Raw genomic sequence first — 922,746 nt, forward strand, 5'->3', positions numbered from 1 at the left:
CCAATTCGAATGTTTTTAAAAATTATGACTTTGCGTCAAAATTTCATGGCATAATGAAAGCTTAGATTTCTTCTTTCGGATATTCAATCTGGTTTTCCCATTTTCCAATGACAACAGTGGCCAAACAATTTCCCAGGGTATTGACCGCTGTACGGGCCATATCCATGAGGGCATCAATGCCAAGAATGGCTGCAATAGGCCATTCGGGAAGACCAAATGAACTTGCTGTGGCAGCCAAAATAACCAGGGATGCACGGGCTACTCCAGCAACTCCTTTGCTGGTCAGCATCAAGGTCAGAAGCATAATGATTTGTTGGCCAATGCTGAGATCGATACCAGCTGCCTGTGCAACAAATACAGCCGCCAAGGCGAGGTAGAGGGTTGTGCCATCGAGATTAAAACTCAATCCGGTGGGTAATACAAAAGCGACGACTTCTCGTTTGACACCAAATTTTTCCATGTTTTCCATGGCAGCTGGCAGTGCAGCTTCACTGCTGGCAGTGCCAAATGCAATGGTTACGGGTTCGGTACAATATTTAATAAATCGTTTGAAGGGGATTTTCATGAATACCATGATTGGCACAAAAACCAACAGTATAAAAGCGAACAAAGCTAAGTAAAGGGTCACCAACAACATCAGTAAATTTTTCATTACATCAATGCCGAGATTTGCGATGGTATAAGCAATGGCCCCTCCTACTGCAAAAGGTGCAAAATACATGATGATCTCTGTGAATTTGAACATGATTTGTGAAAGTCCTTCTGCAAAATGCAAAAATGGTCTCCTGGCCTCTCGTGTCACCATCAACATTGAAATGGCAAAGAGAAGACAAAAAACAACTATTTGTAGGACCTGACCCTCTGCAATGGATTTGATAAAATTCTCAGGAAAAATATGAAGGATTAAATCTTTCCAGGATTGGGGTTTTGCAACGGGCGGCAGCTCCTCCTGAATACCGGTGTTGACAATGCCAACTCCGGCTTTACTTATGTTGATGGCGATTAGTCCTACGGCCAAAGCCACCGTGGTAACGATTTCAAAGTATAGCAAAGATTTCCAACCCAATCTTCCGACCTGTCTCATGTTGGAATGACCGGCAATTCCCACCACCAGGGTTCCAAACAAAAGTGGTGCAATGACCGATTTAATTAATTTGATAAATATTTTACTCAGCACATTGAGTTCTGTGCCAATGAAAGGAAATGTATATCCAATTTCTGCGCCGATAAGCATTCCAATGAAGATCCAGCTCGTTAATTTTTGGTGGTAAACCCCAAACAAGATACAAGCCAACAAGCCCAGCCAACGCATGGTGGTAAGTATCGAAGAATGAATTCCAAGATGCAGGAATGAATTCAAACAAACTACAGTCAGAACCAGGAAAATAAAACCAAAAATGAATTTTAAATTTGGTCTCAACGAATGCTTTATTTCTTCAGACATTTATGCGTTTTACACTTCTAAAATTTAATTTTCTTGAAAAATGATTTTCTGTTTAAGATGGTAAGAAAGAGAGGCAGGGCACTAATAAAAATTATGAGCAGGATAACCAGTGAAAAGTTATTTTTGACAAAAGGAATATTTCCAAACAAATAACCAAGACCGCACAAAGGAGGTATCCACAAGAAAGCACCCAATATATTGTAATAAGAAAATTTGCTGGAAGCCATATTTCCAACACCGGCTACCAAAGGAACAAAGGTACGGATGAGTGGAAGGAACCTACCAATGATTAAAGCTTTTCCACCGTGTTTGTCATAAAATTTCTGGGTTCTGATCAAATAGTCTTTTTTAAACAACCGGCTGTCTTCTTCAAAGATTCGGGGACCCAGCCAACGACCAATGTAGAAATTAACAGTATTGCCTAAAATGGCTCCAACGATACAGCATCCCATCACTACCCAAATATTTAAATTTCCGCTTGAAGATAAGGCGCCTGCCGCAAAGAGCAAACTATCACCGGGAAGGATTGCAGCAACTACCAGGCCGGTTTCAGAAAACAAGATCAAGAATAAAATCAGGTATATATAGACGCCATATTGACTTGTCAATTCAATCAAATGGGCGTCAATGTGCAATAGAAAATCAAGCAGTTGTCTCAAAATATCCATAACCATGTCAAAACGAAAGGCCAAAGATAGAGGAATATTCCGGAATCACCCTGTGATTGGAAGGCAGACAGCTCATGGGCCGGAAAATTAATATTACATTTTAATTTAATATATATAACATTAAAATATAAAAGAATATATTACATTTTTTCATTATATTGACCTACTTTTGCCCACCCATTGTATTTCCGATTATGATCGAACGAAACATAGGATTTTATTTTTCCATCCCATGGAAAGGAATTACTGAAAGAACAAAAGATTTGTTCCTCGCCATTCTCATCACTCTGATTGGTCTGGTGGGAAGTTACCTTATTTTGGGTGGTTCAATCAGAGATTCCTATTCTAACGGACAGCAGGAAAATTTCACTCAGGACAATGCTTCATTCAATGAAATTCAAAAGAGACCTTTGTTGGATTCAAAAGCGAGCTTGGAACAGGACAGAATCCAGATTCAGGGTAATTTGAGGGTAGGAGAATCACTTAGTTTTTATTTTATACAATTTTCCAATGAGTCAAGATATATGATTGATTTTGGAAATGGTATCCGGCAAAGATTGGTACAACCAAGAATTCAGTTTAAATACCCTTATCCCGGGATTTATCAAATACAACTTTATGAAATGAAAGAAGGCAAGTGGATTGTTATCACCACTCAAACCATTAATATTAAAAGCATGAGCCAGTCTTCTTTGTCCTTTTTATAAGACTCATTCCTCAAAATTTTTATCTTCTGGCAATCTAGCTTCAATTTTTCAGAGCAGTATTTCTAATTTGTAAAAGCAAACTGGATGAGATTGGCTCCCATTTTTAAAGCCTGAATTCGTATTTCCTCAGGATCTTTGTGGACTTCACGATCTTCCCAACCATCACTTAAATCGCATTCATAACTGTAGAAGCACACCAGTCGGCCCTGCCAGATAAGTCCGTATCCCTGAGCTGGTTTATCATCGTGTTTGTGAATTTTTGGAAGGCCATTTCTAAATTCAAATTTTTGTTTATAAATAGGATGGCTAAAGGGCAATTCTATGAAATCCAATTCCGGAAAAACTTTCTTCATAGCCGGCCTAACAAATGGATCCATCCCATAATTGTCATCAATGTGCAAAAAGCCACCCGCCAACAAATAATTTCTGAGATTTTGTGCATCGAGATCACTGAAGACCACATTGCCATGACCAGTCATGTGAATAAAGGGGTAATTAAAAATTTCTGCGCTACCCACTTCCACAGTCCCAAAATTTGGATCAAGATTGGTTTTTAGTTCTTTGTTGCAAAAGCGGGATAAATTGATCAACGCAGTTGGATTGGAATACCAATCTCCCCCTCCGCTGTATTTCAATAAACCCAACTTTATAGCAGGAGCAGAATGATCCGTTTTGAAAGAGAAAAACAATATTAAAAGAAAAAGAAACAACTTGTTCATGCTAAATTTTTAACCGTTTGTAAAATCACACAACACACAATTCCTGCAGTTTCAGTCCTCAGACGCAAAGGACCAAGATCTTTCGCTTGGAACCCCATAGAAATTCCATCTGAAATTTCTTTGGAGCTGAAATCACCTTCAGGACCAATTAAGACAACCACATCCTGACCGGGATCATAGGAATCTCCTAAAAATCCTTCAGTTCCCGTTTCACAATGGCAAATAAAACGCTGGCGGATTTTATTTGTTTGAATAAAATCATTTAAACTTTGCAGAGGGTGGATTTCTGGAAGAAAGGCCCTTAGTGTTTGCTTGGCAGCTGCCAACATCACCTTATTCCATCTTTCGCTTTTTTCCTTTTTATTTTCGGTTCTTTGGCAAACCAATGGATAGATATCATTTGCACCTGTTTCAACCGCTTTTTCCAAAAACCATTCAAAGCGATCACTTTGTTGTGTCAGACTAATGGCGATGCAAATCCGTCCAGCGTTTTGGATTTCAGTTTTATAGACTCCATTTAAATTGCAAAGGGCATTTTTTGGATTTTCAGCGATCAAAACCGCCCTCCAAATTTCTCCTTTGAAGTCTGTCACCAATATTTCATCTCCAGGTTTATGTCGGGTCACCTTGATACAGTGATGCCCTTCCTCTTCCGAAAGACAAAACCTGTCATTGCCGATCCTATGTCCTCTAAAAAGATGCAACTGATTGACTTTAGGGCAAAGGTAACAATCTTTTAAGGCTGTGACAGGACTTAAGAATTGAAACAAAAAAGCCCTATTTTCGTTCTCTCACCAACAATTTATAGAGAATGGGCACAGTGATCATGATTAGCCAGTTTTTGTTGAGTCTCACCATTTTGGTGGTATTGCACGAATGCGGCCATTTTTTTCCTGCAAGATGGTTTAAAACCAGGGTTGAAAAATTTTATTTATTCTTTGATCCCTGGTTCAGCCTGATCAAAAAGAAAATAGGGGATACCGAATACGGGGTTGGTTGGCTCCCGTTGGGCGGTTATGTAAAAATTTCTGGAATGGTGGACGAGAGCATGGACCTTGAACAACTCAAGAAAGAGCCAGAGCCATGGGAATTTAGGTCCAAACCATCCTGGCAACGATTGATTATTATGGTCGGTGGGGTGTTCGTCAATTTTATGTTGGGCTTCTTCATATTCGCCATGTTGCTGTGGAAAAACGGAACTGAATATTTGCCAATTGAAGAAATGAAATACGGCATTTCTGTTGACAGTACCGGATATGAGATGGGTTTCCGTGATGGAGATCACATTGTTCAAATCGGAGATAAAACAGTAGATCGTTTTGACCGCAGGAATTTAATAATGTCCTTGTTATTGGATGAAGGCAGTAAAGTAAAGGTAAAGAGAGATGGAGAGATGGTCATCATCGATGTGCCGCAAGAGCTGCGATCTCAACTTGCTAATCAAGATATGAAGAACAAGGAAATCTGGGGGATCCGGGTTCCTACTGAGGTCGATAGCATTGTTCCCAACAGCGCCGCACAAAAAGCAGGAATAAATAAAGGAGATAGAATATTGATGATCGATGAGGAAAATGCGCAATACGCTCATGAGTTTTTGAGGCGAATGAAAGCCAAGAATCCAAACTCTTCGATTCAAATCACATTAATGAGGAGCAATGACACCATGCGATTGATGGCTGAAACAGATGAAAAAGGTAAATTGGGGATTTATCCGGCCAGTCCTTCGAAATTTGTCAAAACCCAGAAGGAAATGTTTGGCTTGCTCGAATCCTTGCCAAAAGGTGTGGATACCGGAGTTGATTTGTTGGTGAATCAACTAAAGGGCTTTCGCCAAATGTTTGCGGGTAATATTGATGCCAGTGATTCATTAGGGGGTTTTGCCACCATCGCCAAGTTGTTTAAAACAACCTGGGATTGGTCAGCTTTTTGGTGGATGACCGCAATTTTGTCGATTATTCTGGGATTTATGAATTTGTTGCCCATTCCTGGATTGGATGGGGGTTATGTGGTATTTTTATTGATAGAAGTAGTTACGGGGAGAAAGGTTCCTGACAAAATTGTGGAGAAAGCTACCTTGGTAGGTTTTATTCTTTTGATGTCATTATTGCTGTATGCCAACGGACTGGATGTTTTCAGGGCTTTTGGAAAATAATGGGAATGGATTTTTACCATCATTTTGGATTTGAAAGAAAATATTATTTAGATCTGGATTCACTCAGAAAAAAATTTTATGAAATAAGTCGAATGTTGCATCCCGATCTATCGGCTGATTCCATTACAACAGAAGAAGAGATAAACAGACAAATCGCTTTTCACAACCTGGCTTATGCTTCATTAATTCATCCTGAAAAAAGATTGTTGCACATCTTGCAACTCGAAGGTTGGTTGGATTTGTATATAGTTCAGGAGGATGCAGAGTTTTTGCTTGAAATGATGGAGCTGAATGAAGAAGTAGAAACAGCGGTCCAAACAGGTGATTCTGAATATTTGAATAAATTGAAATCCCAAATTGAAAGGAGAATAACTGAAGATGAGAACAGCATTGCCAAAGATCTTCGCAATTACGACGAAGGACTAAGAAATGAATCGATCGCAAGATCCATGGTTGCATATTACAGTCGGCTTAAGTACTACTACAGACTAAAACAAAATTTTCTTGCAAAAGAACCAGAGTTATAAATGGACAATATGCAAGTGAGATCAATTCATTGGAATTACCTACATGAAGCCATTGATAAATAGGACCGTTGTATTGAAGAAAATTGCCGGTAAAGGCGGCTGGACTTACGCCGAGATTCCGGAAATATTACCTGATGCACATGCGCCCTTTGGCTGGAGGAGAGTGAAAGGATCAATCGATGGTTTTGAGTTTAATGGTTATCATTTAATGCCAATGGGAAACGGACAACTTTTTCTGCCTGTCAAAGCCCAAATTAGAAAAACAATTGATAAAAAAGAAGGTGACAGCATCCATGTCATATTGTATGAAGATCCTTTGCCAAAAGAAGTTCCTGAAGAATTATTGAACTTGCTAAAAGATGATTTTGAAGCCAGCAAAAGATTTAGTCATCTAAAATTGGAAGAAAGGAAGAAATATTCTGATTGGATATATTCTGCAAAAAATGAAGAGCAAAAAGTCATTAGAATAGCAGAGCTGATCAATCGACTGCTGAAGACATAAAGATGTATTAACCAAATATATTTCTATAAACAATTGGAGATTGCATCGGTCCAAAATGCTCAATGTGGAGGCTGTAGTATCTGGTTAGGATATCCAAAATGGTTTTTCTTTGAGAGGAATTTAACAAAGAAGTTTCGATAGGTTCGGTTTGACTTTTACTTCGAATAAAGTGATTCAATAAGCTGCTTTCTTCCTCATCCAATACCTGAATTGAAGCCACATTTTCCTCCACAAAAATACCATTTAAAAGATCAAAGTAAATCTGATTCGGACCATTCCTTTCTGACGGGTAAAATCCCAGAAAACTGGTCAATCCCAACATAAATTTTAAATGAAAACCTGGATCTATGGGATCCTGTTTGTCAACGAGCATATAACACCGTTGGATGTATTGGTATAATTCAGTATTGCGTTGAGATTCTTTGATGCATTTGGCACACAACTCAGTCATAAATAGGATCATCGCAGATTTTTTAATGTCTTGCGGGATGTTTTGGTAAATATAACTGAATTGTACTTCCTTGATTCTATGCAATGATTTTTGTTCGCTGTAATAAGCCACCAATTGGATCAGATTTCCGGATGACAAAACAGATGCCAGTCTTTGGTCGGTTTTTTTAAAAACGCCATTCATAATAAATGAAAGCAATCCATGGGTTTCGGTGAGTACATCTAAAATCAAACTTGATTCCCTGTATCTGACACACCTGAATACAATACCTCGAGTATGGATCATCTGTCGCGTGGCTTGAAAATAAAAATAGGTGCAAGTTGAAGGGTCTTATTTCAACAATCCACGTCTTCTCATTTCCATATTTAATAATTTCAATTCCCTTCCCATATCTCCGGTCACACTTGTATTTTCTTGTGCTCTTCGCGTAAGGTATGGTACGACTTCGCGGGTCGGTCCATAGGGAAGATATTTGGCGGCATTGTATCCTGCTGAAGAAAGATTAAATGTGAGGTTGTCGCTCATTCCATACAATTGGCAAAAATTGAGATGCGGGTGGTCTTTTGCTATTCCTGCCTCCTGCATTAATTTAGTTTGCAACATATTGCTTTCCCAATTATGACTTGAATTGCACATGCTGATTCTCTCATAATGGTTTACACAAAATTTAACCGCTTCATTGTATGCAAGGTCTGTTGCTTCTTTGGTGGGGTGGATCGGATCAGGATAAGATAAATCTGAAGCTCTTTTGCGCTCTTTCTCCATATATGCACCACGCACTATTTTAGCCCCCAAAATAAAATCAGAAGATTTTGCAAGCTCATAACACTGGTGAAGAAATTCCAGCTGACCCTGTCGATACAGCTGAAAAGTTTGATAAATAATGGGTTTTTTTCTATTGTACTGCGCCATTAAACGCATTGCCAGTTCATCGATTGGTTTTTGAATCCAACTTTCTTCTGCATCAATGAAAACAGAAACTCCTAGTTCAAAGGCTTTTTTGCAAAGAGAATCCATTCTCTGGTTGAGTCTTCGAATCTGGACTTCTTCAAAATCGGACAATTGATCGCCAGATTGCATTTTTTCCAATACTTTCATTGGAACATAACCTGTAATCTTAGTACTGATCACAGGAACATGGGAGTGGGCATACGCAAATTCAACTGCTTTCAGGTTTTCATTGAGGGTGCGCTCAAAATCTTCATCTCTTTCTTTGGCCTCTACCCCGTAATCCAAAATGGTCAACGCATCTCTGAAGCTTAATTTATCAATGACCTTTTCACATTCAAATAGGTTTGTCCCCCCACAGAATTGCTCAAAAATGGTCCATTTAATGAAAGGATCACCCAATCCAAAGGGTAGTTTTGCACATAGATTACCCATCAGGGTGCCAATTTTAACCAGGTTGGGGTTATTCATAAACCTGAATAACCACCAGGTTTTCCGCAATTCACGATTAGATTTGTAAGAAAATGCAATTTCAGTGTTGTTAAAATCCAAATGAGGATCCTCCGGATCTGACATAGATAATTAGATATTAATGTAAAAATGTGATATACAGCTATTTAAAATAAAGATATGGTTGGACAGCGCTGCATTCATTCTGATTACAAAAATAATCCAAAAATGGCTATCACCAAATTTTATCCCAAAATGAGATCAAACAAAGGTGCCATTCGGTTCTTTCTCGTAATCCATTAAATTCTCATTATATTTTGTAAATAGCAGTTAATCAACACATAACGTTTATTAAAAACACTGACATTTTGTCATTTTGCAATTTAATTTATATCTTTGTCTCCCTTTTTTACAGCCGTAGGTTAAAAATGAATTTTCAAATCTCACACGAATCTCATACCCAGATGGACGAAAGTCGGCAGGGCGAGGCGCTATCTTTGGATCGACCAGGAATGGCTTCAAACAAGTATTTTTATATAGAAAGTTATGGATGTCAAATGAATTTCAGTGATTCTGAAATCGTTGCTTCTGTGCTTTCGGATGAAGGATATCATTCTACCAGAAATATTGCAGAGGCAGATTTCGTTTTTATTAATACATGTTCTATCCGGGAGAAGGCTGAAGAGACGGTGCGGAAAAGACTCAGGGAGATCGCTGCTCACAAAAAAAACAACAAAGAACTTATGATTGGGGTGCTGGGCTGTATGGCTGAGCGACTGAAGAGTAAGTTTCTCGAAGAAGAAAAACTGGTGGATATTGTTGTTGGCCCGGATGCTTACAGAGATCTGCCGAGCTTAATTCACAAGGCTGAGGAAGGGGAGAAGGGAGTGAATGTATTTCTCTCAAGAGAAGAAACTTACGCAGATATCGCACCATTGAGATTGGATTCCAATGGAGTTAGTGCCTTTATTTCTATCATGAGGGGATGCGACAACATGTGTTCATTTTGTGTGGTACCCTATACCCGCGGGAGGGAAAGGAGCAGGGATCCATACAGCATAGTCGCAGAGGCCAGAGATTTATTTAACGAAGGATACAGGGAGCTGACTCTTTTGGGACAGAATGTTGATTCCTACAAATGGCAAAACCCGGAAACCACTGAATGGGTCAAATTCTCTGACTTATTAAAAATGGTGGCTGAAGTAAATCCATTATTACGTGTGAGGTTTTCAACCTCCCATCCCAAAGACATCACCGATGAAGTTTTAAAGACGATTGCATCACATCACAATATTTGCAAGTATATTCATCTTCCGGTTCAGTCAGGCAGCAGCAGAATTCTTGAGCTAATGAACAGAACCTATGATCGATCCTGGTATATGGAAAGAGTGGAAGCCATCCGCCGTTATATTCCAAACTGCGCCATTTCATCCGATATTATCACAGGATTTTGTACCGAAAAGGAGGAAGATCATAAGGAGACCTTGTCCATGATGTTGTTTGCTGATTACAGCATGTCATACATGTTTCATTATTCCGAAAGACCGGGCACTCCTGCTGCAAGAAAGCTGAAGGATGATGTACCTGATCTAGTGAAAAAAGAAAGACTCAACGAGATTATTCGACTTCAGAATCAAATGAGTTATCAAAACAATCTGAGGGATATTGGAAAGACCTATGAGGTATTGATCGAAGGAGATAGCAAGCGGTCTGATCAAATGTTCAAGGGGCGGACCACCCAAAATAAAATGGTGGTATTTCCAAAATTGGATTCGTTGGTTCCCGGTGATTATGTCAATGTCTTGATAGAAGCAGCGTCAAGTGCTACCTTGACCGGAAGGATTGTGCAATAAACGATAATAACAAGTTGGAAAACGTACAAAATATTAAGCAGCGCTTTGGCATTTATGGCAAGTCTGAAAAATTGCATCAGGCCCTTGAGACCGCTATTCGTGTGGCAGGAACTGATTTGACTGTTTTGATCACAGGTGAAAGTGGCTCGGGCAAGGAAGTTTTTTCAAAAGTAATCCACCACTTAAGCCCAAGGAAACACAATCAGTTTATCGCGGTCAATTGCGGAGCAATCCCTGCCGGAACAATTAACTCCGAATTGTTTGGACATGAAAAAGGTTCTTTCACCGGAGCAAGTTCTGACAGAAAGGGATATTTTGAAACGGTCGATGGAGGCACTATTTTTCTGGATGAAATTGGTGAAATGCCACAAGACACTCAATCTTTTTTGTTGAGAATTCTTGAATCTGGTGAATTCATTCGAGTTGGATCTTCGAAAGTATTAAAAACCAATGTAAGGGTTATTGCAGCCACCAATGTCAATTTACTGGAAAAAGTCAAACGGGGAAAATTCAGAGAGGATTTGTATTACAGGCTCAATACCGTTCCTATTAAAGTTCCTTCATTAAAAGAAAGGAGGGAAGACATACTCATTCTTTTTAGAAAATTTGCTCAGGATTTTGCTGAAAAATACCGGACAAGTCCCATTGAATTGGATGACGAATCTGCGGCAATGATAGAATCCTATAGCTGGCCAGGTAATATCAGAGAACTGAGAAACTCAGTAGAACAACTTTCAGTCTTATCAGACCGAAAGCTCATTACACCAAATGATCTGAGAAGAATCGTTTTGGATATCAATCAAACCAATCTGCCAGCCCTTGGTCCGGATCCTGTAAACGAGCAATCCGGATTTTACGAAAGAGAAATCTTGTACAAACTTTTGTTTGATATGAAACAGGATTTGAATCAGTTGAAAAATATGTTTGTGAGTCTGGTTCAGGCAAATGACTTGACCATGCCACAATCCGTAGAGCAAGACTTTAACTTGATGCACACGCCTGTTTATCCCGCTGGACATGTTGGTTCTGCCTGGCCAAAGTCAGGACACGAGGTTCCTGCTGTCGAAAAGCCGGTGATTTTTACCAATGGTAAGGAAGAATATGACGCGGTTGAAGTCGTGGAAGAGCACTTTTCTCTTCATGACATGGAAAAAGAAATGATTGTCAAAGCGCTTAAAAAATTTAATGGCAAAAGAAAAGAGGCATCAGATGAATTGGGAATTTCTGAAAGGACCCTTTACCGAAAAATAAAGCAATTTAATATTGACATATGAAGAAGCTGCTGTACCTGGTTTTTGCTTTGGTGTCGTGTTATTCTTTCAAAGGTACAAGCATTGATCCTGATGTTTCCTTTTTTAATGTAGCTCCGATCACAGATCTTTCAGGTAATGCTCCTCCGGGATATACCAACGATTTTCAAGAAGCACTCTCCAATAAAATAAGACGTGAGACCAGATTGTTGCTTCGACAAAATGAACCGGATTTACAATTTGACATTCAACTCACCCAATTCAATATTTCTCCACAAGCCCCACAGGCAGGGACTTTTGCCGCTCTGAATAGACTGACCGTAGGATTTAAAGTAAAAATGACCAACCATAAAAATCAAAAGCAAACTTTTGAGCAAACTTTTTCAAGGTTTGAAGATTTTGATGCAGGTCTTGATTTTTCATCCGAACAAATTCGTTTACTCAATAATATCAACAAATTAATTCTGGAGGATATTTTTAACAAGGCATTTACCAATTGGTAAAATGTCAAATAGTCAATTTAATGAGATAAATTAAAATCATGAATTCAGAAGATAAAAACCAATCCCCAATTCAGGACTATGATTTGGAAAAATCAAAATTTCCATTGGCAGAGGCATTTATTTCAAATGTTTACAATGATGTTTTAAGGACTTCAGATTTGTTACATGGTGAAAACAAAGCTTTTCTATTGTCCAAATCCTGGAACAAAAAAGCCTCTGTCACACCCTTTGTCGAAATATTAGAAAGCGATGAAATGACATCTGATGAGAATGATGAATTCAATCAAAAGAACATCCAAGAATCCATTCAGGAAACTAAATTATCCGATCCGCCGGTAGTCGAGGAGGAGCTACCCAATCTACCTCAAAATCAAGTTGAATTAAATGTAGGTTCTGATGAAGGTCTTAATATAAAAGTGGATGGACAAAAAGGCAAGACGAAGCAAACCAAGAAATCTTTGGTTAAAGTAGAAAAAAGTAAGATTGAGAAAATTGCAAAGAAAGATAAACCGATAGGTACGAAGAAAGATAAACCGATAGGTACAAAGAAAGATACTCCTAACCGTTCCTACAATGGAAAGAAGCAGAAAAGCGATAAAAAGTTTAAAACAAAGGCCCCTAAATTGCCTCTTGTCGTTGAAACTGCCCAAGCCCCAAAAGCCTCTAAAAAGTTAAGAAGACTGAGTCAAGCCCCAGATTTTTATTCATGGTTGGAATACATCGATCAGGGTAATAGTTGGAAAGTTACACCAGAGGAGTCAAAACCAAAGAAAAAGACAAAAAAGGACCAAACAGGGGATTCAATCCTATTAAAGACAAAGAAAAGTCAGGAACTTAAGAATGAAATTGCATCCGAAACATTGGCTGCACTTTTGGTTTCTCAAGGTCATAAGGCCAAAGCGATAAAAATGTACGAAAAATTGATCCGTAAGAATCCTGAAAAAACAAGTATCTTTGCCGCCCATATTGAAAAACTAAAAATTTAATCCATGCTAACGCTGGTAACCATTTTAATCGCTCTGGATTGTCTTTTATTAATCGGAGTTGTTTTGATCCAAAATCCAAAAGGAGGAGGAGTTGATTCAACTTTTGGAGGTCAAAGTGCCAACCAAATGTTTGGTGCTGCCAGATCAGCAGATTTTATTGAAAAATTGACCTGGTATCTTGCGGCCATCCTGTTTATTCTCTGCATTTTTGCTGCATTGATTACTGGTGCAACGGTAGAAGCTCCCCCGACCGATGTGCTTCCTCCGACTGGCGGAGACAGCCCTCAATAGATAGAGACGAGATCAGGCTTATTTTGAATTAAAAACCATGGCCTGAATGAAAATTCTAATCACAGACGATGTTCACCCGGTACTTCTGGAGGGTTTACGATTAAAAGGTCATATAGTTGATTATCAACCAGATATATCACTAGATCAAGCCAAAATGATCGTTCGGGATTATGAAGGATTGGTGGTAAATACCAAAATGAAGGTGGACCTTGCTTTTTTAGAAACTGCCCTTCGTTTAGAATGCATAGCAAGATTGGGATCCGGAATGGATACCATTGACACTCAGCTTCTCTCAGAGAGAATCATCCATTTTTTTAATACACCGGAAGCAAACAGCCACGCTGTCGCTGAACACTGCCTTGGATTGATCCTTGGACTTTTGAGAAGCATTCCAAAAGCACATGCGGAAGTCCAGAAGAGACAATGGATTCGCGAAGAGAACAGAGGAACAGAATTGGCCTCACTTAAAATCGGATTCATTGGATTTGGCCACACGGGCAAAGAAACCGCAAAACTACTCCAACCCTTTAATAATCAAATTAAAGTATTTGATCCCTATGTCGAAATCGGACCAGAATATTTTTATGTTCAACAGGTTGGGCAACTGGGAGATTTGATGGATTGTGATCTTATCAGCCTTCATGTCAATCTGCATGAAGAAACAAGGCATCTCATCAACAAGACGTTTATTGATTCCATGAATCAAGCATTCTATTTGATTAATACCTCTCGTGGAGCCATCATCCAGACAAAACACTTACTGGAAGGACTACTGGATGGAAAAATAATAGGGGCTGCATTGGATGTACTTGAAAATGAGCGGCCGGCTGATTACCATTCAGAAGAGCTTGCCATTTATGACAAATTGTTTCAACTTCCGAATGTGATCGTGACACCTCATATTGCTGGCTGGACATATGAATCCAAAAGAAGAATCGCGGAAGCTGTCCTATCCAAATGGCCAGATTAATTCAGAAAGGGGGTGGTCCAAATGTTAAATTTTCAAAATAGAATCCAATAAGGCAGCGCTTTAGGGGCTATGCCGTTATTAAAAGGCTTTTCTTTTAACAATTCACTAAGATTTAATTGGTAAACTGGTGTTGAAAAGATAAATTTTTGATAATAATTTTTAAATCATATTAAAGTAAAAACCCATAGTGTAAAGAACTGTAAATGAAATAGAAAACTCGTTAAATTATAAAAATTTTAATGTATAAATTTTGAATAAATTCTTTAATTTTTAAATGCTTTTATGTCAATTTTTAGGTTTTACTTAACATTGCAGGCTTTTTTATAATTGTAAACCAACATTTAGAAACATGAATTTGAAATCATTTTTCATTTTTTGTATCACAGCATGCTTCAGTGCTGGAATCATGGCACAGACTAAAATCGAAGGAACTGTCACGGATAAGGACAATGGAGAACCGCTTATTAATGCTCCTGTCAAAGTGTTTAAAGGGAAGGATTTATATACCGGGGCTGTAACGGATTTTGATGGAAACTACAGCATTATTGTGGATCCGGGCAATTACAATGTGGAGGTCAGTTTTTACGGAAATTCACAGCGTTTCGAAAATGTTCGCGTCACCGGTGGAAAGGTGACCAAACTCAATTTTTCAATTTCTTCGGGCATTCAGCTGGAAGCCATAGAGATCAAAGAATATAAAAAACCCATTGTTGAAATTGACAAAACTTCGAGTGACCAAACCATTACTGCAGAGGACATTAAAACTTTGGGTACCAGAAACATAAATGCAATAGCTTCCACTGTATCCGGTATTTCTAGTGTTGACGGTGGAGATATTTCCATCAGGGGAGCCCGTACAGATGGAACCGTTTATTTTTTGGACGGAGTCAGGATAACAGGTCGTGCTCCTTCAGCTGTGGATATTGAACAAGTGACGGTCATTAAAGGTGGTCTTGAGCCTCAGTATGGAGACGCTACCGGAGGAATTATTTCACTGGTTACAAAAGGACCTTCTTCCAAATTTGGAGGTTCATTGGAAGCAGAAACATCCAATTATCTGGATCCTTATGGATATACATTTATCAGTGGAAACGTCAGTGGCCCAATAATCCGTCATAATAATAGAACTCTCGTAGGATTCAGACTTTCGGGCCAGTACACAGAATTAAAAGACGATGATCCACCGGCCTTCGGAGATTATTTTGCAAAAGAATCCACCATTGCCAGACTGACTGCCAATCCAGTGATCCCGTTGAATGGGATTCCTGTAGTCAACGGTCTTTTCTTGAAAGAAGGCGAAGATGTTGAATTCTCTAAATTTAACAAAAACGACCAAAACATTGCTTATGACGTTTCCGGAAAAATTGACGTCAAACCCAATCAGAACATTGATTTGACCATTTCCGGAACCTATTCCAATGTTGAGGATCGTTTTGTTCCGGGAACCAATGAAACCATTGGAGGGGGCTCATGGCGATTGCTCAATTGGGTCAACAATCCTGTTCAGGATAGAAGGGTATTGCGTGGAAATTTAAGATTCAGACATCGATTGGGCAAACTTGTTGATCTTTCTCCGGAAGCTTTGGCCAATCAGGATCAAAACCCCAAAAAATTGTCGGTCATTCAAAACCCTTATTACACGATTCAGCTAGGTTATGAAAATAGAAATGGTGGAGACCGGGATATTCGCCATACCGACAATCTTTTTAATCATGGTCATGTGGCTCAATTTACTAGAGAATGGTTAAGGGTTAGAAATGAAGATTTACTCCATGTGGGTTATATTGACCAAGTGGTTGGATATGAGAATGGTACCGTCAATCCGGCATTTAACAACTACAATTTGATCCCGCAAGCAGACCTTGGCAATATTCAGGCATACAGAGCTTTTAACAGCAATATCAGTAGTGCCTTTTCTGATGTTTGGTCCGGCATTCATACCAACGTAGGAAGCGTATACAACCGGTTTAATAAATTTGATAACAACATTTATACAGCCCAAATTACTTCAGGATTTGACTTTATTCCGGGTGGATCAAAAAAAGGAAGACACAATATCCAATTTGGTATTTTATTTGAGCAAAGTATCAACAGCAACTATTCCATCGAACCCTTTGACTTATGGCGTTTGGGAAGACTCTATCAGAATGACCACATCACCGGCGTTGATAGCAACAACATCATTGGTTACGATACCATCATTGATGCCCAAGGAAATCCACTTTATTTGCCTTACTTCCAGACCTTGATTACAGATCCGGATGAGCGCAGATTTTATAGATCGATCCGATCTTTGCAATATCCTGGAATGGATTCTACGGAATCTGCTCATCTATATGCCGATATCGATCGGTTTAAACCATCTGATCTGAGTCTTGATATGTTTACGATGAGAGAACTGACGGATCAGTCCATTATGGGTTTTTACGGATATGATTATTTGGGCAATAAGACCAGCCCGGGTGTAAAATTTGACGATTTTTTTAAAGTGGATACCATCAATGGAGTTGCGCAACGAAGGTATCAGGTCGCTCCTTTTTCACCGATTTATGTGGCAGGTTATTTGCAAGATAAATTTACTTACAAGGACATTATTTTCAGAGTTGGAGGTAGGGTGGATTACTACGATGCCAATACAAAAGTACTGAGTGATCCTTATAGTTTATATGGTATTCAGGGTGCAGGCACTTTTCACCAAAATGTAGGTACAGCCAAACCATCAACCATTGGAGATGATTATAAAGTTTATCTGGTGGGAGCTGGTTCAACCCAAGTGAAAGCTTATCGCAATGGGGATCAATGGTTTTTTGCCAATGGTACAGCTGCTAACAATTCACTTGCCATATTTGGTGATAACAACCTGGTTGCACCTGCTTATATACAACCCGAAGATACCTTAAGAAGTATCAGGGGTAAATTTTTTAACCCGGATCAATCTTTTGAGGACTACAAACCTCAAATCAATTGGATGCCAAGAATTGCGTTTTCATTTCCAATTTCTGATGCGGCCAATTTCTTTGCACACTATGACATAGTTGTACAAAGGCCAACCGGAGAAAACATCGTTTCTCCATTGCAATTTTTATATTGGGATATCAACGGACGGACGCCTAGCGCAAACAGCAACTTAAGACCATCGAGAAAAGTCGATTATGAAGTAGGCTTCCAGCAAAAAATCACCAACTCTTCTTCGATTATATTCTCTGCCTATTACAATGAACTCAGAGATATGATCCAAATCACTACGCTCACCAAAGTGGCTACCATTGGTCAATACAATACCTTCAGAAACCTGGATTTTGGTACTGTAAAAGGATTTAACTTCACCTATGATTTAAGGAGAGTCAACAATTTTCAGTTTAATGCAGCCTATACCCTGCAATTTGCCGATGGTACCGGCTCAGATGCAAGATCTCAGGAGGGATTAACCGGCAGAGGTATTAATATCCGAAACATTTTTCCATTCAACTATGATGAAAGACACAGATTTTCATTTAACGCAGATTACAGATACGGTTCTGGCAAACTTTACAATGGTCCCAGAATAGGTGGATTGGATTTGTTGGCCAATACCGGTTTGAATATTCTAATGATTGCTGCATCAGGCAGACCCTATTCACAAGGTCTATCTATAGTAAGGTTTGATGGTGCGGGATTCAAAGGTAACATCAACGGTGCAAGACTTCCATGGAATTTTAACATTGATCTTCGCGCTGATAAATACATTGCACTGACCAAACCAGGAGCGAAACACCCGTTAAATCTAAACGTCTATCTCCGGATTCAAAACCTGTTGGATACCCGCAATATTATCGGAGTTTACCGGGGATCCGGAAGTGCATCGGATGACGGTTATTTGACTTCTGAGAGAGGTGCCAATGAAAGGAGAAATGTGACCAACACCTATGGTTCCCAATACTTACCTTTCTTTGAAAATTCATACAACTGGGCACTTTTAAACCCGGATTTCTATACCTTACCCAGAAGGATTTATGTAGGAGCCATTTTTGAATTCTAAAGAACAAATTTCTAGCATATGAAATTATCAATCATGAATAAAATAATTTTACTGGTCTCTTTGGCTTTATGTTGGGTTAATCTTCAGGCACGTCAACCTGCACAGACCAAGAGCCCTGCCAAATCGAAGCAACTAAGTTCGCGGTCGAATTGCTCGCCAGCGACCAAACAAATCGATCAGGATATCAATAACGTAAGGGCCCGATTGCTAAACGGAGGTGATGTATGGTGGGACTTGCAGAGGGGCCGATATGTTGTGCCCAAAGTGGTTCCGGGATCTGGTAGACCGGAAGTGTCTTCTATTTTTGCGGGGGCTGTATGGGTCGGTGGATATGATCCGGCCGGAGCTTTGAAGCTGATGGCCCAAACCTACAGATCTCCGACACGCAATGATTGCTGGCCCGGCCCATTGACCGAGTTGGGGGAAACAAATGCCGCAGAATGTATAAAATGGGATCAATTCTTTAGGGTATATGGCGCGGATATCACACTGTTGATTTCTAGATGGAATCAGGCAAAAAGAGAAGGCAGAACAGAATTGACAGAGGCTGAAATCCCGGAAGACGTGCTTTATTGGCCGGCAAAAGGAAATCCGTTTTTTGAAAGAAGATACAATTTTGCCTTACCGGATGCCAGACAAGGATTGGCATTGTTTTATGAAGAAAACGACAATAAAATTTACGAACCCCATCTGGGAGAATATCCGGTCATCGATATTCGGGATTGTCCCAAAGACATCTATCCGGATGAAATGATTTTCTGGATTTACAATGATGCAGGTGGCATCCACACCAATTCCAATGGAGATCCCATCAGAATGGAAGTTCAGGTGCAGGCTTTTGGTTTCAGAACTGCAGATGAATTGAACGACATGACTTTCCAAAGATATAAATTGATCAATCGCGCTCCTCAGGAGATTAGGGACTGTTATTTTGCCATGTGGATTGATCCGGATCTGGGATGCTTCAGTGATGACTACATTGGATGTGATACCACTTTTGTCAAAATGAGACCCAAAAGAAGTGACACCTCACAGCTTTATGCAGTTTATAGAGACCTGATGTACATTTACAACATCGATGCCACCGATGGCAGCAATGGTTGTAATTGTGAGCAAAACGTAAATACCTATTGCAACAATATACCCATTCTTGGGGTGGACTACTTCAGAGGTCCACTGGATGAGTTTGGTGATGAAATAGGAATGAGCTATTTTATGTATTACAACGGGCGTGGTTTGGGAGGTTCCAATCCCGCTGCCACCGAAGACCCCACCAGTGCCTTAGAGTTTTATCAATACCTGACCGGTAGATGGAGAGATGGATCTCCATTGGTCAATGGAGGTATCGGTTATATCCCGGGTGGGGGCGGTACTATCACCAGATATGCATTCCCCGGAGCTCCGAACGATGGTCAGGGCTGGAGTATGTGTACAGGCAATGCTGGTGAAGGAGACAGAAGAACTTTACAGGTCTCTGGTCCATTGCGTTTGGATCCCGGTGCAGTCAATGAGTTGATCATCGGAATCCCATGGGTGCCCGATCAGACTTACCCATGTCCAGGACTCGATGAACTTCTAAAAGCCGATCAATTGTGTCAGGATCTGTTTGACAATTGCTTTGATATTAAGGACGGACCCACCGCACCGGATGTAGATTTTGTAGAACTGGACAAAGAAATCGTATTTCTATTGAGCAATGATCCTGGTTCTAACAATTTCAATCTTGGATATTCTGAAAAAGGACTTGGAATTCCTCCGGGATATGATTCACTTTATCGGTTTGAAGGTTATCGGATTTATCAAGTATCCGGGCCAGATGTGTCATTGTCCGACAGGACCATTGCAGATCCATCTTTGGTGAGAGAATTGGTGAATTTTGATCTCAAGAATAAAGTAAAAATCTTGTACGATTGGATTGGTATTAAAAACCCAAATCCCAGTACCACCCATCCCGTGGTTTATTACCCTGTGGAGAAGGTATCAGGTTTGGATCAGGGTGTAAGACATAGTTTTAGTGCAAAGGAAGATTTATTTGCCACCGGTCTGGACAATTCTCTGATCAACCACAAAAAGTATTATTACATCATAGTTGCATACGCATACAACAACTATCAGGATTATGATGTGCAAAATAATTTTGGGCAGAGAATGCAATATTGTCTGGGTCGATTAAATGTTGGTGCCACCGGAGATGGAAAACCTTATGTGGTAACGCCCAGACCACAGATTTATGAGAAAGTAAATTCTGCTTATGGTGAGGGTATTCCAGTTACCCGTGTGGATGGTGCAGGCATTGGAGGAAATTTCGTAAGACTGCAAGAAAATGTTTATGATCGAATTATCACCGGTGGATTCGACGGGAAGATTGATTATATTGGAGGATCTGCTCCAATTGAAGTCAAAATTGTCAACCCTCTCAAAGTTAAAGATGGTGAATATGAAATCAGGTTTGTCGATGCGGATCCAAACAACAACCGACTAGACCCACCCATCAATTGGACATTAAAGAATTTGGCCGATCCATCCAAAGTTATTCAATCCACAGGGCCAATCAACCGATTCAATGAACAAATTATTAGCAGTCTTGGGATATCTGTGGCCATGGTTCAAACTGAATATTCAGATAGGGATACCCGAGGTACAAATGGTATTGTAGCTGGAGGTTTAGAGGCCGCCTACAAAAATCCGAACGGGGTGAAGTGGTTTATAGCTCAGGCTGATTTTCCAATTGTGGGTGTCGATTTTATTAAAACAGCACTTGGCTCTCCGCAACACGAATTAGATCCTTTAGAACAATACAGTAAGCTCGGTAAAGATGAGTACCGGGGTTTCTGGTATCCATACAAACTTTGCGTTGATACCATGCCTTTGACTCCGGTCATTACCAATCCTGCAAACAGAACTCCTTCCGGACAAATGCGATTGGACTCATTGAATAATGTAGACATCGTGTTTACTTCAGACAAATCCAAATGGTCCAGATGTGTAGTAGTAGAATCCTGGAACGAGAACAATCTTGATTTCGGTGCAAGTGGTCCCGAACCAAATACCGGAAATGACAATTTCTCACTCAAAACCAAAGCATCAGTGGGTAAATACGACCGTGATGGAGATGGTTACGCTGATCCTGACGGTGAATTAGATGCCAGTGGAAGACCTTTGACCGGTATGGGTTGGTTTCCGGGATATGCTGTGGATGTTGAAACTGGAAGAAGGCTAAACATTTTCTTTGGAGAAAATACTTATTATTCAGATATCAACCCTTTGGTGACTCCATGCATATTGAATGAAAATATCATTGGCAACGATACCCTGAATCTGAGCAATATAGGCAATGACCTTATGTGGAATCCGACAGATCAAGTTTTTCTGGAACCTTCTTGTGGATTTACCCCTGGTCTGAGTGTTTTGTCTCTTTTATTTGGGGGCCACCATTATATCTACGTGACCAAATCCACCTATGATTCCTGCAGAACCTTAAGGACATTTTTGGCAAATAATACCAATCCCGGAAAACGGACCGGTACTGCCTTAATTACCCGTGGGATCCGTGACTTTATCACTTGGACGACCATGCCTTTAATGGCTCCAGGCACCAAATTGGACAACCTGGGTTCCGGAGAAACTGGCTTGATTCCAAATGAATACAAAGTTAGTTTACGGGTGGACAAGCCTTTTATTTATTCAGTAGGTACCAACGAAAACAATGGTCACAATATGTATACCTTCAAAATAGACGGGAAAGAAGCTGGTCTTGTAGCCTCCAAAGAAGATTTTGAAAATGCACTTGACAATGTGAATGTAGTGCCGAATCCATATTATGGTTTTTCCAGTTATGAATCCGGACAATTTAGCAATACAGTCAAGATCAGCAACCTGCCTCCCAAATGCAAGGTGACGATTTACTCCATCGATGGTAAATTTATAAAAGAGTACAACAGAGATGAAAAACCCATTCGAATCGTGAGTGAATTCAGAGGAGCAACAGAAAGACAAATAGGACCGGATATCGAATGGGATTTGACCAATTTCAGGGGAATTCCAGTTTCAAGTGGTGCCTACCTGATTTATATCAAAGAGACGGATACCGGAGCAGAGAAAATTGTCAAATGGTTTGGGGTGGCTCGAAAATTTGACCCATCCGGATTGTAAAGAAATGTAAAATAGCCAAAGGGCCGAAAGGCTCTTTGGCATTTAATAAACTTGAATAAATAGAATCAAATGAAAAAAATTATACCATTTTTCTTCTCATTTTTACTGATTGCAATGTCAGACTCGGTTTTTGCCGGAAACCCGGATCGTCAGGGAGAAGCAGGAGCCTATGAGTTATTGATCAATCCATGGGCGAAAGGCATGGCGATGAACAGTCACAATTCTGCCTATTGCAGAGGAGTTGAAGCATTGAGGGTCAATGTGGCCGGTATTGGAAGGATAAAAAAATCAGAAGCAAGGGCTGGTCACACCAGATGGTTGGTTCCAAGTGGTGTTGCCGTTAATTCATTTGGATATGTCAATAAAGTAGGCGAGAATGGTGCTTTTGGCTTTGAGTTGATGTCCTTGGATCTTGGTGAAATCAGAGTGACCACCACCGCAGCACCTGAAGGTACAGGTGCGACGTTTAAACCCAATTTCTTCAATATTGGATTGGGATATTCACACAATTTTGGTGAGAAAGTGTCGGTGGGTATTTTGGTTCGCGGAGTGGCAGAAACCATTTCTGACCTAAGTGCTTTTGGATTTGGCATTGACGGAGGGGTACAATATGTCACCGGACCAAGAAACAATTTTAAAATGGGAATTGCCATCAGGAATGTCGGAAGCCCGATGAAGTTTAGTGGTGATGGTCTTTCTACTCAACTAACAAGCCCCGAAGGGACCAGACTAACTTATGATGTGCGATTGTCGAAATTCGAATTGCCGTCCTTATTGCATTTGGGGCTGGCATACGATTTTTATTTAGGAAATGATCTTATTATTGGACCAGTTGCAAATTTCACTTCCAACTCTTTTGGCCGGGATGTGATTGGTGCCGGTGCTGAATTGTCATTTCGCGAAGTATTTGGGTTGCGGGCTTCCTATAGTTATGATATTGGAGATTCTGCCGGAGCCGGAGACAATGCTTTTACCGGCCTGGCAGCTGGAGCAAGTCTCAATGTGCCCTTGGATAAAAAAGGGAACAATATTTTGAGCATAGATTATGGATACAGGCATTCCAATCCTTTTCAGGGCTCTCACGCCATTGGATTGGGCCTTAGTTTTTAGGAAAAAGCTCGCATTTGAACCTTGTACCTATGATTTAGGTTTAACTGTTTGAACAAAAATTTTTAAGGACGTTTTCTGCTTTTCGGTGGAAAACGTTCTTTGTTTTTTAATTTAAAACGATAAAAAGATGTCCAATATCAACTATATGACCCAGGATGGTTATGATAAGATGAAATCTGAATTGGATCAGCTAAAAACATCCGGAAGACAAGAAGTGGCCAAAGCCATTGCGGAAGCCCGGGAGAAGGGAGATCTTTCGGAGAATGCCGAATACCATGCAGCAAAAGATGCGCAAGGTATGCTTGAAATGAAAATTAATGAAATCGAGAAAAAATTAATGAACGTCCGGATTATCGACGAATCCTCCATAGATACTTCAAAGGTGGTCCTCATGACCAATGTAAGAGTGCTGAATCATAAGACAAAAAAGGAAGTGGTTTACAAAATTGTGTCAGAAGTTGAAGCTGATTTGAAGGCTATGAAAATTTCCTCCACCTCACCCATCGGACAGGGATTGTTGGGAAAAAAAGTGGGCGACAAAGCAAATATTCAAACTCCTGCCGGTATGTTGACTTTTGAAATTCTTGAAATTACCTCTTAGCCATGGCATCTATTTTTACAAGGATTATAAAAGCTGAAATTCCTTCCTTTAAAATTGCAGAGAATGAACATTGCTTTGCCTTCCTGGATGTAAAGCCATTGGTAAGAGGACATGTATTGGTGGTCCCCAAACATGAAGTAGATTACTTATTTGACCTGTCAAAGGAAGAATACCATGAACTAATGGAATTTTCAAGGACACTTTCAATTTCGATAAAAAATGTAATCCCTTGTATTAAAATAGGAGTCGCGGTAGTCGGACTCGAAGTACCTCATGCACATGTCCATCTTGTACCCTTACAGCAAATCAGTGATTTGAATTTCAGCAATCCTAGAGCGGATATTGGTGAACTTGAAATGCGAGAGATCGCAGACAAAATTTCTGCTGATTTTAATCATCAGAGAATTGTTGAATAAATTCAATGCAGTGGTTTTCATTTACACCATCCATCACGGATAGATGGGATTAGACATCGGATAATTCAAGCTCTTCAGGTTTTACCACATCCAAATCCACCCTCAGACTATTGATAATGAAGTCTTGTCTGTCTGGAGTATTTTTCCCCATATAGTAAGAAAGTATGGTTTCAATGTGAGAGTCTTCATTTAGTATTACAGGCTCTAGTTTGATATCTGGGCCAATAAAATTCCCAAATTCTTCGGGTGAAATTTCGCCCAAACCTTTAAATCTTGTAATTTCTGCTTTTCCTTTTAATGCCTTCACTGCAGATAACTTTTCCTGCTCGGTATAACAATAGATGGTTTGTCTTTTATCCCTGACTCTGAAGAGTGGCGTTTCCAATATAAACAAATGACCCTTTCTGACGAGTTCCGGAAAAAACTGTAAAAAGAATGTGAGCAACAAAAGTCTGATGTGCATGCCATCGACATCAGCATCTGTAGCAATCACCACCCTGTTGTACCTGAGATTCTCAATACCGTCTTCAATATCCAGAGCATGTTGCAATAAATTGAGCTCTTCGTTTTCATACACAATCTTTTTGGTCATCCCATAACAATTGAGTGGCTTACCACGAAGACTGAATACAGCTTGAGTCTCAACATTTCTTGATTTGGTGATGGATCCGCTGGCTGAGTCTCCTTCGGTGATGAAAAGTGTGGTATTTTCTCTCAATTCTTGTTTCAGCTTATTATCTGTTAAGTGATTTCGACAGTCTCTTAATTTTTTATTGTGCAAATTCGCTTTTTTTGCCCGTTGATTGGCAAGTTTTTTAATGCCCGCTATTTCTTTTCTCTCTCTTTCTGACTGCAATATCCGGGACAACATTTCTTTTGAAATCTCAGGATACTTATGGAGATAATTGTCAAGTTCTTTGCACACAAAATCCATAATAAAGGAGCGCAGAGATGCACCTTCAGGAGATACAGTGGTAGAGCCTAATTTAGTTTTGGTTTGTGATTCAAATACAGGTTCTTCAATTCTGACTGAAATTGCGCCTATAATTCCTGTGTGTATGTCTTTGACATCAAAATCCTTTTTGTAAAAATCCCTGATCGTTTTTACGATGGCCTCTCTGAAGAAATTTAAATGGGTACCTCCCATAGAGGTATATTGACCATTGACAAAACTGTAGTATTGTTCACCATATTGATTGCCATGGGTGATTACAGCTTCTATGTCGTCTCCTTTAAGATGTATAATTGGATAGTGCAGAGTTTCACTTTCAGTCCTGCGCTCAAGCATATCTTTGAGGCCATTTTTAGAGAGGTAGGTCTTTCCATTGAAATTAATTTTCAGACCTGCATTCAGATAGGCATAGTTCCAAATTCTGCTTTCTACAAATTCATGGATAAACCGGTATTTTTGAAAAATCTTTGGGTCTGGTTTAAATTCTATTAGTGTACCGTTGACATCATCTATGTTTTTAATATTGTATTCTTTTACAATATTTCCGCGGTTGAATTCTGCAGTTTTTGTTTTGAATTCTCGGATTGACTGTACCATAAAATTTTCGGAAAGAGCATTTACTGCTTTGGTTCCTACACCATTCAATCCCACAGATTTCTTAAATGCTTTTGAATCGTATTTACCACCCGTATTAATTTGAGAAACACATTCCACCACTTTTCCCAATGGAATTCCTCTACCATAATCTCTAACTCTGACTACACCATCATGAATTTCAATATCGATTTCTCTACCATAGCCCATGACGTATTCATCAATGCAATTGTCGATTACTTCTTTGAGCAAAATATAAATTCCATCGTCTATGTGACTGCCATCACCCAGTTTGCCAATATACATTCCGGGTCTGAGCCTAATGTGCTCTTTCCAATCCAGTGATTTGATGTTCTCTTCCGTATAGCTATTTTGTTGTGCCATTTGAATTCAATTTGAATAGGCAAAGTTATAACATATTAAGATATTTTATAATTTGAATTTTAAAACACTTTTCACCCACATTTTTATCAATTTCACTATTATTGGGTTAAAATTAAACATGTCATGCGCACCATCGAATTAAATCAGCTCAAGTTTAAGGTTTGTCATGGCTTATTTAAATTAGAAGAGACTGTCCCACAAGAATTTGTATTGGACATTAAATTGGAGATGCCATCTTACTTAACTTACCCCATCCAATTGGCAGAAACCACGGATTATACGGAGGTTTATCCATTGATCGCATCCATTATGCATCAGAGGGAAGAACTGATTGAAAATCTTGTACTTAAAATTAATCAACAGGTACTTGCCTCATTTCCTGAAGTCGTAAGCATTCATTGCAGAATTACCAAATGGCCTGCATTGGGTGGACCTGGCCATGTTGTTTTTGAAGCAAGAGACTGCAGGTAAGTTTAGTAATGATATTGTTAGCAAAGTTCCTTTTGCTCCAAATTATTAGTAACTTTGACCTTAAATATTCAATCCAATGCATCGTACTGTTCCTTTTTTAATGCTAATCCTATCTGCGCTGACAGAGCTTACATCTCAGTCGAATTATCAAGTAATCAGAAGTCACTCCTTGTTTTCAGAACATTTGACCATAAGGACACAAAAGCCCACCGGTCACACAAAACAAGAAATGGCCCTGACCATCAATGAGGCAATGGGTATTGATGCTGAATGGGAATTTATAAATTCGTATGTAGATCCTTATGAAATAGAACACCATAGATTTCAGCAAAAGGAAAAGGGATATTCAGTGCTTGGCAAACAAATGATAGTTCACATAAAAAATAAAATTATTTTTGAAATTAGCGGTAAAGTTTTAATAGATAAAGTCATTCTTCCTACTGCTCTGAAGACAGCCGATGAGGCTTTCCAAATGGCACAAAAGTATGCAGGCATTCCAAACCGAAAAAATATCAATCTTAGAAAAGATCAGACTCAGGCTCCGGAATTGGTCATCATCAACAGAAATTATCCGAATGAGGGAGGTGAATATCGATTGTCTTGGAAAGTGCATATTCATGAAGAAGTCCCTCATGATCTACGTAAGATTTTTGTAGATGCTGAAAATGGGGAACTTTTATTAAACATGGATTTAATGATGAACTGCGGAGGAGAAAAAGGAAAGATGCATACACTTTTTCATGGAGTGCAGGATGTGGAAACAGAAAAGGACGGTGAAGTTTTTATTACAAAGGACTTTAGCCGGGGTGATGGAATTGTGGTGCGAAGCGTTAGGGGAAATTATTTCCAGGATGATGACAATGTTTGGGTGGAAGGCCATCGAGATCACATCAATGGGGCATATGATTTGTTCTGGGGACTGCAATCAACTTTTGATTATTTTCTGAATCGGTTTTCAAGAAAAGGAATTGACGATAAAAACATTATTACACAGGCGATATTATTGGACACCGGGATATACAATAATGCATTTTGGGATTCCAATTTGAAGACTTTGAACTTTGGACTTGGAAATGGAACAAGTGTGAAACCTTTTACGAGTGTTGATATTGTTGCCCACGAGTACGCTCATGGAGTCACCCAATTTACTGCAGGGTTGGAATATTTGTATGAATCTGGGGCATTGAATGAATCCTTCAGTGATATTTTTGGCAAAGCCGTAGAGCATGAATACGATGGTGCAAATTTTAACTGGTTGTTAGGAAATAAAATTTATGCCAATCCCAATCAAGCCATCAGGAGTATGGAAGATCCAAACAGATTTAATAACCCAAAGTATTATCGGGGAAGATTTTGGGTGGGAGGAAGTTCTGACAATGGTGGTGTACATTCCAATAGCGGGATACTAAATCATTGGTATTTTTTGTTGAGTGAAGGTGGAGAGGGAATCAATGAAGGTAACAGAAGTTTTAAGGTGCGAAAAATGGGAATAGATACAGCTACATTGATTGCCTATCATTTGTTGAGAGATTATTTGACTCCAACTTCCAATTATGCGGATGCGCGTTTTTCTTGCCTGCAAATGTTGGCTTCTTGGTGGGGTCTTTGTTCCGAGCAGTATCTGAATGTAGCGGAAGCATGGAAAGCTGTTGGTATCGGCACCAATCCTCTGGAGGGCGATGTGCAATTGGTTACCGAGAGAACACTTTTCACAGTATGCCGTGATGGCCTTGTCCAATTGCCATCCATCGTTATCAACCATAGTTGCAACCAAACACTGGCAAAAGGCACTAAATTTATTGCGAGATATCAGATGGATAATTTGAATCCTGTTGAAGAAGAAATTATGATAGACAGAGATATATTGCCAGGTGAATTTTTTTCTTTTAATTTTAACAAACTTCCCATTATTACCCGTCAGGGAAGCGTGAGATTTACGGTTCAATTGCAAGATTATTGGGATAGTGATACTTCCAACAACCAATATGTTTTTTTCCTCAATAGGAATATAAATTTGACCGAGCACGATTTTCAGATCCAAAGATTGACAGTTACAGGCAATAGTTGTCCGGGTGGAACTGAGGGTTATCGCGCTTCACTTGTCGCAATCTACAATGGATGTACAACGGTGCCAAAGGGCAGCTCATTTGTTTTAAGTTTAAAAATGGAAGACAGCTTAGCCCATTATCCTTTTGTCAATGAGCGATCTGTTTTTCCCGGGGCTACCATGCGGCCACCTGCATTTATTATTCCAAGAGCCTTCCTTGGAATTAAAAAAGTGGAAGCAAATTTGATATGGTCGCCTGATACGACCCTTGACAACAATCAATCCAACTTTCAAATAGTCTATACGGATTTTACCTATAAAGAAGAAGTAGAGACTTTTACAAACGCTAGTTTTAATATTGAGAAAATTCAAGTCTATTCAGATTCTTTTTCCAATTATCAGATTCAAACGCTAAACGAACTTAATTCGGAAGCGTTTGTGGTATTTGGAAATGGGATTTTTACAGAATCAGGTGCATTGAGAATTAGATCCAATACAGATGCAAGCTCATTTTTAGACAGCAATGTACCATTTGTGACATCTATCTTTCTTTGCACGAATACCCAGGGTTTGGTACAACCCATTCTAGAATTTGATTTGTATCAAAAGTTAGGGGAATTGCAATTGTCCACCTATGGTCCTAGTAATGAATTTGGATCCATCTGCCGGGTTATTTACAGAAACAACCGAGGACAAACGATGCACAGTGAATTGTTTATGTTATCTCCCAATCAACTTTCAAAATTGGATAAGATAAGAAGTAATCTGCCTGATAGCAGCTCCTTGATTGAAATACAGATGCTCTGTCTTCATTCAAAAAAGGATGGCGATGGTAATTTAGATATTGAAAAAAGTGATTTGATCGCAGTGGATAATATAGTGATTGTTGAAGGAAGCACCTCCAACAAGGATGTAAACTTGCAAGAAAACATATTAGTTTCTCCAGTTCCTGTTCAAGATGTCTTAAGTCTATGGATTGGATCAGACGAAGTATCAATAAAGGAATGCAGAATTTTTGATCAAAATGGTAAATTGATGCAGATTTTCCGACTGGAGCAGAAATCCAATCCTGTCTCCATTCTAGTCGGTACATACCCTGCTGGAGTGTATCAAATTAAGTATTTCAACAACGATGGTTCCAGCCGGAGCATTAGATTTGTAAAGATATAAATTGAAAACTGTAAATAAATAAGACCTATATAATTCTTATTAAATAAAATATAGGTCTTATTCAATTTTCATTTATGAACTGAGTTCAAGAATTTTATTTATTTCAGATCTTGTACCTACAAAACTGTCATCAAAAAATTTAACAAGACCGGAATCCAGATCATATTTGGCACCAATGATTGCGATTTTTTCTTCGGCGATCAAATTTTCAAGTATGGGACTTCTGGAAATAATGGATTTAACCGACCTTGAAATGTTAATATCTGCTACATTTTCTACGAACACGGCGTTTTTAGAATTTCTTTTATTGATTTCAATGGTATCATTTTCCTCGTAAATGGCAGGTTGTATTTTTGACAACAATTCTGTCAGGTTCCCTAGCTCCACATGGTCACAAGCTCCTTTGATGGCTCCGCAATTGGTGTGCCCCAGAACGACAATTAATTTTGATCCTGCCACTTTACAAGCAAATTCTAAACTTCCTATAATATCTGTATTCACGACATTGCCTGCAATTCTAATGGAAAAAATGTCGCCCAGTCCTTGATCAAAAATAAGTTCGGCAGATGTTCTGCTATCAATACAGCTTAATATGACCGCAAATGGCCATTGTCCTTCTCTGGTTTCATTGGCTTGCCTTAAAAGATCTCTTTCAGCCATAAGATTTTTTACAAATCTCAAATTTCCTTCTTTTAAATATTCCAATGCCTTGATTGGTGTAATGCTGGATTGTGTTTCGAATGTATGTGCCTTCATGGTTAATCGTTTATTTATTTAGTGGTTACAAAAGAGTTTAGGTTTTCCAATTGATATTCCTCCTTAAATCCTTTTAACTCGACCTTTATTTCTTTTTCCAGGGAACCTATTTCGAGAAATTCCCGAATCAATTGTAAAACATCATGGTCAATGTAAAAGGTGTCAGTAGCATCAATAATGAGATGGCTGCCTTCCGGCATATGATTAAGAGTTTGTTTAATAGCAGCTTTGTTTAAAAAAGAAACTTCTTGTGCAAGCTTCATAGTGATCACATCGCCGGCTTGATATTCTTCTTTTTTGAAAAAATATGCCAGCTTTAAATTGGCTCTTAATATATAGAAAATAGCGACCACCAAACCAATGGCCACACCTTTAAGCAGGTCAGTAAGGACTACGGCTATTACGGTGACTATAAATGGAAAAAATTGATATTGTCCGGATTTGTACATTTTGGTAAATATGGATGGGCTGGCCAACTTATAGCCTATCATAATTAAAATCGCTGCTAAAGAAGCAAGAGGTATTTTATTTAAAATCGTGGGAATAGCGATCACTGAAATCAATAAAAGGATACCATGCGTTATGGTGGCCACCTTGGTCCTGCCTCCTGAATTTACATTGGCTGAGGAGCGAACGATGACTGAAGTCAACGGAATACCTCCAATCAAGCCACTGAAAATATTTCCAGTGCCTTGGGCAAACAATTCCCGATTGGTATTGGTGTATCTCTTGAGCGGATCCATTCGATCGCAAGCTTCAATGCAGAGGAGAGATTCTATGGATGCTACAATCGCTAGGGTAATGGCAGTGACCCATACTTCCGGTATTAAAACTGCATCAAAAGCCGGTAAGGTGAATTGGTCAATAAACCCATTAAATGAATCAGGTATGGGAAGACTTACCAAATGATCTTGTGTAATGACAAGGTCAGGATTAATACTTTTAAATAGTTCATTAATTAAAATTCCGAGAATGACCACCACCAATGCAGCAGGTACAGCTTTTAACTTTTTTAGAAAATCAATTTTAATAAATGCAATCAAAATCGCCAATGATGACACAGAAACAATGATAGCGCCAGGGTGTGAAAAATTAATTGCATCAATGATACCGGTAAATGTATTGTGGCCTGTTGCTTTTTCAATAAAAAAGAAGTCTCCTTCATTGTCTTTGTCATATCCGATGGCATGAGGTATTTGCTTGAGGATGATAATGATTCCAATGGCTGTCAGCATACCTTCAATCACATTGGTGGGAAAATAGTTAGAGACCGTTCCTGCTTTTATGGCACCCAGTATCATTTGGATGATACCTGCCAGAATAACAGCCGTCAAGAATACTTTGTAGTCTCCCAGGCTGGTGATTGCTACAAGAACAATCGCAGTTAAGCCGGCAGCGGGTCCAGATACACTGAGTTGACTATTGCTGACAAAGCCAACCACAATACCACCGACCACTCCGGAAATGATTCCTGCAAACAGAGGTGCGCCACTGGCCAGGGCAATGCCCAAACACAGTGGCAGGGCTATCAGGAAGACGACAACTCCGGCTTGAATGTCCGTGAAATAATTCAGATTTTTCTTAAGCATATCTTTCTATTGATGGTTTGAATGAAATGAAATAAATTTAAAAGACCTGGTCTTTTAAAATAAGAATAGATTAAAATAAATCGAAAATTAAAAAGCGCTGGCTTCCGGAGGAATTTCTCTAAGCAGGGTGTATTTGGAAGAATAAAGGTCCAAAATGAAGAAATGGCCTTTTATCAATTTAAGGGAAAAATATAGGAAGGAACCTGATAGAAAATGGATTGGAATATCAGTTGTTTCCAGTTCTGTAAAGCATTTGTGCGTGGGAGAGGATTCTTCCTGATTGGTCTCGGTGCTTTCAAATACTGATCTGCCGCTAAGGGGAAGAATGCAGCGATATCCAATGTCATAACACATCAGAAGAATAAGAGCGGTGGATATTAAGCGCAACACATCAGACTTAAGTCCAAAACAAGCCCAATTGTTTAGTCCACCAATTAAAATATTCACTTAAATATATTTAAATTAATGATTTTCAACAAATTAATATTTGATAAAATCGCTGAGTGCCCAATTAACGACTTGAATCGAAAAAATTACTCAGCAGTTTTGCTACCTGCTTACCGGCCACCGACTGCCACTCATCATAACCCGCTTTTTGGATATTGGACAAAGAACCAAAATGGGACAATAATTTTTTGGAAGTTTTAGGACCAATGCCCTTTATGTGGTCCATCTGGGAATGAATCATTTTTTTACTTCGTGTTTTGCGGTGAAATGAAATTCCAAAGCGATGTGCTTCGTTTCGCAATTGTTGAATAAGTCTAAGACTTTCTGATTTTTTATTGATATGCAGTGGAACCGGATCATCCGGGAAGTAAATTTCTTCCAATTTTTTTGCAATTCCGATGACCGTAATTTTATTTCTCAGATCTAATTTGTCGATGGATTTCATTGCAGAAGACAGTTGACCTTTCCCACCATCGATGATAATTAATTGTGGCAATTCCTGATTTTCTTCCAATAGACGTTTGTATCGTCGATGCACAATTTCTTCCATGGTAGAAAAATCATCTGGCCCTATTACAGTCTTCACATGGAAATGTCTATAATCTTTTTTGGAAGGCTTTGCATTTTTAAAAACTACACAAGCTGAGACAGGATTGGTGCCCTGAATATTTGAATTGTCAAAACACTCAATGTGCAAGGGAAGATTGGACATTTGCAAATCTAATTTAAGGGTGGTCAGAATTCGCTCGGCGGGAGATTGCTTTTTGATCTTGTTGATTAGTTCTTTTTTATATTGAAGCAAAGCATATTGTGCATTTTTTTCAGATAGTTCCAGAAGTTTTTTCTTATCACCCCTTTGCGGAATTTGAATTTGTGCGTTGCTATCAGATACAGAAACAGGCATGGGCACAAGTATTTCAGGTGCAAGTTGATCACATTGGCTTCTGATTTTATCAATGGCCAACGAAAGAATAATGGAAGGATCGTCGTCTAAGTTTTTTTCAGCCTCAATGGTAATCGTCTGATTGATCGCTCCATCGATTACTTTGATAAAGTTTATAAAGGCAAGGTCCTCACCAACCGCAATCGTAAAGACATCCACATTGCTGACCGAAGTACTCACCACTGTGGATCGACTTTGGTAATCCTCCATCGCAGATAGTTTGTCCTTCCATTCCTGGGCTTTTTCAAAATCCAAAATGGCAGCGTGCCGGTTCATTTCTTTGTGTATGAATTCCCTGACTGGTTTAAAATGTCCCCTTAGGATGTTCTTTATTTGGATCAGACGTTCGTTGTATTGTTCTTGTTTTTCCAAACCGGTGCAAGGGCCAAGACAATTTTTTATGTGATACTCGAGGCAGACTTTGTACTTTCCCTTGTTTATATGTTCCTTGCTTAAGTTGAGGGTACAGGTCCTTAGAGGAAAGAGTTTTTTAATCAGGTCTAAAATAGTTTCAGTTCTGAATTTGGAAGTATAAGGTCCAAAATAAACCGATCCGTCTTTTACTATTTTTCTGGTAAAGAAAACCCTGGAAAAAGGCTCATTCTTAATGCAAACATAGACATAAGTTTTACCATCTTTCAGCATCACATTGTACCGAGGTTGATTTTGCTTAATCAACATAGCTTCGAGTAACAAAGCATCATGTTCGGTATCTACCAGGGTATATTCTAATTTAGCCGCAACCTTGACCATGGTTCTTGTTTTTGCCGCAAGGTTTCTTCCATCGCCAAAATAGGAGCTAATTCGGTTTTTCAGATTTTTAGCTTTGCCAACATAAATGATGTTCTGGAATCGATCCATAAACCGATATACGCCCGGGTCAGACGGGAGTGAGGGCAATATTTCTCGATAATCTTCGTGGGTCATAATTGAGCCATAGATCCAAAAGATTTATTCTTTTGATACAATTTTATAATTTTTATAGGTAAACAAATGTTTGCCTTCAAATAGGTTTTTTTCAATCCAAGTCAAGATTTTGTACTTCCATTTTTCATGCTTCATTTTTTCTCTGATGGGTCTGTAGTCGCGTTCATAGTGCAATTGTTCTTTCCATGAAAATTTTGAAATAAAATGGTCCATTACCTTTGGGTGGGAGTCCTTAAAAACTGGGAGATTGCTCAGATTTCCATAGTCAAAAACATCCGGGCGTTGTTGATATATTTGGTCAATTCTATCAGGGTTGTGGTACATTTTGTCCATGGCCTTGGATTTGCTTTGCATGAGCTGGGGAGGTCTTACCCAACCATAATGGTATATTTCTGCCGGAAGCAATACCACATTCAGTTTCTCAGTGTGTTCTTTTTGACGGTAATGGACAAAATTTTCTGGCTTAATTTTTCGAAAGGATTGGGCGTCGCCCCAGGATCTGATGTCTGGCTTGTTTCTGATTATCCTCACTTCGTGCTGATACCATCCATGGTAATCAATATAATGATCGTAGTCTCCAAAGAAATGCTTGTATCGAAAGAGAAATCCATCTATTTCAGAATGATCGAGGTATTTATAAAGGGCATTTTGAACAGTTTGCAAATATTTTTCATGCAATAGCTCATCCGATTGGAGATAAAACAGCCAGTCTCCTGAGCATAAGTTTTTTGCAAGATCTGTTTGATGTGCATATTCAGTTCCATCCGGAAATTTTTCTGCGTCCCAAACTGTGTGAAAAACTTTAATTTTATCAGATGGAATACCTGAAAGCAGAGTTTCCGTTTGATCCCCAGCATCACAATTACCCAATGCAATCACAAATTCATCTACAATCGGAAGAATGGATTGAATGGATTCAATAAATGGATAATAAAACCTCGCGGTATTCCGCATGAAAGTAAAACCACTTATTTTCATTCAAATTTACTGTTTTGAAAATATCCATTTCGAAAGTTCTTTTAAACTCGCTTTTTTACCATACATTAAAATACCTGTTCTAAAAATTCTGGCAGCAATCCACACCACAAAATAGCTAAAAAAAGTGAGCAAAAGCAATGAAACTCCAATTTGCCACCACGGCGGATCAAAAGCAAGCAGTGCTGGCATAACAATGGGAGAAAACAATGGAAACATGCTGCTGAACATCGAAAGGCTGCTGTCAGGTTCGCGGATGCATTGGAACATAATGTAAATGGCCAAAATGATTGGAATACTGACAAACATTGTCAATGATTGTGAATCATTGATATCATCGCCGACTGCAGCCCCAATGGCTGCGAATAATGCGGCATAAATGACATATCCGCCAACGAAATACAATAGAAAAATGAAAAATATTTTGACCCAATTGAGGTTGGACAATTCACTAATGATGAGTTGCATGTCTTCCATTTTTTCCATTGCGTTGGAATCCATATTCGTACTCATGTTTTGTATTTGGGTCTGATCAAATCCAGCGAAATACAATACGCCAATGTAAATGAGTGGGATGAGTACAAGCCAGATCACTATCTGTGTAAGTCCCACTAATCCGACTCCAATGATTTTTCCGAGCATAAGCTCGGTGCTGCTTGCCGATGAAATAATGACTTCAACGATCCTGTTTACTTTTTCTTCGGTAACCGCTCTCATCACTGCTGCACCGTATAGGAATATAATAAAAAATATAATATACCCCATGATTCCCCCAAGGACGGTGGCAATCTTGGAAGTATAACTTGACTTGTCTTTTACATCGTCTCTGACAGGTTCAGGATCAATCAATATGTCGGTGTTTAATTTGTCGAGTTCTTCCTGGTTGAGATTGAGTTGGGCTATCTTGTGTTGACGGATGCTTTGGGTGAGATATTTATTTAATTTTGATTCCATCTCAATGTCAAGTGTTTGATCGGTGTAATAGTAGGTACTATAATGTTTGACATCGACTCCGTTGAATTGTGGCAACAACCAGACTGCATCCAGTTCAGCATTTCGGCATTGAGCTTTTAGACTGTCCAAAGGCAGATCAGATTTTGTAAACACAAATCTTTTGTTGCTTTCGGGCATTTTGATTTGAGTTCCGCTCTGATCAACAATGGCTACTTTGTAAATTTTGTCGCTTTCATGACTGAAAATAAAAACAATGACAATGAAAAAGAGCAAAAATCCCAAAGGAGTCAACAGGGTTGTTAGTATGAATTTCTTGTTTTTAACCCTGGTGGTATATTCTTTGTGAATAATAAGTCCTAATTTATTCATGGTTGGATTCGTTTACAGTGCGTATAAAAATATCGTTAAATGTGGGATAAATTTCTTTAAAGGAATAGATGGGTTTATTTTGAAGAATTAGGTGTTGCAAGATTTCGTTGGAACTACGACCATCGCCTACCCTGACCACAAGCACATCGTTTTCCTGTGAAACCAATTCTGCATATCCGTCTAAATGAATATTGGTCACATCTTTGGTAACAATTTCAAACAAATGCTCTTTGAATTGATGCCTTATTTCTTTTACTGGCCCTTGCAATACAGCTTTGCCTTTATTGATTAAAACGATTTGTTCGCAAAGTTCTTCAACTTGTTCCATGCGGTGCGTTGAAAACAAAATAGCTGCACCCTGATTTTTCAATTCAATGATTACGTCTTTTATCAAATTTGAATTGATGGGATCCAAACCTGAGAATGGTTCATCCAGTATGATCAAACTTGGATCGTGTACAACAGTAGCAATAAACTGAATTTTCTGGGACATACCTTTGGAGAGTTCATCTACTTTCTTATTCCACCAACTCATGATTTCAAATCGCTCCATCCAACTGGTTACTGATTTTTTGGCCTCATCGAAAGATCGCCCTTTTAATCGGCATAAATAGATCAACTGTTCTCCCACCTTCATTTTCTTATACAAACCTCTTTCTTCGGGCATGTATCCAATAGAAGGGTTTTGGAGTTTGTCGATCCGGTGGCCTTGCAATAAAACATCCCCTGAATCTGCTCTCGTAATTCCTGTAATAATTCTGATAAGAGAAGTTTTGCCAGCGCCGTTTGGTCCCAACAGACCAAATATACACGATTCTGGCACTTCAAAACTGACATGATCCACGGCTCTGAGTTGATCATAATCTTTAACAACCCGGTACAATTTAAGAAGATCTTTCATGCTGGTTTAAATTTTGGAGTTGCTAAAATAGACAGGTTTATCAAGATGGAAGTAAATGTCTTTTAAGTCCGTTTGTATCAAATGATTAGATTATACACGAAACCATTGTCTAGGCAGAAGTGTTAGAATTTTATTGATTAATCTAAATTTAAATAAAATGTTTAAAATGTTTATGACACTTATTTTGGGAGTGTTGTTGTCGGGTGCCAAGCTGAGCTGTCAGGTAGATGAGATTTCAAAATCTATGAGCTTAGGAGTCCAAAATGGATTTCGGGCGTCCATTCCAAATGCTTCCTCCAAAGTTATTGGAGCAGTCTGGAAAAAATACACCAAGGATTATGGAAAACTGAAGAAAAATAAAAAAGCCTCTGAAGAGTATATTGAAGGTGCTATTATTCAATCCATCATGCCAAATTCCCCTATGGACATTTATACCAGCATTGAAGATGGATACATCACTGCATTTTTTGATACGAAGAGCCATTTTATCGGTAGCGGCCACAATGCCCAGGCAGCCAGTCAGGCTGTGCAATTCATGCAGGAATTTGCCTATGAAGTCCAAAGAGAGATGGTTCGGGAAGAATTGGAAACGGAGCAGGATCAGGTCAGAAAATTGGAAAAACACCTGGAAAAATTGAAAAGGGACCATACTGGATACCATAAAGACATTGAAGATGCCAAAGAAAAAATTCGAAAAGCAGAGTCGAACATTATTACCAATGAGAAGGATCAAGTAAAAACCCAAACAGACATTGAATCCCAAAGGAAGAAAGTAGAAGATGTCCAGGTAAGGTTAAATAATATTGGTAAATCAAGGTAATACGCATTAAATAAATAATTATGTAATTTTTTTATTCACAAGCTCCGTGTGGATGTAAGCGCTTTATATTTGATGGTGGAAATGAATAGGATTTGATTTCCGCCAAACTACAAGCTCCAAATATTACAATTTTTTATAATAAAACATTGATTTTGAACCAATGGAAGTGTCGCAATAAAATATATTATAAAAAATTATAATATGTACAAAATAAGCAAGAAATTTGACCCAAAGTTTTCCACATTTTATCCACAGACTTTCTCACAGATTAATATTATATTCATTTTATATATAAATTATTTATGATGTGATATCATGTACCTTTGCGACAGAATATTTAAGCATTCATGGAATCTCAAGCTACCAAACCAAATCTCAATTTAAGCGCAACCTATGGAGGGAAGAAGCCGGCAGATTTTTCGAATCTTGCCTATGAGCGTATTCAGCCTCAGGCTTTGGATTTGGAGGCGGCGATTTTAGGTGCTGTCATGTTGGACAAAGATGCCATCTCGATAGCTGTTGAGATACTTCGTCCCGAATCCTTTTACAGTCCGGCCCATCAGACGATTTATAAATCCATGATTAGTCTCTTCAATCATTCGCAACCTGTGGATTTATTGACTGTGACAGAACAGCTTCGCAAAATGGAAGAGCTGGAAAATGTCGGAGGTCTTCCCTATATTCTAGAGCTTTCCAATAAGGTAAGCTCCTCTGCAAATACCGAATTTTATGCCAGGATTGTTGCTCAGAAATATGTCCAGAGGGAATTGATCAGGGTATGTACTTTGATTATCAAGGATGCATTTGAAGATACCAAGGATGTGCTGGACATGCTTGATTTGGCTGAGCAAAATCTTTACGAAATCACGGACAAAAATCTAAGAAAAGGTTATCAATCTGTGGGTGCGCTTGCCAGGATGGCGCAAAAAAGACTTGAAGAACTTTCTGAATCCGCTGACGGTGTCACCGGTATACCTTCCGGATTTCCGCAATTGGATCAACTCACCTCCGGTTGGCAGAAATCAAACCTGATCATCGTAGCGGCAAGACCGGGTATGGGTAAAACAGCATTAACCCTTGCACTAGCCCGAAATGCAGCACTGGACTATCGCAAACCAGTTGCTTTATTTTCCCTGGAAATGAATAATCTTGAATTGGTCAATCGACTTATTTCCATGGAATCTGAAATTCAGGGCAGCAAATTGAGAAATGGCAAACTGGAGGAATACGAATGGACTCAACTCAATTTCGCCATCGAGAAACTTAGTGATGCCCCTTTGTATATTGATGATACTCCTTCGCTCAATGTATTTGAGCTAAGAGCCAAATGCAGAAGATTGCATCAAAACCATGGGATATCGATGGTGATCATCGATTATCTGCAATTGATGACGGTTGGTGGAAATGACAAAAGGTACAGCAGAGAGCAGGAAATATCTACCATTTCACGTGCCCTCAAGGGCCTTGCCAAAGAACTCAACATACCGGTCATTGCACTTTCTCAGCTCAACCGTCAGGTCGAAACCGGAACTGGAAACAAAAGACCTCAACTGAGTCATTTGAGAGAATCAGGTGCAATAGAGCAGGATGCTGACATGGTTATGTTTATCTATCGCGAAAATTATTACGATGGCAGTGGAGACTCAGTTTCCCAGGAAGTCAGGGGATTGACGGAGCTAATCATCGCGAAACACCGAAACGGAGCCACCGATACCATCAAAGTCCTCTTCAAAGAACAGTTTGCTAAATTTATACCATACGAGGACGATCAAAATATATTTGGATTTGGGTCCACACCAAACATTAAAATTATACCTTCCAAGATGAATGATGATGATGCGATCCCATTCTAAAAAACCCAAAGTAAAGCCGGAAAGCAGCCCTGAAAGCCCAATGAGACTTAATAAATACGTCGCACATTGTGGAATTTGTTCGAGAAGGATGGCTGCAGACCTAGTAAAAAATGGACATGTTTCTGTGAATGGAATCCCCCAAACCAATCCCGCATATGAAGTCCAGCCTAAAGATAAAATAAGCTATCTTGGAAAGCCGATCCAACCTGAAGAGAAAAAGGTATATATTTTGATGAACAAACCAAAGAATACCATTACAACATTAAAAGACGAAAGAGACCGAATCACTGTACTTAGCCTGATTGCGGGTAAGGTATCAGAAAGGGTATATCCTGTTGGCAGGTTAGACCGTAATACGACAGGATTACTGCTTCTGACCAACGATGGAGAATTGTCTCAGCGATTGTCTCATCCTTCTTTCAAAATAAAAAAAATCTATCATGTTGGATTAAACAAACCCTTGTCCAAAAACGATTTCATTAAAATATCAGAGGGTCTGAAGTTGGAGGATGGTCCTGTAAAAGTGGATGGGATCGAATACGTCGGTGATAAAAAGAATGAAGTTGGTGTCGAAATTCACCTAGGCAAAAATCGCATCGTAAGAAGAATTTTTGAACACCTGGGATACGAAGTTGAAAAACTCGATAGAGTCTATTATGCCGGTCTGACCAAAAAGAACTTGCCCAGAGGTAAGTTTCGCCACCTTACGACTCAGGAAATTATCATGTTGAGACATTTTATTTGATTCCTTTGCGTTAGTTATGTACCATATCTTATTATTGATGCAAAAATTCATTGACTCTAAGCTTGTTTTGATTTCCTTTGTTTTGATTTCTTCTTGTTGTATTGAAGGGATTCAGGATTGTGGTGAATGCACTCCACCTAAGCACTACGAATCTCAAAATGCCATCTCTTGGGTGGAAGATGTAGATATGCCTTCAGAGTTGAACTACTATAACCAGAGGAATCCTTCAAATACCTTTCGTTTGATTCGCAGGAATGCCAGCTATGATACTTGCGTGGGTGATCCGGGTTGTTGTACTGTTTTTCGTGGCAGGTTGTCTTATTTAACTGGAGAAAAGGACGGACAAGTCTTTGAGTTTGTGACCGAATCTCTTAGAGATGTGGTCAATTTTACAATCATCAATGACAAAAGAGACAGCTCTTTTTTCTGCAGATTGTATGCTGATACACTCGTTGCCGTTCCCCGGACCGGATGGAGGACCTCAATCTATCCCGTTTTATATGACAATATGAATACCCTTGTATTGAGTCTAATCGATCCTACAGATACCAGTGCGGTTGATGGACTTACTGCGCTTGACTGGATCAAGGGAATTGGTCCGGTGAGAATTCGATGGACGGATGGCAGCGATTATATATTGGACTAACAAAGCTTGAATGGAATATTCTAGTGTCCATTCAATGAAAACATCCAATGCAATTTATTCCTGAAAGATGAATGTTGTAGTTTGATATCATTGTCAAATTTTTATTTTTAAAAAACTGATCTAGGATTTATTGAATACACGATCTCACATTCAGCATAGGCCTTTACAGTTGAAATACCATTTCTCAAAGAATCGCAGCAATCCACTCAATTGATCCATTGAATTATTCAAGAAAATGATATGAAATTGCTAGGTTTGATTTTAGATTCAAGGGAAATGGGCAGGCTTAAAGTTTCATTATTAGGTCCTTTTTACCCGAAATACAAAGTCATTGCCCTTGATTTAATTTTTAAATATGCTCTTATTGGTGGAATTAGTTTGGATTATCTTTGGGTATGGTGCAAAGACCCAAACTTTTCGGAAGATATAAAAAGCAATTATTTAAAGATCTAATAGAAAATTGGATTGGATACGATCTAATGAATGTGGTAAATCAGGATCAGACAATGAAGAATGAATTGAAATCAAATGCCTGGGAAAATACTTTTCTTCAATTGTCATTGACAGCAAAGGGTTTTGAGTCAATATCCCATATGGACATTACATTGGATTAAAAATGAGATAAGAATCTGAAATCAAATTTCCAAAGAAGGGGATGTTTCAATTTTTATCCTTACATTAAATGCAGAATTAGAATGTAAATATTTGCAATGTCTATAAAAATATTAATCAGATGGTGGTATGGAAATTAGTTTAATCTTGTAATTGAAGGTCGATGATTAAACATTAAAGAAAGAAAGACTAATTCTTATTGAGTCTTTTTTCTTTGAGCTTCTGATAAAGACAAACGATGTGTTAAGAATTGTAGGATCACAAACTACTTGCTTCTTTTACCCAACTTGCGTACATTTGATAATTGGCGGCGGTCCTTTTGATAAAAAAATCAAAATTTTTTTCATCGATGGGTTTTAATTTTTTAGCCGGGACTCCAGCATAGATATAACCGGATTCTAAAATTTGATTTTCTGGAATTAAGGAGGCTGCACCTACAATTACCCTTGATGGAATATGCACATTGTCCATGACTATGGCTCCCATTCCGATTAAAACATCTGAATCAATCACACAGCCGTGAATGATTGCGCCGTGACCAATACTAACACGATCTCCTATGACGGTAATGCTTTTCTGAAAAGTACAATGGATGATCACGCCATCCTGTACATTCACCTTATGACCAATTCGGATTGAATTGACATCACCCCGGATGATGGCGTTGTACCAGATGCTACAATCAGGTCCGATAACGACATCACCTGTCAGTGTTGCATTATCTGCCACAAAACTATCCGGATGAATCAATGGAAAATATCCCCTTACTTTTTGTATCAAAGGCATTGTGATGATTATTGCATGACTGGTTCAACCTGATAGTTCAGATTTCGGAGCAATTGGATCACACCCTGCTCACCGGCAAGATGTCCTGCACCAACAGCGAAAAAGCAACTACCCTCAGACATGTTTTGCTGCATGACAGGAATCCAGCTTTGGTTTCTGTTGTTGAGCAAAACAGACATATAAGGTCTCATTCCTTCTTCATCGTTTTCAATGGCAGTCTGCAATAAATTTAAATTTTGAGATTTGTAAATTTCTACCATTCGCGATAAATCCTGTGCATCATTGCCAGTTGCCTTAAACGCATCCACCAACATTTTTGCCTGGACTTTATAAGGGATTTGATCAAATAGAGACAATTGAAAGTCAACTGTTTCCAGGCCTTTTACCCTTTTTTTCTGTTGCTGGGCCAGTTCGTTAAAAACAATTTCATAAGATTTTATTTCACCACTTTGGAGATTGGCTGGATTCATTTCAGGAGAGGCCATGGCACTCAGAAACATAGGTTTCATCCGTTCAAAAAACATCATTGGCAAGCCCATCCCTTCCATGTGTTCACTGACAAGCATGTATTCCTCCGGAGACAGAAGATCCGCCAGCGTGGTGTCATTGTCCATAAAGATCTTGTCCATAATGGGCATCATGTTTTCAAAATCCCCCGCTTCGCTCAAATCCAGTTCCATAAACAAGGTCTTTGTTTTTTGGAAGCATTCTTCAGTGCCCTTTGGCATAAAAAAATCACTGGCTGGGATCATGTGGATGGTACCAAATAAATAAGACGGTTCCTTTAAATCCTTACCATGGATTTTCCACAACAGGGAGGAGGCCAGAGAATCCTGAGAATACAAACCATGGATCCCAAGTAGCTGATAAAGGACTAAAACAAAACTCCATCGAAACATCTGCTAAAAAATTTACAGCTTTGAAACAATCAATTTAAAAAATAGATCTTAAAATTATGATAAATTAAGAAGGGTCAATTAAATTTTGGGTCATCCTTTCATAAAACAGGATTCCTGAAGCAACGCTGACATTCAGTGAATTGGTATGCCCGATCTGAGGAATCTTTACGAGTTCATTAGCTTCAGCCAACAATAAAGGATCAATGCCCTCACCCTCTGATCCCAAAATAAAAGCCAATGGTTGATTTAATTTAACTTTGTTGACATGGAGTTTTGCTTTTTCACTGGCTGCGTAGATTTGAATACCCATCTTCTTTAACTCCTTGACCACATGGACCAGATTGTTTTCTCTGCAAACGGAAATTCTGAGCAAGGCACCTGCAGAAGATTTGATGGCTTCGTGGTTGATCGGTGCGCTTTGCTTTTTACCAATGATCAATGCATGGATGCCAAGTATTTCTGCAGAACGTGCAATGGCACCGAAATTGTGAACATCCGTAATACCATCCAAAATAGCGAGTGCAGGATTTTCACCAGATTCAAATAAATGAATCACTACATCGTGTACTTTCTGAAAAAATATTGGGTTGATCAAAGCCAACACTCCCTGATGTTGAGCGTTACATAGTTTGTCAAGTTTGGCTTTTGGCACCGTTAAAACAGGGATCTTATGTTTTCTAATCTGTTTAATTAATTCTCTGAGTGTATCCGATTCAAGGTATTCTCCCAGGTACACCTTTTGCAATTCTTTCCCGGCAGCAAGAGCTTCATGCAATGCATTTTTGCCGATGAGCCATTCCGAATTTGCTTTTTTCATCCAATTTTCAAATAAATTGTAAATTTACGACTCTTTTGTATAAAATTTTTGTATCAATGAAAAAATCTATATTTTATCTATTCATTTTCAGTAGTTTAATTAACAATTTGGACATCCAAGCCCAATCTGTCTCAACCGATGATGCAGGCCGCAAATACATTCAGGCTGCAGTGGAACAATGGGGTCTTTCTTCTGCAGATGTAAAGGATTTGTTGATCAGCGATCAATACACTTCGGAGCACAATGGAGTCACTCACATCTACTATCAGCAAGCTTATCAGGGTATTCCTGTGTACAACGCGATCACATCGGTTCATATCACAAGGGATGGTAAAGTGTATGATTCTCCTCACCGTTTTGTGCCAAACCTTGCATCTAAAATTAATTCCACCAAAGCCCGTATCTCAGCTTTGAAGGCCATGGAGAATATGTTGCTGCACTATCAGGTGAAAAACGCGATCCTTCCTTCTGATGTGTACAGAACAGAGGCCAATAAAAGGATTTATAGCAAAACGAATTTCAGCCATTCGGATATACCTGTAAGACTCGTGTATGCCATGGACAAAGCAGGAAATCTAAAACTTGCCTGGGACATCAGCATGGACCTGACAGACCGCACTGATTACTGGAGTACCAGGATTGATGCCATCACTGGACAAATTATTGATGAACATAATTATACTTTGTATTGTCAATTTGGCCACCAACACAAAGGTCGCTGTACCGAAGAAGTACATGCATCCGGTCTTGGCACTGAAAAAATAGAAAGCCAGCATCAACCTGTTGACTTATCTTTTGCAGCATCGGCATACAATGTTATTCCTGTACCCATTGAAAGCCCGATCCACGGATCTCGTCAGTTGGTGACCGATCCGGAATATAAAAATGCATCTCCATTCGGATGGCATGATACAAATGGGCAAGCTGGTGCGGAATTTACCATCACGAGGGGAAACAACGTCAATGCCTATTTGGATCGAAATGCAGACAATGCTGCTGATCCCGAAAGGGCTGATGGTGGGGCTTCTTTGATTTTTGATTTCCCTTTTGACCAAAAACTAAATCCTGCCAGCTATACAAAAGCTGCCATGACCAATTTGTTTTACATGAACAACATGATGCACGATGTCTTGTATCAATTCGGATTTACAGAACCTGCCGGTAACTTTCAAAGCAATAATTATGGAAAAGGAGGGGCTGCCACAGATCACGTTCTAGCTGAAGCGCAGGATGGCAGTGGAGTCAACAACGCCAATTTCTCGACCCCGTCTGATGGAAATTCTGGAAGAATGCAAATGTACCTGTGGTCTGGTGCAGCTGGAGATGTTTCTATAGACGCTCCGGACAGCATAGCTGGTCCGGCACCAATGACCCCTGGTTCTGGTTGGGGAGGAGCAGCAACCACCACTCCACTTATCGGAGAAGTTGTGTGGTCTGATGATGGAGTTCCCGGAAAGGAGAGATTGGGTTGTAGAAACACCCAAAAGAGAGAAAAATTGCAAGGAAAAATTGTCGTGATTACCAGAGGTGAATGTGAGTTTGGAGATAAAGCACTCTACGCACAAAATGCCGGAGCCATTGCGGTAATCATCTGCGGTTTTGATGAACAAAATGTATCCATGGGTGCGGGAGCCAGAGGCGCTCAGGTTACCATTCCAACTTATTTTGCCAGAAAATCCATTTGTGATCGTTTTATAGCTTATATAGAAAATGGACTCATCATTCGAATTGTTAGACCAACAGGAGGCAATGCCGGACCCGATTCTTTGGATGGAGATTTTGACAATGGAATTATAGCCCATGAATATGGTCATGGAGTATCCAATCGGTTGACGGGTGGACCTGCTCAGGCGGGTTGTCTTGGCAATGCCGAACAAATGGGTGAGGGCTGGAGTGATTTTATGTCCCTTCTAATGACACAAAGAGCCGGTGACAATCGCGACATGGTTAAAGGAATCGGCAATTATGCAAGCAATGCACCAACGGATGGGATTGGAATCAGAAGAAAACCTTATGCCACCAATATGGCCATTAATAGTCACACATACAAAAACATCAATTCATCCGTTCATGATCTTGGTGAAGTTTGGGCAGTGATGCTGTGGGATTTATATTGGGCTTTGTCGGATAAATATGGCTATGATCCCAATTTTCTCAATAAATCTGCAGGAAATAACATCGCCATACAGCTGGTGATGGACGGTATGAAATTACAGCCCTGCGGTCCAGGTATCGTGGATGGCAGAAACGCCATTTTGAAAGCCGATACCATTAACAATGGAGCCGCCAATTCCTGTTTGATTTGGGAAGTTTTTGCAAGAAGGGGAGTTGGTTTTAATGCAAGCCAGGGATTAGCCAATTTGGTAGGTGATGAGAGGGAAGATTATGAAGCATTTCCAACCTGTATCAACAAAACCCTGATCAACAAATCTGCTCCATTTGTCATAAAGGCGGGAGAAGAATTTACAGTATCCATTACCATTCGGAATCTCAGAGCAAGTTCTGTAAGAGATTTGAGATTGGACGATTTGATTCCAGATGGTTGTACCTACGTCAATGGATCAGCTTCCCTAACACCAAATGCTATTTCAGGAGACAAATTGAACTGGATCATTGACTCCATGAGATCACTGCAAAACCTGGTCATTACTTACAAACTCAAATCTGCCGTAGATCGTTTTTCCAATACTTTGTTTATTGATGATTTTGAACATCCGGACACAGAATTTAAATACGAATGGGCGGATATACCAGGAAGTATTGGGACAGGAAGTTTCCAGTGGATAGGAGGTTTAGGAGTTGATGAAAGTACTGCCTGGTGGTGGGAAACCTCAGGTTCCGAAGCCAGAAGACATTATCTTTTCAAGATTGATCCGATTAAACTTCCTGATGTGGACTGTTCTGTTTTGTTTTACCATAAATTAAACACGCTGCAGGGTTTGGATGGAGGATTTATCGATGTTTCCACCGACGGTTTCATCTATGAGCGAATAGAGTCGGATGATTTCTTCCTCAACGGATATCAGGGCGACTTGTCATACAACACTTTCCCAATTCCATTTTTGAAAGGTTTTAGTGGTTACCTCAGAGATTATACTCCGGTGGTGTTTGACATCAGCAAATACAAGGGAAAAGACTTTAAAATAAGGTTTAATGCGGGTAACGATGATTCAGGAGAATCCACACAGCCTGGACAAAAGGGCTGGCTGATTGACAATTTCGAAGTCATTACTCCCTATTTTTATAATTCCGATTTGTGTATGACCACCGGATTAGGTGAGAATCATTGTGTTAATTTTGGAAAGAAAGGAATTTTGGTGGATTCTAAAAAAGTGGTCAATACCTCCGACGATCGTAATGAGGTGGGTGAAATCAAGGTATTTCCAAACCCGGGTCGCGACAGGATTTTTGTTCAACACAAGCAAGCCAAATCGAATTTTGTAATACACCTTCGAAATTTGCAGGGACAAATTCTGCAAACCAAAAATGGAACCAACAACGCAGAGATCCTTTCATTTGAAGTGGGAGATTTGCCAAGGGGTGTGATGATCTTGGAAGTTATCGAAGCAGGCAAAGTTCAAACCCAAAAGATTATACTGAAATAAGTATTTCTTGTATGCCAAAAAAAAAAAGCCGGCCATGTTGCCGGCTTTTTTATTTCAGATTTCTGATTTTCTTTAATCCGTCATTTCCAATTCCTCTAATTCGCCATTGCTCAATATCTGTATTTCCCACTTGCGGGTATGGCCGGGACGGATGTCCTTGTCATTGATTTTTTGGGAGCCTTCGACCACATAGATGGTGTCCGGATCATCGATACGTGCCATCCGGCGGATGACCTCATCTCCGAAAGCTGTAAAACCTGCCACTTCTGCCAAATCGGTGTATCGCATGTTGGGATCAAAACAATAGACCACAAAGGAGTATTTCATCAGCCGTGCTGTCCAAAAAACCAAAAGGCTGCAGCCCTCCGAGCTTTTCCAATGAACCCCGGGGATAACTTCGGTGAATTCGTCGGCTTGAAAAGGCAGATGCGGATAAATCCAATCTTCCAAAAGTCGTATCGGTATAGGATCACTGTTGAGTCCAAATTCGTGTTCGGAACCTTCCTGTAAGGTAAAAGGCAGTTCCACCATCGGAAAATAGCCCAAAAGTTCTTTGAAGTCTCCCTGACCCATGGATCAAATAATGGTTTTGGGGCTATTTTGTTTTTGATATGGGGACAATATCTAGGCATTGATCAGGAAAATTGTCCATTTGGTCGAATTTATAGGCATATTATAGTACTATGTATTGCACAGTACTATATCACGCCATATCTTTGTCCTAAATTTAAAAGATATGAAGCTTGAAAATACCATTGCCCAAATGAAAAAAGGCGTTCTCGAAATGTGCATCCTGTCCATCCTCAATCAAAAAGAGGCTTATCCGTCGGACATCATTCAACAGCTCAAATCTGCAGACCTGATCGTCCTTGAAGGTACCCTCTACCCGATTCTGACCAGACTCAAGAATTTTGGCTTGTTGGAATACTACTGGCAGGAATCGACTTCGGGGCCACCCAGAAAATATTTTTGCATTACGGGTCAGGGCAAGGAAGCTTTGCAAACGCTCACTGAGAGCTGGAATCAATTTGTATTAGGAGTCAATCAATCTTTAAACATAACAATTTTAAACCATGAATAAAATTCTTCACATTAATGTAGGGGGTTATCCATTTTCTATAGATGACCTTGCTTTTGAAAAATTAGATCACTACCTCGATTCGTTGAGAAAGCATTTTGAGAGATCTGAAGGCTGCGATGAAATCATGCATGATATTGAGTCCAGAATCGCTGAAATTTTTCAGGAGAAAATGATCGGACGCAGCATCGTAACTCTAGAGATGGTACAACAAGCCATAACCATCATGGGTTCTCCTGAAGCTTTTGGTGCAGAATGGACCAATGAAGAGGAAGTGCCCAAATTTGGACACAAGACCAATGCAGCCTGGGGAATCAGAACAGGAAAAAAATTATATAGAGATCCTGATGACAAGAAGTTGGCCGGAGTATGCAGTGGATTGTCTCATTATTTTGGAATTCAAGATGTCGTTATCATGCGGGTCATCTTTGCAGCCGGATTGTTTGCCGGTGGATTTACCCTGATTCTTTATCTGATATTGTGGGTAGCCACTCAGGAAGCACAAACGGCAGGGGAGAGATTGGCCATGAGGGGCGAACCCATCAATGTGCAAACCATTGCAAAAAAAGTGGAAGAAGAAATAGACAGGATCACAGATAGCTTTGATTCCTGGAGAGACAAAGGTCAACGAAAAAAAAAATGGAGAAAATCCTAGTCAGTAATAAGTGGCCGCATCCATGCAGTCGGTAAAATTTGCAAAAAAGGAATTTTGGAAATAGAGAAATAGCAAAGTGGAAATATGAATCAAACAGAAGATTCGTTTTTCAGATTTTCCCATAGCCTCTTCTGCATCATCTCTGTTTCTTCCTGATTTTCAAAGGACAAATGAATCTTCTCCTAATACCTTAAATTCCAGTATGGATTCCTTCTTGAGGCAATGCATTGATTGATGTAATTGGTTTGCAATTGGTGAAGTTTGGCGAGGTCAATGATTTTATATTTTTTCTTTTTGACGGGGATGCCGGGGGATGGAAGGTCAGGACCATGGAGAATGTTGGTCGCAGTGATTATACAAGCACCATTTTGAATGTCCAATTCAAGGATCATACCGGGTAAGCCACTGTACCATTCAGGACCCGATGAGACCGGAATCTCAGATGTAAACCAGGCCACTATTTTGTGCTTGCGAACGGTGTCCGTGGTCTCTGCACTCATACAGACATAACCATTCACTTCTTTAATTTCAGATCTAATTTTCCATTGAATGGAAGGTTCTGGAGTTTCTACATAGTAAATTTTGTCCGGCATTTCGACCAAATCACTTCTTGTTTTCTTTTCCAGATCCAAATAATAATTGAGTTGTTCTTTTCTCCATGACCATTGATTGTTATTTCCTTTTTGATTTTCAGATTCAATGTACTGACTTGCTTTTTCATTAAAAATCAGACTGTATTGAATGGTATGACTGTCGTCATTGCCCCAGGTCAACTTGTTGCGCGCCAACTCTTCCTTGCTTAAGTAGGGCAATTCATCCATCATTTTGGTCCAATAGATGGTTCTGTCATATTCTATCCTTCCACTGGTCAACTGGCTGTAGCCGGTGAAGAAAAAATGAACCGATAGAAGAGTGGTGGTAATAATTTGGATGGTTTTCATTAATGAAAGTGGTAGTTTTGCTGATTCACTTTATAATTGATCCCGCGTATATTGTAGGTAAAACTTAAGAGGCCATATCTCTTCAAAGTAGTAGTCCTGGTTTCTGAAACGATGTTACCGTTTGCGACGAGATTAACACCCAAGTTTCGATTGAAGATATCATATACTGAGATCCTAATTTCAAATTGATTTTTTTTGCCAAAAATTTTATATACAGTTGCATTCAGTATAGGCACCTCTTGGTTAAAGTTGAACCGTTCGTTTATAAACCGGTCATAGTTAAGATTGGCGCTGGCAAGAATTCCCCAAAATAGTTTTGCATTTAGATTGGCGCTAAAATTTTGGGTTAAGATTTGTTGGTTTTGACTCGATTCAATTGAATACTTTGTATTGGTCAAAGAGAATCTTGTGGATAAAAATGCACTGATTGATTCATTGGGTGTAATATTTAAATTTGCAAATCCGCTATTGGCAATTGAGAATGTCTCATTTTCAAAACCGTTGACCAATGCAAATGATTCAGAAATATTGAAATTGTAAGAAAGCTGTAAACTTATTTTCGTTTTTACAATAGGGAATCCAAAACCCAGTCCGCTACCTGCACTTTTCATTCCTTTGTAATTGATGATCCTCGCTGTAGTTACCAGGTTACTGTCCACGTTTTGTTCCAGCACAAATTGGTTGTCAGAGAAATTTCCATTCACATTTATGTTAAAGTTGGTAAAATTGATAGGATTGTTTTTTCTTAACCCCAAACCAATTCTATGATCAATCTGTGGAATAAGTGCCGGATTTCCAATTCTGATGTAGAGTGGATTGCTGTTGTCAATAATAGGTTGTAAATCTTGGATTCTCGGTTCTCTCGCATTCACAGAATAGAAGGCATGCAAATATTGGTTTTTTCTGGTGCTGTTGTTAAAACTTAAATTTGGAATCCAGTTTTGGAATTGTCGATCAATGGTATTGGTCACACCACCATTAAATTCACCGTTCAGATTGAATATTTGTCGCGCAAGACCTATAGAAACATTGGTGCCCTGATGGGAATAGCGCAAGGATGTTCCAAGTCTTTGTGTCTGTATTAAATTGGAATAATCTCTTGACAGGAAATCATTTTTAATTTCAATTTGATCCTGAAGATCAAAAACATCTCTATCCGATTCTTCCCTTCTTTGGCTAAAATTGTAGAAGGTTTGAGAAAAGAATTTATTGCCAATAGGCTCCACATGCATGATGCTGGATTTGATCAGAAGATTTTGATTGGAGGTTTCGTTGGTTTGTCGGATGGAGTAAAGTGAATCAAAAACACTTGCAATGATAAAGAAATTGTTGTCAGATGCAATTTCATTAAACAAATGTCCATCAAATCGCGAGAGCGCCGCGCTGATTCCTGAGCTTCTGCCTTTGTTTTTATATTTTTTTCGGAAGACTGCGGAACCATTTCCACTGATCGAATTTGTTTCTCCAGTATTGTCAAATTGGGTTAAATTGGAAATGATATCATTGGCTTTTGAGTATTGTAAATTTCCAAAATGATCATTAAGACGATTGGATAGTTGGCCATTCAGATTAATCACCAGGGTATGCATGCTATCAAATTTATGTTCTCCTCTAAACAAGGCTTGGTGACCCATATTTCTATTAATCCTGGTGGTGGAGTCGTTGTTTTTAAAATATTGATCAGGCAAATAATTTTCTTGAGTTCGGATGGCTTGTGCAAATAATTCATTGAAATTGTAAAAATAGACGCTGTTTATCTCAGTTTTGTCATTAAACCAGGTATAGTTTAAACCACCAGAACCATTTTTTGGTAATCCAGATTGGCGGCCACCAAAAAAACTTCCAGAAATGGAACCTTCATCTTCAAATGAATAATTCCCAAAATCTCCTCCACCGCCAAAACCAAAATCCGACAGGTCGTTCCAATTAAAAGACTGGTTGCCTCTAAAATCCTGATAATCGTCCCAGCCTAAGCCGTTTCTTCCTGTATTGTTTGCGCTTCCGATAAAGCTAAACTGCATGGACTCATTGAATTTATTGAAATTACCTTTTAGTTCTGTTCTTTCAGAGCTTCCTGCTCCTGCAATTAGTTTTCCAAAGGATCCATTTTTAAACTCATCCTTTAGGGTTAGATTTATCATTTTTTCCGGTGGAGCAGAACTTACACCTGTCAATTTTTTTTCTTCCGTTTCTTCAGTAAATAATTGGACTTTGGAAATACCTTCTGCCGGAAGATTTTTGGTAGCTGATTTTGGATCTCCACCAAAAAATTTTCTGCCATCAACTGTTACTTTTCTGATTTCCTGCCCTTCCGTTGAAATGGTACCATCTGCACTGACTTCCATACCTGGAAGTCTTCTCAACAGATCTTCAACGGTAGAGCCTTTGGGCACCTTAAACTTGGTTGCGTCATATTCGATCGTATCGCCCCGGATGGTCATAGGAGCTTTCGCTGTTTTTATCACGACCTCAAACAGTTCTTTTGATATTTCCAGCATTTTGATTTGACCCAATTCCAGAATGGATTCACCACCCGGACGTGAGACTGGAATATTTTTAGGTAAAAATCCAACGTATGTAATTTTTAATAAATAGGATGTGGATTTTAAATTTTTAATAATAAAATGGCCTTTTTGGTCTGCTTGTGCAAATGTGACCAGAGTGCTGTCTTGTGGATGAAGGACCATTAAGGAGGCCAATGCCAGGGGGCCGGAAGTGGTATCCGTAACAAAGCCTGTGATTTGCCAGTTGGAAGATTGTGCAATGCTTAGATCATTAAAAAATGGAGTAAGTAAGCCAATGATCAGGTATTTATAGACTCTCATAGAAGGATTTCGGTTTTATTTGATTCAAGCCTAAAGGCTAACGATGAAAATTGAAAAATCTTTTGTGCAATTCATCTAAGAACGCATCAATTTCCTAAAATTTAAAATTTTGTCCAGAGGAATAACAGTTTGAATCCTGTTTTTAATTTCACCCGGAATTTTTAGCCCATCAATTTTCATTGGATTTACCCGGAATGGAATCATGTTAAAAAATACCTCCAAACTGTACTTTTTTTCATAGAGCACATGTCCATGCCATCGAAGGACTTCTTCGTAAAGATCCTCTTCCCAAAAATGAAAGGGATTGTTCATAAATCTAAAACAAGCTTCCAGATCAGCAGTCCCGGGATAAAATTGTGAAAGTCGAATCAAACAAGAATTAAAAGTAGAGTGGTTGCAAAATTCTGAGAGATTTTCCACCTTTACCTCTTCCTTGAATTCTCCATTTCGCACCAACCAATCCAGCAACAATCCAGCCATTTTTTCAGAGCGATAAAGTGCTACATTTTCAATCAAAGCCGGCATAAGCCCATCTTTAAATAAATTTGATAAAATATCCTGAACCTTGTCCCGCTCAGTAATCCAATCAGGGGGAATAACAGATATAAAAAATTCTGCTTTGTGTGTTTTTCCTTTTTTCAATAGAGCCGGAGAAATCAATCTACTTCGATCAAATGAACCAAGATACTGATCATAAGCCAGTTCAAATTCGGAAAATATTTTTGAGCTTTGGTTTGTCAATAGGTATGCATATAAAATCCTTTGGTCTTTGGCCGATATAACTTGTGCAAATGGCTCAAATTCGAATTGGATCTTATGTGAATATGGGTATAGCGAATGCAAAAAACCACTTAGTTGCTTTGAGTCTATGCTTCCTACATTCGAAAGTATTGTGCGATAAGCTTCTTCTGGATTTGACCTGCACATAGTTTCAAAAGCGAAAAGTTTCTGTTTGCCATCTTTTATTTTGGTCAAACTGCCCAAGTCTTTTGTATTCAGCCAGCTCCAGCTTTTAGTGTTTTTGCAGAGGTATTCTCCGGTTGGCCCAAGACAATCCTGCAATAAAAATCCGATTTTGGGATGTCCTGACACAAATGGCATAAAATGTTCCAAAAGATTGGCATGGATGCTTAATTTCTTTCTGTGAAGGATGACCAGGTATTCGTAAACCGTTTCCAAATGGCCTGCTGCCAACAATTGTTTAAAGATATCTTCCAGAGGAATGGAGATTTTACCATCCGGGATAACCATCAACAAATCCTGGTTTACCTTCGGCCATTTGCCTACGTTTGATTCGATCCATACGGACTCAAGACTCTCTGCGAGACCTTTGGAATCATTCGTTCCATCTAGCAACAACTCACTGTTTATGGATTTTGGGGCCACAGAATTCACTTTCAATTTTATCTAAATTAACAAAATAATGAATTGGCCTAAGCGGATAATATTTGGTTGGGCGATATTTAGTCTATACTTTTGCGGCGGATTTCTAAATCCAATCATTATAATACATCATCATGGCAAATATAGGTCGAGTTAGTCAAATTATTGGTCCTGTTGTGGACGTGTCTTTTTCAGGAGACGATTCCAGACTTCCTGAAATATACAATGCATTGTGCATCAAAAGGGAAGGCAAAGAAGATTTGATCCTTGAGGTTCAACAACACCTTGGAGAAGACAGCGTAAGGACTGTTGCGATGGATTCTACGGATGGTCTGACCAGAGGTGCTGAGGCTGTTGACTTAGAAACTACGATTGCGATGCCTGTTGGAGATTATATCAAGGGCCGTTTGTTTAACGTCGTTGGCCAGGCGATCGATGGTTTGGGAGAAGTTTCCAAATCACACACCTATTCAATCCACAAAAAACCACCTACTTACGAAGACCTTTCGACGGAGAACGAGGTGCTTTACACTGGAATCAAAGTCATCGATTTGATCGAACCCTATTCAAAAGGTGGTAAAATCGGTCTATTTGGAGGGGCTGGCGTTGGTAAAACCGTATTGATCCAGGAACTTATCAACAACATTGCAAAAGGCTATGGAGGTCTATCTGTGTTTGCCGGGGTGGGAGAAAGGACCCGTGAAGGAAATGACCTTCTGCGAGAAATGATAGAAGCGGGTATTATCAAATACGGTGATAAGTTCCTGCATTCCATGGAAGAAGGAGGCTGGGACCTGTCTGCGGTCGACAAGGAAGGATTGTTGGACTCCAAAGCCACTTTCATCTTTGGTCAGATGAATGAACCTCCCGGTGCACGCGCCAGGGTGGCACTTTCCGGCTTAACTGTAGCAGAATATTTTCGCGACGGAGACTTAAATGATCCTGCAGGTGGTAAAGACATTCTGTTTTTTATTGACAATATTTTCCGCTTTACACAAGCAGGTTCTGAGGTGTCAGCCCTTTTGGGTCGTATGCCATCTGCGGTGGGTTATCAACCGACGCTTGCTACCGAGATGGGTTTGATGCAAGAAAGGATTACCTCTACCAAGAGAGGATCCATTACTTCGGTACAAGCCGTGTATGTACCGGCCGATGACTTGACCGACCCGGCACCCGCGACCACCTTTGCGCACCTTGACGCCACCACGGTATTGAGCAGAAAGATTGCCTCATTGGGAATTTACCCTGCTGTTGATCCTTTGGATTCCACATCCAGGATTTTGGATCCACTCGTCATTGGTGAGCTGCATTACAACACTGCTCAAAGGGTTAAAAATATTTTGCAGCGATACAATGAGTTGTTGGATATTATTGCCATTCTTGGAATGGAGGAATTGTCTGAAGAAGACAAGTTGGTAGTGCACAGAGCCAGAAGAGTTCAGAGATTTTTGTCACAGCCATTCCACGTTGCCGAGCAATTTACAGGAATCAAAGGTGTTTTTGTTCCAATTGATGAAACCATCCGCGGATTTAACATGATCATGGATGGAGAAGTGGATGAGTATCCGGAAGCGGCATTTAATCTGGTAGGAACCATTGATGAGGCCATCGAAAAAGGTAAGAAAATCTTAGCAGAAGCCAATAATTAAGCACCATGCATGTAACCATCCTCACACCAGAAACCCAGATTTTTGAAGGAGAAGCCAAAGCCATCGTGATGCCGGGTCTCGATGGAAAGTTTGAGGTGCTAGACAGACACGCTCCAATGATCTCTGCCCTTTCAAGGGGAAAGATCGTGCTGACAGATACAAAAGGTGTAAAACACCAGTTTGAAATCAAGAATGGTTTCGCTGAAATTCTAAAAAACGAAGCCAGTATTTTGGTGAGGGTTTAAATCAGACCATCCGCTTTAAGAACAATTTTATCAGTTTTATTTCTCCATTGGGCTGATTTTCTATTCGGTCATGCTGTTCTTAATGAGTACCTTTCATTGAACCTAAAAGTTAAAATTGCATTTACTTGCTATCTGAACAATTCCAATGGAGCCTAAGCCCAAAATGAATATTCTTGAATGTGAGAATGAATTCCTCTCTTCTTTGCTTTTGGAGCAGGGTTTTGAGAAATACCGACCTGCACAGATTCAAGATTGGCTTTGGGTGAAAGCAGTGAGAAACTTTGATCAAATGACCAATTTGAGCAAAGCCCAACGCGAATTTTTAAAGGAGCGTTTTGACATCGGTGGACTTCAAATTGATAAAATACAAAACAGTCTGGACGGTACCATAAAAATCAGATTCTTGCTCAAGGACCATCTTAAAATAGAATCTGTGCTGATTCCGGTAGAGGATGACAAAAGATACACCGTATGTGTTTCATCGCAAGCTGGATGCAGTTTGACCTGTAGTTTTTGTGCAACCGGAAAGATGGGATTGCTCAGACAGCTAAGCGTGGCAGAAATTTTTGATCAGTTTATCCAGGTAAATACCATCTGCAAGGAGCGTTATGGACAGGGACTTTCCAATATTGTATTTATGGGCATGGGCGAACCATTGCTGAACTATAAGAATGTCATTGGTGCGATTCGGCGGTTGATCACCCATCAGCAGATTTCTTCCAAAAGGATTACGCTTTCCACGGCAGGAATCGCCAAGATGATTAAAAAACTGGCAGATGAAAATTTATCCATCAACCTGGCTCTCTCTCTGCATGCTGCCAACGATGAAAAGAGAAATGAAATCATGCCCATCAATTCGCACAACAACTTGACTGCTTTATTGGATGCACTAAAATATTACCACCGAAAAACAGGTAATAAGATTAGTTACGAATATATTGCCTTTGATCATTACAATGATTCTGATCAGGATGCCAAGAATCTGGTCAAATTGTGTAGTCATTTTCCTGTGATGGTAAATATTATTGAATACAATCCCATTCCCGGAGTCGATTATATCAAATCTTCCGAGAACCGACTGGATCAATTTGCCAGATTGGTAAGACGACATGGTGTGATGATCACGGTTCGAAAGAGCAGAGGCAAGGATATTGATGCGGCATGTGGACAATTGGCCAATCAGGAATAATTTAATTGATTCAATGGGTCAATTTGAAACTAAATCCTTCTATAATGGTCCATTTTAAGATTGAAAAATCAATTTTGGTTATGGATGTATTGCAATATGAAAATACCGGTATTCCTAGAAAGATTTTAAAACCTTATTCTTGTTCATTTTCTTTTAAAATTGATGCAATCAATTTTTGGAGAAACCCATGATATTCTTTCCATTCTCCAGAACGTCCAAAACTGCTGTTGTGCCAAATAACGTGGCAATCTCCGCCATAACGACGACAGATTTTGTAAAAATGAAGCATGTCATTTAAAGCTTCTGCGCTGTTGTACTTTAGATAATCTTTGTATCCACGGTCCATCGCCACAAATGGATGAATGCGCAATGAAGTAACTTTTTCTTCAGATAGATTGTACCAAAGGAAGGAGTGAACCGTGCCTGCTTTGAAACCGGATTGCTCTGCAAATCCCAGCGAATAATCATCTGTGATTTGATTTCTCTCCAACTGGACATAGCTTTCGGGTAATTTCATTCTTAAAAAATGAAAGCGACTCGAGCTGATCCTTTGATCAATTGCATTTTCGAGTTTGTTTTTTTCGGTTTCCAATTGATCCGCATTAAGAAAGGAACTATACGAAGGATGCAGCCCGATGGGATGTTTCAATGACAATTTTTTTAGCAATTGCTTTGCATCGGGTATGTCTACAGATTGATTGTTATCATTGGCGGAATCACCACCTGCGAGAACAAAAAACATGATTTTTACAAACGGGTTTGAGAGTTTTTCAATTTCATCATAACTGTCATAAGGATCTTTAATTTGATTCATGATCACAGAAATTCTCTCTGCCAATTGTTTCCATTGGAAAGTAATCAATTCCAACATTCCAGCGCCTGCTAGTTTCCACCAGGATTTGTAGTGGTATTTCCAAAAAAAGTCAATGTCCACACCAATGGTTAATGAGGGAGTTTGTATTTTCCTTTCTGCTTTAATTCCAAAGTGCTGAAATATCTGTTGATCAAACCAGTCCAACCAGACATCGATCATTGGAATTTTCAAAAGATTGGATTGGAAAAGCAGAGAAGAATGGGAAGAAAATCTTTGGTGGGCATCTGTTGGATTGGCTCGATATTCTTCCATGCGCGAGAGCAACCAAAAAATTGCATAAAAAAAATCAAACCCATTTGCTTCAATACTTCGAAAAAGCACCGGCATGTTTTGGAAGGAATCAAATCCCGCGGGATGGAGGTAATTGTTTATTTGAATGCCACCTGAAGATGGAATCCAAAAGCCGGCCTTATCAACAGGTTTTTTGATTTGGTAAATAATGGTATATTCATTGAGTTCCGGCATGGAATTTGACTCAACAGATAGCAGAATATTACTATATCTTTCAGACAAAAAATCACAGATATAAGCCAATCTGGGAGAGCTGGAGTCCGTTCTGATCTTGATTTCTTGCATCGGTCAAAGGTAAAATAATGAACCAATTTCAAATAGTTGACTTATATTTAAGCTTTGTATGAAATATCTCCTCAGCATACTGTGTATAATTGGCGCAAGTGTTGCATTTGTGGTTGGTCAAGCTCAGGTACCTCACACCGTACGCAAGGGAGTTATTTACAAACAGGAGCGCTTCTTTGACCTGGCTATCCATACCCACGGATTTTATTTTGGCTACAATCTAGGAAAAATAAGAAAATACTACCGTACAGATTACCTTCATTTCGATTTAGGTTTGGTGGAAAATCCTAGAGAGCAAACCATTCAGCGCAACAATCTTCAGGGTAACGGCCTATTTAGCAGTTACACCTACGGCAAACAAAAATCCCTTTGGAACATCAGAGCTGGCCGCGGAATGGTTCGTTATTTTTCAGAAAAAGCAACCAAAAAAGGAGCAGCCGTAGGAATCCGGATCGAAGGAGGATTGCTCCTGGGATTGCTCAAACCCTATTACCTTAAAGTACTTAAAAATCAGGATGGTATTCTCAATATTGAAAATATCCGATATTCTGAGGAGACCAAAGAGTTATTTCTCGATCAAAATAAGATTCTGGGTGCTTCTGCATTTAGGAAGGGACTTAGTGAGATAAGCGCGATTCCTGGAGCCTGGTTTAGGGCAGGAGTCACCATTGATCAAGGTGCATTTGAAAAAAGAGTAAGAGCTCTGAATGCAGGAATTAGTTTGGACCTTTATCCAAGAAGAGTGCCCATCATGGTCCATCAGAATAACCTATTCCTATATCCCAATTTCTTCCTTAATCTCCAATTTGGAAGCCGATCCACAAGGAGCCAGGGATTTAAATCGGATCAATAAAACTTGTCCATTTTTCCATTGTTTGTAATGTTTGATTTTCTTTGCTCTTTTTAAACAGCTTTATGATTGATCTTCCGATTGTCTCTTCACAGGTTTCAGGTACTCCGCGCAAACCTGAATGGCTTAGGGTAAAACTTCCTTATGGGGAAGAATATCGCAAAGTGAGGCGATTGGTTGATGAATACAAATTACACACAATCTGTCAGAGCGGCAACTGTCCCAATATGGGAGAATGTTGGGGAGCAGGTACCGCTACTTTTATGATCTTGGGAGATGTATGCACCCGTTCCTGTAGCTTTTGTGCGGTCAAAACGGGTCGTCCTCCGGAATACGATACCGATGAACCCATCCGTGTAGCAGAAGCCATCAGACTAATGGGGGTAAAACATGCCGTCATTACTTCTGTCAACAGGGATGAGCTGCCGGACCGGGGAGCAGAAATCTGGCATCAAACCATCGTTGCCGTCAAACAGTTGAGTCCACAAACCACCATCGAAAGCCTGATCCCTGATGTAAAGGCCAACTGGACTGCGTTGGATCGAATGATCAGTGCCGGACAAGAAGTGGTCTCTCACAATATGGAAACGGTAGAACGACTGTATCGTCTGGTCAGACCCCAGGCCAAATATCAACGCAGTCTTGAGCAAATCAAAAGAACCAAAGATTATGGCAAGCGCACCAAAACAGGTATTATGCTTGGTTTGGGTGAAACCAAAGAAGAGCTTGCCAAAGCAATGGATGATCTTCTAGCCCATGGTTGTGAAATTTTGACCCTGGGTCAATATCTCCAACCCACCAAAATGCATTTGGAAGTAAAGGAGTTTGTCCATCCTGATGTTTTTTCTGAATATCGAGAAATGGGGATTTCCAAGGGATTTTTATATGTTGAAAGCGGCCCGTTGGTAAGGTCGAGCTATCATGCAGAAAGACATCTGATTTAACAATGATTAACAATAGATCTTCAAAGACTAATTTTTTTACACCATTTTCCGTAAAAATCAGGTAATACCCTGATATTTGGACCGCTTTTTAGACGTCTATTTGCGCCAGATATAAAATAGAATAGCATCACTTATGGAAAAATTTCGTTTTGGATGGTTTTTTGGTTTCTTCTTACTCCTGAATACCGCATATTCTCAGCAAATTTATACAGTAAATTCTGCCAACGATGCAGACGATGGGGTCTGTGATGCAGTTCATTGCAGCCTGAGAGAAGCGATCAATGCCTCTAATACGGATGGCGTAGTCAGTGAAATTCGATTCAATATACCCGGGGCAGGACCACATACCATTAATCCCGGAGGAGCTTTTCCAGACGTTACGGCTGCTCAAACCAGCATTTTGGGAGAATCCCAAGCAGGAGGTGCCGGCTCGATTATCGTTAATCTCAATTTCAGGGTGTTGGGAGGCAATCCTTTCTTCAGGATTTTGGGCAGCGGGTTTTATATGAGCGGGGTGTCGTTCAGAAATATGAACTTCGATGCCATTGGTGATCATATTCTCGAATTCGGAAATGCTACCATTGCTGCAGATTCCGGACAAGTATACAATTGTGCGTTCTATCAGGATGCAGCCACAACCCCCAATACCACCACCCACTCTGTGAAGCTCACCCGCGGTATGGACATCACCATCCGAAAATGTACTTTTGGATCTGATTTTACCAGGTCATCCATCCTGATCACCCGGGGAATGATCGCAATAGGAGCCTCAATGGGACTTGGAAATTCATATATTGATTCATGCACTTTTGTTACCAATTTTTCTTGCATTGAGGCCAGAAGTTCTCAGTGTCTGATCACCAATAATCTTTTTGGGGCCCTGGACACCAGTAAGGTGAATGCCTTTCTCGATCCATCTTATGCCATCAGGTTGTATGATGGAGGAATCTACACCATGAACAACAATTTTTTCTACGGACAGAAGATTGTTGGAATCCAAACCAATGACCTTCTGAGGACCTGCACCATCTCCAATAATCGTTTTTACAACGGCACCTTGGATATAGAGTTAAATGGCACCAGCAATTCAGATTATTTTGTTAGAAACAATTATGCCAGGGACGGTGGAGATTTTATCAATGTAAACGCAATGGGTGCTTATTCGTTGTTTTTAAATCACAACAGCATTTCCAGATACTCCAATGTATATGTCAATTTTTTAGATCCCGGAATTTCGCAAGCGAGGCATTTTAACAACCACATGACCTGCCTTTCTGGCAGAGCTGTTTTGCTGAACAATGCAAACACACCAAAACCTTCTGTTCCAGTGATCAATTCTGTCAATCGGGATCAAATCAGAGGTACAGGAAATCCAAATGATTCAGTGTGTGTGTATGCCAATCCGTCTTTGTTGTGTCCCGGATCCACCTGTCATGCGGGTTTTGAATTGGGCAGAACCAGGTCTGATGCAACAGGTGCCTGGACCCTTAATGTGGCATATCCCAACAGACATACCATATCTGCTTATCAGTATCCTTCCAACCCTGCTGACAGACCCAATATTTATTCTGAATTTTCTAACTGTTATGTCTGTCCGGGACCAGTCAGAACCGTATTTTCTCCCACGATTTGTATCGGCGAAACCGTTAATTTTCGCAACCGAACTTACAGTTCAACAAATCCCACTGATTCATTCAATGTAAATGGGGATGGCGTCAGTATCTGCGATTCGGTATTTATTGTTGATGTTAAAATAGCCGGTGGTTCCAGAACAGAACATTTTGTCAATGTTTGTTATCAGGATACTGTTAGCATTGGCAGTGTTCGGGTTTTTGAAGGTAAGCTAGCTGACTCTGTTACACTTCAAACCCAAAATGGATGTGACTCCATCGTGGTCGTTTTTGGGACGATCAGAGGTTTGTTTACTTTGAATCAAACCATTTGTAATACAGATCGATTGACGATAGGAACGGAAATCTTTGACAAAGATAGACCAACAGGAATTGCCATACTTCCGGGTGGCTCGACCTTTGGTTGTGACAGCGTTATTTTTGTGAATCTGACCATTAAAAATTTTGCTGAGAGCAATTACAATACAGCCATTTGTAAAGGTCAAACCATCACAATCAATGGGGAGATTTTCAGTGAAAGCAAAACAACAGGAGTTCAAACTTTGACCAGTGGTTCTGTCAATGGATGCGACAGTGTTATCAATGTTTTTGTCCATGTGGCGGATCCCACATTTGATTTCAGACTTACATTGTGCCCCAGTGACAGCGTTTTAATTGGAGGAGCAGGTGGTCGTTATTTTGGGGCAAGAAATCCAAGCGGACAATTTATACTTCAAAATGGCTCCTATTTGGGATGCGACAGCATTATCAATGTATCGCTCACCCTTAGGACAGAAGGCATGGGTACTTTCAGAGCGGTCATTTGTCGCACGGATACCTTGACTTTGGGAGGACAGCGATTTTCTTCTGGCAGAACGATGGGTACTTTGAGATTTGCCAACCAATCGGCCAATGGCTGTGATTCTCTGGTCAACGTGATCATATCTATTTTACCGGACGCTGTGGGAAGTTTGGATACGTTTACTTGCATGGGTAGTACCATTAACATAGGAGGAACCGTTTTTTCTGAAAGCAGGCCTAACGGAGACATCAATCTACCAAGAATGTCTTATCAGGGTTGTGACAGTTTTTTGACCGTTAATGTTCGGTTTTTACCTCTTCCCGTATCTACTTTTAATCCAACCATTTGTAGTAAAGACAGTATTCGGGTTGGTAACCAGGTTTTTTCTATTCTCAGACCTTCAGGTAGTGTGGTAATACCCAGATCTCCCGCACAAGGTTGTGATTCTACCATTCAAGTCAATTTGAGTTTTGCGGCTCCGATCGTACCGACCATTGAAGTTGAAAATATTCTTTGCCAAACACCCAATACGGGTGTGGTTCAAATTAATGACATCGGTGTTGCGCCAGGACCATATATGATTTCAGTGGATGGTCAGCCTCCGGTCAGTTACATTGCAAGAATGAGATTCACAGGACTCTCCCAAGGAAATCACAATCTGAGGATCCTCAATTCCATTGGGTGCGACACAGTGGTCAATTTTACAGTCAACCCATCTCCGATTCTTACCCTGGATTTGCCCCAGGATACAACCATCCAACTTGGTGGTACGGTTGCCATTCGTCCCAATTTTAATTTTACTCCAAGTTTGATCAGCTGGACTCCACCATCGGATTTGAGTTGTCTGGATTGCACAAATCCCATAGCTACTCCGCAGCAAACCACCACTTATACGCTGAAATTGACCGATAGCAATGGATGTGAGATTGAAGATCAGTTTACCATTTTTGTTAAGGTGCCTGAGGCAGATGTATACATTCCCAATGTATTTTCACCCAATGGAGATGGGGTCAATGAATTTTTTGAAGTGACCTTCCGTTTTCCTGATAAAAGCCAATTGCTCGTCATGAGAATTTTCGATCGATGGGGCAGTTTGGTTTTTGAACAAACAGGAAATGGTATCGGCGATCAGGTCAAATGGGATGGAACCACCAAAGGGAGAGACCTTTTGCCAGGAGTATATACCTATGCATTGCAATTTATCACCGAAGGCAATGAACCACAATGGAGACATGGAGATATCACGATCATACGATGAAGGCCTGCCTTTGAAATGGCATGTACAAAAATCAAGAATGCAAGGCTGACAAAACCATGTAACAATGGCTTTGTTTTAAGCCTATGAGGTGGGTTTTTAAATTTTCATTCAAATTATGCTTGGCATTACTGATCAGTAAGACTTGTGCCCAATCTTCTATCGTCCGAATTGGAATCAACGGATTAAGTTGTTCTGCTTGTGTAAAAAGTGTCGAAATGCAAATTAGGAAATTGGATTTCGTGACAGATCTCGAAATGGATATCATCGGAACTGAAGCGTTGATCCTCGTCCAACACAAGCGTTCTTTTGAATTAAATAAATTGGTTAGAGCGGTTTATAAAGCCGGATTTTCGGTGAGGGATGTAAAACTCAAATGGTCCCTCTCAGAATTTAAGCTGAAAGAAGATGGAATATATGATTGGTTTGGAATGCAAATTAGGATCTTAAATCAGGAGAATGTTTTATCCAACAATGAACAGTTTGTACAACTTGTGGTAAAAAATATCTACCCGAGCCTTCAAGAATCGAAATATTTAGAGAATATAAAGTGGAGAAAAGCCAATGGAATCAATCGTTTGGTCTGATGTTATGAGATGGTTGATCATAAGTCTGGTTATCAGTTTTGGTAAATCAGCTTTCTCACAGGAGTTATTTCCTTTGGCTGAGTCCGCCAACACCTTACCAAAAAATGTCTTTGCATTGCGACTTTTTACCAATGGAAATTATGAAATCAAAACTCCAAAAGCAATGGTTGGTCTTAGGATCATGTATGGTCTGGGTTCAAAATTAAGTGTTTATTTATCCGGTACATTTTCCAACCATCACTCCAGATATTTACCACCGGATTTGGTTTCGCATGGTCATCCATCTGGCGGAAGCCCGTTTTATTTTACAAATCGGGTAGCTAAAGGTCAGACCCATCCCATGAATTGGAACGGAATTCATGTTATGGCAAAATATAGATTGTTGAGTATAGACCGGAGAAATAAACACTACAGAATTGCTCTGATTTCTGAATGGTCCAATGTCCGACAAGCGCATGATGAGGCAGAACCAAACCTCCTGCACGACAATAAGGGTTGGAGTGGCGGAATGATTCATAGCTTTCTGTATCATCGGTTGGCGGTTAGCAGCACTTTGCAGTTAGTTCTTCCCGGAGACTATCGCGAAGTCAGAAAAGATCCCGTTCAGTCAGTGGATGTTGAGCGTACCATGAAGTATGGAAATTCAATCAACTGGAGTATTTCTTTTGGATATCTTTTGAATGGCAACACCAAGAATGATTTCGATGAACCCAATATTAATCTTTATATTGAATTTATGGGAGCAGCCTGGCAATCTGCTCAGTTTATTTACAATGGTCAAATAATTCCCAATTTTAATCCTGCTTTCCATTCGGGATACTATATGGAAATTCATCCGGGAATTCAAAGAGTTATCAGATCAAACTGGAGACTGGAATTGTCTTTAGGACTTCCATTGATTCATCAGTCTCTGGTCCACTCTTACCCGATATACAGTTTTGCGGTCCAACGTTTTTTTTATTAATTCGCAAAAATTCAAACAGGATTGAGCGTTGAATTTTCCTGATAGGATTTGATCAATTGGATGGGATTGTCCAACACATCGCTCAATGCAGTAATAAATGCCCCATCTTGAGCTTTTGAAATGGCGTAAGCCAGCGGCTCGATTTCATCTTCAATAAATTCATAGGAAGCATTTGGCTTTGACTGCAAAATACCTTTGATCAACAAGTGTACAATGTCATCTCTCAACCTGCCTCTGTGAAATTTAGCCTGATGAACTATAATGTGATCAAACATTTCTGCACTCAGTATTCCAAGTTTGACAATCGATTCATCTGGTCTATCGCCGGTACCTGTAATGATCCCAATTTTTTGAGGAGCATCGATGTGATTTAAAAACTCTTTGACACCGGCAAATCCATCAGGATTATGTGCAAAGTCGATCATCACCCTGAATCGATGAAAATCAAAAATATTCAACCTACCCGGAGTTTGTTCAGCAGAAGGATAAAAACTGGAGACTGCGTTTTTTATTTTTTCGGTGGAAATTCCAAATGCCAGACATGCAAGGATTGCTGCCATGGCATTTTCAATCATAAAGGGCACCGTGCCATGGTAAGAAATCGGTACCTGATCGAGTCCCAATTGAAAAACAATTGAATCTCTAGTTTTTACAACAATGGATTTGTTTTCAACAAAAGCCAACCAATTGCAGTTTGAGGGCATTTTCGGTTGGGGTAAGATACTAAACCATCCGTACCTCAAATCGGATTGGGAAGACATTTTTTTGGTGTGTTCATTTTCAAGATTTAGAATGGCAGCTCCTCCGGCTTGCAATACCTCAACGATAAGACCTTTAACCTTCGCCATTTCTTCAATCGTATGTATGTCGCCCAAACCAAGATGGTCTGATTGCACGTTGGTAACCACCGCTATCTGGCATTCTGCAAAGCCCAATCCCGCTCGCAGGATTCCACCTCTGGCTGTTTCAAGAACCGCCAATTCCACATCTGGATGTCGAAGTACTTCTGCAGCACTGGCAGGTCCTGTGGTGTCTCCGGTTTCGATGATTTGTCCGTTGATATAGATTCCATCGCTGGTGGTAAAACCAGTGCAATAGCCGGCCTCTTGACAGATATGGGCAATCAGTCTGCTGGTGGTTGTTTTTCCATTTGTCCCGGTTACAGCAATGATCGGTTTTCGATTTGGATTTAATGACTCTTGGATCGATAAAGACGGCTCAGGTTCATTATTCTTAATATTTTGCAATTCAGTCAGGGCATCGTCTGGATTCGTATTGCCATGGAGTAATAAATCATTCAACATTTTTACAGTTGCATGAGCAGCCAATCTTCCGGCTTGTTCGCTGTGGTATTCAAACAATATTCTCCAGACATCTTTTTGATTTGTTTCTAAGCCATTGAAATAACTGAGTTGATAAGCTACTTTTTTTTGTAATTCCAATGCAATGCGGGCGATCATCAAATGGGGGTATGATGAAAGACTGAGATCGATTCCGAATTTCTGGGTCATTATATTCTTTAATTCAAAAATCGATGCTGCTGTTTTTTCATCGAATTTGACCCTCATAACAATGAGTCTATGGTCCAGACTAAAAATATTAGGTCCGCGGAGTGCCTGAACTTGTAGTATTTCTATCATAATCGCTCTTTAAATAAATTGCAGGTCCGAAAGGTAGTATATTTATCAGTTTAACTATAAATATTTTACGGTCCAATAAAAGCATTTAATATGGATCCTATTTCCTCTGTAATAAAGCTTGTTTTCGTTCATTTCATTTTGTTTTGTGTGGTTTCATTTTAATCATGACAGCCAGAAGATAACAAAGTGGTATTTTTGGCGCTCAAAGGGGATAGTTACAAAAATCATGAAGAAAACCATTGTGCCCGGCACCATTCCAACTGGAGAACTCCATCAATATCTTTTAGGGAGTGTAGCCCCAAGACCTATAGCGTTTGTAAGTACAATTGACAAAGAAGGAAAACCCAATTTGGCTCCGTACAGCTTTTTTAATGCATTCAGCAGCAATCCTCCTATTTTGGTCTTTTCTTCCAACCGAAGGGTAGAGGGAAATACCACCAAAGACACCCTCCACAATATTATGGAGACCAAGGAATGCGTAGTCAATGTCGTCAACTACGAAATTGTCCGGCAAATGATGGTTTGCAGCGTTGATTTTCCCAAAGAAGTCAACGAGTTTGAAGAAGCTGGTTTGACTCCGGAAAAGGCTTCTTTCATAAAGTCACCATTGGTCTTGGAAAGTCCTGTCAATATGGAGTGCAAGGTTGATCAGATTATAACATTGGGGGATCAGGGAGGTGCCGGTCATTTGATCGTTTGCCATGTGGTCTGTATTCATATCAGTGAATCAGTCTTGGACCAACACCAAAAAATCGATCCTCATAAAATCGATCTCATGGGAAGAATGGGGAGGGCATTTTATGTAAGAGCTAGTGGAGAAGCGATACTCACTTTACCACAAAGTCAACAACTTCCCGTTGTGGGATATAAAAATCTCCCGGACCATGTTAGCCAAAGTAAAATATTAACCGCTAATTTAATAGGCTTTCTTTGTGGATTAAAGCATTGGCCTGATCAGAGAGAATCTGTTGCAGAGTTGAATGAGAGATTAGATTGGAAAGAAGCCATGAATTCACCGAAAAGATTGGATGAATTGCATCACCTGGCGATGCATCATTTCAATCACGGAAATTCTGATCTCGCTGCTAAAATTTTGGCATCCATTTAATTTAACACCATGAAAACTTCTTTGAACAAACAGGCTGTACAAATGATTCTGGCAAATATTAACCGCCACATTTTTTTGACAAAGGAAGAAATCCAGATTTTTACAGACAAGCTCTCTTTTCGAAAAGTGAAAAACAAAGAAATCATTCAGGCTGCCGGAATGTATTGTAAGGATTCGTTTTTTGTCACCAAAGGTTGTTTGAGGGCTTTTCAAACGGATCAGAATGGTTTTGATCATGTGTTGAGTTTTGCTCCGGCAGATTATTGGGTATCGGATTTGTATGCTTTAATTTCGGGCAATCCCGCCATCTTAAATGTAGAGGCAACATCTCCCTCAGAGGTTTTGATTTTAAATAGAGCAGATCAGGAGAAACTTTATTTGGAGGTCCCTAAATTTGAACGTTTTTTCAGGATCATTCTCGAAAAAAGTTTGGTTCATTTTCAGCAAAGGATATTGGATAATCTTCAAATGAATTCAGAGGAAAGGTATCAAAAATTTTGTGAAAAATATCCTCAATTGGTTGGCTCGCTCGCACAAAAGCAAATCGCATCATACATTGGAGTAACTCCGGAGTTTTTTAGTAAAATGCGTACCAGAATGCTGAGAAAGAATTGAGCTGCGCCCGGGATATGAATATTTTAGTGGATTTGTATAAATTGAAAGATATCAACACAGGCTTGGGCCAATTCAGTATTCAGTTTGCCAAAGCACTGGTATCTCACCCGCAATTCAATCCGGATCATTTTACATTTTTAAAGGGTACCGAAATGGCAACCCATTTACAACAATATAAGACAATTTCACCAGCAATCCAGAGAAGATATTTAAGCTTTCTAAACAGAGGATTTGGATTATGGCACAGCTTGCATCAATTTCCTTCATTTATTCCGGATAAGAATTCCAAATGGTTGCTTACCATTCACGATTTGAATTTTTTAATTGAGAAAAACCCCATCAAACAAAAAAAGTATTTAGGTCGGTTGATTAAAAATGTAAACAGAGCTGATTGTATTACTTGCATTTCAAAATTTACACAGGACCAATTGACATCGCATCTTGATGTTGGGAATAAAAGAACGGAAATCATTCCGAATGGCGTTGATCTGATTGAATTTCCGGGTCATACACCCAAGTTAAATGTCGAAGGAAGCAAGTTTTTCTTTTCCATAGGGGTTTTTGAAGAAAAGAAGAACTTTGAAGTATTGTTACCAATGATGCATTTTTTTAAAAATCACTTGTTGATACTGGCAGGTAATTGTGAAACTTCCTATGGCCGAAAACTAAAGGAACTGATTGGAAAGCTCCGATTGGAAAGACAGGTAATTTTGACAGGTACCATCAGTGATGCAGATAAGTATTGGTACCTTTGCAATATGGATGCATTACTTTTTCCATCAAAGGCAGAAGGATTTGGAATTCCGGTGATTGAGGCCATGTGCTGTGGTAAACCAGTGGTTTTGAGTTCATCGACCGCTTTGCCAGAAACCGGCGGAACCATTGCAGCTTATTTCGATCATTTTGAACCAGAACACATGGCAAAGATTGTGCAACAGCATATTCAATTATTTCAATCGGATCCCGACACAAAAAGTAGGGAAAGCATCCAATGGTCGCAGCGATTTAGTTGGAAGGAGTCTATTTCCAAATATTTTAAACTATATCAAGAATTATCCTGACAAGTAGATGAATCGAGTTGAACCAGTGTTTGGAGATGATAAATTGGAAGAAAGTCTTTTTAATATATTGAATTTATTTTTAAATTTATCCACTTGTTTTTATATATAATTCATTTTCCAATGAAAATTTGATAAATGAAAAAAGAATTTTTGAAGTCAGCGAATAATTTACCAGTTGATCAAAATGACTGGAATTGGTCAAATACTTTTGGTTTGCTGTTTATCATTTTTTTGAGCTTTTGGACTTTTCAATCGGTGGGAAAATTGGGATTTGTCTGGGATGATTTCGAGTATATCCAGACCAACAAAATGCTAGCCCAAGATCTTTCTATAAGCATTCCCCATTTTTTTGGACAGAATTATTATGTGGGGAATTACCATCCTGTTACCATGAGTTCCTATGCTCTAATTTATCAGAAAGCGAAGTTGAATCCTGAATTATACCATCAAGTGGTTTTACTTTTTCATGTATTGAATTCTTTGTTGGTTTTTTGGATGATCTGGATTTTAAACCAGGGCAGATTTGTTGTTGCCGCAGTGGTATCTGCACTTTTTGCTGTCCATCCCATGCATGTTGAATCGGTGGCATGGGCGTCAGAACTCAAAGATGTTTTATATACTTTCTTTTTTATTCTTGGACTAATTTGTTATCTTAAGACTTATCAAAAGCAAAGTCGTTTGCTTTACTTGATGTTTTGCTTTTTGTTTTTTGTCATTTCAATGTTGTGCAAGCCTGCAGCAGTTTGCTTTCCATTGGTACTTATGGTTTTTGATTATTATAAAATAAATCAGTTTCAGTGGAAAACGGCATTGGAAAAAATCCCATTTTTTATGGCAGCTTTATGGATGGGTGTTGTGACCATAATGGCTCAGGATAAAGCAGTGGGAAGTATCGGGCAGTACGAATTTTTTGAACGGGTGATGATTTCGTCGTTTGCCAGTATCTTCTACCTTGTCAAATTGATAATTCCTATCAATCTGTCTGCCTTGCATCCATTCCCGGTAAGTAGTGGCGGTGATTTTCCACTTTATTACAAACTAGCACCTTTCATGATATTGGTATTGTTTTTTGCACTTTGGTATCTGAGAAGAAGCAACAAAACCCTGGTATTTGGATTTCTGTTCTTTTTTGCTTCTATAGTGCTTGTATTGCAATTTTTAACGGTGGGTATGGCGGTTGTTTCAGAAAGGTATACTTATGTTCCATATATTGGTTTGTTTTACATCATTGCATATTATGTGGATACTTATTTTAAGCAGAGGTATAGCAATTCTGTTTCTGCCAATTTCACCTTAGGAATGTTGATCATGCCGATTCTGGTTTTTAGTTGGATGAGCAAGAACCGTGTTATGGTATGGCAAAATAACAAAACTCTGTGGACGGATGTGGTCGCGAAGTATCCTGAATCAGCGGTGGCGAATTATAATCTTGGATCATTTTATTTCAAGGAATTAAAGGATGATGATTCTTCATTGGTCTATTTTCAGAAAACCATCCAAAGGGACCCACTGCACTATCGTGCATTAATTAATCTTGGCTTAATTAACGGCAGGAGGAAGAATAAGGACCTTGCAATGGATTATTTTAAAAGAGCAGAACAGATCAATCCTGATTATTTTGAGCTTTACAAAAATCGCGGATTTGTTTTAAGTATGTTTGGAGAAACGGATAGGGCATTGGGAGATTTTACCAAGTATTTATCACTGGTTCCAAAGGATGCACAGATCTTATACGGAAGAGGTCTGATTTATCAGATGAAGAAGGAAAATGAAAAAGCACACGCTGACTTTGAAGCAGCGGTTCTTTATGAACCCCGCAATGCAGGATTTTGGTTAACAAAGGCAGAATCTGCCCTTGAATTGGGAAGAATAGAAACAGCTAGAAAAGATTTGGAGATGGCAATACAACTGGGAGCCAAACCTAAGCCTGATTTACGCCGAAGACTTGGTCTTTGATTTAAGCCTTTGGGCCAGCTGAGATAATATCAGGACTTGCCTTTGATTTGTATTTTTCAAAATTTTTATTGAAAAGTTCTGCCAGGGCTCTTGCTTTGTCGTTGTACTCTGTTGCATTGGCCCAGGTGGTAGATGGATCCAGTACCTCATTGGAAACTCCAGGACAAGTTTCTGGAAAATGTAAGCCAAAAATATCGTGGGTTTTAAATTTGACTTGGTTCAACTCACCAGATAAAGCAGCGGTTATCATGGCCCGTGTATAGGATAATTTTATCCTTGATCCCACGCCATAAGGTCCTCCCGTCCATCCTGTATTGACCAGCCAAATTTGTGGTTTGTATTGATCAATTTTTTCACCCAACATTTTGGCATAATGGGTGGGATGCAGTGGGATGAACGGTGCTCCAAAACAAGCAGAAAAAGTAGCTTTGGGTTCTGTAACACCCGCTTCTGTGCCTGCTACTTTGGCCGTATACCCAGAAATAAAGTGGTACATCGCTTGTGCAGTGGTCAGTTTGGAGATGGGTGGAAGAATGCCATAAGCATCGCAGGTCAGGAAAACAATATTCTTGGGATGGCCTCCTCTTGATGGATTTATGGCATTTCTGATATGGTCAATGGGGTAAGATACCCTTGTATTTTCTGTGATTGCACAGTTGGAATAATCTGGTTTGTTGGTATTTGGAAAACAGCCTACATTTTCCAGGATGGCACCGGTTCTGATGGCGTGAAAAATATCCGGCTCTTTTTCTTCGGTCAGATCGATGCATTTGGCATAACAGCCGCCTTCAAAATTAAAAACTCCGTCGCTTGCCCAACCATGCTCATCATCGCCAATCAACTTTCTGTTTGGATCTGCAGACAAAGTGGTTTTGCCGGTTCCGCTCAACCCAAAAAATACAGTAGTGTCTCCTTCTGGGCCAATGTTGGCAGAGCAATGCATGGGTAATATATTTTTGAACCACGGCAATTCAAAATTCAGAATGGTAAATATAGACTTTTTGATTTCACCGGTATACCCAGAGCCACCAATTAATATCATCTTTCTGGTAAAATCAATAATGCTGAAATTGTGCTGCCTTGTACCATCAACAGAAGGATTGGCCTTAAATTCAGGAGCATTGTAAATGGTCCAATTTGGAACAAAATTCTGCAATTCCTCCTCAGTTGGACAAATAAACATATTGGAGGCAAATTGTGCACTCCATGGCAACTCAGCGATCAGTCTGACCCCTATCTTAAAATCCGGATGGGCGCATGCAAAATTGTCCTGAACAAAAATATCCCTCTCGTTGAAGTGCTGGATCATTTTAAGCCTTAATTGTTCAAATTTGTCTTTTGAAAATTTTTGGTTAAATTGATTCCAATCCACCGCGTCTGCAGTAAGGCTGTCTTCCACCGTGAATTTATCCTGAGGGGATCTTCCGGTAAACTCACCGGTTAATATCATTAATGCGCCAGTGTCACTCAGGTTTCCAAGCTTTCTTTCCAAACTCAACTGCACTAAATCTGAAGGCTTTAGATTGGCATAGACCGTCTTTTGGGGCGAAATGCCAGATGTTTCAACCGGAGATTTAGGTGAAACCACACCTTTTAATTTCATACGAATCGAGTTTTGATCAACGAAAATGGTGGCTCAAAGGTAGCTCAATTATTATTTCCCAATAGCGTTTAAATAAATATTAACCTGTTGGTTTTGGATCTAAACCATGTGATCTTTAAGTTGTCTTTTACTAAGTGAAAATTTTTATTTACTGGCATTAATTTGAACGAGATTAGCATAAAAAGGATAGCTTTGCCGCGTTTTTTAAATTAGAGTCATCATACGAGAAATAGAAGCCCAATGGACAGATTAAAAGAATTGTTTAAAATCAAATTTTCGGCTGCCTCTGAAGAAATTAAGACCATTGTAAGGGAACATGGCAACAAAGTCATCGATAAAGTACAGATCGAACAGGTCTATGGAGGAATGAGAGGTATTAAATCGATGATCTGGGAAACATCTTCCTTGGATGCGATGGAAGGTATCCGTTTTAGAGGTTATAGTATTCCGGAATTAAGAGAGAAGTTACCCTGCATTGACGGGGCAACCGAACCCCTTCCTGAAGGCCTATTCTGGCTTATGATGACAGGAGAATTTCCCACCGATGATGAAGTCAGATGGCTCAGCAGGGAGTGGATGAGAAGAAGCGTGGTCCCTGACCATGTCATTGGAACCATTGACAGTATGGACGACAGCATTCATCCTATGACCCAATTTAGCATTGCCATTATGGCCATGCAATGCGAAAGTCTCTTTGTTAAAAAATACAATGAGGGGATGAATAAATCCCAATACTGGGATGTTACGTACGAGGATGCTATGAATTTGATCTCCCGGGTTCCCATCGTGGCAGCTTATATTTATCGGAAGGCATTTTGCAACAAGGATATCATCAGACCCAATAGAGATTTGGACTGGAGTGCCAATTTTGCTTATATGATGGGCTATGACTCGGATGCATTCAAGGATTTAATGAGACTCTATCTGACAATTCACGCGGATCATGAGGGAGGTAACGCTTCTGCCCATACGGTACATTTGGTAGGATCTACCCTGAGCGATGCCTATTTATCCCTGTCAGCAGGTATGAATGCATTGGCCGGACCCCTGCATGGATTGGCAAATCAGGAAGTAATGGATTGGATTTATGACATGATTCGGGATCTGGGTACCAATGACCCGAGCAAAGATCAAATCGCAGACTATGTGAGAAAAACCCTTGCTCAGGGCATTGTGGTCCCAGGCTATGGACATGCCGTATTAAGGGTGGCGGATCCAAGATTTATGGCTCAGATGGAATTTGCCAAAAAACATTGTGCAGAAGATCCAATGGTCAAAATTGTTTGGAACGTTTTTGAAGTTGTACCCGATATACTTGGCAGTCTTGGCAAGGTGAAGAATCCATGGCCAAACGTGGATGCTCATTCTGGTGCTCTTCTGGAGCATTTTGGATTTAAACAACACAATTTTTACACCGTATTGTTTGGCGTCTCGAGGGCTTTGGGAGTTTTGGCCCACCTTTGTTGGGACCGCGCCCTAAATTTACCATTGGAAAGACCCAAATCTCTTACGACAGAAGAGATCAAATTGTTTATTAAAAATTCTTCAAACTAATAAAACCATACTAAAATGCATTTTGCCGAAAACGTCAAATACACCAAAGAACACGAGTGGATTCGTGTGGAAGGAAATCAAGCCTACATAGGAATATCCGATTTTGCACAGTCTGAATTGGGAGATATCGTTTATGTAGAAGTAGATACAGTGGGAGAAACGGTGAGTAAGGATGAAATTTTTGGCACCGTGGAAGCTGTTAAAACCACCTCTGATCTTTACATGCCTGTATCAGGAACCATCCTTGAATTTAATCCGGATTTAGATGAAAAATCTGGCAACGATCCGACTCTTATCAATACCGATCCATTCGGAAAAGGATGGATCATAAAAATTGAATTGACCAATCCATCTGAATTGGATGAACTGATGGACTCTGCGGCCTATTCTAATTTGGTAGGCAAGTAAATGTCTCCGGTTTCTACCGGATTGGTTTATTTTCTAAAGCTCAGAGCCAATTTTCTGGGTTGGATTACAGTAATTGCGATTGTTGTGTTGTCCATATTGCCCAACTCTGCTTTGACTCCAATTCATTTCAAGGATTTGCTTCACCTTGACAAGTTGGGCCACCTTGGTTTTTATGGGGCTGCCACTTTTTTCTTTTTGATTGCTCCTTTTCAAAAAGAAACAAGAAGCAGGAGGAATTTAACAATATGTGCTGGTCTATCTTTATTGGGTATTGTTTTGGAATGCTTCCAGGATTGGATTGGACAAGGAAGGAAATGGGATACATTGGACCTTTTGGCCAATTTCTTGGGAATAATCTTGGCATTTCTTTTTTTTCTTTTGTTCAAAAGTAAATTTCAGCTTGATTCATTAAATCAATAGTATTGCTTTTTTCGTTCTATACCAGCGTATGTCATTGAGAAATTTTCTGCTCAAAAATCATCCCAACGAGAAATTGGATCAGCTGGTATTTGAAAACAGAAACAAATCTTATGGTGCTTATGTGTTGAGGAGACTTTATCCCAAACACATGCTGAAGGCAATGATCCTGTCCATCCTGCTTTCCTTAGTGTTGGTCTTTTTCAAGATCATTTTCGACAAGTTGATAGTGGCTGAACCAATGAATGTAGAAGATCTGGTGATGAAAGAATATCAAATCCCTGAGTTGATAGCACCACAAGGCAAGACGGGAGTATTAAAAAAAACAAGTCCAGACATTGCTACACCAGTAAAGGAAGTAAAATCTCCGACAAAATCAAAATCATCTCAATTGAAGGTGGTTAAAGACACCCCGGTGGAGACCGAACAAAATGTGAGCAACAACCAGGAAGAAGTGAATGAGAATGATAAAGAAGGTCAAGCGAAGGGCAAGGAGGGAACTGGTGATGAAATATTCGGTTATGTAAGCAACATGCCTCTTTTTCCAGGTTGTGAAAATCAGGAATGGAATTACTCAGAGAGAAAAAAATGCTCAGATAAAAAACTCAGAGATTTTCTCAAATACAACTTGAAATATCCTTCTCAAGCCATTAAAAACAATACCGAAGGAACGGTGCTAATACAGTTCATTGTGGAAAAAAATGGATTTGTATCTGATGTAAAAATTCTCCAGGACATTGGAGATGGCTGCGGAGCAGAAGCCAGAAGGGTGGTGGAAATGATGAACAACATGAATCAAAAGTGGACACCGGGATTGCAGAAAGGCCAACACCCTGTCAGGGTACAATATACCTTACCCGTGGTCTTCGAGGGTCGATGAAATCTGAAGTGCAAAATCTGAATTGAATTTTTTCAGGAAGTGTTTGTAATTTTGTTTGAATTAATAATTTTTCACCTTAAATTTAAAAAACAATTTTTACCAATAGTTTGCGACTTTTGGATTTTAAGATGGTTTCAATTAATTAAAACGCTAGAATCATTTTAACCCAATCCCCTATTAAATTCTTAACTGACGATCGCCTTCTGTTCAAATGGGACAAAATCCATTGATGATCTTCTAAAAAAATCCATCAAACCACGGACTTGTAAAAGCATAATGCGCCTATACGGTCATTATTTCCTTCTCCTTTCCTTCGATGATCTTATCTACTTTTTGGCTGTATTCCGTCACCAGATTTTGGATATCGTGTTCGCGGGCTTTGGCAAGGTCTTCAGAGAGCCCGTTCTTTTGTTCTTTTTTAATATAATCAAGTATCTTGTGTCTGGTAGAACGGATGCTTATTTTTGCTTCTTCTCCGTAATGGCGGGCCTGCTTGACAAATTCTTTTCTGCGCTCTTCTGTCAATGGCGGGATGCTGATTCGTATCATCTCACCATCATTTTGAGGTGTTATGCCAAGGTTGGCAGCAAAAATGGAGTGCTCTATCTCACCAATGATTTTCTTTTCCCAGGGTGTAATGGTAATGGTTCTTGCGTCGGCCAGGCCCACATTGGCTACCTGATTGACAGGAGTTGGAGAACCATAGTAGTTGACCAGAATTCCATCCAACAAATTGGTAGATGCTTTTCCAGTCCTGACCCGCTGCAATTCCTTCTGAAGGTGATCCAATGATTTTTCAAAATCCTGTTTGGCCTGTTTGATTTGTTGGTCAAGTTCTGCGGACATATTGGTTGGTTGAATTATGATGCAAATTAAAGGAATCTGCTTATTTTCTGAAACAAAAATATTTAATCACGTGAGCTTCCCATGTATCTTAGGATCAGGAATATCAGCATCACCAAAGAGGAAAGAGCAGCGGCCACATAAGTCATGGCGGCCCATTTAAGAGCATCTTTTGCGCCATCGTATTCTGCTCCATGGGTTGAGCCTGTATCATTAAGCCATACCAACGCTCTTTTGCTTGCATCAAATTCAACAGGTAAAGTGATCAAACTAAAAATTGTGGTGATCATAAAAGCCACAATGGTTATCAATAGAAGGGTTGGAAAGGTATTGGCCAACATAAAAGCAAACAATAAAAGGAATTGTTGCGCCATACTTGCAACTTTAACAACGGGAACTAATTTTGACCTGAGCTGGAGCATTGAATATGCAGTATCATGCTGGACAGCGTGACCACATTCGTGGGCAGCAACTGCAGCGGATGCAATGGATCTTCCATGATAGACATCTGGACTTAAGTTTACAGTTTTATCAAGTGGATTGTAATGGTCACTTAGATAACCCTGAGATTCCAAGACCCTTACATCGTGAATTCCATAATGCCTCAGCATTTTTTCTGCCACATCTTTTCCTGACTGACCCGACCTTAATCCAATGGCTGAGTAATGGGTAAACTTTGATTTTAATACATTTTGGACTAGATACCCGATTCCCGACATCACCAGGGCCAAAACATTAAAAATCATATAATCCGCATTCATAAACGCATTCATATTCTTCTGATTTATTGATTCAATAATTTATTGTATTGCTTAAACAAATTTATGGAAAAAAGATTCTGGCTTAATTCAAAAATTTTTGTTATCATTTTATAGGAATCAATGGAGCATTTCTTTTCCAAAATATGGAACCAGGGCTTTTGGAATTCGAATGCCATTCTCCGTTTGATGGTTTTCTAACAATGATGCTACGATTCTGGCCAAAGCCAATGCACTGCCATTTAGAGAATGGGCAAGGCGAATCTCACCAGATTCGGATTTAAAGCGCAGCTTCATTCGGTTGGTTTGGAAGGTTTCAAAATTGGAAACCGAACTTACCTCCAGCCATCTCTGTTGTGCGGCTGACCAAACTTCAAAATCATAAGTTAAGGCAGATGCAAATCCCATATCTCCTCCACACAGTCTGAGGATTCTATAAGGCAACTCAAGTTTTTGTAAAAGACCCTCTACATGTTTTAACATTGCTTCCAATGCATTGTAGGAATTGTCCGGATGCTCAATTCTGACAATTTCAATTTTATCAAATTGATGAACGCGATTGAGGCCTTTGACATGAGCTCCATAAGATCCTGCTTCCCTCCTGAAGCAAGGCGTGTATCCTGTGAGAAGGATCGGCAATTCATGTTCTTTTAAAATGACGTCGCGGTAAATATTGGTCACTGGTACTTCTGCAGTAGGTATTAAATACAAATCATCTTTCTCAATGAAATACATCTGCGCTTCCTTGTCAGGCAACTGGCCTGTTCCCCTTGCGGAATCTTCATTGACCAATAAAGGAGCTTGGATTTCTTCATAGCCCGAAGAACTTGCCTCATCCAAGAAAAAATTGATCAGGGCTCTTTGCAAACGAGCACCATTTTGTCGATAAAGAATAAATCCTGAACCACTGATTTTGACACCCAATTCCATGTCAAATACTTTGTATTTTTTGGCGAGCTCCCAATGAGGTAACGCATCTGGTCCCAATGAGGGAAGAGGTCCTTCCCAGGCTTTGTATATTTCATTGTCTTCAGCGCTTTTTCCAACAGGAACAGATTCATGGGGAACATTTGGTATTTGTATCAGTAATGCCTCTAGTTTTTCTTGAGCTATTCTCAATTCTTCTTCATTGATTTTGTTTTCATTTTTTAAATCCGCAACTTGAAGTTTTAATTTTTCTGCATCGGATTTTCGACCCGATTTCATCAAATCTCCAATCTCTTTTGAGATGGAATTGATTTGTGAAAGGATTGCATCCGTTTTTGATTGAGCTGCTTTGCGCTGATCATCTGTTAAAATGACCTCGTCTATACTTTGAAGCAATGAATCGGATCCATTTCTTTTACTTAAACCACTCACAATGCGATCCTTTTCATTTCTCAGCAACCTCAATTCCAACATATTTCTTAATTTAGGACAATTTTAGACGAAATAATTCATTTAACCCGAAAATAATATTTGTGAACAAAAAAAGTTTTAACTTTGTGCAGTTAAAGGCATCCAACCCGTTCTAATCATTTCCAGAGATTTTATTTTTTTGAATTCGTTCACCAGTCTCTCACGATTTGAATTTTAGACAGAGTTTGCCAAAATCAAACCATTTTTCATTCCTATTTAACTCATTTACAAATAATTAAATTGTCAGATCGTGGCTATGTATGATATATTGCAATTGAATGATATGCTCGTAACTGAGCTAAAAGACATCGCGGATAAACTGGGGATCGCGAACGCCAAAAAACTGGCAAAACAAGATCTGGTCTATAAAATTTTGGATCAACAAGCTTTGGTGGGTGCCAAAAAGTCATCCGATATTTCTGAAAATGGGGATGGAGGACACAGCGAGAAAGAATCCACCGCTTCCTATGATATTATTGAAGATGAGCGCAACATTCGCAATCGAAGACGCCGGGTGGCAAAACCTCTTGAACAGGTGTCAAAAACAAAACCTCCCGTTGAAAATGAAGAGACCGCTGAAGTTGAAGCACCTGAAAAAATTGCTGAAGAAGCACTTGAGCCGATTGAAAAGAAGAGTAATCTTGATGAAAAATTAGTGGTCATTCCACCCCAAAATCGCCAAAACAGGGACCAGCGTCCTGCTCAAAAGAATACGAGAAATTTTAATGAGCGTCTAAAACCTCAAAAAGCAAATTTGCCCGTAGAGAACAACCAACTTGAGAATAATCCATCGAATGAAGAACAGTCATCGGGTGTGGTTGTCGAACCAGAAGTAGCACCACAACCACCTGTATTTGTGGTGGAATTGGAAGGAGTAGTGGAAGGACAGGGAGTACTCGAATTGATGCAGGAAGGATATGGATTTTTGAGAAGCTCAGATTATAATTATTTATCCTCACCTGATGATGTTTATGTTTCTCCATCTCAAATCAAACTTTTCGGCGTAAAAACTGGAGATACCATCGTTGGTGCGGTCAGACCACCCAAAGAAGGAGAAAGATATTACGCGCTTCTCAGGGTATCAAAAATCAACGGGCTGGAGCCAAAATTAATCAGAGACAGGGTTCCATTTGATTATTTGACACCCCTTTTCCCAAATGAAAAATTCAAATTGACCACATCTCCCATGGGAAAGGATTATGGCAATCGAATGATAGACTTGTTTACTCCGATTGGCAAAGGTCAGAGAGGCCTTATCGTAGCACAACCCAAAACAGGTAAAACTTTCTTGCTCAAAGATATCGCAAACGCCATTGCTGCCAATCATCCGGAATGCTATCTGATCGTGCTGCTTGTGGATGAAAGGCCGGAAGAGGTTACTGATATGAAGCGGAGTGTAAAAGCAGAAGTCATTTCTTCTACTTTTGACGAACCCGCGGACAACCATGTCAGAGTGGCCAACATTGTCCTGGAAAAAGCCAAAAGAATGGTGGAATGCGGACATGATGTCGTTATTTTACTGGACTCGATCACAAGACTGGCCAGGGCATATAACACCGTAGCACCTTCTTCAGGCAAAGTGCTTTCAGGTGGAGTCGAAGCCAATGCTTTGCAAAAACCCAAAAAGTTTTTTGGTGCGGCTCGAAAAATTGAAAACGGCGGTTCATTGACCATATTGGCGACCGCTCTGATCGATACAGGCTCTAAAATGGATGGAGTGATCTTTGAAGAATTTAAGGGAACAGGTAATATGGAATTGCAGTTGGACAGAAGTTTGGCCAACAAGAGATTGTATCCATCCATTGATCTTACAAAATCCAGTACCAGAAGGGAAGACTTGTTACAGGATGAAGCTACTGTTCAGAGGATGTTTGTCTTAAGAAACCATCTGGCAGATATGAAGCCGGAAGAAGCCATCGAGTTTATCAAAAAGCACATGGTTGGAACTCAGAAAAATGAAGAATTTTTGGTGTCAATGAATAGCTAAAAATTGTAGTTGGCTTAATATCAAGCGATTAAGAAAAATTTATGGTTTGAAAAAATCAAAAAATTCAATAAAAAACTGATTCAAAATCCAAAAAGATATTATCTTTGCAGTCCTTTTGATAAAGGGGTTCAAAATTAAAGAGTCATGAAACGCACGTTCCAACCATCCAGAAGAAAGAGAGCCAACAAGCATGGCTTTAGGAGTCGCATGAAATCTAAGAATGGCAGAAGGGTATTGGCACGTCGCCGCAGCCGTGGCCGCTTAAAGTTGACCGTTTCTGACGAGAGCAAGTTGAAGTAATATTACCCCATCCTCTTTAAGAGGTGTCGACAAATCATTCTTTTCCTCCGCATTACAGACTTAAGTCACAAAAACTAATTGCACAGCTGTTTCAGAGTTCTTCTTCAGCTTATTCCTATCCATTGCTGTTAAAATTTCAACGATTAGAACTTGATTCCGAAGTGAAAGAATTGCAGGTAGCATTCTCAGTTCCCAAAAAAAAAGTAAAATTAGCCGTTCAAAGAAACCGCATCCGTCGTTTGATCTTTGAAGCTTTTAGAACCACCCACAGAGAAATCTTGCCCCCAGCTGGTGTACACAAGATTGCCATGATTTGGATCTATCTCGCGGATTCAGAACTTGAATTTGATAAAATAAAGAATGCAGTTTTTCTTTGCCTCCAGCAATTAAAAGAAAATTTGCCTTAAAGCCGAAGCTGTTTGCAAACTAAATTAAAAAAGAAGGACATTTATTTCTTTACAATGAGGACGGTTCCCCTGGCCAATGTGGCCATATCTGTATTGAGTTCATTCCACTCCATAAGATCATCTATAGAGACAGAATCGTATAATGCAGCAATATCTGAAAGGCTTTCTTTGGTTTTGACAATGTGGTAGGTGTAGTTTTTAGAAGATCTGGCAGCCAATTCAGGCTTTTCTTCAATAGATACTGGTGTTTCGTAGGCCAGGGGGTTTGGTTGGGTAATTTCAATGGTTTCCGGCTTTTCTACCAGAGGTCTTGCAAATGAAATCAGATCTATAATTCCTCCCGGTAACCATAGGACATTGACTTGATCAATGTTGTTCTTATCTGGATTTGGCATGGAACTATAATATTCGACAAATTCTACGGCCAAACTATCAGGTAGGGCAATATAATGCCCTGATTCAGATTTTGGAATGATGTTTTTTCTGTATCCGGGATTCAATGATTTAAATAATTCTTTTTGAATTCCGGTAGATTTGGTCATTTTGTCAATGTTCAGCTCCCGGTTTATTTTGATAAAGGTCAACAGTTCCGATGGACTCGCACTATTATCAGCATATAGATTGTGGGTTTCAGCGAAATGAAGCATATAGCTTAGTCCGATGAAAGCAGGAACAAACAGTTGAGTTTGGCGTGGTAGATATTTTCTGACCTCCCAATAATTTTTTGACCCACTTTTTTGGATGGCATCGATGACTTTGTATTCCCCACAATTGTAAGCAGCCAAAACCAATGTCCAATCACCAAACATCTGGTAGAGTGAATTAAAATAGGAAGCTGCCGCCCGGGTCGATTGAACCGGATCAAAACGCTGATCAACTTTATCATCCACCCTCAAACCACGATTTTTGGCGGTTGGTACCATAAATTGCCATAATCCAGCAGCACCAACTCCGGACTTTGCAGAGGGATTTAAACCGGACTCAATGGCAGCGATGTATTTGAGTTCAAGAGGCAGTTGGTTGGACCCAAAAGTCTGATCGATCAAAGGAAAATACAAGTCTTTACGATATAAAATTCGCTTGCTAAATGTTCTGTCAATCAAAACAAATCGTTTTACCTGATCCAAAACATCCTGATCTGTACTGACATCTACTATGGATTGCATCGACTTGAGTCTGTCGATAATGTCTTCTTCTGAATAATTTGCGAGTATTTTATCTCTTAATTCGATCGCTCCTATGGGGTCAATGAGGGTGGCGGCGGAAAGTGAGAATCTTGCCACCACTATGCATAATATGAATAGCGATTTATATGTCATGGTCATTCAGAGGGTCTAATATAGCACTAATTAATAATAATCAGCCGAATAAAATGATCTTAAAATTCGGCCACAGCGGTTAATGGAACGACAAAGATAGCCAAGTTGTTTTAGAACAAAATGTTAAAACTATCAATATCTAGTTAATACATATTATAAAAATATGTAATATATTGTATATTCTTCAAATAGCTCGATGAAACCAATTAACCAGTGAGTCCCAGTTTCCTTTGCGCCTCTTCCAAAATTGCCTGGCATTCTTCCTTGTCGCGACCCTGAGAATAGATTCTTAAAACGGGCTCGGTACCAGACATTCTAAACATTAGCCAATTGTCATGTTCAAAATAATATTTATGGCCATCGAGATTTTCATAATTGGTGGTTTTAAAGGAGCCCCAGTTTTGAACAATTCCTGATTCCAATTGCTTTTTTACCGATTCCATTTGCTCTGGCCATAATTTGAGATCCTTACGATCATAAACAAAGCTTCCCACCAAACCATAAATTTCCTGGATAAGTTGTCTGATGTCTTTGCCGGTATGAGCGATATATTCCATAATGGTCATTGCAATCCAAACACCATCTCTTTCTGGAATATGGCCCTTTACTGCGAGACCACCAGATTCCTCTCCAGCCACCAAGACATCCCCAGCCATCATATTGGAAGCAATGTATTTAAACCCTACTTTTGTGATGGTAGTTTTCAAACCATAATGTTCGGCAAGTTTTTTGACCTTATTGGTCACCGAAAAACTAATGACGACATCACCGGAATACTTTTTTACTTCATGCAGGTATCTGATCAACAACAACAAGAGATGATGAGAATCGATGATTTGTCCGTCAGAATCGATCATGGCTATTCTGTCTGCGTCCCCATCATGGGCAATCCCAATGTATTGGCCCTTATGATTAGATAGGTAAGAAACAATCTCTACCAAATTTTTTGCAATAGGTTCCGGAGCGGTATGGTTGAATCCAGGATTCCATTCACAATGGAACGATGTCATTTTGGGAAATAATTTTTTCATCACATTCTGACCAGCACCATACATGGCATCGTAAGCAATTTGGTTGTATTTGCTTATTTTTTCAATATCAAAAGAGGATCTCACTTTTTCCAAATACATTTCCTCAAGATTGACCCATTCAAAACCAGATAGTTGCTGGTCCAAACGGTTTTCAGTAAGATTATATTCAAATGGAATCATTGATTCCAGAGATTCTATGTCTTCAGGAGGTGTTGGCCCTCCATAGGAAGACTTCAATTTGTAGCCATTGTATTCCGGAGGATTGTGGCTTGCTGTAATGACAATCCCTAAATCAGCTTTTAAATTTAAGACAGCCAGAGAAACCATTGGCGTGCTTACAAAATCTTTTGCTGCAAACACATTCAGACCTTCCTGAATAAATACTTTAACGACCTCCTCCATAAACATTTTCCCACCAAATCTGCAATCGTGGCCAACAACAACGCTGTTTAGATTTTGACTTCGCATCCAGAATGCAGTTCCCGCGGCTACCCTTCGTACATTTTCAAGGGTGTAACCATCACCGATGATAGCCCGCCATCCATCTGTTCCAAATTTAATCTGATAACTAACTTTCATAATCTCAACAATGAGCGCCCAAAGATACCGGTATCCGGGTCATTTTGCAATGACTTAAAATGTTAAGAAAATAATGTATATTTTAGTGCCTAATTTTTGACGTTTTGGATTTATATAGACACAAGGGATTAAGGAAAAAGTTGGTGGCAGAGCTCTCCGGAAAGGGCATCAAAGATCAGAAAGTACTCGATGCAATCTTGAAGATACCCAGGCATTTATTTCTCGACAATGCATTTGAAGAGTGGGCTTATAAGGATACTGCTTTTCCAATAGACTGCGAGCAGACCATTTCTCAACCCTATACGGTTGCATTTCAAACCAGTCTATTGGAGGTAAAGCCAAACGATAAAATCATGGAAATTGGACTTGGATCAGGTTATCAAGCCTGTGTTTTGCACGAAATGGGAGCCAGGGTTTATTCCATTGAAAGGTTTAAAATATTGCACGATAAAACAGTGGATCGTTTAAAGCGATTAGGGTATGGTGCAATAAGGACATTTTATGGAGATGGATTTGCCGGATTACCAAGATTTGCTCCATTTGACAAGATTCTAATCACTGCTGCCTGTCCGGAAATTCCTTCCACTTTATGGGATCAGCTCAAAACAGATGGTATTATGGTAGTCCCTATGTCGGTTGGTGCTGATGTTCAAATAATGTGTCGATTTTATAAGAATTCCGATGGCAGTTTTAAAAAACAGGAGTTTGGACATTTTAAATTTGTTCCGATGCTCAAAGGAAAGGTTTGATGAAGTCTATTGAACCATCTGATGCAATGATCAAAGTACTAAGTAGAAGCTGGTTCAGTCTTGATCCAACCATTGGCATTCAAAATATATAACAAGCCAGAATACCTTCTAATAAGGTCTTCTTCGTGAAATTCGCCTTCCAAACAATGGAATATACCCTAGGGAAAATGGTATGGTTTATTCCACAATCCCAAATTATGAATTGGAGTTCATTCTGTTAGCGAAAATGGCAATAAAATGGAAGAGTTTAATGAGAAACTTTATTGGTGCCGGGAGGACGAATCAAGCAGATTGAAAAGTATTCATTTCAGAGCCATTTTTGATTGGATTAGAATCTCTACTACCTAATTTGGGATAATATTTGGTTTGTGTTTTGACATTCCGAATCATTGGAAGCATTCTCTACCTGATAAACTTTCAGGCAGAGTTCCCTATTTTATTGGAATCTTGAATTTCATACAGAATCCCAATGACAATTCCGGGTAAAAACCAGAAAGGTGGATTATATTTGCAAGCAGTGATGAGAAGTTTTAGACTAAATACAGGGCAATTTATTCTGATATTTTGGATGGTTTTTGCGTTTGGCGCAATCGGACAGGATTTTGAGAGATACCTTCCGGCAGGTGAAAAAACCCAGTGTTACAATTCCATTTATCAACAAGAACTATTGGAGTCACTTTCCAAGAGAAAATCTGATCTGCTCAATAGGATTAAAAGCAGAAATTTAGATGAACGCCTTCAAGTACACTTGCACATTGATACTTCTTATGAGCGCAGAAGAGTGGGTGGATACCATCAAAATCAGGATGTAATAAATTACATGAACGGTTTGGTGAGTAATGTGGTGACAAAGTTTAATGTTGCAGCTCCCAACTGGGATTTGGAAAAGGATCTGACGATCACATTTTTTGATGGAGCAACACCTTTTTCATACGGTCAAAATCTTGCAGAAACCATCGAAAATTATCTTTATTGGTTGATATCGATCAATTTTCCGGGTAATGATGATGTTTACGTATTGTACACTGGTCATTACACCAATGCCGGAATATCGTATTTAGGTACACTTTGTTGGCCGGGAGTAACTTTGGTTGGTTTTGTGAATTCTTTAATTTCCAATGAAGCCCTTTCCAGTCACGAATGGGTAGGTCATTCAGCCGGTGCTCTTCATTATGACCAATCCGTCAATGTCATGAATTCAAGCAATGCCAGTTTTCCCTGGCACATATCCTCACTGGAAGGAATCGAGGATTTTTTAGAGGATGTGGATTGTGTCGCCAATTTTCAAGCTCCATTGGTGTTGGAAGGCATTAGGCTGTCTGCTTATTGCCTTGGAACTCGTCGCATTTTGGAGTGGGAATGTACCGGGGAAGTTGAGGGTGGATATTTTGAGATTAAGAAAAGTTTTGATCGAAAAAGCTGGTTTTCATGGGATAGAATCAATGCTTCAGATGGTGTAACCAACTTTGCGGTGGATTTTGAGTCAGGGAAGTATAGCTATGTAAAAATTGAATATCGTGATGCAAACGGATTTCAACTGAGTTCAAATGTACAATCCGTACCACTTTGTTATGGTAACTCTTGGCAGGTACAGGCTAACCAAATTTTCAATCCAGGTGAAATTCGATTGAAATTTTACAATTCCATCGGACAATTGTTGTTTGAATCCAATGACCGCGAGATTTTAATTGACCAGAATTTATACCGGGGTATAATACATGTGACGGATCAGGTGAATACGGAGACTATTCTGCTCGGTCAATGACAAATTACCAAGGAAGATGCCATTCAGACAAAAGTCAATCACGAAGAAGGGGATTTCAATTTTTCAGGGGCAGAATTTAATGATGACTTTGTTTTGTTAAACCATTGTTGGTATTAATTGTCTTATTTTGGTTCTCTTTTGTATGGTTATACCATGGTAATTCCGGGGTCAATGAACCGATTGATTTTTACAGTTTTCCTATTCAGTTTCTCTATAGATAAACCATTGGGTGCATTGCCTGAGTTTCATAATCATTGGTATTTGATTGGATCATCAAAGCTTGATTATAGCAGCTCTGTTTGTGAAATTTCAATAAGACAAGACAAAGGAGTGTTTACCGAACTAAGGATCGATGGTAAAGCCCATTCCGTATTTATAGATAAATGCACCGTGTTATTTCTTGACTCCAGCTATGTAGAGTATCCGATTCAGGAATTATTATTACCCGGCAAAAACAGGAAGACAATTGATTTAAAATCAAATTTCAAAATGATCCAAAAGATAATCCTTCATTGGCGGCCAAAAGATCAATTGGTAAAAAATACATGGATCGAGTTGTATGGAAAAAATTAATTCTTTCTTTTTGGATTGCTTCATTTTATTTTTTGATTTACGATACTTTCATTTATGAAAATTTATTTGTATATACTGTTTGTTTTGGTCCAGTTATTTGCTTGTCAGGGAAAAAGAGAATTCATTGTTGTGGAAGCTGCAGATATCTCAGAATCTGTTTATTCATCAGGTAAGATAAAGTCCAGAGATCAGTATCAGGTCATGCCCAAACTGGGAGGAATACTCTCCGGAGTCCTTGTAGAAGAAGGCCAAATGGTTAAAAAAGGCGATTTGCTTTTTACCATTTCAAACGAGCAACTTGTGCTGCAAAAAGAATCGGCGCTGTTGGCTTCCAAGAGATCTGCATTGGATAACAATATTGAAAAAATAGAGGAATTAAAAAATAGCATTGAACAAGCCGCACTTAAGAAGAACAATGATTCAATTGCCCTGGATCGGCAGAAAGCATTATGGCTTCAGAACATTGGATCAAAGCAGGAATTGGATTTAAGAGAATTGGCATACAAGAGTTCTCGGGCAGCGTGGAGAGCTGGTATTGAGAGAATGAGGGACTTACAAAAATCTCTGGATTATCAAGAACAGCAAGCGAAGACCAATTTTAACATCAGCCAGGCGAGTTTGGCAGATTTTAGTATTAAAGCTGAAAAGGATGGGAAGGTATATAGAATTTTCAGAGAAATAGGAGAATTGGTGGGGCCAAATGTTCCTTTGGCGGTTATAGGATCAGCTTCGGAATTTATTGCCCTGATGAATGTAGATGAACGAGATGCCTCCAAAATTAAACTCGGGCAAAAAGCGTACATTGAGTTGGAGAGTTTTCCAAATGAAATTTATGAAGCCAAGGTGTCAAAAATTTCTCCATACCTGAATGAAAGAGACAAGACTTTTGAGGTCGAAGCAATGTTTGACCGATTGCCAACTTTGTTGTATCCCAATCAAAGCTTTGAAGCCAATATTCTGGTACAGGCAAAAACCCAGGTGATAACCATCCCTAGAAAATATCTTTCTGTGGAGAATGAAGTTTTTATTGGTGAAAATGAGATAAAGCAGGTGAAACTTGGATTAGAGGATTTGGAAAAAGTTGAAATTACAGAAGGATTGAATATTGGTGATAAAATCTATTTACCCAAATGATTCGCGGGGGAGCCATTTCAGGAATAGCCTTTGCTTTGATGAAAGCCAAATGGCGGCAAAGCATGGTGGCAGCCATGGGTGTTATGTTTGGTATTACCATGTTTGTGACATTGTTGAGTTTTATGACTGGACTCAACATGATGTTGGATAATTTGATTTTAAATCGAACACCCCATATCCGGATGTTCAATGAGATGAAGGCCACAGTAAACCAACCCATTGAAAAATTAAAACCCGGAGAAACTCATTTTATTCATTCTGTCAGACCAAAATCTACTTTTTCAAACATCAGAAATTCTGGAGTCATTCTTCGGCATCTCGAAAAAAACAAAGATGTATTGGCTGTTGCGCCAAGATTGTCTTCTCAGGTGTTTTATTCCATAGGTAAGACCAATTTTGGAGGATCGTTGCAAGGTGTGGATGTCAGAAAGGAAGAAGAGTATTTTCATTTGTCGGATTATATTACCAAGGGCCATCTGTTGGATCTGGTCAGTGTACCAAACAGCATAATTGTGGGTAAAGGCATCGCTGATCTGTTGTTGGTGGATGTTGGAGATCATATAGAAGTCAAAATGCCGGATGGTCGTGTTAAAAACATGAAGATTGTTGGATTTTTTCAATCAGGGATAAAGGATATTGATAAAGTACTAAGTTATACTCACTTTAAGTCGATTCAGACATTGATGGATGTTCCATCGGATCATTTTACGGAGATCTTTATCAATCTGCACGACCGGAATAAGGCACCTGATCTTGCATTGGACTTTGCTTCAATGTTTGAGGTGGACACAGAGGATATTGTGAAAGCAAATGCACAGTTTGAAACAGGAACAAAAATCAGAGGAATCATCAGTTATTCAGTTGGCATTACTTTGCTGATTGTTGCTGGTTTTGGCATTTATAATATTCTCAACATGTTGATTTATGAGAAAATGGATACCATTGCAATATTAAAAGCAATGGGATATTCAGGAGCAGATGTCAAGAGAATATTTTCTATAATTTCGGTTAGCATTGGTTTGATCGGAGGAATGGTCGGAATGATTTTTGGATTTCTATTGAGCAGTTTAATCGATCGTGTTCCATTCAATACAGAAGCACTCCCTACCATCAAAACATTTCCGGTCAATTATGATCCGGCGTTTTATATACTCGCTTTTGTTTTTTCTTTTTTGACCACTTATTGGGCAGGATTGTTTCCATCGAGAAAGGCAAGTAAAATGGATCCGGTTGGTATTATCAGAGGTAAGTAACATGAGTCATTCGAGAATACTGGAAGTCAAGAATTTGAGTAAAACATTTGTAGAATCGGACAATATGCAGGTGTTGTACAATGTAGACATGCATGTGGATAAAGCAGAATTCGTCTCCATCGTGGGCAAGTCCGGATGTGGAAAATCCACCTTGCTTTATATTTTGTCCACCATGGATACGCAATACGAGGGTGAGATTTACCTGGATGGAGAGCGATTAAGTCATCGCAATCAGCATGAGTTAGCCAGAATTAGAAATGAAAAAATCGGATTTGTTTTTCAGTTTCATTATTTGCTCAATGAATTTTCGGCTTTGGAAAACGTGATGTTACCTGCCATCAAATTAAGTAAATTTAGCAGGGAAGAAATAGAGCATCAGGCCATCGAAAAATTGAAGATTCTTGATATGGAAAAAGATGCATTGAAAAAACCCAATCAACTTTCCGGAGGACAAAAACAGAGGGTTGCCATAGCCAGGGCGTTGATTAATTCTCCTAAAATCATCATGGCAGATGAACCCACCGGTAATCTGGATCAGGTAAATTCTCAAATTGTTTTCAATATATTTTCGGAACTATCCTCACAATTCCACCAATCTCTGCTAATTGTGACCCATGATTTAGAGTTTGCCTCGAAAACCCATCGCACCATTCAAATGGTGGACGGACGAATCGTTTAAAAAAATGCTCCAGACAAAAATGTCAGGAGCATTTAATTATCTTTAAAACATGTTGAAAAATTAATGCACTCCGTGCATCCATTTTTTAAGCCATGGTGATAAAACAAACAATAAAGCGGCAGCACCAAGGGTGATGTAAACCCCCCAGGTCATGTACACATCTACATAGGCGGAGAGCGCTTCAGCAGGTGCGGCATCGTTGCCGGGTGCAGCGATCATCTGTCCGAGTTTACCAGCTATTTTGTGTGCAAAAGATATGGATAGAAACCAGGTACCCATTACAAATCCAACTGTTTTGGCGGGTGAGAGTTTGGTCACCACTGACAAACCAACCGGAGACAAACTTAATTCTCCAGTCGTGTGAAATAAATACATGAAAACCAAAAACATCACTGGAATCAAAGCCCCGTCATTGACCGTACCAAGAACGGTTCTTGCACCAGCAACGATGATAAAGTAACCCAGTGCCATCTGCAAAAGGGCCCAGGTAAATTTAATGGGTGTTCGGGGTTCCATATTTTTCTTGCTGAGAGAGTTCCAGATCCAGGTGAATACCGGAGCAAGTAGAATGATAAATAAGGCATTCAGTGATTGAAACATGGAGGTCTCAATACCATGTTTTTCAACATATTTGTCGGTTAGAAAATTGAGAGATCCACCAGCCTGCTCGAAGAGCGTCCAAAAAATCATGTGAAAGAAAAACAAAAACAAAAAGACCACCAATCTTTGACCTTCCTGTTTGTCTTCGGTAAAGAATAGAGAAGATATTAGAATATATCCTATCACCCCAATACCTGCGATAATTAGAATATAATTGGTCACACCTTCATTGTCAATTAGGTAACCAAACAATGGAATGGAGATCAAGACACCAATCAATACAAGCCATTGTTGTGGAATTCCAAATACAGGTTTATTTAAAGCTGCGGGATCAGGTGGATTTCCTTTGTCTTCGTATTTGCTCATGTTTCTCCAAAATACAATAAGACCCAACAACATTCCCAATCCAGCAGTCATGAAGCCCAAGGAGTAATCAAATTTCTCTGCCAGGTATCCACAAGTCAAAGGAGCTAAAAAAGCACCCACATTAATACCCATATAGAAAATGGTAAATGCAGAATCTTTCCGACGATCGTTTTGCTCATAGAAAGTTCCGAGAAAACTAGAGATATTGGGTTTGAAGAAGCCATTGCCAATCGCAAGGACCGATAGCCCTGTAAACAATAAAAAAGTAGTATCAGAAGTAGCAGCATTAAATGCCATAATAAACTGGCCGGCAGCCATCATAATTGCCCCAAGGATAACCGCTCGTCTAAATCCAAAAAGACGGTCAGCCAACATCCCACCCACGATGGGAGCTGCGTACAACAAAGCATTGAATGCTCCATAAATTCCAACAGACCGCTCCATAGACCCACTGTCTCCTAAACTTGAAAAGATCTCTTTGGCAATGTAAAGCACCAAAAATGCTCTCATTCCATAAAAGGAAAAGCGTTCCCACATTTCAGCAAAAAACAATGTAAAAAGGGCTTTTGGGTGCATTTTTCTTTGGGAAAGAACCGTTAAAGGCACCCAGACAAGTACAAATGCCCAACCCAGAATCAATAATAATAAAGCGGTATCCATAAATTATGATTTAGATTTGTTTGTGCACAAATATAGAGTTATTGGACAATGTCCTGTAAATTTTTCTTAATGGGATGGTAATACCTGCCTTGTAGCTAAGTCAAAATAATCACAGTGTCGACAGAATAGCGCGTCGAAAAAAGCAATTCACCAAAAAATCAATTTGAATTATAAGAAATCCAGGCTTATGGCTGCTGGTGCAATCGGATGGTTTGCTCTTCGTTGGCCAAGGCCCAGGAGGTGAAAAATATATGCCTTGCAATGGTGCTCAGTTTTCTAAACCGGATCTTTTCTGCATCGTCGGAGATTCTGTGATAGTCTTCGTGTACACCGCTAAAAAAGAAAATGGCCGGAATGCCTTTTTCAGCAAAATTGTAATGATCAGAACGAAAATAAAACATATTGGGATCTTTCTCATCATTGTAAGTATAATCTAAGGTGAGTCCAAACCTCTCAGCGTTCACTTTCTCATGAAGGCGGTGTAAATCCATGGATAATCTGTCTGATCCAATCACATAAATATAGTTGGAATCTGATTTGTATTTTTCATCGGTCCTGCCAATCATATCTACATTCACATTGACAATGGTATTGGAAAGGGGTATTACCGGATCCTTGACATAGTACATACTTCCCAACAAGCCTTTTTCTTCTCCGGTCACCAACATGCAAAGTACAGATCTGCGAGGTCCCAATCCTTGATGTTTGGCCAATTGAAAAGCCCTTGCAATTAACATCACTGCACTTGTTCCGGAAGCATTGTCATCGGCACCATTGAATACTTCTTTCCCTCTCATACCTATATGGTCATAATGTGCGGTTACGACAACAACTTCCTCCTTTTTATCTGTTCCTTCAATATAGGCCATTACATTTTTTCCAAGAATTTGGTTTGTTTCCCTTGATTGTAAAACAGATATTTTTCTTTTAATAAGGATCGCTTTTGTTTTTCCTTTAAACTTTGCTTTATCTCTCGCTGCAATTATTTTTTTTATAGATTTCCCCAAAAGTTTTGCGGCAACTGTACTTGAAAGATAAATTGAGTTTGCAAATTGTCTTTCCTTCCTTTCATCTTTTTCCAGCAATACGGATGGACTCAAAATATCTTTCCTGCTTGCATCTGATACTTCCTTAAATTTATCTTCAATGATGAAAACCAATTTGACACCTTTCTCATGTGCAATTTTAAGTTTTCTTTTGACGTCTTTGCTCCAATCAGAAAGTTGGCTGGATTTGGTAATGCGACTGATTCCATTCTTATCTACCGGTTCACCATTGTAAATGACAATTACTTTATCCCTGACATTTAAATTTTTATAATCGCTGTATTGAGGGTCATCGATTCCATAACCAAGATAAAGAACTTCATTCGTTTCGAGTTGAAGGTTTTCATTGTCTTTTGCGAGACAGACATAGTCCCATAAATTCCGGTATTCAAAGTCATCTATTTTTAATACCATCGATTTCCAATAGATCCATTTGAAGTTCACTTTTTGAAAATAATCCGAATGACCAGGAGGAGGGTTCAACTGATAAGAACGCAATCTGGATGAAATAAATTCGGAAGCCCTATCGTTTCCCGGAGTTCCAAGCTCTCTGCCTTTGCAGGAATCAGAAGCGAGATAAAAGACAATTTCTTTTAAGTCATTTGAGTCAATGGTCTCTGCAATTTTTGAGATACCATCCAATAGGGGCAGTGGTGCTGTAGGCCTGATAATTCCACTAAAATACTTCTGTTGTGACACAACCAATGTCAGGCCACAATGCCAGACCACGAATAGCCAAAATATTCTTTTCACTCTTCTATTTTTCTAACCCTTGTCTCGTGTCTCCCTCCTTCAAAACCTGTTTGAAGAAAGTGAATGACAATTTGCTTGGCTTCTTCTTCGTTTAGACATCTACCTGGCAGAGCAAGTACATTTGCATTGTTGTGTTTTCTGGCCAGCACAGCGATTTCAACATTCCAGCAAAGCGCACAGCGGATACCTTTTACTTTGTTGGCAGCAATGGCAATTCCATTTCCGCTTCCACAAATCACAATACCGAGATGTGCTTCTTCAGAAGATACACTTAGACCAACTTTTTTACCATAGTCTGGATAATCAACCGACTCATTGCTAAAACAACCATGATCAATCACTGAATACCCCAAATCGGGTAACCAGAAGAGTAGTTTTTCCTTCAACTCAAAACCCGCGTGATCCGCTCCGATGGATAAAATTTGACCCATAGAGATCAATTATTGACCGGACTGGGTGTGTATTTGGCCAAAAGATCCCTGATTTGTTTTTCAAATTCTGGATCTGCAAATTGACTTAACATGTTTGATATTTCTCGAATTCCGGATGAGGCAAACGATTTATCTTGTTGAAAGCTAGAAGCCAACTCATCAGCAGAAAGAGATTCATAAAAATTCATCATGTCTGCAATTTCTTCCGCCAAAATTTTCATGTGTTTTTTTGCATCGTCCATTTTGCCTCCTGATATCAGCATTTGAATAAATGGCATAACCCGAATATCGTATTGAAAATTCATATTGGGAAATGACTCAAAATATTTGTTGGCTACAGCAGCAGCTCTGACTGTATCGCCATTGGCTTCAAGAATAGATCCCAGGCGCATCATCATCATCCGCAAACCCTGAACACTTAGTGCATAGGCATGATCCACAAACAACTTCTTTTTGTCGAAATTGCCCCATTTGTATTTATTCATTACGGCATCGTAGCTTTTTTCAACGTCCATTCTGCCAGAACCATAAATGGACAAACTGCGGTCGCTTGGGGTCATTACTGGTGTGATGCGCAGGGCCAGACCCTCCATTTTCATATAATCCTGGAGGCCAAGTAATTTTTCCATTTGGCAGGTCACAGAAAAATAAACCGGCCTTTCGTGTATATTGGAATAAATAATGTCGAGTACAGCAAGATCATCTTTGGTAATGTAATTCGGATTTAAATTGATCGGTATGCGATCTACAGCATTGGTATCTGCCGCACTTATCATTCCCAATTCCAGTGCTTTTTGGCGGTTGATCTCAAGATATGCTTTTTTGGTTGGCATGTATGTTTCAAATTCTCTTCCGCCTCCGGCTGAAATGGGATGATCCTCGCCCAGAAATTTTAAAAGACTTCCCAAATTCATTTCTTGATCTGGAGCTCCTTCACCGGCAGGATTAAAATAGAAAATCTGATTTCTTAAAAATCCGCGATATTGTTCTTTTGGAATACTCATTTTGACAGGTGGAGAATCATTGACTTTTCTTCTTTGGGAATCAATGTACCAATCCACTGCAATCAAACTGAGGTTAATGACCCTGACATCGCGGCGAATTCCCTCTACCTCTTGCGCATACCACACCGGATAGGTATCGTTGTCGCCATAAGTAAAAATAATTGCATTGGGTTGGCAGGATTCAAGGATATTGATGGCGTAATCACGGGCTGCAGTAATTCCATTTCTTGATTGATCATCAAAGTTCTGGAAACCCATGATCACCGGGGCAGACAATACCACCAATGTAGCAATCAATCCAGATGGCATTTGTGCCATTTTTATTTTATTTCTGAGGAAATCAACCAGGAATAAGACGCCCAATCCGATCCATATAGCATAGGTAAAGATAGAGCCTACCAACACATAATCTCTTTCACGGGGTTCGTTGGGTGGAGAATTGTTGAAAAAACAGAGTCCCAGACCTGTTATCAACCACATGACCAGCAGAGCCAGGAAATCATTTCTGTCTTTCTTGAAATGAAAGAAAACGCCCAACAATCCAAATAGGAAAGGAAGGAAGAAATAAGTATTTCTAGCCTGATTTTCTCTGATGACCCGCGGCAACTCACTTTGGTTGTATAATCTGGCACCGTCGATGGCTTTGATTCCTGAAAGCCAGTGTCCGTCTTTCTTATCCCAAGGGAAATAGCCCTGTTCACCGTTTTGACGTCCGATAAAATTCCAGTGAAAATATCTCCAAAACATCCAACCAAATTGGTAGGACCACATGAATTTTAAATTATAAACCATGTCTGGCTTGCCTTCTGATCTCCCCGTCAGGTGGTTCATCCACATCCTGTGAAGTTGGACTCTACCTTGATCGCTATGACTGATTCTCGGTAAGAAAATTAGATCTTTCTTTGCAAACACATAGTCGAATTTCCGATCGACCACCACATATTTATTTCCTTTCCGGCCATAGCGGTTGGAGGTTTTTGTATCTATTGGGCGGGCATCAAAGTGAGGACCCTTGGTCAAGGAACGGTCACCATATTGTTCTCTGTTGATGTAGGGCAACAATCTAACGACATCATCAGGATTGTTCATGTTAATAGGGGTGTTTGCCATGGCTCTCAACAATACCACACCCACCGGTGTATAGGAAATGGTTACCAGCATCAATGTAAAAAATGCCTTGTAAAGCAAATCATTGCCTTTTCTCTTGGCATAATTAAGTGCATAATAAAATGCGCCAAACAAAAGTAAAACGGTCGGAATCAGTCCGGAGTGGAAAGGCAAGCCCAGGGTATTTACACAGAAAATTTCAAACATACTCCACAAACTGGGCAATCCGGAAACAATGATGGATTGAAAAAGTACGACTGAGATCACCCCAATCAATCCTGCAAGGACAAATCCTTTGAATGTAATTTTATTCCATTTTTTATAGTAAAAAAGAATGGCGATGGTTGGGAAAGCCAATAAACTCAACAAATGCACACCAACAGAGAGTCCTGCTGCATAAAGGGAAAAAATCAACCAACGGTCGTGTTTGGGTTCGTTGGGCAGATAATACCATTTTACAGCGGCCCATAAAGTCATGCAAGTAAACATGGTGGACATGGAGTAAACCTCACCTTCTACCGCTGAAAACCAGATGGAGGTGGCAAAAGCAGTGGTCAAGCCGGCCACAAGTCCTGATCCCATTACTGCCCAATCCTGACTGGCTTCCTCATCCCGATTGCGTCCATACAGCAAAATTTTAGCGAATATGATGGTGGTCCAACAAATAAATACGGATGCAAATGCAGAACAAATTCCCGACATGAGATTTACCGCAAAAGCGATATCCGAAGGGGTATCCGAAAATAAGGTAGCTACCCAGGTAAACATTCTGCCGATGATCAAAAACAACGGTGCTCCGGGAGGGTGCACCACTTGCAATTTATAAGCACCCAATACAAATTCTCCACAATCCCAAAGACTTCCAGTCCTCTCTACAGAAAAATAATAAACCGTAAAAGTGATCAGGAAAACAATCCATCCTGTTAGATTAACCTTATTCAATGACTTACCCATTTATATTCAGTTACTTACAAATTAAAAATGAAATAATTTATTAAAAATAAACATGTAAAAATAGCGATTTATTGGAATTCACCAATAGACGTAAATGGAGGCCCACTTATTGCAGATCATCAGAAGCACCATCTTTAAGGCAGCTTTGGCCAGGTTAGTTGAAATGATGGGTGAATTATATGGCCGTCTGATATTCGATCCTGACAAATCCTCGGGTCAATTGGATCTGATTTACTTACCTTTGGGTTTTATTGTTGGTATTTATGATTCGACTGATCATTTTAGGTCTCGCCGCTTATGGTTTGTACGTACTGTTTTTTCAGAAGAAAAAACAAATCAGAACAGGTCCTGGAAAGGCATCTTCCAATCGATCGGAATACACCGATTACGAGGAAATTAAGTAAATCCATTGGCTGATATTTCTTCTCTGGTTGTTTTTAAAGACCGGCATTTTATGATTGCTGACAAGCCTGCTTTGATGCCTGTGCAGGAAGATAAAACGGGCGATCCGAGTTTGTATCGTTTGTTGTGTGCCTATGCAAAACACCAATTGTATCCCTGTACCAGAATTGACAGACCGGTATCGGGATTGGTGGTATTTGGAAAAAATCCGAAGGATCAGAGTCAGTTTCAGAAAATGTTGGAAAATCAAATGATCCAAAAGGAATATCTCGCGATTGTGCCTCATGTGGAAACAAAGGAATCTGTCGTTCTGGAACATTTATTGATTCATGACACAAGGCTTCACAAAGCATTTGTGTCAGAAACGGCAGATGCAAAACCAGCCTCTTTGACTTACAAAGAAGTCTTGAGACTTGACAACTACTCTGTCATAAAAATAAGTACTAAAACGGGGAGATTTCATCAGATTCGCTGTCAAATGTCAGCAGCCGGCCTGCCAATCAAGGGAGATGTAAAATATGCTGCCCGCAGAGCCAACAAAGATAAATCCATTGGATTACACGCCTGGAAAATTAGTTTTAATCATCCGTTTTCAGGCCTTCCCATTCAATTGAAAACAGCCATTCCCAAACACGATATCTGGACACAAGTCTTGATTGATTAATCGCTCATATTTTCATACCCTTTTATGACAAATACCGAAGTAAATAAGCTGGGAGAATTCAAACTCATCAAACACCTGACCGAGCATTTTATTCTTCATCATCAGGATACCAAAACAGCCGTAGGCGACGACGCAGCTGTTATTGAAGGCGGAGATCAGGATGTTCTGATCAGCACTGATCTGATGATCGAAGGTATTCATTTTGATTTGATGTATTTTCCACTGAAGCATCTGGGATACAAGGCAGTAATCAGTAATATCTCAGATATCTGTGCCATGAATGCTGTGGCGAAGCAAATAACAGTATCCATCGCGATGTCCAATCGATTTTCGGTAGAAGCCTTGGAAGAATTGTACAAGGGTATTAAAACTGCTTGTGATCTGTACCAGGTGGATTTGGTGGGTGGCGATACCAGTAGCTCTCAAAAAGGATTGATCATTTCTGTCACTGTCATTGGAAAACAGAAACCTGAAAAGATATCTTACAGGGCCGGGGCTAAACCAGGTGATTTTATCGTTGTCACAGGAGACCTGGGTGGAGCATATCTGGGTTTGCAGTTGCTGGAGCGAGAAAAACAAATCTTCCTTTCCGATCCTAATATCAAACCTGAATTGGAAGAACATAAATATCCTGTGGAGCGATTTCTCAAACCGGAAGCAAGAAAGGATATCATTAGTCTGTTGGATCGCCTAGGAATCAGACCCAATGCTTTGATAGATTTGTCGGATGGTATGTCATCGGATCTGATGCATATTTGCGAAAGTTCAAAAGTGGGTGCCATTATTGAAGATTCTATGTTGCCCATACACGAAGATTCCCGAAAATTGGCCATGGAATTTAAACTAGACCCTACAACCTGCGCTTTGCATGGAGGTGAAGACTATGAACTTCTTATGTGCATTCGACCTGAAGATTATCCCAAGATTCAATATTTACCCGGATTTAATTATGTGGGAGAAATATTGTCTGTAGAAGAGGGCATTCACTTGAAGACAGCTTCGGGTAAAAAGCATCCCCTGCAAGCGCAAGGTTGGGTGCATTTTTGATACCCTTTCTCTACGGTCCATCCGTACAGACTCAAGTGCAAGGACTTTGTAAATACCTGTTTTGAAATAAAAAAAGAGATCGGCTCATACCCCCCAGCGAACCGATCTCAGAAATTGTTGTATCTAATTTCTTGGATACTTACCAGATTACTCTGATACGGTACATATATGCATAAACCTTGCCAAATTTTATAAAATCATGTTTTTTCTTAATATTTTAGCGAATCAGTTTCCAATAAAAATTGTAATAAGTTCATTATCAGATGTATAAAACAAAAGAAAAAATTGCATTTATGATTGGATCCATTCCTTCTAATAGCGCCATTAAATATGATGACTAAAACATATTCAAATTAAATGCCGAACCACAGGACCAGAGACCAACATTAAATCGGATTGGATCGTTATATCAACCACCATCAAAAGATAAGCTTGAATCATAGAATATTGATATTAATTCTGTTGGTCTGGATTCTGATTCGGTCATACGTCGGTGCGCAGTCCAATGAAGGTACCCATTTTTGGTTCAGCTTTTTGGAACACAGAGATCGCACCAACAACCGGATGCTGATGCTTACTTCCAAATACAATACCACCGGCACAGTAATGATTCCCGGAAGCGGATGGAATCGCAACATCAATATTCCTGAAAATGGTATTGTTACAATTAGTTTGCCAGCAGAGTGTGAAAATTTAGGCTCTGAACAAGTGCTTCCCTCTGCCGTAGAAGTATGGACACAGAGGCCTTCATCGGTTTACATCCATCAATACAACGAATTCAGATCAGATGCTGCCCTGGTGCTACCGGTCAATTCGCTTGGAAGAGAATATTTTACAATGAGCTATTCTGCTTATCAAAACAGAGACGATCATTATCCAACGGAGTTTGTCGTAGTGGCAACCGAAGACCAGACCACTGTCCAAATAGTTCCTTCAGCCAAAACACAGGCAGGCAGGTCAAAAGGCAGTACGCACAGCGTTGTATTGGACAGAGGACAGAGTTATCAGGTGCAGGGAGGAGATGTCTCACAGGATCTGAGTGGAAGTTATGTCAAATCGGACAAACCGGTGGCTGTCTTTAGCGGCAATCGATGGACACAGGTTCCGAATGGTTGTGGAAACCGCGACAATCTTTTGGAACAAATGTATCCAATTGAGACCTGGGGAAAGGAGTTTGTGGCGGTGCCATCAGCATATACTTCAGAAGATATCTACAGGCTCATTGCAGCGGAGGACAAGACTACTGTAAGGATTGAAAACAATTTGGGCAATGTGATCTTCAGTTATCAATTAAACAAAGGCGAATACCGAGAATTTAAATTGTTCAGAACAGCAGCCATCATCAAAAGTGATAAACCGATTTGCCTTGCACATTTTTTGGTAGGTGGTCTCTGCAACGGGTTGAACAGTCTGGGAGATCCTTCCATGCTGATGCTCAACAGCAGTTCACAGTTTAGAGATACCGTTACACTGTTTAATACAAGATTTCAAAATATACTAAGACATTTTATCAATGTCATCATGAGATCCGCAGATACATCTTCTTTCAGACTGGATGGAAAAGAGCTCAGGGACTTTAATACACATTTTATAACGATGGGTTCCTCAGCTGAATTTTCCTACGCAATCATAGAGCTGGCTCAGGGAGCACATACTTTGCTGGGAGGAGGGTGCGGATTGATTGCATCAGCATACGGTTATGGGCAGGCGGAATCCTATGCTTATGGCGGGGGGGCCAATTTTTACAAAATCAACAGTGTTCAATCTGACGATGGGGCATGCTTTGGAGACTCCATTTTGTTTTCCAGCGGACTTCCGGAAAACCGGTTTTCAGTAAGTTGGGATTTGGGAGACGGACAAACATCTGTTCAACATCGTTTTTCGCATTATTACAAATCGTTGGGCAGGTACAAGGTAAAGCTTTGGATGAAGGATTTATGTGTAGGAAGCATGGATTCGGTAGAGAAGGAAATCGAAATAAGCCTTAGAAGACCATTGGATATATCGCCGGATACCCTCGTTTGTGAAGGAGCCGATTTGACCTTGAGAGCATATGACATAGACGGGGCTTTGTATCAATGGACGGGACCCAATGGGTTCTCTTCTGACGAAGCTTTTCCCGAATTAAAAATGGTTTCCGGATACGATGCGGGAATTTATACAGCAGTTGGAAATTATCTTGGTTGCAGCACATATCCCAATACTTTGAAGCTTGTGGTGGTTGAAAATCCCAAAGCGGAACTGGGTGAAGACCGCAGCTTTTGCCCTGCCAAAGAATCCATCTTTTTAGAAATTACCACCCACCATGCGATCTTATGGGAAGATGGAAGTAAAGATGTTGTCAGAGAAATTCGAAGTGGTGGAAATTATACTGTTCAGCTAACCGATGTGTATGGATGCTATGATACAGATTCACTTGTTGTCGAAGAGAAATGTCCGGCAATTGTTTTTTTTCCAAATGTGTTTTCTCCCAACGGAGACGGAATCAATGATTTATTTATTCCGCAAATTGAATATGTACAAAATCCAAGCTTGAGAATTTACACCCGTTGGGGTGAGCAAATTTTTGAATCGCAGACGATACCATTTGAATGGGATGGTATGTCCAATGGACAGATGATGTTACCTGGCGTTTATGTTTTTTTTATGGAATACGATGGTTTTGATGCGCAGGGTAACTGGCGCAGATTTCATCAGAGCGGGGATTTGACTTTGATCCGATGATTAAAAAATAGGGTGTTTGAGGACATCAGTTGAACCCACAACCAACAATTTTTCAAAATGAATTCCTGAATTACCGTGTATCATAAGCTGTTTAATTCTGTCTTTTAGAACAGTCTTCAATGGATCAGTATTGGGAAAATGCTTTGAAAAAATGATGTTCCTCTGTGAATTCTGTAATTTAGATTTATCAGTAGAACATTGTTTAAATATCTGGTTGCAATTAATAAACAACTTGTTGCGTTTCCAATGGATAGCTCCAGTCATGAAATTTCCATTTTTTATCATATTCCTTCTACTGATGTGGTATCAACCTGGAGTTTCTCAGGCTTGGAAGCAGTTGGAGGATTATGCGGGTATACCAAGAGACGACGGTGTTTGTTTTATGATTGATCAATTGGCCTATTGTGGGACAGGTGCGAGCAATGTAAATACCTTATCCGATTTTTATGCTTATTCGTTTGATTTGAATAAATGGACGGAGGTTACCGGAATCGCAGAACATTTGCACAGACAATATGCAGCTGGTTTTTCAGATGGAATGTCCGGATTTGTATTTGGGGGTGTTCAGGCAAATGGTGTAAATTTTAATGATATGTGGCGTTATGATCCTGTCTTGGATCAATGGTTTGAAATGTTGGAACTTCCGGATACTGCCCGCAACGGAATGGCTTATTTTAGCATAGATTCATTGGCTTATGTGGTAAGTGGCAGAGATTCCAAACAAAATTTGCTGTCTCAGGTATGGGCCTTTGACATGATGCAAAACCATTGGATCAAAATGAAGGACTGCCCCTTTGCACCCCGTTTTAAGTCCAGCGCTGCCGCAAATGGCAGCAAGGCTTATTTGTCCCTCGGTCGCAGTATGGACCAATCCTACCCCAGAGAATTGTACGAATACGATCCTGTAACCGACGCATGGTCGGTCATTTCAGTTTTTCCCGGAGCAGGCAGGGCGTATGCTGCCATGTTCGCATCTAAAACCGAATTATACATCATGGGTGGACTGGACTCTTCATTGAATGCCATCAACGATTTGTGGAAATTTGATTTAATCAATGGTGTATGGTCACAATTGGATTCCCTGCCAGCCAGAGCGCGTCGTGGAGGAATGTGGTGGCAGGCAGAAGATGTATTTTATTACGCCACAGGAATGGATGCGAATAGAAACCGGTTGAAGGAAGTTTGGAAATATACCATCGGATCTACCCATAACCAGGATATCCATCAAACTTCAATTTTTATTTCCTTCGATCAATCGTTGATTAAAGTGCAGAGCAATGGCCATGTAAAAAATTTGGAAATGAAAGGTCAGTGGGAAATGCGTGATTTGACCGGAAAAGTTCTGAATCGAGGGAACATTGAATTTCTACCACATTCTATACCTATAGAAAATATTCCTTCAGGACTTTATTTATTGTCCCTGCATTCTCAATCCATACACCGGGCATTCAAGTTTGTGAAATGATAGATCATTCATAAATCCAGAATAGATTTCAGAGTAATTTGGTATTTGATAATTTTTATTTCACGATCAATATTTTGGTGGATTGAATCTTATCTCCTGATTTTGGAATCCATTGTAAACCATACCATGCAGGATGTAAGTTTTCCACAGAAATCCAACCATTAAAATTTTCGTCAATTTGCTTTTCTAAAACTTGTTTGCCAGTCACATCCAGGAATCTGAGAACACCATATCTGTGCTCTTCAGGATTGATAAAGACGCGATCCTTCGCTGGATTGGGCTCAATGATAAATTCTTTGTCAGCGCCAGTTTCTGTGATCGATGTTTCCAGACCAAGTTCTGCCAATGAAAAGCGCAGAGTGATGTATCGTCCAAAATTTAAATCAAAAGTTGTGCCTCCCTTCCATTTGCTAAAATGACCAAATAAGATGATGTCTCCATTTTCTGCCTGAACCATTTTGGATAAAAGCATTCCAAATTGATCTTTTAGTTTTACAATTTTGAGAACTTTCTGGGGCTGATTGTTTTCCAAGAGGCTAAACTCCAAAACAAAAGGATTCGTCATTGATATATTTCTATGGTCCACGCAGCGCACCACCAGGTTTCCGTTATTACCTGCGAGTCTGCAATGACTGGGTGAACCTTGCACATAGGAAACTCGATTGAGACGATAGGATTCTAGGAGCTTACCACTATAATCCAACTTCAGATATTTAAGCACAGGAGGATCATTTGGAACCAAGGATATGGAATCCATTTTTTCCAGCAACACATAATCATCGTAGGCATGTGGAAGTAGATAGTCGTAGGCACCGGTATGATGGCCCACATCCAGTCTCAGAACCGGTTCAAAATCCTTGTTATAAAATTCAATCAGGGATTCAAAAGGTCCACTATAATTATCCCCTCGTGTTGGTGAAGAATTAAATTCTGAAACATAAGACGCAAAACTGGCTAAGCTGGGAAACATACCACTTATAGAAGTATATTGATACTTTTTCGGAACCAAAATACTATCCGTTTTTAAGTATAGGCCTTCATTGGAGTACCATTTTTTTGCAATGCAATAATTATCTTTATGGCCAAAAGCAGTGTTTACAAGATATCCATCCTGTTTGTAGGGATACAATTTAATCTCATTGAATAAAAATCCCGTCCTTGGATGCAAACTGTCTTCAAAAGGAGGTGGGGTAGTATAGCTCAACACAGTACCTGTGTGTGGATCAAAGGTTCTGACGGCCACCTTGGCTTTGGCCCATAAGCCAAATGGCATGCTGTCCACTGCTCTGAAATTTAAACTTTGAAGATCTCCTTCCGGATTAAAGCCCAAATAAAAATTATACTCCTTCCGATCATTATTTCTCTCATCCTGATGGATCGTCCAAACCGATTGGCCGGAATTAAGATCCAGCTTTTCGATAAAAACCCCAGAATTCAGATCACCTATATAATTTAATGCGTAATAAGCGAACTGTTCTTTAACGAGGGGTGAAAAAAAGGAAGGACGTGTCATGTGATTCATCCCGTCACTGTTTTCTTTATGATATCCGGTATCGATGGCAACATGTGCCCATCTTGGATTAAGGTCTAAAAACAGATCTGCAGCTGGATCAATTTGTGCAAAAGAAGTATAATTATAGACAAGAGTCAAAAGCAATATTGTAATTTTATTCATATTAATTTTAATTTCATCTAACTAAGGAACACAATTATGGAAGCAATCACCTGCAGAAGTATATCCGTTATCACATGCTACAAGAACATCTTCACATTCTGAGGATTCTTCAATATCAATGACCTCGATGACAAATTCTTCTTCAACTTCATCCCAGCAATATTTTGTGGTGGTATGACAGCAAACCTCTGAGCAAGCACTTTGGTAAAAATTGAATCCTCCAGTGGTATTAATGCAGTACCGGTAGCAATGACTTTGGTAAAAACTTGCCGTTAATAAATCTGCATCTAGATCTTCGCAATCATATATGGTTTTATTTTCATCGACTACAGGTAGCAACCAATCTGCTTCTAATTTCTGTCTTGCTATGGCTATAAATAAATCCATTTCAGTTTTTAGCTGAGACAGTTGGTTGGTCATGGCCAAATTCCTCCAGCCTGCCAGTAAGCTTGCACAATCAGTGCCTGGCTCAGGAACTGCAGTAAATTTGTTAAAAACGTACGTAGTGATTATTTGAGTCGAAGTAATGGTAAAACAAACATATAATTCATAGGTCACATAGGCCCTGCAATCTCCATAACCGGGCAAGTCTTCAATATAATGTCCATAGTTAGTAGGTCCTGAGCAGGAAGTGTACTCCGAAAAATTAGGATCACAGTCCACGGCAGTAGCAGAAGTTGGTTTTATACGAATTTGTGGATTGGTATTTTTTTGCAGGCTTAAAAAATACATCTCTCTTTTGTGATTTAACTCACTAATCTTAGTTTGGTAATCTTTAAACTGATGAGAATTTAAAGATTCTTGATTTGTCAAGCTCGAATTAGATGAATTAAGATCCTTAACACTGTCTACACATGACCAAATAATAAGGGCTAAAAATGCCCCCCCCCCCCAAATAAAATTTTAAAAGTATTCATAATTTAGATTTATAATGTGAAAAAATAAAATTAATTACAATTATAAAATATTGAAAACTTTCCTGAAACTATAAGTAGCAAAATTTATTTAGGAAACGGTACAAATATAAGTAAGAATAAATTACTTTTTCTAATCCTGCAATTAATTTTAATAAAATAATTTTTTGAAATGGAATCACTTAATTGGATCGTCCGGTAATGTCATCTGACTGTAAAATTAATGATGGTTCATTGTTCCTCACCGAATTAACACGATCAGAAACCGCGTATGCTTCCATACCATCATCTGGATAAGCTTTGATCAGATCCAACAACTCATCTGTTTTATTTACTAATGGATCCAACCACCATCTTTCTTCTTCCCTGAGCATGATCGCAGGCATTCTGTCATGGTAGGGTAGCATAAATTCATTAGAGGCCAAGGTGATGATACTGCAACTGATGATAATCTCACCCTTTTCATCTTTCCAACGGTCGTAAATACCAGCCATGGCATACAGTTCAAAATTCTTGATACCAATTCTATAAGGTATTTTTCCACCCTGAGGATTTATTTTCCATTCATAAAATCCATCCATCGGGATCAGGCATCGCCTTTTGATCAGAGCCGTCTTGAAAGTGGGTTTTTCTTCCAAACTTTCTTTGCGGCAATTGATCATTTTGGAACCAATCTTGTGATCCTTGGCCCAGGATGGGATCAAACCCCACTTTGCCGGTTGAAAATGAAGTGGATCTTCCATCAGAATGACAGGCAGAACATGGGTGGGCGCGATGTTAAAATTTGGAATCGGGTTGTACCGCTCCAGATCTTTGGAATAGAAATCAGAACCAAACCTTTCTTCAAGTTCCTTTTCAACCTTGGTTAAAGACCCTCTGCCACACATCGCATTACAAATATAAAAAAAAAGGCGCAACCGGATGGCTACGCCTTATATTTTCAAAATGATGGATTGAAAGCGATTAGTTGGTTTTGACAAAAGCGTCAATGCCTTTTGCCTTGAGTTGCCGTACGGTTTTATCAGCAGCATCTCTGGTATCGTATTGACCTGCAATCGCCCTGTAATATTCATCAGACCCAAAGACCTTTGAATTGGCGGAAGCATATCCCATTTTCTTCAATTTGCTTACCTGCTTGTCCGCATGCGAAGGAACAATGTAGGATCCGGCTACTACAAAGTATTTTCCGGACTTGCTGGTCGCTGCTTTTGATTCATTGGCCTTTGAGGAATTACCGCTCTTTGATTTGGAGCTGGATGCCGTAGAAGAAGTAGTGTTGTTGACTGGTTTGGCTACCGGAGAAACATTCTCTTTGGGAGCTTCTACCACCGGATCTGTTACCGGCGGAGTCGTCGCAACACTGGAAATTGGGTCTGTTGTCATGCCCGGCTGAACGCTGGTCTCGGCCGTCAAACCCAAGATCAGACTGTCGTCCGCCGTCAGGGCCATGTTGTCAACAGCCATGGTATCCACCAAAGTACTATCTGCGGTATCCGTGCTGAGTTCGGTATCCTGTGGAGCTTTGAATTTCTTATAAACAACTACAGATATTGCCACCACCAATAAGACCAACAAAAGGTAGAGCAAAATCCGGATTAAATTTTTCATTTCCATAATTCGATTTTGATGCAAATATACAGCATTTTATAAATTATAGAAATAAATTATATGTAAAAGGGGTGTTAATCATTGAAACCACTTCCATTGAATGACTTAAACAGCCTAAAAATTTCTCTAAATTTATGATAACCAATCTATTAGAAAACAATCAATCTCACTGAATGGATGTTCCTGTGCATTCTACCTGCATTGGGAATTGACCCGAATGGTGATTTAGTCTCTGTCTGAACACAATCTATTCAAATGATACATCAGCCCGATTTGATACGAAAATGGAAAATACTCCCATTCCACATCTCCAACATCAGTCGAAGCATGAAAACTTGAAAATAAAGAAATCGACCTGTATTGATACCTTAAGAAAGTCCCTACATTTAAATTGGTTTTTGTGGCTTTGTTGTACATGTCTGATGTAAAATCCAAAAGATCACTGGCTTCTTGTTGGCTTAAGTTTCCAATTTCGTGTTTCAAACCGGTCAAAGCAATGAATTGTAATGTGAGTCCCAATTCCAGTCCTTTGTAATCCCACCAGGCTGATCCAGTCACTGCGGGTTTTAAATAACGGATCTCGGTTTGTAATGGAATGTCTTTTCTTTTCACCAAAATTTGCTGGTAGCCAAATCCAGCACCCACTTCATATCTGAATCTGGAATAGAATTCTCCAAAATAGAATGCATTTAAATCAATTGCTTTGCCATTTCCTGATCTTCCTTCATCTGAATCTGCATCCGGAGAAGAGGAAACATACAAACCCGACAATCGTGCACCCACATGGTCCGTAAATGCTGAGGCAATGGATGCATTTCCACCCATTGGAGGGTCAATGGAAACAAAGCTTGCCTGGATGTTCAGATCTCCCTTATGTCTTAGTCCACTGGGCTGAAGATTGACAGGAGCATAATAAGCAAAACTACAGGAACTCATCACAGGAAGGATCAAAAGGGCGATGTGACCCAAAGAGAAGGAGTGCTTGTTTTTTCTTTTTTTCATAAATAGGATTGTGATGACTTTGTACAAAAAAAATAGGACCACACAAAGATCAATTATTGATAGCAATTTTGAAAACACGGAATTCAAATGATACGGAACAGCCAGGAAAACACTCCAAACAAATGGAAAAGAGTAAACACCATGATAAAAATTAAAAATCTCCTTGCAATGGTCTCAGCGTGTGGAATGGTGCTCGCCCATTGCGCGGTCAGCCAACCGCCAATTCCCTGACCAATCGCAATGGTAAGACCTATCTTCCATTCGATGAGACCAAAATATTGGAAAATGCCAATTACCATCAGGGTATAACTCGTTACCATAAAGACCTTGACAGCATTGGATTCAACGATGGGCAGCCGTGTGACATACAACATCACAGCCAGAAAAAACAGTCCCATACCCATCTGTATAAATCCTCCATAAAATCCCAAAGCAAGAAAAACAGGGATATAAATCCATGGACTTACAGTTTGATCATTTTCCACTGCTTTTTTTTGCCATCGTGATTGAAATATCATCAGAATCAACAGGGCTAGTACCAGAAAACTGTACACCTTTCTAAAACCTTCGGTACTGATATCCAACGCCAGCCACGCACCAGCAATGGCACCAATCATGCCTGTGAGGAGATACTTCCAGGTGCGCTGAAGGGGCATTTTTTTATTGCGGTGAAACGCTTCAAGACTGGACAGTCCCTGCACAAAGATTCCGATGCGGTTGGTTCCATTGGCAATGTTTCCGGGCAAGCCCATCACTTCCGTCAAAAACCCCAATGTAATCACAGATCCATTTCCGGCCAGCGTATTGATGCATCCTGCAAAGAATCCTCCTGCCACCGCAAGGCAGATCTCGTACAAGTTCATATTTGAATGCTTTGGCAGAGTTCGACCAGCACGCCATGACAAGATTTGGGATGTATAAAACAAACCCATTTGTTGTCAGCACCGATTTTGGGCTCTTCGTTTAGCAAGTCAAATCCCTCTTCTTTCAGTCTCTTCATTTCTGCTCTGATGTCTTTGACTTCAAAAGCGATGTGATGAATTCCTTCGCCTTTTTTTGCAATAAATTTAGCAATGGCAGAATCCGGCTGACTCGATTCCAGCAATTCAATTTTGCTTTCTCCTGTTTTGAAGAATGAAGTTTTTACTTTTTCATTTTCTACTTCCTCCATTTTATAGGGTGACACTCCAAGCAGAGTGGTGTAAAGTTGATTTGCTTGTTGAAGATTTTTAACAGCGATACCTATATGTTCTATCTTTTCAAAAAGTGGAGATGTGTTCATGATTTTTTTTATTGCTTGATTTTTTCGAAAATGAGAAAATCCACCCGTTGATCCGGGCTTACAGCTTGAAATTTTGGAACGTATTTTTCAGGCCGGGATTCAAACCAGGTATAAGCAACCGGCCCATAGTTGGCTGCATAATGAGAATCCCAAATTACAACGCTTCCCACAGGAGCGTTTTCCAGATTTTTTTCGGTGATGAGGTGCAGACCTTTTGGAAATTGGGCTGGAGTACGATCTATAAAATAAGTAAACATGGGCATGCTTTGGTAAATGGTGCGGCTATCGTGGTAACCAAACTTCACACACCAATCTGCAATTTCCTTGCACGTCGAATTTTCATCTCTATTGGCGAGTTTCAGGGGTTTTTGAGAGATGGCCAACGAAGCCACACAAAGTGAAGAAATAATGATTGCATACCAAGATTGATTTTTTAAATGAAACCATTGAAAAATAAAAAAGAGCAAGCCGGGAATCATCAGAGTCCAATCATGTGGTTTAAATCTCCCGTATTCTAAAAAATTGTGCGGATACGTACAATATATGATCAGTAAGCCAAGGATTACTCCCCAGGTCAACCATCCGGCGGGCCTGTTTTTCCAATCAAATGCATAATCTATGGCATACCCAGCAGTGACCGCCACTAGAGGACTAATTACCAGTAAATACCTTAGATTTCCGGCAGTAGAAGCGCCAATGGGATAGCTGGTCATACTGGATAAACACTCCCAGAGCCAATAGCTCACCATGGGTAATAGTATGATCCAGTCGGGCTTTATTTTTCGAAGAAGGACCCAAACCAAATAACTTGAGCATCCCAGCACCGCGATCCAGCCAAATACAAGTGGTGCCATTTGGATGTAGTGATCAAAGCCTGGCCTCATGTATTTATTGGCAAAATCCGCTGCTTTAAATGCGTTTGTAAATAAGTAAAATGGGTCTCCCTTGGCCCACCAACCAAACAGATTGTACAGCAGAGGAAAGCATCCCAGCAAAAGTCCTTCCTTCCACTTTCTTTGACTTAGTAAATAAATGCCGTATATAATTCCCGGGATGTAAAGTTCCTGTCGTATGGTCAGAGAATATGAAAAAGCAAGCGCTGCGAGAAAACCCCTGCCTCTTTGATGCAATAGGCCGGCAAGGATTAAGAAAAAGGCAGCTGTTGGTTCACAAATGGGTCTGAAAGACAAACTAAACCAAAATGTTTGGCACATCAGCAAAAAAAGAACCAGAATGGGAAAGCGCAGATTCATGGTTTTGGCATAAAGAAATACCAGCCAGCCCGTTGATACACTGATTAGAATGGAAAGAGCCAGAACCGCTTTTTTGCCCAACAGGGCAGGGAGGACAAACCATATTTTCCATCCGGTTTTGGCCCAGTTGCCAAGGATGATGGCCGGATCTTCCCAAAACTCCTTCATGTTGATGTAATGGGCACCTTCTTCTCCCTGATAAAAACCATCGTTGACCATGGCATACCATGCTTCAGCAAGACCAAATGCCAGTAAGATCAAAGCTGCCAAAGCATTGGAATTTAATAATGTGCCAACTCTTATGTTTTTAAAAATTTCCAAAGCCGGGTTTTTTAATCACCCAAAGGTAAAAAAGGAAGTCTTATTGGAGACCCTTGATTCTTTAGGCTGATTGAGATGAAAACCAGGCGTTCTTTAACCAAAAAGTTCGAATCGGATTTGCTTCCGTTCAATTTTTAGTTTTTGGACAAGGTTGAGCACCACCTCGTCAATGATGTTGTTCCAGCCGCATATCAGATAGAGTGATTTGTTATTGTGTTGGCTGTCATTCAGATAAGCCTGATGAATATAACCCTGAAAGTAGTTTAGCTTTGGTGTAGCATCTGGTAATTTTTGCTCTCTTGAAAGGCAAATGGATACTTTGAAGTTGGGTATATAGCCAGCCCAATCTTCCATGTCTTCCAAATAAATAATATCCTTTTGTCTTCTGGTTCCAAATACCAAGTGAATGGAGGGAAACTGAATTCCATTCTGAACGATGTGTTGCATCATGGCCCTAAACGGTACGATGCCGGTGCCTGTACAAATCAGGACAAGTGATTGATTGGTATCTGCGGGTAAAACAAATGCTCCGTCGGGACCCTTGCATTTGACAACATCTCCTTTGTTGATGGTTTCAAAAAAGTATTCGCTGGCGGGCCCATCTTTTTTGTAGGATATACAAAGTTCAATCAGATTGCTTCCGTCAAATACGTTGGCTACAGAATAGCTTCGCCAACGGTCCAATCTTTTACTGCCGGTTGGAAGGTCAAAAGTAAAAAATTGCCCGGCCTGGTATTCGATGGGTACCTCTGAATTAAGTTTAAACCAAAATTTTCGGGTGGTAGGACTCAATGCTTTTTGTCCAATGAACGTTGCCTCGTGCCAGATCATTTGAAATAAACATCCTTGGGCTGCTTAGGTTCTTGGCGTAAGAATTCAGATTAAATCCTTGTAAGGAATCAACTTATCAAAACTCTTTTCCTTAAAGTACTTCTCAGTGGTTTCTTTGGATTCTTTTGAGCTAATCAAAAGGAGATCACCACCCCAGGTACCCAAACTTTTTACAGCACCCCAATAATCAGAAAATCGCTCGTCTTTTATTTTTGCCTGGCCGAGATAAGCAGATACCATGCTTTCATGTTCTTCCACCCAGTTTTCAAATGCCTGAAGGGTTTTAATCTGCAAAAGTTTATGACTAAAATCTGAAGCCTTTCGGATCAGTGCTTTGTCTGGTCTTTTATTGCGAATTGCTTTTACGGCTTCGGAAGAACTTACCTTATTACCCAAAGGCAAAAAATACAATTGATCTGCAAAGGAAGGATTGAATTCTACTTCCTCAAGGTCAATTACTCCATCTCCAAGGGTATAGAGAATTGGATCTTCAGAACCAGCACATGCCACATCGTAACCGGAGCCATCTTCTATATCAAAGTACAAATGGTAAGGGCTGATGTCTGCCCAAAGAGCCATATTGCGGATAAGGGTAGAGGACGAACCCAATCCCCATTCCAAAGGAAATTCAAGATAGTGGTCCACTTTGTATTTTTTCCAGTGGGACAAAAATTCTGAATTGTTGTTACAGCAGGCTTTAAACAGCTTTCGTAAGTATTTGGACATTTTTTCGTCAGTGGAAGAAATGATGTCAAATCCCATTAGATCGATCCCGGCCTCAAACCATTTTTTGCCTTGTGCATCGTGACAGGTCCAAATAATCTCAGAACCGGAAAGTTCGGCCACCTTCATTCTTTGACCCAAACGAGTTGGTAAGGCTAGACAGGTAGCACCATGTACCACGAGGTATTCTGCGCTCAAAAGCACCTTGCCACGAGAATAGAATTCAGCTTTAATAAGTCGGGATCATTAAACAGCGGCGAAGATACAATCTAAGTGCGATTCATATACATTTTTGTTATATATAAATTTATGGAGAAATTGAATTCCGGTGGTTGGGCAAAGGAAGCATCGGTAATTGAAGACTTTTTGAGGGGTCAAACACCGTGGGAAACTCTTATATTTTAATATTTTTTATCGGTTTTGATGGCGCCAATGAGCACTTCCAAGAGAATAAACGGGTCATTCAAGATGGCGTATAAGATGGTCTTTAAAACTATCATTGTCTACTTATCATGGGTGTCCGCGTGATTCACAACTTGTACGAAAACCGTACATGTGTCATGCCTATCTGCGTGTTAGTCCATTCTCCATTGTCAATTCTCCATTGTCCATTGTCCATTGTCAATTCTCCATTGTCAATTATCAATTTTCCATTGTCAATTATCAATTTTCCATTGTCAATTATCAATTTTCCATTGTCAATTATCAATTTTCCATTGTCAATTCTCCATTGTCAATTATCAATTCTCCATTGTCAATTATCAATTATCAATTCTCCCAATTCACCTATCCTCATACTTCCCCTTAAAATATCCATTAAAAAACCTCATGGTATCCAGGTTGAATCTACTGCGTTTGGGTCGGTCATTGGCAAACACAAAGCTGCAGGCGAAACGGCCTTCGATAATTCTATTGGCGGTATCAAGGGATACAATTTCAATTTTATTATCAGAGCGGGAGGTATCAAGCAGATAATTGTCAATTACCACATCCTCATCGTTGTTAGAAAAATATGCAATAGGGAGATCTTTATATTGCCAATTCGTATTTATTAATTTTAAAGAGAAACAGCCTGACTGTTGTTTTAACCCATAAAACCCCAATTCATCTGTAAGAAAACTATCTCGATCTCTAGATATTAAAACTATTTGAAACAAATCCTGTATTAAAAGTATTTTAGAAGTATAATACGTTTTCATATTCACTTTGGTTGCATATCCAAAACCAGGAGTTGAATCGTACTTATTATATACATTGATTATAGAATTACTATCCTGTATATACTCATACACAATGCAACTATCCATTGGTGTCGCAGGATTAGAATCATCCGGTCCAGAGTCACGGCAAGAAAAACTGAAAGTGTAAAGAATGGTGCTTATAATTAATATATTAGTTTTCATGATAGTATTTTATGGTGGTGAAAAATCCATTGCGATTAAAAAACCACCTAAAATAGAAGCCATCTAAATTGGTTTTTAAAAAATTCTCCATTGTCAATTCTCAATTCTCCATTGTCAATTCTCCATTGTCAATTATCAATTCTCAATTCTCCATTGTCAATTCTCCATTGTCAATTATCAATTCTCAATTCTCCATTGTCAATTCTCCATTGTCAATTATCAATTTTCCATTGTCAATTCTCCATTGTCAATTCTCAATTCACCTATCCTTATACTTCCCCTTAAAATATCCATTAAAAAACCGCATGGTATCCAGATTATAAGGATCTCTTTTTGGCCGGTCGTTGGCAAATACAAACGAACAGGCGAAACGGCCTTCGATGATTTTAGTTAAAGTATCTATGAAAACAATCTCAATTTTATTGTCATTCCTGCTTGTGTCTAGAAGATAAGAATCTACAACGATGTCATTGTGATTGTGTTCAAAATAAGCACAATTACATAAAGGGACTTTTGCTGTGGGTCCATAACAATCAGTTATTAAATTATAGCAACCTAAGTTGTGATTGTCAATAAAAAAAATTAAATAATCAGCTAATTCTCCATTAACATCTTGTGAAAATAAATGTATGTCAACACCATTCGGATTTCGACCAGCACCAAAATTAAAAAAACTGATCGAATTAACTTTGGTAGCATACCCAAAATCCACAATAGAATCAATAACTGTGTACGCCCTAACTTTAGATATTGAATCCAGAATAGGTTCATAGACTATGCAACTGTCTTTAGTTATTGGTGGATTTGGATCATCTGTACCAGAGTCTATGCAAGAGAAATTTAGAAAGTATAGAATGGCTGTTATAATTAATATATTAGTTTTCATGGTAGAACTTTAAGGTGGTGAAAAATCCTTTGCGATTAAACAATTGAATAAAATACAGGCCATTCGTATTTAGATTTAATTTGACAGCTCAAGCCAATCATACACAACTTCGGTCTTCTTTTCAGAGTCAACGACAGTTTCTTCAAATAATAGATTTATCTGGGCTTCCAGCATCAAAGGGGCAACAAAAAATGAGAGAAGGAGAGAATGATTTCATAAAGTTAAAATTATGGTCAAATTTAGCATTATAAACCAACTAATTTTAATCAAATAAGGAATTAACGAATTGTTAACATACATTTTGCGTCCATGGTACAATAGAATTGTCAAGGGATTCTATAATCTCAAAACTCACAACTCATAACTCAAATAAACACGGTAGATTTCAGCAACTCCATGAAATTCTATTAATTTTGCGCATTTTACAAATACCGATAAACATATGTACAGGACACATCATTGTGGAGAGTTGAGATTGGAGCACGTCGGGCAAAAAGTGCAGTTGGCAGGATGGGTGCAGGCTAGCCGCAATCTGGGAGGATTGAGTTTTATAGACCTCAGGGACCGTTATGGAATCACCCAATTGGCATTTAATATGGAAACCCTACCCGATCTGTGTCTCGAGGCTCGCAAATGTGGAAGAGAATATGTCATTCAGGCAAGCGGGACCGTAAGAGAACGAAGCAGCAAAAATGCGAACAGGCCTACGGGTGATATAGAAATCGAAGTTTCCGAAATGAAGCTTTTAAACAGTTCGTTGGTTCCTCCCTTTACCATCGAAGATGAAACCGATGGTGGCGATGAGTTGAGAATGAAATACCGATATCTGGATATCCGGCGCCAGCCAGTGAGAGATAAACTCATTTTCCGTCATCAAATTGCACTTGAAACCCGCAAATACCTGAGTGATTTAGGTTTTCTCGAAATTGAAACTCCCTACCTGATTAAATCCACACCCGAAGGTGCAAGGGATTTTGTGGTACCGAGTAGAATGAATCCTGGTCAATGGTACGCACTGCCGCAATCGCCCCAGACTTTCAAACAAATTCTGATGGTGGCAGGAATGGATAAATACTTTCAAATCGTTCGCTGTTTTAGAGATGAGGATTTACGCGCAGACCGACAACCTGAATTTACACAGATTGACTGTGAAATGGCATTTGTGGAAAGAGAAGATGTGCTAATCGCTTTCGAAGGTTTGATGAAAACACTTTTTAAAAATACACTTCAATTAGATCTTCCAGAATTTCCGCGCATGAGTTACCAAGAAGCCATGGAGACCTATGGTTCTGACAAACCGGATCTGCGGATAGATATGAAGTTTCAGTCTTTAGAAGGACTCAGGGGTTCCGGCTTTGCTGTGATTGATTCAGCTCCTTTTATGCGAGGGATCATTTTAAAGGGACTTGAAGACAAACTCAGCAACAAAGAAATCAATGACTTGACCGAATGGGTGAAAAGACCACAGATCGGTGCAAAGGGGATGATGTACATTAAGTACAGCCCGGATGGGGTAAAATCTTCCATCCTTAAATTTTATTCTGAAGAATTATTAAAGAAAATTGGACAAGAAATTGGAGCTGAACAGGGAGATGCGATTCTCATATTGACCGGCGAAAAAGACAAGGTGCTTAAACAATTAGGTGATCTCCGATTGGAGGTGGCACGTCGTTACAATCTCATCCCTGCTGGGGTTTTCAAACCTCTTTGGGTACTGGATTTTCCTTTGGTAGAATGGAATGAAGAGGCTGGAAGATATTTTGCCATGCATCACCCGTTTACAAGTCCTTTACCAGAGGATGTTTCTTTAATGGAATCAAAGAATAAAGCCAGCATTCTTTCAATTCGCGCGGACGCTTACGACATGGTGATCAACGGTGCTGAATTGGGTGGAGGATCGATTCGAATACACAACAGGGCATTACAGGAAAAAAATTTTGAACTACTTGGATTTACCCCCGAAGAAGCAGAAGCACAGTTCGGTTTTCTTTTGGGTGCGTTTGAGCATGGTGCGCCTCCTCATGGAGGAATTGCATTTGGACTTGACCGGATATGCGCCATCATGCAAGGCAGTACTTCGATCCGGGATTACATTGCCTTTCCAAAAAATAACCAGGGCAGAGACATGATGATTGACGCGCCTTCAGCTCTTGATGATAAGCAGCTTGCAGAACTAAATGTAAAGTCAATGATTGCTCTACTATAAGTTACTTTTAACTAGATGTGGATATATCAATGGATGATAAGAAGTATTTCTTATGGAATTGAATGAACTGAGCTACACTATTAGGGGAGTCATTTTTCAAGTACATAATCGATTGGGACCCGGCTTGCTGGAAAGCGTATATGAAGCAGCTTTATATTATGAGATTCAAAAAATGGGTTTGAATGTGAGGACTCAAGTACCGGTACCTGTCATATATGACGAAATGGATCTAGGTTTAGGATTTAGAATGGATTTATTGGTGGAGAATCAGCTGATCTTAGAAATAAAAAGTGTGGATGCTTTGCATGATGTTCATAAAAAACAATTATTGACATACCTAAAGCTGGCAAAATTGAAGCTTGGATTATTGATAAATTTTAATGTAGCCACACTGGTTGATAAGATAAGTATCATAAGAGTAATTAATTAATTTTTATCTTACTGATTTCACGGATGAGCACAGATGAATGTAAATTAAATCTGTGAAAATCTGTGTCATTTGTGAGAAATTCATATCCTTCATCTGTAAAAATCTGAGTCAACCAGAAACAAATTTTTTTCTCACAGATTTCACGGATGAGCACAGATGAATGTAAATTAAATCTGTGCCATCAGTGAGCAATTCTTATTCTTCATCTGTAAATATCTGAATCACCCGGAAATAATTCTTTTTCTCACAGATTCCACGGATGAGCACAGATGAATGTAAATTAAATCTGTGCCATCAGTGAGCAATTCTTATTCTTCATCTGTAAAAATCTGAATCACTCGGAAATAATTCTTTTTCTCACAGATTCCACGGATTCCCACAGATGAATGTAAATTAAATCTGCGAAAATCTGTGTCATTTGTGAGCAATTCATATCCTTCATCTGTAAAAATCTGAGTCACCCGGAAATAATTCTTTTTCTCACAGATTCTACGGATTCCCACAGATGAATGTAGATAAAATATGTGAAAATCTGTGTCATCTGTGAGCAATTCATATCCTTCATCTGTAAAAATCTGAGTCAACCAGAAATAAATTTTTTACTCACAGATTTCACGGATGAGCACAGATGAATGTAAATTAAATCTGTGAAAATCTGTGTCATTTGTGAGTAATTCATATCCTTCATCTGTAAAAATCTGAGTCACCCGGAAATAAATTTTTTTCTCACAGATTTCGCGGATGAGCACAGATGAATGTAAATTAAATCTGCGAAAATTTGTGTCATTTGTGAGCAATTCATATCCTTCATCTGTAAAAATCTGAATCACCCGGAAATAATTCTTTTTCTCACAGATTCCACGGATTCCCACAGATGAATGTAGATAAAATCTGTGAAAATCTGTGTCATTTGTGAGCAATTCATATCCTTCATCTGTAAAAATCTGAGTCACCCGGAAATAAATTTTTTTCTCACAGATTCCACGGATTCCCACAGATGAATGTAAATTAAATCTGTGAAAATCTGTGTCATCTGTGAGCAATTCAGATCCTACATCTGTAAAAATCTGAGTCACCAGGAAATAATTCTTTTTCTCACAGATTCCACGGATTCCCACAGATGAATGTAGATAAAATATGTGAAAATCTGTGTCATCTGTGAGGAATTCCCTGACTCTGTCAATTTAAACCCTTGCCATCTGAATGCAACTATATTTAAGTTATATATATAAAATAAATAAATATGATAAATATCTTCTAAATTAAGAAGTTTAGCCCAAAAAAATAAATAATAAATTAAATATTTGGTCAATTTTAGTACCAATCAACTAAAATAAGCAAAAATATTTTACTTTTGTGCTTCGAATTAATTATTTCATTTACTAAATCTCATTTTATGTCCTCCAATCGAAGTGCAGCGCTCAACCTTTTCCAATCCCGACCAAAAACTACCAAAGACCGGGACAATCGCAAGATTACCAGCTACTATGCAGAAAATGTTTTTACCCAGGATAAACTGCGGGCTTACCTGTCCAATGATGCATTTAAAGTGTATACACAGACCCTCTCAGAAGGCAAAAAGATATCCAGAGAATTGGCAGACCAGATAGCCGCAGCTTTAAAGGCCTGGGCCATGGAAAAAGGGACCACACATTACACCCATTGGTTTCAGCCACTTACGGGAACCACAGCCGAAAAGCACGACTCTTTTTTTACTTTGGCCAATAATGGAGCTCCGGTTGAAAAATTTGATGGTGATGCCCTGGTCCAGCAGGAACCGGATGCTTCCTCTTTCCCCAGTGGTGGTCTTAGAGCCACTTTTGAAGCAAGAGGATATACCGCCTGGGACCCCATGTCACCTGCTTTTATTATGGACATTGCAGGATCCAAGACACTTTGCATTCCGACCGTTTTTATCTCTTATACCGGTGATGCCCTGGATCATAAAGCTCCATTGATCAGATCTTTGGAAGCATTGGACAAAGCTGCCACAGGAGTGGCGCGATATTTTGACCGATTTGTCAATAAGGTCAATGCAACTTTGGGTTGGGAGCAAGAATATTTTCTGATTGACAAAGCCATGTATTATGCAAGACCTGATTTGATGGCATCGGGTCGGACAGTCTTTGGTCGCAGCCCTGCCAAAGGCCAGCAATTGGAGGATCATTATTTTGGAGCCATTCCTGAACGCGTCTTCAACTATATGGTGGATTTAGAAATGGAATGCCATAAATTGGGTATACCTGTTAGAACCAGACACAATGAAGTAGCACCCAGTCAATTTGAGTTAGCCCCAATGTTTGAAGAAGCCAATATTGCAGTGGATCACAACTCCTTGTTGATGGATTTGATGGACAGGGTGGCAAGAAGACACAATCTGATTGTGTTGTTGCATGAAAAACCATTTGCTGGAATCAATGGAAGCGGAAAACACAACAACTGGTCCATGGGTACAGATACGGGTACCAACTTATTGAGTCCGGGAAAAACCCCGAGAAACAATTTGCAGTTTCTCACCTTCTTTATCAATACCATCAAAGCCGTTCACGATCATTCCGATTTATTGAGAGCGGCAATAGCGGCTGAAAGCAATGACTATAGATTGGGAGCCAACGAAGCACCTCCGGCCATCATCTCAGTTTTTATTGGTGAATATCTCTCAAAAGTTTTGGATGCTTTGGAAGAAAGGGTGGAAAATGATTTAAAGGAAGATGCTGAAAATGATTTAAAACTGGACATCCACAAAATGATCCCGGATGTTATGATGGACAATACCGATCGAAACCGAACCTCACCTTTTGCATTCACCGGCAATAAGTTTGAATTCCGCGCAGTGGGATCTTCGGCCAATTGTGCAGATGCGATGATGGTATTAAATACCATCGTAGCCAATCAGTTGAATGATTTTAAAAGTAAGGTGGACAAATTAATTGCAGACGGAGAGAAGAAAGATTCTGCCATATTAAAGGAATTGAGGGTTTGTATTCAGAGTTCGAAAAACATACTTTTCGAAGGGGATAATTACAGCGATGCCTGGGCAGAAGAAGCAAAGAAAAGGGGACTTCCAAACATAAAGACGACGCCAGAAGCACTGGATGCATTGACCAAACAGAAGGCCCTTCAGTTGTTTAGTGGTTTAAACATCATGACCGAACGCGAGCAGGAGGCAAGACACGAAATTTATCTTGAGAAATATATTAAAAAAGTAGAAATCGAGGCGAGTCTCATCAAGGAGTTGGCGATCAATCAAATTTTACCTGCGTGCATAAAGGCACAGACAGACCTCATTCACAATCTTCAATCTGCAAATAGTATGGGGATCGGTAAAAATCTGATGACAGCTCAAGAAGAGATATTAAGCAAGATATCAGAAGCCATTCAATCCGCTTATGGATTTGTCCTTGAAATGGAAAGAGAAAGGGAAAAAGCGCATCAGCAAAAAGGAACCAGGGAGGTTGCCATTCATCTTTGCGAAAAGGTCAAACCCTTATTTTTGGAAATTCGCTCCCACATTGATGAGCTCGAATTATATGTGGAAGACAAATTGTGGCCAATTCCCAAATACAGAGAAATTCTTTTTAATCGATAAATAAAATACCTTCCAATCGGAAGGCATTTACCAACGAAGTTGCCATCTGATTTGACGGATTGTTTATATTTGAAATCTCTATACTTTGTGGATAAAATAAAAGCAGGTCTTTCTTTAAGACCTGCTTTTTTGTCAAACAGTAGGTAAATATAATGCTTATTTTTCAAAACTTAAACTTTGCGATGGTAAGATCAAAGCAGTTCGGACATTTCCTTGCAAATCGATTGGTAGGTAGATCCTTCGTAGTTTAGCTGATTAAACAATGTTTTAGCGATGGGCTTTCCTCCAGGAACCATGGTGATGGAGATTGCGAAGTAGAATCTGACATCGTCTTTAAATGTATTTAGAATCAAATTGTCTTTCTGCGCAAGATGGAGATTTACTTTCGAGAAATTGCTTGCGGCTGCAGCATAGAGTCCCCTGCTTAATTGAGTTATCGCAAGAAGATATCTGGCCAGGTCATCTTCAGGTTTTGAGATCACGTGTTTTCCTAACAACCTATGTGCTTTTTCAAATTCAAAATTTTCAATCAGAAGGCTTGCTTGGCGGTAAATTTGACCCGACATCAATTCTTGGTTTTCTGTAATTTCTAAATTTTCTTCTGAGCTACTAGTCAAATCTGATGATTCATTGCTTTGAAGTTGTGAATAAATGGTTTCAATTTTTTCAAAGAATTGTGGACTCAACACCTGGGTCTTTACAAGCGAATTTATCCAGTCGGAATTGAAATTTTTAGTAATCCTTGTTCCCGGATTCTTCAGATTGGATGGATTGGTTTGAGCAGTGCTGATCAGTATCAGTGTACTAAATGCGATCAATAAACAAAATGCCTTTTTCATGATAGTAAATTTTTAGTTGTAAAATAATTAATTTTAATCTTGACCTGAACTCTTTATTTCTTACAACTATATGGTGAAGAAATCTATGAATATTTAAGGTAACAGGAATTTATTTTTCATTTTTTTTATATAGCCCATTGACAGTCTCTTAGCCCCTTAATTATCTCAGCTATTTCAAGATGGATCTGCGCAGACTTATGTTATAAAAAGAAAGGAGATCAAATTGATTGATCTCCTTTTGAATAGATGGACGTTCAGATTGCTTTCTTTAAAAATGCTTACTTTCGCTGGTACACCAATATTTCTTTGCATATTTCCCGACAAAGTAGGTTATTCGCTACAAGTGCTGGATTTGTGCAATTGGTAAAGCAAAACAGAATGCGCAGGATGTCTCCTGATAGTGGCTGACAGATGTCTGTCCTTAAAGTTGACTGATTGAGCGCAAAGGGATTTAGTCCATCCGTCAAATCGCCATAAGGACTATGATTTAATTGTGCAAAGACATCATGTTTTGTGCTCACTGCCTTCTCGACCACTCTTTGCGCATTTAATTTCTCTTGATCGATACCTGAAGAGAAAAGGGCGATGAATAAAATGAGATTTTTCATAATAGATGATTTAAAAAGTGAATTAAATATTTTATTAAACAAATGAATATTACATATTTAATGGTGTAGAATAATAGGATTCATTAAGTCACATTGGTATATTTATTTTAAGGTTGTCCTGATCCTGATTAATCAGGAATAATTTGTAGCCAGATTCCAAATATATTTATTTATTCTGTGTATTTTTTTATACTCATTGGTGTTATTGGTATAGGTATAATGCAAAAGAGACAAGCCTTCGCTTGTCTCTTTTGTAAGTATAAAGAAGTATGCAGGATAATTATGGTTTTCTGTTGCTGTAGTACAACCAGCAGGATCTGAAGCAATCCTGATTAACGGCAAGAATGGGATCACCGCATCTAAAGTAACATAGTTGGAAGATCTGATCGGAGTCCAGAATGATTTTGGTTTTGTCATTCTGTCCATTTCCTCCTGGTTTTTGGGTTCTGGGATCCTGAAATGCGGTCTTTTCATTTGGATTCTCTTTTGAGTTTTCAATAGAGGGATAATTAACCCATCCGATCAATGCCCATAGTGCCAGAATTTGCATCGAGAAAAAAAGTTGTGCTTTCATGATTTAAAGTTTTAATTAATGAACAATTTTAATTACATCTACAGGGTGTTTGTAATTCTAAAAATTTAAGACAGGCCTTTTAATTTATTTTCCGCATAGACCTTATATATAGAATATTGGATCGTGGTCTGAAAGGATAAAATAGCAGTTCCCCAGGTGACGGATTGAATCCATTGGACCTGGCAATGATGGTTTAATTATTGCAAGTTAAAGACTTATGAATAAGGGTCGATTGTAATGTCAGCTTCTGAATTAAAATAATTATTGGAGTACAGCTTAAATATTCCTGTATTTTTACACCAACTAACTTGACGAATATGTGCAAATCCTGCGAAACATTTCAAAGCCATATTCAAAATGGCGAAGAAGGCCGTAAAATGGCGGCAAAATTGCTTTTTGAAGAAGAGGCCATCCATAAGAATGCGAGGCACTTTTATTGGAAGTACAAAAGATTTGTTTCGGAGCAATATGAAAGCTGGGAAGATTTCCTGGTTGAAATTGTTTTAAGGATTTTTAAAGAAAAGGAGGCCGGAAGAGGTCCCCGAGAAAATTGTGAGGGGTATTATTTTAAACTCACAAGAAATATTTGTGAAGAAATGGTCAGGACCAGCAACCGATGGAGAGAGACTGAAGAGCAACTTGCGCGAATCGAAGAAACCACAGGGGATCCATACATCATTGAGAAAGTAAAACAGTACATTCAAAAAATGGAATGCAAATGCAGGACGCTCATGTACCATTACCATATTGAAGAAGAGCTGATCAAGGACAAAGACAAACTAGTTGGTATTTTGAAAGATCAATGCGGTAAGGACTATACCAGAAATTCAATTCCTGTGCATTTGAGTGGCTGTCTTGATAAACTGGCAAAGGCAGTGCGCCAAGATGAAGATAAATTGTTTTAAAAATTTTGAAAGTAAGATTATGAAAAAGTCCGAAATACAAGTACAAATTGAAGCTTACCTCGACAAGCAGATGAATGCAGAGGAAGCTAGACAATTTGAAAATAGATTAAAGTCAAGTTCCGAATTGAAAAAGGAATATACTGCTGCTCTTTTTGAAAGATTGGCCGGAGATAGCCACAAAGACGAGGCGCAAAGAAATTGGTTAAGGGAAGTTTATCAAAGCGGAACTGCTGTAGAATTGGGTCAAAAACCTAGCTCAGGAACTATTCAGTTTAGATCCAATTGGATTAGAATGGCTGCAGCGGCTGCCGTTTTATTGGGAGTTGTATACTTTACCGGAATCTTTGATCAAAGCAGTGGGTCAACATCTGTGGAATTTGCCTCCATGATGATTGAACCGATAGGAATGGAACGCGCTTCCGTAGCTGAAATGAGTATCAGTGAGAAAGCATCCAATTTCTATTTTAGGAATCCTCCTGCCACTGACAGTCTTGAAAAAATGACGATAGGATGCAATGGATTGTGTGTCGCCAAGTATTACCTGGCCCACGCTTATTTAAAAACAAAGCAATTTGAAAAAGCCAAAAGTTTATTCTCTGATTTGGAATCCAATATAGACCAGCTACAGACAATTCCTCAGCTCCAAGGTAGGGAAAATGAATTAAGAATAAACAGTGCATTGGCTCAAGCTGCAACCGGTGAAAAAAAAGAAGAAGTATTGTCCAAATTGAATAAGCTGATTGCCGAAATGGATTCTTCAGATACACTTCGGACTTTGGCAGTGCGTTTAATTAAAATACTGGATTAAAGATTTCCGGTCATTTTGACCAAATGCATCAAATCGTCAACCAGCTGTATCTTTCCATCAATATCTTGAATTCAGGAGCGAATTTTAGCACGTTTGGGTTCCCGATGACTATAACTTGTTCCCTTGCTCTTGATAGTGCAACATTTAGCTTTCTGTTGACCCCGTCCCCATCCAGTTGACTAATTTGGCTTAATTGTTCTCTACTGTTGGCACAGCATGAAAAAAGAATGATATCCCGTGCGCTGCCTTGATATCTTTCTACTGTGTCTGTTTTAATATAATTCGTTTCCATTAAGTTTAGCCGGTGCATTTCTGTAATGATAGCTGCATTATGTGCGCGAAAAGGAGAAATAATTCCCAAAGATTGATCAGAAAATGACTTTTTATTTTTGCGATACATGTCAATGATTTCATGGACTATGGCACAAGTAGCATTTACTTCTTCGTAATTGACTTTGGCAAAATTGGTCGTGTTTTCAGATTCAACCGGGACAAATATGCATCTTTCAGTTCCAATTATTTTAAACTTTTCAGCTGGAGTGAGCGGAAAATTGGTAGAATATAGATCAGTCTGTCGTCCGGATGGAGTCATTAATTTCAATTGACCTGAGTAAAACAATTCTGAAGGCAAGTCCATAATTTTTTGGTGCATCCTTCCCTGTCGCTTCAACATTCCGATGGAGTGAAGCCACCCGACTGCCTGACATCGTTTGTACATTCTTTCAAAGAAAGAGTCAGCAGTAGATGAAATTCCCAGACTCAACAAATCAGAGTTTTTGATCAGAGTGGATTCTTTGTTTTGACTACTTACAGCGGGGAGTTGTTTGTGATCACCAATCAGTATAAACTTCTTAAATTGATACAACAAACCAATTAAATTGGGCTCTAAAATTTGGGAAGCCTCATCGATGATAACGATGTCAAATCGGAGCAACTCAAACAATTCCTTTTTGCCTTGCATGGAGGCTACAGTTGCCGTAAAAATTCGGTGTCTTCTCAGCATCTTCCGGAACTCCCGTCTGTTTTCTACCGCTCTCAGTTTGTAGTCAAGAAGTTTGGAATGAAATTTTTCGGCGGTACCATATCGAGATCCAATTCTTATAAAATCGTAGAGTTCATCGTCCCCCAATTTTTCAATGGCTTCACAAATTTCATCAACGGCACGGTTGGTATACGCCAATAAAAGTAAATTTTCACCAGTATGAAGAACAATGTTTTCAACCAATGCCTTAATGACCATACTGGTTTTACCAGATCCGGGAGGACCCCAAATTAAAAAATAATCTTTGGCGCTCATGGCCCTAGAAACTACTTCTTTGATATCCTCTGGCAAGAGAATCGGGTGATTCCAATTTGATTCTTGTTCTGAGGCTGGATCAATTCCCATTATTTTTTTCCTAAAAGATTTAGGAGCACTGGCCCATTCATAGAGATTTTCATATTGGTGCAGAAAGCTGCGATCCAATACATCCGGCTCCAAACACCATGATTGGTGTTGAGGATAGGCGCGTTTGTCAAATTGCCTGCCCCGTAACCTTACCTTACAAACTTCAAATCCAATTTCTACCAAGGTGCATTTGTAGACCTGATTCATAAGTGCTCCATGTCCATTGATTTCTTCTGGATATAGTATTAAAGTATCTCCATTTCTGAAGGCACTAAAGCCACTGTATTCTTTGTGCAATGACAAAACCACCAATGGTGAATCTAAATCATTAAAAATAATCTCTTCAATTTTTAATCCTTTTAAGATTAAATACAAATTCTCTTTTTCTTCGGAGCTTTTAAGCCATAAATCCGCCAATCCATTTGCCGAGTTGGGTCCTGACATCCCTGTTTTAGAAATCAACTGTTCTCTGGCAATAAAATGGCAATAGTTTTTGAAATAGGCGCGTTCTGTTGCATCCAAATCCAGGTAGGTTTGTAAGAAAGAATAGCCGTCGCGTTTGAGAAATTGATCGAGATCGGAAAAATGATTTGGTTTGAGTAAGTCCAATAAACCTGGAACTTCAGGATCTGTGGTAGCCAGATGAAGGTGGATCAGGACAATGGAATTTCTAATATCAAAAAGCGTCTGTATCAAGGTCTCATTGTGGGGTGAATGCCTTATAGGTCGATCTTTCTGGGTGGAATACAATAAATAGCAATCTGCTTTTACACTGCGGTCTTTTGCAGAATTGATGAGTAATTTGTAGAGTTGGGCCTGGGCTTCATGTGCCGGATTGATTCCGTATGCATTTTCATAATAGGGCCGACCACTTTTCAGCTCAATAATTTTATAGGAAGTTCCGGATTCTATCAATACATCCAGTCTTCCCTGGATTCCATAGATAACAGAAAAAAAACTTGGCTCCAACTGACAGGCCTCTTCTTCCCTCAAAAGACCTTCAAATCGGGATTCTGCCAAGGCTTTTAGATTGTCAAATTGATATTGAGCCTGATCGACAAAATCTTTCACTTCAGCTTCTCCCAGTAAGCTGATCGCAAATGGGTATTTTCTGAAAACATGAGAAAGGAGAGGTTCGAATTTTGCATCAGGATGGATAATCAATTCATCCAGAAATTCATTCACAGCATTCCCAATCAAGATGTGTTTGGAAGCAGGTGCATATTGAAACAAGTGGATCAAATGTCGGATAGCGCTTGATTTATTGGGAGAATAACATGCAGCAATACTCGTGACATCCACCAAAAAGTCCGGAAAAATGCACAGACCCTCAAATACCCAGCCATGTTCTTTCTTGTGTAAATGATGAAAATACACCGGCACCGGAAATTGGAGTATGGCAGCACTTTTTTTAATGATATCCACCATACCTTTTCTCAATGTGCGCAATAACAGAAAATTTTGCTCAGAAGGAAAACGATCAAGACTAAAAATCAAATGGGATTCATCCATATTGAGAATGAGTCCTCTCTCATTTTCTTCCAATAAATTGGGATTTAAATGATTTGGAATTTTCTGAATTTGGAATGCATTTACTTTATAATCTGAAGTTACTTGCTCCGATTTTGACATGGAGTAGAGTTCGTTTAAAAGATAAATGTAATCTTCTACAAACTGCTGATGGTCTTCAATGGTATTGAAACGACCCGATAGTAAATCGATCATTAACTGACTACTTGCAGGGGAAATGCGCCCCTCGGTTCGTAAGAAAGCGACTTTTTCAAGATCGTGTGTAAAAATTCTATTTGGATGGGTCTCGATAAGTTCCAGGGCAAGTTTTAAACGGTGAATAAGTTCAGGTAATTGAACTGGACCTTTTCGCAATTCTTCGACGGAGTGCTGGTCGGGCCAGCTATTGTGTAGGGTTTCAGGTGACATAGGACTAGTGTTTTATCAAAGAGGTGAAGATACGAATGGGCAAATAAATTGTGCCAACAATCTGTTCTACGATGGATCGTTGGAAATTGACGGATTTGAAAAGAAAATTTGTCCAATAATAAATTTATATATTAATAAATTATTTAATATCTTTGATCCGCTCTGTATGGATAGAGCGTCTTTCCCAAAATATTATTTTGAAATATAACATTTATATGGTATTTATTTAAAATCTTTGTTAAAAACATGATAAAATCAAAACTTTATTTGGTGGTTACTCGTTCGAACTTCATATTTGCACCAATGAAAAAATGGAGTTTAATTCTGCTGCAACAGGCTATTTATATTCAGGTAGTCCTTTTTTTGTTAGCAGTTGGTGTTTTTCAATGTGCACAAAATACGAAGGATAAGTCATCCGTGAACATTGTTTCGGATTCGATCCAAGTCAATGATGGATCCATTGTTTCAGTGCCTTTATCAGAAGAGACCAAATCAAAACTTGCACAATTACAGGATTCCACCCGAATTTCAGGCGATCTTGGAGACCAGTTGATAGGGTTTATAAGTACCAATGTGATGGACTTCAGTGACCAGTTTAAATTTATTGGCCTGAAGTGGGATGGTCGCACAGATAAAGTGGTACAAAACAGGAGATCTGAAATAGACGATCTCGCTAAAATTATGTTGCTTTTTCCCAAAATGAATGTGCGCATTGAATCCTATGTTGACAATGATGGCAACCCCAAGAAGGATGAGGAACTTACCCTGGCTAGGGTTAATTTTATAAAAAATGAGCTAGTGACGGCTGGTGTAGATCCTTCGAGGATTGAGGTCAAGGGATTCGGTCAAAAGTATCCTGTCGGAGACAACAAGACCGAGCTGGGCCGCATGATCAACAACCGGGTAGAGTTATACATTACCAGGTTTTAATATTCTGAATTTATTTTACCTACTACTGTTTTAAAACCGGCGCCTAAATGTAAGCTCCGGTTTTTTTATTTACATACCTTCGATGCCTTATGCCGGATGAGACTATTGCATCAATTTGACCAGGATTGCCAATTGATCCATTGATTCGTTAAATTTTTTTGATGGATCTGATTTTTTCAAAAATGGTCCCGCATTTCAATCATGTACTAAAATTTTGTTCAGCTGTTAGAGCGGTACTCATATCCACAATATGCTATTGTATATGAATTGGATACAATGGGCTTATTGGTATTTTCCCAAATTTGAAGGATCACTGCAATCACTTCAAAAAATTGGATTGAAAAATCAGCAATAATTTATAAATGTATGATTTACACATTACGTTTAGATAAATATTATAATTCTTATTTGCCCAGCTGCAACAATTGATTAATTTTAAGCCTCAGCAAGAAGGGATGAAGCCAATCTTAACTCCTCCATCTAATCATGACCAGGTCTGGTACAATTACAAATCAGTATCCATTGCTCTGATCTCGATTATTGTCTTTTTTTGTTCGTGCACCAAAGAAAATATTAATCTCATTGGTGACAACGATCCGACCTCTGTGACGAATATTTCGCGATTGAAAATTGAAAATTATGTCAATCGACTCTTTATTGATTTGGTAGGTCGCGAACCTTTAAAATCAGAACTCGGCGTAGAAGTCGATACCCTACAAGCAAAGGAACTAAGTAGAGAAGCAAGACTGGATCTGATCAACAGATTGATGGATGACGATACTTTTCGAGAAGGCGAACGATCCTACAAAGCAGCTTTTTATCTGAATCTGTACAATCTGGCCAAAGTCCGTTCTCTGGAAAGTGTAACAGACGGTGAAATACAACTGAGAATGTCCCAACTTCGCAATGATGCCTGGAGAGATTCGATGGCCGGAAATTGGGAGCCATACTATAAAAGTCTGGAAAGTCTCAGGAAATACCAGGAACTGCTGGACAGCCAGCATCATTTATACGATGGACATATTCAATACCATCAAATGTTTAGCTATATTGTCAATAACAGCATTTTTGACCTCATTAACATGAACAGTTTTAATTTTATCAGAGCTGTGTACAATGAGCTTTTGTTTAGGCTGCCGACCGCACAGGAGTACGAAGCTGCTTTTGATATCATTGAGAAAGATATGCCCAGACAAGCATTTGGAAAATATTGTTCCGGAAAAAATGATTTTATCGAAGCAATGATTGAATCTCCATCCATGCTTGAGGGAATGATTATTTGGACCTTTCAGGTATATCTGAATAGATTTCCCTCTCCCCATGAGCTTGTCAGTTTATTGCCCGAATATTTACAACACAAGGACATCCGCTACATTATCCGTCAAATATCTGTAACCGATGAATACGCAGGATTTAAGTAAAATGAAATGGCTGTCCATGGCGTGCAGTCTTCTGCTTGGTTTTTCCAACTGTCAGAAAGATTTTTATGTCTATGAGATTGAAGACCAAACCATTCTTCCAGTCAATAGTCAGAAGATCAAACCCAAGTCTGTACCCCAATACATTTCCATTTTATACACCAATTTCTTTCAATTGGCGATTGGTCCTAACTCCATGCTTCAGGCTCAGCAAGCCATTGAATCCATCGGAGACAAGCAGGTAGCCTTTGATATTTTGTTGAGTAAATACATGAATGATGCCAGAGTCATTTTACCTACCGTGGAATCCATGAGAAATGATCCTGAAAGCTTTGTGAGAAATACCTACCGACGATTTTTGGTAAGAGAACCAACGGAAGCAGAATTAAACTGGATGCTCAATTTTATTAAAAGCAGACCCAATGTGACCCCTGAACATATTTACTTTGCCTTTGGCACTTCCAATGAGCATTTTCACTACTAAACCATTGCAGATATGAACAGGAGAAAATTTATTAAAAAATCTGCACTTGCTGCGGCAGGTACCATCGGGATGCCCTATTTATTACCAACAGGTTTGTTGTACGCAAGACAATCCTCCATGAAAGCGCAGCATGTGGTCTTTGTCCAGTTTGCTGGCGGACTGAGGCAACAAGAATCAGTGCTCCAGCGCTACCTCGCTGGAAGTCAGACAGAGCAGGTTGAAGGTAATATTATGTACAACCTATTGGATGGAAAAGCTCCTGAAGATAAAATAGCCTATGGCACGGATGACAATCAAAACAACATTGTCGGTGCATTTCCCATTAATCCCATATTGCAAACTCCACTGCAAAAACAAGGAGTTTTGTTTCCTGAGGTCCGTTTTTCCAAAGGTGGAGCTGGTCACTTCAATGGTTTGAGTACTGGTGTGTCCGGTAATTATTACACCACAGCGGGATTGAGACAAAGAACCGCTTCGCCAACTATATTCGAATATCTCAGAAAATATGCGGGATTTTCTGCAACGGATTGTTGGTCGATTGGTCAAAGCATTATCGGTTCCAGACCACTTTTGAATTATTCTGCCCATCCTGATTTTGGGAGACCTTACGGTGGAAATTTTATTGCACCGACGGTCACGTTTGGTGAGCCCGGGCAACAACATTTTATGGATTTTAAAAATTACCATCCCGACACGGACTATGAGATGATCCGTGAAGTGCGTGGATTTTTAAATAAAAATTTTACCACCAAAGGATTGGAAATTCCCCATTTGTACAACAGCCCTCACGAGGAAAACAGCATTCGTGAATTTGTCAGAGCTACCTTTGAAAAGGTCAAAGAAGGCCGGGTGACGATGCCACCTGTAAGCGACAATGGAGATCTGAGAACACTTGGATTTGCAGTGGAAGTACTTAGGTGGTTCAAACCAAAAATAAGTGTGGTAGATTTGAGCGCAGTCGATGTTTGTCATGGCAATTTTACCTCTTATCTAAAAAATGTGCATCGTGCAGATCACGGGATTGCTTTTCTTTGGAAGGAAATACAATCCATTCCGGGGATGAGTAACAACACCATCATGATTGTCATGCCGGAACATGGAAGAGATGAAGCACCGAATTCCATTAAAGATTTAAACGACTGGGTCTCTTATGATCATTCCGGAAGTCCAAATGCGAGAAGAATTTTTGCACTGATGGTTGGTCCGGGTGTGGACAGCAATTTGAAAGTAGGATCGGAAACCAATCCCGTAGGAGATGCTGCGGATGTGGTACCGACGATCGCCGATATTTTTGGAATCAAAGATAGGGTGTATGGTGCCGGGTTGTTGGATGGATCTGCCCGTTCATTTTTTGACAGAATGTAAGGAGCTGAAATGCGTACTACAAATATCTTATTCTTATTAATATCCACTCTGATGCTTTTTTTCCTTTCCTGTGAAAAAGCAGAGGTGCCCGACAATCCGTTTGTTGATTACGATCCAAAACAAGACACAGTTAAATTTATTTTTTTAGATCCGGATTCAAACTCGATTGCAGGTTTGTACACTTACATTTTCAAACCAACATGTGCAAATTCAGGATGTCATGATGGTACCTTTGACCCTGATTTCAGGACTTTGGAGAGTTCATACAATTCGCTTGTTTTCAGACAATCCATCAAAAGCGATGGAATTTATACTTATCGCGTCAAACCTTTTTTACCGGATAGTTCAGGGATCATGGCCAGGGTCAATGGCTTGGTCACTCCTATGATGCCCATTCAGTTGGAACCGGGTTCGGATTGGGAGCAAATGAAAACCCAATACATTTCTATGATCAGACGCTGGATCGAATTGGGTGCACCTGCTGTGGATGGCACCATCGCAATGGATGGGTTGCCGCGGATCAAACTGTTGGGCTGTATGGCCATCATAAACGATACTTTGAAGATGTATCGACGACCCTATAGCGGTCCCATTTTGATCGATAGTTTGACCGACAGCATAGATTTGTATTTTGCATTTAAGCACGACGCACAAGACCCATTGACTTTTAAAGGCAATCTCATTTCTTTTTGTGCAAATCCCCATGTATTTGACAGCACAGCAATAAATTACCAACTTGATCTGGTGGTTGCTCCAAGGCTTGATTGGGGATTGTACGGTAATCCGGTTTTGTACACCCACAGGATTAGAATTTCTATCAGAGAATTATTGCCAAATGAGAAAAATATTTACTTCAGAACTTACTTACAAGATCATCTCAATCCGATGACTGAGATACCGTCCGAAAAAGCCGTTTTTAGTCTCAAAAATTACATGTCCTTTGAACGAATACCTTAAATCAGTTTTGTTGGCTTTTGCCATTTTGGTTTTGATGTCATGTCATGAAAATGCGGACGAACCAGCTTTTTCCATTATTCCTGAAATCAGATTTGTCGGATTGTCTCATGATTCGATTGTCGAGTACAAGGATGTTTTGACCATTCATTTCAAATACCAGGATGGTGACGGAGATCTTGGATTTGAGGAGCCTGAATCTTATGCTATTTTTATTCGCGATGCTCGTTTGAGTAATTTTGATGGTTTCTACATGGGACCAGTGGCACCACCCGGGGCGTTGATTGCGGTACAAGGTCAATTAAAAGTAGAGTTTCCCAGTTTATTTGTTTTTGGAAATGGAAAATTCGAGCGCACCAAATATTTCATTTACATGGTGGACAGAGCGGGTCACAAAAGCAACGAGCTTACGACTCCAGACGTCATCATTAAAAAACCCGAATGATGATGACTGGTACTCTGTCCATTAAAATTTGGCCAAGTGTATTCATGATGCTATATGCGTTCGGCACTCTTTTGGGTCAGACAGAGTACAAAATGCAAAACAATCTCGTGCACGATTGTGAGGGAGTGTTGACTCATAGTGAGGAAGGCGAGGATAAAAATTATGACCACAACGAAGATTACACATTTACCATTTGTATTCCAGGTGCCACTTTTATTTATATCGATTTTGGATATTTTGCAACTGAGCGGACTTATGATGTCATGACCATTTATGATGGTCCGGATCGAAATTCTCCCGTGTTGGGTACATTGAGTGGTATCTTATTACCGGCTCCTAGTTTTGTGGCAAGAAGTGGATGTGTTACCATTCATTTTAAAAGTGATGACAACATTACGGCCAACGGGTGGAGAATGAATTGGAGAGCCGAGTTTGAACTCCCACCACCACCAACGATCAAAATTATATCAAATCTTGAGTGCCCGTTGAAAGATTTGGTTTTTGAACTGAGTTTTCCGGTTGCCTGTGATCAATTGGTTCCGGCCAATTTTAATGTTCTGGGTCCAGGCGGGGCCATGGTTTCAGAGGTTACCGTTTTAAATTGTATCAATGGGAAAGCCACCCAATTCAGTTTAAAATTTGTTCCAGCTTTGGACAAGCCGGTCAGTTACAGGGTAAGTTTTGTATATCAATACATTGATGAATGCGGCAAAGAACATTTATTGAGCAGTAGTTTGTTGTTTACCCTTAGCAATTGTCCTTTTTCAGTCGATATTTATTTAAAAGGGGACACTGTCTGTCAGGGAGCTTGCACTGAATTAGAAGCCATAACTACCGCAGACTTTAGACAAAGCTTCCGCTATCTGTGGTTGCCTGGCGGACAGACAAGCAATGTCATTCGTGTGTGTGACAGCGTGCAAACTTTATACACAGTCATCGCAACGGAAATTGGTACAGGTCTTACAGACACCGCCATTTTCATTTATACTCCACTGCAAATTCCGAAAATCCTTAATCCTGTTAGGGATACCGTCTGCGCAAACACTTCGAATTGGATGTATCAGGTGGACTTAGTTGGAGGTGATTTTTTTTCTGCGACCATCATTCCGGCAAACAGGAAAACTGGAATATATGAATTTTGGCGCAGGTCAGGTGGAAATGCAATTACATCAGATACGGTCCGATATATCGCGCCCAATGGTTGTGAAACCTCCGATGTTGTTTTTATTTTTCCCATCCGGGCCGGAGCAGATTTGAAGGCTTGCGTTGGAGATCCTCCCATTCGTTTGTCAGGTGGGAGTCCATCAGGTGGATTTTGGAGTGGGTCTGATTTGGATCCCAACGGCACGTTTGATCCCCAAGTTCCGGGTAGTTATAGTTTTCAATACACAGCTCCCAACGGGTGCATCGCATCCAAAAAGATAGATGTTTTCAATAACCCAAAAATTCTAAATCCTGTTTCGGATACGGTTTGTGCCTCAGCCAATAATTGGCAATATCTTGTGGATGTTCCGGGTGGTGATTTTTTTTCAGGCATCATTCCTCCCAATCAGCGTAAAACAGGACTGTATGAATTTTGGAGGATGGCGGGAGGAGACACACTCAGAGTGGATACAGTTACTTATGTGGATCCAAACGGATGCAAGGTGCGTGATACCATCTTTGTATTGCCGGTAAGCGCAGGAGCCATGCAGTCTGTTTGCCAGGGATCTCCGCCATTCAATTTGACTGGAGCTTCTCCTTCCGGAGGATTTTGGGTCGGGCCATATACCGATTCAACCGGCAGATTTAATCCCATTGATACAGGAACATTTACTCTTGTTTATCAAGCATTCAATGGATGTCAGGCTGAAAAAACAGTCAGAGTAAATCTGATTCCCTCGTTCCTCAACCCGATTCAGGATACCATTTGTGCCTCTGCTCCAAATTGGCAATACAGCACAAGTATTACCGGCGGTACATTCGCATCTTCATCGATTCCACCTGCTCAAAGCAGATCTGGAATTTATGAATTCTGGCGTTGGTCAGCTGGTTCGGGAGTTCATAGAGACGTAGTGAGTTACACAGCACCTAACGGATGCATTGTATTGGATACCGTGTTTATTTATCCCGTTTATGCTGGACCCACAGAAGCTGCCTGCCAGGGCAGTCTTAGCTTTCAGTTAAATGGCGGCACTCCATCCGGAGGATTTTGGTCTGGCCCTTTTGTGGACTCAGCCGGAAGATTTGATCCGACGCTTACAGGAACCTATATCATCAATTATCAAGCACCCAATGGTTGCATCTCCTCCAAGACTGTCAATGTTGGAGATAGTATTTCCATTGCCCCAATGGATACAATCTGTCACACACAGACCATACAACTCAATGCATCTCCCAGAGGTGGTATTTGGTCAGGAATTGGAGTCATTGACAGCATCAACGGACGCGTGGATGCGACCAAAGCCATTGCCAATCAATGGAACCGTTTTGTGTATAAAATAAATGGATGCCAAAAAACACAAGACCTATTCATGACTAAACCCAATGCGGGTGCTGATGTGCATATATGTCTGGGGCAGAGCAAACTTTCTTTACCGGAAAGAGGCAGATGGATTGGACCGGGAAGCTATGATTATAGCAAAAATGAATTTCTAATTGATACTTTGAAGGAAGGGAAATACAATTATATTCTCCACTTCAATTCTTGCCGCGATACTTTTGCTTTATTTGTTCACGATGTGCAATTGGACTCTCAAATTACAAATCCATTTTGTTTTGTGGATGAGGAAATTGATCTCAATACCATTTTATTGCCCAATCTTTTTCCAGGCAGTTTTACAGGCAATGGTGTGAGTTTGACAGACAGTGTATGGACTTTTAATCCACAAAGAGCAGGCCCCGGAAAACACACCATTGTATATGAGTCTTACGGTTGTCCGGACAGCACGGAGCTGGAAGTGGAAATACCTATCAGCTTTATGGAGTACAGTTTTTGTGACCGCAGTCCACCCACTATTCTTCCAATTAGTCCTACAGGAGGTGTATGGCAGGGAATCGGATTTTTGGATGAAAATACCGGCTTGTTTGATCCGGAATTATCCGGACTTGGCAGACATAAAGTGAGCTATATAACTCCGGCAGGATGCAGAGCAGATACCATAGTTGAAGTCATCGTTTTTGAACAGGTCGAAATCCAAAATGTGGATTTGCAATATTGTTTTAAAAATGAAGACATTCCTGTGACCTTAGCTCCTCCGGGTGGAGGATTTTTTATCAATGGGGTACTTTCTGCACCCATGTTTAATCCAGCTCTTTTAGGTACTGGCAACTGGGAATTGTATTACACCAAAGGTACAGGAGCCTGTGCTTCTTTTGACCGGAGCTACATTCGGATTCTTGCACCCATTACCAAGAGAAGTTCGAGTGTTTCAGACTCAATTTGTCCTGGCCAACGTACCACAATTTCAATCGATGCCTTTGGGGGAAGCGGAGGCTTAACTTATACCTGGGACCATGGACTGGGATTTGGAAGCAGTCATATAGTGGATCCCTTGGTGAGCAGCTGGTATGTGGTTACAGTGACCGATCAATGTTCAGATCCATTGATCGACAGTGTATATATTAAAGTTTATGATCCATTTGTTATCGATACCATGAGGGGGCCGGATGTTTGCTTTGGAGAAGAGACCTATGTAAGCATCAATCTGGATACTGCAAAGTATGACATCCGGTGGCAGACCTCCCCTCCTGCGATTGGTCCTAGATTATCGGGCAAGCCCGGTATTTACTCTGTTGAGATTACTGAATTGGCCACGGGATGCAAGCAAAGTACCGATATAGAGCTCCCCGGAGCAAAACCTTTGTCAGCTAATTTTGGTATCACCCCCAACCAGCCCTGCATTGACATTGTGGACAATACGGTAGAAATTATTGATCTAGGTGTGGGATATACAAGCGGCACAATAGATTTTGGAGATGGATCAGCTCCGGTTGATTTATTAAGTTCAGGACCCATTGTCCATCAGTACACGGATACAGGTAGTTTTGTCATTACGATGCGGGTGATGAATGATTTAGGCTGTGAAGAAGTAGTGCAAAGAATTATTTGTGTAAAAAACCTGGTGCGTGTTTTCATACCGACTGTATTTAGTCCAAACGGAGATGGCCGGCAGGATTTCTTTGAAATATTTAATGTGGGTGTGGATATTTTGAGATGGTCGGTCTTTGATCGATTTGGCGCAAGGGTTTTTGAAACAAATTCCGGAGATGACCGTTGGGATGGTTCTTTTAAAGGGAAACAGGTTGTGCCAGGAGTCTATGTCGTAGTGATCGAATACATCAATTCAGACAATGGAAAGAAAGAAATTTTTTATGGTGATATTACCGTGATTCGATAATTTCTTTAAACAAAAATGCAGTCAGGTCTCCGCTTTTATTTGGACTCAATAAATATCTTTAATAATATTAAAAGTAGTGTTTTTTATCCTGACTCAGCGTTCCTTGATTTGTAAAAGCTTTTAAGTTGATGTCTGGAATCAACTCCACTAATAATTTGAACCTAGTTATCCAAATGAATATTCATTTGCAATCGGGACAAACGATGGGATAAAACCGAATGTTCTTGAAAAGATTTGATAGAAAGACAAACAATTTATTTTTGTGTTTAACATGATTTCCCAATACATGAGGATCATTTATTCCATGACCATTTTTGGCAGTAGAATCCGGATCTTCTCTTTTTAATCCTGGAATCACAGTGATTACAGCAATGCAGCTGGATTCATTTCCCGAAGCATCGATGACTGTCAATGTTGCCAAATTAGGTCCCAAATGTTCGAAAGAAAATTCGTCCGGCTCCAGCAATCTATTTGCGATTCTGCAATTGTCTGTACTTCCGGCATCCACTTGTTCAGGTCTAACCTTGGTGGGAGGCCCAGTGGGATTGAGAATGAGAAGTTCTATATTGCGGCATCGGGCAATGGGTGGTATTTCATCCAATACCTCTACTTGCAACTGACAATTCCCCGGGTTACCGAATGCATCTGTTGCCGTTAACTGCACGGATCTTGAACCAATGTCACTGCATGTAAAATTGCTCTTGCTCAATTCGATTTTAGCAATTTTACAATTATCCCATTGTCCGGTCAGCACCTCCTGGACAAGTAGACTTCCCCTTCCGTTGCCATCAAGGCTAATTGCAGCGTCTTGACATTTGACTTCCGGTTGGATGGTGTCCACCACGGTTACTTGAGCTGTGCATGCTGAGGTATTTCCATCGGTATCTGTGGCGATCAATTGGACAATGGTCAGCATAGTATCCAAACAATCAAAACGGGACCGATCGTATGTAAGGGTAAATGGAAGACAACCACCACCCGAACCATCATCGATGTCAGACAATTGCAATTCAGCTTTTCCCAAACTGTCTAAATGCAGTTTTTTGTTTTTGCACTTTGCAAGTAGATCGGATTCTCCCGTGATCTGAACGTTTGTGGCACAATTGCTTGAATTTCCTGAGACATCAGTGGCGGTGACAATGATACTAACATCTCCTATGTCATTGCAATCAAATTCAGTTTTTGAAAAAGTGATGTCGACCTTTTCGCAATTGTCCGATTTACCACTGACCACATCCGATTCGACCAAGGTGTATCTGCCACTGGGTCCAAGCCGAACAATGGCAGATTGACAACTAAGCGTTGGAGGAATTTGGTCCTTGACGACAATTTGTATTTCACAGCTACTGGTATTCCCAGGTACATCAGTTGCAGTCAATTGAATGACTTGATTCCCGATATCCAGACAGTTAAAACTGGTTTGGACGGGAGTCAAACTTTTTATTCCGCAGTTGTCCAGTAAATTGAGTAACAATTTTTCCGATGGTATGGTACCAGCACCCATTTCATCCAGCAGGAGCATTTCCATATTTTGACAAGCCAAAGTCGGTGGATCCTGATCCTTTATTTGTAAAAGGATTTGGCATGCAGCGCTATTACCACTTTGATCCGTTACTTCAATGCTGATTTGCTTTTCTCCAACATCTGCACAACTAAATTCAAAAGAATTGGGTGAATAATTTTGAATGATACAATTGTCATTTGCAGCTGTCACAAGATCTTGCGCCAATACAGCATTTCTTCCGTTTCGATCTAGTAAGACCATTTGCATACCGGGGCATTGGATGCTTGGAGCGCTTAGATCTCTGATGATTAATTCTACCTGACAACTGGCAGTATTTCCTGACTCATCCGTGGCTGTAAAAATTTGTTGTCTGGTCCCAATGTCATTGCAATTAAACTGTAGTCTTGCAGGCATCACGTTGACATTTCCACAATTGTCGGAAGCAGACATAACCAAAGAGGAAGAAGGAATTTCCGCGATCCCTGTAGAATTCAAATCTTCAACAAGGTTTTGTATACAACTTATGGTAGGGGGGATTCGGTCATTAAGCGTGAGAGAAACACTGCAGCTTGATTGATTTCCCGAAGCATCTGTTCCTGTTAAATGAATTGTATGGACAACCCCTTGATGACATTGTACCACTGAAGGACTAAAACTGAGACTAACTGATTTACAATTGTCTGTCATCATTCCTTCAAAGTCTGTCAAGCTCAGATGATAATCGCCATTGGGGCTGAGATCACGTTGCAAATCGCGACAATTTGTAATAGGAGGAATTCCATCGCTGACCATCACATTGGATACGCAGGAAGACATTCTTCCTTGGGCATCTGTTACGGTCAGGATCACTGGAAACATTCCAATATCCTGGCAGTCCAGTATTTTGGGTTCGTATTGATAATGGGTGATGGCTGCTCCGGAGGTACTCCCTGCATCAATGTCTGCAATCAATAGCATGCTATGACCATCTGGATCCAGATATTTTTTGGCGTCTTTACATCGAGCAATTGGCTCTGCAACGGGTGTGGTATCCACTGGTCCAGTTTCCTTGTCTCGGGTCAGCACCCAAGTTAAAACTCCTGCTCCCACCGCTCCGGTTCCGATCCAAATCCACGGGATTTTGGTTTTTTTAATGGTGGCAAATGGATAATCGGGTTTGGTGGTTTCATCAATCAGACTGATGTGAGTCCAAGGGAAGGGTACAACGGTATAAGGGTTAAAGTCTTTTTTCATTCCTACCGGATCTTTTTGGTTAATGGTGGAATCATAGCTTTCACTCACCGTTGATTCCCAAAGTGTGATCATTTTTTTGGCGGGGTCGGGACTAAGTCTGGACATGCCATGATAATCATTAACCAGGTAGCTTGCTTTTCGTGTACCTCCTTTTTTGCTCTGATCCTGATCGTCTTTGACATGGATGTATTTCTGTCCATTTTTATTGTGTGTATAAGCGGTAGCTACCTGCCAATGCCCCCCGGTTCTAACCAGGGAATCTCTGGTTTTTTTGGATCCCTTTTTAATAGGCACTTTAATCACTTCGTAATAACCCACGTGAATTTCTACATCTTCTCCTTTTTCCATTTCGCTTTTAAACCATTCCCAATCTGGTTCCTTACCTTTACCACCTTTGTTTTGAGCCGTATTTTTACTAAATCTCGATTTAAGTATTGTATCATTGGTGCAATCAAATATACTCTGGTATTTGACATGGATGGGAAGCTTGTGTTCATCAATCAATGCGAGTTTTCCAGTGATAAAACTATCGACCCTTACTCCGATGGAATCATTTCGCGCCATATACCTTTTCAGTTTTTCCATGATCTTTTGCCGATCGTCCGGATTTTTACCTTTGAGATTTTTGTCGTACTTGTTGAGCCATTCAAGGCTGTTTGCGGCGGCAGCGGGACCACAGGCCATGGAATCTGATGGAGTTACTTTTGAATTTAAGTCTTCATTTCCCATTTGATTGATTCTGCTGTGGTTCTTTTGGGTTTCAGCGGGGTGCTTGGGTTTTGCCTTTGGGTCAGTCCCCTTTCCATCCTGTTGAAACTGTATCAGCTGATCATTTTCTGTCAGGATAAGAGGTACATGGTACACAAAAGTCTGTGGTGCTAACAAAAGACTGGCCTCAGCCCTAAAGTTTGCATTGTTCTCCAATTCTCTTCCTACCTTGAATTCAAATCTGTACCTTTCATACGCGGGACTGATGTCAGGAAAAGTAAACAAATAGGACCAGCCTTCTATCTCAGCCTCGGTGGATAAAAGTAAATTTTCAACAATCCAATATTTTTTATTGGTGCGAGGATCAATCATTCGCACATTTAAAACCTCATCTTCTGTACCTGGTGAAAACCGAATATTTAGATAGGCATGTTCAAACGGTTCAAAGTTGGGGCCGATCTCATAATAAATGTTTTCAAAAGCCATTTCTTTTATTCGACGATGATCAGTTGGGGTCCATTCCAACTCTATGGTATCTTCATCAGTTTCTACGAGTTGCGACCAGCGCTTGAACAAAGAGCTTAACCAACCGGGAGCTTGTTTATTCTCCGGGCTGACCAGTTTTTGCGCATTTTGTAAATTGGTAAGAGGAGCTGTGTTTCTGTTGTTTTCAAAATGGTTTTTTATTTTGTTGATTATTTGGACTGTTTGCGGATCTCCGGCTTCTTTTAAGCGATTTAAAACAGCCTGCATGTCTTTCAGAATCACTTCATTTCTTTTATGTTCTTCTGACAAAATAGTATTTTGCGCCTGTACTTTATTCCACAAAACGATCAGGCAAAGAATCGCTATGAATAGGAGATTTTTCATAAGTCAGATTTATTGTAAAGAAATAATACATTCAATAACACGCTTTAATTTCTCTCAAATATAAATTTATACCGATTGGTGCAATTTTTTGTTCTGCATCCTGTAGCTTTACATTCATGGATTGTTTCAAAGACAACTTCAACCGGTCCATTGTCATCTCTTACACCTTTGTTGTCAAGAATTTTGATTTCTTTGGCCTTTTTGTATTCGACTGATTTGGCTTTATCTTCTGCAGGAAGGGTTAAAATTCCCTGCCCAAATATTTTGTATTTTAATTCAAAAGGAGCACATTTTTCTTCACAACCCTTACAGGCTGGGTTAAGTTGTTCTTTGTCCAAAATGATTTTGATTTTATCCCTCTTGTTTACTTTGCTGCTGAAGGTTTTTACAGAGGCCTTTTCAAACACCATACTTTGGGCAGGATTTTTTTCATGTTGCACATTGAATTCCAATTTTTGATCAGGACAATCGCATGCAGCGTTCGTTCTTGGAATTTTTATATGAAACTCTTCTGTGCATTCTACCTGGGTACAATTTTTAGATCCACATTGGTAGTGGATTTTTATTTTGACGGCAATTGGAGTGTTGCCGTTTGGAACGACAAAACTTTGTTCCTTCATTACCTCTATTTCTTTTAGATTATTGATTGTACTTGAACTCATGCTGGTAAGTTCGCCATAAGAAATAAAAGGCGGTGCTACTGCATTGGGCTTACATTTCAATTTATCGGTAGGACATATTTTACAGACTTGAGTTAAATTTTCTACATGAATATAAACCGTGTCACCGGATGCAACCGGCTTGGTGGAACTCAGTGTAGTTTTTCTTTCAATCCGAAATGTATTATTGGACTCCCGAATTCGAAATGGTTGGTTGTTGAATTGCAGTATTTCTTCGCTGACACCCTTTATGATAATCTTAGCATCGAATGCGATCGTATCGCATTCACATGTTTTTTTGTCGATAAGCATGGGCTCATCTTCAGAATTAAGACCTGGAGGACCTTGCTCTTTTTTTGGGAAAATTTTTGCTGTTATTCCAACCAATTCTATGGTTTGAAAAATATTAGTGATCTCAAGATCTAGTGCTTTCTTTTTTTCTTCAGGATATTGACTAACCGGGACTGATGTTTTTTCGTCGATTTGATCGTAAATTTTTTTAGCAAAATCTTCTTTTTCGTACGAGCCACCAAAAACAGAATAGGTATATCCCCAGAAAGTTTGCTGAATGAGAATCGTATCTTCTTTGGGTGGATTGGAGGAATAGATTGTTTTAACCTGATTGTTTTTTCTGAGTGTATCCAATGCAATTGTAATGCGTTTGAAAACGTCGTTCACCACACTCGCGTATTCCTCCGGATATTTTGTCGGGTCCAAGGTACTACCCAATGGGGTGGTGGTTCCGGGAATAAGGGTGGTTGTCGTGGTTCCTGAAATCCAGCCTTTTTCAGGTTTGGGTGTCCAGTCATCTGGCAATGTTGGAATAGGATGGATCCATTTTTCAAATGGAGGGAATTCTTCTCCCTCAGGGACGGGTGGTACCGTGGGATCCGTACAAAAACCAATCATTGGAATTGATGTAGTACTGTTGGGTGGTATAACAAAATAAATCCCTTCAGGTACCAGATAAGATTGATATTTACCAAGGGAGACTATAAAAAATGGTCCCCATTTTAAAACATAAGGAACATCCGAATCATTGCGGATCACAAGGATTCCTATTCTTCCGGTCGTTTGTCCGGTGCCTTTGGCCTGGATGTCTATTTTATATTTTTTCCATTCATTGGGGTCGATGGATCCACTTGCTGCTGCACCCGCAGATTCTGATCCTGAGCTGGCCCTTATTTCGGCTGGTTTGGCACTGGAAGCACTCATCTGATCAGAAAGAAAACTCTCCATGATAAATCCTGTGGTTCCATCCTTTAATTTTATACGGATGAATTTGCGGCTTCTGGCTTTGTCCTCAGTACTCAAACTAAAAAATCTTGCGTGTTCTGCGGAGTCTACAATTTCTACAGTTTCGTCCAGCTTAACTTTTCCAATGGATTCACCCAGGGTATTATTCTCATCCAGCACTTCCCCTTGAGGAACAGCAACGTAAGCATGTCTTTTTTGAGAATGGGTAGTTGAGAGTGAAGCAAAAAAGATGACAATGCAAATGGTGGACAAAATGATTTTCATGGTCTTGAATATTTAGAAATTGAATAATCAGTCCAATTCGATTTGCGGTTACCTACTTATCTTTTTTTTTTACGTGCTAATTGGTTTGAAATCCTCCATTGAGTGTAAATTCACTCGCATTATTTAATCATGGTACTGGTAACCAAATATGGGAATTACACCTTGCAAAAATAATAAAAGTCATTAACAATCCAATGGCCAAAAGTTAATGATTCGTTAATAATTGGTCCTCCAAATAGGACTTTAAGAAGAATACTTTTTTCCTTCTTTGAGAATTCCAATCAAGTAATTGGATCATTTCATGACAAGAACCTAAAGTCAAATTTGCACCCCATTGTCTTCTTCTTCAAAAGGGCTGGTTTTTTTTATTAATCAATGGAATTTTTACAATCCAATGTCTAAACCATGGTTATTTCGGATGAATCGCTTTTAATAATTTCTTTAAGATGCTTTGCGGATTCTACAAGACACCACTTTGTACTCCGGACACATCGCAATTTCATCACTGATATCTGAAGTAACCAGATTGAGCATCAGTTCAGGAAAATGAAAGGTTGTGCTGAGGATGCCCGGTTTTACCTCATCGGTCACCACAGCTTTGATTTTTACCTCTCCTCTGGCAGATTCGACTGCGACATAATCTCCATCTGTAATATTATTTTTTTGTGCGTCTTCTGGATGGATCATCAGAATGTCTTCAGTGATGATTTCTGCGTTTCCTGTGCGTCGCGTCATGGTACCGACATTGTAATGCTCCAGAACCCTGTTGGTGGTGAGGATGTAAGGAAACTCTGCAGCGTGATCCAAAATTTCAGGCGTCTCCACATATTCTTTGAAGACGAATTTTCCTTTACCTCTTTTAAACTCATCCCGATGCAAAATTTTGGTATCAGAACCGTCCGCCAGCACAGGCCATTGTTTTCCATTATCGCCCAATTCATCCCATTTGACACCAGCAAAGAATGGCACAATTTGGGATATTTCTTCCAGCAATTTTTTTGGATCGTAATCCTCCTGGGCATATCCCATTCGATTCATGATATCCACCACGATTTGTCCGTCCACTTTGGCTTCGCCGATTGGTTTGACCACCTGGTGCACTTTTTGAATTCTTCTTTCACCGTTGGTAAAAGTCCCAGATTTTTCAAGAAAAGATGCTCCGGGCAATACCACGTGTGCCAACTCAGTAGTTTCTGTTAAAAACAATTCCTGAACGACCAACAATTCCAATGATTTCAAAGCTTTAATAACCTTGTTCGTGTTGGGGTCTGATTGAGCCATGTCTTCACCCATCACCCACATGGCTTTAAATTCACCGGCAATGGCGGCATTGTACATTTCGGGAATTTTCATGCCGATTTCTTTGGGCAATTCCGCCCCATAAAACTGATCATATTTGGCCAGAACAGCAGGATCTTTCAAATCCAGATAACCTGCTCCCTGATAGGGTTGCACACCCATATCGGCCATACCCTGTACATTGTTTTGTCCTCTCAAAGGATTCACACCAACTCCGGGTCTTCCGATGTTTCCGGTGATCATGGCCAGATCGGCGATCATCATTACGGTGTAAGTACCTTGATAATGTTCGGTAACACCCAATCCGTGAAAACACATTGCATTGCCAGCAGTGGCGTATGCAATGGCGGCTTCACGGGCTTGTTCTCTGCTTACGCCAGATACTTCTTCCAGTTCGCGGATGTTTAAGCAGAGAATATTGTTTTTAAAATCTTCGAAACCCTCTGTCCTTTGATCGATAAAATGCTTGTTGACTAGACCTTCCTCGATGATGTAATAGAGCATCATATTGAGTACGGCCACATTGGTGCCCGGTCTTAACTGCAGGTGGTGTGTGGCATATTTGGCCATCTCGGTTCTTCTCGGATCAATGACGATCGTTGTCTTGCCCTTCATGGCATGCTGCTTGAGCTTGGCACCGGTTACTGGGTGTCCATCGGTGGGATTTGCACCAATGATCATGATCGCATCTGCCAATGGAATGTCTTCAATGGAATTGGTGGCAGCGCCGGTTCCAAAAGTACGCTGCAATCCAAGTGCCGTCGGTGAATGACAAACCCTGGCACAACCATCAATATTGTTTGTACCTATCACCACGCGGATAAATTTCTGCATCAGATAATTTTCCTCATTGGTACAACGGGCGGAAGAGATTCCTCCGATGGCGTTTGGACCATATTTGGATTTTATTTCTTTTAGTTTTGAAGCAATGAAATCATAGGCTTCCTCCCAGCTCACGCGCTCCAGAACACCATTCTTGCGAATCATGGGATGTTTGATCCGCTCTGGATGTTTATAAAATTTGAAAGCAAATCTTCCTTTAAGACAAGTATGGCCCTTATTGACTTCAGCGTTGTAAGGGGCCTGAATGCTGAGTATTTCCCCATTTTTAACACTGACTTCCAAATTGCATCCAACACCACAGTAAGTACAAACGGTGCGCACTTTATCTTGTCCGACCAGTGCCTTGGACTGGAACACATCTGAAATGGCAGAAGTGGGACAAGCCTGCGCACAGGCACCGCAACTCACACATTCCGAATCAAAGAAACTTTGATTGTTACCCTTGATGATCTGGCTGTCGAACCCTCTGCCCATGACACTGAGCACCAGTTGACCCTGCACCTCATCGCATGCCCGGACACAGCGATAGCACATGATGCATTTGGATAAATCGGAAGTCATGTATGGATGGCTCAGGTCTTTTTGTCTATCCAAGTGATTTTTTCCTTCCGGATATCTGACTTTACGGATTCCCACCACAGCAGCTGTGTCTTGTAATTCGCAATTGCCATTGACTTCGCAGGTCAGGCAATCCAGCGGATGATCAGTAAGGACCAGCTCGATGATGTTTTTGCGAAGATTTTGAATGGACTCGCTGTTGGTATAGATCAGCATATTTTCTTCTACCGGCGTGTGGCAGGAAGCCACGGTCCGGAGTGTCCTATTGCCGGGGCGACCCACTTCAACACTGCAGACCCGGCAGGAACCGAAAGCTTCCAGATTGGGAGCGTCGCAAAGCGTGGGGATCTGGTTTTTACCAAAATGTCTTTTGACAAATTGGAGGATCGTTTCTCCATCCTGAATCTCGTATTTGCGACCATCGATTTCAGCGGTCTTGGTCCGGATTTCCTGGTTCTGGAATTCTGTGATCAACAAGCCGTTTTTCATATTTTGAGAATATTTGGTACGAAGATACAAAAACTCCAGGCTTTATAGGTAAAAATAACTCAGTAACTCAGATTCATAATCCATGCAATGAATGCCCTATTTTTTAGAACCGGGCAATTCACAATGGATACTTCGATCTACTTCTTCAGTTATTCGGAGACTAACTCTTTTGATCAGGTCTTTAATGTCCTTAGAAGCATTATTGGATGAGCTTTTTGTGATTTCAGTCCATTTTGAGATTTGCAAATTGCCTTCAAAAATCTGTTTTATTAAGTAGATCCTTATTTTGTTTGAAAAAAAGAGTGAGCTTATAGAACAAATACAGAAATTATTCACCGCAAATTTGCGGTGAATAGAAAAAATATTCACCGCAAAATCAAGGTCAAGCGATGCTCATATTTAGGATAAAACGCAAGACTATTTAGCCAGCATTTCCAAAAATCAAGCAAAATATGAGATGAAGTGAGAGGATTAATAGTTATCATAAAATTAAGATTATGAGCAAAATACAAGTATTTGACATTACTTTTAGTTTACAGTAAATAGTTTACTGTAAACAAATGCGATTTCACGAATTTGGATCACAAAACCAATCTTTTTTGAAGACTCTATTTCATTTTGGAGGGAATTGTCTTTCTCGCTCCAATTGCAATAAATTTATTGATGTTTAGTGGAATGTTGTTGGTTCATTGGCGGTGGAAGAGCACATTAGAGATTAATGCTAGCTTGATGTGACTTTTTATTGCTGAATTCGCTCAATTAGAATTTAATACTTTTTGAAATGAATAATTTTTGATATTTACTTTTAAGCCAAGTTATTTCAAACCAAGTTCTATCAGTTATTTTTTTCATCTGATCATATGCATCTGCATCCCCTAGTGAAGCCGCTTTTTTATACCATTTGATGCTTTCATTTATATCTTTAGTGCATCCTAAACCTTTAAAATAGTGGTAGGCTAACTGCTTCATTGAATAAATGTTATTTTCTAACGCTCCTTCCAAATAATAACCAAATTTTTCAATATTGTCCTCATTAATAAGATTATTTATATACTCTTTGGATTCTTTTATATTACAATATTTAATAACATCTACAAGATCGCTTTTAATATGCACAGTTGATATTTTATTAATTTTAGCAAGATCCAAATAATACTTGGCAAATTCATAAAACTTGAGAGCTACACTTTTTAATTTTTGATCAAATGCCATGAAAATTAGTCCGCCATGATTTCTAGTGGCATTATTTCCAATTAGTGAAACCAACATTAGCGGAATCTGATCAATAGATATTTTATTGTAGATTTTTTTTAGAACTTCAATTGACTCAGTAATATAGTATTTGTCTTTTGCAATTGAATGTTTTAAATGATAAAATTTTGAGCCTAAGTCTTGTGGACTTGAGGATAATAAATCTTTAATTAAATTGTCAAAAATTTCCTTTTGCCAAGAATTTTCAATTTCTTTTGAAATCTTCAAGTTTAAATATTGCTGAAATAATTCTGGAGCTTCTTTCCACATTCCAAAATGGCTACCTCCCCATAAAAAATAAAATTCTTTAGCATGCTCCGAGTTGGATATTTTTTCAATCATAAATCATTGTTTAATTTAGATTACTAATACACGAATTAAGTGGCTGGTATTATTAAAGTACAATGAGTGATTTAAAAAATGCAGCACAATCATCAAGATTATCTTTTCCTAATTTTTCTAACTTGTCCATTGCATCACTAAATCTATCTTCTGTTGTAAAGTGCTCTGGTTCGAAGACTTGAATGCTCATTGGCTCAAGATTTATGCCAAAATCCGTTGTTTTGCTTTTATCAATTTCTTTACTCAACACCCAATTTATTGACATCCATTGATAGGAGGTCCAACCCCCATAGCTAAAATTGTCATTATCATCGGCAAAGATTAGAATTGGACTATTGTAAATGTTTGGTAGTTTATTATTACTTAAATCATATAAATACTTAATTCCAAGTTTAAGTTGAAATTCAATTTTGAATGTTTCCGTAAATGATTTACCTAAAATAAATTCAGCCAAATCTTTAACATCATATTGTGAGGCATGAGCTACAATTTTACAACCTGCATATTTAGCTATGTACCGGTATAGATTTCTCTTTTCTTCCATCCATTGTTCTCCGAATATATCTTCAAAGTCAATAAGTTTTTGGCTATGTAATTTTTCAAAATTTAAATCTACATACTCCGTATATCGGTTGAAGTGGTCCAAGAAAATGGTACACAAATCTAACTTAAATTTGTGTTATGGATCAATCAAAGACAAACAATCGGAGGAGGAGGTACGATACCGAGTTTAAGCTTAATGCCATTCATTTGCTCGAATCCGGGAGGAACGCTAGCGAATTAGCTGATTCTCTTGGCGTTAGTAAGCAAATGCTTTACAATTGGCGTAGTCAAATCAGGATTACCAGGAATGCTTCCGTCCAGCCAGGAACAAATAATCCTTATACTGAACTTGAACAGCTCCGTAAGAAATTAAGGGATGTTGAAATGGAAAGGGATATTTTAAAAAAAGCCTTGAACATTTTCAGCCGGCAGACATGAAACCAAAAGCTGAATTTATCCAGAGTCTAAGCGGTGTGTATCCTACTAACAAGCTTTGCAAGATGATGAATATTCCAAGGAATACTTTGTATCATTTTATCCACAGGAGGGATTCTCCCACTAAACATTTGGGATTAAGAGACCGAATAAAATCCGTATTTGACTCTCATATGAATAGGTATGGAAGTCGTAGAATTAAAATGGAATTAGCCGTAAAATATTCAAAAAATGTTAGCCGCCATTTGATTCGCAAATGTATGAAGGAACAAAATTTGAAAGCAATCCAGCCAAAGAGTTTTGTTCCAAAAACAACTGATTCCACCGGGACCAAATTTCCTGCACCCAATTTACTTCTTGATTTTGGAAAGGCGCAAAAACCAAATGAAGTATGGGTTGGTGACATTACCTACATTCCTTTAAAGAATGGCCAATGGGCCTATCTTTCAACTTGGATTGATACTTATTTGCATAAAGTAGTGGGCTGGGATGTTCAGACTCATATGAGAAGCGAACTGGTTATTTCAGCCTTCAATAAAGCAAAACTGAAATGCATCCAAAATAAATTAAGTGTGATTGTCCATTCTGACCGAGGAACGCAGTACTCTAGTAAAGATTTCAAAAATGCCATTAAAGGAAATAGACAAAGTATGACTCGCAAAAACGAAGTTTATGACAACGCAATTGCCGAATCATTTTTCTCAAGGCTCAAATGCGAATGCATTAGAGGTACTGTATTTGATGATTTGGATCAATTAAGATTCACTCTGTTTGAATACATAGATGGCTATTACAACACAATCAGAAGGCATTCATCCATTCAATACTATACACCCTTAGAATTTGAAAATATTTATTATTCGAAAAATCAATTCACTCATTGCAACTAATATGGAAACAAAACATGACTTTGCATTTTTACCCTTAGACGAGGACCAAGCTTATTGCGGACAAAATGTCAAGAGTTCCGCCGACCTCTTTATTCTGTATTCTTCCGGCGGAACTCGACTTGCTCTTGACATTTTGGGAGCAATGCTTATCTTTGTCGCAGGGGTAAAATGTGTACTAATTTTATTTTTTAACTAAATTAGATCAGTGTCCCATTTATTGGTACCATGTCAGGTCGTAAGAAACATCAGCTGATCTTGTTTTGTTATTATTACAATCTTCGCAAATTATTGGAGGGAATTTCAATTCTTTTGATTTATAAGAATCTATTGTTTTTTCTTCCTTACCACTTATATAGGTATGTTTATTTTTGCTGTAATTTTTCCCGAAATGACGCTTAAGTATTGAAGCTTTAAATTTATGCTCTTCAGAATTCGCAATCTCTCCACACAGCCAGCATTTTTTGTTATAAGTTTGGTTATTCATATTATCTATAAAATAAATTAGTAGAATGTACAATAACGTGTTGTGGCATTGACTAGAAGCTAATGGTTGAGCCCATTACTTTTTATTGTTTGTTGTATGGCGAATGAATTTTGTAATCAAACCCTCACCCCCTAAAATACGGCGCCAGCTCGTCTTCAAAATATTTCAAGGCATTCATCACCGGAAGAGGGATGCCTCCACCCAGCGCGCAAAGAGATCCCCTTTTCATGGTGTCTAGTAAGTCATCCATCAGCTTGCGCTCTATCTTATAATCGTGTTGGTTCCTTGCTTTTTGGATCATTTCTTTTCCTCGGGTCGAACCCAGTCTGCAGGGGAAACACTTTCCGCAACTTTCATGCGCGGTAAATTCAAACAGATGCTCGAGGTAGTAGATGATGGGAAATTCTTCAGGCACACTGACCACCGAGGCGTGTCCCAGCATAAATCCCTGAGAGGCGAAGGATTCAAAATCGATGCTCAGATCTGTGAGCTTGCTGACTGGAACAAGCCCGCCCAAAGGTCCTCCAATGTGCAGGGCTTTGACGGGTCGTCTGAATCCTTTGGCCTTATGATAAACAAGGTCAGCAAGGGCTGTACCCATATCTACCTCATAGATACCCGGTATATTAAAAGCACTGTCTAAAGACACGAGCTTGGTGCCCGTGGATTTTTCGGTTCCGATGGACGCGTATTTGGCTCCGCCCTTATTTAAAATATAGGGCAGATTGGCCAGGGTCTCTACATTATTGACCACCGTAGGTTTTCTGAATAAGCCTTCATTCACCGGAAATGGTGGTCTAACCCTGACCTCCGGCCTTTGGCCTTCGATGGAAGAAAGCAAGGCGGTCTCTTCTCCACAGATATAGGCGCCCTGGGCCTTGATGATCTTAAAATCAAAATGAAAACCTGAGTCCAGAATATTTTGTCCCAATAACCCTGCTTCCCTCCAAATTTCAACCGCAGATTGTGCAATGCTTACTGAATCCGGGTATTCCGCTCGGATATAAACCACTCCGGTATCTGCTCCCGTGATCCTGCCGGCTATCCACATTCCGGCAAGTACCAATTCGATCTGATGCTCCAGAAGGTATCGGTCAGAATAAGACCCCGGGTCTCCTTCATCTGCGTTGCAAACGATAAATTTTTGATTGCCCGCTGCCTTTTTACAACCATCCAGCTTGATCCAGATTGGAAAACCAGCCCCTCCGCGGCCTCGAAGACCGGAGATTTTGATTTCTTCCACCATGGATGAAACATCCATTTTGAGCCAGGATTGCATCCATTCCATGAGCTGGGCAGTGGCTGGAGCAGGACCCGTCAATATTTGGGTTCCACAGGCTTCTACATGGTATTTTTCGGGACTGATATAAGTCTTGCCTTCCCCCTTGAAAATTTCGTTGGACTGAAGAAGGTCTGAGCCCGAATAGTTCTGTCCCTGATAGTGGAAGGCGACATTTTCATGGCATCGGCCAAGACAACACATGTCCCCAATTTCTTCCGGCTTAAACTGATTTTGCAATGCGGATCGCAGTGCAGATTGGGTACCGGCGGTCAGACAAGCAGAACCATTGCAGACATAGACTTTTTTACCCTTGTTGGAGGGTCTAGTGAAATCGTAAAAACTGGCAGTTCCAAAGACATTGGCTGTGCCCATGAGATATTCTTCAGCAATCTCTTTAATGGCTTCGGGATGGAGGCTTCCGTTTTCCTGAGCTTCGTATCCTATTTTTTCAAACAAATTGTCTGACAAGCCTTTGCGTCTCGATAGATGACTGAGATTTTTTGACATAGACTGCTGGTTTTTGGTGGTAAAGTTAAACGAAATTTGGATTCAGCTGGCAGAATAGCCCCCGACAACCAAGTTTTGAGCAATGTCATCATAGCACGACAGCGATTGTCTATTTAACAAACACCTCAAATCGAAAAGTGACCAGATGATCTGTGGTGGACCGAATGACATTCCGGTAGCGGAGGTGTAATATCAAATGGAATATTTCTTTGTTTAAAAATGATTTCACGTTGGCAATTCCCGGTAGTAAAAATAATTCCCCCTCAGGTTCGCCTGGCACCGGATTGGCGATTCCAATTTGCTGGGTAGATGGCAGACTTTTGTCTGCTATGAATGCCCTGGCTTCTTCCACAAATCCATAGCTGATGGGGTTTGCTAGCAGAGGCCTGATGCCTATGGAATAAATCAGGACTTTTTCGATCAGGCTATCGTGGAGTTGGTGGGCGCTTAAAAATTCTTCCCATCCTGAGCGGATTGCTTTCTCGTAAACATGGGTTTGGAGGGGATTTTGCCCGGCGCCTATCACAAAATCCATCAGATATTCCAAACGATGCTGTCCGATCTCCTGTTTCGTACAGGAAGTGAAGCATCCTCCGATCAATAAGGCCAATGCAATGATTCTCATAGGACAGCAACGCAGGACCAGCCCCATCTGTTGTTAAAAAAATTGCATGGTCATCTGATCAATTACAAAATTTATTTGTTTGATGGGCAAAACAGGCAAAGCAGGCCCATCTGAATACGGACGATTGGTTTATTTTGCGCCGCTTTTTAAATTGATTAACCATTACCATTCAAAAAATATTGCCATGAATCAACCATTTGATCTGGACCTCATCCAAAAAATGTATTCCCAGTTTGCTGATAAAGTTTCAACTGTACGGTCAGTCCTGGGAAGGCCTTTGACCCTCACTGAAAAAATATTATACACCCACTTACACCCCGAATCTCCTTTGAAGGAATATGCCAGGGGAAAGGATTATGTGTTTTTTGCCCCGGATCGGGTGGCCATGCAAGATGCAACCGCTCAAATGGCCCTTTTACAATTTATGACCTGTGGAAGATCAAAGACGGCTGTTCCCACCACCGTGCATTGCGATCACCTGATTCTGGCTAAGAATGGAGCAGGTCAGGATCTGGCTACGTCCAATGTAGAGAATGCAGAGGTATTCGATTTTCTTCAAAGTATTTCCAACAAATACGGCATCGGATTCTGGAAACCCGGTGCGGGCATCATCCACCAGATTGTTTTGGAAAACTATGCGTTCCCGGGTGGAATGATGATTGGTACGGATTCACATACACCCAATGCCGGTGGACTTGGTATGGTGGCCATTGGGGTTGGCGGTGCCGATGCAGTAGATGTGATGGCAGGTATGCCATGGGAGTTGAAAATGCCAAAATTGATTGGAGTCAAATTGACAGGTCAGCTCAATGGATGGGCTTCTGCAAAAGATGTCATTCTTAAAGTCGCCGGTATCCTGACTGTTAAAGGTGGCACCGGAGCGATTGTTGAATATTTTGGAGATGGTGCAAAATCCCTTTCCTGCACGGGCAAAGGTACCATCTGCAACATGGGTGCAGAGATAGGTGCCACGACCTCTACCTTCGGCTACGATGAATCGATGGGCCGATATTTGAAAGCTACCGGCCGGGAAATAATTGCTGATTTTTGTGACCGGATTGCTGACCACCTGACTGGTGACAAAGAATGTTATGCACAACCGGAGAAATATTTTGACCAGGTCATTGAAATCAATCTCAGCGAGCTTGAGCCACACATCAACGGTCCATATACACCGGATCTGGCCTGGCCCATTTCTAAATTTGCAAATGCTGTCAAAGAAAATAATTATCCGGAAAAGCTGGAAGTTGGCTTGATTGGCTCGTGCACCAATTCCTCTTATGAAGATTTGTCTAGAGCAGCTTCTTTGGCGCGTCAGGCTGTTGCAAAAAACCTAAAAGTAAAATCGGAATTTACGGTGACTCCCGGTTCAGAACAAATTCGTTTTACCATTCATAGAGATGGTTTGCTGTCTGACTTTGAAAAAATGGGAGCAGTGGTACTGGCCAATGCCTGCGGGCCTTGTATCGGCCAGTGGGCAAGACACAATACAGATCCTTCTAGAAAAAATTCCATCATCACCTCTTTCAACAGAAATTTTTCCAAAAGAAACGATGGCAATCCTAACACACATGCATTTGTTGCCTCACCTGAGATTGTTACTGCATTGGCCATTGCGGGAGATTTGAGGTTTAATCCGTTGACAGATTCTCTAATCAATGAAAAAGGTGAATCGGTAAAGCTCGATGCACCCGCTGGATATGAGCTGCCGCCAGCCGGATTTGATGTGAAGGATGCCGGCTACCAGGCCCCCGCAGAAAATGGATCAGACATTCAAATTCAAATCAATCCGGCCAGCAAAAGGCTACAGATTTTGACCCCGTTTGAAGTCATTACATTTGAACAATTGCACGGTTTGCGTCTCCTGATCAAAGCCAAAGGTAAATGCACTACGGATCATATTTCGATGGCTGGCCCCTGGTTGGAATTCAGAGGACATTTGGAAAATATTTCCAACAATTGTCTCATTGGGGCAACCAATTATTTCAATGGGGAAACCAATAAAGTATTGAATTTTATCAAAGAAGATTATTTGCCTGTACCGGATTCTGCAAGACTCTACAAAGCCAATGGAGTGGGTACCATTGTTGTGGGTGAGGAAAATTACGGAGAAGGTTCATCGAGGGAACACGCGGCCATGGAACCAAGATATCTTGGAGTGAAGGCAGTGATCGTAAAGTCCTTTGCAAGAATTCATGAAACCAATCTTAAAAAGCAAGGAATGCTAGCCTTGACTTTCCAAAATCCATCCGATTACGATTTGATTCGACAGGACGATGTTTTTGATATCAAGGGATTCGATCAGATGACACCAGGAGTTCCCTTGAAGTTAGATATCCACCATCGGGACGGAAGCTCAGATCAAATTGTTCTCTTGCATACATACAATTCAGCACAGATCGACTGGCTTCGGGAAGGTTCTGCCCTCAACAAGATCCGAAAAGAATTGAACTAAAAAATTGGGACGAGAACTGCTTTTTGTTATCTTTGGACTTTATTCAATCATACCATAAAGCCAAAGTTATGTGGAAAGAGTTTAAAGAATTCGTTTTTAAAGGTAATTTGATCGACATCGCGGTCGGATTGGTCATTGCTACAGCATTCACAGCAGTTACCACTGCTTTTGTGGATGGCTTGTTTATGCCTTTGGTTTCAAAAATATTTCAGTTTGGAGATTACAAACAGGCCAAGATTGTACTCGATGCCGCAGTGGTCAGTGCAGATGGAACAGTGACAACTCCTGAAAATGCCCTGTATTACGGCCAGTTTCTCTCCAGTATTTTCAATTTTCTAATCATTGCTTTTGTGATGTTTGTTTTGATCAAGGGAATGAAAAAGATCAATTTAGCCGGTAAAGAGGAACAGGCTTCCTAAATTCAAATCAATGATTTTTTAAAAAGCTAAAAATGGGCTGCATTCCATGGATGGCCTTCAGGCCATGCATTGTTAAGGAAGGCCCTATTTATGGAGTTGTGATGTTTGGCAACAGCACAAAGAAACTTTAGAGGGTTTTAAAGTGCTTGCTATCAATACGATATATAATCTTTTGGTTTTTATCATGCAAATATATATTACAAAAATATTTAATATAATTTTTGGGCTTTGGTCAAAAAAAATTTGTTTATCTTTGCACAATAAATAGCTTGGATATGATTAAAAATATACTTTTTGTTTTGATTTGTTTTTTTGGAATATTGAGTGTCAATGGGCAGTCCAAGAAGTATATTTTTATGGAGCATTTTACCAATACCTATTGTGGGGTTTGTGGTGCTGTAAATCCGGGATTCTACAATCTCATCAAAAAATATGAGGGCAACTACCACCACATGACCGTCCATCCGAGATTTCCTTATCCCCAGTGTAGTTTATACCAGGCAAACACATCGGAAAATACAGCAAGGGCTTCCTATTATTCTGTGACAAGTACACCCACTGTCGTTATCAACGGAACCCGCAAAATGGCTGCCAGTAATGTCAATGCCAATATTTTGGATGGAGAACTCAATAAGCAATCGGCTGTAGCCATTGTGGTCAAAGAATCCGGTGGTTCAAGTCGTACCGTTCAGGTGGAAGTCAAAACCCTTGGCAACAAACCTGCGGGGAATTACAGATTGTTTGCAGCAGCAGCTGAAAAGGTGCTTAACCTGAATACACCCAATGGCGAAAAAGTCCATCACAATGTGTTTCGCAAATTTATTAGTGCGCCAGATGGCAATATGATTCAAATTCCTGAGAGCGGCAACAGTCTTGTTCTTGACTTTAATTTTAATGTTGAGCCCAACTGGAAGGAGAGCGAAATTTATCTCTTGGTCTGGATACAGGAAACTACCACCAAAGACATTCTCAATTCAGGAACAAAATTTGACGAAGACCTCAGTGGCAGCCATCAGATCAAATCCATTGACTTTAAAGTGATGACCAATCCAGTGAAAAGCAATTTGGTCGTTCAAATGGAGAAGGGACTCACCGGAGATTATGCCATCATGAACATCATGGGACAAATGGTGGACAGAGGCGCGGTGAATCCATTTACGCAAACTCTGGACATCGATGTTTCTGATTACAAAAAAGGCATCTATTTGGTAAGGATTCAGTCAGGCGGCCAAAAGCTCACCAAGCGCTGGGTAAAAGACTAATTTAATTAGTTTATTAGAGAATTAGTCGCGTGCCCCCAACGCAGTTGGTGGGATTAGTTAATTGGGAAATGTGAAAATGTGAAAATGGAAGGAATTCATAATTGATACAATTCCTAATTTCTAAACCCTACACAGCATTTAAATCTAGGTATTTGTTTTGCAAAACTTTCTTTTTAACGCAATTAAAAGAGCCTTTCTAAACCAGTGGCTCAAACAAGGCAGATTTTGGTGATGAAATGTAAACCCAAATATTTCATCACCAAAATCTTCTGAAGCAGAAAATGATGCATTGCAAAGAAAAGTTTGGGGGCAAACTGCAATGAAAAGGATATTGGCTTACGCCTTCACTCACTTGCCTTGCTGTCGCAAGGCACCAAGCCTTTGGCTTGGATCGTTCGCTCACCTTGTAGAAAGGCTGCGTTTTTGCTACTCCGCTTTCGCGGCTCCTTCACTTAGAGCGCTGTCGCACTCTACCAAGCCTTTGGCTTGGATCGTTCAGTCGTGCGCGACAAAAAGTAGGGCATAGAAAGAAAAATTATTTTATGTTGCATATTACATTTCTGAAGATTTCGCATTGAAAAATAGTATTTTTTCGCCAAAACATCTTGTCATTTTGTCATTTTGTCAGTTATTGGGTCCTTGGCATGGGCTTTGACAAGGATTCTTTATTAAACAAACTCATATGCAATCCGGTAAAATATCTGTACAAACTGAAAACATATTTCCAATTATTAAGAAATTCCTGTATTCAGAGCAGGAGATTTTTTTAAGAGAACTGATTTCCAATGCGATTGACGCAACCGCTAAAATCAAGGTGCTCGCCAATCGCGGGGATGCAAAAGGAGAATTGGGTGACATCCACATAGAAGTGATACCCAACAAAGAAGACAAAACCCTTACCATTAGAGACCGGGGGATTGGGATGGACGCAGATGAGGTAAACCGCTATCTCAACCAAGTGGCGTTTTCTTCAGCCCAGGAATATCTCGACAAGTACAAAGATGAACTCAATATTATTGGACATTTTGGACTGGGATTTTATTCAGCCTTTATGGTCTCTGACAAGGTGATCGTCCAGTCAAAATCTTATAAACCTGAAGCGAAGGCTGTCAGATGGACCTGCACAGGTGATACCGAATATACCATTGAAGAGATCGAAAAGGAAGCAAGAGGCACTGACATAATCCTTCATCTCAATGATGATTCATTGGACTATCTTGAAGAACACAAACTGGAATCATTGCTCGAAAAGTTTTGCAAATTTTTACCGGTTCCCATCCAGTTAGGTACAAAAAAGGAAAAAATAAAAGAAGGGGATACCGAACAAGAAGTTGAGCTACCCAATTTTATCAACAACACGGATCCATTGTGGAAGAAAGCTCCTGTGGATTTATTGGATGAAGATTATATTGCTTTTTACAAAGAACTCTATCCGTTTTCTCCGGACCCGCTTTTTTGGATTCATCTCAATATCGATTATCCTTTTAATCTGACAGGAGTATTGTATTTTCCCAAAATCACCAATCAATTTGAAATTCAGAAAAACAAAATTCATCTTTATTCCAACCAGGTTTTTGTCACAGATGATGTAAAAGAAATCGTTCCTGAATTTCTTATGCTGTTGCATGGAGTGATTGATTCACCGGATATTCCACTGAATGTTTCGAGGTCGTATCTCCAGTCGGACTCCAATGTCAGAAAAATAACTGGTTACATCACTAAGAAAGTAGCTGAAAAGCTGAATGATCTGTTCAAGAAAGACCGCAAAGATTTTGAGCAAAAATGGAATGATATTGGCACTTTTATCAAATACGGTTTGATTTCTGATGAAAAGTTTGCTGAGAAAGCCATGGATTTTACCCTCCTGCGCAACACCGAGAATGTGTATAAAACCGTAGCAGAATACAAGGAACAGATCAAAGATTTGCAAACCAATAAAAACAACCGCCTTACCTGCATTTATACCCACGATCATCAGGCGCATTATAGTCTGGTAAGCCAGTGCAGAGAACGCGGTTATGATGTCTTGCTGATGGATCATGTCATCGACAACCATTTTATCCAGCATCTGGAATACAAGGCCGAAATGAGTTTTAAAAGGGTGGATGCCGATACCCTGGATCAGCTCATCGAAAAAGAAGAAAAGTCTGAATCAGTCCTTAGCCAGGAAGATCAGGATAAAATACTGGAAGTATTTAAAGTGGTAAGCATCCACAATTCCAAGGATACAAAAATGAAGGCGCTGTCTCCCAACGATCCTCCGGTCCAGATAGTCAGACCTGAGTTTATGCGCAGAATGTCTGAAATGCAGCATATGGTACACGCCATGAAGGGTGAAAACGATTTATTTATGGACAGCTACCAGTTGGTGATTAATTCCAATCATCCTGCGATAGCCAACAAGTTTTTTAGTCTTGATACATCCGGACAAAATGAGATGGCCGTCTATTTAACAGAGCTCGCGCTACTCGAACAACAAATGCTTAAGGGACAGGCTCTCCACGATTTTATTAAGAAAAGCCTCCAAAGAGCTTAGAAAAATTGATTAATTTACTATATCTGGTTTTTAAATAATTGCTAGAATTATAATGGAGAATCATGCTCGAATAAACACAATTACATGAATTAGTTACTGTTGATAGAAATAACGCCACGGCGTTATAAATCTGTGATTTCGATCTTATATTCACACTTGGGATGATTTTTCAGCTTATTCAATATAGCTTCCTTTGAAATAACCGTTGAAAAATCGTATCCGATATGGTTCATTTGGATTGCGCTTAGGCCTTTTGTTGGCGTAGATATAACTGATTGCAAAATACCCTTCCACGATTTTATTGATCGTATCTAATGTTGTGATCTCGATCCGGTTATTCAGTGTGGTTGTATCCGTGTAATATTCATCAATGATGACATCATCGTCATTTGTTGAATATTCACTGCCTATACCCAATGTTTGGTTACTATGAGGGTAGGTTATATTATATGTAATAACCTAGACTTGATCTGACAGTTGGCGATAAAAAAGAATAATCCAACGCTTCAACAAAAGTAACAATTGTTCCGTAAAAGTCAAGAGCGAGGCAAGTTCCTTCGGAACTCTTGACATTTACTCCACAATTTAGTTTGTTGACGTTTACGCGTTGAATTACTCTATTCATGATCTTCTTTATTCAAAATGAGTTTCTAACATTTTATCAATTGCAATATTTTTTGACTCGATGTGAGTTTGCATAGGAGTTTTGCCAAAGCAATATTTTCCGGAATGAGGTCTGTCCGAATTATAGTAATGTAGCCAATCCTCCAAGTCAGCCTGTAGCTCTTCAATAGATTTGTATAACTTTTTACGGAAGGTAATGGCATAAAATTCATTTTGAATGGTGCGGTGGAATCTTTCACAGATACCATTAGTCTGTGGGTGTCGTGCTTTGATCTTAGTATGTTCAATATCCTCCAAACTCAGATAAAGTTCGTACTCATGATATTCTCTTTTTCCACAGTATTCCGTGCCACGATCGGTCAGTATCCTGAGTAGCCTGATTTGCTCATGTTCATAAAATGGCAGGACTTTATCGTTTAGCAAATCGGCTGCTACAAGAGCATTTTTACGATCATAGATTTTTGCCAGAACTACCTTAGAGTAAGTGTCAATGTAGGTTTGTTGATAGATACGACCAACGCCTTTGATATTGCCAATATAATAAGTATCCTGAGCTCCCAGATAGCCCGGATGATATGTTTCAATTTCACCTTGAGATTCCAATTTTTCTTTCTTACGCTCCAAGGCTACAACTTGGGCTTCTGTAAGAATTATTCCATCCTGGGCCACTTTGGCTTCGAGGGCCTTTAATCTCTTTTGGAAGGTCTCCAGATCGTGCCTCAACCAAACACAACGAACTCCACAAGGGGATACAAATATTCCTCTCTTAACAAGCTCATTTGCAACCCTTACTTGTCCAAAAGCTGGATTGTCAATAGCCATATCAACAACTGCTTTCTCTACTTCGGGAGCCACTCGATTCTTGACCAGTGGTTTGCTCCTGCTGACTTCGATTAAGGCCATTTCGCCTCCTGTGTCATACATCTCTTTAATCCTGTAAAAACTATCCCTGGAATACCCCATTATTTTACAAGCTTGAGATACATTTCCCAATTTTTCTGCTAAATGGACTAATCCCAATTTAGTTTTGATTAATTTTGTTTCTAATTTCATTTTCTGACAGTTTAGTGGTTAATTAATTATTTTTGACAACTTAAAATTAATCACTAACTGTCAGATTAAGTCTAAACTATTACATATTATAGCAGCCAATCTCAAAAGGTATGTTAGAAGTAATTATAATTTCATAAATTAAACTATCTTCACTTCGGCCGGTAAAACCAATTACTAAAGATTCACCTTTATCATACCTGATGCCACCTGTTTTGAAATACGAAGTATCGTTTATTTTAATGGCATAAGCATTGTGTTCATATTTCCAGTCTTTGCTAGTAAAAACTTTAGTAGTCGAATCGATAATCTGTTCTGGTTCAATACAGGGTTCCTTCTGGATTGGTATTTCTTTGTGACAGGAGAAACAAACCAAAACAACTATTAGTAGAATTGATTTTTGGATTTGGCAGTTCATATTTCAGGAGATTAGCTTCTGCATCAATATTTGATTCCATTGATTATTCATAATAAACTCCCTTGAAATAACCATTAAAGTACCTTATTCTGTCTGGTTCAAATGGATTGCGTTTAGGTCTATTATTAGAATAAACAAAACTTATAGCAAAATTGCCTTCTATGATCTTGTTGATAGTGTCAATTTGAAACAATTCTAACATATTTACTGCTGTCGTATCTAAAACATATTCATCGATAACTATATCAGCGTGGTGTGAACAATATTCGGCGTGTACCTTGCTTCTATCATTAATATTTGTTGAAACTACTTCATAACAATCAGGTTTAAACAAAAAATTCGATATGGATATATCCTCGGCCAGATTATTATCTGAATCAATGCATAAGAGTTTTATTCCCAGAAGTTTTCTATCCAAGTATAAAAATCCAACCACTTTAAACCATGTTTTAGAATTTATTTTAATTGCATTTCCATAACCATCCGGCCAATCTTTTTTTTCATATACCAATACTTTAGTAATAGAATCAGTGATAGCTTCTGACTCGATACAAGGTTCCTTCTGAACTGGTATTTCTTTGTGACAAGATAAGAGGGTAAAGAATAATGATATGAATGACAACCTAATTTTCATAACAATAAATTTTAAAATATTTGATTAATCCAGATTTATTGACAAGTTTAACAATATAAATACCAGTCGTTAGATATTGTATATTTCTTTCTCTTGATACAAGTCGTCCGTCCGCTGAATAAATCGCAAATTCTATTATTTCTTCATCCGGATAATCTAATGGGTACATTATCCCATTGATCGAAACAAAGCTGTAAGCTTTTAGCGTTGTTCTATATTCTGCATGTGGCAGTTGTGAAAGGCAGTTTTTGCAATTTGCTTTTCTAGTCAATTGAATTATCTCATGATCACTACTCTCTACAGTTACTCTTATAAAAACAAATCCCGGATCAAGTATATTACAAACATTGATACTTATACCCGGAGATGAAGATAGGTAAATAGCATCACTAAAATCTCCTTTCTTGCTGTATTCCCAAATATAGGTGTATGGGGCCTGTCCCGGGAATCCCTGTTCAGGTTGCTTGAGAATCGTTTGAATATAATACAATCCGCAGGTTCCAGACGAACTGCGCATTGTCAGCTGCATTCTGTTCTCCAGCTGGTGATTGGCTACTATACAGCCGGTAGTCCTTATTTTACCTGCGTTGTTGTTATTGCTGTTGCCAGTAGCGTATGTCTGGTCATACTTAGCATCAGGATCTGAGTAATGTAATATGTAAGGCCTGTTGCCAGAGCTAACTAAGGTATATTTATCATTGCTCGTCTTCCACGCGAAAGAGCAGTCTTGTGGATCGGGAGGATGACCTGCAGTCTTTCTTTGGTGATGCGCCTCAAACAAATGACCTATCTCATGTGCCAAGACAAAATCAGGATTATCAATATATGGGACATCAATAATCCCATGAGCTCTGGTAGGATCTACAACCTCATCTTTTACACTACCAAGATAATTAACTAAAATATAATTATTATCAGTAATAAGAAACATTAGATCAGCTCTATAAGAGGCTCGAAGTAAGTTTGCACCAATATCACTTCTAAAATTAATTACATCATTATTAATATTTTTTGGACTGCATAATTTGTAAAATTATAATAGTCCAGCTCAATTTCAATCCTATGAGGGATATATGAATTCCGAAAGGCTAGGTTAATATTTTCAGCCCATTTTTTGGAGAGGGTCTTGATTTCATCTCTGTTTGGGAGCTTTGATTCTGCTTGTGGAGTGATCAGCAACAAAACCCTGACGATGGTGGCACAGCTGGTTGAGCTGCATCCGTATATAGTCTCAACATCCTCATTATATACTTCCTGCTCGATGTCACAAGCGGGCCTGTTTTCAGGGCTATCACTGAGCTTAATACAAATACAACTATCCCCACGAAGAGGTATATATTCTATAAAGTAGCCTGGATAATAAACAGTTGCAGATCTGGAATGATTATTAGAGACCAATGTGATCCAACCCTCAGAGCCAACAAATCTACCGGAATAAGTGTAATTTGAATCATTCTCATACTGATAGTCTGTTGGTTCTACTAATTGGTTGCTGATGCTTCCCTGGATATTCAGAACAAAATGAGCGGAATCATCCAGGAAGTCAGGGAGGGGGTTCAGTATTGAAAAACAGTAATCGACGGTACTACTGTCATTGATTTTGTAGTTGATGAAGTTAGTAGTTGTCGAATCAAAGTCATCAGAATCATAACTAAATGATTCAATTAGGCTGCTTCCTTGTGCCTGCAATTCATTGGAGGAATTTAAGAAAAAACTTGTGAGAATGATGGTTATGATGAAACGGTAAGAAAACAAGTTGACTAGAATTTTACTCATAAATTTTGAGGATTTCTACCAAAGATAAGTAAGATTTGCAATTCTATAAGCCCATATTATGTAACAGGATTTTAAAATTTACTTAAATGATTGATAATCAATATATTTATAATACATAGTATTAAGAATTAATTGACCATCAAGGTATTAAGATATTCAAGCTAAACCATTTAGGTTCAATACAATGCACTTAATTCGTAAAGTGGAATAAAATTATTATGAAAAAGTAAACCGTACAAGGAAGTACATTGCTTAGAGTAATTGCACATAACATAGATTTCGAAAAAGTAAATCTATGAATCTTGAAGAATTTCAATCATTATATGATTAAAAGCAGCAAAACAATTTGAGCACTAGGGATTTTATGTTGTCTAATGGAATATATGTCCAAAGAAATTATTATTAGGACCAAAATTTAGTCAAATTCAAGTTAATGACAGCTCAAATTCATTTGTCAGATTGTACAGAGTGTGGGTGTCAGCCTTGTAGCAGTAGAGTGTTCCACCAGAGTTAATACCAATTTCAATGAGTTGTCTTCTTTAAGGGAAATGTTAGAATTGGTTAATATTAGGAAATGATTCCATTCAAAAATAAACACTGGTATTTTCTATGCACAGGAATTAAATTAGATGGCCGGTATGTCCTGATTTTGAAGTTTCCAACCAAACTACTGGAGTAAAATAAAAGCCCGTCCAATGAATTTGGATGGGCTTTTTAATGTGCGCTATGCATACCATTAATCTATAGGGTGAAAGTCCCGAACGAGCCAACCAACGGGAATCGTTAATCCAAAGCAAGGGTGTTTATCGCGAGGTAAAATCTGAAGGAAGTAGCGGATAAAATTGTGAACCAACGAACAGAAACGGAATAAAAGGCTTACGCTGTGGGTGAGTGGGCATTAGACTGCGAAGCCCAAAAGTTGGACGTAAACAGCGGTAGTAAATTCTGTGGATTACAATGAAAGATTAATGAGTTTACCATAGGAGATCTGTAAACACAAGCGGAGGCAACGACGAGCGAAATGGAATAGCAAAGTGAGTGTCAGCAGAAGTCAGCAGAGGTCATAGTACCTAAGAAATTTCTGTAATGGAAAAGGAGGGAAGGACCGAATCCTAAGAGTTGATGAAGTTTTTTTTTAGAGTAGTAAAAGTCAAAATTGGAAAGATTACAGGACAGTAAAATATCGAATATCCAGATGAAATCTGCGAGACAGAAAGAATGTGATAAAAGCGATAGCCTTTTCGTTGCGAACATACCCGTATGGTATGAAAGCAGCGGAAAGGTAAGTCCTGAATGGCTATCTGCATGCAAAGAACAACGACATCAGACGAAAGATTTAATGGAGAAGATAGCATCCCCATTAAATTTATCAGAAGCGAGTAAGCGAGTAATACGCAACGGAGGCAAAGGTGGAGTAGATGAAATGGAAGTAGGTGAAATCAGGAAATGGCTGCAAGAGAATATGCAGACATTACGGGAAGAACTACTAAATAACAAATACAAAGCAGAAGCATTGCGAGGCGTACAAATACGCAAACCCAAAGGAGGCTATCGTCAATTGGGGATTCCGACAGTACGAGACCGAATAGTACAACAAGCCATAGCGCAACAATTGCAAAAGTATTACGATCCTAGTTTCAGCGAGAATAGCTACGGATTTCGCCCAAAGCGAAATGCACATCAAGCATTGAGTAAAGCAGCAAAGTATGTAACAGAAGGAAAGCGTCATGTTGTGGATATTGATTTAGAGAAGTTTTTCGATGAAGTAAATCATCATCGATTAATGTGGTTACTTAGAACACGAATAAGCGACAAGCGAGTGATGTGGATAATTAACCAATTTCTAAAGACAGGAATACTTCAAGGCGGACTTATGCAACAACGGATAAAAGGAACACCACAAGGGAGTCCATTAAGTCCGTTGTTATCAAATATAGTGCTCGACGAATTAGACCAAGAATTAAATCGGCGAGGAATAAGCTATGTGAGATATGCTGACGACCTGCAAATATTTGTAAGCAGCACTGCAAGTGCGGAACGAGTGATGAAAAGCATTACAAAGTTCATAGAAGGCAGGATGAAACTAAAAGTAAACCGGAACAAGAGTGCAATTAGAAAATACTATGAAACAAACTTTTTGGGCCATAGTATACTTAATAAAGGCAGAGTTGGATTAAGTAAAGAAAGCGAGGTGAAGTTAAAGTCGAAACTGAAGAAGATCACGCAACGCAATCGTGGAGATTCATTAGAACAAGTACTCCACGAACTCAAGGTAGTATTACAAGGGTGGCTTAACTACTTCAAATACGCAAGTATGCAAAACAAGCTTAAAGTGTAATAGTTTAGACTTAATCTGACAGTTAGTGATTAATTTTAAGTTGTCAAAAATAATTAATTAACCACTAAACTGTCAGAAAATGAAATTAGAAACAAAATTAATCAAAACTAAATTGGGATTAGTCCATTTAGCAGAAAAATTGGGAAATGTATCTCAAGCTTGTAAAATAATGGGGTATTCCAGGGATAGTTTTTACAGGATTAAAGAGATGTATGACACAGGAGGCGAAATGGCCTTAATCGAAGTCAGCAGGAGCAAACCACTGGTCAAGAATCGAGTGGCTCCCGAAGTAGAGAAAGCAGTTGTTGATATGGCTATTGACAATCCAGCTTTTGGACAAGTAAGGGTTGCAAATGAGCTTGTTAAGAGAGGAATATTTGTATCCCCTTGTGGAGTTCGTTGTGTTTGGTTGAGGCACGATCTGGAGACCTTCCAAAAGAGATTAAAGGCCCTGGAAGCCAAAGTGGCCCAGGATGGAATAATTCTTACAGAAGCCCAAGTTGTAGCCTTGGAGCGTAAGAAAGAAAAATTGGAATCTCAAGGTGAAATTGAAACATATCATCCGGGCTATCTGGGAGCTCAGGATACTTATTATATTGGCAATATCAAAGGCGTTGGTCGTATCTATCAACAAACCTACATTGACACTTACTCTAAGGTAGTTCTGGCAAAAATCTATGATCGTAAAAATGCTCTTGTAGCAGCCGATTTGCTAAACGATAAAGTCCTGCCATTTTATGAACATGAGCAAATCAGGCTACTCAGGATACTGACCGATCGTGGCACGGAATACTGTGGAAAAAGAGAATATCATGAGTACGAACTTTATCTGAGTTTGGAGGATATTGAACATACTAAGATCAAAGCACGACACCCACAGACTAATGGTATCTGTGAAAGATTCCACCGCACCATTCAAAATGAATTTTATGCCATTACCTTCCGTAAAAAGTTATACAAATCTATTGAAGAGCTACAGGCTGACTTGGAGGATTGGCTACATTACTATAATTCGGACAGACCTCATTCCGGAAAATATTGCTTTGGCAAAACTCCTATGCAAACTCACATCGAGTCAAAAAATATTGCAATTGATAAAATGTTAGAAACTCATTTTGAATAAAGAAGATCATGAATAGAGTAATTCAACGCGTAAACGTCAACAAACTAAATTGTGGAGTAAATGTCAAGAGTTCCGAAGGAACTTGCCTCGCTCTTGACTTTTACGGAACAATTGTTACTTTTGTTGAAGCGTTGGATTATTCTTTTTTATCGCCAACTGTCAGATCAAGTCTAGGTTATTACACTTAAAGTAATAGACGGATGGTTGCGGAGACGCCTGAAATGTTTTCGATTGAAACAATGCAAACGCAGTATTGGTATCGTGCGCTGGTTAAGGAGCTTAGGTGTTGAAGAAACCTTATGCTGGCGTACTGCCCTAAGTGGCAAAAGCTGGTGGCGGTTGAGCAATAGTCCAGCCCTCAGTATTGGAATGAACAACAAATGGTTTACCGAACTGGGCTACTATAGCCTAGCCGCTAACCATGAAAAGCTTCATCGGGAGTTACTCTAAGGAAACCGCCGTACACGTAAGTACATACGGTGGTGTGAGAGGACGGCAAAGCTATATTTTGATGATATCTTTGCCTCCTACTTTAATTGACTTTTATTGTTTAAGCCTTCTTAAACAATCCTCCAATCAGAGAACCGGCACCACCACCGACCGAAGCGGTGATCAAGCTCATGATGTCCATTCCGCCGGATGCTTCGCTACCGCTGTTCATAAACTGGGCAAGAATCATCGGCAGAGCGTTACCACCAACAGCACCGGCGATGAGATTGCCGACCATGCCTAGTCCGTTTTTCTTGAGCATGTTGCCAAGCCAGCCTCCACCAGCCCCCAGAAGTGTGTTGAGTAAATAAGGAAGAATAGTCTCCATTTTCCATTTGTTTGAATGTGAAAAAATCGTTTTGTCGTTTCAAAGATAATCATTAATCTACGGATTTCATATAAATACTTAACATATATATTTATTATGATTACATAAATGACATTATTACAATTGGTTAAATAAAAAAATGAGTTCAATATTTGGACGGGTGCTTGATAAATATCATGAATGTGGAATTTAATCATTGGCTGTTGGTATCTCTTTCACAAAGGGGAAGGAATGATGAGGAACCATTAGGCTCTCGGCAGGAATTGAAAATTTTGTACTTTCTTTGTGCTTTAATAGAGTTTATTGTAAGATGGAAATGGACTGGCGACAACAACTGGATGCGCTCCGACAAGAAATAACAAACTTTAATTGGAGCCAATCAGAAGATGCGGAGCGTTTCAGGATCAAGTACCTGGGCTCAAAAAATGTTCTTAAAGATTTCTTCGCCATGATGTCTGAAATACCAACGGATCAACGCAAAGAATTTGGGGCGGCCATCAACCAAATCAAGGAAGAAGCTACTGAATTGTATGCGCACCAAAAGGCAGAATTGGAAAAATCACAGAAAAAAACGGAGCCGATTCCTGACCTAAGCCTTCCCGGTCTGAACAAAGGACAGGGAAGCAGACACCCGGTTTCCATCGTGATGGATCGCATCGTGGACATTTTCTCTAAAATTGGATTTGAAGTCGCAGAAGACCGAGAGATAGAAGATGACTGGCATAATTTTACTGCGCTCAATACTCCCGACGACCATCCAGCCAGAGACATGCAGGACACCTTTTATTTACGGGATTTTGCAAATCATTTGTTGAGAACCCACACCTCCAGCGTGCAGGCCCGATTTATGACAAAGCACCAGCCTCCAATCCGAATTCTCGCACCCGGAAGGGTGTACCGCAACGAAACGGTTTCAGCAAGATCGCATTGCCAGTTTCATCAGGTAGAAGGTCTTTATGTGGATAAAGCTGTTTCAATGGCTGACCTTAAACAAACACTTCTATTTTTTGCAAAAGAGATGTTTGGCGAGGATGTAAAGATCAGATTGCGACCCAGTTATTTTCCATTTACAGAGCCCTCCGCAGAAATGGACATTTATTGGGGACTTAAGGACGAAACGGACCATCGGATCACCAAAGGTACTGGATGGCTTGAAATTCTAGGTTGCGGGATGGTAGATCCATCTGTTCTGGAAAATTGCGGAATTGATTCTAAGGAATTTTCCGGTTTTGCTTTTGGTATGGGTATAGAAAGACAGGCAATGTTACTCTATAAAATTCCGGACATCCGATATTATTTTGAAAATGATTTGCGTTTTCTCAAACAGTTTAAACCCATCCTTTCATGAGTCAGAAACCTAGCCTGGCTAAAGGTACAAGGGATTTCTTACCGGATCAGGCTCTAAAGCGCAAATATATTTTTGAAACCATCGAATCGGAATTTAAGGCATGTGGCTTCCAGCCTTTGGAAACACCAGCCATGGAAAACCTGACAACACTTGAAGGAAAATATGGTGAGGAAGGTGACAAATTGCTGTTTAGAATTCTAAATAGTGGAAACTATCTCAAAGAACTTTCATCGGGCCAATTAGAGCAGGGTATCAGTGTGGTGACTCCCAAAATTTCCGAAAAAGGACTTCGGTATGACTTAACTGTACCTTTTGCTCGAGTCGTTGCAATGAACAGGCATCTCATTCATTTTCCTTTTAAAAGATATCAGATCCAACCCGTGTGGAGGGCCGACCGCCCTCAAAGAGGAAGATACAGGGAGTTTTATCAATGTGATGCTGATGTTGTGGGTTCGGATAGTCTAATGTATGAATCGGAATTGGTTTTATTGTACGATCGCGTTTTCTCAAAACTAGGAATCCCTGTGAAAATTGCAATCAACCATCGCTCCATACTCGAAGGAATGGCAGAATACGCTGGCCGTATAGATCTTTTTGGGTCCATGACGAACATTATCGACAAATTGGACAAAATTGGTGTAGAGGAGGTTAAATCTGAATTGATCCAAGCTGGATTTAAACCGGAAAAGGCCCTCCAAATATTGAAATTGATAACGGGAGAGGCCTCGCTGGAACAATTTGATTTGGGCGGCTTGTCCTCGGTTGGAGTGGACGCCATTCGAAAGGTCAAAAAATTCCTGGAAGGAACCAGGATGTCCAATGCCCTTGAGTTTTTGCCCTCATTGGCCAGGGGCTTGAGCTATTATACCGGATGCATCTTTGAGGTTATTCCTCAAAATATCAAAATGGGATCTTTGGGAGGAGGAGGTCGCTACGACAACCTGACTGGCGTGTTCGGTTTGCAGGGTGTATCGGGAGTCGGAATTTCTTTTGGTGCAGATAGGATTTTTGATGTGCTGGAAGAACTAAACTTGTTTCCGGAAGGACTGTCTGTTTCAACCAAACTATTGATCATCTGTCTGGATGAAGAAAGCCATTTGCATGGATTTCAATTGGCCTCACGCATCAGAGAGTTTGGTATTTCTTCTGAGCTTTATCCGGAGCCGGGAAAAATCAAAAAACAATTCAAATACGCCGAGGATCTAAAGATTCCTTATGTTTTGATCGTAGGTGAGGAAGAAAGAACATCAGAAATGTATAATCTCAAGAATCAAACAGACGGAAGTCAGCAAAAATTAAATGAGGTCGATTTGATTCAATTGCTACAAAAACTTTAATCAGCAAATATTCTCCATTTAATGGAAATCAATTGAATATTTATTTTTGCGGGCTGAAATGTTTTGTAAGACTATTGAGCACAAAGGAAATTAAATGAGCTTATTTTACCTTACACTCTATCTTCTTTATTCTTTATTCTTTATTATTTACTATTTAATATTACTATATGTATACAGGAAAAGTATTTAAGTTTGAATTATTGTGGCATTTTGCCAGAAAAAATCTGTTCCGCACCATGATTATCAGCATTCTTGCGGTGCTCGGATATGAATATTTGGATTGTGATTTTATCAGCATTCCATTTTTGCCCATTGGTACAATTGGTACCGCAGTTGCGTTTTATGTCGGTTTTAAAAACAACCAGGCTTACAACAGACTTTGGGAGGCAAGGGTATTATGGGGAGGTATCACAAATACCAGTCGGAGTCTTGCGTGCATGATGGCTGCTGTGGTGGCAGACAAGGCATTTGTCAAGGATTTTATGTTGAGACACATTGCTTATATCAATATACTTCGTCTGCAATTGCGGAGAACCATCCCGTGGGCCACCAGCAAGGAGAATCTGCACCAGGCGTATGTAGGAGAATCCAAAGAATTGGAAGAATTTGATGCAGGCTTGAAGAAAATATTAGAGCGCCACCATAAAATGCAGTATTACGAGATCCTGCAGTCCAAACAGAATACCGCATCCATTCTGTTGAATATTCAGATCAAGCAACTCAAAAAATTGAAAAACGAAAAACAAATTGATGATTTCGAACACAGTGATCTGGTGAGATTGATTGGAGAATTGTTTAATCACCAGGGTGGTTGTGAAAGAATAAAAACAACTCCTTTGTTTCGACAATACAGTATCTTTAGCAGGGTCTTCGTGGTTTTGTTTATTTTTTTATTGCCTTTTGGTTTGTTAAAAGACCTGAGTGCATTAGGGCCATATGGAGTTTGGCTGACGATCCCATTTACCATGCTGATCTCCTGGGTTTTTTATACCATGGAACAGATCGGAGAGTTCAGTGAAAACCCATTCGACAATGCAGTCAATGACATTCCCATCAGCACCATTTGTACCAACATCGAAAGAGATATAAAAGAAATTTTGGGTGAGACAGAGCTTCCGCCAAAACCTGAACCTGAAAACTCAATCCTGCTTTAATAATATATTTTCGACCTTTTTAATACCGGACGAAAAAAAAGGGTATATTTGTCGAATTATTCGACCAGTAAAAATATGCCAACAAAGTTTCCTTCAAGGGGTTCATCTCTACATGTTCCCAATAAATACCTGATGAACAATTACGACTTGGATACAGAATTGGATCAGGAGTTGGAAAAGGAGGACATTTCTTCAAAGACAATTTGTATTGAAGTTAAGGCCAAATCGATGATCAATGTGGTCAAAAGTCCTGATTTACCCATGGATTATTCGCTCAATCCTTATCAGGGTTGTGAACATGGTTGTACATATTGTTACGCGAGACCGACCCATAACTACTGGGGGTATAGTGCCGGAGATGAATTTGAAACAAAGATTCTTGTCAAATCCAATGCGATTGACATTCTTAAAAAAGAGCTGAATGCCAAAAAATACGTCCCAAAGCCCATTATGTTATCGGGTAATACCGATTGTTATCAACCCATTGAAAAAAAGTATCTACTGACCAGAAGTATTCTTGAACTAATGCTAGAGCTCAGGCATCCGGTCATGATCATCACAAAAAATGCTTTGATTAAAAGAGATTTGGATTTGCTGGTGCAATTGCAAGAATTGAACCTTGTGCGCGTAGCCATTAGTATCACCGCGGCAACAGATGAAACCAGAAGATTAATGGAGCCCAGGGCTTCATCCATTCCAATGAGATTAAACACGATTCAAGTCCTGACCCAACAAGGAATACCAGTCCATGCCATGTTGGCACCAGTCATTCCCGGGATTAACGATCATGAAATAATGGATATGGTAAAGCTTTCCGGAGAAGCCGGCGCTATCAGTTGTTCCTATCAGATCGTTCGACTCAATGGGGATCTGGGTATCATCTTTGAGAATTGGCTGGATCAACAAATGCCGGAAAGAAAAAATAAAATTCTCAATCAAATCAGATCTTGTCATGGAGGCAGCATTTCTGATAGCCGGTTTAGTGTCAGAATGAAGGGTGAAGGACATTTTGCTGACATCATTAAGCAGCAGTTTTCTTTGGCAAAATCAAAATATTTCAAAACCAAAGAGTTGCCTGGTCTTTCTTCTGAATTGTTCAGGCCTGTGAGAAATGGTATGCGAACCCTTTGGTAAAAGCGATACCATTGCCAAGTTCATTTTTTAACGGAGCCCATAAGCTAAAGAATTTAACTATATATAATTTAAATATAGTATATTATATATTAATTTTAAATTTAATATATTATTTCAAGCTATTCTTATAATAACTATTCTTTATATTTGATACTTTTGCGGTTGGGTGGGGTTGACCACAATCGCAAATGCCGATGACATGGGCCCATTTCAGTAAATACAATAGGGCATGATCTACCAAAAACTCAAATCCAAAGAATCCTCCATCGCTGTAATTGGTCTGGGTTATGTTGGTTTGCCGCTTGCTTTGGAATTAGCCCGCAGATTCAGTGTGGTTGGATTTGACATCAAACCCGATCGAATCGAGAAACTGAAGCGCTCAATTGATCCCTCTCATGAAATCAAACCAGATGGATTCATTGGAGCTGATATTCATTTTACCGATGATCCATCTGATTTGCATGCTGCTTCCTTTTTTATTGTAGCAGTTCCGACTCCGGTAGATGAACACAAAGTGCCTGATTTAAAACCCATTTTATCTGCATCAGAAATTGTTGGAAAGTCATTAAAAAAAGGAGATTACGTGATCTTTGAATCGACGGTTTATCCCGGCTGTACCGAAGAAGATTGCTTACCGGTTTTGGAAAAGCATTCCAAATTGAGCCTTGGGCAGGATTTTAAGTTGGGTTATTCACCTGAAAGAATTAATCCCGGTGACAAATCAAAAACCATTAGGGATATTCTTAAAATCGTTTCCGGGAGCGATCCGGAAGCACTTGAAAATATTGCAAAGGTATATGGTGAAATTATCACTGCGGGCATCTATAGAGCAAGTTCCATCAAAGTAGCTGAGGCTGCAAAAGTGATCGAAAATACACAACGGGATCTCAATATTTCGTTTATGAATGAGCTATCCATGATTTTTGATAAAATGGGAATAGACACCCGGGAAGTGATAGAAGCCGCAGGTACCAAATGGAATTTCCTAAAGTATTATCCTGGTTTGGTCGGAGGGCATTGCATTGGCGTGGATCCTTATTATTTGGTCCACAAATCGATGGAATTGGGTTATGACCCGCAAGTAATTCTAAGCGGGAGAAGAATCAATGATGGAATGCCGGCATTTGTAGCCAAAAAACTGATTCAAATATTGATTGGCAAGAAGAAAAATCCTGGCAACTGTCGTGTTTTGGTGATGGGAATGACCTTTAAGGAAAATGTTGCAGACATTCGAAATTCTAAAGTGGCAGATTTAGTCAATGAGCTTAAAGCCTTTTCTGTTTTTGTGGATGTAGTAGATCCTTACGCAGACACTGAAGAAACATGGGAAGAATATAATATTCGGCTTTTGAAAGCACCTTCCAACAAATACGATGCGGTCATTGTCGCTGTGGCACATGATGATTACAAAAACAAAACAGCTGAATATTACACCCAATTTATGGGAGAGGATCCTGTTTTGATTGATCTTAAAGCGGTGGTATCACCCAAGCCACACAATATTCATTATTGGAGATTGTAAACGAAGAAGTAAAAAAAAATGTACCCCTCGATATATCATACAGTCGTTCTTAAATTTCTGCAAAGATGAAAATTGCAGTGATTGGTACAGGATACGTGGGATTGGTCACAGGGACTTGTTTTGCCGAAACAGGCCATCATGTTATTTGCGTCGACAACAACCATGAAAAAATAGCACAACTTCGCGCAGGAGTGGTCCCTATCTTCGAACCCGGACTGGATCTATTGATCGACAGAAATACCAAGAGTCATCGGTTAAGTTTTACAACAGAGCTAACTGTGGCGGTTAAAAATGCAGAAATTGTATTCTTGGCATTGCCAACTCCACCCGGTGAGGATGGGTCGGCAGATTTGAGTTATGTTTTGTCTGTTGCTAAACAGCTGACCGCATTGATTGAACATTATACAGTCATTGTTAACAAAAGTACTGTACCTGTTGGCACAGCTGAGAAAGTACAAAAAATTTTAGAAGAATCACTGCCAGCAGATCTTTTTGATGTGGTATCCAATCCGGAATTTTTGCGGGAAGGTGTTGCAGTAGAAGACTTTCTTAGACCTGACAGGGTGGTAGTCGGCACCTCATCTGAAAGGGCAGCACAGCGCATGAAGCAATTGTATGAACCTTTTGTTCGGCAGGGAAACCCAATTTATTTAATGGATTTGCGAAGCGCGGAATTGACAAAATATGCTGCCAATGCTTATCTTGCGATGAGAATCAGTTTTATGAACGAGATGGCCAATTTGTGTGAGGAGACTGGAGCCAATGTGGATATGGTTCGCCTTGGAATTGGCTCAGACAATAGAATTGGAAAGCGATTTTTATTTCCTGGAATCGGATATGGAGGCTCTTGTTTTCCGAAAGATGTAAAGGCTCTTTACCAAACAGCCCAGCAACACGATTACCACTTCCGCATTCTTGAAGCAGTGATGCAAGTAAACCAACTTCAAAAGAATTTTTTTAGTCAAAAATTGTACAACCGATTGGGTGAATCGCTGGAAGGAAAAAGACTTGCAGTTTGGGGTCTTGCTTTCAAGCCGAATACAGACGATATTAGGGAGTCGCCTGCACTAGAAATGATTGAAGCTTATCTCGGCAAGGGCGCTCAGATTAGTGTGTATGATCCGGAAGCAATGGACAATGTGCGCGCTCAATTTGGAAATCGATTGATATACGCAGAAGGTATGTATGATGCATTGGATGGAGCTGATGCATTGTTGATCATGACAGAATGGAGTGAATTCAGATCACCTGATTTTGATCAATTGACTTCAAGGATGAATCATAAATTGATTGGAGATGGAAGAAATGTGTACGATCCAGAGGAGATGAAAAATTTAGGTTTTGATTATTTTAGTGTAGGGAGATAATGTTTTATTCATCATTTGATTCAGGATTAAAGTGATTTGTTTTTATCTATTAAAATACAATCAGATGGTGGAGAATTCTTTCTCCGTGGAAGGTAATATAAAAATGCAATAAGCAATGAATAAACTACAAATGGTGGATTTGTCCAGCCAGTATCATAAAATAAAAACTGAAATAGATCAGGCAGTGATTCAGGTCATGGAAAGCACCAGCTTTATTGGAGGTGAAAAAGTCAAATCCTTTAAGGAAAATCTGGAAAAATACCTAGGTGTAAAGCATGTAATTCCCTGCGCCAATGGAACTGATGCTTTGCAAATCGCTTTCATGGCACTTGGCCTTGAACCTGGTGATGAGGTGATCGTTCCGGCGTTTACCTATGTAGCTACGGCTGAGGTGATCGCTTTGTTGAGACTAAGGCCGGTGATGGTAGATGTCAATCCGGATGATTTTAACATCGATGTAAATCATATTGAGCATGCAATTACTGCCAAAACAAAAGCGATTGTACCTGTTCATTTATTCGGCCAGTCCGCCCATATGGAATCCATCATGGATCTGGCAAGCAAGCATCATTTGTATGTTGTGGAAGACAATGCCCAGGCCATTGGTTCTGACTATTTTTTCTCCGATGGTCGAAAACAAAAGACAGGCACCATAGGACACATTGGTTCCACCTCCTTTTTTCCATCCAAAAATCTGGGATGTTACGGTGACGGAGGTGCTATATTCACCCAAGACGAAGATCTCTCAAAAAAAATTGCGATGATTGCCAACCACGGCCAATCAAAGCAATATTATCATGATGTGGTTGGGGTTAATTCCAGATTAGATGCCATTCAGGCAGCAATATTAGACATTAAATTAAATCATCTGGACGAATACGCCGCAGCGCGAATCAAGGCAGCAGATTATTACGATCAGCTTTTTAAAGATTGTGCGAACGTGGTAACTCCATTTCGGAATGCTCACAGTTCACATGTTTTTCATCAATACACATTGAGGATTACCAACGGCAGGAGAGATGCGCTCAAAGAATATCTAAGCTTAAAGGGAATTCCATGCGGAATATACTATCCTCTTCCCTTGTACGAGCAAAAGGCCTTTTTACCTTTTATGAGCCAGACCAATATACAATTGCCAGTGACAGAGAAACTTTGTAAAGAAGTGATTTCTCTTCCGATGCATACTGAACTAAATCACGAAATACAGGATTATATTGTAGGCGAAGTGCTCCAGTTTTTATCGTAGTCAAATGGAAGAATCTAAAACATACTTTGCTCATGAATCAGCAGTGATTGATCAAGGCTGTGAAATCGGGGAAGGCACCAAAATTTGGCATTTCAGTCATATGATGAGTGGATGTAAGATTGGAAAAGAATGCAATCTTGGGCAAAATGTAGTCGTTAGTCCTGGAGTGATTCTTGGCAATCGTGTCAAAGTTCAAAACAATGTGTCGATCTATACAGGAGTAATTTGCGAGGACGATGTATTTCTTGGACCCTCCATGGTATTTACAAATGTCATTAATCCTAGGAGCAGTGTCAATAGAAGAGGGCAGTACGCAAGTACCCTGGTGGAATTTGGAGCAAGCATTGGAGCCAACGCTACGATTGTTTGCGGGATTACCATTGGTCGGTATGCATTTATTGGAGCAGGGGCAGTAGTGACTAAAAATGTTCCGGCCTATGCATTGGTGGTTGGAAATCCAGCAAGACAATCAGGTTGGATGAGCGAATATGGTCAAAAATTGAAATTTGATGCCAATGGACTAGCAACTTGCTCTGAATCCGGTCAATCCTATCTTCTGAAGAATCATCGTGTAACTCGAATTAAACCATGAATAAAAAATTTGCATTGGTTGGAGCTGCGGGATATATTGCACCCAGGCATATGAAAGCGATTCTTGAAAACAATGGCGATTTGGTAGCTGCTTATGATAAAAATGATTCCATTGGTATCATCGATAGCTATTTTCCGGAAGCCAGTTTTTTTACTGAGTTTGAAAGGTTTGATCGCCATCTGGAAAAAATCAAGAGAAATCAAAATGGAATTGATTTTTTAAGCGTTTGTTCTCCCAACTATTTACACGATGCTCATATCCGATTTGGTTTAAGACTTGGAGCTGACGTAATTTGTGAAAAACCCCTGGTATTAAATCCATGGAATATCGATGCCTTACAGGAAATATCCAATGAAACAGGACATAAAGTCAATACCATACTTCAATTAAGGCTTCATCCAAAAGTCATTGAACTGAGAAATCAAATTCTATCAGATGCCAGTACCAAAAAGTATGAGGTTGATCTTGCCTACATTACATCGCGCGGTAAATGGTATCACAGTTCATGGAAAGGTGATGTCAGTAAATCCGGAGGAATCGCTACGAATATTGGAGTTCACTTTTATGATCTTCTGGCCTGGTTGTTTGGTTCATTACAGAATCAAATAGTACATCTTCAAGCGCCGGATCGTGTAGCAGGTTATTTGGAATACGAGCGGGCGAAAGTGAGGTATTTTTTGAGTATTGATTACCACACATTGCCGGAAGTGGTTAAGTCGGCCGGGAAAAGAACCTTTAGAGCTTTATTAATCAATGGAAAAGAATTTGAATTTAGTGAAGGGTTTGGAGACTTGCATACCATATCTTATCAACACATTTTAGAAGGTCAAGGATTTGGTCTGGAAGAATCCAGACCGTCCATCGAAACCGTTTACGCCATCCGCAATTCTACTCCCATCGGACTGACAGGCGAGTATCATCCTTTGGCGGCAACTTTAAAATAAAATTAAAGATTGGTTCAATCATTGCCTGAATGAAAAAACTGAAAATCCTGAGTGTAGTTGGAGCAAGACCAAATTTTATAAAGGTCGCACCTCTCCACCGGATTTTTTCAGAAAAAAATGAGTCCATACAATCAATTATTGTTCATACAGGACAGCACTTTGATGAAAAGATGAGCCAAGTCTTTTTCGAACAACTCTCCTTGCCGATACCAGATTATTTTTTAGGCGTCGGTCATGGAACACCGACCGAAGTCAGTGCAAAAATCATGTTGGCTTTTGAGCCTGTTTTAATAAAAGAGAGGCCTGATCTTGTCATCGTAGTCGGCGATGTTACTTCTACTTTAGCCTGTGCTTTGGTTGCAAACAAACTGGACATTCAACTGGCGCATGTTGAGGCTGGTTTGCGCTCTTTTGACCGGAGCATGCCAGAAGAAATCAATCGGATTCTGACCGATCAGCTATCTGATTTTTTATTCACCACAGAATGCGTAGCAAAAAAAAATTTGATCAAGGAGAATATTCCCGAAGAGAAAATATTCTTTGTTGGAAATTGTATGATTGATTCTCTGGTGTATTATCAGAATGAGACCTCAGGCTTAGAAAAATTAAAGGAGCTGGGTATTGAGCCAGGGAAATATATGATGATGACCATGCACAGACCTTCCAATGTAGATTCTGCTTTGGGTTTAGACCGAATATTGAACATCCTGAAACGGATGCTGCCAATTGGAATGAAAGTAATTTTTCCACTACATCCTAGGACCAAACAAAAATTAATCGAATTTGGTTTGTTTGATTCATTGATTGACCTGCCACATCTGATATTAACAGAGCCTCTGGGATATTTGGAGTTTATCAACTTACTTAGATTTTCTCTTCTGGCAATAACCGATTCCGGTGGCATACAAGAGGAGACAACTTATCTTGGAATTCCCTGTATTACTTTGAGAAAATCGACAGAGCGACCGATTACAGTGGATGAAGGTAGCAATACACTGATTCCAGATCTTGATGTGGATCGTATCATGGATTTATTGGATCAGATCGTAGCAAAGAAGTATAAAAAGTCCCAAGTTCCAGAAATGTGGGATGGCAGGGCAGCAGTGCGCATTTATGAAATATTATTGCATGGGTTGAACAGTAAAACTTATGCAAACCATTAAAAATTATTTTTATACCATTCTACATCTCAAACTGCGACAAGTTTTTTTTCAGCTTTGGTATCGGATTAAATATTCTTTTACAAAGAATTGGGGTATAGTTGAAAAATCACAAATTTTTGTGGAATTGAATCCAAAATACTTACCGAAGAAGAAATGTGTTTTCGGTACGCAACCTCCTGTTATATGTTTATTGAATTTGGAACATTCATTTGAGAATGGATTGAATTGGAATGAAGTGTCGAAGGGGAAATTGTGGAATTATCATTTGAAATATGCTGAGTTTTTGTTGGATTGCGATCTAGATGTATCGGTAAAATTACAATGGTTGGCAGATCTTTCTGAGAAAATCCAAAGTGGCGAGTTGCCACCTGAGGCTTTTCCTTGTTCTATGAGAATGATTTATACCTGTTTATTTATTTCTCACCATAAGCAGTACCGACCTGATATTATAAATGCAGTTTGTCTTCAAAATCAATGGTTGAAGGATAATGTTGAATACCATATTGATGCCAACCATTTACTCATCAACAGAATTGCATTGAGTTTTTTTAAGCTAATGTTGGGAATTGAAGATGACGATGAAGTGCATCGGGAACTTGTCTGTGAACTAAACCGTCAGATCACGATTGATGGGATGCACTACGAGCGAAGCACGATGTACCATCTGGAAATATTGGGCTTACTCTTGTGTTTGTACGGTTGTATTAGAGAACCTTCCTCCTATCTATTTGTCCAAATTACACCCATTGTTTCAAAAATGTATTCCTGGATGTGTACAATGATGGATGATTCCAATTACATTCCTCCTTTCCAGGACAGCACAAGAGCCTCATTGGAAAAAATCAAAGAAATTAAATGGGCATGTGATCAATTGGGGATTGCAGTTGATCGCATTCAATTAGGACAATGTGGGTATAGAAAGTTTAACTTCAGTTCCAATACAATTTGGGTGAATGCAGGTAATATTTCTCCTTCTTACCAAGCTGGACACGCCCATGCAGATCAAATGCATTTTGAGTGGAGACAGGATGGAAAAATGTTGTTGGTAGATACCGGAGTTTCCACTTATGAACTGCAGGATCGTCGGCTAGAAGAGAAGTCCAGCCATTTCCACAACACGGTGGTCTCAAACCATGACAATCAATCTGATATTTGGTCCTTTTTTAGGCTTGGTAAACGGGCAAAACTAACACTCATCCAGGACGACGAAATGGTTTTAAAGGCTGTGATAAATGCTGTACATTTTACACATATACGTTCTTTTATTTTTTCAGCGGATGGTTTTGAAATACTGGATCAATTGGATGCAGATAAGAGAGGCACTGCTTACTTTCACTTTGATTATACCCTGAAAGAGAAGCTGACACAGACTGGACCCCAAAGTTTTAAACTAAATGAATGTACGATAGAATTTAAAGGGCCTCTGTTTGTTAAGTTGGTTCCTTATTTTCAAGCCTTGGATTTTAACAAACTGATATCTTCAGTCAGACTGGAAGTTGTATTTATAGGAGAATTGCGCACTCAGATTATTTGGAATGAAGAAGCGGTTACTTTATCTTAGTTATTATTTTGAACCAGATTTTGGTGCGGGTTCTTTTCGGAACAGTTCTATTGTCCGCAATCTGCAGAATAAACTTAGAGTGGACGAGGAAGTCTATGTGATTGTATCAACACCCAATCGCTATCAGGGCACAAAATTGCATGCACCGGATTTTGAAGATCGCGGAAACGTAAAAATCTTTCGAGTTTCTGTGCCACAACATCATAACGGATTTCTGCGACAGATTTTCTCTTTTCTATTTTATGCCTGGGGTGTATTCCGATTGGTAAGAAATTGGAAAATGGATATGGTCTTTGCCTCTTCCTCTAAATTGATGACGGCATACCTTGCCTATACAATAGCAAGACGCAATAAGGCCATTCTATTTTTAGATATTAGGGATTTGTTTGCGGAAAATCTATTGGAAATGATCCGGTGGAAATTGCCCGGATGGATTAGTTTTAATTTCATAAGAAAGTTTTTTGAAATTCCTTGTTTCCGGTATGCCTCAAATATAAATGTCAATTCTGAAGGATTTATCCAATCTCTGGACTATCTGAAGAATACCAAAATTAGTTTTTATCCAAATGGAATTGATGATTTTTTTGTGGGCCATTCCCCTTCAGCAAGTATAGAAAGTAGACCCATCACCATTTGTTATGCTGGAAATATAGGTGAAGCGCAGGGATTGGAAAAAATAATACCATCACTGGCACTAAGGCTTGGATCTGATTATTTGTTTAAAATCATAGGAGACGGTTCTGCTAAAATTAAGTTGCGTAAGAGATTGAAAGCATTGCATGTCACCAATGTACAATTGATCGATCCTGTGCCAAGAATCAATTTATTGGAATATTATACCCATAGTCATTTTCTGTTTATTCATTTGAACAATTACCGCACCCTTGAAAAGGTTCTTCCTTCCAAACTGTTTGAATACGCTTGCTTTCAAATACCCATTATTGCCGGAGTGGCCGGATATGCCAAAGAATTTATGGAGAAGTATGTCAAGGCCAATGTATTTATATTTGATCCCTGTGATGTAGAGGCAGCCATCAATCTCTTTAAGAATGTTGAGTATCGACTTTTAGAACGACCTGATTTTATCAGAGCATTTGACAGAAATAGAATATCAGGAGAGTTGACAGATTTAATCTTAAAGGAGTTTAGAAAGGTGTGAAATGAAAGTAATTCTTGCATCCAATTCGGCATGGAATCTTTTCAATTTTCGCAGACCACTCATGCGAAGTTTAAAAGCCCGAGGAGATCAACTGATCATTTTATGTCCTGAGGATAAGTATTTGGAAAAACTTTTTGATGAATTTCAATTTTCTTTTATTCCTGTCAAACATTTGAAGCCAAGGAAATTTAGTCCCTGGAGTGATTTTTTGCTTCTTCGTGAAATTTGGAACATATACAGGAAAGAAAAACCTGATTTGGTATTTCATTTTACGATTAAATGGAACATCTATGGCGGAATGGCTGCAAGATTCATGCAATTGAATTATGTTTCACATCTGACGGGTCTCGGGTCTCTTTTTATAAATCCTTCTTTGCTATCAAAAGGCATCGGTATATTTTATCGGATCTCTTTGATAACAAGTATTTGGAATGTTTTTCACAATAGACACGATTTGGATTGGATGCAAAAAAATGGCTTTGTTGATGAGACAAGGTCTTCCGTATTTCCTGGATCCGGTGTTGATGTTCATTATTTTTGTCCAAATGGAAAAATTGAAAAACCAGTTGAGAATATTTTATTTGCGGGAAGAATATTGCCTGAGAAGGGAATATTTGAATTCTGTGAGGCAGCTGAATGGCTAAAGAGAATCTATCCACAAATTAGTTTTGAGCTTACGGGAGATGACAAAGACATCAGTAAAAATCGGAAGTTGCACCGCAGATTTTTGGATTATGTTCAACGAGGAATCGTCTCTTATATCGGTAACTCAGATGACATGGTGCAGGTATATAACAGAGCTGATCTTTTTGTATTGCCAAGCTACCGCGAAGGAAGACCAAAAGCCATATTGGAGGCCATGGCGATGGAATTGCCGGTCATCACGACCAATGTTGTAGGCTGCAATGATATATCAGACCATATTGACTTGGTTGTTCCAAAAAGTTCGATGGCCTTGTATCAAAAAATATTGGAGTATATCCAGAAACCATTGAGAGAAATGAGAGAGCTCGGCCAAAATAATAGAAAAACAGTGGTCATGCAATATTCATCTGCAATGATAGAAGGTCTCTATTCCAAATTACTGAATCAATTGTATCAGCAAATTTATGCCGGAAAAAATTGAAATCTATCAAAAGAATGCGACCTATTATATTAAAAGGTTGAATCATATCCTTGAGGGAATCCAATGGATCAACCAATCTGTTTTAGATCTGGGTTGTGGTCAATGTCTCATGAGTAAAACGAAGCATTTTAACCATTTAAAATCATATACAGGAGTGGATGATCAATTGTATACAACTCCGGTGGAATATATTTTATCCGATGTGGTTGATTATTTAAAGAAGGACAGTAACCATTTTGACATCATTTTGTGTCTTGGTGTTTTGGATCATCTGGATGAAATTAAGGCTACAGAATTACTATCCGAGCTGAGTTATCGGAGGAATTCAACGCTCGTATTGAGCTGTAGGAATTCAGGAAATCCATTCATACGACTTCTACACCCTACGGGATTCAATTTTGATGTTTTTCATGAACACGGAGTCTATCATAAGCTTTTTCTATTGAAATTTCCAATGAGTAAAACCTGCTTTAGGATCCGATTTTTACCAAGGCTTATCGGTACTGAAATGGTGTTTTACTTCAAACCGGTTTTCACCGCTGTTTAGAATGTCAATCTTTGCCAACCAATTGTCGTTTAATCTGTTAATATCCTTTATTTTTTATCAACATCCTTTAACTTTGCAAAAAATATTTAATTCATGGAACAAGTTTTAAATCATCTGAAATACCGAGTGAAAGACATACAGCTGGCAGATTGGGGTCGCAAGGAAATTGAGCTTGCAGAAGCAGAAATGCCCGGATTAATGGCCCTTCGCGAGCAATACAGCCATTCCAAACCTCTTGCAGATGCGAGAATCGCTGGATGCCTCCACATGACCATTCAAACAGCCGTCTTGATCGAAACCCTGATAGAACTGGGTGCGGAAGTAAGCTGGTCTTCTTGCAATATTTTTTCCACCCAGGATCATGCGGCTGCTGCCATTGCCGCCAAAGGAATACCCGTTTTTGCCTGGAAGGGTATGAACAATGAGGAGTTTGACTGGTGCATCGAGCAAACACTTTTCGCATTCAAGGATGGCAAGCCACTAAATATGATCCTTGATGATGGAGGTGATCTAACCAATATGGTTCTGGATCATTATCCGGAGTTGGTTGCCGGCATCAAAGGTATTTCCGAAGAGACCACCACTGGTGTATTGCGCCTTCACGACCGTGCAAAATCAGGAAAACTGCCGATGCCCGCTATAAATATCAATGATTCCGTCACCAAATCCAAGTTTGACAACAAATATGGTTGCAAAGAATCTTGCGTAGATGCGATTCGCCGTGCCACTGATCTAATGATGGCAGGAAAAGTGGCTGTTGTAGCAGGCTATGGAGACGTAGGGAAAGGTTCTGCTGCCTCTTTGAAAGGAGCTGGTTGTCGAGTGATTGTGACCGAAATTGATCCTATCTGTGCACTACAGGCAGCCATGGATGGTTTTCAGGTTCTCAAAATGGACAATGCTGTAAAAATGGCCAATATCGTCGTGACAGCTACGGGCAATCGCGATATTCTTACTGGCCGCCATTTCAAAATGATGAAAGACAAAACAGTGGTTTGCAACATTGGCCACTTTGACAATGAAATTGATGTATCCTGGCTCAACCAGAATTACGGTCACACCAAAGTGGAGATAAAACCGCAGGTGGACAAATACACCGTCGATGGAAGAGACATTCTCCTTCTAGCGGAAGGGAGATTGGTTAATCTTGGATGCGCCACGGGTCACCCGTCTTTTGTAATGTCCAATTCATTTACCAATCAGGTGATAGCCCAAATGGAGTTGTGGCAGCACCATGGAAAATATGACAATCAGGTCTATACCTTGCCTAAACATCTGGATGAGCAGGTAGCTAGACTGCATCTTGAAAAAATTGGTGTAGAACTTGAAGTTCTGGAAGACCATCAGGCGCAATACATTGGCGTAACCAAGGAAGGTCCCTACAAACCAGAATATTACAGATACTAATCTTATTGTGCGATACAACATCAATTATCCGCGGCAGAGCAATTTGTTGCGGATTTTTTTTATTTTTTATCTGGCATTGGGCTTATTATCTTTTGCCAGTGACCTTGGATGCTTGAAGGCACAAAAAAGATGGATTCAAGTTGCAGATAGTTCTCATTCAGGAAGGGTTTATCTCGCTGCGGGCTTGTCTGCACTTAGCTATTCGGCTTTTTCGGTGGGCCTGTACCATGCCTGGTACAAAGACTTTCACACGGGTCGATTTAGAAGTTTTAATGACTGGGCTGAATGGAGGTATATGGATAAATTGGGACATTTATATTCCGGATACTTTCAAAGCGATTTGATTTATCAGCTTGCAAGATGGACAGGTCAATCGAAAGAGACTTCGATTTGGACAGGAATGGGTGTTTCCTTGCTTTTTTTGAGCACTGTTGAAGTGTACGATGGATTTAGTCGGGCTTGGGGTTTTTCATGGACCGATGTATCTGCAAATGTGCTTGGTGTTGGATTCTTTGGGCTGCAACAGGCAGTTTTTGATAGGCAGATAGCCAGCATAAAATTTTCTGCTCCGGCTACCTGCTATCCGATGGAGAAATTGATTTCAGAAAGGCGAAAAAAATTATTTGGCAACAACATGGCTCAAATCGTTCTAAAAGATTACAACCGTCAAATTTATTGGTTGTCTTTTCATCCTGGCAAGTGGGTTTCACCAATCCCCTGGCTAAACCTGGCCATTGGTTATGGAGCAGAGGGTTTGTATGGAGGATTTCAAAACAGGTGGACGGAAGCCGATGGTTCTGAAATCAGACTGGATCCATCCATGTATCCAAGGTACTCTCAAATCTACTTTTCTTTGGATCTAAATCTGAAAAAGATACCGATCAAAAATCCATGGTGGAGAAGCTTCTTGAGCATGGTTCAGGTAGTCAAAATTCCAGCGCCTGCATTAGAGTTCAATACCTTGGGACAAATCAGGGCGCATTGGTGGAAATGAATTTTTTCCATTCCTAAATTTATCTTAATGTTGAATGGAATAGGTAGTTTAAAAGGTATTCGTATTAATTTTGCAAGGCAAAATTTCATTGTTTGTATCATTGAACTCATTTTTAAAAATCGAAAAACTGGTATGCGAAAAAATTTTATAATAGTCGACAAGGTTAATTTGTCTTTCTTTTTAATGTTTTTTTATCTGTTCTGTCAAAGGCCGGAAGCAAGAGCACAAACAGACAGCTGTCATTTGAGATTTGAAATTAAAGGTGGAACAGCAGGCAAGGTAAAATTGATAGGGGTTTTTGCAGATCAGAATTACATTGCCGATTCTACCATGATGAATGAATTGGGACAGTTTGAATTTAAAAGAAAATCACCTTTGAAGCCAGGATATTTTTACATCATATTGCCCGACTATACCAATTTTCACATGATGGTTGATCGTGAGCAGCATTTTAGCATGAAAGCTGAAAAGCCAGATCTGATTAACAGCATGAAGGTGGAAGGATCGCTGGACAATGTACTGCTGTACGAATCTTTAAAACTACAACAGATGCATGACCAGCGCATTGATTCGATCAATCAATATAAGAAAAACAACGAAGGGGTTGAGTCCACGCAAAAATTAGTAGATGAGGCATTTAAGAAAATCAACGACGAGAGAAAGGAACATGTTAAACTATTGCTATCAAAATACCCCAATTCTTTTTTTACCAAATTTAAGTCTGCTGGACAGAATCCTGATTTGGTCGAAGTTTTTAATGAAAAAGGAGAGCCAGATCGCAATGTGCAGCTACAATATTTTAAAGCTCAGTTTTGGGACAATGTGGATATGTCGGATCCCAGATTAATTTATACACCCGTCATTGTCAACAAGCTCAACAAATATATTGTGGATTTTACGGTTCAGCATCCAGATTCTATTATAAAATATGCGGATCTGATCATTCAAAAATCTTTTGCCAACAAAGAGATGTTTCAATTTGTCAGCAATTGGATCGCTTTAAAGTATCAGCCTACCAAGACGAAAGTAATGGATGGCGAGGCTGTTTACGTTCACATTATTGACAAATATTTTACCAAAGAGAATGCCTACTGGTTGGATTCTGTTGAGCTGGGTAAACTTAGGAAGAAGGCGTGGGAAATGCAGGCAAGCCTGCTCAACCGCAAGGGTCCGGATGTGGTATCTGTAGATCCAATGGGTCAGACGAAATCCATTTATGAAATCAAAAAACCCTATGTGATTGTATACATGTATGATCCAAAATGTGACCATTGTAGGGAAGAGACACCCAAACTCAGAAAATTTTATCAGGAGTGGAAGGATAAGGTGGAAGTATTTGCAATTGCCCTCCAAACCAACGATCAGGAATGGAAAGAATTTTTGGAAAAGTATGCCATCAAAGATTGGACCAATGTTTATGACCCAACCAACCGATCTATTTATGCCAAGTATTGGGTGGACATCACTCCAGAAATGTATGTTCTGAATAAAGAAAGAAAAATCATCGGTAAAAATTTAAAAACCGATCAACTGAGTTTTATTATCAACAAGGATTTGGGAATTCAGGAATAGTGGTTGGATTGCAGAAAATATTTTTTGAAACAATCTGGTTTCCCAATAAATAATCCCAAGTTGTTTATTGAAGGCTCTAATATTATCTAAATTGGCTTCAAAATGAGAACTTTTCATTGTAATTGATTCGTCCGCTTTGCACCATGAAAACTTCTCATCAAAAGCCTTCGTGGTATTTCCATTTTCGCTATCATACCACACTCCAATGCATCATTTGGAATAATGAATTTTCTCAAAATCCCATTTCGATGATATTCACTTTGACCTATCCATCAATTAATAGACGAAGGCAAAGCACATCAACATTTTAATCCAAATGGTTTGAATAAAAATCTGCCTACCAATGATTAATAAAGGGGGGTGGAAATGTATTTAGTTGTGGACTTTCAAACTGGGAAAACAGGCGTTAGTTTTCCAAAATTGCCAGCTCATCGTACATCCTGTAGTGCTTTGAAATCATACTTTTCAAAGCTTTCCTGGCAAAAAAGATTCTGCTCTTTACAGTGCCAAGTGGCAATTTGAGTTCATCGGCAATTTCCTGATATTTGTAACCGTGGAAATATCTCAGGAAAGGTATTTTTAAAGAGTCGTCCAGACTCTCGACCATTCCATTCAACTCATCCATCATTATGTCAGATTCAGCGCTGTTGAGGATTGAATTATTAATGGAATTGAGATAATATTGATTTTCACTATTGTCACTTACAATACCACCTTTTACCTTCCGGCGGTAATTGTTAATGAAGATATTCTTCATGATCGTGATCAGCCAAGCCTTAAAATTGGTGCCGGGCTGAAACTTATCGCGGTTGGACAATGCCCTGAAAGCAGTTTCCTGATAAAGATCTTTGGCATCTTCCATATCTCTGGTCAGACTGAATGCAAAATTGTGCAGAGTCTGTGATTGCTGGTCTAGCGAAGTGTAAAACTCGATCGTGGACATATCTTCTAATAATTTTTCCAAAGGTACCGCATGTTTAATTTTTGGCAAAAAAAACTTAAACAAAAAACAGTTAAAATTTCATTAAAAATCAGTTGAATATTATATTCTGTTGATTTTCAATTTATTCTATACTTACAACGCAAATATACAACAGAATCTTTTGTTGCGGTGAGTTAAATATTTCTCAAGATTGCTTCTTTGATCAAATCATTTTTGGGCTCTATGATAACTATAAATTGCCACTCCTGAAAATAAAATATTGGGAATCCAAACTGAAATCAAAGGACTAAAAACATCACTGTTGGCGATGGTAATGGACAGTTTGGACAGAAAAATAAACACAACCCCCAAAATAACACCAACCGCCAGATGGAGTCCCAGTCCACCCCTTACTTTTCTACTGGCAATGCATGCTCCTATCAGACTTAAGATCAAGGAAGTGAAGGGGTCTGCCGTCCTGCGGTGTTTTTCCACCTCATAACTTCTCGTGATTCCGGAACCTTTAACCAATTCACGCTCAATAAAATGACTCAATTCGGGAGTAGGCATCATGTCTTTTTGGTTTTTAGTGATTACAAAATCTGAGACCAGAAGATTCAGGGAAGTATCCATGCTTTGTCCGGAATAAATTTCAAACCTCTCCATTGTATCCAACATGGTTCGGATTTCATAATCCCTGAGTGTCCACAGATCTGGTGCTGCTTTCCATTTGATGGTCTTGGCCGTGAGAATTTGGATGATTTTGGAACTATCGTACTTTCTCAGCATAAATTGTTGTCCGGAGGAATCAGTCACACTAAAATTGACCACAAAAGCTTCTACCCCGGGTTCTACAAATAAATGGACATTGCGGTCTCTGGTATATACATTGCTTGCTTTGATGTGTTTGTTTTCAAATTCTCTCAAAACCCGATTTCCTTTGGGTACCAAAAGATGATTGGCTCCCAAATGCAAAAGGGTGATGGTCAAAGAAGCCAACATAAATGGTCGCAAAAAACGCTTGAAGGACATACCGGAACCAAACATTGGAATAATCTCTGTTTGATCGGCCATCCTGGATGTAAAATAGATGACAGTTACCAGACTATAAAGTGGGAACAACAAGGAGTTGATCCATGGAATGAAATTAAGGTAATATTGTGTGGTCACTTCCCAGAAACCCAAATTTTTGCTCAAAAATTTTTCGATTCGCTCTGAGACATCAAATACCACAGCGACTACGGATAGCAGCATCATGGTAAAAAAGAAAGTGGTGAAGTACTTCCCCATGATATACCGATCAATTATGGTCAATTTAAATGCTGATAAATTCATTACAATTTACGATTGATCAAAGAGATAGTTTTTAATTTCCAGGGAATATATTGATCGGTGAGAATTTGTTCCCTTGCCGATTTCATCAATTGCAAATAGAAACTTAGATTTTGAATGCTCGCAAGTTGCGCGCCGAGTATTTCTGACACCATGAAAAGATGCCGTAGATAAGCTTTCGTGTGCGTCCGGCTTGTTTCAGCCATCGAATTTGGGTCGATGGGATTGAAATCATCTTTCCACTTTTGGTTGCGAATATGCACAGTACCTTCGGAGGTATATAGTATTCCATGCCGAGCATTGCGAGTGGGCAATACACAATCAAACAGATCAATCCCGAGCCCAATGCACTCCAGAAGATTGGCAGGAGTACCTACACCCATAAGGTACCTTCCTCTGTCGATGGGCATATTGGATGTAGCCACCTCGGTCATTCTATATAATTCCTCTTCGGGTTCCCCTACAGACAAACCACCAATGGCATAAAGTGGGCTATCAAATTGGGCGTTGAATTCACTGGATGCTTTTCTTAAATCTTCGAAGAGGGAGCCTTGTGAGATGGGTACGAATATCTGCTTTTTTCCATAGAGTTCTGAGGTCTCTTCAAAACGTTTGTATCCTCTTTCAAGCCAGTCATTGGTTAGTTTCAATGATTTTTGTGCGTATTTTCTGTCGCAGGGATAGGGAGTGCATTCATCCAATGCCATCATAATATCTGAGCCGAGGGTTCTCTGAATATCCACCACAGATTCCGGGGAGAAAAAATGGCTGCTACCATCAATGTGAGATTGAAATTTAACTCCTTCCGGGGTGATTTTACGCCGACTGCTTAACGAATACACCTGGTATCCACCACTGTCTGTCAGAATAGGTTTATCCCAAGCCATAAATGAATGTAAGCCTCCGGCGGACCGCATTATGTCCATACCCGGCCGTAAATAAAGATGATAAGTATTCCCCAAAATAATTTGGGCCTTGATCACCTCATCCAATTCTTTTTGATGCACAGCCTTAACGGTTGCTGATGTTCCAACAGGCATGAATAAAGGAGTCTGGAGATCTCCCCTATCGGTTTTCAAAATCCCTGCCCGGGCATTGGAATGCTGATCCTGATGTATTTTAGTAAATAAGGTCATTTGCCTTTCGATTGGAATTTTAAAAAAATACCCAACATCAGAGAAAAGACCATTAAGGAGGATCCGCCTTTGCTAATAAATGGCAGTGGTATCCCAATGATGGGAACCAAGCCCATCGTCATTCCAATGTTGATGATCACATGGAAGCCTAAAAATCCTGCCAGAGCCATACCAAAACATGAGCCAAATTTGTATTCCATTTGTACGCTGTGGGCAAAGATTCTCCAAATCAAAACTAAAAATAAGATCATCACCGCAGCACTGCCAATAAAACCGTGTTCTTCACCGATTGTGCTGAAAATAAAATCCGTTGATTGCTCAGGAACATACTTCAGTTTTGTCATATTGCCATTCAGAAAACCCTTTCCAAAAACTCCTCCTGAACCAATGGCTACTTTGGATTGCAATAAATTGTACAGAGAACCTCTGGGATCGCATTCTGAAGGTTTTAGCCAAACTTTTATTCTTTCTTGCTGATGTGGCTTTAGTCCATTGTAAATGCTGTTACTGCCAAAACCAAATCCCACCAAGCCAATTGCAAACATAGGCAACATGATCGCCAGTTTCTCTTGTTTCGCCCGCCACAGAAGGACCAGAGAGAAAGTCAGAGCAATCAGCAAAAACCAAATACCCTGAGAAACTCCAAATTGGTAAGTCAGATAAACCCCTATTCCCATTAGCAAGATTGCCAACAAATAGTGATATCTGTATAGTCTCAGGTAATACCAGCTAAACCCAAAACTTAATAATAAAATTGAAAACAAAATCCACTCAATGGGAAAAAGGACGGTGCCGACAAAAATGGCAATCAGAAGAATGGCCGCAATAAGGTAAATTGCGTTTAAGCCCTCCAGAAATAGCAATAAGAACAACGAAAAAAAAGTAATGAGTGAGCCTGCATCCGGTTGGATCAGGATCAATAAACATGGAGTGAATATAATTAATAGCGCGTAGGACTGATACTTAATTTCTGTCAGTTTGACTTTAAAATAACTTAAATAGCTGGACAGCGCGAGAGCGGTGGACAATTTAGAGAATTCCGAGGGTTGGAATGAAAATCCACCGAAATTAAACCAGGCTTTTGCCCCCTTGACTTCTGAACCAATAAAAAGAACCAGGATCAAAAGAAAAAGACTGATCCCATAGAACAAATAAGCAAAAGTGTGCCAGAATTTACCATCTACAGAAAGTCCGATGAAAAACAAAACCAGGGCAAAAAAAATGTAAACAGTTTGTTTGACGATGGGCACTTGAAAATCCAAAAAGTCCAATTGGTCATTGTAAATATTGGTAGCAGAATATTGAGCTACCCAACCAATCAGCAAAAGACTCGCATACACAGCGGGTATTATCCAATCAGTCTTTATACCTTTCAGCCTTGCCATGTATGCATCTTGGTTTTGGTACTTAGAAAATAGATATTTTCTAAAGAACTAATGAATTTCTGAATATTCAATTTTATGATCAATGCTGATAAAAGCTGTACTGAATTTTTTCTTCACCTGATCCAATGCGGCCATCGCTTCGCTTCGGTTTAAAAAGGCACCTGCTATCAACTTATAATAGGGTTCTTTGTATTCCCATTTAAACTTGTAGCTGAAATTTTTTTGAAATTGTGTTTTCGTATCTTCCATCTGCCTTCTGTCAGCTGTTGAAATTACGGTTATCCTCCAACCAGAGACATGGGTTATGCTTTTGTTGATGCGGATGTATTGATTAAAGAGTGTAGTAACATCCTGATCAGCTTCAATTTTCACGGAATGTTGTCCAAAAATTGGACTGTGAGTAAGATTTATTGTCCAGACAAATAAAAAGATCGACCATTTCATATTTATAAAATTTTATCCAGCGGTTGGAAAACGCACAACCCGGGTTTGAGATTACTAAGAAATGCCTTCTCCATGACAATTTTTATATTTGCGCCCACTGCCACAAGGACAAGGGTCGTTTCGTCCAATTTTTGGACTGGAATTCCGAACGGTTTGCACCTGAGGTATCAGCTCTCTACCTGCTTGCTCTGCTGCTCTTCTCATCCTTTCCTCTTCTGCTGAACGGTTGGTTTGTGTGCGGCTGAGATCTGTTTTTTGCGGTTTTGCTTCCTGTACTCCTTGGTTATTGTTGACCGCTAGTTTGCCCCGTGATAAATAAGACGTGATTTCTTTGTTCATTTTATGGACCAGAGTTTCAAATAGTTTATAGGCCTCCATTTTATAGATAACCAGTGGGTCTTTTTGTTCAAAAGAAGCAGCCTGAACGGATTCTTTTAGTTCATCCATATTGCGCAGGTGTTCTTTCCATTGGGAGTCAAGAATACTTAGCGCTACAGATCTTTCAATATCCCTCATTATACTGTAACCCTTTGTTTTTACAGCTTTCTCAAGATCTGCCGCCAAAGGGAGTGATTCTCTGGATTCATCTACAAAAGGAATCATGATTCTTTGATACCTGTGACCTTCGGTCTTGTGAACTTCAACAATATAAGGTAACAGAACGTCTTTGATCTGATTTTCTTTTTTGTGATAGAACTCGTAAAATTGTTTTCTAAATTCTTGTTGTACTTCACTCACTGAGCTTTCTCTGAAATAAGCCTCATCGATTTCAGGAGAAAATCCAAGAATACTGATAGAATCATTGACAAATCCCTCTGGATCCACTGTGGATTTATGATAAGCCACAATGTGATCCAATGTTGAATTGAACATATAACTCAGGTCCACTGCCAAGCGATCACCGTGTAATGCGTGATCTCTTTTTTTATAGATGGCTTCCCGTTGAATGTTCATCACATCATCGTATTCCAGAAGGCGCTTGCGCATTCCAAAATTGTTTTCTTCCACCTTTTTTTGAGCCCTTTCAATAGATTTGGTGACCATGCTATGTTGCATCACCTCTCCTTCTTTGTGACCTAATTTGTCCATAATGGAAGTAATGCGATCTGAATTGAATAGACGCATCAAATTGTCTTCAAACGACACAAAAAATTGAGATGAACCAGGGTCCCCCTGTCGTCCGGATCTACCGCGCAACTGGCGATCGACCCTGCGGGATTCATGTCTTTCGGTACCAATGATGGCCAGCCCTCCCGCTTTTTTAACTTCTTCTCCAATTTTAATATCCGTACCTCTACCCGCCATGTTGGTGGCAATGGTGACTTTACCAGGATTTCCTGCCTCAGAGACGATTTCCGCTTCGCGCTGATGTTGTTTTGCGTTCAGAACATTGTGGGAGATACCCCTCAGTTGCAGCATTCTGGATAATTTTTCAGAAATATCTACAGAAGTGGTACCCACCAGAACAGGCCTTCCTGCATTGGTGCAAACTTCAATTTCATCTATTACCGCGTTGAATTTTTCACGGGCAGTTTTATAGACAAGGTCTTCGCGGTCGTCCCGGATTACCGGTTTGTTGGTGGGAATAACCACCACATCTAATTTATAAATTTGCCAGAATTCTCCTGCCTCTGTTTCTGCAGTTCCAGTCATACCCGCCAATTTGTGGTACATTCTAAAATAATTCTGCAGAGTAACTGTCGCATAAGTCTGGGTCAATTCTCCCACCTTTACATTTTCTTTTGCCTCGATGGCCTGATGCAAACCATCGGAATAACGACGACCTTCAAGGATACGACCTGTACCCTCATCTACGATTTTGACTTCACCGTCCATCACAACGTACTCTTCGTCTTTTTCAAAAATGGTGTATGCTTTCAGCAATTGGCTGACGCAGTGAAGCCTTTGTGATTTGACTGCAAAGTCATCTAAAATTTTAGCCTTTCTCTCCGTTTTTTCTTCTTTGCTCAGGTTTTCCTGCAAATCAATCTGATGAAGAGATTCTGATAAATCCGGAATCAAATAAAAATTTGGATCCGATTCACCGATTGCCATGAATTCTTCACCTCTTGGGGTTAATTCAACCTGCCTGTTTTTCTCATCTATCGTGAAAAGAAGCGGTTCATCCGCTATTTTCATATTGCGGGATTGCTCCTGCATGTAATAGTTTTCTGTTTTTTGGAGAATGTTTCGGATTCCGTCTTCACTGAGAAATTTGATCAATGGCCTTGATTTCGGTAAGGAGCGATACGCTCTGAATAGTGCGAGCCCGCCTTCTCCTTCATTGTATCCTGTACTCCCATCATTGATCAGTTTTCTCGCATCATTGAGAAACTGACTACTGATTCTTTTTTGTTCGCTGTAAAGTCTTTCGACCTTTGGCTTCAATTTGTTGTATTCCTCACTCTCTTCATCCTGATCCACCGGTCCCGAAATAATCAAAGGAGTTCTGGCGTCATCAATCAAAACACTATCCACCTCATCCACCATTGCGTAATGGTGTTTGATTTGAACCTTTTCATCAATGGATCTCACCATGTTGTCCCTGAGATAATCAAATCCAAATTCATTGTTTGTACCGTAGGTGATATCGCATTCGTATGCATTTCTGCGTTGGGGAGAGTGCGGTTTGTATTTATCGATGCAATCTACGGTCAGATGGAGAAATTCAAACAAAGGTCCAACCCATTCTGAGTCCCTCCTTGCCAGATAATCATTGACAGTGACGACATGTACACCATTTCCGGTCAGTCCATTGAGATAGGCTGGAAGGGTAGCCACAAGGGTTTTTCCCTCACCGGTGCCCATTTCAGCAATTTTTCCTTCATGGAGGGCCATACCACCAATCAACTGTACATCGTAATGCACCATGTTCCAAACAATATCTCCTCCAGCCGCAGACCAGCGGTTGCGATAAATGGCCTTGTCACCATCCAGGTCAACAAAAGCTCTGGAAACGGAAAGTGATCGGTCTCTGTCAGTCGCATTGACCACGATCTGTTCATTTTCAGAAAAACGGCGTGCGGCTTCTTTAACCACGGCAAAGGCCTCCGGTAAGATTTCTTTTAGAATTTCTTCCTGCAGACTGTCTCTTTCTTTAATTTTTAGATCGATTTCAACATACAAGGCTTCTTTATCGTGAATGTCTGCCTCTTCATCGGCCTTCGTTTTCAAAGTTTCGATTTCGCCATCAATTCCTTCCAGGTAGGATTTGATTCTGGCTCTGAATTCATGTGTTTTATTGCGCAATTCGTCATGGGATAGCTCGGTATATTCTTGTTGGAAGGCATGGATGCTAGGCAGCAATAGGCTGTAGCTTTTTACATCTTTTTCTTGCTTGGTTCCAAATACTTTTTTCAGAAAATTAAACATGGTCGAAAATCAAATTAAGTGGGCAAAATTAATGGAATATCGGGGTTTTGGATCAATAAATCAATCACAAACCATACCATACAATCAAATCATGACAATCTGACAGGGAAGATTAATAGGTCGCCAAATTTTCGAATTAAAGTAGGTTCAAGAAATTTTGCCAGTAGTCCCAAAGAAAAGTTTAATATTTCTCTAAATCCATTGACAAAATTGCTTTCTGAACGTTATTATCCTTATTTCCGATCCACCAATTTCCATCTGGAAAGGAAAGCTTTTAGTACATTTGCAGGCTTTTAACAAAAAAACAATATTTTATGACTTTAGTAAGAACTCAATGGATTGTAATGTTTCTTTTTTCCTTGACCATTCCTTCATTTGGTCAGGCTCCGCCATGGAAAAGCATCCAATTGAATCAAATTGAACAGCAGAGGGTCCATCAGGATCCATCCTGGTCAAAAATTTCAAAATTTCAGACTTTTGAGCTCAATTTTAATGATTTAAGAGAATTTCTTACTACACAGGTACCTTTTGAAAATACCGATGGCCGAACCGCTTCAATTGGTTTGCCCAATCATCTGGGAGAAGTTTCTATTTATAGAATTATGGAGTCCCCGGTTATGGAAGCAGAACTGGCTGCTAAATATCCTCAGATCCGCACTTTTAAAGGAACGAATGGTCAGAATTATATGAGGTTGATTATTACGGATCAATGGATGAAAGCTTATATTTTAAGTCCGGAAGGAGATATTCTTCTTGAACCATTGAGTAAATTCAACCAAAACCATTTTGGTGTTTATCACGCCAACGCGATACAGTTGGATCCTTCCAGCCCAAGTCATTTCTGTGGTGAGTCTGGATCTTCCGTTATGGCCAGACGCTCTCAAATACAGCGCGAGCGCCTGGATCAGGAGCCAGTCTTGCAGCAAATGATGGGTGCAGACCCTGTTGTCCTCCACAAATACCGCATTGCGATTTCCTGTACCGGAGAGTGGGGTGCTGATCCCCAAAGAGGCGGTGGTACCAAAGAGACTGCACTTGCTAAAATGGCGGATGCCTTGACTTATGCCAATGCCGTCTATGAGAAAGATTTTGCCATACATCTGGATTTGGTAGCCAGAAACGATTTACTTATTTTTCTAAATGCCAATACGGATCCGTTCGAAAATTCGGACGTAGGAAGAGCGTTACTTGGCCAAAATACAGCGGTGGTTAATCCCATCATTACTCCAGGATTTTATGAATTTGGCCACATCTTTACCAACGATTGTGTGGATGTTGGAGGAATTGCCTCATTGGGCTCGGTATGTAGCAGCCAAAACAGGGCTGCTGGAGTGACTTGCTGGTATACTACAGATGTAGCTTATGTAGCACTTCGCATATTCTGTCATGAAATGGGCCATCAATTTTCTGCCAATCACACTTTTTCAAATTGCAATGGCAATGAAAGCAATTCCAGGTATGAGCCGGGTGGAGGTACAACGATTATGTCATATAGTGGTTTGTGCGGAAATTTGAATGTTGAATCTGCTGGTCCTCCACATCCCAATTTCTTTCATTCTTATTCTTTGGAAGAAGTTCATTTGTTTACCAGACAATTTCTAAGCTGCGGGGTGAAAGAATTTACAGGACACAGCTATCCAACCGCCAGAATATTGACAGCTCCAAATCTTGTATTGCCCAAATTGACACCTTTCGAATTGAAAGGAGAGGGCACCGACATGGAAGATACAGGTCTTACTTATTCTTGGGAGCAGTTTGACAACGGGGAATATGGAAGCAGGCTTGGAGAAGTAACGACAACCGGACCTTTGTTTAGGGTACTATTTCCGGGTCCTAGTCCCAACCGGGTATTTCCTAACTGGAATTCTATTTTATCCTTAAAAAATGTAGACGTTCGTGAAGTCTTGCCAGCAGAGTCGAGAGATCTTAATTTCCGATTTGTCGTTAGAGACAACCATCCGGGATCCGGTGGTTCAGTCTGGCAAAATCTAAAACTCAAAGTAACTGACCAGGCGGGACCTTTTACCGTTACTTTTCCGAATATCAATACGCATCGTCTGATCAAAAATACCTGCAATAAAATCACCTGGGACGTTGCGGGAACCAACCGATTTCCGGTCAATTGTCAAAAGGTAGATATTGTCATGTACCGCAACCGAGATTTTGACAATCCTATCGTATTAATTGAAAATACCGAGAACGACGGCAGCGAATTGGTGGATATACCAGATCTTGGAACCAACATACGCGTCCGGGTCGTGGTGAAGGCAAGGGATCATATCTTTTTTGATGCTTCGGATGTTGATGTGGTCATTGTAGAAGGGACTACACCGTCTGTGATTATGGGTGTGACTCCCAACCTCGTCAATGTTTGTCTTCCAGATCAATTAAGCCTTGATATCAGAAGTTGCGCGTTTGCCGGTTATACAGGCGACCTGCAACTTTTTGTGGAAAGTGGATTACCCGCAGGTGCCAATTACCAGTTTGAAAAGTCCACCATTGGAGCAGATGATCAAACCAAAATTGTCATCGATTTAAATTCCATTCAAGAAAGGACCAGTTTCAATATGGTGATTGCTGCAATCACTCCTGCAGGAGATACTTTGCGCGATCAGATTATTGTCAATGTTGTCAGCAATGATTTTAGCGATGAGTTGCTTTTGACTCCCTCTTCCGGGAGTGGTGGAGCCATTGAAACACCACTTTTTAGGTGGAGCAAAAGTCGGAATGCAGACTTTTATCATTTTGAAATCGCCAGCTCACCAGCTTTTGGTTCCAACACCTTGTACAGTCAGAGATTTATTTCGGCAGATTCACTTCGCCTACCTATTTTGTTAAAGTCGAATTCTGTCTACTACTGGAGGGTATTTCCGGCCAATGATTGTGGTGATGGAAGAGCCTCGGTGACTTATGCTTTCCAGACCTCCAATAAATCCTGCGTGGACCAGCCATACACTGGAAATCCAATCAATTTGTTTTCCGGAAGGACTTACAATACAGTGGTATCAGTACCATTTGGAGGCGCGCTCGCAGATATGAATGTCAATGACATCGATATTTATGCGGATGCTTCCAACGACCTGAGCATTCGCTTGTTGAGCCCGAAGGGAACCCGAGTGGTTTTGTTCAACAACAATTGCGGTACTACCCTTGATTTTGCTTCCAGTTTTGATGATGATGCGCCGATTCCATTGACCTGTCCACCGAATAGAGGGGCTAGGATGCGCCCGTTGGAACCTTTAAGCCGTTTTAATGGAGAAGATTTAAAGGGTGATTGGAAATTGGAAATTGTCACACGCAGCAGTTTGAGAGATGGCCAGATTCGCAATTTTACCCTTCAGTACTGTGCCGAACTTTCGGTATCACCGCCAAGCTTGATCAACAATGGACCATTGGTCATGGATATTGGAGAACAAAGGGAAATTAAAGACAATTTGTTATTGGTAACCGATCCTGATGAAGGACCGGATAATCTGACTTTCACACTGGTAAGTATTCCATCACACGGGACATTTACTTTGAACGGAAATCAACTTGGCTATGGATCCAGATTTACCCAATCGGACATCAACGATGGTAAACTGACTTATACCCATGATGGATCTTCCAATTATTACGATGGATTTTCATACACCGTCGAAGATGGAAAAGGCGGATGGTTGGGAATTGAAACTTTCAGAATTTTGGTGGGCCCCGTATCAACAGATGATCAGGGATTGGCAGAAGCTTTGAAAGCCTACCCCAACCCGACTTCAGGACAATTGTTTATTCAGTTGGACTCACCACTTTCAGGTGATGGAAGGATTTTAATCAGAGACCTCAATGGTCGCATGTTGAAAGAAAAGACGCTCAAATCAGATAAACTGGTTTTCTTCGAATTGGAAAATCTAGACAACGGAATCTATTTATTGGAATATCAGTCTTCGCAACATCGGTTGAGCAAAAAAATTATATTGGTCAGGTAAATCCGCCTTCTGTGCAATTTGTACAGATATCAATGGACTTGCGGCTTTGGAGGATGTTTTGCCTAAAATGATAGTAGGCCTTGCTGCGCCAGATTTCTTTGAGTGGCTGATGCATTAGTTGGCCAAGTTGATGTGTTGCATCTTTGTCAAAGCAACAAGGTACCACTTTACCATCCCAGGTGATGACACAGCCTTGCCACATTCTCCAACATTGATTGGACAGTTTATTTTTAATCTCAAATTTACCCTCTTCATTTTTAAAATATCTTGCGTAAAGGGATTGTTCGGGAATCAAATCTGGGGATTCAGAATAATCGTAAATCTGTGCGGTTTTGAATTCAATCTGATCAACCTCCAATTCCTTGGCAAGAAGATTAATTTGTTCTAGTTCAGATTCATTGTGACTAAAAACAATGGTTTGAAGGATGATGTATGGATGGTTGGCTTTGTGCTCTTTCCTGATTTTGACGAGATTTTTAATTCCTTCAATGACCTTTTCCACCTTACCACCAATTCGGTATTTCTGGTAGATTTCCTGGCTAAGACCATCTAAAGAAACAATGATTCTATCCAAACCAGAGAGAACAATTCTATGACAAGTATCAGGATCAAGAAAATGACCGTTGGTGGAGACCATGGTGTAAATTTTCTCACGATGGGCTTTTTGAATCATCTCCAAGAGAGATGGATGGATAAATGGCTCGCCTTGAAAATAGAAAGTTAAATGCATTAAATATTGTTTGTTTTCATGTAGAAAGCGCTCAAATAAATCCGTTTTGAGATTTCCGGTCGGTCTGGTAAACGATCTTAAGCCTGATGGACATTGTGTGCAGTGCAAATTGCACGCTGTCGTGGGCTCGATGGAGATGGATATAGGAAGCCCCCAGTGAACGGGTCTTTGGATTCGTTTTGACAAGTGGTAAGACAGATAGACCTTTGAGGCATTGATCCATTTATGCAGGGAGGTTTTTGATAAAAACCGGAGTGAATCCTTTAATTTTGGCAAAAGCATGGACACAAAGATGATGAATCCTGAAAATAAGAAGGCCAAATGAAAGATTATCTTTGTCCTTAATTTGATGCAATGAAATACCTGATAATTGGATTGGGAAATATGCACATGGATTATATGGGCACACGCCACAATGTAGGATTTGAGGTAGTGGACGCATTGGCCGGTGGATATGGAGGCAAATGGGAAAGCGACCAGCATTGTCACAAGTCGATCATTAAGGTCAAAAACAAAACTTTGATTTTGATCAAGCCAACAACGTATATGAACTTGAGTGGTAAAGCGGTACGTTACTGGATGCAGAAAGAAAAATTGGAGTTAAATCAACTTCTGGTGATAACGGATGACTTAAATCTTGAGTTTGGGACCCTGCGGATAAAGCCGGGTGGCTCAGACGGGGGGCACAATGGCCTAAAGGATATTCAGACCCAACTGGGTACTGTGCAATATCCAAGATTAAGGATTGGTATTGGTTCCGATTTTGCCAAAGGCAAACAAGTCAATTACGTACTGGGAAAATGGACGGATTCAGAAGCAAAGTTCCTCCCCGAAATTTTGAGTGCTGCCACCAAGGCTGTTGAGACATTTGCCTTGGAGGGAATATCCTCCTCGATGAACAAATTTAATGGGTTTGCGATTCAAAAGACATGAATCAGGAACTTAGCAAGTGGATCATTTTTCTTGGAATACTATTGGTATAGATAGCTCTTTCCTTTTATTTTTTTTCGCCTTATTTAAAATGGATTGGAGAGTTACCGGGTGATCTATGGATCGAAAAAGAACGCTTTAAAATTTATTTTCCCATTTCGACTATGCTATTAATCTCCTTAATTATCAATATTTTATGGAAACTTCGGAGATGTTTTGACATCTGAACATCAATTACATATCATTGATATTAATAATATTTACTAACTTTGTGTAGCTGAATTTATTCATGTACCAGGTTATTTTTTGTTTTATCACGGCTTTCTTATTGACGTATATCACCATACCGTCCATTATCCGGATCGCAAAACATAAAAAGCTGATGGACGTACCGGGGTCAAGGGCGTCACATTTTGTTAGCGTACCTACTTTGGGTGGGATTGCTATTTTTGGAGGGGTGATATTTAGCATCATCCTTTGGACACCTTTTCAGGTTTTTGGCAACCTCCAATATATTTTATCTGCATTTGTGATTATTTTTTTGATTGGGGCAAAAGATGATATTTTACCACTAACACCTTATAAAAAGATGTTGGGACAATTGATTGCAGTGTTGATTTTGGTGTTTAAAGCCAACATACGAATTACCAATTTTTATGGAATTTATGGTATTGATATTTTGCCGGAATGGATGAGTATATTGTTTAGTATTTTTACCGTCCTGCTCATCATCAATGCTTTTAATTTAATCGATGGAATAAACACCTTGTGTGCCAGTACCGGAATCCTGATAGCTGTCACCCTGGGATACTGGTATATGGAAGCAAATCAGATTGTTTTGAGCATTATTGCATTTTCATTGGTGGGCTCACTGATTGCATTCTTAAAATACAATATAAGTCCGGCAAAGATCTTTATGGGCGATACAGGCTCCATGATGGTAGGCTCGATTTGTGCAATATTGGTCATTCGATTTATGGAAATCAATCATACTCTTTTACCTGGAGAAACAAAAATACACGCTACACCTGCATTGGCGATTGCACTTTTGTTTATACCATTGTGTGATACATTGAGGGTTTTTATTTTGCGATTGATCAATGGCAGATCTCCTTTCATGGCCGATAAAAATCATATCCATCATGTGTTTCTTTCGTTGGGACTAAATCATTTGCAAACGACTTCAGTTTTGATCATATTGAATGCTCTTATGATTATCATGGTGAGCCTTTTTACAGACTGGGGTAATGTCAATTTGTTAATTCTCATTGTGGCATTTGGCTTATTGTTTTCCATCGCGATCAATTTTCTAAATAAGCACCATCTCAAGCAACCTACTTATTGAATGCTATGTCCAATTGGCAGGCATACCTATTTGTTTTCATAGGAGGTGGACTTGGATCAGTTTTGAGATGGCTAATCAGTAAATTTGCACAGCCATTTTATCCAAACGGTATAATTGCTACACTTGGTGCAAATATGATCGCGTCATTGTTATTAGGATACCTACTTTACAGCAACTTTCAAAATGTGTCTGCATCTTTGATTCGTTTTTTTTTAATCATTGGATTTTGTGGAGGCTTAAGCACTTTTTCTACATTTAGTGCAGAGAATTTAGCGTTTCTATTAGATGGACAGTGGCTTAAACTGGGAGGATACATTCTGTTGAGTGTTTTTGCTTGTCTGCTTTCAGTATGGCTAGGAATGTGTTTGGCCAAACTGGCTTAATCCGTTCGACCAGATTGGATTTTTTACCAATTGATTTATTGGAATCGTGAATGTTGTTAGACAATAACACTGAACTTGAGATACAAAGAACCAAACATCCAATAATCAAATTCAATGTTATGCTGCCCTTTTGATAAATCGAAAAGACTCAATGAATGATTGACTGTAAGGCTTGTGTTCACAGTTTTATCAAAAGACTATAATTTTTAAATAAAAGGTGTATTGAAAAGACCAAAGGGGCAGATTTTAAATATAAAAATTCACTGACGATGAGCTCTTCAGCCAGTGAATTAAAATGGAAGTTTTCATCCAGGAATTGTTATCAGAATTTACAGTGCGTGTCAAAAGTGAACCCAATGTCAGGCTCCTCGAAAGATATTTACAAAAATGAATTAATTTTCAAAAAGCCTGACTTTCAAGAATAGGATTAAATTTAATACCATTATAGATTTAATCAATTAATTGCTTCAAATGGTCGATATGTATCCAGTCGTTTACATTTGTGGGTTTATTGTATTTCCCCTTTACATTAAATGCAAGAAGAAGAAAATATTCCAACAAAGGGACTTTAGAATAATAAATAATAGGCTGCGTTAACTTACCTGTAATCTCATTATTCATTTATTCTGTGCCTCCTCATACATTCTTCCCAATTTAACTTCCAATCCTGAATGAATTACGAAATAAATATTTTAAAATATGGATATGCGATTGACATGGTACCAATAAATGGGACACTGATCTAATTTAGTTAAAAAATAAAATTAGTACACATTTTACCCCTGCGACAAAGATAAGCATTGCTCCCAAAATGTCAAGAGCAAGTCGAGTTCCGCCGGAAGAATACAGAATAAAGAGGTCGGCGGAACTCTTGACATTTTGTCCGCAATAAGCTTGGTCCTCGTCTAAGGGTAAAAATGCAAAGTCATGTTTTGTTTCCATATTAGTTGCAATGAGTGAATTGATTTTTCGAATAATAAATATTTTCAAATTCTAAGGGTGTATAGTATTGAATGGATGAATGCCTTCTGATTGTGTTGTAATAGCCATCTATGTATTCAAACAGAGTGAATCTTAATTGATCCAAATCATCAAATACAGTACCTCTAATGCATTCGCATTTGAGCCTTGAGAAAAATGATTCGGCAATTGCGTTGTCATAAACTTCGTTTTTGCGAGTCATACTTTGTCTATTTCCTTTAATGGCATTTTTGAAATCTTTACTAGAGTACTGCGTTCCTCGGTCAGAATGGACAATCACACTTAATTTATTTTGGATGCATTTCAGTTTTGCTTTATTGAAGGCTGAAATAACCAGTTCGCTTCTCATATGAGTCTGAACATCCCAGCCCACTACTTTATGCAAATAAGTATCAATCCAAGTTGAAAGATAGGCCCATTGGCCATTCTTTAAAGGAATGTAGGTAATGTCACCAACCCATACTTCATTTGGTTTTTGCGCCTTTCCAAAATCAAGAAGTAAATTGGGTGCAGGAAATTTGGTCCCGGTGGAATCAGTTGTTTTTGGAACAAAACTCTTTGGCTGGATTGCTTTCAAATTTTGTTCCTTCATACATTTGCGAATCAAATGGCGGCTAACATTTTTGAATATTTTACGGCTAATTCCATTTTAATTCTACGACTTCCATACCTATTCATATGAGAGTCAAATACGGATTTTATTCGGTCTCTTAATCCCAAATGTTTAGTGGGAGAATCCCTCCTGTGGATAAAATGATACAAAGTATTCCTTGGAATATTCATCATCTTGCAAAGCTTGTTAGTAGGATACACACCGCTTAGACTCTGGATAAATTCAGCTTTTGGTTTCATGTCTGCCGGCTGAAAATGTTCAAGGCTTTTTTTAAAATATCCCTTTCCATTTCAACATCCCTTAATTTCTTACGGAGCTGTTCAAGTTCAGTATAAGGATTATTTGTTCCTGGCTGGACGGAAGCATTCCTGGTAATCCTGATTTGACTACGCCAATTGTAAAGCATTTGCTTACTAACGCCAAGAGAATCAGCTAATTCGCTAGCGTTCCTCCCGGATTCGAGCAAATGAATGGCATTAAGCTTAAACTCGGTATCGTACCTCCTCCTCCGATTGTTTGTCTTTGATTGATCCATAACACAAATTTAAGTTAGATTTGTGTACCATTTTCTTGGACCACTTCACCAGTTTGATTTAATTCTTCAAGCACAATTTAATTAATATGATAACAATTATAAAAAATATTAAATTCTGATATTACACAAATTTTGCTGCCTAAGGCTTAGAAATGAAAATATACATTTTTGGGAGAAAAGTAATTCAAAGTGAGTGACAGGATAGAATTTGCTGAGATATTTTAATACATTTACTTGTTTTGAATATATGCAATTTTTGTGGAAAGCAATGGAAAGTATCAAAAGCTGATATCTAATGAAGTATTTATTTCACGACCAAGACTAGGGCTTTTATCATTTTAAAGCGAATTTGTCTGGAATTTCCCGAAAATCAATTACATGACTCCAAAGAAAAATTCCCGGCTCTATCGAAATTGATGCCGGGAATTTCTTTCAACTAATAAATTTATCTAATAAAACAGTTCTATCATCTATTTATTTTGATTAGTTTGAAATGTTTTATTTTTTGATTGATTTTAACTTTCAAAAAATAAAGACCAGGTGAGTATGCATTTCCAAAGTTGATCTGATTTTCATTTTTATTCATGACCATTTTTTCAACTTCTTTCCCATATTGATCGAAAACCTCCAACTGCGCATTTGAAGAATCAATATTGTCAAGGGTTAATTTGAAATCTTCAGAACTTGGGTTTGGAAAAACTCTGATATTGGAATCGAAATAGTCTAAAGTCTTGGAGGATATATTGGAGGAAATACAAATTCCTTCAAAATACAACTCCGTATTTGAGTTTAATAGATCCCCATTCAAACTATTCTCCACATAGACCATTAATTTACCTTCAATTCCACGATCTAAACATTGTCTTGCTAGAGCTTCCGGTAATGAAATCAAAGAATTAATTTCACACCATTCATTGGGTAAGCCTTCTAAAGGAATTTTAAGAATGGTATGATATCCGATGTATTCTTGAGAAAGGTTTGAAGCTTGAATTGTTTGCTTGCTTGGAACAAATGCAACCACCAACTTTGATCCAAGCTTTGACTCTGTGTCTGCAACTGGTTTAAATCGTATTTTTAGTTGCCGATTGTTTGTAGATAGACAAACATATTTAGATGTAACAAGCCTATCAGATCTATCTAGATTTCCTTTGATAAGGATGCTATTTCTTGGTTGATCTGACTGATTTTGAATCCATTTTGGATTTCCCTCAATAGCATTCCAAAGAAGAGAATCTGAAAGATCATCATTTAAATGATCTAAATCACCTAGAGTAATGCAATTCTCACCATTGGCAAATGATTGAGGTGATGGAGTGCATTGAATATCGAAAGTATATATTCTGCCACTCACTTCACAAATACTTCCATCGTCTTTTTTGCGAGTAACACTCATTCTAATCTTATATATGCCTGATACACCAAAATTATGACATATCAATTGATTACCTACACTTGTTGCGAAAAGTTGATTGCTAGGCAAAATATACCAGTTAATCATGTCGCATGCAGTAAGTTGGAGAGGCGAAAAGCAAGCAATGCATTTGTCTATGACAAGCACCTGGCTTAAACCCGCTTCCATGTCTTCAAAGAAATCAATATAATCGCAGGGACATTCTTCATCACAACCTTTCAAGCTAAGGTGGATTTTACATTCACACGGGATAGCATTATCACAATAACCAGTAAGGATCAAATCGTATTCTCCCCCTGCAGTAATGACTCCAGGAGGTATGATCAATCCGAATGCAGGATATGCCAATGTCGTTCCTGAGGCCACAATGGAGGAAGTATTCGAATTGACCAATATCCATTCAACAGTACTGATCTCACAATCACTTCTGCATAAAAGATTTCCGCTAAATGTCCAAAAACAGTTATCCGGTGGGCAGTCCAATCTTGCTGTATCCCCACAATCCACCATGGTCTTTTGGCTTTTATCCCAATAAAATGAAAGGCCATTAAAGCTTTCACAGTAGCAATCGTCCTCACATTCAACAGTTACAGTATCACACATTTCTAATGTCCAACAAGGTTTCTTTGTAGGATCTCCATTTGGATATTCGGACACAAGTACGCAGATAATGTAAATACCTGAATTTGTATAGGTATGTGACCAAGAACCCGTTGTTGGAGTTGGACTCAATGGTGGTGGAGGAGGATATTCACCAAAATCTGGTGCTGATTCAAAGTAATGGCAATCTCCAAGCTGCGGTGCTGAAATGCTTACATTGCAGCCATTTTGAGTGATTTGGAATCCTTGATTTACCAACGATTTGAAGGTTTGATAATTTTTCTTGTCACAACATTTTTTGCAATCAAGTGAAACCATGCGTCTGATTTTTACCTCATTACAAATTATACCATCATCATTATATTCTACCACATAAATTTCAATCAGGTAGCTCACACTGACATTGCTGTATTGATGCATGAACATCCCACCATTACCAAAAGGGCCATAATCTATGGTACCATCTTTCCAATTGATGTATTTAATTTCATAATGGCAATCATCTGGTAGGGGATCAATATTAATGATGGCTTTACAGTTAAATTTATCCTGAGTTATCGTGATTCCCTGATTTACTAATTTTTCAAAATCCACCCTATTTCCACAACAACTGTCACATGGAAGAATCATGAAAGGTTTTACACATGCACAGGTATCACAGCCACAAATTTTATCAATCGAAAAGTAGTATTCAACCCCAGGTGTAAAAATCGAATAAGGGATGCTGTTGATATTCCAATTGTTGTCTGTTGTTGCAAGGCCTATTGTACCAGAAAGAATGCTGTTGTTTTGCTGATCTGAAATATTCCAGGATACCTCTCTTTGACAAGAATCCGTGCAAAATATGTCACCTTGCAAATTAAATAATGTCGCACTTATAGGGCAAGGAATCTGCCAAGCTACAGGATCATTGCATGGGCTAAATAAATTGAATTCAGAATTGTAGGCATTGAGGGTACCATTTTCTTCACATGCACATGAATCAAGGATGGTGATGCAAACATCATCCACAATGATGAATGAGGTAGAGTCGCCATGATTAATAGCAGATCGATTCCATGGTGAGATCGCGAGATTGGAATACAATTGACTAGGTCTCCAATTAAAAGAATAAGTATTGTTTGAATAAGTAATAGGTGTTGGTGTAATTCCAATATTTTCACATTGTGATCCGCCACACAAATAATTAAAGATACCATTGAAGGCCATAAATCTGACTTGTCCGGGAATCAACTTGTTTGGATCTGGATGTTGACGCGCACAAAACTCAATCTGATAGAGGTATTTAGGATCAAATGAAAAAGTTTGAGCGATGGCTTCTCCAACTACTTGGTTGCCCCACATCAAAGCCGCTCCGGGTCTTCTACATCCAACAGCCGATGCCTGCGGAGTTCGAGATGCATTTACCCAATTGTTTACGTTACCACTGGTTCCAATGTTACCTGAAACAAATCCATCCTCAAATTCAGGGTTGAGCACTAAATTATTTTCACAGAATGACTCACAAAGCAATTGACCTTCTCTACTACAAACACGCGTCTCTTCCATAAGCAATGGATCTTCTGCATAGAAGTCAACCGAAATTTGAATATCAGTACCAACTGTGGAGGGTTGATAACAAAACTTCAAAATGGAGTTTAAGAATCCAGGAGGTATATTTCCTCCATTGTATTGAAGACAAACTTGATTGGGTGAAGGCGAAGAACAATAAGTCCATGATGGATCGTGCATGATGTCAAACATATAAGATCCAGTTATACTCACCTCAATATAAGTAAAATAATCAATTCCACACCTATTGTCTAAACTCAGGACCATACAGCAACTGTCTTCTACATTTTGTGGATCTAAGATCAATACAATATCTTCACAAGGGTCACAACAATGTTCAATATCAAAACAAGTTGTGTCAAAACCAAAACAATGACTACTATCGGAAAGTATAGCATCTGTTGCTATGCAAACCTGTTTTGTGGTCAAAATAGCTGTGTTGCTTTCCAATATTAAACATTGCGAGGACGATGTAGCTCCTGGAGCAAGATTCGGGATGAGATCTAATTGTATTGGATTGCTGTAACCAAAAGAACTGCATGAATGAAACCCAAATCCTGCGGAACTAGTGTGAATATTTATGTAATCAATGTCTTGAGTTCCCTGATTAACAACATTGAAATTCAAGATATACTCATTTGGATTTTGAGGATTGCATATTGCTGTCAAATTAATAATTTCAGCACAATCAATGGGAGGAATAGGTGTACAACGGGCTATGACCGTATCACGACAGACAATTTTTTTGCCCCCTGATTTGGTCATTTCATACCAGACGAATTCAATGAATTGACTATCTAATGCTCCAGGAATACCACTTAGACAGAATTTGAAAAAATCACTGGATATTCCTCCCGGAAGGCCTGGATCGCCTTCGATTGCTAAATTCTGACCCCCTCCAATAATTGATAATCCTGACAATGTATTTGCTTTTGAAAATGTCCATCCTGGTGTCAATATATTTATAGCAACACAAGGCAAAGTGAATCCAACATCATTAGAAAGTTGAATGGTGTAGCAACAGGAATCATCAATACTAATTGTTTCCATCATTGCAACTTCTATTTTGTCACAGCAACTGGAAGTATCAATGGATTCTGCACAATTGCAATAATATTTTCCAATGAATATATCTTCATCTACTGCAGAATAAGCAGTTCCAGTTAGTATCTTTGGAGCAGGATAAAGATTAGTGCTATTGGTCCTTCCAATAATGGAGAATCCCATATTTTGATCAGGCACAATAGACCATACATCATCTTTTCCATTTCCATCTACATGATGTGATTTTACAATTTCACAATCTTGATTTATAAATCCAAAGTACAAATTATGGAAACTGTACCCCTGCACTCCCTCAGTATTGTTGACATTTTTACCTCCGGCAAAATAAATATTTTTGTTTTGATCGACACTAATTTCAGTGATGGCAGTATGTGGATCCATTTCCCTTATACATTTTGCTATTCCCTGTTCATCATATCTTGCAATATAATAGGTCTGTGCAGGTCCAGAAATGTTCGTAAATAGTGGATTTCCTCCACGCGGATCAAAATTAAATTCATAAGGAAATCCATGGTATTTTTCAATAGAAACTGCGAAACCACCTGAATATGCCTCTATGTCACTACTGATACCATGATGCCAACCATTGGGTATTGCAATTCCAAGAATAGGAAAGGCCCAAAGAAAACTTCCGTTTTGACCAAATTTAGCGACAAATGCAGCAGCATTTACATCCGGTCCCCCTGATAAATCAGGATTATTGTCTTGATTAAAATCTACTGAGTTAGAGAAATGGCCGCAAACATACATGCTGTCAGTTAATGGATCAATACTGACTCCAAGAGGGTAAGCTCCTCCGGTATTGTTTGACAATGGAGTGAGTGATTTAACCCAATCTAAATGTCCATCTGAAGCTTTAAATTTGGCAAGATAAAAATCCTGATTTCCTTGATTGTTGATGGATGGAATTGCCATTCCAATCGGATCAAAATTTACAAGCCCAGTAAAAATTCCGGTTAGTACAGGGTTATTTCCTGCATCTAGATCCATATCGGATACAAGCGTCCTTTCATTGTCATTCCCAAAAGCCAATGCCCATTCCAATTCCGGAAGTGCACAAGAAGGCTTATCTTTATATTTTGCCAGGAATACATTGACACCTGTTCCCTTTCTATCAACAGTTTCAAACGATCCTAAACCATCGGGTAATTGGATGGATGGGCTGTTAAATATTCCAGTTAAGTAAAACCCATCTTGAAAATGTTTGATCACAAGTCCTTGATCAGATGCTGCTCCGGAAATCGTAAACTCGTAGCACAAGGAGAAATCAGGATTATATTTTATAACAAAGCAATCTGTATTTGCAGCGACAGCAGATACTTCAGAATTGGGTCCATTGTGATAATGACCGGTACAATATTGATTTCCGTTTAGATCTTCATCGATGTAAAAATCTGAAACATCGGCTAATGTTCCTCCTATGGAAGGAATGTAGGAATCTCCAAATAATTTGAAATATTTTAGTGCTATTTCCTCCTTAGTACAAGATCCACAATCAACGCAAATCGAAAAACAACTGTCTTTTTGAAAGCAAACCCTGCCGTCTATACAAGACTCTTCGAACCTAAGGCAGATTTCAAATTCACCGGATGTTGTATAACTATGCGATAGTTCGACGCTTCCAATTCCATTGTAGTATCCGCTCGTACTTCCATCTCCCCAATCAACCATCATTCTTTGCCACCATCCAATGCATTCATGTTCAATACAGATGGTGCACGAATCTCTAAGCACTTTCACAGGATTATTAATAACCGCCAAAAATGAATTATAATCAAAGCAGCAGCTGTCTATTGGACAGTTTCCAAAATCAATTTGGCTAATGACGGAGTGATGATCAATGACATCAATTTCATAATTAAGTGTAGTTGGAAAATTTTGAATATGTGAATATTTTTGTACTTCGCAAACGATATAATGTCCTATCGGAACATTTTGGAATTTGTAGAATCCATTTGCATCTGTTGTGACAGTTTGCACGATATGACCAGTCTCGTCTTTTAATTCAATGGTCCAATCCTTTCCAGGAGGATCAGTATCGTCCCTTTTACCATCACATTTTAGATCTAGATATTTTTGTCCTACAATAAAATTTGTCGCATTACAACATGTAGATTTAAGCAGCCCTACCCCAGTGATTATTCCTGCAATATTTAAACCCATGGCTACACTATGAAGATTTCTTAACTTGGCTTGCAAGCAATAGTTGCCGCCTGATAAGTAAAATGAGTGAGATGATTGGTGAGAAACAGTACCATCAAATGCAGATTTTAATACGCTTGGAATATCTAAAAGATTTGCGATGACAATTCCTGTTGCAGATTCAATAAGAGAAATTTCTAGCGCGTCATCAGCCAATGCTTGCAAATCTATGGTTACAAAACTTGAATCTTGACAAACACAAAAACAATTTTGAAAGACATAAGGTGTATCAGGAGCTTCGTTGTTGACATCCAAGCTTGAAAATGGGTAGGCAGAGATCCATTGAGATTGACCTGGGAAACCACTCCAAGCCGTATGCGGGGTAATAATATGAGCAGGAAATGGATAAGCTAAACCTGAAACTGGTGCATTCACCAATACCCATTGACTTGTTGCACTTCCTACTGGAAGCAAGCTACTTGAAAATGGATCAAATCCTGTACTAATATTCAACACATTGGTAGCACAGCTATCTTCGCAATGATCCTCACAAACAGGAATTTCAATACATAATTTGGTAAAATTTTCACATTCTAAACCAGATTGTATAAGTGTAGCATTAAAACAAAATTGGTGTAAGTCAGTGAGAACATTAATAGAATATATTTTAATCTTTAAGAGACCTGAACAACTGTCCTTGGATACTGGTGGAATTAATTCAATCTCAGTCGTAGGAGTTAATGAACCATCGGGCTGAATGAAAAATATATTTGGATCACAAGATTCAAGATGAAGCCCTTCTGCTAAATCCAACCCTGAATTTAAGATCATAAATTCCAATTCAAATTTATGCGTATTGAAAGAATCGCAAGTAATCAAAGGGTTTTTTATTTCAACACAACTATCTACTACAGCGCCACATGCTAATAACAGATTGGTATCACATGCTACAGTCGCCTCATCAGTTTGGTAAAATTTAATGGTAAAAAAATTAGACAACGTACTCGCAAGTATTGTTTCCGGGGGACAATCCAAGGTAATTGGAGTTAGTTGATCAACATTGGTTCCATTGCCCAATTCTCCAAAATAATTTTGTCCCCATATATGTAGATTTCCATCAGCATCTAAATACATGGAATGTGACCCTCCGATGGAATATTGGTTTGGGTCAGTAGAAGTTGAAAGTTGGGTTGGAGATAGTGCGTTTAATACGGTGGCATTGCCCACCTGTCCTCTAGTATTATTTCCCCAAAGCCATAAACTTTCATCATTTTGTTGCGAAATAAAGTGCTCTACACCTGACGATACTGATTCCCACGTATTTGTGGTCCCTACTTGAACCGGTATTATTCTGTTTGTGTAAGTGCCATCACCCAATTGACCATATTGATTTCTTCCCCAGGCCCATCGCGTACCATTGTCCCTAATTCCAATGGTAGATTCCCAACTTGCTGCAATATCCAACCATGTTGTACCTGGTTGTATTAATGTTGGAGTTGTTCTGGTTGTATTTGTACCATCACCCAATTGAAGAAAGTTGTTCCTTCCCCAAGCCCAAAGGGACCCATTGTTCTTTAAAGCCATGACATGGTAACCCATGGAACTTAATTTTTTCCAATCCATTGCACTTCCAATTGGAACAGGTTCTTTTCTAGTAGTATATGTGCCGTCTCCAATTTGACCATATTGATTATTTCCCCAGGCCCAAAGAGTTCCGTTGTTTTTAATCGCGTAAGAGGTATAGCCTCCTGCATGAATGTATTTCCAGTCTAAATCAGAACCTACTTGCGTTGGAACGTTCCTGTTAAAATTATCATTGAGCCCAAGTTGGCCTTCAAAATTGTATCCCCAAGACCACAGTGATCCATCATTTTTAAGCGCAAGGGCAAAATGATTTCCTCCAGATATTTCTTTCCAATCATTGTCAGTTCCTACTCGCATAGGAGTATTTTGATTGACGTTATTTCCAATACCCAACTGCCCACTTGAATTTTGGCCCCAGGCCCATAAACTTCCGTCGGTTTTGAGGCCTAAAGTATATCCACCTCCTCCTTCAATTTTAGTCCAACAACCAAGACTTTCTTTAACACTATCAATACAAAATTCAACTATGCCAGCATGATATCCAGCAGGAATTGCCGCAGCGGGATAGTCCAGACAAACAGATTGAGGTGTAGGCGGAATAGGAAAAAACCAAGGTGCAGAAGTGCTTGTGGAAATTAAACTTATTGTAGGATCAGTACATTCAATTTCAATTTTTCCGAAAAACGGAATATTGCAATTATTCGTTAAGTCTAGGGCAAAGCAACAAGAAGTGTCGTTTGAGATGTTTCTACCTGAGATATAAATTTCTTCGCATGGTGTGCAACAAGGTTCAAGTGGTAAGCATACTTTGTCAAGGATATTGCAATACATTCCATCTGCAATTAGACTAAGCTGAAAACAAAATTCAGTAATATCACTGATCGCTTCATCGGGTTTAACTATCAATTGAATAGTACTACTGCAACTGTCTGGTTTTAAAATATCAGTTAAATTTATATTCATGTTTTGCAGTGCAGATGAACCAAATCCAATTTCGTCCGTGCAAGATGTAAGACCTAATTGCGAAGCATATAACTGGCTTAAATTTTTTATTTGAAAACTTAAAATGTATTCACCATCATTTTCAGGATTGCATGCAATTTCTACATTCTTGAGCTCTAAACAACTGTCAGAAGATGCAGGTGGAGGGCAATAAAATTTTAATGTGTCCGTGCATACAACCACAGGTTTGTCAACAGCATCCAATTCATAATAATTGATCAATACACATTGTGGATAATGCGATGGATCTGTTACCCCTGACAAACAAAATTTGACAAGATCATCATAAGTACCTGGAGCCAATCCTTGTCTGCCAGGAGTATTTCTTGTGATTAAAAATTCTTGAGAACCTAATGGGAGTAAGGATAAATTCGGGTAGCTTATCATGGTAGAAGTAAAACCAACGCCAGGAGTTAGTATAACGGCCCCAACGGCATAAAGGGAGAGTCCTTTTAGATTAAAATCCAGTGTATAACAACATTGGTCAGCACTTGGAATTGAACCCGACTGGCAGGAATCTGCCATAAGATATGTCGTTACACCAGCTTCACGGGCCTCACAGGCATTATTATATAAAATACCATTGCATCCACATACCGGATTATATTCATTTGTGCAAGGATTACCTGTTATAATGCTTGGATCTATGCAGGCTTGATTTTGTGAAATTGTATCTGCCATGACCATGATGGAATCACATGGAAATCCCGATGATACATCTTCGTCGCATCCACATTTAAAAACCTCAATATCTCCCATCAGTCTTTTGGATTGTCCACCGAAAATTGTATTATTAATTAAATAGGCATCAATATGAGCGCTTGAATTTCCAACTGATGGAATTCCTGATGCTCCATAAACATTATGAATTGCATCCACGGTGGACCATACATCCACATCTGCGGTTGGCAAAGTTAAAGGTGGAGTGGATGCAAAACTGGCATAACCATAATCATTCCCGCCAGAACAATTACTTCCAGATGAGCCTTGAGGACCTACATGATAAGTTCTATCAAGATTCCAGCTGCCACTTGATTGTAGATATTGCATCAGCCTTGCTCTATGAGCGCCAGACTCATCCGGACAACACATGGATCTTTCAGATACCAGCATCTGACCATTACAACCAAATGATATATCCGAAACAGGATTGGAAATTAGACTTGTTAAACTAGCTATAGTGTGTACCTGGGTTAAAGTAATTTCCCTTCTTTCAATAGAAGAAAAGTTTGCATCATCATTTAAAGCAATAGACCAAATTTCATTGGAACCCAAGCCAGAATTGAAAACAGGATTGCATTGAATACAATTGTTTGGACTGCCTACTTCTCCACCATTTTGCATCCATCGGCCAAAATATAGTCGATTATCAATTGGATTCGCCGCAATTCCCCATATTAATTCTCCTGGTGGAGCTATATCATTGCCACTTGCATCACGGGTGAAAGGATCGTAAGAGTTATAATTAGAGCTTGAAGTAGGATTGCCATTATGCGCATCCAAATCAATTCTATAAATCTTTCCATCTTCCCAATTGGTGGCAAATATGAAGTTACGACCAGAAATTGATTTATAATAGCTAATATTACCTAATCCTTTTCCTAAATTGGGTAATCGGACATAAAGTTGGATAACTCCTGTAGAGGGATCAACTCGATATATCTCACCACCGGTATTCGAAGTATTCATCCCAAAATAATTAACGGGATAAATGATGGTGGACGCTAAATATACAAATGAAGCATGATCGATGGTCGTGCCAAAAATCTCACCCGTATTTAGAGCATTCCAATGTGGGAATTCGGTGGATTGAAAAGCAGGTGATGTGGGTCCGAGAATTTTATTATGACCTGTCTTATCTTTAATATTCAAAATTTTAAAAGTGTTTGCTGTGGGATTGTTTGAGACTCTGGTTCCGGAGTATTTTGTTATAATAGCTTCTCCGCAAAACGGATTTAATACAATAGCTGGTTCAACGCGAATAGTTTGCAAGCAGCTGGCTTTGTGTCCGCAATCATCTATAGCCTCCCATCTGCGTTCGATTGTAATAGATCCATCCGGCAAATTGATTTGACTATCTACATAAGTTATAGTAGGATTAAGATCTGACAAGTCTGTTGCTGTTGCATTGCCGGTATAAGTCGGATTTGAATTCACAATGGATTGGATGGTAATATCAACTGGACATTGAATGACCGGAGCTGAATTGTCAATTCTAATAATTGTTTGAATACAACTATTGGTATTTCCACACAAATCATTTACTGACCAAGTGCGTTTAACAATGGTGGTGCAAGGATTTGTTTTGTTTTCAGTATCTAGATAAGTTGGAACACTTACTCTTCCACAATTGTCTTGAGTTGATGGATTTCCAGTTTGGTTGGGATGAATGGATACTGAATAATTCTGTATTCGATCAGGTGGACAAGTTATACTTGGTGGGACCAAATCCTGTACCACATTATTGATACAAGTTGAACTTGAGCAATTGGCATCCGTCACGGTGACACAAACCCTAAAAACTCCACATGAACCATAGCTGTGGGAAGGATGGCTAAATGTGGATGTATTCATACTACTACCCGGTTCGCCAAAATCCCATTGATAAGTTGGATTTAAAGCAGAAGTACTTGCAGAAAATTCAAAGGACTTACATCCGCTTTGACTGGCCTGAATGCTTACATCACAGGATATTTTGCATATTTCAAACAGTTCGTGATCACTAAGCAATATTGTATTAAGTGAGTTTCTGGTACCACTGGTTCTTGGTACCACTGGCAGTGTTTGTGAGTTCGTACCCGGTGTAAATGGCGATACAGTCAGTGAGTTACTGCTGGTAAGACAATTCTCAAAATTCAGATTATCCACAGAAATAAATCCATCCTGTTGACCAAATCCATTGGTTACCGGTGTCCGACCATCTACATAGACATATTTATCCGTTGATTTTCTTGTTAAAAATCCTTTTAAGAATAAATTTTCACCATTGTCCAGGAACTTATTCCATTGAACGTTGAGCTGATTTTGTCCAACAGTTATTTTGCTGATAATTGATCTTCTTCTATTTCTAGCAATCCCAGTTCCAACTAATAAATACTCTGAATTTGAAATTCGGACTATTTGATCAATACTTTCTAATTCATTAAACCGAAAACTACCATTAACAGTTTGGAAAAAACCTCTTGAGTTGTATATTCCGCAGGAAATATTTTCATACATTTCAAACCCTGTTGAAATGGATTTTACGTCCAGATAGGAGGAAGGTATATCATAATAGCTTACAGAATTATTGATAAAATTGAGGTTTTGGTCCAGACGAACAAACGCTGCTTTGTCACCATAATAACCAGACATTGTAAGTTGTGCGGGAAAAGGAATTTGACTTACAGCCAATGAAAAATTTTGATTCAAAGTTTCTGAACCAATGGTTTTTCGCTGACTTAGAATTCCTTCCGTATTCATTTTACTCACTGCAGTGTATTCTATTCCACCGTACCTTTCTACAGAGATCAGGACAAATGGGTTATTTGGATCTGAGCCAAATTCGACAATCTGATTGATCCTTTCATCGGCGGTATGATCATAGGGGTGTATATATGAAAATATGCCATCGAGATTACATTTGCCGATCAGTTGATCGGAGCCGGATCCATAAGTGCCTGTATACCCAACCAAATAAATGGATTCACCGAAAAATATGAAATTGTTCCATTCCCCTTGCTGAGGCACCATTACATTAAACAAAAGGCTGCCCTGCTCCGAAATCCTAGTCAATGTCGGATTGCTGTTGGACCTACCCAATAGGAAATAGTCTCCGCTGCTGTGGACAAAACACTTCGAGAAACTTTGGTTCAATGTTTTACCCCAGTAATATTTAAAGTATTCATTACTCGCGTCCTTTGGAATGCTGGGAGTATCATTCAAATAAGGACATTGGTATTTGCATTGATACTCAAGACCGCTTGCTTTAGATATCAAAACAAGGGTCATGATAAGAATAGAATAATGTAGTTTTAGCAGCTTTTTCATTGGTTTGGTTTTTTAATGTAAATAATTTTTAATAGCCTGTTTTAATTCGTTTTATTGGAATTTTCTATTGGACTCAAAAATAAATTGAAGCTTATGCTCAGGCCAATTAGTCTTCCCGAGCTTTGATTTTTCCTTCCCTGATGTAAATAATTCATTCATATTAAAATTGCTCTGACTGTAACTTTTGACAATGTCGTATATACAATACAATGTACCGGAGTTGGCAATGTGTTACCCTTTGCATAAAATATTTTAATATGATTGATTGAAGAAAATTGGAGAGTGCTGATCTATGCCAATTATTTTGGAAGGAACAAAGTGTAGAGTGAGAACTCTAGTTCTTCTTTGCGTTTTTGGGCCAGTGGAATTTTGTGCCCGGATTTGAGAATGAGAACTGAACCCTCCTTTTTAGAATATTCCTTGATCATATGCAGGTTGACCAGGTATGAATTATGACTTCGGAAAAACACCTCATGGTTGATCAACTCCTGGATTTTAGAAAGTGGCCTAGCACATAGGAAAGGCTCTTCTCCTAGTAAGTAAATTTTAGAATAAGCCCTTTCAGCCTTTATAAAAATAATTTCTTGAAAAGAGAAAAGTTGAAATCCGTTGGTGTCCTTAAGTAAGAGTTTTAAAGCTTGATATGGCTTTGCATCGCGGTTTGACATTCGGTATAGGTTTTAAAACTAAAATCCAACCGGATGATCTGCTATTTAATATAGATCATCTTGTGGATTTATCTTTTTGATACCTGTAGAATGTTTAAATAATGAAAGAATGTTACCTTGTCAAGTTGAAAATATCCATAAAATATTCGAAATCATTTAAAATTTAATAATCATTATAACAGCCACATTTACAATTCCCCATTATTAAAGAACCATCCCGAGCTCGCTGAGGATTAAATTTCGAAATATTATACACTTGTCCATTAAAGGAAGATGTAGGTAACTGAGGGAGTAAATCAGTATCTGATAATAAACTTAAATTTGTTTCAGGCTTGACAGCCACACAGAAACTAACAGAAGCAATAGAACCCTCTTTACTTAATGGATTTAGTCCCTTTTTGCATTTTTTACCAACACCAATGAAGGAGAATTTAATATTATCTATTACTTTGCTCAATTTTAGATAAGAGTAGGAAGTTGGTGCAACAGCAATGTCTAAACCACATCCTCCGCATGTTCCATATCTCCAAGCCCCAACCGTCAAAGTAGAAGGGTCGACACAATATGGTAGTTTCATTTTTAATGAGATATTTCCTACAGAAGAAGCTCCATCATTCTGAACTTGCACATAATATTGAATTACATATTTTCCATCTCGATTGGATATACATCTAATTTCAATGAAATTAGGATCATGATAGGGTAGTAATAAGTCTTCAAATTCTTGAACTATTCTATCTCCGCAGAAGAGTTCACTTTTAATTGTACTACCATTATAGTCATTTGGATAGTCATATTTTACTCTTAAATTGATAAATTCATTTTCAAAAGTTATATTTGGAATACCAATTACTGGAGTATATATAACAGAGGGTGAATTAAACGAAATGCTATAGGAACTTCCATTTTGAAATACTGGACTACCAGTAAAAATGTCATCATTCACTTTTAGTTTTAACTCATCGTCACATTTCTCTTTTATTTCTTTTGGAATAATAATTGTATAATCTTTTCCCCTAACAAGGCTATGATTTGTAGTTACTTGGTTTGAAGCTGGAGGGAAAGGTGAAATTGGAGTAAAACTTCCTGTTAGAGTATTAGGACTTAAAGATACATAGTTTGGATTGTCATCATCTTCATAAATATTTGTCAAATATAAATATTTTATGAATGTAATATCTTGAAACGGGATTGGATTTATCTGCATTGCTGATATGCCATTTCCCCCAAAAAGTAATGGGTTCGGATACGTCCTTGAATTATAATAATTCCCATTATTATAAATTATGAAAAAATCATTGCGTGCAACTCTACCTGGGGGGTTAACAGGAGTTGTAATGCCAGTAAAATTAATAGAGTTATCTCCGGAGGTAAATGTGGGATCACTATAGATACTATATTGATTTTTAAATTTTCCATTCTTTATCAACCATTGTTTATCATCAGTTTGGCATACTAAATTAAACGTTAGAAGTATAAATAGTACAATCAAATTTAATTGACAAATTGTTTTCATAAGTTTTCGTTTTAATTAATTTTAATTTTTGTTTTGTATCTTACTATAATTAATGCCGAGATTAGAATTAATGTTACCCCAATGACTAATGTAAACCATGAAACATGATCATCTCCAAAACTCAGCACCAACTCCGAATCACCCGTTAGCACAAATCCCGCCCAAAAATGCGGGTGTCGCCATTCAAAGGACGCGTTTTGTAGATAATTCAATTTGGCGTTGGCTAAAGCCGTCCCAACGGTTTGTCCGGACTTGAGATTTCTGTAAAAGTCTATCATGATTTGACTCGTAGATTGGTCATTGACCGTCCAGATGCTATGGACCACCGAAGAAGTACCGGATTCAGTAAAGGCTTTGGCAATACTTCGGTTGGCGTCTCCAGCAATCCATTTTCCAAGTCCTGTTTCACAGGCACTGAGAACACTAAGATCCGAATGATGGTGCATCATGGCGATGTCTTCATAAAAAAGTTGATCCATTTCTAAGGCCAGATTGGTATTTTCTGAACTCATCACTGTATGTCCAGCAAAATGGAAGATTCTACATTTTTTTAGGGCTGTAATCAATTGATCTTTTGTTATTGATTCTGATCCATTTGGGAAGACATCCAATTCTTTATGTATTTCCTCACATTCTTCCTGAGCATGTTTAAGATGATAGATCGATCCTCTTTCTACAGAGCTGATTGGATTTTCAGGATATTGCGGAGCAAGTATCAGGATTTCATTGGATTTAATTTTCCTTCTGCTTTTGCCTTTACCTTTGGGATAAATTCTGGAAAATCGATAGGAAATCTGATGTTGTTCTATTAATAATTTCTGATTGTTTGCGACAAAAGCTTCAAAAGGTAAATTGTGTAGTGTACCATCTGGGATTATGGTCAATTTTTTTGGTCCGTCTGTCGGCATGTCTGACCAGAAAAATTGATATAATTCATTCCATACCATTTTATTATGATTATCCTTTTGGGAAATAACGAGGTTCATGGTGTGGTACAATTTATCCATCTGTTCTTTTGCTCCCAATACCACAAAGTTTTTTAAACCATTCAGCTCACTGTATCTAAATATATATCGGGAGCTAACAAAAAATTCAAGATAATTTGTAGCAGTATCCTTATCAAAAATATCATAGAATTTTTGATTTAATATTTTTTCTAGTTTAAGACGCAGTCCAGTAATACTAGCCGATTTATCATCATTGTTGATTCGTTCTTTCCATCGGCGTATTTGGCTGATGGTTTTATCAACTTCCATTCTTTCACTCTCAGAAAGCTCTTCAAAACGTGCATTGGTATTCCACCGATCATGGATTAGCTGACTCTTGGAATAATCCAGAAGATCTCTCAAATATCCCAATAATTCAGTATCATTTTGGATCTTTTGAAATTCAGCACACCAATCAAAAGTCCTCTCAATATAATGTCTGAGTTGTTGAAGAGAAAGTATCTTTGATTCTTCACCCAATATATCTTCAATGGTACTCTTAGAAAGATATCCTATCAATATTACAGATTGAATGGCCTTCTTTAAATTGCGAATGTCATTTGATTTTTGAAATCGAACATACTCGATTTGGCTTTTCAGATCAAATAATTCAACCAATGTGTTTTCGCGATAAAGTATTTTTATATCGGGTAATTCAGGATTATTTTCTGTGGAGGGCAATAAAAGTTGAATTCCCAATTGGTAGAAATGATTAGCTGAATCAGGCCCAAATGCCCATAAAGCAGCCAGACCTAATTTGCAGTACAGTTTGGACTTTTCACGAACTTCGGTGTTGGAGACCTTCAGTAAATTTTGAATGGACTCTTGATAAATCTGATATGCTTTTACATATTGATTTGACTTTAAATAGTAATCTGCCTTTAGACCATTCACTTCTACTAAATAGAGTTCATAATTTTTTTCCAGTTTTATTTTGGGAAGTAAATTTTCGACTTGATAGAAAAACATGTCGAAAGCCTTCACAGAATCCTGAAGTAATAAATTCTTTGCTAAATCAAAGGTGTTGATAAATTCTCCATAACCATATTTAATATTCTGAGAATGTTTTATTCCGTGCAGAAAAATAGAATCAGACTGTTGCCAGTCAAGTTTGGTCCTGTAAAGTTTACCCAAATTACTATATACGCGACTTAATTTTTCTTCTTCCTGACATTCAATCAAATACTTGACAACTTTCCAGCCATAGTATTCAGCTTTCTCAAAATTATCAAGACGCGTAGCAATTGTGAGCAGGGGATTTTCTATGTACCAGCCATAATCATCCAATTGTTTTGGATCCTCCAAAAGCCAGTGAGCGCGTTCGTATATTTCAAAAGCACTGTAAAAATCTTGGGCTTTTCTATAGTTATTCGCTAAGCCCTGATAAGCCATTCTGAGTGACTTCCTGTCCTTTGGATGTTGCAGTTTTTCTGCTCTTATGAACCACCATTTTAATGAATCCAACTGGTCAAGCCAAAGACTGGTGTCTGAGTGGTTAATTCGGTTTTGTGTCTTTTTCAACTCATTAATGTATTCTTCGGTACACCGATTTCCCCAGAGATTATCCAAATTGGCAAAACAAGGTCCTACATTTTGTCCAAGTAAAATGGGAGAAAGAAGAAAACAAAGAAAGAAGGACAGTACGCCCAACCGTATTTTACAAAGGACTGAAAAACAACTGACAAACCAAGTTGAAACACTCGAATGCAGCATTGGGTTGCTTGTTTTAAAAATGGGTTTTGCGCTTAAAGATATTGCTTTTATTTTGTTTATAGGAAAATTCTTATATAAACATATCTTTGTCTCCGGGTAACATAAGTTGCAGCCAAACACATATTCTGTATTGGACATACATCAAATTTACCGGCACATTAGGGGTTCTGTAGCAGATCGGGAAAGAGCCATTACCTGGCTTTATCAAAACAAATCTCTTCAGGCAAGTGTAGCCTCTGTCGTGAAAAGAGGTGGTGGAACATCTGAGGAAGCCAAATTGATTTACCACGAGGTGATTGTCCAATTTGTCCAAACGGTTTTCTCCAGATCAGATTTTAAAATAGAGTCAGATCTAACCGCTTATATGTTAGGGGTGGCAAGGTTTGTTTGGTTCAAAGAAGCAAAATCTAAAATCCGGAAAAATTTTGAGTCAATTGAACACCATGATCTAACTTTAAATTCTTCTACTAATATTGAAAGCGATTTAATTGGTGAAGAAAAAATTAAAATGTTAGAATCAATATTGACAAAACTCGGAACCAAATGTAAAGAAGTACTGATGTATTGGTCACATGGATATAGCATGCAGGAGATTAGTCTCCTCCTAGGCTATAAGTCAGAAGGAATGGTTCGAAAAAAGAAGTGTTTGTGCATTGCAGAACTTTCATCTTTTATTAAGAGTCACCCTCATTTGTTAGAAACTCTCAAAATATGAAAGAAGATTTACAATTAGCATTGGATTATTTGGACAATGTCCTCAGTCAAGAAGATAGACTTGCCTTTGAAAATCGTCTGAGCACCGAACAAGAACTACGTTTACTTTTAGAAGATATAGAAAAATCCAAGCAACTATCCAGATATTTAATTGAGATTGAAACCAGGAATGTGTTGAATGCAATCCAAAAACAAAGGTCCAACACAAAATGGATGTATTGGTTGGCTGCTGCAAGTGTCGCTCTATTGATCTGCGTTCCTTTTTACTTAAAACATCAACCTAATATTGAGCCATCCAAACAGGAGCTATTTGCTCTGATGGTAGATCCCGCTCCTATGCAATTGAGGTCAGATAGCCTACTGATTGATGATTTGTCTGAGGCTATGCAGCACTATCAAAACAAGCATTACAATGTCGTTATATCTCGGCTCGAAAAATTGTCTGTGGATTCAATCTACTTTTTACAGTACCAAAGGTATCTGGCTCACGCTTATTTAAGGACGGAAAATTGGAAAAAGAGTGATAGCATATTTAGTATTCTATCTAATAATTCAGTTCTAGAAATTTCAATGGAGGCCATATACCATCGATGTATTGTTGCTATAGCAATTAAAGATAAAACAAAGGCAAACGAACTTTTTCAAATTATTCAAGCATCTTCTCTAATTTCAAATTCAAATAAACAAGGACTGGGAAAGTTGATCGGTGAAATTTAGGGTACTCATCGAAATTATATCGTATATTCGTCAAATTAGGCCAGCCTGGTTGCACCCAATACAACCTGTGAGATGAATCTTTGCACCAGTCTATTGATGCTATCAGATTTTGCTTTAATAGGTATCACCTCACATAATTTCCAAAAACCAATAATTTAGGTTTGTATAATGGATTCTATTATCGACGCCATTATCCTCAGTCTCCTAAATTTCATTTTTCCAAGCTCAGCTTTTAAAATTTCCAGGCAGGCATTACCTTTGCTTGAAATTGTCATATCCATAGATGGTAGAAATAAAACCCTTCACCCAATGCACTTATTTATTGATCAATCTTATTTTGCAATAATCTAATCCTATGAAATTGAATGTATATTTTTCAAAAAGTCTTTTACGTATTATTTTAAGCATGATTTCGATTTACGTACCTGATGTCATTGTACTTGGCCAGGATATCACTTTTGAAAAACGCCTCTTATTCGATTTAAGTGAATCGAAGCGGTCGGTGATTCGTGTCAAACCTGATCTATTTATTGTTTTAACTTCAGAATCAAGACATCTATCCCCTTACTTTTATTTAAGTTGGTATAACGATCAATTTGATACAATCCGACGCATACAATATGAATGGGAAAGATTTCAGGCCAATAGAATGGCATTACTTCCCAATAGTGATATTGCGATCATCGGTACAATTCATACAGAAAATACCACAAAGCTCGCTGATTATGGTGTGGTGTATTTGACAAAGAAAGGTGAGGTTAGATGGAAAAAAACCTATGGAGGATCCGGTATTGACTCAGGTGAAAAAATATTATCTCTGGATGGAAAAATATTGATTGGAGGCAGTTCAGATTCAAACAAAAGCGGAGACAAGTCAGAAAATAGCAGAGGAAGATTTGATTATTGGTTTTTGACATTGGATTTGGATGGTAACAAAATATCTGATAAAACCATCGGCGGAAATCACGACGATAGGCTAAGGTTCATGTTACCTCTAAAAAATAACAAATTCAAAATGGTTGGAAACTCGATCTCAGTTATCTCAGGTGAGAAACGAGTGGCCCAAAAAGGAATGGGCGATGTCTGGGCTTTTACCATGGACACAAGCTGGAATATCACAAACCAAATCGCACTTGGAAATGAGTTTGAAAATAATCCCAGCAATGGCATCCTGGAGGAAAATAAAAGTTCAATGGTGCTGACCTACGACAAATACGAGTCCAATTCCAAAAATTTATAGATCACCCTTTCCAGAATAGACACAAATGGACAAACGATTAAATCAAAGATCTTTAAAACTGATATGTCTGATGCAGCATCCAATCTGATTAAAACTTGCGATGGAGGCTATATAATTACTGCTTCGAGCAGTTCCGGTAAATTTGGAGACAAATCTGAAGGCGGATATGGGGGTAGAGATATTTGGATCATTCGCCTGGACAGAGATTGGAACATACTGTGGGATAAAACCATAGGAGGAATAGTCACCGAATCATCGCCACTTTTATTTAAAATAAATAAACGCGAGTACTTCCTGGTATTCAGTTCGCAGTCTCCCCATTCGGGAAATTTGTCCCAGGAAAATCCTGATTACAAAATTAGCCCCTATGTGATCAAAATCACTGATAAATCCATTCCTAAAAATTGGTTTCAGGCATGGCGAAAAGGATGCAGCATATGCGAGTCCATTGATGAATTCATTGAAATGGAAAACTTGCTCAATCAAGTTACAGAAATTAGTGAATTATTTCCTGAGTGAAATAATTAATACCACAAAGATATGAAGCCATGACATGGTACCAATAAATGGGACACTGATCTAATTTAGTTAAAAAATAAAATTAGTACACATTTTACCCCTGCGACAAAGATAAGCATTGCTCCCAAAATGTCAAGAGCAAGTCGAGTTCCGCCGGAAGAATACAGAATAAAGAGGTCGGCGGAACTCTTGACATTTTGTCCGCAATAAGCTTGGTCCTCGTCTAAGGGTAAAAATGCAAAGTCATGTTTTGTTTCCATATTAGTTGCAATGAGTGAATTGATTTTTCGAATAATAAATATTTTCAAATTCTAAGGGTGTATAGTATTGAATGGATGAATGCCTTCTGATTGTGTTGTAATAGCCATCTATGTATTCAAACAGAGTGAATCTTAATTGATCCAAATCATCAAATACAGTACCTCTAATGCATTCGCATTTGAGCCTTGAGAAAAATGATTCGGCAATTGCGTTGTCATAAACTTCGTTTTTGCGAGTCATACTTTGTCTATTTCCTTTAATGGCATTTTTGAAATCTTTACTAGAGTACTGCGTTCCTCGGTCAGAATGGACAATCACACTTAATTTATTTTGGATGCATTTCAGTTTTGCTTTATTGAAGGCTGAAATAACCAGTTCGCTTCTCATATGAGTCTGAACATCCCAGCCCACTACTTTATGCAAATAAGTATCAATCCAAGTTGAAAGATAGGCCCATTGGCCATTCTTTAAAGGAATGTAGGTAATGTCACCAACCCATACTTCATTTGGTTTTTGCGCCTTTCCAAAATCAAGAAGTAAATTGGGTGCAGGAAATTTGGTCCCGGTGGAATCAGTTGTTTTTGGAACAAAACTCTTTGGCTGGATTGCTTTCAAATTTTGTTCCTTCATACATTTGCGAATCAAATGGCGGCTAACATTTTTTGAATATTTTACGGCTAATTCCATTTTAATTCTACGACTTCCATACCTATTCATATGAGAGTCAAATACGGATTTTATTCGGTCTCTTAATCCCAAATGTTTAGTGGGAGAATCCCTCCTGTGGATAAAATGATACAAAGTATTCCTTGGAATATTCATCATCTTGCAAAGCTTGTTAGTAGGATACACACCGCTTAGACTCTGGATAAATTCAGCTTTTGGTTTCATGTCTGCCGGCTGAAAATGTTCAAGGCTTTTTTTAAAATATCCCTTTCCATTTCAACATCCCTTAATTTCTTACGGAGCTGTTCAAGTTCAGTATAAGGATTATTTGTTCCTGGCTGGACGGAAGCATTCCTGGTAATCCTGATTTGACTACGCCAATTGTAAAGCATTTGCTTACTAACGCCAAGAGAATCAGCTAATTCGCTAGCGTTCCTCCCGGATTCGAGCAAATGAATGGCATTAAGCTTAAACTCGGTATCGTACCTCCTCCTCCGATTGTTTGTCTTTGATTGATCCATAACACAAATTTAAGTTAGATTTGTGTACCATTTTCTTGGACCACTTCACCAATTAATATTGATGACTTCATTTATTTTAGTATTTTTTTTTAAGGATGAAATCTATAATAATACTAAGTGTAATTATAGAATAGTCCAGAGCCATTTTAGAATTTTACAATGCTTAATGCCGCTAAACTATTTTCCAATTTATCGGAATATTTATTTTACCATATTGGGATAAAATATGGGATACGTCTAAAAATTGATAAATATATTCAGTGATTTGTTCAGAATATTTGGGTTTATTGGTAAATAAAAAAAATCTCTATTTAGGCATTAAGTTGTAGATTATATGGAAAATAATTTGAAACTCAATAAACTAAATAGCATATAAATAATCAGATTAGATTCTTTTCGTTTTTACCATGTTCTTTATAACCATAATTTATTCCAAAATTATTTCAAAGAGAGAATTGAGCTGATTACCTTTGGAAGTTAAATTGCCCTTTGTATGAATTTTGTACGGACTCTAAAATCGACCATTGTTTTAAAATATCAAAAAAGCCAAAGACTGTTGAAAGTAGTTTTGGCCTCGATTTTCTTTTCTCAACTGGCTTTCTATTGGCCCGGCCCTATCGATAAACCCATTTTGTTTGTATCCCGCCAAATACCTTGTTGTGGTTCCGTCTATATGAAAGACGCAAAAGCATTACCCGGTATTGGAAATTTTTCTAAATACCAACTCGCGGCACCCGGATTTTTGTGTATTCTGCAACCCAATGGAGATATTGACACCTTGGTCAATGGTGGAAATCCAACGGACCATAGTTTGCACTTAATTGATATCAGTTCTCCAAAAATTTCTTACGATGCTAAAAAAGTAGTTTTTGCAGGATTGGAAAACGGCAACTACAGGGAAGGAAGTCTTTCTACCAAAAATGCCTGGAGGATCTATGTGATCAATATGGATGGATCAGGATTGCGACAGATTACTTTTGACGAAATCCCATTGGATTTAAGTCAGTTTAACCCCTTGGCTACTGGTGTTTTAACTGGAGTAGATGACACCCATCCTGTTTGGCTGCCGGATGGTCGAATATGTTTCAGCAGTACAAGGTTTAGAGACATTGCCATGTATAATCTGACCAGAACGACCAATCTTTATGTGGTAGATGAAGATGGAAAATACTTACACAGAATTACCACTGAGAAAAATGGAGCTGACAAGCCAGAGATTGATCCTTTAACTGGTAAAATAGTCTATTCCCGTTGGTGGAGAAATTTTTATTGGCCTTATGATTCTATCCATCAGCAAGCACATCCTGAATATAAAGAAGGTTGGTTGTATAAAGATGGCATGACCAGCGATTTGAATGCTGTGATTGATGGACAAATGTTCATGTTTAACAACAACGCTTTTGCATTGACTGAATTGAATCCAGATGGTACCGGATTAAAATTATTTTCAGGGCACTATCGCGAAATTTCTTCTAACAGTGTGTATGGAGGCAGTTTTGATCAGGATGGCAATTTTATTGGCAATTGGTTTCCCATTGAGCACCAGACTGAATCTTCAGGTTTTGGTGGTATCCGAAAATATTTCAGAGGTTCAGGAATAAGCCCAGTTTCTCTGGCCGGAACGACTACTTATGGAAATTTGGATTACTATATCAAGGATCCTCCATCGTATGGTATTTTTAAAGGCTATTATGCGGCTGAACCCTCTGTTGGATCAGACGGAAGCATTCTTTTTTCGCTGTCGAAAGATCCGGGACAAGACTACGGAATTTACAAAATGAATTCCGATGGTACCTCCAAAACTTTGATTTATGACCACCAGGGCACCACGGAACTACACGCCCAATGGGTTGAAGCAAGGCCTTTGCCTCCAGTAATTCCGGATCAGATCAAAGATCAGGCATCGATTCTTCCACCAAAGGATATAAATGATCTGAGAAAAGATGGCAGTTTTGAATTTGATTGTAGAAATATTTTTTACAATTCTCCGGTGGACGATGGCATCATTGCTGCACCGGCAATCGGAGGCCTTTCAACGGTTCGTTTTTTTGCTTCTCCATTGACAAAAGAACAATTTGGCAGTTTGGAAATGCTCAATTTTCCAATCCTATACAATGAAATTGCGGTGGATGATTTTGGCCGTGTTTTGGAAGTGGATGCACCTGCCAATGTCGCTCTGTTTGAACAAGGGAGAACTTCTCAGTCATTGGGGTACAAAGTAAGCAGAACTGGAGGTGGAATAATGGATGGCGCAGCCCATGTTACAGGTTTTAATTTTGGAAAGCCTGGTCAGAGGGTGAGTTGCGTGGGCTGCCATGCCGGTCATAGTCTGATCCCTGTGCCCGACAATCCGGAGGATTTGTTTTTTCACAATGTTGCCCCGGGAGCAAAGGTCATGGCTTCCTCTTCGATGAATGCTCCGGGATTTCTGATTGATAAGAAAAATAAACATGCCAGACACCATTGGTTTACACCCGAAGGTGTGCAACCACAAGGCCAATGGGTCAAAATGCATTGGCTAATGCCATTCTATGTTAAAGAGATTGTACTGCATAATATTCCAGATACCAGCAGAGCCCAAGTGCTAAATTGTACCATAGAATTGTTTGAAGATTCTGCCTACAACAAGTTGGTTAAGACCATACCCACTGTCAATCCAATTTCAGGAGGGGGCACTGGTTTTGCGATGAATGAAAATTTAAAAATTCAATCCCTGAAAATTACATTCAATGAAGTAAAAGGCGGTATTTATCATTGGAACGCGGCGACCCTTGGCGAGATAGAGGTGATTGGCAGTATGGTACATCCTGATCGCTTTGTCGATGTAATTGATTGCAAAGGGAAAGCTTACGGCTTGCATCGTATTGATTCTTGCGGGCAATGTTTGTTGCCAAATGATCATAGATGGAATGATTGTTTGACCCATGTGGTGGTTAAAAAACAAGATAGGATCACAATGAAATTGAATCTTGTTCCAAATCCTGCAGATCAAAGAGTTTCAATATTCATCCATCATGATCAGATTCCAGGACCCACTTATTTCATACACCTGAGCAGCGGCATAAAATTCCGTATGTTTCCAGAATGTCATCGTGGAGTATGTTCAATTATTGTAAGTGAGCTGCCTTCCGGAGTCTATGTGGTTGAGATGCCATTGGATGGGCATTTCAAGAGGAGTAGGTTTATAAAATTATAGTACCAGAAAACAAAAACAAGGTAATTATTATAAGGAAATATAAGATTTGATGGATCTATATTATTGGTTCTTCTACACATAAAAAGCAGTTTCGATTTTGACAACAAGTCAAAATCAAAACTGCTATCCAAGCGTGTGATCATTAAGAGGGGTTCTCAGCGTGTTACCAAACCAGCTCTCATACATGCGATTCATTTAAGGTGCCCTCAAAATGTTACCAAACCTGTTCTCATGGTGTAGCGTGTTCATTTCAGTGACTACTACCAAGTACTTTTCGAAAATATTAGCGGGCTTTCAAGATTGATTAGGGTGCTCTCAAGGCCTTACTAAAATCTGTTCTCAAAGTAGTGTGTTCAAAAATCAAACAAGCAATCTGGATTCTAAACTCAATTCGGCTGTTTTTTTTAAGCCGCCGTGCTCTTTAGCGTCGGTATTACAAAGATGGGGTGGGAAGGCAGCGAATTGGGTTTAATTGGTACACAAAATTTAATTTTACAGGGCAATTATTGCAATAAATTGATTTTTATTCAACTAAAAGTTTAATTTTGTGTGAATAATTAAACTGCAGATTTATTTTTATTCAATCATGCCATGAAAGAAAATATAAGTTGGGAACAATTTCAGCTCAGGCTGCTGGGCAATATAAAGTCTCAGGTAGGCGATCACAATTTTGCCAAATGGCTTTCTGAAGCTTTGGACATTTCAATCACTGCGGCATATAAAAAAATCAATGCTCAAAATAAATTGACCGTCTCGGATTTAATGGATCTTACCTCCAAGGTGCAATTTTCTTTGGACCAGGCAATGGCAAGCAAATTATCCCCGATACCATTTATGAGCGATGCAATCAGAAGAACGCCGGAACATCCAGCAGAATATTTTCAAAATCTGGCCAACCACTTACAGTTTTTGAAAGAACTTAAGGATCTTAAGTACATGTTTTTGGCAAATGAGGTCCCCATTTTTCATTTTATGTGCTTTCCCGAGCTAATTTATTTCAAGTTGTTCGTATGGAATTATACAGTCTGGCAAAAGGACTTTGGCACAAAAGGACTCAAATACGATCCTGAGCCCTTTCGAAGAGACCAGGGATTAAGCGATGCCATATTAAACTGCAAGTCGATTTACTATACCTTTCCGGGTATCGAGATTTGGAACAATCGCATGTTTGATCTTATCTTGGACCAAATCAAATATTTTGTTCACCTCAGATCTTTCAGATCCAAGAACGACATCACCGCTTTGTTGGATGAGTTGTTCAAACTCTGGAAGCATCTTGAAAACATGGCAGAATCAGCCACCAAACCGAATCAGGCCGATCCGTCGAAAAGTCCTTCTATCAGAATCTACAACAATGATTTGATTTCAAGCAGTGAAACCATTTTGGTCAACTCCAGTCTGGTAAATTTACTTTTTCTTTCAGTTGATTATCCCAATATTATCAGAACCCATGACAAAAGGATGATTGACCATGCCAGAAATTGGCTTAACCAAACTTTGAAGCATTGCAATCTAATCAGCGGTGAGGGGGAGCGGGAGCGACAGGAGGTCCTTCAGATTTACAGGATTCACTTTGAAAAAGCGGAGGAAGAAATCCAGGCTTTGATGAAATACAAATCCTATTCATAGCATTTTCAGGGTAATTTTCTTTTTTCGAAATTTTTTGCACTTTGCTTTCAAAGTCTTACTTTTGTCATAACAAATGATCAGCCATGAAAAAAGGAACCATTGTCTTATTATTTAGTTGTTTATCTGTGTTTTGCAAGGCTCAACTGATTTATTCAGACCTCTATTCAAGCCAATCGATAGGCAATCTAAGTACGATCCTGATCAGTGGGGATGAAAAATTGGGTCAAATCAAACATTTGCCCAATGGGGACTGGGAATTGACCTCTCTCCAAACCGGCTCTTTAAAACTTGCCCAGGCACTGACAGAGGAGTGGGTGGACGATGCCACAACCGCAGCAAAGGTAATTATTGGATATGTTGGCGTTCAAAACCAGCCTTGCCACCATTATTTGGTGAGAAAAATCCAGAACAGATTTCAGATTGAAATTTTTAGGTGCAATTGATATCCAATACAGCTGCCAAAGTTTTATTAATTGTATCTTCTTTTTAGAAACCACTCATTGTCATTTAATCGTACACCGGCATTGAAACGGATGTATTGAGTTTTTACTTTTTCCGTCAATTCAGTAATTCCAGCTTCCACCCCAATATTGATGACCGCTAGTTGTCTTTGAAAACTAAAAGGCATTCCTACTCCCAATGTAAACCCATAATTGGTGAGATTATTTCCACCCTCCTGCAAGTAACCTGTCTCATAAAATAAGCCATATCGGTACTGACTACGGTTGGGCAATCTGGCATATCCTGTTCTTGCCGGTCTCCAACTTCCGCCAACATGTATTCCCAACAAATTGGAAAGACTTCCTTTGGCCCCATCATACAATTTGGCATTTCCCCAAAACTCATAATTGAAATCCAGCAGATAAGATCTCTTGTCCTGCTCATTGTAAAACAATCCTGCTGTGAATTTTAGGGGTACTTGGGAATCGCTTCTCAAATCCTTTGTATAGAGAATGGTATCGGTGACATTCACCAGGTTAAGTCTGGTGTATTGCAACAAATCACTTGTGAAAGTCAAGTTGGAAGGAAGGGTAATATGAGCACCGACGCTTAGAACCTTTGGTTTTAATGTCTTATCAGATTTCATTTTTGTGCGATTGACCGTCATTGCATAGATGGTGCCAAGCGTTAAATCAAATCCATTGGCATGGATTTTTTGTTCAGAATAGTTAGCCGCAGCTCCTGGTAAATCCCTTAAGCGCAGGGATTGAAAATACTCAATATTGCCAAAGATATAACCTGCAGAAAGGCCCAAAGACCATTGCTTGTGGCGGTAGGCAGCCCCGAGAGAAAATCGGGACAATCCGCCCCGACCTTCCTGTTCCCTTGTGGTTCTGCCAGAAACGATCGTGCTGTCTGAAATCACATATTTATAACCAGTGAAAGAATAGGGTTGGATTCCAATACTGACACCAATTGGATATTTTTCTTCTTTTCGCTCTAAAAGTTGATTGATGGAATTAAACAATGGAACAGCAAGATGAATGTAATTCAGGTTTCCAGACCAATCTTTGAGTTTTTGACCAGTATTGTCCTCTAGTGAACTGTATTTTGAATAAAAACCCAATTCTGCATCGGTAATTTTCAAGAAGCCGAGTGAAGCGGGATTTGCAAAGTTGAATTCATCCGAATGGTGATAAGCTGCTCCGCTGCCTCCTGTGTGCTGGGAGAAAGGGGATCTGGATCTTTGAAGGTCACCCAATCCAAACCTTGACAAGGGTGAAAACTCATAATTTTGAGCATGTATTAAGCCATTTGCCAGAAAACACAAGGCCATCAAAGTATTTCTTTTCATAGATAATCCAATATTGAGTTTAAGCCTCTCATCACCAGCAAAGGCTCATAAACGGCTGCAAATTTGATAAAAGTTTTGAGAATGGCTGCATCGCCACCGGTAATAACGGGTATTAAAGCCCCGTATTTTACAGCGAGTTCAGTATAATACCGATCCACTTCAGCCCCCATTCCCTGCAATACACCAAAAATGAGTGCCTCCTCGGTGGATCGACCCAATAGTTGATTCTCAATGGTATTAAAAGTCTGAATCAAAGGCAATCTACCAGTGAAATGATGCATGGCCTTCCAGCGCATATGCATCCCTGGAGCTATGTTCCCCCCCCGAAAGACAGCTTGATGGTCTAGCAGATCATAGGTGATGCAAGTACCTGCATTGACAATCAATAAATGCCGATCCGGAAAAATTGATTTTCCACCACAAAGAGCTGCAATTCTATCTTGGCCCAGTGTTTCTAGGCTTAAATAATCCAACTCTATAGGTAATTTTGAAAAAGCATTAAAGCGGATTGGTTTGGTCTGTGTAATGATCCATTCCACCATGGCATGATTTGGGTTTTGTACGGTAGAGAGAATGCTCTGATCAAATGAACGCTGTAAAATCCATTGTTTGATCGATGCAGCTTCCTCATGGAAGAAAGATTCAAAATCGATCAGTTCGTTGCCTTTGAATCTCGCAAATTTTATTTTGGTATTCCCGATGTCAATGGTAAGATTCAAAATCTATTTTAAATTAGTGTTTAAATTGACGGATACCAGAAAAAACCATGCACATTTTTAATTCATCAGCCCTGGCAATTACTTTTTGATCATTGACTGAGCCTCCTGGCTGGACAATGGCAGAAATACCTGCTTCAGCAGCCAACTCTACACTGTCGGGAAAAGGGAAGAATGCTTCGGATGACATCACACTTCCAGTGGTGGCGAATCCCATCGCATTTGCTTTTTGGATGGCTTGTCTGCAGGCATCAATTCTGGATGTCTGTCCACAACCCATACCGATCAATTGCTGATCCTTCACAATGGCTATTGCGTTTGATTTTAAGTGTTTGGTACAACGTGCCGCAAAGAGTAAATCGCTGACTTGAGATGGGGAGGGCGAAAGTTGAGTAACCGATTTAAGATCCTCTGATTTCAGACTGCTATGATCTTTATCCTGGGTCAGGGTTCCATTCAATACTGTGCGCAATTGCAATTGGCCGGATGGCCAGTGTTTAATTTTCAATAAAATTCTGGATTTTTTTGAACTCAATAAAGGGAAAGCCTCTGGATCAAAGTCCGGAGCAATCAAGACTTCATAAAATAATTTATCAATTTCGATGGCCGTATTGTAGTCAATGGTTTGATTTGAGACAATAATACCACCAAATGCAGAAACAGGATCTCCGGCCAGGGCATCATGCCAAGCTTGAATGAGTTGATTCCTCACAGCAATCCCACAAACGTTGTTGTGTTTTAAAACGGCGATACAAGGACCATCGTTTTTAAAATCATTCATCAGCTCCATGGCAGCATCCACATCCAGGAGGTTGTTGTAGGACAACTCTTTTCCATGTAGGAATTCCAATCCCAAATCGCCTTCAAACCAGGCTTTCTGGTGGGGATTTTCGCCATACCGAAGGGATTTTTTAGCCCCCAGTTGGTTTGCAAAATAATCCCTGATTAAGCCATCGTAATGGGAACTAACAACAAATGCCTGTTTTGCCAATTTCTTCCGGGTGGATAGTTGTGTGATCCCGTTATTTTGCAAGATCTCTTTCAGTTCAGGGTAGGATTCTCTGGAGGGAATGACGACCACATCTTTGAAATTTTTGGCGGCTGCCCTGATCAGTGAGATGCCACCAATGTCGATCTTCTCAATGATTTCATCCTCATCATTGCTGGCGGCAAGGGTTTCTTCAAATGGATATAAATCCACCACCACCAAATCGATGGAAGGAATTTCGAAGTGAGCCAATTGGCTGAGGTGATCCTGGTTTCTGATGGCAAGTATTCCGCCAAACACCTTTGGATGCAGTGTTTTGACCCTTCCACCCAAGATGGAAGGATATCCGGTGATGGTTTCTACACTGACAACAGGTAGTCCTAAAGACTCGATGAATTCCTGAGTACCTCCGGTGGAATATATAACCACACCAATGTCGTGCAATAAGCGAATAAGGGGTTCTAGACCATCTTTGTTAAAGACAGATATAAGGGCTGAGTTTATTCGTATAGAGTCCATGGGGGGGATTTGGATGGGCAAAATTAATACAATTATTAGAAGAAGCTAACCCGACAAGTCTTGAAAAGAGCCTTAACATCCCATTGTCAATTGAAATGTAATCAGAGCAATAAAACAAATGAAGAGATTGCTTCTGCTAAAGCGCTATATCCAAAAAATGCTTTATACCTTCCCTATTCAAATCTGAGAATTAAAGAAAGATAAATTGTATTTGCAGATTTCCGTCTTTGTTGCGCCTTGAAATATAAGCTGGAACGTTTTAATAAAAGCTAGAGAAAATCCTCCTTTTGCTTTTCGAAAGATGGTCAACGTAGATTGTGGGTTTTAAAATGTAACTTTGTCTTTTCGTCAGGAACCACTAATTATGTTGATGTACCACGTCACTGTAAAAATCAATCCAGAAAAAGCAGAGGAATGGCTTCATTGGATGAAGACCAAGCATATCCCTGAAGTACTTGATACCGGTTATTTTATCAAATGCAGGATGTCTAAATTGGATACCGACGATCAGGATGGTGTCACCTTTTCCGTTTTGTATGATTGTCATTCGCGGGAATCATTGTACCAATATATGAGCCTTTGTGCACCAGCTTTACAAAAAAAGCACATTGATAAATTTGCAGGTCAATTCGTTGCATTCAGAACCATCCTGGAAGTCAATGAAGAATTCTATCCCAGAAAAAGGGAAACATAGTTTAATTTCCCCGGAGCTGTTGAAGAAGCTTTTGGTGATTTCCAGTCAACAAATCCATCAGAGTGGTTTTTTCGAGCAATATTTTCAACTCCTGATTGACCGGACCCACCAAATGATGCATGGGGCATGGCTTTTTGGCATTGCATTTACTGAAATGCAAAACGCAGGTTGTAAAATAATCTTTGTGGTCAGAAATTTTCAATATCTCAGATAGTGGTGTGATGTAACAGATCTCCTTTATTTCAAATCCACCTCCAGGACCTTTATAGGAATTCAGCAGACCGGCATCAACCATTGTCCGAAGTTTTTTCGAGATAAAAGCCATGGGAATGCCCAATTCATCAGACAATTCTTTGGCGCCAAATAGCCTTGTTTGTCGGTGGTGAATTACCATATAGATCAATACCTTTATGATATAACTAAAACTTTTTGTGAATACCATAGATCGTGCAGTTCTGCAAAAATACCAACTTTTAAATTCTAACCGGTGATTAGAATCAATCTTCCAACTGATCACCATCATTGACATCATTTTGACTGGAGTTTACCTTTGTTTGTGAAAATAATGGATAACGATATCTATTACTGAGGAATTTGCGGTGGTTTAATCATTTGATGAGAGTGAATTAAGATTGTCCGATCTCATACTGGATAGGCGTGTCCATTGTTATTTTTTATTGTTCATTTTAAAACTTAGTTATGAAAAATCAAATGCCTTTTTTTATATTAATGGCAGTCCTTAGCAGCTTATTCATTGGCTGTTCTGGAGGAGTCAAAAAAGAAATTCCTCCTGTGGATATTTCAAAATTGTCAGAAAACCAACCGGAAGTGCATGGGACTTTGGTGGAAGACAAAGACATTGTACTCAACAATCCTTTGAACCAGGATTGGGTCAGCAGTGGTAAAAACATTTACGAATTAAAATGTCTCGCATGCCATAGGTTGAATGAGGAGAGATTGGTTGGTCCCGGTTGGGCAGGTGTGACCAAAACGCGCAAACCTGCCTGGATTATCAATATGATCACCAATGTTGATGTCATGTTGGAGACAGATGAGGAGGCTCAGAAATTGCTGGAGCAGTGTCTTGTCAGGATGCCCAATCAAAACATCAGTGCTGAAGAGTCCAGACATATATTGGAATTTATGTTCCACAATGATGGTCAGAAATAGTAAAAATCAATTTTAAATTTAGAAGTTATGAAATCAATCATTTTTAAATCAATTATTGGTGGCAGCATGCTTGCATTATTCTTATTGTCAGCGTGCAAACCCAAAGGCATGCAAACAGCTGTGCAAGGTGATGCTGCGTTAAAAGCGTATGTTGCGCCAGGCCAATATGATGAGTTTTACAATTTTGTTTCCGGGGGTTTTAGTGGACAGATGTCCGTATATGGTTTGCCATCAGGACGTTTGTTTAGAGTAATTCCCGTTTTTTCTGTGGACCCGGAAAAAGGATGGGGTTATTCGGAAGAAACAAAGCCGATGCTAAACACTTCACATGGTTTTGTGCCCTGGGATGATCTACACCATCCTGCATTGTCCACTACAGATGGAATCCACGATGGTAAGTGGGCGTTTGGAAACGCAAACAATACACCCAGAATTGCCCGAATTGACCTGACCACTTTCAGGACCAATGAGATTATTGAAATACCAAACAGTGGAGGCAATCACTCTTCGCCTTTTATCACTGAGAATACTGAATATGTGGTGGCAGGTACCCGATTTAGTGTCCCAATGGATGGTAAGACTGACGTCCCCATAGAATCCTATAAGGAGAATTTTAAAGGCACCGTAAGTTTTATTTCAGTGAACAAGGACAATGGAAGAATGAATATCGCTTTCCAGATTTTATTGCCGGGTGTAAATTTTGACCTTGCCAGAGCAGGAAAAGCTAAGTCTCATGGTTGGTTTTTCTTTTCATGTTATAATTCTGAGCAAGCGAACACTTTACTGGAAGTAAATGCTTCGCAGAAAGACAAGGATTTTGTGATGGCAGTCAATTGGAAAAAAGCAGAGGAATATATTGCTGCAGGAAAAGGTGTAAAAAAAGCCGTGCGATATGCCCACAATGTTTTTGACGAATCCACCCATACTGCCACCAGTGAAATCAAAACCGAGGTTTTGGTTTTAGACCCCAAAGATTTGCCGGGAATGGTTTATTTTATGCCTTGTCCCAAATCTCCTCATGGATGTGATACAGACCCCACAGGCGAATATATCGTTGGAAGTGGAAAACTCGCCGCGGTTATTCCGGTATTTTCTTTTACCAAAATTTTAGCAGCCATTGACCAGAAAAATTTTGAAACTGAATATGAAGGCATTCCCGTCCTGAATTATGATGCAGTTTTACACGGTGAGGTGACAAAACCGGGTCTTGGCCCATTGCATACAGAGTTTGATGACAATGGATATGCGTATACCTCATTTTTTGTTTCATCGGAAATCGTAAAATGGAAGATAAGTGATTTGACCGTTGTGGACAGGGTTCCAACGTATTATTCCATCGGACATTTATGTGTACCAGGTGGTCCTACCAAAAAACCCTGGGGCAAGTATGTGATTGCTTACAATAAAATCACCAAAGACAGGTACCTGCCCACAGGACCTGAATTGGCTCAAAGTGCCCAGCTGTATTCTATTGAAGGAGACAAGATGAAGTTGTTATTGGATTTTCCAACGATAGGAGAGCCTCATTATGCAGAAGCAATCCCGGCTGAACTCATCAAACCCAAAAGTGTGAAAATTTTTAAACTGGAAGACAATAAGCATCCTTATGCTGCACTGGGTGAAAAGCAAGCAAGGGTAGAAAGAAAGGGAAATGAAGTACATGTGTACATGTCAAGCATCCGATCACATTTTGTTCCTGATAATATTGAAGGTATAAGGATGGGAGATCAAGTTTATTTTCATGTGACCAATCTGGAACAAGACTGGGATGTACCTCACGGATTTGCCATTAAGGGGGCGAGCAATTCAGAATTGTTGATTATGCCTGGAGAAACGCAAACCCTTTTGTGGAAACCTGACAGAATTGGAGTTTTTCCAATGTATTGTACTGATTTTTGCTCTGCCCTTCATCAGGAAATGCAAGGGTATATACGTGTAAGTCCTGCTGCCTCAAATCAACCGTTGACCTTTAGTACCGGCGGAAAGAAAGATAAACCCGCTCAGTAAATGATTGTGTAACTAAGTTTTTCCGGGATGGATGATGCAGTCTTGTCTTTCTGTATGATCCATTCCCGGAATTTTTAAGTGCTCAAATAATTTCTAATTGTTCCTATAAATTTAAATGTATGAAAGCTATCATGTTTCTATTGTCCATATTGGTGTTTCAATTAAATTGTACCAATCCACAATCTCAAAATCAACAAAATCCTGCCACAGATTTTGAATCCAAAGGAGGGCAGGAAGCTGTCGAGGACAACGAATCTCAAAATGACATTGTAAAAATCGCAGTTGGGTCTGCAGATCACACTACTTTGGTCGCAGCCCTCAAGGCTGCAGAATATGTAGATGATATTTCCAATGCAGGACCTTTTACAGTTTTTGCACCAACAAATGAAGCTTTTGGAAAACTTCCCCCTGGAACCGTCGAAAACTTGGTGAAACCTGAACAAAAAGCCAGCTTACAAAATATTCTTGAATACCATGTGGCAGTAGGTGTCTTCAGACAAGATTACTTAAGCGATGGTCAAACAATCGGCATGGTCAATGGAGATAATATCACCGTTAAAATCAATGGCGATAAGTTGACAATCAATGACCATGTTAATGTCATTGCTGCAATTACAGCATCCAATGGTTTGATCTATGTCGTAGATGGAGTTCTATTGCCTCCAGCTAAATAATCCTTGAGTGCTGGATTTGTCCAATTGGCTTCGTGATCCATTTTTTTACCAATACACTTTTACGAAATGAAATTAATTTTGCCAAAATTCAGATGGTTGATTGCCCTACTTTCTTTTCCATTGTTATTGGTCATGTTCGTTCCAATTTGGCGAATCGACCTTTTTGCTCCCCAATACCCCGAAGGATTAACCATGAAAATCTGGCACAATGATCTCAAAGGAGATATAGACATCATCAATGGTCTGAATCATTATATTGGTATGCGACACATTAGTGTTGATATGTTTCCGGAATTTGTCATCATCAAATATGTCATTATTGGTTTTTTTCTGTTGGGTTTACTGGTTGCATTTGCAGGGAGACTGAGTGTATTGTTTTGGTACATTGTCATGACGATGGTAGGGGGATTATTTACCCTTTATGATTTTTACAGATGGGGTTATGAATACGGACATAATCTGGATCCAACCGCCGCCATCAAAGTCCCGGGATTTTCTTATCAACCACCTGTAATTGGTCACAAAAGATTGCTTAACTTTGATGCTTATTCACTGCCTGATATTGGTGCGTGGATAGTCATTATTGTTGGATCATTGTTTGTTTTTATATACATCTATCATTTATGGTATTATCGAAAGTTTTCTGCAGCATCAGTCCAGTGATGTTGATATTATTCCTTGTTTCTTGTTCGGTAGATCCCGAACCGATTCAGTATGGTTCTGATCTGTGCCAGACCTGTAAGATGGGTATTATGGAAAAGGGTTTTGCAGCGGAAATTGTTACAAAAAAGGGAAAAGTATATAAATTTGATGATGTAGGTTGCCAGTTATTATTTTTGAAATCCGGAGCCATCAAACAAGAGGATTGTGCTCATATCTTAGTCATAAAACACGGCACTGAGCAGGATTTTGTAGATGTGAAAAATGCAATCTTTCTTACCGGAGCCAAAATTAAGAGCCCTATGAATTTTAATCTCGCATGTTATCATTCGGACGACATGATTCCAGTCATTTACCTCGATTCCTCCATTAGAAAATTTAATTGGGCAGAATTGATGAGCACAATAGGTAAGTAAGCAATGCAGCATTGGATTTCATTTTTTTGTTGTTTTGCCTTTTACCAGAACATGTATTGTAATTCTGTGTACGTCAGCAAGGGCAACTCCATTAAGGATGCCATTGATAGGGCCAATTGTGGTGATACGGTTTTCATAGCAGAAGGCAGATATAAGGAAGGGAATATGGTGGTGGATAAAAGTTTGACCATCATAGGTATGGGGAAATGTATTCTGGATGGGGAGAAAGCTTATGAAATATTAACCATTGGTGCTGACGATGTTTCACTGATCAATCTCATTTTTAGAAACAGTGGATATTCAGCCACAAATGACCACGCTTCCATTAAGTTGGTCGGCGGTCGGTACTTTGTCATTGACCAATGTCAGATTTATGATTCATATTTTGGCATTCATATTTCAAATTGTGCATATGGAATTATTTCCAATTGCAGGGTCAATGGTACTCCGGACAAGGAACAAAACACCGGAAATGCCATTCACATTTGGAAATCAGATCACATCCAAGTATTCAACAATGAGTGCAGAGGACATAGAGACGGTATTTATTTTGAATTTGTTTCTGATTCCTATATTTTTAATAACAACAGTCATTCCAATATACGCTATGGCTTGCATTTTATGTTTAGCCATAGCAATACTTATTTTCACAATCAGTTTGTCAAAAACGGAGCTGGCGTGGCGGTGATGTATTCCAAGCATGTTTTGATGCAGGATAATTTTTTTAGAGAAAACTGGGGACCATCCTCTTTTGGGATTTTATTAAAAGACATCACGGATAGCAGAATGGTAGGGAATCAGTTTGTGAAAAATTCCTCGGGTATATTTATGGAAGGATCAAACCGGTGTATTATTGAGGCCAATTTGTTTAAGGAGAATGGATGGGCACTTAGGGTTCAAGCCAATTGCAATGACAATGAGATCAAAAGAAATAATTTCATTCACAATAGTTTCGATGTATCATGCAACGGCACATTGGTTCTGAACAAGTTTGACAGCAACTATTGGGATCGGTATGCAGGATATGATTTAAATAAGGATGGCATTGGCGACCAACCCTATCATCCTGTCAGTTTGTATTCTGTTTTGGTCGAACAAAATCCTGCCTTTCTTATTTTATTAAGGAGCGTTTTAATCTCTATTCTGGATCAGGTCGAAAGGGTTATTCCCATTTTGACACCAGTTGATTTGAAAGACAATGCCCCTTCCGTCAAGTATATTATTAACAATGATTGAGATATCTGATATACACAAGCAATTTCTTCGAATGAAAGCCTTGACTGGTATTTCGATGCAATGGAACAAAGGTGAAATTATTGCATTGATTGGACCAAATGGTTCTGGAAAGACTACTTTGCTAAAGTGCATATTGGGACTTGTGTTTCCAAGCTCGGGAGATATCAGATTGGATGGAAAATCCATTTTGCGCGATTCAGAATATAGGAGAAATCTGGGTTATATGTCTCAGATCAGTCGCTTTCCCGACAATCTAAAAGTAGCAGAGTTATTGGAAATACTGATGGATGTAAGACAGATGGAAGAAAGGAGTTCAGATTTTGATTTATTCAAAGAGTTTAAAATAGAAGCTGTCAAAGATAAATTGCTCAGAAATCTGAGCGGTGGTACGCGGCAAAAAGTGAACGCAGCATTTGCATTTTTATTTAATCCTGATATATTGATTCTTGATGAACCTACTGCGGGGCTTGATCCGGTATCGGTGGAGATTCTGAAAAGTAAAATAAAATCTTTACCTTCAAAAGAGAGACTACTGATCATCACTTCACATATTTTAAGCGATCTTGAGGAGTTTACTACACGAATTAATTATCTTCAGGAAGGCAAGGTAAAATTTGATTTGTCCATGGACCAGTTGATCCAATCTACAGGTCATGAAAGACTTGGAAAAGCCATCGCAAGGTATTTAAATACGCATCCCAATTGAAAGAAGTATGCTAAAAATCATTAAATACTTCCTGCTGGATATATTAAAGAGCAAGGTCATTCTGGGATTGACTCTGTTTTTTTTGATTGTCTCTTTTTCCCTGATGTACCTGGATGAAAATCAAAATAAGGCCGTTTTAAGTTTGATGAACATTATTTTTATTGTGGTGCCTTTGATTTCAATGTTTTTTTCTGCCAATCATTATTGGAATTCTTACGAGTTTAAAGAATTATTGTTGAGTCTTCCTCTTAAGAGAGAGAAAATCATCGTCAGTGAATTTATTGCTGTTGGTTCCAGTATTGCCCTGAGTATTATGTTTGGATTGGGTGTACCGTGCCTGTTATTTGGGGCGGGGTTCCAAATCATTTATCTCATTCTGCTTTCAGCATTGTTATCTGTTTCATGTGTAGCAATTTCCATGTGGATGGTTGTACTGACCAACGACAAATCCAGAGGACTTGGATATGTATTGTTGATGTGGTTTTACCTGACGATGTTGTACGATGTGCTGATAGTTAGTTTGATGTTGAATTTTAGTGAGTACCCACTTGAAAAACTGGTTGTTTTTTTAGCAGCATTAAATCCCATTGACTTGTGCAGAATATCTATGATGCTGCATCTGGATATCAGCGCACTGATGGGTTATACCGGAGCGCTGTACAAAGATTTTTTTTCAGGAAGCACTGGTTTGATATTTACCGTGTTGATGTTGGTACTTTGGATTGTAATTCCTTGTGTTCTGTTTGTCAGAAAATTCAGGACAAAAGACCTTTAGGAGGATTGTCGATTGACATCGGTATAACTGAAACGACCTGATGTCATAAACTTATAAATTTAAATGAAGTTTCAGTTCCTCCAATTCAATCCGTTTCATACAAGCATGATCGCCACGATGACATTCTTTCTGACCAAATACTGAGCAGGGACGGCAGCTCAAGGATTCGACAGATTCCTGGATAAGTACATTCCTTTCTTCATCTATGGGTCCAAAACCCAAGTAGGGATGGGTAGGCCCCCAGATGGAAATTATTTTTGGTATTTCAGACAGATTTGCCAAATGCATGTTGGCGGAATCCATGGTAAGGAGGATATCTAGTTTCGAAAAAAAATGGATCTGCTCTTTTATGTTAAAATAGTCACTCACAAGGATGATTTGAGTGGGGGATTTCCTTTGCCAGGATCTCATTCTGGATAATTCTGCTTCGCCTGCGCCAAACAAAAAAATAAGAATCCCTCGATTATTTTTTATAAGATGGTCTATCAGCATTTCTGTTTTGTCCCACTCTTTCCAAACGTGTTTTGCAAATGGGGCGATTCCAATTTTTTTATGCTCAGACCATTTTTGATTTTCAATGGTTGTTTGTAATTTTTGATTGATTTCTGGATTTACAGGCCATCTGTAATTTGAATATGTAGCGATATGATTGGTCAACTGAAATCCTGCTTTGGCAAAAACATCACGATATCTTAAAACATGATGTCTCAGATTTGAATTTTGAGCGATCATATTACCCAGTCTGGATTTTTTTTCCCGCTTTCCTTTGTCTATTCGAAAAACAGATCCATTTATTCCTGACAGAAGGAGGCAAATAAGTCTGGACCTTATACTCCCGTGTAAATCGATAACAGCCTCATAATTATGGAGCTTTAATGCACGTACCAATTTTATTAAATCAAGAAATCCTCGATACCCTTTATTAAATTTTATACCAATGGTTCTGACTCGCGGAATTTCTTCCATTGCAAATTCTAATCCGGATTTGGTCAGAAAATCCATGCTGATATCTGGATGTGTACGCATCAATTCTCTAATCACAGGATGGCACAAAACAACATCGCCCATTGCAGAAAACCTGATGACCAGAATTTTCATCGATCAGGATTTGCGTTGATACAATTCAGGATTGGTAGTGGGGTCGTTGTACATTTTCATTTGTCTGTACAGCTTTAAAACAGTCTGTCCGTTCTGAATTTCTGATATAAGATGATTGATGCTTTCACAAAGGTCCAGTTTTTGCATCATTAGCACAGAAAGTTTTTCCTGACACATTCGCAAATGGTTTAAATCTGCATCGACTCTTTTGGTTTGTTCATCCATGTGATAAATTTTCAACATCAGGATGGACAGACGATCGATGGCCCAGGCGGGTGTTTCGGTATTTAACCTTGGGTGAGGGATCATTTTCACATTTTCCATTTCCTTTTGAAACCAATCGTCTATTTTTTCAACGAGGTCAGTTCGGTCCTGGTTGGATAAGTCGATCTTGCGTTTGATTTGAATAAACTCTTCCGGCCTTAGATCGGGTCTTCGTATGATGTCCTCAAGATGCCATTGGATGGTATCGATCCATGATTTTCTTGTGAGCATTTGCTGAATGCTTGAAAGTTCTTCGCCCCATGGATAGCTTTGATTGACATCATTTTTGACATGATAGTTCTCAATGACCTGAGAAAAGATGCTGCAACAGTATTCGGCGGTGATCAAGATCCGTTTTTTATGGATGTTGAATTATCTCATGTATTCTTCGATGGGTGGACAGGTGCACACCAGGTTTCTGTCTCCATGGGCATTGTTGACCCTGCTCACCGTTGGCCAAAACTTGTTGGTAGGAGTGAGATAAGCCAAAGGATATGCAGCTTTCTGACGGCTGTATGGTTTGGTCCAGACATCTGCGGTAAGCAAACTGGCCGTATGCGGAGCATTGTGCAATACATTGTCTTCTGCCGGATATTCTCCTCTGGCCACTTCATCAATTTCATCGTGAATGCTGAGTAAAGCATCACAAAAACGATCCAACTCTTCCAGATTTTCTGATTCGGTTGGTTCGATCATGATGGTTCCAGCTACAGGAAAAGAAAGAGTAGGTGCGTGAAATCCATAATCCATCAATCTCTTGGCAACATCTTCTGCAGAAACTCCAAGATCTTTGTACGGTCTTAGATCTAAAATCAATTCGTGGGCCACCCGTCCTTTTTCTCCTTTGTAAAGTACTTTGTATCTTTTTCCAAGACGATGGGCAATGTAGTTTGCATTCAAAATAGCGTGAACCGTGGCTTTGGTCATTCCTGAGGGTCCCAACATTCGAATGTATGCATACGAAATGATCAAGATACTAGCAGAACCATAAGGAGCAGCGGATACAGCGGGTACGCTTGTATTTGAATTCAATATATCCATGTAGGGATGTCCAGGTAAAAATGGCTTTAATTTGTCATTCACACAAATTGGCCCCATACCCGGACCGCCACCGCCATGAGGAATGGCAAATGTCTTGTGTAAATTCAAATGACAAACATCTGCACCAATGACTGCGGGACTGGTCAAGCCGACCTGGGCATTCATATTGGCCCCATCCATATAAACCAATCCTCCAAAATCATGTACGATTTGACAAATCTCCTGTATAGCAGTTTCAAAAACTCCGTGTGTGGATGGATAGGTGACCATCAGACAAGCCAATTGATCTTTGTGTAATTCTGCTTTTGCCCGAATGTCTTCGACGATGATATTTCCATTTTCATCACATGCGGTCACCACCACATCCATTCCCGCCACCACAGCAGAGGCAGGATTTGTGCCGTGGGCTGATGCAGGAATCAGGGCAATCTTCCGATGGTGTTCTCCTCTCGATTCATGGTATGCTTTTATGGTCAACAAACCTGCAAATTCTCCCTGTGCCCCTGAATTTGGTTGCAGGGAACAGGCAGAAAATCCGGTAACCTGGCATAGATATTCTTCCAGTTGGTGAATCATTGTGAGATACCCCTCTACCTGGTCTGCAGGGACAAAAGGATGCACATTGCTAAACTCAGGCCAACTGACAGGTATTAATTCCGTTGCCGCATTCAGTTTCATGGTACATGATCCAAGTGAAATCATCGAATGCACCAGTGAAAGATCTTTGTTTTCCAAACTTTTGATATACCTCATCATGGCTGATTCAGTATGTTTGGTATTGAAAATAGGATGGGTCAAATAATCTGAAGTTCTGATCAAAGAATCCGGCAGGGCAATTTTGGTGGCTGGAATTAAAAGCGGATCAGATTTTCCAGCTACTTTGGCAAATACTGAACAAATTGTTTTTAATTCATCTTCGGTGGTAGATTCATCCAAAGAAATCTGAACATGAGAATCTGTGTACCAAAAATTGATCGATCTTTTCTCAGCTTCTAGGCGGACAGATTTCATTTGATCTGAACTTAGCTGAATGCAAATGGTGTCGAAGAAATTTCCGGACTGGAGAACATAACCAAGACCCACCAAAGCATCGGCAAGACTACAAGCCATGTCATGAATCCTTCTGCTGATGCGGTAGAGTCCTTCGGGTCCATGGTACACCGCATACATTGAAGCCATGATGGCAAGCAAAGCCTGTGCGGTACATATATTCGAAGTAGCCTTTTCTCTCCGAATGTGTTGCTCTCTGGTTTGAAGGGCCATTCTGAGGGCACGATTACCAAATTCATCAATGGAAACGCCAATGATTCTACCTGGAAGATCTCTTTTAAAATCCTCCCTGGTGGCGAAAAACGCAGCATGTGGACCTCCAAACCCCAAAGGAACACCCATTCTCTGGCTATTGCCCAATGCGACATCCGCTCCCAATTCACCCGGGGATTTTAATAGACAAAGTGCCATCAAATCAGTTGCCATGGCTACATGACAGGACTTTTCCCTGCATTTTTGAATAAGTACTTTGTAATCTTCAACAGATCCCTGGCTATTGGGATATTGAATCAATACCCCGAAGCAATTTTCTGGGATTGGGTCCTTGTGAACATCACCACTTATTATTTTGATCTTGTTTGGCCAGGCCCTCGATTGGAGCACGGACAAAGTCTGTTTGTAAATATTTGTATCAACATAAAAAACATTGGGTGATTGTTCCTTATTTCTTCCAGCTTTGGCGTGATAGAACATCAGCATTGCTTCAGCCGCCGCAGTGCCTTCATCCAAAAGAGACGCATTTGCTATCGGAAGTCCGGTCAGATCAGATACCATGGTCTGAAAATTCAACAGTGCTTCAAGTCTTCCCTGCGCAATTTCAGCCTGATAAGGGGTGTATTGGGTGTACCATCCCGGATTCTGGAAAACGTTTCTTGCGATCACCGAAGGGGTAACGGTTCCAAAATATCCCTGACCTATGTAGCTCTTAAATGATTTATTCTTATTTGCCAACTTCTTGAGCTCCAGAAGGAAGTCAAATTCAGAAAGGGCTTCCGGTATATCCATTTGATCCGTTCTCCTGATATGAGCCGGGATCGTCTCTTGGATTAACTGATCCGGGCTGTTCAAACCCATTGATCTGAGCATACTCACCAGATCAGCACCGAGGGTGCCAATATGTCTTGTTTCAAACTTATCTGTGCGTGCAAAAGGATTCATAAAATGCAATGTTGATTAAAAAGTCTGCAAAATTAATCTTGTCTGAACAACAAGCCCAAAAAAACAACTCTCCAGAAGGAATTTTTCTCAAAAAAACCCAGGCTGAATCAAATCACGAATTCTCCCTGATTAATAAGCCCTTATACTAGAATTTTGAAATTCCAAGTCCAAAATGAAGGACTTCATGCATGTCTTTGACATAAACGAATTCCAATCCTTTCAGATGGTCAGCAGGTATTTCTTCTACATTTGGCTTGTTTTCAATACAAAGCATGATGGTGTTGATACCAGCTCTTTTGGCAGCCAATACTTTCTCTTTGATGCCTCCTACCGGCAAAACCCTTCCCCTAAGGGTGATTTCCCCGGTCATTGCCAGATGAGATTTCAAAGGTTTCTTAATGATACAAGATGTTACAGCGGATAACATGGTGATACCCGCAGAAGGTCCATCTTTGGGTATGGCCCCTTCCGGCACATGGATGTGAATGTCATGGTTTTCAAAGAAATCATCTTCGATGTTTAATTCTGATGAATGAGCTTTGACAAAAGAAATGGCAGTACTGGCTGATTCCTTCATCACATCTCCCAGATTTCCGGTAAGGATCATTTTTCCTTTGCCTTTTGAAATAGAAGTCTCAATGTACAAAATATCACCTCCGACCCTGGTCCAGGCCAATCCAATGGCAACACCGGCAGGAAGATTCTCCTGATACTGGTCATTGTTAAATTTTTGGACGCCCAAAATATTTTTGAGATCTTCAGGTTGGAAGCTCACTTGCTTTGCTTTGTGCATGGCAACCTCCAGAGCCGCTTTCCTCATGATGGAGGCCAATTGTCTTCCAAGAGACCGCACTCCTGATTCGCGGGTGTATTCTTCGATGATGTGGCTGATGGTTTCCCGCGATATCTTTATTTGTTTTGGTTTTAAACCATGTTCCTCTGCTATGGCTGGCAATTGATGTTTTATGGCGATCTCCAATTTTTCCTCCAGAGAATAACCCTGTATTTCGATAATCTCCATTCTATCCAACAGAGCGGGTTGGATACTGCTCAAAGCGTTGGAGGTGGCGATAAACAAGACCTTGGATAGATCGTATTCCTGCTCGAGATAGTTGTCATGGAACGTAGAATTTTGCTCTGGATCCAAAACTTCCAGAAGGGCGGAAGACGGATCACCCCTAAAATCTTTACCCAATTTGTCTATTTCATCCAGGATAAAAACAGGATTGGACGATCCTGCTTTGCGGATGGCTTGAATGATACGACCCGGCATGGCACCGATATAGGTTTTGCGATGTCCCCGAATTTCAGATTCATCATGCAATCCACCCAATGACATTCGGACAAATTTGCGGTTGAGGGCTTTGGCGATGGATTTACCCAAAGACGTTTTACCCACACCCGGAGGTCCTGTCAAACATAGGATGGGGGCCTTCATATCGCCTTTTAGTTTTAAGACAGCAAGGTGTTCAATGATTCTTTCTTTGACTTTTTCCAGACCATAGTGATCCTTATCCAGGACCTTTCGGATGTGATCAATGTCATAACGGTCTTTGGTATATTCATTCCAGGGAAGATCAATCAGGGTTTCCAGATAATTCATCTGGACAGAATATTCTGCCACCTGGGGATTCATTCTCTGCAATTTATTGAGTTCTTTTTCAAAATGCTCTGCATTCGATTTACTCCATTTCTTTTTAGAAGCTTTTTCTTTTAGCTCAACAAGGTCCTGCTCATGAGGGTCATGTCCAAGCTCTTCCTGGATGGTTTTCAATTGTTGATTGAGATAATAATCTCTTTGCTGTTTTTCCAGATCACCCCTTACTTTCGATTCAATCTGATCTTTGACCTCCAATAATTTGAGGTCATCACTCAGATGTAACATGATTTTTTCTGCTTTGCCAAATAAATCGTCGGTCTCTAATAGACTTTGTTTTTGGTCTATGCTAATGTTGAGATTGGAAGAAATAAAATTTAAAAGAAATCTGTCATTGTCAATATTGCGCAGGAGTAGTTGTGCTTCATTGGGTATTTGCGGGGACAATTCGATGATGCGTTTGGATTGCTCCTGAATCGTTTTGATCATTGCCTCGTATTCCAGTTTTCTCTCGGACTTTGTGTAAGAACGAAGAACGATCCTTGCTTCTAAAAATGGATTTTCGCTCACTACGTTTTCGACCGTAAACCTTTTTCTTCCCTGGAGTATGACCGTTTGACTACCATCGGGCATTTTTAACATTTTCACAATTCTTGCGATAGTGCCGGTAGAATATAAATCACTGAAACCGGGATTTTCCGTTTTGCTGTCTTTTTGGGTAAGTACAGCTATAAACTTGTCTGTTTCGTTGGATTTACTCAAGGCTCGGATGGATTTATCCCTGCCCACTGTGATCGGAATAATCACACCTGGAAATAAAATGGTATTCTTCAGAGGCATAACAGGCATTAAGTCCCCGAAAATTTCATTTTTTCCTGCCTCCTCTTCTTCAGAGACCGCTACAAAAGGCAACATTTCGACGTCTTCTAAAATTTCCGAACTCAAGTAATATAGATTGTTTTGCATGGTACTGGTTGCTGTAAGGATCAAATTCAGTTTGATCTGTGAATAATTGCAATACTTAGGACAAGCTTCGTGCCATCCGGTTCGAATGTCAGGAAAACCAATCAATGAATTTACAATAATATTAATAATATATTGTAAATCAATTTATTACATAAAAAAAATGGACAATTATGCCCATCTGACAAAAAGTCCACTTTCACATAATTGGGTGACACGCAATTGGGTCAGATCACGAAAAAGGGCCGTACATCATGAGTTTGTACGACCCCTCTCATTTACTGATTTTGGAATTGATTCTTATCGGTCCCTGATGTCAGAAAGCACCTTTATAGACTCTGCAATATAAATGTCTTTTTTAATGTAATTGAGAAAATCCTCATTCCTGGTAGTTCGGGATGTATCGGATTGAATATAGGTCAAATCAGCTTGCAGGTTTTCAGTTTTTAAAGATTCGATGGGTTTTCTGACCTCATCATCGTATATTTTTGAAGTGGATTTTCTGACTTCCATTTCTTTTTTAAACTGGGCAAAATCCAATAAATATTTCGTTTTGTCTCTAAGCTCTTTTAACAGTTTTGCTTGCTGGTCTGCCTTTTGAAATTCTATTTGTTTTAAAACCCTTTCCTTGCTCTTTTTTTTGATTTCGTCAAGATTTGATATGACAAAGGTATTTTGATAAGAATCCAAACTCTTGATGACATCGTAAGGCATGGAGTTGTCGTATTCCTTTTCGCCAGTTTCCACATAGGAATACAATTCAGGAAGAACAATATCTGGCTCGACTCCCTTCAATTGAACAGACCCACCGTTCACGCGATAATATTTCTGGATGGTGATTTTCATTTCACCCAGAGGTTTGTACTCATCATTACCTGGAATTCTGTCCAAATTAATAAATCGCTGTACAGTACCTTTTCCAAAGGTGGAGCCATTGCCAATGATGACTGCTCTTTTATAATCTTGCAAACAGGCCGCAAGAATCTCAGAAGCGGATGCAGAATAACCATTGACCAAAACCACCATTGGACCTTCAAATTCTACACCCGGGTCGGTGTCCTGGTATGGACTTACGCGATCCTTATCCTTTACCTGGACGACAGGTCCTTTTTCAAAAAACAGTCCGGCCATTTCCACGACTTCCTGCAAAGAGCCGCCTCCGTTGTTGCGAAGATCAAAAATAAGACTTTGGACACCTTCTGCTTTTAATTTCCTGATTTCCTTTTGAACATCTCTGGCACAACTGGCTCCATTTGGATTTTCAAAATCTGCATAAAATCTCGGCAAATTCAAATAACCGACGGTCCCTTCTATTTGATCGTATTTTAAGAGAGCAGACCTGGCAAATCCCTCGTCCATCATCACTTCATCTCTAAGAATCGTAATCTCTTTGATGAGACCATCTTTTTTCTTTACTTTCAGTGTGACTTCTGTACCTTTTTTACCCCGTATCATTTTAACCACCTCATCAATCAACATTCCTTTGATGTCCACCATCTCCTTATCCTTTTGTTGAACACCCATTATGATATCATTGGTTTCAAGTTCTTTTTGTTTCCAGGCAGGACCACCCGGCACGATCGAACTGACCTTGGTGTATTCTTTTTCGGTCTGAAGTCTGGCACCAATTCCTTCCAGTTTTCCGGACATATTGATGTTAAAATCTTCCTTATCCTTTGGATTTAGAAAATCAGTGTGAGGATCATAAATATGAATCAGGGTATTGACGTAAATCTCAAATCGATCGGCCCTTGTCAGTTGGTTCATCCTTTTAAACCAATTGGCCATGCTCTCTTTGATGTCGTTTTTGATCCCAAGCACAACAGAATCCTGGGGCCTTTCTTCTTTTTTACCTTCTTCCGGATACATCGCATCATAGTACCTGGACAAAAAATCGTATTGCAGGGTTTTTTGCCAGAATTCTCTCAACTCACGGTCGTTGGAAGCCCAATCCCTTTTGTCGGCATCCATTTCAATTTCTCCTGAAGCATCCAATTTGAATTTCGAATCCAATATTTCAATGTAATACTTCTCAACTTTCTTGATGGCATTTTGCAGCAATTCGACGGATTTGTCAAACATCTCTAAATTGCCTTCGCGAAAGTGATCATCCATAAGTGATTTGTACTTTTCCAATTTTTGGAGATCTTCTTTGGTCAAAAACCTCTTCCCTGAATCCATATTTTTGAGGTATTGCTCATAGGCCTTTGCGCTAAAGGAATCATCAATGACAGGTGGCTGGTAATGATAAGCCTGACTTTGTTTGTAAATTAGTTGCAGGAGCAATTGCTCCTTGGAGCCCGGCGGGTGAGATGGGCGGCATTGGGTGGTAAAATAAAACAGGCCCATCAAAATGGGCACAACAAAAAACCATGTTTTTTTCGAATTCATCACTTTTTTCATTTTCTATGTGTATTCCCAAGAACAATTAAAGGTCTGCGACCATTACAATTTTTATCTGCTTTTTGATAAATTTAACTATAAAGGCACAGCTTTCTTAAAGGTTGAGAAGCAAGGGCAAAATTAATGCGTATTTTTGAACTACGAAGGATTTCGTAATAAAAAACATACCAATTTAGACAAAATCCATTTGTACAAGGATAAAACCAACGATTTTAATTATCAAACGGGCCAATCTGTTGTTGGTATTTCATCCTTGGTTGATATGTTGAAATACGGTTTGGTTGGAAAAAGTCTAAAACATTCATTTTCAAAGAAATATTTTGAAAGTAAATGGTCAAAGGAGCAAAATTTGGACAAATCCTACCATCTGTTTGAGATTGAGAAAGAAGAGTTGCTGGAGGAATTTTTATGGAGACAGTCAGATTTGCAGGGATTTAATGTGACCATACCTTATAAAGAAGCCATTCTTACCTTGTTGGATCAATTGGACCCTGTTGCAAGAGATATTGGTGCGGTCAATTGCGTTTGTCGTCAGGATCAGCATTGGGTGGGCTATAATACAGATGGACCTGCATTTAAGGAAAGTCTTGAAGCTAAAATAATGGATAGAAAACCTACACAAGCGCTTGTATTGGGATCAGGAGGAGCATCCAAAGCAGTCTGTTGGGCATTGAGACAACTCGCTGTTCCAGCACTTTTGGTTTCACGAACCACCAGGATCAATTATTCCTTTATCCGACAAAATTGGTCTTCTGATTTTCAGCTGATTGTGAATACCACGCCCCTTGGCATGTTTCCGGCCACACATTCCTTTCCGGATATTCCATATCATCGTTTGAATCAGCAATGTTATGTTTATGATCTGGTGTACAACCCCTCCAAATCAATTTTTCTTGAAAAGGCCGAGGCCATGGGTGCCTTTATCCAGAACGGATACGAAATGCTTTGCATTCAGGCAGAGCTAAGCGAGAAGATTTGGAATCAATTTCAAAAAGAACAACCATAAAATGAAGAAACCCAGATTGGTGATATTGACCGGAGCCGGCATGAGTGCTGAAAGTGGAATTAAGACCTTCAGAGATGCGGATGGATTGTGGGAAGGTCACGATGTCATGGAGGTGGCTTCGCCACAGGGATGGCACAGAAATCCCGAGTTGGTGCTTGATTTTTACAACCAAAGGAGGAGACAGCTGCTCCTGGCAGAACCAAATTCAGCGCACAAGGGATTGGTGACACTGGAATCAAGTCATGAGGTTCAAATTATCACACAAAATGTAGATGATTTGCATGAGCGCGCAGGAAGTCAGCATGTTTTGCACCTGCATGGAGAGTTGTTAAAGGTGAGGAGTACTCTTTACCCCCATTTGGTGTATGATTGGTCGGGAGACCTTGTTCTCGGAGATGTTTGTGAAAGGGGAGCTCAGCTGAGACCGCATATTGTTTGGTTTGGGGAAAATGTACCCTTGCTGGAAAAAGCAGCAGAGCTCTGTGCGGCTGCGGATGTTTTGGTGATTATAGGGAGCTCTCTTCAAGTTTATCCGGCAGCCGGCCTGATGTCCTATGCAGATCCAGGGATTCCGGTGTATTACATTGATAAAAACCCTGCAGTAAACTTTGAACTAAGGAGAATGGCCCATTTGAAAATTTGGAATCTTTTGGCGACCGAAGGAGTGGAACAATTAATATCAGATTTGACCCCTTAAATTTTGTGGATATGAATTCTAATAACTGAAACAAACCCCATTAATATTTACATCCATCCATATGAATTATCACATAGTTCCATTAACTTCGCATCTCTATAAACCCTTTCATTTTCAATTAATCATTTTACCTATATCATGAGCAACATTAAATTATTTGAAAGTAAACAAGTTCGAACTCACTGGGATGAAAAACGGAAACATGGCTTTTTTTAGTGATAGATGTTGTAGAAATATTAACGGATAGTTCAAATCCAAGAGATTATTGGTTTAAAATGAAAAAGAGAGTTAAAACCGAAGATGGGCTTGAACTGTCGACAATATGTCGACGGTTGAAAATGAAAGCATCTGACGGAAAATTAAGGGAAACAGATGTTGCAGACAATCAATCATTGCTTCGAATTATTCAATCAATTCCTTCACCAAAGGCAGAGCCATTTAAACAATGACTAGCTAAAGTTGGATATGAAAGAATGTAATCACCAATGAAAACTTTCTACCTCCATCCAATAAAATAAAAAAAACAGATCAATAAAAATGGAACTCATTTACATAATACTCGCCATTCTGGTAATTCTTATCATCATAAATATCCTGCTTTCTTACAATGCTGGTAAAAAGCAAACTGGTACCGAATTAGCCGAACTTAAGTCTTCTATCCAAACCCTTACAACAAATCTGAAGGACACCGAAAAAAATTTAAAAGATGAGTTTGTCATCAACCGTAAAGAAAGTGCAGAAACAGCAACAGGTTTAAGAACAGAAATTGGCAATCAGCTGAATAAATTCACACAAACATTTTCAGACCAACTTGGTAACCTTACCAAATCCAACGAAGAAAAGTTAGAAGCCATCCGCAAAACCTTTGAAGAAAAATTGGTGGACTTTCAGAAAAGCATTGAAACAAATAACAAAGAGAGCAGAACAGAACTCAAAAATAATTTGGAGGCATTTAAGAAGGAACTAAACGACGCTTTGCAAGATTACAAGGAGAGAATGAGAGAGCAGTTCTCAGATTTTACAAAAAATCAAAATGTCCAGAATTTGGCCAATAGTGAGAAGATTGCAGATTTAAAAAATTCACTCGAGAATTCCGTCAAAACCATGCAGGAAGGCAACGAGAAGAAGTTGGAAGAAATGAGAAAAACAGTGGATGAAAAACTCAACGAAACTTTGGAAAAACGCCTTGGTGAATCTTTTAAACAAGTCAGCGACCGATTGGAAGCAGTCCACAAAGGATTGGGTGAAATGCAAACCCTGGCGGTCAGTGTGGGGGATTTGAAAAAGGTCATGAGCAATGTAAAATCAAGAGGTGTTTTGGGCGAATATCAGTTGCAAAACATCATCGAAGATTTGCTGACCAACGAGCAATACGAAAAGAATGTAAAAACCAAAGTGGGTAGCGGTGCAGTGGTAGAGTTTGCCATAAAAATGCCCCACGGCAACAATTTAGAAAAAACACTTTGGCTTCCCATTGATTCCAAATTTCCAAAAGAAGATTATGAAGCACTTGTGGATGCTTACGAAAAAGGGGATCTGGAAAAAATTGATGAATACCGAAAAGCATTTATCAACGGAATCAAGAAAAACGCGAAGGACATCAAGGAAAAATACATAGACCCACCCAATACCACAGAATATGGCATTATGTTTTTGCCCTACGAAAGTTTGTTTGGTGAAGTATTGAGGGTTCCCGGACTTTTTGAACAATTGCAAAAAGATTATAAAATCACCATCACCGGTCCAACAACCTTGAGCGCATTGCTGAATAGTTTGCAAATGGGATTTAGAACATTGGCCATCGAAAAACGAAGCAGTGAGGTATGGGATTTATTGGGCGCTGTAAAGACAGAGTTTGGACAATTTGGTACCATCCTTGAAAAAACCAAGAAAAAACTGGACGAGGCATCAAATGTCATAGACTCAGCTGGTGTCAGAACAAGGGCCATAGAAAGAAAGCTGCGCAATGTACAGGAATTGCCCGGTAATGAAACAAAACTGATCTTGGATAATTACAGTGACGAAGAGAGAATCAATTCATCTTTACAAAATTTGGAAGACCAGTAAGCAACAATAAATGGATCTATGGGATCTTGGCATATAGTAAAGAAGAGTTCCTTTTTGTAAGGCTCAAAAAAAAATGATTAAATTTGTCCTCCATGAAAAAATCTATCTTGTTCCTGGCATTCTGGATCTCTTTCTCTTATAAGGCAGATTGCATCCACTATTATATTTCATCGAGTCTCGGAAACGATGGCTGGTCTGGTCGTTTGCCAGTACCCAATGCATCCCGGACCGACGGCCCTAAAAGCAGCGTACAGGCGTTTCAACAATTGATCAATAATACTGCGGGAGCCGGTGACAGCGTATGGTTGAGAAAGGGTGATTCCTGGACCTCCACCAGCGGATTTGTGACCAATCATGCGCATGGCAACCCACAGGTTAATTTGTTTATTGGAGCTTACGGAACGGGCAATTTGCCCATCCTCTATTTTGATGGACAGGGTAATGTATTCACCATCCGGGGATTTGACGATCAGCCAAGTTCCTATCTGCACATCAAAGATCTCGAAATCAATACCAGAGCCACCAACAACCGTCCTACTGGAATATGGGTAGGTGAAGGCTGGTATCCCAACAAACCTCATCATATCATTCTGGATGGTTTGCATGTCAAAAATTGCAGCAACGGCATGATCTTATACGACCGCGACATCATTGTGCAAAATTGCGTACTCAGCAATAACGGCAATAACAACACAGGTCAGGGTATTTTTTGCTCTGCGAGAAATGTCGTCTTTCGCAACAATGTCCTGGACAATAACGGAAGCGGTAGCGTATTTGTGCACAGCATGTATATCAGTCAGACGGACAGCATCACCATTGAGGGCAACGAAATTAAGAATGCCGATGATGGACTCAAACTCAGAACAACCAACCATCTGATCGTGAGAAATAATATCATCCACGACACACGCATCCATACCATCCATTTGGGTGGTGATGAAGCTGGTGGGTTGCGCAACGCCATTATTGAAGGCAATTGGGTCTATAATGCACCTCAGGGATTGCGGATTGCTTCTGAGTCAGGAAACCAAACCCAGCTTACGGAAAATGTCATCGTAAGAAATAATATTTTTCCTGCCATGATCCACATCTCAAACAATGGTCCGGTAAAAGATATTTTTATTTACAATAATCTGCTGCACTCGGGTGGCAGCCTTCCCACTTTATTTTTATGCCAGGCTGTAAACCCAATCAATTTGCAAGTGCGAAATAATATTTTTTACAAAACGACAGCGAGCAATAATCACTCCCTGCTCCTGTTTAATTCTGCCAGCGGATTCAACGGCATCGCATTGGATCACAATCTTTACCATTTTCCTGTCGGAAGCGAAAACATTATTACCTTGGGAAATACCTCTTTCAAAACACTAAGTCATTTCAAAAACCAGTACCCCAATATGGAAATACACGGCCAGCAGGGCGATCCGCATTTTGTAAATCCCGGAACTGATTTTCGGCCAAGCCCCACCAGTTTGCTGGCGATCGATCGCGGAGCAGATCTGTCGGGTCTGGTGGATTTTGACTTTGATCAAAGACAAAGACCCTTGGACGGTGATGGAATTGGCGGAACGGCCTGGGATATAGGTCCCTATGAATTTTGTTGTGTTTCTTCTTCCGATCAAGGTTCAGAATCAGATGCAGCAGTTTGGATTGCTCCCAATCCGGTGCAAGACAGACTCCAGGTATTTCATCCGGGAAATTCCCTTCAAAAAATCATCATCTGCAATATGGTAGGACAGGAGTTAATCTCATTTGATGCTGAGGATGAGTTGACTGAAATAAATGTGAAAGATCTTCCATCTGGTTTTTATTTGTTGTATCACTTATCAGATCATAAGAGGATTGGAAGAATTGGTTTTGTGAAATAGAAGAAGGTGAATGATGAGTTTTGTGTTTAAATAATTTAACACCTCCTCGTCTATTCTCCTGTTAAAATCTTCTTCTCCGGTTTCACCATCACTCCGCGCTTAAGCGCTTCATAACCCCAGCGATGACGGATGTGGTCGATTTGTCGCATCAGGGAGATTTGTTCGCCGGTATCTTCAAAGAGATCCAGCTGGGGGCTGCCATAGATCAGGCCGCTGAATTTGACGCCGATGAGGCGGATGAGTTGACGGCGCTCGTAGACTTTTTCGAAAAGCTGCCAGACCATTGGCCAGAGTTGCCGATCGAGAGAGGTATAAGATATTTTTTGTTGACGGGTGAAGGTGTTGAAGTCGGCATAGCGGATTTTGACGGTGACCACGGAGCAGAGTTTGCCGCTGTCGCGAAGCTCGAAAGCGAGTTTTTCAGTCATGTCGAGGAGCATGGTGCGGATGCGACCCAGATCCAGGGTATCCTGTTCGAAGGTGCGCTCTTTGGAGATTGATTTGGCTTCATGGTAAGGGATGACAGGACGGCTGTCGATCGCGTTGGCGTGCATCCACAGACTGCGGCCATTCTCTCCAAACTGTCGCTCCAGCAATTTGATGGGTATTTCGCTGAGCAGCTGAATGGTGCGCACCCCCATAAAGCTGAGCTTCTTGTAAGTCTCCTTGCCCAAACCGGGGATCTTGGCGGTGGACAGGGGGGCGATAAACCCCTTTTCCGTACCGGCGGGGACCTCACGGGTGCCATTGGGCTTGGCTTCTCCGGTGCCTATCTTGGACACCAGTTTGTTGACCGAAAGCCCAAAGGAGATGGGCAGTCCACTCTCGCGGGTGATCTTCTGCCTTAGTTCAGCAGACCACTTCATACAGCCAAAGTAACGGTCCATGCCGCTGAGGTCCAGATAAAACTCATCGATGGAGGCCTTCTCAAACACAGGGGCTTCGCTTTCGATGATCTCTGTGACCAGGCCCGAATAATGGCTGTAGCTGTCCATATCGCCCCTGAGTACCAGGGCCTGGGGACAGAGCCTCAGGGCCATTTTCATGGGCATGGCGGAGTGCACCCCAAAGGCACGGGCCTCATAGCTGCAGGCCGCCACCACCCCGCGGTTGCTCGTCCCGCCTACAATGAGGGGTTTTCCCCGCAAAGCGCTGTTTTTCAAACACTCTACAGATACAAAGAAGGAATCCAGATCCAGATGAAGTATTGCCCTGTCGTACATGCTGTTTTCTTAAAAAAGGCAAGCCATGGCAAAGGTAATAATTAATCGGCATAGATGGACGAATATATCGACATAATATCTCCCATGCTCGTCCGGCTTGCATTTATGCTCCTACTCATAGAGTGAGGGGGTTCCCTGATTCGCGGTTCTGATGCATAGAGCGGATAATGGCTAAAAAGAAGATGGCTTGATTTATCGGAAAATTAAAAGTTGCGATTTCGATTTGAACACAGCATAAAATTCACAATGAATGGACTGATTGAAGAACAGGACAACACAAACCATTAGAAAGCTTAAAATCTCAAAATTTAGGAGATCAGATGAGTGAGACAGAATGGATTGATACTGCTTTGGCTGCACTTTCAACCCGCCGGATTGCGGAACGAGAGAAGGAAAATGGGTAAAGCAAAAATGCAAAAGTCAGCAAAAAACTGCACGAAAAGAAATGGAGTCAAACAACCGGGAAAGCCGCAATCCCGGGCGATCACTTTTTACTAATTCTCAGGAGGAAAAAATGTCTTTTAAAAAGGAATTCATAAAATAGAAACGATTACCATAGATATGCAATGATTGGGCCTACTTGAGTATAACACAATAAAGAAATCTAGAACGCTCACTCCCCGTAATGATAAAAAATCCCACTGTCAAATGCCGTCCAAAGACTGGCTTTTTGGCCGCAGGATTTTAATGCGTTGTTGGCCCAGGTGTTACAGGTCTTGAATAAATGATAGCGACCTACTGCTTCGTAGAAGGCATCGTGCATGTTATAATTTGCGTCAGTGCCAATGTGAATGGATTGCCCGGACTGGTCTGTTTTGAAGCTTTTTTGAATGTACCGGACAAGTTGTAGGTATTGCTTCTCGCTGATTCGGATCCTTTTGCAATTTTCACTTTCTTCCAAGTGATGATAAAAGCTGGCGTGAATGGCAGAAGTGCTCAATGCAAATGCAGCCTTAAAAGCCACACTCCACTTCAGCTCCGCCCAGGTGGGTGTCTCAAGGTAAAAACCTTTGTCACCCCAACCAAAGGCCACGTATTGTACGCTCGTGTCCTTTGCTTTGGTGTGTTCGAATTTAACCCATTGGGTCCAGTCCATTGCGGCTGTTTTAACTGGCACTACAATGTCGGTGTGAACTCCGTTGGACAAGATATAAATCGTGAGATCATCTTCTGGTTTTACATCTTCATTGACCGCTATTCGCGAAAGGGCAAAAGCCAAGGCAAGGTACATCAAGATAAAGCCAACCAAAGACAATACAAATATTTTTAGACCTTTTGTAATACGCCTAAAGTTCATTGCTAAAACATTTATCTACAATCAGTCTGAAATGATTTTTGATCTGATGATTTCCCATGAAGTCAAGGAATAAATAATTCCAGCCCATTGCACATTTTTCCATTCATTTACAAATGTATTCGATTTTAACAGGAAGCAAAAAAAATTGTATCAGATGCTCAAGTATTTGACAGAGTTTATTGTTTGTATCTTGTTCTTAGATTGACTTATTCATTAGATCTTATACCGGTACCCGCCATACTATTCGGAATTTTGTCCATTGTTCAAACTTTAAATCACCATTCATTCAACCTTTAGACACTTTTTCAATTTTATTAGCACAATATTCATCAGATTTTGAAAAATTCCTTCATCACCCTTGCGGCCATTGCCATATTAATTTTTTTGGTTCGATACTTTTATTTTAAGCCAATGCTGGTGTTTGGACAAGTGGCGCCTGATTTTGCAACGGTGTCCATGGAAGGTGACAGTCTCCGGCTTAAAGATTTTACAGGGCATTATCTGCTGATTGATTTTTGGGGTAGCTGGTGTGCTCCCTGCCGGGCTGAAAATCCAATTCTTTCCTTGCTATATGCCCGCTATAAGGATCAGGTTTTCAAGTCTGCCAAGGGTATCCGTTTTGTGAGTGTGGCTCTGGACAACCAACCTGAGTCTGTCAAATCAGCCATTCAGAAGGATGGACTTGCCTGGTCTGAGCATATTTTGGAAGATCAATCCATGAACGGTAATGTCGCCCGCTTATTTGGTATAAAAAGCATCCCCATGAAGTACCTGATCGGTCCTGACGGCAGAATCATTTTGGCAGACCCGGACATTAAAGAGCTGGATGACTATCTGGCCAAAGACATTTTAAAAAACTGACATTTTGACTGAAAACTCAGAATGGCAAGTATATTGCGCATTTGATGGAGATTGTTAATTAGAAGATATGATGCAGCCAGAAGACAATAAAGTGACAGAAGATCAGCCAATAGATGACAATTTGACGATGGATCAGGATTCTGATCAGTTGATCATTGATGTAGCTTCCATTGAAAACAATTCTAACGATGAAATCTCTAAGATGAAAGCAGAGCTAACGGAGCAAAAAGACAAATTTCTGAGGTTGTATGCCGAATTTGACAATTACAAGCGGAGGACGGTCCGTGAAAAACTGGATTTGATCCACACGGCTTCAAAGGAGGTATTGTTTGAAATTTTGCCTGTGGTGGACGATTTGGAAAGGGCCAGGAAATTGGCTGAAGACCAGGGCGATGAGGCGATTTTTCCAGAGGGTATCAGATTGGTTTACCAAAAACTGATGGGGGTTTTAAAATCAAAAGGTGTGGAAGCCATGGAAAGCAATGGCAAAGAATTCGATGCCAATGATCACGAAGCCATAACGGAGATTCCTGCTCCGGATGAATCCATGAAGGGTAAGATCATCGACACCGTAGAAAAAGGTTATAAAATTCACGATAAAATCCTTCGTTTTGCGAAGGTGGTTGTGGGAAAATAAAATTACACACAAAAAGGGAGGAAGATGAATTCCCGAAGTGCAAATATGGCAAAAAGAGATTATTACGAGGTGCTGGGTGTCAGCAAAAGTGCCAACGATGAGGTCATCAAGAAAGCCTATCGAAAGTTGGCCATGCAGTACCACCCAGACAAAAATCCGGGTGACAAGGCGGCTGAAGAAAAATTTAAAGAAGCAGCTGAAGCCTATGAAGTATTGAGCAATCCGGATAAAAAAGCGAGGTATGACAGGTATGGTCATGCAGGCGTTGACCCTCAGTCCGGAGGTTTCGGAGGACAGGGCGGAATGACCATGGACGATATTTTTGAGCACTTTGGAGATATCTTCGGGGAGAGCGGTGGAAGTCCATTTGAATCCTTTTTTGGTGGCAGAGGCAGGTCGAGCCGAACATCCGGAGGCCAGAAGGGAAGCAATATCCGGATCAAGGTGTCCCTGACCCTTGAGGAAATTGCCACCGGCATCAGCAAGAAGATTAAAGTAAAGAAGCAGGTTGCTTGCAAAATCTGCAGTGGCTCCGGTGCCAAAGACGCCAAATCGGTCAAAACCTGTGGTACCTGCAATGGCTCCGGTTATGTCCGCCAGGTTCGAAGTACCTTCCTGGGTCAGATGCAGACCACGACTACCTGTCCAACTTGCAATGGATCCGGGCAGCAAATAGCCAACAATTGCACTTCATGTCGTGGAAGCGGTGTGGAAATGGGTGAGGAGACCATCGAAATCCAAATTCCAGCAGGCGTGGAGGACAATATGCAATTGTCGATGCGTGGAAAAGGGAATGCGGGATCCAATGGAGGCCCTGCAGGAGATTTGCTGATCAGTATCGAGCAAAAACCCCATGAATCTTTCTCAAGGGATGGCATGAACATTCATTATGATCTGTATGTCAATTTCGCCGATGCAGCACTAGGCTATCAGGCTGAAGTTCCCACCCTCAACAATCCAGTCAAAATCAAACTTCCACCGGGCACCCAAAGTGGAAAAATCTTCCGTCTGAAAGGTTTGGGTATCCCATCGGTGCAGAGTTATGACAAAGGCGATCAACTCATTCACATCAATATCTGGACTCCTAAAAATTTGACTTCTGAAGAAAAGTCCATGTTGGAAAAAATGCGCCAGATGCCCAATTTTCAACCACATCCCGGCACAGAAGAAAAGGGATTTTTTGAGCGCATGAAAGAGTTTTTTCATGGGTAGAAACTTTTTTTTTGTCAGCATTTTACTGTGGACCATTGTTTTTGCGAATTCTTGCAGAAATGCCTTGTACAAAGAAGAAATAACCGTTGATCCGATTGGATGGACCTACGATCAGGAGGTAAAATTCAAATGGAATGTCAAAGACACAAGCCTACTGTATGACATCCTATTGAAATTGGAACACACGATCGATTTAAAGTATCAGAATGTATATGTCAAAGCGATCACTTCCATCCCCAACCAGGCGGACGCAGAGCAAATTCTCTCGTTGGAATTATTGCATACAAATGGGATTCCTGTTGGAGATTGTTATGGTAATCATTGCAGGGCAGCACTGGTATTGAATGAGAAAATCCGCTTTCCTTCATTGGGAGAGTATTCTTTAAAATTGCAGCAAAACTCAAGACAGGATAGCCTTCCCGGATTGAAATCTCTCAGTCTGGAGATTGTACAGAGCAAACTTTAACCCAGAATTGTCATTAGAATTCTATTACGAGCCAAAATAGCTTTAAATGCAAGCCTCTTCTCGAAATTCGTGCTCAATGAAATATAAAATGACCAAACAAAGTATTGTTTGGTTCCTTCCTTAGCGAGTGAAATTGTTCACTCGCTTTCCGACCATGTCGGAACCAGTCAGTCATGCGCGAATTTCTTTCGAGGAGTCTTGCCTTTGTTGCTCTTTTGGCTCTCATTACAAAATCTAATGACAATTCTGGGTTTAATGAATGTGCATCATTTTTTGCCCATGAGATTTTTTCAAGGTCTGGACGGATGATTCAATCAGTTAAAAATCCTCTCAAAAGCGGCCCTTTGAATGTCTTTAAGCTGATCACTATTCACTACCTTTGCGGCCCTAATTCAAAAATGTATGGCAGACCATAAGATTATATTTTCGATGAGCGGTGTGAGCAAAATCATTCCTCCCAACCGCACGATATTAAAAGACATTTGGTTGTCTTTTTTTTATGGAGCAAAAATTGGAGTTCTGGGTTTGAATGGATCCGGTAAGTCCACCTTGCTCAAACTGATAGCAGGTATTGATAAAAACTATCAGGGAAAAATCGAATTTGATGGCAACTACAAGATTGGTTTTCTGGAACAAGAGCCCAGCTTGGATGAGTCCAAGACGGTCAAGGAAATTGTCCAGGAAGGTGTTCAGGAGATTGTCGATCTGCTCAGGGAATATGATGAGATCAACCTGAAGTTTGCCGAACCAATGGAGGATGATGAAATGAACCGCTTGATTGAACGCCAGGGTGAAGTCGGTGAAAAGCTGGAGATTCTGGGTGCCTGGGAATTGGACAACAAGTTGGAAGTGGCGATGGATGCTTTGCGTTGTCCGGAAGGCGATACCAAAGTGAGAGTGCTTTCGGGAGGAGAGCGAAGAAGGGTGGCGTTGGCCAGACTTTTGCTCAGCAATCCGGATATCTTATTGCTGGATGAACCCACCAACCATTTGGATGCAGAGTCTGTGCTTTGGTTGGAGCAGTTTCTCAGCAAGTTTCCAGGTACGGTCATTGCAGTCACGCACGACCGTTATTTTCTGGACAATGTAGCTGGTTGGATTCTTGAGTTGGACAGAGGCGAGGGAATTCCATGGCAGGGCAATTACTCTTCCTGGCTGGAGCAAAAATCCAACCGATTGGCCAATGAAGAAAAACAGGAAAGCAAGCGCAAAAAAGCACTCGACAAAGAATTGGAATGGGTGCGAATGAATCCGAAAGGTCGTCAGGCCAAATCCAAAGCCAGATTGAATGCGTATGAGAAAATGGCAGGTGAAGAAACCCGCGAAAAGGAAAACAAACTAGACTTGTTTATACCACCGGGTCCCAGACTTGGCGATGTCGTCATTGAAGTCAATGGTGTATCCAAAGGATTTGGTGACCGATTGTTGTATGACAATGTTGGTTTTAAAATTCCAAAAAATGCCATTGTGGGAATTATTGGCCCCAATGGCGTAGGAAAGTCCACTCTATTTAGAATGATCATGGGTCAGGAAAAACCGGACAGCGGAAATATTGTCATCGGAGAAACGGTGAAACTGGCTTATGTTGATCAAAGCCATCATGATCTCCTGCCGGATAAAACCATCTACGATATTATTTCCGGAGGATTGGATATCATCAAGGTGGGTAATGCAGAAGTCAATGCCAGGGCTTATTTGAGTAAGTTTAATTTTTCTGGTCAGGATCAAAGCAAGAAAGTGGGTGTTTTGTCCGGAGGGGAGAGAAACCGATTGCATTTGGCCATGACCCTCAAGGAGGGTGGCAACGTTTTATTGCTCGATGAACCAACCAATGACATTGATGTCAATACATTGCGTTCGCTGGAAGAAGCCATTGACGATTTTGCAGGTTGCGTGTTGGTGATCTCTCACGACCGATGGTTTATCGACCGACTCGCCACCCATATTTTGTCTTTTGAAGACGAAGGCCAGGTGGTGTTTTTTGAAGGTAATTTTACTGATTACGAAGAAAACAAGAAACAGCGATTGGGCAATGTTACGCCGCACAGACCCAGATTCAAGAATCTGATGCGGATTTAGAATTCCGTTCTTGCCTGGAATACACTTTGACTTTTATTGTTGTTTTGATTGAATTGGATCAAGCTGATTGATTTCCGGCTGGTCTGTATTGTAATGGACGGTAATGCTGTCTCCAACTTCAAATTGTTTGAGCTGACTTTTAAAAATTCCAGAAAATTTTTGAGCGTTGATTTCAAATTCATAGTGGTGCAAAAAGGTTTCTTTGGCATTGGACCATTTTCGTCTTTTTTCAAAACGACTCTCTACCTTGCTAATGCTTGTTTTGATCTCCGAAGAAAGGGCGGACAATTTGCCGGGCTGCTTCTGCTTGAAAGGAAGGGTAGTATCCAGAAAAAACCACAAACCAGTGGAAAGAAAAAGGGAAACGATCCAAGCCAACAAGGCCCTGTTTTTTTTTCTGTCAAATCCAATCAAAGTAAAGAGCTGTGATGCAATCATTTTTCCAGCAGGAAGAAAAAGTACGAGGGGAAGTAAATCGAGAAAAAATTCATCAGAGTTCCGAAAACCAAGCATAAGAACTATACCTGAGCCAATCAGGCTTAGTGCAAACAAGAAGATAGAAAAGCTTGGATTGCGTTTTTCAGTCAAGGAATTTTTTAAAAGTGGAGGTGGAATTTGGGAAGGCTTTGATGGCAGCAAGGGCCATTTTTCGTCATTGCAAACGAGTGTTGCTGTTGTTTTTAAAAATCCAACCTCTACCAGAATTTTTAGGTCCAAACCTTGTAATTCAAAAGTGCCAACACCAGCACGCAGTTTTGTATCGCATATTTGCTGATCCACTGTAAGACGGTATTCAAAGCAATCGAATTTGGGTCTGATGCTGAGAAGAACGTTTCTTTCGCCGCATTTTGAAAAGTAGTAATTGGCTAACATACGGTTCTGTGGATGAATATAAATATTTTTTGATAAGAACTATGCAATAGAAATATTTGTCTATAGAATTTTGGTGCCCATACTAAGCTGTTATTAAAAGAGACGCATTGATTTGAGGAATTCGATTTGATTTATTAACAGGCCTTGGGCTCTTTTTATTTCCGGAATGATCATTCATATCAAGAGGATCAATTCTGCAATCGTACTTTGAAAACAGGTTTTCGGTTTTCAGGAACATTGGAAAAGTCAACAAGACTCTTTTAGGAAACCTGTTGAGCTGATATTTTTTCATTTTGGGTCAAACTTAAAACAATCAATAAAAAACGAACAGCATATTCAGGCTATTCAGTTTTGGCGCTCAAGTTAAAAAACTTCCGGCTCCGATGAGGTATCATTCTGACTATGAAATGGAAACTTATGGATAAAAAATTATCTAAATCATTATTATATAAGATTATATAAATTATATAATATATTAATATGATATTTTTATAAATTTCACCGAATATATCCAAGGCATAATCTCTGCGACAAGAAACCAATCAAGCTGTTTTTTCGTTATATCTTCCATGCGATTGAAATCCTTTGTTTTACTGATCGTTTTTTCATTTTGTGGAATGCTATTGATGGCACAGGATCCTCGATTGGCGATGCAGTATTTTCAGGATGGCGAGTACGACAAAGCCGCACAACTTTACAGCAGTTTATTTCAGAAAAATCCAGAAAGCGAGGTTTATTTAAATTATCTTTTATTGAGCCTAGAAGGTGCCGGTAAAAATGCAGAGGCTGAATCCCTGGTAAAAAAGGAGATTGGTCGCAAACCCAAGGAAGCCATTTTGTATTTGTATTATGGCAAAATTTTACAAAAAAAGGGAGATGGAAAAGCGGCTGACAAGCAGTTTAAAAATTGTATCGATCATCTGCCGGCCGATGTGATCCTGATTCAAAAGGTGGCCAATGCTTTTTTGGAAATTCCAAATTATGATCTTGCCATTGCTTCCTACGAGAAAGGGCAAAAAATCTTAAAGGGGCAGTTTTCGTTTACCTACAACCTAGCGGACCTGTACCGCAGAAAAGGAGACCATCATACCATGCTCAAGTATTATGTAGAGGGATTGGACGACGGGAGCATTCACGTGGTGACCTTGCAAAATGTACTGGTGGCCTATCTTGAGCCCATCAAATTGGTTGATTTGCAGAGCATGCTGTACGAGCGTCTGCAAACAAAACCCGATCACATACCATATGTAGAAATGCTGCAATGGACTTTTGTCCAAACCAAAGATTTCATCAATGCAATGAGGCAGGCCAAAGCCATGGACAGAAACCTGAATGAAGGAGGTGGAAGAGTCATGCAGATGGCAAATATTGCTGCCAATGAAGGGGATTACAAAACTGCGATTGATGGGTATAGTTATGTGAGAAATCTGGGTCCAGCCGGAGGAAATTATTTAGAAGCTTATCGCCAGATTCTGATCAACAGACGCAAGCTAATCGTCGAAAAAAGAAACTACAATGCAGAGGATCTCCTCGAACTCGAGAAAGACTATCAAAGCTTTAAAGAAGAATACGGTGCCAGCAGACTGGCTGCACAAATGTTGTTGGAATATGCAGAACTTGAGGCTCGGTATCTCAACAGGACAGACAAAGCCATTGCCATTTTGACCGAAGTGGTTGCCAATCCGGTGGTCGATGCGAGGACCAAAGCCCAAGCCAAAATCGATCTTGCCGATTATTATTTGATCAGCGGAGAGCGTTGGGAGAGCACGCTTTTATATTCCCAGGTGGACAAAGACTTTATGGAAGACCAAATTGGAGAAATGGCCCGGTATAAAAATGCAAGACTCTCTTATTTTGCAGGTGATTTTGAATGGGCGCAAGAACAGTTTGATATTTTAAAAAGAGCTACTTCCAGGCTCATATCCAATGACGCCATCGACATGTCTGTTTTTATTTTGGATCATCTCAACCAGGATTCCACGGGAGAAGCATTGTCCGATTATGCAGCAGCCGAACTGGCTTTGTTCCAAAATAGATTTGACACAGCCCTGACCATTCTAGACAGCATGATTGTATGGTATCCCGAAAACAGTCTTGTGGATGATATCTATTACTTACAGGCTCAGGTTTTCAATCGAATTCAGCAGACGGACAAAGCGATCCTGAAATACGAATACATCCTTGAAAAACATAAGGAAGAAATCAGGGCCGACAATTCCCTGTATGAATTGGCCAAAATATATGACCATCAGCTGGACAATAAGACGAAAGCCCTGGAATTGTATGAGAGGCTTTTCTTGGAGTTTAGCGGAAGTACCCTGGCGGTGGATGCAAGACAACGATTTAGGGTCCTGAGAGGAGATAAGTTTCAATAAGGCATGCAGACAAAAGACGAAATTGTTAGTAATTGGCTACCCAGATACACGGGCGTTCCATTGGACGAATTTGGAGAGTACATCATCCTTGTCAATTTTAGTTTGTACGTGGAATTGTTTGCAAAGTGGAATGGTGTAGAGATCAGAGGCAAAGACAGACCCATGTCCAACGCCACCGCTCACAACATTACCATCATCAATTTTGGAATGGGAAGTCCAAATGCTGGTACCGTCATTGATCTATTGACAGCAATTATGCCCAAGGCAATTTTGTTTTTGGGTAAATGTGGTGGTCTAAAAACCAGTAAGAACAACATCGGTGATTTGATATTGCCCATTGCGGCGATTCGCGGAGAGGGTACATCCAATGACTATCTTCCTCCGGAGGTTCCTGCTTTACCGGCTTTTGCATTGCAAAAAGCGATCAGCACCACCATTCGCGAGCACGAAAAGGATTATTGGACAGGTACTGTTTACACCACCAACAAACGCGTGTGGGAACATCGGGAAGATTTTAAACAATACCTCACCGAGTTGCGCGCCATGGCCATTGACATGGAAACCGCCACCATTTTTATCGCTTCTTTTAAAAATAAAATTCCTGCAGGCGCGCTTTTGCTCGTGTCCGATATGCCCATGATGCCGGATGGCGTCAAAACAGAAGAGAGCGACAAAAAAGTAACCTCCGAGTTTTTGGAGGAGCATCTCAAAATCGGAATAGACTCTTTGAAAAAACTGATGGAAAATGCCCAGACTGTAAGGCATTTAAGGTTTTGAACCGAAAATTTTCCCCAATAAATTATCCAGTTGATCTTCCAGAGGATCCGGTGAGCTAAAGTCGCTAAATCCATCATATTGCAGCGCTTCGCTCAGATGAAGACTCAGGTTGAGGTTTTTTTGATCGACACAAAGAAATTTTTTCTTTCTCCACAATTCTCTTCCCAAATATTCCTGTTCGGGCTGTCCGGGTGTTGGCACCAGCAATGCTTGTTTTTTAATGACGGCAAGATCCATCAGGGTGGTATATCCAGACCTTGATACGATGAGCCTGGATTCACACAACAACCGGTTGAGCGATTCGCCTGAGCAAAGATCAATTACTTCCACATTGGATGGATAATGCAAAGATCTGGGAAGATTGGTACCTCTGATCAACAGTGCATTTCCATCGGGCAGCGCGGAGAATTGTGCCATCAGCAATTCCTCGAAGTAAGTCCTCTGCGGTTCGGGTCCGGACAACAGAAAACAGATTTCAAATTTTGGGTCAAGATCCATTTTACGAAGACGGGAGACTGGACCAATGAAGAAATGTTGATCGGAATGAAACAAATGGGATAAATCGCCGGACAAATTGGAATCGTTTTCAAAGTCGGGTATCCACAACTGATCAAACTTCATGTAGAAAAATCTCATCCAGCGATCGGTCATTATTTCCAAGAGTTTAGACCCGAGCGGAAGGTGGAGATGATGGGATACAATGACCGAAGAAATGTCTTTTTGCGAAGCCCCAAAGCGGGCATCCGAAACAATCAATTGGATGTTTTCCTTTTTGCAAATAGATTCAATTTGTTTTTTTTCTTTAAAAATGGCTTTGTGCAATTTTGAAAACTGCAACAGCATGTTCCAGTACATATTGCTCGTCGGATAGCTCATGCCATAATCGACCAATTCATATAAGGGTAAGTGTGGAAATTCGAGTCGCAGAAGATCCATACCTGCACCAGAGCAAGCAAGTACAATTTTTATTTTTTTGGATTCAAAATACCGAATGATCGGAATGGTCCTTGTGATGTGCCCCAATCCCCAATGTTGAGGACAGATCAAAACAGATTCGGGAAAATGAGTATTGTACTCTGTTTCTGGTTTTGTTTTAGCTGGATCCATGAGAGCTAAAATAGGACCATTTAATCGTTCAGTCTGATTTCGTCTTCTGGTCCATCGAAAAATCTAAACTCAATGAGACCCATGTCCTGATCTTCTTTTATTTTAACCCTTCTCTGGTATTTCCAATACCATTTCCAGGGATATCCAAACCAACCTTTCTTCAGGTATGCAACCACGTATGGGTGGGCCATCAGAATGGGCTGTTTGGCGGGACGGGTCTTCATGATAAAATCCAATTTGGATTCGATCTGATCGACCAACAAGATGGTCGGATTGACTTTTCCATTTCCATTACAGCAAGGGCAGGTTTCCGTTGTATCGATGGTCATTTCCTGCTTTTCTCGCTGACGAGTGATTTGCATCAAACCAAACTTCGATAGCGGAAGGATGGTGTGTTGAGAGCGGTCGTTGGCCATAAATTCTTTCATCTGCCTGTAAAGCTCTGCTTTGTTTTCATTGCTTTTCATGTCAATGAAATCAATCACGATCAGGCCGCCGATGTCCCTCAGTCGAAGTTGTCGCGCTATTTCTTCTGCGGCCTCTAAGTTTACCTGGAGTGCCGCATTTTCCTGATCCAATCTTTGGACCTTGGGTCCGCTATTGACATCGATCACGTGCATGGCCTCTGTTTTGTCAATGACCACATAAGCTCCACTGGGAAGAGTAGATGTATTGCCAAAGGAGGATTTTATCTGTCGTTTGACCCCATGTGCATCAAAGATTGATTTGGTTCCTTTGAAATGATGGAGAATACTAACTTTATCCGGGAGATTGCTTTGGAGATAATTTTTAATGGCCAGGTAAAGGTCAAAATCATTGACGTGAATTCCGGAAAAATTCTTGGTTACAATGTCTCTGATCAGACTGGAAGTTTTATCCACCTCACTCAAAAGTTTGATGGGTGGTTTGGCCTTGACAAGTTGCTGGTGGATATGCCGCCATTTTACCAGCAACAAATTCATTTCTTCATGGAGTTCTGCTACTTTTCTGCCTTCTGCAGCAGTGCGTACAACAATGCCAAAATTTTTTGGCCGTATTGATTCTACCAAATTATAGAGTCTGTCTCTTTCGTCAGAGCTTGCAATTTTTTTGGAAATGGCGATGGAATTGGAAAAAGGGGTAAGGACAATATACCGGCCCGGGATGGTTAGCTCACAACTCAGACGATGTCCTTTGGTAGAAATGGGTTCTTTGAGGATTTGAACCAACAGCAAATTTTTCTTTTCCAGCACCTGGGAGACTTTTCCATTTTTGTGAATTTCGGGCTGAATTTCAAAATTTTCCAAACCCTGGCTGGTGTGTATTCCGTGGATGACTTCGTGGGTATATTTTTTAACAGAATTGAGCACAGGCCCCATGTCCGTATAATGAAGAAACGCTTCTTTGGAATGGCCTATGTCCACAAAAGCTGCGTTGAGACCCGGCATCAGTTTTCTGACCTGACCCAGGAAGATGTCACCCACGTTGTAATGGGTATTGGATTTTTGTTTGTGGAGCTCTACCAGTTTTTTGTTTTCCAGCAGAGCAATTTCCACGGTCCCCTGATGGGATGAGATGATTAACTCTTTGTCCATTGCACCAATTTAGTGAGATGCGGAGCTAAGATTTACATGTAGCCAAACATGGAAGTTAAAACTGCCAGACAATCATCGCAGATATGACTACGGTTGTGGGAAAGGCTAGGTGTAAAAACCAATATGAAGAGGACGACCGTCTGTCATGGCTCAGGTTTGCCTTTCAGTGATCACTGTTTTTAGATTGATGGGGTATTCGTTCACCAACCGAGCAGGTTCAAAAAGGACCTTAGTGCCGCAAGGTTAACCTATCTTATTTTCTTTTTGTGCCTATTCTTTCTAAGCCTCTTTTTGCGCTTGTGTGTGGCTATTTTATGTCTTTTTCTTTTTTTACCGCAAGGCATAATTTGTATTTTTAAAATTTATTATTGAAATAAATCTGCCTGAACTTCAGTTCAGACTTATTCTTTTTTACAATGTTTTTGAAATTCAGAAGGGTCATCCGTCCAATTTGCCGATTCAATGAGTTCCAACATGAGACAATTGGCTTCAGGATCATCTGATTTTTTATTCAACAACTTGAGCAATCTACTTTTGGCTTTTTCCCATTGACCTGTTTGCATGGCCAATCGGGTCAGAGTATATTGGATGGCCAGATAATCAGGATATTCCTTTTCCAAAGCCAAAAGAGCTTGAATGCCAGCCATTGGATTTTCACCCGGACTTTTGACGTCCACCAGGGCCAAGAGCAATCTGTATCTTGGCTCATTGGGTGCCAATGAGATGGCATTTTCGAAAGCGCTGGTCGCTTTTTGACGACAATACAAGCGTTCTCTTTCTCCATCCAGTTGGTCGAGACCTTCCAGAAAAGTAGTCCCTGCAATGCTCCATGCTTCTGCACTTTTCTCAATTTCTGCTATTTGCATTGCATAAGCTCCTGCGATATCAGCCCTTCCATTCTGAAACCAAAATCCCGACAGGGCCTTTAGAGGCTCTGCCTTTTCTTCGGAGGATTGCACTTTATCGTTCAATTGCTTGAGTTCAGCTTTCTGAACCTCAGTGAGTTTTACGGTAGCTTCTGAGAGTAAATTTTCAATTCCACTTGCATCCAAAGACTTGGCTTTGCTCTGAGCGGATTTTTTAAGATCTGGTGAGACAATATCCAAAAAAAGGAAGCTGCTCAAACAGACCAGCAAAAGTCCGGCCGCCAGGGTCAATGGACTCAATCTCATGCTATTCTTCTCCTTCTTCTTCGTATACGCCTTCCGGCTCCTTACCCAATTTTACATGATCCACAAAAATTTTAGCAGGCTTAAAAGAAGGTATATAGTGCTCCGGAATTTCGATGGCAACATTCTTTTTTATATGTCTTCCAATCTTTTTGGCGCGTTTTTTTACAACAAAGGAACCAAAGCCCCTGATAAAAACATTTTCGCCACCAGCCAGAGAAGCTTTCACTTCCTTGAAAAACATTTCGAGAGAAACGAGTACATCTACCTTGGGTACACCAGATTTCTCGGAGATAATGGATACTAAATCCGCTTTTCTCATTTGCTTGATATTTAATTAGTTATGAAAAAATTATTCAAAAGAGTGTGCAAATTTCGGAAAATTTATCGGAATGCAAAAAAAAACCAAGTTTTTTTTTAAAAAAATGGGTTCTAAGCATTTATAATTCAGACAAATAGAACCAGAAAGTCCAATTCTGAGCTTTTTGGAAGCTGACTGGCCTCTGATTCATTGTGTAATTGACCCAAGCATACCTTCGCATTGGTTCAAACTCCTTACCTTCGCCCAAACTCTTAGGCAGATGATCTACAGTATGACTGGTTACGGCCAGGTCAAAGCCCAATACAAGGATAAGGAAATTACCGTGGAATTGAGGTGTCTCAATTCAAAAATGAACGACTTTAGGGTCAAGACACCCAATGCTTACCGACACAAAGAGCTGGAGTTAAGAAAATTGCTGAATGATGCGGTGATCCGGGGAAAACTGGATTTTATTCTATCTGTCATCAGTTCCAAAGGAGACGAAGATTATTCTTTGAACAAGAATCTGTTCAAATCTTTTTACAACCAGATTCATGATTTGGGAATTGATCTTTCACAGACCGATATTTTGAATGCCATTTTACAATTTCCAAATGTCATTGAGCCGAATGCCAATGAACTTGAAGATGACGAGTATGATTTTGTTTTGTCTGTAATAAAAGAGGCCATTGAAAAACTGAATGATTTCAGAATCATTGAAGGAGCTATTGTTGAAAATGAGTTTCTCCTTCGGATTAAAATCATCATCGATCATTTGGATGAAATAACTCAATTCGAAAAAGAACGTTACGAGCTTCTGCGGGACAAAATTTTAAAATCATTGAACTCAACATTTTCCAATGAAAATATCGATAAGAACAGATTTGAACAGGAGCTAATGTATTACATGGAACGGCTTGACATCACCGAAGAGAAAGTAAGGTTGCGTCAGCACTGCGATTATTTTCTCAAGGAGATGGAATCTGAAAATGTGAGCAAATCCAAGAAGCTAAATTTCATTAGTCAGGAAATGGGTCGTGAAATCAATACCCTGGGAGCAAAGGCACAGCACTCCTCCATTCAGAAATTGGTGGTTGTTATGAAAGATGAATTGGAAAAAATAAAAGAACAACTGGCCAATATCTTATGAGTTTGCAAGGCAAAATCATCATACTTACAGCCCCTTCGGGTAGTGGTAAGACCACTTTGGCCAATTATTTATTGCAAACTTTTGAACAATTGAGTTTTTCCGTTTCTGCAACAACCCGCAAACCCAGAATGGGAGAATTGCATGGAAGAGAATATTATTTTGTCTCCGACGATGATTTTAGGGATATGATACGCAAAGATGAATTGTTTGAATATCAGGAAGTGTATGAAGGGCAATACTATGGAACTTTGATGGGTGAAATTCAGAGAATTTGGAAATCTGGAAAAGTAGCTTTATTTGATATTGATGTGAAAGGTGCACATTATGTCGAAAAGAGAGGATATAAGAATGTTCTCAGCATCTATGTAAAAGCTTCTTCTCTTGAGGTCCTCAGAAAAAGACTTGAAGGCCGTGGCACAGAATCTGAAGAAGCCATTGTAAAAAGACTCAACAGGGCTGCCGAGGAGTTAGAGTACTCCAAATATTTTGATTACGTCATTACCAATGACAATTTATCTCTTGCCAAAAAAGTGGTGGGTATGATTGCAGAAGAATTTATGAGAGAAGAGATTTAAAATGAATATTGGATTTATTGTTGTGACAAGGAATTTGCACCCTTATTCTAAACAGTGCTGTCATTCAATTTCAGGATTTCTTTTCATGTCAAGATATACCCACACCACAAGCACCAACGCAATTAGTTCTGCAATCGTCCTATAAATATGGTAATTCCACCATGAATCTCTCAATTGGGTCCAATTTTCTGACATTGAATCGTAACTCCAAGTTAATATTTCATTTTGAATGGGTAAGTTGCCAAAGCGACTTATGAGCAGACATGAGAAAAAACACAAAGCAGCAATACTCAATAAAGCAAAGTAAAGCTTTTGTTGTTTGTATTTAATTGCGCTCCAACCGGTGATCAACGTTGCTGCTACAACCAGGGTAACCATGATTGTATTTAAAGACTGTACCAAATTTTGTTGTTGGTCTAAATAGCTTGAAGCAGAATAATGCATCGGATTCATACCCACCCAGATACCAAAGCTTGTTCCTGCAAGTAAGGCAGCAAGAAGTATGTTGATAAATTTTAAATAAATGGATTTCATGGTATTTAATTTAAGAAGTCAAACTTAAGATTAAAAAAACAAGAGAATTACAAAAATAATCCATCCATTACAATCGTCAAACGACCGAATGAAAAAAACGAGATCATCATCATGAACTCTATGTACAAATTTAAATGAAATTTGGGAAAGCATACCTATTGACAGGATTGTTCTTCAGATTTCAAGAGCGGTCTGAGTTTCTCTTAATGAATGGCAAAAAATAATCATACCAATTGGATTCGCTAAAACCTAATTTGAATTTTAGAGTTGTTTCAACATAATTTATAGAGTGAATATGTCGAATACAGAATTGGTGGTCATTGGCTCAGGCCCGGGAGGATATGTTGCTGCCATAAGAGCCGCTCAGCTTGGAATGCAAGTATGTCTGGTAGAAAAGTATTCTAATCTGGGTGGGACTTGTCTGAATGTTGGTTGTATTCCATCCAAAGCATTGTTGGATAGCAGTGAGCTGTATCATCAGTTAAAGGAAAAAGCCGGAGCGCATGGGATTCAGACGGGTCAAATAAACCTGGATGCCCTTGGTTTTTTTAAAAGAAAAGAGGAGGTAGTCATCCAAAATACCAAGGGGATTGAATACCTTATGAAAAAAAATAAAATCACAGTTTTGACAGGGCACGCTTCCTTTTTAGATCAAAATGCACTCCAAATTAAAGCCTCAGATGGGCAAAGCTCAGTTTTGCAATTTAAATATGCGGTGATCGCTACTGGGTCAAAACCCAATATTCCAGAGCTATTTAATTACGACAAGAAAAGAGTAATAAGCTCCACGGAAGCTTTGTCTTTAGGCCAAATCCCGAAATCGATGGCGATTATTGGCGCCGGAGTGATCGGTTTAGAATTGGGCTCTGTTTTCGCACGGCTTGGAACCCAGGTTGATATTCTGGAATACATGGATCGCATACTTCCGGGAATGGACAGTGACTGTGCCAAAGAACTGCAAAAATCAATGAAAGGACTTGGTGTCAATTTTATGTTGTCCAAATCCGTCGTAAAACTTGAATCAACGAATGAGAAGGTGACCATTCATTATACGGACAGGGATGGCCAAAATCCAAATACCCTTATAAAAGATTTCTGTCTGGTCAGCATAGGAAGAAAACCATATACAGATGGCCTGGAATTGAAGAATGCAGGTGTCAGGCTCGATGAAAAAGGTAGAATCTTAGTAGATTCTGAATTAAGGACCAACACAGCGCATATTTTTGCCATAGGCGATGTCATAAAGGGAGCTATGCTGGCCCACAAAGCGGAAGAGGAAGGAGTTTTTGTTGCTGAGATTTTGGCCGGCCAAAAACCCCATATTAATTACCAACTGATACCTGGAGTGGTATATACCTGGCCAGAGATGTCAGCAGTGGGCTATACAGAAGAACAGCTCAAAGAGCTTGGCATTTCTTATAAGGTCGGTAAATTTCCTTTTAAAGCCCTCGGTCGATCCCGTGCGAGTATGGATTCAGAAGGTTTGGTCAAAGTATTGGCTGATCAGCGGACAGATCGCATTCTTGGTGTTCATATTGTTGGAGCCAGAGCGGCTGATCTGATCATGGAAGCTGTTGCTTTGATGGAGTTTGGAGCATCTGCCGAAGACATGGCCAGAATTTGTCACCCGCATCCCACTTATTCAGAAGCGATGAAAGAGGCTGCGCTGCATGCCACAGCCAATAGGGCAATACACCTTTAAATTTTGCAAAATGATTTTAGGTAAGTTCGATGGAGAATTGACTAAGACCCGTAAAGAAAAATATTTAAATTTCTCCTTTATGAAAAAATAGGATCTGTTGATCGTGAAGAATCAATAAAATGGACAATGAATAAAAGATAGTAGGATCAGGCAGTAATCAATTCTTCCTTCACCAGATGAGCAGTTGGAAATCCGCTGTCAATTGCAGAAAATCGGTATCCCAAATCTGCAAAATGGTTGAGAACAGCTGGCAATACAAACTTCATTTTTTCAAACGTTTTCAGGCTATCGTGTAAGACCACAATTGAACCTGGCTGGGAATTTTTCAAGATATTTTGGAAGCAATCTTCGGCAGTAATTGCGGGATCAAAATCACCGGAGAGTACATCCCACATGATAATTTTATAATGATGTTTTAGGAACCGGACTTGAGAGGGTCTCAGTCTTCCGTATGGAGGACGGAATAATTTACTTCGGCACAAACGGGCCGCTGTTCTTACATCAAGGATATAGTCCAGGTTGTTGGTGGACCATCCAGACAAATGATGATGGGTGTGACTCCCGACAGAATGCCCTTCACCAATCAGTCGATCGAAGATTTCAGGATTCTTTTCTACATTCTGGCCGACACAAAAAAAGCTTGCCTTCGCACCATGTTCTGCCAAAACATCCAGGATCCAGGGCGTGACTACTGGAATTGGACCATCGTCAAAGGTCAGAAAGAGCTCTTTTGAGCCTGTATTCATTCTCCAGATCAAATCCGGAAAGATATCTTGAAGAAATTTAGGGGTGAAACTCAAATACATATTCTTCGAATTGTCGCGGGATTATCTATTTTTACGCTTTTCTGAATGAATCACAAAGCTAAGTCCGGAGTTTAGCTATTCTGTTAATTCAGACATAATGAAATATTAATCACAAAATAATATTTTTCTGACATGCCCCCGGTTAGAGTAAGATTTGCCCCATCACCAACAGGTGCATTGCATATTGGCGGTATTCGAACCGCATTGTATAATTATCTATTTGCAAAACAAAATTCTGGAACTTTTATCATTCGGATTGAAGATACAGATCAGGCCAGGTATGTACCGGGTGCAGAAGAGTATATCTTAAAGTCATTGGAATGGTTGGGTTTGAAAGATGATGAGGGACCTGTGAGTGGTGGAGCATTTGGACCTTACCGGCAATCCGAAAGAAAGCAAATCTATTTGGAATATGCAGATCAGTTGATCGAAAAGGGATTTGCTTATTATGCATACGATACTCCCGAAGAATTGGAATCTATGCGAATTAAGTGGACAAGCCCTGAAAACCCAATGCCCAAATACGATTTCAATACCAGAGACCAAATGAAAAACAGTCTCAGCTTGTCCCAGACTGAAATTAAAAAACTGCAGGATCAAGGTATTGCCCGGGTGGTCCGCTTGAAAGTGCCTAAAGGGGAGTCGGTAAAAATTGTTGATCGTGTGCGCGGAGAAGTCATTTTCTCTACCCAGGAACTGGATGATAAAGTTCTGATTAAATCAGATGGAATGCCCACCTATCACATGGCCAATGTGATTGATGACCGTCTGATGCAAATCAGCCATGTCATCAGGGGGGAAGAATGGTTAAGTAGTACAGCACACCATGTCCTTCTGTACCGTTTTTTTGGTTGGGAACATGAAATGCCACAATTTGCCCATCTACCGCTTATTCTTAAGCCGGAAGGGAATGGAAAACTCTCTAAAAGAGATGGAGCCAAATTTGGATTTCCGGTTTTCCCCATGGACTGGAAGGCAGAAGATGGAGAAATTTTTTCTGGATTTAAAGAAGTGGGATTTTTACCAGAAGCATTGATTAATTTTTTGGTTTTATTGGGATGGAATGGAGGTACCGACGAAGAATTATTCTCCTTGGATCAATTGGTCAAAATTTTCTCATTGGAAAAAATTGTAAAATCGGGAGCCAGATTTGATTTTGCAAAGGCCAAATGGTTTAATGCACATTATATCCAATCGCTTGAAGGGACAAGGGCAGTAGAGATTATCAAAAATCTTTTTTTGGAGAAGGGATCTTTTTTGACCGATCAGCAAGCTTCTAAGATTTTTACCATGTACAAAGATAGAATTGGATTTCTCCCCGAGTTTTATTCGTCTGGCAAATTTCTGATAGATCGCCCGACCATGCCAGATCCGGAGTTCAAATCAAAGAAGTGGAAGCCTGAATGGGCCTCTGCATTTTCAAGCCTGGCAGATGATCTCGATCGCATAGCTGTATTTGAAAAAGTTGAAATAGAACGCTTGCTAAAAGACTTTATGCAGAATCACGGATTAAAAATGGGTGAACTATTGCCGGCCATCCGAGTGATGCTGTCAGGAATACCCATGGGCCCTGATGTGTACATCATGTTGGAATCTTTGGGAAAGCAGGAGACTTGTGAAAGGATTAGGGAGGGGGTGAGGAAATTGATAATGGATAATTGATAATTGACAATGGATAATTGACAATGGATAATTGACAATGGATAATTGACAATTGATAATTGACAATGGATAATTGATATTGGGAATTGATTTTGGAGTCATATTAAGTAGTAGAATTAACTGTAATTGGATATGAAGATAAAATTTTGTGGAGCAGCCAGAGAAGTAACCGGTAGCAGTCACCTGATCACATTGGACGACGGGTTTACCATCTTGTTGGATTGTGGTTTGTTTCAGGGCAATGTGGCCAGGACGGATGATCAAAATGCAAATTGGTTTTTTAATCCTGCTGAAATCGATTTGATGATATTGTCTCATGCTCACATTGATCATTGCGGAAGAATCCCAAAATTGGTAAAGGATGGATTCAAAGGAGATATTTTTTGCACCCATGCGACAAGAGATCTGGCATCCATCATGTTGATGGATTCTGCCCACATTCAGGAAAAGGATACCCAGCGATACAACGAAAGGTTGGAAGATAAAAAATCAAAAAACAAAAATTACAAAGGCAAACATCGGGAACCTCTTTACACGGCAAAAGATGTAGCCAAAGCCATGGAAAATTTTGTCGGAATGGGATATGACCGGCTGATTGAGATTGCGCCTGGTGTTCATCTTATTTTTACAGATGCCGGTCATATATTGGGATCCGCCACAGTCAATTTGCGAATAAAGAGGGGAGGAGATGACCTAAGATTTGCATTTAGCGGAGATGTCGGAAGACCGAACCGACCTATTTTAAAAGATCCTCATCCAATGATTCCATCGGATGTGATTATATGTGAATCTACTTATGGTGACAGAGACCACATCGAAAAGCCTCAGGAAATCAGTCGCTTTACGGAACTCATCCACAATACCTGTGTAGAAAATAAAGGTAAGGTGATCATCCCTGCTTTTAGTCTCGGAAGGACTCAGGAGATTGTTTATTTGCTGGACCAGATTGAAAAAGCCGGCAATCTGCCAGATATTCCGGTGTATGTGGATAGTCCTTTGGCCGTCAACGCCACAGAAGTATTTAGATCGCATCCCGAATGCTTTGATTTTGAGTTGCACCAATACATATTGAGCGATCCTGATCCGTTTGGGTTCAACAGATTATATTATATCCACGAAGTCAATGATTCAAAAAAATTGAATACATCCAAAGAACCCTGTATTATTATTTCGGCAGCAGGGATGGTCAATGCGGGAAGAATCAAACATCATGTTTTTAACAACGTGGACAATCACCGAAACACCTTGTTGTTTGTTGGTTATTGTTCTCCCGAAACTCCGGGAGGAATTTTAAGGAGTGGAGCTGAGTTTATAAAGATGTTTGGTGAAATAAAGCCGGTGAGGGCATCCATCGAGATCATGGATTCTTTTTCTGCACACGGAGATCGCCACGAATTGCTGAATTTTTTAGGAAATCAGGTAAATACCGCCAGTCAAACGTATTTGGTACATGGAGATCCGGATGCACAGGAGGCATTTAAAATATTATTGGAAAACAATGGATTTGATAATGTGCATATCCCTGATGCTGCCGAAGAGATAAATATTTAGACTTATATGACATTTCCACCGATCCAATTTTCCAAATATTCTGGTTAGAATATATTGTTTTTGCTTACCCATATAATCTGAATTTAAACAAAACACGAAAAATAAATTGCCACAAATACTAAACATACATAGTGTTTATATTGCATTTACCATCTTTTTTACTTTTCCTTTTAACACTTACTCCAAAACTAATTCTCTCCAATCGACTTACGAAGTAACCAAACTTTCTGTATTTTTTAAGACGACAGACCTATATTCCTCCAAGGAACAAATATTAGAATCCTTCAAAAAAAATCAATTTGAAGATTTACCAAATTCCAAACTAAGCTTCTGGAGTAAAAATGAAGCTTATTGGTTTATCCTGAAAATACCTCCCCATTTTCTTGAAGGAAATTATTATTTGCATTTTGACAACAGAACTTTACATTCTTTAAAAATATTCCTGCTAAATGACAGCTTACAATTTGTAAAAGAATATAATGAAGTAGGGGATCAATTTTCTTATGACAAAAGGCTGATTCCAGATCCTGATTTCACCTTTCCAGTTCAATTAAATAGATCTGTTAAATATATATTTTTTAAAATTTACAATCCCTATAGAAAAATTGTTTCCACTTCCATACACCTCTTTCCTGAAAACTACTACATAAAATTGATCACATCGAAGCAAGTTTTCGTAGGTCTGATTATTGGTATCTGGCTATTGGCTTTATTAATAACTTGTCTTATCATTTTAAATTCAAGGAATTTAAAATACCTGGTATTTGTGTTGCACTTTATGACATTAATTATTTACCAGCTATCAAAAACTGGAATTGGATATCAATATATTTGGTCAGATTATCCATTGCTCAACATATACACCAACTACTTCATTCTTGTAAGCTCTTCTCTGTATATCTATTTTATATACGTCTTTTTTTTAATGGACACAATACGGTCCAAACTGTTAAAATATTTATTTAATATCAATATTCTTATCAGTTTGCTCTTTATGAGTATTGTGATATACCATTCCATCGTAAGGATGGATAACTATTATATTTTATCCATATTGCTATATTCCACCTTATTATTTTTCATAGTATTGTTTTCAATTACCTTATTCAGATACTTATACATTAAAAGGACCACCCTCTCTTTTTTATTGGTTATTGCAAACATGTTTTCAATTATTGCAGGAATAATTGTCGCATTAAATGGAATGAATGTTGTCCTAAGATCTTTTGGTAATGATAGGCTTCTACTTTATCTTTTTACTACAGATCTATTGGTTCTGGTATTGTATATGACACTCCAAACGAAAAGCAAGTACAAAGAACTAATGAATCAAAAATTGCTGATTAGTGAACTAAAACTAGAACAACAAGAAAATATTTTAAACAAAGAATTACTACTAAAAGAAGAAAGGTCCAGGATCGCATCAGAAATGCACGATGATCTTGGGTCTGGCTTAACAACCATAAAGTATCTGACTGACCAGGTGCTTGATACTGTGGACCACCAAGAGAAATCCCTGATCCAAAGAATTTCGGAGCAAAGCATCACTTTGATTCATAATCTGGGAGAAATTATTTGGGCAATGAATGGATCTCAAGATAGTCTTGATAACATGCTGAGCTATACCAGAAGATATCTTTCACAAAATTGCGATGAATTTGGGATACAGTTAAGTTGGGTTCGACCAGTTACTGAAGCAGAGGGTATCAGCATAAGTGGTGAAAGAAGACGTCATTTTTTTCTGGTGGTAAAAGAAGCTTTTCATAACATTGTAAAACACGCAAACGCCACTCAGGTTACTGTTGACTTTAATATTCATGATGGTGTAGTACATTTCGAAATATTCGACAACGGGGTAGGTTTTGATAGAGATAAGGGTCTCAATTCTGGCAATGGCCTGTACAATATGGAGAAAAGAATGGAGAGATTAAATGGCCAATTGTCTATTGTAAGCTTGGTAAATGGCACGAAGCTGTCATTGACATTTTCACCAAACAGTCCCTGACGGCTATGCAGTATGGAAAGGAGGTCTCAGCCTTCTATGGTTATTATAATATAGGAGTTCATATTTTCACTTTGTTAATCTTTTTATAATACACATCACACCTGTCCAAAATAAGTTTAATTTGAAAATATGGCTATTGATTTACATGTGTATACAAATTTTGTAACGATATTTTAAAATTGAACCCCATAACAACTATTGTAATTTAAAAAACATTTTTTTTTCAAACTACATGCATGTTACTTTCTTTTGACCTGCTAACAAATTGGGGGCAAGGCGCAAGGGATAAAACAAAGATAGTTCGTTGTTTCAATTATCCGCTTTCGCGGTTCACTTCGCCATCGCACTGTCGTACGATGGTATCCTGCGTGGCAGGATACTTCGCTACGATCACCTCGCTCACCCAACTGCAGCTCTTTCGCTATGCTAAAAAAACTCGCCTCTACCTCTCCTACTGGGCTCCACAATCCTCGCTTCGCCAACTCCGTCATTGTGGGTAGCTCCTCGGTTGGGCTCAGACAGTTTTTAGCATGACCGCGAAATTCGCTGGTTGGGTACCCGAGCTGCGGAGCCCTAAGCCGCATTGAAATGCATGAAAACCATCATTATTCCTGATATTTCAATCTGAATAATGAGTAATATTAAGAGCCTTTTCGTCAGCGGCCCAAGAAGGACAGATTTTGGAAATAGCGCCTTATATTGTCGCTCCTTTAACTGAAACTAATATGATGCACCCATCAAACAAACTATCATAGTGAAATCATATTATGGAGCGGCAATATACAGCGCCCAAAATCTGTCCAAACAGAGAACTTTGCAAAATGAACCAAATTAAGCCCAATAGAACCAAGGAAGATGCCGCCTTAGAAAAGGCTGCGTTTTTGTCCACTTTTTGAGCGACAAAAAGTGGAAAATTTAATTTCTAAAAATTATTTTGGACAGATGTGAATACGCATTATTTTTTAAATTTTATTAGTATCTTGTATCAAGGTTTCCAATGTAATACCTCATTAATCAGCAAAAGACCGTCAAACATTTCTTAACATAAAATCAAATCAATGAAATCAATTTGTTGTTTTATTTCTTTTCTATTTATGACTGCTTGTGCGACGAAGACTGAAAGCTACTATTATAGTGCGGATTGCGGCTATTTGGTGAATGACAGTTTGGTCAGCGGAAACGTAAGTTTGTTTTTTGAAGGCATGGACAGTATTACCGTCATTGTTCCCGGTACGGATCCCGTATTAAAGGTGGGCAGCACAGAGCAGGATCCCGGTAAAACAATTCAAGTGTCAGGATTGAGCATTGATTACTCTAACCCTGATTCTATTTATGCTTTCACCATTAAGAATACTAAGGTGATAGACACTTTAGTTTCTATGGACTCAGTGACTATGGTGGAGAGTATCATGGTTGTGGCGAATGAAGTCAGCGATACTTTGGGAACTTGCCAGTTTAAGAAAGTGAATGGAAAATATAAGGGCCAGTAAGGTCCTTTAATTCGATATTAATCGATTTGTTTTGCATTGATTGCACAAACCCGGTTTAATTTTTTGTGATGGATTTGGATTTTAAATTCTAGTGAAAGTAAATCGGAATGGATCTGACACTGCCATTGTTATTGTAAATTTGGACCATATACATTCCTGGAATGAGCGGGTATTCCTGTTTGTATTCACCTCTATCCAATAACTGGCTACTCTGAGCAATCAATCTCCCGTATAAATCAACAATCTGAGTATTAATGGTCTGATTGCTATTCAGATTTATTTTTACAACGGCTCTACCGGAAGTTGATGATTCTTTGATAACATAAACTTCATGATTAAAATCGGGTGTTTCATGCTCTTCGTATTCTGTTAACAAGATACCCGTTTTTCGGATGACTATCGGATACGTCGCTCCGTTATAGCCTACGGCAAAACTTGAAATCAGAGGATTATATTCTATTATTTCGCTTAAGAAAGCATCGTTCAATATTTTTAACTTGAGTCTTAGGTTTGCGCGGTTCTTATGAAAGTTTGGCTGTGAATTCAATACAAAGCAATAGGCAATTCCATTGTTTCGCATTTGGTAGATCAAAGGAAATGACTTGGTGTAAACACTGTCGATGATGGCAAAATCCTTCTTAAAGGAAAAACTGCCCTGTGTCATAAACACCTGGTTTTTTGTATAGAGGTTTATATCCACCCATATCTCCTGTCCCCGGGTAAGCCGTTTGTCTTTGTAGTACCATGTGACAGGGGGGCCAGTTGCTTTCAAGAACTTTGGAGGGAAAGGAGTAAACTGGCCTGAATAAGAATCGTAATAATTGCCATGCTGATTGTAAAAAAGTCTGACAGGATCCTTTTCGGTGAAATTTTTATATTCTATTTTTTTTCCAATGACTCTTTCGTTTTCTTCAACGAAAACTGGTTCAATACTAGAGAAAACCATATTATGACTAGTGTCTCCGAAAATATATTTTTTAATGAGCAATGCATCTCTAATGTCCAAGGTGTCATTCTGATCAATATCCATATAGTATAGATTGGATAAAGAGTGTTTAAGTACTGTATCAACAATGAGATTACCAAGCAATTGAATGTCTTCACTGGATACATTGTTTCTTTCAAAACCCAGCTTATTGTAAGTTAAATCCAAAGTTTTGATTTTTTCATCCTGATAATGGGAAATGCTGATGAGTCTGTCATTTATTCTAAAGGGTTCTATTCTTAAATACCTGTTTTCATTAGATATTGCACCCATAGAAAGTTTGCTTTCATATAATCGTCCATTATCTGTAGCATCAGTAATATTTATAGGGATTGACGTATTGGTCCAGGGTCTAAATTCAAATGAAGCAAAACAGGAATCATTATTTCCTTTTTCGTCTTTTGCATATATCCACATTCCAGGCAGATGCATTTCCAGCATAAAAATTTCTATCCAATCACCATAGCAACCCCAGTATTCAGAATCCACAAAGGATAGCCTGGTGTTGGAACAATTGTCTCCATAATTTTTTAAAAAACTTGCCAAATGTACTGTTTCATTTCCGCAATCACCATTTGTTTCAATTACAGTATGCTCTTTACACTTTATGACCGGAGGAGTAGTATCATTTTGGCAAGGGCGCATATCAACAGGAAGGATGATGCTTTTACAGGAGCTTGTGTTTTTTTGTTGATCGGTGACTAAAACTTCAAGTTGGACGTGATTTCCGTAATCGACATTTTTCAGGGTGTAAATGCTGTCCACAGGATTAGTGGAGAAAGATAAGTCCAAGGGTCCCGGACAATTGTCACCAAATGCTTCGAGCAGAGCAGTTGAGGAAATTTGATAATCTTCTTTATCAATAAATAATTTTTTGAGTTTTACGCATCTTCCGTATGGTTTTATACTATCTTCTGTGCAAATGCTTAAACTTTGATCTGCTTTTAAAATGACTTTACAATAGCTTGAGTTGCCTCGCAGATCGTAAGCTTGAACAAGAACATTGGCACTTTTGCTTCGGGTTACAATTTCAAATAGATTTGAAAATTGACCGGAGTAGTAGTATTGAAGATGTGAAATTTCACAATCATCCACTGCGGATAATATTAATTCTTTGGCGTGGACATCTCGGTGTGTGTCATTGACTAAAAATGTATCCCTACATTTGATCACAGGAGCTATCCTGTCATTTTCACATCCTGATTTGTGTTCGACGAATTGAATATTAATGTTACAAAATGAGGTTTGTCCACTTTGATTCATACCATAGATCGTAAACATTTCAGTTTTTCCGATATCAGAATTTTTTCGTGTAATTTTGTCAATACTACCTTGTTCGTCAAAAGAGAATTTGACAAACGAACAAAAATCATAACTCCCGAAGTTGATAAGAGTCTCTGGTGTCAATTGAACCTGATTAAATATTGGTATGATATGATCAGTTTTACAACTAAATTGAGGTTTACTTACCAATGAGTCACAGGCACCATGTCTGATCATGTACCTTGCCATTGCTTTTGAGGAATTACCTGTTTGGTCCACCAATTCAAGCCAAACGGACTGAGGATAACCCAGGGCATTTTTGGCTAAGTGAATCTCCTGATATTCGTAATTCTTACTATAGAAATAAATTTGGACAGAGCTGTCACAATTATCATAACTACCCTTGTCAAAATCCTGCGGCCTTAGCACCCCAAATCCTTTGTCAAAATCCATATCAAGCAGCAGCTCAGTGTAAAGTACAGGGGTTGGAGGGATCGTATCCGATGTGCAGTCTTGAGAATAACAAAAGTATGTATTAATTAAACCAATAATAAATGAAACCAATATCCATTTGTATTTTCTCAGGTTACCTGAAAGTAAGGGGAGATTTGCTTTCATGATATTTAGAATTTACCGCGAATATACAACAATTCATCCTAATCAAGGCCATTTATCATTCCAGTATATTATCTTTTATAGAAGAAACTTCCTATGGTTTCCGACTCATCCCTTAGCTGTAAAATGTAGAAGGAACTGGGGAGATGAAGTACAGGAATTGCAACCAGTTCAGTTTTCTCAGAGATACTTCTGGTTAATAATAAGTTTCCCTTTAGATCGAATATTTTATATTCTATTGGCGTTGATTGACATTCCTTGCAGGTAATGTGAATAGTATGGTCAACAAGGGTTGGAAAAATACTCCAATCCGATTTAAGGCTTGCGTTTATTGTCTGACTGATGTCAAAATCGTATCTTAATAAAAGCAAATCTTCTGCACCATGGGATTGTAGGAGCGTGGTATCCGGAATTTGATTGTAAGTCACTTTGGCTGTAAAAATGCCGGTCACAAACAGTTGGTTTTGCTTGTTGGCGGCCAGGGAGAATCCAATGTCATTCATTGGACCGTTGACTGAATTGCACCCTACAAATTCACCGTTGGAGTTTAGCTTGGAAACAAAGATATCGTTGTTGTGATTGCCTTCAGATCTCATCAGTACTTCACCGGGACCCGGATCAAAATCAGCTTCCATCTGATAGCATCCTGTAGTGTACACATTGCCTAATTCATCGGTAGTAATTCCAAGTCCTACATCATGTGCATCGCCTCCCAGTTTTCTGGCCCATTGCAGGTTTCCAAGTTCATCCAACTTAACAACAAAAATATCTCCGACGGTATTGGGAGCATCTAAAATCAGAGAATCGGATCCCGGATTAAAATCTGTTTGTGCATCAAAAAATCCCGTCATGTAGATAAATCCTTGTCGGTCGATGTACGCGCCAATGTTGTTGACCACACGATCAGAACGAAACTGTCCGGCCCATTTGAAATTGGCTTCTGAATCGAGCCGGAGGATAAAAACATCTCCTGAAGCTTTTGATGTAAGCCAATAGGTTCCCACCCCAGGATCAATATCCAAACTATCCAAAAAATTTCCGGTGACGGTGATTTCATTGTTGGGATGTATCAAAACTGCAGAGGCCTGATCGTCAAATCTTCCTCCAAGATGTTTTGCCCACCTTAAATCACCATCTTGATTCAGTTTTAAAATAAATACATCGTTGACCCCTTTGGATTGAAAGATAAGGGTGTCTTCAGAAGGATCAAAATCCGTAGTACCCTGAAAGTAACCTGCTACCAGAATCTCATTTTCCCTATCCACCGCTATGCACTTTGGAATATCGTCCAAATTGCCCGCGATTTGTTTGACCCACACAAAAGTTCCATCTTTGTCTAATTTGAGAACAAAACCATCGCTGAATCCTTTTGGAAAAAATTTTTGATCAGGATTCTCTTCATCAAATGATACCGCATCCCTAAAATATCCGCTGATGTAAATATTGCCATCGGTATCTGTCGTTATTTGCTGCCCCCTGTCCTCTCTTCTGCTGCCGAAGTTTTTAGCCCAAATCAGATGACCTGAGGGGTCATATTTACAGACAAAAACGTCTTCAGACCCATTGCTCAGCAGCTTAAACTCACCGGGTCCGGGATCAAAGTCAGGATTACCTCTGAAAAATCCGGTGATCAATAGATTTCCATCCGGATCTATGTGTAGTGAATTTCCTGCGTCAGGTCCTGTGTCTCCAATCCCAAAAGCCCAGCTAGGTTTTACGGTCTGAGATGCGATGAATTCAAGACCCATACAAAAAGCAAAAACAAGTGTGGTAAATTTAAATTGCATTGAATGGTTTTTTATTTTAAGATCCATATGAAAGCTCATCTGCTGCTTGAATGGTCAAAATGAAAATCAAACCAAAAAGAATCAATATCTTATCCATCTGCTAGTTCCATCCACCTTGATTCAATTTGGTCCAGCCTAGTTTGAATTTCTGTCAAACGCTTATTATTACTGATAAATTCAGCGCTGCCCGGCAAATTAGAACTGAAGGATTCGACCAGCTTATCCCTTTCCTGACTCAGTCGATCCATTTCCTTTTCCAACTGCTGCATTTCTTTTTTTGAGGCTTGTTGAATTTTGCGTTGCTCTTGTTGGACGGGCTGCACAGATGTAACCGGAGGTTTTACGATATCGGTTTTCTCTGTTAAGATCGCTTCCCGATAGGATGAGTAGTTTCCGGGATAATCCCGAATCCTGCCATTGCCCTCCAGCACAAAGAGATGATCGACGATCTTATCCATAAAAAACCGATCGTGGGAAACAATCAATAGTACTCCCGGAAAATCCATCAGATAGTCTTCAAGTACGTTGAGGGTAGTGATGTCGAGATCATTGGTGGGCTCGTCAAGAATCAGAAAATTGGGATTCTTTATAAGGATGGTCAACAGGTACAATCTTCTTTTCTCTCCTCCGCTCAATTGGGATACATACACTTGTTGCTGCGGTCGTGGAAATAAAAATCTTTCCAACAAACTTTCGGCACTTAATTTAAGGCCTTTTTTCAGAGGAATATAATCTGCAATGCTTCTGATTACGTCAATAACCCTTTTGTCTTCGGTCAATTGGATACCATCTTGTTCATAGAAACCAAACAAGACCGTATCGCCAATGACAATTTTACCTGAATCCACCGGTAGCATCCCCGTAAAAAGTCTCAGCAGAGTGGTCTTCCCCATTCCATTAGGTCCGACTATACCTATCCTGTCTTTTGGTTTGAATTTGTAGGAAAATTTTTCCAAAATGGGTTTTGACCCAAAAGATTTTGAAATATTGTGAAGTTCAAGAACCTTGCTGCCAAGTCTGGTGTGTTCTATTTCAAATTCAATTTCACCGAGTGCCTCAGGCCCCTCAAGGCTTGCTTTCTTGTCGTGATAGGCATCGACGCGAGATTTTGACTTGGTGGTACGGGCTTTTGGCATTCTTTTTACCCATTCAAGTTCTCTCTTTAACATTTTGCGCAACTTGTCTTTTACGACCGCTTCATTTTGCATGCGCATGGCTTTTTTCTCGACAAAATCTTCGTAATCACCCATGTATTTATAGAGGATGCCCATATCCAGTTCAAGAATCTGATTGCAGACATTGTTGAGAAAAAATCGATCGTGTGTTACCATGAGAATGGTCAGATTGCTTTGAGAAAGAAAATTTTCCAGCCACTCTATCATTTCAAGATCAAGATGGTTGGTAGGCTCATCCAGAATAATAAAATCTGGTTTTCCGGCAAGCGCTTTGACAATCGCTAGTCTTTTCTTTTGACCTCCACTCAGATTGGCAACCGGTGTTTCCAAATCTGGAAGTTTGAATTTTGTTGCCAACTCATTGACATAGTTTTCTATCTCCCATGCTTTTGCTTCATCCACAAGCATCAGTGCTTTTTGTATCTCAGCATCGTTGTGGGATTTTTGAGCGGTGTGCAATGCTTTGAGTGGTTTGATCCACTCATCATGACCTTCCAAAATGGTATCCAGCAAACTGTCTCCCGCTTGAAATTCAGGATCCTGATCAAGATAGCTGGTTTGTATGTCTTTATTGATCCAGTATTTTGCATGGTCGCCCCCCAATTTGTCTATGCCTGCGGCAATTCGCAATAAAGTGGATTTACCACTTCCATTTCGGGCAACTATGGCAATTTTATCTGCTCGATTTACTTTAAGTTCAATGTCTGAAAAAAGAGTTTTTTCACCATAGGAAAGGCTGGCGTGTTCAATGGTTAGATAATTCATAAAAGGAGTATGGTGAAAAAAATTTTAAGATGGTATAGCTTTTAGAAAATTAGAAATGGCAAAATTACCAATTTTTAGAAAACAACTTGCTTTTAGCTTTTGTGATGAGGCTTAGTATTAGCGCATTCCAGTTAATTTCCACTTGTCGGTTTGGGCAAAGTAGCTAAAATTATAAATGGTTTCAGGAACATCGACCGGTGCGGATAAATTGTAAAAAAAAGAAGTACCCGTCATGTCAATGGTCCCGTTGGGTTGAACTCTCATCTTGCGAATCCTGTCATCTCCCCTTGGACCTAAGCCTGCAATGGAAAATTCAAATTTGGCTTGACCAGTCACTTGATTTTTTGCATTTAGATTCAGACTCCAAACTTCAGATTTGCGCGCAAGGGCAAACAGTAGTTTTCTTTGCCCATTTGTCTTAAAAATAGCAAGACCAATGACATCCGTGTTTTTTAAGAGCAATGAGATTTTTTTTGTTTTTGTATGAATGGCATAAATGGCGCCTCTCTCCGATTTGTCGTCGGAACCTGCTACGGTGGAGACGATCAGTTCATGGTTGTCGCAATCATAAAAACTGCCTAAAAGTCCATAGGGATTTCGTTCGTGTGGCAGAACGGTCATCGGAACTTTTACAAAGGAATTCATTTTTCCGGTTTTGGAATCAATGCGATAGACGGTGTTTTGGTCTTTCGGAGGATTGGAAAGCATGTTGACATTGGCTTTTGGAATCACAAACACGTTCCCTTCCTGGTCGGTTGCTATGGCTCCAAGATAACCTCCACTGCGCCAACTCGGATCTTGATAAGATTTTGTTCTGCCGGATCCTGTATTTTTAGCATTCTCCAGTTCGATGAGCACCGCCCCCATTGTTTTTCTTTCAGTTGTACTTAGGGCAGTCCGGCCGGGATCAAATCCCAATGCAGAAATAAATTGAGGTATTCCTTTGCATTCCTGGGAATGACTCGTTTGATAAAAGCTAAGGAAAACAAGATGAAACCATAAAAATGAAGGATGCATTTTCTTTCATTGGTTTAGGTGAAACTTCAAACCGGAGAAGCAGGGATAAACTTTGGCTACATAGATCCCATTTTCCAAAACCGATTCAGCCCAGCAATATTCAGATCCTTTGGCATTGTCGTTTTTTAATTGAGGCACGTACCACAGGACAAGACCGCTATTTAAAATATTTTCCGGAGGAGATTCAATAAATTTTTCAGGACCTTGTCTGAAGTCTGTATTGCAGCAAGGACCAATGGTAGGAAGATCTGATTCACCTTCATTCCGATCCAAATGACGTTTTGTGATATAGTAGTACGCGCGGTCTCCACGACCACCATCGTTAAACTGACCTTTGGCAGCCTCAATGATAAGCCAGGGTTTGTCTTTGTAAAGAATCCTTCCAAAGTATTTGTCTTCTGAATATTCAGAAAGTTCATCTTCCACATCCCATTGCTCTTTGTCCCAGCTTTTCCAATTATTCTGTTTGAATTGTTGGAAGGTGTTGTTGTTTCCGGCAATCGCAATTCTCGTGACCGGCCTATAGGTGCCATCATTGCCACAGCCGCGGCCAAGTGAGCCCACAACAGGTCTAAAACTACCATTTCGATAAAATTCAAAATTCTGCTGGTAATTATAACTACAAGGAGTTGGCCAGCCTTCGCTGAAATATTTTTGTACCAAGGCAAATCCAATGGTGTCCTCATTGTCTAGAATGGATTCGAAAAAGGGAGCTTCAATGGCAATGACAGCAGCCTGACTGTATTCGGGACAACCAATCGCATCGCTGTATCCAAATCCATCCGTGTTGGAATAGGAAACATGCCAATCCACCATTTTGACATCATCAAACAATTGTCTTCCCAGATATCGGATGTTGCGAATTCTCAGTCCATCGGAACGAGTTAAGGTATAATCAAATTCCCAGCCGTCCATGGCGCCATGGTTTTCTACCTCACAATAAGCGCTCATCATTTTTTCATTTTGCAGAAGGCGCTCCGTTACGGCCATTCCGGTGATCCCCACTTCGGTCCACTTTACGCCAGCGACCTTCATTTCAGTCAGATCAACAATGGACCAAAGCGCTTTATTGCCTTTTACAAATGTAGGAGCGACGCACAGATGCATAGAACGCTGACATTTGGTGTTGTTGAGAGCAGTTTTGGTAGAAGGCATTTTTGCTTCACCTGCCAAAGGAGACAATCCCCCATATTCCCGAATGACTGTGCTGTCATGGGCAGCAATCCAAATGGCCAATTCGCCCAAATGAGGTGGAAGATCGGGTTGAAAACCTTTGAAATAATTAAAATCCAAAACTTTTTTTTGATCGACATCAACGATTGCCAGCAACATTCCATTGCTTGCATAATGGTAAATTTCTAACCTCCAGCAATTCTTACCGGCACATTTTGCATTTCCACCAAGAGGATCCGAAGCCCTTAATGCGGATATTGAAAAGATTTCTGATAGCATCGGTTTATTGCTTTCCTTTTCAAAATAAAATTCCTGCATTCCGGGATACTCCATCACCAAGTTTGAAACCATTTTTTTGACCGGGTCTTTGTCAATATCCGGTAGGTTTAAGATGGGATATTTGTTGAGCAATACTTTGGAGATAAGTCTCTTTCTTTCTTCAACAGGGGAGTCATGGATTTTTGAAATCATTTTTTTATCCGAACCGCATTGGATGCTCATCACAATGCCATACAATCCAAAAATGATCAAGCGCGGGTACATTTTATTTATGGCTGGGTAGGTCTTCAAATGGATTGGTAAAGTAAGGATTTTTTAAATAACTGGTATCCGTAAAGGAAAATAGAAAATGAATGAGCCCTGCTTTTTCATCAGAAGTTAAAGTAAATTCGCTCATTCTGGGATCGAGGTTGGGATGGTCACGGCCATCTCCCACGCAGCTTCCTTTTTCATTTTTTCTGCCCCCTCTCGCATAAATTTCGATGACTTCGTGCAATGTTTCTGTGCTTCCATCATGAAAATAAGGTGCGGTTAAGGCGACATTTCTCAAACTGGGTATTCTGAATCTTCCAATGTCTGTGCTGTCTGAAGTTATTTCAAAGAGACCCTGATCAGAGTTGGGATACCATTCTTCACAATAATACAGACCGACATTGGCATATTCAAATCCGCGATCAGGCTCATCCAGATTTCTGCCGTTGTGACAGTTGCCACATGAAAGTCTATCGCTAAAAAACAAGTCCATCCCTGCTTTTTCCCGATACCCAAATTGTGCAGTGTCTTTTGATTCCAAATACCGGTCATAGGCACTGTTGTAGGAATTTAATTTTTTTTGATAGGCAGCAATGGCTTTGATAATATTTGGAAATTGGATGCCCGGATCTGATTGAGGGAATATTTTTTTGAATGCCTTTTGGTAATATTTCTTTTGTGACAAGTTGTAGAGAATGCTTTCTTCATGACCGGTGACACCCATCTCAGGTGGGTGTGTTGAAAAGAGTGGTCTAAGCATTTGTGATTCCAATGAACGTAAGGTATCGTTGGCCCAGCTTAAAGCAATCCGTTCGCTTACATTTAAAAGAGAAGGAGTGTTTCGCCGGACATGATCTCCATAAAGTCCGACAGAATGTTTGTAACCATCGCTATAGGAAAAAACCGGATCATGACATGAAGCACAGGATTTGCTACCATTGGCAGATAGAAGTGGATCAAAAAACAAAAAATGACCAAGTTCCTCCAGACTATTTATTTGAAAACCGTCTTTATCCGTTTTGAAATTGGCAAACAGAAGAACAAAATATAAGGACAATAATAGAATTCCGAGATTTAATTGAGTAAGCACTTAAGACAGATTGCTTCCATGAATGAAATCAGCAACAATATATATTCTTTCAAGCCTGTGCATCATTGTTGCAAGTTTTATAATATGGTAGATTGAACAAGGACAAATAAGGATTTATCGTGTAGAATATAATCTATTTGCGGATTTGTTTTTTTTATCAAAGAACAAATCAGGTATTTTAAAATTTGACAAAACGTTCTGTTGTTATTTTTTCCCTGGTTGAAATCATTAAGGTGTAAATACCGGGTAAAAGTGAAGAGGCATCAATGGTTTGATGATTTAACTTTAATGGTATAGTTTGACCATTGGAAGAAATACAATGCACACCGATGGGATCAATCGTTGAGTCCAAGATCAATTGATTGTTGGCAATATTGGAAACAAGCAATGATTTTTCAACATCTGCTGGATTGGATTGATTGCTGGAAATTTGGTCAACAATAAAATATCCAGGGCTTATTCCTGTATTGAATTCTTCAATTATCTCCAGGTCTTTGTTCATGATGAACACTTTTCCAAAGGAAAAAAAATCGGTTACGCCACCGAGTATAAATTCTGATTTGAGATCATAACTCAATCCGTAATAACTTGCATTTGCGTTTTTGTAAAATCCGGCCAGGTCATTGTTCAGATCGTATCTTCCGGTTTCATTTTTTCCACTTTCCTGATAAACAATCGATGATTCAACCAAAACGGAAGTACCGCAAAGCGAGCTTATATTGGGTAGCAAAGTAGTGGAGACCACTTCACCCCGATCAATGGATATTTTGGAAATAGTACTTCCATCGGTAAAATTCCGATTGTTCAATGTGTATAAATGGTTTTTGTAGTGGACCAGGTTTTCTGGATTTTTTGATTCTGGACCAAGATCAATGGTTTTCTCCAATTCCAGTTTATTCAGATCAATGACCAAAATTTTACCTACTTCATTTCCAAAGTCAAAGCCGTTGTTTGCGATGATGTAGGCTTTTTGATCGTGCACCAAAATGTTTTCGGTGGTAAATGAAAATTCGGAAGCCGGCAGTTCGTATTTTAATTCCAAATTTGATTTATCATAGATCTGTACATAAGAATTCAGCTGAACCAGGTACTCACCACGGGAAACAATCAAATATTGATCTGTGGTAAAGATTTTGCGGACCCCTTTTACTTTTAATTCAGATAGAAGGGCATGGGTTTTTAATTGATATCGGAGAATTTTTTCGTCTGCGGCAATCCAGTAGCTATCTCCGTCCAAATGTAAATCGGATGCGAAACGGGAACCTTCTATATCGTACAATTTAGTATATTGCTTATCGGTTAAGGAATAAGAACCAAAACTGACGGCTTGTATCATCTGGCCTGTGCTAAAATCCAAAGCGCCTTCGTTGAGCACGAGGATGTTTTGTGAACGCAAAGAGAAAAATGCCAAACATACAAGGAGGAATGAATACAAGATTTTAATTTTCATATTTTTAGATTATTTTGCAAATATAAATCTTTTAAGGGTTTCTGGTGGCAAATTAAGCGTTCTTTGAAAATCACCCAAACAAAAGCATTGATCGTAGACTACTACCTGTAAAGTTGAGTCAGTTGAAGTTCTTCAAAAACCTTTTCCGGTACCATGTAACGGACAGATTTTCCTGCTTTTAAAAGCGATCGGATCAGGGTGGATGACAAATCCAGCAATGGAGCATCGGTTATTGTGATAGAAGGATGGTCTCTCAAAGTGGAATCAATAATCGATGAACCCGATCTTTGATATACATAGATTTGGTGTTTTTCAAGAATCAAGGAATAGTTTTTCCATTTTGGCAAACTCACCAAATTATCGGCACCCATGATCAAAGAAAATTGATGACTTGGATACTTTTCTTTGAGATGGGTAAGGGTGTCAATGGTATAAGAAGGCTGCGGCAATGAAAATTCGATGTTGGAGACGGATATTTGTGGATTGTCTTCAACCGCAATCTGCGCCAGATAAAATCGGTCATGGTCTCTTGCCAGACTACTTTTTTCTTTGAATGGATTGTGAGGGCTGACCACCAGCCATATTTTTTCAAGGTTTGTAATATTCAGCAGATGTTGTGCAATAATCAAATGACCTGTGTGAATCGGGTTAAAAGATCCGAAGAAAAGGCCAATTCTCATTAGTAATTGGTTACTACCAACATGAGTAAATCTTCACCTGCCGCTTGTTCGGTAGGCAATAGCAAGGATGGTTTGTTGGAAGAACTGATTTCGAATCTGACCATTTCTGATTCAATCACTGTCAGCATTTCCAAGACAAATCTTGCATTCAATCCTAAATTGATGGGCTCACCCTGATAGCTGCATTCCATCTGTTCGGTCGCTTCGTTGTTAAAGTCAAGATCTTGTGCATTGATGGTTAAGCTACTTTGTTGAACATTGAATACTACCTGACTGGTCGATTTGTTGGCAAAAATCATCAACCTGCGCAACACTGTAATCAGTTCTTCGCGATTGACCTGCATGATATTGGGATTATTGGTGGGAATAACCGCGTTGTAATCTGGAAACTTTGCTTCAATCAATCGGGTAGAAAAAATAATATTGTCAAAAGCAAAAAATGCCTTGGCCTTGCTAAAATAAATCGTAACCTGACCCTCTTTGGGCAGAATGGATTTGAGGGCGAGCATCGATTTTTTTGTAAACAGCAAACTGGAAGCAACGTCAGATCTGACATCCAGAAAACTGTACCGGACCAGTTTGTGGGCATCGGTGGCAGCGAAGGTGACATGGTTAAAATCAATGGTCAAATTGATTCCACGCATGGCCTGCCGCATTTCATCATTGCTTGCGGCAAATACCGTTTTATCAATGCCTCTTTGGATATGAATAGATTCCATGACAATCTGATCTTCCTCTGCAGGTTTCTCAATTTCAGGAAAATCTTCTGCTTTTTCTCCTACCAGTTTGTATTTACCAGAAGATGAAGTCAACTCAATTCCTCTGGTGTCTGTGTCGATGACAAAATGGAGCGGTTGTTCGGGTAAGGATTTTAATGTTTCGAGAAGTGTTTTACCCGGAATGGCAATTTTTCCATTTTCACTGCCATTTACCTGCACTTCCGTAGAAATGGTCACTTCCAGATTGGAGGCTGCGATTGAAAGTTTGTTTCCTTCCAAAACAAAGAGAAAATCTTCCAATACCTGCATGACGGGGTTGGCAGTCAAAGCAACGGATGCGGTTTGCAGTGGCTTTAAAAGGGTGGATGTAGAGGCAGTGAATTTCATGATTTTGGTCTTTTCTTATTTGAGAACCGCAAAATTAAGCTTCCGGAGGCACATTTTTACATCTAAGCGATAAAAAAATGAACAGCTGAGCAATTCTGGGAAATCGCTGGTATGATTCGGTCAAAAATTATATAATATTAATTATTTTTAAAATGTGTAAATAATTAAAATTAAATAAATTGTATTGTATTTCATCATTTTATTGCACAAAACAGACGTTCTAAAGAATTCAATAAATGAATAGTATCACCGAAATGCTTAATTCTCTGCAATTTTGTCTTTTGAATTGAAAAACCGATTTTTGAAAACAAACGATACCGAATCCTCCAATCCGATTGTAAAAATCCCTGCGCTAAATTGGGATCTTAAATTTCCGGTGCACCATGAGACCTATCTTGAGTCAGGAGCAAGAGTCTTTTCTCTATCCCCTCAAAGTCCAAATCTTTGCTATTTTGAACTGGTGTTTGAGAATGGCAGACGATCAGAACTTTATCCCCTGACCGCAAGAATGACTGCAGCGCAAATTCAGGAAGGAAGCAGAGATTTTACGCAAAAGGAAATTGTTGATTATTTTGATTTTCATGGCTGCAATTACAGTTTGATCGCAGATCTTGATTTTACGGTTTTTTCAGTGAGTTGTCTTCAAAAGCATTTTGAAAAATTATTTGACTTTTGCATTGCCCTTCTTGCCTTTCCTAGCTTCCCATCCGATAAACTGGCACAGAGCAAAATATTTATGAAATCACAATTGGGACATCAACTTGCTGAGCCTGATTATGTGTCGTACCGAGAAATGACTGCACATTTGTATGGTGCAGATTCATTTTATGCTTATAACTCATCTCCGGAACTGATCGACGCAGTTGGCAGAGATCATCTGGTTGAATATCATCGGATGAATTATGCCCAGGATTTGTTGTCCATATTTTATGTTGGGCAAGAAATGGAAAAGCCTTTTTGGGCTGCAAAATTATCTTCGCTTCCTGTCAAATCAGCACCTGCTATTCCTGTAAAAGTTTTTCGATATGGCATGCCGGTTCAAAAACACTTTCCCATCCCACACTGTAGTCAGACCAGTTTGAAAATGGGTTGTGGGCTCTTTGCAAAATCCTGTCAGGATTATGATGGTATGTATATTCTGAATAGTTTGTTGGGAGATTATTTTGGGTCAAGGCTGATGCGCAATATTCGCGAGGAGCATGGCCTCACCTATGATATTCATTCCACCCTGGATATCCAATTGCACGGAGGTTGTTTTTACATCAGTGCCGAGATCAACGCCGATGAAAAACAGAAGACCATTGATTTAATAAGGTTGGAATTACAGAAATTGCGGACAGAACCAGTTCCCGAAGATGAATTGCAAATGGTTAAAAATTACCTGAACGGGCATTTGCTTCGAATGACCGATGGTTCTTTTCAGTCCATTCAATTGCTAAAAATACTCATGATGGAATTTAAAACAATGGAGGCATTTGACCGGTTGGTCAAAAAAATAAGGAGCATCGAACAGGACGAGTTGATGCAATTGGCCGGGAAATATCTACATGAAGACAAAATGTCTGTTGTCACAGCGGGAATATGAATTTTTTAGACCAAATGGATTGAATTCATTTAACTTTCCACTTTCAAAACGATGTTGCCAATGAATACAACTAAAACCAACTATGGAGCACTGAGTACTTTGATCACTGTGTTTTTTTTCTGGGGGTTTATTGCTGCTGGCAATGGTGTGTTCATTCCCTTTTGTAAAAATTATTTTCAGCTGGATCAGTTTCAAAGTCAGTTGGTAGATTTCGCATTTTACGGAGCTTATTATATGGGTGCACTTGGACTTTTTATCGCGGGCAGCGTCCGACTCAAAGACATTGTGGCTGAATGGGGATATAAGAAGAGCATTGTGATCGGATTACTGATCTCACTAATCGGTGCAATTGCAATGATCCTGGCCGTCCGGTCTGGGTCTGGATTTAATTTATTCCTGTTTGCTTTTTTTATTTTGGCATTGGGCTTTTCCTTACAACAAACTGCCGCCAATCCTTTTGCAATTTTGTTGGGAGATCCTGCCACTGGTTCCAATCGAATAAATTTAGGAGGAGGCATCAATTCATTTGGCACGACCATTGGACCCATCGTTGTTGCTCTGGTATTGTTTGGGACCACCAGTTACAGCGATGATATGCTTACAAGTCTGAAGCTTGGTAAAGTGATCTGGCTTTATGTCGGAGTCGGAATGTTGTTTTTAATGGCAGCAATGCTGTTTTATTTCTCCAAGAAAGTGCCTCTCGGAAAAACCGATCAACTGGCTGATAAATCCAATAAAGCGGTCTGGTTGATGATGGCAATCACCCTGGGCCTGGTGGTTTGTTTTTATCCTGTTTTTGATTCCTACAGGATCGATTTGACAATTTTGGATGAAAAAGCACTCGCAGATCTCGAGTACAAACGAATGTATTGGTTGTGTGGTGCCTTATTGGTGCTTATTCTGGGTTTGCTTTTGGCCAAATATGCTTCTTGGAAAAATGAAAAGGGTTGGGGAGCTTTAAAACATCCTCAACTGATACTTGGCATGATTGCCATTTTTGTGTACGTCGGAGTGGAAGTAACGATCCAAAGCAATCTTGGCGAACTGCTCAAGCAGGACGCTTATGGAGGATTGCAGGCAGCAGATATTGCTCCCTATATTTCGATGTATTGGGGAAGTCTGATGATTGGGAGATGGACCGGAGCGATACCTGTTTTTAATCTGTCAGAAAGTTGGAAAGGTAGATTGGTTTGGATTGTTCCCATGGTGGCGTATGGGCTTGTTTTGATCTTAAATATCATAGCCGGAAAAGAAATGTCCGCATTGTATTATTATGCAATTTGTGTGTTGATTTTGATATTTTCTTTTATGCTGAGCAAGAATCGACCTGTATTTACCCTAATGTTATTTAGCGGCTTGAGTATGCTGGCAATGTGTCTTGGCTTAATGACGACAGGCATCGTTTCGATTTATGCATTTTTAAGTGGAGGTTTGTTTTGCAGCGTAATGTGGCCTTGTATTTTTTCACTTTCGTTGGCCGGATTGGGCAAATATGAGACTCAGGGATCTGCTTTTCTAATCATGATGATTCTGGGTGGAGCGATCATTCCTCCGGTGCAGGGAAAACTTGCAGATATTTCTTCAGTTGGCATCCATCAATCCTACTGGCTTACTGTATTTTGCTTTGCCTATCTTTTGTTTTTTGCCTGGAAAATTAAAGACATCCTTAAAAGGCAGGGGATAGACTACGACCAAATTTTGCAAAAGGAAGGATCGTAGGAAATCGAAATTAGGGTTTCACCCGCCAAATTTTTTCAGCAGCCTCCATATACTCAGGCAAAGCAGCAGATCCATACCATAGATAAAGCTCTGGTGAAAGAAATCCTTCGTTGATGGCGGGATCTGATTCAATGAGTTGTTTCGCCTCTTCTAAATTGGTGGCATTCAATATAAAGATGCCCCGCAGCTGAGCATTGTTTTTTACAAAAGGACCGGCGACCACTAATTTTTTTTCAGCTGCAAGTCTTTGAATGTTTTTCAAATGTCCTGTAAAACAGCTGTCCCTGTAATTTTTATCGGTGCTTGTATTGTCCCCCGTTTTAAGAATGGCCATCACATATAGTCTCATTCCCAGTTGATCTGCGCCCAGTGCAAACGCCAATGTTGAATCGTACTTCGGATTTTCATTTTGACCAAATGATTTTATCCCGAATAAAACTACGATTCCGAAGATCATCCATTTTTTCATATCGTATTTTTAATTTTATTGAATGTAGAAATCAGAAATTGAATCAAGCATTTTGAGTTTATTTCACACTATCATTTCCGAAGTTTAATGCAAGTTACAACTTTTGCAAAATCTCAACAGCCATCCAACAAATCCCAACCATCAAAGATAAATACAAAACTAAAAATGATCCCTCATCCAATGATTGTTTAAATCCAATGACCTAAATTTAATCCGTAAAACTTAAAGAATTATGTCTCCTCCCTCAATCCTCCAAGATCGATTTCTGTATTGTCTCCGATGTTATAGCTCAGAGCACTGCCTTTAATCATGGCGTCATTTCCAATAATGGATTGATCGAGTACAACAGATTGCAAAATGGTATAATTGCCAATAATAGAATTGCTGAGAATGGAATAATCTATTTTAGCCCCTTCACCAATGGTGACATTGGGTCCTAGGATGCTGTGTTTTATTTCGCAATCCCGCCCAATGATTACGGGTGGGATAATGATGCAGCTTTCACAGGGCATGGCCTTTCGCAAATCTTCTCTTCTTGCCAATAGTGTTGCATTGGTTTTTAAGAGTTGCTCTTTCTTCCCACAATCAAACCAGTTTTTTACTTCCATCACCCCCATTTTTTCACCTTGCAGAATCATTTGCATCAAGCCGTCCGTCAGGTGAAATTCACCTCTGGTTCGCAGGTTGTTTTTTATGTTGTGTTCGAGCGCGGATTTCAGACTGGAGAAATTTTTTATAAAATACAGTCCTACCAGGGCCAGATTGGATTTTGGGATTTGGGGTTTCTCCACCAATTTTTTAATTTGTCCCTCTTCATCCAACTCGACCACTCCAAAAGATCTTGGATCACTTACTTTGCGGACTGCCAGTGTGTGATGTTTGGAATTCATGAGTACCTGAAGATCAATGTCCAGGATGGTATCTCCCAGTTGAATTAAAACATCCTGACCTTCGCCGATTAATCCAGAACAACTTAAAATAGCCTGCCCCAATCCTTGTCGGTCGTTTTGGTGGACGTATTCTTTTTGGATATTTGGGTATGCTTCTTCCAGATAGTCTTTGATCTTATCTCCCAGGTATCCAATGACAAAAATGAATTCTTTCATTCCGGACTCGATCATCTGGTCCAGAATAAATGCAATAATGGGTTTGCCCGCCACCGGTATCAAGGGTTTGGGTTGAGTATAGGTAAATGGGCGAAGTTTGGTGCCCGCACCTGCTACTGGAATGATGGCCTTCATCGACTGAGATGCATGCAAATCCTATGCCTGAATGCAATTTAGAGAAAATTTTATCAAAATTTATCTTTGGATGGGCACTAGCGAATAAAACCAACCGGCATTTTTTCGTCGTAATCTCCTGCAATCATTGGTGTCTGCGCCAGTCCGGTGTATTCTCTGACCCTTCCATAGACGAAATCAAACAACTCCCGGATGGTGATGGTCTTGTTGGTGTCCAGATCAGCCTCTCCTTTGAGACCCCGGATCAGATAGTGTGAAAAAATTCCTTGACGAAGCCCTCCGTCTTCCAGAGAAAACTCCCTTGCTTTGGAAGACATGACAAAAGCACTCCCTCCCGAACTCTTGTCCAACTCTTCATAGAAAAACATCAAAGAAGAGGCATAAGGTCCTTTGGCAGCCAAGAGACTTCCGGAATGGCAGGCATCGGCATAACATATTTTGTGCCTGGCTTTTGATTTGGAAAACAAGTTTATCACTTCATCATGGGTTATGGCATTTTGATAACCATCGTAGTCAATGGGGAGAAAAGTACCTTCCAGGCCATGACCGGAAAAATAGAGAACAACCATGTCATTGTCATCGGCTTTAAGATAGAGTTCGTTCATGGCCTTCAATATATTCAATCGGGATGCGTCTTCATCCACCAGAATGCGGATTTGAGATTCTGGCAGAGCGCCCCCTTCCGGACTTTTATAAAAAGCGTACATCCGGTAGGCATCGTCGTCAGAATATTTCAAGGTCGGCATGTGTTCATAACGGCTCACGCCAACGATCACTGCCCAAATTTTGACTTCATCATTCTGGTCTATTTGTACGGTTTCATCCAGGACAAATTCTTTTTTATGATGAAGTTGTTTGATGGCTTCGCCGTTTTTCCAGATCGCTCCATAAACCAAGCCGGATTTAAAATACATGGTTCCCTCTCCGTGTGGTGCATGATTTTCCCAGTCGCCTTCGTACCGGTCTCCATTGGCATAATAGCATATTCCTTGTCCTTTGGCCTCGCCATTCGAAAACTCTCCTACGTATTTTGAACCATCTGCATAATCCAAAATTCCTTTCCCGGATTTACAAAAAGTCTTGTTGCAATTGGGTAAAGCATTCTCTGACTGAGTCAATTGAACCTTGGAAGAATCCGCGCTCAGCAATTTCATGTCCGCAATGGGTTCCGATTCATCCAACACCCTTATGGGTTTGTCCTCCACCCAATCACCCGATAGTATTTTGCCTTTGGCGTCGGTGTATTCACCATATCCATGTCTTTTCCCATTTTTCCAGTCACCGTTGTAATGCGAACCGTCTGAATAAAAGTACCTTCCCTTGCCTTCAAAAACCCCTTTGAGAAACTGGCCTTCATATCTCTCCCCTGATTTCTGATAGAGACTGCCTTTGCCATTGGGCGAATCGTCCATCCATTCACCAGTGTAGCGATGGCCGTCTGCAAATTCCATGGTACCCGTGCCTTGCATTTTATCCGCTATAAATCCTCCGGTGTATTGGTTTCCGTTTTTAAAAACCATTTTACCCTCACCATGTCTTTTTCCATGATACCAGTTGCCGAGATATTTAGATCCATTCGAATAATAAAAGACTCCTTTGCCATGCATTTTTCCGGATTGAAACTCTCCGGTGTATCTGGCTTTGCTCGCAAAAAGGTAGCTGCCAAATCCATTCAAACAATTACCGCGAATGCAGGATTGAGCCTGAATATTTTGATGCGTGATAAACCAGAATGCAGAGAGACATAGCACCCATTGAAAACCTTTTGGTTTTGGGACAGGAAGGGATGCTTGTTGGGCTAGCTTATTCATAAATACTGTATTAAAAGGATAAATATATAACAAAAAATTGTAATATGGGTTTAATTTGGACAATCGGCCTTTATTTTTGTTACAGAAATCCTAACAGAGAACAAGCCCACTTTATTATTTGGTATCGGGGATTATATTTGTGCAAGATTTACAATTTATGAAAAACTTAAGTATATTATTAATAGCACTCTTTTTTGCAGCTTGTAAAAATCAAGCACCCAATGAATCTGCACCTGCTGCCATGGCAAGTCATTTAGCGGTCTATGGTGATTCCATTTCAACAGATGGAGCCATTGGAGTGACTGATGCTTTGGGAAATCTGAAGACCCAGGATTCCGTTTTTTGCACCGTCAGCGGCTATGTCACCAGCGTGTGTAAAGTGAAGGGATGTTGGATGGTCCTTAGCGAAAACCCGCAGGATAGCACTGGTTTTTTTGTGAAATTTAAGGATTATGGTTTTTTTGTTCCACTGGAGTTTGAAGGAACAAAAGTTGTTGTAAAGGGAAAAGCATTCAAAGAAGTTACCGGCGTGGATGAATTAAAACACTATGCTGAAGACGAGGGCAAATCACAAGCAGAAATCGATGCCATCACCCAGCCGCAGGAAGAAATGAAATTTATGGCGGACGGAGTCGTTGTATTGGAAGAAAAAAAATAATCGAGAATGGGACAAACAGCTCATCTACTGGGAAGTCAGGCTGCCTTTTACCTGGAACATCAATGTAAAACGATTGACAAAAGCCATTTGCATTTACCCGGACCTGAAAGCGTAGAGCGCATTTGGACCATGTCCAATCGCAACAACCGGGTGCTTTCCAGCCTTCAACAGATTTTTTCTCACGGCAGATTGTCTGAGACAGGATATGTCTCTATTTTGCCTGTGGATCAAGGCATCGAACACAGTGCCGGAGCTTCCTTTTCACCCAATCCCATTTATTTTGATCCGGAAAATATTGTCAAATTGGCCATTGAAGGAGGTTGTAATGCAGTTGCGTCCACCTTTGGTGTCCTTGGAGCTGTATCCAGAAAATATGCCCATCGAATACCATTCATTGTCAAAATCAATCACAATGAATTGTTGACCTATCCCAATAAATTTGATCAAATCATGTTTGGTGGAATCAAAGATGCCTGGAACATGGGAGCAGTAGCGGTGGGCGCCACCATTTATTTTGGTTCGGATGAAAGTGGGCGACAAATCGTCGAAGTGTCGGAAGCATTTGAGTATGCCCATGAGTTGGGTCTTGCCACCGTGCTATGGTGTTATCTCAGAAATCCATCCTTTAAAAAAGATGGAAAGGATTATCACAACGCTGCTGATTTGACAGGACAAGCCAATCATCTGGGGGTGACCATACAGGCAGATATCATCAAGCAAAAGTTACCCACCCTCAACAATGGTTATGAAGCTTTGAACATGGGCGGTTCGTCTTATGGAAAATTGAACCCTAAAATGTACTCAGAACTTAGTTCAGATCATCCGATTGATCTTTGCCGATATCAGGTAACCAATTGCTATATGGGGCGATCGGGCTTGATTAATTCTGGTGGCGAATCCAAGGGAGAATCGGATTTTCAGGAAGCTGTTACCACCGCGGTGATCAACAAAAGGGCCGGTGGTATGGGACTTATTTCCGGCCGGAAAGCTTTTCAAAAACCTTATTCAGAAGGAATCAAATTGTTGAATGCCATCCAGGATGTATATCTGGACAAGGAAGTTACCCTGGCTTAAGATTTAGGCTTTAAATGGCAATGTTTTTTCAGAGGGCAATCCCAGGATTAGTCCAGACTTTTCCTTTTTAATCCAAAGTTTTCAACCAAAATGAAATTTGCAGCTCCCGGATGGAGTTCATTATGAGCGATTGCATTCATTTGGGTTTAACCCAGAATTGTCATTAGATTTTGTAATGAGAGCCAAAAGAGCAACAAAGGCAAGACTCCTCGAAAGAAATTCGCGCGGAGGTGAAGTTATATTTCATTGAGCACGAATTTCGAGAAGAGGCTTGCATTTAAAGCTATTTTGGCTCGTAATAGAATTCTAATGACAATTCTGGGTTCAATAAATTTGAAGGCAGATAAAAAAAAGGAGCCAATTTAATTTGGCTCCTTTTTTAGAAGAATCAGTGCCTTGTTTCTTCTGAAAAAATCAAATTGCAATTACTTTTTTTCCGGTGTCGTAGAGATGCTCATATCGCGAATGCATTGATATTTTCCATCTTTCTTCTTGAAAACAGATAAATAGTATCCTTTGTCTTTTTCTGTGCTATCAGGAGCTACTTCTGTCCAAGAACCGATCTCTACCGCCAAATCTCCATCCGCAAATAAATCCACGATCTTATAAACATTTTGATTGCCGGATGAATCAGCCGCCATTCTGCTGGCAATTCTTTCTTTGATGGCGCTTCTACCCACAATTGGGTCATTGCCTTTGTGATAACTAACGGCATCTTCACTGTAATAGGCAGCAACTGCCTCCGCGTCTTTTGCTTTTTCTCCTGCAGCAAATCCATCTTCCATGGCCTGAATTTCAGTTTTCAATGCATCCATGTCAATGCTTGCCGCTGCCGGAGTTTCTGCAGGTTTTGCACAGGAAGATAATAAAACCAGGATTGCTCCTGCCAAGTTCAGAATAAGATTTTGTGGTTTCATTTGATATGATTTTGTTTTGTTGAATAATCTCCAAAGTTAAAAGAAACAATCAGTTTTTAAAGCAATTGACATAGGAATACAAGCAAATTGTGATCAAATTGGGATTCTATTGACAAATCGTTATAATATACGCCCCTTGCTTGCTAAATGATGGTCATTTTTTTTTCAGCATGGTTTCCCATTCATTGTACAAATACCCTTCGCACGCGATGTGAAATACCGCATAGAATTTCATAAGGTATGGTATCACACAATTCGGCAAGTTGGCTGATGTCGTTGTTTTTCCCAAAGATCTCTACCTCATCTCCTTCGATGGCTTCAGGAATGTCCGTGACATCCACCATGCACATGTCCATGCAGACCACCCCGATCAACGGTTGCCTTGATCCATGGACCAACACCTTAAATTTTCTTTCACCGGCGATGCGCGGTAAGCCATCAGCGTACCCCATACTCAGGACCGCAATACGCGAAGCACGATGGACCTTGCCAGATCGATTGTAGCTGATGGTTTGTTCTTTTTCCACCGTTTTGATTTGGCTGATTCTGGTTTTGAGGCTGTGAACTCTTTCCAATACATGGGAAATGTAAGGGTCATGGTCGATACCGTATAAACCAATGCCCAATCTGACCATGTCCAATTGGAGTTCCGGGTGTCTGCTGATTCCTCCACTGTTTAAGAGGTGTGCAATCGGTCGATAAGCTATGGTATCGCAAATCTGGTCAAAGGCTTTTTTAAATACTTCAAACTGACGTTTTGTAAATGGATCAAACTCCTCTTGATCGCTTGCAGACAAATGACTGAATACGGATGCGATTTTGATGTGCGGGTTTGATAGGATCAAATTTGACACAGTGCTTACATCCTCTGGAGCAAGTCCGAGTCGATTCATCCCGCTTTCGATTTTGAGATGAATTTCGATGGGATTACCGCCTACCGAGTCCAGAATTCTTTGAATCTGAGTAGCTGAAAAGATCTCTGGTTCGAGTTGGAATTCCATTAGTTCGCCAAAATCAGCATGGGCTGTATTCATCACCATGATTCTGCTGCGGATTCCTTTTTGTCTGAGCAAAATCCCCTCGTCGGGATAGGCTACAGCAAGATAATCCACTCCTTTGTGTTCAAGAAATTTGGCGATTTCATATTGTCCCGAACCATAAGCAGATGCCTTGACCACTGCCATGATTCTGGTACTTGGTTTGAGACGGGATTTGTAAACAGATACATTGTGGAGAATAGAGGCCAGGTCCACTTCGAGAATGGTATCATGTCTGGATAGAGAGAAGGACTGAAAAAACTTTTCAAGGGCAAATTGTCTGGCACCTTTAATCAAAATACATTCTCTGTGAAATCCAATGCCATCGGCTTGTTGAATCAAATGCTCTGTGCTGTTGAAATGGTGAAACGCGATGTTTGGATTCAGGTAGGATCTTATTCCCGCTATTTGTTCTCCAATGGCGACGACCCTGCGAATTTTAAATTGATGGATCAATCCGGAGAGTTCAGTGAGCAATGCAGTGTCGTGATCTCTTCTGGCAAAATCAGAAAGCACCAGACTGCGCGACAAATTATCGTTTTGCTGATCGAGAAATCGCAAGGCCAGAGAAAGTGATTTTAAGTCCAGTGAATAACTGTCATTGATTAAAACACATTCGTGGAGTCCTTCTTTTTGTTCGAGTCGGAGTCGCAGTCCATGCAGCTTCTGGACGGTCTGCTGAATTTCATTTTCTGTCAGACCAAAATACAGCGCAGCGATGATGCAATGTGTCAGATTTTCGATGGAGGCCTGGTCTTTGAAAGGAAGTTCAAAATGAAAATCTTGTGAGTTCCAATTGAATTTCAAGGACGGAAAATCCGATTCACTCTTTTGATGGAGATGGATTTGAAGCTGGTTGTGAACCCCGGCACCCCAACTGATGGCGGCTGGATCTTCTTGCAGTACTTCGTGTAAATCCGGATAATCTCCACAATACAAATAATTCTTGCAGCGCGCAAACAGCCTTTTTTTCTCCAGAATTTTTTGATGGCGGTGTAGAAAGCCGTTGTCATGGGCGTCTCCGATGTTGGTAAAAATACCAAAATCCGCCGCGATGATTTCAGACAGAGTTTGCATCTCACCCGGCTGAGAAATTCCTGCTTCAAAAATCGCAATTGAATGAGAGGAATCCAAATCCATGACAGACAAGGCCACACCCAGCTGACTGTTGTAGCTCTTTGGATTTCTGCAAACATTGTATTGCTGACCCAATAATTGGCTCAGCCATTCCTTGGTGATGGTTTTGCCATTGCTCCCTGTGATTCCGATGACAGGTAGATTGAAATTTTTGCGGTGATGAGCAGCCAATGTTTGAAGTGCAGCCAGGCTGTCGTCCACCTGCAAAATCCATACATGATCCATGGGTTCTATTGGATGATGGGTCACAAAAGCTGCGACGCCTTTTTGGACCAGTTCAGGAATGTAGAGATGTCCGGCTGTATGAATTCCATCCAATGCAAAGAATACAGTTTTCTCCGGTAAGGTCACATACCTCGAATCTGTTTCTACTTTTGAAAGAACCAATGAGTCCGGACCACTGCATCGCTGCTTGGCGTGAAGGATTTCGCTAAGTTCATGAATGGTATAGCTTTTCATGATAAATCAAAACCGATGTCTTTGCGGTAATATTTGCCTTCAAATGAAATTTGATTTGCCAGATCCATTGCTTTCTGAACGGCAGAAACTCTGTCCTCTGCCAGGCAACTGACTGCGAGCACACGTCCACCGGAAGTAATGAGAGCATGGTCTTTTTGAGCGACAGCTGCAAAGAATATATGTTCGTTTGATTTCAATGCGGGCATATGGCCAATGTGTTTCCCTTTTTCGAATTCTCCGGGGTATCCGCCGCTCACCAGGAAGACGGTTGCTGCGTGTTGATCAGAAATTTTGAGCCTGGTGTTTTCCAGTTTTCCCTGATGACAAAGCAGACAAAGTTCTACAAGGTCAGAATCAAGTCTCAGGAGGATGGATTCTGTTTCAGGATCTCCCAGACGGCAATTGTATTCGATGACATAAGGCTCATTATTTACCTTGATCAGACCAAAGAAAATAAATCCCTGATACGCCAGACCGTCTTTTTGCAGACCTTGTATGGTAGGCAGGATAATTTTGTTTTTCACTTTTTCCATCATGACTTCATCGGCAAAAGCTACCGGAGAGATGGAACCCATTCCCCCTGTATTGGGTCCGGTGTCCGCTTCACCCACTCGTTTGTAATCTTTGGCGGTGGGAAGCAATGCATATTGATTTCCATTGGTAAGAACGAATACCGAAAATTCTATTCCACTTAAAAATTCTTCCAGTACAATTTGAGTAGAAGCATCGCCAAATTTTCCGCCGAGCATGGAGCGGATTTCCTCTTCTGATTCGGCTTGACTTTGGGTGATCACTACACCTTTTCCAGCAGCCAGTCCATCCGCTTTGATGACCAGTGGAAGGCCCAGGGATTTTCCGTATTCGATGGCTTCTTCTATCTGATGATGATTGAAAGATCGGTATCGGGCGGTAGGAATGTTGTGCCTGAGCATAAATTGTTTGGCGAATGCTTTGCTTGCTTCCAGCTGAGCTCCTTGTTTTTTTGGTCCGATGAGTATAAGCTTCGGATGATGGATTTCCAGAAAATCCATGAGTCCTTCAGCCAGAGGTGCTTCGGGACCACAGATGACCATATCCATGGAATGGGCTCTGCACAAATCGAGAATGTCCTGATGATGTCCAATGTCCATGGGGTGTAGCATCCCAAGTTTAGTCATTCCGGGATTACCGGGTGCAATGTGCAGTTCTGTGGTCAGAGGGCTTTGGGAAAGTTTATAAGCCATGGCGTGTTCACGGGCACCGGATCCCAGAAGGAGAATTTTCATACGACTTTAGTCTGATTTTGGTCTTGCAAAGATAGTTTAAAATCAACTCCGGACTGGCTCAATAATGCTGATGTGGCAGGGTAATCTCAATATGTACCTACGTGTAGTTTTTTAATATTACGACAATCACCAACTTATATATTTTTGAAAAACACTTTTGATGGATGGGTCATTCTGGTATAAGACCGGAATTGGCCAGAGAGAAAAATTATTTTTGTTGTTTGGCTTAATTATTCTGCTATTTTTACACAATCAAACAAAACCTTTAAAAACATTAATTATGGCTACTACAAGATTTACAAATTTGTTGTTTTTTCTTTTATTAATCCTTATTGGGGTTTCTGGATGTTGCGACATTTGTTCAAGCTGTTGTAAGGAACCTGTAGACGATCCTTGCGTTCGACCAAGTACAATTGCGGCCAATCAAAATATCTGTCCTTCTCCAAAAGAAATCTCATTTTCAGTAAGAAATTTTAAATTAGATCCAGCAAATTCCAGCGAAAGAAAAATCTCTTTAAAATATGTTTGCAACCAATTGATTATTGATAAGAGTGATAAAGATTTGGTTTATGATAGCATTCTTCCTGTGTTGAAAAAACATGGCTATGTAAAAATAAAAACTTGTCCGTGTGGAGAAAATTTTGAATTGTGGGAAAGTTCTGATATTTCTGTTGATCCAATTGATGTAGTACCCCCACCTCCTGTTGCGGGTACAGGAACTGTTCGATCTGTTGGTGTTCCGAATTTTTATTTGAATGAAGATACCATTGCAATTTCAGATTTAGAACTTCCAGAATCGTTAACTGGTAAAATGATAGAATGTAGAGGACCTGATGGTGTAAAAATAGCAATTTTGGACTCAGGTGTTGAATTGGATCCAAATCAATTTTTAAGCTACCTGCGCCAACGTCCAGAAGGCAATTGGAATTATTTTAATAATGGAATTCCATGTTGTAAAAGCTCAACCAATCAATATGGTATAAATATGGTTTTATCGTCTAGTTCATTTGGAAGTGAACCAGACGATAAGATGGGGCATGGTACTGCAGTGAATGCGGTTTTAGCAGGAAGGTCCGTTCCAAATTTTGGACTTACTATTGATATGAAAATAAACAACGTTGCTATATTCGGGACAGCTTCAGGAGCAGGCACATTATTTGATGCCCTTTGTGGACTGCAGTATGCAATTGATCAGCAATCGCAAATAATTAACATGAGCTGGGGTCTTTCGTATGGAAATACCCATTCTGACAGTAAGGTAATATTGATTATTGATAAACTAAAAGAACAATTTCGTGGAATTTTTAGAAGCAATCCGGATATACTTTTCGTTGCAGGTGCAGGAAATGATAGTTGTGTGATGGGAGATTATTTGTTTTTCCCAGCGTGTTTGGCCAATTCCGATAGTGTCAATAATTTGATTTCAGTTGGAGCATTGAATAAAAAAGAAGATGGGCTTGCAGAGTTTTCAAATTTTGATACATCAGGAGTAGGTAGGATGGTTGATTTTTATGTAACAGGTGAGAGAATTATTGCACCTGCCATACCTGAAAATGCTGACTTGATCAGTGGTTCAACAAGAACTTTAAAATATATGTCAGGCACGTCTTATGCGGCTCCATTGGTAAGTAGGATGGCAAGTATACTGATTAGTCAGGGTTTAAGTCCGGCAGACGTCAAACAAAGGTTAAAATCTATTTGTGGTACCAATTTTTATTGTGATAAAATCGGTGGAGATCTAATTAAAATTGATAGAAGTTCGCTTCAAAAATGCCTTTGTGACCTAAGATAATTCTTAAAAGGATGGATTATTTGAAAAGATTTTCAATTCTTGCTTTTCAAAGTGTTCTATTATTTCAGCTCAGTAATTGCTATCAAATTAAAAATAGTATTGACAAGAGCAATATGATAAATGTTGCTAAATTCAATCTTGAATTGGAAAATAATGTGAATGTTACTGATAGTAATTGGATTGTTCGCGCGGGGCTCATTTTAGATGGAAATTTTGACGGATTTCAAAAAGATTCAAATTTTTTATTTCTTGCTGATAAGTTTCATAATAAGGGAAGGGAAATAATGGATCTAAATTTGAAAAATGCAAGAACCTGTTTTTTTGCAGCTGTTAAGCTTAGAAGACATTTTTATCAATCCTCCAATCAGTATGATGTATTAAGAGCATATTACAACATTGGGAGTTGTTATTTCCACGAGTCTTATTACAGCGAAGCAATTGCTTACTTTGACTCTATTCAATTGTATTCAGCTGAGGCAGGGTTCTATTTAAGTAATTTAGCCTTAATCTTAAAATTGCAAACTTTGAACCAGTTGAATGAATTCGATCAAGCCTATAATTTGGCGAGTTCAATGATTAGTAAGATTTTAGTGCAAATGGATTCAACCCGAGGGGAGGATCCCAAACAAATCAATGAAGCATTTGGAGTTTTGGTTTCATTGGTTGAAAATTTTTTAAATATTGAACTTCAGGAAGATTACATAAAGCATTTGATGGTTGTTATAGATCAAATTGATGCTAAACTTGTAAATTATGGTCAGGTATCAATATATCAAGAATACATTGGGAGATTAGAGAATTTGAGAGGGTTTTTATTGATTGCTTTGGCCAATTTACAGCTTGATGCCCATGCAAAAGAAAAGTATTATCGATTGGCAATCACCAATTTTAGACAAGCTGAAAGTAAATTTTATGAATTGCAAGATTATGCAAGGGTTGCGATTATAAAAAGGAATTTGACTTATGTTTATTTTAAAACTTTAGAATTTGATAAAGGGATTGAGGCGGGCAGAGCTGGTATTCAGGTCTTGGAAAAACTTTCTGACCCAACACATTTTAATAACATTCCAATGTATTTAGGATTGGGAGCAAATTTGTACAAGGCCAACAAGCTTGATTCTGCAAGCATGGCTTATTTTCAAGCACTTTTGTTATTCGGTCCCAATCTTAAACCAGGAGAACTGCCGAATATTGGTGTATTCAGAATCGACTATAAATCAAGTCTTGTATTACTTGGTTCTATTGGAAGACTCCGACTCCGATTGGCTCAGGACAGTCTTGCCCTCTTGCCTTACGCCAATGCTGCCTATGATACCTTGTTTGCATTGATCAATGATTTGCGTGCAAACTTAATCAACGACGAGGCCAAGATGTTGTTGGCAAAACAATCCCAGGAATGGTTGCCGGATGCATTTGAGGATATCAAACAGCTTTATTATTTATCCAAAGATTCTTTTTATCTGGAGCAAGCTTTTAAAATTGCCGAACAGGGAAAAGCTTTCTCTTTGTTGGAAGCTTCACGATTGAAGAATGCTTCTGAGTTGTTGTCTAAAGAATTGCAAAGAAATCAGGAAGAACTAAATCAACTTGAATTAAAAGCCGTTAATGGATCAGATTCAGTGAAACATGTTGTCGAACAAAAGAAAATAGCTTTCTTGTCAAAACTAAAAAAACAAGCTCCGGACTATTTTGCACTTAAATTCAAGGGCCCCGACATCAGCATTAGTGCCATCCAGCAAAGTTTATTGGACAGCAATCAAGCCATGCTACAGTATTTTGTGCAGGAGGAGCGACTCAATGTATTCGTATTGACCAAAGATTTATTTGCTTTGGATACCATTCCAATTCATAAGGACGAACTCTACTCTTTAATCGATCAGTTCTATGACAACATCAATCCGGAAAATGAACAGGGAAGTGTAGATCCACTCAAATCGAAAAAATTTATCGAAGCCTCCAACACACTTTATCGAAACCTATTGGGAAAAACCATGGCTCAGTACACCTTACCCGAGCGACTAATCATAATACCTGATGGCAGACTCAATGATCTTTCGTTTGATGCCTTGTTGTGTAAAGTGGACGAACCGGGTAATGATCTGGTCCTGCAAGCCAAAAGTCAGAATTATCTGATACAGAACAAATCCATTAGCTACTGCTTTTCTGCCAGTCTGCTCCAGGAGATGAAGCTGCGTTCGGTAAATTCAAATCTTTCCAATCAACTCGCTTTGTTTGCTCCTGTATTTCAAAAGGAGTCCACCACACTTCCTTTTATGGTAAATCAGGAAGCAGAAGTTAAGAGCATTCAGTCACAGGTGTCCGATGCAAAGTTGAATCCTGAATCGAGCAAAGAGGAATTTTTAAAAGCCATCCAGAAATACAATTATCTCCATCTCTGCGCGCATGGTTTTGTTTCTCAGGATCCGGATCAGAGTTTTATTGCCTTTCGTCAAAATTCTACCACACCCGATACCACTCAGTTTTTCTATTTGGAGGAGCTCTATCACCACAAATTGAATCAGGAGCTCATTACCCTGACCGCTTGTGAGACCGCCCTGGGCGAGCACATGGAAGGAGAGGGAAACATCAGTCTGGCCAGAGGATTTGCCTACGCCGGAGTAAAATCATTTATCACCACGCTTTGGAAAATTCAGACCAGCGGAGCTGCACAGATCGTTCCGGCCTTTTACAAGTATTTTCTCAAAGAAAAAATGCCCAAGGATGTGGCATTGGCCACCAGCAAAAGAGATTTTCTGAATGCCGGTAAAGGAGTATATCCTGAAAACTGGGCAGGCATGATCCTGATTGGCAATACGGCTCCAGCGGCTGTTGATCAGGACAATAACTGGTGGATGTTTGTTTCGTTGGTCATCCTTCTTCTTGTCTTATTACTGTGGCAGGTTTTCAAGCGCAGATAGCACATTCCAAAAGATTTCTAAAAAACGAACAGCCGGCAAACCCAATGTTTTTATCTTTGCGCCTCATTGGGTGTTTAGCTCAGTTGGTTCAGAGCGCCGCCTTGACAGGGCGGAGGTCGGCAGTTCGAGCCTGCCAACACCCACTTTTTTTTATCATAAACAATAGACTGCAATGAAAATCCATCCAATCTTTCTTTTGGTTCTCTCTTTTACTAGCTTTGGTTTTATCCAATCCAGTTTCGCTCAATCCAAAACGGTGAATGTCAAAGAATTGATGGATAAAAAACCGGGAATTCTGATTGACGTGCGCAGCATCGAAGAATGGAATGCAGGTCATCACCAACTTGCAAAACATTACGATTGGAGCAATGGCGATTTTGAAAAAGCCAGTGTCAATTTTGATAAGAACAAGACCTATTATCTCTATTGCGCTGCTGGACGTAGAGCCGGAGACGCCGCTGAGTTCTTAAAAAAGAAGGGATTCAAAAATGCGGTAAACCTTGGCGGTTTGAGCAATCTGAAGTAGGAATATAAAATATTGATATAAAATATTTTATATATTTGATTAATATTTAATGTAATTAATTTTGAATTCTAGCTGGAATACCAGACAGGTTTCCCGGCCCAATTCTCAAGAACCCGAAAAGGCCATTTTAGTGGGTCTGATCTTGCCGGGTCAATCGGAGGCATTGGTGCAGGAGCATCTGGATGAATTGGAGTTTCTCGCCCTCACGGCCGGTGCCCTGGTGATCAAGCGGTACATCCAAAAACTAAACGGACCCGACAGCCGTACCTACATCGGCAAAGGAAAGGTGGAGGAAATAGCGGCTTACATTGATTTGTTTCCGGCGGACATGGTCATTTTTGACGATGATCTGAGTGGCAAGCAACAAAATATTCTGGAAGAAATTCTGAAAGTAAAAATCATCGACCGCAGCTTTTTGATCCTGGATATTTTTGCGAGCAGGGCACAAACCGCACAGGCGCGCACCCAGGTAGAACTGGCCCAACTCCAGTACATTTACCCAAAGCTGAGAGGGATGTGGACCCACCTTGAAAGACAGCGCGGGGGCATCGGGATGCGGGGGCCGGGCGAACAGGAAATCGAAACAGACCGCAGGATCGTCAAGGAAAAGATTGCCATTCTCAAGAAAAAACTGGAAAAAATCGATCTTCAAAACGTAACCCAGAGGAAAAACAGAGACGAGATGATCAGGGTTTCTCTGGTAGGTTATACCAATGTGGGTAAATCCACGCTCATGAATCTGGTGAGTAAATCGGATGTCTTTGCTGAGAATAAATTGTTTGCCACCCTGGATACGACCGTGCGCAAAGTCGTCTGGGATGCCATGCCTTTTTTAATGTCGGACACCGTTGGATTTATCCGAAAACTTCCTCATCATTTGATCGAAAGTTTTAAGTCCACCCTGGACGAGGTACGGGAAAGTGATATACTCTTGCATGTGATTGATGTAGCCCATCCGGCTTTTAAGGATCAGATTCAGACGGTTCAAAAAACTTTGGAGGACATGGGCCTGAAGGAAAAAAAGCTCATCATGATTTTCAATAAGATGGACCGATGGAGAGAAATCACTTTCGACGATTATGTGGATCAGGCCACCAAAAATCAGATCGAAGCAGATCTAAAGGACAGTCTTCAAAACAAATACAAGGTTCAAATGGAATTTATTTCGGCAAAGTCCATGGAAAACATCGAAAATCTCAGGGTTTTGTTGAAGGCTGAAATCGAGAAAATGTATGCAATCCGGTATCCGTATCGGGCGAAGAAGTTTTAAAGGAAGGGAGTAAGTATTTAGTTTTTAGCCTTGCAGTTTTCATCAGCGTGAGCCCAAAAAACTGACTGAGCACCGGGAGAAAAACTGTTGGGCAGTTGAGACTTTGAGCGGTTTGGAAAGAATGAATGGGAAACCGGCATTCTACAATTTGTTTTTAAATTTATACCAGATCAAATAATCAGGCATCGGCTTTGATCCAGAGTTTTAGTTTGCGGTCAAATTCGCTGCATTGCAGTTGGTAGCTGGCCGGAATCTCTTTCAGATGACTAAAATAAGTGACCAGTCTGGTACCCTGGGGCATTCCATCCAGTTGCTCCCTGACATGCTCAGAATACCGATTGTACAAGTCGCGGTGAAGCAGGAGGCTGTCATCGATTCTCTCTTCGACCGATAGATTTTCGTGGAAAGAATTGAAAAAATAAAATGCCTCGAAATCCCTGAAAGAAATGTCCAGGACATTCGCATGAATCATCTCCACCCTGGAGATTTTAAAACGCTCGCAAACGCCTCTGGCGATGCTGCAAAGATCCAGTCTTTGTTCGACCCCGTAATAATAAGCATCGGAGCAAACGGCCCCAATGGTACAGAACTTGCCGGCGCCCGCGCCGATGTCCAATATTTTCGAGACCCCGGGATGGGAAAGCCATTCGACAGCCTGTTTGCTCACCTCGAGGGGAGAGAAATGGGTCAGGGCCAATTTGCGGATCGCGGGCGGATAGATTTTATTGAATTCCGCATCGGAGATCTGCTGGCCGGATTGAATGAGTTTGAGAAGCATGGGCTTGTACAGACGATGGATGGACATGGTCCAATGAGGGCAAAATTAATTCAATCCCCGGAAGGGCTTCTCATCCATGGAAAAATTCTAACTTTGCCCAGACAAAAGGGAGCAGCACAGGCCGATGCATCTTGATTCGCTTCAAAGATTGTATCAAGCTCACAGTCAGTCGAATACAGAGAAGTATCCAAAAACTGACGGAGGCGAAGCCATTTAAAATTTTGAGAAATCCGGATTCTTTTATTCATCTGCCCCTGTGGAAGGCAGGGCATCAATTGTCGGGTGCATTGCATTGGCTCAGACCAGTGGAATATAGCCCGCGAATGGCAAAGCTACTTGTATGATTCTTAATGGGCGTTGATCCAAGAATCGTCCAGCAATACCCTGGACATGCATCTTCAAAGACCACTGAAATTTATACCCATATTGCAGATAAGTTTAAATTTGAAATAAAAAGCCCAATCGATGAAAAAGATGGCTAATACCATTATTATATTTGCAATACCTACGAAATTTCGAAAGTATAGATGTTAGAGGTAAGCGGCTCAGGACAATAACGACAATGAAATTTTTACATAACAAAACTTCTTTCAATTTTATCAACAGAACTCTTGGATAGACAATTATCAGTTTGGGACCAAACAATAAACTTCAACTGACTAACTGTGCAGTGGAACGCCATTAAAATAGTACTTATGCAGCACCTTATAGAATTGAAGTATGTCTTTATCCTTGCCATGTTGTTAACATGTTCTGTAAGTTTAGGTCAAAATATCAAGTCCGACTTTAGCCACGTAGAAATTGTCTTGGATTCGGCTTCTTTTGAAAAACTAGTCGCAAACGATTTTATTAAGAACAAATTAGCGTCTTGTATCTATGATACGATGTTGCTTTCTCCGTTGGTACTTAGTTATTACATAAATGGTCAAAATAATTTTATCCACTTCAACCCTAGCAGAGGGTACTTTGCTACACAACGAGGCACAGCTTACCTGATTTTCCAGACACGAAGACCCGGACAAGGAAAACTATTGGAACAACAGTGGCGTATGGTTGCCAAAGACTCTATTGTCTCTTATGATTTTGTGGGGTCAGATTTTACATTAACCGAAATCGTGTATAATCACCATGACCGTCTTAGTAATAAGCTGGACAATCACCTAATACCAATGTTGAGTTCTTACTCAGTTGAGAGTTTTCGGAAATGGGGACTCGGTGATTCTGTAGAAGTTAGCGTCAAGCAATTTTTATCAAGTTCGATAAGCAAAAATAAACTGTTTGAAAAAATAGTTTCTATTGAGTTGGCAATTTCACAAAAAGAGCTGAGAGACCTCATTCCTGTTTTGGAGCTAGTCGGATACAGAAAAAAGAAAAACAAATTTATTAAGCCAAATGAACCGACAATATCTTATATTATAAGCAATCAGCTAAATGAACCAAAAATTAAAAAATTGACCTTAGTTCTTACCGAGGATGTCGGTAACCAAAACTTTGACTTTGGAGGGGTAATTTTTACAATTGTGAAAAATAGAGCACAGTTTATCTTTTGACCACACAACTGCAAGCACGGGATATGCGGAAGTGGACAGATAATAACAGAATTAAACTTACAAAAATATGGACGGCTTACGAAGCCACCAGCTGCTACCAAAATGCTTATGCAATGGCGGTATTTGGTGTAAATTTGTATCTTTAGTTTTCAACCAAGGGTTTTGTCACAGTTGACAGTGACGGGTAGAACGCGGTAAACATTCCGCTATGCTTCATTTTTTAGCGCTCCTATTCCCTCCACTGCATTAGCACATAAGTTATGTGGATAGCTTAAATAAAAGTGGAACTAAATTTCAGTTGCAAATGTTAGTTGTAGTATATTTGCAGTGTGAGTAAATTTCAAAAAATAGTAGATCGTTTAATAAGTGGTTCAGGAACAATTACTTATGCTGAATTGGTCTATATTTTATCAAAATTTGGTTATAAAGAAATCAAAATAGGTAAAACAAGTGGTTCTCGGGTTGCTTTTTATAATGACTCTAAAAGGTTATTGATTAGATTGCACAAACCACACCCTGGAAACGAATTAAAAGAATATCAAACCAAGCTCATTCGAACTCATCTTGAACAAAATAAACTATTATGATAGATAGATTGGTATTTGAAGATTTTATTGGATCAGTCCACTTCTCTTCTGCGGACGAAACATTCTTTGGAAAACTTGAAGGAGTAAATGATTTAGTAACATTCGAAGGATCTTCAGTAAAAGAATTAAAAAAGTCATTTAAAGAAGCAGTATTGGATTATAAAGCCTTGTGTGAAGAAACAGGAAAAAATGTAAACAAATCATTTAAAGGATCTTTTAATGTTAGAATTGACCCTAAACTTCATGAACTAGCTTACATCAAAGCAACCAAAGAAGGCATTAGCCTTAATCAATTTGTTCAAGATGCTATGAAAAAACAACTCGTAAAATGAAAGCCATCCACTAACATTGAACTTGCGATCATGCCGCTGAATGATACCTGTTTCACTCTTAGCTAAAAATGAAATCAAGATTTACTATTGGCTTCCGTAGAAGCGCGTCACGTCGCAAGTACCAGCACGTTCGAGGAAATGCCTTCGGCATTCCCCCGAACGGGGGCGCTGACTTTGTGCCATCGGAGATAGATGCCTTCGGCAAATCCCCGAACAATGGCTTTAAGCCATTGTAACGGCCCAAAGCCAGTGCTCCGTTATGTAGGATGATAAAATATTAGGATGAACACTTTACAACTATACCAAATATTGGTATCTTTGCAAAAATATGTAGAAATGTCAAAAAACACATCAGTAACCTTAGGAGAATATTTTGAACAAATTATCGAAAAAAGTATCGAATCCGGAAGATATTCTTCTGCAAGTGAAGTCATTAGAGAAGGACTGAGACTTGTCGATGAAAGGGAACAAAAAATAAAGATCCTACGGGATGCAATCGAAGCAGGAGAAAAAAGTGGTTATGTGAAAAATTTTGACCCAGTAAAACATTTAGAAAAACTTAATAGAAGTTACACTAAATGAAGCTTAACTTTGAAATAAGTACTTTAGCGTTAGAAGATTTAGATAATATTTGGGAACATACGCTTGAAAAGTGGTCTATAGAACAAGCTAACAAATATTACAATGAGATATTTGCGGCAATTGATAAAATTTGTGAAAACTCAGATACAGGGAAACCAATCGATGAAATAAAAAAAGGACATCGTCGAATTAATGTGAAATCACATATGATCATCTACAAAGTCAAAGGAAAAACCATATACATCGACAGAATATTACATCAAAAAATGGATATTGAAAATCAGTTAAATGAATAAATCACCCTACATAACAAAGGCTATGATGATAGATTCGCTATCGCTGCATCCATCACATAGCCTTGGACGTTCGAGGAAATGCCTTCGGTATTCCCCCGAACGGAGCACTGACTTTGTTTCATAGGAGATAGATGCCTTCAGCACTATCCCCGAACAATGGCTTTAATACACTGTAAAGGCCCAAAACCATTGCCCCGTTGGCAGTGATTTTTGAAAGACTGCCTAAACAAAATTCCAAAACATAAAAAATCAAAAAAAATGTTGTCCATTCGGACAACATTTTGTAACTTTGCGCCGTATGGGTGAAATAAAACTAAGGACAGTTACATTGTATAAAAACTACTTTACTGACTTCTTTGAAAAACAGAAACAGAAAGTAAAGGACAAAATATTATGGACATTTAGAATTATTGAAACTCAACAGAATATCCCGACCGACTATTTCGTACATATGATCGGGACAGATGCACTATACGAAATCAAAGTAAAGCAAGGAAGTGACATTTTTCGCATTTTCTGCTTTTTTGACGAAGGCAAACTTATTGTTTTAGCGAACGGTTTTCAAAAGAAAACACAGAAGACACCAAAATTAGAAATTGAAAAAGCTTTAAAAATTTAAAAGGAATATGAACAACAAAAATAATTTAAAAACACTTGACCAATTTGTTGAAGAACAATATGGCAAGAAAGGAACCGCTAAACGTGACAAATTTGAAAAAGGTTTTGAAGCCTTTAAACTTGGTTTTCTGATTCAACAAGCTCGACTTGAGAGAGGAATGACTCAAGAAGAACTTGCAGAAAAATGTGGAACCAATAAAGGTTACATTTCAAAAATTGAAAACAACATCAAGGAAGTTCGTATTTCAACACTTCAAAAAATTGTAGAACTTGGACTTGGTGGACACCTTGAACTTTCAATTAAACTCTGAAAACAGGTTGACTAACGGAAAATGAAAAATCACTGCTGACAACGTGCAAGCAAGAGCAGGGCAATATCCTCTTTTTCAAACTATTACTTACCTTTGGTATAAAGTGACGGTGTTCGCATTTTTTGTTCAACTTGCCCCCTGCCCTCGCCTGCACGTGCTCCGTTAGCGGAAACCCTAAAAGACGACAGCACAACAATTCACGGACAGAAAATGGAACCAAACAAAAGGGACAATATAAATAACAAACCGAATGCCCGAATCGTCAGCCAACGCAATGAAGATTTATTTTTTGCCGACCCACATTTTTTGTTTTTTAATTTTTTGCCAATCGCACAATTGGCACAACTTGTCCCGACGTGGCGGGATTGGCTTTTGCCCCATCTGCACGACTTGTCACGCTCCAGCGGGAAGCCGACCCTTCGCAAAACCAAAAAGCCTGTCCCGATTTTTCGGGAAGCCATTTTTTGCCAACGCATCGGACGATAGCAACAACCTTGACATTGATAAATTGTTGAAAAATATGTTCAATATATTGCACCATTTTAAACTGATATTTTTACCTTTGACACTTTAACAAATTAAACAACGGGGGCAACGCTATAAATTCTGCACACAGACAAATGAGACCAAATAAACCAGGACAAGTAGCAAAGTTTCACTCACCGCTACCAGACGAAAATCCAGACCAACTTTACGTAGTTTTAGAAATCAAAGAAGACGTTGAAAGACCAAGAGCAGACATTAAGGCTCTTAACACAGGACTTTCATTTCCTCCTATCAACATAGTTTTACTTGACGACCTTGAATTTGTAGAAGTTGGCACTTCTGACCTTGTAGGTCACGAAGTAACAATTAGCAAAGCCGACTATTCACAAGCGACAGGAAAAGTTGTAAAAGTGAGCGAACAGAAAATTATACTCGACCTTACAAAAGGGGTTAAAGCTGTGGAGACAAATGTTTGGCTGACTATTCTAGACAAAGACGGAAAAGAACATACCGGAACCTTGTTTGTAAACTAATTACAATTTCATGCCTACAGATTTAAACGCAACAGAATCTCAGATTAAAGATTATCGCCTGAAACTGGGTGATAAAATCAGGCAGGTGCGTGAATAAAGAGGATACAGCCAGGAACAGTTGGCGGAAATGATGGACATCAACCGCTCCACCATTTCAAAAATTGAAAATGGCAAATTCAGCATTACGGTGGACTACCTTGTTCGGTTTTCCATTTTTCTCGATTATGAATTTAAAATAATTGAAAGGTAGCCAATGACAGATGTACACGACAAAGCTACCCGAAGCTACAATATGAGCCGGATAAAGGGAACCAACACCAAACCTGAAAAGCTGGTGCGAAAATACCTGCATGCAAACTACATTAGATACAGGCTTCACAATAAAAGTCTGCCCGGAAATCCGGATTTAACGCTTAGCAAATATCACACAGTGATTTTTGTAAACTAGAATTTTCTATTAAGAACCTTATTAATGAATTATGAAATATTGGATTGAAAAAACCCTTGTAAATGGAAGGCAAGATAGATTGGAAGGTGACCGTGCTCTTGGAAAAGCTTTATGGTCTCCTCAAAAAGACAAGAGAGGCGCTGATATTTACAAAAATATGAGAGTTGTTAAATCTGGAGATGTCATTATTCATTTAATAGACAACTTGAAAATAGTAGCTGTATCAATTGCAAGAACAAATGTCATTGAATCAATCGGAATTCCAGGAACTGAATGGGATGGACCAGCTTATCTAATTCAACTAGAAAATTTCGAGAAATTACTTCCTGAATTATCTAGAGATTTAATACTTAATCCCAAAAACAAAATATTATTGGATGAGATTAATAATGAATCGGAGGTTTTTTATAATAATAAATTAGAATTGAGACAAGGAGCCTATTTAACCCCTTGCCCACTCAAACTACTTACACTAATAAACAACGTTTATAAAAGCATTTCCAATAACAATTTACCTCATGTAATTAGCTCTGATTTATTAGACGTTAATATAAACAAAAATGCCGAATTCAATTTTAATAATCTAAAAAATTCAATTAAAAACTCTGGATTGTCCTATTCTGATATTTTATTCACAAGATTCACCGCCTCCCTCCTCACCAAACCCTTTGTCATCCTTACAGGTCTTTCCGGTTCAGGTAAAACCAAACTGGCACAGGCCTTTGTGCAGTGGATTTGTCAGGATGAAAGTCAGTACCGAATCATTCCTGTGGGTGCCGACTGGACCAACCGCGAACCGCTGCTTGGCTATCCCAACGCCCTGAAGCCTGAAGAATATGTGAAACCCGACAGCGGTGTGCTGGATTTAATTATTCAGGCCAACCTGCAGCCCGACCTGCCGCATTTTCTGATACTGGACGAAATGAACCTGAGCCATGTTGAACGGTATTTTGCAGACTTCCTGAGTGTGATGGAATCGAATGAGGAAATTCCGCTATATACCGGAAATATAGAAAACGGAGTGCCTGCCAGGTTAAAAGTCGCTTCCAATCTGTTTATAATTGGTACCGTAAACATTGATGAAACCACCAATATGTTCAGCCCCAAGGTACTCGACAGAGCCAACACAATTGAGTTCAGGGTTACGCAGGTTGAAATGGCAAACTTTCTGAGAAACATCAAGGACATTAACATGGATGCACTTAGCGGAAAAGGTGCCGGAATGGCAAAAAGTTTTCTGGAAATGGCTGTCAGCAAAGATTTTACTACGACAGATATTGATGAAATCAATACTGCTTTGGTTCAGTTCTTTAGCGAGTTGAAAAAGACCGGAGCAGAATTTGGCTACCGCAGTGCTACTGAAATTTTACGATTGATTCATCAGCTTACTGTTTTGGATAATACGCTTACCACCAATCAAAAGATTGACATTGCCATTATGCAGAAACTGTTACCCAAGCTGCACGGTTCACGCAGAAAATTGAGTCCGGTTCTGGAAAAGTTGGGGGCTTTTTGTGTTACCGACAAGATTAAAGTGATTACAGATGTTTTCGGTAAAGATGATTTTGATTTTGAGAATAGCCCTGAAGTTCTTTACCGCTTATCATTGGAAAAAATAGCCCGTATGTATAAAGGAGCTATTGATAACGGATTTGCAAGTTTTGCTGAAGCATAATATTTCTAAAATGACAACTTCTTCATTAAATAAAAAGTTTTACAAACAGATTGTAGATTTACTACTGTCGGCAAGAAACAATGTAGTGCGTGCGGTAAATCACACAATGGTTTACACCTACTATGAAATAGGCCGTATGATTGTGGAAGAAGAACAAAATGGCAAAGAAAGAGCAGTTTATGGCAAAGAACTTTTAAAAGGCTTGTCTGCTGCACTAAATCAGGAGTTTGGCAAAGGTTATTCGGTCGATAACCTGGAGAATATGAGGCGCTTTTATCTTGTTTATGGAAAATCCGAAACAGTGTCTCGGATTTCGCAAAATCAAATTCCCGAAACAGTGTCTCGGAAAAGAAGTTTGAAAATCCTGCAAACAATATCTGAATCAGATAGCGAAAAATTGGAAACATTGCCTGCGGTTTTCGGCCTAAGCTGGTCTCATTACCTTATTCTGATGAGAATAAATAATGTTAATGAGCGAAAATTCTATGAAATAGAATGTTCAAAGAACAACTGGAGCGTTCGTGAACTGCAACGCCAGCTGGATTCTGAACTCTATACTCGCCTGACTTTAAGCAGGGATAATAACAAAGTAAAGGAATTGTCGAAAAAAGGGCTGATTATTGAGCAACCCATAGATGCAATAAAAGACCCCTATGTGCTTGAATTTCTTGGATTGCCCGAATTGTCATCTTATTCAGAGACTGAACTGGAAGAACAAATTATCAGCAAACTGGAACATTTTCTGTTAGAACTTGGCAATGGATTTACGTTTGCAGGCAGGCAGGTTAGATTCACTTTTGATGAGGAACACTATAGAATTGACCTAGTATTTTATAACAGAATTTTAAAGTGTTTTGTATTAATTGACTTAAAGATAGGAAAACTAAAACATCAGGATCTTGGTCAGATGCAGATGTATGTTAACTATTACGATCGCTTTGTAAAACTTGATGATGAAAACAACACTATTGGTATTATTCTGTGTAAAGACAAAAAAGATTCCATGGTAGAAATTACCTTGCCTGAAAACAACCAACAGATTTTTGCGAGTAAATATAAATTGGTATTGCCCAGCAAGGCTGAACTAAAGAAAATTATAGAAGAATAAGCCAACAGTGAAAGAACTATCTGAAATAACACTGGATTTAAGCCATATAGAAAGTAGTCTCTCGCTAACTATTACTGAGAGATCTGTTAACACGCTGTTTGTAAAGGAAGATGCAGAAGAGTATGGTGAAGCCAAGTATCAGCTGAAAGAAGGGTGTTTTTATGATTATGAATTAAGCAACCGTGAATATTATCTGGCAGATCCGTTTGATAATATTGTCCAGCCACACAAAAGAGTTCCTCATGTAGGAAGAATAGCACCCAATATTTATGTGGGGACGCTTGAAATTCCGGTATTTAAAGATGGCGAATCAGCACCCATTGGTAAGGTAAGCATCGAGGTGCAATCAATAAAAGCAGATTATCGTAACGATTACCGTGATATGCTGGAACTGATTACAGAAAAATGCACAGACCTTTTATTGCAGGCAAACTCACCAGTAACTCAACATTTTGAAATTGATTACACCAAAGACAGCCAGTCACTATATCAGAAATTTGCATTCATTAAGTCAGTAATCGGAACTGACGAATTTGCCGAAGCGATACACAGGATTGTAACAGCACCGGTAACCAAATGGACGGAAACCATAGAAGAAAAAGATATTCGAAATGCCAAAAGATTTTCGAATACCAATATTAAGGAAATACTTAAAGGCAGTAAGCGAACCAAATTACCGCAAACGCATTATTTGAGAAACTTCGGAATTGACACATTGTCCGAAAGAATCACAACCGTCAGAAAAACAGATTCGGTTGATACGCCAGAAAACCGTTTTATAAAACATGCGCTTGAAAACTTCCTGAAGTTTTGCATGGATATAAACAACAAGGCTAAAGATTTTGGCCATAAGAAAATGGAGAACGAATCGGAAATACTGATTCGTGAACTGGAAAGTCAGCTGCACCATACCGTTTTTAAAGACATTTCGAGACCAACAACATTAAAGCTTAACAGTCCGGTGTTGCAACGAAAAGAAGGTTACAGGGAGGTGCTTCGTGTATGGCTCATGTTTGACCTTGCTGCAAAACTCATCTGGAAGGGCGGAGACGACATTTACAGCGGTGGCAAAAAAGACATTGCTACCTTATATGAATACTGGCTCTTTTTCAAATTACTTGATTTGTTTCAGGAATTATTTGAAATTAAGGCTGAAGACATCGAGAAATTAATCCAGCCAACTGATGACGGACTGCATTTACAACTTAAGCAAGGAAAAGAGACAGCGTTAGAGGGTATTTATAACTCAGGTACCAGAAAACTGAATATTCGTTTTAATTACAACCGTTCCTTTAGTGGAAAGAAAAATTATCCTGTTTCAGGTAGCTGGACAACCACCTTGCGCCCTGACTATACACTTTCATTCTGGCCTTATGGAATTTCAGAAACGGAAGCGGAACAACAGGAACTGATTGTTCATGTTCATTTTGATGCGAAATACAAAATAGCCAACCTGACCGATTTTCTGGAACATATTACAGAAAACGCCCTTGACGAAGAAAAAGCGGAGAACAGAAAAGGTATTTACAAAAATGCCGACCTGCTTAAGATGCATGCGTATAAAGATGCCATTAGAAGAACAGGTGGCGCTTATGTTTTATATCCCGGTGATAAATCCATCAACCAAAAAGGATTTCACGAAATCATCCCGGGACTTGGTGCATTTCCGGTAAAACCATCAAAAACCGATAGCGGGATTGGAGAACTCAAAGCATTTATTCTTGAAATAATTGAACACTTCATAAACCGTTCTTCACAACGGGAGAAAATTGCTTTCAGAACATTTGACATTTATAAAAATCCACCTGAATCTGACAATGTGGTCAAGGAACCTTTGCCAGAACCCTATAACACCAATAGAGACTTAATCCCTGATGACACTTTCGTTCTGGTGGGTTATTGCAACTCAAGGGAACAATACGACTGGATTCAACGAACCGGACTTTACAATTTCAGAATGGGTTCAGGTACAGGTTCTCTTGTACTCGACAAAGAAACAGTTAGTTCAAAATACTTATTGCTTCATACTTCAGGAGACACTGACTCCGGTAACTTATGGAAGATTGTAAGCAGAGGTCCTAAAGTATTTTCAAAAGACGACTTAATCAGAAAAGGCTATCCTACCCCCTCTCAGGACAATTATCTGGTGATACAAATTGAACCTGTAACAGACACCGAATTTAAATATGTAAGCTGGGACTTTAGAAAGCTTTCAAATTACTCGTCCGGAAGAGCATCTGCATTTCCGTTTACAACCAGCTTGACAGAATTAATGAAAAATAAAATCAGATAATATGCCATGCCTTCACAGCCACACACATAACCATGCCCCGCAAGCAATCGCTAGAGCCAAAACCTGGCAAAGATTGTGTCTGTCCAACCGCAACTCTGAAAGACAAACATACGGAGAAAAGAAGGGCGAACTGGTAACAGCGTGTTGCCTCTATTGGCGGTGATCCCGCCAAAGCGCATACGCGTCAACTTAATTAATAATAATTATTCGAAAAAATATTGTAATTACTTGTATTACAATATAATATAAAATTTTTATATATTTGCAAGGTCCTAAAAAATAGGAGCTCTTGGAATTTACCATAAAACTGCTAAATTATGTGTTCCGCAAGCTCCAAGTCAAAGAAACATAAAAATTGTGAAACTCCTTCCAAAATTTTTAAAAAGATACCATTTTTAAAATTGGCAAAGGCGACTGGCTTTTATTGTCGAAAAAGTAAAAAGTTGAATCCTAAATACCTGGTTATTGGATTTATCCAAATGATTGCTCAAGGAAATATCAGCTTTTCAAATTGGGCTTACCATATAAATTTGCTTAGTGGGAGTTTGGTATCAAAACAAGCATTGCATAAAAAAGTAAACCAAGCATTTGTAGAATACTGTTTAAGAGTACTTCATCAGCTAATGATTAATATTATTTCAAAAGCGAAACAAGACAGTAAAATTATAAAAGGAACACTTTCGAAATTTAGAAATGTATATATACAGGATAGTACAACATTCAAATTACCAGCAAGCTTGAGCTGGTGTTATCCAGGCACAATAGTTAAAGGGGCATTAACATCTCAGTTAAAAATTCAGACAATTTACGAACTAAAAAATAACTTATTTAAATACTTTAAAATAACATCATTTAGAGTCAATGACCAATCATGTACAAATGACATACTTTCTATTGCAAAACACAATGATCTTGTAATAAGAGACATGGGATATTTTAATCTATTATGTTTCAAAAAGTTAATAAATAAAGGTGTTTCCATTATAAGTAAAGTAAAATATGGAGTTGTTATGCTTGATGAAAAAACAGGCAAGCGGATTGATATTTTTAAACTAATGAAGGGAAAATCCAAAATTGAAAAATGGATATTCCTTGGAAAAGATGATAAAGTTAGAGTGCGATTATTAATAAATAGAGTACATCCCATTATAGCTAGTGAAAGAAAACGAAAAGCCAGCAAGGATCGAAATAATAAAATAAATCATAGTGATGATTACTATAAATATTTAAACTTTTCAATTTTAATCACAAATACAGAAAGTAACGATATTTCAATTGACCAAGCTTTCATTCTATATTCATTAAGATGGAGAATAGAAACTATATTTAAAAGCTGGAAGAGTTACAATAATTTGCAGAAAGTAATACCAACATATAATAAGTTATCAAAGGATAGAGTAGATTCAATTATAGTACTTTCTTTAATAAATATCGTAATACAACATAGAATGTACCAAGTGGCAATATTGTATAATAATAATCTTGGAAATGTGAACCAAATTAGTCTATTTAAATTTATAGACTATTTCAAAAAAGAAATCATTGATCTGCTTTCCAATCCAATAATAAACATCAAAAAATTAGTGGAAAATTGCAAATATGAAAAACGAAATGACCGTATAAACTATTTTAATAAACTGGCCCTCTAAGTTGACGCGTATGCGCCAAAGCGGGACCAGCTGTGCAAACTTGGAGCTTTGTGCTCCTATCAAACTTTTGTGCAAATTGATAGACCCGCCTTTAACGGGATAAATTCCTAGTTCCAAATTCCTCCTAATCACACAGCCCTCCAATTCCTTAGCGTCAAGCAGAGACCGACCATCTAAAAATAGCTGACAAGCGCAATGATCAGACAATTTTTATTGATCTTCCATGTTTTTTTGACACTGATCACAAAGACCAATGCTCAGTTTTATTATGGTGACCATTGGTACAACAATCCACTTGGATTTGAGCCATTGAAATTGCACACTTCCATGGGTTTCATAGTCCCTTCGGTTGCAGTGGGCACTTGTTTGCTTTTGACAAAAAAGGACTCAACATTAAAGCGCAGACTTTCAATTTACAACGAAACAGGACTTTCCTGGGCTTATAAATATCCGCTGACCTTTATGCCATCAAACAACACGGGTGTTAATTATCAACTAAGAAAGTTTATGTCCATTGGAATTGAATTTGACCTATTGTTTCCAAGAGACGACTTCAATAAAACGACAGGTTTCGCAATCAGACCCTTTGCAAGATTTTATCTCATGAATCATCAAAAATGGAGATTGTACTTTGAATCAGGCGGAGGTTTCATATATACATTCACTGAATTTCCAAAACCAACAGATCAAGACAAGAGACTTGGACTGCAATTAAACGGTATCACAAAATATGGAATGGGTTCTGACATAAGTATCAATATAAATACTTCAATCATGTTTGGTGTCAGACACTTGCATATTTCAAACGGAAATGCCAAAGGTGCAGAACGAAATCCTTCACACGACAGCAATGGATTTTTTATCGGGCTGACGCACAAACTTAATTAACAATGCCTGATTCTACCATCAGATGAAAGCAAGGTCCTTCTGGGTACTTCAATTTTGACAAAATTAAGCTGTTATCGGATCCATTGGTATTTGTATCTTTGCTACAGGTCAAGGTGAAATAGTCCTCAGCTTCAATCTCAAACCGTTACCGGTCATTTGAAAAGACGGCCACTCAATCACGACAGACGACTGTTTTGATCTAAAAATATGGCAAAAACAAAGACAACTTACACAGGACAAGACGTAGTGGATTTTGTGAACTCCTACGTTGACAGCGAACAGAAGAAATCGGACAGTTTTCAACTGATTGAGTTAATGAGAGAATGGTCTGACTCTGAACCCAAAATGTGGGGCTCGTCGATTATCGGGTTTGGTACCTATCATTACAAGTATGCAAGCGGACACGAAGGAGACGCGCCAGTTCTTGGCTTTTCACCGAGAAAGGCAGCACTTACGTTTTATGTTTATAGCAATACCGAAAGGAGTAATGCCGTTTTAGCGGATCTCGGAAAATTTAAAATGAGCAAAGCTTGTATTTATGTGAAAAAACTTTCTGACATAAATTTATCCGCATTAAAAGAACTTTGCTTGGAATCAATTAAATACATAAGTGAGCATCACGAATGTTCCTGCAGGGTAAAATAATCAAAGAATTAATTGCCATCCAATGAAAAAATATACCATTTTAAAGTTAGTTGGACTGTCCATACTGACGATGATATGCCTGGTTGCCATTTCATTCCTTGAAGTGGCGGTGTATTCATATCTCATAAACCCCGGACAAGAACAAGCTGTCTATGAAGCGCACGCTAACATTTCTGCGCCCTATATTTCAGGAATATTCGGGTTTATCCTGTTCTTTCTTGTGACGCGATATTGGAAGAAAAAAGAATACCCGAATGTGTTCAGATTGGTAATTCTGTATCCACTCATTTATGTTCTGTTGGACCTTATCCTAATAACGGCAGCAGGTGTAAATTGGTCTGATTTTATTTTAATATTTGCTCTTGCCAATGCAGCAAAATTTCTGGGAAGTTATTTGGGATATAAATTAACCAAATGACGACCGATATACTCCATAACAGAAAACAACGAACCTCAGACAGTGGTTTTGCAGAAGAGCGGGTTTCGTGCTTTGTTGATCATGATACTTTTTATCATCTTTGTGCAGCTGGACAGTCCCGCCTTTAGCCGGATAAATTACCTGCACCGAAACCAGTGAATTCAATACCTGAAGTACTTGAAAAGCCCTCAAAGGATTGCAATAAAATAGGTCTTTCCGGATGATTTAATATCGGAATCGAATGGCTACCTGGGTGGTGTTTCATATTTTTTCCTATCAACCAATGCAAGATGCATTATCCTGTCATGCACTTGAAGAAGTATCTTTAATTTATGATACCAAGATTTTTTCAATAGAGCCAATGTGCTTTGAGCCCAGCTATCTAAAGAGGGTTTATAAGATTAAGCTTAATAACAAGACTTAAGGTCAGTCAAGCATATTGGAATTCTATACCAATCTTCCTACTTCTTTAAATATATATCTGGCCTAGTTTCTTGACTTCCCAAAAATCCGAGCTGTTGAGAAAAATTTTTCCCTGTCTATATGGAATCTTCAATGGCTTTAGTACCTTAGCCCTGATTTATTGCAAACAGATGCATTGTAAGCCTCCAACACTTGCCAGGAATATATTAATAGATGCATGCCATTGCCGGACGGGCAACAATATGTCTCTGGCTGTTCAACTTGTAAAGTTCATCGATGTTTCTGAACGTTCCAATGAATTAACTTACCCAGACTTTGTTGGCATATTTTTATACCCCTCCACTCCAACTTATTACCATGAAATTTGATAAGTATTTTCCGAAAGACAAATTGAAGGACTATATAAAATACTATGTGGTGTCGGAGAACGAATTGGAAAACGAATACAAAGTTTTTCCGTCTTCCGGACTTGTGATTGGGTTTCAGTATAAGGGACAGCTCTCCACAATAAGAAATAAGGCAGAGACTAAGCTGACAACGGCAGGTGTAACTGGTATTTCTGATGCTTATAAGATCTTTAAAAATTCAGCGGATATCGGAACTGTTTTGGTTTTCTTTACTGAAACCGGTTTTACACATTTTGCATCACATCCTGCCAATGAACTCTTTAATCTGAGCATATCCTTAGATAACATCTTTGAAAAAAGCAAAGTGAACGAAGTAGAGGAAAAATTGGCAATTGCTTCCACTGACAAACAACGAATAAAAGTAGTTGAGCAGTTTCTGCTTACTCAACTTAAAGACCTTAAAACAGATCAATTGATCGTGGAGGCGGTGAAACTCATTTATCATTCCAAAGGAACCATCCGCATAAAAGAGCTCAACGAAAAACTATTGATCAGTCAAAGCCCTTTTGAAAAGCGATTTAGAAAAGTGGTAGGAACAACCGCGAAGAAATTTTCTTCTATCGTTCGTTTCAATTCAGTCCTTGACAACATAGGCAAAACAAAAACCCTAACGGAAATTTGTTACGAAAACAATTTCTTTGACCAAGCTCACTTCATCAAAGACTTCAAACAATTCACGGGAGAAACACCCGAAAATTTCAAACGCTTCTTGTAGAAAAACGATTTTTTACAATGACAGGGATTTTAGCCATTGCATCTTTGCACCGTAATTATAATGCATTTGCAATGAAAAAATCAATTCTTAAAGCAACCATCCTTATGACCAGCATAGGCATAATGGACGCATGTAATTCAACAAATCGTTTCACAATTAAAAGCAAAGAAAAAATGTTTACAGTAGAGCAAATCAAAGAAAAAATGATGCCAGTGAAAACAGGGGCTGACTTTCCTGTTTTGGTGATGAACCTCAAAAATCTTGGAGTAACTTATTTTGAAACCAAAATCGAAGATGGTAGCAGTATTTTTCACGGAGAAAATGGATACGAATTATTGATAAGCGCAAACTATGATCCAATGGCAATTTCCGACAAACTAGATTTGGAAGCGCTTAAAATGGACATTGCTAATCATCAGCAAGGAAAGTCCGACTATTTTGTAATAAGCCGTAAGTGTGCCCACAACGGCATTGAAAAATGGGTGGTTTGTTTAAGTTCGATGACTTGCACGTATATGAACAAATCAGGAAAAAAAGTTTGGGTAGAAAATATTCCGGATGCCTCAGTTCAAAAGCCAAGCTTTACGGTAGAACAGATCAAAGCAGCTCACAGCAAGGTAAAATCAGGTGCAGATTTCCCTGCTTACATCAAAGAAATAAAGGCATTGGGTGTCACTCATTACGAAGCCTATGTAAATGATGGCCATATCGACTATCACGGTGCCAATGACCACACCGCAGAAGTTCCGGCAAAGTACGCCCCCTTGGTAATCGCAGACACTGCAAAAGTGAAAGAATTTAAGGCAGAGTTAATTGCACACCAACAAGGCAAAACAGACTTCTTAACATTCATTAAAATGTGTTCAACAACAGGCATAGAAAAGTGGGCCATTTGTATGGACAGAATGACTTGTACTTACTATGACAAGGCAGGAAATATAGTACTGGTAGAGGAGATACCGCAGTAAGAGCTGAACATCACAACAGCGTTTTTGTCTGAAGCCGGGCAATTTATTTCGATGGAAAATCAATAGCGGTATTTTACCTTTTTAACAAACTCCAAAATATAATAGCGGTTTCTGCCTGGCTGTAAATTCTTCACGAATGAGCCACTGGTATTCGACCGGAGAACTGAGCGAATGTCAAGCAAGAAGGAATCGTCCTACAAATGACAGAGCCATATATTTGAATTATTCTGAACATTCCAAGGTCAATATTACGATAAGGATAAACAAAATCACACTTATTGGTATTAAACCTTAAACCGATTTCAATCATGGAGAAAACAAAGAAAACTCTGCTTTTATTCGCATCAATTGTATTTTACTCAATCTCTCTGCCGGCACAGAACAATGTATCCATTTTTTCCAATGGGATCAAATTGTCCGGAACCATAGAGCACCCGAAACACAAAACAGAAAAAGCAATATTGATCCTATCAGGATCCGGAAAGACGGATCGAGACGGCAATACAAAACCCTTGTACATCAATAATGCCCTGAAAAAGCTTGCTCTAGAATTGGCGGATCTTGGATACGCGAGTTTGAGATACGACAAAAGAGGTGTTGGCGAAAGTTTATCCGATTCCTTCTCCTATGAGACCCTGCGTTTTGAAGACTATGTGCTGGATGCTTCTAATTGGATTACTTATTTAAAAAAAGAGTACTCTCATATCACTGTATTGGGTCATAGCCAGGGTGCATTGGTAGGTATGCTGGCAATTCAAAACAACCCTGTTCAAAAATTTATCTCGCTAGCCGGTATTTCAGAGGATCTCTATACGACGCTAAAAAGACAATTATCCAACCAACCAGGTTTTGTCCAAGAGGCTGCATTTCCAATTCTCGATCGTTTAAAGATCGGGGTAAAAGTGGATAGTGTTCCTCCCTATCTGCAAAGTTTGATGGGGCCGTCTGTTCAGAATTACTTTATGACATGTTTAAAATATGACCCAAGAGAGGAAATTAAAAAGCTGGACATCCCCATTTTAATCATCCAAGGCAGCAACGACATACAAATAACGGTGGAAGGTGCAACAGAGATGAGCAAACAATCAGAATTTACCAGTTTAAGTATAATTGATGGCATGAACCATGTACTCAGAAAATGCTCCACCCTTGCGACTGAAAATATGGCAACCTATAACAATCCTGAACTTCCTCTTCACCATGAGCTGATTGAAAAAATAGTGTTATTTTTGAACAACAATAAATAAATTGCTCTTGCACAATAGGCTTAAAAAATGCTGCTCCATATTCATCTAATGGATCTGAAATAAACATGACGAGCATGACTTTAATTATATACAATCCATATTTGAACCAAACTTTAAAACGATGGCCGACATTTTCCACAATTTTCCTGTAAACGCACCGCTTGACAGGGTGTTTGGATTGGTTTCCACGCCTGAAGGATTGGACAAATGGTGGGCAAAGGCTAGCTCTGGAAAAACGGCTCCCGGAGAAATTTTTAAGCTTCATTTTGAGCCTGCATACCATTGGACTGCCATTGTTTCTAAATATCTCCCTTTTGAAGAATTTGAGTTGACCATGCAAATCTCAGATCCTGAATGGGAAGGAAGCAAAGTGGGATTCCGGCTTTTTAGTAATAACAATTTAACGGAGGTTCAATTTTATCATACAGGATGGAAAGAACTCAATGAACATTACAAAATTTCTAATTACTGTTGGGCCATGTATTTGAGAATCTTAAAAAGAAATCTTGAGTTTGATGAATTTGTTCCATACATGGATAGATTATTTGTTTGAATCAAATAATTTTGGATCAGTAGCAACATTCCTTGAACGACGAATTCCAGTATGCAGGATACGATGTTCTTCTTTTTTATTGGTGCGGTAAAAGAAAATTGATTGCTACATCCAGGAAAAATATCCGGGCCAAAGAACAGTTACCGGAAGGTATTAAAAATAACCATCTAAAATTAAATGGAAGGTATACTTTAGCGACTTATGAAAATCAATCGCCATGAAATGGATTACAGAACAAACGCTTGAAACAAACCGGGTAAAACTAATTCCCCTTCATCAAAATCACAAAGATGATTTGTTAGAAGCTGAATCGGACGGAAATTTATCAAAATTGTGGTACACTTCCGTTCCAAATTCTTCAAATATTGATCTTTATATTAGAAAAGCCTTGGAGGATTATCATCTGGACAAAGGCCTGGCATTTGTGGTGGTCGATAAAATTTCAAATAAAACAGTGGGTTGCACCCGATACACCAATGCCACTCCCGAACACCGAAGATTGGAAATAGGATATACCTGGTATTCTAAAACCTATCAAAGAACTCATGTAAACTCTGAGTGCAAGTTGTTATTGCTTACACATGCATTTGAAGTGCTGAAAGCCATTGCAGTAGAATTCAGGACAAATTGGTATAACTTTCCATCCAGAAATGCCATTTTAAGACTCGGAGCTAAGCAGGACGGAGTGCTGAGAAATCACCAAATATTGCCTGATGAATCATTCAGAGACACCGTGGTATTTTCCATTACTGCGGACGAATGGAGAGCTTGCAAGAACGCCCTGAATGATAGAATAGAACAGATACATCAAAACATGAATTCGAAAAATATTAAATCCTAAAAATGACCGATCCGATTTGACAGCCAATTCAGCGATTTGAAGTTCCGTCCCCTTTTACAAATTGGCTTTTGATTCCGCTTCATTTTTTATCATTTCTGACAAGTTTCTTAACCTGCGTTTATCTCCCAGTAATCGTTAAAAAGATTTATCTTAGTGGCTTAAAAGGCCCATTATGTTGAGATGGAATTTTGTCATTTACTCTGTACTCTTGTTTTTTAATGTCCCTGCTGCTCAAACGGACTTTTGCAAAAATCTGAACCAACCGGGTTTGATTTTTTGTGATGACTTTGAATCAATGCAAGCGATTGCAGACAGATACTTTGAAGTCAATAACAACAATGGTGATTTTGTTCCGATGTCAGGGGTGGGCAGAGATGCTTCCAATGGTATGAGGGTGCTTTGGCAAAAAGGAGAAGTGGGCGCCGGAGGTCTTTCAAAATCTTTTGGCAGAACTCCGCATGCCTACATTGGAAGAAATGCATCCATGCCCGACAGTACTTTTAAGGAAATTTATTGGAGAATGGATGTAAGACATCAATCCAATTGGCAAGGAGGCGGACCGGCTAAATTGACCCGCGCATTGACCTTGGCCAATGCCAATTGGGCCACCGGTGCAATGGCACACATCTGGTCTGGTGGACCAGAGGATGCGTTTTTGGGAATGGATCCGGCCAGTGGCATTAATACCCAGGGGAGATTGGTAAGCACTCGTTACAACGATTTTCCAAATCTGCGCTGGTTGGGTTTTAAACACGGAAACATTCCCATGTTCTCAGATGAAAGAGTATCCCAATGGCATTGTGTCGAAGCGCATATTAAACTCAATACACCAAACAACTCGGATGGAATCCTTGAGTTTTGGATCAATGATACGCTGCAGGCCGGCACTTACAACATCAACTGGCATGGCAACTGGAACATGGATCCAAACAATTATGGTATAAATGCTGTATTTTTTGAAAACTATTGGAATGCCGGTTCTCCGGTACAGCAAGAGAGGTATTTTGACAATCTGGTGATTGCCACAAATCGCATCGGTTGCAGGTCCACCATCAATCAGAATTCAAACATTCCAGAGACTGGCTGCCGGATTTGGCAGAGCAATACACGACTGCACTGGAATCTGGAAGAAAGCACATCGACCAGATTGCGGCTTTTTTCCACTTTGGGGCAATTGGTCCTGGAAAAACTAATCTCAGACGAAGGATCCTTTCTAGTGGAGGATGAGCTAACGCCGGGAATTTATTGGTACCAAATCAATTCAGTAAGCTGTGGATTTCTATCTGGAATCTTAATTTATTAGCGATTTTCAACTGATTTTATTTAATGTTTTATTAAAGTAGGTCCTTATGGCAGCCCATGGAAGGAAGTGACGAGGGCATTTCTTAGTTTTGCAACTTTATCTTCATTGCGCAAATCATGCAACGGATTTTTTTAATTTTTTTCATTCTGCTCTTACCAGCATGGATTTTGGCAACTACAGAGCCCGTCAAGTCCATCACCGCAATGAGGATTTATACTCCCCTTAAGATGGATGGACGGTTGGATGAATTTGTCTGGAACCTGGCGCCTGCTGCGGATAATTTCATTCAAACCGAACCTGTGCCAGGGATCAAAGCCACCCATGATACCAGGGTGAAGTTTTTGTACGATGATCAGGCCATTTATATCGGAGCGCATCTCTATGATCCGGATCCACAAAAAATACTGAAAGAATTGTGTATAAGAGATCAGGTCAGCAATTCAGATCTCTTTAAAGTGTTTATTGACGCCTATCAAAGTGGTCTCAATGGATTTATTTTTGCCGTCAATGCTGCCGGCGTACAATACGAGTCCATCGTGTCCAATCACGTAGAAGACCTCAACTGGAATGCAGTTTGGGACAGTGAGGTACTGATCGTAGAAGATGGTTGGGTCGTTGAAATGAGAATCCCATTTTCCTCTCTCAGATTTCCAAATCAAAACATCCAGCAGTGGAACGTTCAGTTTGCAAGGGAAATCAGAAGATGGAGAGAAACTTCCTATTGGAGTAAAATAGATCCCTTGGTCAACGGTTGGGTCCAGCAGAGTGGAAGGGTGGATTCGTTGATGGATCTCGCAGCACCCGTAAGATTGTCTCTGATGCCCTTTGTGACCGGATATCTGAATCAGGGATTTGATCCCGCCAAGCCCAATAATTTTTCTCCTTCATTTAGCGCAGGTGCGGATTTAAAATATGGCATCAATCAGGCTTTTACTTTGGACATGGCGCTGGTACCCGATTTTGGTCAGGTCATTTCAGATCGACAGGTGCTCAATCTATCTCCATTCGAAGTTTTTTTTGAAGAGAACAGGCAGTTTTTTACCGAAGGAACCGAACTCTTCAACAGAGATGGTCTGTTTTATTCGAGGAGAGTAGGAGGAAGACCACAGGGATATTTTGACGCCAATGCCCGCGCTTTAGAATTGAAAGGACAACTCTTGTCCAATCCGGAGACCAGTCAGTTGTACAATGCGACCAAACTAAGTGGCAGAACTTCAGCCGGGACAGGACTTGGATTTTTTAATGCGGTGGTGGGAAGCACTCATGCCGTGATACGCGATTCGTCCGGAGCGGAATCTTCGTTTCTGACGAGTCCATTGTCCAATTACAATGTGTTTGTGGCCGATCAGAATCTATTTAACAACTCTTATGTCAGATTCCTCAATACCAATGTGACCAGAAATGGTCATTTTACAGACGCCAATGTAACAGCGCTGACAGGTGAAATAAAAACCAAGGACCAAAGATATTCCATCCTGGGAAAAGCGGTAATGAGTCAAAGATACACTGGCAAAGAAAATGACAAAGGATATAGTAGCCAGCTAAGATTGGGAAAATTCGGAGGAAAATGGACCTGGAATGTACACCAGCTGATCGAAACAGATCGGTTTAATCCAAATGATCTAGCCTTCCTCGCAGCCGCCAACGAACACACTTACAATCTCAATGGAGCTTATGCAGAGTACAAGCCAAAAAAACAGAACATTCAATTTTATAATTTTAAAGCAAATGTTTTGTATTTGAGGCATTTTAAACCGGATGTGTTTGCAGATTTTGCCATTAATTTAACGCATTTCTTATTGTGGAAAAGCAGGGACGCCTATGGTATTAATGTTCGACTTGAACCCATCCCCACAAGAGATTTTTTCGAACCCAGAACAAAGGACTTTAGCCTTTACTTGCATTGGCCTGTCAATTACACCTTTGGCGCAAATTTTTCTTCAGATTACAGAAAACCCCTTGCCTTAGATGTGTTTGTCAGTTATCGATATTTTGATGCTCCGGGAAGAAATTTTTACACCCTGGATTGGAAACCAAGATTTCGTTTCAATGACCGGATTTCTCTGTTTTGGAACTTGCTTTTAAAGCGAAATTTACTGGAACAAGGATATTTGTCACCCATACCGGATGGCCGGCCCATAGATCCTCGCAATACATACATTGGCGATCGCAATCGCTGGATCATCGATCAGTCTGTCTCCGGAAGGTATATTTTCAATCACAAAATGGGAATCACCTTTAGAATTAGACACTATTGGGATCAGGTCCAATATCAATCCATTGGAATACTTCGTCCAAACGGGATCTTAGAAAAAACAGATTTATACAACGCTGAAGACAGAATTTCTTTGAATGACAACAATTACAATGCTTTTACGGTGGATCTTCAGTTCAACTACCGATTTGCTCCTGGAAGCGATCTGATATTTGTCTGGAAAAATCAAATATTGTCCAATATGCCGGACACCAGGCAAAACTATCTGAGAAATTTGTCAGAGACCCTGGATTCTCCCCAAACCAATAGTATTTCTTTAAGGGTGCTTTATTTTATAGATTACCTTGAGCTTGAAAAAAAATTGAAATCAAAAAATACAAAACTGATTTAATTAGATTGCCCAACTTTCCATCCTTTTTTACAGCTTGATTTATCGCTCTACTCTCACCAGACTTTTAGCAACACAATTCTTTTTCGCAATACACAAGCATTTTCCACGCCAGCCAAGGGTTTACTGGTGGACGGACGGTTGGTAAGAAATTCCACGCTTAAAATTCTCTCATAAATTGATTCCACTGATCGTCGGTGACCATGGGTTGGTATTTCAGCAATTCAAATTTCCGGATCAGTTGCAAATGCTCCGGAAGAAGAACCTTGGAATTCTGAAGTTGGATTTTAATCGCATTCAATCCCCGGAGGTTTCTGACTTCAGGATAATTGGATTGTAATAATTGAATTAAATACAATTCAGCTTTTTCCTGTGGATTGGCATTGTCTGTTCGATTGGGTTTATTAAAATCTTTTTCTCCTTTGATCCACTTTGATTTAATCTTTGGTGAGGCCCATAAAATTCCCATCAAAATCCAGGGAAACAAAACCAAAGGCCAAAACATTGGATTTTTGATTAACTCAGTTTCAGATTTGCTCAAAGAAAAATCGGTCAAAAGAGGAGGGCTATCCGGTTCACCCGTTTGGATCAGCGACCCTTGTGAAACATTCAGGCGAATGGTATCTCTTTTGGTCACATATTGTCCGGTGGATGGGTCCAGATAAACAAACTCAGGGTACAATTGGAAAAAACCGGGTTGTTTGGGAGTCAGGAGGTAGGTGGATTTTACCTGCTGGACAATCAAAGAATCGTCTGCAATCCGAACTGGCTGCGTAGCTTTTCCCTCCGCTATTTGAAATAAACTGTCCGGAATATTTAATCGATGTTTGATGGATGCAAAATGACCTGTGCCTGTAATGGTCATGTGAAACTGAATGGCATCGCTCATGGTAAAATCTCTGGCTGGTTGTTCCAACTGACTGGTGAAAAAACCCGTTGCTCCATTAAAGCCATCCGGCATGGGTTTGGGAAAGTCTTTCACATCAATGATGCAATCATTGGTTTGCACCACTTCTGCTCTCTGACTAAACATTGAGTGTAAGCCAAAACCCCAACTGTCTTCGTCCCCTAAAATTACCCTGAAGGCGGAAGGTTCAATTTTAATTTTACCCGGTTTCATTGGATAAAGAGCCTGAATGCCCAATACCTTCGTGAAGTATTCAACTCCATTTTCAATCACCCTATGGGGTTGACCGTCTCCTGTTGCGATGTGCTCTCTGTAGAATGCCTCCAATTTGGGGGAGGATACCACATCGATGTTGGTTACGTTTACCCTGGTGTATATCCTGTATTTCAATAGTAATTGTTGACCTACATAAGCCTGCCTGCTGGATATTTCAGCCCTGATAAAGAAATCTCTAAATTGACCGGCCTTGCTTTGTTGGGCAACAATTTCAATTTCCATTGGATCGGTCCGTTTCATTTTGGATCCCACTAAAATGGTGGCAGGCCCTATCCGGTACTTTCCGGGTTTTGTACCGGCTAAAATATACACATAACCCACTGAAAAACTGGTGCGACCGTTGATCACGCTGGTTTGCATGGATCTGCTGGGCCCGGACACAATCTGCAAGCCTCCAAAATCCGGTGGTGCAAATTGTTTGCCTTCTTCATTCTCCAACCTGAACTCTACCCTAAAGCTGCTGCCTGACAAAGCCTGTTTGGTTTCCGAAATTGCACGAAAATTACTTTGTGAAATAGCTTCAGAAAAGATTGCGGTATAAAAACAAACTTGAAATAAAAAGAATCGCATCAAATCCTATATGTTTTTTTCTTGCCGGCCGAATTGTTTTTCGGTTTGATGATTACACCGGGATCCGCATTTTTTAGATCTGAATTTGGATTCTGGATCAGCCGATCAGGATTTGGCATTACCACAAGGTTTATTTCAGGGGTGGTAAATATTTGTTGGCCTGATTGAACAGTGGCTTCTCCAATGATATAGTTTCCTTCTGCTTCCGGCATCAGAAAATACACATAACTGGAGGTCTGTTTTACTTCTCCATTGATAAAAGAATACGAAGAAGCATGGTTGGGTCCTGCTATCAACTTCATTCCAGGAAAATCGGGGGGAGTAAACTTACCCTGAATATTCTCCAAGGTGTATTTCAATTCCACATAATTACCCAGAAGCAAGCTGTCATGACTCAATTCTACTTTAAAGACCGGATCCTGTGCTTTCAGGCAGATCGTGAGAAAAGTAAACGAGAGCAAAAACATATTTTTCATCATAGCTTCATTTTTTCATCTAACACGCAAAATAAATACCTGCTTTACAGATCATTGCTAATTTTTTCTTAAAAAAAACTCCTCCGTTTGAATGGTCCGGAATATTTGAGGGTTTATTACCCAATTTTATTTAGTTTCGCCCTTACTTTCAATCAATTATTTCAAACAACTAAACAAAATAACCATGTACGAAATTTTACTCAATCTGCACTCCTGGCTAAGATGGTTTGTTCTTGGTCTTGCCATCATTGTGATTTACCAGAACTACAATGGCTGGAAATCCGGGAAAGTTTATACGGCCCAAGATGGCAAATTAAATACTTATCTTATGATCTTGCTCCACAGTCAGTTGCTGATTGGATTGCTCCTGTATTGGGGAGTTTCTCCGATCATGCAGGATATTTTGAAGGACTTCGGTGGATCTATGAAAGAGAGCAGCCTGAGGTTTTGGTCTGTTGAACATATTTTTGGAATGGTATTGGCCATCATCATTGCTCAGATAGGAGCCTCTAAAGCCAAAAAACAAAGCAGCGACGCCCAAAAATTCAGAATCGGATTTGTGTATTTCAGCATCGCCTTGTTTTTAATCCTGTTGATGATTCCCTGGGGATTTTGGAATGAGTCAAGACCTTATTTTAGAATGTAAACCACTGCTTTTATGAGAATGAACAAAGTACTCCTCTTCAGTTGTTTGTTGCTATTCACCGATGGTTTTACAAACTGGAGCTCCAGCTTGTATGGTCAAAGAATTTTGGAAGTTGGCCAAGGTAGAGCATACCCTGATCCTGCCCAAGCCGCAAGAAATGCCTTACCCGGTGACACCATTTTAATCTATCCCGGAAACTATCGGGGTTCTTTTTTTATTGAAAATTTAAAAGGAACTCCCAATGCATGGATCACCCTCAAAGGCATCGATCGGAATACAGTAGTGTTCTCGGGAGGTTCACAATCCATGCACTTTACAGATGCCCAATATGTCTCGATCCAGGACATGACCATTACCGGCCAAACCGGCAATGGAATGAACATCGATGATGGAGGAAGCTATCAAACTCCTACTAAGAAACTGATCCTACAAAACATCGTCTTCAGAGACATGGCTGCCACAGGCAACAACGATATGCTCAAACTTTCCGGTCTGGATTCCTTTCAAATCATCAACTGTTCTTTTACAAATGGAGCAACCGGAGGATCCGGAATCGACATGGTGGGCTGCCACGCTGGTGAAATCAGAGAATGCCAGTTTACCAACCAGGGTTCCAATTCGATCCAGGCCAAGGGCGCCACTTCAGAAATCCACATCAGCAGGAATTATTTCAGGAATGGAGGTCAGCGTAGCATCAATTTGGGGGGAAGCACGGGAGCAGCCTTTTTCAGACCCTTAAACGCAAATTATGAAGCCAGAAATCTGCTGGTGAGTGCCAATATTTTTGAAGGTTCGGTTACCCCTATTGCTTATGTAGGATGCAGAAATGTGACCGTCATCAATAACACCATCATTAGACCTGAGAGATGGATCATGAGGATTTTGCAGGAAAGCCCGGATACCAGTTTTTATCAAAGTTGCGCTTACAATTTTTTTATCAACAATCTGGTGGTGGTCAACAGCAGCCTTTCCACAGATGTCAACATCGGACCCAATACCTTACCTGGAAGCTTTGTGTACGCCAACAATCTCTGGTATCACGAGACCAACGCCAACTACAGGCCGACTTTGCCCGTGACAGAAACCAACGGGATTACAAGAATGAATCCAGCATTTGTACCTTTTAATGGCGTCAATTATGGAATCCAACAAAATTCACCGGCGTATAGAAAAGGTCTGCCCACCGCAAGCAATTTGAGCGATTATTTTGGAAGGACTTTCCCGAGTCCTCCGTCTATAGGGGCTCTGGAGTTTATTGCTCCAAGTTTTACAGTGGAAGAAACCGAGACTCATCAGATCAAAATTTTTCCAAATCCTGCCTCAGATCTAATTAAGATTGACAGTGAATTTGAAATTTTATCGATCGGGGTTTATGATTCAGAAGGCAGACTACATTTCTTCGCAGGAGCCAAACCAGATTCCATTAAACATTCACTTTCTATTCAGACTTTGAAACAAGGCATCTATTTTTTACACTTGAATACTACAAAAGGTCAATTTATAAAACGATTTGTAAAGTTATAAGAGATTTACATATTATTTTTTAGTGGACTTCATATATATGCCTTGGTCAAAATTTATTATTGATTTCATTCTAAATAATGGGATATTTTATTAATTTTGTTATAATTTTCTGTTAGATTTGAATCTATAATCAGCAAGGTTCAAATTATAATTGTCAATATATTCCATATTTTATGTACACCTATAAGATTCATTTACACAAAGAAGATGAAGGCGGTTATACCGTAACAGTTCCCGTTCTCCCAGGCTGCATTACTTATGGCGAAGACCTCGACGAAGCCTTAGCTATGGCTAAAGAAGCCATTGCACTTTACATTGAAGAGTTGGATGAAAGGGGTGAAAAAATTCCAGATGACAGCGATACGCTGGAATACTCCATAAGTCTTCATCATGCATGAACCTTAGCCCAAAGCAACTTATTAAAATCTTAGAGTCCAGCGGGTATATCTTTAAGCGCACTAATGGATCTCACCATCTCTTTTTTAATCCTAATAACAATAAAACCGTAATAGTGCCTATTCATTCAAATAGAGATCTTAAAAAAGGTACTTTTATGGCTATATTAAAACAAGCTGGAATAGACAAAAATGAGATAAATAGTTAAATCCTACTCAAACCTGACTTTAATATTGAATTAAATAATAATTTAGATTTCCGGTATCCCATTTCATCTTTTGATGTACTTAGTTTCTTTCACTTAAACGGACTCCGCGGCGTCCACTCCGTCCTGGGTTTGAGAAATTCCAGAATATGAGGTAAGAGCTTGTTGACCCACTTTGACTTATGCGCAATGTAGGAATACAATTCTTCCGGGACGGCTCCCACCGATGATTTTATCTCAAGCGCCGTGCGGGCGAAGTTTATTTCTTTGGCAGATCTGCGAATTCCCTCCTCCACCAATCTCAGCAAGATATTGTGGTAAATCTCATGTGCTTTGTTTTCTTCTCTCGAATATCCCAAAAAATGGGCATGCATTACGGATCCATCCATGATCACAGTATAAAAAGCTACTATCTTGTCTTCTCTCCGGACCAAAACAAGATCAAAATTTTGCTTAAGCTGATTTTTAAGGGCACAAAAATATCCTTCATCCAGTTCTACCATGTTAAATCCAGCTGCCACCGCTACCTCCTGATACAAAGCATAAACGTCTGCTCTGAGATGGTGAATTTCTTCTTCACTCAAGGTGTGAAATTTTAATACAGACCCTGTCCGCAATACCTTATTGACTTTGATGCGATATTTACTATGGAGTGCCGATTTGTAATCATCCAAATTTTTCCAGTCCGGATCCAATACCATCAGCATATTGGGCTGAACCGTAAATTCGTAATACGAAGGATATTTGTGCAAACATATTCCAGCCAATCGCTGCGCTGCCGGTAAGTCTTTCAGAATAAACAGACTGGCGTCGATCTGTTTTGATTCAAAAAAGAATTTGGTCAAATGGGAAATTAATTTCTCCTTCTCCAGTTTCTGGACGGAAGGGTGAAAGCAAATACCGAATGGGCCCGCTGCCAGCATAGACCCCATGACGATGACCCTCATTTTGACATACCTCGCCAAAAACTGACGGGAAGCCAGTGCGACCTGATCCAGATAGGAATGGATGTGCCCTGAATGATCCTGTAGTTTAAGCCTTTCCTCAGCATCAAATTCTAGAATCTGGAGGCAAAATCTTGCCAAAACCAAGCCTTCCTTACTGACCAAGCCATATACCGTTCGGGTGTCTTTGGGGGCATGGCTATCCATTACACTTAAAAATTCTAGTCCCATGAGCTTGCTCTCGGGTGGATCCTGCATCCATACATCCCTGATAGACTGTATATTATCTGTAAGGACAATGTCGTAGACGGTATCCGGAATGGCTCCTTTACAAATGCAATCAAATACCTTGGATAGGTCTATTCCTTTTCTGGAAAGAGGGATTTCTCGGATTGGCATCAAATTTGCGATAACTGACTGTTTGGTAAAAACTTATGGATGATCGGACTTCAACATTTTAAAAGCCTCGCCGGTTTAATATTATTGATTCAATTTAGCGCCTGTGTGTCCGCCTCCAAATACAAAAAGGAACTGGTCAGAAACCAGGAATCCCAATTACAACTTTCACAACTGGAGCAAATAAGAAATCAGCGCGACTCGCTTGCCAAAGAATTGGAAATGAGTGCAAGGAATCTGTTGAAGACTGAAAAAACCCTTACTGAATTTTACATCCGTTACAGAACTCAGGAAAACACGGATGTTGTCTCTCCATCTTCAAATTCCCCGGAACCCACCGCAAGAATAAAAATATTGGAAGATTCCCTGCGACAATCCCAAATTAACTTGGAAGGTAAAATCAAAGAGCTGACCGAACTCAACAAGAAGCACCAGGTGCAGGAGGATAAATACCATGATCAAGACAAAAGGTTGTCTGATCTGTTTTCTGCCCTCTACAAACAGCGAACGGCTTTTGATAGTCTGCAGAATGAGTACTACGCATTGCACAAGTCCAAAAATCAAAACTCCAACTCCAATAAAATAGATCCGGAAGAAAACAAAAAGCTGAAAAAATCAGCCGCCTCAAAAGACAGTTTGATTTTTAAACAACAAAAATCACTGGAAGAAAAATCTTTCCAGATTGCTTTTTTGAAAAATAAATTGGATTCAACCGACAAAGTCAATAGAGATTTGTTGTCCCATGCCGAAGATCAAAGCAAGCGCGTAGAGGAAAATTTGAAGGCGGATTCTATAGGTCAGTTGAAAATTGCATTGTCTTCGATGGAAAACAGGATGAAGGAAGTTGAAACTGAATTGGAAAATAAAAATTTGGAAATTCAAAATTATAGGAAGGAAAGTGATCGTATCAAGAAAGACCAGACTTCCAATAAATCGGATCAGAAAAAAATAAAAATGCTGGAGGAGGAAAACCAAAAACTACTTGCCCTGCAGTCACAACATAAGATCCAAATAGACTCCCTGATCAAATCACAAACAAATATCCAAATATCAGACCAAGCACTTGTTCAGAAATTGAACGCCAAAGTGGATTCGATGCAAAAGGCGCAACAGAATTTTCAGCACTCAGAACAAGTTACTGTTCAAAAATTGAATAGAAAATTAGATTCAATGAATCTAAGTTTGGTTCAGAAAGAACAGCAAATCCAGGATCAGGAAAAATATATAAAACTTCTTGAATCTGAAAAAAAACTAGCTTCCACAAAGCTGCCGAATCCCGACAAACCAGCAGCCATTCCCAGGAACTTGACAAAGGGAAAATCAGTCATAGACAAACTGAATAAAATCGAGGGAATAGAAAATATCCAAATGGATTCTCTGACAGGTGTGATCAGTTTTCAATGGCCTCAATCCATCTTGTTTACAAGTGATTTGATTACCCTGACCCAGAATGGGTCTGAGCTGGTCATCAAAATCGCACAAAATCTGCAGGGAAATGTATTTAAATCAGTAGAACTGACTGCTGTTCAGGATGCTTCGAAATCCAGAAACGATCAAATCGAACTGATGTTTGGCAGGGCCAAGGCGATGGGTAAACTAATGAACATTTATGGCGTTAAGTCTGATAACTTTAGCTTTGGTTTACAACCGACCGGAGATAAGGAAAACATTAGAATCAGTCTTAGTCTAAAATAAAATGCACATTGCACGGGTTTTAATTTCATTTATATTTTGTTCATGCTATGTATTTGTAATATTCGGACAAAGATGCGCCGTCCTTGACTCAAATGATACTTCAATCTCTTCTACACAAGAGCAATTAAATCCTAGAACAATTCACGAAATTCAAGTCGTATTTCACATTGTCTATGCAGATGTCACTGAAAATATACCCAATGTCCAAATCTATTCCCAGATGGATGTTCTTAATTATATTTTCAATGAATATAAGCCCAGTTTTAACAACCAGATTCCTGAAATATTTAGATCCGTTGCCGCAAAACCAAATATTCGGTTTTGTCTGGCTAAAAAAGATCCATTGGGACTAGCAACCAATGGAATCCTCAGGGTAAAAACGACAGTCGAAGACATCGGATGCCGAACCATGGGCAACCAAAAAATGATCATGGCTGCCAATTTAGGAGGCAGTCAAATCTGGGACCCTAAACGCTACCTCAATGTGTTTATTGGAGCAAGAGAAAATTGCCCAAGAGCAGAAGCCATCTTTCCATGGAATGCAAGTTTGAGCACGGATGGTATTATTTTAGATCCGAGACTTGTGGGTGTTCAACCATCGAGTCATCCCTATCATTTGGGATACACCCTGGTGCATGAATTAGGACATTACTTTGGGCTTTTACATTTAAGTGTCAATTCCCAACCCGATGATTGTAGTCAGGACGACGGCATAGCAGATACTCCCCCCCAATCCAAAAATTATTTTGGATGTCCAACACATCCGTCCATTTCTTGTGGTGAACCAAGTATGTTTATGAATTTTATGAGCCTGGTACAAGATGATTGTATGCATCTTTTTACAGTAGATCAGGTTCAAAAAATAAATGAAAATATTGCACTCTATCGCAGTGAACTTGGAGAATGTCTTCCAGCAATTGCTGATTCTGCAAAATGGATGGTTTCTCATTCAGGAAACTACCACGGTCAATGGATCGTCGGTACTACCGATGAAAGTACATGGTCTGCTGAAGTATGTTTAATAGATATTGAAGGGAAAATTCGAATTTGCAATCAGTACAATCAGGCAAGCAGAGCGGCTTTCCCTAAAAGACCGATTCAGTTAAGTCCGGGCATCTATTTCATCCAATTTAAATCCGATCTCAACCATCAAACTTTTAAAGTCTTTTACCATTAAATAATTCTACTGCTCCATGAAAACTTACCAATTCTGCTTTTTACTTTTGACTGCATTTTTGATCAGCTCCTGTTCAACCAATAAAAAAACCCTTGATGACCAGAATTCAAAGGATCCCCTTCAACCAATGATCAGTTTTAAAAAAACTCCTTGTTTTGGAAAATGCAAGGTCTATAAAATCAGTGTTTACCAGGATGGATTGACCATTCTGGAAGGAATCGAACACATTGAAAAAACAGGAGTTCATTTTGGGCAATTGGACAAAACAGAATTGGAAAAATTGAAGAAAGATTTAAGATCTCTTCCATGGAATACTTACAAACCATCTTACTTCAAGAATATTCCGGATCTGCCATCGACAGAGTTGCGGTATTTTCATTCCCGGGACAGCATACAAACCATCAAGTCCAATACCTCTTTACCCAATGATTTGGAATCCATCCAAACCAGATTGGCGGAATTGGTAGAATCTCTTAAATGGACCGAAGTGATGAAAAAACACGAACTGAATAGCCCCAACCACATTTACAACGAAATCCAGGTGGACATGGATTCCAGCCTTACTCAGGAATATTTGGTAAAACGATTTGACAAGTACGGACTAAAAGTAAAAGATAGAATTTCTATCTACATGAATTTTTGGTTATTTACATACGACGATCAGAAAATCACTCCCTATGAAATGTTGATCTTACTTAGAAAAACTCCCGGAGTGCGATTGGTGATGTTCAATCGAAAATTGGATTTAAGGGAGCACTAAAATATTTATTTATTTTTGTAAATAATTTTTGAGAAAAAAAAAATTACAACAAAGCTGCACCAATCACACCGGCGCTGTCTCCCAGTTTTGGTCGAAGAAATAAGGTATTCAATTCTTTGTTAAAAAGATGCTTTAAAACTTCGCCGGGTCCTTTCTGGTAAATCAGCTCCAAATTTCCCAAACCTCCTCCAAACACAATTGCTTCAGGGTCTAAAATATTGATCAACACCGCCACTGCTTTTCCAAAATAACTCAGGTATCGATCCATCGTTTGTACCGCAAAAGAATCTCCATCCGTCAACAACTGATTTATTTCTCGCATGGATTTTTTCTGTGCTGAAATGGATTCATAATATTTTTCGGTGGCTGGACCCGAAAGGACGGTTTCTACACACCCTCTGTGACCGCAATAACAAGGCAAACCATCTTCCACCAAATGATTGTGACCCCATTCTCCTGCAATCCCGTGCAAGCCATTGACCACCTGCCCATTGACCACCAGTCCTCCTCCAACACCTGTTCCCAGAATAACTCCAAATACTACTTCAGGATTTTTTAAATGATCGGGGACTACTCCGATCGTTGCTTCCGCCATGGCAAAACAGTTGGCATCATTGGCCATTTTCACTTCGATCCCCAACAATTTTTCAAGATCGGCTTGCATAGACTTGCCGATGATGCATTGTGTATTGCTGTTTTTAATGAGTTGTGTGCTGGAATCGATAATTCCCGGAGTTCCAATGCCAATTCTTTGGGCACGCAATCCGGATTGCTTCTGCAATATTTGAATCAATTCTTGAAACCGACTCAAAACATGGGAATATCCTCCTTCTTGTTCGGTGGCGATGCGCTCCCTGACCAAGATCTCAAAAGGATTTTTTCGGACAATGACCGCTTCTATTTTGGTGCCGCCCATGTCAATTCCCCACAACAATTCTTCTTTTGCCATAAATGAATAGATCAGGGGTAAAGATAAAACGGCCTCAGGAGATGGACTTATTTCTTTCTCTTGAAATCTCCTCGTTGCCAGGCTTTAAAAAATTCGATCCATGCAAGTGGGCTTAGGATGTTCATTGGTTTTAATTGGCCCATGTAGTAATAATTTTGGGCTTGCTGTGACAAATAAAGACTGGAGGTTTCAGTCCCATCGGCCGGAGTACTGCTCATCAATCCACGGATGCGTTCCTGGGCCAGGTGGGCAGCCGCAATTTCAGATAATTTATCCGATACATCCATTGCTAAAAATTCTTGTCTGAAATACTCCTTACTAGGCCAGGGGTAGACGACCGTTTGGGGTAAAAAGATGGTATCTTTGGTTAAAATCTGAAAGACCGTGTATCGATCCGAACTAAGCGAATCTGGTACCAAGAAAAAGGCAGATTTATATCCTATGTATTGAAAAACAATGGAATCTCCACGCTGTACGGCCAGTGAAAAGAAGCCTTTTGAGTCCGCATAGGTCCCACGGTTGGTATTCAGTATCCCGATCTCAGCAAATGGCAAAGGCCTCGGTTGGCCATCCACATCGGTCATGACCATACCGGAAAGCTGGATTAACTCAGTATTTTGGGCACTTAAACAAACAGTAACACAGCAAAATACCAGCGCTGAAATATTATTTTTAAAAGACAACATGAATTTAGAAACAATTCTAAAGTAACGATTTGTTAAACGGAGCAAGCTGTCTAAAGTTGTATCTTTGTAATTATAAAAAGAGGACATGGTTCTTAAAATGTTGCGTGGAATTATTCTGTGTGGGTTTATATTAGTGCATACAGGAGCGATTCGGGCTCAAATAATCTCTGGTCCCATGTTGGGCTATGTGGAGCACCGCACAGCAAAAATATGGTTAGAAACCAAGCCTGGATCCGATGTGCAACTTTGGTTTTGGCCAAGTGATCAAACAAAACAAAGGAATCGCGCTTATAGGACCACACACAGCAGATTGGGATTTGAAACACTCACATTTGATTTGGTGGGATTGGAGCCCGGATTAAAATATGAATATGAAATTCTGGACCAAAAGAAAAAACCGATTCCCGGTGGTTCGGGCATATTCAATACCCAAATCTTATGGAAATGGAGAGTTCCTGCGCCTGACTTTAGTTTTCTTGCAGGTAGTTGCTATTATGCCAATGAAACTGCTTACGATCGTCCCGGAAAACCCTACGGAGCAGAATCCAATATTTTTCAATCCATGGCCAATGAAGACAGCTACTTTTTGTTGTGGTTGGGTGATAATTACTATACCAGAGAAGCAGATTATTATTCAGAATGGGGACTTTGGGACCGGGCTTCTCATTCCAGGGCAAATCCGAAATTACAGCCATTGTTAAAAAAAATGGGACATGTTGGCATTTGGGATGACCATGATTTTGGACCCAACAACAGCGGTATCTCTTTTTCTTTCAGAGAGCATTCAAGACAAGTTTTCAAAAACTATTTTCCAAATCCTACCGCCGGATATAAAGACGAGGGAATTTACACCCAGCTTAGTTACTACGACCTTGATTTTTTTCTTTTGGACAACAGATATTGGCGCAGCTCAGATTCCATGCAAGACAGCATTGACGGTAAACCCAATCCGGATAAAAAAATGCTGGGAAAGCAACAAATGGAATGGTTGAAAAATGGATTGCTCAATTCATACCAACCATTTAAATTGATTGTAAACGGATCACAGAGTTTAAATCAAAATTCAAACAATGATTGCTGGATGCATTTTCCTGCAGAAATCAACGAGCTGCTAGAATTTATCAAGTTTAATGATATACGCGGAGTGATCTTTTTGTCCGGCGATAAGCACAATAGTGAAGTGATCAAATTGGACAGAGAAAATAATTATCCACTGTACGAACTCACTCTTTCAGCTCTAACCTCCGGTCCTCACAAATTAAATGATCTTGAGCGAGCAAATCCGCAAAGGGTACAACAAATTCTTTTTGAGGAAAACAATTATGGAAGAATTTCTATCTCAGGTCCCGCCAAAAACAGGATGCTCAAACTGGAAATCAAGGACGTCAGTGGCAAAACACAAAAAGAATGGAGCGTATCTGAAACCGAATTAAGTCATAAGTAGTTTGGTATAGGATGAAATATCTGAATTATATTATGATCATTCCCATCAGGCTCTATCAGATCCTTTTGTCTCCGCTTTTGGGAAAAAACTGCAGATTCAATCCCACTTGTTCCAATTACATGCTGCAGGCCGTCAAGGAATGGGGCTTGTTTTACGGGAGCTGGTTGGGACTTAAAAGGATCACACGCTGCCATCCCTGGGGTGGACATGGGGACGATCCGGTTCCTAAAAAGTTAAATTAAACTCTGTCCATTTTTTTATAAAATATGCTAAAGCTTAAACCCACTTGCGAAAACTGCAATACTTCACTTCCACCAGAAAGTGTCGATGCAATGATTTGTAGTTTTGAATGCACGTTTTGCAAAGATTGTGTTGAGCAAGTTTTGGAAAATGTTTGCCCCAATTGTGGCGGTGAATTTCAACCGAGACCCATCAGACCAAAGTCCAAGCTGGATCAATATCCTGCTTCAAAAGAAGTCTATTTTAAACCAGTGGATTTAATAGTCTTTAAAGAATTTAAAAGTAGAATAGGAAAACCTTAATTGGATAAAAATAAGTTTAAATAAGGAAAATTCCATTTTCATAAATCAATTTTCCATCTGCAAATATTCTTCCACCGGATTTCATATCCGTGATCAGATCCCAGTGGATGCTCGATTTATTAAGCCCGCCGCATTGAAGATAGGATTGTCCCACCGCCATATGGACTGTGCCTCCGATCTTCTCATCAAACAAAATATTTTTGGTGGCTCGCTGTATGTTTTGATTGGTGCCAATGGCGATCTCTCCAAATCTACGGGTACCTTCTGTTGCAAAAACCTCATCCAGGACGTCCTGTCCGATTTGGGCCGACCAGCTCTCTATCCAGCCCTGACGTACTTCCAGCCGAATGCCCTGCACGTCTTTTCCAAACATCATGGTCGGATAATTAAAAAAAATGGTTCCGTTGGCAGAGTCTTCGACCGGACTCGTAAAAACTTCGCCTGAAGGCATGTTGGATTTTCCATCGGAGTTGATCCAGTTTCTTCCTTTGACGCTACACTCTATGGACCAATCGGAATGTTCGTAGCGGATGAGATCGCACTGGTTGAGATAATCCACATATCGCTGTTGGATCAGGCTGAGCGCTTTCCAATGCTCCTCTGGATTTTCGCGATCCAGGTAACAGGCTTTTTGGATAAAAACAGCGTATTCATCCAGGTTCATACCTGCACGTTGTGCAAACTCAGGAGTTGGATACTGACAAAGACTTCTCTTCAGACTTTTGTCACCCAATCTTCTGAAATAGATTTCTGAAAATGCGGCGTGCGCCAGCTGTCTCTTCTTTTTTCGCTCCGGATCTATATGGGATAAATCTTTATCTGCAAAAGGTGCACGAATCACGAGATAAGCATCGCAGTTGGAGATCAGCTCGATTGCATGATTTTGCAGCGTAGTCAAAGCAACTCCAGAGCCATACTCCAAAATATTTTCCTCCTCTCCGTCAAACGCCAATTCTACTTCCAGCCTTGCTCCCATCTTCAAAGCTTGTTCCTGAAAAGCTCTTACCAGAGGCTCTGCAAGGGTCGTGGATCGAAGATAGACCAGTTCACCGGGTTTTAAATAGAGGGAATATTCTGCAAGCAGCTTTCCATAATTCTGAATCCAATCTCTCATGATTTCAAAAGTTTTTAGTGATTGGTTTTGAGCTTGAGTTTAAAGTCGATAATCTCAAAGCGAATAACTCATTTCTTCAACTGAAACTTCACCGGCATAATATATTCATAAGCGACGGCCCGACCCTTTCTTCTAGCAGGCAACATCGGTGGAAGGACAGAGATAAACCGGAGCACCTCCTCATCACATTCATAGCCAAGACCTCTTGTGATTTTTGGATGACTGCGATTTCCATTTTCATCCACGATAAAGCTGGCATATACTACACCCTGAATTTTATTTTTCTTGGCGGAGTCCGGATACTGGATATAATTGTACATACAATCCAATAAGTATTTTTTACTGCATTCTTGGGGTTTGGGATCCTTCTCACAAAGTTTAAACAGTGGAAAGGTATCTACCTCCCGATAGACCAATTGATGCACGATCTGAATGTATTCTTTTTGGGTCTCTGTTTCAAAAACCACCAAGGTGTCGTATACCTTAAAAACACTATCTGCAGGGTTGGTCTGAGCATAAGACTTTGGCCAAAAGATTTGAAGGATGCAGGCCAGGCAAAAAATAATTTGATTTTTCATAACAGATTATTAATCACAAATGTAATGATAGATGCAGATTAAACGTATAATTGTCATTCAGATTGGACATAAGTGCTAAAAAGAAACTAAAGATGAGACAACTGAATAGAAATTCTTTTGTGAGTGGATTGATACCCTGCAGCACGAAATTCTAAAACAGACCTCCCTTTAAAGTTATCTTGGCTTGTAATAGAATTCCAATGAGCATGCTGACTTATCGTCTGCTATTTTGTGCTGTTTGCCCCTTTGGCCGAATGATCAATCTTAGATTTTGATCGTAAAAAAGATAGGACCAGATCCAGTTGATCAGGACCATCAATTTATTTTTTACCCCAATCAGGTAATATATGTGCACCAGCAACCAAATCAACCAGGCCATAAAGCCTGACAGTTTCAATCCAGCAAACTCAGCCACTGCCTTGTTTCTGCCAATGGTAGCCATCTGCCCCTTGTCATAGAAGCGAAAGGCTTTGTTCGTTTTTCCGGTCAGATAATTGCCCAGCCACTCTGCTTGTTGCATGGCAGCAGGCGCCATTTGTGGATGGCCTTTCGGGTATTCTGCAGTTTGGACCAGCGCGAGGTCTCCAATGACAAATACATCCGGATGGGATGGTAGTTGACAAAATGGATTGGTAATGATTCTGCCTTCAGGACTGATCCAATCTTTCGGCAATCCATCCACGATAGCACCAGTCACTCCTGCGGCCCAAATGACCTTTCCACTCTTGAGAATCTTGCCTTCGCCCAGCACCATTTCATTTTTCAAAATCTTTTTTACCCTGGTGTTGAGGATGATTTTTACGCCCATTTTTTCCAATGCCCTGTAAGTTTTCTCGGAGGATTGGACAGACATTCCAGACAGCAAGCGGTCTCTTCCTTCGATCAAGTAAATGTTCATTTTCTTTAGATCCAGATCTGGATAATCTTTGGGCAAAATGTGTTTTTTCATTTCTGCCAGAGCTCCCGCCAACTCGACACCGGTGGGACCTCCTCCGACGATGGCAATATCCATGTATTCGGACAATTGGCCGCTGTCACGGGCAGTAATCGCATGTTCAAAATCTTCCAGGATCTGATTGCGCAGGTGAAGAGCTTCGGACACAGATTTCATGGGAAGACTGTTAATCTCGAATTCTGCATTGCCAAAGTAATTGGTTTTGGCTCCCATGGCCAGAATCAACCGATCGTAGTAAATGCTGCCCTGATTGGTTTCGATCATCTTTTCTTCCAACCTCAATTGATTGACTTCCGCCACCCTCACAAACACATTGGATTTGGATTGAAAATTTTTTCGGATTGGAAAACTAATCGAACTGGGTTCCAATCCTGCCATGGCGACCTGATAGAGCAAAGGCTGAAATTGATGATAGTTGTTCTTATCGATCAGGACAATCTGCATTTTTTCTTTGGCCAGTTTCTGTGCAAGACGAAATCCTCCAAATCCCGCACCAACGATTACGATTCTAGGTTCTTTGCTATCTGGGATATTGAGTGGCATCTTTGGTATGTGTTTGTTATAGAGAACAAATGCCAATGTAAAATAGTCATCCCTTGGCGGAGAATCTTGTTAAGAATTTTGTTAAATCCTCAAGGGTCTTTTAGAATTGAATGGAGAGCAAAGCCCAAAACAAAATCAGGAAAGCCCGATTGAAATAACGCATGACTGACTGGTTCCTACATGTTCGGAAAGCGAGTGAACGATTTCACTCGCAAAGGAGAGAACCAAACATGACTTAGTTTGGACACTTTAATTTCAGGAAGCAATCCGGGAAAGGCATGCTTTTCAAGACATTTAGCTTTGTAATATTCACCATGGATAATTCCATATCGCTTGCAATTTTGCGTACAAATTTTCTTCATGCCCATGAATTTTACAAAAGCCAGCAGGAGCCCCGCTGATTCCTAAAACCAATGAGTTTAAATGCTTTGTTGTAAAAAATTTCCAGGGAGTCGGAATCAGCAATCAATGCATGATAAACATGGCTGTATGATTTATGTGGTGTATGAATTTCATCAAGGATCTCTGGCGATTCTACCTGCAGGGGATAATTCTTATGGACCAGTGGAATGCTAATAAGAGGATAAACGGTGATCTTCTGGTCTCCATTTTTTTTGGATAAAATGATCTCCAGTGTTTCAAGGCGGCGGTCTTCAAGTGGTTTGCTTCGATCTTTGCTAACCCTCAGTCGGAAATAAAATTCTCCTTCCAGAATGAAAGACTCTACCTGGGCTTTCAGCTCCAGATAATACACGTCATAATTTACAAGCTGCCATCCTAGACTGTCCGTCGTGCAAACGATTTGATCTTCGACAGAATGTGAATAGATTCTCTGCAATGGTTCATCGAATCGAATGAATGCCACGGATCCATCGGATGTCAGATATGAGATCCTTCGACCAGCTATGGGCAGCCAGGATTCGGAATAACTGCCCGGCTTGATGCTTTCCAGCTGTATCACAGCTTCACAGACTGCGCTCTCCTGATTTTCTACATGGCAGGAGAAAAAGGCAGAGGCCGTACAGAAAAAACAGAACAAGATATTTCGAAGGACAGGCATCGGATCAAATGGAATCAATCAAAAACAGGAATCACAACTCCCTCACTGGCTGACTTCCAATTGGGGACTTTCATCGTCCTTCCATTAAAATGTAAAGTAATCGAGGAAGGCATTTTGGTGGAAAAATACATATCAGCCCCTTTGAGAAAAGGCAGAAATGAAAAGATGGCTTTGGATTGCAGGGTAGTGATGCAATCAGTATCGTCGTAGAGGAACAAGGCAATGGTGGATTGGCCTGGCGCTGTAAAATTGGGCGTTGAAAGGGTATAACCATCTACTTCCAATTGATCTCTTCCACTGATGACAGCCTGATTGGCGGAGAAAAATGCCAGAACAGATTGCCCATCCTCTTTGGGAAGCTGACCAAGAATCAGATTGAGGGTGGATCCGGGCCCGGGAAATACCCGCAAATACACCCAGGGATTGTTGCGTATAAATGGTTCCCGGTAATAGTGGACGATCCTGAATCCCGCATCTCCGGGCTTGCTGACTTCCAACTCATAGTAGGTATTGGAATTCACCCTGACGGGTCCCCAGTCGCCAGATGCATCGGGTGAGAAACTGGTATCAGCCATGACCGATTTTCTGAACCCCGTTAGTGGATCAAGGGCGTACAAATGGACGACGGTTGCTGACACTGCATTGTTTTCTCCCAAACCAACGACTCTTCCTCCGATGTTAATTTCATTGGAAGGTAAAATCTTGCTGTACATTGGTTTTATTCCGGTCACAAATTCATAGAGAGCTAAGAAAACACTTTCGTGGGTCGCCAATTGATAATGATCCAATTCCATGAATTTGATATTCAGGGCATTTGGTATGCTGTCGCCGGTGACAATCAGATCTGCCTCTGACCAAATATTGAGGGTTGAAATCTGGGCATTGGGTCCTGCCGGTTTCGACTGTGGGTTACCCGCGAGATGGATGTATTTTTCAATTTTTGCAGCCCGGATGCCATCGTTGCAATAATTGTAACAAAGGCCACTTCCGGCAGAATGACCAACCAGAATCAGTTTTGATTTACCCGTCTTAGTGAGGACGCTGTTGATAAATACATCCAGCAAACCAAGGGCATTGCCCTGATTGAGCGTGTTCCAGTCAAAAACAAACAGATGGTCTTCAGGGTATCCATTGACTGAAAATCGCTGAAATTGAGTGGCGTATGTATCTCCGGAAGCCAGGGCACCATGGACAAAGACAATGGGTAAATCAATCTTCTGTGAAAATTGGGAAGCATCAAATTCATCCGACCCGCAACCCGTCAATGTGAATAAGCTCATCGCGCTCAGAATAACAGTCCCCCTTAAAAATCCTGCGGTCCAGGATATGTGTTCTACAATGTTTTGGAAAGTCATATTTAAATTATTGTTAATAGGTATATGCTTTTATTTGAGTATAGTTAATTTACTGAACTTTGTTGGATGGTTTAAATCAAATTTCATGCATTCAATCAAGATTCAAATATATTGTTTTATTGCAATTCTTACTGGATTGGTTTCCTGTAAAACGGATCCTAAAAATCAGGATACCCTTGAGCAACTCAATGATGCCAAAGATGGAGTGGCTTTGGCGGCCAACCTGTTTGGTGACAAATTAAACCAATGGCCAGATTCTGATTCGGTCATTCGAATGCGGGAATCCGACATTGAAACCGCCCGTGCCGCCTACCTTGGAAAACTGGCTGACCCAAAAGGCTATCTTCAGTATGGAAAGGCTTTTTTGGCCCACGGCAATGTGGAGAACGCCATCCAAATCTTTGGAAAAGGGATCGAGAAATTTCCGGAGATCCCGGATCTGTATCTTTATTCGGGTGAAGCGATGCTGATCGGAAGACAACTCCGGCCGTCCATTGATCAGTTTTGGAAAGCGGGACAACACATGGAGAAATCAACGCATCCGACCGGAATTTCCGGAATGAGCGGATCTGATTCATTGGCTGGCATGACCTTGCAATATAGAAATTATCTTTTGATGGGCCTTGCTTTTCAGATGAGCAAGGATTTTACCAGCGCTGATAAAATGTTTGAAGTCTGTGGTGATTTTTCCAGCAACACGGATTTGTGGATCAGATCTTATTACTGGCAATACGAATGTTACAACCGTTCGGGCAGGACCCAAGATGTGCAAAACATTTTGAGCAATATTTCACCCACCATGCAGATTACAAGCAGCTCCAGGGCTTATCTGGATGCCATGTTGTTTTACAAAGGTGAAAAATCAGAAAAGGATTTGGTGGATCTAAACACTTTGCCCAAAACATCTGCAGAAGCAGAAGATTGGCTTATCAGAGCGTATGCAGTAGGTGTCAAACATCTGCTCAACAAAGATCAGGAAAAGGCAATCCAGGTTTTTAAGAAAATGTTGGCCACCAAATACTGGAATCAATTGCCTTATCTCGCAGCGGAAGGAGAGCTTGTGTTGATCGGTAATGTCGAACTGCAAGAACCGGAGCTCATCGAACTGAACACAGAAGGAAAAAAGAAACCAGTTATTTTCTAGCGACAGAATCTGGCTCTTGATCCATTGGGCCTGGTGTTTTGTCGAGGATCAATGCTTAAGGGAACTTACACAAGACTTCATCCGTTGATGGAATAAACGAAGTATCATGAAAAATGAAATTGTATTAAAACCCATTTCCGGTTGGTGGCCTCTGATTCTGGCAATCGTATTTCCCTTGAGCTTTTATTTGTTGAGACATCCTGTGTGGTGGATCGGAGGCGGCTTGATTTATCTTTTGTTGATTTCCGGATTTATTATTGTCAATCCCAATTTTTCAAAAGTTCTGGTTCTTTTTGGAAAATATGTGGGCACCATCAAAGAAGATGGCTTTTTCTGGGCAAACCCATTTTTGGTCAAAAAAGGCATTTCATTAAGAGCCAATAATTTTGACAGCGAGCGATTAAAAGTCAATGACAAAAGGGGAAATCCCATTCAAATCTCCGTCATTCTGGTCTGGCGGGTCAGGGAAACCTTTAAGGCTGCTTTTGAAGTCGAAGACCTTTTCAATTTTGTAAAAATACAAACAGACTCCGCGGTCAGAAAGCTGGCAGGCCAATATGCCTATGACCATGTGGATGACCATCAGGAGGTGACGCTGAGAACCTCCAGTGATGAGGTCAACCACGCCCTTGAACTTGAGCTTCAGGAACGATTGGAAATCGCCGGCATCGAGGTTATGGAAGCGAGGATTGCATATCTGGCTTACGCTCCGGAAATCGCGGCGGCCATGCTCAAAAGACAACAGGCAGAAGCCATCGTTTCTGCAAGGTATAAAATCGTAGAGGGCGCAGTTGGAATGGTCGAAAGTGCGATGGAACAAATCAGTCAAAGAGAAATTGCCCGTTTTGATGATCATGAAAAGGCAAGAATGGTCGGAAATTTGATGGTTGTATTGTGTTCAGACAAAGAGACCAGTCCCGTCATTGAAATGAACGGATAAGACAAAATTGACCCAAAAGAACTTAACAGTTTGTTGTGGCATTTCATCCGCGTTTTAAACCAGTTCACCCATTGCCCGGCCCAGTACCGACACTCAAAATTATCTTTGAGTTGTGTTTTAGAATATTTTGAGTAAGATTGAGTTGTAAAAGTTAAATATCAGGCTTCTTCGGAAGCCTTTTTTATTTTCATCAAAAATGGACATTCAATTTTCATTGCAATATAGAAGGAGGAGATAGAATCATAGAAATCGCCCCCTTCTAAAACAATAATTGATGGGTGAATGTCAACAGATCTTTAGAGCCCCAAAGGGGTTTGCCCTAATTGCAACATTCGGTGGAACAACCACAGGATTTGGATTTTTCTGCATACACCGTGATGCTAAAAATACCGGTACCAGATGATTTAAAAACTTTTAATTCCTCTTCATTGAGGTAGTTTTGCAAAATATCTTCGGGAAGACCGATGGCCTTTTCTTTCTGAATGGAAATGTTTGTAAAGCCGTTTGATTGAATCAGATGAAGATACTCCGATTTTTGAATGGCGCCCGAGACACAACCTACATACATTTCTGCAGCCTCGCGCAGCGCATCCGGAAGTTGGCCGACCAATACCACATCCGATATGCTGAAATGTCCCCCTTGTTTTAAGACGCGAAATATCTCTTTAAACACCCTGTCCTTGTTGGGAACGAGGTTTAATACGCAATTGCTCACGATAACATCGGCAACATTGGCAGAAACCGGTATATTTTCAATATCACCTTGTCTGAATTCGACATTGGAGTAGCCGAGTTTGGCAGCATTGATTCTCGCTTTTTCGATCATGGCAGGGGTGAAATCAATTCCAATGACCCTGCCATCTTCACCCGTTTCATTTCTGGCAACAAAACAATCGTTGCCGGCACCACTGCCCAGATCAATGACCGTATTACCTTTTTTAATTTTTGCAAATTGGGTGGGTAAACCACAGCCCAAACCCAAATCTGCCTCCGGATGATAGCCTTCCAAAGTCTGGTAGTCATCGCTCATGATATTGTACACCTCAGTCGAACACGAACCGGATCCACAGCAGGATGATTGATTGGTTTCTTTATCCTGCAAGGCAATTTCACTGTATTTCTGTCTTACCAATTCTTTGATCTGTTTGCCTCCGTCTTGTTCCAAAGAAACCGCGGGGTCGAAATTCGTTTGATTTAAATTTTCCATATCATTTGATTTAATAATTAACAACATTTGTTCTTTTTGGCCTTCAATTTTGAGGAGAGATTTGAAAAATAATCAAGCAATTGCTGGATCGCATTTTCATCGATGCAATAACAAATGGCATTGCCTTCGACATTGCCTTTGATCCAACCGGCACTTTTAAGTTCCTTTAGGTGCTGGGAGACGGTAGGTTGAGCCAGTGGAAGCTCGTTGACAATGTCTCCGCAGATGCAAGTATCCACTCTCATGAGATATTCTATGATGGCCACTCTTGCCGGATGGCCAATGCCCTTCGCCATAGTGGCGATGAGATTCTGGTCTTTGGAATAGTGCTCTGTTTTTGTAGCTCCCATTTTTAATATTTTTATATTGCAATATTACGATTAACTATTTAACTAGACACTCAAGCATCAAAATGGTTTAAATAATCCTTTATTTTATTTTAAAAATTGGTTTTCCTTGATTTGGGATTCTGTTCAATCATGGATTGATTGAAGTCTTTATCTTTGATTTGCAAGCAATTAAAACTTCTCAGTATAATTTTTGCGGCTCATCGCAAGATTTTTATTTTTCGCCTGGTCCTATTCATTCCAATTTTCCTCTTCATTCTCCTTCCCATTCTCAAAAGCTCTGTATCCTCTCCAAATTCCATATAAAATAAACAGGATGCCTAATATTTGATTCCAGGGTTCGTAGTCTGGCATACGCAAAAAGAAAATCATTCCACCCAAACCCACATATACCAAAGCCATGATACTTTGGAAAATCATTCTCAAATAATCAGTGGAAGGCATTTTACAATCTTGGCTTATTTATTTTGGTGAAGTTTCATTGCTCATCAGTCGAGGCTAAACAGGATGGGAAGTGTATAATTTACCTCAACGATTTTACCATCGTGCTTGCCGGGTTTCCATTTGGGCATCATACTGAGCACGCGGACGGCTTCTTCGTCACATCCGTGACCAATACCACCGGCTACTTTGAGCTTGCCCAGCTCACCCTGTGGATTGACCACAAAATTCAGAATGACAGTGCCCTTTATTTTATTTTGCTTTGCTTTTTCAGGATATTTTAAATTTTCGGTGATAAATTTATTCATGGCATCCAGTCCTCCGGGATACTCTGCCATTTGATCCACAAAAGGGTGTGTTTTGTCCTTCTGATTTTCTGATTCTAAAGTTGTTTGCGCAAACAGAATTTGAGCAATTAAAAGACAAAGCAACAAACCAGCCAGGGACATTCTAATAAAAATGGATTTCATGGATTGTTATTTAATTGTGATACAACGAAAACGCCTGAATCCATCAAAAGTGATGAATCAGGCGTTCTTTTTTTATTAGAAATAATATGAGCTAAGGGCTTATTCCAATCTGAATTTAATGGGCAGCGTAAAATTAACCGGTACTGCTTTTCCATTGTGTTTTCCGGGTTTCCATTTGGGCATGGATTTGACCACCCGAACGGCTTCTTCGTCACATCCACCACCAATGCCTCTGGCCACGTTTACTTTGCTGATGCTTCCATTGGGTCCTACCACAAACTGCACAACCACAGTGCCCTGGATGTCATTTTCCCTGGCGATGGCGGGGTATTTCATGTTGGATTGGATGAATTTCATCATGGCTGCCTGGCCATCCGGAAATTCAGGCATTTGCTCTACGAAATCGAAAGGCTTTTCCGGAGCGGGTTCTTCGATCACCGGAGGAGGAGGAGGTTCGACCAGTGAGGCATCGATTCCACTTTCATCCCCTTCTCTGTTTTCAGTGGATATATCCTTGTCCTGAAGTTCAGTGATATCAGGTGGAGGCGGTTCTTCATTTTCAACCTCTTCATCTTTCATGACCTTGGGAGGAACAAATCTAATCTGATCCTTGATAGGAGGAGGATCTACTTTTGGAGGAGGAGGAGGAGGTTCTTTATTGGGGTCAATGGGAGGCGGCTCGGCCAGGACCACCTCTTTCAACAAGAGATCGTCTTTTTCCTGAGGAATCAAAGACCTCACCAGATTTAAGATCATAGGACTGGATACCAGAAGTACAAAAAAGATCAAACCAATGACCAAAGACCTGGACATGATGCGGTCATAAATCCGCCGAAGGTACCAGGCACCATATTCCTTGTTACGATTGTCAAAAACGATATCGTCCATGACAAATTTTTGCAAAAGGTTTTGTGACATGTTGTGCTCTTTAATTGATGAATATAAAACGGATCATGGAGATTGATTATTTCCTGGACTGATTAATTTCCAGACAGATTAATGAATCAATCGGGTCATCTGCAGCCAGAATGGCGTATCTTTTTACACCATTGATGCTCATTTCATCCAAAACATCCACTGTGTTTTTGACCTTGCTTTTGGGCAGGGGTTTAATCATGATAAAAATGGTATCCTGGTGACCCCAATCGCGGGCCACTTCTTTCTGACGATTTTGAATGACTTTGCGCAATCCTGATGGACTGTAATCCACACTGTCCACAGCCAATTCTGTATCGGCATCCACCTCATCGGGTGAGGTATAGGCATAGACCTTGTCGTTGTCTCCCAGCAGCAAGGTAAATGTCTTGGACATTTTAATGGCAGGCTGATCTTTTTTGTCTTCGTTATCGTCCTTGGCGGGCTTAATCACCTCCATTGTTTTGGGTTTGTTGAAAGTGGTGGCCAGCATAAAAAATGTGATCAGGAGGAAACCCAAATCCACCATGGCAGTGAGGTCCACGCGGGTGGACATTTTTTTCGATCGCGATTTCTTTTTTCCTTTTTTCGCCCCTGATTCGGGAACATTCATTTCAGCCATGTTTCGGTTGATTTATTGTCTGGATAAAAAAAATTATTCTCTGGCAGTTTTTGCCGATGTAACAATGTTAAATCGGTTTACTTTTCTGTTTTGCAAGGCTTCTATCAAAGCTGCAAAAGATTTGTATTCGGTCGTTTTATCGGCTTTGATGGCAATCCGCAGATTGTTGTTGACCTGTCTCGAAAAGAGAATCAGATCTTCTACCTGAGTTTCTCCGCCCGTTGTATCAATCTTAAGTCCGGGCTGAATCATATTGGCTCGTTCAGAGGGATCTTTTTTCAGAAAATCGGGCAATGCTTTGATGTCCATACCCCATAGCTCAAGGGTTCTGAAAGCATCCTGTTGTTCTGCGGTAAACTGGATGGCGTATCGCTCAGAAAGTTTATTCAATAGACCCAGTCTGGTATTTTGATCATCCAATCCGAAAAAAATCCTTCCATCCGGAGAAATGTTAAACATCATAATATCCTTGTCCGGAATGGGAATTTGTGCAGTGGATGCAGGGATGTCGATTTGAACCACTTCCTGATCCTTGAATTTGGTGGTCAGAATAAAAAAAGTCAGCAAAAGAAAAGCGACATCGCACATGGCGGTCATGTCGATGGCCGTACTCTTGCGGGGTATTTTAACCTTTGGCATGTAATTATTGCTTTAGGAAGTGAAATAAAAAATACCGGGAGATCAATGCTTTGAAGCGAAAGTCTGAGAAATACTAAAACCGGCTTCATCAATTCCATACGTCATTCCGTCAATTTTGGTGGTGAAGTAATTGTAGAAAATGATGGCAAGGGCTGAAGAACCAATACCCAAAGCTGTATTGATCAAGGCTTCGGAAATACCATTGGAAAGCTGAACGGCGTCTGGTGCTCCTGCAGTGGCGATGGCTGAAAACGCTTTGATCATTCCAAATACCGTACCCAAAAGACCCAAAAGTGTGGCTACAGATGAAATGGTGGCGAGGATGACCAGGTTTTTTTCGAGCATGGGTAGTTCCAATGAAGTGGATTCCTCAATTTCTTTTTGAATGGCCAGAACCTTTTGCTCTTTGTCCAGAGTGGTATTGCTGGACATCTGTTTGTATTTGTTCAACCCCTCGCGAATGATGTTAGCCACAGAACCCTGCTGTTTGTCACATTCTGCGATGGCGGAATCCACCTGATTTCCATCCAGAAATTTCTTGATTTTATGCACAAAGTTGGGCAGAGAGCCTTTGCCATTGGCTATGCTCAGGGTAATGAATCGCTCGATGACAGTAGCCACCACGATCATAAAGACTGCCATCAAAAAAGGTACAATAACTCCACCTTTGTACATCATACCCAAATAATCTCCGCTCAATGGATGTTTGGTGTTGTCACCATCCTGGAAGTGACTGGGATCACCCAAGATAAAATAATAAATCAAATGACCCACCACAATGGCGGTGAAGATGGTGAGGGATGCAAAGATGTTGCTAAATTTCCCGCTGGGTTTTACACTTGGCTTTTGATTGCTCATAATCAGAGAATTAATCGTTGATAAATGAAAGTGATTTAAGTTTGTAAAATATTAAAATTCAATGTTTTAGATTTTTAATTAGACCATTGCTCAAAGTGGAATATTACAATAGAAAAGAACCTTAGAAGGCGTAATATTAAAACGTTTTGACTACAAAAAGGTGTTTCCTGTATGAATAAAATTTTAAAAAATGACATTATACAAAATTTTTATGCTTTATTCATTTATTATCAAATATATAAGTATTAAATTTTTAGTTAACATTTAAAATGCTTAGAAATGAATTGGGATGGCATAAACTTCGGTGAACCAGATAATCTGACCAGCGGAAAAACAGGATATTACAAAATTTTCATTTTTTTTTGTCTGTACTAAATATCAATAGATCAATACTTTAGATTTAGTTTTCAAATGATTTTGAATTATTATACATAGATTTTATTGTAATATTTAAAAACCTTGTATATTTGCCCTTGAATAAAGCCCCCCAAAGGCTAAAACAGTTCTTTAGATCATAGCGGATAAAAGCGAATAAACTCGAATTATTCACAAAAGCTTTTTGCTATGTATCTTATAAAACAGATTTACACACTTTTCCTCACCATTTTATTGTGGAATGTTGTAGCAATTGGTTCCTATGCCGGCATCGTTTTTGATGGCTCGCCCGGGACCGCAGCTCCTCCAATCACACTGGGAGGATTTCAAATGAATCCATTTCCAACGGATACCAGACCTCTTTTAAATTTTGAAACAGAAGTTCCGGCCTTTCTTCCGGGAATTCCACCCATTGGTTTTACTCCGGCTCTCCAGCACAGGAGAGTAGGTGTAAATTGGGCCACCTGGAGTCATGGTTATACAGGAGATGTATATTCTTTAACACCTGGTACATCTGTGACCATCAGCCTGCCACCGGGTACTAGGGCTTTTTACCTTTATGCGGAAGGCAATGCCTTTAACATTGCCAATATTACCGCGATGGCCAATGATGGAACGAGTTCAGGCCCAATCCCTGTGAACGGAGGATCTGGTGCTACTTATTTTGGCTTCTACACCACCTCCCAGTCTTGTATGTTGTCCAGTATTATTGTTAATGTAAGTCCGAATGCAAATGGATTTGCCATCGGTGAGTTTGCCATTGCCTGCGTGCCTTATTTGGAGTGCCCTTCAGACATGACTGTTGCCCTTGGACCCGGATCCTGTGATACCAGTTTGTTTTGGCAACCGACGGCTTATAGTTATTGTGCAGATACTTTCTCTGGAATTGAGCCAGGAACTCCAATTAATGAAAACAATTGGGTTACACAACCTTCTGCCACAGGCTTCACATTTTTCGCGCCTGATTCGATACGGGTGGCAGGAAATCCTGCTGCCGGAAACAGGGATTTGTGCATTCGCTTTAGTTGTGCAGGTCGATTTTCATTTACGGTCAGAGCATATCGGACTGGGCCTTCTCCGGGAGGCTTTAACGGAGATCATGTTTTTATTGGCATTAACGGAGTATTTACCCAGTTCACGCCAAATACACCTGGCTCCACCCTCTATTTGAGTAACTACTCCACCAATGTTGATGTAGGAGACCTATTGTGCATACGCGTCGCGTCCAATGGTGCCGGTGCACAAACAGTGGCTACGATGGATGCGTTCATTTATTCCACTTTGGTGTTGGAGCAAACCAGTGGGCCTCTTCCCGCCACAGGCCTTCATCTGAACAATGGGACGTTTTTACCACCTGGAATTCATACGGTTGAATACGAAGCATCCGATTGTTATCAGGGTACAGAAAGCTGCAGTTTTAACATCACCATTTTGGATGCAGAACCTGTGATTACCTGTCCTCCGAATACTACGATCAATTTGGACAGCATGGACTGTTCAAGAATCTATTGTTACAATGTATCAGCCACAGACAATTGTATCCAGACCAGTCTTGATCTTCCAGGATATCAATTGATTGGAGTATACAATGGAAACAGCTATTTTATTTCTCCTCCGGGACCGGCCAATCATCTGCATTGGCTGGAAGCCAATGAAACCGCCGCAGCTTTGGGTGGGCATTTGGTAACCATTGAGGACGCAGCTGAGAATAACTTTTTAACTGCTGCTGTTCCATTTACCCTTGGAGTTGCTGAAAATCACTATTGGATCGGAATGCGGTACAGTCCCTCGCTCGATCAGTACAAGTGGATCACCGGAGAACCTGTCAACTATACCAATTGGGGTGTAGGGCAACCCGGCATTATACCGGGAGTATATGCTTGGTTCTGGGATCTTGTGGGAGGAACCTGGTGGGATTCTCCTTCCATTTTATTTAGAAGATATATCATTGAATTTGAAAATGGACTTCAAATCAAACAACTTTCGGGAATTCCAAGTGGAAATCCGTTTCCTCCGGGTATAACTACCAATGTATATTCAGCCATGGACGAATATGGGAACATGGATCAGTGTTCTTTTACTGTCAATGTCATTGGATCGTCCAGCATGTCCTGTAAAAATATCAATGTTTCATTGGACGAATTCTGTCAGGTGGAAATTACCCCGCAAATGTTATTGACGGGATATTATGCCTGTTACGATGTTTTTCAAGTAGAACTAAGCCATTACAATCATATCATTCCAAATCCTTTGGACAGCCATTTTCTGGGTAAAACCATTGTCGCTAAAATTACGGACACAACAACCGGCAACAGTTGTTGGGGAAATGTGTATGTAGAGGACAAGCTAGCCCCTGAGGTAATCTGTCGGGATATACGGGTGAGTTGCAAGCAATTTGAGATCGACAGTTTGATTCCGGCGGCCTCATTTGATTGCAGTGATTATACGGTGAGATTATTGGATCAGCAGGTGGAGAGTTTGCATTGTGATCCAGAGCTGATCAAGCGTGTACGCCGTTGGTGGATATCGAGAGATGCGCAGGGAAATGAAAGTGAGCCGTGCATACAGACGATTGAGGTGGAGCGATTGGATATTTACGATGTGTGGTTTCCGGATGAAAGTGTGATTTTGGAATGCGACCATATTGATTCTTTTGATGTCAACGGACATCCACATCCGTACGTGACGGGTATACCCTATTATCAGCATATCTGGCCGATCTGGCCGACGGTGGACTTTTTGTGCAATGTGTATGTAGATTATGTGGATACTGATTTGGGCAAGATAGGCTGTACACGCAAGATCATGCGTACCTGGCGGGTGCGCGAGTGGTGGTGCAGCGAAGAATTGGAGAACTTTAGTGTACAGATCATACAGATCCAGGACAACATAGGACCGAGAATCAAGCACATCCATTATGATTTTGAAGCGACGACCAGCCACAAGAGTTGTGAAGCAGATGTGGTCATACCCCGATTGATGCGTACGACGCCTGTCACAATGATTTGCGGATAGATGTGGTATATCCGGGCGGAGTGTTGGTGGATCAGAATGGAGGCAGGGTGAGATTGCCGGTAGGCTTGGATACGATTATCTATCGGGTATATGATGGGTGTTATAATTTGACAGAAGATACATTGTATGTGACCGTCAAAGACCACACAGAACCGGTGGCGGTATGTGAAAGGAGGACAGTGGTGGCCCTGAATGATTCGGGTTTGAACTGGGTACCGGCCGAGGTATTTGACGATGGAAGTTTTGACGAGTGCAAGTTGCATCATTTTGAAGTGAGGAGAATGGATCTAAACCATTGTGGTACGATCGGAGAAGACGACTGGGGTCCTGAGGTACAGTTTTGTTGTAGCGATGTTGGATCCGGAGAGATCATGGTAGCTTTTAAAGCCATCGACATAAGCAACAATGAAGCGATCTGTATGGTGTTTGTAGAAGTACAGGACAAGGACATGCCAAGGATAACATGTCCACCGGATATCGATGTGGATTGTCGTTTTGATTTTGACATCAATCATCTGGACAGAAGTTTTGGAGATGTTGTGACTGCAGAAGCAGATCGGGAAATGATTGTAATAGATCCGGTGTATTGGCATTATATTTATGGACATCCACAGGATGGCATTGCGTACGACAATTGCAATCCGAATGTGACACACCGTGTGGACAGCAGTGGCATGAACCAGTGCGGCATGGGCACGATCATCCGGGAATTTACGGTGACGGATGACCAGGGCAACAGCGCGAGCTGCACCCAGCGGATCTATGTGGACAATCATCACAGGAGTGGACATATTACGATTAGCTGGCCTTATGATTATGAGACGAGCGATATCTGTGATTCGAGATTGTTGCATCCGGATTTATTGTCATACCCATACAATTATCCGGTGGTGAGCGACGATGAGTGCAGCATCATAGGGATGGATTTCAAGGACCATGTATTTTCATCGACGGTACCGGGAGAGCCATGTTTTAAGATATTCCGGGTGTGGAAAGTGATCGACTGGTGTTATCGGGATCAAAGTGGAGATATCCTGATATACATAGACACACAGGTGATCAAGGTGAGCAATTATGTGGATCCGGTGATCTACAGATTGTGTCATGACACGACGATCTGTACGTATGATGTGGAATGTCGTCCGATACCGGTGAGACTGAGTATAGGAGCGAGTGATGTTTGTACAGCGAAAGAGGAGTTGTTGTATCGCTATAAGATAGATCTGGACAGCGATGGTACGATCGACATTGTGCGCACGTCGATAGGAGATAGTACGGCGAGTGGCACCTGGCCATTGGGCAGACATACGATCAAGTGGGAAGTGGAAGACAGATGCGGCAACACGGCCAAGTGTGAGTCTCAACTGAACCTGATCAATTGCAAACCGCCGACGGCGTATTGTCACAGAGATCTGAGCATCGGATTGACGGCAATGGATCTGGATGGCGACGGCATACCGGAGACAAAGATGGCAGAAGTGTGGGCCAGTGACATCAATGTCAACTCAGAGCACGGCTGCGGTTATGACATCGTGTTTAGCTTTAGTTCGGATACGACAGACAAGGTGAGATTTTACAATTGCGACAGCTTAGGTCCAAGAGAAGTGGAGTTGTGGGTGACGGACATCAACGGCAATCAATCCTTCTGCAGGACGATCATCATCATCCAGGACAATCCGCAGATACCACCTGCCTGTCCGGGCAATCTGAAAGATGTGGTTGTGAGTGGATTGATCCGGACGGAGGCAGACCGGGAGGTAGAGGAGACACAGGTGAGTCTGGAGACCAGTGCACTGCAAAAAGTGAAGACCAATTACGAAGGCAGATATGCATTTTCACCGATGCCGACGGGAGGAAGTTATGAGGTGAAGCCGGAGAAGAATGACGATTGGAGCAATGGAGTGACGACAGCCGACATCATCAGGATCCAGAAACATATACTGGGAGTGGAAGAGATGACGAGTCCATATCAGATGATAGCAGCAGATGTCAACAGGAGCAAGTCAGTTACAGCAAGAGACATATCAGATTTGAGAAAATTGATCTTGGGTAGTGCGACAGAAATCAAAGGGAATACGAGCTGGAGATTTGTACCGGTGAGTTATAGTTTTGTCAATGCGGCAGAAGCATTGGAGGACATTCATCCGGAAGCATACAAGATCAGTTATTTGAACAGCGATTTGAAAGCGGACTTTGTGGCGATCAAGGTGGGAGATGTGAATGAATCAGCGCGCACCAGAGGAGCCAATGGAGTGAGCAGCCGTACGGGCAAGACATTGGATCTGAATTATGCAGATGTTGAAATGAAGAAAGGGGAGTTGTACGAGATACAGTTGGTGTCGAGCAACATCGAGCAGTTTGCAGGATTCCAGACGACCCTGGAGCTAAGTCCGGAGTTTGGTCAGATTGTGGAGTTGAGTCCCAACCGCCACAATGATTTTGGAGAAGAGCATTACAGTCTGCACGCGTTGAACAGTGGACGTGTGAGCATGAGCTGGGATGGGCAAGCGAAAAATGAGGAGAGATTGTGGAGCATCAAAATTCGAGCGGCACGGGATGGCAGATTGTCAGACATGCTTCGATTGAATTCCACGATCACAGCCTCGATGAGCATCGATGCCAATCAGACAGAAGGAAGAATCGAACTGCGCAGCAGGGGTCTGTTGGAGAAAGAGTTTGTGCTGATGCAAAACGAACCCAACCCATGGAAAGAACAGACCTCGATTGGCTTGTTGTTGCCAAGGGCAGGTACGGTCAGACTTACGATCTATGATGCGACGGGAAGAGTGCATCTGAAGGCAGAAAGAGAAATGAGCAAAGGCTATCAGGAATGGATTCTGGAAGCGGGTATCTTGAGCAGTTCAGGAGTGTATTACTATCAGGCAGATTATGAAAGCAACACGCAGACCAGGAAGATGGTGATCCTGGAATAAGGGAGAAGAACATAGAAATGCAAAAGCAAATCGAGAGGCGGGAAAAATCCCGCCTCTTTTTTTTATTTTGATATATAATTATTAAATATTAAAATAATTTATATATTTGCAGTGGATTTCGACTATTCTCAAAAGTACATTCTTGGAATTAATTCGGATTTAGATTACTTCTAAATTTCGCATTTAATGAAAACTACGACTTACAAAAACCAAATCATTGGATTTGGTTTCAAGGAACATTCTTTTATTAAAAGATTGCTTGACTTTAAATTTCAACCGAGATTTCAAGTTCAAAATTTACTGTTCATCTGGCTTTTGTATTGGATGTACCTGCCAATGCAAGGCCAAAGCACCTGCGGTACAGGGGATGTTCTGGTGCTTGACAATTGTTTGGGTCCCGTCAATGATGCTGATTTTGCAATAGATGAATGTGTTTTGAACGGAGTTGGAATTTGGTATCAGTACACGCCAGCTGTAACCGGATCGTATTTGATTTCGGCCATGGGGAACGCAGATTTAAGCATTGTCCTAAAATCCAATTGTGGTGGAACACCGATTTGCATTAATAATTTTACAGCGGATTTTGAAGTGGGTACGAGGGTACTCGGGGCAGGGACCACCTATTTTATAGCGGTCGAAGCCGCATCAGCTTTTGATCTTGAATCCATTTGCATTTACCTTTGTGAGAGCCCAATGATCAGCGATTGTCCAACAGATATCAATGTGACAACGGATCCTGGCGAATGTTCAGCCATTGTAGATTATATTGTGACAGCCTCGGGAAATCCTGATCCTAATTTTATGTACATCAAAACCTTGGTTCCTACCCAGGAGTCCGGCAATGGTACCGGGGCCAATACTGCATTTGGATTAGGATCTACATTTGTGGAAGTGACAGCGACCAATGCATGTTTGCCCAATGATTTTTGCTCATTTACTGTCACGGTGGAAGATATAGAAGAACCACAAATAACTTGTCATCCTCCACAGGTCAGAATGGTCAATCCCGGATTGTGTGTGTATTCTACCATGGGAGATGAATTTGATCCTGCGTTGGTAACAGACAATTGCGCCGTCGATTATCTGGAAAACGACATCAATGGATTTTCCTCTTTAAACACCTTTGATTTTGCGAAGGGAATACATCTGATTACCTGGGTAGTTTATGACGCTGCCGGTAATTCGAATCAATGCAGCATGAGTCTTGAGGTCATAGACGATGAGACTCCGGAGCTGGTTTGTCCCAACGATACGATTGTATATTCTGAAACTTTTGTTTGTCCTTATACAGTGGTGGGAGTGGAATTTGATCCCGTCATCATGTTTGACAATTGCGAAATTGTAAGCATTTACAATGATATTAATTTGAGCAGCAGTTTGCAGGGTCATTATTTTCCAAAGGGCAGTCATCAAATCAATTGGTTTATTGAGGATGCTTCAGGGTTTACAAACAACTGCAGTTTTGAAATCACGGTAATGGATACCGTTAAACCCTGGTTGGATTGTCCGGTCGACACGACGGTTTTTATCGGAGTTGGCAACTGTGAACTGGATGTTGTAGATGGTATTTTAGATCTCATCAGGATCATTGAAAACTGTGGCATATTGTCTGTGGTCAACAACATCAACGGAGACAGTACCCTCGATGGGCATGCATTTGAAGACGGACAATATCTTATTGAATGGACGGTAACCGATATTTGTAACAACACATCGAGTTGTTCTTTCCAATTGACGGTGCCCAAGGCTGAAAATTTATTGGTCTGTAAAAATCTCAATGTTTCATTGAATGAAAATTGCGAAGTTGAAATCACTCCAAGGATGATGCTAACCAATGGAATTTGTGCAGAAGATGTGGTGATCGAATTAACACACTACAACCATCCTGTTTCAAATCCAATTACGGAACATTATCTGGGAAAGACATTGGTAGCAAGGGTTTTGGATACTTTAACCGGCAACAGTTGTTGGGGAAATGTGTACGTAGAGGACAAGCTGGCTCCTGAGGTAATTTGTCGGGATATACGGGTGAGTTGCAAGCAATTTGAGATCGACAGTTTGATTCCGGCGGCCTCATTTGATTGCAGTGATTATACGGTGAGATTATTGGATCAGCAGGTGGAGAGTTTGCATTGTGATCCAGAGCTGATCAAGCGTGTACGCCGTTGGTGGATATCGAGAGATGCGCAGGGAAATGAAAGTGAGCCGTGCATACAGACGATTGAGGTGGAGCGATTGGATATTTACGATGTGTGGTTTCCGGATGAAAGTGTGATTTTGGAATGCGACCATATTGATTCTTTTGATGTCAACGGACATCCACATCCGTACGTGACGGGTATACCCTATTATCAGCATATCTGGCCGATCTGGCCGACGGTGGACTTTTTGTGCAATGTGTATGTAGATTATGTGGATACTGATTTGGGCAAGATAGGCTGTACACGCAAGATCATGCGTACCTGGCGGGTGCGCGAGTGGTGGTGCAGCGAAGAATTGGAGAACTTTAGTGTACAGATCATACAGATCCAGGACAACATAGGACCGAGAATCAAGCACATCCATTATGATTTTGAAGCGACGACCAGCCACAAGAGTTGTGAAGCAGATGTGGTCATACCCCCGATTGATGCGTACGACGCCTGTCACAATGATTTGCGGATAGATGTGGTATATCCGGGCGGAGTGTTGGTGGATCAGAATGGAGGCAGGGTGAGATTGCCGGTAGGCTTGGATACGATTATCTATCGGGTATATGATGGGTGTTATAATTTGACAGAAGATACATTGTATGTGACCGTCAAAGACCACACAGAACCGGTGGCGGTATGTGAAAGGAGGACAGTGGTGGCCCTGAATGATTCGGGTTTGAACTGGGTACCGGCCGAGGTATTTGACGATGGAAGTTTTGACGAGTGCAAGTTGCATCATTTTGAAGTGAGGAGAATGGATCTAAACCATTGTGGTACGATCGGAGAAGACGACTGGGGTCCTGAGGTACAGTTTTGTTGTAGCGATGTTGGATCCGGAGAGATCATGGTAGCTTTTAAAGCCATCGACATAAGCAACAATGAAGCGATCTGTATGGTGTTTGTAGAAGTACAGGACAAGGACATGCCAAGGATTACATGTCCACCGGATATCGATGTGGATTGTCGTTTTGATTTTGACATCAATCATCTGGACAGGAGTTTTGGAGATGTTGTGACTGCAGAAGCAGATCGGGAAATGATCGTAATAGATCCGGTGTATTGGCATTATATTTATGGACATCCACAGGATGGCATTGCGTATGACAATTGCAATCCGAATGTGACACACCGTGTGGACAGCAGTGGCATGAACCAGTGCGGCATGGGCACGATCATCCGGGAATTTACGGTGACGGATGACCAGGGCAACAGCGCGAGCTGCACCCAGCGGATCTATGTGGACAATCATCACAGGAGTGGACATATTACGATTAGCTGGCCTTATGATTATGAGACGAGCGATATCTGTGATTCGAGATTGTTGCATCCGGATTTATTGTCATACCCATACAATTATCCGGTGGTGAGCGACGATGAGTGCAGCATCATAGGGATGGATTTCAAGGACCATGTATTTTCATCGACGGTACCGGGAGAGCCATGTTTTAAGATATTCCGGGTGTGGAAAGTGATCGACTGGTGTTATCGGGATCAAAGTGGAGATATCCTGATATACATAGACACACAGGTGATCAAGGTGAGCAATTATGTGGATCCGGTGATCTACAGATTGTGTCATGACACGACGATCTGTACGTATGATGTGGAATGTCGTCCGATACCGGTGAGACTGAGTATAGGAGCGAGTGATGTTTGTACAGCGAAAGAGGAGTTGTTGTATCGCTATAAGATAGATCTGGACAGCGATGGTACGATCGACATTGTGCGCACGTCGATAGGAGATAGTACGGCGAGTGGCACCTGGCCATTGGGCAGACATACGATCAAGTGGGAAGTGGAAGACAGATGCGGCAACACGGCCAAGTGTGAGTCTCAACTGAACCTGATCAATTGCAAACCGCCGACGGCGTATTGTCACAGAGATCTGAGCATCGGATTGACGGCAATGGATCTGGATGGCGACGGCATACCGGAGACAAAGATGGCAGAAGTGTGGGCCAGTGACATCAATGTCAACTCAGAGCACGGCTGCGGTTATGACATCGTGTTTAGCTTTAGTTCGGATACGACAGACAAGGTGAGATTTTACAATTGCGACAGCTTAGGTCCAAGAGAAGTGGAGTTGTGGGTGACGGACATCAACGGCAATCAATCCTTCTGCAGGACGATCATCATCATCCAGGACAATCCGCAGATACCACCTGCCTGTCCGGGCAATCTGAAAGATGTGGTTGTGAGTGGATTGATCCGGACGGAGGCAGACCGGGAGGTAGAGGAGACACAGGTGAGTCTGGAGACCAGTGCACTGCAAAAAGTGAAGACCAATTACGAAGGCAGATATGCATTTTCACCGATGCCGACGGGAGGAAGTTATGAGGTGAAGCCGGAGAAGAATGACGATTGGAGCAATGGAGTGACGACAGCCGACATCATCAGGATCCAGAAACATATACTGGGAGTGGAAGAGATGACGAGTCCATATCAGATGATAGCAGCAGATGTCAACAGGAGCAAGTCAGTTACAGCAAGAGACATATCAGATTTGAGAAAATTGATCTTGGGTAGTGCGACAGAAATCAAAGGGAATACGAGCTGGAGATTTGTACCGGTGAGTTATAGTTTTGTCAATGCGGCAGAAGCATTGGAGGACATTCATCCGGAAGCATACAAGATCAGTTATTTGAACAGTGATTTGAAAGCGGACTTTGTGGCGATCAAGGTGGGAGATGTGAATGAATCAGCGCGCACCAGAGGAGCCAATGGAGTGAGCAGCCGTACGGGCAAGACATTGGATCTGAATTATGCAGATGTTGAAATGAAGCAAGGGGAGTTGTACGAGATACAGCTGGTGTCGAGCAACATCGAGCAGTTTGCAGGATTCCAGACGACCCTGGAGCTAAGTCCGGAGTTTGGTCAGATTGTGGAGTTGAGTCCCAACCGCCACAATGATTTTGGAGAAGAGCATTACAGTCTGCACGCGTTGAACAGTGGACGTGTGAGCATGAGCTGGGATGGGCAATCAAAAAATGAGGAGAGATTGTGGAGCATCAAAATTCGTGCGGCAAGGGATGGCAGATTGTCAGACATGCTTCGATTGAATTCCACGATCACAGTCTCGATGAGCATCGATGCCAATCAGACAGAAGGAAGAATCGAACTGCGCAGCAGGGGTCTGTTGGAGAAAGAGTTTGTGCTGATGCAAAACGAACCCAACCCATGGAAAGAACAGACCTCGATTGGCTTGTTGTTGCCAAGGGCAGGTACGGTCAGACTTACGATCTATGATGCGACGGGAAGGGTGCATCTGAAGGCAGAAAGAGAAATGAGCAAAGGCTATCAGGAATGGATTCTGGAAGCTGGTATCTTGAGCAGTTCAGGAGTGTATTACTATCAGGCAGATTATGAAAGCAACACGCAGACCAGGAAGATGCTGATCCTGGAGTAATCCGGGGATACAATAAACAACATGAAAAAGGGCGGAAGAAATTCCGCCTTTTTTTTTGTAGAAAAAGAGGATTTTGAATTGGTAAGGAAATCATTCATAACCAAGAGACTGTATCAGTGATAAAAAAATTCAGTTATATAAAATATACGGCAACAAGCATGTACAAATATTAAATATTTAATTGTAATAACCTAGACTTGATCTGACAGTTGGCGATAAAAAAGAATAATCCAACGCTTCAACAAAAGTAACAATTGTTCCGTAAAAGTCAAGAGCGAGGCAAGTTCCTTCGGAACTCTTGACATTTACTCCACAATTTAGTTTGTTGACGTTTACGCGTTGAATTACTCTATTCATGATCTTCTTTATTCAAAATGAGTTTCTAACATTTTATCAATTGCAATATTTTTTGACTCGATGTGAGTTTGCATAGGAGTTTTGCCAAAGCAATATTTTCCGGAATGAGGTCTGTCCGAATTATAGTAATGTAGCCAATCCTCCAAGTCAGCCTGTAGCTCTTCAATAGATTTGTATAACTTTTTACGGAAGGTAATGGCATAAAATTCATTTTGAATGGTGCGGTGGAATCTTTCACAGATACCATTAGTCTGTGGGTGTCGTGCTTTGATCTTAGTATGTTCAATATCCTCCAAACTCAGATAAAGTTCGTACTCATGATATTCTCTTTTTCCACAGTATTCCGTGCCACGATCGGTCAGTATCCTGAGTAGCCTGATTTGCTCATGTTCATAAAATGGCAGGACTTTATCGTTTAGCAAATCGGCTGCTACAAGAGCATTTTTACGATCATAGATTTTTGCCAGAACTACCTTAGAGTAAGTGTCAATGTAGGTTTGTTGATAGATACGACCAACGCCTTTGATATTGCCAATATAATAAGTATCCTGAGCTCCCAGATAGCCCGGATGATATGTTTCAATTTCACCTTGAGATTCCAATTTTTCTTTCTTACGCTCCAAGGCTACAACTTGGGCTTCTGTAAGAATTATTCCATCCTGGGCCACTTTGGCTTCGAGGGCCTTTAATCTCTTTTGGAAGGTCTCCAGATCGTGCCTCAACCAAACACAACGAACTCCACAAGGGGATACAAATATTCCTCTCTTAACAAGCTCATTTGCAACCCTTACTTGTCCAAAAGCTGGATTGTCAATAGCCATATCAACAACTGCTTTCTCTACTTCGGGAGCCACTCGATTCTTGACCAGTGGTTTGCTCCTGCTGACTTCGATTAAGGCCATTTCGCCTCCTGTGTCATACATCTCTTTAATCCTGTAAAAACTATCCCTGGAATACCCCATTATTTTACAAGCTTGAGATACATTTCCCAATTTTTCTGCTAAATGGACTAATCCCAATTTAGTTTTGATTAATTTTGTTTCTAATTTCATTTTCTGACAGTTTAGTGGTTAATTAATTATTTTTGACAACTTAAAATTAATCACTAACTGTCAGATTAAGTCTAAACTATTACAATTTAATTTAATAATCTAAAACGATTGATAGTCAATTTGGTCTGGTTTTTGATACTTCTTTGCCTGAATGAAACTTAAAAAGTGCATGGATCCAAACCCGATTGAAGGAATTGGTTTCCATGTTAAGCATATCATGAATCATTATTCAGATATTGGTAGGTTATACATTGGAGACTTTTATAAAGCAATTATAAAAGTTAAGGTAGATCTGCTTTCAGGAATCCCATATTTTACGCTACTCTTCAATTTACTAGTGAAATTTCACCATTCACTCGATGGTGTGATTCTTTTATTTTATGAGTTTGTAAAATCAGATTTCGTTTCCGGAATTAATATTAATCGGAAAGAGCTAAATCCCATAATCTACAAAAATCTGCATTATGTCCCATTTTTCATTCCCTAATAATGTACTTAAGGGTGCGTTTATAACAAATTTAATTTTACAAGAGAATTTTAATACCTCTGCACTCTATAAGCAATTTATGAAATTGCTTTTGTGCTTTAACATATCCATGTCATTCTCCTTTATGAATGCCCAGGTATTGGATCCATGTGATGTGGATCTGATCGAAATAAACATGGTGGAAGTAACCGGTTTGAATGGTGAAGTTGCCTTTGATGGTGCGCAGGTTTGTACAGAGACCGACACCCTAGCATTATTGGTCAGTACACCAGGAATTCAATGCAATCCTGCTGCAGCCATCGGTCTGGAAAAATTGGAAATCGTGATTCCTGCAGGATACATTTCGGGTGGATATGTGCAGGTTTCCGGAAGCAGCTTTGGGATCTATCCATCCAGTCATTATACTTTGACCACACTACCGGGTGGGGATCTAGAAATCTGTTTTACCAATGTAAAAGCTACGGCCACCAATGTCATTCGAATTGCATTTGATTTGCTTCCCACTTGCGCGTCCCAGAATCCCATCGAAAGCGGAACTCCCATTTTTTCTCTCTTGTATCAAAGGCCCAACGGATCGCTGAATATTTTTAATTTGCAGGGAAATACAGATCTTTTTACGGGTACTTTTAGTGCATTTTTGAATTTTGTCAATGTGCAGACAGATCCATCCAGCGCATTACCGGGTGATACCGTATGCCGGACTGTGATCATCACTCAAAATGGTCAATTTTCCGAGTTGGACAGCTTTCTGTTTGTGGATGACTATATGATGCAATTCAGCAACATCACTTCTTTTGAGGTGGAAATCATAGAAGATGGAGTAAATACTGGTATCATCATAGATGCCATGCCATATAAAGTAGACAACGGTGACAAGATTTCACTTCTGTTACCGGGTAGCATTTTTGGAGGTGTTGATCAGATTTTTAGCGAAGACGACGGAGTCATTATCCGTTATTGTATGGAAGTGATGTGTCCTGCTGGAACCAACAATTCCAACATTACAGCTTCCTGGGGATGTTATAATCAAACCTGCCAGCAAACCCAGACCAGTAGTACAGTCGTGGTTAATTTTAACGGAGTGCCCAGTGTGAATGCCTCCAAATCGTATGTAGCTTCTCCGGATATCTGTGATGAAAATCAAAATCCATATTGGTCGTACAGCCTGACAAATTTAGGTTTTGAAATTATGGCGGGTGAAGGTGCAGCCAGAAATTTAATCATGGTGGTCCATTTTTACAAAACAACAGATTGCAAAGCGCTCAAATACACTAATTTCAAATTGGATGGAGTTCCCATTGTTCCCATATTTATCAACAACGACTCTGCAAGATTTGATATAACGGCAGAATTGCCAGACCTAAGACTGGATGTGTTTGAAACGGTTAATTTTACCATGGATGTCATCCCTAATTTCAATTTAGGAATTAGCAATTGTGATTCCATACCTGCCTCTCCTCCTTTTTGTCAGGATCCTTACATCAAGCTGAGATATTCAAATTTATGTTCCGGCAATTTCGCCAACGAGTTTTTCAGATTTGAAGAAATATTTTCGTTTCCATATTTTCAACCAGCCTTGTCCTTGTCCACTTATGAGTACGAAAAACCTGGTTATGATGGTCCTGGTCACTGGATCGTGGAATTGAGCAATTTAAGTTTTGTGTTTAACGAGCTGGCAGATATGGACAGTGTTCAGGTCCTGATCAAAAAACCAAAATGTAATTTTTTCTATACCAACAATTTCCTTTATGGAACAGATCCAAATAATTTGACGCCGCTTGACCCGATGCAAGTGGATCTGGTTTCATCCAATGATTTTATCATTCTCAATCTGCCAAATTCGATTTATGATGGGGAGATTTACTATGTTTCTTTTGACATTAATGTAAATTGTTTAAATGAAACCGATCCCAATCCATGCTATCACCCAATCAGGAATTGCACTCATCCTGATGTGAAAGTATTGTATGAAAACTGCAGGGGAATGAAGTGGAAGAATGGACTTCCTTATCCTGAATTAATTAGAGATCATAGTTTAAATCCACAGGGAAAAGCCCGCGTGATAGAAGTCGGTTGTACTCCACAGCGAATACAATATTATTACCGGTATATTCATACAGGTCTGGAGTGCGATGGTGCAAGTGTTTATTTTCAGGCAATCTTTCCATCCAATCTGGAATTTCAGAATGAATTTGAAAATGGTGGAACCTTATCGGGTGGTCCTGATGGTTTAATTCCCAATGATTATGATTGGGATGGAGATACCCTGACCATATTTGGTGGAACAATTAATAATTCGAATCCAATTACCGATTTATTTTTTCAATTTGATGCACATATTATTTGTGACAACAATTATCAATTTGAATTTAACGTATTTTACGATTGTCCAGGAGCCTGTAATTTTAAACGAAGTTGCGATATATGGGATTTGTATTGCGGCTGTGATCCTGATACAGTCCCAATCCCTTGTTATGACCTTTGTGTGAGAACAACAGAACACAAATTGTTCAGGACCAGTGTGGGTGCTCTAGATTCTGCCAATGTCGATATTCCCGGAAACGCGGTGCCGCCAAATTTTGGTTTGCCATGTGATACTTTCCGGTTAAGAGATGCTGCCTTGTTCTCAAGAGAAGTGGGAGCTCCGAAAGCTTGTGACAGCGTTGCAGAAATCAGCTTACATTTCAATACAGGCTCTTTTTTAGATTATTTGCAAGGCGCAAAATTTACACTTTGGGATAGTGAGACGGCAACTTACATTCCGATCCCATGTGGTGTTAGCAGTTTGCAGGTCATGGGTACCAGCCATGTTTTTAAATTTGATACCAGCTGTGGAAATGAAATCTTCCTCATAACTCTGGGAGACAGCGTTATTTTTGAAGCCGATTATAAAGTCAAAGCTGCGGCAGAAAACATTCAATGCAGCCAGAATTTTGTGCAACAATCAACGAATGCCCAATTCAGAGGAAAATATTATCGTTCAGGAAATGAAATGGGGCGCTGTAATACGAATCCAATTCCTGCCAATTACCATGTTGGAACGTACAGACCGCGAATGTCCTCTGCCATTCAGTTTAACACATCTTGTTCAGCAAGCGCGATTTTAGCGATTAATGAGCAATGCAGCCAGAGGAAAATATTCAGAGATTTCAGACCTCAATATCTAATCGATTCAATTGTCTATAACTTTACCGGAATAAATTTTGGATATCAAAGCAATACGGCAGTGATCAGAAACAGAGGACATTTGCCTCATGTCGTATGGAACATCCCGGATAGCGAAGTAGAAGTCATCCCAGGAGTTGGTACAAGTAAATTTGTGTTTAGAAATTTAAATGGAGACTGGCCGTTTGAAGAAGTCCGATCCCCATCAGACTCTCTTTTCGTACTCAATTTTGGACTTGAATTTGCGGAGTGTTATGATTTTAATGGAAACGTACAATTTTCAGCCACCGTGTATTACAACAGCGCGAGTGGTGGTTGTGGACCAAAGAGTCTGTCACAAAATGGCCAGGTCAATCTTTTGGCTCCGCCGAATGTAATCTTGAATGCACTTTCAGATCCTGTGGTGGTGATACCTGATGATACCATTTTCTGGAAAATCAGGGTGGCCAAAACTCCTGCTGCAGGATTAAGTTGGTTGGCTTTGCAGACAGCTACAAGTCCTGTCAATATTTTTAAAATTTATGATGAAACCAATCAAGTGGACATCACGGCGGACTTTATGAATTACAGCCAAGGAATTTGGTATCAGAATGGAAGCATTACCTCCAGGGACATTGTAATTTGTGCCACCACTGATTTGTGTTCTATGGTGCAACTGAATACTTATGCAGGATGGAGTTGTTTTAATTATCCGATCGATCCAAATACTGGCATGTTTGACAATGGAAGAAGTTGCGTAAGAACAAGTCTTCCACTTAGAGCAGAACGAGCACCAACTGGAATCCAGGGCACGTTTACCATTCAACCCACGAAGAGCATTCAATTGTGTTCGGAAGTGCTGTTTGAGGTGGTGGTAAAGAATGTCGGAGTGGGATCCAATTTTGATCAAAAGTTGGAAATATTTATTCCGGCTTCGGGAGTAAACTTTGTACCCGGTAGTTTTTGTTTGGCCTATCCAAATGTGTACGCTCCTTTATCAAATCCAATGGCGGATGTTGGATCTTATGTCATGTTGCCAGATCCATCCGGTCCGGTGGCTACAAGCTTTGGACTCAAATATGAATATGACTTATCTGATCCCGCCCTCCAATCTTTGTTGCCTCTAAACTGGTTGAATCCATCCAATGTTGCCGAGTTGCCTGGTGTGACCTTACCAGAAAACAACTACAATACTTTCTCCGTAAAATGGAAAACATTTTTTGATTGTGATTACATTTCCGGTGGTCGTTTAAAAATGAGGGTGAGCGCTTTGGATCGATGCGATCAATTGGTAGCGGATGGACCCAAATCAAGCAATCTGATTTCTATCGATGGATTGGATCCGAGAGATTTTAATGAGTACAGCATTTCAATTTTAAAAGACAACATTGGTGCATGTTCGGGAGAACAAAGACTTACTGTGAATGTCGTTGGTGCTCCAAATGCCATTGCTGACAATGAGTTTATTTGCGTCACCTTCCCGGCAGAAATAGAGTATATTCCACAATCCGCTTCCGGATTCTCACCCCCATCCGCCCAGGCACCCTATTTCTGGGATTTGAGCAGCGAGATTATCACCGATTTGGGTTCGGGGGTAAAAGAAGTTTGTTGGCAGCTACCCGAAGGTTATCCAGGGGGAAGTATCGTGGTTTTTAATATTAATGTTAGTGTGAGCGATGATGCTGAATGTGGAAGCTATGTTTTAAGTGCTTTAACCACAGCGAGGGACTCCGTATATTGCGAGACAGATTTACAATCCTGTTTGGCAGAAATTACCACCAGTGAAGCTTCTGAAGTAGAACTCAGCATCTTGCCGGGTTTGGATTTAATCGAGGCGCAGTTTGAGACCAATGTCAGTTGTTCGGACGATGAAGAATATTTGTATTTGGAAGGTCATATTGCGGTTCAAAATTTATTTGTGGCCATACCTGTCGGTGACACCATCCCATTTTTAATTTTCTATGACCAAAACATGAATGGATCTTACGATTTTGGTGAGTTGGTGTTTGAAGATTTTTATACAGGTGGAATATTGGAGCAAGGGATTGCAAATATTGATTTTGAGTTTTTGGTTTCCAAAGACCAGGTCTGCAAATTATTCGCATTGGTTGGAAATTCCGATTGCCGATGTGCTCCCTCACCGGAGCCAATGGAAAGCAGTATTGTGACTGATTTACTTCCTTCGGGTCAGGGTGTTTGTGAAAATAAAAATCTTTTGTTGGTGTGCGATCCGCTAGACACCGGTATTGAAATAAGCTGGTCCGGTACCGGATCCCAATATGTGGTCAACAATGTTTTCAACGGTCCTGCAGGAAATTACAATTTGACGGCTGAAATTAGTTTTGGGGAGTGTTATACTACAGAAAGCATTCAATTTACAATCTATGAATGCCCATGTTCAATTTCTCTTCAAGCCGTGGCGGGAGTCTGTGACTGCGGATATTATCCCGTTTATGCCACTGTCAACTACGTCAATCAGGGAGACCAGGGATTTGCCTATTCCATTGACAATGGTCCTGCTGTGGTAGTTCCTTACAATCTAACCGGAAGCCAGCAATTTACCATTGATACAGTTTCATCGATACTACCTGTAACAATAAATGTTTGGGATGTGGAAGAGCCATCCTGCAATGCAAGTATTTTGTTGTCTGCCAAAGATTGCAGGCACACGCTTTGCACTTTACAGGTGTCTGGATCTATGACCAATTGCAATCTGATCTCAGATTCTCTGGAGGTAGTTTTTACCATCGCAGGAATCAATACAGGAACCATGGGATTTAATTATTCAGTAAATGGTTCAGCTCCATTAAATCATCCCTACCATCCTTCTGGAATAACAACATTGACATTTCCTGCAAATTCAGATGGGTCCACATGGACCATCGAAGTCAATGACAATGAAAAGTTGGGATGTACCGATACAGCAGAAGTGATCGTTCCGTTTTCTTGCAGATGTGGTGTAGAATGTCCTTGTGTGATGAGCGCCTTTGCCAATTACGGTCCTTGCGACAATGGCGAATACAGCATTAACGCCATCGTAGAATATATGGATCAAAGTGGTCAGGCATTTGCCTATTCTGTAAATGGATCCGCTCCCACCATTGTAGCTTACGATCAAAGTGGATTTCAAGCATTCAGCATTGGACCATTTGATATGCCTCAGGCATTTGAAATTATTGTTTGGGATACATTAGATCCTAATTGCCGGGATACAATATTGATGGATGAAAACGATTGTATATTTCAGCCATGTGTGTTGAATGTAATTGCAACCACCACCAATTGTGATGTGATTACAGATTCTCTCGATGTTGTCTTTACCATTGTAAGTGTCAATGCAGGTACTTCAGGATTCAACTATTCATTAAATGGAGCCCCTTATGTCAATCATCCTTATCATCCTTCTGGCAATACAACATTAACTTTCAGAGCAGATACGGATGGCAGCACCTGGAGCTTGGATATTTTTGATGCTGAAATGACGGATTGCAGTGACTATGAAGAAATCATTGTGAGAAGATCTTGCAGCTGTTCGGGTTACTGTCCTTGCACCATTGGCTTATTTGCATCGGCGAGTCCTTGTGACAGTGGTTCTTTTAATATCAACTTAATTGTCAATTATCAAATTCAGGGCAATCTGGGATTTGCTTATACAGTCAATGGTGGCCTGCCCACCAATATTCCATACGATCAATCCGGAAGTCAATTGGTGGTTTTAGGACCATTTACACTTGAGCAACTTTACACCATCAGTGTATGGGATGTACAATTTCCGGATTGCAATGCAGCGATAGAACTGCAAGGTCCTGATTGCAGGATTCCTCCATGTGAAATGGAATTGCTGGTTACTACTTCAAATTGCAATTTGATGACAGATTCTTTAGAGGTAGTATTTACTTTGATTTCATCGGGCACCAGCGCCACAGGTTTTTATTATTCACTCAATGGTAACCCGTCTGTACTTCATCCTTATCATCCATCTGGTGTAACCACCCTGAGTTTTCCCGCGAATACGGATGGCACCTATTGGATCATGACGGTGGCAGATGCTGTTATTCCAGATTGTGGAGATCAGGCTGACATCACACTGCCGTATTCTTGCCGACCATTTGCCTGTGATTTGGGAGATTTTAATTTTAATACAACACAAAAAACCTGCGTACATGATTCCATTCAGGTCAATCTAGTAAATACCTACTGTGCGATCAATGCGTTTAGAACCAGAGATTATTCGATTATCATTGACTGTGAAGAAGAAGTGAGAAGCATTCAGAAATTGATCATTAATGGTCAGGTTTATATGCTGGACAAGGCCTTTGTTTTTGATGAGGGATGTAATCACAAGGATCCACAGAGAATTAACGATTTAATCAAGCTGGTCAATGAGAGACTTCCTGAGATGTGTGCAATTGATATAAATAATGGGATCACAAGGAACATTAAACCGGAATTGCAGTATTTTTATTCCGGTCCAAGCAGATTGGACAATGATCTCGATCTGGTCATTCAACTTGTACTAAAAGAATCCTATTTATGCTGTGATCAGCCTCCATTGGATATCACATTTTGTTTTTTAAACAGAGATGGAAAAGAGGTGATCAGATCTATAAATATTGAAACAGACTCTCAAACTGAAGGTGCTGAATATTTTTATTATCCTGTGTCTTCCAATTTTGCATTTAATTGGAAAACAGATGGTGGACTTATCGTTTCCGGAGCCAATGGTCCTAGTCCTGAGATCGTTTGGTCCACTCCGGGTGAGAAGAATGTTTGCGTTTGTGTAACAGATCCACAAGGTGATCCCAATTGTCCTCCGGAAGAATTTTGTTTCACCTTGGAAGTAGTGGATGACAATTTGAATGCAAATCTGAGTATATTTCCTCCTGCGTTATGTCTTCAAAATGGAAGAGTGGATATCCTGTTTGAGCAGCCAGAGGATATTGAGAATTTTATTGTATGCAATTCAGAAGGAGATACCATTTATTCCAGTTTACAAACAAATTGTCCTGGTCTTTTAATGGATCGGCATTTATATGTTACACGCCAAATTGAAGGTCAGTTTGTGTTTATACCATTATTAAACATTGGAAGTCAAATCTCCATTTTTGATGACCCTAACACATATGGTCAGTTTGGAATCAGCGAGAATGCGGAACAAATTTTTCATCCCCATCCTGAAGCGCCTCAGGTATTGGTGGTCGACATAGACGAGGTGAATGATATCTGTTTTTCTGATTTTGGATTGCCAAGTTTTAATTGGAATGATAAGCTGGGCATTGATTTCTTTGACTATTTAAAGTCCTGGATGATGGCTACAGGGGAGAATGCATTGATTGATCACAACTGCGGGATCCAATCATTAGACCTCAATCATTTTATTGAATGTGATGGAGAATGCAGGTTAATAGTGGATCCCGGAATCGATCTTGTATATTTTCAAGTACTGAATGAGCAGAAAATCAATGCACTTGTTTTGTTTTACAAGGATGATTCCAAGGTGGATATAGAGAATGTTTCTATAGAAGATGTTCCTCCGGGAGAATACACCCTCAAAATATTTGGAGAGTGTGGAGACACTTCCCTTGTCGATTTCACTATGCCGGTTGCTCCATCGCCGGAAGTGTTGGTAAATGTGACTACCACAGATCCTAGTACCTGTGTTTCAGGAGATGGAGAAATACAGGTCTCTGCCAGCGCAAATGGACCAGTTGTAGCCATAGGTTTTTGTGATGCAATAGGCAAGGATTTTGGTGTATTTATTAATGACAGCCTTGGGAATAGTTATTCTGCATCCATTGAAGGTCTTGGAGCGGGGTTGTATTATGTCAAAGTAGAAACTGCCTGTGGTGATACCATCATTGAAGTCGCATTAAGATCATTGGAAGACATTACATTTTTCAGCAATTTTAATGTGAATCAATTTTCCAGTTGCTCAGCCAATGATGCCTCTATATCTTTTGATGTGACTACCAGTTCGCCGATTGATTCGATTGTTATTTCCGGATCCAACAACAATATATATTCATATTACAATCTGGCGCAGACTGCCGACAATATGAATTATGAAACAGAATCAATCGCTGTTGGACCACCTTTAGTTTGGGGTGTGTATCAAATAAGAGTTTTTGCAGATTGCTATTATACAGATACAACGGTAGTCATCACGCCACCACTACCCAGCGCAGCGCTGCAAATTGTTTGCAATGCAACTGCTCCGGAAAATTGTTTGGACCGTGGAGAGTTGGAGATTACACTCAACTATTCGCCTGACCTAGATTTCAATCCGGATTCTATTGTAGTCACAGGCCCTTTTGCTTACAAGAATGTGAATCAATCTGGCAGCAGAAATTATCAACTGACCAATCTAAGACCTGGTACCTATCAAATCCATGCATATTCCTGGAATGTTTGCAACACCACCAGTTCTGTTTGCGTCATTCCGGAAGTTGCAGATACGGTGATCATCACCGATATTCTTCATCCGGATATTCCTTGTCTCAAGTTGGAACCTACCGGAAGTACTTTGCTGGAAGTATTTTATCAAACCCAGCCACTCTCACAAAATGTGGCTTACATCAATTGGTTTGGACCCGGTGGATTCATTGAACAACATGCTTTTGTAGGCGCAAGTTCATCCGATACATTGAGAGTTTTCGAACCCGGTCTTTACAGGGTTGAAATATTTACCGCATTTCCTCCGGCGGATGGACTTTGTGCATCAGCCGTCATGAGTTTTCTGGTAAATGAAGTAGGATGTCCTCCCGATTGTGAATTTGAACAGGTTCTCTTTGACACCAGCATTCGGTATGATTGCAACCTTGGATTTATTTACGATTTGAGATTGCAGTATGATAATTATGGTTGTAAAGTGGATACCAACGACGAATATTATTATTTGTATGGATATATTTATGATACCTTAGGTAATATTGTCAAGTACTTTGATATCAATGGCGGATCAGCATCCATGGAAGTGGATAGTATTCTTCCCGGCCGTTATTTCATTTATCTGACTTCAGCAATTAATAATCCTTTTACCGGATTTATGGAATTGTGTAATGAATTCGATGAATTTTTTATTCCACAAAGATACCGGTCAACTTATAGCATTCAAGTGAGTTCGGAGCCAACGGCCTGTCGGGCAGATACCGGCAAAGCCAAGGTGACAACTGTCATTTGTGATGGCTTGCCCCAGGACCCTGCTTTGTTTCAGTATATTTGGAGACGAAGTATTCTTACATTGCCGGAAACAAGCCACTGCATTGATTCATTGCGGGTGGGTGTGTATCAGGTTATTTTATTGGATCAGTATGGATGTGAGGTGGCAAGTTCAACAGTTTCTATCAATCCTACCGATCCCATTTCGTTCGCTCCTTTGCAAGTTATACCATCCAATAATTGTGGAGCATGTAGTGGTGCATTGATACTTCCACTGAATGGCGGAGGGCCACCTACATTCAATCATTTGCTTTCCGACGAATTGGGCAATTTTATTTTTCCATTGCCGGGTACCACCAACCAATTTGTAAATCTCTGCCCTGGAAATTATAATGTTGTCACCTACTACAGTGTCAGTGATACTGCCTGCCCGGCCATTTATACATTGAATGTGCCGGTGTCAACGGATGGACTTATTGTTCAGGCCAGCGTTTCAGCTGGAAGTCCATGCGTAGAGAATGACGGTAGGGTTTTATTCAATTTTGTGGGTGGAAAATCACCTTATCATATTTTCCTTAGAGATACAAATGGATTGCTATTGGATCAAATTTTAAATACCAATTTACTGAATGGCCAATTTATTAACTTGAGCTCCGGCAAATACGTCATCGAAGTGGTCTCTGTTGGAGCTGAGCAATCTACTTGCAGAGCCATGACCATGGTGCAGTTGGATGAGATCAATTTTGAATTTGGACAAAATGACATTGCTGTTGTACAAAACAATTGTTTTGGGCAAAACAATGCTTCAATCATTATTACAAACACTCTTGGTCCAAATCAATTGTTGATTGTTAGAGACGGTGCAAACAATATCATTGGTATTTTTAATCAGCTGTCTCCATCACCTATCCAATTTAATCATCTTTCTGCCGGATCTTTTGTCATTACCTTGTCAGGCGGCATCGGTCAGTTTTCATGTCAGAGGGTCTTTAATGTAAATATCATTGATCCTCCGGCTTTACAATTTTTTGCAAATACTCAAGAGCCTTCCGGATGCAATCTTCAAGATGGCGCCATTCAAATAAATCCAATAGGTGGAACCGCACCGTATTCTATTTCGTGGAGCGGGGGACTTAGCGGTTTTTCTCCAAGTGGTCTTTCCAGTGGCATTTATTTCTTTACCATCACCGATTCCAACAATTGCAGCATTTCGGGACAGCGCGAAATCATTCTGCCAGGATGCACAGATCCATGTCCGGAAATTGTTCCGGAAGTATATGTTCGCGATGCGCGATGTGGCAGAAACGATGGTTATGCAGAAGTATCTGTCAACAATGACCCGGATGCCTATTCCTATGTCTGGAATGATGGAAGCACCCAAAGGGTACGTGATAGTTTGCCTTCCGGACAATATTCGGTCAGCATCACCTCGCTGGATCGGCCAGAATGTTTTATTGTTAAACAAGTCTCGATAGGAGAAGCCGAAGGTCCGAGAATTTCTGTGGATCCGATACATTCCACCAGTTGTAACAATGAGGTGTTGGTTTATATCAATATTACACACGGAATGGCTCCATATTCTTTGCAATATACCGGTACAAGTGCGGGCATGCAAGTACTCCAGGACGAAGGTGTGACAGAATTGTACTTTGAAGCAGGACAGTATATCATCGAGGTCACGGATGCCAATGGTTGTATGGATTATGCAAGTTTGCAAGTGCTTAACGAACCAGGAGGATTGAATATGCAAACGAGCATCATTTCATTTCCTGCATGCAGACAAAGCAACGGACAAATATTTGTGCAGGCCAGCGGATTTCCATCTTATCGCTTCTATTTGAACGGCGTTTTACAAAACACACAGGGATCAGGTAATTATACTTTCCAGAATTTGACGGAAGGAATTTATATCGTAGAGGTCATCGATGGTTTTGGATGCAGTGCGTCTGACACGATCAGTTTGACCAATGGACTGGGAACTGACATTGATCCGGACATTTATCAAATTACTCCGGCCTCGTGCTCGAACGGAAATGGAAGTATTTCTTTTGATGGATCTGGTGATCCGGACCTATTTATTGAAATAATTCGCCTTGGTGGAAATGTCCCACTTTATGGTTTTTATGCTGACCTTGCTGGTGTATATGAATTGGAACCGGGTGGGTACTATTTGCGGATTCAGAATTTATTTGGATGTATTTCCATTCAAGAGAATATTGTTGTTCCTTCCGAACCGCCTCTTGAGTTTACCGTAACATTGACAGATCCAATCTGCGGAAGAGATATCAACAATGGTCGATTGGAAATTCAGTACAACGATCAGCTTACTCCCAATTCTGTATTTAGTATTCATCATTCTACCGGAGAATTAATCCTTGAAGGTACAGATGTGGATGGTCTTGCTCCGGGAAATTATATCGTTCGAGCTTTTTATTTGGATTTGCTGGACGACACTTGCAGGGCTGAAGTGCCTGTTTCACTTGAGACGCCGCGATGCTTAGACCTTGCTTTAAGAAAAACCATTGTACCCAACAAACCTTTTTATCAGGTTGGTGACACCGTTGAATTTCTAATAACTGTATTTAATCAAGGTCAGCTTGGAATAAATTCTTTTGAAATCACAGAGCACATTGCGAGTGGATATGACTATGATTCAAGCAATGATATCAGATTGTATCCATGGACTCAAAATGGATCTGTTGCAACGCTTCAGTACAATGGATTGCTAGCAGAAGCTGACAGTATTGAATTTATCTTCAGTTTGATCCTTCTGCCATCCCAAAATCAAGATTATGGCAACATTGCAGAGATCAGCGATTATTTTAGTGCTGAAGATCCGGATGCGGTGGACATTGATTCTGAAGCTGATCAGGATCCAGAAAATGATGGCGGAGGTGTTGCTGATGGTGAAACAGACAATGAAATAAACGGGGATGGGACTGGATTGCCTGGAGAGGACGATGCTGATGGTGATGAAGATGATCACGATATTGAGTTTCCGGCTTTTGGTTATTACGATCTTGCTTTAATGGTTGTAGCAGATGTTTCCGGACCTGTTGTAAATAATCAGGAAGTGCCATTCATTTTTACAGTTTACAACCAGGGAACTGAGTCCGTTCAAAATATTAAAATCAATGCTTTAATTCCATCGGGATTTGATTTTGTTGTTGCTTCTAATCCGGATTGGATGTTGGTCTCTGATACCGGCATGATATTTATTCCTCAGACGCTGGATCCAGGAGATAGCGTATCCGTGATATTGTATTTGATCGTCAGACCGGATGCACATCCCGGCAATATTACCTTGTTTGGTGAAATTCAGGAATTTGAAGACGAGAATGGAAATGATCGATCCGATGATGATATTGATTCTACTCCGGACGACGACAATGACAACGACAATGGTGGCGTGCCTAGGACTGCCAGCGACAATGAAATACACGATGACGGAACATTTGATGAAGATGATCACGATCCTGCCTACATAGAAATATTTGACCTTGCCATGCGCAAAAAATATGTAGGTACGCAGGCTTTAAGACCTGGAGAGTCTTTGGAATATTCGATTTGTGTGTTTAACCAGGGGACAATCAGTGCATTCAACATTGGTATAAATGACTATTTGCCGCCATCCATGATTCTGGATCCAAATAATCAGAATGGCTGGACAGTTATCAACGATAGCCTGGTCAGCACGACCATTCCTGGGCCAATTGCTCCGGGTGATAGTTCTTGTGTGAATATTTTTATACAGGTTTTACCCACCATCGATCTGTCCAATGTTAGAAATTTTGCAGAGATTACCAGCGCAGAAGATTCTACAGGGACAGAAATGACAGATTTTGATTCTGATCCTGATGAGGATCCAGACAACGATGGTGATGTAACGGATGATGAAATTGACAATGAGAATGACGATGAAGACGATCACGATGGAGAAGATCCCCCCGTCTTTGATCTAGCCCTTCAAAAAATAGCGATAAAGGATGGTCCGGTTTTGCACGGAGAGTTGGTAAAGTTTGCCATTTATGTACACAACCAGGGACTTTCTCCTGCTGCCAATATTGTCATATCAGAGCACATTCCTTCTGGGCTTAGTTTTGATCCTGTAATCAACCCGGGTTGGAGCGGATCTGGTCAATTGTTGCATTATACCATTCCGGGGCCATTGCTTCAGGGAGGTTTAGACTCAGCTTGTATATGGTTGAGAGTGCGTCCGGGTGCCAGAAATCAGGATCTGATCAATTTTGCAGAAATCTCACAGGCAGAAGATACCAATGGCACTATTATGAATGATTATGATAGTACTCCCGATGACGATCCCACAAATGACAATGGGGCTGATCCATACGGAGATACCAATGATCAAATAAATGATGATGGCAATATTGATGAAGACGACAGCGATGCGGAGGCCTTGTACATTTGCAATGGACTCGCCTGCAATGGCAACATCAATCTGAGTTTAAATGGGTCATGCAATGGCACCATTACACCAGATATGATTCTTGCCTACATGGAGTTTCCTGCCCATCTGTACAGAATTGAAGTGAGGGGTTGGTTTGGAGATTTGCATCCCAATCTGTTTACCCATGAAGATGTCGGAAAGAGATTTAAGGTAAAAGTATATTTTGATTTGTGCGACATCAGTTGTTGGGGCACTGTACTGATTGAAGACAAACTAGGACCTGAAATCATTTGTCATAATGATACCTTGAGTTGTTTGGAATATGCGAGTGGTAATTATGCTTTCGGCACCGTGATTGAATGCAGTGATTACGATTCTGTATTGATCAGCGAAGTGAGCATTCCATTGACTTGCGACAGTCATTATGTCAGAAGAATTATCCAAACATGGACAGCCATCGACGAGTATGGAAATATAGGAGACAGCTGTGTGAGGGAAATTTTATTGGAGAGATTTAATGCAGACAGTGTTGTGGCTCCGTCTGATACCATCATTGAATGTTCCAGTGTAAGGTATGATGCACAGGGCAGGGTTGATCCTGCAATGACAGGTTATCCCATCCACCATGGGGATACTTTGTATCCTGGCACTCAATTCATTTGTAATTTTAGTTTGAATTTTACGGATACTGAATTTATCGAGAACAATTGTATCAGGAAAATATTGCGAAAATGGAGATTATTTGAATGGTGGTGTGATACTTATGTAGAGTACAGTTGGCTACAGTACATTAAAATAGCGGATACCACTGCGCCAGATATTTTATTCCATATTCCGGATATTGAAGCCTTTACCAATCCTTATACATGTACCGCAAGCATTCAGTTACCAGCCATTCAAGCAGTTGATTCATGTCATCCGGATTTAAAGATTGACATGAGCTTTTCCGGTGGTCTAATTCCCAACAGAAATGGCGGTTTGGTGCATTTCCCATTGGGTGTGGATACAGTGGTTTATCATGTTTACGATGAATGCGGAAATGTAGCCAGAGATACGGTATTGATTTGGATAAAAGATCTGACTCCGCCTGTGATGGTTTGTGATGCTAAGACCGTTGTGACCCTGGCAGATAGTGCCATTGTATCAATCGATGCCCTGAGTTTCAACCAAGGTACTTTTGACAATTGCGAGTTGGATTATTTTGAAGCCAGAAGATTGGATTTACACCATTGTGGCACCGCAGGAGAAGATTCATGGGGACCCAAAGTGAATTTCTGTTGTGCAGATTTGGGAACCGATGTGATGGTGGCACTGAAGGCAGTGGACAAATCCGGAAACGAAAGTACCTGTATGGTGCTTGTAGAAGTACAGGATAAAAATCGTCCGTCGATCATTTGTCCACCAGGCATTGAAGTGGATTGTCAGTTGGATTATGATCTTGGGAACTTATCGGAATATTTTGGAGAAGTAGTAACTAGCTGGCATGCTCGTCAGCACCTTGCGATACCTGCGCATATCTGGCATGTATTCCATGGATTTGCAGTGGATGGCATCGCGATCGACAATTGTGGATTGACGATTACTGAGTCGGTCGACTCAAGTAGATTGAATCAATGTGGCATTGGATCAATTTATAGAAGTTTTACAGCATCTGATGGACATGGTAATTCTGCAAGTTGTGTTCAGGTAATTCATATAGAAAATCACCATCCTATTGGAGATTTAGACATAGACTGGCCAGATGACTTTGAAGTGTCCGGTGTTTGCTCACTGGATGATTTAGAACCAGACCAACTGAACAGCCCTTACAACTATCCGGTTGTTTCAGATAGCACTTGCAATCAAATTGGAATCAACCATCGCGATGAAGAATTTACAGGAGCACAGACAGGAAGCTGTAAGAAAATTCTGAGAGAATGGAGAGTAGCCAATTGGTGCAGCCGTGACTCCAATGGAAACTTTGACGTGTTTACCCATGTCCAAACCATCAAATTGATCAATCTACAGGCACCTAAGATTTTGGGACCATGTGAAGACACTGTTCTTTGTAGTTATGATAGCTTGTGCGGTCCGTTGTTGTTTAGTCTGAATCTTGAAATAGAGGAAGGTTGCACCAGACTGGAAGATCTTTGGTTTACCTACCGAATTGATTTTGATAACAATGGCAGCATAGACATTTCACAAACCAACAAGGGAATTTCAAATGCCACTTTGATGTGGCCCATCGGAAACCACAGGATCTATTGGGATGTGGTCGACGCCTGTGGAGGAACTGTCAGTTGCAACAGAAGGGTAGAAGTTAAAAATTGTCTGCCTCCTCAAATATATTGCTTAACGGGACTATCCCTTGGATTAACTCCTGTTGATTTGGATGGTAATGGAATTCCGGATGCTAAATTGTCCGAAATTCGTGCAAGTACTTTTGTATTGAATTCAACCCATCCTTGTCGCAGACCCATGAGCTTCAGTTTTAGTTCAAACCCATCAGACAGTATCCGAATTTACAATTGTGATAGTCTGGGAGTTCGCGATGTCGAAATCTGGGTATCCGATGCTTTGGGCAATGCATCTTTCTGTAAAACTCAGGTTGTTATTACAGACAACCCGCAAAATCTTCCACCATGTCCACAAACACTGCAAGAAGTTAGCATTACCGGTAATATTCACACGGAATCCGGAGGTAAACTTCAGGAAGCAGAAATCGGATTTGTGAGATCTGAGGTCAAAAAGACCTTAAGTGATTATGAAGGTAATTACAAATTTGATAAGATTCCTGCCGGAGGCCCAGGATTATTGAGTCCCGGAAAAAACGACGATTGGATCAATGGGGTAACCACCTCAGACATTGTAAAAATTCAGAAGCACATTCTGGGGATTGAATCATTGGGAAGTCCATATCAATACATAGCTGCAGATGTCAACCGATCGAAATCGATTACAGCAAGGGATATCACCGATATCAGAAAATTGATTCTGGGTATTACCGATGAAATCTCCGGAAACACCAGTTGGAGATTTGTTCCGGAAAGCCATCGGTTTGTAAATTCAGAAGAAGCGTTGAAAGACATCCATCCTGAATCAGTGCAAATTCCATACATGGCTTCAGATGAAAAGCTTGATTTCATTGCAGTCAAAGTAGGAGATGTGACCGAATCTGCGCGAACCAGAGGATTTGGAGATGCTATTTCGCGGACATCCAAAGTGTTGAGACTTTATCATGAAGAGTTGGAATTGAGACAAGGTGAGATCTATGAAATATCCATTAGAGCCTCTAACGTCACAGAGTTCGAAGGCTTTCAATCTACCCTTACATTTGATCAAAACAGCCTTCAATTTGTAGAGCTGGGTCCAATCCGGATAAATGGTGTTGGTGAGGAACACTTCAGCCTGCACGCGGTAAAAAATGGTAAAATCACCATCAGCTGGAATGGTCATGCGATGAATGATGCAGATTTATTTACCATAAAATTCAAGGCATTGAAAGACGGATTGATATCAGATCAGTTGCGTTTGAGCTCTGAAATAACAGCTTCATTAAGCGTTGGGAAAGATCAGGAAGAAGGGCATGTAGAGATGAAGGTATTGGCTGCAGAAAAAGCAGACTTCCTGCTGTTCCAAAATGAACCCAATCCAATGAAGGAAAGAACTTCAATTGGAATGTTCTTGCCAAAATCAGGAACGGTCAGACTCACCATTTATGATGCCAGAGGCAGGGTGTTTTTGAAGACAGAAAAAGACTTGGTGAGAGGATTTCAGGAGTGGCTGATTGATGGTAAGATATTTTCAGGTCCCGGAATTTATTATTATCAAGCAGATTTTGAAAACATCACACAGACCAGAAAAATGCTGGTCATCGAATAAAAAGTTGTTGAATTAAGTTCATATTTTTGATCAAAGAAGGCGGAAGAAATTCCGCCTTTTTTGTTGATTAAAGTTTAATATATATTTATATAAGATTATTATGGTATATATACCTAATTTTAAATCAAAATATTAAATATAAATTTAGAAATTTATAATAAGTTAATTTTATTTTAAAGTACATCGGATTAATTTTGTGAAAATTTATAAACCACTTCTAAATCAAAAACGTATGAAACGAAGCTTACACTTAATTCAGCGATGGGCAGGTCTGCTTTTTCTTGTCTTGTCGCAAACTTATGCAGTCCATGCGCAAGTTACCACCAGTGCGGTACGCGGACGTGTGGTAGACCAAAATAAAGAAGCGCTTCCCGGAGTGCCTGTAAGGGCGGTCCATGTTCCATCCGGAACAGAGTATGTGACGGTCAGTCAAACCAATGGATCATTTATTATGACAGGGATGAGGGTCGGAGGCCCTTACAAAATCTCGGCCAGTTTTATTGGTTACGAAGCGAGCCAGATCAGTGATCTGTATTTATCCCTGGGAGTAACTTCGGACATTAGTTTTATGTTGAAGGAGCAATCTACCACCTTGGAGGAAGTTGTCATTACCGGTAATACAGATCCCATTATGAGTTCTAACCGGACTGGTGCTGCTACTTCTGTCAACAGGGCCAGTATTTCAACGCTTCCCACGATCACAAGAAGAATAGGAGACTTCACAAGACTTACCCCTCAATCCAGAGGAAATTCTTTCGTTGGAACAGATGACAGACTCAATAACATCACAGTAGATGGATCTTACTTCAACAATTCGTTTGGATTAGCAGGTCAGCCCGGAGATCGCACAGGTGTATCTCCCATATCTCTTGATGCCATCGAACAAATCCAGGTCAATATTGCCCCTTATGATGTGAGACAAGGTAATTTTGTTGGAGCCGGGGTTAACACAGTTACCAGAAGCGGTACCAACCAATTGCAGGGATCTGCCTATTATCTTTTCAGAAATGAAAGTTTGGTCGGAACGCGTGCAGCTGAAAATGTTTTGTCGGTAGGTAAATTTAATTACAAACAGGCCGGATTTACATTGGGAGGACCACTGGTGAAAAATAAATTATTCTTTTTTGCAAGTTATGAACAGGAAAATTTAACCGAACCCGCAACGACCTTCAGGGCCAATCGAGGAGGAGAAGCGGTAACAGGAAATGTCACCAGAGTTTTGGCATCTGATCTGGACAGTCTAAGCAAATACCTCCGGACAAAATTCAACTACGAAACCGGGCCTTATCAGGGATATGACAACCAGACCGGAGCCAATAAATTTCTCGTTAAATTGGATTACAACATCAGCAACAAGAGTAAATTGAGTTTCCGTTACAACCATCTCGATTCAGATACCGATGTTCTACTTTCGAATTCATCGTCCCTTGGATTTGGAAACAGACGAAGCAATACGAACGGCTTGAATTTTTTAAATTCCAATTACCAGATCATTGAAAACATCCGGTCTTTTATTGCAGAATGGAATACGACCTTCGGCAACAATATGTCCAACAGTCTGATTGCAGGATATACTTTTCAGGATGAATCCCGCAGATCCAGAGGAGGAGTATTTCCAATGGTAGATATTCTGAAAGAAGGTACCGTGTACACCACCTTTGGTTTTGAACCATTCACTCCAAACAACGAGCTTCGCTATAGCACATTCCAATTGCAAAACAACTTCAACATCTACAAAAACAATCACACCATAACCCTTGGTGTCAGTGCTGAGCGCTATGAATCTGAAAACGTTTTCTTTCCGGGATCTCAAAGTGCCTATGTTTATAATTCGCTGGAGGACTTTTATGCAGACGCGGAAGGATTTCTTGCAGATCCCAACCGAATGGCCTCCCCAGTCAGTTTGAGGAGATTTCAGGTAAGATGGTCCAATATACCCGGACAGGAAAAACCCATCCAGCCGCTTGAAGTGTTCTTTGGAGGTATTTACGGACAAGATGTTTGGACGGTCAATAACAAGCTCAACATCACCGCAGGTCTGAGAGTGGAAGTTCCATTTTTTGGAAATACAGCACTGAAAAATTCAGAAGTAGATACGCTTAATTTCAGAGATGAAGATGGCAATACCGTCAGATATTCTACGGATAAATTACCGGATCCAAACATTTTATTCTCTCCTCGTTTGGGATTTAATTTTGATGTGGATGGCACAAGAAGAACGCAGGTGCGGGGAGGTACAGGAATCTTTACCGGAAGACCAGCTTATGTATGGATTTCTAATCAGGTAGGAAACAATGGAATTCTTACTGGTTTCGAAAGATTGGACAATACTACGACAAGACCTTTCAATCCAGATCCCGATACCTACAAACCAGAAACGGTGAACGGCACTCCTGCCTCACAATACGAGCTTGCCCTGACTGATCCGAGCTTCCGCTTTCCACAAGTTTGGAGATCGAATATAGCCATTGACCAAAAATTGCCATTGGGCCTCGTAGCTACTGTTGAACTATTGTACAACAGAGAACTCAATGGAATTTATTATATCAATGCAAACCTTCCTGCCCCTTCCGGTAACTTTACGGGAGCAGATGATAGAGAGAGATGGACCGCAGGTAATAAAATTGTCAGCAAAATCGACAACGCAATCGTCTTAAAAAATCAAAATGTGGGCAGTGGTTACAACTTTGCAGCCAGCATCGAAAGAATTGCCAACGACGGATTTTACTTTAAAGCAGGATATAGCTACGGCGTTGCACAAAATACCGTCGATGCCGGAAGTGTTGCTTTCGGTAGCTGGAACAACAATCAGCACGCTGGAAACCCAAACAACCCCGGACTGGGCTTTGGTAACAATATGCTTGGTCACAGAGCATTTGGTGCAATGTCCTACAAAGTACAATATGAAAAGGGCAGAGGAGCCACTACTTTCTCATTGTTTTTTGATGCCTTCTCACAAGGTGTAGCCAGCTATGTGTTTAGTGGAGACCTCAACGGAGATGGAGGTACTGCCAACGATTTAATCTATATCCACAGAGACAAAAGCGAGATGAATTTTCAGGAATATTCTGCTTCCGGAAAGACTTTTACAGTCGATCAACAAAGAGATGCCTGGGAAAAATTTATTGAGCAAGATGACTATTTGTCAAAAAACAGAGGCTCTTATGCAAAAAGAGGAGGAATCCTTCTGCCAATGGTGCAGCGTCTTGACCTTGGCGTTGCCCATGATTTTTATATCAATATTGGTAAAAAGAGAAATGCTTTTCAAGTCAGAATGGACATCATCAATTTCACCAATATGATAAATCCAAGATGGGGCGTTGGAGACCGTCTGACAACAACTACACCATTGGTTGTTGCTTCTACTCCTGCTGATGCAGAGGGCAAGACCTTATACAGATTGCAACAGTTTGGTGGTAATTTGATCAGCGAGTCTTACCAAAAAGCTGCCAACATTGCCGATGTATATAGGATACAGTTGGGCATCCGATATACCTTCAATTGATCAAATTTTGTAACTAAAGTTATTCAAAGGGCTGCCTGTTCAGGCGGCCCTTTTTTGTGCATTGAGGAATTCGAGAAGATCCCTTACTTTTGATTGAAACTGCAAAAACATGAATCACTTTGTTCAGACGATGCAATCTTTTTGGATATACCTTTTATTTTTAGTTCTTCTTCCATCTTGTAAGAAAGAAATACAAATACATGACTACTCCATCGCCATTCATGGAGGTGCCGGCACCATCCTTCGTGCAGAAATGAGTTCGGAGAAAGAAAAAGAATATATCACAGCACTGAACACTGCCTTAGACATCGGTGAAAATATTCTGAAAGAAGGCGGGACGGCAATGAATGCTGTGGAACAGGTTATTGTTTATCTGGAAGATAATCCATTGTTTAATGCAGGAAAGGGAGCAGTATTTAACAACAAAGGCGAACATGAATTGGATGCAAGCATCATGGATGGTCAGACAGGTAAGGCGGGTGCGGTCGGCGGAGTCAAGACGATCAAAAATCCAATTCGCCTGGCAAGAATGGTCCTGGAGAAAAGTCCACATGTATTTTTAATGGGTCGAGGTGCTGAGTCCTTTGCGCTGGGAAATGGAATGGACACCGTACCCAATGAATGGTTTGACACAGAATTCCGAAAACAATCCTGGAACAAGGCTCTTGAAGCGGAAGCGAAAGATAGCCTGGATGCACTTGGGATGAAACAAGCGAGATCAGATTCAAAATTTGGTACAGTAGGTTGTGTTGCACTGGATCAGAAAGGAAATCTGGCTGCCGGAACTTCTACCGGAGGGATGACCAATAAAAAGTGGGGTAGGTTGGGCGATGCACCCATTATTGGTGCAGGAACTTATGCAGAAAACGAAGTAGTGGCTGTATCATGCACGGGACATGGAGAATACTTTATCCGGAATGTGGTGGCTTATGATCTGGCCGCCAGAATGAAATATCAGGACAAGCATTTGGCTGAAGCAGTGCATGAAATCATCCACCTGAAACTAAAAAACATCGGAGGAGAAGGTGGCCTCATTGCAGTGGACCAAAAAGGCAACATCGAAATGGCCTTCAATACCGAGGGTATGTACAGAGCCTGTACAAGAAAAGGTCAAAGGGAGGTAAAAATTTTTCATTAAAAAATTTAATTACGAAGCTTTTCGTATTACCTTTGCCTAAAATTAAAAACAATGAAAAAACTGCTCTTTTCTCTGGTCCTTTGTGGGCATTTATTTTGCATGGGCATTGCTCAAGATCAGCCATTTAAAATCAATCATTACGAATTTACTCCCGTCAAAATGCTGGAACGCACCCCTGTTCAGAACCAATTTAAGAGCGGAACCTGCTGGATTTATTCCACCCACTCCTTTTTGGAATCCGAGCTGATCAGAATGGGCAAAGGTGAACACGATCTGAGTGAGATGTACATCGCTCGCGCAGGCTACCTTGAAAAAGGAGAAAATTATGTTCGCCGCCAGGGAGCCACTGCCTTTGGTCAAGGTGCTGAGAACCACGATGTTTTTAATATCATTCGAGAGTATGGCTTAGTCCCCCAATCCATTTATTCTGGATTTCCAATGGGTCAGGACAAACCCATTCACGGAGAAGTAGAAGCGGTCTTAAAGGCCATGGTGGAAGCCATTGTCAAAAATCCGGATGGAAAGTTGCATCCCAATTGGCGCAAAGCCTATCAGGGCGCTGTTGATGGTTATTTTGGAACACCTCCTGCCAATTTTTTCTATCAGGGGAAAACCCATACTCCACAAAGTTTCTATGCATCTCTTGGATTAAATGCGGAGGATTATATTCCTCTTACTTCTTTCAATCACCATCCATTTTACAAACCCTTTATACTTGAAATGTCGGACAATTGGTCCAATGGTATGTTCTACAACATTACGTTGGACGAATTGATGAATACCGTTGAAAATGCCATTCGCACAGGATACAGTGTATTGTGGGCTACTGATGTCAGCGAAAAAACATTCTCTGCCAAAAACGGATTGGCCATTAATCCGCATCAGGCCTGGGAAGACATGGAGGAGGCTCAACGCGACAGCATTTGGAAGGCCCCACATCCTGAAAAGTATGTCACTCAGGAAGAGAGACAATCAGGATTTGATCATTTGGCTACCACTGACGATCACGGTATGCATATCGTAGGAATCGTCAAGGATCAAAAAGGAACAGACTATTTTGCAGTAAAAAATTCCTGGGGTACTTCTGCCAACAAAAATACCGGCGGATATTTGTATGCATCCAAAGCTTATTTTAGAAACAAAACCATGTCGGTGATGGTCCACAAAAATGCCATTCCAAAAGAGATTCGAAATAAGTTGGGCATTTAATTTTAATGCGATCGGGGATTGATCCTGCTGCACTCAATTTGGTATTCTATTTTTGCAATTAAATTTTTAAGATGGCATCGATATTGCAGAGAATTCTGCCTTTAATTTGCTTGTTCTTTTTTGGATGCAGAATTGGAAATGCACAACTGACTCCTGACAAACTTGGATTTGAAAAATTGAGTCTGCACCATAAAAAATGGGGAGAAATCAATTATTACCATTTCACCAAAGGAGAAAAAAAAATAAAGCCGGTGCTCCTGTATTTAGATGGTTCAGGTGCTTATCCAATGTTTCAAATGATGGAAAGAGGAACGGGCAGTACCATTCCATTTGATTATAAAAAATTGGCGGAAGAGTATCATTTGTTGTTTATCAGCAAACCCGGAATTCCTTTTGCTGACAGTGTAAGCAGGGATCCCGAATCCAATCATCCACTGTATCCCACTCCGGATGAATACACCCGTCGACTGTCTTTGGATTGGAGGGTCAACGCAGCAGATTTGGTGCTGAAAGATGCATTGAAAAAATGGAAAGTTGACAAACGAAAGATTGCCATTCTTGGTTTTTCAGAAGGATTTCAGGTAGGCAGTAAATTGATCTCAGTCAACAAATCCATTACGCATGCCATTTTAATGGTCGGAAATGGCTTTACCCAGTTTTTTGATTTTATCATTCAAAACCGGATGGATGCCTTGAATGGAGTCATCAGCGAGGAAGATGCTCGCCGCAACATTGATTCACTTCATCAGGTTTTCGCTGACATCAAAAACGATCCGCTCAATACCGAAAAATCTTGGTATGGTCATAGCTATTTGAGATGGTCGAGTTTTTGTTCAGAGGAACCCATCGAATCTTTATTGAGAACAAATATTCCGGTTTATTTTGTCTCTTGTACAAAAGACCAAAATACATCTCCATTGGGATTGGATTATATTTATCTGCGTTCCGTTTTAGATGGCAAGAAAAATTTGAAATACATCCATTACCCTTACGACCATGGCTTCAATGAGTTTATCACCGATGGTCAAGCAAATGTTTTGTCTGTTAAAAATCACATGAGTGAAGCGATGGAAGAGGCTTTTACATGGTTGAGAAATCAATAGAAATAAAAGCCATTTAATTTTCTGAAATCTCCTTTAGTTTTTGCAAAGCTTTTGGCCAGGTTTCATTAAAATAATCCATGTATTCTTCCGTAATGTCAATGTCAACAATTACAGAGGTGACTCCGTTGTTTTCTTCTAATGTATAATTTTCCAGACCTCCGGCCCATTTTTCAACATCCGGGCCTTCCGTGATTTCCTTTTCTCCGTTCAACACACCATAGTGTCGGATGGACACAAAACGATGGGGTTCGCATTCTGCTATTTCTGAGACCATTCCTCCGCGTTCTCCGTTTTCACCGTAGCCAATAAAATACATTTTGGATCCCTTGCTCCATTCGCCTTCATAAGTGGAAGTTGGATTAAAGATCGAAGTCCATTGTTGGTAACTTTCAATTTGATCGAGCCCCAACATCGTGTTAAAAACTTTAGAAGCAGGGGCGTTTATTTTTATGGAGTATTGTATTTTTTTCATAATTAAAAGGAGGTGGATTCAGTATATTTTTTAAAATTATCCAGTATGGCTTGCCAGCCTTGTTTTTGTAATTCAATTGAATTTACAGTTTCCGCATCAAATATCGTGGATATTTTGCATTGGCCATCGGTTATTTCAAAACTGGTATTTACTTTTCTGCCATCGGTCAAAGTATAAGCAATTTTCTTGAGTGGAATCAGCTCATCATAGATGGCTTCAAAATCAAAACCAAAGCTTCCATCTTTGGCTTCCATTCTGGCGCTGTATTTACCGCCTGGCCTTAGATCATTTTCAGCTTTCGGGCAACACCAACTGTCTGTGGCGAAGTTCCATTGGGTAATGTGATTTGGTTGCGTGTAACAGTCCCATACTTTTTGAAGGTCCGCGGCAATCAATGCTTCTATCTTAATTTTTGTTGTTTCCATTTATTTTAGGATTTAAATTGAAGTCCTTTATCAAATAACAATTTTCTTAATTTTGGCAATGAACCCGGTCCAAATCCGTGCAATTTTAGCAAATCTTGTTCACTGTAATTGGACAATTGTTCTGTGGTAAAAATTTTTTCCGATTCAAGAGCCCTGCGTGCGGGTGCACTCAGTACCGATAAAAATTGATCCTTGGGCTTTCGGGACTCCTCACAAATGGGACAACTCGGACAATCCGTACTTTTAAAATAGCGGTGTCCTTGCGGACAGATACGAAATGTTTGATTAGTTGGAGGCATTTGATCAAGTTATTACCAATGCTTGGTTGGACAAAGGTAAATATAGATTTCATATTTCAACAATACTCTTTTGAATTCTTGTCGGTGGAGACTGTATCTTTTGCGTAAATCTTAGCGCTCATTGCGGTTTTTATTCTTCACCGCAGAGATCGCAAAGGAAAGCGCAAAGTTGCGCAAAGTTTATCTTCTATTGTGGATTCGTTTTACACAAATTAAAATTACCAGATCTTAATAGTGTTGTTTCCTTTGATTTCACCTATTTTCTTAGCGTTCTTTGCGGTTTTTATTCTTCACCGCAGAGCTCGCAAAGGAAAGCGCAAAGTTTCGTAAAGTTTATCTTCTATTGTGGATTCGTTTTATACAAATTAAAATTACCAGATCTTAATAGTGTTGTTTCCTTTGATTTCACCAATTTTCTTAGCGTCCTTTGCGGTTTTTTTTCTTCACCGCAGAGCTCGCAAAGGAAAGCGCAAAGTTGCGCAAAGTTTATCTTCTATTGTGGATTCGTTTTACACAAATTAAATTTACCATATCTTATTAGTGTTGTTTCCTTTGATTTCACCAATTTTCTTAGCGTCCTTTGCGAAGATCTTAGCGTTCTTTGCGGTTTTTATTCTTCACCGCAGAGCTCGCAAAGGAAAGCGCAGAGTTTTACAAAGTTTATCTTCTATTGTGGATTCTTTTTACACAGATTAAATTTACCAGATCTTGTTAGTGTTGTTTCCTTTGATTTCACCTATTTTCTTTGCGTTCTTTGCGGTTTTTATTCTTCACCGCAGAGCTCGCAAAGGAAAGCGCAAAGTTGCTCTATGTTTCTATTCTATATTCCATTCGTTTTACACAAAATAAAATTACCAGATCTTAATAGTGTTGTTTCCTTTGAATTCAACTATTTTCTTAGCGTTCTATGCGGTTTTAATTCTTCACCGCAGAGCTCGCAAAGGAAAGCGCAGAGTTTTACAAAGTTTATCTTCTATTGTGGATTCTTTTTACACAGATTAAATTTACCATATCTTATTAGTGTTGTTCCCTTTGATTTCACCTATTTTCTTAGCGTTCTTTGCGAAGATCTTAGCGTCCTTTGCGGTTTTTATTCTTCACCGCAGAGCTCGCAAAGGAAAGCGCAGAGTTTTACAAAGTTTATCTTCTATTGTGGATTTGTTTTACACAAATCAAAATTACCATATCTTATTAGTGTTGTTTCCTTTGAATTCAACTATTTTCTTAGCGTTCTTTGCGAAGATCTTAGCGTCCTTTGCGGTTTTAATTCTTCACCGCAGAGCTCGCAAAGGAAAGCGCAAAGTTGCTCTATGTTTCTATTCTATATTCCATTCGTTTTACACAAATTAAAATTACCAGTTCTTAATAGTGTTGGTTCCTTTGAATTCAACTATTTTCTTAGCGTTCTTTGCGAAGATCTTAGCGTCCTTTGCGGTTTTTATTCTTCACCGCAGAGATCGCAAAGGAAAGCGCAAAGTTGCGCAAAGTTTATCTTCTATTGTGGATTCGTTTTACACAAATTAAAATTACCAGATCTTAATAGTGTTGTTTCCTTTGATTTCACCTATTTTCTTAGCGTTCTTTGCGGTTTTTATTCTTCACCGCAGAGCTCGCAAAGGAAAGCGCAAAGTTTCGTAAAGTTTATCTTCTATTGTGGATTCGTTTTATACAAATTAAAATTACCAGATCTTAATAGTGTTGTTTCCTTTGATTTCACCAATTTTCTTAGCGTCCTTTGCGGTTTTTTTTCTTCACCGCAGAGCTCGCAAAGGAAAGCGCAAAGTTGCGCAAAGTTTATCTTCTATTGTGGATTCGTTTTACACAAATTAAATTTACCATATCTTATTAGTGTTGTTTCCTTTGATTTCACCAATTTTCTTAGCGTCCTTTGCGAAGATCTTAGCGTTCTTTGCGGTTTTTATTCTTCACCGCAGAGCTCGCAAAGGAAAGCGCAAAGTTGCGCAAAGTTTATCTTCTATTGTGGATTCGTTTTACACAAATTAAAATTACCAGATCTTAATAGTGTTGTTTCTTTTGATTTCACCTATCTTCTTAGCGTTCTTTGCGGTTTTTATTCTTCACCGCAGAGCTCGCAAAGGAAAGCGCAAAGTTGCGCAAAGTGTATTATCAATTATGTATTCCCAAATATACTCCAACTCTTTGGTTTATGTTGTAGCTGTACAAGCTTTCATTTACCCATAGATTTAAAAACTGAGCATTGATATTGTCAAAACCTAAATAAATATCATTTTACACTAATTTGTATCTAATTTTAAGCCAATAAAATATGTACAGGGTTTATCTTTCATAGCTGCGACCATTGGGCAAACAAATCCATTTGATTAACTTTGGCCTTTAAATCAAACCCGATGATTCAGGCAAGTATCGCATATCAAGCCAAGCACAAGATCAGAATTCTTACCGCGGCATCACTATTTGACGGACATGACGCCGCCATCAACATCATGCGCAGGATCATGCAAAGCAGTGGTGCAGAGATCATCCATCTTGGTCACAACCGCTCAGCGCTGGAAATCGTGGAAGCAGCGATCCAGGAAGATGTGCAGGGTATTGCCATTACTTCCTATCAAGGTGGGCACAATGAGTATTTCAAATACATTTTTGATTTGCTAAAGGAAAGAGGCTGCGGACATATTAAAATATTTGGTGGAGGTGGAGGAACCATCCTTCCAACCGAAATTGCAGACCTGCACCAATATGGAATTAGCAGAATTTACAGTCCTGATGACGGTCGTCAAATGGGATTGCAGGGTATGATCAATGATCTGCTCCAGCAATGCGATTTCCAGACGGGTGATTCTCTTAATGGAGAATTAAAAGCCATCGAAAAAGGAGATCTGAGGGCTGTGGCACGTCTCATTTCTGCCATCGAAAATTTTCCAGAACAAGCGGAGACCATTCTCTCAGTTATCGAGAAAAAATCGGCTACAAAAAATATCCCAGTTTTAGGAATCACCGGAACAGGCGGAGCTGGTAAATCCAGTTTGGTGGATGAGTTGATCCGGCGGTTTGTATTGGATTTTGAAGATAAAAACATGGCCATTCTCTCGGTCGATCCCTCCAAGAGAAAAACAGGAGGAGCCTTGCTGGGAGACAGGATCAGAATGAATGCACTGCATCCTGAATTTCATCGTGGAAGGGTGTTTATGAGATCATTGGCAACTCGTCAGAGCAATTTGGCATTGTCTCCTCATATTCGCAATGCCCTGAGAATTTTGAAATGCGCAGGGTTTGACCTGATCGTTCTCGAAACATCAGGAATCGGTCAGAGTGATACAGAAATTGTTGATTTCAGCAATCTTTCTTTGTATGTAATGACGCCGGAATATGGCGCGGCCACCCAATTGGAAAAAATTGACATGCTGGATTTTGCCGACATCATCGCCATCAACAAGTTTGACAAGCGCGGTGCTCAAGATGCCATTCGCGATGTCAAGAAACAATATCAGCGCAACAAGCAAGCATGGAATCAGTCGCCGGAAGACATGCCGGTTTTTGGGACCATCGCTTCCCAGTTTAATGATCCGGGAACAAACCTGCTATACAAAACCTTGATCCAAAAACTCAACGAAAAAGCGGGTACCTCACTTCAATCAAAGTTAGATTTACCCATTGGTGAATCTGAAAAAATTTTCATCATTCCTCCTTCCCGTACGCGTTATTTATCTGAGATCTCGGACAACAATAGGAATTATGACCGATGGGTAGAAGAACAGTCAGAAGTAGCCGGTAAATGGCAGTCTTTGAAGGATGCTGAGAATCTTGTAACTGATACTGTCAGCAAAGAAAAATTGAAGCAAACTGCGCAGGAAATGGAGAACAAACTAGACGGTAGTTCAAGGGAAATTCTACAATCATGGGCTTCAAAGAAGAATGCTTATTCTGCGGATGAATTTATTTACAAAGTCAGGGACAAGGAAGTTAGGGTACCCACTTTTACCCAATCCCTTTCTCAAACCAAAATACCGCGGGTGATGTTGCCACAATATCATTCTTTGAGGGATGTTTTAAAGTGGTCTTTGCAGGAAAACGTGCCGGGAGAATTTCCCTATACAGCGGGAGTTTATCCATTTAAGAGAAAAGAGGAAGATCCAACGCGGATGTTTGCAGGCGAGGGAGGACCTGAGCGCACCAACCGCAGGTTTCATTATGTGAGCATCGACATGCCCGCCAATCGACTGAGTACGGCTTTTGATTCTGTGACTCTGTACGGAGAAGATCCGGATTACAGGCCGGACATTTATGGCAAAGTTGGCAATAGCGGAGTGAGCATTTGTAGTCTGGACGATGCTAAAAAACTATACAGTGGTTTTGATCTCTGCGATCCGCGAACTTCTGTGAGTATGACGATCAACGGCCCTGCTGCCACTATCTGTGCATTTTTTATGAACGCAGCCATCGATCAGCAATGCGAAATTTTTATCAAAGAGAATAAACTTGAATCCAGAGTAGAGCAAGCGCTTAAAACAAAATTCGATGACCGTGGATTGCCAAGACCACAGTACGTAGGAGAATTACCGGCCGGTAACAATGGATTGGGCCTGATGCTATTGGGTTTGACGGGAGACGAAGTTCTTGATGCAACGGACTATCAGAAGATGAAGTCGAAAGCATTAAAGTCTGTAAGAGGAACCGTACAGGCGGATATCCTCAAAGAAGATCAGGCACAGAATACCTGCATTTTTAGCACCGAGTTTTCTCTGAAACTGATGGGAGACGTTCAGGAATATTTTATTCAGAATGGAGTACGAAATTTTTATTCTGTTTCCATCAGTGGGTATCATATTGCCGAAGCCGGCGCCAATCCAATTTCTCAATTGGCGTTTACGCTTTCCAACGGATTTACTTTTGTCGAATATTATTTGTCAAGAGGAATGCACATTGATGATTTTGCACCCAATCTTTCTTTTTTCTTTTCGAATGGGGTAGATCCTGAATATGCAGTGATCGGCAGGGTCGCCCGCAGAATCTGGGCCAAAGCCATGAAGCATAAATACAAAGCCAACGAGCGATCCCAGATGCTCAAATACCATATACAGACCTCGGGGAGATCGCTTCATGCTCAAGAGATTTCGTTCAATGACATCAGGACTACCCTGCAGGCCTTGTACGCCATTTACGACAATTGCAATTCACTTCACACCAATGCGTATGATGAAGCCATCACAACGCCTACGGAGGAATCTGTGCGCAGAGCCATGGCCATCCAATTGATCATCAACAATGAGCTGGGGCTTGCCAAAAATGAAAACCCCTTGCAGGGTGCTTTCATCATCGAAGAATTGACCGATTTGGTGGAGGAAGCCGTACTATCAGAATTTGATCGCATTTCAGAAAGAGGAGGCGTGTTGGGAGCTATGGAGACCATGTATCAGCGCAGTAAAATACAGGAGGAAAGTCTTTATTACGAGACACTCAAACACACAGGAGAATATCCCATCATAGGAGTCAATACATTTCTATCCAAAGATGGATCTCCCACCATTATTCCGAAAGAAGTTATACGTGCAACCGAAGAAGAAAAGAAGGATCAGATAAACGCTTTAAATCATTTAAAATCTGCGAATCTTGAAAAATCCAAATCCGCTTTAAAAAATTTGCAGGATGCCGCCATCCACCATCAAAACATGTTTGAACATTTGATGGTGGCCACCAAATCCTGTTCTCTCGGACAAATCACACAAGCGCTTTATGCGGTTGGAGGAAAGTACAGGAGGAATATGTAACCGAACGATGTCCAGCTGAAAGCTGGACTCGAATGCGACAGCATGAGAAGTGAGGGCACGCGTAAGCGCAACCGAAATCTCAAATTCCTACTTAAGGAGATCGGCAACAGTAACAGAAGTTACACGGGCATTCCCACAAAGGCACAATTTAGCGAGGGCACTACGCGCTCCTGCGCGTGGCATGCAGTTGGACAAAAGCGCCAGAAAGAGGATTGCTTTGCGAGTACATTCGAAATAATTATTGTGCCACAAAGGCACAATTTAGCGAGGGCACCACGCGCTCCTGCGCGTGGCATGCAGTTGGACAAAAGCGCCAGAAAGAGGATTGCTTTGCGAGTACATTCGAAATAATCATTGTGCCACAAAGACACAATTTAGCGAGGGCACCACGCGCTCCTGCGCGTGGCATGCAGTTGGACAAAAGCGCCAGAAAGAGGATTGCTTTGCGAGTACATTCGAAATAATTATTGTGCCACAAAGGCACAATTTAGCGAGGGCACCACGCGCTCCTGCGCGTGGCATGCAGTTGGCCAAAAGCGCCAGAAAGTGGATTGCTTTGCGAGTACATTCGAAATAATCATTGTGCCACAAAGGCACAATTTAGCGAGGGCAACACGCGCTCCTGCGATCGGTAACATTAATTGTTGTCTACGTGAGCATACCCACAAGGGCATAATTCAGTGTCCTGTCAAGTTAGCCTCTTTTCTTTCAGTAAGCTTAAACTTGAAGGATTTTAAACATAGGCAGGTCATCTTAATCATGGGTAATTTGGCTCATAGAATCAAGTAGAGGAATAAATGTATCCTGTTATAAATCAATGAATTTTGATTTGTAATTAAAATTATTGATTAAAAATAAATCCAAAGTAGATTTCCAATCGTAAGTACAGATTAAACAACCATTATGGAAAAATTTCATTTATTTCTGTTTGCGGCCATTTTAGCCATTGTATCATGCACTAAGGAAGATCCATCTGAGACATTAACTCCTGGCCCGGACCAAATCGTTTATGCCATTAATGCATCCAATCAATTGATCCAATTTAACGCAAAAAATCCTGCAAGCGCCTTAAGCAAAATCGCAATCAGCGGATTGGTATCAGGAGAAAAATTATTGAGCATTGACTTTAGACCTTCAACCGGTGAATTGTACGCCATAAGTGACTCAAGTAAATTGTACATCATTAATCAAACCGATGGAAAAGCCAGGACCGTGGGTTCAGGCCCGCTTACTCCAGCGATCAAAGGTCAAATTGTGTCCATTGATTTTAATCCCACAGTTGATAGATTACGCCTGGTTACTTCTGCCGGACAAAATTTGCGCTTGAATCCGGAAACAGCTGCAGTGGCAGCTACCGATGGTGCCATCAATGGAGGGGCCTCTCCGGTGATAACAGGAATAGCCTATACCAATAGCAAAGCAGGAGCTGCTTCTACGATATTATATGATATCGATCAAAGTTCTGGTAAATTATACACACAAATTCCACCCAACAACGGAACTCTCGTAGAAGTGGGAAGCTTGGGTATCAGCTTTACCGGACAGGCAGCGTTTGATATTTCTCCTGGCAATGTTGCCTTGATGGCAGCCGAAAGTAATTTTTTTATTTTAGATTTATCCACAGGCAAGGCTTCTAAAATAGGCTCGGTTTCAGAGCCTATTTTGGATATTGCCATTTCAACCGATCCAATTGCTTACGCAACCGATGCCGGCAATAATCTAATCATGTTTAACCCTTCTGCAATTAGTGCAGGGATTACAACTAAAGCAATTACCGGTTTGCAAGTTGGTGAAAATGTACTTGGTATTGATTTCAGACCTTTAAATGGTCAGTTGTATGCTTTAGGCAGTAGCAGCAGATTGTATACCATCAACCTCTCATCCGGAGCAGCTACACAGGTTGGTACAGGCATATTCAGCACCCTCTTACTGGGCACTGATTTTGCTTTTGATTTTAATCCTACCGTAGATCGTATTCGGGTGGTAAGCAATCTTGGACAAAATTTAAGATTAAACCCCATCGATGGCACCGTGGCAAGCGTGGATGGTAATTTAAATCCCGGTTTACCCATGGTTACTGCCGCAGCCTACACCAATAATTTTGCCGGATCCACTGCGACATCCCTTCTTGTGGTGGACCACATTTCCGATAAATTATACATCCAAAATCCACCAAACAATGGAACCCTGGTGGAAATAGGAAATCTGGGTATCGATCTTAATAGCGATAATGGTTTCGATATAGGGAGTAGATCCAATAATTGCTATTTGGTTGCTACCGTTGGGGGAACCACGAATTTATATACCATCAATATTTCGAGTGGTGTAGCATCCAGTCCGATTATCTTTCCAAGTTCAGTGAAGGGATTTAGTCTGGGAACGGGTTTTTGATTGGATTTTTAATATTTATATTATAAAAATACTGTCCTATATCTTAGGGCAGTATTTTTTTTTTTTGCCATATAATGGATTTCCTTATTTTCTAATCGATTGTAAATTGTTTCCTGGATCTTAGGGGAGTTTAATAATTTCAAAACCAAAGGAAGTGATCATATCAAAAGGAAAACCAATGATTGCAACAGGCAAATTTGTTTTGTTTTTGGGAGTTTTTTCTGGAGCACCATATAGAACAAGTCAGGTAATGGAGTTTGATGATATGATAATCACTAAAAGAGATGTATTTGATGTTGGTGCAATTTGGTATTCTGACCTTATTCACGAGTTAATTTTATCCAAATAGTAGATATTTACTTGGAACTAATCATGAATGACAAGATTTCTATCAATTGTGGGTAATTTATAGCGGAATGTCAATACACTTTGCTGTGATTTGAAGATTAAATGAATACCTGTATATCAAATGAGCCATCTGCTTTGTTCTCTTAAATTACTATTACTAAAATCCAGTAGAATCTATTAATTTTGCCCACCCTGTGATAAATATTGTGGTCTGATTTGAAAACATTTCATCTTAATAAATTCAAATGCCAGTTGACTTTTCTGAAATTTTAGTTGTGGGTGTTTCTTCAAGGGCATTGTTTGACTTGGAGGAGGAAAATGGAGTATTCAAAAGTCAGGGTATCAAAGAATTTAGAAAATATCAACTTGAAAAGGAAAATGAAATCCTAAGCCCTGGAACCGCTTTTCCTTTGATTCAAAGTCTATTACAGCTCAATAAGCAGGCTACTAAACCCATTATCGAGGTGGTTGTAATGTCCAGAAACAGCCCCGAGACAGGCGTGAGAGTTTTGAAATCAATCAAACAACACCAATTGCCAATTACCAGAACGGCTTTTTCAGGAGGAGAGGATTTAGCACCCTTTATTGATGCTTATGATGTTGATCTGTTTCTTTCCAGGGACGAGAAGGACGTAAAGTGGGTGTTGGATCATACCAATTGTGCTGCCGCACTCCTTTACAGTCCGCCACAAAATTTCAATCCCGAAACCAACCGGGTAAAATTTGCTTTTGACGCAGATGCAGTAGTATTCTCAGATGAGTCTGAACAAATCTATCAAGAAAAGGGAATTGATGCATTTCATAAGCACGAAGAGGAAAACGAAGATGTTCCTCTTGAAGATGGACCCTTTGCGGAATTATTAAGGAAACTTTCGAAAATTCAAGTACATTTACCCATGACCATTGAACTAAGTCCTTTAAGAATCGCCATTGTTACCGCAAGAAATGCACCTAGCCACATGAGGGTAATTAAAACCCTTCGTCACTGGGGAGTATATGCAGATGAAGCTTATTTTATGGGTGGATTATCTAAGGACAAGGTGTTAAAGGCTTTTGGCGCTCACATCTTTTTTGACGACCAGGATGCTCATTTAGACAGTTCAAGCCAATTCGTTCCTACTGGCAAGGTATTGTACAGATCTGATTCATTGCTAAAAAATCCAGACATACATTAGGAACTCAATGAATGAGACAGAGCTAAACAGAACCGAGCAGGTAAAATCTAAAAGAAGGGTTGCCGATCACGGTGAAGTATTTACTAACCAACGTGAAGTAAACGCTATGCTCGATTTGGTGAAAAACGAAACGGAACGCATTGACTCCCGTTTCTTGGAACCAGCTTGCGGTAACGGAAACTTTTTAGCGGAGGTATTAAGACGAAAATTAGCAGTAGTTGACAGACGGTATAAAAAAAGTCAAACTGAATGGGAATTCTATTCCATTATTGCTGTGTCGAGTATTTACGGAGTGGACATTTTGGAAGACAACGCTCAGGAATGTAGAGATCGTTTGTTAGGTATTTACACCGATTGGTATTCTAATGTTTTCAAACAGGTAAAAAATGAGTGTATTCGTTCTGTTCGGTTTTTATTGAGCAGAAACATACTTTGGGGTGATGCTTTGGACTTTACCAATCCTGTAAGCAAACAAGCTATTGTCTTTTCTGAATGGAGTTTCATAGATCAAAATATTCTTAAAAGAAGGGACTACATTTTTAAATTTTTAGTCGAGAAGACTTACACGCGAACACTTTTTGATGAAAATGATCAACCAAAGTTGTTTGATGAACCAATTTTAGATTTTCCACTTATTCATTACTTAAAACTTGGCGAAGATGATACAAACAAACTATAACCCGGACGTACTCTCCTGCCTTGCCAATTTGAGCAATGACGAAGTGTTTACGCCACCGAGTTTGGCGAACGACATTTTAGACTTACTACCCGCTGAACTGTGGAGCAACCCAAACGCCAGGTTTTTAGACCCGGTTTCTAAAAGTGGTGTATTCTTGCGTGAAATGGCAAAACGACTGATGAAAGGATTGGAAACCCAGATACCCGACAAGCAGGAACGCATTAACCACATTTTCAGCCAACAGTTGTATGGTATTGCCATCACTGAACTGACCAGCTTATTGAGCCGGAGAAGCGTGTATTGCTCCAGGACGGCCAATGGGAAATACTCCATTTGCGAAACGTTTGCCTCAGAACAGGGCAACATTCATTACCAACGAATGCAACATACCTGGACCAATGGCAAATGCAGCTATTGCGGTGCTAGCCAGGAAGTGTACGATCGCGATGATGCTCTTGAAACTTACGCTTACAATTTTATTCACTTTGATCCCGCATCCAGCGGGACAAGCAACCTTGAAAAAATATTCAATATGAAATTTGACGTTATCGTTGGAAATCCACCCTATCAGTTAAGTGATGGTGGGTTTGGTGCAAGCGCAAAACCAATCTATCACAAATTTGTAGAACAAGCAATTAAGCTAAATCCAAGATATATTTCTATGATTATTCCTGCGAGATGGTTCGCTGGAGGTAGGATCGGTGAACTTACCGAGTTTAGAGAGAGAATGCTTCGAGATAAAAGAATTAGAGTAATTCATGATTTTCAGGATGCGAGAGACTGTTTTCCTGGAGTTGATATAAAGGGAGGAGTAAATTATTTCTTGTGGGATAGGGATAATGAAGGTCTTTGCAAAGTGTGTACCCATTCCGGCGATTCTATTATTTCTGAGGCAACAAGGTTTTTACTTGAAAAGGGAGCAACTACATTTATTAGGTATAATGAGGCAATTCCTATCTTGAAAAAAGTACAATTAAAAAATGAAGGTAGTTTTTCAGAATTTGTTAGTGCAAATGACCCATTTGGATTTGACGTGAGAGTAGAGGGTAGTATGAAGAGAGTAAAACCCAAATATAAGCATACACCATTTGAAGGAGCCATTAAGTTTTATTATAACGGTTGGCGAAAGGACGGTGTTGGTTACATAGATAAAAACTACGTGAAGAAAAATACAGAATGGCTAAATCAAAATAAGTTGTTAGTCGCAAAAGCTGTTGGAACAGGTGATAGCAAAACTGATGCAATTAAACCATTCATACCTGAAAATCCTTCATGCACAAGTGAAACTTATCTTGTAATCGGACCTTTTAATTCCGAAAAAACTATGTCAAATGTACTTTCTTACATTCAGACCAAGTTTTTTCATTTCATGGTGTCATTAAAAAAAATAACTCAAGAGGCAAGGAGAGGTGTTTATGTGTAATAACCTAGACTTAATCTGACAGTTGGCGATAAAAAAGAATAATCCAACGCTCCAACAAAAGTAACAATTGTTCCGTAAAAGTCAAGAGCGAGGCTAGTTCCTTCGGAACTCTTGACATTTACTCCACAATTTAGTTTGTTGACGTTTACGCGTTGAATTACTCTATTCATGATCTTCTTTATTCAAAATGAGTTTCTAACATTTTATCAATTGCAATATTTTTTGACTCGATGTGAGTTTGCATAGGAGTTTTCCCAAAGCAATATTTTCCGGAATGAGGTCTGTCCGAGTTATAGTAATGTAGCCAATCCTCCAAGTCAGCCTGTAGCTCTTCAATAGATTTGTATAACTTTTTACGGAAGGTAATGGCATAAAATTCATTTTGAATGGTGCGGTGGAATCTTTCACAGATACCATTAGTCTGTGGGTGTCGTGCTTTGATCTTAGTGTGTTCAATATCCTCCAAACTCAGATAAAGTTCGTACTCATGATATTCTCTTTTTCCACAGTATTCCGTGCCACGATCGGTCAGTATTCTGAGTAGCCTGATTTGCTCATGTTCATAAAATGGCAGGACTTTATCGTTTAGCAAATCGGCTGCTACAAGAGCATTTTTACGATCATAGATTTTTGCCAGAACTACCTTAGAGTAAGTGTCAATGTAGGTTTGTTGATAGATACGACCAACGCCTTTGATATTGCCAATATAATAAGTATCCTGAGCTCCCAGATAGCCCGGATGATATGTTTCAATTTCACCTTGAGATTCCAATTTTTCTTTCTTACGCTCCAAGGCTACAACTTGGGCTTCTGTAAGAATTATTCCATCCTGGGCCACTTTGGCTTCGAGGGCTTTTAATCTCTTTTGGAAGGTCTCCAGATCGTGCCTCAACCAAACACAACGAACTCCACAAGGGGATACAAATATTCCTCTCTTAACAAGCTCATTTGCAACCCTTACTTGTCCAAAAGCTGGATTTTCAATAGCCATATCAACAACAGCTTTCTCTACTTCGGGAGCCACTCGATTCTTGACCAGTGGTTTGCTCCTGCTGACTTCGATTAAGGCCATTTCGCCTCCTGTGTCATACATCTCTTTAATCCTGTAAAAACTATCCCTGGAATACCCCATTATTTTACAAGCCTGAGATACGTTTCCCAATTTTTCTGCTAAAAGGACTAATCCCAATTTAGTTTTGATTAATTTTGTTTCTAATTTCATTTTCTGACAGTTTAGTGGTTAATTAATTATTTTTGACAACTTAAAATTAATCACTAACTGTCAGATTAAGTCTAAACTATTACAGTTTATGAATTCGTTCCCATTCAAGACTTCTCAGAACCTTGGACAGATGAAAAACTATATAAAAAATATGGCTTAACAGAAAATGAGATAGCTTTTATTGAAAAAATGATTCGTCCTATGGACTTAACTCAAAATGGGGGAGTAGATGAGTAAAAAAGAATTCAATCGCGTCTTGCCCTTCAATGCTTTGCCGGATTTGCCGCCAGCCACCCATCTGGAGACGACTGAAATATTCAAAGCAACCATACGGGCCAACAAACTATTGGCAGAGCTGAAGGGCTTTTGCCAAACCCTGCCCAATCCGGAGTTACTACTAAACACCATAGTCTTACAGGAAAGTAAGGAATCAAGTGCCATCGAAAACATTGTCACCACACAAGATGAGTTGTATAAAGCCACCCTCATGGGTGACAAAGTGAAAAATCAGGCTGCCAAGGAAGTTTTACAATATCGGGAAGCCATGTATTTTGGGTTATCGGAATTGGATAAAACCGGCCTTATTACCACCAATCTTTTAGTGGGTATTATGCAAAAGCTACGTAATACAAGAGATGGTATAAGGAGAAATCCGGGCACGAAACTTTCTAAGCCCATTAGTGGACAAATTGTGTACACACCACCAGAAGGAGAGACGATAATCAGAGAAAAACTTTTTACCCTGGAGCGGTATATAAATGTTTCCGATGGGGATAGCTTAGACCCTCTTATTAAAATGGCTCTGATTCATTATCAGTTTGAGGCCATACATCCATTTAGTGACGGGAATGGTCGTGCTGGTCGTATTTTGAATATTTTGTATCTGATTCAACAGGAGATGATTGGTTTACCTGTTCTTTATTTGAGTAAATATATTATTGAGAATAGGTCGGATTATTACCGGTTACTCAGAGAAGTTACTGAACAAAACAACTGGATTGACTGGGTGCTTTATGTGGTAAATGGCGTAGCTGAAACCTCTCAATCCACCCTAATTAAGATTAAGCGCATAATAGAATTGAAAGCAAATGCAGAGAATGATTTGAAATCAGCGCTGGGATCTTCATTCTCTAGAGATCTGAATGATCTATTGTTTAGCTTTCCCTATATAAAAATAGGGGTTTTGGATGAAAATGGAATTGCCAAGCGGCAAACCGCATCGCGCTATTTAAAAGAAATAGAAAAGGCGGGATGGCTTTCAAGCGTACAGGTATGGAAGGAGACCTATTATATCAACCATAATCTGATTAAAATACTATCTGAATAGGAAACGAAATCATGTACACTTAATACATACGAAGTGACTATCATGTCGAAAAAATGTATAATAATCGACACGACATTCACTCATGTCGATTGAATAAACATTATTGAATTCAAGGTAAACAATTGATAATGAGTAAAAAAGAATTTTTTCCACCCCGACCATCCACCAATCCGACAATATACGCTTATGAATTACCGGGCATTCCTTATAAAGAAGGTCTATTGAAAATAGGCCAATCCAGAAGACCCAACGAAGTCAGAATAGACGAGCAAACCAAAACAGCCGGCATTAAATACAAAATCGTTTTTGAAGAATCCGCAATGAGGCGCGACGGGAGTTCATTTTCTGACCATGAGGTTCGCCGTCATTTGCGCAAACAAGGCTTTGCCAATCCCGAGGGCGAATGGATTAAATTTACTTTGAAAGATCTACGAAAAGCCATTTGGGAAATGAAGACAGGTGAACGTACTGAAGACAATCGATCCCTTTCTTTCGGTATGCGACCAGAACAAGAGGAAGCCGTTAGCAAATCCATGGCCTATTTTAGTAGTTTTAAGAGGGAAAACCCGGATAAGACACCCCATTTTCTTTGGAATGCCAAAATGCGTTTTGGAAAAACCTTTGCCAGCTACCAACTGGCAAAGAAAATGGCCTGGACCAAAATTTTGGTGCTCACTTTTAAACCTGCCGTAGAAAATGCCTGGTATGAAGATTTGATGACTCATGTTGATTTTGAAGGATGGCAGTTTGTATCAAACTCACAAAACACTCTGAGCTATGGGCAGGCAGATATGGAAAAACCAGTTGTGTGTTTTGGCTCTTTTCAAGACTATTTGGGCAAAAATACCAGCACAGGTGGTATAAAAACCAAAAACGAATGGGTACATGCTACTCATTGGGATTGCGTCATTTTTGACGAGTACCACTATGGTGCCTGGCGGGAAAATGCGAAAGAACTATTTGGAGCTGAAGGGAAAAGAGAATTGGAATTTGGGGAAGGAGAGGGTATTGAGTACTTTGATGAAGAAGCGATGCCCATTACAACCAAGCACTATTTATACTTATCGGGTACACCTTTCCGAGCCATTGCGTCGGGAGAGTTTATCGAGGAGCAGATATTTAACTGGACTTATTCAGACGAGCAGAGAGCCAAAGATGGCTGGGATGATTCTAAAGGAAGCAATCCCTATGCTTCCCTGCCGCGAATGGTCATGATGACTTACCAGTTGCCTGACTCCATCAGTCAAATAGCAGAGTTGGGAGAATTTGACGGCTTTGATTTGAATGTGTTCTTTTCAGCTGAAGGCGATGGTATAAAGGCAAGGTTCAAATACGAAGATGAAGTACAGAAATGGTTGGATTTGATTCGTGGTTCATTCAGCGAAACCACTTTGGACAATCTTAAAATGGGAGCGAAAAAACCGCCGCTTCCTTTCTCACATGCTCCTTTGCTCAATGTATTGAATCACACTTTTTGGTTTTTGCCGACCGTGGCCTCATGTTATGCAATGGCTAATTTGCTCAAACAGCGACAAAACAAGTTTTATCACGATTACACCGTGGTAGTGACAGCAGGAACACAAGCGGGCATTGGTGTGGAAGCCTTACCACCCGTTCTAGATGCCATGACCGACAATCCCTTGGAATCAAAAACCATTACACTTTCCTGTGGTAAACTCACTACAGGGGTTTCGGTTAAACCTTGGACAGGAATTTTTATGTTGCGTAATTCTTCAAGTCCTGAAACTTATTTTCAAGCAGCCTTCCGAGTGCAAACGCCTTGGGTAATTACAAACCCCGATAGCAAATCGCCCAACAAAGAAGAAATTCTAAAAGAAGAATGTTATGTGTTCGATTTTGCTCCGAACAGGGCATTAAGACAAATTGCTGATTATGCTTGCCGATTGAATGTCAATGAATCGAACCCGGAAAAAAACGTAGAAGATTTTATAAATTTCCTGCCAGTTCTAGCTTATGATGGCAGCTCGATGAAACAAGTGGACGCGGCAGGTATTTTAGACATTGCAATGAGTGGTACAACGGCTACGCTTTTGGCAAGACGTTGGGAAAGTGCCTTGCTTGTAAATGTGGACAACAACACGCTTGCCCGATTGATGGCCAACGAGGAAGCAATGAAATCATTGATGAATATAGAAGGCTTTAGAAATTTGAATCAGGACATTGAAACCATTATCAACAAATCGGAAGCCGTTAAAAAAGCCAAGAAAGAAGCAAACGACCGAGAGCTGACAAAGAAAGAAAAGAAGGAGCTTACTGACGAAGAAAAGGAATACAAAAGCCTGAGAAAGCAAATACAAGAAAAGCTAATCAAGTTTGCTACTCGTGTTCCCGTTTTTATGTACCTGACAGACTACAGGGAAAGGAGTTTGAAAGATGTAATCATGCAATTAGAACCGGGACTTTTTAAGAAAGTAACGGGACTTTCTGTAAAGGACTTTGAATTATTGGTAAGTCTTGGAGTTTTCAACTCTGCTTTAATGAATGATGCCGTTTACAAATTCAAACGCTATGAAGATCCAAGTTTGGAATATATTGGAATTAATAGACACAAAGGCGAAGACATTGGTCTTTATGACACAGTTTTGAGTAGAAAGGAATATGAAGAAAGTTTTGTGAATGAGCCTTGACAGCACAAAAACCATTTTCAAAGATGTGTTGAGCTTTAATAAAATAGATATTTGTTTCGGTAATAGCATAAAATGAAACCAAAGACTTTTTTAGAAAAATTAGTTGAATTGGGCCGAAGGAAAGGTTCTTTTGGATAGATCGATGTCCCATCTCGACGTATAAAAACGGTTCTAAAGCAGAAAAATAATTGAATTTGATCGCCTCAGCGATCGGCAACAGAAAATGATACTAAAGCGAGCATTTACTATATTGGCAGTCATTAAAGAGGGGACCTAATGTTGTTCTGAAGATACCTGGATTCGAATTCGGCATCATGAGGAGTGATGGAACGCGCACTCGAAATAAATCGGCATGGGGTAGGCTGCAAAAGCGATCTTTCAATCAATTTTTAAATTTCCTTTGCGAAAAAAGTGATTTTATATATCTTAAGCCCTTATTTCGGTATAAATTTATAATGAAAAATTTTTAAAATGTCTGGTTTTTTAGAAATGGCAAGATTATTTAAGGTGGAAGATATTTGCCACAAATTTCTTGCAAGCTATAATTATGAAGAAAGATCACTTCAGGTTTTAGACAATTTTAATAAATTGTGTATTGAGAATGACCTTGATAATATGACTCAAATTGCTTTAATTAAAAATAGGGAAAAAGTTGTTGGCTGGTTTGGCATTGAATGGATTGAAGAAGATGATAAAGAAATGGCTGAAGTAATGGAACCTATTAATCTGGAAGCCATTTTTTCAGCCGAAACTGATATATTAACAGTTGTGGAGAAGGTCAGTACGCTAAAACAAAATGTTTTTATAGTCAACAAGGGCAATCAGCTTATTGGTTTCTTTTTTTATACAGATCTACTAGGAAATCCATTATGCTTGAGCATCCTGGCACTTTTGATGGCATTTGAAAAAAGTTGTTTGGATATTTGTCTTATTAACCCTAAAGTGAATTTTAATAGATTGGACAAATCGGCCAGAAACAATGTAATGGGTAAATACTTTAAAATGGGATTTATATTAAAAGATAATAATGAACCTATTTATTCAAAAACTATGGAAATTTGTTCTCTTAAAGAAAAAGTTGAAGTGGTCCAAGAAAATGGTACACAAATCTAACTTAAATTTGTGTTATGGATCAATCAAAGACAAACAATCGGAGGAGGAGGTACGATACCGAGTTTAAGCTTAATGCCATTCATTTGCTCGAATCCGGGAGGAACGCTAGCGAATTAGCTGATTCTCTTGGCGTTAGTAAGCAAATGCTTTACAATTGGCGTAGTCAAATCAGGATTACCAGGAATGCTTCCGTCCAGCCAGGAACAAATAATCCTTATACTGAACTTGAACAGCTCCGTAAGAAATTAAGGGATGTTGAAATGGAAAGGGATATTTTAAAAAAAGCCTTGAACATTTTCAGCCGGCAGACATGAAACCAAAAGCTGAATTTATCCAGAGTCTAAGCGGTGTGTATCCTACTAACAAGCTTTGCAAGATGATGAATATTCCAAGGAATACTTTGTATCATTTTATCCACAGGAGGGATTCTCCCACTAAACATTTGGGATTAAGAGACCGAATAAAATCCGTATTTGACTCTCATATGAATAGGTATGGAAGTCGTAGAATTAAAATGGAATTAGCCGTAAAATATTCAAAAATGTTAGCCGCCATTTGATTCGCAAATGTATGAAGGAACAAAATTTGAAAGCAATCCAGCCAAAGAGTTTTGTTCCAAAAACAACTGATTCCACCGGGACCAAATTTCCTGCACCCAATTTACTTCTTGATTTTGGAAAGGCGCAAAAACCAAATGAAGTATGGGTTGGTGACATTACCTACATTCCTTTAAAGAATGGCCAATGGGCCTATCTTTCAACTTGGATTGATACTTATTTGCATAAAGTAGTGGGCTGGGATGTTCAGACTCATATGAGAAGCGAACTGGTTATTTCAGCCTTCAATAAAGCAAAACTGAAATGCATCCAAAATAAATTAAGTGTGATTGTCCATTCTGACCGAGGAACGCAGTACTCTAGTAAAGATTTCAAAAATGCCATTAAAGGAAATAGACAAAGTATGACTCGCAAAAACGAAGTTTATGACAACGCAATTGCCGAATCATTTTTCTCAAGGCTCAAATGCGAATGCATTAGAGGTACTGTATTTGATGATTTGGATCAATTAAGATTCACTCTGTTTGAATACATAGATGGCTATTACAACACAATCAGAAGGCATTCATCCATTCAATACTATACACCCTTAGAATTTGAAAATATTTATTATTCGAAAAATCAATTCACTCATTGCAACTAATATGGAAACAAAACATGACTTTGCATTTTTACCCTTAGACGAGGACCAAGCTTATTGCGGACAAAATGTCAAGAGTTCCGCCGACCTCTTTATTCTGTATTCTTCCGGCGGAACTCGACTTGCTCTTGACATTTTGGGAGCAATGCTTATCTTTGTCGCAGGGGTAAAATGTGTACTAATTTTATTTTTTAACTAAATTAGATCAGTGTCCCATTTATTGGTACCATGTCAAGTATATATTTTAATAAAAGATTTAAATTTAATAAATCAAATTCCAACTTTAAATGATACTAAATTTTTAAATAAGGCATATTCACTGAGAAACTATATTGTGCATCCTGGTTTGGGTAAACCTATGGAACAAATATTTACCAAGGAAGAATTGTGGCCATTCATTAAAAAGCTTGAATTCTTAAATAATGAGCTAAAACAGCACTATAGGGAAATGCTTGAGGTTGGTATCCCTAGATAATCAAAATTAAGTTTGTTTCACTTGATTTTTATGAATTGTTTTCAATTTTTTTTTTATACTATGTATTTCTTTAGGAAACAGAATTCATAAATTAATGTCCTTTGGCCCTAATATTCGAAATAATGACACCTGACCGTATTGGTCCAATTCTTCCAATTCATATTTCCGGTGTAAATCCTGCTTTATTGTTGATTGATGGGATAAGACGAGCTTTGAATCGATCCTACTCTGCCAATCCGTACTTAATTTTACATTGATTCCTTTATCATTCAAAAGATAAATGTAGAATAGATATTGTGCATAATATCCTTCATGCAAAAGTGTTACTCCCTCAAGATTTTTCTTACCTGCGACTGCTTCTTGCAAATAATGGCTCAGTTCATAGCTCGTTTGATCCCATTTGTATTCACTGGGTGACCAGGTTTTTTCCAATATTTTTCGATAGGGATTTGTAAAAATGATGACAAGCAACAAATATGGAAGTGGATTAAACCTAAGTTGTTGATTGAGCCAATTGAAATTTTTCAAAAGTCTGAACATTTTATTTATAAATACCGCAGCGTGGAAGGCTAAAAAGGGATACATGGGCAGATCATACCATTCCAATTTTGTTTTGCTGAAGGATATAATCAGAAGGTACGCAATGTTGAGTAGGCTGAAATAGATGCTTATTTTTTTTATTTGACCATCACTAAGAAGAAGACCGGTTATAATTCCTGCCAGACACATCAAGTACCATTCCCGAAATCGTTGATCAATGAACAAATTAACGTAATAAAGGAATCCGCCTCCGTGGTTTTCTAATACTTGAAAATACCTTCCACCCAATTCGTTTTCATAGACTATTTTTAAGAATCCCGGATGAGCAATTTCTCTCAAAAGATAGAAACCCCCAATGATTAAGACAAATGCAGTAAAACCTAACCAGAAATCTTTGCTTTTTACCAAAGGCCAACATGTTTTTTGATACAGAGCATATAAAAACAAGGCAGGTAAAAATAGCAAACCGGATATTCCTTTGGTCAAAGCAGCTAAGCTGAGAAAGAGATAAAAGCAATGAAGATGTTTTCGGGATCTTTGCTCTGTGTAGTTGAAAAAATGTAGGCAGCTTAAAGTAGTCCAGAGGGTCAAGAGGGCATCATAATCACCCGTTCGGACTCCATGGTATTGAATATAACCATGGGTGCAAACGAGCACAAGAGGACACAGGATGCTCAAAGCATTGTCGCCAGTATGTTTAAGGATAAATCTGAATAAAGCAAGACAGGTGAATGCACCTGCGAATGCTGAGGGAAGACGCAAAGCGAGTTCGCTGGGCCCCAGAAGTTTCATACACAGGACTTGAAGCCAAATCAATAATGGTGGTTTGGTATTCCACAGATCAGGACTTGAGTCGAAATGGGTCACCAACCAATTTTCATTTTTCAGCATTTCCCACGCGTTTATGGCAAGTCTTGATTCATCCCAAACCCTGATGGGTAAAACGCCTAAGCCTGAGAAAAGTGGGATTGCACAAAGAATAGCCACCAATAAGTAAATAAACTTATTGCCAATTCCTGGTTTTGTGGCAATTGTTAATATTGAATTCAAGGGGGTTTTCTTTCTTAGGTAATGGATTAAATTTGTATGGAATCGATTGAAAATTAAATTCAAGCTCTTCCTATCCAGCATAAATGTAGTAGCTTTCCCTTGAACTGGAAAAAATATATTCAATGGATATTTGATTGGCAAGCAACAATATTTGAAAACAAACAATCATCTAACCATAAGTTGATAAATATATGACTCATTCAAGCTTGCAAAATATTTACATAAAAACCAAATAGTATTCTTATGTCTTATCTCAAAATTTACTTCAACATCCTCTGTGTTTTAATATTGAGTGCTGGTGTCTATGACACTGCCGAATTGAAAGCTCAAAACATTCATGACGCCAAACAATCGGTGATCATTGAAGCTCAGATCCAGGAGCAACCTGCCATCATCCGACTCAAGTGGCTTCAAGATACCGGCCATCTGGGATACCGGATTTACCGAAAAGAGAAGGACGTTCAGACCTGGGGAGACAGTCTTGCTATTTTAGGGGTAGATGCCACAGAATGGACGGACAGCAATGTCCAAATTGGTAAAGCACATGATTACCGTATCTTAAAAATTCTTCCCAACAACAATCCTTCTGAAGGAGTCAGACCAGGAAGTGGTTTTATTTATTCAGGGATGAAATTACCACCCGTGCATCACAGAGGGAGTTGTCTGATGGTGGCAGATGATAGTTTTGCAGTCAGTCTTTCGCATGAAATAAAACAATGGATGCAAGATGTGGAAGCCGATGGATGGACCCCTTATGTGTTGTATGTAAAAAGAACAGATCCGGTCACTCTGGTAAAATCAAAAATCAAATCCTGGGCCCTCAGTCATCCCGATGTGCAACAGTCCGTTTTATTGTTTGGAAGAATTCCAGTTCCTTATGCCGGCGATATAGCACCCGATGGACATAATCCCGATCACAAAGGAGCATGGCCCTGCGATGGCTACTATGGAGAATTGCATGGGAATTGGACAGATTCTATATTAAATGTAAATGCTCCAGTTGGTAACCGTAACGACAACCTTCTGAGAGATGGAAAGTTTGACAACCGCTTTTTTCCGGGAGAGGTCAAACTTCAGGTCGGTCGGGTGGATTTTGCCAACATGGATAAATTTCCGGAAGGAGAGGAATACCTGCTCAAAAGATATCTTCAAAAAAGCCACCAATGGCGAATTGGCAATATACATGCATTGGAGAGAGGACTTATTGACAATAATTTTGCAAGAGAGCCAGAAGGGCTTGCTCAATCTGGATGGAAGAACTATGTCGCCATGTTTGGGCATCAGCAGGTCAAAGACCTGCCTTACCGGACTACACTGACCAATCAATCCTATATGTGGTCTTATGGTTGCGGGGGCGGAGGACCTGAAAGCGCTTCCGATATTTCGTCCACCAGTAATTTTGTGAATGATTCTTTGCAAACCATCTTTACCATGTTGTTTGGTTCTTATTTCGGAGATTGGGATTACCCCAATAATTTTCTGCGTGCCGCCATTGCATCCAGAACCATTTTAGCAAGTACATGGGGTATGAGACCAATGTGGCACTTGCAGCACATGGCATTGGGTGAAACCATCGGTTATTCTACCCGGCTTACCATGAACAATCTCGATCTTTTTACCTCCGGGGTATTTGGCCGATTTATTCACATTGGCCTGATGGGTGATCCTACTTTGCGAATGCACATGATGAAACCCGTTCAAAATCTAAAAGCAAGTGTTCAGCATGCTTATTTGAATCTCTCATGGGATGATCCGGATTCTCTTGCAGCCTATTATATCTACCGAAAGTCTGAGACTGATTCCGTTTACCGATTGATGAATGATCAAGCGAATGTACCTACTTTTTACAAGGATAGCTGTTTTCCTTCAGGACTTACCCATTATATGGTGAGAGCGGTTCAATTAAAATCCAGTGCGAGCGGATCTTATTACAATCTTTCACCTGGTGCAGTAATAGTGATTGACCATGGACCTCAGTCAAATGGAGTGCAAACCGATTTTGATGTGCAAACTTATTTTGATCAGCTTAGTCTAAGCAACAAAAGCAAAAATGCAAGTATTTATGAATGGGATTTTGGCGATGGAAGTAAAAGTTTAGAGAGCAATCCAATAAAATTATACAATCAGGCAGGGATATATCAAATTTGTCTGAGTGCTAAAAATCTTTGTGATGAAAACACACTTTGTAAAAATGTAAGCATGGTTTCGAGTTTGCCGATGCTTTCTGAAAAACTGATACACATTGATTGCTTTGGTGACAGCACCGGACAGATTGAATTATCAGCTACAGGAGGGACTCCTACGCTGTTTTTTGAATGGTCAGGAACAAAAGATACAGGCAGAATTCTGAAAAATCTCAGGGCAGGAATTTACAATGGAGAGCTAACCACTGAAACAGGAAGAAAAATAAGTTTAGGTCCGTATGAGATCGAGGAAAGTTCAGAAATAAAAGCACAGTTTTCAGTTGTAAAAAGTCAGCTTAACAAGAACAACGGATCCATTGTATTGGATGTATCAGGCGGATGTCCTCCTTACCAATATCTGTGGAATACTGATGATACTACAGCAAACTTGACAGACCTTCAGGCAGGAATTTATTGTGTAAGTATCCAGGATTGTAAATCTTGTCAAATTGTGCAATGTGTAGAATTAGAAAATGAAGGAATGACTGCGGTTAAAGAACAGGAGAGCGATCGTATATATTTTTATCCAAATCCGGCGATGCATCACTTAAATTGGCACATCGATGAATGGAATGGCAATAATTTTCAATTGAGATTTTTTGACTTAAACGGCCTGGAGTTGTATCAAAACAGGACACTACTTAACGGACCCGATGGACAAATTAATCTTCTTTCATTGACTCAAGGAATATATTTTATTCAAGTACTACAATTGCACACTGGAAATGTATCAAGGTATAAGTTGATCAAATTGTAATACTTTGCTTGGAATTTGATCCTGATTTGATTCTTTTCTGCATGTTTTTATTATTTTCAGGAGAATCATCAGGAGCCATGGCATATTTTGAAAGATCCAATTTCGAATGGATGGCTGCTTTTGCGTCCTTTTAAAGTTATCGTTTAATTCAGAAAAAGTTTGAAAGCGCATACCAATTGGATCTTGCGATTTAGGATGATGATCATTTGAGGAAGGTAATTCTAACTTGCAATCTAAATTTCTTTTGCCCACAATAAGCGACTAATTATTTTATTTGTAATGATGATCCATTGTTTGGATACTATTTTATTAATGTTATTTTGATTTTAAAAATGGATTTTACAAATTGAAGATACAAGTCCAATGAACATATTATATGGATTAAAAAAATGATCAATTAATAATTAAAAAAGCTTCTTTGAGGAATGGAAACTTGATGAAAACATAAAGTTCTTTCCTTAGGCGCAGGGAAATGGTAGAGAATGTCGATCAATGCATTTAGTATATTCTTGACCAAAGATTTTAAAAGCAATTCAAACCATATTCTATTCTTCCTATATTGAATGATTAAAATTTGTTGATGTTGATTCACTTTATGACTGTGCATTTTCTGCCACTATAGGATTAGAAAGGCTCACAATAGAATTTGAAAAGGTCTTCAAACAGAGTAAGGTGAGGAGTTGTTTTTGTTTGTATGTATTCCTTACCCTTTCTTTAATTCTTTAAAAAACTTGCATTTCCTCATCTGGTTCAATGGTCACCACTGCATTGTGTTTGGATAGTTTCAGAATCTGTGAGCCAGCCAGTTGTGCCGAAAGAATGCCCGGCATCAATTCTGTATATTTTTTAATTCCAAGCAATTCAGGATCTGCATCAACTTGCAGACTAATCAGAACTTTAAAAATTTTTTTACTATGTGATTTTATGTCTTTAAGAAAATCTGAATCTATTTTTTTCATGATGTATCAATTTATTAGGAAAAATGGACACCAACTGATTCTGCAATTGGTGTCCATGGAGGAACAATAAGTGAAAATTATCGGGTGGCAAGATCGCAATTGATCAAACCGAATCCATAGGTTATGTCAAATCCTGCCGCACCCAGATCTCTGCTGGTGGTAGTGATTCTGCGTTTCACATTTGGAGCGGTAATGCCCGGATATCTCTGTACGATCAGGGCAGCAAGACCTGCCACGTGTGGGGTCGCCATACTGGTGCCAGATAAAGCTCTGTAGCCATTTGCAAGAAAAGTAGAGTTGATGCTTACACCCGGAGCCACACAGCCCACCTGATTCCACAAAGCCACCCTTCCGCCTCTTGAAGAAAAGCCTGCAATAACTGAAGCTCTGTCAACAGCTCCTACTGCAAGTGGACTTGCGTTAGCTACTCCGCTGATGATAGAGTTGGCAGGCGCACAGACCCATGGGAAGCTGCTTCCAAAGGAATTTCCAGAGGCAATGACTACAACGACCCCATGATCGTAACATCTTTTGATGGCGTTGGCATAGGCTACAGAAGGATTGCTGGCTCCGCCAAGACTCATGCTGGCTACTTTGATGCGATTTCTAACACACCATTCCATTCCTGCGATGATCCAGCTGGACATACCGCTTCCGCTGTCGTTAAGAACTTTGACTGCATACAGACTCGCGTTTGGTGCCACTCCCACGACACCGATGGTGTTGTTTTTTGCAGCAGCTATTCCGGCACAATGCGTACCATGTCCGTGACGGTCGTCAAAACTGGTTGAACCAGGAATAAAGGAAACGCCTCCAGCAATGCTCAGATCCGGATGTGCAGTGATTCCGGTATCTAAAATTGCAAGCTTTACACCCTTTCCTGTTATTCCTCTTGCCCAGGCTGCAGGTGCTTTGACCATCGAAATATTCCATGGCACGGGTTGAGGTCTTTTGATGATGGGTTTTACGGGAGAAGGCACCGGCAATTTAAGATCAAAAGAATCTTCCTGTGCTCCTCCGGACCTGTCCAATAGGGACGAAAACACATCCAACAGAGCTTTCTTGTAACCATTCTGATAGCCTTCTTCTTTCACAATTTCCTCCTCACCGTTTTCGAGTATTTCTTCTCCGTAGAACAATTCCTGAAATTGCTTTTCCTCATTAATATCTTCTTTAAAGGCAAACATTTCCAGATCTTCCTCCACTGCGAGAATTCCCTCTTTAGATTGTAATTTTAAAACCTCGTCTTCGGTGAGTTCGATGGTAGAAACACCCAGATTTTCAAAATGCAAGACATCCGTTTTTCCAGGTACAGATTCGGTTTCCATGAAGGCCACCCCTTCCTTGCATTTTGATTTGGCGACTCCCAGTAAACTTGCCGCGTTTTCTGAGCTGATGCTTCCGTCATTGTAAGTGATCAGATACCTTTTCGATTGTTTTTCCATAATTTTAGTTTTAATAAATTTTTAAAAAATAACAATGCCCTACTCGTCTGGCTTTTCGGTACCGCCTCGTTTGTTATCGTGGTTGCTGAACTCCACCTATTGTGAATAGTACTATTGCAATGCATGCTGAAATTCCCTCACAGGAATCATCGGTTCATGGAATGTTGAAAAAAATAAAAAACAGGTTGAAGTGGGCGTTTATAATATGTAGGTGTAAAAGACTTGCAAAAATTATGGGGAAGAAGAATATTTTTTATGAAAAAATTTTAAACCCTCAAAATGAATGATAATCTGTAAATTGGCTTACCCTGATTTTGGAAGTTAAAATATTGTCAGGGTGTTTGTTTCAAATCTTCATTCCAGGAATTGTGGCTGAATAGTCTTTAATTACAAGTTATGCCAATATTATTGGTTTTTAGAATTGATTATTTGTATCAATATAACAAGGATTACTTTAACTTAAAATTAGATTTTAGAATATGGTATTCTTACTTTCTTTGTATCATAAGGGAAAGTACGCAAAGAAAACTCGCCGCCTGGGCACTTCGCTATACCATCAACAACTAATCCTTCCGCTGTTTTCTAGTGCTTTCATGTAATAAAGTGTTTCCACAATGGCGAGATAAGCCATATAAAAAATATATTTGGCATTGAACGCTCAGTCTTTTTTCAGTGTCAGCAGAAAGGAAGTAACAGAATGGATCAAAAAATTCATTCAATAGAAACTATAATTTAACCACAGAACAGAATTCTTCGAATGGATATGAAGTTTTAATACGCAAATAGAAAAGAAGAATAAAATAATTTCTTTGTGAAAGAAATATTTTGGAAAATAATTAAAGAAAAATTTATGACAGCTCCACTGGCCTCTTCTTTTTCAAGACCTCATTCATTATAAGCACACCCAAAAGGATAAATCCAAATCCCAAAATGTCGTTCCAACCAATTTTTTCTCCGTCCATCCATCCCACGACAATCGAGACCATGGGCATCAGATAGGTGACGCTGGCTGCAAATAATACATGCACTCTTTTGATCAATATATTAAAAAGGGCCATCGCCAATGCTGATCCAAGTACACTTAAGGCCAGCAAATGGTAGAACGCATTGCCTTGTGCCAAGGAAACAGGGATTTGATGGAATGCACCGGAATAATAACAAAGCGGAATACTAAAAACAAGCAGGGAGACATACATGGTGGCGGTCATCTGAAGACCTGAAAATTCGGACAATTTGGATTTGATCATATTGCCATTGAGACCATACAGAATGGGTACCATAAACGCTACCAATAAATACGTCGCCTCGGCTCTAAATTCGGCTCCGGGTTTGAAGGCAATCAATACGACTGCACCGGCAAGCGCAATCAAAGAACCCAATACTTTTTGCCTTTCGGTTTTCACCTGAAATAGTAATATTCCGATCGCATAAGTACAAATGGGTGTAAAGGAGTTGATAATTCCGGCCAATGAACTACTGATTTTCTGTTGCGCCCATGGATACATGAAGGCTGGTAGAAAGGATCCCAAAAATCCAACAAACATGATCAGGGTCCATCTGTCGAGTGGAATTATTTTAAAGGAGGCATACAGAAAAGGAGTCAATGCAATGGCGCTAAACAACATCCTCAGCCCGGCAATCTGTGTGGGATCAAAGTCTGTCAGACTGTGTTTGATAAAGAAATAACTGAATCCCCAGATGATGGTCAGGATGATCAGGAGTGTCCAGTCTTTCCAATCCGGATTTTTATGAACCATGCTTTAAAATAAGCTGCAAATGTATTCTACCTCTATATAGCTTTTCTCAGGAATTTCCCAAAGGGTAATTATTTAACAGATTATTTGTATCTTTAGCCCCAATTTAAAACATCAACTTTTGAAATGAAACCAATAGTTAGCATTTGTCTATTGCTGGTTTGCGCTTTTGGATTTGCGCAATCTCCGCGAAAAGTTTTGTATGAGCATTTTACCCAGGCGTCCTGTCCACCCTGCGCCACCGTCAACCCGGTGTTGCATCCCATCCTTGAAAGGAACAGTGACAAATTGGTAAGAGTCACCCACCAGGTGAGCTGGCCCGGATATGATCCGATGAACAAGGACAATCCCGGAGAAATTCAATCCCGTGTCACTTATTATGGCATCTCCGGAGTACCGGGTTCAAGGATGAATGGAGCACTCGCAAGGGTAACACCCACCATCGAAGTGAACGATGCCATGATCGAAGCGGCAGCTTCTCTTGGATCTCCTTATGAAATAAGTATTGGGACTCAACTGAATCCAAATCTGACGGAATTGGATGTAAAGGTAGATGTGAAATTGACCGGGAATCTGATCGGAAGGCCAATACTTAGGCTTGTTGTGATGGAGAAAATCATCCGTTTTGCACAGCCGCCCGGTACCAATGGGGAAAGGGAATTTCACCATGTCATTAAGAAATTTTTGCCCAATACTGGTGGAACCTCTCTTTCCAATCTGAGTACAACAGGTGAAACCCAGAGTTTTGAGTTTAATTACAAATTTGACAAACTTTACGATTTCAAAAATTTGGAGGTCGCCGCATTTATCCAGAATGAAACCACCAAAGAAGTACTACAGGCAGAAAATGCAACTCCAGAATTTCCAAAGACAGCAGCGGCAGATCTTATTTTCAGAACGGGTACGCCGGGACAAGATCCCACATCCAATGTAATCTGTGGCACAAGCACCACTCCCAGAATCAGTTTTTTAAATCAGGGAGAAACAACGCTCCAGTCCGCCAAGTTTGAATATTCGATCAATGGAGGAGTATCTGCAAGCCATGGTTGGACAGGGCAGTTGAACTATCTTCAAGAGGCTATTGTAAATTTACCTTCGGTCGAAGTACCTTATTTAAAATCGACTGACAATACCATAGAACTAAGGTTGATTGAACAAAATGGAGTACAACTGCAGGAACCAAAAACATTCCATATAAATTTTGAACCGCCACCGGTGACAAGCACCAAATGTAGGATTGAAATAAAACCGATCTCAAAACCCGATTTAATCGTATTTGATGTCACCGATGGTTCTGGCAATGTGATCTTGCGCGGTGGGCCTTTTGCCGACAATACGGTCAAGGTATTTGATCTTGAATTACAAGAAAATACCTGTTATAAATTAAATGTCAACAATCGCCATACCAGTGTCAATGGCACAGCCAGACTTTTTAATGAAAACAACGAACTCATCGTTAACACAAGTCTGACTTCTCAAAGATTGTTCGTAAGTCCTTTTACGACCTACCAACTGGTTGCTTCAGAAAATCTGCTTGGGGACCATCAGGGGATTCTTGTATTTCCAAACCCCGTGAACGATCTTCTGAACATCCATTGGAATGTAAGAGAAAATGGACCTGCGGTCCTTTCTGTTTTTGATCTCTCGGGCAAGCAAGTATTTTCCAAAAAGCTGCATACTCATTATGGAATCAATCAACACGAAATCCTATCTTCCGAGTGGAGCGAAGGATCTTATTTGATCCAGATCAAGACCCTTCAAAATACCCTTTACTCCAAGTTTGCAATAGCAAGATAGAATAAATCTTTTCAAAGTATAAAATGAGCCCGGTGATGCAAATGCTTCTAAGGGCTTTTTTGTTGGAAATTGAATTATTAAAATTTAGATCCACACTTCCACATATGAGGGTTTAGTCTTTCCTTTGATTTTAGTTACTGCATTATCATTAAAACAAAATCCCAAACTTTATCAGCACATTGTGGTAGGCCTGCGTGCTGATCTTTTGATTGGTCTCTGTGATTCTGGTCGAACTGTCGCTGTAATGGTTTCCGGGGTGTCCGTTGACACCTTAAGCCTTCATTTGCATGTAACAATAGGTAAGTAGACGAATCACTATCTATCTCTTATTCAATTCGTTAAAATTTTTTTACACTTACCCCTATAGAGGCTTTTAGTGCACGAACTTAAAAAGTGTAAAGTAATATGCTCTAAAAGTGTAAAGCAATATGCTCTAAAAATGTAAAATAGTTTTATTTTTGAGGCTAAAATCGCTTGTGAATTATAGGTCGCGAATTATAGAGCAGGAGTTACAACGAAAATTAAATGCTTCCGGAGCCGTGCTGATCAGAGGACCTAAGGCCTGCGGAAAGACGGAATCTGCAAAGCAATTTGCAAAAAGTATTTTGCAAGTGGATCAGGATATTCAGGTACCTGCGATGATGCTGACTGCTCCAATGCGCCTTTTGGCGGGTGATAACCCCAGACTGATAGATGAGTGGCAAATCCAGCCAAAACTATGGGATTACATACGGCACGAAGTGGATGTCCGTAATAAAACTGCCCAGTTTATTTTAACCGGCTCTGCGAATCCTGAGGTATCGGCCCAAATGCATTCAGGTGCGGGTCGGTTTACCATTTTGGACATGAGAACAATGTCCTGGCAGGAGTTGGGTTTTTCGACCGGTAAAATCAGTCTTCGGGACCTATTCGAAGGAGCTAAGATTGAGATTTATGATCAAACTACTGATCTTGAGTTTATTGTGGAAAAACTGATTGTTGGTGGTTTCCCTACAAATATGAATCTTCGTATAGATCAGGCTATGGATCTAAACCGGGCTTATATTGAGTTGTTGGCAGAAGTTGACATCAGCCGCATCGGAAATGTAAAAAGAAATCCTGCAAAACTAAAAGCATTGCTCTGTTCGTTGGCAAGAAATTCTGCCACCTTAGTAGATATCAGCACCTTGTCTAAAGATATTCTGAAAAATGAAAACGAAGGACTTTCCAGACCTACCATATATGATTATCTGGATGCTTTGAACCGCTTGATGATCATTGAAGACCAACCGGCATGGGCCCCTCATATAAGGTCTTCCTCAGCTTTGAGGAGATCCCCCAAAAGGCATCTTTCAGATGTTTGCCTGGCAGTTGCGGCATTGGCCTGTGATAAAAATTCACTTTTAAATGATTTAAATCTGACGGGTTTCTTGTTTGAATCTCTGGTTATCCATGACTTGCGTATTTATGCTCAAGCCATGGACGCAAAGGTTTACAATTACCGTGATTCAAGCGGACTGGAAGTAGATGGTATCGTTCAAAAACACAATGGAGATTGGTCTGCATTTGAAATTAAACTAGGCGCCGGTCAAATTGATGAGGCAGCTGCAGCACTTCATAAATTTGTTTCAATTCTAAATCCTAAGAAAGTCAAGCAAGCTTCTTCTCTTAACATCATTACAGGAACAGGCATGAGCTATACTCGGAATGACGGAATCAATGTTATTTCACTTGCTTCCATAGGTGTATAGGATTTTGATTCACTTCAGTAGAATGCTTTTATTCTTTATTTATAATTGCAATTTAAACCGGCCAGATTTGGCAGCTTTTAAGAGGTAAAAAATCCTTAATGAAAATACGATCAACTACCTTCTAAAATGCGACTTGCCTAAATAGTCCAAGCTGACGTATTTCAAGTCTTTTCAAAATTTCCCTTATCTAAAGTTTGTAATAGCAAGATAGAATAAATCTTTTCAAAGTATAAAATAAGCCCGAAGATGCGAAAGTTCTACGGGCTTTTTTGTTGGAAATTGAATTATTAAAATTTAGATCCACACTTCCAAATGTGAGGGTTACCCTTACTTTTGAATTTAACTATTGCGTTGCCATTAAAACAAAATCCCAAACTTAATCAGCACATTGTGGTAGGCCTGTGTGCTGATCTTTTGATTGGTCTCTGTGATCCTGGTCGAACTATCGTTGTAATGGTATCCGATGTCAAACAGCAATCCCAGGTTTTTGTATGCATACCATTTGAGTCCAACAGAAGGGTTGAGATACAATCCATTTTTCTCAGATACAGGTACATTGGTGATGGGCTCGAAATATGGATTTTGTCGAACGAAATTGTAACCGGTACCCATTCCTACAAGAACTGAAAACCTGTTGGATTTGCTTTTGATAAACTGATATCTAAGGTCAATACTGAGAGGAAAGGTAGCCCTCGTTGGTTTGGGCTTAAAGAGATTGGTTTGTCCGAGATATTGGATGCTCAGTCCCAAAGAGAGCACCCTTAAAATATTTCTGCCAAGGAATAATCCAAATCCTTCCTGTTAATAATCACCGCCACCGATGGAATGGTGTATTAGAACATGGTTCTTTCTTTGACCATATTGCGATGGAAATTCCATAGTAGCTTGGGTTTTTTCTTTTGATTGCTTTGGATTTTTTGAGCTCTGAGCAAATGTCGGGTGCAATAGAAATAAGAACATTGCACAGATCATAAAATTTCTTTTTGTCATGTTGATTTGTTTTTAATGTTGAGAAATTGTTTTGAAATTGGAATTTTAATTTTTGATGAAAAAGTAGGCTTATCATTGATTTATCGAATAAGGACCATTTCTTTTGATATGTGCTGATTTTCGGACTGAAGACTAAGCGTATAGCTTCCTGGTGGCAATTGCAAAGCTGTGGTGTCAAGTTCAAACCATTCCGAATGATCGGTGAGGATTTGATTTCTTGAAAACAGCAACTGACCATTTTGATGGATAATTTCGATTTTGCAATAGGTTTTAAACACATTTTGTGGGAAGTATATTCTGACCACACCCTGAGCAGGATTGGGATTTATCCTCAGTTCGTTCTTAGAAGTTTCTAGGGTAGAGCTGATGTTTGGTTCTACAATGATCTTTTCAAGATCTGAAGGCAAATTGAACATCTTTTGTTGAATACCCGAAGGCCATTGAATCCACACGGTATCTACTTTTGTTCCGTCTTTTAAACCGAAATGCGCTTTAAGACTGTTTTGACTGCAATAGCCTGATTGGCTGGAGATTTCCCTGGATTGGATCAGTTGTTTTCCATCGACCTTACTGCTGATGTTGATCCTGGCACCGATTGCATCTTTGTTTGACTTATTTCCTTTTAAGTCAAATCGAATCCAATGATTGGAATTTCCCTTATTTTGGAAGACCATATTATTTGGCAAAACAGCTTGACTGCTGTTTTTACAAGTGGAGATCACCAGATCCTGAAAGCCATTTTGATCGAGATCGCTCCAGGCCAATCCAAAAGAACAAGGTGTCGACAAATCCTGGATACTATGATCGTCCTTTGTGAAATTTCCGAAGCCGTCATTGAGATATAGTACATTGTACATCTCTGTATTGCAAAAACCATTGCTGACAGCAAGATCGAGGTCGCCGTCGTTGTCGTAATCCGCAAAGGAAGCAGAAAAGGAACATCCCGGATCAGAAGCAAATGGTTGTCTGATTGCTGAAAAACTACCGTTTTTTTGATTGATATAAAGCGCGCTGGAAGCAGGGATAAAATTATTTGAATGGCAAACAAAGACATCCAGCCATCCATCGTTGTTGACATCGGCCCAACTGGCGCTCATGGAAGACTCTTTGTCCTTTAATAAATCACCAGCCTGATCCATTTTGACAAGCATCCCATTTCCATCGTTTCGGAAAAGACTGTTCACAGATTTGTTTTCATTGCAGACAAACAAATCAGCATCCCCGTCATTGTCGAAATCGACCCAACTGACACCCCTGGAATATAGAGTTTCCGAAGTGCTGATGTGATTTAGAACTGGAGTCAAATTTCCCTTGCCGTCATTTCTAAACAGCAGATTTCTATTGTCTGCCGGTCCATTTCCTGCGTTGCTAACATACAAATCCAGCCAACCATCCTGATCATAATCGCCCCATGCAGCAGATTCGCTGTAGGTTTTATAGCTGGTAGGGCTGCCATTGTATTGACCCATTGCATTTTTAATGTACAAGACATTGGAGCGATTATACCAACTGCTCACATAAATCGTCCTATCTCCATTGTTGTGAATATCTCCAATGCATGCACCTACCGAAGGCAAAATAAGTGATTTAAAAAATAGCGTATCTTTGTAAAACTGAAAATTTCCCTGATTGATGTACAAGTAATCTTCGGCACCTGATGAAGGACCATTGCTGATAAATAGATCATCAAGGCCATCGTTGTTGACATCGACCAGATTAACACTTCTGCTGTCAGAGATGGTGTTGACCACGGGACCCTGACTTATTTTTTGAAATAGTGTTTGTGGATATGCATGATGGCTCATTATCATCCACAGGATAAGAAGAATGCAGTAATTCTTGTTTTTCCTAAAAGCGGAGAAAGTGAAATTCTTGTGCAATTGAAGATTGATCATTTGTTAATTATTTTTGGTGAACTGAAAAATGGAAAGCCTTTTGTTTATAAATCTTATGCAAAGGAAGCTTAGCTTGGTCCGATCATTTTTTTTATTCAACAGGATGCAGTCATTGTTGATCAAAAAATCGTTTGTGTTGGTTTTCGCTTCAAGTTCGGCGGAAATGGCATTTGGAACGGATTTGATGGTTGTTCATCGGATAAGTGAATTTTGGTTTACCAAGGAGTTTGTACCTTGTGCTTTGTACAATGAAAAGACATATTTATTTTTGGGCAGCTTATCTTATTTTTTATTGGTTGCTGATTTGGTCCGGTCTAAATAACAATGAAAATGAAAGTACGGGTATGCAGATTGCACTGACTGCACTGGCTACAATAATTATTCTCTTACCCGCCAAAATATCTGCTGTCTATATTGGAATGCCAGCCTTGATCACCAAAATAAGCCATTCCATTGGAAGCTGGACCAGGGTTATTCTTCGATTGGTAGCAGGTATCATAACCGGGATAATTTTGTATCGCCTGGCCATACATCTAATCATATATCCATATTTATATCAGAGACCCCTGGCCTGGGATCAATTTTTTGTATTGTCCAGAATGTTGTCCAATTTTGCAGAGTTGCTGGTGCCTATGCTCTTCTTTGGGGTGCTTTGGATCTCTGCTGAACAGCGCAGGAGCAGTTTGAACGCCAAACAAATGGAAAACGAAAAATTAAATTTTGAATTGCAACTCATCAAATCACAAACCAATCCACATTTCTTATTCAATACCCTCAATAACATTTACGGTCTCAGCAGAAAGAATGATCCCAGAGCAGCTGAAGCACTCTTAAAACTCTCACAACTCTTGAGGTATTTGTTGTATGACAATGCATCTTCCAAAGTTTTATTGGACAAAGAAATTAAAATGATCCAGGCCTACATCGACTTGATGCAGATGAGACGCATTAAGCCGGTGGAACTAAAAATGCAATTTGAAAATTTAAATGTCCTCAGGGAAATATCTCCCGGATTATTATTGCCTTTGGTAGAAAATGCATTTAAATTTGTGGGTGAAAAAGCGGAAGGAATGGCGCACATTAATTTAAATATTTCCCACGATGATCAAGATCAATTTTGTTTTTATATTCAAAATTCGGTGGATGAAACGATGGATCACTCCAGTGGAGGTTTGGGTTTGAAAAATTTAAAAAGGCAACTCGAACTGGAATATCCGAATCGTCATTCACTCAAAGTCACCAAAGATCAAGGTAGTTTTGAGTTAGAATTAAAAATCACAAATGCCTAATATGGAATTGCTCCAATGTATTGTAGTCGAGGACGAGCCCATTGCTGCAGAAATTCTGGAGGATTACATCGGCATGGTTCCTTTTCTAAAACATGTGGGCACTTACCACGATCCTTTGGCAGGATTAAATTCACTTTCAAAGGGGAACATTGATGTAATTTTTTTAGATCTATCGATGCCCAAACTTCGGGGTGAAGATTTCATCAGAAGTCTGATTGAGAAATACAAGATTGTGATTACGACCGCACACCATGAGTATGCACTGGAAAGTTATGAGTGGGGTGTCACAGATTATCTTTTAAAACCGATTGCCTTTAATCGTTTTGTGATCGCTGCGAATAAATTGAGAACTCTAGCTTCAGGAAAAAATAATCCTTCGCCTTTAGTATCTACTGAGTCTGTCCTCTCATCGCATCGCTTTTTTAATGTGAACAAGACCATGATCAAGATCGATCTGCAAGAGATCCGTTATGTGGAAAGTTTGAAAGAGTATGTTAGAATCGTCACCGGAGATCAATCCATTGTGACCAAAGGCAGCCTTCAGGAATTCGAGCAAATGTTGATGGATTTTGGAGGACTGCGCATTCACCGTTCCTTTTTGGTCAACGTACATCACATCCAAACCTATTCAGCGCAAGAACTTCAAACCGCTGGTAAGTTCATTCCGATAGGCAGGCAGTACAAGGAAAGGGTATTGCAAATTTTGGGAAAGATAGTGTTGTAAAAATATGCGAGAGTCAGTATAATCATCAATAACACTACATTAATATATCATTAACAATTAATTCGTTTTTTTTTTTGCAGGTTATACCTTTGTCAGACTGTAGCAAGTTTTTAGGCCTTAAATATAGTAACACAGTGGGTGAATAAATAAGTCCACCGAACACATCCTTACGAACAAGGTAGGTGGGAATGTTTTATTTCATATTAAAATTGCACAACTATGAAAAATTGCTTTATTTCAACTAGTTTTATTTTTTATCTATTTCTAATTCAAGCTTGTAATCAAGATAAATACCAAATTGATTTTTCAGGTAATTTAAATTACATTTCAAGTTCAGACTTAGGGTTGTTACATAATACTATTTTAGATATCGCTGTAAATAATATTGATTCAACAACTGTATTTTCATATGCACATGCCAGCTTATTCATCGATTCTCTAATCTTGAACAATTTACCTGAAGAATTAGATACGGTTGAACAATATTATTCAAATCCCTACTTTTTTATTGAAGATACTTTGATTCAATATTTTGGTGAAAATTCCAGTATCGAGATATTGGTTGAAGAGTTGTTGGAAGACGAATATTTGGAAAATTCGGAAGCAACAATTATTGAAAAGCTACATAATATAGTTGTTGAAAACCTAAATGGTAATTTGTCAAATATTGAATACATCGATTCATTTTTATCAATTAGAACTCTTTGGCATTCAACTAAACCCACAATTCCTGAAACTCCAATAATTGAATATGCTATAGCAATTGGAGGGGCATCTAATTTATTCTGGGAAAATCGCGATTATTTGGACAATGATGGAAATGTTGTACCTTTTGCGAATGACCTTGCAGGTGCTCTCTTAGGTGCTATGTTTGAAGCCGTTGACCAAACTGTAACCTCTGGTGGTGGATCCTTGGATGGTCGTAAAATTGCAAAAGCAGCTGTTATTGGCGCAGTTGGTGGGTCCATAAGTCCGGCTGTGGCGAGAGGCATGAGTCGTTGGTTTTGAATGTTTGATTGCTAAGTAATTTTTATATTTCATTTTTCAGAATATTATTTTGATTATTTTTGCAATAAGCTATGATGTATGAACATTGTAGCTTATAGCATTTTTCATATATTTTATTTCAGAACTAAAATATAAATTATGAACGAATATTTAAAATATTTTTTAATATTAGTTTTAGGGGCAATTGGAGGACCAATTCTTGGACCATATCTTAAGAAATTGTGGTATTGGATCATTGGGAAGAAATAATGTAACTTGAAAAAGACATTCCAAGATGCTTTTTCAAATTTCTTTGTGTCTTGCCGTGCCCCCACCCTTGGGTGGTGGGTGTGAATAACAGAATTATAATTGAACTTGGTGTTAAGGAAGTTGTCTCTTGTGCAAACTTCCCTATCCCCCAATCTTTATCATGCTCCTATTGTCAATCATATCGGCATTGGGGATCGCTTCTGCAAGACTGCTAAACTGTCCTCCCAATCTTTCATTCTTAACGGCAATGCAATATTTTATCAGAGGCAATACATCTTCACCATTGCGCAATGCAGTCAGCAAGTCGGTTTCGCCTTTCGAAAACAAACAGTTTTTGATTTTGCCATCTGCTGTCAGTCGGATTCTGTTGCAGCCCGCACAAAATGGTTCGCTCATCGTGCTGATGACCGCGAATGTGCCTCTATGTCCTGAAATAAAATAAGGCTTTGCCGTATCATGCGGATCAGTAGGAATTCTCTGCACAGAAAATTCTTTTTGAATCAGATCCAATATTTCCCGATGCGTAAAAACTTTTTCATACTCCCAATGATTGCCACTGAATGGCATAAATTCGATAAAGCGAATGTGGACCGGTGCGTCTTCTGTCCATCTAATAAAATCCAAGATTTCATCCTGGTTGGTTCCTTTCATCACTACCACATTGACCTTGACATGAAATTTGTTTTCCAACAACAGATCAATGTTGCTTTTTACTTTGCCGAAATAATCTCTCCCGGTAATTTGTGCAAACTTTTCTTTTTGTAAACTGTCCAAACTGACATTGATTGAATGTATATCAGCTTTTAGAAAAGTGTCCAGAAATTGATCTACCAATATGGCATTGGTAGTGATGGCCAACTCCACCGGATATTTTGAAAGTCGCTGGATGATTTCTTTGGCGTCTTTTCTCACCAACGGCTCGCCACCGGTCAATCTTATTTTTTTAACTCCCTCTTCAACGAAAATTCCCGCCAGATGATCAATCTCATCCACCATCATAAATTGGGAATGCGTAGATGATTCTATTTCTGAATCCACTGGATCGCAATAGCTGCATTTGAGATTGCACTTGTCTGTTAAGGATATCCTTAAATAATCGTGAATTCTGTTATAAGAGTCAATTAACATCCCAATGGTTTGGTATAATTGGAGACCTCAAAGGTAAGCTTTTTTCTCTCATTCTCCAAATGGACTGTCCTACTTGGACTTTATAAAATGTATTGAAAAACAAAGAGCACAAAGGATCATGCACATAGGCCACTTAGAGTAGATGTTTATCATGATTGATCCTTGTATCTATGTGAGCTATGCACATTCTACGTGAACCATGTATTTGGTCAAAAATCTTATTTCGGTACAGTTTTTTATACCTTTGCCACTATGGTTTCCGTAAAAGAAGCTAAAAATTTAATTCAACAAAGGCTCAAAAGGTCTGCCACGATCAAACTACCCCTTTTGGATGTTTGCAAGGCTGTACTGGCGGAGGATCTGTATTCACCCATCGATGTGCCTTCGTTTGACAATTCTGCCATGGACGGCTTTGCCTTTGCTTATGAGGAAAGTAGGTCAGAATATGTTTTGGTGGGTCAGATGGCAGCCGGTGATTCTCATTCTCTTGAATTGAAACCGGGAGAGGCTGCTAGAATATTTACGGGTGCTCCAATACCTCATGGTGCAAACACCGTCATCCAGCAAGAGAAAGTGCGCATCTTGGATCAGCACATTTCATTTAATCCGCAAGAAATTGGAAAAGGATCCAATCTGCGCTTAAAATCCAGCCAATGCAAGCAAGGTGATTTGATCGCTCTCAAAGGCAGCATTTTGTATCCAGGAACCATCGGTTTAATCGCTTCGGTGGGGATTTCAGAAGTTTTAGTTTATAACATTCCTTCCGTCGGTGTTTTGGTCACGGGCAGCGAACTGCAATCACCGGGCATTCCTTTGTCACCCGGACAAATCTATAATTCCAATTGGCCAACCGTCTGTTCGTATTTGCAGTTATTGGGTATAGAAAAAATTCACTACGCTCAGATTTCAGATCACCGCGAATTATTAAAAAATCAAATACAGGAAAATTTAAAAAATCAGGATGTTTTGATTTTAACCGGGGGCGTATCTGTGGGCGAATATGATTTTGTAAAACCCTTGTTGGAAGAGTTAGGGGTGGAAACCTTGTTTTACAAAGTGAATCAAAGACCCGGAAAGCCTTTGTACGTAGGTCTTTGGGAAGGAAAATGGATTTTCGGGTTGCCGGGAAATCCCGGCTCCGTCATCTGTTGTTTCAATCTGTACGTCAAACCTGTTTTAAAATATTGGATGGGACACAAGGAGGTTTTTAATCCAGTTTTACGAGCGCCACTTGCAAGAGATTGGTCCAAGAAAAAAGGAATCAGTTTGCACCTCAAGGTAAATTATGAAAATGGAAAAGTCAATATTTTACCAAATCAGGAATCCTTCAACCTGATGGCTTTTCCTGCCTCCACCCATTTTGTGCTTTTGGATGAGGAAGCAGAAGAATTAAGAGCAGGTGATTTTGTGGAACTGTATCAATGGTGATCTGAAATGATGGAGTGGAATTTCCTTGCGATGCTGTTGCCAATGATGCTGGCTGCTTTTTTATACGCCTCAGTTGGTCATGGTGGAGCCAGCAGTTACATTGCATTGATGACCTTGTTTGGATACTTTACGGAAGAGATCAGAACCACCGCCCTCCTCCTGAATATCATGGTGTCGGGTTTGTCTTTTTACCAATTCAATCAATCCTGCGTTTTTCCCACCCAATTATTTGGCCGGCTGATTTTATTTTCGGTACCCGCGGCATTTATGGGCGGAATGATCGATTTGGAGGTCTTGTGGTACAAGCGAATTCTTGGATTTGTTTTGATTTTTGCAGCCCTCAGATTAGTCCTTAGCTTTGGTCATTTAAAACCAAAATGGTCTATTGCTCCTTCCTGGTGGTGGATAGGGGGGGCAGGAGCCGGGATCGGCTTGTTGTCTGGTATGATTGGAATCGGGGGAGGGATATTATTGTCACCGCTTGTTCTGATTTTGGGTTGGGGAAGCTTAAAAGAAACCAGTGCTTTGAGTGCCTTGTTTATTTTGGTCAATTCGATCGCCGGATTGTTGGGATCAGCAGAAAACCTTCCGCTACTTTCCTCAGAACTATGGATTATTTTACCTTGTGTAGGCTTCACAGGATTATTGGGAGCCTATTATGGGGCACAACATTTTAAGCTTACTACCTTGCGATATCTGTTGGCAGCTGTATTGCTGATAGCATCCGTCAAATTTATTTTGGGATGATTGGATTGGACGATATTGATTTTTTTATCCTGGCAGGTGGGCAAAGCCGACGCATGGGCAAAGACAAGGCCATGTTAAAATTAAATGGAAAATCCTTTCTTCAAATGCTTGCTGACAACATGGGTGCTCTGAGCAACTCTGTGAGAATCATTGGAGGGTTTCGGGAAGATGCACTCAAAGGTTTTGATTTCATTCCAGATTTTGTTTCCAATCAGGGTCCGATGGGAGGGATTTACACGGCGCTATACCATTGTTTAAGTCCCTATGCATTGGTTGTGGCCTGTGATACACCTTGTATCACAACGGAGTCCATTCAATATTTGATCCGGCATTCACATGAGCAGGATATCAATGTTACTTTTGATGGAAGGAACATTCATCCACTTTTTGGGATATACAGCAAAAGACTATTGCCTTTGCTGGAAAAAAATATTCAAAATGCACAACTAAGGATGAGGGAATTTATTTATAGTGTTGACTTTCGTATTGTGGATGTTACACCATTGATGGAAAAACATCCATTTTTGTTGTTCAATGTAAATACTGAAGAAGATTATCAAAAATTAATCAGCGAATGCAGCCACCAGAAATAAATTTGATTTGCTTTGGCGTAATCGGGGAGAAATGCGGCTTCAAAGAAAAAAAAATAGTGGGTCCGAACAATACCGAAGAATTGGTGCATTGGCTTGAAAAGGAATGTCCGGAGATTAAATCTTTGAGTTATTCCATCGCAGTCAACCGCAAAATGGTACACAGTTCAATAGAATTAAGTCATCAATGTGAAGTGGCCTTGTTGCCACCCTTTTCGGGAGGTTAAAAAATGGAAAGATTCGCAAGACAAATCATTCTACCCCAATTGGGATGGGAGGGTCAGAGCAAATTGCGCACTGCCTCCGTATTGTGCATTGGTGCAGGTGGATTGTCCTGTCCGGCTTTGCAGTATTTGGCTGCGGCCGGTGTTGGTCGGATTGGGATTGTGGATGGCGATGTCATCGTTGAATCCAATTTGAATCGACAGATTTTATTTGGTATAGATAATCTAGGTGAAAGCAAAGCAGAAGTGGCAGGAAAGAAAATCAGACGGATGTATCCTGATGTGGAAGTTCAGATTTTTCCATTTTATTTGAATACGGAAAATGCTTTGTCATTGATTTGCGATTATGATTTAATACTGGATGGATCCGATAATTTCGGAACGAGGTATTTGATCAATGATGCTTGTTACCTTCTTGGAAAACCCTGGGTTTATGGGGCAGTCTATCGCATGCAGGGACAATTGGCCTGTTTCAATGTGCAAACAAAGGAGGGCAGATCATGTTTGTTGAGAGACTTTATTTCTGATATTGCCACGGCGGGTGAAGTGTCCAATTGTCAGGAGGCTGGCGTGATTGGCGTCACTCCGGGATTCATCGGTGTACTCATGGCTTCTGAAGCCATCAAATGGATTCTTGATCTGGATGGTTTGTTGATCAATCAGATCATGGTTTACGATTTGCAATTTCACAACCTGGGGATCATCCAGCTTTCAGAGGATTCGATGGGCAGACGACATTTACCTTCCAATGCCACAGAATTTCAAATGCAAAAATATGTGCTTCCATCTGTGCAGATTCATACGATCAGCTGGAAGGAAGCACTTGAGTATTCTGAAATTGAGAAAAAATCAGTCTTGTGGTTGGATGTCAGAGAGCACAATGAAGAAGCATTTTATCCTGATTTTTCATTTATCAATTTGCCATTTTCGATATTTTCTTTGGATCAACTGAAGCTTGAGGAATCCGAAGTTATATTTGTATTTTGTCAATCCGGAATTCGCAGTGGGAAAGCGGCACGATGGATCAGGGAAGTTTGGCCAATGAAAAAAGTATTTTCATTGACTGGCGGAATCAATCAATATCCTTATCATGAATCCAATCAATTTTATGGGCTACGGGATTAAAAATATATTTTTGAATGGAGCCATAAGTGCTCAGAAAATTGCGGAGTCGATACAAGCGCATGCTTCCAAAACAGATATTGGAGCCCACAGTATTTTTCTGGGTCAGGTCAGAGCAGATCAACAATCAAACAGCCATGTATTGACCATTGAATACTCCGCCTACGAGGAGATGGCACTGGAGAAAATGCATCTTATCCGCGAGGAGATTTTTGCAAAATATCCATTGAGTTGTATGCATGTGTATCACAGTCTGGGCAGAGTGAATGCAGGAGAGATTTGTTTGTTTGTGTTTACTTCTTCCAGACATCGCAAACCCGCCATAGATGCATGTACGGAATTGGTGGAGAGAATTAAACTTGAACTACCCATTTGGGGTAAAGAAATTTTGGAGAATGAAAATTCACAGTGGAAGAAAAATAATTAAGAATACTAAATTGTAAATGGAATGGTTGACATCACACATAAAATATATTCACAGCGCATTGCAATTGCCCAGGCAATCGTTCGCGTGGGTTCAGAGGAAACGATTGCTGCAATATTGGAACATCGCGTTCCAAAAGGAGATGTTTTAACAGTAGCCAGAACAGCGGGCTTGTTTGCTGCGAAAAAGACCAGCGACATGATCCCTGATTGTCATCCATTGCCCATCGAATTCACTAAAATTGATTTTGAAATAGGAAAAATGGAGATTAAAATTTTAGTAGAAATTAAAACCATCTACAAGACGGGAGTAGAGGTAGAAGCCATGCATGCCTCATCGGTGGTGGCACTGACGATGTATGATATGTTAAAACCCATCGATAAAAATGTGAGCATCCAGGACATTAAGTTATTGGAGAAAAAAGGTGGAAAATCTGATCTCAAATCAATGGCGGTCGAGCGGCTTTCAGTTTCAATTGTGGTATGTTCTGATTCTGTGTCTGCTGGAAACTCTGAAGATAAATCAGGTCCGATCATTCAGAATCATTTAAGAAATATTGGAATGGAGAAATTGTCATTGAGTGTTGTTCCGGATCACATTGAGAGCATTCAGGATAGGATTTTGGAAGCCGTCTCTCACAAAGTCAATTTGGTCCTGTTGACTGGTGGTACAGGCCTTTCTTCAAAAGATCTGACTCCGGAAGCCATCGAACCCATGCTTCACAAACGGATTCCGGGAATAGAAGAAACCCTCCGTGCCTATGGACAAAACAGAATGCCCTATGCAATGCTTTCCAGATCCATTGCTGGTTTGATTGATCGCACTTTGGTCATCGCTATGCCTGGATCACCCGCTGCGGTCAAAGAAAGCATGGATTGTATTTTTCCACAGGTACTGCATTTGTTTAAAGTGATGGAAGGAGAGAGGCATTTTGAATAAATTTTCTCAGCTGATTTTGCATTTGCAAATAGCCCATTTAACTGTAAGATTTTTCAATTAGGGTTTAACCCAAAATCATCTCAAGGGTTGATTATTAAATGGATACTACTATTATTGACAGGACTCCTCACCAGAATTTTGCAATGAAATGGAAATACATTCAGACCTATTTTGAACAAGCTTAATGATGCATGGATCGTTTATCTTGAAATGGAATTTTGATGCCATTGAATGCGGACGTATAGGATTGGATATTCATGGCTGCCTTCCTACGACAGCGGATTTTATTTGCATGCTCATAGAAAATTGAAATTTTTAATCATGGTGGTCTTAATCCACTGAGAACTGATAACTATCATTTTATATCACTGCTTCAGGTCATTTCAATCTTCTATCTAAGCCACTAATTTTGTTTTTTATTTTTTTGTTTTTATTATCCAATGGAATATACCTTCAAAACCCTGGCTGAGCCATTCAGAATTAAAATGGTAGAACCCATTCAGGGAACTACCTTTTCCCATCGAGAAGAAGTCCTTTGCAATGCAGGTTACAATCCTTTTTTGCTAGATTCAAAAGATGTCTACATTGATTTATTGACCGATTCTGGCACGGGAGCCATGAGCCAATCCCAATGGGCCGGGATGATTGTAGCCGACGAAAGCTATGCAGGTGCAAGTAGTTGGATCAAACTTGAGAAGGTAGTGAAGGATTTAACTGGAATGCCTTATGTATTGCCAACGCATCAGGGAAGGGCCGCGGAAAGAATATTGTACGGTTTATTGGGAGGTTCTGACAAGTTATTTTTAAGCAATACCCATTTTGATACCACCAGAGCCAATATCGAATATACTGGAGCCACCGCATTGGATTTGATTCCTGAGGAGGCTTTAGATCAAAACCTTTATCTCCCTTTCAAAGGAAACATGGATCTTCATAAACTGGAGTATCAGCTCCGGAATCAAACCAGGAAGAAAGTTGCAGCGGTCATTCTAACGGCTACCAATAATTCTTCCGGAGGTCAGCCTGTCAGCATGGAAAATGCCAAGGGAGTGAGGGATTTGTGCAATCGCTATGGCGCAATGATGATCATCGATGGCTGTAGAATTGCAGAAAACTCCTATTTTATCCATCACAGAGAAGAAGGATATCAAAATACAAGCTATGGAGAAATCGCTCGTGAAATGCTATCCATGGCAGATGCTTTTGTCATGAGTGCCAAAAAAGATGGAATGGTCAATATGGGAGGCCTGCTTTGTATGAAAGACAAAGAACTCAACCTGAAATGCATAAATCAACTCATTATATCGGAAGGATTCACCACCTACGGAGGATTGACGGGCAGAGACATGGAGGCGATGGCCATAGGCTTGCAGGAAGTTTTCGAAGAAGACTATTTGCACTATCGCATTCGCAGTACGGCCTACCTGGGTGAAAAATTAAAAGCCAAAGCTGTGCCTGTTATCTGGCCCATAGGAGGACACGCGGTGTACATCGATGCTGCCAGCTTGTTTCCAAAAATTCCCATTGATCAATATCCCGGACAGGTATTGGTTTGTGAACTTTATAAAATTGCAGGTATCAGATGTGTTGAAGTGGGGAGTGTGATGTTTGGTAAATACGACCTCAATGGAAAGTTGATTCCTGCTCCAAAGGAATTGGTCAGATTGGCCATTCCGAGAAGAGTGTACACCCAAAGTCACATTGATTATGTACTGGAGGCGTTTGACTATATTTTGAAAATGAAAGACGCTACAACAGGTTATCAAATCATTTATGAGCCTCCTTTTTTAAGACATTTTACAGCTAGATTTGAAAAACTTTAGAAAGATGGAAACACATGAATATAGGGTAAATCTTGATTGGGATAAAGGCCGCACAGGGACACTCAGTTCTCCGGAATTAAAATCTTCCATCATGGTGGCCACACCTCCACAGTTTTCTGGTGGGCTTCCTGATATTTGGTCTCCGGAACACCTTTTTACAGCTTCGGTAGTAAGTTGTTTTATGACGACATTTTTAGCTATAGCAGAAAATTCAAAGTTTGAATTTTTAAATTTTCAATGCAACGCAATGGGAGTATTAAGCAATAAGGAAGGCAAGTATGCAATGACCAGTATTTTTCTTCACGCACAGTTGACCATCAAGGACCAGTCCTTATGGGAAAAAGCCAAACGCTTGCTTGAAAAATCAGAAAAACTTTGTCTGATCAGCCAGTCAATTCATACGGAAGTTACTTTGGATATTGAGATAATCTTTTCTGCTTGACAACAAATGGCACAAGGATTCTGGAAAAGGGTAGATGCTATGCAGAGCATTGCAAAAAAAACGATGGTAGAACTTAATCTGGTTTAGTTAACTGCCATCTATTTGCTCAGGCTGCAATGGATTCAAAAGCAGGCACCACTTGGATCTAAGTTTTTTAAACTATGCTGTAAAAATAAAATCAACTATTGTGTTAATTATTTATGCACCGGCCTTGCTTCTATTTCAAAATTTCTTATTCGCTGGAGAATGTTTAATTCTATAATAGATTTGACTTTAAGAGAAATTTTTTCATAGAAAAAAAAACACGCCAATTGTCTTGGCAAATGTTCGGGCATGACAACCACAAAAAAAAATCCAACGGTGTTTCCACCCCTCGGATTTTATTTTTCGATTTATTTTTTAATTAATCTTGTAAAATGCCGGTAATGATCGCACCTCCCATGTCCGGATTGACCATCCTGTATTTGATCGTCATTGGATTTGCAGATTTTGAAATCCAATATTTAATTTCACCGCCATCGCCATTTGCTGGTTTGATTTGGACCAAATGACAATCTTTTCCCTTTACGATTTCACTTCCAATGACTTCAACAACCATCAATTTTTCCTTCATTTTTTGTAAATCAGTGTTGATGATCATGCTTTTGTAATCCGGTGCAAGCGGAAGACTTGCGATCAGCACAAACTGCGCTGGTCCATCCGCAAAACATTCATCCATGGTGGCAATTTTAATGGGTGTGTTGGTGCCATTCATGGTCATCTGTCCTTCGACACCGGTAGGGGAATAATTGATTTTCATTTCCATCGATCCCTGACTCAATTCTCTTTTTATGGCACTCAATTTGGATTTACTGAAAACACCTTCATCATACACTTTACCCATCGGGGTCTCCATGGCACTGCTCAACCTCCAGCTGATACTGTCATCTGTGATATCTACCACTTCTCTAAATTCCATGGTCTTTCCCATCGCCTCAAGTTTGACATCATAACTAAATGTGCCTTCTTTCAATTCTCTGGCAGGTGTGGCCTTTTGAACCTGAGAAAGATCCTCTTGCTGAATTAATTGAACTGTTGCGATGTCCACCGTTATTTCTTTTAGTCTTTTGGCAACTTCATCGGTCATATCTTCCTGGGCACGGCCACCAAGATGTTTGGCTAAAAATTTTTCGGCAGACGCAATATAAGCCATATGATTCACAGGTCTGGCGAAACCGTGCCCTTCATCCGGAGCAAGAATGTATTCCACCGGGAGATTTTTATCCCTCATCGCGATCACGATCTGATCGGATTCTGCTTTTTTGACCCTGGGGTCGTTGGCTCCCTGCACGACCATCAAAGGAACTTTGATCTTATCGACGGAGTATAGAGGAGATTGTCTTTTAAGTTGGGCAGCTCCCATCTCGTTGGTAGGATCGCCCATCCTTTCGTGAAATATTTTTCTTCCCGCTTCCCAGTAGGGTGGAATAGACTCCAACAAAGTTAGCAAACTGGATGGTCCTACGATGGATACGCCGCAGGCGTACACATCCGGTGTAAAAGTAAGTCCTGCAAGGGTAGCATATCCGCCATAAGAGCCTCCCAAAATACCCACTCTTTTGGCATCCACCATACCTTTTTTAACCAAATGCTGGACTCCCCAGGTGATGTCATCCTGCATCTTGTCACCCCATTGTTTATTTCCAGCATCGATGAATTTTTTACCAAATCCTGTAGAAGCTCTGAAGTTGGGCTGCAAAACGGCGTATCCGCGATTGGACCATAATTGGGCATAGGAATTATAACCCCACTGATCTCTGGCCCAGGGGCCTCCATGAGGTATGACAAGCAAGGGTAGATTTTTTTGAGGAAGACCTTTTGGCAAAGTTAAATAAGCCTGTATCTCCAATCCATCGGAAGATTTATAGCGGATGGAAGTCATTGGAGCCAGGTCATCAATGGGCATCTTGGGTCTTGGCCTGTACAGGAAGGTGGTTTTTTTGGACATTCTCTCATAGAGGTATTTTGAACCCGGATCGGTATCTGAATATACGGAGATGAGCCAGGTATTCTCGTCCTTGGTGCTGTTGTCAAATCCTATTTCCATTCCCTTAAATTGTTTTTGAAGCATTTTATACTCTTCTTCAAACCTTTCATCTTTCCAGTAAATTCTTTGTTTGTCGCCTTCGTAAAAAGTAGCAACCAACTTGTTGGTAACATCAGAAAACATGGCCCTTCCGAAATCCACTTTTTTTTCTGGATCTGACTCCACCAGAGTTTCCGCTTTGGTATTGATATTGAAAAGGACCAGCCGGCTCAGATCAGATCCAACATTGGTTTCCATATAGATTTGCTGTCCGTTTTCATGGAAATTGACTGGAGAAAAATTCTCCAATACTCCGCAGGAATATATTTTGGTTAGCCCTGTGGGTTCGACCTTTAGAAGGTCAGTAGAGCCATCGGGATTGGATCTCATGGCAAGTCGAAGTTTATCCCTGCGATCGAAGATCCAGGCTACCATGCGATCGGTATTTTGTCTCAACATTTTTCGCTCTCCAGTGGATATTTTAATTTCGTACAAATCGTGCCAGGCAGGGTCGCGGTCGTTAAGTCCGACGTACATGAGGTCTGTGTTAGTTTTAGGAACGGCATAAATATAAGATCTCACATTTTTTAGATCTGTGAGATTTCTCGCTGGCGGGACCTCAGAGCCTTCGGCAGCTTTTTCGATGGGGTTAACCGCATAGACGTGGTAATTCTCATTTCCTCCCTTGTCTTGTACATAGAGGATATACTTGCTGTCGCGACTCCAAAAATAGTTGCCAATGGGCCTTTTGGTGTCCGCGGTGATCGGAACAGCTGCGTCAAAGGCCTGGTTGGCTTTCTTGACCCATATGTTGCGGGTCCCGTTAAAGGGTTTTATAAAACTCATAAACTTGCCGTTGGGAGAGAGCTGGGCACCACTGATCTCAGGATCCCCAAAGAAAATCTCTCGATCGATGAGGGGCGGCTGTCCGGATTTTTTTTGAGCATGGACGAAGCTCAGGCAAAAACAGAGGAAGAGAATTGAGCAGATTCGTTTCATAAATGGAAGCGGGTTTGATTAAATAATAGCAAAGATAATAATATTTGGCTTGCACACAAGACTTTGCCATTTTATATCTTCCCTCATTTGTCCGACTAATATTTATTTCAAAAGGACGACGTAAATCAATTTTAAGAAATTAAAACACCTATCTATTATAATTATTTAAATATCTAGTGATATTAATTCTCTATGTACTATGAATATAAAAAAAAAAATTTAATTTTTTCTTTTAAAAATTTGGAATTATTATTTTCCTTTGCTGCGAAATTTTGCGATTCGTAATTTTTAATTACAGTGTTTCGCAATATGGCTGAGATTGAATGAAATTGGAAATTTGAAATTAGGATAACCGCTACTTCCGGTCAGCCGCATTACAGTTTCCAAAGTTTTTTTTTGATTGATTTGAATTGATTCCTCAGGAGTCTTTAGTGTATGGGTTTATCCATTTTAAAACGGCACTAAAATTCCCGGGATTGGATCGGTTTGGGTCACTATGATTCTAAAATTGTTGAAGAAGCATATGATCAATTTAAAATTGAAAGGGCTGCTTATTGTATTTATTCAAGTTGTTAAAAATTTATTCAAATTAAAAAACGGATATTTTTTAAACAATCCTATTTATCTACCCTTACGATTCAATTCTTCTTTTATTTTTTCTTCTACTTTTTTTGCTGCAGGATTAGACCCTGATCTTCTTTTGATGGAACATCAGGACGTATCGCTACCACATCACCCTCAAGCACCAGCAGCTTTCTACATCAATCTAAAAAACATATTTGCAACAGCTACGCAGTCGGTTCAAAATGATTTTTGTGCTGACTTTATATTTTTATCAAATTCGCAAGGATCTCATTCTTTATTGAAGACGGGTGATGATCGCTCATCATTTGATCATTTTAAAATTAAGTTTATATAAGCTCCAATTTTGGAGGCATCATCTAAACATTAACTATAGAATAAAAAGAAAAATCAACATATAATCTTGTAAATTAAAATTACAGCTATGTCTACTTGCGCTACTTCAACTCAGCAATTTAGATTGCTGCCAAAATCGGCATCTAAATTGCTTTCCCTTGTCTTTCTTTTTTTATCATTTGCAGAAATAAATGGGCAAAAACTTAAGATCCATCCGGACTCTGTGCATAGTTTGAGGGTTAAGGAAACCCTTAAAAAGAATGCAGAAATCATTCGTTTTATGGAGAATAAGGGTCAGGTTCCGATTCCTGAAGTAAAGTATTATTTAGAGGGAAAACAAGGAACAGTCCTCGTAATGAACAACAAATTGAGATTTGTTGCCAATGATTACATTACGATGAAGAAAGAATCTCCTATGTTGAAAGATAAAGATAACAAGCCAGTGACAGAGGATGAGAAAATTCTGACCTCGCAACATAGTTTTTCTATGGAGTTTGTAGAATCCAATCCCAATCCAAAATTGGTATTGGGAAATTCTTTTTCTACCAGGTACAATTTCTTTTTAGGAACAGACGAAAGTAAATGGGTATCCGGGGTCAGTGCAGCAAAAGACATTACCCTCGAAGATGTTTATCCTGGAATTGACATCAGATTGTATAGCAACGAAGACGGTTCACTTGAATTTGACTGGGTGATGGAGCCCGGCGCAGATTACTCTAAGATTAACTTATTGTTTGATGGACAGGATAAATTATCTATCGGTAAGAAGGGTGAATTAAATGTTGGTTTAAGATTTAGAGACATCAAATTTAATATACCTGAATCTTATCAGGTTGCAGAAACTGGCAAAGTACCGGTTAATTTTGCTTTTAAAACTGATGACAATCACGTCAGTTTTAAAACCAATTCAAAAATTGATCCTCAATTGCCATTGGTTATTGACCCTACTTTGAGCTGGGGCACGTTTATGGATGGTAACGATCCGGATTTTGATCAATACCTTTTTGGTATTCAAGTGGATCCCACTGATGGAATCGTATATTGTGCAGGAGCATCAAATCGTCAGATCGCGACTGCTTCTCCTCCTTATGATGCCAATGGATATAAAAATGTAATTACAGGTTTTGGTACCGGTGCGACTCCAAGGGTCGCTATGGTTTACAGGGTTAGTAGTAGCGGAAATGATTTGATAGATTTGACCTTATATGGTCCGGATGCTGTAAGTGGATCAAATGAGGTCGCTGCTTATGCATTAAGTTTGTCAACAAATAATGTATTTATTGGTGGTCGAACTACCGTCAATCTTCCCATGACAGGATCACCATTTGATGGTACAAGAAATGGTAATGACGGTTTTATCGCAGTCTTTTCTAAAGATCTGGGTACACTTCATTACTCAACTTACATTGGAAGTACAGGAACAGAAAACCTGGGGGTTCCGTCTATCAGAGCACTCAGTGATAATTCATATATATTTTGTGCAACCGTGACTGCGGCTTTAGACGCAGCTTACATTACCTCAGGGGTGGCAGATAATAGTTTCAGTGGTGATGCAGACGGATATATTGCTAAATTTTCTAGTTTTAATTCCATCGACTGGGGCACCTATGTTGGAGGTGGAGAAGAAGAAACCCTTAACGACATTGAAGTTTTTGCTGACGGAAGAGTGGCTTTCGCTGGTTGGGGAAATAATACAGACGCCAGCTTGACAGAAACCAATCCTGCTTCAAGTGGCAGTAATAGCAATGGCAACCTGGATGGATTTATCGGTGTGTTGAATAGCACCGGTACAGCTTTTAATTACCGAGAGGAGATTGGGGGCGCTAACGCAGATCAATTTAATGACGTTGAAATTGTAAACGGATTAATTGCATTTACAGGTTCCGTTTCTTCAGGTTATCCTACAACTGGTGGAACCTATGATACAAGTCACAATGGAGAAACAGACGCGGTCGTAGGTGTTGTAAACAGTGCGGGTAGTTCGGGATACGCTGCCACCTTTTTCGGAGGACCTGGCAGTGAAATCGGATCCGGAGTTCAGCAAGTTTCTCAAACAAATTGTGATGGTTCGGTACAATCATTCTTATTGGTATTTGGTACTGCAGAAGCTGGAATTCCTACTGTAAATATTGGAAGTGACCCATTCTATAACTCTAGTAATAGTGGTGGCTTGGATATGTTTTTTGCAGGTTTTAACCAATCGGTTACTACCCTTCAATACGCCACAAATATTGGCGGACAATACAATGACTACCTTGGGGATACAGGTGCACCAAGAGGAGCAAATCATCTATATGTTAAAGGTGCAAATATATTTGTAGGTACTACCACCCACAGCGCTTCTCATACCCCAACCGTGGTAAGTGGAGGATTCGATACACAAAAATCGAACACCGGCAATCCTACCCAGGATGATACCCATGTGTTGTTTTCCATTTTATTTAATTCTTTGTTGGAATCTGATTATAGCGATGCACCGTCTAGCTATGGGGCGCCATCTCATACCCTGGATTGCGCGAATATCAGAATCAATTCTCTTGACTCTGAAGGTGCAGCGACTCCGGGTGCCAATGCCAATGGAGATGACAACGCGGGTATAGATGATGAAGATGGAATTTCAACATTCCCGATTTATCAGGCAGGAGGACCTCAAAACATCAGCGTTAATGTAAACAGTATCATCAATACCACCGGATTGGCAGCTACTCTTTATGGCTGGATTGACTTTAACAATGACGGAGTATTTAATGCTTCCGAGTTAGCTTCAACTTCCGTTGCCAATGGATTTTCAGGAACGAAAACCTTAAACTGGACGGGTGTTACGGTTTCTGGTGCTCCATCGGGTCAATACTTAAGATTGCGATTGACTACAAACTCACTAAGCGATGATGGTTCGACTTCAACCCTTGATGAAAGATCAACTGCTTCGGCTTCAAACGGAGAGGTAGAAGATTACCTAATCTGTGTAAAACCAACTGCAGGAACAGATAAAACGGTCAGCTGTATTTCTTTGCCGGGCGGGTCTTCTACTATGACTGCTACTGGAACAGGAACTTGGACTGCACAGGCTGGAAATCCTGGTACGGCAACTATCACAAATACGAGTTCGCCCACTACTACTATTACAAATTTCAGTGTTGCAGGTGATTATTTCTTTATTTGGACCAATTCCACTGCATGCGCAAAAGATACTGTGAAAATTACCGTTACAGCTAAGCCAAATGCAGGAATTAACCAAAACGTAAATTGCGCGGTTTTACCTGGCGGTACAGCTACCATGGCGGCAGTTGGAAGTGGGACTTGGACTGCCCAGGTTGGCAACCCGGGTACTGCCTCTATAACGAATAGTACCTCACCTACCACAACCATCACCAATTTTTCTGTTGCTGGTACTTATAATTTTATTTGGACCAACGCAAGCAATTGTACCGATACTGCAAGCGTGATCGTGACTGCCAAACCGAATGCGGGATCTGATCAAAATATAACTTGTTTGACTTCATTACCTGGTGGATCTGCCACCATGGCCGGAACCGGTTCAGGTACTTGGACTGCTCAGGCAGGAAATCCTGGAACAGCATCCATAACGAATACTACTTCACCAACAACGACGATCACCAATTTTTCAGTAGCGGGCACCTATTATTTTATCTGGACCAACGCCAGTAATTGTACCGATACAGCAAGCGTTACGGTGACTGCTAAACCAAATGCAGGAGCCGATCAAAATGTAAGCTGTGTGGTTTCATTTCCAGGTGGATCGGCTACCATGACCGGAACCGGTACCGGAACTTGGACTGCCCAGGCGGGAAATCCGGGTACTGCATCGATCACCAATACAAGTTCACCAACGACAACCATCACCAATTTTTCAGCATTAGGTACCTATAGTTTTATATGGACCAATGGCAGCAATTGTACCGATACAGCAAGGGTCATTGTAACTTCCAAACCTGACGCAGGAGCCGATCAAAATGTAAATTGTGTAGCCTCCTTTCCCGGAGGAACTGCTACCATGGCAGCATCCGGTTCAGGAACATGGACTGCCCAGGCGGGAAATCCAGGTACATCTAATATTACAAATACAAGTTCACCAACTACAACAATCACCAATTTTTCAGTTGCAGGAACTTATTCTTATATTTGGACTAATGGTAGCAACTGTGCAGATACTGCCAGAGTCATTGTGACTGCTAAACCAAACGCAGGAGCTGATCAAAATGTAAACTGTGTTGCATCTTTCCCTGGAGGATCTGCCACGATGGCGGCTACCGGAAGTGGAACTTGGAGCGCTCAGGCTGGAAATCCTGGAACTGCATCCATCACCAATACAAGTTCTCCAACCACAACAATAACCAGTTTTTCAGTAGCAGGTACTTATAATTTTATCTGGACCAATGGCAGCAATTGTACTGATACTGCGAGTATCGTTGTGACCGCAAAACCAAACGCTGGAGCTGATCAAAATGTAAACTGTGTAGCTTCATTTCCGGGAGGATCTGCTAGCATGGCAGGAACAGGTACTGGTACCTGGAGCGCTCAGGCAGGAAATCCTGGTACAGCATCCATAACGAATACTACTTCACCAACAACGACGATAACCAATTTTTCAGTAGCGGGTACTTATAATTTTATCTGGACCAACGCCAGTAATTGTACCGATACAGCAAGCATTACGGTGACTGCTAAACCAAATGCAGGAGTCGATCAAAATGTAAGCTGTGTGGTTTCATTTCCAGGCGGATCTGCAACCATGGCCGGAACCGGTACCGGAACTTGGACTGCCCAGGCGGGAAATCCGGGTACTGCATCGATCACCAATACAAATTCACCAACGACAACCATCACCAATTTTTCAGCATTAGGTACCTATAGTTTTATTTGGACAAATGGCAGCAATTGTACCGATACAGCAAGGGTCATTGTAACTTCCAAACCTGATGCAGGGCCAGACCAAAATGTAAATTGTGTAACCTCTTTCCCTGGAGGAACTGCTACGATGGCAGCTTCCGGAAGTGGCACGTGGACCGCACAGGCTGGCAATCCAGGTAGTGCAAACATCACCAATACTGGTTCACCCACAACTACCATCACCAATTTTTCTGTTGTAGGCACTTATTCTTTTATTTGGACCAATGGCAGCAATTGTGCAGATACCGCCAGAGTGATTGTTACAGCCAAACCAAATGCAGGTGCTGATCAAAATGTAAACTGCGTGGCCGCCTTCCCTGGTGGTTCGGCTACTATGGCCGCAACCGGTACAGGCACCTGGAGTGCTCAGGCTGGTAATCCAGGTAGCGCATCGATCACGAATACGACATCACCAACTACTTCTATAAGTAATTTCTCTGTAGCAGGAACCTATCATTTTATCTGGACCAATGCAAGTAATTGTACCGATACTGCGAGTGTGACAGTCACAGCCAAACCAAATGCAGGTGCTGATCAGAATGTAAACTGTGTGGCCGCCTTCCCTGGTGGTTCTGCAACCATGGCCGGAACCGGCACAGGTATCTGGAGTGCTCAGGCAGGAAATCCTGGAACAGCATCTATCACAAATACCAGTTCACCAACTACAACCATAACCAATTTTTCTGTAGCGGGTACTTATAATTTCATCTGGACCAACGCCAGCAATTGCACAGATACAGCTAGTGTGACCGTGACTGCCAAACCAAATGCAGGTGTTGATCAAAATGTAAGCTGTGTGATTTCATTTCCAGGAGGTTCGGCTACCATGGCCGGAACCGGTACAGGAACATGGACTGCTCAGGCTGGTAATCCGGGATCGGCATCCATCACCAATTCAGGTTCACCAACAACAACTATAACTAACTTCTCAGTAATTGGGACATATAGTTTTATTTGGACGAATGGTAGTAATTGTACCGATACAGCAAGGGTCATTGTAACTTCCAAACCTGATGCAGGACCCGATCAAAATGTAAATTGTGTGGCTTCCTTCCCAGGAGGCTCTGCCACCATGGCTGGGACCGGTACAGGTACATGGGCTGCCCAGGCAGGAAATCCAGGAACAGCATCGATTACCAATTACAGTTCTTCAAACACAACCATCACTAATTTTTCAAATGCTGGTACTTACAATTTTATTTGGACAAACGGTAGTAATTGTTCGGATACTGCCAGTGTGATTGTCACCGCAAAACCCAATGCCGGCTCTGATAAAACAGTGAGCTGCGTCAACAGCTTTCCTGGAGGATCAACCAACATGACTGGTTCAGGTAGTGGAACATGGACCGCTCAGACCGGTAATCCGGGCACAGCAACTATTGTTGATCCATCTTCAGCTACGACTGAAATCAGAGACTTTAGTGCACTGGGCGTTTATAATTTTATATATACCAATGCAAGCAATTGCAAGGACACTGCAAGGGTGACAGTTACCCAAGGCCCTATAGGATCTGCAACTCCTCAAACAATATGTAGTGGATTAAGCACGAGCATTCCACTTAATTCTACTGTATTTGGTACAACATTCACTTGGACAGCGTCCCATTTTTCTGGGGCTTTGATTACTGGCTTCAGTAATTGTGCTGCAGCCTGTGGCTCCAGCATTGCACAGACCTTAAGCAATTCAAGTAATTTTGCTTCAGGGATAGTAAGATATACCGTCATACCAACAGCACCAAACGGATGTGTTGGTAACAGCTTTACAGTAGATGTTACGGTGAATCCTACACCAGTTGTTACAGTCAGTACAACTCCTGCATGTATTGGACAAAATAATGGTACGGCTCAAGCCAATGTGTCCGGAGGAGTCATGGCCTATTCCTATATTTGGAGCAACGGACAGGTAATACCAAATCTCAGCAATTTGAGTCCGGGTACTTTTAATCTCACGGTAACCGATGCAAACCAATGTACAAAAACAAGCTCAGGTACAGTTATAGAACAAGGCATCAGCAGCATGACTGCCACTCCAGGAGCTTGTAATTCATTAAATAATTTATACAGTGTAAGCGGAACCATGAGCTTCCTGAATCCTCCGACAAGTGGTACTTTAACTGTTAGTGTCGGGGCTGTTCAGCAAGTCTTCAATGCTCCATTTACAAGCCCGCAGGCATATATTCTAAATGGATTGGTGGCAGATGGCGCTGTCCATACTGTAACGGCAATATTTAGCGGTGGGGCAAATTGTTCTAAAACCGTAAACTATACTGCACCGGTAAATTGCTTGCCGGTTATCAGACATACAAAGAATTTTGTTTCAGCAACTCAAACAGGAGCATACACGTACAGTGTTGTTTACTCAATTGTTGTTACAAATTCTGGAGGCGCTGGCCAATATGATTTAAGTGATGTACCATCATTTGATGATGACATTGTTATTAACAATGCATCTTACACCAGCAATGCTCCGGGGAATCCCGGGTCAGCCTTAGGAGTAGCACCTTGGGTGCTTGCAAATGATCAGGCCATAGTTTCCGGCGGAACGCATACTTACACGCTTACTGTGAGTGCGACTATTAATTTAAATCCTGCATCGGGAGGAAATAATGTATACACAAAATGCGGACAAGCCATTCCGGGGAATCCATCTCCGGGAGAAGCATTGTACAATTCTTCAAGATTGGATACCAACAATGATGGCATTCCTGAAGAAACTCAGGAAGCTTGTGGCGACATCCCATACATCACTCATGATAAAACGATTGCTTCAATCACCAATTTGGGAGCAAATATGTATCAGGTAAATTATCAGATCATCGTAAGAAATCTTGGTGGTGTTGCTTCTCAATATGATTTAAATGATATTCCGTCATTTGATGATGATATTAGTATTAATACAAGCAGTTATACCTCTAATGCACCTGGAAACCCAGGCGCTGCTTTAGCTGGTAATGGTCCATGGATTCTTGCAAACAATCAAAGCATTGGCATTGGCTCAATCCACACTTATCAGCTTGCAGTAAAAGTGACCCTGGATCTTAAAGTCGGTTCGTCAGGAAATAATATTTATACGAAATGCGGACAATCTATTCCTGGAACACCCATCGCTGGCGAAGGCTTATTCAATAAATCAAATATCGACACTAACGATGATGGTGTATTTGAAGAATCAGACGAAGTTTGTGGCGATCTACCTTATCTGATCAGTACAAAAACGATCAGTAGCATCACTCCGCTTGGTGGAAATCAGCACAACGTAGTATATCAGGTGGTGGTCACAAATATCGGTGGGGCTAATGGACAATATGATCTCCTGGATACTCCGGGATTTGAAAATGACATCGCCATCAACAGTGCTTCTTACACATCAAACGCACCGGCTAATCCAGGTTCTGCATTAGCAGGTAGCGGTCCTTGGACACTGGCGAATGACCAATCAATCTTACCTGGCGCAACTCATTCTTATACTTTAACTGTCAGAGTGACCCTGGATCTATCACCGGGTTCCGGAGGAGATAACGTTTATACAAAATGTGAACAAGGTACTCCGGGTGATCCGACTGCTTCCCAAGGATTGTACAATCAGTCTACAGTAGATATCAACAATGATGGAATTCCGGAAATTACCAGCGAGGTATGTGGTGATTTGCCTTATATCACTCACGATAAAACTTTAGGAAGCATCCAAAACCTGGGTTCAAATATGTACAATATCACTTACAATATTGTGGTGAGAAATACCGGAGGAGTCTCTGGTCCTTATGATTTATTTGATGCTCCTGGCTTTGATGATGACATCAGTATTTTGAGCGCAAGCTATACCTCCAATGTGGGTGGAAATCCCGGAGCGGCTTTATTAGGTTCAGGTCCTTGGCAATTGGCCAATGATCAAAACATCCTGGCAGGCGCAACTCAAACTTATGTGATTGTAGTCAAAGTAAGTCTGGATTTGAAACCAGGTTCTTCAGGTGACAACGTTTACAGAAAATGCGAACAAACAACTCCGGGCAATCCTATTGCAGGAGAAGGATTGTTTAATTTGTCCAGAATTGATACCAACAACGATGGAATTCCTGAACAGACTGATGTGGCTTGTGGAGACTTACCTTACCTGAGCCACGACAAAACGATCAGTTCAATCGTACATCTTGGCAGCAATATGTATAATGTAAGTTATCAAATTGTGGTTACCAATACTGGCGGAGCAACCGGTCAATACAACCTTTCTGATATTCCTGGATTTGATGATGACTTTACCATTGTATCGTCTTCTTATACTTCTACTGCCCCTGGCAATCCAGGCTCAGCATTAGCTGGTAATGGACCTTGGACCCTTGCAAATAACCAGTCCATTCTGGTTTCTGCAACTTATACGTATACGGTCCTTGTTAAAACTACCTTGGATCTGAATCCTGGTTCTTCAGGAGATAATTTTTACAGATCTTGTGGAACCCAAGTACTTGGTGATCCAAGCGCAGGGGAAGGTTTATACAACCAATCCAGACTCGATGTAAATAATGACGGCATTGCTGATGAGACGGATGAAGTCTGTTCAGATGTGCCTTTCATTACCAATTCTAAAACGCTTACAGGCATCACCAATTTAGGTGGAAATATGTATAACGTGACTTATCAGATGACTGTAAGAAATACAGGAGGTGCTGTAGGTCAATACGACCTCATAGACGTACCTGGATTTGATAACGATATCAGTATAGTCAGTGCTTCGTTTACAAGTACTGCTCCTGGTAATGCGGGTGGTGTTCTGGCAGGAATTGGACCTTGGACTCTTGCAAACGATCAAAATATTCTTGCGGGAGCCAACCATGTTTATACTATCACGGTCAAAGTAACCCTGGATTTGAGCCCTCTTTCCGGAGGAAACAATGTGTATACAAAATGTGGACAAGCTACTCCTGGAGATCCTGTAGCCGGTGAAGGTTTGTATAATCAGGCTTTATTGGATACCAACAACGATGGAATTCCGGATGATACAGATGAGGTTTGTGGCGATCTGCCATACATTACACATGATAAAACAGTGTTGAGCATAACTCCTGTCGGAGCCAATACTTACAACGTAAGCTACCAGATTGAAGTGAGAAATATTGGAGGCGCCACCGGACAATATGATTTAACCGATGCTCCTGGATTTGATAATGATTTTACGATCATCACTTCTTCTTATACTTCTAATGTGGTTGGAAATCCTGGTAATAACTTATTGGGCTCAGGGCCTTGGTTATTAGCCAACGATCAAACCATTCCTGCTGGAAGTACCCATACTTATACGGTATTGATTAGAACGAATCTGGATCTGGCTCCTGGGTCTGGCGGAGATAATTTATACAGAGCCTGTGGTACCGCAGTGTTCGGTGATCCGGCTCCGGGAGAAGCCTTGTACAATCAATCAAGGCTTGATTTTAACAATGACGGAATTGCCGATGAAACGGATGAAGTTTGTTCTGATTTACCGTTTATCACCAATGAAAAAACCATTTCCGGTATTACCAATCTTGGTGGAAACATGTACAATGTTACCTATGTCATGACAGTTAGAAATCTTGGTGGATTACCGGGTCAATATGACTTGGTTGATATACCGGGCTTTGACGATGATATTACCATCAACAATGCCTCTTATACAAGTACAGCACCCGGTGTACCTGGAGGAGCCCTTCTTGGAACAGGACCTTGGTCTCTTGCAAACGATCAAGCCATCCTGGCAGGAGCAACTCATAGTTATACCATCACAGTAAAAATTACTCTGGATCTATCTCCAAATTCTCCTGGTAATAATGTGTACACCAAATGTGGCCAAATTACTCCAGGAAATCCTGCACCTGGAGAAGGGCTTTACAACCAGGCATTACTCGATACAAATAATGATGGAGTACCTGAAGAAACAGATGAAGTTTGCGGTGATGTACCATACATTATACATGATAAAACCATTGCATCGATAGTGCCTCTGGGTGCAAATATGTACAATGTAAGTTATCAAATTGTAGTCAGAAATATTGGTGGAACAACAGGCCAATATGATTTAATTGATGCTCAGGGATTCGACAATGACTTTACAATCAATAACGCATCCTTCACATCGACAGCTCCAGGAAATCCAGGCTCTGCACTAGCAGGTTCAGGCCCCTGGATGCTTGCAAATGATTTAGGAATTTCTGCTGGTGCCATTCACACTTATTTGTTGACAATAAAAGTAAGTTTGGATTTAGAACCAGGTTCCGGAGGCGATAATGTTTATACCAAATGCGGCAATGTCACTCCAGGCAATCCTGCACCAGGCGAAGGTCTTTACAATGAATCAAGAATCGATGTCAACAATGACGGAATTCCTGAAGAAACAGATGAAGTATGTGGAGATGTCCCTTACGTGACAAGTTCTAAAACGGTGAGCTCAATCACTCCATTGGGTGCAAATAAATATGCTGTCAGCTATCAGCTGGTTGTCAGAAATCTTGGAGCTGTCAACGGCAATTACAATTTGGTAGATGCTCCCGGCTTTGATGATGACATCAGTATTAATTCAGCTTCCTATACATCCACTGCTCCAGGTAATCCTGGTGGTGCGCTCATTGGTGCCGGACCATGGTCTTTGGCTAATATCTTAACAATTTTACCAGGAGCCACTCATACCTATACTTTGACGATCAACGTCACTCTGGATTTAAGTCCATTATCATCCGGCGATAATGTTTATACCAAATGCGGCAATGTCACTCCAGGCAATCCTGCACCAGGCGAAGGTCTGTATAATGAATTGAGAATGGATAGCAACAACGATGGTATTCCGGAAGAAACTGATGAGGTTTGTGCCGACATTCCATATGTAACTCACGAAAAAACGATTCAAAATATTACCCCACTAGGCGGTAATATGTACAATATTAGCTACCAGATTCTGGTCAGAAATATTGGAGGAGCAAATGGTAATTATGATCTGACTGACTTACCAGGATTGGATGATGACATCACCATTAATACAAGTAGTTATACTTCTTCTGCTCCTGGTAATCCGGGTGCTGCATTGAATACTACTGGTCCGTGGACCCTGGCAAACGATCAGGGAATATTAGCCGGAGCCACTCATACCTACACCGTAGTGCTTAAAGTGACTCTGGATCTGAATCCTGCATCTGGTGGAAATAATATCTATACCAAATGTGGTGCAACCACGCCTGGAGATCCTAACACGGGTGAAGGTTTGTACAACCAATCAAGATTGGACTCTAATAATGATGGGGTTCCTGAAGAAACCAAGGAAACCTGTGGAGATCTTCCATTTATCACTAGCAGCAAAACGGTGGGAGGAATCAGTTCTCTTGGTGGAAACATGTACAATGTAAGCTATGATATTACGGTAAGAAATCTAGGTGGCGCTTCTGGTACTTATGACCTGACAGATGCCCCTGGTTTTGATGATGATATCACGATCAATAATGTAAGTTACACAAGCACCGTAGTTGGAAACCCAGGAGGTGTTTTGGCAGGAACCGGTCCATGGACTTTGGCGAATGATCAAAACATTCCTGCAGGTGCCATCCAGACTTATACTCTGAGCTTTAAAGTTACCATTGATCTGAAGGCAGGTTCCGGTGGAAATAATGTGTATAATTCTTGTGGTCAGAGCAATCCTGGAAATCCAATTCCGGGTGAAGGCTTGTTTAATGAAGCAAGAGTGGACCTTAACAATGATGGAGTACCAGATATTACCAACAGAGCATGCGGTGATCTTCCATACGTTGCCCATGAAAAAACAATCAGCAGCATTACTCCACTTGGATCCAATATGTATCATGTCAGCTACAATATCGTGGTGAGAAATGACGGTGGTAGCCAAGGAGTTTATGATCTGACAGACTTGCCGGGATTTGATGACGATATTGCAATCCAAGCAGCTTCGTTCACAACAAATATTCCAGGAAAACCTGGTTCTGCACTGGCATTGGCAGGCCCATGGATATTGGCAAATAACCAAACTATAGATCCGAAATCAACTCAGACCTATACTGTTTTAGTAAAAGTGACTCTGGATCTTTCTACTGGTTCAGGAGGAAATAATGTTTACACAAAATGTGGAGCAGTGATTCCTAATGACCCAACCAGCGGAGAAGGTTTATACAATCAATCGAGAATTGATCATAACGACGACGGAATTCCAGAAGATACCAAGGAAACTTGTGGAGATTTACCTTACATCACCCATGAAAAAACATTGGTGAGCACCGTATCAAACGGAGGAAATAAATATCAGATTAATTACCAAGTGGTCGTAAGAAATCTCGGAGGCGCCAATGGTCAATATGACCTGACAGATATCCCGGGATTCGATGATGACATCAGCATTAATTCTGCGAGTTTCAGTTCTAACGCACCTGCAAATCCTGGAGGCGCTTTAGCCGGATCAGGTCCGTGGGTATTGGCAAACAATCAAGCAATTCTTGCAGGAGGAATGCATACCTATCAGTTAACAGTTCACGTTACCATCGATTTGAATCCATTGTCTTCGGGTAATAACAGTTATACTAAATGCGGTTCTGCAATCACCGCAGATCCTGCACCGGGTGAAGGATTGTACAACCAATCAAGATTAGATGCTAATGAAGATGGTATTCCTGATGAAACAAAAGAAGCTTGTGGTGATTTGCCTTATGTCTTCAGCTCCAAAACTTTGACCAGTACGACCAATTTGGGTGATCACAGGTATCAGGTAACTTACTTGTTAAACGTTCAGAATTCAGGAGGTGCCAATGGTACTTATGACCTCTTGGATACACCTGCATTTGACGACGACATTAGTATTATCAGCGCTAATTATGTATCAAATGCTCCTGGAACTCCTGGTGGAGTATTGCCTCTTGCTGGTCCATGGACTTTGGCAAATGATCAGTCAATTGCACCGGGTGCAAGCCACAATTTTACACTTACCTTGGTTGTTGGCATTGACCTGTCTGCGGGAAGCTCCGGTAATAATGTGTATACAAAATGTGGTCAGGCTGTAGCCTTAAATCCAAGTCCGGGAGAGGGATTATATAACAGATCAAACCTGGATATCAATAACGATGGTGTTTATGAAGATGAAGATGTAGCATGTGGCGATTTACCTTATGTAGTGAGTACAAAAACAATTTCTGGTATCACCAATTTGGGCGGCCATATGTATGAGGTCAGCTATCAGCTCAATGTCACGAATCAGGGAGGATCCAATGGTATCTATGATTTGTTGGACGCGCCGGGTTTTGATGATGATATTACAATTAGTAGTGCATCATTTTCCAGCAATGCCCCTGGCAATTCCGGTACAAGCTTAGCGGGATTGGGACCCTGGCAGTTGGCCAATGATCAATTAATTACTCCGGGTTCGACTCACAATTATATACTTAAAGTTATAGTGACTATAGACCTAAGTCCTGCAAGCGGAGGAAATAATATCTACACCAAATGTGGCCAATCGATTCCTAATGATCCAAATGTTGGAGAAGGACTTTATAATAGATCTACTCTTGACATTAACAACGATGGCAGACCTGAAGATACAGACGAAACTTGTGGTGATCTTCCATATATTACCAGTACAAAAACCGTATCAAGTATCACTCCTCTGGGGAATGGAATGCACACGATCCAGTACCAGCTGACGGTGAGAAACCTTGGTGCCGCCACAGGAACTTATGACCTTACAGACAAACCAGGCTTTGACGATGATTTAAGTATTAATCAGGCTTCATATACATCTTCTGCGCCTTCCAACCCTGGCGGTAATTTAGCAGGCACAGGCCCGTGGATGCTGGCCAATGATCAAAGCATACTTCCTGGTGCTATTCACACTTATAACCTTACAATCAAAGCAACAGTTGATTTAAAACCGGGTAGTGGAGGCGACAATGTCTATAGGAACTGTGGCTTCACGATTCCTAATCAACCGAGTGCCGGAGAGGGAGTCTTCAACGAATCTTTACTTGATATCAACAACGACGGAATTCCGGAAGAGTCCAATAAAGTATGCGATGATATTGATATCGTGGATGTGGCATTAAGAGTGACAATTGTTGAGCCAGCGCCATATGCATACGATCAATTATTGACTTTTAAAATAGATGTATTTAATCAGGGGAATATAGACCTGACCAATATTGTTTTAAACGATTACCTGCCTAGTGGATTTACTTTCAACCCTGCAGATAATTTACCGGGCTGGTCGCAAATTAATCCAGGCTTGTTGAATTACAACAGCATTGCATCAATCCCTGCCGGGGGTAGTACATCGGTTAATTTGAGATTAAGAGTGGTTAGGAGTGCAGCTTACAATGCCTGGAACAACCAGGTGGAGGTGAGATCTTTCAGAGATATAGGGGGTGTAGATCGCTCTTTGGAAGATTTGGATAGCAATCCTAATTCAAACAATGCAGTAGAAAGAAGTGTCAAACAAGGGGATCCAGCTGATAACAACATCACCAGCTTTGATAAAGGTGGTGAAGAGGACGATCATGATCCGGCTGGATTTGAAGTGTTTGATTTGGCTTTGAGAAAAATTTTGAAAGGAACACTTCCTTTAGTTTATAATCAGGTTGTTCCATTTGAAATAACTGTCTTTAATCAAGGTAGTATTGCTTCATCCAATCCGCTTATTGTAGATTATATTCCAGACGGTTTAGTGTTTGAAGCCAGCAGCAATCCTGGATGGACTTATAACGCTATCACAAAAGAGGCTACAAGAACTCTTATTGGGAAAATCATACCAGCCGATAGTGCTAAAATGACGATCAATTTAAGAGTGGTTCCAAATTTAGTTAGCAAGGATGCCTGGAACAATATTGCTGAAATAAGAACAGGTTTTGATTCACTAGGCAATGTTCTATCTGATTTTGATAGCACGCCGGGAGGAACAAAAGACGATGATGGTACTCCTATTGACAATGAAATCAATAATCCGGCAGATGAGGATGATCACGATCCTTCTGAAGCTCCGGTTCTGGATTTTGCTTTGCGCAAAACAGTCTTCAACAAAAAGACTTTCTATACCATCGGAGAAAGCGTTCCATTCAGAATCAAACTCTTTAATCAAGGAAATATCTCAGGAAGAAACATTGTCATCAGCGATTATCTGTCTGCTGGATATCAGTTTAACGCCATTGATAATCCGGGTTGGAGTTTGGCAGGAAGTACTTTGACCTATACTCATGCACCATTATTAAGACCAAAAGACAGTGTTGAAATAGCATTGAGTCTTGTGGTTAAAATTGCAGCAGTTCCTTCCATTACAGATTGGGATAATTACGTTGAACTCAGATCAGTAAGAGATTCTCTGAATAATGTGAGAGATTTGGATGATGCAGACAGCCGACCAAATACGAATTCAGCATGGGAAAGACAAGTGGTTGAAAACCATCCTTGGGATAATTTGATCGATGGCAATGGCCAAGCTGAAAATGAAGACGAAGATGACCATGACTTTGAAAATATCAAAGTGACTGCTACTATTGGAGATCGCGTTTGGGATGATCTTGATGGCGATGGTATTCAGGATCCGGGAGAACCAGGATTACCAAACATCATCGTTAAATTGATAGATTGTGCTAACGGTACCGTAGTGAGGAGAGATACTACAGATATTAACGGTAAGTATTTATTTGACTTCTTGATTCCGTTTAATAATTATGCCATCCAATTGGATCATAATACTATACCTTCTGGTTATGGGGTAGGTTTGCAAAATCAAGGTCCTGATCGCGAACTTGACAACGATTTTAACGCCGCCGGTATGGGGCCATGCGTTAGAGTTGAACCTGGCACAATTATGCTTTCTTATGATGCAGGATTGGTGAGATTGGCATCTTATGGAGTGTTTATCTGGGAAGATGATAATGGCGATGGTATTCAGGATCCGGGAGAAGACGGAGTTGGAGGAGTCTTGGTTAGTTTATTCAATGCCAACACCCATACAGTAGTCAAAACGACGACTTCCGGTGCCAATGGATTCTATCTCTTCGACAAGTTATTACCCGGAAGCTATTATGCCAGATATGATTTACCTGCAGGTTATAACTTTTCATTGGCCAATATTGGCAGTGACCTGAGGGATAGTGATGTTGAGAATAGCAACGGTCCACGCACAAATGCTACAACTTATTTGAGTCCTGGAGAAGACGATCTGACCTGGGCTGCAGGTTTGGTAAGATGTGTGATGCTCAGTGGTAGAGTTTATTTTGATGTCGATAAGGATGGTATTTTTGATGTAAATGAAAATGGAATCAACGGCTTAAAAGTATTCCTCATCGATGCGATGACCGGGGCAGTAATTTCTACCCTTATTACAGCGGTGGATCCTTCAACACCATCCAACGACGGTTATTATAAGTTTAATTGCGTCAAACCGGGTATGTACTACATCAGATTTGACCGTCCGGGACATTTAGCTGCATCCAATCCTTATCAGGGAGGAAATCCTGATAAAGACAGCGATATCAGCCATGAAAACGGTTTGAACTCCACCAAAAAGTTCACCGTTGGCAGTGGAGACATGTTGCTCAACATTGGTGCGGGCTTCCAGGACAAAGCGACCATTGGTGACAGGGTTTGGTTGGATGCCAACGTCAACGGAGTTCAGGATGTTTTGGAAAAACCAATTTCGGGAGTGGTAGTCACAGCTTATAATTTGGCTGGTACAATGGTGAGTATGGATATTACCGGATTTGATGGTACCTACATGCTGGATGGAGTGCCTCAGGGAGACTTTTATGTTAAGTTTAGCCCGCCGGTACAGTATGGCTTTACCCATCCTAAAGTGGGATCAGATCAAACGGACAGTGATGTGACCGGTTCTAAAGGATATGGTACTACCAAGGTGTACCGATTGTTGGCAGGAGATGCATTGCCATATATTGACGCAGGTCTTGTTGCAGGAATACTTCCTTTAGAGTGGTTGAGTTTCGAAGGTCATTACAATGGTAGTTTCACTGAACTTGATTGGTCCACGGGATTTGAAATTAATAATTCACATTTTGTTATCGAAAGAAGGCATGAAAGTGAAGCCGGATACACAGAATTAGGTCAGGTTTCAGCCTCTCAAGATGCGCAGGCCAGTATTCACGATTATCATTTTGATGACCATCAGGTCGTAAAATTTGGAGTCTATTATTACCGAATCAAACAACTTGATCTCAACGGTGACTATACTTACAGCAATACCATTTCAATTAAGGTTGATCGAGCAAAAGGATTTGAGGTGGAAATTTATCCAAACCCTGTGGATGATCAGCTCAAAGTAGAATTGTGGATCAATGAGGATAGCTATCTGAATGCTACCGTTTATGACGAGAATGGTAAAAATGTATTGACTCAGCCTTTTGGTGGTTGGAGGGTATCAGGAAAATATACAGAAATATTGCCAACAGATCTACTGTTGCCTGGACACTACAATTTGCAGATAAGAACAGCTACAGGCTTGATCAATAAGAAGTTTACAGTAAGCAGATAATATGTTGAATTATATACATCCTTCATTCAGTCCCTGATTTAATTTAAATCAGGGACTGAATTAGGATAAGGATTTAGTGAATTAATTCGTCGGGTGGGTTTAAAAAAGTTTATTCCCAATAGCAAAAAATTAAATGAACTGATTTATAAAAGTCTTGATCATTTGGAAAATTTAGCTTGAAAGGTAAGTCTTGAAATGAAAGTTATTTTTAAAAATAGCACCCAATTCCAGAAAGAACTAGGGATGGGTGAAGATTTAATTCTGGTGGCGTATTCCAGCAAAAGAAAAATTTGATAATTTATTCAAATTTTTAAATATATAAAAAATATGGCGACAAATGATTGCGAAATGCTGTAAATTTTTTGCTAAATATTTATTTGTTTTTCTGATATTTTATTATATCTTTGTGGTGTATCTCGATATAATTCAAAGGAATTATCCGCTTGGTGCAATTTTTGTGAATGAATGAAGCTTTAGAATTTAGATTTGTTTAATTGTTGTAATCTGCCAATCTCATTGGCTGTTAGTGCGTTTCTATCCTGAAATGTAGTTTTCTTTTTATTTAGATTCCAACTGATTGTTCTGAGCTAATTCATTTTTCTTACTACTTCAAACCATAATATGTCTAAGCTACTTCAACATCTTAGTCTATTGGGCGGTGGTTCTGCCATTGTCCAAATGGAACCTTTTCTCTTCAGTCAATCACATTTGTCATAACAATTTAGTGGACTTTAGAGAATTCAATAATTTGGATCTAAACTCCGGATCAGAGTGGTCTGTGAGTGTTGCCTTAAGGAAGGATCAATGCGATTTTTCTAAGGAACTTCTTCGGTTATCAGCAGAGCGAAATTCTATTTTGACAAGATGTGCAGGTCAGGAATTATTATCATTTGTTGAAGCTTTTAAGCTAAACCGCTATTTTGAACAATTAGCTTCTACAGCATATTGCAGTTCGCCGAATGTCTCCTCTTCAGAATTTCATTATCGGGATGTTCATTCTTCTTGTCAGGAATCAATAAATATTATTTATCAAGATATAACAGATTTTCTTAACGGCAGATCGATTCGTTGTACAATTTCCGCTGCTTTTCATTTCCAGGATAAATATTTCAATTCTTTTGGAACAACGGTTACAGAGGCTGGAATTGAAAAGCAGAAATACGGATTGAACGATTCTTTTCAGGAATCAGGCGAGGGTGCTGAGCATTTAGCATCTATGGCGTTCCAGATCGCCGAGCTTGTTAGCGGTTTGGATATCTGTTCAGACATTGGAGGAAGGGTGTTTTTGGACTCAAACTCAGAAAGAAATCCCATTTTTTCTGACCTTGAAACTGATGAAAGCTGCGAATCTATGGGACGCGCTACTAACCATAGAGATTAAAGCAGTTTCGTTGGGTTCCTTGATCCAACTACCCCTTCCATCGATGTTTGTTATAAAGTTACACGGTTGGTTACTAACTTATTCTGTATCTTGTATGAGAAATTATCCTGGTTGGTTGTAACCACTTCATATTTTGGAACCTATTAAGTAAAGCACTCGTTGATTTCTTATGAGAAAGGAATCAATACAACCAAAATACTTATGACTGCAAATTGAAATTTTCATCCTAAAATCTAATTAACCCTTCATCTAATGACAATCACTTTTAAATAATTGAGGAGATTACTACATTAAATTTATTACACCACCTCAATATTCATTCACCATCCCAAATAATGGCCCTGATTATATGGACAGCGATGTCACAGGAACCAAGGGATTCGGAACAACCAATGTGTTTCTTGTTCAGCCTGGAGAAACTGTGCCAGCTGTTGATGCAGGTTTGATTCTTGGTTTCTTACCCTTGGAATGGCTTGATTTTGCAGGTGTTTACATCGATCAATACTCGCTTTTAAACTGGACGACTGGTGTTGAAGTAAATAACAGCCATTTTATTGTAGAAAGAAGACACGAAAGCGAAAGAGTATTTACAGAAATAGCTCAAGTCAAGGCTGCATCTGATTTTCTGGCAAGCACCCATGATTATTCCATTGAAGATCATCAGCTCAACAAATCAGGAGTTTACTACTATAAAATAAAACAAGTAGATCATGATGCCAGCTTTGGTTATAGCCGCACCATTTCTATCAAAGTCCAGACTGCGAAAGGTCTCGGAGTTGAAATTTATCCGAATCCTGTAGATGATGTGTTGAAAGTTGAACTTTGGATCAACGAAGACAGTCATCTCGAAGTTTCGGTATTTGATGAGCACGGTAAAAATGTACTTACCCAAGCTTTCGGTGGGTGGAAAACTTCAGGATTTTATACTGAATCATTAAGGACTGATTTACTTTCTTCCGGACATTACAATCTTCAGATAAGAACAAATTCAGGAATCGTGAATAAAAAATTCACAGTGGCCAGATAATTCTTATCGCCAGGCAAAATACAGAAGCCCTGAATCTATTTAGTATTCAGGGCTTTTGTATTTTATAAAGCAGTATTGGATATGTTCAGAATTTAAAGGCTTTGTTATAGGTTGAAAATGTGTTTTGATTAAAATACTCAGATATGCGCTTAAGAGGTTGTTTGCTTTAAGTTTTGAATCTAATGTGCTGATTGCTGAGAGAATATATACTTTATCATTTGATTTACATAAACCAATGCAAGAGAAATGAAGCATTTTAATGAAATGCAGAATTCAATCTTTATCTATCCTCCTAAACTCATTCATGCATATTAAACCCAAAGAAATTAATAGTTTTCCCGGTTTTTAGCTTGAAATTATAACCAACTTGCTAATTTAGAGTGAAAGAAGGTAACTGAATCATCCTTCCTTAACTCAAAAAAAAATATTCTGTTTGATTAAATCTGGCCCAATACAAAAAGCTGTTCCATCGTAGGTGCCGGAAGACCTCCTTTTGGTTCAAGAGTGATTGCAAACGCTTGCGGCTGTTGGACAAATTTGATTTCCAACATTTTTGATTTATCATTCAAATCGAATACTCCTAGATCCACGGGTTTGCCTGAGACGATGGCCCAGAGCTGATATTGTTTTTCAGGACTGGGCTGGGGTAAAGAAATAACATCCAATATAGATCTTTGTGAGACACTATCATAATAAACCATTGCGAAAGATTCAGGTGATTTTGGTGTGCCTTTTAAAATAATTCTTTGAAGATTTGAATTTTTAAAATAGTTTAGTTGATTATTGCAGTCCAATATGGCAAGACTATCTTGCTTGGTTTGGTAAATTAATTCACTATTTTGTTTTATTTTTTGATCCAATTGATTTTGGAGCTTGCTATTCACATTGTACAACCATCCACACAATAAAGCAAAACCTACGATAGCTAAAAGATATGGAAGTTTAATCGTCCAAGAATTTTGAGTATGAATTTTGTTTTTTTCTAAAAAAATATTATCCAATATCTTTGATTTGAGATCCGGAGACATTGGTTTAGCATACAAATTAGAATAAGCTTCCAACGAATCTTCTATTTGTGACAATTCTTTTGAAAGTTCTGGATATTTTTTTAGATTATTTATTATTTCAATATTTTGTTCTTGGCTCGTGAGACCCATGGCATACTCTTCCAGTATTCCTGATTCAATGTATTTTTTTATGTCGAGCGAATCTTTCACATTTAACGAGCTAGAATGAATATAATTAGAAGATTAAGTGCGCTTCTTAATAATTTAATAGCCGTACTTATCCTTGTTTTTATCGTACCTAGAGGAATATTAAATTCTTCCGACACTTCTTGTTGGGTATAACCTTGTAGATATATGAGTTCAATCAAATCTTTGTATTTTGGATCCAGTGAGTTTATCTTTTGCATCAAACCACTATCAATGATATTAGATTGGACGCTAAAATTCACGCTATCATATACGCTTGAATCGATCGATTGGATTTTCCGGTTATTTTCTTTTCGCAAAATGTCAATGGCCGTATTTCTAAATATGCTTAATAGCCAGGTAAATATAGAGCTTTTTTCGGGACTATACTCATTTAAATTTTTCCAAATTTTGGTAAATCCAATTTGTAATGCATCTTCTATTAGATCTTCGCGATTTAAAATTTTAACGACTATACCATTCATTGCATCTCCATAAGTGTCCATCAATAGCCTGAGAGCTTGTTCGGGTTTGGATTCCCGAAGCTCCAGAAATTGACTAAGTACGGCTTCTTTTTGGTTTTTCATCCTAATTATACAAGGCGAAGGTAAATGATTTTGAGAAATTTTTCTTTAAACAAATCCAAACTTGAGTTTGCATCGTAACTAAAGAAAACACATTATTATGTTACAGAAAATTTTCCTTTTAGCTTTTTATGTACTAGCCTTTACAGGCCTACAAGCTTCGAGTCATCGAGAAGCGCCATTGATTGCCAATGATCCACTCGCAGACAACGTGGATCTTTATGCGTTTAGGAGTCCTGACAATCCTGATTTTATTACCATTATTGCCACTTATGTACCCTTGCAATTGCCGCATGGAGGACCAAATTATCACAGTTTTGGTTCCAACATTCGCTATGAAATTCACATCGACAACGATGCAGCCAAACCGGGTGATGAAATCACTTACCGTTTTACCTTCAGTCAGGTCAATGAGGACCCTACCACTTTTTTCAATATCAGACTGGGCAAACAAAACCTCAAAACCACTTACAAACTGGAAGTGAGCACAGATGGTGGATTGAGTTTTGTCACCGTAATTACAGACGGTCCGGTACCTCCTAATAATATTGGAGCCAGATCGATTGGTTCTGCGGCCGGCCTGAATACCAATTATGCAAGCCTGATGACCAACGCGATCCGGACCACCAATTCCGGAATGAAAGTTTTTTGCGGACCCAGCGACGACCCTTTCTTTGTAGATCTGGGAGGTGTATTTGACCTCGGTGATTTGCCTCGACAAAATGGCAAACCTCGAGATGGTATTGCCTGTCTCAATGTAAGCACGATTGCTCTTCAAATTCCCATCAGTTCCTTGCTCAAAGCTGGTACAGGAGCTCCTGTAAGCATATTGGATCCAAACTACGTCATTGGTGTATGGGCCTCTGCAAGCAGACCTCAAATACGGACTTTAAGCCCGGGCGGCGAATCTCACAGTGGAAGCTTTGTTCAAGTTTCCCGTTTGGGTATGCCACTCACCAACGAGGCGGTTATCCCGATTGGCTTTAAAGATTATTGGAATGGCTTAACTCCTTATCAGGAATTGGGCGATACCTTGTTGGATGGATTTTTTTACAACCCGGAACTGGCGCTGTATATGGATGACAGGCTATTTGGCGCAGCTGTACCGGCCATGTCCAAATTGAGAATTCAAACTGCTTCTTTGCAGGGATTTGATTTTGGATATGGAAAGGACGGACTTTATGGTTTAAAAGGAAATCCTGCACTAAATGGTACCGCGCTTGATGATGCAATTTTTGGAACCTTGTTATTGCCTGGTCCTGGGAAAGCACGCTCAGTTGACTTGTGGCCAGCATTTCACACTGGTGTTCCCAATGTTCCACCTTACCAATTGGCAACGGGTAAAAATGGCAATCCATTGGCAGCAGGTAAACCATTTATTAATAACTTCTTACCCAACGGTGGAGACATGTTACGTTTAAATATGGCAGTTCCTGTGACTCCGAGAAATGATCCAAAATTCAGTTCTTTAGGTTTGATTCAAGCAGCCGTTTTAGGATTAACTGATCCCCAATTTGCAAATACCAATATTGAATTTATTCCAAACATGGATGGATTTCCAAATGGAAGAAGATTGGAAGATGATGTAACCAGAATTGAATTGCAAGCAGTTGCCGGAGTGGTATTGGCAGCCATTGGTTTGTGGTATGACGATTATACAGCAGGTGGCCCTAATCCAGTGACGCCAAACCTAATCGATGTATTAACATATACCACTGGTGTTGAGGAAAACGATGCAGATTTTAGCACTGGTTTTCCATACGTTGCTGAGCCTTGGTCTGGTGATGGTGAATGTGGTGGTAAGTTGATTAGTGGATTACAAAATCCCGGTGGTGGAATTATCGGTTTAGAAAGACCAAAAGTTTCTTTGGTTAATTTTCCAAATCCCGTTACTTCCAATACAACATTCAGAATAAATTCCATCGTGGATACCAAAGTTAAATTGACGCTTAAGTCTCAAGATGGAAAAACCATTATGGAATTAAACAACCAGAGCTTTGGAAATGGCGATAACCAATTTACAGTAGATTTAAGCAATGTACCTGCTGGTATTTATTTTGCGACAGCCACTTCTTTGGATGGTCGAATTGCTGCATATACCAAAGTGATTAAGATCTAATTTTAGTATTCATCCATGATTTTTAAAATGTAAATTTTATATTCAGAAATATGTCCTTACATTTTCCTAAGGTAAGGACATATTTTTTTCAAACCATTAAAACTTCAATTTTATGAGATATTTATTATTATTATCTGTAATCTTTTATTTTTCCGCTTGCAAACAAGATCAAGCCAAAGTAGTAGAAATTCCTGAATTATTGGATCGATCAGTGAAACTCCAATATTCTGTAGAATGGTCAGAAACTAGAAACAAATATGCAGATTTAAAATTTAAATTAAAGCAAAACCCTGAAAATATTGATGCAAAATTACAATTGTGCAATCTATATATTACCGAAGCTAGAATTACAGGAGAACATGGTCATTATTATCCTGCTGCTTTGTCTATGACTGAATCCGTTTTATCTAGTAAAGAATTGAAAAAGGACGATGAGTTTATGGCACTAAGTTTTAAAGCAGGCGTACAATTGTCTTTGCATGATTTTAAGAACGCACTTAATACCGCTCAAAAAGCGGTAGAGTTAAATCCGTACAATGCCCAAATTTATGGTTCTTTGGTAGATGCCCATGTAGAACTTGGGAACTACGAAGCAGCTATAGAATTTACCGATAAAATGGTGAGTATCCGTCCCGATCTTCGATCCTACTCAAGAATATCTTATTTAAGAGAAATACATGGAATGATTGATGAATCCATAGATGCCATGAAAATGGCGGTGGAAGCAGGAAGTCCCGGTAGTGAAGAAAAATCATGGGCTGCTCTTCAGCTTGCTCAACTTTGTATCCGCTATGATAAAGTGAAACAAGCTGAATCCATTTTGAATCAAATTTTAACTGAACGCGATGATTATCCTTTTGCCATCGCTGCTTTGGCAGATATCAATATGAAGGAAAAAAACTATGAAGAAGCGGAACGAAGATTAATTGAAGCATGTAAGATAATTCCTGAAGTTTCTTTTTGTACCAGCCTTGCACAAATTTATAAAATTCAAAATCGTCAAAAGGAATTGGATAGTACTCTGTTGGTTATCCAGGAAATGTTAAATGACGATATCGCCCATGGACACAATATGAGTCTTGAGTATTCTGAATTATTTTTAAATTTTTATTCTGATCCTAATAAGGCAATGGAGTATATCAAAAAGGATCTAGAAATGAGACCCAATAACATTGATATTAATCTTCTATTGGCTAAAATATATGCCTTGTCCAAAGATAAAGAAAAGGCCGAGTTTGCTATAGAAAAAGCAATGTCTACAAATTCTAGGAATCCCGAGTTTTATGAAATTAAAAATGAGCTAAAAACATTGTAAAATGAATAAGATCCATTGCCTAATTGCTGTATTTATCGTATTTGTAAATTATTTTTCAATTGCTCAGTTTTCAGGTCGAATTTTGGATTCAGATCAACAACCAATTCAGGACGTGGTCATTCTAAATTTGAGAACATTAGGCCATATTCATTCAGATGCATTTGGAAAATTTTTTGATCCAGATGCAAAAGTGGATGATCAGTATCAATTCTCTTATCTTGGATACAAGACAGACACCATCCAATTTGATCCTGCAAATAAAGAAAAATTAACTGTAATACTAGAATCAGTTTTTGTTCAATTAAATCAGGTTGATGTGTCAGAACCATTAAACAATAACTTACAAAAAATTGATCTCAACTTTAATCCGGTTCAAAATACTCAAGAATTAATGAGAAAAGTTCCGGGACTATTTATAGCGCAACATGCAGGCGGAGGAAAGGCCGAACAAATGTTTCTTAGGGGTTTTGACATCGATCACGGTACAGATGTAAATATTATGGTGGATCAACTCTTACCTGTAAATATGGTCTCCCACGCCCACGGACAAGGTTATGCTGATTTGCATTTTGTAATTCCAGAGACTGTTCAGAGTACCAATTTCCAAAAGGGATCCTACAATGCTTCAAAGGGAAATTTTGCCACAGCAGGATTTGTTGATTTCAAATTAAAGGAAAGGATTGGTCAAAATTCCATCATTTTTGAAACTGGAAAATTTCAGTTGAATCGAATTGCAACTTTATTAAAGTTAATCAATAATCAAAGATCTAGTTCTTATTTGGCAGCTGAATATTTAACATCTGATGGATATTTTGAAAGTCCTCAGGATTTTGTAAAATTGAATGGGCTCTTAAAGTATCAGTATCAAGTAAATGAAAAATGTGGGCTCAAATTTACTGCCACTCATTTTGATACCAAGTGGAATGCCTCAGGTCAAATACCAACGAGAGAAGTGGAATCTGGAAGATTGGGAAGATTTGGTGCCATCGATCCCACAGAGGGTGGTCAGACAGCTCGTAAAAACTTTATGCTGGAATATTATTATGCAGGCCGGGCACATGAGAATTTTAAAATAGCAGCTTTTGTATCTGACTATAATTTTGAACTGTATTCTAATTTTACATTTTTCCTAAATGACAGTGTCAACGGAGATCAAATTAAACAAAAAGAAAAAAGGAAGATATTGGGTGGGGAGGCTACGTATCAAAATAAATTTGCCGGTTTGGATTACAGTTTCAGTCTTGGTAATAGAACAGATTTAGTTTTAGGAAGCGAATTATCTCATACAAAAAATAGATCAGAATTATTGGAAAGGAAGTCTTTTGGAAATTTAACTGAAACAGATTTCTACGGAGTTGTAAAAATTTATTGGACCAAGGCTAAATGGGAATTGAATGTTCAGAGCAGATTTGATTTATTTAGTATTGAGTACGAAGATCTGTTAAGACTTTCGAATTATAAAAGCTCACATTCCGAATTTAAAGCTTCACCAAAGTTCAATTTAAATTATAATGTAAGTACGGATTTGCAAATCTATTTTAACAGTGGATTGGGGTTTCACTCCAATGACACAAGATTGATTAACCAGAATCAAGACCCAAATGTATTGACGCAAAGTACCAACCTTGATTTGGGAATTCAGCTTCGACCATTTGATAATTTATTATTTCATTTGGGAGTTTGGTACATTGATCTTGAAGATGAATTGGTGTACGTAGGTGATGAAGCAATCGTGGAATCTAGTGGACACACAAAACGAACAGGTCTTGAAGCTGGATTTCGATCCCAGCTTTGGAAATATATTGGCTTAGATGCAGATGTATCTTATACTATTGCAAAAACTATTGATGACCCTGAAGGAGAGAATTTTATACCTCTGGCTGCAAAGTGGTGTTCATCGGGAGGAATAAGTCTGCTAAACTTTAAGCAATTATCTGGAGGAGTTAGGTATAGATACTTGGGTGACAGACCTGCCAACGAAGACTACAGTTTAACTGCGATAGGATACACTCTCCTTGATGCAAATATTAGTTATAGTTTTAGAAATCTTCAGTTCGGTATAATCGCAGAAAACTTATTGAATTCAAAATGGAATGAAGCACAATTTGCTACAGAATCGAGATTAAAAAATGAGTTGGTATCCGTAGAAGAAATTCATTTTACACCAGGTACTCCATTTAACATTAGATTTAAAGTGGAAGCTAAATTTTAAGGTCAAACTTGAAAACCCAGATCATTTTTTTCGCGTAAAATATCCAATACCTGTTGATGTATTTTCTCTTCGGTTTGATCTCCATTCAGAATGACAATGTTTTCAGAATCATTTAACAGATGAATGGCCTCATGGTATTTATTTCTGACCTTGGTCAAATTTTCCAATGTTTCATAAAGTTCAGTATTTGGCCTGTTCATTGAAATTCGCGTGAGGGCAATTTCAGGATCCAGGTCAATATAAATGTGGAGTTCAGGTTTTAGCAATTCTATGGCAAGACTATTGGCTTTTAAAACCCAATCAATGGACATATGACTTCCCTGATAAGCCAAAGAGGATAAATAATACCGGTCGCAAATGACAGTTTTGCCTTGATCAATTTGATGCAACATACCATACGACTCATTGAGGATATGATCCAATCGATCTGCTACAAATAAGCCGGCGATGGTTCGGTGATCCCAATTTTTTCTACCGTTAAAACCGTCTCTGATTAACTTACCGATCTCATGCATGGTGGGTTCACAACTTAAATGCACTTGAAGACCTTTATTGGAAAGATGCTGATGAAGCTGGATGGCTTGAGTGGACTTTCCAGAACCATCTATACCTTCAAATGCAATCATTTTTCCCTTTGTCACCATGATGGTTTATTTAGAATTCGCTACTTGTATGTAATTGCACTTCAGAAAAATTCTCTTGCGCAAGTCTCAATGTCCATGCGGATTCAGCCAGAAAAACCAGTTTTCCGTCTTTGTCTCGTGCTAGGTCTTTTTTTCTTCTGGTCATGAACTCATTCAATACTTTTTGATCTTCGCAGGTAACCCAAAGTGCTTTGTGTAAAGAAACCGGATCGTATGTACAAGCTGCTCCGTACTCATGCTCCAGCCGGTATTGAATCACATCAAACTGCAGAGATCCTACTACACCGATAATTTTTCTTCCACTATCTTCTTTGACAAACAGCTGGGCAACACCTTCATCCATGAGCTGATCCAATCCTTTGGCGAATTGTTTGAATTTTCCCGGATCGCTATTGTTGACATATCTAAAAATTTCTGGAGAAAATCTTGGAATTCCTTTGAAATGTAATTTCTCACCTTCCGTCAGAGAATCTCCAATTTTAAAATTTCCACCGTCGTACAATCCCACAACATCTCCTGGAAATGCCTCATCCACCACTTCTTTGCGTGCAGCCATGAATGAAGTAGGATTCGAAAATCTAAGCTGTCTGTCCAATCGCACGTGGTAATAAGCTGTGTTCCTTTCGAATTTCCCGGACACTATCCTGAAAAAAGCAATTCGATCCCTGTGTTTAGGATCCATGTTGGCGTGAATCTTGAATACAAATCCGGCCATTTTATTTTCGTATGGATCAATTTTTCGCTCCTCCGTATCACGCGATAAAGGAGTAGGTGCTATTTCTACAAAACAGTCCAGCAATTCCCTGACACCAAAATTATTGACAGCGCTTCCGTAAAACACAGGGCATATATGTCCAGACAAATAATCTTCCCTTTTAAATAAAGGATATACTCCATGCACAGTGACAAGATCTTCATTGAGTTGTTTATGAGGTCGTTCGCCAATCGTTTCAGCGAGCTTTTGATCCGTGGTGTCCTGGATTACAATGACATCTTCCTCCTCCTGCTTTCCATGTGGTCTGAAGTGAATGAATTTTTTTTCATAGATACTGTACACTCCCTGAAAATCTTTGCCCATTCCGATGGGCCAGGTGAGGGGAGTTACCTTAAGTTTTAATTTGGTCTCTACTTCATCCAAAAGATCAAAGGCGTCTTTTCCTTCTCGATCCAGTTTGTTGATAAAAACTATGATGGGCGTTTTGCGCATACGGCAAACTTCCACCAACTTCTCAGTCTGTTCTTCCACACCTTTGGCCACATCAATGACAACAATCACACTATCCACAGCTGTCAGAGTTCGAAAAGTGTCTTCAGCAAAGTCCTTGTGTCCCGGTGTATCCAGAATATTGATTTGTAAATCTCTATAGGGGAAGGCCATCACGGAGGTGGCCACTGATATACCTCTTTGACGCTCAATCTCCATAAAGTCAGAGGTAGCATGTTTCTTGATCTTATTGGACTTGACTGCTCCTGCCACCTGAATCGCTCCTCCGAACAATAGTAGTTTTTCGGTGAGAGTGGTTTTTCCGGCATCCGGATGCGAGACGATACCAAAGGTTCTGCGCTTGTCGATTTCTTCTTTAAAACTCATAAGGGCCGCAAAAATAAAGATTTATTGCCTTATGGCAGGCATTCCCAAAAATTAGTGGAGATTGAGAATTTAGGTAATTTGGTGTTACAACTTATTGATTGCCATTAAAACAAACTCACTTGACGGAGGACAAACCATGAAACTATGTTTCACAACACACCTGTCCAAAATAAGTTTAAATTTGAAATGTGACCATTGATTTACAAGTGAATACTAATTTTGAACCGTTATAATAAAATTGAACCCCCTTAACAGTTATTGCAATTTAAAAAATTTCTTTTGTTTATCAAACTTCATGTATGTTACTTTCTTTTGGCCGTCAAAAGAAAGTAACCAAAGAAAACTCGCGGCTGGACACTTCGCTCACCCTACTGCAGCTCTTTCGCTATGTGACTGACTGGTGGTCCCCATACGGGGAACATTGGAGTGACACAAAGTCACTCCAAAAGGAGGGAACCGTCCTTCAAAGGACGGCTTGGAGTGCGCCGCCTCGATGGCCCATTCTTTTGTTTAGCTTCCCACATGCGCTAACGCCGTGCCCCCAATTTATTGGTGGGCGTTCTTTCACTTCTCGTGCTGTCGCACTCGACCACTCCTAAAGTCGTGGATCGCTCAATCACTGCGGAGCCCAAAGCCGCATTGAAATGCATGAAATCTATCATTCTTCCTGATATTTCAACCTAAATATAGATTAATATTAAGAGCCTTTTCGTCAGCGGCTCAAGAAGGACAGATTTTGGAAATAGCGCCTTATATTGTCGCTCCTTTGACTGAAACTAATATGATGCAGTCATTAAACATACCATCCAAATGAAATGACATTATGGAGCGGCAATATACAGCGCCCAAAATCTGTCCCAACAGAGAACCTTGCAAAATGAACCAAATAAAGATCACTAGAACCAAGGAAGATGCCGCCTTAGAAAAGGCTGCGTTTTTGTCCACTTTTTGCGCGACAAAAAGTGGAAAAGTTAATTTCTAAAAATTATTTTGGACAGATGTGGTTTCACAAAGAATTTAAAAATGATTTAATTGATTGAAAACATGAATGTTTTTCAGTCCTGTCTGTATCTACTAATTTACAAATAAAAAACAAAGTAAATAGACCGTTTTTACATAATTTGGGATTATACAAAACAGCATAATTATTGTTGAGAAAATTAAAGTGAATGATTGATTGCCGCATTAAATTTTTGTTGGTTTCACTGAGAATTTCGATTTAAATCTTATCTGCATTCTCAAGATAAATCAACCTCACCAACACCCTGCCCACCATGTCCAGGGTATTCGGGTCAATGGCGTTCATATTGTCTTTTTGCGTATGCCAGTGGTGCACAAATCCGGTTTTACTACCTAAAGGTCTGTTGATAATATTGATCATCGGGATTTTTGCGATTTGGTTGACAAAAATATGATCATCGATGATGGGATCTCCAGGAGTTTTTACAAATGATTTGTCATATCCCATTTCTTTGGCGAGTCCCCATACTTTATCCATGACCCTTGGAGCCAATTGCCTGCTGTAGTACTCCTGACTAAAATGTGGATCCTTACCGCCCACCATGTCTAATAAAATACCGTAATCAGCATTGTAACCGGCTTGGTGCTTGTTCTTCGACCAATGCTGACTGCCGAGACACCAACTTTCGATGGCCCCTCCATTGCTGCCATAATCTTCACAATCAAAAAGGATAATATCAATACCCAACTTTGACAAGGATTCTTGTTGGATTAACCTGGATATCTCCAGCAAAACTCCAACTCCACTGGCGCCATCATCTGCGCCATCTACGGGTTTTTGTTTAAGAGTGCTGTCGATTTCCTGATCTGAAATAGGTCTTGAATCCCAATGGGCAGCGAGGATTATCCGGTGCTTGGCGGAGGGATTGTGGCTGGCAATTATATTTGTTCCCTTTAGGAGGGTGCCATCAAATGCATTGGCTTCAAAATCCTGTGCAATTACATCCGCACCTTGATTTTTTAATTCACCAATCAACCATTCCCTGCATTTTTGATGGGATTCCGTATTGGGTACCCGAGGTCCAAACTCCACCTGCTTTCTGACAAATCCGAATGCACTTGTTTTGTCAAAGTCAGGCTCATTTGCGCTAGTTTTTTTGCAGGCCATCTGATTTATTCCTATAAATATCAAAAGCAGAATTACAACTGGCTGGGTTTTCATTTTGTCTTGTTTTATTTTCATAAAGCTCTAAATTGAGGCTAGAGAATACTGAATTCAATTGAACGCAATTTCAATCTTACTATTGCCATCACTTGTGTGAGCTTTAGAAAACTGATTCTTACCTCCCCTGATAATATGGAGCCTTTAATTGATTCAATTCATCTTCCAGTTTTTTCAACTGAGCCTCAGTTTGTTGAAAACTTTGATTAAATTCTATCAATTGTTTTTCAGCAATCTCGAGTGATTTTTTGTGACCTTCCGGAATGGGAGCAGTACTACCCCAGGCAGAGCCCTGTACTTGACCGATTCTTCCTGCAATGGAAGGAGGAGTTTCAAATTCTCTTTTGGAAAGACTGGCATCACCATTCATCTGCACTTTCAACTTGTTTAATTCCAGCTGGATTTTCCAGGCCCTTTGCAATAGCTCATCTGTTTTAAAGTTTCCATCGCGGATGGCAGAATGCGCAAAATCCATTCTTGACTGGGCAAGCTGCAATCTACCGGCAGAGCTGCTTTGAGAAATGCGTGCATTATACACCCGCTTGTTAAACTCATCATTGGATGACAAATCAATTTGTGGAATACTGCTTTGCTGGAGATAATTCATGGAAAACATCTTTGGTTCACAAAGCGTAACCAGCCTTCCATTTTCGTACAGCGAAAGGGTTACATAATAATTACCTGGTTTCACCATGTACCCGGTCTCACTTCCTCCAAAGAGCTGATCAGGAGTTGGCGTATATCGTGCATTTAGTGGAGCCGGAGTATTGCTTTTACCATCCCAGTGTAATCGGTGGATTCCTTTTTTAACACCTGTTTTAATATGTCTGACCACCTGGCCTTGTTGATCTGAAAAAGTAAACAAAAGGTAAGGATCCGCTTGATAATCTTCTGCTCTCAAACTATCTATACTTGGGTAATAGATTTTTTCTGATTTTTCAGTTTTGGTCTTTTCCATTTCCTGGCGAAGGGCTTTCAATTTTTTAACCTCATTTTTTATGTGGTAATCAATGTAAACGCCTGGTTTTGGATTTTTCGCGCTGTAATATTGACTTCCAAGATGACCTTTGTCACGCAGACCAAGTGGATATCTTTCATGGTAGAGTAGCCCGGGTTTAACATCAAAAATAGCAGCTTGCTGTTCCAGCATTTGCGATTTTAAATTTCTCAGACAACTGTAATTGTCCAAAATATAAAATCCTCTGCCAAAGGTACCCAGTACGAGATCGTTCTCCCTTCTTTGTATTTCAATGTCTCTGACTGCAATGGTGGGCAATCCATTTTTTAATTGGGTCCATTCCATTCCACCGTCCAGACTATAAAAACAACCAAATTCTGTTCCTACAAACAGTAAATTAGGATCCACATGGTCTTCTGCAACGGTGTACACAGATCCTCGAACCGGTAAATTTCCGGCGATTGATTTCCAGCTTTTGCCGGCATCCGTGGTTTTTAGCAGATAGGGTTTAAAATCTCCGTAGCGATGGTGGTTAAAGCATACATAAGCAGTGTTTTTATCGTGAAGTGAAGCAATGATCTGGTGCACATACGATCTTTCTGGTACACCGGTAATGCCATCAAAGGCCTTCCAGCTTTTACCTCCATCCGTGGTCAATTGAATCAATCCATCGTCTGTGCCCACCCAAAGCATGTTTTCATCAAATTTGGATTCGGCAATGCTGGTCATCTGCCCGTAAATATCCGTACTTCCATTTTTGGCGATGGCATCCACAGACCATACTTTACCCATCACTTCAAGTTTGTTGCGGTCCAACTGTCTGCTTAAATCCGGACTAATGACCGTCCATGAGCTTCCACGATCATCCGTGCGGAATAATTTGTTGGCACCAAAGTAAAGACGGGTATGACTAAACTGACTGATCAATAAGGGTGCATCCCAGTTCCATCGCACCGCAGCTTCGTTTTCACCCTCAATGGGCTTAATGTCCAGATATTCTCCATTTCTTCTGTCAAATCTCAACAAACCGCCATATTGTGACTGCGCATATATGATATTTGGATCGGTCGGGTCCACCTGGGTTTCAAATCCATCCCCGATGGAGGTGACATACACATCCGCATTGACGATACCATTCGCGCTGGTTGATCGGGACGGAACCCCTAGACTTAGATTGTCCTGTGTGCCGCCGTGGACGTGATAAAAGGGAAGGTCATTGTCCGTAGAAACTTTGTAAAATTGAGTGACTGGGAGGTTTTCTTTAAAATGCCAGCTAGCAGCATGATCCCAAGTTTCATAAAGTCCTCCATCACACCCCACGATCAAATGGCGGGTGTTCTTAGGGTCAATCCAGATGCAGTGATTGTCAATGTGTTTGTTGATCTCACCCAGATTAACCACGGTCTTGCCGCCATCATAAGAGACTTTGTAATAAGTATCGGTGATAAATACTTTGTTTGGATCCTTTGGGTCTGCATCAATTTCCTGGTAATAATTTCCGGAGGTATAGAATCCACTTTGTTTGGTCCAGCTCGCTCCTCGGTCCATTGATTTGTAAATGCCTCCTTTGTCTTCCGTGGCTTCAACGACAGCATAAACGATATCCGGATTGGCCGGACTGACGGCCAGACCAATTCTTCCTACGTCTCCTGATGGAAATCCATTACCCACTTTGTTCCAACTCACGCCTCCATCCGTGGATTTAAAGAGTGCTGACTCAGGACCTCCACCAATGTAGGTAAAGACTTTTCTCATTCTTTGATGGAAAGCTGCAAAAAGCACTTTTGGATTTCTGGGATCCATGACTATATCATTGCAACCCGTGAATTGGCTCACTGATTTTATTAGTGTCCAGGTCTTTCCTCCATCCGTCGTTTTGTACAATCCGCGATCGCCACCCTCCGACCAAACCGGCCCATAGGCAGCTACATACACTGTCTGACCGTCTGTTGGATCCACCACAATTCTTCCGATGTGTTCTGAATTTTTTAATCCCATGTTGCTCCAGCTTTTTCCACCATCATCGCTGCGATAAACTCCATCACCGTATGCCACAGACCTTTGGTTGTTGTTTTCACCAGTACCTACCCAAATGGTATTGGTATTGCTAGGATCAATGGCCAGACATCCTATGGAATAGGAGCCCTGTCCATCAAAAATGGGCATGAATGTCACACCGTGATTTACGGTTTTCCAGACGCCTCCAGAAGCTACTGCCACATAGTATTCATCGTGGTTGTTCGGATTCACAGCAATGTCTGCAATTCTACCCGAGGTAACCGCAGGACCTATGCTCCTGAAACTTAAGGCTGAGAGATCTGGTTTGGACGGTGGTTTGTTAGGGTTGCCCGAAACTGATTGTTTTTGACTGCCAAGGTCATTGGAAAACAGGAATAAAGTTAAAAAGCTGAATAAAAAATACTTCATGATTGATTGTTTGAACTGCGAATGTAGCAATTGTCCTGTTTTGAGGTCTTAATAAATATTTAAAATAATGAAGGATCCAATTCGGTTTATAATGCAAGTTGATAAGATAACCATACCTTTGAAGGCTTGAATAATAGGATTAAAGTGAAAAGATTGTTTGGAAAAAATGGCCCTCTTGTCAATTTCACAATCATTGTGATACTGATATTTGTACAAACCCTTAGGGCACAGAACAAGGTGGATTATATTCTCAAAGACAGTTTGCAACCCTATATTTTGGTTTTGGGAATTGCACAGGATGCGGGTTATCCGCAGATTGGATGTCAAAGATCCTGCTGTATCGACAGCTGGAGACAGGCTTGTACACAAACCTGGGTGAGTTCCATTGCCGTTGTCGATCCGGCAGTCAACAAATGGTGGTTGATAGATGCGACTCCCGACCTAAAGCAACAGCTGCACGAATTCAATAAGCTTACCGAGGGAAAATTTCCATACCTACCCGACATGATTTTTCTCACACACGCACATACCGGACATTATATTGGACTTTTACAATTTGGCAGGGAAGCCATGAATACAAAAGATTTGATCATTGTGGCCATGCCTCGTATGCTGGAATTATTGAAAACCCAAGCTCCCTGGAGTCAATTGACACTGCTTAAAAATATTGACTTAAGAAATATGACCCTGACAAAGAAATACACTCTTAGCGATCGGGTTAGCATTTTGCCTTTGGAAGTTCCACACAGGGACGAGTTTTCAGAAACGGTTGGATTTAAAGTGACTTGTGGCGCTAAAAATTATTTATTCATTCCAGATATTGACAAATGGAACAAATGGGAAATGAATGTCGTGGAAGAGGTGAAGAAAATTGATTTTGCTTTTTTAGATGGAACTTTTTACGATGAGAGCGAACTCGCTTTTCGCAAAATTGGTGAAGTGCCACATCCCACCGTCCGGGAGACCATGGCTTTGTTTGCCGCAGAGCCGGATTCAGTCAAAAATAAAATCCATTTCATTCATCTCAACCACACCAACCCTTTGATTTGGTCAGATGAACGAAAGGAAGAAATTGAGAAGAAGGGCTATCATACTGCCATTCAAGGAAAGTTATATTGACTTGAGGAAATATGGGCTAACTCTTGTTCTCTTTTTGAATCCAAATACAGTGAATTGAACGCAATGATGAATCTTTACAAGCCATTGGGTTTTACAATGCTATCTTTTCAATTATTTTTTATTCCAATCAGTTCTTTCCATAACTTATCTTCGTCCTAAAATCGCTGATGATGGCTCCTTGGATTTTGATTTTGATTCTTTTGGGATACTTTTTACTGTTGATTGGAATTTCCTTGATTACTTCAAAAGACTCTTCTAATGACAGTTTTTTTTCAGCCAATAGAAATAGCAAGTGGTATCTCGTCGCTTTTGGCATGATAGGAGCATCCCTTTCAGGTGTGACATTCATCAGCATCCCGGGAGTGGTTGGGGCGGGTGGCACCAATCAAAACATGAGTTATATGCAGATGGTATTGGGATATCTGCTGGGATACTTGATCATCGCACAGGTCTTAATGCCGATTTATTACAAATATAAGGTCACCAGTATTTATGAATATCTGGACCAGAGATTAGGTATTGGAGCATATAAGACAGGTGCAGCGTTTTTTCTTATTTCAAGATTGATTGGTTCTTCCTTTCGGATGTTTATTGTGGCTATGGTTTTGCACCATTTTATTTTTGCCCATTACCATTGGCCATTTTGGATTACGGTGTTGATGTCCATTTTTCTGATTTGGGTTTATACTTATCGTGGAGGAATCAAAACTATTGTAATAAGTGATACCTTCCAGACCTTTTGTATGCTTGGTTCTTTGGTGTTAAGTATATTTTATATCAGTGATAAAATGGGTTTGGATATTTTCTCTTTTTTTTCTAAAATAATGGATTCATCTTATGGCAAAATTTTTTATTTTGAATCCGGATGGTCTGATTCAAATTATTTCTTCAAACAGTTTTTTGGAGGAATGTTGATCGCTCTGGTGATGACGGGATTGGATCAGGACATGATGCAAAAAAATCTCACTTGTCGTAATTTGAAGGAAGCGCAATGGAACATATATAGTTTTTCAATACTATTGATTTTTGTGAATTTTGCATTTTTATCTCTTGGTGCAGGTCTTTATATGTATGCTGCACAAGAATCCATATCACTGCCATCCCGTTCGGATATGGTTTTTCCTGTAATGGCCTTTCAGCACATGAACACCTATGCCACTGTCTTATTTTTTCTTGGTTTGGTAGCTGCGAATTACTCAAGTGCAGACTCTGCCCTTACTTCTCTCACTACATCGGCGTGTATTGATTTTCTTAATTTTAAATCCAGTTCTAAAACAGAGGATCAAAAAAAGAAAATCCGAAAAATCGTCCATCTCTTTTTTTCATTTTTGACATTCCTGGTCATAGTACTGTTTTATTTGTTAAACAATGATGCTGTCATCAACAAGGTTTTCCAGTTCGCAGGATATACCTACGGACCGATACTTGGATTGTTTATTTTTGCCAGCCTCACCAAGCGCATTATCACTTTACCGCAATGGATTCCTTATATTTGTATAGCCTCAGCACTCTGCACACTATTGGTCGATGAAAATTCCAAATACCTTTTTGATGGATTTACCTTTGGCAATTTGCTAGTGGCTCTCAATGGATTAATGACTTTGACTGGTTTGTGGCTCATTTCAAAAAAACCAAACACATGACTTTTATCAGAGTGACCGAATCAGAATCCGAGTATCAGTCTTTGGAAAATAAATCCGTTTTGGAAATTTTAATAGACATGAATGCGGAAGATCAAACAGTGCCACTGGCTGTAGAGAAGTGCATTCCCGAAATAGCTTCATTGGTAGAAAATCTTGTACCTCGGATGCAGGAAGGTGGCCGCTTGTTTTACATTGGTGCGGGCACCAGTGGTCGACTTGGAGTAGTGGATGCTTCAGAATGTCCACCTACTTTTGGAGTGCCGCATGATTGGGTCATTGGTTTGATTGCGGGCGGTGATCGGGCCATCCGCAAGGCGGTGGAGTTTGCAGAAGATGATGACAATGCCGCCTGGAAAGAACTGAGTGATTTTATTCCGGATGAGATGGATACGGTGGTGGGTATTGCATCCAGTGGCACTACACCTTATGTTTTGGGTGGGCTAAGGGATGCTCAATCTGCAGGTTTGTTGACCGCTTGCATCTGCTGCAATCCAAATTCACCAATATCTCAGTACGCCAACCACAAAATTGAATGCATTGTAGGGCCTGAATACATTACAGGATCAACCAGACTTAAATCCGGTACCGCCCAAAAACTAATCCTTAACATGATCAGCAGCTCTGTGATGATCCGCTTAGGAAGAGTAAAAGGAAATAAAATGGTGGACATGGCACTGAGCAATCAGAAATTAATTGATCGCGGAATTAAGATGATTACTCATTTAACTCAATTAGACGCTGCGGATGCCAGAGAAAGACTGATACGATTGGGATCAGTGCGTAAAGTTTTGGAGGATTTGAATAGGGAATGATCGTTGATCTTAGGCTCTTTCTTTGATCCTAAGTAAGGTCAAATTTCTTTTATCAATGTATCTCGGATTTGTCTTTAAATATCATTTTGATTGACAAAAGATCAACAAAGACAAGACTCCTCAAAAGCATTTCACGCGGAATAATTTATATGCTATTGAAAACAAAAAATTTAAAAATAGCTCTCATTTAATGTTACATTGGCCCTTAACAGCATTATGATGTTATTTCTTGTGCTATACTTTTTTCTTGCATTCAAAAATAAAAGCGGGGGGAATATTGATGGGTACAAACCTTATTTTTACATCATCAAAGATTTCTTCATACAGGTCTTTTAGGTTTAGACTATAATGCAGTTGGATAAACTTTCCTCCGGGAGCCAAGGATGAATAAAACACCCTTAGAAATTTTTCTACCTCCTCACGGGGAAATAACAGAAACGGAATGGCAGAAATAATTCTGTCGGCTTCTTGTATTTGCAAAGAATGCAAAACCGCTTTTAAGTTTTCTGCAGATTCATTGAGCACCAACATCCTGGGATCGTTCCATTGCCTGAGTTGATCGCAAAAATTCTCGTTGATTTCCAAAACAATCAGCCTCGCGTCCGATTGCATGTTTTTAAGAATTTCTTCAGTAATGGCACCATCTCCTGCTCCCAGTTCAACGATAATTTTAAACGTGGAATCGTTTAGTCCCTTTGACATACTTTTTGCCACAAAAGGGGAAGACCTGCAGACAGAACCCACACTTTGCATATTTTTAATGCCTTCCTTGATAAATTCAAAATTGGAATTATTTCCTTTTTTAATCTTTGACATATTCGTTTAGTAGTAGCAACAGATCGGGATACTCTGCCGCGTAATCAATCAACTGATTTTTTTCAAGGGGAATCCCCTCAATCATTGCAGTTATTTTTGTCTTACCCAATCCGGAATAACTTTTATTGTCCATCAAGGCAGAATTGTAGTCTTCGTAGATTCCCACATAATATTCTGATTTTTGGCTTTGATTTCTCCAAATGGAAAAATGGAAAAATTCATTGTTAATAAGCGGATGTTTAAAAATGAGAGATGATTCACCCAATTGGATGGTGTATTTTAGTCCGCCCAGTTTTTCAGTCACATCATTTTTATTTTGATTTTTCGGTTTGATGGAATGGCCAAATATTCCGGATATTTTTTGAACAAAAAAGAACTCAATCCTTTTATTGGGATTGTTGGCAATCTGACTGGAGTGGCTGGCAACAGGAAATTGGGTACCCAATGATATCACACTGATACCTCTTGAATTTGATCCCATTGACTCCATTTTTTTTACCAGACTTTTTCCAAGGTTTTGTCCAAAATACAAATTGGTTTCTGCATTTACATTTTCATCGGAATGCACCAAAATAATCAAATGAAAATCCCGATTTTCATTTAAGAACGCAACGAGGATTTCAACGGACTTAAGTATTGCAGGATCTTGTAAAAAATTTTCGTCCTTGTACCTGATTTCATAAAACGGAATATTTGATTCATTCGACGAGAAAACATTGCTCTTGGATGGATCAATTTTATTTGTTTTATTTTCAATAGGATCACTGGAGGATTCTGTACCCAATGCGAGTTGCTCAATAGCTTGGTTTTCATATAGCTGACTTATATAGCTATCATATGGAAGTTCTGGTTGTTCACTCAATTCTTCTTTAAATATGGCCAGATAAAGGTCCAGACCGCCTTGATTATTTGATTTGCGATCTGAGCTGAAGCTGGCACTGCTCCCATCCTGCAAAAGCCTGAAATACAAATCATCACCTGGACTATTGATTGGAATTCCGAGTTGGTTTCTCATACTCCATCCACGGGCTTCCCTGCTGTATTGATTGTAATATACATCGTAACCACCAATCGAGCTGCTTCCATTGTGTGAATAATACAAGGTACTTCCGTCGTTGGCCAGATAGGGATGGATTTCATCAAAAGGGCTATTAATTTTACTTCCCAGGTTGACGGGTTCAGTCCATTTGTTTTTTCTGAAAACACTCAAATACAAATCTTTTCCCCCATAACCCCCAATCCGGTCGCTGCTAAAAATCATCAAACTATCCTGGTAGATGCTAAAATCATGGTCTCCCAATTCGGGTCTCAGGGGTGATTGGAAGTTTGCAAATTCAAAACGGTATGGATTGTTTGACAATGTATCCGTTAATATTTTTCCTTTTTCTCTGTCCCAGGTTTGTAAGAATAAAATGGATTTGCCATTTGAACCAATATGGCACAATACATCTTCGTAATTGCTGTTGACATATTGATTGAGCCAGTTCTTCTGAGTGACTTGAGTGCTATCCGGATGAATGACATAGATGTCTGCCCGCAATCTGCCAGATTGCTGATCCAGCCTTCCAACATCATTTCTCTTGCCTCCTTTGTTGTCAGCTCTTATAGCGCTGTAGTAAAAAGTATGGGGCTGACTGATGCTGGCATAAGATTTATATTCATCATAATTGGTATTTACTTTTTCAGAAAGCGGTTGGACAATAGCAGTCGTTTTTCGTTTGCTTAGAAAAATACCATTGACACATTGACTGATTTGTGCTTGGACTTGTGGGATATTTAGGTCCTTAGGCTCAAGTAGGCGAACATATTTCTTGTAAAAATCTATGGCTGTTCGAAACTTGAATTGATGTTGGTAGATTTGAGCAAGGGTCAACAAGGATTGCTTTTTGTACTTTTTGTGATCTGTTAGTTTAAGAAAGTATTTTTCAGAAGCTTCCAACTGATTGGCATGCCAAAAAATATTGGCGCATTCGAATAAATTTTTCTTGGATTTTATCTTTTCAGCATCATAAGATTCAATCAATTTTGCAGCTTCCGGATAATTCCCCATCCTGCCTTGTTTTTGTGCTTTTTGGAAATCTTTTGAAAACGATTGAGAGGTTCCATGCAATATTGCACAACAAAGAATGACCAAAGCCATCAAAATTTTGAAGAAACCCATGTATTGAAGGCTCAGATTTCAAGAGACAAGTCAAATGCTTCCAAATAATCCCCAACCCTTCTCAAAAATTTACCACCAAGTGAACCATCTACAACCCTGTGGTCATAGGACAAAGAAAGAAACATCATGTGACGGATACCTATCACATCTCCAGTAGGTGTTTCTATCACTGCAGGTTTCTTCTGGATGGTGCCGGTGGCCATAATCGCCACCTGTGGTTGATTGATAATCGGCGTACCCATCACATTGCCAAAACTTCCAACATTGGTCAGTGTAAAAGTGCCATCTTGAATTTCATCCGGCTTTAATTTGTTTTGTCTGGCTCGATCTGCCAAATCATTTACGGCAAAGGTCAATCCTAAAAGATTCAGCCTGTCCGCATTTTTAATGACCGGAACAATTAGATTGCCACTGGGTAAAGCTGCAGCCATTCCAATATTGATGTCAAATTTTCGGATGATGGTTTGGCCGTTGACCGATACATTGATCATTGGAAAATCTTTGATCGCTTTTGCCACAGCTTCTATAAAAATAGGCGTGAAAGTTATTTTTTGTTGGTATTTCTTTTGAAACGGGTCTTTGATTTTTTCGCGCCACAGAACTGCGTGGGTCATGTCCACTTCGACAAAAGAAGTGACATGAGGAGATGTTTGTTTGCTCATCACCATATGTTCTGAAATCATTTTCCTCATGCGGTCCATTTCGATGATTTCAAACTGTCCACTGACTGATGAACTAGCTACAGAGACAGGGGTTTGCGTTTGCATGGTTTTTGGAGATAGCGATTCCGCAACAGGGCTTGTCTTGGCTCCTTCCATCCATTGGATCACATCTCTTTTGGTGACCCTGCCTCCTGCGCCAGTTCCCTGGATCTGATCGAGTTGGGATTGAGAAATGTTTTCCTGTTTTGCAATATTTTTGACAAGTGGCGAATAAAATCTTCCTTCCACAGAATGGATTACAGTGGAGCTGATTACTGGTGTTTCCACAGTTTTCTCGATCGCCGGGGGCTGAGCGGTACTTGGTGACACTTTGGGTTCTTCCTGAACAATGGTGGCGGGCTGTTGATCTCCGGCAGCTTTTTGATCTGTTTCAATATAAGCAATGACTTTTCCAACAGCCACTACCTCATTTTCCTTAAACAAAATTTGTGATACAACACCCTGTACAGGGGATGGAATTTCACTGTCCACTTTGTCTGTTGCAATCTCCAGAATGGTTTCATCCAATTGGACAACATCGCCTTCTTTTTTTAACCATTTAAGGATGGTTGCTTCGATGATACTTTCACCCATCTTGGGCATAACCAATTCTATCTTTGCCATATTTGATTGCTCTTATAAACTACAATAGAGAATATCAGGAGGTTTCCTTTCGGTGCAAAGTTAATGATTTTAAGTAGAACACATCCTCCGAAATCATCTCTTTGCCTCTTCGCAAAGATTCACGAGTCTATATTATAAAATACTGAAAGACAAGTCTTAAGATAGAAAGCCAAAACTTACCTCATATCTTGCAACAACCATTTTCTGGCAAGTAGCAATCCCATGGTAGCGGCGCGTTCGATGTTTCTGGTTCTGTCTTTACCCAACTGTAGTTTTTGACAAAGGACATGGTCCCTGTTTCCCGCTGCAATCCAGATGGTTCCCACCGGATTTTCTACTGTTCCACCGTCAGGACCTGCAATGCCCGTGCTTGCCACAGCCAGATCCACCTCCAAATGCATACAGGCTCCTTTCACCATTTCACGGACTGTTTGTTCGCTTACCACACCGTATTGAGTCAATGTCTGCTGCTGAACTCCAAGTATATTTTTCTTCAATGTTTCTGAATAAGTCACCGCAGATCCGCAAAAATAGGCAGAAGACCCCGGGATAGCGGTTATCATTTGAGCCATCATGCCTCCTGTGCAACTTTCTGCCGTACCGATCCAAAGATTTCTATCTTTCAGCATTTGACCCAAAATCCAGGATAGGTTTTGATCATCGGTACCCAAGACGAAGTCGCCCAATCTGTTCTTGATGATTTGGACATATTGGAGGAGCTCGTTTTCTAACATTGAAGTGGATTCGTGATTTCCCGAAAGTCTCAGCCTGACCATACCAGTCCCTGGCAAATAGGCCAGCTGGATATAATTGGGCATGTCTGTTAACAGTGGTTCAATTTGATGGGCAATCTCAGATTCTCCTATCCCCGCAGTCAGCACAGTGGTTTGTCGGTATTGAGCCGCAAGTTCAAATTTTGAAATCCTTGGGATTACCCCATGTTTCATGATGTATTCCATTTCATAGGGCACTCCGGGCATGACCACCCAGTGGATTCCTCTGTGCTCCATCCACAAACCGACGGCAGTGCCAAGCTTATTGTCTAAAATCTGAGCATTGGAAGGCAACCAACACTGCTGGACATGCATGTCTCTTATTTCAACTTTGTATCTGTCCAGAATTTCTTTTAAATGAGTGTACGCCTGTTCGTTGTATTTCAATTCGACGCCTAAAAATTCAGCAATGACTTTTTTCGTAATGTCATCCTTGGTGGGACCCAATCCACCGGTAATAAGGACCAAATCAGAATGGCGCGACGCTTCTTGCATGGCGTATAGGATTTCTTCGCGCTTGTCAGCGATGCACCATCTTCTGGACACAGCCAAGCCAATGGCTGAAAGCATTTGTCCCATGATGGCTGAATTGCTGTCAATCACCTGACCAATAAGCAATTCATCGCCAATGGTGATGATAGATACATTCAATGGGTTATTCATTTGAAGGATTTGCTGCAAAGATGGATAAATTGCCCCATTCTTTTTTGAATTGCCCTCGGGCACATGGGATGATAACCCAGAATAACAAAATGTTAAATTAATATGAAATCGATGCAGTACATTTGAGCCCGTTCTGCTTTATCATTTCTAGAGCAACTGGAGCATGCAGGAATTTTTAACATTGTACAAGAACGTAGAAAATCCGACCCTGTCAATGGTGTTGTTGACTTTTTTGCTATCGTTTGTTTTATCTGGTTTGGTGGCCTTCACCTACCAAAAAACAAGCAACATTAGCATCAAGTCCTTAAATTACATACAGGCTTTGGTGTTATCTTCTGTGGTAGCTACCATGATTATGCAGGCCATTGGAGACAATGTGGCCGTTGGACTTGGCATGATTGGAGCACTTACCATCATTCAGTTTAGAACCACTTTTAGGGATCCAAGAGACATCATTTTTATGTTTGCATGTTTGGGGATTGGAATTGCCTGCGGGGTATTTGGCTTTTTTATAGCCGTCACCGGTGGATTGATTTTTTGCCTGATTGCCATCCTCCTTAGATTCAGTCCATTTCATAAAGGGAATCATGTGGTTTGGGAATTGAGATTGAAAGGACCGGAGAGTTGTTTTGAAAATGATTTTCATGAAATATTGGAGCGCTTTACCAAACGATATGACCTAGATCAGCTTTGGCCCGATATAGACAAAACTTCCGGCACAAAATTATTGGAAATGGAACTCAAAATTTTACTCAGAGATGACAATGCTTACAAGGAATTAATTGCAGCATTGGAAAAAAAGGGGATCCTTACCAGAAAATGGAGTAGATTGGGTGAATCTGCCAATGACATTAATTAATGCATTTAATGAAGATCAACGCCATAGTTATTTCCTGGTTTTTAGCCATCCTTGGTATCATTTATATTTACAATCAAATGATGGGTTTGAGCCAAACTCATTTTTTTGGAAGCACCGAAGCGGAAGAAATACAGGTCAAACCCGAGTTTGATGGAAGAATTAAACAAATCCATGTGAATCCCGGACAAACGGTGCGTCAAGGCGATACATTGTTGGTGCTGGAAGTTTTTGATTTTGACAAAAGAAAAGCGGATCTTAACCAACAAATTCAAATGGCTGAGTTTGCCAATCGCGTTGATCAGAACATCAATACCCAGGAGAAGAAAATTCTGGAAGCAGAATATCGATACAAACTCAGTGAACTTCAAAATGAGCTGAGTGAATTAGAACAGCAAGCCGGCATTCAGAAAGAACTCAAAAACAAAGTATCGTCTGTGTTTGATCTCAAAAGCAATGGACAATCCTCCTTGTTGCAAACAGAAATGGAAGGTATCCGGAAACAAATCAAAGATCTTGAGACTGAGAAAAGTGCCAGAATGGCGGCCATTGATCAGTTTGCATACAAAAAATCAGGAGGGCATCGCGCCTATCTTAATGCACAGAAATCCGAAATGAATTTTCTGGATCAGGAATATCAAAATCGATACATCCTATCTACTTTAAATGGAATGATTGGTGAATTTTATTTTCATCCTGGTGATTTTATCGATTCTCGTTCTGTCATTTTTTCCATTACTTCTTCCAAACCTTCAAAAGTAAAAGCCTTTCTGCCGGAAAGTTCAGAGTTGATTCCTCAAATAGGCAGGAAAGTGTTTTTGCAATCTTCTTATAGAACCGAAGTTTCAGATAGCGGCGCGATCATTTATGTTTATCCGACCATCTCCGAATTGCCTTACAGACTAAGAAAAATTCCGGAAATGAGAGCATACGGCAGAGAGCTGTATATCGCTCTCCCACCGGACAATCCATTCTTCGTTGGTGAAAAAGTGAGAATAGACCTCATTCCCTGACGATATGTACAGATTGATTTCAGCATTCATTGCAAGCTTTTTGTTTTACTGCATGTTGCATTCCCAGGCCCAACAAACTTTTTCAAATGAGCTATTGTCCAGCTACAGGCATCACCTCTCATGGAAACAATCCCTTGATAAAATATCTTTCCAACAAAACCAACATTTTACGACTCCATGGCTCAGGGATCTGGATGTGCAATATGGCAATCGCGATGCATTTTTAATTGACAATTTATTTTCTCTCCGCTTCAACTCCAATAATTTCCGTGAATGGGGTCAGTATCAAAAATTTCAAGACGCACAAAACAAGCTACTGAAAGAAGAGTCCATGTCCTTGTTGAAAGAATTGTTGCTGCAGCGATATCAACTTTGTCTGGAATTTGCAAATTATTCTACAAAAACCATCTGGTTGGATAGCTTAAATCAACTTGCCGACTTGCGCATCCATACAATGATTCAATCGTTGGGCAATGATAAAAAATGGAACTTTTCAGACATCGTCAAACAAGCTGCTGATAAAGATAAATGGAAACGCGACTCCATCGAAAATCAATTGAAATATGCAGAAATTGTTCAACAACTACAAAGCTTGGGGGTAACCATCTGGGATATTTCTTCCGAGAAAGACCAATGGATAAATGCAGAAGACATTCGACTTCTTTTGACTCAAAACAGAGAAGTGGAATGGAGGTCGCAATCCGCCCTGGAAAAAGAACAGGAACTAAATGTTTTGAAAGTAGAAAAAGACCTTCAAATAAAACGCGAAAAAGAGTGGAATGGATTCCTTCAATTTGGCCTGAGAGACTACAGCAACAGAGAAACTTTTGAAGAAAAATTCTTCACCAGAGTGGGTCTGACATTGCCGCTGGGTGGATTGCCCAACCGAAGGAGAAATGCACTGGATCTGGAAATATTCGAGATAAAAGACCGGATCACACTTTCTGATAGCATTCGCTCCTGGAATATCAATCGTTGGAAAAATTTGCTGAGATCCCAATTGGTTCAATACGATCAGATCCGTCAAAGTGAAGAAAATAAAATGATTTCCAAATTTCTTCAATCTGAGATCCTGATGCAGGAAATGCCAGCAGATGAAATCATTTATTTGCAAATCAGAAAACTCGAATGGCAACTTGATTTGTGGGAGTTGGAGATGTCTATTCTCTCCAACTACATCGAGATGTTGCATGATGCTGATGCATTAATATCCATGCCTCTTCGCAACCATTTGACAAAGAGAGCTGTTCCATTGCATTAATTTTTATATGACGAAATGGTGGGGTTTTTGGGTGGTCATGATGACACCCCTTCTGATGTTTGCCCAGAATGGGTTAAAGACAATCAAAGCATCTGTTCTGGATGAATCGGGAGATCCTGTGGTGGGTGCCATAGTTTTTGTCCTAAAAGCTGGAGATAGTGCCGTCATACAAAGTTTTCAAACCGATCTTAATGGAAAAATTAACATTCAGCTAGAAAGAAAGGGGAGGATTTTGATCAAAATCTCCCACCTGGGTCACAAAGACCATTGGATCAGACCAACGCTTCGAGAAGATTTTTTGGATTTGGGGGACATACAATTGATCACTGACAGCAAAGTCCTGAGTGAAGTCGAAATTAAAGACATGGCCGTGGTGGCAAAGACGAAAACCGATACCACCGAATTCAATGCTTCGTCCTTTAAAACCAATCCGGATGCCAATGCAGAAGACCTGATCACCAAGATGCCCGGAGTGACCGTGACAGATGGCAAAGTGCAGGCACAGGGAGAGGACGTCAGACAAGTGACCTTGGATGGAAAGAGATTTTTTGGAGAAGATGCCAATGCTGCACTCCGAAATTTACCCTCTGAAGTCATTGACAAAATTCAGATTTTCGATCAACGTTCGGATCAAAGCATATTTACAGGATTTGATGACGGCAACACATTTAAAGCCATCAATATTGTGACCAGACCGCAATTTCGAAATGGACTTTTTGGAAGGGTTTGGGCAGGTGCAGGTACGGAAGATCGCTACAAAACGGGTGCCAGCATCAATTATTTCAAAGGGAGTCGCAGGTTGACTTTTTTAGGAAACCTCAACAACATCAACGAGCAGAATTTTTCCACCGAAGATTTGTCCGGGGTATTGAGTGGTTCCGGATCATCCGGAGGGCCCCGACCAGGTATGGGAGGCGGTCCGGGTGGAGGAAGACCACAGGGACAGCGATTTGGTCCATCCAACAACAGCGACAACTTTCTGGTAGATCAGCGTTCGGGGATCATCACCACCCGTGCTTTTGGGGTCAATTATTCTGACCAAATTGGTACACTCGAATTGACAGGAAGTTACTTTGTCAATTCATCCGACAATGACATCCTTGCCAACTTGAGAAGAGTTTATACCACACCAGCCAATGAAGGACTGGTCTATACAGAGGGTAAAGCGGAAAATCAATACAACCTCAACCATCGTTTTAACCTGAGAGCAGAATGGAAAATAGATAGCTTTAACAGCTTTCAGTTTACGCCAAGACTGTCATACCAAAACGCTGAAATCGGTCAACAGAATCTGGCCATCAATCAAATTCTATTGCAGCAAATTAATCAAAATCAGTTTAACACGGCAAGGACCTCTGACCGGTACAATATTTCAGCGCCATTGTTGTACAGACATTCTTTTCAGAAGCAAGGTAGAACCCTGTCTGCTCAGGTCAATCCGAGTTGGAACAACGGTACAGTAGATTATGAACTGGTCTCTTTTTTGGAAGATTACGAAAGCGCATTTTTCGATACCATTCGGCAAAATCAGGATGGGATACGCAATAGTGCCAACGTACAAAGCAATCTGAGCTACACAGAACCCATCAATGACAAATCGCAGTTCCAGATTTCTTACCACCATCAATACGCACCCTCCTATTCCGATCAGAAAACATTCCAGCTGTCCGACGAACAGCCAAGTCCCACTCCGGACATTCAGCTCAGCAATGAGTTTAAATCGGTGTATCAAAGTCACCGAAGTTCATTGGAATACCGTTACAACTACAAGATTTTTAATTTGAATGCGGGACTTTCGTACCAGTATGCGAGTTTGGTCAACGACCAGATTTTTCCCACTCAAATAGGATTGGAAAAACATTTTGTCAACTTCCTTCCCAATGCCACGATGATGTTTCGGTTTTCCCAAAATAAAAATTTGAGAATAAACTATAGAACCTCTACCAATCAACCATCTGCGGAGCAACTACAGGATGTGCCTCAGATTACCAACAACCTCTCTGTCAATAGCGGCAACAGCAATCTCAATCAGGAATTCCGACAAAATATTTTTGGGCGTTACCACACTTCCAATGCACTCAAAGGCACCAGTTTTTTTATCATGGGAGGAGCCTCTTTTACCCAGGATTATATAGGCAATAATATCTTGATCCCCACCACAGATACGGTACTATTGGATAGCATTGCACTTCCCGCCGGAGCCCAATGGTCTAGGCCGGTCAACCTGGATGGATTCTGGTCGCTGAGATCCTTTCTGAGTTATGGACTGCCCATCCGCTCACTAAAAACCAATTTGAATCTGAATCTGGGAGGCTTTTATACCAATACACCTTCCTTGCTCAATGATCAACTCAATCAAAATGGATCCCTCAACCTGAATGGGGGTATCGTTCTGTCTTCCAACATCAGCCCACGCTTGGATTTTACCTTATCAGGTACCCTGGGGATCAGCAGAATCAGAAATTCCAATACCCCGGAACTGATAACGCTCAATACCCTTCAGACCAATTACGGCAGGATCCAGTGGCAGTTTTGGAAAGGCTTGTTTATACAAACGGATGTCCTGGCACAGTTTAATTTTGGCTTGACCGGAGAAGCCAACAGAAACATTGTCTTATGGAATGCAGCTGTGGGATACAAGTTTCTCAAAAACAACGCCCTTGACATCAGACTTCAGGTATTTGATCTGCTCCAACAAAACGCCTCCGTCAGCCGGGTCGTGAGAGAGGCCTGGTACGATGACAATTTTACCAATGTAGTGCAGCAATACTTTATGTTGACAGCTACCTGGCAGATCCGCCAATTTGTGAGTCGCTCCTAATTCACGTTTTTAGCATAGACCGGTGAACATATCCTTTTTTTTCTGGATATGTAAAAGCATGGTAAAATATCTGCTGGACAAAATTCAGGCTAGAAAAAAAATATCGTTACGAGGCTCTAATTCAGTACAAATTGGGTTATCTTTGGCTTTAAATTGATAAGTTATTTGAGAAAAATTGAGAATTACTTAGTTGGATTTCTCGGTTTTTTTTGAGGACTTTAATACAGGCAAAACTCAGGGATTTAGCATGAATATATTAATATTCATTATTTTATGTATTTACATAAATTGTAATATCAGTATTACTTTGGCATTTTTTTATTCCCTGTTGTTTCAGCACAATCCCCTTACATTTTTGATTGATTCAGACCCCCCAATCGCCTTTGTTTCATCTTCTTCTAATTTTAATCACAAATCAGGCCCTGTCCACGCCCAAAAATTGCACTGCAGGCAGACCATTCAATTCTTCCAGTTATGAAGTCATTTTACAACGGTTATTTAGAATTTATTCAATTCAAAGCTCTAAGTTTAGATGCCAAATCAGCCTTTAGGTTTAAACTTGGAAATCAGCAGAAGCATCTTTCAATAAAAATTTTGAAGGGATTATCAATATTGGTCCTTTTGTGCTTTTATTCTGGATCTATCTTGTTTGCTCAGACCAAGGACTTTAGTCCATATACAAAACTGACTGAAGCAAATATTCATAAGACTTTAAAGGAAAACGCCCAGACCATCCAGTTTATGGAAAACAAAGGTCAGGTACCTATTCCGGGTTTGTTGTATTATTTTCAGAGCAAGCAGGGCACTGTTTTATTGATGAAAGATAAGATTCGATTTGTGGCAAACGATGTGATTACAGTTGAACGCCAATCTGATGTGCCCGTTGGACTAGGAGAGGAGCCTATAAAGGAAACAGAAGATTTTGTAACGGCAAACCATAGCTTTAGCATGGATTTCCTGGATGCCAACCCGGAACCTACTGTTAAGATTGGTGAAAAGTTTGGTACAAAATTCAATTACCTTCTTGGGGATGATCCCAAAGGATGGGTCACAGGTGTTCAGGCATCAAAAGAAGTCATTGTTGAAAATCTGTACAAGGGAATTTCACTGCGTCTGTACAGTACTGATAAAGGCAGTCTTGAATTTGACTGGATTATTGATGCTGGTGCGGACTATCGCGACATCAATATGCGTTTTGACGGGCAAGACAAGCTGAAAGTGGAAAAAGATGGAAGTCTTAAGGTTGAATTGAGATTTACGGATGTTAAATTTAATATCCCAGAATCTTATCAGGTGACTGAAGAAGGAAAGCAGACTGTACTTTTTTCATTTGTCAAATCCAACAACAATACCGTCAGTTTTCATACAAAATCCAAAATTGATCCAAACCTTCCCTTGGTCATTGACCCTACCCTTCTTTGGGGTACCTACATGGACATGAACACCCATAGCTCGCCATATTTTGACCAATATCTTTATGCAGTAGAGCTAGACACCAACGATAGGGTCTTATACTGTGGTGGTGCAACCAACTGGAACATCCCAACCAACGCTCCACCTTACGATGCGAATGGATGGCGAAATACTATCACCGGTCTCAATGGTCAAAGCAATCCTTTGCCTTCCTACTACACCTCGGTACTTTACAGGATTAATTTCAATGGATCGGATCTCATGGATCTGACCTTGTTTGGTCCTAACAATATCAGCACCAACCAAGACAACCGGATTCATTCTTTAAGTTTATCACCCACCAGGGTTTTTGTGGGTGGTTTGACGAACGCCATGGATATCCCAACAACCGCAGGTGCTTTTGATGTCACCCGCTCTGGCAATGATTGTTTTGCTGCAGTTTTTTCAAAAAACCTTGATAATTTGATTTATGGGACCTATCTCGGATCCAGCGGAAATGATATCAATGGGGTCACTTCCATCAAGGCGTTGAGTGACACCAGTTTTATCTGCGGTTTCACTGTTGTGGCTGACCTTCCTGCTGCTTACGACGGTGGCCCAGGGTGGGATCTCACTTACACTGGAGGCCAGGATTTTTTTATGATGAAATTTAGCCCGTTGAATACAATGAACTGGGGTACTTACCTTGGAGGCACTGGAAATGACGTGTTTAACGATTTAGCAGTTTTTCCAGATGGAAGGGTTGCCTTTACGGGTTGGGGAACCAGCACATTGTCTGAAGTGAATGGTGCAGCAACGACTAGAAGTACAGGTGGCAATAATGACGGGTTCCTTGGAATTCTTTCTGCCAACGGTACCTCCATGTTGTTCCTTGATGAAATGGGAGGAGCAAACAATGACCGTTTGTTTGATGTAGAAGTTTATGATGATTATCTTTACTATGTTGGTGCAGTGGGTTCAGGTTTCCCGGTGTCAGCTTCAGGAGTTTATGACGCTACCTACAATGGAGGGACCACCGATGCTTTGATTGGTAGATACAGAATTGACGGAACCCAATACAGATCAACTTTTTTTGGAAGTACGAACCCCAATAATTCCATCGTAGAGTTGGCCAACGCCCTTAAACAGGTGACTCCTGTCTCCTGTCCCGGAGACACCGTTCAGACCTTTCTTTTGGTTTGGGGTACAATCAATGGCTCGGGCATGCCCGTCAAAAATCTCAACGGTGAACCGTTTTATGATCCTACCCACAATGGAGGCACCGACATGTTCTTTGCCGGTTTTACCCAGACACTGGACACCTTAATTTATTCTACATATATCGGAGGTACTAACAACGATTACCTTGGAGACATTGGAGAACCCAAAGGATCCAACCACCTCTTCGTCTATGGATCAGACATCTACGTTGGGACCACCATTCACTCTACCCAAGCATCGACTTCACCCAATATTATTGGGGGGGGACCACCAGGAGGATTTGACCAAAGTAAATCCAACTTGCAGAATGACTCACACGTTATATTTTCATTGGGATTGACTTCCATCATTCAAACCGATTATGGGGACGCTGATTTTGGATTTACGCCTTACCATACCATCGATTGCGAAAATCTTAAGATGGGACTGCTAGACTCTGAAGCCAGTTCTACAATAACTATAGATGCCCGGGGAGACAATAATACGGGTATAAACGACGAACAGGCTGTGCCCAATCCACCCTGTCTGGCACCGGGCAACGGTCAAACCATTACGGTTACAGTGGACAGCGTTTTTAATAATATCGGAACTGCCGCTACTTTGTACGGATGGATCAATTTCAATGGAAACACTCGTTTTGAACTTTGGGAAAGAACCACCGTCAATGTACCCAATGGTCACAATGGTCCTCTCACACTAACTTGGAACAATGCTGATGTAGTCATGAGTCCATCCATGTATCTCAGAATACGTCTGACTACCAACGTGCTTCCGGATGACCCCGCCACAACCACCCAAGATGAAGCTGCTTACGTTCCTGCCACCAATGGAGAAATCGAAGAATATCGCTTGGTGGTGCTTCAATGTCCTGATCCCGGAGAAGTGGATGCTTGTTTGAGCCCCACAGAACTTCAGGATGCATTTGACAATTGGCTGGCTACCGCAGAAGGGATGGGTGGTTGCAATGGTACCCTGACCAATGACAATTCTGGTCCGCCAAGCGCATGCGGAGGCACAGATACCATCACCTTTACTTTCGTGAGTACCTGTGCTCCATTATCCTGCAGCTGTACTTCGACATTTACCGTGGGCGATTCGATCGGAGCTCCTGCTGTGGATGTGATTTGTCCGGCCAATCGATTTGAAGCGGCTTGTCAGACCCAGGCAGCCATCAATTCAAAATACCAGATTTGGCTGGATTCAGCCATGGTGGAAGGTGGTTGTTCACCAGATTTAACCAACAACAGCACAGGGCCACCCAACGCTTGCGGAGGAATAAGAACAGTGACTTTTACCGGAATCAGCGCTTGCGGAGATTCCGCCATGTGCACGAGGACTTTTGAAGTGGACTCCGGACTGGTCACACTGACCTGCCCGATGAACGTCACTGAAGACGCTTGTCAAACGCAGGATTCGATCACTGCCAAATTTGAAGATTGGCTCCAGACAGTGGATGCCACCGGAGGATGCAATATGGTGATTACGGACAACAGCCTGGAAGTACCCGATCGATGCGGTGGATCGGTCTCTGTCACGTTTACAGTCACTTCCAGTTGTGACAACAGCAAGACCTGCACGGCAACTTTTACAGTCACTACCGACGAAGCTCCTGAATTTACGGGCAGTTTGGATACCCTTTTTGTGGATGGCTGCGAAGCTTCCGACGCACCGGATCCCGCCACCAATGTTCCGGATCTTGAAGATTTACCGGGAGACCTCAATGTGACCGATGATTGTACAAGCGATGAAGGTTTGATTGTCAATAGCTCTGATGAATCCGAAGGATCTTGCCCAATTTATATCACGCGTACTTATGAAATCACAGATTCCTGCAACAATGTATTGGGAGGAATCGTACAAATTATTGTCATTCAGGATACCACCAAACCTACGTTTACCAAACCTGCTGATACCACAATATACGCGGATGCCAATTGCGATTATGACACGGATCCCGCCACCACCGGAGAAGTAGAAGATGAAATGGACAATTGTACTTCAATGCTCGAAGCCACTTATCAGGATTCGGTTGCCACCGGTACCTGCGAAGGGACAACCATCATTTACAGATCCTGGATGCTTGAAGATGAATGTGAAAACCAGGCAGATACACAGGTGCAAATCATTACGGTGCTAGATACCATTTTACCCACTTTCACCATTCCTGCTGACATCACGATTTACAAAAGTCCGGACATTCCGGATACCACCGTAATCATCAATTATGATTTTAATGGTTTTACTAGTTATGCCAATTTGTGTGCCCAGATTTTTGATGGCATTGAAGTTGAAATAGATACATCCAGCAATCCATTTTTGCAAAACAACCAGGGAACCATTTCCGGTGCATTGGCCTATAGAAACAATCCAAATGCAGGCAATGCCATGGTGGTGGAAGATTCTGATCTGCCCGGCTACTGGCAATTCAACGTCAAAGGGCGGAATTTACCTTATGGCAGTAGATTTGGAGTACACGTGCAGGCATTTAGAAATGATCTCAACAGTGCAGATTCTCTGAAAATGCAATATTCCACCGATGGTGCGATTTGGAATACCTTCCGTACCAGAGCACTGGCGGTGGGAAGCTGGACCCAGGATACAGCCACCATGCCGGCAGCAGTGGCCAATCTAGATAGTTTGTTCATACGCATCACCTACTCCGGAGGAAATCCTTCAGGAGATCGTTCCTTGTTTATAGACAACTTCCAGGTCAGAGCAGATATTTGCTGTGGATATGATGCGTCACCCAACATAACGGGAGATGTGGAGGACGAAATGGACAATTGTTCTACCAACCTTCTGGCTGTTTTTTGCGACAGCATTGTCGTTGAACCTTGCGATGGATCCAACTTAATTTACAGAAGCTGGATGTTGAAGGATTCTTGCGGCAACATGGCCGAACCAATGGTTCAATTAATAACCGTACTGGATACCACTCCTCCAGTATTTGATGTTCCAAATGATACCACACTTTACAAAGGCACTGCCATTTCTGATACCAATGTCATCGTCAATTATAATTTTAACAGAGGTCGTTCCTATTCGGAATTGAGACCAAGATTGTATTATGGCATCAGTGCTTCAATTGATACCATCTCTTCAAATGTGTTCCTGACAGACACTGGTACCATTACCGGTTTATTGGCATTTGCAACCGATTCATTTGTAGGGCGCTCCCTGCGGGTTGATACCTCGGATGTTTATGGGCACTGGCAATTCCACATCGGTGGGGATTATCTACCATTGTGTTCAGACTTTGAAGTATATGTTCAGACGCTAAAAAAAGGTCCCGGAGCTGCGGATACCTGCCATTTGGACTACAGTGTGGACAGCATCAATTGGTTTAGATTTCATTCATTTCCTCTGACGCTTGGAGTTTGGGTAGAAGATACAGCCACAGTTCCAACAGTTGGCCTTGGTACAGATAGTCTTTATATCCGGGTGACCTATTCGGGACCAATAGATACCGGAGATGCGGCGCTATGCATTGACAACTTCCAAATCAGGGCCATGATGCACTTTGACACTTGTGCGTATGATCCGGATCCTCAATGGACCGGATGGCCTGAAAATTTAATGGACAATTGTGACAAACATCCGGCTTTATTTTATAGGGATTCAATTACAAACGGAGAAACCTGCTCGGATGAAATTTTAATAACCAGAATATGGTATGCATACGATGATTGCAACAACATAGATTCTGCGATCCAATTGATTACAATACTTGATACTTTACAACCCATTATCAATTGTCCGGAGGATGTTACTGTAGATTGCGAAGGTTCTACTCATCCTGATTCCACAGGATATGCAGAAGGATTTGAATACTGTACAGATTCCATGCTGATGGTGGACTGGATGGATGAGGAAATACCAGGCGAATGCGTGGGTGATTATACCATCGTCAGAACATGGACAGTAACAGACGCTTGTGACAATACCAATACCTGTGAACAAATTATCACTGTTATTCCAAGACCTGGTCCGATCATTACATGTCCAAACGATACCATTTTGGCTTCTTGTTTGACAGATGCAGAGATTGCCAGTGAATTTGAGGATTGGCTGGACCGTGTAGAAGTTTCAGGTGGATGCAATACGACATATTCTGATGACAATACCGGACCTCCAGATCGTTGTGGGGGAACTGTCACAGTTACTTTCTCTGCCATTAGTGATTGTCTGGACGATTACGATTGTACAGCCAGCTTTACAGTGGAGGATGCTCCTGAACCCATGTTGACCTGCCCTGCAGATGTTACGGTGGCAAGTTGTCAAACCCAGGATTCAGTGGACAATCAATTTGATGATTGGCTGGAAACAGTAATGTCAGGCGGAGGATGCGAACCAATGCTGACCAATTCCGGTGGATCAGCACCGGATCGCTGTGGTGGTTTGACTTCGGTCACTTTTACACTTTCCTCCGGATGTGAATCTGATTTGATGTGCACGGCCATTTTTACTGTAGAAGATGCGGAAGAAGTCATGCTGACCTGTCCTGTGGATCAAACCACTGCTGCATGTCAATCGCAAGGACTGATTGATACCTTATTCGGGGAATGGCTTGAGGATGCCATGTTTACCGGGGGATGCAATGGTTCTTTAAGCAATGATGCAGGAGCTGCCCCCGATTACTGTGGGGGATCTGTAACTGTGACGTTTACAGTCAGCAGTGATTGCGAATCAGATGTGATTTGTACGGCAACTTTTACAGTGGAAGATGCACCTGAGGTTATGTTGACTTGTCCTGTTGATCAAACGGAAGATGCTTGTCAAACCCAGGATGAAATCAATACAAAATTTGATGATTGGTTAAATACAGCCATGGTGAGTGGTGGTTGCAACACCATGATGACGAATGATGGCGCAATGGCTCCTGATTATTGTGGTGGAAGTGTCACTGTGACTTTCAATGCAGAAAGTGATTGTGAAGATGATGTGACCTGTACGGCTACATTTACAGTAGAGGATGCCACCGATGTGATGCTGACCTGTCCACCGGATCAGACGGAGGATGCCTGTCAGACACAAGCAGAAATCGATACAAAATTCAATGATTGGCTGAATACAGTGATGGTAACCGGAGGTTGTGATGCTCAAATCACCCACGATGCAGGACCTGCACCGGATGCATGTGGCGGAGAAGTGGTTGTTACTTTTACTGCCAGCAGCGACTGTGCAGACGACATGACTTGTATGGCCACATTTACAGTGGAAGAACCTGATGATGTGATGCTGACTTGTCCAACGGATCAGATGGAGGATGCCTGTCAGACGCAGGCAGAGATCGATACAAAATTCAACGACTGGTTAAATACAGTAATGGTATCCGGAGGTTGTGATGCCCAAATCACCAACGATGCGGGACCTGCACCGGACGCATGTGGTGGAGAAGTGGTTGTTACTTTTACGGCGAGCAGCGACTGTGCAGACGATATGACCTGTATGGCCACATTTACGGTAATTGAACCGGATGAAGTCATGCTGACCTGTCCGACAGATCAGATAGAAGATACCTGTCAAACACAGGATGAAATAAATACCAAATTCAATGATTGGTTAAATACAGCCATGGTGACAGGCGGCTGCAACACTCAAATTACAAATGATGCCGGAGCAGCGCCAGATGCCTGTGGAGGCGAAGTGGTTGTTACTTTTACTGCGAGCAGCGACTGTGAGGATGACGTGACCTGTACAGCTACATTTACAGTAGAAGAGGCAGAAGAAGTCATGTTGACTTGTCCGCCGGACCAAACAGAAGATACTTGTCAAACCCAGGATGAAATCAATACCAAATTTGAGGATTGGTTGGATATGGCAATGGTGACGGGTGGGTGCAATACCCAAATCACCAATGATGGCGGCGCACCACCGGATGCCTGCGGCGGAAGTACGACGGTGACCTGGACGGCGAGCAGCGATTGTGAAGCTGATGTGACCTGTACAGCTACATTTACAGTAGAGGATGCACCAGATGTGATGCTGACCTGTCCACCGGATCAGACGGAGATGGCCTGTCAGACACAAGGAGAGATTGATACAAAATTCAACGATTGGTTGGGCGATGCGATGGTAAGTGGCGGATGCAACACGATGCTGAGCAACAGTGGCGGCACACCACCGGATGCCTGTGGCGGAAGTACGACGGTGACCTGGACAGCGAGCAGCGATTGCGAAGGGGATGTGACCTGTACGGCTACATTCACGGTAGAGGATGCCACCGATGTGATGCTGACCTGTCCGCCGGATCAGACGGAGATGGCCTGTCAGCTACAGTCAGAGATCGATACAAAGTTCAATGACTGGCTGGGCGATGCGACAGTAAATGGAGGCTGCAATGCGATGGTTACCAACGATGGAGGCACACCACCGGATGCCTGTGGCGGAAGTACGACAGTGACCTGGACGGCGAGCAGCGATTGCGAAGGGGATGTGACCTGTACGGCCACATTCACGGTAGAAGATGCACCAGATGTGATGCTGACCTGTCCGCCGGATCAGACGGAGATGGCCTGTCAGACACAAGGAGAGATCGATACAAAATTCAACGACTGGTTGAGTGATGCGAGTTATAGTGGAGGTTGCAATGCGATGATCACCAACGATGGTGGTACACCACCGGATGCCTGTGGTGGAAGTGCGACAGTGACCTGGACGGTGAGCAGCGATTGCGAAGGGGATGTGAGCTGTACGGCTACATTCACGGTAGAAGATGCCACGGATGTGATGCTGACCTGTCCACCGGATCAGACGGAGATGGCCTGTCAGACACAAGGAGAGATCGATACAAAATTCAACGACTGGCTGGGCGATGCGACAGTAAATGGAGGCTGCAATGCAATGATCACCAACGATGGAGGAACACCACCGGATGCCTGTGGCGGAAGTGCGACAGTGACCTGGACGGTGAGCAGTGATTGTGAAGATGATGTGACCTGTACAGCTACATTTACGGTAGAGGATGCACCAGATGTAATGCTGACCTGTCCGCCGGATCAGATGGAGGATGCCTGTCAGACACAAGCAGAGATCGATACCAAATTCAACGACTGGTTGGGCGATGCGATGTACAGCGGAGGCTGCAATGCGATGATCACCAACGATGGAGGCACACCACCGGATGCCTGTGGCGGCACGACCACAGTGACCTGGACGGTGAGCAGTGATTGTGAAGATGATGTGACTTGTACGGCGAACTTTGTGGTAGAGGAACCGGACGATGTGATGCTGAGTTGTCCGTCCGACCGGACGGAGCCAGCCTGTCAGGATCAGGCAACCATCGACCAGGAATTCAACGACTGGTTGGGAGAAGCGATGTACAGTGGAGGTTGCAATGCGATGATCAGCAACAGCGGTGGCATGCCACCGGATGCTTGCGGAGGTACGACAAGTGTGACCTGGACGGTGAGCAGTGATTGTGAAGACGATGTGACCTGTACGGCCTCGTTTACGGTGGAGACGCCGGATGCGGTGATGCTGACCTGTCCACCGGATGAGACTGTGATGGCCTGTATGACACAGTCAGAAATAGATATGCAGTTCAACGATTGGTTGGGCGATGCGATGGTAAGTGGCGGATGCAACACAATGCTGAGCAACAGTGGCGGCACGCCACCGGATGCCTGTGGCGGAAGTACGACGGTGACCTGGACGGCGAGCAGCGATTGCGAAGCTGATGTGACCTGTACAGCTACATTCACGGTAGAGGATGCACCAGATGTGATGCTGACCTGTCCGCCGGATCAGACGGAGATGGCCTGTCAGACACAAGGAGAGATTGATACAAAATTCAACGATTGGTTGGGCGATGCGATGGTAAGTGGCGGATGCAACACGATGCTGAGCAACAGTGGCGGCACACCACCGGATGCCTGTGGCGGAAGTACGACGGTGACCTGGACAGCGAGCAGCGATTGCGAAGGGGATGTGACCTGTACGGCTACATTCACGGTAGAGGATGCCACCGATGTGATGCTGACCTGTCCGCCGGATCAGACGGAGATGGCCTGTCAGCTACAGTCAGAGATCGATACAAAGTTCAATGACTGGCTGGGCGATGCGACAGTAAATGGAGGCTGCAATGCGATGGTTACCAACGATGGAGGCACACCACCGGATGCCTGTGGCGGAAGTACGACAGTGACCTGGACGGCGAGCAGCGATTGCGAAGGGGATGTGAGCTGTACGGCTACATTTACAGTAGAAGATGCACCAGATGTGATGCTGACCTGTCCGCCGGATCAGACGGAGATGGCCTGTCAGACACAAGGAGAGATCGATACAAAATTCAACGACTGGTTGAGTGATGCGAGTTATAGTGGAGGTTGCAATGCGATGATCACCAACGATGGTGGTACACCACCGGATGCCTGTGGTGGAAGTGCGACAGTGACCTGGACGGTGAGCAGCGATTGCGAAGGGGATGTGAGCTGTACGGCTACATTCACGGTAGAAGATGCCACGGATGTGATGCTGACCTGTCCACCGGATCAGACGGAGATGGCCTGTCAGACACAAGGAGAGATCGATACAAAATTCAACGACTGGCTGGGCGATGCGACAGTAAATGGAGGCTGCAATGCAATGATCACCAACGATGGAGGAACACCACCGGATGCCTGTGGCGGAAGTGCGACAGTGACCTGGACGGTGAGCAGCGATTGTGAGGATGACGTGACCTGTACAGCTACATTTACGGTAGAGGATGCACCAGATGTAATGCTGACCTGTCCGCCGGATCAGATGGAGGATGCCTGTCAGACACAAGCAGAGATCGATACCAAATTCAACGACTGGTTGGGCGATGCGATGTATAGCGGGGGCTGCAATGCGATGATCACCAACGATGGAGGCACACCACCGGATGCCTGTGGCGGCACGACCACAGTGACCTGGACAGTGAGCAGTGATTGTGAAGATGATGTGACTTGTACGGCGAACTTTGTGGTAGAGGAACCGGACGATGTGATGCTGAGTTGTCCGTCCGACCGGACGGAGCCAGCCTGTCAGGATCAGGCAACCATCGACCAGGAATTCAACGACTGGTTGGGAGAAGCGATGTACAGTGGAGGTTGCAATGCGATGATCAGCAACAGCGGTGGTATGCCACCGGATGCTTGCGGAGGTACGACAAGTGTGACCTGGACGGTGAGCAGTGATTGTGAAGACGATGTGACCTGTACGGCCTCGTTTACGGTGGAGACGCCAGATGCGGTGATGCTGACCTGTCCACCGGATGAGACTGTGATGGCCTGTATGACACAGTCAGAAATAGATATGCAGTTCAACGATTGGCTGGGCGATGCGATGGTAAGTGGCGGATGCAACACGATGCTGAGCAACAGTGGCGGCGCACCACCGGATGCCTGCGGCGGAAGTACGACGGTGACCTGGACGGCGAGCAGCGATTGCGAAGCTGATGTGACCTGTACAGCTACATTTACAGTAGAGGATGCACCAGATGTGATGCTGACCTGTCCGCCGGATCAGACGGAGATGGCCTGTCAGACACAAGGAGAGATTGATACAAAATTCAACGATTGGTTGGGCGATGCGATGGTAAGTGGCGGATGCAACACGATGCTGAGCAACAGTGGCGGCACACCACCGGATGCCTGTGGCGGAAGTACGACGGTGACCTGGACAGCGAGCAGCGATTGCGAAGCTGATGTGACCTGTACAGCTACATTTACGGTAGAGGAGGCCACCGATGTGATGCTGACCTGTCCACCGGATCAGACGGAGATGGCCTGTCAGCTACAGTCAGAGATCGATACAAAGTTCAATGACTGGCTGGGCGATGCGACAGTAAATGGAGGCTGCAATGCGATGGTTACCAACGATGGTGGCACACCACCGGATGCCTGTGGCGGAAGTACGACAGTGACCTGGACGGCGAGCAGCGATTGCGAAGGGGATGTGAGCTGTACGGCTACATTTACAGTAGAGGATGCACCAGATGTGATGCTGACCTGTCCGCCGGATCAGACGGAGATGGCCTGTCAGACACAAGGAGAGATCGATACAAAATTCAACGATTGGTTGAGTGATGCGAGTTATAGTGGAGGTTGCAATGCGATGATCACCAACGATGGTGGTACACCACCGGATGCCTGTGGTGGAAGTGCGACAGTGACCTGGACGGTGAGCAGCGATTGCGAAGGGGATGTGAGCTGTACGGCTACATTCACTGTAGAAGATGCCACGGATGTGATGCTGACCTGTCCGCCGGATCAGACGGAGATGGCCTGTCAGACACAAGGAGAGATCGATACAAAATTCAATGACTGGCTGGGCGATGCGACAGTAAATGGAGGCTGCAATGCAATGATCACCAACGATGGTGGAACGCCACCGGATGCCTGTGGTGGAAGTGCGACAGTGACCTGGACGGTGAGCAGCGATTGTGAGGATGATGTGACCTGTACAGCTACATTTACGGTAGAGGATGCACCAGATGTAATGCTGACCTGTCCGCCGGATCAGATGGAGGATGCCTGTCAGACACAAGCAGAGATCGATACCAAATTCAACGACTGGTTGGGCGATGCGATGTACAGCGGAGGCTGCAATGCGATGATCACCAACGATGGAGGCACACCACCGGATGCCTGTGGCGGCACGACCACAGTGACCTGGACGGTGAGCAGTGATTGTGAAGATGATGTGACTTGTACGGCGAACTTTGTGGTAGAGGAACCGGACGATGTGATGCTGAGTTGTCCGTCCGACCGGACGGAGCCAGCCTGTCAGGATCAGGCAACCATCGACCAGGAATTCAACGACTGGTTGGGAGAAGCGATGTACAGTGGAGGTTGCAATGCGATGATCAGCAACAGCGGTGGCATGCCACCGGATGCTTGCGGAGGTACGACAAGTGTGACCTGGACGGTGAGCAGTGATTGTGAAGACGATGTGACCTGTACGGCCTCGTTTACGGTGGAGACGCCGGATGCGGTGATGCTGACCTGTCCACCGGATGAGACTGTGATGGCCTGTATGACACAGTCAGAAATAGATATGCAGTTCAACGATTGGTTGGGCGATGCGATGGTAAGTGGCGGATGCAACACAATGCTGAGCAACAGTGGCGGCGCACCACCGGATGCCTGCGGCGGAAGTACGACGGTGACCTGGACGGCGAGCAGCGATTGCGAAGATGATGTGACCTGTACAGCTACATTTACAGTAGAGGATGCACCAGATGTGATGCTGACCTGTCCGCCGGATCAGACGGAGATGGCCTGTCAGACACAAGGAGAGATTGATACAAAATTCAACGACTGGCTGGGCGATGCGATGGTAAGTGGCGGATGCAACACGATGCTGAGCAACAGTGGCGGCACGCCACCAGATGCCTGTGGCGGAAGTACGACGGTGACCTGGACAGCGAGCAGCGATTGTGAAGCTGATGTGACCTGTACGGCTACATTCACGGTAGAGGATGCCACCGATGTGATGCTGACCTGTCCACCGGATCAGACGGAGATGGCCTGTCAGCTACAGTCAGAGATCGATACAAAGTTCAATGACTGGCTGGGCGATGCGACAGTAAATGGAGGCTGCAATGCGATGGTTACCAACGATGGTGGCACACCACCGGATGCCTGTGGCGGAAGTACGACGGTGACCTGGACGGCAAGCAGCGATTGCGAAGGGGATGTGAGCTGTACGGCTACATTTACAGTAGAGGATGCACCAGATGTGATGCTGACCTGTCCGCCGGATCAGACGGAGATGGCCTGTCAGACACAAGGAGAGATCGATACAAAATTCAACGATTGGTTGAGTGATGCGAGTTATAGTGGAGGTTGCAATGCGATGATCACCAACGATGGTGGTACACCACCGGATGCCTGTGGTGGAAGTGCGACAGTGACCTGGACGGTGAGCAGCGATTGCGAAGGGGATGTGAGCTGTACGGCTACATTCACTGTAGAAGATGCCACGGATGTGATGCTGACCTGTCCGCCGGATCAGACGGAGATGGCCTGTCAGACACAAGGAGAGATCGATACAAAATTCAATGACTGGCTGGGCGATGCGACAGTAAATGGAGGCTGCAATGCAATGATCACCAACGATGGTGGAACGCCACCGGATGCCTGTGGTGGAAGTGCGACAGTGACCTGGACGGTGAGCAGCGATTGTGAGGATGATGTGACCTGTACAGCTACATTTACGGTAGAGGATGCACCAGATGTGATGCTGACCTGTCCGCCGGATCAGATGGAGGATGCCTGTCAGACACAAGCAGAGATCGATACCAAATTCAACGACTGGTTGGGCGATGCGATGTACAGCGGAGGCTGCAATGCGATGATCACCAACGATGGAGGCACACCACCGGATGCCTGTGGCGGCACGACCACAGTGACCTGGACAGTGAGCAGTGATTGTGAAGATGATGTGACTTGTACGGCGAACTTTGTGGTAGAGGAACCGGACGATGTGATGCTGAGTTGTCCGTCCGACCGGACGGAGCCAGCCTGTCAGGATCAGGCAACCATCGACCAGGAATTCAACGACTGGTTGGGAGAAGCGATGTACAGTGGAGGTTGCAATGCGATGATCAGCAACAGCGGTGGCATGCCACCGGATGCTTGCGGAGGTACGACAAGTGTGACCTGGACGGTGAGCAGTGATTGTGAAGACGATGTGACCTGTACGGCCTCGTTTACGGTGGAGACGCCGGATGCGGTGATGCTGACCTGTCCACCGGATGAGACTGTGATGGCCTGTATGACACAGTCAGAAATAGATATGCAGTTCAACGATTGGTTGGGCGATGCGATGGTAAGTGGCGGATGCAACACAATGCTGAGCAACAGTGGCGGCGCACCACCGGATGCCTGCGGCGGAAGTACGACGGTGACCTGGACGGCGAGCAGCGATTGCGAAGCTGATGTGACCTGTACAGCTACATTTACAGTAGAGGATGCACCAGATGTGATGCTGACCTGTCCGCCGGATCAGACGGAGATGGCCTGTCAGACACAAGGAGAGATTGATACAAAATTCAACGACTGGTTGGGCGATGCGATGGTAAGTGGCGGATGCAACACGATGCTGAGCAACAGTGGCGGCACACCACCGGATGCCTGTGGCGGAAGTACGACGGTGACCTGGACAGCGAGCAGCGATTGTGAAGGGGATGTGACCTGTACGGCTACATTCACGGTAGAGGATGCCACCGATGTGATGCTGACCTGTCCACCGGATCAGACGGAGATGGCCTGTCAGTTACAGTCAGAGATCGATACAAAGTTCAATGACTGGCTGGGCGATGCGACAGTAAATGGAGGCTGCAATGCGATGGTTACCAACGATGGTGGCACACCACCGGATGCCTGTGGCGGAAGTACGACGGTGACCTGGACGGCGAGCAGCGATTGCGAAGGGGATGTGAGCTGTACGGCTACATTTACAGTAGAGGATGCACCAGATGTGATGCTGACCTGTCCGCCGGATCAGACGGAGATGGCCTGTCAGACACAAGGAGAGATCGATACAAAATTCAACGATTGGTTGAGTGATGCGAGTTATAGTGGAGGTTGCAATGCGATGATCACCAACGATGGTGGTACACCACCGGATGCCTGTGGTGGAAGTGCGACAGTGATCTGGACGGTGAGCAGCGATTGTGAAGGGGATGTGAGCTGTACGGCTACATTTACAGTAGAAGATGCACCAGATGTGATGCTGACCTGTCCGCCGGATCAAACGGAGATGGCCTGTCAGACACAAGGAGAGATCGATACAAAGTTCAACAACTGGTTGGATGATGCGATGTACAGCGGAGGCTGCAATGCGATGATCACCAACGATGGAGGCACGCCACCGGATGCCTGTGGAGAAACCAGAACAGTCACCTGGACGGTGAGCAGCGATTGTGAGGATGACGTGACCTGTACAGCTACATTTACGGTAGAAGATGCACCAGATGTGATGCTGACCTGCCCATTGGATCAAATAGAGCCAGCCTGTCAGGATCAGGCAACCATCGACCAGGAATTCAACGACTGGTTGGGCGATGCGATGTACAGCGGGGGCTGCAATGCGATGATCTCCAACGATGGCGGCACACCACCGGATGCATGTGGCGGCACGACCACAGTGACCTGGACGGTGAGCAGTGATTGTGAAGATGATGTGACTTGTACGGCGAACTTTGTGGTAGAGGAACCGGACGATGTGATGCTGAGTTGTCCGTCCGACCGGACGGAGCCAGCCTGTCAGGATCAGGCAACCATCGACCAGGAATTCAACGACTGGTTGGGAGAAGCGATGTACAGTGGAGGTTGCAATGCGATGATCAGCAACAGCGGTGGCATGCCACCGGATGCTTGCGGAGGTACGACAAGTGTGACCTGGACGGTGAGCAGTGATTGTGAAGACGATGTGACCTGTACGGCCTCGTTTACGGTGGAGACGCCGGATGCGGTGATGCTGACCTGTCCACCGGATGAGACTGTGATGGCCTGTATGACACAGTCAGAAATAGATATGCAGTTCAACGATTGGTTGGGCGATGCGATGGTAAGTGGCGGATGCAACACAATGCTGAGCAACAGTGGCGGCGCACCACCGGATGCCTGCGGCGGAAGTACGACGGTGACCTGGACGGCGAGCAGCGATTGCGAAGGGGATGTGACCTGTACAGCTACATTCACGGTAGAAGATGCTCCGGCGGTGATGCTGACTTGTCCAGTGGACCAAATTGAGATGGCTTGTCAAACCCAGGCTGAAATTGATTCAAAATTCAATATTTGGATAAATTCTGCCATGGTAAATGGCGGATGTAACCCAATGCTTTCAAATACAGGTGGTTCTGCACCTGATGCCTGTGGAGGAAACATCAGCATAAATTTCACAGTAACCAGCGATTGCGAAGACCCTGTGATGTGTACGGCGATGTTTACAGTAGAAGATCCGGGACTGGTCATGCTGACCTGTCCTGCTGACAGGACTGAAGTGGCTTGTCAGGATCAGACTATGATCAATCAAGCTTTTTCTGATTGGTTGAACGATGTAAATGTGAATGGTGGTTGTAATGTCATTTTGACCAATGACAATACAGGTGCACCGGATGCTTGTGGTGGTAATACCACAGTCAGCTGGACGGCAAGTAGTGATTGTGAAGCGGACGTCATGTGTTCTGCTACATTTACCGTAGAAGATGCCCCAGATGTGATGCTGACCTGTCCTCTTGATCAAACTGAACTCGAGTGTCAAACCCAGGCTACCATCAATCAAAAGTTTAATGACTGGTTAAATTCTGCAAACGTAAGTGGAGGCTGTAATCCTGTGTTGTCTGACAATAATACGGGTGCTCCCAATGCTTGCGGAGGCACGACTACTGTTACTTTTACTGTCAATAGCGATTGTGAAATGCCAATGACTTGCAGTGCTAGTTTTACAGTAATGGATGCGCCAGCACTTAGCATCAGCTGCCCGATGGATCAGATGGAGCTGGCTTGCCAGACCCAATCTGAAATCAACAATAAATTCAATATTTGGCTGGCTTCGGTTAGCTTTAATGGTGGATGCAATACCATGGTGACCAACAACAACACCGGTGCACCGGATGCTTGTGGAGGTACCACAACGGTATTATTTACAGCAACAAGCGAATGTGGTGCCATGGAATCCTGCTCTGCGACATTTACTGTAGATGCTGCACCTCCGGTAGATCTGGATTGCCCTGCTGATCAAATGGAAATCGCCTGTCAGGATCAAGCGACCATCGACCAGGAGTTCAATGATTGGTTAAATGATGCAGTATTTAGTGGAGGCTGTAATGCGATGATCTCCAACAACGGGGGATCTGCTCCAGATGCTTGTGGAGGTACCGCAACAGTGACCTGGACGGTGAGCAGTGATTGTGAAAATGACGTCACATGCTCGGCAACATTTACCGTTGAGGACGCGCCGGATATTATGCTGACCTGCCCACCAGATCATACAGAAGTAAACTGTCAATCTCAGGCATCCATTGATCTTGCATTTGCCGACTGGTTGGACGATGCCACTTTTAGTGGTGGATGTAATGCGATGATCAGCAATAGTGGTGGGATGGCGCCGGATGCCTGCGGAGGTACAACAAGTGTGACCTGGACGGTGACCAGTGATTGTGAGGATGTGACTTGTACAGCAACATTTACCGTAGAGGATTCCCCTCCGGTGGATTTGGATTGCCCAGCAGACCATACAGAGCTAGCATGTCAGGATCAGGTTGATATAGATCAGGCTTTTGATGATTGGCTGGATGATGCAATGTTCTCTGGTGGTTGTAATGCAACGATTAGTAATAGTGGAGGTTCAGCTCCTGATGAATGTGGAGGAACAACTTCAGTAACCTGGACGGTGAGCAGTGACTGTGAGAATGATGTAACCTGTACGGCAACATTTACCGTGGAAGATGCTCCGGATGTGATGCTAAATTGTCCATCCAATCAAACTGAGGCCTCTTGTCAGAATCAAAGCGCCATTGATGGTGCTTTTGCAAGCTGGTTGAATACTGCAAACTTTACAGGTGGTTGCGATGCCAATATGAGCAATAACAACAGCGGTGCGCCAAATTTCTGTGGAGGAACTACTACGGTCACTTTTACAGTCAACAGTTCTTGCGAAGGTCCTGTGACTTGCATGGCGACTTTTACCGTAACAGACGCACCCAATGTAAATTTGAATTGTCCAATCAATACAAATTCTTCAAATTGCCCCAGTCAGGCTGTTTTGGATGCAGAGTTTGCCGCTTGGTTAAATTCAGCTAATTTCACCGGTGGATGTAATGGAATGTTGAGCAACAACAATTCTGGACCTCCTCCAATTTGCGGAGGCAACACTACAGTTGTCTTTACTGTGACCAGTGATTGTGAAAGCAGTGTAACATGTTCTGCTACCTTTACAGTTCCGACTCCGGCTCCGGTTATGTTTACCTGCCCGAGCGATCAAACTGAGGCTGCCTGTCAATCCCAGGGATCAATCAATGCGGCGTTTGCAAACTGGTTAAATGCGTATTCAGTGAGCGGAGGTTGCAATACCATGGTGTCCAACAACAATTCTGGCGCACCTAATTTCTGCGGCGGAACCACTACAGTTGTTTTCACAGTGAGCAGTTCTTGCGAAAATTCGGCAACCTGCAGCGCTAGCTTCACAGTCAACAATGCACCCGCAGTTAACTTTACCTGTGTGATGGATCAGACTGAAGCTGCCTGCCAGACCCAGGCAGAGATTGATAGCAGATTTAACACATGGCTTAATTCTTATTCTGTTAACGGAGGATGCAATACGATGGTGTCCAACAATAATTCGGGTGCGCCTAGTTTTTGCGGAGGAACAACGACGGTTGTTTTCACAGTGACAAGTGATTGTGAAAATTCAACAACCTGTAGTGCTACATTTACTGTATTGAGTTCTCCACTCTCTTTAACCTGTCCTCCGGATATCACGGAAGAGGCTTGTCAGACGAGGGATGAAATATTAGAGAAGTTTGACGATTGGGTAGCAACTGCAAACGTGACTGGTGGATGTAATCCAATACTGACCACCAACGATTTTGATTTCCCGAATGAGTGTGGTGGAACGGTACAAATCATCTTTACTGTTACAAGTGATTGTGATGTACCAAAGACCTGCACAGCTAATTTCATTGTTACACCAATGGATCCACCGGTTATAGAATGTCCTGATGACGTTACCATCGAATGTAATACTGGTACAAATCCGTTGAATACTGGATTCCCAGAGGCATTTGACGGTTGTGACGGAACTCCGGATTTGAGCTATGATGATCAGATTATTCCAGGTATGTGTCCAGGCGAACAAGAAATAATTCGCTCATGGACCGCCATAGATTTGTGTTCACAGCTTGCGGAGTGTGTTCAGATGATTACCGTGGAGAACAATTTGCCACCAACATTTGATTATCCTCCGGATATCACAATTTATAAAGGTGAATTTGCTGCAGGAAATAAACTGTTGGTCAATTATACATTTAATGAAGGTGTGACTTATGAATCACTTGCTCCATTCCTGCATCCTGGAATTACTTCAGAGGTAGATACAAGTTCGGTCATGTATATGTCCTTTATCCCAGGAGTTGTCACCGGCCCATTGGCCTTTAGTCTAAACTCAATTGCGGGTAAATCACTTAAGGTCAACAACTCCAGCTTGCCCGGACATTGGCAATTCAATATCGGTGGCAGAAATCTTCCTGCTTTCCAGAATTTTGAAGTGTATGTTCAGGCAAGAAGACACAGCAATGGCAGTGCAACCAATCTTGTGATGGATTACAGCACCAATGGAGTCAATTGGACTACATTTAGCAATACATTGTTGACGCAGGGAGTATGGACTGAATGCACAAATCCAATTACCGGGGTCAATAATCCAAGTCAACTTTGGATCAGGGTCAGATGGTCTGGCGGCACTAACAACAATACTCAGGAATTGATGATTGACAACTTCCAGCTGAAGGCCATTAAAAATCACCAGGCTTGCGAATTTGATGAATCACCTTCTATCACAGGTTTCCCATCCAACATTCAGCATCCTTGCGATGGAAATCCATCTGCAACCTATCGCGATTCGGTTGCTTTGGGTGATTGCGAATCCAAAGTATACAGAACATGGATTGTGACAGACAATTGTGGTAATACATCCAGTGGAAACGGACCACAGGTCATAACTGCTTTGGACACCACGGGGCCTATTATAACATGTCCTTCAGTAAATGTTCTGGTCCGCAAAGCAGATACCATGGATTGTTTCTATACGGTTATCGGTACAGAGTTTGATGCTATTGCCAGCGATTTGTGTCAGGACTCAGTTTCATTGATCAATAATTATAATTTTGAATCCACTCTGGAAGGAGAACGAATTCCGGTCGGATTGGATACCATTCGTTGGACGGCTACAGATGCCTGTGGAAACACATCCATTTGTGATCTTAAAATTGAAATTTATGAAATTGAGCCTCCTGTCGCGGTATGTATGAATATTACCATTCACCTTGACCAGACAGGTAAGGATACGATAACTGTATGGGATGTTGATGGAGGATCCACAGACAACTGTGGAATAAAAACAAGAACCTTGAGCAGAGAAATTTTTGACTGCGACGATATTCCATTCAGGACTGTCATTCTTAAAGTCATTGACTCATCTGGATTAGAAGATACCTGTCATGCCATATTGACTATTAGGGATACAATTCCACCAAATATTACCTGCAAGAATTTGAATTTTGCTCTTCCACAAAGTAAAATGAGAACAATTACTCCACTGGAAGTTTTATTGAGCAATACTGACAATTGCGGAGTTTTGACGAGAGTTGTCAATCCAAATATGTTCAATTGCGATAGCCCGAAACAGACCGTAGTAACTGTACGTGTGACCGATGTCAATGGCAATAGTTCGACCTGCACGGCAACAGTAACCATTACAAATGATTCAGATGGTGATGGGGTTTATGATCCATGCGACAACTGCATCGATTTCCCCAATGAGGATCAGGCTGACAGCGACTGCGACACGGTAGGAGATGAATGTGATGTCTGTCCGGGTGGAGATGATTCTGTTGACAACAATGGTGATGGCTTACCGGATTGTAAGTTTCCACCAAGTTTCGCTCAAATAAAGTCAGACTGGAAATGTGGTACAGTGCCACAGAGGGTAGTGGTAGCAGATATCGCGAATGGATCTTGTACAAGAAGATGTATTCTATACACAACTTATCTGAGTACCAGAGGCCCTAACAGACATTTGGGACCTTGCAAATCATGTAGTGAGGGATTGGACGATACGGATCCAAACAATGATACAGCAGAGAAATATGACGATACTGATCGTACAGATGTTTCTGCTCTTGTGGATTTCAGAATCGTACCAAATCCCAATGAAGGAATTTTCGACATTGAGTTTGACCAAATAGTGGATGAAGGATCGATTAAAATTTTCAATCTCCTGGGACGGGAAATTTATTCGCTCAACATTGATAAATCCACACAAAGGATTCGAATTGATGAAAGTCTTTTTGTCCTTGAGACCAGTGGGATCTATCGAATTGTACTGGTTACGAACAATGTGAGGAAGGTGCACAACATGATGATTATTTCAAAGTAACTCTTTGATGTATTTTATAAAAAAGGGGGCCTCATCTGATGGCCCCTTTTTTATTTCAAATTATCGTTCTAATAATTCCTACAGGGTCATTAACCCATATCATGGATTAGAGATTCTATTTCGATCAGAAATGGTTTTATAATAAATGCTTTTCAATCTATTTGATTCATCACTGAATCAGAACAAAGGCTGCTCACCAAAAGTCTTTATTTGATTGCCATATTCGTTGTTATAGCGGACTCCAATGCATAATTCGGAATGAATAAACGCCATGTTAGTGTAAGTACAACCATGGCAATACTCAATAGGATAAATTCAGGTAAATCTTAAGTTATTTCAATTGGAAGGTATTTGGAAAAGAGTTTGCATTCCTCGCTCATTTTGGTGGTGTAAGAATTCGAATGACAGATCTGGAATGAATAGATGTTCTTATAAAATCATCGAGTTCCAGTAAGCATTTAAAGATTATGGCAATAGAGGGCTTAACCATTTTTTGCCCTCCTCCAGAGTCCAGCTTTTCCGCTTGCAATAATCTTCCAGCTGATCTTCACCGATTTCTGAAATTCCAAAATATTTGGATTCGGGATGAGAAAAATACCACCCGCTTACCGATGCAGCTGGATACATGGCTTTTGAACTTGTCAGGATCATTCCCGTGTTTTTTTCTACATCCAAGAGTTTCCACAACAGGTCTTTTTCGGTATGATCCGGACAGGCAGGATACCCGGGGGCAGGTCTTATGCCCAGGTATTTTTCAGAAATTAAATCATCATTATTCAGGTTCTCGTTCTCCGAATAAGCCCAAAGATTGGTACGAATCTGTAGGTGCAAATACTCAGCAGCCGCTTCTGCCAATCTGTCCGCAATCGCTTTCACCAAAATGGCATGGTAGTCATCATGCTTGGATTCATATTGCTTCACGAGCTGATCAACACCAATTCCTGCAGTGACTGCAAATGCACCGATATAATCTTTTGTGTCGGATGATTTGGGTGCAAGGTAATCCGATAAACAGAAATTTGGCTGTCCAGCAGTTTTCTTTATTTGTTGGCGCAAATGATGCAGCTTGTAATTTATTTGATCTGGTTTTTCAACATCATAGATCAAAATATCATCTGTGTCTGAATTAGCAGGAAAGATTCCAGTAATTCCAATGGCTGAAATAAGCTTCTGATCAATGATATGCTTTAATAACTGATTTGCATCCTCAAATAATTTTTTTGCCTCGTGCCCAACCACAGGATCTTCAAAAATAGCAGGATATCTTCCCGCTAACTCCCAAGACAGAAAAAATGGAGTCCAGTCAATGTATTCACTTAGGACTTTGAGATTGAGTTCATGTATTTGAATTCCCAGTTTTTTTGGTACAGGAATTTGATAATTTTTCCAATCAAAAACAAACTTGTTTTCGCGTGCCTGTTGGATTGAAAGCAATATTTTTCCGGCATTTCTTTTTTCTCTTTGAATTCTGACTTGTTCGTATTCTGATCGAATCTGTTCAATATAATCATTGCGAACTTCCTTATCCTGATTGAGTAAATTGCTAACAACACCAACAGCCCGTGAAGCATCCAGAACATGGACTACGGGATGGGAATATTTTGGTTCGATCTTTAGTGCAGTGTGCAGCTTTGAAGTGGTAGCGCCTCCGATCAGAAGTGGGACTGCATAATTTCTTTTGGTCATCTCTTCAGCCACATGAACCATTTCATCCAGTGAAGGTGTAATCAATCCACTGAGACCGATTACATCTGCTTTCATTTCTTTTGCAGACTCTAAAATTTTGTCAGCAGAAACCATCACTCCCAAATCGTGAATTTCATAAGAATTGCACGCCAGTACAACCCCAACAATATTTTTACCGATATCATGTACATCTCCTTTGACTGTGGCCAAAAGAATTTTTCCTTTTTTATTTTCTTCTTTGTTTTCAGATTCCATCAGGGGAGTCAAGTAGGCAACTGCCTGCTTCATGACCCGCGCACTTTTGACCACTTGTGGCAAAAACATTTTTCCAGCACCAAAAAGATCACCTACTTCATTCATGCCATCCATAAGGGGGCCTTCAATAATTTGGAGTGGTATTTTTAATTTCTCCAAAGCCTCCTTCGTATCCTGAATGATGAATTCATTAATACCTTTGACCAATGCATATTTTAATCGATCGTCCGGTTCAAGTGATCTCCAGGCCTCCTCTGCTTTTTTATCTTTTGTTGAAGTTCCTTTGATTGAATCTGCAAATTGAGTTAATCTTTCAGTGGCGTCAGGACGCCTATTAAATAAGGTATCTTCAACAAGAACCAATAATTCTGGCGAAATGTCATCATAGATATCTATTACACCTGCATTGACAATACCCATGTCCATTCCTGCCTGTATGGCATGGTATAAAAAAGCGGAATGCATGGCCCTTCGCACCGTTTCATTTCCTCTGAAGGAAAAAGATAAATTGCTGACACCACCACTTATTTTTACACCAGGACATAATTTTTTGATAATTCTTGTGGCTTCAATGTAGTGGATCGCGTATTCATTGTGTTCTTCAATGCCAGTCGCTATGGCAAAAATATTGGGATCAAAAATAATGTCTTCCGCTTTGAAATTTGCTTTATCGATTAGGAGATGAAAAGCCCGCGTGCAAATTTCAACTTTCCTATCCAAACTGTCGGCCTGTCCCTGTTCATCAAAAGCCATGACCACGACAGCAGCACCATATCTCTTCACCTTTTTGGCCTGTGCCAGAAATACTTCTTCTCCTTCTTTAAGTGAAATCGAATTTACGATGGATTTACCTTGCAAACATTGCAATCCCGCTTCTATGACTTCCCATTTGGAAGAATCTATCATCACAGGAATTTTGACGATGTCGGGTTCTGATCCAATCAGATGCAAAAATTCTCTCATGGCCTTTGCCCCATCCAAAAGCCCTTCATCCATATTGACATCAATAATTTGAGCTCCTGCTTCAACTTGTTGACGCGCCACTGCCAGTGCTTCATCAAATTTGCCCGTCAGAATCAGTTTTGCAAATGCTTTGGAACCAGTCACATTGGTCCGCTCACCGATATTGACAAAATTGAGCTCAGGTCTGAAGATCAAAGGCTCCAGTCCTGACAACATGGTATAATGGTATTGATTTTCTGGGATAGCACGTGGCTTTAATTCCCTGACTGCTTCTGCCATAAGGCGAATATGATCCGGTGTTGTTCCGCAACAGCCTCCCACCATATTGACCAAATGTTCTTCCGCGAATCCCCTGATGTAGGATTTCATTTCTTCTGGACTTTGATCATAAGCACCCAATTCGTTGGGAAGTCCGGCATTGGGATAGGCACTGATTCTGCAAGTAGCTATTTTTTCCAGAGCATCTAAATGGGGTTTCATTTCTTTTGCTCCCAAAGCGCAATTTAATCCGATGCTAAAAAGTTCCATGTGGCTCATTGAAATATAGAATGCTTCGACGGTTTGACCACTAAGCGTTCTTCCACTTGCATCGGTGATGGTACCCGAAACCATCAATGGCCATTTTTGGCCATATTCTTCAAATAATTCACTGATTGCAAAGAGGGCGGCTTTCGCATTTAAGGTATCAAAGATGGTTTCTACCAAAAGTATATCACAACCACCATCGATCAATCCTTTTGCTTGCTCATAGTAAGTGGATCTCAGGTCCTCAAAATTAACTGCACGATAACCGGGTCGATTCACATCAGGTGATAAACTCCCTGTGCGATTGGTAGGTCCGAGCGCACCAGCGACAAATTTATAAAGGCTTGGATTCTGACGCATAAAATCATCTGCAGCCTTGCGTGCAATTCTGGCAGCTTCCACGTTCATTTCATAAACCAGATGTTCCAGCTGATAATCTGCCTGCGACAATTTGTTGGCATTGAAAGTATTTGTTTCTATGATGTCTGCACCCGCTTCAAGGTAATCGCAATGGATCTGATAAATGATATCGGGTCTGGTAATAACCAACAGATCGTTGTTGCCTTTTAAATCGACAGGATGATTGATAAATCTTTCAGATCGAAAATCCTTTTCGGAAAGCCTGAATCGCTGAATCATTGTACCCATGGCTCCATCCAATACCAGGATGCGTTCTGCCGCCAAGGTCTCTAGAAAATTCAAAATTTGTTTCGGATCGGTCATGGCCTGCAAAAGTAGCTTATTTTTAGGTAGTCAAGCACAATGGATTTGGCTTATACAGTCGTTGTTAACAATAATTCGCAAATCCGGTTGAATGAATATATCTGAGCAAGTAAGTTGCTCCTGCAAAGACTGCTTGAGAAAGTTTAAAACTGAATTTTGTCCCATCTTTGCAATTATTTTAGTCTGCCAGGTAAACAGATCATTTTACCTGATCCAAGGTATTGCATTATTTCTTTTATTCTATTACTGCACAAAAAAGCTTATGATTTCTCAGATAATTTTGTGACCGAAACAATTGATCCAAACTGATTTTACCAACCACAAAATTATAATCCTTGCTGTAATATTGGGAATGAATTTCCTTAAAAACAATATGTTCAAGATCAGATTTTGTATTGATTCTAAGGTACACATTCAGTGAGACATCCATTGTAAAATTTTTAGGACCTTTTTGTTCGAATTTTTTAAAAGAATATTTGTAATCATAAGAAAGGGCCGAAATATCTGAAAGGACTGCACTGCCGGTGGGGTGACTTCCGGCTCCCTTTCCCTGAAAAAATTGTTGACCACTAAATTGTCCTTCCACAATAACTCCATTAAACTCCCGATCCACTTTGTACAAGTTGTTACTTGTATTTATAAAATGGGGGATTACATAGGCTGTGATTTGATGATCATCCATTTTGCGAATGACAGGGAGTAATTTTATCTTAAGTGATTTTTCGCTGGCATACCGGATGTCATTTGCATGAAGTGAGCTGATGCCCAGATTTAGGATTTTATCAGGATGGACGATGAGTCCAAAGGCATGGAGACAAAGGATAACAGCCTTGTATTTTGGATCAAATCCCTCTACATCGCTGGTGGGATCAGATTCAGCAAATCCTTCCATTTGAGCTCCCTTTAAAGCAGTTTGGTAATCTATACCTTCGTCGATGGTTTTCGTTAGAATATAATTGGTGGTACCGTTGAAGATTCCTGAAAGCTGAAGCAAATCTTCGTTGTCAAAATATTCTTCCAACGTGCGGATGATGGGTATACTTCCACATGCTGATGCTTCGTAAAGGAGACTCAATTTTTTTTTCTGCTGTAAAGACATTAATTCCGCAAGATTCAAGGCCAGCATTTTTTTATTGGCAGTTACCACGTGTTTTCCACGCAACATGGCCAATTTGACAATTTCGAAAGCATCATTGGCGTCATCGATTAATTCAACAATTAAATCAATTTCAGGATCATCCAAAATTTCAAATTTATCATAACTGATCAGATCAGATGCTACCAATCTTTCTTTGTTTTGATGTTTGACAACTATTTTTTTGATGTTTGCCTTAAATCCAGTGCTGTGCTGGAGTGCAAAATGCAGGCCCTGACCAACACAGCCAAATCCAAATAGTCCAATATTGAGTTGTTTCATTTGTTTTGATTTTATTTTCTATGAAATGCTTGAAGGATGTCTTCCAGTATATCGTTTTCATTTTCAAGACCGACAGAAATTCTAATGAGACCATCCGTAATTCCAAGGGCTTGACGATCTTTTGAAGTCAGTTTGCAATGTGTAGAACTAGCGGGATGAGTGGCAATGGTTCTACTATCTCCTAAATTTGGAGAAATGCAAATCATTTTTAATCCGTCCATCCATCTTTGTGCTTCCAGATATCCACCTTTGAGAGAAAAAGCAAGAATTCCGCCTCCGGTTTTCATTTGTTTTTTGGCGAGATGGAATTGAGGGTGTGACTCCAAGCCAGGATAAATTGTTTTGGAAATGTTAGGGTGATTTTCAAGATTTTTCGCGACAAACAATGCATTCTGGCTGTGCCTGTCCATCCTTAATCCCAATGTTTCTAGGCTTTTGCTGATAAGCCAGGCATTGAAGGCTGAAAGACTTGGTCCTGAAATTCTTGCAAACAAATAGATTTCCCGAATCAACTCTTTTTTTCCGACCGACAAACCACCAAGGACCCTGCCTTGTCCATCCATATATTTGGTAGAAGAGTGAATCACCAGATCTGCGCCAAATTGAATGGGTTGTTGAAGATAGGGTGTTGCAAAACAATTGTCTACTACCAATAAAATCTGATGCTTTTTGGCTACTTCTGAAATGTAGGCCAGATCCAGCAACTCAATCGTTGGATTGGTGGGTGTTTCCAGAAAGATGATTTTCGTATTTGGTAGAAGGTAGTTTTCAATCTGATGGGTTTCCAGTGCATTAAAAAAGTGAGTTGTGATTCCATATTTTGGAAAATATTTGGTAAAAAGTGTATTGCTTGCTCCAAATATGGAGGCACAACTTAGGATATGGTCTCCCTGATTTAAAAGGGGAAACAAGCTGTTAAAAACGGCAGCCATTCCGGAAGAGAAGGCTATTCCGTCTTCTGCACCCTCAAGCAGACAAACTTTTTGAACAAGTTCATCTACATTGGGATTGCTGTACCTGGAGTATATGTAATCGTCATTTTCTTCATTGAAAGCCGCTCTCAATCCTTCCGCTGTTTCAAATACAAAACTTGAGCTTAGATACAGAGGTGCGGAGTGTTCTTTGAAATTAGAACGAGGTATTTGTGTTCGGATGGCGGTCGTTTCAAAATTCTTCTTTTCCATTCAGTATTAATTGTGTGGTGATTTGTGATTTTGTTTCTATGATTTTTGCAACTGAGCAATACTTATCAATGGATAAATTGATGGCATTTATGGCACTGGTTTTTTTTATAGGCCCATTCAATCTGAAAATCAGTAAAATTTTACTGAATTCTGTATGTTGCTCAATGGCAATGCGCTCTGTTTGAATTTCAACTTCAAAGGAATCGCATTCTTGTTTTTGTTTTCTCAAGATATGGATGATGTCGATGCTACTGCATCCACCCAATGCAGCAAGAACCAATTCCATCGGACGAATGCCTTGTTGATGTCCGCCAAAGGATTCCGAGGCGTCTATGAGAAGGGTGTTTCCGGTTGAATTCCTTGCCTCCAACAAGAAATCTTGATCCTGCCTTTTAATATTAATTTCTGTTTTCATGATGCTAAAAATTTTAAAACCAAACGGTTTACTTTATTTCCTTCTGTCAAAAATCCATCATGGCCATATTCTGATCGGATAATGTGCAATTTTGAATGAGCAATGTGTTTTGAAAGATATTTTTGTTCTACAACCGGAAATAATTGATCTGAGGAAATGCCAATGATCAAAGTTTTTGCCTGTATTCTTTTGAGTGCTTCTTCCATTGAATTGCGGCCCCTCCCTACATCGTGCAAGTCCATGGCAATGCTGAGTATATAATATGCTTTTCGGGTAAATCGATTGGCCAATTTAGAACCCTGATACCTTTGATACTGTAGAATGTTTTGAATAGCTTCACTTCCTTTGTAATCACGGGTTTTTTCATACATCTGATAATTTCTGTAACTCAACATCGCAATCGCGCGGGCTGTATGGATTCCCATCTCCCCGCTCTCAAGGGCCATCCTTTGTGCTTCGTTGAATGCAATGCCCCATGCAGAATGCCTTGCATTGGTGGCAATTAATACCAAATTTTGAATGGCCATGGGATCTATAATGGCCCATTCCATGGCTTGTTGAGCTCCTTGCGAGCCTCCAATCAAAAGATAGATTTTATGAATTCCCAATTTTTTTTGAAGAAGTCGATGGCATTGAACCTGATCCCTTATACTTAGTTTTTCCTGGTTGGATAATTCATTTTCGTTTTCTTGGAATTGATAGCAGGTTCCGTAACAAGAACCAAGATTGTTAGCGCAAACGATGTAATATTTTTTGGGATCCAGGATTTTACCGGCTCCAAATAGATTGGACCACCATTCAGATACATCAGAACTGGCAGTCAAAGCATGACAGACCCAAATCACCTTTGTATCGTTTCCTTTCCAGCTGCCAAAAGTATGATAAGCTATTTTTAGCTTCTCCAATTTGGATCCGTTTTCAGTCACGAAATCACCTGCTTTGAAATACCGGATATTATGACTCATTTCAAATGGTTTAATTTTTTGGTCAAGGGATACACAAGACAGGCAATACATACAGAAAATACACTCTCCAGAAATGCACACAAGCTTAGAATCATGAGAAGTATTTGAGCAGTTGTTGTATATTTTGCTACAAAACATGCCAGGATGATCACAGAAAATCCCAGTCCTATTTTGGCAGCAAATGTTTTAGGGCCCGCATCGATCGGTTTGGAGGGTATCTGAAGGCAAGCTTGGATTTTTTTTGCGACCCATCTCAATGGGCTGTATTTTCTAAGTAAAAAAGCCCTAACACCAAAATCTACCATCAAAAATGATACAGTCCAGATTGAATTCAGCCAGAAAGCTGAAATTGAAATCAATGCAACCAAAGTTGCTACCAAACGGGTCGTGTATTCATCCAAACTGTTGCCTTCAATAGGGCATTCCAAATAATTCATTTTCAAAAATTTACTTTTTTTTTGCACAAAAAAAAAGAGCCTCACAATTTGCAAGGCTCTTTTGTATTTTATATTTTTCTTTTGAAAGCTCTAATCTATAAAAACATACAAGAAGCCTGCTGTATAGCTGCACATACAACAAGACATCATCATATTATTCATAGATATATTGATTGACAATTTCATCGGGGCAAAGATATGGACAACTTGATCATTATTTTTAGGGTATCGGTATCGTTTAACATTAATTTAACCGATGGAGAATTATTTGAGTCAGAATAATTTTCGGGAATTTTATGGATCGTTTTGTAACTTGGGCCTTGAATAACAATTGTATTTTCGTTGCAATGCCTGCCAATCCATCTACTCTGGTTGTAAAAAATGAATGCAAGTTGGGAAATCGTAATGTATTCAGATTTAGCTTGTGGATGCGTCCGTTTTGTGTTATATTTTCGACACTGATGGGTATTGGTTTGTATGCACAACTCAACTATTCATTGGTACGTCAATTGGATGCAAAAGATGGATTGTCTGAAAACAAAATCACCTACTCAGCCTTAGACCATGACGGACTTTATTGGTTTGCAACTGCAGGAGAATTAAATCGTTGGGGTGGATCGAGGTTTCACTCCTTTCCAATGACAGACCAATTTGGGGTTTCATATTCCGGTATAGCTTTCAGATTGTCGGGAATCAGCGACTTTAGATTTATTAATTATTATAGCAGTGTTGATTTATCCCTTATAGGTGTTTATAATTACAAATCGGGAATACTCGAGCAAGTAGATCAAAGGGAATTTAGAGACCGGGGAGAAACATTGATAGCTATGCTGGCGGATGAATACCGCAATCCATTTTTTTTGGCAAGAGAAAATAGAAGTGATTCAGTTAGTTTGTACTATTATAATTCACGGGGTGTTTTTCAGCCTTGCATCAAGCTAGGCGTTAGAGACACGACACGAGGCTACGCAGCAGAAGTCAATAGAAATCAGCCCTATTGTGTAATGGGTGGTTATGTGTGGTATCTTTCCGATAAAAGATCCATCGTTCGGATCTCACCTGAATCAAGGCACAAAAGGGAATACACCACATATTATGAAAATGACGCCGAGAAAAAATTTGATTCATTTCGACCTTCTTATTTTATCATATCAGGTAATCAGAAATTGTATTTTGTTGATCCGACTTTGCGTAAATTGTTTTTTTACAATTGTATATATGATCGCTGGGATTTTGTTTTAAATACTCCGGAGGGAGTGGTCTTTCAGGAGGCTGACGAAAAAGGAAATCTGGCTTTCGCCGACATCAGAAACTTCCAGAATTTTATTGACCATTTGTATTTTTTTGATAAAGAAAATCAAAACATGTATGAAGTATTACCCACACCCTCTCGATACAGAGCTGTCATTTCCAATGATTTCATCAAGGGATATTTTGCCTATGGGTATGAAGGAATCGCGCAATATCGAAAGTCGGGTTCAAAGGTTAAGAAATTCCTCACTCACAAATCCGTTTACCAAAATGAAGCCAAGGAAGGTGCACTGTTTCCTACTAGAGGAATTGCATCAGTGAAAGATAGCCTCTTGATTGTATGCACCGCGTACAATGACATCATGACAGTGGATCTTATGTTGGATGCGCAGAATATTTTGCCATTTTATGATCCTAAAACCAAAGAGAGGGTAAGGGTCAGCGATGATTTTTCAAAACTGATCAGTGCGGATGAAAATTTTGTTTGGTTGGATTACAACACTTATTTTTCAAGATTGGATCTATCCAAGAGTGTCGCAGAGAAAATACTTCCAAATATATACGATTTTGTTCCGGGAAAGGATGGACAATGGTATTTATGCGGGTCAAAGGATAGAACCATTTCTGATCTATACCTTTGGACAGAGGCCACAAATCATTTGGAAAATTTAACCCGGCATATTTCGGAAGACTCTATGAAAATCAATGGCAATTCAGTGTTGTTTAGAGACAAAAGGGGTTACATCTGGGCTGGGAATCAAGCAGGAGTGCAATGGTTTGATCCTAAAAACCGGTCTTACAAGAGATTAAAATCATGGTATGGCAATACAGATTCACCTGTAAGTTGTATTGAGCAAACAGCCGATGGAACAATGTGGTTTGGGACTCTGGGCTCTGGATTGATTAAGTATCATCCGGAAAATGGAGTTCTTCAACGTTATGGTAATGCGGAGGGATTGCCCAATCAAAAAGTGGCAAGCTTGATCGCAGATAGTCTTAATTTATGGGTGGCAACCTATGATGGACTTGCTTATTATTTTATGCATAAAAATTCATTTGTTAAATTTTACAAGGAAGATGGTTTAAGTCACAATGAATTTAACCGAAGGTCTTCTTTAAAGTTAAGAGATGGCAGATTTGTCTTTGGTACCATCGATGGGATCAATGTCTTTAGGTCAGAAGATTTGTTGGGCGCAAAATTTGATAACCAAAGTAGAATTAAACCAATTGTCATCAGTCATTCAGATGGTAAAGAATTGAAGAGATATAGACTTGGGGCAGAGGATATAAAGAAACTGATAATTCCTCCCTCAAACCGGTATTGCGATTTCGAATTTTGTTTGACAGGGAGTTCTGCCGATAATCCGGCTCAACTGGCATACATGGTAGAAGGGATACACGGAAGCTGGAATTATACCAACAGCAACAGGATTGAAATTCCATGGCTTCCTTCAGGGAGACATTTGCTCAGGGTGAAAGGAGCTGATTTAATGGGAGACTGGAGCGAAGAATACACCTTGGCACTGGATGTCAGACAATACTTTTATCAAAGTTGGTGGTTTCTCAGTTTGATTTCATTGATCATCTTATTCGCAATATTTAAATACCAGAGACTTCGACATTCTAGACAGTTAGAGCACTTGAGTGCCTTGCAGTTCAAACAACTGCACGATATGAAAACGAAATTCTTTTCTTACATCACCCATGAATTCAGGACACCACTTACCTTAATTCTGGGATATGCCCAATTTGGTATGGAGACTGACAATACCGAGAGCGGACATTTTAAAAAAATTGCAGCAGCAGGTAGAAGATTGTTGGATTTGGTCAATCAAATGCTGGATTTGGCAAGGGCTGAGTCAGGAAGATTGGCCATAAAACCGAGTTCAGGCAATTTGGTTTTGTTTCTTGCGGAATGCTATTCAAGATTAGAGCCACTGGCCAAAAATAAAAATATTGCTTTCGGATTTCAATCCAATTGCGAAGAACTTATTTGTGAATTTGATCAGGACGTCTTGCAGAAAATTGTTGATAATCTTTTGACGAATGCCATCAAGTTTACACCAGAACTTGGCAAAGTCAGTCTGCAGCTACAGCTGCATAAAGATCATCCGGAGCAATTTTCAGAAAATGTGATGGCAGACATCATCGTATCGGACAATGGACCTGGTTTGTCTGATGAAGATCGTTTAAAAATATTCGAACCATTCTATCAGACCAATCGGAGTAGCCTTCAAGCCGGATCAGGCCTTGGACTTACATTGGTAAGGGAATTGGTGGATCGGACCGGTGGGAAAATTATACTGGAAAGCAAGCCCGGCAAGGGATCAAAGTTTACCATAAGATTTTATTTTCAACAAGATCCAGCCAGTCAGCTGGGTGGATCCTTGGAACTGGAACTTAATTCTGATGCATTGACTGAGCGCCCCGGTGAATTATTGGAAGAAGGAGGTGAGACTACTGCTTCGGAAGATTTGATACTAATTGTTGAGGACAACCCTGAAATCGCCGAGTATATTGAAAAATGTCTCAATGAACATTTTATGTGTCACAAGGCTGTAAATGGAAAAGATGGATTTGACAAAGCTTGTACATTGGTTCCAGACCTAATTATTTCAGACATTATGATGCCCATCATGGATGGATTTGAGTTGTTGCAAAAGCTTAAATCTGAACCCATCACAAGCCATATTCCGGTCATATTGCTAACTGCAAAAGTTCAGGCTGAAGACAGGATCAAAGGCTTAAAAGCCGGTGCCAATGCTTATTTGCCAAAACCATTTGATCCCACAGAATTGCAATTGACCGTTAGAAATCTTTTTCAACTCAAACGCGAATTCATAAGGAGATACACATCTGCTGATTTATTAAGTCCAGAAATTATAGCTGATCCACCAGAAACAAACCAGAGTTTATTGGAGGACGACTTCAGATTAAATGATCAGTTTTTCTTAAAACTTAAATCTCACATTGAAGAGAATATTTCAGAACCGGAATTAGACAATGAGGACCTGTGCAAATTTATGGGCATGTCTAAAAGTCAGTTGCATCGCAAGGTAAGTGCATTAACAGGCAACCCACCGGTCAAATTGATCAGAACCATTAGATTACAACATGCAGCAAAGCTCTTGATGCAGTCTCCGGAAATGACCATTTCTGAGATCGGTTACGCCTCAGGATTTAATTCTCCCGCGTATTTTGCCAGAGTTTTTCAGACTGAATTTGGAATGAGTGCATCAGAATACAGGGAAAGACAAGTGCAATCATATCGCTGAATCAGTTCCAGCGCAACAATTTTTGACCCAATTCAAGATTTCTTAGTTCAGTGAAGCATTCTAAATAATTGAAATTCAATTACTTTATTAAGCTGGGAAAAAAAGACAAGCAATTGGGAGAAAAGTGAAAATGGACAAGCCTATGCCGCGGGCATCTTTGTCCCTGTGATGATCAATTAACAATCTGAACAACTCAATCGAATGGAAATTATTTTTTCACTTTTAAATACAAATCATAATGCAAACAAGAATTTCAAAGCAGACTGTTTTCGAGTCAATGAAGAAAATCAATCTTCGCAAATTGAACCCAATCTCCAATGTAATGATGGGTGGAATGTGTTAAGATTTCTGACATCCTTATCCCGTCATAAACGACGGGATAAGGATTCATTGAACCCTTTGTTTGTATTCGAATTACCCGGAAGCATCGTTATATTTATCCATTTATTTGAAAAGTTGTTTTTATTTTTTGCGCATAGATAAATCATATTCAGAACAATTCGAGTCTGAAGAATAAGGTTTCGCGATGCTATTTTATAGTATAACAATTACTTTGGGCTTGCAATTGAGAATAATTATTCCTTACTAAGTTCATTCCTTTGATTCAGTTGGATTGCGACAATCCCTGGGTCAAATTTAATTTTTTTGATCAACACCCTTATCCAATTCTATTAAGCTTACGAATCGCCAAGATCTGAACCCTGGATTTTATCTATAACCAAATGCGGCTTCCGGATCCGGTCAACATGCTCATTGTAGCTATTATGTTTGTTATTTGTTACTCATTTGGAGTAATTGGAATGAGGAACGGTAAGTTGAGAAGCCCGGCTTTTATATTATTGAGCTATTTTCTACAAAAGATCTCCCGATAAATTGGTGGTTTAGATCACACCTGTCCAAAATAATTTTTACAAATCAACATTCCCACTTTTTGTCGCTCAAAAAGTGGACAAAAACGCAGCCTTTTCTAAGGCGGCATCTTCCTTGGTTCTATTAGGCTTAATTGGGTTCATTTTGCAAGGTTCTCTGTTGGGACAGATTTTGGGCGCTGTATATTGCCGCTCCATAATTTATTTTCACTATGCTAGTTTGTTTGATGGGTGCATCATATTAGTTTCAGTTAAAGGAGCGACAATATAAGGCGCTATTTCCAAAATCTGTCCTTCTTGGGCCGCTGACGAAAAGGCTCTTAATATTAATCATTAATTAGATTGAAATATCAGAAAGAATGATGGTTTTCAAGCATTTCAATGCGGCCTAGGGCTCCGTAGCTCGGGTACCCAACCAGTGAATTTCGCGGTCATGCTAAAAACTGTCTGAGCCCAACCGAGAAGCTATCCACAATGACAGAGTTGGCGAAGCGAGGATTGTGGAGCCAAGTAGGAGAAGGTAGAGGCGAGTTTTTTTAGCATAGCGAAAGAGCTGCAGTTGGGTGAGCGAGGAGTCCAGCCGCGAGTTTTCTTTGGTTACTTTCTTTTGACGGCCAAAAGAAAGTAACATACATGAAGTTTGATAAACAAAATATATTTTTTAAATTACAATAGCTGTTATGGAGGTTCAATTTTAATATATCGTTACAAAATTTGTATACACATGTAAATCAATAGCCATATTTTCAATTTAAAATTATTTTGGACAAATGTGGGTTTGGATTGAAATTTAATTTTAATCTTCGTTCTCAGAGGAAATTTCTATGGCAAGAGGATAGATTGAAAACGGGATGTGTCCGCTATTTCAAAAGCTTAGGATCGATTAGAAGATCACTGAATGGAACAATGAATTTTATTAGCCATGTTTCTGGTCTTGGAATACAAAATCCTTGTAACAGTATTGGTGAGCTGCGCCCTACATTCTATCAATGGAATTCGCAATGAAATATTTTAATATAGCGATTCTGGGTAATCAGTGAAGGGCGATTACAGGAGCTGGTATACTGTAAAAATCTACTATCTTGGGCTCCAAATGGCATTTTAATGAATTGATAATCAGCTAAATAATACCAATGGGAGAAATGTGCAATGTTTTGGGAAAAAAGTGAAAGCTGACATAGCTGCTGTGTGCCCACTTTTGTGCCAGGCAAGCGAAGTCAATTGGACTTAGCCATCTGCTAAAAATTATTTTTTCACTTTTAAATACAAATTATAATGCAAACAAGAATTTCAAAACAGACGATGTTCGAGTCGATGAAGAAAATCAATCTTCGCAAATTGAACCCAATCTCCAATGTAATGATGGGTGGAGCGTGTTAAGTTTTAAATCATCCTTATCCCATAAAAAAATATGGGATAAGGATTTTTTAGTCTTTGTAATATTTTTAAATTTATATCATGAACGACTCTGTTTTTAAATCTCTATAAAAAGTAGTTTGTATACTTTGGGCTAAAGTAAGAAGGACTATAATACGAATGGATACAATAAGCAAGAACGATGTATAAAAATCCACAGATATCTAATGAACTCAAATTCCTTTCATAAAAGCCATTTAGAATGAATCATTATTTTAATTATAAAAACCATTAAAACATGCAAACAAGAATTTCAAAACCAGTCCTTTTGGAGTTAATGAAGAAGATTAATCTTCGTAATTTAAATCCAATCTCCAACAAGATGTTGTCACCTGGTTGCTAGACGAAAGAATCCTTATCTCTCCATTGCAGGAGGGATAAGGAATTTTTAATTCTTCAGGATTGTCGAGGTGGCAATTTCAGCTATCCGATGTTTGAAATAAACTTGGATCGTGTTTACCTTAGGGTGTATAATATTTCAAAGACAAATAAATAAATGAATTGATTAATTAAAATTATTGCACACATGAAAATTTTAGGACAGCAAGAAACTGCTCAGGGTGTTAGAGATTTGATTCTTTCATCACCCATGCCAGAAGACATAAAGCAACTTTTGGTCAATGAAGAAGTAATGCGATCTCAGAGAAGTCTTTTTTTGTGTTTAGCACAGGCATTTATGAAGGCTTTTCCAGGACTCAATGAAGATCAGCAGATCAGGATTAATGCCATTATTTATCTTGGTTCTACTGGAATTTACGAAGCCGACAAAGTATATGATATTCAAATCTCCGGTGCTTCTATCCAGGAACCATTGGTTAGAAGCCATTTTTGTTTTATCGAATCTCAGCGTTTGCTTACCGGGCTATTTTCTGCAAATTCAGAATTTTGGAAGGTTTACTACAAGAGATATTGGGATCATTTCAAAGAGTTGAAGGAAAGTAAGCAAACCGACCGCAAGCTGGATTTTGATGAATACAGAAATCTGTTGAAACACAAATACTCAATGATCTATCTGATCGCCGACATCTTGTATTTTCTGACCGATCAAAAATATACAGACACCTATCTCAATCTTATCCAAGTGATGGAGTGGTTTACTGTGGGGTACAATATTCCCAATGAAATAAGGGGATTGAAAACTGATATGGACACCAATATCAACAACTATGCCTGGTGGCGCTTGAAGGAAATATTGCCTGAATTTGGAATTCAAAATGATGAATTGAGCAGTGAAGAAATGCATAAAATGATTTATCTGACCGGCCTCGCAGAAAGAATGCTAAGGGAGTCGCTGGATGCTTTTGATCAAGCCATAGCAATGGTAAGACCTTATGGACTTGAATTGTTGGAACATATCATACGAAAGAGAATTGAAAGCAACCAGCATGAAATGGAAATACTTCAGGAGGAACTCTCCTCAGTGTTTTAAAAGACCAAAAATTAGAGTAAATTATGAGTCAACATATATTATGGGTTTACGTGGGATTGTTGTCTTTTTATCACATTGGAGAATTTGTGTTGACGAAAAGGATTCATGGTAGGGCTCACTTTTCCGCTCTTTTGATTTCAGTTCCTTATTTACTGGCTCAAGCCATTGCAATTCTGGAGTATGAGTTAGGATGGAAGTATATGAATGCGTACAAAGGACTACTGATTCATTATTTGTGGCTGCCTGGATTTATCTTGTGCGTGATTGGTTTGACGATGAGATTTGCCTCCATCCTTACTGCCCAAAAATCATTTACACACGCCATTCAGATAGATCGTAGAAAGGAGCATCAGCTCATAACCACGGGTATCTATTCCTGGTCGAGGCATCCAGCTTATTTTGGGTGGTTTGTATGGGCGCTGGCATCACAGATACTTCTCTCAAATCCAATTTCATTCCTCTTATTTTGGTTTTGGTCCTGGGTTTATTTTAAAAAGAGGATTGAGTTGGAAGAGGAATATCTGTTTCGTTTTTTTGGAGATGAATATTTGCAATACAAAAGCAAGACGCCAGTAAGAATTCCTTTTATTCCATAGGCTGATGGATAAATTTCCAATGGCTTTGGATGTCTTCTCGCCGATTGAATTTTAAGGGGTTACAAATTTTTTCTGTTGATTTTGGCTGGATTTTACAAGATTGGCTATTTAAAATTGTTCAGCTCTATCCCAGGTAGAGAGTAATAATCAAGTTTTTAGAAAAATTCAGGCAGTTTATTTCCACAAGTCTTGTCCCTTATTTTGAAAGTGGGCTTAAAGTATGCAGACAAAAAGAGCCATAGTATTCAAATTTGTACAGTTCTTAATGAATCGAAATTACACGTTTTCCGTTCAAATTCTTTGTCTCTGTACTTTGTCAAATCACATTATCGGATATCCTTTCCCCACAGCTCAACCAGAGCTTGCTTGCGGCGATAATTTTTGGTGTCATACCAAAAAACCACTTTTCGAATAATTCGGTTGGCGCCATCCAAATTGATCTGTCTGCTTTTTTCGCCTTGTTTGAATTCTTGTTTTAGTTCTATCTCTTGGGTGCTGCCATCTCCAAAATGAACCACACAGCGATGCATATTGATTCCGGCTTTTTTTACACGAATTTGGAGGGCGTCAAAGAGCCCTTCTACGGCAGTTACCACAATTTCATCTTTGTCGATATCATGCTTTACCAGACGGCTACCCAGCTTGGACCATTTATCCGGACGGGCTGTACCTTGGGCATACACTTGACTGCCTAAACTGAAGAAATTCAGTAATACAATTGCAATAAAGCAAACATTAATTGTGGTTTTCATTTTTGTAATTTTTGTATTTGACGCTGTAAATTATTGAAAGTTTAAAGAAATTCAAAATATCAAAAAAAACCTTCTGGTTACACCAACCTCTCCACAATCTTTTTGACCACATCACCATCACCCATCGCATAGTAGTGGATACATGGTACGCCGGATTTTTTTAGTTCGATGGATTGTTGGAGGCACCATTCGATCCCTACTTGCCTGACCGCTTCATCGGTTTTTGCTTTCTGGACTTCTCGCACCAAATCGTAAGGAAGGTCAATGTAGAAATTTCTGGGGATTGAATTGAGTTGGTATTTTTTGGTGAGAGGTTTGATGCCGGGTACAATGGGCACATCAAGCCCTTCTGCCCGACAAAGTTCTACATATTTAAAAAACTTTTGGTTGTCAAAGAACATTTGGGTAACAATGTAATTGGCTCCTGCTTCAATTTTTTTTCGGGTAAATTTTAAATCAGACTTTAAACTGGGTGCTTCAAAATGTTTTTCAGGATAGCCGGCTACTCCAATGCAGAAATCCATGGGACTTCCATTTTCAATGTTGGGGTCGAGATAATTTCCCTGGTTGAGGGAGTTAATTTGTTTGACGAGATCAAGTGCATTATCGTGTCCTCCTGGTTCTGGAATAAATTTTTCATCAAATTTCCTGGCATCGCCCCTAAGAGCAAGTACATTGTTGATCTGCAAAAAATGTAAATCTATCAAAGCGTTTTCTGTATCTTCTTTTGTAAATCCACCGCAGATCAAATGAGGTACTGCCTCGATCTTGTAGCGATTCATCAGAGCCGCACAAATCCCTACTGTACCTGGCCTTTTGCGAATGGAAGTTTTTTCGTAATACCCGCTTGGCTGTTGTTTGTAAATGTATTCTTCACGGTGGTAAGTCACATCAATAAAGGGTGGGTTAAATTCCATCAAGGGGTCCAGCTGATCAAACAAAAGATGAATGCTTCCACCTTTGAGTGGAGGAAGAATCTCGAAGGAAACAAATGTTTTTTCTGGTGATTGTTTGAAATAATCGGTGACTTTCATGCAGTCAATCTTTTTTTGAATGTATGTAATGCATTGGGATCAATGTTGGTTTAGCTTATTTTCTTTCTCCAAAAGTAAATGGATCCTGTTATTCCAATGATCACCAACAGGAATGCGATAAATTGAGACATCGAAGGATGAAAACCCATTATCTCATATCTTGGATTTACCCTGATGGCCTCTATAAAAAAACGTTCAACTCCATTAAAAATACAGTAGATAAAGAATAGAACCCCACCATAGTGTATTTTCTTTCTCAATAGCCACAATATGATTGTAATCAGGAAGGCAAGGATCGATTCATACAAAGGGGTGGGAAATACCTTGGGTATTAGCTCGTGACAATGTCTCCAAACACAGCCTTCGATGGGTACTCCTTCATTGAGTACATTGTGAGGGTAAGAAAAGGCCCACCAACTGTCTGGAAAGATAAACCAGCCGGGTTTTGCCATTTCATTGACAATACCCCAGTCTCCATCACCACTCAAATGGCAACCCATTCTTCCAACAGCATAACCTAACATCAGGGTAGGAGCGATGGCATCGATCATGTGGATGGGGCGAAGTCCCTTGTTGTTGAGATAGCGGTACACCACGATAAATGCAAGTATGAGGCCACCGTAAATGGTAAGACCAGATCCACTAAAAAAACTGCCAATGGGATCTCTGATAAAATCACCAAAGTTTTCAAAAATAGAAAACAATTTGGAACCTACAATACCAGATATAGCGGCTAAAGCAGTGATATCATAGATACGATCTACCGGTCGGATGAACATTTCTTTTTTTCTGATTTCTTTGTCGGTTTGTTTTTGCATTTTGTACCAGTAATAAACAAAGGTCAATGCTCCTAAAATCAAACCACCTGGAAGAAATCCTTTTAATGAAAATACCGCCGCCGCCGGATCTTCCTGAAAGTTTTCAAAATCACTGATGATCAAGCCAAATTTATAGCCAATGACAAAATTGATGAAGGATTGTAAAAGAATTTCCTTCCAATCGATGGGTTTGTAGACCACAACGGTTTCCATTCTGCCTTGTAGCTGTCCGCTTAGCTCTTTTCTTATCAGCTCGTAGTACAACATCCAGCCACTACAAAATACTGCGATTCCCAACAACAAGCCAAAGGTCTTCACCACTGAAAAAGCATTGTCAGGAGAGGTTCCGAAAAGGGCATGAAGAATATAGGATAAATCGGGAAACATAATCTTACTTTTGTATATCAAGGGCTAAGGTATAGGTTTTTTATCGCATGTATGAGCCTTTTTAATTTTCACTTGAATTGCGATAAAATTTGGTTTATTTGTGGCATGAAAAAGCCAATTGGATTTGTCTTGTTTTTTTTCATTCTGAGTCATTTTGTTTGTGGACAAAGTGGTTTGGTAGCTTCGGCGGGTGCTAGCAATATGAGAACTTCTTATTCTCTGGTCAACCAATCAGGTGCCTGGAACCATGGCTGGCATGTGGGTTTAACCACACGATTGGGAAAAGATTTTTGGTATGGCAGGGTAGGACTTGAATTACACAAGGTGGGATTGGCCGGCAGCAACCGCATTGAGTTGTTTAATTCTATGCCTTCCTCCTATTTCATTAAGGCGCCTTTGCAGGTTGGTGCACGTCTGCTCAGAAGAAGTGATTTTCAGTTGAGGGCAATGGGTGGGCTAATGATTTCGTACACGGCTTATATTGAAAAAAACAATTTGGGGATAAATTACAACAGAATGAGGGACTTTACCGCAGGATTGTTGGGCTCGGCTGGAATCGACATGGGACGATTTGTTTTCGACGTCAGTTATGAATACGGCATCTCAGAACTTTATACCGGGACCAAACAGTTTGCGGACTATTGGTATGTCAGCGCAGGGTTTTTCTTTTAGTGCCCCTTAAAATTTAACCGGATATCGGGCTTCGACCTGCCCTTTCTTAATTTTCTCTAATTTTCGCTGGATTAGCTGGCGGCGTACGGTAGAAATTTTTTCGATAAAAAGTACACCATCGATGTGATCGTATTCGTGTTGAATGACCCGTGCATTCATGCCATCAAATAATTCTTCGTGCCAGTTAAAATTTTCATCCTGATAGCGCAATTTGACGCTGGTCTGTCGCCTGACATCAGCGGTTATTTTGGGAATGCTCAGACAGCCTTCTTCAAAGGCCCATTCATCACCGGTTTCTTCAAGAATGGTCGGATTAATAAATACCTTTTTCAAGCCTATGGACTCGTTTTCATCTTCGTAGTAGGGCAAGGTGTCCACCACAAAAATTCTCAGAGATTGGCCGATTTGAGGCGCAGCCAAACCGACGCCAGTGGCATGGTACATGGTGTCCCACATATCCTGAATGAGTTGTGGCAAACCATGATGATCCGAAGAGATTTCTTTGGCTCTTTCTTTGAGTACAGATTGGCCGTATAAATAAATGGGCAGTATCATGCATTAAAATTCTCCAGAGAGAACTGAAAACTTACTTAAAAGTTGAAGAAATGTATTCTTATTGTACCTGGACGATGAGAAAGGTAGCTTTGAAGATTATTGCAGCAATTGTATTTTCTCATCCATCAAATCCATAAATTCATGGAGCGATATGGGAACATTTGCTTTGTGTTTGTCCAGCAGCCAGAAAGAACGCTCATTTGCATTTTTGCGCTCGACGTAAAAACCACCCCAATCCCCTGCATCGGGAGTTCCGATCATTCTGTCTTTGATTTGTAGCAGAGTGTCCGGAAATTTATCGGCAAGATCCTTGACCTGCTCAAATTTTTCGCGGGTCAGTTTAAAATAATTTCCAGGGTAAAAACCATCACTATTAGGGTATAAATCATTGCTGTCTTCGTATAGCGATGTGTCAGTTAGTTTGAAAATTTCAATGCACTTTTCACCTCCGCAAAATCCAAAATAATGCCCAAAGATAAGATAATCGGAATTGGAAGCGGCATCATTGCTTTTTGTACAAGACCAACTTATGGCGATCAGAATGACGAATAAAAATTTATTGTATTTCATAAAGAGCATTGATTTAAAGGAACCTTGTTAATTTAAACGAAAGTGAGCGGGGATTCATTATAGCAGGAACGTTGAAAATAGAATTTTGTAAATATTTTCTCATTGTTTGATTCTTTCTATTTTTAGTCTCGACAGGGCGACTTTTATTACAGTTTTGATCGTCCGCTGAATATGTGCAGAGGCTCCCACCAATTGTACCTGGGGCTGGGCCGAAAGCATGGAATGGCTGCGTGCCCAAAGCATTTGACAGAGTCCCAAGTGGAGTATATGTATGCGTTAGCAAAGAAACCTCGTCAAAGAATAGCTGGTCTTCATGCATTATTTAAGGATAATTTTCTTGTTCAGTCAAGCTTTTGCTGTTTTTTTTGTTTCAACACAAAATATTTGGAATAAGATACAATTTTTTCAAATCAAAAAATTTTGATAAAAATTTAAAGCCAAGAAAAAATTCGGATGGAAGATACGGTCTATCACATTTCTGGACAGATTTTTATTTAAGGCTTATCCTCATTTTTGATATCCCGATACTTATATTTTCAAATAGTTCCTTACCGTCCCAAATGAACCAACAAAACGGAGATATCCGCAGGAGATACACCGCTGATCCGGCTGGCTTGACCAATGGTGATGGGTTTGATCTTAGACAATTTGGTTTTGGCTTCATTGGAAAGCGCATTGATTTTGTGGTAATCGTATTCAGGATTGATTTTAACGGCTTCCAAACGATTCATTTTGTCCACCAATTCTTGTTCTTTGCGAACATACCCTTCGTATTTAATATTGATTTCAGTGGCCTGAAGCGATTCTGCATCAGCCTGAGCACAGCACTGGTCCAGTGCAGGGAGGTAGTTGCGCAGTGAGGCCAGTTCGACGTTTGGGCGGCTAATCAGTTGGGCAATTCTTGTTTTTTGGTCAATCGGGCTGCTGTCAATTTCTATTAGATAAGCATTGACCTGATCGGGATCTGCGCTGTTGTTCTGAGTGAACTGGCTGATCTGATGGATCCAATCCTGTTTTTGATGCAATCTTTTTAGTCTGGCCTCCATATGCTCCATACTTATTTTATCGGCAATGGGCGTCAATCGGAGATCTGCATTGTCTTGTCGCAATAAAATACGGTATTCTGCCCTGGAGGTAAACATCCGGTAAGGTTCTTCCGTACCCTTATTTACCAGATCGTCGATCAGTACTCCGATGTAGGCATCTGATCTTTTGAGGATCAATGGTTCTTTTTCCTTCACCCTGAGCGATGCATTGATACCGGCCATCAATCCCTGACAGGCTGCTTCTTCGTACCCTGTCGTACCATTGATCTGTCCGGCGAAATAAAGGTTTTGGATCAAATGGGTTTCAAGACTCAATCCCAACTGCGTCGGTGGAAAATAATCATACTCAATGGCATAACCCGGCCGAAACATTTTAACGTTTTCAAGCCCGGGAATCTTTTTGAGCGCTTTGTATTGTACTTCTTCCGGCAAAGATGATGAAAATCCGTTGAGATAAATTTCCTGGGTATCCCAACCCTCGGGTTCGACGAACAACTGGTGTCTGTCCCGGTCAGAGAAGCGATCTATTTTGTCTTCGATGCTAGGGCAATACCTCGGTCCTAGTCCCTGTATTCTACCTGCAAACATAGGGCTTCTGTCAAAACCTGTTTTAAGAATATCGTGTACTTCCTGATTGGTATAGCTGATATGACAAGGCAACTGCCTGTCCGGAAGCTGGGTCTGGGTATAAGAAAATCGTTCTGCTTGCTGATCGCCCTCCTGGACTTCCATTTTGGAATAGTCGATGCTTCTTCCATCCAATCTGGGAGGAGTTCCAGTTTTCATCCTGCCCGCTTCAAATCCCAACTCAACCAATTGTTCGGTAATCCCTCTGGCAGCACTTTCTCCAGCTCTACCACCTCCCAATTGTTTTTCGCCTATGTGAATTAATCCGTTGAGAAAAGTGCCATTGGTTAAAATGACCGTTTTTCCAATGATTTCAACACCCATTCCCGTTCGGATACCCACGACCCTGTTGTCTTTAATCATTAGACCACGCACCATGTCTTGCCAAAAGTCAATGAGGGGGTGGGCTTCGAGCAATTGACGCCATTTACGCGCAAACAACATCCGGTCGCTCTGTGCCCTAGGGCTCCACATGGCAGGACCTTTTGATCGGTTGAGCATGCGAAACTGGACCATGGTCTCATCTGTGACGATCCCCGAATATCCGCCCATTGCATCAATTTCTCGAACGATCTGTCCTTTGGCGACACCGCCCATTGCAGGATTGCATGACATTTGTGCAATGGTTTGCATATTCATGGTCACCAGCATCACCCGACAACCCATGTTGGCTGAAGCCGCTGCCGCTTCGCAACCTGCATGGCCGGCACCTACAACAATGACATCATAGTCTGGAAACATAAGGGAAGAAACGGTAAAAGCAAGAATGGGTTTAACTTTGATGATTCTAACTTGTTGATTTAGCCTTATTCAGTTAATTTTGTTGGATTAAATGAGCACTCCTCTCAGACAAAACTTGTCATTGCGCGCGCAGCGATTGTTGCTGATCGTTGCCATTTTAATGATGCTTGTCAAACTGTTTGCCTGGTATCTCACTTCTTCAGTAGCGGTAATGTCTGATGCCCTGGAAAGTCTGGTCAATGTGACCGCAGGTTTTTTGGGGTATTACAGTTTGATTTTGTCTGCAAGACCCCGAGATGAAAATCACCCGTATGGACATGGCAAAGTAGAATTCATCAGTTCCGCAGCTGAAGGAGTCATGATCGCCATGGCAGGTCTTTGGATCATATTTGAATCGATCAGATCTATTTTATGGACCCAGGAAGTGAGACAGCTGGACTTGGGCATCTTTTTAATGGTATTTGCAATGGTGGTGCATTGGGTTGTTGGTGAGTATTGCATTAAGGTAGGGAGAAAAAATCACTCCGTTGCTCTTTTGGCCAGTGGAACCCATATACGATCTGATGCAATTACCTCATTAGGGATTGTCATCGGTTTGTTTTTGGTGTGGTGGACTGGAATTGATCTCATTGATGCCTTTGTAGCCATTCTGTTTGCAGTGTTTATTTTGATCTCTGCGTTGAAAATAATTCGAAAATCCATTTCCGGCATCATGGATGAAGTGGATCTCGTGATGATTAATGACCTAATAGACGTTCTTCATACCAATCGGAGAAAAAATTGGATAGACATTCACCATCTAAGAGTCGTTAATTATGCAGGTTTTATGCACATTGACTGTCATTTGACCGTTCCAAGATATTTCACCGTGGAGGAGTCTCACGAAGAAATCGAAATGCTTCATCAGATTTTGCATCATCATTTTGAAGGCCGGATAGAAATGTCCATTCACACGGATCCATGTATCTCGTCCCAGTGTGGGATTTGTTCGAAAGCGGATTGTCCCATAAGAAGTTCGGAATTTAAATTCCATCATAAATGGGATATGGCCAGTATTACCCAAAACCAAAAACACCAATTTGATGGTTAGCATTTACAGGTATTGCCGCATTCATCCTTTTATACATTCGGTTGTTAGATGAAAATGCGTTTTTTTCATAAATGGATTGCAGCTTGCATCGCATTAATTTGGCTGATCCTGGTGTTTGCTTTTGATATGGTGAGAACTCCATCAGAAAGGCATTATTCAAAGCAAATACTTCAAATGAGGGAGCAGTTGAATACAACCAGAGAACAACTTGATTCGCTTGATGCAGGACTTGCCATTCATCGAATCCATACTGCCAGAATTGCATTGAAAAAGATTGACTTTTGGCTTCGATATCTTGAACCAATCTCTTATAAATTAATCAATGGTCCGCTGCCCTTAGAATGGGAGACGGAAGTTTTTGAAAAATTTGAAAAGCCTTATGCACGTTATGGTGGTGGATTGACACTGGCAGAAAACTATCTGGAAGAGGAGGAATTTTCTGCAGATTCTTTGCACCATTTATTGGATACGGCCTTAAAAACCTGTGATGTTTTTTGGCATGATTCGATCAGGGTATTTTTAAGAACGCCGGATGCTTTTTTCTATGCACAGAGATTGTTTTTATTAAATCTGGCCGCCATTTATACCACTGGTTTTGAATGTCCGGATACATCCAGAATTATTCCTGAATTAAAAATTCTTTGCAATTCAGTTGCTGAAATACATGAAGCCCACAATGTCAGCTTTCCAGAGTTTTCATTAACCGACTCTTTTAACCTTGTTTATCGCTCAATGTTGGTTTGGTTGTCACAACAATCAGATGTTTGGAGTAAGTTTTCTCACTTTATGTTCATTCGCGATTATGTGGAACCTTTATTTGGCTTGAATCAACGGATGATTCAGAAATACAGAATGAGGTCGTTCAGTTTTAATGATTATTCTTTAAGCAAGAAGGCAGTGTCGATATTTGACAAACGACTTTATGAAGCCCAGGATGACATGGGGGTTTTTCGTCCGGCCAGATTGGAAGAACAAAAACGGGAAATCATTGCCCTTGGAAAATTGCTTTTCTACGATCCCATTTTTTCTTCCAACAATCAACGGGCCTGTGCTTCTTGCCATGTTCCATCAATGTTCTTCACAGATACAACAGTACAAAGTGCCTTGAAATTTGATCGCAGAAGTCGATTGGAAAGAAATACTCCTTCGTTGCTGGGAAGCATTCACCAGCATTTGTTGATGCACGATGGCAGACATTTTAATCTGGTGAAGCAGATGAAAGAGGTAGTATCCAATCCCGAGGAACTCAAGGAAGATACCTTGCGACTGGTCAGAAAGATCATGTCTATTCCTGAATACGCTTTAAAATTGAAATCGGTAGCCTCCTTTACTTCCATCAAGAAACCATCTTTTGAACACCTTACCGGAGCTATTTCGATGTACCTGGGGCAGTTTGTATATGAAAACTCGGCCTTTGACCGAATGATCAGAAACGAAGAAAAACCGGATGAGCTGGCGGTTCAGGGATTTAACTTGTTTATGGGTAAAGCGCAGTGTGGAACCTGTCACTTTCCCCCACAATTCGGAGGGGTCAAACCACCTTATGTGGGTTCTGAGTTTGAAGTACTCGGAGTTCCTGCGGACACTTCGTTTCAATCGGTGAGCAGGGATTCAGGGAGGTATCATTTTCATCCATCCAAGGAAACCTTTAGAGCATTCCGAACACCAACGGTTCGCAACAGTCATCTGACCAAGCCCTATATGCACAATGGGGTATTTTGGAGTTTGGAAGAAGTGGTGGACTTTTACAACAATGGTGGAGGTCAGGGAAGGGGCTTGATACTCGATAACCAAACGCTCTCTTCAGATAGTTTGAAATTGACCAGATCAGAAATGAATGCCTTAATTCATTTTATGCAAACCTTGGACGAGAAAATTGAAACTGGAGTTCCACCCGATGCATTACCTTTATCTAAAAATAAGAAATACCAACATAGGAAAGTTGGAGGAGAATATTAAGCGATCCGATGAAAGAGAAAATGATTACTGGTTTGATTTTATTGTTCAGTTTCTTAAGCTGTAAACCTAGAATTTATTATCCCTTACCGGAAAATGCATCTGCCAACAGCAAAAAAGTCATGCAGGAATATTTTAACCAAGGTAAGGATCTTTATAAAATAAATTGTAGCAGCTGCCATGGCATTTATTCAAGAGCCAGGGACAACTCACCGGATTTTACCAACCAGCAATTAGACACCTATCTCTCAAAATTAAAAATGGAGTCTTCTGACCAGCACAGCATGACGGAGCACATTAGTTACAACGACATGGAAGCCATTCTTCATTTTTTAACGTATAAACGAGTGAGGAAGTAAATATGGCTTTCAGGATGTTTTGATTTCCCCAATAAAGGCATCCAAACTAAATTGAGAATTTGGCTTTGATACAAAAAAGTTTTTCATCACTTAAAAATATTCACAATTTTAAAATCACGAAAAAACATGAATGATGTGAATTCATGCTTCAGGGATTGAACTTTGAGAGTTATAATACGTTTATTATTGGTTTTAACCAGTCTTTGGTTTGAAACCACTTTTCATTCTTTTTTAATGGCATCGCAATGATAAAAGACCACTCTTTTTTGTCCAACGCACACCCTTCCTACATAGAAGATCTCTATCAAAAATGGTCCAAAGATCCTGAAAGTGTGGACTTTGAATGGTCCAGATTTTTTCAGGGCTTCAACATGGGATTGGGTCAATCCGAAAACAATCATAAACCGGAATTTCTCCCAAAAGAATTGTCCGTATTTGCGCTGATCGAAGCATACAGACAACGAGGACATTTATTGTCAGACACCAATCCAATCCGAACCAGAAAAGATCGAAAACCGGGTCTTTCGATTGGGGATTTTGGTTTATCAGAATCTGATTTGAAGGAGGAATTTATTGCAACATCCGTCCTTCTAGGAAGAAAAGGTACCCTGGCTGAATTGATTGCACAATTGCGTAAAATTTATTGCGAAAAAATTGGTTTTGAATATCAATACATCGAAGATCAAAAAAAGTACCAATGGCTAAAAAAAGAAATAGAATCCAGAAAAGACAGCCTTGATTTTGGATTGAACTTGGATAGAAAAAAGGGGATTCTGAAAGACTTGAATGGCGCAGTTATTTTTGAGAAATTTTTGCATACTAAGTACGTAGGTCAAAAACGCTTTTCTTTGGAGGGTGGTGAAAGCACCATACCTGCCTTACACACCATGATTCAGGAAGGTTCAGAACTCGGTGTTGAAGAAGTGGTCATTGGCATGGCTCACCGTGGTCGTTTGAATGTATTGGCCAATGTATTGGGAAAGACTTACGAGCAAATATTTAGTGAGTTTGAAGGAACGGCTGTTCCGGATTTGAGTTTTGGTTCGGGAGATGTAAAATACCATTTGGGCTTTTCTTCTCAAATAAAAACTGAGATGGGAAAAACAATCCAGCTAAAACTTGCTCCCAACCCATCTCATCTTGAATCCGTCGATCCTGTCGTAGAAGGATTGGCCAGGGCCAAAGCAGATCTCTTGTATAAATCGGATTACGACAAAATTTTGCCGATTTTAATTCACGGAGATGCTGCAGTTGCAGGGCAAGGAGTGGTCTATGAGACCTTGCAAATGTCACAACTCGAAGGATACTATACGGGAGGTACCATCCACTTTATTATCAACAACCAAATTGGCTTTACCACAGACTTCGAAGATGCCCGATCTTCAACATACAGCAGCAGCGTGGCAGCAATCGTCCAGGCACCTGTTTTTCACGTCAACGGGGATGATCCGGAGGCTGTGGTCTATGTTGCTGAGCTTGCTTTAAAATACAGGCAAGAATTCAATACCGATGTTTTTATCGACATGGTGTGCTATCGCAGACATGGACACAACGAAGGAGATGATCCTAAGTTTACGCAACCTTCCATGTATCATATTATCAGCCAGCATCCCAATGTGAGGGATCAATATATATCCGTTTTGAACGGCAGGGGAGAATTAGAAAAAAAGATGGCGGAAGATCTTGAAAAAGAGTTTTGGGAAGTTCTGCAATTGAGGCTCGATCAGGTAAAAGAGAAGCCGCTACCGTATGCTTACCAGGAACCTGAGCTTGCCTGGAAAAACTTAAGAAAAAATGTAAGAGAATATTCAGAAGAAGACCAGCCGGTGACTGGAATTCAGATAGATGATATAAAAATTCTCTTCTCAAAAATTTTGAACATCCCCAAAGATTTTCGACCACTTGCTAAAGTCGAAAAAATATTAAAACAATGGAAATCCTTAGCCGAAAAGGAATTGTGCGATTGGTCGATGGCAGAGACTTTGGCCTATGCCAGTCTCCTTTCAGAAGGAAAAAATGTTAGGCTTTCAGGCCAGGATGTGAAGAGAGGTACTTTTTCACACAGACACGCCGTGTTGTTTGATGAGAAAAATAATCTTGAATACAATCGATTGAATCAAATTTCAGAAAACCAAGGGAAATTTTTGATTTACAATTCTCTTTTGTCTGAATTTGCCGTCTTGGGTTTTGAATATGGATACTCTCTGGCTACACCCAATCATCTGGTGATCTGGGAAGCGCAATTTGGAGATTTTTCCAATGGAGCCCAGGTTATTTTTGATCAATACATTGCCTCTGCAGAACTCAAGTGGAGTCGCATGAGCGGATTGGTTTTGTTGTTGCCACATGGTTATGACGGACAGGGGCCTGAACATTCATCTGCCCGAATGGAGCGATATCTGCAAGCCTGTGCAGAATTCAACATCATTGTCGCCAATGTTTCAACACCCTCTAATTTTTTTCACCTGATGCGCAGACAACTTGCATTTAATTTCAGAAAACCTTTGGTGGTGATGTCACCCAAATCCCTTTTTAGACATCCTGAATGTATGAGTTCGCTAAATGAGTTTGGTCCGGATACCAAGTTCAAAGAAATCATGATAGATCCAATCGCGGATCCAAAGTCCATTGAGAAAATTTTGTTTTGTTCTGGCCAGGTGTATTACGATTTAAAAAGAATCAAAGAGAAAGACAAAAAAGAAAATATTTTGCTCGTGCGCTTGGAACAACTCTATCCTTTCCCAACAACAGCAATTAAAGAAATTCTTCATCAATATCCAAAGGTAGAATCGCGTTGGGTCCAGGAAGAACCACTTAATATGGGTGCAGCAGCCCATGTGCGCTCGTGGTGGCCAGGTGTTTCGCTCACCGTTGTCGCAAGACCAGCCAGCGCATCTCCTGCAGTTGGATATAAGAAAGTCCACGAGTCACAACAGGAAGAAATTCTCTATAAAGCTTTTATGTAATGCAAGCTTGAATTCTTGCAATTGGGTTGGATCAGGCGCGATAAAGACAAGGCAAGACAAATATTCAGCTTAACAGGTAATGAGAATGCTTTTCAATAAAATTTTCCTCTGGTGGAAGTCTCCGAAAACAATCCTATTTTTTAATATCAAAGGATTTCATTTTCCAATTTATTTCGTGTATGACAATACTTTATTACAATGCCATAAACTGGTTAAACTTTAAAGACTGCTTGAAAAATTCAAAGTAAGATTCTCCTCAGAGATTTATTCAATTGGAGTAATTTTGTTGCATGCACAGTCTTACGGAATTGGAAAAAATATTTGAAAAAGCACTTGTTGATCAGATTCGACAGGTGGGAAATTATAGAAAAATAGAAGCTGGTGCTCATCTGATAGAACCGGGTCAGGTATTGGATCAAATACCATTGGTTTTGTCTGGTTTGATCAAAGTGAGTCGAATCGATGACGAAGGAAGGGAAGTATTTTTGTATTATGTAAATTCTCAGGAGAGTTGCGCCATGACCTTTACTTGTTGCATGGAGCACCATGAAAGTGAGATCCGAGCCACTGCTGAAGAGGAGGTCGAAGTCATTTTATTGCCAGGATATTTGATGGATGAATGGATGAATAAATTTTCTAGCTGGAAGAAATTTGTCATGCAGACCATTCATCTTCGATTTAATGAGTTATTGAAAACTTTGGATCAAATTGCATTTCAAAAATTGGATGAACGCGTGGTCCATTTTTTAATGGAAAAATCCAAAGCTACCGATTCTACTTTGATCAACCTTAGTCACGAACAGATCGCTCAGGATCTAGCAACTTCGAGGGTAGTGATTTCCAGACTTTTGAAAAAATTGGAATTGGATAAAAGGGTTTTACTTTACCGCAATCAGATTAAATTGTTACAAGCTTTTTACGAATTGTAAGGTCTATCGAAAAAGATTCATCTTATTATTTATTTGAACCAAAGCGGTAGCCCAGATGAAGTTTTCCTGTACCAATGATATTGTCTTCGGTCCCATCACCAAACCCTCTTCCAATACCCAGGGCGATTTCAAAAATGATATTTTTTCTGGACACATATTTATATCCGCCATTAAATCCGAAACCTATAACTCCGTCGCTTCCATATGTCCCCAAAAGTCCAAAAGCTCCGCAATACCATCGGTCAAATCCCCGCTCTGAATTATTAAAGTAGTATTTGATACCCGGAGTCAATTGGAAAAGACCATCTGCTGCGATCATATCGGTCTCAAAACCCCAATCTTCTCTAAAACCGTATTCTAAGGAAATTGGGAAGGCCTCAAAGAGAAATGCAATTGGTTGAGCCTTCACCTCAAATTGGGCATCTGTCTTGCTTGTCCACAAAATTGAAAACAGAATCAGAAATAAGAATTGTTTCAGCATTTTATTCATTTAATAAGGTTTATCTTGCAAAAGCGGTCGCACGTTTTTCACGAATCACCGTAACCTTGACCTGCCCAGGATATTGCATCTCATCCTGGATTTTTTGAGAGATCATAAATGCCAAATCATCCGCATATTGGTCGGTGACTTTTTCACTTTCCACAATCACGCGAAGTTCGCGCCCTGCCTGTAAAGCATAGGCCTTGGAAACACCTTCGTAAGTCATGGCAAGTTCTTCCAATTCATTGATGCGTTTGAGATACGACTCCAGAATTTCCCTTCTGGCTCCCGGTCTCGCGCCTGAGATGGCATCACATGCCTGGACGATCGGAGAGATGATATTGTTCATTTCAATCTCATCGTGGTGGGCACCCACCGCGTTGATGATGACTTCATGCTCTTTGTATTTTTCACAGAGCTTCATTCCAAAAAGCGCATGTGAAAGTTCGGATTCTTCTTCTGCCACCTTTCCAATATCGTGCAAAAGTCCGGCTCTCTTGGCCATCTTGATCTGCTTTGGATTTAAACCAAGTTCTGCAGCCATTACGGCACATAGATTGGCAGTCTCCATAGAGTGTTCCAAAAGATTTTGTCCATAAGATGATCTGAATCTCATTCTTCCAATCATTCTCACCAGATATGGATCCAAACCATGAATGTCTAAATCAATGATCGTTCTCTCGCCTATTTCTACAATCTGTTCTTCCAATTGCTTTTTCACTTTGGCAGCAACTTCTTCAATTCTGGCAGGATGGATTCTACCGTCTGCCACCAAACGTTTTAAAGACAATCTGGCCACCTCTCTTCTGATAGGGTCAAAACTGGAAATAATGATGGCCTCCGGAGTATCATCAACCACGATCTCGGCACCTGTAGCAGCTTCCAGAGCACGGATATTTCTTCCTTCTCTTCCGATGATCTGTCCCTTAATGTCATCGCTGTCTAAGTTGAAGACGGAAACAGAATTTTCAATGGTGTATTCTGCACACATCCTTTGAATGGTCTGGATCACTATTTTTTTCGCTTCTTTGTTGGCGTTGGCTTTTGCATTTTCCACAATTTCTTTTTCCATCGCGAGAGCGTCATTCGCAGCTTTGGCTTTTACAGCCTGAAGCAATAATTCCTTGGCCTCAGATTCCGTTAAACGAGCTATTTGTTGGAGCTGCTGGATGCGCTCTTCGTTGGCGTTTTCGAGTTCTTCTTTTTTCTTGGAAACAATTTTTAGTTGTTTTTCCAGATTTTCTCGCAAGGTATTGATCTCAGCTTCTCGGATTTCAATATCCTGCTTCATTTGCCGGGCATCTTTTTCAATCACGCTCACTTTGAGTTCCCTCTCTTTTAAATCAATCATCTGACTGTTTTTAAAAGATTCGAATTCGGATTTGAGCTTGTTGAAATTCTCCCTGGTTTCTAGGATTTTTTGTTGCTTGATTGCGTCGTTTTTGGCCTCTGCCTTGGATATGATTTTATCCGCTTTGTTGGTGGCCTCATCCAGGATTCTCTGGGCTGTTATTCTCGCTTTTTCAAGTTCGAGGTCCGAGGATTTGTTGATATCCTCTAGTTTTTTCTGATTTGATTTTGCCACCACAGCGCGGATGATAAAAAATCCGATTCCGCTGCCTCCAAGCAAACCCAAAATTAAACCAATGATTGGATCCATATTGCAATAACAATTTGTTGGTCAGACCAATTCATTGAATTTACCAGAATTCCAAAAGGATTAGAGCGTAGCGTTGTAAGGTATGTTATATCAGAATATCCAATGAAAACTCGCCTTTATAGCCACATGGACAAGTTGGGGCGAACTCGAAGTCTTGTATTTATTGCTGTTAAACACTTTGAATACCGCTATATAATGTTAAATTGCACCAATTCCTTCAGGTTTTCACATAAAATATTATGGTACTGACCTTTATATATTAAAAAATTCAGGATTCGTTAAGTCAAAACAACTTTTCAACATCCTTTGGTGCAAATATAGTCAGAATTTCGTTTTTCCCAAGGTAAAAAGGCAGGTTATTTTCTAACCAGGGCCCCAAATTCACTTTCCATTTCTTCAATACAGTTCTGCATCAACTGATCCAGGTATTTCGCCGAAAGAGGGCCTTCCGATGAGCTAAATTCAAAATGAAGCGCATACGATTTTTTACCGGCACCCAGCAGCTCTGAGTTTCGATATACGTCAAATAACTCAATAGAAATCAAGGTTTTCCCCAATTTCCTAATTGCCAGGTCTTTGATTTTCTGATAACTTAGCTCTTCGGGAATGACAACGGCCAAATCCCTGGATGAGCTTGGAAATTTGCTGATTTCTTTAAATGGAATTGGAGATTTCTGAAACAACTGCTCTAGACGATCCAGATTAAACTGGGCAAACCAAACTGATTTTTTAATGTCGTACATTTTGGTGAAGCGGGTGGAAACAAGCCCGCCGATGGCCACTTTGCCCCATTTCTGTCCGTATTCCCAAATGCCTCCTTCCATCATCCCCGGATCTTCTGGTTTTACCTGGTGCAAGACCCCAAAATGATACAAAAGTCCTTCAACGGTAGATTTTAAATCATAAAAATGATATCCCTCAGGTTTGGGTTTGAGCCAGTGGGCCGCCTGCATTTGTCCGGTCCACCAAATCCCGAGTTTTGATGACTCATGGATCTTGCCTTCATTGATTCTGTATTCTCGCGCAAATTCAAAAATTGCCAAATCAGCTTGTTGTCTGTTTTGATTAAAAGCGATGTTTTCAAGACCACAAAGCAATACAGATGGTTTCATGATATTCAAAGAGGTATTGCTTGTATTGTGAATGTAGACAAGCTCGTCATCTTTCCATACTTCTGATTTCAGTGCCAGAGCTGATGAAGCATGTGAAATGGTCATGGTCTCATGAAAACCATTGGCTGTTAACCAATCGGCCATTTTTTTTCGCAAAGAATAGGACGACTTTATTTTCTTTGGAAAGGATATTTGTATTTTTGGGAGTACAGGAATATGGTCCAATCCGTACACCCGGCAAATCTCTTCGATCAGATCAGCAGGTCTTTTGACGTCTGGTTTGGAACTCGGAATTTCAACTGTAAAATTTCCATCTCTATGGTCGGTGAAATCCATTTCCAAAGCCAAAAAGATTTGTTTTAATGTGGATTCATCCAAAGCAATGCCGGTCAGCGAACTGATTTCCTCCAAGGAAAGATGAATTTTTACAGGGAGTACGGGATTGGGATAACGGTCAAAATAATCACCTTCTATTTTTCCTCCGGCGATGTCTTGAATTAAGTAAACGGCCCGTTGTAATGCAGTTAAACAGAGATTGGGATCTGATCCTTTTTCAAATATTTTAGCCGCCTGTGAGAAAATCAAATGTCTTGTTGAAGTCTTTCGAATGCTGGATGGATTAAAATGCGCGGACTCTAAAAAAATGGAAACGGTATCTTCATTTACACCGCTGTCTAAACCACCGAGGACGCCAGCCATGCAAAGTGACTTTCCTTCCAAATTACAAATCATTAAGTCTTCAGAATCCAATTTTCTTTCCATGCCGTCCAGCGTGACGAACTTTGCATCTTTTTCAGCCTGTTTAATTCGGACGCCTTTGGCAAGGTGTTTGAGGTCAAAGGCATGCAGCGGTTGACCCATTTCAAAAAGAATAAAATTGGTAATGTCCACAATATTATTGACTGGTTTGTGGCCCATCGAAGTGATTCGTTGCTGGAGCCATTTTGGCGACGGCGCAACTTTGATATTATTTATAATGACGCCGGAGTATCTTGGACATTTTTCAAAATCCTCTACTTCGATTTTAAATTCCTTTGATCCTTGACTTATTTGATGGATGGGAGCCAATGGTGGAAGAACCAAGCTTGCATTTGGGGTTCTATGGACCCTCAACCAAGCGAGAATATCGCGGGCTACGCCCAAATGATGGGTGGCATCGGCGCGGTTAGGCGTCAGGCCAATTTCAATAATTTGATCCGATTCTAATTTTAGAAACAAAGCAGCTGCCTGCCCAACAGGAGCATCATCCTCCAAAACCATGATTCCTTCATGGCTTTTTCCAAGACCCAACTCATCTTCCGCGCAAATCATTCCTTCAGAAAATTCACCCCGGATTTTACCTTTTTTAATGGTAAGTGGTTCTCCGGATATGGGATGGATTGTGCTGCCTTCTTTCGCCACCAACACTTTTTGACCTTCGGCTACATTGGCTGCACCACACACAATTTGAAGTATTTCGGTAGCTCCAATATCCACGCGTGTCAGTTTAAGCCGGTCAGCATTGGGGTGAGGCCACACCTGAAGCACCTGACCGACAACCACTCCTTCCAACCCACCTTTGACCGATTCCATTTTTTCCATTCCCTCAGCTTCCAGACCAAGAGAAGTCAATATGTCACAGATCTCTTCCGGTGATTCATCGAATTTGAGGTATTGCTTTAACCAGTCTATTGATACTCGCATGTGTTTGGTACCTGATAATTATTGTGCAAAGAGACGGAATTTTATCTTTATGAGCTGGACTTTCATTCCAATAAAAGTCCATCACCCTCAATCTATTTCTCCAAAAGAGTTTTGCAACCCATTTTCAAAACCGACAACAAGGTCTCAATGTGATATAAATGGGTTCTGAAGCTCAGGACAGCCAGACGAATCCAAAAAGTCCCGTCAATGGTAGTGCTGGTGACAAAAACCCGTCCATCGTTTACCACAAACGAAACGAGTTTTTGGTTGAAGAGTTGGGTATCCATATTTTCAGGCACATATCTGTAGATACAAACCGAAAGATCAGGATATGGGCCCGTTTGAAAACCCAATTGCTGCACTTCTGAATAAAAATAGCGACAAAGTAGTATTTTTTCATTCAGTGCATTGACAAATACTTCTTTTCCATAAAGTTTTAAAGGCAACCAAAGCCTGAGACCTCTAAAATGCTTGGTGAGTTCTGGGGATAGATCCGCCGGATTGGGTTCGTCCTGACTTTGGACATTGTCCTGCATATAAGAGGCGCGGTAATAATGCGCTTTGTATTGAGAATCAATATCTTTTATCAAAACAGCGCCCAGCCCATAAGAAAGAAACATTCCTTTATGGGGATCGATGGCCAAGGAATCAGCCCTTTCAATACCTTTAAAGAGATCATGGACTTTGAGTTTGTCGGGTCTTGGCAATTCGGATAAACAGAAAAATCCACCGTATGCAGCATCAACATGAAACCAGATCCCATACTTTTCTGCGATTGTTGCCATCTCATTCAAGGGGTCGACCGCTCCTGCGTCTGTGGTTCCAGCACTTCCTACCATCATAAAAGGAGATAAACCAGTCCGTATGTCTTCTTTAATCTTTGCTTCCAACTCCCCGGTGTCCATTCTAAATTCATCATTCATCCGAATATATCGGATATTAGCCTCTTCCAAACCGCAAATTCTTATGGCTTTGTGCACACAATGATGTACTTGTGTGGTGAGGTAGATGCATTGATGAGGAATTTTAGCAGATTTAACTTTTTTTGCCTCTCTGGCGGTTACAAAAGCAATTAAATTGGCTATGGATCCACCACTTGTCAAATTCCCAAGGCTTGTTTTGGGAAATCCGACGAGCTGGCAAAGCCATCGGATTAATTCATTTTCCATTTTTACAGCACCGGGGCCACCATAGAAAATTCCAGCATATTGGTTTGTTATTGCAGCAAGTAAGTCGCCCATCGCACCAGCATAAAGTCCACCTCCAGGGATATACCCTAAATGACCACCGGAAGCGGGGTTTAAGCCAATGTCGGTCATATCAGTTTTCAGTTGCTGCAATATTTGATCCAAAGACTCCACTTTTTCAGGGTCCTCCATGCGTCCTTTCATATCCGGAATGGGACGATAGGCTTTTAACTGATCCAGCTGTTGGATAAACCCAAGGGCAAAATGGATGATTTGATCATTCATCTGGCTGATTTCAGTTGCAGTTGGTTCCAGATTCTTTGATTTTGCTTGGTATTGAAGTATTTGGTCGATCATTTTTCTAACATAATTTTATGATTTACAATGGAAATGCAAAAAGAGTAAATTATCTGGTAATATTTTGTAAATTTTGAAATACCTTAGCATTCATTCACCAGACTCATTGTAACTTTATACTTTTCATGGTATTTAGGAATACCCAACCGATTAAAGATTAGACAGACTAAGGATGTATACTTCAGAGAAAATACACGAAGCATTAGATTACTTTTTTGGATTTGATGGGTTCAAGGGTAGCCAGGAGGCTATCATTAAGTCCGTTTTAAACGAAAGGGACACTTTTGTGATTATGCCGACAGGCGGTGGCAAATCACTTTGTTATCAATTGCCGGCTTTAATGTTACCAGGTACTGCGATCATCATATCTCCATTGATTGCATTGATGAAAAATCAAGTGGACTCCATTAGAGGATATGGGCAAACAGACGAGGTGGCTCATTTTTTGAACTCATCTCTCAATCGAGGGGAGATTAAACAGGTCAAGGAGGATATTACAAAAGCAAAGACAAAATTACTTTACGTGGCTCCTGAGACTCTTCAAAAAGATGAGACCATTGAATTTTTAAGTTCGGTAGATCTAAGTTTTGTAGCAGTTGATGAAGCCCATTGCATTTCAGAATGGGGCCATGACTTCAGACCAGATTACCGGAGGATCAGAGACATGATCAACGCCATTAACAAACACATTCCGATCATCGCGCTTACTGCGACGGCGACGCCTAAAGTTCAAACAGATATTGTTAAGAGTTTGGAGATGAAGGATCCGGACATTTATCTGGAATCTTTCAACAGATCCAATTTGTATTATGAGGTCAGACCTAAAATATCCAAAGAACAAACGATCAAGCAGATCATTCAAATCCTAAAAGGCTTCAAGGGACAGTCTGCGATTATTTATGTACAAGCAAGGAAAACGACGGAAGACCTGGCTCAAATTCTTCAAGTCAATGGATTGAGTGCTTCACCGTATCATGCTGGTATGGATTCCAAAGCAAGAACACAGGTCCAGGATGATTTTTTGATGGAGCAGATTGATGTCATTGTTGCAACTATCGCGTTTGGAATGGGAATTGACAAACCAGACGTTCGCGTGGTGATCCATTACGATATTCCCAAATCATTGGAAAACTATTATCAGGAAACTGGTAGGGGAGGACGTGATGGAATGACAGGAGAATGTTATGCATTTTTTGCAAATGCTGATCTCACCAGACTAGAGAAGTTTCTTAGGGATAAACCTGCATCAGAAAGGGAAATGGGTGCTCAACTTTTGGACGAAGTGGAAGCTTATGTCGAAAGTTCTGTCTGTCGCAGAAAATTTGTGCTGCATTATTTTGGAGAAGAATTTGAGGAAGACCGGTGCAAAAAAATGTGCGACAATTGCAGACATCCTAAACCCAAAATAGAAATTAAGGAAGAATTGGTACTAGCCCTTAACACGATCCTTTCTCTCAATCAGAATTTTACCATCAAACCTCTGACAGAATTTTTGTGTGGAATTAATACCAAGGATATTCTTGATTATGAGTTGGACAGACATGAACTATTTGGTCAGGGTAAGGATCGTGGTAATTTGTTCTGGTATTCACTTTTCCGCCAGGCTATCTTGATGGGTTATATTATCAAAGACATTGAGACCTATGGGATATTGAAAATTAGTGACCAAGGTTTGGAATATCTTAAAAAACCCAAGAAAGTACAAATCACCATTAACCACGATTACAGCGATACGAGCTCAATCGAAGAAGACATTGCCCCGACACAGGGTGTTGCCTTAGACCCGGCATTGTTTGCTACCTTAAAGGAGATTCGTTTGGAAGTCGCCAGAAAACACAAGGTAAAACCATGGGTGGTATTTTTTGATCCTTCTCTGGAAGATATGGCCACTCAATATCCGATTTCTATGGAAGACTTGTGCAAGATATCAGGAGTCAACCGAGGAAAAGCCGAACGCTACGGTCAGCCATTTATTGATTACATTAAAAAGTATGTAGAAGAAAATGAAATTGAACGTCCAGATGATTTTCAAATTAAACAGGTTGCTGATAAATCAAAATACAAGGTAGAGATCATAAAGTGCATTGATAAGAAAATGCCATTAGAGGACATTGCGCGCAATGTACAAATGAATATGGAAGATCTGATGGAAGAATTAAATATCATTGTGAGTTCAGGGACACGCCTCAACATCGGCTATTATATTAAAGACAACATAGATGAGACCATTTGCGACGAAATTTATGATTACTTTGCCACAGCAGACAGCGACTCTGCAGAGGATGCCTACAAGGAATTAAGAGAAGAGGACATTACTTTTGAAGAAATTCGCTTGGTCCGCCTTCAGTATTTATCAGAAATGGTCAATTAATGAAAATAGCCTCCATTCTCATTCTGAATGGTCCAAACCTTAATTTATTGGGTAGTCGTGAACCAGAAAAATATGGACAGCAGAGTATGGATGATTATTTTCAATATTTGGTTTCTGAATTTCCACAGTTCAATCTGCATTATTTCCAATCGAACGATGAATCAGAAATAATTGAAAAGATCCAACAATCCAAAGGAAAGCATCAGGCACTCGTGATCAACCCTGCCGCTTATACCCACAGCTCCATAGGTATCCGTGATGCAATTCTTGCGATCGGAATCTTAAGTATTGAAGTGCATTTGACAGATCTGAACAAAAGAGAACCCTTCCGACAAAAATCGATGATAAGGGATATTTGTTGGTGTTCGATTCAGGGATTTGGTTTGGAAGGATACCGCATTGCCATTGCAAGACTACTGGAGTATTTTCATTTGGAAGCATAGGGAGAAATTGCGACTTTGTAGTTGCAGTTTACGGACATTCTTGGATTTTTTTTATTACCAATCTTTATCCTTGCTCTTCTTTTTTCTTTGATTGCTTTTCAACTTTTGTTTTACTTTTTCATCCATTTGATCGACCATCTTTAGGATTTGCTCAGCTTGCTTTTTCTCCATTTCTTCCTGGCTTAATTCTCCTCCTTCCTGCTGATGTTGATCCTGCTGTTGCTGTTGCTGTTGCTGTTGTTGTTGCTGTTGTTGTTGCTGTTGTTCTTGCTGTTGTTGTTGCTGTTGTTGCTGCTGTAGTTGCTGCTGTTGTTGCTGCTGTTGTTGTTGCTGCTGCTGCTGCTGCTGCTGTTGTTGCTGCTGTTGCTGGATTTTTAATTGTTTTAAAGCTTTTGCCAGGTTTATTTTAGACTCAAGGTCTTCCGGATTTTTTTTGAGCGCATTTTTATAAGCATCTACACTTTGTTGATATTCCTGAGTGTGGTAGTGGCTGTTTCCAAGATTGTACCAGGCATTTGACTCATCTTTCTGATGAGGTCCAACATTTTGCAAACTTTTAAGGTATTGCTCTTTTGCTTCATTTATTCTGCCTTGATGATAAAGACTATTACCAATATTGTATTGATATTTGAAATCCGGTTTTATACTATTTGCTTTTCGATAATTTTCTTCAGCTTCCAGAAAGCTTGAATCAAGGTACAACTTGTCGGCTTTCCTGGCAATCATTGCAGGATTTTGAGATTTTGCTTGAAAAGAAAAACTGTAAAGGATAAGAATGATTGCTAAATTCCTGTTCATTTTAAAATGAGGTTTGAACAAAATAGCCAAAAGAAAAAGGATGGCAATACTCAGAGGCCATTGAAACCTGGACTCAAATTCACTATTTAGTTGAAAGCTTAAATCTTTTTTGAGAATGTGTTTAATCCTGCTTTGAATACCATTTATGAGTGCTTCTGTGTCTTGAATTTCGAGCATTTCTCCTGAAGCAGTTTCCGCAATTTCTTTTAAAAGTTTTCTATTTGGAATGGACCGAATGGCATTGCCGGTATGGTCTGTTTTTAGACCTGTTTTTGGGTCCGGCACATAAGCACCCTCTTCAGTTCCGATGGGGATGGTAATAATACTTACTCCAAGATCATTTGCTTTTTTAGCGGCAGTCAATGCATCCCCTTCATGGTCCTCACCGTCAGATAAAAGGATCAACAGCTTATGAAATCCATCTTTCTCCGGAAAAGTTTTTAAGGCCATTTCGATCGCAGCACCAAGATCAGAACCCTGTGTGGGTATTTGGTCTGGCTTAATGATTGAGCTCAGTAAGTGTATGGTTGCAATATCAGAAGTAAGTGGGGATTGGAGATATGCATCACCCGCAAAACTGATTAAGCCTGTCTTTCCAGGATTGATACTCTCGGTAATTTGTCTGATCAGCAACTGCGCTCTTGAAAGCCTGTTTGGTTTTATATCTTCTGCCAACATGCTGTTGGATGCATCAAGGGCCAGGATGATTTGTGCATTTCCGGATTGTATTTTTTGATTTTTTATACCATATTGAGGATTGGCTAAACTGAATATTAGAAATCCAAGACAACAGTACCACAGGATATTTTGAATTTTTGAAAAAGAATTTTGTGAAATCAGACTTTTCGAAAGTGATTTATTATGGCCAAGCTTTCTGAGCACCATTTCAGATCTCTTGAAAAGAAAATATCGGATGATTGAGATCAAGGGTAAGAGGAGAAAGAGCAACAAATACTCTGAATGTTCAAATTTAAACATATTACGGCATCATGGGATTTAAAAAATGACGAATAAAACTGGCAATTCCAATCATAAAAATACCTGCCCAAACGAAAATGCGGTATTGTTCGGAATATCTTTTATAGGTTCTGACTTCAATTTTGGTTTTTTCCAATTGGTCAATCTCATGATAAATTTCTTTGAGTTGTTCTCTATTGGTGGCTCGATAATATTTTCCTCCGGTTTGAGAGGAAATGGTATGCAACAATGATTCATCTATATTGACTGGCGCCATACCAAACACATATTCGCCTTGGTAGTTTCGGCCAATGGGTGAGTAAGCCTCACCTTTGGTCCCCACTCCAATAGAATAAATTTTGATTTGGAAGGTTTGAGCCAATTGTGCAGCTAACCCGGGAGATATTTCCCCGGCATTATTTACTCCATCTGTAATCAAGATAATGACTTTGCTTTTAGCGAGGGTATCCTCTTTTAATCGACTCACTGCAGTAGATATACCCATCCCTATGGCTGTACCATCTTCCAAAATGCCACATTCCAATTCATTCAACAGATTGATCAATATATTCTGATCTACCGTAAGGGGACATTGGGTAAAACCTTCGCCGGCAAATCCTACTATACCGATTCTGTCATATTTTCTTGCTTGTATAAATTCCACGGCTACCTCCTTGCTCACTTCCAGTCTGTTGGGTTCGAAATCCTGAGACAGCATGCTGGATGAAAGATCCATGACCATAAAAATATCAATGCCTTCCGCATTCACCTTTTCTTCTCTTAAAATATATTGGGGTCTGGCGAGGGCGATTATAAAAAACAAAAGACCTAAATAATTTAGCCAGGGAAAAAAGCGGTACAATTGAATTCGCACTGAATTTGACCTACTGATAAAGGATGTAGTTGGGATTTGGAGATAGGAATGGCTAATTTTCTGAGAGCCGCTTTTGTAATACAAAAAAGGAATTAAGAGCAACAATAGAAGTGCCCATGGATGGTGCCAATGAATATTTGAAATCCAGTCCATCATCTCAATTTACTGTGATCCAAAAGAATTTTTTTATTTTTACTCAAGGTAAATATGCCTCCTGAAAGTAGTGTTGTTTTATTAAACAAGGAAACAAGGAGAAGGATTGGGAAAAAAATAGAAATGACCATAAAAGCGGGAATCCAAATAAAAACTGTCTGATACCATTGGTTATTTTTTAAAACAAATCCGGCATGCCATCGATTGAGTAAACCGAGTTTTGATTGGTGCCATTTCACCCAATCGATTGGAATTTCGAACTTTTGGATTCGGATTAACCGACTGATTAAAGTAAGTTCTGAATACCCGGAAGTATATGATTGGACAAGTGGGAGGGGAACGACTTCATTCGGAAATTCAAATTGTGCTGCGGTCTCCGTCCCAAGAATTTTAGCATATGTAATTTTATTTTTTTCCTGTAAATCTTGAATAAACAATGAGTTTGATTTCACAAAATGTTCAGATAGAGAAATTAAATCGGAATGTACTTGTATTTCTGGCTGATGGTTACCGAATTTTACGAGGTCAGCCATCTGAAAAATTTTTTCAAACTGCTCCAATTGTTGCAAAGACGGTTCAAATGCTTCTAATATTTGTACAATTTCACTGGTGGTAGATTCTTTTGCGGGTATAAAAAAACCATCCGAAAGATAGCTGCGGAGAATTCTGGTCAGTTCATCGTAATGCCTTTTAATTTGCCCTCTTTGCCAATACTTTTCTTGCAACAATTTATTCAGTTCTGAAAGGGCAATTTGATCAGCAGAAGCTCCGGTTTTAAAAACCACTGGTTCCGGAATTCTCTCATCTGATTTGAAAAGTTTGTAAAGGATAAACAACATGATGCCCAACAGGATGATTCCAAACAGTGCGTATAAGTAGAGCTGATCTTCTTTGTCAGTAGCAATTATGTCTTTGATAGGTCTTAAGGATTCTGTACTATCTTGCACAAAAAATACTTTGAGACTTAGGGGCTGGGACGTCAATGTATCCTTCGGATAATAGATAGGAAATGGCAATATTTGAAATGTTCCACTATCAAATACTGTAAAGCGGATTTTTCGTACATACTTCTGATCATTTATTTTTGACCAGGCTTGTACTTCAAGAATCTCCATCCAGGATAGTGTGTCAAGTCCAGATAGTGGGTCCTGGGTAAAGTCCACAGAACTGCTTGTCTGATGAATCCACTGCTGATCACCAATAAGCATCGCAGAAGTATCCAGCTTCTGTTGAAATTCAGATTGCGCGGATAGAACCTCCGTGAAGATGAATAGACCTAGGAAAAAACGGATCCTTTTCAACATCAAACACTTCTTCGTTTAAAAAATTTAATAAGACTTTTGGTATAAGACGCGTTCAAGTCTAGTGTCATAAAGTCTGCTTTGCTTCGTAAAAATGCACTGCGAACTTTTTGATTGTGATTTTCTTGATTTTGTTGAATCAACTGAAGACCAAATTTGTCCAGTGAATCAAGCATAGTAAATTCACCGGTTTCGGCATCTCTTACAGGAATGACACCCACTGATTTCATGCTTAATTCAAGTGGATCCAACACTTGGAAACCAATCAAATCATGTCTTTTCGAAACGATTCTAAGAGACGATTCAGGAATGTTAAATTGAAAATCAGAACAAATAAAGCAAACACATTTTTTGTTCATGATTCCGTTAAGATATTTTAATGGAATATCAAGACCTGATTTTTTTTTGCCGGGTTTCACAACAAGCATTTCTCTGATAAGTCTTAATATATGTTGCTTGCCTTTCTTGGGTGGAATGTAAAGTTCAACTTTATCTGAAAAAAGTAGCAATCCCACCTTGTCCTGATTTTGAGATGCAGAAAAGGCAAGAACTGCTGCCAGTTCTGTAATCCATTCCGTTTTGAGATATTCAGTACTTCCAAAAAAAGTAGAATCACTCACATCAATCATTAACATAATGGTGAGTTCACGTTCTTCTTCAAACACCTTTACAAATGGTTGTCCAGTTCTGGCGGTGACATTCCAGTCTATGTGTCTTATATCGTCTCCGGCAGCATATTCACGGACTTCAGAAAAGGACATTCCCCTTCCTTTAAAACTAGAATACCATGCCCCTGAAAACATTTGATTGGTAAGGGATTTTGTTTTAATCTCTATTCTCTTCACCCTGGTGAGCAAGTCCTGAACTTCCATAGATTAGATCATTTTTTTTAGAGGTCCATTTTTTTTGATTTGATCCAACATAGTTTTATATTGGATCAGAATTCTAAATTCACCATAGATGGGATGCCAATTGGATTGAAAGGAAAAACCAAGGGGTGTTATGCTCCAGTTTTCAAAAGGATCACCCACAATGAATTCATGCAATGGTCCGTTCGTTCCTTCCAACATATTCTGCTTAATCCTTTGAATATTTTGGCTAATTCTCGTTCTATAATCGCTGTCTTTGTCAAAAATATCATCCAAAGTAAATGTTTGATTTTGTCTGAAAGAATAATGCCATGGGATTTCTCTCCATTTAGAATCGACCGGATCATCCATTCTAATGCTACCGGAAACAATTTGATCGGTCCACCAAATGGGAACGAATTCAAGGTTGTAGGTTTGGTACAAGGCCATGGATTTGATACCATGTTCATAGATTTTATCATTCCACCTTTTGACTTCCTCCTGAATAGATTTTCGAAAGGATTTGTCTTCAGGCCACGGAAATCTCGAATTGCCTTGCAAGCTTAAATGAGTTTCAGTCCTGCATTTAAAAGGAAATTTTTTCGACCTGTAAAAGAGTAGTTTTGTTTTTGGTTCAGCAATCGATAGGGCGAGGGTACTGTCATTTTTAAATTGGATTTCACCTTTTTTCTTGACAATTGAATTGAAATGACAGACAAAAATGGTTCCGGGATTAGGATTGCCGAATGAAATGCTACCATGCACCCACGAAGCGCTGCTATCTGCCAGATCAACCAACAAACCGGAAAATGATCCATCCTCAAATCTGCGCAAGGTCAGGAGCCTGGAATTGTCGGAGCTGCTATATTCTGAATAATACAGCTGAACTGGGCAATCGGGAGTTTCTTGTGTGTATCGGCTTACCTGTTTGCAATGGATGATTTGGGCACTTTGTAAGTGAAATGCATTTGCGATCAAAAAACTGTCCCTGATTTTCCCTTCAAAAGTACCAATTCTGTTACCGGTACTGTCTGTTAGGATGGTATTTAAGTTAGATTTTTTATAGTTTCCTTCAATTCCGTAAGTAAGATGTTTTGTAATGTTTTTAATGATTCCAAATATCTCCTTTTGATCATGAGCAAGACTAATAAAAATGATTTCACCGTGCTGATTGTATCCGGCATAATGATCAATCCATATGCCTCTTTCGGGATGTGAAAAGCGATGTTTTATTTGCTCATATCCTATGTTCTGCGCGTGACCAATCCCTTGGATTACAAGATCCATTAAGCCAATTAAAAGAATTTGTAAAAATTTAGGACACTTTATCATCATTGTTTCAACATTAAAGTCGAATCAAGGTACCTCCACTTTGGATAAGATCTGAGAAATTATTTCTTCCTGATGAATTTCTTCTGCTTCCGCTTCATAACTGAGACCTATCCTGTGACGAAGAATATCTTTTGTCATCGATTGGACATCTTCAGGTATGACAAATCCTCTCCTGTTTAAAAAGGCATTTGCTTTGGCGGCAAGTGCCAGGAAGATACTTGCTCTGGGGGAGGCACCGAAAGTGATCAGTGGTTTGAGTTGACTCAACTGGTATTTTTCAGGGTACCTGGTTGCGAAAATAATGTCGAGAATGTATTTTTCAATTCTTTCATCCAGGTAAATTTTTTGTACCGATCTCCTTGCTTTTATTATATCATCAGGATGAAGGACAGGTTTGACTTCAACAGAAAATTGATCATTGAGATTTCTTCTGAGGATTTGTCTCTCTTCTTCCATTTGGGGATAACCGACGACTACCTTCATCATAAATCGATCCACCTGCGCTTCTGGCAAAGGGTATGTACCTTCTTGTTCAATGGGATTTTGTGTCGCGAGCACAAGAAATGGCTCTTCTAATTTGAAACTCTCTTTTCCAATGGTCACCTGCCGCTCCTGCATGGCTTCCAAAAGTGCGGATTGAACTTTTGCCGGAGCACGATTGATTTCATCTGCCAAAATTAAATTGGCAAAAATGGGTCCCTTCCTAATGGCAAACTGGTGATCGGCGGGATTGTAGATTAAAGTTCCGATGATGTCTGCGGGTAGTAAATCCGGTGTAAATTGGATCCTACTGAATTTAACATCAATGGAGGCCGCCAAGGTTTTAATGGCCAAAGTTTTGGCCAATCCCGGAAGCCCTTCCAACAAAATATGACCCTTCGTAAGAAGACCAACCAGCAACCTGTGCATCATAGATTCCTGGCCAACAATGACTGATGCGTGCGACTGGCGGAGAGGTTCAAGAAATTGGCTTTCTATCGCAATCTGCTGATTAAGAGTTTCTATGTCAATGTATTGAGACATACTGATGATTTTAATTTTGGTGGTTTGTTAATTAATTACAGACATTTGTTCGTTAAAATCGTTAGAATAGAATGTCTTTCAACGCAAAATTACAGAGCCAAAGGTATTACATCATAGCACTTTTAGTTTGTTTTAACATTTTTGGTTTGAAGGCTCAAAAGGACAGCATTGGATACACGGCATACCAGTTGATACAGGATGTGTCAAATGGTCAAATTCTGGTCCGGCTTAGAAGTGAACAAAATAAATTAGAGGCATTGCAGAAACTGCTGGATCGTCAGCCCATTGATTCCAGGAATTATATGGATACCAAAAACACCATTGATCGCGTGAAGAAAGAAAGGGATTCTTTTAATTACTACTTAATGGCCGGGATGAAAAGCAATTTCAGTTTGTGTCCGGTTTATTTTTATTATGACAGAGATCATGTTGAATTAAAAAATCACAATTTCAGAAAAGCAATTTACCTGGATTCAAATTTGCAGACCAATGTTTTACCTGATTTTCGGAATTCTACCATAGTGATCATTGCACAGGCACATACAGAAGGGCAGGAACTTGATGCCTTTGTTTTTTTGGACCAGAAAGGTCAATCCTTGCCAGCACCTTGGCCAAGACATCTTCGGCTGAATGCTTTCCGACCCGTTATCAACGAATTGTCAAAGAAGAATTTCTATAAAGAAAATGGCGAGTGGTATGCCAAAAAGTTGGACAAGAAATTGAAAAAACTCTATCGTAAATCCCTGGAATGGAAGCTTAAAAATCATCGTTGGAATTAAACGAAATTGCAAAGTGAATGGATGGTTCTAAAAAATTATTTTATCGATTCAAAGATATGCTACATATCGGCACCAATGACTAAAAGTAATGGCGCATTCAAATCATAACTTATACCAGTAATAGCAATACCCGGTTTAGCATTAAATTGTTAAAGAATAGCTACATTGAGCTTCTAAACGAAGCAATGAAAATTATTGATTCAAATTATTTTTTACTCTACACCATCCACTTTTGCCACATTGACCGAATAATCCCCAATTAATTTACCCGTAGCATTCCCTGTTTCAGAATCAAAGCGATAGTGAATCCCACCGTACAATCTGGAAATCGCTGCTTCTTCAGCGATCGCTTCAAATCTTGCCTTTGAGGAAGGGAAAAAATGAGACAGGACGGTGGCAGCAGCGCTCGAAAACGTTGAGTGTCCGCTGGTGTATGCCGGAAAATTAGGGATTCCCAACAAAGTTTTAAAATTGGGAATGGCTTGGGATGGCCTGGGGTAGTGGTAAAAATATTTTGTATCCCAACAACTGATTCCCGCATCCATTACCGCATAATTCAAATAGGCGAGCACGCGGGCTGTCCGGATTGGATTCATTTTGTTTTTTGTGATGTCTTCCACCGCGATCCTGTTCCAGTGACCTGGGGGTGAATAAGTACTTATTCCATCGGAATATTTGTAAGCAATTGCTCTTTGCTCCTGGGTAAGGTTTTTGGCAATTTCCTTGAGTTCATCAGCTGCTATATTAAATTGCTCACTTCCAATGGCAGGGGGAGGTCCGGGTCTCACAGTCTCAATATTAGATATGAACCAAGGCTTGACTTTTCCAAACAATGGAGTGATGCCCACGGGTCTTTCCGGAGTTTCAAGATTTTTCCAGGACCAACCAAATCGATCGATGGCCAATTGTTTGATGGAATCAGAAATTGGTTTTGGAGTTTGTGCATTCCTCATGCCATCCGTTGATGCTCGTTTCAAAAATTCAGCTGCAATGATGGACCCAAGCGAATCTCCTGCTTGAATATCACTCAATACATTTTTTCCTGCCCACATCAGACTGTTTTTATGTTCTTCCACTTTAAGTGCAATCCATTCTTTTTCAAGTGGAAACAATGCAGTAAGCATTACCCTTGAAACTGCCGCAATGACGGCCCCCTCTGAAGGATAGGTGGGAATATCTGTTGCCGGTAATCTTAAAGAAATACTTGAATCCGCTTTTTGATGAGCCGAGCGGTTGAATTTAAATTTATTGTGCCAGCTGACAATCATTGCATCATATTGGGCTCCACTTAAATATGCCAAAGCCCGACAAGCATAAGTAGGATGTGCAAATGGAAAATTTGGATAAGCACTGGGGTTTGCTGCATTGGGAGCTCCATAGACCCCATCGACCGGAGCAGGTGGAAGATTGTATTTAGAAATAAACGCCCGGATAATTTCATTCCATCTGACGATGCCATCACCTGCCCAATATTGAATGGCTTCTATTTGCTCTGCACTTGGATTTTGAGACATGTCTTTCAAGGCACTTAATTCCTGATTGTACTCAGAACTCCCAATCGCTGCAGGAGTTGCAAGTTGTATGGCGTTCACATCGGTAATAAGAACTGTTTTCCAGTTCCCTCCAGTTTCATCCACCTTAGAATATTCGAAGGGTGTAAATTCAAAATATTCAGGTAAGTCTGCTACACAGCCTGCAAAAAATGCAATGCTTATTATTATAAATATAGTTTGATTAAATATCTTTTTCATTTTTTGACATTTTGTTTTAATGGAAGGAGTTTAATTGGATGATTTGTTCCATATTCCAAACTGGTAAGTCAGGCCCCCGGAATAAATGGAAGATTGCCCAAAATTCCTGCCGTCTAATACTTGCATGGCAGAGATAACAACACTCATTTGCTTTAGGAATGGAAAATAATATTGAATATTTAGACCTGCTCGGCTAAAGTTCATTTTATTGGAGGGGAAAGGCATGTCCTGCCTTCTGATATCATGGCCAGAAAGAGAAACCATTCCATCATAACTTGCGTAGACGTTCAGGGTATTGTTGAGCCACCAGCCCCCTAAATTAAAACCAAACATGATAGCATCTGGCATATCTACTATATTGGAGTAGATGGGTTTGTCCGTGTAGTAAAAATCTCTTTCGATGGTGATGTTGCTTCTTAAATGATAGGATCCCAGCGCTCTGAAAAATAATCCATTGTTTAATTGATAATGCGCAATGGCCCTGAGAGAACCTTCCTTTGCTCCAAGTCCCAAACTGAAAGGCTGATAATCTTTGTTGTAATTCCAAGCAGGAGTACTAAATCCTATGACCCCGTGTACTTGAAAACTGCCTGGACCCATAGTTTTATTCAAGAGAGTGGTTTTTAGCCAAAGACCAATATCCTGCAGACCTTTTTGATCGATAAACTGACCGGCGGATGGTGCAGCGGTAACATATGGAAGAGCAGCCAACAAATTGATTTTATTGGTAAGACCAAGTGAAAACATTGGCATAAAGGTTTGTCTGGTCAATGTGCCTATATTCCCATTGTCCCTTTTTAACTTACCTTCCCAGTACTGATTCCATGAATCATGTGTATATATTCCGGCAAAACAAATTCTGCCTTTGTTCATCATCAGATTGTCCACTGGAGTTTGGGACATTGCCCCGAAAGATAGAATTGAAAAAAAGATAAACAAGAAAAAATATTTAATTTTCATGGCCAAAAATATTTATAAATTGAGAAAAATGGTGGTCCTGTAGGCTGGATCAATGATTGAAATCAAAAGCTCAAGTTTCCTTTATTGAATTTAAAAGAATAATTGAAAATTAGAATCCATAATTCCCAGGAGTTTACCCCTCCCAATAGTTGGGAAGGGTAACGTATGGGTTTTAGGGGAGGTAATGAAAAACTCTTTTAATTAAAACCAATTCATTCGATTCTAAACAGTGCTATTTGTGAATTTTTATTAGAATGAATTCTTTTATTCCATATCCATTTTAATGTCTCTGGAATGTTGCATTCCCCCGAATTGATAAAACAATCCAATATTAATGGAGTAATCGGCAAAAGCGGCATCTCCTATGACCACATTTTCCGGTGTGGATCTTGCGATGTCTGATTGACTTTGCACGCGGTTTCTTTCCAGGGCAATAGGAACTGAGGCAAATACACTGAAGGCATTAAACTGGTAATTAACGGATGGTTCTACCGATATCACATATCCCGGACGTCTAAATCCGTTGCTGGCCCCAAATACATCAGCACTGGGAATTCCCTCCGCCCTGACTCCAGCACCAGCTGAAAAACGACGGCTTGTAAAATTAATACCACCACGTATCAGATACTGATCAGCAACACTCATGGTGGCAGTTTTGTATTTTATCGCAGTGGCATTCGGTGTTCCTCCTCTGGCGGTGGAGGTACCGTTTTGATCTCTAGGATTAAACAAGTAGTAAAAATTACCGTAAATACCCAACTTGGAAAACAGATTGTAGAAGGCATTGACTTCCGTTGTTATCCCGGTTCCACCATCGCCCAGTTGTATGGATTGATCAACAGGTCCCAGCAATTCAGTGGAATCATTCTTATAGAAAAAATCCATATAATTGTAGTCCCCTGTTGGTAATTTTATCCCCAGGGCAATTTGTACATTGCCTTTTGAAGAGGGCTTAAACAACCAGGCACCTGCAGAAATGCGAAGGTCGCCTAATCCAGTAGCTTCCGTAAAATGTCTGGTCTTTCCATCATGCTCATACAGAGAAGATCGCGAGGTGGATTGGAATGGAATATTGATCCCAATGGACCATCTCTGATTTAAGAATTTGGTGATTCCGATGTCTAAATTGTTGGTATAATTTCTCACATCAGATCCAGCCTCCACACGATTTTTTTCCTCATGATTTCCTCTGAAATGTTTGTAAGATTTAAAATATCTGTAAGCAAAATTTAATTGCCAGCCGTGATTGGGTTGAACAAAGTTTGTCAAACCAGTACAAGCACTTCCTGTGCTTCGGACAGCAACACAACCTTGCGCTTGACTGGGGCTTAATTGCCAGCCCAAGAAGATAAATGTGAACAATGAAGTAATAATAGTTTTCATAATTTTGATTTGGTTAAAACTGAAATTAATTAAGGCTCACAAAAGTAATTCGCATCCATGTCGAATGTCGTGTCCGATGGTTGAAACCAGTGTTTTAGGGGATGAATGTAGTCCAATATTATCTAAAAGGCAATTCCATAATTAATAATGGAATAAATCCAATGAGCGCTGTTATTCTTAAAAGTGATTTTTCTCAATTTTCAAGCCAATAATACTTACCTAAGGTCAATGACTTTAACCAAAGTGTCAGCATTAAATATACCGTGGTGTATCATTTTACCAGTGGTGTCATAATGGTATTGATCCCCATGTAATTGGCCATTCATAAAATGAATCAGCTGAAACAATTGTCCATTTTCATAAAAGACGCTGTCCCAACCCGTTTTTTTTCCTTCTGAATAATATTGAATTTCTCTGTGTTTTCCCGAAGGATAAAAATATTCCGTTTTGCCTTCCTGAAGATCGTTGCGATAACGAATAATTCCTTTCACCTTCCCATCCTTATCGTAAAACAGGCATTCTCCATCTTTTTTGCCATAGGAAAGTTTGTATTTTTTCTGCAACTCTCCGGTAGTATAGTATTCCAACAATTCGCCTTCCTTTGCTGGCTTTGATTTCCATTCATTGCAAGATATATAAATAGAAAATGTAAATAGCCATAAAATCAAAATTCTGAACTTTATTAAGTGCATCATAATTGGTTCTAATTAAAAAAAGCCATCTGTCAAATACAGATGGCTTTCTATTTAAAATGAATTTAAGCGATATAATTATCCTTTCCAGGGAAGTCTGTTATTAACCCAGGTTCCGATCTCATTGCCAAATCTGACACCTTCTTCACAGTCCATTCTCCAATGGACTCCAAGTGGAACCCTGGACCAGGCATTTTCCTGAGCCATTTCGTAAAAACTATTGAATGAACGTGGATTTCCGTTAAACTCCCTTCTTCCAAGGTGACATTTGTCCGTCATGGCATATCTGTAACCGAAAATGCTGCTGAGGGCTTCTGCACCAGCTGCTCCCATGGTTGAGTGACCGGAAGGGTAGGCTGGGAATGGAGGGCTAAAGCCGACAAAATTGTTGGCAGCCCAATCGAGCGATGGCACCCAAGTGGGGTCAATGTATTTTTGAATATAAGTTACGGGTCTTTCCAGATTGTAAAGGTATTTAGAATACCAACAGGCCACAGCTGCTTCGTGCAGAGCAATACCCACTTTAGCAGCCATCACGATGGCAGTTTCCAGATTGCTTTTTTCAATTTCCAAAACCTGATTGCCAATTGCAATCCAACGAGGTCCAGGACTGAAGGTCTGACCCAACAAATCATCGCTCCAAAACTCACCAACCCACTGATCTTCTTCAGCTTCAATGGCATTGTTGCGAGTCAATACTTCATAACCCTGACCGTAGTAAGGTGATTTAGGATCCGTACTGTAAGGAAGAGGTTTTCTGCATGTTTTTTCTCCATCTCCTCTTATGACAAAGGTTTTGCAACGTCCATACACACCACCCATTGGTTGATCAGGTCCCGGAGGAGTTGGTCTCCAATCTCCTTCTTTTTTGTAGGCTGTGTTCCAATCATATCCTTGGAAAGGATTTTTATAGTGGTTGTAGGCAACAGGGTCATTGGTAAACCAATTCCATACAACTTCAGCCACGTCTTGACCTCTTTCTACAGAACGCTCAAAAACTTCCTGAGATACCTCTCCGCGGTATTTTGCATTGAGACGGGCATTGAGTTGAGACATCCAGGATTTGTGTTCAGCTGTCTGATCCACAAAAAATCTGGGCATCATCACATTGTACACTGCATTCACCACAGTTGGCCAGTGATATTCTTGATTTTCAATGATTTTAGGGAAACTAACTTCAGGAAATGATGTGGCGATGGATTTGTACTCTGAAAATCCAGGGGCACATGCTTCATAAATAGCAATTCCCATGTAAGCCAAAGAAGTTGGAGCGGGTCCGGGACGGTAGCCGGCCGCATACCTCTCAATTTTCAAATACACATCGTTCCATTCCCAAACGGCTTCATAAGGATATGAACTGACCTTGTTGTCGTCAGTTGTGGTATTGTTGTCCCCGTCCCTGTTACATCCGGTGATGAGGGTAACAGCAAAGAACAACACTACAAGTTGAAATAGTAATTTGTTAAAGTTTATCATGATATAATATAATTTTTTCGAGGCAAAGATAAGGGTTGCCAACCCCACAAAGCCTTTAAAATTATTAAAAAGTCATTAAAATTGGGGTCATTTATTCAATATGAAACCTTGAAAATCAATACAAAAGCTAATTTGGCCCCTGGGATTATGGCATGGTTATTAAAGTCAATTTATTCCAGTTGGATTTTATTTATCTTTACATTTTATGAGAAATAAACGTTTTAAATATTTAAAAAAAATGAATGTGTGCTTAAAATACTGATTATTGAAGACGAGCGTAAATTGGGTTTATCGATCAGAGATGGTCTATTAGAACAAGGGTTTGAATGCGATCTTTATTTTGATGGCAATGCAGCTTTGGATGCAGCCCTGGAAGAAAAATATTCAGTAATCGTTTCCGATGTGATGCTGCCCGGTCTATCGGGGTTTGAATTAATCAAAAAAATCAGAGGGGAAGGCATTCACACTCCATTTATTTTCTTGACGGCGCTTGCCCAAATGGAAGACAAATCGACAGGATTCGAATCCGGTGCCGACGATTATTTGGTCAAACCTTTCGAATTTAAGGAGCTTTTAATGAGAATAAAGGCACTTGCAAGAAGACCCATTGATACTTCGATCACATCGGTGAAGAATTTTAAATATTTTGACCTTGAAGTGAATTATAGAACCAACTCTGTATATCGCAGCTTAAATGGCAATAGAATTCAATTGACACCCAAAGAATTTGCCTTGTTGGATTATTTTATCAGAAATCCGGAAAGGATCATTTCAAAAGAGGAGCTTTGTGAGAAAGTTTGGGAGTTGGATTTTGATACAGGCACCAATATTGTAGAGGTTTATATTAATTTTTTACGAAAGAAAATTGACAAAGATCATTCCGTTAAACTGATCCATACTGTGTACAAGACAGGTTACATTTTTAAAGCGGAGTAAATGCAGATTAAGACCCGATTAACACTGCACTACATTCTCCTGTTTGCTTTGATTCTGGGATTTGCTTTGTCATTTTTTTATTCTAAATACAAGGAAATTCTGGTGCAGGACAATTTCCAGAAAATGAAAGCCCAGTCATCAGTCTTGGTGGATCGGATTTGGACTGAGAAATCGAACATGGGTAATTACAAGGATACATCCTTTCTTCCTTCAAGTTTTGATTTGGAGATTTTTGACCAGCAGTATCACAAACTGTTTAGTTTAAGTCCTGTCCCAATAAAGATTCAATATTCCGATTTTTTAGAATTAATGGATCAATCAGAGATCCGGAGATTTGGATCAGGCAATCAACTGATCATTGGATTTATCAAATCGGTGGGGCATGGAGAAAAATGGGTCGTCATTGCCCAAAAGAAAATGGGCAGTAAGGAGTTGAATGATATCAGTAATTTGTTGTTATTAACCTTCTTATTGTCATTGGGTATTGCGGCCATTGGGGGATTCTGGTACACCTCCCATTCTCTAAAACCTTTCAAAACATTAAATGATCAGGTGGACAATATACTGCCATCCAGTCTGGACACAAGATTGAAAGAGACCAAGGAGGGAGATGAAATATCTCATTTGATCACTACTTTTAATAAAATGCTCGATCGGATCGATGAAGCATTTGCTTATCAAAAAAACTTTATTTCAAATGTGGCGCATGAGCTCAAGAATCCAATTTCCGTCATGACTTCCCAATTGGAGCTGTTGCTGAGAAGCAAAAACAGATCGGAAGAAGAATACCGGAAAATTACTCAGTCCATTCTGCAGGACTGCTTCCGCCTTTCAGACATTACTGACAACTTAATGCAGTTGGCCAAAATTCACACCCTCAAAGGAAACTTCAAATCAGAGTCTTGTCGAATTGAAGAACTTTTGATGGATTCTAGAAAACAAATTCTTCGAGCCAATCCGGATTATAAAATACACATAAACTATGAGGGGATTCCTATGTCAGAAGAACAATTATACATACAGGGAAACCGTTCGCTTTTGTGTTCCGCATTTATGAACATCATCGATAATTGTTGTAAATTTTCGCAAGACCAATCTGCTTTTGTGGACATCCGGATTCCAGAATCCGGTGCCAGAGAGATCGTAATCAAAGACAACGGGCCAGGTATTGAGGAAAGTGAGTTGTCTCAAATATTTAAACCGTTTTACAGGGATGCAAGAACGAGAAACAAACAAGGTACTGGGATTGGTTTGACAGTGGTTGATTCAGTGATAAAATTACACGGTATTGATCTTCAGGTTCGATCAAAAATTGGTTTGGGAACAGAATTTCACCTATATTTGCCGAATGGTAAGGACAAGTCCTGATGTCTGCCAATGAATGACCATGAAAAAATATCTGAATTTTTGGAATTTCATCCTTTTAGCGGTACTATCCTCTGTTACATTTTTTGAATATTTTACCTCAAATTCAAAGGACTATAAATCTGAAATGTTAAATGAATGGACAGACCTCTTGCTGGAACTTGAAAAATCCACTGCTGGATACCGTCCACCCGTAGCTGCCAGAATGCATGCCTACCTGGGATTGGGAGCTTACCTTTCTTCTGTGACAGAATCCGAATTTGAGGACCTTAGCTGTTTTCTTCAAAACATGGATAATCAGTCTGACGTCGTTACGATCGGATTAGATGCAGGACTTTCTGTAAATAGTTGTTATTCCCGTCTGGCCGAATTGTTTTTTGTAACTGCTCCTCCGGCACAACTGGGTAAAGTCAAATTACTGGAATCTAAATTTCGCAAGAAACTGGGAAATCGATTGGACCCGGAAAAGAAGATGAGATCGATCAGTTATGGGTTTGAAATGGCGGAAAAAGTTTGGAAGTATTCCATGTCTGATACCCATGGCCACGATGCGTTTTTGTATAATTACGATGAAAAATACATTCCGCCGGAGTGTCCGCTGTGTTGGGAAAAAACTGGAGGCAGGCCCATGCCGGCTTTGTTGCCAAATTGGAAAAACGTCAGAACTTTGGTAATAGATACCGGTGATTTGCAGGTGATTCCTCCTCCTGCATTTTGCCCGGAGGAATATAGCCAGTATTTTTCCCAGGCTTATGAGCTGATCATGATCCAACAAAATCTAAATCGTGAAGAAAAGTGGATTGCAGAATTTTGGAGCGATGACAAAGCAGGTCTGACCATGTCACCTCCGGGTCGTTGGATTTCAATTGCCAAAGAAGCAGCTGCCCTCATTGATTTAGATTTTCGGACACGCTTGCAGATGAACATGGTTCTTGGACTAGCCATGTCTGATGCGGCAGTGTTGATTTGGAATGCTAAATACACTTATCATTTGATGAGACCTGAGACCTTTGTTAAGAAGTTCATTAATCAGGATTGGTATTCCCACATTCCTTCTCCTGCTTTTCCAACCTATCCATCAGGACATGCTGCGTTTGGTGCTACCGCAGATGTAATATTAAGCGCATACCTTGGAGATCATTTTGCCATGACAGATTATACGCACCATGGGAGAAAAGAATTTGAAGGCGATGCACGTAGTTTTAATTCATTCAGAGAAATGGCCATCGAAAACGCCTGGTCACGGGTATTGGCAGGAGTACATTTTCGAATGGATTGTGATGCTGGCTTGGATCTTGGTTATAGGTCTGGATATCTTTTTAAATCCAAAATTGGTTTGATAGACAACAATGCCACATTCAGTATGGAAGGCTCAAATCTTAAGAAGACCAATTCCATTTTTTAATGTCGTATTTGTTTTTATAAGAATAGGGATTGTTAATCTCGGCTTTTTGTCATCAAAACAGGAATAAGCTCCATCTAATTCCCTTACCTGATTGTCTCTGAGACTAGAAAGCATTTATTTCATCGTATAATTTGAATGGTCAATTCTAGTCTCTGATTAAATGATCCTGAAATACTAAATACGTATTTGCAGTAATGGCCATAAAGTCAGTGCAAATATTGGCTTAAGAGATCATTCGAATGATGGTTAAATACTTTCATCTTTTGGTATACTTTAATATGAAAACACCATACAATAAAACCATTTTGAGTGCTGAGATTTTTTTGTTTTGAGCTCCATTGGAATAAATATGAAAGCACATATGTCCAAAATAATTTTTACAAATCAACATTCCCACTTTTTGTCGCGCACGACTGAACGATCCAAGCTAAAAGCTTGGTAGAGTGCGACAGCACTCTAAGTGAAGGAGCCGCGAAAGCGGAGTACAAAAAACGCAGCCTTTTCTAAGGCGGCATCTTCCTTGGTTCTATTGATCTTTATTTGGTTCATTTTGCAAGGTTCTCTGTTGGGACAGATTTTGGGCGCTGTATATTGCCGCTCCATAATGTCATTTCATTTGGATGGTATGTTTGATGAGTGCATCATATTAGTTTCAGTTAAAGGAGCGACAATATAAGGCGCTATTTCCAAAATCTGTCCTTCTTGGGCCGCTGACGAAAAGGCTCGTAATATTATTCATTATTTAGATTGAAATATCAGGAATAATGATGGTTTTCATGCATTTCAATGCGGCTTAGGGCTCCGCAGCTCGGGTACCCAACCAGCGAATTTCGCGGTCATGCTAAAAACTGTCTGAGCCCAACCGAGGAGCTACCCACTATGACGGAGTTGGCGAAGCGAGGATTGTGGAGCCCAGTAGGAGAGGTAGAGGCGAGTTTTTTTAGCATAGCGAAAGAGCTGCAGTTGGGTGAGCGAGGTGATCGTAGCGAAGTATCCTGCCACGCAGGATACCATCGTACGACAGTGCGATGGCGAAGTGAACCGCGAAAGCGGATAATTGAAACAGCGAACTATCTTTGTTTTATCCCTTGCGCCTTGCCCCCAATTTATTGGTGGGGGCTCCTTCACTTTTTGAGCTGTTCCCTCTATGGCGGGACAAGCTGCTCAAAACTGCTTCGCAGATCGTTCAGTCGTCTTTTGACGGCCAAAAGAAAGTAACATGCATGTAGTTTGAAAAACAAAATATATTTTTTAAATTACAATAGGTGTTATGGGCTTCTATTTTATAATAACGTTTCAAAATTAGTATTCACTTGTAAATCACTGGTCACATATCAAATTTAAACTTATTTTGGACAGGTGTGATATGAATGACAATTTGAGTTCAATCAAAATAGAAATCAAGGATCAAAATGAAAAGGACATTAAATTAATAATTTAAGAAAAATCCAACTGCTATTTTATTTTTATCCTCCGTTGTACATACATTTGATTGAAAATCAGCTAAGCCAATTTTGGTTTAAGAATTCATTCTGAATCAGACCTTTTATTTGTTGCACCCATGATTTTTAAAAAAAACAAAGCCCATCTTTTTCAGACAGGCCCGTTATTTTATCGTTGTTGTATGAATTGATTCCTATGTTAGGAAGAATTTGTTATTTCGAAACGGTCTTTCCGTTCTTTAGGGACTTTTCAATACTGCCATCAAAATACTTGCTAAAGACATCATCCCATAGGTAGTGACCGATGCTTCTACCCATTTTTAAACCTTCAATATTGTCCGCTTGAATGTGATATCCACCCATCACCCTAGAAATCCCTGCCATATCAGCAGTGGCTGTAAATGTTGGGAGCGGCAATGAGATTGGATCTCCCGGCGTTTCGGTAATAATACCTGGTTTTCTAATTTCTTCCTCACCAAATCGATCACTTCCTGTGAATAATTCCAAAACTTTGGCACAGGCCCCGCTCACAGTGCTGTGTCCTGAAACATAGGCAGGAAAAGGTGGTGAAACAAAATTGGCCGGAGAATACGGATGCCAGCAATTGGCCGGAATTTCCTGAGTGCCTTTGTCAGGTCCTCCCCATCCTTTGATTTTTTTATCTGGATTGTAGCATCTGACCAGCGTCCATGGCCTAGAGCTGTCATAATATCTCTTGGTTTCCCAACAAGCGATGAAAGCATCCATAGCCGTGATAGCTACAGTAAAGAATAATTTTACATCAGTGTCAAGATCATTTTGATCCCTGACAGAAACCATTTGGGCAAATTGCAGCCAATGGCCAGCCTGCCCAGTTGATCTTGGCCCATCCCTCATAAACTCTATAATGCATTTTCTCTCTGGTGTCAGATTTGCATTAAAATCGATCACTTCCTGGACTTCTTTTTCCAATTGTTCAGATCCGAATTTTGGGTATTCGGGTGCTCTAAACTGTGCAGATGATTTTAATCCGAAGGGCTTTACACGATACCAATGTGGTGTCAGAAAATTGACCAAGAAGGTATCCCCTTTTGCATCTACAAAAGGCAGAGGATGCCATTTATCAGGGTTGATCACCTTCTTGTACGACTGGACCGGCGTGTAATAGGTATAATCAGAAAATGGCAGGCCGTTTGAACCTATTTCATTGCCATGTTGATTTGCGCCATCATTTTTTCGGTAATCGATTAATGCTTTTGCGACTTTATTGCCAACTCCTTCTGGAGTAGCCATGTCTGTGCTTTTATTGTTTGGATTAAATCCTCTTTTTGTAAATTCTTTGGTTAACAGCTCTTTATCGGCAGGATATTGATCCAACATGGTCCTGTACATGGCATAAGCGATGGCAATTTCTTTGTTTTTTTTCGTTCTTTCAGCTTTGGGACGTCTTGCACTGGAACCCAATTGAGAACCAACGGCTTTATCATCATAAATGGCCCATGCATCATACATGGCATTGATTGTGATTCCCAATTGTCTGGATTGGATGGTAGGTCTTGCACCTACCCGATCTACATCGTTTGCTGTCACTTCAAGAGCAAGTTTCAACCAATCATAGGCTGCACTGGGTTTATAGTTTGAAGGATTTTTTTGGGTAAAGCTTGCGGTAGTAAAATGGAATACCAGCCAAATAATACAAAATAATTTTTTCATTACCTAGTTTTGAGATGATACGTTAAGTTTGCAAAATTATAGGGGTGGACCACTTTCCCGACAATTGTTTTGTGAATGTCCAATTATGATGGATGAAAAAGGGATAATAATATGCGAATAAGTTTTGGACGGTGATTCATTTTCGAAACATATTATGATTATTAAAGTGAATCTAAACTGTAAAAATGATTCATCCTAATATTTATTCTGCTTGACCATCAATTTGTTCTAATTTTGTGGAAGAAGACTATTAAGAGCTAATTGTACTTTAAAATTCTATAAAAGCCAAGTACTGCAGAATATATGCAAACAAGAAAAATAAAATATTAAAAACGTGCTATGAATAATGCACTAAGATGTCTGGTGATTGATGACGATCCATTGATTTGTGATTTAATCAAACATTTTTGTTCAAAGATTTCTCAAGTCCAATACTGCATCTCAGCGGGAAATGGTACTGACGGTCTTCAGGTTCTTTCTTCGCAGGAGATCAATCTCATTTTTTTGGATTATAACTTGCCGGATATGAAAGGAGATTATTTATTGGAGTTGAAGCGGAATAAGGTACCTGTGATCATGATTACTTCCGAATCCGATTTTGCAGTTAAATCCTATGAATACGAAGACGTATTGGATTTTCTGGTAAAACCCTTGTCTTTTGACAGATTTTACAAAGCAGTCAGCAGGGCATTTATAGATAGAAACAAAGAGATGCACGTTCCGGAAGTCCAGGCTGTTAAATCTGATTTTATATTTATCAAAGATGGAACAAAAAAAGTAAAAGTTGTTTTTGAGGAATTGTTGTTTTTAAAATCCGAAGGTAATTATATTTCCTTTGTGACTAAGGACAAATCCATTCTTAGTCTGATGACTTCAAAAGACATAGAGGATAAACTTCCCGGCAATTTTTTAAGGGTGCACAGATCTTATTTGGTCAACATGAATAGAGTGGATTCTGTTAGTTCAGAAGAACTTATTATTGGAAAATATACCATTCCAATCAGTCATAAGCACCGAAAAGAAGTGATGGATTTTATTGGAGATGGAGAAGGTGTGTAGATCGATGATTTATTCCACTACCAACTTTCTAACTACAAAGGATCCATTCTGATAAATCCGCAAATAATAAAGACCTTTGGTCAATTGTGAAACACCCATCTGGATGCTTTTGCCTTCATCCCGGTCTTCAAATGTATTTGACTTGATTACTTTCCCATTGGTTTCAAGTAGTTCTATGCGGATTGACCCCTCTCCTGATCCAATGACTGTTATTTCAACTTGATCGGATGCTGGGTTGGGATAAATGCTCACAAGTCTGGGTGCCCATTCCTCTTTCGTAGATACCTCAGATTCAACTTTAAAATCATATTGAAATCCGGCACCAAAGTCAGGGTTGAAGGTTTTTAAGGGGGCGTATGCCGTATTTACCTTTCTCGAAAACCTTGCAAATCCAGACCCCAGATTGCTATAGAACCAAAAATAAAGCCCATCATGGCTGCGATCATTCACCTGCAAGGTATAACAGCCATGGGGTAAATTGAGCTCATCTCTATAGGTCGTATTTGCTGTCAGACCATTTCTTTCTACCACCGTATTTCCGGCCGAGTTTATAATTCGGTAGCTGTTGTCAGTTCCAACGGTATTGGTCTTAAATTCAAAATGTAAATTGCTTCCATATTTATCCACCAATTGATATTTTGAAATCAGACGGTTGTTATCAGGATGCTCATCCGTCTTGTTATTGGGCATTGAGACCACCACTTCAAATTCACCCACTGCTTCATTTCCTAAATATCCGTCCACAGGGATAGGGAGGGAAATCAGAGCGGTGTCCGATGGGTTTAAACTACCATTCCAATGGTATTGATATATGGCCTCTCCTTTTTTACCGTAGGAGATGAGACAAGATTTTAGTATTTCAGAACCGGAATTTCTGATGAGTAAGATGGGCTCGCTGCAAGAGGGATTAAGTCTTTCATACTCTACTCGTCCCGATGATGGCCGCAAAATTTCTTCGATGGCTACATCATTGCTAAAGGAATAATTCCCATAACTTACGATTTGTGAAGACACCAAATAATTTGCCTGCGTCAAACTAGGTAATTCTACACCATAATCCAACATCAATGAATGGTCCGGACTAACTTGGGAACTTACATCAAATCTGTGCAAATCAGTGGCTGCTCCAGGACACCATCCTGCCCTGTCAAAAATCCAGGTACCTCCTTGAGGATATATCGGGTTCCATGCGCATTCTTTCCAAACATCAAATTGGTATTTTCTATTTCCTGAGGCTGTGATGAAATGTTTTTTGGGTGTAAATTCTCCATTTTGTTCGTGACCTGTTACAGACAATCGGACTTCATGATAACGGGCAGCAGGACTAAGTTTTAATTCTCTTGGTTCGAATTTAGTGTTGTTGGTGATTTCATTGAAATAACCTCGATCAAATGGCCAAATATTGGATATGTTGAGGACTTTTCTTTCGGGTACTCCTTTAATAAAAGCAAATTTGATGTTAAGCTCTTCCTGCCATGCTCCAAATTCAACACTCAATAATTTCTTTCCTTTCAAAATGGGCGTAAAATCGGTGACGTCGAATACAAAGGTCTTACCATCTTTGCCAAGATCCAAACCATTGCCATAAGGAGTGACCAATGATAGTAATTCATATTTGGCCGGTGATTTTCTAAAATATTTTAGAGGTTTGACGGATAGTGATCCATCGGGTGTAATATAGATGAAATCAGGAATTTCTCCAGCTTCATTGTACACGGCTTCATCACCAGACCGGAACAACCAGAAAGTAGAATCCAAGATCAGATCGTTGTTTTCTACCCTGTATTGCTTCACCCTCGATGGCCCTTTATAAATGGAATCCAACAATGGGACATCTTCCACATTAAAACCGGTGTAATTGGCAATGATGAAGGCTACAGAAGGTCGGTAATCTGAAGGAATAAATTCCGTCAATAGCTTGTCCGCTCTTTCGCTGTGTCGCGGAAGGGGGTAATTCAATTGAGCATTTTGTTGCATGGGTGCTAGGTCATTTAGTAAAACACCATTGGATTCTTGCATATCGAAATAAAAAAGCAAATGTTCAAATTGCGGATGGGATGGATTAATCTTTTGGTGCATCCAATTCTGAATATCCAGACTGTCCAGTTCTTTTTTCCAGATTGTCAAATTCCGCATCCTTCCATAGTACACTCCGTCATAACCCAATGCTTCACCAATTCTCAAATTTTGCAATTGTATTTTTTTCGTTTTTCCCGTGCCCGACATCCATAGTCTTCCGTTTTTATAAATGCGCATATTTCCTGTCGCACTATTTTTTGTAAAGGACCAGTGATTCCAACTTGCTTCATACTCATTCAATGCGGCTGCTTTCTCAATCCGGTCATATGAACCAGCTACAAATCCACAATCAAAATATATGGATCCGTTGCTCCAGGGAAGGTGAATGTTGAGTGCACGTTGACCATTTGAATCAAATGCTTCTAATACCGAACCATTGCTTGGTTGAAGATGGGCTGTACCATAAGCCCAGAAAGAAATGCTCAACTCTTCACTTAAATGACTCAATTTCCCATGGTTTATTTCTGCACCAACACCATCCCAAACGATGCTTCTCTGCTCTGAACGGGTAGAGATGGATTGTACATTATTCTGAAGTTTTTGCCAGCCAAACACTGGTTCTGCCGCTTTGTTGTTTTTGGAAAAGGAAACATCCATTAACAGGGCGCTGCTGCCATTCCAGTTAAAAGTGCGGTAGAAATGAAGAATTTTGGATTCAGCTTTGCTGAAATCAGAATCTAAGAAATATACTTCAGTAAAGCCTTCGGTATGAGGTGCAAGAAAATTTATCGCGGCTTGATTGACTGCCTTCATCCGTATTCGGAAATTCTGCAACTGCGCACCTCCTTCAATGACGGGCCACTCGATGGCTGAAATATTTCCAGCCCTCAAACCCGCTGCGAGCAGTTCTGTCGAGCTGAAAAGGAATTGCCCTCTGAATACGCCTTCTGCTGCATCAAAACTAAATTGACCATCCGCATTGCCAATTTTAGCCCTGGCCTGTTGATTCATTTGGGTGAACTGGACCCTCTTCTGCAGGGCCTGATAATACGTAAATGTCTGTTGAAACTGATATTCAAACGTATGATCGTTGAATCCACTTATATCATAGTTGTTTTGAATGGCCTGAGTACTATCAAGTCGCTGGCTATCTGTGACAAATGTATTGCAACTGTAATCCCATTCATAACAACCCACATTCCCATTGCCCACCGCAGCATTGTGACATCGCATGTTGTAATACATTAAAATCTTCCGAAAATCTTGATTCGGATCATCAGGGAATTGCCACACTCCCTGCCTACCGGCACTATCCCAAGTGAGGGTTTGAACCCATATTGTATCCTGCCCTAAGACTTCCTGGTTACAAAGTGAAAAAGCCATTAAAACCACTAGAGACGCCAATAACTTCATATATCAAATTTAGACTGCGAATATAGAAGGATTTTGGCAGATTCGATTGACATCATTCGTAATCTTGTTTGGAGAATAATTTTAGGCTGGGGCATTTAAAATTTTACAACAAAGCATCACCAATGGACGTTTATCTTAACAAATTGACTAGAATGAAATTAGGAATTTTGTGTTTTATTTTTTTGGTGTAACCAATTGCTCTTTAATTCCAATCCATGATCAGTGCAAAGAAAAATTAAATCCGGATTGCTACTGTACCAAAGAATACAATCCTGTCTGTGGATGCAACGGTAAAACCTATGGAAATGCCTGTACCGCTGAGTGTTCTGGGATAACGATGTATCAACCCGGTGCTTGCAAGAAATAAAGAGCGAAATTGTTTATCCACCATGAACCCTCTTATTCCCCTCATTCAAAAAGAATTTCATTGTCGTGTAATCCTGGAGAGCAGATCCAGAATATTTCTCTGTTTGAATCAAGTAAAGATCGGGCAGCTAAACTGGCGTCCCAATGATCAATCCAATTCTATTCAAAATCTAATCCTGCATTTGTGTGGAAATATGAATCAATACATCTATTCAAGCCTTGGAGATCATCCGGATGAAAGAAGACGCGATGATGAATTTGTCAATCAGTTGCATTTGTCTCATCTGGATTTGCAAGAATTGCTGACAAAAACCACAGAAAATGCCTGGGATATTGTACAAAAGGTAGATGAAAAAAAGCTATTGAATATGTACCGCGTTCAGTGTTTTGAATTAAGTGGATTTGAAATCATCAGCCATGTCATCGAGCACTTTAGTTATCACACGGGTCAGATTGCATTATTGACCAAAATATTGACAAACCGCGATCTTGGATTTTACAAGGGATTAAAACTAAACTGATCAGATGCCAAAGGAATTTTTATTTTTTTTTATTTTGTTACATAGTATGGTAGTTTCAAACGCGCAAAAAGATACTTTAATTTATATAGGAGATCCCATGTGTTCCTGGTGTTATGGATTTGGACCTGAATTGGAAAAACTGATAAAGTCAAATGCCACATTGAGTTTGAAAATTATCACCGGCGGGTTGAGACCAGACGGAAATGAAAATTTTATCCAGCTGAGGGATTTTCTCCGATCTCATTGGGAAGAAATCCATGTCAGAACGGGCCTTCCATTTAAATATGATATTTTAAATAACCAGAATTTATACTACAACACGGAGCCAGCTTGCAGAGCCATTGTAAGCATTAGGAAATTGAAACCATCGATCGAGTTGGATTACTTTAGAGCTCTCCAAAATACATTTTACGCAAAAAATCAAAATCCTGTTTCATTGGAAACATTCAGTAATTTAGCTACAAATTTTGGGATTGATGGCGAGCTTTTTAAAAAGACATTTAATTCATCGGAGACCATCCACCTGACCAGACAGGATTTCGCCATGGCTCAGCAATTGGGAGTCCGTGGATTTCCAGCTTTATTGTTTAAAAATGCCAAAGGTAAAGTCCGCACTCTTTCAAATGGATATTCCACATTTTCCGATATGCAAGCCAATTTGAAGATGCTTTTAAATTCAAATTAAATTTTATATTACACCTAATGTTGATCTCTATATTTAAAATAAGTTTTTTCTGTTGTGTTTGTTTAGTTGTGGTATCGTCTTGTTCGTTATCAAAACCCAGGACGGCATTCGATTTGAAACTTACAGGACAAGCGCCGCGTTATTCGGATTCTTACTATTGGGCCGCATTACCGGCAAAAAATGATCCGTCTGATTTGATTCCAAAGGGTTTGAAGACCATGAATCTTCAGGAGGTGGATGTTTTTTTTATACATCCTACTTCCTATATTCGCAAGAAACACGGCAAAACATGGAACGCGGATCTTCTGAACAATCATATTAATGAAATAACAGACAATGGTGCCATAAAATACCAGGCAAGTATATTCAACGAACAAGCTAGGGTGTATGCCCCAAGATACCGGCAAATGGTGTATTCAGGTTTTTCCACAAAGGACCAAGATTCTAAACAAAAAGCCCTTGATCTGGCGTACGAAGATATTTACAATGCATTTCTTTACTTCTATGACAACTTCAACCAGAATAGACCGATTGCCATTGTTGGACATTCACAAGGAGCCTATCTGGCCCTACGATTACTCAAGGAAGTATTTGACAATGAACCCATGAAAAATAGACTTGTCATAGCCTATATTCCAGGTTTTCCCATACCTGTCAACAGCTTTAAATTTCTCAAACCTTGCCAGTTTGCTGAGGAAACTTCTTGTGTCTGTAGTTGGAGATCTTTTAAAAAAGGATTTGATCCGGATTGGCTTCTAAAAGAAGAACCCGCCATCGTGACCAATCCCTTAATCTGGACCACAGAACCGATTGATGTGCCCTCAAGCGAAAATCTGGGTTGGTTGCTAAAAATGGAGGATGGTATTTACAAAAACGGCCCGGGTGCACGAGTTTATAAAAGTATTTTGTGGGTAGATAAACCGAAATTCAAAGGCAGTTTCTTGCTAAGAACAAAAAACTACCACCGAGGGGATTTCAACCTGTTTTATATGAATATACGGCATAACTTTAAGACAAGGGTTGGCGCATATTGGAAGGGTTAGTCATTGGCGATTGTTTAAACCATACTGTGAATGAAAAAAATATTGGTCACCGGCGGTGCTGGATATATAGGAAGTCACACCATCGTCGATTTAATTCAAAACAACTACCAGGTAATTTCTGTAGACTCCTACCTGAATAGTTCTGAGGATGTTTTTGAAGGAATTGCTAAAATAACGGGTGTTAGTGTAAAAAACATTCCAATTGATCTGGCCGCAACAGAATCTTTAAATTTTTTAAAGGAGCAGGTGGGTAAAGTGGATGGAGTCATTCATTTTGCCGCGTTAAAATCCGTTGAAGAGTCCGTTCTAAAACCACTTAGCTATTATCAAAACAATCTGGGTAGTCTCTTGCATATATTGAAATACATTGAAGAAATGGCCATTCCTCATTTTATTTTTTCTTCCTCATGTACTGTTTATGGTGAGGCAACCGAATTGCCGGTCACAGAAGATACGGTTTTTTCTCCTGCAACTTCACCGTATGGTCGCACAAAGCAAATAAGCGAATACATGATACAGGATTTTTACCAAAATTCCAATTGGGATTTAAAGGCAATTTCATTGCGGTATTTTAATCCGGCGGGTGCACATCCTTCTCATCTGATCGGTGAATCTCCAGCAAATCCTGCACAGAATTTGGTTCCTGTTATCACTGAGACCGCCATCGGTAAAAGAAAATCCATGACCGTTTATGGCACGGACTACCCGACGAGGGACGGTAGCTGTATCAGAGATTACGTTCATGTTTCAGATTTGGCAAGAGCCCATACACTTGCGCTTCATAAGCTTGAATCCACAAAAAATACAAGACCTGTTGATTTTTTTAATTTGGGTATGGGCCAGGGCGTTACTGTTCTTGAAGCCATCCAGGCTTTTGAAAAAGTAAACAAGCTCAAGCTAAATTATATTCTCGGACCCAGAAGGCTTGGAGATTTACCAGCTGTATATGCAGATAATTCTAAGGCGATTGCTCTACTTGGTTGGAAGCCCATTTACAATATCGAACATATTATGAAGGATGCATGGGAATGGGAAAAACTCAGCACAAAATAAAAAAGTCCGGTTGTTTTCACAGCCGGACTTTTTTAAACCAAACCCTTTTATTTAAATCCCAGTTTTTACAACCTTGTAATTATTTATTTTTTCTCCATCTTTAATCCTAATCAGGTAAGTAGAGTTTTTCAATTCATTTGTTTCCAGCTGAATCGTATTAGGCCCCTTGAATACATGTTGTTTTGTATGAACGATGGTTTTGCCCAATAAATCAACAATGTCAATCTGGAGTATTTTATCCGAGACACTGTTGTAATCCATCCACAATTGTTGGGTAAATGGATTGGGATAAACCTGGGTCCATTCCTCAATGCCCTGGTTGGGGTCACCAATCAGTGTTCCCGGTACTTTTAGATTTAAAGTGTAATCTTCTACTTCTCCATAAGAGAAGTTACCGCAAGGATTCGGATAACCACCATAACGGACAGACACTCTCAACCTGACTTGTGCAGTGGCTGCTCCGGAAGGAACGGTAAAAGTCCTTGAAAGCAAACTGGTGCTTGCCGAAGCACTGGATAGAATCTGTTCACCCGCATCTGCAAAATCTCCGTCATTGTTAAAATCAATCCAGGCTCTCCAATACAAAGTTCCCGAACTTCCCGTAGTACCCGCTTGATAATTTAAGGTATAACTGGTGCCTTTGGTGAGATCTGTTACCATTGCACTGCCATCATAGTAACCTCCATCTTTACCTGAAATCCTGTCAATGGTTCCAATTTTAACTCTGGCCAACCATTCATAATTGGCATTGTTTCCTTTGGAAGTACAATAGCCTGAACTTAAAGTGGTAAAACTTAAAACTGAAGTAAAAGCTCCGGTGGTGCCACCACATACAGCCTGAACCCTGATATTATAAGTGGTAGAAGCAGTGAGGTTTGTCAAGTTAACTGAAGTAGTGGGTACATTTGCTTGCTGCCAGGTTTGTGAAGTGCTAACTTTGTACTGAAAGTTGTAGGAATTTGCACCGCTGACGGCCCCCCAGCTTAAGGTAGCAGAACTGGAAGTAATATTGCTTGCAGTCAAATTGGTAGGTGTTCCGCAACCGCCTCCTCCACTGGTTGTAAAATTTACCTGAGTAGAATAGGCACTTTCTGTTCCAGAGCAAACTGCTTTCACCCTTGTATTATAGGTGGTGGATGAAGTTAATCCGGTCATGTTGTAGCCTGTGGTCGTTACAGTAACTTGCGTCCAGTTAGGATCTGTTGATTTTTTATACTCAAATTTATAGGATGTTGCGCCACTCACTGAGTTCCATCCCGCATTGGCAGAAGTAGAAGTGATATTGCTGATATTCAATCCTGTAGGGGCAGAACAAGATCCACCTCCACCACCACAACTGGTGCCAAGACAAGTGACTGCTCCTACCCTCGATCTGATTTTATCCCCAGGCAAAGGGCCGAATCCATTGTTAAAATTAATTCCGTATTGTGTCAGGTGGCAATAGCTCATGATTGTACCACCATTGCTGGGAGGGGGGCCAGGTTGACAGCTTCCCTCCGGCGTGTAACAATTGTCAATGGCTCCTCCTGCCCAACCACACCACTGGGTATGATTGGAACCGATGTTATGCCCCATCTCATGGGTCATTACCTCCACTGTCCAGGAGTAGGTCGGAACATTGGAATAAGAGGAAGAAATATTGCTGTAGGCATATTTGTAACTGGTGCATAAGACATTTAACCAGGCTACTCCGCCAATATTTTGTCCACCCAGTGCTGCCAAGTGGGCCAAATCCCCATTGAAGCTAGGCCTTGTACTTCTGAACTGATTCAGGGCCGTTACGGAATTTGTTTTGCTGTATGGATCTGAAGAGGTCCAGACAAAAACTTCTGAAATCGTCGTGTTTATACTTTCATTGTTGTATAAGGTAGTTACATTGTTGTATACCGCAGTTATCCAATTCACTGTATTGGCGACTCCACCTTTGTTCTGATGCAGGGTATAATCACATTCGATATACACTCGAATACAATCACCTGGAGCGGATTCTCCATAATCCCCATCTCCATCTTCTTTAAATGAATTTTCCAATTCATCTGCGCGACATTCAAAGCTTTTTTCCAAATAAATGTCCCGATCGTCATATATCAGAAGATAGTCTGGATGGCTAGCCGATGGTTGAAATACCAGATTGTATCCGTTCATGGACAACATCCCGATAATTTGATTTTCAAAAATACTGATAGAAGCATGCATCTGCATTTGACCTCTCAATACTCCATGAAAATAGCATCCTGGTTGGTAATCGATGAAACCCTGACTTGAACTGTTAACCACAAAATTTTGGTCGAGCAAATTATTCTTTATCAAATCAATTGTAAAGTCTTGGTTTCTGTAGTTAAATGTAAAACTGATTTGTTCTGGCTGCTCAAGCATTAGCTGTTGTATGGCCAACTTGTTTATTTTATAAGTCTCGGCTTTTCTGATGCCATATTTTTGAAGGTCTTCTTTTAGATGGGATGGAGTCAGGCCATTGAAATGATAAAAGGGAAGTTTAGATTCTCTAGCCAATCTTATTTTAGAAGCCAGAATTGATTCTGCCTGATCAAATATTGGAATCACCTGAGGATCTCCATTGCCCTGGGCGGTGGTTGCACTAAAGCTTGTAAAATACAATAAGGCGACCAACAGGCCTTTAAATGAATTTTTCATAATGAAATAGTTTATTGAAAGAATACTAAAAAATTGAGTTTCGGAATGAACTCAGATATGTTTGGGCATTAAACTGATGCAAAGATAAGAAATCTTTTAAAACCAAAAACTCAGGGTTTTCCCTGATTTTTTGAAGCCTTGGGATGTTGTGACAGGATTAGGCTTTCTATCCAAACTAATATATAGAGGTTTGATCACTAGTATGATAAATATGGCGACTTTTATTAAATGTCGCTCTATTTTTCAAAAACTGGTTTATTTTAAATTATCCAGACTTGATTTCAGAGCCTCAAGTCTCGTGATACCATCCTGTAGTTTTTGTCTTTCCTTTGAGATGAGATCTGTCGGAGCATTTGCCACAAATTTTTCATTCTCCAACTTTTTTCGGATGGATTGAACAAATCCCTCTGCATAATCAATTTCCTTGAGCAAAGTAGTTCTTTCCTGATCTTTGTTGATGACAATAGGCATGTGGAGATAATATTTATGACGGAGACCCATAAAAGCCTGACCCGAGGCTTCATTTTCCGCAATCTTTTCGAAAGATTCAATATTAGCCAACTTCTTTAAGACATCCTTTGCTCCTTGGATATCAAAGATGCCCGGCTCAGAGGAAGCAATCACATCCAATTTTAAGCTGACAACAGACTTGACTTGATGCTTATTTCGCAAATCCCTGATTTGTGTAATTACATGACGAATTTCTTTTACATGATCCAACATGGTTTGATCAATAGAATAGGCCTGTGGGTATATAGAAACCATACAATCGTCACCAGCTTCCCGGATTCGAAGATTGTGCCAGATTTCTTCGGTAATAAATGGCATAAAAGGATGCAGAATACTACAAATTTTTTCGAAAATCACGATAGTGCTCTGGTACACTTCAACTGCCATGCCTTCAGCTGATTTTGGTTTTATGGCCTCAAGATAAAATCCACAGAAGTCTTCCCAGATAAAAGAATACAAGGTCTTCAATGCTTCTGACAATTTGAAGGAATCGATTGCCTGGTTGGTGTCTAAAATAATTTCCGAAAGTCGGTTACTCACCCAATTCATCATCAAAATATCACCCTCATTGGCCAACTTCGATTCATCAGATGACCAAGATTTAACCAGTCTTTGAGCATTCCATAATTTATTGGAAAAATTTCTCCCTTGTTCGCAGAGTTTTTCATCAAACAACAAATCACCTCCAGCCGGGGAGCTGGCCAGCATTCCAAATCGCACACCATCTGCACCAAATTCATCCAAAAGGGCAAGCGCATCTGGGGAATTTCCCAAAGACTTTGACATTTTGCGCCTCAGCTTGTCCCTGACCATTCCGGTAAAATATACTTTGTGAAAAGGTTTTTCACCCCTCCATTCGTATCCAGCCATGATCATCCTGGCCACCCAAAGAAAAATAATGTCCCAACCCGTGACCAAGACAGAAGTGGGATAGTAGTAATCGAGTTCTTTTTGATTTCTGAATCCATCAAATACAGAGATGGGCCAAAGCCATGAAGAAAACCATGTGTCTAATACATCGGCATCCTGTTTCAAATCGCTCAATTGAAGCAGAACATTTCCTGTTTTCTTTCTTGCATCACTCAAGGCTTCTTCGGCAGTTTCTGCCACAAATATTTTGTCCTGATAATACCAGGCAGGAATCTGATGTCCCCACCAAAGTTGTCTGGAAATACACCAATCCCTGATGTTTTCCATCCAATGGCGATAGGTGTTTTGAAAATGCTCGGGAACAAATCCCACCTCACCATTGAGCACAGCATCCAATGCAGGTTGTGCCATGGCTTTCATATCCACGTACCATTGCAAACTAAGTCTGGGTTCTACGACGGCATTTGTTCTTTCAGATCTTCCAATGTTGGTGGTATAATCAGTTATTTTCTCCAAATGACCCGATTCTTCCAGAAGTTTTTTTACTTTTTTTCTCGCCACAAAGCGATCTTCTCCGATCAGAATTTGAGCAGTTGAATTTAAACTACCATCTTCATTCAAGATATCCACTATTTCCAAACCATGCCTTAGTCCTATTTCATAGTCATTTTGGTCATGGGCTGGAGTTACTTTGAGGGCTCCGGTGCCAAACTCCCGATCGACGTAATCATCCAATATGACAGGTATGGCCTTTTCAATAAGCGGAATCAATACTTTTTTTCCATGAAATGAAAGGTATCTTTCATCAAGAGGGTGCACAGCGATGGCGCTATCCGCCATAATGGTCTCAGGCCTTTGGGTAGCAATGGTCAAAAACTGATTGGGGTCCTCTTCCATTGGGTATCTGATGTAAAATAGCTGGGCATTTTCTTCTTTGTACAAGACCTCCTCTGATGACAAAACCGTTTTTGCTTCAGGATCCCAATTGATCATTCGATTTCCCCTGTACAGTTTGCCTTTTCGATAAAGATCAACAAATACTTTAATGACGGCATCAGATCTGCTTTCATCCATCGTAAATGCGGTGCGGGACCAATCACAGGAAGCGCCTAGTCTTCTCAATTGGTTTAGAATGATGCCTCCGTATTTGTCCTTCCACTCAAAAGCATAATTCAAAAACTGTTCTCTGCTGAGATCACTTTTTTTGATGCCTTTTTCTCTGAGCATTTGGACCACTTTGGCTTCTGTAGCAATAGAGGCGTGATCGGTTCCGGGGACCCAGCAAGCATTTTTTCCTTGCAACCTGGCTCTGCGAATTAATATATCTTGGATGGTATTGTTGAGGATATGACCCATGTGCAGAATTCCTGTGATATTGGGCGGCGGAATTACGATGGTGAATGCTTCCCTGTGGTCGGGTACCGATTTAAAATAATCGCTTTTTTCCCAATGAAGATACCATTTGTCTTCTTTTTCTGCGGGGCTATACCGGCTTTCTAGGTTCATCGACTACCTGATCTTGTATTTAAATTTGTGCAGCAAGGCCTGCTGGCCAGCTTTTCTTTCCAGAATATAAATCATATCCGTTGGTTGCGAGCTTAAAATTTCTGTGTGTTCAGTACCTAGTAGGTATCGGAGAATTTGAGGGAAGGTCTGTATCTGGACCACCATGACTAGCTCATCTGGTATGGACAAATCCAATTGTTTGAACAAACTTTTTAAATCTGCTTGATCGTAGAGGCTGACTTCGGCCTTCCTTGAATTTGTCAAGGGTTCAAGCGTCAAAACATTTTTTCTAAATGGAGTGGAAAAGTACTTTTCAAATTCTACATTTTTAAGAAGATTCATCAACTGGATGGCCCTCCATCGACCATCTGTACTCAAACCGGGATCCAGTCCTATTTCATCCTGTTCAGCATGGAAAACCATAAATATCGTCTGCACTGAAGCAGATTCAAGTCCTTTTAAGCGCAAAGAATCCAAACCATCATTCAAGATCAGGAAAGGTGGCCGTATAGCTGTCAGGTAAGGGTAATTGTCTTGAGCCTCAGCAAAAGTTTGCGAAAAGAACAAAAGGAATACAATAGAGAATATCCTCATGGGCTAAAAAATTGCAACACAAAGATAATATCAACACAATGCTTGTTTGCCGCTTAACAGGGAATTAACGTCAGAATAAAAGCAATGGGATCATTTGTTTTTCATTTTTCAATCAAACAAATTTTTAACAATTTCAGTATTTTACATATTATAAAAAAAATTATGTGAATTTATCTGATTTGGATAAATTGCAAATATTGAGGACCCTAAGTTTGTCTCATTATTCACAATTTGATTAAAGATGAAAAACACTACACTTTTTGCAATTTTGACCATGCTGTACGCTGCATCAATGACAGGACAAAAGCTTGAAATGGGAACAAACCAACCATTACAAAATACCAGCGTTCAATTGAAGCGCTCTCTTGGATTGTTATATCATTCTGGATCCTTTGCTTCTGATCCCAGTAAAAACAATTCCATTTATCAAAGCAAAATTAGTCCTGGTTTTACCTATCTAGGTGCAGTCTATGGTTACCAATACAAACCATCAAGATCCTGGCAATTCATTTTCAATATCAATACTCAAAGAGATTTGGACAAAAAACCCAGAATGGGAGACAATATTCGAATTGATACGACGATTCATACCTCGGACGTTTGGCTTTTTTTCTTTCCTCTTATTGATGAAAGGGCCCCAACCAAGTCTCAGTTTGAGTCAATTCGATACTTTACACGCGGTGGATTTCAATTTCAAATTAATCACCGAAAGGAATTTATGCAGAACAATTTCCATACTTTTCTTCAAGTAGGTGTAACCTACGAACAATTGTACTTGTATAAATCTAAATATACTTTTTTTGGGGAAATTAAAGATATAGGAGGTACCTCAACCATTGGATTTCCATTTTTCTTTGGATCTTCAGATATTTATCACGTGAAAGGTACTTCATACTACAGCGAGAAAAAAATAACCAAAGAGTTGTTTTCATTTGCATTGGCTTCGGGTTTGAATTTTAAATTAAAACGTCATTTTTATCTTGACTTTGGAGGAAATCTTAAAATTAATTTTTCTACCTCACGCTTTACAGAAGTTCCTTATCGATTTATTAATGCCAATTTGTTTGCGACGATTGGAAAATACTTCTAAGTGGAAATGCTTTTTTTGGTTCATCTTCCTAAGTCAACTATTCTAATAATTCAATTGACTTGCTGAAGTCTGCATTTCAAGTAAGATTGGGCAAAATTTTTAAAAACCATGTTAATTTAACAAGAATGATTTATTCTTTCACAAAGGTCTTATGAAGGACTTGCTGATTTTCCAATGTTATTTTTAGGCCATAAAACCCGGAATGCAAATTGGCCGGAATCGCCAATTGATTTTTCATGTTCTGTCCTTTTATTTTGTGAACCAATCGACCTGCTGCATCAAAAACTTCCAGTTGCTGAATGATAATTTCCGGATGGCTAAGCTGAATTTGAATCCAATCTTTTACAGGATTGGGGCTTATTTTTAGCTCGATCGATTCAGCTTCTTTGATAGGGTTTTGATCATGACTCACAATACAAATACCTGGTAAGTTTTGATCCATCCAATCCATTCGTCTGAACAACCAATTCTTTAGTTCAATGATTTCTGCGTTTAAGTTGCCGGGCAATGGATCGGGATTTGGCCATATATAACAACCAAGGATGGACCAGATGTCAAAATTCTCAATCAAAGAAGCTTGTATTTCATCTATATATTGGTCAATTAATTGATTGAGATTTTCATTGCTCCAGCTATTTGCTCTAAGCTTTTTGTATTCGCATTGAAGGGCATTCACAAACAAACTATCTGCCAACAATTTATTCCACCAGAAGGGAATCTGCCAGTGATCGCCAGGGCAAATATTTCCGAAGTCAAATGCCCATCCAGTTACTTTTTGGCCATCACAATAGTTGATGTTTCCAAATGCAATGTCATAATCCCATGGTGGGCCAATGTGGAGTTTGTTTCCCTTTGTGTCTTTGGTTTTGTAAAGAAATGTACTCAATCGGTACCCATCCGTATTTCTGCTGATTTCATTCAAAAGTAAATAGTGAATAAAAGATGGCTCATCCGCAAATTTTCTCCAGCCGGAATCCCTTTGATTCAAAGGACCTTCCATTAGACTGGTTTCAAACAATCGGACAAATTCTTCAATGTATTTTTTCTGAGCATCTTTAATGTTCTCTTCACTTGGATAATGATACTGGTAATAAATAGTTTGGTTGTTTGGATGTACGGGTGGAGGATATTTTGAAACCCACCCCGCCCCGGAACCACCTGTGGATTTGTCTATTTTGAGTATATACCCACCTGTCAGATCGGATCCTGCAGTGTCTGTTTCAGTCAATTTTGAAATGTCCACCCTTTGATCGTCTTGTTTGATTTTTTCCATTAATACATACAATCCCTGATGCTCCTCATCGATCACCAACTCCACAAATCTCGTTCGGCTGGCATAACGTCCAAGACCTCGATACAAATGATAAGCAAGAACATTGTTTAAAAAACTTTTGTCTGTGAAATTGGCGCTGAGGATCCAATCACTTTCTGCCGGCATCCCAAGCATTCCAATTTTTTTATCTTCTCCTAAACTGTCCACAAACTCAAAACCAAATGATTTTTTTGGAAACCATTGACTGCTGGATCCTCTGATTTCAATGCCAATATCGTGGGCCCATTGGGGAGGATCATTAAAATGATTGCCCTCCTGCAGGTCCTTGTCAATGAGCTCAAGCTGTACAATCCTCTTGGGATGATCCACAATTCTTTGCCCTTTTGTGTTGATTTTAAGAATGGGCAATGCAGTCTTTTTAAATGGAGGAGCCGGTTTGGGTGGATTTTTTCCAAACTGGATCGACCAGGAAATCAAATGACCCTGCACGCCAACAAATGGATCATAGATCCTCATTTTCCAAATGCCATTGGATTTACCTCCATCGTTCAGTTTACCAATATTGCTCAGCGCGCGGTGGGTCCCGGAATAAGGCCCCCAACCAAATCCGATGTATTGTCGGGCACTTGAGTTGAGGCATACATTGCAGTTGGCACCGTTTAATCCGTTGGCAAGATTCAATTTTTTACCTTCGGGAGAAATCAATTCAACCTTGATTTGACTTAAATCTCCATGTTGAATTTGAAAACAAACCTGAATGAGTCCAAAACTTTCATTCAAATACATGGAATCCAATTGACTTACGCTTATCTCAAAGTCAGTAAATTGATTGTTCCCTTCTGCAACAATACCTCCGTCATTTGAGCTGAATATCTGCCCATTGAGAATTTTTGTAGCACTTAAAATTAAAACAATCAGTAAAATACGTTTCATCCAACTAGCTAATTTTGTTTCAAAATTAAGGAAAATTCTGTCATCCGGTTCAAGTCTTATGAATTATATCATTTTAGTTAGACAGTTTGTCTTAAATTGCTGGCTGATTGATAAAATGAATTATTTTTTGAAATGCAATTACATCTTTCTGATTTTATAAAATTAAACCAATCCATTCATGAGAAAATTAAGGATAACAATGATCTTTTGCCTGTTGGCCGCACAACTTATTCCAATCGCTGGATTGAATGCGCAGGAATGGAAGGAGATTAACAGGTTTTCACCAGCGCAGACCATTCAAAAAATCAAATTCCTGAATTCAGAGTTGGGGTATTGCGTAAGTAGTCTTTACAACGGAAGTACCATGAATATATATAAGACCACCAATGGCGGTCTTAGTTGGACCAGCCAAAATTCTGGATTTACTTCAATGCGCTTTATGGATATCTTTATTTTGGATGAACAAAGTGCCTGGATCTGCGGGAATGAGGGTATTGTGTTAAAAACTACTGATGGTGGACAAAATTGGATCTTAAAATCTACGGGCACAAAAGAACAAATTTGGGGAATTTTTTTTACAGATGAATTACACGGACATGCATGTGGTTCCACCGGACTTTTGTTACGCACCAGCGATGGTGGAGAGACTTGGGAGCAAAGACCCTCTAACATCTCCAATTTATTTTACTCAATTCATTTTATCAATTCCAACAAAGGTTTTGCCAGTGGCTCCAATGTATTAATGAGTACCGAAGATGGTGGGGAATCCTGGTTCAAAGTGGCGGGTTTTCCTTTTAGTCCCCCAGCAGATTGGATCAGAAACATTGTTTTTGTCAATGATCAATTGGGATTTGCCTGCGCTGACATTGGGAGATTGTACAAAACGACCGATGGAGGTTCCAAATGGATAAGACTCGAATCAGGCACAGAAGAAGCGCTGATGGGCTTGGATTTTGCCAATGAAAAAGTGGGAGTGGCAGTAGGTTTTAATGGCACCATTGTCATGACAGATGATGGTGGAGACACATGGAATCCCATGCACAGTCCATTGGGTGCCGAGCATTTGTTTTCTGTTGATTTAATCTCAGCCCAACTGGGATTTATTGCTTCCCACCAAGGACGAATTTTGAAAAATGAAATCTTGACCGTCTCTTCAGAAGAACCAAGGAAGACAAGCCTGCCTTGGTTCAATCAGACAGGAAAGGTATTGAGCGTACAGTTTGACCATACAGAGAGATTGGGCATTTACAACATTGCCGGTCAAAGGCTACCATTGCACTGTATCTCTCAGCATTTTTCATTGGGTCTATATGATGCATCGGGTCTTTTGCCTGGATTGTATTTTGCATGTAAAGAAAGTCTTGAAAGCAGGGATTGTAGTTCTTTTGTAATTGATTAAAATAGAGTAGTTATGAAAAAGAAAATTGTATGGGTTTTCATTTTGCTGGTTCTTGTCATTCAGTTCTTTCAGATTGATAAGACAAGCCTTCCTTCAGCCAACGCCGGTTTTTTTCAGAAATATAAAGCAGATGCCGATGTGACCAATATTTTAGAAAGAGCTTGCAACGATTGCCATAGCAATGAGACTAAGTATCCATGGTATACTTATGTACAGCCACTGGGCTGGTGGATCAATCACCATATTGTGGAAGGAAGAGAACATCTCAATTTTTCCGATTTTACCACGCGTAAAATTGCTTCACAGAATCACAAATTTGAAGAAATTATTGAAGTGGTCAAAGAAGCTGAAATGCCACTTCCCTCTTATACCTGGCTTGGTATGCATCCCGAAGCCAGGTTGACGAAGGATGAAAAATCTGCATTGACATCATGGGCCCAAATGCAAATGGATTTAATTGCCAATTCTTATCCTCCGGACAGTCTCAAAAGAAACTCAAAGAAGTAATCATACCATTTGTTCATAATTTATTTGAGCTGTTTTGCCAATGTACTAATGATATTAAGCCTTTTCAAATATTGCTTATTTGCCTAAGCTTTCTTTGTATTTAAACCAATGCACATTGTCCTGCTGTCGAAAGAAACAATGGTTTGGTCGATAAATTCCTCTTAATGGCATTTTAAGTCAATTCTTGTTCTATCTTTGAGCCTTTCATTTTTAATTTTAAAATTTTATTCCAATGTTTAGATGGCTGATATTTTCTGGTTTATTCCTGTTTGGTATTTATGGAACCAGTCAATCACAAAAACCCAAATCTGCAAAAGAGAATCAAACGGTCAAAAAGGATACCACAAAAACAGATTCAGTAAAACTAAGCTTGAAGGACAAAGTAAAATCTTCGGTCAAATTAGAAGGTCTATTTACCTTTTATCAGGATACCCAATCAGGAAGTCTCCATATTTATCTCAATAAAAATCAGCTAAACAAGGAATTTTTATACCAAAGCTTTTCAATGGGTGGGCCTGCTGAACTGTTTCTCAATCAAAACATGTTGAGAGAAACTTGGCTTTTTTCGGTTCGAAAGAATTTTGATCGAATCTTTTGGATGCGCTCCAACACCAGTTTTTATTTTGACAAGAATCACCCGATCAGTAAGGCTGCCAATGTAGATGTCCCGGAGACCATTTTCTTTTCAGAAAAAATTGTTGCAGAAGATTCAATGGGTTACCTGGTCAATGTTGATAATTTGTTTCTATCTGAAAGGCTCGACCCCATACGTCCCTATATACCTTCAACGATACCAGCAAGTGCATATCTCAATTTAGGTACACTGAATAAAGACAAATCCGAATATTTGAAGATCCGAACCTTCCCGCTCAATTCAGATGTGGTCGTAAATCTATCTTATGAAAATCCCAACCCACAGTATTTTGGAGGTTTGGATATAACAGATCCGCGGTATGTGAATGTCAGAATGCAACATAGCTTTTTGGAATTACCTGTAAATGATTTCCAACCAAGAGTGGATCACCCACACATTGGGTATTTTAATGTCCAAACCGAAGACATGACCAGCACTCATATTGTGCGTTACAGAGACTTTATCAACCGCTGGCACTTAAAGAAAAAATATCCGGAACAAGCCATCAGTGAGCCTGTTGAACCAATTGTCTGGTGGGTAGAAAATACAACTCCAAAGGAATTGAGACAAGTGATAATCGACGCCGGTCACAAGTGGAATGCAGCTTTTGAAAAGGCAGGTTTTAAAAATGCAATCGAGATGAAAATGATGCCCGATGATGTAGATTGGGACCCAGCTGACATCAGATACAATGTAATCCGTTGGGTTTCTTCAGACTTAGGTTTTGCGATTGGACCCTCCTTTGTCAATCCAAGAACAGGACAAATTCTAGGTTCTGATATCACCATTGATTTCAGTTTTCTGACCGGTACGAAAATAGAGTCGGATTTATTTGAACACGGAAAAGTAATGGAAGAATTTGAAGAAATTCAAGCTCATCCCCACAGTTGCAAATTGGGAGCAGGACTCAGGATGCAAAATCAATTTGGCAATGCCATGCTTGAAATTCAGGATGCGGATCATGCAGAGAAAACTGAATTACTTCATCAGTTTATTACAGAACTTGTACTTCATGAAATGGGACATACTCTGGGATTAAACCACAACATGAAATCTTCCCATATGCTGAGTCCGGCTGAATTAAAAAACAAAGAAATCACACGGAAATTTGGGGTGACGGGTTCCGTGATGGATTATTCTACCATCAATTTGGCTTTGAAAAAAGAAGAGCAAGCAGATTATTATACAACCGTTGTTGGACCTTATGATCTTTGGGCCATCGAATATGGTTATACCCCTTTTTCAAAAGAAAATGAGGCTAAAGGACTTCAGGCCATTGTAAATAAAAGCACCGATCCCAAATTGATCTTTGGAAACGATGCAGATATTTGTCGTCCCGGTGGCGGCATCGATCCTCGTGTAATGGTATGGGACATGAGCAATGATCCAATCACTTACGCTGCAGAGAGATTTGAAATCGTGGAAAATGGAATGGCCAGTTTGAAATCCAAATTTATCAAAGAGAATCAGTCTTATGAGGTCTTTAAAAACATGTATTTCGTCTTGTTTTATCAGCGATTTAACATGACCAGATCGGTGGCAAATTACATTGGAGGTGTTTATGTGGACAGGAGTTTTCCCGGTCAAAAAACCGAGAACAAACCCTATACTCCCGTCTCAAAATCCGAACAGAAAAGAGCGCTTGAATTGATCAGCAGGTATGTTTTTTCTCCAAATGCCCTAAGTAAAGATCAATCGATGTATCAGTATCTTCAGAGTCAGAGAAGGGGATTTAATTTTTGGGGAAATTCAGAAGACCCCAAGTTGGATGCGCTTGTCAGTAATATGTACTACAATGTACTGTATCCAATATTAAGCCCCTCCACATTGAGGAGACTCAACAATACCAGCATGTATGGCAATAATTATTCTGTTCATGAATTACTGGAAGACCTCACCGCAGCCATTTTCAATGAGGACCTGTCTTCCAATGTCAACATGTATCGAAAATCATTGCAACAGATTTACGTTGAAAGATTAATCAATGTATATGAAAACAAGGCACAGAATTTTGGAATAGAAACCAAATCCAGTTCTTATGATGCATTGTCAAAGCTTAGAAAATCTCTAAAAAAATCAAAAGCTGGAGATGGTGCCACCAAAGCACACAGATCTTATTTGGTGAAACTCATTGAAAATTCTTTAAAAATAGAAGACTAAATAAAATATTTTCATCAAGCTTATTCAGACAGGATTCCAAGCCAAGATTCTGCTGATCGATAATTCAGCCAGGATTTCTCATCCTCATCCAGACCGGAGTTTAAGATCAATTTTCCAGGCTTCAACTCTCCAAGAGGAAAAGGATAATCACTGCCCAAAGCAATTTTTTCAACACCAAAAAGGCTGATTAATTTGAAGAGTAGGTCTTCATCGTGGACCAGTGAATCTACCCAAAATTTACCCAGATATTCGTCCGGATGTTTGGGGTTGTCAACAGCCACCAAATCAGGTCTTACTTCAAATCCGTGTTTGATTCTACCATAGCTTCCCGGAAAAGCACCGCCGCCATGGGCAAATGCCACCCTTAATTTAGGAAATTTTTCAAAAATTCCTCCAAAAATCATACTGCATATTGCCAGCGAAGTTTCTGCTGGCATGCCCACCAGCCAAGGCAACCAGTACTTGCTCATTTTTTCTTTTCCTACCATGTCCCAGGGATGCACAAATAAACATGCTCCAGACTCTTCCGCAGCTTTATAAAAATCATGCAATGCCTGATCTTCCAAATTCCAGTCATTGATGTGGGAACCAATTTGAATTCCCGCCAATCCCAGTTCATTGACACACCGATCCATTTCCACGATGGCCAGTTCTGGATTTTGCATAGGTACGGTTCCCAATCCGATAAATCGGTTGGGATTACGCCTCACCACATCGGACAAATGATCGTTGAGAAATCGACTTGTATCGAATGTATCTCTGGCCTTGGCCCAATATCCAAACAGGACGGGAATGGTACTCAATACCTGAATTTGAATTCCGTGTTGATCCATTTCCTTTATTCGGATGTCTGCGTCCCAACAATTGCTTTCTATTTCTCTGAAAAACCGGTTGTCAATCATCATTTTCGCCCGGCAGTTGGTGTGATGATCCAATGAAACAAATCCTCCATACCCAAATTTTTCAGCCCATCGGGGTAAATGTTCCGGAATAATGTGGGTGTGGATGTCAATTTTTTTCATTCGAGAAATCATTCGTGGTTAAAATAGTACCCAAGACTGCGCTTCAATGCAATAGGTAATTCAGGCAATTCTGATCTTGGAATCAAAAGCGTGCTGATATTGTGAAAATCTATGAATATCTGATGCTTCTTGACTGTTTCCATCAAATATTCAAATCCGGATGAACCACCGGTACCTGTTTTTTTGCCAAGCATTCTCATGACCATTTGTGCATGTCGGTATCTCCAGTTGGTGAGCAATTCATCCATTTCAGTGATGACATTTAGAAGTCGGCAAGGCAATTGTAGCAATGGCTCAGATCCATAAAGTTGTATGAGCAAAGCCGCAATGGTGGCCTTAAAGCTCAGCTTGACCTTGCCTTCAAGGATAAGCTGGTTGTGGTATTCCTCATCAAAAACATGAATAAAAAAAGTGTCTGTATCCCCATTCATCTTTAATCGCATTTCTTTTTCTTTTTCAGACAAATAGTCAGATTGCAGGATGGCTTCTCTTTCTTTTTGCAGCATGTTCCGAACGGCATTCATATACTTACCTTTGAAGTCAAATTCACCAGTCTCAAGGAAAGGTGTTCTCTCCAGCCATTGTTGGATGAGGTCGAATAGGCTTTGAGAAGCTTCTATGGATTCGATTTCTTTTTGTTGAGTCAGCTCAAATTCATGGTAGTATTTATGTGAAGTATAAGCAATTCTCTTTTCAATTTTCAGACCAAGCAATACCTCCAACTTTCTAAATTGAAAACTCTGAAATCCTGATGCCGGAAACAAATATCCCCTGAAGTCTAAAAAATCCAGCGGAGTCATGGTCTCCAGGACTTTAATTTGTTGTATCAACAAACGCAATACTTCATTGACCCTTTCGAGCCTTGAAACGGCAACGTCAATGTTTTTTTCATCTACATTGTTGGTTTTAAACAAAGTCATGACGGAATCTACTTCATGGATGATTTGTTTAAACCAGAGTTCATACACCTGATGTACGATGATAAACAATGTTTCTTCATGTGCTTCCTTTCCCAATTCTTTGCTTCTGCAATTTTGGGCACTTAGTATTTTATCCAATCCAAGGTAACTATGGTAATGGATTGAACTATATTTCTTGTCTGAACTCATATTGGTTTGTATGCGATTGCTTTTATTTCAATGAGCAAATGAGGGTGTGGTAATTGATGGACCGCAACGGTTGTTCGGGTGGGTCCATCAAAACCAAAGTATTGATTGTACACCTCATTGTATCCTTTAAAATCATTCATCGAAACCAAGAAAGTAGAAATTTCAACAAGGTCAGTCAATTCCGCGCCTACGCTCTGTAGGATGTCTTTGATATTTTCAATCACTGCTTTCGTTTGTTCCCGAATGTCGAGATTTACGGTCCCAAATTCATCTACTTCTGCGCCTGCAATGCTGTTGTCTTTTCTTCTACTACTTGTTCCGGAAACATATAAAAACTCCCCGGCCCTTCGAACATGGGGAAATTTTCCTCTTGGTGTAGCCTTTCCTTCAACCACCTTGGACGATTGCTTTGGATCCATCCGCCAAAGGTATTAATCTTCCTTCATTTTCTTTTTTTTCCTTATTATTGCAACATTGAAACGATTCATATTATATTGAATTTATATATGAAATTCATTCATTTTCTAGTCTTTTATTCCATAATTGTCGATTTACCGGCACAAAATCTTATCTCCAATCCTGGATTTGAAACATGTGACCGGTGCGGACTTTTTGGCAACCAGGGTGTCGAACTTACCTTGGGCAACAATTCCAATACTCCGGAAGATTGGTATGGTGTGACCTTTGGTTCTTCAGATATCAGACCTGATCAGCCACGGACAGGTCGATACCATGGAGGATTTTTCTCCTTTGGCAAATTTGAATATTTGGGAAATGTTTTAAATCAAACCCTTCAGCCAGGCGCTGAATATGAATTATCCTGTTATTTGGGTACACGCTCAGATTCTGAATACAGCACTGACGAAATTGGTTTTTGTTTTCAACAAGGAAAAAACCTATATCAAACAGCCACAGTCCTGGACCGATTGATCCCCCAGGCGGTCACCCCTGATGGAGATTTTTTACCTTATAAGGCTTATAAAAAGTATTCCATGAGGTTCATTGCATGCGGCGGTGAAGATCATATGATAGTTGGAAGGTTCAGGGATCTGAACAAAGGTGATACTTTGTTTGTCGGGACCAGGAGGTCCGGAAATTTATATACTTACACCATCATAGACGATGTAGAACTTGTCATGGTGAACCCTTCTCCTGATTTGTTGCCCTCAGAAATATTGGTTTGTGAAAATTCGAGGATTGACTTGCAGATTTCTCCGGGCCCTTCCAGCCGAAGTATTCTTTGGAGCACGGGAGAGTCAACTGAAAAAATTTCAGTGAATGCAAGTGCTGGATTTATTTGGGTGGAGCTGAAATACGGTGATCAATGTCCGCCTATTAGAGACACGGTTCAATTGATTCTTATTGAAAATGATTTCGAGCCGATAGAAAAAGAAATTGTTCTTTGTGAAGGTTCTTCCGGTGTATTCTTCAGGGATTCAACAGGCCTTAAGAATCCCAGATGGAACCACGGACCTGCCCATTTTGCCATTTCTTTTGATCAAGTTGGTGATTACACACTCGTTTCAGAATCACCTTGTGGTATATTGATGGATTTAGTTCGGGTCACAGTTCAAAAACCTTTGGCAGGTAAATTGTTTGACCAATCCGAAGTTTGCCTCACCGATCAGTTGGAATTGATTCCGAATGATCTGGGACCGGGTAAATGGCGTTGGAATACTGGAGACACTTCCAGAATTATAAAGCCCACAAGTGGTGGATACTTTGCTGTAACGCTCTATAATGTATGCGGTGAAGTGACAGATTCAATATATGTGAAAGGCGACAGTCACATCGACAGTCTTCTGCAGCTTCCAAATACTTTTACTCCAAATGGAGATCAAATGAATGACCGCTTTGGTCCAATTTTTTCCAACAATAAATTAAATTTGGTGGAAGATTATCGATTTCAGATTTATAACCGATGGGGGAAAATCGTCTTCGAGACCTCCAATCCAGAAGAAAGTTGGAATCCGGTTGAAAGCGCAATCACTGAAAGTTATATTTATTTTTTGGAACTTAAAGCAAATGATTGTATAAACACCACCGTGCAAAGAAAATCCGGCACAGTGTCGCTTATAAGATAATTTTAGAATTGTACGCACTATAATGATTTAAAAGTATGATGAAATACAACAGAGCCAATCTTAAAAAACTGGAAGAACTTTGTAGGGATTTGGGATATAAGGTGAGGTACGAGCAAGGATATTTTCAATCCGGATATTGCAGAGTTGAATCTCAAAAGGTGATCGTAATTAATAAGTATTTTGATGTCGAAGGCAGAATGAATTGTTTTTTTGATCTAATTCCGGGACTTCCAGTTAATTGGGAAGAAATATCTACAGAAGCAAGGCATTTGTATCAAAGTATCTTGGATTCCAAAACCAAGGTGGTAGCTTGATATTGGAAAATTCTTTAAGTGTAAAATTTCTTGGGACAGGCACCTCCCAGGGAGTACCTGTGATAGGATGTCAATGTGTTACCTGCTTGTCAACAGATCCACAGGATCACCGATTAAGAACCTCCGCCCTGGTCAAATATGGAAATTTGCATTTGTTGATTGATGCTGGACCTGATTTGAGACAACAGCTTCTTAAAAATAAAGTGGATAGGGTGGACGCTGTGCTGATTACCCATGAACATGCAGACCATACTGCAGGATTGGATGATTTGCGTCCTTTGTATTTTTTAAATAAAAAGCCCATTCAGCTATACGCACAACAAAGAGTGGTGGAGGACTTAAAGGTTCGATTCAATTATATTTTTGGAAAAAATGATTATCCGGGTATTCCAAAAATCGATTTGAATGTGATCGTTCCAGGGGTAGAATTCAAAATTCAAAATAGATCCATCCACCCATTGCTGGTTCATCACGGTTCATTGGAGATTCTGGGATTCAGATTTGGATCATTGGCTTATCTCACGGATGTAAAAAGTCTTACGGATGAGGTGATCCAATCCATAAAAAATATTGATTGTCTTGTGCTCAACGCACTCCATCATGAAGCACATCATTCTCATGTCAATTTGGAACAAGCTTTGAATCTCATCTTGCAAATTAAGCCCAAAAGAACTTACTTGGTGCATTTGAGTCACAACATGGGAAGAATGGTCAATCTGAGAGAAACTCTGCCCGCGAATGTATTTGTTGCTTTTGATAATTTGGAAGTTTTCATTTGAGGATCTGCAGAATTTAGAATTTGGATGGATTGATCTTTTTGAATCTCCCTGCGTTTGAGTATAATATTTCAATTCATGAATCTCCTTTCGCACTCTGTTTCACCATACCTATTACAACACAAGAACAATCCTGTGGAGTGGCACGAATGGTCTAAAGAGTCTTTAGACAAGGCAAAATCACAGGACAAACCAATTTTGGTGAGCATTGGGTATTCCACCTGCCACTGGTGCCATGTGATGGCACATGAGTCCTTTGAGGACAAGGATATTGCAGCCATCATGAATGAATATTTTATCAATATCAAGGTGGATAGGGAAGAAAGGCCGGATCTTGATCATTACATAATGAATGCAGTTCAGGCAATGGGTATTTCAGGAGGCTGGCCTCTTCATTGTTTTTTAACACCAGACCTGAAACCTTTTTATGGTGGAACCTATTTTCCACCCATCAGAAAGTATGGAAGAATATCATGGCCCGAATTGTTGATGCGTATTCACGAAAGCTGGAAATCGAAAAGAGGAGAGCTTATTCTACAAGCTGAAAAATTGAATGGTTTTTTAAATAGAGTAGATGAGGGGACTGGCTTAGTGGAGGATGGTAGATCCAGGAAGGAGTATTTGGAATTGCTGAATCAATATATGGATCATGAACAAGGTGGATTTGGTTTTTCACAAAAATTTCCAAACACAATGGCCCTTGATTTTATCATGGAGCATGGGGATGAAAGCCACCAAGAATTTATAATCCACAGTTTGAATCAAATGAGTTTGAAGGGAATGTTTGATATACTTGGAGGAGGATTTTTCAGATACACCATTGACAGAAACTGGAGCATTCCCCATTTTGAAAAAATGGCCTATGATCATGGTTTGATATTGGCCACCTTGTCCAAAGCCAGCTTACAATATTCTACAACTAGGTACCTACCTGTCATTCAGAAAAGTTTTGAATTTTGGGAAAATGAAATGAGCAATGACAAAGGTCTTTTCTATAGCGGTCTGGACGCGGATTCAGAAGGTGAAGAAGGAAAATATTATGCATGGTCTAAGCAAGATATCGAAAATGCACTATCCAATGAACCAAGATTGAAGGATCAGATTCATTGGGTGGAGATACCCCATACCATTCCCGCCTCATTTCACCTCAATTTAAAGGTCGAGGCCTGGAGTGAATTAACTGGTTCGACACTTACTTTCATGAACTATTTGTTAAAGATAAGATCTGATCGTATTTCTCCCTCGAAAGACACAAAATGTATTTTGGGTTGGAATGCGCTGATTTGTTCAGCATACTGTCATGCATGGAAAGCAACATATGATCCAAACTATTTGAAGAAGGCCATTGAGTTAATCCATGTGTTGTGTACTGATTATAAGAGAGTCGATCAAAGATATTTCAGATTCTTAATCGACCATACAGGCCATGGATTGGCCTATCTGGAGGATTATGTCTATTTGATTCAAGCTATAATAGATGTCCATCAAATTACATTGGATCCTGTTTACTTAAAAAAAGCCCGCGAAGTTATCGACCTCGTAAATGGTGATTTTTTACACAGCTCTGGATTTTATACCATTTCATCTGAAAAACATTTGAATGTGATACAGCACTCCCTTGATTTTTTGGATCATTCCATCCCCAATCCAAATGCGACAATGTTTTACAATCTATATAATTGGGCAATCATTGGGGATGATGTTGCAGAATTGAAAGCAATCCAGCAAAAAATCACAAGCATTTGCGAAAATTCTGAGAAGCTTTTATTCTCAAAGATTTCCTGGTTTAATTTATTGCTGAAATTAGAGCAGCCTTACTGGAAAATAAAATGCAGGCAAGTTAAAACGGCCTATCTTTATCTTTCCAAAGTATTCAAGGTAAATATGGTATTTGAATTAGATGATTCGCTTAAAGAGACAGAGATACAAATCTGTACAAATGAGCTTTGTTATCCTGTATTCCATAATATGGTAGAATTTTCAAACTGGTACAAAAGCCAAAATGTATGACCAGGTTTTTACTTCTGGTCCTTTTAGCTGCGCAGGCGCCATACAATAGCATAGCCCAACAAGCAGCCTTATCCGCCCTGCACCAATTGGATGTCAGCAGGATGGTGGGGGCCGCAGCAGGACTGGAGGGAATTCAGATGGCTACCCTAAGCTATAGAGATCAATGGAGCAATCTTCCTGGCCAACCAAGTTATTATAGAGCCGGGTGGAGTAGCCCCGCAAAGAGATTGAACGGTGCTTATTGCTTCCATGCTTCGGTTGACCAACTTGGGCTCCAATCTGCGAGCGGTTTCAAAGCATCCTACAATCAGGTTTTTACAACTGGCATCGTACTGTTTTCTACAGGAATTGGACTTGGATTTGACCATCGAAACTGGGATGGAAGTCAAATAAGGACACCGGACGGAATTTATGGTAATCAGGGATTTGATCACAAGGATCCCAATTTAAGCCTAGGTCAAATGAGCCATCGGGTCTTTGAAATATGTCCTTCGGTTTATATCCAGACTACCATTATGGATGTTGGCCTTGAGTTCGGAGTCCCTTTGGCCCAATTCTCGGGACCGGTCGGAGGAGTATTCAATAAGAATTATTCATTTAGATCATTGTTATATCGAGAATATAATATTAAGAAATTTGTGTTATCCGGGCAATTGTTTGTTTATTCTGATTTTATCCAGACGCAAAGCGAATTGTATATTAAAGCAGATTACAATGCAAACCTATTTGCTGCCATTTCTTTGCGAGGTTACAATTCTAAAAGTCTGGATGCCATTGGATCGCAACTTGGAATTAAAGTATATTCACAATTGTGGCTGATCATCGGGGTTGAATTGCCCCTGAATGTATTGAGAAATCAAATCAGTGGGCTCAATCAGGATTTTGGACTTAAATATGTTTGGAATATTAAAAATTCTGCGACCCGAATTCCGACCATTTACAACCCAAGATGGTAGGCAAAATGTTATTAATAAAGCATTAATACATAATATATTTTTGCAATTTGAAATTTTAAATAAATAAGCCATTTTAAAAAATAAGTTTAATTTTGTGGCGTTATCGTTTGCGGAATGAAATGTTAATGCATTTCGCTCCAAAAAAAAAGAAATAAAAATTTGTGCTGTTTCTGATAGTCTTTCTATCTTTACGCACTTTTTTTAAAATAAAATAGTAGGTAAAACTGAACCAAATGAGGAATTTGAATCTTTCTCTTTTAGTCCTGGCTGTGCTTTTTGCAGCATCGTGTGGCAAAAAATCTCCATCAGGAGAGTTGATTGGCGTCCAGGAAAGACCCAGATGGGATGGCATTAATCCTTTCGGTATGATTTATGTACCATCGGGTAGTACCAATTTAGGACAAACAGACCAAGACTTTTTTAACACCCACGTTCAGAGAACCCAGACGGTTTCTATTGCAGGTTTTTACATGGATGACACTGAGATTACCAATAATGAATATCGCCAATTTGTGTATTGGGTGCGAGATTCGTTGGCTCATGCTGCCTTGGGTCATTTTCAGGAAAGTGAAGATGGTGCTACTGAATTGATTGACTGGGAGATGGAAATAGACTGGGAGGATGAAACTCTGGCGGATATGAATTTTGCCGGAGCAGATGCCTTTAAGGGGGTGACAGAATTGGACACCCGCAAATTTATCTATGAATGGGAATGGAAGGACTGGCAATTGGCCGCTCATTCTCGTGGTATCAAAAGAAGCAATATCATTCATAAGGAAAAGACCAATATTTATCCTGATACCTTGTGTTGGATCAGGGATTTTACCTATTCTTACAATGAGCCATTGACCCGAAATTACTTTTCCCACCCTGCTTTTGACGATTATCCGGTAGTGGGTATCAACTGGAATCAGGCTCGTGCTTTCTGTTACTGGAGGACTTTGCTTTGGAACTCTTTTAAAGGAGAAGATGAACCCAATTCTGAAGAATTCAGATTGCCGTTGGAATCTGAGTGGGAATGGGCTGCAAGGGGTGGCAATGAAATTGCCATGTATCCTTGGGGTTCTTACTATTTAAGAAATGCAAAAGGATGCTTATTGGCTAATTTTAAGCCGGGCAGAGGCAACTACCCCGAAGATGGAGGTATGCATACCGTAAAAGCCGATGCTTATTTTCCCAATGAATATGGTTTGTACAATATGTCCGGAAATGTGGCAGAATGGACAGAAACTGCCTACCATGACAATGCCAGAAATTTTGTGCATGATTTGAACCCAGACGTAAAGTATGATGCAAAACCAGAGGATCCGGAGGCATTCAAAAGAAAGGTAATCCGTGGTGGCTCCTGGAAAGATGTAGGATATTATTTACAGTGCGGAACTCGCAATTGGGAGTTTCAGGATACCAACAAGTCGTACATTGGTTTCAGAACAGTCCTTACCTTCCTGGGAAGATCAGCAAATGATTTTAGTAATTAATTATTACAATAATATTTCATTCATTAACTAACAAATTTCTTAATTGATTAAAATTTCAAGCAATGGCTATTTACAAAACTGATTGGTTTAAGTACCTGAAGAACTTTATGATTGGTGTTGGTGCCTCTATCGTAATGATTGGAGCGCTTTTCAAAATTCTTTCTATGGAAGGTGGTGATGTGATGCTTACCGCCGGTCTTGTTACAGAAGCAATTCTATTCTTGGTCTTAGGTATTCTTCCTCCGGAAAAAGATTATTACTGGGAAAAATTATACCCGGGTTTGGATGATTACCATGCAAGAATTAATCCTCTGACAGAAGGTCCTGTAAAATCAGGTCCAAGACCTTTGAATGCAGAAATTGTGGAAGGTCAGTTGGGCGGTATGCTTGGAGAGTTGCAAAATATGTCCAAGAGCCTTGGATCGCTTAAAGCACTTCAGGAAGTAGATTTCAGCAAAACTGGAGATCAGATTAAGGCAATGGGTAATTTTTATTCCAAAATGAACGAAGCAATTTCTGAAATAAGCGCATCAATTGATGATACAAAAGCTTATAAAGATCAGGTGGCCTCTTTAAATAAAAATCTTTCCAGCCTTAACGGTGTATATGGAAATATCTTAGGTGCTTACAAAAACATGGGTGGGGGTAACTAATAAATAGTTTACTTTTCACGATATTAAAATTTATTTACTAACAGAAAATAATTAAACATGTCAATACCTAAGCAGCCGCGTCAGTTAATGATCAACATCATGTACCTGGTGCTTACGGCTCTACTGGCACTCAATGTTTCCGCAGAGATATTTAATGCATTTAAATTGGTGAACACAAGTCTTCAGGAATCCAACAGATCACTGGATTTGGCCAATGAAAATTTGGTGCCTTCAATCGAAAAAAGAGCGAAAGCCAAAGTGGAATTTCAGCGATTTGCGGATCGCGCTCCAGAAGTCGTTAAGATTGGAAATGAATTTTCTTCCTATGTAACTGCCATGGTAAACGATTTGATCGATAAATCCGGTAACAAAAACGGTACAGTCGATGATGGTGATTATATTATCAAAGGCGACAAAAAGGATTTGAAGGGAAAGAAAGACAAAGATGTTACAACCCGTAATATGGTAAATGGCGGTAAAGGTCTTGAGCTTAAAAACAAGATTCTTGAATATCGTCAGAAATTCCTTTCCATGATTGATGACTCAGTTCGTGCCTCCATGGAATCTGAAATCGTTTTGAACATTGATGATGAGTCATGGAAACACTCCACCAAGAAGAGCTGGGAGGAATACACTTTTAAACAAATGCCACTCGGAGCTTGTATGCCCATTTTTACCAAATTTATCAATGATGCAAAAGCTTCCGAGAATGCCATTCTCAATCACTTCAGTAAAAAACTGGGTGGTGAAGATGTTGTATTGGATAAATTTACAGTAATTTCTTCTCCAAAGAAATCATACATTATTAAAGGGGAACCATTTGAGACTGAAATTTCTTTGGCAGCCTCTACTTCCAAAGCATCTCAGACCAAAGTGGCTCTTTCCGTCAACGGCTCCCCACTTACCGTCAATGATGAGGGAGTTGCAGTGTGGAAATCCATGGGATCTGATGTTGGAGTAAAGAAGTATTCTGCAGTGGCTTCTGTGACCAATCCTGTGACTGGAAAAACAGATACCTACAAGAAAGATTTCGAGTTTGAAGTGGGCGAAAGATCCGCCAACGTTTCCGCCAAGAAAATGAACGTATTTTATATTGGTGTGGACAATCCAGTGGGGATCTCCGCAGCAGGAGTTCCATCGGCTCAATTGAAAGTTGATGCAAGCGGAGCTGGAATTAACATTTCCAAATCAGGTGCAGGAGACTACAACGTGACCGTTTCTCAGCAAGGTGAAGCTTCAATTACACTTTCTGGCGGTGGATTAACACCTACTACCTTTAAGTTTAGAGCAAAGAGGATTCCTACACCCATTCCTCAACTTTCCGGCAAGACGGGTGGTGCTATCCCGAATGGTACCTTTAAAGCTCAGCAAGGAATTATTCCGGTTTTGGAAGGATTTGATTTTGATGCGAAATGCGCCATTGGCGGTTTTAGACTCGTTAGAATTGCTCCAAGACAGGACCCTGAATTTGCTACCAATCAAGGGGGAAGATTTGCTGGTGAAGTTGAAAAATTGATTTCCAAGGCAAAACCTGGAGATCGCTATATTTTTGAAGAAATCAAAGCCCGCTGTCCTGGCGATCAGGCCGGTCGGGAGTTGAATGAAATGTCATTTAAAATTCAATAATTTCTCTATCATGAAAGTTTTCAGGATATCTTTTTTAGTACTCTTATTTGGATTGAACTATTCCTTTTCTTTTGCCCAGGTGGACGAAGAAGTCACTGAGTCAAGTGAATTGGATGTTCCTTCAGAGTATCTCGATGACATCGTTACCAGACAATTGGTACCAGAACAAAGAGTGTTGGCCTATGAACCCATTCGGGAAGCCGACATTGTCTGGACCAAAAGGGTATGGAGGATTTTAGATACCCGCGAAAAGATGAACATTGCCTTTATGGAGCCCAACAGATATTTTTTTCAGGTTTTGTTGGACCTTGCAAGAAATGGCGATGTTAAAATTTTTGCAAAGGATGATTTCAAAAGGGTGGTTCTCAATGACGAGCTTGAAAAGATGCTTTACAAAATTGACACCCAAAGTGTTTGGGATCCTGAGACCTACATCGAGGAAATTAAAGTAATCAGAAACGACATAAATCCTGAAGATATTCAAAAATACAGGATTAAGGAATTGTGGTATTTTGACAAGGAAGCCTCCAGACTTCAATGTAGAATTTTGGGTATTGCTCCGATTAAGGATGAAAGAGATCTCACCACAGGTGAAGTAAAATACTCTGGTCCGATGTTTTGGGTGTACTATCCTGAAGTTAGAAAATACCTGACGAAAGAAAGGGTTTTTAACGATAAAAACGACAGTTCTCCAATGACCTGGGCAGATATTTTTGATGGCAGATTTTTCTCCAGCTACATTTTTAAAGAGTCCAATGTATTGGATTATCGACTGGAAGATTTCTTTTCAGGAGAAGATGAAAATGCCGGAGTTAAAATGCTTCTTGAGTCAGAGCGGATCAAAAATGAGCTTCTCAATTTTGAGCACGATCTCTGGGTCTATTGATTTATTTGAATTGCAAACTAAATAAGAGCCGGCGCTTTCATAAGTAGCCGGCTTTTTTTTTCATGGACTCCAAATACAAATTTAACATTTGAGAAATGAATGTAACTTAGCGGAATGACAAGCTGGTATATGCAGAAGCATCGGTTTTCTCTTTTGAAATTTCTGATTGCCTTTTTCCTTCCTTTTTTAGTGGAAGGCCAACAGAGCTGTTTGACCTTCCTTCAAAAAGCGCCGCTGCCGGCTGAATCCGTAGGGAAGGCATTTACTTCTGTCAAACTCGAATTTCTGGAAGCTGAATTATTGGCAGATGGATCGGAATACAAGAGGGTCAAATCATGGTCATTTACTTTTGACCAAAAACAATACGGTGAGCAACTTTCCAAATATGTCGAGAGGTGGGATCGAAAGGCGGAGGACAATAGCTTTGCATTGAATTATATTCCCGATACCACACAAGAAGTCGCAAGAGCCATTTATTATTACCAGCGTATGGCAGATTCAATCCTTCAAATCTGGAACCCCGTATCGCATTTAGCGCGAAATTTAGACCCTGATTTTACGGTGCTTTCAGACATGGATTATGGCTGTAATGATATCAAGGCATCTGCCAGGAAATTGAACGAAACAGCACGCAAACAGGCAGAACTTCTAGAAGGAGCCAGGCAACAAATGCTGCCAATTTTTGACCGGTTTCAAAGACATTTTAACAAATTGTCTCAAATTGAAGATCCGATTATGAACAATGAAGTGATCCATCAAATGAGCAAAGTATTGGGCGTATTGGAAGATTGGAACCTTATCGTTGGTGCAACCATGTTTAATATGGTCGAAACAGGAATATCTTTGAACAATGGAATATGCAGGCCTTGATGCCAATACGCAAGTCCATCTAAAAATTTTATTTTGAATACCTGCGCCTAAAATTTAAAACCCATGGTGCATTGAAAACCAAACATGGTTTTATTTTGCTGTACCAGGGTAGTGACTGCATCGATGGTGCCGTCCGAATCAAAATCAGATTGACCAGTTAAAAAAGGTAGATATCCATTTTTGGATTTAAATTGATTGAGGCCTAAATCCAGATAGAATATTTTTAAACGTATACCCAATCCTGCACTCAATCCATTTTGAAATTCATTGTTGTTTTCATAGGGAGAGCTCATCATCAGATAGCCAGCTCTTATCCTAAATTGATCCAATACCAATTCTCCACCGAAACGAAATTCTGTAACCGGTTTAAATTGTTTCACAATGTCATTGTTCAACTCTTCCTGATACCTTCTGTCTCCTTCAAAATCAGATTCGGCGGTCAAATCAAATCGAGCACTGGAGGGGTCATACCGATCAATGTCAAAGCTCAAAAAACCAAATTTCCCTACAAGGGAAACAGATCCTACCCAGCGCATTGGAGTGATTAAGCGATATTTAAAATAACCATCGGGTGAATTGGCGTTTTCTGTTTTAAAAGTATTGTTTTCGAAATAGCGGTATTGCATACTGGTATTGTAGTTGTCTTCCATCCAAAGATAAGATGGACTGTGCCAGGCCAAACCAATTCGAAGGGCGTGCACGGGCTTAAAAATAACACCGGTTTTCAATTGTACACCGCCATAATCTGTGTTGAGATTTTCTTCCGTCTTGATCTGATCAAAAGGTTGGAGACTGAGGATCCCTGGATTTGTTTCCTGATAACGCTTTGTGTGGCTATAGCTTCCAACAGGTACTTCCAAATTGGCACCAAGCTGTACAAACTCATTGTAATTGGCACCCACTCCCATGACAAAATTCCTGGCAAATCCTTTTTGCCGGAGTGTCTCTGATTTCAAGCTTTGTACATTCTTTTTTTCCAACAAATCAGTCGTGTAATAAGTAGGTTGTAGATCGGGATCCAACTCGTACAATGCTCCTGTTTCATACGCTAGACCTGCTTCAAAATCATCCAGATCATCCGGAGCAAAACCCCTCCCGTCACTATAAGAAGGATCCAGTGAGAGTTCGTAATACCGGTGAAGGATGCTTCCGGCTGACATACCGGAAAAATAGTGGTCTTGTTCAAAAGAACCCATTCCGTTTATTCCCAAGGCAACATTAAATTGCTTCCAATTAGAGCCAATGGGTTTCGTGCAGATGACCAATCCGATACCTGAAAAAGCTCCACTAAGTCTATTCTGTTGGTGGCTTAGATTGTTGTTGTCCCCTTTTACCGAAGATTCAATTTGGGCGGAATGACCCAAAAAAGAAAAGCTAAAATCGGACTTTCTGTAAACACCTGTTCCTGCGGGATTAAGGCTTATGGCTGCAAAATCTGCGCCGATGGATCCCATTGCTCCTCCAACTCCCATCAGTCTTGCAGAACCCATGGATCTTGTTTGTGTAAATCGAAGGGCATCTGAACTCAATTGAGCGGAAAGCACCAGACTAAGGCACGCTGCCGGAAAAAATGCAAAGACTTTTTTATTCAACATACGAATTGTTGTGATATGAAAAAAAATTGGTTTTCAAAGCCATTACCAAAAGGAAGACCGTCCAAAATTTGAACGATCTACCTTTTAATTACCTACTTGGGTTTTATTTTAATTTAGAATGAATTACCTCGGGCTTCTCCGACTTCCTCCTGAAGAATTGGATCCGGCACCGGAACTGTTTGATCTGCCGGGATTGGAAGATCTCGGGGATGATTCCATTCTTGGTGAATTATTTCTAAAGGATGGCTCTCTCGAAGGAGCGGATCTTTCCATTCTGGAATTATTATTTGGTTCCTCCCAGGATCTCGATCTTTCATTGTGGTTTCTTGTATCCATAGACCGGTTCCTGTTAAAAGATCGGTCTGAATCCTGGTTTTGATAAGAATCATTTCGATCTTGAGGGGATTCGGGCCAATATCTGCTGCTTCTTCTATTTTGTCCATCGCGACCTTGGGTTTCAGAAGATCCCTCAGTTGGATAGCGATCCGAACGGAATCGGATCGTTTTCCTCGAATTGGTATTGCGATCTTCATTGGATGGATCAACTTTGTTATCCGCACCGCCACCTGGAACCACTGTTTCCGTTCCTTCCTTTGGATCCGTTTTTCTGACAACCCTTCTAGTGCCTGTTAGATCATCCGATGGAGCGGGAGTTGTATTATTTTGATCTACCTCAGAAGATTTAAATCTTGGATTGGTATTGCGATCTGTGGACCTGTTCAGGACATCATGATCAACAGTAGTCTTTTCGGATGGATCGATGGTATGATCCTGATGAGGGTCGGTACTTCTTACCCTGACTGGTCCAGAACGTGAAGTAGTTGTGCTGCCATAATTTCTACTGCCGTAGTACCTTCCTTTTGGATTTTCATGATAGCGGTCATTTCGATCTCTCCAATCCCAATGGCGCCAACCGTTTCCACCCCAATTGCCATATCCGTTGTATCCCCAGGTGTTAAATCCAGGGTTGTAGCACCATGGATCATACCAGCCTCCGCCCCATCGATTCCCATACCACCATGGATCGTACCAACCTCCCCAACGACCTCCAAAGTAGTTGGGACAAAAGCCATTGTTCCAATTCCAATATCCCCAATAAGATCCTCCCCACCTCCATTGGTTAAATCGGTTGAATCTCCAGGGAGAATAAAAATTGCCATACGAAAACACAATGCTGTTACCCCATAAAAATGGATCATTCAACCATGGATCGTAAAATCCGATGTTGGTATAAAAAGGATCATAGAAATCTCTCGTGTAATAACCCCGATGAAATCTTCTGATTCTGCTGGAGTAATGGTATTCCTGATCGTCATATTCTGAATACTCATCTTCAAAATCCGTGTTTTCAGAATATGCAGGATTTGCCGGTGGATTCGATGAATAATTTTCTCTTTCAATGCTTGTGTAAGTTCTACTCTCTACTCTTGATGGGTCATAATAGACATCATCATATTGTGCCAGCACTGCGGAAGCAAGCAGTGTAAAAAATGCAAAGAAATTAAATTTGAAGATCAATGTTTTCATGACAGAAAGCTTAAATGGTTTATAATACAACAACATTTCGAGTGCAATTTATTACATTTGCGCCCCAAGAGGCGTTAAAATCTTATTAAAGTAATCGTGAAAAGAAGTTAATTTCATTTGTATGAACATTACTTGTTAATACGACCATCACAAGATGCAGGAGTTTATTCTGCAATCGTTAAATTGAACTTAAATAAATGGCAAAAGTAATTACACCCAGAGCAGAAGATTATTCACAATGGTACAATGATCTTGTCTATCGATCCGGTCTTGCCGATCAATCCGCGGTAAGAGGTTGTATGGTGATCAAACCACATGGATATGCGCTTTGGGAAAACATGAAGGCAGTGTTGGATAGAATGTTTAAAGAAACAGGCCATGTCAATGCCTATTTCCCTTTGTTTATACCAAAAGCATTGTTTGAGGCAGAAGAGAAAAATGCAGAAGGATTCGCCAAGGAGTGTGCAGTCGTTACCCATTACAGATTAAAAACTGATCCAAACAATCAATCAAAACTGGTGGTAGATCCTGAGGCCAAATTGGAAGAGGAACTAATTGTCCGGCCAACCAGTGAAGCCATTATATGGAATACCTACCGCGATTGGATTAAATCATACAGGGATTTACCCATTTTAATCAACCAATGGGCAAATGTGGTGCGATGGGAGATGAGAACAAGACCTTTTCTTCGCACCGCAGAATTTCTTTGGCAGGAAGGACATACAGCACATTCATCAGAAAAGGAAGCCATCGAAGAATCACTTAGAATGCATGAAGTCTACACCAGGTTTGCAGAAGACTATATGGCAATGCCGGTGATAAAGGGATATAAGACCGCCAACGAGCGTTTTGCCGGGGCAGAAGAGACGTTTACCATTGAAGCCATGATGCAGGATGGAAAAGCATTGCAAGCGGGTACAAGCCATTATTTAGGGCAGAATTTTGCAAAAGCTTTTAATGTTAAATTTCTTTCTGATCAGAACAAGGAAGAATATGTGTTTGCCACTTCATGGGGAGTTTCCACCAGACTGATTGGAGCATTGGTCATGGCGCACTCTGATGATGATGGACTTGTTTTACCTCCCAAGCTAGCACCCGTTCAGGTGGTGATTGTGCCCATCCCAAAACCGAATGGTGAAATAGATCGGGTGGCGAAAAATCTGATGGATCAATTAAGATCTATTGGGATTCGGGTTGAATACGATCAGGATGAAAAAAACAGACCCGGATTTAAATTTGCAGAGCACGAATTAAAGGGGGTACCCATCAGAATTGGAATCGGAGCGCGCGATTTGGAACAGGGTGTGGTAGAGCTTGCCAGAAGAGATACCAAGGAAAAATCCCAGGTTCCTCTCGATCAGCTTTTGAAGACCACTCAATCTTTGTTGCAGGAAATTCAGGACAACTTGTTTGAAAGAGCAAAGAATTTTAGAAAAGATCACACCCACTATGTAGATGATCGGGATTCGTTTGAGAAGATTTTGAACGAACAGGGTGGATTTATCTATGCTCATTGGGATGGAAGTTCTGAGACAGAGCAAGCCATAAAAGAACATACGAAAGCCACCATTCGATGCATTCCGCTGGAGGCGCCTGAAGAAAATGGAGCTTGTATCTGGACCGGTAAACCCTCTTACAAAAGAGTGTTGTTTGCAAAAGCTTATTAATTTTTAATCACAATCATTTATCATGAAAAAATATTATTTTTTACTTTTTACATTGATGACTTTGGCAATTGCTTGCAAACCAAAAACTGAATCTACCGAACAAAGACCGGTAATTGAAAAAACAGACAACACCGGACCGGAATACACCTCCAGGTATATATGTCCGATGTATTGCAAAGGAAGTGGTTCTGATACAATGGGTGTATGTCCTGTTTGTGGGATGGATTATGAGTTGAATCCGGATTTTAAAGAAGTCACCCAATAAGCCGATTATCTTCAGTCTTGAATTTTCTTTCTGTCGATGTAATTTTTATGTGAAGGGTAACAAATATTGCTTCACCAATGAATGATGATTACTATCTACAAGATCCAAAGATTCACATGGATCTATCATGGGTCTTTTGATTCTGCTGCTGTATCTTATCGCACCACGGTCACATCGCCCCGATAAACCAGCCGATATCCATCCGCAAAAACGATGGATATCTGATACACATACACTCCCGGCATGACGGGCTCTTTTTTGAAAGTGCCGTCCCAGGTGGCAGTGATTCCGGCGCTGATGTCCGGTTGGTCGATGCGGTACATTCTGCCACCCCATCTGTCATATACTTCCACAAATTCAATTTCTCTGACTTCTGGGCCTGTGGTAATTTCTAAAAATTCATTGATTCCGTCTCCATTCGGTGACATTGCATTGTTGACAAACACCCTGCGAATATCTTCGACGATGATGGTGATTACATCAAAATCAGTACAACCATTTTCATCAGTGACGGTCAGTGTAAACGTTGTATTGCTCGTAGGACGTACAAAGGAGCTGGTAGAATTGGGTGTACTTACAGGACCCACCGGTGACCAGCTAATGGTTCTCAAAGGAACTGCGGTGTTGACATTGCCATCCAGAAGTATGCTGTCTCCGAGGAATATGGTCTCCTGATCGGAGCCAAAGTCCACACTGAGGAAAAATACGGGATTCGGAATGACGATGTTGGTATCTGTTTGACAACCATTGTTGTCAAAAATACTGATTAGGTAATTGCCGGGAAACAAAGGAACCATATCTCCAATTCTTTGCGGCGCACCTCCCTGAATTGTAAATCGATAAGTGGGTCCATTGGCACCCATTACACTTAATACTGAAAAGTCAATTTGCTCATTGGCACAATGGGGCGTGTCGATCGGCGTAAGATTGTAAACAAACGGAGCTGGCGCGAGGACCGTGTGACTGGTTGTCCCAGTACAACCATTTCCATCGGTGACGGTCACTGTATAGGTTCCTGCAGAAAGATTGGTCAGTACAGAATCCTGACCAACATTGGGCGACCAATTGAACTGTGCTTTGCTTCGGTTGCCACCATTCCACACCAGGGTAATTCTGCCATCATTGGCACCCGGACAACTCACATCGAGGGAAGAACCCTGGATGATTTGTATTCGGATGGTATCCGGTTGTCTCAATCTGATGCTGTCCGTATGGATGCAACCGAGTGAGTCAGTGATTTGAACGGTGTAATAACCATCTCCGATTCCACTGATGACTGAGCTTGAGGGCCCTCCGTTCAACCATTGAAAACGATAAGGAGAAGTTCCTCCAATTGCATCGATTGTAATGCTGCCATCTGTCCGGCCAAAACAGCTGGGCGGAATTAAGGCAATTTTTGAAGAATCGATCCGTATGGGAGTTGCAGCAGGCAGGTTGAAATACAAGGTATCAGAACAGAGATTATTGACTGTTACAATGACGTATTGTGCACCTTCACAAAGTTGCACTGCGGTAGAAGTAAAAGTACCCGCGTTGGAGTTAAACAAAAACTGTTCTCCGGATGACCAGGTGATGGTCACCAGGGTATCCAGGGTATTGACCGTTACCGTTGCTGAGCCATCACAAGAAGCCGTGTTTGCACAGCTTGGTTTTTGAAAATTGCTCAGAGAAACTAAAGGTTTTGGTGGATCGATCAAGGTAATGGTATCCACCAATGCCGGACATCCTCCTACATCATCAATGGTAACGATGTAATTTCCTGCGGTAATGCTGGCATTGACTTGTGCATTCACTGCATTGTCCCAGGAGTAGGATAATAATCCGGATCCACCGGAAGCGAAGACAATGATCAAACCATCCGCCTTTCCGGGACAACTTGGATGAAACAACACTACTGAATCGATTCGAATGGCACTACCTGTAAATCGAATACTGTCCATCCCAATCACTGAACAGCCATTGTCATCGGTGATGGTCACGGAGTAAAGACCTGATGGGAGATTGCATATTTGACGGGTAGTATCGCCCGTGGACCAGCGATATCGAATGTTGTTGTTGGAACCGGGACTCACCAAAACCTCTATACAACCCGAGGTATCACCAGGGCAGATCACATCCACTGCATTGAAACCTGTGATCACTGGTCCCATTGGTTGACTAATCGTATAAGATTTGATGGCAGTGCAGCCTTTGGCGTCTGTGAGCGTTAGGGTATAAACTCCCTGGCCCAAATTATTCAATCTCGTAGCGGTGCTATTCTGGTAATCCCATTGATATTGGTATGCCGGTGTGCCACCCAAACCTCTTACTTCAATAAAAGCATCGCCGCCAGGTGAGCATGATTCTATAGTGTCTATTTGCAATTCGACAATTTCCAGTTGAAAGGGTTGAAAAACTTCTATGGTATCCTCAAAAGTACATCCAAGACTATCGACTACGGAAAGATAATAAATCCCTGCACTGATTCCCGGACTGGTGTAATGATTTCCATTGATGCTGCCACCCGGAATTTGATTTAGAGTAGAATTTCTTAATGTAAAATTCAAGGGAAACTGAAGCGAGCCTTTGGATTGAATAAATACCTGAATTTGCCCATTTGCTTCACCAAAACAACGAACACTGTCCACAATGACAGAGTCGGTCATTTCTCCTGAATAGGGTATATTAAAAAATATGGTATCCCTGCAAGCCTCACCTCCGGTGACCCTGTTGCGGTCTGCAACGATAACAAATTGTTGTCCACACAAGGAATCATTCCTACAGACCGTATCCGGTAAGCAATTGCGGGATACTGCCTGACTCCAGTAAAAATTATACCGTTGACCTAAAAACGGGGTGCCTCCCCTGGCTCGGACCGTAACCTGCCCGTCGCAATTGCCGACGCAAGATGCATTTTTGTCGATGGTGATGTCTGAAAATAGGGTATCTGCTCTTAAGATAAAATCCTGTTGTGTCTTGCAACCAAAACTATCAATAACAGTGATGGTATATTTGCCGGCGAGGAGTCTGGGTTCCTGGGTGGAACCAAAAATATTATTGGGTGTCCAGATGATTTTTCGGCTACCCACACCGCCGCTTACTGTAAAGCCTATTCGACCGTCTGCCCGGTTATAGCAGGTGGGGTCCCTGGTGTAGTTGAAATTGTTTGAAATGGTGATGGGCGGGGCATTTAATACCTGTACCACAAACATGGTATCTTTTCCAGAGGCGTCTGCTACTGTAAAATCGTAATTGCCGGGAGGAAGATTGTTGATCATAAGCATATCTCCGGACACGACAATATTGCCATTTCCATTGGGGGCATTGCTTGAAACGGTGTAAGGCGACTGGCCACCCCATGCTTTGATGATCACACTGCCTGTATTGGTCAAAGTTCCGCAGGCATTGCTGACGACTGTCAGGCCAGGGGGAAAATCCACCTTCACCTGATCATCCGGGTTGGGGTCTTCAAAACAAACCACTTCGCTGCCGTTTGGAGTTTCCCTGGAAAACTCTAAGGTCGGAATGGTCTTGTGAAAGCCAAGGGGAGAACATTCACCGGGATTTCCAATGATGAGAAAACACAATTCATACAAAACTGTGCTGTCCGGTAAACTGGAATTCACCGTATTTGGATTGGTCCAAACGGATCTAACCACATCCCTCAATCCATCAAAAAAGACGCCAGTTTGATCCCATCCATCTAAACCAGGATAAAAGTTCTGTTTACTAATGGGTTTTAATATCGTGGGATCGTATTGAATGCCAAATTGAAAAGCAGAAATGTCTTTAAAATTAAACACCCTTAGTTCAACACAAATGGTGTCGCCCTTTTGTCCTGATTTTGCAGTAATCTCGATTCTTACGCAAGTATCTTGTTGAGAAAACAATGAGGAAGCCCATATAATCAATCCAAAAATCAGGGAGAACCGGAGAGAGAAGGCCTTTGAAAACTTTTTTTGGAATAAGCGCATAAGCGATGATATTCAATAAATTGCAAAGATATGATAAAAAAAAGTAATGCCAGTAGGAGACCAGGTTGGTTTAACAACGCATTAATTAGACCAATCATTGTATGATTTTATTGCACCAGAGCAATCCAATCTTTGTTCATGCTGTAGGCAATGGTCTCCAGGCTACATTGTGGTTTTCCCAGAATGAACCTGGCTTTTTTACCCGGAGTGATGCTGCCCATTTCTGACTCAAGATCCAGGGCATGCGAGGCATTGATCGTCATGGCTGTGAGGACTTCCTCCGGTAAGAGTCGCATTTTTAAACAGGAAAGCCCAAAACTCATGTTTAAGTCGTTGTTGGGAGAAGTGCCCGGATTGTAATCGGAGGCAATGACAATCGGTAAGCCTGCTTCAATCATTTTTCTGGCAGGAGGGTAGTGGTTGTTCATAAAAAATGCAGAGTAGGGCAACAACACAGGAAATGTGTTTGAGTGGGCCAAACGCTCAATTTCTTCTTCAGAAATGACTTCAAGGTGGTCCACCGATTTTGCCTGATGCCGAATGGCCAATTCGATTCCACCCGAATGGGTAAACTGGTTGGTGTGAATTCTCGGAGTCAATCCAAATTTTTTTCCTGCGGTGAGCAATTGATCTGTTTCTTCCAGGCTAAAAAATCCGGATTCACAAAAAACATCCATGTAGTCCGCCAATCCCTCTTTTTGAATGGTGGGCAACATGTTATTTATTATAATGTCAATATAGTCTTGATGCCGGTCTCTGTATTCCAGGGGAAAAGAGTGGGCCCCTAAAAAAGTGGATCTGATGGAAAAATCGGAATGGGTTTTTAATCTTTGGATCACCCGTAGAATTTTTAATTCCGATTCGGTGCTGAGACCATACCCGCTTTTGATCTCAATGGCTGAGGTTCCAAAGGATCGGGCTTGCTCCAACCTCAGTTTGGAGCGATGATACAGCTCATCCTCCTCCAGCCTTGCCAATTTTTTGGCAGAGTGGAGGATTCCGCCTCCACGCTCACTGATTTCCTGATAGCTTAGCCCGCGTATTCTGTCCACAAATTCTCTTTCCCTGAAATCTGCAAATACCAGATGGGTATGAGCATCCACAAATGCAGGTACCATGATGCCTCCTCTTGCATCCAGCTGTTCCACTTCCGGATTGGGAAAGTCTTCCATGACTCCGTAATCTTTAAAGCGATCTCCTTCGATCCAGACCCAGGCGTTTTCCAAACAGGAAATTTCTTTCATCTGATTTCCCCTGATGGGTCCAATGTTATTTTTACTGTGGAGATAGAGACGACCGATGTTAAAATAAATGACGGATGGATTCATTCCATTTTAAGTTTAGCTACCTCTGATTGGATGTTGTACTTTTTAAGGTATTGTTGGAATAAGCCGGCTTCTTCTTCTGTTACAAAAGATCCAAGGATCACATAAAAGAACAGATCTCCATTTTGATCGGTCATTTCAGAGAGATTTGCCGCTTGATTGAACAGTTTGTCCAGCCGATCCACTTCTTTCATGGCTGCTTCCAAATCATCGTATTTTTTGGTTCTCAGAAAATAGTCACCCACCAGAATCATGGAAGGGTTGGAATGCCTGTTTTGCAAGGATTCTATTTCTTCACGGGACAAATGGTGTTCTGCACTCTCCTGGTTGTTTTCTTTTGCACGGAACTTTTGAAAGAACAATTCTTCTTCATTTTCTTTGGGGATTTCTAGCTGGCGGTGTTCCATATCTTCTTCTGCCGACAGAGTCATTTGTATGCCTGATTCAGATGATACCTGGGGTGGAGCATAGACCTTATCCGCATCCGGATGGCTTTGTTTTTCAATTGGTATCTGTGCAGACTCAAAGTCTGTTTGAAGAGTTGGTTTTCTTTGGACCCCGTAATTTTCAAACCATTCTATGAATTCGTTCAAATCCATCGCCTGCTCTTTTCTAGCCAAAACTTCTGGTTTGGAGGGATCGATCAACAAGACGGTAGGCAAGACTTTGATGTGGTAATAAGCCCTCCAGCTTTTTCCTTCTTCGCTGTCAAAGTCGATGGATTTAACGATCCAATTTTCCCCAAACAGCTTTTCTGCGTTAAGTCCATTAAATATGGTGTGGTCCATTTGTTGGCAGGACGTACTCCATTTAGCCCCGAATTTGATGAGCAGGAATTTTGACTCCGATTTGGCTTTTGCCATGGCTTCATTCAGAGGACCTTCAAAGCTATATAAGCCATTGGATGAAGCCTTTACGATATCATTTGGCAGAAGAAAAAGCAGGGTTGAAAGGAAAATCAAAAATTTCATATTATATATTTTATATATGTTAAAGAATTTGATTAATACATATTTAAATATTATCAAAATTTATACCATATTTTTGTATTAAATATTATTGTATATTTAATATACATAAATACAAATAAATATATAGTAAAAAATAATTTAATATGTGTAATGATATGGACTGTTTTATAAAGTTTTTGGACCTCAGTGCCTGATACAGCCTGAGTGTGGCTTCTTTGGTCCAACCTTTGATTTCATTTGGAGGACTGCGGACCATCATTATTGGGTTTGATTGGATCAATTGATCTAAATTTGCGGACTCAATTAAAAGTGATGACAAAAATCAGAGCGGCCATTACAGGAATTCAGGGATATGTACCTGATTATGTCCTGACCAACGCCGAACTTGAAAAAATGGTGGACACCAATGATGAATGGATCGTCTCCAGGACCGGCATAAAGGAAAGAAGAATTCTAAAAGAGCCAGGAAAAGCAGCATCTGACATGGGAAAAATCATGGTGGACAAGCTGCTTAAGAAAACCAAAACATCTCCGGACGAAATAGAACTCGTGATTTGTTGCTGCATTACCGGCGACATGGTATTTCCGGATACAGCCAATACGATTTGCGACAAAGTGGGCATTAAGAATGCCTTTGGATTTGACATCCACGCTGCCTGTTCCGGTTTTTTATACGGTTTGACCACGGGAGCAAAGTTTATTGAATCCGGCAGCTATAAAAAGGTGGTGGTGATTGGTATGGATGTGATGTCTTCCATCATCGATTATACCGACCGTGCCACCTGCATTATTTTTGGGGATGGAGGCGGAGCGGTTTTACTAGAACCCAACACCGAAGGCAACGGCATCATAGACAGCGTGCTTAGAGCCGATGGTTCAGGAAGGGAATACCTCCACATGAAAGCAGGGGGTTCGCTGCGGCCACCGAGCATCGAAACAGTCACCAAAAAGGAGCACTATGTGTATCAGGAGGGAAAAGCAGTTTTTAAAGCGGCAATCAACGGGATGGTGGACACGATGAAAAAGGTGATGGAACGAAATCATTTGACCCTTGATCAAATACAATGGGTAGTGCCTCATCAGGCCAATATTAGAATTATCAATGGCGTCACCGATCAACTGGGAATTGATCCGGCCAAAGTCATGGTCAATATTCAAAAATATGGCAATACCACCTCCGGAACCTTGCCCCTGTGTCTTTGGGAATGGGAACCGCAGTTAAAGAAAGGAGACAATATTCTATTGACGGCCTTTGGTGGTGGATTTACATGGGGCACCACCTATCTGAAGTGGGCATATGGCGAATAGGTGGTAATGGACAATCCACTTTGTAAAATGCTTGGCATCAGGCACCCTATTATTATGGCACCGATGTTTCTGGTATCCAATACCAAAATGCTTCTTGCGGCCATTGATTGCGGCATTACAGGTGCCATCCCTGCCCTTAATTACCGCACCGACAAAGAGTTTCGAATGGCCCTGGATGAGTTGCGTGCTACCGGCAAATCCTATGGCATCAATTTGATTGTCAACAAATCCAATTTCCGCATAAAGGAACAGCTCAATACCTGCGCGGAGTATAGGGTTCCTTTTATCATAACCTCCCTCGGAAGTCCGCGAAAGGTCATCGACCAATGCAGACCCCTTGGAATGAAAGTCTTTTGCGATGTGTCCGACATGGAATATGCCAGAAAGGCGGCCAGTCTTCATCCGGATGCACTGATCGCTGTCAATAAAGAAGCAGGAGGACATTGCGGAGTCATTCCCGCAGAAGAATTCGTACCCTCTCTGTGCAAAGCATTTCCAGAGCTTCCCATCATCAGCGCCGGTGGTGTAGGGGATGCATTGGGTGTAAGAAAAATGATCCATCTTGGTGCGTGTGGAGTGTCTGTGGGTACTCCATTTATTGCCACCCTGGAATCTCCGGTCAGTGAAGATTACAAGATGGCCTGCGTTCATTTTACCTCCAAGGACATTGTGCTCACGACCAAGTTAAGTGGTGTTCCCTGTACTGTAATTAATACAGCCTATGTCCAAAAAATAGGAACCCGTCAAAACTGGCTTGAAAAGTTACTGAGCAAGAACAAAACACTCAAAAAATGGCTTAAAATCCTTATCTATAAACGAGGAATGAACAAATTGGCCAAAGCTGCTTTTTCCGCCACCTATCAGAATGTTTGGTGTGCAGGCCCTACAATAGATTATATCGATAAGATCAGACCTGTAAAAGAAGTGGTGGACCGATTGGTGGGGAATTGAATCGAATGTATTAGATGACAATTACCAACAGCGATTTTATAAATTCCGATGACGGCTTTGGGATATCTTATGTTTCAACCAATCAATGATTGCATTCCTCTACGATGGTATGGAACGTATCGTGCAATTTGGAAAGCGATTGAGTGATTGCTTTATCCGATGCTTTACTTTTTATCAGTTTGTCCAAATCTTTGGACCCATCGACCAATTTTTTGATGGCGTTCTGGACGCCTTTGTTGTTAAACTGGTTGGGGATTTTGGATTTGCTGAGAGCCATTGCATTTTGGAGTAATTCGCCGCTGCGGCTGCGCACAGGGGCCAGATTTCCTTCTTCGCTGGGATGGAAGGTTTCAGACATTGATTTGTGAAACGCTTTGATCTCAGGCCAGTCGTCAAATTTGCCTTTTTTCTTTGGGATGATCTCGTGGTACCTTCTGGTGACTTCATCCCAGTTGACAACATTCCAAATTGCATTCAAATAATCCCCTCTTTTGTTTTGATATTTTAAATAATAAGCGTGTTCCCAAACGTCGATTCCCAAAATCGGAATACCCTTTTCAACCACCACATCCATCAGAGGGTTATCCTGATTGGCTGTGGATGAAACCAATAGTTTTCCATCCGGACCCACTGAAAGCCAGGACCAGCCTGAGCCAAAGCGAGTGGAGGCTGCTTTGTTTAACAAACTTTTGAGGCTGTCCAAACTGGTATATTGCGCATGGATTGCATCCAACAGGTCTTTACCGGGCCTGGTATTTTTAACGGGAGTGAGTACCGTCCAAAATAAGCTGTGGTTGTAATGCCCACCTCCATTGTTGCGCACGGCTGCAGAATATTTAGAAACATTGCCCAAAATTTCGTTGATCGGCATGGCATGGGCATCCGTTGTTTGGAGGGCTTGATTTAAATTGTTGATGTAAGCCTGATGATGTTTGGTGTGATGGATCCACATGGTAGTGGAATCAATGAATGGTTCCAAAGCAGAATATGGGTAATTCAAAGGTGGTAAGGTGTAGGGAGCTTGTGCTTGCAACAAGAATCCAAGGCCCAATGACAGCAAAAACGATACGTATTTCTTCATGATGATAATTCTAATTTTTTTGCCATTGATCAACACATAAAGAGAATAAAAGGATCAGCCGGCGGATAGAAATCTGCCCATGTCTTGTCCGGAGCAGGCAAGTGTGGAAGGTTTGCGCGAATGGTTTTTGGCAAGATACAGATGTGATTTTGATTAAATTAAATATTAATAAATGTATAAAATATTTAAAATCAATATATAAAGTATATAAAAAATAAATATAAGAAAAAATTTTATTTATAATTTGGAATTTTGAATCATTCCTTTTTACCTTTGCCCCATATTCTTCCAACCAGTAGAATGGGCAGCGTCAGCTGCTGTTGAAATTCTTCATCATAATAGGATCATACCAAAGAAATTTCGTGGAAGCAGTTTGAAGCCTGCAACCCGGAGATAACTGTAAATTGATTTTTTGATTGGAGGGCCCATCCAGGTCTAAAGATCCAAACCTTTTAACCTTAAGCGTATGAAACCGACAATGTGTCATTGGCTCGGAGTAAGAAAACTATGCCCCCCGGGGCCGGTCTCAAAAATTTTTAATTTTAAAGATGGTATTGGGCAATCTGTCCATGCATGTCGGTTGGGATGGAGCGGTCTTTCTGTTGCTCTCTGCTTACTGGTAGTCATGCTTGCATTTCCTGCCGATGGATTTAGCCAGTGCGCCATGGCATGCAGAAGCAAGGGCAACATATCATTAGGGCCTTATTGTGAAGCAGAAATTTTGCCTTCCATGCTTTTGACCAAGGGGCTTACCTGCCCCGATGCCCGTTACAGGGCAGATGTCATGGACTACAACATGAATCTGATTCCCACCAGTCCCATTGTAACCGAGGACTGGATTGGAAAAACAGTGACCGTCAGGGTATTTGATTCTACTTCCAAAAATTCCTGTTGGGGAACATTATTTGTTGAAGATAAGTTTGCTCCGGTCATTGAATGCAAAACAGATACCATGTATTGCAATGACATCCGGTATAAGTTGCCTCCGGTATTTTACGATTACTGCGATCCTTATGCCCAGATCAAGCTGGTGGATGAAATATCATATCCTTATCACTGCGATACTTTTTTTGTGAAGATGGTGGTCAAGGGATGGACGGCAGTGGATAAATACAATAATTATTCCCGGGTATGCTATGACACTACTTATTTAAGAAGGGTTCCTGTCGATTTGATAGATTATCCCAAAAATTTTACAAAAGCCGATGCATGTCATATTGAATGCGGAAGCGAATATGAAAAAGATGCCAACGGACATCCCCATCCCAATGTGACGGATGTGCCCAGGATTGAAGGCATTCCATTGTGGCCTGATTACAGTGCTTTGTGCAATGTATCCACCAATTATGAAGATGCAGTATTGATCAACACCAGTTGTAAGAAAAAAATACTCCGGATGTGGAGAATTGTGGAATGGTGGTGTGGCACTGCGGTGGTAAAAACCCATCCCCAAACCATTGAAATTGCCGATACAGAAGCACCCCATTTTCATTGTCCTTATGATTTTGAAGCAAGCACAAATCTGGGATACAATTGTCTTTCCAGGGTGTACCTTCCCCCACTTCATATTGAAGACAATTGTCAGGACAGTTTCAGTGTGGATATTTTGTATCCGGGCGGTATTGTCCAAAACCAAAATGGAGGGTATATCGAACTTGAGGTGGGTGTCAATGTGGTGACTTATCGCGTGTATGATGCCTGCGGCAACTATGACACCTGCAATGTAATCGTGACTGTAACCGATCAAAATCCGCCAACGATGGTTTGTGATCAAGGCGTTACGGTGGCATTAACTAGGGATGATGAAGTTCACATCGATGCAGCTACTTTTGATGAAAATACCCATGATGATTGTCACCTGAAGGAACTGTTGGTGCGCAGAATGGATTTTGGAGAGCCTTGTGGAGAGAGAGACAGTGTTTTTAGGCCGTATGTCACTTTTTGTTGCGCGGACGCAGGAAACTCAGTGATGGTGGTACTCAGGGCGATTGATAAATCCGGCAACTACAATGATTGCATGGTGGAAGCCGACATTCAGGATAAAACGCCACCTGTCTTGCGCTGCCCGCACGATTACAGCATTTCCTGTGACATTCATTTTGATACTTTGGATTTATCCCGATTTGGCGGACCTTATTATGCGGACAATTGCATTGTCACCATGGAAGAGCGTGTCGATACTTTTCTTAATCAGTGTAAAATTGGCTATCTGGAAAGAATTTTTGTGATCACAGACAACATGGGTCGAAAAGATTCCTGTGCTCAGAGAATATGGGTGAGACCTACGGTTTATTTTGTGGAGGCCAACATTCATTGGCCCAGGGACACCACCATTTACGGATGCGGTCCGGAAATTAGTCCGGATTCTTTGCCGGATCCACATGGATATCCCCTCTTTGACCGGGTGGCCTGTTCACTGCCTGCTACTTTTTATGAAGACCATTTATTCAGGGTTATTCAAGATACAGCCGTTTGTTATAAAATATTGAGAAAATGGAAGGTGATCGATTGGTGTCAGCGGTACATTGACTCCTTGGGCAACGAACATATTCCCAGCTGGGAGCATGTCCAAATCATCAAAGTAAACAACAAGCTTCCACCTAAATGGAGGAATGATTGTGAAACCCAAATGTTTTGTTTGAGTGGAAACGATTGTCTCAAGACCAGGGTGCAATTGACCCATAGCGCGACCGACGACTGCACACCGGACGATGATCTGGTAAGCGGTTACAAGTTGGACTTGTACAACAATGGATTGATCGATAGTTCCTATCAGCAATTTGGAGCAGTCATTCATTGGGACGGAGATCTTCCGGTTGGCGAACACCGGTTTGTTTGGTTTTTTGAAGATCAATGCGGCAACAAAGAAGTTTGCGATCAACTGATCAGGGTGGTCAATTGCAAGGGGCCGACTGCTTACTGTTTGACAGGGATCACCGTGAATCTAAGCTCCATGGACCTGGATGGCGATGGCATTCCTGAAGGAGTGGTGGATGTATGGGCTTCCGATGTGGATCATGGAAGTTATCAGTTTTGCGGCAATCCTGTGACCTTGTCCTTTTCGAGAGACAGTTCGGACCGATACAGGAGATATACCTGTGACAGTCTCGGACAAAGAAGGGTTGAACTTTGGGTGACAGACCGATACACGGGATTGCAGGATCTCTGTGTTTCTTCGGTTGTGATTCAGGACAACAACCGCTATTGTCCCAGGCGTCTGACAGGCAATATTGCCGGATTGATTCGCGATCCCCTGGGTCAGAGTTTATCCAATGTCAGGGTGGTGGTCGAAAACGCACAAACCAGTATTGAAGCTGAGTTTGACGGAAGCTATGTATTTCCGGATCTCTTGTTGGGGCAGAGTTACAAGGTGAGTGCATACAATGAAAGGGATTATGCGGAAGGAATTACTACCCTGGACATCATTCAAATCCAAAAACACATACTTGGGCAAAAAGAATTTGACAATCCCTGGCAGTTGTTGGCGGCAGACGTGAATGGTGACCATCGAATAACCACGGCCGATATTTCAGCCATCCGAAAATTAATTCTTGGTACAGAATATCGTTTTAAAGGAGTTTCCTCCTGGAAATTTGCGCAATCCACCTACCAGTTTTCTGATCCCTCCGATCCCTGGTATGAAGTCATTCCTCCTGACTATTTCATCAATGCAATGTCCGGAGACATGAACTATCTGGATTTTTCAGGGATTAAAATGGGAGACGTCAGTCAAACCAGTTGGAACGGAATGAGTAGATTGAAAGAAAGGTCTGGTGATTTTCTGGATCTGATATGCGGCCAGACCATTCAACATACCGGTATTCCAATATTGAGCGGAATGGTTGCTGATCTGGATGGAATGCAGCTTACTTTGCATTTTGATCCTTCCCAAAATCAATTGGTGGGCATAGAGTCCGGTGCATTTAATGTGAATGGTGCAAACATTAATTTCAATTATTTATCGGATGGAATTGTACTGTTGTCCCTTCACGAGCATGCTACTTTGCATTTGGATGCCGGCACCGAGTTGTTCCGACTGATTTTTGCAAAACCGGTCGATGGCGATTTCAGGAGCAGTATTTTTACGGGATCTGATGTCATCCAGTCAGAAGCATACTGGGCAGATGGAACGGTCAGAGCGTTGAGATGGGAACATCCTGTTCCAAATCTGGAAGAAGAGATCGTGTTTGGGCTGCCAAGGCCCAATCCATTTGCAGAGATGACGGTGTTACCCATGGATGTGCGCAGTGTCACAGAATACCAATATCGTTTGTACGATATCAACGGAGTTGAAATATTTTCCCAGACTGATCAAGCTTCGGTGGGAAGAAACTACATTAAGATCAGAAAGTCTCAGATTCCCAGACCCGGAGTTTATGTGCTCAAGGTTGAGAGCAAAGGGATTTCTAAGAGCTTTAAATTGGTCGTGATGGAACAATAGAAGGCTTCAAGGTTAATTTCAATTTTTACAGGGCCCCCGGATCTTTGGTTCGGGGGTTTTTTATGTGATTTGGAATGCTTACCTTTGCTATTTAATCAATCTACCATAACTCATGAGCTTTAATATTTCCGGGAAATTGCACAAAGTATTTCCAGCAGAAACCAAGACCGCTACCTTTCAAACCCGTGAATTTGTGATAGTCACGGAGGAACAATATCCACAATACATCAAATTTCAGTTGGTTCAGGATCGCTGTGCGGTCATCGACCAATTTAGTCCCGGCCAGGTAATCAATGTGTTTTTTGACCTTCGCGGACGCGAATGGCAGGAAAAATACTTCACCAATCTTCAGGCCTGGAAGGTGGAAGCCGGTCCAGGTACCGGTGCAGGCAACACGACTACGACCGCAGCAGCAGCCGGCGGCAGTTTGGTGGAAAGCAATAAGGCAGATGATCCATTCGGAGGTGCTGCAGCCGATAACTTTGATGATCTTCCGTTTTAATTTTAGAAAGATTCAATTTTTTTTCATCCCCTTGCTCTTTTGGTGGATGGGGGTACTTGCTGCGCAAGACGTCTATTTTGCCAGGACGGTCTATCTCGATGATTTTACAGAATGGAGTCTGCACGATAGTCTGAATGAGCCCATCGGGGAATTGAGATCCAGAAGATTGCCCAATGACCGCCTGGATGGATGGGATCTCCGGATCGGAGACCGCACTGCCTTCATCCGCAGGTCCGGATTTGGCACCCAGGTACAATGGTTGGCCACCATAGGATCTGAATCTTATACACTTTCTCAAACCTGGGCAGGAGTATCGGACTCCTGGAGAATCACCAACAACCGAAGCTCCTACACCTTACAAATGCGGGTGGAAAATGAGGGTCTGGACTGGAGGCTGTTGGATGGGGCCAATCAGACATTGCTTTCTATGTACAATGAGTTTGTGCACGATCTGAGGGATTGGGTGCTTGAATACGACGAAACGAAAGTACATCAGGATTGGGTCTGGGTGAGTTTGTTTTTGGTGGTGCGGAATGTCCAATGAATGGACTGATTCTATTGCTTGCTTTGCCGGTGAACCTGTCCTATCTTTTGAGAACGCATGGCTCTTTGGGTATATCAGTAGCAGCATCAAAGAGATCTATACTTATAACTCAAGAGGAGACTTCAAAATTTTATTGCAGCTTTTGAGCCATTATAACACACATAAAACCAGTATGTATGTAAATAATGCGATACTTTATTGCACTTATCCACCCCAAAAAGGCAGATAAGCGCTATTTTGTAGTGTGTATAAGTAAGTTAGTGGTCATTTATAAGAACAGAATGGAAAAGCCAGACTTCGTAGTAAATACAGAAAATATTTATAAATCCTTTGAAGACTCTATTAATAGCCTACGGAAAGTTGGCAAACTTCCTAATGGACATCTTGACCTAAATGAAATTGCAATAAGCGCATATGTTAAATGTTACGACTTTATGCTTTATATATGCAATTTAGATAAAGCTGAGAATGCATTCTTTCAAATACCTATTTTAAGAGGTTTATGTGAAGACTTAATCTCGATAACCTATCTGTTAAGCCTTTCTGAAAATGAAAGAAATTCAATTTTGCTTTGCGAACAGGTTAGAGAATTCAAATCGACCCTTAATGCTCAAGAAAAATATTTCAAAAAGTACAATCCAGCACAGATTGTCGTTCCAGAATCTGTTATACCAGAATTAAAGAAATATATTAAACATTATCATAGCAAGGGAATTAAAATTGTTGAACGTTACTTGCCTAGCGTTCAGAAAATGAGTTCTAAAGTTGGTTTAGAAGACTTGTATGACTATATATATTTTTCTACTTCTAAGACTGTTCATTTCGACATCGTAACTTTAATGTCAATGGGTTGGGGCGAAATAGATAACGATGAAAAAACAATATCACCAATTTTTTCTTATCAACACAACTACCATCAGTACTTTAAGTTTGTGTTTTTTTATACAAGCGTAATTTTTATTTATCAAACAATAAAGTTTGCAGAAATCGTTGATAAGTCTGAAGAAATACGTTCTAAGCTTGAAAAGCTAATTGAGGGCTACAAGATTATTGACTGGCCGACCATCCTTTCTTTTGAACAATTGAATATCCCAACTCCCGAGCCGAACGACAATATTTTTTACAGAGTTGTAGCGAAAATGTTTACTGAAGGTAAGATTGAATCTCACTCATCAGACAAATAAACGACCACTAACATGGGTTTTGCGTCAGGCGGGTTGACGTGCCAACTTGATGTTTAGTGCTATATTCAAATTTAGAATTAAATTAAAACTTTGTGCTCCGAAATCCGCCACTGCGCCAAGGTGTGCTGTGAATGTTTAACAAGAAAGTATGGGTTAAACAATGCTGTATAAAAGATGATGGTAGGTCCATCGGTGTCGGTTTTCAAGAACAGGCATCAAACCACTTCCCGATGCCTGGAGAGTAATCAAAAGGTGTTAAACGGTAGGAAGAAAAGGTTCCGTATAGATGGAATCAGGTATGTACTAAGGAGACAAACGAGAGTGAACCTGTGCTGAAGCTGTGAGAGAGTGGCTACATTTTGTCAAAAGCTTGTATTCTTGGCTACAAGTGAAAAGCTGCAACGGGAGCTTGAATATTGGTTGCAGGGCAAACGCGGTTGAGCAGGTGTGAACTTAGTATAGGCTTTTATACGGAACACAGGAAGTCCTTTTAAAATGCAAAGAGAACGGCACAAGTGGGCAATACCTACGAGGCTTATAGTATCGATGTTTAAAAGGATGACGGATGCTGTAGTAGTAGTGATGAAGTGTTTGTAATGAACATGGAGTGAAGTACAGCAGACATACAGTTTTAAATAAGTAAACAACTTAAGGAAAATTAAGGATGACAGATTTATTTGAGACAAAATCAAAACCGATTCCGATAACTAAGGAGATGGTTTGGCAGGCTTATCGCAAGGTCAGGAGTAACAAGGGGAGTGCGGGGGTAGATAATATATCGTTGAAGCAATTTGACGAGAACTTATCGAAAAACCTGTACAAAATATGGAACCGAATGGCCAGCGGAAGTTACTTAGCACAACCGGTAAAAGAGGTTATCATACCCAAGAGTAATGGTGGAAAGCGTCAATTGGGCATTCCGAGCATAGGCGACCGGATAGCCCAGGAAGTGGTAAAAGCCTATCTCGAACCCCGATTAGAGGCAGTTTTTCTTCCCCAATCGTATGGGTACAGACCCGGCAGAAATGCACACCAGGCATTAGAGGCAGTACGGAAAAATGTACGCAACTATGCCTGGGTAATCGACATGGACATAAAAAGCTTCTTTGACGAAGTAGATCATGATTTGCTGCTGAAAGCACTTGATAAACATGTGCACGAAAAGTGGGTAAAACTATACATCAAACGATGGTTAGAAACACCCGTACAAACTCATGAAGGATTGGTACACAAGCAAGGCAAAGGCACACCGCAAGGCGGAGTCATCAGTCCTTTGTTAGCCAATTTGTTTTTACACTACGTGTTAGACAAGTGGTTAGAGAAAACCTTTCCAGCGATAAAATTTGTGCGTTATGCCGATGATGTGGTGGTACATTGCATGAGCGAACAACAAAGTCATTATGTGCTGGAGGGTATCAGGCGCAGACTAAAAACATGCAAACTGCAACTGAGCGAGGAGAAAACCAAAATTACCTATTGCATGGATTACCGAAGGCCCAGGCGAAGGGATTATGCTGTGAAATTTGATTTTTTGGGGCATACCTATAAGCCAATGTCAAAGAAAAGCAAAAGAGATTCTGGTGTATTCTTAGGCTACGATTGCTGCATGAGCATGAAGTCGCGCAAGCGCATCATCCACACATGGAAACAAATGAACTTTCAAAGAGAAAGTACATGGACACTCCAAGACTTAGCCCAGTTACTCAACACTCAAACACGAGGATTGATGAATTATTTTGGCAAAATGGAAACGCGCTCGTTGGTAAAAGTATTTATATATTTGGACTACAGGATTGCAAAGTGGGTAAAGAATAAGTTTAAGAAATTGCGAAGCTACCAAAAAGCATTTGATTGGTTAAGAGAAGTCCGCTTAAATTATCCAACACTATTTGCTCATTGGTCAATAAGCAAGTTCTGAGATTGTATGTCAAGAGCCGTGTGAGTCGAGAGGTTCACGCACGGTTCTGTGAGAGGCTTAAGGTGAAATTCCATTGGCCTACTTGACCGCCAAAACGTTACGAGCAAGCCAAGAAATTTGAATTATTTACAAATTTTGTAAATTAGCAGAAAGAAACAGAATATGATTTCAGTTAAAGATAAGATAATCAAAGGAATACAAGGCATAGATAATGATGAATTACTTCAAGAAGTCTATACTTTATTTCAGGATATAAAAGAAACCAAAAATATAATTATCTTAAATCCTGATCAAAAATTATTGATTGAGGAAGCTCGAGATGATTACAAAAACAATCGATTTTATACTACGGAAGAAACATTTATGGACCTAATTGATGACTAAGCCAATAGTTTGGTCACATAAAGCAAAGAATGACCTAAAACGTATTAAGAAATTTTATGACACCAGGAATCAATCAACTTCCTATAGTAAGAAGTTACTAAAAACATTTAGAGATTCAGTTAAATTAATAGAGAAATTTCCCTTGTTATCTTTCCCTACAGAATATAAGAATGTTAGAGGATTTGTAATTCTTGAGTATATAATATTTTATGAAATAATGAAAGAGCACATAATAATATTAATTGTATGGGATTGTAGACGAGATCCTGAGCAATTGAAAAAAATAATGGATGGTTAAATGGCCAGCTTGTAACATCATACTTGCGATCATGCCGCTTAAAGATAAATGTTTCACTTTTGGATAAAAAGTGAAAGCAAGTTTTTACTTTTGGTTTCCAGTGATTGAGGCACGTCGCAAGTACTTGACCGTTCGAGGAAATGCCTTCGGCATTCCCCCGAACGGAGCACTGACTTTGTGCCATCGGAGATAGATGCTTTCGGCACTATCCCCGAACAATGGCTTTAAGCCATTGTAACGGCCCAAAGCCAGTGCTCCGTTATACCTCATATTCAATGAAAAATTTAATTAGTATTGTAAAATAGTAGCACATATGCTACATTTGTGTTGTGAAAGCCCTTGAACTTGAAAAACTGATTAAATCAATGGGCTGGTATTATATAAGGCAGACTGGAAGTCATAAAATATACAAACATGAATCCATTCAGGGAGTTATTGTAATACCGTTTCATGGGTCTAAAGATTTACCAAAAGGTACAGAAATTAGTATTTTAAAAAAAGCTGGAATAAAAAAGTAATATGAAACAATTAACAGCGGTAATTGAAAGAAATAAGGATGCATTTTTTGCATATATAAAGGAGGTAGATGGGTGCGTTGCAGGAGGCAAAACATATCAACAAGTCAAACTTAACTTGGAAAAAATGCTCAAAATAGCGGAAAAGGAAGATTCAGAACTTAAAAGGGCATTAAGCAAAGGTTATAAACTAAAATTTGAAGTTGATTTAGAATCTGTGTTTGATTTAATTCCTGAAGTAAACATTAGCCAATTGGCGAAAACGGCAAACCTCAACCCTGGCTTACTGAGACAATATGTTTCTGGTTCAAAGAAAGCATCAGAAGCACAAACTGAAAAAGTTATGAAAGCAATAAAAGATGTGAGTGTAAAATTAAACTCTATTACCCTGAGTGTCGGGTAGATGAATACGAGGCACAACATTGTATTGCCTCCATGCCATTCAATCATAAGTCTTTCAAGTTTGGTAGAAAAAATCTTAATTTAGCTACTGTTTGACAGCAGGAAATTGGCACGGCGGCAATACTGGCACGTTCGAGGAAATTCCTTCGGCATTCCTTTTAACGGAGCACTGACTTTGTGCCATCGGTGATAGATGCCTTCGGCAAATCCCCGAACAATGGCTTTAAGCCATTGTAACGGCCCAAAGCCAGTGCTCCGTTGTAGGGCATTTCATAAGACAAAACATAAACAAAATGACAGCAATAAAAAAGACGATAGAGTTTAAAGTTTCAGAGCCGACTGACCTAAGAAAAATGACCATAGACTATTTCAAAAAATCAGGCTTTAAGCACTTAGACAATAACACAAGTGACAAGACAATAATATTTGAACGTGGCTCAATTGCTACAAATATGTGGACGTTTAACCCGCTGAAATGGAAATCTACAATAGACATTGAAATTAGCGGACAAGACATTAAGGCAAACTTCAATATAAATGCAGCAGGACAAACACCAACAGGTAATGACGAGTTGCTTTGGGAAACATTCATTGACAATTACCAAAAATATCTGCTTGATTCAAATTTTGACTTCCTGACCGAGAACTCAAAGACTCTAAGAGCAACAAAAAGTAAAAATTTAAAATATTTAGGTTGGGCCGTACTTGGGGGCCTGATTGGCGGAATTCCAGCAGGACTGATTGCATATTGGACTGGAATAAATACTATTGTATCAATAGGTGCGGCAGGCGGAGGAATTATACTTATGGCAAAGAAAATCAATGAAGACAGAAAGAAAAACGCCCTATAACACGGTTTTTCGTCATGCGAAGTGAAGTGCTTAAATTCAAGTGCAGTTTTTCAAATCAACTTTTGTGCTGGCTTGACTGTTTTCTGCCTTGAAATCCCGCACGAACCCCAGACCCAAAAACGTTAGGCGTATTGCTTCGACGACCGTTTAAACATAAAACGACAGTAAGAAAATGGAACATTTAAACAGAAAAGAACATTGGGAAAAGGTTTATGCGACCAAACAGCCCCATGAAGTAAGCTGGACTCAGGAATTACCAAAAACATCTTTAGACTTTATACACAGTTTTAATTTGCCCAAGACTGCAAGCATCATTGACATTGGAGGTGGCGACAGTAAACTGGTTGACTATCTTCTGGAGGAAGGTTTTCAAAACATTTCGGTGCTTGACATTTCAGCAAAAGCAATTGAAAGAGCCAAGCTGCGGCTTGGCGAAAAAGCAGCAAATGTAAATTGGATCGTAAGCGATGTTACAGAATTTCATCCGACAACAACTTACGACTGCTGGCACGACAGAGCAACTTTTCATTTTCTCACAAGCACGGACGAAATCAACACCTACTTGGCGACTGCAAGAAAAGCAGTAAAGGAGTTTATGGCAATCGGCACATTCAGCGACAAAGGACCAAAAAAATGCAGTATGCTTGATGTCCAACAATACACCGAAGAAGAATTGCAAAAGCAACTTCAGAACGGTTTTGAGAAATTGAAGTGCGTTACCGAAGACCACACAACACCTTTCAATACGGTACAGAATTTTTTGTTTTGTAGTTTCAAGCGTAGCGCAAACTGACACAACACATCTTCTGATTGAGAATATGGCGGCCTATCACAAGGGGTTTGCGATCGCGGGGGTTCCTTGCTTCGCAGACACATTTGTGCAAGGTGGAAGTTCAGTTCTCCGAATAGAGTTTAGTGTTAAAACACCCTGCCATCGCAAATCTTCGAAACATTAAATACCATTGTTAAAACAATCATTACATGAGTAAAGGAAAAGTAAGACAAGCAGAATTTACTAGATGGTTTGGACCATTGCTAAATGCACTTAGAGATCTTGGTGGCTCCGGGCGGCCTAAAGAAGTTACTGAAAGAATTGCAAGGAATCTTAATATTCCAGATAAAGTACTTGAAGAGACTTTAAAATCTGGTACTCCGCGATTTGCAAATCAAGTTGCGTGGGCTAGACAATATTTAGTATGGGAAGGGCTTTTGGAAGAAAACACCAGAGGAATCTGGACATTGTCAGATAAGGGGAGAAATACAATACTTTCTGATGAACAAGGAAGACAACTTTTTCTAAAATGGGTTGAAATTCATCAAAAAGCAAGAAAAGATAAAACCATAGTAGATTTAATTATTGAGCCGGACGAAAAAGATCCTGAAAATATTGAACACAGTTATACTCCAAGTCTATTAGAAGTACTTCAAAGTGTTTCACCTAAGGGTTTTGAGGACATTTGTAAACGACTTTTACGGGAGCACGGGTTTGAAAATGTTGAAGTAACAGGAGGTTCGCACGATGGGGGCATAGATGGTTATGGTACTTTAGAATTAAACCCATTTGTAACAATAAAAGTATTATTTCAATGTAAGCGATATAAGGGAACTGTATCACGAGCACAAGTTGGTGATTTTCGAAATGCAATGTTTGGAAGAGCAGAGAAAGGAATCATATTAACTACAGGATCTTTTTCAGAAGATGCCAAAAGAGAAGCATCAAGAGATGGAGCTCCACCAGTTGAGCTTATTGACGGACAAAAACTAGTCGAGCTTTTTGAAGACAAGCAACTGGGTGTTAAGCCTAAAACTATTTATGAAGTTGATTTGAAATTTTTTGAACCTTATATTGAGAGAAAATAATAAGATAACGGCATGTAAAATTGTAAATGCGGCCATGCCAACAGGTGAAATAAGTTTTCACTTTTTGCTTTCAATCAAAAAAACTTTTCTTACTTTTGGCTTGCAGAGAAGCGCGGCACGTAGCAAGCACATTGACGTTGTACAAGATTCCTATCTGTGGGCGACATTTTACACAAAGGAGACCTGACTTAGATATATTCTAAATGATGGAGTCCTTTACCGTGGTCGGTACATGCTCGCTTGCGGGAAAGCGACAATGATACTCCAATACGAAATGTCAAAAGGCGGGATGTGAACAGTCCATATCAAGCCCTATTTGTCTCTCAAAAATTTTTCAGGACATGGTGCAGCGTTTTCACACGCTGTATCGCACTACTACCTTAGCGGTCAATGATGCACGAATTTTCGAAAAATAGCAACGACCTCGACTTGGCCGCCGCCTGTTCACAGGGCGACCGACGGGCGCAGCGTATCTTATTCGAGCGGGTGAAAAACCCCATGTTCGGTATATGTATGCGCTTTGCCGAGAGCCGTGCCGCCGCTGAAGATTTGTTGCAGGTAGGCTTTATCCGCGTTTTCCGCGATATAGCGCGGTATCGCGGCGAAGGAAGTTTGGATGGTTGGGTGCGCCGTGTCTTCGTCCGAACAGCCATCGAGGACTACCACCGGCGGAAAAAACTGCCTCAGATCGTCGAACTGGACCAACTCGAAAACTTCTTTTTCGAGCCAGAATACTTCGACCCTGACGACCCAGATGCAGTCATCGCCCTCCTCCAAAAACTCCCTCCAGGCTTCCGCACTGTGCTGAACCTAGCGGTTTTGGAAGAGAAAAGCCACGAGGAAATCGCACACGAACTCGGCATCACGGCCTCGACCTCTCGCTCTCAACTGGCAAGGGCAAAGGCCTTTTTGAAAAAAATAGTTCAAAAAAAACTCGTTTTGATATGAAAAGCGACCAACAAAAACCAGCTACTGACTCAACCGAAAAATGGCTTGACCAGATTATCGGCGACTATTGTCCAGAAGCACCTGCAAATGCCTGGCAACGCCTCGAGCAGCACTTGCCGCAGCGCAAACGCCGCCGCCCATTGGCATTTTGGCTGTCCACTGGGGTTGTTGTCGTGGCTGCCGCTATTTCGATTGGTTGGTTTCTGAAGAATTCTGAAGCACTTGCCACACCGACCGGTTCGGTTGAAAAAGGACAGCTTATCGTGCAGGCTTCAGCCGGCGAATTATCTGAAAATTTAAAGAAAAAAAAGGCTGCGATTTTGATAGAAAAGCCGGAGGTGGCAACTAGTGCCCAGTTTTCAAAGAATCATTTTTCGAGCAAATACAGCCTTGAAGGAGGGCCCGTCTTAGCAAAATATTGGACGCACGAAACTCCTGTCAAGTCCACTTTTTTGAAAAACGAAGAGCACGAAGCAAGGGGTTTTTTAGAAAAGACAATTGCTGCTACGCATTCGTTCTTAGAAAAAACTGCGCCTACGAAAGACTTATACCTGCTCGAAAAATTGAGCGATAATACATTTCCGACTGTTCTTTTATCTGAAAACCCACGAAGCGAATTACAATTTCCAACTCCGCTCATCAAACCAATAAAGTACAAAGTCCCGCGTTACCGATTCGGATTCGAGGCAGCCCCTGTCTTTATCGCTCAAAAAAACAAGGGCAAGAGGTCCGGTAATCTCATCTTCCCGGAGGCGCACCCGCGTCCTGGTCACGGCTTTCAAGCGGGCGTTTCACTTTTCGTCGAGCCACTGAAAAAGTGGCGCGTCGGCATTATTATCCAACACTTGAGGCAGACCCACGAGGCGGCGCACTCAGCTACCCTAAGGCTCATGGACGGAGTTTGCCTCAACCCACATGACCCAGGCTTGAAAGAATATCAGTTTCATTATACCGTCGTCTCCGGCGACAAGCAAAGCGACCTCACCCTGCGGTTGCAACAAGAAGAAATCGGCTCGACAATGCCTGTCGATGAGCCGTTCACACTCGATATGAAGACTGCTTACCACTCAGCCTCTTGGCGCGTTCCATTCACCGTTGAGCGGAAATTCGGGGCGGGCAAATGGCACGGATTCGTGCGCGGTGGGGCTGTCGTGGATTTTTCAGAAAAAACCAAAATCAAGGTCACGCATTTCACAGAGGCCTGCCAAGATTTGTGTTTTCATAGCGGTCATTTGCCTACAATTAGTTCTTCTTCACCAAGTAAAACCGAATTGGGTTGGCTGGCGGGTGTTGGTTTCGAGCGGGAGGTTTCGCGCGGAACGGCGCTGCGCGTCGAGCCGTTCGTGGTCGGTCGAAAAGGCTTGATGCAGTGCGGTTTAAGTGTCGGTTTGTTGTTTTTAAATTAAAAAATTCATACATATTTAAAATTTGTTTTTTTATGAAAAAAGGACTTTTACTTCTCATTCTGGCAACCATGATTTCGATAGGAAATGCCCAAAATGAAATCATGCTACATCTTGCACCGCGCCTCGGCAATGCGGTTTTTTCGCTCAACCAAGCGGTTGATCACCCCGGCGGTAAGTACCAAATGAAGTACACCCGTTTCGAATATTACATATCGGAAATCAAAATCACCCACGACGGCGGGCAAATTGAACCTTGCACTGGGTTGACCCTACTCGTGCGCCCCGCCCAAGATTCGATGTACAGCCTCGGCCAAATGCCAGGCATTACCAACATCGAGGCCATCACCTTTTCGGTGGGCGTGCCGCAGTCTGTGAACCACCTCGATCCGGCGTCTTATCCGCCTGGTGATCCACTCGCTCCGCAAATCCCGGATATGCACTGGGGTTGGGTGGCGGGCTACCGTTTCGCAGCAGTCGAGGGCTTAGCCGGTGCAAACTTTTCGCAAAATTTTCAACTCCACGCACTCGGAGATGCGAACTACAAAACGCAGACCATCCTGACCAAAGCCGAACAGGTAAGTCCGGACATAAAAATGATCCATCTCATCGCAGACTACCAACAGGCAATGAAAAGCCTCAATATCAGCGGAGGCCTTGTGGTACATGGCACAACGGGAGCGGCGGTGACCCTGCTGAACAACTTTCAAAGCGCAGTTTTCAAAGCGGAGAGCAGTACCGCGGTTATAGACCAGGCTTTCGCAGGTGAGTTTGAGGTTTCTCCGAACCCGGTGCGCGATGCTGCTCCGCAGGTCAATTATTCGCTTCCGGCAGGAGAGGGTTATGCACTAACCGTAACTGACTTGACGGGCAAAATTTTGGCTCGCAAAGCACTGTCGGCAGGTGAAAACCAGTCGTTGTTACTGGAAAAAATGCCGACGACAGGACTTTTCTTCGTCCAACTCTGGCAGCGCGGCAGTCTTGTGGCGGTTGAAAAATTGGTCGTTTTGAATTGATTCTTGAATGGATAAAAGCGTTTTCATCGGTTTCGTTCTGTTGTTCTTTTTGGCTTGCCAGAAAGAACAACAGCCACCTGGGCTCACCGAACCAGAACCGCTTTTGGCTCTGCCTCCAGGCTTCCCGACCCCAAATTTCCCGGCGGACAATGAACTGACAGCAGCGCGTTTTGCACTTGGCAAGAGGCTTTTTTACGATGTGGCCATGTCGCGAGATAGCACGGTTTCCTGTGCCTCGTGCCATGCACCTGGACGTGCGTTTTCGGATTCGGTGGCCTTTTCGTCAGGGGTTGGAGGACTGCCGGGCAAGCGCAATGCGCCGACACTTGCAAATGTGGCTTACCAACCGTATTTCACCCGAGAGGGGGGAGTGCCAACGCTGGAAATGCAAATCCTCGTACCAATTCAGGAACATAACGAGTTTGATTTAAACATTTTTCTCATCGCCGAGCGGTTGAAAACCGACTCGATGTACGTCCGAATGAGTCAGGAAGCCTATGACCGCGATCCGGATTTTTACATCATCACTCGGGGTATCGCTTGTTTCGAGCGGACGCTGGTTTCAGGACAGAGCCGCTTCGACGCATTCTTTTATCAGGGAAAAAACGATGCACTGACGGCTGCTGAACGTCGCGGCAAGGACTTGTTTTTCTCCGAAAAAACGAACTGTTCGAGCTGCCATGAAGGGTTTAATTTTACAAACTACGCCTTTGAAAACAACGGCCTTTACGAAAACTACCCCGACCCCGGACGTTTCCGCCTGACTGAAGACACGGCAGACATCGCCCGTTTCAAAGTGCCTACGCTTCGTAATGTCGGCGTAACGGAGCCTTTCATGCATGACGGCTCGCTACCGACCCTGGCGGCAGTAGTCGACCATTACAATTCGGGCGGTAAAAGCCATTCCCACAAAAGCGCTTTGGTGAAACCGTTGGGACTGACAGCGCAAGAAAAAGCAGATCTAGTAGCGTTTTTAGAAAGTCTGACGGATGAAAAATTCATTTCGAATCCGAAATTCAAATAAATATAAATACACGGTCTATGAAAAAATTAATACTCGTGGTTTCCTTTTTGACAGCCCTCTTTATTGCCTGTCTCCCCGAACCGGCAGATGACCCTGTCGTGTTTGACCCGACCCCTGTGACGGTCAATCTGCGCGATTTCCCCGACCCTGAATTCCCGGAGGACAATAAACCGACTGTGCAGGGTGTAATGCTCGGTAGAATGCTATTTTACGAAAAACTCCTCTCGAAAGACGGCTCGCAGGCTTGCGCCGACTGCCACCGCCAGCCCGACGGTTTTTCAGACAGTCTCCAATTTTCGGTAGGCGTTGAAAAAATGAACGGCACACGACAAGCAATGCCCGTGATGAACCTTGCGTGGCACAAGAACGGCTTGTTTTGGGACGGACGCTCTGCGCACTTGCGCGATCAAGCCCTGCGACCCATCCAAGATCCGCTCGAAATGAACGAGACGCTGGCGAACGTTATCTCCAAACTTTCAGCTGAAAAAAAGTATACCGACCAGTTCATTCGCGCTTTTGGGGACGCGACTGTGACTGAAGAGCGCATTGGAAGGGCCATTGAACAGTTCGAATTCACGATGATTTCCAACAACTCGAAGTACGACCAATTCAAGCGCGGTGAAACAAGCTTGTCCGATGCTGAAGAGCGCGGGCGAAAACTGTTTTTCTCGGAATTTGATCCGTCTGGGGTGCAAAGAGGTGCAGAGTGCTTTCATTGCCATGCTACCTTCAACTTTACCAACGATGAGTACATGAACAATGGCCTTGATACGGACAAAGAACAAAAAGACGAGGGGCGCATGAAAGTAACCCTAGACCCGGCGGATATGGCGAAGTTCAAAACGCCAAGCCTGCGAAATATCGCCCTCACTGCGCCCTATATGCACGATGGAAGGTTTAAAACTTTAGAAGAAGTCATTGATCACTACAATACCGGCGCAAAGAACTCGACGACGGTGGAATTTTTGATGCAATACAACCTTCAACCTGGCGGGTTGGGGCTCACGGAGAGCGAAAAAGCCGACCTGGTGGCCTTTCTCAAAACGCTCACGGACACAGAATTTTTGACAAACCCGGCGTTCAAATCGCCTTTTTGAGTCAGTGGGTTTTATCATAGAAATATGAAAGCGACGTTTTTTCTTGCAGAAGTTTTAGAGCGTGTCGGTAGTTTTTTTTGGAACAAATTATAAATTTTAAGGATGAAAAAAAGCAACAATGGCATGGCTGATTTCAGTAGCTTTCCTTGCTTCGGTGTATTTCCAGAACCAAATCCCAATAATGCCCATGCTCGAAGGCAGGACTTTCAACCTTATGCCACAACAGGGCATCCCGGTGATTTATCCTGGCACACAGACCCAAATATTGAGATACAACGACGCAATGCCAGGCAAAAACCTGGTGCTCAAAAAAGGGCAGGCGGTCACTTTGAATGTTCACAAACAATTTGGTGACACGGACACTACCCATTGGCACAGCTTGTACCTATCGCCAGCAAACGACGGTAGCCCGCACACGCCTATTTTGGCAGGCGACGGGTGGTCGCTTACTTTCAAAATCCTGGACAACGCAGCGAATTATTGATACAACCGCTCATTTGAATTGCCTTAAAAAATTGTACTGTGTTTTAAATCCCAACGGCCAATTCATGATTGGAAATTGGGGCGGGTTAAAAAACAAATGGATGTTTTTCTCTTAGTATATGGCACAAATGTTAGAAGGCTTTATAACCATTAACGACAATGTACCTTTTTTTATAACTCAATTCTTTTCCGATGCTGGCTTTGAGCATGTTTCAAAAGCGGATTTCATCTATCCAAAATCGGGACAAACAGTTTTTGCACAGCAGCTAAAAATTAACAAACCATCAAAATCTAATTAGAAAATGAAAAATCAAATCAACATCGCAGCAATGTTACTCACAACAGTAATGTTCTTCGCTTCTTGCGGAAACAAAACATCCGAAAGCAAAGAAAAAACTGCAACAGAACAAACCGCCAACGCAAATTACCAATGCCCCATGAAATGTGAGGGAGAAAAAATTTACAGCAAACCCGGCTCTTGCCCCGTATGTAACATGGACTTACAATTGGTTGAAGAGAATCACGAAAACCACGAGCATCATAAACATTAATCATTGGTTAGATGGACATAAGTCAGTGAGAAATAGAGTAATCATTAAGAATTTGCAAAAAATGTTTATATGGACCATACACATCATCATCATTATGAAAATCAACATCCAAATGAACAATATGGTGATCGCGACGTGAGCGGACATGATAAACACGCCGGGCATAATGTTGCGGAATTTTGGAAGCGATTTATTGTATGTTCCATCGTTTCTATTCCTGTGCTTGCCCTGTCGCACATGATACAGCAGTGGTTAGGGTTTAAATTAGTTTTTGCAGGCGACAAATATTTGTTGGCTGTTCTCTCCACATTCATTTTCGTTTATGGTGGTTATCCATTTCTAAAAGGATTGGTAGATGAAGTGAAGGATAAAGCCATTGGCATGATGACACTGATTGGTGTTGCTATTACTGTTGCATGGGCATACAGTGTTGCTATCACTTTTGGTTTGCAGGGCATGGACTTTTATTGGGAAATGGCAACCCTGATAGACATTATGCTCATTGGGCATTACTTTGAAATGAAATCGGTAATGGGTGCTTCCCGTTCATTGGAATTGCTTGTGAAAATGATGCCTTCAACCGCACACCATTTAGTAAACGGACAAATACATGATATGCCTGTCAGTCATTTGAAAATCGGAGATATGATTATGGTAAAGCCGGGCGAAAAAGTTCCGGTAGATGGAATTGTAACCGAAGGAGAAAGCTATGTTGATGAAAGTATGCTTACTGGTGAGAGTAAACCAGTAAAAAAAGAAAAGGACAGTAAAGTGATTGGCGGTGCTGTAAATAGTAATGGTTCACTTACTATAAAAGTTACAAGCACAGGAAAAGACAGCTATCTGAACAAAGTAGTAAAGCTGGTAGAAGATGCTCAAAAAGTAAAATCAAAAACACAAAATTTTGCCGACCGTGCTGCAAAAGTGCTGACGTTTGTTGCGTTGGGCGGTGGTGTTATCACACTTACTATTTGGTTGCTTTTGGGTTTTCCGTTTGTGTTTGCTTTGGAAAGAATGGTTACAGTAATGGTTATTTCCTGTCCTCATGCTTTAGGGTTGGCTGTGCCTTTAGTTGTAGCTATTTCAACTTCCATTTCTGCACAAAAAGGTTTGCTCATTCGCAACAGAACAGCTTTTGAAAATGCGCGGCTGATTACTACCATCATTTTTGACAAGACCGGAACACTTACAAAAGGTTCACATGAATTACAGCAAATAAAAGTGCTGAACCCCAAATTTGAAGATAAAGAATTACTGCGTTTAGCATCAGGCATTGAACAACATTCTGAACATTACATCGCAGCAGGTTTGTTGAGAAAGGTGAAAGAATTGAACATTGCAATTCCAAAATCAGAAAATTTCAATTACCTGCCGGGTAAAGGATTGGAAGGCATTGTAGAAGAGAAAGAAATTAAAGTAGTAGGTCCGAATTACCTGAACGAACAAAACATCAAGATTGCTGAAACGATTGATGAATTTACAGGCACAGTTGTTTATGTTCTGATTGACAAAAATGTTGCGGGGTATTTTACTTTTTCAGACCAGATAAGAGAAAGCTCTCTTGAAGCCATTCAAATTTTAAAAGAGGCGGGAATTAAGAACCTGCTGCTTACAGGCGACAACGAAAAAGTAGCCATGAAAGTAAGCGATGAATTAAAAATGGACGGCTTCATAGCCAATGTATTACCGCATGATAAATTAGAGAAAGTAAAAGAACTTCAGGAAAAAGGTGAATACATTGCCATGACAGGCGATGGCGTAAATGATGCACCTGCTCTTGCACAAGCAGATGTTGGTATTGCAGTTGGTTCAGGAACAGATGTAGCAGCAGAAACAGCAGACATTATTTTGGTGAACTCCGACCCGAAAGATATCGCCAACCTGATATTATTTGGTAAAGCTACCTACAACAAAATGATACAAAACTTATGGTGGGCTGCGGGCTACAACATTCTTGCAATTCCATTGGCAGCAGGTGTACTTTATAATTGGGGAATAATGTTAAGTCCGGCAGTTGGTGCAGTATTGATGAGTTTAAGCACCATTGTAGTTGCTATAAACGCACAACTTTTAAAAAGTAAAATGTCATAAATGAATACTCACACTTATAAAATCTAAATAATATGAAAACAAAAATTACAACATCAACCCTCTTGCTCACAGCAGTAATTTTCATGGCTTCATGCGGAAGCAAAACTTCAGAAAGCAAAAAAGATACAACAACTACCGAACAAACCGCTAATGCCATGTATCAATGCCCCATGAAATGTGAAGGCGAAAAAATGTATGACAAACCCGGCTCTTGCCCCGTGTGCAACATGGATTTGGAAAAAGTGGAAGGAAACCATGAACATCACAAACACGACAGCACTCACACAAATCACTAAATCAGTTTAACACCGCAAACGAATGATAGAAAAAATAATTTCATGGTCAACGCACAACCGCTTCTTCGTCTGGATTGGCATTTTGCTGGTTGTAGTGGGTGGCATTTGGTCAGTAATGACTACTCCCGTTGATGCCATTCCCGACTTATCCGAAAATCAGGTGATTGTTTACACCGAATGGATGGGGCGCAATCCGCAAATCATGGAAGACCAAATCACCTACCCCTTGGTTTCCAACTTGCAGGGCATCCCTAACGTAAAAGCCATACGTGCTGCTTCCATGTTCGGCATGAGTTTCATCTTCGTCATTTTCAATGACGATGCAGAAATTTACTGGGCGCGAACCCGTGTGTTGGAGCGATTGAACTTCGCGCAAAAAGCATTGCCGCAAGGCGTAACCCCAACACTTGGTCCCGATGGAACAGGTGTAGGTCATGTGTTTTGGTATACACTTCAGGGCGATGGCTACGATTTGGGAGAACTCCGTGCAGTGCAGGACTGGTATGTAAAGTTTGCTTTGCAGAATGTGGAAGGCGTGAGCGAAGTCGCCTCGTTTGGGGGCATTCAAAAGCAATATCAGGTTAGCGTCAATCCGCACAAATTGGTTTACTACGGCATATCCGCAATGGATGTGGCAAACGCATTAAAAGCAAACAACAGAGATGTAGGAGGCAGCATTTACGAAATGAACCGCATGGGCTATATGCTAAGAGGTTTGGGCTACATAAAGGACATTAAAGACATTGAAGAAATTTCTGTTGGGGCATACAAATCAACGCCCATAAAATTGAAAGATGTTGCTGACGTGCAAATGAGCAGCGACATCCGATTGGGTATTGCGGAGGAGAATGGTGAAGGTGAAGTGGTAGGTGGCGTAGTGGTTGCCCGATATGGCGAAAATGCAAAAGAAGTAATTGACCGAGTGAAAGAAAGATTAGGTGATGTGGAAAAAGGTCTGCCTCCAGGCGTGAAATTCAAAGTGGCTTACGACCGCAGCGACCTTATTGAAGCGGCTGTTGCCACGCTCAAAGATGCATTGATTGAAGAAATTATAGTTGTGGCACTTGTTGTTTTATTATTTCTTTTTCATGTGCGCAGCGCAGTAGTTGCTATTGTTACTATTCCTTTATCGGTGCTGATTGGTTTTATGTTGGTGAAATGGTTTGGCATTTCTCTCAACATTATGTCATTGGGTGGAATTGCTTTGGCAATCGGTGATTTGGTAGATGCCGGAATTGTAATGACAGAGAACGCATACAAAGGATTGGTGAAAGCAGTTTTAAAAACCGATGAATAATGGAAAAGCATAGAATAGGAAATACAAAAGAACTTAGCGAAGAAGAACGCATCAAAATTATTGAACGTTCATCGCGCACTGTTGGAAGAGCGGTTTTCTTTTCCATCTTGGTAACGCTTATTTCATTCGCACCAATTCTCTTTCTCGAAGGGCAGGAAAGAAAATTGTATTCGCCCCTTGTGTTTACAAAAACATTTGTAATGATAGGCTCTGCCATTGTCGCGCTGTTTATCGTGCCAATGTTGCTTCGTTCATTGATGAAAGGCAAACTCATTCCCGAAAGCAGAAATCCGGTTGCTAATTTCTTCATCAAAATTTACAGCCCTGTATTGCGCTTGTGTCAGCGTTGGAAAAAAACGGTTATTGCTATTTCTGTTTTAATCGTGTTTGGCAGTATTCCATTCGTATTGCGTTTAGGTTCTGAATTTATGCCGCCATTAGATGAAGGTTCGCTGTTGTTCATGCCCGTTACACTTCCTGATGTTTCCAACAACGAAGCCAAACGTATTTTGCAGGTGCAGGACAAACTCATCATGTCCGTTCCCGAAGTGGAAAATGTTCTGGGCAAAGCAGGTCGTGCCTATACTGCAACCGACAATGCTCCCATGAGTATGATTGAAAGCATCATTCTTTTAAAACCAAAATCGGAATGGCGCAAAGGAATGACCACCGAAAAACTAATTACTGAATTAAACGAGAAAGTAAAAATCCCCGGAGTTACAAATGGTTGGACACAGCCCATCATCAACCGTATCAATATGCTTTCAACAGGGGTTCGGACAGACATCGGCATTAAAATTTACGGACAGGAATTAGATACCATTTACAACATTGCCCGTCAGGTTGAAAAATCCTTGCAGGGCATTGAAGGGCTTACCGATTTATATGTAGAGCAACTCACAGGAGGCAAATACCTTGATGTAAAAATTAAGAGGGAGGAAATTGCCCGATACAATCTTTCCATTGAAGAAGTGAACATGCTTATTGAAATGGCGTTGGGAGGAATGCCTGTAACCCAAACAGTAGAAGGTCGGCAGCGATTCAGTGTATCTATGCGTTTGGCACAGGATTTCCGTAGTGATTTGGAAGAGATAAAAAGAACACCCCTTCAAACATCCGGCTATGGAGTTATTCCGCTTTCGGCAGTGGCTGATTTGGAAATTACCGAAGGTCCGCCAATGATTAATTCAGAGAACGCCATGTTGAGAGGCACAGTTTTATTTAATGTCAGAGGCAGAGATATGGGTAGCGTGGTGAAAGATGCCAAAGAAAAAATAGATGCCGATTTCAAAAATCTTCCCAAAGGTTATTTCATCAACTGGAGCGGACAGTATGAAAGTAAAGTCCGTGCCGAAAACCGTTTGAAAATTATCATTCCTATTACGCTTTTGATTATTGCCTTCGTGCTTTATTTCACTTTTCGTTCCTTCAAAGAAATGGCGATTGTGCTTTCCAGTATTCCCATTGCTTTAATCGGAGGCGTTTATTCCATGTATTTTTTTGACGTGAACTTTTCTGTTGCGGTTGCAGTCGGTTTCATTGCCTTATTTGGTATTGCGGTAGAAACAGGCGTGCTGATGCTCGTCTATATGAACGAAGCCATACACGATGCAGTAGATAAAAAGGGAAGCGCAGAACTTACACAGCAAGAAGTGCAGACAGCCGTTTTTTCAGGCGCAGTAATGCGTGTCCGACCAAAACTAATGACCGTAATGGCTGACATGATTGGACTAATGCCTATTCTATTGGCAACAGGCGTGGGTAGCGATGTTATGAAACCCACTGCCATTCCCTTTGTTTTCGGAATGGTTACCTCTACACTTTTTGTGTTAATCGTTTTACCTGTGGTTTATCAGTTAGGGAAAGAATACGAATTGAAAAAACATGGTAAAGTGGAATACCTTGAAATTGAAGAATAAAAAATATTATGAGTTTATGAAAGTAGCGGTTTACAGCATACATCAATTTGAAAAGCCATATTTATTGAAAGCAAATGGAGCAGAACATGAATTGGTATTTTTTGATGTGCCACTAAGCGAGAGCACAACTTATCTAGCGTTTAGCTGTGAAGCTGTCAGCATTTTTACTGGTGATAAAGCCAATGCTTATGTTTTAGAGCTGCTCCATAAGCATGGGGTTAAATATCTTGCACTTCGTTCAGCAGGATTTAACCATGTGGATATTAAAAAGGCAAAGGAACTCAACATGAAAGTCGCCCGAGTTCCGTCTTACTCGCCATATGCTATTGCTGAACACACAGTTGCCATGATGCTCGCACTTAATCGAAAACTCATTCGTGCAAACAGGAGAATTTTGAAATTAAATTTCTCACTAGATGGGTTGGTGGGCTTTGACATGAATGGAAAAACTGTAGGAATTATAGGCACAGGTAAAATCGGGAGTGTCGTAGCCCGAATTATGCATGGGTTTGGTTGTCGCATTGTTGCCTTTGATAAAGAGCAAAACGAAGAACTCAAAAGTCACTATCAAGTTGAATATACTACCTGTGCATCACTTTGTGAAAAATCTGATATTATTTCACTGCACGTTCCACTTAACAACATGACACAGTATATTATTGATAAACATTGTATAGAAAAAATGAAACCTGGTGTAATGCTTATTAACACAAGCAGAGGGGGGTTGGTAAATACAAAAGCAGTAATCGATGCGCTAAAAACAAAGCAGATTGGATTTTTCGGTATGGATGTTTATGAAGAAGAAGAAGGACTATTTTTTGAAGACCATTCAAACGATATTCTGCTTGACGATACCATTGCACGACTAATGACTTTCAGCAACGTGCTTATTACAAGTCATCAGGCGTTTTTAACGGATACCGCGTTAAGAAATATTGCCGAAACTACTATTTACAACCTGCGCTGCTTTCAATTCGATAAAACAAACACTAATGAAATATGAAACTCTCAAACAACACTTTTTCGGCTTCATTGATTCAACTTATTGCTGAGTTTAATAGTGATTCGGCAAAAGGATTGACCGCTCTTGAAGCAACCAACCGTATTTCTCAATACGGCAGAAATACTATTCAATCCGATAAAGGAAAACATCCTTTGAAAATAGTCCTGTCGCAATTTAATAACCTCTTGGTGTATTTGTTGCTGTTTGCAGCCGCCATGTCGTTTTGGTTTCAGGAATACTTGGATGCAACCGCAATTCTGCTTGTAATACTCGTAAATGCGAGCATTGGCTTTTGGATGGAAATGCAGGCAGAACGCTCTATGAATGCCCTTAAAAAAATGGCAAGTGTTCCGGCAAAAGTGTTCAGGGATGGTAAGTTATCCGAAATAACATCCGAGGAATTAGTTCCGGGTGATATACTGTTTGTGGAAGCTGGTGACATGATTACCGCAGATGCAAGAATTATTACCGCCACACAACTTTCCGTAAATGAAGCATCGCTTACGGGTGAAGCCATGCCCGTTGAGAAAATAGCAAGTGAGCTTTCCGAAGATATTCCACTTGCCGACCGAGCTAATATGCTGCATAAAGGCACTTTCGTTACCAACGGAAACACCACTGCCCTTGTGGTAGCAACCGGAATGCAAACCGAATTAGGCAAAATTGCACATCTCGTGCAGGGCGCAGACCAATCAGCCACACCCCTTGAAAAAAAGTTACAAGTATTCAGTCGCAAACTCATTTACATAACAGTTGCTCTGGTTGTTTTGATTTTCATTGTCGGCATGTTTACGCATGGCGATTATGTTGAATTGCTTGAAACTGCCATTGCCCTTGCCGTGGCAGCTATACCCGAAGGTCTTCCCATTGTGGCAACACTTGCCCTGGCGCAGGGCATGATGAAAATGGCAAAACACAATGTAATTGTCAAGAAACTTTCGGCAGTAGAAACTTTAGGCGGCACTACGGTAATCTGCACCGATAAAACTGGAACGCTTACTCAAAATAAAATAGAGGTTACCGATGTAATTACGACAGAAGAAAATGCTGAAAAGAACAAACAAATCATGCAGCATATCGCTGTTTTATGCAACACAGCATCCATTCAGATTTCAGAAAACGAAATAAAAGAAATTGGCGACCCGCTGGAAACGGGCTTATTGAAATATGCACACAAAAACGGAGAGAATATTGAGCAGTTGCGACAGCAGTTTCCTAAAATAGATGAAGTCCCGTTTTCATCGGAAACAAAAATGATGGCAACGCTGCATAGCGGAAACAATGGATATATTGTTTATGCCAAAGGCGCGGCAGAAGAAATACTCAAGCAATGCAGCCAAATTCTGATTGGTTCTGAAATTCAATTTCTGAATGAAGAAACAAGAAAACATTGGAAAGAAAAATCAGAACATCTTGCGGCATCCGGTTTACGAGTAATAGCAGGTGCTTTTAAAGAAACCCCTTCAAAAGATATTTCACTAACAAGCGATTTGGTTTTTGCAGGGCTTTACGGTATGATGGACCCTCCAGCCGAAGATGTGTTTGATGCCATCAAAGAATGTAAAGAGGCAGGTATTAAAGTAGTGATGATTACAGGCGACCACCCCGCTACAGCCAGTTACATAGCTAATCAATTAGGTATTTCTGAAAACGATACACCTATTATTGGAAAAGAAATGAAAGGAGCTTCGCAACTCAGCGAAAACGAAAAACAGCATTGGCTGAATACTTCTGTTTTTGCAAGAGTAACTCCTACACATAAGCTGGATTTGGTTACTGTATTGCAGGAAAAAGGAAACATCGTTGGCATGACTGGCGATGGTGTAAATGATGCGCCTGCTTTAAAAAAAGCCGACATCGGTATTGCAATGGGAAAGCGTGGAACACAGGTGGCACAAGAAGTGTCAGACATGGTGTTGAAAGACGATAAGTTTTCTTCCATTGTTCACGCAATCAGGCAAGGTCGTGTCATCTTCAGCAACATTCAGGAATTTGTGATTTACCTGCTTTCCTGCAACATGAGTGAATTGTTTGTAGTGACTTTAGCTGCCTTATCTAATCTGCATTTTCAATTAATTCCACTGCAAATACTTTTTATCAATCTCATAACCGATGTATTACCGGCACTTGCTTTGGGAGTAAGCGAAGGCAGTCCTTTTGTAATGAAGCATAAACCCCGAAACCCTACTGAACCACTTTTAAAAACAAGACAGTGGTATGCCGTTTGGATCTATGCGGCAATCATTTCCGTTTGCACCCTGGGTGCAGTATTCTTTAGCCATTTTGTTTTGCATACAGGCGAACACTTTGACCCGAAATTGTGCAATAACATTTTGTTCTTCACACTCATTGTTTGTCAGTTATTCCATGTGTTCAACATGGCATCGGTTAAAACATCATTTTTTAAGTCCGAAGTTTTCAGAAACAAATATGTATGGTATGCTCTTGCTTCGAGTGGGCTAATCGTGATATCCGTTTTCTTCATTCCCCCGGTTCGTGAAGCATTGAATGTTCAGTCGCTTAAATTAGAAGACTGGTTGGTAGTTATTGCTTCTGCTTTGATTTCGCTCTTGGTTATTCAAATATTAAAACGCACAAACCTTATTCACGATGAAGATTAACGCTGAAAACATAAATATCACCAAAGCATCAGGACTGAAAGCTCCTTTCAATAAAGGAAAGTTGAAACAATCGCTGTTGCGTTCAGGAGCAAACAACGAGCAGGCAGATGAAATTACCAATGAAGTAATCGAAATGCTGGTTGAAGGAATGTCCACCCGGAAGATTTACAAAACTGCATTTCGATTGCTGAGAAATTATTCCCGTCCGGCAGCAGCACGTTATAAACTCAAACAAGCCATTATGGAATTGGGACCTTCCGGTTTTCCGTTTGAGCAATTTGTTGGCGAACTTTTAAAACATAGAGGTTACAAAACGCAAGTGGGCGTAATTGTAAAAGGACATTGTGTAAACCATGAAATTGATGTGATTGCCGAAAAAGACGAACACCATTTTATGATTGAGTGCAAATTTCATAACCGTCAGGGTTACTCGTCCGATGTTAAAATCCCGCTATACATTCAGTCAAGGTTTTTAGATGTGGAAAGACAATGGAAACAGTTAGATGGTCATTCTGAAAAATTTCATCAGGGTTGGGTAGTAACCAATACTCGCTTTTCAGAAGATGCTGCTCAATACGGAAGGTGCATGAATATGAACCTTGTGAGTTGGGATTACCCCAAACATAATGGGTTAAAAGACTGGATTGATGGTTCGGGTTTACACCCCGTAACCTGTCTTACTTCACTTACCCAAAGAGAAAAGCAACAGCTGTTAGACAAAAAAATAGTGTTGTGTAAATCCATGCACCACAACCATGCCTTACTTCAAAGTATTGGCGTAAAGCCACCCCGATTGCAAAAGGTAATGGATGAATGTGCTGCATTGTGTGAAATGTATTCTAAAACTAATCACTAAAAAAGGAATAAGATGCACGATATACTCAACAACTTACTTTCTCCCTTTTTACTTAGTTTATTGGTATCCGTAGGCGTGGGCGTAATAATAGGGCTTGAACGCGAGTTTGATACTTTGTCTGGCAACGAACATTTTGCAGGGTTAAGAACTTTTGTTTTAGCGGCAATTCTTGGTTGCGTTGTAACTTATTTGGCAACCGAGTTTAATTTTAATATTCTTTTGGTTGCCATTCCCTCCGTTTTCTTCTTTATTAGTGTTTTTCACTTTTCCAAAGTCAAAAAAGAGCATTTCGGTCTTGTAACGGAATTTTCACTTGTCTTAGTGTTCTTTTTGGGAGTGTTTTCCGCTTTACATTTAATTAAGGAAACGCTCACCGTTGCAGTCATCGCCTCCGCATTATTGACTTTTAAAACTAAACTCAAATCCACAGTAAAGCAGATTACACAAGATGAATTGTATGCTTTCATCCGGTTTGCAATCATATCATTTCTAATTCTGCCTTATTTACCTAATGAAAATTTTGGCCCGGAACAACTGATAAATCCGCAAAACATAGGTTTAGTGATAGTCATTGTATCTTCATTAAGCTTTGTAGGTTACTTCATTATCAAATTCTTTGGCGCAGAAAAAGGCATTCTTTTCACCGCATTTTTCGGTGGAACATTTTCGAGCACAGCAGTAACCTGGATATTTAGCACAAAAAGCAAAGAAACTGAAAGTCTCTCAATGAATTATGCGTCAGGGATCCTTGTTGCCTGTGCAGTGATGTTTATCAGGGTCTCAGTTGTAGCTGCTTTATTTAATGTGCAGGTGTTGATGTGGCTACTCATTCCGTGTTTGTTGATGGCAGTCAGTGCTGGGGGCTATGCATATTACATAATAAAAACAAAGACACCTAAGGCTGACATGATAAATGAAAGTATTCAGTTAGGAAATCCTCTTGACTTGATGAATGCTGCTTTCTTCGGACTTCAGTATATTGCAATAACGTTAGCCGTCTATTTTGCCAACATATATTTTGGAGCTAAAGGACTTTTCATATCAGGCATAATTTCAGGGTTTGCTGATGTTGATGCTATCAACATTAGTGCATCTAAGTTGAGTTTAATCCAAATCTCACCGACAATGGCTGCAATGGTTATACTGTTTGCAGTAATCAGTAATACACTTTTTAAAATTGGAGAGTGCTACATAAAAGGAACACGTGAATTGTTCAGGCAGGTCGTCATTGGCTTAATACTATCCATCGTTATTGCGGGCATAAGCATTCTTTTTATTTACATAAATCAAACAACATGAAATACTTGAAAATAAACGAAATCAAAACCACATCACCCAAAGAGGTGCAAAAGCAAAAAGCAAAAAGTGAACTTCTAAATTTGCAACAGGATATTTATTCCTTGCAACATTTGCTTTATGCAGCTCATTCTAAAAGTCTGTTAATCATATTTCAAGGCATTGATACGTCAGGAAAAGATGGTGTAATACGCAAGGTTTTTAATTGCGTTAATCCCTTGGGTGTTCACGCTACTTCATTTAAAGCACCCTGTGACATGGAGCGTGAACATGATTATATGTGGCGTATCTACCAAAAACTACCCGAAAAAGGAATGATACAAATTTTCAACAGGTCATACTATGAAGATATTATTGTCCCAACCATCCAGAAATCGTTGTCAAAAAGCATGATAGATAAACGATACAACTTTATTAATGCTTTTGAAAAACATCTTGTAGAAAACGACACAGATATAATCAAATTTTATCTGCACATCAGCCCGGAAGAACAAAAAAGCAGGATAGAGCAACGGTTAAAAAACCCTCTTAAAAAGTGGAAATACTCAAAAGAGGATAAAAAGTCATCAGAAAAATGGAATGATTATATGGTGGTATATGAAAACATTATAAATCGGTGCAATCAGGTTCCTTGGATAATAGTCCCCTCTGACGAAAAGTGGTATAGAGATTTCATTGTGGCATCTGTAATAAAAGAAAAATTGAAAGCCATGAACTTAAAATTTCCAAAACAAAATGCTCTATCGCAAAACGATAAAGCCGTAGAAAAAAAATAAAAATAAAGAGACAATTAACCCAAAAATTTATGAGCAACATCAAAATTCAATTCTTAGGTGCTGCCGGAACAGTTACCGGCTCCAAATTCCTCATTACCGCTTTCGGTAAAAAAATACTGATAGACTGCGGTTTGTTCCAGGGGCTAAAAGAACTCCGGCAACTAAATTGGCAACCATTAGCCGTTTCAGCAAAAGCTATTGACATTGTATTACTAACACATGCCCATTTAGACCACACGGGCTACCTTCCTTTATTAGTGAAGCATGGTTTTACCGGAACAATTAATGGCACATCGCCAACCTTGCAGATTGCAGAAATAATGTTAAAGGATAGCGCAAAAATTCAGGAAGAAGATGCCGTGAGAGCAAACAAATATCGCTACTCGAAACACAAACCCGCTTTGCCGCTTTACGGTTTGCCGGAAGTGGAAAATACTTTACCACTCTTTCAACAACAACCGCTTAATGAATGGATAAACATTAACGAGCATATCCGATACCGTTTCCGCTACAACGGACATATCATTGGAGCTACGTTTATTGAATTGCAGGTTGGCGATAAAACAGTAGTCTTTTCCGGTGATATTGGCAGAGAAATAGACCCCTTGTTATATCCCCCTGAAAAACCGGAGAAAGCGGATGTTTTATTTATTGAAGCTACTTATGGCAACCGGCTGCATCCTGCCGAACCTGCCATCAACAGCTTGGAAAAACTTATTAATAAGTGCATAGCGAGAAACGGCACGATTATCATACCGAGTTTTTCTGTAGAGCGGACACAATTGCTCATGTATCTGTTTTGGCAGTTAAAAAAGACCAATAAAATTCCCGATATACCTATTTATATGGATAGTCCGATGGGAAGAAATGTTTTGGAAGTTTTTCATCGTAACACAGAGTGGCATAAACTCTCCACCGATGAATGCTCTGAAATGTGCAATACCATCAAGCGGATTAAAGGAGTAGATGAAACTTATGCACTTGCAGAAGACAATACACCTAAGATAATTATTGCAGGAAGTGGTATGGCTGCGGGCGGCAGAGTGCTTACTTATTTTGAAAAATATTTAGGGGACGAAAATGCAACCATCCTGTTGGTGGGTTTTCAGGCTGAAGGAACAAGAGGAAGGGCATTGCTGGAAGGCGCAACCGAAATCAAAATGAGAGGTAAATTCTATGCAGTAAAAGCCCACATGGAAAATATAGAAGGGTTGTCTGGTCATGCAGACCAAAATGGATTGATTGACTGGATGAATAAATTAACATCCATGCCCGAAAAAATATTCATCGTCCACAGCGAGGAAGAAGGTGCAAAGGGATTGCAGGAAAAAATAAGAGAAACCTTTGGGTGGATTGCTCATATTCCTCAATTGAACGAAACCATACAAATCTAAACGGTTGAAATTATGCATAATCATAAAACACTGAAGATAAAAAATCTTGGTATAGACACCTACAGAGAAAACATCATCTATATGCGTTCGGACTGCGATGTATGTCTTTCGGAAGGATTTACTGCCCAAACACGGGTAGTAGTGCATTTTGACAATGAAAGTATCATTGCTACACTTAACGTTGTTTACAACGAACTGTTGAAACATGGTGAAGCCGGGCTTTCAATAGTGGCTGCACAAAGATTAGGCGTACGTGATGGGGATGCAATTATTGTATCTCACTTGCAACCTATTGCATCCATTGGATTGATAAGGTCAAAAATGTATGGCAACGAATTAAAAGAGGCTGAACTGAACCAAATTATTTATGATATTTCAACAGGACAATATTCCAATATAGAACTCGCAGCATTTATTACTGCTACGTCGGGCAATCATCTTTCCATAAATGAAATAAAAGGTCTTACCAGAGCAATGGTTCGTTCCGGTAAAAATTTAGAATGGGATAATCAATCCATTTTTGATAAGCATTGTATTGGCGGTTTGCCGGGTAACCGGACAACTCCTATTGTAATAAGCATTGTGGCAGCAGCAGGTTTGACTATCCCTAAAACTTCTTCCCGTGCCATTACATCCCCGGCAGGAACGGCAGATACAATGGAAGTGATGACCAACGTAGAACTTACAATGGAACAAATGAAAGAAGTAGTAAGCAGGGAAAATGGATGTTTGGTTTGGGGCGGTTCAGTTAGTCTAAGCCCGGCTGACGATGTCCTTATTTCTGTTGAAAAAGCACTGGATATTGACAGCGAAGGACAGATGATTGCTTCGGTTCTTTCAAAGAAAAAAGCCGCAGGTGCAACGCATGTGGTTATTGACATTCCTGTGGGTTCAACAGCAAAAGTCCGAACAAAAGAGAACGCAAATAAATTAATATCACATTTTGAAGAGGTGGCTGATGCCGTTGGCCTTCAAATAAAATGCCTGGTCACTGATGGTTCACAACCGGTTGGCAGGGGAATTGGCCCTGCATTAGAGGCAATGGATGTGTTAAGCGTTCTGCGGAATGAAAACAATGCACCCGAAGATTTAAAACAAAGAGCTTTACTACTTGCAGGTGAATTATTAGAATTTTCCGAAAATGTTGAAAAAGGTAAAGGCATAAGCAAAGCAATAAAAATACTGGAAGGAGGCATCGCCTATACAAAATTTATTTCCATTTGTGAAGCACAAGGGCGTTTTACCGAGCCTGAATTTGCTGCCTTCAGTCTGGATATTTTAGCAGAACAAAGCGGGATTATCAATGAAATTGATTGCAGAAAATTAGCAAAAGTGGCTAAACTGTCTGGTGCTCCAAAATCACCAAAAGCAGGTGTTTTGCTTCACTCACATTTAGGTAAGCAAGTTAGTAATGGAGATGTTTTGTTCACCATTTATGCAGAAGCACAAGGAGAATTAAACTATGCCTTAGGTTATTACAAAATTCAAAACAACATAATACGAATAAAATGAAAGAACACGAAACAATACTATTTGCATTGCCTGGAAATGAACCCACGGTTGACACGATAGCAAAGCGATATAATGTCAGTAAAGGCGAAGCCACTATACGCAATTTCCCGGATGGAGAAACGTATATCCGTATTCATTCAGATGTGAAAGGAAAAAAGGTTGTCATGGTTTGTTCTTTAGACCGCCCTGATACAAAGCTCTTGCCCTTATACTTTCTATCCAAAACTGCTATGGAACTTGGGGCTAAATGCATTTGTCTTATTGCTCCCTATCTGGCATATATGCGACAGGATAAGCAATTTCATTCAGGAGAGGGAATTACTTCAAAATACTTTGCATCGTTCATTTCAAACTTTGCAGAAACTATTACCACCGTTGACCCGCACTTGCACAGGTATAATACTTTGTCCGAAATATATTCGGTTCCTGCGACTGTGGTTCAGGCAGCAAATCATATATCAGAATGGATAAAGAACAATATTCAAAATCCGGTACTGATTGGCCCTGACAGTGAAAGTGAGCAATGGGTTTCCGAGGTAGCCAATAACGCACATGCCCCTTTTATCATATTAGAAAAAGTTAGGCATGGTGACAGAAACGTAAAAGTTTCAATTCCTCAAATAGACCGATATAAAAATCATAAACCTGTTTTGGTGGATGATATTATTTCCACTGCCCGAACTATGATTGAAACGGTTGGTCATCTTAAAAATGCAGGAATGAACCCACCTATTTGCATAGGTATTCATGCTGTATTTGCAGGCAACGCCTATCAGGATTTATTAAATGCCGGGGCTGAAATGGTAGTTACAACGAACACCATTTCACATGAGAGTAATGGAATTGATATAAGTGGATTATTCAAATCAGTGTTCAATGAAGAAAAGTGAAATTTTTCTAATTAAAATTAGGTAAATGAAAAAATCAATAACCATTATGTTCCTGATGTGTCTGCATACGATACATTTACAGGCACAGGATACGTCTTATATATCACTGAAAAAACTGTTGCAGCAGGTAGAAACCAATTACCCGTCCATCATTCAATATCAATACAACATTCAGTCTATTCAGGCAAAAGCAGACGGTGCTAAAGCATGGATGCCGCCCACATTTTCAACAGGCATTATGAGTTTCCCTTACAACTTTTCCATGCTCAAAGAAAAGAACAATCCAATGAACCAAGCTGGTATCGTTTTTTCTCTTGAACAAATGATACCCAACACAAGCAAGTTGAACGCAAAGAAAAGTTACATAAGTTCCCTTGCTGAAATTGAAAAATCAAAGAGCGAATGGACAAAAAATGAACTGAGGCGCGAAGCGAAAATCCTGTATTACAACCGCTATGTAACCGAGAAAAAACAAATCATTCTGAATGAAAGCGAAGAAATACTCCAATTGCTCATCACAACAGCCGAAGCCAAATTCAGCAGCAACCAGTCGCAACTGCAAACCATTTATAAAGCCAAAGCCCGTTTAGCCGAACTCAATAATATGCTGCTGATGCTTGGCGGAGCAATTGCAGAAAGCAACATCGGCTTAAACATTCTCATGGTGCGCGATGTAAACACAAGTTTTCAGATTGATACGCTCATTGCGCCAGTTAATTATTCGTTCAGCATTGCTAACACAACAAACATTTCAAACCGTAGCGACATTACCGCACTCACCAAATACATTCAATCCATGAAGTTGGAGCAAAAAGTAATGAAAATTGGTGTGCGTCCTGATTTTGGTATTCGTGCTGATCACGCACAAATGCTCGGTATGCCAAGCCAATGGTCAGTTATGGGCATGATGACACTTCCCATAGTGCCTTGGGCTTCAAAAATGTATCGTTCCGAAACAAAATCCATCGGCTTTCAAATTCAATCAATGGAACAGGAAAAGCAAACCATGCAACTGATGGCAACAAGAATGTCAGCCGAAAAACTCACCATGATCAATTACGAAAATGCCCAATATCAGAGTTACACAAAAAACATTATTCCCGCTTATGAAAATAACCTGCAAGCCAATTTACTTGCCTTCAAGCAAAACACAGGCGATTTTTTTGTGCTGTTGGATGCGTGGGAAATGTTGCTGATGAAAAAATTGGAAGCGTATGACAAGTTGTTTAACATCTTAAAATTAGAAGCCGAATATGAATACGAGATGGAAATTAAATAATCAAATAAGCATCATCCTCTTTTTGCTTTTGGTGTCGGTGTTTTCATCGTGCAAAAACGAAAACAATAAACAAGGGCATGAAAATCACGTTCAGAACGAAGGTAATTACATCTGCCCCATGCGTTGCGAAGGCGAAAAAACCTATCCGCAACCCGGCAACTGTCCTGTTTGCAAAATGAAACTGCAATTAGTGGAAGAAGAATTAGTGCAATCGGTTTCGCCCAATAAACAGGTTTTATCGCGTCAGGCAACCGTTAAACTGCAAACTGCAAACGAGGCGCAATCTATAAAAGGGCAGGGCTTCATTGATTACGACCGCAACCGAAATCAAAATGTATCGGCACGCTTTGGCGGGAGAATTGAAAAACTTTTCGTGAAATACAATTTGCAGTTCGTCAATAAAGGCGACAAAATTTTGGAACTCTACAGCCCCGAACTAAACACCATTCAGGAGCAACATTTATTTCTGCTGAAAACAGAAACCGGAAAAACACTTATTGAACAATCACGCGAAAAATTAAAACTGTTAGGAATTACCAAACAGCAAATTTCACAGTTGGAAAACAAAGGAACATTCGCACAATCCATTTCTGTTTACAGTCCCGTAAGCGGCTACATACTTTTCAATTCCGAAACGCAAACCAATACAGGTTCAGAAGCAACGCAGCAATCTTCAATGAATAGCATGAGCATGTCCGCTAATACTTCCGTTACCCAAACATCAGGTTCGGCAGGTGTGCAAATTCGTGAGGGTATGTATATCAACAAAGGCGAAACGCTTTTCAGTTTAAACGATTTGCAAACCGTTTGGGCAATCATTTCAATTCCCTCTGAATATCATTCATCCGTTAAGTCAAACAAGCAAATCAATATCGTATCGGAATTGTTTCCCGCTCAAATTCTCACAGGAAAAATTTTACTGACGGAAAAAACTTTTGAGGAAAAACAACAACGCTTCATCAGGGTAAGGGTTGAATTGCCCAATCCTAAAGCTGCTTTAAAAATCAATTCACTCGTTACGGCTGAATTTCCGCTTGAAAAGAACCCCGATGGCTATCTGGGTCAAGTTCCCTCATCGGCAGTTTACCGCACGGGCATGAATGTTTTTGTTTGGGTAAAATCAGGAACAACCAAAAACGGAACGGGAATTTTTGAAATACGAAAAGTTATCACAGGTGCAACGAACAACGGAACAGTTACCATCATAAACGGTCTTGCGCCTGATGAAGAAATTGCTTTACACGCTGGAGCATTAACCGACAGCGAAACATTTTTAAACGGAAACTGATATGAAGCAGAAAATAATATTTCTTTCAATCACAATTCTTTTTGCCTTGGCAGGTTGCAAAAGCAAAAATGAAAATCATGCAGGGCATGATAGCGGAACATACTACACCTGTCCCATGCACCCAAGCGTAAAAAGCAACAGCCCCGGTTCTTGCCCTGTGTGCAATATGTCTTTAATTAAATTTGAAAAACAAAACAACGAACACACACAGCAAGATGGCAATTTTATCACCATTGAAAAACAACAACAGCAATTAGCAGGAATAAAAACCGACACGGTAAAATTTCAAGCCATTATTCCCGCTTCAACCATTTTGGGAACAGTCGCCATTGATGAAGAACAGGTAACAACTATCAGCAGCCGCGTGAAAGGAAGAATAGACAAACTCTACATCAAAACATCAGGCGAATACATCCGAAAAGGAAATCCCGTTTACGCCATTTACAGCGAACAACTTTTTGCTGATGAAAAAGAATTTCTTGCCCTGTCGGAAAAGAGAACGAACAACACCACTGAAAATAAATTGTTAGACGATATGCTCTCTGCGTCCAAAAATAAATTGCTGCTTTGGGGACTTTCAGAAAAACAAATTGCTGAATTAGGAAAAAATAAATCCGCTTCGCCTCAAATAATCTTTTATGCACAGACAGAGGGTTATGTTACCGAAGTGCTTGTAAAAGAAGGAGAATATGTTGAAGTCGGAACATCTATAGTTAAACTTACCACTTTAAATCAGGTTTGGATTGATGCTCAGGTTTACTCCAATGAAATTGAAAAAATAAGCGGTAGCAATTCCTTTCAGGTTTTTTCCGAAACCTACCCCGATGAAGTTTACATGGGTCGTCTTGTGTTCAGCAATCCAGGTGTGGAAGATAATCGCAAAGTGCAACTGTTGCGCCTTAGAATTGACAACGCTAAAAACAATCTCATTCCGGGCATGATGGTGTATGTAAGTCCTAAACAAAATTCAAAACCTGTTTTAGCCGTTCCGAAATCTGCCGTGCTGTTAGAGAAAATGAAAACTGTTTGGGTATTGGCACACGACAACACCTTTGAACAACGCATGGTTAAAACAGGCGCAGAAAATAAATTTTGGATTGAAATTGTATCGGGTTTGAAAGAAGGTGAAACAATAGTTACAGAAGGTGCATACTTAATCAGCAGTGAGTTTATTCTTAAAAGCGGAGCAGGACAAAGGCATGAGCATTGATAACCATCGCACAGGTGTTAGCACATTTGCAAGCCACACAAGCCCAAGCACAGCCCAAAGCTTGCAAAAGAGCTTTCACCTTATCCGCCTAGACAAAATTGAATTAAAAAAATACCCTTCCCTTCTGAAAATAAAAAATACGCAACCGCGTAGACCAACACTACACAGGCAAAGATGGTAAAACTCAACAACGACAATGGTTTACAGACACGGTGGACAAGAACGCCAGCTGGTAACAGCGTGTTGCCTCAATTGGCGGTGACGTGCAAAATTGAAGCTGAGTGCTCCTATCAAACTTTTGTGCAGGTTGACAGTGAAGTGCTCCGAAATCGCCAACTGCGGCAACACGCAAACCGTTACCAGCAAGCGTAAAAGACAACGACCCGACAGAAAATAACGGACAGAAAAACAGAAAAAGTAAACCATTTTGACAGGTGAACACAGACATAGAAACGATACAACAAACGGACAACGAGTAAGCCGACACTCTTTGCCGACCCTTCTGTGTTTTTTATTTTTCCCACCGCACATTTTTTTAATTCAATTTTAGCCAGCCGCACATTGCACACATTTGTCTTTGCCTGTCAGCGCACCAGCCAACCCGAAGGCAAAGCCAAAAGAGTGCAATCTTCCACGCTCTGTTCAAGAGACGAGTTATTTAACTTGACCACAATCATAGATTGTTTTGACAACTATCAGTTTTTTAAAGTAAATAAATATAAATATTAGGGCAATAAAATTTATATGGCACATACAAATCATCACGTAGAGAATCACCACGGCCACCAAGCTCATCGTGGTGAAAGCGGACACGACAAACATGCCGGACACAATGTTTCTGATTTTTGGAAACGGTTTATTGTATGTTCCATAGTTTCTATTCCTGTGCTTGCCCTGTCGCACATGATACAGCAGTGGTTGGGGTTTGAATTTGCTTTTGCAGGCGACCAATATGTGTTAGCTGTTCTTTCCACTTTCATTTTTATTTATGGTGGTTATCCTTTCCTAAAAGGATTATATGACGAAGTAAAAGACAACGCCATCGGCATGATGACACTTATTGGTGTTGCTATTACTGTTGCATGGGCTTACAGTGTTGCTATCACTTTTGGTTTACAGGGTATGGACTTTTATTGGGAAATGGCGACCCTGATAGACATTATGCTCATTGGGCATTACTTTGAAATGAAGTCGGTAATGGGTGCTTCGCGTTCGCTTGAACTGCTTGTAAAAATGACACCATCAACCGGACGCCATTAAGCAAACTTATCATCATAAAATTGTGGCAAGAATGGAAATCAACCGCTTTGGTGCAACCGGGATTGCACGTTTACGAAATGTTTATCAAGCCTAATGAAATAAAAGAAATTTCCTATGCTTACGGAATGGAGGTAAAGCAACTAAAAGGTATGTCGCCAAACGTAAACCCGATTAAACTGATTGGCTTACTTCTCCAACGAGCAAAGGGCAAACTGAGCTTTTCAGAGTTTGGCAAAAAGGTGAAAATGATTGAGAACAATGACCTGAAAGTAGGATATATGGGTTATGCTGTGAAACAGTAATCAGACACGAATGGCAAGAAGCGCAATCAATTAACATTGGTTGGCCGGAAGTGTGGCGACAGTGTTAAATTGAAGTTTTGTGCTTTCTAGTTACTGTCTTGTCGTGCAACGCGCGAATTACGCAGATACGCGTGACAAGTGGATACTTTTCGCTAATCTAAAAAATATAATCTTACATCAAAGGAATAATTTAAGAATCTCAAATTGTACTACTAGTATTTCACAAATTTAAAAGAATGAAAATTTTTTTGCTTGTCAGTAATTAGCAAAAAATAAACACCGGGTGTAAGTTTGTTAATCGAAATTAGTTCATCGTTTCCTTGCCACTGGTTCTTTTCAACAACAGATCCCAGAATCGAGAAGATGGAGTATTCTTCAATTTCTACTAGACCCTCCTCAGATTGACTTAGTTGTAAAAAATTATTGGATAGACTTGTATGAAGACTCAAACTGTTGCCTGATTTTGAATTATATACGCTGGTGAATATTTCTTTGGTGTTCGTATAGATACCATCCATGGCTAGACTCAGAAAAACTTGCTTATCACTCGTCACTACCCCAGATTTAATCGCCCAGGAATCATACTCACTATGGCCAAGACCGGAACTACTAAATCGATGTAATAATGTATTGTCTTTCGCTTCGATAATCGCAACTGGATAATCGTCCTTTCTTGGATAAGCCAACATAAAATCTTGATCTACTACTTTGATAGACCAACTCGACCTTTCAAAATCAGGGTGGAAAAGTGTATAGGCACCTGAACTATCTACAAGAAACAATTGAATTAATTTATTGTATTTCGGATCTTTGCTAGTTGCTGAAACCAAAAATTGATCATCTTTTAATGGGACCAATTCATAGACTTTTATAAAGTCCTTGAATTGATCATCCTCTTGCCAGATCATTCCCTTATCTGGTGAATAAATCACATTTCTTATTCCTCCAGAATTATACTGTGATTTTGATATCATCCAATTATTACCTTGATCAACGTTGGTCTCGATACTCGGCAGGAATTTGTTGATAAAAGTTAAGGGGATACTAGTCGTTTTCCAATTCCTTCCGCCGTCTTCAGAATAATAAAATACCGGTTTATCTAAGGATACCCCTTCGTCAATTCCTTCCAAAATCAAATCCTGACCGATTGAATAACAATGATAAAGCTTTACCCTTGGTTTGATAAGATGGCTGGTAATAATATTGTCCCAGCTTTTTGTTAGCGGATTGTACAGGTTAACCTCTTTGTTGAGTGTAATCGCCACCGCGTTTCCCTCTTTATTGATGGCTAGTCCATTGACCTCATAACCAAAAACCTTCAGATAGTCCCAGGTTTTTCCCTCATCATTACTCACTAAATATCTTGTTTTGGTCCAACCATATCCATCACAAGGACGCATTCCGTAAAGTCTTCCCTCAAAATCTGTTTTAAGATCTATCAGATTCTCAAGTTTAATATCCAGAATGACTTCTTTCCAATTTTTATATTTAGGTGAGAAACAATACACTCTTGATGCTCCGCAAATAGTGCCGTAAGATATAAGAGCAGAAAGTGAATCCTTAAAACTATAGTAATTGTTCACCTCATCTTCGTTTGGTAATGATAAATTCTGACTCATCTGCTCACATCGGTACCATTGATCCAGATGAATTCCATCACACATATACACTCCAGAATTTGCCACAATGAATACTTCACCATTGGCAGTAAGCGAGAAATTATAAATCCTGGTGAGTTGTCCACTTGGGTCTATGATTAGTTCATTATACTTGAGTGGATCCTGATAGGATGCAGCAAAGATTTTTTCTGAGCCATGATTACGATAAAGTACAGATCCATTCTCTGAAACGAGTATGTTATTTAAAGTCAAATATCCGTGGTATTTGGAATGCAATAAGTAATCACCCGTTCTGGAATTAAATTTATAAATCCGAACGGTGTCAGGTCGGGTATTGGCATGGATTGCTACGAGGAAATTGTTTTCCTCAGTATAAAAAAAGCTTTGGATTGTATTGTAAGCTGAAAAAATAAGCTTGTTCCTGTCAAACCTTAAATTAGAATCTATAGAATATACGTTATCCCCCTCTACAGCAAACAAATTGCCTTCCTGATCCATTTTCGTAGCATCGCTAAATAGATGATTTCCCTCCCTAATTTTAGTTAAAACTCCATTTTTAGTTAATTCGTAAAATGCGGTAGGTTGTATCAAAGGAAACAAACCGATGTATAGTTTTTCACGAACTACTTCAAGATTTTTTAATGCTAAATTGTTAAATTTAATGTCAAATGGCGCAATTAAATTCCAGTTTGCCCCGCTATCCCTTGATTCGAATATTTCATGTGTTTTCCTAAGACTTATATAATATCGGTTGTCGGGAAGAATGGCAATGTCATCCACTTCGTAATAGGGTTCTGTCAGGGTAGGTTTCCATTCCAGCTGTGCATTTAGAAAAGGAAAAGAAAAGCAGACTGCAAAAATTATTAAGAGATAACGCATAAGATTTAATTTTATTCACAATTACATGCGTAATAGTAAACTTGAATGTAAATTTCACAACTATAACAACCAGAGGCAAGCGTGCATTCTTCAGTAATAGTGTTGAGAAAAAAATCTATATCTTTTATTGATGTGGCACACGTAGGCATACCTTGGATTGCTCTCTTTCTCGCCCTAGCCAGCATTGAATCTTGCAATACTTGATCCGCATAATTACAAAGATACCCTATTGTACCACATTCGTAAGTATCACAATCTTCACGAGAGCAGCAATATTGCCAAGGATTAATATTCTGACTATTGATAACTATTGGAGTCGCCAGTCCAAAAACCGAACTGCTTAGGCAGCATTGCGGTGAACATTCCGATGGGGGTGGGCATCCCATGATTATAGAATTTAACTCTGCAACCAAAGCATTTGCAAAATCTCCATTGTTTGAATAAGAACACGGGTCAACATCATTTCTGGGACAGGCTAGGTTCGCCTGTTCGATTAAGCCATTTGTTAATGAAATTGGTGCATTCAAGTTGTTTCGTTCATGATTTCCCATTTCTCCCCATCCGAAAAAGAGAAGAATGAATGAAAAAAAAGTAGGGTAAGACTTTAAGTTTAAAAATGATTCATTTTTTTGTCTTAGTTTTAAACTAGACTGGTTGACTGGTTGACTGGTTGACTGGCACATAATTTAAGATCTAATTTATTTTAAAAAATATTGTATTACTTAATTTCTGCTATCCAAGTGTAAATGATGATTAGTTAGTTATAAAGTGACATGGTACCAATAAATGGGACACTGATCTAATTTAGTTAAAAAATAAAATTAGTACACATTTTACCCCTGCGACAAAGATAAGCATTGCTCCCAAAATGTCAAGAGCAAGTCGAGTTCCGCCGGAAGAATACAGAATAAAGAGGTCGGCGGAACTCTTGACATTTTGTCCGCAATAAGCTTGGTCCTCGTCTAAGGGTAAAAATGCAAAGTCATGTTTTGTTTCCATATTAGTTGCAATGAGTGAATTGATTTTTCGAATAATAAATATTTTCAAATTCTAAGGGTGTATAGTATTGAATGGATGAATGCCTTCTGATTGTGTTGTAATAGCCATCTATGTATTCAAACAGAGTGAATCTTAATTGATCCAAATCATCAAATACAGTACCTCTAATGCATTCGCATTTGAGCCTTGAGAAAAATGATTCGGCAATTGCGTTGTCATAAACTTCGTTTTTGCGAGTCATACTTTGTCTATTTCCTTTAATGGCATTTTTGAAATCTTTACTAGAGTACTGCGTTCCTCGGTCAGAATGGACAATCACACTTAATTTATTTTGGATGCATTTCAGTTTTGCTTTATTGAAGGCTGAAATAACCAGTTCGCTTCTCATATGAGTCTGAACATCCCAGCCCACTACTTTATGCAAATAAGTATCAATCCAAGTTGAAAGATAGGCCCATTGGCCATTCTTTAAAGGAATGTAGGTAATGTCACCAACCCATACTTCATTTGGTTTTTGCGCCTTTCCAAAATCAAGAAGTAAATTGGGTGCAGGAAATTTGGTCCCGGTGGAATCAGTTGTTTTTGGAACAAAACTCTTTGGCTGGATTGCTTTCAAATTTTGTTCCTTCATACATTTGCGAATCAAATGGCGGCTAACATTTTTTGAATATTTTACGGCTAATTCCATTTTAATTCTACGACTTCCATACCTATTCATATGAGAGTCAAATACGGATTTTATTCGGTCTCTTAATCCCAAATGTTTAGTGGGAGAATCCCTCCTGTGGATAAAATGATACAAAGTATTCCTTGGAATATTCATCATCTTGCAAAGCTTGTTAGTAGGATACACACCGCTTAGACTCTGGATAAATTCAGCTTTTGGTTTCATGTCTGCCGGCTGAAAATGTTCAAGGCTTTTTTTAAAATATCCCTTTCCATTTCAACATCCCTTAATTTCTTACGGAGCTGTTCAAGTTCAGTATAAGGATTATTTGTTCCTGGCTGGACGGAAGCATTCCTGGTAATCCTGATTTGACTACGCCAATTGTAAAGCATTTGCTTACTAACGCCAAGAGAATCAGCTAATTCGCTAGCGTTCCTCCCGGATTCGAGCAAATGAATGGCATTAAGCTTAAACTCGGTATCGTACCTCCTCCTCCGATTGTTTGTCTTTGATTGATCCATAACACAAATTTAAGTTAGATTTGTGTACCATTTTCTTGGACCACTTCAAAGCGATTTCATAACTCATAAAGATAAAATTTAGAAATTGACAAAACAATAACCATTTGTTGTTATTTTACAAATAATTATTAATGTTAATGTTTAAGTATTTGATTTTTAAAAATATATAAAATTTAAATCAAAATATTAAACCGGTAAGTGCTTTTTATTTAAAACATTGCTCTAAGTTTTAGGGAATCATAAAAATGCCAAAAAAAAGTCCGATTGGTTTTCAATCGGACTTTTTTATTGATCAACAAATGTTGATTTATTCTGTCAGCATTTTCCAATCCTTGGCGTCCTTTACAGAAAAAATATAGGATCTGGTGCAGGTCTCATGCACGTACACATCATAACCTGAAACAATACCTTTCAGTCGAATTCTTTTGTATTTCGAATCCATGATACCGACAAAATTGCTGTCCGCTACTGTTTCTGCAAATTCAATTTTAACAGTATAGTCATAATTGTCAGGATCTCTGACGAAAAGAGTTCTCCCTCCTTGTAGCACGTTCCGATTTCTCAGTTCGATTTCAATGGACAGTGGTTTTCCTTCACAGGGCATGGTTTTGCCACAGGGGCCTTTGCAATCGGTTCTGGAAGCCAGAGCAGTAATACCTTTGATGGTAGAGCCTCCAGTGCCGCAAGAAATCAAGCATAAGGAGAAGGAGAGGATTGCAATGATATGTTTCATGTCTGTTGAAATTATTTGCCGGTCAACTCGTCGTAGAGCCTGTCCGCGCGATAAATGTATTTTAATGCTGCCATGATTCCTCCTGCGTGAACACAGACGGATCTGTTGGCGGTTTCATCATAGATGAAATTTCCGGGTAGAGATTCAATGTTACCATCAAAAATCAAGCCCACTGCCTCTTTGTTTCGGTTGATGATCGGGCTGCCTGAATTGCCTCCAATGATGTCATTGGTTGCAACAAAATTGAGTGGAGCTTTCAGTAATTCCTGTGGAGGATTTTGCCATCTGGCTGGTAAACCCCATGGGAATTTGGCTGAATTGGAAAAATGACGATCGTATAAACCATAATAAGTGGTCATATACGGGGCTTTGGTGCCGTTGTAGTTGTATCCCATTACCTTGCCATCCGCCAGTCTGAGGGTGAAGGTAGCATCGGGAGGAAGGTTGCTGCCTTTTACTGCAAAAACATTATTGGCAATTTTGGCTTCAAGTGCTCTTCTGCGTGGAGTGCTGTTTTGAAAAGCTTCCACTCCGGCATTGTATTTTGGTACGATGATGCGTGCTATTTCTAAAATTGGATCATCTGTTTTTTTGAATTTTTTTGAGTCTGAGGAAAGTAATTTCTCCAATTTATCCGCATCTGTAAAATCAGTTTTTTTAAGAATTTTGCTCACACGATCTTCTGCAGATTTTCCATCGAGTATCTGATCCATAAACTTGTTTTCAGGATGCTCGTATTTTTTGAGTTCTTCTAGGTAGGTGATAAAGTATTGTTTTTCTTTCTCAGAGCCAATTTCTTTGGACAGATTTCTGATTTGACCTTTGATTTTGTCCAGAGCAGCAGCATTGTCCGGAGTGTCCATTGTTTTTTCATAACGTCCCAATGCATGGATTAGATTGACCATGGCTCCTTTGATGCCTCCGGGTCCGCCCAGGGTCACCAGGGAAGCATGTTTTTTAAGGGCATCTACCGCTTTGGATAATTCGAGCCATGGATCCTCACCCTTGATCTTGGTATTTTTGCGAATATCGTCTTCCATTGCTTTTTTGCGCGCAATCAGACTTGGATTTCTCAATCCACCTAAAATTCCGCCGAAAGCTTTTTGGCTGTTGGCCAGTCCAAAAATGTCATTTTGAAGATCCACATTGGGATTGGCATCATATTCTTTCTGGAGAATATTGATTCTGTTGGTCAACATATCTACCTGTAGAGGAAATCTGTAGTCTCTGTCATATTCCAACTGGCTGTGGGTTCTGTATCTCTCTGTATTGCCCGGATTTCCAATCACAAAAACGGGTTCATTTTCTGAAATTCCGTTGGGATTAAATTTAAAATAATGCGCACTGGTATTGAGTGGATTTCCATTCTCATCGTAAGCCCTCCAGAAAGTATAATCCAGGGTATAGCGCGGGTAGGTAAAATTATCCGGATCACCTCCAAAAAATCCCAGATCTGTCTCCGGTATCATCACAAGGCGGATGTCACCAAACTTTTTATAGCCGTAAAGACTGAATCTCCCGCCGCTATAATATGTCACGGTTTGAATTCTGAGGCCTTTCCATGCATCCATTTGTTCGTAATCTCTTTTGGCCTGAGCAAGCGCGCTATCCTGAAAAATTTTTCGCTCATTGTCATCCTTTGCTTTGTTCATTTCTTTTAAGATCCGCTCGGACACATCTGCCACCATGATCAATTGCTCAACAAAAAGACCGTCTGATTTGCGTTCATCAGCGAGTGTAGCAGCGTAAAACCCATCTTTATCAAAATTTTCACCTTCTTTCTGTAGAGCGGTCACTACATCCCTTGAGCAATGGTGGTTGGTCATGATCAATCCATTGGGAGACACAAAAGATGCAGAACACCAACTGGCAAACCGAAGTGAAGATTTCCGGACATCATCGTACCATTTATCCTCTGGTGTAAAATTGTAGGCTTCTTTAAACCAGGCTTTGGGTGGATTTTCAAAGGTCCACATTTTCCCAAAATCAAATCTTTTGGGTGTAGCCATTGGGTCCTGACCGAAAGCCACAAAATTTACTAAGATGCTTAAAATTAGTAAGTTAGATAGTTTTTTTGAAATTTTATTCATAATTTTTGAAATTGAAGAATGCAAAGATACAGGAACGTATTAAAGAATCGCTTTATTTTTAATGAATTAGGACTCTTTCAATGGATTGGATGGTCACGGGGTGGTAGTGCCTTCTAAAATTTGAAAATGAGCCATTTGCCCATTCCATTTGACCGTGTTCTGCCAACGCTTCATAAAGTGGAAGTACAAATTTGCGTCTGCCTGTTTTTTCCAAAAACCGATTGATTGGGTCTTTAAATTTCATGGAGTTTCCGGATTGAATGAGATATATAAACCATGCAAAAGCCAGTTCTGAATTTTTGGATTCTGACAGTTGGTATTGTTTTTCCAAAGCAGATATAAACTCTTCAGATTTTGAAAGATCCATCCCGCGAATAAAGTGAAGCCATTCATGGGTGGACCAGTTGGCGGTCAGGTTTTTTTTCAAATCATAGGTTTGGTAAAACAAATTTCTGATGCTGTCCACCTGATCAAACAGTTTGGTGGACCAGCCTGGTTTAAAGTCAGGAATTCCTTCCTGATAAATAAATAGATGCATTGTATCCAATACTTTTATGTCGATCTGTGGAAAATGGTTATTGAAAAATTGCAGGAAACCTTCTGTGCTGTTCGATTTGAAAGCGAAATGTTTGAAATAGGCTTTTAGAAAAAGATCCCATTCCTCCCTGCCAATTCGCTCTTCCAAATATCTCAATAACAATTTACCTTTCTCATAGGCAATGTCACTGAGAGAAAGTTCAGGATCTTTGTTCCATAGATCGAGTTTTAATTTGCTCATTCCGGGTTGATCAGCCATATCCTTCAGGGTTTTCTTAAGGTCCTGTTGGCCTAAAAGAGAAAGCATGTCAGCATATTCCTTTCCGTATAAATTCTCCATGATTCTGCTCTCAAAATAGGTCGTAAATCCTTCGTTGAGCCAAAAATCCTGCCAGCTGGCATTCGTTACCAAATTACCCGACCAGGAATGCGCCAACTCATGTGCCAGGAGAGAGGTCAAAGATCGGTCTCCGGCGATGATGGTGGGTGTTAAAAAAGTGAGTCTTGGATTTTCCATTCCTCCGAATGGAAATCCGGTTGGCAAAACGATGACATCATATCTGGACCAGGCATAAGGACCGTAGAGACTTTCGGCCGAGTTTACCATTTTTTCAAGATCCGCAAATTCCCAGGATGCTTCAGACAGTATCATTGAATCAGCATACACTCCGGTTCGTGCACCGATTGGCGAAAAAGAAAAATCACCAACAGCCAAAGCCATCAGGTAAGCGGGTATCGGGTATTCCATTTTGAAAGAGTAGATTCCGTCTTTATTTTTTTGTGTGGGATTGGTCGCACTCATCAATGCCATCATACCAACAGGAACTTGTACGGTAGCGTTGTAGGTAAATCGGATTGCTGGTCCATCCTGACAGGGTATCCAACTGCGTGCATAGATGGACTGACTTTGGGTAAACAGACATGGATATTTTTTGGAAGATGTCAACTCTGCGTCGAGCCATTGAAGTGCCATCGCATCTTCGGATGTAGAATAATGGATGGTCAACTGTTCCGTGTTTGAATGTATTTTAATGACCAACTCATCTCCTAAGATGCTATCCTGTGTTTGAACATAGAATTCCGCAAAAGCTGTATTTTGGTTTTTGTCGGATAAGATGACTGAATCAATGGTAAGATCCATGATATCAAAAATAATGCGGTCTGAAGCATTGTGTTGTATTTTCCAACTTGCGGTCCCCTGTATTTTTTTTTGGTCAAAATTCAGGCGAATGTTAAGATCCAAATGAGTGGTGATCGCCAGATCTGGTCTTGAAAAACTATGTGGATCGGGTCTCGTTGGGTTGAACACATTGGTCTTTCTGCAGCCAATCTGAATGAGAGTGAATAATAAAATGGTTTTAAAAATAATTGAATTCATGGATTAATTTTAGCGCACAGTTGGATGATTTGTTCATTTTTTCTGCTTTGGAAAATCCAGGCCGCAGCATCGGGACCCAGAAAGAATAGAATATCGAGAATACTAATCTCAGCAGTTCTGTCCTGGCATCCCGGCAATTGTAAAACTAGATGATCTGACAATGACCATGGAGTTAATTTGGATCTAAGATCGTTTTCCAGATAGGTCGCTTCTTTTTGGAAGGAGGTGGTACAGGACAAGGAGAGGTTTATTTTCAATTTCTCCAGAATCCAATGGAGACATTTAAAATTAAAATCGATTAGGAAAGTTTCTTTGTTGACGAAAAGAGCAGTCAATTCATCGCAGTAATACATAAAATATGGACTTCTGCCATAGATAGATTGGATGGTTTTTAAATGTTGTTTTTGCCAGTTTTGATCATTGGCAATTCTAACTTCCTGGATGGGCATTTGTTGATTTTTACCAGCCATTAAGGGAATGCTCATTGGCATTATTTTTTGTTCAGATCTCAGGTAATATTTGTTTCTAAAACTTCTTTTCTGGTAGTTCTCATGGTATTCTATCCTGATTTGATCATCAGACGCCAGGAGAAAAACAATGGCGGGTGGAAATATCTGAGATTCTATACAAATCATAGCGAGGGTACAAAAGTAAGAATTTCCCGGACAAGTCAGTTTGTGAATGACGTATGCAGGAATGATTTTAGATTTGCATATGATTGTATTCGCTGATGGATTCTATTTTGCATAATTACCTTTCCTCCCGCAATCGATTGACTTCATTGACAGATGGAATCCCATCGAAGGAGCTGAAGATGATCGTGGTGATTCCTGCTTATCAGGAGAAAGGCTTGTTTCAGGCCTTGGATTCTTTAAGAGAAGCAAAGAAAATTTCTGGTAATGTCGAAGTGATGCCCATCATTAATCACCCGGAAAATGCAAAATCGGAGCTCAAGCTTTTCCATGAAAAACAATACGCTCAGTTGCAAAAATATGCCAAAGAACACTCTGATGACGATTTCAAAGTTTTGGCAATTTCTCCAATTGAATTTTCTTTAAAGACGGCTGGAGTTGGAATGGCAAGACAAGCCGGAATGGATGAAGCGGTGAGAAGATTTTTAAAAATAAATAAACCAGATGGTATCATCATCAACTTTGATGCGGATTGTACTTGTCATCCGGATTATTTCATAGAATTGGATGGGTATTTTGATGATGAAAATAGTAAACCCTGCGTTGGGATTGGTTTTGAGCATCCATTGGATGGCCTTGATGCCATACTGAAAAAAGGAATTGTCGATTATGAATTGCATCTGCGATACTATGTGCAAGCTCAGAGGTCGATCGGGTATCCTTTTGCGTTTCACACACTAGGTTCTTGTTTTGCGGTCAGAGCGAATTCTTATTGCGAGCAGGGTGGAATGAATCAAAGAAAGGCGGGTGAGGATTTTTATTTTATGCATAAATATTCAATTCATCAACAATTGGGAGAAATTTCAAAGCCACTTGTTTTTCCATCGGCAAGGACTTCTGAGAGGGTGCCTTTTGGTACGGGAAAGGCCATGTTGGATTTTCAGCGTTCAGAAATACAAAGAAGCTATTCGCTAAAGGCTATTCAGGCTTTCGGTGTATTGTTTAATGAAGCAGATTTGTATTTGAAAAATTCTGAAAGCCAGATGGAAAATTTTTGGATGAAAAGAATGCCCCAAGCATGGACCTGCCTTAAAAAACAAGGGCTGCTCAAAGAAATTGCGCAGTTAAAAGCAAATACCTCGGATTTTAATGTACTCGTCAATCGATTCAGGAAATGGATGAATCCTTTCAGACTTATGAAATTTTTACATGACATGCGTGATTCAGCTTATCCCGATGGCGAGGTAGGAGATTGCGCCATGGAGTTACTGGCTTTAAAAGGAATAAATTTAGAAGGAACTGTAAATCATGAGGAATTACTCCGCATTTACAGACAATTGGATTATGACATTCATTGAATTTTGAATAGTTGCAGATTATTAAACAGAGCTATTTGTAACTGTGGACGCGAGTTTGTTTGAAAGATTTGCGACATCACGCCAAGTTCCAATCGGATAAAATGATTGATTCCATACCCAACGGCTGCATAGAGTCGATTCCGATCGTATAATTTACCGTTCCCATGGATAAAAAGTTCATTAAATGCGGAGATGTAAACCGATTTTTGGGTAATGTTTGGCGTATTCAGAGGGATCTGCAACCAAAACAAATACCGGAATCTTGTTCTGAATTCTTCTTCCAGAAATCTCTGTTCAAAACGGTAGCGGTGGGTGATAAAAAATCTACCAAAATTTTGGCGCGTAACAAATTGTTGAAACAATCTGTGCTCCTGAGTTTGAATTCGCTCGTCAGTGCCATTTAAGTAGGGTTTTGATTGGATGAAAGCATAGCCCATCAGAAGCTGATTGTTTTGGGGAGTTAGGTTATAGCCTATGCCTGTGCGCACCAGAAATTGTTCAAGATCTCCGATAAAATTGTAATTTCTGTATTGTACTTCATTCAGCCAATTCCAATTTTTTGAAAACCCATTGTTGCCGACATATTGAAACCAGTTGCCCAAATAGGTTTGCTGCCCAGAGAGCAAACTTACCCAGGATATTGAAATAGATAGAACAAGGAGTTTTGACATAATCAATTTTAATTTTTGGCTCATTGGGGTAGCATCAAATCTGAATCAGCAGAATTAATATTCCAACCTCAATTCTTTGCGGAAAACTGAATCTTTGTTTTGATTTAAATTCCAATAATCTTTTTTGGTTCTTTGTTTTAAAACTGCGGTTGTAGTTAATTCTTCCTTGCCATCCAGATAGCTCTCTTTCCAACCAATGATTGGATAAGGAGCTGAATTCGTAAACTGAATTTCAAGAGTTCGTTTAAAGTCGGGAAATTTGATGGTATAGATTCCAACACCGATGTCATTTTTTTGCAGGGAGCACAAAGCGGTGACGGCTTCTGATTTGTGATGCTTGAGTCTGGTATAGAAAACGCCCGGGATCATTTTTATTTCACCCAGGGGCAAACCATCCGGATGAATTCGGATTAAGTTCCAGATTCCATCTTCCGTCCAGATGACGGGCTGTTTGATTTCCTGATCTGCCTCAGATTCGAAATAGGAAAACGATCTAATCAAATAATGATCGGATTTTTGATTGAATTGGGTAAATATTTGTCCACACCATTCTGAGACGGTTCCAGCGATTTTAAGGGGATAAAGTGATTCTGCATGATTGATAGGGCTGAATACACTCAACATTAAAGAATACGGGTATATTCCTGTATGAAAACGTTTGGTCATGTTGAGTTTTAAAATTTTAATTTGATCTTTGTTATTGTCTGAAGATTGATCCAATTTAACTTGTTTTTTTCTGGAAAAATCTTCGCTCACAAAAATCATCATTGCTTCCCCCCTTCTTATTTCTCCATATCGGGCTTGCAACAACTGAAAACTGTTTAATTCGGCTTTACCATCAAACCAATACTGATCCATTGGTGTATTGTTCTTTGACAAATCATTGGTTGAAGAGAAGCTGGTTTCATTTATTTTGGAAGAGTTCAGTATGCAGGATTGTAAGAAAATTGCAAGCCATGCAAAATGAAAAACTTTAATCCACATTTGAAAAGAATTATTGGAAATAAAACAAGGATCAGGCTATTAGGTTTACACCATGTCCGTATCTGTCAGCAGATCAGGTCGTCGTTCTTTGGTTCTTTTAATAGACTCCTCAAAACGCCATTCTGCAATTTTAGCCTCGTGGCCACTTAATAAAACATCAGGAACTTTTAATCCCTTGAATTCTGCGGGTCTGGTGTAAACGGGAGGAGCCAGCAGTTGGTCCTGAAATGAATCTGTAAGTGCCGATGTTTCATCGTTCAATACGCCGGGAATTAATCTACCTATGCTGTCCACCAATACCGCTGCAGCCAGTTCCCCGCCACTTAATACATAGTCCCCAATAGAAATTTCCTGTGTGACATAGAGATCTCTGATTCTTTGATCAATGCCTTTATAATGGCCGCAGATCAAAAGAAGATTTTCTTTCAGGCTTAGTTGATTGGCTATTTTTTGATGGAGTGTGGTGCCATCGGGAGTCAGATAGATGACCTCATCATAAGAAGTCACGGACGTTAAGGATTCAATGCAATTTGCGAGGGGCTCTGCCATCAAAACCATTCCGGCACCTCCGCCAAAAGCATAATCATCCACCTGTTTGTAATTGCCGCTTCCAAAAACCCTCAGATCAATCAGATTTACTTCCAGGAGATTTTTTTCTCTGGATCTTTTCAAAATGGAATGTGAAAACGGGCTGTGTAAAAGCTCCGGAACGACAGAAATAATATCAATGCGCATGGCCTGAGGACAATGAATGATCGTCCTGATTTTAAAAACTCTACCTTATTCTATGCCCAGCAACTCTACTTCAAAAATCAAAGCCGAATAAGGTTTGATATCACCGCCGGCTCCTTTTTCTCCATAGGCGAGTTGGTAAGGTATGAACAACCTAAATTTTGAACCAACCGGCATCAACTGCAATGCTTCGGTCCAACCTTTGATTACATTGCTGAGTGGAAATGAAATGGGCTCACCCCGATCTACCGAACTATCAAACACCTTTCCATTGATCAATGTGCCGTGATAATGCGTTTTTACTTTATCATTCGCCGTGGGTTTTGGGCCTGTACCCATGGTGAGCACTTCATATTGAAGGCCGCTGGCGGTTGTAATGATTCCCGGTTTCTTGGCATTTACTTCCAGAAATTTTTCACCTTCCATTTTATTGCCTTCATGTTGTTTTTCCTGAAGTTTTGAAATGGTTTTAGAATAAAATTCCGAAGCATCTTTCATATTGATTTTGGGATCTTTTCCGGCCAACATTGTTTCAAGCGCTTCTGTCAAATCTGAAGATGAAATTTTTTCAATGCCTTGTTGTTTCAGTGAATTGCCAAACAACACCCCAAGGCTGTAACTAAATGTATCCATTTTTATCGTTTTGTTTTGGGCAGAAACTGCTTGAATAAAAAGCATACTGCAAATAATAATCCATAAATTTTTTGAGAAATTAATCATGATGCGTTCTTTTTGAGTTGTGCGTAATTTTTATAAAAAAGAGGAATGGTTTCAATTCCCTTGTAATAATTTTCGAGACCAAAGTGTTCATTTGGGGAGTGAATGTTGTCAGAATCCAATCCAAATCCCATTAACACCGTTTTTAATCCGAGGACTTTTTCGAAAAGAGCAATAATTGGAATGCTTCCACCACCACGGGTAGGAATTGGTTTTATTCCAAAACTCTCTTCAAGGGCCATTGCCGCAGCTTTATAAGCTTCGCTGTCAGTTGGCGTAACGACCGGCTCACCACCGTGATGCTCTGTTACCTTAACCTTTACAGACTTTGGAGCGATGGCAACAAAATGTTTTTCAAAGAGTCTTGCAATTTTGGAAGAATTTTGATTGGGAACCAACCGCATTGAAATCTTGGCAAAAGCTTTGGATGGCAGGACCGTCTTGGCTCCTTCACCAGTATATCCACCCCAAATACCATTGAGCTCGAGGGTAGGTCTGATTCCGGTTCGTTCGAGGGTGGTATAGCCTTTTTCTCCCCAAACCTCTTCTACATTCAAGTCTTTCTTGTAGTCCTCCAGATTGAAAGGGGCTTTGTTAAGATCCTTTCTTTCCTCAACACTCAAATCCATCACATCTTCATAAAATCCAGGGATGGTGATGTGATTGTTTTCATCGTGCATGGATGCGATCATTTTTGCCAGGATGGTGATTGGATTGGCCACAGCGCCTCCATAGACTCCTGAATGCAAATCTCTGTTGGGTCCTGTGACCTCCACTTCCATATATGCGAGACCTCTCAATCCAGTTTCCAGGGAAGGAGTCTCCAATGAAATCATGGAGGTGTCGCTCACCAGGACGATGTCGGCTTTTAATTTTTCCTTGTTGGCTTCCAGAAATGCTCCCAGATTGGCTGAACCTACCTCTTCTTCACCTTCGATGAGAAATTTGACATTGCATGGCAGCTTGTTTGTTTGAATCATTGTCTCCAGTGCTTTCACATGCATATACATCTGACCTTTGTCATCGCAGGCGCCTCTTGCATAAATTTTTCCATCTTTTACTACCGGCTCAAAGGGACCACTGGTCCAAAGATCAAGTGGGTCAGGAGGTTGAACATCATAGTGTCCATAGGTGAGGACTGTTGGAAGTTTTGGATCTACTATTTTTTGCCCAAACACAATGGGATGTCCGCCTGTGGGACAAATTTCAGCGCTGTCACAACCTGCTGCCAAAAGAGAGGCTCTTACTGCTTCTGCACAATTGGCGGTGTCTTGCTGATGTCTGGAATCTGCGCTCACAGATGGAATTCTCAATAACTCAAGCAGTTCATCCAAAAACTTTTGCTTGTTTTTTTCAATATATGGGTTCATGATGGTTGATCTTTTTGCTTTTTAAGGAATAACAACAATATGATGGACACCTAATAATAAAATTAAACCATGAATGGTTCTGGTGTAATTCATAATTCTTTGAAATCCGGAGTAATATTCATTTGATAGAACATAAAACTCAGCAAGTCAGCGGCTTCATCGATTCTTTTGGAGGTGGGCTTGCCTGCACCATGGCCCGCTGAAATGTCTACCCTAATCAGAATCGGTACCTGACCTTTTTGTGCCTTTTGGAGGGTTGCGGCAAACTTGAAGGAATGTGCGGGTACTACTCTGTCATCGTGATCAGCAGTGGTGATCATTGTTGCAGGATATTCAGATTCTTTACAATTGTGGAGGGGTGAATATTTGAAAAGATAATCAAATTCGTCCTTTGCATCACTCGTGCCATAATCTACAGCCCAAGCCCACCCTATGGTGAATTTGTGATAACGCAGCATGTCCAATACACCTACCCCGGGGAATGCGACCTTGCACATGTCCGGTTTTTGGGTAATGCACGCTCCTACCAACAAACCACCGTTCGACCTTCCTTCGATGGCCAATTTCTCTCTTGATGTAAATTTTTCCTGAACCAGAAAATCAGCGGCAGCCATAAAATCATCAAAAACATTTTGTTTTTTTTCTTTGGTGCCGGCCAAATGCCAGTCTTTGCCAAATTCTCCGCCCCCTCGGATATTCGCTACTGCCAGTATTCCCCCATGTTCGAGTAAAGGCATTTTCAGGGGATTAAAAGAAGGGGTCAAAGGAATATTAAATCCTCCATAGCCGTACAACAAGGTAGGTGCCTGACCATTTTTCCGGATCCCTTTTTTATATGTCAAAAACAAAGGTACCCTGGTGCCATCTTTGCTATGAAACCAATGCTGTTCTGTTGTATAGTCGTCCGGATTGTGCATAGTCTTTGGAATAAAGTGGGGTTTTACTTCGTAGCTATCCAGGTCAACTTGATAGATGCTGTTGGGTCTCTTAAATGAGCTAAAACTAAAAAATGCAAGGGCTTCATTTTCCTTACCGGAAAAACTTGCGACCGTGCCAATTTCCGGAAGCTGTAATTCTTGCAAGAAATTTCCATTTAAATCAAATATTCTGATCAGACTCGAAGCGTTTCTCATATAGCTTACGACCAGTTTTTGATGATATAATTCAACATTATTTAGTACATCGGAAGATTCTGGGATCACCACCTTCCATTGTTTTTGATCTGGTTGATTGATATTAAAAGATATTAACTTCCATCTGGCAGCATCTGCGTTGGTCAAAACATACAATTGATCATTTGCGTTACCAATTATTCTGTAATCATCGTCCAGGGTATTTACAATTCTGATCCATTCAGAGCTTGGATTTCGCAGATCTTTAACCATAAGTGCATTGCCGCTGGTGGATTCAGAAATGTTGAGACACAAAAATCTTTGGTCTTCGGTGATATTCGCGTATATATTTCTTTGCGGGTGATCTCTATCCTCATAAATCAATTGATCATAACTTTGATCTGTCCCCATTTTGTGATACCAAACCGAATGAAATTCATTTTTCTCCGATAGAGAAGAGCCATCGGGTTGAGGATATCTGCTGTAATAAAAACCTCCAAGGTCCCAGCTGATGCTGCTAAACTTTACCCAATGGATGGTATCTTTCATCAAACTTTTTGTCGCCAAATCCAGAACCAGAATTTTGTTCCAATCTGAGCCGCCTGCGGACACCTGAAAAGCCAAATATTTTTCATCCTTAGAAACTGACAAGCCACTGATAGAGGTGGTACCTTCTTTGGAAAAAGTATTGGGATCAATCACCAACTCATGCTCAGAATCCAATTGGCTGCTTCGATAGAAAACATCCTGATTTTGAAGACCATTGTTTTTAAAAAAGTAGTAATGATTTTTTTCCTTTACCGGTGTAGATGACTTTTCATAATTCATCCAAAGGACCATTCGGTCTTTAAGTTTTTGACGAAATGGAATTTGGTCTAAATAGTTAAAAGTAAGTTGATTTTGCAGTCTAACCCATTCCGCAGTTTGTTCACTCCGGTCATCCTCGAGCCATCTGAAAGGGTCTGAAACAGATTGGCCGTGATATTGGTCAATCACGGTATCCATTTTGGTATCGGGATAAGAGACGGGGATGTCTTTTTGTGCATTTTTACAGCTCATCTCCATTCCGCAAAGAAACAAAACTATGGGTATAATTGGATAAACAGAGTTCATTTTAATTAAAATTGGGTTTAAAAGTACAATGATTTCAGCTATTTATCGAATTTGTTGGTTATTTTGATCCTTCGGATTAAATTTGTGGTTCAATGATGACAATCTTAAAGGTCTACAGGGTTTCATATCTTTTTTCTTTATGTCTTGTTCTGTTTTTGTCGGTTCCAAATTTTGTTTATTCTCAGGATTCGTCCAATTTAGATAGAGCGGTTGCAAAGATCTTGCGATCCATTCATGCACTTAAAATGGAATTGGAAAGCATCAGAGATCAAATATCCTATTTGGAGACAGAAAAGGAGGAATACACAAAAAAATCGGACGTAAGAAGAATGGGTGAACTGATTCAGAACAAGGGGCAAGAAATTGCGGTAAAAGAATACAAACTTCAGCTGTTTGAGATTTTATTGTCCAAAGCCAGACGATTGGAGTATTCTCCCAAAGCTGAACAGCAAAATTTGCTGAATGGTCTGGAAAAAGAATGGATGGAGCTCGATCGAAGGAGAATAGGATTTTCCGAAGCGAGAAATTCAAAAATAAATGTGCGAATGACTTCAGAAATTTTTCCAGCGACCAGCATTTACCATTGTGAATTGAATCATCGGCCAGATCAGAATCTCATCTATACCAATCACCAATATTTATTTTGTTATACCCCTGCTTCGATTGAAACTCATTTGACAGAAACTGAACTTGCAATTGCTGAAATAGCGATGTTAAAAAATCAAAAGAACGTTTATTTGGATTTTCGTTTAAGCTTTTCGACCAGTATGGCAGCCAAAATTTATGGATTATTTGAAGCAAATAATCCGGTTAAACTCAGTTTTTCTGACGCAAGTTTTATTTACCTGTATGCCGCCCATTCTACCGCTGGAGAAATCAATCCTGTTGAGAATCAATGTATTTATCATTTTCAATTTTTATTGGATGATTTTCGTATAAATGAACTCCAGAATAAATTGGCGGATCAAATGACCATCATTTGGGAAAAGGGAAAGGAAGTATTTGAAATCCATCAAATGGATCTATTTCAAAATCAAATAAAATGTCTGAAGCAATAGACCTTACCAAACTGGGTTTGCATTTACCGACTGATCCAAGATGGGTGGATCTCACACAATTTTCTCTGGAAGATATATTGACAGATCATGCCTATTGTGAGCAGAAAGCAGCAAGTGCTTGCATTGGATTGATCCAACAATATCCGGATTACGAAGAAATTGTCCATCAAGTAGCACCGGTGGTTACCGAAGAATGGGGGCATTTCAGACAGGTTGTAGCAGAATTACATAAGAGGGGATTAAAATTGGGATTTCAGAGAAAGGATGAATACGTCGCAGAGCTCATGAAATTTCAGAGAAAGGGTGGCAGTAAGCAAGATCGATTGTTGGATCAGTTGTTGACTTGCGCTTTGATTGAAGCGCGGAGTTGTGAGCGTTTCAGATTACTTTCTTTGTACTTAAAAGAAGAAGATCTAAAAAAGTTTTACAAAGGGTTTATGATCTCTGAAGCAGGTCACTACAAGATGTTTATTGGTTTGGCTGAAACCTATTTTCCAAAAGGCCAGGTCCGGTCTCGTTGGAAAGAATATTTAAAATACGAAGCTGTTATTGTGCAAAAATTAAAACCGAGAGGTGACAGGATGCACTAAATTGTTTTTGAATGTATTTGTGATTTTGTAATATGCAAAAATCTCCTCAACAGGAATATGGCTGAAATGCTGAGACAAATCACAAATCCGCTCCAAACTCCGACAGCCTTTAGCTCAAACAAAGTGGCTAATAGATATCCGGAAGGAATTCCAATGACCCAATAAGAAATGGTAGTAATCAGTGTTGGTATTCGCACGTCCTGCAATCCCCTTAATATTCCAATTCCAATGGCCTGAACCGCATCAGAGATTTGAAATGCTGCTGCCAGCAGCATGAGCTGAGCGGCGATCTGAAGCACCTCTTGTTCCCGGGTAAATAAATGAGGAATCCATTGGTGCAATGCTGCAAGAACCAGGGCTGCAACGATGGAATAGCACAGACCGAGTTTTAGGACCAGCATGCCATTGTATCTAATTACAGAATTCTCGTTTTGACGGTAATGGCTGCCTATAAAAATAGAACCTGCAGAAGACAATCCGAGTGAAATCATATATGTTGCGGTGGCTACAGAAATGGCAATCTGATGAGCCGCCATTTGCACAGCACCAAACCAGCCAATCATAATGGCCAACAGAGAAAAGGCAGCTACCTCACTGAAAGATTGCCAGGAAGAAGGAATCCCGAGTTTGAGAAACTTATACATTGAGGAACGATTGATATCGAATTTGAAAAGTTGATAAACTTTGAATTTAGGAGTATAGATCAAATGGATCAAAAGACCGGCAAAAATTAAAAACCTGGTGATAAAAGTAGCTAGTCCGCTCCCTTCCAATCCCATCTTTGGGAAACCCCATTTGCCAAAGACAAGTGCGATATTGAGGATGGTATTGATTGCAATTGATAGAAGGGCGATTGTCATAGGAATTCTGACCATGCCAAGTCCATCGTAAAACTGTTTTAAAATAAAGAAACCCATCATTGGCATGAGTGACCAGCACATCCAAAAGAAAAAGGGCTTTCCAATGTCAACTATTTCCTTTTCCTGACCCAGGCGATACAGTAAAAATTCAAAGTAAAATAAGAAAGCCACGACCAATCCTGTAAGAGTCAGTACGGACAATCCAGCGCTCTGCAATACCTGTCTGCCTTTTAACAATTGATTTCTACTTGCGAGATCTGCCATCATGGGAGCGAGTGCTACAGAAAGACCCATACAGCTCACCATTGGCAAACTGAGTACACTGTTGATCAAGCCAGATGCGGCCAATTCACGATAACCGAGTTGGCCTACGATCATAGAATCAATCAGATTCAATAAAATCTGAGACAAATTACCGATGATGATGGGCCAGGCAAGTTGTAGAACAGGTCTAATTTCAGAATATGAAAAAACAGACATCCAGGTAAAATTAATTCTGCATATATCGCTCAAAAGTATCATTTGTAAATGAAGCAGAACTAATTTTTTAGACATTGAATAATTTTGATCTGAGGATTCATTCCAACAATAGACCTCTATTTAGTTTTTTGGCATGGTTTTTTCAGATTCTTGGGATGCAGGGCGCCAATGACATCGGAGCTGCGTTCTGAATGAATGAACTGTCCTGGTAGTACATTCCTCATGTACTTAATTGTGGTTAGAAATCGCATATTGGTTAATCATTATATTGATTGCTGATATATTATTTTATTTTTAGGGGTATGCATATATCATTCCTTCATTGATGAAGGTCTAAGTATTCCATTAAAAAATATTTGTTTAAATATTTGAAGGCCTGATCAGATTGCGTCATCATTGCACTGTAATCAGAAGCCGATGTCATGTTTGATGCAATGATTTGTATTTAAGCATTTCATTCTTTTATAAAGTCATTCCTTACATCATTTCATTTGCTTTCGATTATTTTCAATTTGAGCTCAGCCATGGGACTTTCAAAACTCAAACCCAGGTCAGAGGAATTGAAAAAATAACCAATTACGTAGGAGGTATTGGACCTCCAAGACTCGCAGTCTTCATACAATAACCAGTTTTCTCAAACTCACAAAACTCATTTTCTCAACTTGATCTTCACAAAGGTCCTGGGGAGAAAATGCATTTGGTCGAAGCAAAAATTTTGTGATGTTTTTTTTATTAAATCAAATTTCTAATTGTATGAACGAACTTAGCTTACTGAACTATGTGAGACTTAGACGAAGTCTTATGATGCTGTTCTTAAGCGTGATCGCCGTGGTGAGTTACGGTGGGATCGTTTTTGAAGGCAGCCCAGGAACAAATGCACCTCCCAATACCTTGGGTGGTTTGGCGGTATTTCGATTTCCTTCTGATCCGAGAGGAATATTCGTTGATGTGACTTCTGTCACAGCAAGTGAAACCTGCCCATTGAACATCGGATTTAATCCAGCATTGGAGCACAGGAGAGTGCCGTCAAGTTGGGGTACCTGGAGCCATGGATACACGGGTGATGTGTATGCCTTGTTAACAGGTATGAATTCTGTAACCATTACTTTGCCTGCAGGTACCAGAGCCTTTTATCTCTACGCGGAAGGAAATGCGTTTACTTTTGCAAACATTACAGCAAATGCAAACGATGGAACCACTTCAGGCCCTATTCCTGTATCCGGTTTTTTTGGAGCAACTTATTTTGGTTTTTATACTACCAGCAGCAGCTGTTTATTGACGACCATTCAGATCAATGTGGATCCAAATGCACAGGGATTTGCCATCGGTGAATTCGGCATCAATGTAGATGTCAACAACGGTGCATTGGCTTGCAACAACAACATTCAGATTTCATTGGATCAAAATTGTCGTGCGACCATTTATCCTGACATGGTTCTGGAAGGTGGTGGTAACGTGAGCTGTCCCGGAGATTACAACGTGATAGCCCGCGATTGGAATACCAATCAGATCATTGATTTGGATCAGAATGCCCATTATCCACAAATTGGAGCTGCGCAAATAGGCCGTAAGTTGAAAGTGACTGTGATCGATCCTTTCACCGGCAATAGTTGTTGGGGTACAGCAATTGTAGAAGACAAACTAGCTCCTATTCTGACTTGTCCAAGGGATTTGGAAATTTCCTGTACTGAGTCCATTGCACCTTCATTTACCGGAACACCGGGTGTGGTGGAAGCATGTGGACCATATACATTGACCTACAAGGATGTGGTCAGTTTGGGTGGATGTAATTTTGGATATGACAAAATTATCACGCGTACATGGACAGCAGAGGATGCTTATGGCAACAAGAGCTATTGTATTCAGACCATCGTAGTTTTATTGGGCGATTTGGATGATATTGACCCACCATTTGATTATACAGGCTTACCATTGCCCAACAATCTTCCTGCCTTAAACTGCGATGAGAAAATCGACAGAAACTTTAATCTGGCAGGTCATTTAAGACCATCACCAGAATGCGTAGATGATTATTTATTGGATCAGTCTTACTTTATTGGAACCGGTATCAGAAGACCGAGGACACTTGGTTGGAATTGTATCGAGACGGGTGTCTATGCAGGTCACCCCAATCCACAAAGTATATACTATCCGGCTCATTCCACTTGTTGGGGAGACAACTCCATTGTAATGTGGCACGGAACCGGTCAACCATCCGCTTCTGGTTGCAACAATATTGCCATTACCTTCAGGGATTTGCGAATTGATATTGCAAAACCAGGTTGTGATGCCGGACCTGTTGGATGTTACAAATTATTAAGAACCTGGACCATGTTGGATTGGTGTACCGGAGATGTGCGCGAGCACAACCAGATCATCAAAGTGGTGGATGCAGAAGGTCCAGAAATATTATATCCCGATCACCTCGAAGTCAGCACCGACCCTTGGAGATGCGAAGGCCGATGGGATGTTAGTCCGGCATGGGTTACAGACAACTGCTCCAAAGATGTTCATTACACCATCCGGGTCGAAAATGGTACCGTTTTGGGTAACGAAAGAACAGGTTATATCGTGGTAAATCTTCCTCTTGGTATCCAAAACGCATATATTGTAGCAGAAGACTGTTGCGGTAATGTTACAGAAAAACTCGTCCTACTCGAAGTAAAAGATAACACACCGCCGATCCCGGTTTGCGATCAGAAAACAGTGGTCTCTATCAGCGGAAATCTTTCTCCTGGAGAGAATCTGTCTAAAATATTTGCGGAAACATTTGATGATGGATCTTTTGACAATTGTGCACATCATTTATTCTATAAAGTCATCCGCATGGATGAGTTGGATGGAACAAACAATGGTAGCAACAAGGAATCAACAGTTTGTAACAGAGCAAACGGAGATGATAATTTATCAGTTCCAGGTTCTCAAACTTACTTTGATGACCTGGTTTATTTCTGTTGCAATGATGTCAACAATACCATCATGGTTGTTTTCAGAGTATTTGACGTAGATCCAGGTGCAGGTCCAATCAATCCTTCGAGAATGAATTCCGGAGGAGATTTGTTTGGACATTACAGCGATTGTATGGTTGAAGTGGATGTGCAGGACAAAAGCATTCCAACTGTTGTAGCTCCACCGGATATCGTGGTAAGTTGCGATTTTTGGTTTGATGTCAATGCCATTTCAGATCCAAACGACCCTACTTTTGGTAAAGTCGTGACAGACATTGCCTGGAGGAAGAAAGTGGCTACAACGGATGTGGTTTGCGAATACTACTGCGTGGCTAATCCGATCACAGGATATCCAGGCTATGTTACTGGAATTCCACCACATCTCGCACCTGCTTCAAATAAGGCATGTGATTATTTCAATTCACTTTTCAATGCGGCACATCCTGACAACAAGTATGAACTTGTGTGGGGATTTGATGGATATGTATTGTCATCATGCAGTGTAAATCCTCTCATTGAGGTACAAGATCTCAGAGAATGCGGACAGGGCAGAATATTAAGGACAGTAACGGCAAGAGGCCCAGGAGGTGTTGTTGTTTCTGCCACTCAAACTATTTGGGTGGTCAATTGTGATCCATTCTATATTGACAGAAACAACCATTGTTCTACGCTGGATGACATCGTTTGGCCCGACTGCGAAGGCAGAGGTACAACAGTAAACGGTTGTGGTGCAGATACCCATCCGGATAGGATTGGACGTCCAAGAGTGGTCAATAGAAAAAATACGCATTGCGACCTGCTAGCCATCCAGAATTTTGATGAGGTATTTACCATCGAACCGGATGCTTGTTACAAGATTCTACGCAAATGGGTGGTGATTGACTGGTGTCAATACGATCCTAACATTGACAGAGAGAGAGGAAGATGGGAATTTACCCAGGTGATTAAAGTACGCGATATTGTAGCACCTACTGTGACATGTCATGTTGGAGCCTGTGAGCCAGCGGTACTCAACACCACCTTAGGAGTGTGTGTGGGACATATTCGATTGGAAGCTACCGCAACTGACTCCTGCTCACCGGAAGACTGGTTGTCCTTCGATTACAAAATTGATGCTTTCAACAACGGTACCATCGATTACAGCGTAGGTGCTTTGACCAAGCGACAATTTGCTCAAGGCGAAAGACCAGTGGTTAGAAATAATCCTTTTGCAGACAATCCGAACAATCCATTTGATGCCAGTGGAATCTATCCAATTGGCGTGCATAGAATCACATGGTATGTGGAAGACGGATGTGGCAACGTTGGAACTTGTACCACTTTATTTGAAATCAAAGATTGCAAGGCTCCAACGCCTTATTGCTTGACTGGAATCATTACTGTGCCAATGCCGGCATCAGGTTGCGTAGACATCTGGGCCAAAGATTTGGATCATGGCAGCTTCGACAACTGTACGCCTAAAAATAGATTGAAATTCTATTTCAACGGAGATCCTACCAAAACTTACCTAAGGGTATGCTGTGATGACTTCGTCAATGCCGGAGTCAACGATGAATTGCGCGTTGAAGTTGAAGTATGGGTTGAAGATGAAGAAGGTAACAAAGACTATTGTCGTACGGTAGTTATTGTACAAGACAATCAAAATCTTTGTCCTGATTCAGGTACTGCCAAAGGCAGAATTACTGGTCAATTGAAAACAGAGGAAGGTCAGAATGCCGCCGATGTGGTGGTGGATCTTTACACCGGTGGTCAATTGATCAATTCAAAAACAACCCTGCAGGATGGATTGTATACCTTCAGAGAGTTGAGCTACCCAACCAGCTATTTGCTAAAAGGAAATCGCGATGGAGATTACAGCAATGGTGTTACGACTGCAGACATTGTCAAAATACAAAGACACATATTGGCAGTTGAATCATTGAACAGTCCTTACAAGATTCTTGCTGCGGATGTCAACAAGACCAATAGCATCACCGCAGCGGATATCACTGAAATCCGGAAATTGATATTGGGTACTACCGAGAAGTTTTCAAAAGTAAACAGCTGGTTGATTCTTCCGGAAGGAATTGAGTTTGCAAATCCAAGTCAACCATGGAATTATACTACAGAAAAAACGATGACGCTGAATGGTCCTCAGGATGTGATCAACTTCGTCGCTATCAAAATGGGAGATGTCAATGCTTCTGCTCAGGCCAACCTCAACAGTAAGGTGCAAGGCAGAACAGGCAAATCTGTTCAATTGATGGTCAACGAAGCCACATTTGATGCAGGACAGACCCAAAGAGTGGAAGTGCGTTCCAGCAATTTTAATCAAATTGCCGGATACCAGTTTACCCTTAATTTCGATGCGTCTCTTTTGAGTTTTGAAGGATTTGAGGCAGGAGCACTGCAGTTGAATGATCAAAACTTTAATCTGAAAATGACCGATCGAGGAATTCTGACTACCAGTTGGAATTCAGATCGCGGAATCAGTGTTGATGCGGAAGAAGTTTTGTTTACTTTGGTCTTTAACACCCAGAGATCTGGTTCACTTGCTGGCGCCATGGAGCTGACCAGTGACGTGACCACTGCTGAGGCATACGATGCAACTTTGGAAGTGATGGATGTAGAGTTGATGGTTCGCAACAATCAGGGCCAAAATGTAGCTGGTATATTTGAATTATTCCAGAACACGCCCAATCCTTTTGGATCTGTTTCTGAAGTGAGCTTCCGTTTACCTTCTGCAGCACCAGCTGTTTTAACAGTGTATGATGTGACAGGCAAGGTTCACAGAGTTTACCAAATCAAAGGACAGAAAGGCCTTAATACCATCAGAATTGAAAAATCAGAGTTGAACGGAACCGGTATGTTCTACTATCAGTTGGATTCTGACAATCAAACAGCCACCAGAAGGATGATCGTAATCGAATAATCCCAAGTTTTCTGTAGAACCAGAAAAGTATTTTATAGTTTATTCAAAAAGCTCCGCTTAACGAAGCGGAGCTTTTTTTATGGTACAATACTGCAAATAGGTTAAACTTTTGCTAAATACTTATGAATCTGGTAAAAGTGCTAACTTTGCAAAGCATTTCAACGTTGAAGTCTAAAATTCTGATAAATGTTTAAATTTCATTTTGTATTCAATACCTTTTTAATCCTTGGGGCTATAAGCCTAAGTGTCGTTAGTTGTCAATCTCAATCGCAAAGTTCCACTGTTGCTTCTGCCAGCAGTTACAAAGCAGAAAATGAAGGATGGCTGGTCAATTTGGATGAAGCTTATGAGAAATCCAAAAAAACAGGAAAACCCATTATGGCCAATTTTACAGGAAGTGATTGGTGTGGATGGTGTAAGCGATTAACAGCTTCGGTTTTTTCACAAGATGAGTTTAAGAAGTGGGCAGCAAAAATGTGATTTTGCTTGAGCTCGATTTTCCGAGAAGAAAACAATTGCCTGATGCAATTCGCTCACAAAATGCATCTCTCCAACAATCCTTTCAGGTGCAAGGCTACCCTACCGTCTGGGTATTTGACATGGACAAAGACAAAAAGACCAATCAGTACCAAATCAAAGCCCTTGGTAAAACAGGCTATACGCCAACCGTTAAGGAATTCACCTCTGGGGTGGATGCCATGTTGGCCACCAGAAAAAAGTAGTTTGGATTTTAGATTGAAGGCAGTTTAATTCTCCCATTTTATTCCCTGGTACCTGATCCATTTAAATTATAGGTCAGGAATGAAGGATATTTTTCACATTTGCATAAAATATCCTGCGTGTCCTCAACAATCCATTCAAAACGTTCCGTCCATTTAATTATCCTTGTAGCTGCATTGGGCTATTTTGTGGATATCTATGATTTGATCCTTTTTGGTATAGTCAAAGATCCGAGTTTGAGGGATCTGGGGGTGTCGCCGGATGATATGTTTAGGACAGGCAGTTATTTGCTAAATATGCAAATGGTGGGCATGTTGCTCGGCGGAATCATCTGGGGCGTTCTAGGGGACAAAAGGGGACGACTTTCCACTTTGTTTTTAACCATATTAATGTATTCATTGGCCAATATTGCCAATGGCTTTGTCCAAACCATCCCACAGTATGCCTGGGTAAGGCTGATTGCTGGAATTGGTCTGGCCGGAGAGCTGGGAGTTGGGATCACCCTGGTCTCTGAAGTGATGAGCAAAGAGCACAGAGGGATGGGTGCAAGTATCGTTTCTGGAATTGGTATTGCCGGGGCAGTATTGGGATTCCTGATCGCTGATTGGTTTGATTGGAGGGTGGCTTATTTTGTTGGAGGTGGTTTGGGACTTTTGCTTTTGATTTTGAGGGTTTCTGTCTATGAATCGGAGATGTTTCACAGATCTAAAAAATCAGAGGAAGTGGTGAGGGGAGATTTTTTGTCCCTCTTTAAATCGACCAAGCAATTTTCAAAATATGTATTGACCATTTTGGTGGGAGTCCCGGTTTGGTTTACCATCAGTCAACTCGCCATTCATGCCGGAGAATATGCCGCGGAAGGTATTAGCGCGGATCCTATTTCAAGTGCCAAGGCAGTTACTTTTCACTACATCGGGGCATCGGTCGGAAGTTTGTTATTTGGATACCTGAGCCAGTATTTGAGATCTCGAAAAAAAGCTTTATATGCGGCATTGGCCAGTCTCGTCGTATTTCTTTGTATTTATTTCTTTTACAGCGGGATGTCGGCTTCATTTTTTTATGCTTTGGTAGGCTTCATGGGAATTTCTATGGGAGGATTATGGGCGATCTTTATGGTGAAGTCTTCGGAACAATTTGGCACCAATATAAGGGCAACCGTGACGACTACTGCACCCAATTTCGTCAGGGGCATGGTGGTCCCGATCAGCTGGCTTGTGACCTGGATCTCCGGTCTGAGCAATCTATGGACAGCAGGATTGACTGTTGGTTTTCTTTGTCTAGGGCTTTCCGTGATTGGAATATACTTTTCAAAGGAGACCTATGGCAAGGAACTGGATTATACAGAATAGGCATATACCTGTACCAGAAGAAATTAACCCAAAAAATAAAGCGATGAATGGTACCGTTTTATGGTCTTGTATGGACCATGGTCCGTTCGTGGTGATAAGCTGTAGATAACGATGGAATCTGATTAAGTTCTGAAATCAGACTGTCTCTATACTTTGCGAACTCAGGAAATTTATCTTTGGGCAGGGGATCTCCGGCTGGAAAGCTATGTTTACGGTGGTCCACCTGTACTCCGTTTTTCCAAAATCTAAAACACACATGGGGCCCGGTAGCCAAACCTGTCGATCCCACATAACCAATGGTTTGACCTTGCCGTACATGAGCACCTGCTTTGATGCCCGCAGCAAATCTAGACATGTGCAAATATTGGGTTTCATAGGTTTTGTCATGGCGGATTTTGACATATTTCCCATTGCCGCCTGCGTAGGCAGCTGCTGTTACCGTGCCATCAGCTACAGCCATTATTGGGGTCCCGTGAGGCGCAGCATAGTCTGTTCCGAAATGAGGTTTGTTGTATTTTAAAACAGGATGAAATCTCTTTAATGAAAACGGTGAAGTGATGCGAGAAAAACGAACAGGAGCCCTCAGAAAGGATCTTCTCAGTGGCCTTCCGTTTTGATCGTAGTAGTCTTGCTTGTTGTTGTATTTGTACTTGAAGGCATAGTGGTCCCGGTTTTCTGTGTTAAAATAGGCTGCAATCAGGTTTCCCGCATTGATGGGTTTGCCTTCTACATAGGGTCTTTCAAAGATTAGTTTGAAAGAATTGCCTTGTTGTAAGTGTAAAAAGTCAATCGAAGTGGCCAAAGCATCTTCCATCTGATCAATAATTGCCATACAAACGCCTTGCTCTTGTAAGGCATTCCATAGTGAAGTCTGGATGGTTCCAGCCACCGTTTCTTTTCGAATCTCAGTCTCTTTTTCTACAATTCTTGGGCAACTGATTCCACTCAGGTCACAAAGCAAATACCTTGAAGCGTCCACTTCGTAGACAAAATAGTCTGGCACACAACAAGGATTGGTTGAGATAAAGCTGATGGTATTCCCGGATTTGATGTTCTTCAGATCAAGAACTTCCTGAATTTCAGGAATCAGTTTGTTTATTTTTTGGGTGGATAGGCCATAATTGCTTAGGATATTTGGGAGGATTTGTCCAGATTTTATTTTATCGTCCTGAATTTGAAAATGATTGATGTCAAACCCGTATTTTAAGTCTTTGGAACAAAAGTTATTGCAATGGGCTGATTCACCGGAAGGATGTTTAAACAACTCATAATCCAAAATGAATTGTAAAATGAAGCCGTTTAAAAGAAGTAGTGCCGTGAAGCCTGAAATTTGCAATGGAATTTTAATGGCTTTGCTTAGCTCCATTTATTTTGCTTGAAAAGATGAACAATTGAAAATAGAGTGCAAAAGTAAAGCAATCGCCCTAGAACGGCAAATTCAATTTTGTTAATATCAAAAAGTATTAATAATCTTATGTTTATAAGTTATATTATTAAATAATATATAAAACCTTAATAAACAAAATTATATTTATATTTATACCGAAAAATTGGAATAAATTTATAAAAAATACCTTAAAATAGCCAAATTATATTTTGTAATAATGGAAAAATAATTGCCAAATTGAAATAACATTTGGTATGTTAATGTGATCAATGACAAGACCAATTACCAGCTTCGGCTTACCCTGGCACTTAGGTTTCGGGGGGCTTCCATAAGGCCAGGACGCACGATATAGACCTCGTTAAAAGCATTGGATAGGTTTATTTGAAAACTCCATTTTGACCATTTGTAACCACATCGAAAATCAAACAATCTGTAACCATGGTCGTGTTTTAATCGAAAACTCTTAAGGCCTGGGATCAGGATATCTTCAAACAAGCGATCCATGGATTCAATGTGGCTCGCGTAGGTAAAGTTACAGCCAATGTACCAGGAAGATCGCTGGAACTCAAGGTCCCATCTGAGCAGATGCCGGTTTCGGTATTTGAGAATGTTGTAATGGGCAGTGGAATTGTAGGCATTCCGCTGTGCAACGGTGGCGCTACCCAGACTGAGCGGTCCCAGTTTTTTTCCAGTGCTGTCCCAATCCACAAATTTTGGATCGAGCCAGGTGTATCCCCCCGATAATTGAACGGTGTTTTTATCCCACTGTATTTGGCTTTGACAACTGATTTCAAAGCCTTCTATCCTTGTATCTCCAACGTTTTGTGACTGGAAACTGGTTCTGAAGTTTTGATCAAAGACCGCACTGAATTCCAGCATATCCCGATAATTGGACAAAAACCAGGCAGCATCCAAAAACCCATTGATTTTGCCAATGGAAAAGCCTTGTTTCAGGCCAACTTCGTAGGATTCCCCGGATTCTGCCTCAATGTTGAGGTTAGGTGACACATTGATACCTCCTGCCACGGTGGATATGTATTTTTCTGCAAGGGTGGGAAAGCGGAAACCCTGCCCCCAGGAGGCCCTGATATAAGTGGCTCGTGCGATCCTGTAATTTGTGCCCAACCTCAGAATCGGTCTTGACTCCACGGAAGGATTTTCGATGGTGTCATTTCCAATGACATTGGGCCCATAAATGCTGTAATGTTCAAAGCGCATTCCAGCGGAAATAATCCAACGATCAAACCACTTTTTCTCTGCCTGAACATATCCTGCAAGATTGTAACTTCTAAAAGTGGTGTCGCCATAGAGGGCGGCATTGACCGCAGAGTGGTACAGTAATCCCCCTCCGGTCAGCTGGATGCCAAGACGCTCAAAAGATTTTTGGCATTGATATTCTGAATAATAATTGTTGCTTCGATTGGACTGATTGTTGTCCACCTGGTTATCGATCCTAAACCAGCGTGTAAGGAGCCTGTGTTTGTAATTTTTGGTAGAAATATACTGGAGGGATGGGTCCACATTAAAGCGCAACTTTTGGGTATTGGAATATGAGCTAGTATCACCTGTGTACAATCCTTCTCCTTTCCAGTAGAAAAAACTACTGCTGGCGCCCTTGTTGAAATTAAAGCCTAGGCCGATAATCAACCGATCCGAAAGATGTCGGGTGATCAATCCACTGATCCGCCCATTTTCGCTGTCTGCACCCTGGTTATATCCTGTTTTATTTGCATAAAATGCTCCAAGACTCACATTCGTTTTATGATATCTTTTTCGATGGACCAAAGTAGTGACCATTTCTCCCGGAACGACCCTGTTGTCTTTTCCCCACCAATGGTTATTGGCATCGGGTGTCATGAAGAACCGTGGCATTATGGTAAGTGATGTATAAGGCTCAGTAGTTGGTTTTATACTTCTGAAGTGTATAATTCCGTTCATGGCTGCTGAACCATACAGCGAACTGGCAGCCCCTTTTACAACTTCTATCTGACCTGCATTTTCAAGAGGAAGATCATCCCAATTGGACAATCCTGCATCCGGTTGCAACACGGGCAAATCATCCATCACCACCATGACTCTGCTACCGGCACCATAACTGTATCCCGATCCACCCCGTATGTTGGCCTGGCCATCCAGCATTTGGACTCCGGGGATTCTGTCGAGGACTTGTTGCACGGAAGTGGCATTTAATTTTTCCGGATATTCCGGTCTTATGATGTCCAAAGAAATGGTGGATTCTGAAATGGGTTTTTCTGATCGGGAAGAACTGATTACCAAGGTTTGCAATAAAATGTTGGTTTCTGATAATTTTATGTCCAGCTGGATTTGGCTATTTTCATCCAGATCAATCATCTGGAGATGGGTTTCATAACCGGTGTATTTTACTTCCAGATTTTGCCTTCCTGTCAGTTTGGTTTTGATGGAAAAATTTCCGTCCAGGTCACTGAGGCTTCCTTCGTTTTCCGGTTGATCCAAAAACCGGATCCAGGCACCAATGATTGGTTCAGAGCTTGATTTGTCACGGATGCTGCCGCGGATCAATGTCTGTGCAAAAACGGTGTTATTTAAAAGCAGGAAACAGCCAATCCAATAAAAAAATTTAATTCCCAGCTTTCCAAAAGTATGTATCTTGCCCATCAAAATTTTATCAAATAATGAAACAATTATACAGCTTTTTTCTTCTTTCCATTTTTTTTCAATTTGGACAGGCACAAGCCTGCTTGCCAGATAGCACCATCAGAGACTCTGCGGTAGGGGTTTACCCAAAACCCATCACGCCAACCAATCCGGATGGGGGAATTAAGACTCCTGCCTGCATTGACAAGCCCTATGAGTTTGTATTCACCATAAAGATTTCAGATACAGTGACTGTACCCGGCATCCCAATTCCCATCAATCTCAACTTCGCTTCCATCGATACTGTTGGGGCGATTTCAGGCTTACCCGTGGGGATATCTTATGCCTGTAATCCTCCCAATTGTGTTTTTCAAAAGAACACGATTGGTTGTCTTGTGCTAAATGGTACAGCGACCGACGTCAACACACCCGGTATTTTCAGACCCGTGATTAAATTGACTTTATCCACTGTATTGGGTCCAGTACCTGTGGAATATCCTGGGATGTTTTTTCCGGGAGAATATTTATTGACCTTGCTCGATAAGGATTGTACCGTGTCTTCGGAAAATGTCAATGCTGAAAATGAACTTTGGTTGCCCACAGTGTCGCAAGGATGGATTTATCAAGCAGACGCTGCCAATAAGTGGGTTCAATTATTGGATATTACGGGAAGACCAGTTTTTGGCCAATTGAGTTCTTCATCGGGTGTAATGGAGATACCTTCTCAATATTCAAACGGCATTTACTTTGTCAAATGGCAGAATGCTTCTGGTGAGTTCAGGACTCAAAAGATAGTATTGTCCAGGTAGTGCTTACAATTCGAAAAACGCTAGTGATTTTGTATTGAATTGTGCCAATAGATTGGCTTTTATTGTGTTTTGCTGCGCAATCTGATCACTGGACAGATCATTTCTTCCAGGGAGATACCTCCGTGTTGGAATGTATTGCGGTAGTAGTTTAAAAAATGACCGTAGTTGTTGGGATATAAAAAATAAGATTTTTCTTTTGCAAATATAAACGTGGATGATAGGTTGGGTCTTGGTAAACCTACCTGTGCAGGATCTTTGATTTCGAGTACATCTTTTTTGTCGTAATTCAGATTCTTTCCAACCTTGTATCTCAAGTTTGCCGTTGTTTCTCTGTCTCCGACCACTCTGCATGGATCTTGGACACGAATGGTTCCATGATCGGTTGTCACGATCAATTGAACGGGAGTTTCAGACAATTTTTGAAGAGCTGCCCAAAGTGGAGAATGAAGAAACCAGGATTTGGTCAAAGAGCGATAGGCCATTTCGTCCGAAGCGAGCTCTTTAAGTACTTCCATTTCTGTGCGTGCATGGGACAGCATATCGATAAAATTGTACACGATGGCAGTGAAGTCATTTTGCAACAAATTGTGTGCATTGTCCAACAATTGTTTTCCTTTGACCGCATTGGTAATTTTAATGTATTCGTGTTTTAGATCCCTTCTGATGTATCGTTTTATCTGCATGGACAAAAGATCGGGCTCTTTCATATTCTTTCCGCCTTCTTCATTGTCGTTAAGCCACCAATCAGGGTAGTGTTTTTCGATTTCGGATGGGAGCATTCCAGCAAAGATGGCATTCCTACTATATTGTGTGGTCGTAGGCAAGATGCTATAAAAAAAGTCTTCTTCCTCCACCAAAAAACGTTCTGTGATGATGGGTTCGATGACCCTCCATTGATCATAGCGCAGATTGTCCAATAAAATAAAAATGGTGGGTATCTGCTCTTTTAGTTGTTTGAATACTTTTTCCAACATCAGTTGATGAGACATAATGGGAGCCACTGCAGCATTTTTAAACCACGAGCTATAATGTGCGGTGATGTATTTTGAGAATTCGACATTGGCCTCCTGTTTTTGTTGTTGCAGGATATCCTGGATATGGGTATCTGTACCTTGATCCATTTTAAGTTCCCAATGGATGAGTCGTTTGTAGATATCTACCCAGGACTTAAAGTCAGGTCTGTCTGAAATATCCATAAACAATTGACGAAATGCCATCTGATAATCCTGGGTATTTTTTTCAGAGACCAGTCGTTTGTTGTCAATGAGTTTTTTGATGGTTAGGAGCAGTTGATTTGGATTGACTGGTTTGATCAGATAATCTGCAATCTGACTCCCGATGGCTTCTTCCATAATTCTCTCTGCCTCATTCTTGGTGACCATCACCACGGGCATCAAGAATCCTTTGGCTTTAATGGCTTCCAGGGTTTCCAAACCGGTTTTACCGGGCATGGATTCATCCAAAAAGACCACATCAAATGATGGATCTTCTTGTAGGGTCGTGAGTACATCATGGCCATTGGTGACAGAGGTGATGGCATATCCTTTTTTCTCAAGGAAGAAAACCTGAGGCTTTAAAAGATCGATTTCATCGTCTGCCCAAAGAATTTTAATTTTATCTTGATTCATTGTTTTACAAATCCATTTTTAATTAGAAAAACCCTATGATTCTGTATACAGTTTAAGTTGGGACAGGTGATTTGGTGATCTCATCCATATTATGTCAAAAGACTGAAATCAAAACATAATTAGACCAGAGAGGTTGTATTGTCAAACCATTTAAACTGAAATTTGGCACAGGTTAAAATTTTTAACGATCCGGTGTATGGATTTATTACTGTTCCCTCAGGGATCCTCTTGGATTTGATTGAGCACCCATATTTTCAAAGACTGCAAAGAATTAAGCAGCTTGGCTTATCCCATTATGTTTATCCGGGTGCCGTCCATTCAAGATTTCACCATGCACTCGGAGCGTATCATTTAATGACGATGGCATTAAATCATTTGCGTTTGAAGGGAGTGGACATTGCCGAGGAAGAATTCCGGGCAGCTCAAATCGCCATTTTACTACACGATATTGGGCATGGACCTTTTTCCCATGTATTGGAGAACACCATTCTGCCTGTTCACCACGAGCAACTGACAGCCTTACTGATGGAACAGCTCAACCAAGATTCTGGAGGAAAACTTGATTTGGCCATCCGCATTTTTAACAACCAATACGACCGCCCATTTCTGCATCAACTCATCAGCAGCCAATTGGATACGGACCGCCTGGACTATTTGACAAGAGACAGTTTTTTTACGGGTGTGGCAGAAGGTGTCATTGGATACGACCGATTGATTTTAATGATGGATGTGCGCGACCACAGCTTGATATTGGAGGAAAAGGCTCTTTATTCCATAGAGAAATTTTTAACGTCCCGAAAAATCATGTATTTACAGGTGTACATGCATAAGACAGCCCTGGCTGCGGAATGTATGCTTAATCTTTTTTTAAATAGATTGAAAGAACAGAGGGCGTTTTCCGGACTGAGTCATTCCATGACTTATTTTCTAGACAAAAGCCATCAGTCAGAATGGGATCCAAAAGAATTCCTCCCCCAGTTTGTGATGACCGATGATGTTGATATCTGGGCTTTGCTCAAGGAATACAGACATTCTGAAGATCCGGTATTAAAACACCTGGCACAGGGCTTGACAAACCGCAAACTGTTCAAAATTCAAATTAAAGATGAGCCATTTGATGAAATCAATGAGGGCCGCTTTTTGGACGCAGCTGTACCAGAGGAATTGGTGCGATTGCTCAATCATGAAACATTTCATTTTGAGATCAGCCCATACGAATTGGGCGAACCAGAAATCGTGATCCAGTCTAAAACTGGAATGCTCAAGCCTTTTTCGCAATATAAAGACATGGAACATCTGACCCAAAAGTTGTCGAGACATTACCGGATTATTGCCCGCTAGATCAAAAAAGACAGAGCCAATATCACAAAGGCCTCTATATTTGGAATCTTATAGAAAGCAGCTATGGAATTAAGAGACAAGACAGTTGAGAAATTGCTGGATCAGGAATTGTCCAGACAGCGAAATGGTGTAGAGCTCATTGCCTCAGAAAATTTTGCCAGTGCAGAAGTCATCCGGTCCATGGGATCCTGGTTGACCAACAAGTACGCCGAAGGTTACCCGGGCAAACGGTATTATGGTGGATGTGAGGTCATTGACGAAATTGAAAATCTTGCCAAAGAGAGACTCTGCAAACTGTTTGGTGTGGAATATGCAAACGTTCAGCCCCATTCCGGCGCCCAAGCCAATGCCTCTGTGCAAATAGCGCTGCTTCAGCCCGGAGACACCATCATGGGATTGAACCTGGCACATGGGGGCCATTTATCGCATGGTTCTCCGGTCAATATGAGTGGAAAGTATTACAAGGTGGTATCTTATGGTGTCGAAGAGGAGAGTGGCTTGATCAATATGGATAAGGTCAGAACACTGGCTTTGGAGCATCGGCCGAAACTTATTATTTGCGGTGCTTCAGCCTATAGCAGGGATTGGGATTACAGAACATTCCGCGAGATTGCAGATGAGATAGGAGCTGTATTGATGGCCGATATTGCCCATCCGGCCGGACTTATTGCCAAAGGGCTGCTGAACAATCCAGTTCCTCATTGTCACATCATCACCTCGACCACTCACAAGACTCTTCGCGGTCCGCGAGGAGGAATTATCATGATGGGAAAGGACCACCCCAATGTCATCGGCAAATTGGATAAAAAAGGAAAACCAATCGCGATGTCCTCCATCCTCAACAGTGGTGTTTTTCCAGGCATGCAAGGTGGACCTTTGGAACACATCATCGCTGCCAAAGCAGTGGCTTTTGGAGAGGCGCTTGAAGACAGTTTTGCCAGTTATGGTCAACAGGTCATCGCCAATTCAAAAGCATTTGCAACAGCTTTTCTCGGACTTGGATATCAAATAGTGTCAGGTGGTACAGACAATCACATGTTTTTGCTCGATCTTAGAAACAAAAACATCACCGGCAAAGAAGCAGAAGAGCTTTTGATAAAGGCTGAAATAACGACCAACAAAAATATGATTCCCTACGATCCGCAACCACCGATGACGACTTCTGGCATAAGATTGGGCACCGCCGCAATGACTTCAAGAGGATTTGTAGAGAATGATTTTATCCAGGTAGCTCAATGGATGGATGAGTTGATTGAGAGAAAAGATGATGATGGATTCATTCGTTCTGTCAGAGAAAAAGTTAATCAATACATGAAGGGATTTCCCCTGTACCCTGGAATATAAGATGGGTTCAAATTTTAAGGCCAGCGTCTTAGTTCTGGTTGGTTTGGCTGGGTTACTAGTCCTGACTTAAATGGAAATGAATAATTGGATTTTTAGTATTTAGAACCAATTCTGCGATGATGTATTGAAAAGAAAATAGAGAAAACACCGATGAAGAAGGTTGGTCGATGTTTAAAATATTGACATCCTCCTTTGACCTTCGACGATGCCAAGATAATCACTCATGCACCCTGATCAGATTTTTTTGCTTTTCAGTTAGGACTTTTGTATCGTCTTCGTCCATTTTTCCAGCGCTGAGATCTTTATCGAGCACAGGTTGTCCCGCATCGGTCCAGGCAGAATACCAGATCGATCCAATGGCCAGAATGCAAGCCCTGAAGCGATCTTCCACTTGACGGTCGAGGGCGAGGTGGTACTGACGTGCAAATTCCCTGCAGGGTAATTTGACAACTGCTCCAAGTCTCGTTTCGTAACAGTACAATTGGTCGCTGGGCAAAGACTGACTTATTTTTTTTTCAAAACCAAGTACGCTGTCCACAGCTTGATGACTTTGGCGGATGACCGACCATATAAAATCTTCCGGAGATTTTTGATAATTTGCTCTACCCACTAAAAAATCAAATTCTGACTCTGCAAAGAGTTCAGGAATGCGACTTTCCCAAAATGCATGAATACCATCCTGGCCAGTCAGTTGTCCGTTGTAATTTTTTGTCGTGTGGAGTGGGACATGCGCATCACCGATATAATGTCCCAAATCAGCAGAAAGCCGAACGATTTTTGAAATGTTTTTTTCTTCAAATGCGCGCACCAGTCTCCGGTAGTGCTGAGGAAAAAAATAGGGCAGAATTCCATGGCGGCTAAACCGATCTTCAATGTGGAGATGACCCTCCAAAGGCATTTGTACTTTCAGCCATTCACTGGTTTTATCTGATGACAAAGTCCATTCAAATTCATCGTATTCTTTCATGGCTACATCTCTCAGCCATTTGAATGCACTTTCTTCTTCTATGCCTTTGTGCAAGCTCAAGAAGTGAGTCAGAAAAGATTGGGTAAAAGTTCGTTCACAAGTCTGGTAGATGCAATATTGTGTTGTGTCAAAGACCAATACCGTATCCTGATTTTCCACCCAATAAAATATGGCAGTGCGCCAGATGGCGCGTTCATACTGCTTAGGCAAATGATCCAATGATTCTTTGCCCCAATGATCCAAATCGATGTAATGCCTGATGGCTTCGCCTTTCACTGCATATCGTCTCTTGTCCGGGTCCACAGCCCGGTTTCTGATTTCCTCCAAATTGTTTTTAAAAAAAACATTCAACGGTGCAGGTAGGGTATAAATGGCCAGTTCGTTAAGCTTCTTGTGGGCATAAAAACCCCAATCATCGCAAGGGGCTTTCTGTAAATCAATTTTAAGCATTGAGTTCAGTGGATTGGAAATCAAGCCAGCTAATATTAACAAACATTGAATGAACCGGAGCATGGGGTAAAATTAATGACAATGTTTTCAATGCAGAAAAAAAATGTAAGTTGAATCATAGATATGTCCTGCTTATTGCGTCAATCCTTGTTGTGAAATCAAAAAAAATCAAATTAAATTTCCTTCTTATTATCCTTTTTTAGACACTTGGACAGTCGTTATATTTTATGCTTGGTTGCAAGGGTATTGTGTTTGATTATTTGCAAATCGCCTGGATCAAAGCGCTGTATTTTTTTGAAAAATGGTCAAAAACATAAGCATAGCAAGATTTATGGATCAATTGGGATGTTTTGGATATAAATATCTCCCCAACAGCAAGAGTTGATTTTCATTTGTTTCTATCTTCTATAATTTGATTTAATTTGCAACATGAATGCTCCAAAATTTGAATGGATACTCCTCTTCATTCTACTTTCCTGCAGACCAGAATCAAATGATTCCACAGCTTTTGTTAAAAAACTGTTTCCGCTGCCCTACTTTCCGGCATTTCCCGGATCCTGGTGGGCCTATGACAATGGCGATACCATGCGGGTTGCACCACAGATGGAGGCTTATATTTTTAACAGCAGCAGTTATACTGCTCCACCGGATTTTGACACGCTCATTTTGCCAAAACTATTGCCCGATGGGATCTACAATCTTGGAGACAGTGTGGCCTTTGTAAGAGAGTACGGAATTTCCAAGTCAAGTCAAAGTGGATACCGCGACCCAGCTTTTAAGCAGATTTTGGCCCTGCGCAAGGACGAAGAATTTGTCATTGGTGGTGCTTTCGCAGGACATCGTATTACAGGTATGACCATAGCAGTGGACACGAGTCTTGTGGTGAGGGGCGTTCGGTTTGACAGTGTGATCGTCTGCATATTATTTGATGAGGCTTGTAGAAATGGCACCGGTGGTAGTGCGCAAGATTGTAGCACTCAAAGAGATTTCTATGCAAAAAATATTGGTTTGATCAAGCGCGATAGCCGAACGGGAATCTTCCAAACACCTTATGAAAAGGAGTTTGAATTGGTGGATTATTTTATTGGGAAGTAAGTTGGCGATCAGAATTGTTTCTGCGTACGGAAATTTAAAGCACAGAAAAGCAGAATCCCATGGAGCGAATCATTTTTCCCTGTAACTAAAGTTATATTGACATTGATCTGTCAGGGAATTATCTTTGTCTCAAATAGCCTGCCGTCCATTGAATATAAACCAGATTGCGCGGCAAAGCTGGATTGATTGTTTAAAGCCGTAAATTCCAATGTATGTTTACCATTCTAAAGGGAATTCTAAACCAGTTCATAAAGATAATCTATAGCCTGGCAGCCAACTGGTTTTATCTCATCCTCGCTTTTATCGTTCCGCTGACCATTTATTATGTGGGCCAAGGGGAGGAGATTGTTCGCGAACTCATTCCTCCTGACCAGCCCCATCGCATAAATTATTTGGTATATTGGAATTTATTTTTTGTGTTGGTTTCTTTTTTAGTGCTTTTCTATGCGGTTTGGGTTATCCCGGTATCCAGCATTCATTTGGTTTTTCGACTTTTAAAGGGAAGCAAAAGATGTGAAAATTTACCGGAAAAGTGGAATGCTTTTAAATTGTTGGCCGTCACTTACAATACACGGAAGGATGGTCATGCCTTGATTCCTATCAGAATTCTGGCCAACATTCCACTTTATATTTTCAACTATCTTCTAATCGTGATCAATTGGAACGATGGCAGAGGATTTATTTATTTTTTCTTATTTTTAGTGTTCAGCTTACTCATTTCTGAATGGATAAAAGAGTATATGGGTAAGCTGGAAAAACGCAAGCAATTCCTTTTTGGTCTAAACATCAGCACTGGAAAACCATTTTTTGGTTATTTGGTACATTTTACTCTGGTATGTCTTGTGCTCTTGTTTTGGAAACAAGAGCCCTGTTATTACCTGTCCATCCTTTTTCTTTGGATGCTATGTATATGGAACGATGTGTTTCACAAATTCATAGAGATGCTGTCAGCCAAAGAACAAGGTCATTTCAATTGCAAGGATGACATTCTTAAGAAATCATGGAATGTCTATTTGGTGCATTGGATCGTCGTACTGGTTTTTCTCGGAGTGATGGTTTACTTGCATTCCTTTTATCAATTGAATCAGCTTTCTGCCATCGTGGTGATGAACGTGGTATTCGCCCTGTTTATTCTACTCATGGATTTGTTGATTAAGACGCCATTGGAATTATTTTATTTTTTATCCAAGGTTGTCCATCCAAGTAAATCCATGGATGCAAAGATTAAGCCGGACCAGGAAACGGGTGAAGAGCAGAAACATGTTGAGGAACAGGAGATAGAAGTAGAAGCAATGATAATCGAGCTTCAGCAAGAGCTTGGATCCGGACCCAATTCAATTAAATCAAAATCAGAAAGGAACACGGGCGGAGCACCAAAGGAAGGAAAATTTGATCATTATTATTGGGTATTCAGGGTTTTAAATTTATCCATCACCATTCTCCTGATCTACGTCATTTTTATCTCTTCAGCCAATGACCACAAAATGCGAAGGGAAGCCATTGGACTGGATGAATTCAAATTGTACAATGAAAGAGAATCTTTGGAGCACTATTATTCTGAGTGGAAGAAACACAATGGCTATCCTGACACAGTTATCCTGATTGCAGCCCTTGGAGGAGGTTCAAGGGCTGGTTACTATACCGGACTTCATTTGGACAATATTTATAACAGTACTTTGGACAGTATAACTAGATCCAAAATATTTGCGATATCCAGTATTTCCGGAGGCAGCAACGGTGCCAATATGTTTATTGCAAAAGCTGGCATGGAAATTTTGGGATTTAGTCCGGATAGTTCGAACCACGAGAAATTTTGGAGGAAAGTCTATGGTTTCAATTATGTGAGTTCTGCGCTTTGGGGTCTGTTGCTCAACGACGGCATCATGGGTTGGATCGATAAAAACAGCGTTTTCGATAAAGACAGGAATTATACCCGTCAGCAAGAAGAATTGCGCACATTCTCCTCCAATTATTCCAAACCTGAAGCATTTGAATCCGCCAGATTATTTTTTGACAGAGATTACATGGTACGATATTCAAAATCCGAATTAAAATACAAACTTCCAATCCATTTGATCAATACGGCCAAGGTACAAAACGGAATGCGCGCTGTAATCGCGCCATTTCAACTCGATACAAACTATTTTCACAACTGTGTGGATTTGTACCAGAGGCATTTGGAAAATCAAACTAAATGCTGTAAGCTTTCTTTTTCTGCAGCAACGGCTGTGATGCTGAGTCAGTCATTTCCATTGGTTGCTGCTTACAATTACCTGGAGTGCGTAGGAACTTTTATGGATGGAGGGCACTGGGAAAATTCGGGACTTCATACCATCAGTGAGCTATACCAAAATTTGAAGCGCATAGATTCCTCACAGCGTTTCAAAATTATCTATATCAGCAACAGTGACAGTGACAATGAATCCACTGCCAAAGTAAATAGTGTGGTCTTGCAAACCATGCAAACGGTCTCTACAGCACCTTTTAGCGGACATACCTTATACTGGGAAAGGGCGATCAGCAGCATGTGTCATAAAGATTCCATACCTTTTAAACACATTCGATTGGCAGATTCTTCAGGAAAAGAAGTAAAAATTCCACTTGGCATCTTATTAAGTCAGAAAAGCATGGACACCATGTATCATTATTTTAAAATCAATGTACCATGAATTATAGAATCGTTTTTTTAATCGGGCTCATTCTTTTGGCGGCTTCATCTTTTTTAATACGATCTAATTTTAGCTACCTTACTTCGCCTTTGTTTGAGGACAATTTTAACAAATGCTTTAGAGATGCAAAGTGGTTGCACCAATATTATATGGATTCACTCCACTTTAAAATTAAAAGAGAAGATTGCTCAGTTTGCGAAGTACTTACCCTGGAAGAAGTTAAGGCCAAGATGATTTTAGTTTATCAGGCTGACTTTGCTTTTGCCTTTTCCTACCTGTTGATTTTTTGCATCATCGCATGGAAAATAAATAGACAAAGCCCGATCATTTATAGGCTCATTTTCATGTTTCCGGTTATATTTTTATTGGTTATATCAGATGTGGGTGAAAATTTTATGATGATTGCATACTTTCAGGAAATGTCAGAAAGCAATCTTAAACCTATATTGCAATGGCTCAATCGAATTAAGACCATTCTATTTATCTATTGTGTTTTCACTTTAATTGTTCTTCAGATTCCTTTTCTCTATAATAAGTTTAAGGATTGGATGGGTTCATCAGATTAGTAATGAGCCAGGAATTCAAAAAAAGTTTTTGCTGCGATAAAATGAGGCAAAAAAGGTGTGTGAAAACAGCTGTTATGGCAGCTTAGCAGCTTATTTTATACCTTGGTTCTAGGGAATGGCACAGTAGTTGAAATTATTTTTCTTGTGTCCAACATTATAGCTTTTCTTAATCCATTATTTGAATTTACCTATTAGAAAAAAATCAAATATCTTTGCCTTAAATGGTGAAGAAAATCAAATGAACAGTTTCCCAGCCGGTATCCAATCCTTTCTCAAAGAGAGTGGAGAGATTGCCCGTTTTTCATGGCGCTTTTTCAAAGAGGGATTTTCGCCAAGGTACGAAGTAGCTGAATTCATCAAGCAATGTTATGTTCTCGGTTATAAGTCCTTGCCACTTGTGGGGCTAACTGCTTTTATTATTGGACTGGTTTTGACCATGCAGCTGCGTCCCACCATGGAATACTATGGTGTAGAAGTGCAAATTCCTGCCATGGTAGGTGTGGCCATCTTTCGTGAGATCGGGCCAATTCTTACTGCGCTTATTTTTGCCGGAAAGATTGGATCCAGCATAGGTGCTGAACTGGGATCGATGAAGGTGACTGAGCAAATTGACGCAATGGAGGTCTCCGGAACCAATCCTTTCAAATTTCTCGTAGTGACCCGGACCCTTGCCTGCACGTTAATGCTTCCCATTCTGACCATCCTTGCAGATGCCATTGCGCTGTTTGGAGCCTATTTGGGTGAAAACATCTATGATACTTTGCCTTTAAATTTGTTTTTTCGAAAAGTCTTTCTCAACCTTGCTTACATTGATCTTGTACCTGCCTTTATCAAAACCTTTTTCTTTGGTTTTGCAGTGGGCATTGTCGGATGCTATAAAGGGTATTTTACAGAGAAGGGTACAGAAGGAGTAGGAAAAGCTGCCAATTCCTCAGTGGTGGTCTCTTCCGTATTGGTTTTTTTGATTGATCTGGTCGCTGTGCAAATTGCGGATCTTTTCCAAAGATAAATGCCATGGAATATAAAATCAGAATTAATTTCAAATGAAAGAAGCCATCCTGCAGATTAAGCATTTGTACAAATCTTTTGGTAGCAACCAGGTTTTGGCTAATTTTAATTTGGAATTGTACAAAGGTGAAAATCTGGTGGTTCTGGGTAAATCAGGTTCCGGAAAATCAGTTCTGATCAAATGCATTATAGGACTTATTGATCCTGATGCAGGCGGCATTCAGGTTTTGGGGCAGGATATCCTTTCAATGAATCATGAGGAATTGGATCGACTTCGTGTGAGGGTGGGTTTTCTTTTTCAAAGCAATGCTTTGTATGATTCCATGACTGTGAGGGAAAATCTGGAGTTCCCTTTGCGAAGACGTACCATCAGAAATTCAGATACCGATTGCGATGCTTTGGTCATGGAGGCCCTCTCAAATGTTGGTTTGGAGCAAACCATTGACATGATGCCCATCGAACTTTCGGGAGGGATGAGAAAGAGAATTGCCCTGGCCAGAACCCTGATATTGAAACCAGACATTATTTTGTATGACGAACCAACGACGGGACTTGATCCCATCACTAGTCTGGAAATCATTTCTCTGATCAATAAGATCCGCGAGAAATATGGCACTTCTTCTATCATCATAAGCCATGACATGCGCTGCGTCAAGCTTACTGCAGACCGGATCGCAGTGCTTTTGGAAGGCGCTTGTTTTGCTGTTGGCAACTACGAACAAGTTTCAAGGATCGATGACGATCGCATCCATCCATTTTTTAACTGACGAAAATGAAAACGAGAAACATTGAAGCATTTAAATTAGGAGTTTTTATTTTGAGCGGAATCGTACTCCTAATTTTATCACTTTATATTTTAGGAAAAAACAAGGACCTCCTGGGTACAAGATTTGAACTAAAGACCCGATTCAAAGATGTCAACGGCCTGCTCGTGGGTAACAAAGTCCGCTTTTCAGGTATTGAGGCCGGCAACGTGAGAAGGATACAAATTCTCAATGACACAGTGGTAGAAGTAACGATGAAAATCGATAAGGAATATAAGAACTTTATTCGCACAAATTCAATTGCGCAAATTGGCACGGATGGATTGATTGGTAACAGACTGGTGGACATCTTACCTCAACGCGGAGAGGCAACATTCGTACAAGGGGGAGAATTGCTTGGTTCGATCGAAGAAGTCAATAACCAGGAAATCCTTCGAACCTTGTATCACACCAATGAAAATATTGCCTTAATTTCGGAAGAATTACTTACCACGGTGCGTATGATCAATTCTAGCACGCAGCTAAGCAGACTACTAAATGACAGTACATTGGTGGATCAACTTTCTTTTTCGCTGCGCAATTTGAGCGAGACTACAAAGACTGCCAGTCTATTTGCAAAAAATGCGGTGCAAACTCTAAAATTGGCGTCTGAAGGGTCTGGTACCTTGGCCACTTTGCTCACAGATACCATCATGGCAGATGAATTGCGAAGGGCTGTAAAGGATATAAATGGTTTGGAATCCAAAGCCAGTCAACTATTGAGTAATTTGACAAAAAGCGTTGAGACGATTGGTGAAGAATTGCATTCCGGAAAGGGAGTCGCAAATACCGTTTTGTATGATTCCAGCCTGACGCTTAAGTTAAAATCTACCATTGAAAATGTAGAGCGCGGAACTGCCTCCTTCGCTGAAAATATGGAAGCATTAAAGAGTAATTATCTGTTCAGAAGATACTTTAAAAAGAAGGAAAAGGAAGAAAATTAAAAAATTGAAGAATCGGGAATCCCTCTGCTAAACCTTCAATCAGTTTTGAACAACTTAGCACAAGTTGCGCGGAACTGGCCTGTCAAATCAAAATTTTAAGGATTTCGAAGAGAGGCGTTTTATGCATTTCCGGTCTAATCAGGGCTCTGCTGAAAAATTGAGACTGTCTTATGTTCAATGAGTTACTAATGATATAAGGAGTTTAGATGCATTGCTTGTTTAATCTTTCGGTTAGAACGAATGCACACCGGCTCACAAATTCAGGTTTTTGTTTGACAGTTAGAAATAGGCCATCTTTGGTGTTGGAACAGATTCAAAGTTCACCTGGGCATTTTCGTTGTCTTGGCTTAAAATTTGAACCATCATTTACTTTTTCAGGAGACCCTACTTATTCTCCAAAAAACCTACGCCAATAAACAAAGTATCATTTTCTTGTAATCTCTCATTCCGAATAATGTAACGGATGTTTTCCAGGTCGGATTCTGAAACAAATCTGGTTGCAAAATACTGGTTGACCACATTTCTGGGGACTTCACGATTGGTATAACTCACCGCCCAAAATTGCAGTTTTATACCTCCACATTCAGGGCGGACAATGCCCAGATATTCACTGCTGTCCCCTCTAAAAAGCAAACTGTCGTTTTTAATAAAATAAGATACATCTTTTTGCAAGCTGCCATCGCGGTTTGTTGCATCAAATGACCTGTCAGAGGTAAATCTAATGTCACTCAGCAGGGTTTGGCTAGATCTGGCAATCATGCTATCCAACTGTATGTTTGCAAATCCTGAAACCAAATGCTCAAATGCTCCATTTGACCTTATCACATAAGTCTGAACAACTGCAGGTGGTTTGATATTAAGAGAATACCGAATTGGAAATTCACAATCTTTTTTGCAGGCACTGATCAGCAACAATCCCAGACCAAGAAACAGAAAACTTATTTTATTCATAGCTGATTTCATTTTTTATAATTTATGATTACTTATACCCAATCCAAATTTTATCGATAGCTCTCGTTGATTTTATCTAAAACATCCAAACCAGGACAAAGTTCTTCTGCTGACAACGCATTGAGTGCAGTGTCGGAAGTATTTAGAATTTCATGGAGGTCTTTGCTATCCGTGTCAAGGTAAATCAGACCCGTTAATATTTCATTTTTAGAATGAGCCAAATGAAGATTGCGGAGGGCAGAAAACTTGTCCATTGGATCCCAATCCGGATGGAGCTTGTTGAGACGTATATAAGATTCATCGTGCATTTGGATCAATTCTGTTGAGCCTTCCAATTGGTCAATGGTAATTTCGGATTTATAAGGTACCAGATCAATCGCTGCTGTGGCTTCTATGTGTTCGCGGGTGTAATCGTAAGATTTGGTCGAACCAGCATTGTTGTTGAAAGTTACACAAGGAGATATCACATCAATGAGTGCAAATCCGGGATGCTTCAGGGCGGCTTTGATGAGAGGAATGAGTTGTGATTTGTCTCCTGAAAAACTTCTCGCTACAAATTTAGCCCCCAATTCTATCCCCAAACCACATAAATCAATTCCCTGAAAGGGATTTTCTGCACCGCTCTTATTAACAGAACCTTCATCGGCGGTTGCAGAGTCCTGACCTTTGGTCAACCCATAGCAACCATTGTTCATCACGATATAGACCATATTGAGATTGCGTCTGATTGCGTGCACAAACTGACCCATGCCGATGGAGGCGGTATCTCCGTCTCCAGAAACACCCAAATAAATTAAATCCTTGTTGGCAAGAATAGCTCCGGTGGCAACTGAAGGCATTCTTCCATGGACAGAATTAAACCCATGAGAATTTCCAAGGAAGTAGGTAGGTGTTTTTGATGAACATCCTATTCCCGACAATTTGGCCAAGCGATGGGGTTGGATGGACATTTCAAAACAAGCCTGGACGATGGCAGCGCTAATGGAATCATGTCCGCAACCCGCGCATAAAGTGGATAGAGCTCCTTCATAGTCCCTTTTGGAAAAACCGATTTCATTCTTGGCCAGTGCAGGATGTCTAAAATTGGGTTTTGCGTATGTCACTTTAGAGAATTTATTTTTTTCTTCAATGTAAAATTATGAGTGAAGTGATTCAGCCAATTCCAATTTCTCGTATTGAGGAATAAAACTTTTTTCAGACTGAATGCATCGCACAATGTAATCTGCTGTGATAGGCATCCCATTAAACTGAAGAACACTCTTTAACTTCTCCGGATGAATATTCAGTTCCTGCATTAAAACAGATCTCATTTGAGCATCCCGGTTTTGTTCGATGATATAAGTTTTTTCGTGCTGATCAATAAAAGATTTTACTTCTTCAGGGAATGGAAAGGACAATAGACGCATTGCATTCATCCTTCTGCCTTGCAAGTCCAATAAGTCCGTAGCTTCTAGCGCAGCATAGGAAGAGGTGCCATAATACAATACGGCCTCCTTATTGGATTTTTCCTCGCGCACAATTTCAGGTTTTGGCATTTCCTTAGCTGCGGTATGCCATTTTTTCAACAAGCGGTTCATGTTGCGGGCATAGACATCACCGTCTTCGGTATATCTGGCAAATTCATCCCTCGAAGAGCCCCTTGTAAAAAACGAACCTTTGGTGGGATGGGTACCCGGAATCGTTCGATAGGGAATCCCGTCACCATCTATATCCAAATAACGTCCAAATATTTTTCCTGATTCAAGTTCAGCAGCAGTCATTACTTTGCCGCGATCGTACTTTTTAGAAGGATCCCATTGGAATGGTTCACACAAGTGATCGTTCATCCCAAGATCAAGATCTATCATCACAATAATTGCTGTCTGAAATCTCTCAGCTAGATCAAATGCTTTTGCCGTTAGATCAAAGCATTCGGTGGGGGTGGATGGAAAAAGCAAGATGTGCTTGGTGTCGCCGTGAGAAGCATAAGCTGCAGCCAAAATATCCGATTGTTGGGTTCTCGTTGGCATTCCTGTGGAAGGTCCGGTCCTTTGGACATCAATCAGCACGGCAGGAATTTCTGCAAAATAAGAGAGACCTAAAAATTCAGACATCAGGGAGACACCAGGGCCACTGGTTGCTGTGAAAGCTCGGGCCCCATTCCAACTCGCGCCAAGCACCATTCCCATAGCGGCGAGTTCATCCTCGGCTTGCACAATGGCAAAATTCTTTTTGCCTGTTTTTGAATCTATTCTTAGTTTGTGACACCATTTTTCAAACGCATTCATTACGCTGGTGGAAGGAGTGATCGGATACCAACTGCCGACTGTTGCTCCGGCATACACAGCGCCAAGGCCACAGGCGTTGTTGCCTTCGGCCAGAATTTTATTTCCGCAAAGATCTCTTGATTCCATTCTAAGTGGAAGCGGGCAGTTAAAATTTTCTTTGGCGTATTGAATGCCAAGTTGCAGCGCCTCCAGATTTCCTGGGATGAGTTTTTCTTTTTTTGCAAATTGTTCGCGAATAATTTGTTCAAAGACTTTTACATCCATGTTGAGTAAGGCTGCCAATGCTCCGATGTACACTATGTTTTTCATAAGCATGTGCTGTCTCGGATCTGCAAAATGCTGAACACATAATTGCATCATTGGAATGCCAATGTAGTGCAAATCTTCGCGTATGAATTCGGGATCCAAGGTTTTGGTGCTGTCGTATATCAGATAGCCGCCACTGCGGACATTTTTTACATCTGTTGGAAAACTCTGCGCATTGACAGCGATCATGATATCAACTCCATCTCTACGGCCTAGATAACCTTTTTCACTCACTCTGACTTCGTACCAGGTAGGAAGTCCTTGAATATTGGATGGAAATATATTTTTGGGTGTCACGGGAATACCCATTCGGAAGACTGCTTTTGCAAACATATTGTTGGCGCTGGCAGATCCTGTGCCATTGACATTGGCGAATCGGATCACCAGATCGTTCACTTTAATGGTTTGGCTCATAACTTACAAGCTTTGGGTGCGTGATAGATGTATTTCTGCATATCCCAGGCAGAGGTGGGGCAACGTTCTGCGCAAAGTCCACAGTGAAGACAGACGTCTTCATCTTTGATCATAACTCTTGCGGTGGGCAATAAATTGGAGACGTACAAATCCTGTTCGGTATTTAAAGCGGGTGCACTGAGTCTTGTTCGGAGTTCACTTTCTTCACCATTGGTGGTAAATGTAATACAAGCAGTGGGGCAAATGTCCACACAGGCGTCGCATTCGATGCATTTGCTTTCTGTAAAAATGGTTTGCACATCGCAATTTAAACATCTTTGTGCTTCCTTAAAAGCGAGTTGATCGTCGAAGCCTAGCTCAACTTCCAATAAACGGTTCTTTAGGGTTTTGGATTTGTCGGCATGCGGCACCCTATATCTTTTGTCATCCGCAGTTTGGTTGTCATAAGACCATTCGTGAATTCCCATTTTCTGCCGGATGAGATTGGTCATAGGATGCGGTCTGTCCTTTACCAAATCTTGATTCTGACAGAATAAATCCATCGAAATGGCTGCCTGGTGTCCGTGCGCTACGGCGGTAATTACATTTTTTGGTCCAAAAGCAGCATCTCCTCCAAAAAATACATTTGGAAGACTGGATTGGAAGCTGTGGCTGTCCACTTTGACAAGTCCCCATTGGTCAAATTCCAAACCCAGATCCCTTTCGATCCAGGGAAAACTGTTTTCCTGACCGATGGCCAGGATCACGTCATCGGCCTCCATAAAAATGACCTCTCCGGTAGAAACAAGTTTTCTTTTGCCGTTTTCATATTTGGCTTCTACAAGCTCAAATTCCATTCCCTTGAGCTTACCTCCTTCCGTTACAAATGCTTTGGGAGAATGAAGAGGAAAGAATGGGATGTCTTCGTGTTGGGCGTCTTCGACTTCCCAGGGTGAAGCTTTTAGTTCGTTCATCGGACTTCTGACAACCACTTTTACATCCTCGCCCCCCAGTCTTCGGGAAGTCCTGCAGCAATCCATGGCAGTGTTTCCACCACCGATGACAAGGACTTTGCGTCCAATGGATTTGGTGTGCTCGAAAGCTACACTTGCAAGCCAGTTGATACCAATGTGGATCTGATCTTTGGCATCCCAGCGGCCTGGCAAATCAGGTAGATCTTTGCCTTTGGGTGCACCGGTCCCTACAAAAATGGCATCATATTTTTGATCCAATATTTCTTTAAGACTATCCACCCGATGATCGAAATGACTGTGAATGCCCATGTCCAGAATGTAATTTACTTCCTCATTGAGCACTTCTTCGGGAAGGCGGAAGGAGGGTATCTGACTTCTCATAAATCCACCGCCCTTTTTCTGATCATCGTATAAGTGTATTTCATACCCCAATGGTGCAAGGTCACGGGCCACTGTCAAAGAGGCTGGTCCAGCTCCGATCAAGGCTATTTTTTTGCCATTGGAATGTTCAGGTTTGCCGGGAATCAACGATTGTACATCTCCTTTAAAATCTGCAGCCACTCTTTTTAACCGGCAAATCGCAACAGGCTCTTCTTCAATCCTTCCCCGACGACAAGCAGGCTCACAAGGTCTGTCGCAAGTGCGTCCAAGTACTCCGGGGAAAACATTGGAAACCCAATTGATCATATAGGCTTCTGTGTATTTTCCTTCTGCGATCAAGCGGATATACTCGGGTACAGGGGTGTGCGCGGGGCAGGCATATTGACAATCCACCACCTTATGAAAGTATTCCGGATCCTTGATGTCTGTGGGTTTCAAAATAGATTTATTTTTTTGAGCCACAAATGTAGGCTAAATCTGTAAAATAGGAAAAGGAATGGACAAATACCAAATGGCCCGATTGGTCCGGTGCGAGCTGAGAACGCAAAAATTTTCAGGCAAGTACAAACTAATTTTAATTGATCTCTGGTAATTGAGAGAAAACTGTTTGAAGACTTTGGGAAGTTTGTCGGTCGTCAAATGTTCCAAACGGTTGGGATGAAATCCATTATCTCCCAAAAATATTTTTTTGTATTTCAAAAAGGAACATTAAATTTGAGGCAACTATCCGCTTCATGCATACTTTTAGCTACCGAAGTTCCATGCTGACCAAGCTTGGATTTTTGTGCATCCTAGGCTTTTATTTTAACCCTGTTTCTGCTCAGAAAATTGAAGATTTCATCAATTCCTACATCGGCGATAATGCAAAAGACTATCTGAGACCCTTGTCAGATATGATCACCGGCAATATTCATACCGGGATAAGGGAATGGTCTTTGGTGGACTCCAACTTCAGGATTAAATTGGGTTTGGTGGTCATGGCTTCAGCACCAACTTCAGGCATGCGGCATTTTACCGCCAAAACCAGCTTTGGTTTTGAGCCAGAGCAAAGCGCAAAAGTACCCACCATCATCGGACCCAACGAAGCTGTGGCTTTGGATGGCGACAACGGTACCGTTTTTATATTTCCGGTTGGATACAACCTCACATTTTTACCCATGGCAGCACCCCAGCTTACCATTGGGGGATTGTTCCACTCAGAACTGACAGTCCGATATTTTGGATTTGACCTCAAAGATGAAGTAGGCAAGATTGCTTTTTTGGGATTGGGGGCCAGACATCAACTTAATCCTTATTTGAAGAATTTTCCGTTTGACCTTTCGGTGGGATATTTTTATCATCGCTTTAGTACAGAACCGTATTTATTTAGCAACCATCATCTTTTCAGTGGCCATATCGGCAAGTCTTCGCGCATTTGGTCGGGTATGCTGACCCTGGGATTTCAAGCATCTGCTACAAGATTTCAATACGAGTATGGCACTGCTCCAAACAATGAGCTGTATGAAGTGAGGGTAAGGGGAGCAAAACCGCTGTTTGCAGAATTGAGTGGTGCGCTTAAACTTTGGATCTTTCAATTTCGCGCATCGGTGGGTTATGCAGGCCCATGGAATGCAGCTTTCGGTATGAACATCAGAATTTAAAATGACAATAGGTATGAAATATTTTATTTTTTCAATAGGTGCTGCGATTGCGGCACTGATTTTTGACGGTTGCTGCGGAACGGATATTGAAGTCGTTGAATTCTGCGAGGATCAGGTCTTTGTTGAGACCAGAACAGCTCCGGTGGAATTTACCTACACGGTCAACAAAACCGGCAAATTTTTGGAAGCTCACAAGCTGACCGCAGAGAATATTCGCAAAGCACTTAAAGTGGAAGGCTCCAATTTTAAGGTAAAGAGAATCGAACTCACCTCTGCTTTCATGTCTTACAAGAAAGAATTGGACAATAGTTCAGCGGCTATGTTTGTCAACATTGGGGCAGTGGACAATGGGCTCAATTTAATTTTGTTGATGAAACAAAATCAACTGGTTCCGTTGGTGGATATTCCGGCCACTATCTTTACACCTGAGGTTAACATCAACAAGTATCTCAATGATCAAGGGGTAAAAGAGATTGCGCGCCTGTTGCAGGTTTATGCAGAAGCTGTAAATGACGAAGGGATTAGTTTTGCTTTGACCGGAGAAGGCTCTCCTGCCAACACACACATGCATTTTCATGTCAAGGTAAAAATGAATGTCGCCGTGCAGTATGAAGTGTGTCGTTATGTACCGCTGGGAACCGGCTTGAGAGTATGTAAATAAATTTTATCCGAATTTACTTTTTACACTTTGGGTGATGCGGTGAATATTGCAATCAATAATTGATGCATTCTGGTTTGGTAATCGGCAATTTTGGGGGTTAGAAAATCCAATGTGAACTTTCAATAATATACATTTTGCTCAATGCATCCTTTTGGTTTTCATATTTTCCAATTCTCTGACAAAACCATTCAATAGTGGAGAGATAAGCCTCTCCTTATTCTGCCAGATGATGTCTTTTTACCTGATGGATGAACACCAAACCCAGACAGAAAAACACAATCAAACTAAGCACACTGTATCTCATGCTACCCATCATCTGATCGATAAATCCAAACATAAATGTACCAAAAACAATCGAGACATAATACACCACATCGTAAAAACTGAAAAAGCAGGTCAGGTCATCGTGCCCTTGTGGTATTAATTTGGAATAAGTGGATCTAGAAATGGCCTGAATACCGCCAATGACCAAACCAACCATGGCGGCAATTGCGTAAAACATATTTTTACTATCCACCTGATAGGCAAGGATGCAAATAAATATCCAAATAAACAGCATCCATTTCATACTGACAATGTTATCAGATCTTCTTGAGACCATCGCAAAAAAATACGCGCCGCCGATGGCCACAATTTGCAAAAGCAAGATCACGATAACCAATTCAGAGGATTCAAAACCCAGCTCTTTTTGTGCAAAGGGCGAAGCCAAATACACCACTGTCTGCACACCCGCACTGTAAAAGAAAAATGCCGACAGATAAAAGAAAACTTCTCTCCTTTTTTTAATGATTGTCCAGGCTTTCATTAACTCTTTTACTCCATGAAGTAAACTAAAAGTATTGTTATGACTAAGTTTATCCTTTGGCAACCACGCAAAGGAAACCTGGCTAAAACCCAGCCACCAGAGTCCGACAGCCAAAAAAGCCAATCGGATCGGAATGTTTTGGGCCACCAAGTCAGGACCTATTCCAAACCATTGTGGTTGTTGAATGATCAGAATATTGGTAATTAAAAGAATTACACTGCCTACATATCCGTAGGCATAACCCTTTGCACTCAACTTATCACTTCGTTTTGGCGGCACCAATTCAGCAAGGTAGGAATCATAGAAAACAAGAGAAGCGGCATGGCATGTGGCGGCTCCTCCAAATGCCAGAAGACAAAGCACCAATTGATCCATCCCATTAAAGAAAAACAGACTCATGCAACACAAACTCCCTAGGGTGGTAAACAAGCGCATAAAAAACTTGCGGTGTCCTCCGTAATCTGCAATTCCGGACAGGACAGGTGATATCAGACAAACAATCAAATAGGCAAATGCAACAGTGTAAGCATAGATTGAAGAGTTCGAGGCAGAGATCGGTCCGATTTGTATATTGGGTTCTGTGACTGCAATAAAAAAAGTTGGAAAAATCGCGGTTGAAATCACCAGCGAATAGGAAGAATTGGCCCAGTCAAAAATGACCCATCCCCATTCTGCCTTGGATGTTTTTTCTTTCATGCCTGAATAATTCGGGACAAGGATACGCAAAAATGAAGAAAACCTCTTTTATTTATCCCTGAATGCACAATCCAATGATGGGCTGAGGCCATTGAATAATCAATGCTCTATTTGTGAGAAATCCAAAGTTACCAACTTGAAATTTGCTGCAATTACCTGAAGAACCGCTTGATCGTTGGGATTCCGGAAAATTGCTACCTTTGGACAAATTAGTGATTGCCTTAAATGAAACTACTCATCCTATCCCGAAATGCAGCCTTGTATAGCACACAAAGCTTAATCAAGGCTGCTCAAAACAGAGGTCATGATATTCAGGTGTACGATCCGCTGATGTGCAATATCATCGTTGAAAAATCAAAGCCAAGACTCATGATTGGGCAGGATTTTTTTGGGCATTTTGACGCAGCCATTCCAAGAATCGGAGCTTCTAATACCGCTTATGGGGCTGCCATCGTCAGACAGCTGGAAGCCATGGGTATCTTCGTGACAGTGAAAGCGGAAGCCTTGCTCAAAGCCAGGGATAAATTGCATTGTCTGCAGATCTTAAGCAGCCAGGGTATTGATGTACCTAAAACAGGAATTTCAGCGGGCGACACCTGTGCCCCAATCGTGTATGACCAAATTTCGAAGGAACGCGCAGTGGTCAAGTTATTGGCCAGCACCCAGGGTCTTGGTGTGATTTTATCCCAAACCAAAAGTCAGGGAGTGTCTATTGTAGAGGGATTTCACAGGGTGGGCGAAGATGTGATAGTCCAGGAGTTTATTGCGGATGCAAAAGGTTCAGATATCCGTGCGTTTGTGGTAGATGGTGAGATTGTAGGATCAATGATCAGACAAGCAGTACCGGGAGAATTCAGATCCAATATCCATCGGGGTGCGAGTTCAGTTAAGATTGAGCTTTCTTCAGAGGAGCGCAATATTGTACTTAAAGCAAGCTCTTTGTTGGGATTGTCCATTGCCGGGGTGGATCTGTTGAGATCCCGTCGGGGACCACTGATCCTTGAGGTAAATGCCTCTCCGGGTCTTGAAGGAATTGAAAACACTACAGGCATAAACATAGCTGACTGCATCATCCAATTTGTGGAAAAAAAGACCGCACAAAAAAATGGATCCATTTAACATACAGGGTCAGGAGTTTGGGCCGGGATCTTACGGGGTGGTAAGAATAAATGCAGGAAGGCTTCCGAGTGGAAACAGAATTTCAATTTCAGCGTATATTTTTCGCAGCCGTCAACCAGGTCCGGTGGCATTGTTTTTGGGAGGAATGCATGGGGACGAAATTAACGGCGTAGAAATCCTCCGAAGGGCCATCACGGAGGGTATGTTTTCCAATCTTGATGCGGGTAGCGTGATCTGCATTCCCGTGTTGAATATTTTTGGTTTTATCAATTTCAGCCGAGATGTGCCTGACGGAAAAGACGTGAACCGGAGTTTCCCGGGAATCATGACCGGATCACTGGCATCCAGGGTGGCCCGACTTATCACCAAAAAGATTCTGAGCATGGTTGATTTTGGAATCGATTTTCACACCGGTGGCAGGGACCATTGGAATATGCCACAGCTGAGATATACCTCTCGGTTTGAAGAGTCTTTTCAGTTGGCCATGGAATCCGGCTTTCCGCTACTTGTCCAAAAACCAGTGATCTCAAAATCTCTTCGAAAAGTGGCCCGGGATTTAAAAATACCCATCCTGATTTTTGAAGGTGGAGAAGCATTGAGACTGGATCATCTGGTCATCGACAAGGGACTGGAACTCATCAAGAACCTTTTAATTAAAAAAGGGATGAAAACAGGTAAGCTAGGATCAGCCTTACCGCCTTTGATTTTTAAGAAGACGATGTGGGAGAGAAGTCCGGATGGAGGCATCGTCAGTTTTACCCGAAAGGCAGGTGAATTTGTGCGAAAGGATGAATTGCTCGCCATCATCAATGATCCTTTTGGCCAAAAGGAAACTCGTCTTTATGCAACGCGGAGTGGATATTTATTGAGCCACAACAATGCTCCGGTAGTGCATCAGGGTGACGGATTGTTTCACATCGGATACGACAGTAACGTATGAAGTTGGGCATATGTTTTTTTTTCTGTTTTATGGTTTGTTTTAATGCATTCCCACAATCTGAAAAGTGGCAACAGTCCATCGATGCTTGGGTAAAGCAGGAGGACTTTAAAAATGCAAGTATTGGTATTTGTTTGATGGATATCAAATCCGGTAAAGTGATGGCAGGTTTTGATGTGGAGAGAAGCCTTATTCCAGCCTCAACTCTTAAAATTTTAAGCAGCTATGCAGCTTTCTCTACAGCTGGAAAGTCCTACCAATTTAGAACAGAATTTTACCTTAAAGTGCATATGTGGTCAGATAGCACTTGTTATGCGGATATCGTAGTCATCGGACAAGGAGATCCAAGTTTTGGTTCTTATCTATTGCCTGGAAACAAAACCCTGTCAGAAATTTCAGATACAGTAGCCAATCTTCTAAAACTAAGAGGCATACATCAATTGGTGGGGAGAATCATCGTTCAATCTACCTGGCAAAACGACCTCCCGGAAAACCCGGAATGGCTCTGGTACGATTTGGGCAATTACTATGGTGCAGGATATTTTGGTTTTAATGTTTTGGAAAACTCAGCGAGCATTGACCTGAATATACCAGAAGAAGCCAATCAGATTTGTGAAATTATCAAGGTGGTACCTTCCTGTCTATGGGAAAATTACTGCTCGGAGGCCGTTGTTGTGGAAACAGAGCCCTTCGAATCAGTCTATGTGATGGGGAGTTCACCCCACCGGATTTATACTGTTTCCGGCAGGATTAAAAAAACAAAAGACAAAACGATCAGCTTCTATGCATCCATGCCAAATCCTGCGGAGACCTATGAGTGCATTCTTCGGGATGGACTGATCAACAGAGGTGTTCTCTTCAGAGATAGCCTTATACTTTCTGATATTAAAACACCAGAGCTGATTTACCTGCATTTTTCGCAAAGTCTGGACAAATTGGCAACAAGGGCATTGCATAAAAGCGTCAATTTGTACTCAGAATCTTTTTTAAGTTTGGCCGGAAAATACTGGACCAAAAATGCTGACCGACCTACTTCCCTGCGCCAGTTGAGAAAATTTTATCTAAATAAGACGGAAAATTTGGATGGAGTGAAGATTTTTGACGGCAGTGGTCTGAGTCCGAAAAACCGCATGACTGCGCTCGCCATGTGTGGAATTCTTCAAAAAATAGCGATCGACCAAGCTGGAAATCACATTCATCCCTACCTGCCGGATGTGTCTCAATCGGGTCCTTTGGCCAATAAGATTTCCAAAAAATCCAAACTCAAAGGAAGGTACAGACTAAAGAGCGGAAGCATGGAGGGTGTGCGCGCTTATGCAGGATATTGGATGGAGGGAGCACATCCCAAATATAGCTTTTGTCTGATGATCAACAATTACAATGGAGGCTCTGAACAAATCAAAAAGCATATTGCCAATTTTCTGATACATTTGTCGCAGAATTAATGGAATTGTCAAACAAAATGATACCGCGAATTTGGTGGATGTTCTTTTTAATTTCTTCCTGTTCTTATTTTGACAAGAACGGTCCCCTGATATTGAAGGAACCTGCCCATCAAGAACCCAATGAAAATGCAGAAAAGTCCTTCGAAGCCTTCGAATTTTCAGATCGGACCATCTGGCAAAAGCCTTTTCTAATTATTGACCTTCTTGAACCATTGGATCAAAAGGTAGTTGCAGACATTGGAGCCGGAAGTGGTTATTTTACTTTTCGCTTCATTCATAAGGCCAAAAAAGTGATCGCTGTTGAAATAGACAGTACATTGATCGAGCTGATGAATGCTGAAAAGGATTATTACGATCAGGAACTTCAAAGAAAATATGAAGCCAGATTGGCCACTCCGGATGATTCAAAGCTTAAAGACGATGAAGTAGATATTGTCTTCATTTCGAATACTTACACCTATCTGGAAAACAGAATGGAATACCTTAAAAATCTAAAACCCAAACTAAAGGCAGACGGTATCCTTGTGATCGTGGATTTTAAAAAGAAAATGACGCCAATTGGGCCTCCTCTTGACCAGAGATTGGCACAAGGAGATGTAGAAAGTGAACTCGTATTGGCAGGTTATCACATTGCAAAATCGGATGACATAAGTCTCGAATATCAGTATATCATTATTGCAGAACCAAATCCTTGATCAGCCTTTGATCATGTCCTGAAAATCTTTCAGGATCATATCGATTTGCTGAATCTGTGTCATCATAAAATCACCGTCACTTCGGTGCACAAAAAATCTAAAAAAATTGCGCTGCGATAAAAACTCAGGACTGAGATCCACTGGAGCATCTAAATGATCATTGACCGGATAAAGACTAAGACTAAACGTATCTACCGCACTGGATTTGGTGATCCTGATTCGGCAATATGGTGTAAGCAATGGAATGCTGTCTTTGGCGGGATGCAAGTTTTTATATGCTTCTATCATGGCCAAAGGAATATTCTCAAGGTAGGATCTTAAAAATTTTGACTTCACATGGCTGGTAGAAATTGAAAGTGCACCCAAAGACTGAATATTGTATTTGTTTTCAACCTGAGAAATTCGAAAAGACCTTTCTGGTTCATAAGGATAGCTGACTTCAAGGGTCGAGATGTCTTCTGGCTTGACCGGAATCATGGCTCTCTCGCGCCAGTCATCCAAGGCAAGTTCGTATCGTTGGCGGACGTTGGATACTTTTTTATCCAAGTGCATAATATAAGGTTGACGGTAACCATCCATCAAAAAATAAACACCTGTCTCGTCATCCGTTACTCCGCCAATGTAATAGGTTTTTAATTTGTTTTGATTTTTACCATAGATTTCTACCTTCAAACCGATCTCAGAAAAATCTTTCATGATCACTTCATACGCTGGCTTTGGAGGAATGGATTTGATACTAATATGACTCATGGCGTACAACAGATTTTGTACCGGATTAATAAAAGCCTTGTATCGATCGTTAACATACCATTCGCCATTTTTCTTTTCCAGCTGTATGGGTTTTCCTCCTTTTCTCACCATAAAAATTTTATAGACCTCATTTTCATCTTCGATGGCAAACTGTCGGTCTGCAGTGTCAATGGAGGATTTTGAATCTGAGTGTGTGGTAATCCACCATGCAGCAATGCCCAGAAGAATAAATAGCGCGGTGAGAATATAAAGAGTTTTGTTATTCATTTTAGATTTTGATGTACTTCCTTTTACGGGAGTAATGATTGAAAACCCCAAACAGGATGAGGAGGAAGATTGGTATTCCTACGTTAAAAAACTGCCAGAAGGTTTTTTCTTTTTCAGCCTTCACTTTATCGAGCAATCGCAGTTTGTATTGTTTGGATCTTGCGGCGAGCACCTGATTGGGGTCAATCAAATATTCAACTGCATTGAGTATAAAATCCTTGTTGCCTTCAAAGGTCAGTTTTTCCCAGCGACTGTAACCCATGGGAGCTGTCTTTCCGGTCTCTTCATCGTATAGATTTTTTGGCAAGTCTCCATCTCCCACAACGATGATTGACGTTGGTTTTGATTTGGATTTGAATTCCATCTGGAGAGCTGCAAGATTGTTCATCATTTCCTCGGTTACCCTGTTTTCATATAAAGATGAAAATTCTCCTTCCAGCAAAACTGCTACAGGCAGATAGGGCTTGTTAAATTTTTCAGGCTCCGGTTTGTACCGCAAAATATCAAAACCAATTTTCATAGGAGCCAACTGATAGCGGCTGTATTGGGACGAATTCAAAAGAATTGTTTTTCGGACAGGATATTTTGTTTTTAGCGTGTCAATGGTTGAAACAAATTCCAAGTTGACTCTATCGATGTGATTGGTGATGGGGTGGTGGTCTTTGGATGCAATGAGTGGATGGTAATACCATGGAAATAATTCTATCTGTGGTTTTCCCCCCTGCCTTCCAATGACCTGAGGAATTCTTGAGCATTCCAGATCTAAAACCAAATTCGGCTCAATTCGAACACCATATTCAAATAGCTGATCTCCAAGGTTGACATCCAGAACTTCAGGAATGTATTCGTTTCTTTCTCCTAGTGAGTCCAGGCTCATGGCAATTCCGTCTAAAAAAAACATGGCTTTGCCCCCATTCATAAGAAACTGATCCAGTTTAAATTTATTTTTTTCCTCAAACTTTTGAGTAGGCCTTGCTACAATCACCAAATCGATTTCAGAATTGATTTTAGCCACACTGTCTAAATGAATTCGGCCAACATTGTAAAATGGGTATAATAGACCCATGAGCGACTTGGTATACTCAGTTTCCAATTCGCCATTGCCTGTTGTAAGCACAATATTTTTGCGATCCTTGTATTTCAGTTTTTGAATGGCATTGGCAAATTTGTATTCAAGCAAACCAATGGAATTGCTCAACTTGGCGTCCTGGTCCTGATCTGCAGAATTTTCCAGCAGATTGACCGCCACTTTGCGCTCCCCATAATTAAAAATGGCATAGGGATAAATGATCTGTTCTTTGTTTTCAGTACCGGATCGAACGAATAAGTTGGTGGGTAACAAACCTTCTTTTTTAAGTTCTTCTCTTTTCGCATTGATTTCCTCAACCGTTCCATCATTTGGATCTTCAAACTGGTATTCCACATATCCTGAGACCGATGCAAACTGATCGAGCATTTCAATGGTACTTTGTTGAAGCCTTTTGAAACCTGATGGAAATTCTCCTTCCAGCAAGACTCTGACAAAGACCACTTCCGGCAATTCTTTGAGAATTTTTTTGGTGGCCGGGGTGAGCGTAAATCTTTTTTCTTCGGTGAGGTCAATCGAACCATACAGATAGCTTGAAATCACATTGACCAGGATCAAGATACCAGCCAGTACCAACAATCCTGCAAAATTTTTAATGTTTTTGAAGAGTGCCATCATTTAAAACAATCGGTTTTTGATCCAATAGATGGTCAGCCAAAGAAAGAATCCAATAATACTCAGGAAATATATAAAATCTCTGCTGTCTAGTTTTCCTTTGCTCATGGAGTTGTAGTGAAAATCCATGCCGATCATAGCGACAATGTCATCTGTTTTTCCATAAAAAAGTGGCAATTTGCTCAAAAAATAAAAACCGTAATAAAAAAGAAAACACATCAGAATAGAAAAAAGAAAAGATATGATTTGGTTTTTGTTGAGTGTGGATCCATACAAACCTATGGAAGTAAATGAAGCTGCGAGAAAAAACAAGCCGATGTAAGATCCGGCAATGGCACCTGAATCAAGATTGCCAACAGGCGACCCCAGGCGGTGTACAGAATAATAGTAAAATAATGTTGGAAGCAAGGTGATGATGGCCAGAACAAGACTTGCAAAATATTTACCCAGTACAATCTGTGATTCGGAGATGGGTTTGGTGATCAAAATTTCCAGGGTACCAGATTGCAATTCTTCAGAAAAAGATCGCATTGTCACTGCAGGAATCATAAACAACAAAATAATCGGCGCAATGGAAAATAGCTGATCCAGAGATGCTTCGTTGTAATATAAAATGCTCGTATCCGGAAATACCCACATGAGCAATCCCATTAACATCAGAAAGACCGCGATGACCATATAACCGATCAGGGAACTAAAAAAAGCTGAAATCTCTTTTAAAAAAATGATCCACATCGCGTTTACTGTTCTTGTTTTTTGGTGAGCAAACTAAATACATCTTCAACGCTATTTTTTTCGCGGTGCATTTCGAGCAGGGTCCATTTTTGTTGAACAGAAATATTGTAAATGGTTTCTCTCAAATCTGATTTCTGATTGGCATAGAGCGTGTACAGTCCTTTACCATGGTGCTTGAGATTTTGGACACCCGGTAAAGACTTAAGTATGTTTTCATTTACAGCTTGTGTAAATTCGACGTGGACCACTTGTCGATCCAAACCAATTTCCTGTAGATCTTTGATGTTGTTGTCTGCTACAATGCGGCCCTGATGGATGATGATCACCCGATCACAAAGGGCTTGGACCTCTTGCATAATGTGCGTCGAAAAAATCACGGTCTTTTCTTTTCCAAAACCCTTGATCAGGTTTCGGATGTCCTGGATTTGGTTGGGATCTAAACCTGAAGTCGGCTCGTCCAAAATCAATACCTCCGGATCATGTAGCAAGGCCTGACTTAGACCAACCCTTTGCCGGTACCCTTTGGACAGCGAGCCAATGTATTTGTTCTGTTCGCGGGTAAGACCTGTTATTTCGATGAGTTCATCAACGCGATGCATGGGTTTTACCACCCCGGCAAGTCGTGCAAAAACCAAAAGATATTCACGGACAAACATGTCCTTATAGAGTGGATTGTGCTCGGGCAAATAGCCCATTTTTTTCTTTGCCTCGATGGGTTGCTCGATGACGTCAAAATCGCAGATTTTCGCTGTTCCGGAACTCGGAGCCAGAAAAGCCGTCAAAATTTTCATAGTGGTTGTCTTGCCAGCCCCATTGGGACCTAGAAATCCCAGAATCTGCCCTTTGGGCAGTTCAAAGTTGATCCCATCCAGTGCCCGCTGGGTTCCATAAATTTTGACCAAATCCTTGACAATGACAGACATTCAATAGTGGATGCGTGGATGAAAAGGCACAAAGTTAGAACGATTCAGGCACTTAAAGGTGGATTGGGCTTCTTAAGAATTTGCAAAAACTCATCCAGTGGCCAGGCATTCTCAATTTTGCAGGGTCCGATTGCATCCCTGCAGAGTGCGGATAAGTAAGCTGCATTGTTCAATCTCTGACCGAATTCATGCGCGATAGACCGTATATAAGTGCCTTTGGTACAGCGGATTCGAAAAGAAATAACCGGACCCTCTCTACCCGTCAACTCAAACTCAGCAATGTGCACCGGCTTTGGTTGTAAAACGACTTCATTCCCTTTTCTTGCGAGCGCATAGGCTCGCTTGCCTCCAATTTTAACGGCCGAATGCGCCGGTGGCACCAATTCCTGATATCCTATAAAAGAGTCTTTCACCTTTTCCAGTTCGGAGTCCGTAATCCCTGAGGGGTCCGGCCCTGGCTGTATCTCCCTTTCCAGATCATAACTCTCTGTCCATGCTCCGAGGGTCAATTGTCCGGAATAGGTTTTTTCCAGGTCCTGGTACTCATTGATTTTTTTAGTCATTCGACCGGTGCAGACGATCAGAAGACCGGTGGCCAATGGGTCCAAGGTACCCGCGTGTCCGATTTTCAATTTTGGATACCCCAAGGATCTCAGCGCACGCTTGATTTTTTCAATGATGTAATAGGAGGTCACCCCAAATGGCTTGTTGATTAAGATGATTTCTCCAGCGCCAAAGTCAAGAGAATCAAGTTGGGAGAAGGAGGGTAAGCGTTCCAAAATTACGAGAAGAATTGAAGATAAGCAATCATTCCAATACCCACCAACATACAATACCAGGCAAAATAATGCAGGAGCACCTTTTTTACGATATGGATCATCAGATAGCAGGCAGCAATCCCTGTCAAAAAAGAGGCTACAAATCCAAATGCCATGGCCCCAATTGAATAGCTATGTACCATTAGATCCCCATCCATCAGGTCTTTGGCGACCTTGCCAAGGATCAAGGGCACCACCATTAAGAAGGAGAAACTCGCCGCCTGATTGCGGTCAACACCCATCAGCATTGCTGTGGAGATGGTGCTGCCGGAGCGACTAATGCCCGGTAAAATGGCGAGCATCTGGGCCAATCCCATCAGAATGGCTACTTTGGGTGTGATAGACGCATTTGCTGGTTTCCGGAGTTTGGAAGTCAAAAGGATGAGACCGTTGATGATCAGGAGGATGGATACCATCAGGATTTTTCCCTCAAAAAGACTGCTGACGATTTCCTCAAAAAACAATCCCACAATCGCGGCAGGGATCATCGAAAGGATAACATGCCAGGCAAATATCCTGGAACTGGAATCCGTGGATGAACTCAGACCGGATAGGATCTGCAGGATATTTTTGCGAAACACGTAGATGATGCTAAAGGTCGTGGCGATGTGCAAAAGCACGGTCAGTTGGAGACTTTCGAGTCCTTTGGACTGATCACCTGTCAGATATTTTGCCAACTCGAGATGCCCGTCGCTGGAGATCGGCAAAAATTCTGTGATTCCCTGTACGATGCCAAGGATCAGGGCGATCAGATATTCAGACATCTGGTTTAGTTTTTAAAGATGGCGTACACCTCGACCGCAAGACCCGCGATGATGAATGCCGGAGCTAGGACTGTGCGTCGGAAGGAATAGATGATAGACTCATCCCATACCTCCGGAGAGGGCATGCTGCCACCGGACATCAGTGCCAGACCTACGGCGATCAGACCGAGGCCCAGTAGGACAACGCGGATGTGGCTGTGGTTATAAGTCAATCCTTTGGCAGTTTGAGGCGTTTTATTTGCTTCAACGGATTTCGCCGTATTGGCGCTTTGGTCTGGCTTTTTGGATTTTGCTTCTCCCATGATGATGCAGTTTATTTTTGAAATAGTTTAATGCTTTGACGAATGCTCAGATAGTGCATGGCTGGACTGGCCATCAGCAAAACGAGTAAAGTAAGGATAAAGTTTTTGAGATCCAGGAGTTGATAGATCCAGGGAGCGAGATAATAGAGTGCCAGAAGAGCAAGTCCCATCAAGCTCACCGCCATCAGGGCACTTGCGAGGCCGTGGATAATGGCCAGGCGTGTGTAAGGCGCAAAAATTTTATGGTCTTCAGCGCCGAGCAGAGACATCAGCCGGATGACTGGGGCCTTGGAGAGGAAGAAGATCCTTACCAGATAGCCAATGATCAGAAAAGCCAGCAATGTCAGGAGCAGGGTAGAAAAGATCATCACCGATTTTATTTTGGACAGAGCTTGAGCCATGCCCCCAGCGGCTTGACCGGGCGGATGTGCGCTGACTGTAAGGTTTTTGGCTTTGGCCATTTGCTGGATCTGGTCGATGGTATGCGATTGGTCTTGTCTGGGGTCAAGGCTCAGAACCAAAATGTCAAAGAAAGGATTCTCCCCCTGCTCGATGTCAAGCGCTTGTTCTTCGGACATGGTCCTTATTGCATCTTCTTTCGGAATAAAGAGTACGGAAGAGGGTAGTACTCCTCTCAGTTTCTTGAGGTCGAGCTGGAGGCTGGTGAGTGAATCTGAGGGATAATCCGGCTGCAGCTCCAACACATAAGGCGTCTCAGTCCTGATCCGCTCTTCTAGTCTAAGGCTGTGGACAAAAGTCAGAAAGGCAATCCCTACGAGTGAGAGCACCAGGGCCACCGCCAGCACATGCAATAAATTGGAACTTCCCGAAGATCCCTTCAAATTACAAAATTTTTGCAAATGTAGGGAAAAAGGGCAAAATCAGCTTTAAGAAACCTCTTCAGAATAATTTATCAAAGGATCCTAAGAACTTTAAAATCTTGATTTTATTCGCATGGATAATTGTTCCACTTTCTTGTGAAGGTAATTAAAGAACATACTTGTCTGGTGACCACTGCCCTTGCCAAGTAAATAAGAGGTCTCCTCAATTTTATTGTACCAATTTTCTGAGTACCTAATAAATTCTGCATCATCCGAATAGATAAAATTGGGATAGTCAAAACTGAGGTAAATGAGAGACCTATCCTCCATACGCACCAAGATGTGGTTACCTGTGTTCAGTATTTTATTTTCATAAAGTTTAAAATTGTTTGTCAGGTCTTTGTTCTTTGTGTTTGCGTTGGTCATTTGTTTTAGCAATATGATGAGTTCATCTAAATCGTTCAGAAGATCTATGGCATCAGCTGTGTTCAATTCACCTGATTCAAAATAATAAAAAATTTGTTGTAAAGTAGTATCAAACACTTTGGTACTCCAATATTCAAAAGACTTTAGTCTAGAATATTTATCCCACAACAATTCCAATTTTTGAAGAGCTTCCTCATCAATAAGTTTGGTAGAGAATTCTTCATTGACCACAGATTCCAGTTTCCAGATGGATTTGGCGTACACATATAGTTTAAAACAGCTCAGCCTGGGCTTAAGAAAGTAATAAAAAATTGGCAGCTCTTTTGTAGCGTAAGAAATATTTGGATTTTTGGAAACATCCAAATCTCTGAAAGTGTATAATAAATAATTAATGTAAGTCTCAATATTCTGAACAGGATATTTTAAACCCGGTACATTGAATTGTACCACTCCTTTATTATGGGTAAAAATTTTATCGATGTCAATGCTGTAGTATTTGATTAAAAACAACATCTCTTCAATGGTAAAGAATGAGTCTTGTCGGGTTTTTTTGTAAATTGAAGAAACTCCGCAATGAAGTATTCTAGACAGTTCTTCAGCCCAATGACGTTTGTCTCTAATCTTTGCCATCAAGGCATGGTTGAAACTCTCCTTGAATTCAGTGGTATCAAATAGCATTTTGTAAAATTTCGAGAATATTTACATATAAAAAAATATAATATGATGCAAATTATCAAATTTGACCCTACAAATTTAGGAAAATTATCTACAATTGGAGAATGGATCATCTGAAAATTCCAAAAAATTTCTAACCACGAAAAAGATTTTAGTTAAATCTTTGTCCTGACACTTTTTCTATTTTTTTACATTAAATCCTAAATTTATGAGACACTTGTATTTAATTCTATTTTTTTGGGCTCAGTATTTGAATGCTCAGGTCGATGACTCTGAATTCAAACGCATTGTTGAGTTCGATGAATTTCATTTTGTCAATTATTCCATACCAGAGGACGTGGCGGTGGAATCATTGGACAACATGGATCTGGCAGAAGCAATTCCATATACTTCTAAGATTCATGTTAAAATAATGGTAAACCAATACAATCAACTTTCAGTTGAAAGAATTTATTTTCCTGGTCCAACTTCCATTAGTAGATATCCTGGAATTGGTCGATCTATTTACGATGGTAGTTCGCTTAGGCTTTTTGATAAAAATGGAAAGGAATTAAATGAAAATACTGATCCGGCAAAAGTTTCAAGCGAGATTACAACTTTATCAGATGAACAAATCCAAATGCTGGGATTTGAGCACGAGATAAAATCTCCTACTTTGGAACAGATTGAATTGTTAGCTCAGGAAGGGGTGCAGGCTTTTCAAGCTGAAGATAGGAAGTTTTATATGATTAATGGTGAAGTGAATTTGATTTCTGATGAAACGAATGGTTATGTAGAGTACAGGTTATTCAATGGTAGTATTCTTGGCTCGGCAGAAATTAAGTATTATCACAACCTTGGATCGGGCAAGGCAATTTTAAGAAAAAAAATTCACAAAAGTTATTTACCCATAACAACCGGTGCACTAATGGAAGTGCAGGATATTGTTTTATATTCGAACTATCGCGTTGTGGACCAAGGTACAGAAATTTATAGACAATTCTCTTCTGATGAGTTGGAACTTAATAACCTGACATCTCGTTCATCGGGCATTTCTACTTATATTAAGGTTCAACCTCTTGATAGAATGCTTGAAGTTATTGCAATCGAAAATGCAGTATTCAAAATTAATCTACCGACACTTAAAGGATTGAATGCTTCGTTGGTCTTGGTAAGTTTAGATGGGCGTATATTAAGACATTTACAACTGACAGATGATCGATTAATGCAATTGGATTTGAGCGATCTCTTGCCTGGGAATTACCTGTTGCATTATTCGGATAGCATGGGTCGCATCACCAATCAAATTATAAACTTTTAAAATAAAACACCATGAAAACAATACTATATTTCAGTTTATTTCTTTTATTATCAAAATTTACAATTGCTCAAGTCGGGGCACCTCAAGGTGGTGGTACAATGGGCAGTTCAGGATTTCTCATTAGCCCACAAGGCAGCCAACTACCCTATCTGCCTAATTCTCCATCTGGTCCAATGGGTCCTTCAGCACCCGGGGGGCTTCAAGACAGGGGGGTGTTTTGGTTACATGGACTGGGAGGTGCTGATGATTCCTGGGCAGATGCAGCGGATGCCACACAACACGGTGGGGCCCCCAATTTTGCCATTCGGGGATATAAAGTGAATTCTCATACCACTGGATTGACCTATTCTGAGAAATCAACTCTTCTATTGGGCGCACAAGATGTTAGAAATTACCTGGATAGGGTAGCAAGTACCCAAAAGGCTGAGGGTGTGAATCCGAAGTACAATTTTATCGTTGCTCATAGTCAGGGCGGGTTGGTCAGTCAGGCTCTTATGTATAAAGACTTTTGTTTTGACCCCAATATTTCAGGCCCAAGTTATGGAGGAATTGTTACCTTTGGATCTGCTCACAATGGCGCAATGATCATCAATCATGCCGAAAAATTAAAAGATTGGTTGAAATCAGGATGCAATGATCTTACAGATGGTCCAGCAACAGAATTTACGAATGGTTTTGTTGGTAAACTCTTGGAGCTTATTGTTGATGACGAAAAATTACCATATAAGAAAGTTGTTAAAGAAGAGCTCTGCGACAAGGTCATTAATGGTTTAACAAAAGTATCCGATATTTTGAAACCGATTACTGCAGATTACGGAGTCCAATATAATGAAGGTCCTCTTTCTACCTACAAGGAATGTATTGAAGACCATGCCAATGAAATAAGTAAAGTAGCCTTTTATGGAGTAGAGCCTCCTGAGAATCTACCTTGGCGGACATTGGATTGGATGATGTTACAAGATGTAAATGGCGTCGATAAATTTCAAGCCAACAGTGATGATACATTGGTTTCGAAAGTGGCGAAAATTAAAAATTATTACACACAGAAAGTACTCGAAAAGGAGTTTGAAATATTTGAACTTGAATTTTTACACGACATGCCTTGTAATTGGTGGGATTGGATTACCCGCCCAATACCTTGTGCTATATATGATGGTAAGTACTATAAAACCATACAGGAAAAAGTTGATTACATGAAAGGTGTTAAATGGTTTGATACAGCGGATGACAAATGGGCTGAGATCATTGGGTCCTTGGTTATTGAAAGGAAAACAAGTTATTTTTGCGAGTGTTTTGACAGCAATACAGGACAAGACAGTTATTATGAAATCAAGTCACCTTCGGAATGTATTAAAAATCCAAAACCCGGCAAAACTTGTAATGTAAATGATCAGTATTATTTTGAAAAATCTTACAAACCATCAGATGGTATCGTCTTAGCTGAAAGCGCTTCAGAATTCCCTGGAGCCAATAGTTTACCCGTGGGCAGCGCTTCCAGAGAAATGGTGAACTCTTCGCACATGCAGATGAGGAATGATAAGAATACCAGAGATAAATTAACTTTATTAATGAATGGTGATTATGGATTATTTTTCAGTACACCAAAAAGATAAACATATTGGGCGAGGTAAAACCTTGCCCAATATTTAATTTTAAAATGATGAAACCCGAAACAATGATTCTCTCAATGCTATTTGCACCATTTTTTTTGGCTTGCTGTGAGCCAGAGGAAAACTTTCCTAAGCATCCAAAAGTATGCAGTGATACTCAAGTCATAACCAAACTTCTTCCAATTTGGAGTATACCAAGTCGACCAGATACGAATGGAGCAATTATGATTCAACCAATATTCTATAAAAATTCATTCATTATGAGTGAAGAAAATGCATTTCCTAATGCACGGTTATCAAGAGTTGAGATTGAAAGTGGAAAAATTATCTGGGAAAATACAAATTCATTTTTATTAGGTCTTGGAGATAAAATTGATTATTATATTCATAATAATAATCTTTATTATATCTCCCAAACTTCAAGTGATTTACCTTCAATCAAAGTGATTAATCTTTCAAGTGGTGAGCTAGTATATTTTGAGTTTGATCGTAGTATTCAAAACTACAATGCGAGATATGAAAATTCAATTTATTACAAAAAGGAATTTGGAAATATCCCTTTTTCAGACAGCGTTCAAATTTGGAAATTTGATATGGACAGTTACCAGTCTACTTATGTATTTACCATTGAGCAGGTTAGGGATTATTCGAGCAATCCGGTGGCCATGGTATGTTATGAGTTAGCCAATGGAGATGAAGTTCTGTTTTATCAACAAAGGATGATCAATGACAATTTAAATCGAAGGGTGGACACACGCGCTTATAATATTACGCAGAAGAAGTTTATTTGGGCCCATGATTCTGTAGACTACCTACGAAATGGTTCAGTTTGGCCTTCTGTTTACAAGGAAGGCAAGGTATTTTTTAAGGCTGCTGCAATGTTGTATTGTTATCATGCAGAGACAGGAGAAATCATTTGGCAACAAGATGTAGGATCGCGTGTCGGAGGTGATATGCTTTTGGGCAACATGCTGGTAGAAGAGGGGAGGGTAATTGTTCACAGCAATGGCGGTTCAGTATGTTCGTTCGACGCAATTTCAGGTGCTCACCAATGGACCACATTAAAATGGGCTGACACCATTAACAATCTTCTTTATTATAAAGGAAAAATTTATACCGCCAGTGGAGCAAATGGCAGAATCCATTCTTTGGATATTAAGACCGGGCAAAAAATCTGGAACGAACAATCACCCAATTTGAATTGCTATCCAAATGCTCATTTTGGCACTTGTTACCCCAATCTGGATCCTGAAACTGGTATCATGATCATCGATGATTTATATTTTACAATGGCCATCGACCTGAATAAATAAAATTATAACTTTTAAAAATTTTCGAATAAATTATTTACATTATGTAATGACTTTAATGATTCAAAATTATTGGTAAATTAATTAACACAACTATGAAAATCCTAATCGTTACAAGTGCTTTTTTATTTCTGAATTGCATTTCTTCCAATGCACAGTTCGAAATTAAAACCAATCCTATCTTATTCTCAAGTCGCATTCCCAATCTAGGAATTGAATGTGGTGTAAAACCCAATCTTGGCGTTGAATTAGAATATCTTGTTGCTGGGCTATTTGATAAGAAATTAACGGATAGATTCATGATGCATGGAGTCTCAGCTTCATTGAGACATTATTTTACCAAAGACATTGCGATGGCAAGGTTGTATTTAGGTGTTTATTCGTTCTATTCTAAAGAAGAAAATACCTCCAAATATGCCTACAATGAGGTTATAAAGTCTTTTACGTTTGGATTGAGATCCGGATACAAACTTCCACTTTACAAGCACTGGATGGTAGAAGGAGGTCTTCAATTTGGAAGGAGATTTATGTTCGAAGGTGACCAGCTGCTGGTGCCCGTTACTCCAACTCAAGAGTTTTTTTACAAGTGGGATATTTCAGTGAGATTTAGGATTTGCTTTAGATTTTAAACAATCGCAATAATTGCTATTCCATTTTTTGGTGAACTTGAAAAATTGTGGTCAAATCAAATTTCAAAGAACTAACTCTGAAAACTTTATTTTTTTTTTTTCAAAACCAGAAAATATTAGATTTGTCAATCTCCCAATCCTCCAACAACTTGTAGAATTACAAAATCAATCCATTTTACTGTAATTAAATTCTGTTGGTATGTGATGGCCTTAGCTTGAATGAGGATGTAAGCAAAAGCTCCTACAAGCATTTGCGATGAATTCCGTTCCATAGTCTGTTCTTATGGATTCCGGCGGACTATTTATGGGGATGATTTGTTCCATTAGTAGCCCTACCTTCTCAGATGAAAAACCATAATCTGCGCAAGACATCAGTGCCTGTCTGTTCTCATCATCGATTGCATTCTATATCCTTAATGGTCTTCCATTGGCAGTTCTGAAGCAAGCATGACAAGGGTCTACTCATTACCCGCTGCAAATTGAATTGCCTCTTCCAGGCCTGCAATGAGATGTTGAAGTTGCCAGCTTGATTTTGCTACCTGGTTATTTAAGATCAAGAGCTGTTTTCTGGATTCTAAAAACCGCAATTCTCTCTGATTGACAATAAACAAACTGCTCTCCCCATTTTGATATTTTGTGTTTTCTGCCTGGAGCATGGTTTCAAGATTTCTGGTGGCCTGAGCAAGGGTTTCTGACTGAAGGATGAGTTTTTTATTTTTGGTATATTCCATTTTAATGTCATTTTTAATTTTGACATTGATTCGCTCAAGATTCAACTGACGGACATTCAACTCCAGCTTGGCCCGGCGGTAATTTCCCCTACCTGATCTTAGAAATAAGGGTAATTCAAATTGTATTCCTGAGTACAAGCTGTTTTTGAGTGCGTATGCACCGGTACCGAATTGAAATGATCTGGAAAGATTTTGGATGCTCAGGTCTGCACGCGGAAGCATAAATTGGAATCGGTATTTTTTTTCCAGTTCTGCCATTTTAATTTCATTGACGGCTTGTTTTATTTCCGGATGAGAGTCGGAGGCAGACAGGTAATACTCAAAATTGGAAGTATTTACTTTTGGAAAAATCTGATCTGAAGGAATGATACCGGCTGGTAATTGATAATAGGAGCCATCCTGCAGCCATAAGAAATTACTGATTCGGATTCTGGCTAGCTCCAGCTTTTGATCTGCTTCAATTTGTTGGGCTTTGATGATTTGCCATTGACTCAATGCTTCAATGGTATCAATAGGAGCCATTTCTCCAATGCCTATGCTAATTTGGATTAAGTTATATCTGAGCTCATTGACCTGATTCAAGCTATCCAAAAGCATCTTCTGCTGGTGGCATAGTACCCATTCGGCATACACGGTGATGGCTTCCAGCAATAGGTCATTTACAATCAGGATTCTTTCTGATTCAGCCATTTTAAGCATTTGTTTTGATTGCAACACGCTCTTCCTGCGCTGATCCATCAGAAGACCTTGCATAAGAGGCAAATTAAAACCAATCTGTTGACTCAGGTCTGGAGTGGATTGAGGATTGATCAATGGTCCTGTGTTGTTTAAAGCGGTCAAGTTTAAGTCAATGCCATACCATGTCGGTATATTTAATTCCAGATTTTGGAGCCGGTAATATTTTTTGTTTTCGAATTCTTTGTCCTGCAAGCGGTAGGAAATCATTGGGTCAAATTGACCTCCGGAAGCTCTGAGCTGCTCTTCGGCCATTTTATTTATCAAATGAGCCTGTCGTACCACAGGGTGATATTTTATCACAACACTCAAGAATTCTTTAAGGCTTAATATTTGGGTCTCCTGACCATAGACAGGTTGGGAGTGGATGATTATGGCAATGATAAATAGGACCAAACAATGGATTGCCGTTTTCATTTCAATTTTTATTTTTTGAATGGTAGAATTCAGGCGGGAAACCGTTTATTTTTCTCCAGATTTCATAAGCTAGCGGAACGTTGCCCAGTAGTATGATGCATTGGGCTCCGGTACCAAGTCTCAATGATTTTGGCCATTGTTTATAAGAAGGGTTTGATTGAATCAAGACCCTGATGTTCCCTGATCGGTTAACCTGGTTTTCGACAGCCACAACTTTGCCAGAAAACGTCCCAAAGGATTGATCGGGCCAGCCTCCAAAAACCAAAGCCGGAAAACCGTCAAAAACAATTCTCACTTCAAGGTCTTTGTCTAATAAGGGTTGATCCATTGGTCTGACAAACAGCTCTACGGCGAATTCAAGATCAGAAGGTATGATGCGTAATAACTTATCTCCCGTCTTAATAATTTCACCGATTCCTGATTTTTCGATTTCTGTTGCCTGACCACTTTGAGGAGCTAATATATAGTACATTTCATTTCGCAATTTGTAGCTTGAGTACAGATTTTGGAGTTTAGCAATATCGGCCTCTGCGCTTGCTATTAAGGAGAGTGTTTGATATCTATCTCCTTCTACCTTTGATAATTTTTCATTGTATTCTTGTTTGAGGCTATTCAATTCTATCTTCTGGTTGATTAAATCTTGTTTTGTATTGATAAATTTGATTTCCGCACTGATTTTTTTGGCCTGGGCGTTTTGTTGATTTTGTGTCCTTTGCTCCAGCTGGGTGAGAGAGACCAATCCTCTTTCATGCATTTGTTTTTGACGCTCAAGTTGCGCAGTAGCTATTTGTAATTCACTGGAGGAAGTAAGATATTCAGTACTGTCTGCGATCAATCTGACCTCCGTTTGAGAAATTTTGTTCTCCAATTGACTTAGCTTTAAGGTCATGGCCTCTTGAAGAGATTGATATTGAGTTTCTGCAGTTTCAGCTTTATTGAAATAATTCAGGTTGGCTGTTTCTTTGGCTTTGATTTGTTCTTGTGTTCTTTTCAATAGCTCGGGATCCAAGTACTCTAGTTTTATTTCCTGCAATTGTACAAGGGTATCTCCTGCTTTGACCGTTTGCCCTTCCTGAACAAACCATTTAACGACTTTTCCATCGATGGCAGAATTAACTTCCTGTGGTCGCTCTTCTTGTCTTAAAGTCGTCACAGTGGCCGTGCCCTGAATATTCTGCGTCCATGGTAAAAACAAAAGTAAAACACAACCAAAAAATAGACCTGTCATCCACCACCTTATTCCTTGATTGGCTTGATCGCGGTAAATTAGTTTTGCCGATTTTGGCAACAATATGGTTTGATGGGTCATGCTGTTAAATGCTTAGGGTCATTAGAGCTTATGACAAACTTCTGGTCAAATTCTACAGGAAGTATTTCTTCCTGACTGGTGATGATTACAGTGGCATCCAATTTTTTTAAAAAGAGTAGCAAGCAGGTTTTTTCATTTTGATCTAAATAACTGAGTGGATCATCTAGAAGCAGTAATTGGCCGGGAACAATAAGAGTTCTCAGTAAAATTATTTTTTTGATTAAGTGTGAGGGCAATTTGATGCCATGGGTGTAAATTTGAGTTTGCAATCCATTGGGAAACTGATTTATAAAATCACCAAATCCAAGTTGATGCACCAAGTTTATGATCTGATCTGTTTCAATTTTGCTTCTTCCCACGACAATATTGTCAAACAAGCTTCCAGAAAATAACTCTGGTCGGCCAATCATGAAGTTAATTTTTGAACGGTAAACTTGCAGATCAATGTGAGCGAAAATAGTGGATTGAACTTTAATTTTTCCGGTTTGGGCCTGATGTGTACCCGCAAGAAGTTTGAGTACGGTACTTGATCCCGCACCGGATGTTTGATTGTAAATAAGCATTTTTTTTCCGGCATCCAGCTTAAATGAAATATTCTCCAACACAGGTGAGGTAGAATTATAACTGAAGCTGACATTTTCAAATTCAACAGACCATGCCTTGTCATTTGGTACAATGAATCCGCCCGTTCTCTCTTTTGTTTTGGTCAACAAAGCATTCATTTTTTCAACAGCTGTCAAAACATCAAATACAAGATCCACACTAAGAATCAATTTTTCGATGGCATTGATGATAATAAAGAGGACGATTTCAGCGGCAACAAATTGGCCTATGTTGATTTCCTGATTGTGTAGCAAAGTGGTGCCTATGATCAGAAAACCTGCCATTAGCAAGACCTTAAAAAGAACCAGACTCCAATACTGTGTTTGTAAAATCCTAAAATGTCTTATTCTGAACTTTATGTAATCTGTGGTAAAATCGTCCGCCACCTCTCTGTGAAAACCGGTTTCGTTGTAATTTTTAAATGTGATCAGATTTCTGCTTAATTCTTGTAACCAATGCGCCACTTTATATTTGTTTTCACATTCCTGTAAACTGGTCTGAAGGCCTTTACTGGAAGTGAGACGAATAATCAGGTAGACGATGGCCACTAAAATTAGAGCAATGATTAAAAATACCGGGTGATAAAGAGACAACAGAAGTATACCTACGATAAGTTGAACACTGGCCAATGGTACATCCAAAAGCAATTTAAAAACACCTTTTTGTAAGTTTACCGTTTCAAAAAATCGGTTTGTCAATTCAGGTAAATAGCTTCCATCGGTACTGGTAAGTTCGATTTGAGGGATGTGATCTGTAAACTTGCTGGCTTTGCGCACGAACAGCCTCTGCTGAATTGTTTCTGCTATTTGCAGTTGCCTGATTTGCAAGTACCCACCTAATCCAAGTCCCAGGAGAACCAACAAGATCAAGATGTAGATGGATGTGGTTAGTGTATTGTAGATCATTAAATTTATAATGGACTGAATACCAAGGGGAAGACTTAGTTGTATCAGTCCAGCCAGGCCGGCGAAGAAATACAAAGACCAAAGCTCCTTTTGCTGCAGATTTAAATAGTCCCAAAGGCTTAGAAGCGGTGTTGTTTTCTTAATTTTCATAAACTTCAAATATAATAGTATTACTATTACGATAGTTTATTTATATATCTAAAAAATATGTTAAAATATATATTTAGTTAATTATACAATTAAAAATCCTTTATTTTTGTCCTGTGGTCTCCAAGCTTTCAATAAATGTGACACCGGGACTTTATCTGAAAGATCCTGTCAGTTCTGTGTTGGGAAACCAACTGGTCGCCAAATCGGTGGATTTATTGTATGAGTTGGGTTTTGAGCAATTTAACTTCAAGAAACTTTCCCAGGCTATACCTACTACAGAAGCGAGTATTTACAGGTATTTCGAAAGTAAATACAAGATTTTATTGTACCTTTTACATTGGTACTGGTCTTATTTGGAATTTTGTATTCGGTTCGACATTCCCGCCCACTCCGCACCGGAGGAGCAGCTGCGCGAAATCATTCGAATTCTGGTTGGGATTTCTGAGGTAGAGACCATTTTAACACCCTTTGATTTGTACAAATTGAACACCATGGTCATTCGGGAGAGCAGTAAGGTGTATCTTATCAAAGAAGTGGAAGACTTTAATAGAGAAAAACACTATAAACCCTATAAAGACTTGATCCTGGCCATTGCAGAAAAAATCCAGTTATTAAATCCACAATTCCGGTTTCCAAAAAGTCTGGCTACCACTATCGTCGAGACGGCGCATGACCAGCAATACTTTAGCTTATGGCTAAAGGGTCTTACTGATGTAGGAGATGAAAACGGAGAACATTACGTAGTCTCCTTTTTAGAAAACTTGGTTTTTTCTGCGCTCAGGAATGGTAAGGGCGAATAGAAATTGGATGCAATGAAAAATATTGATTAGAATTTGCGATGGATGCATTCAATCGTATAAACTTAAATGCTGCATGATTGACCGCTCCTTTCCTCCAAGGAAATGTGAAAAATTCCTGATGTACCAGATGGTGAATAAGTTTATCTTTTATATTGCAATGTTGGAGAGGGCTAAATCATCAGCTGGTATGGAAAAACCATTGCAATAAGTCAATTGAAAATTTTTTAGTTTTGATTATCCCATCCCTCAGTCAAATGACTGGTTGGCCATCTCGGCCTTTTCCACCATCTCTTGGTATTCCTGAGGGGTCAGACCGTCCATACAGTAATGGATAGGGTTTACGGGCTTGCCGTAGAGATGCACTTCATAATGACAATGAGGACCGGTGGAGGTGCCGGAGTTGCCAATGGTACCGATCACTTCTCCTTTTTTGACTTTTTGTCCCTGACGCACCTTTATTTGTTGCATGTGGGCGTAAAGTGTTTTAAAGCCGTATCCGTGGTCAATGGTCACAGACTTTCCGTATCCTGATTTTTTACTTTCGATCTTGACGACCCTGCCATTGCCAGTAGCCTGAATGGAGGTACCCTCAGGCGCCGTAAAATCAATGCCGGAGTGCATCTTGTTGACTTTGTGGACCGGATGGAGACGTATGCCATATCCTGACAGATGCTGCACATCCCGCTGCAAATGATCCAGGCGGACCGGTTTTACACTTGGAATACTGGCGAGTTCGTCTTCGCGGGCTTTGGCTTTCTTCTCCAGCTCATCCATCGAGCAGGACTGCAGGTAGAGCTGTCGCTCCAATTTGTCCACCACCTGAAAGGCTTCTTTTAGCGTATTGCCTGACTGGCGAAACTGCTCTGTCCAGGCATAAGGATCGTGGCCTCCGACGCCGCCTTCCCATACATTGGCGTCAATGGGATTCATGCCAAACATGATGCGGTAAACCCTGGAATCTCGATTCTGTATGTTGTTGAGGACTTTTTGTGCGCGTTCGGTTTGATTTTTTAAGACCATAAACTGGTATTCCAGTTGGGTAAGCTCCTTGCGAAGGGCTTTTTCACGGGGGGAAGGAAAATACTGAGAGGTCAAAAAGTAAAAACAAAATGCTGCCACCACCACCCCTGAAGTGAAAGTGAAAACCTTGAGTAATATGGACTTCCTGCTTAGTTTAACTTTCTCAAACTGAAGGGTTTGAGGATTGTAAACATATTTTTCAGACCTCATTTCATGCAGCTATTTTAAATTAACTACTTTTGCGATCCGATACACATCGCTTTGTTTGACAGGACAAAAGTAATCAATTTTAGGCTTTTTTGGTCTTCATTGCGTTGAAATTTTATTATATATGTTTTGTTTATATGTATAATTCATTATATTTTTAATATTTAACGATTTAATAAACTAGAAATATCCATGGAGTCCCGGAAGATCCGCCAGTTGTTTTTGGATTTTTTTGAAGAAAAGTCTCATAAAATCGTCCCCTCAGCTCCCATCGTGGTCAAAGACGACCCCACTCTTATGTTTACCAATGCCGGGATGAACCAGTTTAAGGATTACTTCCTTGGCAATAAAAAACCGGAGATCACCAGGATTGCAGATACCCAGAAATGCCTGAGGGTGAGCGGAAAGCACAACGACCTCGAAGAGGTGGGCGCTGATGGTTACCATCATACCATGTTTGAAATGCTGGGCAATTGGTCTTTTGGCGACTATTTCAAAGAAGAAGCCATTGCCATGGCCTGGGAGCTGCTGACCAAAAGGTATCAATTGGATGCTTCAAGAATCTACATCACCGTATTCGGAGGTGATGAATCAGAGGGCTTGGAGCCAGATCTGGAGGCCGTCGGTTATTGGAAAAAATGGATTCCCGAAGACCGGATTCTTTTTTTTGGAAAAAAAGACAATTTTTGGGAAATGGGCGAGTCCGGACCCTGTGGTCCATGCTCTGAAATCCACATCGATCTTCGCAGCGACGAAATTCGAAACAAGGTGCCGGGTGCGCCATTGGTCAATCAGGGCCTCCCGGAACTGATGGAGATCTGGAATCTGGTGTTTATCCAATACAACCGCAAAGCAGATGGAAGTCTGGAGCCACTTCCTGCCAAGCACATCGATACGGGAATGGGTTTTGAAAGGATCACCATGGTGCTCCAGAACAAAACATCCTCTTATGACACGGATATTTTTACCGGGATGATTCAATTCATTTCAGAATTCAGTGCCATTCCCTATACAGGATCTTATGGCGCAGAAGCAAAGACAGATATGGCCATGCGTGTGCTGGCCGACCACATCCGCGCCATCGTTTTTACCATCGGAGACGGCACCATTCCTTCCAGTACGGGTTCAGGATATGTGATCCGAAGAATTCTTCGCAGGGCAGTTCGCTATTATTATTCTTATCTAAAAATCAAAGAACCATTTTTATTTCGTCTGGTACCCTATTTGGTTCAAAGCATGGGCGACGTTTTTCCTGAAATTCAAAAACAACAGGAACTCATTCTCAAAGTGATCCGGGAAGAGGAACTCTCTTTTTTGCGCACACTCGAAGGTGGTCTTAAAAAACTGGAAAACCTGACCTCGACCCATGAGAATATTTCAGGTCAGCTGGCTTTCGAACTCTACGACACATTTGGATTTCCCTTTGACCTTACCAGTCTTATAGCTAGGGAGAATGGACTAGAGGTGGATGAAGTTGAATTTAGAAAATATTTGAGTCAACAAAAGGAAAGGTCAAGGGCTGATGCAAAAAAAGAATTTTCAGACTGGAATGTGATCGCAGAAGGCCAATGTCGATTTGTCGGTTACGATACGCACGAAGTAGAGGATACCAGATTGCTAAGATGGAGACAGATACAACTCAAAGGAAAAACCTATTATCAGCTTGTGATTGAGCAAACGCCATTCTATCCGGAAGGTGGAGGACAGGTAGGCGACAGAGGAATTTTGTATTTCGACGGCACTCCGGTGGAAGTGATTGATACAGTAAAGGAAAATGATCTTGTTTTGCACTTGACAGAAGTAATGCCATCACAACCCGGCAAACCGGTGAAGGCTGTCATCAATGGTTATCGCCGTGCGCTTATTGAGAAAAACCATACTGCTACACACTTGCTTCACGCGGCCCTTCGCAAAAAACTAGGCAGTCACGTGACACAAAAGGGATCTCTGGTACACGAAGATTATCTGCGATTTGACTTTTCCCATTTTCAAAAACTAAGCCAACAGGATTTATTGGACATCGAGCAATTGGTCAACGAAAAAATCAGGGAAGACATCGCATTGGCTGAGGCTCGCCAAATCCCCATCGAAGAGGCTCGCAAAGCGGGTGCCATGATGCTTTTTGGTGAAAAATACGGTGAACAGGTTCGAATGATTAGTTTCGATCCCGCTTATTCGGTAGAGCTTTGCGGTGGATGTCATGTTCCCTCGACCGGCACCCTGGGTTATTTTAAAATAACCTCAGAAGGGGCCGTTGCAGCTGGAATCCGAAGGTTGGAGGCTGTCACAGCTGTCAAAGCAGAACAATACGTTCAACAGCAGTTGACGCAACTTCAGGAAATCAAACAGTTGATGAATCTTCCGGCTGATCCGGTCAAACAGCTCGAATCCATTCTGGAGGAAAACAAATCCCTGCAAAAGCAGATGGCTGTTCTCCAGGAAGACGCTGCCGGACTGGTGAAAAAAGAATTGATGTCTGCCTCCATCCAAATAAACAATAAGGTGAATTTAATTGTCCAAAAACTAGCCCTTAAAGACAGTAAGATCATCAAAAATTTGTGCTATCAACTGGCCAAAGAATTCGAACACTGCATTGTGGTTTTTGGATTTGTTGAAAACGGAAAGCCGCAATTGATGTGCATGATATCGCAGGCACTGGTGGACCATTCAAAGGAATACAACGCATCCCAATGGATCCGTAAATTTGCTTCTCACATCCAGGGTGGAGGAGGCGGGCAGGCCTTTTTTGCTACCGCGGGAGGAAAGGAAGTTTTGGGTATAGAGGCAGCACTTGAAGAGGCCAGATCGTTTATCACTGAGGTCATTGAAAAAAATACACCCTGATGAAAATACTGATATTGCTAAGCATTTTTGGACTTTTTGTATTTTTCAACATTTACATCCGCGTCAAAACCCTTGGCTATTACAGGGAGTTGGTAAGAAGAAGAATTCAATTTGGCTTTGCACAGATGTTTTACAAGTCGAGATGGCGGGCAGAAGTCTTGTCCAAATATCCTGAAAGTACAGATTTGCTCAACACTTTTAGAAGTCATATTTTTAAAACCGGTCTTCTGTTTATCGTGGTGGTTGCCACGGTTATCCTAATGCTTGCTTTACTTAAGAACCAAATGCTGCAGGGATGAATCGCAAACTAAGTCTTGGGTTGATCGGACTGGGACATCTTGGCAAGATACATCTTCAGTGCATTCTCAACTCACCGGAAATTGATCTGGTGGGTTGTTGTGATTTGCAGATTGAATCAGCCAGGGAAATTTGTCGTTCTGCCGGCGTCCGTTTTTTTGAAAACCAAGAGGATCTTTTAGCGATGGTCGAAGCGGTCGATATTGTCACACCAACGACCACCCATTTTCAGATCGCCACCGCTGCTTTAAAAGCCGGCAAACATTGTTTCATCGAAAAACCGGTAACTGAAAATTCAGGGGAGGCCATCCAACTGGAGGAATTGTCAAGGAAGAATCAACTCAAAGTGCAGATTGGCCATGTGGAGCGATACAATCCAGGATACCTTGCGGTGCGGAATAGCATCCGGAATCCACGATTTATAGAAGCGCATCGTCTTGCCAGTTTTAATCCGCGCGGAACCGACGTGAGCGTCGTGCATGATCTGATGATCCACGATCTGGATCTCATCAGCGTTATTGCGCAATCGGAGCCCGTGGACATTCGCGCCAATGGCGTCCATATTGTATCTCCCAAGGCAGATATTTGCAATGCGAGAATTGAATTTAAAAATGGCTTGGTGGCCAATGTCACCGCCAGTCGGATTTCGATGAAGCAAATGCGCAAGATCCGAATTTTTCAGGACGACGCTTACATCAGCCTTGACTTACTGACCAAAGAGGCCCAGATCATCAGCTTACTGGCGGAACAACAGGACCAAACCATTGAGCTCGATACTTATCTTGGTAAGCGCTATGTGAGTTTGCAGTCACCGGAAATTCTACCGGTCAATGCCATTCAGGAAGAATTAAAATCTTTTGCCAAAAGCGTCGTTATGAATTTGCCGACTGACGTCAATCTCAACGATGGGATTCGGGCGTTGAAGTTGGTCGAAGCCATTACTCATCAGATCGAAGCAAAACATGAAAAATAAATCAGTTGTACTGGGAATCTTTTGTCTGGCCTTTGGTAATTGCTCAGATACAGAAGAACCCATTCCAAGCTATATTGCACTCGACCAATACCAAGTCAGTGTTTTACCCAATCAGGGAACTGCCCTTCATCAATTTAAAGATGTTTGGTTGTTTGCCAATGATCAATATGTGGGAGCCTATGAACTTCCAGTCAGAATTCCCATCTTGCAAGATTCAGACTTTGTGCTAAAAGTCATTCCAGGCATACGCAAAAATGGAGTCCTCAGCGAGCCGGTTCGTTTTACATTCATGGATCCTTTTGAGCAGATGGTTGCTCCCAATCCCGGGCAAATTATTCAAGTCTCACCTGTCTATCAATATGCCTCTGATATTCAATTTCCGTTTATTGAGGATTTTGACCGGTTTCATTTTTTTAATGATGATCGGGACAACAATCCTGAAACAGCCATTGTATTATCTGCCCCGGAGGAGGCCTTTGAAGGCAGTCATTCCGGATTGATTGCGCTGACTGCACAGAACCCGTATTTGTACGTTTGGTACGACCTGCAAAAAATAATTCCTGTGACACCCAACCGAGTTTTTCTCGAGCTTCATTATAAATCTGAAATTCCATTTTATATAGGTTTTGTTGGAATCAAAGCAAACGAGTTTGACGATTTATTGCATGGTACGGTATTGCCAAGTAAGGATTGGAGGAAAATTTATTTTGATTTTACCGATATTACCAACGATGCAAAAAGCGATTTTTACAAACTGGCATTGGCTGCCAACTACATCGCGGATTCATCGAAGACCGAACAGAAAATATGGTTGGACAATATTAAAGTTACGACCCGATGAAATTCGGTCGCTGGGAAAATATATTCTATTTGCTGACAGAAATTTTTCTAGTGGCATTGGTTTGGAATTTTTTCCTTCAGCATTTGTACGAAGCTTCTTACCTGAGCGATAAGGACCAAAAAAATCTAATTCTGTATAGAGGAATGGTCATTATCCCTACTTTATGGTTTGTGACCAATTTGCTGACCGATCAATACAAGGATGTGTACAGACTTTCGCGTTGGACTGTTTTTTCACATACGATCCTGCTCACCCTAGTTTTGGCCTTGATGGTATTTTTCTGGTTGTTGATCAGTGTGCAACCTGATTTTGAAGAACGCTATCTTTCTCCGGTTATCAGATTTTGGTTTTATTTGATGGGTGTGATGGTAGTTTTTAGAATTGGATTTTTGTCTTTTACCAGTCGACGTCTCAAGCTGGGAATTGTTGGATTTAAAACCCTGATCATCGGAGGCGATCAAAGAGCAGTGGAACTTTTCAAAGACATAAGTTCCCTGAAATTTAGTTTGGGGCATCGTTTTGCCGGATACATACACTCGAATGGAGGACAAGGCAATGAACTTGCTCAGTATCTTCCGCAGCTGGGAACTCTGAAAAATATTTCTGAGGTGATCAGAAATGAAAACATCGAAGAGGTGATTATCGCGATCGAATCTACTGAACATCAGAAACTCAAAAATATACTCGATGAACTTTTTGAGTTTGGGAAAAAATTAATGATACGGACAGTTCCTGATACCTATGACATCTTGTTGGGCACCGTCAAAATGGGACATTTATACGGCGCTGTTCTGATGGAGATCAAACAGGAAATCATGCCGCGCTGGCAAATCATCGTCAAAAGAATATTGGATATTTTGATCAGTCTTTTGCTTTTGTTGGTATTGTCGCCGGTGATCATTTATGTAGCGATCCGGACAAGGCTTTCGAGCAAGGGACCCGTGTTTTATCTACAGCAAAGAATTGGACAAAACCACATGCCCTTTCAAATCATCAAGTTCAGGTCCATGTACATCAATGCTGAGGAAGATGGCCCACGATTGTCCAGCGAATCCGATGAAAGGATTACCCCTTGGGGACAGACCATGCGCAAATGGAGATTGGATGAGATACCTCAGTTTGTCAACGTGCTCAAAGGGGACATGTCTTTGGTAGGTCCCAGACCAGAACGCGAATATTTTATCAAACAAATAATGGAGCGCGCGCCACATTACAAGCATCTGCTCAAAGTGCGACCCGGCATTACCTCCTGGGGACAGGTCAAGTTTGGTTATGCATCCAACATCGAAGAGATGATCCAACGCCTCAAATACGACATACTATACATCGAAAACCGATCGCTCGGACTGGATTTTAAAATTCTGTTTTATACTGTTCTGGTTTTGATCCAAGGGAAAGGGAAGTAGAAAAACAATTGAAGTAAATTATCTGTGTAATAATCGAGCGTTTTTTTTCATACAAATTACACAGATGGGCACAGATGAATGCAAATAGTATCTGCGAAATCCTTGAGCAATCTTCTTCTATCTTACCGATACATCACCGCTTTCACGGCTTTGATTACTTTCTCTGGATTGGGCATGTATTCCTGCACCATCGTAGGTGCATACCCTAAGGAAACATCTGCCGCATTGACTCTTGTAACCGGAGCATCCAAATAGTCAAAAGCATATTTCTGCACCTGGTATGCAATTTCTGAGGAGATGGATCCAAAGGGCCAGGATTCGTCCACGACCACCAGTCGGTTGGTTTTTTGAATGGACTTCACGATGGTTTGGATATCCAATGGACGAATCGTTCTGAGATCGATTACCTCTGCGTCGATGCCCTCTTTTTCCAATTCAACAGCAGCTTGTTTGACCACCTCCATCATTTTATTGTAGGATACAATGGTGACGTCTTTGCCCATGCGACGGATGGCGGCGACACCAATGGGTACGTAATATTCTTCTTCCGGTACTTCACCCTGGAGACCATACATCAATTCTGATTCCATAAAGCAGACCGGATCATCGTCGACAATGGCTGATTTGATAAGACCTTTGGCATCGTAGGGATCTATGATGGAAATGACCTTCAGCCCCGGCGTATTGGCCATCCAGGATTCGAAGGACTGGCTGTGTTGCTGTGCCAGTTGTCCAGCGGCTCCGGAAGGGCCTCTAAAAACGATGGGACAGCGGAATTCACCGGCAGACTGAGAAAGCGTTTTAGCGGCATTGTTGACGATTTGATCAAAGGCCAGGACCGCAAAATTCCAGGTCATAAACTCAACAATGGGTCTCAAACCGTTCATGGCAGCACCTACCCCGATACCGGCAAATCCAAGCTCTGCGATAGGAGTGTCAATCACCCTCTTCGGGCCAAACTCTTCGAGCATGCCCTTGCTCACTTTGTAAGCACCATTGTATTCTGCCACCTCTTCTCCCATCAGGAAGACATTCGGATCTTTTCTCATTTCTTCCGACATACCTTCCCTCAGTGCATCCCTCAATGTAATTAATCTTGCCATGGCTCTTGTTTTGGAGGATCAAAAATAAAGCGAATACTGCTTAAGGATTGAATTAATTTCTCATTCAGATCCGTTGATTTCAATAGAGATAATAAAGTGGGTAAATAGAGATTACAATAAAAATAAAAAACCTCCTCGCCAAAACTGGCGAAGAGGTCCGGATATGAACAGGGAAAATTTCTTAATTAGTACTTGTAAAGCTTGCCATCTTCTTCTACCACCAGATAGGCCTCCTTGTATCCGCGGCTCTTGACCTTATCCAGGGCCAGATTGGCATCATATACTGTCTTGAATGAACCAAGAATGAGGATGGTCCATCCTGAGCGGGTCCAATGCTCGATTGTGCCTATGTCTTTTAATGGGCTTGGATCGACCCATTCCGGTGCCTTGAATTCTCCTACCCTGATCTTGTATTTTCCTTCTTCCTGCACATTGGCGTCCATCTGTCCTTGCATTTCCCCGGTATTCTTGACGATGAGATGGGTTCTTTTTTCGTCGGGAATATCCGTAACCACAAAGGCTTCTTTAATGCCTGCCTTCTTCATTTTATTAAGTACTTCCAGGGCATCATTCAATTTCTTAAAGCTCCCTATCCGGATTTTGTGGGTGCCTTCTGAAGTTTCAAACCGATAGACATCTCCATATCTGGAATACTTTTTCATTCGCTCTGCCACCTGTGGATTGTATTGAGACAAAGCAGCGATTTGGATATAGTAGGTTTTGGTAGCCTGCTGGTCACTTTGATGGGTGGCGACCGGGGGTTCCTTGGTGGCATCCATTAAGGTTGAATTCTCCTCGATAGCCAGGGATTGCGCACTTACTGGAGCCAGTTCTGCTGACTTCTGGGTCAATTGTCCGGCCTTTTCCTGCTGAAGGATGACGGGCTGATAAGTTACGACACCCGTTTTTTCCATTTCAGCGCTTATTTCAGATTCTGCGCTTAATTGAGCCTGATCTTCTCCTGCTTTTCCCCTGCTTTTGGCGAGCTCCACAGCAGCATCATCACAGGTCTTGGCAAAATACTTCCCTACCGTAGGGTTGAATTCTGCATATTTTAAAAACCAAATTTTGGCTTCTTCCAGCTGTAAGTTTCTGCGCAGAAAATCTGCAAATTCAAAATAGTGATCTGGTTCAGCAGCAGACTGCTGGACCAATCTTTCGTAGGCAGATCTGGCCTCCGGGACATCACCTTCCAATTCCCAAGTTCTGGCAAGTAATTGTAAGTTGTTGATATTGTTTGGATTATTTTCTAGTTCGGCATTGATTAGGGAAATGGCAAGGAGGTACTGCCTGGCTTCAATGTGTTTTTTGGCCTCATCCAGCACCGTGCCCTGGGCCTCCGCAAAAGCCGAAACCATTACGCTGATCGCGCAGATCAGCGGGTAAATGATTGATTTCATAATTTGAGTTTTGGTCGTAGTTTTAATATTTAGTATTGAAAATTAGACGCTAATGTATGACGAATTTTTCAAATTTGTAATAAAATTTCATTTTTTTTTCATATTGACCGGGAAATTTATTTTCTGGTACGTTAGTTGATGGTATGTTTTGTCCGATTTTCAAGCCATGATGTTCAAAAATCCTTTGACCTTCCTCTTCCTGTTTTCTATCCCACTGTTTTATCCAGGATCATGGGCTTCAGGGCAGAAGTTGGACTACAGGCTGGGGGAATTTCTGCTTAAATTGGATCCTGCCATCAGTGTTCAGGACTTTGAAAAACATACTTTAAATGGGCGTTCCAGATCTTCTGCCATCCATATTGATGATGTGATCCACAAAGATTGGAACATTGTCAGACTGAAGTTTGACCACACCACCATCAACGAATATCGACTCTTTTCAGAAATAAGAAATTGGCCGGGAGTTTTGATGGTTCAGCGCAACCATCTGATCGAATACCGCCGTAAGCCCAACGATAGCTATTACGACCGTCAATGGTGGCATTTCAACGACGGGACCTATGGAGTTCCGGGTGCTGATTTCAAGACAGAATTGGCCTGGGATCTTTCCACGGGGGGGCTCACCGAAAATGGCGATACCATCGTCTTGTGCATCATCGACGATGGTCTGGATATCCAGCATTACGACATCAGACCCAATCATTGGAAAAACCATGCCGAGATTCCCAACAACGGAGTGGACGACGATTCCAACGGATACATCGATGATTACAACGGTTGGAATACCTTTCAGAAGAACGATCAATTTGCCCTCGGAAGGCACGGTACACCTGTTTGTGGCCTGGCAGCTGCCAGGGGCAATAACAATCTTGGAGTTTGTGGCATGAGCTGGAATGTAAAACTGATGTTTGTCAGTGGGGGCGGAGATGAGGCCATGGCCTTGCAAGCCTATGCCTACCCCTGGCAAGCGCGCAAGATGTACAATTTGAGCGGAGGCAAACAGGGTGCTTTTGTAGTGGCTACCAACAGTTCCTGGGGTGCGGATTACCGCAAACCTGAAGAAGCTCCACTTTGGTGCGCCGTCTATGATTCCTTGGGCGCAGTTGGTATTTTAAATGCAGCGTCAACGACCAATCTGGATCTCAATGTGGATATGGCAGGAGATTTACCCACAACTTGTGAAAGTGACTGGCTGATCACCGTGACCAATATGGAATCCAATGACCAAAAAGACATTACCAGTGGATATGGACCAAAATCAATTGACATTGGTGCATTTGGTGAAAATGTTTTTACGATCGCCCCGTCCAACGGACTTGATTTTTTTAAAGGAACCAGCGCGGCAGCTCCCCAAATTTCAGGAGCCATTGCGCTCCTGTACAGCATGCCATGTAACGCAGTGGCAGAATTGGCAAAAACTGACCCTGCCGGAGCTGCCTTAATGATGAAGCAACTCATATTAAACAATGTTCGGCCAATTCCTAGTTTGCAGGGGATTACTGTGAGCGGCGGAGTACTCGACTTTGAACGAATCACCGGTGCATTGATTCCGGTGTCTTCCATTTATGAAAACGGGGAGATCCATTTTAAAGGAGCCTTGAGTCCAATGCAGTATCCGGTTTTTATTGAATTTAGAAAATCCGGTGAAAATCAATGGTTGGATGGGGTTCTGAATTCTGATTTAGAAGAGTTGACTTTCGAGGCCAAGGAGGACTGTACCGATTATGAATTCCGTGTCAAGGGTGGATGCAGTTTGTTGGGGAATGAATTTTCAAAAATCCAAATCTTAAAGACCGGTGGATGTTGTTTGGCGCCTGACCGAATCTCTCTGGCTTCCATGGCAACGGATCACCTGATTTTGAATATCAGCAAACCGGATCGTCCCACAAAACTTGCCTACCTCATAAAAAGTTCGAATGCGCAATCCTGGGACACTAGTTTCTTACCTGCATTCCAGGAGTCACAAATTCGCATATCGGGGCTGCTTCCTTGCCGCAGCTATCAGGTTCTTTTGTATTATTTTTGCGATGACGAATTATCAGATTTTTCTGATACCCTTGAATTTACCACCCAGGGTTGTGAATGGTGCACCGACGCTTCTTATTGTCAAAGGGGAAGACCGCAATCATCTTTTGAATGGATTGAAGCGGTTGCAATCAATCAACAATGGTTTGCATCTGGCAACGATTTGGGCTACGGTATTCATTTTGGAAAAACTGCGGACTGGAAAATCCAAAAGAACATTTCTCAGGAAATCAGCATTCAACCAGGTTTTGCACTAGATACCAATCCAACGCATTTTGCGTGCTGGCTGGATTGGAATGCAAATGGCATTTTTGAAACACAGGAGACCCTCATACCTGATGGGACCATTGGGACAGGTTTACAATCTTTTACTTTTACCATGCCGCAGACAGCGATTGTTGGGATGAGCAGAATGAGGGTGATGGTGAAATACGCAGTCAACAACAATGAACCGCCGCAGGTGTGCGGGCAAGGATTGGAGTTTGGGGAATACGAAGATTATTGTGTGTATCTCGATGATGGTCTTTGTGCAGACATTGAAGATGTTTACCTCGCTGGTAAAACAAATACAACGGCTTGGTTTGGAATGATAAAATCTTCGGTGGATGATTTGGTTTATTATCAATACAGAAAACAGAATGCAGCGGAGTGGATCAGTGGCACAACCCGTGCTTCGGATTTGGTTCTAATGGATCTTGATTCCTGCACCAGATATCAGATTCGCATTGGACGCATTTGTGGAAGTCGTTACAATGACCCTATTGATTTAAATTTTACCACGGAAGGATTTCCTTGTCAGCCAACTTCAGTCAAACCGGGGAAATCGGAAAACATCAACTTGTTTCCCAATCCGTTTGATGAATATTTCACCATTTCTTTCGAAGGTAAAACGCAGATGCCGGATTTGCAAATATTTGATTTATCCGGACAATCTCTCAATTTCCGTACGGTTCGAATTGGACCTTACCATTGTCGCATTTTTCCTGAACCGGGATTGTCAGGTATGTTGTGGATTAGGCTGTTGCCCAAAGATGGAAATCCACAGTCTTACCGAATGATCAGAATGAAATAGACCCTTGGTTTCGTTGATGGGCTTTTTTGTGTTGAAGAATCCTGCAGTGTTGAGCTATTTTCAGAGGTCTATTTTTTTTCACTTTGATAAAGTAAGATGGTCAATGTATTATTTTCCAGCTTAGAGCTGGGGATGGTTTTATTGTGCTGTTTGGATATGTAAGAAAGAAATGTGCAAATGTTGATGTCGAATGACGGATGTCGTTTTATAAATTTATCCGATTTCACACTTGTCCAAAATATTTTTTACAAATCAACATTCCCACTTTTTGTCGCGCACGACTGAACGATCCAAGCTATAAGCTTGGTAGAGTGCGACAGCGCTCTAAGTGAAGGAGCCGCGAAAGCGGTGTACCAAAAAACGCAGCCTTTTCTAAGGCGGCATCTTACTTGGCTCTATTGATCTTTATTTGGTTCATATTGCAAGGTTCTCTGTTGGGACAGATTTTGGGCGCTGTATATTGCCGCTCCATAATTTAATTTCACTATGCTAGTTTGTTTGATGGGTGCATCATATTAGTTTCTGTTAAAGGAGCGACAATATAAGGCGCTATTTCCAAAATCTGTCCTTCTTGGGCCGCTGACGAAAAGGCTCTTAATATTAATCAATATTTAGATTGAAATATCAGGAAGAATGATGGTTTTCAAGCATTTCAATGCGGCCTAGGACTCCGCAGCTCGGGTACCCAACCAGTGAATTTCGCGGTCATGCTAAAAACTGTCTGAGCCCAACCGAGGAGCTATCCACTATGACGGAGTTGGCGAAGCGAGGATTGTGGAGCCAAGTAGGAGAAGGTAGAGGCGAGTTTTTTTAGCATAGCGAAAGAGCTGCAGTTGGGTGAGCGAGGTGATCATAGCGAAGTATCCTGCCACGCAGGATACCATCGTACGACAGTGCGATGGCGAAGTGAACCGCGAAAGCGGATAATTGAAACAGAGAACTATCTTTGTTTTATCCCTTGCGGGCTCCTTCACTTTTTGAGCTGTCGCTCAAAACTGCTTCGCAGATCGTTCAGTCGTCTTTTGACGGTCAAAAGAAAGTAACATTCATGAAGTTTGAAAAACAAAATATATTTTTTAAATTACAATAGTTGTTATGGGGTTCAATTTTAAAATATCGTTACAAAATTTATAAACACATGTAAATAAATATCCATATTTTCAATTTAAAATTATTTTGGACAGATGTGATCCGATTTTTATTCGGATCGGATTTGAAATCGATGTTTGAATTCCTATTCATCATTTTTTCCTAAAAAATTTTTATGAAAGAACAGCATCATCTTTGTGTTTTTAGAGCTTGGCTTGACCATAAATTACCCTGTTTGGCTCTATTGGCATGAGGGGATCGGACGACACATGAATGACCAAAATGTAAATTTATTGCGCAAAATTTAATTGCTTCCACTTTTAGGCATTGGATTGAATTAGGTCAATGCGATTGTCCAGTTACCCTCTTCCAAGGTCCCATATTCTTCATTTAAATAAAATTTTGGTAATTTCATCCATTTAAACCACCAGTTGACTGACTATGCAGTGTTCTGAGGTCTATCCAGATTAATTTTGTGTAAACCAGTATCACTCAAATCTCATGAAAGCCATTAGCCTTGGTACAAGTAAAATTCAATTGGATGCCATCAATGTAATCCTTATTGTAAACAGGATTTCACTCAGCTTGATTTTTTTTTGGTTTGGGCTGCTCAAAGTGGCTTCAGTATCGCCCGCTGAAGGGCTTGTCAAAAGTCTTTATGCAACGACCATTTCACAATGGGTGGGTCTGGATGCGTTTGTGGTTTTTCTGGGACTTGTAGAGTGTATCATTGGGATTTTGTGGTTGATTCCAAAGTGGACGGGTTTGGTCTTGGTCCTTTTTACTGCTCAAATGATAACTACATTTATGCCATTGGTTTTTCTCACAGGCGATACCTGGCAAAGTGGTTTTGTATTGACTTTGACGGGGCAATACATCATTAAAAATGTAGTTCTGATGGCAAGTGCGCTTACTATTTTTCTATTAGAATCTCAGAAGAGATAGACCTAATCTTATTTCTAAAAACGGATCAGATTTTCCACCATTTTAGGGGTCAATAACTTCCCCAGTACCTTCGCAAGAACCATTCTGCAGCCAGACATACAAAAATTAGAACAAAAAGCCATTTCCAATCAATAAACGGTTTTACTTCCAGGCTGGAATAAATAACAGGTTTGGCCATCTCGTCTGATTGCAGATATTGTTGGAGCTGATCCATTGTTGAAGGTACCGAAGATTTTCCTCCGGACAAGATGGCCAGGTTGCGAAGAAGATCAGGTCTGGCAACCAGATTGTCGAGTTCGGGATTGCCTGCTTGGATGCTAAATCTCCCTTCTGAGTTCAGGCGCTGGCCATTCCATTCTGTGGAAGCAAAAAAGCTATAATCTCCTTCCGGTAAAGACCCTGCGTGGAGTTCATAGTATTTGTCTTTTTTGCTAAATGTAAAATCGTATTCTTTTTGATCCGATGATTTGATTTTGAGTTGGACATCAGGTTGATTGATCAATTCATAAGCATCATTGTAAAGTTCAGCATTAAAAATGAGTGGATCCGATTCCGAAAAGACTTTTTTAGAAAGCATGGCTCTAAATTTGCGCCGGTCTTCTTTGGTCGCGGTGTATTGCATGGATTTGCTGATCAATTCATAAAATGCATTGAAGTTGTTTTCAAAAATAAAGTTATTGAGTTTCCATTTCCACAAACCCTCAGCACAAATGAGAAGTGTCTTAATACCATTGCGGTCAGAAAAACTCCAAAGTGGAAATTGAGTTTCAACTTTGCCGATCTTTTGATACAACAAGACTGCGGCAGATTGATTCAGCTGATATTGTCCAAAAGGGGAGATCAGTGGAGGAAATCTTTGAATCATCTGTTTTGACTCTTCTGATAGATTAAACAAATTGAACAGATCATTTACAATGGCCTGTGATTCATTTGAACTGGCATTGTGTCCGCTGATTTGCAGAATATCCTGATGCTTGCTTAGCATGTTTAAGTCGGTTTGGTTGCCCATGATATACACCCGTGGAATTTTCCATGCATCCATCTTGCCCAAAATTGGGGAAATGTCGGCATTTGTATTGGGGAGATTGTGAAATATCACCAATTGGGTTTGTTCAGAGATCACAGGTTGTTCGTAAATGTACTTTATTTCCAACGCATAGTTTTTCAATTCGTCCAGGGCAGACCTGAGAGCAGATATATCCGGGTGAGGGGCATTTGCCAAAATCAATACTTTTTTCCTGGCATCCAAGACTTCTATGTAAAAATCGCGCACATTGTTTTGTATATTTTTTTCTCCATTGAGGGTGCTGCAATGGATTCTATAACGGAACAGACCAGGTTTGTCTGTTGGTAAAACAACAGTTTTGCTCACAAAAAATCCGGGCTTATCTATCTCCACAGACTCTTCATGTTGTGAGTTCCAGTTACCATTTTCGAATTTGGAAATTCTGAAATTGGTTTTCTCTCCATTGCAAAGCCAGGCCTGAAGATCTGTTTCCACTGCAAACCGATCGCCGGAAAAAATTATGTCGTTGTGAAAAACCCTCTGTATTCGAAGGTCTTTGTCCTGGGTAGAATCGCCAACAAAAATGGTATGGACCGGAATTGATTTTGTGAGCGGATGATACAATGGATTGCGTCCCTGGTAATAGATACCATCTGAAACCAGAATCATTCCTTTCAGTTGCTGAAAGTCTGCTTCTTCGGAAATTTTATCAAGCAAACCTTCTATGTCTGATGCTGGTTCTCTAAAATCAAAACGAGCATCAGAAAAGACCCTTTGTCCAAAACTATAAGTTTTGATGTCGTATTTTTCTGCTAGCTGGCGGATCATATCCTCTTCTGCAATTTGGTATCCTGAAATCCAACTGCTGTCTTTTGATTTCATGGATGCTGATTCATCAAGTGCCAGGATGAGTTCGGGCTTCTTGATTTCCTTTTTATAATAGCGGATGATTGGATTGAGCAACAAAAGGAGCAAAAGGAAAATGGAAAGTCCTCGCAACGACGAAAGTAACAACTTATGGCCTAAGGATTTGTCAGACAATTGTCTGCTTCGATAATAAAGGATTCCAGCGGCTGCAATGGCCAAGATAAAAGCAAATGCAATATAGTAGCTTGGATATTGAAAACTAAATTGGTTCATTTTACGTTTTAGGCTTTGACACAAATCATGGTAAACATCAGATCATATTTTCTTTCCACAAGACCGAAAAGCTGGAGTCCGGCGGGTGGTCGTATTGAGATGATTGAATTTGAAAACATGAATTGCAACATAGATTTTAAAACGATACTAACATGAAAAGTACGGCTTTTGTTATATTGTTCAGCTTGCTTTGTTTGACCTCCAGGGCGTCTTACCTTTTGTTGCCAATGGATCTTAAGCAGACCAATCATCTAAAAGCCTATGGTATGATGTATTGGGTTTTGGATCAGGGATTGGAAGGTTATTGGCTTCTCAACTACCGGGGAGGTAGTTTTGTCATTGTCAATACCAAATCCTTTGAAAGGGAATGCATTACCAGAGGAATCAGTTATGAGATCATTTCAGTGGCCGAATTCGGCAGAATCCGGGAGGAAATCGCTAATCCCGAAATTAACCAGGAAGTGATGAAGCTTGAAAAAGCACCCAAAGTCGCTGTTTATACCCCTGAATTCAATGAAAAAGGAGAGAGGATCCAGCCTTGGGATGATGCAGTTACCCTGGCCCTCACCTATGCTGAAATTCCTTTTGACAAAATCTATGACAGAGAGATTGTAGCAGGCTTATTGCCCAAATACGATTGGCTTCATTTACACCATGAAGATTTCACAGGTCAATATGGAAAATTTTATGCCAACTACAACGGGCAGGCCTGGTATCGTGAAAATCAGAAAAGACAGGAAGTCATGGCAAATGAGCTTGGTTTTGGAAAAGTTTCCGAACTCAAACTGGCTGTGGCCAAAGAACTAAAAAACTATATTGCAGGTGGAGGATTTTTATTTGCCATGTGTTCTGCCACAGACTCCTATGACATTGCCCTTTCTGCTGAAGGGATAGACATCTGTGCCCATTATTTTGACGGGGATGGCATGGATCCGGATCCGGATAGAAAACTGGACTTCAACAAGACCATTGCATTTAAAGATTTTACGCTGATCAAGGATCCTATGGTGTATGAATTTTCGAGCATTGACAACACGTATGGACGCAAAGTTGTCCCGGAGAATGACTATTTCAGTTTATTTGATTTTTCTGCAAAGTGGGATCCGATTCCTACCATGCTCACTCAAAATCATACCCGTACCGTAAAAGGTTTTATGGGCCAAACAACCGCGTTTGTTAAAAAGTATGTAAAATCCGACGTACTGGTGATGGGTGAAAACAAAGCTGCTGACGAGGTGAGATACATCCACGGTACCCATGGCTACGGCACCTGGACTTTCTATGCAGGTCATGATCCCGAAGACTACCAGCACCATGTTGGCGATCCACCGACTGATCTTAATTTGCATCCCAATTCGCCAGGCTACCGATTGATTCTCAACAATATTTTGTTTCCGGCCGCTAAGAAAAAGGAAAGAAAAACCTAAACATTTTACGATTGGTGGAGAGCAGGATGGCAACAGAAGGAGAAGGCCAATTATCCTTCTATGACGCGACGTATTATCAAGGGGTCAAACCGATTGCCAGGAAAGTGCGATATCAAATCAGAAATGGTTTTATTCTGATCTATGATGAGCTCCAACATCAATTATTAAAAGAGTGGGATCACCACCTCATTCTTAAGCACAGTTACAATGAAAATAGATTGATTTTAAAGTATGGATTGAAAGATCCATTTGAGTATCTTGAAATTACAGATCCAGCAAGCATTCAAATCCTGGACCAGAGTTTCAAGAAAAAAAAGTGGTTGTCAACTGGGGGTGTTTCTCTGGAAGCTTATGCTTTGATCCGAATTGGAATATTGTTTTCCGGCATTGCTGCTTTCATGTTAATCTTATATTTTCTATTATTGCCTTGGTGGGTGGGAATCGCCAGCAGTTGGATTCCTTTGGAATGGGAGAAAAAATGGGCAGATCAAATGGAATCAGGATACGCAGATGATCCCAAGGTGGATAGTTCTGCGACCATCCTGATGAATTCATTCTACCTTAGCCTTGCACACAAAAGTCCTTATGATATACGAATTTTCGTGCTCAATGATTCTATTGTAAATGCCTTTGCAATGCCGGGTGGTATTTTGGTGATCCATCGCGGTATGCTCAATAGAATCAACGATTATAGGCAATTGGTGGGTTTGTTGGGCCATGAAATTGCTCATGTGGAAAAAAGGCATAGTTTGAACTCCATGGCGAAATCTTTTGGAGGAATGGCTTTGTTCCAATTCCTGTTCGGAGGCTTTGACTTGTTTTCTGGAATTCTGGCAGAACAATTCAGAACCATCGATCAAATGTCTTATTCCAGGGATTTGGAGGCAGAAGCCGATCGAGAAGCAGTCGAGTTTTGCATCGAGCATGGAGTGGATCCCAATGGAATTCTTGGATTGTTTGAAATTTTACAGAAGGAAGAGGCTGATCAGACTGTCGATATACCCGGTTTTCTGAGATCACATCCGCTCACCCAGGATAGAATCAGTCAAACTACACAATTGATTGATAGCAAAAGCTTTAGAATAGCTGAATCCACCCACCCAGTTCTTGACTCTATTTTTTGCAGCATGAAAGAATAAGCTGCAATTTGATGAAAATTTCTGCTTGTCCCTCAGTTGCTTGTTTTTTGGTATTTTTGCCTTTCTTTTAAACAGGGCCAGGGAAAACACCTTTGTCCGCTGAATCTTTTTGAATGGAAGTACTTAGTTTTTCAGATTTGATTAAAATACTTTGGGCACATAAAAGACTGCTCCTGTACATTGCTTTTGGAACCGCATTGGTCAGTGGAGCCATGTCTTTTCTCTTGCCAGAATACTATAAATCGACCACCACCTTTTACCCGGCCAAGCAATCCAATGTACCGATCAATGAAACCATTCTTCGCAGGGGAAATCCATCGGAATTTGGAGAAACACAGGATGCAGAACAAGCCCTTGAAATTTTGCACAGCACCAGCTTACACAATAGAATCATCGAGCAGATGGATCTTTACAGCCATTATGAAATTGATCGCAACAAACCATTTGCTTATACCGATGTATTAAAAACTTTTCGCAGCAATTTTTCAGGAAAGAGAAATAAATTTAATTCGATTGAGATAGTCGTTTCTGACAAAGATCCTGAGATGGCCGCAAAACTCGCCAATCTGGTAACCAGTTATTACGATACGGTAAGGTACGAAATCAACCGCAGCAGGGCACAGGAGATGATTAGAACCATGGAGTACACTTATGATCGGCAAGCAAGAATCATTGATTCCTTAAAAGTAAAAATGGATTCGATTACATCACTGGGCGTGATGAGTCAATTTGAAAGAGCCTATCTGATTCAGGCGTATGCCGAAGCCGGACCTTCAGAACGCGCAGGCCTGAAGAAGATGGTAGATATCAATACGAAGTATGGGGAGGATTTTGATATCTTTGAAAAAATCTACGACCGCGAAGTAGAGAACAATCTTTATTTGAAAAAATTTATCATTCAAACAAAATCTGATGCAGAAAATCAGCTTACTCAGAAATTTGTGGTGGACACTGCCATTCCAGCTGAAAGGAAATATTACCCCGTGCGCTGGCTTGTAGTTGCTGTGAGTGTTTTGTCATCGATGGTGTTTGCAGTAAGTTTGTTGTTGATCCAATCCAAATGGCCCGAGATCAGGAAGCAGCTCGAAGCTTAAACCCTTCCGTACTAAAAATCAGGACCATTTGGGTTCTGATCTCTAGCCTGGTTTTTGCAGGTTTGTGCATCTATGCGTGGTACATCGAAAACTATTTATTTTTGCTACTTCCTTTGGTGCTTCTCGCAGGTATAGTTGTTTTTTTTCAGCCGGATTTTCTTTGGTTTTTTCTGGCTTTGGCAGTACCAGTCTCAATCAATCCAAAAGATTCAGACTTAAGCGGCCTCAGTCTAAGCCTACCTGCCGAACCCATTCTTGCCGCTCTTTTGGTGTTGTTTTTTTATTACATTTTGTCAAAGAAGGAAATTGACACCCGCATTTTTCGGCATCCGCTCAGTTCTCTGTTATACATCTATTTCGCATGGATGTTGGTCACCTGCTTCACGAGTACTGATTTTGTGGTATCCATCAAATTTTTCATCGCCAAGTTGTGGTTTATTCTTCCCGCTTATTTTCTGAGTTTTTATTTTATCAAATCCGAAAACAGGATTCAGCAATTCATTTTTTTGTTTGCCCTCAGTTTAACTGCTGTTGCATTGTATAATTCTGTCAACCTTGCAGGTCACAATTTTGAAGACAAACCTTCTCAATGGACCATGCGACCTTTTTTCAAAGACCATACGGTGTTGGGAGCTGTACTGGCCATGTGCATTCCGATGGTATTGGCTGGTTTTAGACAATCGGGAGGAGATGTGATCAAGCGTTTCTTTTACTTGTTGGCCTTTGTGATTATGTCGTTTTGTCTGGTGATTACATTTGCCAGGGCAGCATGGGTGAGTATCTTTGCTGCCATCCTGATGTATTTTATTTTTCTGATGAAGATTCAGTTTAAATATCTACTGGTGGTGATCCTACTGGCACTTGGGTTTTTAACATTTAACCTGGAGACCATTTTGCAAAATCTCGAACAAAGTGGTGTTTCAAGTTCAGAAAATTTGGCTGAAAATCTGGAATCTGTTACTAATATCAGCACAGACCAGTCCAATCTTGAGCGGATCAACCGTTGGGCCAGCGCTTTTGCAATGTGGCAGGAAAAACCTCTTTTCGGTTTTGGTCCCGGAACATACATGTTTGAATATGCTCCATACCAAATAAGCAACAACAGAACAGAAATCAGTACCAACTTTGGCGATGTTGGAAATGCGCACAGCGAATATCTCGGAGCAATGGCAGAAGGAGGATTTCCCGCTTTGGTTTTGTTATTTTTGATTTTGATTATGACTTTTTATTATGCTTTAAAAGCCTTCCGACAATCAAAACACAGATCTGACCGAATTTGGATATCCGCAGCAGCGTGTGGATTAGCCACCTATTATACCCACGGTTTTTTAAATAATTTTTTGGATACAGACAAAGCGGCTGTTTTGTTTTGGTTTTTGACTTCTCTGATTGTTTATTTTGACATTAAAAACAGATCAGAGGAAACCAAATTGAAAGAAGGATAAGGGACTTTCCTTCCTGAAATGGATCCATTCGCAAATTGAATCTTTCATGCAATTTGTAAGCCATTCATTGATTGGAAATGATCTTTCATTTTGACGATTGTAAAGTAGATTATTTCCATTGCAAAAGAAAGCGATGATGTTCGAAAAATTCCAAAGATCTTCTTTGCTTTCATTTGCGCCCGGACCTTGAAAGCTGTAAAAATGGTGGAGAGTTATTTGATAAATTCATTCGACCATCTGGTGGCTGAACTGAATTTCATGAAAGGAGGAATAGCATTGATTCAACTTTTATTTTTCATTTTTCCTTCAATAAAAAAGGCCACTCGAGGTGGCCTTTTTTAATTTATAAAAATCAATTTACTTTGTGATTAACACTTTTAGAATTTTTGTGGTCGTAGGATGTTCTACTCTTAGCATGTAGGTACCCGGCTCCAGACCGATCACATCGATGGGTTGGACAGCCAGCTGGGTAGTGCCACTTAATACCATCTGACCTGTGATATTGACCATTTGGAATTTGGCACCGCTGATGGTCTGCAAATAAATCATGTGGTTGGCTGGATTGGGAAATACCTTGGTTTCAATGACCGGTGTAACAGATCTGCTGTACATATCGTACTCGACCAATTCAGTTTCTCCAATGGATTTTGGTCCCTTCTTATCCGGTTTTTTCGGACAGAAGATGGGAGATATGACTTCAATGTATCTCAATTTGGTCTCTGCATTGGTACCATTCGTGTTTTTGACGGTAAGCTTGACAGTGTATCTTCCAGCTTTGTTGAATCTGACCGTTGGATTTTTGTCAAAACTTACCATGGGAGATCCCTCTTCAAATTGCCAGTTCCATTCGATCACATCTATAGAGGACTTATCGATAAACCTCACATTGAGAGGCGCACAACCTTTAATTGTATCTGATGCAAAATTCACCTTTGGAATTAGATACACCGCAATGAGTTTTTCGAAAGTGTCAATGCCGCACTCATTTTCAACAATCAGTTTTACATTGAATTCACCCTCCACTCCATAATTGTGTGTCGGGTTTTGTTCGGTGCTGGATTTGTTGTCACCAAAATCCCAAAAGTAATTACCGGACTCCTGACTGGTATTGTTAAAGAAAACATTAAATCCGGCAATGCTATTTTGAAAGGAGGCAGTAGGTGCCTGTTTGACTTCAATGTATTCTGATACGGTAATACTATCGCTTTCCAGAAAATTTTTCGCGACGAGCTTCACATCGTATTTGCCTTTGGTAGGGAAGGTTACAATTGGATTGCGCTCCGTACTGCTGGATGGATTTCCACCCGGGAAGGACCATTCAAAATCGGTGGCGCTTGCAGTAGATGTATTTTCAAATTGGACCGTGTATGGCGCACATCCCACCGGATCGGCCGTTCTGAATCCTGCGGCTGGTTTTTCACCAATATTGATAAATTGCTTGTTTAAAGTTCTACCACAATCATTGGTGGCCCAAAATTTGACTTCATATCTACCTGCAGCAGTGTAGCTGTGGCTTGGGTTTTCTTCAAGACTTGTTTTGCTGTCGCCAAAATCCCATTCATACGTTTTGCCATATCTGGTTTTATTGGTGAATGTCACCGTGGACCCGTTGATCTGATAGTCAAATCCTGTAGCAGGAAGACTGTCAATGACGATGTACATCTCGCGGGTTTTGTTGGTGAAAAACTTGCGGGTATTGACGGTCAATTTTACCTTGTAGGTTCCGGGATTGGAATACTTGATCACCGGATTTTTGGCTTGCGAGACGGAGGGGGTTCCACCGGGAAACTCCCAGTTCCAGGCAATGACATTGCTGGAAGAGAGATCAAAAAACTTGATGGTTTTTGGAGCACATCCCCAGGTGGTGTCTGCTTCAAAATCGATTGAAGGGTAAGTATAGACTTGTACATTTTTACACAATTCACGGGTGCCACAATCATTGGTCACTTTCAGACATACCCGATAGGTGCTGTCTTTTGCGTATTCGTGTTCAGGTTGAAATTCTTCACTGGTATTGCCATCCCCGAAAGTCCATTCATAGGTCTCTCCTCTAAGTGAATAATTTTGAAACCAGACAAGTCGGTCTCCTTCTTGTTGGGTATTTCCACCCTCCCAATTTACAATCGGAAAATCGTTTGTTTCGATGTATTCTTTTTTGGTCAAGGCAACTGAACAAAGCGGATTGATGGCTTCCAGAGACACGTCAAATTTCCGATCGGGAACACTGTATGTTACCACAGGATTGACTGCAGTGGAAGTAGCAGGGTTACCACCCGGAAAAGACCATTTGTAAGAATTGGCGTTGATCGATAAGTTGGTGTACCGGACCACCACTGGTACGCAACCATAGGTGATGTCTGCTTCAAATTCTGGGACCGGGATATTACCACCCGTGCAGTCATCAAAACATGTTCCCTGGGTATTTGTAAAAGAGATAATTTCGAAGGCAGAAAAGGAAGACCAAATACTTGATCCATTGACCACCGGCGCCATGATGGTAGGATTTCCCGGAGGATCATGGGTACAGGAAAGGTTGTGACCTATTTCATGTGCCTGCAATTGTCGCAGAGGGGCAACCCCACTGATAAACTGACTGCACACATTGGTTCCATTTTGGCGACAGGCGGTGGCTAAATTGGCCAAACCCACCACGCCAGAGGTATATTTGGTAGTCCAGAGTGTGGCTACGTCGAAACCATTGGTAAACATCCCGGATTGTCTGAATGTAAAAATAGCGAGGTCATTAAAAATGTCATTGGAGCCATTCCAAAAATCCCGAAGAGAATCTTCAGAAATCCACATGTCCGACAGAGCAATCTGGTATTCTGCAATGATGAGCGAAGGATCTAAGAAAAGAATGGCCATGTTATTGAGGATATTGAGCATAAACGCCTCAGCTCCAAAAGGGCCTCTGTGAAAATTGGTAAACTGAATTTCACAAGCCAGGGCAACATCAATGATGTAGCATTTTTTGTTTCTTTCGTCTATACCCAGTGAACCGTCATCGTGATCAGAAGATTTTCCAAAGGCGCCGGGATCGCTTTTAAAACGGCTTAACTTGTCAAAGCCGCACTCGATTCCTTTAAAGGGTAAAATGTCTCGTTCAGCGTAGTAAATGAAAGTATTGGAAGTGCTGGTGGGATCATTGCCATGGTATTGCTCCAGAAAAAAGCCCACTGATTTGTCATAATGTGTAATGGAAAGAAAATCTTTTGAAACCGTCAATGCAACAGGTCCACCGCTGAATCCCGCCTCAGACCCTCTGAAGGTGCGCAGTTCCTTACTAGGCCGTCTTTCGACCAAGCCGTTTTCAGTTTGGATTCTGACCCGTGTATTTTCATTGTACATGGTGTACTCAAACAACTGAAATGTAAAACTTTTGCCTTCCAGTTGCAATTCCATTTCAATACCCACCTTTTGGATATCTTCCAGTCTCTTTCGGAAATCCTCGATATTGATTTCGTACTGTTCAATTTTGGCAAATTTTTGGTAAAGTGCCGGATCGGTTACTCTTTTGGTTGCTTTAAGCACAATGTCCTGTGCCTGAAGGCCAAATGTAAAAAAAATAAGAATGAATGAGGAGATCAGTTTATTCATAAATTAATGTTTTGCAAAATTCGGGTCCAAAATACAATGAATTTATAAGAAAGACCCGGTTTTTTGACAATTGGCTGCTTTTAACAGACTAAATTGCATGAAAATAAAACGGTATCGATTTATATTTCTTAAAGACCATTATTCTCGAAATATTAAATAAGCGAAAATGAAAATGTAGTAATGATGAGGATATATTTCCTAGACAGTAGATTTTAATTTTGGAGGAACATCCAATCAATAAATCAATAAAATTATCTTACAATCTTAAAAACAACATATTATATAGATATAAAATATTAATATGAAGTTTAAAAGTATTTTTGACCCCAAAGTTTGAGCAATATTTCCTTTGTTTTTTCTTCTGATGGATTATTTCCCGGATCGTAAATTTTAGTTCCCGCTATTTCATTGGGCATGTATTCCTGCGTGATGAATCCAAAGGGGTGGTGGTGTGCATATTCATAACCCTTTCCATAATCCAGGTTTTTCATCATGCGGGTGGGCGCATTTCTCAGGTGAAGGGGCACCGGCAAGTGGGGAAATTCTTTGGCCAGAGAAATGGCTTTTTCGATCGCCAGGTAGGCGGAATTGGATTTTGAGGAACAGGCCAAATAAATGGCCGTTTCGGCCAATGGGATTCTACCCTCCGGCCAACCGATTTGGTGCAAAGCCTGGGCGCATGCCTGTGCCATTAGAAAGGCATTGGGATTGGCGAGTCCAATGTCTTCTGAAGCAAGGATAATCAGTCGTCTTGCAATAAACAAAGGATCTTCCCCGGCATCGATCATCCTCGCCATCCAATACAAAGCAGCATGTGGATCGCTGCCTCTGACCGATTTAATAAAGGCTGAGATCATGTCGTAATGCATTTCACCGCCTTTGTCGTACATGGCCGCATTTTTGGATACCAGATCCATGACCAGCTGGTCAGTGATCGTCATTTTTTGGTCAGGAATGCTGGCCAGAATTTCCATCACATTGCACAGCTTCCTTGCATCGCCGCCTGCCAGGCGAAATAGAGCACTGTTGCTTTGGATCTCGACCACGCGTGTCTTGTATTCATCTCCTTCCACCAGGATTCTCTGGATTAGTTTATTGAGATCCGGATCCGTGAGCGCTTGCAGGACATACACCTGCATTCTACTGAGCAATGCAGAATTGACTTCAAAAGAAGGGTTTTCTGTTGTAGCTCCAATTAAAGTCAAAGTCCCTTCTTCTACGGCCCCTAGTAAAGCATCTTGCTGTGATTTATTAAACCTGTGGATTTCATCGATAAATAAAATAGGGGATTGTCCAATTCCAGAGGTTTCACGAGCAGATTGAATAATTTCCCGGATTTCTTTGACACCGGAAGAAATCGCACTGATGGTGTAGAAAGCTCTGTTCAGAAATTGCCCCATGACCCTTGCCAGTGTGGTTTTACCAACGCCCGGAGGTCCCCACAAAATCATGGAAGGGATGTAGTTTTTTTCCAACATTTTTCGGAGTGGCTTGTCAGGTCCAATCAAATGATCCTGTCCCAGGATCTCATCCAAATGTTGCGGGCGCATTCTTTCAGCCAATGGTATCATGCAAAGGCGAAAATCGTTAGAATTAACTGTCTGGAATCAATTATTTTTTTCGGATGTCAATAAGGCACCGGACAGTTGAATATTTGGTTGGATTTCCGTCAAGCTGCGAATAAATCCAGATTTGTCTTTTGGTGACAAAAGGATATACTTGTTTTGACCGTAATCAATTCGCAGTCGATCCAGAGAGGGAGCAGGGGAGGACAGGGGATCTCTGGTTTTTGAGATTTGACGAATGCCATAAATGTCAATGTTTGTGTGATGAAATAAGCCAAATCGGATCTGCAATTGGTGGTCGGCTATGATATATTTCGCGGTAAAAAATGCATGACCAATCAGTCCGAAAAGAATCAGATCAAGCGCGAACAAAATCCAATATCCCGATATCCAGAGCACAAGGCCACTGATTAAAAAAGACAGTATTAAAACGGAGGCGATAAAAGGACTTACAGCAGCTGAGAAAATCTTGTACATATTACACTTCAGCTTGTTGTGATAGGAGATCATCCAGATTTTGATGCGCGGCAGAAAAGCCTTCCTTAAATCCCATTTGAAGGATTTTGTCCAGATCTGCAAGTGTTTTAAAACTTAAGGTCATGCTTACAAGGGTATTTGATCCGATGCTGGTAAATTGATTGAGCCATTCATTTTGAGGAAGGGCCGGGTTTATTTGACCATGTTCATCACAAAAGCCATCCAGTCCGTAAAATGATTTTTTGGGAATGATCTCTAAAAAATCGAATCGCGCATAGTGCTTTTCGCTTTCCGGCCCCAACATATAGTAGAGCCAATGACCGCCTTGTTTGAAATTCATCTTTGTGGTTACTGCTTTCCAGGGTTTTGGAGCCCACCATTGATCCAGTATTTCAGCATGGGTCCATGCGTTCCAGACCCATTCCAAAGGAGCTGCAAATTCGCGTTTGATATAGATCTTGTTTTGTGATCTGTCCACCGTAAAATCCGATTGTAAATTGGTCATTGTTTTATTGAATTGAGTTGTGTAGAAAGTTATTTAATGAAATATGGATTATGTGATTCCAACCTGTTTGGAAATTGTGAATTGCAAAATCAGGGACTTCGGCTGGAAAATTACCAATGCCTTCATGGGTGAGTTTTAATCTTGTTTTACCCGCCTCATCCGTAAGCTCAAATGTCACGGTGGAAACTCCACGGTATCCTTCATATTGCCAGGTATAACTCAATCTCGATTCAAACACCAGATCCACGATTTCACAAAGGTGTTTGTATTTTACACCATTTTCTGTGGATCCCCAAAATTCAAATTTGAATCCGACTTCGGGTCTGAATTCTGTCAGATTAAAATACCATTTTTTCATCAGCTCCTTTTGGGTGAGTGCTTGCCAAACTTTGCTTTTTTTTGCATCAAATACGCGTTCTAGCATTATTGTTTTTCCTTCCATTCTTGTTTTTTTAGATCATTTAATAATCCATCCAATTGATCAAACTTTTTCTCCCAAAGGCCTCGGAATTGTTGTAACCAATGATCCAATTCTTTCATTTTTTTGAATTCCAGATGATAATAGATTTCTCTGCCTTTTGGGATCGACATCACCAATTCACATTCTGTAAGAATCTGGAGATGTTTTGAGATGGCTTGGCGGCTTGTTTGAAAATGTTCTGCGATGGCATTTGGGGTCAGGGCTTGTAGGGATAATAAAGCAATGATTGCTCTCCTGTTGGGGTCTGCAATGGCCTGGAAAACATCTCTTCTTGATTTCATCAATGATGTGCAACTATTAAGTTGCAAATATACACGCAATTATTTGGTTGCAGATATTTGGACAAATTATTTTTACATAATTTTATATGTAATATGTATTATTATGAATTTTAATTACTTGTATATTTTCTAAAAGCGTAGATCCATTCGTCCTCGTAGCGATCCTTTTTATAGAGGACTTTTTCCATTTTGGCTTCCAGGACAAAACCATTTTTTTCGAGTACTTTTTGTGAAGCCAGGTTGCTCCCAAAAGGTCTGGCAAAAACGCGGTTGATGTCAAAGTGGAGAAATGCAAACTCCAACATTTCCTGAATGGCAGCTGATACAATTCCATGACCCCAGTATGGTTCAGCAAGCCAGTATCCCAATTCGGCATTTTTGCGATGAATATCTTTCTGAGGATGAATACCGATACCTCCAACCGCTTCGTCCTCCACTGCAATTGCAAAAATCCGGATGGGATGCTCAGATGTTGCAAATCGAATAAAGTTCAATCCATTTTCCTCGGTGTAAGGGTGTGGAAATTGATCGGTCATATTTTTTGCGATGTTCCAATTGTTGGCGTATTTTACCAAACTTGGCAGATCTGATTCCCGCCAGGGGCGTAGTTTGTATTTCTTTGCTGTGTCCATTTCAAATTAAAAGATGAGAAGGACAAATGTTCAAGTTATAGGATACTAAAAGAAATCTGATATACCGTTTTGGTGAAATAGATTCTAGCTGTTTTGAATCTTGTAGAGCATCAGTGCTGCAATGTCTCTGGCTCTTTTTTTGGCAAGGTCTGCATTTTCTCCTTCAAAGTGAAGGTCCACTGTATTTGTAAATAACTTCAGCCATTCCTCAAATTCGATTCCTGTGAGAGGCGACCTTTGATGCAGGGCAATGTGTTTAAGCATGGGATTGTCCGAATAAGATTGTTCGCCCAGAAGAATACTTGCCCAAAAAGAATACATCTTTGGCAGGTGTGTTTCCCAATGCACTTTGGCCACATGGTTGAATATGTGGCCAAGTATTTTGTTTTTTTGAACTTGTTGGTAAAACTGATCCACCAGGAAGACAATATCTTCGCGATTTTTAATTTCTTTCATCGATCTATAAACAGGTAAGTATGGTAAAAGGATCAATGCAGAAACAACTTCCATCCGATCTTTACATTTTAGAATTAGTTGTAACCAATTCCACCACCATTTAAACCAGTGGACTGTGTTTTATTTAATTTTTCATTGTTTTAAAGAATTAAATTTTATGCCTACTCTGTTTCAGGTTTTCGGCAATCCCTGTTTGTATTGTTTCATTTTAATTAGTTAGGACCAATTCCTCCACCATTTACGCTTGTGGACTGTGTTTTATTTAATTTTTTCATTGTTTTATAGAATTAAAATTTTATGCCTACTCTATCTTAGGTTTTCGGCAATCCCTGTTTGTTTTTGGAAATTTAATCAATTGTGAGAAATGATGCCGCCATTTACGCTTGTGGACTGTGTTTTAGTTAATTTTTTCATTGGTTAAAGAATTAAAATATTATGCCTACTCTGGTTCAGGTTTTCGGCAATCCCTGTTTTGTATTTGATGATACAAAGATAGGATGGGTCTTAAGCAACGGTAATTGTTACTTAGTACATGACCTGTTTTTTGAGCGAATGGGTCATATTGTTGAGTAAGAATAAAAAAAATTGAAATTGGATGCAATGATTAGCATGGTTGTATTGCTCTTCAAAAGCAATGGTTTTTAAGGACTATTGTAGAGAAAACCTTAGGACTAAAAATCCGATATTGAGATTTATTAAAAATAGATTCCCACAGCTTCTGATCATCAGTTGCTGTGGGAACAATGGTTTGATAGAATTTAAGTGTTCTGCATAAAGGCAATCTTTGCAGCCTGAAGGGTGTGGACCATGGTTGACCAATCCTATTTAGGATGGTTCTTTCATCATAAAGCTGTTAACCAATTTATCTTGTCATACCCTTCTTCACGAAGGAGTTCTTATGATGAACCCAATTTAGTTCAACTTCACCCCACCACCATTTATGCCAGTGGATTGAATTTTTGTTATTTTTTCATTGTTATATGGATGAATGATAATAGCCTACTCTGTTCCAGGTTTTCGGCAATCCCTGAATGAAATTAATTAAGGTCAAAATTAATTCATGCGTACTCCAGCCCTAAGGATGGTTCGAATTTGTGAAGTGTTTAATCTTTTCACTTTTATTGATTTAAAATGATGCCTACTCTGTTTTAGGTTTTCGGCAATCCCTGATTATGATCTGATTATTGGAGAAATGCCCCTGCTGCATTTACGGTTGAACTTTGTTTTTTTGTCAGCTTTTTCATTTTTATAATTTTAAATTTATGCCTACTCTGTTTCAGGTTTTCGGCAATTCCTGATCTTCTGGCGCGATTGCCATTTGATGAGACAAAGATGAGGCTGGGAGATGGTATCAATTATCATCGAAATCTTAAGTAATGTAAAAAAGTATAAAATAAAAAAAGCAACTCATTTGGTTTTAATAGCATGAGTTGCTTTCCGGCAGAAAATGGGAAATGATTGCTTTTAATGAATAGATGATATTTGCAAAGGCATTTTCAATACAGGAATTTACCTGTGTTTCTAATGTTTAAGAGGATTTTGAAGCGTTTTATTTATCATTGGATAGTTCAATTGAGTTTTATTCCTCTACCATTGACAGCCCTAGCCTTTAAAATAGTTGGGTTTTTCATGTTTTTAAAACAGGATGGATGATACATATTGTGATGCAGGTTTACGACAATCCCTGATTATGATATGATTACTGGAGGTATGGCCCGGCTGCATTTACGGTCGAGCTTTGTTTTTTAGTCAGCTTTTTTATCTTTATAATTTTGAAGATGTGCCTACTCTGTTCCAGGTTTTCGGCATTCCCTGAGCGAAACTAATATGGATTTGAGCTTAATTCAAACGCGTTCCAGCTCCATTGATGGTGCGAATCTGTGAGATGTTTAATCTTTTCACTATTTTTAATTTAAAATGATGCCTACTCTGTTTCAGGTTTTCGGCATTCCCTGAGCGAAACTAATATGGATTTGAGCTTAATTCAAACGCATTCCAGCTCCATTGATGGTTCGAATCTGTGAGATGTTTAATCTTTTCACTATTTTTAATTTAAAATGATGCCTACTCTGTTTCAGGTTTTCGGCAATCCCTGAAAGAAATTAATTGCATTCAAACTTAATTCATCCGCATTCCAGCTCCATTGATGGTGCGAATCTGTGAATTATTTAATTTTTTCACTATTTTTAATTTAAAATGATACCTACTCTGTTTTAGGTTTTCGGCAATCCCTGAAAGAAATTAATTGCATTCAAACTTAATTCATGCGCAATCCCGCCCCATTGATGGTTCGAATCTGAGGAGTGTTTAATCTTTTCACTTTTATTGATTTAAAATGATGCCTACTCTGTTCCAGGTTTTCGGCAATCCCTGATTGAAATTAAATGTGGTGAAAATTAATTCATGCGGATCCCAGCTCCAATGATGGTATGGATTTGTTTTTTGTTAAGTTTTTTCATTTTACGTTTTTAAAAATTAAGTGCCTACTCTGATTCAGGTTTTCGGCAATCCCTGATTGAATCAACATCCAACTTATTTAAATTAATTGACCCGCATACCAGACCCAATAATGGTGTGGATTTGTTTTTTGTTAAGTTTTTTCATTTTTTTAAAATTTAGAAATAATTGCTTACTTTTTTCCAGGTTTTCGGCAATCCCTGATCTTCTGGCTCGATTGCCAATTGATGGGGCAAAGATGAGGTGGGTAGAAGCTCTCTACTGTCATCGAAATCTTAAGTAGTGTAAAAAAGTATTAAAAAGCAAAAGCAGCTCATTTGGCCTTTTGGTCAATGAGTTGCTTTTAGACAGGAAACTGAGAAATGATGGCTTTAAATGATAGATGATATTTACAAAGCCATTTTGTGATACAGGAGTTAACCTGTGTTTCTAGTTTTTAGCTGGGTTTTGAAGCGTTTTAATCAACTATGGATAGATTTAATTGTGTTTTATTCCTCCTCCATTGACAGAGCTGGACTGTGTGTTGGTTAATTTTTTCATTGGTTTAAAAATTTGAATTTTTGCCTGGTTTGTTATTGGTTTTTGGCAAACCCTAAGAGTATCATTTAGTTCCATTTGTAACCCCCAGCATGAAAGGTAATCATTTCCTTCTTGATCAATTTTTTCATATTTATAAATTTGAAGTAAGAGCCTACTCTGTTATAGGTTTTCGGCAATCCCATGTTGTTTCATTTAATTTTGATTAATTGTAGCGCAATCCGCCACCATTTAAGCCTATAGACTGTGTTTTAGTTAATTTTTTCATTGTTTTAAAAATTTGAAATTTTGCCTACTCTGTCATAGGTTTTCGGCAATCCCTGATTGAATACTTTGGTCGATATTTTTTAGATCAGTTGAATTTTGCGCCTCCTCCATTGATGGAGCAAGACTGTGATGCATTTAGTTTTTTCATGATTGTAAAATTTTTGTTTTAAGCCTACTCTGATTCAGGTTTTCGGCAATCCCTGCATGGATAACTAGGACAATTTTTAAATTTAGATTAATTAAATCTGGCGCCTCCTCCATTGACGGAGCAAGACTGTGAGCTGGTTAATTTTTTCATTGATTTAAAGATTTTAATTTGATGCCTACTCTGATTCAGGTTTTCGGCAATCCCTGGATTTGATCAATTTGTGATTTTTAAAGATTGGATTAGTTAAATTTGAATCCTCCTCCATTGATGGATGATGATTGGAGTGCATTTAATTTTTTCATGATTGTAATATTGTATTTTTAAGCCAACTCTGATTCAGGTTTTCGGCAATCTCCTTGACGGTCATTTAATTAAAACGGAATCCTCCAGCTTGAATGGTAATCGTTTCCTTCTTGATCAATTTTTTCATAATTTTTAAGTTTGATAATTTACACCTACTCTGATTCAGGTTTTCGGCAATCCCTTTTCATTTAATTGATACAACAAAGGTATGACGAGGACAAGTGGGGTCCGGATCACATGAAAGTAGGATTTTCTGGATTATTTGAATCAGTATGCCTAATATATCTTCATTCGATGTATCAATTGTATTTTTGATTTTATACCACCCTTGCCAGCAAGTGAATGCATTTCATTGGAAGACAAGCAATTTCTGAACTTTTGCTAAATCCATCAGATTTCGATTAAATACCCTTGGTATTCAATTTGTTTCTGTCAAATCTAAGGCTTGTTGCTTTGTTGGGGCAATGGGGAAACATAAACCATGTGGAAAACCCACATTGATTCGGGTTCAGATCATTGTTATTGCAGCTACCCCTTTGATATGTGCAGTGATTGGACTATTTTAGATAATGGACATTCATCCTCAAAGGGTCGGGTATTAAAATTCTATTGAATGAAGGGAGGGCAGATTAGGGATTTTCAAATCCAATTTCGATGTTTTTTAGTTTGTCATCAACCAAGCTGTAAATGGCATAATATATTGGCATATTGTTTCTTTCTAAAAATTTGGTGTTGCTGTCGTTGGGCAACTCAATTCTATAAGCGAGATCGATGGTATTTTTTGTACTGTCTTTGGCGAGATAGCAAAAACCCAGTTTTTCGACAATTTCCTTCCTGCTCATCCCAAGTTGTATTCCTTTTTCTGTTTTAAACACAGGTATATTTAACTGGCGGAACTCTTGTTGAGTATTGTCAGAATGGGAAACATTCATTACGCTAATCTGATTGGGATAGTCAGCTGGATATACCGTTAAAACCAGTTTTTGCTTTCTGTCTGCGCTAAAGTAGCTGTGGTTTGATCCAGCCTCCAATTGGGTTTGATGACCGAGTAATTTTATGACACTTTCAGCATTTCTAAGGACAATTCCTGAAACCGAGGTGTCCGGATTGATAAAAATACAATTGGGTGGGTCAAATGGTTTCATGGTATCATGATCGGTGTTCTTCAGGTCATTGGATCTTGGGATTTTTTCCATTTGATCATTTAATTTGACGTTCTGTGTACCCGAATGAATACAACTTATCAAAAGTGCGAATGAAATTAATGTTGACAAAAGGACCCTCATATTTTAAACTTTGGTTTTGATAGCATCAGGCAAATAAGTAAATTCTTGCTTTCAAGTGTTACGCATCATGGCAATTCTCGCTTTTCCACTAAAATTTGATCAAAGATAGGCCTTTACAATCTTTTGAAAATCATTATTTTCTATTAGTCGAAAGGATTGAATTATGTTCAATCAAAGATGAATTTTACCGAAAAAAGGGCGGGTCGTAAATCTTTGGTTTTAGGTTCAGGTATTTTTTCCAATTCAATCCAGCCTTACAATGCTGCAATGGTAGAAAATCCAATCCTTATGCCTCAATAGTCTTTTTCGATCACTGTGCATATTGACAATATCAATCCCGTAGAAAACACTTTTGTGGTGTCCACGGTAAAAGTGAGATGTTGCCCATTGTCTTTGCTCGCTATGGTAAATTCATCACTGAAATCTTTGTATCGGACACCGATGTGAAAATAGGTATTTTTTTTCTTGGTTTGAACTGAAAAATCCACCGCATACTTTTTCCCAATGGGTAAAATCAACCACAGTGTTCCTCCAATGGTTACTAAAGGACCAATAGGAAATGAGCCAACATTTTCCGATTCAAAAGTAACTGTATTGTTGTAAAAGTCACCCTGATAAGGAGGTATTAAATTTAGATACATGGGTCCTTGTGTTGTGTGCTCAATACCGTGGTTCAGGCTCAGACGAACTGTTCTTAGCATTAATTCAATTTCGTCTTTTACGTTGCCATGGATATCAATATTTGTCTGATCAATGATATCCAACCATTCTCCAGGTGACAAATCAGCCAAAGGTGTAAAGATCCCATCCGGAGTAATGGGCGGCTGTTTGGTGTTTTTTACCCTGGTTGGATTTTCTAGAATTCTTTTCATTTTATTTCAATTTGAGCTGGTGCTTACTCTATTCGGTTTTCAGCTTCCCCGTTTTTTTTGGCAATATTGTTTATGGTTTAAAATAGGATATTTTACAAGTTGGTGCACTATCCAAAACCCTATCACTACAATTACAATTGTGAATCAATTTGGTTTTTGAAATGCTTAGGTTTGTTAGTGAATTATATCAGGACCTTTATTCTGGTCAAAAGGCATTTATGAATTGGGGGTCTTTCATAGAAAGGGTCAAATTAATCTTTTATCCAAATCTCCTATTATTTGGAGGTATCACCGGACAATCCAAGATTTTCAATAGCTATCGGCTTATTTGATATCACAGACTCTTTATTTTTGATGAATCATCGTATCATCCAATGATTCCCTGCAAATCTGCTTGTAGATTGAAGGAAAGGGCATGAATATCCAGCTAAGATTTTTTTAGATGAAATGGCAAACGAAGTTTGGAGAATTTTGGGGACCAGCAGTAATTATTCCCGGTTTGGAACTTTTAAGTGAAGGGTTTTATGGAAAATGCAAGCTGGCTTACAACAAAAAAAACAAACGATAGCTGCTGATTTATGGGTCACAAGTCAAGGGATCTTGTTTTTATTTCCACCATCCCTGACTGCAAGCCAGGGAGTGATGGAATTTGGATAACTTAATATTTTAGCAAATACTTTCGGAAATGGAAGCAATAAATTGATCATTCACCTTATCCGGTAAGTTGTATATTAGATGGGTCAATCTAAGCCGTTTTGCTGTGTTGGTAACAGAATGTTTATTAATTATATCTTATTCCACCGGCATGGATGGATTCGGTCTGTGATCTTTGTAACTTTTTCATTTTCTTATAAATTTATAATGAGTAATCGCAATTGATTAAATTTTCCCTTAAACTCAGGATGATTGAATCAGTTCCATTTGACATGGTACCAATAAATGGGACACTGATCTAATTTAGTTAAAAAATAAAATTAGTACACATTTTACCCCTGCGACAAAGATAAGCATTGCTCCCAAAATGTCAAGAGCAAGTCGAGTTCCGCCGGAAGAATACAGAATAAAGAGGTCGGCGGAACTCTTGACATTTTGTCCGCAATAAGCTTGGTCCTCGTCTAAGGGTAAAAATGCAAAGTCATGTTTTGTTTCCATATTAGTTGCAATGAGTGAATTGATTTTTCGAATAATAAATATTTTCAAATTCTAAGGGTGTATAGTATTGAATGGATGAATGCCTTCTGATTGTGTTGTAATAGCCATCTATGTATTCAAACAGAGTGAATCTTAATTGATCCAAATCATCAAATACAGTACCTCTAATGCATTCGCATTTGAGCCTTGAGAAAAATGATTCGGCAATTGCGTTGTCATAAACTTCGTTTTTGCGAGTCATACTTTGTCTATTTCCTTTAATGGCATTTTTGAAATCTTTACTAGAGTACTGCGTTCCTCGGTCAGAATGGACAATCACACTTAATTTATTTTGGATGCATTTCAGTTTTGCTTTATTGAAGGCTGAAATAACCAGTTCGCTTCTCATATGAGTCTGAACATCCCAGCCCACTACTTTATGCAAATAAGTATCAATCCAAGTTGAAAGATAGGCCCATTGGCCATTCTTTAAAGGAATGTAGGTAATGTCACCAACCCATACTTCATTTGGTTTTTGCGCCTTTCCAAAATCAAGAAGTAAATTGGGTGCAGGAAATTTGGTCCCGGTGGAATCAGTTGTTTTTGGAACAAAACTCTTTGGCTGGATTGCTTTCAAATTTTGTTCCTTCATACATTTGCGAATCAAATGGCGGCTAACATTTTTTGAATATTTTACGGCTAATTCCATTTTAATTCTACGACTTCCATACCTATTCATATGAGAGTCAAATACGGATTTTATTCGGTCTCTTAATCCCAAATGTTTAGTGGGAGAATCCCTCCTGTGGATAAAATGATACAAAGTATTCCTTGGAATATTCATCATCTTGCAAAGCTTGTTAGTAGGATACACACCGCTTAGACTCTGGATAAATTCAGCTTTTGGTTTCATGTCTGCCGGCTGAAAATGTTCAAGGCTTTTTTTAAAATATCCCTTTCCATTTCAACATCCCTTAATTTCTTACGGAGCTGTTCAAGTTCAGTATAAGGATTATTTGTTCCTGGCTGGACGGAAGCATTCCTGGTAATCCTGATTTGACTACGCCAATTGTAAAGCATTTGCTTACTAACGCCAAGAGAATCAGCTAATTCGCTAGCGTTCCTCCCGGATTCGAGCAAATGAATGGCATTAAGCTTAAACTCGGTATCGTACCTCCTCCTCCGATTGTTTGTCTTTGATTGATCCATAACACAAATTTAAGTTAGATTTGTGTACCATTTTCTTGGACCACTTCAATTTATAGCCTGCACCCTGGATAGTACAGATCTGTTTTTTAATTAGTTTTTTCATGAATTAAATGTTTAAAATGAATGCCTACTCTGTCTTAGGTTTTCAGCATACCCTGATTGTTATCGTTCTAATGTATGTTCAAATAATACACTAGTTCCATCGGTAGCCAGCCCCATTGATGGAAGTTGTTTGTTGGTTGGTTAATTTTTTCATTGGTTAAAGAATTTAAATTTATTGCCTACTCTTGGATCAGGTTTTCGGCATCGCCTGTTTGTAATCGTACTAATTTAATTTCAAGTAAAATATTAATTCCAGCGAATGCCAGCTCCATTGATAGAAGTCGTTTGTTTGTTGGTTAATTTTTTTCATGGTTATATGAATTTAAAAGTTTATGCTTACTCTTGGATCAGGTTTTCAGCCTCGCCTGTTGTTATGTGGTTAATAATTAATTGAATCTTAAACCTCCACCATTGAGTGAAGCTGTTTGTTTGTTGGTTAATTTTTTCATGGTTATATGAATTTAATAGTTTATGCTTACTCTTGGATTGTGTCTTCCCGCACTCCCTGGTTGTAATCGTTCTAATCCAATTTCAAGTAAAATATTAGTTCCAGCGAAAGCCAGCTCCATTGATAGAAGTCGTTTGTTTGTTGGTTAATTTTTTTCATGGTTATATGAATTTAAAAGTTTATGCTTACTCTTGGATCAGGTTTTCAGCTTCGCCTGTTGTTTATTGATTGCTTTGTGAAAATCAATTGGCTCTGAAGCCAGCTCCATTGATACTTTCTGCCTGGATTTTGTTTATTTTTTTCATTTTGTTTATTTTTATTTGCCTACTCTTGGATCAGGTTTTCGGCATCGCCTGTTTTTTTGACATGACAAAGGTAGGACAGTCCTATCCGGGCCGATATCACATGAAAGTAGGTAATTTCGGATTTGGATTTAAAGATTCTCGCCGTCCAGGATTTGGCGATAGTGTTTTTTGACTTTGTTAAAGAAGTACTCTAAAAGCGTTTTTTCCTCAATAATAATGACTGCATTTCCTGTTAATCCCGGCTGTAGAAGTCCGGCCAGACGACCCGGATCGACAATATCAATGCGTAGATTGTAGTCACCTTTTTCGTCCGCGCTGTAACTAAAGGAGCGAAGATTACCTTGCATCGCACCATACTCATAAAATGGGAATGAAAATACTTTTAAGTGGCAAGCCTGGTTTTCTTCCAGCTTTCCAGCTAATGAGGGCGGACATTTGGCAAATGCATAAAATGCTTGTTGTTTGTTGCTAATTTTTAAGGCCGTTACTCCTTCAGGTATTTCCTTTTCTCCCTCAAAGAGAAAATGGATCATACCTTGAATGGGACTTTTGAGGACAATGGCTCCCTCCTCAATGTTAAAATCACCATAGCTGTCTTTGATCTTATTCCAGGCGAGTATTTTCTGATGGACCAGTGCCATGGAATCTTCTACAAATTCGGCAGTTGTTTTTTGCAAACGGCTTTGGGTCATTTCGTTTTCAAGGGTCAATCTCTCGATCAAGTTGACCAAGCGAACATTTTCTTTTTCAAACTTTAAATCTTCCTGATTCAAGGAACTTTTGATTTGCGCGAGCTTGGTTTCTTGTTCGATAGAGTCAAATTTAGAACCAATGGATTGTGAGCGAAGATTTCTGGTAGCACTCAACTTGTCTTGTGTTTCTCTTAGTTCGGCTTCCAGTTTTATTTTTTGTTCCCTCCAATGGGTTTTATCCAATTCCAGCTGATGCTTGTAATCAGCTATCAGATTTTGGTTTTGGCGGATATGGGTCATAAGCATGTCTCGTTGACTCATTTCAGCTTTTCTCCCAGAACTGTTTAGGTTTTCCAGCGCGTGTTCGGTTTCTGCATAGCGATTGATGAGTTGTGCGATCTCGGGCGATGTTATGCGAATTAATGGTGAACCTACCTGCACTGAATCTGAATTCTTTATGTATTCGTGCAATAGATAAACAGCATGTGGAAACTTATAGACTTCTTCTTTGATGTTATTCTTAAGACTAAAGGGTAACTCGATTTGGTCGGGGAAACGGACAAAACCCGCCACCACAAAAATCACAACAAACAAAACAATCGCAAGATACAATAAGCGCTTCATTAATCGCGCCCTCAGATCTCTGACCGGCACGTCTGCTTCCCAGTACAAACGCTGGTATTGTTGTGGCTCCAATTGATCTGTCTCTTTCATACTCAATAATCTACGTAGGTTCTCATAAATCCCTGATAGAGACCGCCATCCAGCTTCATTAGATGATCGTGATTGCCTTCTTCTACAATTTGTCCACCGTCAATGACCAAGATCCGGTCTGCATTGCGAAGGGTCTGCATCCTGTGGGCGATGCTGATGATGGTTTTGTCTTTAAAATGGGATTTGATATTGGCCATGATCTTTTGTTCGGATTCAACATCCAGCATACTGCTCGCTTCATCCAGGATGATAAGCTCAGGATTGGAGAGAAATAATCTGGCAAATCCAATCTTCAGTCTTTGTCCTCCGGAAAGATTGGCCCCAAAATCACCTATCTTATAATTGTAACCTAAGTATTGGGAAGAAACAAAATCGTGCAGATCTGCTAACTTTGCCGCTCTGATGATGTCATCCATGCTTGCATCCAGATTGCCATATAAGATGTTTTCTTTGATTGTTCCGTTGAATACATAGATCTCCTGTGGAAAGAGAAATACTTTTTTCCTCAAAGCTTCTGGATTGATGCGCTTCATGTCCGTTTGTCCAAAATGGATGCTGCCTTCGTAATCCGGATAGAGATTGAGAAATAATTTTACCAGAGTGGTTTTGCCAGATCCATTCCGACCTGCAATTCCAATATGCTCTCCCTGTCTTATGTCAAAATTTAACTGGTTAAGGACATAATGTTTCCTGGCTTTTGGAATATTTAAAATTGACATTTTTACTTGTACCGGAAAGCAATTGAAATCGTTTTGCTGTTCAAGTATGGAGGAATATTCAGTTTCCTGAAGGAGCACATCATTCAAACGACTGATGCCCACCGACAATTCGGTCAGATTGTACCAGATCATTGAGAGGTTGTTGAGCGAGTTGAGCACAATCACAAAAATAGCGGTGATCGCTAGGTATTGTCCAATGGTGATTTCATTGGAAAAACACATCCAGGCCCCCACCCAAAACACGCCTACCTGACTGACATAATAAATACTTCGCTGGACCGAATGGAGGACTGCGCTTTGCTGCTCGGATTCCATGACAACGTTGAGTGTTCTTTTGTATTTATTTTTCCATTGCCAAAATTTGAAATTTTCAATCGCAAGTAATTTAACACTGAGCATTCCAAGCAATGTGTCTAAAAAGTCTCCAAGCGTTTCAAGATTTCTGTAGAAAACTTTATAAGCGAGTGCTCTGATTTTTGGTGTGTACCAAATGGTCATTCCTGCATAAAGGAGGACAAAAACCAAGGCCAGAAAACCGAGTTTTAGATTATATATTAAGAGAATGGGAATATACAACAAAACAAACATCAGATCCACGACACATTCTATGACTGATGGGTTGACCAGTTGCCTGATGGTAATATTTTCCTGAAACCTCGCCATAAAATCCTCGCGCTTGTTGTTGTCGTAGAATTTTTGGCGGAGAGAAATAAAATGTTTGAAAAACCGACTAAAAATTCAAGTTCGAAATGCACTCTTGCATGGACCAACAGAATATTTCTGGCGTACAGCAAGATCACCTGGGTGGCGAACACTGCAAATAGTCCAAACAAAATAACCATCAACAGTTTTTTGTTTTGATTGACCAGGACATAATCTACAATGGTCTGTGTGAAAAAGGGGATGGCAAGACCAAGGGCCTGCAACAGGGCTGAAGCCAATAGGATTTGGACCAGAACTCCCTTTAGAGACTTGAATACAGGAGCATAAAATTTTCCATACAGGGATTTTTGTTTTGTGCGGTGCTCGTGTACAGCTTCCTCCAGATCTTTGTTTTTAAAAATAGAAGGGGAAGGAGTCAGTGCCAGAACAATGCCATTCCATTTCTTTTCAAAATCCTCGCGACTCAGCCGGTCTTTTCCATAGGCCGGATCTGCGATCCAAACTTCTTTTTCAGTGACCTTGTACACCACGATAAAATGCATGCCGCTGTAATGTGCAATGCAGGGAAGAGGAATTTCTTGAAAGTTCTTGTATTCCATTTCATAACAGTCTGCTTGAAAACCAAACTGTTCGGCAGCTTCTGCCAAAGCATATAAATTGACACCAGAGGTATTGACTTCCGTGATTTTCGTCAGCAAAGACTGAATGTTGTAATACCCGTAATATTTGAATATCATAGCCAGACAGGTAGGGCCACATTCCATCATACCAGTCTGCTGAATAAAGGGAAATGATTTACTTTTTGGCATTGACGACTTGACTTTAAGATAAAATGAGGATTTTTTCCTTCAGACAAAGAAATAAGTAATCTCTGATATCTTCAAATTTTAGTTGTTTCGAAGCCAGTATCTCAGAAGTGGATTGAATTCCATCCACAGAAAAAATAAATGACCGCCAACTCATCTCGTCGGCTTGCAGCTCATACACCAGACTTTCATCTTTCTGGATAAATTCACGACCCGTGCCTTTTTCAATAACGATGCTGCAGGACTCCTGGAATTTCAAAATTTTATCCAATAATTCTTGCTCTGAAATGATTTCAAAGGCCTTAACCAATTGACTCTTTATAGTTTCATTAAAATGTGGCACAAACTGTATCTCTGGCTCAATATCTATTTCGTACTGAATGGAGGACTCATTTTGTAAATGCAATTTTTCAAGAAGGCCAAGGTTGATCACATTGAGCAAGTATTGCCAGGCTTTGTGGTCCGGTGTATTGTACAGGCGTTCCAATTCTCGAACCAAAGCTTTTTTGTCAATGACCTCATGGTCCTGATCGAGTGGACCCAATGCTTCTTCGAGCAGGTCCAGTTTTTTGGGATGAATCAGTCTTCTGTGTTCTTCAAATCGGTGGTCGTAGATTCCGGTGTCAGCTGGTGCTTTTGATTTGTTGAGAATATATTCCGGAAGATAGCGCTTGGACGGAATTCTGAGGATTTGTTTATCAAAAAATAATTCAGGGTGAAACTGCTCAGGAACTCCGGCTATCATACTTACAAAGCGATGATCCAGAAATGGAAATCTCGTGCTGTGTTGGTGCATGCTGGCAGCTCGAATTTCATCCCATAAGAGCACAAAATGATTCTGGTGAATATTGCTTTTTAAATAAAACAGAAATGGATTGGCCTCCAGGCCCTGGCCTGAAAAGTCCTGGATAAATTCTTTGGTGAGATAATTTCTGGATCCCCATAAAGCAATCAGTTTTTCAGGTAAATGATGCCGCAATTCAATTTCCTGAATGCGGCGGCTCATGTTCTTCCAGTTTTCACCGGGATCTTCCACATCGTTGACAATCCAGCGTGCCAATCCACCGTTGAGTTGATCACTTCCCGTACCCGTCAGCACGTAGGGAATATCTGGCCGATGCCTTCGTATGGCATCGTGCAAAAGTGTTTTGCACATCGAATCATTGTGGTTGATGGGAGACTCAGCATGCCAAATCCTCTTTTTCCAGTACTCTGGATCTCCTTCCAATCGATGCATTGGTATGGCAAACTGAATATTTTCAAATCCATTTTCTATGGCATGCCTGTGACAAATGTCCGAAGTCTCTTCGAGAAGGGTGGTCCTTGTGATCACTGAAAAGGTATCCAGTTTTTTCGATCGCGCCGCGATCGCACACAATATGGATGAATCCAGACCACCGCTCAAGAAGGAATAAGCCTTATCATGATCCTGAATGCGAATTCGCACAGCATCTTCCAAAAGATCCATGTACTCATCCATCACCTGCTGGGCATTGCGATAATCCGGTGATTTGATATTCTTATAGGGGTTCCAGTAAATTTTCTGGGAAAGATCTCCTGAGTGTAAACCGATGTCAATGAAACTCCCTTCTTTTAGTAAAAAAACTTTTCGAAACCAAGCGCTGTAATTGACTTCTCCGTCGAGTACTTCAAAAGGCAAGGGTCGTCTCAAAGATTGATGCCAGTCAATTTCTTTTGGACAAAGAGGGTGTTGCAACAAAAGTTTTAGCTCTGAGGCAAACAAGACAAATCCGGATCCGCAATGGTAAAAAACCTGTTGAATCGCCATTTGATCTGTGGCCAAATATATTTTGTCTTTGCTTTGATTGTAATAGCAAATCATAAATTTGCCATTCAGTTTGGACAAAGCTTGTTGTAAATTGGAAGTTTCAATTTGCTGTAGGAGATCTGACAATTGATCCTCCAGAGATGCATTTGTATGAGAGTAAAGTTCACCGGAAAAAAAAAGTTGAGATCCGTTGGGATGGGTCCTGTGAACAAAAACGCCCATCATGTCCAGCAAGGGACTTGTGTAGCTCTGACTGAGCTTAACAAAGCCTGGATAAGCCTTTTTTACAGACTCCAGGGCAACCTGATGAACTTCCTTGTGGCTGGTGTTCATTTTGATGATACCTGTAAATCGATGCATATTTTTTTTGAAGGGCAAAGCTAAGATCAGGAAACAATAGATACTTTATCGCATAAAAGTAGGAATTTTATGCAGACAAATCACCTTCAAAAATCAGTTGTACCCCTTTTCCGGGAGCTGTTTGGATTAAAACTTTACCTCCGATGTCTTCTATTCTTCTTTTAATATTGCCCAATCCGTTACCTCCACCATGAACGATATCAGCTTCCATGCCAATTCCATCATCCTTAATTTCAAGGATGTAATGCAATCCTTCTAGTTGAAAGGAAACTGTGATTTCATTTGCTTTGCTGTACTTTCTGGCATTGTGAAGGGCTTCTTTGAGCGATAGGTATAGGTTTCTTCTTACTTCAGGTTCGATGGAAAGCTCCGGCACTTCCCTTGGAAATTGAATGATGTATCGCATGCTAGCTCCTTCCATATATTGGACAATGTGCTTGGAAATATATTGGAGCAGCGAATTGAGATTGTCTCTCTCCGGATTGGAAGACCAAATAATTTCTCCCAGCTTATTGACCGTCTCTCTGGCAAGAGTAGTCATTTTTTCAAGAGGCTTCAGATCAACTCCAGAGGCTGTAGATTTTGCAAGAAAACTTTCAGCCAGCCAGCTGATTTTGGTGAGTCCAGAACTAATGTCATCGTGAATGTCTTGTGATATTTTGCTTCTCACCTGTGCTTTTTCCCTTTGTTTTTCAGATAGGATCAATTGATCCTGGGTATTCTTTAAATCCAACAGTGTTTGTGACAACTGATCATTTTTGGTCGCCAACTGATGATTGCTATCTGCGATCTGTTTATTGAGGGTGGCAAGTTGGAAATTTGATTTTTTTGGTTGGTATAGTTTCTATAAATGAAAAGGGTGGAGATCAAAAGCAATGCAATCCCAATGCCAAAATACAATCTTTCGTTTCGCTTCTTTTCCACAGCGAGCCGGTCCAATTCTATTTGTTTGTCTTTAAGCAGAACTTCTCTTTCTGTGGTCAGACGCTCCAATTCGCGTTTGACATCCAGGCTGTTCATAGAATCTTTTGCCTGCATAAATAGAATTTGGTTTTTATAGGCATTTTCATAATTGTTTTCTGCTGCATATATTTTGGATAGCTCCTGGGCAAAAAAATAAATCCTTTTCCAATCATTCACTTTAAGGGCCATTTCGGCGGCAGAGTTCATGTAACTTACGGCTTTGTTGTAGAGTTCATTGCGTTTTCCAGGTATCAGCCTTAGATTGGAATCCTGGCTGTGATATTTTAAGTAACTCATGAAATAGGAAGAACCAATATTGCCTTTAGTGCTGCAAATCCATTCATAATTTTGATCGGCTTCAGAAAGTTGAAGAGCTCGCTCCAGTAGTTGTAAGGCTTCTTGGTAGTTACCTCTTTCCATATAGATGGTGCTCATATTGGACAGGTTTCTTGCAACACTGGTTCCATTTCCCAAAGTCTCATATATTTCGATGGCTTTTTGGTAGGCTTCCAATGCAGCTTCTTTCTTGTTCTGATCTGAATAAATATTGGCTAGATTTCCAAGCACCAATCCTACTCCATCCAGATCACCAATTGATTGAAAGGCCTGCATGGCCAGACTATCGTAATGCAAGGCCTTTTCAAAGTCAAGTTGCTCCATATAAACGCTACCAATGGACAAATTTTGATTGGCAATCCCCTGCTGATTTCCCAATTCTTCAAATATTTTAAGTGCATCAAAAAAGTATCCAAGGGATAAAGCAAATTTCCCAACGGTTTGATTCAAATTTCCCAGATTGCCATATATATTGGCAAGCCCGGTTAAGTGTTTGTTTGCTTAAAATGGTCTAAGGCAAGATTGTATTCCGCCGAAGCATTTTCATAATCACCCAGGATAATATGGTAAATACCTAAGCAGTTGTGTGACTGACCCATTTCATCCTTCAATTGTAATTCTTCAGCGATGGAGAGCGCTTTTCTGGCATATTCATTTAGTTTTGCGGATCAATTTCAATGTATCCAAAGGCGATTTTATTGAATAGACTTGCCCTTTTCGCTGGATCATTTTCCGCTTCGGCGATTTTGGACAGGGAGTCTAGTTTTTGCTGTTGGGAACTCTGGGAAAACAGGGAATTACTTATTGCCAGTCCGATGCAAATTCCGCTGATAAAAAACTTCAAATAATTTTGAATGGAGTTCATCTGTTTACCTTGGAAAAAGTTTGTTGAGCGCTTCTACTTTGGAATGTACCTGCAATTTTTCGTATATCTTGCGCAGATAAGTGCGCACTGTTTCAATGCTGATAAATAGACTGTCTGCGATTTCCTGATAACTGAGACCTTTGGCCAGCGCATGCACAATTTCTTGTTCCCTCGTAGTTAATTCATTGAGCAGGTTTTGATTTTGATGGGTCCGATTAAAACTGCTCACCACCAATCTGGCGATTTCTGGTGACATGGGTGATCCTCCTGAATAGATTTCTTTGACGGCCTGAATAAGTTGGTCTGGTTTGGCTGTTTTTAAAATATAACCGGATGCACCTGCACAAAGAGAATCAAAAGTCCGGGTAGCATCGTTGTGAGAGGTACACATGAGATATTGTATATCTGGTCTTTTTGCTTTGGCCTGTCGTACCGCCTGAATGCCGTCCATTCCACCAATCAGACTGATGTCCATCAACACCACATCGACCATCAAACGGTCAATTTCTTTTAACAATTCTTCAGCGCGCTCATACGATCGTATGCACAATATTTCTCCTGTTGCAGGCAATAACTCCACCATGGAATCTCTGATATCCTGATCGTCTTCGACGATAACCACTCTGATGAATTTTGCGGCAGCCATAAATTTATTGATGCGAAATTAGAAAAATTATCGATTGGTATGAAAATTTATACGCTTTGTCCAATATGATCCGCAATGATCACCAGAATCGATTGCAGCAAAATGCAGCCATCCAAAATTCCATAATGATAATATGATAGCTTTCGAATCTTTGAATTCCGTATCGCAACAAGTCCAACGATCATCGATACAGCAATCGCCACTCCAATTCCATATGTTTGGTGAATTGCATCATTGATGATTGAAAGCATGAATACCAAAATTAAAATGAGTGAAGATAGCTGAATGGCTTTTTGTTCGCCAACCAGGGTAGGAATGGTTTTTATTCCTGCCAAACGATCTGCTTTTAAATCCCGAATATCAAAAGGTATGGTAATTGCTAATACAAACAGAAAACGCATGATCCAAATGGACATTAGCTGGATGGATGTAAAGTCACTCTTTGAAAAAACTACGGGTAGTATAACAGTTGTACATGACCATACCCAAGCAATAAGAAATATTTTCAGATAGGGCAAATTTCTCAATCTAAAAGCAAAATGACTGTTTATTTTGATTGGGAAAGAATAGAGGTAGGTTACAATGGCCAATGGTATTACGAAAATAAACACTTCAATTTTTACCAGTAGCAATGATACAATGATTCCTGCAACTGCTGCAGTATTGATGACTTTGAATAAAAATAAGTTGTTTTTTACCCAAATATGATTTTCAGATTCCAGAGATTCTTTGGGTTTAATTAGATTGGCTATCCTGTTTAGATTGTACACGAAAATGGTAGAGAAAAATACCAGAAACAAATAAGGATGAAATTCAATTGGTAAACCCAATTGGCTTTGCGTTTGTAGAGTGGCTAGTGTGGCCGTTATTGCAATGAAAAGTCTTGATTGGATCAAAAAATGGAAAAAATTCACTTTTGTAATTTATTGTAAGATTGGTTTTGCAATCCTGTGCGTTTGATAAAAACCATTTTCTTGAAACGGATTGGATGCCCTGTATTTTTTCATTAAAATGTCCTTAATGCAATTCATTTGGATTAAATCGATTTTATAAATTGGACGATCTAAGGAAATGATTGGATTTATTCAAATTTGACTCTTTTTATTTTTTGCACTTTTCCATAAGTCAGACTGCGCCAGATCCACTCCACAGGACCGTAATTAAAAAATTTCAACCAAATGTTACTCAACACAACCTGAAGAGCAAATATTCCTACGCCCAAAACGGTAAAATAGATCGGACCGATCTGGCCAGAATATCCCAGACCTGCACCAAAGAAAATTGACAAGGCAATGACAGTTTGCAGCATATAATTGCTGAAAGCCATTTTGCCAGCAGGCTGCAGAATTCCTAGTATTTTCTTTCCATACTTTGTCTCGAAAAGCAGCATCAGGATTCCCACGTAAGCGAGCGCCAATGGAACTACCCCAAGGGCATATACAACAGTCTGATAAAATCCGTTGATTTTTAAATCCCAATAGTCGGACATATGGTTTTGCATATAGTATGCAAGGTAATAATTGGCAGGTAATCCTAGACCGAGGCCAATTCCTATGATCCAAAACACAGTGCGCTTGTTTTCTTGCAACTGGTTGTAAAAGTTGGATCTCCCGATAAGGTATCCAATTAAAAACACACCAAGGACTTTAGAAATTCTGCTTACAAAGATTAGATATCCATATCGAAAAAAAATCCGGCAAGATTGGCTTTGAACAAATCCCACCATCCTGCAGTTTTTTCCCATTCCTGATAGGCTTCATTGGAGTTAATTCCAGTCAGTTGTTCTGACAATTTTTCTCCGACAGAAAAAAAGAGGCCGGCAGGTGCATTGAGCCAGGACCATTGGGCTTTGGCTGCATACAACACAATTGGGGATAAAATTAAAAATGCTGCAATAATCAATAAGGTTTTATTGGAAAATCGCCTGAGTGGCAATAGAAGAAATGCCAACAGGCCATAAAAAAATACGATGTCTCCGGGCCAAAGCATCAAATGAATAGCACCCAAAAGCAGCATAAAGGCAAGTCTCCGTCGGATCAAAGGAATTGGATCAAGGCCATTGCTTTCTCCACGGTATATTTGAAGTGCAATTCCCCAACCAAAGAGCAGACTAAAAATCGAATAAAATTTACCTTCGAGAAAAATATGATGTAAAAAAAGCATTTGCCGATCCCATTCTGGGATTAAAAACGGACCTGTTTCAGTTGACTCTGGATTGTAGCCACTAAAACCAGTACCAAGATTGGCAATAAAAATACCAAGAATGGCAAATCCACGAAGGGCATCCATGAAGTGAATTCTGTCATTTTCTTTGGTCGATGAAAACGAATGAGGTGATAAAGGATTCATAAAATCTGATATTTCAGGATGACCAGACCCGACGAATAAGTTTTTTGGTCAAAGAGCTTCAGCTGAATTCTTTCTGGAATGTCTTTAAACAGGTGTTTGCCTGCTCCTAACAAAAGAGGGTGAACCGCAAGGTGAATTTCATCGATCAGTTTTAAATTCATTAGAGATTTTGTCAATTCTGCTCCACCAAACATCCATATATTTTTCCCTGGTTTGATTTTTATTTCATGGACTGCTTTCGAAATATCTCCAGAAATCAAATGATAGCCTTCTTTTACCGTGGTCAGGGTATTGGAAAAAACGTATTCTTCCATTTTGGGTAAATCCATCCCAGCGGAATCCATGCCTTGCATCAATTCGTATGATTTTCTTCCCAGAAATACGGCATCAACACCCGAAAAAATTCAGACATTCCATAATCCTGGTCTGTAAAACACCAATCGTATTCCCCATTTGGACCTTCGATAAATCCATCCAAACTGACTGCGAGACTTAGAATTACTTTGCGCATAGAATTGATATTTTCATTGATTTGTTGAGAATTGTAAAGCCTATGATAGACATGTTTTTATTTTTAATAAGAGACAGGTATTTGCATTAGTTTGAATGATTGAGTTTTTCATCCAGAAAATGAATGGTTCGCTGCCAGGCCAGTTCGGCTGCTTCTTTGTCAAAACGAGGAGTGCTGTCATTGTGAAACCCATGGTTTACTTTTGGATAAATAAAGGATGTGTAAGGGATTTTATGTTCTTTTAAAGCTTGTTCATAAGAAGTCCAGGTTTCATTTACGCGAGTATCCAATTCTGCAAAATGCAATAAAAGTGTGGATTTTATTTTTGCAACTTCTTCCAGGGGAGGAGCTCCACCATAAAATGGAACGGCTGCATTAAGTTGTGGAATTCTACAAGCCATCATATTGGAAACCCAGCCTCCGAAACAAAATCCCATCGCGGCCGCCCGACCATTGCATTTTTTTAATTTTATCAAGTAATCATACGCAGCGATAAAATCTTCCAGGATTTCAAAGCGATCTCTTTTGCTCTGCATGGCTCTTCCTTCATCGTCATTGCCCGGATATCCTCCCATGGGGCTGAGGGCATCCGGAGCCAAGGCGACAAAACCTGCCACCGCAGCTCTTCTGGCAACATCTTCGATATAGGGATTCAAACCTCTGTTTTCATGGACAACTACAATTCCTCCAACTTTCCGCCTGTTTTTTTTTGGTTGGCACAATAGCGCCTTTATAGACCCTCCTCCATTGGGCGAGGGATATTGGATGTAGTCTGAGTGGATTCGTTGGTCATCAGCTGCCACCTGGATTGCATTCTTGTAATCCGGCATCAGCAGATTCAATAGGGTAGGGAGGCTCAGCCCACCAACCGCATATACAGATAGTTTCTGCATAAAATCCCGGCGGTCGATTTTTTGGTGTGCATATTCATCATACAAATCAAAAATTTCCTGCGGGATAAGATTGTTATTCATTGAGTTTGAATTTCATGGCATTCCGATGTCTCAAAAATAAGAAATTCAAACCAGATGGCTATGTGAAAAATCATGGCAATGCGATGTATGATCGCATACTCAGGTGCTCGATTCCAAAAATTTGGCAGACCTACGATCCAAACCAAAGTTTCGAACCTGCATATTGTGCCATTGCATTAAAAGAAGACCTGATAATTTAGATCAGCCCTGCATCAGATCAAATCGATCGAGGTTCATGACCTTTGTCCACGCTGCAACAAAATTCTCCACAAACTTTGTTTTTGCATCGGAACATGCATATACTTCCGCAATTGCCCTGAGTTCGGAATTAGACCCAAAGATTAAATCAACACGGGATGCTTTCCATTTGAGCGCTCCTGAGGAGCGGTCAAAACCCTCAAACTCTTCCTTTGAATCCGAAGTCGCTTTCCAGCTTGTATTCATATCCAATAAATTCACAAAGAAATCATTGGTTAGAACTTCGGGAGTATGTGTGAGCACACCCAAATTTGAATGATCGTAATTTGCATTCAGAACGCGCATCCCACCAACCAATACCGTCATTTCCGGTGCAGTCAGATTTAATAAATTTGCTTTGTCGAGCAACAGCTCTTCTGCAGAAACAGAAAATTTATTTTTGAGATAGTTTCGAAATCCATCGGCCTTAGGCTCCAATGGGGAGAATGAATCAACATCGGTTTGTTCCTGATTTGCATCCATGCGACCGGGTGTAAAAGGAACGGTGATTGTATGTCCGGCATTCTTTGCGGCCTGTTCGACACCAACACATCCAGCCAGAACAATCAAATCGGCCAAGGAGATTTTTTTACCATCCTGTTGAGATTGATTGAAATTATTCTGAATGGTTTCTAAAGTCTCAAGAACTTTCGAAAGTTGGGCCGTATTATTTACCTTCCAGTATTTCTGAGGAGCCAGGCGAATCCGGGCTCCATTGGCACCTCCTCGCTTGTCAGAACCCCGAAAAGTGGAGGCAGATGCCCAAGCAGTTACCACCAGTTGGGATATGGCTATTCCTGATTCAATAATTTTTGATTTTAAAAGATGAATATCCCGTTCATTTATCAAAGGGTGATTGACAGCAGGGATAGGATCCTGCCAGATCAACTCCTCTTTTGGAACCTCCGGTCCCAGATACCTTTGCAATGGGCCCATGTCGCGATGAGTGAGTTTAAACCATGCTCTACCAAATGCATCTGCAAATTGATCCGGGTGATCCAAAAATCTTCTTGAGATTTTCTCATAAGCCGGATCAAACCGGAGGGCTAGGTCAGTGGTTAGCATGATGGGTGTGTGTCTGATGCTTGGGTCATGAGCATCTGGCACCGTGTTCTCACCCATCCCGTGTTTGGGTTTCCATTGGTGAGCTCCGGCCGGGCTTTTCGTTAGTTCCCATTCATAGCCGAATAGATTCCAGAAAAAATTATTGCTCCACTTGGTAGGAGTGGTCGTCCATGCTCCTTCAAGCCCACTGGTAATGGTATGGAATCCATGGCCTTTTCCCAAAGTATTTTTCCAACCAAATCCCTGTTCTTCTATGCCTGCTGCTTCGGGTTCTGGTCCCACAAATTTGCTGGGATCGCCGGCACCATGGGTCTTGCCAAAGGTATGTCCGCCCGCAATCAAAGCAACCGTTTCCTCATCGTTCATGGCCATTCTGGCAAATGTCTCACGGATGTCTTTTGCGGCAGCTATGGGGTCAGGATTGCCATTGGGTCCTTCCGGATTTACATAGATCAATCCCATTTGAACAGCTGCCAGGGGGTTTTCAAGATTTCGATCTCCCTTATGTCTCTGATCATCCAGCCATTTACTTTCAGAACCCCAGTATACAGATTCCTCAGGTTCCCATACGTCTTCACGTCCACCCGCAAAACCAAATGTTTTAAATCCCATAGACTCTAGCGCAACATTTCCCGCAAGAATCATCAGGTCTGCCCAAGATATTTTATTGCCATACTTTTGTTTGATGGGCCAAAGCAACCTCCTTGCTTTGTCTAAATTGACATTATCCGGCCAGCTGTTTAGTGGCGCAAACCGCTGTTGTCCACTACCTGCACCTCCTCTGCCATCACCAATGCGATAAGTCCCCGCACTGTGCCAGGCCATCCTAATAAAAAATGGACCATAATGACCATAATCTGCTGGCCACCAGTCCTGGGAGTCAGTCATTAAAGCGTGAAGGTCCTCCTTTAGGGCGTTATAATCCAGACGACTGAATGCTTCTTTGTAATTAAAATTATCACCCATTGGGTTTGAGAGCTTGGAATGCTGTCTCAGAATATTTAACTTCAATTGGTTGGGCCACCAGTCGCTGTTTTTGGTACCATGTGAATTTGTGCTGTGATTTGTTGTTGCCCCCGTTACCGGGCATTTACTCATGTCTCCTGATTTGTTTTCCATTTGTTATGTCATTTTAGGATTTAACAAGCTAAAATTCCAATGGTTTGAAGTGGGAGGATTAAATGACGACTTATTGATTGAAGTCATCATTTTTAATAATATTGATTATTTTTTTAGATCAATTGACTATATAATCTCCAGAATGGATGGTTTGGGTATATTTTTTTAAAATTCAAAATGAATTCCAATAGGATAGTTTGCCTGATGTTGAGTAAAATTTTCTTCATAGATAGGTTTTAAGTGGTCGAAAGTATTTTAAAATAGGCACTAACATACGAGATTACACTGAGGTTAATACGCACAAAACTCCATTTATAACGCCAACTTTAAATCGAAGTTTTATATTAATCTAAAAATTATTAATAAACCCCGTAAATTGCCCTTATGAACACGTCTCTATTTATAATCAGAGAAGGGCAATGTTACGAGGTCATAACCTCCGGTTGTGTACGTAACGGCAAGTGCTTAGAATGCGAAGATGGTAACACTCCTTTTCGCTACGAAATCTATGCACCTTGCGAGTCCTGTGGAAATTGCGAAGAATAGTAACAAGTAGTACACAAAGGAGTCTATGTAGTATGCTTATGCTACTATGGCTCCATTTGGTTTAAGTTTTGCAAGTATTTAGTAAACTTACCTAACATTATTTAAAATTAACCAATTTTCTTATTAAGGATGTGATTGATTAGTGTTTCAAAATCAATTCCTCCAATATCTGATGCATCCATCTGGATTGATAGATTGTTTTCAGCCTTTTTTAATAGAGCTTCATATTCTTCCCATGTATCTGCTGCTAAAAGTAAAGAAGTATTTATAAGCGTCTCTATTAAAACATCTGTTTCTTCAAGTGATTCTACTAGTTTAGTTGCTATAAGAAATTTCTTAGTGGGATATTCCTTTCCTATTAAAAGTCTCATACTATGTATTTTTGAAAGAGCTATGGCTCCAATTTCTTCCATATGTGAATTAATATCTGATTCTTTCCATCCTTGCAATCTGCAAATAGATTTTATAAATAAATCCAGTACTTCGTGTTTATCTATCATTTGGCAATTAGTGTTTCGTATTTTAATCTTTTGTCAAAAGCACCTTTTATTATCGTTACAATCTTTCCGCTAAGATCTGACTTTCTGTGATTATACTTGAAAGCAAATTCATCTGCATACTTACCTAAATGTTTTGGCTGTATCCTTCCGCTATACGTGCTTATCCATCCTCTTTTAAAGTGACTCCAAAAGTTTTCAATTGGGTTGCTTGAAAATCCATCTTCATTGATATATAAGCCTCTATTGTGGAATAACACTTCGTGATGATAGTCTTTACAAATTCCATCATAAGCGCACCATTCATCGGTAACTATTAGAGAATTTTCTTGTACTACCTCTCTGATAATTGGCTGTATAGTAGTAGCCTTTGTGTCTGGAACAACAAAACATTTCACCTCTTTATTGTTTTGCAGTATTCCAAATATTGGAGTTTTATCTTTATAACTCCTACCCTGAGAATGTTTTACTTTTTTGTCTCTGTGTCTGTTTTTGTTCTTACCACCTACGTATGTCTCATCCATGCAAATTATTCCGTTATCTGATTCAAAATAAGAATTGTTTTCCATTCCAAGTCTAATTTTGTGTAATAGATGCCATGCGCTTTTTTGAGTTATTCCTAATTCCTCAGCAAGTTGATAAGAACTAATACCTTTCTTGTCTATACTAAGTAAATAAATGGCTGCAAACCAAATAGTTAATGGAAGTTTAGATCCTTCAAATATAGACTTTGTTGCAACAGTAAAATACTTTCCAGTATTCTTGCATTTGTATTTTTTGCCCTTGCAATTGTAAACCTTAGATTCTTTATCAAAAGGTGAAATAGGTCCATTTTCCCATCTAACTTTTTCAAGAAATTCTATACAAGATTCTTCATTAGGAAATGCCTTAATGAAATCTAGTATGCTTTTAAATGGTTTTAATATCATAGCCTCAAAGATAAGACGATTATTACACTTGTGTAAACATAGACTTGTAATTAACATTTAATTAACAAAAGCTAAAATTATTTAAAAACTTGCAAGTCGGGTTATCTTTGATGTGTAGTAAGAAAGTAAGCAAGCGAAGATAGATTAAATCAAACTTCAAAAGCCCTTTCAAATGGAGCATTTTATCGCTTCTCTATTGGCTCACCTTGTAGCAGGTTTAATACTGCTGGTCATCAAGAAACCCGACTGCAAGTGTCGGTAATCAGGAGGCTTCGGCCTCCTTTTATTTTGGTATTGTTAATCATCCTACTGCAAAACGCTATCGGATTGATGATATGTTAAATAAAAAACGCCGAGTTCATCAGGCTCGGCGTAAATTAAAACTTGCCATAATTGCAACAGCTATTATATTAGCGTCACAAATATAACAAACCTTTCACGTTTAAAGATAAAATTTGGCCAGCAACAGTATTCATATGAATGATTCATATTATTTAAGCAGAAATGGTCGCTGCTACCTAGTAATCATCTCAGGATGTGTGAAAGGGAAAGGAATCAGTATAGTCTGCGAAGAAGAAGGGGAACTCTTCCGAATCGAAGTCGAAACAGATTGTGCGTCCTGTGAAACGTGTGAAGAATAGTAACACAACTACACAAAGAGGATTGGAGGAACTCATCACTCCTCCAATTCTTAGTTTTTAGTATCTCATAAAGTGATTGGATTTTTTATATACTATTTATTAAAATCTTATTAGTTTTGTGTATAAAATTATAGAAGTTGTTTAATCTTGATTTGTAATTTATAAATTTTTTGAATGCTACACTTTGTAAATAAAATTATCAGTAGAATACTTATTATTCCTACTGCTATACTTACACCAATCGGAACTTTGATTTATACTATACTGACCCTTATTACTTTTGGGCTTTACAGTAAGCTTATACACTGGATTAAAAACAAATTAGTATTTATAGTAATAGAATTTTCAAAGTTGTACGAAACAAATAATCTTGCATTACAAATTATATCAATTCTTGGATTACCTTTTGCCGCTTTAGGTTCTATCATAGTTTCACTTGTTGGCTATCATGGTGATTTTCCTAAAAGAACACGCGATATTATTATATTTGAATCCTTTCCCTTTGCAAAGTCTTTTAGTGACTATGCGAAAAATGAAATAGATTTAGAAGATATGGAATCAAATGCAATGAAAGCTATTAGTGATCTTATTAACTCTCCTGAAACAGTAAGCGAAAATATAGAACTCTATAGAGAAAATCCTCTAAATGGAGATAAAATAATTAAGTGGTAACAACTATTTTACGTAGAAGATTTACATATTAGCAATTCAAAAATCACAAAATGAATATTTGTCTTTTCAATATCAATTCAGTTAACAACCTTCCTCTGGGACACACTTTTAATTCTAACGCACCTAACCTTACATATGAGGTAAGTTTCAGGATTTTGGAAGAAGGTTTAATAGTTATTGTTGTTGATTTGTTTTATATAGACAATAATGCAATAGGTTCATTTACAACTTCAACAACTTGCTTTTTTAGTGGGATTCAAGTTTCAATGTTAAATGATAATTTGATACGCCAAATAATTACAAGGTTTGGAAACAATATATTACAAAATATTAGAGATTCTATTAATCTTCCTTTGCGAGTCGATGAAGCAATGGGGGAAGCAATTGATGATCAACAGTTACTCCGTATTGCTTCCAATGCCTTCTTTGAACAACGTGATCCAATCCATGATCTATTGCAGCCCATTTGTCGAGATCTTTAATAATATGATCTTTTAACTCTATTTCTGTGAGGTTATAAAGATATTCTTCACTAATCATGTTCCAAATGGAGTGTCTATACTCTCTGAATTTTTCTGAAGTCCTTCCAACTGGAATGAACGAAAAATGATAGTGTAAAAACAAGCTATTTTTCCAAATGTGGCTAACCTTTTAAACGCTTCTGACGCTTCACTTGGGTTTTCTATATAGGCCTCAAGTATTTGAATTTTGTAATCGTGCATTTTTTTAATTTTTTAATTTAATAAATAATATGAATGATAAAAATTTAGCTCTAAGGTGGATTGCTGTGTTTCTGTATTATTCTTCATCTTCGGGTTTTTGGGGTATAGTTTCTTTATAAAGGTGGTAGATGGACGACTCAAGAAAGCCAAGTCCGATCTTAGAAATTTGTATAACAGCCAAAATAACGAGTATCAGTTCCATAAGAAAGATTATTTAGATTTAAAAGTTGAAGTTTATTCAGGACTTGCTGATTTTAATTTCTTGTTTGCAAATGAAAACTCAGATGCACCTTCGCAGTTAATAAAACACGCACTTATATCAGCACAATACAATAAGCTGTGTTACGATTTATCAAACAAAGAGGAGTATATGACTTTTTGTCTAAGTCGTATTTCTATGGCAAGTTTTAAACTTCAAGAGATTCAGCATAACTCTGAAAGTTTTTCGGATGATATAGATTCGATAAAAGATCAAAAAGACATTCTTATTGAAACTATTGACGTAATATCAAATAGTACTGAACCTATAGTAAGAGATATGATATCTCATGTAAGAAGCTTAGTATTAAGACTTTAGATATCTAGTGTAATCTCGTATGTTAGTGCCTTAAAATATTTTAGTAGGCAATGAAAATCAAAAAACTATATTGGGTATTAAATTGTATGACTTGTAGTTAAAAATAGCCACATTCCAATTGTCCAATCTTCACACCAAAAGATCTCAATCCTATCTAAAGATGAATTGATCATCAAATGCTCAACAAGTTGAAATAGTTTGATTCATTCATTGGTATCTAATGTAGTATTCTATTTCGCCAAAGAGTATTGATTGTGTTCCAATGGTTTCAGGATAGATATCCATTGAAGGATTTACAATTTTACAATGGAGAAACATCTCATCCATTAATTTTAAAGTATTTGTATTTGTATCCAATTCAATTTTTAAAATCCAAACATGAGTCCAAATAGAACACTTCTAGGTATTCGAACTTTTTTGCCTCTGGTGGATCATTTCTTGAAACAATGTCGCTCATTCAGATCACATCATAAGATTGGATATTTAAAATTCAATTGATTCGTATTCTTTAATTGAATTTGGAGATCAATATTTTTTTTGTTAAGTTCATTTTCCTATCGAGCCAAATAACTTGCAAATAATAAATGCCTTCCGTCAAATTTCCAATGTCTATGCGGATGGATTGATTTGAAGTTTGAATGATATGGGCTGAATTTTGACCAATGGAATTAAAAAGATGGATACTCGTATTTTCCAAATCAGGATAAATATCGATGTTAAGACTAGAATGGTTCCAGTTTGTACCGACCTTGATTTGAAAAATTTCATTTGTTTTTTCATTCCTGTTGCTGCTGATCAATGAGTCCAAATGAAGTTTCATTAGAAAAGCAGAATCGGTTAATCCTGCCCCGATATTGTTTCCAACATTACCCGAAAGATAAACCTTGTCATCCACTATTGCCATATCCTGAAATGCCTCATCGGTCGAGGGGTTTCCCCAGGTCTGTTGGGAAATCAAGTTGCCGTCCAGGTCATATACCAATAGAACCGCATCAGATTTGTTTCCTGAACTGTATTCGATGGAGTTTGTTTGACCGGCTACCAACACATAGTAATCATTGACTGCGATGGCCCGGGCAGATTCAGTTGAGCTGCCTCCCCAAAGTTTGTACCACAAACTCCTCAGATTTTTATCAAATTTGGCAGTAAATATTTGCCAATTGTTTGCAACAGGGGTGCTGTACCCTGTTACATACAGATGAAGACCATCCGAAGTCATACCTAAGGCATTTTCTGCATTGATGTACGATTCCGATGTATTCCCGAAAAGTACAGAATCTATGATGGAGCCATTGGTTTTTGAAAATTTCCCCAGGAATGCACTGCCATCGTACACATTAAATATTCCTTTCCCTCCCCAAAGTCCCGAGGCAAAAATGAATTGATCATCCACTACAAAATGCCCATCCTGGTGTTCTGCTGTTCCGGGCATTCCAAGTGAATTTACCCAAATCGTGTTTCCGTTTAAATCCATTTTCCATAATCCAATATCGGTCATAAAATTTCCTGCTTCAATGACCTGTGACCAACCTCCACAGTAAATGTTCTCATCGTCAACAACAAGTCCATCCATTTCATCGTATCCGTTTTGTCCAAAGTCCATTTTCTTGTCCCAAATGATTCTGCCGGAAATTTTATCCACTTTTAGCAATAGCATGTCACAACTATTGACGGTCAATGGACAATGGCGCCCTCCGATATAAAGAAAAGAGTCCTTCACCTGACAAACGAAGTTTTGCTGGTTTCCGATTCCTCCATAGAATAATGGAGCAGGCCATAAATCCGTACCTTTTTCATCCAATTTTCGACAATATAGATCGAGTCCCATGCCAGAGCTGTTGCTGTTGAAAGGCCAATAGATATGACCCTCTGCATCCACTGAGACACCCCATCCTTCTGTTTTTTGGCCTGTCGCACTGGATTCGAATTTAATCCATTCCGGTACCAGGATTTTTTGAGCGACAGCTGTTTGGGCCAAGGTAAATAAGGCGTATACAACAGCCTGCATTACAGAATCATTTTTCCGAATTGACCGCATTTCATTTTCTTTTCTGTATTCAAAGCGATGCTTAAAGTTAGGAAAATATCAAATGCTTATTTAGATTAAAATTTAATTGTTCAGATTCACCCGTCTTTTATCATACAGATGCACTGTCAAAACTGAACCGTCCCTTGCGTTCATTTGATGTATGAATCGAATGCCAATGATTGGTTCGGATTTACTTGAAAGGAACCATATATTCATTTTGCAAAAGAGATTTTTTTTTCTGTCAAATGATTGATTTGAAAACTGAAGTATGAATGGCTTAAAGTGATGAAGTGTACATTGACATCATGAGTATCCTTTTCGGATGGTAAAACCAGTATCCAAAAGCTGATCTATTGTTCTATTTCCTAAAGGGGTTCATCCACAAGTTAAGACCCTGAATGGATCATCATTAAATCTATTGGGTGGGAGAATATGGAGTTTTACGTGCCGGCTTTTCTTTGTATAAATACCAGCCACCAAAACACAGGATCAAACCCATAGCCATAAAACTCAAATGCATGGGTGGATAAAAAACCTGAATAAATAGTATTTGAAGACCAAGCCAGCCCAACAATATCATCCCTTGCAGGATGGTAAGCAGAAATGCCATTCTGTGTTTTATAAGAATGGCCAGCAATACGATCATACTGAAAAGGCCATTTGCAATAAATAAAACGATACCTGGCACCATATAATTGGCAAACGGACTATGTTGAAGATAACTTAATGGCAATTGAAGCAAACCACCGGTCGGATCTTTCATGAGTTGATATCCTCCAAAAAGCGCTCCCGTACCATTGACCAGCAAGACAACACTGCATAGGATAATGAGTAGCATTCTCATAAATGTATCGCTTGAAATTTAAAAAATATTGTCAGACTGTTCATCTAAGAGATCTTACAAATAAAGAAGTATGATCAGGTAAGAGATGGTATTCCCCAGTCCATGTGCCATCCATCCTGGAACAATGCTTCCATTGGCATACTTCTCTTTGAGATATCCAATGGTCCAAGCTGCAGAATACGAAAATAAGAATATGAAGACCAAAAAGAAAGTGGTGGTTTTTGCCATGAAGTAAAATAAAATCAAATGGACAAGACCAAACAAGGAAGCCTGAAGAATATTTCCATTTCTAAATCCAAACCGCTGGGTAAATTGCCTGGCCAAAAATCCCCGGAAGAATATTTCTTCTGAAAGGGAAGTCTTAAAGAGAGCTATGATCAAAAGCACCAAAAGGGTGATTGGATTTACTCCCATGGCTTTTAGTTTACCTGTTACGCTGGGCGGATGCAATAAGGTTTGTTGAATGTCTTCGTCCATAAAAATAACACCCATTCCTGCCATAAGGAATAAGAAGGCACTGGCCAAAATATAGCCAATGGAATTACCGCTGGGTTTGTAAAGACCAATGTAATTCCAGAAGGAGCTGGTCCTGTTGGTTCCAAAATAATAGAATAAATAGGGTGCCGCTGAAAAAACCACCAGTTGAAGAATGGTGGAGATGATTTCGTTGATTAATTCAGTCATAAGAGCATCAGGATTGTCTGTAACTTAATTAATTGGGTGTTTCTTTTCCATATTTCAAATGGAGGATGGGTGAAGATGGATTTTGAGGAAATTGGGCAATGAACAGATCATCGTATTGTTGATCTTTTATCTTTATTTGAAATTGTTGATTGCTGATGATATTCAAAAATTCAGGAAGGGTATTGGAATGCCCCACCAACAAGACCAGCTTACCGCGATTGGCTTCGTGGATCTCGTTCAATAATATTTCTATATTGGTCTCAGTAGAATATTCTTGTATTTGAATTCCCTTGGATTCGGCCAATGGCATTGCCGTGAGTCTGGTTCTCTGAAAAGCTGAAGAATAGATGCCATGGATGGGAAGATTGTTCAGCATTTTCGATAAAATTTTGGCTCGTTCTGTACCTTCCTTGCTCAGTATTGGATCTTTTCCTCCTAATTCTTTTTCGGCATGTCTGACCAACACAAAGGTGGTGGGATGCAAGTCAGAAATTTGACGATGGATCGTTTCCATGAGAAACGACGGTTTACTGGAAGGAGCATTGGATTGCACTCCATTCGGATGATTGGGACAGAACTCAAGTAAAACAAATAATCCCAGAATTGGAAAAATACCAGATGGAAACATAGGACAAAGTAACTGAGAATTTTTGAAAAGTCAAACAATGGATCTTTACTGCCACATCGAATACATAAAGCTTGTAACATGGTCTTTCAGAAACATAAAATAAAGTTGACAAGGCCTTATGATGAAATGGATGAGGCTAAGTGATCCATTCAGACAGGTTTGGAAAATTTCTGCTCAGCCTGACTCAAATCAAACCACTTAAAATAGCTCAGGCAATTGAGCTCAACAGGCTGGTTTTTTCTATTGATTTATTTCGAATTTAATGTCCTGGATAGTCAGGTATGTTAAGTCCAAGGTATATATTTCTTTCAGCCAGCCAAATTTCGTCTTTTTGAATCCATTGGACAATGCCACTTCCCGCCCTGTTTTCCATTCGCATTCTTTTCGTTGGGCTGAGCAAAGGATCATCATCAAATGTAATATCGTCGATGTAATACACATTGGCTAAATCAGGTTCTTTAACGCTTAGGTGGATATGCTCTGGTTCATCACGACTCGGATAGCTACCGGGCCGTATGGTATAGATGGAATATTTACCTTCCGCATTTGATTTAACCCAACCACGGATATATCCATGGGTTTGTCCCAATGCATTGGGTGTCATACTTCGCTTTTCGTTTGGCAGATGCAGATAGATACCTTCCGTATTCGTGTGATAGTAATAAACAACAACACCCTCAGCAGGAGTTTCACCGTCCGAACGATACACGGTACCAGTGAGTAAAATCTTTTGTCCATCAGACTGATTCCAGGCAGGGCTGGTGTCAATGTGAAAAACATGCTCAGGAAGTCCCAGGTACAAAAGGTCGCAACCTTCGCAAGGGCCACCGACTGTTTTAACTGAGTTTCCCTGACGATCCAATGATAAACTGGATGGGTTCTTTACGGGAGGGTTACAGTTGGATAACGCGAAGGAAACAAATGTAAAAAAAGTGATTCTAATTAATTGCTGCATGGTAAGAGAATGGGTGGGTTAAACTTTTCTGTCACTAGACTCTAATTTTAGAACAACATTGAAAATCATCTCCCAATATTTGTCGCAGGTGATGCTCTAAATGGATGACATAATCAATCATCAAAAAATTCAATAAGAGCCTCTTGCCATCAACAATTAATTCATGTTCGAAATGGCTGGATGGCAATAGTTTGATCAGGTCGAGAATATGTTGGTTGTATATATACCAAAAACGAATCAGGTTCGCCGGGTTCATTTGTTGGTAAGCATTTTTTTCTACCCAAAGGTCCTGATCATATCCGATTTCAGGGAGATGCTCCATCTGTGCCCTGACGATGCGATGGTGGTGGTGGCTTGCACTGTCGATCAAATGACCCAGGATTTGTTTTTTGCTCCATTTCTCAGGAGAAGTTTTTTCTTCTAATGTATCGGGCTTGATCTGATGCAATAGTTTTGGTACACAGCTTATCAGATCTTCAAGCCGGGAAATAGAGTTCTGGACGGGACGAAATTCATTGGATTGTGGTCGCTCCTGCTTAAGTGATTTGTTTTCAATTTGGTGCGAAAGATCCATTTTATTGATATGGTTGGAGAATATCTGTATTTTGATTAAACCGACAGTTGTCCTCTAAAACCCCTGGCTGCATAATAGGATTCTGCTCCATTGTGATAAATGAAAACCGCATGATATCTGCAGTCACCAAAAATGGCTCCTCCATGTTTTCGGATGGATTCAGGTGTTAGAAGCCAACTTGAAGTTTTTGTGTCAAAAGCCCCCAGCGTTTGAAGATGACGGTATTGAGTCTCGTCCAGCATTTGAATGCCCATTTCCTCAGCCATGCCCAAAGCACTACTTTGTGGACGGTTTTCTTTTCTGGACAACCAGGCCTCCGGATCATAACATACACTTCTGCGTCCTTTGGGAGATTGTTCCGAACAATCAAAAAAGATGCATTCACCTGTTTTCGAATCAGTGCCAACTACATCGGGTTCACCTCCGGTTCTTTCCATTTCGTAGAGAGACCATAACTTTTCAGGATGTTGATTAAGTCTTGTCAGGACTGTGGGCCAATCAACACCTTTGTGTCTGTTGGTGTTTTTTTCAAACCGGGTCTTAAGAATGGACAATATTTCCTGGGTTTGTTTTTTGTTTAATTCTCTTTTAATTTTTTTCATCTGTTGAAGATTTTATTTTGAGAAACCACCTTTAGAATCAAAACGAAGATAAATTCATTTCATTTTTTTAAAAGAAAATAATCTCAATTTTGACTTGAAAAAAAAAGCCCCGGAGGTCGGCCGGGGCAGAAATCTACTATCAGTCTCAGTGGTTTCTGAGTATAAAAAAAATAAGACTAGGTTCGCTTTTTGAATTTACTGAGCATGTGGTCTAGTTCAGCTTCATTAAAGACCATTACTTCTCTGGGTTTACTTCCCTCGCCTGAGCCGACAATACCAAGGGATTCCAATTGATCCATGATTCGTCCGGCCCGGTTGTAGCCTAGTTTTAGGCGCCTTTGAATCATGCTGGTGCTGCCGTGTTGACTCTGCACCACAAGCCTTGCAGCGTCTTCAAACATTTCATCGAGATCTTCACTGGACAAAAAGGATTCGCCCCCTTCCTGATCATCACCTTTGTATTCCGGAAGCAGATAGGGTGTGCCGTAAGATCGCTGCATGGATATTTGCTTAATGACTTTTTCTACTTCTGGAGTGTCCACAAAGGCGCACTGTAAGCGGATCATATCAGAACCTACACTATAGAGCATATCTCCCCGGCCAATCAATCGTTCTGCACCTCCGCAATCGAGAATGGTGCGAGAATCAATGTTGGAGGATACTTTGAAAGCCACCCTGCCAGGGAAGTTCGCTTTGATCAGACCTGTGATAATTTTGACCGAAGGTCTCTGGGTGGCAATAATCAGGTGAATTCCTACTGCACGGGCGAGTTGAGCAAGACGTCCAATCGGCATTTCCACTTCTTTGCCGGCTGTCATGATCAAATCTGCAAACTCATCAATGATCAGTACGATGTATGGAAGATACTTGTGTCCTTTCTCAGGGTTGAGACGACGATTGGTAAATTTGTCATTGTATTCCAGAATATTTCTGACCCTCGCGGCCTTTAACAACTCGTATCGCTGGTCCATTTCAATACACAGGGAATTAAGCGTGTAAATGACTTTAGAAGTATCGGTGATAATCGCTTCATCCTGATTGGGAAGTTGGGCCAGAAAGTGATTTTTGATTTCTGAGTAAATGGGTAATTCCACTTTTTTGGATCAATCAAAACCAACTTGACCTCAGAAGGATGTTTGCGGTACAGGATGGACATGAGGATGGTATTGATTCCAACGGATTTTCCCTGTCCTGTTGCCCCTGCGATCAGAAGGTGAGGCATTTTGGTGAGGTCAGCTACAACTACTTCGTTGGAGATATTTTTTCCCAAAGCGATGGGCAATTCCAATTTGGGATCGTTGAATCTGTCCGAACGCAATAGATCCTTCAATGCTACAGTTTGTTTGTTTTTATTCGCCACTTCAATGCCAATGGTACCTCTTCCAGGTATGGGCGCGATGATCCGAATGCCTTGTGCAGACAAGCTGAGGGCGATGTCATCCTCAAGACTTTTGATTCTGGAAATACGGACTCCGGGTGCGGGAACAATCTCATACAAGGTGACCGTCGGCCCAATGGTTGCTTTGATTTTCTGGATCTCTATTTTATAATTCTGCAAGGTGGCAATGATCTGATTTTTATTGGCTTCCAATTCGCTGCGGTCGATTTCAAATTTTTGATCAGAATAGTCATTGAGCAGCTCCAGTCCCGGCGTTTGATAGGCACTCAAATCAGCGCGATGATCGTAGGGCCCTGATTCAAACTCGCTCTCCCAGCTGTCCTCGTCAGGGAGGACAGACTGGAGTGGAGCGGAAAAGTCGCTTTGTTCTGGATCTTTGGTAGTAATCGGTTGGTAGGAATCTGTGGTAGTTTCTTCTATTTCCAGAGCGGGTCCAAAATCGGGTAACATCTCATCAGGCTTTATCCCAATCGTAGCAGCCAATCCACCGCTTTCTGCATAATCGCCAAAATCTACTTCAAGTTTACTTTCCGAAAAATTTCCGGAGGGATATGCAGATTGGATGGCTGATTCGCCTTCCCTGTCAGCCTGCCATTTAAATGCCTTGGACCAGTCCAGGAATGCATCGGTATCAGAAGTTCCAAAAGTCTGCAGCTGCAATCTTTGGAAACTGGGATTAAAGAACCAGATGACCATGGTCATCATGATAAAAATCAAAGCTACACCCAGACCGATTTCTCCGACATAAGTCGCCATGATGGCATTGGTTCTGGACCCGAAGGCACCTCCAAAGGGAAAGTGGTGATTGGAAAGACAGAAGTCCAGAATCATGGATAGCATGGCCATAATAAGCATGCTGTGGGTGCTGAAGCGAAGGAAAGAAAGCCATCCGCTTTTTTTGACAAAACGAAAGCCCAAATGAATAAAGAGGGGTATAAAGAGAAAGCTTGCGATTCCAAATCCATAGTAGAAAAAGAAGTGTGAAGTAAGGGCGCCCAATCTTCCCAGCCAGTTGCTGACTTCTGCCCCTGATTTGAGGAGCAAACTCCAGGAGAGTTGGAGCACCTTATCTTGATCTGCTTTCCAGGTATTGAGATAGGAGGTAAAAGAGAGAAACAAATAAATAGACGTCATAAATGAAAGCATGCCTGCGATTTTGGCAAATCGCTCATCTTTTAATTTATCGGACCAAAAAGAGGAAGCCCCTTTCTTTTTTGACTTTGACCTGGACATATGGGATAGTAGATTATGTATTAAATTCGACGCTAATGTATGACATTTTTAAATATTACAAATTATTATAATATATTTTTAGCTATAAAACATTATAATATATATTTTGTAAAATCATAATATGTATTTTATTTTTTATATATATATAATATGTAATGTGTAATTATAATATTAACATAAGTTTACCGCTTTCTTAAACCTCCTTTGACCGGATGGTTGTGACCGAAACGCTACCTTTGCAAATACTTAAAAAAGAATCAGGTGAATACCAAAAAAATTGTGATTGCAGGCGCAGGAGGCATAGGAAAAGCTGCCGGCTTGATGTTGGCGGAGATGAGAGACATGCCTTGTGAAATATTTATAGGCGATATTGACCATGAGCTCGCAGCCTCTGTTGCCCGGTGGATACAAGATGGGGCATCGGGACTGGTACAGGTTGAGCCTTTCTACCTAAATTCCACCGATCTCAATTCTCAGGTGGATTACATCTTAAGCGCTGCTGAGATCATTTTGGATTGCTTGCCTGGCGGACAGGCACCGGCCATGGCGGCTTTGGCATTGAAATACAAACTTCATTATATTAATCTGACGGAGTATGTTGCAGAAACCCAACAGATCACCAGAATGTGTGAAGACGCAGACACCGGATTTGTACTTCAGGCCGGCTTAGCTCCTGGTTTTATCAATATTTTGGCCCACAAACTGTACAATTCCTTTGTTGCAGAGCACCAAAACGAAAAAGTGGAGAAGATTTCGATGAAGGTTGGAGCCCTCACCCGTGTCGTCAAAGCCCCTCATTACTATGGGTTTACCTGGAGCCCCATTGGAGTAGCCACCGAATACCTCAAGGACACTGTTGCCATTCGGGGAGGTGAAAAAGTGAACATTCCTGCCTTGTCAGGCACCACCGAAATGATGATTGATGGGCTGTGCTACGAAGATGATTTTACTTCGGGAGGCGCCGCCGATTTACCGGACTTCTTCCTTGGTAAGACCAAGGAGCTCGATTATAAGACCATCCGTTATCCGGGTCATTTCAACTGGGTCAGACAACAGATTGCTACCATAGACCACAAGGATCCCAGACCGGAGTACAGCCTCTTGGAACTAATGCAAAAATCCATACCCCATGTGGAAGACGATCTCATCGTCATCTATGCATCCGTAGAAGGCTATGACCGCAAAGGCATCTTGAGGATCAAAGAAAAAAGCATGATCATCCATCCTAAGATGGTGGGTTCTCATAAACTCAAAGCCATACAGATCACCACCGCTGCCCCCATGCTGGAATGCGCGAGAATGCTTCTGACCGGAAATTACAAGGGTTCGGTACCTCAATCATCCATTGATCCGGAGGAGTTTATGAAAGGACCTTTTGTTCAGATGGCGTTTTTCAACAGCAAGAACCAAAGCCTGATCAATTCCTGAGTCAAGGTAAGGCAGAGCGCCATATCTATTTTTTAATGATATTTGGAAAAAAGAAAGCAGTGTTATACCTTTGCGTCTCCTTTTAAAAAAGGGTCCTATCAGATCTGTTAGCTCAGTCGGTAGAGCAACGGCCTTTTAAGCCGTGGGCCTTGGGTTCGAGTCCCAAACAGATCACTCAAAAGCCTTGTAAGTCATAGACTTGCAGGGCTTTTTAATTTTTTGCCACCCCGTTGGAGACCCTTGAGTTAAAAGCTAAACTATAAGTGATTAATATTTTGAAGTGTAATTTTCTCCTTTAAACTGTGTATGTTATACCTTTTTGAAAAGCTTTGAGCAATGCAAAAGCATATTCAATATCAACATTTAATTTCCGAGACCATTGTTTAGCTATAACAGATTTTGAAGCATTTTGTAAATTCAATTCTAAAAGATTTAAAACTCTTTCTGAGATAGCTTTAGATTTATCTAAATACAATCTTGCATTTCTTCCTAATACTTCTGCAGAAATAGTTGTTTGATCAAATGGTTCTTTACCTAAGGTATCATAGTGGATTTCCACAATTTCATCCCATTTTAGATTGTAATAATGCTCTATGATTTTTAAAATATCTGAAAGATCATTCTCTCTTTCTTCTGGTTGGTCGCTCCAAGCAATTCGTTTTAAAATGACCATCCCCTCTAAAGGTGGTATATTAGCAATTTTCTCTTCTATTTGCACATGCAAAGCTTCTTCCATAACTTCACGGAACCCAAGGATGACGTGGTCCAAGAAAATGGTACACAAATCAAATTTAGTTAAGAAATAGAAAGTTCAATTTATAACATGCAATTTATTGCAGCTGTAGTACTTAATTTCTAATTGATCTCCAATAAGTCTTATAAATCTAAGATTTAAAGGTTTCCCTTTTTGATTTGTCTGAAAAAAATTCTGAATTCTACATCTTCACGACCTTTCGGACCAACTCTCTTTCATCCGTCATGATTTTCAGCAAATAAGTTCCGGTAGGGAACAGGCTAAGATCAATAGCGGACTTTTGATGAGCAATGAGACTGGTTTTATCTCGCTTGTAAATTTTTCCGGATGCATCACACCAAATGAGTTGGACTTCTGATAGATTTTTATTGGATTGGAGAAATATAAAATCAGTGCTTGGATTCGGGTAGTGAAGAATATTTAGCTGGGTAGTTTCTGACTCTGTTTTGGTACTGTTGACAATGTCTTTTATCGGAAAGGAATAAATCCCCCTGGCATATGTTCCGGCGATCAAAACTCCTGTGACAGGATTTAATGCCAGGTCATTGACCGGTACGATGGGCATGTTGTTTCCCAATCTTTTCCAATTGTTGTTTCCATTTACCCTCGCGTACACGCCTGTCAGCGTGCCTACGGCCAAATCATCATCTGAATTTGATTTTAAAATCTGCAGGTCAAAGACTGGGTTCTCACTGAGGTCTCCACCAGTGATGTTGGTCCAACTGGTTCCATTGTCTGTGGTTTTATACACCATCGAACTCAATTGATCGTTGCGGTAACTCGAGGCCGTCACATAAAAGGTTCTGTCATCCTCATGGGAGCATTTGACCGAAGTGATGAGAGCTGCTGGCAAGCCTTGGTGGACTAGAATCCAATTCCTTCCCAGATTACTGGTGATCCAGACATTTCCACTGTTGGATCCCGCAATCAAAACGTTTGGATTGATTTTGGACTCATCCAAACAGGTCAGGGTGGGGGTCGAAGCTGTTTTATAAGGTCCGTTGCTGGCCAGATTGGGACTAATGGAATACCAATCCGGTGTCGTAGCCTGATCATTGGCATAGACTCTTTGGGCTCCGGCATACATTCGGTCTGCAGAATGATGACTGATCAGATATGGCATGTCCCAATTTTTACTGCCATTAAGACCTTCGGTAAAGCGGTCAAAAGAGATACCTCCATCCTGGGTCTGATTGAGCCCACCGTTTTGGGTCAATGCCCAAAAGATTAAAGGATCTGTTGGGTGGAAAGCGGGAAGAAATCCATCGCCCCCATATATTCTTTGCCAGTTTTCCATGTCAGTACCCTGGCCGCCACTGGTGCCATTGTCCTGCGCTCCTCCATAAAACCAATCTGGTCTGTGTGGATTGTAAGCCACGCGATAAAATTGGGTGCTGGGAATATTTTCAATGTCAGTCCAGGTTTCATTTTGGATGTCATAATGGTACAATCCGCCGTCTGTACCTAAGACAAAGTCACCATTGGGAAGAAACTCCAGTTCGTGCTTATCGGCATGCACATCATAAGTCCACCATGGAGGACTCTCCATTCTCCATTGGATCCCCCCGTCCCTGCTTCTGTATAAGTTCACTCCCAGCGCATACAGATCATCCGGGTCTTTCGGATTGACCGCCATGCGGCCAAAATACCAACCAAATCCTCCAAGGGCATCACAAGGGATGCTGCTTTCATCAAATAGAACTGGCACTTCATTCCACTGATTACCTGCATTGCTTGACTTGTACAGTTTTCCAAACTGATGGCCTCCCCCACAAAAGACACCGTCGTTGTACACCATTCTTGCATATATAATTTCAGGAGCCGCCTGACAAACTTCAATGGCAATTCTTCCAAAGATTTGATTTTCGATGCCATCGTGAATTTTCTGCCAACTGAGTCCTCTGTCTGTGCTGCGATAAATCCCACTACCTGTACCTTGCACCGTGCTGCTGCTGTCGTTCCTTACCCTGTGCCACATCGCAGCATAGATGACGTTTGAATTGTTCGGCTTAAGGCAAATATCAGTTGCACCTGTTGAATCATTCACATAAAGTGATTTGGTCCATTGCAAGCCAGCATCATGTGAGACATAAACCCCCCGATCAAAATTTCTGGTAAAGGGATTGCCCATTGCGGCAAGCCAGACAATCTTGGAATCACCGGGATCAACGATGATTTCATTGATTACCCGGGTCTCTGACAGTCCCAGATGATTCCAACTTTTGCCACCATCCAAAGATTTGTACAGCCCATTACCAACAAAAACACCGCCCGGAATATCGGGATCTCCTGTTCCGGCATAGATGATCTCAGGATCTCTTGGATCGATGGCAATGGCCCCAATGGCCAGATTGCTTGCCTGATCAAAGATGGGTTGCCAATGCATTCCTCCATCCGTTGTTTTAAAAATACCGCCGACAGAAAAGCCGGCGTACATGGTTTTTGGATCTGTGGGATGAATGGCAAAAGTGGATACCCTTCCTCCTATATTGGCAGGTCCCTGCAAGGTCCAACTGCCCTCAAAATCAGGGTTTCGCAAGGACATTTGGGCTTTTACCCGCTGGTAGAGTGCGGTTTTCTTTTGGATCAGTTGTTCGGTACCCGGACCAAATCGATCCTGCCAATACTGTTCACTTGGCTTAAGAGGCACATGGGTCGATGATTTTTGACAGGCCCAAAAACACAAAGAAACCAATGGGACCAGCATAGAATGCAATAATTTCATGACAGGAATTTAGCTTAATATAACGTTTAAAAAAGGGCATCGTTGATTTCAAAATTGAAAGAAGTCCATCAATCTATAAAGACCAATCAACCAGCCCATACTATTTAAATAAACCTTTGCTCCATTCTCTCCTGCCGTTTTTTGCGGGATTGAGCAGAGCGATACATGCTATACAAAAGTACAATCCCGATGGGTAGTAGAAAATTAGTGTATTTGTAAATGCTCCGGCTAGCATCGTCCAATTCTTTGATGGGTCTGGTTTGTACTGCTTTGGTGCGCAATTCAATAAGCCCCGAATCATCGCTGAGCCATTCGATTCCATTGACCAGAAGAGATACATTGTCTTCATTCACTTGCTGATTGCGTCCCTGACCCACCGGAAAATCTCCATCGCCAAAAACAATAATTTTAGCGCCCTTGCTGATTTCCAGCAAGCCACCCATGCAAATATTGCGCTCCTGAAAATCTGCCTGCGTCCATTGTCTTTGGATATCAATCATCAAAGGCACCTTTTCTGAAGCTGATTTGTCACTGCTCAAAACAAGAGGCGTCCACTGCTCATTGCCTTGATATCTGACCGGACTGGCAAACTGAAAGATTACCCGTTCGAGACCTTTGGTAACCGGATGGTTGGAAAAATTTTGTACCAAAGGCAAATAAGGCAGTTGCACAGGAGTAGAGAAAGAAAAAAAGCCGGAGTTCTGTTGCACTTGTACTGACCCACAAGCCACATCCCTCACCAATGCGCTGTCCACCAAAATTCCTTTGGTGTTAAGCCATACATCCAAACCTGTGCCGCCGGTCATGGCAAACCCTTGCTGTAAATTGGCTTCAACCTGGTTCATCGCAATGATCAGATTTCCTCCCTGTTCCAGATATGCATCGATGGCCGCAAAATGTTCTGCGGGAATGCTGTCAGAAGGTCTGACCCAGACTATGGTTTTGAAATCCTGCAAATTGGTAGAATCAGTGATGTAAATCGATTTCACGTCGTTCAAAACATCCAAGGATTGATAGACCTGTGCCATTTCCTGAAGGCTTGCTTCTCCATGTCCCTGAATAAAACCAATTTTAATTTTATCAGTTACGGTCAGTTTTTTGACCGATGTGGCCAAGGCATATTCCATGGCAGTACCTGGCTGAACCAATGGAATTACTTCCTTTTTGTCTTTATAACTGAGTGTCAATCCCAGAAATGCTTTTAATTGTTTGGCCTGATCTTTTTCGCGCACATTGATCATCACTGGTTGGATACCGGCTTTCATGGCCTCTTCTTCTTTGGTCTGATCGTCATTCGGAGAGATAAATTCATATTCGACCTTGCCGCTTGAAATGTTTTTAAATTCAATCAAGAGGTCAGTCAATGCTTCTGTGGTTTTGGCTACATCCACCGGCAAATCTTCAGAAAAATACGCTTTGACCTGTACTTTGTCATCCAGATTTTTTAGAATATCTTTGGTTGCCTTGCTCAAGGTGAACTCCTTGTTTTGTGTTAGGTCAAACCTGAGGGAAACCCATCTCGCTGCAATATTGATCACCAGAAAGCCAAGGATCGCAATGAAAATTTTGGAAAAATATTGGTTCATGACGACAGCATTATTTCTTTTTGGAAATGAGCCACTCTGCGGCGTAAAGACCGAGTAAAGTAAGCGTGATAAAATAAACCAGATCTTTGGTGTCGATCACCCCTCTTGAGATGGACTCCACATGTTCATTGACACTTAAATTATTAAAAAGTGTACCCAGCATACCTCTGGTGCTGGAACTCAATACGTCGAAAATAAAATGAAAAAATATACCAATAAACAGTGCCAATAAAAAGGCAACAATTTGATTATTGGTCAGGCTGCTTGCAAACAAGCCAATTGAAATATAGGCAGCACTCATAAAAATTAATCCCAGGTAGCCGCTGATGGTGGCTCCGTGATCTACATTGCCAAGTTGGCTGACAGAAATGTAATAGACCAGGGTAAATCCGAGGGTGATCAGTACCAACATCATGCAGGCAAAAAACTTACCCAGGATCAACTGCCTTGGGCTAACTGCCTTGGTGAGCAGCAATTCAATGGTTCCCGTTTTCTTTTCTTCTGCAATCATTTTCATGGTCAGTGCAGGGATAAAGAAAAACAAGGTCCATTTCGCAATTGAAAAAAACACCTGTAGATCTGCTTCTTTCCGGATAAAAATATCCCCACCATAAATCCAGGTAAAAAAACCACTGAATCCCAGGAAAGCTACCATCAGAATATAGGCGGTAAGGGAGTCGAAGAAGGATCCCAATTCTTTAAAAGCAATGATTTTAACATTTGAAGTCATATTGCATTGATTTTAGTTGATGGTTAAATCCCGGAAAATATCTTCCAGTTTGGTTTCCAGTGGAATCAATTCAAGTAAATCCAAATGTTGGTTTACACACAATCTGAATACTTCGCGATTGAGTGACAGATCAGAATTGGATTGAATTTCAAATCTATTTTCCGAAGCATTGATCACATCTACCATCCGGACATCCGGTAGCGTTTGCAGCAAATGAAATATTTGATCGGTGCTGGCACCTTCGATTCTTACTTTTAAAATTTGTCTGGACTCTGACTGTTTTCTCAGATTGGCCACTGTGCCGTCTGCCACAATTTTGCCTTTGTTGATAATCATGATCCGATCGCAGGTGGCCTCCACTTCTGGAAGAATATGGGTACTCAGAATAACCGTTTTTTCTTTGCCCAGCTCTTTAATCAAGGCCCTGATTTCAACGATTTGATTGGGGTCCAATCCGGTGGTAGGCTCATCGAGAATTAAAATTTTTGGATTGTGAATGATGGCCTGGGCCAATCCCACCCTCTGCCGGAAACCCTTGGATAGTTCGGCAATTTTTTTATGTTTTTCCACATCAAGTCCGCATTTTACAATCATCTCTCGAACCCTGACCGGAATCTCAGTGGAAGGAACCCCCTGCAACGCCGCACAGAATGCCAGATAGTCCATGACAGGCATGTCTTCGTAAAGCGGGTTGTGTTCGGGTAAATACCCGATGGCCCTTCGAATGTCCAGAGAAGAATGACTGGATACATCACCATAACGGATCTGCCCGGAATCCGGCTCTAAATATTGGGTGAGCATCTTCATGGTGGTGGTTTTGCCGGCTCCGTTGGGTCCGAGAAAACCAACTATCTCACCGGATTGAACCGAAAATGAGATGGAATCCACTGCCTTTTGATGATCATATCTTTTTGACAATGAAGAAACTATTAAATCCATATCATTGATAAGATTTAGGTGAAAAAGTGAAATTCGGGGCAAAATTATAAAAATTTGATTTTTGGTTATTTCTAATTTGACTCAGTGAAAACGGTATTTTGGCTTGAATATATGGACAATAAATTGGCTTTGGTGGCTGGGATCAGAGTTTGCCAATGAAACTTTCATATCATTTTAATTATATGTATAAAATATTCTTACTTTTGCAGTTAGATAAAAATTTAATCTGCAAAATGTTGGGCAAAGCCGCGCCCGGGTATGGAAGTAAATACTGAAAATCAGGATTTTGGAATGAGTGATCTGATTTCTAGCATCAGAAAATATGGTCTTCAGATCTATCACAGACGTTGGATGTTTGCTGTGATTTTCGTCTTCATTGGATCCGTGATGGTGTACCGCTGGGCCACTGACAAGGTCAAATACCTTGCGAAGATCAGTTTTATGCTCAACGATTCAGAAGGTTCAGTGGCGGGATTTAGTTCCATTCTTGGCCAGATTGGATTGCCCACTACCACCCAACGATTGAATTTGCAAAAGATCCTTGAAATAGCAAAAACCAGGAAAATAGGTGAGCGCCTTTATTTTAAGAAATTGATCATAGACGGAAAAGATGATTTGATGTGCAATCATCTGATCTCGGCTTTGGACCATGAAGGGAAATGGTTTTCTTCTATTCCATTCTTTGGAAAAGACAGCATGAGCGCTTATCGCTTTTCAGAGACATTTTTGGATTCTTCGCATCAGACACAACGACTCGCCATCAAAAATCTTCATGTTGAAATTCTCAAAAAATTAAGCACCAGTCTGAATGAAAAGACCGGAATCATGGAAATCGAATTTTGTATTTCCAACGAGGAGCTCGGTATTCAGTACATACGATCATTGTATGATGAGCTGAGTGAATTTTACATCAACAAAGCCATCGAAAAGCAAGAGGTAACTTTTCGAAAATTGCAGGAAAAAGTGGACAGCCTAAGATCGGTTATTTTCAAAAAAGATTATTCACTGGCTGAGGTAAAAGACAGTTACCGCAACACCTATCTCAATCAAGATGCAGTACCTGCGGCTCAAATCGACCGCGACATCCGGATGTTGTCCATTATTTATGGAGAAGCATTGAAAAATTTGGAACTTGCCTCTTTTAATTTGCAAAATAAAACTCCCTTTATACAGGTATTGGATTTGCCCATTGCTCCGCTGGATACCAAAAAGCAAAGTTTGTTTCAAAATCTGGTGATCGCTGTTCTGGTTTCATTTTTTGTAGGGATTGTTGTTTTGGTTTTGCAAAAAGTTATCAAGGAAAATTCTTAAGTAATCATTCATGAAAGTAGTCATTTTAGCGGGCGGATTGGGCACAAGGTTGATGGAGGAGACAGAATCAAGACCTAAGCCAATGGTGGAAATTGGTGGAAAGCCCATATTGTGGCATATTATGAAAATTTACGAGTCCCAGGGTTTCAACGATTTTGTGATTTGTCTTGGGTACAAAGGATTTCAGATTAAAGAATATTTCTTAAATTATTATTTATACAATTCCGATGTCACCATTGAATTGGAAAAAAACAAAGTGGATGTACATTATTCAAATACAGAGTCATTTAAAGTGACCCTGATTGATACAGGAATAAACACAAATACGGCAGGAAGAATCAAGCGCATTAAAGAATACACCAATGGCAAAACATTCATGCTCACCTACGGAGATGGTCTGAGCAATGTCAATTTAAAACAGCTCCTTGACTTTCATCGCCAATCAGGAAAGCTCGCTACTTTAACCAGTATTCAGATGCCCGGAAGATATGGGCAGATTGATATGGATGCAAAAGGAATCGTAAGCCGTTTTCAGGAGAAACCAGATGAAGATGGCCAATGGATCAATGGTGGATTTTTTGTGCTTGAACCGGGTATATTTGACTACCTGAAAGATGATATGGATCAGATTCAGTGGGAGAAAAAACCATTGTTGGAAATTGCCCAGGATAGTCAGTTGGCTGCGTTTAAACACAAGGGATTTTGGAAAGGAATGGATGCCCTCCGGGACAGAATCGAATTGGAAGAACTTTGGCAAAGTGGTAAGGCAGAATGGAAGTTATGGTAGAGGCACTAAAAGAGACATTCAAAAACAGGAGAGTTCTGGTGACAGGACATACAGGATTCAAAGGAGTATGGCTCATGGAGATGCTGGAATTTTTGGGGGCAGAAACTTTTGGTTATTCTCTGCTGCCTGAATCCACGCAAAATCACCATCGCATTATTGGAAAAACCTACAATGAACTTATTGCGGATATCTGTGATTTGGAAAAACTCCAGCACGCGATTGCCAGCTTTAATCCGGATGTAATCCTCCATCTGGCAGCTCAATCATTGGTCAGAAAGTCTTATGTTGATCCTTTGTTGACTTATCAAACCAATGTGATGGGAAGTTTGAATGTTTTAAAGGCTTCTGCTTCTGCTCAAAATCTTCGCGCAATTCTAATGGTCACCACCGACAAAGTCTATGAGAACCTGGAGACAGATTATGCTTATCGCGAGGGAGACAGACTTGGTGGTTATGATATGTACAGCTCATCCAAGGCTTGCTGCGAAATACTCATTGATTCGTATCGCAGAAGTTACCTGCCTCTTGCGGAGTATGGACACAATCATCAAATTCTTTTGGCTTCGGCCCGGGCAGGCAATGTGATTGGCGGAGGTGACTGGAACAGGGATCGTTTGATTCCCGATTTGATTTTATCAGCGGTAAATCATGCTTCTGTTCCGATCAGAAATCCCCATGCCATAAGACCCTGGCAGCATGTCATGGATTGTTTGTATGGTTATTTGCTACTGACCAGAAGGATGTTGTTGGCAGATAAATCTGTTTCTGGTGCATGGAATTTTTCGCCAAGTTCAGAAGACGTCCTGACTGTGATCCAAATAGCAGAAAAATGCGCGGAAATTTGGAATGAGGTGAAATTTCACATTGAGTTGAAGGACGATCATCCCCATGAAGCCAAGATTTTAAAACTTGATCCGGGCAAGGCAACGAGTCATTTGTCATGGAAACCCATCTTTCATTCTTCTGACACCATATTGCAAACGGTGCAGTGGTACAAATCGTGGTACAATCAAAATGAATGTCTGACCATGGCACAGATTGAATCCTATTTTAATTGTCAGGATAAATGAGGTTTATCACTACCATGATGGCGGATTTGTATCTGATAGAACCAGAAGTTGTTTCGGATGAAAGGGGCAATTTCTTTAGAACCTATTGTAAAGAGGAGTTTAGAAAGATAGGATTTGCCGAAGAATTCATCCAAATGAATCATGCATCCAACACAAAGACTGGAACACTTCGCGGTATGCATGCTCAATTGAAGCCTTATCAGGAGACTAAATTGGTACGCTGTGTGAGGGGCAAAGTTTGGGATGTTGTGGTTGATCTGAGGGAAAATTCGGATACCTTCCTGCAATATTTTGGAACCGAGTTATCAGAGGAAAATTTCAAATCACTTTTGGTACCAAAAGGTTTCGCCCATGGCTATTTAACCTTATCAGATCATGCGGAATTGATTTACCATCATACTGGTTTTTACACGCCGGGACATGAGTTTTGCCTGAGATACGATGATCCAATGATCGGAATCCAGTGGCCGCGTCCTGTTCAGCTGGTCAGCAAAAAAGATTTGTCTTATTCAAATATTGATCAATCATTTAAAGGAATATAAAATGAGTCATTGCAGATTTTGTAAAGCGGAATTGAAAGAAGAGCTGATAGATTTGGGTTCAGCACCCCTCTCCAACGCACTCTTGACAAAGGACAATTTGTCTGAATCAGAAATTTGGTATCCATTGAGGGTGATGATTTGTGGAAATTGCTTTATGGTCCAAACGGAGGATTACTCAGGCCGTGAGCATATTTTTCATGATCAATACGCCTATTTTTCATCTTATTCAAGCACCTGGCTGAACCATTCAAAATCTTATTGTCAGATGATGCAAAACAGATTTGGACTGGGGAGCGATCAGCTTGTTTTGGAGGTGGCCAGCAATGACGGTTATCTGCTCCAATATTTTAAGGAAAGCGGAATTCCTGTCCTTGGAGTTGAGCCGACCGCCAATACAGCACAGGTAGCTTTGGATAAGGGAATTGCAACGGTGGTCGATTTTTTTGGTACCAAACTCGCGCAGCAATTGAAAAATGAGCGCAGAATACCAAACCTCATCGTCGGCAACAATGTGTTGGCCCATGTTCCGGATGTTTTAGATTTTGTAACAGGCCTTAAAATATTATTACATCCGGAAGGAGTCATCACCGTTGAATTTCCGCATTTGCTAAAACTCATACAATTTAATCAGTTTGACACCATTTATCACGAACATTTCTCTTACTTCTCCTTTCATATTGTCAAAAGAATTTTCGAATCCATTGGATTGAGAATTTTTGATGTAGATGAGCTGGATACCCATGGAGGATCTCTCAGAATTTATGCGACCCATCAGGAAAACTCAAGCCATCTTACATCAGAAAATGTGGATAAAATGATTCGCAAAGAATCTGCCTTTGGGATCGAAAGCATGGATACCTATGCCCATTTTCAGAACAAAGTAAATTCCATCAAGAATAGGTTTAATCAATTTTTAATCGATGCCAAAATAAAAGGCAAATCGGTAATAGCTTACGGTGCAGCGGCAAAAGGAAACACGCTTTTGAATTATTGCGGCGTTCGAAAAGATTTGGTGCAGTTTATTGTGGATGCCTCACCGCACAAGCAAGGTAAATTTACGCCCGGAATGCACATCCCCATTTTGGATGAGAAACATATCAGGGATTTAAAACCGGATTATGTGGTGGTTTTGCCATGGAATATAAAAGATGAAATTGAAGAGCAATTGTTTTATATCAGAAGATGGGGTGGAAAACTCGTTGTGGCTATTCCCCAGTTAGAAGTTTTTTAGAATGCGCATATTGGTATCAGGTGGATCAGGCTTTATCGGAAGGCATGTTGTAGCGGAGTTGATTCGGCGTGAACACAGACCTGTCGTGCTTACCAGAAATCCACTCGCATTGAAATCACTCCATATTCCACAGGATGAATACGACATCATTGTAGGAGATTTGGAGCATTCATTTACGGATATGGAATTGGAGGGTGTAGGACACATGATTCACCTTGCCTGGACAGGACTTCCTGAATACAAGAAATTGTTTCACATTGAGCAAAATTTGATGCCTCAATATTTTTTTATTAGAAAAATGGTGACGGCTGGTATAGGACATATTGTCATCACAGGCACCTGTCTGGAATATGGTAAAATGGAAGGATGTCTGACAAGCGATCGCTGTCCAGTACCTCAACTTCCTTATCCCATTGCAAAGGATGCTCTGCGTAGATTTTTGACCATTTTGCAAGCAGAGATGAATTTTGAATTGAGATGGCTTCGATTATTTTATACCTATGGTGAAGGCCAGTCGCCCAATTCCATATTAAGTCAATTGGCCAAGGCAATTGAAGCGGGTGATCCGGTTTTTAATATGAGCAAAGGAGATCAACTGAGAGACTATCTTCCCGTTCATGAAATGGCAAAGCAAATAGTTGATGCCTGCTTGTTGTTAGACGGATCTGGTATTTACAATTGTTGTAGCGGTGAACCCATTTCTATATCAGAGCTGGTCGAAAATTTTGTGAAGGCTCATAATTCTGACATTCATTTGAACAAAGGCTATTATGATTATCCGGATTACGAGGCACATTCATTCTGGGGATATCCCGACCTAAAAAATATTCAATCATTTGAAAATTAATCCATGAATCCAATCGAAGAATTTAAGCAGGAAAGAAAAACCAGAATTGAATCGTACGGCTCCAATACAGAGTTATTGGATGCTGCACATCAGTTTAATGTTGTATCCAACAAAGAAAAATACTCATACAATTTTAACTGGATGGGAAGGCCCATTATTCAATATCCGCAGGACATGATTGCGATGCAGGAAATTATCTGGGATCTCAAACCTGATTTGATCATTGAAACAGGAATTGCGCACGGTGGTTCGTTGATCTATTATGCCTCTATCATGGAACTCATTGGACATGGAGAAATACTTGGAATTGACATCGACATTCGAGAACACAATAAAGCAGAAATTCTTCGTCATCCAATGGCAAAGCGCATTTCGATGATTCAGGGCTCCAGTGTCGATCAAGCCATCATCCAACAAGTGAAAGACATTGCCAAGGGAAAACAGAAAATTATGGTATGTCTCGACTCCAACCACACCCATGAACACGTGCTTGCAGAACTCCAAAATTACCATTCTTTTGTAAGCGTGGGAAGCTATTTGGTGGTCTTTGACACCATCATTGAAAGAATGCCAAAAGCCATGTACGATCGTCCATGGGATGTGGGCAATAACGCCATGACAGCGGTTGATGAATTTATGAAAACGAACGATCAGTTTATAATCGATGAACAATTGGATCTCAAATTGCTGATCAGCGTAGCTCCAAGGGGTTATCTGAAAAAAATAAAGTAATTCATTTTGAGCAGGATTGGTCACAATATCATTTCTAACCTCGGCTTGCAAGCCTGGCTCACGATATCACAGATCTTCCTTGTGCCATTGTATATTTATTATCTGGGTGTTGAAGCCTACGGTTTGGTTGGTTTTTACACCAGTTTGATGGCGGTGTTTTTTTTATTGGATTTTGGCTTTAGCGCAACCATCCATCAGGAACTGGCAAAAGAAAAAACCGATCTACAGGCCAGAATCTTTCGCATGGATTTGATGCGGACTTTTGAAATTGCGTATGTATTCATAGCAGTAACCGGGCTGCTAATTTTGGTGCTGTTGAAAGATACGCTGACGCATAGAATGGTCCGGGAATCTGATTTGGGAGAAGTGACCATCCAGCAAAGTATTCTTGCGATGGCATTGTTGCTTGCTCTAAGACTGCTTATGGGGCTTTATTCAGGTGCGCTCAACGGTTTGCAGCAGCAATTCAAATTAAATATCATTCTTATCTTTCTTGAGGTCCTAAAATTTGTTGCTATCATCTTATGTCTCCGTTTTTTTTGGAACCATATTCTAGCCTTTTTTATCATTAATATTGTCATTACAGTATTCACATTAATTATTTTAAGGAGATTGGTCTGGAATTATGAAAGAACTGAGCAATACCAAGCTAAGTTTAGGCTTTCGGTGCTGCGGCCCAGTATTAAATTCACCAGAGGGGTTGCGCTCATATCTACCATAGCTGCGATCATTTCGCAAGTTGACAAATTCGTGGTCTCAGGGATGGTGAGTCTTGAAGAGTTTGGTTATTATACACTTGCTTTTACCATCGCATCTATACCGATGAAATTTGTTGCTTCTGTTTCGGGGGCAGTGTACCCCAGACTGGTGCAAGAACATTCCCGTGGAAATGAAGAAAGTCTGGTAAAACTGTACCACAAAGCCAGTCAACTCATTTCTGTGGTTATTATCCCGGTCAGTTTAGGAATCTTTTTTTTTACCATCCCCATTTTGAATATTTGGTTTGGCAATGAGGTATTGACTACAAGAATTGAATGGCTTGTCAAAATTTTTGTGATTGGATTTATGTTAAACGGTCTGATGACCATGCCTTACTATCTTCAACTGGTGTACCGTTGGACTTCTTTATCCATCATTAAGAACTTAATTGCGATATTGGTTTTGGTTCCTTTGCTTTTTTACCTTGTATCTACTTTCGGTATCGAAGGTGCTGCGCTCATTTGGCTCATACTTAATCTTGGCTATCTCCTGTTAGAAATCCCAATATTGCATTCCCGTATTCTTCCATCCATTTTAAGACCATGGTATTTTAATTGTGTGTTGCTTCCATTGATTTTGGTGGGTGCATTGGGCTATTTGGGTCAATTCCTCTTTCTTCCAGGATCCTATTTTGGATTTTTAGAATGGCTGGTGATTGGTTCCTTGATGACAGCGGCAGTACTTTTGGTAAACCGGATAATGTCTGAACAGCCTTTGTGGAGTATAAAGGGATTGCTTAAACCATGAACTCCAAATTGACCATATTAATTCCGACAAGGGACCGGGAGGATTATTTACCCTTTGCGATTCAGTCTTGTCTCCAATCAAGCTATCCGAATTTGGAAGTCATTGTTTGTGACAATTCTTCAACAGCTCATACACGAGAAGTGTGTCATTTATTTTCGGATCCTCGTTTGAAATATGTAAAGAGTCCTGAATTCTTATCTATGTCAGCCAATTGGGAGTTTGCATTGAACCAAGTAAAGGAGGGATTTGTATCCATTTTAGGGGATGATGATGCCTTTTTGCAAGGTGGTATCGAAAAAGCCATGAATTGGATTCATCAATACCAGCTACCAGCGATCAGTTGGAGGCAGGCTTCTTACCGTTGGCCCGGAAATGAGTTTGCGAGAATCAAAGAGTTGTATCAGTTGCCCATCAGTCAGGGATTCAGTATCAGGAATCCCGGTTCCTATGTCAAGGCTGTTTTAAAGGCTAAACTTCATCCCAATCATTTGCCATGCATCTACCATGGGATCATTCATCTCGATTATATTCAGCAGGTGAAGAAACAGAGCGAAGGACTTTTCTTTCATTCCAGAATTCCTGATTATTACGCCATTGTTGCATTGTCTTGCGTGGTACCAAAATACATGTACAGTTATTGGCCAATTTCAATTGCAGGAAGCAGTCCTAAGAGCAATGGAAATGTTCAGCTCAGACTTGAAAGTAAATTTGAAAATTTGAAAAATGAGTTTTCAAAGGGAAAAGATGATGTCCCCTTTCACCCCTCATTGGAATTTGTACATCTTTACTCTATTTTAATTTGGGAATGTTTGTTGCAAGCATCGCAAAACGGACTAAAATCGTTTGACGGTTGGGTAAATCCTGATCGGCAATTGCAACAAGCCATCAAGGAAGCTGCGGCTTTTAAAGTTTTGGATCATGAATGGGATAAATTGTGTCAAATTGCCAATAAATTTCACCTGAGGAAGTTGAAAAAACCGGAGTACTTCAGGCGCCAATTTTACAAATGGCAATATCATCTCAAGCATTATATTTTTTTTTGGACCTCGAGCGTATTCATTGATTGTAAGAGAGAAAATATCAGCAATATCATGGAACTGAGTAAGATGCATGATAAATTGAAAAGCAAATATGGTCAGATACCTTTTTTTATATTTTACAATTTGATTCTACTTTACAGACATTTCCTGAAGCAGATTTCATTTAAAAGAAACAGACAAAATCAATAATTATTAATCATGGATTCGATTCCTGTATCTGTTCTCCTGTTGCTCAACTTTCTGGTTCTGGTGATTGGATATGGGTATGTTTGGTTTAGTGGAATTAAAAAACACATTGTTTTTACATTTAGCTGGGTGATCTTTTCTATCTATTATTTTTTGACCCCTTTGTATTTTTATTTCAGTGACAGGAAAACGATTTGGGGAAAAAGTGAGGAATTGTTGGGATTGGGGGAGGACATTTCTGGATTTTATGGTTTGGGATTTTTGTATTTTGCCATTGGACTTTTCACATTTTTCATCGGTTATCTATTTTTATACAAAACCAGCAAAGCCAGCTTGCACAAAATGGAATACGGCAGTAAGCATTGGATTGTTTGGATATTCTGGATTTTTTATTCCTTGATTCTGGTTAATTTTTTGCTCGAAGGGATCAACCCGATCGCCATTCTGCTGGGTGATGATTCTGAGAGGACACTTTCTGAGACCGGAGGCAGCCATTATTTAAAAAATCTATCTGATTCACTGATCGGTTGCATTATCATAGGATCTATTCTTAAACTCAACAAGCGTTCTTTGATATTAATGACTGTGTTTGGTGTGGTCTTATTTCTCCTGATGGGTTTCAGATATCGTCTGATTTTAGTTTTTCTTGGCTTGTTGATTCCATGGCTGGCTACGGTAAAATTCAATTTTAAAAGGGCTTTCCAATTCGCGGGTGTTTTGGCAATTGCATTTTATTTGATTTTGTTTGTTACCTTCAATAGATTTCGATTTGTATATGGCCAATGGGATGAATTGGACTATACTTTTACAGGTGCAGGAGTGGTGGAAACTTTGACAGAACAAACCAGAGGGTCTTTGGATGATATCAATATTCTCAAATATTATTCAACAAACGAAGATGCCAAATATGATTATGGATTGACTTTTTTATTTTTCGTCGTGCGCGCTGCTCCAAGGGCATTTTTTGGAGATTGGAAAGACAGCATGTACCCACCTCCCGCTTTCAAAATAATCAACGAAGCTTATAACCTTCCACCTTATTGGGGAAATACAGGCGAAGCGCCGCTTTTTTTAGCTTACTTTTATATGGCGGGAGGCTTTCTTGCTTTAATTATTTTGTGCTTTGTCACCGGATTATTCATCCGATTTTTCTCTGGAGGCTTGATGGTTACTGATCCACGGCATTTAAGTTTTATGACCATCCTTTGCTGTGCCTTATTTATGTGGTACACCCGTGGTTACTTTCCACAGTTTGTGGATCATTTGTTTTTCCTTCTGATTCCGTTTTGGGTTTATTTTAAAATTTTGAAGCATGCCAAGCAATAGACCCGTTTTGTTTATTGGCAACCTGCCTCCACCTGTCAATGGTCAGTCGTTGGCATTTGAGCTGGCTTACACTCAATACAAAGGAGACAAATACTTGATTTCTCAGAATTTTGAAGGCAAGAATTTTTGGATTAAATTAATTGGTACTGCAGCAGTTTGTTTCCGCTATTTGTATTTTTGCTGGTTCAAGAAGCCTTCTCTTTTGTATCTGGTTGGCTCTACTTCTATCCTGGGAGCCTGGAAGGATTTATTTTGTATCTGGTGCTTTTCAATGAGGAAAGTGAAAGTGATCGTCCATATTCATGGTTCGGGATTTGGTTTGTTTCTTAATAAATATCCTTCCTGGATCCGTAACTGGGTAAGAGGTATGTATCGAAAGGTGAGTCAATTTTTTATTTTGGATGAGATGATGAGTTTAGAATACCTTTCACTGGGAAATGATGTTGTTACCAGAGTGGTGCGCAATTTTTATAATCCCTGTCTGGATGATTTTACATTCACAGAAAGATCCACTCAGAAAATTAAAATAGGGTATTTGTCAAATATCTATTACCTCAAGGGAATTTTTGTTTTGTTGGATGCCTTCGAAATCATAATAAGAGAATATCCAGATCTTGAATTGCACATCGCTGGTAAAATATTATCTGATCAGCATTTGTCACTTGCAGAATGTCGCAAGAAGTTTTTATCAAGGGTGGACGGTATTCCCAATGTATTTTACCACGGAGAAGTCTATGGTGTTGCTAAATGTGAATTCTTGAATGAGGCAAATATTTTTGTTTTTCCGAGCATTCATCCAACGGAAGGAATTCCTTTGTCTATTCTCGAAGCGTTCAGAAGCGGTTGTGCGGTGATTGCTTCAGATACGCAATATATATCTGCATTGGTGACCCGGAAGGAAGGCCTTTGTTTCAAAACAGGATCTGTTGAGGATTTGGTAAGCTGTTTGAGGATTTTTATAAATGATCCGCATGGTTTGAAACTTATTTCTTCGCACAATGTCGATCATGCAAAGACCAATTTCAGTCCGAATCAATACATTCAATCCATTGAGAATGGGATCAAAGAAGAATTGAACAATTAATGTGCGGAATATTTGGAGCGATCGGTAAAAAATGCAATGTTTCCCCGGAAGCTGTGTTCCAATTGTTGAAGCACAGAGGTCCAGATGACAGAGGATTTTACAAAGATGAACAGCTCTTATTGGCGCATGTCAGATTGTCGATCGTCGATTTGAGTTCCGGTGGTCATCAGCCAATGTTCAGTGCGGATGGTAATTTTGTATTGGTTTTTAATGGCGAAATATACAATTATCTGGAACTTAAAAAGGAGTTGGAAAGAGATTTTACTTTTAACACAGAAAGTGATACCGAAGTCTTATTGTGCGCATTGATCAAGTGGGGAATGGCTTGTCTCAATAAATTGAACGGAATATTTTCATTTGCCTTTTACAACATAGCAGAAAAGCGTCTATGGTTGTGCAGAGATCAGTTTGGTGTAAAACCACTTTATTACTTTCATGATGACACTGGATTTTATTTCGCCTCAGAAATAAAGGCCATCACTGCGTTTGTTCATCCTGTTGGCATAAACACTGAAGGATTGTACAATTACCTGTATTTTATGTATTCGCCGGGAGAAACTGCGTTTCTTGATAATTTGTATAAACTTCCCGGTGGTCATTTTCTTGAGTTTGACCTTTCCATCAATCAGCACAAGGTAATAAAATATTTTCAGCTTCCTCTGGCGCAAAATGTTGTCAAACTTACCGCACTTGAAGAATCAATGCGCCTTCTGGAATCGATATTGTTAAAAAATATCGAACTCCAACTGAATGCGGACGTTCCTGTTGGATTCATGCTCTCAGGTGGCTTGGACAGCAGTTTGATTTTGGCCATGGCAAAAAAAATTCAGCCCAATACGGATTTTACTGCATATACCATTGCTGCTTCCACCAATTTTCTGAATGAAGGATTTTCAGACGATGTGCATTTTGCAAAATTGGTTTGTAGGCATCTGGGTGTTCGACACAAGATCATTGAAAATGACAATTTTGAAATGGAAGACATTGACCAATTGATTTATCATTTGGAAGAACCTCAGGCAGATATCAGTTCTTTCTTGGTGGGCCGAATCGCGCAACAAGCGCGTCAGGATGGAGTTTTTGTTTTGATGAGCGGAGCTGGGGGAGATGATTTTTTTTCTGGTTACCGCAGACACCAGGCCATTTATTATCAAAAGACGTTGGGTTGGTGGCCCGGCAGTTTTGTAATGTTAAAATATATTTCAGCTTGCCTGGGAAAGAACAGTTCGATCAATAGAAGACTCAACAAATTTTTAAAATCATTTTCTTCAGATGGGCGCCAGTTAAATCTGGCATCTCTCTATGGTTGGATTGATTTTGATCAACTTAAATCTCTTTTAAATGATGCCCTCATTTTGGATCAGTGGATTGATCATCCAATTCGTCTGTACGAGACTGAATTTCAGAATTTACCTGCAGAGAATACATTAAACAAACTTTTGTATTTGGATTCGAAGTACTTTTTGCCCGATCACAATTTGAATTACAACGACAAATTATCCATGGCCCATGGAGTAGAACTTAGAGTACCCCTGGTCAACATGGATCTTGCGAATTTTACAGCCAATCTTTCTGTTGAGTTTAAAATGAAAGCGGGAGAAACCAAATTCATTTTAAAAAAACTTGCAGAGAAATACCTGCCCGAAAAAGTAGTCTATCGATCAAAAACGGGATTTGGCGGACCTGTGCGATCCTGGTTTGATAAGCCCAATGGAGAAAAATTCTTAGACTTACTCGATAGCAATAAGCACTATTTCAATAAAATTTTCAATGTTGAGAAACTGAGGAATCTTTATGATCTCAATCTAAAGGGTGAAGTCGATGCTTCTTATACTTTGCTGGGTGTTCTTTTCGTAGAATCCTGTTTGCGCCAATTTTATTTTAATGCTGGAGAATTAAAAATTAACTCATGAAACAAATTATACAAAACTTGTCTGATGGATCTACTTATCTGATCGAAACAGAAAATCCTTCGCCCTCTGAATTTGAAGTTTTGATTCAGAATTCGCATTCTTTGGTTTCATCCGGTACAGAAAAGATGTTGACGGAATTTGGTAGAAAGTCCTGGTTGGGTAAAATTAAATCACATCCTGATCAATTTTTTCAAGTTTTGGAGAAGATTCAATCAGAGGGATTGATTCATACCTATCGCAAGGTGAAGTTAAAATTGGATCAGCCCATTCCACTTGGCTATTCAAGTGCCGGAGTTGTTATTGCGGTGGGAGAGAAAGTGAGAAATTTTAGGCCAGGTGATCGGGTTATATCTAATGGTTCACATGCTGAATTGGTCTGCATTTCGGAAAATTTGGTGTGTAAGATTCCGGAAGAACTTAGTTTTGAGCAGGCTGCATTTACAGTAGTTGGTGCCATCGCTTTGCATGGAGTGCGTTTGGCAACTCCTGAAATTGGTGAAAAAATCGTGGTGATTGGTTTGGGCTTAATTGGTTTATTGACGGCACAGATTTTGAGGATTGGTGGAGCCGATGTCATTGGAATCGATATCGATCCAAGCAAGGTTGAGTTGGCTAATAATTTGGGAATTGCGGCTTTTACTTCAATAGATTCTGATCAAACCATCCGTGAGATATTATATTGGAGCGCTGGGTTGGGAGTCGATGGGGTGGTCATAACCGCGAATTCTTCATCCAATTTGATTATCCACCAAGCCTCGCAGATGTGTAGAAAAAGAGCGCGTATTGTTTTGGTAGGCGTCGTTGGACTTGATTTAAAGAGAGATGATTTTTATAAAAAAGAAATAAGTTTTCAGGTTTCTTGTTCTTATGGTCCGGGTCGGTATGATTTAAATTATGAGACAAAGAACCTGGATTTTCCACACGAGTATGTAAGGTGGACGGAGAATCGCAACTTTGAAGCAGTTTTAAAATTGATGCAATCAGGACAGCTGCAAGTGGAAAAATTAATTTCAGGTATTTTTTCTCTGGAAGAATATGATCAGGTGTATGGGCAGCTCGGACAACAGGATAAGCCTGCAATTCTCTTCAAATATCATCCTCCAATAGAGAAGAAACAGATTCAGAAAATTCAAACAAAAATTTCAGGACATCCAGATAAGGCAGGCGTTTCAATAATAGGCTCAGGTTCATTTGTAAGCAATGTTATACTTCCGACCCTCAAAAAACTGGATGCAAATTTGGTTTCGATTTATAGTTCTAATGCTGCACAAGTAGGATTTTTAGCTCAGAAATACAAGATACAGAAAATTCAGTCTGACACAAAATCTGTATTTTTGGATTCAGATATTCAGGGAGTAATTATAGCCAACAGGCACAAGTATCATGCGGCTTTAGTCGCAGATGGTTTGCAGAATCATAAAAATATTTTTGTGGAGAAACCTTTGGCGCTAAGTTTTGAAGAATTAGATCGGATTAAAAAGGAATTATTAGAGAGCAGGGGATCTCTGATGGTAGGTTATAACCGGAGATTCTCCAAATTTTCACAGTATCTTAAAATGCAGCTGATGCAAAGCAAAGCTCCCGTTCAGTTGGTGGGCATTATAAATGCAGGAAGCATTCCAATGGATCATTGGATTCAGGATCCGGAGTTGGGTGGAGGTAGAATCATAGGTGAAGCATGTCACTATTTTGATTTGTTCATTTACTTGACGGGTAGTTTTATTTCTGAAGTATTTGCAAATTCGATGGGTGATCACCATTTGTACACCGATCATGCGACCATTCTATTAAAATTCGAGAATGGGTCATCTGCTACCATCCATTATTTTTCGAACGGTTCGAGCAAGTATCCAAAAGAGCGAATCGAAGCACATCAATTGGGAAAGACGTTTGTGATTGATAACTTTCAGTCTGTTTCCAGCTACGGAGCTAAGAATCACTTTTCATCCCGAGGTTTGGACAAAGGTCATCTTTTGCAATTTAAAGAATGGTTAAAATTGTTAAAGGAAGGTGGTTCACCCCTCATCCCATTTGATGAACTTTACAATTCAGCCTATGCAGTATTACAATCCTTGAAGTCGCTTCAGACCGGAATGCCGTTTAAATTGTCACAGACTATGCCTTGACAAAGATTTTTTGAAAGACTTTGATTTTGGAAATAGTTCTACACGAAAAGTTTAATTAAAGTTATTTCCAGTCAAGGGTCGTTTTATTTTGGATTCTGAACTAGCGCAATAAAATATACACCAGTGTTAGTTTCATTTTGTGAGTCAATTGAGTTTTCTTGATTTTGGCCTGGATGAACACAGACATTTTTTATTTGTACCTTGATCGATTGAAAATAGTCAAAGCCTTGTTGGGGCAAATCTCAGCTCGATGCCAGTACTGACATCCATTCCGTCGCGATCATATCAGGATTGATTCGCTGGCCCAATGCATGAGATCTTTCAGCAAACTGGATTAATTCCGCATCGCTTAAATCCATGATCTTTACCATGTAGGATTTTAAGGATGTTATATTTGCGGTAGGGAAGATATAACCATTTTCTCCATGCTCAACAAATATGTCGTTGGCTCCACATGCATCAGACGAAAGAATGGGTAAGCCTGCTGCTGCAAACTCATGAATGGTCACAGACCAGGGTTCAAACAAACTAGGCACTAACAAAAAGCCTGAAGTTGTTATAATCTCCAATAATTCATTTTGAGTTCTAAAGCCATCCACGTGCAAGTTATTTTTTGCAATGGATTCAATAACCAATGGTCCTTTACCGACAATGGTCAAGTTCCAATCTTTTTTATTTTCTATTTCATTCCATGCCTGCAGCATCATTTTTATTCCCTTCTCTGGTGCAAAACGACCAAGGTAAAGAAAGCGATGGGGATATTTTTTGTTTTTGACTGGATGGGATTTTTCAAAATATTCATTAAACAATTCTAGATCCGCTGAATAACAACCTTCTAAGATCTCATCTGAAAAAAAGCCAAGAATTTGGGCGTATTTTTTCTGCCTTGGTCCTGCAACAGCAATGTGGCTGAATGCAGTTTTGTGGGTGTATTTAAAAATCAATCTGGCAATCCATTGTTTCCAGCTACCATGCCATTGAGTATCTGATAAGCTCACCACAGGCAGGTCAAAATTTTTTCTCCATTTTTTACAAACCTTTGTATACATTGGATCCATCCATCCTGAAGTAAAAATAATGGTAGCAGGAAGCTCCAGCAATTTTTTATACAAAGTGTCTGAGTTGAAATCTGATCTCGAATAAACTTCCAGATGTTCAATGGACGGAGGGTGAAATTCCATTTTTAGATGATTTGTCCAGCGAACAACGGTAACCCTTGCATTCCAGTTGTTGATCAAACTGCGTATTACAGCCATATTGTAAGCCTGCAATTCGGCATACAGAAATACAATCTCTATTTTTCCATTGGAAGTCACATTCATTGCTCCAAAATCAACAATATGTTTGGACTTACAATCAGATCTTTCGAACTTCTGCCGGTCACAAATAATTCAACTTTCATTTTCAACTTCAAGATGACAAGCAAAAAGATTCGGATCCAATTCAGCAGAGGATTGCGAATGTCCATGTTGGACTCAATCACCTGCAGTTTTGAAAATCCACAGGACAAACCAAGTTGACTTGCTGAGGATGCATTCAAAAGACACTCATGGGTAAAATCTCCATAAGCATATCGATTGGGAAGGATGGCATCCATATTGGGTGTGCGAAAAATAATTTTACCTCCACGATTCAATCGGCTTTTTAATTTTAACATCAGCTGTACCAATTCATTTTTGGTGAAATGTTCGATGATATCCATGCCAAATATCAAATCATAGTTGGATGGAGTATTGTTGAGATATTCATCGATGCCTGCACACTCAGCCTGAGTCACACCCATGGACTTTGCTACTTCAATTTGTTCGGGACTGAGGTCCACCCCTTTAATTTGATGAAAACCATTTTCCATTAAGGCTTTCAGTAAGCTACCTGATCCACAACCAAGGTCCAGAATTCTGCTTTCTTTTGGAAAGTCCTTCAGGAGTGGAATTAGCTCTTGTTGAAATCTCCATTTTTCCTGATTGAAAAGTTGGATCATTTGATTCTTGTGTTGTCTGCCACTTTGTGTGGAGAAATAATTTTGGTAGAGCGTTTTTCGATATTCCAAATGGGTGAGATTTTTGGTTGAACAATGGTGTGAAAATAAAAAGATATATATACTTACAAGAAAACCCAAATTTAGCAGGATTTTAATTATCAGACCATCGAATGGAGCTCAAAACAAGCCGGATACAATTCCCGCTGTTTCGCTTCTTCGCTTAACTTTGCCCTTTATTTCTCTATGGCAAATCTTGTGATCAGCGCAAAGAAGTTGATACTGAAGCATGGTAATGTTTTGGTATTAAATGATTTATACATTGATGTGCAGGAAAGGGACTGGGTCGAAGTCATTGGAGCCAGCGCATCTGGCAAGTCCACGCTTATTAAACTATTCTACGGGATGAAGCAAGACCTTGTCGGTACTATCTCAGTATTGGATTTTTCCCTCAATCCGGTCACCAGAGATTTTCAATCTGCCAGACGCCGAATGGGTTGTGTTTCAGAGTGGATTCCACTACTACCGGACAAAACAGTCCGAGCCAATTTGGCCATTGCCCTGAATGCAGCAGATAAAATCAAGGATCTCAACACAGCTCAGGTCATTGAAGATATTTTATCAAAATTCAATCTGCAGGATAAGTCCGGCGAATTGGCTGAACAGCTCTCAAGTTCTGAAAGATTGTTGGTACAATTGTGCAGAGCATTGGTAATCAGACCTCGTCTGCTGTTGCTCGATGGATTGTTTGATCAGCTGGATGAAAATCTGATTCAGCTCACCAAAAATGAAATTCAACAAATTGCACTCAAAGATCCATTGACAGTCGTCTCTACCGGAATTTATCTCAAGCCCTATAGCCCCGAACACAAGCGTGTTTTTTCCCTGGAATTGGGAAAACTTAAGGAAATCAAGCCATCCTAAGCACTTTGGTCATTGCTCTGACTTGTTTATCTTTGCGTGCTTTAACCAAAGTACACCAAACATGTTTGAAAGTCTAAATGAAAAACTCGAATTCGCCTTTAAGAATATTAAGGGAGAAGGAAAGCTCACCGAACTCAATGTAGCAGAGTCCATTAAGGAGATCAGAAGAGCCTTGGTGGCCGCCGATGTCAACTATAAAATTGCCAAAGAATTTACAGACAAAGTAAAGGAGAAAGCCCTCGGCACCCAGAATGTCCTCAAAGCTGTCAAACCCGGGGAGTTGATGGTCAAAATCGTGCTGGACGAGCTGACCGAGTTGATGGGTGGACAGGCAGCGGGTTTGAATTTAAGTGATCATCCCGCAGTGATTTTGATATCCGGTTTGCAGGGATCTGGAAAAACCACCTTCTCCGGAAAACTGGCCCATTATCTCAAAACACAAAAGAACAAAAAAGTCCTCCTGACCGCCTGTGATGTTTACCGACCGGCAGCCATCGATCAGCTGACCGTCATTGCGGAACAGGTTGGTGTTGAAATTTTCAAAGATCTTGAGAGCAAGGATCCTGTTGCTATTTCTAAATCGGCCATTCAGTATGCGAAAGACCAAAAATTGGATGTAGTCATTGTGGATACCGCCGGACGTACCTCCATCGATGAAGAAATGATGGCTGAAATAGAGAATGTCAAAAATACCATCAAGCCTTCTGAGACAATCTTTGTGGTGGACTCCATGACAGGACAGGATGCAGTCAACGTCGCTGCCACTTTTCACGATCGGATTCAATATGATGGAGTTGTGCTCACCAAAATGGACGGTGATACCCGGGGTGGTGCGGCCTTGTCCATTAAATACACGGTTGGCAAGCCCATCAAATTTGTTTCTTCCGGTGAGAAAATGGAGACGCTCGATGTATTTTATCCGGATCGCATGGCGCAAAGGATACTGGGTATGGGCGACATTGTTTCCCTCGTCGAAAAAGCGCAAGCCAATTTTGACGAGAAAGAGGCAAAAAAGATGGAGAGCAAAATCAAACAGAACAAGTTTGATTTCAATGATTTCCTGGTCCAGTTGCAGCAGATTAAAAAAATGGGGGACATCAAATCCATTCTGGGAATGTTACCTGGAATCGGCAATGCAGTCAAAAATTTGGACATCGATGACAAAGCCTTTGGTAAAGTGGAATCAATCATTCAGTCGATGACCCCCAAGGAAAGAGCAAATCCTGAGTTGTTGAACATGTCTCGGAAGACCCGCATTGCCAAAGGATGCGGTAAGACCATTCACGAGGTCAATGCTTTTATCAAACAGTTTGAAGAAATGAAAAAAATGATGCATTTCATGAGTAAAGGCAACAACATGGCCAACATGATGAAACAGATGCAAAACATGCGCAGGTAATTGCGAAAAATCTTCCGGGCGATTTTCGTTCTATTTTGCTTAATTTTAGGCCATCAATGGTTTAATCATGCAAAAGACAATTGTAGTTTTCTTCTTTTTATCATTTGGTTTTTCTAAAATGATTGCCCAGTTGCCAAAGGGTAGTCAGGCAATCGATATATCTGCCACGGACATCAACAACAACGGGTATAGTTTATTTGCATCCATGGCGGGAGGGAAGTCTGCCTGTCTCGATTTTATGGCCACCTGGTGCGGACCTTGCTGGTCTTTCCACGGGAGCCAAACATTGAAAAATGTCCATAACAATTTAGGGCATCTGACCACAGTAGTCATGATGGAGTCAGATTTTTCCACCAACACCAACTGTCTTTATGGTCCATCCGGTTGTACCGGCATAGGAACCCATGGTAACTGGGTCTCAGGAACGCCATACCCCATCATCAATTTGACTCCGAGCAACGGAGGATCTGCGGTCAATGATTACAATGTCAATTATTACCCGACCCTCTACATTATATCGCCTGATTTTCGGGTTTGGGAAATCACCAACAGGTCCTACGCAGAATATTACAACTGGATCGTACACAGTTTTAGCTTGAATGTATCTGCACAAGTCACCCATTCCACCTGTGGTGACAATGGACGCGTGGATTTAAATCCAACGGGGGGATATGGAACTTTAAAATACAAGTGGAGCAACGGTGCAACGACAGAGGATCTGGTTGGAATTCCTGGAGGTGAATATGAGGTAACGGTCACGGATGCCAATGGATATTTTGAAACCTATGGCCCCTGGAATGTAGATGGCCCCGATCGCCGCGTCGATATCACCCATCAAACCATAAAGCACAATGACTGCTTTGGCTATCAGCAAGGTCTGATAACTGTTCAAGTTGCTTATGGCACACCGGGATACCAATTTCAGTGGAGCAACGGCAATCAAACAAACGAAATCGATCAATTGGCTGCTGGCAGCTATCTGCTCACGGTGACCGATGCGGTAGGTTGTACGATGACCCGTCATTTTAACATCACACAGCCAGCAATTCTCAAAGCAAATATTACCACTTCTGGAGAAACCTGTGATCAAAAAAATGGATTTATTGGCGTTTCGGCACAAGGTGGTACAAAACCCTATTATTACGACATAGGCGGAGGTAAAAAAACCAGCGCAGTATTTGATAAATTAAAGGCCGGGGTTTATCAGCTTTCGCTGACGGATTCAAAACAATGCCTTTTTTCCGAAGAAATTTTCATCGATGGCACCCATCGCCCACTGGTAGAAGCTGGTGCAAATGCATCTCTTTTCTGTGGTAAAGACACGCTGTTCCTGGAAGGTATTGGCACGGAGACAGGTGCAGATCTGATCCATAGCTGGTCCACCAAAAATGGTCGGATCATTGGTGATAGCAATACCCTTCAAATAAGAGTCGTGAAGGAAGGAACGTATAGATTGTATGTAAAAAATTTGCTTACCGGCTGCGACAACAGCGATACCCTCAAAGTAACAGATCACAGGTCATTTCCTGATCTGCTGGTACCAAATGACACCCTGATCAATTGCTATCATCCTGAAATTGCCCTATTGGGTCAAACTAAAACCAAATCGGCGAAATATTTTTGGACGAAAACCGATACGAGTTTCCTGGATACGTCTGCAACGATTTTGGCCGCTGCGAAGGGATCTTATGTGTTCAATGTTTTGGATACTTTGAACAATTGTTTGAAGAAAGACACTGTGATTGTTGGTGAAGACTTAATACCTCCGCTTATCAGACTGGAATCCGGACTTTTGAATTGCATCCAAAAGGAGCTAGAGCTGAAGGCAGAATTGAGTGCTGCAGGATTAAATCCTGAAATTCAATGGTCCACTTTGGATGGTAGAATTCTGAGTGGAGAAAATAGCCCCATCGTTCGCATCGATTTACCCGGAAAATATGAACTTATCGTCCTTAATACCGACAATGGATGTAAGACCTTGATCGAAACCACCATTCTGGAAGACAAAGAATTGCCTAAAATTGAATTTGGCGTATGGCCGGAAGATTTGAGTTGCTTGAAAACGGAACTTCGGATTGGGAAAGAACAACCAGATCCTGAATTGAATTATAGCTGGAGTAGCCATACAGGACAAATTATTTCTGACAAAACTTCTCATGAAATAGTTATAAACAAGGCAGGAATTTACAAACTTCATTACAGTGGTAAAGCCAATGGTTGTGAAGATTCAGCCAGCATTGAAATTTTTGAGCAAACCAAATTGAGCCCTTCTTTTGATTATCGGGTTTCCGGGTTTGAGGTGGAATTTGCAGACAAATCAAGCGGACGACCCATCACCTGGCATTGGTCTATGGGAGATGGGCAAAGTTATAGAGTGAGCGATCCTGTTCACAAATTTGCAGAGCTTAAAGCATACGAAGTTTGTCTTGAAGTGGGCAATGAATGTGGTTTTGCAAGTCTTTGCCAATTAATCGATTTGGGCAACAGCGGAAATCAATTGGCCTTTGCCTCCTGGGAGATAGACCATGTCCAATGCTTTGGTGGGGTCGATGGCCACATTAAACTGCAGGTCATGGGAGGACTGCCTCCTTATTTTGTGCGTTGGGAGCATGGAAGTACTGAAATGGAATTGTTTGGTCTCAGTGCTGGAGAATATTCGGTGGAAATATACGATCGGATTGGTTCGGTAATAAAACGAACTTTTACAATTCAACAAGCACCAGAATTGGATCTGAATCATCTTGAAATCATTCACATCAGGGGAAATGACAAGGGAGCCATTCAGCTGCAAGCGGAGGGTGGGGTTCCGCCCTATCAATTCAATTGGTCCAATGGAGAGATTACCAAAGACATAGCCCAGCTTGAAGCTGGTGAATACCATTTGACCATTACAGATGCGGTGGGTTGTAGCAAGATTTTTGGTCCATTTATGATATCAGATCTTTCATCCGTAAGTGGAATTGTAGAGGAACATATAGATATTTATCCGCAACCCGCCAATGAGCTTATTTGGATCAGCCTCGGTGAAGAGTTTGAAGTTCCACTCAGAGTTGATTTGTACAATTCTCATGGAAAATGGATAAAAACGGAATGGTTTTACCAACAGGGTTTACAAAAACTGGATTTATTTGAGTTTCCGACAGGAGTTTACCTTTTACATTTGAAAGATTATTCCGGTAAATCTTTGCGCAAGCAGCTGATTGTCCTCAGAAATTAAGAACCCAACCATAAGTTTCACCTGCCACATTCCTGAGGGACATTCTCCATCTGACAAAAAGACTTTGACTTTTTCAGATTGCTTTTGTACAATGCGCTATATTTACAGCCGCAATACACCAAAACTTATCAAAGAATGAAACTCCTCATTTCAATTGCTTTAAGCATCAGTTGTTCAATTCCACTTTTCGCGGATTTTAAATTGGTTTGTCCTCCCGATATAACCATAAGTTGTACAGAAGATTACAGCAATTTGGACCGATATGGAGAGGCTTATACAGAAGAGAATGGTCATATCAAATGGCAGCACGATTGTAAAATTGTGTACAACATTGATGAATGCGGTGTCGGCACCATTATGCGTACCTGGGGGGTAATGAACCCGGAAACTTTTCTTTGGGAGACTTGCTCGCAATGGATCACTTTGAGCAATGCAAATGCATTTGGTTATCGGGATATTAGTTTTCCACCATCTATTACAATTGAAAGTTGCAATCCCGCAGATAGTCTGAAGCGTTTGCCCAGGCCGTATGATCGACCCAGCTGGAGGACCAATAAGTGTGCAAAACCCATGCTTAATTACAGCGATCAGGTGTATAAAATTTCAGATGGATGCGTCAAAATCGAACGGACCTGGAAGATTTTGGATTGGTGTGTGTATGATCCGTTCACCAATCCCGGCCGGGGTATTTTTACCGGAACACAAATCATCAAACTAATTACTAAGGACAATCAGGCAAGCATTGTATGTCTCAAGGATACCCTTGTTTTGGCTGAAAAGGAATGCAATGGGGCAGAGGTGATTTTACCCACTGCTGTTGTAAATTCTTCATGTAACATGCCCTATACCATCAAAAACACATCACCTTATGCCAAAGATTCCCTGGGCAATGCCAGCGGATTTTATCCGATTGGCACCACCAGGTTTTACATCATCGCAGAATACGGATGCGGATCTGTGCTTAAATGTGAAGTTTCGGTCACAGTCCAAAGTAAAATTCAACCCACCCCCTATTGTTTAACCGGAGTGATTGTTGATCTTATGCCCATAGACGATGATCTGGATGGCACCGCGGATAGAGGTATGGCAGAAATTTGGGCTTCCGACCTTGATAAAGGAAGTTTTCACAAATGTCCTGGCCAGAAATTGAGATTTTCATTTTCGAAGGATCCTTCTGAGACCCATAAAATTTTTACCTGCGATGAATTGGGTGACAATGAAGTAGAAATCTGGGTGACCGATTCACTGGGCAATCAGGATTTTTGCAAAACAGTTGTCACCATTCAAAACAACACAGGTATCCCGGATTGTAAAGGGAAAAATATTGTGGTTGAAAAATCTGATTTTACCCTTGCCCTGAAAGACGCTCAAACAGGAAAAATGATTCAGTCCTTTAAAATCCAGTTGGAAAATCAAAATGACCATCAAATGTTTTCATCCAAAACCAATCACAAAGGCGAATACTTTTTTCAACAACTTGAAAAGGGACAGAATTATAGGACCCATGTTGAAGTGAAAATAAATGATCGGAAAAACATAGACCAGTTTGATTTGATGCGTTTAAAAGACCTGGTCCTCGGCCGTGCCACCGAAATAAATCCCTACAAATTGCTGGCTGCAGACATGAATGCAGATGGACAATTGACCCATCATGATGTTCAACTATTGGAAGATCTCCTGAATTCAAAAATTCAACATTCTGAATTGCCCCAGCCCTATGTGATGGTACCAGAATCCCATCAGTTTGGATCGGCTGACAAAGTCTTGGCTGAATATGCTTCTATGAAATCAACCATAATCAGTATGGGGGATCAGTCAAAAGAAGTTTTGTTGGTCATTAAAACAGGCGATCTGAATTCCTTTGGCGCCAGTCGCAGGAAATCAAAAGTTATCGCACCTGCGGAATAATGATGAATACTACTTTTCCTGTCGTCTAAATTCCTGCACAATCATTCCATTTCGGATTCTGGGCTCAAACCAGGTGCTCTTGGGTGGTAAAATTCTGGCGTGATCAGCCGTTTTTTTAAATTCATCGTGGTGAATCGGGTAAAACATAAAGCCCACCAGTTGATTGCTTTGCTCTGTGTGTTTTAAAACAGATCTCAATCCTTTTACACCTTCCACATATTTTATTCTGGGGTCTCTTCGCACATCATGGATACCCAGACATTCTTTCAAAATCAAGTCATTAAAAAGATCGACATCAAAGGCAAGCTGGTTTTTTTCTGCAATATTCCGAATGTGCTCAGGATGCCATCTAAACTGGTAAATTTGTTTTCCCAATACAATGAGTAACTCAAACTTTGACACAGGAGAGCTGATATTTTCTGTCAAATCGAATGAGCCGTATGCCTGCAATTTGTTCAATAAGTCCATTTGAAATAGATCCTGACCCACATCCACGATTCTGTTGTAAGACATAATGCTCAGTTCATCAAAATCAAACCAGGCACTCAGGATAAAATTCAGACCACGTTCGACCAATTTTGGTCTGGCTTCTAAAACATCACTCATGGCGGCCATGCGATGATGACCGTCTGCTATATATGCAGAACTTACCTTTTCTGCAAACAGTCCTGTCAGCCTTTTTTCAATTGTAGAATCAGAAATTCTATAAAATTCGTGGGTCTGCTGTCCCTTGGTAAAATGAAATCGATAGATCAGTTGATCCTCTCTGATGGTTTGATGAATCAATTGATGGATTTCTACCACAGGAGAATAAGTGATTAGCACGGGTTTGATGATGGCTTCCCTTTCCAGGGTAAGTGCGATCATCAATTCTTCTTGTGTGATGAGCGTATTTTCATGTTTTTTGATACTCCCGGTCAGGTATTCTTCGATGTTGACACCGGCAAGAATGCCATGATAATTTCTATCCACTGTGCAAATGCGATAGACAATAAGACCCGGATCTTCTTGAGGGATGAAGAACGCCTTTTTGTGGTATTGTGGATAGGATTCTTTTAACTTGCTAAAAAATGTTTCTCCGTCAATAATTTTGGCAAAGTCAGGAACAGCATAATAAATTGGGCGAATTTCCAACTGTTAAAATGGATCTAGCTTGGTTTAAAATATATTCATTGGGTGCATTTATCCTTTGTAAAAAGGTAATCCCACGACTTTGGCTTTAAGGTTTTTAGAACCCATATTGACCAGAATTTCCGTTTCAAGTTTGGACATACTGATGGGTAAATAGGCCAAACCGATCGATGCATTCAATGAAGGAGAAAATGTGCCACTGGTCACTACACCAATTTCTTTTTCAGACAGATCAAGTACTTTGTACCCGTGCCTGGGCACTCTGCGGTCCTCCAGCCAAATGCCACAAAGTTTTTTATTCAGGCCGTTTTTCTTCTGATTGACTAAAAATTCCTTTCCGTTAAAATCTGCTTTCTGGAGTTTGGTGATCCAACCAAGACCGGCTTCCAATGGACTCGTATCATCGTCAATGTCATTTCCGTACAAACAAAATCCCATCTCAAGTCTCAGGGTATCTCGTGCACCAAGCCCCACCGGCAACAAACCTTTTGGATGTAGATCCTTCAAAAGGAGATCCCAAATAAATGCGGTATTTTCATTTTCCAGATACAGTTCAAATCCCCCTGCACCGGTGTATCCTGTGGCAGATATGATTACATTGTCAATACCACCAAATTTTCCTTTCCTAAATTGATAGTATGGGATACTTTTTAGATCGATATCGGTATAATCTTGTAACAATTCTGCCACTTTAGGACCTTGAATGGCCAGCAGTCCGGTTTTATCCGAAATATCGATCAATCTTGTGTCAAAAGTATTAAAAGATGAAATCCAATCCCAATCCTTTTGGATATTGGACGCATTGACCACCAGCATAAAAGCTTGTTCACCTTCTGCACACTGATCATCAAATAGCCGGTACACCAATAAATCATCCACAATCCCACCATCAGGTCTAGGAAGACAGGAATATTGGGCTTCACCGGGATTCAGTTTGGAAGCATCGTTGGAGCTTACCTTTTGTACCAGATCAAGCGCCTGCTTTCCTTTTACGATAAATTCACCCATGTGCGATACATCGAAAATGCCTGCAAAATTTCTGACAGCTTCGTGCTCTTCCTTTATTCCGGTATATGAAATGGGCATATGATAACCTGCGAATTCAGCCATCTTGGCTCCGAGGGCTATGTGTCGTTCTGTTAAAGCGGTTTCTTTCATATTTCTTCTTTTGTTATTTTCGATCTATCCAGAATTTTAATGGATTTTATTTGATCCCCCACTAAAATACTTGCCAGCACATCCATGCCTTTGGTCAGCTGGCCAAAAATACTGTAATTCCCGTCCAGATGGGGTGTAGCGGTATACGTAATAAAAAATTGACATGACTCTGTATCCATACCCGCGCTTGCCATTCCAATTCGGCCAGGTACATCATATCTTAGCTCAGGATGAATTTCAGTGCGGATGCTGTAGTCCATACTACCATAACCATCTCCAATCGGACATCCGGTTTGAATGACAAAGTTGGGGACTACGCGGTGAATTATTTTATTGACAAAATAATCGGTTTCGATCAACTCAATCATATTGCAAACAGAGCCTGGAGCAATGAGAGGGTATAGCTCACACTCCATGGGTCCTTTGTCTGTTGTAATTTCAATCGCAATGGTATCCTTGTAATTTTTGAGTTTTTCCCAATTAATCGGGTGATTGAAATTGGGTTTTTTAATATCGGCAGGAATTTTTTTCAATTTGGCCAAAGCCCTGGAAAGATCATTGAAAGTTTCAATGTCTTTTGGTAAGATCAGTGCATTTTGTGTTTCCGCAAAAATGGAGTCGGCTTTAAAAAAGGTCTTGAGATAAACCAGCTCATTGTTGGCAAAGGCTGTTGAAATAGCAGAAATACTGCCAAGTCTTTTCTTTTCGCAGGATTGAATGAGATATTTGCTGATTTTCTGGTAAATCGGATTTTTTGGTCCTTTGAAAATCACCGGAAAAACAGCCTTCTTGACCATATACATCACAGATTCGGTCAAAGCAGTGTGAACAACATCAGAAGAAGCAGATTGATTGTTTGAAATTAACCAGTCAATCTCTTTGTACTCTGAAGAAAGAGCTTTGATGTAGGCCGATTTTTCATAGGGGTTTTTGCTTTTTACCATGTGGTTTTTAATCTGTTGGATCAGACCTGATCTGGTCAGGACTTTGTAGGCCGGCACTATTTTCAGGAGGGCTTCGTACAACAATGCTTTGACCTGCCAGGAAACGCCTCCCTGGTTGATGACACCGGTCAGATAATCTTCCTGGAATTCCTGACCATTCTCCACAAAATATTGAGCGGCCTGCACAGCCACCTGTGTGGATGGATTGAGCAATGCTTTTGAAGCCAGACTGCTGGCTTTGCCTCCGGGAAAGAATTGCAATCCGCGGACGATGGATAACTGCACCCTGTGATCCAAACCTCTTCGATACAACTCTTCCAATTCTGACAATGCTGCTGCAGTCCCAATTCTTGCAAATGCATGGATCAGACACAATCGGATGTCTGGATCTTTTTCTTCATAACAGGCTTCTTTATGGGCGTTGAAAAATGGTTTGGTGTCGTGTTCTTTGAATCGCATCAGCGAATGCGCAGCCCATAATCTGGATTTTTGATCATAGCTTTTGTTGGTCGCAATCTCTATTAATTTGGCTGTTGATTGCGGGCAAAATTTACCGCGCAGTCCATACCTGTAGAGCGCCAGTACCTGCCCTTGCACGTAATCGGGATGTTGATGGTTGTAAGATTTAATTTCACAGATCAGATTCAAGGTAGAATCAGAACCGCACCGACCGAGGGCTTCCAAAATCAAACCATTGGTTTTATTGAATTCTCCGGATGAATCCACCCCATTAAAAGTTTTTATAAGGGCATTTTCTGCAGCGGGATGTCCAATTAAACCAAGTGCGAAAATGGCTTCCTGTTTGACCTGCTCGACCGGATCTTCCAAAAGTCTGATGATCGCTTCAAGATGGTTCGAGTCTTTACAAACCCCCAGCGCTCTTGCAGCCAACAATCTCTTATATGCCTTTGGTTCAGTTAAAGCCAGTGCCAACGAGTCCTTTTCGCGCCTGTCCTGCCAATCCAGAATCCTCACCACCTCAGGATCAGTCAATGAATAAGTTGTTTGAGTCAAATCAATGGCTTCCGGAGGAACACATCTAAATGGAACGCACAAGAGCAAGCAAAAGATCAGAGGCAGAAAATGAGACATCAATCGATCAGGCCTTATTAATAAAATAGGCTTAGATGATGGTGAGAAAAGATATTTTATCAATGGTGATGATTCATTTTTATTTTAATCAATCTTCAGCAACCACATCATCCACCGGCGTATTGTCCTCGTCGTCAAAACTAGGAATGGGTCTTGACATCTCATGGGCAGGCGGATTTGGTTTTTCCCTTTCTTTGGCGGCCACACTTTTTGTGGCATGGGGCACCAACAGCAAACGCTGGCGATCGATTAACTCTCCGGTGACAGAACATATCCCGTAAGATTTGTTTTTGATTCTCACCAGGGCCAACTCGAGATTTTGGACAAATTGTCTTTGTCTCTCAGCCATTTTTGTAAGGAATTCGATTTCGGTATGGATCGAGCTATCGTCAAACCAATCTCCACCTTGCTCATCAGACATGTTTTCCCGCAGTTCCATCATCTGTTGCTCAAGGCCAGCCAGTTCAGTCTTGGCAGCCACCAACTTTTCATCTATGATGACTTTGAATTCCATCAACTCTTCGTCTGAATACCTGGCTTTCATATTATCTTAAATTTGACCGCAAAATTAACATCGTACTTGGCTTTAAACCTTTATTTTTTATTAAATAATCGCATTATTTAATACGTATATATGTAATATACCTATTAGTCAATATGATATCACCAAAATTGGGGGCTGTTTGTCGCCCGAATCGCAGCGTTTGACCTATGCTCCCAACATCTTAAACATTTCTGCACACATGGCTGGGAGATCATAATGTGGTTTCCAAGCCCAATCCTTTCTGGCTTCAGAATCATCGATGGATTCGGTCCATGATTCTGCAATGGCTTGTCTGAAATCGGGTTCGTATTCTATTTTGAAGTCGTGAACCTTTCTTTTGATTTCAGCGGCAATCTCTGCAGGTGTAAAACTCATACCCACCAGATTATAGCCAGATCTCAGGCTAAGACTTTTTCCATCGGCCTCCATCAATTCGATGGTAGCTCTGATCACATCATCCATATAGATCATGGGAAGTCTTGTATCTTCCCTCAGAAAACACCGGTAGTATTTAGATTTTATGGCGGCATGAAAAATTTCAACCGCATAATCAGTGGTACCTCCTTCCGGTAAGGACTGCCAGCCAATCACTCCCGGATAGCGGATGGACCTCACATCCAGACCGTATCTTTTGTAGTAATATTCGCACCACATCTCTCCCGTTATTTTGGAAATTCCATAAACGGTGGTGGGCATGAATGAGCCAAACTGAGGTGTATTCACTTTTGGAGTAGAAGGCCCATAAATGGCGATAGAACTTGGAAAGAAAATGCGCTGAATATTTTTTTCTACCCCCAATTCAAGGACGTTTAAAAGACCCTGCATATTGATCTGCCAGGTTAAAAGTGGGTTTTTCTCGCCGCTGGCAGAAAGGATCGCTGCGAGATGATAAATCTGAACAATGCCATGCTCGTCAATGGTGCGCGAAATGGCTTCTTTGTCCAGTACATCCAGTAACAAGAAATGTGGAACAGGATTCGAAGGTGTTCTGATATCAGAACAAATGACCTGATCCTGTCCGTATCTTTTCCTGAGAGCATCGGCCAAAACAGTCCCAATCTGACCATTGGAACCTAGCATGAGTATTTTCCCCATAAAGGATCTTTAATTTGACCGCAAATAAAAGCAAATTCTATTGCTTTCTGTGATTGGATTGGTCTGAAAATTTGGGGAATGTTATTTCAACTTCAGCTTGCCTTCACCCACTTTAAAGCCTTTGTTGTACACTTCCACTGAATACATGCCTTTTTGAAATCCTCCCGGATTACTAAATTTACCACAGCCTTCTTTTTCATCGTTGTTATAGCTTACATTGGCAGTAGTGCTGTACTTAACCGTTTCATTGGTTGCCAAATTTCTAATCACTCCTGAGCCGGAGGACTCAATGGTTTGTGTTTCACCAATTGGATTAATGATTCTGATGTAAAAAGTTTCATTTCCGGTATCTGCGTTGGCATTTTTAGTAGTCTTAAAACACACCTCGATAAAATCAACTTCCGCTGCAGTACTTCTTTCACGGGCTTTTTTGCCATCTCTGCTTTGCATTCCGGCTACTGATATTTTCTGGACATTGATGGCGCTTGCTTTGTTTACCCGGGCGCTCAATCTTTCTTTTTCAGAACTGATGTTTTCTTTTTCAGAAATCAAAGTGGATTTGATGTTCTCGAGCTGTTGCTTTTCTTGTTCTTTGGTTTGCACCTCCTGGGTTAACTTTTCTTTCTCAGAACTTAAAGACTGATTGGCACTGGTCAATTCCTGGTTTTCTCCTTTCAAACGATTGATTTCTGCCACATACTCGTTGAGTTTACTCTTCATGTTGGCCATTTCATCTTTCGCTTTTCTGAGATTTTTGCTGTCCACCAAGAGTAAATTAATTTTTTCCTTTTGAAGTCTGAGTTCTTCTTTTTGTACTTCAATGCTTCTGTTGAGCTCTTCGTTGTCTGTTTTCATGGTGTTCAGTTCGGCCACTGATTCCTGGTATTGTTTTTCCAGTTCAGCCTTGGCTTTATCAAGCTCGACGATTTCCGTTTCTTTGGTCATATTGTCTTGCTGAAGACTGCGGTTGTTGACAAATTGATACACATTTGCGCCCAAAAGAGCCAGAATTGCTACAAGAGCTGCGGCTTTCAGGTTTTGATTTGATTTTTGTTGAGTCATCTTTTTTCTATTTTATGGTTGAACGTGTAAATTTAACCCAATTTTGTATCTTAGGGGCTGATTAACAAAATATTTAGCACAGCATGAAAGAATCCCGTAAAATTTTATTCCTTGACATTGAGACGGTTTCAGCTGCGATGGAGTGGAAGGAATTGGACAGCAAGTGGCAAGAGTTGTGGGCAGCAAAATCAAAATTTTATGCCCAACAGCACCCTGAACTATCAGAAGAACAGATTTATACCGACCGGGCTGCTATTTTTTCTGAATTTGGCAGAATCGTATGCATCAGCCTGGGAACTTTTCACCAGGATGGCATCCGGCTGAAAAGTCTGGTTGGAGAGGAGAAGGATATTTTGCTTCAATTTTTTGACATGGTAAATCTGCATTTTAACGATCCTCAAAAACATGGATTTTGCGGACACAACATTAGAGAGTTTGATCTTCCTTATATCTGCAGACGGGCCATCATTTTAAACATTCCGATACCGCCCATTCTGCAATTGTCCGGAAAAAAACCTTGGGAAAGTCATTACATTTTGGATACGCTTGAGATGTGGAAATTTGGTGACATCAAGAATTTTAGTTCGCTCGATTTATTGGCTGCATGCCTGGGACTTCCCAGTTCCAAGACAGACATCAGTGGGAAAGATGTCAGCCGTGTTTTTTGGCAGGAAAAAGATATTCAACGGATTGCTGAGTATTGCATGAAAGATGTGGCTCTGACAGCCAATGTTTACCTCCGACTTTTGGGTTTAGAACCCATTGCGGAGGATAAAGTAGAGACCCTTGCAGTCTAGTGGTATTTATTTGAGAAAGAATTTTTCCAACCTGCGCTCTATTTTATTTTCTCCGATCAGCTCAAGCAAGATGTATTCCACCAGTGGCTTTCGGTTCAATGGAAACATTTGAAAAATATGCGAGCTATAGCAGCCATGGTTGGTTTGAATTTCTTGGAGTATTTTTTTTCTGATCTGTTCTCTTTGCACTCCTGAGTCATCCAATGATTTTTCGGACAGGCAGTTGTCGCATTTTCCACAATTCAAGGCCTTGCTTTCCCCAAAATACTCCAAAATATATTTTTGTCTGCATCCAGTATGATGCACCCAACGAACCATTTCTGCCAGTTTTTCCAATCTGATATCGCGGTAGGATTTCCATTTGGATAGATCCAAATTTTGATTAAAGTTTTGCAGGAAAAAGAGACTTTGGTCATTGTCTGCAACTTCAAAGCTGATTAGTTTTTGATTGTGAAGAGCCACAAAGAATTCCCGGATACTTTCGGGAGATTTATTCAGCAGGCTGACTAAGAAATCTTCGTTGATACGGGTGGGTACCTCCAAAATACCTTCGTGTGTGCGCAATAGTAATTTGATCCATGGTATTTTATCAGAGTCCCCAGACTGACTTAGTTTTTCGTAAATGAGTTCAGGAGATTTTAAAAATTGTATTCTGGATTTTGACTGAATTCCTTCGCCCAGTTGAATCAGGCCGGCTATTTCAAGATATTTCAAACCAGAATAAACAACAGCCAGGTTTTCTCCCAAATTTTTTGCGAAAGAGGAGAGGTCAAAATATTCGATGACGGATCCGTCTGGCGCGGTATTCATTTTTTTTAGATGATGCCATAAGTTCAGAATCCATTGGTCGGGAAGATCGGAGGCTTCAAATTTTTCAATCAATGTCTTTTCGTCCTTGTTGTTAAAAAGTACCACCGCCCAGGATGCTTTTCCATCTCTTCCTGCGCGACCGGCCTCCTGAAAATATTCTTCCAATTGATTGGGTAAATCAAGGTGAATGATCAATCGAACATCCGACTTATCTACGCCCATTCCAAATGCGTTGGTGCAACACATAATTCTACATGAGCCCGACATCCATAGCCTCATCTTTGCGGCTCTGATTTCAGGATCCAGACCAGCATGATAATGATCAGCAGATAGGCCCTGCTCCTGGAGAAATCTTGCCACAGTCACTGTTTGTCTGCGGTTTCTGACATATACGAGGGCAGAGCCTTTTAACCGATTCAGAATGTGCAAAAGACTGTTTGGTTTGTTCTCAGTCTTCACCACCGAAATGGAAATATTGTCGCGCCTGAAAGAACTCTGATAAATCTTGGGGTCCTTCATCCGGAGATGCTCAAGAATGTCTTGTTTCACTCTTGGAGTCGCTGTAGCGGTCAATGCCAACACGGGTAATTTCAGAGGTTCTGTCAATTCATGAATTCTTAAATAACTCGGTCTGAAGTCATATCCCCACTGAGAGATACAATGCGCTTCATCCACAGCCACAAAGCTCCATTTGATTTGTCCGATCCATGACATGGAATTCAATAATTTCTCCGGACTCAAATACAATATTTTGATTTCTCCAATTTTCAATTTTTGAATCATTTCTTCAGACTCCGCTTTGTTGAATCCGGAGTGCAACATGGCAGCAGATATTCCTTTTTTGCGCAGGGCTTCTGTCTGGTCTTGCATCAGTGCAATCAGTGGAGATACAACCAAAGCAACTCCCGGCAAACACAGTGCAGGAACCTGATAACAAATGGATTTTCCGCCACCGGTAGGCATCAGAGCCAGGGTGTGTTGACCATTCAGGATCGATTGAATAATTTTTTCCTGATCATGCCTAAACGCACCATAATGCCAATATTTTTTGAGGATTTCGACTGGATCTGGCATGCCTTGTCATTGTCAAAAAGAAGGACAACGCAATTTTGTACTGCGTCGATTCTGAAAGGAAGCTGGATTGGATGGATCTGAGGGTTTTAAGAAATATTGCAGGTGAATACCCATGGTTTGAAACCAATCCTTGTCTTTGTCATTTCCCCTTTGAGACCCATTGGGAAACCTGTTTGGATTACCCAACTCTGCTGCCAGGTATCCATTTCCATTCAATAAATCATCATAAGAAACATATTTCCCGGACAAATCATCGAGATAATCGGTTTGTGTTCTGCGCCATTTAATGTCCACTCCAATCGCGATGCGCGAAGAGATCGCGTAGTTTATGCCCGTCCCAAAACCTATCGCGTGAGAGAATAAATCATATTTCTTAGGATAGCCAGGCATCCCCTGACCTTCAGTGCCAACATCCACCAGATCAATCCATCTCCCTTCAAATTTGGTTCTGGGATTGAAACCAAAGAAACTCAATCCGAAAGAAAAATAGGGCTGAAACAAGGTCTGAATGGGGATCCATTGAAAAAAATAAAAATCCATACCGAGATTGACCTCATGCACCAGTGTGGTGAAATTAAAGTTCCTGATTTTTTTCCATTCTTGTTTTGAAATCGCATCATCCGCATGCAAGCGCAGGTTCCAATATTGGATCTTAAAAGCAGCACCACTGCTCAACCAATATCCAGCCTCTATTCCCAATGCTGGCCTGGTTTGGACAATAACAGAGTGAAAGTCTTCTGTAAGGTCGCCTGCATAATTGGATCCTCCAAGAAAAATTCCAACATTGACTGGTTGACTTCTAAGATAAGGCAAAGAAATTTGGATCAGGAAAACCGCGAAATGTATTTTAAACACCCAATTAAGCATTGCTAATCAAAACTATATAGATTAAACAAGTTGCAAATATAGTATAATTTAAATTTTTATGGATGGGATCCGGACAGGTGGATTACAAAGTATGTGCACCCTTGTTTTTGAATCGCTGGAATCTTAAACCTGCGTTAAATTTCATCGGGTCTCGCTTGGCTTGCATTGATGCTTATTCATTTAAACGATTATTAGTAAACGCATTACGATATTTGATTAAAATTTTTTCTTCTTATCCAAGGATCCTATCAATGGGGAATTAATCGTCCATTCCAACAATTGTAGGCATTGGACGTTTTTGATGGATAAACCTACAAAATTCGTTTGCATGAAATTTTTGTTTTCCAATGTTTGGCTTGTTCTGACCATTCTGACGCTTCAATGGCTAAATGCCCAATCTTCTGTTCCTAAAAACTGGTTTAACCTGGACCCGCAGACCAGCCAATTCAATGGAGTGGCTGCAGACAAAACCCACAAAGAATTATTGACCGGAAGACCTGCCAAAACAGTGGTGGTTGCCATCTTGGATTCCGGCGTGGAACCAGAACACGAGGATCTGAAATCGGTCATGTGGGTCAATCCAGGAGAAACACCCGGCAACGGCATTGACGATGATAAGAATGGCTACATCGACGACATTCACGGTTGGAATTTTATCGGAGGAAAAGACGGCAACGTCGGAGCCGATACCTATGAGACCACTCGCCTGTACGCGCAGATGAAATACAAATATGATCATGCAGACCCCGACAAACTCAACAAAAAACAAAAAAAGGAATTTGCCGAATTTCTAAAATTAAAAAATGATGTGGAAGGCCGAAGATCCAGCGCCAAAGCCAATCTTGAAGGAATGATGGCCACACAGAATCAGGTGATGTCCGGTATCGATGCAGTCGTCATGGCTCTGGGTGATCGTCCATTAAGCCTGGAGAATCTGGAGACCATCGAAGACAATGATTCCAAAAAACTATCCATGGGAATCGCCATCGCCAAAAGCATTCTTTCCCAATCACCGGACATCAAAACCGGTGTCGAGCTAAAGGATTTTGTGAAAAAAGAATACAGTGATGGACTCAATCATTTCAACAAAGAACTTGAATACAATTTCAATCCGGATTTTGACAGCAGAAAAATTGTGGGCGACAACTATGCCGATGTCAACGAAAGATTCTATGGCAACAATGAGGTTGAAGGACCCGATGCTACGCATGGCACCCATGTGGCGGGCTGTGTGGCTGCTACCAGAGGTAATGGTCTGGGTATGGAAGGGGTGGCCACCCATGTGCGTATCATGAGCGTAAGATGTGTGCCGGATGGTGACGAAAGAGACAAGGACGTGGCCAATGCCATCCGTTATGCAGTGGACAATGGTGCGAGTATTATTAACATGAGTTTTGGTAAAGGACATTCTCCCAACAAGGATGCCGTAGATGAGGCCGTAAAGTATGCGGCTTCCAAAGATGTACTCATCATTCACGCGGCGGGCAATGGATCGGCAGACCTTGACAAAGTACCCAATTACCCGAACAAATATTATCAGAAGAAAAAATTATTTAAATCCAATAAAGCCAAAAACTGGCTCGAAATCGGTGCTCTTTCCCACGAGCAAGGCACAGGGATGATTGCCGGATTTTCCAATTATGGAAAGAAAAACGTCGATCTGTTTGCTCCGGGTATGTTGATTTATTCGACCGTTCCAAACAATGGCTATGAAAATCTGCAGGGCACTTCCATGGCAGCACCCATCGCGGCAGGTGTCGCCGCAATGATTCGCAGTCATTTCCCCACTTTGACAGCAGAACAAGTAAAAGAAGTTATGCGCAATTCGGTCATCAAATCAGATCTCAACGTACGTGTTCCCGGTAAAGAGGGTGGATCCAAAAAGTTATCCGATCTTTGCTCCACGGGTGGATTTGTCAACGCCTATCAGGCGATTCTGCTTGCCTCTAAAACCAAAGGAAAGAAAAAAATAAAAGATTGGGTGGAACCCGGACCGATTGTACCCTCAGTCGGCGGTCCAAGGACTTAAGTCTTTTGATCAATATGTTTGCAGTTGAATCTTCGGACGTCTTAATATGGGGAAAACTTCGATTGGAATCATTGCTTGACATGATCTTTTGATCTGTAAAAAATTTTATCAGGCCAAGTACAAACGGCGAACTTATGCTTTCAATACTTTGGCCATCGCAATACAAAGTCCTCTCAAAAAAAAAGCCGCCGGAAAAATCCAACGGCTCTTTTTTACGTATTTTAATTTTTATTCCGTAATCATCAGTTTTCCCCTGTGGGATTGATCGCCCGATTGGATATGGTACAAAAACAAACCATCCAATTGAGCAGGCAACTGATTCAGCTCGATGATTTGCTGGCCTTTGTGGATAAACAGTTTCTTTTGATAAACTTCTTTTCCAGACAAACTGATCAGACGGAATTGCATTTCTCTCGACTCGTTGGCAAATAGATCCAAATACAAATGACCATTTTTGCTGACCGGATTGGGATATACACTGAACAAAGTGAAATGATCCGTTTTTGTTTTTGTCCGATCAGATCTGGTCTCTGAGATTTCAGATCTTATATTGCCTGCATTGTCATCCAGATCGCCTAATTTGATCACATAATAATCAGCTTTGTCATAACTTGATCCGATCTTCTGAAAGTTCATATAGGATGAAATATCTTCCTGATAGGACAATTGGGCAGATTTAAAAACATGGGCTTTGGGCACAAATCTCCAAAGTACCTTCAATTGATCCAATGGCACTGTGCCATTGACCAAGCCGTACAATAAATTGAAATCAGCATAATCAATGATTTTGTCCTGATTGAGGTCTGCGGCCAAAAGTTTGTATGGGTCTGTGATGGCTTCCATCTTGAGCAGATGACGCAGCAATATGATTGCGTCATTGACATCAATGCCCTTTAGATCCTTTTGGTCGTATTCCGGGATCAACTGATAACTGTTTTGATGGGTCAGATTGAGAAATGAAAACTGTCCCTGATTTTTGCTCTTGGTATTCATGACCAAGGCACCATGCAAAGTATCCTGATGGATCGTAATGACGGTATCCTTTTTTTGGATGTAGTAAATGGTGCCGCTGGGTGCGCGAATGGTATCGTATTTTGTGCGTATGCTGGTATCGCGGCGAATTTGGATCTGGTAGCTGTTGATATCCTTAAGGCTTAGACTGACGTTTTCCATGGGTTGTTGATTGGGAAAACTGATCAATCCACTGATGTTGAGGAGTTGTGGAGGACTCGTCGTCAGGCTGTCCTTTCTTTTGCAATTGGGGATCTTGGCGTTGTTGTTTTGGACTTCGATGTAGGTTTTACAAAAGGATTGATTCCCTGAGCTGTCCGTCACCCAAATCTCCACTTCATTTTTGCCTAGTTCGTCACAGGTATAAATCCGGTTCATGTCTCTTGGATCGTTCGAAAAAGAAAATGTGAGGTTTTTCTGTCCGCATTTGTGGAAAGAACCCCTGTCCAGATCCTTGGCCCATACTTCAACCATACCCGCATCAGTCTGTCCATCGCGGTTGGTGTCCAAAGGCATCAGAGCGATAATGACTCCGGTGAGGCAGTAGGGTGTAGGACCAATTTTGTTGCGCACCGTAACACTGACCTGACATTTGATTTCCTGACCACATCCATATTCTGCGATGATGTAAAATTTGGTCGTCCCCAATGGATAATGTCCACTGGCATCAGGTCCCGACGTATCGGCATAGGGAGATGTATTTCTGATTTTGTGAATGGCACCGCATTTGGAGAATGCTTTGGCACTGTCAAGCTTCACATAGGCACCTTTGCAGTCCAGTTTTGCATCCACCACCGTGTCTTTTGGACATTGGATGTAAGCCGTGCTGTCTTTGGCGACCAACTTGATGACCTGAGTGTAAGTCCAAAGTCCAACCGCAGGCTTGGCATTGGGCACGTATTGGCACCAATCGATGACCTTCCAGTCCCTTAGGATTTTCATACAGCCGTCGGCCACGGTAAATTTCATGTCCTTATAGCTGTACATGGGCTGACTGCATTTTTTGTTGGAAAATCTGGGATAGGAAAACTCACGCGGTAAATTTTTTGGGTCTGCGGAAGGGTTGCATCCTTCCAATTCCGTAGATTTTGGCCAGATGATGTCAGAGTAGCCAAATGAGCTGCCTGTTCCGGTAATGGTGATGATTTGTTCGCAATAATGCCATTTCCAATGTTTGTCTTCATACTCCCATCGACGGATGATTTGACCAATCCCACAGGAATTGGTATTGTAAATCACGGTCTTGGGCTTTGGTCCATCGCGTTTGACGTAATTTTCCCAAATAAAGACTTTGCCCCATTTGTCCAGATTGGAAATGTCTTCTTCACAGCTGATGGTGACATTTTTAGGGCACTCTAGATAAATGGACTGGGGTGCACTGGCTTGAAGGTTTTGGAGGGGGAGGAGCATCAAAATGGCCATAAACAGGCCGTAGAAACCTTGAATCGTAGTTTTCATGATTTATAATTTAGAAAAAATGGTTACTTAAATGCTGATTTCGGGAATAGCCGTGTAGAAATCAACAGCAAATATAAGAACTTTTATTAATATGTAATGCTTTGATGTTAATTTTTTTAAAAAAACAATAAGCCTTAAAAATCTTATTTGGACGGAATCCACAAAAACACAATAACTTTGCTGTATTAAATTAATTTAAATATGAAATTGAAATTCTTATTCTTTATCCTGGTGGCGGGTATGGGTTTGATGGCCACAAGTTCCTGCAAACAGGAAAGCAAAGATAAAGCTGCAGACACTCCGCAAGTTGAACAGCCGGCTGCCGATCAGCCTGCTACCCAACAACCCAATGTGCAAATGCCGCCTGACTTCACGCCGGTCTCAGGTCCACCGCAGAATGCTCCCCAGAATGCAAAAGGGGTTTGGCATTTTACCTGTCCTAAAGGCTGTGCCGGTGGCGCAGGTGCTGCTGGACCTTGCCCGAAATGCGGAGAGGCTTTGACACACAATCAGGCTTACCACGAAAACTAATCAGTTGATCCTGATTATTGCCGGACTTTCCTAAAATGGATAGTTTAGTGCCAGGTGAAGGTTGGATTGATTGAGAAAGGATCCAAATGAAGTTCCAGAATAATCAATCCAATACCTTCCCGTTTCATTGTTGGGGAAGGTACTCCTCAGTTTAAAACCCCAATCCAAACGCAGTATAAAAAAGGAGAGATCCATTCTCAGACCCAAGCCGGATCCAACTCCTAGCTGTTTGTAGAAGTTTTTGGTAAAATGGGTATTGACAGGATTGGCTGCAGATGGCAAGAGCCAAACATTTCCAATGTCCAGAAAAATAGCCCCTTTGAAAATCCAGTAAATGTCAAACCTCCACTCGGCGTTAGCTTCCAATTTGATATCGCCTGTTGAGAAGAAATTTCCCCTTTGCGTGACGGTTTTGGAAAGATCAGAATTGCCGGGTCCGGTTTCACGAATATTCCAGCCCCTCATGCTCTGAGGACCTCCCAGAAAAAATTGCTTGATGTAAGGGATGTTTCTGGAGCCTCCAAAAGGTACGGCCAATCCTCCTGTGGTTCTCAGTGCCACATTGCTGTTGGGATTGATTCGATAATACCACCGGGAATCTATGTCCAACTTCCAGAATTTTGAGAACTCTGTTTTTTGCAATTGTCCCAAAGACCAGTTTTTTGTAAAAAGTTTTCCCAGCTTTTCGATCAAGTCCACTTCCATTCCGGTTAGTTCAAACGAATAAATAGAGGTGTGGTCCCAGTTGCGGGATTTTTTGGCCTGATAAAAGTACTGTGCCTGACTAAACAGGAAGGAAGTAAACAGCCTGTTGCCTTTAAGACTTCTGATCACAAATGAATCTGCGCCAAAGCGCTCTTCAAACGCTGGAAAAATATTGGGAAGATAATAATTGACCTCAAAGGTGGAAAGGCTTAGTCTTTTTCTTTTGTTGATGTTGAAATCGTATTTGACACCGGTGTTGAATGAAACAAAACTAAAAGCCTGGGTCTGGCTCGTATAGTCGGCTAATATATTAAAACTAGTGTTGGATCTGGGATGATTTTTTAAATACCCGAAAGGTCTCATTAGCTGTCTGGCCAAAAAGAAAGAGCCTGTTACATCTTTAAAGCTTGCTAAAGTCAGAGAATTGAGATAACTCAAGATGACGGAGTTAAAAATATTGGCTTGGAAAAAATTAAATTCCAGATTGGCCTCCAATTTAAAGTCCAGCACTTCTGCGCCTTTAAAGGCATTCCTGTTTTTTAAATAATAAAATCCAGAAACGCCAAATAGACTTGGCGCCGTGGCACTAAAGGTATTGTAGTTGAGGTCCGCACCATAATCCTGGGCCCATTTTTTGTGCGGTGATAGCAAAATGGTGTGATTGATCAGATGGGTTTGAAGACTGTCTGTTTTTGACTCTATGTTGATAAATTTATAAAAATTCAAACCGGCCAAATCCAAATAGGACTTGTCCACATTTTCCTTTTTGAAGAGCAAGCCCGGTCTTGGATGAATTTTGTCCAGCAACACTTCATTGCGGATATAGCTCGCTTCAGCTGTCTGAGTGATCGAAATGGAATCTATGCTGGTGCGCGTGAATATTCTTTTCTCCTGCGGATTGAAATTGGTGATGATATTCACCTTTCCGACAAAGTACTTACTGTGATGATCCTTGCCGGGAGGGTCCAGGATGCGGATTTTGAGCAGATTGTTGCCATGGAAGGTGTCAAGTCTTAAATTGTCCACGAGGGATGGGTTAAACTCTGCATAACCATTGTTTTGCATCAATTCGGTGATGCGGTTCTTTTCAGATTGAAACAAAGACAAATCGATGGGGGCGCCGGATTTTAGTTGAGATGAGGATTTGTGTTTGTTTAAAAGGGCGAGAACCGCGGTGTCGGATGTAAGGTAGATGAGACTATCCACATGGGTTCTTTTATTTGGTTGGACGATGTATTGTAAGCTGACTCTTTTGTTTGATTGAATCTTTTGGTGATGGCTCACTTTCGCATTAAAATATCCCTGATTGAAAAGATAATTCAACATGTTTTTCTTGGAGGCTACGATCTCAAGGGTATCCAATATGGAGGGGGGTTCTGATTGTTTGCTGAGGGTTTTTCTAAACAGGATTTTTTTATTTTTTCTGTTTTCAAGAAACTGGTAAATACCTTCTCTTCGGATAAAGAATAAGTACCTGGTGTTTGGTTTTTGCTTAATCAGGGTATGAAGTTCTTGCCTCATGCCAATGCGATCACCAAAAGCTACGTCCATCAATTGGATTTTATTTTTTGACAAGAGGAATTCATTGGGTTTGAGATTTTTTGTGCTGCTGCAATTACCAAAGAACAAACCCAGCAGTGTCAGGATTGCACTACCTTTGAGGTATGTTACTATAGATGATTTAATGGACAGAAGGCACATTCAAGTTTCGAAAGCTGAAATAAACTTAATTAAATCTCTTCGACACAAAAAGACGAGGCAGGAGCAGCGATTGTTTGTGGCCGAAGGCTCCAGGTTGGTGCTTGATATCATGAAGTCTAAACCTTCTGAAGTCCGATTGGTGGTCGGTACAGAGGAATGGATCACGGGACAAGTCGCAAATTTAAGTCATTTTTTGGATTTGACCCGCCAAATCAGCAGTTCGCAACTTCAGGCGGTATCTTCCCTCAAATCCACGGAAGAGGTGCTGGCTTTGGTTCAGTTTCCTTATTTTGGTCCCGGTCACCCGAGAATAACAAATTTTGGGCTCTATCTCGATGGTTTGTCAGATCCCGGTAATTTAGGTACATTGATCAGAACAGCCGATTGGTTTGGAATACCTGAGATCATGGTATCTGACCATGTGGTAGATTGGTACAATAGCAAAGTCGTGCAAGCAAGCATGTCGAGCATTAGCAGGCTAAAGATAAGTTGTGTTCCACCGGAGGAAATCAGGACGTATTCCGGTATCTCCAGATTGGTAGGGGCAGATCTGGTGGGGAAACCTTTGTGGCCAAAGTCCGGAATTTGGGAACCCGCAGTGCTTTGTTTGGGAAACGAAGCGCGTGGATTATCTGATCGCGTTAAAATGATTTGCGATGAATTTTGGACCATCCCATCTTACAGCCTTGGTGCGGAGTCACTCAATGTGGCCGTAGCGGCTTCTATTTTTATGGCGGGTTGGCGATCTTCAATTTTATAAGGATTACAAATATGGTAATTGTAAGAGAAGACGCTTAAAGACTGCCATAATTCTTTAAGCCAATTTCATGTATTCATTTCTACAATTTAATTTTTTGCTTTAATATATTGCAGATTAAAGAAAAGGAACTGGATTGGATTAAATAAAAAATTAAGCATTTTAGAATCTGTTTTCTTTTTGAGATTTTGGAGATAATTGATGAGGAATTAAAAATGAAAACTTAGTTTTTATTTTATCTGACGGAACGATCCAAGCTGGAAGCTTTGTGACGCAGTACTCAGCGTCAAGTGATGGAAAGCCCTCCAACATTGTTGGGGGCAAGCTGTAGGTGACCTATAAAATAATACCATATTTATCCTCTTAGAACAAAAGTTATATGGGATTGGTCATGAAGAATGAAAATTGGGAAATGGCATGGCTCTACACCCGTGTATTCTATTTCGAAATTTTGAAGTTATTTTTTGTCGGGATTGTCCAATTATTTCTTTTGGTCCTTTTGTGATCTAAAAAGTTCATTTCAGTTTGACTGGCCGGGATCTGTAACATTGGTTACAAGAAGTGGGTCCCAGGCTTCCCAGGCAAAACCATTGTCCCCGGTTTTTGCTTATAATTTACCAACTTTGCGCAAATCCAGAAGAAAGCATGGCTTCAAAATTGAACAAAGGTATTTTAAAAAAAGCATTCTCCCTCATGGCCACCGCCAAGGCCATGACCGAGATCTATGAGGGAAATTTTAAAATGGTCTCCAAATATGTGCATGCCACGTCCCGGGGGCATGAAGCCATACAGATCGCTCTGGGCATGCAACTTAAGTCCATGGATTATCTCTCAGCATACTACCGCGATGATGCTATGCTGCTGTCAATCGGAATGCGACCTTATGAATTGATGCTCCAATTGATGGCCAAAAAAGAGGATCCTTTTTCCGGTGGGCGAAGCTATTATTCTCATCCGAGCCTCAGAGATCCCGACAAACCCAAAATTCCCCATCAATCTTCCGCCACAGGTATGCAAGCCATCCCTACGACCGGTATTGCCCTTGGTTTATGGTATCAGGAAATGATGAATTCCCAAAAATCCGGCAGGGAATTGCCGGTCGTGGTCTGTTCCCTGGGTGATGCCTCCATCACAGAAGGCGAAGTGGCAGAAGCGCTACACATGGCCTCGCTCAAATCATTGCCCATTTTATACCTGGTCCAAGACAATGAATGGGATATTTCTGCCCATAGTTCGGAGATTAGAAAGGGAAATGCCATGGATTTTGGAAGGGGATTTCCGGGACTCCAGCTGGAATCAGTGGAAGGAACCGATTTTGAAGCTTCTTACCAGGCAGTGGAAAAAATCATCAAAGACATCAGAAAGCACCGAAGACCCTGGCTCTTGCATGCCAAAGTGCCCTTACTCAATCACCATACCTCCGGAGTGCGGAAGGAATGGTATCGCGACGATCTTGAATCTGCAGGCAAAATGGATCCTTTTCCGAAATTGAAAAAACTGCTTTTGGAGCGGGGATTTGAGGCAACTGAGCTGGATGAGCTGGTACAAGCATCGGTGGATCTCGTTACCCGGGATTTTGCGATGGCTGCTAAAGCAGAAGACCCCAGACCCGAGGATCTTTATTTACATGATTTTGCACCCACTCCCGTGCTGGAAGAACAGGGTCAACGACATCCTGAATCAGGTTCGGAAAAGGTCATGGTGGATTGTGCTTTGTTTGCAGTCGAAGAATTGATGCGCAAATATCCGGAATGCCTCCTGTATGGGCAGGATGTGGGCAAAAGGCTCGGAGGAGTTTTTAGAGAAGCCGCTACTCTGGCAGAAAAGTTTGGTGACCATCGGGTATTTAATACTCCGATACAGGAGGCATTTATCGTGGGTTCTACCGTCGGAATGTCAGCAGTTGGCTTAAAACCCATTGTGGAGGTTCAATTTGCAGATTACATCTGGCCGGGTCTCAACCAATTGTTTACCGAAGTGGCGAGATCTTGTTTTTTAACCATGGGAAAATATCCGGTAAGCATGATTCTAAGGGTGCCAATCGGAGCCTATGGCAGTGGCGGTCCTTATCACTCCTCTTGTGTGGAATCCGTGGTGGCCAATATCAAAGGGGTCAAAATAGCTTTTCCCTCCAATGGGGCAGATCTGAAAGGATTGATGAAGGCAGCTTATTATGATCCCAATCCGGTCGTCATTTTTGAACACAAAGGACTCTATTGGTCCAAGGTGCCCGGTACCGATGCGGCCAAAGTGATTATGCCGGATGAGGATTATATTTTACCCTTTGGAAAAGCCAATTTGGTTTTAGAAGCCGAGCCTGAAAAAATCGAAAAAGGTGATGCCATATGTGTGGTCACCTACGGCATGGGTGTGCACTGGGCCTTAAATGCTGCAAGAGACTTTGATGCTTGTGTCAGTATTTTGGATTTAAGGACCTTGGTGCCATTGGACACCGATCAAATATTTACCCAGGTCAAGCGCCATCACCGCTGTCTGGTCCTGACGGAAGAAACGATCGAAAATAGTTTTGCCCAGGCTTTGGCCGGAAGGATAGGGGAGCATTGTTTTGAGTACCTCGACGCTCCCGTCAGATGCATGGGATCGGCCAATCTGCCGGCTGTCCCACTCAATTCCATTTTGGAACAAGAGATGATTCCCAATGCAGAAAAACTGAGCAAACACATTGCAGAATTACTCAATTATTAATACGGACGCATGAATCATTTTTGGGATCTTATCCAACAATCTTATCAGGCTTATTGGAATTATCTGGTTTCTGAAATTGCCTGGAACCACCCCTATAAACCTTGGTATGAAAACTATTTTTATGCCTTGATTTTCTTATCGTTGATGGTGTGGATGGTAGAAATTATTTTTCCCTGGAGAAAGAATCAGGCCATATTCAGGAAAGATTTTTGGCTGGATGGATTTTACATGTTTTTTAATTTTTTTCTTTTTTCACTGGTGGCTTACAATGCACTTTCCAATGTGGCAGTGGATCTGTTTAATCAGTTTTTGGGGCTTTTCGGAATCAGCAACCTGGTGGCCATCCAATTGGGCTCCCTTCCCAAATGGTCCCAATGGTTGATCATGTTTGTCGTGGCAGATTTTATTCAATGGAATGTGCACAGGATGCTACACCGCGTGTCCTGGATGTGGGAGTTCCACAAGGTTCATCACAGTGTAGAACAAATGGGATTTGCGGCGCATTTGCGATTTCATTTTATGGAAACCATCATTTATAAAACCTGTCAATACATTCCACTTGCCATGCTGGGATTTGGAATTCAGGATTTTTTTATCATCCATTTTATTGCCATTCTCATCGGACATATCAATCACGCCAATTTGAATGTGACCTATGGTCCGTTCAAATATCTTTTCAACAATCCGGTCATGCACATTTGGCACCATGCCAAGGAATTGCCCAGTGAAAAAAAATATGGTGTCAATTTTGGATTGAGTCTGAGTATCTGGGATTATTTGTTTCAAACCGATTACATCCCATCGGACGGAAGGGATATTGCCCTTGGATTTGAAAAAATTGAAAAATATCCATCAGGATTTTGGCGTCAACTGGCGGCACCATTTAGAAAAGCAAAATGAAAGAAAAAAGAAATTATGTATTCTTGGCTTTATTCGCCAGCCTTACTATAGGCTTGGCTCCCTTGTACCCGGAACCCCACATCGTCGGCAAAATTCGTTGGGTCATGGGAGGGGCCAATGGCATGTCCCTGATGGATTGGTTGGATTTGTGCATGCACGGAGCGCCCTGGGTCATTTTGATTGTTTTGCTGATCAGAAAAATGATAAAGCCTAGCATCCAAAGTTAATTAGTCACAGGATAATTAAGATTTTTTTGGAATCAACCCACAATTACTTGAGCAAAAGATAATTTAGATGCACAGGTTTCATTTCTTTGGAAACAAAAACAAGTCGATATATCCCATTGTGTAAAAACTCTGGAAATTGGATAAAATTCTTGTCTTCTTTTAGTTGCTCTTCAAATACTTCCTTTCCACCAAAGCTGTATACCTTTAAAGTAAATTGTGATGAAGATGGAATTTGTATTTGGATGAAACCATTTCCAGGATTTGGATGAATTTTGAGGCCTGTTTCATGGTAATGTTGAATAGAGGTGTTCATAATGATGGTGACTTCGGTTTCAAGAGTGTCAGAACAATAAAGATTGAATGCGATTAATTGAATCTTATAAAGCCCATCTGCTTTATAGGTATGAATAGGCGAAGTGAGAGTACTTGATTCTCCATCACCAAAGTTCCAATAATAATTAGTAGCATTTTTAGTCAAATTTGTGAATTGTACCATAAGTCCATTTGTATTGGTTTGAAATTCTGCTTCAGGCAAGGAATGTATGGTGATGTAATGGGATTCTGTTCGCGTATTTGATCCTTTTGAATTGCTAACTTTGAGTGTGACATCATAAGTTCCTGTTTGAGTATAAAGTACCTTCGGATGTCTTTCACTTGACTGAACTGGAGTGCCACCTGGAAACGACCACTCCCATTCTGTTGGGGACTTCAGGCTATAATCATTTATTTGGATGGTGACAGGACCGCAATGTTCATATATATGAGCACTAAAGATAGGTACTGGAGCTTCGCTCAATGGTTGGCAGGATAGAAGGCAAGTGTCAGATTTTAAAAATAAATTAATTGCTTCAATGGATCTTGAAGACCATTGTGTAGGAATAGGTAAACCTAAATTCGGTGTTGCGCTCATTATAAAACCTGCGGAATCCGTATCATGTAACGCTCCAAAGAAGTGTGCGATCTCATGGGCTGTTAAATATTTATCTGCAGATACATTCTTTAAAGATTGTTGAATAAAATACTTTGACTTTGCACACACTCGGCTAGGAAATGATTGGACGGATACTACATCTGTCAAAAATCTGTAAGTCATCAAAAAGGCAAGATGATGATTTGCTTGATTACCAAATCCATTGTTCTCTCCCCAGTCAATAAAATTTTGAAGTAACTTCACTGAATTCTTTTCAGATTTCCATGTAGGTGGATCACAATCTTCACAATTTGAAATAAAAAGATCCTTCAATTCGAACTTAATATCTTTGTCAAACCATCCTGAATATTGCTGCTCTACCATTCCCATAGTAAATTCCAAATGTTGTATTGCAAGATCGACATTTCTCATGGTTTTGACAAAACTCCAATCCAAAGCACAAGCCATTTGAGTTGATACACAGGAGTCATTCTGAGAATTTGTGACTGTCTTGTGTATCAAATCTGATAGACCATTTAAAGTAGGGCTATTTGGATGATTACAAAAGGCTTCTTTTAAAAAAGCAACTGGTTTTCTCAAAACATATAATGGCCCATGAATGGAATCTAAAGAAAGATGAAGTGGTTCAAGTATAAATTGCTCTTCGCCTATTCGCCACCACATATATAGGCATTCTGCGCCGATTGAAATTAGACCTTCATTAAAAGAGGAATTGGAATCAATTTTGTAAAGAGTTCCAGTAACAGTAAAGAAAGTGGAAACATTTGGAGAAGAACTTACCTGAATTGCAAGATGATCTGAAAATACAGAATGTTTTTGAGCAGAAAATTTAAAGGATTGATTGGAGCCAATACTTACAGAAATAGATAGATTTTCAGATTTGTTTTCCATTTGATCAAGAAATTGTCTATTCAACTGATAAAATTGAGTCCCTGAGTTGTCTTTATTTTGGAATTCTGGATGGCTAACTGTTATAAAATCTAATACGAGATTTTGACCAACAAGGCTCGTAATGCCGAAAAAGAAGCAATATAGTAATTTCTTCATTGAGGTAGGATTATATAGATACAACGTACCAAAATGCAGATTGTACAGACTTGTTGCTATTATTTTTTGAATATTGTGATTTTGACTCCTTGCCAGCTTTCAAATAATGATTACTCAAGAATTCAAATTTACTCAGATAATCTAACTTCATCAGTGTTCATCAGTGACATCTGTGCTAAAAAAATAGCTCACAGATTTCACAGATTTTCACAGAAAATCAACTACATCTTTGTCCATCCTTGGAATCATTGAGATAATGATTTTTATACAGTCCGCATTTGCGAATTATCCATTTGTAGATTAACCAGATTCTTATAAATACCATCTGGAATGTCAATCAACTCCTGATGATTTCCGCTTTCTGCGATCTTCCCATCCTTTAAAACATAAATGCGGTCCACATCTCTGATGGTCGACAATCTATGCGCAATAATAATGGAGGTACGATTCTTCATCAGCTTTTCGAGTGCATCCTGCACCAATTTTTCGGATTCTGAGTCCAGGGAAGAAGTAGCTTCATCCAATATTAAAATAGAAGGATCTCTTAATATAGCCCTTGCGATGGCAATCCGCTGTTTTTGTCCGCCGCTGAGTTTGATGCCACGCTCTCCAACAATGGTGTCAAAACCATCCGGGAAGTTTTTGATAAACTCAAAGGAGTTTGATTTTTCTGTGGCTTCCATCAATTCTGCGTCTGTAGCTTTGGGCTTTCCATACAGGATGTTTTCTCTGATGGATCCGCCAAACAAAATGACGTCCTGCGGAACAATGGCGATGTTGCGACGGAATGAATGCAAATCATATTCCTCAATTCGTTTTCCATCGACTTTGATGTTTCCGGAATCTGCCTGATAGAATCGCATCACCAATTGTGCGATGGTGGATTTGCCAGCACCGCTTTGACCCACCAGTGCGATGCGCTCCCCCTTATTGACCTCAAAACTGATCTCATTCAGGACCTTGACGTCTTTTCTGCTGGGATATGAGAAATGCACCCTTTGGAATTCAATGCGACCTTCCAGTTTGCTCCATTCATTTTCATCCTGGGAGGCAATGTCAATTTCTTCATCGCGCTCGAGAATTTCCTGTATTCTTTCCGTCGCTCCGATCGAACCTGCCAGGGTCGAATACAAGTTTCCAATTCCTGCGATCGCTCCTCCGATGATTCCTGTGTAAATGATAAAAGAAAAAAGATCGCCTGCCTGCATTTCTCCGGACTGTACGAGAAGTGCCCCTCTCCAGAGAATAAAAAACAATCCTCCAAACAATACAGTAATGATGAAAATAAAAAAGATGCCCCTCATCCTGGCGTAATTCATCGAAATGCCCACCATTTGGTCGATGGATCGACCAAATCGCGTATTTTCATAAGCTTCATTGGTAAAGGCTTTGACGATTGGGAAAGCCTGAAAACTTTCTTCTACAATAATATTGGTTTGTGCCAAGGCGTCTTGTCTTTTTTTGGACAACTTGCGGATAAATCTGCCAAACAATACCGAACTCACCACGATCACAGGGAAGGTCAACAACATGATCAGGGAGAGATGGGGCGCTAACCAGCCAATGATAAACAGACCCAAAACGAGTACCACGATCTGTCGGATAAACTCAGCCAATGTGACAGAAAAAGCGTTTTGAAGTTGTTCGACATCAGCGGTCAAACGACTGGTCAGTTCACCGACCCTTTGGCTTTCAAAAAAGACCAGATCCTGACTGATTAATTTTTGATAGAGGGCTTTGCGGACGTCCGCGATTCCAAACTCAGAGACCCTGGCAAAATAAATGGTTCTGAAATAGGACAGCAATCCCTGTATGATCAGAATCACCAGAAACAGGAGTCCAAAATCACTGACTTCCAAAGACCATTTTCCCTTGCCAATGGCGGTGTTGGCCATCTCTCCGGCAGCGGCAGGAAAAATCATAAACATGGAACTGGAAATCACCAAACAAAGCATCCCCAGTAAAAAGGACCATCGGTAGGGACGGATAAATTTAAAAATGCGGTACGCTTTCAGAAGCCCGGCTTTGCTGAGCTTAACTTTTTCTGACATGCACCAACGAACAATCAATTTATGAAAGTGTTTTACAGGCCACTTACAAAACAAACGATGACCAACAAACAGATCGCAGGTCTATTCAATGAAATGGCTGGGTTGATGGAACTCCATGGCGAAAATGAATTCAGGATCAAATCATACGCCAATGCCTATCTTAATCTCAGAAAACTAGACCAAAATCTGGAGGAACTGGGAGCTGAAGAATTGCAGTCCATCAAAGGAATAGGAAAGACGATTGCAGAAAAAATTGTCGAAATACAGAATACGGGGAGTTTTGGCGGATTAAATGAACTGAGAGAAAAAACTCCTGAAGGTATCCGCCAAATGCTGGCCATCAAAGGTATCGGACCCAAGAAATTGATTTTTTTTTGGAAGGAATTGGGCATAGAATCTCCGGGTGAATTGTTGTATGCCTGTCGTGAAAACAGACTCATCGCACACAAGGGATTTGGTCCTAAAATCCAGGAAGATTTAATCAAAACCCTTGAATTTTATCAATCGCAAAGTCATTTGTTTCATCACCACCAATTGGAACATGAAATTCAGGAAATAGAGGCATCCCTGCTGGCATCAAATCCCGGGCTCCTCCTGGAAATAACAGGCGAGGCAAAGAGATTGGTACCTATCCTGACGGGATTGGAATTTGTGGTCTCAGAAGAACCAAAACATTGGCCCGAGAATTTTACAATCCTCAACAGGACCAACACTCAAATAGAGGCTCGCTGGAAAGAAAACATTCCTGTGTTCCTGCACCTGCTAAAATTTCCAATGAACGCAGAGGAGTGTTTTCAATTTACGGGTGGATCAGTGGAGTTCTTTGAATGGTTGAATAAATATCAAAACGAATTGAAAAGCTCAGCCTCAGAGTTGGATTTTTTTCATGCCTCTTCTTTGCCTTATGTTCCACCAGAATGCAGAGATCTTAAAGATTATACCGTTTTCGATCCACTTCTGCTGGTGGATGAGCAGGACATCAAAGGTGTCATACACAATCACAGTACCTATAGCGATGGCATTTGTTCGATCAGGGAAATGGCGGCAGAATGCATTCGCCTTGGATATGCCTATCTCGTTATGTCCGATCATTCGAGAACAGCCGCTTATGCCAATGGACTTAGCATCGAACGCGTAGAAATGCAATGGAGGGAAATCGATCGGCTCAATGAAGAATTGGCCCCTTTTAAAATTTACAAATCCATAGAATCAGATATTCTTTCCGATGGCAGCCTGGATTATCCTCCGGAGATCTTGTCCGGATTTGATCTGGTCATTGCTTCGATCCACAGCAATCTCAAAATGAATGAGGAGAAGGCGATGAGCCGACTGATCCACGCGGTTGAAAATCCATTCACCCGCATTCTGGGCCATCCGACGGGAAGATTGCTGCTCTCCAGAGCGGGATATCCCGTAAATCACCAGCTGCTGTTTGATGCGTGCTCGGCAAATGGAGTGGTCATCGAACTCAATGCCAATCCAATGCGACTGGACCTTGATTGGAAGTGGATAGAATACGCCCAAAAGAAGAATGTCATGATCTCAATCAATCCGGATGCCCACAATTTGAGTGGTTTGCGAGACATTAAATATGGAGTCCGCGCGGCGAGAAAGGGAGGATTGTTGCGAAATAATTGTTTGAATATTTATGATATTGCAGAATTTAATAGATGGATTTCCTTAAAATAATAGTTTTAAATAAACATTAACATCCTGTTATGGAATAGATAAAGTATGTCTTTGTTATTTAAGCATAATTTTACGGCTCATTTCATTATTCAGTAAAAAAATAAACAGTAATAAACATGAAAAATCTAATCAATCTTTTTGCCATTCTTTTGTTGGTAGGAGTTGTTGCTTGTAAGAGCGATTCAAGCGCCAACAACGCCAGCACAGAAGCAGTTGCTGATCCAAATGCTGGTACAGTTGCCACTCCCAATGATTTAAATAACCCTGCAGGAGAACCGATGCCTGCTGCTCCGAGCGGTCCTACAACCACGATTGAGTACGAAGCAATGGTGCACGATTTCGGAGAAATCAAAGAAGGCGATATGGTAAAATATTCCTTTAAATTTAAAAACACAGGTAGCGAGCCTTTGGTCATTTCTGATGCAAAAGGAAGCTGCGGATGTACGGTGCCTGATTGGCCGAGAGAGCCAGTTGCGCCAGGTGCGACTGCCGAGATCAAAGTAGAATTTGATTCGAAAGGAAAAGGAACTGAAGACGGATCTAAGCAGACCAAAAGAGTAACCGTTACAGCCAATACCAATCCAGCTCAGACTTATTTGACCATTTCCGGAGTTGTTAGAAAACCTGCCGCGAAATAATCTAAGATACGAATAACAATACAACAGTTTAAAAATTCCCGGTTTGATTCTTCAGGCCGGGATTTTTTTTTGTAGCTCCCATTTACTTTTCAATTTTGATTATCTTTACCATTGATTTTTTCGGAATTCATCTTTTCAGTTTGGAGGAAAGGACCAACCAGTCCTGATTTTAAAGAGTTGGACTTCTAAGCAATTCGTTCATTTTTTTAATTTGTTTACTTATGTTAGCATTGGTTTTGTCACTTTCCTGTTTGTTTTTGCCAGCCTCTAAAACCTTTTACAGCGCATCACAATTTCACCATCAGACTGCTAAGGCGGTTGTGAAGGCACCAGCCGATCTGGTGGTTGGTTGCGATGTCGGTTGGGATTTGTCTCAGTTGAGAGATCCTATGTTTACTGGAGCGGGGAGAATCCATGCTGACCCCTCGATGGTTGATTCACTAATTACTTTGAGCAAAGTTTGTGCAGCCCTCTGTGAGCCTGACTACAAAAAATTCTACCCCGGAGCATCTGGAAAGGGAGCACCAGAATTGGCATGTCAGTATTATATGGAGAAAATGGATTCCAACCATCCCGATTCTTTATATTCTTTGTTTTGGGGAATGGAAGGATACGCCAGCGGGGTAGATTCATTTGAAGTCAAAGTAGTGGACCTTTTCTATGTATGTGGCTTGGGTTTGATTGATAGAGTCCTTGTGGGATACTCTGGTTTTGAAACGATATCAGATACCCAACGAATTTGGTTTTTGGATTGTAATCCATTTTATATCAATTTGCAGAATTTGTGTGATCCGGAAGATGACTTAATATGGGATGAACCTTTTTGCGATAGTCAATTTGTTTCTACCATTTATGCTTGTGGTATGGGCAATAACGGATCTTCCATTCAGTTGAGAAATACCAACTGTGCCAATTTTTCTTTTGATTTTAAGGATGAGTTTATAACTGACTTGCCTGGAGTGTGTGCAAGAATAGTCAGAACCCATGTGATCATCAACTGGTGTGAATACGATCCACTGAATAATCCATCCGTTGGACGTTGGGAATTTAAGAGTAAGATCGATGTTGCAGACTCTATAGCTCCGCATGCCCTTTTTTTTGAAACCCAAGCCTGTATGGCAGTCGCAAGCAACATTCAGGCCTTATGCGGATCCCCCACCCTGGTAAAATGGACTGGTTTTGACAACTGCGGTTCGCATCGTATTCTCAGATTCTCTTACAAGATTGACTTTAATGATGATCATACAGGTCCCTACGATCACTACGATGTAGTTCTCGCTCCTTCTACATTGACTCAATATCAAAGTGGAGACAGTTCCATTCAGTTAAACAAGTATGCTTTTTATCCTACCCACCCGTTTGATGCATCCGGTATATATCCCCTGGGTCGTCATCGGATTGAAATAACCGTGGACGATCGCTGCGGAAACAAAAATACATTTGTCCATTTTTTTGAGTCGAAGGATTGTGTACCGCCGCGACTTGAATGTAAAACTGATCTTCCTGAAATTTACCTGTCTGAATCTGGCATCATTCGAATTGATGCAAAGGAATTAATCTCTGGAGTGATTGATAACTGCAGTAATCCTGAACACATAATACTTTCTTTTTTGAAAGATTCTCAATTGCCGGAATTGGAGTACGATTGTCACGATTTTGCGGGAAGAACTCAACTGTTTAATATTGTGCAAATGTATGCACTGGATGAAAGCGGAAATGCAGACAGTTGTCAACTTTTGTTAAGTCTCATTGATTCCGATAGCATTTGCGCTGGATTTAACACCGATATTGTTGGACCGGGCGATTCGAATATCAATTTTTGGATAGGTTATGGAGAAGATGACCTGATCATAAATGGATCGGATCGCAATTCTGTTGAAAGTTTTAATCTGGAATTTTTAGACCTGACAGGCAAAAAAATAGAGGTCAATTGGGAAGTATTGTCCACCAGACAATTAAGGATAAACACTTCAAATTTGACCAGCGGATATTATGTGATTAGATTCTGGAATCTAAATAAGCATCAATCCAAGCTGTTTGTCAAATTTTGAATCTTTGCCAGTCTATTCAATGACAGAGCAGGATAAACAAGATTCATTTTATACTTAAGGATCAAAACGCTTGGTGGGTTCCATTTTTATTGTTGAAATAGCTCATGAAGAGTACCACATATAGAAAAAACAAGATCGCCTGAAAACTGGACAAAACTTTTCCAGGCAAAGTTACCGGATAGTAATCTCCAAAACCGATGGTTGAGCCCACCATAAAACTGTAATAGATAGGATCAAACCAATGTACAAATTAATGATTTAAATAATCACCATGTGCGTAAACAACGGCCAGGGCCAATAAAATTTCCATATAATTCAAAAAAACCAAGATCATGGAGCGCGAATAGGAAATCGGTTTGGTGAATGCATCCGAAGCAAATATAAGGGTCGGAACTTGCAATAAAGTTTCCATGGATAGATAGACTTGTAAATAAATCAATGCATCCACATTTTGAAATCCAAAATGATGATCGGTAAGGCCAATTTTAGGATCACCATCAAATCCACCGACAGGTCCTTGTAATGAGGCTGAATGCTTTCAGCAAAATGTTTGATGTATGTGCCCGGAAAAAGAAAATGACTGCTTGCTAAAACAAGTCGTACTATTTTCTCTATTCCAAAATCATTATGCTGTTCATTGTTCCAGATGGCACTTACATTTTTTCTCCTTCTGGTTAAGTGATCAATGGGATTATGTTCGTGAGTAATTTCACCTTGTTTTCCTATCAATAATTTTTTAATTGTTTTTCGTGCTCAGAACATTTAAGAATCCAATTAATACACATGCTGTCCGCCGTTGATGGCATAGTTGGCGCCGGTGATGTACGCTGCTTTTTCAGAAGCAAGAAAGGACACCAGGTGAGCGATTTCTTCGGTTCCACCCAATCTGCCCATGGGGATTTGTTCCACAATTTTATTGCGCACTTCTTCACGGATGGCCATGACCATATCTGTCCCAATGTATCCGGGAGAAATGGTGTTGACGGTGATTCCTTTTTTTGCCACTTCCATGGCAAGGGATTTTGTAAATCCATGCATACCTGCTTTGGCAGCTGAATAATTGGTTTGTCCAAATTGCCCTCTTTGGCCATTGACAGAAGATATGTTGATGATTCTGCCAAATTGGTTGGCAATCATGTCTTCGATGACATGTCTGCAACAATAGAAAACGCTGTCCAAATTCGTGTGCAGGACGTCTTGCCAGTGGGCCAGCGTCATCTTCCAAATGGGCGTATCTCTCGTGATTCCAGCGTTGTTGACCAAAACAGAGATGGTCCCGTAGTTGGATTTTATCTCAGTTACCATTCTCCCTACATCTTCAAAGTTGGTCACATCCCCTTTTGCAATCACAAAATCATATCCGGAATCTTTCTGCTCTTCCTGCCATTTTTTTCCTTTTTCATCACTGCGATAATTGGCAATGACGAAATAACCGTCTTCGTGCAACTTGTGGCACATGGCAGTGCCCAAACCTCCTGTGGCTCCCGTGACGAGTGCAATGTTGTGGTTGTTTTTTTCCATGTTTTTGTGTTTTGATTGGAATTTTTATCAAAGGTAGTCATTGAAGTCTAAGTAATTTTCAACACGATTAGCCATTCAATGATTTTTGAATGAAATGAAAATCGGCAAGTACGATGGCAGCAGCAGCTTCCACCACGACAGGTACACGCAGAGCAATGCATAAATCGTGTCTGCCTCCTATTTTTATGCTTTCCATTTTTTGGGTTTTATAATGATAACTAGACTGTTCCTGTGGCGTGCTGGAAGTTGGTTTGACGGCTATTTTGAAATGGAGGGTATTTCCATTGCTGATACCACCCTGAATGCCTCCGGCATGATTGGTCAAGGTGTGGCCTTTATCATCTGTATAAGGATCATTGTGTTGGGACCCCTTCATTTTTGCAGAGCCAAATCCACTGCCAAATTCAATTCCCTTGACCGCGGGTATGCTGAAGATCAGTTGGGCCAATTTGGATTCCATAGAATCGAAAAAGGGTTCTCCCCATCCTACCGGTACTCCATGGACCATGCATTCCACAATGCCTCCAATGCTGTCTTGATTTTCAATGGCTTGTTGAATCGCTTTTTCAATATCGCTTAATCCACCCGCTTCGATGAGTTTAGCCTGGATGTCAATCTCAGGAATTATTTTTTTGGCAAGGACTCCTGCTGCCACCAGACTGAGGCTGAGCCTTCCTGAAAAATGTCCGCCCCCTCTGGGATCGTTCAGTCCTTTGTATTTTATTTTGGCCGTATAATCCGCATGACCCGGACGCGGTTGATCCAAATAAGCCTGATAGTCTTTGGAGCGGACATCGGAATTGTCAAATTCTATGAGCAGTGGTGCGCCTGTAGTCATTCCGTTGAATACACCGGTCTGAATTCTGGGAAAGTCCGTTTCTATTCTGGGGGTGCTGCCTTTTTGTCCGGCTTTTCGTCTTTCCAGATCCTTTTCAAAGTCCGCTGGACTCAACTCAATCCCCGGAGGAACGCCATCCAATAGGATACCTACCACAGGCCCATGGGACTCTCCAAAAATGTGTACCCTGAATATTCTGCCAAAACTGTTCATTTGATGTCAATTACTTCAAAAAACTGGCCAAACTCTTTCCAAAAGCCTGGGAAGGATTTAGTGACCACCTCCGGTTGTTCGATGTCAAGGATTCCTGTAATGCAGACCAATGGGGCCAAGGCCATGGCCATTCTGTGATCACCCAGGCTATGAAGGCTTTTGTTCTGCCATCGGAGAGCCCTGCCAGAGACCTTAAGACCCTCGCCATTCATCACCAATCCAGCCCCCATTTTATTTAATTCAGAGACCAGAGCAATCACCCGATCTGTTTCTTTTATTCTCAAGGTCCTAAGTCCGCCAAAGCTGCTTTTAATTCCTAAACCTGCACAGGTACAAACCATGGTTTGAGCAAGATCGGGTTGACCGATAAAATTGAATTCCAATTTTTCGGGAAGCTGAATCGGATCATTCGGATTTTTGCTGATGCTGAGACCTTCTTCTGTAAATGCTGAACAAACACCAAAAGGTTCGAAAAGAGCCATAACCACTCGATCCGGTTGATGGGATTTTTCATTCAATCCCTTCAGGAGAATATTTCCTCCATGTGGTGAAAGTGCCAATGTTTCGTACCAATAGGAAGCCGCACTGAAATCAGCACCAATGGGAATTTGACCCTTGTAATTCCCTGGTAAAATATGGTAAAAATTTTCATTCTGCTCAATAGGGATGCCAGCCAATTCCATCATCTGGAGCGTGAGCGCAATGTATCCTTCCGAAGCAGTAGGTCCTTTCAGATTGATTTTTAAACCGCCTTCCAGAAAGGGAGCTATCATACAAATCGCACTTATAAACTGGCTGCTCAAATAAGCAGAGAGATTGATGGCTCCACCTCTTAATCTCTTTCCACGAATGCGCAGGGGAGGATACCCTTCTTTACCCAAATAATCGATATCTGCACCCAATGTCCTGAGACCATCTACCAGAGGACCAATGGGTCTCTCCAACATTCTTTCAGATCCTGTGAGTGTCCATTCTCCTTCGATGATGCTGAAGTAAGCGGTCAAAAATCGAAAGCAGGTACCAGCATCCTGACAATCCATCCTGGATGCCGGATTGGCCAATAATTGCCTTAGCAGGACGGAATCATTCGCATCTGATACCTCGGTAGGGGTGCAAGCTCCATTTGAAAGTGCTTCAAAGATCAGAGCCCTGTTGGTTTCACTTTTTGAAAGCGGTAGTGCAACCACACCATTCAGGCTTGAAACAGGAGCTTTTATGCGAATCATCGAGGCTAATTTAAGGCAAGACTGGCTTAGGGATCAAAAAAATGGTTGTGTTTGTAAAGGAGGGGATGGAAGACTGATGGATAAATCAACTAAATAAATTTATAATTAATTATTAAACAAACTTATATAAATTTTAATATTATATAATATGATAAATCTTTCATTTTCGGGAAAATATTTTGTGCACCAAGCAGCGAAATGTAAATACGCGGAGTCTATTCTGTAAAACCGGTTGGCTAACCAGGTGATTTGATTAGTGATGAATGAATTGAATTGCCCTTTCCTATTAATTACTTACAGGTAGTGATAGGTAAGGTAAGCTCCGGTACCCGGGTATCGGAGTTTTTTCCCATCGATTACCCTGTTGTTCGAATAAAGATTTTTCTCATATTTTACCTACTACTGTCTAATTGAAACTACCAGGCGAACGAGCCAGGTAGTTTTTTTTGTTTATATTGAATATAATATTATTTTTAACTATAATGTTTATTTACTTATTAGATAATGTTTTAATTAAAAACTATAGACATTTTAATGGACCGCATGCGTTCGTTTGTACTCCTTTCATTTCTGGTTTGCCTTTGGTCTTTGTAGCTTTGCCCCCCAATTCAGATTCATGGAACGCAATCATATCATAGGCTTTATTCTTATATTTATCGTTTTGTTTGGCTGGAGCGAGTTTTTTTACAAGCCAACTGCCTTGCAGAAGATGAAGGAAAAAAAGCGGGCGGATTCGCTTGCCATGGTGGAGTCTTTGGCTGCCCAGACGGATACAGTCGCTTTGCCGGGATCAAAGGAGGATTCTGTTTCCCTTCATTCCAATGATTCGGGGTCTTTGGAATCAATTTCACAGACCGAACAATTTTATAAGTTGAAAAATAACTTGTGCGAAATCACCATCAGCAGTAAGGGAGGACGGATTACAAAAGCATTTATTAATGGCTATCAAAAAATCATCCTCGCGGAAGATGGTTCTGAATTAAAAACGGATTTGTTTTTACTGGAAGACCCTAAAAATAAGTTTGAATTTAAGATTGAAGGCAGTCGGGGAACCATCCAAACCGGTCAACTTTATTTTCAGCTGATGGACCAGTCTGAAAACAATCTGAAGTTGAAGGCAGAGGTTCCCGGTGGTGGTGTCATAGTTCAGAGCTATAAACTCGCTGCAGAGGATTACACCTTGGATTATACGGTCCGGATGGATGGATTGGAGACCCAGAAAGATATTATTTTGTACAAGGAAAATTTCCTGGACAAAATTGAAAAGAACTATGAGTACGAAAAATATTTTACCTCGGTCTATTACAAAGAGCTAAAGGAAAATGCGGATTACTGTTCTTGCAGATCGGATGATTCCCACGACAGCAAGGGCAATCAAGTGCAGTGGATTTCGCATTCGAACCAGTTTTTCAATTCGACCCTCATTCCAGCAAAACCATTTAATTCTGCGCTGCTTGAAACGGTCATGTTGCCGGACAACAGCGAAGATTTGAAATTATTGAAATCGAGTGCATCCATTTCTCCATCGGATATTATAGCTAAGGACTATGCGATGAAGTATTACATCGGTCCGAATGAATACAAAAGGCTGGATGCATTTGGAGTGCATTTAGAGGACATCATCCCCTATGGTTGGTCCGTATTTGGTACGATCAATCGTTACGTCATCAGACCCTTGTTTTCCTTTCTTCATTCTTTGATGGGCAATATGGGAATCATTATTTTATTGATGACTTTTATTGTTAAGTTGGTCGTTTTTCCTTTGGCTTATAAAATGCTTCAATCTCAGGCCAAGATGACTGCTTTAAAGCCTGAGATCGATAAAATGAAGCTAAAATACAAAGATGACATGCAGCAACAGCAGGTGGAGACAATGAAGCTGTACAATGAATTTGGTGTAAACCCCCTGGGTGGCTGTTTTCCGTTGTTGTTGCAAATGCCGATTTGGATTGCCTTGTACCGTTTTTTTCCGGCCACCATTGAATTTCGTCAGGCTGCATTTCTGTGGGCCACCGATCTGACTTCCTATGACGAATTTTTAACCTTGCCTTTCACCATTCCATTCTTCGGCAATACCCTGAGCTTATTTGCTTTTCTGTGGGTGATCTCCACCATTGTTTTTACTTATTATTCGAGCAAGTCAATGGATTTGTCGGCCAATCCGGCCATGCTTTATATGCAATACCTGATGCCTTTGTTGTTTTGGTTTATGTTTAACAAAACCGCAGCAGGGTTGACTTGCTATATGTTTTTTAGCAATATTTTAAATATAGCCCAGACAATAATTGGTAAAAATTATCTTTTTGATCACAATAAGATCCGTGAAAAACTGGAACTGAATAAATCGAAGCCTAAGAAGAAAGGTGGATTCCAGGAAAAACTGCAGGAGATGATGAAAGAAAAACAAAGGCTCGATATGGAGAAGGCAAAAAACTTAAAAAAGAAATGATGATTCGACTTATCCTTGTTTTTATGGCATTAAGCCTGGTTCAAATCTCTTGTCAGCGCAAAATGGCAAAGCAAAATCAAGGCAATGTGCTTTCTCAGGAGCTGACCCATGAAGAAGCCCAGTTAAATCCTGACCCGTTGCCGCGATTTGTCACTAAGTTGACCGCCAGAGATACCCAGCTGAAAGAACTTGACACCTTGCTTTTTTACAACAGAACTGCATGTTTTGGATTTTGCCCCACCTTTAACTTCAGCATTTTTAGCAATGGTGTGATCTTGTATGAGGGCATTCAACACGTGGAACCTGCCGGGAGAGTTTGGAGCCTTATTTCTGAGGAAGAATGGGACGAATTGATGAAGTTGATTCGAATGGCTGATTTTTTCGAATTGGAAGATGTGTATCCGGTCAATCAAAGAGAAATGTTGGTAGATCTACCCAATATCCACATCATGGTCAAACACGATGCCAAGCGCAAACACATTACAGACAACCACTCCGCACCCGCCAAATTAAAAACACTTGAACAAGCGGTAGAAAATAAATTAAAGTCTTTATTGCCTTCAAAAGAGTAAATGCCATTGTCAATTTTTGTCTTCCTGCTTGACCAAAAGTATTTTACCATCTTCAAATAAAACATAACCCTGATCATAACAGAAATAGTAGGTATTACCCGTTTTGGTTTGAATCAAATGGGTCGAATACCGAAAATCAAATCCTTTTCTCAAAAGGCTGTCTCTTGAAATCGTGCGCTTTCCGTCCGGATTAAGCTCAACCATTATATCACGATTGGCCTTAAGGATTTGATTGATTTTTTTAATCAGCGGTGGTACTTCTTTTTTGGATTGCTGATGGTGAATCGAGCGACAACTGTCTGTGCAAAATCGCTTATCCCGTCTTCCCACCAATGGAGAACCACAAACGATGCACTTTTTTTGGACGCTTTTGAGCATAAGCTGCTAAATAATCGCTCACAAGTTATAAACTTTTTATGGAAGCACAGAGGTTTTAAACCCAGAATTGTCATTAGATTTTGTAATGAGAGCCAAAAGAGCAACAAAGGCAAGACTCCTCGAAAGAAATTCGCGCGGAGGTGAAGTTATATTTCATTGAGCACGAATTTCGAGAAGAGGCTTGCATTTAATGCTATTTTGGCTCGTAATAGAATTCTAATGACAATTCTGGGTTAAAATGAAAACCAATGGCCTGAAAGCTCACTTTTCAAATTGAATCCCAATTCCTGCAAAGAAAGTTCTTCCTTGTGCGGGTAAAAGTCCAGGGCCGGGATAGCCGCCTGCTCTTCTTGTCGCATATTTTGCATCGAGTAAATTGTTGATCCCTGCCCTTAAATTTAAAAATTTGCTCAGCTTTAAAGAAAAGTTTGCATCGTGAACCGCATACGATGGAATAAATCCAATTGTGCCTGAAGCGTTTGATTCAAAAGTATTGGCAGCGTCAGTATAAACGCCACCCACATAATTGCTCTGAAAAGAGCATTGAATCATTTTATACTCCAGCTGTATGCCGACCCTATGGATGTACTCTGGTGCAAATTCAACTTTTTTCCCCTGGATGGATTTGCTTGGATCCTGTGCAATCGCTGGATTGTTCCAATCGGTGTATCTCGATCTGTTGAGTGAGGTGGAACTGAAAATTTTAACGCTGTGCGGTAATTGGGATTGCATAAAGATTAACTTCACCAGATCGATTTCAAAATAAGATTCAACTCCAAAACTTTCACTTGATCCGATATTGGTCCTGAAGATCTTTCCATCTTTGTTTAGGTTTCCAATTCGATCATTGTATTTCAAATAATATAAACTAAAATCAAACGACATCCATTTACCAATCGTCCCACGAATCCCCAGGTCGGAGTTATAACCATTTGCGTCTTTTAAATGAGGGTCAATAACATCGCTGGTGGCACTGGGTGTCAATTCGGAAAAAGTAACGGGTCGATAGGCATTCGATATATTTGCATATACATTGGTGAGTTCATTGATTTTGAATTCTACGCCCAAACCTGCCAACACAATATTTCTCCCGCGTTGATCAAAAACGGCCGAGTCCGTCGCATTTATTCTTCCTTCTACCGTATTTTGGATGTTTTCCCAACGTATTCCGGGTATAAGTTTCCAACGTTTGTGTAGATAAAAGATATTTTCAGCAAATAGAGAATGGTTTAAGGTGCCAAATTTCAAGTTGCGTGCAAAAACATTGCCCTCCACTTGAAAATCTGGATCAGAACCCGTGCTTCCAACTCCAAGCTGCGATCTTGTTGTTCGTCCCTTATAACTTCTCGCACCAATTGCCAATTGATGGGTTTTGTTGAAAAGATTGTAGTTTGTCAGACTTCTCAATTCGGATCCAATGTTGTTGTATTGATCTTTGTCCACCTGTCTGTTGTCATAGCTCAGGGTAGCACCCAGGATGGTATCCTGAGATGGAAAAGGGCGAATAAATCCAATGCTATTTCTAAAACTATGGGTGATAAATGTTTTCAATTGAACGGTACTTCTTGAATGAATGCGGTATTCCAAATTTACCTGACCCGTATTCCAGGGTGTACTCATCCAATTTCTGCTGCGTACTGACTGGCGATGGTTTTCTTTAAACATTTGGTCGGTAAGTCCTCCGGCTTGCTGGCTGGTGTAATCCATGGCTGTGTAGTCCATGGACATTTTCCACCGATCGTTTGGCTGGTATTCCATAGAGATGTATCCTGTGTGAATATTGTATTGGTTGTTTGGTCGCCAGCTGTCTGCGGATCTTCGGTGATAATAAGAGAACCATTTGAACTTTCCCAGATCTCCTCCCAAAGAATTGTAGGAATTGAACAAACCATAGGATCCCAGGGTCTGCTGTGACTCCATTTGCCATTTTTTTCCTTCTTTGGCAGATTTGATTCTATAATTGACCAAGCCTCCAAATTGAGGGCCAAATTGCAGAGAAGCTGCGCCTCTTATCACTTCAATTTGTTCGACAGCTTCTACCGGTGGCGTGAAATAAGCTTCAGGATAGCCAAATATCTCAGAACAAACGTCCACTCCATTTTGGCGAATGTTGAACTCCCAACTTCGGTTGGGGCTTAATCCCCTGGAGGCAATGTTCGTTTGAATTCCGGAGGCATCGCTTTCCCAAATGGTTATGCCAGGGATTTTGGCATAAATCTGCCTCATATTGTTGCTGCTCAGATCGGCCGTCGAAGCCTGTGGCCTCAAAATCTCATTTTTCTTGGCTGCAAAAATGACGAGGTCTTTCGAATGCTGATAATGTTGGACCCCACCCAAAGAATATTTTTCTGTAACGGTAATTGTTTCAAGGAGTTTTTCTTTTGTAGTGTCTTGTAAGGTATTGGAATATAATACATTATATTTTATTATCAGAAAATTGAAAATCAACAAAGTCAAGCTTGAGATCCGAAATTTCATTTCAAATATTTTTAATTTAGGGGCAAATGTATAAATAGTTAGTACACCCTAACTTATTTTGTGTCAATTTTTTTTTATTTTTGTGGAATGGATCTGAATCTTTTAAGCCTTACCGATGAAAACTATTTAAAGGCTATTTATCAACTTTGCGAACAAAACCCTCATAATGTTACCTCTACCAACGAACTAGCCGCTTATCTTCAGCTTAAACCGGGGACCATAACTGAGAGCATACGAAGATTGAGCGACAAGGGTCTAATCGCTTATGAGAAGTATCAACCGCTCAAATTGACCATCATAGGCAAAAGTCTTGCGCTTCAGATTATTCGAAAACAGAGACTCTGGAAAACCTGGCTGGTGAAGAAAATGTCTTTTGGCTGGGATGAAATAGATGAGCTGGCCCATCAGTTGGAACACATTAGATCCACCAAACTGATTGACCAGTTGGATCAAATATTGGGATTCCCATTGTTTGATCCTCATGGTGATCCAATTCCTGACAGCAGGGGCAATGTCCGGGGAAAATGTTTTATCAGTCTGGACCGGGCAGAGATGGGAAAAGCTTACCGAATTACGGCCATCAATGACCAGTCAGAAAAATTTATAAAGTACATGGATAAATTGGGTCTGCGAATTGGGGATGCTCTGTTACCCATCGAATTGGAAGAATACGACGAAGCCATCACGGTTCAATTGAATGATAAGCTTAGGCTTTTATTGCCCAAAACCGTATCAGAGAATATTCTCATCACTTCTGAAGAGCATTGTTGTGCTTTTGAAAACGAACAAAGCAATCCACCTTGTTTAAATGTCCATTATCAAAATAATTGAATATTTTAGTAGATAGGATACCTTATTTTTAAGATTGAAACGTTGATAATAACCAGAATGAAGAATTTAATCCAATATGTCCTTTTCTTGATTTTGTCATTTTCTGCATCCCTGGCCTGGAGTGCTCATATTATTGGAGGAGAAATGTATTATCAGTGCCTGGGTTATGGAAACAATGGCCAGGATACGACCAGCAGGGTGTACCGGATATTTATCAAGTTGTATAGGGATTGCAGGCCTCAGCAACAAGCGGCCGGATTTGATGTCCCACTTGGTTTTACGATTTTTAGAAAAATGGCCAATGGCAGTTATGTGAATGTTTTACCTGCCAATCAGGAATACAGTATCCCAAGATTAAGTCAGGGGCCAGACCAAATTGATCCACCGGATTACCCCTGTCTCATATTGCCTCCGAATATCTGTGTGGAAAGTGGAACCTATCAACACGATGTAACCCTGCCGATCATTCAATCAGAATATGTGATTGTCTGGCAGCGTTGTTGTAGAAACAATACAATTTCAAATATTCAAAATCCGGGAGGGACAGGTGCTACCTGGTCTATTTCCATTCACCCGGAAGCACAACGGACTTGCAATTCCTCTCCCAGATTTATCAATTTTCCACCCACGGTGGTATGTGTCAATAATCCTTTGAATTTTGACCACGGCGCCATTGATGCAGAAGGAGATTATCTCTTGTATAGCTTCTGCGAGCCTTTGGCAGGAGGCGGGCAAGGGCAGGGTGGCAATAATTGCAATGCGGTGGTACCCACTCCGGATTGTCCTCCACCATTCCCCTTGGTCCAGTTTAGAGCTCCGCTTTATACCTATCTTTTTCCAATGGGTGGAAATCCTCCGGTCACGATCAACTCACTGACCGGTCGTATCACAGGAGAGCCCAACACCATCGGTCAGTTTGTGATGAGCATTTGTGTATCGGAATATCGCAATGGAGTATTGTTGTCCACACTCAGAAGAGATTTTCAATTTAACGTGGCCAGTTGTCAGGGCACAGTCGTAGCACAATTGGGTACAGGGACCCTGACTCGAAAAAAACACCACTCAATTCTCTTATGCAATGATACCATCCTTCAAATGCAAAACAATTCTTACCAACAGCAATTTATCTCGGAAGTGCTTTGGGAGTATGAAAATGGAGGAAAGATGGATAGCTTTATGGGTTGGGCTCCCACCATTCACTTCAAGGAAGGAGGAATACACAAGGGTCGTTTTATTCTAAATCCAGGCACCAACTGCAGCGATACCTTCGGTTTTGATGTCAACGTGATTCCGCCGATTCAGCCGGATTTCAGTTTTAGTTTTGATAGTTGCAAAGCAGGACCGGTCAGTTTTAGTGACCAGACTTATTCGAAGTACAGCAATATCAGAACCTGGGATTGGGATTTCGGAGACGGATTTCGTGGTTTTTCCAAAAACATGGAGATCAATTACATCCATCCGGATCGATACACGATCCAACTTGAGGTTACAGATGAATTTGGTTGTAAAAGTAGAATTCAGAAGGGACTATTGTGGCAACCTGCACCGGATGTTATCATATTTGAACCAAGTCTGAGGGAAGGTTGTGTGCCATTGAAAGTAGGTTTTAAGAACATATCTTTTCCCACAGATTCGACCTATCAATTCAGATGGAAATTTTCAAACGGCGTAATTCGTTCAGGGACTTCATTTGTACAAGTTTTTGACTCTGTTGGAAGCTATGATCTCAATCTGGAAGTGGTCTCACCCCTGGGCTGTAAAAGCAGCGCTGATTTTAGTCAGGTCGTTAGCGTTTATCCACCACCTTCAGCCAATGCTGTCGTTGACCCATTAATCGTCAATATAGATACACCCTTTGTGCTGTTGACTGATCTCAGCCCAAACACCAATGGTAGGACCTGGATCATTGATGGAAAGGAATTTTATTTCGACAGAGACCTGCAGTATCAGTTTGAAGATACGGGCTGGCATTCCGTTAGACTGATTGCAAGTGACCGCTTTCTATGTACGGATACTTTGGACTTTCGCGTATTTGTATTCAGAGATTTTAGTCTGTATATGCCCAATGCATTTAGTCCCAATGGAGATGCCATCAATGAAGATTTCAAACCGGTTGGTCAACTCAGGGATTTGGTGAAATACGATCTTCAGATTTTTGATCGTTGGGGAGGAAAAGTCTTTGAAAGCAGGGTGGCTGACAAGGGCTGGAACGGCAAAATGAACAATGAAGGCTCAGATCTGCCACCCGGAACATACATCTATGAATTATATTACCAAGCGGCAAACAAAGAAGCTGTAAAAGAGAAAAAACAATTGATGCTCATTCGATAAAAAAAAGTGCCGGAGGTGGGACTCGAACCCACATGCCCTTGCGAGCACACGCCCCTGAAACGTGCGTGTCTACCAATTTCACCACTCCGGCAAAAGGACTGCAAAAATGGGTAAAATCTTTCAAACCGTCAAAAAGCTTTTAAAGGAAAATGAAAATCCGCAGAGGGCTGAAGCAATGAGCGCTTACATGCGGAATCAGTTTAGTTATCTTGGAATTTCATCTCCGATCAGAAGAGAGCTCGTTGCCGAAGTGTATAAGAAATACCCCAGCTATGATTGGGTCGAAATTCAGGAATTGTTTTTGGCATGCTGGGAAGAAGATCAAAGAGAATTCAAATATGCAGCTTTTGATATTGCAGCCAGATTTATTAAATATTTTGGCCCAGACCAGGTTCTTTTTTTTGAAAAATTGATAGGAGATCAGAGTTGGTGGGATACTGTTGATTTTATCGCTCCACATTTGATCGGAAAAACGCTGATGAAGCATCCTGACCTGGTCAAACAGTACGCACTTGATTGGAATAAAAAGGAGCTTTTTTGGTATCCCCGGGCAGCACTGATCCTGCAATTGTTTTACAGAGATCAGACCAATTTCCAATTGATGCAAAATCTGATTCTTTCTCAAAAAGGAAGTAAGGAATTTTTTGTCCGAAAAGCTGCCGGATGGGCGCTCAGACAGTATAGTAAAACCAATCCAAATGCCGTACAGGAATTTATTCAAAGCCACCAGCTGCACCCTTTGACCGTGAGAGAAGGTCTAAAGTGGATCAGGAGAAAAAGAGAAGGATAGATTTTTGAAGATCTCAATATATTTAAGAATTTCCTTTAGAATGCCATGACATTCCAAAGTAGCATTATGGAAAAAACTCTGCTCAAAATTTTGGTCAATGAAAAATAAATGAGCTCCGATTGAATTCCAGTGGAGGAGTTTTGACTTTGGTTTTTTTCTCCTCTCGCTGCGAATCAGAATG

The 922,746-nt window shown here is 40.4% G+C and carries 681 protein-coding genes, 3 tRNA genes and 4 pseudogenes; 381 read left to right on the top strand and 307 right to left on the bottom strand.

The features are described from left to right. Positions 1-61 precede the first annotated feature (61 nt). Together IPM48_06130 and IPM48_06135 are read right to left on the bottom strand one after the other, a co-directional pair. A complete protein-coding gene (locus tag IPM48_06130) occupies positions 62-1,444 on the bottom strand; it encodes a cation:dicarboxylase symporter family transporter (protein MBK9271155.1) in 1,383 nt (460 codons plus the stop codon). Between the two features lie 17 nt (positions 1,445-1,461). Further along, positions 1,462-2,112: a DedA family protein gene (locus tag IPM48_06135; protein ID MBK9271156.1), complete on the bottom strand. Its 651-nt coding sequence runs from the start codon at positions 2,110-2,112 to the stop codon at positions 1,462-1,464. 194 nt (positions 2,113-2,306) lie between these two features. Between IPM48_06135 and IPM48_06140 the strand changes: the two genes are divergently transcribed. Further along, positions 2,307-2,819, top strand: a complete 513-nt coding sequence (locus tag IPM48_06140) for a hypothetical protein (protein ID MBK9271157.1) — start codon at positions 2,307-2,309, stop codon at positions 2,817-2,819. A 62-nt stretch (positions 2,820-2,881) separates the two neighbouring features. Here IPM48_06140 and IPM48_06145 read toward each other — a convergent pair whose 3' ends face one another. Further along, positions 2,882-3,538: a DUF4159 domain-containing protein gene (locus tag IPM48_06145; protein ID MBK9271158.1), complete on the bottom strand. Its 657-nt coding sequence runs from the start codon at positions 3,536-3,538 to the stop codon at positions 2,882-2,884. Further along, the gene (locus IPM48_06150; GenBank protein MBK9271159.1) at positions 3,535-4,308 is read right to left on the bottom strand and encodes a 16S rRNA (uracil(1498)-N(3))-methyltransferase; all 774 of its coding nucleotides are present in this window, start codon (positions 4,306-4,308) and stop codon (positions 3,535-3,537) included. Before IPM48_06150 ends, IPM48_06145 begins: the two co-directional genes overlap by 4 nt. Before the next feature lie 41 nt (positions 4,309-4,349). Between IPM48_06150 and rseP the strand changes: the two genes are divergently transcribed. The 3 genes from rseP to IPM48_06165 are packed head-to-tail and all read left to right on the top strand — an operon-like array spanning position 4,350 to position 6,719. Then, a complete protein-coding gene (gene rseP / locus IPM48_06155) occupies positions 4,350-5,690 on the top strand; it encodes an RIP metalloprotease RseP (GenBank protein MBK9271160.1) in 1,341 nt (446 codons plus the stop codon). A 5-nt stretch (positions 5,691-5,695) separates the two neighbouring features. Continuing rightward, entirely contained in the window at positions 5,696-6,217 is a 522-nt protein-coding gene (gene hscB, locus IPM48_06160) for a Fe-S protein assembly co-chaperone HscB (GenBank protein ID MBK9271161.1), read from the top strand. A 43-nt stretch (positions 6,218-6,260) separates the two neighbouring features. Further along, on the top strand, positions 6,261-6,719 hold the full coding sequence (locus IPM48_06165; protein ID MBK9271162.1) for a DUF1905 domain-containing protein: 459 nt from the start codon (positions 6,261-6,263) through the stop codon (positions 6,717-6,719). A 7-nt stretch (positions 6,720-6,726) separates the two neighbouring features. Here the strand turns inward: IPM48_06165 and recO are convergent, their stop codons facing one another. Both recO and IPM48_06175 read right to left on the bottom strand, forming a co-directional pair. Further along, positions 6,727-7,455 (bottom strand): DNA repair protein RecO, encoded by a 729-nt coding sequence (gene recO, locus IPM48_06170; protein ID MBK9271163.1) that lies wholly within the window; start codon positions 7,453-7,455, stop codon positions 6,727-6,729. A 45-nt stretch (positions 7,456-7,500) separates the two neighbouring features. Then, positions 7,501-8,694: a proline dehydrogenase family protein gene (locus IPM48_06175; protein ID MBK9271164.1), complete on the bottom strand. Its 1,194-nt coding sequence runs from the start codon at positions 8,692-8,694 to the stop codon at positions 7,501-7,503. Between the two features lie 302 nt (positions 8,695-8,996). On the opposite strand from IPM48_06175, the gene miaB reads away from it, so the two are divergent. From miaB to IPM48_06230, 11 genes are all read left to right on the top strand, one after another. Beyond that, on the top strand, positions 8,997-10,421 hold the full coding sequence (gene miaB / locus IPM48_06180) for a tRNA (N6-isopentenyl adenosine(37)-C2)-methylthiotransferase MiaB (protein MBK9271165.1): 1,425 nt from the start codon (positions 8,997-8,999) through the stop codon (positions 10,419-10,421). 14 nt (positions 10,422-10,435) lie between these two features. Further along, a complete protein-coding gene (locus tag IPM48_06185; protein ID MBK9271166.1) occupies positions 10,436-11,695 on the top strand; it encodes a sigma-54-dependent Fis family transcriptional regulator in 1,260 nt (419 codons plus the stop codon). After that, positions 11,692-12,174 (top strand): hypothetical protein, encoded by a 483-nt coding sequence (locus IPM48_06190; protein MBK9271167.1) that lies wholly within the window; start codon positions 11,692-11,694, stop codon positions 12,172-12,174. Before IPM48_06185 ends, IPM48_06190 begins: the two co-directional genes overlap by 4 nt. Positions 12,175-12,212: 38 nt before the next feature. Then, the gene (locus tag IPM48_06195) at positions 12,213-13,160 is read left to right on the top strand and encodes a hypothetical protein (protein ID MBK9271168.1); all 948 of its coding nucleotides are present in this window, start codon (positions 12,213-12,215) and stop codon (positions 13,158-13,160) included. 3 nt (positions 13,161-13,163) lie between these two features. Next, positions 13,164-13,451 carry a preprotein translocase subunit SecG gene (secG, locus tag IPM48_06200; protein ID MBK9271169.1) on the top strand — a complete coding sequence of 96 codons (288 nt, stop codon included), beginning with the start codon at positions 13,164-13,166 and terminating at the stop codon, positions 13,449-13,451. A gap of 46 nt (positions 13,452-13,497) precedes the next feature. Then, on the top strand, positions 13,498-14,421 hold the full coding sequence (locus IPM48_06205) for a phosphoglycerate dehydrogenase (protein ID MBK9271170.1): 924 nt from the start codon (positions 13,498-13,500) through the stop codon (positions 14,419-14,421). Between the two features lie 406 nt (positions 14,422-14,827). Continuing rightward, on the top strand, positions 14,828-18,439 hold the full coding sequence (locus IPM48_06210) for a TonB-dependent receptor (protein MBK9271171.1): 3,612 nt from the start codon (positions 14,828-14,830) through the stop codon (positions 18,437-18,439). 33 nt (positions 18,440-18,472) lie between these two features. Beyond that, on the top strand, positions 18,473-22,591 hold the full coding sequence (locus IPM48_06215) for a hypothetical protein (protein MBK9271172.1): 4,119 nt from the start codon (positions 18,473-18,475) through the stop codon (positions 22,589-22,591). 69 nt (positions 22,592-22,660) lie between these two features. Beyond that, positions 22,661-23,701: a PorV/PorQ family protein gene (locus IPM48_06220; protein ID MBK9271173.1), complete on the top strand. Its 1,041-nt coding sequence runs from the start codon at positions 22,661-22,663 to the stop codon at positions 23,699-23,701. A gap of 127 nt (positions 23,702-23,828) precedes the next feature. Further along, positions 23,829-24,302, top strand: a complete 474-nt coding sequence (greA, locus tag IPM48_06225; protein ID MBK9271174.1) for a transcription elongation factor GreA — start codon at positions 23,829-23,831, stop codon at positions 24,300-24,302. Positions 24,303-24,304: 2 nt separating this feature from the next. After that, the gene (locus IPM48_06230) at positions 24,305-24,718 is read left to right on the top strand and encodes an HIT family protein (protein MBK9271175.1); all 414 of its coding nucleotides are present in this window, start codon (positions 24,305-24,307) and stop codon (positions 24,716-24,718) included. Positions 24,719-24,767: 49 nt separating this feature from the next. On the opposite strand, the gene IPM48_06235 is transcribed toward IPM48_06230, so the two are convergent. Further along, positions 24,768-26,648, bottom strand: a complete 1,881-nt coding sequence (locus tag IPM48_06235; GenBank protein MBK9271176.1) for a type IIA DNA topoisomerase subunit B — start codon at positions 26,646-26,648, stop codon at positions 24,768-24,770. Positions 26,649-26,771: 123 nt separating this feature from the next. On the opposite strand from IPM48_06235, the gene IPM48_06240 reads away from it, so the two are divergent. Together IPM48_06240 and IPM48_06245 are read left to right on the top strand one after the other, a co-directional pair. Continuing rightward, on the top strand, positions 26,772-27,119 hold the full coding sequence (locus IPM48_06240; GenBank protein MBK9271177.1) for a dihydroneopterin aldolase: 348 nt from the start codon (positions 26,772-26,774) through the stop codon (positions 27,117-27,119). Positions 27,120-27,195: 76 nt separating this feature from the next. After that, positions 27,196-30,336, top strand: coding sequence for a M4 family metallopeptidase (locus IPM48_06245; GenBank protein MBK9271178.1), 3,141 nt, complete (start codon positions 27,196-27,198; stop codon positions 30,334-30,336). Between the two features lie 72 nt (positions 30,337-30,408). Here IPM48_06245 and IPM48_06250 read toward each other — a convergent pair whose 3' ends face one another. From IPM48_06250 to IPM48_06280, 7 genes are all read right to left on the bottom strand, one after another. Then, entirely contained in the window at positions 30,409-31,092 is a 684-nt protein-coding gene (locus IPM48_06250; protein MBK9271179.1) for a carbonic anhydrase, read from the bottom strand. Positions 31,093-31,106: 14 nt separating this feature from the next. Further along, on the bottom strand, positions 31,107-32,681 hold the full coding sequence (locus IPM48_06255; GenBank protein ID MBK9271180.1) for a SulP family inorganic anion transporter: 1,575 nt from the start codon (positions 32,679-32,681) through the stop codon (positions 31,107-31,109). A gap of 87 nt (positions 32,682-32,768) precedes the next feature. Next, positions 32,769-33,128 carry a hypothetical protein gene (locus IPM48_06260; protein MBK9271181.1) on the bottom strand — a complete coding sequence of 120 codons (360 nt, stop codon included), beginning with the start codon at positions 33,126-33,128 and terminating at the stop codon, positions 32,769-32,771. A gap of 64 nt (positions 33,129-33,192) precedes the next feature. Beyond that, positions 33,193-34,998, bottom strand: a complete 1,806-nt coding sequence (locus tag IPM48_06265) for an excinuclease ABC subunit C (protein MBK9271182.1) — start codon at positions 34,996-34,998, stop codon at positions 33,193-33,195. A 24-nt stretch (positions 34,999-35,022) separates the two neighbouring features. After that, a complete protein-coding gene (locus IPM48_06270; protein ID MBK9271183.1) occupies positions 35,023-35,976 on the bottom strand; it encodes a hypothetical protein in 954 nt (317 codons plus the stop codon). A 6-nt stretch (positions 35,977-35,982) separates the two neighbouring features. Then, positions 35,983-37,296 carry an ABC transporter permease gene (locus IPM48_06275; protein ID MBK9271184.1) on the bottom strand — a complete coding sequence of 438 codons (1,314 nt, stop codon included), beginning with the start codon at positions 37,294-37,296 and terminating at the stop codon, positions 35,983-35,985. Further along, positions 37,289-38,197: an ATP-binding cassette domain-containing protein gene (locus IPM48_06280; GenBank protein ID MBK9271185.1), complete on the bottom strand. Its 909-nt coding sequence runs from the start codon at positions 38,195-38,197 to the stop codon at positions 37,289-37,291. Before IPM48_06280 ends, IPM48_06275 begins: the two co-directional genes overlap by 8 nt. A 172-nt stretch (positions 38,198-38,369) precedes the next feature. On the opposite strand from IPM48_06280, the gene IPM48_06285 reads away from it, so the two are divergent. The 5 genes from IPM48_06285 to IPM48_06305 all read left to right on the top strand — a co-directional run bounded on the left by IPM48_06285 (position 38,370) and on the right by IPM48_06305 (position 42,714). Further along, positions 38,370-39,017 (top strand): hypothetical protein, encoded by a 648-nt coding sequence (locus IPM48_06285; GenBank protein MBK9271186.1) that lies wholly within the window; start codon positions 38,370-38,372, stop codon positions 39,015-39,017. Between the two features lie 347 nt (positions 39,018-39,364). Next, positions 39,365-40,870: a replicative DNA helicase gene (gene dnaB, locus IPM48_06290; protein MBK9271187.1), complete on the top strand. Its 1,506-nt coding sequence runs from the start codon at positions 39,365-39,367 to the stop codon at positions 40,868-40,870. Beyond that, entirely contained in the window at positions 40,845-41,615 is a 771-nt protein-coding gene (locus IPM48_06295) for an rRNA pseudouridine synthase (GenBank protein ID MBK9271188.1), read from the top strand. Before dnaB ends, IPM48_06295 begins: the two co-directional genes overlap by 26 nt. A 37-nt stretch (positions 41,616-41,652) precedes the next feature. After that, positions 41,653-42,261, top strand: coding sequence for a hypothetical protein (locus IPM48_06300; protein MBK9271189.1), 609 nt, complete (start codon positions 41,653-41,655; stop codon positions 42,259-42,261). Between the two features lie 240 nt (positions 42,262-42,501). Continuing rightward, positions 42,502-42,714, top strand: coding sequence for a lipocalin family protein (locus IPM48_06305; protein ID MBK9271190.1), 213 nt, complete (start codon positions 42,502-42,504; stop codon positions 42,712-42,714). A 417-nt stretch (positions 42,715-43,131) separates the two neighbouring features. On the opposite strand, the gene IPM48_06310 is transcribed toward IPM48_06305, so the two are convergent. The 3 genes from IPM48_06310 to rlmB all read right to left on the bottom strand — a co-directional run bounded on the left by IPM48_06310 (position 43,132) and on the right by rlmB (position 45,375). After that, positions 43,132-43,659 (bottom strand): gamma carbonic anhydrase family protein, encoded by a 528-nt coding sequence (locus tag IPM48_06310; GenBank protein ID MBK9271191.1) that lies wholly within the window; start codon positions 43,657-43,659, stop codon positions 43,132-43,134. A gap of 8 nt (positions 43,660-43,667) precedes the next feature. Continuing rightward, on the bottom strand, positions 43,668-44,558 hold the full coding sequence (locus IPM48_06315; protein MBK9271192.1) for a TraB/GumN family protein: 891 nt from the start codon (positions 44,556-44,558) through the stop codon (positions 43,668-43,670). Between the two features lie 64 nt (positions 44,559-44,622). Next, positions 44,623-45,375: a 23S rRNA (guanosine(2251)-2'-O)-methyltransferase RlmB gene (gene rlmB, locus IPM48_06320; protein ID MBK9271193.1), complete on the bottom strand. Its 753-nt coding sequence runs from the start codon at positions 45,373-45,375 to the stop codon at positions 44,623-44,625. A gap of 56 nt (positions 45,376-45,431) precedes the next feature. On the opposite strand from rlmB, the gene IPM48_06325 reads away from it, so the two are divergent. Further along, the gene (locus tag IPM48_06325) at positions 45,432-48,980 is read left to right on the top strand and encodes a M36 family metallopeptidase (protein MBK9271194.1); all 3,549 of its coding nucleotides are present in this window, start codon (positions 45,432-45,434) and stop codon (positions 48,978-48,980) included. Positions 48,981-49,052: 72 nt separating this feature from the next. Here the strand turns inward: IPM48_06325 and IPM48_06330 are convergent, their stop codons facing one another. Continuing rightward, positions 49,053-49,553, bottom strand: coding sequence for a hypothetical protein (locus IPM48_06330; protein ID MBK9271195.1), 501 nt, complete (start codon positions 49,551-49,553; stop codon positions 49,053-49,055). Positions 49,554-49,716: 163 nt separating this feature from the next. Between IPM48_06330 and IPM48_06335 the strand changes: the two genes are divergently transcribed. Both IPM48_06335 and IPM48_06340 read left to right on the top strand, forming a co-directional pair. Further along, positions 49,717-50,061, top strand: a complete 345-nt coding sequence (locus tag IPM48_06335; protein MBK9271196.1) for a PadR family transcriptional regulator — start codon at positions 49,717-49,719, stop codon at positions 50,059-50,061. Next, entirely contained in the window at positions 50,054-50,713 is a 660-nt protein-coding gene (locus IPM48_06340; GenBank protein ID MBK9271197.1) for a PspC domain-containing protein, read from the top strand. Before IPM48_06335 ends, IPM48_06340 begins: the two co-directional genes overlap by 8 nt. Positions 50,714-50,895: 182 nt before the next feature. Here IPM48_06340 and IPM48_06345 read toward each other — a convergent pair whose 3' ends face one another. The 3 genes from IPM48_06345 to IPM48_06355 all read right to left on the bottom strand — a co-directional run bounded on the left by IPM48_06345 (position 50,896) and on the right by IPM48_06355 (position 55,874). After that, positions 50,896-51,654: a GLPGLI family protein gene (locus IPM48_06345; protein MBK9271198.1), complete on the bottom strand. Its 759-nt coding sequence runs from the start codon at positions 51,652-51,654 to the stop codon at positions 50,896-50,898. Next, a complete protein-coding gene (locus IPM48_06350) occupies positions 51,654-54,479 on the bottom strand; it encodes an outer membrane beta-barrel protein (protein ID MBK9271199.1) in 2,826 nt (941 codons plus the stop codon). The genes IPM48_06345 and IPM48_06350 overlap by 1 nt, the downstream gene beginning before the upstream one ends. 75 nt (positions 54,480-54,554) lie before the next feature. Next, positions 54,555-55,874 (bottom strand): hypothetical protein, encoded by a 1,320-nt coding sequence (locus IPM48_06355; GenBank protein ID MBK9271200.1) that lies wholly within the window; start codon positions 55,872-55,874, stop codon positions 54,555-54,557. 122 nt (positions 55,875-55,996) lie between these two features. Between IPM48_06355 and IPM48_06360 the strand changes: the two genes are divergently transcribed. The 3 genes from IPM48_06360 to rlmN all read left to right on the top strand — a co-directional run bounded on the left by IPM48_06360 (position 55,997) and on the right by rlmN (position 58,945). Further along, positions 55,997-57,511 carry a F0F1 ATP synthase subunit beta gene (locus tag IPM48_06360; protein ID MBK9271201.1) on the top strand — a complete coding sequence of 505 codons (1,515 nt, stop codon included), beginning with the start codon at positions 55,997-55,999 and terminating at the stop codon, positions 57,509-57,511. A 5-nt stretch (positions 57,512-57,516) separates the two neighbouring features. Beyond that, the gene (locus IPM48_06365) at positions 57,517-57,756 is read left to right on the top strand and encodes a F0F1 ATP synthase subunit epsilon (GenBank protein MBK9271202.1); all 240 of its coding nucleotides are present in this window, start codon (positions 57,517-57,519) and stop codon (positions 57,754-57,756) included. A 145-nt stretch (positions 57,757-57,901) separates the two neighbouring features. After that, positions 57,902-58,945, top strand: coding sequence for a 23S rRNA (adenine(2503)-C(2))-methyltransferase RlmN (gene rlmN / locus IPM48_06370; protein MBK9271203.1), 1,044 nt, complete (start codon positions 57,902-57,904; stop codon positions 58,943-58,945). Between the two features lie 133 nt (positions 58,946-59,078). Here the strand turns inward: rlmN and IPM48_06375 are convergent, their stop codons facing one another. Continuing rightward, positions 59,079-60,395 carry a hypothetical protein gene (locus IPM48_06375; GenBank protein MBK9271204.1) on the bottom strand — a complete coding sequence of 439 codons (1,317 nt, stop codon included), beginning with the start codon at positions 60,393-60,395 and terminating at the stop codon, positions 59,079-59,081. Between the two features lie 58 nt (positions 60,396-60,453). Between IPM48_06375 and IPM48_06380 the strand changes: the two genes are divergently transcribed. The 5 genes from IPM48_06380 (at position 60,454) to IPM48_06400 (ending at position 67,407) form a co-directional block, all read left to right on the top strand. Then, positions 60,454-61,248, top strand: a complete 795-nt coding sequence (locus tag IPM48_06380) for a hypothetical protein (GenBank protein ID MBK9271205.1) — start codon at positions 60,454-60,456, stop codon at positions 61,246-61,248. 62 nt (positions 61,249-61,310) lie between these two features. Then, positions 61,311-62,189, top strand: a complete 879-nt coding sequence (lipA, locus tag IPM48_06385; GenBank protein ID MBK9271206.1) for a lipoyl synthase — start codon at positions 61,311-61,313, stop codon at positions 62,187-62,189. Positions 62,190-62,322: 133 nt separating this feature from the next. Then, positions 62,323-65,859 carry a gliding motility-associated C-terminal domain-containing protein gene (locus tag IPM48_06390; GenBank protein MBK9271207.1) on the top strand — a complete coding sequence of 1,179 codons (3,537 nt, stop codon included), beginning with the start codon at positions 62,323-62,325 and terminating at the stop codon, positions 65,857-65,859. A gap of 119 nt (positions 65,860-65,978) precedes the next feature. After that, positions 65,979-66,443 (top strand): heavy-metal-associated domain-containing protein, encoded by a 465-nt coding sequence (locus IPM48_06395; GenBank protein ID MBK9271208.1) that lies wholly within the window; start codon positions 65,979-65,981, stop codon positions 66,441-66,443. Further along, positions 66,421-67,407 (top strand): hypothetical protein, encoded by a 987-nt coding sequence (locus IPM48_06400; protein MBK9271209.1) that lies wholly within the window; start codon positions 66,421-66,423, stop codon positions 67,405-67,407. The genes IPM48_06395 and IPM48_06400 overlap by 23 nt, the downstream gene beginning before the upstream one ends. A gap of 11 nt (positions 67,408-67,418) precedes the next feature. Here IPM48_06400 and IPM48_06405 read toward each other — a convergent pair whose 3' ends face one another. Next, entirely contained in the window at positions 67,419-69,047 is a 1,629-nt protein-coding gene (locus IPM48_06405; GenBank protein ID MBK9271210.1) for a hypothetical protein, read from the bottom strand. A gap of 226 nt (positions 69,048-69,273) precedes the next feature. Here IPM48_06405 and IPM48_06410 point away from each other — a divergent pair, with 226 nt between their 5' ends. The 4 genes from IPM48_06410 to IPM48_06425 all read left to right on the top strand — a co-directional run bounded on the left by IPM48_06410 (position 69,274) and on the right by IPM48_06425 (position 73,787). Then, complete coding sequence (locus IPM48_06410; GenBank protein MBK9271211.1) at positions 69,274-70,155, top strand: flavin reductase family protein; 882 nt, start codon at positions 69,274-69,276, stop codon at positions 70,153-70,155. A gap of 9 nt (positions 70,156-70,164) precedes the next feature. Further along, positions 70,165-70,770: a Crp/Fnr family transcriptional regulator gene (locus tag IPM48_06415; protein ID MBK9271212.1), complete on the top strand. Its 606-nt coding sequence runs from the start codon at positions 70,165-70,167 to the stop codon at positions 70,768-70,770. A gap of 14 nt (positions 70,771-70,784) precedes the next feature. Continuing rightward, a complete protein-coding gene (locus IPM48_06420) occupies positions 70,785-71,831 on the top strand; it encodes a glycosyltransferase family 4 protein (protein ID MBK9271213.1) in 1,047 nt (348 codons plus the stop codon). Positions 71,832-71,966: 135 nt separating this feature from the next. Continuing rightward, positions 71,967-73,787 carry a tetratricopeptide repeat protein gene (locus IPM48_06425; GenBank protein ID MBK9271214.1) on the top strand — a complete coding sequence of 607 codons (1,821 nt, stop codon included), beginning with the start codon at positions 71,967-71,969 and terminating at the stop codon, positions 73,785-73,787. A 1-nt stretch (position 73,788) separates the two neighbouring features. Here IPM48_06425 and pckA read toward each other — a convergent pair whose 3' ends face one another. Beyond that, the gene (gene pckA / locus IPM48_06430; protein MBK9271215.1) at positions 73,789-75,390 is read right to left on the bottom strand and encodes a phosphoenolpyruvate carboxykinase (ATP); all 1,602 of its coding nucleotides are present in this window, start codon (positions 75,388-75,390) and stop codon (positions 73,789-73,791) included. Positions 75,391-75,630: 240 nt separating this feature from the next. Between pckA and IPM48_06435 the strand changes: the two genes are divergently transcribed. From IPM48_06435 to IPM48_06445, 3 genes are all read left to right on the top strand, one after another. Continuing rightward, a complete protein-coding gene (locus IPM48_06435) occupies positions 75,631-76,944 on the top strand; it encodes a citrate (Si)-synthase (protein MBK9271216.1) in 1,314 nt (437 codons plus the stop codon). Between the two features lie 15 nt (positions 76,945-76,959). Continuing rightward, positions 76,960-77,352: a glycine cleavage system protein GcvH gene (gene gcvH, locus IPM48_06440; GenBank protein MBK9271217.1), complete on the top strand. Its 393-nt coding sequence runs from the start codon at positions 76,960-76,962 to the stop codon at positions 77,350-77,352. 448 nt (positions 77,353-77,800) lie between these two features. Next, positions 77,801-78,649 (top strand): TonB family protein, encoded by an 849-nt coding sequence (locus IPM48_06445; protein MBK9271218.1) that lies wholly within the window; start codon positions 77,801-77,803, stop codon positions 78,647-78,649. Positions 78,650-78,931: 282 nt separating this feature from the next. Here the strand turns inward: IPM48_06445 and frr are convergent, their stop codons facing one another. From frr to serS, 3 genes are all read right to left on the bottom strand, one after another. Then, the gene (frr, locus tag IPM48_06450; GenBank protein ID MBK9271219.1) at positions 78,932-79,495 is read right to left on the bottom strand and encodes a ribosome recycling factor; all 564 of its coding nucleotides are present in this window, start codon (positions 79,493-79,495) and stop codon (positions 78,932-78,934) included. A gap of 62 nt (positions 79,496-79,557) precedes the next feature. Continuing rightward, on the bottom strand, positions 79,558-80,238 hold the full coding sequence (locus IPM48_06455; protein MBK9271220.1) for a zinc metallopeptidase: 681 nt from the start codon (positions 80,236-80,238) through the stop codon (positions 79,558-79,560). 132 nt (positions 80,239-80,370) lie between these two features. Continuing rightward, positions 80,371-81,651 (bottom strand): serine--tRNA ligase, encoded by a 1,281-nt coding sequence (gene serS, locus IPM48_06460; protein MBK9271221.1) that lies wholly within the window; start codon positions 81,649-81,651, stop codon positions 80,371-80,373. Positions 81,652-81,904: 253 nt separating this feature from the next. On the opposite strand from serS, the gene rho reads away from it, so the two are divergent. The 3 genes from rho (at position 81,905) to rnpA (ending at position 84,342) form a co-directional block, all read left to right on the top strand. Further along, positions 81,905-83,635, top strand: a complete 1,731-nt coding sequence (rho, locus tag IPM48_06465; GenBank protein MBK9271222.1) for a transcription termination factor Rho — start codon at positions 81,905-81,907, stop codon at positions 83,633-83,635. Between the two features lie 144 nt (positions 83,636-83,779). Next, the gene (rpmH, locus tag IPM48_06470) at positions 83,780-83,935 is read left to right on the top strand and encodes a 50S ribosomal protein L34 (GenBank protein MBK9271223.1); all 156 of its coding nucleotides are present in this window, start codon (positions 83,780-83,782) and stop codon (positions 83,933-83,935) included. Positions 83,936-83,958: 23 nt separating this feature from the next. Next, positions 83,959-84,342, top strand: a complete 384-nt coding sequence (rnpA, locus tag IPM48_06475; protein MBK9271224.1) for a ribonuclease P protein component — start codon at positions 83,959-83,961, stop codon at positions 84,340-84,342. 41 nt (positions 84,343-84,383) lie between these two features. On the opposite strand, the gene IPM48_06480 is transcribed toward rnpA, so the two are convergent. Continuing rightward, on the bottom strand, positions 84,384-85,661 hold the full coding sequence (locus tag IPM48_06480; GenBank protein ID MBK9271225.1) for a transglycosylase SLT domain-containing protein: 1,278 nt from the start codon (positions 85,659-85,661) through the stop codon (positions 84,384-84,386). Between the two features lie 206 nt (positions 85,662-85,867). Then, the gene (locus tag IPM48_06485; protein MBK9271226.1) at positions 85,868-87,271 is read right to left on the bottom strand and encodes a phosphoglucomutase/phosphomannomutase family protein; all 1,404 of its coding nucleotides are present in this window, start codon (positions 87,269-87,271) and stop codon (positions 85,868-85,870) included. A gap of 92 nt (positions 87,272-87,363) precedes the next feature. Between IPM48_06485 and IPM48_06490 the strand changes: the two genes are divergently transcribed. From IPM48_06490 to IPM48_06515, 6 genes are all read left to right on the top strand, one after another. Beyond that, a complete protein-coding gene (locus IPM48_06490) occupies positions 87,364-88,020 on the top strand; it encodes a protein-L-isoaspartate(D-aspartate) O-methyltransferase (protein MBK9271227.1) in 657 nt (218 codons plus the stop codon). Between the two features lie 469 nt (positions 88,021-88,489). After that, the gene (locus tag IPM48_06495; GenBank protein ID MBK9271228.1) at positions 88,490-89,785 is read left to right on the top strand and encodes a hypothetical protein; all 1,296 of its coding nucleotides are present in this window, start codon (positions 88,490-88,492) and stop codon (positions 89,783-89,785) included. 171 nt (positions 89,786-89,956) lie between these two features. Continuing rightward, positions 89,957-90,358 (top strand): hypothetical protein, encoded by a 402-nt coding sequence (locus IPM48_06500; GenBank protein ID MBK9271229.1) that lies wholly within the window; start codon positions 89,957-89,959, stop codon positions 90,356-90,358. Between the two features lie 54 nt (positions 90,359-90,412). Further along, positions 90,413-91,492 (top strand): efflux RND transporter periplasmic adaptor subunit, encoded by a 1,080-nt coding sequence (locus tag IPM48_06505; protein MBK9271230.1) that lies wholly within the window; start codon positions 90,413-90,415, stop codon positions 91,490-91,492. Beyond that, positions 91,489-92,745: an ABC transporter permease gene (locus tag IPM48_06510; protein MBK9271231.1), complete on the top strand. Its 1,257-nt coding sequence runs from the start codon at positions 91,489-91,491 to the stop codon at positions 92,743-92,745. Before IPM48_06505 ends, IPM48_06510 begins: the two co-directional genes overlap by 4 nt. A 1-nt stretch (position 92,746) precedes the next feature. Continuing rightward, positions 92,747-93,424: an ABC transporter ATP-binding protein gene (locus tag IPM48_06515; protein MBK9271232.1), complete on the top strand. Its 678-nt coding sequence runs from the start codon at positions 92,747-92,749 to the stop codon at positions 93,422-93,424. A gap of 60 nt (positions 93,425-93,484) precedes the next feature. Here the strand turns inward: IPM48_06515 and IPM48_06520 are convergent, their stop codons facing one another. The 4 genes from IPM48_06520 to IPM48_06535 form a co-directional block, all read right to left on the bottom strand. Beyond that, positions 93,485-95,050, bottom strand: coding sequence for an MFS transporter (locus tag IPM48_06520; GenBank protein MBK9271233.1), 1,566 nt, complete (start codon positions 95,048-95,050; stop codon positions 93,485-93,487). A gap of 185 nt (positions 95,051-95,235) precedes the next feature. Beyond that, on the bottom strand, positions 95,236-96,849 hold the full coding sequence (locus tag IPM48_06525; protein MBK9271234.1) for a M28 family peptidase: 1,614 nt from the start codon (positions 96,847-96,849) through the stop codon (positions 95,236-95,238). Continuing rightward, positions 96,846-97,280: a ribose 5-phosphate isomerase B gene (gene rpiB / locus IPM48_06530; GenBank protein MBK9271235.1), complete on the bottom strand. Its 435-nt coding sequence runs from the start codon at positions 97,278-97,280 to the stop codon at positions 96,846-96,848. The genes IPM48_06525 and rpiB overlap by 4 nt, the downstream gene beginning before the upstream one ends. 5 nt (positions 97,281-97,285) lie before the next feature. Then, the gene (locus tag IPM48_06535; GenBank protein MBK9271236.1) at positions 97,286-100,333 is read right to left on the bottom strand and encodes a DUF2723 domain-containing protein; all 3,048 of its coding nucleotides are present in this window, start codon (positions 100,331-100,333) and stop codon (positions 97,286-97,288) included. A gap of 106 nt (positions 100,334-100,439) precedes the next feature. On the opposite strand from IPM48_06535, the gene IPM48_06540 reads away from it, so the two are divergent. The 5 genes from IPM48_06540 to IPM48_06560 all read left to right on the top strand — a co-directional run bounded on the left by IPM48_06540 (position 100,440) and on the right by IPM48_06560 (position 106,647). Next, a complete protein-coding gene (locus IPM48_06540) occupies positions 100,440-100,745 on the top strand; it encodes a hypothetical protein (protein MBK9271237.1) in 306 nt (101 codons plus the stop codon). Positions 100,746-100,799: 54 nt separating this feature from the next. Then, complete coding sequence (locus IPM48_06545) at positions 100,800-101,411, top strand: RNA pseudouridine synthase (protein MBK9271238.1); 612 nt, start codon at positions 100,800-100,802, stop codon at positions 101,409-101,411. Positions 101,412-101,435: 24 nt separating this feature from the next. Continuing rightward, positions 101,436-102,458 carry a thiamine-phosphate kinase gene (thiL, locus tag IPM48_06550; GenBank protein ID MBK9271239.1) on the top strand — a complete coding sequence of 341 codons (1,023 nt, stop codon included), beginning with the start codon at positions 101,436-101,438 and terminating at the stop codon, positions 102,456-102,458. 432 nt (positions 102,459-102,890) lie between these two features. Further along, a complete protein-coding gene (locus IPM48_06555) occupies positions 102,891-105,182 on the top strand; it encodes a gliding motility-associated C-terminal domain-containing protein (GenBank protein ID MBK9271240.1) in 2,292 nt (763 codons plus the stop codon). Between the two features lie 298 nt (positions 105,183-105,480). Continuing rightward, positions 105,481-106,647: a hypothetical protein gene (locus tag IPM48_06560; GenBank protein ID MBK9271241.1), complete on the top strand. Its 1,167-nt coding sequence runs from the start codon at positions 105,481-105,483 to the stop codon at positions 106,645-106,647. A 55-nt stretch (positions 106,648-106,702) separates the two neighbouring features. On the opposite strand, the gene IPM48_06565 is transcribed toward IPM48_06560, so the two are convergent. From IPM48_06565 to IPM48_06620, 12 genes are all read right to left on the bottom strand, one after another. Further along, positions 106,703-108,322, bottom strand: a complete 1,620-nt coding sequence (locus IPM48_06565) for a hypothetical protein (GenBank protein MBK9271242.1) — start codon at positions 108,320-108,322, stop codon at positions 106,703-106,705. Between the two features lie 21 nt (positions 108,323-108,343). Further along, positions 108,344-109,054: a hypothetical protein gene (locus IPM48_06570; GenBank protein MBK9271243.1), complete on the bottom strand. Its 711-nt coding sequence runs from the start codon at positions 109,052-109,054 to the stop codon at positions 108,344-108,346. 364 nt (positions 109,055-109,418) lie between these two features. After that, the gene (locus IPM48_06575; GenBank protein ID MBK9271244.1) at positions 109,419-110,123 is read right to left on the bottom strand and encodes an SOS response-associated peptidase; all 705 of its coding nucleotides are present in this window, start codon (positions 110,121-110,123) and stop codon (positions 109,419-109,421) included. A gap of 76 nt (positions 110,124-110,199) precedes the next feature. Beyond that, positions 110,200-110,844 (bottom strand): SPOR domain-containing protein, encoded by a 645-nt coding sequence (locus IPM48_06580; GenBank protein ID MBK9271245.1) that lies wholly within the window; start codon positions 110,842-110,844, stop codon positions 110,200-110,202. 225 nt (positions 110,845-111,069) lie between these two features. Continuing rightward, positions 111,070-111,846, bottom strand: a complete 777-nt coding sequence (locus IPM48_06585; protein ID MBK9271246.1) for a hypothetical protein — start codon at positions 111,844-111,846, stop codon at positions 111,070-111,072. Between the two features lie 83 nt (positions 111,847-111,929). Next, on the bottom strand, positions 111,930-112,709 hold the full coding sequence (locus tag IPM48_06590) for a sulfite exporter TauE/SafE family protein (GenBank protein MBK9271247.1): 780 nt from the start codon (positions 112,707-112,709) through the stop codon (positions 111,930-111,932). Continuing rightward, positions 112,706-113,128, bottom strand: a complete 423-nt coding sequence (mce, locus tag IPM48_06595) for a methylmalonyl-CoA epimerase (GenBank protein ID MBK9271248.1) — start codon at positions 113,126-113,128, stop codon at positions 112,706-112,708. Before mce ends, IPM48_06590 begins: the two co-directional genes overlap by 4 nt. 8 nt (positions 113,129-113,136) lie before the next feature. Further along, positions 113,137-114,702 carry a hypothetical protein gene (locus IPM48_06600; protein MBK9271249.1) on the bottom strand — a complete coding sequence of 522 codons (1,566 nt, stop codon included), beginning with the start codon at positions 114,700-114,702 and terminating at the stop codon, positions 113,137-113,139. A 93-nt stretch (positions 114,703-114,795) separates the two neighbouring features. Beyond that, positions 114,796-115,533: an FAD-dependent oxidoreductase gene (locus IPM48_06605; GenBank protein MBK9271250.1), complete on the bottom strand. Its 738-nt coding sequence runs from the start codon at positions 115,531-115,533 to the stop codon at positions 114,796-114,798. A gap of 45 nt (positions 115,534-115,578) precedes the next feature. Beyond that, complete coding sequence (locus IPM48_06610) at positions 115,579-116,460, bottom strand: GHMP kinase (protein MBK9271251.1); 882 nt, start codon at positions 116,458-116,460, stop codon at positions 115,579-115,581. A gap of 578 nt (positions 116,461-117,038) precedes the next feature. After that, positions 117,039-117,659, bottom strand: coding sequence for a hypothetical protein (locus tag IPM48_06615; protein ID MBK9271252.1), 621 nt, complete (start codon positions 117,657-117,659; stop codon positions 117,039-117,041). Between the two features lie 259 nt (positions 117,660-117,918). Then, positions 117,919-118,545 (bottom strand): hypothetical protein, encoded by a 627-nt coding sequence (locus IPM48_06620; GenBank protein ID MBK9271253.1) that lies wholly within the window; start codon positions 118,543-118,545, stop codon positions 117,919-117,921. 442 nt (positions 118,546-118,987) lie between these two features. Here IPM48_06620 and aspS point away from each other — a divergent pair, with 442 nt between their 5' ends. Both aspS and IPM48_06630 read left to right on the top strand, forming a co-directional pair. Beyond that, entirely contained in the window at positions 118,988-120,751 is a 1,764-nt protein-coding gene (gene aspS, locus IPM48_06625; protein MBK9271254.1) for an aspartate--tRNA ligase, read from the top strand. A 52-nt stretch (positions 120,752-120,803) separates the two neighbouring features. Then, a complete protein-coding gene (locus IPM48_06630; protein ID MBK9271255.1) occupies positions 120,804-121,181 on the top strand; it encodes a GxxExxY protein in 378 nt (125 codons plus the stop codon). 308 nt (positions 121,182-121,489) lie between these two features. On the opposite strand, the gene IPM48_06635 is transcribed toward IPM48_06630, so the two are convergent. Further along, entirely contained in the window at positions 121,490-121,765 is a 276-nt protein-coding gene (locus IPM48_06635; protein ID MBK9271256.1) for a hypothetical protein, read from the bottom strand. 15 nt (positions 121,766-121,780) lie between these two features. Next, positions 121,781-122,257 (bottom strand): hypothetical protein, encoded by a 477-nt coding sequence (locus tag IPM48_06640; protein ID MBK9271257.1) that lies wholly within the window; start codon positions 122,255-122,257, stop codon positions 121,781-121,783. A gap of 320 nt (positions 122,258-122,577) precedes the next feature. On the opposite strand from IPM48_06640, the gene IPM48_06645 reads away from it, so the two are divergent. Then, the gene (locus IPM48_06645) at positions 122,578-124,770 is read left to right on the top strand and encodes a glutamine synthetase III (protein ID MBK9271258.1); all 2,193 of its coding nucleotides are present in this window, start codon (positions 122,578-122,580) and stop codon (positions 124,768-124,770) included. A gap of 191 nt (positions 124,771-124,961) precedes the next feature. Here the strand turns inward: IPM48_06645 and IPM48_06650 are convergent, their stop codons facing one another. The 3 genes from IPM48_06650 to IPM48_06660 all read right to left on the bottom strand — a co-directional run bounded on the left by IPM48_06650 (position 124,962) and on the right by IPM48_06660 (position 126,791). Next, entirely contained in the window at positions 124,962-125,609 is a 648-nt protein-coding gene (locus IPM48_06650; protein ID MBK9271259.1) for a tetratricopeptide repeat protein, read from the bottom strand. A 278-nt stretch (positions 125,610-125,887) separates the two neighbouring features. Beyond that, positions 125,888-126,217: a hypothetical protein gene (locus IPM48_06655; GenBank protein ID MBK9271260.1), complete on the bottom strand. Its 330-nt coding sequence runs from the start codon at positions 126,215-126,217 to the stop codon at positions 125,888-125,890. 280 nt (positions 126,218-126,497) lie between these two features. Beyond that, positions 126,498-126,791: a hypothetical protein gene (locus tag IPM48_06660; GenBank protein ID MBK9271261.1), complete on the bottom strand. Its 294-nt coding sequence runs from the start codon at positions 126,789-126,791 to the stop codon at positions 126,498-126,500. A gap of 317 nt (positions 126,792-127,108) precedes the next feature. Here IPM48_06660 and IPM48_06665 point away from each other — a divergent pair, with 317 nt between their 5' ends. Together IPM48_06665 and IPM48_06670 are read left to right on the top strand one after the other, a co-directional pair. After that, positions 127,109-127,696 (top strand): sigma-70 family RNA polymerase sigma factor, encoded by a 588-nt coding sequence (locus tag IPM48_06665; protein ID MBK9271262.1) that lies wholly within the window; start codon positions 127,109-127,111, stop codon positions 127,694-127,696. A 19-nt stretch (positions 127,697-127,715) separates the two neighbouring features. Beyond that, the gene (locus tag IPM48_06670; GenBank protein MBK9271263.1) at positions 127,716-128,504 is read left to right on the top strand and encodes a hypothetical protein; all 789 of its coding nucleotides are present in this window, start codon (positions 127,716-127,718) and stop codon (positions 128,502-128,504) included. A 28-nt stretch (positions 128,505-128,532) separates the two neighbouring features. On the opposite strand, the gene IPM48_06675 is transcribed toward IPM48_06670, so the two are convergent. Continuing rightward, the gene (locus IPM48_06675; protein ID MBK9271264.1) at positions 128,533-131,829 is read right to left on the bottom strand and encodes an AAA family ATPase; all 3,297 of its coding nucleotides are present in this window, start codon (positions 131,827-131,829) and stop codon (positions 128,533-128,535) included. Positions 131,830-132,075: 246 nt separating this feature from the next. Here IPM48_06675 and IPM48_06680 point away from each other — a divergent pair, with 246 nt between their 5' ends. The 7 genes from IPM48_06680 to IPM48_06710 all read left to right on the top strand — a co-directional run bounded on the left by IPM48_06680 (position 132,076) and on the right by IPM48_06710 (position 141,804). Further along, entirely contained in the window at positions 132,076-132,759 is a 684-nt protein-coding gene (locus IPM48_06680) for an OmpA family protein (protein ID MBK9271265.1), read from the top strand. Between the two features lie 455 nt (positions 132,760-133,214). Continuing rightward, positions 133,215-134,180 (top strand): hypothetical protein, encoded by a 966-nt coding sequence (locus tag IPM48_06685; GenBank protein MBK9271266.1) that lies wholly within the window; start codon positions 133,215-133,217, stop codon positions 134,178-134,180. Beyond that, positions 134,158-134,661, top strand: coding sequence for a hypothetical protein (locus tag IPM48_06690; protein MBK9271267.1), 504 nt, complete (start codon positions 134,158-134,160; stop codon positions 134,659-134,661). Before IPM48_06685 ends, IPM48_06690 begins: the two co-directional genes overlap by 23 nt. Positions 134,662-134,673: 12 nt before the next feature. After that, the gene (locus IPM48_06695) at positions 134,674-136,026 is read left to right on the top strand and encodes a hypothetical protein (protein MBK9271268.1); all 1,353 of its coding nucleotides are present in this window, start codon (positions 134,674-134,676) and stop codon (positions 136,024-136,026) included. A gap of 51 nt (positions 136,027-136,077) precedes the next feature. Then, positions 136,078-136,983, top strand: a complete 906-nt coding sequence (locus IPM48_06700; GenBank protein MBK9271269.1) for a hypothetical protein — start codon at positions 136,078-136,080, stop codon at positions 136,981-136,983. Then, positions 136,967-137,425 (top strand): hypothetical protein, encoded by a 459-nt coding sequence (locus IPM48_06705; GenBank protein MBK9271270.1) that lies wholly within the window; start codon positions 136,967-136,969, stop codon positions 137,423-137,425. The genes IPM48_06700 and IPM48_06705 overlap by 17 nt, the downstream gene beginning before the upstream one ends. Continuing rightward, the gene (locus tag IPM48_06710; protein ID MBK9271271.1) at positions 137,425-141,804 is read left to right on the top strand and encodes a gliding motility-associated C-terminal domain-containing protein; all 4,380 of its coding nucleotides are present in this window, start codon (positions 137,425-137,427) and stop codon (positions 141,802-141,804) included. Before IPM48_06705 ends, IPM48_06710 begins: the two co-directional genes overlap by 1 nt. 181 nt (positions 141,805-141,985) lie before the next feature. Here IPM48_06710 and IPM48_06715 read toward each other — a convergent pair whose 3' ends face one another. The 5 genes from IPM48_06715 to IPM48_06735 form a co-directional block, all read right to left on the bottom strand. Then, positions 141,986-146,119: a hypothetical protein gene (locus IPM48_06715; GenBank protein ID MBK9271272.1), complete on the bottom strand. Its 4,134-nt coding sequence runs from the start codon at positions 146,117-146,119 to the stop codon at positions 141,986-141,988. Positions 146,120-146,163: 44 nt separating this feature from the next. Further along, entirely contained in the window at positions 146,164-148,299 is a 2,136-nt protein-coding gene (locus IPM48_06720) for a hypothetical protein (protein MBK9271273.1), read from the bottom strand. Positions 148,300-148,740: 441 nt separating this feature from the next. After that, positions 148,741-151,488: a formate dehydrogenase subunit alpha gene (fdhF, locus tag IPM48_06725; protein MBK9271274.1), complete on the bottom strand. Its 2,748-nt coding sequence runs from the start codon at positions 151,486-151,488 to the stop codon at positions 148,741-148,743. Between the two features lie 759 nt (positions 151,489-152,247). Further along, on the bottom strand, positions 152,248-153,081 hold the full coding sequence (locus IPM48_06730) for a sel1 repeat family protein (protein ID MBK9271275.1): 834 nt from the start codon (positions 153,079-153,081) through the stop codon (positions 152,248-152,250). A 52-nt stretch (positions 153,082-153,133) separates the two neighbouring features. Then, the gene (locus IPM48_06735; GenBank protein ID MBK9271276.1) at positions 153,134-153,742 is read right to left on the bottom strand and encodes a hypothetical protein; all 609 of its coding nucleotides are present in this window, start codon (positions 153,740-153,742) and stop codon (positions 153,134-153,136) included. Positions 153,743-153,762: 20 nt separating this feature from the next. Here IPM48_06735 and IPM48_06740 point away from each other — a divergent pair, with 20 nt between their 5' ends. Both IPM48_06740 and IPM48_06745 read left to right on the top strand, forming a co-directional pair. Then, on the top strand, positions 153,763-154,062 hold the full coding sequence (locus IPM48_06740) for a transposase (GenBank protein ID MBK9271277.1): 300 nt from the start codon (positions 153,763-153,765) through the stop codon (positions 154,060-154,062). Further along, positions 154,059-154,949, top strand: coding sequence for an IS3 family transposase (locus IPM48_06745; GenBank protein ID MBK9271278.1), 891 nt, complete (start codon positions 154,059-154,061; stop codon positions 154,947-154,949). The genes IPM48_06740 and IPM48_06745 overlap by 4 nt, the downstream gene beginning before the upstream one ends. A gap of 214 nt (positions 154,950-155,163) precedes the next feature. Here the strand turns inward: IPM48_06745 and IPM48_06750 are convergent, their stop codons facing one another. The 3 genes from IPM48_06750 to IPM48_06760 form a co-directional block, all read right to left on the bottom strand. After that, positions 155,164-155,433 (bottom strand): hypothetical protein, encoded by a 270-nt coding sequence (locus IPM48_06750; protein MBK9271279.1) that lies wholly within the window; start codon positions 155,431-155,433, stop codon positions 155,164-155,166. 124 nt (positions 155,434-155,557) lie between these two features. Then, positions 155,558-157,222, bottom strand: coding sequence for an NAD(P)H-dependent oxidoreductase subunit E (locus IPM48_06755; protein ID MBK9271280.1), 1,665 nt, complete (start codon positions 157,220-157,222; stop codon positions 155,558-155,560). Between the two features lie 109 nt (positions 157,223-157,331). Further along, a complete protein-coding gene (locus IPM48_06760; protein MBK9271281.1) occupies positions 157,332-157,847 on the bottom strand; it encodes a hypothetical protein in 516 nt (171 codons plus the stop codon). 184 nt (positions 157,848-158,031) lie between these two features. Between IPM48_06760 and IPM48_06765 the strand changes: the two genes are divergently transcribed. The 4 genes from IPM48_06765 (at position 158,032) to htpG (ending at position 164,519) form a co-directional block, all read left to right on the top strand. Then, complete coding sequence (locus IPM48_06765; GenBank protein MBK9271282.1) at positions 158,032-160,302, top strand: aconitate hydratase; 2,271 nt, start codon at positions 158,032-158,034, stop codon at positions 160,300-160,302. Between the two features lie 68 nt (positions 160,303-160,370). After that, complete coding sequence (mscL, locus tag IPM48_06770; protein ID MBK9271283.1) at positions 160,371-160,721, top strand: large conductance mechanosensitive channel protein MscL; 351 nt, start codon at positions 160,371-160,373, stop codon at positions 160,719-160,721. A 275-nt stretch (positions 160,722-160,996) separates the two neighbouring features. Next, positions 160,997-161,983 (top strand): T9SS type A sorting domain-containing protein, encoded by a 987-nt coding sequence (locus IPM48_06775; protein ID MBK9271284.1) that lies wholly within the window; start codon positions 160,997-160,999, stop codon positions 161,981-161,983. 682 nt (positions 161,984-162,665) lie between these two features. After that, positions 162,666-164,519 carry a molecular chaperone HtpG gene (htpG, locus tag IPM48_06780; protein MBK9271285.1) on the top strand — a complete coding sequence of 618 codons (1,854 nt, stop codon included), beginning with the start codon at positions 162,666-162,668 and terminating at the stop codon, positions 164,517-164,519. Between the two features lie 174 nt (positions 164,520-164,693). On the opposite strand, the gene IPM48_06785 is transcribed toward htpG, so the two are convergent. The 7 genes from IPM48_06785 to IPM48_06815 all read right to left on the bottom strand — a co-directional run bounded on the left by IPM48_06785 (position 164,694) and on the right by IPM48_06815 (position 169,021). Continuing rightward, positions 164,694-164,936, bottom strand: a complete 243-nt coding sequence (locus IPM48_06785; GenBank protein ID MBK9271286.1) for a hypothetical protein — start codon at positions 164,934-164,936, stop codon at positions 164,694-164,696. 28 nt (positions 164,937-164,964) lie between these two features. Beyond that, a complete protein-coding gene (locus IPM48_06790) occupies positions 164,965-165,144 on the bottom strand; it encodes a hypothetical protein (GenBank protein MBK9271287.1) in 180 nt (59 codons plus the stop codon). A gap of 8 nt (positions 165,145-165,152) precedes the next feature. Next, positions 165,153-166,196 carry an IS481 family transposase gene (locus IPM48_06795; protein MBK9271288.1) on the bottom strand — a complete coding sequence of 348 codons (1,044 nt, stop codon included), beginning with the start codon at positions 166,194-166,196 and terminating at the stop codon, positions 165,153-165,155. A gap of 79 nt (positions 166,197-166,275) precedes the next feature. After that, a complete protein-coding gene (locus IPM48_06800; protein ID MBK9271289.1) occupies positions 166,276-166,611 on the bottom strand; it encodes a hypothetical protein in 336 nt (111 codons plus the stop codon). Positions 166,612-166,654: 43 nt separating this feature from the next. Next, a complete protein-coding gene (locus tag IPM48_06805; protein ID MBK9271290.1) occupies positions 166,655-167,245 on the bottom strand; it encodes a hypothetical protein in 591 nt (196 codons plus the stop codon). After that, on the bottom strand, positions 167,235-168,176 hold the full coding sequence (locus IPM48_06810; GenBank protein ID MBK9271291.1) for a hypothetical protein: 942 nt from the start codon (positions 168,174-168,176) through the stop codon (positions 167,235-167,237). Before IPM48_06810 ends, IPM48_06805 begins: the two co-directional genes overlap by 11 nt. 59 nt (positions 168,177-168,235) lie before the next feature. After that, complete coding sequence (locus IPM48_06815; protein ID MBK9271292.1) at positions 168,236-169,021, bottom strand: hypothetical protein; 786 nt, start codon at positions 169,019-169,021, stop codon at positions 168,236-168,238. 1,195 nt (positions 169,022-170,216) lie between these two features. On the opposite strand from IPM48_06815, the gene ltrA (IPM48_06820) reads away from it, so the two are divergent. The 3 genes from ltrA (IPM48_06820) (at position 170,217) to IPM48_06830 (ending at position 172,670) form a co-directional block, all read left to right on the top strand. Then, the gene (gene ltrA / locus IPM48_06820; protein ID MBK9271293.1) at positions 170,217-171,359 is read left to right on the top strand and encodes a group II intron reverse transcriptase/maturase; all 1,143 of its coding nucleotides are present in this window, start codon (positions 170,217-170,219) and stop codon (positions 171,357-171,359) included. A 79-nt stretch (positions 171,360-171,438) separates the two neighbouring features. Next, the gene (locus IPM48_06825; protein ID MBK9271294.1) at positions 171,439-172,482 is read left to right on the top strand and encodes an IS481 family transposase; all 1,044 of its coding nucleotides are present in this window, start codon (positions 171,439-171,441) and stop codon (positions 172,480-172,482) included. A gap of 8 nt (positions 172,483-172,490) precedes the next feature. Further along, positions 172,491-172,670, top strand: a complete 180-nt coding sequence (locus IPM48_06830) for a hypothetical protein (protein ID MBK9271295.1) — start codon at positions 172,491-172,493, stop codon at positions 172,668-172,670. 362 nt (positions 172,671-173,032) lie between these two features. Here IPM48_06830 and IPM48_06835 read toward each other — a convergent pair whose 3' ends face one another. Further along, on the bottom strand, positions 173,033-173,299 hold the full coding sequence (locus IPM48_06835) for a hypothetical protein (GenBank protein ID MBK9271296.1): 267 nt from the start codon (positions 173,297-173,299) through the stop codon (positions 173,033-173,035). A gap of 310 nt (positions 173,300-173,609) precedes the next feature. Between IPM48_06835 and pheS the strand changes: the two genes are divergently transcribed. The 17 genes from pheS (at position 173,610) to IPM48_06920 (ending at position 193,472) form a co-directional block, all read left to right on the top strand. After that, entirely contained in the window at positions 173,610-174,647 is a 1,038-nt protein-coding gene (gene pheS / locus IPM48_06840; protein ID MBK9271297.1) for a phenylalanine--tRNA ligase subunit alpha, read from the top strand. Then, positions 174,644-175,984 carry a histidine--tRNA ligase gene (locus tag IPM48_06845; GenBank protein ID MBK9271298.1) on the top strand — a complete coding sequence of 447 codons (1,341 nt, stop codon included), beginning with the start codon at positions 174,644-174,646 and terminating at the stop codon, positions 175,982-175,984. Before pheS ends, IPM48_06845 begins: the two co-directional genes overlap by 4 nt. Positions 175,985-176,151: 167 nt before the next feature. After that, on the top strand, positions 176,152-177,138 hold the full coding sequence (locus IPM48_06850; protein MBK9271299.1) for a hypothetical protein: 987 nt from the start codon (positions 176,152-176,154) through the stop codon (positions 177,136-177,138). A gap of 75 nt (positions 177,139-177,213) precedes the next feature. After that, positions 177,214-178,272, top strand: a complete 1,059-nt coding sequence (locus IPM48_06855; GenBank protein ID MBK9271300.1) for a PA0069 family radical SAM protein — start codon at positions 177,214-177,216, stop codon at positions 178,270-178,272. A 232-nt stretch (positions 178,273-178,504) separates the two neighbouring features. Next, on the top strand, positions 178,505-179,794 hold the full coding sequence (locus IPM48_06860) for a nucleotide sugar dehydrogenase (protein MBK9271301.1): 1,290 nt from the start codon (positions 178,505-178,507) through the stop codon (positions 179,792-179,794). A 65-nt stretch (positions 179,795-179,859) separates the two neighbouring features. Continuing rightward, complete coding sequence (locus tag IPM48_06865; GenBank protein MBK9271302.1) at positions 179,860-181,161, top strand: UDP-glucose/GDP-mannose dehydrogenase family protein; 1,302 nt, start codon at positions 179,860-179,862, stop codon at positions 181,159-181,161. A gap of 115 nt (positions 181,162-181,276) precedes the next feature. Continuing rightward, positions 181,277-182,407: a DegT/DnrJ/EryC1/StrS family aminotransferase gene (locus IPM48_06870; protein ID MBK9271303.1), complete on the top strand. Its 1,131-nt coding sequence runs from the start codon at positions 181,277-181,279 to the stop codon at positions 182,405-182,407. A gap of 4 nt (positions 182,408-182,411) precedes the next feature. Then, positions 182,412-182,999, top strand: a complete 588-nt coding sequence (locus tag IPM48_06875; GenBank protein MBK9271304.1) for an N-acetyltransferase — start codon at positions 182,412-182,414, stop codon at positions 182,997-182,999. Beyond that, on the top strand, positions 182,996-183,943 hold the full coding sequence (locus IPM48_06880; GenBank protein ID MBK9271305.1) for a Gfo/Idh/MocA family oxidoreductase: 948 nt from the start codon (positions 182,996-182,998) through the stop codon (positions 183,941-183,943). Before IPM48_06875 ends, IPM48_06880 begins: the two co-directional genes overlap by 4 nt. A gap of 38 nt (positions 183,944-183,981) precedes the next feature. Further along, complete coding sequence (wecB, locus tag IPM48_06885) at positions 183,982-185,106, top strand: UDP-N-acetylglucosamine 2-epimerase (non-hydrolyzing) (protein MBK9271306.1); 1,125 nt, start codon at positions 183,982-183,984, stop codon at positions 185,104-185,106. Between the two features lie 196 nt (positions 185,107-185,302). Beyond that, positions 185,303-186,667, top strand: a complete 1,365-nt coding sequence (locus IPM48_06890) for a heparinase II/III-family protein (GenBank protein ID MBK9271307.1) — start codon at positions 185,303-185,305, stop codon at positions 186,665-186,667. Next, positions 186,642-187,826 carry a glycosyltransferase family 4 protein gene (locus IPM48_06895; protein MBK9271308.1) on the top strand — a complete coding sequence of 395 codons (1,185 nt, stop codon included), beginning with the start codon at positions 186,642-186,644 and terminating at the stop codon, positions 187,824-187,826. The genes IPM48_06890 and IPM48_06895 overlap by 26 nt, the downstream gene beginning before the upstream one ends. A 1-nt stretch (position 187,827) precedes the next feature. Beyond that, a complete protein-coding gene (locus tag IPM48_06900; GenBank protein MBK9271309.1) occupies positions 187,828-188,952 on the top strand; it encodes a glycosyltransferase family 4 protein in 1,125 nt (374 codons plus the stop codon). Positions 188,953-188,989: 37 nt separating this feature from the next. After that, positions 188,990-189,499: a class I SAM-dependent methyltransferase gene (locus IPM48_06905; protein MBK9271310.1), complete on the top strand. Its 510-nt coding sequence runs from the start codon at positions 188,990-188,992 to the stop codon at positions 189,497-189,499. A 93-nt stretch (positions 189,500-189,592) separates the two neighbouring features. Beyond that, on the top strand, positions 189,593-190,906 hold the full coding sequence (locus IPM48_06910; GenBank protein MBK9271311.1) for an adenosylhomocysteinase: 1,314 nt from the start codon (positions 189,593-189,595) through the stop codon (positions 190,904-190,906). Between the two features lie 112 nt (positions 190,907-191,018). Further along, positions 191,019-191,900, top strand: coding sequence for a DUF2279 domain-containing protein (locus IPM48_06915; GenBank protein ID MBK9271312.1), 882 nt, complete (start codon positions 191,019-191,021; stop codon positions 191,898-191,900). 27 nt (positions 191,901-191,927) lie between these two features. Then, on the top strand, positions 191,928-193,472 hold the full coding sequence (locus IPM48_06920; GenBank protein MBK9271313.1) for a redoxin domain-containing protein: 1,545 nt from the start codon (positions 191,928-191,930) through the stop codon (positions 193,470-193,472). A 406-nt stretch (positions 193,473-193,878) separates the two neighbouring features. Here IPM48_06920 and IPM48_06925 read toward each other — a convergent pair whose 3' ends face one another. From IPM48_06925 to secA, 6 genes are all read right to left on the bottom strand, one after another. Then, complete coding sequence (locus tag IPM48_06925; GenBank protein MBK9271314.1) at positions 193,879-194,415, bottom strand: RNA polymerase sigma factor; 537 nt, start codon at positions 194,413-194,415, stop codon at positions 193,879-193,881. A gap of 207 nt (positions 194,416-194,622) precedes the next feature. Continuing rightward, complete coding sequence (locus tag IPM48_06930; protein MBK9271315.1) at positions 194,623-195,729, bottom strand: LptF/LptG family permease; 1,107 nt, start codon at positions 195,727-195,729, stop codon at positions 194,623-194,625. Beyond that, positions 195,729-196,862: a tRNA guanosine(34) transglycosylase Tgt gene (tgt, locus tag IPM48_06935; GenBank protein MBK9271316.1), complete on the bottom strand. Its 1,134-nt coding sequence runs from the start codon at positions 196,860-196,862 to the stop codon at positions 195,729-195,731. The genes IPM48_06930 and tgt overlap by 1 nt, the downstream gene beginning before the upstream one ends. Then, complete coding sequence (gene rodA / locus IPM48_06940) at positions 196,859-198,247, bottom strand: rod shape-determining protein RodA (GenBank protein MBK9271317.1); 1,389 nt, start codon at positions 198,245-198,247, stop codon at positions 196,859-196,861. The genes tgt and rodA overlap by 4 nt, the downstream gene beginning before the upstream one ends. Before the next feature lie 48 nt (positions 198,248-198,295). Beyond that, positions 198,296-198,691 (bottom strand): SPOR domain-containing protein, encoded by a 396-nt coding sequence (locus IPM48_06945; GenBank protein MBK9271318.1) that lies wholly within the window; start codon positions 198,689-198,691, stop codon positions 198,296-198,298. Positions 198,692-198,745: 54 nt separating this feature from the next. After that, positions 198,746-202,063 carry a preprotein translocase subunit SecA gene (gene secA, locus IPM48_06950; GenBank protein MBK9271319.1) on the bottom strand — a complete coding sequence of 1,106 codons (3,318 nt, stop codon included), beginning with the start codon at positions 202,061-202,063 and terminating at the stop codon, positions 198,746-198,748. A 344-nt stretch (positions 202,064-202,407) separates the two neighbouring features. Between secA and IPM48_06955 the strand changes: the two genes are divergently transcribed. Continuing rightward, positions 202,408-206,028, top strand: coding sequence for a T9SS type A sorting domain-containing protein (locus tag IPM48_06955; GenBank protein MBK9271320.1), 3,621 nt, complete (start codon positions 202,408-202,410; stop codon positions 206,026-206,028). Here IPM48_06955 and IPM48_06960 read toward each other — a convergent pair. Beyond that, positions 206,021-207,040 (bottom strand): SPASM domain-containing protein, encoded by a 1,020-nt coding sequence (locus tag IPM48_06960; GenBank protein ID MBK9271321.1) that lies wholly within the window; start codon positions 207,038-207,040, stop codon positions 206,021-206,023. The genes IPM48_06955 and IPM48_06960 overlap by 8 nt on opposite strands. A gap of 72 nt (positions 207,041-207,112) precedes the next feature. On the opposite strand from IPM48_06960, the gene IPM48_06965 reads away from it, so the two are divergent. The 4 genes and pseudogenes from IPM48_06965 (at position 207,113) to IPM48_06980 (ending at position 209,416) form a co-directional block, all read left to right on the top strand. Next, positions 207,113-207,691, top strand: a complete 579-nt coding sequence (locus IPM48_06965) for an aminoacyl-tRNA hydrolase (GenBank protein ID MBK9271322.1) — start codon at positions 207,113-207,115, stop codon at positions 207,689-207,691. After that, positions 207,688-207,915 (top strand): annotated as a pseudogene (locus IPM48_06970) (DUF2905 domain-containing protein). Before IPM48_06965 ends, IPM48_06970 begins: the two are co-directional and overlap by 4 nt. Before the next feature lie 62 nt (positions 207,916-207,977). Then, positions 207,978-209,033, top strand: coding sequence for an undecaprenyl/decaprenyl-phosphate alpha-N-acetylglucosaminyl 1-phosphate transferase (locus tag IPM48_06975; protein ID MBK9271323.1), 1,056 nt, complete (start codon positions 207,978-207,980; stop codon positions 209,031-209,033). Positions 209,034-209,038: 5 nt separating this feature from the next. Next, the gene (locus tag IPM48_06980) at positions 209,039-209,416 is read left to right on the top strand and encodes a CrcB family protein (GenBank protein ID MBK9271324.1); all 378 of its coding nucleotides are present in this window, start codon (positions 209,039-209,041) and stop codon (positions 209,414-209,416) included. A 943-nt stretch (positions 209,417-210,359) separates the two neighbouring features. Here IPM48_06980 and IPM48_06985 read toward each other — a convergent pair. From IPM48_06985 to IPM48_07010, 6 genes are all read right to left on the bottom strand, one after another. Further along, positions 210,360-210,989, bottom strand: coding sequence for an IS3 family transposase (locus tag IPM48_06985; protein MBK9271325.1), 630 nt, complete (start codon positions 210,987-210,989; stop codon positions 210,360-210,362). A 256-nt stretch (positions 210,990-211,245) separates the two neighbouring features. Then, positions 211,246-211,545, bottom strand: coding sequence for a transposase (locus tag IPM48_06990; GenBank protein ID MBK9271326.1), 300 nt, complete (start codon positions 211,543-211,545; stop codon positions 211,246-211,248). A gap of 466 nt (positions 211,546-212,011) precedes the next feature. After that, positions 212,012-224,929, bottom strand: coding sequence for a T9SS type A sorting domain-containing protein (locus IPM48_06995; GenBank protein MBK9271327.1), 12,918 nt, complete (start codon positions 224,927-224,929; stop codon positions 212,012-212,014). A 299-nt stretch (positions 224,930-225,228) separates the two neighbouring features. Beyond that, positions 225,229-225,597 (bottom strand): LytTR family transcriptional regulator, encoded by a 369-nt coding sequence (locus IPM48_07000; protein ID MBK9271328.1) that lies wholly within the window; start codon positions 225,595-225,597, stop codon positions 225,229-225,231. Positions 225,598-225,760: 163 nt separating this feature from the next. Then, positions 225,761-227,113, bottom strand: a complete 1,353-nt coding sequence (locus tag IPM48_07005) for a hypothetical protein (protein MBK9271329.1) — start codon at positions 227,111-227,113, stop codon at positions 225,761-225,763. An 11-nt stretch (positions 227,114-227,124) separates the two neighbouring features. Further along, entirely contained in the window at positions 227,125-229,668 is a 2,544-nt protein-coding gene (locus IPM48_07010; protein MBK9271330.1) for a CHAT domain-containing protein, read from the bottom strand. 1 nt (position 229,669) lies between these two features. Here IPM48_07010 and IPM48_07015 point away from each other — a divergent pair, with 1 nt between their 5' ends. The 5 genes from IPM48_07015 (at position 229,670) to IPM48_07035 (ending at position 233,002) form a co-directional block, all read left to right on the top strand. Continuing rightward, on the top strand, positions 229,670-229,912 hold the full coding sequence (locus tag IPM48_07015) for a hypothetical protein (protein MBK9271331.1): 243 nt from the start codon (positions 229,670-229,672) through the stop codon (positions 229,910-229,912). Between the two features lie 30 nt (positions 229,913-229,942). Then, entirely contained in the window at positions 229,943-230,527 is a 585-nt protein-coding gene (locus IPM48_07020; GenBank protein ID MBK9271332.1) for a sigma-70 family RNA polymerase sigma factor, read from the top strand. After that, positions 230,524-231,243: a hypothetical protein gene (locus IPM48_07025; protein ID MBK9271333.1), complete on the top strand. Its 720-nt coding sequence runs from the start codon at positions 230,524-230,526 to the stop codon at positions 231,241-231,243. Before IPM48_07020 ends, IPM48_07025 begins: the two co-directional genes overlap by 4 nt. Before the next feature lie 406 nt (positions 231,244-231,649). Next, positions 231,650-232,483, top strand: coding sequence for a hypothetical protein (locus tag IPM48_07030; GenBank protein ID MBK9271334.1), 834 nt, complete (start codon positions 231,650-231,652; stop codon positions 232,481-232,483). A gap of 63 nt (positions 232,484-232,546) precedes the next feature. Then, on the top strand, positions 232,547-233,002 hold the full coding sequence (locus tag IPM48_07035) for a hypothetical protein (protein MBK9271335.1): 456 nt from the start codon (positions 232,547-232,549) through the stop codon (positions 233,000-233,002). Between the two features lie 261 nt (positions 233,003-233,263). On the opposite strand, the gene IPM48_07040 is transcribed toward IPM48_07035, so the two are convergent. After that, positions 233,264-234,154 carry an IS3 family transposase gene (locus tag IPM48_07040; protein ID MBK9271336.1) on the bottom strand — a complete coding sequence of 297 codons (891 nt, stop codon included), beginning with the start codon at positions 234,152-234,154 and terminating at the stop codon, positions 233,264-233,266. Further along, a complete protein-coding gene (locus tag IPM48_07045) occupies positions 234,151-234,450 on the bottom strand; it encodes a transposase (protein MBK9271337.1) in 300 nt (99 codons plus the stop codon). The genes IPM48_07040 and IPM48_07045 overlap by 4 nt, the downstream gene beginning before the upstream one ends. 493 nt (positions 234,451-234,943) lie before the next feature. Here IPM48_07045 and IPM48_07050 point away from each other — a divergent pair, with 493 nt between their 5' ends. The 3 genes from IPM48_07050 to IPM48_07060 all read left to right on the top strand — a co-directional run bounded on the left by IPM48_07050 (position 234,944) and on the right by IPM48_07060 (position 239,718). After that, positions 234,944-237,646, top strand: a complete 2,703-nt coding sequence (locus IPM48_07050; GenBank protein MBK9271338.1) for a hypothetical protein — start codon at positions 234,944-234,946, stop codon at positions 237,644-237,646. Positions 237,647-238,237: 591 nt separating this feature from the next. After that, complete coding sequence (locus tag IPM48_07055) at positions 238,238-239,275, top strand: hypothetical protein (protein MBK9271339.1); 1,038 nt, start codon at positions 238,238-238,240, stop codon at positions 239,273-239,275. An 83-nt stretch (positions 239,276-239,358) separates the two neighbouring features. Continuing rightward, the gene (locus IPM48_07060; GenBank protein ID MBK9271340.1) at positions 239,359-239,718 is read left to right on the top strand and encodes a hypothetical protein; all 360 of its coding nucleotides are present in this window, start codon (positions 239,359-239,361) and stop codon (positions 239,716-239,718) included. Positions 239,719-239,744: 26 nt separating this feature from the next. Here IPM48_07060 and IPM48_07065 read toward each other — a convergent pair whose 3' ends face one another. The 3 genes from IPM48_07065 to purH are packed head-to-tail and all read right to left on the bottom strand — an operon-like array spanning position 239,745 to position 243,293. Beyond that, complete coding sequence (locus IPM48_07065) at positions 239,745-241,070, bottom strand: hypothetical protein (GenBank protein MBK9271341.1); 1,326 nt, start codon at positions 241,068-241,070, stop codon at positions 239,745-239,747. Beyond that, positions 241,067-241,789, bottom strand: a complete 723-nt coding sequence (locus tag IPM48_07070; GenBank protein ID MBK9271342.1) for a type III pantothenate kinase — start codon at positions 241,787-241,789, stop codon at positions 241,067-241,069. Before IPM48_07070 ends, IPM48_07065 begins: the two co-directional genes overlap by 4 nt. A 13-nt stretch (positions 241,790-241,802) precedes the next feature. Beyond that, positions 241,803-243,293, bottom strand: a complete 1,491-nt coding sequence (purH, locus tag IPM48_07075) for a bifunctional phosphoribosylaminoimidazolecarboxamide formyltransferase/IMP cyclohydrolase (GenBank protein ID MBK9271343.1) — start codon at positions 243,291-243,293, stop codon at positions 241,803-241,805. Between the two features lie 337 nt (positions 243,294-243,630). On the opposite strand from purH, the gene IPM48_07080 reads away from it, so the two are divergent. After that, a complete protein-coding gene (locus tag IPM48_07080) occupies positions 243,631-243,987 on the top strand; it encodes a DUF4286 family protein (protein ID MBK9271344.1) in 357 nt (118 codons plus the stop codon). A 1-nt stretch (position 243,988) separates the two neighbouring features. On the opposite strand, the gene IPM48_07085 is transcribed toward IPM48_07080, so the two are convergent. Next, complete coding sequence (locus IPM48_07085; protein ID MBK9271345.1) at positions 243,989-244,429, bottom strand: Rrf2 family transcriptional regulator; 441 nt, start codon at positions 244,427-244,429, stop codon at positions 243,989-243,991. 269 nt (positions 244,430-244,698) lie between these two features. Between IPM48_07085 and IPM48_07090 the strand changes: the two genes are divergently transcribed. From IPM48_07090 to IPM48_07125, 8 genes are all read left to right on the top strand, one after another. Further along, positions 244,699-245,157, top strand: a complete 459-nt coding sequence (locus tag IPM48_07090) for a c-type cytochrome (GenBank protein MBK9271346.1) — start codon at positions 244,699-244,701, stop codon at positions 245,155-245,157. A 27-nt stretch (positions 245,158-245,184) separates the two neighbouring features. Beyond that, complete coding sequence (nosZ, locus tag IPM48_07095) at positions 245,185-247,164, top strand: Sec-dependent nitrous-oxide reductase (protein MBK9271347.1); 1,980 nt, start codon at positions 245,185-245,187, stop codon at positions 247,162-247,164. Between the two features lie 119 nt (positions 247,165-247,283). Further along, positions 247,284-247,838: a fasciclin domain-containing protein gene (locus IPM48_07100; GenBank protein ID MBK9271348.1), complete on the top strand. Its 555-nt coding sequence runs from the start codon at positions 247,284-247,286 to the stop codon at positions 247,836-247,838. 66 nt (positions 247,839-247,904) lie between these two features. Then, positions 247,905-248,501: a hypothetical protein gene (locus IPM48_07105; protein ID MBK9271349.1), complete on the top strand. Its 597-nt coding sequence runs from the start codon at positions 247,905-247,907 to the stop codon at positions 248,499-248,501. Beyond that, complete coding sequence (locus tag IPM48_07110) at positions 248,501-248,914, top strand: nitrous oxide reductase accessory protein NosL (GenBank protein MBK9271350.1); 414 nt, start codon at positions 248,501-248,503, stop codon at positions 248,912-248,914. Before IPM48_07105 ends, IPM48_07110 begins: the two co-directional genes overlap by 1 nt. 3 nt (positions 248,915-248,917) lie before the next feature. Further along, on the top strand, positions 248,918-250,150 hold the full coding sequence (gene nosD, locus IPM48_07115) for a nitrous oxide reductase family maturation protein NosD (GenBank protein ID MBK9271351.1): 1,233 nt from the start codon (positions 248,918-248,920) through the stop codon (positions 250,148-250,150). After that, on the top strand, positions 250,143-250,856 hold the full coding sequence (locus IPM48_07120) for an ABC transporter ATP-binding protein (GenBank protein MBK9271352.1): 714 nt from the start codon (positions 250,143-250,145) through the stop codon (positions 250,854-250,856). The genes nosD and IPM48_07120 overlap by 8 nt, the downstream gene beginning before the upstream one ends. A 7-nt stretch (positions 250,857-250,863) precedes the next feature. After that, a complete protein-coding gene (locus IPM48_07125) occupies positions 250,864-251,631 on the top strand; it encodes an ABC transporter permease subunit (GenBank protein ID MBK9271353.1) in 768 nt (255 codons plus the stop codon). A gap of 51 nt (positions 251,632-251,682) precedes the next feature. Here the strand turns inward: IPM48_07125 and IPM48_07130 are convergent, their stop codons facing one another. From IPM48_07130 to IPM48_07150, 5 genes are all read right to left on the bottom strand, one after another. Next, the gene (locus IPM48_07130; GenBank protein MBK9271354.1) at positions 251,683-252,729 is read right to left on the bottom strand and encodes a glycosyltransferase family 9 protein; all 1,047 of its coding nucleotides are present in this window, start codon (positions 252,727-252,729) and stop codon (positions 251,683-251,685) included. Between the two features lie 3 nt (positions 252,730-252,732). Next, positions 252,733-253,341, bottom strand: coding sequence for a DUF4254 domain-containing protein (locus IPM48_07135; GenBank protein ID MBK9271355.1), 609 nt, complete (start codon positions 253,339-253,341; stop codon positions 252,733-252,735). 24 nt (positions 253,342-253,365) lie between these two features. Then, positions 253,366-256,242, bottom strand: a complete 2,877-nt coding sequence (gene gcvP / locus IPM48_07140; GenBank protein ID MBK9271356.1) for an aminomethyl-transferring glycine dehydrogenase — start codon at positions 256,240-256,242, stop codon at positions 253,366-253,368. A 145-nt stretch (positions 256,243-256,387) separates the two neighbouring features. Continuing rightward, entirely contained in the window at positions 256,388-258,805 is a 2,418-nt protein-coding gene (gene lon, locus IPM48_07145; GenBank protein MBK9271357.1) for an endopeptidase La, read from the bottom strand. 297 nt (positions 258,806-259,102) lie between these two features. Beyond that, positions 259,103-261,193 (bottom strand): carboxy terminal-processing peptidase, encoded by a 2,091-nt coding sequence (locus tag IPM48_07150; GenBank protein ID MBK9271358.1) that lies wholly within the window; start codon positions 261,191-261,193, stop codon positions 259,103-259,105. A 145-nt stretch (positions 261,194-261,338) separates the two neighbouring features. On the opposite strand from IPM48_07150, the gene aroE reads away from it, so the two are divergent. The 5 genes and pseudogenes from aroE to IPM48_07175 all read left to right on the top strand — a co-directional run bounded on the left by aroE (position 261,339) and on the right by IPM48_07175 (position 266,843). Next, complete coding sequence (gene aroE / locus IPM48_07155; protein ID MBK9271359.1) at positions 261,339-262,211, top strand: shikimate dehydrogenase; 873 nt, start codon at positions 261,339-261,341, stop codon at positions 262,209-262,211. 1 nt (position 262,212) lies between these two features. Beyond that, positions 262,213-262,908: an NAD-dependent deacylase gene (locus IPM48_07160; GenBank protein ID MBK9271360.1), complete on the top strand. Its 696-nt coding sequence runs from the start codon at positions 262,213-262,215 to the stop codon at positions 262,906-262,908. A gap of 138 nt (positions 262,909-263,046) precedes the next feature. Then, a pseudogene (locus IPM48_07165) lies at positions 263,047-263,357 on the top strand (Bro-N domain-containing protein). 88 nt (positions 263,358-263,445) lie between these two features. Next, the gene (rmuC, locus tag IPM48_07170) at positions 263,446-264,975 is read left to right on the top strand and encodes a DNA recombination protein RmuC (protein ID MBK9271361.1); all 1,530 of its coding nucleotides are present in this window, start codon (positions 263,446-263,448) and stop codon (positions 264,973-264,975) included. A 92-nt stretch (positions 264,976-265,067) separates the two neighbouring features. Then, positions 265,068-266,843, top strand: a complete 1,776-nt coding sequence (locus tag IPM48_07175; GenBank protein MBK9271362.1) for a right-handed parallel beta-helix repeat-containing protein — start codon at positions 265,068-265,070, stop codon at positions 266,841-266,843. 50 nt (positions 266,844-266,893) lie between these two features. On the opposite strand, the gene dinB is transcribed toward IPM48_07175, so the two are convergent. Beyond that, the gene (dinB, locus tag IPM48_07180; GenBank protein MBK9271363.1) at positions 266,894-268,066 is read right to left on the bottom strand and encodes a DNA polymerase IV; all 1,173 of its coding nucleotides are present in this window, start codon (positions 268,064-268,066) and stop codon (positions 266,894-266,896) included. A 613-nt stretch (positions 268,067-268,679) separates the two neighbouring features. After that, positions 268,680-269,363, bottom strand: a complete 684-nt coding sequence (locus IPM48_07185; protein ID MBK9271364.1) for a TIGR02117 family protein — start codon at positions 269,361-269,363, stop codon at positions 268,680-268,682. Between the two features lie 336 nt (positions 269,364-269,699). Between IPM48_07185 and IPM48_07190 the strand changes: the two genes are divergently transcribed. From IPM48_07190 to ettA, 5 genes are all read left to right on the top strand, one after another. Further along, on the top strand, positions 269,700-270,224 hold the full coding sequence (locus IPM48_07190) for a TlpA family protein disulfide reductase (protein ID MBK9271365.1): 525 nt from the start codon (positions 269,700-269,702) through the stop codon (positions 270,222-270,224). Positions 270,225-270,294: 70 nt separating this feature from the next. Further along, entirely contained in the window at positions 270,295-270,861 is a 567-nt protein-coding gene (locus IPM48_07195; GenBank protein MBK9271366.1) for a nucleotide exchange factor GrpE, read from the top strand. A 45-nt stretch (positions 270,862-270,906) separates the two neighbouring features. Further along, a complete protein-coding gene (dnaJ, locus tag IPM48_07200) occupies positions 270,907-272,073 on the top strand; it encodes a molecular chaperone DnaJ (GenBank protein ID MBK9271367.1) in 1,167 nt (388 codons plus the stop codon). Further along, complete coding sequence (locus tag IPM48_07205; protein MBK9271368.1) at positions 272,066-272,539, top strand: hypothetical protein; 474 nt, start codon at positions 272,066-272,068, stop codon at positions 272,537-272,539. The genes dnaJ and IPM48_07205 overlap by 8 nt, the downstream gene beginning before the upstream one ends. Positions 272,540-272,941: 402 nt before the next feature. Next, entirely contained in the window at positions 272,942-274,618 is a 1,677-nt protein-coding gene (gene ettA / locus IPM48_07210; GenBank protein MBK9271369.1) for an energy-dependent translational throttle protein EttA, read from the top strand. Positions 274,619-274,651: 33 nt separating this feature from the next. Here the strand turns inward: ettA and IPM48_07215 are convergent, their stop codons facing one another. Then, positions 274,652-275,491: a hypothetical protein gene (locus IPM48_07215; GenBank protein MBK9271370.1), complete on the bottom strand. Its 840-nt coding sequence runs from the start codon at positions 275,489-275,491 to the stop codon at positions 274,652-274,654. A 569-nt stretch (positions 275,492-276,060) separates the two neighbouring features. Here IPM48_07215 and IPM48_07220 point away from each other — a divergent pair. Then, complete coding sequence (locus IPM48_07220) at positions 276,061-277,866, top strand: tetratricopeptide repeat protein (protein MBK9271371.1); 1,806 nt, start codon at positions 276,061-276,063, stop codon at positions 277,864-277,866. Positions 277,867-277,869: 3 nt separating this feature from the next. Then, the gene (locus tag IPM48_07225) at positions 277,870-278,643 is read left to right on the top strand and encodes an AMP nucleosidase (GenBank protein MBK9271372.1); all 774 of its coding nucleotides are present in this window, start codon (positions 277,870-277,872) and stop codon (positions 278,641-278,643) included. Here IPM48_07225 and IPM48_07230 read toward each other — a convergent pair. The 4 genes from IPM48_07230 to IPM48_07245 all read right to left on the bottom strand — a co-directional run bounded on the left by IPM48_07230 (position 278,632) and on the right by IPM48_07245 (position 282,815). Beyond that, positions 278,632-279,750 (bottom strand): glycosyltransferase, encoded by a 1,119-nt coding sequence (locus tag IPM48_07230; protein ID MBK9271373.1) that lies wholly within the window; start codon positions 279,748-279,750, stop codon positions 278,632-278,634. The two genes, IPM48_07225 and IPM48_07230, sit on opposite strands and share 12 nt — an antisense overlap. Positions 279,751-279,770: 20 nt before the next feature. After that, complete coding sequence (locus IPM48_07235; GenBank protein MBK9271374.1) at positions 279,771-281,324, bottom strand: Rne/Rng family ribonuclease; 1,554 nt, start codon at positions 281,322-281,324, stop codon at positions 279,771-279,773. Between the two features lie 401 nt (positions 281,325-281,725). Next, on the bottom strand, positions 281,726-282,496 hold the full coding sequence (locus IPM48_07240; GenBank protein ID MBK9271375.1) for a tetratricopeptide repeat protein: 771 nt from the start codon (positions 282,494-282,496) through the stop codon (positions 281,726-281,728). Between the two features lies 1 nt (position 282,497). Continuing rightward, complete coding sequence (locus IPM48_07245) at positions 282,498-282,815, bottom strand: integration host factor subunit beta (GenBank protein ID MBK9271376.1); 318 nt, start codon at positions 282,813-282,815, stop codon at positions 282,498-282,500. Positions 282,816-283,074: 259 nt separating this feature from the next. Between IPM48_07245 and IPM48_07250 the strand changes: the two genes are divergently transcribed. Together IPM48_07250 and gmk are read left to right on the top strand one after the other, a co-directional pair. Further along, complete coding sequence (locus IPM48_07250; GenBank protein ID MBK9271377.1) at positions 283,075-283,944, top strand: YicC family protein; 870 nt, start codon at positions 283,075-283,077, stop codon at positions 283,942-283,944. Beyond that, on the top strand, positions 283,941-284,519 hold the full coding sequence (gene gmk / locus IPM48_07255; GenBank protein MBK9271378.1) for a guanylate kinase: 579 nt from the start codon (positions 283,941-283,943) through the stop codon (positions 284,517-284,519). The genes IPM48_07250 and gmk overlap by 4 nt, the downstream gene beginning before the upstream one ends. A gap of 60 nt (positions 284,520-284,579) precedes the next feature. Here the strand turns inward: gmk and IPM48_07260 are convergent, their stop codons facing one another. Continuing rightward, a complete protein-coding gene (locus IPM48_07260; protein ID MBK9271379.1) occupies positions 284,580-285,053 on the bottom strand; it encodes a DUF1772 domain-containing protein in 474 nt (157 codons plus the stop codon). 295 nt (positions 285,054-285,348) lie between these two features. Here IPM48_07260 and lpdA point away from each other — a divergent pair, with 295 nt between their 5' ends. Then, a complete protein-coding gene (lpdA, locus tag IPM48_07265) occupies positions 285,349-286,755 on the top strand; it encodes a dihydrolipoyl dehydrogenase (protein ID MBK9271380.1) in 1,407 nt (468 codons plus the stop codon). 146 nt (positions 286,756-286,901) lie between these two features. On the opposite strand, the gene IPM48_07270 is transcribed toward lpdA, so the two are convergent. Beyond that, a complete protein-coding gene (locus IPM48_07270; protein MBK9271381.1) occupies positions 286,902-287,561 on the bottom strand; it encodes a polysaccharide deacetylase family protein in 660 nt (219 codons plus the stop codon). Between the two features lie 132 nt (positions 287,562-287,693). On the opposite strand from IPM48_07270, the gene IPM48_07275 reads away from it, so the two are divergent. The 4 genes from IPM48_07275 to IPM48_07290 all read left to right on the top strand — a co-directional run bounded on the left by IPM48_07275 (position 287,694) and on the right by IPM48_07290 (position 294,269). Beyond that, the gene (locus IPM48_07275) at positions 287,694-289,223 is read left to right on the top strand and encodes a glutamate--tRNA ligase (GenBank protein ID MBK9271382.1); all 1,530 of its coding nucleotides are present in this window, start codon (positions 287,694-287,696) and stop codon (positions 289,221-289,223) included. Positions 289,224-289,355: 132 nt separating this feature from the next. After that, positions 289,356-290,774: an MBL fold metallo-hydrolase gene (locus IPM48_07280; protein MBK9271383.1), complete on the top strand. Its 1,419-nt coding sequence runs from the start codon at positions 289,356-289,358 to the stop codon at positions 290,772-290,774. A 106-nt stretch (positions 290,775-290,880) separates the two neighbouring features. Further along, positions 290,881-292,779, top strand: coding sequence for a hypothetical protein (locus tag IPM48_07285; GenBank protein ID MBK9271384.1), 1,899 nt, complete (start codon positions 290,881-290,883; stop codon positions 292,777-292,779). Positions 292,780-293,837: 1,058 nt separating this feature from the next. Next, positions 293,838-294,269, top strand: coding sequence for a hypothetical protein (locus tag IPM48_07290; GenBank protein MBK9271385.1), 432 nt, complete (start codon positions 293,838-293,840; stop codon positions 294,267-294,269). Between the two features lie 88 nt (positions 294,270-294,357). Here the strand turns inward: IPM48_07290 and IPM48_07295 are convergent, their stop codons facing one another. The 9 genes from IPM48_07295 to dnaN form a co-directional block, all read right to left on the bottom strand. After that, a complete protein-coding gene (locus IPM48_07295) occupies positions 294,358-297,135 on the bottom strand; it encodes a T9SS type A sorting domain-containing protein (protein MBK9271386.1) in 2,778 nt (925 codons plus the stop codon). Between the two features lie 68 nt (positions 297,136-297,203). After that, positions 297,204-298,919, bottom strand: a complete 1,716-nt coding sequence (locus IPM48_07300) for an SBBP repeat-containing protein (protein MBK9271387.1) — start codon at positions 298,917-298,919, stop codon at positions 297,204-297,206. A gap of 89 nt (positions 298,920-299,008) precedes the next feature. Further along, positions 299,009-300,859 carry an ABC-F family ATP-binding cassette domain-containing protein gene (locus IPM48_07305; GenBank protein ID MBK9271388.1) on the bottom strand — a complete coding sequence of 617 codons (1,851 nt, stop codon included), beginning with the start codon at positions 300,857-300,859 and terminating at the stop codon, positions 299,009-299,011. Positions 300,860-300,976: 117 nt separating this feature from the next. Next, positions 300,977-301,876 carry a hypothetical protein gene (locus IPM48_07310; GenBank protein ID MBK9271389.1) on the bottom strand — a complete coding sequence of 300 codons (900 nt, stop codon included), beginning with the start codon at positions 301,874-301,876 and terminating at the stop codon, positions 300,977-300,979. Between the two features lie 6 nt (positions 301,877-301,882). Continuing rightward, a complete protein-coding gene (locus tag IPM48_07315) occupies positions 301,883-303,592 on the bottom strand; it encodes a hypothetical protein (GenBank protein MBK9271390.1) in 1,710 nt (569 codons plus the stop codon). 1 nt (position 303,593) lies between these two features. After that, positions 303,594-304,637 carry a di-heme enzyme gene (locus IPM48_07320; protein ID MBK9271391.1) on the bottom strand — a complete coding sequence of 348 codons (1,044 nt, stop codon included), beginning with the start codon at positions 304,635-304,637 and terminating at the stop codon, positions 303,594-303,596. Between the two features lie 211 nt (positions 304,638-304,848). After that, on the bottom strand, positions 304,849-306,120 hold the full coding sequence (locus IPM48_07325; protein ID MBK9271392.1) for a hypothetical protein: 1,272 nt from the start codon (positions 306,118-306,120) through the stop codon (positions 304,849-304,851). A 101-nt stretch (positions 306,121-306,221) separates the two neighbouring features. Next, entirely contained in the window at positions 306,222-306,800 is a 579-nt protein-coding gene (locus IPM48_07330) for a nicotinate-nucleotide adenylyltransferase (protein MBK9271393.1), read from the bottom strand. Next, positions 306,800-307,906 (bottom strand): DNA polymerase III subunit beta, encoded by a 1,107-nt coding sequence (gene dnaN, locus IPM48_07335; GenBank protein ID MBK9271394.1) that lies wholly within the window; start codon positions 307,904-307,906, stop codon positions 306,800-306,802. The genes IPM48_07330 and dnaN overlap by 1 nt, the downstream gene beginning before the upstream one ends. A 301-nt stretch (positions 307,907-308,207) precedes the next feature. Between dnaN and IPM48_07340 the strand changes: the two genes are divergently transcribed. Beyond that, a complete protein-coding gene (locus IPM48_07340; protein ID MBK9271395.1) occupies positions 308,208-309,491 on the top strand; it encodes an insulinase family protein in 1,284 nt (427 codons plus the stop codon). Between the two features lie 60 nt (positions 309,492-309,551). Then, positions 309,552-311,210 carry an MFS transporter gene (locus IPM48_07345; GenBank protein MBK9271396.1) on the top strand — a complete coding sequence of 553 codons (1,659 nt, stop codon included), beginning with the start codon at positions 309,552-309,554 and terminating at the stop codon, positions 311,208-311,210. Positions 311,211-311,220: 10 nt separating this feature from the next. On the opposite strand, the gene IPM48_07350 is transcribed toward IPM48_07345, so the two are convergent. The 3 genes from IPM48_07350 to IPM48_07360 all read right to left on the bottom strand — a co-directional run bounded on the left by IPM48_07350 (position 311,221) and on the right by IPM48_07360 (position 314,731). Beyond that, a complete protein-coding gene (locus tag IPM48_07350; protein MBK9271397.1) occupies positions 311,221-311,679 on the bottom strand; it encodes a hypothetical protein in 459 nt (152 codons plus the stop codon). A gap of 230 nt (positions 311,680-311,909) precedes the next feature. Continuing rightward, positions 311,910-312,920 (bottom strand): NTP transferase domain-containing protein, encoded by a 1,011-nt coding sequence (locus IPM48_07355; GenBank protein MBK9271398.1) that lies wholly within the window; start codon positions 312,918-312,920, stop codon positions 311,910-311,912. A gap of 77 nt (positions 312,921-312,997) precedes the next feature. Further along, positions 312,998-314,731: a caspase family protein gene (locus IPM48_07360; protein ID MBK9271399.1), complete on the bottom strand. Its 1,734-nt coding sequence runs from the start codon at positions 314,729-314,731 to the stop codon at positions 312,998-313,000. Between the two features lie 157 nt (positions 314,732-314,888). Between IPM48_07360 and IPM48_07365 the strand changes: the two genes are divergently transcribed. Both IPM48_07365 and IPM48_07370 read left to right on the top strand, forming a co-directional pair. Beyond that, positions 314,889-315,389, top strand: coding sequence for a DUF4920 domain-containing protein (locus IPM48_07365; protein ID MBK9271400.1), 501 nt, complete (start codon positions 314,889-314,891; stop codon positions 315,387-315,389). 6 nt (positions 315,390-315,395) lie between these two features. After that, positions 315,396-316,463: a class I fructose-bisphosphate aldolase gene (locus IPM48_07370; GenBank protein MBK9271401.1), complete on the top strand. Its 1,068-nt coding sequence runs from the start codon at positions 315,396-315,398 to the stop codon at positions 316,461-316,463. Between the two features lie 425 nt (positions 316,464-316,888). On the opposite strand, the gene IPM48_07375 is transcribed toward IPM48_07370, so the two are convergent. From IPM48_07375 to purD, 3 genes are all read right to left on the bottom strand, one after another. Next, a complete protein-coding gene (locus IPM48_07375) occupies positions 316,889-317,380 on the bottom strand; it encodes a nuclear transport factor 2 family protein (GenBank protein MBK9271402.1) in 492 nt (163 codons plus the stop codon). A gap of 182 nt (positions 317,381-317,562) precedes the next feature. Further along, a complete protein-coding gene (locus IPM48_07380) occupies positions 317,563-320,013 on the bottom strand; it encodes a bifunctional UDP-N-acetylmuramoyl-tripeptide:D-alanyl-D-alanine ligase/alanine racemase (protein ID MBK9271403.1) in 2,451 nt (816 codons plus the stop codon). Next, positions 320,010-321,278 carry a phosphoribosylamine--glycine ligase gene (purD, locus tag IPM48_07385; protein MBK9271404.1) on the bottom strand — a complete coding sequence of 423 codons (1,269 nt, stop codon included), beginning with the start codon at positions 321,276-321,278 and terminating at the stop codon, positions 320,010-320,012. The genes IPM48_07380 and purD overlap by 4 nt, the downstream gene beginning before the upstream one ends. A 280-nt stretch (positions 321,279-321,558) precedes the next feature. On the opposite strand from purD, the gene IPM48_07390 reads away from it, so the two are divergent. The 5 genes from IPM48_07390 to hflX all read left to right on the top strand — a co-directional run bounded on the left by IPM48_07390 (position 321,559) and on the right by hflX (position 327,784). After that, positions 321,559-323,070, top strand: a complete 1,512-nt coding sequence (locus tag IPM48_07390) for a S8/S53 family peptidase (GenBank protein MBK9271405.1) — start codon at positions 321,559-321,561, stop codon at positions 323,068-323,070. A 113-nt stretch (positions 323,071-323,183) separates the two neighbouring features. Continuing rightward, positions 323,184-325,988, top strand: coding sequence for a CHAT domain-containing protein (locus IPM48_07395; protein ID MBK9271406.1), 2,805 nt, complete (start codon positions 323,184-323,186; stop codon positions 325,986-325,988). A gap of 68 nt (positions 325,989-326,056) precedes the next feature. Next, a tRNA-Val gene (locus tag IPM48_07400) sits at positions 326,057-326,131 on the top strand. Positions 326,132-326,160: 29 nt separating this feature from the next. Next, the gene (locus tag IPM48_07405; GenBank protein ID MBK9271407.1) at positions 326,161-326,514 is read left to right on the top strand and encodes a rhodanese-like domain-containing protein; all 354 of its coding nucleotides are present in this window, start codon (positions 326,161-326,163) and stop codon (positions 326,512-326,514) included. Positions 326,515-326,575: 61 nt separating this feature from the next. Next, positions 326,576-327,784, top strand: coding sequence for a GTPase HflX (gene hflX, locus IPM48_07410; protein ID MBK9271408.1), 1,209 nt, complete (start codon positions 326,576-326,578; stop codon positions 327,782-327,784). Between the two features lie 178 nt (positions 327,785-327,962). Here hflX and IPM48_07415 read toward each other — a convergent pair whose 3' ends face one another. Further along, a complete protein-coding gene (locus IPM48_07415; GenBank protein ID MBK9271409.1) occupies positions 327,963-328,589 on the bottom strand; it encodes an SAM-dependent methyltransferase in 627 nt (208 codons plus the stop codon). A gap of 668 nt (positions 328,590-329,257) precedes the next feature. On the opposite strand from IPM48_07415, the gene IPM48_07420 reads away from it, so the two are divergent. The 7 genes from IPM48_07420 to IPM48_07450 all read left to right on the top strand — a co-directional run bounded on the left by IPM48_07420 (position 329,258) and on the right by IPM48_07450 (position 332,838). Beyond that, positions 329,258-330,112, top strand: coding sequence for a hypothetical protein (locus IPM48_07420; GenBank protein MBK9271410.1), 855 nt, complete (start codon positions 329,258-329,260; stop codon positions 330,110-330,112). 329 nt (positions 330,113-330,441) lie between these two features. Beyond that, positions 330,442-330,699, top strand: a complete 258-nt coding sequence (locus IPM48_07425) for a type II toxin-antitoxin system HicA family toxin (protein ID MBK9271411.1) — start codon at positions 330,442-330,444, stop codon at positions 330,697-330,699. Continuing rightward, positions 330,696-331,031, top strand: a complete 336-nt coding sequence (locus tag IPM48_07430; protein MBK9271412.1) for a type II toxin-antitoxin system HicB family antitoxin — start codon at positions 330,696-330,698, stop codon at positions 331,029-331,031. The genes IPM48_07425 and IPM48_07430 overlap by 4 nt, the downstream gene beginning before the upstream one ends. A gap of 336 nt (positions 331,032-331,367) precedes the next feature. After that, positions 331,368-331,613 (top strand): type II toxin-antitoxin system ParD family antitoxin, encoded by a 246-nt coding sequence (locus IPM48_07435; protein MBK9271413.1) that lies wholly within the window; start codon positions 331,368-331,370, stop codon positions 331,611-331,613. Beyond that, positions 331,610-331,909: a type II toxin-antitoxin system RelE/ParE family toxin gene (locus IPM48_07440; protein ID MBK9271414.1), complete on the top strand. Its 300-nt coding sequence runs from the start codon at positions 331,610-331,612 to the stop codon at positions 331,907-331,909. The genes IPM48_07435 and IPM48_07440 overlap by 4 nt, the downstream gene beginning before the upstream one ends. Before the next feature lie 298 nt (positions 331,910-332,207). After that, positions 332,208-332,528, top strand: coding sequence for a type II toxin-antitoxin system RelE/ParE family toxin (locus tag IPM48_07445; protein ID MBK9271415.1), 321 nt, complete (start codon positions 332,208-332,210; stop codon positions 332,526-332,528). Positions 332,529-332,535: 7 nt separating this feature from the next. Next, the gene (locus IPM48_07450; protein ID MBK9271416.1) at positions 332,536-332,838 is read left to right on the top strand and encodes a helix-turn-helix transcriptional regulator; all 303 of its coding nucleotides are present in this window, start codon (positions 332,536-332,538) and stop codon (positions 332,836-332,838) included. 313 nt (positions 332,839-333,151) lie between these two features. Here the strand turns inward: IPM48_07450 and IPM48_07455 are convergent, their stop codons facing one another. Continuing rightward, positions 333,152-333,379, bottom strand: coding sequence for a hypothetical protein (locus IPM48_07455; protein MBK9271417.1), 228 nt, complete (start codon positions 333,377-333,379; stop codon positions 333,152-333,154). Positions 333,380-333,458: 79 nt separating this feature from the next. On the opposite strand from IPM48_07455, the gene IPM48_07460 reads away from it, so the two are divergent. The 10 genes from IPM48_07460 (at position 333,459) to IPM48_07505 (ending at position 342,981) form a co-directional block, all read left to right on the top strand. Further along, positions 333,459-333,857: a hypothetical protein gene (locus IPM48_07460; protein MBK9271418.1), complete on the top strand. Its 399-nt coding sequence runs from the start codon at positions 333,459-333,461 to the stop codon at positions 333,855-333,857. 127 nt (positions 333,858-333,984) lie between these two features. Then, complete coding sequence (locus IPM48_07465) at positions 333,985-334,107, top strand: helix-turn-helix transcriptional regulator (protein ID MBK9271419.1); 123 nt, start codon at positions 333,985-333,987, stop codon at positions 334,105-334,107. Positions 334,108-334,110: 3 nt separating this feature from the next. Then, the gene (locus tag IPM48_07470) at positions 334,111-334,305 is read left to right on the top strand and encodes a hypothetical protein (protein ID MBK9271420.1); all 195 of its coding nucleotides are present in this window, start codon (positions 334,111-334,113) and stop codon (positions 334,303-334,305) included. A 31-nt stretch (positions 334,306-334,336) separates the two neighbouring features. Next, a complete protein-coding gene (locus IPM48_07475; GenBank protein MBK9271421.1) occupies positions 334,337-335,980 on the top strand; it encodes an AAA family ATPase in 1,644 nt (547 codons plus the stop codon). 10 nt (positions 335,981-335,990) lie between these two features. Further along, positions 335,991-337,088, top strand: a complete 1,098-nt coding sequence (locus IPM48_07480) for a DUF1016 family protein (GenBank protein ID MBK9271422.1) — start codon at positions 335,991-335,993, stop codon at positions 337,086-337,088. A gap of 7 nt (positions 337,089-337,095) precedes the next feature. Beyond that, positions 337,096-339,381, top strand: coding sequence for a DUF2357 domain-containing protein (locus tag IPM48_07485; GenBank protein ID MBK9271423.1), 2,286 nt, complete (start codon positions 337,096-337,098; stop codon positions 339,379-339,381). A gap of 317 nt (positions 339,382-339,698) precedes the next feature. Next, the gene (locus IPM48_07490; protein ID MBK9271424.1) at positions 339,699-341,030 is read left to right on the top strand and encodes an IS4 family transposase; all 1,332 of its coding nucleotides are present in this window, start codon (positions 339,699-339,701) and stop codon (positions 341,028-341,030) included. A gap of 195 nt (positions 341,031-341,225) precedes the next feature. Then, a complete protein-coding gene (locus IPM48_07495) occupies positions 341,226-341,918 on the top strand; it encodes an acyloxyacyl hydrolase (protein ID MBK9271425.1) in 693 nt (230 codons plus the stop codon). A 207-nt stretch (positions 341,919-342,125) separates the two neighbouring features. Further along, the gene (locus tag IPM48_07500; GenBank protein MBK9271426.1) at positions 342,126-342,563 is read left to right on the top strand and encodes a DUF1801 domain-containing protein; all 438 of its coding nucleotides are present in this window, start codon (positions 342,126-342,128) and stop codon (positions 342,561-342,563) included. A 22-nt stretch (positions 342,564-342,585) separates the two neighbouring features. Beyond that, entirely contained in the window at positions 342,586-342,981 is a 396-nt protein-coding gene (locus IPM48_07505; GenBank protein ID MBK9271427.1) for a hypothetical protein, read from the top strand. Positions 342,982-343,105: 124 nt separating this feature from the next. Here the strand turns inward: IPM48_07505 and IPM48_07510 are convergent, their stop codons facing one another. Further along, positions 343,106-343,246 (bottom strand): hypothetical protein, encoded by a 141-nt coding sequence (locus IPM48_07510; GenBank protein MBK9271428.1) that lies wholly within the window; start codon positions 343,244-343,246, stop codon positions 343,106-343,108. A 515-nt stretch (positions 343,247-343,761) separates the two neighbouring features. On the opposite strand from IPM48_07510, the gene IPM48_07515 reads away from it, so the two are divergent. From IPM48_07515 to IPM48_07545, 7 genes are all read left to right on the top strand, one after another. Further along, positions 343,762-344,526, top strand: a complete 765-nt coding sequence (locus IPM48_07515; protein ID MBK9271429.1) for an AraC family transcriptional regulator — start codon at positions 343,762-343,764, stop codon at positions 344,524-344,526. Positions 344,527-344,597: 71 nt separating this feature from the next. Next, the gene (locus tag IPM48_07520) at positions 344,598-345,494 is read left to right on the top strand and encodes a DUF1398 family protein (GenBank protein ID MBK9271430.1); all 897 of its coding nucleotides are present in this window, start codon (positions 344,598-344,600) and stop codon (positions 345,492-345,494) included. Positions 345,495-345,802: 308 nt separating this feature from the next. Further along, positions 345,803-346,741, top strand: a complete 939-nt coding sequence (locus IPM48_07525) for an alpha/beta hydrolase (protein ID MBK9271431.1) — start codon at positions 345,803-345,805, stop codon at positions 346,739-346,741. 121 nt (positions 346,742-346,862) lie between these two features. Further along, positions 346,863-347,294, top strand: coding sequence for an SRPBCC domain-containing protein (locus tag IPM48_07530; GenBank protein ID MBK9271432.1), 432 nt, complete (start codon positions 346,863-346,865; stop codon positions 347,292-347,294). 217 nt (positions 347,295-347,511) lie between these two features. Continuing rightward, complete coding sequence (locus IPM48_07535) at positions 347,512-348,135, top strand: GNAT family N-acetyltransferase (GenBank protein ID MBK9271433.1); 624 nt, start codon at positions 347,512-347,514, stop codon at positions 348,133-348,135. Between the two features lie 172 nt (positions 348,136-348,307). Further along, positions 348,308-349,438: a T9SS type A sorting domain-containing protein gene (locus tag IPM48_07540; protein ID MBK9271434.1), complete on the top strand. Its 1,131-nt coding sequence runs from the start codon at positions 348,308-348,310 to the stop codon at positions 349,436-349,438. A gap of 167 nt (positions 349,439-349,605) precedes the next feature. Then, the gene (locus IPM48_07545; protein MBK9271435.1) at positions 349,606-352,044 is read left to right on the top strand and encodes a carbohydrate binding family 9 domain-containing protein; all 2,439 of its coding nucleotides are present in this window, start codon (positions 349,606-349,608) and stop codon (positions 352,042-352,044) included. A gap of 157 nt (positions 352,045-352,201) precedes the next feature. Here IPM48_07545 and IPM48_07550 read toward each other — a convergent pair whose 3' ends face one another. Continuing rightward, positions 352,202-353,794: a protein BatD gene (locus IPM48_07550; GenBank protein MBK9271436.1), complete on the bottom strand. Its 1,593-nt coding sequence runs from the start codon at positions 353,792-353,794 to the stop codon at positions 352,202-352,204. Beyond that, a complete protein-coding gene (locus IPM48_07555; protein MBK9271437.1) occupies positions 353,794-354,270 on the bottom strand; it encodes a BatD family protein in 477 nt (158 codons plus the stop codon). The genes IPM48_07550 and IPM48_07555 overlap by 1 nt, the downstream gene beginning before the upstream one ends. Before the next feature lie 184 nt (positions 354,271-354,454). On the opposite strand from IPM48_07555, the gene IPM48_07560 reads away from it, so the two are divergent. The 4 genes from IPM48_07560 (at position 354,455) to IPM48_07575 (ending at position 357,044) form a co-directional block, all read left to right on the top strand. After that, positions 354,455-354,916 (top strand): hypothetical protein, encoded by a 462-nt coding sequence (locus IPM48_07560; protein MBK9271438.1) that lies wholly within the window; start codon positions 354,455-354,457, stop codon positions 354,914-354,916. An 18-nt stretch (positions 354,917-354,934) separates the two neighbouring features. Further along, the gene (locus IPM48_07565; GenBank protein MBK9271439.1) at positions 354,935-356,440 is read left to right on the top strand and encodes a T9SS type A sorting domain-containing protein; all 1,506 of its coding nucleotides are present in this window, start codon (positions 354,935-354,937) and stop codon (positions 356,438-356,440) included. 173 nt (positions 356,441-356,613) lie between these two features. Next, entirely contained in the window at positions 356,614-356,838 is a 225-nt protein-coding gene (locus IPM48_07570; protein ID MBK9271440.1) for a type II toxin-antitoxin system HicB family antitoxin, read from the top strand. After that, on the top strand, positions 356,835-357,044 hold the full coding sequence (locus tag IPM48_07575; protein MBK9271441.1) for a type II toxin-antitoxin system HicA family toxin: 210 nt from the start codon (positions 356,835-356,837) through the stop codon (positions 357,042-357,044). Before IPM48_07570 ends, IPM48_07575 begins: the two co-directional genes overlap by 4 nt. Positions 357,045-357,133: 89 nt before the next feature. On the opposite strand, the gene IPM48_07580 is transcribed toward IPM48_07575, so the two are convergent. After that, positions 357,134-358,384, bottom strand: coding sequence for a GNAT family N-acetyltransferase (locus IPM48_07580; protein ID MBK9271442.1), 1,251 nt, complete (start codon positions 358,382-358,384; stop codon positions 357,134-357,136). 39 nt (positions 358,385-358,423) lie between these two features. On the opposite strand from IPM48_07580, the gene IPM48_07585 reads away from it, so the two are divergent. The 3 genes from IPM48_07585 (at position 358,424) to IPM48_07595 (ending at position 362,013) form a co-directional block, all read left to right on the top strand. Further along, on the top strand, positions 358,424-360,076 hold the full coding sequence (locus IPM48_07585) for a hypothetical protein (GenBank protein ID MBK9271443.1): 1,653 nt from the start codon (positions 358,424-358,426) through the stop codon (positions 360,074-360,076). A 220-nt stretch (positions 360,077-360,296) separates the two neighbouring features. After that, a complete protein-coding gene (locus IPM48_07590) occupies positions 360,297-361,253 on the top strand; it encodes a hypothetical protein (protein ID MBK9271444.1) in 957 nt (318 codons plus the stop codon). Between the two features lie 16 nt (positions 361,254-361,269). Further along, positions 361,270-362,013 carry a hypothetical protein gene (locus IPM48_07595; GenBank protein ID MBK9271445.1) on the top strand — a complete coding sequence of 248 codons (744 nt, stop codon included), beginning with the start codon at positions 361,270-361,272 and terminating at the stop codon, positions 362,011-362,013. Positions 362,014-362,056: 43 nt separating this feature from the next. Here the strand turns inward: IPM48_07595 and IPM48_07600 are convergent, their stop codons facing one another. Both IPM48_07600 and IPM48_07605 read right to left on the bottom strand, forming a co-directional pair. Further along, entirely contained in the window at positions 362,057-362,962 is a 906-nt protein-coding gene (locus IPM48_07600; GenBank protein MBK9271446.1) for an ROK family protein, read from the bottom strand. A gap of 47 nt (positions 362,963-363,009) precedes the next feature. Then, entirely contained in the window at positions 363,010-363,648 is a 639-nt protein-coding gene (locus tag IPM48_07605; protein MBK9271447.1) for a carboxypeptidase-like regulatory domain-containing protein, read from the bottom strand. A gap of 85 nt (positions 363,649-363,733) precedes the next feature. Here IPM48_07605 and IPM48_07610 point away from each other — a divergent pair, with 85 nt between their 5' ends. Genes IPM48_07610 through IPM48_07620 form a run of 3 tightly spaced genes read left to right on the top strand, consistent with a single transcriptional unit; the run spans position 363,734 to position 365,634 of the window. Beyond that, positions 363,734-365,092 carry an alkaline phosphatase family protein gene (locus tag IPM48_07610; GenBank protein ID MBK9271448.1) on the top strand — a complete coding sequence of 453 codons (1,359 nt, stop codon included), beginning with the start codon at positions 363,734-363,736 and terminating at the stop codon, positions 365,090-365,092. Positions 365,093-365,103: 11 nt separating this feature from the next. Beyond that, complete coding sequence (yidD, locus tag IPM48_07615; protein MBK9271449.1) at positions 365,104-365,334, top strand: membrane protein insertion efficiency factor YidD; 231 nt, start codon at positions 365,104-365,106, stop codon at positions 365,332-365,334. Positions 365,335-365,358: 24 nt separating this feature from the next. Then, a complete protein-coding gene (locus IPM48_07620; GenBank protein ID MBK9271450.1) occupies positions 365,359-365,634 on the top strand; it encodes a DUF1272 domain-containing protein in 276 nt (91 codons plus the stop codon). Between the two features lie 16 nt (positions 365,635-365,650). Here the strand turns inward: IPM48_07620 and IPM48_07625 are convergent, their stop codons facing one another. The 5 genes from IPM48_07625 to IPM48_07645 form a co-directional block, all read right to left on the bottom strand. Beyond that, complete coding sequence (locus IPM48_07625; GenBank protein ID MBK9271451.1) at positions 365,651-366,748, bottom strand: aminopeptidase; 1,098 nt, start codon at positions 366,746-366,748, stop codon at positions 365,651-365,653. Between the two features lie 68 nt (positions 366,749-366,816). Further along, positions 366,817-367,326, bottom strand: coding sequence for an energy transducer TonB (locus tag IPM48_07630; protein MBK9271452.1), 510 nt, complete (start codon positions 367,324-367,326; stop codon positions 366,817-366,819). Positions 367,327-367,540: 214 nt separating this feature from the next. Continuing rightward, positions 367,541-368,824 carry an NAD(P)/FAD-dependent oxidoreductase gene (locus tag IPM48_07635; protein MBK9271453.1) on the bottom strand — a complete coding sequence of 428 codons (1,284 nt, stop codon included), beginning with the start codon at positions 368,822-368,824 and terminating at the stop codon, positions 367,541-367,543. Between the two features lie 373 nt (positions 368,825-369,197). Next, positions 369,198-369,884 (bottom strand): hypothetical protein, encoded by a 687-nt coding sequence (locus IPM48_07640; GenBank protein ID MBK9271454.1) that lies wholly within the window; start codon positions 369,882-369,884, stop codon positions 369,198-369,200. Positions 369,885-369,898: 14 nt separating this feature from the next. After that, positions 369,899-371,239: a hypothetical protein gene (locus IPM48_07645; protein ID MBK9271455.1), complete on the bottom strand. Its 1,341-nt coding sequence runs from the start codon at positions 371,237-371,239 to the stop codon at positions 369,899-369,901. Positions 371,240-371,324: 85 nt separating this feature from the next. On the opposite strand from IPM48_07645, the gene IPM48_07650 reads away from it, so the two are divergent. Then, a complete protein-coding gene (locus IPM48_07650) occupies positions 371,325-372,383 on the top strand; it encodes a hypothetical protein (protein MBK9271456.1) in 1,059 nt (352 codons plus the stop codon). Positions 372,384-372,489: 106 nt separating this feature from the next. Next, positions 372,490-373,323: an SPFH domain-containing protein gene (locus IPM48_07655; GenBank protein MBK9271457.1), complete on the top strand. Its 834-nt coding sequence runs from the start codon at positions 372,490-372,492 to the stop codon at positions 373,321-373,323. Between the two features lie 319 nt (positions 373,324-373,642). On the opposite strand, the gene IPM48_07660 is transcribed toward IPM48_07655, so the two are convergent. From IPM48_07660 to IPM48_07695, 8 genes are all read right to left on the bottom strand, one after another. Then, a complete protein-coding gene (locus IPM48_07660) occupies positions 373,643-374,530 on the bottom strand; it encodes an arsenite methyltransferase (GenBank protein MBK9271458.1) in 888 nt (295 codons plus the stop codon). Between the two features lie 17 nt (positions 374,531-374,547). Beyond that, positions 374,548-374,880: a winged helix-turn-helix transcriptional regulator gene (locus IPM48_07665; GenBank protein ID MBK9271459.1), complete on the bottom strand. Its 333-nt coding sequence runs from the start codon at positions 374,878-374,880 to the stop codon at positions 374,548-374,550. A gap of 228 nt (positions 374,881-375,108) precedes the next feature. Next, the gene (locus tag IPM48_07670; protein ID MBK9271460.1) at positions 375,109-375,321 is read right to left on the bottom strand and encodes a hypothetical protein; all 213 of its coding nucleotides are present in this window, start codon (positions 375,319-375,321) and stop codon (positions 375,109-375,111) included. A 44-nt stretch (positions 375,322-375,365) separates the two neighbouring features. Beyond that, entirely contained in the window at positions 375,366-375,788 is a 423-nt protein-coding gene (locus IPM48_07675) for an energy transducer TonB (GenBank protein ID MBK9271461.1), read from the bottom strand. Between the two features lie 99 nt (positions 375,789-375,887). Continuing rightward, the gene (locus IPM48_07680; protein MBK9271462.1) at positions 375,888-376,706 is read right to left on the bottom strand and encodes an energy transducer TonB; all 819 of its coding nucleotides are present in this window, start codon (positions 376,704-376,706) and stop codon (positions 375,888-375,890) included. A 46-nt stretch (positions 376,707-376,752) separates the two neighbouring features. Beyond that, positions 376,753-377,325, bottom strand: a complete 573-nt coding sequence (locus tag IPM48_07685; GenBank protein MBK9271463.1) for a biopolymer transporter ExbD — start codon at positions 377,323-377,325, stop codon at positions 376,753-376,755. A 33-nt stretch (positions 377,326-377,358) separates the two neighbouring features. After that, the gene (locus IPM48_07690; GenBank protein MBK9271464.1) at positions 377,359-377,964 is read right to left on the bottom strand and encodes a biopolymer transporter ExbD; all 606 of its coding nucleotides are present in this window, start codon (positions 377,962-377,964) and stop codon (positions 377,359-377,361) included. Positions 377,965-378,006: 42 nt separating this feature from the next. Further along, the gene (locus tag IPM48_07695) at positions 378,007-378,822 is read right to left on the bottom strand and encodes a MotA/TolQ/ExbB proton channel family protein (GenBank protein ID MBK9271465.1); all 816 of its coding nucleotides are present in this window, start codon (positions 378,820-378,822) and stop codon (positions 378,007-378,009) included. Between the two features lie 564 nt (positions 378,823-379,386). On the opposite strand from IPM48_07695, the gene IPM48_07700 reads away from it, so the two are divergent. The 3 genes from IPM48_07700 to IPM48_07710 all read left to right on the top strand — a co-directional run bounded on the left by IPM48_07700 (position 379,387) and on the right by IPM48_07710 (position 390,743). Next, the gene (locus tag IPM48_07700) at positions 379,387-382,212 is read left to right on the top strand and encodes a hypothetical protein (protein MBK9271466.1); all 2,826 of its coding nucleotides are present in this window, start codon (positions 379,387-379,389) and stop codon (positions 382,210-382,212) included. Further along, a complete protein-coding gene (locus tag IPM48_07705; GenBank protein MBK9271467.1) occupies positions 382,203-385,145 on the top strand; it encodes a T9SS type A sorting domain-containing protein in 2,943 nt (980 codons plus the stop codon). The genes IPM48_07700 and IPM48_07705 overlap by 10 nt, the downstream gene beginning before the upstream one ends. A 186-nt stretch (positions 385,146-385,331) precedes the next feature. Then, the gene (locus IPM48_07710; GenBank protein ID MBK9271468.1) at positions 385,332-390,743 is read left to right on the top strand and encodes an HYR domain-containing protein; all 5,412 of its coding nucleotides are present in this window, start codon (positions 385,332-385,334) and stop codon (positions 390,741-390,743) included. A gap of 177 nt (positions 390,744-390,920) precedes the next feature. Here the strand turns inward: IPM48_07710 and IPM48_07715 are convergent, their stop codons facing one another. Then, complete coding sequence (locus tag IPM48_07715; protein MBK9271469.1) at positions 390,921-391,100, bottom strand: hypothetical protein; 180 nt, start codon at positions 391,098-391,100, stop codon at positions 390,921-390,923. Positions 391,101-391,108: 8 nt separating this feature from the next. Next, on the bottom strand, positions 391,109-392,152 hold the full coding sequence (locus IPM48_07720) for an IS481 family transposase (protein MBK9271470.1): 1,044 nt from the start codon (positions 392,150-392,152) through the stop codon (positions 391,109-391,111). A gap of 151 nt (positions 392,153-392,303) precedes the next feature. Between IPM48_07720 and IPM48_07725 the strand changes: the two genes are divergently transcribed. The 6 genes from IPM48_07725 to IPM48_07750 all read left to right on the top strand — a co-directional run bounded on the left by IPM48_07725 (position 392,304) and on the right by IPM48_07750 (position 418,165). After that, positions 392,304-392,639 carry a hypothetical protein gene (locus IPM48_07725; GenBank protein ID MBK9271471.1) on the top strand — a complete coding sequence of 112 codons (336 nt, stop codon included), beginning with the start codon at positions 392,304-392,306 and terminating at the stop codon, positions 392,637-392,639. 79 nt (positions 392,640-392,718) lie between these two features. After that, a complete protein-coding gene (locus IPM48_07730) occupies positions 392,719-411,210 on the top strand; it encodes a hypothetical protein (protein ID MBK9271472.1) in 18,492 nt (6,163 codons plus the stop codon). A gap of 232 nt (positions 411,211-411,442) precedes the next feature. Continuing rightward, positions 411,443-414,715 carry a TonB-dependent receptor gene (locus IPM48_07735; protein MBK9271473.1) on the top strand — a complete coding sequence of 1,091 codons (3,273 nt, stop codon included), beginning with the start codon at positions 411,443-411,445 and terminating at the stop codon, positions 414,713-414,715. 130 nt (positions 414,716-414,845) lie between these two features. Beyond that, entirely contained in the window at positions 414,846-415,853 is a 1,008-nt protein-coding gene (locus IPM48_07740) for an isoaspartyl peptidase/L-asparaginase (GenBank protein MBK9271474.1), read from the top strand. Positions 415,854-415,952: 99 nt separating this feature from the next. Beyond that, the gene (locus IPM48_07745) at positions 415,953-417,062 is read left to right on the top strand and encodes an aminopeptidase (GenBank protein ID MBK9271475.1); all 1,110 of its coding nucleotides are present in this window, start codon (positions 415,953-415,955) and stop codon (positions 417,060-417,062) included. Between the two features lie 71 nt (positions 417,063-417,133). Further along, positions 417,134-418,165 (top strand): hypothetical protein, encoded by a 1,032-nt coding sequence (locus IPM48_07750; protein MBK9271476.1) that lies wholly within the window; start codon positions 417,134-417,136, stop codon positions 418,163-418,165. A 13-nt stretch (positions 418,166-418,178) separates the two neighbouring features. On the opposite strand, the gene IPM48_07755 is transcribed toward IPM48_07750, so the two are convergent. The 3 genes from IPM48_07755 to IPM48_07765 are packed head-to-tail and all read right to left on the bottom strand — an operon-like array spanning position 418,179 to position 419,361. Beyond that, on the bottom strand, positions 418,179-418,637 hold the full coding sequence (locus IPM48_07755) for an SRPBCC domain-containing protein (GenBank protein MBK9271477.1): 459 nt from the start codon (positions 418,635-418,637) through the stop codon (positions 418,179-418,181). Positions 418,638-418,639: 2 nt separating this feature from the next. Continuing rightward, a complete protein-coding gene (locus tag IPM48_07760) occupies positions 418,640-419,062 on the bottom strand; it encodes an SRPBCC family protein (GenBank protein MBK9271478.1) in 423 nt (140 codons plus the stop codon). Positions 419,063-419,067: 5 nt separating this feature from the next. Next, complete coding sequence (locus tag IPM48_07765) at positions 419,068-419,361, bottom strand: hypothetical protein (GenBank protein MBK9271479.1); 294 nt, start codon at positions 419,359-419,361, stop codon at positions 419,068-419,070. A 2,369-nt stretch (positions 419,362-421,730) separates the two neighbouring features. Between IPM48_07765 and IPM48_07770 the strand changes: the two genes are divergently transcribed. The 6 genes from IPM48_07770 (at position 421,731) to IPM48_07795 (ending at position 431,124) form a co-directional block, all read left to right on the top strand. Next, positions 421,731-425,108, top strand: a complete 3,378-nt coding sequence (locus IPM48_07770; protein MBK9271480.1) for a methylmalonyl-CoA mutase family protein — start codon at positions 421,731-421,733, stop codon at positions 425,106-425,108. A 903-nt stretch (positions 425,109-426,011) separates the two neighbouring features. Next, a complete protein-coding gene (locus IPM48_07775) occupies positions 426,012-427,499 on the top strand; it encodes a DUF4394 domain-containing protein (protein MBK9271481.1) in 1,488 nt (495 codons plus the stop codon). A gap of 154 nt (positions 427,500-427,653) precedes the next feature. Beyond that, a complete protein-coding gene (locus IPM48_07780; GenBank protein MBK9271482.1) occupies positions 427,654-427,848 on the top strand; it encodes a hypothetical protein in 195 nt (64 codons plus the stop codon). Positions 427,849-428,092: 244 nt separating this feature from the next. Further along, the gene (locus IPM48_07785) at positions 428,093-429,022 is read left to right on the top strand and encodes a 5'-nucleotidase (protein MBK9271483.1); all 930 of its coding nucleotides are present in this window, start codon (positions 428,093-428,095) and stop codon (positions 429,020-429,022) included. A 7-nt stretch (positions 429,023-429,029) separates the two neighbouring features. Beyond that, positions 429,030-429,701, top strand: coding sequence for an SAM-dependent DNA methyltransferase (locus IPM48_07790; GenBank protein ID MBK9271484.1), 672 nt, complete (start codon positions 429,030-429,032; stop codon positions 429,699-429,701). Continuing rightward, complete coding sequence (locus IPM48_07795; GenBank protein ID MBK9271485.1) at positions 429,682-431,124, top strand: Eco57I restriction-modification methylase domain-containing protein; 1,443 nt, start codon at positions 429,682-429,684, stop codon at positions 431,122-431,124. The genes IPM48_07790 and IPM48_07795 overlap by 20 nt, the downstream gene beginning before the upstream one ends. On the opposite strand, the gene IPM48_07800 is transcribed toward IPM48_07795, so the two are convergent. Further along, the gene (locus IPM48_07800; GenBank protein ID MBK9271486.1) at positions 431,115-431,294 is read right to left on the bottom strand and encodes a hypothetical protein; all 180 of its coding nucleotides are present in this window, start codon (positions 431,292-431,294) and stop codon (positions 431,115-431,117) included. The two genes, IPM48_07795 and IPM48_07800, sit on opposite strands and share 10 nt — an antisense overlap. Before the next feature lie 8 nt (positions 431,295-431,302). Continuing rightward, positions 431,303-432,346, bottom strand: coding sequence for an IS481 family transposase (locus tag IPM48_07805; GenBank protein ID MBK9271487.1), 1,044 nt, complete (start codon positions 432,344-432,346; stop codon positions 431,303-431,305). A gap of 229 nt (positions 432,347-432,575) precedes the next feature. On the opposite strand from IPM48_07805, the gene IPM48_07810 reads away from it, so the two are divergent. From IPM48_07810 to IPM48_07835, 6 genes are all read left to right on the top strand, one after another. Next, on the top strand, positions 432,576-433,673 hold the full coding sequence (locus IPM48_07810) for a Fic family protein (GenBank protein ID MBK9271488.1): 1,098 nt from the start codon (positions 432,576-432,578) through the stop codon (positions 433,671-433,673). A gap of 128 nt (positions 433,674-433,801) precedes the next feature. Then, positions 433,802-436,321, top strand: coding sequence for a restriction endonuclease (locus IPM48_07815; protein ID MBK9271489.1), 2,520 nt, complete (start codon positions 433,802-433,804; stop codon positions 436,319-436,321). A 471-nt stretch (positions 436,322-436,792) separates the two neighbouring features. Continuing rightward, a complete protein-coding gene (locus IPM48_07820) occupies positions 436,793-437,434 on the top strand; it encodes a hypothetical protein (GenBank protein MBK9271490.1) in 642 nt (213 codons plus the stop codon). A gap of 14 nt (positions 437,435-437,448) precedes the next feature. Next, positions 437,449-437,748: a transposase gene (locus IPM48_07825; protein MBK9271491.1), complete on the top strand. Its 300-nt coding sequence runs from the start codon at positions 437,449-437,451 to the stop codon at positions 437,746-437,748. A 256-nt stretch (positions 437,749-438,004) separates the two neighbouring features. Further along, the gene (locus IPM48_07830; protein ID MBK9271492.1) at positions 438,005-438,634 is read left to right on the top strand and encodes an IS3 family transposase; all 630 of its coding nucleotides are present in this window, start codon (positions 438,005-438,007) and stop codon (positions 438,632-438,634) included. A 205-nt stretch (positions 438,635-438,839) separates the two neighbouring features. Further along, positions 438,840-439,106 carry a hypothetical protein gene (locus tag IPM48_07835; protein MBK9271493.1) on the top strand — a complete coding sequence of 89 codons (267 nt, stop codon included), beginning with the start codon at positions 438,840-438,842 and terminating at the stop codon, positions 439,104-439,106. 84 nt (positions 439,107-439,190) lie between these two features. On the opposite strand, the gene IPM48_07840 is transcribed toward IPM48_07835, so the two are convergent. After that, positions 439,191-440,696 (bottom strand): glycosyltransferase family 39 protein, encoded by a 1,506-nt coding sequence (locus tag IPM48_07840; protein ID MBK9271494.1) that lies wholly within the window; start codon positions 440,694-440,696, stop codon positions 439,191-439,193. A 243-nt stretch (positions 440,697-440,939) separates the two neighbouring features. Here IPM48_07840 and IPM48_07845 point away from each other — a divergent pair, with 243 nt between their 5' ends. Then, on the top strand, positions 440,940-443,636 hold the full coding sequence (locus tag IPM48_07845) for a T9SS type A sorting domain-containing protein (GenBank protein MBK9271495.1): 2,697 nt from the start codon (positions 440,940-440,942) through the stop codon (positions 443,634-443,636). A gap of 722 nt (positions 443,637-444,358) precedes the next feature. On the opposite strand, the gene IPM48_07850 is transcribed toward IPM48_07845, so the two are convergent. Next, positions 444,359-444,595 (bottom strand): hypothetical protein, encoded by a 237-nt coding sequence (locus tag IPM48_07850; GenBank protein ID MBK9271496.1) that lies wholly within the window; start codon positions 444,593-444,595, stop codon positions 444,359-444,361. Positions 444,596-444,672: 77 nt separating this feature from the next. Next, the gene (locus tag IPM48_07855; GenBank protein MBK9271497.1) at positions 444,673-446,040 is read right to left on the bottom strand and encodes a S8 family peptidase; all 1,368 of its coding nucleotides are present in this window, start codon (positions 446,038-446,040) and stop codon (positions 444,673-444,675) included. Positions 446,041-446,436: 396 nt separating this feature from the next. On the opposite strand from IPM48_07855, the gene IPM48_07860 reads away from it, so the two are divergent. Further along, complete coding sequence (locus IPM48_07860; GenBank protein MBK9271498.1) at positions 446,437-446,607, top strand: hypothetical protein; 171 nt, start codon at positions 446,437-446,439, stop codon at positions 446,605-446,607. Positions 446,608-446,888: 281 nt separating this feature from the next. Here the strand turns inward: IPM48_07860 and IPM48_07865 are convergent, their stop codons facing one another. Continuing rightward, the gene (locus IPM48_07865; GenBank protein MBK9271499.1) at positions 446,889-447,797 is read right to left on the bottom strand and encodes an EamA family transporter; all 909 of its coding nucleotides are present in this window, start codon (positions 447,795-447,797) and stop codon (positions 446,889-446,891) included. A 123-nt stretch (positions 447,798-447,920) separates the two neighbouring features. Between IPM48_07865 and IPM48_07870 the strand changes: the two genes are divergently transcribed. Together IPM48_07870 and IPM48_07875 are read left to right on the top strand one after the other, a co-directional pair. Further along, the gene (locus IPM48_07870) at positions 447,921-449,591 is read left to right on the top strand and encodes an Omp28-related outer membrane protein (GenBank protein ID MBK9271500.1); all 1,671 of its coding nucleotides are present in this window, start codon (positions 447,921-447,923) and stop codon (positions 449,589-449,591) included. A gap of 476 nt (positions 449,592-450,067) precedes the next feature. Beyond that, positions 450,068-451,321, top strand: coding sequence for an ATP-binding protein (locus IPM48_07875; GenBank protein ID MBK9271501.1), 1,254 nt, complete (start codon positions 450,068-450,070; stop codon positions 451,319-451,321). A gap of 357 nt (positions 451,322-451,678) precedes the next feature. Here IPM48_07875 and IPM48_07880 read toward each other — a convergent pair whose 3' ends face one another. Continuing rightward, positions 451,679-452,080, bottom strand: a complete 402-nt coding sequence (locus IPM48_07880) for a hypothetical protein (protein ID MBK9271502.1) — start codon at positions 452,078-452,080, stop codon at positions 451,679-451,681. Between the two features lie 311 nt (positions 452,081-452,391). Then, on the bottom strand, positions 452,392-454,206 hold the full coding sequence (locus IPM48_07885) for a CRTAC1 family protein (protein ID MBK9271503.1): 1,815 nt from the start codon (positions 454,204-454,206) through the stop codon (positions 452,392-452,394). A gap of 248 nt (positions 454,207-454,454) precedes the next feature. Between IPM48_07885 and IPM48_07890 the strand changes: the two genes are divergently transcribed. The 3 genes from IPM48_07890 to IPM48_07900 all read left to right on the top strand — a co-directional run bounded on the left by IPM48_07890 (position 454,455) and on the right by IPM48_07900 (position 457,227). After that, on the top strand, positions 454,455-455,495 hold the full coding sequence (locus tag IPM48_07890; GenBank protein MBK9271504.1) for a histidine kinase: 1,041 nt from the start codon (positions 454,455-454,457) through the stop codon (positions 455,493-455,495). A gap of 1 nt (position 455,496) precedes the next feature. Beyond that, positions 455,497-456,219 (top strand): response regulator transcription factor, encoded by a 723-nt coding sequence (locus IPM48_07895; protein MBK9271505.1) that lies wholly within the window; start codon positions 455,497-455,499, stop codon positions 456,217-456,219. 219 nt (positions 456,220-456,438) lie between these two features. Then, a complete protein-coding gene (locus IPM48_07900) occupies positions 456,439-457,227 on the top strand; it encodes a hypothetical protein (protein MBK9271506.1) in 789 nt (262 codons plus the stop codon). Between the two features lie 390 nt (positions 457,228-457,617). Here IPM48_07900 and moaA read toward each other — a convergent pair whose 3' ends face one another. Then, positions 457,618-458,604: a GTP 3',8-cyclase MoaA gene (gene moaA, locus IPM48_07905; protein MBK9271507.1), complete on the bottom strand. Its 987-nt coding sequence runs from the start codon at positions 458,602-458,604 to the stop codon at positions 457,618-457,620. Positions 458,605-458,856: 252 nt separating this feature from the next. Here moaA and IPM48_07910 point away from each other — a divergent pair, with 252 nt between their 5' ends. The 9 genes from IPM48_07910 to IPM48_07950 all read left to right on the top strand — a co-directional run bounded on the left by IPM48_07910 (position 458,857) and on the right by IPM48_07950 (position 466,343). Further along, on the top strand, positions 458,857-460,032 hold the full coding sequence (locus IPM48_07910; protein MBK9271508.1) for a molybdopterin molybdotransferase MoeA: 1,176 nt from the start codon (positions 458,857-458,859) through the stop codon (positions 460,030-460,032). Positions 460,033-460,062: 30 nt separating this feature from the next. After that, the gene (locus IPM48_07915; GenBank protein MBK9271509.1) at positions 460,063-460,779 is read left to right on the top strand and encodes a sulfite exporter TauE/SafE family protein; all 717 of its coding nucleotides are present in this window, start codon (positions 460,063-460,065) and stop codon (positions 460,777-460,779) included. Then, positions 460,776-461,372: a molybdenum cofactor guanylyltransferase gene (locus IPM48_07920; GenBank protein MBK9271510.1), complete on the top strand. Its 597-nt coding sequence runs from the start codon at positions 460,776-460,778 to the stop codon at positions 461,370-461,372. Before IPM48_07915 ends, IPM48_07920 begins: the two co-directional genes overlap by 4 nt. Next, on the top strand, positions 461,354-461,596 hold the full coding sequence (locus IPM48_07925) for a MoaD/ThiS family protein (GenBank protein MBK9271511.1): 243 nt from the start codon (positions 461,354-461,356) through the stop codon (positions 461,594-461,596). The genes IPM48_07920 and IPM48_07925 overlap by 19 nt, the downstream gene beginning before the upstream one ends. A 3-nt stretch (positions 461,597-461,599) precedes the next feature. Further along, entirely contained in the window at positions 461,600-462,718 is a 1,119-nt protein-coding gene (locus tag IPM48_07930) for a HesA/MoeB/ThiF family protein (protein ID MBK9271512.1), read from the top strand. Further along, on the top strand, positions 462,702-463,142 hold the full coding sequence (locus IPM48_07935; GenBank protein ID MBK9271513.1) for a molybdenum cofactor biosynthesis protein MoaE: 441 nt from the start codon (positions 462,702-462,704) through the stop codon (positions 463,140-463,142). Before IPM48_07930 ends, IPM48_07935 begins: the two co-directional genes overlap by 17 nt. A gap of 21 nt (positions 463,143-463,163) precedes the next feature. After that, entirely contained in the window at positions 463,164-464,078 is a 915-nt protein-coding gene (locus IPM48_07940; GenBank protein MBK9271514.1) for a bifunctional molybdenum cofactor biosynthesis protein MoaC/MoaB, read from the top strand. Positions 464,079-464,518: 440 nt separating this feature from the next. Further along, positions 464,519-465,901, top strand: a complete 1,383-nt coding sequence (locus IPM48_07945; GenBank protein MBK9271515.1) for a tryptophanase — start codon at positions 464,519-464,521, stop codon at positions 465,899-465,901. A gap of 4 nt (positions 465,902-465,905) precedes the next feature. Beyond that, entirely contained in the window at positions 465,906-466,343 is a 438-nt protein-coding gene (locus IPM48_07950) for an OsmC family protein (protein ID MBK9271516.1), read from the top strand. 403 nt (positions 466,344-466,746) lie between these two features. Here IPM48_07950 and IPM48_07955 read toward each other — a convergent pair whose 3' ends face one another. Continuing rightward, a complete protein-coding gene (locus IPM48_07955) occupies positions 466,747-469,407 on the bottom strand; it encodes a prolyl oligopeptidase family serine peptidase (GenBank protein ID MBK9271517.1) in 2,661 nt (886 codons plus the stop codon). 508 nt (positions 469,408-469,915) lie between these two features. On the opposite strand from IPM48_07955, the gene IPM48_07960 reads away from it, so the two are divergent. The 4 genes from IPM48_07960 to IPM48_07975 all read left to right on the top strand — a co-directional run bounded on the left by IPM48_07960 (position 469,916) and on the right by IPM48_07975 (position 491,139). Next, the gene (locus IPM48_07960) at positions 469,916-470,326 is read left to right on the top strand and encodes a hypothetical protein (GenBank protein MBK9271518.1); all 411 of its coding nucleotides are present in this window, start codon (positions 469,916-469,918) and stop codon (positions 470,324-470,326) included. An 87-nt stretch (positions 470,327-470,413) separates the two neighbouring features. Then, positions 470,414-488,731: a DUF11 domain-containing protein gene (locus IPM48_07965; GenBank protein ID MBK9271519.1), complete on the top strand. Its 18,318-nt coding sequence runs from the start codon at positions 470,414-470,416 to the stop codon at positions 488,729-488,731. Between the two features lie 724 nt (positions 488,732-489,455). Then, positions 489,456-490,112: a hypothetical protein gene (locus IPM48_07970; GenBank protein ID MBK9271520.1), complete on the top strand. Its 657-nt coding sequence runs from the start codon at positions 489,456-489,458 to the stop codon at positions 490,110-490,112. A 349-nt stretch (positions 490,113-490,461) separates the two neighbouring features. Further along, a complete protein-coding gene (locus tag IPM48_07975; protein MBK9271521.1) occupies positions 490,462-491,139 on the top strand; it encodes a T9SS type A sorting domain-containing protein in 678 nt (225 codons plus the stop codon). Positions 491,140-491,576: 437 nt separating this feature from the next. Here IPM48_07975 and IPM48_07980 read toward each other — a convergent pair whose 3' ends face one another. Both IPM48_07980 and IPM48_07985 read right to left on the bottom strand, forming a co-directional pair. After that, positions 491,577-492,356, bottom strand: a complete 780-nt coding sequence (locus IPM48_07980; GenBank protein MBK9271522.1) for an anti-sigma factor — start codon at positions 492,354-492,356, stop codon at positions 491,577-491,579. Between the two features lie 2 nt (positions 492,357-492,358). Continuing rightward, on the bottom strand, positions 492,359-492,919 hold the full coding sequence (locus IPM48_07985; protein MBK9271523.1) for a sigma-70 family RNA polymerase sigma factor: 561 nt from the start codon (positions 492,917-492,919) through the stop codon (positions 492,359-492,361). A 97-nt stretch (positions 492,920-493,016) separates the two neighbouring features. Here IPM48_07985 and IPM48_07990 point away from each other — a divergent pair, with 97 nt between their 5' ends. From IPM48_07990 to IPM48_08000, 3 genes are all read left to right on the top strand, one after another. Further along, complete coding sequence (locus IPM48_07990) at positions 493,017-495,035, top strand: DUF4331 family protein (protein MBK9271524.1); 2,019 nt, start codon at positions 493,017-493,019, stop codon at positions 495,033-495,035. Positions 495,036-495,147: 112 nt separating this feature from the next. Continuing rightward, positions 495,148-496,350 carry a tetratricopeptide repeat protein gene (locus IPM48_07995; GenBank protein ID MBK9271525.1) on the top strand — a complete coding sequence of 401 codons (1,203 nt, stop codon included), beginning with the start codon at positions 495,148-495,150 and terminating at the stop codon, positions 496,348-496,350. 1 nt (position 496,351) lies between these two features. After that, complete coding sequence (locus IPM48_08000) at positions 496,352-498,562, top strand: TonB-dependent receptor plug domain-containing protein (GenBank protein ID MBK9271526.1); 2,211 nt, start codon at positions 496,352-496,354, stop codon at positions 498,560-498,562. 2 nt (positions 498,563-498,564) lie between these two features. On the opposite strand, the gene tmk is transcribed toward IPM48_08000, so the two are convergent. From tmk to IPM48_08020, 4 genes are all read right to left on the bottom strand, one after another. Continuing rightward, on the bottom strand, positions 498,565-499,206 hold the full coding sequence (gene tmk / locus IPM48_08005; protein ID MBK9271527.1) for a dTMP kinase: 642 nt from the start codon (positions 499,204-499,206) through the stop codon (positions 498,565-498,567). A 10-nt stretch (positions 499,207-499,216) separates the two neighbouring features. After that, positions 499,217-500,797 (bottom strand): peptide chain release factor 3, encoded by a 1,581-nt coding sequence (locus IPM48_08010; GenBank protein MBK9271528.1) that lies wholly within the window; start codon positions 500,795-500,797, stop codon positions 499,217-499,219. A 1,219-nt stretch (positions 500,798-502,016) separates the two neighbouring features. Continuing rightward, the gene (locus IPM48_08015; protein ID MBK9271529.1) at positions 502,017-503,000 is read right to left on the bottom strand and encodes a M28 family peptidase; all 984 of its coding nucleotides are present in this window, start codon (positions 502,998-503,000) and stop codon (positions 502,017-502,019) included. Positions 503,001-503,097: 97 nt separating this feature from the next. After that, the gene (locus tag IPM48_08020) at positions 503,098-506,364 is read right to left on the bottom strand and encodes a glycosyl hydrolase (protein ID MBK9271530.1); all 3,267 of its coding nucleotides are present in this window, start codon (positions 506,362-506,364) and stop codon (positions 503,098-503,100) included. 144 nt (positions 506,365-506,508) lie between these two features. On the opposite strand from IPM48_08020, the gene IPM48_08025 reads away from it, so the two are divergent. The 3 genes from IPM48_08025 (at position 506,509) to murQ (ending at position 509,938) form a co-directional block, all read left to right on the top strand. Next, the gene (locus IPM48_08025; protein ID MBK9271531.1) at positions 506,509-507,483 is read left to right on the top strand and encodes a pyrroloquinoline quinone biosynthesis protein PqqB; all 975 of its coding nucleotides are present in this window, start codon (positions 506,509-506,511) and stop codon (positions 507,481-507,483) included. A 170-nt stretch (positions 507,484-507,653) separates the two neighbouring features. Then, positions 507,654-509,126, top strand: a complete 1,473-nt coding sequence (locus IPM48_08030; GenBank protein MBK9271532.1) for a sodium:solute symporter — start codon at positions 507,654-507,656, stop codon at positions 509,124-509,126. Next, positions 509,123-509,938, top strand: a complete 816-nt coding sequence (gene murQ, locus IPM48_08035; protein ID MBK9271533.1) for an N-acetylmuramic acid 6-phosphate etherase — start codon at positions 509,123-509,125, stop codon at positions 509,936-509,938. Before IPM48_08030 ends, murQ begins: the two co-directional genes overlap by 4 nt. A gap of 234 nt (positions 509,939-510,172) precedes the next feature. Here murQ and IPM48_08040 read toward each other — a convergent pair whose 3' ends face one another. The 4 genes from IPM48_08040 to IPM48_08055 form a co-directional block, all read right to left on the bottom strand. Then, a complete protein-coding gene (locus tag IPM48_08040; protein ID MBK9271534.1) occupies positions 510,173-510,754 on the bottom strand; it encodes a methyltransferase domain-containing protein in 582 nt (193 codons plus the stop codon). Beyond that, positions 510,741-512,915 (bottom strand): PD40 domain-containing protein, encoded by a 2,175-nt coding sequence (locus tag IPM48_08045; GenBank protein ID MBK9271535.1) that lies wholly within the window; start codon positions 512,913-512,915, stop codon positions 510,741-510,743. The genes IPM48_08040 and IPM48_08045 overlap by 14 nt, the downstream gene beginning before the upstream one ends. Before the next feature lie 11 nt (positions 512,916-512,926). After that, positions 512,927-514,240, bottom strand: a complete 1,314-nt coding sequence (locus tag IPM48_08050; protein MBK9271536.1) for a 2-oxo acid dehydrogenase subunit E2 — start codon at positions 514,238-514,240, stop codon at positions 512,927-512,929. A gap of 176 nt (positions 514,241-514,416) precedes the next feature. Then, positions 514,417-515,676 (bottom strand): CinA family nicotinamide mononucleotide deamidase-related protein, encoded by a 1,260-nt coding sequence (locus IPM48_08055; protein MBK9271537.1) that lies wholly within the window; start codon positions 515,674-515,676, stop codon positions 514,417-514,419. Positions 515,677-515,839: 163 nt separating this feature from the next. On the opposite strand from IPM48_08055, the gene IPM48_08060 reads away from it, so the two are divergent. From IPM48_08060 to IPM48_08080, 5 genes are all read left to right on the top strand, one after another. Next, positions 515,840-516,535 carry a DUF4956 domain-containing protein gene (locus IPM48_08060; GenBank protein MBK9271538.1) on the top strand — a complete coding sequence of 232 codons (696 nt, stop codon included), beginning with the start codon at positions 515,840-515,842 and terminating at the stop codon, positions 516,533-516,535. 8 nt (positions 516,536-516,543) lie between these two features. Continuing rightward, on the top strand, positions 516,544-517,545 hold the full coding sequence (locus tag IPM48_08065; protein MBK9271539.1) for a biotin/lipoyl-binding protein: 1,002 nt from the start codon (positions 516,544-516,546) through the stop codon (positions 517,543-517,545). A 4-nt stretch (positions 517,546-517,549) separates the two neighbouring features. Further along, complete coding sequence (locus IPM48_08070) at positions 517,550-518,806, top strand: hypothetical protein (GenBank protein ID MBK9271540.1); 1,257 nt, start codon at positions 517,550-517,552, stop codon at positions 518,804-518,806. A 7-nt stretch (positions 518,807-518,813) separates the two neighbouring features. Next, positions 518,814-521,627: an outer membrane beta-barrel protein gene (locus IPM48_08075; protein MBK9271541.1), complete on the top strand. Its 2,814-nt coding sequence runs from the start codon at positions 518,814-518,816 to the stop codon at positions 521,625-521,627. A gap of 474 nt (positions 521,628-522,101) precedes the next feature. Beyond that, positions 522,102-544,370, top strand: coding sequence for a T9SS type A sorting domain-containing protein (locus IPM48_08080; GenBank protein MBK9271542.1), 22,269 nt, complete (start codon positions 522,102-522,104; stop codon positions 544,368-544,370). Positions 544,371-544,835: 465 nt separating this feature from the next. Here IPM48_08080 and metH read toward each other — a convergent pair whose 3' ends face one another. From metH to IPM48_08110, 6 genes are all read right to left on the bottom strand, one after another. Then, on the bottom strand, positions 544,836-548,522 hold the full coding sequence (gene metH / locus IPM48_08085; GenBank protein MBK9271543.1) for a methionine synthase: 3,687 nt from the start codon (positions 548,520-548,522) through the stop codon (positions 544,836-544,838). Positions 548,523-548,757: 235 nt separating this feature from the next. After that, positions 548,758-549,939, bottom strand: a complete 1,182-nt coding sequence (locus IPM48_08090; protein ID MBK9271544.1) for a homoserine dehydrogenase — start codon at positions 549,937-549,939, stop codon at positions 548,758-548,760. An 11-nt stretch (positions 549,940-549,950) separates the two neighbouring features. Beyond that, a complete protein-coding gene (locus tag IPM48_08095) occupies positions 549,951-551,123 on the bottom strand; it encodes an aminotransferase class I/II-fold pyridoxal phosphate-dependent enzyme (protein ID MBK9271545.1) in 1,173 nt (390 codons plus the stop codon). Then, on the bottom strand, positions 551,104-551,538 hold the full coding sequence (locus IPM48_08100; protein MBK9271546.1) for an OsmC family protein: 435 nt from the start codon (positions 551,536-551,538) through the stop codon (positions 551,104-551,106). The genes IPM48_08095 and IPM48_08100 overlap by 20 nt, the downstream gene beginning before the upstream one ends. Continuing rightward, complete coding sequence (locus IPM48_08105; GenBank protein ID MBK9271547.1) at positions 551,535-552,503, bottom strand: alpha/beta fold hydrolase; 969 nt, start codon at positions 552,501-552,503, stop codon at positions 551,535-551,537. Before IPM48_08105 ends, IPM48_08100 begins: the two co-directional genes overlap by 4 nt. Continuing rightward, positions 552,500-552,940, bottom strand: a complete 441-nt coding sequence (locus IPM48_08110) for a DUF4395 domain-containing protein (protein MBK9271548.1) — start codon at positions 552,938-552,940, stop codon at positions 552,500-552,502. The genes IPM48_08105 and IPM48_08110 overlap by 4 nt, the downstream gene beginning before the upstream one ends. Positions 552,941-553,236: 296 nt before the next feature. On the opposite strand from IPM48_08110, the gene IPM48_08115 reads away from it, so the two are divergent. From IPM48_08115 to IPM48_08125, 3 genes are all read left to right on the top strand, one after another. Then, complete coding sequence (locus IPM48_08115) at positions 553,237-557,466, top strand: response regulator (protein MBK9271549.1); 4,230 nt, start codon at positions 553,237-553,239, stop codon at positions 557,464-557,466. Positions 557,467-560,277: 2,811 nt separating this feature from the next. Next, positions 560,278-561,180: a hypothetical protein gene (locus tag IPM48_08120; protein ID MBK9271550.1), complete on the top strand. Its 903-nt coding sequence runs from the start codon at positions 560,278-560,280 to the stop codon at positions 561,178-561,180. Between the two features lie 23 nt (positions 561,181-561,203). Then, complete coding sequence (locus tag IPM48_08125; GenBank protein MBK9271551.1) at positions 561,204-561,776, top strand: isoprenylcysteine carboxylmethyltransferase family protein; 573 nt, start codon at positions 561,204-561,206, stop codon at positions 561,774-561,776. Between the two features lie 326 nt (positions 561,777-562,102). On the opposite strand, the gene IPM48_08130 is transcribed toward IPM48_08125, so the two are convergent. The 3 genes from IPM48_08130 to IPM48_08140 form a co-directional block, all read right to left on the bottom strand. After that, positions 562,103-562,528: a hypothetical protein gene (locus IPM48_08130; GenBank protein ID MBK9271552.1), complete on the bottom strand. Its 426-nt coding sequence runs from the start codon at positions 562,526-562,528 to the stop codon at positions 562,103-562,105. Positions 562,529-562,605: 77 nt separating this feature from the next. After that, entirely contained in the window at positions 562,606-563,562 is a 957-nt protein-coding gene (locus IPM48_08135) for a methylenetetrahydrofolate reductase (protein MBK9271553.1), read from the bottom strand. Between the two features lie 50 nt (positions 563,563-563,612). Next, a complete protein-coding gene (locus tag IPM48_08140) occupies positions 563,613-564,767 on the bottom strand; it encodes a prolipoprotein diacylglyceryl transferase (GenBank protein MBK9271554.1) in 1,155 nt (384 codons plus the stop codon). A 105-nt stretch (positions 564,768-564,872) separates the two neighbouring features. On the opposite strand from IPM48_08140, the gene IPM48_08145 reads away from it, so the two are divergent. Next, the gene (locus IPM48_08145; protein MBK9271555.1) at positions 564,873-565,439 is read left to right on the top strand and encodes a hypothetical protein; all 567 of its coding nucleotides are present in this window, start codon (positions 564,873-564,875) and stop codon (positions 565,437-565,439) included. 6 nt (positions 565,440-565,445) lie between these two features. On the opposite strand, the gene def is transcribed toward IPM48_08145, so the two are convergent. The 3 genes from def to mnmG form a co-directional block, all read right to left on the bottom strand. Beyond that, entirely contained in the window at positions 565,446-565,994 is a 549-nt protein-coding gene (def, locus tag IPM48_08150) for a peptide deformylase (protein ID MBK9271556.1), read from the bottom strand. Between the two features lie 96 nt (positions 565,995-566,090). After that, positions 566,091-566,564: a hypothetical protein gene (locus IPM48_08155; protein MBK9271557.1), complete on the bottom strand. Its 474-nt coding sequence runs from the start codon at positions 566,562-566,564 to the stop codon at positions 566,091-566,093. Between the two features lie 548 nt (positions 566,565-567,112). Beyond that, positions 567,113-568,978 (bottom strand): tRNA uridine-5-carboxymethylaminomethyl(34) synthesis enzyme MnmG, encoded by a 1,866-nt coding sequence (mnmG, locus tag IPM48_08160; GenBank protein ID MBK9271558.1) that lies wholly within the window; start codon positions 568,976-568,978, stop codon positions 567,113-567,115. A 91-nt stretch (positions 568,979-569,069) separates the two neighbouring features. Here mnmG and IPM48_08165 point away from each other — a divergent pair, with 91 nt between their 5' ends. From IPM48_08165 to IPM48_08185, 5 genes are all read left to right on the top strand, one after another. Then, positions 569,070-570,068 carry a cation transporter gene (locus IPM48_08165; protein MBK9271559.1) on the top strand — a complete coding sequence of 333 codons (999 nt, stop codon included), beginning with the start codon at positions 569,070-569,072 and terminating at the stop codon, positions 570,066-570,068. 54 nt (positions 570,069-570,122) lie between these two features. Further along, positions 570,123-572,027, top strand: coding sequence for a cytochrome C peroxidase (locus IPM48_08170; GenBank protein ID MBK9271560.1), 1,905 nt, complete (start codon positions 570,123-570,125; stop codon positions 572,025-572,027). Between the two features lie 8 nt (positions 572,028-572,035). Next, on the top strand, positions 572,036-572,383 hold the full coding sequence (locus tag IPM48_08175) for a cytochrome c (GenBank protein MBK9271561.1): 348 nt from the start codon (positions 572,036-572,038) through the stop codon (positions 572,381-572,383). Between the two features lie 248 nt (positions 572,384-572,631). After that, entirely contained in the window at positions 572,632-575,349 is a 2,718-nt protein-coding gene (locus tag IPM48_08180) for a 2-oxoglutarate dehydrogenase E1 component (GenBank protein MBK9271562.1), read from the top strand. A 290-nt stretch (positions 575,350-575,639) separates the two neighbouring features. Further along, on the top strand, positions 575,640-576,278 hold the full coding sequence (locus IPM48_08185; protein ID MBK9271563.1) for a Crp/Fnr family transcriptional regulator: 639 nt from the start codon (positions 575,640-575,642) through the stop codon (positions 576,276-576,278). Between the two features lie 25 nt (positions 576,279-576,303). On the opposite strand, the gene IPM48_08190 is transcribed toward IPM48_08185, so the two are convergent. From IPM48_08190 to IPM48_08205, 4 genes are all read right to left on the bottom strand, one after another. Next, positions 576,304-576,759 (bottom strand): hypothetical protein, encoded by a 456-nt coding sequence (locus IPM48_08190; protein MBK9271564.1) that lies wholly within the window; start codon positions 576,757-576,759, stop codon positions 576,304-576,306. A 19-nt stretch (positions 576,760-576,778) separates the two neighbouring features. Continuing rightward, entirely contained in the window at positions 576,779-578,419 is a 1,641-nt protein-coding gene (gene rny / locus IPM48_08195; GenBank protein MBK9271565.1) for a ribonuclease Y, read from the bottom strand. A 356-nt stretch (positions 578,420-578,775) separates the two neighbouring features. Further along, positions 578,776-581,214, bottom strand: coding sequence for a phenylalanine--tRNA ligase subunit beta (locus IPM48_08200; GenBank protein MBK9271566.1), 2,439 nt, complete (start codon positions 581,212-581,214; stop codon positions 578,776-578,778). A gap of 92 nt (positions 581,215-581,306) precedes the next feature. Beyond that, positions 581,307-582,758 carry an aminotransferase class V-fold PLP-dependent enzyme gene (locus IPM48_08205; GenBank protein ID MBK9271567.1) on the bottom strand — a complete coding sequence of 484 codons (1,452 nt, stop codon included), beginning with the start codon at positions 582,756-582,758 and terminating at the stop codon, positions 581,307-581,309. 172 nt (positions 582,759-582,930) lie between these two features. On the opposite strand from IPM48_08205, the gene IPM48_08210 reads away from it, so the two are divergent. Together IPM48_08210 and IPM48_08215 are read left to right on the top strand one after the other, a co-directional pair. Next, complete coding sequence (locus IPM48_08210; GenBank protein ID MBK9271568.1) at positions 582,931-585,129, top strand: ATP-dependent DNA helicase RecQ; 2,199 nt, start codon at positions 582,931-582,933, stop codon at positions 585,127-585,129. Next, the gene (locus tag IPM48_08215) at positions 585,129-585,572 is read left to right on the top strand and encodes a 3-dehydroquinate dehydratase (GenBank protein MBK9271569.1); all 444 of its coding nucleotides are present in this window, start codon (positions 585,129-585,131) and stop codon (positions 585,570-585,572) included. The genes IPM48_08210 and IPM48_08215 overlap by 1 nt, the downstream gene beginning before the upstream one ends. A 54-nt stretch (positions 585,573-585,626) precedes the next feature. Here the strand turns inward: IPM48_08215 and IPM48_08220 are convergent, their stop codons facing one another. The 6 genes from IPM48_08220 to IPM48_08245 form a co-directional block, all read right to left on the bottom strand. Further along, positions 585,627-587,348 carry a VWA domain-containing protein gene (locus tag IPM48_08220; GenBank protein ID MBK9271570.1) on the bottom strand — a complete coding sequence of 574 codons (1,722 nt, stop codon included), beginning with the start codon at positions 587,346-587,348 and terminating at the stop codon, positions 585,627-585,629. 1 nt (position 587,349) lies between these two features. Beyond that, positions 587,350-588,336, bottom strand: coding sequence for a VWA domain-containing protein (locus tag IPM48_08225; GenBank protein MBK9271571.1), 987 nt, complete (start codon positions 588,334-588,336; stop codon positions 587,350-587,352). Positions 588,337-588,353: 17 nt separating this feature from the next. Continuing rightward, the gene (locus IPM48_08230) at positions 588,354-589,658 is read right to left on the bottom strand and encodes a hypothetical protein (GenBank protein ID MBK9271572.1); all 1,305 of its coding nucleotides are present in this window, start codon (positions 589,656-589,658) and stop codon (positions 588,354-588,356) included. After that, positions 589,658-590,527, bottom strand: coding sequence for a DUF58 domain-containing protein (locus IPM48_08235; GenBank protein ID MBK9271573.1), 870 nt, complete (start codon positions 590,525-590,527; stop codon positions 589,658-589,660). Before IPM48_08235 ends, IPM48_08230 begins: the two co-directional genes overlap by 1 nt. A 3-nt stretch (positions 590,528-590,530) precedes the next feature. Next, positions 590,531-591,790: a hypothetical protein gene (locus IPM48_08240; protein ID MBK9271574.1), complete on the bottom strand. Its 1,260-nt coding sequence runs from the start codon at positions 591,788-591,790 to the stop codon at positions 590,531-590,533. Between the two features lie 69 nt (positions 591,791-591,859). Further along, positions 591,860-592,858, bottom strand: a complete 999-nt coding sequence (locus IPM48_08245; GenBank protein ID MBK9271575.1) for a MoxR family ATPase — start codon at positions 592,856-592,858, stop codon at positions 591,860-591,862. Between the two features lie 71 nt (positions 592,859-592,929). Here IPM48_08245 and IPM48_08250 point away from each other — a divergent pair, with 71 nt between their 5' ends. Further along, positions 592,930-593,637, top strand: a complete 708-nt coding sequence (locus IPM48_08250; GenBank protein ID MBK9271576.1) for a hypothetical protein — start codon at positions 592,930-592,932, stop codon at positions 593,635-593,637. Between the two features lie 212 nt (positions 593,638-593,849). Here IPM48_08250 and IPM48_08255 read toward each other — a convergent pair whose 3' ends face one another. The 5 genes from IPM48_08255 to IPM48_08275 form a co-directional block, all read right to left on the bottom strand. Then, the gene (locus IPM48_08255; protein ID MBK9271577.1) at positions 593,850-595,388 is read right to left on the bottom strand and encodes a phosphatase PAP2 family protein; all 1,539 of its coding nucleotides are present in this window, start codon (positions 595,386-595,388) and stop codon (positions 593,850-593,852) included. A 30-nt stretch (positions 595,389-595,418) separates the two neighbouring features. Next, positions 595,419-596,348 (bottom strand): transporter, encoded by a 930-nt coding sequence (locus tag IPM48_08260; protein ID MBK9271578.1) that lies wholly within the window; start codon positions 596,346-596,348, stop codon positions 595,419-595,421. Between the two features lie 264 nt (positions 596,349-596,612). Continuing rightward, positions 596,613-597,731: a hypothetical protein gene (locus IPM48_08265; protein ID MBK9271579.1), complete on the bottom strand. Its 1,119-nt coding sequence runs from the start codon at positions 597,729-597,731 to the stop codon at positions 596,613-596,615. A 215-nt stretch (positions 597,732-597,946) separates the two neighbouring features. Next, positions 597,947-598,426, bottom strand: coding sequence for a hypothetical protein (locus IPM48_08270; GenBank protein MBK9271580.1), 480 nt, complete (start codon positions 598,424-598,426; stop codon positions 597,947-597,949). 75 nt (positions 598,427-598,501) lie between these two features. After that, positions 598,502-599,899 (bottom strand): vanadium-dependent haloperoxidase, encoded by a 1,398-nt coding sequence (locus IPM48_08275; GenBank protein ID MBK9271581.1) that lies wholly within the window; start codon positions 599,897-599,899, stop codon positions 598,502-598,504. Positions 599,900-600,145: 246 nt separating this feature from the next. Between IPM48_08275 and IPM48_08280 the strand changes: the two genes are divergently transcribed. From IPM48_08280 to IPM48_08290, 3 genes are read left to right on the top strand one after another with little or no spacing between them, the layout of a single operon-like run. After that, positions 600,146-600,835 (top strand): response regulator transcription factor, encoded by a 690-nt coding sequence (locus IPM48_08280; GenBank protein MBK9271582.1) that lies wholly within the window; start codon positions 600,146-600,148, stop codon positions 600,833-600,835. Next, positions 600,836-602,203, top strand: a complete 1,368-nt coding sequence (locus tag IPM48_08285; protein ID MBK9271583.1) for a HAMP domain-containing histidine kinase — start codon at positions 600,836-600,838, stop codon at positions 602,201-602,203. A 19-nt stretch (positions 602,204-602,222) separates the two neighbouring features. Beyond that, positions 602,223-603,605 carry a vanadium-dependent haloperoxidase gene (locus IPM48_08290; GenBank protein MBK9271584.1) on the top strand — a complete coding sequence of 461 codons (1,383 nt, stop codon included), beginning with the start codon at positions 602,223-602,225 and terminating at the stop codon, positions 603,603-603,605. A 1,655-nt stretch (positions 603,606-605,260) separates the two neighbouring features. Here IPM48_08290 and IPM48_08295 read toward each other — a convergent pair. Then, positions 605,261-606,739 (bottom strand): vanadium-dependent haloperoxidase, encoded by a 1,479-nt coding sequence (locus IPM48_08295; protein MBK9271585.1) that lies wholly within the window; start codon positions 606,737-606,739, stop codon positions 605,261-605,263. A gap of 339 nt (positions 606,740-607,078) precedes the next feature. Here IPM48_08295 and IPM48_08300 point away from each other — a divergent pair, with 339 nt between their 5' ends. Further along, positions 607,079-607,798: a response regulator transcription factor gene (locus tag IPM48_08300; GenBank protein MBK9271586.1), complete on the top strand. Its 720-nt coding sequence runs from the start codon at positions 607,079-607,081 to the stop codon at positions 607,796-607,798. 9 nt (positions 607,799-607,807) lie between these two features. Here the strand turns inward: IPM48_08300 and IPM48_08305 are convergent, their stop codons facing one another. Next, positions 607,808-611,230, bottom strand: a complete 3,423-nt coding sequence (locus IPM48_08305; GenBank protein ID MBK9271587.1) for a T9SS type A sorting domain-containing protein — start codon at positions 611,228-611,230, stop codon at positions 607,808-607,810. Positions 611,231-611,387: 157 nt separating this feature from the next. On the opposite strand from IPM48_08305, the gene IPM48_08310 reads away from it, so the two are divergent. The 5 genes from IPM48_08310 to galE all read left to right on the top strand — a co-directional run bounded on the left by IPM48_08310 (position 611,388) and on the right by galE (position 614,898). After that, on the top strand, positions 611,388-611,597 hold the full coding sequence (locus IPM48_08310; protein ID MBK9271588.1) for a kazal domain protein: 210 nt from the start codon (positions 611,388-611,390) through the stop codon (positions 611,595-611,597). A gap of 22 nt (positions 611,598-611,619) precedes the next feature. Further along, positions 611,620-612,117 (top strand): DUF1572 family protein, encoded by a 498-nt coding sequence (locus IPM48_08315; protein ID MBK9271589.1) that lies wholly within the window; start codon positions 611,620-611,622, stop codon positions 612,115-612,117. A gap of 4 nt (positions 612,118-612,121) precedes the next feature. Further along, the gene (locus tag IPM48_08320; GenBank protein ID MBK9271590.1) at positions 612,122-612,802 is read left to right on the top strand and encodes a DsbA family protein; all 681 of its coding nucleotides are present in this window, start codon (positions 612,122-612,124) and stop codon (positions 612,800-612,802) included. A 113-nt stretch (positions 612,803-612,915) separates the two neighbouring features. Beyond that, positions 612,916-613,845 carry a DUF3089 domain-containing protein gene (locus IPM48_08325; GenBank protein MBK9271591.1) on the top strand — a complete coding sequence of 310 codons (930 nt, stop codon included), beginning with the start codon at positions 612,916-612,918 and terminating at the stop codon, positions 613,843-613,845. 30 nt (positions 613,846-613,875) lie between these two features. Then, entirely contained in the window at positions 613,876-614,898 is a 1,023-nt protein-coding gene (gene galE / locus IPM48_08330) for a UDP-glucose 4-epimerase GalE (protein MBK9271592.1), read from the top strand. A 51-nt stretch (positions 614,899-614,949) separates the two neighbouring features. Here the strand turns inward: galE and IPM48_08335 are convergent, their stop codons facing one another. The 3 genes from IPM48_08335 to IPM48_08345 all read right to left on the bottom strand — a co-directional run bounded on the left by IPM48_08335 (position 614,950) and on the right by IPM48_08345 (position 621,030). Further along, positions 614,950-617,550, bottom strand: a complete 2,601-nt coding sequence (locus tag IPM48_08335; GenBank protein MBK9271593.1) for a fibronectin type III domain-containing protein — start codon at positions 617,548-617,550, stop codon at positions 614,950-614,952. Positions 617,551-617,805: 255 nt separating this feature from the next. Next, a complete protein-coding gene (locus tag IPM48_08340) occupies positions 617,806-620,436 on the bottom strand; it encodes a valine--tRNA ligase (GenBank protein ID MBK9271594.1) in 2,631 nt (876 codons plus the stop codon). A 3-nt stretch (positions 620,437-620,439) separates the two neighbouring features. Next, on the bottom strand, positions 620,440-621,030 hold the full coding sequence (locus tag IPM48_08345) for a hypothetical protein (protein ID MBK9271595.1): 591 nt from the start codon (positions 621,028-621,030) through the stop codon (positions 620,440-620,442). Between the two features lie 241 nt (positions 621,031-621,271). On the opposite strand from IPM48_08345, the gene IPM48_08350 reads away from it, so the two are divergent. Beyond that, the gene (locus IPM48_08350) at positions 621,272-622,120 is read left to right on the top strand and encodes a hypothetical protein (protein ID MBK9271596.1); all 849 of its coding nucleotides are present in this window, start codon (positions 621,272-621,274) and stop codon (positions 622,118-622,120) included. A 130-nt stretch (positions 622,121-622,250) separates the two neighbouring features. Here the strand turns inward: IPM48_08350 and IPM48_08355 are convergent, their stop codons facing one another. Further along, on the bottom strand, positions 622,251-624,326 hold the full coding sequence (locus IPM48_08355) for a CotH kinase family protein (GenBank protein MBK9271597.1): 2,076 nt from the start codon (positions 624,324-624,326) through the stop codon (positions 622,251-622,253). A gap of 178 nt (positions 624,327-624,504) precedes the next feature. Here IPM48_08355 and IPM48_08360 point away from each other — a divergent pair, with 178 nt between their 5' ends. The 3 genes from IPM48_08360 (at position 624,505) to IPM48_08370 (ending at position 629,026) form a co-directional block, all read left to right on the top strand. Then, the gene (locus IPM48_08360; protein ID MBK9271598.1) at positions 624,505-625,725 is read left to right on the top strand and encodes a hypothetical protein; all 1,221 of its coding nucleotides are present in this window, start codon (positions 624,505-624,507) and stop codon (positions 625,723-625,725) included. A 12-nt stretch (positions 625,726-625,737) separates the two neighbouring features. Then, on the top strand, positions 625,738-626,232 hold the full coding sequence (locus IPM48_08365) for a heme-binding domain-containing protein (GenBank protein ID MBK9271599.1): 495 nt from the start codon (positions 625,738-625,740) through the stop codon (positions 626,230-626,232). A 232-nt stretch (positions 626,233-626,464) separates the two neighbouring features. Next, the gene (locus IPM48_08370; GenBank protein ID MBK9271600.1) at positions 626,465-629,026 is read left to right on the top strand and encodes a zinc-dependent metalloprotease; all 2,562 of its coding nucleotides are present in this window, start codon (positions 626,465-626,467) and stop codon (positions 629,024-629,026) included. 20 nt (positions 629,027-629,046) lie between these two features. Here the strand turns inward: IPM48_08370 and IPM48_08375 are convergent, their stop codons facing one another. Genes IPM48_08375 through IPM48_08385 form a run of 3 tightly spaced genes read right to left on the bottom strand, consistent with a single transcriptional unit; the run spans position 629,047 to position 631,576 of the window. Next, positions 629,047-630,060 carry an amidohydrolase gene (locus tag IPM48_08375; protein MBK9271601.1) on the bottom strand — a complete coding sequence of 338 codons (1,014 nt, stop codon included), beginning with the start codon at positions 630,058-630,060 and terminating at the stop codon, positions 629,047-629,049. Beyond that, complete coding sequence (locus tag IPM48_08380; GenBank protein ID MBK9271602.1) at positions 630,057-631,157, bottom strand: hypothetical protein; 1,101 nt, start codon at positions 631,155-631,157, stop codon at positions 630,057-630,059. Before IPM48_08380 ends, IPM48_08375 begins: the two co-directional genes overlap by 4 nt. Continuing rightward, a complete protein-coding gene (locus tag IPM48_08385; protein MBK9271603.1) occupies positions 631,154-631,576 on the bottom strand; it encodes a RidA family protein in 423 nt (140 codons plus the stop codon). The genes IPM48_08380 and IPM48_08385 overlap by 4 nt, the downstream gene beginning before the upstream one ends. An 87-nt stretch (positions 631,577-631,663) precedes the next feature. On the opposite strand from IPM48_08385, the gene IPM48_08390 reads away from it, so the two are divergent. The 10 genes from IPM48_08390 to IPM48_08435 all read left to right on the top strand — a co-directional run bounded on the left by IPM48_08390 (position 631,664) and on the right by IPM48_08435 (position 642,810). Beyond that, positions 631,664-633,241, top strand: a complete 1,578-nt coding sequence (locus IPM48_08390) for a gliding motility-associated C-terminal domain-containing protein (protein MBK9271604.1) — start codon at positions 631,664-631,666, stop codon at positions 633,239-633,241. Between the two features lie 38 nt (positions 633,242-633,279). Continuing rightward, on the top strand, positions 633,280-633,555 hold the full coding sequence (locus tag IPM48_08395) for a hypothetical protein (GenBank protein MBK9271605.1): 276 nt from the start codon (positions 633,280-633,282) through the stop codon (positions 633,553-633,555). Continuing rightward, complete coding sequence (locus tag IPM48_08400) at positions 633,552-634,334, top strand: MBL fold metallo-hydrolase (GenBank protein ID MBK9271606.1); 783 nt, start codon at positions 633,552-633,554, stop codon at positions 634,332-634,334. The genes IPM48_08395 and IPM48_08400 overlap by 4 nt, the downstream gene beginning before the upstream one ends. Positions 634,335-634,409: 75 nt before the next feature. Then, entirely contained in the window at positions 634,410-636,341 is a 1,932-nt protein-coding gene (locus tag IPM48_08405; protein MBK9271607.1) for a thioredoxin domain-containing protein, read from the top strand. Next, positions 636,338-637,297, top strand: a complete 960-nt coding sequence (locus IPM48_08410; protein MBK9271608.1) for a type IX secretion system membrane protein PorP/SprF — start codon at positions 636,338-636,340, stop codon at positions 637,295-637,297. Before IPM48_08405 ends, IPM48_08410 begins: the two co-directional genes overlap by 4 nt. A gap of 233 nt (positions 637,298-637,530) precedes the next feature. Continuing rightward, a complete protein-coding gene (locus IPM48_08415) occupies positions 637,531-638,775 on the top strand; it encodes an SUMF1/EgtB/PvdO family nonheme iron enzyme (protein ID MBK9271609.1) in 1,245 nt (414 codons plus the stop codon). A gap of 62 nt (positions 638,776-638,837) precedes the next feature. Next, entirely contained in the window at positions 638,838-639,428 is a 591-nt protein-coding gene (gldL, locus tag IPM48_08420) for a gliding motility protein GldL (protein MBK9271610.1), read from the top strand. 57 nt (positions 639,429-639,485) lie between these two features. Then, the gene (locus tag IPM48_08425; GenBank protein ID MBK9271611.1) at positions 639,486-641,054 is read left to right on the top strand and encodes a hypothetical protein; all 1,569 of its coding nucleotides are present in this window, start codon (positions 639,486-639,488) and stop codon (positions 641,052-641,054) included. Positions 641,055-641,064: 10 nt separating this feature from the next. Next, positions 641,065-641,940 (top strand): gliding motility protein GldN, encoded by an 876-nt coding sequence (gene gldN / locus IPM48_08430; GenBank protein ID MBK9271612.1) that lies wholly within the window; start codon positions 641,065-641,067, stop codon positions 641,938-641,940. Positions 641,941-642,054: 114 nt separating this feature from the next. Next, complete coding sequence (locus IPM48_08435) at positions 642,055-642,810, top strand: hypothetical protein (protein MBK9271613.1); 756 nt, start codon at positions 642,055-642,057, stop codon at positions 642,808-642,810. A gap of 47 nt (positions 642,811-642,857) precedes the next feature. Here IPM48_08435 and IPM48_08440 read toward each other — a convergent pair whose 3' ends face one another. Together IPM48_08440 and IPM48_08445 are read right to left on the bottom strand one after the other, a co-directional pair. Further along, the gene (locus tag IPM48_08440; protein ID MBK9271614.1) at positions 642,858-644,405 is read right to left on the bottom strand and encodes a hypothetical protein; all 1,548 of its coding nucleotides are present in this window, start codon (positions 644,403-644,405) and stop codon (positions 642,858-642,860) included. Positions 644,406-644,528: 123 nt separating this feature from the next. Further along, positions 644,529-645,932 (bottom strand): hypothetical protein, encoded by a 1,404-nt coding sequence (locus tag IPM48_08445; protein ID MBK9271615.1) that lies wholly within the window; start codon positions 645,930-645,932, stop codon positions 644,529-644,531. A gap of 197 nt (positions 645,933-646,129) precedes the next feature. Between IPM48_08445 and IPM48_08450 the strand changes: the two genes are divergently transcribed. Together IPM48_08450 and IPM48_08455 are read left to right on the top strand one after the other, a co-directional pair. Then, a complete protein-coding gene (locus IPM48_08450) occupies positions 646,130-647,599 on the top strand; it encodes a proline--tRNA ligase (GenBank protein MBK9271616.1) in 1,470 nt (489 codons plus the stop codon). Between the two features lie 22 nt (positions 647,600-647,621). Beyond that, positions 647,622-647,864, top strand: coding sequence for a hypothetical protein (locus tag IPM48_08455; protein ID MBK9271617.1), 243 nt, complete (start codon positions 647,622-647,624; stop codon positions 647,862-647,864). A 155-nt stretch (positions 647,865-648,019) separates the two neighbouring features. Here the strand turns inward: IPM48_08455 and IPM48_08460 are convergent, their stop codons facing one another. From IPM48_08460 to IPM48_08470, 3 genes are all read right to left on the bottom strand, one after another. Continuing rightward, positions 648,020-651,817 (bottom strand): gliding motility-associated C-terminal domain-containing protein, encoded by a 3,798-nt coding sequence (locus tag IPM48_08460; GenBank protein ID MBK9271618.1) that lies wholly within the window; start codon positions 651,815-651,817, stop codon positions 648,020-648,022. Between the two features lie 107 nt (positions 651,818-651,924). After that, positions 651,925-653,145, bottom strand: a complete 1,221-nt coding sequence (locus tag IPM48_08465) for an imidazolonepropionase (GenBank protein MBK9271619.1) — start codon at positions 653,143-653,145, stop codon at positions 651,925-651,927. Beyond that, positions 653,142-654,113, bottom strand: a complete 972-nt coding sequence (locus tag IPM48_08470) for a thioredoxin family protein (protein ID MBK9271620.1) — start codon at positions 654,111-654,113, stop codon at positions 653,142-653,144. The genes IPM48_08465 and IPM48_08470 overlap by 4 nt, the downstream gene beginning before the upstream one ends. Before the next feature lie 312 nt (positions 654,114-654,425). Between IPM48_08470 and IPM48_08475 the strand changes: the two genes are divergently transcribed. Together IPM48_08475 and IPM48_08480 are read left to right on the top strand one after the other, a co-directional pair. Beyond that, positions 654,426-655,421 carry a ketoacyl-ACP synthase III gene (locus IPM48_08475; protein MBK9271621.1) on the top strand — a complete coding sequence of 332 codons (996 nt, stop codon included), beginning with the start codon at positions 654,426-654,428 and terminating at the stop codon, positions 655,419-655,421. Positions 655,422-655,427: 6 nt separating this feature from the next. After that, the gene (locus tag IPM48_08480; GenBank protein ID MBK9271622.1) at positions 655,428-656,372 is read left to right on the top strand and encodes a nitronate monooxygenase; all 945 of its coding nucleotides are present in this window, start codon (positions 655,428-655,430) and stop codon (positions 656,370-656,372) included. Between the two features lie 82 nt (positions 656,373-656,454). Here IPM48_08480 and IPM48_08485 read toward each other — a convergent pair whose 3' ends face one another. Continuing rightward, entirely contained in the window at positions 656,455-657,453 is a 999-nt protein-coding gene (locus IPM48_08485; GenBank protein ID MBK9271623.1) for a superoxide dismutase, read from the bottom strand. A gap of 466 nt (positions 657,454-657,919) precedes the next feature. On the opposite strand from IPM48_08485, the gene IPM48_08490 reads away from it, so the two are divergent. The 7 genes from IPM48_08490 to IPM48_08520 all read left to right on the top strand — a co-directional run bounded on the left by IPM48_08490 (position 657,920) and on the right by IPM48_08520 (position 666,724). Next, positions 657,920-661,894, top strand: coding sequence for an HYR domain-containing protein (locus IPM48_08490; protein MBK9271624.1), 3,975 nt, complete (start codon positions 657,920-657,922; stop codon positions 661,892-661,894). Between the two features lie 112 nt (positions 661,895-662,006). Beyond that, on the top strand, positions 662,007-662,396 hold the full coding sequence (locus IPM48_08495; GenBank protein MBK9271625.1) for a DUF3127 domain-containing protein: 390 nt from the start codon (positions 662,007-662,009) through the stop codon (positions 662,394-662,396). 46 nt (positions 662,397-662,442) lie between these two features. Further along, positions 662,443-662,940: a hypothetical protein gene (locus tag IPM48_08500; GenBank protein ID MBK9271626.1), complete on the top strand. Its 498-nt coding sequence runs from the start codon at positions 662,443-662,445 to the stop codon at positions 662,938-662,940. A gap of 281 nt (positions 662,941-663,221) precedes the next feature. Further along, entirely contained in the window at positions 663,222-664,124 is a 903-nt protein-coding gene (locus IPM48_08505) for a hypothetical protein (protein MBK9271627.1), read from the top strand. 715 nt (positions 664,125-664,839) lie between these two features. Next, on the top strand, positions 664,840-666,042 hold the full coding sequence (gene ltrA, locus IPM48_08510; GenBank protein MBK9271628.1) for a group II intron reverse transcriptase/maturase: 1,203 nt from the start codon (positions 664,840-664,842) through the stop codon (positions 666,040-666,042). A gap of 162 nt (positions 666,043-666,204) precedes the next feature. After that, a complete protein-coding gene (locus tag IPM48_08515; GenBank protein ID MBK9271629.1) occupies positions 666,205-666,426 on the top strand; it encodes a hypothetical protein in 222 nt (73 codons plus the stop codon). Beyond that, entirely contained in the window at positions 666,419-666,724 is a 306-nt protein-coding gene (locus IPM48_08520; protein MBK9271630.1) for a type II toxin-antitoxin system RelE/ParE family toxin, read from the top strand. Before IPM48_08515 ends, IPM48_08520 begins: the two co-directional genes overlap by 8 nt. 84 nt (positions 666,725-666,808) lie before the next feature. On the opposite strand, the gene IPM48_08525 is transcribed toward IPM48_08520, so the two are convergent. Beyond that, positions 666,809-666,994, bottom strand: coding sequence for a hypothetical protein (locus tag IPM48_08525; GenBank protein ID MBK9271631.1), 186 nt, complete (start codon positions 666,992-666,994; stop codon positions 666,809-666,811). 59 nt (positions 666,995-667,053) lie between these two features. On the opposite strand from IPM48_08525, the gene IPM48_08530 reads away from it, so the two are divergent. The 29 genes from IPM48_08530 to IPM48_08670 all read left to right on the top strand — a co-directional run bounded on the left by IPM48_08530 (position 667,054) and on the right by IPM48_08670 (position 698,164). Beyond that, positions 667,054-667,242, top strand: coding sequence for a type II toxin-antitoxin system HicA family toxin (locus IPM48_08530; protein MBK9271632.1), 189 nt, complete (start codon positions 667,054-667,056; stop codon positions 667,240-667,242). A 1-nt stretch (position 667,243) separates the two neighbouring features. Then, positions 667,244-667,642: a type II toxin-antitoxin system HicB family antitoxin gene (locus IPM48_08535; GenBank protein ID MBK9271633.1), complete on the top strand. Its 399-nt coding sequence runs from the start codon at positions 667,244-667,246 to the stop codon at positions 667,640-667,642. A gap of 292 nt (positions 667,643-667,934) precedes the next feature. Then, the gene (locus tag IPM48_08540; protein ID MBK9271634.1) at positions 667,935-668,492 is read left to right on the top strand and encodes a hypothetical protein; all 558 of its coding nucleotides are present in this window, start codon (positions 667,935-667,937) and stop codon (positions 668,490-668,492) included. A 172-nt stretch (positions 668,493-668,664) separates the two neighbouring features. Then, positions 668,665-669,285 (top strand): class I SAM-dependent methyltransferase, encoded by a 621-nt coding sequence (locus IPM48_08545; protein MBK9271635.1) that lies wholly within the window; start codon positions 668,665-668,667, stop codon positions 669,283-669,285. A gap of 188 nt (positions 669,286-669,473) precedes the next feature. Beyond that, positions 669,474-670,352, top strand: coding sequence for a restriction endonuclease (locus IPM48_08550; protein MBK9271636.1), 879 nt, complete (start codon positions 669,474-669,476; stop codon positions 670,350-670,352). A gap of 390 nt (positions 670,353-670,742) precedes the next feature. Then, positions 670,743-671,300 carry a sigma-70 family RNA polymerase sigma factor gene (locus IPM48_08555; protein MBK9271637.1) on the top strand — a complete coding sequence of 186 codons (558 nt, stop codon included), beginning with the start codon at positions 670,743-670,745 and terminating at the stop codon, positions 671,298-671,300. Further along, on the top strand, positions 671,297-672,706 hold the full coding sequence (locus IPM48_08560) for a hypothetical protein (protein MBK9271638.1): 1,410 nt from the start codon (positions 671,297-671,299) through the stop codon (positions 672,704-672,706). The genes IPM48_08555 and IPM48_08560 overlap by 4 nt, the downstream gene beginning before the upstream one ends. Positions 672,707-672,738: 32 nt before the next feature. Continuing rightward, positions 672,739-673,719, top strand: a complete 981-nt coding sequence (locus IPM48_08565) for a hypothetical protein (GenBank protein ID MBK9271639.1) — start codon at positions 672,739-672,741, stop codon at positions 673,717-673,719. A gap of 7 nt (positions 673,720-673,726) precedes the next feature. After that, complete coding sequence (locus IPM48_08570; GenBank protein MBK9271640.1) at positions 673,727-674,743, top strand: c-type cytochrome; 1,017 nt, start codon at positions 673,727-673,729, stop codon at positions 674,741-674,743. A 17-nt stretch (positions 674,744-674,760) separates the two neighbouring features. Further along, entirely contained in the window at positions 674,761-675,840 is a 1,080-nt protein-coding gene (locus tag IPM48_08575; GenBank protein ID MBK9271641.1) for a c-type cytochrome, read from the top strand. 181 nt (positions 675,841-676,021) lie between these two features. Continuing rightward, complete coding sequence (locus tag IPM48_08580) at positions 676,022-676,324, top strand: multicopper oxidase domain-containing protein (protein MBK9271642.1); 303 nt, start codon at positions 676,022-676,024, stop codon at positions 676,322-676,324. 301 nt (positions 676,325-676,625) lie between these two features. Then, entirely contained in the window at positions 676,626-676,874 is a 249-nt protein-coding gene (locus IPM48_08585; protein ID MBK9271643.1) for a hypothetical protein, read from the top strand. A 69-nt stretch (positions 676,875-676,943) separates the two neighbouring features. Continuing rightward, the gene (gene cadA / locus IPM48_08590; GenBank protein MBK9271644.1) at positions 676,944-678,965 is read left to right on the top strand and encodes a cadmium-translocating P-type ATPase; all 2,022 of its coding nucleotides are present in this window, start codon (positions 676,944-676,946) and stop codon (positions 678,963-678,965) included. 32 nt (positions 678,966-678,997) lie between these two features. Beyond that, complete coding sequence (locus IPM48_08595; GenBank protein ID MBK9271645.1) at positions 678,998-679,261, top strand: hypothetical protein; 264 nt, start codon at positions 678,998-679,000, stop codon at positions 679,259-679,261. Positions 679,262-679,283: 22 nt separating this feature from the next. Continuing rightward, positions 679,284-680,558 (top strand): efflux RND transporter permease subunit, encoded by a 1,275-nt coding sequence (locus IPM48_08600; protein ID MBK9271646.1) that lies wholly within the window; start codon positions 679,284-679,286, stop codon positions 680,556-680,558. Continuing rightward, positions 680,558-682,477, top strand: a complete 1,920-nt coding sequence (locus IPM48_08605) for an efflux RND transporter permease subunit (protein MBK9271647.1) — start codon at positions 680,558-680,560, stop codon at positions 682,475-682,477. The genes IPM48_08600 and IPM48_08605 overlap by 1 nt, the downstream gene beginning before the upstream one ends. 16 nt (positions 682,478-682,493) lie before the next feature. Next, complete coding sequence (locus tag IPM48_08610; protein ID MBK9271648.1) at positions 682,494-683,480, top strand: 2-hydroxyacid dehydrogenase; 987 nt, start codon at positions 682,494-682,496, stop codon at positions 683,478-683,480. Continuing rightward, positions 683,477-686,101 carry a cation-translocating P-type ATPase gene (locus IPM48_08615; protein ID MBK9271649.1) on the top strand — a complete coding sequence of 875 codons (2,625 nt, stop codon included), beginning with the start codon at positions 683,477-683,479 and terminating at the stop codon, positions 686,099-686,101. The genes IPM48_08610 and IPM48_08615 overlap by 4 nt, the downstream gene beginning before the upstream one ends. Continuing rightward, a complete protein-coding gene (locus IPM48_08620; protein ID MBK9271650.1) occupies positions 686,091-686,957 on the top strand; it encodes a restriction endonuclease in 867 nt (288 codons plus the stop codon). Before IPM48_08615 ends, IPM48_08620 begins: the two co-directional genes overlap by 11 nt. A gap of 12 nt (positions 686,958-686,969) precedes the next feature. Further along, positions 686,970-688,256 (top strand): MgtC/SapB family protein, encoded by a 1,287-nt coding sequence (locus IPM48_08625; GenBank protein ID MBK9271651.1) that lies wholly within the window; start codon positions 686,970-686,972, stop codon positions 688,254-688,256. Beyond that, a complete protein-coding gene (locus IPM48_08630) occupies positions 688,253-689,029 on the top strand; it encodes a polyphosphate kinase (protein ID MBK9271652.1) in 777 nt (258 codons plus the stop codon). Before IPM48_08625 ends, IPM48_08630 begins: the two co-directional genes overlap by 4 nt. 29 nt (positions 689,030-689,058) lie before the next feature. Then, positions 689,059-690,423 carry an MBL fold metallo-hydrolase gene (locus tag IPM48_08635; protein MBK9271653.1) on the top strand — a complete coding sequence of 455 codons (1,365 nt, stop codon included), beginning with the start codon at positions 689,059-689,061 and terminating at the stop codon, positions 690,421-690,423. Between the two features lie 12 nt (positions 690,424-690,435). Further along, entirely contained in the window at positions 690,436-691,935 is a 1,500-nt protein-coding gene (locus IPM48_08640; GenBank protein ID MBK9271654.1) for a thymidine phosphorylase family protein, read from the top strand. Further along, on the top strand, positions 691,932-692,825 hold the full coding sequence (locus IPM48_08645; protein ID MBK9271655.1) for a ribose-phosphate pyrophosphokinase: 894 nt from the start codon (positions 691,932-691,934) through the stop codon (positions 692,823-692,825). The genes IPM48_08640 and IPM48_08645 overlap by 4 nt, the downstream gene beginning before the upstream one ends. A 25-nt stretch (positions 692,826-692,850) precedes the next feature. Beyond that, on the top strand, positions 692,851-694,104 hold the full coding sequence (locus tag IPM48_08650; GenBank protein ID MBK9271656.1) for a TolC family protein: 1,254 nt from the start codon (positions 692,851-692,853) through the stop codon (positions 694,102-694,104). Next, complete coding sequence (locus tag IPM48_08655; GenBank protein ID MBK9271657.1) at positions 694,079-695,392, top strand: efflux RND transporter periplasmic adaptor subunit; 1,314 nt, start codon at positions 694,079-694,081, stop codon at positions 695,390-695,392. The genes IPM48_08650 and IPM48_08655 overlap by 26 nt, the downstream gene beginning before the upstream one ends. 1 nt (position 695,393) lies before the next feature. Then, positions 695,394-696,602: an efflux RND transporter periplasmic adaptor subunit gene (locus tag IPM48_08660; GenBank protein MBK9271658.1), complete on the top strand. Its 1,209-nt coding sequence runs from the start codon at positions 695,394-695,396 to the stop codon at positions 696,600-696,602. Positions 696,603-697,346: 744 nt separating this feature from the next. Then, positions 697,347-697,862: a hypothetical protein gene (locus IPM48_08665; protein MBK9271659.1), complete on the top strand. Its 516-nt coding sequence runs from the start codon at positions 697,347-697,349 to the stop codon at positions 697,860-697,862. Between the two features lie 20 nt (positions 697,863-697,882). Then, positions 697,883-698,164 (top strand): hypothetical protein, encoded by a 282-nt coding sequence (locus IPM48_08670; GenBank protein ID MBK9271660.1) that lies wholly within the window; start codon positions 697,883-697,885, stop codon positions 698,162-698,164. Between the two features lie 212 nt (positions 698,165-698,376). On the opposite strand, the gene IPM48_08675 is transcribed toward IPM48_08670, so the two are convergent. From IPM48_08675 to IPM48_08710, 8 genes are all read right to left on the bottom strand, one after another. Further along, on the bottom strand, positions 698,377-700,662 hold the full coding sequence (locus IPM48_08675; GenBank protein ID MBK9271661.1) for a T9SS type A sorting domain-containing protein: 2,286 nt from the start codon (positions 700,660-700,662) through the stop codon (positions 698,377-698,379). Between the two features lie 11 nt (positions 700,663-700,673). Continuing rightward, positions 700,674-701,345: a hypothetical protein gene (locus IPM48_08680; protein ID MBK9271662.1), complete on the bottom strand. Its 672-nt coding sequence runs from the start codon at positions 701,343-701,345 to the stop codon at positions 700,674-700,676. A 317-nt stretch (positions 701,346-701,662) separates the two neighbouring features. Next, positions 701,663-702,553: an IS3 family transposase gene (locus tag IPM48_08685; protein ID MBK9271663.1), complete on the bottom strand. Its 891-nt coding sequence runs from the start codon at positions 702,551-702,553 to the stop codon at positions 701,663-701,665. After that, entirely contained in the window at positions 702,550-702,849 is a 300-nt protein-coding gene (locus tag IPM48_08690; GenBank protein ID MBK9271664.1) for a transposase, read from the bottom strand. Before IPM48_08690 ends, IPM48_08685 begins: the two co-directional genes overlap by 4 nt. 307 nt (positions 702,850-703,156) lie before the next feature. Further along, a complete protein-coding gene (locus tag IPM48_08695) occupies positions 703,157-703,582 on the bottom strand; it encodes a hypothetical protein (protein ID MBK9271665.1) in 426 nt (141 codons plus the stop codon). Positions 703,583-703,593: 11 nt separating this feature from the next. Next, entirely contained in the window at positions 703,594-705,672 is a 2,079-nt protein-coding gene (locus IPM48_08700) for a S46 family peptidase (protein ID MBK9271666.1), read from the bottom strand. Between the two features lie 58 nt (positions 705,673-705,730). Beyond that, entirely contained in the window at positions 705,731-707,587 is a 1,857-nt protein-coding gene (locus IPM48_08705; GenBank protein MBK9271667.1) for a M1 family metallopeptidase, read from the bottom strand. Then, positions 707,584-708,222: a WbqC family protein gene (locus IPM48_08710; protein MBK9271668.1), complete on the bottom strand. Its 639-nt coding sequence runs from the start codon at positions 708,220-708,222 to the stop codon at positions 707,584-707,586. The genes IPM48_08705 and IPM48_08710 overlap by 4 nt, the downstream gene beginning before the upstream one ends. Before the next feature lie 95 nt (positions 708,223-708,317). Between IPM48_08710 and IPM48_08715 the strand changes: the two genes are divergently transcribed. Then, positions 708,318-709,577, top strand: a complete 1,260-nt coding sequence (locus IPM48_08715; GenBank protein MBK9271669.1) for a glycosyltransferase family 2 protein — start codon at positions 708,318-708,320, stop codon at positions 709,575-709,577. Here the strand turns inward: IPM48_08715 and IPM48_08720 are convergent. From IPM48_08720 to IPM48_08745, 6 genes are all read right to left on the bottom strand, one after another. Continuing rightward, positions 709,571-710,248 (bottom strand): DUF2490 domain-containing protein, encoded by a 678-nt coding sequence (locus tag IPM48_08720; GenBank protein ID MBK9271670.1) that lies wholly within the window; start codon positions 710,246-710,248, stop codon positions 709,571-709,573. The genes IPM48_08715 and IPM48_08720 overlap by 7 nt on opposite strands. A gap of 54 nt (positions 710,249-710,302) precedes the next feature. After that, a complete protein-coding gene (locus tag IPM48_08725; protein MBK9271671.1) occupies positions 710,303-711,232 on the bottom strand; it encodes a hypothetical protein in 930 nt (309 codons plus the stop codon). 45 nt (positions 711,233-711,277) lie between these two features. Beyond that, positions 711,278-711,967, bottom strand: a complete 690-nt coding sequence (gene trmD, locus IPM48_08730) for a tRNA (guanosine(37)-N1)-methyltransferase TrmD (GenBank protein MBK9271672.1) — start codon at positions 711,965-711,967, stop codon at positions 711,278-711,280. A gap of 45 nt (positions 711,968-712,012) precedes the next feature. Beyond that, positions 712,013-712,597, bottom strand: a complete 585-nt coding sequence (locus tag IPM48_08735) for an FKBP-type peptidyl-prolyl cis-trans isomerase (protein ID MBK9271673.1) — start codon at positions 712,595-712,597, stop codon at positions 712,013-712,015. Between the two features lie 83 nt (positions 712,598-712,680). Then, positions 712,681-714,051 (bottom strand): dipeptidase, encoded by a 1,371-nt coding sequence (locus IPM48_08740; protein MBK9271674.1) that lies wholly within the window; start codon positions 714,049-714,051, stop codon positions 712,681-712,683. Positions 714,052-714,140: 89 nt separating this feature from the next. Next, complete coding sequence (locus IPM48_08745; GenBank protein MBK9271675.1) at positions 714,141-716,228, bottom strand: S9 family peptidase; 2,088 nt, start codon at positions 716,226-716,228, stop codon at positions 714,141-714,143. A 140-nt stretch (positions 716,229-716,368) separates the two neighbouring features. Here IPM48_08745 and IPM48_08750 point away from each other — a divergent pair, with 140 nt between their 5' ends. Both IPM48_08750 and IPM48_08755 read left to right on the top strand, forming a co-directional pair. Beyond that, on the top strand, positions 716,369-717,334 hold the full coding sequence (locus IPM48_08750; GenBank protein ID MBK9271676.1) for a hypothetical protein: 966 nt from the start codon (positions 716,369-716,371) through the stop codon (positions 717,332-717,334). Continuing rightward, positions 717,319-717,924, top strand: a complete 606-nt coding sequence (locus IPM48_08755; protein ID MBK9271677.1) for a tRNA-(ms[2]io[6]A)-hydroxylase — start codon at positions 717,319-717,321, stop codon at positions 717,922-717,924. Before IPM48_08750 ends, IPM48_08755 begins: the two co-directional genes overlap by 16 nt. Here the strand turns inward: IPM48_08755 and IPM48_08760 are convergent. Then, positions 717,921-719,339, bottom strand: coding sequence for an MATE family efflux transporter (locus IPM48_08760; GenBank protein MBK9271678.1), 1,419 nt, complete (start codon positions 719,337-719,339; stop codon positions 717,921-717,923). The two genes, IPM48_08755 and IPM48_08760, sit on opposite strands and share 4 nt — an antisense overlap. A 678-nt stretch (positions 719,340-720,017) precedes the next feature. Between IPM48_08760 and IPM48_08765 the strand changes: the two genes are divergently transcribed. The 4 genes from IPM48_08765 (at position 720,018) to IPM48_08780 (ending at position 727,192) form a co-directional block, all read left to right on the top strand. Then, entirely contained in the window at positions 720,018-725,123 is a 5,106-nt protein-coding gene (locus tag IPM48_08765; GenBank protein ID MBK9271679.1) for a T9SS type A sorting domain-containing protein, read from the top strand. Positions 725,124-725,309: 186 nt separating this feature from the next. Next, positions 725,310-725,603: a thioredoxin family protein gene (locus IPM48_08770; protein ID MBK9271680.1), complete on the top strand. Its 294-nt coding sequence runs from the start codon at positions 725,310-725,312 to the stop codon at positions 725,601-725,603. Continuing rightward, complete coding sequence (locus IPM48_08775; GenBank protein ID MBK9271681.1) at positions 725,600-725,845, top strand: hypothetical protein; 246 nt, start codon at positions 725,600-725,602, stop codon at positions 725,843-725,845. Before IPM48_08770 ends, IPM48_08775 begins: the two co-directional genes overlap by 4 nt. A 99-nt stretch (positions 725,846-725,944) precedes the next feature. Continuing rightward, positions 725,945-727,192 carry an MFS transporter gene (locus IPM48_08780; protein ID MBK9271682.1) on the top strand — a complete coding sequence of 416 codons (1,248 nt, stop codon included), beginning with the start codon at positions 725,945-725,947 and terminating at the stop codon, positions 727,190-727,192. Between the two features lie 58 nt (positions 727,193-727,250). Here IPM48_08780 and IPM48_08785 read toward each other — a convergent pair whose 3' ends face one another. Both IPM48_08785 and IPM48_08790 read right to left on the bottom strand, forming a co-directional pair. Next, positions 727,251-728,558, bottom strand: coding sequence for a peptidoglycan DD-metalloendopeptidase family protein (locus IPM48_08785; GenBank protein ID MBK9271683.1), 1,308 nt, complete (start codon positions 728,556-728,558; stop codon positions 727,251-727,253). A gap of 303 nt (positions 728,559-728,861) precedes the next feature. After that, positions 728,862-731,216, bottom strand: a complete 2,355-nt coding sequence (locus tag IPM48_08790; protein MBK9271684.1) for a TonB-dependent receptor — start codon at positions 731,214-731,216, stop codon at positions 728,862-728,864. Positions 731,217-731,233: 17 nt separating this feature from the next. Here IPM48_08790 and IPM48_08795 point away from each other — a divergent pair, with 17 nt between their 5' ends. Beyond that, complete coding sequence (locus IPM48_08795; protein MBK9271685.1) at positions 731,234-732,004, top strand: T9SS type A sorting domain-containing protein; 771 nt, start codon at positions 731,234-731,236, stop codon at positions 732,002-732,004. Positions 732,005-732,063: 59 nt separating this feature from the next. On the opposite strand, the gene IPM48_08800 is transcribed toward IPM48_08795, so the two are convergent. Beyond that, on the bottom strand, positions 732,064-733,632 hold the full coding sequence (locus IPM48_08800; GenBank protein MBK9271686.1) for a PglZ domain-containing protein: 1,569 nt from the start codon (positions 733,630-733,632) through the stop codon (positions 732,064-732,066). A 162-nt stretch (positions 733,633-733,794) separates the two neighbouring features. Between IPM48_08800 and IPM48_08805 the strand changes: the two genes are divergently transcribed. Further along, on the top strand, positions 733,795-734,973 hold the full coding sequence (locus tag IPM48_08805) for an HD domain-containing protein (GenBank protein ID MBK9271687.1): 1,179 nt from the start codon (positions 733,795-733,797) through the stop codon (positions 734,971-734,973). A 63-nt stretch (positions 734,974-735,036) separates the two neighbouring features. Next, a complete protein-coding gene (locus IPM48_08810; GenBank protein MBK9271688.1) occupies positions 735,037-736,317 on the top strand; it encodes a serine hydroxymethyltransferase in 1,281 nt (426 codons plus the stop codon). Positions 736,318-736,534: 217 nt separating this feature from the next. Here the strand turns inward: IPM48_08810 and IPM48_08815 are convergent, their stop codons facing one another. After that, the gene (locus IPM48_08815; GenBank protein ID MBK9271689.1) at positions 736,535-737,734 is read right to left on the bottom strand and encodes a hypothetical protein; all 1,200 of its coding nucleotides are present in this window, start codon (positions 737,732-737,734) and stop codon (positions 736,535-736,537) included. Positions 737,735-738,163: 429 nt separating this feature from the next. Here IPM48_08815 and IPM48_08820 point away from each other — a divergent pair, with 429 nt between their 5' ends. The 6 genes from IPM48_08820 to IPM48_08845 all read left to right on the top strand — a co-directional run bounded on the left by IPM48_08820 (position 738,164) and on the right by IPM48_08845 (position 744,819). After that, positions 738,164-738,829: a hypothetical protein gene (locus IPM48_08820; GenBank protein MBK9271690.1), complete on the top strand. Its 666-nt coding sequence runs from the start codon at positions 738,164-738,166 to the stop codon at positions 738,827-738,829. A gap of 212 nt (positions 738,830-739,041) precedes the next feature. After that, complete coding sequence (locus IPM48_08825; protein MBK9271691.1) at positions 739,042-741,498, top strand: hypothetical protein; 2,457 nt, start codon at positions 739,042-739,044, stop codon at positions 741,496-741,498. Further along, a complete protein-coding gene (locus IPM48_08830) occupies positions 741,495-742,064 on the top strand; it encodes a hypothetical protein (protein ID MBK9271692.1) in 570 nt (189 codons plus the stop codon). The genes IPM48_08825 and IPM48_08830 overlap by 4 nt, the downstream gene beginning before the upstream one ends. Before the next feature lie 238 nt (positions 742,065-742,302). Further along, positions 742,303-743,073: an ABC transporter permease gene (locus IPM48_08835; GenBank protein ID MBK9271693.1), complete on the top strand. Its 771-nt coding sequence runs from the start codon at positions 742,303-742,305 to the stop codon at positions 743,071-743,073. A gap of 34 nt (positions 743,074-743,107) precedes the next feature. After that, on the top strand, positions 743,108-743,839 hold the full coding sequence (locus IPM48_08840; protein ID MBK9271694.1) for an ATP-binding cassette domain-containing protein: 732 nt from the start codon (positions 743,108-743,110) through the stop codon (positions 743,837-743,839). A gap of 5 nt (positions 743,840-743,844) precedes the next feature. After that, positions 743,845-744,819: an MCE family protein gene (locus IPM48_08845; protein ID MBK9271695.1), complete on the top strand. Its 975-nt coding sequence runs from the start codon at positions 743,845-743,847 to the stop codon at positions 744,817-744,819. A 384-nt stretch (positions 744,820-745,203) separates the two neighbouring features. On the opposite strand, the gene IPM48_08850 is transcribed toward IPM48_08845, so the two are convergent. From IPM48_08850 to IPM48_08865, 4 genes are read right to left on the bottom strand one after another with little or no spacing between them, the layout of a single operon-like run. Continuing rightward, complete coding sequence (locus tag IPM48_08850; protein ID MBK9271696.1) at positions 745,204-745,782, bottom strand: hypothetical protein; 579 nt, start codon at positions 745,780-745,782, stop codon at positions 745,204-745,206. A 38-nt stretch (positions 745,783-745,820) separates the two neighbouring features. Beyond that, positions 745,821-746,873: a 2-oxoacid:ferredoxin oxidoreductase subunit beta gene (locus IPM48_08855; GenBank protein ID MBK9271697.1), complete on the bottom strand. Its 1,053-nt coding sequence runs from the start codon at positions 746,871-746,873 to the stop codon at positions 745,821-745,823. A gap of 33 nt (positions 746,874-746,906) precedes the next feature. Next, positions 746,907-748,757 carry a 2-oxoacid:acceptor oxidoreductase subunit alpha gene (locus IPM48_08860; protein ID MBK9271698.1) on the bottom strand — a complete coding sequence of 617 codons (1,851 nt, stop codon included), beginning with the start codon at positions 748,755-748,757 and terminating at the stop codon, positions 746,907-746,909. Next, on the bottom strand, positions 748,754-750,529 hold the full coding sequence (locus tag IPM48_08865) for an FAD-dependent oxidoreductase (GenBank protein ID MBK9271699.1): 1,776 nt from the start codon (positions 750,527-750,529) through the stop codon (positions 748,754-748,756). Before IPM48_08865 ends, IPM48_08860 begins: the two co-directional genes overlap by 4 nt. Positions 750,530-750,825: 296 nt before the next feature. Between IPM48_08865 and IPM48_08870 the strand changes: the two genes are divergently transcribed. Both IPM48_08870 and IPM48_08875 read left to right on the top strand, forming a co-directional pair. Then, a complete protein-coding gene (locus tag IPM48_08870) occupies positions 750,826-751,731 on the top strand; it encodes a hypothetical protein (protein ID MBK9271700.1) in 906 nt (301 codons plus the stop codon). A 13-nt stretch (positions 751,732-751,744) separates the two neighbouring features. Beyond that, positions 751,745-752,392: a hypothetical protein gene (locus tag IPM48_08875; GenBank protein MBK9271701.1), complete on the top strand. Its 648-nt coding sequence runs from the start codon at positions 751,745-751,747 to the stop codon at positions 752,390-752,392. A gap of 214 nt (positions 752,393-752,606) precedes the next feature. Here the strand turns inward: IPM48_08875 and IPM48_08880 are convergent, their stop codons facing one another. Next, entirely contained in the window at positions 752,607-753,893 is a 1,287-nt protein-coding gene (locus IPM48_08880) for an MFS transporter (protein MBK9271702.1), read from the bottom strand. A gap of 225 nt (positions 753,894-754,118) precedes the next feature. Between IPM48_08880 and IPM48_08885 the strand changes: the two genes are divergently transcribed. Genes IPM48_08885 through IPM48_08900 form a run of 4 tightly spaced genes read left to right on the top strand, consistent with a single transcriptional unit; the run spans position 754,119 to position 758,089 of the window. Beyond that, positions 754,119-755,012: a RimK family alpha-L-glutamate ligase gene (locus IPM48_08885; protein MBK9271703.1), complete on the top strand. Its 894-nt coding sequence runs from the start codon at positions 754,119-754,121 to the stop codon at positions 755,010-755,012. Continuing rightward, complete coding sequence (locus IPM48_08890) at positions 754,999-755,952, top strand: succinylglutamate desuccinylase/aspartoacylase family protein (GenBank protein ID MBK9271704.1); 954 nt, start codon at positions 754,999-755,001, stop codon at positions 755,950-755,952. Before IPM48_08885 ends, IPM48_08890 begins: the two co-directional genes overlap by 14 nt. Next, a complete protein-coding gene (gene dacB / locus IPM48_08895) occupies positions 755,949-757,394 on the top strand; it encodes a D-alanyl-D-alanine carboxypeptidase/D-alanyl-D-alanine-endopeptidase (protein MBK9271705.1) in 1,446 nt (481 codons plus the stop codon). The genes IPM48_08890 and dacB overlap by 4 nt, the downstream gene beginning before the upstream one ends. A gap of 17 nt (positions 757,395-757,411) precedes the next feature. After that, positions 757,412-758,089: a class I SAM-dependent methyltransferase gene (locus IPM48_08900; GenBank protein ID MBK9271706.1), complete on the top strand. Its 678-nt coding sequence runs from the start codon at positions 757,412-757,414 to the stop codon at positions 758,087-758,089. Here the strand turns inward: IPM48_08900 and IPM48_08905 are convergent, their stop codons facing one another. The 9 genes from IPM48_08905 to IPM48_08945 all read right to left on the bottom strand — a co-directional run bounded on the left by IPM48_08905 (position 758,090) and on the right by IPM48_08945 (position 766,227). Continuing rightward, complete coding sequence (locus tag IPM48_08905; GenBank protein MBK9271707.1) at positions 758,090-759,106, bottom strand: DUF4340 domain-containing protein; 1,017 nt, start codon at positions 759,104-759,106, stop codon at positions 758,090-758,092. It lies immediately after the preceding gene. A gap of 1 nt (position 759,107) precedes the next feature. Next, a complete protein-coding gene (gene gldG, locus IPM48_08910; protein MBK9271708.1) occupies positions 759,108-760,808 on the bottom strand; it encodes a gliding motility-associated ABC transporter substrate-binding protein GldG in 1,701 nt (566 codons plus the stop codon). A gap of 3 nt (positions 760,809-760,811) precedes the next feature. Next, positions 760,812-761,543: a gliding motility-associated ABC transporter permease subunit GldF gene (gene gldF, locus IPM48_08915; protein MBK9271709.1), complete on the bottom strand. Its 732-nt coding sequence runs from the start codon at positions 761,541-761,543 to the stop codon at positions 760,812-760,814. Between the two features lie 5 nt (positions 761,544-761,548). Then, complete coding sequence (gldA, locus tag IPM48_08920) at positions 761,549-762,466, bottom strand: gliding motility-associated ABC transporter ATP-binding subunit GldA (GenBank protein ID MBK9271710.1); 918 nt, start codon at positions 762,464-762,466, stop codon at positions 761,549-761,551. A 44-nt stretch (positions 762,467-762,510) separates the two neighbouring features. Further along, the gene (truB, locus tag IPM48_08925; GenBank protein MBK9271711.1) at positions 762,511-763,245 is read right to left on the bottom strand and encodes a tRNA pseudouridine(55) synthase TruB; all 735 of its coding nucleotides are present in this window, start codon (positions 763,243-763,245) and stop codon (positions 762,511-762,513) included. 2 nt (positions 763,246-763,247) lie between these two features. Continuing rightward, positions 763,248-764,048 (bottom strand): undecaprenyl-diphosphate phosphatase, encoded by an 801-nt coding sequence (locus IPM48_08930; GenBank protein ID MBK9271712.1) that lies wholly within the window; start codon positions 764,046-764,048, stop codon positions 763,248-763,250. A gap of 5 nt (positions 764,049-764,053) precedes the next feature. Further along, on the bottom strand, positions 764,054-764,350 hold the full coding sequence (locus IPM48_08935; GenBank protein MBK9271713.1) for a DUF3098 domain-containing protein: 297 nt from the start codon (positions 764,348-764,350) through the stop codon (positions 764,054-764,056). A gap of 11 nt (positions 764,351-764,361) precedes the next feature. Continuing rightward, on the bottom strand, positions 764,362-765,210 hold the full coding sequence (locus IPM48_08940; protein MBK9271714.1) for a hypothetical protein: 849 nt from the start codon (positions 765,208-765,210) through the stop codon (positions 764,362-764,364). Between the two features lie 72 nt (positions 765,211-765,282). Next, positions 765,283-766,227: a hypothetical protein gene (locus tag IPM48_08945; GenBank protein MBK9271715.1), complete on the bottom strand. Its 945-nt coding sequence runs from the start codon at positions 766,225-766,227 to the stop codon at positions 765,283-765,285. A 253-nt stretch (positions 766,228-766,480) separates the two neighbouring features. Here IPM48_08945 and IPM48_08950 point away from each other — a divergent pair, with 253 nt between their 5' ends. The 4 genes from IPM48_08950 (at position 766,481) to IPM48_08965 (ending at position 771,121) form a co-directional block, all read left to right on the top strand. After that, on the top strand, positions 766,481-767,572 hold the full coding sequence (locus IPM48_08950; GenBank protein MBK9271716.1) for a hypothetical protein: 1,092 nt from the start codon (positions 766,481-766,483) through the stop codon (positions 767,570-767,572). A gap of 11 nt (positions 767,573-767,583) precedes the next feature. Next, positions 767,584-769,185 carry a hypothetical protein gene (locus IPM48_08955; protein MBK9271717.1) on the top strand — a complete coding sequence of 534 codons (1,602 nt, stop codon included), beginning with the start codon at positions 767,584-767,586 and terminating at the stop codon, positions 769,183-769,185. Between the two features lie 257 nt (positions 769,186-769,442). Next, positions 769,443-770,495: a PQQ-like beta-propeller repeat protein gene (locus IPM48_08960; GenBank protein ID MBK9271718.1), complete on the top strand. Its 1,053-nt coding sequence runs from the start codon at positions 769,443-769,445 to the stop codon at positions 770,493-770,495. 92 nt (positions 770,496-770,587) lie between these two features. Further along, positions 770,588-771,121: a DUF3575 domain-containing protein gene (locus IPM48_08965; GenBank protein MBK9271719.1), complete on the top strand. Its 534-nt coding sequence runs from the start codon at positions 770,588-770,590 to the stop codon at positions 771,119-771,121. A gap of 458 nt (positions 771,122-771,579) precedes the next feature. On the opposite strand, the gene IPM48_08970 is transcribed toward IPM48_08965, so the two are convergent. The 3 genes from IPM48_08970 to IPM48_08980 are packed head-to-tail and all read right to left on the bottom strand — an operon-like array spanning position 771,580 to position 775,971. Beyond that, the gene (locus IPM48_08970; GenBank protein MBK9271720.1) at positions 771,580-773,004 is read right to left on the bottom strand and encodes a TolC family protein; all 1,425 of its coding nucleotides are present in this window, start codon (positions 773,002-773,004) and stop codon (positions 771,580-771,582) included. A 1-nt stretch (position 773,005) separates the two neighbouring features. After that, entirely contained in the window at positions 773,006-774,313 is a 1,308-nt protein-coding gene (locus IPM48_08975; GenBank protein ID MBK9271721.1) for an HlyD family efflux transporter periplasmic adaptor subunit, read from the bottom strand. After that, on the bottom strand, positions 774,310-775,971 hold the full coding sequence (locus IPM48_08980; protein ID MBK9271722.1) for an ATP-binding cassette domain-containing protein: 1,662 nt from the start codon (positions 775,969-775,971) through the stop codon (positions 774,310-774,312). Before IPM48_08980 ends, IPM48_08975 begins: the two co-directional genes overlap by 4 nt. A 113-nt stretch (positions 775,972-776,084) precedes the next feature. Between IPM48_08980 and IPM48_08985 the strand changes: the two genes are divergently transcribed. Next, positions 776,085-776,771, top strand: a complete 687-nt coding sequence (locus IPM48_08985) for a TetR/AcrR family transcriptional regulator (protein ID MBK9271723.1) — start codon at positions 776,085-776,087, stop codon at positions 776,769-776,771. A 246-nt stretch (positions 776,772-777,017) separates the two neighbouring features. Here IPM48_08985 and IPM48_08990 read toward each other — a convergent pair whose 3' ends face one another. Continuing rightward, positions 777,018-778,001 (bottom strand): M23 family metallopeptidase, encoded by a 984-nt coding sequence (locus tag IPM48_08990; protein ID MBK9271724.1) that lies wholly within the window; start codon positions 777,999-778,001, stop codon positions 777,018-777,020. Between the two features lie 189 nt (positions 778,002-778,190). On the opposite strand from IPM48_08990, the gene alaS reads away from it, so the two are divergent. From alaS to IPM48_09015, 5 genes are read left to right on the top strand one after another with little or no spacing between them, the layout of a single operon-like run. Continuing rightward, positions 778,191-780,842, top strand: coding sequence for an alanine--tRNA ligase (gene alaS, locus IPM48_08995; protein ID MBK9271725.1), 2,652 nt, complete (start codon positions 778,191-778,193; stop codon positions 780,840-780,842). Beyond that, the gene (locus IPM48_09000; protein MBK9271726.1) at positions 780,842-781,141 is read left to right on the top strand and encodes a hypothetical protein; all 300 of its coding nucleotides are present in this window, start codon (positions 780,842-780,844) and stop codon (positions 781,139-781,141) included. The genes alaS and IPM48_09000 overlap by 1 nt, the downstream gene beginning before the upstream one ends. Further along, on the top strand, positions 781,138-782,112 hold the full coding sequence (locus IPM48_09005; protein MBK9271727.1) for a Gfo/Idh/MocA family oxidoreductase: 975 nt from the start codon (positions 781,138-781,140) through the stop codon (positions 782,110-782,112). Before IPM48_09000 ends, IPM48_09005 begins: the two co-directional genes overlap by 4 nt. Beyond that, positions 782,102-782,953: a hypothetical protein gene (locus IPM48_09010; GenBank protein ID MBK9271728.1), complete on the top strand. Its 852-nt coding sequence runs from the start codon at positions 782,102-782,104 to the stop codon at positions 782,951-782,953. The genes IPM48_09005 and IPM48_09010 overlap by 11 nt, the downstream gene beginning before the upstream one ends. Next, on the top strand, positions 782,950-784,359 hold the full coding sequence (locus IPM48_09015; GenBank protein MBK9271729.1) for a sugar transferase: 1,410 nt from the start codon (positions 782,950-782,952) through the stop codon (positions 784,357-784,359). The genes IPM48_09010 and IPM48_09015 overlap by 4 nt, the downstream gene beginning before the upstream one ends. Before the next feature lie 122 nt (positions 784,360-784,481). On the opposite strand, the gene IPM48_09020 is transcribed toward IPM48_09015, so the two are convergent. Then, on the bottom strand, positions 784,482-785,462 hold the full coding sequence (locus IPM48_09020; GenBank protein ID MBK9271730.1) for a pyruvate dehydrogenase complex E1 component subunit beta: 981 nt from the start codon (positions 785,460-785,462) through the stop codon (positions 784,482-784,484). Between the two features lie 185 nt (positions 785,463-785,647). After that, complete coding sequence (locus IPM48_09025; GenBank protein MBK9271731.1) at positions 785,648-786,862, bottom strand: SPOR domain-containing protein; 1,215 nt, start codon at positions 786,860-786,862, stop codon at positions 785,648-785,650. Between the two features lie 166 nt (positions 786,863-787,028). Between IPM48_09025 and IPM48_09030 the strand changes: the two genes are divergently transcribed. Beyond that, positions 787,029-789,959, top strand: a complete 2,931-nt coding sequence (locus IPM48_09030; GenBank protein MBK9271732.1) for a S8 family serine peptidase — start codon at positions 787,029-787,031, stop codon at positions 789,957-789,959. Positions 789,960-791,549: 1,590 nt separating this feature from the next. Beyond that, positions 791,550-791,993, top strand: a complete 444-nt coding sequence (locus IPM48_09035) for a DUF417 family protein (GenBank protein ID MBK9271733.1) — start codon at positions 791,550-791,552, stop codon at positions 791,991-791,993. Positions 791,994-792,042: 49 nt separating this feature from the next. Here IPM48_09035 and IPM48_09040 read toward each other — a convergent pair whose 3' ends face one another. Continuing rightward, entirely contained in the window at positions 792,043-794,139 is a 2,097-nt protein-coding gene (locus IPM48_09040; GenBank protein ID MBK9271734.1) for a hypothetical protein, read from the bottom strand. A gap of 152 nt (positions 794,140-794,291) precedes the next feature. Between IPM48_09040 and IPM48_09045 the strand changes: the two genes are divergently transcribed. The 4 genes from IPM48_09045 to IPM48_09060 all read left to right on the top strand — a co-directional run bounded on the left by IPM48_09045 (position 794,292) and on the right by IPM48_09060 (position 799,244). Then, a complete protein-coding gene (locus IPM48_09045; protein MBK9271735.1) occupies positions 794,292-795,566 on the top strand; it encodes an asparagine synthetase B in 1,275 nt (424 codons plus the stop codon). A 26-nt stretch (positions 795,567-795,592) separates the two neighbouring features. Continuing rightward, positions 795,593-796,705, top strand: coding sequence for a M48 family metallopeptidase (locus tag IPM48_09050; protein ID MBK9271736.1), 1,113 nt, complete (start codon positions 795,593-795,595; stop codon positions 796,703-796,705). A 113-nt stretch (positions 796,706-796,818) separates the two neighbouring features. Then, entirely contained in the window at positions 796,819-797,799 is a 981-nt protein-coding gene (locus IPM48_09055; GenBank protein MBK9271737.1) for a hypothetical protein, read from the top strand. Then, positions 797,766-799,244 (top strand): O-antigen ligase family protein, encoded by a 1,479-nt coding sequence (locus IPM48_09060; GenBank protein ID MBK9271738.1) that lies wholly within the window; start codon positions 797,766-797,768, stop codon positions 799,242-799,244. Before IPM48_09055 ends, IPM48_09060 begins: the two co-directional genes overlap by 34 nt. Positions 799,245-799,601: 357 nt before the next feature. Here the strand turns inward: IPM48_09060 and IPM48_09065 are convergent, their stop codons facing one another. The 24 genes and pseudogenes from IPM48_09065 to IPM48_09180 form a co-directional block, all read right to left on the bottom strand. Next, a complete protein-coding gene (locus IPM48_09065) occupies positions 799,602-802,841 on the bottom strand; it encodes a PKD domain-containing protein (protein MBK9271739.1) in 3,240 nt (1,079 codons plus the stop codon). A gap of 308 nt (positions 802,842-803,149) precedes the next feature. Further along, positions 803,150-804,412, bottom strand: coding sequence for a replication-associated recombination protein A (locus IPM48_09070; GenBank protein ID MBK9271740.1), 1,263 nt, complete (start codon positions 804,410-804,412; stop codon positions 803,150-803,152). A gap of 36 nt (positions 804,413-804,448) precedes the next feature. Further along, entirely contained in the window at positions 804,449-804,883 is a 435-nt protein-coding gene (locus IPM48_09075) for a PH domain-containing protein (protein MBK9271741.1), read from the bottom strand. Between the two features lies 1 nt (position 804,884). Continuing rightward, positions 804,885-805,388, bottom strand: a complete 504-nt coding sequence (locus tag IPM48_09080; protein ID MBK9271742.1) for an SRPBCC domain-containing protein — start codon at positions 805,386-805,388, stop codon at positions 804,885-804,887. A 4-nt stretch (positions 805,389-805,392) separates the two neighbouring features. Next, positions 805,393-805,830 carry an SRPBCC domain-containing protein gene (locus IPM48_09085; GenBank protein MBK9271743.1) on the bottom strand — a complete coding sequence of 146 codons (438 nt, stop codon included), beginning with the start codon at positions 805,828-805,830 and terminating at the stop codon, positions 805,393-805,395. Further along, positions 805,812-806,150 carry a winged helix-turn-helix transcriptional regulator gene (locus IPM48_09090; GenBank protein MBK9271744.1) on the bottom strand — a complete coding sequence of 113 codons (339 nt, stop codon included), beginning with the start codon at positions 806,148-806,150 and terminating at the stop codon, positions 805,812-805,814. Before IPM48_09090 ends, IPM48_09085 begins: the two co-directional genes overlap by 19 nt. A 110-nt stretch (positions 806,151-806,260) precedes the next feature. After that, entirely contained in the window at positions 806,261-806,782 is a 522-nt protein-coding gene (locus IPM48_09095) for a GNAT family N-acetyltransferase (protein ID MBK9271745.1), read from the bottom strand. Between the two features lie 84 nt (positions 806,783-806,866). Continuing rightward, positions 806,867-807,238, bottom strand: coding sequence for a group III truncated hemoglobin (locus IPM48_09100; protein ID MBK9271746.1), 372 nt, complete (start codon positions 807,236-807,238; stop codon positions 806,867-806,869). A 4,341-nt stretch (positions 807,239-811,579) separates the two neighbouring features. Next, positions 811,580-812,146 (bottom strand): hypothetical protein, encoded by a 567-nt coding sequence (locus tag IPM48_09105; protein ID MBK9271747.1) that lies wholly within the window; start codon positions 812,144-812,146, stop codon positions 811,580-811,582. 383 nt (positions 812,147-812,529) lie between these two features. Next, positions 812,530-813,108, bottom strand: coding sequence for a hypothetical protein (locus IPM48_09110; protein MBK9271748.1), 579 nt, complete (start codon positions 813,106-813,108; stop codon positions 812,530-812,532). Positions 813,109-814,261: 1,153 nt separating this feature from the next. After that, the gene (locus IPM48_09115) at positions 814,262-815,152 is read right to left on the bottom strand and encodes an IS3 family transposase (GenBank protein ID MBK9271749.1); all 891 of its coding nucleotides are present in this window, start codon (positions 815,150-815,152) and stop codon (positions 814,262-814,264) included. Continuing rightward, positions 815,149-815,448: a transposase gene (locus IPM48_09120; protein ID MBK9271750.1), complete on the bottom strand. Its 300-nt coding sequence runs from the start codon at positions 815,446-815,448 to the stop codon at positions 815,149-815,151. The genes IPM48_09115 and IPM48_09120 overlap by 4 nt, the downstream gene beginning before the upstream one ends. Before the next feature lie 983 nt (positions 815,449-816,431). Next, positions 816,432-817,709 (bottom strand): hypothetical protein, encoded by a 1,278-nt coding sequence (locus IPM48_09125; protein MBK9271751.1) that lies wholly within the window; start codon positions 817,707-817,709, stop codon positions 816,432-816,434. Between the two features lie 2 nt (positions 817,710-817,711). Beyond that, the gene (locus IPM48_09130; GenBank protein ID MBK9271752.1) at positions 817,712-819,091 is read right to left on the bottom strand and encodes an ATP-binding cassette domain-containing protein; all 1,380 of its coding nucleotides are present in this window, start codon (positions 819,089-819,091) and stop codon (positions 817,712-817,714) included. Continuing rightward, a complete protein-coding gene (locus IPM48_09135; protein MBK9271753.1) occupies positions 819,034-819,900 on the bottom strand; it encodes a hypothetical protein in 867 nt (288 codons plus the stop codon). The genes IPM48_09130 and IPM48_09135 overlap by 58 nt, the downstream gene beginning before the upstream one ends. Before the next feature lie 13 nt (positions 819,901-819,913). Then, on the bottom strand, positions 819,914-822,046 hold the full coding sequence (locus IPM48_09140; GenBank protein MBK9271754.1) for a hypothetical protein: 2,133 nt from the start codon (positions 822,044-822,046) through the stop codon (positions 819,914-819,916). A 67-nt stretch (positions 822,047-822,113) separates the two neighbouring features. Then, positions 822,114-822,794: a hypothetical protein gene (locus tag IPM48_09145; GenBank protein ID MBK9271755.1), complete on the bottom strand. Its 681-nt coding sequence runs from the start codon at positions 822,792-822,794 to the stop codon at positions 822,114-822,116. Continuing rightward, on the bottom strand, positions 822,770-823,795 hold the full coding sequence (locus IPM48_09150; protein MBK9271756.1) for a tetratricopeptide repeat protein: 1,026 nt from the start codon (positions 823,793-823,795) through the stop codon (positions 822,770-822,772). The genes IPM48_09145 and IPM48_09150 overlap by 25 nt, the downstream gene beginning before the upstream one ends. A 419-nt stretch (positions 823,796-824,214) precedes the next feature. After that, positions 824,215-824,856: a response regulator transcription factor gene (locus IPM48_09155; protein ID MBK9271757.1), complete on the bottom strand. Its 642-nt coding sequence runs from the start codon at positions 824,854-824,856 to the stop codon at positions 824,215-824,217. Between the two features lie 47 nt (positions 824,857-824,903). Then, the gene (locus IPM48_09160; protein ID MBK9271758.1) at positions 824,904-825,686 is read right to left on the bottom strand and encodes a UbiA family prenyltransferase; all 783 of its coding nucleotides are present in this window, start codon (positions 825,684-825,686) and stop codon (positions 824,904-824,906) included. 251 nt (positions 825,687-825,937) lie between these two features. Continuing rightward, complete coding sequence (locus IPM48_09165; GenBank protein ID MBK9271759.1) at positions 825,938-826,492, bottom strand: DUF418 domain-containing protein; 555 nt, start codon at positions 826,490-826,492, stop codon at positions 825,938-825,940. A 32-nt stretch (positions 826,493-826,524) separates the two neighbouring features. Continuing rightward, complete coding sequence (locus tag IPM48_09170) at positions 826,525-827,205, bottom strand: hypothetical protein (protein ID MBK9271760.1); 681 nt, start codon at positions 827,203-827,205, stop codon at positions 826,525-826,527. Next, positions 827,202-827,716, bottom strand: a pseudogene (locus IPM48_09175) (dihydrofolate reductase). The gene IPM48_09170 and the pseudogene IPM48_09175 overlap by 4 nt, the downstream one beginning before the upstream one ends. A gap of 86 nt (positions 827,717-827,802) precedes the next feature. Further along, complete coding sequence (locus IPM48_09180) at positions 827,803-828,690, bottom strand: dienelactone hydrolase family protein (protein ID MBK9271761.1); 888 nt, start codon at positions 828,688-828,690, stop codon at positions 827,803-827,805. A 14-nt stretch (positions 828,691-828,704) separates the two neighbouring features. Between IPM48_09180 and IPM48_09185 the strand changes: the two genes are divergently transcribed. Continuing rightward, entirely contained in the window at positions 828,705-828,890 is a 186-nt protein-coding gene (locus IPM48_09185) for a hypothetical protein (GenBank protein MBK9271762.1), read from the top strand. Position 828,891: 1 nt separating this feature from the next. Here IPM48_09185 and katG read toward each other — a convergent pair whose 3' ends face one another. From katG to IPM48_09200, 3 genes are all read right to left on the bottom strand, one after another. Further along, positions 828,892-831,111, bottom strand: coding sequence for a catalase/peroxidase HPI (katG, locus tag IPM48_09190; protein ID MBK9271763.1), 2,220 nt, complete (start codon positions 831,109-831,111; stop codon positions 828,892-828,894). A gap of 653 nt (positions 831,112-831,764) precedes the next feature. Further along, on the bottom strand, positions 831,765-832,157 hold the full coding sequence (locus IPM48_09195) for a hypothetical protein (protein MBK9271764.1): 393 nt from the start codon (positions 832,155-832,157) through the stop codon (positions 831,765-831,767). Next, positions 832,154-833,083 (bottom strand): IS1595 family transposase, encoded by a 930-nt coding sequence (locus IPM48_09200; GenBank protein MBK9271765.1) that lies wholly within the window; start codon positions 833,081-833,083, stop codon positions 832,154-832,156. The genes IPM48_09195 and IPM48_09200 overlap by 4 nt, the downstream gene beginning before the upstream one ends. A gap of 815 nt (positions 833,084-833,898) precedes the next feature. Between IPM48_09200 and IPM48_09205 the strand changes: the two genes are divergently transcribed. Together IPM48_09205 and IPM48_09210 are read left to right on the top strand one after the other, a co-directional pair. Beyond that, positions 833,899-834,396 (top strand): hypothetical protein, encoded by a 498-nt coding sequence (locus IPM48_09205; GenBank protein MBK9271766.1) that lies wholly within the window; start codon positions 833,899-833,901, stop codon positions 834,394-834,396. A gap of 50 nt (positions 834,397-834,446) precedes the next feature. After that, positions 834,447-834,878, top strand: a complete 432-nt coding sequence (locus IPM48_09210; protein ID MBK9271767.1) for a hypothetical protein — start codon at positions 834,447-834,449, stop codon at positions 834,876-834,878. A gap of 54 nt (positions 834,879-834,932) precedes the next feature. Here IPM48_09210 and IPM48_09215 read toward each other — a convergent pair whose 3' ends face one another. Then, complete coding sequence (locus IPM48_09215; protein MBK9271768.1) at positions 834,933-835,118, bottom strand: hypothetical protein; 186 nt, start codon at positions 835,116-835,118, stop codon at positions 834,933-834,935. Positions 835,119-835,215: 97 nt separating this feature from the next. On the opposite strand from IPM48_09215, the gene IPM48_09220 reads away from it, so the two are divergent. Then, on the top strand, positions 835,216-835,695 hold the full coding sequence (locus tag IPM48_09220; GenBank protein ID MBK9271769.1) for a hypothetical protein: 480 nt from the start codon (positions 835,216-835,218) through the stop codon (positions 835,693-835,695). Positions 835,696-836,203: 508 nt separating this feature from the next. Here the strand turns inward: IPM48_09220 and IPM48_09225 are convergent. The 8 genes and pseudogenes from IPM48_09225 to IPM48_09260 form a co-directional block, all read right to left on the bottom strand. Continuing rightward, complete coding sequence (locus IPM48_09225) at positions 836,204-837,703, bottom strand: T9SS type A sorting domain-containing protein (protein MBK9271770.1); 1,500 nt, start codon at positions 837,701-837,703, stop codon at positions 836,204-836,206. A 436-nt stretch (positions 837,704-838,139) separates the two neighbouring features. After that, positions 838,140-838,568 carry a hypothetical protein gene (locus IPM48_09230; GenBank protein MBK9271771.1) on the bottom strand — a complete coding sequence of 143 codons (429 nt, stop codon included), beginning with the start codon at positions 838,566-838,568 and terminating at the stop codon, positions 838,140-838,142. A gap of 54 nt (positions 838,569-838,622) precedes the next feature. Then, on the bottom strand, positions 838,623-839,252 hold the full coding sequence (locus IPM48_09235; protein MBK9271772.1) for a CPBP family intramembrane metalloprotease: 630 nt from the start codon (positions 839,250-839,252) through the stop codon (positions 838,623-838,625). A 28-nt stretch (positions 839,253-839,280) separates the two neighbouring features. After that, positions 839,281-839,880 carry a histidine phosphatase family protein gene (locus tag IPM48_09240; GenBank protein ID MBK9271773.1) on the bottom strand — a complete coding sequence of 200 codons (600 nt, stop codon included), beginning with the start codon at positions 839,878-839,880 and terminating at the stop codon, positions 839,281-839,283. 259 nt (positions 839,881-840,139) lie between these two features. Further along, positions 840,140-840,835 carry an intradiol ring-cleavage dioxygenase gene (locus tag IPM48_09245; protein ID MBK9271774.1) on the bottom strand — a complete coding sequence of 232 codons (696 nt, stop codon included), beginning with the start codon at positions 840,833-840,835 and terminating at the stop codon, positions 840,140-840,142. A gap of 34 nt (positions 840,836-840,869) precedes the next feature. Beyond that, positions 840,870-841,409, bottom strand: a complete 540-nt coding sequence (locus IPM48_09250) for a DinB family protein (GenBank protein ID MBK9271775.1) — start codon at positions 841,407-841,409, stop codon at positions 840,870-840,872. Positions 841,410-841,444: 35 nt separating this feature from the next. Then, positions 841,445-842,011 (bottom strand): DUF4256 domain-containing protein, encoded by a 567-nt coding sequence (locus IPM48_09255; GenBank protein MBK9271776.1) that lies wholly within the window; start codon positions 842,009-842,011, stop codon positions 841,445-841,447. A 176-nt stretch (positions 842,012-842,187) separates the two neighbouring features. Next, positions 842,188-844,643 (bottom strand): annotated as a pseudogene (locus IPM48_09260) (DNA translocase FtsK 4TM domain-containing protein). Between the two features lie 321 nt (positions 844,644-844,964). Here IPM48_09260 and IPM48_09265 point away from each other — a divergent pair. Then, on the top strand, positions 844,965-846,071 hold the full coding sequence (locus IPM48_09265) for a saccharopine dehydrogenase (protein ID MBK9271777.1): 1,107 nt from the start codon (positions 844,965-844,967) through the stop codon (positions 846,069-846,071). A gap of 101 nt (positions 846,072-846,172) precedes the next feature. Further along, a tRNA-Lys gene (locus tag IPM48_09270) sits at positions 846,173-846,245 on the top strand. 121 nt (positions 846,246-846,366) lie between these two features. Here IPM48_09270 and IPM48_09275 read toward each other — a convergent pair. The 5 genes from IPM48_09275 to IPM48_09295 all read right to left on the bottom strand — a co-directional run bounded on the left by IPM48_09275 (position 846,367) and on the right by IPM48_09295 (position 852,805). Further along, complete coding sequence (locus IPM48_09275) at positions 846,367-846,807, bottom strand: hypothetical protein (protein ID MBK9271778.1); 441 nt, start codon at positions 846,805-846,807, stop codon at positions 846,367-846,369. Between the two features lie 199 nt (positions 846,808-847,006). Next, positions 847,007-849,550, bottom strand: coding sequence for a T9SS type A sorting domain-containing protein (locus IPM48_09280; protein MBK9271779.1), 2,544 nt, complete (start codon positions 849,548-849,550; stop codon positions 847,007-847,009). A gap of 104 nt (positions 849,551-849,654) precedes the next feature. Then, on the bottom strand, positions 849,655-851,136 hold the full coding sequence (locus IPM48_09285) for a Gldg family protein (GenBank protein MBK9271780.1): 1,482 nt from the start codon (positions 851,134-851,136) through the stop codon (positions 849,655-849,657). Between the two features lie 10 nt (positions 851,137-851,146). Next, positions 851,147-851,866: an ABC transporter permease subunit gene (locus IPM48_09290; protein ID MBK9271781.1), complete on the bottom strand. Its 720-nt coding sequence runs from the start codon at positions 851,864-851,866 to the stop codon at positions 851,147-851,149. A 12-nt stretch (positions 851,867-851,878) separates the two neighbouring features. Beyond that, positions 851,879-852,805 carry an ATP-binding cassette domain-containing protein gene (locus IPM48_09295; protein ID MBK9271782.1) on the bottom strand — a complete coding sequence of 309 codons (927 nt, stop codon included), beginning with the start codon at positions 852,803-852,805 and terminating at the stop codon, positions 851,879-851,881. Positions 852,806-853,063: 258 nt separating this feature from the next. Here IPM48_09295 and IPM48_09300 point away from each other — a divergent pair, with 258 nt between their 5' ends. Genes IPM48_09300 through IPM48_09360 form a run of 13 tightly spaced genes read left to right on the top strand, consistent with a single transcriptional unit; the run spans position 853,064 to position 868,506 of the window. Then, positions 853,064-854,116, top strand: a complete 1,053-nt coding sequence (locus IPM48_09300; protein ID MBK9271783.1) for a hypothetical protein — start codon at positions 853,064-853,066, stop codon at positions 854,114-854,116. A gap of 10 nt (positions 854,117-854,126) precedes the next feature. Beyond that, entirely contained in the window at positions 854,127-854,903 is a 777-nt protein-coding gene (rfbF, locus tag IPM48_09305; GenBank protein ID MBK9271784.1) for a glucose-1-phosphate cytidylyltransferase, read from the top strand. After that, positions 854,897-855,973 carry a CDP-glucose 4,6-dehydratase gene (gene rfbG, locus IPM48_09310; GenBank protein ID MBK9271785.1) on the top strand — a complete coding sequence of 359 codons (1,077 nt, stop codon included), beginning with the start codon at positions 854,897-854,899 and terminating at the stop codon, positions 855,971-855,973. Before rfbF ends, rfbG begins: the two co-directional genes overlap by 7 nt. Beyond that, positions 855,970-856,515 (top strand): dTDP-4-dehydrorhamnose 3,5-epimerase, encoded by a 546-nt coding sequence (gene rfbC, locus IPM48_09315; GenBank protein MBK9271786.1) that lies wholly within the window; start codon positions 855,970-855,972, stop codon positions 856,513-856,515. Before rfbG ends, rfbC begins: the two co-directional genes overlap by 4 nt. Before the next feature lies 1 nt (position 856,516). Beyond that, positions 856,517-857,746, top strand: a complete 1,230-nt coding sequence (locus tag IPM48_09320; GenBank protein ID MBK9271787.1) for a class I SAM-dependent methyltransferase — start codon at positions 856,517-856,519, stop codon at positions 857,744-857,746. A gap of 1 nt (position 857,747) precedes the next feature. Further along, positions 857,748-858,593 (top strand): NAD-dependent epimerase/dehydratase family protein, encoded by an 846-nt coding sequence (locus IPM48_09325; protein MBK9271788.1) that lies wholly within the window; start codon positions 857,748-857,750, stop codon positions 858,591-858,593. Between the two features lie 3 nt (positions 858,594-858,596). Further along, positions 858,597-859,325 carry a cephalosporin hydroxylase family protein gene (locus tag IPM48_09330; GenBank protein ID MBK9271789.1) on the top strand — a complete coding sequence of 243 codons (729 nt, stop codon included), beginning with the start codon at positions 858,597-858,599 and terminating at the stop codon, positions 859,323-859,325. Between the two features lie 6 nt (positions 859,326-859,331). Next, positions 859,332-860,831: an oligosaccharide flippase family protein gene (locus IPM48_09335; GenBank protein ID MBK9271790.1), complete on the top strand. Its 1,500-nt coding sequence runs from the start codon at positions 859,332-859,334 to the stop codon at positions 860,829-860,831. Next, complete coding sequence (locus tag IPM48_09340) at positions 860,828-862,060, top strand: glycosyltransferase family 2 protein (protein ID MBK9271791.1); 1,233 nt, start codon at positions 860,828-860,830, stop codon at positions 862,058-862,060. The genes IPM48_09335 and IPM48_09340 overlap by 4 nt, the downstream gene beginning before the upstream one ends. A 9-nt stretch (positions 862,061-862,069) precedes the next feature. Then, a complete protein-coding gene (locus IPM48_09345; GenBank protein ID MBK9271792.1) occupies positions 862,070-863,383 on the top strand; it encodes an oligosaccharide repeat unit polymerase in 1,314 nt (437 codons plus the stop codon). After that, positions 863,370-864,467, top strand: a complete 1,098-nt coding sequence (locus IPM48_09350; GenBank protein MBK9271793.1) for a glycosyltransferase family 4 protein — start codon at positions 863,370-863,372, stop codon at positions 864,465-864,467. The genes IPM48_09345 and IPM48_09350 overlap by 14 nt, the downstream gene beginning before the upstream one ends. Then, the gene (gene asnB, locus IPM48_09355; protein ID MBK9271794.1) at positions 864,467-866,380 is read left to right on the top strand and encodes an asparagine synthase (glutamine-hydrolyzing); all 1,914 of its coding nucleotides are present in this window, start codon (positions 864,467-864,469) and stop codon (positions 866,378-866,380) included. The genes IPM48_09350 and asnB overlap by 1 nt, the downstream gene beginning before the upstream one ends. Next, entirely contained in the window at positions 866,377-868,506 is a 2,130-nt protein-coding gene (locus IPM48_09360) for a bi-domain-containing oxidoreductase (GenBank protein ID MBK9271795.1), read from the top strand. The genes asnB and IPM48_09360 overlap by 4 nt, the downstream gene beginning before the upstream one ends. 242 nt (positions 868,507-868,748) lie before the next feature. On the opposite strand, the gene IPM48_09365 is transcribed toward IPM48_09360, so the two are convergent. Then, positions 868,749-869,828 (bottom strand): glycosyltransferase, encoded by a 1,080-nt coding sequence (locus tag IPM48_09365; GenBank protein MBK9271796.1) that lies wholly within the window; start codon positions 869,826-869,828, stop codon positions 868,749-868,751. Further along, positions 869,825-870,487, bottom strand: a complete 663-nt coding sequence (locus tag IPM48_09370) for a class I SAM-dependent methyltransferase (protein ID MBK9271797.1) — start codon at positions 870,485-870,487, stop codon at positions 869,825-869,827. The genes IPM48_09365 and IPM48_09370 overlap by 4 nt, the downstream gene beginning before the upstream one ends. A gap of 243 nt (positions 870,488-870,730) precedes the next feature. Here IPM48_09370 and IPM48_09375 point away from each other — a divergent pair, with 243 nt between their 5' ends. The 4 genes from IPM48_09375 (at position 870,731) to IPM48_09390 (ending at position 877,932) form a co-directional block, all read left to right on the top strand. Then, entirely contained in the window at positions 870,731-871,408 is a 678-nt protein-coding gene (locus IPM48_09375) for an ATP-binding cassette domain-containing protein (protein ID MBK9271798.1), read from the top strand. 61 nt (positions 871,409-871,469) lie between these two features. Then, a complete protein-coding gene (gene ffh / locus IPM48_09380; protein MBK9271799.1) occupies positions 871,470-872,807 on the top strand; it encodes a signal recognition particle protein in 1,338 nt (445 codons plus the stop codon). 67 nt (positions 872,808-872,874) lie between these two features. Next, the gene (locus IPM48_09385; protein MBK9271800.1) at positions 872,875-876,024 is read left to right on the top strand and encodes a T9SS type A sorting domain-containing protein; all 3,150 of its coding nucleotides are present in this window, start codon (positions 872,875-872,877) and stop codon (positions 876,022-876,024) included. A 135-nt stretch (positions 876,025-876,159) separates the two neighbouring features. Next, complete coding sequence (locus tag IPM48_09390) at positions 876,160-877,932, top strand: hypothetical protein (GenBank protein MBK9271801.1); 1,773 nt, start codon at positions 876,160-876,162, stop codon at positions 877,930-877,932. 9 nt (positions 877,933-877,941) lie between these two features. Here IPM48_09390 and IPM48_09395 read toward each other — a convergent pair whose 3' ends face one another. The 6 genes from IPM48_09395 to IPM48_09420 form a co-directional block, all read right to left on the bottom strand. Continuing rightward, positions 877,942-879,066: a DUF1015 domain-containing protein gene (locus IPM48_09395; protein ID MBK9271802.1), complete on the bottom strand. Its 1,125-nt coding sequence runs from the start codon at positions 879,064-879,066 to the stop codon at positions 877,942-877,944. 48 nt (positions 879,067-879,114) lie between these two features. Next, complete coding sequence (gene gcvT, locus IPM48_09400) at positions 879,115-880,221, bottom strand: glycine cleavage system aminomethyltransferase GcvT (GenBank protein MBK9271803.1); 1,107 nt, start codon at positions 880,219-880,221, stop codon at positions 879,115-879,117. Next, complete coding sequence (locus IPM48_09405) at positions 880,218-882,257, bottom strand: peptidylprolyl isomerase (GenBank protein MBK9271804.1); 2,040 nt, start codon at positions 882,255-882,257, stop codon at positions 880,218-880,220. Before IPM48_09405 ends, gcvT begins: the two co-directional genes overlap by 4 nt. 88 nt (positions 882,258-882,345) lie before the next feature. Beyond that, complete coding sequence (locus IPM48_09410) at positions 882,346-882,801, bottom strand: TraR/DksA family transcriptional regulator (GenBank protein ID MBK9271805.1); 456 nt, start codon at positions 882,799-882,801, stop codon at positions 882,346-882,348. A gap of 165 nt (positions 882,802-882,966) precedes the next feature. Then, a complete protein-coding gene (locus tag IPM48_09415; GenBank protein ID MBK9271806.1) occupies positions 882,967-883,896 on the bottom strand; it encodes an NAD-dependent epimerase/dehydratase family protein in 930 nt (309 codons plus the stop codon). An 81-nt stretch (positions 883,897-883,977) separates the two neighbouring features. Further along, positions 883,978-884,958, bottom strand: a complete 981-nt coding sequence (locus IPM48_09420) for a hypothetical protein (GenBank protein MBK9271807.1) — start codon at positions 884,956-884,958, stop codon at positions 883,978-883,980. Positions 884,959-885,041: 83 nt separating this feature from the next. On the opposite strand from IPM48_09420, the gene IPM48_09425 reads away from it, so the two are divergent. Then, positions 885,042-885,755, top strand: a complete 714-nt coding sequence (locus tag IPM48_09425) for a ribonuclease H-like domain-containing protein (protein MBK9271808.1) — start codon at positions 885,042-885,044, stop codon at positions 885,753-885,755. A gap of 6 nt (positions 885,756-885,761) precedes the next feature. On the opposite strand, the gene IPM48_09430 is transcribed toward IPM48_09425, so the two are convergent. Both IPM48_09430 and IPM48_09435 read right to left on the bottom strand, forming a co-directional pair. Continuing rightward, a complete protein-coding gene (locus IPM48_09430) occupies positions 885,762-887,639 on the bottom strand; it encodes a RecQ family ATP-dependent DNA helicase (protein MBK9271809.1) in 1,878 nt (625 codons plus the stop codon). Positions 887,640-887,651: 12 nt separating this feature from the next. Then, complete coding sequence (locus IPM48_09435) at positions 887,652-888,452, bottom strand: hypothetical protein (protein MBK9271810.1); 801 nt, start codon at positions 888,450-888,452, stop codon at positions 887,652-887,654. A gap of 382 nt (positions 888,453-888,834) precedes the next feature. On the opposite strand from IPM48_09435, the gene IPM48_09440 reads away from it, so the two are divergent. Beyond that, complete coding sequence (locus tag IPM48_09440; protein ID MBK9271811.1) at positions 888,835-890,535, top strand: S8 family serine peptidase; 1,701 nt, start codon at positions 888,835-888,837, stop codon at positions 890,533-890,535. 228 nt (positions 890,536-890,763) lie between these two features. Here the strand turns inward: IPM48_09440 and IPM48_09445 are convergent, their stop codons facing one another. Beyond that, entirely contained in the window at positions 890,764-893,004 is a 2,241-nt protein-coding gene (locus IPM48_09445) for a T9SS type A sorting domain-containing protein (protein ID MBK9271812.1), read from the bottom strand. A 201-nt stretch (positions 893,005-893,205) separates the two neighbouring features. Here IPM48_09445 and IPM48_09450 point away from each other — a divergent pair, with 201 nt between their 5' ends. After that, positions 893,206-893,535 (top strand): hypothetical protein, encoded by a 330-nt coding sequence (locus IPM48_09450; protein MBK9271813.1) that lies wholly within the window; start codon positions 893,206-893,208, stop codon positions 893,533-893,535. A gap of 30 nt (positions 893,536-893,565) precedes the next feature. Here IPM48_09450 and IPM48_09455 read toward each other — a convergent pair whose 3' ends face one another. Further along, positions 893,566-895,791 carry a BamA/TamA family outer membrane protein gene (locus IPM48_09455; GenBank protein MBK9271814.1) on the bottom strand — a complete coding sequence of 742 codons (2,226 nt, stop codon included), beginning with the start codon at positions 895,789-895,791 and terminating at the stop codon, positions 893,566-893,568. Between IPM48_09455 and IPM48_09460 the strand changes: the two genes are divergently transcribed. From IPM48_09460 to IPM48_09475, 4 genes are all read left to right on the top strand, one after another. Then, complete coding sequence (locus IPM48_09460; GenBank protein ID MBK9271815.1) at positions 895,760-896,701, top strand: RNA methyltransferase; 942 nt, start codon at positions 895,760-895,762, stop codon at positions 896,699-896,701. The two genes, IPM48_09455 and IPM48_09460, sit on opposite strands and share 32 nt — an antisense overlap. Before the next feature lie 642 nt (positions 896,702-897,343). Next, a complete protein-coding gene (locus tag IPM48_09465; GenBank protein MBK9271816.1) occupies positions 897,344-899,404 on the top strand; it encodes a tungsten formylmethanofuran dehydrogenase in 2,061 nt (686 codons plus the stop codon). 9 nt (positions 899,405-899,413) lie between these two features. Next, positions 899,414-900,304, top strand: coding sequence for a sterol desaturase family protein (locus IPM48_09470; protein ID MBK9271817.1), 891 nt, complete (start codon positions 899,414-899,416; stop codon positions 900,302-900,304). Then, the gene (locus IPM48_09475) at positions 900,301-900,531 is read left to right on the top strand and encodes a hypothetical protein (protein ID MBK9271818.1); all 231 of its coding nucleotides are present in this window, start codon (positions 900,301-900,303) and stop codon (positions 900,529-900,531) included. The genes IPM48_09470 and IPM48_09475 overlap by 4 nt, the downstream gene beginning before the upstream one ends. A 43-nt stretch (positions 900,532-900,574) precedes the next feature. Here the strand turns inward: IPM48_09475 and IPM48_09480 are convergent, their stop codons facing one another. Together IPM48_09480 and IPM48_09485 are read right to left on the bottom strand one after the other, a co-directional pair. Beyond that, positions 900,575-902,509, bottom strand: a complete 1,935-nt coding sequence (locus IPM48_09480) for a PKD domain-containing protein (protein ID MBK9271819.1) — start codon at positions 902,507-902,509, stop codon at positions 900,575-900,577. Positions 902,510-902,772: 263 nt separating this feature from the next. Continuing rightward, on the bottom strand, positions 902,773-904,560 hold the full coding sequence (locus IPM48_09485) for an ATP-binding cassette domain-containing protein (GenBank protein ID MBK9271820.1): 1,788 nt from the start codon (positions 904,558-904,560) through the stop codon (positions 902,773-902,775). Between the two features lie 57 nt (positions 904,561-904,617). Here IPM48_09485 and IPM48_09490 point away from each other — a divergent pair, with 57 nt between their 5' ends. The 3 genes from IPM48_09490 to IPM48_09500 all read left to right on the top strand — a co-directional run bounded on the left by IPM48_09490 (position 904,618) and on the right by IPM48_09500 (position 908,938). Beyond that, on the top strand, positions 904,618-906,249 hold the full coding sequence (locus IPM48_09490) for a DNA polymerase/3'-5' exonuclease PolX (GenBank protein ID MBK9271821.1): 1,632 nt from the start codon (positions 904,618-904,620) through the stop codon (positions 906,247-906,249). 278 nt (positions 906,250-906,527) lie between these two features. Further along, positions 906,528-906,887, top strand: a complete 360-nt coding sequence (locus IPM48_09495) for a DUF1573 domain-containing protein (protein MBK9271822.1) — start codon at positions 906,528-906,530, stop codon at positions 906,885-906,887. Positions 906,888-907,108: 221 nt separating this feature from the next. Next, positions 907,109-908,938 (top strand): T9SS type A sorting domain-containing protein, encoded by a 1,830-nt coding sequence (locus tag IPM48_09500; protein MBK9271823.1) that lies wholly within the window; start codon positions 907,109-907,111, stop codon positions 908,936-908,938. Between the two features lie 61 nt (positions 908,939-908,999). Here the strand turns inward: IPM48_09500 and IPM48_09505 are convergent, their stop codons facing one another. From IPM48_09505 to IPM48_09525, 5 genes are all read right to left on the bottom strand, one after another. Continuing rightward, positions 909,000-909,152: a two pore domain potassium channel family protein gene (locus tag IPM48_09505; protein ID MBK9271824.1), complete on the bottom strand. Its 153-nt coding sequence runs from the start codon at positions 909,150-909,152 to the stop codon at positions 909,000-909,002. Between the two features lie 221 nt (positions 909,153-909,373). Then, complete coding sequence (locus tag IPM48_09510) at positions 909,374-909,667, bottom strand: hypothetical protein (protein ID MBK9271825.1); 294 nt, start codon at positions 909,665-909,667, stop codon at positions 909,374-909,376. Between the two features lie 45 nt (positions 909,668-909,712). Further along, a complete protein-coding gene (gene phbB / locus IPM48_09515; protein ID MBK9271826.1) occupies positions 909,713-910,459 on the bottom strand; it encodes an acetoacetyl-CoA reductase in 747 nt (248 codons plus the stop codon). Positions 910,460-910,526: 67 nt separating this feature from the next. After that, entirely contained in the window at positions 910,527-911,510 is a 984-nt protein-coding gene (locus IPM48_09520; GenBank protein ID MBK9271827.1) for a chorismate synthase, read from the bottom strand. Then, positions 911,507-912,736, bottom strand: a complete 1,230-nt coding sequence (locus tag IPM48_09525; GenBank protein ID MBK9271828.1) for a 3-phosphoshikimate 1-carboxyvinyltransferase — start codon at positions 912,734-912,736, stop codon at positions 911,507-911,509. The genes IPM48_09520 and IPM48_09525 overlap by 4 nt, the downstream gene beginning before the upstream one ends. 616 nt (positions 912,737-913,352) lie before the next feature. On the opposite strand from IPM48_09525, the gene yidC reads away from it, so the two are divergent. Both yidC and IPM48_09535 read left to right on the top strand, forming a co-directional pair. Next, on the top strand, positions 913,353-915,185 hold the full coding sequence (yidC, locus tag IPM48_09530; GenBank protein ID MBK9271829.1) for a membrane protein insertase YidC: 1,833 nt from the start codon (positions 913,353-913,355) through the stop codon (positions 915,183-915,185). Next, positions 915,185-915,757, top strand: a complete 573-nt coding sequence (locus IPM48_09535) for a hypothetical protein (GenBank protein ID MBK9271830.1) — start codon at positions 915,185-915,187, stop codon at positions 915,755-915,757. Before yidC ends, IPM48_09535 begins: the two co-directional genes overlap by 1 nt. Positions 915,758-915,766: 9 nt before the next feature. On the opposite strand, the gene IPM48_09540 is transcribed toward IPM48_09535, so the two are convergent. Both IPM48_09540 and IPM48_09545 read right to left on the bottom strand, forming a co-directional pair. Further along, positions 915,767-916,135: a hypothetical protein gene (locus IPM48_09540; GenBank protein MBK9271831.1), complete on the bottom strand. Its 369-nt coding sequence runs from the start codon at positions 916,133-916,135 to the stop codon at positions 915,767-915,769. Between the two features lie 261 nt (positions 916,136-916,396). Continuing rightward, complete coding sequence (locus tag IPM48_09545; GenBank protein MBK9271832.1) at positions 916,397-918,613, bottom strand: TonB-dependent receptor; 2,217 nt, start codon at positions 918,611-918,613, stop codon at positions 916,397-916,399. 87 nt (positions 918,614-918,700) lie between these two features. Here IPM48_09545 and IPM48_09550 point away from each other — a divergent pair, with 87 nt between their 5' ends. Continuing rightward, positions 918,701-919,444 (top strand): metal-dependent transcriptional regulator, encoded by a 744-nt coding sequence (locus IPM48_09550; protein MBK9271833.1) that lies wholly within the window; start codon positions 918,701-918,703, stop codon positions 919,442-919,444. Positions 919,445-919,501: 57 nt separating this feature from the next. Next, positions 919,502-921,775, top strand: coding sequence for a gliding motility-associated C-terminal domain-containing protein (locus IPM48_09555; protein ID MBK9271834.1), 2,274 nt, complete (start codon positions 919,502-919,504; stop codon positions 921,773-921,775). 7 nt (positions 921,776-921,782) lie between these two features. Here the strand turns inward: IPM48_09555 and IPM48_09560 are convergent. Beyond that, positions 921,783-921,866, bottom strand: a tRNA-Leu gene (locus IPM48_09560). Positions 921,867-921,881: 15 nt separating this feature from the next. On the opposite strand from IPM48_09560, the gene IPM48_09565 reads away from it, so the two are divergent. Further along, positions 921,882-922,565 carry a DNA alkylation repair protein gene (locus tag IPM48_09565; GenBank protein MBK9271835.1) on the top strand — a complete coding sequence of 228 codons (684 nt, stop codon included), beginning with the start codon at positions 921,882-921,884 and terminating at the stop codon, positions 922,563-922,565. Positions 922,566-922,746: the final 181 nt, after the last annotated feature.

This window comes from Saprospiraceae bacterium, assembly GCA_016715965.1.
Lineage (GTDB): Bacteria > Bacteroidota > Bacteroidia > Chitinophagales > Saprospiraceae > Vicinibacter.

Coding starts and splice junctions, on each gene's coding strand:
- IPM48_06130 (MBK9271155.1), bottom strand. CDS start 1,444: ATGTCTGAAGAAATAAAGCATTCGTTGAGACCAAATTTAAAATTCATT.
- IPM48_06135 (MBK9271156.1), bottom strand. CDS start 2,112: ATGGATATTTTGAGACAACTGCTTGATTTTCTATTGCACATTGACGCC.
- IPM48_06140 (MBK9271157.1), top strand. CDS start 2,307: ATGATCGAACGAAACATAGGATTTTATTTTTCCATCCCATGGAAAGGA.
- IPM48_06145 (MBK9271158.1), bottom strand. CDS start 3,538: ATGAACAAGTTGTTTCTTTTTCTTTTAATATTGTTTTTCTCTTTCAAA.
- rseP (MBK9271160.1), top strand. CDS start 4,350: ATGGGCACAGTGATCATGATTAGCCAGTTTTTGTTGAGTCTCACCATT.
- hscB (MBK9271161.1), top strand. CDS start 5,696: ATGGATTTTTACCATCATTTTGGATTTGAAAGAAAATATTATTTAGAT.
- IPM48_06165 (MBK9271162.1), top strand. CDS start 6,261: ATGAAGCCATTGATAAATAGGACCGTTGTATTGAAGAAAATTGCCGGT.
- recO (MBK9271163.1), bottom strand. CDS start 7,455: ATGATCCATACTCGAGGTATTGTATTCAGGTGTGTCAGATACAGGGAA.
- IPM48_06175 (MBK9271164.1), bottom strand. CDS start 8,694: ATGTCAGATCCGGAGGATCCTCATTTGGATTTTAACAACACTGAAATT.
- miaB (MBK9271165.1), top strand. CDS start 8,997: ATGAATTTTCAAATCTCACACGAATCTCATACCCAGATGGACGAAAGT.
- IPM48_06190 (MBK9271167.1), top strand. CDS start 11,692: ATGAAGAAGCTGCTGTACCTGGTTTTTGCTTTGGTGTCGTGTTATTCT.
- IPM48_06195 (MBK9271168.1), top strand. CDS start 12,213: ATGAATTCAGAAGATAAAAACCAATCCCCAATTCAGGACTATGATTTG.
- secG (MBK9271169.1), top strand. CDS start 13,164: ATGCTAACGCTGGTAACCATTTTAATCGCTCTGGATTGTCTTTTATTA.
- IPM48_06205 (MBK9271170.1), top strand. CDS start 13,498: ATGAAAATTCTAATCACAGACGATGTTCACCCGGTACTTCTGGAGGGT.
- IPM48_06210 (MBK9271171.1), top strand. CDS start 14,828: ATGGCACAGACTAAAATCGAAGGAACTGTCACGGATAAGGACAATGGA.
- IPM48_06215 (MBK9271172.1), top strand. CDS start 18,473: ATGAATAAAATAATTTTACTGGTCTCTTTGGCTTTATGTTGGGTTAAT.
- IPM48_06220 (MBK9271173.1), top strand. CDS start 22,661: ATGAAAAAAATTATACCATTTTTCTTCTCATTTTTACTGATTGCAATG.
- greA (MBK9271174.1), top strand. CDS start 23,829: ATGTCCAATATCAACTATATGACCCAGGATGGTTATGATAAGATGAAA.
- IPM48_06230 (MBK9271175.1), top strand. CDS start 24,305: ATGGCATCTATTTTTACAAGGATTATAAAAGCTGAAATTCCTTCCTTT.
- IPM48_06235 (MBK9271176.1), bottom strand. CDS start 26,648: ATGGCACAACAAAATAGCTATACGGAAGAGAACATCAAATCACTGGAT.
- IPM48_06240 (MBK9271177.1), top strand. CDS start 26,772: ATGCGCACCATCGAATTAAATCAGCTCAAGTTTAAGGTTTGTCATGGC.
- IPM48_06245 (MBK9271178.1), top strand. CDS start 27,196: ATGCATCGTACTGTTCCTTTTTTAATGCTAATCCTATCTGCGCTGACA.
- IPM48_06250 (MBK9271179.1), bottom strand. CDS start 31,092: ATGAAGGCACATACATTCGAAACACAATCCAGCATTACACCAATCAAG.
- IPM48_06255 (MBK9271180.1), bottom strand. CDS start 32,681: ATGCTTAAGAAAAATCTGAATTATTTCACGGACATTCAAGCCGGAGTT.
- IPM48_06265 (MBK9271182.1), bottom strand. CDS start 34,998: ATGACCCACGAAGATTATCGAGAAATATTGCCCTCACTCCCGTCTGAC.
- IPM48_06270 (MBK9271183.1), bottom strand. CDS start 35,976: ATGAAAATAAGTGGTTTTACTTTCATGCGGAATACCGCGAGGTTTTAT.
- IPM48_06275 (MBK9271184.1), bottom strand. CDS start 37,296: ATGAATAAATTAGGACTTATTATTCACAAAGAATATACCACCAGGGTT.
- IPM48_06280 (MBK9271185.1), bottom strand. CDS start 38,197: ATGAAAGATCTTCTTAAATTGTACCGGGTTGTTAAAGATTATGATCAA.
- IPM48_06285 (MBK9271186.1), top strand. CDS start 38,370: ATGACACTTATTTTGGGAGTGTTGTTGTCGGGTGCCAAGCTGAGCTGT.
- dnaB (MBK9271187.1), top strand. CDS start 39,365: ATGGAATCTCAAGCTACCAAACCAAATCTCAATTTAAGCGCAACCTAT.
- IPM48_06295 (MBK9271188.1), top strand. CDS start 40,845: ATGATGATGATGCGATCCCATTCTAAAAAACCCAAAGTAAAGCCGGAA.
- IPM48_06300 (MBK9271189.1), top strand. CDS start 41,653: ATGCAAAAATTCATTGACTCTAAGCTTGTTTTGATTTCCTTTGTTTTG.
- IPM48_06305 (MBK9271190.1), top strand. CDS start 42,502: ATGAAATTGCTAGGTTTGATTTTAGATTCAAGGGAAATGGGCAGGCTT.
- IPM48_06310 (MBK9271191.1), bottom strand. CDS start 43,659: ATGCCTTTGATACAAAAAGTAAGGGGATATTTTCCATTGATTCATCCG.
- IPM48_06315 (MBK9271192.1), bottom strand. CDS start 44,558: ATGTTTCGATGGAGTTTTGTTTTAGTCCTTTATCAGCTACTTGGGATC.
- rlmB (MBK9271193.1), bottom strand. CDS start 45,375: ATGAAAAAAGCAAATTCGGAATGGCTCATCGGCAAAAATGCATTGCAT.
- IPM48_06325 (MBK9271194.1), top strand. CDS start 45,432: ATGAAAAAATCTATATTTTATCTATTCATTTTCAGTAGTTTAATTAAC.
- IPM48_06330 (MBK9271195.1), bottom strand. CDS start 49,553: ATGGGTCAGGGAGACTTCAAAGAACTTTTGGGCTATTTTCCGATGGTG.
- IPM48_06335 (MBK9271196.1), top strand. CDS start 49,717: ATGAAGCTTGAAAATACCATTGCCCAAATGAAAAAAGGCGTTCTCGAA.
- IPM48_06340 (MBK9271197.1), top strand. CDS start 50,054: ATGAATAAAATTCTTCACATTAATGTAGGGGGTTATCCATTTTCTATA.
- IPM48_06345 (MBK9271198.1), bottom strand. CDS start 51,654: ATGAAAACCATCCAAATTATTACCACCACTCTTCTATCGGTTCATTTT.
- IPM48_06350 (MBK9271199.1), bottom strand. CDS start 54,479: ATGAGAGTCTATAAATACCTGATCATTGGCTTACTTACTCCATTTTTT.
- IPM48_06360 (MBK9271201.1), top strand. CDS start 55,997: ATGGCAAATATAGGTCGAGTTAGTCAAATTATTGGTCCTGTTGTGGAC.
- IPM48_06365 (MBK9271202.1), top strand. CDS start 57,517: ATGCATGTAACCATCCTCACACCAGAAACCCAGATTTTTGAAGGAGAA.
- rlmN (MBK9271203.1), top strand. CDS start 57,902: ATGGAGCCTAAGCCCAAAATGAATATTCTTGAATGTGAGAATGAATTC.
- IPM48_06375 (MBK9271204.1), bottom strand. CDS start 60,395: ATGCAAGAAATCAAGATCAGAACGGACTCCAGCTCTCCCAGATTGGCT.
- IPM48_06380 (MBK9271205.1), top strand. CDS start 60,454: ATGAAATATCTCCTCAGCATACTGTGTATAATTGGCGCAAGTGTTGCA.
- lipA (MBK9271206.1), top strand. CDS start 61,311: ATGATTGATCTTCCGATTGTCTCTTCACAGGTTTCAGGTACTCCGCGC.
- IPM48_06390 (MBK9271207.1), top strand. CDS start 62,323: ATGGAAAAATTTCGTTTTGGATGGTTTTTTGGTTTCTTCTTACTCCTG.
- IPM48_06400 (MBK9271209.1), top strand. CDS start 66,421: ATGGAATCAATCGTTTGGTCTGATGTTATGAGATGGTTGATCATAAGT.
- IPM48_06405 (MBK9271210.1), bottom strand. CDS start 69,047: ATGATAGAAATACTACAAGTTCAGGCACTCCGCGGACCTAATATTTTT.
- IPM48_06410 (MBK9271211.1), top strand. CDS start 69,274: ATGAAGAAAACCATTGTGCCCGGCACCATTCCAACTGGAGAACTCCAT.
- IPM48_06415 (MBK9271212.1), top strand. CDS start 70,165: ATGAAAACTTCTTTGAACAAACAGGCTGTACAAATGATTCTGGCAAAT.
- IPM48_06420 (MBK9271213.1), top strand. CDS start 70,785: ATGAATATTTTAGTGGATTTGTATAAATTGAAAGATATCAACACAGGC.
- IPM48_06425 (MBK9271214.1), top strand. CDS start 71,967: ATGAAAAAAGAATTTTTGAAGTCAGCGAATAATTTACCAGTTGATCAA.
- pckA (MBK9271215.1), bottom strand. CDS start 75,390: ATGAAATTAAAAGGTGTGGTTTCACCTAAATCTCCGGTTGAAACATCT.
- IPM48_06435 (MBK9271216.1), top strand. CDS start 75,631: ATGGACAGATTAAAAGAATTGTTTAAAATCAAATTTTCGGCTGCCTCT.
- gcvH (MBK9271217.1), top strand. CDS start 76,960: ATGCATTTTGCCGAAAACGTCAAATACACCAAAGAACACGAGTGGATT.
- IPM48_06445 (MBK9271218.1), top strand. CDS start 77,801: ATGTCATTGAGAAATTTTCTGCTCAAAAATCATCCCAACGAGAAATTG.
- frr (MBK9271219.1), bottom strand. CDS start 79,495: ATGTCCGCAGAACTTGACCAACAAATCAAACAGGCCAAACAGGATTTT.
- IPM48_06455 (MBK9271220.1), bottom strand. CDS start 80,238: ATGATTTTTAATGTTTTGGCCCTGGTGATGTCGGGAATCGGGTATCTA.
- serS (MBK9271221.1), bottom strand. CDS start 81,651: ATGTTGGAATTGAGGTTGCTGAGAAATGAAAAGGATCGCATTGTGAGT.
- rho (MBK9271222.1), top strand. CDS start 81,905: ATGTATGATATATTGCAATTGAATGATATGCTCGTAACTGAGCTAAAA.
- rpmH (MBK9271223.1), top strand. CDS start 83,780: ATGAAACGCACGTTCCAACCATCCAGAAGAAAGAGAGCCAACAAGCAT.
- IPM48_06480 (MBK9271225.1), bottom strand. CDS start 85,661: ATGACATATAAATCGCTATTCATATTATGCATAGTGGTGGCAAGATTC.
- IPM48_06485 (MBK9271226.1), bottom strand. CDS start 87,271: ATGAAAGTTAGTTATCAGATTAAATTTGGAACAGATGGATGGCGGGCT.
- IPM48_06495 (MBK9271228.1), top strand. CDS start 88,490: ATGACAATTCCGGGTAAAAACCAGAAAGGTGGATTATATTTGCAAGCA.
- IPM48_06500 (MBK9271229.1), top strand. CDS start 89,957: ATGAACCGATTGATTTTTACAGTTTTCCTATTCAGTTTCTCTATAGAT.
- IPM48_06505 (MBK9271230.1), top strand. CDS start 90,413: ATGAAAATTTATTTGTATATACTGTTTGTTTTGGTCCAGTTATTTGCT.
- IPM48_06510 (MBK9271231.1), top strand. CDS start 91,489: ATGATTCGCGGGGGAGCCATTTCAGGAATAGCCTTTGCTTTGATGAAA.
- IPM48_06515 (MBK9271232.1), top strand. CDS start 92,747: ATGAGTCATTCGAGAATACTGGAAGTCAAGAATTTGAGTAAAACATTT.
- IPM48_06520 (MBK9271233.1), bottom strand. CDS start 95,050: ATGGATACCGCTTTATTATTATTGATTCTGGGTTGGGCATTTGTACTT.
- rpiB (MBK9271235.1), bottom strand. CDS start 97,280: ATGGGTCAAATTTTATCCATCGGAGCGGATCACGCGGGTTTTGAGTTG.
- IPM48_06540 (MBK9271237.1), top strand. CDS start 100,440: ATGGAGGCCCACTTATTGCAGATCATCAGAAGCACCATCTTTAAGGCA.
- IPM48_06545 (MBK9271238.1), top strand. CDS start 100,800: ATGATTGCTGACAAGCCTGCTTTGATGCCTGTGCAGGAAGATAAAACG.
- thiL (MBK9271239.1), top strand. CDS start 101,436: ATGACAAATACCGAAGTAAATAAGCTGGGAGAATTCAAACTCATCAAA.
- IPM48_06560 (MBK9271241.1), top strand. CDS start 105,481: ATGTGGTATCAACCTGGAGTTTCTCAGGCTTGGAAGCAGTTGGAGGAT.
- IPM48_06565 (MBK9271242.1), bottom strand. CDS start 108,322: ATGAATAAAATTACAATATTGCTTTTGACTCTTGTCTATAATTATACT.
- IPM48_06570 (MBK9271243.1), bottom strand. CDS start 109,054: ATGTATTTTTTAAGCCTGCAAAAAAATACCAATCCACAAATTCGTATA.
- IPM48_06575 (MBK9271244.1), bottom strand. CDS start 110,123: ATGTGTGGCAGAGGGTCTTTAACCAAGGTTGAAAAGGAACTTGAAGAA.
- IPM48_06580 (MBK9271245.1), bottom strand. CDS start 110,844: ATGAAAAATTTAATCCGGATTTTGCTCTACCTTTTGTTGGTCTTATTG.
- IPM48_06585 (MBK9271246.1), bottom strand. CDS start 111,846: ATGAAAAAAAGAAAAAACAAGCACTCCTTCTCTTTGGGTCACATCGCC.
- IPM48_06590 (MBK9271247.1), bottom strand. CDS start 112,709: ATGAACTTGTACGAGATCTGCCTTGCGGTGGCAGGAGGATTCTTTGCA.
- mce (MBK9271248.1), bottom strand. CDS start 113,128: ATGAACACATCTCCACTTTTTGAAAAGATAGAACATATAGGTATCGCT.
- IPM48_06605 (MBK9271250.1), bottom strand. CDS start 115,533: ATGATCTGGCACGAGGCAACGTTCATTGGACAAAAAGCATTGAGTCCT.
- IPM48_06615 (MBK9271252.1), bottom strand. CDS start 117,659: ATGAAAACTAATATATTAATTATAAGCACCATTCTTTACACTTTCAGT.
- IPM48_06620 (MBK9271253.1), bottom strand. CDS start 118,545: ATGAAAACTAATATATTAATTATAACAGCCATTCTATACTTTCTAAAT.
- aspS (MBK9271254.1), top strand. CDS start 118,988: ATGTACAGGACACATCATTGTGGAGAGTTGAGATTGGAGCACGTCGGG.
- IPM48_06630 (MBK9271255.1), top strand. CDS start 120,804: ATGGAATTGAATGAACTGAGCTACACTATTAGGGGAGTCATTTTTCAA.
- IPM48_06645 (MBK9271258.1), top strand. CDS start 122,578: ATGTCCTCCAATCGAAGTGCAGCGCTCAACCTTTTCCAATCCCGACCA.
- IPM48_06650 (MBK9271259.1), bottom strand. CDS start 125,609: ATGAAAAAGGCATTTTGTTTATTGATCGCATTTAGTACACTGATACTG.
- IPM48_06655 (MBK9271260.1), bottom strand. CDS start 126,217: ATGAAAAATCTCATTTTATTCATCGCCCTTTTCTCTTCAGGTATCGAT.
- IPM48_06660 (MBK9271261.1), bottom strand. CDS start 126,791: ATGAAAGCACAACTTTTTTTCTCGATGCAAATTCTGGCACTATGGGCA.
- IPM48_06665 (MBK9271262.1), top strand. CDS start 127,109: ATGTGCAAATCCTGCGAAACATTTCAAAGCCATATTCAAAATGGCGAA.
- IPM48_06670 (MBK9271263.1), top strand. CDS start 127,716: ATGAAAAAGTCCGAAATACAAGTACAAATTGAAGCTTACCTCGACAAG.
- IPM48_06675 (MBK9271264.1), bottom strand. CDS start 131,829: ATGTCACCTGAAACCCTACACAATAGCTGGCCCGACCAGCACTCCGTC.
- IPM48_06680 (MBK9271265.1), top strand. CDS start 132,076: ATGATAAAATCAAAACTTTATTTGGTGGTTACTCGTTCGAACTTCATA.
- IPM48_06685 (MBK9271266.1), top strand. CDS start 133,215: ATGAAGCCAATCTTAACTCCTCCATCTAATCATGACCAGGTCTGGTAC.
- IPM48_06690 (MBK9271267.1), top strand. CDS start 134,158: ATGAATACGCAGGATTTAAGTAAAATGAAATGGCTGTCCATGGCGTGC.
- IPM48_06695 (MBK9271268.1), top strand. CDS start 134,674: ATGAACAGGAGAAAATTTATTAAAAAATCTGCACTTGCTGCGGCAGGT.
- IPM48_06700 (MBK9271269.1), top strand. CDS start 136,078: ATGCTTTTTTTCCTTTCCTGTGAAAAAGCAGAGGTGCCCGACAATCCG.
- IPM48_06710 (MBK9271271.1), top strand. CDS start 137,425: ATGATGACTGGTACTCTGTCCATTAAAATTTGGCCAAGTGTATTCATG.
- IPM48_06715 (MBK9271272.1), bottom strand. CDS start 146,119: ATGAAAAATCTCCTATTCATAGCGATTCTTTGCCTGATCGTTTTGTGG.
- IPM48_06720 (MBK9271273.1), bottom strand. CDS start 148,299: ATGAAAATCATTTTGTCCACCATTTGCATTGTCATCTTTTTTGCTTCA.
- fdhF (MBK9271274.1), bottom strand. CDS start 151,488: ATGAAAAACGGCTTGTTGATCACAGAATTCCAGAACCAGGAAATCCGG.
- IPM48_06730 (MBK9271275.1), bottom strand. CDS start 153,081: ATGATTGAAAAAATATCCAACTCGGAGCATGCTAAAGAATTTTATTTT.
- IPM48_06740 (MBK9271277.1), top strand. CDS start 153,763: ATGGATCAATCAAAGACAAACAATCGGAGGAGGAGGTACGATACCGAG.
- IPM48_06745 (MBK9271278.1), top strand. CDS start 154,059: ATGAAACCAAAAGCTGAATTTATCCAGAGTCTAAGCGGTGTGTATCCT.
- IPM48_06750 (MBK9271279.1), bottom strand. CDS start 155,433: ATGAATAACCAAACTTATAACAAAAAATGCTGGCTGTGTGGAGAGATT.
- IPM48_06755 (MBK9271280.1), bottom strand. CDS start 157,222: ATGTCAAAAAATCTCAGTCATCTATCGAGACGCAAAGGCTTGTCAGAC.
- IPM48_06760 (MBK9271281.1), bottom strand. CDS start 157,847: ATGAGAATCATTGCATTGGCCTTATTGATCGGAGGATGCTTCACTTCC.
- IPM48_06765 (MBK9271282.1), top strand. CDS start 158,032: ATGAATCAACCATTTGATCTGGACCTCATCCAAAAAATGTATTCCCAG.
- mscL (MBK9271283.1), top strand. CDS start 160,371: ATGTGGAAAGAGTTTAAAGAATTCGTTTTTAAAGGTAATTTGATCGAC.
- IPM48_06775 (MBK9271284.1), top strand. CDS start 160,997: ATGATTAAAAATATACTTTTTGTTTTGATTTGTTTTTTTGGAATATTG.
- htpG (MBK9271285.1), top strand. CDS start 162,666: ATGCAATCCGGTAAAATATCTGTACAAACTGAAAACATATTTCCAATT.
- IPM48_06790 (MBK9271287.1), bottom strand. CDS start 165,144: ATGAATAGAGTAATTCAACGCGTAAACGTCAACAAACTAAATTGTGGA.
- IPM48_06795 (MBK9271288.1), bottom strand. CDS start 166,196: ATGAAATTAGAAACAAAATTAATCAAAACTAAATTGGGATTAGTCCAT.
- IPM48_06800 (MBK9271289.1), bottom strand. CDS start 166,611: ATGAACTGCCAAATCCAAAAATCAATTCTACTAATAGTTGTTTTGGTT.
- IPM48_06805 (MBK9271290.1), bottom strand. CDS start 167,245: ATGAAAATTAGGTTGTCATTCATATCATTATTCTTTACCCTCTTATCT.
- IPM48_06810 (MBK9271291.1), bottom strand. CDS start 168,176: ATGTTTCTTATTACTGATAATAATTATATTTTAGTTAATTATCTTGGT.
- IPM48_06815 (MBK9271292.1), bottom strand. CDS start 169,021: ATGAGTAAAATTCTAGTCAACTTGTTTTCTTACCGTTTCATCATAACC.
- ltrA (MBK9271293.1), top strand. CDS start 170,217: ATGAAATCTGCGAGACAGAAAGAATGTGATAAAAGCGATAGCCTTTTC.
- IPM48_06825 (MBK9271294.1), top strand. CDS start 171,439: ATGAAATTAGAAACAAAATTAATCAAAACTAAATTGGGATTAGTCCAT.
- IPM48_06830 (MBK9271295.1), top strand. CDS start 172,491: ATGAATAGAGTAATTCAACGCGTAAACGTCAACAAACTAAATTGTGGA.
- IPM48_06835 (MBK9271296.1), bottom strand. CDS start 173,299: ATGGAGACTATTCTTCCTTATTTACTCAACACACTTCTGGGGGCTGGT.
- pheS (MBK9271297.1), top strand. CDS start 173,610: ATGGAAATGGACTGGCGACAACAACTGGATGCGCTCCGACAAGAAATA.
- IPM48_06845 (MBK9271298.1), top strand. CDS start 174,644: ATGAGTCAGAAACCTAGCCTGGCTAAAGGTACAAGGGATTTCTTACCG.
- IPM48_06850 (MBK9271299.1), top strand. CDS start 176,152: ATGTATACAGGAAAAGTATTTAAGTTTGAATTATTGTGGCATTTTGCC.
- IPM48_06855 (MBK9271300.1), top strand. CDS start 177,214: ATGCCAACAAAGTTTCCTTCAAGGGGTTCATCTCTACATGTTCCCAAT.
- IPM48_06865 (MBK9271302.1), top strand. CDS start 179,860: ATGAAAATTGCAGTGATTGGTACAGGATACGTGGGATTGGTCACAGGG.
- IPM48_06870 (MBK9271303.1), top strand. CDS start 181,277: ATGAATAAACTACAAATGGTGGATTTGTCCAGCCAGTATCATAAAATA.
- IPM48_06875 (MBK9271304.1), top strand. CDS start 182,412: ATGGAAGAATCTAAAACATACTTTGCTCATGAATCAGCAGTGATTGAT.
- IPM48_06880 (MBK9271305.1), top strand. CDS start 182,996: ATGAATAAAAAATTTGCATTGGTTGGAGCTGCGGGATATATTGCACCC.
- IPM48_06895 (MBK9271308.1), top strand. CDS start 186,642: ATGAAGAAGCGGTTACTTTATCTTAGTTATTATTTTGAACCAGATTTT.
- IPM48_06900 (MBK9271309.1), top strand. CDS start 187,828: ATGAAAGTAATTCTTGCATCCAATTCGGCATGGAATCTTTTCAATTTT.
- IPM48_06910 (MBK9271311.1), top strand. CDS start 189,593: ATGGAACAAGTTTTAAATCATCTGAAATACCGAGTGAAAGACATACAG.
- IPM48_06920 (MBK9271313.1), top strand. CDS start 191,928: ATGTTGAATGGAATAGGTAGTTTAAAAGGTATTCGTATTAATTTTGCA.
- IPM48_06925 (MBK9271314.1), bottom strand. CDS start 194,415: ATGTCCACGATCGAGTTTTACACTTCGCTAGACCAGCAATCACAGACT.
- IPM48_06930 (MBK9271315.1), bottom strand. CDS start 195,729: ATGAATTTATCAGCATTTAAATTGACCATAATTGATCGGTATATCATG.
- tgt (MBK9271316.1), bottom strand. CDS start 196,862: ATGACCTTATTTACTAAAATACATCAGGATCAGCATTCCAATGCCCGG.
- rodA (MBK9271317.1), bottom strand. CDS start 198,247: ATGGCAAGGCTGAAAGGTATAAAGACTGATTGGATAATACCCGCTGTG.
- IPM48_06945 (MBK9271318.1), bottom strand. CDS start 198,691: ATGAAATGGTCGATCTTTTTATTTGTCTGGACAATAAATCTTACTCAC.
- secA (MBK9271319.1), bottom strand. CDS start 202,063: ATGTTTAATTTTCTGAAAAAAGTATTTGGAACCAAGCAAGAAAAAGAT.
- IPM48_06955 (MBK9271320.1), top strand. CDS start 202,408: ATGTTTCTTTTTTCCTTGACCATTCCTTCATTTGGTCAGGCTCCGCCA.
- IPM48_06960 (MBK9271321.1), bottom strand. CDS start 207,040: ATGCTTTTGCCAAAATTAAAGGATTCACTCCGGTTTTTATCAAAAACC.
- IPM48_06965 (MBK9271322.1), top strand. CDS start 207,113: ATGAAATACCTGATAATTGGATTGGGAAATATGCACATGGATTATATG.
- IPM48_06975 (MBK9271323.1), top strand. CDS start 207,978: ATGTACCAGGTTATTTTTTGTTTTATCACGGCTTTCTTATTGACGTAT.
- IPM48_06980 (MBK9271324.1), top strand. CDS start 209,039: ATGTCCAATTGGCAGGCATACCTATTTGTTTTCATAGGAGGTGGACTT.
- IPM48_06985 (MBK9271325.1), bottom strand. CDS start 210,989: ATGAAGGAACAAAATTTGAAAGCAATCCAGCCAAAGAGTTTTGTTCCA.
- IPM48_06990 (MBK9271326.1), bottom strand. CDS start 211,545: ATGGATCAATCAAAGACAAACAATCGGAGGAGGAGGTACGATACCGAG.
- IPM48_06995 (MBK9271327.1), bottom strand. CDS start 224,929: ATGAAAAAGCTGCTAAAACTACATTATTCTATTCTTATCATGACCCTT.
- IPM48_07000 (MBK9271328.1), bottom strand. CDS start 225,597: ATGTCAAACCGCGATGCAAAGCCATATCAAGCTTTAAAACTCTTACTT.
- IPM48_07005 (MBK9271329.1), bottom strand. CDS start 227,113: ATGAAAACAATTTGTCAATTAAATTTGATTGTACTATTTATACTTCTA.
- IPM48_07025 (MBK9271333.1), top strand. CDS start 230,524: ATGAAAGAAGATTTACAATTAGCATTGGATTATTTGGACAATGTCCTC.
- IPM48_07030 (MBK9271334.1), top strand. CDS start 231,650: ATGATTTCGATTTACGTACCTGATGTCATTGTACTTGGCCAGGATATC.
- IPM48_07035 (MBK9271335.1), top strand. CDS start 232,547: ATGTCTGATGCAGCATCCAATCTGATTAAAACTTGCGATGGAGGCTAT.
- IPM48_07040 (MBK9271336.1), bottom strand. CDS start 234,154: ATGAAACCAAAAGCTGAATTTATCCAGAGTCTAAGCGGTGTGTATCCT.
- IPM48_07045 (MBK9271337.1), bottom strand. CDS start 234,450: ATGGATCAATCAAAGACAAACAATCGGAGGAGGAGGTACGATACCGAG.
- IPM48_07050 (MBK9271338.1), top strand. CDS start 234,944: ATGAATTTTGTACGGACTCTAAAATCGACCATTGTTTTAAAATATCAA.
- IPM48_07055 (MBK9271339.1), top strand. CDS start 238,238: ATGAAAGAAAATATAAGTTGGGAACAATTTCAGCTCAGGCTGCTGGGC.
- IPM48_07060 (MBK9271340.1), top strand. CDS start 239,359: ATGAAAAAAGGAACCATTGTCTTATTATTTAGTTGTTTATCTGTGTTT.
- IPM48_07065 (MBK9271341.1), bottom strand. CDS start 241,070: ATGAAAAGAAATACTTTGATGGCCTTGTGTTTTCTGGCAAATGGCTTA.
- purH (MBK9271343.1), bottom strand. CDS start 243,293: ATGGACTCTATACGAATAAACTCAGCCCTTATATCTGTCTTTAACAAA.
- IPM48_07085 (MBK9271345.1), bottom strand. CDS start 244,429: ATGGTATTCACAAAAAGTTTTAGTTATATCATAAAGGTATTGATCTAT.
- IPM48_07090 (MBK9271346.1), top strand. CDS start 244,699: ATGCCTTTTTTTATATTAATGGCAGTCCTTAGCAGCTTATTCATTGGC.
- nosZ (MBK9271347.1), top strand. CDS start 245,185: ATGAAATCAATCATTTTTAAATCAATTATTGGTGGCAGCATGCTTGCA.
- IPM48_07100 (MBK9271348.1), top strand. CDS start 247,284: ATGAAAGCTATCATGTTTCTATTGTCCATATTGGTGTTTCAATTAAAT.
- IPM48_07105 (MBK9271349.1), top strand. CDS start 247,905: ATGAAATTAATTTTGCCAAAATTCAGATGGTTGATTGCCCTACTTTCT.
- IPM48_07110 (MBK9271350.1), top strand. CDS start 248,501: ATGTTGATATTATTCCTTGTTTCTTGTTCGGTAGATCCCGAACCGATT.
- nosD (MBK9271351.1), top strand. CDS start 248,918: ATGCAGCATTGGATTTCATTTTTTTGTTGTTTTGCCTTTTACCAGAAC.
- IPM48_07120 (MBK9271352.1), top strand. CDS start 250,143: ATGATTGAGATATCTGATATACACAAGCAATTTCTTCGAATGAAAGCC.
- IPM48_07125 (MBK9271353.1), top strand. CDS start 250,864: ATGCTAAAAATCATTAAATACTTCCTGCTGGATATATTAAAGAGCAAG.
- IPM48_07130 (MBK9271354.1), bottom strand. CDS start 252,729: ATGAAAATTCTGGTCATCAGGTTTTCTGCAATGGGCGATGTTGTTTTG.
- gcvP (MBK9271356.1), bottom strand. CDS start 256,242: ATGAATCCTTTTGCACGCACAGATAAGTTTGAAACAAGACATATTGGC.
- lon (MBK9271357.1), bottom strand. CDS start 258,805: ATGCAAAACAATCTATATTACTTGAGTTCGGAAATTTTAGAAGACGTC.
- IPM48_07150 (MBK9271358.1), bottom strand. CDS start 261,193: ATGAATTCGAAAAAAACATGGTTTTTTGTTGTGCCCATTTTGATGGGC.
- IPM48_07160 (MBK9271360.1), top strand. CDS start 262,213: ATGAAGAAACCCAGATTGGTGATATTGACCGGAGCCGGCATGAGTGCT.
- rmuC (MBK9271361.1), top strand. CDS start 263,446: ATGGAACTCATTTACATAATACTCGCCATTCTGGTAATTCTTATCATC.
- IPM48_07175 (MBK9271362.1), top strand. CDS start 265,068: ATGAAAAAATCTATCTTGTTCCTGGCATTCTGGATCTCTTTCTCTTAT.
- dinB (MBK9271363.1), bottom strand. CDS start 268,066: ATGTACGACAGGGCAATACTTCATCTGGATCTGGATTCCTTCTTTGTA.
- IPM48_07185 (MBK9271364.1), bottom strand. CDS start 269,363: ATGAACTTTAGGCGTATTACAAAAGGTCTAAAAATATTTGTATTGTCT.
- IPM48_07195 (MBK9271366.1), top strand. CDS start 270,295: ATGCAGCCAGAAGACAATAAAGTGACAGAAGATCAGCCAATAGATGAC.
- dnaJ (MBK9271367.1), top strand. CDS start 270,907: ATGGCAAAAAGAGATTATTACGAGGTGCTGGGTGTCAGCAAAAGTGCC.
- IPM48_07205 (MBK9271368.1), top strand. CDS start 272,066: ATGGGTAGAAACTTTTTTTTTGTCAGCATTTTACTGTGGACCATTGTT.
- ettA (MBK9271369.1), top strand. CDS start 272,942: ATGGCAGACCATAAGATTATATTTTCGATGAGCGGTGTGAGCAAAATC.
- IPM48_07215 (MBK9271370.1), bottom strand. CDS start 275,491: ATGTTAGCCAATTACTACTTTTCAAAATGCGGCGAAAGAAACGTTCTT.
- IPM48_07220 (MBK9271371.1), top strand. CDS start 276,061: ATGCGATTGAAATCCTTTGTTTTACTGATCGTTTTTTCATTTTGTGGA.
- IPM48_07225 (MBK9271372.1), top strand. CDS start 277,870: ATGCAGACAAAAGACGAAATTGTTAGTAATTGGCTACCCAGATACACG.
- IPM48_07230 (MBK9271373.1), bottom strand. CDS start 279,750: ATGGATCCAGCTAAAACAAAACCAGAAACAGAGTACAATACTCATTTT.
- IPM48_07235 (MBK9271374.1), bottom strand. CDS start 281,324: ATGGACAAAGAGTTAATCATCTCATCCCATCAGGGGACCGTGGAAATT.
- IPM48_07240 (MBK9271375.1), bottom strand. CDS start 282,496: ATGAGATTGAGTCCATTGACCCTGGCGGCCGGACTTTTGCTGGTCTGT.
- IPM48_07245 (MBK9271376.1), bottom strand. CDS start 282,815: ATGAGAAAAGCGGATTTAGTATCCATTATCTCCGAGAAATCTGGTGTA.
- IPM48_07250 (MBK9271377.1), top strand. CDS start 283,075: ATGATCTACAGTATGACTGGTTACGGCCAGGTCAAAGCCCAATACAAG.
- gmk (MBK9271378.1), top strand. CDS start 283,941: ATGAGTTTGCAAGGCAAAATCATCATACTTACAGCCCCTTCGGGTAGT.
- IPM48_07260 (MBK9271379.1), bottom strand. CDS start 285,053: ATGAAATCCATTTATTTAAAATTTATCAACATACTTCTTGCTGCCTTA.
- lpdA (MBK9271380.1), top strand. CDS start 285,349: ATGTCGAATACAGAATTGGTGGTCATTGGCTCAGGCCCGGGAGGATAT.
- IPM48_07270 (MBK9271381.1), bottom strand. CDS start 287,561: ATGTATTTGAGTTTCACCCCTAAATTTCTTCAAGATATCTTTCCGGAT.
- IPM48_07275 (MBK9271382.1), top strand. CDS start 287,694: ATGCCCCCGGTTAGAGTAAGATTTGCCCCATCACCAACAGGTGCATTG.
- IPM48_07280 (MBK9271383.1), top strand. CDS start 289,356: ATGAAGATAAAATTTTGTGGAGCAGCCAGAGAAGTAACCGGTAGCAGT.
- IPM48_07290 (MBK9271385.1), top strand. CDS start 293,838: ATGAAATCAATTTGTTGTTTTATTTCTTTTCTATTTATGACTGCTTGT.
- IPM48_07295 (MBK9271386.1), bottom strand. CDS start 297,135: ATGAAAGCAAATCTCCCCTTACTTTCAGGTAACCTGAGAAAATACAAA.
- IPM48_07300 (MBK9271387.1), bottom strand. CDS start 298,919: ATGCAATTTAAATTTACCACACTTGTTTTTGCTTTTTGTATGGGTCTT.
- IPM48_07305 (MBK9271388.1), bottom strand. CDS start 300,859: ATGAATTATCTAACCATTGAACACGCCAGCCTTTCCTATGGTGAAAAA.
- IPM48_07310 (MBK9271389.1), bottom strand. CDS start 301,876: ATGCATCCTTCATTTTTATGGTTTCATCTTGTTTTCCTTAGCTTTTAT.
- IPM48_07315 (MBK9271390.1), bottom strand. CDS start 303,592: ATGTACCCGCGCTTGATCATTTTTGGATTGTATGGCATTGTGATGAGC.
- IPM48_07325 (MBK9271392.1), bottom strand. CDS start 306,120: ATGAAAATTAAAATCTTGTATTCATTCCTCCTTGTATGTTTGGCATTT.
- IPM48_07330 (MBK9271393.1), bottom strand. CDS start 306,800: ATGAGAATTGGCCTTTTCTTCGGATCTTTTAACCCGATTCACACAGGT.
- dnaN (MBK9271394.1), bottom strand. CDS start 307,906: ATGAAATTCACTGCCTCTACATCCACCCTTTTAAAGCCACTGCAAACC.
- IPM48_07345 (MBK9271396.1), top strand. CDS start 309,552: ATGAATACAACTAAAACCAACTATGGAGCACTGAGTACTTTGATCACT.
- IPM48_07350 (MBK9271397.1), bottom strand. CDS start 311,679: ATGAAAAAATGGATGATCTTCGGAATCGTAGTTTTATTCGGGATAAAA.
- IPM48_07355 (MBK9271398.1), bottom strand. CDS start 312,920: ATGAAGGCCATCATTCCAGTAGCAGGTGCGGGCACCAAACTTCGCCCA.
- IPM48_07360 (MBK9271399.1), bottom strand. CDS start 314,731: ATGAATAAGCTAGCCCAACAAGCATCCCTTCCTGTCCCAAAACCAAAA.
- IPM48_07365 (MBK9271400.1), top strand. CDS start 314,889: ATGAAAAACTTAAGTATATTATTAATAGCACTCTTTTTTGCAGCTTGT.
- IPM48_07370 (MBK9271401.1), top strand. CDS start 315,396: ATGGGACAAACAGCTCATCTACTGGGAAGTCAGGCTGCCTTTTACCTG.
- IPM48_07375 (MBK9271402.1), bottom strand. CDS start 317,380: ATGAAACCACAAAATCTTATTCTGAACTTGGCAGGAGCAATCCTGGTT.
- IPM48_07380 (MBK9271403.1), bottom strand. CDS start 320,013: ATGAAAAGCTATACCATTCATGAACTTAGCGAAATCCTTCACGCCAAG.
- purD (MBK9271404.1), bottom strand. CDS start 321,278: ATGAAAATTCTCCTTCTGGGATCCGGTGCCCGTGAACACGCCATGGCT.
- IPM48_07390 (MBK9271405.1), top strand. CDS start 321,559: ATGGCTACTACAAGATTTACAAATTTGTTGTTTTTTCTTTTATTAATC.
- IPM48_07395 (MBK9271406.1), top strand. CDS start 323,184: ATGATAAATGTTGCTAAATTCAATCTTGAATTGGAAAATAATGTGAAT.
- IPM48_07405 (MBK9271407.1), top strand. CDS start 326,161: ATGAAAATCCATCCAATCTTTCTTTTGGTTCTCTCTTTTACTAGCTTT.
- IPM48_07415 (MBK9271409.1), bottom strand. CDS start 328,589: ATGTCCATCCATCGTCTGTACAAGCCCATGCTTCTCAAACTCATTCAA.
- IPM48_07420 (MBK9271410.1), top strand. CDS start 329,258: ATGCAGCACCTTATAGAATTGAAGTATGTCTTTATCCTTGCCATGTTG.
- IPM48_07430 (MBK9271412.1), top strand. CDS start 330,696: ATGATAGATAGATTGGTATTTGAAGATTTTATTGGATCAGTCCACTTC.
- IPM48_07435 (MBK9271413.1), top strand. CDS start 331,368: ATGTCAAAAAACACATCAGTAACCTTAGGAGAATATTTTGAACAAATT.
- IPM48_07440 (MBK9271414.1), top strand. CDS start 331,610: ATGAAGCTTAACTTTGAAATAAGTACTTTAGCGTTAGAAGATTTAGAT.
- IPM48_07445 (MBK9271415.1), top strand. CDS start 332,208: ATGGGTGAAATAAAACTAAGGACAGTTACATTGTATAAAAACTACTTT.
- IPM48_07450 (MBK9271416.1), top strand. CDS start 332,536: ATGAACAACAAAAATAATTTAAAAACACTTGACCAATTTGTTGAAGAA.
- IPM48_07455 (MBK9271417.1), bottom strand. CDS start 333,379: ATGGTGCAATATATTGAACATATTTTTCAACAATTTATCAATGTCAAG.
- IPM48_07460 (MBK9271418.1), top strand. CDS start 333,459: ATGAGACCAAATAAACCAGGACAAGTAGCAAAGTTTCACTCACCGCTA.
- IPM48_07465 (MBK9271419.1), top strand. CDS start 333,985: ATGATGGACATCAACCGCTCCACCATTTCAAAAATTGAAAATGGCAAA.
- IPM48_07470 (MBK9271420.1), top strand. CDS start 334,111: ATGACAGATGTACACGACAAAGCTACCCGAAGCTACAATATGAGCCGG.
- IPM48_07475 (MBK9271421.1), top strand. CDS start 334,337: ATGAAATATTGGATTGAAAAAACCCTTGTAAATGGAAGGCAAGATAGA.
- IPM48_07480 (MBK9271422.1), top strand. CDS start 335,991: ATGACAACTTCTTCATTAAATAAAAAGTTTTACAAACAGATTGTAGAT.
- IPM48_07490 (MBK9271424.1), top strand. CDS start 339,699: ATGTGTTCCGCAAGCTCCAAGTCAAAGAAACATAAAAATTGTGAAACT.
- IPM48_07495 (MBK9271425.1), top strand. CDS start 341,226: ATGATCAGACAATTTTTATTGATCTTCCATGTTTTTTTGACACTGATC.
- IPM48_07500 (MBK9271426.1), top strand. CDS start 342,126: ATGGCAAAAACAAAGACAACTTACACAGGACAAGACGTAGTGGATTTT.
- IPM48_07505 (MBK9271427.1), top strand. CDS start 342,586: ATGAAAAAATATACCATTTTAAAGTTAGTTGGACTGTCCATACTGACG.
- IPM48_07510 (MBK9271428.1), bottom strand. CDS start 343,246: ATGAAACACCACCCAGGTAGCCATTCGATTCCGATATTAAATCATCCG.
- IPM48_07515 (MBK9271429.1), top strand. CDS start 343,762: ATGAAATTTGATAAGTATTTTCCGAAAGACAAATTGAAGGACTATATA.
- IPM48_07520 (MBK9271430.1), top strand. CDS start 344,598: ATGAAAAAATCAATTCTTAAAGCAACCATCCTTATGACCAGCATAGGC.
- IPM48_07525 (MBK9271431.1), top strand. CDS start 345,803: ATGGAGAAAACAAAGAAAACTCTGCTTTTATTCGCATCAATTGTATTT.
- IPM48_07530 (MBK9271432.1), top strand. CDS start 346,863: ATGGCCGACATTTTCCACAATTTTCCTGTAAACGCACCGCTTGACAGG.
- IPM48_07535 (MBK9271433.1), top strand. CDS start 347,512: ATGAAATGGATTACAGAACAAACGCTTGAAACAAACCGGGTAAAACTA.
- IPM48_07540 (MBK9271434.1), top strand. CDS start 348,308: ATGTTGAGATGGAATTTTGTCATTTACTCTGTACTCTTGTTTTTTAAT.
- IPM48_07550 (MBK9271436.1), bottom strand. CDS start 353,794: ATGCGATTCTTTTTATTTCAAGTTTGTTTTTATACCGCAATCTTTTCT.
- IPM48_07555 (MBK9271437.1), bottom strand. CDS start 354,270: ATGAAAAATATGTTTTTGCTCTCGTTTACTTTTCTCACGATCTGCCTG.
- IPM48_07560 (MBK9271438.1), top strand. CDS start 354,455: ATGTACGAAATTTTACTCAATCTGCACTCCTGGCTAAGATGGTTTGTT.
- IPM48_07565 (MBK9271439.1), top strand. CDS start 354,935: ATGAACAAAGTACTCCTCTTCAGTTGTTTGTTGCTATTCACCGATGGT.
- IPM48_07570 (MBK9271440.1), top strand. CDS start 356,614: ATGTACACCTATAAGATTCATTTACACAAAGAAGATGAAGGCGGTTAT.
- IPM48_07575 (MBK9271441.1), top strand. CDS start 356,835: ATGAACCTTAGCCCAAAGCAACTTATTAAAATCTTAGAGTCCAGCGGG.
- IPM48_07580 (MBK9271442.1), bottom strand. CDS start 358,384: ATGCCAATCCGAGAAATCCCTCTTTCCAGAAAAGGAATAGACCTATCC.
- IPM48_07585 (MBK9271443.1), top strand. CDS start 358,424: ATGATCGGACTTCAACATTTTAAAAGCCTCGCCGGTTTAATATTATTG.
- IPM48_07590 (MBK9271444.1), top strand. CDS start 360,297: ATGGATGTTCTTAATTATATTTTCAATGAATATAAGCCCAGTTTTAAC.
- IPM48_07595 (MBK9271445.1), top strand. CDS start 361,270: ATGAAAACTTACCAATTCTGCTTTTTACTTTTGACTGCATTTTTGATC.
- IPM48_07600 (MBK9271446.1), bottom strand. CDS start 362,962: ATGGCAAAAGAAGAATTGTTGTGGGGAATTGACATGGGCGGCACCAAA.
- IPM48_07605 (MBK9271447.1), bottom strand. CDS start 363,648: ATGTTGTCTTTTAAAAATAATATTTCAGCGCTGGTATTTTGCTGTGTT.
- IPM48_07610 (MBK9271448.1), top strand. CDS start 363,734: ATGGTTCTTAAAATGTTGCGTGGAATTATTCTGTGTGGGTTTATATTA.
- yidD (MBK9271449.1), top strand. CDS start 365,104: ATGAAATATCTGAATTATATTATGATCATTCCCATCAGGCTCTATCAG.
- IPM48_07620 (MBK9271450.1), top strand. CDS start 365,359: ATGCTAAAGCTTAAACCCACTTGCGAAAACTGCAATACTTCACTTCCA.
- IPM48_07625 (MBK9271451.1), bottom strand. CDS start 366,748: ATGAGAGATTGGATTCAGAATTATGGAAAGCTGCTTGCAGAATATTCC.
- IPM48_07630 (MBK9271452.1), bottom strand. CDS start 367,326: ATGAAAAATCAAATTATTTTTTGCCTGGCCTGCATCCTTCAAATCTTT.
- IPM48_07635 (MBK9271453.1), bottom strand. CDS start 368,824: ATGCCACTCAATATCCCAGATAGCAAAGAACCTAGAATCGTAATCGTT.
- IPM48_07640 (MBK9271454.1), bottom strand. CDS start 369,884: ATGCCTGTCCTTCGAAATATCTTGTTCTGTTTTTTCTGTACGGCCTCT.
- IPM48_07645 (MBK9271455.1), bottom strand. CDS start 371,239: ATGACTTTCCAAAACATTGTAGAACACATATCCTGGACCGCAGGATTT.
- IPM48_07650 (MBK9271456.1), top strand. CDS start 371,325: ATGCATTCAATCAAGATTCAAATATATTGTTTTATTGCAATTCTTACT.
- IPM48_07655 (MBK9271457.1), top strand. CDS start 372,490: ATGAAAAATGAAATTGTATTAAAACCCATTTCCGGTTGGTGGCCTCTG.
- IPM48_07660 (MBK9271458.1), bottom strand. CDS start 374,530: ATGGAAAATTTAAATCAAACGAATTTCGACCCCGCGGTTTCTTTGGAA.
- IPM48_07665 (MBK9271459.1), bottom strand. CDS start 374,880: ATGGGAGCTACAAAAACAGAGCACTATTCCAAAGACCAGAATCTCATC.
- IPM48_07670 (MBK9271460.1), bottom strand. CDS start 375,321: ATGCCTTCCACTGATTATTTGAGAATGATTTTCCAAAGTATCATGGCT.
- IPM48_07675 (MBK9271461.1), bottom strand. CDS start 375,788: ATGAAATCCATTTTTATTAGAATGTCCCTGGCTGGTTTGTTGCTTTGT.
- IPM48_07680 (MBK9271462.1), bottom strand. CDS start 376,706: ATGTCACAAAACCTTTTGCAAAAATTTGTCATGGACGATATCGTTTTT.
- IPM48_07685 (MBK9271463.1), bottom strand. CDS start 377,325: ATGGCTGAAATGAATGTTCCCGAATCAGGGGCGAAAAAAGGAAAAAAG.
- IPM48_07690 (MBK9271464.1), bottom strand. CDS start 377,964: ATGCCAAAGGTTAAAATACCCCGCAAGAGTACGGCCATCGACATGACC.
- IPM48_07695 (MBK9271465.1), bottom strand. CDS start 378,822: ATGAGCAATCAAAAGCCAAGTGTAAAACCCAGCGGGAAATTTAGCAAC.
- IPM48_07700 (MBK9271466.1), top strand. CDS start 379,387: ATGTATCTTATAAAACAGATTTACACACTTTTCCTCACCATTTTATTG.
- IPM48_07710 (MBK9271468.1), top strand. CDS start 385,332: ATGAAAACTACGACTTACAAAAACCAAATCATTGGATTTGGTTTCAAG.
- IPM48_07715 (MBK9271469.1), bottom strand. CDS start 391,100: ATGAATAGAGTAATTCAACGCGTAAACGTCAACAAACTAAATTGTGGA.
- IPM48_07720 (MBK9271470.1), bottom strand. CDS start 392,152: ATGAAATTAGAAACAAAATTAATCAAAACTAAATTGGGATTAGTCCAT.
- IPM48_07725 (MBK9271471.1), top strand. CDS start 392,304: ATGAAACTTAAAAAGTGCATGGATCCAAACCCGATTGAAGGAATTGGT.
- IPM48_07730 (MBK9271472.1), top strand. CDS start 392,719: ATGAAATTGCTTTTGTGCTTTAACATATCCATGTCATTCTCCTTTATG.
- IPM48_07735 (MBK9271473.1), top strand. CDS start 411,443: ATGAAACGAAGCTTACACTTAATTCAGCGATGGGCAGGTCTGCTTTTT.
- IPM48_07740 (MBK9271474.1), top strand. CDS start 414,846: ATGCAATCTTTTTGGATATACCTTTTATTTTTAGTTCTTCTTCCATCT.
- IPM48_07745 (MBK9271475.1), top strand. CDS start 415,953: ATGGGCATTGCTCAAGATCAGCCATTTAAAATCAATCATTACGAATTT.
- IPM48_07750 (MBK9271476.1), top strand. CDS start 417,134: ATGGCATCGATATTGCAGAGAATTCTGCCTTTAATTTGCTTGTTCTTT.
- IPM48_07755 (MBK9271477.1), bottom strand. CDS start 418,637: ATGAAAAAAATACAATACTCCATAAAAATAAACGCCCCTGCTTCTAAA.
- IPM48_07760 (MBK9271478.1), bottom strand. CDS start 419,062: ATGGAAACAACAAAAATTAAGATAGAAGCATTGATTGCCGCGGACCTT.
- IPM48_07765 (MBK9271479.1), bottom strand. CDS start 419,361: ATGCCTCCAACTAATCAAACATTTCGTATCTGTCCGCAAGGACACCGC.
- IPM48_07770 (MBK9271480.1), top strand. CDS start 421,731: ATGATTCAGGCAAGTATCGCATATCAAGCCAAGCACAAGATCAGAATT.
- IPM48_07775 (MBK9271481.1), top strand. CDS start 426,012: ATGGAAAAATTTCATTTATTTCTGTTTGCGGCCATTTTAGCCATTGTA.
- IPM48_07785 (MBK9271483.1), top strand. CDS start 428,093: ATGCCAGTTGACTTTTCTGAAATTTTAGTTGTGGGTGTTTCTTCAAGG.
- IPM48_07790 (MBK9271484.1), top strand. CDS start 429,030: ATGAATGAGACAGAGCTAAACAGAACCGAGCAGGTAAAATCTAAAAGA.
- IPM48_07795 (MBK9271485.1), top strand. CDS start 429,682: ATGATACAAACAAACTATAACCCGGACGTACTCTCCTGCCTTGCCAAT.
- IPM48_07800 (MBK9271486.1), bottom strand. CDS start 431,294: ATGAATAGAGTAATTCAACGCGTAAACGTCAACAAACTAAATTGTGGA.
- IPM48_07805 (MBK9271487.1), bottom strand. CDS start 432,346: ATGAAATTAGAAACAAAATTAATCAAAACTAAATTGGGATTAGTCCTT.
- IPM48_07810 (MBK9271488.1), top strand. CDS start 432,576: ATGAGTAAAAAAGAATTCAATCGCGTCTTGCCCTTCAATGCTTTGCCG.
- IPM48_07815 (MBK9271489.1), top strand. CDS start 433,802: ATGAGTAAAAAAGAATTTTTTCCACCCCGACCATCCACCAATCCGACA.
- IPM48_07820 (MBK9271490.1), top strand. CDS start 436,793: ATGTCTGGTTTTTTAGAAATGGCAAGATTATTTAAGGTGGAAGATATT.
- IPM48_07825 (MBK9271491.1), top strand. CDS start 437,449: ATGGATCAATCAAAGACAAACAATCGGAGGAGGAGGTACGATACCGAG.
- IPM48_07830 (MBK9271492.1), top strand. CDS start 438,005: ATGAAGGAACAAAATTTGAAAGCAATCCAGCCAAAGAGTTTTGTTCCA.
- IPM48_07845 (MBK9271495.1), top strand. CDS start 440,940: ATGTCTTATCTCAAAATTTACTTCAACATCCTCTGTGTTTTAATATTG.
- IPM48_07850 (MBK9271496.1), bottom strand. CDS start 444,595: ATGAAAAAAATAGATTCAGATTTTCTTAAAGACATAAAATCACATAGT.
- IPM48_07855 (MBK9271497.1), bottom strand. CDS start 446,040: ATGGAAAAACAATCGAAAAGGTATCTGATCACTTACAATGACGGAAGC.
- IPM48_07860 (MBK9271498.1), top strand. CDS start 446,437: ATGCCAATATTATTGGTTTTTAGAATTGATTATTTGTATCAATATAAC.
- IPM48_07865 (MBK9271499.1), bottom strand. CDS start 447,797: ATGGTTCATAAAAATCCGGATTGGAAAGACTGGACACTCCTGATCATC.
- IPM48_07870 (MBK9271500.1), top strand. CDS start 447,921: ATGAAACCAATAGTTAGCATTTGTCTATTGCTGGTTTGCGCTTTTGGA.
- IPM48_07885 (MBK9271503.1), bottom strand. CDS start 454,206: ATGATCAATCTTCAATTGCACAAGAATTTCACTTTCTCCGCTTTTAGG.
- IPM48_07890 (MBK9271504.1), top strand. CDS start 454,455: ATGAAAAGACATATTTATTTTTGGGCAGCTTATCTTATTTTTTATTGG.
- IPM48_07895 (MBK9271505.1), top strand. CDS start 455,497: ATGGAATTGCTCCAATGTATTGTAGTCGAGGACGAGCCCATTGCTGCA.
- IPM48_07900 (MBK9271506.1), top strand. CDS start 456,439: ATGAAAAATTGCTTTATTTCAACTAGTTTTATTTTTTATCTATTTCTA.
- moaA (MBK9271507.1), bottom strand. CDS start 458,604: ATGTTAATTGACTCTTATAACAGAATTCACGATTATTTAAGGATATCC.
- IPM48_07910 (MBK9271508.1), top strand. CDS start 458,857: ATGGTTTCCGTAAAAGAAGCTAAAAATTTAATTCAACAAAGGCTCAAA.
- IPM48_07915 (MBK9271509.1), top strand. CDS start 460,063: ATGCTGTTGCCAATGATGCTGGCTGCTTTTTTATACGCCTCAGTTGGT.
- IPM48_07920 (MBK9271510.1), top strand. CDS start 460,776: ATGATTGGATTGGACGATATTGATTTTTTTATCCTGGCAGGTGGGCAA.
- IPM48_07925 (MBK9271511.1), top strand. CDS start 461,354: ATGCAGCCACCAGAAATAAATTTGATTTGCTTTGGCGTAATCGGGGAG.
- IPM48_07930 (MBK9271512.1), top strand. CDS start 461,600: ATGGAAAGATTCGCAAGACAAATCATTCTACCCCAATTGGGATGGGAG.
- IPM48_07935 (MBK9271513.1), top strand. CDS start 462,702: ATGGGCTACGGGATTAAAAATATATTTTTGAATGGAGCCATAAGTGCT.
- IPM48_07940 (MBK9271514.1), top strand. CDS start 463,164: ATGGTTGACATCACACATAAAATATATTCACAGCGCATTGCAATTGCC.
- IPM48_07945 (MBK9271515.1), top strand. CDS start 464,519: ATGGAATATACCTTCAAAACCCTGGCTGAGCCATTCAGAATTAAAATG.
- IPM48_07950 (MBK9271516.1), top strand. CDS start 465,906: ATGGAAACACATGAATATAGGGTAAATCTTGATTGGGATAAAGGCCGC.
- IPM48_07955 (MBK9271517.1), bottom strand. CDS start 469,407: ATGAAACGAATCTGCTCAATTCTCTTCCTCTGTTTTTGCCTGAGCTTC.
- IPM48_07965 (MBK9271519.1), top strand. CDS start 470,414: ATGTCTACTTGCGCTACTTCAACTCAGCAATTTAGATTGCTGCCAAAA.
- IPM48_07975 (MBK9271521.1), top strand. CDS start 490,462: ATGGACAGCGATGTCACAGGAACCAAGGGATTCGGAACAACCAATGTG.
- IPM48_07985 (MBK9271523.1), bottom strand. CDS start 492,919: ATGAAAAACCAAAAAGAAGCCGTACTTAGTCAATTTCTGGAGCTTCGG.
- IPM48_07990 (MBK9271524.1), top strand. CDS start 493,017: ATGTTACAGAAAATTTTCCTTTTAGCTTTTTATGTACTAGCCTTTACA.
- IPM48_07995 (MBK9271525.1), top strand. CDS start 495,148: ATGAGATATTTATTATTATTATCTGTAATCTTTTATTTTTCCGCTTGC.
- IPM48_08000 (MBK9271526.1), top strand. CDS start 496,352: ATGAATAAGATCCATTGCCTAATTGCTGTATTTATCGTATTTGTAAAT.
- tmk (MBK9271527.1), bottom strand. CDS start 499,206: ATGGTGACAAAGGGAAAAATGATTGCATTTGAAGGTATAGATGGTTCT.
- IPM48_08010 (MBK9271528.1), bottom strand. CDS start 500,797: ATGAGTTTTAAAGAAGAAATCGACAAGCGCAGAACCTTTGGTATCGTC.
- IPM48_08015 (MBK9271529.1), bottom strand. CDS start 503,000: ATGAAAATAAAACAAGACAAAATGAAAACCCAGCCAGTTGTAATTCTG.
- IPM48_08020 (MBK9271530.1), bottom strand. CDS start 506,364: ATGAAGTATTTTTTATTCAGCTTTTTAACTTTATTCCTGTTTTCCAAT.
- IPM48_08030 (MBK9271532.1), top strand. CDS start 507,654: ATGGCTCCTTGGATTTTGATTTTGATTCTTTTGGGATACTTTTTACTG.
- murQ (MBK9271533.1), top strand. CDS start 509,123: ATGACTTTTATCAGAGTGACCGAATCAGAATCCGAGTATCAGTCTTTG.
- IPM48_08040 (MBK9271534.1), bottom strand. CDS start 510,754: ATGTCAAAGATTAAAAAAGGAAATAATTCCAATTTTGAATTTATCAAG.
- IPM48_08045 (MBK9271535.1), bottom strand. CDS start 512,915: ATGGGTTTCTTCAAAATTTTGATGGCTTTGGTCATTCTTTGTTGTGCA.
- IPM48_08050 (MBK9271536.1), bottom strand. CDS start 514,240: ATGGCAAAGATAGAATTGGTTATGCCCAAGATGGGTGAAAGTATCATC.
- IPM48_08055 (MBK9271537.1), bottom strand. CDS start 515,676: ATGAATAACCCATTGAATGTATCTATCATCACCATTGGCGATGAATTG.
- IPM48_08060 (MBK9271538.1), top strand. CDS start 515,840: ATGCAGGAATTTTTAACATTGTACAAGAACGTAGAAAATCCGACCCTG.
- IPM48_08065 (MBK9271539.1), top strand. CDS start 516,544: ATGAAGATCAACGCCATAGTTATTTCCTGGTTTTTAGCCATCCTTGGT.
- IPM48_08070 (MBK9271540.1), top strand. CDS start 517,550: ATGTACAGATTGATTTCAGCATTCATTGCAAGCTTTTTGTTTTACTGC.
- IPM48_08075 (MBK9271541.1), top strand. CDS start 518,814: ATGACGAAATGGTGGGGTTTTTGGGTGGTCATGATGACACCCCTTCTG.
- IPM48_08080 (MBK9271542.1), top strand. CDS start 522,102: ATGAAGTCATTTTACAACGGTTATTTAGAATTTATTCAATTCAAAGCT.
- metH (MBK9271543.1), bottom strand. CDS start 548,522: ATGACCGATCCGAAACAAATTTTGAATTTTCTAGAGACCTTGGCGGCA.
- IPM48_08090 (MBK9271544.1), bottom strand. CDS start 549,939: ATGAAACAACTCAATATTGGACTATTTGGATTTGGCTGTGTTGGTCAG.
- IPM48_08095 (MBK9271545.1), bottom strand. CDS start 551,123: ATGGAAAAGAAGAATTTTGAAACGACCGCCATCCGAACACAAATACCT.
- IPM48_08100 (MBK9271546.1), bottom strand. CDS start 551,538: ATGAAAACAGAAATTAATATTAAAAGGCAGGATCAAGATTTCTTGTTG.
- IPM48_08105 (MBK9271547.1), bottom strand. CDS start 552,503: ATGAGTCATAATATCCGGTATTTCAAAGCAGGTGATTTCGTGACTGAA.
- IPM48_08110 (MBK9271548.1), bottom strand. CDS start 552,940: ATGAATTATTTGGAATGCCCTATTGAAGGCAACAGTTTGGATGAATAC.
- IPM48_08115 (MBK9271549.1), top strand. CDS start 553,237: ATGGATCGTTTTGTAACTTGGGCCTTGAATAACAATTGTATTTTCGTT.
- IPM48_08120 (MBK9271550.1), top strand. CDS start 560,278: ATGAAAATTTTAGGACAGCAAGAAACTGCTCAGGGTGTTAGAGATTTG.
- IPM48_08125 (MBK9271551.1), top strand. CDS start 561,204: ATGAGTCAACATATATTATGGGTTTACGTGGGATTGTTGTCTTTTTAT.
- IPM48_08130 (MBK9271552.1), bottom strand. CDS start 562,528: ATGAAAACCACAATTAATGTTTGCTTTATTGCAATTGTATTACTGAAT.
- IPM48_08135 (MBK9271553.1), bottom strand. CDS start 563,562: ATGAAAGTCACCGATTATTTCAAACAATCACCAGAAAAAACATTTGTT.
- IPM48_08140 (MBK9271554.1), bottom strand. CDS start 564,767: ATGTTTCCCGATTTATCCTATATTCTTCATGCCCTTTTCGGAACCTCT.
- IPM48_08145 (MBK9271555.1), top strand. CDS start 564,873: ATGAAAAAGCCAATTGGATTTGTCTTGTTTTTTTTCATTCTGAGTCAT.
- def (MBK9271556.1), bottom strand. CDS start 565,994: ATGATACTGCCCATTTATTTATACGGCCAATCTGTACTCAAAGAAAGA.
- IPM48_08155 (MBK9271557.1), bottom strand. CDS start 566,564: ATGAAATACAATAAATTTTTATTCGTCATTCTGATCGCCATAAGTTGG.
- mnmG (MBK9271558.1), bottom strand. CDS start 568,978: ATGTTTCCAGACTATGATGTCATTGTTGTAGGTGCCGGCCATGCAGGT.
- IPM48_08165 (MBK9271559.1), top strand. CDS start 569,070: ATGAGCACTCCTCTCAGACAAAACTTGTCATTGCGCGCGCAGCGATTG.
- IPM48_08170 (MBK9271560.1), top strand. CDS start 570,123: ATGCGTTTTTTTCATAAATGGATTGCAGCTTGCATCGCATTAATTTGG.
- IPM48_08175 (MBK9271561.1), top strand. CDS start 572,036: ATGAAAGAGAAAATGATTACTGGTTTGATTTTATTGTTCAGTTTCTTA.
- IPM48_08185 (MBK9271563.1), top strand. CDS start 575,640: ATGCACAGTCTTACGGAATTGGAAAAAATATTTGAAAAAGCACTTGTT.
- IPM48_08190 (MBK9271564.1), bottom strand. CDS start 576,759: ATGCTGAAACAATTCTTATTTCTGATTCTGTTTTCAATTTTGTGGACA.
- rny (MBK9271565.1), bottom strand. CDS start 578,419: ATGGATCCAATCATTGGTTTAATTTTGGGTTTGCTTGGAGGCAGCGGA.
- IPM48_08200 (MBK9271566.1), bottom strand. CDS start 581,214: ATGCGAGTATCAATAGACTGGTTAAAGCAATACCTCAAATTCGATGAA.
- IPM48_08205 (MBK9271567.1), bottom strand. CDS start 582,758: ATGATCGACCAAATACTTCAATACCAAGCAAAATCAAAGAATCTGGAA.
- IPM48_08210 (MBK9271568.1), top strand. CDS start 582,931: ATGTATACTTCAGAGAAAATACACGAAGCATTAGATTACTTTTTTGGA.
- IPM48_08215 (MBK9271569.1), top strand. CDS start 585,129: ATGAAAATAGCCTCCATTCTCATTCTGAATGGTCCAAACCTTAATTTA.
- IPM48_08220 (MBK9271570.1), bottom strand. CDS start 587,348: ATGTTTAAATTTGAACATTCAGAGTATTTGTTGCTCTTTCTCCTCTTA.
- IPM48_08230 (MBK9271572.1), bottom strand. CDS start 589,658: ATGTTGAAAAGGATCCGTTTTTTCCTAGGTCTATTCATCTTCACGGAG.
- IPM48_08235 (MBK9271573.1), bottom strand. CDS start 590,527: ATGGAAGTTCAGGACTTGCTCACCAGGGTGAAGAGAATAGAGATTAAA.
- IPM48_08240 (MBK9271574.1), bottom strand. CDS start 591,790: ATGGATCTTGTAATCCAAGGGATTGGTCACGCGCAGAACATAGGATAT.
- IPM48_08245 (MBK9271575.1), bottom strand. CDS start 592,858: ATGTCTCAATACATTGACATAGAAACTCTTAATCAGCAGATTGCGATA.
- IPM48_08250 (MBK9271576.1), top strand. CDS start 592,930: ATGTCTTTCAACGCAAAATTACAGAGCCAAAGGTATTACATCATAGCA.
- IPM48_08255 (MBK9271577.1), bottom strand. CDS start 595,388: ATGAAAAAGATATTTAATCAAACTATATTTATAATAATAAGCATTGCA.
- IPM48_08260 (MBK9271578.1), bottom strand. CDS start 596,348: ATGAAAATTAAATATTTTTTCTTGTTTATCTTTTTTTCAATTCTATCT.
- IPM48_08265 (MBK9271579.1), bottom strand. CDS start 597,731: ATGAAAACTATTATTACTTCATTGTTCACATTTATCTTCTTGGGCTGG.
- IPM48_08270 (MBK9271580.1), bottom strand. CDS start 598,426: ATGATGCACTTAATAAAGTTCAGAATTTTGATTTTATGGCTATTTACA.
- IPM48_08275 (MBK9271581.1), bottom strand. CDS start 599,899: ATGATAAACTTTAACAAATTACTATTTCAACTTGTAGTGTTGTTCTTT.
- IPM48_08285 (MBK9271583.1), top strand. CDS start 600,836: ATGCAGATTAAGACCCGATTAACACTGCACTACATTCTCCTGTTTGCT.
- IPM48_08290 (MBK9271584.1), top strand. CDS start 602,223: ATGAAAAAATATCTGAATTTTTGGAATTTCATCCTTTTAGCGGTACTA.
- IPM48_08295 (MBK9271585.1), bottom strand. CDS start 606,739: ATGAAAAAATTATTTTGTATTATTTGGCTGGTATTCCATTTTACTACC.
- IPM48_08300 (MBK9271586.1), top strand. CDS start 607,079: ATGAATAATGCACTAAGATGTCTGGTGATTGATGACGATCCATTGATT.
- IPM48_08305 (MBK9271587.1), bottom strand. CDS start 611,230: ATGAAGTTATTGGCGTCTCTAGTGGTTTTAATGGCTTTTTCACTTTGT.
- IPM48_08315 (MBK9271589.1), top strand. CDS start 611,620: ATGAACCCTCTTATTCCCCTCATTCAAAAAGAATTTCATTGTCGTGTA.
- IPM48_08320 (MBK9271590.1), top strand. CDS start 612,122: ATGCCAAAGGAATTTTTATTTTTTTTTATTTTGTTACATAGTATGGTA.
- galE (MBK9271592.1), top strand. CDS start 613,876: ATGAAAAAAATATTGGTCACCGGCGGTGCTGGATATATAGGAAGTCAC.
- IPM48_08335 (MBK9271593.1), bottom strand. CDS start 617,550: ATGAAAAATTCATTTAAAGGCCTGTTGGTCGCCTTATTGTATTTTACA.
- IPM48_08340 (MBK9271594.1), bottom strand. CDS start 620,436: ATGAACCTAGAAAGCCGGTATAGCCCCGCAGAAAAAGAAGACAAATGG.
- IPM48_08345 (MBK9271595.1), bottom strand. CDS start 621,030: ATGAGGATATTCTCTATTGTATTCCTTTTGTTCTTTTCGCAAACTTTT.
- IPM48_08350 (MBK9271596.1), top strand. CDS start 621,272: ATGAAAAACACTACACTTTTTGCAATTTTGACCATGCTGTACGCTGCA.
- IPM48_08355 (MBK9271597.1), bottom strand. CDS start 624,326: ATGAAACGTATTTTACTGATTGTTTTAATTTTAAGTGCTACAAAAATT.
- IPM48_08360 (MBK9271598.1), top strand. CDS start 624,505: ATGAGAAAATTAAGGATAACAATGATCTTTTGCCTGTTGGCCGCACAA.
- IPM48_08365 (MBK9271599.1), top strand. CDS start 625,738: ATGAAAAAGAAAATTGTATGGGTTTTCATTTTGCTGGTTCTTGTCATT.
- IPM48_08370 (MBK9271600.1), top strand. CDS start 626,465: ATGTTTAGATGGCTGATATTTTCTGGTTTATTCCTGTTTGGTATTTAT.
- IPM48_08375 (MBK9271601.1), bottom strand. CDS start 630,060: ATGATTTCTCGAATGAAAAAAATTGACATCCACACCCACATTATTCCG.
- IPM48_08380 (MBK9271602.1), bottom strand. CDS start 631,157: ATGAGTTCAGACAAGAAATATAGTTCAATCCATTACCATAGTTACCTT.
- IPM48_08385 (MBK9271603.1), bottom strand. CDS start 631,576: ATGGATCCAAAGCAATCGTCCAAGGTGGTTGAAGGAAAGGCTACACCA.
- IPM48_08390 (MBK9271604.1), top strand. CDS start 631,664: ATGAAATTCATTCATTTTCTAGTCTTTTATTCCATAATTGTCGATTTA.
- IPM48_08395 (MBK9271605.1), top strand. CDS start 633,280: ATGAAATACAACAGAGCCAATCTTAAAAAACTGGAAGAACTTTGTAGG.
- IPM48_08405 (MBK9271607.1), top strand. CDS start 634,410: ATGAATCTCCTTTCGCACTCTGTTTCACCATACCTATTACAACACAAG.
- IPM48_08410 (MBK9271608.1), top strand. CDS start 636,338: ATGACCAGGTTTTTACTTCTGGTCCTTTTAGCTGCGCAGGCGCCATAC.
- IPM48_08415 (MBK9271609.1), top strand. CDS start 637,531: ATGAGGAATTTGAATCTTTCTCTTTTAGTCCTGGCTGTGCTTTTTGCA.
- gldL (MBK9271610.1), top strand. CDS start 638,838: ATGGCTATTTACAAAACTGATTGGTTTAAGTACCTGAAGAACTTTATG.
- IPM48_08425 (MBK9271611.1), top strand. CDS start 639,486: ATGTCAATACCTAAGCAGCCGCGTCAGTTAATGATCAACATCATGTAC.
- gldN (MBK9271612.1), top strand. CDS start 641,065: ATGAAAGTTTTCAGGATATCTTTTTTAGTACTCTTATTTGGATTGAAC.
- IPM48_08435 (MBK9271613.1), top strand. CDS start 642,055: ATGACAAGCTGGTATATGCAGAAGCATCGGTTTTCTCTTTTGAAATTT.
- IPM48_08440 (MBK9271614.1), bottom strand. CDS start 644,405: ATGTTGAATAAAAAAGTCTTTGCATTTTTTCCGGCAGCGTGCCTTAGT.
- IPM48_08445 (MBK9271615.1), bottom strand. CDS start 645,932: ATGAAAACATTGATCTTCAAATTTAATTTCTTTGCATTTTTTACACTG.
- IPM48_08450 (MBK9271616.1), top strand. CDS start 646,130: ATGGCAAAAGTAATTACACCCAGAGCAGAAGATTATTCACAATGGTAC.
- IPM48_08455 (MBK9271617.1), top strand. CDS start 647,622: ATGAAAAAATATTATTTTTTACTTTTTACATTGATGACTTTGGCAATT.
- IPM48_08460 (MBK9271618.1), bottom strand. CDS start 651,817: ATGCGCTTATTCCAAAAAAAGTTTTCAAAGGCCTTCTCTCTCCGGTTC.
- IPM48_08465 (MBK9271619.1), bottom strand. CDS start 653,145: ATGAATCCATCCGTCATTTATTTTAACATCGGTCGTCTCTATCTCCAC.
- IPM48_08470 (MBK9271620.1), bottom strand. CDS start 654,113: ATGAAATTTTTGATTTTCCTTTCAACCCTGCTTTTTCTTCTGCCAAAT.
- IPM48_08475 (MBK9271621.1), top strand. CDS start 654,426: ATGACAAAAATCAGAGCGGCCATTACAGGAATTCAGGGATATGTACCT.
- IPM48_08480 (MBK9271622.1), top strand. CDS start 655,428: ATGGACAATCCACTTTGTAAAATGCTTGGCATCAGGCACCCTATTATT.
- IPM48_08485 (MBK9271623.1), bottom strand. CDS start 657,453: ATGAAGAAATACGTATCGTTTTTGCTGTCATTGGGCCTTGGATTCTTG.
- IPM48_08490 (MBK9271624.1), top strand. CDS start 657,920: ATGAAACCGACAATGTGTCATTGGCTCGGAGTAAGAAAACTATGCCCC.
- IPM48_08495 (MBK9271625.1), top strand. CDS start 662,007: ATGAGCTTTAATATTTCCGGGAAATTGCACAAAGTATTTCCAGCAGAA.
- IPM48_08500 (MBK9271626.1), top strand. CDS start 662,443: ATGGGGGTACTTGCTGCGCAAGACGTCTATTTTGCCAGGACGGTCTAT.
- IPM48_08505 (MBK9271627.1), top strand. CDS start 663,222: ATGGAAAAGCCAGACTTCGTAGTAAATACAGAAAATATTTATAAATCC.
- ltrA (MBK9271628.1), top strand. CDS start 664,840: ATGGTTTGGCAGGCTTATCGCAAGGTCAGGAGTAACAAGGGGAGTGCG.
- IPM48_08515 (MBK9271629.1), top strand. CDS start 666,205: ATGATTTCAGTTAAAGATAAGATAATCAAAGGAATACAAGGCATAGAT.
- IPM48_08520 (MBK9271630.1), top strand. CDS start 666,419: ATGACTAAGCCAATAGTTTGGTCACATAAAGCAAAGAATGACCTAAAA.
- IPM48_08525 (MBK9271631.1), bottom strand. CDS start 666,994: ATGAGGTATAACGGAGCACTGGCTTTGGGCCGTTACAATGGCTTAAAG.
- IPM48_08535 (MBK9271633.1), top strand. CDS start 667,244: ATGAAACAATTAACAGCGGTAATTGAAAGAAATAAGGATGCATTTTTT.
- IPM48_08540 (MBK9271634.1), top strand. CDS start 667,935: ATGACAGCAATAAAAAAGACGATAGAGTTTAAAGTTTCAGAGCCGACT.
- IPM48_08545 (MBK9271635.1), top strand. CDS start 668,665: ATGGAACATTTAAACAGAAAAGAACATTGGGAAAAGGTTTATGCGACC.
- IPM48_08550 (MBK9271636.1), top strand. CDS start 669,474: ATGAGTAAAGGAAAAGTAAGACAAGCAGAATTTACTAGATGGTTTGGA.
- IPM48_08555 (MBK9271637.1), top strand. CDS start 670,743: ATGATGCACGAATTTTCGAAAAATAGCAACGACCTCGACTTGGCCGCC.
- IPM48_08560 (MBK9271638.1), top strand. CDS start 671,297: ATGAAAAGCGACCAACAAAAACCAGCTACTGACTCAACCGAAAAATGG.
- IPM48_08565 (MBK9271639.1), top strand. CDS start 672,739: ATGAAAAAAGGACTTTTACTTCTCATTCTGGCAACCATGATTTCGATA.
- IPM48_08570 (MBK9271640.1), top strand. CDS start 673,727: ATGGATAAAAGCGTTTTCATCGGTTTCGTTCTGTTGTTCTTTTTGGCT.
- IPM48_08575 (MBK9271641.1), top strand. CDS start 674,761: ATGAAAAAATTAATACTCGTGGTTTCCTTTTTGACAGCCCTCTTTATT.
- IPM48_08580 (MBK9271642.1), top strand. CDS start 676,022: ATGCCCATGCTCGAAGGCAGGACTTTCAACCTTATGCCACAACAGGGC.
- IPM48_08585 (MBK9271643.1), top strand. CDS start 676,626: ATGAAAAATCAAATCAACATCGCAGCAATGTTACTCACAACAGTAATG.
- cadA (MBK9271644.1), top strand. CDS start 676,944: ATGGACCATACACATCATCATCATTATGAAAATCAACATCCAAATGAA.
- IPM48_08595 (MBK9271645.1), top strand. CDS start 678,998: ATGAAAACAAAAATTACAACATCAACCCTCTTGCTCACAGCAGTAATT.
- IPM48_08600 (MBK9271646.1), top strand. CDS start 679,284: ATGATAGAAAAAATAATTTCATGGTCAACGCACAACCGCTTCTTCGTC.
- IPM48_08605 (MBK9271647.1), top strand. CDS start 680,558: ATGGAAAAGCATAGAATAGGAAATACAAAAGAACTTAGCGAAGAAGAA.
- IPM48_08610 (MBK9271648.1), top strand. CDS start 682,494: ATGAAAGTAGCGGTTTACAGCATACATCAATTTGAAAAGCCATATTTA.
- IPM48_08615 (MBK9271649.1), top strand. CDS start 683,477: ATGAAACTCTCAAACAACACTTTTTCGGCTTCATTGATTCAACTTATT.
- IPM48_08620 (MBK9271650.1), top strand. CDS start 686,091: ATGAAGATTAACGCTGAAAACATAAATATCACCAAAGCATCAGGACTG.
- IPM48_08625 (MBK9271651.1), top strand. CDS start 686,970: ATGCACGATATACTCAACAACTTACTTTCTCCCTTTTTACTTAGTTTA.
- IPM48_08630 (MBK9271652.1), top strand. CDS start 688,253: ATGAAATACTTGAAAATAAACGAAATCAAAACCACATCACCCAAAGAG.
- IPM48_08635 (MBK9271653.1), top strand. CDS start 689,059: ATGAGCAACATCAAAATTCAATTCTTAGGTGCTGCCGGAACAGTTACC.
- IPM48_08640 (MBK9271654.1), top strand. CDS start 690,436: ATGCATAATCATAAAACACTGAAGATAAAAAATCTTGGTATAGACACC.
- IPM48_08645 (MBK9271655.1), top strand. CDS start 691,932: ATGAAAGAACACGAAACAATACTATTTGCATTGCCTGGAAATGAACCC.
- IPM48_08650 (MBK9271656.1), top strand. CDS start 692,851: ATGAAAAAATCAATAACCATTATGTTCCTGATGTGTCTGCATACGATA.
- IPM48_08655 (MBK9271657.1), top strand. CDS start 694,079: ATGAATACGAGATGGAAATTAAATAATCAAATAAGCATCATCCTCTTT.
- IPM48_08660 (MBK9271658.1), top strand. CDS start 695,394: ATGAAGCAGAAAATAATATTTCTTTCAATCACAATTCTTTTTGCCTTG.
- IPM48_08665 (MBK9271659.1), top strand. CDS start 697,347: ATGGCACATACAAATCATCACGTAGAGAATCACCACGGCCACCAAGCT.
- IPM48_08675 (MBK9271661.1), bottom strand. CDS start 700,662: ATGCGTTATCTCTTAATAATTTTTGCAGTCTGCTTTTCTTTTCCTTTT.
- IPM48_08680 (MBK9271662.1), bottom strand. CDS start 701,345: ATGTGCCAGTCAACCAGTCAACCAGTCAACCAGTCTAGTTTAAAACTA.
- IPM48_08685 (MBK9271663.1), bottom strand. CDS start 702,553: ATGAAACCAAAAGCTGAATTTATCCAGAGTCTAAGCGGTGTGTATCCT.
- IPM48_08690 (MBK9271664.1), bottom strand. CDS start 702,849: ATGGATCAATCAAAGACAAACAATCGGAGGAGGAGGTACGATACCGAG.
- IPM48_08695 (MBK9271665.1), bottom strand. CDS start 703,582: ATGAAACATATCATTGCAATCCTCTCCTTCTCCTTATGCTTGATTTCT.
- IPM48_08700 (MBK9271666.1), bottom strand. CDS start 705,672: ATGAATAAAATTTCAAAAAAACTATCTAACTTACTAATTTTAAGCATC.
- IPM48_08705 (MBK9271667.1), bottom strand. CDS start 707,587: ATGAATTCAATTATTTTTAAAACCATTTTATTATTCACTCTCATTCAG.
- IPM48_08710 (MBK9271668.1), bottom strand. CDS start 708,222: ATGATTTGTATAGAATCTCAGATATTTCCACCCGCCATTGTTTTTCTC.
- IPM48_08715 (MBK9271669.1), top strand. CDS start 708,318: ATGGATTCTATTTTGCATAATTACCTTTCCTCCCGCAATCGATTGACT.
- IPM48_08720 (MBK9271670.1), bottom strand. CDS start 710,248: ATGTCAAAACTCCTTGTTCTATCTATTTCAATATCCTGGGTAAGTTTG.
- IPM48_08725 (MBK9271671.1), bottom strand. CDS start 711,232: ATGTGGATTAAAGTTTTTCATTTTGCATGGCTTGCAATTTTCTTACAA.
- trmD (MBK9271672.1), bottom strand. CDS start 711,967: ATGCGCATTGATATTATTTCTGTCGTTCCGGAGCTTTTACACAGCCCG.
- IPM48_08735 (MBK9271673.1), bottom strand. CDS start 712,597: ATGGATACATTTAGTTACAGCCTTGGGGTGTTGTTTGGCAATTCACTG.
- IPM48_08740 (MBK9271674.1), bottom strand. CDS start 714,051: ATGAACCCATATATTGAAAAAAACAAGCAAAAGTTTTTGGATGAACTG.
- IPM48_08745 (MBK9271675.1), bottom strand. CDS start 716,228: ATGGAGATGAGCTGTAAAAATGCACAAAAAGACATCCCCGTCTCTTAT.
- IPM48_08750 (MBK9271676.1), top strand. CDS start 716,369: ATGATGACAATCTTAAAGGTCTACAGGGTTTCATATCTTTTTTCTTTA.
- IPM48_08755 (MBK9271677.1), top strand. CDS start 717,319: ATGTCTGAAGCAATAGACCTTACCAAACTGGGTTTGCATTTACCGACT.
- IPM48_08760 (MBK9271678.1), bottom strand. CDS start 719,339: ATGTCTAAAAAATTAGTTCTGCTTCATTTACAAATGATACTTTTGAGC.
- IPM48_08765 (MBK9271679.1), top strand. CDS start 720,018: ATGAACGAACTTAGCTTACTGAACTATGTGAGACTTAGACGAAGTCTT.
- IPM48_08770 (MBK9271680.1), top strand. CDS start 725,310: ATGTTTAAATTTCATTTTGTATTCAATACCTTTTTAATCCTTGGGGCT.
- IPM48_08785 (MBK9271683.1), bottom strand. CDS start 728,558: ATGGAGCTAAGCAAAGCCATTAAAATTCCATTGCAAATTTCAGGCTTC.
- IPM48_08790 (MBK9271684.1), bottom strand. CDS start 731,216: ATGGGCAAGATACATACTTTTGGAAAGCTGGGAATTAAATTTTTTTAT.
- IPM48_08795 (MBK9271685.1), top strand. CDS start 731,234: ATGAAACAATTATACAGCTTTTTTCTTCTTTCCATTTTTTTTCAATTT.
- IPM48_08800 (MBK9271686.1), bottom strand. CDS start 733,632: ATGAATCAAGATAAAATTAAAATTCTTTGGGCAGACGATGAAATCGAT.
- IPM48_08810 (MBK9271688.1), top strand. CDS start 735,037: ATGGAATTAAGAGACAAGACAGTTGAGAAATTGCTGGATCAGGAATTG.
- IPM48_08815 (MBK9271689.1), bottom strand. CDS start 737,734: ATGCTTAAAATTGATTTACAGAAAGCCCCTTGCGATGATTGGGGTTTT.
- IPM48_08820 (MBK9271690.1), top strand. CDS start 738,164: ATGAATGCTCCAAAATTTGAATGGATACTCCTCTTCATTCTACTTTCC.
- IPM48_08825 (MBK9271691.1), top strand. CDS start 739,042: ATGTTTACCATTCTAAAGGGAATTCTAAACCAGTTCATAAAGATAATC.
- IPM48_08830 (MBK9271692.1), top strand. CDS start 741,495: ATGAATTATAGAATCGTTTTTTTAATCGGGCTCATTCTTTTGGCGGCT.
- IPM48_08835 (MBK9271693.1), top strand. CDS start 742,303: ATGAACAGTTTCCCAGCCGGTATCCAATCCTTTCTCAAAGAGAGTGGA.
- IPM48_08840 (MBK9271694.1), top strand. CDS start 743,108: ATGAAAGAAGCCATCCTGCAGATTAAGCATTTGTACAAATCTTTTGGT.
- IPM48_08845 (MBK9271695.1), top strand. CDS start 743,845: ATGAAAACGAGAAACATTGAAGCATTTAAATTAGGAGTTTTTATTTTG.
- IPM48_08850 (MBK9271696.1), bottom strand. CDS start 745,782: ATGAAATCAGCTATGAATAAAATAAGTTTTCTGTTTCTTGGTCTGGGA.
- IPM48_08860 (MBK9271698.1), bottom strand. CDS start 748,757: ATGAGCCAAACCATTAAAGTGAACGATCTGGTGATCCGATTCGCCAAT.
- IPM48_08870 (MBK9271700.1), top strand. CDS start 750,826: ATGCATACTTTTAGCTACCGAAGTTCCATGCTGACCAAGCTTGGATTT.
- IPM48_08875 (MBK9271701.1), top strand. CDS start 751,745: ATGAAATATTTTATTTTTTCAATAGGTGCTGCGATTGCGGCACTGATT.
- IPM48_08880 (MBK9271702.1), bottom strand. CDS start 753,893: ATGAAAGAAAAAACATCCAAGGCAGAATGGGGATGGGTCATTTTTGAC.
- IPM48_08885 (MBK9271703.1), top strand. CDS start 754,119: ATGAAACTACTCATCCTATCCCGAAATGCAGCCTTGTATAGCACACAA.
- IPM48_08890 (MBK9271704.1), top strand. CDS start 754,999: ATGGATCCATTTAACATACAGGGTCAGGAGTTTGGGCCGGGATCTTAC.
- dacB (MBK9271705.1), top strand. CDS start 755,949: ATGAAGTTGGGCATATGTTTTTTTTTCTGTTTTATGGTTTGTTTTAAT.
- IPM48_08900 (MBK9271706.1), top strand. CDS start 757,412: ATGATACCGCGAATTTGGTGGATGTTCTTTTTAATTTCTTCCTGTTCT.
- IPM48_08905 (MBK9271707.1), bottom strand. CDS start 759,106: ATGAATAACAAAACTCTTTATATTCTCACCGCGCTATTTATTCTTCTG.
- gldG (MBK9271708.1), bottom strand. CDS start 760,808: ATGGCACTCTTCAAAAACATTAAAAATTTTGCAGGATTGTTGGTACTG.
- gldF (MBK9271709.1), bottom strand. CDS start 761,543: ATGTGGATCATTTTTTTAAAAGAGATTTCAGCTTTTTTTAGTTCCCTG.
- gldA (MBK9271710.1), bottom strand. CDS start 762,466: ATGTCTGTCATTGTCAAGGATTTGGTCAAAATTTATGGAACCCAGCGG.
- IPM48_08930 (MBK9271712.1), bottom strand. CDS start 764,048: ATGTCTGAATATCTGATCGCCCTGATCCTTGGCATCGTACAGGGAATC.
- IPM48_08935 (MBK9271713.1), bottom strand. CDS start 764,350: ATGGGAGAAGCAAAATCCAAAAAGCCAGACCAAAGCGCCAATACGGCG.
- IPM48_08945 (MBK9271715.1), bottom strand. CDS start 766,227: ATGGCAAAGATTAGAGACAAACGTCATTGGGCTGAAGAACTGTCTAGA.
- IPM48_08950 (MBK9271716.1), top strand. CDS start 766,481: ATGAGACACTTGTATTTAATTCTATTTTTTTGGGCTCAGTATTTGAAT.
- IPM48_08955 (MBK9271717.1), top strand. CDS start 767,584: ATGAAAACAATACTATATTTCAGTTTATTTCTTTTATTATCAAAATTT.
- IPM48_08960 (MBK9271718.1), top strand. CDS start 769,443: ATGAGTGAAGAAAATGCATTTCCTAATGCACGGTTATCAAGAGTTGAG.
- IPM48_08965 (MBK9271719.1), top strand. CDS start 770,588: ATGAAAATCCTAATCGTTACAAGTGCTTTTTTATTTCTGAATTGCATT.
- IPM48_08970 (MBK9271720.1), bottom strand. CDS start 773,004: ATGAAAACGGCAATCCATTGTTTGGTCCTATTTATCATTGCCATAATC.
- IPM48_08975 (MBK9271721.1), bottom strand. CDS start 774,313: ATGACCCATCAAACCATATTGTTGCCAAAATCGGCAAAACTAATTTAC.
- IPM48_08980 (MBK9271722.1), bottom strand. CDS start 775,971: ATGAAAATTAAGAAAACAACACCGCTTCTAAGCCTTTGGGACTATTTA.
- IPM48_08990 (MBK9271724.1), bottom strand. CDS start 778,001: ATGAGGTCTGAAAAATATGTTTACAATCCTCAAACCCTTCAGTTTGAG.
- alaS (MBK9271725.1), top strand. CDS start 778,191: ATGGAGTCCCGGAAGATCCGCCAGTTGTTTTTGGATTTTTTTGAAGAA.
- IPM48_09000 (MBK9271726.1), top strand. CDS start 780,842: ATGAAAATACTGATATTGCTAAGCATTTTTGGACTTTTTGTATTTTTC.
- IPM48_09005 (MBK9271727.1), top strand. CDS start 781,138: ATGAATCGCAAACTAAGTCTTGGGTTGATCGGACTGGGACATCTTGGC.
- IPM48_09010 (MBK9271728.1), top strand. CDS start 782,102: ATGAAAAATAAATCAGTTGTACTGGGAATCTTTTGTCTGGCCTTTGGT.
- IPM48_09015 (MBK9271729.1), top strand. CDS start 782,950: ATGAAATTCGGTCGCTGGGAAAATATATTCTATTTGCTGACAGAAATT.
- IPM48_09020 (MBK9271730.1), bottom strand. CDS start 785,462: ATGGCAAGATTAATTACATTGAGGGATGCACTGAGGGAAGGTATGTCG.
- IPM48_09025 (MBK9271731.1), bottom strand. CDS start 786,862: ATGAAATCAATCATTTACCCGCTGATCTGCGCGATCAGCGTAATGGTT.
- IPM48_09030 (MBK9271732.1), top strand. CDS start 787,029: ATGATGTTCAAAAATCCTTTGACCTTCCTCTTCCTGTTTTCTATCCCA.
- IPM48_09035 (MBK9271733.1), top strand. CDS start 791,550: ATGAAAGCCATTAGCCTTGGTACAAGTAAAATTCAATTGGATGCCATC.
- IPM48_09040 (MBK9271734.1), bottom strand. CDS start 794,139: ATGAACCAATTTAGTTTTCAATATCCAAGCTACTATATTGCATTTGCT.
- IPM48_09045 (MBK9271735.1), top strand. CDS start 794,292: ATGAAAAGTACGGCTTTTGTTATATTGTTCAGCTTGCTTTGTTTGACC.
- IPM48_09050 (MBK9271736.1), top strand. CDS start 795,593: ATGGCAACAGAAGGAGAAGGCCAATTATCCTTCTATGACGCGACGTAT.
- IPM48_09055 (MBK9271737.1), top strand. CDS start 796,819: ATGGAAGTACTTAGTTTTTCAGATTTGATTAAAATACTTTGGGCACAT.
- IPM48_09060 (MBK9271738.1), top strand. CDS start 797,766: ATGGCCCGAGATCAGGAAGCAGCTCGAAGCTTAAACCCTTCCGTACTA.
- IPM48_09065 (MBK9271739.1), bottom strand. CDS start 802,841: ATGAATAAACTGATCTCCTCATTCATTCTTATTTTTTTTACATTTGGC.
- IPM48_09070 (MBK9271740.1), bottom strand. CDS start 804,412: ATGATACCATTGGCTGAAAGAATGCGCCCGCAACATTTGGATGAGATC.
- IPM48_09075 (MBK9271741.1), bottom strand. CDS start 804,883: ATGTACAAGATTTTCTCAGCTGCTGTAAGTCCTTTTATCGCCTCCGTT.
- IPM48_09080 (MBK9271742.1), bottom strand. CDS start 805,388: ATGACCAATTTACAATCGGATTTTACGGTGGACAGATCACAAAACAAG.
- IPM48_09085 (MBK9271743.1), bottom strand. CDS start 805,830: ATGGAAGGAAAAACAATAATGCTAGAACGCGTATTTGATGCAAAAAAA.
- IPM48_09090 (MBK9271744.1), bottom strand. CDS start 806,150: ATGAAATCAAGAAGAGATGTTTTCCAGGCCATTGCAGACCCCAACAGG.
- IPM48_09095 (MBK9271745.1), bottom strand. CDS start 806,782: ATGGACACAGCAAAGAAATACAAACTACGCCCCTGGCGGGAATCAGAT.
- IPM48_09100 (MBK9271746.1), bottom strand. CDS start 807,238: ATGAAAGAAATTAAAAATCGCGAAGATATTGTCTTCCTGGTGGATCAG.
- IPM48_09105 (MBK9271747.1), bottom strand. CDS start 812,146: ATGGAAAAAATCCCAAGATCCAATGACCTGAAGAACACCGATCATGAT.
- IPM48_09110 (MBK9271748.1), bottom strand. CDS start 813,108: ATGAAAAGAATTCTAGAAAATCCAACCAGGGTAAAAAACACCAAACAG.
- IPM48_09115 (MBK9271749.1), bottom strand. CDS start 815,152: ATGAAACCAAAAGCTGAATTTATCCAGAGTCTAAGCGGTGTGTATCCT.
- IPM48_09120 (MBK9271750.1), bottom strand. CDS start 815,448: ATGGATCAATCAAAGACAAACAATCGGAGGAGGAGGTACGATACCGAG.
- IPM48_09125 (MBK9271751.1), bottom strand. CDS start 817,709: ATGAAAGAGACAGATCAATTGGAGCCACAACAATACCAGCGTTTGTAC.
- IPM48_09130 (MBK9271752.1), bottom strand. CDS start 819,091: ATGGCGAGGTTTCAGGAAAATATTACCATCAGGCAACTGGTCAACCCA.
- IPM48_09135 (MBK9271753.1), bottom strand. CDS start 819,900: ATGCCAAAAAGTAAATCATTTCCCTTTATTCAGCAGACTGGTATGATG.
- IPM48_09140 (MBK9271754.1), bottom strand. CDS start 822,046: ATGCATCGATTTACAGGTATCATCAAAATGAACACCAGCCACAAGGAA.
- IPM48_09155 (MBK9271757.1), bottom strand. CDS start 824,856: ATGGCTGCCGCAAAATTCATCAGAGTGGTTATCGTCGAAGACGATCAG.
- IPM48_09170 (MBK9271760.1), bottom strand. CDS start 827,205: ATGAATCCTTTATCACCTCATTCGTTTTCATCGACCAAAGAAAATGAC.
- IPM48_09180 (MBK9271761.1), bottom strand. CDS start 828,690: ATGAATAACAATCTTATCCCGCAGGAAATTTTTGATTTGTATGATGAA.
- IPM48_09185 (MBK9271762.1), top strand. CDS start 828,705: ATGGCATTCCGATGTCTCAAAAATAAGAAATTCAAACCAGATGGCTAT.
- katG (MBK9271763.1), bottom strand. CDS start 831,111: ATGGAAAACAAATCAGGAGACATGAGTAAATGCCCGGTAACGGGGGCA.
- IPM48_09195 (MBK9271764.1), bottom strand. CDS start 832,157: ATGATAGATAAACACGAAGTACTGGATTTATTTATAAAATCTATTTGC.
- IPM48_09200 (MBK9271765.1), bottom strand. CDS start 833,083: ATGATATTAAAACCATTTAAAAGCATACTAGATTTCATTAAGGCATTT.
- IPM48_09205 (MBK9271766.1), top strand. CDS start 833,899: ATGCTACACTTTGTAAATAAAATTATCAGTAGAATACTTATTATTCCT.
- IPM48_09210 (MBK9271767.1), top strand. CDS start 834,447: ATGAATATTTGTCTTTTCAATATCAATTCAGTTAACAACCTTCCTCTG.
- IPM48_09215 (MBK9271768.1), bottom strand. CDS start 835,118: ATGCACGATTACAAAATTCAAATACTTGAGGCCTATATAGAAAACCCA.
- IPM48_09225 (MBK9271770.1), bottom strand. CDS start 837,703: ATGCAGGCTGTTGTATACGCCTTATTTACCTTGGCCCAAACAGCTGTC.
- IPM48_09230 (MBK9271771.1), bottom strand. CDS start 838,568: ATGAGAATGCTACTCATTATCCTATGCAGTGTTGTCTTGCTGGTCAAT.
- IPM48_09235 (MBK9271772.1), bottom strand. CDS start 839,252: ATGACTGAATTAATCAACGAAATCATCTCCACCATTCTTCAACTGGTG.
- IPM48_09240 (MBK9271773.1), bottom strand. CDS start 839,880: ATGTTTCCATCTGGTATTTTTCCAATTCTGGGATTATTTGTTTTACTT.
- IPM48_09245 (MBK9271774.1), bottom strand. CDS start 840,835: ATGCAGCAATTAATTAGAATCACTTTTTTTACATTTGTTTCCTTCGCG.
- IPM48_09250 (MBK9271775.1), bottom strand. CDS start 841,409: ATGGATCTTTCGCACCAAATTGAAAACAAATCACTTAAGCAGGAGCGA.
- IPM48_09255 (MBK9271776.1), bottom strand. CDS start 842,011: ATGAAAAAAATTAAAAGAGAATTAAACAAAAAACAAACCCAGGAAATA.
- IPM48_09265 (MBK9271777.1), top strand. CDS start 844,965: ATGTTGGCGGAGATGAGAGACATGCCTTGTGAAATATTTATAGGCGAT.
- IPM48_09275 (MBK9271778.1), bottom strand. CDS start 846,807: ATGGAAGAAGCTTTGCATGTGCAAATAGAAGAGAAAATTGCTAATATA.
- IPM48_09280 (MBK9271779.1), bottom strand. CDS start 849,550: ATGAAATTATTGCATTCTATGCTGGTCCCATTGGTTTCTTTGTGTTTT.
- IPM48_09285 (MBK9271780.1), bottom strand. CDS start 851,136: ATGAACCAATATTTTTCCAAAATTTTCATTGCGATCCTTGGCTTTCTG.
- IPM48_09290 (MBK9271781.1), bottom strand. CDS start 851,866: ATGACTTCAAATGTTAAAATCATTGCTTTTAAAGAATTGGGATCCTTC.
- IPM48_09295 (MBK9271782.1), bottom strand. CDS start 852,805: ATGGATTTAATAGTTTCTTCATTGTCAAAAAGATATGATCATCAAAAG.
- IPM48_09300 (MBK9271783.1), top strand. CDS start 853,064: ATGGAAGTAAATACTGAAAATCAGGATTTTGGAATGAGTGATCTGATT.
- rfbF (MBK9271784.1), top strand. CDS start 854,127: ATGAAAGTAGTCATTTTAGCGGGCGGATTGGGCACAAGGTTGATGGAG.
- rfbG (MBK9271785.1), top strand. CDS start 854,897: ATGGTAGAGGCACTAAAAGAGACATTCAAAAACAGGAGAGTTCTGGTG.
- rfbC (MBK9271786.1), top strand. CDS start 855,970: ATGAGGTTTATCACTACCATGATGGCGGATTTGTATCTGATAGAACCA.
- IPM48_09320 (MBK9271787.1), top strand. CDS start 856,517: ATGAGTCATTGCAGATTTTGTAAAGCGGAATTGAAAGAAGAGCTGATA.
- IPM48_09325 (MBK9271788.1), top strand. CDS start 857,748: ATGCGCATATTGGTATCAGGTGGATCAGGCTTTATCGGAAGGCATGTT.
- IPM48_09330 (MBK9271789.1), top strand. CDS start 858,597: ATGAATCCAATCGAAGAATTTAAGCAGGAAAGAAAAACCAGAATTGAA.
- IPM48_09340 (MBK9271791.1), top strand. CDS start 860,828: ATGAACTCCAAATTGACCATATTAATTCCGACAAGGGACCGGGAGGAT.
- IPM48_09345 (MBK9271792.1), top strand. CDS start 862,070: ATGGATTCGATTCCTGTATCTGTTCTCCTGTTGCTCAACTTTCTGGTT.
- IPM48_09350 (MBK9271793.1), top strand. CDS start 863,370: ATGCCAAGCAATAGACCCGTTTTGTTTATTGGCAACCTGCCTCCACCT.
- asnB (MBK9271794.1), top strand. CDS start 864,467: ATGTGCGGAATATTTGGAGCGATCGGTAAAAAATGCAATGTTTCCCCG.
- IPM48_09360 (MBK9271795.1), top strand. CDS start 866,377: ATGAAACAAATTATACAAAACTTGTCTGATGGATCTACTTATCTGATC.
- IPM48_09365 (MBK9271796.1), bottom strand. CDS start 869,828: ATGAATGTGACTTCCAATGGAAAAATAGAGATTGTATTTCTGTATGCC.
- IPM48_09370 (MBK9271797.1), bottom strand. CDS start 870,487: ATGATCCAACTTTTCAATCAGGAAAAATGGAGATTTCAACAAGAGCTA.
- IPM48_09375 (MBK9271798.1), top strand. CDS start 870,731: ATGGCAAATCTTGTGATCAGCGCAAAGAAGTTGATACTGAAGCATGGT.
- ffh (MBK9271799.1), top strand. CDS start 871,470: ATGTTTGAAAGTCTAAATGAAAAACTCGAATTCGCCTTTAAGAATATT.
- IPM48_09385 (MBK9271800.1), top strand. CDS start 872,875: ATGCAAAAGACAATTGTAGTTTTCTTCTTTTTATCATTTGGTTTTTCT.
- IPM48_09390 (MBK9271801.1), top strand. CDS start 876,160: ATGAAACTCCTCATTTCAATTGCTTTAAGCATCAGTTGTTCAATTCCA.
- gcvT (MBK9271803.1), bottom strand. CDS start 880,221: ATGAAAGAAACCGCTTTAACAGAACGACACATAGCCCTCGGAGCCAAG.
- IPM48_09405 (MBK9271804.1), bottom strand. CDS start 882,257: ATGTCTCATTTTCTGCCTCTGATCTTTTGCTTGCTCTTGTGCGTTCCA.
- IPM48_09410 (MBK9271805.1), bottom strand. CDS start 882,801: ATGAAAGCCAGGTATTCAGACGAAGAGTTGATGGAATTCAAAGTCATC.
- IPM48_09415 (MBK9271806.1), bottom strand. CDS start 883,896: ATGGGGAAAATACTCATGCTAGGTTCCAATGGTCAGATTGGGACTGTT.
- IPM48_09420 (MBK9271807.1), bottom strand. CDS start 884,958: ATGACTCAACAAAAATCAAATCAAAACCTGAAAGCCGCAGCTCTTGTA.
- IPM48_09425 (MBK9271808.1), top strand. CDS start 885,042: ATGAAAGAATCCCGTAAAATTTTATTCCTTGACATTGAGACGGTTTCA.
- IPM48_09430 (MBK9271809.1), bottom strand. CDS start 887,639: ATGCCAGATCCAGTCGAAATCCTCAAAAAATATTGGCATTATGGTGCG.
- IPM48_09440 (MBK9271811.1), top strand. CDS start 888,835: ATGAAATTTTTGTTTTCCAATGTTTGGCTTGTTCTGACCATTCTGACG.
- IPM48_09445 (MBK9271812.1), bottom strand. CDS start 893,004: ATGAAAACTACGATTCAAGGTTTCTACGGCCTGTTTATGGCCATTTTG.
- IPM48_09450 (MBK9271813.1), top strand. CDS start 893,206: ATGAAATTGAAATTCTTATTCTTTATCCTGGTGGCGGGTATGGGTTTG.
- IPM48_09460 (MBK9271815.1), top strand. CDS start 895,760: ATGCCAATGCGATCACCAAAAGCTACGTCCATCAATTGGATTTTATTT.
- IPM48_09455 (MBK9271814.1), bottom strand. CDS start 895,791: ATGGACGTAGCTTTTGGTGATCGCATTGGCATGAGGCAAGAACTTCAT.
- IPM48_09465 (MBK9271816.1), top strand. CDS start 897,344: ATGGCTTCAAAATTGAACAAAGGTATTTTAAAAAAAGCATTCTCCCTC.
- IPM48_09470 (MBK9271817.1), top strand. CDS start 899,414: ATGAATCATTTTTGGGATCTTATCCAACAATCTTATCAGGCTTATTGG.
- IPM48_09475 (MBK9271818.1), top strand. CDS start 900,301: ATGAAAGAAAAAAGAAATTATGTATTCTTGGCTTTATTCGCCAGCCTT.
- IPM48_09480 (MBK9271819.1), bottom strand. CDS start 902,509: ATGAAGAAATTACTATATTGCTTCTTTTTCGGCATTACGAGCCTTGTT.
- IPM48_09485 (MBK9271820.1), bottom strand. CDS start 904,560: ATGTCAGAAAAAGTTAAGCTCAGCAAAGCCGGGCTTCTGAAAGCGTAC.
- IPM48_09490 (MBK9271821.1), top strand. CDS start 904,618: ATGACCAACAAACAGATCGCAGGTCTATTCAATGAAATGGCTGGGTTG.
- IPM48_09495 (MBK9271822.1), top strand. CDS start 906,528: ATGCCTGCTGCTCCGAGCGGTCCTACAACCACGATTGAGTACGAAGCA.
- IPM48_09500 (MBK9271823.1), top strand. CDS start 907,109: ATGTTAGCATTGGTTTTGTCACTTTCCTGTTTGTTTTTGCCAGCCTCT.
- IPM48_09505 (MBK9271824.1), bottom strand. CDS start 909,152: ATGGTGGGCTCAACCATCGGTTTTGGAGATTACTATCCGGTAACTTTG.
- phbB (MBK9271826.1), bottom strand. CDS start 910,459: ATGGAAAAAAACAACCACAACATTGCACTCGTCACGGGAGCCACAGGA.
- IPM48_09520 (MBK9271827.1), bottom strand. CDS start 911,510: ATGAACAGTTTTGGCAGAATATTCAGGGTACACATTTTTGGAGAGTCC.
- IPM48_09525 (MBK9271828.1), bottom strand. CDS start 912,736: ATGATTCGCATAAAAGCTCCTGTTTCAAGCCTGAATGGTGTGGTTGCA.
- yidC (MBK9271829.1), top strand. CDS start 913,353: ATGGAACGCAATCATATCATAGGCTTTATTCTTATATTTATCGTTTTG.
- IPM48_09535 (MBK9271830.1), top strand. CDS start 915,185: ATGATTCGACTTATCCTTGTTTTTATGGCATTAAGCCTGGTTCAAATC.
- IPM48_09540 (MBK9271831.1), bottom strand. CDS start 916,135: ATGCTCAAAAGCGTCCAAAAAAAGTGCATCGTTTGTGGTTCTCCATTG.
- IPM48_09545 (MBK9271832.1), bottom strand. CDS start 918,613: ATGAAATTTCGGATCTCAAGCTTGACTTTGTTGATTTTCAATTTTCTG.
- IPM48_09550 (MBK9271833.1), top strand. CDS start 918,701: ATGGATCTGAATCTTTTAAGCCTTACCGATGAAAACTATTTAAAGGCT.
- IPM48_09555 (MBK9271834.1), top strand. CDS start 919,502: ATGAAGAATTTAATCCAATATGTCCTTTTCTTGATTTTGTCATTTTCT.
- IPM48_09565 (MBK9271835.1), top strand. CDS start 921,882: ATGGGTAAAATCTTTCAAACCGTCAAAAAGCTTTTAAAGGAAAATGAA.